Here is a 917,046-nt window from a genome sequence, read left to right as displayed (position 1 = left end):
GCGCGGGGATCAGCGTGCGCCGGGTCGGCGGAGATCGTGCGGGCGAGATCCGCTTCACCCGGTTTCTGCGTAATCCCCGAGTGACGCCACAGGAGATGGTGGCGCATGCCAGGGCGCGCACCGCCGGGCTGGTCGAGGGCCGCCACATTCTGGCGATCCAGGACACCACGACGCTGCGCGATGACGGCAAGCTGTGCAGCTTGAACCTGCACCCGACGATCGCCGTCGATGCCGCCGATGGCGCATTGCTCGGGCTTGTCGATGCGGTGTTTCTCAGCCGCGTCGGCGGCACCAAACGGCTGTGTGCCAAACGGCCGTTCGCCGACAAGGAAAGCCGACGCTGGCTCGATGCGACCAGGGCGGCGGCCGGTCTGGTCGCCGCGGGCGCAGCTTGCGTGACCGTCATCGCCGACCGCGAAGGCGACATCTACGATGAGTTCGCCTGCCGGCCGGCAGAAACCGAACTGTTGATCCGCGCCCATCATGATCGCGCTCTGGAAGGCGGCGGCAGGCTGTACGACTGCATGGCTCAGGTGGCCGAGCTTGGCCGCGAGACCATCGATCTGCCGGCTAATCCGGGCCGGTCGGCGCGTCGGGTGACGCTGGCGCTTCGTGCCCGCGAGATCACCTTGAAGCGACCCAAGCGCAACCATCCGGCCGAAGCGGCGCATCTGCCCAAGAGCGTGACGCTGACCTTGGTGGAAGCGCGCGAGATCGATCCGCCGCCCTCGGTGGCGCCGGTGCATTGGCGTCTGCTGACGACGCACGAGGTGACGACGCTGGCGCAAGCTCTGCTGATCACCAGGTTCTATCGCCAGCGCTGGACCATCGAGCAAGTCTTCCGCCTGATGAAGACCAAGGGCTTCGACATCGAAGCGGTGCGTATCGCCGAGGGCGGACCGTTCGAGAACCTGACCACCGCGACTCTGATCGCCGCGATCCAGGTGCTGCAGATGGTGCGTGAACGCGATGGTGCAGCCGGCCGGCCGATGCAGGACACGTTCGACCCCGACGATGAGCCGGCGCTCCAAACCATCTGCCGAACACTGGAGGGCAGCACCGCGAAACAGAAAAACCCGCATCCGCCAGGATCACTCGCCTACGCCAGTTGGATCTGCGCCCGCCTTGGCGGATGGACCGGCTACTACGGCAAGCCAGGCCCCATCGTGATCCTCCACGGCCTCCAATCCCTCAGAGCCATGCTCGCAGGCTGGAAGCTAAGGCCAGATGTGTGAATCTCGTAGGGTCGAGCCCGGCAATGACGGTGTTGGTGACAAGGAGCGCAGTCGCAGGGCAGGCAAAACGTGGCCATGCGGCGCTGGCTTGCAAGTGACCCGCGTACCCGCTTCGCTCAGTCCTTCGCCAGCGAAATGTCCGGCGCGTCGGGGCGCTTCATGCCGACGACGTGGTAGCCGGAGTCGACGTGGTGGATTTCGCCGGTGACGCCGCGCGACAGGCCGGACAGGAAGTACAGCGCGCTGTCGCCGACTTCCTCGATCGTCACCGTGCGCCGCATCGGCGAATTGTATTCGTTCCATTTCAGGATGTAGCGGAAGTCGCCGATCCCCGATGCCGCCAGGGTCTTGATCGGGCCGGCCGAGATCGCGTTGACGCGGATGTTCTTCTCGCCGAGATCGGCGGCGAGATAGCGCACGCTGGCCTCGAGCGCCGCCTTGGCGACGCCCATCACGTTGTAGTGTGGCATCCACTTCTCGGCGCCGTAATAGGTCAGCGTCAGGATCGAGCCGCCGTCCGGCATCAGCTTCTCGGCGCGCTGCGCGATCGCGGTCAGCGAATAGCACGAGATCAGCATCGTCTTGGAGAAGTTGTCGGCGGTGGTCTCGACATAGCGGCCGTCGAGCTGGTCCTTGTCGGAGAACGCAATGGCATGGACGACGAAGTCGATCTTGCCCCATTTCGCCTTCAGCTCGTCGAACACCGCATCGATGGTCGCCGGATCGGTGACGTCGCAATGCCCGACCAAAATACCGTCGAGTTCGGCCGCCAGCGGCATCACCCGCTTCTTCAGCGCGTCGCCCTGCCAGGTCAGGGCGATCTCGGCGCCGTGGGCGCGACAGGCCTTGGCGATCCCCCAGGCGATCGAACGGTTGTTCGCCACCCCCAGAATCACCCCACGCTTGCCTTGCATCAGGCCTGAATCGGTCACCATTTCGTATCCTATCGCCTTGATCGGGCTCTGGAGGTACACCAGCGGCCGGGCTTGGTACAGCCCCCCTGTTCGCCGCAAATTCGGCCGGTTCAGGCAGTCTCGGCGCGTGGAATAGGCGCCGTTCGCCGGTGTTCTGACTCCTGGCGCCGCGATTATTGCCGAGACGCGGTTGCGCAGGAAGCCGGCGCGGGGCAATCGGAGCGATGAACGAGTTTCGGGACGGCGTCGAGGCGATGATTCCGGCGTTGCGGCGATACGCCCGCGCGCTGGCGCGCGACACGGACATCGCCGACGACCTGGTGCAGGACACGCTGGTGCGAGCGCTGCGCTCGGAAAAACTGTTTCTCGGCGGCGATCTGCGGAGCTGGCTCTACACCATTCTGACCAACCTCAACCGCAACCGCCGCCGCGCGCTGGCGCGTCGACCGACCTTGATGCCGTTGACCGATACCGGCGCCGACGCCAGCGGCACCGAGGCCGAGGGCGGCGATATCGCCCGTGCGCTGGCGACGCTGGTCGAGGAACAGCGGGCGGCGCTGCTGCTGGTGGCGCTGGAGGGGCTGAGCTACCGCGAGGTCGCGGACATTCAGGGCGTGCCGATCGGCACCGTGATGTCCCGTCTCGCCCGCGCCCGCGCCCATGTCCGCGCCAGCCTGGATGGCGAGAAGCCGATGCTGAGGCGGGTGAAATGATGATCTGTCCGACACGCAAAGTGGCACCTCGACGCCGTGCCGCGACGCCGTCATTGCGAGGAGCGAAGCGACGAAGCAATCCAGAGGCTCCGTGCACTGAGCTGGATTGCTTCGCTTCGCTCGCAATGACGAGACTGGGCCTGATGGCTCGACGCAACGAATACGTAACACTGAAAAATCACAGCCATGACTGACCCCCGAATTCCCGTCACCGAAGACGAACTGCACGCCTATGTCGACGGCGAACTGCCGGCCGAGCGGCGTGCCGACGTCGAAGCCTGGCTGGCGTCGCATCCGGCCGATGCCGAACGCGTCGCGTCATGGCGCGCGATGGCCGAGGCGCTGCACACCCGCTACGACCGGGTGCTCGACGAGCCGGTGCCGCCGCGGCTGCAGCTCGATCGGCTGAGCGCGACCCCACCGCGACGCTGGATCGCCGGCGCCATCGCGGCGACGCTGGTGGCGTTCATCGCCGGCGGCGGCGCGGGCTGGTTCGCTCATGGCGCGGCGGCGACGCCGAACGCCTTCCGCAGCTTCACCGTCGATGCGCTGGATGCGCACCGGCTCTACGTCGTCGAGGTTCGCCACCCCGTCGAGGTGGAGGGCTCCGAACGCGCGCATCTGCAGCAATGGCTGTCGAAGCGGGTCGGCTATCCGGTCAAGGCGCCGGAGCTCGAAGGCAGCGGGTTGAAGCTGGTGGGCGGGCGGTTGCTGCCCGGGCCCGACGCGCCGGCGGCTTTCCTGATGTACGAGAGCGCCAGCGGCGAGCGCTTCACGCTCTACACCTCCCGCGCCGACACCGACACGACGCAGATGCGCTACGCCAGCGATCGTCGCGAAGGCGCGATGTTCTGGGCCGACCGCGGCGTGGGCTACGTGCTGTCGGGTCCGACCGACAAGGAGCGACTGAGCCTGGTGGCGAAGCAGGTCTATGCGCAGACCGAAAGCAGCGGCGGTTAGTTGGTGATGAGTACGAGCCGGCGGCCGCTATTGACTCGGAAATCGCCACAGTCCCAATTTCGACATCGATATTCGCCGTTTCCACCATCGCGCCGCCTCACTATCGTCCGACGAATCCATGACGGTGGGCTCGCGTCTGATCCGCCGATCGGCGCACTGCGGCCTTGGCCGGGGTCGCGCTGATCCCCCGCGCCGAGGCCGCACCCGTTCGGGGCGCCGCTTACGCCGGCCGCTCAGGGCCTTCCCCAAAACGAGACTTTCGGATTGTATTCCCCCGCAAATGCGAAGGGGATACCATGCAAATTCAGACGATCGACACCACCTCCGGGCGGATTGCCTGCCGCCACTCCGCGGGCAGCGGACCGACCATCGTGATCCTTCACGGCAATTCGGCCTCGTCGAGGGCTTTCACGCCGCAGATCGAGAGCGCCCTCGGCGACAAGTACCGGATCCTCGTCCCCGACCTCCCCGGCCACGGCGATTCGGACGATGCGGCTGATCCGGCCGGCACCTACAACCTGCCCGGCTACGCCGCCGTGCTGCACGAGATCGTCGCCAGGCTCGACGCCGCGGATGCCGTTTTCGTCGGCTGGAGCCTGGGCGGGCACATCCTTCTGGAGGCAGCGCCCGAGCTTGCGCAGGCGCGCGGCTTCGCGATCTTCGGCACCCCGCCGATCAGTTTTCCGCCGGCGATGGACCAGGCGTTCCTGCCGACGCCGGCGATGGCCTACACTTTTCAGCCCGACCTGAACGAGGAGCAGGCGCGCGCCTATGTGGCCGCCGCCTTCCGGCCGGGCGTCACCGATCTGCCGGCCGAAATGGTCGCCGATGTGCTGCGTACCGACGGCCGCGCCCGCGGGCAGCTCGCCACCAGCATCCGACCAGGCGGCTTTCGCGACGAAGTGGCGGTCGCCGCAAACCTGAAGCAGCCGCTCGCCGTGCTGCATGGTGCGGAGGAACAGCTCGTCAATGGCGCGTATTTCGACACGCTGACGATGCCGACCTTGTGGCGCGGCAGCGTGCAGGTGATCGACGACGCGGGCCATCTGCCGCAGTGGGAACAGGCCGAGCGTTTCAACGCGCTGCTGGATCAGTTCGTGGCGGAGGTGGCGGCCTGATCGAGCGGCACCGCGCCTTGAGGCGACGGCGCGGCGCAGCGGCGCTCTGTCCGCTACGCCACATCACCTGCCGACGTCAGCCGAGATCGCTGCGCGGATGATAGGGGTGGCCGTCGCGCCACTTCTGCATCAGCGCTTCCAGCTCGGCATCATGGCCGTCCGGCAGCACGATCCGCGTGGTGACGAACAGATCGCCCGCGGCGCCGCTCTTCGGCAGGCCCTTGCCCTTGAGCCGGAAGGTCCGCCCGCTCGACGTGTTCTTCGGGATCGACAGTTCGATCGCGCCGGTCAGCGTCGGAACCCGAACCTTGGCGCCGAGCACCGCCTCGTACAGCGTGATCGGCAATTCGAGCCGCAGATCGCTTCCGTCGACCTTGAAATACGGATGCGCGGCGTAGTTGACGGTGATCAGCAGATCGCCGGGACGGTGGCCGGGCGCGCTCTCACCCTGACCTTTCAGCCGGATCTGCTGGCCGGAGCCGACGCCGGCCGGAATCTTGACGTTGAGCTCCTTGCCGGTCGGCAGCCGGACGCGCTTCTCGGTGCCCTTGGCCGCCTCTTCGAGCGTCACCGTCATCGCGACACTCTGATCGAGGTCGGGGGCAAAACCGCCGCTATCGAAATCGAAGCCCTGAGCGCCGCCGCGCGGACCGCCGCGCATGCCGGCCGCGCCGCCGAACATCGAGTTCAGGATGTCCTCGAAACCGCCGCTGCTGCCGGCGCCGCCCGCGAAGCCGCCGCTGCCGCCGCGAAAATTGTACTGCTCGAAGCCGCCGCCGGGACCACCCGCACGTCCGCCTCGCGCGCCACCGCCACCGGGGAAGCCCTGAAAGCGCGGCTTGCCCTCGGCGTCGATCTCGCCGCGGTCGTATTGCTTGCGCTTGGCCTCGTCGCCGATGATCTCATTGGCCGAATTGACTTCGGCGAAGCGGGCGGCGGCCTTCGGGTCGTTGGCGTTGGCGTCGGGGTGATGCTTCTTGGCCAGCTTGCGATAGGCGCTCTTGATCGCCGCAGCGCTGGCGTCCCGCTGCACCCCCAGGACCTCATAGGGGTCGCGCATCCGTCTCGTCTCCTTCAAGGAATTCACATACTGGGCGGACCGCCCATTGGCGCTTCATCTGGGGTGTTTGTGTCGCTTTTGCAACCGCTTTCGGCCGTCTTGGCGACGCGTCAACTGCGTCGCCAGGGCTTCAGCGAGCGGATTTCCCAGTGCCCTTGTGCCGAACGACAGGCGGCACCCTGCATCCAGCTTTCCGATCTGTCTTTGACGTAGCTGGCGAGAAAATCGCGGCAGGAGCGGCCATCGGCCGTGTAGGCGGCGGCGAGCGGCGTGACCGAGCCTCGCGCCCCGGTCGCTGGATTCTCCCAAGGCTGGCTGGAATCCTTGTCGCCCTTGGTCAACACGTCGGACGCCGCAATCCGCGCCAGCGCGAGGTCGGCTTCGGTCGGGCCGTTGTCGGCAGATGGCGCCAGCGCCCGGATCGAGCCTGTGAAGTCACTGCTGTCCATTTGGGCAAAGGCCGCCTCCTTGCCGCCCATGCTGCAGCCGCCCAATCCAATCGCCGTTAGAATCGCTATCATCGCCGCGGCGGGAGCGATCGCCGATAGGCCAACGCAATTGCGTACCCTATATAGGTCTGGCCTATACAGAGCCGTCAGCGCGTTCCGGACCGCGGTGAAGCACAAGTCGGATTCCCTCGCATGAGCGATACCTCCACCAAACAACAGAGTCAGTTAACGTCAGGTGATTTCACCGCGGCGGAGAATCCATTTGAGTTGTTTGCTGAATGGTTTGCAGAGGCGAACGGGTCCGAGCCAAACGATCCGAACGCGATGGCGCTCGCCACGGTCGATTCCGACGGCCTGCCGGACGTCCGGATGGTGCTGATGAAGGGCTACGACACCGACGGATTCGTGTTCTACAGCCACATCGCCAGCCAGAAGGGCCGCGAACTCGCCGCTACCCCCAAGGCGGCGCTGCTGTTCCACTGGAAGTCGCTGCGACGGCAGGTCCGGATCCGCGGCGCGGTGACGCCTGTCACCGAAGCCGAGGCCGATGCCTATTTTGCCACGCGGCCGAAGCAGGCGCAGATCGGCGCATGGGCCAGCAAGCAGTCGCAACCACTGGAAAGCCGGTTCGCGTTCGAGCAGGCCATCGCCAAGGTCGCCGCGCGCTATCTGATCGGCGAGGTTCCGCGACCGCCCGGCTGGAGCGGATGGCGGATCACGCCGTCGCGGTTCGAATTCTGGCACGACCGCCCGTTCCGCCTGCACGACCGCATCGAATTCAGCCGGGACACCCCGGCCCACCCCTGGACCAAGACAAGGCTGTATCCATGAGCCCCGAACCCCCGAAGCGCGCGCCGGACAGCAATGCGCAGCGCCGGACCATGATTCTGACCGGCGCCAGCCGTGGCATCGGCCACGCCACCGTGATCCGTTTTTCCAGTGCCGGATGGCGGGTGCTCACCTGCTCGCGCCATCCGTTCCCGGAGGAGTGCCCATGGGGCGCCGGGCCGGAAGATCACATCCAGATCAATCTCGGTGACCGCGGCGACACGCTGCGCGGGATCGACGAGATCCGCGAACGTCTCGACGGCGGGCAGCTCCACGCGCTGGTCAACAACGCCGCGATTTCGCCGAAGGCCGCCGGCGGCGGTCGGCTCGGCTCGATCGACACCGAAATGGACACCTGGGAGCACGTCTTCCACGTCAATTTTTTCGCGCCGATCATGATGGCGCGCGGGCTGATCGAGGAGCTGAAGGCCGCAAAGGGCTCGGTGGTCAACGTGACCTCGATCGCAGGCTCGCGCGTGCATCCGTTCGCCGGAGCGGCCTACGCGACCTCGAAGGCGGCCCTCGCCGCGCTGACGCGCGAGATGGCGTCGGATTTCGGCCGCATCGGCGTTCGGGTGAATTCTATCGCGCCGGGTGAGATCGACACATCGATCCTGTCGCCCGGCACCGAGAAGATCGTCGAGGAAGACATCCCGATGCGCCGCCTCGGCACGCCGGACGAAGTCGCCAAGATCATCTACGTGCTGTGCACCGAGACGTCGTCCTACGTGAACGGCGCCGAGATCCACATCAACGGCGGCCAGCACGTATAGCAGACCGCCGGTCCCGATATCGGCGGTGGGGCGATCGCTCGCCCCACCGCCATTGTCTGTGATCAGTCGGCCCGAAAACGCCGCGGCGGCCGCAGCCGGCCGGGGCGCTGCAGGGCGGTGCCCGCGCTCGAGCAGTCATCCTCGGAATCGCCCTCGAACAGCGGTGCGCCGCAATGGCGGCAGAAGCGGCCGCTCATCGCCGTTGCCTGACTCGGTCGCTGCGCTCGCTGGTAGTCTGCGAGGTCGATGACGTTGCGACGTGGCGTTACAACTTTCTCAACCATTGCTGTCCTCGTATATGTGACAGGCTTATCGCAGCAAACCCTTCTTCCAACTCTTCAGACGAACGCTCAAATTTTAGAGGCAGCGGCCGATCAGCCGAGATGCTTTCCAAAGAATGCAGCCGCGCGCGACCACGCGAGTTCCGCGGCTTCCCGATCGTGCACCGCGGCACGCTGTTCGTTGACGAAGGCGTGGTCGGCGTCGTAGCGGAAGAACTCCGCACTCTTACCGGCGTCTTTCAGCCCTTTCTCGAATACATCGACCACTTCCGGCGTGCACCAATCGTCGCGATTGGCGAAATGTCCCTGCATCGGGACCCGGACTTCGGACGGCTTCGCCGCCTGTTCGGGCGGGATGCCGTAGAATACAACTGCTGCGCTGAGTTCGGGAATTTTACACGCGCCGATCACCGTGACGGCGCCGCCCAGACAGAAGCCGGTGAGACCGACCTTGGCGCCGTTGCGCGCGAGATAGGTCGCAGCTCCACGCACGGTCTGCGTCGTCGCATCCATGAAATCGAGCGAGCTCATCTCTTTGTTCGCAGCGTCCGTGTCGTGATAGGGCACCACCTTGCCGTTGTAGAGATCCGGCGCCAGCGCATCGAAGCCGGCGAGCGCGAAACGATCGGTCAGTCCCTTGATCTGTTCGGACAGGCCCCACCATTCCTGAATGACGACGACACCCGGCGCGTTGCCGCGCGCGGCATTGGCGAGATAGCCGCTGGCATCCTGACCGTCGGGACGCTTGAAGGTGATGATCGTGCCCATGTTTCCTCCACGTGAGTTGCACTTCGTTGCCGGCATTGTGTCCGCAGTGACAAAGAGATGCAATCGCCGGAGGTGCGGCGGCGGATCGCGGACTCCGCATAACAAAAAAGCCCCCGAAGGGGCTTTCTGTCACGCGTTCGTCGCTTGCGTCATCGTCGACCGTGCTCAGTGCAGGTTCGACCAGACCTTGCGTTTGGTGAAGTACAACAGACCGCTGAGGATGATCAGGAAGATCATGACCTGCAGACCGAGGCGCTTGCGGGCCTCGAGATGCGGCTCGGCAGCCCACATCAGGAAAGCCGTCACGTCCTTGGAATATTGCGGCAACGTCTCGGGGCTGCCGTCGTCATAAGTCACCTGACCGTCGACCATCGGCGGCGGCATCTTGATCGAGTGCCCAGGATACCACTTGTTGTAGTACGAACCATCCGGCAGGCTGAAGCCCTCCGGCGGCGTATCGAGATAGCCCTGCAGCAGCGCGTCGATGTAGTTCGGGCCCTGCTCCTGGAACTGGGTGAAGAAGTCGAACACGAACTGCGGGAAACCGCGCGGATAGGACCGTGCCTTCGCCAGCAGCGACATGTCCGGCGGAAGGGCGCCGCCGAAGGACGCACGCGCCGCCTGCTCGTTCGGGAAGGGAGACTTGAAGGTGTCGGCGAGCCGGCCGGGCCGTTCGAACATCTCGCCGGCATCGTTCGGACCGTCCTGGATCGAAGCTTCGGCCGCGATCGCCTTGGCCTGCTCCAACGTGAATCCTGGGCCGCCCGGCTCGGCGAGGTTGCGATACTGCAGCAACTTCATCGAGTGGCAGGTCGCGCAGACCTCCTTGTAGATCTTGAAGCCGCGCTGCAACTGGGCGCGATCGTAGGTGCCGAACGGGCCGGCAAAGCTCCATTCCAGCGACGGCGGGCTTTCGCCACCTTCCGCAGCCTTGGCGCTCTGCACACCGCCGAACATCATCGATCCCGCCAGCACCAGGGCGAACAGGCTCGCCGCGGTCGCGCCGGTCACCTTGCCCTTGTTCAACACGTCCTCGGCGATCGAGTTCGGCAGCGGCAAGGTCTTCTCGACCCTGGACAGCAGCGGCAGCACGATCAGGAAGTAGGCGAAGTAGGCAAAGGTGAAGACGCGGGCGAGGATCGTGTAGACGCCTTCCGCCGGCTTCGAGCCGAGCCAGCCGAGCATGATGCAGACCACCACGAAGCCCCAGAAGAAGCGCTTCGCCAGCGGCCGGTAACGCGACGACCGCACCTTGGCGCTGTCGAGCCAGGGCAGGAACAGCAGCACGATGATCGCGCCGAACATCGCCACGACGCCCATCAGCTTGTTGGGGATCGAACGCAGGATCGCATAGAACGGCAGGTAGTACCATTCCGGCACGATATGCGGCGGCGTCACGCCCGGATTGGCGGGAATGTAGTTGTCGGCCTCGCCGAGATAGTTCGGCATGTAGAAGATGAACCAGGAGAAGAACAGCAGGAAGCAGCACGCGCCGAACACGTCCTTGAGCGTCGCATAGGGCGTGAACGGCACGGTGTCCTTCTCGGTCTTCGGCTCGACGCCGGTCGGGTTGTTCTGACCGGTGACGTGGAGCGCCCAGACGTGCAGCACGACCACGCCGGCGATCACGAAGGGCAGCAGATAGTGCAGCGAGAAGAAGCGATTGAGGGTCGGATTGCCGACCGAATAGCCGCCCCACAGCAAGGTCACGATGCTGTCGCCGACGAACGGGATCGCCGAGAACAGATTGGTGATCACGGTGGCGCCCCAGAAGCTCATCTGGCCCCACGGCAGCACGTATCCCATGAAGCCGGTCGCCATCATCAGCAGATAGATGATCACGCCGAGGATCCAGAGCACTTCACGCGGCGCCTTGTACGACCCGTAATACAGACCGCGGAACATGTGGATGTAGACCGCGATGAAGAACATCGAGGCGCCGGCGGCGTGCGTGTTGCGCAGCAGCCAGCCGTAGTTCACGTCGCGCACGATTCGCTCGACCGAGTCGAAGGCGAAGTCGACATGCGGGGTGTAGTGCATCGCCAGGACGATGCCGGTGATGATCTGCACCGCCAGCATCATCGAGAGAATGGCGCCGAACGTCCACCAGTAGTTCAGATTTCGCGGGGTCGGATAGGCGACGAACGAGGAATGAACCAGGCCGGCGATCGGCAGGCGTTGCTCGAGCCACTTCATGAAGGGGCTCTGCGGCTGATAGGTCGATGGTCCGCTCATGATGCGATCCTAAGCATGGGATATAGCGACGCTGGTCGGAAGGGCGTCAGCCGATCTGGATTTTGGTGTCGGAGACGAATTGGTAGGGCGGAATCGGCAGGTTCAGCGGCGCGGGCCCCTGCCGGATGCGGCCGGAGCTGTCGTATTGCGAACCGTGGCAGGGGCAGAAGAAGCCGTCGAACAGACCTTCATGCGCGATCGGAATGCAGCCCAGATGGGTGCAGATGCCGACGACCACGAGCCACTTCTCGTGTCCTGCCTTGGTGCGCTCTTCATCGGTCTGCGGATCGGGCAGCGCCGACAATTTCACCGCACGCGCTTCGTCGACCTGCTTCTGCGTGCGGTTCATGACGAAGATCGGCTGGCCGCGCCAGAACACCTTGATGTCCTGCCCTTCGGCGATCGGAGTCAGATCGACTTCGATCGGCGCCCCGGCGGCGATGGTCGATGCGTCCGGGTTCATCTGGGCGATGAACGGCCACACGGCCGCTGCTGCGCCGACTGCGGCCACAGCGCCGGTTGCGATATAGAGAAAATCACGGCGCGTCGGTTCCGCCGAAGTCTCTGTCGTCACGATCCAAAGCCCTTTCATATCTGCGGCCGGCGAAGCGGTCTCGGCAAGATGCGAAACGATCGTCCGAAGGCGGGCCGCCGAAGTCCGCAGCCCACGCATCCCTTGGCCGCTATCACAGCCGGTCAGGTAGAAACAGACAGTTCAGAATCGATCTATTGGCACCCTTGCCGGTAGAGCGCAAGCCCGCGAAGGGCTAATCAGCGCAGCCATAACAATTCGGACGAGTTGTCGTGCACAGTGCGAGTTAGGATTCAGTTGCTTGGGAGCATTACGGAATGCGGATCGCCCTGTACCAGCCCGACATTCCTCAGAATACCGGGACTCTGCTTCGGTTTTGCGCCTGTTTGAACGTCGAAGCTCACATCATCGAGCCCGCCGGATTTCCCACCTCGGATCGGCATTTCCGCCGTGCGGGAATGGACTATCTCGATCAGATCACCATCGTCCGGCACGATTCATGGTCAAAATTCGAGCAATGGAGGAAAGACGCTGACTGCCGGGTGATTTTGCTTACAACGAAAGGCGTAACGCCTTATCTCCAACAGCGTTACCGATCCACTGACGTGCTGCTACTGGGGCGAGAAAGCGCTGGCGTGCCGCAACAAGTCGCCGATGCGACCGATGCGCAGGTGGTGATCCCGATGCAACCGGAGATGCGCTCGCTCAACGTCGCGATGGCCGCCGCGCTGGTGGTCGGCGAGGCGCTCCGGCAGACCCGATACGAGTAAAGGACAACGCGTTGAGCTATGCGGTCAAAGAGATCTTCCTGACCCTGCAGGGCGAGGGCGCGCATGCCGGACGCGCCTCGGTGTTCTGCAGATTCGCAGGATGCAATCTGTGGACGGGCCGCGAGCAGGATCGCGATCTGGCGGTCTGCAAATTCTGCGACACCGACTTCGTCGGCACCGACGGCACGCTGGGCGGCCGCTACGCCGACGCCGATCAGCTCGCCACCACCATTGCGGCGCAATGGGCGGGCGACGATCTGGACCGCTACGTAGTGATCACCGGCGGCGAGCCGCTGCTGCAGCTCGACCCGAAACTAATTGATGCACTGCACAAGCAGGGTTTCGCAATCGGCGTCGAAACTAACGGTACGATCGAACCACCTCTCGGAATTGATTGGCTTTGTGTCAGTCCGAAGGCCGGCGCGCCGCTGCGCGTGCAGTGCGGCAATGAGCTCAAACTGGTCTACCCGCAGCCGGGCGCCCTGCCCGACCAGTTCCAGGGTCTCGCCTTCGAGCGGTTCTCGCTACAGCCGATGGACGGCCCCGGGCGGGAGGACAACACCCGCGAGGCGATCGACTACTGCCTGCGCCATCCGCAATGGCGGCTCAGCGTCCAGACCCACAAGGTGATCGGGATCAGGTAGCCCCGGGCGCCGGGCCCGCATCACCGTGATCGGGCTGTCACGACGGCCCGCTAGGCTCCGCCGCATGATCAACACTTCCAGCGGGAGCCAAACATGGACTTTAAGGCGGGCGACGTCGTGATTCTGAAATCCGGCGGCCAGGCGATGACGGTGGCGGAAGCCCGCGCCGACGAGGTGGTGTGCGTGTGGATGGGTGAGGAAGGCGATCTGTTCCGCGAGAGCCTGCCGCTCGCCGTGCTCGAAGCGATCGACATCGGCGACGAGGACGAGAGCGAGGACGATGAGGATGAGGATGAGGATGAGGACGGCGCCAAGGACGACGCCGAGTCCGGCAAGGTCGCCTGACGCCGTCGGTCCATTGCGTTCTCCCCGAGATTTCGCGGCCGCCGGCTAGCGTCGAGGGCCGCGATTCTCGGGATCGGCTACAGCAAATGATCGCGCGCGAACCGCGCCGCGGTCTGGTCGGCGATCGTTTGCAGCCGCTCCGCCTCGACCGGAAAGTCCGCGGCAAGCCAGGCATCTTCCGCCAGCGTGAGGACATGGCCGAGCGCCGGCCCCGCGGCGAAGCCGCGAGCGATGAAATCGGCGGCTTTCAACGGGAATCCCGGCGCGCGCCAGCGCTGCGGGAGGGCGATCAGGTTCCGCCACGGCGCCGGATCGGCATGGCGCCCGGCCCGCGCCCAGGCCAGCATCATGCGATCGTGAAAGCGCGGCTCGCCGAGCCGGTACAGCCGGCGTCGCGCGGTCGCCTCGTCCATCCCGGCAAGCCGCCACCAGCGATGCCCCATCGAGTCGAGCCGCTTGCTCTCGGCGTTCGACAGCCGCAGCCGCTGCGTCAGCCGCTTGGCGTCCTCGGTGACCGCGACCGCGAGCGCGCCGAGCCGCCGCACCGGATCGGGATCGAGACCGAGCGCCTGCTCCGCACCGATCATCGCCGCGAATGTTCCGGGGTAGGTCACGCCGCCGAGCACCGCGAGCAGCAGGCCGCCGTCCGCCATGGCCTCGACCGAGGCGAGCGCGCCGTCAGCCACCATCAACTTCAGCATCTCCATCCGCATCCGCTCGGCCGATAGCGTCGCGAGCCCGGCGCGACCGCGGATGCAGGCGAGAGCGCCGTCGCGTTCCGGCGCGCCGACGCCGTAGGCGGCATGGATGCGGAAGAAGCGCAGGATGCGCAGGTAGTCTTCTGCGATGCGCTGGTCCGGATCGCCGATGAACCGCACCCGCCGCGCGGCGATGTCGTCCAGGCCGCCGACATAGTCGTGCACCACGCCGTCGGCCGACACCGACAGCCCGTTGATGGTGAAATCGCGGCGCTGCGCGTCGCGCATCCAGTCGCGGCCGAACGCGACCTTGGCCTTGCGGCCGAAGGTCTCGACATCCTCGCGCAGCGTAGTGACCTCGAAGCCGTGGCCATCCAGCACCAGCGTCACGGTGCCGTGTTCGATCCCGGTCGGCACCGCCTTGATGCCGGCGGCCCGGGCGCGGCGAACGACTTCGTCGGGCCGAGCGGTGGTGGCGATGTCGACATCGCCGATCGGCAGCTTTAACAGCGCATTGCGCACCGCGCCTCCGACCACACGGGCTTCTTCGCCATCGTCGTTGAGCAGGGCGAGAACCTGCGCGGCCGGGCCGGCATGCAGCCACGGCGCGTCGGCACGCACCACCCTCCCGGTCATTTTTCGACTCCGGGGACGAGGCGGCCGTCCTCGATATGCGCCGGCACATAAGTCGCTCCCGGCGGCGCGCCGGAATAGTGAACCAGCAGCAGCAGGCTGAGGATCACCAGAGCCAGCGCCGAAATCAGCAGCCAGGCGACGATACGGAACGGCCAGGACGAACGATGCGTCAGCGCCGAGCGCGTGATCACCAGGTAGGTCGCGTAGAGGATGAAAGGGATCAGGAAGATCGCGACTTCAGTCAGGACAGCACGGATCATGGCAGGCAAATCCGTTCATACAAAACCCGCAAGATACCCGCGGTCGCGCCCCAGATGTAACGCTCGGCGAACGGCATCGCGTAGTAGGAGCGCTGCGCGCCGCGGAATTCCTTGCTGTGCAATTGGTGATTGCCCGGATTCATGAGAAACGACAGCGGCACCTCGAAAGCGTCGTCGACTTCCGATTTGTTGATGGTCAGTTCGAAGCCGGGCCGCACCCGCGCCACGGTCGGCAAAATGCGAAAGCCGAAGCCGGTGCCGTAGACATCGAGATAGCCGATCGGCTCGACATAGGAGCGGTCGAGACCGATCTCCTCCTCCGCCTCGCGCAGCGCGGCGTCGAGCGGCGAATTGTCGGTGGCGTCGATCTTGCCGCCGGGAAACGCGATCTGCCCGGCATGATCGTTGAGATGCGCGGCGCGCATCGTCAGCAGAACGGTCGGCTCGGCGTGCTCGATCACCGGAATCAGTACCGCGGCCGGGCGGATCGGCCGCTCCTCCGCGATCAGACGCAGCATCCGGTCGGTGCCGTGATCGCCGCTGTCGGGGATGACGCTGGCGTCCGTCAGCGCCGGCGGCACGTCGAACCGCAACCGCCGCAGCGCGCGATCGAAGAAGTCGGCCGAACTGATGCTGCCCGGGGCAGACTCGATCCCCATCATCGGCCCGTTCAAAGTGCTTCCCTCATCTGCTCCGCATCGGCCATCGCGAAGAATGCGCCGCCGGAAGCAATTCCAAACTTCGGACGACCATCGACCACCCGCTCCTCGCCGATGTCAACCAGATCGTAATACAACGCCCGCGTCACCTTGGCCCAGAGATCGGCGCGAACGTGAAGATAAGGCACCATCCCGCCGTCTTCCGCGGCCTCGAACCTCAGCCGGTGATCGGCGTCGCAGTCGACCCAATCGTCCACATTGGTGCGGAAGCGGAGCAATCGGCCGCGCGTATCCTCGTCCTTCGCCATCTCGACCGCCAGAAACGGCGCATCGTCGACCTTGATCCCGACCTTCTCGACCGGCGTCACCAGGAAGTGCTTGCCGTTCTCTCGCTTCAGGACCGTCGAAAAAAGCCGCACCAGCGCCGGCCGTCCGATCGGCGTACCGAGATAGAACCAGGTTCCATCGCCGGCGATGCGCATGTCGAGATCACCGCAGAATGGCGGGTTCCACAAATGCACCGGCGGCAGGCCTTTGCCTGTCGCGGTCTTGCCGGCCGCAACCCGCGCGGCTTCGGTCAATCCATCGAGGCTGCGGTTCGCGCTCTGCCCTTGCTTCGCCATGGTTTACCCTGACCCTCAATCTCCTGAAGTGGCACGATAGCTGCACATCTTCGACACCGTGCGGCGCGATTCAACTCTCCACATCGTGATGGGCGTCGATCCGCGATGCCCATAATGTGGGGATAGATTTGACTAATAAAACCATAGCCTTCGCTTCGCCGCAGCAGGCAGCCTAGCATAGCCGGCAGCGACGGGACGATTGCCGCCGTCGAGCCGGGTTGGACTGGTCGAACGGCCAGCGTGAACAGGAGAGACCGGATGGCGGACAGTGTCGAGAAGCTCGAGGACGTGATCGTTCGCTCGGCCGAGCAGGTCGCGAGCGATGTCCGGGCCGCCAGGGATGCGATCGCCACCGTCATCTTCGGTCAGGACCGCGTCGTCGAGAACACGTTGGTGACGATTCTCGCCGGCGGCCATGCGCTGCTGATCGGCGTGCCCGGCCTCGCCAAGACCAAGCTCGTCGAAACCTTGGGCGTGACGCTCGGCCTCGACGCCAAGCGTATCCAGTTCACACCCGACCTCATGCCGTCGGATATTCTCGGCGCCGAAGTGCTCGACGAGACCGCCACCGGCAAGCGCTCGTTCCGCTTCATCGCGGGTCCCGTATTCGCGCAATTGCTGATGGCCGACGAGATCAACCGCGCCAGCCCGCGCACGCAATCGGCGCTGCTGCAGGCGATGCAGGAGCAGCACATCACGGTGGCCGGCGCGCGCCACGATCTGCCGAAGCCGTTCCACGTGCTGGCGACGCAGAACCCGCTGGAGCAGGAAGGCACCTATCCGCTGCCCGAAGCCCAGCTCGACCGCTTCCTAATGGAAATCGACGTCGACTATCCGGATCGCGACGCCGAGCGCCGCATCCTGTTCGACACCACCGGCGCCGAACACGCGATTCCGAAGACGACGATGAACGCCGAACTGCTGGTCTCGGCGCAGCGGCTGGTGCGGCGGCTGCCGGTCGGCGATTCGGTGGTCGAGGCCATTCTGTCGCTGGTGCGCTCGGCGCGGCCCGGCCCCGATGCCGGCGAACTCGGCAAGCTGATCGCCTGGGGACCCGGCCCGCGCGCCAGCCAGTCGCTGATGCTGGCGGTGCGGGCCCGCGCGCTGCTCGATGGCCGGCTCGCGCCGTCGATCGACGACGTGCTCGATCTCGCCGAACCCGTGCTGAAGCACCGCATGGCGTTGACCTTCTCGGCGCGCGCCGAAGGCCGCACCATTCCGGACGTGATCCGGCAGCTCAAGAGCCGGATCGGTTGATGGCGCAGGCGCCCGAGCAACCGAACAAGGAGACGCTGGCAGTTCGACGCGCGGATGGCGAAAGCCGCACGCTGGCGGCGTCGCTGCCGCGTCTGATGCTCGAAGCGCGCCGCATCGCCAACAACGTCACCCACGGCCTCCACGGCCGCCGCCGCGCCGGCGCCGGCGAGAATTTCTGGCAGTATCGCCGCTTCGTCTCCGGCGAGCCGGCGCAGAATGTCGACTGGCGCCGCTCGGCGCGCGACGATCATCTCTACGTCCGTGAGCTGGAATGGGAAGCCGCCCATACCGTGTGGCTGTGGCCGGACCGTTCCGCCTCGATGGCCTATGCGTCCAAGGGCGTTCGCGACAGCAAGCTCGAACGCGCGCTGATCGTCACCTTCGCGCTCGCCGAATTGCTCGTCGCGGGCGGCGAACGCGTCGGCGTTCCCGGGCTGATGAACCCGACCTCGAACAGCAACGTGATCGACCGGATGGCGCAGGCGATCCTGCACGACACCACCTCCCGCGACAGCCTGCCGCCGTCCTTCGTGCCGTCGTCGCTGGCCGAGATTGTGGTGCTGTCGGATTTCTGGTCGCCGATCAGCGAGATCCAGAAGATGCTCGCCGGGCTGTCGTCGTCGGGCGCGCACGGCTCGCTGGTGCAGGTGGTCGATCCTGCGGAAGAGGGCTTTCCGTTCTCCGGCCGCGTCGAATTCGTCGAGCCGGAAGGCGGCGGCGCGATCACCGCCGGCCGCGCTGAGACCTGGGCCAGCGACTACGTCGCGCTGGTCGCGGCGCATCGCGACCAGATCCGGATCGAGACCGGCAAGCTCGACTGGCTGTTCTCGACCCACACCACCAGCCGCTCGGCCGCCGAGTTGCTGCTGTTCCTGCACGCCGGCATGACCACCGCCAAGGGCGTCGAGCGCGGCGTCAAAGCGGGGCTCGGCGCATGATCGGCGGTCTGCCTTTGTCCTTCGCCCAACCGCTGCTGCTGCTCGGCCTGCTGGCGCTGCCGGCGCTGTGGTGGCTGCTACGCGTGACGCCGCCGCGGCCGCGCCGGATCGACTTCCCGCCGACCCGGCTGCTGTTCGAGATCGCGCCGAAAGAAGAAACCCCGTCGCGGACGCCGTGGTGGCTGACCGCGCTGCGGATGCTCGCCGCCGCGCTGGTGATCATCGCGCTGGCCGGCCCGATCTGGAATCCGCAGACCGCAGCGGGCAACAGCCGCGGGCCGCTCTTGATCCTGCTCGACGACGGCTGGAGTTCGGCGGCGAACTGGGAGATGCGGATCAAGGCCGCGGACGAGTTGATCGCCGAGGCGGACAGCACGAGCCGGGCGGTCGCACTGGCGCCGCTGTCGGAGGCGACCCGCGATCCGACGCTGATGCCGGCCGGCACCGCGCGGGTGTCGCTGCGCCAGCTTTCGCCGAAACCCTATGCGGTCGAGCGCATCGAGGCGCTGCCGCCGATCGCGCGCTTTCTGAAAGCCGTGGGCGACGCCGAGGTGGTCTGGCTGACCGACGGCGTCGACACCGGCCGCGGCGGCGAATTCGTCGAGGGCCTGAACAAGCTTGTGCAGGACCGCAGCGTCACCATCGTCGAGGGCGGCGCGCCGCCGGCGCATGCGCTCGCCGCCGCCGAGAACGCCGCCGCCAAGATGACCGTGAAGGTGCTGCGCGCGCAGGCCGGCGGCATCGACACCGGCACGGTGCGCGCGCTCGACGCCAAGGGCGCGCCGATCGGCGAAGCCCGTTTCAACTTTCCGCCGCTCGATCGTGAGACCGACGCGGCATTTGAACTGCCGGTCGAACTGCGCAACGACATCGCGCGACTCGAGATCGCCGGCGAACGCTCCGCGGGCGCGGTGCAGTTGCTCGACAAACGCTGGCGCCGCCGCGCCATCGGCATCGTCTCCGGCGCCAGCACCGACACCGCGCAGCCGCTGCTGGCGCCGACCTTCTATCTCGCCCGCGCGCTGTCGCCGTTCGCCGATGTGCGACTGGGCGACCGCGCCGCGCCGCAGCAGGTGATCACCCAGTTTCTCGATCAGAAGCTGCCGATGATGGTGATGGCCGATGTCGGCGCGCTGTCACCGGAACTGCGCCAGCGACTCGACGCCTGGATCGAACAGGGCGGCGTATTGGTGCGGTTCGCCGGCCCGCGCCTCGCGCGTCAGGCCGAGGACGATCTGGTGCCGGTGAAGCTTCGCCATGGCGGCCGCAGCCTCGGCGGCAGCCTGACCTGGGAGAAGCCGCAGCATCTCGCGTCTTTCGCCGCAGACGGGCCGTTCGCGGGCATCGCGGTGCCGACCGACGTGACCGTCAACCGTCAGGTGCTGGCCGAACCCGATGCCGCGTTGTCGGCGAAGAGTTGGGCCTCGCTCGCCGACGGCACACCGCTGGTCACCGGCGAGCATCGCGGCAAGGGGCTGGTGACACTGTTCCACGTCAGCGCCGACATGCGCTGGTCGGATCTGCCGATGTCCGGCACCTTCGTCGAAATGCTGCGGCGGCTGGTCGACATGTCCGGCTACACCTCGACGCCGGGCGCCGGCGTCGCCGCCGAGGCCAATGCCGCAGAAACGGTGGCGCCGCTGCGGACACTCGACGGCTTCGGCGCGTTCGGACCGCCGCCGGCCTCGGCCAAGCCGATCCCGACCGACTATCGCGACCGCGGCAGCGCCGATCATCCGCCCGGCTTCTACGGCCCGGCCGACGGTCCGCTGGCAGTGAATGCACTGGCGAGCGCCGACCGCATCGCCCCGCTCGACACCGCGGCGATCAATGCGCGGCGGGCGAACTACACCAACGCGGAGCCGCGCGACCTGCGCGGCATGCTGCTCGCTTCCGCGCTCGGCCTGTTCGGGCTCGACGCGCTGATCGTGGCGCTGCTCGGCGGCGGCCTCGCCGCGCTGATGATGCGCCGCCGCCGCACCGCCACCGCGGCGCTGGCACTGCTGCTCGCGATGCCGCTCGCCGCTGCGCCGTGGCCGTCTCGTGCCGACGGCCCCAAGGACGAGTTCGCCATCAAGGCGACGTCGCAGACGCATCTGGCCTACGTGATCACCGGCAATGCCGACGTCGATTCGATCGTCAAAGCCGGGATGAACGGGCTGACGCTGTTTCTGGCGCAGCGCACCGCGCTGGAAGCCGGCGAGCCGATCGGCATCGATCCGGCGCGCGACGAATTGTCGTTCTTCCCGCTGATCTACTGGCCGGTGATCGCGGGCGCGCCGAAGCCGCCGCAGGACGCGCTCGACAAGATCGGCGCCTACATGAAGCAGGGCGGCACGGTGATCTTCGACACCCGCGACGCGATCGAGGCGCCCGCCGGCACGAACGGCGCGTCGCAGACGCCCGGCATGCTGACGCTGCGCAACGTGCTGTCGTCGCTCGACGTTCCCGAACTCGAACCGGTGCCGCGCGAGCACGTGCTGACCAAGACCTTCTATCTGCTGCGCGACTTCCCCGGCCGCTTCACCTCCGGCGAGACCTGGGTGGAAACCCTGCCGCGCGAGAACGACGACGAGGACAATGCGCGCCCGGCGCGTGGCGGCGACGGCGTGTCGCCGATCATCATTACCTCGAACGATCTGGCCGGCGCCTGGGCGATGCGCCCCGACGGCCAGCCGATGCTGCCGCTGACGCCGGGCGAGCCGCGCCAGCGCGAATTCGCCTTCCGCGCCGGCGTCAACATCGTGATGTACACCCTGACCGGCAACTACAAGGCCGACCAGGTCCACGCCCCGGCGCTGATCGAACGGCTGGGGCAATGATGCGAGTTAATCCCGCCCTCACCACGTCATTCCGGGGCGCGAGCGCAGCTCGCGAAACCGGAATCCCGAGATGCCCTGAAGCTCTCGATTCCGGGTTCGCGCCTGTCGGCGCGCCCCGGAATGACTTCGCTGGGAATACAACGGCCGTCATCCTGAGGCGCGAGCGCAGCGAGCCTCGAAGGATGGAGACGCACACCGTGCGGCCATCCTTCGAGGCGCGCCGCTGGCGCGACGCGCACCTCAGGATGACGTTGTTCAAGTTGAGAGGTGCTTGAGTTGCAATACGGCATCGCCTTCGCGCCTCTGGTTCCCGCCGCCGTGCTGTGGGTCGCGCTCGCCGCCATTGCGGTCATCGCGATCGTGCTGCTGCTCGGCCGCTCGCGCGGCGCGCTGGTGCGGATCGCGGCGCTGGCGCTGATCCTGCTGGCGCTGTCGAACCCCTCCTTCACCCGCGAGGAACGCGAGCCGCTGTCCTCGGTCGCCGTGGTCGTGGTCGACAAGAGCCCGAGTCAGAATTTCGGCAGCCGTGCGGAGGAGGCCGAACAGGCCAAGCAGGCGCTGGTCGACCGGCTGAAGCAGCTCAAGGGCGTCGAGGTCCGCGTCGTCGAGGCCGGACAGGCCGACGGCGAGACCGACGGCACCAAGCTGTTCGGCGCGCTGACCTCGGCGTTGTCGGACGTGCCGACCGACCGCGTCGCCGGCGCCTTCCTGATCACCGACGGCCGCGTCCACGACATTCCGGCCAATGCCGCAGCGCTGGGCTTCCAGGCGCCGGTGCATGCGCTGGTCACCGGCCGCAGCAACGAGCGCGACCGCCGCATCGCCATCGTCGCGTCGCCGCGCTTCGGCATCGTCGGACAGAATCAGACCATCACCTACCGGCTCGACGACCAGGGCATCAGCGGCGAGCGCGCCCGCGTGGTGGTGCGACGCGACGGCGAGGTGCTGAGCGAGCGCAGCGTCGCCAGCGGCCAGACCGTCAGCGTCGACGTCGAGATCAAGCACGCCGGCCAGAACATCGTCGAGATCGACGCCTCGCCGGTGCCGAACGAACTGACCACGGTCAACAACCGCGCCGTGGTCTCGATCGACGGCGTCCGCGACAAGCTACGGGTGCTGCTGGTGTCGGGCGAGCCGCATTCCGGCGAGCGCACCTGGCGCAATCTGCTGAAATCCGACGCCAGCGTGGACCTCGTGCACTTCACCATTCTGCGGCCGCCGGAAAAACAGGACGGCACGCCGATCAACGAGCTGTCGCTGATCGCATTTCCGACCCGCGAGCTGTTCCAGCAGAAGATCAACGAGTTTCAGCTCATCATCTTCGACCGCTACGCCCGCCAGGGCGTGCTGCCGATCGCGTATTTCGACAATATCGCGCGCTATGTGCGCAATGGCGGCGCGGTGCTGGTGTCGGCCGGGCCCGACTACGCCTCGACCACCTCGATCTGGCGCACGCCGCTGGATTCGCTGCTGCCGGCCGAGCCGGTCGGCGTCACCGAGAAGCCGTTTTATGCGCATCTGAGCGACGCCGGCAAACGCCATCCGGTGACGCGCGGGCTCGAAGGCTCGAACTCAGAGCCGCCGAAATGGAGCCGCTTCTTCCGCACCGTCGACACCCGCAACGCCACCACGCCGCCGCTGATGACCGGCGCCGACAACGCCCCGCTGCTGCTGCTCTCGCACTACGGCGAGGGCCGCGTCGCGCTGCTGCTGAGCGACCACATCTGGCTGTGGGCGCGCGGCTATGAGGGCGGCGGCCCGCATCTCGACCTGCTGCGGCGAATGTCGCATTGGCTGATGAAGCAGCCGGATCTGGACGAGGAGGCGCTGCGGCTGAAGGTCGAGGGCAAGGATCTGCAGGTGATCCGCCAGACCATGGCCGACGCCGTGCCGCCCGTCACCGTCACCTCGCCGTCCGGTCAGACCCGGCAGCTCACCCTCGCCCCGAGCGATCCCGGCATCTGGCGCACGACGCTGCCGGCCGACGAGCTCGGCCTTTGGGCCGCGACCGACGGCACGTTGAAGGCGCTGATCAATGTCGGGCCGGTCAACCCGAAGGAATTCTCCGAAGTCACGTCGACTGCGGAGACGCTGAAACCGCTGGCGCAGGCGACCGGCGGGGATTCGCGGCGGATCGCCGACGGCGGCAGCGTCGAGCTGCCGCGGATCGTCCCGGTGCAATCCGCGACGCTGTTCCGCGGCGACGGCTGGCTCGGCGTGCGGATGCGCGACGCCAGCGTCGTCCGCGGCGTCGGCGTGCTGCCGGTGTTCACCGGCCTGATCGGCCTGATGCTGCTGCTTGGCGCCTTCGCGGCGACCTGGCTGCGCGAGGGGCGCTGACCGATCCCTGCGACACGCGCCGTCATCCCGGGGCGCGCCATCAGGCGCGAACCCGGGATCCCGAGATGATAGCTGGACGCCGGGTGCTGAACAGCTCCAGATTCCGGGTTCGCCGCTGCGCGGCGCCCCGGAATGACTCGTCCATTGGCTACCAGTCCTTGAAGCGCTTCGTGAACGCTTCGACGTCGATCAGGCCGCGAATGTGTTTGCCGTCGCCGATCTTGCGCGTACCGACCCAGCAGGCGACCTCGAAGCTGACGGTGCGCTGCTCGACCGCAGTGACTTTCGAAATCGTCCGCACCGCATGGCCGACCAGCGCCGGCGTTAGATGACGGATGTCGACGCCGGTGCCGACCGTCACCCAGCCCTGCGGCAACGCCGGATGCACGGCCTCGCCCGAGGCCATTTCCATCTCCAGGATCATCAGCGGGGTGGCGAACACCGCCGGCATATACGGCACGAAATGCTGCACCGTCTGCTCCGGCGCCACCGTGATCTGCCGCTCGGCCGTCATGCCAATGGAGAGAACATCGCGTGCGTCCATGAGGGCTCTTTCAAGAGTTCGGCGACGACATCACGTCCGTCATTGCGAGGAGGCGAAGCCGACGAAGCAATCCAGCTTCGTATTCGGAGCCTCTGGATTGCTTCGCTTCGCTCGCAATGACGGATAGGCTTACTTCGCCTGCGCGGCCTTGCGCTCGACGAAGGTCTTGCCGCCCTTCATCTTGTTGGTGAGCGGCGCCTCGTTGATCTGGATCACCACATCCTCGGCGGCGACGCCGAGATGCGTCACCAGCGCCTGCGAGATGTCGCGCATCATCGCCGCCTTCTGGTCGTCGGTGCGGCCTGCGGCCATGTTGACGGTGATCTCGGGCATTGCGGTTTCTCCCTGTGGTCGCGCGATGAGCGCTGTTGATTTGCCCTTCTCCCCTTGTGGGAGAAGGTGGCGCGGACGAAGTCCGCGACGGATGAGGGGGACCTGTGATCTCGGCAAAGGCCCTCGACCCCTCACCCCGCTTCGCTTCGCGAAGCGACCCTCTCCCACAAGGGGAGAGGGTTCGACTGCGCGCCGTCCGCCGTCAATTCCAGTCGATGTCGTGCCGCGCCAGAATCCGCCGCACTTCGTCGATCATCCCGAGCTGCGGCACTTTGCGCTGGGCGTCGGCCTGACGCTGCAGATAATCGTCGCGATCCTTGTCCAGCGCAGCGAGTTCGGCGCCGAGGATCAGGTCCTTGACGATCACCTGCGCGCCGTCCGGATCGTTCTTTTCATCGGAGCCCTGGATGATCACGCAAGGCGAGTTGCGCTTGTCGGCGTATTTGAGCTGGTTGCCCATGTTCTTCGGATTGCCGAGATAGAGCTCGGCGCGAATGTCCTCGGCGCGGAGCTGCGACACCATCTTCTGGTAGTCGGCCAGCCGCTCGCGGTCGAACACCGTCACCACCACCGGGCCGGTCGCGGGCCGGGTCCCGAGCTTGCCGATCATCGTCAGCGCCGCCTGCAGCCGCGACACACCGATCGAGAACCCGGTCGCCGGCACCGGCTCGCCGCGGAAGCGCGAGACGAGGCCGTCGTAACGGCCACCACCGCCGACCGAACCGAACCGAACCGGGCGCCCCTTCTCGTCCTTGGTCTCGAGCAGCAGTTCAACCTCGTAGACCGGGCCGGTGTAGTATTCGAGGCCGCGGACGACGGAGGGATCGATCTTGATCCTGTCGTCGCCGTAGCCGCTGCTCTTCACCAACTCTGAGATGGAAGTCAGTTCATCAACGCCGGCCAATCCCGAAGGGCCGAGATCGGCGTGATGACGCAGCCAAGTGAAGTAGGTTTCCGAACGCTCAAATTCGCTTGCAGGAGCAGTATGGCTAAATCGACTTCCATCCTTGTCAGGAACGGCGAGGGGCAGGATATCAAGAAATCGCAGCACGCGAAGTGCTTGGTCTTCGTTTAGACCTGCTCCGTTCGTGAAATCGCCGCTCTCGTCTTTCCTTCCGACGGTAAGCAAGGAATGGGTGCCATCTGGCCCAAGCCGATCCAGCTTGTCGATCGCCCGCAGCACCGTGAGCCGACGCCCAGCATTTTCATCGCCGCCAAGCCCGATCGACTCCAACACCCCATCCAGCACCTTGCGGTTATTCACCTTCACCACGTAGCTGCCGCGCGGGATGCCCAGCGCTTCCATCGTGTCGGCGGCCATCATGCACATCTCGGCGTCGGCGGCCGGCGAGCCGGAGCCCACCGTGTCGGCGTCGAACTGCATGAACTGGCGGAAGCGGCCGGGGCCGGGCTTTTCGTTGCGGAACACCCAGCCGAAGCGGTAGCTGCGATAGGGCTTGGGTAGTGCGTCGAAATTCTCGGCGACGTAGCGCGCCAGCGGCGCGGTGAGATCATAGCGCAGGCTGATCCACTGCTCGTCGTCGTCCTGCAGCGAGAACACGCCCTCGTTGGGGCGGTCCTGATCCGGCAGGAACTTGCCGAGCGCGTCGGTGTATTCGAACGCCGGGGTCTCGACCGGCTCGAAGCCGTAGCGCTCGTAGACCTCGCGGATGGTTTCCACCATCGCGCGGGTCGCCGCGATCTCGGCGGGGCCGCGATCGGCCAGGCCGCGCGGCAGACGGGCGCGCAACTTCTGCGGTTTCTTCGGTTTTTCAGCCATGGTCGCCTTTCCGCTCAGGGCCGGGTTGGTACCAGCCGCCCTGCCGTGCAGCAAGGCTGGGCTGCATGATCCAGCGCAAATCGAAGGCGGGGTGCCTCCGTTCTGGGCGTCGGCCGGCCGTTGCGAATGGATGCCCCACGCAAATGTGCGGGCTCCCGGCGTTTCCGTGGTTCCTCGAAGCTGCTAGCCTGCCGCGCCGTCCGCAAACCAGCCTGCGCATGCATGAGGAGCGCTATGTTAGAGAAGAGCAAGCCCAATTCCGCCGTCAACGTGCCGAACGACCTCGATGCGTTCTGGATGCCGTTCACGGCGAACCGGGCCTTCAAGCGCGCGCCGAAGATGATCGCAGGCGCCAAGGACATGCACTATTTCACCACGGACGGGCGCAAGATCATCGACGCGGCAGCCGGCATGTGGTGCAGCAACGCCGGGCACGGCCGCCCCCAGATTTCCGCGGCGATCGCCGCCCAGGCCGAGGCGCTGGACTTCTCGCCGCCGTTCCAGTTCGGCCAGCCGAAGGCGTTCGAACTCGCCAGCCGGATCGCCGATCTGGCCCCCGAAGGCCTCGACCACGTGTTCTTCTGCAATTCCGGCTCGGAAGCCGCCGACACCGCGCTGAAGATCGCGATGGCCTGGCAGCAGATCCGCGGCCAGGGCGGCCGCACCCGCTTCATCGGCCGCGAGCGCGGCTATCACGGCGTCGGTTTCGGCGGCACCGCGGTCGGCGGCATCGGCAACAACCGCAAGATGTTCGGCACGCTCTTGAACGGCGTCGACCATCTGCCTGCGACCTATGATCGCGACAAGCAAGCGTTCAGCAAGGGCGAGCCGGAGTACGGCGCCCACTTCGCCGACGCGCTGGAGGGCCTCGTCAATCTGCACGGCGCCAACACCATCGCGGCGGTGATTGTCGAGCCGATGGCCGGCTCCACCGGCGTGCTGCCGCCGCCGAAGGGCTACCTCCAGAAGCTGCGCGAGATCACCAAAAAGCACGGCATCCTGCTGATCTTCGACGAGGTCATCACCGGCTTCGGCCGGCTCGGCCACAGCTTCGCCGCCGAGCGCTACGGCGTCACCCCGGACATGATCACCTTCGCCAAGGGCGTCACCAACGGCGCCGTGCCGATGGGCGGCGTGATCGCCAGCTCCGAGATCCACGATGCCTTCATGAGCGGGCCCGATTACGCCATCGAGCTGTTTCATGGCTACACCTATTCGGCGCATCCCTTGGCCTGCGCGGCCGGCCTCGCCACGCTCGACCTCTATCGCGACGAGAAGCTGTTCGAGAACGCCAAGGCGCTCGAGCCGGTGTTCGCCGACGCGGTGATGTCGCTGAAGTCCGAGCCCAACGTCGTCGATATCCGCACCCTCGGCCTGACCGCCGGCATCGACCTCGCGCCGATGGCCGACGGCCCCGGCAAGCGCGGCTTCGAGGCGATGAACTCGGCCTTCCACGACCACGATCTGATGCTGCGGATCGCCGGCGACACCCTGGCCCTGACCCCGCCGCTGATCCTGAATGCGGAGCATATCGGCGAAATCGTCGAGAAAGTCGGCCGTGTGATCCGCGCCATCGCCTGACGCTCCCCGCCTCGACCCTGCCTGCGGCGGACGAATCCTTTGGACTCGTCCGCCGAATCACCAATGATGGCGGGATCGGCAGGGAAACCGGCGCTGGATGATCCGAATCTCGACCATTTTCATCGCCATCTGCATGGTGCTGATCTCCGTATCGCTGGGTACGGTGGTGTATTCGCTCGCCGGCTTCAGCGCGGTCGAGTCCGCGATCGTCGCGCTGGCGACGCTGACCCTGTTCATTCTCTACAGCGCCGTGTCGATCCGGCTGCGCGACCGTTCCGACGCCGGTCACCAGATCGCCGATCTGTCGCGCGGCACCGCAGACCTCGCCCGCCAGATCGCCGAATTCGGCCGCCGGCTCGCCGCGGTCGAAGGCAGGGTGCTGGCCGCCAATGCGGCCAGCCAGGACCGCACCCAGGTCGCCATGAGCGAGATCGGCGAACTCGGGCTGCTGGTGAAACAGCTCGCCGCCTCGGTCGCCACCCACGAGGAGATGCTGACTTCGGCCGCGACGGGCGCCGCCCCGCGTCGGCCGCCGACGCTCGATCCTGAAGCCAAGGTCGAGGATCAGCAGATGGCGCAGCCTGCCGCAGCGCCCCTGATCCTGACCGAGCTGGTCTCCGCCCCGGTCACGACGCCGCCGGCGGCGCCGAAGCCGGCGCGCGACCCGGCGCAGGTTCTGGTCGCGGTGAAGACCGCGATCGAGACCGGACGGCTCGACATCTACCTGCAGCCGCTGGTGAGCCTGCCGCAGCGCAAGGTGCGGTTCTACGAGATCGTGACCCGGCTGCGCGACGGCAACGACCAGATCCTGGCCGCCGACGAATTTCTGACGGTCGCCGAGACCGCCGGCCTGATGGGCCGAATCGACCATGCGGTGTTTCTGCGCGCGATCCAGGTGCTGCGCCGGCTGATGGTACGCAACAAGGACGTCGGCGTGTTCGTCAACATCGCGGCCGCCACCCTGTCGGACGCCGAGATGTTCGGGCAATGCCTCGATTTCCTCGAGGCCAACAAGGCGCTGGCGCCGTCCTTCGTGCTCGAGTTCAAGCAGAGCACGCTGCGCAATCTCGGGCCGCTCGAGACCGAGCACCTCGCGGCGCTGGCGCAGCGCGGCTTCCGGTTCTCGATCGACCACGTCACCGATCTGCGGTTCGAGCCGCGCGACCTCGCCGACCGCGGCGTCCGCTTCATCAAGGTTCCGGCGGCGCTGCTGCTCGACCAGCGCGAACATCCGGCCGCCGACATCCATCCCGCCGACCTCTCCGATCTGCTCGGCCGGTTCGGCATCGACCTGATCGCCGAACGGATCGAGGGCGAGCGCGCCGTGGTCGACCTGCTTGACTACGATGTGCGGTTTGGGCAGGGGTTCTTGTTCGCGGCGCCCCGTCCGCTGCGACCCGAGACCGCCCCATCGCCTGCGCCCACCACGCCCGGCGACAAGGCCAAGCAGGACATCGCCTCTCCACATGCTGCAGGCTCCTCCCCGAAGGGCGAACCCGCCCGGATCGATCCGCCGCGCGCCGCGACCGGCCTCGCCGCGCTGGCGCGCCGTGCCGTCGGCCCGGCCTGACCGTTTTCCCTCATGACCACGCTTCGTTTCGTCGAGCACCTGCGCGAGCTGGTGGGATCCGTCGATGTCGTGCTGAGCGACATCTGGGGCGTCGTGCACAACGGCCTGGAATCATTCCCCGAGGCCTGCGAGGCGCTGCGCAACGCCCGCGCCGACGGCCGCACCGTGGTGCTGATCACCAACGCGCCGCGACCGGCGGATTCGGTGCAGCGCCAGCTCCGCAAGCTGGACGTGCCCGACGATTGCTACGACGCCATCGTCTCGTCCGGCGACCTCACCCGAACTTACGTCGCCGAGCATCCCGGCCAGTCGGTGTTCTGGCTCGGCCCGGATCGCGACAATTCGATCTATCGCGGCCTCGACGCCAGGCTGACGCCGCTGGAGGCCGCCGACTACATCATCTGCACCGGCCCGTTCGACGACGAGACCGAATCGGCCGAGGACTATCGCGCCATGATGGGCGAGGCGCTGGCGCGCAAGCTGACGCTGGTCTGCGCCAATCCCGACATCGTGGTCGAGCGCGGCGACCGGCTGATCTACTGCGCCGGCGCGATCGCCGAACTGTATCGCGAACTCGGCGGCGACGTGATCTTCTACGGCAAGCCGCACCGGCCGATCTACGACCGCGCGATGGCGCTCGCACGCGGGCTCCGCAATGCGGAGACGCCGCTGCCGCGCGTGCTGGCGATCGGCGATTCGGTGCGAACCGACCTCGCCGGCGCGCAAAGCTACGGCATCGATCTGTTGTTCGTCACCCGCGGCATCCATTCCGACGCCTTCGAGGGCATCGACCGGCTCGATACTGCGGCGGTGACCGAGCTGTTCGGCCACCCGCCGGCCGCGCTGACGCGGGAATTGCGGTGGTGAGCACGCAGCGCTGAATTTGGCACGTCATTCCGGGGCGCTCGCACCAGCGAGCGAACCCGGAATCCCGAGGTTGTTGCACGTGCGCGCGGATGAACATCTCGAGATTCCGGGTTCGCGCTGCGCGCGCCCCGGAATGACGGCGTTGAGAGCGGCCGCGCCCCAAACAAAAACGCGCCCCTTTCGGAGCGCGCTTTCGAAATCCGCAGGATGAGACGAAGCGCTTTACGCCGCGACGTGATCCGGGAACACCGCGTCGATCTTGGTCTTCAGCGTCGCCGCGTTGAACGGCTTGACGATGTAGTTGTTCACGCCCGCCCGCTTGGCGGCGATCACGTTCTCGGTCTTGGATTCCGCCGTGATCATGATGAACGGCGTCTGCGACAGATTGGGGTCGGCGCGGACCTCCTTGAGCAGGTCGTAGCCGGTCATCGGCTCCATGTTCCAGTCCGAGATCACCAGACCGTACTTCTTGGTCCGCATCTTCTCGAGCGCCGCCGAGCCGTCGCTGGCGTCGTCGATATGCTCGAAGCCGAGCTGCTTCAGAAGATTACGAATGATCCGGATCATGGTGCTGTAGTCGTCCACCACCAGGACCGACATCGACAAATCAACCGCCATCTTCAACTCCCAGGGGCACCGCAACGGTGCGCCGAAACGCCCCAACGGTGGGCTAAATTGTGGTTCTCAGGAGGACCCGACGTTCGAACTGCCCGGCCTCATCCGGGAACAAGAACTAGCACCGCTGATTAAACAGCCCGTTAACCGGGGCCCGTCGCCGCATCCCGGTCGCTGCGGCGGAAACCATTGCAGGACGCTGGCTTTCTGCATATTTCGCGCGGCCTCCCCGGTCCCCCGTAGTCTTACGGGCGCAGGCGTGGCCGGCGCCGCGCCCCGAACACCCATGGCGGCCTGGGGAGCCGACTGCTAGGGAATGCCGATGAATTATCGCCACGCCTTCCACGCCGGCAATTTCGCCGACGTCATCAAGCACATCGTCCTGGCCCGGATCCTGACCTATCTGCAGGAGAAACCGGCGCCGTTTCGGGTGATCGACAGCCATGCCGGCGCCGGGCTCTACGACCTCACCGGGGACGAAGCCCGCCGCGGCGGCGAATGGGTCACCGGCATCGCCCGGGTGATGCAGGCGCGGTTCACCGACGAGGCCGGCGGCCTGATCAAGCCGTATCTCGACATCGTCCGCGCCTTCAACCCGCAGCGCGACCTGACCGCCTATCCCGGATCGCCCCTGATCGCCCGCGCCCTGCTGCGGCCGCAGGACAGCATGGTCGCCAGCGAGCTCGATCCGGTGGCGCGCAAACAACTGATCAATGCGCTGCGCCGCGACACCCAGGCGCGCGTGGTCGATCTCGACGGCTGGCAGGCGCTGACGGCGTTCGTGCCGCCGAAAGAGCGCCGTGGTCTGGTGCTGATCGATCCGTCTTTCGAAAAGAAGGACGAATTCGAGCGATTGGCGGAGGGTTTCAGCACCGCTTACGGGAAATGGCCGACCGGGATATATCAGTTGTGGTATCCGGTGAAGAACCGGCGCGCGACCGACGCTCTGGCCGACCGCGTCGCAACCCTCGCTGCCACCGGCGGCGACGGCAAATGTCTGCGGCTCGAATTCAGCGTCGCACCGCAACAACCGGACGGCGCGCTGACTTCGACCGGGTTGCTCGTGGTCAATCCGCCTTGGACGCTCGCGTCGGAATTGAGAGTCGTTCTTCCCGAGCTGGAGAGACCGCTCGGCCTGGGCGGGGTCAGCCGTTACCGGCTCGAGCTACCAAAACCGTGACGATTCCCGCGGCGACCTCATTGGCGCGAAAAGTCGCATTTGGGGCGTAGTCAATCCGCGCAAATCCGTACTATGCTGACTCCATTGGACTGGCTTTACGTTCTGCTTCCGCGAATGGGGGCGGCGGAGTGACAAGGCCGTACTACCTCGGACCTGCGACGATCAGCAGGCCCAGCCCTCGGCCGAGCTTTCCGGCAGCGCATTTGCCAGGTCGCACCGACGCGCCGGCGCGCGACGGAAAGCATGCGGGAGGGAGTTTCCGGAATGCCTATGACGGGAACGGTGAAGTTCTTCAATGGAGAGCGTGGCTACGGATTCATCAAGCCTGATGACGGCGGCCGCGATGTATTTGTTCATATTACTGCGGTCGAGCGTGCCGGCTTGAAGGATTTGGCCGAAGGTCAGCGTATTTCGTTCGAGGTCGAGCCGGACAAGAAGGGCAAGGGCCCCAAGGCGGTCAATTTGGTCATTTCGTAGCTGCCGTCGTCGGCTGGGCAAGACCGAGCGTAGCAGCCGCGACGATTGCGACGATGCGACGGGCTTTGAGGCTACCAGTAACGGCGTAGAGAATACGACGCCGGGGCGGTCGATCACCTGTGCGTCAGCCGGCCGCCGACCATCGCCGCACGCCCTGCCTTCCATCGTTTGGACGTTGGATCGAAAAAGGGCGGGCGTCATCCGAAGACGCGGCGCATATGCCCGATACGCCAGGCCCCAAAAATCCGGCCAAAAAAATCCCGGCCACGAGGGCCGGGAATGATGATCGCCGAGTTTCTTGCTCGCGAAGGTTTCCGTCGCGACGTTTAGAAGTGATAGTTGATGCCGGCGCGGACGAGGCCGAAATTGTAGCCGTTCGGGTTGCCGGTGATGAAGAAATTGTTGGTCGACAGGCTGCCGTAGAGATACTCGACCTTGGCGCTGAGCTTCGGCGCGAAAGCGAATTCGGCGCCGGCGCCGACGGTCCAGCCCGCCGAACTGTGGCTCTCCGAAGACAGCAGATTTTGGCCCTTCAACTGACCGAAGGCGAGACCGCCGGTCGCGTACAGCAGAATGTCGTTCATCGCATAGCCGACGCGGCCGCGCGCAGTCCCGAACCAGGGGTTCGAGAACTTGTAGGGCGCGAAGGTGTCCTCGGCGGTCGAGAACTGAATATCACCCTCGAGGCCGAACACGATGTTGCCGCTCTGCCAATTGTAGCCGCCCTGAACACCACCGCTGAAACCCGACGGGTTGGTGATGTTATTGGTGACGTTGCCGAACGCATAGCCGAGGTTGCCGCCCAGATACGGCCCCGCCCAACTGAAGGCATTCAGCGGCTGATTGACGGTGTAGGGCGTCTGCGAGCGGTAGTAGCCCATATCCGCCGCCTGCGCCGTCGATCCAGTTGCGGCGAGTACGGTCGCCGCGGCCATCGCAAGTTTGCGCATCTTACTCTCCTCGACGGCAGGGACGCTGCTTGCGCGCGCCGTCCGTCCAGCCCTCGGCCACACGCGGCCGACGAAAAAAGCGATCCGGATGGTTACGGATTTCCACTCTTTTCCGGTAAGATTTATCGAGAGTTTTAAGTTAAGCGGTTGTTAATCGGCTGGCGGTTCCAGATCGCATTCTTAACGAGAGCTTAATTCACGGGCTGTGGCGAAAAATCGTCGCCCCGGCGGGATGGCAACGCGATGTGGGTTCCGGCCGCGTGCCGCTGGCACCGACCACGCCGAACGCCTAATTTAGGACCATGAATCAAGACCCCGCCGAGACCCGCGACACGGCGGCCGCGCCGCTTGCCGATACCGAATCCCCATCGCCGGTCTCGCCCGAACTGACGCCGCACCCCGCGCCCGCCGCGCAGGACATCGACACCGCGACCGCCGAACTGACGGTGGACGAGGACGACGAGGCGCGCCTGCCGGAGATCGAGGACGACAGCGCCGAGCCGGCCGACGGCCCGCTGGCGGTCGGCCGCGCCGCGATCGAGCAGGCAGTGCGGCTGGCGCCGACCTCGCCCGGCGTCTACCGGATGCTGAACGCCGCGCACGACGTGCTCTATGTCGGCAAGGCCAAGAACGTGAAGAAGCGGCTGTCGTCCTATGCGCGGCCGACCGGGCACGTGATGCGGATCGCGCGGATGATCGCCGCCACCGTCACGGTCGAGATCGTTTCGACGGCGACCGAGACCGAGGCGCTGCTGCTCGAAGCCAATCTGATCAAGCAGCTCCGCCCGCGCTTCAACGTGCTGCTGCGCGACGACAAGTCGTTTCCCTACATTCTGATCACCGGCGACCATTGGGCGCCGCAGATCCTCAAGCACCGCGGCGCGCAGAACAGGCCCGGCCGCTATTTCGGCCCGTTCGCCTCGGTCGGCGCGGTCAACCGCACCATCACGGCGCTGCAACGCGCGTTCCTGGTGAGGTCGTGCACCGATTCGTTCTTCGAAAGCCGCACCCGGCCCTGCCTGCTGTATCAAATCCGCCGATGCGCCGGGCCGTGCACCGGCGAGGTCGATTTTCCCGGCTACACCGAACTGGTGCGCGAGGCGAAGGACTTCTTGTCCGGCCGCAGCCGGGCGGTGAAACAGGAACTCGCCGTCGAGATGGAGAAGGCCTCGAACGAGCTCGAATTCGAGACCGCCGCGCTGTATCGCGACCGCCTGGCGGCGCTGTCGGCGATCCAGTCCCAGCAGGGCATCAACCCGCGCACCGTCGAGGAAGCCGACGTGTTCGCGATCTATCAGGAGGGCGGCTATTCCTGCGTCGAGGTGTTCTTCTTCCGCACCGGGCAGAACTGGGGCAACCGCGCCTACTTCCCGCGCGCCGAGAAGTCTTTCACGCCGGAGGAAGTGCTGGCGTCGTTCCTGGCGCAATTCTACGACGACAAGCCGCCGCCGAAGCTGATCCTGCTGTCGCACGACATCGAGGACTGCGCGCTCTTGGCCGATGCGCTGTGCATCAAGGCCGGCCACAAGGTCGAGATCTCGACGCCGAAGCGCGGCGAGAAGAAGGAGCTGGTGGCGCACGCGCTGACCAATGCGCGCGAGGCGCTCGGCCGTAAGCTCGCCGACACCGCGACCCAGACGAGACTGCTGCAGGGCCTCGCCACCACGCTGGGACTCGCGAAGCCGCCGCAGCGGATCGAGGTCTACGACAACAGCCACATCCAGGGCACCAACGCGGTCGGCGCGATGATCGTCGCCGGTCCGGACGGCTTCATCAAGAACCAGTACCGCAAGTTCAACATCCGCTCCGAAGGCCTCACCCCGGGCGACGACTACGCGATGATGCGCGAGGTGCTGGAGCGGCGGTTCAAGCGGCTGGCGGCAGCGAAAGCCGAGGGCGATGCCGCGAAGCCGAACGACGACGAGACACCGCTATGGCCCGACCTGGTGATCATCGACGGCGGCCGCGGCCAGCTCAACGCCGCGCGCGGCGTGCTGGCCGAGCTCGGCCTGGAGACCGAGGTGACGCTGCTCGGCGTCGCCAAGGGGCCGGATCGCGACGCCGGCCGCGAAACGCTGTTCATGCCGGAGCGCGAGGCGATCAAGCTCGAGCCACGCGACCCGGTGCTGTATTTCATCCAGCGGCTACGCGACGAGGCGCACCGCTTCGTGATCGGCTCGCACCGCAAGCTACGCAAGAAGGACATCCGCGAGGCCGGCCTACAGGAAATCCCCGGCATCGGCCCGTCGCGCAAGCGCGCGCTGTTGCACCATTTCGGCACCCTGAAGGAGATCGAGCGCGCCTCGCTCGGCGACCTCGGCAAGGTTCCCGGCATCAGCGCCGAAAGCGCCCGCCGGATCTTCGATTTCTTTCACCCGGGCCCGGGCTGAAGCCCGACCAAAGTCGGCTGCGGACCGGGACGATCCAGACCATGCGGATTTCACCTTTTCCTGATACGGATCGGAGGGCGCCTTCGTGGGAGTTGACCTTCCGGCGCGGGCAGTATTGGTAAGTTTGATGAACGATGTTTCGACCAGGGTGCCGACGCGCGGAGCGAAGTCGCTGACGCTTCCGAATATCCTGACCTATGCCCGTATCGCGGCGATTCCGGTCGTGGTCGGCTGCATCTATGCGCAGTCGATCATGGGCGGCCCGCTCGCGCTGCGCTGGGTCGCTCTGGCGGTGTTCATTGCCGCGGCGATCACCGACTTCCTCGACGGCTATTACGCCCGGATCTGGGACCAGCACTCGGCGTTCGGCCGGATGCTCGACCCGATCGCCGACAAGCTGCTGGTAGCATCCTGCCTGCTGATGCTCGCCGCCGACGGCATCATCCACGGCTGGACGCTGTGGGCCGCGATCGTGATCCTGTGCCGCGAGATCCTGGTGTCCGGCCTGCGGGAATATCTCGCCGCATTGCGGGTCAGCGTTCCGGTCACCAAGCTGGCGAAATGGAAGACCACGGTGCAATTGGTGGCGATCGGCTTCCTGCTCGCCGGCGACGCCGGCGACGAGGTACTGCCCTACACCACCCAGATCGGCCTGGCCCTGCTGTGGATTTCCGCGCTGGTGACGATGTACACCGGCTACGACTATTTCCGCGCCGGCATCCATCACCTGATCGAAGAGGATTCGCGATGAAGGTGAAGTATTTCGCCTGGGTCCGCGAGCGGGTCGGCCTCGACGAGGAAACCATCGAGCCGCCGGCCGAGGTCGCGACCGTGTCCGATCTGATCAGCTGGCTGTCGGCGCGTGGCGAAGGCTACGCCTTCGCGTTCGAAAAGCCGGGCGTGATCCGCACCGCGCTCGACCGCACCCATGTGCGCCCCGAAACGCCGATCGCGGGCGCCCGCGAGGTCGCCTTTTTCCCGCCGATGACCGGCGGCTGAGCGCACCGCGCACGGGATGATCCGATGACCGTTCCGGTGACGATCCGCATTCAGGACGCCGATTTCGACATCGCCGCCGAGATCGCGGCGATCACCGCCGGCCGCACCGATATCGGCGCGGTGGTGAGCTTCAGCGGCATCTGCCGCGGCGCCGAAGGCGATGATGCCGTCGCGGCATTGACGCTCGAGCACTATCCCGGCATGGCCGAAGACGAGATCGGCCGCCACGCCGCCGAAGCCGTGAAGCGCTGGCCGGTGACCGCGCTGACCATCGTCCACCGCGTCGGCCGGATGCTGCCGGGCGACAACATCGTGCTGGTGCTGGCCGCGTCGTCGCACCGCCAGGCTGCATTCGCCGCAGCCGAATTCCTGATGGATTATCTGAAGGCCAACGCGCCGTTCTGGAAGCGCGAGGAGCGCGCCGACGGCACGCGCTGGGTCGAGGCGCACGACCGCGACGACGCGGCCGCGGCGCGATGGAGCAAGGACTGATGGCGAAAAAGGCGAAGGCGAAAGCCGCGAAGAAGAGGACGCCGGCAAAGCGGCCTGCCAGGCCGCGCTCCGCGGCCAAAGCCACTCCGGCCTCCGCTGACGACGACCGACCGGCGAAGCGCCGCGTCGCCGTAGCAATGCCGCTGGATCTCGAAACAGACCCCTACGCGATGTTTCCGGGCGAACTGGTCAGCCTGCTCGACTTCGTCCGCTTCGCCGTGAGCCGCTTCGCCGAAGCCGGCGTGGTGTTCGCACACGGCACCACCGATCCGATCGCCGAAGCCGTGTTCCTAATCGGCGAAGCGCTGCATCTGCATCCCGACCAGTTCGAGATGTTCGCCACCGCGCGCGTCACCGATCACGAGGCGGTTGGGATTCTCCATCTGATCGAGCGCCGCATCACCACGCGTCTCCCGTCGGCCTATCTCGTCAACAAGATCTACATGCGCGGCGTGCCGTTCTATGTCGACGAACGCGTGATCGTGCCGCGCTCCTACATCGGCGAACTGCTCGACTTGCATTTCGACGGCGGCGAGACCTCGCTGATCGGCGATCCGGAAGCGGTCGAGCGCGTGCTCGATCTATGCACCGGCTCGGGCTGTCTCGCGATTCTCGCGGCGCGCAGCTTTCCCAACGCGGTCGTCGATGCCGTCGATCTGTCGGAGGATGCGCTCGCGGTCGCAACCCGCAACGTCGCCGATCACGGCCTCGGCGAGCGGCTGACGCTGCATCACGGCGACCTGTTCGCGCCGCTGCTGCAGGACGCGCGCTACGATCTGATCATCACCAACCCGCCTTATGTCGATGCCGACGGCATGGCGAATCTGCCGGCCGAATGCCGCGCCGAACCGGCGATGGCGTTCGACGGCGGCGACGACGGCCTCGATATCATCCGCCGGATTCTCGCCGAGGCGAAGCAGCATCTGACGCAAGACGGCGGCCTGCTGTGCGAAGTCGGCCGCTGCCGCCCTGCGATCGAACAGGACTTCCCGCATCTGCCGCTGCTGTGGCTCGACAGCGAAGAGTCCGACGGCGAAGTGTTCTGGATCGCCGCCGCGGATCTGTAGACTTTCACCTCCGCGCACCTCCCATCGTTGTCATTCCGGGGCGCGAGCGCAGCTCGCGAACCCGGAATCCATAGCCCCTGGACTCGCAGCATAAGCACGGCGTGGATGCGCCATGCACTTTTTGACAGCGCAGGGGTTATGGATTCCGGGTTCGCGCTTCGCGCGCCCCGGAATGACGTTGATAGTAGGTGCCTAACACGATCGGGCTACTACTCGCTTGCTCCGAACCGCAACATCGTGAATTCCGTATCGTCGTAAGCGCGCCGCTCCAGCTCGACGAAACCGTCCGGCGCCGCAAAGCCCGCGTCCTTGGCTTCCTCGACGATCACCAGCGCGTCGGGCGTGAGCCAGCCGCCATCGCGAAGTGATACCAGCGCTTTCTCTGCGAATCCCATGCGATAGGGCGGATCGAGAAACGCCAGCGCGAACGGCTCGACCGGATGCGCCGGGCCGAGATTGGTGGCGTCGCGGCGATACACTTTGCTGACTCCGCCGAGGCCCAGCGCCTCGACATTGGCGCGCAGCAGCGCGCGCGCCTCGGCGCCGTTATCGACGAACAGCGTGAACTTGGCGCCGCGCGAGGCGGCCTCGATGCCGAGCGCGCCGGTGCCGGCGAACAGATCGAGCACGCGCGCGTCGCCGATCGGATCGGCGTAAGCGTGCATCAGGATGTTGAACAGCGACTCGCGCAGCCGGTCCGCGGTCGGGCGGATGCCCTGCGACGACGGCGCCACCAGATTGCGGCCCCGCAGCCGCCCGCCGATCACGCGCATCGCTCAGTCCTCGCGGGGCGTTTCGCGCTTGCCGTGGTAGCGGCGGGCGGGGCCACGGGAGGGGTCGCGCTCGCCGCTGCCGGTGCGCTCGACCTTGACCTTGCGGCCCTTGCGATCCTCGACCGCGCCGCGCTTGGTCGGGGCTTTCTTCTTCGGCGCCGGCGCCGCCTCGGCAGCGGTGACGGGCTTGCCGGGGCGCGGCTTCGGCCGCGTCTCGCTCGGCGACGGGCCGCCGAAATCGGCCTCGGCGAGCTTGATGATCTTGTCGCCGAGCTGCTCGCGCAGCACCCGCGTCTTGACCTCCTCGACCTGGCCTTCCTCGATCTCCTGCAACTGGAACGGGCCGTAGGAGACCCGGATCAGCCGGTTCACCTCGAGGCCGAGATGCGCCAGCACGTTGCGGACTTCGCGATTCTTGCCTTCGCGGATCGCGAACACCAGCCAGACATTGGCGCCCTGGTCGCGTTCGAGCCTGGCTTCGATCTCGCCGTATTTGACGCCGTCGACCTCGATGCCGTTGCGCAGTTCGTCGAGCTGCGCCTGGGTGACTTCGCCATGGGCGCGGACGCGGTAGCGGCGCAGCCAGCCGGTCTCCGGCAGTTCGAGCGCCCGCGCCAGCCCGCCGTCATTGGTCAGCAGCAGCAGGCCCTCGGTGTTGAAGTCGAGCCGGCCGATCGAGATCAGGCGCGGCAGGTCTTCGGGCAGATTGTCGAACACCGTCGGCCGCCCTTCGGGATCGGCGTGGGTGGTCATCAGCCCGCGCGGCTTGTGATACAGGAACAGCCGGGTCCGCTCGCGCTCCGGCAACGGCTTGCCGTCGACGGTGATGACGTCGGACGGCATCACGTCGAGCGCCGGGCTGTCGATCACCTGGCCGTTGACCGCGACGCGGCCCTCGGCGACCCAGGCCTCGGCGTCACGGCGCGAGCACAGGCCGGCGCGGGCCACCACCTTGGCGATGCGATCGCCGGTCTTGGTATCGTCCTTCGCCGGCGGCGCGCGACGTTCCTTCTTCGGCTCGGTCTTGGGCCGCTCGCGATAGGCGCCGCGGCCACCGAAGGCCGGGCGCTTGGCGAAGATCTTGGTGTCGTCCTCGTTGGCGCGGCGCGGCCGGTCGAAGCCGCGCTCGCCGGCGTCGCGGCTGCGCGGACGATCGGCCGAACGGGTCTCGCTGCGCGGATGTTCGTGCCAGTCGCCCGACCGTTCGCGGCGTTCGAACTTGGGACGATCGCCGCCGCGATCCTCGCGCGGCTTGTCGAAGCGGGGCTTGTCGAAGCTGCGCGGGCCGCGCTCGCCCCGCTCGGCGGAAGCGCCGTCGCGCTTCTGCCACGGCTTGGACTCGCCGCGATCGGCGCCGCGATCCGGACGGCTGCCGAACTCCTTGCGCGGGCCACGATCCGGGGCGCCGCGGCCGAATTTCCGATCGCCGCCCTCGCGCGGCTTGAACGGGCGCTTGTCGCCGCCTTCGCGCGGCGTGAAGGGCCGCTTCTCGCCGTCCCCGCGCGGCGCATAGGAACGCTTCTCGCCGCCGCGATCGCGGGCCGCGTAAGGCCGCTTGTCGCCGCCTGCGCGCGGCGTATAGGGCCGCTTCTCGCCGTCCCCACGCGGGGTGAAAGAGCGCTTCTCGCCACCGGCGCGCGCTGCGTAAGGACGCTTCTCGCCGCCGCCTTCGCGTGGCGTATAAGGCCGCTTTTCACCGCCACCCTCGCGCGGCGTGTAGGGGCGCTTTTCGCCGCCTTCACGCGATGCATAAGGCTTGCGGTCGCCGAATTTCTTGTCGCCGAACCGGCCTGCCGGACGGGCGCCGTCACCGCGGTCGGCGCGCGGCGTATACGGCCGCTTGTCGCCGCCCTCGCGGGGCGCGAACGAACGCTTGTCGCCGAACTCCTTGCGCGGACCGCGCTCGGGACGCTCACCGCCGCTGCGCGCGGGGCGCTCGTCACGGTTGAAACGCGGACGCGGCGCGTCGCCATCGTCGCGGCGCGGCCGATCGGCGAAATCGCGGCGCGGCGCGGCGCCGTCGCGCTTCACATAAGCCCGCTTGCCCTCGCCGCCGAACGATCGCTTGGCATCGCCGCCGGGCGCTTTTTTGGCAAAAGGCTTGTCGCCGCGCGGCTCATAGGTGCCCTCGCCGCGCTTGGCGAATTTCTTCTCCGGGCCGCGCGCCGCGCCGGACCGGCCCTTCCCGCCGGAGGCACCCTTGCCGCCGCCCGGCCCCTTGCCGCCCGCGCTTCTGCCGCCGAAGCCGCCTTTGCCGCCGGACGCGCCCTTGCCTGCGCCGGGCCGATCGCGGCGACCCCGCGCGGAAGCGTTGTTTTTGTCGGTGTCGCGGGGCATGACTGGTCTTTCTGCAGGATCCGGTCGGGATCGGGAATGGGGCTCAAGCGGTCGGGAACGGGCTCTCACGACGTAGACTGGCGCTCTCGAAGAAGGCGCATGGTCGACGCAAAACCGGCATCCACTTTTGCTGAATGGGGTCTCCTAGCAGAGTTTTCGGGACGATACGAGCCATATGACGACGCCCTCTTTCATGGATCTGGCGCTGGCCGCCGCGCAAACCGCCGGGCAGGCCGGCGAAGTGCCGATCGGCTGCGTCATCGTCCGCGCCGGCGCGGTGATCGCGAGTGCCGGCAACCGCACTTTGACCGACCGCGACCCCACCGCCCACGCCGAGCTGCTGGCGATCCGCGAAGCCGCGCGAAAACTCGGCAGCGAGCGGCTGGTCGATTGCGACCTCTACGTCACGCTGGAGCCTTGCACGATGTGCGCCGGCGCGATCTCGTTCGCGCGCATCCGCCGGCTGTATTTCGCCGCGTTCGACCCGAAAGGCGGCGCGGTCGAGTCGGGCGTGCGCTTCTTCGGCCAGCCGACCTGCCACCACGCGCCGGAGATCTATTCCGGCGTCGGCGAACGCGAGGCGGCTTTGATGCTGCGGGAATTTTTCAGGGCAAGGCGGTGAGGCGCCTCGCGCCCCCTTCATCCTTCTCCCCTTGTGGGAGAAGGTGGCGCGGCAACGCCGCGCCGGATGAGGGGTAAGCCGCAAGGAACGGCATGCGCATCACGCTCCCCCTCACCCGCCTTCGACGCTCCGCGTCTCAGGCACCCTCTCCCACAAGGGGAGAGGGAAAGTAGCGCCTGTTGAACGAAGTCGTTGCCGGGCTCGACCCGGCAATCCATCCTACTTCGTAAAAGCATAGGTCCATGGCGCTCGCGCGCGCGATGGATGCGCGGGTCAAGCCCGCGCATGACGGGCGTGAGGGTGGCGAAGGTCGGGCCCCATCGCGACGTCCGGTTCAATTCTCAAACAGCCACGGCGATTTACTCTCGCGGCTCCATCGAGCCCGAGTTGTGCACCCGTCGCTGTCGCAGCGAGGGGTGGGGGCGCGCCGGTCGGCGCGGGTTGGTGGTGGTTCTCGCGATCACTTCTTGCGAAGGATCGCGCATCGCCTTCCGGCGCGCCCACCGCGGCGCTTTCTGTCTTCGGGCCCGTGCTTCCGTTGACAGGCAAGGGTAATGAAACCCCACGGTCCGGCGGATTACGCCGCCTTCGCCTGCCCCCGTGCAGCGAACTAACAAGTCGCAGAGCCTCGTAGTAGGCCCGGACGGGTCCCCGAAGCCTCCCGGACGACACGCTTGCGAGGCGCATCGCGCAGGACGCCGCGTCTGTTCGATTTCCCCGGCACCGTGCCGGCTTGATCGAACTATCGTTCCGGACCGGTTGCCCGGCCCGCCGATCTGTCCCGCTTGTACGACGCCTCGCGAAGCGCCCCTCACGGACAGGACGATGCGGACTATAATCATAATAGGAATTCTGTCAATAGGCGCAACGAAGGATTTTGCAGTGCTCGCCGATCCACCCCATGCCATCTCGGTCGTCATTCCGGGGCGCGCCGACGCGCGGTCACGCGCGTCGGCGCGAACCCGGAATCCATAACCACCACGTTCGGCGGTGAGGCATGAGGGTTGCGGCGCTGCGCCTCACCGCGAGTCCAGGGGATATGGATTCCGGGCTCGCGAGCGATGCTCGCGCCCCGGAATGACAATTGAGAGGCATTGCCCGGACGATCGTCTCGAAGCATCCTTGCGCCGATGCAAGAGCGGACTACGCTGCGCGGTCCGCTCCGTGCGACTCGGTGAGCGACGTAGGGTGGGCAAAGGCGCGCTTGCGCCGTGCCCACGCGTGTTCGTCACCCTGCTTCAGCTTCGGCCGGACGTGGGCACGCTTCGCTTTGCCCACCCTACTAATTAATCGCCCTACAACCACTTCTTCCACTTGAAGAACATATACGGCCCGATCGCGGCGCAGAGCATCATGCCGAGCGCCATCGGGTAGCCGTGCTCCCATTGCAGCTCGGGCATCAGCCTGAAGTTCATGCCGTAGACCGAGGCGATCAGGGTCGGCGGCATCAGGACGACGGCCATCACCGAGAACAGCTTGATGATGTTGTTCTGCTCGAGATTGACGACGCCGAGCATGGCGTCGAGCACGAAGGTGATCTTGTTCGACAGGTAGCTGGCGTGGTCGGTCAGCGAGATCACGTCGCGCTGCATGGTCTTGAGCTGGGTGCGGCTGTCCTTCGGCCATTTCAGGCCCTCGCCCTCGACGGTGAGGAAGGCGACCAGCCGGCCGATCGAGACCAGGCTCTCGCGCACCTTGGAGACGAGGTCGCCCTTGCGGCCGATCGCGATCAGGATCTCGGAATAGCGCTTCTGGTGGCCGGTGCGGGCCGAGCCCTCCGGCTCGAAGATCTCGCGGCTGACGTCGTCGACGTCGGCGCCGGCGCGCTCCAGAATGTCGGCGCAGCGGTCGATCACGGCGTCGAGCAGTTCGAGCAGCACGGTCTCGCCGGTGGCGTTGAACGACGGGGTGCGGGCGAGCCGGTTCTCGATCACCGCGAACGGCCGCGGCTCGTCGTAGCGCACCGTCACCAGGCGCTTGCCGGCCAGGATGAAGGTGACAGGCGACAGCCGCGGCGAGGTGGTGTCGGCGCCGCACATCAGGCTGGCGGTCATGTAGCGGGCGCCGTTCTCGATATAGAGACGGCTGGAGATCTCGATCTCCTGCATGTCCTCGCGGGTCGGCACCGCGATCCCGGCCAGCTTTTCCACCGCCCGATCCTCGTCCGGCGTCGGCCGCTCGAGGTCGATCCACACCGTGTCCTCCGGCAGCGCGTCGTAATCCAGCGAGGAGGCGCGCTTCAGCGCGGAATCGACGGGGGCAAAGAGGGCAAGCATGGCAACTCCGGACAGGACGGACGACGATCCGCGGGGGTGGCTCGGCCCGTCACTGCGCAACGGGGCCGGATTTGGCAAGCACCAATCCGCAGCGGCGGCGAACCTTGCCGATGTCGGTGACGCGACTGTGACATGCCCGCAGGCGACGACAAATGCACAGGGATTGACCAGCGCACCGGGTTTCTGAGGCATAATTACCACAGGTAGACTTCCGTCGCGCGAAACCGCGATCTGCACGCTGGAAACCATCGGCCATTCAGCGATAATCAAGATTGTGGAATCATGATTTCGCGGAAGTCGTGAAGCAGCGGTATTGCGCCGGCAGATCGCGCGCCGGACGTCTTGCGCTGGAAGCGTTGCGCCGGAAGCCACTGTCCAGCGCAGAAGGTCGATTGGAACAACAGAATGGCGTCGATGGCATCGAGACTGGGACTGCTGGCGGTGGGGTTGCTGCTGTCGGGCTGCATGCAGACCACCTACCAGGCCGCCCCCGAAGCGACGCTGAAGCCGAACGACAAGGCGCAGCTTGCCAAGGCGCGTTACGCCAAGGTCACGGTGCCGGAGCAGTTCCGCCGCGCCATCGTCGACTATCACCGCAAGGAAACGCCCGGCACCATCGTGGTCGATTCCGACAACCATTATCTCTATCTGGTGCAGGACGGCGGCAAGGCGATCCGCTACGGCGTCACCGTCGGCGAGGAAGCGCTGGCGTTCTCCGGCATCGCCCGGGTCGGCAACATGGCGGAATGGCCGAAGTGGACGCCCACCGCGGACATCCACAAGCGGATCGAAGGCCTACCGGCCTCGGTGCCCGGCGGCGTCGATAACCCGCTCGGCGCCCGCGCGCTGTATCTGTATCAGGGCAACCGCGACACCCTGTTCCGGATCCACGGCACCAACCAGCCGGAATATATCGGCGCCTCGATCTCCTCGGGCTGCATCCGCATGACCAACGAGGACGTCATCGACCTCTACACCCGGGTCAAGAACGGCACCATCGTGGTGGTGCTTGAGCCGAAGCACGGCGACTCGCCGTACAATTCGAAGATGGCGCAGGGCAGCGGCACCGCGACGCAGTAAGCACGACGCGAGGCGCGCGGATCTGGTCCGCAGATTTCGAAAAAGCGCCGGTTTTCCGGCGCTTTTTTTATTGCGCGGTGTTCGCGCTGCTGATCAGCGTGTCGTCCCCGCGCGCGGCGGGCAATCGAATATGGAATGTCGATGGCTATCGCACCGGAGCTCTCTTCACCCTCCCCTGGAGGGGGAGGGTCGGCGCGCAGCCCGCATCGCGGGATGCGTGACGGGGTGGGGTGAGCCGCGCGCACGGAGGATGAACTCTTCGCCACCCCACCCCGCTCGCTGACGCGAGCGACCCTCCCCCTCCAGGGGAGGGTGATCCTATGCGATGGCCACTGCCGCGCGCGGGGAGAGGTTGGATTGCAGGTGTCCCGACTACGGGCGCCGGTCGTCGTGACGCTTGGGCGTGGGCGCAATGGCCGGGGCCGGCTTGGCGGGCTTGTTGTCGGCCGGCTTGCTTTTGGCCGATCGGGCCTTCTGGCCCTTGGCGGGCGGCGGCGGCGGTTCGGCTTGCTGGCGCGCGGCGTCTTCGGCCTGATCCGGGCCGGCGGCCTCGGGCTGCGGCGGAGCCGGGGCGGCACCAGGCGCGCCGTCCTCACCGGCCGCGACCTGCCGCGGCGGCGCTTCGGCCGGGCGCTCGGCCGGCAGCAGCGGCGCGATCGCCGGCAGCGCCTCCCACACCGCCCATTGGCACATCTTGTAGCCGCCGCGCCGCTCGGCCAGATCGAGGTGGATGTGTTCCTCGTGATAGCCGTCCGACGCCGGGCCGAGCACCGTGGCGAAGCGCTCGCACACCGATTGCCGCACGCGCTCGCGCACCGCGAGCGGCGCGGCGCGATCGGTCAGCGACAGCATCCGGCCGTCGGCCAGCTTGAAGCCGCGCAGGTCGATCGCATTGGCGCGGCCGTGCTCCGACAGCTTGGCCCCGCGCACCCGGTTGCGGCCGCGGCAATCGTAGGAATCGTAATTGTCGAGCGCGACGAGACGCGTGGCGAGCGACGCCGCCAGCGGCGCGAGATCGGCGCGGACCCAGGCGGCGAGCGCGCTCGCCATCGGGCAGCGCAGCGTCGCCGCCGGCGTCAGCGGCACGCGGCTGCCGTCGGGCAGGACGACCGCTTCGAGCCTGACCAGATCGGTCCCGCCACAACTGCCGGGGCCGGTGATGTCGGGCAGGCTCGGCGCGATCGCGATCGCCGGCGTCAGCGCCAGCCGGCACGCCGTCGGCGGCGGCGGCTGCGGCGGCGCTTCCGGCGTCGATTCCGGCTTGGCGGCCTCGGTCTGCGGCGCGTCGGCGTCCGGCTTGTCAGCCGCGCGAGCAGCTTCGGACGAAGGCGCCTCGGCGGGACGCGGCTTCGGCAGCGGGATTCCGTCCCGCGCCAGTGCGGCCGGCGCGGCGAACGCAACCAGCGCGATCAGCACCGCCAGGATCGACGCTTTGCCGCGGAACAAATTGCGACAAGACCGTTTTCGCCGGGCTGTCTCCGCGCTAAGGTCGCCGCCAATCCATGAGGGATAACAATCGGGAGGAACGATTTGATGCTTGGACTGATGCAAGACTGGCCTTTGCTGTGTCACCGGATCATCGAGCATGCGGCACAGGTCCATGGCAACCAGGAGGTGGTCACACGTTCGGTGGAGGGGCCGATCGTCCGCACCACCTATGCGCAGATCCATCAACGGGCCCTGAAGGTGAGCCAGATGCTGGACCGCGCCGGCATCACGCTCGGCGACCGGGTCGCGACGATCGCCTGGAACACCGCCCGGCATCTGGAATGCTGGTACGGCATCATGGGAATCGGCGCGATCTGCCATACGGTCAATCCGCGGCTTTTTCCGGACCAGATCGTCTGGATCGTCAATCATGCCCAGGACCGGGTGATGATCACCGATCTCACCTTCGTGCCGATCCTCGAGAAGATCGCCGACAAGATGCCGAGCGTGGAGCGCTACATCGTGCTCACCGACGCGGAGCACATGCCGCAGACCACGCTGAAGAATGCGGTCGCCTATGAGGAATGGCTGAAGGAGGCCGACGGCGACTTCCAGTGGAAGACCTTCGACGAGAACACCGCCGCGGCGATGTGCTACACCTCGGGCACCACCGGCGATCCCAAGGGCGTGCTGTATTCGCACCGCTCCAACGTGATCCACGCGCTGATGGCCAACAACCCGGACGCGCTCGGCACCCGCGCCGCCGACACCATGCTGCCGGTGGTGCCGCTGTTCCACGCCAATTCCTGGGGCATCGCGTTCTCGGCGCCGTCGATGGGCACCAAGCTGGTGATGCCCGGCGCCAAGCTCGACGGCGCCTCGGTGTATGAATTGCTGTCGACCGAGAAGGTGACGCACACCGCCGGCGTGCCCACCGTATGGCTGATGCTGCTGCAATACATGCAGAAGGAGAAGCTGACGCTGCCGCATCTGAAGATGGTGGTGTGCGGCGGCTCGGCGATGCCGCGCTCGATGATCAAGGCGTTCGTCGACATGGGCTGCGAGGCGCGCCACGCCTGGGGCATGACCGAGATGAGCCCGCTCGGCACGCTGGCGACGCTGAAGCCGCCGTTCGACCAGACCACCGGCGACGAGCGCCTCGACCGGCTCTCGACCCAGGGCTATCCGCCGTTCGGCGTACAGATGAAGATCACCGACGATGCCGGCAAGGAGGTGCCGTGGGACGGCAAGACCTTCGGCCGGCTGAAAGTGTCGGGACCGGCGGTGTCGAAGGCCTACTTCCGGGTCGATACCAACATTCTCGACGACGAAGGCTTCTTCGACACCGGCGACGTCGCCACCGTCGATAAGGACGCCTATATGCGGATCACCGACCGCTCCAAGGACGTGATCAAGTCCGGCGGCGAATGGATCTCGTCGATCGATCTGGAGAATCTGGCGGTCGGCCACCCCAAGGTGGCGGAAGCCGCGGTGATCGGCGTGTATCACCCGAAATGGGACGAGCGGCCGCTGCTGATCTGCCAGCTCAAGCCGGACGTCACCTGCACCCGCGACGAGATCCTGCAATACATGGACGGCAAGATCGCCAAATGGTGGATGCCCGACGACATCGTGTTCATCGATGCGATCCCGCACACCGCCACCGGCAAGATCCTGAAGACCGCATTGCGCGATCAGTTCAAGACCTACAGCCTGCCGAACGCGGCGGCCTGAGGACTGCTGTTTTCGCAAGGCGTCGCCACCGGCACGGTGCAACCTCTCCCGCTTGCGGGGGAGGTCGGATCGCGCAGCGATCCGGGTGGGGGCAGCGGCAGTTCGACGAATCGCAGCCTCCCTGCCCGCGTCGCCCTCACCCCAGCCCTCTCCCGCAAGCGGGAGAGGGAGCAGACGGTGATCGCAGCGACGAACACCTCCGCACGCTGAGGTGGAATGTCGAATGGCGCTGCGCAGCGATTGGGCCGACCCCAATCCGGCCTTGAAATTCGCCGCCCGCCATGGTCTCAACGGATCGGTTGCGGCGCGGCACGATTGCGGCCGGCGCGGCCCCGAACCTTTCGAAACGGACCCGATGGCGCGCAGATTCAACGCTCCCTATCAGATGGAGCCCGTCTCGCGCCTCGCCGTCTGGGCGCGCTATCTCGCGGTGTTCGCCGCGATCACCGCGGTGGCTTCGACGCTGCTGGTGCGGTTCGACTTCCTCGAAGTGCGCCCGGCGATGGCGACGTTCTTCGGGGCGCTGGCGCTCGCGGGGCTGTCGATCCTGCTGGCGCTGGCCGGCTTCGCGGCGATCTGGCAGAACGGCTCGCGCGGCATGGCGCGGATCCTGCTGGCGCTGCTGATCGATGTGCTGATCCTCGCCTACCCGTCCTATCTCGGCTGGCACTATCGGACGCTGCCCGCGATCCACGACATCACCACCGACCCGATCGACCCGCCGAAATTCGAGACGCTGGCGCGGCTGCGCACCAGCGACGGCGCCAATCCCGCAGTCTATGCCGGCCTCTACTCCGCCGAGCTGCAGCGCGGCGCCTATCCGGGGATCGAGACCGTGCAGATCGACCTGCCGGTGCAGCGCGCCTATGAGGTGACGCTCAACCTGATCAACAAGCGCAAATGGCGCGTGGTCGACGCGCGACCGCCGCAACTGCCGCGCCGCGAGGGCCATATCGAGGCGGTGGCCCGCACCGCGGTGATGGGCCTGCCCGAGGACGTCGCGATCCGAATCCTGCCCGACGGCGACGGCTCCCGGATCGATATCCGCTCCGCCTCGCGCTTTTTCGACAGCGACCTCGGCAGCAACGCCGCGCGCATCGCCAAACTCAGCGAAGCCATCACCAGCGCCGCCGAAAATGCGCCAGCGCCGAAGCCCGAGCCGGAGCCGAAGCCGGCGAAGGGCAAGGCGGGGGCGAAGAAGTGACGAGCGCCGCTACACGCTCAACCTCATCCTGAGGAGCCTGGCCACGCCCGCAGGGCGAGGCCGGGCGTCTCGAAGGATGGGCTTGCAAGCGAAGTGCCCTATAACTCATGGTTCGAGACGCCCGGCGTCGCTGCGCGATGCCGGGCTCCTCACCATGAGGGTGGTGCGTGAAGCAGTGCTGCTTGTTACTTCGCCAGCCTGTAGCGCCCGCCGATCAGCGGGTCGCCGTCGGTCACAACGATGCCGCGGGTCACCAGGTCTTCGAGATGCGCCAGCACCGAATAGCCGGCGGCGCCGATCAGGCGCGGGTCGATGCCGATATAGATGGCGCGGACCATGGTCGGGATATCGGTCTCGCCCTTGGCGAGGCGATGCAGGATCGAGGCTTCGCGGGCCTGGCGGTGGCGCTTGAGGAAGCGCGAATAGCGCGGGCCTTCGAGAATCTCGGCGCCATGGCCGGACAGATAGAGTTGCTCGGGGCGCGCCATCAGGCGGTCGAGCGACTCCATGTAGTCGACCATCGAGCCGTCCGGCGGCGCCACGATCGAGGTCGACCAGCCCATGATGTGATCGCCGACGAAGATCGCGTCGCGCTCCTTCCAGGCGAACGCCATGTGGTTGGCGGTGTGGCCCGGCGTCGCCACCGCCTCCACCGCCCAGCCGTCGCCCTCGATCACGTCGCCGTCGCGGATCGTGACGTCGGGCCTGAAGGCGCGGTCGGCGCCGGATTCCGTCGACACGGTCTCGCTCTCGAAATACGGCCGCGAGGCGCGGTGCGGGCCTTCGGCATAGACAGTCGCGCCGGTCGCAGCCTTGAGGCGCGGCGTGCCGGGCGAGTGGTCCTTATGCGTGTGGGTGACGAGAATGTGGGTGACGGTCTCGCCCTTCACCGCGTCGATCAGCGCCTGCGCATGGGCCTCGCTGTCCGGGCCGGGATCGACGATCGCGACCTTGCCGGTGCCGATGATGTAGCTGACCGTCCCGGTGAAGGTGAACGGCGACGGGTTATTGCAGAGCACGCGGCGCAGCCCGGGGCGGATTTCCTCGACCACGCCGGCTTTCAGCGGGAAGTCGCGATTGAACGGGACGTCGTCGGAGGTGTCGCTGGCGTCGCTCATGCGTTTCCCGGTGATGTTTGTTGTTGTTAGTTCGTAGGATGGGTTGAGCGTCAGCGAAACCCATCTTGGTCGTCGCGATGGGTTTCGCTGCGCTCAACCCATCCTACGCGTTCGTCATTCCGGGTCTGCGCCCAAGAGGGCGCATCCCGGAATGACGTTGAGAGGTTGTGCCTATCCGCCTTACGAAAACGCCTGAATCCCGGTGATGGCGCGGCCGATGATCAGGGCGTGGACGTCGTGGGTGCCCTCGTAGGTGTTGACCGTCTCGAGGTTCTGGGCGTGGCGCATCACGTGGTACTCGATCTGGATGCCGTTGCCGCCGTGCATGTCGCGGGCGACGCGGGCGATGTCGAGCGCCTTGCCGCAATTGTTGCGCTTGATGATCGAGATCATCTCCGGCGCGACCCGGCCCTCGTCCATCAGCCGGCCGACGCGCAGCGACGCCTGCAGGCCGAGCGCGATTTCGGTCTCCATGTCGGCGAGCTTCTTCTGAACAAGCTGCGTCGCGGCGAGCGGCCGGTTGAACTGCTTGCGGTCGAGCGTGTACTGCCGGGCGCGGTGCATGCAGTCTTCGGCGGCGCCCATCACGCCCCAGGAGATGCCGTAGCGGGCGCGGTTGAGACAGCCGAACGGACCCTTGAGGCCGGAGACGTTGGGCAGCAGCGCCTCTTCGGGCACCACGACGCCGTCCATCACGATCTCGCCGGTGATCGACGCGCGCAGGCTCAGCTTGCCGCCGATCTTCGGCGCCGACAGGCCCTTCATGCCCTTGTCGAGAATGAAGCCGCGGATCTGGTTGTCGTGCGCAGCCGACTTCGCCCAGACCACGAACACGTCGGCGATCGGCGCGTTGGAGATCCACATCTTGGTGCCGGTCAGGCGATAGCCGTCGGCGACCTTCTCGGCGCGGGTCTTCATGCCGCCGGGATCGGAACCGGCGTCGGGCTCGGTCAGGCCGAAGCAGCCGACCCATTCGCCGGAGGCGAGCTTGGGCAGATATTTCTTGCGCTGGGTCTCGTCGCCGTAAGCGTAGATCGGATACATCACCAGCGACGACTGCACCGAGTTCATCGAGCGATAGCCGCTATCGACGCGCTCGATCTCGCGCGCCACCAGGCCGTAGGCGACGTAGCTGGCATTGGCGCAGCCGTAGTCCTCGGGCAGCGTGATGCCGATCAGGCCGAGCGAACCCATCTCGTTGAAGATCTCGCGGTCGGTCTTCTCTTCGAGATAGGCCTGGCTGACGCGCGGCAGCAGCTTGTCCTGCGCGTAGGCGCGGGCGGTGTCGCGGATCATCCGCTCGTCTTCGGTGAGCTGATCTTCCAGGAGCAGCGGGTCGTCCCACTTGAAACTCGCGGGAGCCGGCTTGTCCTTGGTTTGGGCGCGAACGCTCATCGATCATCCTTTCAGGACGCCGCCGCATGGTGCGACGGCAGGAAGGTAAAACGTTGGTCAGGTGCCTTCAAGGTGCTCGTTGCCGACGATCTCGATGCCGAAACCCGACAGGCCCTTGTAGTCCATCTGCGACGAGGTGAGATGCCGGATCGACGAGACGCCGAGGTCGCGCAGGATCTGCGCGCCGACGCCGATCTCGCGCCATTGCCGGTGGCGATCGGCTTCCGCCGATTTCGGCGCGTCGATCGGCGCCACCGGAACGCCCGCGGCGCCATCGCGCAGATAAATCAGCACGCCGGAACCGTTCTTCTTGAAATGCTCGAGCACCGCTTCCATCCGGCGCGCGCCGGTGAAGATCTCCTTGACGATGTTCGGCTTGTGGAACCTCGTCAGCACGTTCTTGCCGTCGCCGATGCCGTTGTAGACGCAGGCGACGTGGGCGATCTCGTCGAACGGCGAGCGATAGGCGTAGCCCTGCATCGGGCCGATCGGGCTCTCCAGCGGGAACGTCGCGACGCGCTCGATCAGTTTCTCGCGCGCCTGACGATGCGCGATCAGATCGGCGATGGTGACCAGCTTGAGGTTGTGCCTGTTCGCGAATTCGACGACCTGGGCGCCCTTGGTGACGGTGCCGTCATCGTTCATCAGTTCGCTGATCACGCCGACCGGCGGCAGACCCGCCAAACGACAAAGATCGACCGCGGCCTCAGTGTGGCCGGAGCGCAGCAGCACGCCGCCGTCGCGCGCGATCAGCGGGAAGATGTGGCCCGGCCGCGCGAAGTCGTTGGCGCCGGCGTTCGGATTGGCGAGCGCGCGGCAGCACGAGGCGCGCTCGTCGGCGGAGATGCCGGTGCCGTTGTCGGGCTTGTAGTCGATCGAGACGGTGAAGGCGGTGGTGTGGTTGCTGTCGTTGTGCGCGACCATCGGGTCGAGCCGCAACCGTCGCGCGTCGTCCATGGTGATCGGCGCGCAGACGATGCCGGAGGTGTGGCGGATGATGAACGCCATCTTCTCGGCGGTGCACAGCGAGGCCGCGACGACGAGATCGCCCTCGCCCTCGCGATCGTCGTCGTCGGTGACGACGACGATTTCGCCGGCAGCGAAGGCTTGCAGAACGTCCTGGATCGGGTGCGCCATGGTCCACTCTCTAAAGTCGAGGCAGACCATATGACGCAGCGCGCGCGGCGACGCAACCCGCGCCGCTGCGGAGCCGGGTGCGGCTACCGCACAGCGGAATTGGCGGTTTCCGCCGCGGCCTTCTTCTGCACGAACTGATCGTAGGCCTCGACCGCCTGCGCCGCGTACATCACGCTGGGGCCGGCGCCCATGTAGATCGCCATGCCCATCGTTTCCATGATCTCCTCGCGGGTGGCGCCCTGCCGCACCGCGGCCTCGGCGTGAAAGCCGATGCAGCCGTCGCAGCGGGTCGCCACAGAGATCGCCAGCGCGATCAGTTCCTTGGTCTTGGTATCGAGCGCGTTGGCCTTCAGCGCCGCCTGCGCGATCGCCGAGAAGCCTTTCATCACGTCCGGCGCGCCGCCGCGCACTTCGCGCAACGCCGTCGACAACTCGCCGGTCAATTCGATCCAGTTCTTGTGCATGGTCTCACCTGAAAGAGAACAACTCCCGGGATCGGGCCGTAGCCGATTCCGGGAGCTTCAACAAACCGCGGTCGATCAGGACTGCTTGGCCGGGCAGGTGCGGATGCCGAACAGCGTGTAGGCCGGGCAGAAGCCGATCGCCGCGGTCAGAAGCGGCACCACGCCGATCCACGCCCACCACGCGTCGGGGTTGGTCAGCGCCCAGTAGATCAGGCCGGCGCCGACGATGGCGCGCAGCAGGCGGTCGATCATTCCCATGTTGACGGTCATCTTGAATTCCCCTCGGTTGGTTGAGTGACAATGGACGTGTAAGGGGCGCGGGACACACGGTCTGTGACGAAGTCACCGCCGGCGAATGCGCCTTCAGCGGCCGGCCTGCGCGGCGGCGCGCAGCGGGGCGGCGTTGCGCAATTCGACCCGACCGCGGCCGAGGCTGACCCAGCCGCGGCGTTCGAACGTCTTGAGGTGACGGCTGACGACTTCGCGCGCGGTGCCGATCTCGGCGGCGAGTTGCTGATGCGTGATCGACAGCCCGCGGCTGTCGTCGGCGAGCGCCAGCAGCCGCGCGGCGAGCCGGGAGTCGATCGAGGCGAAAGCGACGTTCTGGATCACCGCCATCAGGTCGGCCATCCGCGCCGCCTGGGCATGGAAGACGAAGCCGCGGAACTCCGCCGACCGCGCCATCAGATCGTTGAAGGTGGCCGCCGGCAGCCCGACCGCTTCGACCGGCGTCTCGGTGACGGCGAAGGCGCTGTAACTATCGGAGGCGAGCAGCGCCAGCGTGGTGAGAATGCAGATACTGCCTGGACCGAGCCGGTACAGCACGATCTCGTTGCCCTCGGCGTCGAGCTGAAACACCCGGACGGTGCCGCCGGTGACCAGAATGAACATATTGCACGGCTGATCCGGCGCGAACACCGTCGCGCCGGCGGGAAGGCTCATCGCCATCGCACCGCCGGTCAGCGGCGCGCGCTCGGCGTCGGGCATTCCGGCCAGAGCCGGGAAACGCTGCAACCAGCCGAGATCTGGCAAGCTCATCGCGACCGCCGTTCACCACACCCTGCTACTCGTATGCCGCATAGCATTCGGCGGGCGTTGATCCTTGTCAACGGGCGGCGGCGGCGAACCGCCGCGGCTCAGCGGCCGGCCGCGACACTTTGCCGACGACCATAGCGCGCGCGCAGCCGCGGCGCGATCAGCCAAGCCAGCGGCGCCGCGAGGACGAAACTGGCGACGACCACAGCGGGGATCAGGTCGAAGGCGTGGCGCGCGAGCGACGGGAACGTCATGACGGTCACGAGGCCGACGCCGAACACGACCGCATTGATCATCATGTAAACCAGCGCCGCGATTTGAAAGCGGATCGACATTGCAAATCTCCTGTTCACGGGTCAAATCCGGACGCGGCGGCTGGTTCCGGGGGAAGTGAGCGGCGTTGCCGCAGGCGAAGGTCGGAACCTTTCGCCGCACGCGAACTGGCGCGCGCCGGCCGGCAAAGTGCTAGATCAGCGGCCCGGCTGCAGAATCCCTCGCCGGCTGAGCCGCAGGACAAGTGAGCGATCGATGGGTTTGGGACTGGAACGGAAGCTGCAACGCTGGCTCGACGATCACAGCCTGCCGGCGATCGTCGCCGCGGTGCTGGGAGTGATCATCACGCTGGCGCTGATTCTGGTGGTCGGCGGCTACTGGCTGGTGACGCCTTGACGGCAGACGCGGCGACGGCGCTGCGCATTCACGGCGGCCGTATCGACGTCGCGGAGAAAGGCTATCCCGACGCACCGCGGCCCTGGATCGATCTGTCGACCGGCATCAATCCGATCGCTTATCCGATCCCGCCGCTGCCGCCGTCGTGGTTCGCGCGGCTGCCGCTGACGAGTGAAATCGACGATCTGTGCGCCGCCGCCGCGGGCGCTTATGGGCTGCCGGACGGCGCCGCGATGCTGCCCGTGCCCGGCAGCGAGATCGCGATCCGGCTGGCGCCGCGCGTGCTGGTGGCTCCAGGGGCGATCGCCTGTGTCGGCATCCTCGCGCCGACCTACGGCTCGCACGCCGCCGCCTGGCGGGCGGCGGGCGCCGAGGTGCAGGAGCTGAGCGCCCTGCCCGATCTGCAAGCACCACTCGATGCCGTGGTGCTGGTCAATCCGAACAACCCGGACGGCCGCCTGATCGCGCAGGATGCGCTGGCGGCGTTTGCGGAGCGCTGGAGCGCGGCCGGCAAGCGCCTCGTGGTCGACGAGGCGTTCGGCGATCTCGCGCCCGAAGCGTCACTGCTGCGCGGCGGACCGCTGCGGCGCGGCGTCGTGGTGCTGCGCTCGCTGGGAAAATTCTTCGGCCTCGCCGGGCTGCGGCTCGGCTTCGTCGCGATGAATGCCGACGAGGCGCAGCGATGGCGCGATCTGCTCGGCGACTGGGCGGCGTCCGGCCCGGCCTGCGCGATCGCGACCATGGCGCTGCGCGACCGCGACTGGATCGAGGCCGCGCGCAGCCGGTTGGCCGAGGATCGCCGCCGGCTCGACGCGACGCTGGCGGCCGCCGAACTCAGGCCGTGCGGCGGCACCGATCTGTTCGGGCTGTATGAGAGCGCGGACGAAAGCGATCTGGTCGACCGCTTCGCGCGCGCGGGCATCCTGATCCGCGGCTTCGCGCACAGCCCGCGACTGTATCGGTTCGGCCTGCCGGGCGATGACGCCGGATGGCAGCGCCTGGCGCAGACCTGCGCGCGACTAGAGAACTGATCGCACCCAGCCCGGACCGCGGCCGTGGCCGCGAGAACGGACTCAGGCGGCCCGGCGCATCGAGGGTTTGCGGACCGGCGGGGCCGGGGCGCGGGCGACGGCCTTGGCGGCGCGGCGGTCGAAGGCGTCGCCGCAGGTCAGCAGCACCAGGCCGGACAGGCCGGCCGCGGATCCGATCAGCCCGAGCGTGATCAGCAGCGGATAGCCGATGAAATAGATCCCGCCGATCAGCAGCACCACGATGTTGAAGGCGAAGAAATACTTGGCTTCGGGCGTGCCGTGGACGGCATCCTTCACCAGCCAGCCGATCACCGGCACATTATAGAACATCCGAACCACGGCACTCATCTCCATGCTCCTGCGGTTACGCGTCGATCCGGCCGGGTCAGCGGCGGCCGCGGCGGGACACCGCCCATCCGCTTTCGCCTTTCAATCCCAACTTTCGGCCCATCACTTGAGCGCAGTGCAGCAAATGTCAATCTGCCAAGCTGTCCCTTCGTAGTGAAACGAAGTCGCGTACCTTAGCCGGGTAAGGCACCGGGTGCCTAAATACCGCCTTCGGTCCGTATTCCTCGGCCGCAGCGGTAATCACCCCCGCTCGCCGGCCGCGCGGCGCTTTGCGGCGATCTGCTCGGCTTCCTCGGTCAGAACGCGCCGGTCCGGCTTGTTGGTCGCCGACAGCGGAATCGCGGCGCGGAATTCGACGAAGCGCGGGTGGGCGAAGGCCGGGCCGTTGTCGATGGTGAATTTCCGGACCGCGGCCTCGTCGATCGCGGCGCCGTCCTGCTTCACCACGAAGGCGAACGGCAGCGTGCCCTTGATCTCGTCCGGCACCGGCACCACCGCGGCCTGATGCACGCCCGGCATCCGCTCGACCAGCTTTTCGACCTCGCCGGGCCAGACGTTCTCGCCGCCGACCACGAACATGTCGTCGGCGCGGCCGAGGAAATGGAAAAAGCCGTTTTCGTCGCGTCGCATGATGTCGCCGGAACGATACCAGCCGTCGCGCATCACTTCGGCGGTCTTGTCGGGCCGGTTGTTGTAGCCCTCCATCAGCATCGGATTCTTCATGTAGAGCACGCCCTCGTCGGGCGAGGCGCCCTCGCGCAATTCGGCGAGCGCGCCCTCGGTCGGATAGCCGACCGCCGTATCCGGGCGCGGCAGGCCGTCGGGATGCGGGCCGAACACACCGGGGCCGGCCTCGGTGGTGCCGTAGGCGTTGCTGATCGCGGCGCCGGGGAAGATGCCGCGCACCTTCTCGACCAGCGGCTTGGTCAGCGGCGCCGAGCCCATCATCACATTGGTCACCGAGGAGAAGTCGAGCGTCTTGATCAGATCCTGCTCGCGCGCCATCATCGCCAGCATGGTCGGCACCGAGGTCAGCCAGGTGACGCGATATTGCGCGATCGCCTGGGCGTAGCGCCGGGCGTCGAACGACGGCAGCAGCACCATCGAGGCGCCGGCATGCAGCGCGGTCTTGGCGCTGATCGTCGCGTTCATGTGGAACATCGGGGCTGCGACGATGTAGCGATGCTGCGAGCGGTCGCCGGCGCGCGCCGCGGTGTCGAGCGCCCACATCTGCGATTCGTGCGACAGCAGCACGCCTTTCGGCATGCCGGTCGACCCCGAGGTGTAGAGGATGGTCGCGACCTCGCGGCCGACCGGTTCGACCGCGACGAACGGGCCGGGATCGAGCAGCGCGGCATAACCGTCCGGCGCGTCGAAATCGATGCCGAGCACGCCGGCCGGCACCATCGCGGCGCGGTCGTGGTCGTGAAACACCGCGCGCAGATCGGCGTCCCCGACGATGTAGTCGACCGTCTCGCGCGCCAGCTTGAACGAGATCGGCACCGCGACCAGGCCCGCCCGCATGATGCCGAGATAGGCCGCGATCATCGGCGCGGAATTCAGCGACAGGATGCCGACGCGGTCGCCGCGCTTCAGGCCGCGGCCGAGCAGCCCGCGCGCCACCGCATCGCAGGCGGCATCGAGCGCGGCGTAAGTGATCTCCTGCGGCCGCTCCTGATCGCGCAGATCGAAGATCGCGACCTTGTCGGGGTCGGCCGACGGATCGAAACAGCAGCCGAGATTGCGGGACGGCCAGGACATGAGGGACTCCAGAGAGACTTCATCGAAGTGCAATGAGGTCGTCATGCCCGGCCTTGTGCCGGGCATCCACGTCCTTTGGGCGCAATCCGCGCTAAAGACGTGGATGGCCGGGTCAAGCCCGGCCATGACGACGTTTGGGTGCGTAGCGACCGCTTACTTCTTGACCAGCGGGCAGGCGCTTTCCGACAGCGGGCGGAAGGCCTGGTCGCCGGGGATGGTTTCGAGGATGTTGTAGAAGTCCCACGGGCCCTTGGAGTCCGCCGGCTTCTTCACTTCGGCGAGATACATGTCGTGCACCATGCGGCCGTCGATCCGGATCTTGCCGCCCTTGGCGAAGAAATCGTCGATCGGCGTCTCGCGCATCTTGGCCATCACGGTCTGGGCGTCGAGCGTGCCGGCGGCGGCGACCGCCTTCAGATAGTGCATGGTCGAGGAATAGTCGCCGGCCTGGGTCGAGGTCGGCATCTTGCCGAACTTCTCCTGGAACCGCTTGGCGAAGGCGCGGGTCTCGTCGTTGAGGTCCCAGTACCAGGCCTCGGTCAGCAGCAGCCCTTGCGCGTTGGCGAGGCCGAGCGCGCGGGTGTCATTGAGGTTGATGGCCAGCCCGACCACCTGCTGCTTGCCGTCGCGGCCGATGCCGAATTCGGCCGCCGACTTGATGGCGTTGATGGTGTCGGCGCCGCCATTGGCGAGCGCGATCACGTCCGCGCCGGAGCTCTGCGCCTGCAGCAGGAACGACGAGAAGTCGCTGGTGTTGATCGGATGCTTGATGTCCGACACCACCTTGCCGCCGGCCGCCTCGACGAAGCGGCGGCTGTCATTGGCGAGCTGGTGGCCGTAGGCGAAGTCGGCCTGCAGGATCGCCCATTTCTTCTTGCCGCGCTTGACCACCGCATTGGCAGTGCCGCGCGCCAGCGCATAGGTGTCCCAGGTGTAGTGGATGCTGTTGGGCGTGCACTTCTCGTTGGTGATCACCGAAGTCGAGGCGCCGTTGACGATGGCGATACGATCCTTGGTCTTGGTCAGCTCCATGACGCCGAGCGCGACCGAGGAATTCATCAGATCGGCGAGCATCGCCACGTTCTTCTCGTCGATCCATTCGCGCGCCAGCGACACGGCGACGTCGGCCTTGTTCTGGTGATCGGCGGACAGCACCTCGATCGGACGGCCGAGCACCTTGCCGCCGAAATCGTCGACCGCCATCTTCACCGCCGTGACCGCGCCCGGACCGGAGATGTCCGCGAACAGGCCCGACATGTCGGTCAGCACGCCGATCCGCACCGGCGACGAATCGGCCTGCTGCGCCGTCGCGGCGCCGATGCCGAGCCCCGAGACGGCGATCCCCGCGCAGAGCGCGAGCGTCGCCAGTCGCCTGGTCGCAGTCGTTCGATAGATAGCCATCATGTTCTCTCCAATCCGCCGATCGTTGCCGTGGTTCAACTGTTCACCTCTTCTGTCGCGTTCGGACTCACACCTTCGCGTAGTTGAGCGGAAGCGCGGTGGAGTATTTGATCGTCTCCATCGCGAAGCTCGAACTGACGTCGAACAATTCGGCGGCGCTGATCAGCCGCTTGTAGACGTTGTCGTAGGCCGCCACGTCGGGCACCACGATGCGCAGCAGATAGTCGACCTCGCCGCTCATCCGGTAGAATTCGGTGACCTCCGGGATCTTGGCGATCTCGCGGGCGAACGAGGTCATCCATTTGCTGTGATGCCGGCTGGTCTTCAGCGTGACGAACACCGTCACCGGCACGTTGACCATGACGGCGTCGAGCAGCGCGACCCGGCGGCGGATGATCTTCTTCTCGATCAGCGCCTGGATCCGTCGCCAGCACGGCGAGGTCGACAGCCCCGCCTTCTCCGCCACCGCCGCGACCGGCATCATGGCGTCTTCCTGCAAGCACCCGAGTATCTTCAGATCGATCCGGTCCATTACCCACCTGCCTTCGACGCGGAGCCCGCGCCCTGTCTACAGGAGAGGCGCGGCGACGCGAAAGACGACGAGGCGCCGCTTTGTAATGTTTGGACCACACGTGCTGTCGCGCGCGCCGCGGATGGAAGATTGTTCCGGCCCGACCCCGGCATCGCAGAACACCCCTCGCGGCCGGTCGGGCATCTCATAGGCGCTGACCGCCGCTGGCTTCGATGGTCTCGCCGGTGATCCAGCCGCCGTCCTTCGAGGCGAGGAAGGCGACGATCGGCGCGATGTCGTCCGGGCCCGCGATGCGGCCGAGCGCGATGCTGTCGCGGAGCGCGGTGGCGCGCTGCGGATCGGACGCGGCAGGGTTGAGATCGGTCGCCGTCGCGCCCGGCAGCACCGCATTCACGGTGATGCCGCGCGGGCCGAGATGCGCCGCGAGGATGCGGCTCAGCGTCGACAGCGCCGCCTTGGTCGGCGCGTAGACCGGCATATTGGGAAACGACAGCCGCGCCGCCATCGACGAGATGTTGATGATGCGGCCGCCATCGGCCAGCACCGGCAGCAGCTTCTGGATCAGGAAGAACGGTGACTTGAAGTTGACCTGCAGCATCCGGTCGAAATCGGCTTCGGTGACCTGTTCGATGGTCTTGCGGTCATCGATGCCGGCATTGTTGACGAGGATGTCGAGGACCGGCGGATCGCGCCGGCTGCGCAGCTCGGCGATCAGCGCTTCGGCGAGCTGCGCCGCGCCGTCGGCAGCGGCGAGATCGGCGGCGATCAGGAAGCCGTCGCCGCCGGCGCCGCGAATCTCGTCGAGCGCCTCGGCGGCCTTGTCGCGCTCGGCGCGATAATGCAGGCCGACGACGGCGCCGTCCTGCGCCAGCCGGACAGCGATCGCGCGCCCGATGCCGCGGCTGGCGCCGGTGACGAGAGCGATCCTGTCGGCGAGCGGCTTCATCGCGATGGCGGCTCCGGTGCGACTCTCATCGATTCAAATCGCATAGGTGGCGCGCCCGATCGCGATCAGCGCGCCCTTCTCGTCGTGGACGTCGACGTCGGCGACGCCGACGGTGCGGCCGAGCCGGCGCACCCGGCCGGTCGAGATCAGCGCGGTGTCGATCGCGGGGCGGAAATAGTCGACGCGGAAATTGATCGTGGGCAGGCCGCGGCCGACGAACATCACCAGCGCGTAATCGCCGACGGTGTCGATGATCGAGGCGATCGGGCCGCCGTGCCATTGCTTGGTGCCGGGCTCGCGCTCGAATTCCGGCCGCATCGGCGACCGCATCACGATCTCCTGCTTCGCCGCATCGAGCGACGTCACCGTGAGACCGAGAAACGCAATGAACGGCGACGCCTGCAGCATCGCCTCGATCTGGGCCTGGTCGAGGGGCTCGCTCATGGCGTCACCACGACTTTGCCGAACACGGTGCGGTCTTCCAGCATCGCCAGCGCGTCCGCCGCCTGCTCCAGCGGGAAGGCCTTATCGACTTTCGCGGTCAATGTTCCCGACGACAGCAGCGCGAACAGCTTCTCGATGTCGTCGCGCTCCCAGCCGTTGGAGCCGCGGACCTGCAATTCGAACGTCCAGATCACCCGCAGATCCTCGGCCGGATCGTAGCCCGCGGTGGCGCCGCAGGTCAGGATGCGGCCGCCGAGCTTCAGCGTGCGCAGCGACTTCACCCAGGTGTCGCCGCCGGTGAAGTTGACGACGACGTCGACGCCGCCGTTCTCCGACCCGCCGCCGCCGACTCGCGCCGGCCGGCCGTGACGCTCGCGAACCACCTTCATGAAGTCTTCCTGCGTGTAGAGGATGACTTCGTCGGCGCCGAGCTCTTTCAGGCGCTCGCCTTTCTCGGCCGAGCCGGCGCAGGCGATCACATAGGCGCCGGCGATCTTGGCGAGCTGCACGCAGCACACGCCGACGCCGCCGGAGGCGCCGAGGATCAGCACCTTCTCGCCGGCCTTGACCTGGCCGTTGGTGGTCATCATGCGGTGCGCGGTGCCGTAGGCGACCGGCAATGCAGCCGCCTGTTCGAAGCTGACATTGTCGGGGATGCGGACGAGCTGATGCGCGCGCGCCTTGCACAGTTCGGCGAGGCCACCGTTCATGGTCTCGCCCATCAGCCCGCCTTCGACGCGGTTGAGCGGATCGACCAGCACGCGGTCGCCGGCCTTCCAGCCGTCGACGCCTTCGCCGACCTTCACGATCTCGCCGGCGACGTCGAGCCCCATGATCACCGGCAGCGGGATCTTGATGCCCGGCATGCCGCGACGGGTGAAAATATCGTGATAGTTGAGAGAGGTCGCGCGCACGCGCAGCAGGACGTCGCCGGGTCCGATGTCGGGGTCGGGAAAGTTAGGATCGTAAGTGAGCTTGTCGAGCCCCCCGTGTTCCCGCAGGACCATTGCGCGCATTCTCTGACGTCTCCCTCTGAGGCTTTTCGAGCGAACCGGAAGCCGGTTCGCGCGTCGAAATCAAGTATCCGGGCTCCGGTTCCGACTGGATCAGAACCGCGGCTCTAGGCTGCGTCGGCGCGGCCGAGCGGCCCGTCGCCGAGCGCGAAATCGACGGCCGCATCGGCGTGCAGCAGCGTCGAATCGTAAGCCGGTAGATCAATGTTCTCCGGCTGGATCAAGAGGCCGATCTCGGTGCAGCCGAGAATCACGCTGTCGGCGCCCGCGGCACGTCCGCGCGCGATGATCTCCATGTAGCGCTCCCGCGAGGCGTCGCGAATGATGCCGCAGCACAGTTCGCCGAAGATGATGTCGTGCACGGCGGTGCGGTCGTCGGCCTCGGGCACCAGCGTTTCGATGCCGTGGCGGCGGCGCATCCGCTCGCGATAGAACTCGTGTTCCATGGTGTAGCGGGTGGCGAGCAGCAGCGGCTTGCGGGCGCCGGCCTGCTTCAATTCCTGCGCGCAGATGTCGATGATGTTCAGGAGCGGGATCTCGATCGCGCTCTGCACCGCATCGGCGAGCTTGTGCATGGTGTTGGTGCAGATCAGCACGCAATCGGCGCCGGCGGCCTGCAATTCCCGCGCGATCTTCTGCAGCACGCGCGTCGCGCCGTCCCAGTCGCCCGCGGTCTGCATCGCGACGATGGTGTCGAAATCGACCGAGCGCATCAGGATCTCGGCGGAATGCAGCCCGCCGCGCGCCTTGCGCACCTGTTCGTTGAGCCGGCGATAATACACCGCCGTGCTCTCCCAGCTCATGCCGCCAATCAGGCCGATCGTCTTCATCATCCGTCCTCGCGCAAATGTCGCAATGATCGCCCGGCGGAATATCCACGTTGCGCGCCGCAGGGCTCGTCATCGAAGCTGCAACGAATCTAGCATCGGACGGCGATGAACGGTTTTCGTTGTGACGAAGCGAGCATCGGCAGATTAGAAATGGATGCCTTTGAATCAGACAAATTGGTATGAAATTCTAATTTTGCCAACCGATCACACTCCTATTCTTTTGAGATCCTCAATTTTGGAATTCTCCGTCATGGCCGGGCTTGTCCCGGCCATCCACGCTCTTGATCACATCGACGCTGTTGAGGCGTGGATTCCCGGGACGAGCCCGGGCATGACGCGCGGAGAGATGCTGCCCGTTTGCTATCGCGCTCCTGCAATGCGGGCCTTCGACACGGCCTTCGACAACGCCGCGCGTTCGTGCCTATAAAGGGTCCTCAACCATCCAGTCAGGATGGGGAAACGCGATGATCACATCGGGAGGACGATACGATGGAATTGGCCTATGTGCCCCGCCAGACCCCCTACACCCTTGCACCCGAAGACGAACTGAACGATCTGCGGATGTCGGAGAAGGTCCGGCCGCTGTACGACCACGTCAAGAAGTTCATTGCCGAAACCGTCGAGCCGATGTCGCACGAATTCGAGGCGGCCGGCGAAGGCAACCCGAACCGCTGGTCGTTCACCGACAAGCAGCTCGAAATTCTCGGCAAGGCCAAGAACAAGGCGAAGGAAGTCGGCCTCTGGAACTTCTTCCTGCCCGACGCCGACACCGGTGAAGGCCTGAAGAATCTCGACTACGCCTATATCGCGGCCGAACTCGGCAAGGCGCCGCTCGCTTCCGAAGTGATGAACTGCTCGGCGCCCGACACCGGCAACATGGAAGTGCTGGAACGCGTCGGCACGCCGGCCCAGAAGGAGAAGTGGCTGAAGCCCCTGCTGAACGGCGAGATCCGCTCGGCCTATGTGATGACCGAGCCGAACGTCGCCTCCTCCGACGCCAAGAACGTCTCGACCTCGGCCAAGCTCGACGGCGACGAGTGGGTGATCAACGGCGAGAAGTACTACATCTCCGGGCTCGGCGACCCGCGCTGCAAGATCATGATCGTGATGGTCAAGACCGACCCGACCGCAGCGCCCAGCAAGCAGCAGTCGCAGATCCTGGTGCCGGTCGACACCCCCGGCGTCGAAGTGATCGGCCCGATGCACGTGTTCGGCCACGACCACGCGCCGCGTGGCCACATGCACATGCGCTTCAACAATGTGCGGGTGCCGAAGGAGAACATCCTGCTCGGCGAGGGCCGCGGCTTCGAGATCTCGCAGCTCCGGCTCGGCCCCGGCCGCATCCATCACTGCATGCGCACCATCGGCAAGGCCGAGAAGGCGCTCGACATGATGGTCGCGCGCGGCCTCACCCGCGAAGCCTTCGGCCAGAAGATCGCGCATCTCGGCGGCAATCTGCAGATCATCGCGCAGGCCCGCTGCGAGATCGAGGCGATGCGGCTGATGGTGCTGAAGGCCGCCAAGGCGATGGACGTGCTCGGCAACAAGGAAGCCCGCGTCTGGGTCAGCATGGTCAAGGCCATGGTGCCCGAGCGCGCCTGCAAGATCATCGACCAGGCGATCCAGATGCACGGAGCCACCGGCATCTCGCAATGGACCCCACTGGCCGAGATGTACACCGACGTCCGCCACCTCCGCTTCGCCGACGGTCCGGATGAAGTGCACTGGATGGTGGTGGGGCGGCACGAGCTGAAGCTGTAAGGCAGGCCTTCTTACTGATAGACGCGGTCGCTCGACTGTTACCACGTCATCCTGAGGCGCCCGTCGTAGCGCGCAACGCGCGGTACGACGGGCCTCGAAGGATGGGCCGCAGGCACGGATGCGCTACCCGTCGCCGCATCCTTCGAGGCGCGCAAGGGCGCGCACCTCAGGATGACGACTCAGAGTTTTCTCAATCCTTGAACACCACCGTCTTCGTGCCGTTGACGATGACGCGGCCGTCGATGTGCCAGGTGATGGCGCGGGCGAGGACGCGGCGTTCGATTTCGCGGCCCTTGCGCACCAGATCCTCGACGCAATTGTGATGGCTGATGCGCTCGACGTCCTGCTCGATGATCGGGCCTTCGTCGAGATCGGGCGTGACGTAATGCGCGGTGGCGCCGATCAGCTTGACGCCGCGTTCGAACGCCTGGTGATACGGCCGCGCCCCCTTGAAGCCCGGCAAAAACGAATGATGGATGTTGATGCAGCGACCGGCGAGCTTGGCGCACAGCCCGTCCGACAGCACCTGCATGTAGCGCGCCAGCACGACGAGGTCGGTGTTGGCGGCGCGGATCAGTTCCCAGACCTGCGCCTCCTGCTCCATCTTGGTCGGCTTGGTGACCGGCAGATAGTGGAACGGAATGCCGTCGAGATCGAGATGCGCGTAGGTCTCGCGCGGATGGTTGGCGATGATGCCTGCGATGTCCATCGCGATCTCGCCGCTGCGCCAGCGATACAACAGATCGGCGAGGCAATGATCGAATTTCGACACCAGGATCATCACCCGCTGCTTCTCGCTGAGGCTGCGCATCGTCCAATTGATGCCGAACTCGTCGGCGACGGGCTCGAAGGCGGCCTCGAGCGCCGCAATGCTGGCGTCCGGCTTCAGCATCGCGAACCGCATCCGCATGAAGAACAGATGCGTCTCGGCATCGTTGAACTGATGCGCCTCGACGACATTGCAGCCGGCGTCGAACAGCGCCTTGGCGACGGCTGCGACGATTCCCGGCTGGTCGCGGCAGGACAGCGACAGCACGACATTGGTGTGAGGCATCGGAAGATACTCCATGCGGAAGCGCGCGGGGAATCCGCGTCGAATTCAGAACAGAACGAGAGGCTTCAACCTCGATCGGGCGCGACCGCGAGGCCGCCGGCGGCCGCGGAGGTGTCGAGCCAGTGCAGAAATCCGCCGACCAGGCTGCGCGCGACCGCGACCGCAAAGCCGCCGTCGCCTGTCGCCCAGATCGTCGCGCCGATGTGATGCACGCTGGTCACCGCGCAATCGTCGGCGGCGAAGGCCGCGCAATCGATCTGAAAGCCTTTTTCGAGCAGCGTCGGCAGCGCCGGGCCGGACAGGCGCAGCATCGCCAGCCCGTCGGACTGATCGACCACGGACGCCAGTCCGTCGAGCTGCGCCCCGAGCACCGCGACGAAACCGAGCTCCGGCCGCTGCGAGATCGCCAGCCATCTGCCCGGGCCGATGCCGAGAAACGTCACGCTGGCGGCGCTGACCCGCTTGGGCCGATCGCACAGCGCGATGCCGTATGAACGTTGCACGGCCGCGCCCAGCTCGGCGATCCTGCCCTTGCGCGCCATCACCGTGGCGATGCCGCGGCGTTCGATCGGCGTGGCGACCACGCCGTCGCCGCTGCCGCGGGGGGCGAGCGCTCGCCAGGGGCTCTGATACATCAGCTCAGCCACGCAGCCGCACTCCTTCCGGATCGACAAACACCGGCGACACGATCTCGGCTTCGAAATCATGCGACCGGATCGGATCGAACACACGAATGCGTTCGCCGATCCGCTCCGGCCCGCGCGACAGCAGCGCCAGCGCGATCCAGTGGCCGAGCGACGGACTGAACGCCGACGACGTCACGAAGCCCTGATCGGTCTCGGGCGCGGGCGTTACGCCCGGCGCGAACAGATGCGCGCCGTTGCGCAGGCGGTCGTTGCGGTCGACCGGCCGCAGCCCGACCAGTGTCGGCCGCGCCGGATCGATCAGCGCGGGCCGGCCCGCCATCACCCGGCCGATGAAGTCTTTCTTGGTCGACATCATCCGGCCTAGGCCGAGATCGCGCGCCACCGTCTGGCCGTTGAGTTCGTTGCCGGCAGCATGGCCCTTCTCGATCCGCATCACGCCGAGCGCCTCGGTGCCGTAGGGCACCACGCCGAGGCCTTCGCCCGCCGTCATCAGCGCGCGCATCAGCGCATCGCCATAGCCCGCCGGCACTGCGATCTCGTAGGCGCGCTCGCCGGAGAACGAGATCCGGAACAGCCGCGCCGGCACATCGCCGAGGCGGAATTCGCCGCACGCCATATAGGGAAACGCCGTGTCCGACAGATCGACGCCCGGCCCGAACAGATTCTGCAGAAGCGCGCGGGACTGAGGCCCGGCGACCGCGACCTGCGCCCACTGCTCGGTCACCGACACCATCTGCACGTCGAGTTCGGGCCACAGCACCTGATGGCAGAATTCGAGATGCTGCATCACCTTCACGGCGTTCGCCGTGGTGGTCGACATCACGTAGTGATCCTCGGCGAGCCGCGCGGTGGTGCCGTCGTCCATCACGAAGCCGTCCTCGCGCAGCATCACGCCGTAGCGCACCTTGCCGACTGCGAGCGTGGAGAAGGTGTTGATATAGACGCGATCGAGAAACACGCCGACATCGGCGCCGCACAGCGCGATCTTGCCAAGCGTGGAGACGTCGCAGATGCCGACGCGGCTTCGCACCTCGGTCACTTCGCGCGACACGCTTTGCAGCCATTCAGTTTCGCCGGGCTGCGCGAACCATTGCGCGCGCAGCCACTGCCCGGTCTCGACGAAGGACGCGCCCTGTTGGGCGGACCAGTCATGGGTCGACGTCAGCCGCGTCGGCTTGAAATGCTTGCCGGTGCTGAGGCCGCCGAACGCGCCGATCGCGACCGGGACCTGCGGCGGCCGGGCGCGCGTAGTGCCGGCGGCGGCGATGCCACGTTCGGTCAGCGCCGCCATGATGGCGAGGCCGTTGACGTTGGAGGTCTTGCCCTGATCGGTCGCCATGCCGAGCGTAGTGTAGCGCTTGAGATGTTCGACCGAGCGGAAGCCCTCGCGCGCCGAAATCTCGATATCATCCGCCGTGACGTCGTTCTGCAGATCGACGAACGCCTTGCCGCGGACACCCGCGACCTGCCACAGCGGCGTCACCGCGAAGGCTTCGTCGCTGGCACGATAGATCGGCTGCGCTGCGCCGGCATGGCCGCAGCGCGAGGCTGCGTCTAGGCCCCAGCGCGCGCCATCGTCCAGCGACTGCGCCAGCGTGAAGCGGCCGGCGGCGGCACCCGCGATGGTCATCGCCTTCGGCGCGCCGGCGGCGAGAAACGCCGAGGTCTCGGGATTCCATTCGCCCTTGCCGCCGAGATGGGTGGCGAGCGCGATGTTCGGATTCCAGCCGCCCGACACCGCGAGCAGATCGGCGCCGAGCTTGTGCCGTCGGTCATTTGCGTCGACGAATTCGACGGCGCGGAGCGACTTGCCGCCGATCGCGTCGGTGACCGACGCGCCGAGATGCACCGGCGCGTTGCCGGCGAGCGCGCGGACGGAAGCAGCGACGTCGCGGCGCGGATCGATCACGGCCGCGACCTCGACGCCAGCACGCAGCAGATCAGCCGCGCTGCGCCAGCCGTCGTCGCTGGTCGTGAACACCACCGCGCGCTGTCCCGGCGCTGCGGCGAAGCGGTTGACGTAGCTGCGCACAGCCGAGGCCAGCATCACGCCAGGGCGGTCGTTGCCGCCGAACACGATCGGCCGCTCGGTCGCGCCGGTCGCCAGCAGCGACTCCCGCGCGACGATCTTCCACAACCGCTGCCGCGGCGTGAACGCAGGCGGCACCGGCAGATGATCGGCGACGCGCTCGATCACGCCGAACTCATCGTCATAGATCCCGAACACGCTGGCGCGGCGCAGGATGCGGACGTTGCCGAGCGAGGCGAGTTCGGTTTCCGCCAGCCGCGCCCATTCCGTGCCGGGCATGCCGTCGATCTCGCAGAGCTCGGACAGCAACCGGCCGCCGAGCCCGAAATCTTCCTCGACGAGGATCACCCGCGCGCCGGCGCGGCCAGCGGCCAGCGCCGCGGCGAGCCCGCTCGGCCCCGCGCCGATGATCAGCAGGTCGCAGAACGCGGTGGCCTTCTCGTATGTATCCGGATCGGGCTCGCCGCTGAGGCGGCCGAGGCCGGCGGAGCGGCGGATCAGCGGCTCGTACAGCTTTTCCCAGAACGACGCCGGCCACATGAAGGTCTTGTAGTAGAACCCCGCGACGATCAGCGGCGACGCGAACTGATGCACCGCGCGCAGATCGAAGGCGAGCGACGGCCAGCGGTTCTGGCTGTGCGCTTCGAGGCCGTCGTAGAGTTCGACCGTGGTCGCCTTGGTGTTGGGCTCGCGCCGCGCGCCGCTGCGCAGCTCGACCAACGCGTTGGGCTCTTCGGAGCCAGCGGAGAAAATGCCGCGCGGCCGGTGATATTTGAACGAGCGGCCGACGAGACGGGTGCCGCTCGCGACCAGCGCCGAGGCCAGCGTGTCGCCGGCGAAGCCGGTCATCGCCGTGCCGTCGAAGGAAAATCGCAGCGGCTTGTCGCGATCGATCAGGCCGCCTGTGAGGCGTGCGGGCGCGCTCATGCCACAGGCTCCTTCGCCGCGAGCGCGACGTCGAGGATCTCGTGCGTCGAGGGATTGCGCCTCACCACCAGCCAGCTCCGGCAGCCGGCGCCGTGATACCAGAGCCCGCGGTGCGGCCCCGCGGGGTTGTCGCGCAGATAGACGTAGTCGAAGAACGCCGCTTCGACGCTGCTTGCGTCGCCCGACGGATCGGGCCGCTGCGGCGCCGCGTCGCCGAGATAGCTGAATTCGGAGACGTCACGCGAACCGCAATACGGGCAGGGAATTCTCATCGCGCCCTCAATGCAGGTTCGGTTGGGCGCCCTGGCCCTTTTCGTCGATCACCGCGCCGCGCGCGAAACGATCGAGCCGCAGCTCGGTCGCCGCCGGATGCGGCTCGTCGCGGGCGAGCAGATGCGCGAACACCAGCCCGGAGCCCGGCGTCGCTTTGAAGCCGCCGTAATTCCAGCCGGCGTTGAGATAGAGATTCCGCGTCGGCGTGCGATCGATGATCGGCGAGCCGTCCATCGACATGTCGCAGAGGCCGGCCCAGGTGCGCAGGATGCGGGCGCGGCCGATCGCCGGCATCAGCGCCATGCCGCCCTCGCAGATGTCTTCCACGGTCGGCAGATTGCCGCGCTGCGCGTAGGAGTTGTAGCCGTCGAGATCGCCGCCGAACACGAGGCCACCTTTGTCGGACTGGCTGATATAGAAGTGTCCGGCCCCGAAGGTGATGACGCCCGGAATGATCGGCTTCAGCCCTTCCGACACCATCGCCTGCAGCACGAAGGATTCGATCGGCAGCCGCATCCCGGCCATCGCCGCGACCCGCGAGCTCGAGCCGGCGACGGCGATCCCGACCTTGCCCGCAGCGATCGGCCCGCGCGTGGTCTCCACGCCGGTGACGCGGCCGTCGACAATGGTGATGCCGGTGACTTCGCAATTCTGCACGATATCGACACCGCGATCGCTGGCGCCGCGGGCGAAGCCCCAGGCGACCGCGTCGTGCCGCGCGGTGCCGCCGCGCGCCTGCAGCAGGCCGCCCTGGATCGGAAACCGGGCGTCGTCGAAATTCAGGAACGGATAGAGTTTGCGCACGCCGTCGCGGTCGAGCAATTCGGCGTCGACGCCGTGCAGCCGCATCGCATTGCCGCGCCGCGCATAGGCGTCGCGCTGGGCGTCGGAGTGGTACAGGTTCAGCACGCCGCGCTGGCTGACCATCGCGTTGTAATTGAAGTCCTGCTCCAGCCCTTCCCACAGCTTCATCGACAGCTCGTAGAGCGGGATGTTGCCGGGCAACAGATAGTTGGAGCGGATGATGGTGGTGTTGCGGCCCATATTGCCGCCGCCGATCCAGCCCTTTTCCAGCACCGCGACGTTGCGCACGCCGTAGCGGCTGGCGAGATAATACGCCGTCGCGAGTCCATGGCCGCCGCCGCCGACGATCACCACGTCGTAAGAAGGCTTCGGCGCGGCGTCGCGCCAGGTCGGCTGCCAGCCCTTGTGGCCGCCGAGTGTGTTGCCGAGAAGCGAGAACAGCGAATAGCGCATGCTTGATCCTTCGGCCTGCACTGTCGCGCATCGGCGAAACCCGCTATAGACTGAAAACGACATCCCCTTGCCCAGGAACGCCATTGCCAAAGACGTCGTCGCTGCCGGCCTCGCGCCCGTCCCGGGTCGGCTTCCTGCTGATCGACGGCTTCGCGCTGATGTCGTTCGCCTCCGCGGTCGAGCCGCTGCGCGCCGCCAACAACATCGCCGGGCGCACGCTGTATGAATGGTTTCACGTCTCGATCGACGGCCGGCCGACCGCCGCCTCCAGCGGATTGTCGATCAAGCCGGACTGTTCGATCGACAGCGCGCAGGATTTCGACATCGTGCTGGTCTGCGCCGGCGGCAATCCGACCAAATTCTCCGATCGCGGCACGATGACCTGGCTGCGCGCGCTGGCGCGGCGCGGGGTGGCGATCGGCGGCATCTCCGGCGGTCCTTATATTCTCGCCCGCGCCAAGGTGCTCGACGGCTATCGCTGCACCATCCATTGGGAGCATGCGCCGGCCTTCACCGAGGCGTTTCCGCATCTCGACCTGACGCGCAATTTGTTCGAGATCGACCGCGAGCGCCTGACCTGCGGCGGCGGCGTCGCCGGCCTCGACATGATGCAGGCGCTGATCCGCCGCGACCACGGCCCGGAGCTGGCCGCCAAGGTCAGCGACTGGTTTCTGCAGACCAATGTGCGGCTCGGCGATTCCAGCCAGCGGCCGCATGCGCGCGAGCGCGCCCGGCTCGGTCATCCCGGCGTGGCAGCCGCCATCGAGCTGATGGAGCGCCGGCTGCGCGAGCCGGCGAGCCGGACCGAGATCGCCCGCGCCGCCGGCGTCTCGCTGCGGCAGCTCGAACGGCTGTTCGCAACCCATCTGAAGACGACGATCGAGCGGCGCTATCTGCTGATCCGGCTGCAGCGCGCGCGGATTCTGCTGCGCCAGACCTCGTTGCCGGTGACGCAGATCGGCGCGGATTGCGGCTTCGTCAGCCTCACGCATTTCTCGCGCGTCTACAAACAGCGCTTCGCGCGCACGCCGTCGGCCGACCGCCGGCTCTGACGAGGGTGGTGCTGGGCTGCGGAATATGCGTTTTAACAACGAAAGGCAGAACACCATCAAAGGCCGGAAGCAGATGAAGACGCCGAAACCAGACAAGCCATCCGCAGAGCCGACCCGCGGCGCGCCCGAATATCGCACCGGCTCGAACGCGCCGCAGGACACCGAACGAAGCCTCGAACGCGCGCTCGGCGCCAAGATCCGCGCCATCCGACGCGAGCGGGATCTCTCGGTATCGGACCTCTCCAGCGCCTCCAAGATCTCCGCCGGAATGCTGTCGAAGATCGAGAACGGCCAGATTTCGCCGTCGCTGTCGACGCTGCAATCGATCGCGGGCGCGCTCAACGTGCCGCTCAGCCTGTTGTTCGCGGCCTCCGAGCAGCGGCGCGACTGCTCCTTCGTCCGCGCCAAGCAGGGCGTCGCGATCGAGCGCCGCGGCTCCAAGGCCGGCCATCTGTATCAGTTGCTCGGCCATGTGATCGGCGGCGAGGTCGTGGTCGAGCCCTATCTGATCACGCTGCAGGAAGGCGCCAGCACCCACACCGCGTTCCAGCACGCCGGCATGGAGTTCATCTACATGCTGACCGGCGAAGTGATCTACCGCCACGGCGACAATTCCTATCGGCTGCGGCCCGGCGACTCGATGCTGTTCGATTCCGGCGCGCTGCACGGCCCGGAAACGCTGGTGAAACTGCCGATGACCTATCTGTCGATCATCGTCTATCCGCGGAGCTGAGGGACGATGCCAAAGTGCCCCCTGCCGCAAATTCGGGCCGTCGGGCTAGTTTCTCAGCAGGAAACTTCTGTTCCCCCCAGTTGACCCGCCGGACGGTTCCCGCCTATGGTCGCTCCAGCAAGGAGCAATCGGATGTGCGGAATCGTCGGACTATTCCTGAAAAACAAGGCGCTGGAGCCCGCGCTCGGCGACATGCTGTCGAAGATGCTGGTGACGATGACGGCGCGCGGCCCGGACAGCGCCGGCGTCGCCGTCTACGGCGCCGGTAACAACGATCACGTCAAGCTGACGCTACGCGCCGAGGACGCCGGCGCGGCCGCCGCGCTGGCGAACGAGTTCTCGGCGGCGCTCGGCGTGCCGGTCGATCTCAGCATCCGCGCCAATCACATCGTGGCGTCGCTGCCGCGCGACGCGGAAGCCGCAGCGCTGCAATGGGTCAAGAGTCGCGCGGGGCAGATTCAGCTCGTCAGCGTCGGCACCCATATGGAGATCTACAAGGACGTCGGCCTGCCCGAACACGTCGTCAGCGAATTCGCGCTGGCCGGGATGGCCGGCAGCCACGGCATCGGCCACACAAGGATGGCGACCGAGTCGGCGGTGACGATCAACGGCGCGCATCCGTTCTCGACCGGCGAGGATCAGTGCCTGGTGCACAACGGCTCGCTGTCGAACCACAACAGCATCCGCCGCACGCTGGTACGCGAAGGCATGAGCTTCGCGACGCAGAACGACTCGGAAGTGGCCGCCGGCTATCTGACCTGGCGGATGAGCAAGGGCGACAGCCTCAAGCAGTCGCTGACCTCCAGCCTCTCGGATCTCGACGGCTTCTTCACTTTCGTGGTCGGCACCCGCAACGGCTTCGCCGTGCTGCGCGACCCGATCGCCTGCAAGCCGGCGATCATGGCCGAGTCCGACGACTACGTCGCCTTCGGCTCGGAATTTCGCGCCCTGTCGGTGCTGCCCGCGATCGAAAAAGCGCGGGTGTTCGAGCCCGAACCCGCCACCGTCTATGCCTGGGAACGTTCGTAATGCCTGTCTGTGACCTCGCCGTCAGCTCCGTGCGCGAGCTGAACCAAGCCCTCCACCGGCTCGCGCCCGATACCAACGAGACCGCGTGGGAGATCGACAACCCGCAAGGCAAGCACGCCATCGGCGTCGGCATCAACGTGCCGGTCGAAATCGATATCAAGGGCCATGTCGGCTATTACTGCGCCGGCATGAACAAATTCGCCAGCGTGCGAATTCACGGCAATGCCGGCACCGGCGTCGCCGAGAACATGATGTCCGGCACCGTGCATGTGATGGGCGACGCCAGCCAGTCGGCCGGCGCCACCGGCTGCGGCGGCCTGCTGATCATCGACGGCGACGCCTCGGCGCGCTGCGGCATCTCGATGAAGGGCATCGACATTCTGGTGAAGGGCTCGATCGGCTCGATGAGCGCCTTCATGGCGCAGGCCGGCAACCTCGTGGTGCTCGGCAATGCCGGCGAAGCGCTCGGCGATTCGATCTACGAGGCGACGATCTTCGTCCGCGGCGAGGTCAAAAGCCTCGGCGCCGACTGCATCGAGAAGCCGATGACGGAGGCCGACCGCGAACGGCTGGCCGGCCTGCTCGGCCGCGCCGGGCTCGACGGATCAGCAAAGGTCGACGACTTCCGGATGTATGGCTCGGCGCGCGAGCTCTACCACTTCCATGTCGACAACGCCGCCTCCTACTGACGGGTAAGACCATGTCTGCAAATTCTCCACGCACCACCCCGCGGGTCTCGGCGACGTTCGATCCCTACACCATCTCCGAAATCCAGCGCGCCGCGGCGACCGGCATCTACGACATCCGCGGCGGCGGCTCGAAGCGGCGGCTGCCGCATTTCGACGACCTGCTGTTTCTCGGCGCCTCGATGTCGCGCTATCCGCTCGAAGGCTATCGCGAGAAGTGCGGCACCAACGTCGTGCTGGGCAGCCGCTTCGCCAAGAAGCCGATCGAACTGAAGATTCCCGTCACCATCGCCGGCATGAGCTTCGGCTCGCTGTCCGGCGCCGCCAAGGAAGCGCTCGGCCGCGGCGCCACGCTGGCCGGCACCAGCACCACCACCGGCGACGGCGGCATGACCGAGGAGGAGCGCGGCCACTCGCAGACGCTGATCTATCAGTACCTGCCGTCGCGCTACGGCATGAATCCGGACGATCTGCGCCGCGCCGACGCGATCGAGATCGTGATCGGCCAGGGCGCCAAGCCCGGCGGCGGCGGCATGCTGCTCGGCCAGAAGATTTCCGAGCGCGTCGGCAAGATGCGCACGCTGCCGGCCGGCATCGACCAGCGCTCGGCGTCGCGGCATCCGGACTGGACCGGGCCGGACGATCTCGAAATCAAGATCGAGGAACTGCGCGAGATCACCGATTGGGAGAAGCCGATCTATGTGAAGATCGGCGCCTCCCGGCCGTATTACGACACGGCGCTGGCGGTGAAGGCCGGCGCCGACGTCATCGTCATCGACGGCATGCAGGGCGGCACCGCCGCGACCCAGGAAGTGTTCATCGAGCACGTCGGCATTCCGACGCTGGCGGCGATCCGGCCCGCGGTCGAGGCGCTGCAGGAGCTCGGCATGCATCGCAAGGTGCAACTGATCGTTTCCGGCGGCATCCGCAACGGCGCCGACATCGCCAAGGCGCTGGCGCTCGGCGCCGACGCGGTGGCGATCGGCACCGCGGCGCTGATCGCGCTCGGCGACAACAGCCCGAGCCTGGAGAAGGACTACGCGGCGCTCGGCACCCATGCGGGCGCCTATGACGACTGGCACGAGGGCCGCGACCCCGCCGGCATCACCACGCAGGATCCCGAACTGGCGCGCCGGCTCGACCCGATGCTCGCCGGCCGCCGGCTGGCCAACTATCTGTCGGTGCTGACGCTCGAGACCCAGACCATCGCGCGGGCCTGCGGCAAGAGCCACATCCACAATCTCGAGCCGGAAGATCTCGTCGCCCTGACGGTCGAAGCGGCCGCGATCGCCCGCGTGCCGCTGGTCGGCACCGACTGGATTCCCGGACAGCGTTACTGACGAAGCCTCAACCCAGTCATCAAGAGGACTCCATGACCGTCGACCTCGTAGCGGCCGCCAAAGAGAAGAACATCAAGTACTTCCTGATCTCCTTTACGGACCTGCTCGGCACCCAGCGCTCCAAGCTGGTGCCGGCGCAAGCGATCGCCACGATGGCCAAGAACGGCGCAGGCTTCGCCGGTTTCGCGACCTGGCTCGACATGACCCCGGCGGACCCCGATCTGTTCGCCATTCCCGATCCCGACAGCCTGATGCAGCTGCCGTGGAAACCGGAAGTCGGCTGGCTCGCCGCCGATCTGTGGATGAACGGCAAGCCGGTCGAGCAGGCGCCGCGCAACATGCTGAAGCGGCTCAAGGCCAGGGCCGCCGAGAAAGGCCTGCAGCTCAAGAGCGGCGTCGAATGCGAGTTCTTCCTGATCGCCCCGGACGGCTACGACATCAAGGACGGAGCCGACCGCCAGACCAAGCCGTGCTACGACCAGGCGGCGCTGATGCGGCGCTTCGACGTGGTCCGGGAAATCAGTGACGGCATGCTGCAACTGGGCTGGCGCCCCTATCAGACCGACCACGAGGACGCCAACGGCCAGTTCGAGATGAACTGGGACTACGACGACGCGCTGGTGACCGCCGACCGCCACGCCTTCTTCAAATACATGGTGAAGTCGATCGCCGAGAAGCACGAGATGCGGGCGACCTTCATGCCGAAGCCGTTCTCGAACCTCACCGGCAATGGCTGCCACGTCCACGTCTCGCTGTGGAAGGACGGCGCCAACGCTTTCGAGGACGAGGGCGGCGAACTCGGCGTCTCGCCCCTCGGCTACAATTTCATCGGCGGCATCATCCACTCCGCCGACGCGCTCGCCTCGATCCTCAACCCCACGATCAATTCCTACAAGCGTATCAACGCGCCGCGCACCACCTCGGGCGCAACCTGGTCGCCGTCCTCGGTGACCTATTCGGGCAACAACCGCACCCACATGATCCGCATTCCCGAGCCCGGCCGGTTCGAACTGCGGCTCGCCGACGGCGCCGCCAACCCTTACGCGATGCAGGCCGCGATCCTCGCCGCCGGCCTCGACGGCATCGAATGCCAGCGCGATCCGGGCAAGCGGCTCGACATCAACATGTATCAGGAAGGCCATCTGGTCGAAAATGCCAAGCGGCTGCCGCTGAATCTGCTCGACGCGCTGCGCGCGCTGGAGGCCTCCGAACTGCTCAAGGGCAGCCTCGGCGAATACGTCCCGGCCTATCTCAAGCTCAAGCACCACGAATGGAACGAGTTCTCGCGGCACCTGACCGACTGGGAACGCGATATGACGCTGGACTGCTGAGGAGGTTCAGCGCGTCCGCTATCACCTGACGTTCGTCATGGCCGGGCTCGTCCCGGCCATCCACGTAGTTCGGACGTCATCCTGAGAGCCTGCCCCGGACTTGATCCGGGGTGCGAGCGCAGCGAGCCTCGAAGGATGAGAGACGAGTGCCTGCGGCTCATCCTTCGAGGCCCGCCGCGCCGCGCCAAAGCGCGGCCCGGCGTGCGCCTCAGGATGACGCTGTGGCAAGTTGAGGCCTCTGCTCACAGCAATTCTGGTCGCTCGGCATTCGACGCTCCGCGTTCACGCCGCAGCGGCCGCGGCAGGGTCAATACCACGCCGACGCTTGCGAAACTCGACCGGCGTTTCGCCGACCTGGCTCTTGAATCCGCGTGAGAACGCGCTGGTCTCGCTGTAGCCGAGTTGCAGCGCGATCGACGTCACGGGCGCGCGGGTCTCGGCCAGCATGCATTTGGCGATATGCGAGCGGACGCGGTTGCGGATGTCGAGATAGTTGACGCCGTGGTCGGCGAGCTTGCGCTGGAACGACCGCGTGCTCATGCCGAAATCGCCGGCGGCGACCTCGATATCGGTCGCGACCGAGCGGCACAGCGACGCCGCGATCCAAGCCTCGATGCCGCGCACCAGATCGAGCCGCGTCGCCCGCCGCTGGATCGCCTCCGCGAGATCGGCACGGAGCCGCGCGTGCAGGTTGCGGTCCGCCTGCTTCAGCGGCACGTCGAGGCACCGCGCCTGGAACAGCAACGCGTTCTCGCGCCGTCCGAACCGCAGCGGGCAGTCGAAATGCTGCTGATAGAACGGCAGATCGTCCCCCGCCGCGTGCTCGAATTCGACGCCGCTCGCCCGCCACGCCGGGCCGAGAAAGCCGGCCAGCATCGAATATTCGATCGCCAGCGAGAAGCCGGCGTCCTGCTCGCGAAACCGGATCGCCGGATCCTCGATCGCGTAGGACAGCCGCGCAATGCCGTCGCTCACCGACAGCGTCGTGCGCGTGCTGGTCTGGACGCTGGCGAAGAAGCCGCTGAAGCTCTCCAGCGCGTCGCCCACGGTCTGGGCGGTCTGCATCAGATCGCTGATCGGCCCCAGCGCCGCGAGCTTGAAGTCGCGGCCGAGCTCGATCCCGAGCGTGCGATTGCCGCTTTCATGCGCAGCCGCCTCGAGCATCGACGTGAACGCCGCCAGCGGCAGCATCTCGGACGGATCGGCGAGGGCCGCCCGTGAAATCCCCGCGCGGGCGTTGATTCCTGCGGATTCCGGCCGCAACCGAGCGAGCGCCGCCAGAAGCTGCTGCACAGGGCCGCAGGCGATGGTTCCCGAAGCAGACATGTCCACCGATCCAGAGGAAACGCCGCGATCGCGAAGCAAAAACCGCACCACCTGCCGGAAGGCGCATCCGTCTGCAATCAGAAGCGCATCGATCGGGAAGACCAGACGAGCGGCGCTTCGTTTCAACAGTAACGCGAATCCGCCCTCATCGCGGGCTCGTGTTCGCGCGAGCACCCGCCGGCGGCCGCAATTGGCGTCTACTGTCAATCCTGCGGCGCTCGCCCTGAAGCAGCATGCCGCGCATCAGTGCGATCGACGAACCGCCGCAACCAATCAGGGAGACGACATCATGAGCCTCGCGGAAGACACCAGTTGCTGTCACGCGGCCGCAGCGGCTGAGGCCCCGGCCGTGCAGCATCCGCTGCAGCCTCTCACTCCGGCCGAAATCACCAGGGTCGCGGCGATCGTCAACGCCGACCCGCCCTATGGCACCGATACGCGGTTCGAGACGATCGAGCTGCTGGAGCCCGAAAAGGCCGTGGTCCGCGCCTTCAGGCCAGGCATGACGATCGCGCGCAACGCCCGCGTCAGCGTGTTCAGCACCACCCGCATCGGCGTGACGCGGCTGTTCGTCTCGCTCGATGCCGGCACGATCATGTCGCGCAAGGAATTTCCGACCGCGCGGCCGATGATCCAGCTCGAGCAGTTTCTCGCTATCGAAGACTTCGTCCGTGCCCATCCCGAATTCATCGCCGGCTGTGCGCGCCGCGGCATCACCGACATGACCACGGTCTGCGTCGATCCGTGGTCGGCGGGCAATTTCGGCATCCCCGGCGAGGACGGCCGGCATCTGTGCCACGTCTTCGCCTGGCAGCGGTTGCGCGAGAACGAGAATTTCTACGCCCATCCGATCGAAGGGCTGAACGCGGTGATCGACCTCAAGACCTGGGAGGTGATCCGCGTCGACGATTACGGCACGATCCCGATCCCGAAGATCGAAGCCAACTACGAGCGCGAATTCATCGAGACCAAACGCGCGCCGCTGAAGCCGATCAACGTCACGCAGCCGGAGGGCGTCAGCTTCAAGATCGAGGGCCGGGCTCTCACCTGGGACAAATGGTCGTTCGTGATCGGCTTCAACGCCCGCGAGGCGCTGACGCTGCACGACATCAAATATGACGGCCGCCCGGTCGCGCACCGCGCCTCGCTGGTCGAGATGGTGGTGCCCTATGGCAGCCCCGACAACGGCCATTTCCGCAAGAACGTGTTCGACATCGGCGAATACGGCATCGGCAAGCTGGCCAATTCGCTGAAGCTCGGCTGCGACTGCCTCGGCGCGATCGAGTATCTCGACGTCCATCTCAACACCATGAACGGCGACGTGATGACGATCGAGAAGGCGATCTGCATCCACGAGGAAGATTCCGGCCTGCTGTGGAAGCACTGGGACTTCCGCACCGACCGCGCCGAGGTGCGGCGCGCGCGCAAACTGGTGGTGTCGTCGATCTGCACCGTCGGCAACTACGAATACGCGCTGTACTGGTACTTCCACATCGACGGCGCAATCGAATTCGAGATGAAGGCGACCGGCATCATCAACACCGCCGCCTGCATTCCGGGCCAACCCGGCAAATACGCCCGCGAGGTGCTGCCCGGCGTCGTCGGCCACATCCATCAGCATATCTTCTGCGCAAGGCTCGACATGGCGGTCGACGGCGACCAGAACAGCATCGTCGAATGCAACACCTATGCGGAAGACGAAGGCCCGCACAATCCGCATGGCAATGCGTTCTACGAGGCCGAAACGCCGCTCGGCAGCGAGCTTTCGGCGGCGCGGCGCGCGAACCCGGCCTCGCATCGCTACTGGAAGGTGATCAATCCGAACAAGCTGAACTACGCCGGCACGCCGGTCGGCTACAAGCTCGAGGCGATGAACTGTGTGACGCCGTTCGTCAGCCCGAATTCTCCTTCCGGCAAGCGGGCGGGCTTCGTCCAGAACCACCTCTGGGTGACGGCGTTCGATCCCGACGAGCGTTTCCCCGGCGGCGAATACATGAATCACTCGGACGGCAGCGGCGGGTTGCCCGACTTCATCAAGCAGGATCGTCCGCTCGAGAATGCCGACCTCGTGCTGTGGCACGTGTTCGGCCTGCATCATCCGGTGCGGCTGGAGGATTTTCCGGTGCAGCCGTGTATCTCGACCGGCTTCAAGCTGGTGCCGCACGGCTTCTTCAACGGCAATCCGGGGATCGACCTGCCGCCCGAAGTCAATGCCGCAAGCTGCTGCGCCAACGCGACCACGGCCTGACGCGACGACGTCCCGGCGGCGCTTCCGGATGCTTCGGCGGGGATGCCTCCGCGCCGGCGCGGAGCGTCTTTCACCTGTCGCGACGACAGGTAATATATTGATGAGCGCCGCCGGCGCCGCGCTGTTGGCGCACGGCTCCGCGCTCGCCCGGCCCGCACCGCCCACCCGATCGCCACCAGGAGAGACCGCCATGACCAGCGCCTACGTCAAGACCAAGGACGGCGTCGATATCTACTACAAGGACTGGGGCCCGAAACAGGCCCAGCCGATCGTGTTCCATCACGGCTGGCCGCTGTCGTCCGACGATTGGGACGCGCAGATGCTGTTCTTCCTGGCGAACGGCTACCGCGTCGTCGCCCACGACCGGCGCGGCCACGGCCGTTCGTCGCAGGTCGATTCCGGCCACGACATGGATCACTACGCCGCCGACGCCTTCGCCGTCGCCGAGCATCTCGACCTCAAGAACGCCGTGCACATCGGTCATTCGACCGGCGGCGGCGAGGTCGCGCGCTACGTCGCCAAATTCGGCGAGCCGCACGGCCGCGTCGCCAAGGCGGTGCTGGTCAGCGCCGTGCCGCCGCTGATGCTGAAGACCGAGAGCAATCCGGGCGGGCTTCCGATCGAAGTGTTCGACGGCTTCCGCAAGGCGCTCGCCGACAATCGCGCGCAGTTCTTTCTCGACGTTCCGGCCGGCCCGTTCTACGGCTTCAACCGGCCGGGCGCGACGACGCTGCAGGGCGTCGTCAACAACTGGTGGCGGCAGGGCATGATCGGCAGCGCCAAGGCGCACTACGACGGCATCAAGGCGTTCTCCGAGACCGACCAGACCGACGATCTCAAGGCGATCACCGTGCCGACCCTGGTGCTGCATGGCGAGGACGACCAGATCGTGCCGATCGACGACTCGGCGAAGCTCTCGGTCAAGCTGCTGAAGAACGGCAAGCTGAAGACCTATCCGGGCTTCCCGCACGGCATGCTGACCACCCACGCCGAGGTCCTGAATGCGGATCTGCTCGCTTTCGTGAAGTCCTGAACGCAAAGTCGCCGACATACGCGGCCCGGCCCGACACCACGTCGCGCCGGGCCGTCTGCTGTCGACGCCGGAGCTACCAGCCATATTGGAGCTGCGCCGAGATCGTCGCTGCTGCGGGCCGCTGGCGCACCGGTTGGTGTCTCCGACCTCGAAATCCACCGCCTCGACCGCGCCGGTGAGATGGGTGATCTCCGGCACCGCAACCACGATCCCGAGACCGGGATGCAAGTCGATCGACTGTCAGTGGGAAATGGAGCGCCTGGTCAACTGCCGCGGGCGGCCGAGGCCTTCGTCCGCAGGATCAGCGCGTTCACGCGCAAGTCGCGGCCCTATCGCGTCGAGCCGGGCCATCTCGACAACTGGAGATTCACCTGCGGTCGACCTGCGCGCAGGACGCACCCGGATCGGGACCGGTGATCGTGATAGCCATTGAAATGGCTGGTCGGAGTGGCAGGATTCGAACCTGCGACCCCTGCGTCCCGAACGCAGTGCTCTACCGGGCTGAGCCACACTCCGACAAGAGGCCGGCTTATAGCGTCGACCTTCGTCCTTCGCAAGCGGGCGATTTGCGATATGAACCGGGGATGACCCTCGATTTGCACACCAGGACCCTGCCCGCCGGGGACGCGGCGGCTTCGGCGGCCGCGGACTGCCTGCGCGGCGGCGGATTGATCGGCTTTCCGACCGAAACCGTGTACGGGCTCGGCGCCGACGCCGCCGATCCGGCCGCCGTGGCCCGGCTCTACGCCGCCAAGGGCCGGCCGTCGTTCAATCCGCTGATCGCCCATGTCGCGAACCTCGACGCCGCGCGAAAAATCGCCCGATTCGACGCGACCGCGCTGAAACTCGCCGAGGCGTTCTGGCCGGGGCCGCTGACGCTGGTGCTGCCGAAGACGGAGGGCTGCACGGTGTGCGACCTCGCCACCGCCGGGCTCGACAGCGTCGCAATTCGGATTCCGGCGCATCCGGTGGCGCAGGCGATCCTGCGGGCGTTCGGCGGCGCCGTGGTGGCGCCCTCGGCCAACCGTTCCGGACACGTGTCGCCGACCAGCGCCGCGCATGTGCTGGCCGATCTCGACGGCCGGATCGACCTGATCGTCGACGGCGGGCCGGTCGCGGTCGGCGTCGAATCGACCATCGTCGGCTGCCTCGGCGCGCCCGTGCTGCTGCGCCCCGGCGGGGTGCCGCGCGAGGCGATCGAGCGGCTGCTCGGCGTCGCGCTGGCCGAGCCGCAGCCGGCGCCGGCCGGCGACCACGCCCCGCTGGCGCCGGGGATGCTGGCCTCGCATTACGCCCCGCGCGCCCAGGTCCGGCTGGACGCCAGCGAGGTCCGCCCCGGCGAGGCGCTGCTGGCCTTCGGGCCCGCCGCGCTGCCCGGCGCCGAGACGGCGTTCGCGATTCGCAACCTGTCGCCGGCCGCAGATCTGACCGAGGCGGCGGCGAATTTGTTCGGGTTCTTGCGCGAGCTCGACGCCGGCGGCGCGCGCGCGATCGCGGTAATGCCGATCCCGCATCACGGCCTCGGCGAGGCCATCAACGACCGGCTGCGCCGCGCCGCGGCGCCGCGGGATTGATCGCGCGGCCAATGTGGTGAAGTGTCGGCCTCGCACCTTCCGCCGCGACGGGAGGAGGGGAAACACCAGGCTCGACGGACCACGCCCATGAACATAGCCAATCCGCCGCCGGCCGCTTCGCTGTCGCCCGAGCTGATCGCGCGCTTCGCCGCCATCGTCGGCGACCGGCACGCGCTGACCGATCCGGCCGAGCTCGAAGCCTATGTCACAGAGGAACGCAATCTGTATCGCGGCCACTCGCCGCTGGTGCTGCGCCCGGGCTCGACCGCGGAGGTCGCGGCGATCTGCAAGCTCGCGCACGAGGCACGCGTCGCGCTGGTGCCGCAGGGCGGCAACACCGGGCTGGTCGGCGGCCAGACGCCGCACAATGGTGAGGTGGTGGTCTCGCTGAAGCGGATGGACCAGATCCGCGAGATCGACCTCGAATCGAACACTATGACGGTGGATGCCGGCGTCATCCTGCAGCACGCGCAGGAGCGCGCGGCCAGCGTCGACCGGCTGTTTCCGCTGTCGCTCGGCGCGCAGGGCAGTTGCACCATCGGCGGCAATCTCGCCACCAATGCCGGCGGCACCGCGGCGTTGGCCTATGGGCTCGCGCGCGACATGGCGCTCGGCATCGAGGTCGTGCTCGCCGACGGCCGCATCCTCGATCTGCTGTCGAAGCTGAAAAAGGACAACACCGGCTACGACCTGCGCGATCTGTTCATCGGCGCCGAAGGCACGCTCGGAATCATCACCGCGGCGACGCTGAAGCTGTTTCCGAAGCCGCGCGCGGTCGCGACCGCCTTCGTCGGGCTGCCGTCGCCGGCGGATGCGTTGAAGCTGCTCGGCATCGCGCAACAGGAAGCCGCGGGCGCCCTCACCAGCTTCGAACTGATCGCCGAGATCGCGCTGGATTTCTCGGTGCGCCACGCCGCCAATCGCGATCCCTTGGAGAGCCGGCATCCGTGGTACGTGCTGATCGAATTGTCGTCGATGCGCGACGACGCCAGCGGCGCGCTGGAGGCGATCCTCGAACAAGGCTTCGAGGCCGGCATCGTCACCGACGCCGCGATCGCCGCCTCGGGCGCGCAGCAGCAGGCGTTCTGGAAACTGCGCGAGGAGATCTCGCATGCGCAGAAGCCGGAGGGCGGCTCGATCAAGCACGACGTCTCGGTGCCGGTCGCCGCAGTGCCGCAGTTCATCGACGAAGCCAATGCGGCGGTGGTGGAAGTCATCCCCGGCGCGCGGCCGGTGCCGTTCGGCCATCTCGGCGACGGCAATATTCACTACAACGTCAGCCAGCCGATCGGCGCCGACAAGGCCGACTTCCTCGCCCGCTGGCACGAGGTCAACGCCGTGGTGTTCGCCATCGTGCTGCGGCTCGGCGGCTCGATCTCGGCCGAGCACGGCATCGGCGTGATGAAGCGCGACGACCTCCCGGCCGTAAAGGACAAGACCGCGATCGACCTGATGCGCGCCATCAAGGCGACGCTCGATCCCCTCGGCATCATGAACCCCGGCAAGGTGGTGTAGGGCGACTAGAGCCGTTCGTCTCGGACGGAATCAGCACTGATGTTCAGGGATACTCGCCGCAGGCACAACCTCATGGTGAGGAGGCGCGAAGCGCCGTCTCGAACCATGCGCCGCCGGCACTGCGTCGCCCATCCTTCGAGACGCCCGGCTTCGCCGGGCTCCTCAGGATGAGGGCTCAGTGCATCCGGCAAGGACCCGATCGCTTCAATCAAGCGATCAACCGCTCTAGAACAACGACCCTTGCCCGCCATCATCGGATGCCGATGCCTTGGGCTTTGAGACCAGCTTGGCCTTCACCCGCTTCGGCGCGGCCGGCTGCGCTGCGACCATGTCCTCTTCCGAAATCGGCAGGATCAGTTGCGGATTGTCGTTGGCGACGCGGTTGACGGCGGTCGAGACGGGATGCCAGACGAACGCGCCGTCCGGCGGCGGACGCAGCAGCGCGACGGCGATCTGCGCGTCGACCTCGGCGCAATCGAGCCAGGCCGCGTAGTCCGGCGGCGCGATCGTCACCGGGACGCGGTCGTGCAGTTCGGCCATCCCGCCGCGCGCGGCCGTGGTGACGATCGCGATGGTGTCGAGCTCTTCGCCGTTCGGTCCGACCCAGGTCTCCCACAGCCCGGCGAAGCCGATCGGCCCGCCGCCCTGCGGATGGATGAAATACGGCTGCTTGCGTGCGCCCGCGGCTTTCCACTCATAGTAGCCGTCGCTCGGCACCAGGCAGCGGCGGCGCCTGATCGCGTTGCGGAACGCCGGCTTGTCCAGCACCGTCTCGGATCGCGCATTGATCAGCAGCGTGAACTGCCGCGGATCCTTCACCCAGGACGGCAAAAAGCCCCAGCGCATCAGCCGCAACCGGCGCGCGCCGTTGTCGATCATCACTACCGGAACAGGTTGCGTGGGGGCGATGTTGTAGCGCCCCGGAAAATTCGGCTGGTCGACATAGCCGAACGCTTCGCGGATCGCCGCAGGTGCTGAAGTGATGACAAAGCGTCCGCACATTTGCGCAATGTTCCGAGGCCGCGTCTTCAGAGCCTATTAACTTGGTTAATCCAAGAATACCACCGATGTCGTCGATGCAACCAATTCCGTCAACGAACGCCAGCATTCCTGTCGGCGTGGACTCTGTCGCGCGTGCGGCCCAGCTCGGGGCTGCGAATATCAATCCGCGAACCGGCCTCGCCACCGACTATCTGAACCACTTCAACGAAGCGGTGATGCTGCTCGAAATGATTCCGGACATGCCTGAATGTTCGGAGGATTTTCTGAGCTGGCAGCCGTTGTCCTATGCCGAGCATTTCAAGGCGTCGAACTTCAAGGCCCGCGACCTCGCGATCGAGGCCTATGAAACCGCCGATCCCGGCATCCGCTCGGATTTCGACGACATCGTCACCAACATGACGCGGATTCTCACGGCCGTGGGCGATGCGATGCGGGCGGCCCAGCAGGATGCCACGCGCGCGCGCCTCGCCGAGGAGGCGGTCGGCTGGATCAAGCCGATGATCGGGCGTGCCGGCGGCGTCATCAACGGCCAGGGCAGCGAAGCCGACGTCGACTACATCATGGCGCATTGATCGCCGTGACGCCGCCCGCGCCCCCGCGCCATCCCCAGATCGCCGTTAGCGGCGCGATCTTTCGCGACCGACAGGTGCTGCTGGTGCGGCGCGCGCGTGCCCCGGCGCTGGGATTGTACTCGTTGCCCGGAGGCCGGGTCGAATACGGCGAGACGCTGCACGATGCGCTGGCGCGCGAGGTCGCCGAGGAAACCGCGCTGACGATCGCGATCGACGGCCTTGCCGGGTGGCGCGACGTGGTTCCCGGATCGGCCCATGCCGGGCACTACGTGATCCTGTCGTTCGCGGCGCGCTGGATCGCCGGAGCACCCGTGCTGAACGACGAACTCGACGACGCCGTCTGGGTCGCGCCGGAGACCGTCGGGACGTTCCGGACCACCGAGGGCCTGGCTGCGATCGTCGACAGCGCCCGTCGCCTGATCGGAACCTGACGGCTCGCCTGCAGCTTGCCGCAGTGGCCGAAACAGCCTATCAGGCCGCTTCGGGATCCCCTCATGCTGAAGCGCCTGCTCGCTGTTGTCCTCGTCGTTGCGACCTGCAGCCTTGCCCCCGCACGGGCGCAGGAAGGCGCCGCGCCGTTCGACGCCGATTTGCAGCGATTCGCCGAGATCCTCGGCACGCTGCATTATCTCCGGGGGATCTGCGGCAGCAACGAAGGCGCCAAATGGCGCAACGAGATGCAGGCGCTGATCGACGCCGAAACTCCCTCCGGCGAACGCCGCACCCGGCTGATCGCCGGGTTCAATCGCGGCTATAACGGGTTCCAGCAGACCTACCGGACCTGCACGCCGGCCGCGCAGGTGGCGATCCGGCGCTATCTCGACGAGGGCTCGCGAATTTCCCGCGATCTGACAGCCAGATACGCGAACTGAGCGGTCGCCCCCGTATTTATCCGGGGCCATTAACCTTTCCTAAAGAACTGCCTAGCCCATCGGCGTGCGCGTGATAACACTTGGACATCGCCGATCCGCCGTGGATCGCGCCCTACCTTGTTGAGTTTCATGAGCGTCACGACTTATCCGACCGATCGCGACATGCAGGCCGACCGCGACCAGAAGCAGACCGCCCTGAGCTATCTCAGCGAAGCGTGGGCCGAAGCTTTGCACGAGGGGGTGGACGGCGATTGCCTGGCGCAGGCCAGCCTGTTCACCGCTTTCGCGGAGCTGGTCGGCACCTACGGCGAGGATGCCGTGGCGAAGTTCGTCGAGGGGCTGCCCGGCCGGGTGCGCAACGGCGAGTTTTCGGTCGCACAGGCCAAGCAATAACCGCGACCCAGCAAGCGCGCCGCATGTCGTTGCCGGACTTGCCCCGGCAATCCATCTTCGCAAAGCGCGATGGCTGCCCGGATGAAGTCCGGGCATGACGGCGAGGTGGCGGCGCGGCCCTCAATTGCGGGCGAACGCCTGCAGACCCTTGAAGGTGAGCCGCTTCGGGTCCTTGACCCCGGCCAGGTAAAACCTGCGGATGAACTCGGTCACCGCCTGGCGATCACATCCGGTCAAGGCGACGATGGCTTCGACCGCGGTCTTTTGAGCTTCCATCTGGAATCCCCCTAAAAGCGTATCGGTCACTCGACGACCCGGCGATCGTTGCGACGTTGGAAGTCTGCGCCTCTTGTGTTGATTTCCTGTTAACCAACTGTTCGGAGCTCCGCTTCGGCGTGCGCGGCCGAATCGTCTGCTGCGATCATCACTGAGAATTCCCGCGGGAGGGATACGCAGAATCCCTGACTGCGGTTCCGTGCCGCATCCAGAAATCGTGCGTTCTCGCATCCGGGCGCGACGGACGCCGGCTCCGGCAGCGTCGATTCGTCGGATGTGTCAGTCCTGTCTGTGATGGAATCGGCACTGGCGTTCCGGGACACTCGCCACAGGCACAACCTCATGGTGAGGAGGCGCGAAGCGCCGTCTCGAACCATGCGCCGCCGGCCATTAATCTGTCGCCCCATCCTTCGAGACGCCCGGCTTCGCCGGGCTCCTCAGGATGAGGAGTCGGTGCATTCGGCAAGGGCCACATCGCTTCAATCAATGAAGCGCCCTATCGCCGCGTCAGGGCTTCAGCGTCTCCAGAAACCGCACCGGCTCGCCGGTCGCGGCCGTGGTCAATTCGCCCTGCCACATCACCCTGGCGCCGCGCACGAAGGTGCCGACCGGCCAGCCGGTGACGCGGACGCCGTGATACGGCGTCCAGCCGGCGCGCGAGGCGACCCAGTCGTCGGTGATGGTCTCGCTGCGCTTGAGATCGACCACCGTGAAGTCGGCGTCGTAACCCGCCGCGATGCGGCCCTTGCAGGCGATGTTGAACAGCCGCGCCGGGCCGGCGCTGGTGAGATCGACGAAGCGGGCGAGCGACAGCCGGCCGGCGTTGACGTGGTCGAGCATCGTCGGCACCAGCGTCTGCACGCCGGTCATGCCGGACGGCGAGGCCGGATAGGTCTTGGCCTTCTCGTCCAGCGTATGCGGCGCGTGGTCCGAGCCGAGCACATCGACGACGCCCTGCGAAAGCCCGTGCCACAGCCCGTCGCGATGCCAGGCGTCGCGCACCGGGGGATTCATCTGGGCTTTGGTGCCGAGCCGCTCATAGCACTCCGGCCCGACCAGCGTCAGATGATGCGGCGTCACCTCGACCGACGCGACGTCCTTGTGCTCGCGCAGAAACTCCATCTCCTGCCGGGTCGAAACGTGCAGCACATGGATGCGCTTGCCGGTCTCGCGCGCGATCGCCACCAGCCGCTGCGTCGCGGTGAGCGCCGCGATGTCGTCGCGCCACACCGGATGCGAGCGCGGATCGCCCTCGATGCGTTCGCCCTTGCGCTCCTCGAGCCGATACTCGTCCTCGGCGTGGAACGCGGCGCGGCGCCGGATCACCGACAGGATGCGGCGCAGGCTCGGATCGTCCTCGACCAGCAGGCTGCCGGTCGACGAGCCGATGAAGACTTTCACCCCGGCGCAGCCGCGGGCGCGCTCGAGCTGCGGCAATTCGTCGACATTGTCGCGGGTGCCGCCGATGAAGAACGCGAAGTCGCAATGCATGCGATGCTCGGCGCGCTGCACCTTGTCCAGGAATGTCTCTGCCGTCACCGTGAGCGGGTTGGTGTTCGGCATTTCGAACACCGCGGTGACGCCGCCCATCACGGCGCTGCGCGAGCCCGTTTCGAGGTCTTCCTTGTGGGTGAGACCCGGTTCGCGGAAATGCACCTGGGTGTCGATCACGCCGGGCAGCACATGCAGGCCGCCGCATTCGATCGTCTCGCCGGCGGACGCCTGGCCGAGCGAACCCAGCGCGGCGATCCGGCCATTGCTGATGCCGATGTCGCCGACGCCCTCGCCGTCCTGGTTGACGATCGTGGCGCCCTTCAGAATGGTGTCGAATGTGGCGGTCATGGATCCTCGATAGCATTGCGGCGGCGCGCATCTTGCAGGGGTTCGTGTTGCAAGGGTTGTTGCGCGCAGCCCGGCCGCTTACCTTGGGATGTCATAGCCGGCCGGGACGCGTCCGCAAAGAACGATCCTGACGGCGCCACGAGAGAATGCAATGAAGGCAGCCCTCCTCCCCGACCGCGGCGTGATCAAGATCAGCGGAGCCGATGCGCGGCATCTGTTGAACGGCCTGGTCACCACGGATCTGACTCTGCTCGAACCGGGGCTCGGCCGGTTCGGCGCGCTGCTGACGCCGCAGGGCAAGATCGTGGCGGATTTCTTCATCACCGAACTCGCCGCGGAGGACGACGGCGGTTTTCTGCTCGATTGCCCGAAAGCGCTGGCCGAACCGCTGGCCACCAAGCTGAAATTCTACAAGCTGCGCGCCAAGGTGCTGATCGAGAACCTGTCCGACCGGCTCGGCGTGCTCGCGGTGTGGAACGGCGCGCCGGCCGCGACGTCGGAACCGGCCTTCGCCGATCCGCGCAACGACCAGCTCGGCTGGCGAATCATCGTGCCCGAACTGCTGGCGCAGAAGACCGCCGAGGCGATCGGCGCCGAACTGGTGGATGCGGCGGCCTATGAGGCGCATCGCATCGCGCGCGGTGCGCCGGCCGGCGGCGTCGACTTCGCCTATGGCGACGCCTTCCCGCACGAAGCCAACATGGACCGCCTGCACGGCGTCGATTTCAGTAAGGGGTGCTACATCGGCCAGGAGGTGGTGTCGCGAATGCACCATCGCGGCACCGCGCGCACCCGGATCGTGCGCGTGCTGCTCGACGGCGCGGCGCCGCAGCCCGGCAGCGACATCACCGCAGGCGACAAGAGCGTCGGCACAATGGGCTCGTCGGCCGAGGGCTGCGGGCTGGCGCTGCTGCGGGTCGACCGCGTCGCCGACGCCCGCGAAGCGGCGCTGCCGCTCAGCGCCGGCGGCATCGCGTTGCAGCTCGCTGACCCGGACGAGTTGAAGCCCGCCGCGCGAAAGACCGTGGCATGACCCGCTCCGTTCGGCTCCATGACGACGGATTGAAGCGCTGCCCGTGGCCGGGCGACGATCCGCTCTACGTCGCCTATCACGACACCGAATGGGGCGTGCCCGAATACGACGACCGCGCGCTGTTTGAGAAGCTGATTCTCGACGGCTTTCAGGCCGGGCTGTCGTGGATCACGATCCTGCGCAAGCGTGACAATTTCCGCCGCGCCTTCGACGATTTCGATCCTGCCAAGATCGCGCGCTACGATGCCGAGAAGGTTCAGGCGCTGATGAACGACGTCGGCATCGTCCGCAACCGCGCCAAGATCGACGGCGCGATCGGCAGCGCCAGGGCCTGGCTGAAGATCCAGGAGGAAGGCCCCGGATTCTCGAAGTTCCTGTGGGACTTCGTCGGCGGCGCACCGCAGGTCAACACGTTCAAGACCACCGCGGGCGTGCCGGCCTCGACGCCGCTGTCGGTGAAGATCTCGAAGGAGCTGTCGGCGCGCGGCTTCAAATTCGTCGGCCCGACCATCGTCTACGCCTTCATGCAGGCCGTCGGCATGGTCAACGATCATCTGGTCGACTGTCATTGCCACGCGCGCTGCGGCGCAGCGAAACGGCCGACGCGACGTTCTGCGTCGCCGGCCCGGAAGACCGCGCTGCGTCAGCGTTGATCGGCGACCCGCTTGATCACCAATTCCGACAGGCTGACGACCAGTTCTTTCAACGATTCGTTCTCCTGCTGCAGTTCCTGCAGCAGAGTTTCGGAGGTGGCCCGACCGTATCCGTCTTCGGCCGGAGATGGTTCCGCTTCGCGGCGACCGCTCATTCCCATGGCATTCCCCCTCGCGCACCAAACGCCCACCAGACCAAGTGCTACCAGTATAGTTACGAGATCGTGCAGAACTGAGCCCAGACGGTGGCTTAGTTCGGGCAAGGCGGCCTATATGGCGCGAACTGCTTCGCCTGCGATCGCCCGCCTGAACTTTGCCTCGGCTTTGCCATGACCTCCGCCGCCAAAACCCCCGCGTCCAGCTCCGCCGCCAAGACACCGCAAGCCGCCCGCGTCTGGCAGCGGATGCTGTCCGGCCGCCGGCTTGATTTGCTCGATCCGTCGCCGCTCGACGTCGAAATCGCCGATATTGCCCACGGTCTGGCGCGGGTGGCCCGCTGGAACGGCCAGACCAGCGGTGCGCACATCTTTTCGGTGGCGCAGCATACGCTGCTGGTCGAGGCAGTGATGCGCGAGAAGAGCCCCCGGGTCGACGCCCGGTTGCGGCTCGCGGCGCTACTGCACGACGCCCCGGAATACGTGATCGGCGACATGATCTCGCCGTTCAAGGCGGTGATCGGCGAATCCTACAAGGCGGTCGAGCGCCGGCTGCTCGCCGCGATTCACATCCGATTCGGGCTGCCGGCGGTGCTCGACGATGCGATCGAACGCCAGATCAAGGCTGCCGACCGCGGCGCCGCCTATCTCGAGGCCACCCACCTCGCCGGCTTCACCAAGGCCGAAGCCAAGCGGCTGTTCGGCAGCGACCCCGGCCTGCCGCCGGCGATGGTCGACGACTATCTGACGCCCTGGTCGGCCGGAAAGGCGGAGAAGCGGCTGCTCGCCCGCTTCGCGGCGCTGTACGGCTAGCGCTGCCGTCCCAACGCCTTGTTCCCGAGAACCGGCGTCATCGCGCTTTCACCTGCTGCGGCGCAGGATTAAGATCGCGCAACTTCGGAAGGCCTCATGATTCACGTCTGCTCGCTCGCAGCATTGCATCCGACCGTGGCGGCGACCGGCGCCAGCCATGTTCTGTCCGTGATGGCCAATGTCGGCCAGGTGCAGCGGCCGCCGTCGGTGCTGGAAGCCAATCATCTGCGGATCTCGATGGACGACATCACCGAGGATATCGACGGCTTCGTCGCGCCCAACCAGGAGCACGTCACCCAAGTGCTGGATTTCGTCCGCGCCTGGGACCGCGCCGCGCCGCTGGTGGTGCATTGCTATGCCGGCATCAGCCGCTCCACCGCCAGCGCCTTCGCCGCCGCCTGCGCGCTCAACCCGCATCGCGACGAAATGGTGATCGCGCAGCAGATCCGCGACGCTTCGCCGAGCGCCTTCCCGAACCGGCTGATCGTGACGCTGGCCGATCGCGCGCTCGGGCGCGAGGGGCGGATGCTGCGCGCGCTGGACAGGATCGGCCCCGGCAATATGGGCATCGAGGGCCGGCCGTTCCGCATCGATCTCGAATGACGATCGAAGGCCGCATGAGCGACAAGACCGGCGACAAGCTCCCGATTCCGATCGAGATCGGACTGACCGCCGCCATCGTGGCGATCGAGAACAACGAGCCGCTGATCCTGACGGCGTCCGGCGGCAACGATCTGATCGGCCTGCCCTACGGGCCGTTCGACGCGATCTCCCATCGCACGCTCGACATCGGCCTGCGCGCCTGGGTGGAGGAGCAGACCGGGTTGCGGCTCGGCTATGTCGAGCAGCTCTACACCTTCGGCGACCGCGGCCGCCATGCGCGGCTCGGCGACACCGAGGTCCACGTCGCCTCGATCGGCTATCTGGCGCTGACCCGCGCGGTCGACAACGCCGCCCGCGCGGCGGGCGCGACCTTCGAGCCATGGTATCGCTTCTTCCCGTGGGAGGACTGGCGCGAGCAGCGGCCGGAGATCATCGAGCGCGACATCATCCCCGAACTCACCGCCTGGGCCGGCAAGGCCGAACAGCCTGACACCGCGCGCGCGCTCGCCCGCAAGGATCGGGTGCGGCTGTATTTCGGCGTCGACGGCGCGCATTGGGACGAAGAGCGCGTGCTCGATCGCTACGAACTGCTCTACGAAGCCGGGCTGATCGAAGAGGCGCGGCGCGACGGACGGCCCGCGGCCTTGGCACGCGCCAAGGTGCCACCGCTCGGCGTAGCGATGCGGTTCGATCATCGCCGCATCCTCGCCACCGCGATCGCGCGGCTGCGCGCCAAGCTGAAATACCGCCCGGTGGTGTTTGAACTTCTGCCGCCGGAGTTCACACTCACCGAGTTGCAGCATACCGTGGAAGCGATTTCGGGGCGGCATCTGCACAAGCAGAATTTCCGCAGGCTGGTCGAAGCCGGCGCGCTGGTCGAACCGACCGGCGAGATGTCGACACGAACCGGCGGACGGCCGGCGGCGTTGTTTCGCTTCCGCCGCGAGGTGCTGCAGGAGCGCCCGGCGCCCGGCCTGCGCGTGCGTGGGCGGCGCTGAACTTGGATCAGGAAGCGAAGCGCCCCGCATCCGGGCCGGTCGCCTGGAGATGTGATGTTCGAACTACTGACGCTCGTGATCGCCATCGTCGCGCTGGTGCTGGCGCGCAAGGCAAACAACCGCTCCCAGGAATTGCAGGCGCGGCTCGCAGCGCTGGAGGCGGGGCAGCCGCTGACGGCCCGCACGGAGGCCGCGGCCGCCGCGCCGAGTGGCAGCGCCGTGGCAGAGGCGCCGCTGGCGCCCGAGCTTCAGCCCGCCGCCGAGGCGGTTTCGGCCGAGGCGGCGACGGAGCCGGCATCCGCCGGGAGCGCCGCGTCGGCTGACGCAGCGATCGATGCGGCCGCGCCGGTTGACCCGGCCTCTGCACAGCCCGTCAAACCCGGCTTCGAAGAGCGCATCGGCACCCGCTGGGTGGTGTGGGTCGGCGGCCTGACGCTGGCGCTCGGCGGCTTCTTCATGGTGCGCTACTCCATCGAACAAGGCCTGCTCGGCCCCGGCGTGCGGGTGCTGCTCGGCGGCCTGTTCGCGCTGGCGCTGCTCGGCGCCGGCGAATGGACGCGGCGCAAGGAAGACATCTCCAACATCCGCGCGCTGCCGATCGCCAACATCCCCGCGATCCTCACCGCGGCCGGCACCGCGGTGGCCTTCGCCACCGTCTACGCATCTTACGCGCTGTACGACTTCCTCGCGCCCGCCAGCGCCTTCATCCTGCTCGGCCTGGTCGCGCTCGGCACGATGGCTGCCGCCTTGCTGCACGGCCCGGCGCTGGCCGGGCTCGGCGTCGTCGCCGGCTTCGTCACGCCGCTGCTGGTGTCGTCGGAGACGCCGGACTACTGGGCGCTGTACATCTATCTCGCGGTGGTGACCGCCGCGTCGTTCGGCCTCGCGCGGATCCGGCTGTGGCGCTGGCTCGCGATCACGACCATCGTGCTGGCATTCCTGTGGACGCTGCCGGGTCTCGGCGAAGGCTCATCGACGCTGGCGCCGCTGGCCTTCCACGCCATCGCCGGCTTCGCGCTCGCCGCACTGCTGGTGGTTTGCAACTTGCTGTTCGGACCTTCGTTTGAGGACGGCCGGATCGAAACGATTTCATCCGCCTCGCTCGCCGCACCGCTGCTCACAGCCGCGCTGATCGTCGTCAGCAACCGCCATGCCGACGGCGCGATGATCGTGTTCGCGCTGCTGGTCGCAGCGACGCTGCTGGTCGCGTGGCGCGCGGCGGCTGCGGCCGCGGCGGTCGGCGCAGCGGCGGCGCTGGTCGCGCTGGTGTTTCTCTCGTGGGTGATCCGCAGCGCGCCCGAGTTACTTGCGCTACCCGGCGGACCGCTGCCCGGCATCGGCACCGATCCGATTGCCGGCTCGGTGACGACGCACCTGATCACCGCAGCGATCTTTGCGATCGGCTTCGGCGTCGCCGGCGTGCTGGCGCAGGGCCGGTCGGTGAGCGCGAAAGTGCCGGTGATCTTTGCGGCTGCGGGCGTTTTCACGCCGCTGGCGCTGCTGATCGCGCTGTACGCGCGGATCGCGCAGCTCGATCGCTCGATCCCCTTCGCGGTTCTCGCGGTGCTGCTCGCCGCGGCCTATGGCGCCGCCACCGAATGGCTGAGCAAGCGCGAGACGCGACCCGGGCTTGCGATCTCGACTGCGCTGTTCGCCACCGGCACGCTCGGCGCATTGGCGCTGGCGCTGACCTTTGCGCTGGAGAAAGGCTGGCTGACGATCGCGCTGGCGCTGATGGCGGCCGGCACGGCCTGGATCTCGCTGCAACGGCCGATCCCGTTCCTGCGCTGGCTCGCCGCGATCCTCGCCGGCATCGTCGTGCTGCGGATCGGCTGGGAGCCGCGCATCGTCGGCGACGCGGTCGGCACCACGCCGATCTTCAACTGGCTGCTGTGGGGCTACGGCGTGCCGGCGGCTGCATTCTGGACCGCGAGTGTCTGGATGCGCCGGCGCGGCGACGACGTGCCGCTGCGGATGATGGAATCGGCGGCGATCCTGTTCACCGTGCTGCTGGCGTTCCTGCAGATCCGCCACGCCGTCAACGGCGGCGACGTCTATCGCGACAGCGCCGGACTGGTCGAGGTCGCTCTGCAGGTCTGCGTGTCCTTGGCGATGGCGATCGGCCTCGAGCGGCTGCGCCGACGCAGCGGCAGCATCGTCCACAATGTCGCGGCGGTTCTGCTCGCGGTGTACGCCGCGCTCGCCAGCGTCGGCGGGCTGCTGCTGTTCGAAAACCCGATGCTGTGGTGGTCCGGCGAGATCGGCGGCCTGTTGCTGAACCAGTTGCTGCTTGCCTATGCGGCTCCGGCGCTGCTGGCGCTGCTGCTGTCCTACGCGGTGGCGGGGCTGCGCCGGCCGGCCTATGCCAACAGCTTCGCGGCTCTCGCGCTGGTGATGGGCCTCGCTTACGTGACGCTGGAGATCCGCCGGCTGTATCACGGCCCCGCGTTGTGGCGCGGTGTCACCACCGACGCCGAACAGTACAGCTACTCGCTGGCGTGGCTCGGCTGCGGCGTGCTGTTGCTCGGCGCCGGCATCCTGTTCAACTCGCAGCGCGCGCGGCTCGCTTCCGCGGTGGTGATCGGCCTCACCATCGTCAAAGCCTTCCTGATCGACATGTCGACGCTGACCGGCGTGTATCGGGCGCTGTCGTTCATGGGGCTCGGGCTGGTCCTGGTCGCGATCGGCTGGCTGTATCAGCGCATCCTGTTTCGGCCGCGCGCGACCCAGCGCGTCGATACAACCGGCGAGCCGTAGGATTAGAGCGAGTCTACGGAGTTGCACGCCCGCATATAGAGGTTCTAACCCGCTTCTGTTGCCCTCGAACCTTGGGCCACCTAGTCAAAAGTCGAATGGGTGGATCGGGGAATTCCGTGGGCAGCTTCAGAACTAACAAGAACCGGCTGTACGCCGGCGTCGCAACGGCGGCAATTTCTCTGTGCCTCACCGGCATCGGGATTTGTCAAAGTCGAGCACAGAGCGCAGCGCCGCATGTGCTGCCTCCGGTCGCCGTCGACGAGCCGCGGCAGCGGGCGCGGGTGGCGCCCCCGGTCCGGTCCCGCAATGTGCAGCGACGCTCGTCCCGGGTCGCCCCGCGGCAATCGACTGAACCGCCTGCCGCACCGATTGCGGCGCCCAACCCGGCAGCGGCAATTCACACCATCGGAACGCTGCCGGTCCCCTATGCCGGTGGCCAGGTGGCGCAGGGCGCCCGCATCGGCATGCTGGGCAATCGCAGCTTCATGGATACGCCGTTCGCCGTGACGGCCTACACGTCGCAGCGAATCCGGGATCAGGGCGCGCAGACCGTCGCCGACGTTCTCGAAGCCGACCCTTCCGTGAGAAGCACGCATTCGGCGGGCGGGCTGCTGGATTCGTTCTACATCCGCGGATTTCCGATCGGCGAAGGCAATCTCGGCGAAATCGCCTTCGACGGAATTTTCGGAATAGCTCCGACCTATCGGGTGTTCACCGACTATGCCGAACGCGTCGAAGTCCTGAAGGGGCCGACCGCGTTCCTCTACGGCATATCGCCCAACAGCGCCGTCGGCGGCACGATCAACATCGTCCCGAAACGCGCCGGTGACACCGACCTGACGCGCCTGACGACCGACTACGCATCCAACGCCCAGGGCGGCGGCGCCGTGGACGTCTCGCGGCGCTTCGGTGACCAGAAGGAATTCGGCATCCGCTTCAACGGCAGCGCGCGCGGCGGTGAGCTCCCGATCGATAATCTGGAGCGCAGCGCCTTCGTCGGTTCGCTGGCCCTCGACTATCGCGGCGAGAGGTTGCGCGCCACGCTCGACATCATCGGTCAGCGGGAAAATCTGACGGCGCCGCAGCGGCCGTTCTATCCGTCGTCCGGCAATTTCGCGATTCCGAGCGCGCCGAACGGCTCGCGGAATGTCCAGGCGCCCTGGGAGTGGTCGAAGAGCGAGGACAAGTCGGTTCTCGGCAAGGTCGAATACGACCTGACCGACAACGTCACATGGTTCGGTGCGGTCGGCGGCGGCAACTCGCGGGTTCATCGGCTGTTCGGCCTTCCGACGATGCTCAACTCCGCCGGAGACGTCAGCATCCGCCCGGAGAACGCGATTTTCGACGTCGACCGGCTGAGTGCGGAAACCGGAATCCGCTCCCGCTTCGAGACCGGCGCGATCGCGCATACGATGACGCTGCAGTCCAGCTATCTCAACCAGACGCTCGATCGCGGGATCGTCTCGGGCACGACGCAGTTCAGCAACATGTACAACCCGGCCTATCGGCCGGAGCAGTTCGTCGCCGACCCGACCCGGATTGCGAAGGCGTCCGAGAGCACGCTGTCGGGCGTCGCGCTGTCGGATACGCTGTCGGTGCTGGACGAACGCCTGCAACTGACCGTCGGCGGCCGATTCCAGCAGATCAGTTCGAGCAACTACAATATCAACACCGGCGCCCTCACCTCGTCGTCCGACGAGACCGCCGTCACCCCTCTGGTCGGTCTTGTGGTTCGCCCCTGGAGCATGGTGTCGTTCTATGCGAACTACGCGGAAGGCCTGAGCATCGGTGAAACAGCACCGACCAACGCGATCAACGCCGGCGAGACCCTGGCGCCCTACAAGACGACGCAGTACGAGGCCGGCACGAAACTCGACCTCGGCCGCTTCGGTGTGACCTTCAGCGCGTTCCAGATCGAGAAGCCGTTCGGTCAGCTCGAAACCATCGGCGGCAATCTGGTGTTCGGCGAGGGCGGCGAGCAGCGCAACCGCGGCCTCGAGTTGAACGTGTTCGGAGAAGTCACGCCGGGCTTACGGCTGCTCGGCGGCGCGTCGCTGATCGACGGCGAATTGACCAGGACGACGAGCGCCGCGACGCTGGGCAACAGGCCGGTCGGCGTGCCGACGGTGCAGGCGAATCTCGGCGGCGAATGGGACACGCCGTTCGTGTCGGGCCTGACGCTGACCGCCAACGTCATCTACACCGGCGAGCAATATGTGAACACGGCGAACACGCAGATGATCCCGTCATGGACCCGGATGGATCTCGGCGCGCGCTACAAGACGGTGATCGACAGGCGGCCGGTCACATTCCGTGCGTCGGTGCAGAACGTGTTCGACAAGGACTACTGGTCCGGCGTCGCCAGCTACAGCACGATCGCACAGGGCCTGCCCCTGACGGTCAGATTGTCGATGACCACGGATTTCTGAATCCGTCTTCGATTGATTGAAGCGATACGGCCCTCGCCAAATGCACTGACCCTCATCCTGAGGAGCCCGGCGAAGCCGGGCGTCTCGAAGGATGGGGCGACGCATGATGGCCGGCGGCGCATGGTTCGAGACGGCGCTTTGCGCCTCCTCACCATGAGGTTGTGCCCGTCGTGAGCCACCCGGACGCCAGTGCTGATTCCATCGGAACAGAACTGCTCCGGCGTCGCCGTCCCGTCGCGGACAGCGGAAGCCGCTCAGTCGGTCGAGCGGCGCAGTTCGGACGCGGCTTCGACCCTGGAGGCATCGACCTTCGGCGGGTCGAGCCGCGCCGCCTCGACGCGCGGGGTCGGCACCCTGCCGGTGACCTCGGTGTGGCGCGACGCATCGGCCTGGCGGGTGCCGGGCGCATGCAGAGAACGCGGCTGCGAGCTCGAGATCGCCCGCGCCATCATCATCCGGCCGGCCCCCTGATGGCGGAAGTCGCAATAGGCGAAGCCCATGCCGGACACCGATCCGCGGAAGCTGCGCTCGCCGGTCTTGTCGAGATTGAAGCAGGGGTTGAACGGGATGCCCTTGATCGACGCGCAGATCGACTGGCCGCGCACCTGCAAGGTGTTTCCGGGAAGCCTCATGAAGCGGTTGGGACCGGATCCGGAAAACTGCACCGCGCCGGCGGCACCGCCGTCTTCGAACACCCGGCCTGCGCCGCGGGTGCCATCGAAGCAGGTGAAGGCGAACACCTTGTTGGCGACGAATTTGCGCGCCTCGTCTGCGGTCATCGACCCTGCCATCGCCGGCAGAACGGTGGCGCCGGCCATCAAGGCTCCGTATACGAAACGCGCAAACATGCCTGAACTCCTACTGGCGCGGGTCGAACTCGTTAACCCACTCCTTACCATACAAACTGCGGCAACATTGGCGCAGCTTGGTTGGTAAAGTCTGAACGCTACGCGATTTTCACCACGATTCGACCGCGGACTTGGCCCGCCAGAACCTTGGCGCCTGCGCCGATCACCTCGTCCAGTCCGATTTCCTGGGTGATTTCCGCCAGTTTAGCGCGGTCCAGATCGCCCGCGAGCCGCGACCATGCCTGTTGGCGGTCCGACAGCGGGCACATCACCGAGTCGATGCCGTAAAGACACACCCCGCGCAAAATGAAAGGCGCCACCGAGCCCGGCAGATCCATGCCGGCGGCGAGGCCGCAGGCGGCGATCGCGCCGCGATACTTGGTCATCGACAGCAGGTTCGCCAGCGTGGTCGATCCGACGCTGTCGATGCCGCCGGCCCAGCGCTCCTTCGCCAGCGGCTTGGCGGGCCCGGACAGCTCGTTGCGGTCGATGATCTCGGCGGCCCCGAGGTCGCGCAGATAGGCCTCTTCGGAGGTGCGGCCGGTCGAGGCGATGACGTGATAGCCGAGCTTCGACAACAGCGCGATCGCCACCGAGCCGACGCCGCCGGCGGCGCCGGTGACGACCACCGGTCCGTCCTTCGGCGTCAGGCCGTGCTTCTCCAGCGCCAGCACGCTGAGCATCGCGGTGTAGCCGGCGGTGCCGATCGCCATCGCGTCGCGCGCGGAGAGTCCGTCCGGCAGCCGCACCAGCCAGTCGCCCTTGACGCGCGCCTTCTCCGCATAGGCGCCGAGATGGGTCTCGCCCATGCCCCAGCCGTTGCAGACGACCTTGTCGCCGGCCTTCCAGTCCGGGTGCGTGGAGTCGAGAACGGTGCCGGCGAGATCGATGCCGGCGATCATCGGAAATCGCCGCACCACCGGCGCCTTGCCGGTCAGCGCCAGACCGTCTTTGTAGTTCAGCGTCGACCATTCGACCGCGACGGTGACGTCGCCTTCCATCAGTTCGTTATCGTCGAACTGCGCCAGCGCCGCGGTGGTGCCCTTCTCGGCCTTCTCGATTCTGATCGCCTTGAACGTCGCCATTCCGCTCCCCTTGTTTTGTGCTTCTGAATGCCGACGTGAGTTAGAGAAAATGCGGCCCGGCTGTAAAGATCGCGTTGCGCTGCAGCGATGCAAATCCGGCGAGTTGCCGTGACGATTTGATCCTTTGGGCCACTGGCGGAACCGTAGTCTGCATGTTATATTAGATTTGCTCTGTTTGAGGATAAGTCGCATCCTCATGGGTTTCCGAGACGGGGCGCGGGGGCGCGGGGACGCGGAAGACTCGGAAAGCGCTTCAACACTGCATGGAAGTTGCCGGCCCGTCGTGGCCGGATTTCTCAGACCCAGAATATGCTCAAAATGAGTATATTCTGGGTGCGTTACCAGGGAGGCCTCGATGCCGCTTGCTGATCTCTATGGCCCGGAAAATTTCGGCCTGCCGCCGCATGCGCGTCAGTCGTCGCTCGCCCGCGCGCCGCTGAGCGCGGTGGAAAAGGCGCGCGCCCTGCCGATGCCGCAGCTCGAATGGACGCCCGAGGTCGAGGCTGCGACCGCGCATCTTTATGCGCGCGTGCAGAACGTGATCCCGCCGGTCGAGTGGCCGTTCATGGCGCCCTACGTCAAGGCGATCAACGAGCTGAAGCGCGAGCGCGACGCCGTGATCCTGGCGCACAACTACCAGACGCCCGAGATCTTCCACTGCGTCGCCGACATCGTCGGCGACTCGCTGCAGCTTGCGGTCGAGGCGACGAAAGTCAAAGCCTCGACGATCGTGCAATGCGGCGTGCATTTCATGGCGGAGACCTCGAAGATCCTCAATCCGGAGAAGCGCGTGCTGATCCCGGATTCGCGCGCCGGCTGCTCGCTGGCGTCGAGCATCACCGGAGAAGACGTTCGCCTGTTGCGCGAGAAGTTTCCCGGCGTTCCGGTGGTCGCCTATGTCAACACTTCGGCCGACGTGAAGGCCGAGGTCGACATCTGCTGCACCTCGTCCAACGCCGTGAAGGTGGTGGAGAGCCTCGGCGTCGATCGCGTGATCATGGTGCCGGATCAGTATCTGGCGAAGTACGTCGCGTCGCAGACCAAGGTGAAGATCATCGCCTGGAAGGGCGCCTGCGAAGTGCACGAGCGCTTCACCGGCGACGAGCTGCGCAGCTATCGCGAGGCCGATCCGAGCGTGATGATCATCGCGCATCCGGAATGCCCGCCGGACGTACTGGCCGAGGCCGACTTCACCGGCTCGACCGCGCACATGATCGACTGGGTCAAGACCAGGCATCCCAAGCGGGTGGTGATGATCACCGAATGCTCGATGGCCGACAACGTCCAGGCCGAGCTGCGCGACGTCGAGATGGTGCGGCCGTGCAATCTGTGCCCGCACATGAAGCGGATCACGCTGGCGAAGATCCTCGACAGCCTGGTGTATCTGCGCGAGGAAGTGACGGTCGACCCCGCCATCGTGGCGCCCGCGCGGCGCTCGGTGGAGCGGATGATCAATCTGACGAACTGAGCCGCTAGCTGCGGCGTCCTGGACGGCGGCCTTTCATGGCGGTCGCCGTCTCCACCTCGCGGTCCACGCAACGACGTTCCGCGGACGCAGGCTGAGGATCGGACCACCCCGATGGGTTTCTCACCCGAAATTGAAGCGCTCGGCGCCCATGGTGACATCGTCATCGTCGGCGGCGGCCTCGCCGGCCTGTTCTGTGCACTGAAGCTGGCGCCGCGGCCGGTGACGGTGATCACCTCGGCGCCGCTCGGCGAAGGCGCCTCGACCGCCTGGGCGCAGGGCGGCATCGCCGCCGCGGTCGGCGAGGGCGACACCGCGGAATCGCATGCGGCCGACACCATCGCGGTCGGCGCCGGCCTGGTCGACGAGGCAGTCGCGCTCGGACTCGCGCAGGAAGCCTCGGCGCGCATCCACGATCTGCTCGCCTACGGCGTGCCGTTCGATCGCGACCTCGAAGGTCGGCTCGCGGTGGCGCGCGAGGCGGCGCATTCGGCGCGGCGGATCGTCCATGTCCGCGGCGACATGGCCGGCAAGGCGATCATCACCGCACTGATCGAAGCCGTGCGCGCGACGCCGTCGGTCCGCGTACTCGAAGGCTGGTGCGCCGAAGCGCTGCTGACCGACGGCGACGCCGTCACCGGGCTGCGACTGCGCCGCGCCGGCAGCGTCCTCACCCCGCCGGTGGCGATCGCGGCGCGGGCCGTGGTGCTGGCGACCGGCGGCATCGGGCATCTCTACGCGGTGACGACCAACCCGCCGGAAGCCTCCGGTCAGGGCCTGGCGATCGCCGCACGCGCCGGCGCGGTGATCGCCGATCCGGAATTCATGCAGTTTCATCCGACCGCCATCATGGTCGGCCGCGATCCCGCGCCGCTCGCCACCGAGGCGCTGCGTGGCGAGGGCGCGGCGCTGATCAACGGCCGCGGCGATCGCTTCATGCCGGCGCTGAATCCGCTCGCCGAGCTGGCGCCGCGCGACATCGTCGCGCGCGGCGTGTTCGCCGAAGTCGCGGCGGGCCGCGGCGCGTTTCTCGATGCAACGCAGGCGATTGGAGCGAAGTTCGCGCACGAATTTCCGACCGTGTACGAGAGCTGCATCTCCGCCGGCATCGACCCGGCGACGCAGCCGATTCCGATCGCGCCGGCGGCGCACTACCACATGGGCGGCGTCGCGGTGGACACGCGCGGCCGCACTTCGCTGAAGGGGCTGTGGGCCGCCGGCGAAGTGTCCTGCACCGGCGCGCACGGCGCCAACCGGCTGGCCTCTAACTCGCTGCTCGAGGCCGTGGTGTATGCGGCGCGGATCGCCGAAGACATCGCCGGCGCCGAATTGCGCGCGGCGACCGGCCGGTTCGATCCGAGCGCGCCCGCGCGCGACGAGGTGCACGACCCGGCGCAGGAGCAGAGCCTGCGCGCGACGATGTCGGCCAAGGTCGGCGTGATCCGCGACCGCGACGGCCTGACCGAGGCGGTGCGGGCCTTCGCGGCGCTGGAAGCCGAGGCAGGCTCGATCGCGCTGACCAACATGGCGACAACGGCGCTGCTGGTCGCGACCGCGGCGCTGGCGCGGACCGAGAGCCGCGGCGCGCATTTTCGCTCCGACTTTCCGATGGAGAATCCGGCGCTGGCGGAGCGCAGCATCACCACGCTCGCCCAGGCCCGCGAGCGCACCGCCGCGCTGACGAATGGCGCGACCATCCTGCCGTTTCCGACAAGGGCGCAAACCGCGCTCGCCTGACCCCTCCCGCCCGACTGCCCAGGAGCAGCTCTCATGATGCCGACCACTTTGCTGCATCCCGATGCCTTCCTCTCGCCGCTGGCGATCGAAGACGCCATTCGCCGCGCGCTCGACGAAGATCTCGGTCGCGCCGGCGACGTCACCTCGATCGCGACGATTCCAGAGAAGACCAAGGCCCATGCGATCATGGTGGCGCGGCAGGCCGGCGTGATCGCCGGGCTGCCGCTGGCGGTCGAGGCGTTTCAGCGGCTGTCTCCCGACATCGCCATCACTGCCCATGTGCGTGACGGCGAAGCGGTCGCGGCCGGCATCAACCTGCTGACGATGTCGGGGCCGGCCCGGGCGATCCTGTCCGGCGAGCGAACGGCGCTGAATTTCGTCGGCCGGCTGTCGGGCATCGCCACGCTGACCGCGGACTACGTCCGCCACACATCCGGCACCAAGATGCGGATCTGCTGCACCCGCAAGACCACGCCGGGGCTGCGCGCGCTGGAGAAATACGCTGTGCGCTGCGGCGGCGGTTTCAACCATCGCTTCGGCCTGGATGACGCGATCCTGATCAAGGACAATCACATCGCGGTCGCCGGCGGCATTCGCCCGGTGCTCGAAGGCGCGCGCTCCAAGATCGGCCATCTGGTCAAGATCGAGATCGAAGTCGATACGCTGGAGCAGTTGCGCGAGGTGCTCGACACCGGCATGGCCGACGTCGTGCTGCTCGACAACATGGACATCGACACGCTGAAGCGCGCCGTGGCGATGGCGCAAGGCCGCGTGGTGCTGGAAGCCTCAGGCGGCGTCACCCGCGACTCGATCCGGGCGATCGCCGGGACCGGCGTCGACTACGCATCCGCCGGCGCGCTGACTCACTCCGCGCCGAATTTCGACGTGGCACTGGATATCGATGCGTAGTTCATTGCGCAACCTCTCCCGTTTGCGGGAGAGGTCGGATCGCGCAGCGATCCGGGTGAGGGCACTCCTCTCCGCGAAGAACTGACTCTGTGCTCGGGTCGCCCTCACCCCAGCCCTCTCCCGCAAGCGGGAGAGGGAGCGCGCTGTGACTCGGCGCGAGGACGTCGAGCTGCGGAGGTTTTCAACCGATCGAGCGTCCGGGTTCGCGCTGCGCGCGCCCCGGAATGACTCGAGAGGAATACGCGCCTCAGTTCTTCGCGCTGATCTCGGCCGAGCTCTTGGCGGCTTCGGAGAGTTGGGCGGAAATGGCGGCGGTTTGGGCGGCGTCGCCCCAGCTCGGGGCGTCGCTGCCGTCGCCCCATTTGCGCGGGCGATAGAAGGTGTGCACGCCGGTCTTGTACATCTTCTTCATCTCGTGCACCCAGGACGGCCGCACCCAATAGGCGTGGTAGTGCGTCGACTTCGCCACTTCCGGCAGCCACAGCTTGCCGTCGAGCATCGCCGCGGCGATCCGCCTGGCGCGATCCCACATCTCCGGCTCACGCACGACGTCGGCGACGCGATCGCAGGCGAAGGTGAACTGACAGGCGAGCCGCCGGTGCTTGTTCTGATACACCACGCCACAGACGTTGGTCGGATAGAAGCCCGAGAAGGCGCGGTTCAGCACCACCTGCGCCACCGCGATCTGGCCGCGCACTTTTTCACCCCGCGCTTCGAAATACACCGCCTCGGCGAGGCACTTCTCGTGCTTGGCGCGCAGCTTGGAATCGAACAGGCCGAGCCGCTGGGCGGGCGTCCGGGCGTGATGATCGATATTGACCTCACCCTTGCCGGCGACGCTTTCGCCGGCCGCTTCCGGAGCGACGGCCGTCGCCGACCGCAGCGGCGATTTCATGTCCGGATCGGCGCCGTGCGGCGTGACGATGATCGGCTCTTCGCCGGGCTGCCACTGCTCGAGCGATTCATCCAGTCCGCCGAGCGAGCCCGTGCCGAAGAACAGGCTCGATGTCTTGAAGGTGAACGGATCGCGCGGCGGCGCGCCGGCGGCATCGGCCGGCCCGGCTGCGTGCGGCGAATCGGATCCCGGCGCATGCGCCGCGTCGTACTGGGTCAGCGGCTCGGACTGCAGCGCTTCGGCGAGCTCCGGGTCGAGCGGCGAATGGTCGACCGGCGTGTGCGAGGCGATCTTGGCGCCGGCGATGTTCGGCGCATTCGAATCGTCGGTCGCGGACGGCGCCTGCTCGTCGGGCGTCGCGGGCTCCGGCTTGAAGATCGCGAGGCGATCACCCTTCAGCGTGCGATCCACCGCCGGGAAATCGGACGCCTGATAGCGCTGCGGCGGCTGCGCCAGCGGATTGCGGGTCATCGCGCCGGGCAGGCCGAGCTTGCCGTCGAGGCTGGCGAGCCGATAGGTCGAGCCCTGCGGCGTCCAGGTGCCGATCGGACGACCGAACGAGAAGGTCGCGACCTGGATCGAACCGACCGCGGAAGCGAACATCCGCTTCTGCCAACGCTCGGTCACTCCCGGCTGGCGGACCAGCAGCGAGGCGATATCCTGATAGCCGATTTCGGTCGGGAACACTGCGAATACACAGAGTCCCAGGCCGAAGGACGCAATCCGTGCGCCCTTCGACCGGTTACGCATGACTGACATCGATACGCTCACGCAACGCTTACTGGGATCGACCAACCGTTACGGACAAGTCGATCGTTTCTGTTGTTATCCGATTAAAGTTGCTCGTGCGTTAATCGCCGATGCCCGCGAGCCACACGCAAGAGTTCCCTCACCTCGCCGCGTAGCGATCGAAACCCTTGGTAAACGCGGACTTCTTGAAAGTCGTAAACAGCACGTCAACAGACGTGCTGAACGTTCCGTTGCGAGGCGCAGATGCCCCCCCGGATTCGAGCCGGGGGACGAGCGCATCACCCCACCGCATCACGCGTCGGTAGTGGAGCCGCGATCGCGCTCGATCCGCGCAGGGCGAAACCCTTGACCAGCGCGTAGATCGCGGGGATCACGATCAGCGTGAGCAGCGTGGACGAGATCATGCCGCCGATCATCGGCAACGCGATCCGCTGCATGATCTCCGAGCCGGCTCCCGTGCTCCACATGATCGGCAGCAGCCCCGCCATGATCGCCACCACCGTCATCATCTTCGGCCGCACCCGCTCCACCGCGCCGCGCATGATCGCTTCGGCGATATCGCGACGGGTGAGCGCCACGCCCTCTGCGGCGCGGTTCGCTGCGATCTCGGCCAGCGCGTGATTGAGATAGATCAGCATCACCACCCCGGTCTCGGCGGCGACGCCGGCCAGTGCGATGAAGCCGACCACCACGGCGACCGACAGGTTGAAGCCGAGCGCCCACATCAGCCAGACGCCGCCGACCAGCGCGAACGGCAGCGACAGCATCACGATCAAGGTATCGGCCACCGAGCGGAAATTCAGATAGAGCAGCAGGAAGATGATCGCCAGCGTCGCCGGCACGACGATCTTCAGCCGCGCCGCGGCGCGCTCGAGATATTCGTACTGACCGCTCCAGACCACGTAGGAGCCGGCCGGAAACGCGATGCTCGCCTTCACCGCGTTCTGCGCGTCCGCAACGTAGCTGCCGAGGTCGCGATCCCGGATATCGACATAGACGTAGACCGCGAGCTGGCCGTTCTCGGTGCGGATCGAGGTCGGGCCGCGCGTCGGCGCGACGGTCGCGATCTCGCCGAGCGGCACCGCGCCGCCGTTCGGCATCGACACCAGCACCTCGCTGGCGATCGCCCGGGCCGAGCCGCGCAGATCGCGCGGATAGCGCATGTTGACGCCGAAGCGCTGCCGGCCCTCGACCGTGGTCGTCACGGTCTGGCCGCCGAGCGCGGTCGCGATCACGTCGTGGACGTCCTGGATGCTGATGCCGTAGCGCGCCAGGGCGGCGCGGTCCGGCGTGATATCGAGGTAGTAACCGCCGAGCGCGCGTTCGGCATAGGCCGACGACGTCCCGGGCACGGCCTTCAGCACCTGCTCGATCTGTTTCGCCAGCCCTTCGAGCGCTTCGAGATCGTTACCGATCACCTTGACGCCGACCGGGGTGCGGATGCCGGTGGACAGCATGTCGATCCGCGATTTGATCGGCATCGTCCAGGCGTTGGAGACGCCGGGGAACTGCAGCGCGCGATCCATCTCGGCAGTGAGGCTGTCGATCGTCACGCCCGCGCGCCACTGCTGCTTCGGCTTCAGGTTGATGATGGTTTCGAACATCTCCGACGGCGCCGGATCGGTCGCGGTCGCGGCGCGGCCGGCCTTGCCATACACCGAGGCGACCTCCGGGAACGAACGGATGATGCGGTCCTGAGTCTGCAGCAGTTCGGCCGCCTTGGTCACCGAAATGCCGGGCAGCGTCGTCGGCATATACAGCAGCGTGCCTTCGTCGAGGGTCGGCATGAACTCGGTGCCGAGTTGGCGCGCCGGCCAGACCGTGACGGCGAGGATCGCCACCGCGGCGAGGATCACGATCAGCTTGGCGTTCATCACCGCCTTGATCACCGGACGATAGATCCAGATCAGCGCCCGATTGATCGGGTTTCTGTGCTCCGGAACGATCCGGCCGCGGACGCAGATCACCATCAGCGCCGGCACCAGCGTCACCGACAACAGGGCGGCCGCCGCCATCGCGAAGGTCTTGGTGAACGCCAGCGGACTGAACAGCCGCCCCTCCTGCGATTCCAGCGTGAGGATCGGCAGGAACGACACGGTGATGATCAGCAGGCTGAAGAACAGCGCCGGGCCGACCTCGGCGGCGGCCTCGATCAGGACTTCGACACGGGGCCTCTCCGGCGGCGCCCGCTCCAGATGCTTGTGGGCGTTCTCGATCATCACGATCGCCGCGTCGATCATCGCGCCGATCGCGATCGCGATGCCGCCGAGACTCATGATGTTGGCGCCGATGCCCAGCAGCTTCATGACGCCGAATGCCATCAGGATGCCGACCGGCAGCATGATGATCGCCACCAGCGCGCTGCGGACATGCAGCAGGAACACGATGCAGACCAGCGCCACCACGATGCACTCCTCGATCAGAGTGCTCTTGAGCGTGGCGATCGCGGCGTCGATCAGATTGGAGCGGTCATAGACCGGAACGATTTCGACGGAGCTCGGCAGGCTCGAGGCGATCTCCTCGAAGCGCTTCTTGACGTTGTCGATCACGCTCAGCGCGTTGACCCCGAACCGCTGCAGCACGATGCCGCTGGCTACCTCGCCCTCGCCGTTCAGTTCGGCGATGCCGCGCCGCTCGTCGGGGCCGAGTTCGACGCGGGCGACGTCGCGCAGCAGAACCGGCGTGCCGCCCGCGCTCTTCAGCACGATATCGCCGAGGTCGTTGATGCCTTTCAGATAGCCCTTGCCGCGAATGATGTATTCGAATTCCGACAGTTCGACGGTCCGCCCGCCGACGTCGGCGTTGCTGGCGCGGATCGCGTCGCGTATCTTCGACATGGTGATGCCGAGATCGCGCATCCGTTGCGGATCAAGGACGACGTTGTACTGCCGGACGAAGCCGCCGACGCTGGCGACCTCGGCGACGCCTTCGGCCTTGGCCAGCGCGAATTTCAGGTTCCAGTCCTGGATCGCGCGCGTATCGGCGAGGTTCAGCTCTTTCGAGATCACCGCGTATTGATAGACCCAGCCGACCCCGGTGGCGTCGGGGCCGATGGTGGGCGTCACGCCGGCGGGCAGCCGGGACGACGCGCCGTTGAGGAATTCGAGCACGCGCGAGCGCGCCCAGTAGATGTCGGTGCCGTCCTCGAAGATGACGTAGACGAACGACGCGCCGAAGAACGAAAAACCGCGCACCACTTTCGAGCGCGGCACGGTGAGCATCGCGGTGGTCAGCGGATAGGTGACCTGATCCTCGATCACTTGCGGCGCCTGACCGGGATATTCGGTGTAGACGATCACTTGCGTGTCGGACAGATCGGGGATCGCGTCGAGCGGCAGATGGGTCACGGCGTAGAGGCCGGCGGCCGCGGCGAAACCGGCGCCGAACAGCACCAGCAGCAGATTGCGCGCGGACCACGCGATCAGGCGGGCGATCATGGCTTGGCTCCCGCGTCCGAGAAGCTCTTCAGCGCGGCGTTCAGATTACTCTCCGCGTCGATCAGGAAATTGGCCGAGACGACGACGCGATCGCCCTCGGCGAGACCTTCGCGGATCTCGACATATTCCCTTCCGCGACGGCCGGGCTTGATGCTGCGCGGCTCGTAACGCCCTTCGCCCTTGTCGATGAACACCACCTGCTTGCTGCCGGAATCCAGGATGGCGCTGTCCGGCACCGCCAGAACGGGTTGCGCGCCGCCGGTATCGATCTCGGCGTCGACATACATGTCGGGCAGCAGCGCGAGATCCGGATTGGCCAGTTCGATTCTGATCCGTGCGGTTCGGGTCTCCTTGCTGATCTGCGGATAGACCAGCTTCACCTCGCCCGTGAATTCGCGACCCGGATAGCTGCGGGCACGGACGATGACGGGTTGGCCGAGCGCCACGGCGCCGAGATCCCGCTCGGCGACATCGATGGTGGCCCACAGCCGCGAAATATCGGCAATACGGAACAGCACGTCGCCGGGCTGCGCCCGCATGCCCTCGGTGGCGTTTCGCTCCAGAACGACGCCGTCGCGCGGGGCAGACCATTCGATCTTGACCGGCGCGGTGCGGCTGGTCTCCATCGCGGCGATCGCCGCCTCGGGAACGTCGAGATTGACCAGCCGCTGCCGCGAACCACGCCCGAAGGCCGCAACGCCGCCGACGGTTTTCGAGTTGACCGTGGCCATGTATTCGGCCGCCGCGGCCGAAATCGCCGCACTGTAGACCTCCATCAGCGGCTGGCCCCTGGCGACGCGGCTGCCGGTGGTGACGTCGGCGATCTTCTGAATGAAGCTCTCGGACCTCATCGCAATCACCGAGACCCGGCGTTCGTCGAGCTGGATCACGCCGGGCGCGCGGATCGTGGTGCGGATGACGCGCTGGGCGGCGGCTTCGGATTTGACGCCGGTACGCTGGATTTTCCCCGGCGACAGTTTCACCGACCCGTCGTCGGTGTCGTCGCCCTCGTAGACCGGGATGTAGTCCATCCCCATCGAGTCCTTCTTCGGCACCGGCGAGATATCGGCCAGCCCCATCGGATTGCGATAGAATTTGATCTTGCGATCCGTCGCGACCACCTGCGGCGGCGCGACGGGGACGTCATCGTCGAAGTTCAGATCGGCGCTGGCCGGCACGGCGCGGTAGTCGCGCCCGTCGGACGTCTTGCGCGGCGCCAGCGAATAGGACGGCTTGCCGTCCGGGTCCTGATAGTAAGCCGGTTCGTCGCTGCTCTGCGCGGACGCGGGCGCGATCATCGCAGCGGTGAAGGTCAGGTGCTCGCGGACACCCGGCATGCTGCCGGCCGCCACCGCGATGATCGCGGTGGCGCCGGCCGCGAGGGCGATGCGCGTCACTTGTTCGCCGTGATGACGAGCTTGCCTTCAACCGTGCCGGTCTCGCCCTGCACCTTGGCGCCGAGCGACAGCAGCCAGCGGCCTTCCATGCCGAAGGCGGCCTTGAAGCGATAGGTTCCGGGATCGCCGCCGGGTTCGCGCACGATCTTGGTCGCCATTTCGGCCATCCCGTCCGGCGCCATATCGAGGCGCATCGCGAAGATCACCGCGTCGGGCACCGGCTTGCCGGTAGCCTTGTTGATCAGTTGCACGGAAACGAGCTTGTCGCGGCCGACACCGACGGTCGGCTCGATGAGACGGAACTCGTAGTCCTTGATGTCGGCATGGGAGACGGTGGTCGCGCCGAACACGGCCACGGCGACGAGCGCGGCCCGAAGGGGGCGCGAAAGCAGAGTCTTCATTTTTCAATACCTCGAAAGCGTTGGTCAGACCGCAAGGCGGCATGAATCGCGTCGCGCGAAACGTCACGCGACGGCAGACGGCGCGTCAGCGCCGCTCAGACCAGCGATCGAGGCGGATATTCGGGTGGCGGGTGGCCGAGGCCGTCGGGCCGGAAATCGTTCGTCGGCATTTGCGCGCCGATCGTGGCGACCCTCAACGGCAATGCGACCGTGCCCGGCATCCCGGTCAGGAAACTGGAGGAACAGCCCGCCATCGACAGGCACTTACCGCAATCGACAGGAGTCGACGGCGCCTCGGATGGACAGCACGGCATCTCGGCCATCTCGTCGACGACCGCAGCGGACATCGCGCCCACCGACGGCACGGCCGCCAAATGGCCTGCCATCACGTGATCCGTCATCCCATGCATGGCCGTCGCCGGCGGCGCGGCCGAAGGCGCGTCGGCCATCGCAGGCCGGGCCAGCGGCGCCAGCACGAGGCCCGCGACCATCACGGCCGCCAGCAGCCGGCGTATGGTGAGAAGCAGGTTCACGACCAGAGGATCGCATATTTCGCGGCGGTGCGGAAGATCCGGGGCGGACCGGAGGAATACGCCTCGCCAGACACTGCGACCGGGCAGGACCTCTCCCCGTCATCGCAATGACGGGAACTTTGGCGACGCGTCTCGCAATGAAGGATGATCTGCGCGTCGGGCGAAACGACAACGCGGGGGCGAGATCCCGGCCGTGATGTCGACAACCACCCACTTCATCGCCCGACTTGACCGGGCGACCCAGTATTCCAGGGCGCGAGCGACTTACAAAGAACGCTCTGCGATACAGGATCACCCGCTTTCGCGGGTGATGACGGCTGAGTGTGTGTGACTGCCGAGCGTTACGGCTCGAGCACTCCGCCTGAATGTTACCCCAGCCTGTTACGCCTGGCTGCTGATCGCCTTGCCGAGCGCGGCCTGGGCCGCCGCGAGGCGCGCGATCGGCACGCGATAGGGCGAGCACGACACGTAATTGAGGCCGATCTCGTGGCAGAACGCGACCGAGGCGGGATCGCCGCCGTGCTCGCCGCAGATCCCGACCTTGAGATCCGGGCGGGTCTTGCGGCCGCGTTCGACGCCGATCTTCACCAATTCGCCGACGCCGTCGCGGTCCACCGAGACGAACGGGTCGACCGCGAAGATGCCCTTCTCGATATAGGTGCCGAGGAAGCTCGCGGCGTCGTCGCGGCTGATGCCGTAAGTGGTCTGCGTCAGATCGTTGGTGCCGAACGAGAAGAACTCGGCGGTCTCGGCGACGTCGCCGGCCATCAGGCAGGCGCGCGGCAGCTCGATCATGGTGCCGACCTGATAGGTCAGCTTGGCGCCGGTCTCGCGCGACACCGCATGCGCGGTGGCGTCGATCCGGGCCTTGACCATGTCGAATTCGGCACGGGTCGCGATCAGCGGCACCATCACTTCGAGCCCGACGGCGTCGCCGGTGCGCTTCTCGGCTTCGACCGCGGCCTCGAAGATGGCGCGGGCCTGCATCTCGGCGATCTCCGGATAGGCGATCGCCAGACGGCAGCCGCGGAAGCCGAGCATCGGGTTGAACTCGGACAGGTCGCGGGCGCGATCGGCGAGCCGGCGCGGATCGGCATTCATCGCGCGGGCGACTTCCTCGATCTCGGCGTGGCTGTGCGGCAGGAATTCGTGCAGCGGCGGATCGAGCAGCCGGATCGTGACCGGCAGGCCCTTCATGATCTCGAACAGTTCGACGAAGTCGGCGCGCTGCATCGGCAGCAGCTTGGCCAGCGCGGCGCGGCGGGACTGCTCGTCCTCGGCGAGAATCATCTCGCGCACCGTGCGGATGCGGGTCTCTTCGAAGAACATGTGCTCGGTGCGGCACAGGCCGATGCCTTCGGCGCCGAACTTGATCGCGGTGCGCGCATCGACCGGGGTGTCGGCGTTGACGCGGACCTTGAGCTTGCGGACTTGATCGGCCCAGCCCATCAGGGTGGTGAAGTCGCCCGACAATTCGGGCTCGATCATCGGCATCCGCCCGGCCAGCACCTGGCCGACCGAACCGTCGATGGTGATGATGTCGCCGGTCTTGAAGGTGCGCGCGCCGATCGTCATCGTGCCGCGGCCGTAATCGACGCGGATCGAACCGCATCCCGACACGCAGGGCTTGCCCATGCCGCGCGCCACCACGGCGGCGTGCGAGGTCATGCCGCCGCGGGTGGTGAGAATGCCTTCCGAGGCGTGCATGCCGTGAATGTCTTCGGGGCTGGTCTCGATCCGGACCAGGATAACCTTGCGGCCGTCGGCCTGCAGCTTGGCGGCCTCGTCCGACGAGAACACGATCTCGCCCGAGGCGGCGCCCGGCGACGCCGGCAGGCCGGTGGCGATGACGTCGCGCTTGGCGTTCGGATCAATCGTCGGGTGCAGCAACTGGTCGAGCGAGCCGGGCTCGATCCGGCTGATCGCGTCCTTCCTGTTGATCAGGCCTTCGCTCGCGAGTTCGACCGCGATCCGCAGCGCCGCCTTGGCGGTGCGCTTGCCGCCGCGGGTCTGCAGCATCCACAGCTTGCCCTGCTCGACGGTGAATTCCATGTCCTGCATGTCGCGGTAGTGCTTTTCCAGCAGGGTGTAGATCCGCGTCAGTTCCTGGAAGGCGTCGGGCATCGCGACTTCCATCGACGGCTTGTCGGAGCCGGATTCGAGTCGCGCGTGTTCGGTGATGTCCTGCGGCGTGCGGATGCCGGCGACGACGTCCTCGCCCTGGGCGTTGATCAGGAATTCGCCGTACAGCCGGCTCTCGCCGGTCGAGGGATTGCGGGTGAAGGCGACGCCGGTGGCCGAGGTCTCGCCCATATTGCCGAACACCATCGCCTGCACGTTGACGGCGGTGCCCCAGGACTCCGGAATGTCGTGCAGGCGGCGATAGGTCACCGCGCGCGCGTTCATCCACGACGAGAACACCGCGCCGATCGCGCCCCACAGCTGGGCATGCGGATCCTGCGGGAAGTCCTGACCGATTTCGCGGGCGACCGCTTCCTTGTACTGGCCGACCAGCGCAACCCAGTCGTCGGCGTCGAGGTCGGTGTCGAGCGTGTAGCCCTTGCTGTCCTTGTAGCTGTCGAGGATTTCCTCGAAATGATGATGCTCGAGGCCGAGCACCACGTCGGAATACATCGTGATGAAGCGGCGATAGCTGTCATAGGCGAAGCGACGGTCGCCAGACTTCAGCGCCAGCGCTTCGACGGTCTGGTCGTTCAGGCCGAGATTGAGCACGGTGTCCATCATGCCCGGCATCGAGGCGCGAGCGCCGGAGCGCACCGATACCAGCAGCGGATTCTCGCCGTCGCCGAAGCTCTTGCCGGTCAGCTTGCCGACATGGTCGAGCGCGCGCTCGACCTGGGTCTTCAGCTCCTTCGGATAGGTTTTGCCGTTGGCGTAGAAATAGGTGCAGACCGAGGTCGGAATCGTGAAACCGGGCGGCACCGGCAGACCGAGATTGGCCATCTCGGCGAGGTTGGCGCCCTTGCCGCCGAGCAGGTCGCGCATGCTCGACTTGCCGTCGGCCTTGCCGTCGCCGAAGGTGTAGACCCACTTGCCGGCCTTCGGCGCATTGACCGGTTTCGCAGCGGCCTTGGCCGGCTTCGCAGCCGGCTTGACCACCGCATTCACGACCGCCTTTGCGACGGCCCGGGCGACCGCCGTCGCCTTGGAAACGGGCTTGGTCTTGGAAACGGGCTTGGTCTCGGAAGCGGGCTTGGCCTTGGAAACCGGCTTCGCCACTGGCTTGCTAACCGCCTTGGCGGCGGCTTTCGGCGCCGGCTTCGGCGAAGCCTTGGCCGATGCCTTCCGGGCCGGCGCGACTGCAGGCTTGCTGCGCGACTTGCCTGAAGACTTGGCTGAGGAAGACTTCGCTGCGGAAGACTTCGCTGCGGAAGGCTTCGATTTCGAAGCGGTCTTCTTGGTCTTGGAAGCGGCTTTGGCCATGGCTTTCAACGGTCCGCAAGAGAGAAATAGATTGGGCCGCTATACACCACGTTTTGGCGGATGCAAGCAAGCTGGGCGCCCTCCTGCCGACTAAAGGTGCAAGAAGCGAAGCGCCCCCAGGCCGATCAGTCCGACGCAGATCAGATAGATCGCCACCACGATGTTGAGCAGCCGCGGCATCACCAGAATCAGGATACCGGCGATCAGCGCAACAATGGCGGGAATGTGGGCAGCGGTGATTGTCATGGCAGTTGTCTCCGGATGGGGGATATCGAGATCGATTCGCAGGCGGATTTGTAGCGGGCGGGGGCCGTGAGCGATACAGGCGCCGACTGGTGACGCCGCGGCCGCGCCAAGGTTCCCATCGCGCAAAAAACCCATCTCGGCCGAGTTTCTCAGGAACACCGCGCCGCGGCGGGCATTGCTTCAATGACGACGGACATCTCCGGATGTCTGATCGCATCTCCGGATTTCGGTTCGTTCAGGTGGACGACACTTGAACGATATCCGGCGCATATCATGCGACCGGATCAGAGAGCCCCGCCCCGTCCCCCGCCCGGGCGGGGTTCTTCTGTTTTGGTCAGACGTCGAACGACAGGCCGACGCGAACAGTCCGGCACACCTTCTCCCACCTCACCGGCCCTGCTACAGTGTTTGATCGCCGAGCCGATCCCTGGTTCGGCAGCCGTTGAGCGCGCTGGCTTCGCCACCGCATCGGCCGGGCACCCCCATGATTGCGACGCCGTCTTTCCATAGCCTCGGCCTGCTGCTGCTGTTGAGCTTCTTTCTCGGCTTCGCGTTCGAGGATTTCTTCGCGAAGACGAGCTCCGCGCGCCCCGGTGGCATCCGCACCTTTCCGCTGCTCTCGCTCGGCGGCGGAATGCTGTATTTGTTCGATCCGACACACCTGATCCCGTTCACCGGCGGACTCCTCGTGCTCGGCGTCTGGCTCGCGATGTTCTACGGCGTGCATCTGCGCGAGCGCGACGAGAAAGGCGAGCGCAATGCCGGGCTGGTGGTGCTGCTGCTCAACGTGCACGCCTATCTGCTCGGCGCGGTGGCGCTGGCGCTGCCGCATTGGGTCGCGGTCGGCGTCACCGTGGTCGCGGTGCTGCTGCTGACCGGGCGCGACCGGCTGCACACGCTGGCGCGCCGCATCGACATGAAGGAAATCACCACGGCGGGTCAGTTCCTGATTCTGACCGGCGTGGTGCTGCCGCTGCTGCCGGCCGAGCCGGTAACGACGCTCACCAGCATCACGCCGCGGCAGGCCTGGCTGGCGCTGACGCTGGTCTGCACCCTGTCCTATGCGAGCTATCTGGCGCAGCGCTACTGGCCGAGGGCGGCGCGCGGCCTGTGGATGCCGGCGCTGGGCGGGCTGTATTCGTCGACCGCCACCACGGTGGTGCTGGCGCGGCAGGCGAATGCCGACCCGGCCTCGCGCCGGCAGGCGCTCGCTGGAATCACGCTCGCCACCGGCATCATGTATCTGCGCATTCTGGCGATCATCGCGGTGTTCAATCTGGCACTGGCGCGCCAGCTCGTGGTGCCGATGGCCGGCCTCGCCGCATTGGCGCTGTCGACCGCCGCGCTGCAATACTGGCTGATCAAGGCGCCGGCCGCCGAATCGCGCGGGGCGGCGGGGCGCGGCAATCCGCTCGAACTCGGCACCGCCGCGGCGTTCGCGGCGATGTTCGTGCTGATCTCGCTCGCCTCGACCTGGGTGAAGACGGAATTCGGCACCGAGGGCATCTATTGGCTGGCGGCGATCGTCGGCTTCGCCGACATCGATCCGTTCGTCCTCAACCTCGCCCAGGGCGGCACCGCCGGGATCGGCGACCACGCGGTGGCGATCGCGGTGCTGATCGCGGCCTCGTCCAACAACATCCTGAAAGCGAGCTACGCGCTGTCGTTCGGCGGCCGCCAGACGCTGCAGAGCGCGCTGCTGCTGGTGATGCTGGCCGGGATTGGCGTCGTACTCGCTTGGCTGCTCGCGCGTGGGACGCTGTGAGCGCCGCTCAGCCGCCCTTCAGCAGCGACAGCAGCGACGTCGTCGCCTTGTAGCTCTGCACCGCATTGTCGCGGAACGCCGGCGTCCAGTTCGTCGCGGTGCGTTCTTCGGCGCTCATCGCCGAATAGGCATTGAGCAGGCCGAGGCTGAAATCGGCGGGATTGCCCGAGGTCTGGCTCTGCTTCAGCGCCGTCAGAATGCTCGCCCGGTTGCGGCCATCGAGTTCACGCTTGGCGGCGAAGCTCTCTTCCTTGGAAAACAGTTGATCCTGATTGAGCGAAATCGCCGACAGCGCGCGATTGTCGAGCCCCGACAGATCCGCCATCTGGCCGACCTTGCGGCCAGGATCGTAGACCAGTTCCTTGCCGGCGGCGGCGGCCGACTTGGCCTGATCGTCGAGCGCGGCGCGCGTCGATTTGGCGACGCTGGAGAAGCTCTGGGTGGTGGTCGTGCTGCCCGACGGATATTGCGCCAGATAGGCCGCGACCGGGTCGCCGGAAATCCCCGAGGGCACCTTGGTCGGATCGCTCTGCGTCGCAGTGAGGCCCTTGGCGACGGCGGCGCGCTCGGCCGTCCAGGTCGCCGTCGCCTTCTCTTCGTTGCTGGCGCCGTCGAGATAATCCGCGGCGGCCTTGTAGACAACGGAGTAATCGCCGGTGAGTTTCGCGGTCTGCGTCGCGGGCGACAGTGCGGCGTTGAAGCCGGCAATCCGCGTCACCGCGGCGAGCGTCTGCTCGGCCTCGGTGAATTTGCCGCCGCTGTTGGCGGCGATCGCGTACACCGCGCGGCGATCCAGCGACGACAGATCGATCGTCGGCTTGCCGCTGGCGTCATAAGGACCGGACACGCCGGCCGCGGTGTAGAGCTTGTCGAGCGCGGCACGGCTGTCGCTGATGACGGCGGTGAAATCCTTCGAGGCCGCGGCGTTGGCGAGTTGCGCCCGCGCAGCCGCCGACAGCGTGAGGTTGGTCGCGGAGCTGTTCGACGAGATCACATCGTCGCTGGTCGAAGCCAGCACACCCGCCAACGAGTTCTGCGCCACCGCATTGCGGGCATAGGCCGCGCCATATTGCGCGTAGGAATTGAGGCCGGTGTTGACCGTGGTCATAGGGCGATGTCCCGCTGCGCGGAGAGGCGGTTAAGAAACCGTTAGCGCTCGCCAACTTTTCAGGACATGGTTAACGCGACGTTAAGATCTGCCGTGTGTTGCGGGATATTTCCGCAGCGCCCCCTTCCTGATCGTCGCCGGCCATGCGCGACCCAGTCCCCAGCCGGTTAACCCAGCCAGAACGCCGGCACCGCCGGCTCCAACCGTCCGCCGATCCGGACCGGCGCGATCCTGGTCGCGAGGCCGGTCGTATCGTCGGTCTCCACCGCCACGCCGCTCATCGTCGCGACGCCGTTCGCCGGCTCGAACCGGCCCTGGGGAATTCCGGTGGTGAAGCGCTGCAGCGGCTCGTCCTTGTGCATGCCGATCACCGAATCATAATCGCCGGTCATGCCGGCGTCGGTCATGTAGGCGGTGCCGCCGGGCAGGATCTGGTGATCGGCGGTCGGCACATGGGTGTGGGTGCCGACGACCAGGCTGGCGCGGCCGTCGCAGAAGTAACCCATGCCCTGCTTTTCGCTCGACGCCTCGCCGTGGAAATCCAGCACCACGGCGTCGGCGGCCTCGCGCAGCGGACAGGCGTCGAGTTCGCGCGCCACCGCGGCGAACGGATCGTTCAGCGGCTCCATGAAGACGCGGCCCATCGCGTTGATCACCAGCACGCGGGCGCCGTTGCGGGTCTCGACCAATGCGGCGCCGCGGCCGGGCGTGTGGCGCGGGAAGTTCGCGGGCCGGATCAGCCGCGGCGCGCGCTCGATGAACACCAGCGCCTCCTTCTGATTCCAGGCGTGGTTGCCGAGCGTCACCGCATCGGCGCCGGCGTCGATGAAATCATTGTAGATCGCCTCGGTGATGCCGAAGCCGCCGGCGGCGTTCTCGCCATTGATGATCGTGCAATCGAGCTGCCAGTCGCGGATCGCTCGGGGCAGATGTTCGGCGATTGCGGTCCGGCCGGATTTGCCGACGACGTCGCCGATGAACAGAATGCGCAAACCTATCGACTCCGGAAAATGAGCGTGCCCTGCTCCGTTATCACATAATCAAGCGCGACGTCGTGGGCGGCGGCGGGCACCGCCTCGATTTGCTGCACGGCAAAAGCGAGCCCCGCGGCGACAACGGGCTTTGCGCGGCGCAGCGCAGCGAGCGTGCGGTCGTAATGGCCGGCGCCGTAGCCGATGCGGTGTCCGAGCGCATCGAACGCGGCAAGCGGCGCCAGCACGATGTCAGGGGCCACCTCCGGCGCGCCGGGCGGCGGCTCCAGAATGCCGAGCTCGCTGCGCTGCAGCACGTCGCCTTCGGACCAGGCGCAGAATGTGAGCGGCCGGCCCTGCCCGGTCACCACCGGCAGCGCCAGCTTCGCGCCACGTCGCAGCAGCGCCCGCATCAGCGGGAATGGATCGATTTCCCCGCGAATCGGGACGTAACCGGCGACGATTGCGCCCGTCGGCACCGCAAACGGCAACTCCCGGGCGGCGATCGCCGCGGCGGCCGCGGTGCGCGCCTCGTTCGACAACGCCAGACGCCGGGCCAGCGCCGCGACGCGCAGTTCATCCTTGGACGGGCTGTCGGAGAGATCGGTCATCCCCGCTTATAGGCAGGGGCCACCGGCCGGAAAAGCCGGGAGAACGGAAGGGAGGAACAAAGTGCGAAGCCACATAACCGTTGAAGCGCTCGATCCCGGAGTTCCCTACGAAAGTAGGTGGGCACCATGTGACCGGATCCACGGACCCGGCCAGGGACAGTTCCCGGAAGGATCGATAAGGCCCCGGGGATATATGGCTCCTGACGCGAAACGCAGCCTCGCCGTCCCAATGTAGCGATCATACCGCCGCTTCGCCAGCCTCGCCTGCGCGTTTTGGTTGCGACGGCACGAACCCCTGACGCGCGCCGGCGTTTTCAGCTATTGAGGAATGCGTCCCACCCTCGTCATCAAGTCGCACGATTTCGGAGAGCGGCTCAACCGGATCACCATGGCCTCCAAGTCCAGCACCACGATTGCCCGCAAAGCCCGGACCCGGGCCGAAGCCGATTTCGCCACCTGGTTGATGATGGCGAAGCTCGGCAGCTTCGACACGCTGCCCCCGAATGCGCAGACGGTGCTGAACGGCTATCGCGAACGGCTCGATCGGATGAGCGAGATCGAATCCAAGGCGATCGCGGTGCGCGAGACCTACCAGGCCTATTACAGCGACATGGGCGGGACCGGCGACGCACCGGAGCCCGAGCCGCGCACCCCGCCGGCAGAGCCCGGTGTTGCCCCGGTCGACAATGTCGTGCGCTTCAAGAAGCCGCCGAAGCCGCAGGTCACCCGCGCCGCCGATCGCGGCGCCCGCCCGGCCCCGCAGACCGGCCGCAGGCCGGTCCCCGCGCTGCTGATCTTCGCCGCTTTGGTCGCGGTGGTAGTGGCGTGGAAGTTTCTGACGAAGTGAGCTAGAGCACTTCATCGATTGATTGAAGCGATATGGCCGTTGCCAGATGCACGGACTCCTCATCCTGAGGAGCCCGGCGAAGCCGGGCGTCTCGAAGGATGCGGCGACGCAGGACCCGTGGCGCATGGTTCGAGACGGCGCTTCGCGCCTCCTCACCATGAGGTTGTGCCTGTGGTGAGTGCCCCGGAACGCCAGTGCTGATTCCACCAGGGACAGAACGGCTCTAACGACTCGGCTCACGCCGTCGTGTCAGGTCGCGATGACGTTGCGTCGCGACGACACGTGGACGGCGGGGAATCATCCCGCCGATTCCGTAAATCAGCAGGACCAACCCTGTTACCAGGCCGATCGTCAGCGCCAAAAGGGACAGCACGGGCAGAGCCATCCAGAACAAAATGATGATGTCCGACATTTGCTGGTACCTCGTTTGTCGAGGTCAAAGGCCGGCTAATCATTTGGTTCCTTGTACACGTCGCATCAACGCCGGAACGGCAATTCGTCAATGCCGGCAATTCGCCAGCCTCGCGTCGCCCGCCCCGTCGTTCGTCATTCCGGGATGCGCCCCTCGGGGCGCAGACCCGGAATCCGGACGTTCGGGGTACCTCGAACGTCGCGCCCACCAACTAACCGCCAGTGCTCACATGCCGCGGTCGATCGGCTTTTCGATCGCGCCGCCGGCGTCGGTCCAGTCCTTGAACGCGCCGAGATTGTAGACTTCGGCGTAGCCCATGTCCTTCAGCACCTTGCCGGCCAGCGCCGAGCGGCCGCCGGAGGCGCAGTACACGATCACCGGTCTGTCCTTGGCGAGCCGCTTGTCGTGAAACGCGGTGTCCGGATCGGCGCGGAATTCGAGCATGCCGCGCGAGATGTGCAACGAGCCCTCGACCTTGCCGCTGTTCTCGACCTCGGGCGCGTCGCGCACGTCGATCACCACGGCGCCCTTGCCCATCATCTCGCGCGCCTGGTCCGCGGTGACCCGCGGCACCGCCGCATTGGCGGCTTCCATCATCTGCTTCACATTGGTGGTCATTCAAATCTCCCTTTGACGGCTTTCGATCATCGGATCAGCCAGCGCGGCGTCTTCGACGAATAGTCCATCCACTCGTCGCCGAATTTGACCGCCAGATGGCGTTCCTCGCGCCGGATCGCAAGGCGATCGACGGCCGCCGCCGACAGCAGCGCGAACAGGATGAACCAGGCATTGCCGAACGCCAACCCGATGCCGATCAGCAGCCAGGTGTTGGCGAGATAGATCGGATTGCGGCTGAAGCGGAACGGTCCCCAGGTGACCAGCCGACCGGCAGCGCGATGCGGCAGAATGTTGGTGCGGGCGCTGCGCATGGTCAGGATCGCCCATAGATCGAGGCCCATGCCGAGGCCCGCGACCGCATAGCCGATCAGCACCACCGATTGCGCGCGCGGCAAGGTCAGCGGCGCCACCATGCCGAGCCCGATGGACGCCAGCGCCGCCAGCGTCAGCAGCATCGGCGGCCACGGCAGCCGGTTGGGACGGGTGGTCTCGGAAACGGTCATCGTGACTTCCGTCCTCGATCCTCGACGCAGGGCAGACAGCTACGCGGCGAACGCATCGTCTGAAAGACAAGCGCGATCGCCGGCAACCGCAACACGTCTTCCTTCGCGCGCTCTAATCGAGAAATACGAATTCGTCTATATGTTATTGTGAAGCATGCCGGCGGCCGCCGCCGTCGGATCGCACGATGTCGCGGCTGAACTAAAGCGTCCCGGCCGCCGTCGCGGCAGAGAGTCGCCATGTCACGCCGCGCCCGGCCATCTCGGTGCGAAGCACATCGAGCAGGCCGCGGATGTCCGCGTCCGGCGCGGTCACCACGATCTCGACGGCCAGCGCATGGCCACGGACCCGCTCGATCGTGCTGTCATAGGTGACGCCGTCGCCATAACCCTCGATCTCGCGCGCGACGAACCCGGCTTGCGCGGTGGGCCCGTGCGCCAGCAGGGCCGCGACCAGATGCTCCTTCAGCGCCGCCGGCGCGATCAGCGTCAGCACCTGCGGGCTCATGCCGTCTTCTCCGAAACGATGCCGAAGCGGCGATACAGCACCGGCAGGATCACCAGCGTCAACAGCGTCGACGATACCAGCCCGCCGATCACCACGATCGCCAATGGCCGCTGCACGTCGGCGCCGGGGCCGGTGGCGTAGAGCAGCGGCACCAGGCCGAACGCGGTGATGCTGGCGGTGAGCAGGATCGGCCGCAGCCGCCGCTGCGCGCCGATCTCCACGATCTGATCCGGCGGCAGGCCCTGGCTGCGCAGCGTGTTGAAATACGTCACCAGCACCAGCCCGTTCAGCACCGCGATGCCGAGCAGCGCGATGAAGCCGACCGAGGCCGGCACCGAGAGATACTCGCCGGACATCAGCAGGCTGAACACTCCGCCGACCAGCGCGAACGGAATGTTGACGAACACCAGCAGCGCCTGCCGCAACGACATGAAGGTGACGAACAGCAGCAGGAACACCAGCGCCAGCGCGATCGGCACCACGATCGCGAGTCGCGCCGCGGCGCGCTGCTGATTTTCGAACTGCCCGCCCCAGACGATGCCGTACCCCTCCGGCAGTTCGACGCGCTCGGCGACCGCCCGCTTGGCCTCGTCGACGAAGCCGACCAGATCGCGGCCGGTGACGTTGCTCATCACCAGCGCGAGCCGGCGGCCGTTCTCGCGGTCGATCTTGACCGGGCCGTCGATCCGCTCCAGCCGCGCGACATTGGTGAGCGGCACCGACTTGCCGTCTGCGAGCACCAGGCTGAGGCCGGCGAGCCGCGCCGGCGATTCGCGCAAAGCGTCCGCGCCGCGGATCGACACCGGGGTGCGGCGGCCCTGCTCGACCACGATGCCGACGGGTTCGCCGTCGATCTGTGTGCGCAGCGCGGCGGTGAGCTGATCGACGTCGAGCCCGAGCCGGCCCGCCTGCAGCCGGTCGATCTTGACGCTGTAATATTCGAAGCCGGTGTTCAGCGTGGTGCGGACGTCTTCGGCGCCCTTCATCGCCTTCATCGTCGTGGTGATCTGTTCGGCGAGCCTGTTCAGCGTGGCGATGTCGGGGCCGAAGATCTTCGCCACCACGTCGCCGCGGGCGCCGATGATCATCTCCTGCACGCGCATCTCGATCGGCTGGGTGAAGCTGAAGCCGATGCCGGGAAATTCGGCGAGCGCCTTGCGGATCTCGCCCAACAGCCATTCCTTGTCGTCCGGCCGGCGCCACTCCGCCGGCGGCTTCAGGATCACATAGGTATCGGTCTGATTGAGCCCCATCGGGTCGAGGCCGATTTCGTCGGAGCCGACCCGCGCGACGATGCTCTGTACTTCGGGGACGGCCGCCATCACCGCCCTCTGGATCTTCAGATCGAGATCGACGCTCGCCTCCAGGCTGATCGAGGGCAGCTTCTCGACGCTGATGATCGGCGTGCCTTCCTCCATCGTCGGCATGAAGATCTTGCCGAGCTGGACATAGGCGAAGCCGGTCGCGACCAGCGCCAGCACCGCGACTGCCAGCACCGCCTTTTCGCGGCGCAGCGCGAACCGCAGCACCGGCGCATAGGCCGCGCCGATCTTGCGCACCAGCCAGGTGTCGTGATGGCCGGAGGTGCGCAGCAGCAGCGAGGCCAGCACCGGGACCACCGTCAGCGCCAGCAGCAGCGACGAGGCGAGCGCGAACACGATCGTCAGCGCCACCGGGATGAACAGCTTGCCTTCGAGCCCCTGCAGCGTCAGCAGCGGCAGGAACACGATGACGATGATGGCGATGCCCGACGTCACCGGCACCATGACCTCGCGCAGCGCCTGATTGATCCGGTGCAGCAGCGGCACCCGCGCGCCGTGGCGATCATGCGCCAGATGCGAGACGATGTTTTCGACCACCACCACCGCGGCGTCGATCAGCATCCCGATCGCGACCGCGAGACCGCCGAGACTCATCAGATTGGCGGACATCCCGGCCCAGCGCATCAGCACGAAGGTCGCGAGCGCCGACAATGGCAGCGTCAGCGCCACCACCAAAGCGGCGCGCCAGTCGCCGAGGAACAGGATCAGCAGCAGGATCACCAGCACGGTGGCTTCGAGCAGCGATTTCGACACCGTGCCGATGGCGCGGCCGACCAGATCGCCGCGATCGTAGAACACGTCGAGCGTCACGCCCTTCGGCAGCGTCGGCGCGAGCTCCTTGAATTTGGCGCGAACGCCTTCGACCACGTCGCGGGCATTGGCGCCGCGCAGGCCGAGCACCAGGCCCTGCACCGCCTCGCTCTCGCCGTCGCGCGTCACGGCGCCGGAGCGGGTGATGCTGCCGATCCGCACCTCGGCGACGTCGCGCACCCGCACCATGCCGCCGTCGCGCGAGGCGAGCACGATGTCGCGCAGATCATCGAGGGTGCGGATCTGGCCGTCGACGCGCACCAGCAGCACCTCTTCGCCGGCGGACAGCCGGCCGGCGCCGCCGTTGCGGTTGTTGGCTTTGATCGCCTTCTCCAGCACGTCGATCGAAATCCCGTGCGACGCCATCGCCAGATTGTCGGGGACGATCTCGAAGGAGCGGACATAGCCGCCGAGCGAATTGACGTCGGCGACGCCCGGCAGCGTGCGCAGCGCCGGGCGGATCGTCCAGTCGAGCAGCGTGCGGCGCTCGGCCAGAGTGAGGTCGCCGCCCGCGATGGTGAACATGAACATCTCGCCGAGCGGCGTGGTGATCGGCGCCATCCCGCCGGTCAGGCCGTCCGGCATGTCCTTCATCGCCGAGGCGAGCCGTTCGGCGACCTGGTTGCGCGCCCAGTAGATATCGACGCCGTCGGCGAAATCGATGGTGACGTCGGCGAGGCCGTATTTGGTGGTCGAGCGCAGGATGGTCTTGTTCGGGATGCCGAGCATGTCGAGTTCGAGCGGCATCGTCACCCGCGTCTCGACCTCCTCGGGCGTCATACCCGGCGCCTTCATGATGATCTTGACCTGCACCGGCGAGACGTCCGGGAAAGCGTCGATCGGCAGGCCGCGCACCGCGTAGATACCGGCGCCGATCAGCAGCAGGGTGGCCAGCACCACCAGCAGGCGATGCGCGAGCGAAAATTCGACCAGACGCGCGAGCATCTACTCGACCCCGCCGAGTCCCTGCCACGCGCCCTTGAGCGCTGCGACGCCGCGGACCGCGATCCGCTCGTCGCCGCGGAAGCTGCCGCTGACCACGGCGAATTGCGGCAGCTCCTCGCGGATCTTTACCGGGGTGGCGACGAAGCCGCCCGAGGTCTGCACGAACACGAAGGCGTCGCTGCCCCGCCGCACCATCGCGCCGGTGCGCACCCGCCACTCGCTGTTGCCGCTGACCGACGACGCGATCTGCGCCTCGACCATCTGGCCCGGGCGCAGATCCGGATCGGGCTCGTCGAATTCGGCGCGGACGATCACGGTCTGCGAGGTCGGCTCGACGCTCGAGCCGATCGACACCACGCGGCCGATGCAGTCGTGGCCGCGCACGGTGACGCGGGCGCCGACGGCGAATTCCTCGACGCGCAGCGCCGGCACCTGAATCTCGACCCACAGCGGCGAGAGCTGCGCCAGCCTGAACACCGGCGCCAGCGCCTCGACGGTCTGGCCCGGCATCGTGGCGCTCTCCAGCACCACGCCGTCGATCGGCGAAATCAGCGTCAGCTTCGGATCGAGCTTCTGGCTCGACGTCAGCTTCTCGATCTGCGGTTCGGTCATGCCGACATGCGACAGCGCCTGGCGGCGCTCGGCGGCGGTCGCGCGGGCCTGATCGTATTCGTTCTGGGTGATGATGACCTGCTTCTTCGGCACCGCGCCGTAGGGCGCGAGCTGCTCCTCGCGGTCGAGCGTGGTCTTCAGCAGCCGCTCTTTGTTGTAGGCGACGAGGTATTCGGCCTGGGCATGCGCCAGCGCCGGGCTCTGCAGCTCGGCCAGCACGTCGCCGGCCTTGACCGCGCTGTCGGTGCGCACCAGCAGGCGCTCGATCCGGCCGCCGAACGGCGCGTTCATCAGCCGGGTGCGATCGGGCGGCACGGTGATCTTGCCGGGAAAGCTGAGGCCCACGGCGACCGGCTGCTGCTCCAGCGGCAGGGTCTCGATGCCGACGCGCTCGGCCTGCACCGCCGAGATCGGCAACTCATCGCTGGCGCGCGCGACGCCGCAGGCGAACAGCGCAGCGAGACAAACGATGGCGATGGGCGAATGACGGCGCATGGATTATCTTGGAATCTCGCTGGCTTGGCCGGCCTGACGGCCGACGGCGCGCAGGCTCCCGCAGCCCTTGCGACCAGCCCGGTTCTAGGCCTGATCGCCTGACAGAATGCTGACGCCGCCCGTCACGCAACCGCCCGGCGGAGCCGTTGGCGCCAACTGCAAACCAGTCTTATTGCGCGCCGCCGGTGACGAAGCGGCCGATCCGGTATTTCGGCAGCATCGCATCGGCTTCACCCGAATGGGCGCGGCCCTTGCTCTTGGTGTTGTAGGCGTCGGTCGCCTCCTTGCCGCACCACGGCTCGATGATCGATGGCCGCGACGGATGGTCCGGCAGGTAGCCGGTGAGATCATAGACGCTGCCGCGGATCGCCATCCAGCAATCGGCGGGGGTGGCGTGGCGGGCGAGTTCGGCCGCCGCGATGTCGCGTTCGGCGGCGACCGCCGGCTGTCGGGCGCCCGGCGTCAGCGCGCTGCCGGCCCAGAAGCCGAAGACGGCGATCCAGAAGGTCGCGGTGGCGGCGAAATACAATCTGCGCATCATCTGAACTCGAAGTTTTCGAAGTGGATGTGCTGGGCGGCGACGCCGCGCGCGTCGAGCGCCTGCTGCAGCGCGACAACCAGCCCCGGCGGACCACACAGATAGCACTCCACACCTGACAGCTCGCTGGCAGCGGGCAGCAGGCGGTCGAGATCGGGCAGATCGTCGCCGGTCGCGACCGTCTGCAGCGTCAACTGCGGATCCGACGCCGCGATCGCGCGCAGCTCCGACAGATAGGTCGCATCGTCTTCGCGGCGATACAGATACAGCAGCCGCACCGGCTGGCGCAGCGGGCCGTCATTGAGCAGAGCGACGAACGGCGTGACGCCGATGCCGCCCGCGATCCACAATTGCGGCGCCGCCCCGGCTTCGCCGAGCAGGCCGCCGAAGCCGCCGATCACCCGCGCCGCGACGCCGGGCTCGATCGCCAGCATCCGCCGGGTGCAATCGCCGAGCGCCTTGACGGCGAGACGCAGCGCGCCGTCGCGGCCGATCGCACTGACGGTGAACGGATGGAATTCACCGCAGCCGCGATAGACCGGGCCATTGCCGAACGCGATCAGGACGAACTGACCGGCGGTCACGGTCACCGGATCGGCCAGCGGACGCAATTCGATCTCGACCGAATGCGGGGTCAGCTTGCGCGCCGCCGCGACCGCATAGGGCCGCGCTGCGAGGCCGAGATCGCCGCGCAGCAGCCGCCAACCGAGGATTCCTGCCGCCGCGGCGAGGATCGGTAGCACCGGCTCGTCGATGCCGAGCAGGATCAGATGCACCAGCCCGATCACCACACCGATGCCGAGCAGCGCGTGCAGCCAGCGCCACAGGCCGTAGCGGATGCTCGGGGTGAAAGTGGTGGCGAGGCCGAGCATCAGCAGCAGCAGGCCGAGCCAGCCCGACCACACCTGCCAGCTCTCCGCGACCGGCGACAACGTCTGCCAGGCGAGGCGCGGCGACGCGGAAAGATTGCCGGCGGCGAGCGCGAGCGGATGCAGCAGAAGCAACACATAGGCGGCGACGCCGGTGACGTGATGCCAGCGATACATCCGCTCCAGCCCGCCGAGCCAGCCTGCGAGCCGCGGCTCGCGCAGCATCAGCAGCAGGCTCACCAGCAGCAGCCCGCAGCCGAGCCAGCCGGTGACGATGCCGGCCGCGCGCAGCGGCGCCAGTCCCGCGGGAAATGCCCACACCACGAAGGCGAGCGGCACCACAGAGGCGAGCAGCGGGATCGACCAGCGTTGCAGCGCCGCTGCGGGGGATGCCATCGGCTCAATTCCGCTTCAGGCGGCTGCAGAAATCCCAATGGCCGCCCGGCAGATCGAGGCCGCGCTCGCGCGCGCGCTGCACCATCAGGGCGTGATGCTCGGCGCGATAGGCTTCGCAGGAATCGTAATCGGTGAAGCCGCGCACCCGCGCCTGATGTGCGATGCGCTCCTGCGGCGACATCAGCATCCAGCCGCGCGTATTGCCCTCGTCGGCTCGCCATGGCGCTGCGTGCGCTGCATCCGAAACGGCCTGAACAGCCGTCCCGCCGAGAAGCACGATGAGACCGATAGCGATGAGTCTGCACAGCATGAGCGTCGTCCTGCTGTCGATGAGGCGTCGCAGCCTAGGCGCAGCACCAACGGTTGAAGATGATACAGATCAAGCGGACGGCGAGAGGGGCCGCAATCCGACCTCCCTCCGTCATTGCGAGCGAAGCGAAGCAATCCAGAGCGCCGTGCACTGAGCCCATTGATTGCTTCGTCGCTTCGCTCCTCGCAATGACGGCCGAGCCTGCTGCCGATCTCCGGACGCTCGCAATGACAAGGAGAGACGGTGTCCGGAACTGTTACTTCTTGTCGGTCTTCTTCGCCGCCTCGCGGGCGTCCTTGATCGCTTGCTTGAACATCGCGACGTCGAGCACACCCGGCACCCGGAAGCGGCCGACGATGAAGGCGGGCGTGCCCTGGAAGCCGAACGCCTTCGCCTGCGCATCGTTCCGTGCCAGAATCGCCTCGATCGCGGCGCCGTTGGTTTCGAGATCCTTTGTCGCGCGCGCGACGTCGACGCCGCCGGCGCCGAGCAAGTCGGTGATGCCGGAGGCCGTGAGCTTGGCCGTGCTGCCGATCAGCGCGTCGTGCGCCTCGAAGAACTTGCCCTGATATTTCGACGCCAGCACCATCTTGGCCGCATCGACCGAGATGCCGCCGAAGATCGGCCAGTCCTTCAGCACCAGACGAACCTTGCCGTCGTCCTTCACGACCTGCCTGAGATCGGGGGCGACCTTCTTGCAATAAGGGCAGCGATAGTCCGACCACTCGACGATGGTGATATCACCGTCGGGATTGCCGGCGACCGGAATGTCCGGGTCGCGCAGCACCGCCTCGGTCGACAGCACGTTGTCGTCCGACGCCGGCGCGGCCGGCGCCGCCCACGCCTTCGACGCGGCCAGCGCCGGCGCGAGCGACAGGGCCGTCATCAGCGCCGATCGTCGGGTGATCATCGTCAGGGTTCCAATCCATCTTGGAGGATTGGACCTTTCTGCCCCGGATCGGCCGTCGATGCTATCCCTTTGCCACCGGAACGGCGGGCGGCGTCGGCGATTTGTCGCGCAGCACGATGTAGATCGCCGGGATCACCAGCACCGTCAGCAGCGTCGACGACGCCAGCCCGAACAGCAGCGAGATCGCCAGCCCCTGGAAGATCGGATCGAGCAGGATCGTCGCCGCCCCGATCATCGCCGCCAGAGCGGTGAGCAGGATCGGCTTGAACCGCACCGCGCCGGCCTGCAGCACCACCTCTCGCAAGGTTTTGCCCTCGCCGCCGGAATGGCGGATGAAATCGACCAGCAGGATCGAGTTGCGCACGATGATGCCGGCGAGCGCGATGAAGCCGATCATCGAGGTGGCGGTGAACGGCGCGCCGAGCAGCCAGTGGCCGATCAGGATGCCGATCAGCGTCAGCGGGATCGGCGTCAGGATCACCAGCGGCAGCTTGAAGCTCTTGAACTGCGCCACCACCAGCACGTAGATGCCGACGATCGCCGCGCCGAACGCCGCGCCCATGTCGCGGAACGTCACCCAGGTGATCTCCCATTCGCCGTCCCACAGCAGCGTCGGACGGGATTCGTCGGACGGCTGGCCGTGCAGGCTGATCGCCGGCTTCGGCAGCTTGCCCCAATCATGGGCCTCGATGCGCTTGTCGACTTCGAGAATGCCGTACAGCGGCGCCTCGAATTTTCCGGCGAGTTCGGCCATCACCATGTCGGCGAAGCGGCCGTCGCGGCGGAAGATCAGCGGCGAGCCGACTTCGCGGGTGGCCTTCACCAACTGGCCGAGTTCGACCACGGTCTTGGCGCCGGGCAGCGTGTTGGCCGGCACCGGCGTCGACGCCAGCGCCTCGTTCCAAACCAGATCGCGCTTCGGCAGGGCGACATGGATGGCGATCGGGTTGCGGTCCTCGCCGCGATGCGAGTAGCCGATCGAGGTGCCGCCGAACAGCGTGGCAATGGTGTCGTAGACGTCCTTCTGCTCGACGCCGAAGAACTCCAGCCGATCCTGATCGATCGACAGCCGCAGCCGCGGGCGCGGCTGGCCGATCGAATCATCGATATCGACGATGAACAGCACGTCCTTGAAGATCTTCTTCACTTCCGCGGTGACGGCGCGCCGCGTCGCGGCGTCGGGGCCGTAGATCTCGGCGAGCAGCGTCGCCATCACCGGCGGGCCGGGCGGCACTTCGACGACCTTGAGGCTGGTGCCGGCCGGAACCGACAATGCCTTCAGCCGCTCGCGCAGATCGAGCGCGATGGCGTGGCTGGCGCGCGAACGATCGCCGCGCTCGGCGAGGTTGACCTGCAATTCGCCGAGTTCGGGGCGTTCGCGCAAGTAATACTGGCGCACCAGGCCGTTGAAATTGAACGGCGCCGGCGTGCCGGCGTAGCTCTGCACCGAGGTGATTTCCGGCAGGCCGCGCGCGATGTCGGCAGCGGCGAACAGCGTCCGTTCGGTGTCTTCCACCGTCGCGCCTTCCGGCAGGTCGAGCACCACCGCGATCTCGCTCTTGTTGTCGAACGGCAGCAGCTTCACCGTCACCGACTTGGTGTAGAACAGCACCATCGAGGCCAGCGTGGCGACGCCGACGCCGAGCAGGAAGATCCACGACGCGCGCTTGCTGGCGACGATCGGTGAGGCCATGCGGCGATACAGCCGGCCGAGCCGGCCCTCGTCGTGCGCATCATGCGCGGCGACCGCGGCGCCCTCGCGCGGTGCGAGCTTCAGCATCAGCCACGGCGCCACCACCATCGCGACGAAGAACGAGAACAGCATCGCCGCCGAGGCGTTGGCCGGGATCGGCGCCATATAGGGGCCCATCAGCCCGGACACGAACAGCATCGGCAGCAGAGCCGCAACCACGGTGAGGGTCGCGATCACGGTGGGATTGCCGACCTCGGCCACCGCCTCGATAGTGGCCTGCAGCCGAGGCCGGCCGTCCTTCATCCCCCAGTGCCGGGCGATGTTCTCGACCACCACGATGGCGTCGTCGACCAGGATGCCGATGGAGAAGATCAGCGCGAACAGGCTGACGCGGTTGATGGTGTAGCCCATCAGATTAGCGGCGAAGAGGGTCAGCAGAATCGTGGTCGGGATCACCACCGCGGTCACCACCGCCTCGCGCCAGCCGATCGCGATCGCGATCAGCACCACGATCGAGATCGTGGCGATGCCGAGATGCAGCAGCAGCTCGTTGGCCTTTTCGTTGGCGGTCTCGCCGTAGTCGCGCGTCACGGTGACGGCGACGTCGTTCGGGATCAGCGTGCCCTCGAGCGCGGCGAGCCGCGCCTTGATGTCGTGCGACGCCACCACGGCGTTGGCGCCGGCGCGCTTGGCGAGCGCGACGCTGACCGCGGGCACGCGGTCCCATGTGCCGTCGTCGCGGCGCGCATCGTTCCACACCCGGTGCTCGGCGGCATTCGGTCCGACGATCACCGAGGCGACGTCCTTGACGTAGACCGGGCGGTTGTCGCGGGTGGCGATCAGCAGCAGGCCGATATCGGGAATTCCCATCAGCGTCTGCCCGGCCGAGACGCTGCGCATCTCGCCGCCGTCGCGCGCCGAGCCGGCGAGGAACGAGCGGTTGGCGTCCTTCACCTTGGCGACGAGCTGCTGCAGCGTCACGCCGTACAGCGACAGCTTCTCCGGATCGGGCTCGACCCGGATCTGCTGCGCGCCGCCGCCCGAGATGTAGGTCAGGCCGATATTCTCGACCTTCATCAGTTCGGCGCGCAGCTTGTCGGCGACTTCGTAGAGGTCCTTGTCGGTCCAGCGGCTGGCCGCCTCCGGCTTCGGCGACAGCGTCAGCACCGTGATGGCGACGTCGTTGATGCCGCGGCCGACGATCAGCGGCTCGGGAATGCCGACCGGAATCCGGTCGAGATTGGCGCGGATCTTCTCGTGGACGCGCAGGATCGCATCCTCGGCCTTGGTGCCGACCAGGAAGCGCGCGGTGACGATGACGCGATCGTCCTCGGTCTGGCTGTAGACGTGTTCGACGCCGTCGATGCCCTTGACGATGGCCTCCAGCGGCTTGGTCACCAGTTCGACCGCGTCGGGGCCGTGCAGGCCGTCGGCATTGATGCGGATGTCGACCATCGGCACGCTGATCTGCGGCTCCTCCTCGCGCGGGATCGCGACCAGCGCGAACAGCCCGACGACGAGCGAGGCCAGCAGGAACAGCGGCGTCAGCGGTGACTGGATGGTGGCCTTGGTCAGACGGCCTGAGATTCCGAGATTCACGGCTGCACCAACCTGTCACCATTGCGCAGGCCCGAGAGGATCTCGAGGCCATCCGGCATGTCCGGCGTGGGATGATCGCGGCCGCGCTGCACCGGCACCGCGACGGTCTTGCCCGGCTCGCCGAGCTGGACGTAGTCGATGCCGAAGTCGGTCTTGATGTAGCGCGACGGAATGACGACGGCCGGGCGATCGCCGCCGGAGATCCACACCCGCAGCCGGTCGCCGACGAAATACTGGCCGAGCCCCTCGACCGTCGCATCGGCGACGACGCGGCCGTCCTCGATCAGCGGATAGACCAGATCGATGGTGCCGAATTTCGCGGTGTGGTCGCCGAACTCGGCGCCGTCGACCCGCACCCTGTCGCCGGCCTTGAGGAATCGCGCGTGCCGCTCCGGCACCCGCAGCCGCAGCTTGTAGTGCTGCTGCGCCACCGTGACGATGGTGTCGCCCTGCAGCACCACCGAGCCGACCGTAATCATCTTCTTCAGCACGCGGCCGTCGTCGGGCGCCAAGACCTGGCCTTCCTTGAACTGCTGCTGCACCACCGCGCGCTCGGCAGTCTTGGCGCGCAGATTGTTCTCGGCGACGTTGAGCGCGGTGCGCGCCTCGTCGAGCTTGGTCCGCGGCAGCGTGCCGCGCTCGACCAGCCCGCTGGTGCGGTCGAAATCGAGCTGCGCCTGAGCCGCCTGCGCCTGCAGCGCCTGCATCTGCGCGTCGAGCGAATTCATCTGCAGCGTCAGCTTGTCGTCGCCGATCGTCGCAATTTCCTGGCCGCGGGTGACGCTGTCGCCCTCGCGCACTTTCAGGGCGATCACGGTACCGCCGATCCGGCTGCGCGCCGGCACCACGCTGGTGCTCTCGACGGTTGCGAACACCGCCTTCTCGTCCGACACCTTCTGCACCGCCACCGTCAGCGTCGCGGCGTGCGCGACGGCCGCGCCGAGCAGGATCGCGGCGAGGGCGCCGCTCGTGATCAATCCGGGAATGCGCATGTCATGCCTTTGCGGGTTTGCTTGCCGTCTTCCGGACGGGCGGCGCCGGGCAATACAGCCGGTACAGCGTGGTCAGGAGCTCGCGAGCCGGTTCGCTCGCGATCGAATAGAAGATCGTCTGGGCATCGCGCCGTGACGCCACCAGCCCGTCCTTGCGCAGCAGCGCCAGGTGCTGCGACACGGTCGAATCCCGCAGGCCGAGGACGCCCGCAAGGTCGCCGACCGAGCGCTCGCCGCCGATCAGCTGGCAGACGATCAGCAGCCGATGCCGGTTCGCCAGCGCCTTCAACAATTCGCTGGCCTGGTCGGCGGCGGCTTCCATGAGGTCGACCTGTATTTTCATGGTTGCGTATATACGATTATTCGAATATAACGTCAACCACGTTTTCAGGACGGACGATGTCGAGGCCGGCAAGCCCTCGAATCGACGCTCCAGCCAGAGGGAGATTGCAATGAATATCGATCAGACCGTACTCGCCTTCGCAGGCTTCGTGGTGCTCGCCAGCCTCACGCTCGGCTGGCTGGTCAGCCCGTATTGGTTTTTGCTGACGGCGTTCGCGGGCGTGAACATGATCCAGGCATCGTTCACCGGCTTCTGCCCGGCGGCGATCGTGTTCAAGAAGCTCGGCGTGAGAAGCGGCAACGCGTTTTCGTGAGTGCGCGACACATCAGCCCGTCATTGCCGGGCTGATGCTCCGACCTGGCTCGACCTCAGGAATTGGAAACGCACATCTCTCCGTCATGCCCGGCCTTGTGCCGGGCATCCACGATCTGCAGCGTTGAGGCGAAAAAGACGTGGATGGCCGGGACGAGCCCGGCCATGACGAACTGATAGCGTCATTGCGAGCGAAGCGAAGCAATCCAGCGCCACACGCGCAGCATGGATTGCTTCGTCGCTTCGCTCCTCGCAATGACGGAAGTGCGTGCGGAGCGTCGAAACTACTCGGCGTTGCCGCAATGGCAATCGCAGCCGCCCTCTTCTTCCTCATCGTCGTGATCGTGCGGCGCGGCCGGGGCCAGGGTGCCGGCGAGATAGGTCTGCACCGCGACGACCGGATCGGTTTCCGCCGTGGTGATGGCGATGACGTCGCGCGCGGCCATCCGGCTGATGAAGCCGGCGCCGGCGCTGCCGGCAATCACCACGTCGACGGCGTCGAGCGGGTGCGCGCCCTGCTCGCTGAATTCGTGGATCGACATCTCCTTCGGCAGGTCGATCCGCTCGAGTTCCTGCGGCGCGCGCCCCGGCGCGGCATCGAACACCATGAAGCGGCGGGACTTGCCGGCATGGCCGGTGACGGTGCGGAAATTCTGGCTGGCGACGGCGATCAGCATAGCGTTGTCTTTCTTGTTGATACGATGAATGTTCGCGACGGAATGCCCGGCCCCCGCGCGGGCGCGTTTCCTCATGATGAGAAGCATCGCGCAGCGATGCGTCTCGAACCATGAGGCGGCAGGGACTCGCAGCCATCCTTCGAGACGCCCGGCTTCGCCCTTCGGGCTACGCCGGGCTCCTCAGGATGAGGACCGCGGATGCGGCGAGGTTGTCCGGCTGCAACAGGTTGCCCGACGAACCGAGCAGATTCGCAGCAGCGGCGCGCTCAGGCTTCGCCGATCAGGACCTTGTCGTCGGCGGTGAATTTGTACGGCACCAGCGCCAGATTGAGCGGCGCCGGCCCGAGCCTGATGCGGCCCGAGGAGTCATATTGCGAGCCGTGGCACTGGCAGAACCAGCCGTCGTAATTGCCCTGATGCTCGGTCGGGATGCAGCCGAGATGGGTGCAGATCGCCGACACCACCAGCCACTGTTCGTGGCCGGCCTTGACCCGCTCCGAATCCGGCTGCGGATCGCGCATGCTCTTCCAGTCCGCGGTCTGCGCCGATTCGATTTCCTTCGGCGTGCGGTGGTTGATGAAGATCGGCTGGCCGCGCCAGAACACCTTGATCACCTGACCTTCGGCGAGCGGCGCCAGATCGACCTCCAGCGGGAAGCCGGCGGCGATCGTCGAAGCGTCGGGGTTGAGCTGCGACACGAACGGCCACACCGCCGCAGCAGTGCCGACCGTAGCCAGCGCGCCGGTGGCCAGAAACAGCACGTCGCGCCGATTGGGCTGTGCGGATGTGATTGCGGTCATCTTGGTCTCCTGAGTAGCGGCTGCGTTCCGGATCCCTGATCCGTTGCACGGCCGAATGTCCTGCGGGTCCGCCCGCTGTCGTCTCTAAACCCTGCGAAGTTCGCCCGCCGCGCGCGCGAGGATCGCGACGAGTTCCGCTTCGTTGTCGGCGTCCCGGGCGAGCTGCCGGATCGCCGTCTCGCGCAGATTGTCGAGTGCGGCGCGCAGCAGCGGCGGCAGATCGCCGCCGTCGGCGCCGGCGCCATTGCCGGTCTGCTGGCGCATCATCTCGCCGAACGTCGCCAGGCGTTCGAACACCGCGTCGGCGAGCGTGCGGTTCGTCGCGAGCTGATCGCGGCCGTCGTCGGTGATGACGTAGAGCTTCTTGGCGCCTTCCGGCTGCGCGATGACGTGGCCGATCTCCTCGAGATAGGTCAGCGTCGGATAGACCACGCCGGGGCTCGGCGCGTACCAGCCCGCGGTCTTTTCCTCGATCACCTTGATGATGTCGTAGCCGTGGCGCGGCTGCTCGGCGATCAGCGCCAGCGCGATCAGCTTGAGGTCGCCTTGCGCCAGCATCCGGCCGGCACGAGTCGTCTCGCCATTGCCGGCGCCGCGCCCGCCGAAGCCACGGCGGGCCCAGCGGCAGCCGGGCGTACCGGAGCCACACCGCCGTCCGCCATTACCGCTTTCGATGCCGTCCATGCCCGAACCTCTTGAAGATATATCTCAGGTAGTGCCGCCTTCCTCGGCTGTAAAGATATATCTTTGTCGCAGGAGCGCCAGCCTGAGTGAATCCTCCGCCGAATGGTGCGATGGTAACTAAGTGACCTTTATGCAGGTATATTTGCTGGCCTTCCGATTGATCCAGATCAAACGCCGCCAACCTTCAAGACATATCGTTTTGAAACATTCGAATGTGTGGAGCTGGCGACCGCCAGCCGTTCGGATAGCGCAGAACGTCTGCGGGCCGGGTTGAAGCGATCCGGCCAACCGCCGCGTTCCAGGGCCGGCACGTCTGGCCGAATAGCAGGAGAGAATAATGTTCAAGGTAGCAGTCGTGCTCTGGATCATCGGCGGGGCAACGCTCGCGGGCATGCTGATGGTCGCCGTACTGGCGGTGCCGAGCCTGTCGGAGCAGGCGATGACCTGGATTCCGATGGCCGTCGCAGCCGGCTTCGTGCTGGCGATGCCGGTGTCGTTCCTGGTCGCGCGCAAGATCGCCCGCCCCTCCGTCCGTTGACCGGAGATGGACGACGTGCCTCCCGGCCGTCGTCCTCGCCCGGATGTCTCCGCGCCTGATCTCCGTCCCGGGATCGCGCTTCAGCAAAAGCGTTCGTCATGACAGAAACAAATATCGAGGGGCCGCTCTACGCCCCTCGCAAGAAGGTCTATCCGCAGGCGGTGCACGGCCGCTTCCGCCGGATCAAATGGACGCTGCTGGCGATCACGCTGTCGATCTACTACTTCACGCCGTTCCTGCGCTGGAACCGCGGCCCCGGCCTGCCGGACCAGGCGGTGCTGATCGATCTCCCGGCCCGCCGGTTCTACTTCTTCTTCATCGAGCTGTGGCCGCAGGAGGTGTACTACTTCACCGGACTCCTGATCATGGCGGCGCTGGCGCTGTTCCTGATGAACGCGCTGGCCGGCCGGCTGTGGTGCGGCTACCTCTGCCCGCAGACGGTGTGGACCGACCTGTTCTACGCGGTCGAACGCTTCGTCGAAGGCGACCGCCGCGACCGCATCCAGAAGGACCAGCACGGCTTCACCGCGCGGCGCGCCGGCGAGCTCGCCCTCAAGCATTTCATCTGGCTGATGATCGCATGGTGGACCGGCGGCGCCTGGGTGCTGTATTTCGCCGACGCGCCGACGCTGGTGAAGGAGCTCGTCACCTTCCAGGCGCCGATGGTCGCCTATGTGTGGATCGGCATTCTCACCTTCACCACCTACACGCTCGCCGGCTTCATGCGCGAGCAGGTCTGCATCTACATGTGCCCGTGGCCGCGGATCCAGGCGGCGCTGACCGACGAATGGGCGCTCAACGTCACCTACCGGGTCGACCGCGGCGAGCCGCGGATGTCGGTGAAGAAGGCCGAGCTGGCGCGCCAGCACGGCGAGCGCGCCGGCGACTGCGTCGACTGCCATCAATGCGTCAATGTCTGCCCGACCGGTGTCGATATCCGCGAGGGGCTGCAGCTCGGCTGCGTGCAATGCGGCCTGTGCATCGACGCCTGCACCCATGTGATGCAGCAGGTCGGCCGCCCGACCGGACTGATCGCCTACGACACCGACATCAACGGCCAGCGCAGGCTGGAAGGCAAGCCGCCGCTGTACCGGCCGATCCGGGCGCGGACCATCATGTACTCGGCGATGATCGTGCTGACCGGCGCCGTGATGGTCTACGCGCTGGCGACGCGCGGCGCGCTCGACCTCAACGTGCTGCACGAGCGCAATCCGCTGTTCGTGGCGCTGTCCGACGGCGGCGTGCGCAACGACTACACCGTTCGCCTCCTGAACAAGCGGCCGACGGCGCGGGCGGTGACGATCTCGGTGCTCGGGGTGCCCGGCGCGACGATGCAGACGCCCGGCGTCGGCGACGGCGCCGCCGAGCAGATCAGCGTCGAGGTCGGCCAGGACCAGAGCCGCGAATTGCGGATCTCGGTGCAGGTGCCGGCGAATCTGGTGCCGGCGAAGTCGGTCGCCATCACCTTCGAGGTCAAGGACCCGGCCACCGGCGAAACCGCGGCCGTGACCGACCACTTCGTGCCGCCGACGAACTGACGCACGCTGCAGGACGCGTCAGTTCGCGCCCTTCAGCATGTTGGCGAGGCCCTGCAGCACCAGCGCCAGCGAGACCGCGAACAGCAACAGATACGCGATCCGGTAGAACAGCCCGGTCGGCATCCGGCGGATCAGCCAGATCCCGGCCAGATTGGCGGCGGCGGCGAGCGGCAGCAGCGCGATCGAGGTCGCCAGATTGGCGGTGTTGAACTGGCCGAGCAGGATATATGGGCCGATCTTCAGCACGTTCAGGATCGCGAAGAAGATCGTGGTGGTGCCGACCAGCACCAGCTTCGGCAATTGCTGCGGCAGCATGTAGACCTGATAGGGCGGCCCGCCGCCCTGGGTCATGAACGAGGTGAAGCCGGAAACGCCGCCCCAGAACAATCCCGCCGCGGTCGATCCCTTCGACGGCGACAGTTGTGGCCGCAGCCAGACATTGAGCACGAAGGCGACGCCGACGCCGCCGACGATCAGCCGCACCACGTCGTCGGAGACGATCGAGGCGGTCCACCACGCCAGCCCCATCCCGGCCAGCGCGCCCGGCAGCATGATCTTCAGGCTGCGCGCGTCCCAATGCCGGCGATAGACGTAGAGCGAGATCATGTCCTGGCTGATCAGCACCGGCAGCAGCAGCGCGGCCGCCTCCAGCGGCGGCAGGAACAGCGCCAGCAGCGGCGTCGCCGCGATGCCGATCCCCGAAAAGCCGCCCTTGGCCAGCCCGAGCAGCAGCACCGCGGGAATCGCGGCGGCGTAGAACCAGGGATCGAGGATGATCGACGACAAGCGGACTCGCGGGTGCGGGACATAGCGGCTGGCGGAGGGCCGACGATGCATGCGGCAGAAGGCGAACCTCTGCAAGCGATACCGGCAGGCTTTTCTGCAAGGCGATGGAGCAGAGCCGGAGGAAGTTCCGTCCGCGGGCCGACCCGGGTTTGAACGGTTCCGGCGGCGGCGGCGACCAAGAGGGGCCGCACACGAAGCGGCCCTGCCGCGTCGACCCGATCTCGGCTAGGGTCGGCGGATCGTCCGATTCATGGGAGTCGCCAGAGATGTGGATTCTACTCGGCATCATCGTCGCGATCGCGGTGTTCGCGCTGATGACCTACAACCGTCTGGTGGCGCTGCGACAGCGCGTCGATCAGGCCTTCGCCGATATCGACGTGCAGCTCAAGCAGCGGCACGATCTCGTTCCCAATCTGATCGAAACCGTGAAGGGCTATGCGGCGCACGAGCGCGGCACGCTCGACGACGTCATCAAGGCGCGCAACGCCGCGATGTCGGCGCATGGCCCCGGCCAGGTCGCCGCCGCCGAGAACATGCTCTCCGGCGCGCTCGGCAAGCTGATCGCGCTCAGCGAGGCCTATCCGGACCTCAAGGCCAACGCCAATTTCCAGCAATTGCAGTCCGAGCTCAGCGACATCGAGAACAAGATCGCGGCTAGCCGCCGGTTCTTCAACAACGCCGTGCAGGAGTACAACACCGGCATCCAGCAGATGCCCGCCGCGTTGTTCGCCGCGCCGCTCGGCTTCACCCACAAGGACTATTTCGACCTCGGCGAGACGCGAACGCAGGTCGAACAGGTGCCGCAGGTGAAGTTCTAATCTGCTCCCCTCCCCGCGGGGAGGGGTCGGGGGTGGGGGTCCACGGGCACCGAGTGTGCGGCCCACCCCCACCCGACCGGCCTTACGGCCGGCCACCCTCCCCGCAAGGGGGAGGGAAATTGAGGCCGGCGCTGCGACACCAACGGATCGCCCTCATGGCCGCCTACGGTCTGTATACGCATATCGCCGCCAACAAGACGCGTTCGATCGTACTGCTGATCGGGCTGTTCGTGCTGATCTATGTGCTGGTGTTCGCCGGCGCGCTGCTGGCCGAGGTGATGATCGATCGCGGGCGCACGGTCGGCGACTATCTCAACGCGGCGGCGATCGATCTGGTGCAGGCGCTGCCGTTCGCCACCATCGGCGCGGCGCTGTGGATCGTGATCGCGTATTTCTTCCATCAGAAGCTGATCGACGCCGTCACCGGCGGCCATGCGGTGACGCGGCAGGAGCAGCCACGGCTGTACAATCTGCTCGAGAACCTGTGCATCTCGCGCGGCATCCCGATGCCGAAGCTGAAGATCATGGACAGCCCGGCGCTCAATGCCTTCGCCAGCGGCCTCAACCGGCAGCAATACGCGATCACGGTGACGACCGGACTGCTCGCCAGTCTCGACGACCACGAGGTCGAGGCGGTGCTCGCCCACGAGCTGACCCACATCAGGAACGGCGACGTGCAGATGATGGTGATCGCCGTGATCATCGCCGGCGTGGTCGGGTTCTTCGGCGAGATGATGTTCCGGCTGTTCGTCCACGGCGGCTTCCGCTTCGGCGGCGGCGGATCGTCGACATCCTCGTCGTCGTCATCGGGCGATCGCAAGAGCGGCGGCGGCGCGATCATCGTCGTGATCCTGGCGATCGTGCTGGTCGTGCTGGCCTGGCTGCTGTCGCAGGTCATCAAACTGGCGCTGTCGCGCGCCCGCGAATATCTCGCCGACGCGGGCTCGGTGGAACTGACCAAGAACCCCGATGCGATGATCTCGGCGCTGCGCAAGATCGAGAACCGAGGCGAACTCGAAGGCGCCACCTCGGCGGTGATGGAAATGTGCGTCGACAATCCGCGCTCCGGCTTCGCCGACCTGTTCGCCACCCACCCTTCGGTCGAAAAGCGGGTGGCCGCGCTGGTGAAATTCGCCGGCGGCCACGATCCCGGCCCGCTGGCGCTACCGACGCCGGCCGATGCGACGCCCCCCTCGGCAGACGATTCAGCCGCGCCTGCGGCGCCCGACGACGCCGCCCCGCCCGGCCCGTGGAGCGAGCCGGGGCCACCGCGTCCACGGCGATTCCTGCGCGGGCCGTGGGGCAAGCGGGTGTGACGCCGGCCGGCCGGGCGCAATCGCCTCGCATCCGAACGATTTTGTTGAGATTGCCGTCATGTGCAGCGGCGCCAATTGAATTATCCCATGTTTCTGCCATGTTCGCGCCCAAAGAGGGGCCTTGCACCGCGTCGCGCGGTGGGGGATCAAACCGGGCCCGAAAAGGAATCTCATGGCGAAGCCAGCAGTGATCGTCGTAGGCGCAGACAAGGGCGGCGTGGGCAAGACCACGGTGTCGCGAACCTTGCTGGACTATTTCAGCGCCAACAACATCCCGACCCGCGCCTTCGACACCGAAGCGCCGCGCGGCACGTTGAAGCGCTTCCATCCCGGCATCACCGAGATCGTCGACATGACGACGACGGCCGACCAGATGAAGATCTTCGACACGCTCAACACCGCGACGCCGTCGGTGACCGTGATCGACGTCCGCGCCGGACTGATGTCCAACGCGCTGGCTAACCTGCGCGACATCGGCTTCCTCGACGCCGCGCGCTCCGGCCAAATCACCTTCGCGGTGTTCCACATTCTCGGCCCGTCGATCGCATCATTGGACGAGATCGCCGAGACCGCGAATTTCATGATCGGCGCGAAATATTATCTGGTGAAGAACTTCATCAACAACACCAGCTTCTTCGAGTGGGACCAGGCGACCTACAATTCGTATTTCCACCGCATCAAGGACGCCACCGAGCTGACGATCCCGAAGCTCAACGAAATGGCCTACGAGCAGGTCGAAGTGTCGTCGGTGCCGTTCCTGAAATTCGTCGCCAACAAGGGCGTCCAGGACGAGCCGGCGAACTACTCCTTCGTGCTGCGCGGCTATGTCCGGCACTGGCTCGCCAATGTCTGGAGCGAATTCGACCGCATCAAGCTGACCGACCTCGTCGGCAAGGACAAGGGCGGCCGCAGCACCAACGTCGCGGAAGCCGGCGAGAAATAATTCGCCTCACCGCGGATTTTGGCTATATCGGGAACGACATTCCGGCCGGGCGAATGACCGCCGGCCGGAAAGCCCGATCGACGCCATGTCCCGCACGCCGTCCCGCACCCCCGTCTACATCATCTGTTCGCCGCGGCCGTTCGTCGGCAAGACCCTGATCGCGCGGCTCTTGACCGAGTTCCTGGCGCTGCAGCGCGGCTCGGTCGTCGCCTTCGACGTCAACGTCAAGGAGCCGTCGCTGCTGGATTATCTGCCGCGCCTCACCGAGACGGCGGATGTCGGCGACACCTTCGGCAAGGTGCAATTGATGGACCGGCTGATCGTCGGCGACGGCGTCGCCAAGGTGATCGACCTCGGCTTCCACGCCTTCGACGAATTCTTTGGCACGTTCGGCGAAGTCGGCTTCATCAAGGAGGCCGCGCGGCGGCAGGTCGCCCCCGTGGTGCTGTTCGTGCCCGACAATGATCGCAATTCGGCGCGCGCGTTCGCGACGCTGCAGGACATCGTCCCGCCGCGGCAACTGATCGCGATCGACAACGAGCACGTGATGCACGGCGAGATGCCGCGCGCTTTCGCCGACGGGAGGGTGGTGCGGATCCGCGCGCTGCCGCCGTTCCTCAAGACCTATATCGACCGGCTGAATTTTTCCTTCACCGGCTATCTGCGCGCCGAGCCCGACGCCTCGACCGAACTGAACCAGTGGATCCGCAAAAACTACACCAGCTTCAGAGCCATCGAACTGGAGATGACGCAGGCGCGGGTGTAGCGCGCACGTCGCTGGAGAGGTCACCCTCCCCTGGAGGGGGAGGGTCGCTCGCGTAGCGAGCGGGGTGGGGTGGCGAAGAGTTCGACCGCCGTGCCCGCGGCTCACCCCTCCCCGGCACGCAGCCGCTACGCGGCTGCGTGCCGACCCTCCCCCTCAAGGGGAGGGTGAAGAGTTCAATGCCCGCCGAACTCGACCAGCGTTCGCACCGGGACGCCCATGCTGCGGACCTTGGCGGCGCCGCCCAAATCCGGCAGGTCGATGATGAAGCAGGCGGCGACGACTTCGGCGCCGATCTGGCGCAGCAGCTTGATCGCGCCCTCGGCGGTGCCGCCGGTGACGATCAGGTCGTCGACCAGGATCACCCGCTCGCCGGGGGTGATCGCATCGACATGGATCTCGATTCGGTCGGTGCCGTATTCCAGCGCGTATTCCATCGACACGCAGGTGTGCGGCAGCTTGCCCTTCTTGCGGATCGGCACGAAGCCGCTCGACACCTGATGCGCGATCGCACCGCCGATGATGAAGCCCCGCGCCTCGATGCCGGCGACCTTGTCGATCTTGGAGCCGGCCCAGGGCTGCACCAGTTCGTCGACGGCGCGGCGGAAGGCGCGCGGATCACCCATCAGCGTGGTGATGTCGCGGAACATGATGCCGGGTTTGGGATAGTCCGGAATGGTCCGGACACTGGCCTTCAAATCATGGGCAAGTTCGGGGGTCATCGGCGCTGGTCTCTGTTGCGGGTTGGCTCAATTCGTCATCGCGGGGCGTCGGAGGCAATCCGGTAATTCGGATGAGTATCCGCCGGGGTGTTAGCAGCCCATCCCCGGCGGCACACGTGTTTCGATCAATTCCGGGGTCAGACCATCGGCCGGCCGAGCCGGAAGGCGTTTTCGACGATCCGCAGCCCGACCTCGCCGCCGAGCGACATCAGCGACTCCGGATGGAACTGCACGCCGCCGACCGGCAGGGTCTTGTGCTCGATCGCCATCGCGATGCCGTCATCGGTGGACGCGGTGACGGTCAGTTCCTTCGGCATGTCCTGCATGTCGACATAGAGCGAGTGATAGCGGCCGATGGTGATCTCGTTCGGCAGGCCGTGCATCAGCGTGCCGCCGCGCACCTGGATCCGCGACGGACGGCCGTGCGCCGGCTGTTTGAGCTGGCCGAGGGTGCCGCCGAAATATTCGCCCATCGCCTGGACGCCGAGGCAAACCCCGAAGATCGGCAGTTGCTTCGCCAGCGCGGTGTCGATGGTCGACGAAATCATGAAGTCCGCCGGCCGGCCCGGGCCGGGCGACAGCACCAGCAGATCGTAGGCGTTCTCGGCCAGCATCTTCTGCGCATGGATGTGGCGCACCACGCTGACCTCGGCGCCGACCTGGCGGAAATAGTCCGCCAGCATGTGCACGAAGCTGTCGTCATGATCGATCAGCAGCACCCGCTTGCCGGAGCCGGTGGCGTCCGGCGCCACCGCCGACAGCGGCTTCGGCGGATCGCCGCGCAGCGCCTGGAACAGCGCCGCGGCCTTGACCTGGCACTCCTTGTCCTCGGCGACCGGATCGCTGTCGAACAGGCAGGTCGCGCCGACGCGGACCTCGGCGAGGCCGTCCTTCATCCGGATGGTGCGGATCGTCAGGCCCGTATTGATGCTGCCGTCGAAGCCGACCACGCCGAACGCGCCGGCATACCAGCGCCGCGGCGTGCGCTCGTGATCCTCGACGAACTGCATCGCCCACAATTTCGGCGCGCCGGTCACCGTCACCGCCCAGGCGTGGGTGAGGAAGGCGTCGAGCGCGTCGAAGCCGGGGCGCAGCATGCCCTCGACGTGGTCCACCGTGTGGAACAGCTTCGAATAGGTCTCGATCTGGCGGCGGGCGAGAACCTTGATGGTGCCCGGCACGCAGACCCGCGCCTTGTCGTTGCGGTCGACGTCGGTGCACATGTTGAGCTCGAACTCGTCCTTTTCGGAGTTCAGGAGCTTCTGGATCTGCTCGGCGTCCGCGATGGCGTCGACGCCGCGGGCGATGGTGCCGGAAATCGGGCAGGTCTCGATCCGGCGCCCGTCGGAGCGGACGAACATTTCGGGCGAGGCCGACACCAGGAATTCGCCGTCGCCGAGATTGAGCAGGCCGCCATAAGGCGACGGATTGATCCGGCACAGCCGCTTGAACACTTCGGCCGGCGAGCGCTCGCAGGGTTCGCCGAACAATTGGCCGGGCACCGCCTCGAACAGATCGCCGCGGGCGAAGTGCTCGCGCGCAACCTCGACCACCTTGGCGTATTCGCCCGGCGCATGGTCGGCAAAGCCCTGCCGGCCGGTCTGGGTGTAGACGCTCTCGGCGGTGTCGTTGGGCAGGCCCTGGGTGGATTTGCCCTTCCAGGCGAATTCATAGGCGATATTGACGCCGCGGCCGGTGGCGCGGTCATAGGCCAAGAGGCGATCGGGCACATACAGCACGATGTCGCGCTGGTCGGCCTCGCGCGCCCGCTTCTGCTCCAGATCCTCGAACTGGAAGACCAGATCGTAGGCGAAGGCGCCGTACAGCCCGAGCATTGGGTCGGCCGGCGAGGCGAACGCCGCGATCAGCGCGCGCACCAGCGAAATCGCGCTGGCGCGGCGGGTGCGCTGCTCCTCGTCCACCGGCGCCTCGCCGCGAACGATGTGGCCCCTGATCTTCGTCGCGCAGGCCTGGTCGACCACCACGCAGGGCTCGTCGAGCCTGTCGGACAGGAACGCGACCAGCACGTGGCCGCGCGGATTGAGCGCTTCGATCGTGAACTGCTCGGCGCGGATGGTCAGCGCCAGCGGCGGATCGGCGAAGCCGAAATCGAAGCTCTCGTAACGCCCCGGCACCGTGGTGCCGGACGACAGCATCACGCCGCGGCGGCGATCCAGAAGGTCGATCAGATCATCGAGCGACTGACCGCCGGTAAAGGCCGCCACCGTGCGCGACACGGCGAGGCCCGCGGCGGTCTTGTAGTCGCTCTGCGCGGGAAGCGAGAAAACGGTCCTGTTCATGGCATCCTCTTATCTCAACTTGCCGGAGGAACGCCACACAGGACAAACTAAAGGCCGCCGCACTGTGGGGCGGCCTTCGGACGATCTCAAAAAACGGAAAATCGCACGGCCACCTCTCAGGAGGTGCGCCACCAACGACGGGTCTGGGAGGTCGGGATCTGGCGGAGCGGCGTGCACATGTGCGGCAATGCAGCATCGGGACGGAAAGGAGTCAAGGGGGCGACGGGGCCTACGACCAAAGCAGCAAGGACACGTATTGTCTTTGAAATAGGCTGATCCGATCCGACCGAAGGCGGGGCGCGCGCTTCCATGAAGGTTCGGGACGCAACTCTTCTGATCGAAGCAGACGGATGGGTCCACATTGCGACCCGAGGAAGCCATCGACAATACAAGCATCCTTGGAAGACCGGCCGCGTGACGATCGCCGGCAAGCCTTCTGACGATCTTGCTCCCGGCACGTTTGCCAGTATCCTGAAGCAAGCTGGCCTGAAGGAGCGGCGCTGATGCGCTACGCCGTCGTTATCGAACAAGCCGAGGGCAACTATTCGGCCTATGTGCCGGACCTGCCCGGCTGCGTCGCGACCGGCGACAGCGTCGCGGCGGTCGAGGCCGAGATCCGCGAGGCGATCCGGTTTCACATCGACGGCTTGAAGGACGACGGCCTGCCGGTGCCCGCGCCGACCAGCCTGGCGGAATACATCGAGACCTGACGCCTCAGCGCCGGCCGTGCACTCAAGCCATCTCCGGCTTTCTTGCCACGATATACGGCCCGTGCGGGTTGTCGCCGAACACGCGTTCGTCGGCGATCTCGAAGCCGGCGTCGCGCAGGGTCTGGCGTAGTTCGGGCTTGGTCAGCGCCTGGGCGCGCGGAAACAGGCCGATGCTTCGCAGCACGAAGAACAGCGAGCGCAGCTTGAGCGACATCTCGGAGAAGCACCAGGTCTTGCTGATCAGGAGACCGCCGGGCTTCAGATGGGCGTGGATCTGCGCCAGCGTGCCGGGCAGATCGCCGACCAGATGCAGCACCTGGAAGGCGCAGATCGCATCGAACGGTCCGCCGTCGAAAGCGCTGCGGGCGTCGGCGAGGACGAAGCGCAGATTGGCCGGCGCCGGCTTGGCGCGGGCGATCCGCAGCATCTCGGCCGAGAAATCGGTCGCGATCCATTCCGCCGCGTGCGGCGCGAGGCGGATCGCGGCCGAGCCGGTGCCGCAGCCGATCTCCAGCACCCGGTCGGTCGGGCGCAGCCGGCCGGCGGCGTCGGCCAGCATAGCCTCGAAGGCGGCCGGGTCCTTGATCGGCCGCGCCGCATAGCGGTCGGCGACCTTGTCCCAGAACTTCGCCTGATGGGGCGCAGCCATCGCGGATCCTTCCAGCCGGGCGGTCACAGATGCGGCTCGACGATGGCGCGCAGGTCGACCCGCGCCCGCATCCGCGTCGCCAGCATGTAGATGCCGCCGAATTTGCGCTGCAGAAACAGCGTATCCATCGGCGGGATGCGGAAATACGTATGGTCCTGGGCCATCGCCATGCCGGCTTCGCGCATCTGCACCGCGAGGTCGCTAGCGCCGAAGTCGAACGGCCCGTCCTGCCGCAGCGGCTCGAGCGACATCTCGAAGATCTCGAGCATCGCCTGTTCCAGCCGGGCGGGCGTGTCGCCGGCGAGGAAGCCGATCTCGAGCGCGGCGGCGCGGACGCCCGGACGGTCGCCGGCCAGCCCGGCGCGCAACAGCCGCCGGTAGAGGTCGGCGAAATCCTCCGGGAAGGCGCGGGTGGCGCCGAAGTCGAGCAGCATCACCTGCCCGGTCGCCGGCGCATAGCGATAATTGGCGAAGTTCGGATCGGTCTGCATCAGCCGGAATTCGAACAGCTCGCGGAAAATCAGGCCGATCATCAGCGTCATCACCCGGTCGCGCTCGGCCTGCGGCGCGTCGGCGAGGCTGTCAATCGGCCCGCCCTCGACGTAATTCATCGCCAGCACGTTCGGCGTCGTCAGGTCGGCGTGCAGCTCGGGCACGCGGAATTCGGGTCGGTCGGCGAGCAGCGCGCCGAATTTCGACAGGCATCGGCCTTCGCGTTCGTAATCGGCTTCCTCGTGCAACTGCCGCTTGGCCTCGGCGATCATCGGCGCGATATCGACGCCTTTGGGCACCAGGCCGGCCATGCGCATCAGCGAGGAGACGTTGTTGACGTCGGAATCGATGCTGCGGCGGACGCCGGGATATTGCACCTTGATCGCCAGATCGCGGCCGTCTTTGGTGCGCACCCGGTGAACCTGGCCGATCGAGGCCGCGGCGACCGGGTGAGCGTCGAACACCTCGAACCGGCGCTGCCAGTGCGGCCCCCAGGCCTCGGTCAGCACCCGCCTGAGCTGCGCCACCGGCATGTGATGCGCCTCCGAGCGCAGACGGCCGAGAATGTCGGCGAGCTCCGGCGGCAGCATGTCGCCGGCGTCCATCGAGATCAGCTGGCCGACCTTCATCGCCGCGCCGCGCATCTGCGCCAGCCGGTCCGCCACCTTGATGGCGTTGGCGGGCGTCAGCAGCAGGTCTTCCATCCGCGGGCGCTGGCCGCGCGCGAGCTGCCCCGCCACCTCGGCGGCGACATTGCCGGCGATCGACGAGGCCAGTCCGCCCAATTGCGCCAGCCGCGACAGCCGCGAACTGGGCACGGCCAGGGCTTTTCGCTCGAACGCTCTTCGCTCGAAGGCGGTCCTCTCGATCTTCCGATGCGGCACGGGGTCTCCCTTCGGGGCAGGCAGGGTAAGATGGCGCGGAACGAAGCCAAAACCAGTCCCCATAGCCGCATACCCCGTTTCTGCCGACGCGGCCGCGCCGTCTGTGACGATGTCACCACCCCGGCATCATCCGCGGCGCGGGCGTGCGACAACGCGGTCGCCGCAGCCGCAGGGAAGCCGGAACGCCAGCGCCCCCTGCGCGTTCACCTGGCGCATGCCGGGTGACAACCGGCCGTAACAGGGATGGCGGACGCAGCTCATTTTGCCGGTTTCTGGCTGCGACACCAACGCATCGGTACGCGCTGACGCCTAACCTGTTCCCGGTATGCATCCCATTTCCGACAGCCCCGACCGGGGATAACGGCGACAACCGTCGTCGACCATCATCGCGCCCGAATCGGACAAAAATTCCGCCCGAATTCCGGAGCCGGTGGGTGATGGAACAAACAGGCGATCGGGTGGACTGTGGCGAACCGACTGGACTGGCAGATCGAGCAGATCGTCGCGGAGAGCGATGGCAGTTTGCACGACGCGCTCCGCGCGCTGATGCAGGTCAACGAGCGGCTGGAGGCGGAGCTGGAATGGCTGCGCTCGACCCTCGTGTCCGGGCATGTCTGCGTCGACGGGCAGTCACTGCACTGACATCCGCCGCGCACCGGGGCAGCCGTCTCGACGCGGGCCGCGTTCGGCCCGCGCGCCGACGCTCAGGATTTCTTCAGAAACTCCGTGCGCAGCACCAGGCCCTTGATCTTGTCGGTGCGGCCTTCGATCTCGTCTTCATTGTCGGTGAGGCGGATGCCGCGGATCACGGTGCCGCGCTTCAGCACGGTGGACGAGCCTTTCAGCTTCAGATCCTTGATCAGGGTGACGTTGTCGCCGTCGGCGAGCAGCGCGCCGTTGCTGTCTTTGACCTTGATGTCCATGCGGGGCCTTTCGATGGTCGGCTCGGGAATGCGCGGGGAGCGCGGTTGCGCCGATCACAAGCAGGGATGCGGCGCGCTGGCAATGGTCGAGTTCCACTGCCCGGACAAAAACAACAGCGGCGCGGATCGCTCCGCGCCGCTGCCAGCCTCTGATCGGGATCAGAACTTGTAGGTGATGCCGGTGGCGACCAGCCACGGGTCGAGATTGACCTTGCCGGTGACCGGCGTGCCGCCCGCCAGCGTGCCGTTCCATTCCGGACGCAGCCACAGCTTCTTGACGTCGACGTTCCAGCCCCAATGCTTGTCGAACATGTAGTCGAAGCCGACCTGCACGGCCGGCGCGAAGCTGTCCTTGAGGTGGCTTTCGATGACGGTGCCGCCCGCGGCCTTCTGGCTGAAGAAGAAGGTGTAGTTCACGCCGGCGCCGACATAGGGCTTGAACGCGCCGAACTCGGTGAAGTGATATTGCAGCGTCAGGGTCGGCGGCAGCAGCCACGCCTTGCCGACGTCGACATTGGCGAGCGTGCCGGTGCCGGAGACGCTGTGCTTGGTGACGCCGAGGATCAGTTCGGCGGCGATGTTCTTGGTGAAGAAATACGAGATGTCGAGTTCGGGTACCAGGGTGTCGGTGGTCTTCAGGCCCGATCCGGCGACCTGGTCGACATAGCCGGAGTCGCGGGTCACGACGCCGAGCGCGCGCAGGCGGATCATCCAGGGATTCCAGGCCTCGACGACCGGCGCCTTGTAGATCGGCTTGGCGGAAAGATCCGCGGCGAAGGCGCTGCTCGGCAGGCCGTTCAATGCCGCCGCCATCGCCAGCGCCGACACTGCAGTCAGAAATTTGGTCATAGGTGCCCCATGAATGTCATTGGCGTGAGCAACCGCACACGCTCGCGGTGCACCAATGCCGCTCGGGAACCCCAACGTTTGATCCAGATCAAATGGCGAAGACGGCTGCGGCAGGCTGTCGCGGCGCGTGTCCCCACGGACACAGATTCTTCGACCCACTCGCAACTGAGCCGCGCCTTACGAGCAAGCCGTCGCGGCCTCGCGCGCCACGGCAGTGCTCTGGGGTGACGCCCGACTTACGGCCGGCTCGGGTTCTGCATCATGTAGTCGCCGAGATCGCGCTGGGCGCGATTGGCGCGGGTGACGGCGTTGGAGCGCTGGACGTCGCGATCCTTGCGGCAGGCGACGTATTCCGGCGAGCCGACCGCGATGCCGTTCTGCTTGCAGAACGCATCGTCGTCGCCGAGATCGGCCGGTGCATCGTAGCGGCTGGCGCAGCCGGCGAGCGCGACGGCGGCGAAGGTCAGGGCGAGAAAGCGTCTCGAGCTCAGCATCCGGATCCCCAAGGTGGTCATTCCGGGGCGCGAGCGAAGCTCGCGAACCCGGAATCTCGGCAACAACATCGGGATTCCGGGTTCGCGCGTTGCACGCGCGCCCCGGAATGACGTTGTGGAGCCTTGTCTAACCGGAATTGCGGAGTTTGTAAGTCCGCAACGCGTGCCGGCCTCGCTCAGCCGCCCTGCCCCGTTCAGCCGCCCTGCCGCTCTCAGCTATGGCTCTTCAGCGCGGTGCTGATGTCGTCGAGCGCGGTCGGGTCCTCGATCGTGGCGGGCATCGCCCATTCGTCGCCGTCGGCGATCTTCTTGATGGTGCCGCGCAGGATCTTGCCGGAGCGGGTCTTGGGCAGCCGCGGCACGGTGATCGCCAGCTTGAAGGCGGCGACCGGGCCGAGCTTGTCGCGCACCAGCTTGACGATCTCCTTCTCGATCTCGGCGTGATCGCGGGTGACGCCGCTCTTCAGCACGATCAGCCCGCAGGGCACTTCGCCCTTGATGGTGTCGTTGATGCCGAGCACGGCGCATTCGGCGACGTCAGGATGCGAGGCGAGGATCTCCTCCATGCCGCCTGTCGAGAGCCGATGGCCGGCGACGTTGATGATGTCGTCGGTGCGGCCCATCACGAAGACGTAGCCGTCCTCGTCCATATAGCCGGCATCCGACGTCTTGTAGTAGCCGGGATAGTCCGCGAAGTAGCTCTCGCGGCAGCGCTCGTCCTGCTGCCACAGCGTCGGCAGATTACCGGGCGGCAGCGGCAGCTTGATCACGATCGAGCCCATGGTGCCGGCGGGCACCGGCTTGCTGCCCTCGTCCACGACCCGGACGTCGTAGCCCGGCATCGGCACCGTCGGCGAGCCGTGCTTGACCGGCAACAGGCCGAGGCCGACCGGATTGCCGGCGATGCACCAGCCGGTTTCGGTCTGCCACCAATGATCGATCACCGGCACCTTCAATTGCTGCTCGGCCCATTCGACCGTCGGCGGATCGGCGCGCTCGCCGGCGAGGAACAGCGTGCGCAGTTTCGACAGATCGTATTTGCGGATGAAGCTGCCTTCGGGATCGTCCTTGCGGATCGCCCGGAAGGCCGTCGGCGCCGTGAACAGCGCCACCGCGCCGTGCTCGGCGATCACCCGCCAGAACGCGCCGGCGTCCGGCGTGCCGACCGGCTTGCCTTCATACATGATCGAGGTCGCGCCGTGCAGCAGCGGGCCGTAGATGATGTAGCTGTGGCCGACCACCCAGCCGATGTCGGAGGCGCACCACCACACTTCGCCGGGCTTCACGCCGTAGAGATTCTCCATCGTCCATTTCAGCGCGACCAGATGCCCGCCATTGTCGCGGACGACGCCCTTCGGCTTGCCGGTGGTGCCCGAGGTATAGAGGATGTAGAGCGGGTCGGTGGCGTCGACCGCGACGCATTGGGCCTTCTTGTCGGCGGCCAGCGCCTCGGCGCGCAACGTCGCCCAGTCGTAATCGCGCCCCGCGATCAGGTCGCACTCCTGCTGCGGCCGCGCCAGGATGATGCAGGCGTCGGGCTTGGCGGAGGACAGGCTGATCGCCTCGTCGAGCAGCGGCTTGTACTTGACGATGCGGCCGGGCTCGATGCCGCAGCTCGCCGACAGGATCAGCTTCGGCTTGGCGTCGTCGATGCGGGTGGCGAGTTCCTTGGCCGCGAAGCCGCCGAACACCACCGAATGCACCGCGCCGATGCGGGCGCAGGCCAGCATCGCCACCATCGATTCCGGCACCATCGGCATGTACAGAATGACGCGGTCGCCCTTCTGCACGCCGAAATCCTGCATCACCGCGGCGAGCGCCTGCACTTCGCGCAGCATCTCCGCATAGGTGAAAGTGCTGACGCTGCCGGTCAGCGGCGAATCATGGATCAGCGCGACCTGGTCGGCGCGGCCGTTGGCGACATGACGGTCGAGCGCGTTGTAGCAGGTGTTGACCTTGGCGCCGGCGAACCAGCGGCCGTACAGCCCCTGCGACGGATCGAACACCTTGGTGGCGGGCGCGATCCAGTCGATCTCGCGGGCGGCCTCGGCCCAGAAGCCCTCGGGGTCTGCGAGCGATCGGGCATGAACCTCGCGATAACGGCTCTTGTCCTGGATATTCATGGCGTCTGCTCCCATCGATCTCGGGCGGTTTGCCCGCCATGTCCGGCTTTTAGCCGCTGCTGACAACCCCGCCTTTGTTCCTAATCAAGCAGCGTCGCCGCGCCGGCCGGTTGTCGGGCGGCATTGTGGCCGGGTGCGCCCGGGTTTCAAGGCCGAAACGGACATTTCCGGGCGGATGGCCAACGTCGCCAATCCCGGCGCCCGACCCCAACAGGCTCTATCTGCCGCCGGCGACGCCGGTCAGTTGCCGCAGCCGCGCCTTCATCGCGGCGCGCAGGTCGTAGCCCGGCCGGCCGAACGAGGCGTTGCGGCCGGTGATGAAATCGTCCTGCGCACGCTTCAGCGCGCGCAGCTCGGCCGGCTTCGCGCTGGCTTTGTCCTGCAGGATGCGGAGGTGCGTCGCGGCGATCGCGCGATCGAGATTAGCGAGGTCGCGATCCCCGCAGATCGCCTTCTCGACCGCGCGGCGGGCGCGGGCGCAGTCGAAGCTGGGTTTCCCGTCGATGGCCTTCTGCGCGCCGAGACGCTCCAGCTCGGTCGCCAGCGCCCTGTGATTGGCGCGCGCGGCAGGGTGATCCCGGTTCAGCCGCAAAGCCGCCGAGAAATCCGCCAGCGCCTTGGCGCGGTCGCCCTTGCCGAGCCACAGCTCGCCGCGGGCATTGAGGATGTCCGGCTGCTTCGGATCGAGCCGCAGCGCGTCGTCATAATCGACGAGCGCGCGATCGACCTGCCGGATGCGGGTCAGGGCGCCGGCGCGGGCGATCAGCGCCTTGAGGCGGTCGTCCCGCCCAGTGTTGCGCCGGGCGATCAGCCGGCTGCACAACTCGACCGCGCGATCGTCGTCCCGCTTCGCGGCCGCGGCGAGACACTGCGCCGGATCGATCGTCGGATCATCGAGATCGTCGGGCGTGGTAGCGGATGCGGGCGCTGTAGCAAGCAGCGCGAGGGCGAGAAGAACACCTCCTGCGGACAACCAACGCATGGATCGATTGGTTCTGCCGTCCAACATGCGATCCGTCATCCCGAGGTGCGCGCGCTGTTGCGCGCGCCTCGAAGAATGAGCCGCGTGGACTCGCTTCCATCCTTCGAGGCTCGCTGCGCTCGCGCCTCAGGATGACGGCCGCGACCCATCACTTCAGTTCACCTTCAACGTCAGGCCGCCGTCGACGACGAGTTCGAGGCCGGTGACGTATTTCGACTCGTCGCTGGCGAGAAACAATGCGGCATTTGCGACGTCCCAGGCTTCGCCCATATGCCCCATCGGCACCTGCGCGTCGCGCGCCCGCCACATCGCTTCCACATCGCCGCCGGCGTAGCTCGCCGCCAACCCCGCGGAATGCGCCACCATCGGCGTCTTCATCAGGCCGGGCAGGACGCAATTCACCCGGACGTGGTCCTTCGCGTATTCCACCGCCGCCGTCCGCGTCATCGCGTTCATCGCCGCCTTCGACGCCGTGTAGGTGACATAAGAGATTCCCAGATGCCGGATCGAGGCGATCGACGAGATGTTGATGATCGAGCCGCCGCCCTGCCGCTGCATGATCGGGACGACGTGCTTCATCGCCAGGAACGCGCTCTTCAGATTGACCGCGAACACCCGGTCCCAGTCCGCTTCCGACACATCGATCACGCCGCCGGTCTCGGCAATGCCGACATTGTTGTCGAGCACGTCGATGCCGTCCCAGGCGTTGACGCAGGCCGCCACCATCGCCTCGACATCGGCGGCGCGCGACACGTCCGCGGCGAACGCGATGGCGCGACCGCCTTCCGACTTGATGATGTCGACGGTCTCCTCGGCGGCGGCGCGATTGCGGTCGACGCAGAACACCTGCGCGCCCGCGCGCGCGAACGTCACCGCGGTCGCCTTGCCGTTGCCCCAGCCCGGCCCGATCGAACCGGCGCCGACCACCAGCGCGGTCTTGCCTTGCAGTCGTGGCATGCGTTTCTTCTTTCGTCGTTGCGTCTTGCGAACGTTGCCGCTTTTGTCTCGTTGCAAGCGTTGTAGCTTGGATGCCGCGAAGCGCAACCGGCACGGCCCGCCCTCGCCCCGCGCGCAGAGGAGCTGTCGGATGTCGCCGGCTATTGCGCCGGAGCACTCTTCACCCTCCCCTGGAGGGGGAGGGTCGGCGGGCCTTGCGAAGCAAGGCACGACGGGGTGGGGTGAGCCGCGGGCACTGCGGATGAACTCTTCGGCACCCCACCCCGCTCGCTATCGCGAGCGACCCTCCCCCTCCAGGGGAGGGTATTGACCGTCGATACGCTCCGCCGGGTCGATCTCTCCCTGCGCGCGGGGAGAGGTCGCCCGTTGCGATGTGTCGCCACGCGCAACTAATCGCGCGTCTCGCCGCACGCGCTCATCGTCGTCGGCTGCGCGCCGATGTCGTGGCCGATGATCTGCGACAAGGTCCGGCATTGTCCGCCGGCGCACAGTCGCCATTCGCCGGCGATGCCGGAATTTGCCAGCACGACGTCGCGCAGCGGGCGCGGCTTCGGCATCCATTGAAACCAGCCGTCCACGAGGCGCGCCTCGGGCGGCGGCTCCATGCCGGCGCCGGTGCCCTTGACCCGCGCCTGCACCAGTTCGAGCCCCTGCGCCGTGACGCGCCAGTCTTCCTGCCAGGCGGTGTGCTCGATCGAATGCGTCCAGGCCAGCGTGAAACCGGCGACCGCCAGCGTCTTCACCACGCCGGCGGAGGCGAGGCAGAGACTCACGCCGCGGCAACCGCGTTGCGCGACCGCTGCCGCCATTGCCACGCCACCACCAGCGCGGCGATGGTGAAGCCGACATAGTCGCTGTAGGGGAATTCGCCGAGCAGGCAGACGCTGGCGGCGAAGGCGACGAGCCGCTCGATCACGTTCATCCGCGTATAGAGGAAGCCGATCGCCACCATGCCGAACAGCGCGATCGCGATCAGCGCCTTCAACGTGGCGTAGAGCACAGCGCCGTAGAAGCCGAGTTGCGCCGCCATCGGGTCGCCGGGCTGCAGCATCAGCGCCGGCGAATACACCGCGATGAACGGGATGACGTAGCCGGCGAGCGCGATCCGCATCGCCTCCCAGCCGATCTTGTCGGGATTCTCCTTGGCGATCGGCGCGGCCGCGAGCGCCGCCAGCGCCACCGGCGGCGACAGATCGGCCATGATGCCGTAGTAGAACGCGAACATGTGGCTGACCAAGAGCGGCACGCCGAGCTTCGCCAGCGCCGGCGCCGCGAGCGCCGCGGTGATGATGTAGGTCGGGATCGTCGGGATGCCGGTGCCGAGCAGGATCGACAGCAGCATGGTCATCACCAGCGCCAGGAACAGGCTCTTCTCGCCGAGGCTGATCACCCAGGTGCCGAACACGGTGCCGACGCCCGTTTGTGTCATCATGCCGATGATGGTGCCGACGATGGCGCAGGCCATGCCGACGGTGAGCGCGGATTTGGCGCTGTCGGCCAGCGAATCGCGGCAGGCCGCGAGCGTGCCGCGGCCGCCGCGGGTGATCGCGGTGATGCCGATCAGCACCGCGACCACCACGATCACCTTCATGATGTCGAGCCCGTCGTGCAGCACCGCGCCGGCCACCATCGCCAGCCCGATCCAGAACACGTAGCGCAGCACCTGATTGGAGAAGCCGTGCACGATGCTGGCGCCGAGGATCAGCGCCACCGTCAGCGCCAGCCCCATCGAGCCGGCGTAGAGCGGGGTGAAGCCTTCGAACAGCATGTAGACCAGCGCCGCCAGCGGCAGGATCAGGTACCAGCGCTCGATCACGGCGCGCAACGCGCTCGGGATCTCGGATTTCTTCATCCCGACCAGACCGTGCTTGCCGGCCTCCAGATGCACCATCCAGAACGCCGAGGCGAAGTACAAAAACGCCGGGATCACCGCGGCCTTGACCACCACCGAATAGTCGACGCCGAGCGTCTCGGCCATGATGAAGGCGACCGCGCCCATCACCGGCGGCATGATCTGCCCGCCCATCGAGGCGGTGGCCTCGACGCCGGCGGCGAACGCGCGGCGATAGCCGAAGCGGATCATCAGCGGAATCGTGAACTGGCCGACGGTGACCACATTGGCGACGCCGGAGCCGGAGATCGTCCCCATCATGCCGGAGGCGAACACCGCGACCTTGGCGGGGCCGCCGCGGGTGCTGCCGAACAGGCCGAGCGAGACGTCGGTGAACAACTGGATCATGCCGGCGCGCTCGAGGAACGAGCCGAACAGGATGAACAGGAAGATGTAGGTCGCCGACACGTAGATCGGCACGCCGTAGAACCCCTCGGTGCCGAACGACAGATGGGTGACCACCTGGTCGAAATCATAGCCGCGATGATTGAACGGCGCCGGCAGATACTGGCCGAGAAACCAGTACAGCAGGCAGACGCCGCACATGATCGGCAGCGCCGGCCCCATCAGCCGCCGCGTGCCCTCGAAGATCAGCACCGCCAGCAGCGTGCCGACCGCGAGGTCGAGATGGGTCGGATCGCCGTCACGGGCGATCAGATCGGCATAGAAGATCCACTGATACAGCCCGCACAGGAAGCCGAGCGCGCCGGTGATCCAGGCGACGGCGCGGCCGAAACCGGTGCGCGCGGTGAAATTGCCGATCAGCCCGAAAGTCAGCAGCACCAGAAAGCCGACATGGACGCCGCGCACCACCTGGCTCGGCAGCACGTTCCAGGCCGCGATGACGAGCTGGAACACCGCGAAGGCGATCGCCACGCCATAGGCCAGATGGCGCCAGCCGCGCGGACCGAACCCGGCCGGAAAGCCGTGCTCGAAATTGTCGAACTCGACTTTGACCGGCGCGGGCGCGTGATCGACCGTAGCCTCAGGCTGCAACATCGACGATCGCCCCCCGCGCGTGGTCTGTTATGTGGTTCGTTATTTCAGCGTCGTGGCCGGGCTTGACCCGGCCATCCATCTTTTCGAAACATGATGGATGCGCGGGTCGAGCCCGCGCATGACGATATCGTGCGATGTTTGCCGACGAGCTTACTTCAGCACGCCTTTTTCCTTGAAGTACTTGATCGCGCCGGGATGCAGCGGAACCGGGCTGCCTGCCGCGGCGGTCTCCAGCTTGATGCCCTTGCCGGCGGCGTGGGCGCTGGCGAGTTCCGGCAGCGAGTCGTAGACCAGCTTGGTCATCTGATAGGCGAGATCGTCGGACACCGCGCTCGAGGTGACGAGATAGTTGATCACCGCCGCGGTCGGGACGTCCTTGTCCTGGCCCTTGTAGGTGCCGGCCGGGATCGTTTCGGCGACGAACGGCGAGCCGATCTTGTCGACCACCTCCTTCGGCACCGAGACGACGTTGATCTCGGAGGAGTTGCTGAGATCCTTCAGCGAGGCGACGCCGAGCCCGGCGGATTGCAGCGTGGCGGCGAGCTGGCGGTTCTTCATCAGGTCGACGGATTCGGCGAAGGGCAGATACTCGATCTTGCCCATGTCCTTGTAGTCCATGCCGGCGGCCTTGAGGATCGCGCGCGAATTCAGCTCGGTGCCGGATTTCGGCGCGCCGACCGACAGGCTCTTGCCCTTGAGATCGCCGAGCGTCTTGATGCCGGAATCCGCCGTGGCGACGATCTGGATGTAGTTCGGATAGATCGCGCCGATCACCCGCAGCTTGTCGAGCTTGGCCTTGAAGCCGGCTTCGGGGTCGCCGTCCCATGCGGCTTTCAGCGAGTCGCCCAGCGTGAAGGCGATCTCGCCGCGGCCCTGCTGCAACAGGTTCAGGTTCTCGACCGACGCCTTGGTGGCCTGCACCTGCGACTTCACGTTCGGAATCTTGTCGCCGTAGATCTTCGCGATCGCGACGCCGAGGGGATAGTACACGCCCGACGTTCCGCCGGTCAGCACGTTGACGAATTGCTGGGCGTGAGCCTGCGGCGCCGAGACGAACACGGCCGCAACCGCGGCAAAACCCAAAAATCTGGCCTTCATGAACGGTTTTCTCCCCTGGGTTGTTTGGCAGCGAAACTGAACGGACGGAACGCCGCGGTCAACCCGTCAAATCGACGGCGATGCAGATCGCCCCGGAACAAGCGCCCGGCCGGGCAGTTTGTGACGTGGCTTCTTCGCACCCCCCCCCGGAGGCTTGCTTGCCCTTGGAGCACAGGCTCGACCGGTCGCTCGACGCGCTCAACTTCTTCCTGGCCGACGTCCGCGACGGGCTCGGCCCGTATCTGGCGATCTATCTGCTGTCGGTGCAGCACTGGGACGAGGCCTCGATCGGGCTGGTGATGGCGGTCGCCGCGTTGGCCGGGATCGTCGCGCAGACACCGGCCGGGGCGCTGATCGACCGCTCGACGGCCAAGCGCGGCCTGCTGATCGCCGCGGCGACCGTGGTGACGCTGGCGTCGGTGACGCTGCCGTTGTTGCAGAGCTTCGAAGCCGTGGCGGCGACCCAGGCGCTGGCCGGCGCGGCCGGCGCCATCTTCGCGCCCGCGGTTGCGGCGGTGACGCTCGGGATCGTCGGCCCCCGCGCCTTCGCCCGCCGCACCGGGCGCAACGAGGCGTTCAATCACGCCGGCAATGCGGTGGCGGCGACGCTGGCGGGCGTCTCCGCGTATTATTTCGGTCCGGTGGTGGTGTTCTGGCTGATGTCGGCGATGGCGGTCGCCAGCATCGTGGCAACGCTGTCGATCCCGGCAACGGCGATCGACGATCACGTCGCGCGCGGCCTCGACCCTATCAGCGGGCCGAACGCAGGCGAACCCGCCCGGGGCCAGCACCACGACCAGCCGTCGGGCTTCAAGGTGCTGCTCACCTGCCGTCCGCTGCTGATCTTCGCCGCTTCGACCGTGCTGTTTCACTTCGCCAATGCGGCGATGCTGCCGCTGGTCGGGCAGAAGCTCGCTCTGGTCAACCGCGATCTCGGTACCTCGCTCATGTCGATCTGCATCGTCGCGGCGCAGATCGTGATGGTGCCGGTGGCGATGCTGGTCGGCCACAAGGCCGAAATCTGGGGCCGCAAGCCGATCTTCGCGGTGGCGCTGGGCGTGCTGGCGCTGCGCGGCGCGCTGTATCCATTGTCCGACAATCCGTTCTGGCTGGTCGGGGTGCAGATGCTCGACGGCGTCGGCGCCGGCATCTTCGGCGCGCTGTTTCCGCTGGTGGTGGCCGACCTCACCCGCGGCACCGGGCATTTCAACATCAGCCAGGGCGCGATCGCCACGGCGACCGGAATCGGCGGCGCGCTGTCGACCGCCGTCGCGGGGCTGATCGTGGTCACCGCCGGCTACAGCGCTGCATTTCTCACCCTCGCCGCGATCGCGGCGCTCGGGCTGGTGCTGTTCGTCGTCCTGATGCCCGAGACCCGCCAGACCGCATTGCCGCCCATTGGGCTGGCCCCGCCCACGCCGGCTGAGTAGGTTGTCGCCGCGCGTTCACGTGGCCGCGCTACCCTGCCGCTCCTCGAAATCGCCGGTGCCCGCCGCATCGGCGAGCAACTGTTGCCGATCGGTCCGTCGATGTCCCCTCAACCACCCTCCACCGGCCTCGCCTTCGACCGCCGCACGCTGCTGCGCGGCGCACTCGGGGCCGGCCTTGCCGGCGCGCTGCCGGCCGCCGCCGAGGCCGCCGAGGCCGCCGAGCGCGTCGTCTTCAAGTCCAATCCGTTCACGCTCGGGATCGCTTCGGGCGATCCGGCGCCCGACGGCTTCGTGCTGTGGACCCGGCTGGCGCCGGAACCGCTCGAGCCGCGCGGCGGCATGACGATCCAGGCGGTCGAGGTCACGGTCGAGATCGCCGACGATGCGGCGATGACCCGGGTCTTGCGCAGCGAGACCGCGATCGCGCGGCTCGAACTGGCGCATTCGGTGCACGTCGAGGTCGAAGGGCTGTCGCCCGCGCGCGATTACTTCTATCGCTTCCGCGCCGGCGACGCCGAAAGCCCGATCGGCCGCGCCCGCACCCTGCCCGCGCCTCGCGAGACGCCGGCGCAACTGCGCTTCGCCGCCGCCGGCTGCCAGCTCTGGGAAGGCGGGTTCTACACGGCGTGGCGGGCGATCGCCGACGACCAGCTCGACTTCGTCTTCCATTATGGCGACTACATCTACGAGCACGGCTTCACGACCCTGGACCGCAACGGCAAGCCGTATCCGCGCCTGATGCCGCAGGATTTCCAGGCCTGCTTCACGCTGACCGACTATCGCCGCCGCTACGCGCTGTACAAGGGCGACCCGGACCTGCAGGCGGCGCACGCATCCTGTCCGTTCCTGTCGAGCTTCGACGATCACGATGTCGCCAACAACTGGGCCGCCGACAGCGATCCGAAAAAGACCCCGGCCGAAGCATTTCTGTTCCGCCGGGCGATGGCGCTGCAGGCCTGGTACGAACATATGCCGGTGCGCCTTGCGCAGCTCCCGCGCGGCCCCGACGTGCTCGCCTATCGCGGCTTCCGCTTCGGCACCCTCGCCGACATCGCCGTGCTCGACACCCGGCAGTATCGCTCGCGCCAGCCCTGCGGCGACGGCTTTCGCGCGCATTGCGACGAGGCCGACGACGCCGGTCGCACCATGCTCGGCGCGGCGCAGGAGCAGTGGCTGGCGCAGCGGCTGAAGCAGAGCAGCGCGACCTGGCAGGTGCTGGCGCAGCAGGTGCAGTTCGCGCCGTTCGACTGGCGCGGCTTTCCGTTCGTCAAGGAGACCGACGCGCCGGTGCTCGATCTCGACACCTGGAGCGGCGCCAGCGCCGCGCGCGACCGGGTGACGGCGATGCTCATCGACGCCAATGTCGCCAATCCGGTGGTGCTGACCGGCGACCTGCACCGCGCGCTCGCGCTCGAACTGCGGCGCGACTGGCGCAACCCGGAATCGCCCTGCATCGGCGTCGAGTTCCTGTCGACCTCGATCTCGTCGCCCGGTGACGGCCCCGCGACGGCCGAGAAGCTGGCGGCGATGTACCGCAACAACCCGCATCTGAAATTCTTCAGCGACCGGCGCGGCTACACCCGCCACGTCGTGACCCCGACCCGCTGGCAGGCGGATTTCCGGTCGGTGGACGGCATCGCGACCCGCGGAGAGCCGGTCAGAACCGCCCGAACCCTGGTGGTCGAAGCCGGCCGGCCGGGGCTGATCGGCAACTGAGCCTTGCCGGCCATGCCGGCATTGCGGCGATCGCGATGCGACGCCCTGGTCAGGCCGCGGCCGACCGCGTAGTCTGGCGCCCGCACCAGCCCGCAAGAGGCCGGTCGGACCGGGAGAACGCTAGACATGACCGCTCGACAGCGCGTTGCGCTTTCGTACGCCGCGACCGATTGCAGCTATCTGCCGGCCTGCGCCTTCATCCCCGACCGTTCGATCCGCCGCGCCCCGGCGCGGACCAGCCGCAACTGATTGCACGTCCAGCGCCGGCGCGTTTCCGCACGCCGGCTTTTCGTCGTCGTCCGCTCCCAACAGAACCAAAAGAAGGAAGTCCGCATGCCGTCTTCGACCCGACCGCCGTTCCGACCGAGCCGCCGCACCGTGCTGCGCGGCGCCGCAGCGCTGGGCGCGCTGCCGCTGCTGCCGGGCATCGTCCGCGCCGACAACTGGCCGAGCCGCCCGGTGAAGTTCGTCGTGCCGTTCGCGGCCGGCGGCACCACCGATATCCTGGCGCGACTTGTGGCGCAGAAGATGTCGGAAGAGTACGGCCAGCAATTCGTGGTGGAGAACAAGGCCGGCGCCGGCGGCAACATCGCCGCCGACTTCGTCGCCAAGGCGGATCCCGACGGCTACACCTTCATCGTCGGCACGCCGGGCACGCACGCGATCAATCAGTTCGTGTTCAAGTCGCTGAGCTACGATCAGGCCAAGGACATCGCGCCGGTGATCGTCATCGCCAAGGTGCCGAACCTGTGCTCGGTGACCAATGCGCTGCCGGTGAAGAGCGTCGCCGAACTGATCGCCTACGCCAAATCGAAGCCGGGAGAAGTATTCTACGGCACGCCCGGCCTCGGCTCGACCGCGCACGTCTCGATCGAACTGTTCAAGTCGATGACCGGCGCGCCGATGACGCACGTGCCCTACAAGGGCTCGGCGCCGATGCTGACCGACCTGATCGCCGGCCGCGTGCACCTGACCATCGACAATCTGCCGGCGTCGCAGCCCCATGCCGACGGCGGTGCGATCCGCGCGCTCGCGGTCTCGACCGCGACGCGCTGGCCGCTGCTGCCGGATCTGCCGACCATCGCCGAAGCCGGCGTGCCCGGCTACGACGCCGCGGCATGGTTCACGATCGGTGCGCCGGCGAAGACCTCGCCGGAGATCGTCGCCAAACTCAATGCCAGCGTCGACAAATTCATCAAGACCGAGAGCGGCACCGAGCGGCTGCGCAAGCTCGGCGCCGATCCGGTCGGCGGTTCGCCCGCCGACATGCAGCGCTTCGTGCTCGCCGAAACCGAGAAATGGGGCAAGGTCGCGAAGTTCGCCAAGATCGAACCGCAGTAGCAGCCTCGCCGCGATCGCCCCACGATCATCGTCTCGCGCGTCGGCAAAACGCCGCCGCGTGAGGCTTCCGCCGATCACACGGGAGCATTGTAAAACCTCGCACTCAGCTCGCCTTTCGGAAGCTTTTTCGCACGCTCCGCGCGCATCGTCGCGCGTTCCCGATCATCGCAATTTAAATAGCTATCGCCGGTTTAACCCTACCCGGGACTTCATGTGGGTTGCGGAACAATTCCACAATTCGAACGCGTTCCAACTCGTAAAACTGCGATGGATAACGGGGGGAGCGACATGACGACCACCACGACCGAAATACAGGAACGCGCAGCGCCCGCTGCGTTCGGACGCCGCAAAGTATCGCCGCGCGCCTGCATCATCGACGGCAAGCCGCATCTGCGGGCGTTCCTCGCCGACACGCTCGAGGAACTGCGCTTCGTCACCAGCGAGTGCGGCGGCGTCGAGGAGTTGTCGCCGCGGCTCCTCTCCCAGCAGCCCGACATGCTGGTGATCGGCTCGTCGGTCGGCGGCGTCGAGGCGGCCCGGATTCTGGACGTCGCCGGCAGTGCCGGGTTCAGCGGCAGCGTGATGCTGATCTCCGCGCGCGAGAGCATCGCGCTGCGCGGCATTCTGCACCACGGGCTCGAACGCGGCCTGACCATGCTGCCGCCGCTGACCACGCCGTTCAGCGCGCAGATGCTGCGCGAGAGCGTGGCGCCGCTGCTGCCGCAGGAGCCCGCGCCGCAGCCCGAAGTCGATGTCGCCGAGGCGTTGAAGACCGGCTGGCTGGAACTCTGGTACCAGCGCAAGCTCGATGCCCGCTCGCTGATGCCCTGCGGCGCCGAGGCGCTGGTGCGGATGCGGCACCCGAGCTGGGGTGTGGTGGTGCCGTCGGCATTCCTGCCGGACCGCAACGACCCGCATTTCCGCGCGCTGTCCGAATTCGTCGTCGCGCGCGCCGTCGCGGACTGGCGCTATCTGCTCGATCATCACGGCCCGGTCGATCTGTCGATCAATCTTCCGGTCGACTTCCTGCTCGACGCGCAGGCGGTCGAGGATCTGTGCGCGTGGATCCCGACGCATCCGGCGTTCGGCGGACTGATCGTCGAGATCAACGCCGGCGAAGCCGCCAGCCATATCGACGCGATGGTCGACGTCGCGCAGCGATTACGGCTGCACAACGTCGCGATCGCGATCGACAAGGTCGGCGCCGACTGGCCGGAACTGATGCATCGCACCGCGTTTCCGTTCGTCGAACTGAAGGTCGACCGCGCCTATGTCACCGGCTGCGCCGACGACCGGCTGAAACGGACGGTGTGCCGCCGGATCGTCGACCTCGCCGGCGAGTATGGCGCGCGCTGCACCGCGACCGGCATCGAGAGCCGCTCCGACTACGTCGCGGCCCACGAGATCGGCTTCGATCTGGTGCAGGGCTATCTGTTCGGCAAGCCGATGGGGCTGAAGAAATTCGCCCGCGCCGCCGCGACGCGGCCGCTGGGCACGCTGGAGTGAGCGGTCGCGCTACTCCTCGAACGTCATGTCGATGCAGCGCGATACGTCGTCGCCGAGCCCCGAAACGATGATGATGCAGCCGCGCACCTTGCGGCTCGCGACGTCGCTCGCCCAGACCGCGTAACCGCCCGGGCCGAAGAACGAATTGGTGTTCGCCGATTCGGTCTCGGCGGCGTCGAATTGGTAGGTGCCGTCGGTGTCGAAGATCCGCGGACGCTTGAAGCAGCCGCCGTCGGTCTGGACGTTGATCACTTCCTTGTTGTCGCGGGTCATCGCCAGGCTGACCGAGCAACGGTAGTATTCCGAGGTCTTGACGTTGAACAGATAGGCGTAGGAGCGGCAGGTTGCGGTGGTGAGCTTGCCGGGACTGAGCCCGCGGCTGCAGGCGATGCGTTGGTTGTTGCTGAGCTTGAACTCGTCGGCGCGCGCCGCGCCGCCGAGCGCGCCCACCGACGCCAGCGCCACCGCAGCGCCCTTCATCCAAGCCTGCCAGGACCTTGCGCGCATCGTCCACCCCCTTGATCGTATTCGCCGCCGCTTCCGGAGCGTTTTCCTGCGAAGTGGACACCGGTTCGCGTGGACGGAACGCGTCGAAACAACAATCCGGCGGCCGGTTCTGATTCGATCAGAACCGGAACAGCTCTAGTCCGGAATCGGCGCGGGCGGAAGAGTCCGGACCGCCAGTGACGAGATCGCGCACCACCGCGACGCGAATTCCGGATGCCTCATCCGACGTATTTCCTTCACACCAATGCCATCCACTTCGTTCGGAAGAACATCCGGTGCTACCAGAATCGCGGTCTGCTTGACGCAGTCGCATTGTTCGTGATTTGTTCAAGCGCGACTCGACCGCCATATCCCCATGTGGCCGTCACATGCGGCGCCCCGCACCGGAAGTCGGAAGTCGAAGGAGACTGCAGCCATGATCGCCCCATCCCTCGAGACGCTGCTGGCGGCGGCGGTCGTCGGCGCGCTCGCACTACCGCTTTCCGCGCGCGCCGAGGAGCCGGCGCCGTGGGTGCTGTCGCCGGACATGGGCTACGGCTACACCCGCGACAGCAAGACCTTCGCCTACAAGATGGGGACCAGCAACGCCAAGGAGCTGTTCAAGGGCGCCAAGAAGGTGCCGAAAGACACGCTGTTCTTCCTCGGCGCCAACGGCCAGCTCTACATGCGCACCGGGCCGTTCCTCGAGGACGACGGCAGCTTCAAGTTCGGCCCGGACCGCTGATCGAAACAGGCGCGGTCAGAACGCGGCGGCGAGTTCGCGCGCGCCCGGATTCTTGCTGTTGGCATCCATCCGCGAATCGGTGATCGCCAGCAGCTTCGCCACCGTGTTGTGCCGGATCGCCACCGGATTGCGCTCGTAGCCCGAGCGCTGGAAGAAATTCGCGGTCGGCACGATCTCGCGCATCGCCTGCGGCATCGTCACCATGTCGAGCCCGGTGCCGTCGCCGGTGAGATTCATCATCTCCAGCTCGGCGGCGGTGAGCGGCTGGGTGTAGCCCTTCAGCCGCGCGAAATTCACCGAGGTCAGCAGCTTGTGGGTCTGCAGCAGCGGCCCGACATCGATGTCGAGCACCAGCGCATGCACGCCCCAGCCCTGCGGCGTGCGACCGAGCTTCTCGTGCTCGCTCCAATTGCCCGGGATCGACCGCGCGAACGCCACCATCCGCTTGACCACCGCGATCTTGCGCTCCAGCACCGCGCGTTGCGGACCGGACAATCGCGCCGCCTTGTCGTTCAGCGCCTTGAGGATGTGATGGCCCTGCTCGGCCAGCAGCACCAGCGTGTTGGTGGTGAGCAACTGATTGTAGCCGATCGCGGTGGAGATCGCGCGCGAGCCGGGCCGCGACTTGCTGAGCCCCGACTGCATGTCGTGATCGCCGTTGCCGCCGGTCTCGAACGCATAGACCCGCACCGCCTGCTCGGGGGTCAGCCCCATGGCGCGGGCGACGCGGGCGTAAGCGCGCTTGAATTCGACCTCGGCGCTCGGCCGCTGCGGCGTGAACTGATAGTATTGCGCCGACGCCTTCAGGAAATCGGCGACCACCGGAATCGACCTGCGCTCGCGCGGCGGCTCTCGCGACGGCTCAGGATCGACCGGCCGCTTCGGCCCGGTGTAGACCGGCGGCTGCGCCAGCACGTAGTCGTCGACCGTCACCCGATCGCCGGCGCGGCGCTTGGCGTTGCGGGTGCGGCGTTTGTCGGCGACCGCGCTCCAATACGCCTCGGCGTCGGCGTCGTATTCGGCGCGCGCGGCCTGATATTGCTGCAGCCGGTAGCGATACTCGGCGATCGCCTGCGGCGAGGCGGCCTGCGCCATCGCATTGGCGAGCCGTGGCGGCAGCGGCGCGGCGGTTTGGGCGGGCGCAAGCGACGCGGTCACGAGCAGCGTCAGCAGCGCAACGCTCGACTTGCGCAGCAGGGAAGAGCGGAGCGGGTTCCGAATCGAGGCGATCAGCATACGGCGAATCATATCGCATCGAGTGGTGAATGAATCACTTCGCTTCGCCGCCTGCGACAAATCGCAAACCCGATGCGTCCGCTGCCGGACGCTACTTCCAGGCGAACACCGGCTGTTCCAGATCGGCGACGCGCGTCGCCCGGCCGGCCAGCACTTCGCGGAACTGATAGATCAGCGCCGCGGTCGGCGCGTGGATGTAGTCGCCGGCGTGGCGGAACCTGACCACGCGACGCTCGCTCTCCGGAATCCGGGTGAAATCGAACGCCTCCTCGTGCGCGATGTCGGCGAGCGCGATGTGATGCACCGAGGCGACTTCGTCCGGATTGGGCGCAAGCTCCGCCGCGGATGCGGCCCACGCCACCACCGGGGTGATCAGATAGCCGGAGCGGGTCGGATAGTCGTCGAGCATGCCGAGCACGTCGCCGGCCTGCAAGGCGAGACCGAGTTCCTCGTGCAATTCGCGCAGCGCGGTTTCGGGGGCGGTCTCGCCTTCGTCGCAGCGGCCGCCCGGCAGCGCCCATTGGTTGCTGTGCGCGCGCAATCGCGCGGCGCGGAACGTCAGCAGGAACGAGGCCGCCCCGTCGGGGCCGGCCACCACCGTGATCGCCACCGCGGCGCGTTTGAGGCCGTGCGGCGTCAGGCCGTCGTCGTGGCGCGGGAAGGTGCGGCAGCGCGCGGCGATGTCGGCGCGCAAAGTGTCGTTGTGCAGATGGCTCATCCGGCTTGACTACACCGGCGGCGTGCCCGAGGAAACCATCGCCGCGGCGTTTCCGTGGCGGAGGACACACCGCGCATGACCGAGACTGCCCGCAGCCTGAAAGCCGACGGCTGGACCGTGGTCCACGACGACGGCTTCATCGATCTGGTCGGGCCGCTGTGGCATCGCGTCGTCGACGGCCATCATGAATACGCGATCGCGACGGCTGCAAAGCACCGCAACCGCCGCGGCCTGGTTCAGGGCGGGCTGATGATGACGCTGGCGGACCGCGCCTCCGGCATGGCCGCGCGCGAACAATCCGGCGCGCCGCATGTCGCCACCGTGCAACTCGACACGCATTTCGTCGATGCGGGCGAGATCGGCGATCTGTTGATCGCGCGGCCGCGGGTGGTGCGCGCGACCCGCAGCCTGATCTTCACCTCGACCGAAGTGAGCGTCGATGGCCGCTGCGTCATCCTCGCCAACGGCGTGTTCAAGATCGTGCGGCCGCGCTGACCCGCTGCGCTCAGCGGACGGTTCAGGCGAGTTCGAGCCAGCGCCCCAGCGCGTCGAGCGTCACCAGATCGTCGGCGGCGCCGGCGCCGGCGAGATGCCGATACGGCGCGTCCGGCTCGCCGAGATCGCTCAGCACCGCCAGCGCGCCGGCGAAATCGTCGCCCTCGGTGTAGATGCCCGGCGTCACGATGGTGGCGAGCCCCGCGCCGATGGCCGCCCGCACGCCGTTGGTGGAATCCTCGAAAGCGACGCAGCGCGCGGCCGGCAGCGCCAGCCGCTCCAGCACGTAGTGATAGATATCCGGTGCGGGCTTCTTCGCGGGCACGACATCGCCGGCGCCGACCACGTCGAACAGCGTCATCGCCTCGCGGCCCAGCGACGCGCCGAGCAGCGCCTCGACATTCGGCAGGCTGGTGGTGGTGGCGATCGCGAGCCGCACCCCGGCGGCCTTGGCCTCCCGGATCAGCCGCGCCACCCCCGGCCGCAGCGTCGCGCCCGCGGCGACCAGCGCGGTGTAGCGGCCGGTCTTGGCCGCGTGCAGGTCGGCGATCCGGTCCGCGGCGCGCGCGGCGCCTTCGGGCTCCGACTGCAGAAAATGCGCGATCCGCTCCTTGCCGCCGGCGACCTCCAACAGCTTCCGATAGGCGGGCGCGTCCCAATTCCAGGGCAACGCCTCCGCGGCGAAGGTGTCGTTGAAAGCCTGCCGGTGAAGCTCTTCCGTCTCCGCGAGCGTCCCGTCGACGTCGAAGATCAAAGCCGTTGGTATCATTTCACCCCTTCACTCAATTAGCCGCGATGGCCGCTCGAATAATGAATAAAAATTAGACCTGACAAAGGTTTGTGCAACGTGTAAAGTAAACTTTACAGTAACATTGCAATTCATCATGACACATTCAGAAGCACCTTCCCGCAAATGCGAGATTTGCGGCGGCGACATGAGATTGCTCGGTCGCCTGCCGAGGCGGACGCACCAGCCGTCGAAGGTGGTCTTCCGCTGCTCCAGTTGCGATCACGTCGTTCAGGAACTCGGCTGAGAGTCCGGCCGAAAATACCTATCAACGCCCTATCCCCGTCATTGCGAGCGAAGCGAAGCAATCCAGTGCGCCGAGCACGAGATCTGGATTGCTTGGTCGCGGAGCCTGGACGGCGCGGTGCGCCGATCCGTGTGCTCCGCGCAAAGACGAACTCGAGTGCCTGATCGTGTTGCTCTCGTTTTGAGCCAGACGCTGAGGGGCGATCCGGCCGGCGCCCGCGTCACCCGGCTCATTGGGCGCGCGTGAGAAAGTCACGCGATCCCGTCCACGATCTGCCCGATCGCGTCATACACCAGATCGAGATCGGCCTCGCTGCTGCAGTAGGGCGGCATCAGATAGATCGTGTTGCCGAGCGGCCGGACCAGCAGGCCGCGCTCGCGGAAACTCCGGTGCAGATGCGGACCGATGTTCGCCATGTAGCCGGCATCGCCAGCGATCACATCGAGCGCCGCGATGGTGCCGAGCTGCCGGACATTTGCAAACCGCCGATCGTCGCGGAAGCGGTCGAGCTTGCTCCCGTGCCATGCGGCCAGTTGCGCGATGCGCTCGCGCACCGGCTCTTCGTCCCAGATCTCGAGATTGGCCGCCGCCGCCGCGCAGGCGATCGGATTGGCGGTGTACGAACTGGAGTGAAAGAACGTCTTGGCCCGGTCGGTCGAATAATGCGCGTCGAAGATCTCGGCGCGGCACAGCGTCACCGCCAGCGGCAGCGAGCCGCCGGTGAGGCCCTTCGAGTAGCAGGCGATGTCGGGCACCACATCAGCCTGCTCGCACGCGAACAGCGTGCCGGTGCGTCCCCATCCGGTCATCACTTCGTCGGCGATCAGCAGGACGCCGTGGCCGGCGCAGATCCGCTTCATCTCCGCCAGCACCGCGGGCGGATAGATCAGCATGCCGCCGGCGCCGAGGATCAGCGGCTCGACGATCAGTGCTGCGACGCCGCCGGCGCGGCATGACGTCTCCAGCGCATCGAGCGTCGCCTGCTCGCGCCCTTCCGCCGGAAACGGCAGCCGGTCGACCTGAAACAGCAGCGGATCGTAAGGCGCGTTGAAGACGCCGCGCTCGCCGACCGACATGCCGCCGATGGTGTCGCCATGGTAAGCGCCCTGCAGCGCCAGGATGCGGCTGCGGGCCTCGCCGCGATGCCGCCAGAACCCGAGCGCCATCTTCAGCGCGACTTCGACCGAGGTCGAACCACTGTCTGAAAAGAACACGTAGTCGAGCCCGGGCGGCGTGATCGCGACCAGACGTCGCGCCAGTTTTTCCGCGGGCTCGTGGGTGAAGCCGGCGAAGATCACCTGATCGAGACGGTCGGCCTGATCCTTGATGGCCTGGACGATCCGCGGATGACGATGGCCGTGGGTCACCACCCACCACGACGAGATCGCATCATAGATCCGGCCGCCATCCGCGGTTTCCAGCCAGGCGCCCTCGCCCTTCGCGATCATCGTCGCCTCGGGCTGCACCGCGTGCTGGGTGAAGGGATGCCAGACCGGCGAGGTCGATGTCATGGGGCGGGGTCTTTCAGGAAGTCGTCGGTGGCGAAATTCTGCGCGAACGCCGCGCGCAGCGATTCAGGTGTGAGTTGCGCGAGATGCGGAAGGCGCCCGAGCCGCCGCGCGCGTCCGATTTCGGCGATGACGCGTTCGGATTCGGCATTCTCGTCGCCGATGAAGGCCACGCCGAGCAGCGGAATCGCGCGGGCGCGCAGCGCCTCGATCGACAGCAGCGTGTGATTGATGGTGCCGAGCGTGGTGCGCGCGCACAGCACCACCGGCGCATGCCAGCGCGCGAATACGTCGATGTAAGTCAGACTGCGCGTCAGCGGCACCAGCAATCCGCCGGCGCCTTCCACGACGAGCGGCCCGTCGATCTCCGGCAGCACCAGTGCCTCCGCGTCGATGGTGACGCCGTCGATCTCGGCGGCGAGATGCGGCGAGGCCGGCGTGTTCAGCCGATAGGCTTCCGGCAACAAGTGCGCCTCGGACAGGCCGGACAGCCGCAGCACCGCCTGCCGGTCGGTCTCGTCCTCGATGCCGGCCTGCACCGGCTTCCAGTAGGAAGCATCGAGCGCGCCGGCGAGCGCGGCCGCGAACACGGTCTTGCCGATCCCGGTGTCGGTGCCGGTGACGATGATGGCGTTTGTCATGCCGCCTTCCGCATCTCTTCGGCGATCGCCGCGAACAGATCCGCGATCGTCGCCTCGTCGATCGTCGCCGTCAGCGCGATGCGCAGCCGCGCGGTGCCCTCGGGCACGGTCGGCGGGCGGATCGCGCGGACATCGAAGCCGCGCTGCTGCAACGACGCGGCGACCGCGACAGCCGCGGTGTCGGCGCCGATGATCACCGGCAGGATCTGCGACCCGGACGGCGCGATTCCGCAACGGCGGCGCAGCTCGCCGCCGGCGAACTGCACGAGGCGCGCAAGGCGCTCCCGCCGCGCCGGATTGGTCCGCGACAATTCGATCGCCGCGCGCGTGATCGCGGCGACCAGCGGCGACGGCGCGGTCGCGAAGATGAAGGGCCGCGCCCGGTTGACGAGGAAATCGCGGATCGTGCGCGGCGCCAGAATGAATCCGCCGACGGTGCCGAGCGCCTTGCCGCAGGTGTGCAGCGTGACGACGTTGTCGCGGCCCTCGAAGGCGGCGGCGAGGCCGCGACCCTGCGGCCCGAGCACGCCGGTGGCATGCGCCTCGTCGATCACCATCATCGCGTCGTGGCGATCGGCGACCGCGAGCAGCGCGCCAAGATCGGGGCTGTCGCCGTCCATGCTGTAGAGGCTCTCGACCGCGAGCCACGGCCGGCCTTTGCCACCGGCCGCGCGCCAGCGCTTCACCGCGCCGTCGAACGCATCGGCATCATTATGCGCCGCCGCCACGCACTCGGCGCGCCCGCGGCGCATCCCCTCGTGGACGCTGGCATGGATCAGTTCGTCGTGCACGACCAGATCGCCGCGCTGCGGCAGCGTCGAAAAGATCGCCAGATTGGCCACATAGCCGCCGCCGAAATACAGCGCCGTCTCGGCGCCGAAATAAGCCGCGGCCTCCGCCTCGAGCGCCTCGTGCTCGGGATGATTGCCGCGCAGCAGCCGCGATCCGCCGGCCCCCACCGGCACCCCGCGCGCCACGGCGTCCGCCGCCGCGCGCCGCAATTCGTCGGATTCGGCGAGGCCGAGATAGTCGTTCGACGTGAAGTCGATCCCCGCCCGCGCGCGCAGCGACCGCAGCCGCCCCCGCGCCGCCAGCCCGCGCAGATCGGCGGCGAATTCATCATGCATGATCGTCATTCATCCTGTTGCGCCCGTCCGCGCGATATGTGCCTGCGTGCCGGCGAAAAGACTTGCCCCGAGGCGCTGCGCTGGCGCGCGGCGCGGGGAAGCAGTCGCCCTGCTTAGCGCCGCCGCTCCGCCGACAACAGCCGGGGTTCCGCATGCCCGCCCCGGGGGGCAGGAATGCGGCGGCGGGGCTGAAGTTCAGCGTGCGGATGAACGCGAGGCGATTCACCGCCGGACGGCCCGTCGCACGCCGATCAGCACGAGGCATCAATCGACACCCGGCATGTTTTCGGCTGCATGCCAAAGAACGATCCCGATCGGGACTATCTCAGATGGATTCGTCGACAGCCGGCAAAATCATCCCGATCGGGACACTTTCACCAGAACTGGCCCCAGCGACGAGCCGTGCCAACCCTAAAGGCCGGACAGGCGCAGGATCGGAATTTGTGATGAGAGGCAAATGCCGAAAAGGCTGATGGTGCCCAGGGGCGGGATCGAACCACCGACACTGCGATTTTCAGTCGCATGCTCTACCAACTGAGCTACCTGGGCGTTCCGCCCGGCGCGAAGGCCGGGGGAGCGCCGGGTTATAGTCAGCCGCGGCGGCGCTGTCCACCCGTCCAAGGGTGCCTTTGTCGGGGAAAATCGCCGGGATTTCCGCAAGGCGGGCGGGCTCGGCGACCCGACAGATGCGGCCGAAGCGCCCCGGTGGGCCGGCGCCCCAAGGGGACGGCGCCTTCCACGGCCCCGACTCGGCCAATGGCCGAGTCTGTCCGTCAGGGCCCCCGGCCGAACCGCCTCAGTTGTCCTCGTCGTCGTCCGCCGGGGCGGCCGGGATCTTGTAGGCGCCGGACAGCCAGCGGTTGAGGTCGACGTCGCGGCAGCGTTCGCTGCAAAACGGCCGGGATTCCGCAGTCGCGGGTTTGCCACAGACCGGACACCGCTTTGCCGCAGCGGTTTTGCCGGCGCCGGACCTGTCTGCGGGCGCGTCAGGAGGCATTGAGCCAGCCGAACCGGATCGGGTAGCCTTCGCCACCCAGCAGCGACACCGTCTCGTACAGCGGCAGGCCGACGATGTTGGTGTAGGAGCCGACGAGCTTGACCACGAAGCTGCCGGCGATGCCCTGCACGGCGTAGCCGCCGGCCTTGCCGCGCCATTCGCCGGAGGCGACATAGCCGTCGATGTCCTCCTCCGACAGCCGCTTGAACCGCACCTTGGTCTCGATCAGGCGCTGGCGGAAGCCGCCTTTCGGCGTCACCAGGCAGACCGCGGTGTAGACGCGGTGGTTGCGGCCCGATAGCAGCCGCAGGCATTGCGAGGCCTCGTCGACCAGTTCGGCCTTGGGCAGGATGCGGCGGCCGACCGCCACCACGGTGTCGGCAGCGAGCAGGAAGGCGCCGCGCAGATCGTCGTCGAGCTGCACCGATTTCAGCGCCGCCTCGGCCTTGGCGCGCGCCAGCCGATTGGCGCAAGCGCGCGGCAATTCGCCCCTGATCGGCGTCTCATCGACATCGGCCGGGCGCAGCGCGTCGGGCTCGATCCCGGCCTGATTGAGCAGCGCGAGCCGTCGCGGCGAGCCGGAGGCGAGAACGAGTTTGGGGCGGCCGAGCATGCGGAACTTTGATTCGAACGAATGGCGGGAAAAGGAGCCGGAACCTATCGGAAGGCGTGGGGTACGACAACAGCCGGCCCGCGGAAAGGATCGGCATCCCGAAGGATGTTATCGCGACGGCCACGCCCAGGCCGGCGGCGTCTCGTCCTGCACGATGGTCTCGCTCAGTTCCTTCTGCAGCACGATCTGCCGGCTGTCGGCTTCGCGGTCCAACGCCTGGACCAACCCGCGCGCGTGCGAGACCACGATGATCTGCGAACGCTCCGCAGCCGCCGCAATCAACCGCGCCAAGGGCGCCAGTAGATCGGGGTGCAGGCTCGCCTCCGGTTCGTTGAGGATCATCAGGTCCGGCGGCCGCGGCGACAGCAGCGCCGCGACCAGCAGCAGATAGCGCAGCGTGCCGTCCGACAGTTCGGCCGTCTTCAGCGGGCGGAGCAGACCGTGCTGCTGCATCTCCAGCTCGAAATAGCCGTCGAGGGCTGCGACGGCGAGGCGCGCACGGGGAAAGGCGTCGACGACGGTCTCGTCGAGCCGGTCAGGATCGCCGATCTCGATGATGGTCTGAATCGCGGCTGCGAGATCGGCGCCGTCGCTCGCCAGCACCGGCGTATAGGTGCCGATCTGCGGCCGCCGCGCCGGCGCGTCGCGATCGGTGCGGAGCTGATCGTAGAACCGCCAGCCGTTCATGCGCTCGCGCAGCAGCAGCAGTTCGAGCGCATCCTTGGGATCGGCGCAGTGAGTCATCATGCTGTCGTAGGTCGCGAGCGTCCGATAGGTCTCGCGCCACTGGCCCCCCTCGTCGCGCACCCGCACCGACGGGCCGCGGCGCTCGGCAAACGCATTGGCGCGGCCAAGCAATTCGCCGGTCCAGACGCTTTCGGCCTTGATCTCGGGGTCGCGCGCGAACAACGATCGTTCCGACGGCACCGGCAGACCGAGGTCGATCGCATAGCCGTAGTCCGTGCCGGCAAAGCCGAGCTTCAGGCCGACCCGCTTGCTGCGCGTCGTGCCCTGCACCGGATGCACGCCCTGCTTCATCGAGCGCGACAGCGTCTCCGGCCCGGCCCACAACGTCGACTGCAACCCGCCTTCGGCGGCGAGCGACTGGATCACCCGCCCCTGCGCGATATCCGCAAGCAGTTTCAACGCACGATACAGACTCGACTTGCCGGTGCCGTTGGCGCCGGTGACGACGTTGAGCGGACCGAGCGACAACCGGACGTCGCGCAAGGATCGATAGCCGGAAACAGCAAGTCGCGTGATCATCCCTCACCTGCGGAGGCGTTGCGAGAGTCACTGAATACCAGATCGGCGGCGCCGTTTCACATGCGCGTCGTCGGCATCTGCCTGCGTCTATCGGGCGCTGTGTTTGAACGATGAATTCCACCACGCCCAGGGCGCTCCCTCGCCCCGCTCTTGCGGGGAGAGGGGTGGGGTGAGGGGCGACGCGCGCCGCTGACTCTCGGCTTCATCGAGACGCCCCCTCACCCGCCCGGCGCGCGGCAGGGCAATCGCATATGGAATTCGAGGCTATTGCACGGACTCTCTTCACCCTCCCCTCGAGGGGGAGGGGCGTCACGCAGCCCGCGGTGCGGGATGCGTGACGGGGTGGGGTGAGAAGCGGGCACGGCGGATGAACTCTTCGCCACCCCACCCCGCTCGCTGCGCGAGCGACCCTCCCCCTCCAGGGGAGGGTGATGCGCGTCGCGAGCGCGAACTTTCATATGCGATCGCCCTGCCGCGCGCGGGGAGAGGTTACGCAATGCGCGCTGCAGCGCCGACGCAGAAAGCCGAACTACTCGTTCGCCCCGCTGTGCCGGCCGAAGCGCTTGTAGATGCGTTGCATCAGGGTTTCGGCGACGTCGCGATAGGCGGCGAGTTTCTGCTCGCGGCTGCCTTCGGCGCCGGTGGGGTCGAAGGTCGGCCAATATTCGACGTCGATCGCGTGGCTGCGGGTCAGCTCCAGCGCCTTGTGATGCGCCTCGGGCGACAGCGTCACGATCAGATCGAAATTCATCCCCTCGTAATCGTCGAGGTCTTCGAAGGTGATCGGCTTGTGCTTGGCGATGTCGATGCCGCGATCCGCCATCGCCGCCACCGCGAACGGATCGAGCGGCTGCGTCTTCACGCCGGCGGAGCGGACATACATCGTGCGCGGCGCGATGCTGCGCAGCAATCCTTCGGCCATCGGCGAGCGAACGCTGTTCATGCCGCAGGCGAACAGCACCGCTTGCGGCTGCCGCGCTGGCGCCATCAGGTCAGGCTCGCTTCGACAGGCGGACCACCCCGATCATGCGTCAGCCCTTCCAGTGCAGCACGGAAATCAGCGTGAACAGCCGGCGCGCGGTTTCGAAGTCGATCCGCACCTTGCCGGCGAGCCGTTCCTGCAGCGTGCGCGAGCCTTCATCGTGGATGCCGCGGCGGCCCATGTCGATGGCTTCGATCTTGTCCGGCGTCGCGGTGCGGATCGCCTGATAGTAGCTGTCGCAGATCATGAAGTAGTCCTTCACGATGCGGCGAAACGGCGACAGCGACAACAAATGCGCCACCACCGGCGTGCCGTCTTCGCGGCGGATGTCGAACATCAGCCGCGAGCCGGTGATGCCGATATGCAGCGTGAACGGGCCCTCGCCCGCGCCTTCCGGCGCGAACAGATTCTTCTCGACCAGGTCGTAGATCGCGATCGCGCGCTCGTGCTCGATGTCCGGTCCCGAGCGCCCGATCGATTCCTCGTCGAGCGTCACCGCGACGATGCGATTGTTGGAATCGTCTGGTTGCGGTGTGCTCATCGCCGATTCAGACGCAGTCCCACCGAGCGCGCGTGAGCCTGCAGTCCCTCGGCTTCTCCGAGCGTCATCGCCGCCGGGCCCAGCGCGGCGAGCTGCTCGGGGCCGCATTTCAGGATCGAGGTGCGCTTCATGAAGTCGAGCACGCCGAGACCCGACGAGAACCGCGCCGAACGCGCGGTCGGCAGCACGTGGTTGGAGCCTCCGACATAGTCGCCGATCGCCTCCGGCGTGTGCGCGCCGAGGAAGATCGCGCCGGCATTGCGGATCTTCGCCGCAAAAGCCTCCGGATCGGCGGTGATGATTTCGAGATGCTCGGCGGCGATCGCGTCCGCCAGCGCCACCGCGTCGTCGAGCTTCGCCACCTTGATGACGGCGCCATAAGCGTCCCACGAGGCGCGGGCGATGTCGGCACGCGGCAGCGTCGTGAGCTGCGCCGTCACGGCGCGTTCGACGGCGTCGGCGAGTTCAACATCGTCGGTGATCAGGATCGACTGCGCATTGGCGTCGTGCTCGGCCTGCGCCAGCAGATCGGCCGCGATCCAGTCCGGATTGCCGGTGCTGTCGGCGACCACCACCACCTCGGACGGGCCGGCGATCATGTCGATGCCGACGCGGCCGAACACCTGCCGCTTGGCGGCCGCCACATAGGCGTTGCCGGGGCCGACGATCTTCGACACCGGCGCGATCGTCGCGGTGCCGTAAGCCAGCGCCGCCACCGCCTGGGCGCCGCCGACGCGGTAGATCTCGGTGACGCCGCCGAGCGAAGCGGCGGCCAGCACCAGCGGGTTGAGCTTGCCGTCCGGCGACGGCACCACCATCACGACGCGGTCGACGCCGGCGACTTTGGCCGGGATCGCGTTCATCAGCACCGAGGACGGATACGCCGCGGTGCCGCCGGGCACGTACAGACCCACCGCCTCGATCGAGCTCCAGCGCCAGCCGAGCTCGACGCCGAGCGCGTCGGTGAAGCGATCATCCTTCGGCAATTGCCGGCGATGGAAGAATTCGATGCGGTCGCGGGCGAATTTCAACGCGTCGATGGTATCCGGGTCGCAGGCCCGGACAGCGGCGTCGATCTCGTCCGCCGTGATGCGCAGGCCGCCCGCGTCCAGCGTCAGCCGGTCGAACTTCGCCGTAGCCTCCAGCAGCGCCGCGTCGCCGCGCGCCGCGACGTCGTCGACGATGGCCCTTGTGGCGGCCTCGATATCCGCCGCGACCTCGCGCTTCATGGCCAGGAAGGCCTTGAATTGTGTGGAGAAATCGGTGCTGGCGGCGTCGAGACGAACTGGCATTGGAAGCTTCCGGAGTCACAAAGGCCCACAAGGCCGCGAATGCTCAATGGCGCGCCGCCCTACCGCCGTCAACCCTTATGCCTCAAGGGTTATGCCGGACCTGCCGGACGGCTCCGATCCACCGGGCAAGGCGGTCTCAGGCGAGACCGCCGAGGTCCTCGGGAGAGTCGCTCCCGGCAGCGTCGGCGCCGAGAGGGTCAGGCCCGAGATCGGTCAGCGCGCATTCGAGGCACTCGACGTCGAGCCGCAGCATGCCACCGCGGGAAAACATCAGCACCACGCTGCCGGCCGGCGCTTCCTGCGCCGGATAGAACTCGATCCCGATCATTTCGAGCGCGGTCTCCGGAGCATCGATCGCGATATTGCGCGACTTGCAGGCCAGCACCCGATCGAATCGCAATGCCGCGATCAGCCGGCCGGGCACCGGCGCACCCGACAGGGTCTGCTCCCAGTCGAGCCGGTGCAGCCCGACCACCAACCGCTTCTCGGCCTGGCGCCAGACGATGTCGCCGGTTTCGACGCTGGCATCCTGGACGTGCGCCGAGATCACGGCGAGATCGTCGGGATCCAGAGCGAGAAGCTTCAACTGGCCCAAGGCAGCCCCCGCGGCATGGTTCATCCGCTGATGCGCTCGATGCTGGCGCCGCAGGCGGAGAGCTTCTCCTCGAGCCGCTCGAAGCCGCGGTCGAGATGGTAGATCCGGTTCACCATGGTCTCGCCTTCGGCCGCGAGCGCCGCGATCACAAGCGACACCGAGGCGCGCAGATCAGTCGCCATCACCGGTGCGCCGCGCAGCCTGGCGACGCCGTCGATGGTCGCGGTCTCGCCGTCGAGCTGGATGCGGGCGCCGAACCGCGCCAGCTCCTGAACGTGCATGAAGCGGTTTTCGAAGATCGTTTCGGTGATGTGCGAGGCGCCCTTGGCGCGCGTCATCAGCGCCATCAATTGCGCCTGCAGATCGGTCGGGAAGCCGGGAAACGGCGCGGTGGAGACGGTGACCGGGCTGATGCCGGCACCGTTGCGCGCGACCCTGATGCCGTCATTGTTGACCGTGATGGTGGCGCCGGCCTCCGTCAGCACGTCGAGCGCCGACTGCAGCAGCTCGGGCCGGGCGCCGGAGAGCTGGACCTCGCCACCGGTCATCGCCACCGCCATCGCATAGGTGCCGGTCTCGATCCGGTCGGGAAGCACGGTGTGCCGCGCACCGTGCAGACTGGCGACGCCCTCGATCAGGATGCGCGGCGTGCCGGCGCCGGTGATTTTCGCGCCCATCTTGTTGAGGCAGTCGGCGACATCGGTGATCTCCGGCTCGCAAGCCGCATTGGCGATGATGGTCGTGCCCTTGGCGAGCGTTGCCGCCATCAGCGCGACGTGGGTGCCGCTGACAGTCACCTTGGGGAATTCGATGGTCGCGCCCTTCAGGCCGCCGGGCGCCTTGGCGACGACATAGCCGGCATCGATCGAGAGCTCGGCGCCGAGCTTTTCCAGCGCCATGATCAACAGATCGACCGGGCGGGTGCCGATGGCGCAGCCACCGGGCAGCGACACCTTGGCCTCGTGCATCCGCGCCAGCAGCGGCGCGATCACCCAGAAGCTCGCGCGCATCTTCGACACCAGCTCATAGGGCGCGGTGGTGTCGATGATGTTCTTCGCGGAGATATGCAGGGTCTGGCCCTGATATTCATGGTCGCCGGGCCGTTTGCCGGCAGCCATGATGTCGACGCCGTGGTTGCCGAGAATCCGCTGCAACTGGGCGACGTCGGCGAGGCGCGGCACATTGTCCAGGATCAGCGTTTCGTCGGTCAGCATCGCGGCGATCATCAACGGCAATGCCGCGTTCTTGGCGCCCGAGATCGGGATGGTGCCGTTCAGCTTGTTGCCGCCGATAATCCGAATGCGATCCATGCCGATTCCCGCTGTTTGCCGTGGAGTTATACGGCAGGAGCGCCGCTGATGGCAAAAGCGTGGCGTTTGAGGCGATTTCATGAGCGGCGGCTGCGATCAGCCGCAATCGCCCATGAATCAACGGACGGCCAGCCATCCGTTGATTCTCTGGTCGATGGTGCCCTGCTCTACCAGCGGTCGCCGTAGGTCCTGAAATCCCGCCGCCTCGGCTCGCGGAAGGAGACGCGCGGATTGACGTTACAATCCGCCAACCGGCCGGACGCCGCCGCCATGCACTGCCGGTAAGACGCATAGTTGCAATCGCCAGGATAGCCGTATCCCGGCGACGTCAGGCAATAGGCGTAATCGCGAGCTTCGGCCGGGGCAGCGGCAAACAGGCCGCCTGCGACGATCACCGACGCCAGCGCGAGCGCGGCCCCCCGCGACCGGGAGCCCAGGTGCTTCAAACTGTGTTTCATCTGTTTTTCTCCGTGATTGTCGACAAACCCGGCGGCCTCGCCCGCGTTCCTCGGCACACCCTCTACGCGGTCATATGTCACTGCAACTCGCCCGACGCCAGCCTCCCACCAATGACGTGCTGTTCCGTCGGAACGGAGCACCAAACATACCGTTGATCAAGTTCTGCACAGACAAGACGAAACCGATCAATGGAGGTTACATGAAGTCCCGAATGTCCAAGATTACCGGTATCGCCGCCGCCACCCTGCTGGCCACGACGCTGGCTGCTGCGGCTCAGAGCCAGACCGATTCGCGCGGCAATGCGATGGGGTCGAAGAATGTCGGCAACGGCCAGCCGAGCACCATGGCGCCGGCCAAGGGCACCATGGCTCCCGGGGCGACCACCGGGATGAGCGGCAAAGGCATGAACGGCGCCAATCACCCGACTCCGTCGTCCACCCAGGGTGACGTCGGCCCGAGCGGCAACAATAACGGCACGCAGACCGGAACCGGTCGCTGATCAGCGCTCCAATCCGGTCTGACAGTCCAGATCGACTACAACGGCCCCGGCATCTCGCCGGGGCTTTTGTTTGGGCGCACGATATCCTCGGCGCCGGCCGACCACGATTGCAGCGGCGAAGATCAGCAAAGCCGACGATCCGCACCAGCGTGACCGGGTTTCTGTTCCCGTTCTTTCAGTTGCTGCCGTCGCACATCGTCCGGATCATCTCGCTGCTGCTCCTCGCCGCCGGCATCGTGCCGTCGGCCCAGGCAGCCGAGCCAACTACTTCACCGGCTGCAGCGAATCCGCGAGAAAGCCGTGCAGCGCCGCGACCACCTGTGCGCCCTCGCCGATCGCGCCGCCGACCCGCTTGACAGACCCCGAGCGCACATCGCCGACGGCGAACACACCCGGCACCGATGTTTCGAGCGCCTGCACCGGCCGCGGGCGGTCGTCTGCGGCAGGCGCCCCGGTGACCACGAAACCGGCCCGGTCGAGCGCGACGCCACAGCCATTGAGCCAGCCGGTGGCCGGATCGGCACCGACGAACAAGAACAGATTCCGCACATCCATCGTCCCGTCTTCACCGGACAGACGGCTGCGTAGTGTGACGCGCTCCAGACCGCCATCGGGCGATCCGTCCACGGAGACGATCTCGGTATTGAACACCAGTTCGATATTCGCGGTCGATTCGATCCGCTCGATCAGGTAGCGCGACATGCTGGCAGCGAGGCCGCCGCCGCGGATCACCATATGGACGCGCGCCGCATGCGTCGACAGATACACCGCGGCCTGTCCGGCGCTGTTGCCGCCGCCGACCAGGATCACCTCCTGATCCTTGCACAGCCGCGCTTCGATCGGCGACGCCCAATAATAAACTCCCCGGCCATCGAACGCTGCGAGATTGGCGATTTCGGGCCGGCGATAGCGCGCGCCGCTGGCGACGACGATCGCACGAGCGCGCAGCGCTGCTCCGTCGTCGAGCGTCAGCGCGAAGGTGCCGTCGTCACTGCCGCATTCGAGCGTCTTGACCTCGACCGGGATCATGATGTCGGCGCCGAACTTCTGGGCCTGGTTGAAGGCGCGCGCGGTCAGCGCGTGGCCGGAAATCCCTGTCGGGAATCCGAGATAGTTCTCGATCCGGGCGCTGGCGCCGGCCTGCCCACCGAATGCGCGCTGATCACAGACCGCGACCGACAGTCCTTCGGACGCCGCATACACCGCCGTCGACAATCCCGCGGGGCCGGAGCCGACGATGGCGACGTCATAGACCTTGCCCGGGTCGAGTTTGCCGATCATTCCCATTGCACGGGCCAGATCGGCTTCCCGCGGATTGCGCAGCACCGTTCCATCGGAGGCGACGACCAGCGGCAGGTCGTGCGGCCTCGGCGAAAAGCGCGTCACCAGGTCTGCAGCGTCGCGGTCGGTCGCAGGGTCGAGCAGATGAAACGGCCAGCCATTGCGGGTGAGGAAGCCCATCAGCCGCACCGCGTCGGACGACGTCGCGGAGCCGATCAGCACCGGACCACCGACGCCGCCCCGGATCAGGTTGACGCGGCGCAGGATCAGCGCCCGCATGATGCGCTCGCCGAGATCCGCCTCCGCGACCAGCAGCGCCCGCAGCCGCTCCGGCGGAATCAGCAGGCACTCGACGTCGCCCTCGGCGCGGCCGTCGACCAGTGCGACCCGGCCGGATAACTGACTGATTTCGGCGAGGAATTGCCCAGGTCCCTGTTCGACGACGGGGGTCACATGGCCGAGGCCGTCGCGCTGGGTGACCGCCACATGGCCGGCCAGGACCACGAACATGCCTGGGCCGATCTTGCCGGTTTCGAACAGCAGCTCACCGTCGGCGAAGCGCCGCATCTCGCCGAAGCGGCGGATGCGCTCGATTTCGGCCGGGGTCAGCACCGGAAAGGTCTGGTCGTAACGCGGATAGGCCCGCGCGTGGCCGTCGAGGTCGGATCCGTCAATCTCGGCGCCGGTCATCGATGGCGTCCTTCGGCCTGCTGCGCTGTCGCATCAAGTCGCGTCATCTGCTTTCCCGATATCGATGTCTTGAACGATTCCGGCGTCATCGCCCGGATCCTTCGGCTGGTCCGCGCGGCCGCGCGCCTGCAGCTTGCGACGCTTCAGGTTCTCGCGCAACGCATCGCGCAGTCGCGCCTGACGGGCGGAGGCCCCCTGCGGCGGTCGGATAGGCGTATCGTTCATAGCGTGCTTTGCTCGTGACCTTCGGCGATCGCCGCTTTCATTATTTTGCGATCGCGGTGCTGCATTTGAATGATCGATTTTGGAGAGACGGAATGTCGAATCACACATATGCGCTGGCGGCAGCGTCGCAACGGACCATTGCGGGCTGGCACAAGGCTCTACCCACCGGCGACGCGGACATTTTGCGGAGGTTGCTGGACGAACAGGTGATGTTTCATTCGCCCGCAGTGCAGTCGCCGATCCGGGGCCGCGACGCATCCTTGCTGGTGTTGAGCGCAGTCGCCGAAGCGCTCGACAACGTTTGCTATCGACGAACATTCGTCGCCGGACCTTGCGAGGCTGGGCTCGAATTCAGCGCCGATATCGGACAATTGCATCTCACCGGCATCGACCTGATGCGTCTCGGCGCCGATGGCTTGATTCTGGAATTCGAGGTGATGATGCGGCCGCTGAAGGCGTTGTCGGCAGTCGCCGAGGCGGTCGGGAACCGGATCGGACCGCGACTGCTGGAAATGAAGCTCAAACCGCCCCCGGGCTAAAGTCGCATCCCCGGCGGAGCCGTTGCGGCTGGCGGCATCCCTTTGTTATCCATCGCGCTTTGCAGACCGGCGCGGTTTCGGTGACCGCCGCTTTTTCACCGCCAAGACCGCGCGGCACGCTTGCGCCGGCGGATGCCCTGTGGCAAGGATCGGCCCGTCGCACGGGGCCGTCGAGGCTGATTCCCGCAGCGGCTTATGCTGCCGTAGCTCAGTGGTAGAGCACTCCCTTGGTAAGGGAGAGGTCGTGAGTTCGATCCTCCCCGGCAGCACCAGTCAAATCCCTGACATTGCAGACATTTTGATGGTTTTGCGGGCCTCGGGCGGATTTTCGCCGGGATGCGGCAAACCGGTGGCAAACCCGTGGCACGGCTTGCCGCAAGCAGCGCAGCCCCATCCCCTCGCCGATCGCGCCATACCGGCACCCGATTACCCGATCGGCGGTCGCCTGGTGTGCCAGTCGGTGACCGACTGGTAGGCCTGACCGGCGCGGGCCAGCACGTGCTCCGACAGATGCGGGCCGACGAGCTGCAGGCTGAGCGGCATCGCGTCCGCCGCCATGCCCATCGGCAGGGTGATGGTCGGGCTGCCGCTGAAGTCGAACGGCGCGGTGAAGCGCAGGATGTTCAGGAGCACGTTCGGATCGGCGCCGTATTCGCTCATCCTGGTCAGCGTCGGGATCGGCACCGGCATGGTCGGCACCAAGAGAAGATCGATCTCCTCGAACAGAGCGGCGAGCGCGCCGGTGAACTTCAATCGCTCGTGATGGATCGCGGCGATCTCGACGCCGGTCGTGGCGTGGCCCTGCTCGATCAGTTGCGCCAGATCCGGACCGTACTCCGCCTTGCGCGACGGGTAGGTCGCAAGATGCGCCTCGGCGGTCTCGACCGAGCACATCGGAATCCATTGGCTGACCAGTGTGGCGTAGTCGGGAAACGTCACCTCGCGGATCGTCGCGCCGAGATCGGCGAGCACGCGCTCGGCCTCGCGCAGCGCGGCGACCACTTGCGGATCGATGCCGTCCTGCGTGTAGCGGCGATCGACCCCGATCCGCAGCCCGCGGATGCCGTCATTGATCTGCGCCAGATAGTTCGGCACCGGCGCGCGCAGCGCCGTCGGATCGTTCGGGTCGCTGCCCGCGATCACGCCGAGCATCGCGGCGGCGTCCGCCGCGCTGCGGCACATCGGGCCGACATGATCGAGCGAATCCGCCAGCGGAAACACGCCATAGCGGCTGACGCGGCCCCAGGTCGGCTTGATACCAGTGAGCCCGCAGGTCGCCGACGGAAACCGGATCGAGCCGCCGGTGTCGCTGCCGATCGACCCATAGCAAAGCCCCGCCGAGGTCGCGACGCCGGAGCCGGTCGACGACGAGCCGACCCAGTAATCGACGTTCCACGGATTGAGCGGCGCGGCGTCGTCCGGGTGATGGCTGGTATAGGCGCCCTCGGTCATCTTCAGCTTGCCGAGCGCGACGGCGCCGCCACGCTCCAGCCGGTCGACGATGGTGGCGTTGAACGACGGCACGAATTCCTTGTGGATCGTGGTGCCGCCGGCGCTCGGCGCGAAGCTGGTGTAGCACAGATCCTTCAGCCCGATCGGCACGCCGTGCAACGGGCCGCGGCTGATGCCCTTGGCAAGCTCATCGTCGCACTGCTTCGCCTGCCGCATCGCGCGCTCGGCGAGCACGGTCGCATAGGCGTTGAAGCGCTTGTCGAGCTGCGCGATGCGGTCGAGCGAGGCCTGCGTCACCTCGGAGGGCTTCAGCGCCTTGCGGCGATACAGCTCGCCGAGCTCGGTGATCGATGCGTAGTGCAGGTCCGCGGTCATTGTTGACGCCTTGTTGTTCGGTGCGTTTCCTGGTGCGGCGCGAGCCCAAGCTGGCGCGGCCTTCACGCTATTCGACTGGATATTCGACGACCGTCCGATCCGTCATTGCGAGGAGCGAAGCGACGAAGCAATCCAGAAGCCCAGTGCACCGTGCTGGATTGCTTCGCTTCGCTCGCAATGACGGGGAGAGTCCTTCCACTCCGTGGAGACAGACGGCCGGCCGCGCGCTAGAACTGCACGCCCTTGGTGAGCGCGCCGTCGACGACGAGGTTGGTGCCGGTGATGAAGCTCGCCGCGCGGCTGCCGAGGAACACCACTGCATTGGCCATTTCCTGCGGCGTGCCCATGCGGCCGGTGGGATTGAGCGCGAGCGCGGCCTTGTAGAGTTCGGGATTGCCGTCCTTGATCTGATTCCAGACGCCGCCTTCGAAATACGTATTGCCCGGCGACACCGAATTGGCGCGGATGTTCTTGGGCGCGAGCTGATAGGCCAGCCCCTGGGTGTAGTGGATGATTGCGGCCTTGAAGGTGCCGTAGGGGCCGGCGGCGAAATCGACCTCGCGGCCCGACACGCTGGAGATGGTGACGATCGCGCCGGCGGCGCTTTTCTCCAGATAGGGCATCGCGGCGTCGACGAGCCGCACCGTGCCCATCATGTCGGTGGCGAATTCCTTCTCCCAGCTTTCCTCGTCCTGCCCGATCGCCAGCGCGCTGACATTGGCGACGATAACGTCGATGCCGCCGAGCTTGGCCGCCATGTCGGCGACCCAGGCCTTCAGCGCCGGGCCGTTGGAGACGTCGACCGCGCCGCCAAAAGCGTTGACGCCCTTGCCCTTCAGCGCCGCCACCGCGGCGTCGACATCGGCCTGATTGCGCGCGCAGATGCCGACATCGGCGCCTTCCGCCGCGAAGGTCTCGGCGACCGCGCGGCCGATCCCCTTGGTGCTGCCGGTGACCAGCACCTTGGCGCCCTTCAATCCCAGATCCATTGTCGTCTCCCCTGTTGCCGCGCGTGCCGCCGCACGCCGTCATGATGCGAATGTGGCGAACCGCGCCCCGCTACAGCAGCAATTGCGCGCGGACCTTGTCTTCGTTGACCTCGTCGCCGACCAGCGAATGCGTGATCCGGCCCTTTTCCATGATGTAGCAGCGCTGCGCGATCGCGAGAATCGTGTCGAGGTTCTGCTCGACGAACACGATCGTGGTGCCGAGCTCGCTGCGGAACGATTTCAGCGCCTCGCAGATGTGCTGCACGATCGACGGCTGGATGCCCTCGGACGGCTCGTCGAGAATCATCAGCGCCGGATTGCCGATCAGCGCACGGCCGATCGCGAGTTGCTGCTGCTCGCCGCCCGACATCGTGCCGGCGATCTGCTTGCGCCGCTCGCGCAGCCGCGGGAAGTATTCGTAGACCATCTCCGGCAGCTTCTTGCCCTTGGGGCCGCCGATCAGTTCGCCGACCTGCAGATTCTCCTCGACGCTCATCTGCGGAAACACGTCGCGGCCCTGCGGGATGTAGCCGAAGCCGGCGCGCGCCCGGGCATCGGCCTGCAGCGCCGTGACGTCGCGATCCATGAACGCGATGGTGCCGCGCCAGCTCTCGAGCAGCCCGATGATGCAGCGCATCAGCGTCGACTTGCCGACGCCGTTGCGGCCGATCACGCCGACGATCTCGCCGCGCATGATCGTCATGTCGACGCCCTGCAGGATCGGCGTGGCGCCGTAGCCCGCCCACAATCCCCTGACGTCGAGGATGCGATCGACCGCGGGGGGCGCCGCCTTGGTGAACCCGGTGTTAGTGAGCATGGGTCTTCCCCAGATAGATCTCGGCGACCTGCTCGTCTTGCAGAATTTCATCGAGACTGCCGCGCGCGAAGATCTTGCCGAGATGCAGCACGGTGACGCGCTGCGCGATCTGGCGCACGAACGCCATGTCGTGCTCCACCACCAGCACCGTCATGCCCTCGGCGTTGAACGATTTGATCAGTTCGCCGGTCTTGAAGGTCTCTTCCGGCGACATCCCGGCGGTCGGCTCGTCGAGCAGCAGCAATTGCGGCTGCAGCGCCAGCGCCATGCCGATCTCCAGCCATTGCTGCTGGCCGTGCGACAGCGCGCCGGCCATCTTGGCGCGATCCTGCGCCAGGCCGAGCAATTCGAGCAGCCGCTCTTCCTCGCGCGCGCGCTCGGCGCCGGAGGTGCGCTCCTGCAGCGCGATCTGGATGTTCTGCAGCACCGGCAGTTCCTTGAACACGCTCGGCGCCTGCATCTTGATGCTCATGCCGCGCTGCACCCGCGCGAACGGCCGCTCGGCGGTGATGTCGACCGTATCGAACAGGATGCTGCCGCTGGTCGGCGGAAACAGCCCGACGATCAGCTTGAACAGCGTGCTCTTGCCGGCGCCGTTGGGGCCGATCAGGCAATGCACCTCGCCGGCCATCACGCTCAGATCGACGTCGGAGACCGCCTTCAATCCGCCGAACCGCTTGGAGACGCCCTTGACCTCGACCAGCGCCATGATCAGGCCTCGTCCGTCTTGAGGGCGCTCGCGGCCGGCAACGCCGCGTCGTCGCCGCGCTTGCCGCGCCGCCCGATCCGACCGGCGATGAACTTGCCGATGCCGAGCACGAATCCCTGCGGCGCCGCCATCACGGTGGCGAGCAGGAGCGCGCCCATCAGCACAAGCGCGGCCTGCTGGCTGTAGATGGTGATGGTCTGGAAGCCGAACAGCAGCAGGAACGAGCCGACCAACGTCGCCGTCAGATCGCTGCGGCCGGAGAACGCGACCCAGACGATCGGCATGGCGGCGGCCGGCAGGCCGATGCTCGACGGCGTGATGAACTGCCCCCACGACGTATAGAGTGCGCCGCTGAGCCCGGCGAGGCCGCTGCCGAGCACGAAGGTCAAGAGCTGATACTTGCGGACGTCGTAGCCGAGCATTTCGGCGCGCTGCGGATTTTCGCGGGTGGCGACGATGACGTTGCCGATGCCGGAATTCACCAGCATCCGCAGCGCCAGATAGACGATCACGATCAGCGCGACCATGACGTAATACAGCGCCGAGCCCTCGATATAGAGATCGCCGATCGCCAGCGGATCCATGCCCTTCATGCCGTTGAAGCCGTTCAGCCGGGCCTCGCCGATCCGCCATTCCGGCCCGGCGGTCTGGCCGAGGAAGAACGCCAGCACCAAGGTCGCCGACAGCGTGACGATGCCGAAGAAGATGCCGTTGATGCCGCCCCAGATCATGAAATAGCCGAGGATGCCGGCGGCGATCATCGCGATCACCACGGACAGCAGCAGCGCCGCGATCGTGGCGGTGCCGCCGCCCATGTTGATCGCCAGCACGCCATAGGCATAGCCGGCGATGCCGAAGAACAGCGTCTGGCCGAACGACAGCATGCCGCCATAGCCCCACATCAGGCACAGGCCGAGCGCCATGAAGATCCAGATCAGGAAGTAGGAGAAATTGCCGACGTCGTAGGAATCCGCGAACAGCGGATAGACCAGCGCCCCCGCCAGCACGGCGAGAAAGCAGGACCAGAAGACGGGGCCGCGCCCCAGCGTCTGCGGACCTTCGAGCAGTCTGATCATCGCTTCCTCCGCTCAGCGTCCACGTCGCACCAGCACGCTCGACAATCCTTCGGGCAGCACCCGGATGATCAGGATGACGGCCACCAGCATGCCGATCTGGCCGATGATCTGGCCGTAGCTCGCGTTCAGCGTCATCCGGATCGCCGCCAGCAGCAGCGCCGCCGGCGCGGTGCCGAGCAGCACATTGGCGCCGCCGATCACCACGGTGACGAAACTCTCGACCACGAAGGTCGCGCCCATGGTCGGGATCAGCGTCATGGTCGGCGCATACAGCGCGCCGCACAGGCCGGCGAGGCCGGCGCCGATGCCGAAGCTGATCGCGTAGATCCGCCCGGTGCGGGCGCCGAGCGCGCGCGCCATCGCGGCGTTCTGCATCGTCGCCCGCGCGATCACGCCGAACCGCGTCTTCATGAACACGATGAAGAGCCCGACCAGCACCGCGACCGCGGCGGCGAACAGCACCAGCCGATAGGACGAAAAGGTGTAGTCGCCGATCGCGAAGCTGCCCTCCGGCGTGCCGATGCCGCGCACCGAAGAGCCGACGATCAGCAGCATCGACTGCGTCACGATCAGACTGAGGCCCCAGGTCGCGAGCAGCGAATCCAGCGGGCGCTTGTAGAAACGGCGCACGATCAGATACTCGACCACGACGCCGATCAGCCCGGCGGTGATCGCGGCGAGAATCTGCGCGATCGGCAGCGGCACGCCGAGATTGACCAGGCCGACGGTGACGTAGGCGCCGCACATGATGAACTCGCCATGCGCCATGTTGATCACGCCCATCATGCCGAACACGATGGCGAGGCCCGCGGCCGAGAGGATCAGAAAGGCGAAGACGTCGGCGAACTGATAGAAGACCGAGAACACTTCAGCCGACATCTTGGGCTCCTGGTTGCGGAACCCGGCGCCGCAAACGCGCGGCGCCGAGGCGATGGTGATGGGTCACGCAGCTACTCTGCAAGATCAGTGCCGCGTCACGTCACGACTTCTTCGGCAGATGGCTCGGCGTGTACTGATCCTTGTCGTTCTTCTTGGTGAGATCGCAGCCGATCTCGCCGAGCCAATACGGCTGGATCGTGCCGTAATCCTTCTCGACCTTCACTTCATGCTTCGGCCCGACCGAGATCAGCCGCATCCGGTGCGACGTGTGCTGGCTCTTCGGATCGATGCAGACCTTGCCCTCGGGGGCGTCGATGCAGGCGTCGCCGGCGGCGATCACCTTGCGCATGTCCTCGAGCTTGGTCGACTTCGCCTTCTCCACCAGCGTCTTGTACATGTAGAGCGCGTTGTAGGCGTTGTAGCCCATGTCGTTGATGTACATCTCGTCGGGGAACTTGGCCTTCCAGCGCTTCTTGAAGGCTTCGGCTTCCGGCGTGTCGATCTCCTCGAACCAGTTGGCGGTGGCGTGCATGTTGTTCAGCGCCGGCGGCTTGAAGCGCTTGTGCTCGAAGCCGAGCATCACCTTGATCGACGAGCCCATCGGCAAATTGAGATTGGCGGCGGCGGCCTGTTCGAAGAACGAATCCTGCGCGGCGCCGACATTGATGGTCAGCAACCAGTCGGGCTTGGCCTTCTGGATGTTCTGGATGGTCTGGGCGAATTGCGAGACGCCGAGCGGGATGAACTCCTCGCCGACCACCTCGCCGCCGAGATCCTTCATGATCTTGCGGTTCCACTCCGCCGAGATCTGGCCGAAATTGTAGTCCGCGGCGATGACGTAGACCTTCTTGCCGAACTTCTCGACCATCCAGGGGATCAGCGTCGAGAACTGCTGCTCGGGCACCGCGCCCATGCTGATCATGCTGGCGTCGCAGACGCCGCCTTCGTACTGGTTGGTGTAGAAATACGGCGTCTTGGTGCGATCGACGATCGGGCGCACCGCCTCGCGCGACGCCGAGGTGATGCCGCCGATCAGCACGTCGACCTTGTCGCGGTTGAGCAGGCGGCGGGCGAATTCCTGATAACGCGCATTGTCGCCCTGCGGATCGAGATGGATCAGCTCGATCTGCCGGCCCAGAATGCCGCCGCTCTTGTTGATCTCCTCGACCGCGAGCTGCGAGCCGTGCAGCTTCGGCATGCCCATGAAGGCGAGATCGCCGGAGATGTCCTCGAGCAGGCCGACCTTGAGGGGCGGGTCGGCGGCGTGAGCAGCGAACGGCGCGAGCGCTCCGAGCGCGAGGCCGAGCACGGCCGTGCGAAGCAAATGTCTGGTGTGCATGTCTGATCGTCCCCTTGTTGCGAGCCGAGTTACGCCTTGAGGTAGTTCTTCAGGATCGACGCCCCCATGGTGTATTTGGGGTCGACCATGTTGCCGAGGCGGATGCGGCCGGCCTGGCTGAGCAGCATGTAGGCGTCGATCTCGTCGAAGCCGTAATCGGACGCCATCCAGCGCGTCAGCTCGCGATAGGCGATCCGCGCCGCGTCCTCGAGCGGGCGCGCGCTGCCGATCGTCATGATGAAGTCCTTCGTCTCCAGCCGCGGCCAGGCGAAGTGCCAGTCCTTGATCAGATCGACCTGCAGCGTCACGGTGGCGCGCTGTTCCAGTGCCACGCCGGACAGTTCGCCGTCGCCCTGGGTGGCGTGGCAGTCGCCGACATAGAGCAGCGCGCCCTCGGTGTGCACCGGCAGATAGATCACCGCGCCGGGCGCGACGTCGGGCAGATCCATGTTGCCGCCGTGATAATCCGGCTGCAGCGACGAGATCGCCTCGATCTCCGGCGAGACGCCGATGGTGCCGATGAACGGCTCGTAGGGCAGCGTGATCTTGTCGCTCCATTTGATGCCGTCGCGATCGACATGGAGCTTCCGGACCCGCTCCGGCAGCGGCGGATTGAGCAGCGCGGTCTGCCCGGTGCCGACCAGGCCGCCGAATTCCGGCATGATGCAGGTGGTGCCGGCGGGCTGCTCGCCGCGGGTCTCGACGTCGCGGATATAGACCGCGAGGCAGTCGCCCTTCCTGGCGCCCTCGACGGCGATCGGGCCGCATTGCGGGTTGAGATAGGGGAAGTTCAGCTTCGCGGTCGGGCTGTCGGTCTCGCTGGTGATCGCGCCGCCGAACGCATCCTCGGTCTCGACCACGACGACCGAGCCGGGCTCGATCGACAGCGTCGGCTTGGCATAGGGACCGTAGACGTAGTGAAACGCGCCCTGCTGTTCGATCGTCAGACTATGCGTCGCGCCGGCCGCGCCCTTGGCGACGCCGCGCTGCGCCATGATCGAACTCTTCAACCAATCTTCCGATGACATAGAGACTCCTTCGGACTCAGAGAGCGGGATGGCGACTGTGCCAGTCGGTGGCGCGCTGGAACGCGTCGCCGGCGGCGACCAGGCGCGCCTCGTCGAAATGGCGGCCGACGAACTGGAACGCGATCGGGCCGCCGTTCGCCGCGAAGCCGCCGGGCAGCGTGATGGTCGGGCTGCCGGTCATGTCGAACGGACAGGTGAAGCGCAGCAGTCCGCCGATCAGCGAGGCGTCCTCGCCGAGCGACGCCATCTTGGCCAGCGTCGGCACCGCATAGGCCTGCGCCGGCACGGCGATCAGATCCACCGTCTCGAACAGCGCCCGGACCGCACCGCGGAACGCTTCGCGCCGCAGCACGATCTTCTGATAGTCCATGCCGGATTGGGCGCGGCCGAGGTCGAGCAGCCCCGCAAGGCCCGGGCCGTATTCGTCCTTGCGCGCCGGATAGGTCGCCTCGTGCGCCACCGCCGCCTCGATGCCGCACAGCGGAAACCAGTCGTCGGTCACCGCCTGCGCATCCGGGAAGACGATCTCGGTGATCGTCGCGCCGAGGTCCTTGGCGACGCGCAGCGCGTCGTCGAGCACCTTCGCGGCGGCCTCGTCGGTGCCCTGCGTGGTCCAGCGGCGATCGATGCCGATCACCACGCCTTTCAGATCGCCCGGCAGATTCGCCGTGTAGTCCGGCACGGCCAGCGGCACCGCCGTGGTGTCGTTCGGATCGGCGCCGGCGATCACGCTCAGCATCGCGCCGCAATCGATCGCGCTGCGCGCCATCGGGCCGATGTGATCGAGCGTGGCGGCGAGTTCATAGGCGCCGTAACGGCTGACCCGGCCCCAGCTCGGCTTCAGCCCGGTGATGCCATTGGCGGCCGACGGAAACCGGATCGAGCCGCCGGTGTCGGTGCCGAGCGAGCCGAAGCACAGCCCGGCCGCGGTGGCCGAGCCCGAGCCGCTCGACGACGCGCCCGACCACAATTCGGCGTCCCACGGATTCTTCGGCGGATCGATCTTCGGGTGATGATCGGCGTAGGCGCCTTCGGTCTGCTGCAGCTTGCCGAGAATGATCGCACCGGCGTCCTTCAGCCGCGTCACCACGGTGGCGTCTTCCGTCGGGCGGAAGTCGCGATGGATGGTCATGCCGTGCGCCGCCGGCACGCCCTTGACCCAGCACAGATCCTTGACGGCGATCGGCACGCCGTGCAGCGGGCTCCTGATCCTGCCGGCGGCGATCTCCTTCTCGGCGGCCGCGGCTTCGTCCAGCGCCAGTTCGGGCGTGACGGTGGCGTAGCTCTTCAGTTGGCCGTCGAGCTTGTCGATGCGTTGCAGCATCGCCTGCGTGACCTCGACCGGCGAGAGCTTCTTCGCCTGAATGTCGCGGCCGATCTCGATCAGTCCGCGATAATGAAGATCCGTCGTCGCCATCCGCATTCACTCCCCAACCAGTTCTTCGTGCGCGACCGTCCGCGCATGCGGCCGCGTTTCGGCGATGCGTGGGCATCGCCAATCGGTCGTCAGCGGCAAAACGAAAAAAGCCACCCGTCCCCCGAAACGGGGCGACGAATGGCTCGGATGCCGCGGCTATGATCTTTCGCTCGGGCGCGCGATCGAACGTGTCAGTCGAACCCGGATTCGGACGTCGTCGGCCAAATACAAGTTCAGTTCGATCAGCAACCCAACGACGAAAGTCTAGGGTGGGGAGCTTCGCAATGTCAACGAGGCAGCTTGCACAAATCCTGCACGAGTGCTGCGCAGCAATTCGGCAGCGGCGCTCTTGATCAGTTCGCGGCGTTGGTGATCTCATGCGCGCCCTGCGCCAGCGAAAGCGATCCATGACGAAGCCGTCGATCCCGGTCGGACTTCTGAGTTCGAAATCCGGCCCCTATCAGGCGATGGGGCGCGAGATCCTGAAGTCGGCGCTGATGGCGATCGACGAGGTCAACGACAGCCCCGATTTCGATTTCAGCTTCACCGCCCATGTCCGCGATCCCGGCGGCGTCATCTCGGAATATCACACCGCCTGCGACGATCTGATCCGCAATGTCGGCGTCGACCACATCGTCGGCTGCTACACCTCGGCGTCGCGCAAGCAGGTGCTGCCGATCGTCGAGCGCACCGAGCGGCTATTGTGGTATCCGGCGCGCTACGAAGGCTTCGAGTGCTCCGACAACGTGATGTATGTCGGCGCGTCGCCCAATCACAACGTGGTGCCGCTGGTGCGCTACGTGCTCGACAATCTCTCGCGCCAGATCTTCTGCGTCGGCTCCAACTACGTCTGGACCTGGGAGACCAACCGCGTCACCCGCGAACTGGTCACCGCCGCGGACGGCCGCATCGTCGCCGAGCGGCTGCTCGAACTCGGCGAAGGCCGGGTCGCGCACATCGTCGACGAGATCGTGCGGCGCAAGCCGCCGATCGTGTTCAACACGCTGGTCGGCAGTTCGAGCTACGATTTCATCCGCGCTTTCCAGGCCGGCACCGCCGCCGCGGGCCTCGGCATCCCGATGCTGAGTTGCAGCCTGTGCGAGCCGGAGCTGAAGATCGTCGGCCCCGCTTCCGCCGGCTGCATCACCTCCTCGGCGTATTTCGAGAGCATCGACCTGCCGGAGAACCGCGCCTTCGTGGCGCGCTGGAAGGCGCGCTACGGCGACGACAGCAGCCCCTCGGTCGACGGCCAATCGGCCTATGTGGCGGTGTTCCTGCTGGCGCGTGCGGTGCAGCGCGCCGGCACGTCGCAGGTGAACGAAGTCCGCCGCGCCGCCGCCTTCTATCGTTACGACTCGCCGCAGGGTCCGGTGTGGATCGACGGCGACAACAATCACTGCGTCCTCACGCCGCGGCTCGCCGTTTCCAACGCGCAAGGGCAGTTCGATATCTTCTGGGAAGCGGATGCTCCCGTGAAGCCCGACCCTTATTTGTCGCAACTCGACGTCGCGGTCCGGCCGTCGCAAGACGGGCGGGTCCCGAACGCGCCTCACCTGAGGATCGTCAAATGAGCAAGCCGTCGTCTTTCTCGCTCCGCGGCCGCAAGGCCCTCGCCGCCATCAAGGACGAACGCGACGCGTCGATCGTCCGCCGGCAGTTCGATCGGCTCGGCATCGAATTGTCGGCGTGGACGCCGGGCGCGCCGGCCGGCGCCGCCGACGTCGTGCTGATCGACGACGATTTTCTGCCGCTGGCCACCGCGGATGCGCGAATTCCGGAGGGCGGCGCCGTCATCGTGCTGCTCGGCACCGAGACGCCGAGCCGGCTGAAGCTGGTACTCGATCTCGACCCGGCGTCGTTCCTGATCAAGCCGCTGCGCTCGGCGGGCATCTATGCCGCGCTGGTGATGGCGTTCGAACGGCTCGAGCGCAACAACGACATCAAACACCAGCTCGCCAAGATGGACGCGCGGTTGCGGGCGCGGCGTGTTGTGCTGACCGCCGTGCTGCAGGTGATGCAGACGCATGGGCTGGCCGAACCCGCCGCCTTCGCGCTGATCCGGCGCACCGCGATGGAGCAGCGCAAGACCATCGAGCAGGTCGCGGCCGAACTGGTCGCGCAGGGGCAGTTGCCGCGCGCGGCCGGGTAGAGAGCCGTTCTGTCCCTGATGGAATCAGCACTGGCGCTCCGGGACACTCACCACAGGCACAACCTCATGGTGAGGAGGCGCGTAGCGCCGTCTCGAACCATGCGCCACGGGCCCAGCGTCGCCGCATCCTTCGAGACGCCCGGCTTCGCCGGGCTCCTCAGGATGAGGAGTCCGTGCATCTGGCAACGGCCATATCGCTTCAATCAATCGATGAAGTGCTCCAGGCGCTACGCACGGGCCCCGCGCCGGCGCCGCGCGGCTGCTGACGGGGCCGGCTTCCGCCGCCTGGAGGGCGCAGGACGATCTCGGCTCGAAATCCCCGGCGATCGGGGCGATTGCCGGTCTGCAGATCGGCGCCGGTGCGATCCAGCGCCAGCGCCGCGATGGTCAGGCCGAGGCCGCTGCCGATCGCCGACTTGTTGCGACCGCGGAAGAAGCGCTGGCCGAGTTTCGGCAACTCGTCCTCCGGCACACCGGGGCCGGTGTCCTCGATCACGATCGAGCGCGGCGATGCGCCCGCGCGCCATCGCACCTCGCCGCCGCCCGGCATGTGCTGGATCGCGTTCTCCTGCAGATTGCGGATCGCCAGTTCGAGACATTCGCGATTGCCGCTCCACGTCACGCCGGCAAGATCGTCGTCGATCGCGACGGCGACGGCCTCGGGACGCGGCGTCATTCGCGCCACGTCGTCGATCAGCGACCGGATCGCGACGCTGCCGTGATCGTCGGTTTCCGCCTGTGCGTCGAGCCGCGCCAGCGTCAGCAACTGGCGCACCAGCCGCGTCGCGCGATCGACCGCCACCAGAATCTGCTGCAGCGCCGCCCGCGCCACCGCCGGATCGGTGGTCGCCAATGCGACCTGCGCCTGGGTCTTGAGCCCGGTCAGAGGACTGCGCAGCTCGTGCGCCGCGAACGCTGTGATCTCGCGCTCGTGCCGCCGCGCCAGCGCGACTTTGTCGAACAGCGTGTTGAGCGCGTCGGCGAGCGGCATCACCTCGGAGGGCGTGCGGCTGGCGTCGACCGGGCGCATGTCGTCGGCGTCGCGGCCGACCAGATCGGAGGCGATCACCTGCAGCGGCCGCAGCCCGCGACCGACGCTGATCCAGATCAGCAGGCCGAGCAGCGGCGCGATCAGCAATGCCGGCCACAGCAGTCCCTTGACCAGATCGGCGACCAGCCGGTCGCGCAGCCCGAGCCGGTCGCCGACCAGCACGCGATAGCCTCTGGCGGCATCCTCCGTCGCATAGACCCGCCAGGTTTCGCCGTCGATCTGCCGATCGGAAAATCCCGCGCCCTGATCGCTGAGACTCCGATCCGGCGCGCCGCTCGACCGCGCGATCAGCCGGCCCTGCACCGACCACACCTGGCAGGACAATTGCCGCTCGTAATTGCCGGGCGTCGCCGGCGCTGACGCAACATCCGGCAGCGCCTCGGGGACGCGGCCCTCCATATTGCCGACCAGCGAGACGACCATGCGGGCCGCCTCCTGCAGCCGCGCATCGAGCACGTGCTCGAGCTCGCGCTGGCTGCTCGTGTAGATCCACGTCACCGCGGCGATCCAGACGATGCCGGTGGCGCCGAACAGCACCAGGAACAGGCGAAGACGCAGCGATCCGATCATAGCGGTCTCATCCGATAGCCGACGCCGCGCACGGTCTCGATCGCGGCGCGCCCGAGCTTGGCGCGGAGATTGTGGATGTGGACTTCGACGGCGTTGCTTTCGACCTCGTCGCCCCAGCCGTACAGCCGCTCCTCGAGTTCGCCGCGCGAGCGCAGCACGCCGGGCCGCTCCATCAGCGCGTGCAGCACCGCGAATTCGCGGCGCGACAGCGGCACCGCTGCGCCGTCCAGCGTCGCATTGTTGTCGGCCGGAAACAGCCGGATCGCGCCGTGTTCGAGGCAGGTCGCGGCGCGGCCGTCGCGGCGGCGGATGATCGCGCGCAGCCGCGCGCCGAGTTCGTCGAGATCGAACGGTTTGCCGAGATAATCGTCGGCGCCGGAATCCAGCCCCGCGATCCGGTCGCCGACCTCGTCGAGCGCGGTCAGCAGCAGCACCGGCGTGGTGTCGCCGCCGGCGCGCAATCTGCGCAGCAGATCGATGCCGCTGCCGTCGGGCAACATGATGTCGAGCACGACGGCCGAGAACGTGTTGGCGGCCAGCGCGGCCGCCGCATCCTCGCAATTTTCGACGCAATCGATGCTCGCACCGGCCAGCGTCAGCCCGGCGCGGATGCCGTCCGCGATCATCGCATCGTCCTCGACCACCAGGATTCTCATCGCGAGCTGTTCTCCACGCCCCTGCTCTCGGCCGCGCGCCTTAAGGCTGGCTTAAGCTGGGCGACGACACTGCCGCTATTCCATCCAGGCCCCGGGGAACCATGGCAGTCCGACTCTTCCGCATGCTCATCCTGCTCGTCGCGATCGCAGCGGGAGGCGGCATGGCGCATGCCGCCGGTCCGGCCAAAACCGCACCGTTCCAGCTCGGCGTTCAGCCCGGCGCCGACGGCGTCGACCTGACCTGGCGGATCGCCCCGGGCGATTATCTCTACCGCGACAAGATCGTCGTCACCACCGCCGACGGCGCCCGCGTCGCGCTGCGGATGCCGGCCGGCGAGGTCAAGGACGATCCGAATTTCGGCATGACCGAGGTCTATCACCACGGCCTGACCGCGACGATTCCGGCCGATGCGGTGAACGGCGCGGGCCGGCTGACGGTGAGCTATCAGGGCTGCGCCGAGCGCGGTATCTGCTATCCGCCGGTGACGGCGAGCGTCGATCTCGGCACCTATCAGGTGTCGGTCGCCGGCGGCGCGACGCCGAGCGCGGGCCCGGCCTGGCCCTCGGACATGCCGACGCTGCCGGACCTCGCTGAGCCCGCGGAGACGCCCGCGCCCTTCGCGGATTCGATGCTGCCGTCGATGACGCAGGGCTGGCTGCCGCTGCTGCTGGCGTTCGCCGGATTCGGGCTGCTGCTCGCCTTCACGCCCTGCGTGCTGCCGATGGTGCCGATCGTCGCCGCCATGCTGACGCGCTCCGGCCCCGACCTCTCGCCGGCGCGCGGCTTCGCGCTGGCCTCGATCTACACCCTGGCAATGGCTATGGCTTACGCCGCCCTCGGCGTCGCGGCGGCGTGGTCCGGACAGAATTTGCAGAGCGCGTTGCAGGCGCCGCTGGCGCTGGCGGTGATGGCGTCGATCTATGTGGCGCTGGCGCTGTCGAGCTTCGGCCTGTTCGAGCTGCAACTGCCGGCGCGGTTCGGCGGCGATCTCGCCGGCCGCCTGCATGGCCGCGCCGGGCCGTGGCTCGGCGCCGCCGCGCTCGGCTTCACCTCGGCGCTGATCGTCGGGCCGTGCGTGACACCGCCGCTGGCGGCGGCGCTGCTCTATGTCGCGCAGACCGGCGACACGCTGCGCGGCGCCGCGGCGCTGTTCGCGCTCGGCCTCGGCATGGGCTTTCCGCTGATCCTGGTCGGGCTGTTCGGCGCCGGCGTGCTGCCGCGCTCCGGCCCGTGGCTGGTGACGATCCGCAAACTGTTCGGCTTCGCGTTTCTCGGCCTCGCGGTCGCCTTGATCTCGCGGGTGCTGCCGGGATCGGTGGCGTTGCTGCTGTGGGCCGGCCTCGCCATCGGCCTCGCGGCGTTTCTCGGCGCGTTCGATCGGCTCGAGCCGCTCGGCGGCGCGACGCGGCGATTCGGCAAGGCGGCGGGCGTCGCCGTCTTCGTCTATGGCGCGACGCTGATCGTCGGCGCCGCCGGCGGCAGCGACGATCCGCTGCGGCCGCTCGCGGTGTTCGGCGCCGACCAGCCCGCGGCGACGGCGATCTTCGCCCGGACGGTGACGTCGATACCCGCGCTCGATCAGGCGATCAGCGACGGCCGCGCGCGCGGCAAGCCGATCATGATCGACTTCTCCGCCGACTGGTGCACCTCGTGCAAGACAATGGAGCGCGACGTGTTCGGCGATCCCGCGGTCCGGCGGCGGCTGAACGACGTCACGCTGATCCGCGCCGACGTCACCCGGACCAACGCCGAGACCGCGGCGCTGATGAAGCGCTTCGAAATCGTCGGCCCGCCGACGGTGGTGTTTCTCGACCGGCAGGACGGCCGCGAAATCACCGCCGCCCGCACCGTCGGCGAGGTGTCGGCCGACAGTTTCTTCCAGACGCTGCAGCGTATCGGCGCGTCGTCCTGACCATCATCGTCCAACAGGAGCATTCCATGAACCGCAGACAATCCCTGATGATCCTCGGCGCGCTCGCCACCGTGCCGCTGGTGAAGTTCTTCAGCGGGCCGTCGGCCTGGGCGGAGGGCGTCGACGTCAAGGCGATCCTGAGCGACCCGGACGCGCCGGAGGCCGGCAATCCGAAGGGCAATCTCACGATCGTGACGTATTTCGACTACAACTGTCCGTACTGCAAGAAATCCGAGCCCGACCTCGAAAAAGTGGTGCGCGACGACGGCAAGATCCGGCTGGTCTACAAGGACTGGCCGATCCTGAGCGAGGCATCGGTGTACGGCGCGCAGATGGCGCTGGGCGCGAAGTATCAGGGCAAGTATCAGGCGGCGCACGACGCGCTGATGGCGATCCCCGGACGCGGGATCTCGAAGGACCAGATGCGCGACGCCGTCGCGGCGGCGGGCGTCGACATGACGAAGCTGCAGAGCGATCTCGGCGCCCATGGCGACGCCATCACGGCGCTGCTGCGCCGCACGCTGTCGCAGGCCGACGCGATGGGGCTGCAGGGAACGCCGGTGTACCTGATCGGGCCCTACAAGGTCGCCGCCGCGCTCGACGCCGCCGCGTTCAAAAAGGTGGTCGATCAGGCCCGCGCCCGCCCGCCCGCGAAGTGACCGGCGTGGAATTTCAGCCGCCGATGTCCGTCCGGTCCTGGTTCGCCCTCGTCGCCGTCGCCGTCACGCTCGGCGGCTGCGTCACCCAATCCGAGGCCGAACTGAATCCCGGCCCGCCGAAGAGCATGGTGGGTGCCGCGATCGCGGCGCGCTATGCGGCGATCGACACCGACAAACACCCGATCGCCGGCATCGAGCCGGACGAGCTGCAGCCGGCCTATGTGCGGCAACTGGTGGAGTACAAGACCGACGAGCCGCCGGGGACCGTCGTGGTCGATCCGCACCGGCGCTTTCTCTATCTGGTGATGGAAGGCGGCAAGGCGCTGCGCTACGGCGTCGGCGTCGGCAAGGCCGGGCTGGAGTTCAGCGGCACCGCCCATGTCGGACGCAAGGCCGAGTGGCCGCATTGGACCCCGACCAAGAACATGATCGCGCGCGAGCCGCAGCGCTACGGCAAATGGGCGAAGGGCATGGACGGCGGCGCCGCCAATCCGCTCGGCCCGCGGGCGCTGTATCTGTTCAAGGACGGCAAGGACACGCTGTACCGGATCCACGGCACCACCGAACCCGAAACGATCGGCAAGGCGGTGTCGTCGGGCTGCATCCGGATGCTGAACCAGGACGTGATCGATCTTTACAGCCGCGTGCCGAAGGGCGCCAAGGTGGTCGTCAAATAGCGCCGCGCCCGATCGGGTCGACGCGCAGCGCTCAGCCGAAAATGTCCGTCGTCATGCCGATGTACCAGCCGGCCGCCTCGCGCGCCTGCTTGGCGCGGAGCTCCGCGCTTTCGTCGAGCTGCGAGGTGTAGGGATCGGACGCCACGATCCTGCCGTTCTGCGGCGCGTAGCGGGCGCCGTTTTTGATCGCGTCGTCGGGGGCGATGTCGCTCCAGCAATGATTGGTGAAGCGGATCGGCATCCGCCGCTCGCCGAGCAGCTCGGCGCGCAGGATCATCGCCGCGCCCTTCGCCTCGTTGTTGGCGGCGAAGCCGGATTTCGGAAATTCACCGCCGGTCGCGGAATCGCCGATCACCTGGATCGACGGATCGAGCAGCGAGGTCATGGTCTCGGCATTGACCGGACAGAAGCCGCTGGCGTCGGCGAGGCCGGCATCGCGCGCGAGCTTCCCCGCGATCTGCGGCGGGATGACGTTGACCAGCGCCGCCTTGTGGGTCTCGAAATCGGTGGTCACGGTCATCGCCTTGGGATCGACCGCCTTGATGCCGCCGTGGATGGTGGGGTCCTGCCATTCGATCATGCCGGGGTAGTGGCGCTCCCAGCCGTCGATGAACAGCGTCTGCATCGCGAAATGATCCTTGGCGTCGAGAATGACGATGCGGGCGTCCTTCACGCCACGCGTCTTCAGCGCATAGGCCATCATCGAGGCGCGCTCGTAGGGCGCCGGCGGGCAGCGATACGGATTGGGCGGCGCGATGATCACGATCAGCGCGCCGTCGCCGAGCGCGTCGAGTTTGCTTTTCAGCAGCTTGAACTGCGCGCCGCCGCGATAGCCGTGCGGCATCGTCTCGGCGGCGGTTTCGGAATAGCCCGGCACGGCGTCCCAGCGGAAATCGATTCCGGGCGACAGCACCAGCCGGTCGTAGGACAGCCGCGCGCCGCTGGCGGTAAGCACCTGCCTGGCGTCGCGGTCGATCGCCGTGACGCTGTCGAACACCATGCCGACGCCGCGCGCGGCGATGCCCTCGTAGCCGTAGCTCAGCGTCTCGAACGGCTTCAGCCCGCCGAGATACAGGTTCGAGGTGAACGGCGTGACGTAGCTGCGGTTGGCTTCGACCAGCGTCACCTCGACGGCATCGTCGCCGTGGCGCAGATACTTCGCCGCGGTGGCGCCGCCCGCCCCGCCGCCGAGCACCACGACCTTCGGCCGCGCTTTGGCGATCGCCGGACAGGCGAGCAACGCGGCGGCGGCCGCGGCGCCGCGGATCGCGTCGCGGCGACTGATCAGGATCGGTTTCGGCACGTGATGTCTCCGGACGAAAAGGCGAGCCGGCGCAGTGCACCGACTCGCGCGGTCTCAGGTGAAGATGTCGGCGGTGATGCCGGCATACCAGCCCATGTTTTCTTCGGCGGTCTGGAAGCGGAGGCCGGAATCCTCGCCGGTCTTCGAGACGAAGCCCTCGACCTCAGCGATGGCGCCGTCCTTCGGCTCGTAGCGGCCGCCGACCTTGACCGTATCGTCCTTCGCCAGCACCGACCAGCAGGTGTTGGCATAGCGCGCCGGGAAGGTGCGCGCCCCGGTCAGTTCGCCGCGCACCGCATTCGCCACCACCTTGGCCTGGCTGTTGGCGGCGAACGCCGATTTCGGCATCGCACCGGCGATCGCCGCGTCGCCGAGGACGTAGATATTCGGATCAAGCGCCGACTTCATGTTGGCGGCCTCCACCGGACAGTAGCCGGTCTGGTTGGCGAGACCGGCGTCGCGCGCGATTCTGCCGGCCATCTGCGCCGGGATGACGTTGACCATCGCCGCCTGGATGGTTTCGAAATCGGTGGTCACCGTCATCGCCTTGGGATCGACCGATTTCACCCCGCCGTGCATCTTCGGGTCCATCCACTCGACCATGCCGGGATAGTGCTTCTGCCAGCCCTCCTGGAACAGCGCCATCTTGGAGAACTTGTCCTTCGGATCGATCACGATGATCTTGGATTTGGTGTGACCCTTGGCCTTCAGCACCTTGGCCATCACCGAGACCCGTTCATATGGTCCGGGCGGGCAGCGAAACGGATTCGGCGGCGCCAGCATCACGATGGTGGCGCCGTCCTCGACCGCGTCGAGCTGCTTCTTCACCAGCAGCGTCTGCGCGCCGGGCTTCCAGCCATGCGGCATGATTTCGGCGGCGGCCTCGGAATAGCCGGGCACGGAGTCGAACTTGATGTCGATGCCGGGCGCGACCACCAGCCGGTCGTAGTCGAGCGTACTGCCGTCGGCGAGCCGGACCTGCTTCTTGTCGCGGTCGATCGCGGCCGCCATCTGCCGGACGTGCTTCACGCCGTAGCCGCCGAGCTTGTAGGGGTGGGTGATCGACTCCATGCTGCGCATGTCGCCGAGGACCAGGTTGGAGTGGAAGCAGGTGATGAACTTCTCCAGCGGCTCGACCATGGTGACGTCGATCGCGCCTTGCGAGTCGCGTGCGACGTACTTCGCCACCGTCGCCCCGCCCGGTCCGCCGCCGATCACCACGACGCGCGGCTTGGTCTGCGCGCGCAACACGCCGGGCATCGCGATGAGACTTGCGGCCGCCAGCAGGCCGGTCGAGAATTGGCGTCTGTCGATGGTCATTTCTTCCCCTCCATGGTCGATGTGAATGCGCGGACGTCCCCGGTCCGGTCGGTATTGCGCTCGTCCTTTTCTTGTTCGAGGCTGCCGAAATAGCTCGCGAGCGCGGCGATCTCCTCGTCGTTGAATTTGGCGGCGATCGCCCGCATCACCTGGTTGTCGCGGATCTTGCCGCGATATTCGGTGAGCGCTTCGATCAGTTCAGGCTCGGCGCGGCCGACGATCGACGGAATGCCGTCGAACCGACCGCTGAGCTGATGGCAGGTGACGCATTCGCTGGAGAGATATTCGCCGAGCTCGCGGTCGCCGGCCGCGGCGGCGCCAGCCGCGACGCACAGCGCCACGCCGGCGACGGCCGCGCGCAGCGCCGCGGACACGCCGCGCGCCGGACGCATCGCCTGCGCGGCACGTATCGCCCGCGTTCCTCGCGCGGCACGCGGCGGCGCTCGGCCGGTCGTGGCCATTCTGCTTCCTCCCAGACGTTTCCTGTCTACTGTCGATGCCGGCTTAATTGCCGGTCTGGTTCGTCGTCAGCGCGGGCGCGAGCGCCGCCGCCTTCGCATCAATCAAAGTGTGCATCACCAGCGCGCCCAGCCACATCGCCGCCAGCGCGAGCCATGCGGTGACCGCGAAGATCGATCCGCCGGTGACGCCCGCGCCGACCGCGCAGCCGCCCGCCAGCATGCCGCCGAAGCCCATCAGGAAGGCGCCGGCGGCGTAGCGCCCCATGCTCAGCCCGTCGTGAAAGCCCTGCAGCTTCCACTCCCGGCCGATCAGCGCAGCGACCAGCGAGCCGGCGAACACGCCGGGCACCAGGCCGATATCGAAGCCGAGCGGCACCGAGGGCGAATTGATCAGCCCCATCAGCGTATCCGCCGACGGCCCGGTGAAGCTCACGCTCTTGACCGTGGTCGGCTCGAACGCATGCAGCGACAGCGTGTAGGTGACCAGCCAGCCGGCCGTCACCGCCAACCCGACGCCGATCGCGGCGATCCCGTTGACGATGCCGATCCGGTTGCGCCACGCCAGCCAGAACGCGACCGCGAGCCCGAACGCGCCGAGCGATGCGCCGACCACCGACCCGACATGCGCGACGCTGAGCAGATTGCGCGCGGCGCCGCCCGGCAACGTCCAGAGCTGCGACAGGAATTCCCGCGCCGGCGACAGCACGCCGCGCAGCGAGGCCTGCGCCACGATCGTCAAAATCAGTCCGGTGACCAGCGCGCGAAGATTGCCGGTTCCCGACAGCACCAGCAGCCGGCTGGCGCAACCGCGCGACAGCACCATGCCGGCGCCGAACATCAGCCCGCCGATCGCCGCGCCCGACAGGCTTCCGGTCGCGGCGAGCTGGCGCGCCTCGGAGACATCGAGAAGTCCGGTGGAGATCGCCGCCTGGGTCGCGGCCACCGCGGCCGAGAACGTCAGCAGCCACACCGCGAGCTTGGGCCCGAACGAGCCTTCGGAGAACTCGATCACCGCCGCGCGCAGACAGAATTTGCTGCGCTCGGCGCACGCCCCGAACGCGAGGCCCACCGCCAGACCGCCTGCGGTCAGCGCGGCGGTTTCGCCGAAGCGTTCGATGAGCAGATCGAGATTCAAGGATGTTTCCTCCGCGCCGCGTCCTCGGGGCGCGCAAGCCTGCGATAATTATCAGATAGTGTGTCGATCCTCCGACCGGGCATTGATCTGGCGCAACGCGGCTTCGTCGCGCCACCGAATTCCCGCAATTGTTACTTCGCGCACACGGCGCACGGCCGTGTATCGTACTCATCCTCAGTCCACCTTGGGCCCGGCCTTTTCGTCCGGCGTGACGTCGACCGCGATCGCGCGGCCGATCACCTTCGGCGCAGGGCCGCAGTTCTTCATGCACGGATTCTTGTTCCAGAACTGCTTCTCGGACGTTTCCCGATCGTCGAGATAGAAGCCGTCGGCGTTGGGCATCTTCACTTTCGCGAGATTGCTCTGGTCGAGTTCGAAATCCGGATCCTTGATCACGTCGCTCATGTTGAGCAGATAGGCCGTCAACGCATAGGCTTCGTCGGCGGTGAGCGAACGCGCATTGCCGAACGGCATCGCCCGGCTGATGTAGTCGTACACCGTGGTGGCGTCCGGCCAGTACGAGCCGACGGTCTTGTCGGGCCGATCGGCCGTCAGCGAGCCGAGGCCGCCGGACAGCACCGGATAGCGGCCGACGCCTTCGCCGAACTCGCCGTGGCAGGTCGAGCATTTTTCCTGAAACAGCGCGTCGCCCTGCTTCGCGCTGCCTTTGCCGGGCGGCAGGCCGAGACCATCGGGACGCACATCCGTATCCCAGGCGTGAACTTCCTCCGGCAGCGCCGGGCGGCCGAGGCCGAGTTTCACCGGCGCGGGCGGCGGCGCCGGCTGGGTCGCCACCGCCTTGGCGGGTTTCGGCGCGGCCTTCTCGGCGATCGCCCCGGTCAGCGGCACCGCGACCAGCGCGGCGACGGCCAGACCGGCGATGAGACTAAGCGATCTCGACATTTTCAGTCACTCCGTCCGGATGCACGAGCCAGGTCTGGATGCCGTTGTTGTGGTAGATCGAATTGACGCCGCGGACCTTGCGCAGCTCGGCCTTGCTCGGCTGCACATAGCCGGTCTCGTCGATGGCGCGCGACTGCAGCATCAGCTCTTCGCCGTTCCAGTCGAAATCGACGTAGAAGCGCACCATCGACTTGTCCATCACCGGGCCGTCGATCCGCGCCTCGCGCCAGTTGCGGCCGCCGTCCATGGTGACGTCGACGCGCTTGACGATGCCGCGCCCCGACCAGGCGACGCCGGTCAGCACGTTGCGGCCCTTGAATTTCAGCGGCGCCTGCGGCGATGGATTGGTGATCACGCTTTTCGCGTCCATCACGAAGGTGTATTTGCGGGCGCGCCCGTCCGGCATCAGGTCGGTGTATTTCGAGGTCTCCTCGCGGGCCTGCCACGGCATGTCGCCGGCCTCGATGCGGCGCAGCCACTTCACCCAGAGATTGCCCTGCCAGCCGGGAATCACCGCGCGCAGCGGATAGCCGTTTTCCGGACGCAGCGCCTCGCCGTTCATCGCAAACGCGATCAGCACGTCGTCGAGCGCCTTCGACACCGGCAGCGAGCGATTCATGCCAGCCGAGTCGGCGCCCTCCAGCATCAGCCATTTGGCGTTCGGCTTCAGCCCGGCCTGATCGAGCAGCGTCTTCAGCGTGACGCCGGTGTACATCACGTTGTGGATCATGCCGTGGGTGAACTGGCAGCCGTTGAGCTGCGCGCCGCGCCATTCCATGCCGGAATTCGCCGCGCATTCGAGGAAGTACACCTTATTGACGCGCGGCATCCGCCGGATGTCGTCCATGGTGAACACCATCGGGGTATCGACCAGGCCGTTGATCATCAGCCGGTGCTGCGCCGGATCGATGTCGGCGACGCCGCCGTGATGGCGCTCGAAGCACAGGCCGGAGGGCGTGATGATGCCGTCGAGCGCGTGCAGCGGCGTGAAGTTGACCGAGGATTCCGGCGACGCCGTGAGCCACGACACGTCGCGGCGGATCACGTCCTTCTCGAATTTCGACGGCACCCCATAGGGCTTCTTGTCGACGCCGTCGCCGAGAAAGCGATTCCAGTCCTGCAGTTCGGTGATCGCCGGGTCGGGCTTGGCGCCCTCGCCGGCCTTCGCGGCGAGCGGCAGCAGCGCGCCGGCGCCGGCGAGGCCCGCAGCGCCGAGAAACCGGCGGCGATCGAGGATATCGGAGGGGGGCTTCTCACTCATGCCGGATTGCCTTTTGCTATCACCATGCGCGACTGCGTCGGTCGCGGGTCGTCGGAGGCGGTCGTCATCTCAGGCGCCCGACACCTTGACGGCGCTGTTGGGATCGATCTTCACCGGCCCCGCCTGCGCGACGTGCTTCGCCAGCACGTCCCAGATCGGCGGCCCTTCGGTGTTCTGGTTGATGCTGGCCCAGCCGGAGACGGTGTAGGTCTTCGACGCCTCGATCGGCTTGCCGGTCTTGAGATGCGTCATGCCGGAGATGCGCGAGCCGATCTCCTTGCCGATATCGATCGCGTAGCCCATGCCGCCGGTGCGGACCATGTCGCCGCCGCCCTGGAAATACGGGTCCGGGTGGAAGATGTTGTCGGCGATGTCCTCGAGCACGTTCTTGAGCTGCTCGCCGGTCATCTCGTTGCGGTAGCAGTTCGGATAGGTGATGGCGGTGGCGTTGGTGATCGCCTCCCAGGTGATGTCTTCGTCCGGCAGCAGCGTGCCGCCCCAACGGAAGCCCGGCGACAGCGCGATCTCGGTGTCGCGCTGCTTCAGCATCGCGTCGCAAATCAGGTCGTCGAAGGTGCCGTTGAAATTGCCGCGGCGATACAGCAGCGAATCGGTCTTGCCGACGATTCGGGCGAGATCCTTGGCGTAGGGCGCGCGCAGCTTCTCGACCAGTTGCTTCATCGCCGGGTCCGGCGCGATGGCGTCGGCGAACACCGGCATCAATTTGAAGCGGATGTCGGACACTTTCTTGTCCTTCACCGCGATGTCGAGCCGCGACACGAATTTGCCGTGCGAGCCCGACGCCACCAGCACGGTGTCGCCGACCCTGATCAGGCCCGGCATCGCGTCGTGGGTGTGGGCGGTGAGGATCATGTCGAGGCCCTTGACCCGGCCGGCGAGCTTGCGGTCGACGTCGAAGCCGTTGTGCGACAGCAACACCACGACCTCGGCGCCCTCGGCGCGGGCGTCGTCGGCCTGCTTCTGGATGTCCTCCTCGCGGATGCCGAACTCCCAGTTCGGGAACATCCAGCGCGGATTGGCGACCGCGGTGCGCGGCAGCGCCTGCCCGATCACCGCGATCTTGACGCCGCCGCGCTCGAACATCTTGCGCGCCTCGAACACCGGCTCCTGCCATTCGCTGTCGCGGACGTTCTGCGCCAGGAAGGCGAACGGCGCCGACTCGGCGACCTGCTTGACGCGGTCGGCGCCGTAGGTGAATTCCCAATGGCCGGTCATCGCGTCGAGCTTCAGCGCGGTCATGACGTCGATCATGTCCTGGCCCTTGCTCTGCAGCGAGGTCCAGCTCCCCTGCCAGGTGTCGCCGCCGTCGAGCAGCAGCACCTTGTCGGCGCCGCGCTCGGCGCGCACCGCGTTCACCAGCGTGGCGACGCGGTCCATGCCGCCCATCCGGCCGTAGTTGCGGGCGAGCGCGACGAAATCATCGGCGGTGAGCGCGAAGGCGTCCGGCGATCCGGTGGCGATGTGGAAGTAGTTGCGGAATTCCGCGTCGGTCAGATGCGGCGGCTTGCCCTTGACTTCGCCGACGCCGAGATTGACCGACGGCTCGCGGAAATGCAGCGGCATCAACTGGGCGTGGATGTCGGTGACGTGCAGCAACGTCAGCGTGCCGAGCGGATCGAACTTCAGGATGTCGGCCTGCGTCAGCCGCTGCTGCGCCGCCACCCGCCCGATCGGACCGAGGCCGCTGCCGATCGTGAGCGCCGATGCGGCCGCCGTGGCCTGCAGGAATTCCCGCCGCGAGATCATCGTTTCCGTTCCCTTGTCCGCGCAGATGGCGCCCCGCATGTCGCGAGGACCCGATCCGCTCGACTTGATTTCCGGCGCGACTCCGCGGCCCGCGGGCTGCACGCCCACGGTCGATGCGAATCAGCGCCGACGCGCCGTCGTTAGGCGACGGTCAGCTTGTGCTTGGACGTGTAGTTGGAGCCGTCGTCGTCCTTCCAGGTGAAGACGAGTTCGCCGGACTCCGACGCCTTGTAGAAGAACGACTGATACGGATTGGCCGAGATCGCCGGATTCCATTCGGCCTCGAACACCATCTTGCCGTTGAACGTGGCCACGAAGGTGTTGATGATCTTGCGCGGCACGATCTTGCCGGAGGCGTCCTTGCGCTGACCGGATTCCATTTCGTGCGAAATCAGCGTCTTGATCTCGATCAGTTCGCCCGGCTTGGCCTGGGTCGGAACGCGAACGCGGGGGGTGGGAGTGGTCGCCATCTGAATGTCCTCGCCTGTCTGTTTCTTGCTATCGGCGTCGATGCCGGGCCTAGCCGCCGCAGCCGCCGATGGTGACCTTGACGTTGGCCTTAGTCGAATACAGGCTGCCGTTCGACATTTCGGCGATACAGACGATGTTCTGGGTCTGCGCCAGCCGCATCCGCGTCGAGGCGGCGGCCTTGCCGCAAGCCGGCGTGAACTTGTAGCTGACGATTCCGGGCAGCGGATTGCCGTCGGCGAAGACGTGCACCGCCTTGACGTAGTCGGCATCGGTCATCGGGCTCTCGACGTCGACATTGACCGGGACGACGAGACCGTTCTCGGCGATTTCCGGCACGTCGAGCCTGATCTTGCCGCTCTCGAACTTCTTGTCGCCGTAGAGCTTCTTGATCTCGGCGTCGACCGCGGCGACATCGGCGAACGACATCCGCGGCGCCAGCAGCGCGGCGAGGCCCGCGAGTCCTGCGAGCGCCAGCGCGTCGCGGCGGCTCGGCTCAACCTTCATCAAATTCATCTGGGCATCTCCTCAGGGAGTCTTTCGCATCCCTTGACTGCAGTACCGCTTGACGTTTCCAAGCTCGATCGGTCATGATCTGCAAACATCATGATATTGTTTTTCTTGAATGTAAAGATATCCGGCGCGCCGCCGGGTCTTTTTAAGCCGCACAAGACGGCCCAGGGGAGGGAGCGAGATGAGATCCATCGGATTATCAGTGCTATTTGCGTTTGTGCTCTGCACAATGGCGTTTCGCGTTCACGCCGAGGACGCCAGTGAAAGAGAGATCGAGCGCTATCGCGCGATGATTTCCGATCCGATGTCGAATCCCGGCTTCCTCGCAGTGGACCGCGGCGAACAGCTCTGGGCCGAGAAGCGCGGCACCAAAAACGTCTCGCTCGAAGGCTGCGATCTCGGCCGCGGCGCCGGCAAGCTGGAAGGCGCCTTCGCGCAACTACCTCGCTACTTCAAGGACGCCGACCGGGTGATGGATCTCGAGCAGCGCCTGCTGTGGTGCATGCAGAATATCCAGGGGCTCGATACCAAGGACGTCGTGGCCCGCCGCTTTTCCGGCCCCGGCCGGGTCTCCGATATGGAGGACCTGGTGGCGTTCATCGCCAACAAGTCGAGCGGCATGGCGATCGAGCCGCAGCTCGGACATCCCAAGGAGCAGGAAATGGCGGCGGTCGGCGAGGAGCTATTCCATCGCCGCGGCGGGGTGATGGATTTCTCCTGCTCGACCTGCCACGGCGCCGAAGGCAAGCGCATCCGGTTGCAGGGGCTGCCGTATCTCGCCGGCCCCGGCAAGGACGCGCAACTGACGATGGCGAGCTGGCCGACCTATCGCGTGTCGCAGAGCGCGCTGCGGACCTTCCAGCACCGGATCTGGGACTGCTACCGCCAGCAGCGCTGGCCGGCGCCGGACTACGGCTCGGATGGCATCACCGCGCTGACATCGTATCTCAACAAGATCGCGTCGGGCGGCGAACTCATCGTTCCGTCAATCAAGCGCTGAGGGAGGCCGCATCATGACGACAATGACGAAGTTCTCGATGCTGGCGCTCGCGCTCGGCGCTCTGACCTGCGGTCCGATCACGGCTCACGCCGCCGACCAGGCGATCCCGCCGAAGCCGGCCGCGGCGACCGGCAAGACCACCGAAACCAAGGCCACCGAAACCAAGGCCAGCGAAACGACGACCAAGCCGGGCGCCACCAAAGCCGACGCCGCGCCGACGTCCAGCGCGCCGATTCACAAGGTGTCGACCGAAACCGTCGACGCCTACGTCAAGGCCACCTTCGGCAAGGCGCCGGAAGAATGGCAGCAGAGGATCGTCCCCGACGACACGATGAAGGCGTGCAACAAATTCCGCAACGAAGTGCCGACCGATGTCGCCGAAGCGATCATGCAGCGCGAGATCAAGAAAGTGGCCTTTCCGGCCGACGGCAAGCTGCTCGGCGACTGGAAGGCCGGCGCCAAGATCGCCAATAACGGCCGCGGCGGGCAGTTCTCCGACAAGGCCGATACCGTCAACGGCGGCAATTGCTACGCCTGCCACCAGATGGCTCCGTCGGAAGTATCGTTCGGCACGCTCGGCCCGAGCCTCACGCATTACGGCCGCGACCGCAACTACACGGACGCCGAGATCAAGCAGGCCTACACCAAGATCTACAACTCGCAGGCGGTGGTGCCGTGCTCGAACATGCCGCGGTTCGGCACCAACGGCTTCCTGACCGAGCAGCAGATCAAGGACGTGATGGCGTTCCTGTTCGATCCGGAATCGCCGGTCAACAAGTAACGGCCCTGCGGCCGAAGGGGGATCCGATGATCCGACACTCGATTCCGGCGATCGCGATGATCGCCGGCGCGCTTCTCACGACGATGCCGGCCGGCGCGCAGGACGCGCTGGTCGTCACCAAATCGCTGAGCCCCGAGCTGGCGCTCGACAGCGCGAAAGCCGCGCTCGCCGAATGCCGCAAGCAGGGCTTTCAGGTCGCGGTCGCCGTGGTCGACCGCACCGGCCTGCCGCAGGTGATGCTGCGCGACCGCTTCGCCGGCGCGCATTCGCCCACCACCGCGACCGGCAAAGCCTGGACCGCGGTGTCGTTCAAGACCTCGACGACGGATCTGCAGGCGATCACCAAGCCCGGCATGCCGCAGTCGGGCTTGCGCGACCTGCCCAATGTGGTCGTGCTCGGCGGCGGCCTGATCATCGAGGCCGGCGGCTCATTGGTCGGCGGCATCGGCGTGTCGGGCGCGCCCGGCGGCGACGCCGACGATTCCTGCGCCAAAGCCGGCATCGAGGCGATCAAAGACCGGCTGGATTTCTAAGGCCACCACGAGTCATTCCGGGGCGCGAGCGAAAGCTCGCGAACCCGGAATCCAGAGGTTGTTGCAAAGAGAGATTCCGGGTTCGCGCGGAGCCTGTCATCGGGCCGGCCGGAGGCCGGACCCGGTGGCGCGCCCCGGAACGACGGCATAGCAAGCTAATCGCGTTCGTCGCCGCAAATGAACTCTCGTTCGTCATTCCGGGGCGCACGCGGCGAAGCCGCGGGCGAACCCGGAATCTCGACATTGGTGTCCGCGGCTGTCGCCAAGCCGTGCCCGCGTCGGATTCCGGGTTCGCGAGCTGCGCTCGCGCCCCGGAATGACTCGCGGAGACGGCGCGCGGCTATGCCGGCTTTTTCAGCCAGTCGGTGAACGGCATCGACTGATAGCCCTTCTCGCGGACGTATCGGAACATCGCCAGAAACTCCGGCGGCTCCAGCAGGCCGGGCAGCCGCGCCACTTCGCGGTCCTGCGGTTTGCGCGCGCCGAGGCCCTCGCTGCTCTCGGGAAAGAACTGCAGCGTCGGCGTGAAGCGGATGCCATAGGCCTGCGCGAACGCCTTCTCGCCGAGCCTGCCGCCGTCGAAATCGGTGACTTCGCGGGCGCCGATGTGGTTGAGGTGCACGATCTCGAAGTGCTCGCGAATGTAGCCTTCGATCGCGGGGTCGCTGAAGTGGACCTCGTGCAGCTTCTTGCAGGACGGGCAGCCCTTCAGCCCCCACAGGATGGCGAAGCGTTTGCCCTTCGCGGTGGCGCCGTCGAGATCGTCTTTGAGGTCGAGAAAACTCTGCAAGTACCAGTCGAGCTGATACAGCCCGTCGTCGCCGAGCACAGGCTTGGCGCGCGCCGGCTTCGCGCGCAGGCCCAGCGCGCCGGCGCCGATGCCGCCGAGCGCGGCCAGCGCATGGCGGCGAGACATTGCTCGGTCGATCATCACTCCCTCCCCGTTTGACGCGCTCTATCCGATCGTCCCGAACGCCGGAAACGTCTCCAGCAGCCAGCCGGAAATCTTCGGCATCGCGCCGGTCAGAAACAAAACCCCGGTCAGCACCAGCGCCGCGCCCATCACCTTCTCGATCGTCGCCATATGGGCGCGCATCCGCGCCATCAGCCGGATGAAGCCGCCGGAGAACAGCGCCGCCAGCAGGAACGGCAGCCCGATCCCGAGCGAGTACGCGCCGAGCAGCGCCGCGCCCCGCACCGCCGAGCCCTCGACGCCGGCGACCAGCAGGATCGTCGCCAGCACCGGGCCGACACATGGCGTCCAGCCGAACGCGAAGGCGAGCCCGACCACATAGGCGCCGAGAAAGCCGGCGCCGCGACGGACATTATGGAAGCGCGCCTCGCGAAACAGCAGGCCGATCCGGAATACGCCGAGGAAATGCAATCCGAGGATGATGATGACCACCCCGGCGATGATCGCCAGCGTATCGAAATACTCGGTGACGACCTTGCCGAGCGCCGAGGCCGAGGCGCCGAGCGCGACGAACACGGTCGAAAACCCCAGCACGAAGGCCACCGACGACCCCACCACCCGCCCGTTCACCGCCTTGACCGGCTGATCGGAACCACGGGAGAGCTGGTCGAGGCTGACGCCGGCCAGGAAACACAGATACGGCGGCACCAGCGGCAGCACGCAGGGCGACAGGAACGACAGCACCCCTGCCCCGAACGCGCCAATTAGAGAGATACTGGACGTCACGGCGGCCCCGGCACTGGAATAAACATGCGAATTCGTCTATATGTATCACATCATGGCCCGATTGCTTCTGAAATCGATGCTGCTCTGCGCAATCCTGACGGCGGTGCTTGCGCCAGCGGGCGCGCGGGCGGCCGAGTTGGTGATGTTCGAGCGCGACGGATGCGTCTGGTGCGCGCGCTGGGACCGCGACGTCGGGCCGATCTACGACAAGACCGAAGAGGCCAAATTGCTGCCGCTGCGGCGCGTCAATATCGACCGCGACAAGCCGGCGGGCATTGCGCTAACTTCGCCGGTGCGTTTCACGCCGACCTTCGTGGTGATGGACAACGGCCGCGAGGTCGGTCGCATCACCGGTTACATCAACGACGACGCGTTCTGGGGGCTGCTCGGGACCATGGTCACGAAGCTCACGCCGCCCAATCCCAACCACACCTGAAGCCGGATTCGCGCAACCCAAGGCCAATTGAACGACATGACATCGATCCTCGACCCGGACATCGAGACCGAATTCCGCGACGGCGCGGAATACTCGCCCGAGCTCGACATGCTGATGCGCCGCGCCCGCAAGGCGAGCAGCTTTCTCAAGGCCGTGTCGCACGAAAACCGGCTGCTGCTGCTGTGCCTGCTCGCCGAACGCGAGCGCTCGGTGACCGAACTCGAGAACATCCTGTCGCTGCGGCAGTCCGCGGTTTCGCAGCAGCTCGCGCGGCTGCGCTACGACGGCATGGTCGATACCAGGCGCGACGGCAAGACCATCTACTATAGTCTCGCCAACGAGGACGTGCGTCGTATCATCTCGGTGATCTATGATATCTTCTGCGCCTCGGCGAGAGGCGGCGACCAGAAGTAATCCACCCTCGCCGCAGCGCACAACGGCCCGCGACAGACGCGGCGTGTGCGCGCTTTCGAGGGACCCCCATGCAGGATACGTCCGCCTGGCTGCTCGCGCTGACCGGATTCGGGATCGGGACGTGTGCGGGTTTCTTCGTGCGGTTGGCACGGCTGTGCTCGTTCGGCGCGGTCGAGGACGCGCTGATGGGCGGCGACACGCGGCGGCTGCGGATCTTCGGCCTCGCGCTCGGCATCGCGCTGATCGGCACCCAGGCGCTGGTGATCGGCGGCGTGCTCGATCCCGGGCAAACCAACTACACCGCGGCCGCGATGCCGCTGGCCTCGATCGTGCTCGGCAGCCTGCTGTTCGGCATCGGCATGGCGATGGTCGGCACCTGCGGATTCGGATCGCTGGTCCGGCTGGGCACCGGCGATCTGCGCAGCTTCGTCGTGATCCTGGTGCTCGGCGGCGCCGCCTACGCCACGCTGCGCGGCGTGTTCTCCGGTTTCCGCATCACCGGCCTCGAACGGTTGTCGGTGGCGATGCCGGACGGCGTCAGCACCGACCTCGCCTCGCTCACCAGGCATCTGTTCGGCATGGATCTGCGCGCCGCGATCGCGGCGCTCGGCGGCGGCGCGCTGTGTCTGCTGGCGTTCGGCGACAAGCGGCTGCGGCGCACGCCGCGGCTACTGAGCGCCGGCGTCGCGCTCGGCCTGCTCACCGTCGCGGGCTGGCTGGCGACGACGATGCTCGCCGACGAGTTCGCCGGGCCGGTCCACCCGCAGAGCCTGACCTTCGTCTCGACCATCGGCAAGGCGATCTATGCGGGGCTGCTGAACGCCGCGAATTTCGCCGATTTCGGCGTGGGCACGGTGTTCGGCGTCGTCGTCGGATCGTTTCTCGCGGCCTGGCGCGCCGACGAATTGCGCTGGGAGGCGTTCGACGACGACCACGAGATGCGCCGTCACATCGGTGGCGCGGCGCTGATGGGAATCGGCGGCATCCTGATGGGCGGCTGCACCATCGGCCAGGGCATCACGGCCGGGTCGATGATGGCGCTGTCGTGGCCGATCGCGATCATCGGCATGATGCTCGGCGCCCGCATGGGCATCGCCGTGCTGGTCGACGGTTCGCCGGCGGAACTGCTCGGCCGCGGCCGGAGCCGGCTGCGCGACGCTCTCCGGCGCCGCACACCGATGTCGCTCAGGGCCGCAGATAGCTCCAGCCGTCTTCCTGCAGCTCCATCAGACGGACCGCGCCCGACGGCACCACGCTCGCCTGCGGAATGATGCCGATGGCGTGGCCCTCACGCTTTTCCATCCCCGACCTGGTGTTGCCGCAAGCCGTGAACTTGATCGTGGCGGGGAAGCTCGCATCGGCGATCTGCTTGATGCGATCCTTCACCGGCGAACTGTCATCGCGCAGCATATGCAGCCCGGGACCGTAAGTGACGACTTCGACCTCGACGTCCTCGCCCTTCGCCTTGTACGCGTCCATGATGTTGGCCGCGTTGTTGAGCGCCAGATTCATCACCGCCGGATCGTCCTGATCAACCTGGATCGCGACCCGATGTGATTTGGCGCCGGCAGCGACACCCGGCGCCACGCCGAACGAGAGCATCGCGACGGCGGCGACCGCGCCGATCAGCAGCTTCATGGGAGCCTCCCTGAAATGTTTGTTGAGGGCAGGTTAGCGGCGCGCGGCGCGACTGTCATCCGCAGCACGCGATCGTGATACCGGCGCCGGCTCCGACGCTGCGCTTCAGCGCGCGGCGAGCGCCGTGACCGGCGCCAGCCGACGAATGCCGAGCGCGGCGCCGGCGACGATGCCGGCGACGGCGATGAAGGACGGCAGCGCCAGCGTCGACAGGCCGGTCAGTCCCTGACCGATCGAGCAGCCATAGGCCATCGCGCCGCCCGAACCCATCAGCGCCGCGCCGGCGATCGAGCGCACCATATGCGGCGCCGAGCTGAAGCCTTCCAGCGCGAAGCGTCCGCTCAGCAATGCGGTGGCGACGCTGCCGGCGAGTACGCCGGCGACCAGCGCGACGCCGAAGGACAGCGACAGCCCGGTCGAGAACATCGCATATTGCAACGTGTCGGCCAGCGGCGCGACGAAGCTCAGCGACGTCACCGGCATCGGGTTGAAGTCATCGGCGCCGATCCAGCCGGTGGTGAGCCAGCCCGCGACCACCAGCAGGCCGATCACCAGGCCGGCGGCGATCTGGCCCGGGCTGCTGCGAAAGGCGCGATCGGACAACGCGAACGCAACGAGGCCGCCGCCGACGATCAGCACCGCCGCGATCCGCGCGACGCTCTCGCCGATCCCGAAGGTGCCGAGCAGCGCCGGCACCGAGACGTGGGCGGGCGCGACTTGCGTCCATTGCAGGACGGCGAGCCGCGCCGGCGCCAGCAGGCCCTTCAGCGTGATCTGCGCCGCGACCGCGATGATGCCGATCACCAGCAGCGAGCGCAGATTGCCCTTGCCGAGCAGGATCAGCGCGCGCGAGGCGCAACCATTGGCCAGCACCATGCCGACGCCGAACATCAGGCCGCCGAGAAAGATCAGCGGCGCCGAGAACGACGGCTGCAGATACAGCGACTTGTCGAGTTCGACGAGACCGAAACCGCCGAGCGCCTGCGTGCCTGCGATCGCAACCGCCAGCGCCAGCGCGTAGCTGCGCAGCTTGCGGCCGTCGTCCCTGGTCCAGTAATCGCGCAGCCCGCTCATCAGGCAGAAGCCGCTGAGCAACCCGGCCACGCCGAGCGCGGCGCCGATCGCAAATCCCAGCACAATCACCACATCGGGCATCTGCATGTCGGTCTCCTGCCTCGCCGCGCGATCGGCGAGTTCAGGAGCAGACATATTCACGAGGATCCGGCTCGGTAAATACGAGCCGGAAAGTAAGAAGAAACTTGCCCGAACGCCCGACGACGCGGAGTAATTTGCTCTCCGGACCATACCGAAGGCGAAACTGTTCTCCGCCCGAGCCGGCCTCGACGGCCGCCGTAAGCGCAGCGCCGCGACCACGACCTGCCGGAGCAACCGGCCGTGACGGCACACCCCGAACACATGCGTTTGATTCCCAGGCTCGAGCGGCCCTCGAAGCCGGCGTCATTGCCGGTGGCCGCGCCGCAATCGAGACCGCTGGCTGGGGCGGGAGGGATCGAACCTCCGCATGGGGGAATCAAAATCCCCTGCCTTACCGCTTGGCTACGCCCCATCGCCGGTGCCGGCCGCGCGATCCCGGCCGCTTCGGCGGAATCGCCGCCCGGCCCCGCCAGTCTATAGAGACGCCGGCCGGTTTTCAACCGCCGAGGGCCCGCATGGAACCGCGAAAATGCGCCCGAGCGGGCGGCATGACGAAAGGTTGAGGGCGGCGGCGTTTCATGGAAGAAGGCGGGCCAGCTTTCCTTTGCCGGGACCATGCCATGACCTATCGCGCTCCGATCGACGACATCCTGCTCTCCCTCAACCACGGCGCGGGCCTGCGGGCCGCGGTGGCGGCCGGGCATCTCGGCGACTACGACAGCGAGCTCACCGCGCAGGTGCTCGAAGAGGCCGGCAAGTTCGCCGGCGACATCCTGGCGCCGCTGAACCGGATCGGCGACAAGCACGGCATCAAGCTCGAGCACAACGCCGTCACCACCGCGCCGGGCTGGCCCGACGCCTATCAGCGCTGGATCGCGGCCGGCTGGAACGCGGTGTCGGGGCCGGAAGCATTCGGCGGCCAGGGCCTGCCGATGGCGGTCAACGCGGTGTGCACCGAACTCTGGGCGTCGTCCAACATGGCGTTCGGGCTGTGCCCGCTGCTGACGCTGTCGGCGATCGACGCGCTCAATGAGCACGGCAGCGACGAACTGAAGCAGATCTATCTCGCCAAGCTGGTGTCGGGCGAATGGACCGGCACGATGCAGCTCACCGAGCCGCAGGCCGGCTCCGACGTCGGCGCGCTGCGCACCCGCGCCGAGCGCGCGGCCGACGGCAGCTACAGGATCTTCGGCAGCAAGATCTTCATCACCTATGGCGACCACGACATGACCGACAACATCGTGCATTTCGTGCTCGCGCGATTGCCCGATGCGCCCGCCGGCACCAAGGGCATCTCGCTGTTCCTGATTCCGAAATTCCTGGTCAATGCCGACGGTTCGCTCGGCGCGCGCAACGACATCTTCCCGAGCGGCGTCGAGCACAAGCTCGGCATCCACGCCTCGCCGACCTGCACCATGCAGATGGGCGATCAGGGCGGCGCGATCGGCTATCTGATCGGCGAGGAAAATCGCGGCATGCAGTGCATGTTCACGATGATGAACCAGGCCCGCCTCGGCGTCGGCCTCGAAGGCGTCGGCATTGCGGACCGCGCCTATCAGCAGGCCTTGGCCTATGCGCAGGAGCGCAAGCAGGGCCGCGCCATCGGCAGCGACAGCAAAGGCTCCGACCCGATCATCCGGCATCCCGACGTCAAGCGCACGTTGCTGATGATGCGCGCGCTGACCGGGGCGGCGCGGACGATCTGCTATTCGACCGCAGTGGCGCTGGACATCGCGGCACGCAGCGGCGATCCGAAGGTCAAGGCCGCGGCGGCCGCGCGCGCGGCGCTGCTGACGCCGATCGCCAAGGCGTTCTCCACCGATATCGGCACCGAGGTCGCCTCGCTAGGCGTGCAGATCCACGGCGGCATGGGCTTCATCGAGGAAACCGGCGCCGCGCAGCACTATCGCGACGCGCGGATCGCGCCGATCTACGAGGGCACCAACGGCATCCAGTCGATCGATCTCGTCACCCGCAAACTGGGAGCGAACGGCGGCGCGTCGGTGTTCGCGCTGCTCGACGAACTATCGATCATCGTCGACAACGTCGAAGCCTCGAACGATCCGGCGTTCGGCGCCACCGGCGCGCGGCTGCGCGATGCGCTGGGCGCGCTGGAGCGCGCCAGCAAGTACTTGCTGGAGAAGCTCGGAGCCTCGCCGAACGACGCGCTCGCGGGCGCCACGCCGTATCTGCGGCTGTTCGGCTCGACGCTCGGCGGCTGCGCGCTGGCCGCGGAGGCGCTGGCGGCGCGCGATCTCGACGGCGCGAGCGATCCGGCGCGGGCGATCACGCTGGCGCGGTTCTTCGCCGAGACCGTCGCGGTGCAGGCGGGCGCGCTGGAGCGCAGCGTGATCGACGCCGCCGCCGTGCTGGCCACCGCCGATGCGGTCCTGACCGCGTAGACGGCGACGCATTCACGACAACCGCGCCACAATTGCGGACCTTTGGGGGAAATGCCATGTCGGACTATCTGATCGTCAGCGATGAAGACGCCGTGCGCGTGATCACCATGCGCCGGCCGGAAAAGAAGAACGCGCTGACGCAGGACATGTATCGGGCGATGACCGCGGCGATCGACACCGCGCAGAACGATCCGAACATCCGCTGCCTGATCATCACCGGCGGCTCCGGCGTGTTCACCGCCGGCAACGACCTCGAGGATTTCCTCAAGGCCGGCACCGATGCGAGCGGCGCGCCGCGCGTCACCGCGGCGACGGATTTTCTCTACGCGCTCGCGCGAAATACCAAGCCGCTGATCGCCGCGGTCGACGGGCTGGCGATCGGCATCGGCACCACGCTGCTGTTTCACTGCGACTACGTGCTGGCCTCGACCTCGGCGGTGTTCTCGACGCCGTTCATCCAGCTCGGCCTGGTGCCGGAGGGCGCCTCCAGCCTGCTGGCGCCGCGCGCCATGGGCCATCACCGCGCCTTCGCCATGCTGGTGATGGGCCGCAAACTCTCCGCCGACGAGGCCCGCGACGCCGGCTTCGTCAACGCCGTGGTGGCGCCCGGCCACACCGAAGAGGAAGCCATGAAAGCCGCCCGCGACATCTGCGCGCTGCCGGCCGAAGCCGTGGCGATCTCGCGCAAGCTAATCAAACCATCACCGGACGATTTGATCGCGCGGATCGATCAGGAGAGCAAACTGTTCGGCGAGCGGATGAAATCGCAGGAAGCGGTAAGCGCGTTCACGCGGTTTTTTCAGAGGAAGAAAGGGTAGGAGGCGCTGGGACGATTCGAGCGCTTCATCGATTGATTGAAACGGATACGGCCCTTGCCAATCGCGCTGACTCCTCATCCTGAGGAGCCCGGCGAAGCCGGGCGTCTCGAAGGATGGGCGACGCAGGGCCTGCGGCGCATGGTTCGAGACGGCGCTTCGCGCCTCCTCACCATGAGGTCGTGCCTGTGGTGAGCCAAGCGCATCGGCGTGGCAAGACGTGGATGGCCGGGACGAGCCCGGCCATGACGAACGAGGGGCGTCGATGTTCTGTGCCCCCCTTGCCCTAACTACTTCCTCTTCCCCGCCCCAAACACCTGATCGCTGAACGGGTTCGCCGCGGGGGCCTTCAGTTCGATGAAGCCGATCTTCAGCTCGCGGTGGCAGGAATTGCAGCCGGCTGTCAGGTCGCCATAGGCTTTCACGAAGGCCTTGCTGTCTTCGGCGGCGATCGCTGCGCTGAGCGCGGCGATCGGTTTGGCCATGGTGGTGACGTCGTCGACCGGCAGGCTCTGATACAGCGAGGCGGCGTCCTGCAGCCGGGTCTTGATCTGGCGGGTCTGGTAGCCGGCGAGTTTCCAGTTTCCCGTGATGCCGGCGAACCACAGCTTGATATGCCGCGTTTGCGCGGCTTCCATCAGATCGGCGAGGCGCGAATTGCCGGGCTTGATGGCGTCGGCCTGCTGCGGCGCCGGCGGCTGGGGCTGCTGCGCGGCGGCGGGGCCGAGGGCGGCGAGCAGGAGCGTGGCGAGGAGGAGCGTGACCGGTTTCGAGCGCATGCGACACCTGTAGAGACAATGCGCCGACCGGCGCGACGCGGACAGGTGATCACGACGCCCGCATCGGCGGTTTGCGATTCCTCAATCGTCGCCGCGTAAACACCCGGCAGCGGCGCTTGGCCGCGCCGATGGACGGCGCCGACGGGCAACAAACCGGTTGCCAGCGCGCTCCGCCTGAGCGATGCCCGCGCGAAGCGTAGCACACCGGACACATAATGACCTATTTGAAACGTCGCCTCGCCCTGCTCGCGCCCGTGTTGGCGCTGGCGCTCGCCTCGACCGCGCTCCGCGCCGACGATGCGGCGACGCCGGTCGAGCTGCGGATTCTCGCGATCAATGATTTCCACGGCTATCTGCAGCCGCCGCCGGGCGGCCTGGCGCTGCCCGACCCGTCCGATCCGGAGAAGAAGATCAGCGTGCCGGCCGGCGGCGCCGAACACATGGCCACGCTGGTGAGGCAGTTGCGCGCCGGACACCCCAACAGCATCTTCGTCGCCGCCGGCGATCTGATCGGCGCCAGCCCGTTTTTGTCGGCGATGTTTCACGACGAGCCGACGATCGAATCGATGTCGCTGATGGGGCTGGCGCTATCAGCGGTCGGCAATCACGAATTCGACGAGGGCCGGACCGAGCTCATGCGGATGCAGCACGGCGGCTGCCACCCGGTCGACGGCTGCCTCGGCCCGCATCCGTTTACCGGGGCGAAATTCCAGTATCTCGCCGCCTCCACCGTAGATACCGCGACCGGCAAGCCCCTGCTGCCGGCGACCGCAGTGCGTGACTTCGGCGGCATCCCGGTCGGCTTCATCGGCCTGACGCTGAAGACGACGCCGACCATGGTGTCGCCGCCGGGCGTCGCCGGGCTGCAGTTCAGGGACGAGGCCGAGACCGTCAACGAACAGGTCGCCGAACTGAAGGCGCGCGGCATCGAGGCGATCGTGGTGCTGATTCACGAGGGCGGCTTTCCGAGCGGCGGCATCAACGACTGTCCGGGAATCTCCGGGCCGATCGTCGAGATCGTCAGGAAATTCGACAAGGCGGTCGACCTGGTGATCAGCGGCCACACCCACCGCGCCTACACCTGCACGATCGACGGCCGGCTCGTCACCAGCGGCGACAAATACGGCACGCTGGTCACCGCGATCGACCTCGTGCTCGATCCGACCACGCGCGACGTCGTCAGCGCCAAAGCGGACAATGTCATCGTCAGTACCGAAAAGCTGGCGAAGGACCCGGCGCAGACCGCGCTGATCGACAGCTACGACCGGCTCGCCGGACCGATCGCGGCGCGGCCGGCCGGCCGCGTCACCGCATCGCTGTCGCGGATGCCGAATGCGGCCGGCGAAAGCGCGCTCGGCGATCTGGTCGCCGACGCCCATCTCGCCGCCACGCGCGATCGCGAGACCGGCGGCGCCGAGATCGCGATCACCAATCCGGGCGGCTTGCGCGCCGATATCAACGCCGCGGAAGATGGAAAGGTGACGTTCGGCGACGTGTTTGCGGCGCAGCCGTTCCGCAATCAGCTCGTGACGATGACGCTGACCGGCGCGCAGATCATGGCGGCGCTGGAGCTGCAATGGCAGGATCCGGCGCGGCCGCGCATCCTGCAGGTGTCGCGCGGCTTCAGCTATGCGTGGGACAATACCGCCGCACCCGGCGCGCGCATCGTGGCGGGTCGGACGCTGCTGCACGGCAAGCCGATCGCCGCCGAACGCAGCTACCGCGTCACGGTCAACGCCTATCTGGCCGCCGGCGGCGACGGCTTCACGCCGTTCACGCAGGGCGCCGACCGCCTGACCGGCGTCTACGACGTCGACGCCCTGTTCGGCTATTTCCGGGCGCACAGCCCGATCGCGCCGGCGCCGCTGGATCGGATCTCGCGCGTGAACTGAGCGGCCGCGCGCGTATCACGCAAACGTGGTGAACGGATCGCCACCGCACGCGTGCTGATCATGCGGCATTTTCTTTCGCCGGGGCGGTTTCCACTTTGCCGAAAGATGCTCTAAGCCTTAAGCTGCCCTTTCGCGACAGGCGGCGGATAACTAGGTTGATCTGAAGTTATTGTCATCATCACGCATCGGACGTTTCAGGCGCTCCCCGCATGACCACGCTCTTTCTGACCCATTCCGCGTGTCTCGAGCATCACACGCCGGAAGGGCATCCCGAACGCGCCGAGCGGCTGATCGCCGTCAACGAGGCGCTGACCGCGGAGCGGTTTTCGATGCTGTCGCGCGGCGAGGCGCCGATCGGCTCGCTCGAGCACATCGCGCTGTGCCACACCGATCACCACATCGTCGAGATGCGCCACATGGCGCCGTCGACCGGCATCGTCTATGTCGACGGCGACACCTCGATGTCGCCGGGCACGTTCGAAGCCGCGTTGCGCGGCGTCGGCGGCGCGGTCTCGGCGGTCGACGCGGTGATGAAGGGCTCGGCCGCGAACGCCTTCGTCGCGACCAGGCCGCCGGGCCACCACGCCGAAGTCACCAAGCCGATGGGCTTCTGCTTCTTCGGCAACGCCGCGATCGCGGCGCGCTATGCGCAACGCAAATACGGCATCGAGCGCGCCGCGGTGGTGGATTTCGACGTCCACCACGGCAACGGCACGCAGGACATCTTCTGGGGCGACCGCACCGTGATGTACTGCTCGACGCATCAGATGCCGCTGTTTCCCGGCACCGGCTCGGCCGGCGAGCGCGGCGAGCACGACAACATCGTCAACGCGCCGCTGGCCTCGGAAGACGGCGGCAAGGAATTCCGCTTCGCGTTCGAGACCGTGATCCTGCCGCAGCTCACGCGCTTCGCACCGGAACTGATCGTGATCTCGGCCGGCTTCGACGCGCACTACCGAGATCCGCTGGCGAGCCTCAATCTCAAGGCGGAGGACTTCGCCTGGGTGACGCAGAAGCTGATGGACGTCGCCGACAAGACCGCGGGCGGCCGGATTGTCTCGGTGCTCGAGGGCGGCTATGACTTGCAGGGCCTGAGTGAATCGGTCGCCGCCCATGTCGGCGCCCTGATGGGCGCCTGAGCGGCGCCTCCGCCTCAACGCCCCACAACAACAACAAGCCGCCGGCCGCGCCGCGGCGCATCCAGGAGCCGCCGATGGCCGACGCCGCCCCCGCCGATGTCAGAAAGCTGAGCTTCGAGCGCGCGATGGAGGAACTCGAAACCATCGTCAAGCGGCTCGAGGACGGCAAGGTTCCGCTCGAAGAGTCGGTCGCGATCTACGAGCGCGGCGAGGCGCTGAAGCGCCGCTGCGAAGAACTGCTGCGCCAGGCCGAAGCCCGCGTCGACAAGATCACCACCGACGCCCAGGGCCAGCCGGTCGGAACCGAGCCGCTCGACGTCCAGTAGACTTTTCGGGCGAATGCGGGCCCGGATCGGGCGGACGGCGGCGCATATCAGGTTCCCGCCCGCCGTTCAGGAAACCGACAGCTTCGCGGGCGTTACCTTACCTGAGACTGAGGTGCCCAATTTGCGATCTCGAGACCGTGACCGGCAAGCCACAGCCCGTTCCGGAAAGTCGTGGATCAACCTTATTGGCCGAAAGTTTACGCAGGCTGGCTAGGCGCTAGGCGGCCGATGGTTGGCTTTGAATTCAGCTTTGTGTAAAGGTATGAACTTATGTGCCGCGCCTGACACAAATGCCAGATGGCAGTGTCAGGTTCGGTGGACGTGTGCTGCCGCAATAAAGTGATCCAGATCACTTCGACTGAACGAGGCGCACCTTACGCTTCGATCGTTGATTTTCTCCTGACCAAGGAGGCGGAAGCCAGGTGGGCTCCCGTGAATTGGACAAGTTCGGACCATTCGTCGCGGGCCTCACCACCCCCATAGTCAAGACTGGAAGATCGCCGTGACCGATTTGAGTAAAACTCCGCTTCTCGACACCATCCGCACGCCGGAAGATCTGCGCAGGTTGCGGGTCGATCAGGTCCAGCAGGTTGCCGACGAATTGCGGCAGGAAACCATCGACGCGGTCTCGGTCACGGGCGGCCATTTCGGCGCCGGCCTCGGCGTCGTCGAACTGACCACCGCCATCCATTATGTCTTCGATACCCCGCGCGACCGCCTGATCTGGGACGTCGGCCACCAGGCCTATCCGCACAAGATCCTGACCGGCCGCCGCGACCGCATCCGCACGCTGCGCACCGCCGGCGGCCTGTCCGGCTTCACCAAGCGCACCGAGAGCGACTACGATCCGTTCGGCGCTGCGCATTCCTCGACCTCGATTTCCGCCGGCCTCGGCATGGCGGTGGCGCGCGACCTCGCCGGCGCCAACAACAACGTCATCGCGGTGATCGGCGACGGCTCGATCTCGGCCGGCATGGCCTACGAGGCCATGAACAACGCCGGCGCGATGAATTCCCGTCTTATCGTCATTCTCAATGACAACAACATGTCGATCGCCCCGCCGGTCGGCGCGATGTCGGCCTACCTGTCGCGGCTGTATTCGGGCAAGACCTACCGCTCGCTGCGCGAGGCCGGCAAGCAGATCGGCAAGCATCTGCCGAAGCTGATCGCCGATCGCGCCGCCCGCGCCGAGGAATATTCCCGCGGCTTCATGATGGGCGGCGGCACGCTGTTCGAGGAACTCGGCTTCTATTATGTCGGCCCGATCGACGGCCACAACCTCGACCACCTGCTGCCGATCCTGCAGAACGTCCGCGACGCCGAGACCGGCCCGTTCCTGATCCATGTCGTCACGCAAAAGGGCAAGGGCTACGCCCCGGCGGAAGCCGCGTCCGACAAATATCACGCGGTGGTCAAGTTCGACATCGCCACCGGCACCCAGGCCAAGGCCAAGTCGAACGCGCCGTCGTATCAGAACGTGTTCGGCCAGAGTCTGGTCAAGGAAGCCGCCAAGGACGACAAGATCGTCGGCATCACCGCGGCGATGCCGTCGGGCACCGGCATCGACATCTTCGAGAAGTCGTTCCCGGATCGCACCTTCGACGTCGGTATCGCCGAGCAGCACGCGGTGACCTTCGCGGCCGGCCTCGCCACCGAGGGCTTCAAGCCGTTCTGCGCGATCTACTCGACCTTCCTGCAGCGCGGCTACGACCAGATCGTCCACGATGTCGCGATCCAGAGCCTGCCGGTGCGCTTCGCGATCGACCGCGCCGGCCTGGTCGGCGCCGACGGCGCCACCCATGCGGGCTCGTTCGACAACGCTTATCTCGGCTGCCTGCCGAACTTCGTGATCATGGCGGCCTCCGACGAGGCCGAGCTGGTGCACATGGTGGCGACGCAAGTCGCGATCAACGACCGGCCGAGCGCGGTGCGCTATCCGCGCGGCGAAGGCCGCGGCGTCGAGATGCCGGATGTCGGCGTGCCGCTGGAAATCGGCAAGGGCCGCATCGTCCGCCAGGGCAACAAGGTGGCGTTGCTGTCGTTCGGCACCAGGCTCGCCGAATGCGAGAAGGCCGCCGAGGAGCTGGCGACGCTCGGCCTCTCCACCACCGTCGCGGACGCGCGCTTCATGAAGCCTCTCGACGTCGATCTGGTGCTCAAGCTCGCCAACGAGCACGAGATCCTGATCACCATCGAGGAAGGCTCGATCGGCGGCTTCGGCAGCCACGTGATGCAGACGCTGGCCGAGCACGGCAAGCTCGACGGCGAGGTCAAGATGCGGGCGATGGTGCTGCCCGACGTGTTCCTCGACCACGACACCCCGGCCGCGATGTACGCCGCCGCCGGCCTCGACGCCAAGGCGATCGTCAAGAAGGTGTTCGAGGCGCTCGGCAAGGACGTCGCGACCGAGACAGTGAAGCTGGCGTAAGCTCGCCGCGACGCTTCCGACCCTCTTCACCCTCCCCTGGAGGGGGAGGGTGATGTTCGCGGCGACCGCTAACTTTCAGGTGCGAATCGCCGCCACGCGCGGGGAGAGTTGTACTCAACGCTCTGACGGATCATGAAGATCCACCTCGTCGCTGCCGATGTCCTGCACCCGACGCTCTGGAGATCGGCGATGACGTTCCCATCGGGCTGAGCATGGCCAAGCCGACCGATTCATCGCCCCGCAAACGCGCCGACGTCGTGCTGGTCGAGCGCGGGCTGTTCGAGAGCCGGGCGCGCGCGCAGGCGGCGATCGAGGCCGGGCTGGTGTTCGCCGACGGCAAGCCGGTGACGAAAGTGTCCGAACAGATCCCGCGCGACGCCGCGCTCGACGCGCAGCCGGCGCATCCCTGGGTGTCGCGCGGCGGCGTCAAGCTCGCCGGCGCGCTGGAGCGCTATCCGATCGCCATCGAGGACCATGTCTGCCTCGACGTCGGGTCTTCCACCGGCGGCTTCACCGAGGTGCTGCTCGCCGAAGGCGCGGCGCTGGTGTTCGCGGTCGATGTCGGCCGCGATCAGCTACATCCGTCGCTGCGCGGCCATCCGAAGATCGTCTCGATGGAGGAAACCGACATCCGCAGCCTGGAGGGCAAGCGGCTGCCGCAGCGGCCCGACGTGGTGGTGATCGACGCCAGCTTCATCTCGCTGAAACTGGTGCTGCCGGCCGCGCTGTCGCTGGCGGCCGCGCCGATGACTCTCTTGGCGCTGATCAAGCCGCAATTCGAGGTGCCGTCGAAACACGGCATCGTCCGCGACGCCAAAGCGCATCGCGCCGTGATCGACGACGTCACCGCGTTCGCCGCCTCGCTCGGATGCACCGATATCGTCGTGTTCGCATCATCGATCGCCGGCGGCGACGGCAACGCCGAGTTCTTCCTCGGTGCACGCAGAGGTTGAATTTCGGATTTTCACATACTGCAATCCGACGGTCACACTGCAGCCGCAAGTTCGGCTATTGTGCGCGCCATGACCTCCTCGGATTTGCCTCTCGCCGCCGGCGCCCGCGCGCCGGCGCAATCGCCTGCGTGGCGGACTGAAATCGTCGAGACGCTGTGGCTGGCGGTGCCGATGGCGCTGACGCAGCTCGGCCAGATCGCGATGATGACGACCGACCTCGCGCTGATCGGCCGGCTCGGCGATTCCGCCGTGGCCGCGGCGGCGCTCGCCCATACGGTGCTGTTCATCGCCTTCATGCTCGGCATCGGCCTCGTCTCGGCGGTGGCTCCGCTGGCGGCGCAGGCCTATGGGGCGCGCGCGCCGCGGCAGGTCCGCGCGTCGCTGCGGGTCGGGCTGTGGGCGGCGGTGATCGCAGGCATCCCGCTGACGCTGAGCCAGTTCTGGGGCGAGGAATTGCTGCTCGCCGCCGGCCAGGAGCCGCAGGTGGCGCAACTCGCCGGGCGCTATCTGCACGGGCTGGCGTGGTCGCTGGTGCCGGGCTGGATCTTCATCGCGCTGCGCAGCTTCATGGGCGCGGTCAACCGGCCGGAGCCGGCGCTGTGGATCATGTTCGCCGCGGTGCCGCTGAACGGCGTGCTGGCCTATGCGCTGATCCACGGCGCATTCGGGCTGCCGCAGCTCGGCATTTTCGGCGCCGGCCTCGCCACCAGCATCATCTCGATCGCGATGAGCATCGCCGCGGCGGTGGCCTGCGTGACGCTGCAGCCTTTCCGCAAGTATCAGGTGTTCGGCGAACTGGCGCGGTTCGACGGCCCGCTGATGAGGCGGCTGCTCGCGCTCGGCCTGCCGATCTCCGGCGCCTCCGTGCTCGAATACGGCGTGTTCGGCGCCGCCGCACTGCTGATGGGCCAGATCGGCACCACCGCGCTCGCGGCACATCAGATCGCCCTGCAGATCGCGGCGATCATGTTCATGGTGCCGCTCGGCATCTCGCTCGCCGCCACCGTGCGCGTCGGCCATGCGATCGGCCGCCACGATCCGGCCGGCGCGCGCCGCGCCGGCTTCACGGCGATCGGACTCGGATTCGTCTTCATGGCCTTGATGACGCTGCTGGTGGCGCTGACACGGCACGAGATTCCGCAGATCTTTCTCGGCGACTCCGCCACCGCTGTGGAGACCGCGCAGCTCACCGCGTCGCTGCTGCTGGTCGGCGCCAGCTTCTTCATCGCCGACGGCCTGCAGGTGGTCGCCAACGGCGCGCTGCGCGGCAAGAGCGATACGCGGATCCCGCTGCTGTTCGCCGTGCTGGGGTTCTGGGTGATCGGCTTTCCGTTCAGCTATCTGCTCGGCTTCCCCGGCGGCTTCGGCCCGTTCGGCGTCTGGATCGGCCTCGCGATCGGGCTTGCGGTCTATGCGGCGCTGCTGGTGGCGCGATTCCATCTGCTGACGCGCGCGCCGCAGCCGGCCGTGGCGCCGGGCTGATCAGTTCCGGCTTTACGCCCCGGCGCGCGAGGCCTATCGAGTCGACATGACCGAAACCCTCGCAATCGATCACGTCGGCCACCGCGGCGACGGCGTCAGCCACGCTGGCGGCGGCGCGGTGTATGTGCCCTATGCGCTCGCCGGCGAGACGGTCGAGACCGAGCCGGTCGCCGGCCATCCCGACCGCCGCAAATTGCTCCGCGTCGAGACCGCGAGCCCGCAGCGGATCGAGCCGTTCTGCCCGCATTTCGGGGTTTGCGGCGGCTGCGCGATCCAGCACTGGCAGAGCGATGCGTATCAGGCCTGGAAGCGCGACCTCGTGGTCGAGACGCTGGCGCAGGCAGGGATCGACTGCGCCGTCGCGCCGCTGATCGACGCCCATGGCGCCGGCCGCCGCCGCATCACGCTGCACGCCCGCAAGGGCACCCACGACGTGCTGAAGGTCGGCTTCAGCGCCGCCGCGAGCCACGACGTGATCGCGATCGATCATTGCCCGATCCTCGACCCGGCGCTGGATGGCGCGATCGAGGCGGCGTGGGCGCTGGCGGAAGCGCTGACCCTGATCGGCAAGCCGCTCGACATCCAGGTCACCGCCGCCGAGAACGGGCTCGACGTCGACGTCCGCGGCTCCGGTCCGCTGCCGCCGAAGATGATCGGCGCATTGTCGCTGCTCGCTGAAAAACACAGGCTGGCGCGGCTGACGCGGCACGGCGAGCTGGTGCTGATGCGGACGCCGCCGACGATCGCGATCGGCAGCGCGCGGGTGACACTGCCGCCGGGCGCATTCCTGCAGGCCACCGCGCTCGGCGAACAGACGCTGGCGGAGCTGGCGCTCTCCGAGATCAAGCGCGCCAAGCTCATCGCCGATTTGTTCTGCGGCGTCGGTCCGTTCGCGCTGCGGCTCGCGACCAAGGCGCGGGTGATCGCCTATGACAGCGACGCGCCGGCGGTGGCCGCGCTGCAGAAGGCCGCGCAGGCGACGTCCGGGCTGAAGCCGATCAAGGCGGAGCCGCGCGACCTGTTCCGCCGGCCGCTGGCGCCGCCGGAGCTGCTCGATTTCGACGCCGTGCTGTTCGACCCGCCGCGCCAGGGCGCGCAGGCCCAGGCCGCCCAACTCGCCGCCAGCCGCGTGCCGCTGATCATCGCGGTGTCGTGCAACGCGCAGACCTTCGCGCGCGACGCGAAGCTCCTGATCGACGGCGGCTATCGGCTGGAGAAGCTGACCCCGGTCGATCAGTTCAAGTACACGCCGCATGTCGAGCTGGTGGCGGTGCTGCGGAAGTAATTTGGAGGCGCGCGCTTCGACCCTCGCCCCGCTTGCGGGGAGAGGTGAAGGCTGCGGCTCTCGAATGTTGTGTCGTTGATCATGTCATTCCGGGGCGCGAGCGGAGCTCGCGAACCCGGAATCTCGATGTGCTCTGAACCTCGGGATTCCGGGTTCACGCGCTGTGCGCGTGCCCCGGAATGACGTAGTTGAGTGTCGGGTCGAGAACGCGAACTACCCGATCGCGATGCCGCCGCCGATGGTGCGGTTCAGGACTTGCGTGGTGCGTTCGATGCGCTCGGCGGCCGAGTTGAGCGCAGCGGCGACGGCGCGGTTCGTCGTCACGGTGCGGTCGACCGACTGGCTGCGGTCCTCGCGTAGCGCCTCGACTTCCTGCTCGAGCGCGGCGAGGCGGCTGTGCGCGTCGAGCAACTCGTCGGCCATCATCAGCGCGGCCATCACCGTCAGCCGCGCGTCGCCGATCTCGCCGAAGCGGCCGCGCAGGCTCTGGATCCGGCTTTCGAGATTGTCGGCGAGGCCGAGCAGTTGCGGCTCCTGCCCCGGCTCGCAGGCCATGCGATATTGCCGGCCGTTGATGGTGACGCCGACATGATTGGCGGAGGCGGCCGCGTCCTTCGGATTCATGACGGCTCCTCCTCGTCGGCCGGCTCGGTGTCGAGCACGGCGCGGATGGTGCCGATCGCGGCGTCGAGCCGCTGCGCGATCTCGCGATTGGTGCGCTCCAGCTTGCGGGTGCGCACCAGCGACCCGTCGAGTTCGTCGGCGAGGCGCGAGCGGTCGGCGCCGAGCGCCTGAATCCGCGACGCCAGCTCGTCCTCGTCGCGATCGGCCTCGGCGCGACGTTCCACCGCGCTCTCCAGCGCCTCGAGCGCCGCCGCAAGACGACGCGCCGCCGCGACGATCTCGGTCGGAGCCTGATCGGCGCTGATGGAACCGGGGACGGGACGATCGGTCATGATGTGTCGCAAGACCCTCGCAGCTTCGGGCGTCCAAATAAAACCACGGTCAGACAAGCCTTTAGAGCGCGAAATTTACGTGGCAAGAGAGCCGAGCGCAACGCCGCTGCTCAGCTATGCACCACAAAGCGCGTCCCAATGCCGCCGGCTGAGGCCGCGACCTTGGACTCGATGGTATCGGGTGCTATGCCGAATTGGCTTCCGGGCTCCCGGCCCCCATCTGTTCATGACCATGCCACACCGGCACGGCACGCTCCGCTCCCAGCGAAGTGCAGGCAACAACACGATTTCAGGCGGTTACACATGGCACAGGTCGATCATTCCCGTATGGCGAACGCAATCCGGGCACTGGCGATGGACGCGGTGGAGAAGGCCAAGTCCGGTCACCCCGGCCTGCCGATGGGCGCCGCCGATGTCGCCACGGTGCTGTTCACCGACTTCCTGAAATTCGACGCCGCCGATGCGCACTGGCCGGATCGCGACCGCTTCATCCTCTCCGCCGGCCACGGCTCGATGCTGCTCTATGCGCTGCTGTACCTCACCGGCAATTCCGAGCTGACGCTCGACCAGATCAAGGCGTTCCGCCAGCTCGACTCCCGGACGCCCGGCCATCCGGAAAACTGCATCACCGATTCCGTCGAGACCACCACCGGCCCGCTCGGCCAGGGCGTCGCGTCCTCGGTCGGCACCGCGCTGGCGGAGCGGCTGCTGGCCGCGGAGTTCGGCGAGATCGTCGATCACTATACCTACGTGCTGTGCTCGGACGGCGATCTGATGGAAGGCGTCAGCCACGAGGCGATCGCGCTGGCCGGTCATCTGAAGCTGTCGAAGCTGATCTTCCTCTACGACGACAACGGCATCTCGATCGACGGCCCGCTGACGCTGACCGACAATGTCGACCAGGTCGCGCGCTTCCAGGCGCATGGCTGGAATTCGATGCGGATCGACGGCCACGATCACAAGGCGATCGCCGAGGCGATCAAGGCCGCGAAAGCCTCCGACCGGCCGACCATGATCGCCTGCAAGACCACGATCGGCTTCGGCGCGCCGACCCGGGCCGGCACCTCCAAGGCGCATGGCGAGCCGCTCGGCGCCGAAGAGCTGGCCGGCGCCAAGAAGGCGCTGGGCTGGGACTACGGCCCGTTCGAAATTCCGGACGACGTGCTGCAGGCCTGGCGCGCGGTCGGCAGCAAGGGCGCCAAGGCGCATGGCGCGTGGCAGGCGAAATTCGACAAGATGGACAAGGAGCTTCGCTCCGAATTCCAGCGCCGGGTAATCGACCGCAAGCGCCCGGCGGCGCTGGACGGCGCGATCCGCAAGCTCAAGGACAGGCTGGTCGCCGAGCCGCAGACCATCGCCACCCGCAAGGCCAGCGAGCTGGCGCTGGAGGCGATCGTCGAGGTAGTGCCGGAAATGCTGCTCGGCTCCGCGGATCTGACGCCATCCAACAACACCCGCACCAAGCACGCCAAGGACGTCACCCCGGACGACTTCTCCGGCCGCTACATCCATTACGGCATCCGCGAGATGGGCATGGCGGCGGCGATGAACGGTATCGCGATGCATGGCGGCTTCGCGCCGGCCGGCGGCACCTTCATGTGCTTCGCCGACTACGCCCGCCCGTCGATGCGGATCGCGGCGCTGTCGCATGTGCCGGTGGTGTACATCATGACGCATGACTCGATCGGGCTCGGCGAGGATGGCCCGACCCATCAGCCGGTCGAGCACCTCGCCAGCTTGCGGGCGATGCCGAACATGCGGGTGTTCCGCCCGGCCGACCCGGTCGAGACCGCCGAATGCTGGCAGCTCGCTCTGGAGAACACCAAGGGCCCGACCGTGCTGGCGCTGTCGCGGCAGAATCTCACCCCGGTGCGGACCAGCAAATCCGACGACAACCGTTGCGCCCGGGGCGCCTATGAGCTGATCGCCGCCGACGGCAAGGCCAGCGTCACCATCTTCGCCACCGGCTCCGAGGTCGAAATCGCGGTCGCGGCGCACAAGTTGCTCGCCGACAAGGGCATCAGCGCCCGCGTGGTGTCGGTGCCGTCGCTCGATCTCTTGCTGCAGCAGGACGACGCGACCCGCAAGGCGATCATCGGCGACGCGCCGGTCAAGGTCGCGGTCGAGGCCGCGGTACGGTTCGGCTGGGACGCGGTGATCGGCCCGGACGGCGGCTTCGTCGGGATGTCGAGCTTCGGCGCCAGCGCGCCGGCGAAAGATCTGTACAAGCACTTCGGCATCACCGCCGAGGCGGTCGCGGAGGCTGCGTCAAGCCGCCTCGGCGGCAAGTAAGGCTTTGATCTGAATCATGATCGAGCGGATTGCAACCGCTCGGTATTCAGGGCATGAAACCGCACAAGTACGGGGTCGCCCCCGTCACAACAATTGAAAATCACTAGCAGCGAGGAGAATTTGGATGGCAGTCCGGGTCGCGATCAATGGGTTTGGCCGTATCGGCCGCAATGTTCTGCGGGCGATCTACGAATCCGGCCGTAAGGACATCGAGGTCGTCGCGATCAACGATCTCGGTCCGGTCGAGACCAACGCCCATCTGCTCCGCTTCGACTCCGTGCACGGCCGCTTCCCGTTCGAGGTCAAGGTCGACGGCGACAGCATCGACATCGGCCGCGGCAAGATCAAGGTCACGGCGATCAAGGACCCGTCGGCGCTGCCCTACGCCGACGTCGGCGTCGACATCGCGATGGAATGCACCGGCATCTTCACCGCGCGCGACAAGGCCGCCGCGCTGCTGACCGCGGGCGCCAAGCGAGTGCTGGTCTCGGCCCCGTCGGATGGCGCCGATGCGACCATTGTCTATGGCGTCAACCACGAGACGCTGACCAAAGACCACATGGTCGTCTCGAACGGCTCGTGCACGACGAACTGCCTCGCCCCGGTCGCCAAGGTGCTGAACGACACCGTCGGCATCGAGACCGGCTTCATGACCACGATCCACGCCTACACCGGCGACCAGCCGACGCTGGATACGATGCACAAGGATCTGTATCGCGGCCGCGCCGCCGCGATGTCGATGATCCCGACCTCGACCGGCGCCGCCAAGGCGATCGGCCTGGTGCTGCCCGAACTGAAGGGCAAGCTCGACGGCGTCGCGATCCGCGTGCCGACCCCGAACGTCTCGGTGGTCGACCTCAAGATCATCGCCAAGCGCGCCACCACCAAGGAAGAGATCAACGAGGCGATGAAGCGCGCCGCCGATCAGGAGCTCAAGGGCATCCTCGGCTACACCTTCGCGCCCAACGTCTCGATCGACTTCAACCACGACCCGCATTCGTCGACCTTCCACATGGACCAGACCAAGGTGCAGAACGGCACGCTGGTGCGGGTGATGTCGTGGTACGACAACGAATGGGGCTTCTCGAACCGCATGGCCGACACGGCTGTCGCGATGAGCAAGCTGATCTGACGATCTGGTACTCGTGAACTCATGGTTCGAGACGCGGGCTGCCGCCCGCTCCTCACCATGAGGACGATAGGCGCGAGGAGCGTTTCTCCTCGCCGCGAGCGCAACCCCTCATCCTGAGGAGCCGAGCGAAGCGAGGCGTCTCGAAGGATGAGCTTCAAGGCATCGGGCTCATCATGACCAAATCATTCCGCACCCTCGACGACGTCGATGTCAAAGGCCAACGCGTGCTGCTGCGCGTCGATCTCAACGTGCCGATGGATTCCGGCAAGGTGACCGACACCACGCGGCTCGACCGCGTGGCACCGACCATCACGGAGATTTCCGCCAAGGGCGGCAAGGTGATCCTGCTGGCGCATTTCGGCCGGCCGAAGGGGCGCGACGACAAGAATTCGTTGAAGCCTGTCGCGGCTGCACTGGCGCAGGTGATCAAGAAGCCGGTTGCTTTCGCCGAGGACTGCGTCGGCGAACCCGCCGCGAAGGCGATCGCCGCGATGCAGGACGGCGATATCCTCTGCCTAGAGAACACCCGGTTCCATCCTGAAGAGGAAAAGAACGATCCGGCCTTCGTCGCCAAGCTCGCCGAGCTCGGCGACATCTGGGTCAACGACGCGTTCTCGGCCGCGCATCGCGCCCACGCCTCGACCGAGGGCCTCGGCCACAAGCTGCCGGCCTATGCGGGCCGCACCATGCAGGCCGAGCTGGTGGCGCTGAACAAGGCGCTGGAAGCGCCGACCAAGCCGGTGATCGCGATCGTCGGGGGCGCCAAGGTGTCGAGCAAGATCGACCTCCTGGAAAACCTCGTCACCAAGGTGCAGGCGCTGGTGATCGGCGGCGGCATGGCCAACACCTTCCTGCACGCCCAGGGCGTCAAGGTCGGTAAATCCCTTTGCGAAAAGGATCTGGCCGAGACCGCGCTGCGGATCATGAACAAGGCCGAGGCCGCCAATTGCGCGATCATCCTGCCGGTCGACGCCACCGTGGCGTATCATTTCGAGGCCAATGCGCCCTCCTTCGCCTATGGACTCGATGCCATCCCGGCCGAGGCGATGATCCTCGACGTCGGCCCGCGCTCGATCGAGCGCATCCATGCGGCGATCGACGACGCCGCAACATTGGTCTGGAACGGCCCGGTCGGCGCGTTCGAGCTGACGCCGTTCGACAAGGGCACGGTGGAAGCGGCCAAGCACGCCGCCCGGCGCACCAAGGCCGGCAAGCTGATCTCGGTCGCCGGCGGCGGCGACACCGTCGCGGCGCTGAACCACGCCGGCGTGGCCGACGATTTCACCTATATCTCGACTGCCGGCGGCGCCTTCCTCGAATGGATGGAAGGCAAGCCGCTGCCCGGCGTCGAGGTGCTGCGGGCGAAGTGACGAGGCTTTCGGCTGGCGTTCTCGCCTTGCGGATGTCTTCTGCGGGTCCTATGTTGCGTTACATGTAACGCTTCCGACGGAGGCCGCGATGGATAAGAAGGCCGACAAGCCCGCCAAGGGCAAGCGGGCGGCCACGATGGGCAGAGCCAAGCCGCGCAGCGCCAGCGCCGAACGCGTGCGGCGCCACCGCGAGAGGATGAAGGCGATGGGGTTGAAGCCGGTGACCATCTGGGTTCCGGATGTCGACACGCCCGAGTTCAAGGCGCAACTGGCGCGGGCCATCGACGTCATCAATGAGGACGAAGAAAGCCGCCGGGTTCTGGAAGGAATGCTGGAACTCGGCGACTTCAGCGACTGGCGATGATGTATGGCGAGCTGGTCACTGTTTCGCTGCGGGGCGAATACGGGAAACCCAGGCCAGCCTTGATCGTCCAGTCGAATAGATACTTGCATCTGAATTCCGTCGCCGTGCTGCCGCTGACGAGCTACCTGACCGACAGCGAGCCATGCCGCGTCTTGATCGAACCATCGTCGATGAATGGTCTGCGCGAACGCTCGCTCGTGATGGTCGACAAGCCCGCGACCGTTCTGCGCGAGAAGACCGGCCCCGTGATCGGCCGCCTCTCCCCCGAAGAAATCTCCGCGGTCAATCGCGCCCTCGCCATTTTCCTGGGCATTGTCTAAGACGCTCTGGACGTTCGAGACCCTTGCGGACCGCAAAACCAACCAAGAAACCACCCCAATGGAGAAGCCGATGAACCTCGCCGACCTGAACAAAATCGCCCGCGCCATGGTCGCGCCCGGCAAGGGCATCCTCGCTGCCGACGAATCCTCGGGAACCATCAAGAAGCGGTTCGACGTGATCGGCGTCGAGTCGACCGAGACCAGCCGCCGCGACTATCGCGAGATGATGTTCCGCTCGAAAGAGGCGATGAGCGACTACATCTCCGGCGTGATCCTGTACGACGAGACGATCTGGCAGAACGCCGCCGACGGCACGCCGCTGGTCAGGCTGATCGAACAGGCAGGCGCGATCCCCGGCATCAAGGTCGACGAAGGCACCCAGAAGCTGCCGGGCTGCCCGGGCGAGACCATCACCGCCGGCCTCGACAAGCTCGCCGAGCGGCTGGCGAAATACTACAAGCAGGGCGCCCGCTTCGCCAAATGGCGCGCGGTGATCGATATCGACGCCGCCGGGGGCGTCCCGACCCACACCGCGATCATGACCAACGCCCATGCGCTGGCGCGCTATGCGGCGCTGTGCCAGCAGGCGCAGATCGTGCCGATCGTCGAGCCCGAGGTGCTGATGGACGGAGCCCACGACATCGACACCTGCTACAACGTCACCGAATGGGTGCTGAAGGAAACCTTCCAGCAACTCTACTTCCAGCGCGTCGCCCTCGAAGGCATGATCCTGAAGCCGAACATGGCGGTCGCCGGCAAGAAGTCGGCGAAGCAAGCCGGCGTGCAGGAAGTCGCCGAGAAGACCGTGAAGCTGCTGAAGTCGTGCGTGCCGTCGGCGGTGCCGGGCATCGCGTTCCTGTCGGGCGGCCAGTCCGACGAGGACGCCACCGCGCATCTCGACGCCATGAACAAGATCGGCGGCCTTCCTTGGGGCCTGACCTTCTCCTACGGCCGCGCGCTGCAGGCCGCGCCGCAGAAGGCGTGGTCCGGCAAGGCCGACAACGTCGCGGCCGGCCAGGCTGCGTTCACCCACCGGGCGAAGATGAACTCGCTCGCCAGCAAGGGCGAGTGGTCATCCGACCTCGAAAGCAAGAAGGCCGCATAACGCCGATGGCCAAGCCTGCCCCGCCGCGCCCGGCGCCGCGCCTCTATCTCGCGACGCCGGTCGTGGACGATCCCGCATCCCTGCTCGCGGCGCTTCCGCAGTTGCTCGCCGCCGCCGACGTGGCGGCGGTGCTGCTGCGGCTCGCGCCATCCGACCCGCGCACACTCATCACGCGGATCAAGGCGGTGACCGCGGCGGTGCAGGCCGGCGGCGCGGCGCTGCTGCTCGACGGCCATGCCGATCTGGTGGCGCGCGGCGGCGCCGACGGCGCGCATCTGTCGGGGCTGGCCGCGATGCAGGAATGGCTGCCGCAACTGCAACCGTCGCGGATCGCCGGGGTCGGCGCGCTGGAGACGCGGCACGATTCCATGATCGCCGGCGAAGCCGGCGCCGACTATGTGCTGTTCGGCGAACCGGCCGAAGACGGCACGCGACCCTCGACCGAGGCGATCGCCGACCGACTGAACTGGTGGGCCGAACTGTTCGAGCCGCCCTGCGTCGGCTACGCGATCTCGCGCGACGAGGTCGGGGAATTCGCCGCCGCCGGCGCGGATTTCGTGCTGGTCGGCGACCACATCTGGGCCGAAGCGGACGGCGCGGCGGCGGCGCTCGCGGACGCCGAAGCGGCGCTGAAGCAGGGCTTCGCCGGCTCCGCGCCGGCGCCGGCGCAAGGATAATCCATGAAGGCGCTGCGCCCGATCTCGATCGCTGCGGCACTGCTGCTGCTCGCCACCGGCGCGTCGGCGCAATTGTCGCTGACGCCGTCGCCGCCGAATCCGTTTCCGAAGCCGCTCGAGCCGGAAAAGCCGAAGCCGCGGCCGAAGCCCGCCGCCCCCCCGGCCGACAAGGATCACGCGAAAAAGCCGGCCGCCGACAAGGCCGGCGCGGCGAAGCCGGGTGCGGCGCCGGAGAGCGCCGACGCGGTCGACCCCGACGACCCCAATGTCGATCTGGTCTATGGCGCGTATCAGCGCGGGTTCTACAAGACCGCCTTCGATCTCGCCCTGAAGCGCGCCCAGGAGCTGAACGATCCCAAGGCGATGACGATGCTGGGCGAACTCTACGCCAACGCGCTCGGGATCAGGCGCGACTACGACAAAGCGGTGCAATGGTACAGGCGCGCCGCCGATCTCGGCGACCGCGAGGCGATGTTCGCGCTGGCGATGGCGCGGATGGCGGGGCGTGGCGGCGGGCCGGCGAACCGCGAGGAAGCCGCCAAATGGCTGGCGTCCTCGGCCAAGCTCGGCGAGCCGAGGGCGGCGTATAATCTGGCGCTGCTGTATCTCGACGGCCAGACCTTCCCGCAGGACATCAAGCGCTCCGCCGAACTGCTGCGGGTGGCCGCCGACGCCGGCAATCCCGAGGCGCAATACGCGCTGGCGACCTTCTACAAGGAGGGCACCGGGGTGGAGAAGAACGTCGAGCAATCGGTGCGGCTGCTGCAGGCCGCGGCGGTCGCCGGCAATGTCCCCGCCGAGGTCGAATACGCGATCGCGCTCTACAATGGCACCGGCACGGTGAAGAACGAACCGGCCGCGGTGGCGCTGCTGCGCAAGGCGGCGCGGGCCAACAACCCGATCGCGCAGAACCGGCTGGCGCATGTGCTGTTCAGCGGCCAGGGCGCGCCGCGCGACCCGGTCGAGGCGATCAAATGGCACCTGGTCGCCAAGACCGCCGGCAAGGGCGACCTGATGCTCGACGAGGCGCAGGCCCAGCTCAGCCCCGAGGAGCGCGCCAAGGCCCAGGAGGCCGCGAAGAAATGGGTCGGCGGGAAATGATCCGGGGTTGACGCCATCCCCTGCGCAGGGCACCCCTTCGGAATAATCCCCCCAAGAACTTCATCCAGACCTGTCGCAGGTCGCCGCGAGTCCTCAGCCCATGATCCATTCCGCCCTCATCAACGTCATGGTCAAGGCCGCGCGCCGCGCCGGCCGCAGCCTCAAGCGCGATTTCGGTGAAGTCGAGAATCTCCAGGTCTCGCTGAAGGGCCCGGCGAATTTCGTCTCGCTCGCCGACAAGCGCGCCGAGGAGATGCTGTACGAGGATCTCACCAAGGCGCGGCCGGGCTACGGCTTCCTCGGCGAGGAAGGCGGCATCCGCGAGGGCGCCGACAAGAGCCACACCTGGATCGTCGATCCGCTCGACGGCACCACCAACTTCCTGCACGGCATCCCGCATTTCGCGATCTCGATCGGCCTGCAGCGCGAGGACACGCTGATTGCCGGGCTGATCTACAATCCGGCGACCGAGGACCTCTACATCGCCGAGCGCGGCAAGGGCGCCTTCGTCAACGACCGCCGGCTGCGCGTTGCCGGCCGCCGCGAACTGCACGACTGCGTCATCGCCTGCGGCCTGCCGCATCTCGGCCGCGGCGACTTCGCGCAGAACCAGCGCGAGATGGCGGCGCTACAGCCGAAGGTCGCCGGCCTGCGCCGGATGGGCACCGCCTCGCTCGACCTCGCCTTCGTGGCGGCCGGCCGTTTCGACGGCTATTGGGAACGCAACCTGTCGCCCTGGGACATCGCCGCGGGCATCGTCTTCGTCCGCGAAGCCGGCGGCACCGCCGGCGACATCAACGGCGGCGACCCGCTGAAGACCGGCGACATCGTCGCCGGCAACGAGATCATCCACGGCACGCTGGCGAAGATTTTGAAGCCGCTGAGCTGAGGCAGAGCGTGGCGCTCCTTCCTTCTCCCCTTGTGGGAGAAGGTGGCGCGGACGAAAGTCCGCGTCGGATGAGGGGTGAGGCAGGCGTCGTGCCCGCGGCCCCCTCACCCGGCTTCGCTACGCGAAGCCACCCTCTCCCACGAGGGGAGAGGGTTAGAGCCGTTCTGCTTTAGGTAGAATCAGGATTGATGATGCGCAGCCACCAGTACATCCTCATGGTGAGGAGGCGCGCAGCGCCGTCTCGAACCATGCGCCACCGGCACTGCGTTGCCCCATCCTGCGAGACGCCCGGCTTCGCCGGGCTCCTCAGGATGAGGACTCAGTGCCTCTGGAAAGGCCGGATTGCTTCAATCAATCGATGAAGCGTCTAGTCCGTGCCCGCGAACGGTTACTACGCCGCCGGCACGATCCGCCGCACGTCGCCCGAATCGGTGATGAACGCGGCGCCCGGCTTGGAGAACAGGAAGCCGTTGGACTGTTTCAGCGGGTAGATCGCCGACAGCTTCGCCGCACTTTCGCTCGCCGCCACCTTGCCGTCGATCGCGTCGCGGAACAATTGCGCCACCGCGACCATGTCGCATTGCTGCGGCGACAGCCGCATCGCGCCCGCGCCGGCGTCGCGTAGTTTGTCGATGTCGCCGAGCAGGCTGGCGCAGGTGTAGGACAGCGTCTGCACGCCGTTCATCGCCAGGAACGGCTCGTCGTCGAGCGTGGTCACCGCAAGCCCGTCGGGATCCTGGTCGCAGACGAATCGGCAATTGTCCTTCGACAGCTTGTTGAGCCGGGCGTGATAGCAGCGCGCCGAGATCGCCAGCGGCACGCGGCCGAACGAGAACACCTCGAACGTCACCTCGGGCAGCGACTGCGCGATCGCGCGGATCGCCGACAGCGGCAATTCCGGCGGCAGGCAAATTCTGGTCGCGCCGCGCGTCGCGAAATACTTCGCGGTGGCTTCGTTGTAGATGTTGACGAACGGGCCGATCGCATGCGGCTTGCCGCCGAGCATGCCCAGGCAGGTCAGGTCGTTGACCTCCATGGTGAGTTGATCGTCGCCGGCGAGTTCGAGCATCGCCTTGCGCTCGCGCGGCAGCGACATCAGCGTCAGCGAGCCCATCAGCACGGTCTTGCCGGCATTCGACAGCCGTTCGACCACCGCCGGGATGTGCGGTTCGAGGAACGGCGAGCGCTTCGAGCACACCACCTCGCCGACGATCACGACGTCGACCGGCGCTTCATCGGCGACGCGGAAATAGAAGTCGCGCCATGCCTCCGGCTTCCAGTTGTACAGCACCGGTCCGAGCGTGAGTTGCATGGGAATAGCCTCGCTGTGAGTTGGCGGCGTTGCGCTCGCTGCGCCGATCGTCGTTGTCGTCGGCGCTCTCAGCGCCAGATCTTTAGCGCCAAGTCTTTAGCGCCAAGTCTTCTTGTAGGCGCCGGTGGTGTTGGACTGACCTTCGCTGAGGCCGCGCAGCGCGTCGACCGGCAGCGGCCGGCCGTCGTCCAGCGCGCTCAGCACCTCCTTGAAGGTCTTCACCACGCGCTCGATATAGGCGCGGCCGCGCTGGCGGCCTTCGATCTTCAGCGCCGCGACGCCGGCGGCGCGCAGTTCCGGCAGCATGGTGGTGGCGTCGAGCGAGGCCGGGTCCTCGAACAGATAGCCGCAGCCCTCGTCGGTCTGGTAGCGGCCCTTGCACAGCGTGGGATACGCCGCCGCCTCGCCCTTGGCGAATTTGTTGATGGTGAAATCGCCGAGCCGCGACACCAGCGCGCCGTTCTCCTCGCGATACTGGATGGAGCCTGCCGGCGAGCAGACGCCGTCCATGTTCGGCGACTTGCCGGTGGCGTAGGACGACAGCGAACAGCGGCCCTCCTCCATCACGCACAGCCCGCCGAAGATAAACACTTCGGTCTCGCATTGGACCTCGCGGGTGATCGCCGCGATCTCCTGCACGCTGAGCACGCGCGGCAGCACCACGCGCTTGGCGTTGAAGCTGTCGACGTAGAACCGGATCGAATCCGCGTTGGCCGCCGCGGCCTGCACCGAAACGTGTAGGCGCTGCTGCGGATGGGTTTTGGCGCAGTAGTCCATCACGCCGACATCGGCGAGGATCAACGCATCGGCTTCGGCCTCGACCGCGTCGTCGACCGCGCGCTGCCACAGTTCGACATTGCCGGCGCGGGCGAAGGTGTTGATCGCGACCAGCACGTTGACGCCGTAGCGATGCGCGTGCGCGATCGACTCGCGCATCTCCTCGCGGCTGAAATTCAGCCCGGGAAAATTGCGCGCATTGGTTTCGTCATTGAAGCCGCAATAGATCGCATCGGCCCCCACCGCGACGGCATCGTGCAGCGCCGCGGGCGTGCCCGCCGGACAGATCAGTTCCATGCTCTAGCCTCCCCCGACGCCCATTTCTTCGCGATAGGCCGGCTGCGCGCCGACGATGCTCCGCAGAATCCGCTCGATCGGCGTCGCCAGCGGGCCGAACCACGCCACCGACTCCTTGAGGAAATCGACCCGCGAATCGTCGATCGCATTGCGCAGCGCGACCACCGCCTCCATGTCGCCATCGATCTCGATGTCGCGCGAGAAGAACAGCGCGTCGCCGTCATAGGAGCCGTCGGTCATGCCTATCAGCGCCGACAACGGCCCGGCGATGCGCGCGTCGATGTTCGACGGCAGCGTGCGCACCACCGTGACGCGCGGATTCATCCGCCGCGGCTCGAGCACGAAGGCGATCGGCAGATCGCTGGGATCGAGGCCGTAGCGCTTGCCGGTGTGCGACCCGAGACGATCGAAGATGCGGGGATGACGACTGCGGATCTCCCGCAGGCAAATGCCGAGCAACACCTGCAGGGGCAACAGCGGCAGAACCCGCGTCGCGAGGGCAAGCGGCGCGGGCATCCTGGAGACGGGCGAATTGGATACCGACATGAGCCACCTTATCGTGAACAAATCGGGTAACCCGGTCCCGGCGGTACTTCTTTGCGCCTGATCAAAGACAGACCCCGTCCCAAGTGCTGACCAGAACCGTCCGCACGGAGACACCATGCTGAGCCGCGTCAAACCGCCCTTCCCGGACCTCCGCGCTTTCGCCGCCTATCTGGAATCCCGCGGGCAGTTGCACCGGATCCGCAAGCCGGTCTCGGTGGTCCACGAGCTGACCGAAATCCATCGCCGCGTGCTGCACGCCGGCGGGCCGGCGCTGCTGATCGAACATCCGGTCAAGGCGGACGGCACGCCGTCGGAGATGCCGATCCTGGTCAATTTGTTCGGCACCGTCGAGCGGGTGGCGTGGGGGCTCGGCATCGAACCGCAGAATCTGTCGGCGCTCGGCGAGGCGCTCGCCGAAATGCGCGAGCCGGCGCCGCCGCAGAGCCTGACCGATGCGCTGAGCAAATTGCCGATGGCCCGCGCGGCGCTGTCGATGCGGCCGAAGACCGCCAAGTCCGCGCCGGCGCAGGACGTGGTGCTGACCGGCGACGCGGTCGATCTCGGAAGGCTGCCCGTTCAGATCCCGTGGCCGGGCGAGCCGGCGCCGCTGATCACTTGGCCGCTGGTGTTCACCAGACCGCCGCCGGGCGCGCCCGGCACCGACAATGTCGGCGTCTACCGCATCCAGGTGCTGGGCAGGGATCGCGTCATCATGCGCTGGCTGGCGCATCGCGGCGGCGCCAAGCATCATCACCAATGGAAGGCCGAGGGGCGCGAGATGCCGGTCGCGATCGTGATCGGCGCCGATCCGGCGATGATCCTGTCGGCGGTGCTGCCGCTGCCGGAGAACATTTCGGAGATCAAATTCTCCGGGCTGCTGCGCGGCGACCGCCCCAGCATGACGCCCTGCGTCGGGATTCCGCTGAACGTGCCGGCCGACGCCGAGATCGTGCTGGAAGGCTTCGTGTCGCCGACCGAGACCGCACCGGAAGGGCCCTATGGCGACCACACCGGCTATTACAACGCGGTCGAGGAATTCCCGGTGATGCGGATCACCGCGATCACGATGCGGCGCAATCCGATCTATCTGTCGACCTATACGGGGCGGCCGCCGGACGAGCCGTCGCGGCTCGGCGAGGCGTTCAACGACGTGTTCCTGCCGGTGGCGCGGCGGCAGTTTCCGGAGATCGTCGATCTGTGGCTGCCGCCGGAAGCGTGCTCGTACCGGATCGCGGTCGCCTCGATCAAGAAGCGCTATCCCGGCCAGGCGCGGCGGCTGATGATGGGGCTGTGGTCGATGCTGCCGCAGTTCAGCTACACCAAGCTCTTGATCATCGTCGACGATGACGTCGACGTGCGCGACTGGGCCGACGTGATGTGGGCGGTGTCGACCCGCGCCGACACTTCGCGCGACATGATGTCGATCAGCGACACGCCGATCGACTATCTGGATTTCGCCTCGCCGAAATCCGGGCTCGGCGGCAAGCTGGGAATCGACGCCACCAACAAGATCGGCACCGAGACCGAGCGCGAATGGGGCAAGGTGCTGGAGATGGACAAAGACGTGATCGCGCGGGTCGACGCGATGTGGTCGAGCCTCGGGCTCGCCCCGGCGCCGACGCCGGCCTTGGCGCAACGCAGGCTGCTGCGATGAACACGCCGCATCGCATCGTGGTCGGCATCAGCGGCGCCTCGGGAGCCGCGGTCGGCCTGCGCATCGTCGAACTGCTCGCCACCACCGACTGCGAACTGCACCTCGTCGTCTCCGCCGCGGCCGAGCGCACCATCGCCTACGAGGTCGGCGACAAGGCGCTGGCGCACATCCTCGAGATCGTCGACCGCCATCACGATTTCAACGATGTCGGCGCCAGCATCGCGTCCGGCTCGTTCCGCACCAGCGGCATGATCGTGGCGCCGTGCTCGATCCGCACGCTGTCGGCGATCGCCACCGGCAATCTCGACAATCTGCTGGTGCGCGCCGCCGACGTGCAGCTCAAGGAGCGCCGCCGGCTGGTGCTGATGCTGCGCGAGACGCCGCTGCATCTCGGCCATATCCGCGCCATGGCGCAGGTCACCGAGATCGGCGGCATCGTCGCGCCGATCTCGCCGGCGTTCTATCAGCGGCCACGCTCATTGGCGGAAATGATCGACCACATCGCGCTGCGCGCGATCGGCCTGCTCGGGCTCGACGACCTGCAATTGTCGGCGCCGGAATGGTCGGACGACACCCCGCCGACCTGCCCGAAGAGTTGAGCCGGAGTCGGCGAACTGCCCACTAGCTCCGAAGAAAGAGCTGCCCCAGGGCACTGCCTGCTCCTTCTCCCCGCGTGCGGGGAGAGGTTAGGCCGCAGCGCTTCAGCCGCACAGCGGAATGCGTTCGGGGGCGGCCTCCTTCGGCACATCCTTGCGCAGATCGACGTCGCGCGTCAGCGGGAAGAAATCGCCGGCGCGTTCGGTCTTCAGATAGGTGGTGATCAGCGCCTTGGCAGGCAGCGCGCCGATGCGGCACGCGTCAGCGCCAACGCCGAGCGTCAGCGAGCCGCGTTCACCCTTCGCCTTGTGCGCGGCCATCTCGTCCCGCAGCGCCAGCACGCGCGGCACGTCCGCCGGCGCGATCCGGAAGGCGTAGATCGTGGTGTCCCTCGTCACCTCGCCGGCGAGCGACAGCAATTCGGCGGGATCGTCGAGATCGGCCAGCACGAAGGTCTGCTCCCGCTTCTCGGCGCCCACCGCCAAGGTGATCCGCAGCGTCACGCGGCGCGGCCGCAGGCCCTGCGGCAGCCGCACGGCAATGCGCAGCGCAGCCGGATCGGTCGCGGCGAGATCGGTGCGCGCGAGCTTGACCATCGACGTCAACGGAACGGAGCTGCAGGCCGTCAGCGCGGCGACCGTCAGGATCGCGGCGACTGCGGCGAACGGTCTGAAGAAAGCTGGGAAGCACATCACGGGACCCTATCTTGACGATGATAATTTATTGTTTTACGATAATTTCATCTCGAAATAGATGATGGAGTTTCGTAATGCAAGCCTCTTCCTCGATGGCCTCAACGGAGCCGGACGGCTCAGCCGCGGCCCGGCTGGTGCGGCTGTCACGCGCAATGGAATGGGTGACGACGGGCGGCATCGTGCTGATCGTCGGCCTGCTCGGCGCCGCCTTCGTCTTCCAGAGCTGGACGCGAAATCTGCTGCTGACGAAACTCGGCGACATCGGCACGCGGTTGCCGCTCGACGCCGGCAATCAGGCGCTGGCGGCGATCATCATCGCGGTGCCGGTCGCCGTGCTGGTGTGGGGATTGTTGAACGTGCGCGCGTTGTTCGGCGATTTCGCGCGCGGGCGCGTCTTCACGGCGGCGACGGCCACGCATCTGCAGCGCTTCGGCATCGCGGTGGCGGCGCAGGGGGCGCTCGGTCCGCTGACCGCGACCGTCCTGGCGCTCGTGCTGTCGCTCGGCAACCCGCCGGGGCAGCGGCTGCTGGTGCTGACCTTCTCCAGCAACGACTACATCTCGGTGATCGTCGGCGGCGTGCTGATCGCGGTCGCGGCGGTGATGCGCGAGGCGACGCGGATCGCCGACGAAAACGCGAGCTTCGTCTAGCCGATGGCGATCGTGGTCAATCTCGACGTCATGCTGGCGCGGCGCAAGATGCGCTCGAAAGAACTCGCCGAGCGTATCGGCATCACCGAACAGAACGTCTCGCTGCTGAAATCAGGAAAGGTGAAGGGGTTTCGCTTCGACACGCTGGAGCGGATCTGTGCGGCGCTGGATTGCCAGCCCGGCGATATTCTCGAATTCGTGCCCGATCCTTCCGAAACCGACACCTCCGAAACGAAACCGGCACCCGCCTGACGAGGCGGATGCCGGTGTATCTTTCAAGTCATCGGTCTTGGATGCGCGTGCGCCGCGCTTCAGCGCGCCTGCGAGGCGACGGCGAGGTGCTCGTGGGGGCGCCAGTCTTCGGCGACCTCATCCCAGTAGTGCGCGTCGTCGAAACGCTTCCAGTGCGCCGTCTGGGACATCATCTCACGTCCACCGACGAACAGGGCGACGATACCGATCAGGCCGACCAGCACGTAGATCGCAGCGATCAATGCAACAATGGTCAAGGCTTCATCCTCACTGTGGTTTCTGATGTTTGCACCCGAACCGACGGCGGCGGGCGCTCCGCCTATCATTTCAGATCAGGAATTCGCCCAGGCGAACAGGCCGATCCGGCGCGCACGCACCGGCGGCGACGCGGGTGCGACCGGCTCCGCCTGCTGCGGCTGCGCACGCCGGAACAGCCTCTGCCGCACATCGTCGAGGACCAGATACGCGATCAACGCCGGCGCAACGGCACACGCCAGGAACAACACAAGCGAACCGACCGAATCGAGATACACGCTACTCTCCTGCCTTTTTCGGACAGAAAGGTAGACGCCAGTACCGCTGGCCGGCATTGCGCAGGATCAATTTTGCGATGCCGGAAGCTTCGGCCACGGCGTCATGATAGCGTGTAGTTAGTTGATCGTTAATCGATTTTTCCGGCGCACGAAGCCCCGATCCGGAAACTCACCAAGTCGTGAGCAGCGGACGGGACGCGTGCGCAGCATCACACCCGAGGTCGGACCGGCTTCAGCCGGTAGTGACTGACGCCCCATTCGTCGCCGTCGGCGTAGCCGAACAGGCCGGAGGTGGCGAGGAAGAACCAGCGCCATCGCCGCATCCACAACGCGGTGTCGTCGCCGTAAACCGGCCGCAGGATCGTTTCGATCTCCTCGCGATGCGCGTCGAAATTGGCGAGCCAGTGTTCGGCGGTCCGCTGATAGTGCCGGCCGCTCCAGCGCCACTGCTCCTCGACGCCGAACAGATCGGCATATTGCCTGATCAGCTTGTGGCTCGGCATCACGCCGCCGGTGAAGAAATGCTGCGCGATCCAGTCCTCGCGGTCGGCGCGATCGAACAGATAGGCGCCGCAGCGATGGGTGAAGATGTGCATGAAGAACAGGCCGTCGGGCTTCAGCCAGCCGTGGATCCAGGTCAGCAGCTTGCGCCAGTTCATCATGTGCTCGAACATCTCGACCGAGACGATACGGTCGAACTGCGCGTGCGGCTCGAACACGTTCATGTCGCTGGTGACGACCTGCAGGTTGGGCAGGTCGCGGGCGATCGCCTGGCCTTCGATGTAGTTGCGTTGCGACGCCGAATTCGACACCGCGACGATGCGCGCATACGGAAACCGTTGCGCCATCGCCAGCGACAGCGAGCCCCAGCCGCAGCCGAGTTCGAGAATGCTCTGGCCGTCGCGCAGATCGGCGTGGTCCATCGTCAGCCGCAGCGCCTCCTCTTCGGCCTGCGCCAGCGTGGTGTCGGCTTCCCGATAGAAGCACGACGAGTATTTGCGGTGCGGGCCCAGCACCTTGCCGAAGAACGCCGCCGGCACCTCGTAGTGCTGGGCGTTGGCGGCGTCGGTGTGTTCGGCGACCGCGCGCGCCGCCATCTCGCGGGCGAAGGCGGCGTCGGCGGCCTCGTTGCCGTGCGACATCTTGGCCGCGGTGCGGGCGCACAGCCGGTTGATCGCGGCGCGGATCACCGGATCGGGCAGCGGCACGCGCTCGGCGGCATCGATGATCGAGGAAATCAGACTCATCGTGTGGCAGTGCTCCTCGGCGGCGGATTGCCGGGCGGCAGCGGAAAGAACTTGCTGGTGCGCGCCTGATACGCCTCGTAGCGCTCGCCGCGGGATTTGAGCATCTGCTCCTCCAGCGGCGGGATGCCGGTGAGGTGTACCAGAATCCAGTACATGAACATCGGCGCCAGCAGCGCCGCGTAGCCCCATGGATAGGACAAGGGATCGGCGAACGGGATGGCGATCACCGGATAGGCCAGCCAGCCGAACCATTCGAAGAAGTAGTTCGGATGCCGCGACCAGCCCCACAGCCCGGCGTCGCAGACCTGGCCCTTGTTGGCGGGATTCTGGCGGAACGCCTTCAGTTGCGCGTCGGCCAGCCCCTCGCCGGCGATGCCGATCACGAGAATCAGGATGCCGAGCCAGTCTTGCAGCCGCAATCCCTCCGCCGGCGCGCGCGCGGCGACGAAGATCGCGAACACCAGCGGGATCGAGCCATAGGCCTGCTGCTGCAGGAAGACGAACATCTTCTTCGGCGCGTCGGCGCCCCAATCCTTGGCGAAGGCGGCGTAGCGCGGATCGTCACCGATATGGCGGCTGCGCGCCGCGATGTGCGAGCCGAGCCGCACCGACCAGGCCAGCACCAGCGCCGCGACCAGCCATTGCCGCGCATTCGGCTCCGCGCCGTCGACCGGCCACAGCGAAGCGGCCGCGCCGGTGAGGCCGAGCGAAAACGTCCAGATGGTGTCGACCCAGCCGGAATTGCCGGTCTTCTGCTGCACCACCCAGGCGCCCGCCATCAGCGCCGCCAGCGCCAGCCCGATCGCCACCAGAGCTTCGAGATATAAAACCGTCATCAAATCGTCCTTGCAAATCGTCCTAGATCGTCGCGCCACCTGCCCCGCAAATACGCGATCGTTCAAGTCCCGGTTTCAACCCGGGTTCCGCGATGCGAGACATGGCGCAGGTGAGGTGCGGGATAACCCCCGCCGAGCCTTTCTTCCACGACGCACTGTGCCATATTGATGGAAACAACCCCTCCCGGCAAACCGGAGATCGAACGCGCGATGGCAGCAGGCCCCTCTTCCCGCCCGGCGATGGAGATCGAACTCACCAAGCTGTCGTCGCCGCGGATCTTCCTGGTGCGGATGCTGGTGTTTCTGGTGCTGTGCGCACTCGTCGTGGTGGTGCTGTACAAGCAGGTCATCGCGGCGTTCCTCGCCAATCCCGGGCTGAATGCGCTGATCTGCGCGGTGCTGCTGATCGGCATCGTGCTGGCGTTCCGGCAGGTGGTCCGGCTGTATCCGGAGGTCGCCTGGGTCAACAATTTCCGCATCAACGATCCCGGGCTCGCGATCGACCGGCGGCCGACGCTGCTGGCGCCGATGGCGGCGATTCTGGGCGGCGAACGCAGCGGGCGAATCGCGGTGTCGCCGCAGATCATGCGGCATCTCTTGGATTCGATCGCGACGCGGCTCGACGAGGCGCGCGACATCTCGCGCTACATGACCGGCCTCCTGGTGTTTCTCGGCCTGCTCGGCACGTTCTGGGGTCTGATCGAGACCGTCGGCGCGATCGGGGGGGTGATCGGCGGACTGAAGGTGACCGGCGACGCCGGCTCGCTGTTCGACACGCTGAAGGAAGGCCTCGCTGCGCCGCTCGGCGGCATGGGCATCTCGTTCTCGTCGTCGCTGTTCGGCCTCGCCGGCTCGCTGGTGCTCGGCTTCCTCGATCTGCAATCGAGCCAGGCGCAGAACCGGTTCTACACCGATCTCGAGGACTGGCTGGCCTCGACCGTGCGCGGCGCGAGCGCGGAAGGCGGCATCGCCGGCAGCGGCGATCTGCAGAACGCGATCGAGCGGCTGCGGCTGACGCTGGAGGACGGCGGCGCCAACCGCGCCACCACGGCGGCGATGGCCAACCTTGCGGATGCGATCCAGAACCTGGTCGCGCATATGCGCAACGAGCAGCAGATGATCCGCGAATGGGCCGACGCCCAGGGCGAACAGAACCGCGAGATCAGGGATCTGCTGACCGCTTTGGTGCGCCAGCCGGAGAAGAGCTGATGACTGCGACGCATGAGCGGCACGCGCCTCACCTCTCCCCGCGCGCGGGGAGAGGTCGACCGGCGGAGCGCAGCGAAGCCGGTCGGGTGAGGGGGCGCCTCGCCATGGCCGAGACTCAGTGCCCGCGTCGCCCCTCACCCCACCCCTCTCCCCGCAAGAGCGGGGCGAGGGAGCTTGCTGCCGTCGTTGCGGCGCTGCGGCTCACAGGATTGCCGAAGCGGCCCGCCGACGCAGCGCTGCGGCCCGAAGGAGCGCATTAATGGCGCTGGCTCGCGGACGCCGGCAGGAGACCGGCTTCAACTACTGGCCGGGATTCGTCGACGCGCTGTCGACGCTGATCCTCGGCATCGTGTTTTTGCTGTCGGTGTTTCTGGTGGTGCAGTTCTTCCTGTCCCAGGAGGTCACCGGCAAGGACAAGGCGCTGCAGGAGCTCAACGCGCGGATCGCGCAGCTCAACGACCTGCTGTCGCTGGAGAAGCTCGGCAAGCTCAATATCGAGGAGCAACTGTCGCAGGTTCGCGCCGGGCTGTCCGCGGCGCAGAGCGAACGCGACCGCGTCAAGGGGCTGTATGACGGCCTCGCCGGCGCCGGCAGCGACGCCGCCGGCCGCGCCGGCGAACTCGGCAAGGCGCTGGACTCCGAAAAGCAGCTTTCGGCCCGCGCGCTGGCGCAGGTCGAGGTGCTGAACCAGCAGATCTCGGCGCTGCGCCGCCAGCTCGCGGCGCTCGAAGAGGCGCTGGAGGCCACCGAGAAGCGCGACAAGGAATCCCAGGGCCGGATCGCCGATCTCGGCCAGCGGCTGAATCTGGCGCTGGCGCAGCGGGTGCAGGAATTGTCGCGCTATCGCTCGGAATTCTTCGGCCGATTGCGCGCGATCCTCGGCGACCGCCCCGACATCCGCATCGTCGGCGACCGTTTCGTGTTCCAGTCCGAAGTGTTCTTCGACACCGGGCAGGCGCTGCTGCTGCCCGAGGGCCGCGCCGAGCTCGACAAGCTCGCAAGCGCGCTGACTGAACTCGACAAGAAGATCCCGTCGGAGATCCCATGGGTGCTGCGGGTCGACGGCCACACCGACCGCCGGCCGATCACCGGCGCGTTCAAGTCGAACTGGGAGCTGTCGAGCGCGCGCGCGATCTCGGTGGTGCAGTATCTGGTGTCGCTCGGCGTCCCGGCGCAGCGCCTGGTCGCCGCCGGCTTCGCCGAATTCCAGCCGCTCGACACCGCCAACACCGAAGACGCCTACCGCCGCAACCGCCGCATCGAACTGAAGTTGACGGAGCGGTAGCCTTGCGGACCTGCCAATCCTCTCGTTCGTCATTCCGGGGCGCCGCGCAGCGGCGAACCCGGAATCTCGCCCCCATGCCGGTTTCAGATTCCGGGTTCGTGCGCAGCTTCGCTGCACACGCCCCGGAATGACGGATCGCTGGTCATGACCACCGCATTCACCCTCCGCCCGTATCGCGACGCCGACGAAGACGCCGCCATCGGCCTGTGGCTGCGCACCTGGCGGCTGGCTTATCCGGCGATCGATTTCGACAAGCGCGTCGACTGGTGGCGCGCGCGCTGGCGCGGCGAGCTGGTGCCGCACGCCGCCATCGTCATCGCCGAGAACAGCGGCGGCATGATCGGCTTCGTGACGATCGATGGCGCGGGCTATCTCGATCAGCTCGTCGTCGAGCCCGAGCATTGGGGCTGGGGCGTCGCCGAAGCGCTGGTCGACGAAGCCAAGCGGCTGTCGCCGCGCGAAGTCACGCTGAAGGTCAACGCCGACAATTATCGCGCGATCAAGTTCTACCGCCGCCACGGCTTCGCGGTGACCGGCGAGGAGACCAACAGCTCCGGCCGGCCGGTGCTGAACATGCGGTGGGGGCCGTGAGCCTCCGTTGGCAGCCGAGAATTGCTAGGCTGGCCTCATGACCAAAGCTGCTCGATCAGGCCCTCGAAGTGGCCCGCGGCCTCCCCACCGAGGCGCAGGACGATATCGCTCGTGTCGTGTTGCAGCTTGCCGGACGCGAGGGCGCTGTGATCGCCTTGTCCGGCGAAGAACGGGCGGCCATCGCGCAGTCGAAGACTGCCGCTGCGCGCGGCGAGTACGCCACCGAGGAGCAGGTTCGCGCGGCTTGGGCCAGGCACGGGCTGTGAGGCTGCGCTACAGGTAATCAGCTGGTCTTCTTCCCTTCTCCCCTTGTGGGAGAAGGTGGCGCAGGCGGAGCCTGCGGCGGATGAGGGGGTGCCTCGAACGCCGTGCTTGCGGCCCCCTCACCCGGCTTCGCTTTGCGAAGCCACCCTCTCCCACAAGGGGAGAGGGTCACAATTACGCCGCCTCGAACTGCAGTTTCGCCAGCCTCGCGTAGAGGCCGCCGCGGGCGACGAGTTGGGCGTGGGTGCCCTGTTCGACGATGCGTCCGTTCTCCATCACCACGATGCGGTCGCAGGACAGCACGGTCGCCAGCCGATGCGCGATCACCAGGGTGGTTCTATCGCGCATCAGGCCTTGCAGCGCGGTCTGCACCAGCGTCTCGCTCTCGGCGTCGAGCGACGAGGTCGCCTCGTCGAGCAGCAAGAGCGGCGCGTCGCGCAGGATGGCGCGGGCGATGGCGATGCGCTGGCGCTGGCCGCCGGACAGCGTCACGCCGCGCTCGCCGAGCGGCGCCTCGAAGCCGCCGGGCAGGCGCTCGATGAATTCGGTGGCGTGGGCCTGCTGCGCGGCGCGCTCGACATCGGCGTCGCTGGCGTCGTCGCGGCCGAACCGGATGTTGTCGCGGGCGGTGGCGGCGAACACCACGGAATCCTGCGGCACCAGCGCGATCCGCTCGCGCACCGCCTGCGGGTCGGCGGCGGCGATCGGCACGCCGTCGATCGAAATCGTGCCGGCGGCGGGATCGTAGAACCGCAGCAGCAGATGGAACAGCGTGCTCTTGCCGGCGCCGGAGGGCCCGACGATCGCGACCTTCTCGCCGGCCCTGATCGACAGCGACAGGCCGTTCACCGCCAGATGATCGGGCCGCGTCGGATAGGCGAAGGAGACGTTGTCGAAGGTGACCTCGCCGCGCACCGGCACCGGCAGCGGACGCGGCTTCGCCGGCGCGGCGATCGCCGGCTTGACCCGGAGAATCTCGAACAGCCGCTCGGCGGCGCCGGAGGCGGCGGAGACCTCGCCCCAGACTTCGCTGAGCTGGCCGAGGCTGGAGGCCGCGAACGCCGCGTAGAGGATGAACTGGCCGAGCCGGCCCGGCGTGATCGTGCCGGTGGCGATGTCGTTCGAGCCGACCCACAGGATCGCCACCACGCTGGCGAACACGATGAAGATGATGATCGCGGTGAGGATCGCGCGCGCCTGGGTCGAGCTGCGCGCCGCCTCGTAGGACTGCTCGACCTCGGCGCCGAACCGCGCATTGGCGAGCCGCTCGTTGGTGTAGGCCTGCACCGTGCGCATCGAGCCGACCAGCTCGGAGGCGAACGCCGAGGCATCCGCCAGCGTATCCTGCGCGTTGCGCGACAGCCGCCGCACCCAGCGGCCGAACGCCACCAGGGGAATCACGATCAGCGGGATCGCCGCCAGCACGAACAATGACAGCCGCGGGCTCGAGATCACCATCATGGTGATCGCGCCGGCGAACAGCAGGATGTTGCGCAGCGCGATCGACACCGAGGCGCCGACCGCGGATTTGATCTGCGTGGTGTCGGCGGTGAGGCGCGAGATCAGCTCGCCGCTGCGCGCGGAATCGAAGAACGACGGCGACAGCGCGGTGAGATGCCTGAACACGTCGCGGCGGACGTCGGCGACGATCCGTTCGCCGATCGTCATCACCAGATAGTAACGCGCGGCGCTGGCGGCGGCGAGCACGCCGACCACCACCAGCATCACGCTGAAATAGCTGTTGATCAGTTCGATGCCGTCGCCGCTGAATCCGATATCGATCAGCCGGCGGACTGCGAGCGGCACCATCAGCGTGGTCAGCGCGGCGACGATCAGGGCGGCCAGCGCCATCAAGGCGCGGCCGCGATAGCGCCCGACATAGGGCGCCAGCGCCAGCAGCGGCCGCAGCCGACCGCGTTTGGCCGCTTCCTCGACCGCGCTGACATCGGCATCGGCGCGCAGCGTGCCGGTGCGCGGCCCGACATTCTCGGTGGCCGCGATCGCGTCCAGCGACAAGGCGATCGCCGACGCCTTCGGTTCCGAGACCTTGGGGTCCAAGCCCTTGAGGTCCAAGCCCTTGGGGTCGGAGTTTTGCCGTTTGCTTACTGTCGTCATCGGAACTGCCACTCAACCTGCGACGTCGGAATTAGAGGCCTTCCAGCCGCCCACGAACCCCACATAGGCCCCAACCGCCGCGGCTGGCAAATCCGGGACATTGCGGTAATCGGGTCATGACAACCCCAAAACCTTGTCTTCGGGGCGTCGCTACGATATAGAGCGCGCAAATTCGCCCGAAATCATCGCGACCGAGGCGCCTTCGCGCGCAAGGGATATCCCATGAAGACCGAAATTCACCCGGATTATCATAACATTACCGTCGTCATGACCGACGGCAGCGAGTATCAGACGCGATCGACCTGGGGCAAGGAAGGCGACAAGCTGAACCTCGACATCGACCCCCGCTCGCATCCGGCCTGGACCGGCGGCACCCAGCAGGTGCTCGACCGTGGCGGCCGCGTCTCGCGCTTCCAGAAGAAATTTTCGGGATTTCTCAAGAAAGATTGATTGTCGCGGGCTTCGGCCCTCGCAATCCTCGGAATCGAAAACGCCCCGCGGCTTGCGGGGCGTTTTGCGTTGGCGACAGTCTTTTCGTCCGCGCTCAGCGCTCGAACGCCGCCTTCAGCATGTTGAGCTGCGGCACCAGCGGGTTCCCGATCGCGGCCCGCTCCGACGGCGGCGGCAGGTGCATCGAGGCGTCGAGCCGGCGGATCCGCGCCTGCAGGCTCATCGACCGGGCGATCAGCGACTGCAACTGCTCGGGCAGCCGCTCCAGCATGTCGGGCGCGCCGGGATCGGCCGCCGACAGCTTGACCTTGGACTTCTCACGATTGGCCTGGATCAGCGTCATTTCGCCTTCCTTCACCGCCCGATGCAGCAACAGCCAGGAGGCGAGCTGCATCAGCCGCGTAGTCAGCCGCATGCTCTCGGTGGCGTAGGTCAGGCTGACCGAACGCTCGAGGACCTTCGCCTCGGCGCGGCCGTCGCCGTCCAGATAGGCGGCGGTCTCCTCGACCAGGTCCATCCCCTCGCGGAACAGAGCGGTGAACGCGGCCGAATTGGTGAGCCGTTCGCTCAGCACGACGAGCGGGGCTTCGCTCTGCGAAACTTCCGACATGGTAGACGCCTCACGCTATCGATTACGCCGCCGGCTCAGACGCCGACTTATGATGAACAAATCATTGCGCGGGCGACGCCGGGAGTCCAGCGCGCGCGCTTGCAACGGTTAACGCGGACGGCGCCCGGAGGGTCGACGCCGGGAGCGACGAACCCTTGACAGGGTTAAAAAAGCGCAAAAAAAGAGCCGCCGTTTCCGGCGGCTTTGAAGTTGATAACAGGGAGGCGTCAAAACAGAGTGGACAGGAGCCACTCGGTCCAAAGATGGACAATCGAAGTAATACACCGGAAAGCTTAATCGCTCGTAAATGAGCGATTTTGTTGACAAAGCATTTGCCTTGCGGCACGCGCGGAGATGCTGTGCCACAACGGGACAACGGGACAACGGGACAACGCACGCGCCGTCCGGCGCCGCGACCGCATGCCGGCGCAGCGACGGCTGTTAGTTCGCCGATGCGGGTGCGATCGTCTAACCTCGAGGATCGTCAGGCCTTGAAGAAGCGGTCGGCGGCGTCGCGGGTAGCGCGCTTCATCGTCATCGCCGCCTTCAGCCGGTCGATTTCCTCCTCGAGCAGCGCGACCCGCCCGGCGAGCTCCTCGACCGACAGCAGCGACAGATCCTGCCCGATCTCGTGGCCGATTTTCCTGCTCGGCTTGTCGTCGTCCTCGATCGCCATCGCGTCCCTCACGCCGTTCGTGATCCGGTCCGGTTGCCAGCCGCGCCGCGGCTGTCTAATCAGGCTCCCACATGGCACCCGCCACCCCGCCAAGCCAAGGACAAATCATGGAACCGGTCCCCTCGCAAATGACCGTGGTCGGGATCAGCAAGCCCGGCGGCCCCGAGGTTCTGCTGCCGGAAACCCGCGCCGTGCCGAAGCCCGGCCCCGGTGAAATCCTGGTCAAGGTCGCGGCCGCCGGCGTCAACCGTCCCGATGTGGCACAGCGCTCCGGCAGCTATCCGCCGCCGCCCGGCGCCAGCGACCTGCCCGGGCTGGAGATCGCCGGTGAAGTGGTGGCGCTCGGCGAGGGCGCGACCAGGCACAAGCTCGGCGACCGGGTGATGTCGCTGGTCGCCGGCGGCGGCTATGCGGAATACTGCATCGCGCAGGACGCTCAGGCGATGACGGTGCCGGCCGGATTCTCGATGATCGAGGCCGGCGCCACCCCGGAAACGCTGATGACGGTGTGGCACAATGTGTTCGAGCGCGGCGGATTGCAGGCCGGCGAAACCCTGCTGGTGCACGGCGGCTCGTCCGGCATCGGCACGATGGCGATCCAGCTCGCGGTCGCGCTGGGCGCCAAGGTAATCGCCACCGTCGGCTCGCAGGACAAGGCCGACGCCTGCCTGAAGCTCGGCGCGATGCGGGCGGTCAATTACAAGACCGAAGATTTCGTCGCCGCCGTCAAGGACGCCACCGGCGGCAAAGGCGTCGAGGTGATCCTCGACATGGTCGGCGGCGACTATATCGAGCGCAATTACGACGCCGCCGCGATGGACGGCCGGATCGTCCAGATCGCCTTCCTCGGCGGCGCCAAGACCACCGTCAATTTCACCAAGCTGATGATCAAGCGGCTGCACCACACCGGCTCGACGCTGCGGCCGCGCAGCAACGCCGACAAGGCCGCGATGGTCGCCGCGATCGAGGCCAAAGTGATGCCGCTGCTCGCCGAAGGCCGGATCAAGCCGCTGATCGACGGCACCTTTGCGCTGAAAGACGCCGCCGAGGCCCATCGGCGGATGGAGACCAGCCAGCATATTGGCAAAATTGTGTTGACGGTCTGAATCGGCGCCCTGTTGTTATGCCTATGTTTTCTCCGGGTTTCATGTCATTTATCCGTCGTCGGACACGCGCGGGGGCCGCGCTTCCAGACCGGTGTGAACGCGGAGAACTGACTTGCGTCTGATCCGACGCCTTGCGCTGCTGGCGCTCGGCTTGATGATGATTGCGGCCGCCCCGCAGGCACATGCGCTCGACGCCGTCAGCGTCCGCAGCGACGCGCCCGCGATCGACCTCACCGGCGTGCTCGACCACCAGCGCAGCGACACCGACCGCATCCAGATCTCTACCGCGCCGGGCAGTGACGGCATCGTCCGCCGCGTCGAGGTTCGCGCCCGCGAGGGCGGACAGAACTGGGTGGTGTTCGCGCTCGCCAACAACACCGACGACCAGCTCGACCGCCTGATCGTCGCGCCGCATTATCGGATGGTGTCGTCCGGGCTGTTCTGGCCCGACCTCGGCCTGTCGCGCATCGCCACCATCACGCCGTCGACCGGCGACCGGCCCGAGCGGCAGGACTCCGGCACCGCGGACATCTTCCGCGTCACGCTCGACCCCGGCTCGGTGATCACCTTCGTCGCCGAATTGCGCACCGACAAGCTGCCGCAGCTCTATCTGTGGGAGCCCGAGGCCTACAAGGACAAGGTCAACTCCTTCACCTTGTACCAGGGCATCGTGATCGGCATTTCGGGCCTGCTGGCGCTGGTGCTGACCATTCTGTTCGTGGTCAAGGGCAGCATCATGTTCCCGGCCGCGGCGGCGCTGGCGTGGGCGGTGCTGGTCTATATCGGCATCGACTTCGGATTCTGGAGCAAGGTGTTCGACATGTCGGCGGGCGCCGAGCGGGTGTGGCGCGCCTCCGGCGAAGCGATCCTCGCGGCGACGCTGCTGGTGTTCCTGTTCGCCTATCTCAATCTCAGCCGCTGGCACGTGCGCTACTCGCACATCACGCTGGGCTGGCTCGCCTTCCTCGGCTCGCTGGTGGCGCTGGCGCTGTTCGACCCCGCGGTCGCCTCCGGCATCGCACGAATGTCGCTGGTGCTGATCGCCTTCGCAGGCTTCGGGCTGGTGGTGTATCTGTCGACCCACGGCTTCGATCGTGCGGTGCTGCTGATCCCGACCTGGTTCCTGCTGGTGATCTGGGTGATCGCCTCCGGCATGGCGGTGGCGGGCTCGGTGACCAACGACATCGTCGGCCCGGCGCTGCTCGGCGGCCTGGTGCTGATCGTGATGCTGATCGGCTTCACGGTGATGCAGCACGCTTTCGCCGGCTCCGGCTCGACCGGCGGCGTGGTCTCCGACGTCGAGCGCCGGGCGCTGGCGCTAATCGGCTCAGGCGATCTGATCTGGGACTGGGACGTCTCCGCCGACAAGGTGTTCACCAGCCCGGAGACCGAGGCCCTGCTGGGCTTAAAGCGCGGCGCGCTGGAAGGCTCGGCCGCGACCTGGCTCGAAGTGCTGCACCCGCTCGATCAGGATCGTTTTCGCGCGGCGCTCGACAGCGTGCTTGATCAGCGCCGCGGGCGGCTGACCCAGCATTTCCGGCTGCGCACGCCGGACGGGCACTTCATGTGGTTCGCCCTGAAGGCGCGGCCGGTGGTCGGCGCCGACGGCGAAGTCACCCGCGTGGTCGGCACGCTGACCGACGTCACCGAGGCCAAGAACGCCGAAGAGCGGATGCTGCACGATTCGGTGCACGACAATCTGACCGGCCTGCCGAACCGCAAGCTGTTCATGGACCGGCTCGGCGCGGTGGCGAATTTCGCCAAGACGATGCCGAACCTGCGGCCGACGCTGATGGTGATCGACCTCGACCGCTTCAAGCAAGTCAACGATTCCGTCGGCATCGCGGTCGGCGATTCGATCCTGCTGACATTGGCGCGACGGCTCGCCCGCATCCTCAAGCCGCAGGACACGCTGGCGCGGATCGCCGGCGACCAGTTCGGCCTGATCCTGCTGTCGGAGCAGGACCCCGCCAAGATCACCGCCTTCGCCGAGACCATCCGCAAGACCATCAAGGCGCCGATCGCCTTCAACGATCGCGAGATCTTCCTCACCGCCTCGATCGGGCTGGCGCTGAGCGATCCGCAGACCCAGCTCTCCGACGAAATCATCAAGGACGCCGAACTGGCGATGTATCACTCCAAGCGCATCGGCGGCGACCGCATCGACGTCTACAAGCCGGCGATGCGGGCGCGGAAGTCGGACCGGCTGACGCTGGAATCCGAACTGCGCCGCGCCATCGAGCGGCAGGAAATCACCATCCTGTATCAGCCGATCGTCCGGCTGGAGGATCGCTCGGTCGCCGGCTTCGAGGCGCTGGCGCGCTGGGATCATCCCAAGCTCGGGCGGATGGCGCCCTCCGAATTCATCGCGATCGCCGAGGAGATCGGCCTGATCGTCGAGCTCGGCATGTTCGTGATGGACCAGACCGCCAAGCAGCTCGCGATCTGGCAGCGCGCGATGCGCTCGCGCGAGCCGATCTTCGCCAGCGTCAACGTGTCGTCGCGGCAATTGCTGCGCCACGACCTGCTCCACGACATCCGCACCGTGCTGTCGCGCTCCTCGATCGCCCGCGGCACGCTGAAGCTCGAACTCACCGAATCGCTGGTGATGGAAAATCCGGAGCATGCGGCGCAGATGCTGACGCGGATCCGCGAACTCGGCACCGGCCTGTCGCTGGATGATTTCGGCACCGGCCATTCGTCGCTGAGCTATCTGCAGCGGTTCCCGTTCGACACCATCAAGATCGACCAGTCGTTCGTCCGCACCACCAGCCGCGGCACCCGCCCGGTGATCCTGAAATCGATCATCGCTCTGGCGCACGACCTCGGCATGGACGTCGTCGCCGAAGGCGCCGAGACGGATTCGGATGCGGTGGAGCTGTATCAGCTCGGCTGCGAATACGCCCAGGGCTTCGCCTTCGGCGAACCGATGGACGCCGACGCCGCGATGCGGCTGCTGACCGAAGAGCGGCTGGAAGCGGCGAGCTGATTTCGGACTGTCATTGCCGGGCTTGACCCGGCAATCCATCGCACTTTGGAAACGAGCTTCGTGCTGGGTAGATGGATACGCGGGTCAAGCCCGCGTATGACGGCAAGTTGTTGTGACACAGCAGCATCTTCACAAGCACCGTCATCCTCCGCGAAAGCGGAGGATCCAGTACGGCGGAGAGGCTGCGTTCGACCGAAACGCTCTGGAATACTGGGTCGCCCGCTTTCGCGGGCGATGACGGGAGTGTGTGAGCGCGAGCGGCGACGCGAACTACGCGTGGCCGGCTTCCGCCGACAGCATGCCCGGCTCGATGCCGAGCTTGTGCAGAGCGCGGTCGTATTTCTCTTCGATGTCGTCGCCGAACACCAGATCGGCGTCGGCGTCGCAATGCAGCCAGCCATTGTCCTGGATCTCGGTCTCGAGCTGGCCCGGCGCCCAGCCGGCATAGCCGAGCGCGAGGATGGCGTGTTTCGGCCCGGCGCCGCTGGCGATCGCCTTGAGGATGTCGACGGTCGCGGTCAGAGAAATGCCTTCATCGATCGGCAAGGTCGCGTCCTTGATGAAGAAGTCGCTCGAATGCAGCACGAAGCCACGGCCGGTCTCGACCGGCCCGCCCCGCAATACCTTCATGGACTCGGCATGATCCGGAAGCTTGATCTGCTCGGGCTTCTCGACGATGTCGAGTTGCACCAGCAATTCGGGAAAATCGATGCTGCCGGCGGGGCGATTGACGATGATGCCCATCGCGCCTTCCGACGAATGCGCGCAGATGTAGATCACCGACCGCGCGAAGCGCTCGTCCTCCATCACCGGCATCGCGATCAGCAACTGACCATCGAGATAGTTGCCGTGCTCGATCGGTCCCGCGTCGCTGAACCCTGCGCCACCATGCTCCCTGCCTGATTTTTCGCCTGACTTGGGTCTTTTGGACTTAGTCGCCATCAGGGGATCCTCGCGTTGCGTCGTTATCCTGATATTGGGTGCCAATCCTGTCAATCAACCAGTCGCCACAGGACCTGTACGAAATCACAGCCTATTCAGTGGTTCTTCCTGGTCCGAGTGCGTAAATACGTCACATGATCGCAATCGTTCCGCTCCGCGCGGCCCTGCTCTCCGCTCTCCTCGTCGTCTCCACGATCGGCGGCGCTCGCGCCGACGATGCCTCGCCATGGGTCGGTGAAGCGCACTCGGCGGTGCGGCTGCTCGCCGGATCGCGCAGCGGCGCGGTGCTGCTGGGTGGCATTGCCTTCCAGTTGCAGCCGGGGTGGAAAACCTATTGGCGAACCCCGGGCGACTCCGGCGTTCCGCCGCGGTTCGACTTCTCCAAGTCCGACAATGTCGAGGCGGTGACGATCCTGTGGCCGGCGCCGACGGCGTTCCCCGACGGCGCGGGCGGCACCTCGCTCGGCTACAAGTCACAGGTCGTCCTGCCGCTACGCATTGTGGCGAAGAATGCCGACAAGCCGGTGACGCTGCGCGCCGCGATCAGCTACGCGGTGTGTGAGAAGCTGTGCGTTCCGGTCGAAGCCAATCCCGAACTCGCCTTCAACAACGTCGCCAGTACGCAGGACGGCGCGCTCGCCGCAGCGATCGATACCGTGCCGGTCCCGGCCAATGTCGGCGATCCCAATCCGGTGACGATCCGCGACGTCGTGATGCGAGGCGATACCGAAGTGTGGGTCGATGTCGTCGCGCCGCCGGCCAGCAATGTGAGCCTGTTCGTCGAAGGCCCGACGCCCGACTGGGCGCTGCCGATCCCGAAACGGACTCCGAATGCGCCCGAGGCCGTGCAACGCTTCACGTTTCCCCTCGAAGGTCTGCCGCCCGGCGCCCATGCGGAAGGCGCAGCGCTCAAATTCACGCTGGTGGCCCCCGACAAATCCTACGAGTTCAACGTCAATCTGAACTGAGGCGGGCGCGTCGCGATCCGTTCAGCGCGGCGGGCGGCGCTTCTGCGCCAGCCGGTCGGCGAGGAACGCCGCCAGCGCCTCGACCCGCGCCGGCCGCGGCCCGCCAGGCGGCATCACCAGATGCACCGAGCCTTCGCGCTGCCGCCAGCCCTGCAGGATCACCTCGACGTCGCCGGCAGCGATGGCGTCGCCGACGATGAATTCCGGCAGATCGGCGATGCCGAGACCGGCGATCACCGCGGGCAGCAGCGCCTCGCCATTGTTGACCCGGAGCGGACCGGACGGCCGCACCGACGCCTGCTCGCCCGCCGCATTGGTGTAGGTCCAGACATTCGGCGTCGACAAATAGGCGTAGCCGAAGCAGCGATGCTCGGCGAGGTGCATCGGATGGGTCGGGCGGCCGTGCTGCGCCAGATAGGCCTTCGATGCCACCGTGTAGCGCGGCATCGCGCACAGCCGCCGCGCCACCAGCGACGAATCCGGCAGTGAGGCGATCCGCACGCCGGCGTCGAAGCCCTCGCCGATCAGATCGACCATCGCATCCGACAGATGCAGATCGATCGAGACTCCCGGATAGGCGGCGAGAAAGTCCGGCAGCAGCGGCGCGATCACCTTGACGCCGAACGTCATCGGCACCGCCAGCCGCACCAGGCCGCGCGGCGCGGCCGACTGCGCCAGCGCCTCGCTCTCCGCCGCCTCGCCGTCGGCCAGCAATTGCGCGGCGCGCTCGGCCAGCCGTGTGCCGGCGTCGGTCAGCGCCAGCCGGCGCGAGGTGCGGTTGAACAGCCGGGCGCCGAGCCGGGCCTCGAGCCGCGTCACCGCCTTGGACACCGTCGCCTTGGACAGCGCCAGTTCGGCCGCGGTGGCCGCGAAGGAACGCAGTTCGACGACCTTGGCGAAAATCGCCAGCGCTTCGAAATCCGGCAGCTTGGTCATCGCAGCCTCGAACAAGGTCAATTTCAGAAACAATGAGTTTCAATCATTTCTATTTCTGAAACGCAAGCGGACCACTATTCCAATACCCAACCACTCACCCGGCGCCGACGCGGGCGCCAAACCAGGGAGAATTCCCATGATCGAACTTCGTCCCTTCGACAAACTGGGCGGCGCCGACCACGGCTGGCTCAAGGCGCGGCATCACTTCTCGTTCGCAAGCTATTACGACCCCGACAACATGGGGCACGGCGCCCTGCGGGTCTGGAACGACGACGAGATCGCCCCGAACACCGGCTTTCCGCCGCATCCGCATCGCGACATGGAGATCATCACCTATGTCCGCGACGGCGCCATCACCCACGAGGACTCGCTCGGCAACCGCGGTCGCACCGAAGCCGGTGACGTCCAGGTGATGAGCGCGGGCTCGGGCGTGCGGCATTCGGAATACAATCTGGAGCCCGGCACCACCCGGATCTTCCAGATCTGGATCGAGCCGACGCAAGGCGGCGGCCAGCCGACCTGGGGCTCGAAGCCGTTTCCGAAGGCCGACCGCTCCGGCAAGCTCGTGACCATCGCCTCGGGCATCAAGGGCGACAACGACGCGCTGCCGATCCGGGCCGATGCGCGGGTGCTCGCAACCACGCTGAAGGCCGGTGAGAGCGCCGAATATGCCGTCGACAAGGCGCGGCATCTGTATCTGGTGCCGGCGGCGGGCAGCGTCGAGGTCAACGGCGTGCGGGTCGGTGCCCGCGACGGCGCCGCGATCCGCGACGAATCCAGGCTGACGATCACCGCGCTCGAGGATTCCGAGCTGGTGCTGGTCGACGCGGCGTAACGCTGCAGCCGCAAACCCGAAGCGACGCCGTGCGTTGGCATGGCGTCGCTGCCTCCCACAGGCGTCATGCGCGGGCTTGACCCGCGCATCCATCTCTCTTCGGAAGAGTCCTTGCGAACGGGATGGATGGCCGGGTCAAGCCCGGCCATGACGGCTAACTAATCACTCGACCCCACCGATCACCTCATTACCACAATCACCCACCCCAACGGAGACTCCCATGGCGAAAATTCTTGTTCTGTACTATTCGGCTTACGGCCACATCGAGACGATGGCGAATGCGGTCGCCGAAGGCGCGCGCGAGGCCGGCGCGTCGGTCGATATCAAGCGCGTGCCCGAGCTGGTGCCGCCGGACGTCGCCAAGGCGTCGCATTACAAGCTCGATCAGGCCGCGCCGGTCGCCACCATCGACGACCTCGCCAATTACGACGCGATCGTCATCGGCGTCGGTACGCGGTTCGGTCGGATGGCGTCGCAGATGTCCAATTTCCTCGATCAGGCCGGCGGCCTGTGGGCGAAGGGCGCGCTGAACGGCAAAGTCGGCGGCGCCTTCACCTCGACCGCGACCCAGCATGGCGGCCAGGAGACGACGCTGTTCTCGATCATCTCCAACCTGCTGCATTTCGGCATGGTGGTGGTCGGCATGAATTACGGCTTCGCCGGCCAGATGACGCTCGACGAAATCACCGGCGGTGCGCCCTATGGGGCGACCACGATCGCCGGCGGCGACGGCTCGCGGCAGCCGAGCGCCAACGAACTCGCCGGCGCGCGCTATCAGGGCAAGACCATTGCGGAGACCGCGATCAAGCTGCACGGCTGATCGGCACCACTTGTCGTCCAGGATCGCGAGGCGCCGCCACGGCGCCTCGCCCTCAGTTCCACAAACAGGATGCGACGGAGGAGCCCCAGATGGCTGAAACACCGATCAAAGTCGACGCGTGGCCCGCTCTGCCCTATCCGGACTGGCGTGCGACCAGCGAGACTCTACACCTGTGGACGCAGATCGTCGGCAAGATCCGGCTCGCCAATACGCCATGGCAGAATCACTCCTGGCACATCGGGCTCTATCTCACCACGCGCGGGTTGACGACCTCGCCGATCCCGGACGGTGCGCGCACGTTCCAGATCGACTTCGACTTCATCGACCACGCGCTGATCATCAGCACCAGCGATGGTGATACACGCCGGCTGGATTTGGCGCCGCAACCGGTCGCGGAGTTCTACGCGGCGGTGACGGCCGCGCTCGCCGAGCTCGGCATCGAAGTCAGCATCGACGAGTGGCCGTGCGAATTGCCGTCCCCGCTGCGGTTCTCCGAAGACCGTGTCCATGCCGGCTACGATCGTGACGCGGTCCGGCGGTTCTTTCAGGCGCTGGTACAGATCGATCGCGTCTTCAAACAGTTCCGCACCGGCTTTCTCGGCAAAGCCAGCCCGGTGCATTTCTTCTGGGGCAGTTTCGATCTCGCCGTGACCCGATTTTCCGGACGAACGGCGCCGCTGCATCCGGGCGGGGTGCCTTATCTCGCCGACGAGATCGCGCAGGAGGCCTATTCGCACGAGGTCAGCAGCGCGGGCTTCTGGCCCGGCGGCGGCGGCATCGACTACCCGGCGTTCTATTCCTACGCCTATCCGGCGCCGGAGGGGTTTCGCGCGGCGAAAGTGCGGCCGGCGGAGGCGTTCTACGATGAGAAGCTCGGCGAATTCATCTTGCCCTATGACGCGGTGCGCACCGCGCAGGACCCGGACCAGGCGCTGCTCGACTTCCTTCAAAGCACCTACGACGCGGCGGCCGATTCAGGGAATTGGGATCGTGCCATGCTGGACGATTCGCTCGGACGCGCCGGCATCCCTCGCCGGTTGACGTGATCATCGAGGGCGCCGCCATCGGCGACGCCCGCCACGTCGCCGAGTGACGTTGCGCCTATTTCATGCAGATGCATCTACTTTTGCATGGCTGATGCGCCGGCTGCGGCACTTTTACTCACCGCCCGCCGTTGCCATCTGCGAACGACCTTCGGAGATGGACTGATGATCGAAATGTATTTCATGCTTCAGCTTGCGCGCAGCCCGCTGCAGGCGATGGCCAAGCGGCTGGTCTGCAAGAGCCTGAGCATCGCCACGCACGGCAAGCGGCAGTGCCGCGATTGCACCGGCGTCACGCCGCCCGACGCGGACTGAAGCTCCAGGTCAGCGCGAGCACGCCGAGCGTGAATGCGGCCGAGATCAGCGCGACCAGGGGAATCGTCAGGGCCAGCGCCGCGGTCGCGGCCCATCCGATCGAGACGAAGGCTTCGGCGAAGGTGGCGATCCGCGACGATGTCTGACGCCGGCGAAACTGGCTGCGCCGCGCCTGCACCCGGAACCACAATTGGATCGCCGTCGCCGACGTCGCCGCAATCGCACAGCCCGCCGCGGTGACCAGCGCCTGCAGCGGCGACAGCCAGGCCAGCGGCAGCAACAGCGGCGTCACCACCAGCGCGATGCCCATCAGCACCACTTCGATCCGTGCCCGCATCACCGCCGAGGGCGGCAGCGGCGCGGTGGCGACCAGATCGGGCGCGTCCTCGCCGGACATCGTCAACCACGCCAGCCCGCCGGCGAGCTGTCCCGCCGCCATCACGATCACCGGCGTGATCAGCACGACGGCGCCCGAACTGTCCGAGAAGCTGCGCCACAGCAGCAGCGCGGGCGGGATCAGATAGAGCAACTGCATCAGCGATTGCGACACCAGCCAGGGGTCGCGCCGCAGCAGCGTGAACTCCTTGATCCGCAGCGCCTGCTGACGCGAGCGGCGGCGGAACCGTCCGCCTTTGCCCTTACGCGTCGTCACGGCGACGCTGGCGACGTCGACCACCAGATCGCCGAGCATCGGCGCGACCAGAATCATCACCAGCCCGAGCAGCGCCAGGCTGGCGCCGAGCAACGCCGCGAGCGCAATGCCGTCGCCGAGGACCGCCCGCGCCGGCCACCACAGCACGCTGCTCATCGCCGGGGCCCAGGCCGCAACAGCGTCCGAGGTCAGCAACGTGAAACGCGACAGCGTCCCGGTCGACAGGATCGCCGCGACCTGCAGCCCGATCACGAAGCCGGCGCCGATCACCACCGACAGGATCTGCGCCGCCAGCCGCGTCCGCCGCGGCCCGATCAGCCGGAACAGCGCGACGGCGAGCAGGATCGCCATCGCCGATGCCGAGACGCCGATCGCCGCGACGACACCGAACGCGCTCAGCCAATGCGCGCCGCCGGCCAGCGCCAGAACGTCGACCACCGGGGCTGCGAACAGCAGCGCCATCGCAGTGACGGTCAGCGCGATCGCCGCCATCCGCACAGAGAACACGCGTTCGAGCGGCACCGGCGACGACATGATCAGATCGAGATCGGCGCGGGCGTAGAACACCCGCGTCACCGACTCGATCGCCTGCGACAGCATCAGCAGCCAGCTCAGCGCCACCGTCGCGGCGATCACGATCAGGCTGGCGCGGTCTGCGTCCTGCGTCAGGCCCGCGTAGCTGCCGACCATTGCCCAGGCCGGCAGATGCAGAATCGCCACGAACACGACGAGCGCCAGCAAGACGTAGCGGGCGCGGCCGCGCCGGCCGGCGCTCATCGTCGCGGCGAAATCGCGCCAGGCCAGCCTGATGTCGTGACCCGCGAAGCCTGCGAGCGTCGCCGCGCTCATGCCGCCGCCTCGCCACCGACCAGCGCGACGAACATGTCTTCGAGGCTGGAATCGCCCTCGCCGATCTGGCAGCGCAACTCCGTGAGCGTGCCTTCGGCGACCAGGCGGCCGGCGACGATGACGCCGATGCGGTCCGCCATCCGCTCGGCGACTTCGAGAATGTGCGTGGTCATGATCACGGTGGCGCCGGCCTGCACCCGATCCTGCAGGATCTCCTTGACGCGGCGCGCCGACACCGCATCGAGGCCGGTCAGGGGTTCGTCGAGGATGATCAGCCGCGGCTCGTGCACCAGCGCGCCGGCCAGCGCCACCTTCTGCCGCATGCCCTTGGAAAACCCTTCGCAGCGCTGGTGCATGTGCGCGCCGAGGCCGAGTTCGTCGAGCAACCGGTTCGCGGCAATCTCCGCCACGTCCGGATCGCAGCCCCACAGGCCGGCGACGAAGGCGAGATATTCCAGCGGCGTCAGCTTGTCGTAGATCATCGGCTCGTCGGAGACCCAGGCGACGATCTGCTTGGCGGCGACCGGATCGGCCAGCGCATCGATGCCGAGCACGTGGATCGACCCGGCGTCGGGCTTCAGCAGCCCCGCGACCATCCGCAGCGTGGTGGTCTTGCCGGCGCCATTGGGGCCGAGCAGCGCGTAGAACTCACCGGCGCGCACCGTGAGGTCGAGCCGGTCCACCGCCGGGCGGTCGTAAGCCTTGCAAAGCCCCCGCAATTCCAGCGCACTACCGGTCGATCCGGTCATGTGACCCCCGTCGCTATCGCGCCCACAGCATGGAGGCCAGAAGTTTCGCCGCGATGAATCCGCTTCCGGAAACCGCAACGGCCTCCGCGAGGGAGGCCGTTGGAACCGAGCCTCGAGGGTCGGCGGGTCGCTGGCAGGCCGGCGGCGCGGGCTGCCTCACATCAGCTTGTCGAGCGTGATCGGCAGGTCGCGAATCCGCTTGCCGGTGGCGTTGAAGATCGCGTTGGCGACCGCGGCGCCGACGCCGGTGATGCCGATCTCGCCGATGCCGCGGGCGCCCATCGGGGCGCGCGGATCCGGGATGTCGGTCCAGATCACGTCGATCGCCGGCACGTCGAGATGCACCGGGACGTGATACTCGGCGAGGCTCGGATTCATGATCCGGCCGTTGCGGTCGTCGAACTGCGTCTCCTCCATCAGCGCCAGCCCGAGGCCCATGATGATGCCGCCACGGAACTGGCTCGCCGCGGTCTTCGGGTTGAGGATGCGGCCGCAATCATACGAGCCGAGGAAGCGCCGGACCCTTGTTTCGCCGGTGACGCTGTTGACCCCGACCTCGCAGAACAGCGCGCCGAACGAGTGCATCGACCAGTGCATGGTCTCGAGCGGCGCCGAGGCGCTGCCTTCGGCCGTGACGTGATCGCGGCCCGAACGGGTGAGGATCGAGACGTAGCTCTCGTGCCGCGACGGATCGTCGAGCTTGGCGAGGCCGCCATTCACCGTGCCGACCTCGTCGGCGCTGAGGCCCGCCAGCGGCGAGTCGTTACCGGCGAGCTTGAGCAGTTCCGCGATCAGCACGTGATGCGCGGCGATCACCGAGGCGCCGATCGACGCGGTCTGCTGCGAGCCGCCGGCGAGCACGACGCCGGGCATCAGCGAGTCGCCGTAAGCGAAATTCACCTGATCGCGCGACAGGCCGAGGCGGTCGGCGACGACCTGGGTATGGGCGGTGGCGGTGCCCATGCCCATTTCATGCGCGGCGATTTCGACTTTGACGGAACCGTCGAGGGTCAGCGTGATCCGCGCGGCGCCGCCGGGCATGCGATGATACGGATAGGTCGCGGTGGCGCAGCCGATGCCGACAAGCCACTCGCCGTCGCGAACGCTGGCGGCGGTCGGGTTGCGCTTCGACCAGCCGAAGCGCTCGGCGCCGGCGCGCCAGGCCTCGGCGATGTGGCGGGCCGAGAACGGCGTGCCCTTCAGCGGATCCTCTTCCGGCTGGTTCAGGATGCGCAGTTCGACCGGATCCATGCCGAGCGCCACCGCCATCTCGTCGATCGCCGATTCCATCGCGAAGGTGCCGACCGCTTCGCCCGGCGCCCGCATGAAGGTGTTGGCGAGCATGTCGAGATTGACCGCCTCGACGTCGAGTTTGATGTTCGGCGAACCGTAACTACTCATCGTCGGCAGGATGAACGGCTCGGGAAACGCATTCTGCCGCGCGGTCGCCACCGTGCCGGTGTGGATCAGCGAGACGAAGCGGCCGTCGGGATCGGCGCCGATGGCGAAACGCTGCTCGGTGAGGGTGCGGCCGCCGATCAGCCGGTACACGCCCTCGCGCGACAGCGCGATGCGCACCGGCCGGCCGGCGAGCTTGGCCGCCGCGGCGCCGAGCACCTGATGCTGCCACAGGCACTTGCCGCCGAAGCCGCCGCCGACGAACGGCGAGGTGACGTGGACCTGCTCCTCGGCAATGCCGAAGATCTGGCCGAGCGACCATGCGGTGTGATGCACCGCCTGCGAGGCGTCGTGGACGATCAGCCTGTCGCCGACCCACGCCACCGTGGCGGCGTGCGGCTCGATCGCATTGTGATTGTGCCGCGGCGTCGAATAGCGGCAATCGACCCGGACCGGCGCCTTGGCGAGCGCGGCTTCGGCATCGCCCTTCTCGGTCTTGAGCGGCTGCCCCATGAACAGGCCGGGCTCGGTGCCTCTGGCCTTCGCGGTGCCGAAGCTGGTCACCGCAGCCTCGGCCTCGTAGGTGGCGCGGATCAGCGAGATCGCGTGATCGGCCTGCTCCTGCGTTTCCGCCAGCACCAATGCGATCGGCTGTCCGTTCCAGTGGATGCGGTCGTCCTGCATGATCGGCAGATTGTCGCCGCCGCCGGCCTTCTCGGCGGTCATGAACAGCGGCATCGGCGCCATCCGCGGCGCGTTGCGATGGGTCATCACCAGCACGACGCCGGGCGCTTGCTCCGCCTGCGTCGTGTCGAGCGTCGCGATCCGGCCCTTCGGCACGGTACCGAACATCAGCGCGGCATAGAGCATGCCGTCGAGCGCGAATTCCGCCGCGAACGGCGCGGCGCCGCGGACCTTCAGCGGGCCGTCGATCCGCGGCACCGACGCGCCGATCGAGCCGTGCTTGGCGCGGCTCAGCGGATCAGGCTCGCCGCCCGGCATCCAGCTATCCGGCGCAAGCGCGACGGCCTTCTCCATCACGTCCTGCACGGCGCCTCGAACCGCCTGCTTGGCTTCGTTGACGATGCTCATCGGGCATCTCCTGCAAGTTCGCCGAGAACGGCGGTGATGGTGCGTTTAGCCAACTCGATCTTGAAGGCGTTGTCGCGAAGCGGCACGGCGTCGGCGAGCTCCGCCTCGGCCGCGGCGCGGAACGTCTCCGCGTTGGGCTCGCGGCCGCGCAGCGCCTGCTCGGCCTTATGAGCACGCCAGGGTTTGTGGGCGACGCCGCCGAGCGCCAGCCGTACGTCCTTGATCGTATCGCCCTCGATGTCGAGCGCGGCCGCGACCGACACCAGCGCGAACGCGTAGCTCGAACGGTCGCGGACCTTGCGGTAGGTCGAGCGCGCGGCGATCTTCTGCGCCGGCAGTTCGATCGCGGTGATCAGTTCGCCCGGCTGCAGCATCGTCTCGAGGTCGGGCCGATCGCCCGGCAGACGATGCAGTTCGACCAGCGGCAGCGCGCGTTCGCCGCCATTGCCCTGGAGATGCACCACCGCATCGAGCGCCGCGAGCGCGACGCACATGTCGGACGGATGCGTCGCGACGCAGGAATCCGATGCGCCGAGGATGGCGTGGTTGCGGTTGAAGCCGTCGATCGCATCGCAGCCCTGGCCCGGATGGCGCTTGTTACAGCGCGAGCCGGCGTCGTCGTAGAAATAGGTGCACCGCGTCCGCTGCAGCAGATTGCCGCCGACCGTCGCCATGTTGCGGATCTGCGCCGAGGCGCCCGCCAGGATCGCGCGCGACAGCATCGGATAGCGCGTGCGCACCGCGCGGTGCTCGGCGAGCGTGGTGTTGCGCACCGCGGCGCCGATCAGCAGGCCGCCGTCGTCGCGTTCGGTGATCTCCGCCGGCAGACCGGTGATGTCGACCAGCGCCGTCGGGCGCTCGATCGTCTCGCGCATCAGATCGATGAGATTGGTGCCGCCGCCGAGAAATTTGGTCTGGACGCCGGCGCCGATGCGCAGCGCGGCGGCGACGTCGCCCGCCCGGGAGTAATCGAAAGGAGTCATTCCGCCGCCTCCGCATAGGTTTCGCTGATGGCATCGATGATGCCGTTATGCGCGCCGCAGCGGCACAGATTGCCGCTCATCCGCTCGCGGATTTCGTCGTGGGTGAAGGGGATGAACTCGTCCGCCAGATCGGCCGTGACGTGGCTCGGCACGCCGCGCTGGAGTTCGGCCGCCATGCCGACCGCGGAGCAGATCTGGCCCGGCGTGCAATAGCCGCATTGAAAGCCGTCGTGGTCGATGAAGGCCTGCTGCAGCGGGTGCAGCCCGTGCGCGTCGGCGAGGCCTTCGATTGTGGTGACGCTGCGTCCGGCGTGTTGGACGGCGAGCGACAGGCACGACACGATGCGCTCGCCGTCGACCAGCACGGTGCAGGCTCCGCAGGCGCCCTGGTTGCAGCCCTTCTTGGTGCCGTGCAGATGCAGGGTCTCGCGCAGCAGATCGAGCAGGGAGACGCGTGGATCGGACGGGACCGGGCAGTCGACTCCATTGATCCGGATCGATCCGGCTGATGCAGCACTTCGATCGGCGGTCATGTGGTCTCCTTCGAGGATGTTTTGATACAAAAGCGCAAACGGCGGCATCCGCCGCATCGCTGCACGGGACGGAAAAAGCGCTAACCGCGAAGCGGCTTGTTGGTTCGGGGCCTGAGTTGCCGGCACCGATGCCGCGTAGCCCGGCAGGCATCGATGTGAGATAACGGACCGGCAACTGCTTATACGGAACATTGTTCCGTTTATCAAGAGGTATTCTCGTGTCCGAAAAGCCGCCGCCGAAAGGCACGCCGCGGCGGGTCCGCGCGGATGCGCAGCGCAATCTGAAGACGCTGCTCGACGCGGCGCTGACGGTGTTTGCGACCTCCGGCGTGGAAGCTCCGGTGCGGGAGATCGCCGAGAAGGCCGGCGTCGGGATCGGCACGCTGTATCGCCACTTCCCGCAGCGGTCGGACCTGATCGTGGCGGTGTTTCGCAACGGGGTCGATGCCTGCGCGGAGGCGGCCGCGGAGCTGGCCGCCTCGCATCCGCCGTTCGAGGCGCTCAGCCTGTGGATGCAGCGCTATGTCGACTTCGTGGCCACCAAGCGCGGGCTCGCCGCGGCGCTGTATTCGGGCGACCCGGCCTATGACAGCCTGCCGGCCTATTTCGAGCAGCGGCTACGCCCGGCGCTGCAGTCGCTGCTGGATGCGGCCGGTGCGGCCGGCGAAATCCGGCGCGACATCGAACCGTTCGATCTGCTGAAGGCGGTGGCGCAGCTCTGCACCTCGGCGCCCGGCGGCGATCCGGACCATACGAGCCGCATGGTCGCGCTGCTGATCGACGGGCTGCGCTACGGCGCAGGCAAGGCGGCCAAAGCCGGCGATTGACGCGTCGCCGCGCAACGAAACCCGCGACCCGTGACGGGATTCGGTCTGGCCGGATGTGGGCTGATTTGGCGACGGGTGGTCCATCCGAGGATGGTGGGCGCGACAGGGATCGAACCTGTGACCCCCTCGATGTCAACGAGGTGCTCTCCCGCTGAGCTACGCGCCCTTGGTCGTCTGTACGGGTGGCGTCCCTATATCGGCTTCGCGCCGGACAGGCAAGGACACCAAAGCAGGATTTAGCGGGGATTCCGGACCGCGATCAGGCGGCCAGCATCTTGTTCACTTCGCTGACCAATTCCCGCAGATGGACGGGCTTGGACAGAACCTTGGCGTTTTTCGGCGCCTCCGAATCGGAATTCAGCGCAACCGCGGCGAAGCCGGTGATGAACATGATCTTGATGTCGGGGTCGAGTTCGGAGGCGCGGCGCGCCAGTTCGATGCCGTCCATCTCCGGCATCACGATGTCGGTGAGCAGCATTTCGAACGGCTCCTCGCGCAGCCGCTGATAGGCCGACATGCCATTGTCGAAGGAGGAGACCTGAAATCCGGCGTTTTCCAGCGCCTTGACCAGGAACCGGCGCATGTCGTTGTCGTCTTCGGCGAGGAGAATCTTGTGCATGGTTGCTGGCTTTGATCCGGACGGGAGAACTGCGATTCAGTTAGACGGGGCTTTGGTAAATTTCGGGTGAAATTTCCGCCGCGGGCGGTTCGCAGGTGCGATCAATCCTGCGCCCGATCACCACGGGAAGCAACAATTCGAGGCACTTTTCGCGGCGGCCGCCATTAGACCCAACTTGGAATGATTTTGCTTGGCACCGCCGAGGCGAACGCCGACAATCTCGCCGAGACATCATCGCACGGATGGGGCCAGCCGGAGGTCAGCGGATTTGACGGACGACCGACAACGATGACCGGGTTCGACGATGAATTCTCGCCCGCGTTCGAGATTGCCGAGCCGGCGGTCTGGCGCGCTCCGATCATTTTCAATTCGCCGCATTCCGGTTCAGTGTATCCGAACGCCTTCCTCAACGCATCCCGGATCGACCTCGAGGCGCTGCGGCGCTCCGAGGATTCGTTCATGGACGAGCTGATCGACCATCTGTACGACCGCGGTTTCCCGGTGTCCCGCGTGCATTTTCCGCGGTCCTATATCGACGTCAATCGTGAACCCTACGAGCTCGATCCGCGGATGTTCCACGGCCGGCTGCCGAGCTTCGCCAATACCCGCTCGATGCGGGTCGCCGGCGGGCTGGGCACAATTCCCCGCGTGGTCGGCGACGGCCAGGAGATCTATCGCGAGCGGATTCCGGTCGACGACGCGCTCGGCCGGATCGAGACGCTGTACAAGCCGTATCACCGCGCGCTGCGCCGGCTGATCAACAAGGCCCACCAGACCTGGGGCACGGTGATTCTGGTCGATTGCCATTCGATGCCGTCGGCCGGCGTCGCCCGCGACGAACCGCGGCGGCCCGACGTGGTGATCGGCGACCGCTACGGCACCAGTTGCGCGCCGCTGATCGCCAGCGTGGTCGAGGAGACGATGGCAGCGCGGGGCTATTCGGTCGGCCGCAACAAGCCCTATGCGGGCGGCTTCATCACCGAACATTACGGCAATCCGGCGAACGGCCTGCACGCCGTGCAGGTCGAACTCAACCGCGCGATCTATATGGACGAGCGGCTGCGCCAGCGCAGCGAGCGCTTCCAGCGCGTGGCCGAGGATTTCACCGTGCTGGCCGACGCACTCGCCACGATTCCGCAAGCCGATCTCGGGCCGTTCCAGGCTGCAGCCGAATAACAGCGATCATGCGCCAGCGCGGCAACGCTCGCATGACGCGCCGAACATTGCGCGGGCGCCTCGTGCGCGGCGCCGACAAGAAGCCCTGACAGCCAAGCAGCCCAAAAAGAAAAAAGGGCCGCTTGCGATGGCAAGCGGCCCAAGTCTAGGGAGGAAACGCCCAAGGAGGGCAGCGATAGCGCGAGGCGCTACCGCACCGCAACAATATGCGACCGCGGCGCACAAAGCGCAAGTGTTTTTGAGCCGTTTTCCATGCAAAAAACGCATGTCAGAGCACCAGATACGCACCGGGCGACATTCGATTTATTTGTGCCAAATCAATGAGATGAAATCGATACCCGCGCTGCGGATGCGACAAAAAAGCCGGGGTTCCCGCTGTGACAATCGAAGCCCCGCCGGCAAGAAACGAACCGATCGCAACGTCATCCGAAAAATGTGAATGACGCTTTCACGGATGGTTCAGCCTCTGGACCGCGGATCATGCGGCATAATAAGTGAGGCGGACGGGCGGGGTTTCAGGCAAGCCTAGGACCTCGTGCAGTGTAACCTCAGACTGACAAGGATCGCCCGTGACGGTCATCGATTTCGCCGCCTTTATCGGACGCCTCGCGACCTCGTCCGGCGACACCATCCTGCCGTTCTTCCGCACGTCGCTGACGATCGACAACAAGCAGCCCGGCCGCGATTTCGATCCGGTGACCGAGGCCGACCGCGCCGGCGAGGCGGTGATGCGCCGGCTGATCAAGGGCAGCTTCCCGCAACACGGCATCGTCGGCGAGGAATTCGGCAACGAGCGCGAGGACGCCGATTACGTCTGGGTACTGGATCCGATCGACGGCACCAAATCCTTCATCGCCGGCTTTCCGGTGTGGGGCACGCTGATCGCGCTGCTGCACAAGGGAACGCCGGTGTACGGCATGATGCATCAGCCCTTCATCGGCGAGCGATTCTGGGGCGACAACGGTTCGGCATCGTACAAGGGCCCGTCCGGCGAACGCAGGCTGACGGTGCGGCGTTGCGCGACGCTGAAGGACGCGACGCTATTCACCACCTCGCCGCTGCTGATGAACGACACCGACCGCGCGACTTTCGAACGGGTGCAGGCCGAGACCCGGCTGACCCGGTTCGGCGGCGACTGTTACTCCTATTGCATGCTGGCGGCGGGGCAGCTCGATCTGGTGATCGAGACCGAGCTGAAGCCCTACGACGTCGCGGCGCTGATCCCGATCATCACCGGCGCCGGCGGCATCATCACCACCTGGGAAGGCCAGCCGGCGCAGAACGGCGGCCGCATCGTCGCCGCCGGCGACAAGCGCGTCCACGAGGCCGCCATGAAGATCCTCAACGGCTGAGCGCCGGCGGTCAGGGCGGCGCCGACCGGCGCAGATGCGCGACCAGCTGCTGGGCCGGCCGTGGCAGCGCCTTCAGGCTGCGCGCGCAGATCACCAGCTTGCGGCTGGCCCATTCGTCCAGCAGCCGCACCGCCCGAATCCGCATGGTCCGGGCGTTGGCTCTGACCGCGGTTTCCGGCATCACCGCCACGCCGACCCCGGCCTCGACCAGCTGGCACAGGCCGGCGAAATCCCGCAGTCGGGCGCGAAACCGCAGCCGCGCGCCGAGCCGCGCCGCCTGCGCGGCGACGTGCGCGTGCAGCGCGTTCGGCCCGGCAAGCCCGACGAAATCCCGCTGCAGCACCTCGGCCAAACGGATGCCGCGGCGCTGCGCCAGCGAATCGCCCGGCGGCAGCAACAGCACCAGGCGATCATCGCAGAACGCAAAGCGCTCCAGCGTGTCCGGCACCGCGGTGTCGACCGCGATGCCGACCTCCGCGGCGCCGGCCGCGATCGCCTCGGCGATCTCGGCGCTCTCGCGCTCCTCGACCTCGACGTTGAAATCGGGATGCGCGGCCAGAAACTCGGCCAGCGTCTTCGGCAGATGCTCCGAAAGACTGGCGGTGTTGGCGAGCAGATGAACGCTGGCCTTCAGGCCCCGCGCATGGGCGGCCAGATCGCCGCGCATTACCTCGACGTCCTGCAGCACCACCCGGGCATGGCCGAACAGGCTCTCACCCGCCGCCGTCGGCGTGACGCCGCGGCGGCCGCGGCGCAGCAGCGTCACACCCAGCGCCTGCTCCAGCCCGCGGATCCGAGCGCTCGCCGAGGCCAGCGCCAGATGCGCCCGCGCCGCGCCACCTGTGATGCTGCGCGCCTCCACGACCGCGACGAACAGCTGAAGGTCGACCAGGTCGAACCGCATGGCGTCCCCCGCTGCCTTCGGCCGTGACGAAGGCTGATTCTGGAGTCTCCACATTGTGCCCGACTACGCGTTGCGTCAATGTACCGCGATGCCCGATCCGATCCTGATCCTCATCGCCGCCGTTTTCGCCTTCGCCGGCTTCGTCAAGGGCGTCATCGGCCTCGGCCTGCCGACGGTGTCGATCGGCCTGCTCGCGGTGATCATGCCGCCGGCGCAGGCGATGGCGATCGTGATCGTGCCGGCGATCGTCACCAATATCTGGCAGACCCTCGCGGGCCCGTATCTGCGCGACATCATCCGCCGGCTGTGGCCGCTGATGCTCGGCACCGTGATCGGCATCCGGCTCGGCTCCGGGCTGATGACCGGACCCTATGCGCGCTACGGCACGCTGGTGCTGGGCGTGCTGCTGGTGATCTACGGCATTCTCGGGCTGAGCAAGACGCGCTTCCATGTCGCGCGCGCGCACGAAAAATGGGTCGGCGGCCCGGTCGGCCTCGTCACCGGCGTGGTCTCGGCCGCCACCGGCGTGCAGGTGATCCCGTCGATGCCCTACATGCAGGCGATCGGGATGGAGAAGGACGAGCTGGTGCAGGCGCTCGGGGTGTTCTTCACCACGGCGACGCTGGCGCTGGCGTTCAACCTCACCGATGCCGGGCTGCTGTCGGTCGCCACCGCGCTGCCCGGCGGGATCGCGCTGGTCGCGGCCTTCGCCGGGATGTTCGCCGGCCAGGCGGTGCGCAACAAGATGCACCCCGATACGTTCAGGCGCTGGTTCCTGATCTCGATCATCGCGCTCGGCTGCTATCTGTCCGCCGAGACACTGATGCGGATGTTCGGCTGATCAGCGCGTCTGCATCAGCGCGACGCGCAGGCCGAGCGCGACGAACAGCGCGCCGAGGCCGCGATTGATCCATTGCAGCACCCTGCCCGAACGGCGCAGCCGATCCGAGGCGCGCGCCGCGAACGCCGCCAGCGCCAGACAATACAGCGTGCCATTGGCGACGAAGATCAGGCCCAGCACGAGGAACGCGACCGCCTTGTGCGGCGCCTCGGCATCGACGAATTGCGGCAGGAAGGCGAGGAAGAACAGCGCCACCTTGGGATTGAGCGCGTTGGTGAGCATCCCCTGGCGAAACACCTGCGAGGGCCGCAGCGCCGGCGCGCCGTCGGACGCCGCCGCAAAGCCGGTCGCGCGCGACAGCAGCATGCCGATGCCGAGCCAGATCAGATAGGCGGCGCCGATCAGTTTCACGGCGGTGAAGGCCAGCGTCGAGGCCATCAGCAGCGCCGACAGCCCGACCGCCGCCGCCGTGACATGCACCAGGCAGCCGGCGCTGACGCCGAGCGCCGCCGCGGCACCACCCTTCCAGCCGAACTGAAGTCCGCGACCGAGGATGAACGCGGTGTCCGGCCCCGGCGTGACATTGAGTAGCAGCCCGGAGGCGACGAACAGCCAGAAGTCGTGAATGCCGAGCATCGTGTTCTGCCTCTGCAAGGATGATTGCTGCCGATCTCCACCCGGGATCGGAGCGCCGGTCAAGCCGGTCCGCACGCGCAAAAACTCGGTACGCCACAGCGCCCGCCGACGACAAAAGAACGCCTTGTTAAGATGATCGAAACCGTAACGAGGCCTCCTGACAAGGGGCATTTTCGAGCCGACGGGATCCGACCACGCATGACGAAAACCGGCAACAGGCTGACACGCGTCGCGGCGATGACACTCTTGGGTGCCGCGCTGCAGACAACCGCCGCCCAGGCGCAGAGCCCGTTCGACGTTTTCAATCTCTTCACCGGCGCCTTGCCGGACAAGACGCCCGCCGCGCCCGCCGCGCCGCGCCCGGCCAACGTCACCGCGCAGACGCCGAGCGCGCCGCCGCCCGGCAACGGCAGCGCGCGGCCCGCCGTGCAGCCTTGGAGCGGCGAGGACGGCGGATCCGGACATCCGCTGATGACCGCGCAGGCGATCCGCGAGGCGGCCGCCAATTTCGACAATTGCGTCGCGTCGATGTGGCCGGACGCGCAGCGCCGCCGCATCTCGCGCGACAGTTTCGAGCGCTACACCGCGGGGCTTGCGCCCGATCTGCGGCTGATGGATCTGATGGATTCGCAGCCGGAATTCACCAAGTCGATCTGGGACTATCTCGACATCCTGGTGAACGACAACCGCCTCGCGAGGGGCCGCGAGATCCTCGCGCAATACAAGCCGCAATTCGACGCGGTGGAGCGCGCCACCGGCGTCGACCGCTACATCATTGCCTCGATCTGGGGCATCGAATCCAACTACTCGACCCAGATGGGCGACCGCTACGTCGTCAACTCCACCGCGACGCTGGCCTGCGTCGGGCGACGGCAGGCCTACTTCAAGGACGAATTCCTCACCGCGCTGGAGATCCTGCATCGCGGCGATCTGCGTCCCGAGCAGCTCCGCGGCTCCTGGGCCGGCGCGTTCGGGCCGACGCAGTTCATGCCGACCGCGTTCAAGCGCTTCGCCGTCGACGCCGACGGCGACGGCCGCCGCGACGTCGTCGACAATCCCGCCGACCTGATCGCCTCGACCGCCAACAACCTCAAGAAGGACGGCTGGCAGCCCGGCGCGACCTGGGGCTACGAAGTGGTGATGCCGAAGGGCTTCAACTACATGATGGCCGACCGCAAGCAGATGCAGACGCTGGCGCAATGGGAGCAGATGGGCGTCAAGCGGCCGAACGGTCAGCCGTTTCCACGCGCCACCGACAAGGCGTATCTCTTGGCGCCCGCCGGCGCCGAAGGCCCCGGCTTCCTGATGCTGACCAATTTCCGCGTCATCATGAAATACAACCCCGCCGAAGCCTATGCGCTGGCGATCGGCCATTTCGCCGACCGCCTGCGCGGCGGCCCGCCCTTCGTCCAGCCCTGGCCCCGCCACGAACGCGTGCTGTCCCGCAGCGAACGCCTCGAACTGCAGCAACTCCTCGCCCAACGCGGCTTCTACCGCGGCACCCCCGACGGCCAGTTCGGCAGCCTGACGAGAGAAGGACTGCGGAATTTCCAGGCGTCGATCGGAGCGCCGGCGGATGGATTCGCGACGGGGGAGATGCTGGAGAGGTTGAGAGGAAGGTAGTACGGAAATCGTAGATTTATGTAGGTGCAACCCACCGGCTTCTTTGGTAACGTTCTTGAGTTCTCATTTATGCATAACTCGGAATTATGAACGACTTAGACAAGATTTTAGTCCGCCAATCAGCTGAGCGTCTTTACCAGGAAGGTCAGCCAATCTGGAGCCCGGACGATCGCTGGAATGTCTATAAGCGATCCAGGATAAGTAAATTTGCGACCATGCTCGCAAAGCCAATTATCGATGCCGCTCCGCGGATCTTGGACGCTGGTTGCGGCTCAGAGCCATATAGTTGGCTTCCGGAGCGCACGGTTAGTTTCGATAAATTTCACGGACAAATAAAGGGCCGATCTAGTCCAGTCGCTGGAGACCTTGAAAGACTGCCCTTTGGCGATAGAACGTTTGATTTGGTTGTCTGCGTAGCCTCTGTACTTAACTACGTGTCCGCAGCCGAGGCAATTCAAGAGCTCTCAAGGGTCGTTCGCCCGGGAGGGCATCTTCTGATCCACTACGAGACATCCACAAGCTTTGAGCATCTGTTTAGCTCCAGGTGGGGGAAGCCAGTCGTCCGGATCGACACGATCAACAATGGCGAAGATGATACCCTTTGGGTTTACAATCCAAATTATATCAATGCCTTACTTGGAGCAAACGGCTTTCGAATCGTTAAAGACGATCACTTTCATATTCTATCAGCTCTTGCGTTGAGGTTTGGACTCAAGCAGGGACCCGCAGCTTTCTTCGCTAGTGCTGACCGCTTCGTCGGGGCTGCCTGGATGTTCTCTGACGATGTTATTACTTTAGTCGAAATGCCTCCATGAGCATTCTGCGCAATCTTGAGTTCATCGCAAATAGTGAAATCAGCAAAATTGAGATTCCCATTGCCATCCCAGCAACGAGAAGCTCTTGCGCCAGCGCAACGGTAGTAGCGACTGCTGCAGGCACAGCTATCATGCCGATATAGAAAAGTGTAGGGGTGTCCGCTCTCGGCACTGGATCAAGCGAAAACGGCAGCTCTAAATTTTTCATCCCATTCAACACGATCTTCTTCTCGCGCAATGCACGATCAGATATTTTTGTCAGAAGATCAGTTGCTGCGCGGCGATATACTTCACCCCTCTCAGGGGGCATGGTCCTGTCGTACCATAGCCCATAGTGCGTTTCGTAAATCAAGCGGACCAGGCGGACGAATTCTCTAGGCGAGAGTTGGTCGCGGTCAGGTTGAGACCAAAATAGCAACGCGGCCCTGCAACTGTCACGGTCGGTTAGGATTGTAGGGTCGGGGGCCCAATATGCTGCCTTTGCAACCTTGAATCCGACCATTCGCATTAGTCGAACCAAGATTGCAGGCTTTATGCTTGCAGCAACGCTTTCTTCGCGAAGCATAATTTCCGCGATTACGTGATCGACGCGGATGCGGCGTGCTTCTAGATATTTAGCGATCAGCTCGCAAAATCCAAAGAAGGCACCAAATCCGCGTAGGTTCGGGGCTATCACTAGATGATCCACTATGCCGATAGGTCCATCAACGTAGTGCATGAAGGTCGCGAAGCCGCACGGCGTTCCATTATAGGTTAGACCGAAATAAACGATAGATTGCCCTGAGACAGGTGAACTCAAGAATTCGACGAGTTCATTGGTGGCCGTTCGGTGCTCGGGGCCGAAATGGTGGACATACAAAGTGAGAAATTCGGCCAGCCGGTTCGACCGAGCTCTTCGCCGATCGAAGATCTCCAGTTCAAAAGTGGATGCGATTGAATTCATAATTCCGAGTTATGTGCTCTCGCGCAGGCCTCCTTAGGGTTGGAACGCGGAGAGATTGCAATCGATAACCGTAGTTGAAGATCCTAAGCATGGAGCGTGGCAATCCTTCCAGATCTCCCCCAAAACCTCTCCGCCCCGGTTGGGCGGAGTACGGAATGACCCTCACGAAATCGATCGCCGCATTTCTCGATCATTGCTCGGTCGAGCGGCAGTTGTCGGACCATACGTTGCAGGCTTATGGCTACGATCTCGCGGACTTTGCCGCCTGGATCAGGACACGACGGCGGAAGGACAAGGCGTTCGGCGCCGACGCTTCAATCCAAACCGACCATCTTCGCGCCTATCTCGAGCACATGACCGAGCGGAAGCTGTCGGCTGCGACGGTGCGGCGGCGGCTCGCCTGCTTGCGGTCGTTTTTCCGCTACCTGGAAGATCGCGGCACGATGCCCAATCCTTTCGATGGCTGGCGGCTGAAATTGCCGAAGCGCAAGCGGTTGCCGCGGACGCTGTCGCGCGACGAGACCACGCGGCTGCTGAAATCGGCGCGAGCGCCGGGTGCGGCCCGGCATGCAGCACCCGAGTCGCCATCGCTGTGCACCGAAATCCGACTGATGATCGCGACCGGCATCCGGATCGGCGAACTCTGCAAGATCGCCAGCACGGACGTCTCCAGCGACGGCGCGGCGATCCGGATTCACGGCAAGGGCTCGCGCGACCGGATGGTGTACGTCACCGACAACGGCCTGCGCACCGAGCTTCGCAAGCTCGCGGTGCTGCGCCAGCGTAGGCTCGGCGGCGATGGGCCGCTGTTCCTCAACCGCAACGGCGACAAGCTGCGGCCGCATTCGTTTCGAGCCAAGCTGCGCAATTTCGCCGGCCAAGCCGGCGTCCGCCGCCGCGTCACGCCGCACATGCTTCGCCACACCGCCGCGACGCTGCTGATCGAGAGCGGCGTGGATATCCGGATCGTGCAGCGGCTGCTCGGCCATTCGAGCATCGCCACCACCGAGATCTACACCCACGTCTCCGACGAGGCGCTGCGGTCGACGCTGGCGCGCGCGAACATTCTCGCCGGGCTGGCGCGCTAACCGCACCTGCCGCGACGCCATCGCCCATCGGGTGGTTGTTCGCTTCCACAGTTGACAAAACCACCATCGCGGGCCCTACTGACGGCATGATCAACCTTGCCGCCCATCGCAATGATAAATACCGTGCCTCCATCGGGGCCGGGGATGCTCGCGCGCGCTAGATCGACACGCAGTTCGCAATCACCCAAACCCCGCCGGTTTCGACGGGGTTTTTTGTTGCGCTCCGTCGGCCGGCTCCTTTCGAAGGAGACACCACGATGGAGACCCAATCCGAGCCGCCCAGCGGGCTGTGGCTGCCGCTGATCACGCCGTTTCGCGACGGCGCGCTCGACGCAGCCTCTTTGCGCCGGCTGATTGCCCACTACGCGCGCCAGCCGATCGACGGGCTGATCCTCGCCGCCACCACCGGCGAAGGGCTGACGCTCGACGAGGACGAAGTCGAGCAACTGGTGATGCTGACCGCCGAGGCGCTGGCCGAGGCCGGCCGCGCGCTGCCGGTGTGGCTCGGCCTGTGCGGCAGCGATACGCGCAGACTGGTGCGGACGCTGGCGCGGGTCGCGAACTGGCCGGTCGACGGCTATCTGATCGCCTGCCCGTCCTACTCGCGGCCGTCGCAGCACGGCCTGGTGCTGCATTTCGAGGCGCTGTCGGACGCCGCGACGCGACCGATCATGATCTACAACATTCCCTATCGGACCGGCGTCAATCTCGGCAACGCGGCGATGCTGCGTCTCGCCGCACGCGACAACATCGTCGGCGTCAAGGATTGCTGCGCCGATACGCGGCAGACGGTGGAACTGCTGCACGACAGGCCGCGCGGCTTCGCGGTGCTGAGCGGCGAGGACGCGCTGTATTTCGGCGCGCTGGTGCGCGGCTGCGACGGCGCGGTGCTGGCCTCGGCGCATATCGAGACCGAGGCCTTCGCCGCGGTGCGGCAGCGCATCCTGGCCGACGACCGGCTCGGCGCCTCGATCGCGTGGCAGCGGCTCGCCGAGGTGCCGCGGCTGTTGTTCGCCGAGCCCTCGCCGGCGGCGCTGAAATACGCGCTGTGGCGGCTGGGGCTGATCGACAGCCCCGAGCTGCGGCTGCCGCTGACCGGCGTCAGCGACGGCCTCGCCAAAGCCCTCGACGCCCGGCTTTCGGTCGCCAAATCCGATACTTACGCGTGATGCGACGGCTTAGCGCCGACGCGCCGACGCGGGCCTTCAGACCTCCGGCCGCGGCCCTTGACGGCGGCGGCCGAAGGCCGGCCTATACGAGCGAAACCTGCCCGGTTGCGGCCCGAATCCGCTAGTATAGGGGCAGCTTCACTCCCCGTTGCGAGCGAACGACGCGTATGTCCGACAAGCCGAAATCCCTGCTGGGTGCCCTGACGAGGCGCGGGTCGCTGCTGGCGGTCGCCGCTCTGCTGTTGATCGGCATCGTGGGGCCCGCTTCGGCGCAGTTCTTCGGCTTCGGCGGCCCGCCGCAGCAGCCGCCACGTCCGCAGCGCGGCATCGGGAACGGCGGCGGCGGTTACAACGGCGGCGGCGGCTTCTTCGGCAGCGACGTGTTCGCGCCGTTTCAGCATCAGGCGCCGAAGCGCGCGCCGGTGCGCAAGGATTATTCCCGCGCGCCCGCGCCGGACAAGCGCGACGCCGCGGCGACGCCCGAGCGCAACGTCGTGGTGCTGGGCGACGCGATGGCCGACTGGCTCGCTTACGGCCTGGAACAGGCCTATGCGGAGCAGCCCGACATGGGGGTGATCCGCAAGCACAAGACCGTCTCGGGCCTGCTGCGCTACCAGCCCAAGGGCGAACCGTCCGACTGGGTCGCGGCCGCCCAGGAGATCCTCGCCGCCGAGAATCCGGACGCGATCGTGGTGATGCTCGGCCTCAGCGACCGCGTGCCGATCGCCGAACCCGTGGCCGAGAAGGACAAGAAGAAGGACGGCAAGGGCAAGCCGGAAGATGCAGACGGCGCCGCCAAGCCGAATGCGAAGCCGGAGGACAAGGCGGCGGATGCCGACGATGCGGACGATGACGACGATCCGCTGCGGATCATGACGCCGGAAAAGGGCAAACGCGCCGGCGTCGCCCAGTTCCGCGACGATCGCTGGATCGAACTCTACACCAAGAAGCTCGAGGAGATGATCGCCGTCCTCAAGAGCAAGGGCGTGCCGGTGCTGTGGGTCGGCCTGCCCGCGGTGCGCGGCACCAAATCGACCTCGGACGCGCAATTCCTCAACGCGCTGTATCGCGACGCCGCCGGCAAAGCGGGAATCACCTATGTCGACGTCTGGGACGGCTTCGTCGACGAGGCCGGGCGCTATGTGCTGCAGGGCCCCGACTTCGAGGGCCAGACCCGCCGGCTGCGCTCCTATGACGGCGTGTATTTCACCAAGTCCGGCGCCCGCAAGCTGGCGCATTATGTCGAGCGCGAGATCGCCCGCCTGCTCGCCGCGCGCTCCGGGCCGATCGCCCTGCCGACCGATCCCGGCACGCCGGACGCGAGCGCCAAGCCGGACGGCCCGGCGCCGCGGCCGATCGCCGGCCCGATCATGCCGCTGGTGGCGTCGTCGATCTCGACCGAACGGCTGCTCGGCGGCCCGGGTGTCGCGCCGGCGCCGATCGATGCGCTGGTCGCGCGCACGCTGGTGAAGGGCGAGCCGCTCGCCGCACCCGCCGGCCGCGCCGACGACTACGCCTGGCCGCGCCGCGAGATCGTGGTCGAACGCGCGCAGGAGCCGCCGCCGCCGAAGGAGCCGCCGAAGAGCGCGGTGCCGGTGGCGAGTAGTGCGCCGGGCGGCGCTGCGCCGACCGCCGCCCAGCCGCAACCGCAGAAGCGCGTCGCCCGCGCCGCGCCGCCACCGCCGCCGCCCGCCGCCTCCGGCTTCTTCGGCTTCGCGCCGGCGCCGCCGCAACCGCAGATGCGCCGCGCCCCGCCGCCGACCGCCTCGGGCTTCTTCTCGATCTTCCGCTGATCGATCGGCGTCACAAGATGCACAACCTCATGGTGAGGAGGCGCGAAGCGCCGTCTCGAACCATGGGCCGCGCGGTGCATCCTTAGAGACGCGCGCAAGCGCGCTCCTCAGGATGAGGCTGAAGCCGTCGCCCACTACAAAATCAGCCCGCCGTCGACCACCAGCGTCTGGCCGAGCACGTAGGACGACAGCGGCGAGGCGAGAAACAATGCGGCGCCGGCCATCTCCTGCGGCGTGCCGAGCCGTTTCATCGGGATGCCTTCGATCGCGCCGGCGAGCCGCGTCGGGTTTGCGGTCGTCACCTTGGTCATCTTGGTATCGACCAGGCCGGGCGCGATGCCGTTGACGCGGATGCCGTCCTCGGCCCAGGCCTGCGCCAGCGTCCGCGTCAGCCCCATCGCGCCGGTCTTCGACGCATTGTAGGCCGGGTTGCCCTTGGTGGCGTGGAACGCCGCGGTCGACGACACGATGATCAGCTTGCCGGACGATGCTTTGAGCAGCGGGTGGAATTTGCCGGCGCAGGCCATCAGGCTGATCAGATTGACTTCCATCACGTGGCGGAAGCCGTCCATCTCGAACTCGCCGCGGCGATAGATCACCGCGCCCTGCGCCAACACCAGCACATCGAGTCGCTCCAGTGCCGGCGCGAACGCCTCGATCGCCTGCGGCTTGCTGACGTCGAGCTGCGCGTAAGTCAGCCCGTCGAAATCGCTGCCGTCCTCGGGCGCGTAGTCGGTCGTTTGCGCCTGGGTGCCGGTGACGCAGACTTTCGCGCCGCGGGCGCGAAACGCCTGCGCGATGCCGTTGCCGATGCCGCTCGAGCCGCCGACGATCAGCATCTGCTGGCCGCCAAAATCGAGATCGTTCATCGCGGTTTCTCCCTTGTTGTCGTGTCGCGGCTCTGACGGCGCGCGTTTGACCTGTGTCCCAATCGATGCGAGCCTTGTCAATCGGAGCCGGACCGCGACGTGGTCCGCGCAATTCCGCAACAAGAAACAACCGGAGGAAACCGATGAGCTACAAACCCCTGAGCCGTTCCGTCAAAGGCCTGCGCGTGCTGGTCACCGGGGCTGCGAGCGGCATGGGCCGCGCCACCGCGCACGTGTTCGCCGACGAAGGCGCGCGCGTCGCCGTCACCGACGTGACGCTCGAGGCCGCGCAGCCGGTGGCCGATGCGATCAAAGCGCGCGGCGGCGACGCGACCGCATACGCGCTCGATGTCGGTGATGCGGGCGCGATCAGGACAGGCGTCGAAGCGATCGCGCAGGCGCTCGGCGGGCTCGACATCGTCATCAACAATGCCGGAATCTCGGTGCGGCTGGCGATCGACGACGATGGCTACGACGCCGGCTGGGACCGCGCCCTGAACGTGATGCTGAGCGCGCATCCGCGCGTGATCCGCGCCGCGCTGCCCTACTTGCGCAAGTCGTCTTCGCCGCGGATCGTCAACATCGCCTCCACCGAAGCGCTCGGCGCCACGGCCGGCCACAGCGCGTACTCGGCCGCCAAAGCCGGCGTCACGGGTCTGACCCGTTCGCTCGCGGTCGAGCTCGGCCCCGAGGGCATCACCGTCAACTGCATCTGCCCGGGCCCGATCACCACCGCAATGACCGACCGCATCAGCGACGACCACAAGCAGAAATACGCGAGGCGCCGCACCGCGCTGCACCGCTACGGCGACCCGGAAGAAGTCGCCCACATGACCCTGAGCCTGTGCCTGCCCGCCGCGTCGTTTCTCACCGGCGTGGTGATTCCGGTGGATGGCGGGCTGATGGCGAGGAATGCGTGAGGGCTGTCGGTTAGCGCCGCTGCACTCACCTCTGCGCGAGTCATTCCGGGGCACGCATCGCGTCAGCGAGGCGTGAACCCGGAATCCGGAACAGCTCGAGATTCCGGGTTCACGCGCGATGCGCGTGCCCCGGAATGACAAGTTGATAGTTATAAGGACTGTCATTGCCGGGCTCGACCCGGCAATCCATCCTCTTCGTATCAAGCTGGATTAGTTAGCGCGCTGGCGCGCACGATGGATGCGCGGGTCAAGCCCGCGCATGACGGCAGAGGACGTGGCGAGCGTAGTACAGTCGCTCGCGGGCGAACGCGCCGCCCGCTTACTTCGGCAGCGTCGTGCTACCCATCAAGAACTGATCAATCGCCCGCGCGCAGAGGCGACCTTCCCTAATTGCCCACACCACCAGCGACTGGCCGCGGCGCATGTCGCCGGCGGCGAACACCTTGTCGACCGAGGTGGTGAAGTGGGAGAGGTCGGCGGCGACGTTGCCGCGCGGGTCGAGCGCGACGCCGAGCTTTTCGAGCAGGCCCTCCTTGACCGGCGACACGAAGCCCATCGCCAGCAGCACCAGGTCGGCCTGCAGGGTGAATTCGGTGCCGGGGATCGGCTGGAACTTGGCGTCGACGCGGACGCAGTCGAGCTGCTTCACCGCGCCGTTGTCGCCGGTGAAGCTCTGCGTCAGCACCGCGAATTCGCGGACCGCGCCTTCGGCCTGGCTCGACGAGGTGCGCATCTTCATCGGCCAGTTCGGCCAGGTCAGCCCCTTGTCTTCCTTCTCAGGTGGCGCCGCCATGATCTCGATCTGCGTCACCGAGGTGGCGCCCTGACGGATCGAGGTGCCGATGCAGTCCGAGCCGGTGTCGCCGCCGCCGATCACCACGACGTGCTTGCCGGTCGCCAGAATGTCTTCGCCGTTCACCGCTTCGCCGGAGACGCGGCGGTTCTGCTGCGTCAGGAAGTCCATCGCGAAATGGATGCCCGAAAGATCGCGGCCCGGGATCGGCAGGTCGCGCGGATATTCGGCGCCGCCGGTCAGCGCCACGGCGTCGTACTGCTTCAGCAGCTCGGCCGGATCGACCGCGCCGGCCGCACTGCCGCCGACCGGGGAATTGTAATGGAAGGTGACGCCTTCGGCCTCCATCTGCGCGACGCGGCGGTCGATCAGATGCTTCTCCATCTTGAAGTCGGGAATGCCGTAGCGCAGCAGGCCGCCGGCCTTGGCGAGCTTCTCGTAGACGTGGACGTCGTGGCCGGCGCGGGCGAGCTGCTGGGCGCAGGCGAGACCGGCCGGGCCGGCGCCGATCACCGCGACGCTCTGGCCGGTCTTGACCGAGGCGAGCTCGGGCACGAGCCAGCCGTTCTCCCAGGCGCGGTCGACGATGGCGCATTCGATGGTCTTGATGGTGACCGGGTTGTCGTCGATGTTCAGCGTGCACGAGGCTTCGCACGGCGCCGGGCAGATCCGGCCGGTGAATTCCGGGAAGTTGTTGGTCGAGTGCAGGTTGCGCGAGGCCTCCTGCCAGTTGCCCTGGTACACCAGATCGTTCCAGTCGGGGATCTGGTTGTTGACCGGGCAGCCCGGCGCGCCCGGCTGCGCCGAGCCGGTGCCGTGGCAATACGGAATGCCGCAATTCATGCAGCGCGCGGCCTGGTCGCCGAGGTCCTTGTCGCTGAGCGGGACGACGAACTCGTTGTAGCCCTTCACCCGCTCGGCGACCGGCGCATAGACCCGATCGTGCCGCTCGATTTCCAGAAATCCCGTGATCTTGCCCATCAGACTACCAACGCCCCCGAACCTTCGAATTCATCCTGAGCCGTCATCCTGAGGCGCTCGCCCGCTTGGGCGAGCCTCGAAGGATGACTGTTCTGCTGCTGTCCCCGCGGCTGTCGCCCTTCGAGGCCGGTGCTGCGCACCGGCGCCTCAGGGTGACGGGCCTGTCTCGTTGTTAAGCCCCGATCGCGATCTTGGGCTCCTCGGCCTGGCGCGCTTTCAGTTCGCGCAAGGCGCGGCGGTACTCGACCGGCATCACCTTGCGGAATCTCGGCAGCCAGTCTTTCCAGTTGGCCAGGATCTCGGCGGCGCGCTTGGAGCCGGTGTATCTGGCGTGGCGCGAGATCAGCACGTGCAGCCGCTCGATATCCGAACCCAAGAGATCGGCGAACACGTCGACCCGGCCGTGCGCTTCCAGATCGCCGGACTGATGATACGCGTTGGCGTTGATCATTTCTTCCGACAGCACCGGTTCGAGCTCGACCATCGCCATGTTGCACAGCTTGTCGAACGCGCCGTCCTCGTCCAGCACATAGGCGACGCCGCCCGACATGCCGGCCGCGAAGTTGCGCCCGGTCTTGCCGAGCACGACGACGATGCCGCCGGTCATGTATTCGCAGCAATGATCGCCGGCGCCCTCGACCACCGCGACGGCGCCGGAGTTGCGCACCGCGAAGCGCTCGCCGGCGATGCCGCGGAAGTAGCACTCGCCCTCGATCGCGCCGTACATCACGGTGTTGCCGACGATGATCGACTCTTCCGGCACGATGCCGGAATTCGCCGGCGGCCGGACGATGATCTTGCCGCCCGACAGGCCCTTGCCGACATAGTCGTTGCCTTCGCCTTCGAGATCGAAGGTGACGCCGCGCGCCAGCCAGGCGCCGAACGCCTGCCCGGCGGTGCCCTTGAGGTGCACCTGGATGGTGTCGTGCGGAAGACCCGCATGGCCGTAATGCTTGGCGACGACGCCGGACAGCATCGCGCCGGCCGAGCGGTTGGTGTTGTTGATCTCGACCTCGAACTTCACCGGCGCGCCGCGGTCGATCGCCGCCTGGGCGTTGGCGATCAAAGTGCGGTCGAGCACCTTGTCGAGGTGATGATCCTGGAGCTCGGAGTGATAGATGGTCTGGCCCTTCTCGGCCTTCTGCTTGTGGAACAGCTTGGAGAAATCGAGACCCTTGGCCTTCCAGTGCGCCACCAGCGCCTGCTGGTCGAGCATCTGCGACTGGCCGACCATCTCGTTGAAGCTGCGATAGCCGAGCGACGCCATCAGCTCGCGGACTTCCTCGGCGACGAAGAAGAAGTAGTTGATGACGTGCTCGGGCTGGCCGGTGAAGCGCTTGCGCAGCACCGGGTCTTGCGTCGCGACGCCGACCGGGCAGGTGTTGAGATGGCACTTGCGCATCATGATGCAGCCGGCCGCGATCAGCGGCGCGGTGGCGAAGCCGAACTCGTCGGCGCCCAGCAGCGCGCCGATCACGACGTCGCGGCCGGTGCGGAAGCCGCCGTCGACCTGGACGACGATGCGCGAGCGCAGCCGCTCGCGCACCAGCGTCTGGTGCGTCTCGGCGAGGCCGATTTCCCATGGCGAGCCGGCGTGCTTGATCGAGGTCAGTGGCGAGGCGCCGGTGCCGCCCTCGAAACCCGCGATGGTGACGTGGTCGGCGCGCGCTTTCGCAACGCCCGCCGCGACCGTGCCGACGCCGATTTCCGACACCAGCTTGACCGAGACCGCGCTCTGCGGATTGACGTTCTTCAGATCGTAGATGAGCTGCGCCAGATCCTCGATCGAATAGATGTCGTGGTGCGGCGGCGGCGAGATCAGGCCGACGCCGGGCGTCGAGTGGCGCACGGCCGCGATGGTCGCGTCGACCTTATGGCCGGGCAACTGGCCGCCCTCGCCGGGCTTGGCGCCCTGCGCCATCTTGATCTGCATCATGTCGGAATTGGCGAGATATTCCGTGGTGACGCCGAACCGGCCCGAGGCGATCTGCTTGATCGCCGAGCGCATCGAATCGCCGTTGGCCATCGGCTTGAAGCGGTCGGCTTCCTCGCCGCCCTCGCCGGTGTTCGACTTGCCGCCGATCCGGTTCATCGCGATCGCCAGCGTGCTGTGCGCCTCGCGCGAGATCGAGCCGAAGCTCATCGCGCCGGTGGCGAAGCGCTTGACGATCTCGGCGGCCGATTCGACCTCCTCGATCGGCACCGGCTTGCGGCCCTCGGCCTCGGCGCCCTTGATCCTGAACAGGCCGCGCAGCGTCAACAGACGCTCCTGCTGCTCGTTCAGGATACGGGCGAAGGCGCGGTAGCGCTCGACCGAATTACCGCGCACGGCGTGCTGCAGCGTCGCCACCGAATCCGCCGTCCAGGCGTGGGCCTCGCCGCGCGAGCGGTAGGCGTATTCGCCGCCGACATCGAGCGCGGTCTTGTAGACCAGCGCGTCGCCGAACGCGTCGTGATGGCGGCGCACGGTTTCTTCGGCGATCTGCGAAAGCCCGACGCCCTCGATCTGCGAATGCGTGCCGGCGAAGTACTTGGCGATGAAGTCGTTGCGCAGCCCGACCGCGTCGAAGATCTGCGCGCCGCAATACGACTGATAGGTCGAGATGCCCATCTTGGACATCACCTTCAGCAGGCCCTTGCCGATCGACTTGATGTAGCGCTTGACGATCTCGTAGTCGTCGAGCTTGGCCGGCAGCTTGTCCTTGAGCGCGATGATGGTCTCGAAGGCGAGATACGGATTGATCGCTTCGGCGCCGTAGCCGGCCAGACAGGCGAAGTGATGCACTCCGCGCGGCTCGCCCGATTCGACGACGAGGCCGACCGAGGTGCGCAGCCCGACGCGGATCAGATGATGATGCACGGCGGCGCAGGCCAGCAGCGACGGGATCGGAATCCGGTCGGCGCCGGCGGCGCGATCGCTCAGGATGATGATGTTGACGCCGTCACGCACCGCGGCTTCGGCCCGCGCCGACAGGTCCTCGAGCACCTGCTCGAGGCCGGCGGCGCCGAGCGCGGTGTGGAAGGTGGTGTCGAGGGTGCGCGACTTGAAATGCGGATCGCCGATCTCGGAGATCGAACGGATCTTCTCGAGGTCGCCGTCGGTCAAGATCGGCTGGCGGACTTCGAGCCGCTTGGTGCCGGCGATGCCGTGGGTGTCGAACAGGTTCGGCCGCGGCCCGATGATCGACACCAGGCTCATCACCAGCTCCTCGCGGATCGGATCGATCGGCGGGTTGGTGACCTGGGCGAAGTTCTGCTTGAAGTAGGTGAACAGCGGCTTCGGCTTGTCCGACAGCGCCGACAGCGGCGTGTCGTTGCCCATCGAGCCCGAGGCTTCCTCGCCGGTCGACGCCATCGGCGTCATCAGGATCGAGATGTCTTCCTGAGTGTAGCCGAACGCCTGCTGCCGATCGAGCAGCGGCAGATTGGAGCGCTGGCCCTTGACCGGCGCGTCCGGCAGCTCCTCGAGCACGATCTGGGTGCGGCCGAGCCATTCGCGATAGGGCTGGCTGGCGGCGAGCTGCGCCTTGATCTCGTCGTCGGGAATGAGGCGACCCTCGACCAGGTCGACCAGCAGCATCTTGCCGGGCTGCAGCCGCCACTTGGTGACGATCTGGTCCTCCGGAATCTTCAGCACGCCCATTTCGGACGCCATCACGATGCGGTCGTCGCGGGTGACGAGGTAGCGCGCCGGGCGCAGGCCGTTGCGGTCGAGCGTGGCGCCGATCTGGCGGCCGTCGGTGAAGGCCAGCGCCGCCGGGCCGTCCCACGGCTCCATCAGCGCGGCGTGATATTCGTAGAACGAGCGGCGCTGCTCGTCCATCAGCGGATTGCCGGCCCACGCCTCCGGGATCATCATCATCACCGCGTGCGGCAGCGAATAGCCGCCGCGCACCAGGAATTCGAGCGCGTTGTCGAAGCAGGCGGTGTCGGACTGGCCCTCGTAGGAGATCGGCCACAGCCGGCTGATGTCCTTGCCGTACAGCTTGGAGTGCACCGAGGCCTGCCGCGCCGCCATCCAGTTGACGTTGCCGCGCAGCGTGTTGATCTCGCCGTTATGCGCCACCATGCGATAGGGATGCGCCAGCGACCAGGTCGGGAAGGTGTTGGTCGAGAACCGCTGATGCACCAGCGCCAGCGCGCTTTCGAAATCCGGCTCGGCCAGATCGGGATAGTACTTGCCGAGCTGATCGGCCAGGAACATGCCCTTGTAGATCACCGTGCGGCACGACAACGACACCGGGTAGTAACCGGCGAAGCCGCGCTCGCGGCGCTGATAGACCGCGTTCGAGATCGACTTGCGCATGATGTAGAGCTGGCGCTCGAACTCGTCCTCGCTCTTGATCGCGCCGCCGCGGCCGATGAACACCTGCATGTTGGCGGGTTCGGTCGGCTTGACGGTCTCGCCCAGCGACGAATTGTCGGTCGGCACGTCGCGCCAGCCCAGCAGCGTCAGGCCCTCGGCCTTGATCTGGTCGGCGACGATGCTCTGGATCACCTTCCGCCACGAGGTGTCGCGCGGCATGAACAAGGCGCCGACGGCGTATTCGCCCGGCGCCGGCAGCGTGAAGCCGAGCTCGGAGGCCTTGCGGCTGAAGAAGGCGTGCGGGATCTGCACCAGAATGCCGGCGCCGTCGCCGGCGCGCGGATCGGCGCCGACCGCGCCGCGGTGCTCGAGGTTGCACAGAATCCGGATCGCGTCGGCGACGATCTGATGCGACTTGACGCCCTTGATGTTGGCGATGAAGCCGACGCCGCAGGCGTCCTTCTCGCGCGACAGGTCGTACAGGCCTTCGGCCGGCGGACGCCAATCGTGCTCGCGCGCAGGCGCAGTCGTTTTCACGGCCGGGTCCGCCGTCAGCGCATTGGCAACCATGTTCTCGCGCTCAACCTCAGACCCGCTCATTTTCGTCCTCATCTATCCGGCAAGGATATTTTCCAGCAGCGGCGCACTTCGGGCGTCCGCGGCACCCTCCGGGCCACCGCTCGCCGCCGCGAGCCACGATTTCCGTATTCAGACCCCTGTGTCCAGATCGTCCATAGGACAACCCAAGGGTCTCGCGCGGCGTCAGACGCCGCGATTCACGTTGTAATCCCGTGCTGGGCTACCACCGCAATTGAGACAGCGATGCTGTCCTAGCACAACCTTGGCAAATTTTTGTCTAGCACACAAGCGTGCCCGAGTCCTGTTTCCGAAGGTGCAATCGGCGACAACTGCCCCGGATTCAAGCCGAAACTGCCGCGATCCGGCCCAAGCCACGCCCAATTCCGGCGGGAGGCTCCGCGCCGCCCAGGACAGGGCCAAAAGCGGGACGTAGCAGGAGCAGGACATGAATTTCATCGGGTGCGTGATGTCGGCCGGACTGATGGCCACCGCGACCGCAGCGATGGCGCAGCCGGCGCCGCGCGATATCGGGCCGCCGGCCGTCACCGTGGTCTCGGACATCGAGGGGCCCTACGCGGCGCTGCCGCCGCCGCCCCCGCGGATTCGGCGCTACCTGCGCGAAGGCCGCTACGTGCCCGAAGCGAATCTTGCGCCTGACGTGCTGCCGCCGCGGGCGATCGCCGCGATCGCCCGCGACCAGGGTTTCGAGCCGCTCGGCATCCCGCGCCAGCGCGGCATGTTCTACACGCTGGCGGCGATCAACCCGGACGGCGACGACGGCCGCCTGGTGATCGACGGCCGCAGCGGCCGGCTGGTGCGGTTCATGCCGGCGTGGCGGATGGGTGCGGCGATGGAGGACGAGACCGTCGCCAGCTACGGCCCGGTCCAGGGGCTGCCGCCGCTGCCGGAGGGCCGCGCGCCGCGACCGCCGAAGCCGGTGCCGCATCTGGCCAGCCGCGCCCCGACCACGCCGCTGCCGCGGCCTTCGCCGCAGCAATCGACCAAGGGTCCGTCGCCGGCCACGGCCGCCAAGGCCGCGACCGCGGTCGCACCGGTGAAGGACGGCTCCAAGCCGACCACCGACGCCTCGCCGAAGCAGGAAACCGCCAAAGCCGAGGACAAGCCGGCCGCATCGCCCATCGCCGCCCCGGCACCGACCGAGGCCAAACCGTCGACCCCTGCGCCCGCCATCCAGCCCACCGAGCCGATGCCGCCGGTGCAGGGGCTGGAATAGCCTCGCGCGAAAGCCGCGGCTGGATGGTCGAGGTGAGGCGATCAAGCGTGTCGCCACACCTTGACGGCTGATATCAGCAGCACGGCGGCCAACAGAGGGAGCAGGATTGCGTTCGGAACCAGCCCGAGCAATAGACCGCCGATCAACGTTCCCACGATCGATCCGGCGGCCATCACCAGCAGGAAGACCTTGTTCCGGCCGATCACGGAGAAGCTGTCATCCATGCTGTAGCGGGTAAATCCCACCAGCATGGTCGGCAGGCTCACAGCCAGCGACAGGCTCCCCGCCAGCTTGATGTCGGCCCCGAACAGCAGCACCAGGGTCGGAATCAGAAATTCGCCGCCGGCGACACCGAGCAACGACGCGATGACTCCGATGACGAAGCCTGCAATCACGCCGGCGGCGAGCAGCGCCGCGCCGCTGAACAGCGGAGCCCCGGCGACCACATCGTGCGCGAACACCAGGACGCCCGCGATCACAACCAGCAGCATGGCGATGATTCGGTAGAGCGTTTCCGACTTCAGCCGCGTCGCCCAGGACGCGCCGATCCACGCGCCAGCGAGGCTGCCGGCGAGCAGGTTGACGATGATCGGCCAATTCGCCGCCACAGCGGCGAACGGAACGGCGCTGGCGCGAAACGGCAAGGCCGTGGCCACCACGACAAGGCTGACGGCCTTGTTGATGATCACCGCGTCCAGGCCGCGAAATCTGAACAGGCTGATCAGGACGGGCAACCTGAACTCGGCCCCGCCGAGGCCGATCAGCCCGCCCAGCGTTCCGATCAATGCACCCGTGCCGAACGCCAGTGGTTTGGAGCGCGGCTGCGATTCGACGACTTCCGACATGACGGCACCTTCGTGGGAGGTCTGATACCCGCGATCCGTCGTGACGGTTGGATGCACGATCTGCTGACGGCAGGCCGTGGGGTTGTGTGATCGTATCAACCGAGGGGAGCCCCGACCAATATGGACTTTGGCGGGGGCTCACGCCGAGCGCCAGCTCCGGCCCGGTGCGGGGACTGGAGTGAGCCCGGCGCCGGACGCCGGTTCGGCCTATCTCGCCGCCGTGGCTGCGGAAGGCTGACCGGCCGCCTCCAGGATCAGGTCGGCCACCTGCTTCGGATGCGACACCAGCGACAGATGCCCGGCATCGAGCTCGACGGTGGTCGCCTTCATCCGTTTGGCCAGGTAGCGCTCGAGATCGGGATCGATGGTCCGATCCTGCTTCGACACCGCGTACCAACTCGGCTTGCTGCGCCATGCCGCCTCGGTGGTGCGGCCGGCGAACAGCGAAGCGGCGGTCGCGCCCTGCTCCGCATACAGCACCTGCGCCTTGTCGCGATCGACGCCGTTGGCGAAGTCGTTCAAGAACGCATCCTTCGACAGAAGGGTGTAGCCGTCATGGGTCTGGATGCCGGCGCGCACCGGACCGGTGGGAAATCGGCCCGACAGCGCCACGAAATCCTCGCCGGCGTCGGGCGCCCGCGCCGCGACATAGACCAGCGCCGAGACCTTGGGGTCGGTGCCGAGTTGGCTGACCACCGTGCCGCCCCATGAATGTCCGACCAGCACGGTCGGCCCGTCCTGCAGCGCCAGCGCGCGACGGGTCTCGGCGAGCGAATCCTCGAGCGACGACAACGGATTCTGCACCGCGGTCACGTGCAGACCGGCAGCCTGCAGCCGTTCGATGACGCCGGCCCAACTGGAGCCGTCCGCCCAGGCGCCATGAACCAGCACCACGTTGTGCGCCTTGACCGGGGCCGGTGCCGCCATCGCGGCCGTCGGGCCGAAGACTATCATGAGCGCTGCCGCTAGCAGCCGGCCTATGATTCGCGCCCGAAAACGGCTTCTCGACATATCGTTGCTCTCCGTGATGAACGTGCGCCTGAATGGCGTGACGTCGATTGTTCGGAGGCGCGGGTCGCAATGTTACCGCCTTCACAGGAGAGTGACTCCGCAGCAAGCCTGGACGGCACAACAAAACGCCCCGGTTTCCCGGGGCGTTCGACGATGATGATAGATGAGAGTCGCAGCGCGCTTACGCGGCCGCCTTCGCGCCGGCCTGATCGACCACCTGCGGCGCGGAGACGGCGGTGGTGCTGATCGGAATGCTGCGCGGCTTCTTCGCCTCGGGAATCTCGCGCACGAGATCGACGTGAAGCAGGCCGTTCTCGAGGCTGGCGTTCTTCACCGTGACGTAGTCGGCGAGCTGGAACGCCCGCTCGAAGGCGCGCGCGGCGATGCCGCGATACAGCACCTCGGAATTGCCGCCGTTCTCGTTGGCGGTCTTCTCGCCCTTGATCGTGAGCTGATTTTCCTTGGTCACGATCGACAGTTCGGCCGGGGAGAAGCCGGAGACCGCGACGCTGATTCGATAGGCGTTCTCGCCGGTCCGCTCGATGTTGTAGGGCGGATAGCCGGGAGCCGCCGCCTCGCCGGAGGTCTGGTCCAGCAGATTGAACAGGCGGTCGAAGCCGATGGTGGAGCGATAGAACGGGGTGAGATCGAAAGTACGCATGGTGTAGTCCTCCTAGAAGCGACTGTTGGGCGCCCGCCCGCCATCGGGCCGGGCATCGTCTGTGCAGCCGGAGCCGGTTTCCTGACCCCTTGGTGTGGCCTGCACGAAAATGATATGGGAGGGTCGATCCGGTCTTCAAGAGGTCCGGAGAATCTTCGCCGACGTCGATATTTCTGTTCTCCCTTCAGCCATTTAGACCGACCGGACACGGTGCATGACGCTCGTCTCGATTCCCGCCAATCCGGTTCCCGAGGGTGCCGTCTCCGGCACCATCAAGACCCCCGACGGCGCCGAGTTGCGGTTCGCCCGGTGGCCGCCGCCGGCCGGCCGCAAGGGCACGGTCTGCGTCTTCACCGGACGCACCGAGCAGATCGAGAAGTACTTCGAGACCGTGCGCGACCTGCAGGACCGCGGCTTCGCAGTGGCGATGATCGACTGGCGCGGCCAGGGCCATTCGTCGCGGCGGCTCAAGGATGTCCGCAAGGGCTATGTGCGCAACTTCTCGGACTTCGAGATCGACGTCGAGACCTTCGTGCGCGAGGTGGTGCTGCCGGACTGCCCGCCCCCGCATTTCGCGCTGGCGCATTCGATGGGCGGCGCGGTGATGCTGCGGATCGCGTATTCCGGCAAGCGCTGGTTCGACCGCATGGTGTTGTCGGCGCCGATGATCGACCTGCCGGGACGGGCGACCTCGCTGCCGGTGCGGCTGCTGTTGCGGGCGATGCGCCTCGCCGGCCAGGGCGGCCGCTACGTGCCCGGCGGCAACGACGTGCTCGCCAACACCGAGCCGTTCGTCGGCAATCCCCTGACGTCGGACCCGGTGCGCTACGCCCGCAATGCGGCGATCATCGCCGAGGACCCGACGCTCGGCCTCGCCTCGCCGACCGTCGCCTGGGCGGATACCGCCTTCCGCACCATGCATGGTTTTCGCGCGGCGGACTATCCGGCGCGGATCCGGCAGCCGATCCTGATGCTCGCCGCCAGCCATGATACCATCGTCTCGACAGCCGCGATCGAGGAGTTCGCCTATCATCTGCGCGCGGGCTCGCATCTGGTGATCGCCGGCGCCAAACACGAGATCCTGCAGGAGCAGGATCGCTACCGTCAGCAGTTCTGGGCGGCGTTCGATGCATTCGTGCCGGGGACGCCGCTGTTCTGACGAAACACCATTGCTTCAGCAGCCCGATGCAGCGAATCATTCGGCCACCCCCGACTTTCGACTGCGATCGTGGAACTCCACACATCCGCCTTGGTTGCAAGCTGCAACACCCGCCGGCCGCCGCAGGCTCCCGCAAGTACCCTTTGAGAGATCGCGCTCCATGAAAATCCGCAAAGCCGTCTTCCCGGTCGCCGGCCTCGGCACCCGCGTGCTTCCCGCCACCAAGGCGATGCCGAAGGAGATGCTGACGATCGTCGACAAGCCGCTGATCCAGTACGTCGTCGACGAGGCCAAGGAAGCCGGCATCGAGCACTTCATCTTCGTCACCGGCCGCAACAAGGGCATGATCGAGGACCATTTCGACCGCCAGTTCGAGCTGGACATGACGCTGAAGGGCCGCAACAAGACCGTGGAAATGGAGCTCCTGGCGCGCGACCAGCCGGAAGCCGGCGCGATGAGCTTCACCCGCCAGCAGGCGCCGCACGGACTCGGCCACGCCGTGTGGTGCGCGCGAGACATCGTCGGCAACGAACCGTTCGCGGTGGTGCTGCCGGACGAACTGGTGCTGAATACGCCGGGCTGCCTCAAGCAGATGATCCAGGCCGCGGAAAAGCTCGGCGACAAGGCCAACGTCATCGCGGTCGAGGAAGTGCCGGCCGATCGGACGCACCAATACGGCATCTGCGGCGTCGGCAAGCGCGACGGCAAGGCGTTCGAGATCGACGGCATGATCGAAAAGCCGAAGCCCGGCACCGCGCCGTCGAATCTGTCGATCTCGGGCCGCTACATCCTGCAGCCGGAAATCTTCAAGATCCTGGAGACCCAGGAGCGCGGCGCCGGCGGCGAGATCCAGCTCACCGACGCGATGATCGGGCTATCGAAGACGCAGAAGTTCTACGGCGTCGAATTCGAGGGCGAGCGCCACGATTGCGGCTCGAAGGCGGGCTTCCTGCGCGCCAACATCGCCTTCGCGATGCGGCGCGACGATCTCCGCGAGGGCCTGATCGCCGACATGCAGCGTTACCTCGGGAAGTAATCGCCGAGGCTTGGCCGCCCAGGTTGGTCGCCCAAGCCCTCGTCGCTCAAGTCAGGCTCAGGCGACCAGCGTCAGGTCGCTGCGGCTCGCGGCGACCACGCAGCGGTTGCGGCCGAGATCCTTGGCGGCGTACAGCGCCTTGTCGGCGGCTTCGAACAGCACCGACCAGTGTTGCGCCGGGTTCGGCGTCATGCTGGCCACGCCGATACTGACGGTGACGCCGGCCTGACCTCCCGACCAGAGCTCGACCTTCTCGCGGATCGTCTCGGCCATCGCCTGCGCCGCCGTCGCATTCAGGCCCGGCAGCAGGACGGCGAACTCCTCGCCGCCGAACCGCGCCGCGCAATCGCCGGCGCGCTGCACGGTATCGCCGATGCACAACGCGATGCCGACCAGCACCTGGTCGCCCGCCTGATGGCCATAGCTGTCGTTGAAAGCCTTGAAGTGATCGGCGTCGATGATCATCAGCGCGATCGGCGCGTTCGACCGCGCCGCGCGCCGCCATTCGCGGTCGATCGCGATGTCGAACTTGCGGCGGTTGGTCAGGCCGGTCAGCGCATCGGTGGTGGCGAGTTCCTCCAGCCGGCGCTCGGCCTCGGCGCGGCGATCGATCTCACGAATGAAGAACACCGTGAAGCCGGCGACGATGACCGCAAGCCCGAGCAGGATCAGGCCGATCCGGATCGCTTCCGCGCGCCACATCGCGAAGACATCGTTCCACGATTTGCCGACCAGCACCACCAGCGGCCGGGTGCTGTCGGCCCAGACGTACATTCGGGCGATGGCGTCGAGCTTGCCGTGCCCGCTGAACCAGCCGCGCCGCTGACTCAGGACGGCGTTCATGCCGATCTTAGCCATCACGTTGGAACCAAGCAGATCGGCGCTGAACGGCGTGCGCATGATCAACGTGCCGTCGCGCGCGATCACCGCGATGACGTCCTGTGGCGCCAACCGCAGCCGGCTGAACACTTCCTGAAAATAGCTGAAGCGGATCGAACCCGCGACGATGCCGCGAAACTGCCCGTCCGGCCCCGAGACGCGGCGGCTCAGCACGATCGAATAGGCGCCACGGTGCTGCATCGGGCTGCTGATGTAGAGGCCGTGATCGGGCTGATCCCGTTGCACGGTGAAATAGGGTTCTGCGCCGCGATTGGTCTTGTCCGGCGTCCGCGACGCGGAATCGATCGTCAGGTCGCCCCGGGCGTCGAACACCTGGATCGCGCCGAAATGCGGGGCGGTGGCCGCGTGATCGAACAGGATCAGGCGACGGATGGCGTCGTCGACCTGCGAGAGCTGCGGCAGCGCCAGGCTGGAGACCGCGGAACGCAGCGACAGGTCGTAGAGCTCGATGGTGCGATTGATGTCGGCGCTGATCGTGGAAGCCAGATTTTCCTGAGTCTGGCGCGCCAGTTCCTGCGCGTTGCGCCGCATCTCCAGCATGATGCTGCCGCAGACCGCCGAGAACCCGAGCACGGTGACGACCGACGACAGGATCAGGAGGCGCGGCGACATCCGCCGCCGGCGCCCCATTTCATGCCTGATCCGATCGATAATCCCACCACTGTTCATGCCTGAAAATAGCCATTCAAAACTTGCGGAGCGCTTAAGTTGCGATCATGACCTAACCTGCGGTTAACGCTTGATTTCACCGGCGACTGTCGACACTGACCGTGAAGTGCCCACAGACCACGAGGGTCTGCGAACCGCATGCAGGCGTCGCCGATTTCTGCCGACAAGGATCCGAAGTGAGCAAATTCGAACAGCTCCGTGACTATCTGAAGAGCCAGACCGCGACGGAACTGGTCCTGAGCAACGAGCAGATCGAGGATCTCATCGGATTCGCTCTGCCGCGCGCGGCGCAGCGCGCCTCCTGGTGGGACTCGACGCGCGCGCCGGAGGAGAAAATGCCGCAGCGCGAGGCCTGCCTCGAAGCCGGCTATGTCGCGACCCGTCTGCCCGACGGCAAGGGCGTCCGCTTCCGCCGCATCAAGACCGAACGCCAGCGCAGGCCGTACTGAACTGCGGCAGGCGAACCTCGCTAGAGCAATTCATCGATTGATTGCAGCGATACGGCCCTGGCCAAATGCACTGCCTCCTCATCCTGAGGAGCCCGGCGAAGCCGGGCGTCTCGAAGGATGCGGCGACGCAGGGCCTGTGGCGCATGGTTCGAGACGGCGCTTCGCGCCTCCTCACCATGAGGTTGTGCCTGTGGTGAGTGCCCCGGAACGCCAGTGCTGATTCCATCAGGGACAGAACGGCTCTAGTTCTGCAGCCTGACGCCGAGCATCACCACGGTGGCGTTGTAACTGCCGCCGACGATGTTGGAATCGAGCTGATCGCGGCGCAGCGTGCCCTTGACCCAGAGCGAGCGATTGAGCTTGTAGACCAGATTACCTTCCAGCGAGGTGAAACGGTCGCTGCGGCCGGAGCCCTGATAGTCGTAGGTCGCATAGGTGAACTTGCCGATCGCGGTCAGCCAGCGGCGGAAATCGTGGTCGACTTCGGCGGTGTAGGTCCGCGTCAGCACGCCGGAGACGCCGAAGAGCGGGGATTCGTCGATCGTGGTGTCGGCGCCGAGCTTCACCGTGGTCAACGGCGTCATCGTCCAGATCAGCGAAGCGGTGGTGAGCAGGCCCTCGAGCTTGAGCAGCCGCGGATCGCTGTAGGTCCGCGACGCCCAGCCGATCGACGCCTCGCCGGTGAGCAGGCGCGTCAGCTCGAAGCTGGTGCCGCCCTTGACGTAGCCGCCATTGCTGTTGCGCCGAAACCCGTAACGATCGGTGGCGGTGTCGTGCTCCCGGGTGTCTGCCTGACCTTCGACGAACGGCTTCAGACCCGGCAGGATCTCGTAGCTGACGCGCCCGGTGCCGGCATATCTGTTGTAGTTGCGGTCGTTGTTGGTGTCGGTGCTGCCGTCGGTGAACACCGACTGCTGGTAGGCGCGGCGATCGACGCTGGCGATCCCGGTGAGCTGCAGCCGGTTGAAGGTCTGGTCGATGCCGCCGGACAATCCGGTCTGGGTGTAGATCGGATATTTCTGCAGGCCGACCTCGATGTTCGGGCTGCCGGGATTGTCGGTGCCGACGATCAGGCGGCCCTGCCCGAGCAGCCTGGTGTCGCGGGTGACGTCGAGCCGGCCGTCGATATGGCCGTCGAAGTCCGGCCGATCGAGATTGCGCGGCGCCGACGAAAATCCGCCGGCCGGATTGTTGAAGTCGTGGCCGTAGCCGGTGAAGGAGCCGCGCAGATCGGCGACCAGCGCGTGGCGCTCCCAGTCCGACGTCACCATCAGCTCCGGCGAGATCTTGTAGAAGCCGGAGGCCCGCGGATTGTTGGTGCGGCCGGGATTGGTGTCGTAGCCGCCGTTCAGTTCGAGCGCGCCCTTGAACAGGAAGCTGCCCGCATAGTCGCCGACCGGACCGAACGGATCGAGGTCGGGCTTGAGCCGGCGTCGGGTCGGCTGGCCGGGCAGCGTCCCGGCGAAAGCCGCCGCGACCGGAAGCTTCGCGGCATTCTGCGACGGTGGCAGCGGGCGGCCGGGCGGCGGCGCGGCGATCACCGCCCGCGAGCCCGGGCCGACCGCTTTCGGCTGGGGCGCGCCGGGAAAGGCCTTCGGCTTCTGGCGCTTGCGGCCGAGCGCATCGTAGCCGGTTCCAGCGGTTCCGAGGCTGGGCTGCATCCCGAAATTCGGCGCCCCGGTGAGGCGCGACGGGGTGGTTCTGTCTCTGCGGGGTTCGTCGTCGGTCGCATACGGATCGGCGGCGGTCGCGAGCCGCGGCGTCCGCTGCAGCGGCAGGTCCTGCGGCGAGACGAACGCGCCGCGCTCCGGCCGGAACAGGTCGCGGGTCAGGCTCTGCGCCTCGGCGTGCCCGGCCGCGCCGGTCAGCAGGCATGCGGCTGCCGCCCGCAGCAACGCTGCACGGCGGAGGCGGCCGGTTGCTGGCGCCGGGGTCACGATCACAAAACCTCAACGAAAACAATTTCTTGCACGCGAAAACCGAGCCACCCGGAGGACCGGTGGCGGCGATCATCGTTAATGGAGTAAAAACGTTTATGGTTAAGGAGGAGTTGAGACCGGCGGCGAACGATCGGTTGAGAACCTCTCCGGACCGCGGCCGGGCGCGTCGCATCCCGTGCGACGGCATGCTAGGAAGGGCCCCGGCCACACCTCGGCTTGACGCTTCGGGACCCTGCATGGCTCTTTCCAAACCCCGCACCACGAAATCCGCGATGACCGACCTCGCTGCCGCCGCGATCCCTTCGGCCCTGCGCACGCTGGAGGCGGAAGCCGATGGCGTCACCGCGCTCGCCGCGGCGCTGCAGTCCGACCTCGGCGGCGCCTTCGCCGCGGCGATCGAGACGATCCGCACCGCCAAAGGCCGGCTGATCATCACCGGGCTCGGCAAATCCGGCCATATCGGCCGCAAGATCGCGGCGACCTTCGCCTCGACCGGCACGCCGGCGTTCTTCGTCCACGCCTCGGAAGCCAGCCATGGCGACCTCGGCATGATCACCGCCGACGACATCATTCTCGCGATGTCGTGGTCCGGCGAGCAGCCGGAAATGAAGAACCTGATCAGCTACGCCAAGCGGTTCAAGATCGCGCTGATCGCGATGACCTCCGATTGCGGCTCGACGCTGGCCACGGCCGCAGATATCTCGCTGACGCTGCCGAAGGCGCGCGAGGCCTGCCCGCACAATCTGGCGCCGACCACCTCGTCGCTGATGATGCTGGCGCTCGGCGACGCCATCGCGATCGCGCTGCTGGAGGGCCGCGGCTTCACCTCGACCGATTTCAGCGTGCTGCACCCCGGCGGCAAGCTCGGCGCGATGCTGAAATACGCCCGCGACCTGATGCACACCGGCGACGCGGTGCCGCTGAAGCCGCTCGGCACCAAAATGTCGGACGCGCTGGTCGAGATGTCGGCCAAGGGCTTCGGCTGCGTCGGCATCGTCGACGCCAAGGGTCACGTCGCGGGCATCGTCACCGACGGCGATCTGCGCCGCCACATGCGGCCGGACCTGATGACCGCCACCGTCGACGAGGTGATGACCAAGCGGCCGAAGACGATCAGCCCCGGCCTGCTCGCCGGCGAGACGCTGGAACTGCTGAACTCCTCGAAGATCACCGCGCTGCTGGTGACCGAAGGCAACAAGCCGGTCGGCGTCGTCCACCTGCACGACCTGCTGCGCGCGGGCGTGGCGTAGACAACGCTTGGTGCCAGAGCCTAACCGCGTGCTCTGAGCCCGCCACACACTCGGCCCTCATCCTGAGGAGCCGCGGCGAAGCTCGAAGAGCGAAGCCGGGGCGTCTCGAAGGATGGCCGCAAGTCCGTGCCGCTCATGGTTCGAGACGGCGCTACGCGCCTCCTCACCATGAGGACGGAGGCAGCAGGGCTACACCGCCGCCACGATCAGATTCACCCCGTCCGCGTGGACGATCTTCACGCGGCTGCCGGCGGGGGCGTCGGGGCCGGTGACGCGCCAGAAGGTGTCGTCGATCCGCACCGTGCCGACGCCGCCCTCGATCGGTTTTTCCAGGGTGAAGACGCGACCGACCAGCGCATCGGAGCGGCGGTTGAGGAACGGGTTGGTGGCGCTGGATTCGGCCGTGCCGCCGCGCGCCATCCGCCGCCACAGCGGCACCGCGGCGACCGCCAGCGCGGCGAACAGCAGCGCCTGCGCCTGCCATGACAGCGCCAGCACCGAAGCCAGCGCGAAAGTCGCGACGCCGGTCAGCAGCGCGGCGAGGCCGAGCCAGAATAGAAAGACCCCCGGCGCCAGCAGCTCCAGCGCCATCAGGATGAAGCCGGCGATCAGCCAGTTCCAGGAGCCGAGCGCGACAAACAATTCAGCCATGGCTGCACCTCAGAGTCTCGCCGAAAGCATCGGCCTTTCTCGCCCGTTATCGTGCCGCGTCGTTCGCCCGTCCATCCCCGTCATGGCCGGGCTCGTCCCGGCCATCCACGGTCTTCCCGCAACATCCGCCGAAGGCGTGGAGCCCGGGACGAGCCCGGGCATGACGAGTGGAGAGACCGTACTCGCCTAACGGGCGTTGTTACGGGCGTTAGGACGTCTTCGTCGGCCCGGCCGGCGGCACCGAGCCGCGGCGGGCGGCGGCCTGCGAGGTCGCGGCCTCGCCGAACGTCGCCTTGGCGATCTCGCCGATGCCGGCGAGCGAGCCGAGCATGCTCATCGCCTCGACCGGCAGCATGATCACCTTCTGGTTCGGCGATTCGGCGAGCTGGCCGAACGCCTTGATGTATTTGTCGGCGATGAAGTAGTTCAGCGCCGCGACGTCGCCCTTGGAAATCGCGTCGCTGACCATCTGGGTCGCGCGCGCTTCGGCCTCGGCGGAGCGCTCGCGGGCCTCGGCGTCGCGGAACGCGGCCTCGCGGCGCCCCTCGGCCTGCAGGATCTGGCCCTGCTTGGCGCCCTCGGCCCGCAGGATTTCCGACTGCCGCGCGCCCTCGGCCTGCAAAATGTCGGCGCGCTTGACGCGCTCGGCCTTCATCTGCCGGCCCATCGCCTCGACCAGATCGGCCGGCGGCACGATGTCCTTGATCTCGATGCGGTTGACCTTGATGCCCCACGGCGACACCGCGGCGTCGACGACGCGCAGCAACCGCTCGTTGATCTCGTCGCGATGCGACAGCACCTGGTCGAGATCCATCGAGCCCATCACCGAGCGGATGTTGGTCATGGTCAGCACGATGATCCCCTGATCGAGATTGGAGACCTCGTAGCTCGCTTTAGCCGCGTCGAACACCTGGAAGAAGGCGACCCCGTCCACCGTGACGGTGGCGTTGTCCTTGGTGATGACTTCCTGCTGCGGAATCTCGATCACCTGCTCCATCACGTTCATCTTGCGGCCGACGCGATCAAAATAGGGAATGATCAGATTGAGCCCCGGCGCCAGCGTCCGGGTGAATTTGCCGAACCGCTCGATCGTCCAGTTGTAGCCCTGCGGCACGGTCTTGACGCCGGCGAACAGCGTCAGGATCACCAGCAGCACGAGAAGGATGGAAAAAATATCGAAGCCAGACAGGTCGTACATGCAACGTCTCCTCCGGCGGAGTGTGTCCGCATCGGGCCACCCGAGCGGCCATGGCAATACGCACGCCGGGCCGGCGCAACCGGTCATGGGTCGCCTGATTGTGATGTAAGGTTCGAGCGCGCGGAAAGCGAGCGTGATCGCAAGGCGAGGCGGCGGTATCGTGCGCGGCCGTGAAGCCGGCCCTCGGAGCCGGCCGCCTACAGCCAACCCTGCAGTTCGCGCATCACCAACTGCCGGATCACCTGAATGCCGTCATCGCTGTCGTTGAGGCAGGGGATCGCGGAGAATTCCTGGCCGCCATTGTGCATGAAGATCTCGGCGTTCTCCTGCGCGATTTCTTCCAGCGTCTCGAGGCAGTCCGCGGCGAAGCCCGGCATCACCACCGCGAGTTTGCGCACGCCGTCCTTGGCGAGTTTCTCGATGGTCTTGTCGGTGTAAGGCTGCAGCCACTCGTTGAAGCCGAAGCGTGACTGGAATGTCAGCAGCAGCTTCTTGTCGTCCAGCCCCATCCGCTCGCGCAGAGCGTCGACGGTGGCGACGCATTGCGTCTGATACGGATCCCCTTTGTCGATATAGGACTGCGGCATGCCGTGAAACGACGCCACGATCATCTCGGGCTCGAACGGCAGCGTCGAAAGATGCGTATTGATCGAATTCGCCAGCGCCTCGATATAGGCCTCGTCGCGGTAGTAAGGCGGCGTCACCCGCAGCGTCGGCTGGGCGCGCAATTCGCGCAGCACACGAAACGCCTGGTCGCACACCGTCGCCGAGGTCGCCGCCGAATACTGGGGATAAAGCGGCACCACGAGCAGTCGCGAGCAGCCTTGCGCCAGCAGCGCCTCGATCCGGTCCCGCATCGAGGGATTGCCGTAGCGCATCGCCCAATCCACCATCAGATGGCTGCGATCGCTCAGCGACGCCGCGAGCTTCTCGGCCTGCGCGCGGGTGATGGTCTTCAGCGGCGACTCGTTCTTCTCCTGGTTCCAGATCTTCTGGTAGTCCTTGGCCTTGCGGGCCGGACGGGTGTTCAGGATGATGCCGTTCAGCGCCAGTTTCCAGAAAATCCCCTGATTCTCGATCACCCGCGGGTCCGACAGGAACTCGCGCAGATAGACCCGCACGCCCTTGGTGTCGCAACTGTCCGGGGTGCCGAGATTGACCAGCAATACGCCGACGCGCTCCGGCGCAGGTGCCAGGGCGGGCGCAGGGCCGTGAATGGGAACAATCACCGTCATGATGCTGATTGGCATCGCGCTTTGGCCTATTGTTGTCAAGACGACGCGATGACCGCGGGGTGGCCAGCCGCCGCGCCGGATCGCATCATCCCGTAGCTATGAAACGATCTACGAACGACAACCGATCCGGTTTGCTGCAATCGCACGATTGCTCGAATTTAGAGCGCCCTGGTTAAAGACAGGTCACGCGCTCGGCGGCGACGTAACCTAGTAGAAGCCCGATGCCGAACAGCAGCACCAGCCCTGCCGCGCCGAATTCGACGCCGCGCATGAACAGGACTCCGCCGCCGGCATGACCCGCGGCAAGCCGCCGCGCCACGCCCTTGGCGGACACCGCGATGGTGGCGATGGTCGCCACCGTGATGGCGGTTCCGAGCCCCATCACGAAGGTCGCGGCGATCCCGGCCCAGAACATGCCCTGGGCCAGCGCGAATACCAGCACCAGGATCGCGCCGGAGCACGGCCGGATGCCGACCGTCAGCACCGCGCCCAGCCCGCGCCGCCAGCCGCCGGGACCGGCCAGTTCCGCCGGCGCCGGGCCATGCGAATGCCCGCAATGATCGCAGGATTCGTCATGCGCATGGGCGTGATCATGACCATGATGATCGTGCGCGTGAGCTTGATCGTGGTGAGCGTGATCGTGGCCATGACTGTGGCCGTGATCGTGATGGTCGTGGCCGGCATGGGCCTGCAGCGCATGCGAATCGCCGTGGCCGTGCGCATGACCGTGATCATGGGAGTGGGCATGGGACGCCGCGCCCGCATGGGCCATCGCCGGGACGCCGGCCAGCGCCAGGCCCGGCTTGCGCATGCTGCCCTGCAGCGCGCGAAAGAACCCGCCGCCCTTGCTCCACACCAGCCGCGCGCCGAACAGCGCGATCAGCGCATAGCTGCCGATCTCGATCGCCCGTTCGGCGCTGCACATCGTCTTCGCGGTGGCGTTGAGCAGCCATGCGCAGATGCCGACGATCAGCACCGCGACCAGCGCCTGCATCAGCGCCGAGACGAACGACAGCACGATGCCGCGCCGCGCCGTCTCTTCATTGGCGATCATGTAGGACGAGATCACCGCCTTGCCGTGGCCGGGGCCCGCGGCATGGAAGATGCCGTAGGCGAACGAAATCCCGAGCAGCGTCCAGACCGCGCTGCCGTCCGCCTTCGCGGCGCGAATCGTCGCCGACATCTGCTTGTAGAACGCCGATTGCTGCGCCAGCAGCCAGCCGATGATCCCGCCGGCCTGCGGCTCGGGCGCGGCCTTCGGCGCGCCGAACGGGTTCTGCGCCAGCGCGCTGTGCAGCGTAGCGTCGGCGAGGAGCCCGGCGGCGAGCAGCGCGAAGCAGAGCAGCGTCAGCGACCGCGGCGACCACCTCTCCCCGTCATTGCGAGCGAAGCGAAGCAATCCAGAGGCGGCACGCGCGGTGCTGGATTGCTTCGTCGCGGAGCCTGTGCCCGGACAGCGCGTAGCGCTGATCCGGGTGGTCCTCGCAATGACGGTGCGGGACGGTTGCAAACCCGCGGGCCTGCCGGCTTCGTTCGATCGCATCACGGGCACTTGACCTCGATCTTGTTCGCGAACATCGCGCCGTAGTTGGAGTTGTCGCCGCTTAGGAAATTGTCTTCCGACATCCGCTGTGCGGTGGCCGTGCCGTCATTTGGACGTTGGAATTTGATCGCGCAGCCGGCCGGCGCGCCGGCGAGCTTGACCGGGTCCTTTTCGACGAAGGTGAAGTCGATGAAATAACTCGGGTCGAACACTTCGACCGCCATCTCCTTGCTCTTCACCGGCGCCTTCAGCGGCAGGAAGAAGTGCAGCGTCAGCACGCTGTTGGTGACGTCGAGATAGTAATCGACCGGCTCGTTGAACTTCTGCTTCTTGCCTTCGGCCTTGGCGAAGGTGAAGAACGCGAACTCCTTCAGCGACTCGACGTTGGTCTGGGCCAGCGGCGCCAGTTCCTCGCGGGTGTAGACGCCCTTCTGCTTGGTCTCGATCCCTTGCAGCGCATAGGTCGAGAACATGTCGTCGAACGCCCAGGAATGGCGCACGCCGGTCAGCGCGCCGTCCGGTCCGTAGACCAGTTCGCTGGTCGCGGTGATCCAGACATGCGGATGAGCGTGGGCGGCGGCGACGCCGGCCGACAGCGTCAGCGCGGCCGCGAGCGCGGTTCGAATGACGGCTAGGCGAAGCAAGCCGAGCATGGCGCTACGCGGCCTCCGGGGTTTCGAGCAGGCCGCGCCGGCGCAGCAGCGCGTCGGGCTCCGGCGGCCGGCCGCGGAAGGCGATATAGGCCTCCTCTGGATCGCGCGAGCCGCCCGAGGCGTAGATGTCGTCGCGCAGCCGCTTCGCCACCTTGGGATCGAAGATGTCGCCGGCCTCCTCGAACGCGCCGAAGGCGTCGGCGTCCATCACCTCGCTCCACATGTAGCTGTAATAGCCCGAGGCGTAGTGATCGCCGGAGAAGATGTGGCCGAACTGGGTCGGCCGGTGGCGCATCGCGATCTCGTCCGGCATGCCGATCTTGTCGAGCTCGCGGCGCTCGAATTCGCGGACCTCACCGACGCTCGCGGCCGGCTGGGTGTGGAATTCGAGATCGAGCAGCGCCGACGACACGAACTCCACCGTGGCGAAGCCCTGGTTGAATTTTCGCGCGGCGATGAAGCGCTGCAGCAGATCGTCCGGCAGCGGCTCGCCGGTCTGGTAGTGCCGGGCGAAGCGCTGCAGCACCTCGGGCCGCTCCTGCCAGTGCTCGTAGAGCTGCGACGGCAGTTCGACGAAATCGGTGAACACGCTGGTGCCGGACAGCGACGGATAGGTCACGTCGGACATCATGCCGTGCAGGCCGTGGCCGAATTCGTGAAACAGCGTGCGGGCGTCGTCGGGCGACAGCAGAGAGGGTTCGCCGTCGGCGCCTTTCGAGAAGTTGCAGACGTTGATGATCAGCGGCGCGACCGCGCCGTCGAGCTTCTGCTGGTCGCGCAGCGAGGTCATCCAGGCGCCGGAGCGCTTCGACGGCCGGGCGTAATAGTCGCCGTAGAACAAGCCACGATGCGCACCGTCGGCGTCCTTGACTTCCCAGACGCGAACATCGGGATGCCACACCGGCACGTCCTTGCGCTCGGCGAAGGTGACGCCGAACAGCCGGGTCGCGGTGTCGAAGGCCGCGGCGATCATGTTGTCGAGCGACAGATACGGCTTGATCGCGGAATCGTCGAAATTGGCGCGGCGCTGGCGCAGCTTCTCGGCGTAGAAGCGCCAGTCCCACGGCGCCAGCTTGAAGTTGCCGCCTTCTTCCGTGACCAGTTCCTGCAACGCGTCGCGGTCGGCCATCGCGCGGGCGCGCGCCGGCTTCCACACCCGTTCCAGCAGGCCGCGCACCGCCTCCGGCGTCTTGGCCATGGAATCCTCCAGCCGGTAGGCCGCGAAGGTCGGATAGCCGAGCAGCTTGGCGCTCTCCTCGCGCAGGCCGAGGATCTCGCCGATCAGCGCGTTGTTGTCGTTGGCGTTGCCGTTGTCGCCGCGGGCGATGAAGGCGCGGTAGGCCTTCTCGCGCAGATCGCGGCGGCTGGACATTTTCAGGAACGGCTCGACCGAGGAACGCGACAGCGTCACCACCGCCCTGCCGGGCAGCCCGCGCTCCTCCGCGGCGGCCTTGGCTGCGGCGACGAAACTGTCGGGCAGCCCGTCATAATCGCCCTCGCCGATCTCCATGAACCAGTCCTGCTCGTCGCCGAGCAGATGATGGCTGAAATCGGTGCCGAGTTGCGCGAGCCGCTCGTTGATCTCGGCCATGCGCTTCTTCGCGGCCTCGTCGAGGCCGGCGCCGGAGCGGTGGAAGCGGGTGTAGGTGCGCTCCAGCAGACGGCGCTCCTCGGATGTCAGCGTCAACTCGGCACGCCTGTCGTGCAGCGCGGCGATGCGGCCGAACAGCACCGCGTTCATCATGATCGGATTCCAGTGTCGCGCCATCCGCAGCGACACGTCCTTGTCGATCTCCAGCAGCGCCGGATTGGAGTGCGCCGAGACCAGATCGTAGAACACCGCCGCGACCCGGTTCAGCAGCTTGCCGGAGCGCTCCAGCGCCGTGACGGTGTTGGCGAAGTCCGGCTCGGTCGGATCGTTGGTGATCGCGGCGATCTCGGCGGCGTGGTCGGCGAACGCCTGCTCGAACGCCGGCAGGAAGTGCTCGGGCGCGATCTCGGTGAATGGCGGGGTTTCGAACGGCGTGGTCCAGGCCTGCAACAGCGGATTGCCGGCGCTGGTCGGTGCGGCAATCGGTCCAGTGCTTTCAGACATCAAGGGATCCTGCTTTGGGCGTCGAGAATTGCGAACATATAGCACCGGGTGGGGCTTTTTTGCGCCCCGACCGCCGTCCGGTCACGGATTATTCACCCCGCGCAGCGCCGCACTGCTGACACTTTGCGGGATCATCGGCTTTGGCTTGCCGCGGCGGACTTTTTCAGAGAGATTGCGCCGCCCAACAGGACACCGACCGATGAGCAAGCTCCAGAACCCGAACGCGCCCCGTCAGATCGCCTGGCCGAGCGTCGTCACCGTGATCAGCGCCGCGATCCTGATCGGCGCCGAGGTGTTCGGCGCCGCCTTCGCGGGTGGCTGGGCGCTGGGGATCCTGTTCGGGCTCGAGGGCGGCGCCACCCAGATTCTGCAGGCGGTGCTGTTCGTGCTCGGCGTCGTCGTGATGGTGGCGTTCATCCGCAACGCGCAGCGGATCGAGCCGTTCTTCAAACGCGCCTGAGCGCGCGCGCTTCAAACGCGCCTGAGCGCTCTCGCTTCAAACGCGCCTGAGCGCTACCGCTTCAAACGCGCCTGAGCGCGCGCTTCAAACGAATCCAAGCTCTGTCACAATCGATCCCGTCGCGTACCTGGATGCGGCGCGACGATCGTATCAAATCAGCCGACGTGCATTTCGCGCCTGTGCCGCGCTGGTTTCCGGGCTTGCAGCGCGCTACGCCCGGCTGCCGGATCTTCAGCACTTGTTAGTGATCTTGAACAGCCGTTCATGCTGAGGCGAAGATCCGTGACTTATCAGCAACGCTGCGCGCACGCGTTGGAGAAATCTCGCGCAGGGTCAAAAAACCTCTTGCAGACCCGGACTGAAACACCTATCTCCGGTCTTGCCCAATTTCGCACGTGCCTGTGGTCGTGTGTCGATCGGTAGGTATCCGGACAAGAGGCCGGACAGCCGCCAAGGGATGAAGAAGCCGAGGGTCTCGTGGTCTCAGGATCATGTGGCCAGCATCTCTCTCAAGAGATGCCGTTGAAGGTGACTTTTTCTCTTGCAACCGTGATCGGCAGCCGGAGGCGAACCGGCGCACCCCGCTCTCAACGGGGGACGCGACTTAAAGCAACGACGGATCGGGCTTTTTTGGTCTCTGTTGGCTTTCCATCAGCCAGCGCGAATACCGAAGAGGCTTGTCCTTCATTGCCAGGTGTGCGGGCGGGATCACTCCCTTCCAATCCACGGCAGAACAGTTCGGTCTGAGCGATTTGCTGCGTTGCGCCTCCATCGCGTGACGTGGCCGAAGCGCTTCGACCGTGATCCGTTTTGAGTCCGTCCATCGCTGGGCGGCTGGGAGAGTGCTATGACCGAACGTATCCAGGAATTCCTCCGCGCCCGCCGCAACGAAGGTCAGGACGTCGAACCGTGCCTGGTCGTCGACCTCGAGGTCGTGCGCGACAACTTCCAGAGCTTCGCCAAGGCGTTGCCGGACAGCCGCGTGTTCTATGCCGTGAAGGCGAACCCGGCGCCGGAAGTGCTGTCGCTGCTGGCCTCGATGGGTTCGTGCTTCGACTGCGCCTCGGTGCAGGAGATCCAGATGGCGCTCGACGCAGGTGCGACTCCTGACCGGATCTCGTTCGGCAACACGATCAAGAAGGAACGCGACATCGCGCGCGCCTTCGCGCTCGGCATCAACCTTTATTCGGTCGATTGCAGCGCCGAAGTCGAGAAGATCGCCCGCGTCGCCCCCGGCGCCCGCGTGTTCTGCCGCATCCTGTACGATTGCGCCGGCGCCGAGTGGCCGCTGTCGCGCAAGTTCGGCTGCGATCCGGAGATGGCGGTCGACGTGCTCGATCTCGCCAAGCGTCTCGGCCTGGAGCCCTATGGCATCTCGTTCCATGTCGGCTCGCAGCAGCGCAAGGTGAAGGCGTGGGACCGCGCGCTGGCGATGGCGTCGTCGGTGTTCCGTGACTGCGCCGAGCGCGGCATCAACCTGTCGATGGTCAATATGGGCGGCGGCTTCCCGACCAAGTACCTGAAGGAAGTGCCGGCCGTGGTGCAGTACGGACGCTCGATCTTCCGGGCGCTGCGCAAGCACTTCGGCAACCAGATCCCGGAGACCATCATCGAGCCGGGTCGCGGCATGGTCGGCAACGCCGGCATCATCGAGACCGAAGTCGTTCTGATCTCGAAGAAGAGCGACGAGGACGATGTGCGCTGGGTCTATCTCGACATCGGCAAGTTCGGCGGTCTCGCCGAGACGATGGACGAGTCGATCCGCTACGCGATCAAGTCGCGCCATGACGGCGCCGAGATGACGCCCTGCGTGCTCGCCGGCCCGACCTGCGATTCGGCCGACGTGATGTACGAGAAGTTGCCGTACCCGCTGCCGGTGACGCTCGAGATCGGCGACAAGCTGCTGATCGAAGGCACCGGCGCGTATACGTCGACCTACTCGGCGGTGGCCTTCAACGGCTTCCCGCCGCTGCGGACCTACCACATCTGAGGGTAGGCCCTCTCCACCTCCGCCGCACGCGGAGGTGGCGTTGAGACAATCGAGGCCGGCTTGCCGGCCTCTCCCTGTCACATGCAAGTTTGCTGACAACACGCTGCCGGTGCGCGCACCGGACCGCGTGGGGATCGACGTGCCATGATGAACGCTCGGACCACCCTGACTGCCCTGAACGTCGCAGCTCTTCCGTTCGCGATCCGTGCGGAAAAGAGCTCCGATATTGCTGCGCGTGAGCGCCTGTTGGATGCGTGTTTCGGCCAAGGCCGGCATGCGCGCACCTGCCAGCGTTTGCGTGATGGACGCGCGCCCGCGGAAGGCCTCGCCTTCTCCGCGGTCCGTCAGGGTCGGCTGGTGGGCACCGTGCGTCTCTGGCATGTCGACGCAGGGGGCCGGGCCGCACTCGTGCTCGGCCCCCTCGCCGTCGATTCGTCGTGCCGCGAGTTCGGCGTCGGCGGCGCGCTGATGCGCGCGGCGCTGGCGGAAGCGGCTGCGCGCGGCCACGGCGCGGTGATCCTGCTCGGCGACGCGCCGTATTACGCGCGGTTCGGCTTCACGGCTGATAAGATGGGCTTGCTGGCGCTGCCGGGTCCGTTCGAGCGCGACCGCCTGCTCGGCCTCGAACTGCGGGAGGGCGCGCTCGACGGCGCGGCCGGCCTGATCATCGCCACCGGTGCCGCCGCCAAGCCGGCGCGCACCGAACGGGCGCGTCTTCGTCGCGCCGCGTAAGGAGAGTCCTATGCGTTTTCTGCGTTTTCCACGCCCGACCCATCGCGTCTTCGCACCGCGCGATCCGGCCAAGCGGCCGCGCGTCACGGTGCTGGTACTCACCGTGTTCGTGCTCAAGATCGCCGTCGACGCCTTGCGTCGGCGCTGGACCCGTGGGGCCGAGACAACCGCAGCCTAGCCCAATCGTGTGTCAGGGCTGAGACAGTTTCGGCTTTGATTTGCTCGGCTTTGATTTGCTCGGCCTTGATTTGCAGAACCAGACGCGGCATTGGCTGCCGATCTCCCTCAGTTCCAGGAATATTCGATGTCGCGTCGCCTGATTTCCACCGGATCGCCATTCGAGAAGACCGCCGGCTACAGCCGCGCTGTGGTCGACGGCGATTTCGTCTTCGTTTCCGGCACCACCGGCTACGACTACACCACGATGACGCTGCCCGAGGACGTCACGGCGCAGACCCGCAACTGCTTCAAGACGATCGGCGCGGCGCTCGCGGAAGCCGGCTTCGCGATGGAAGACATCGTGCGCGCGACCTACTACATCACCGACCCGAAGGACGCCGATGCGGTGTTCGCGGTGTGCGGCGAGAATCTCGCCGAGATCCGCCCCGCGGCGACGATCGTGGCGGTCGCCGGCCTGTACAAGCCGGAAATGAAGATCGAAATCGAAGTCACCGCCAAGCGCCGCAGCTAAGTCTTGCTACTTCCACAATAATCGGCTCCCCGTTGACTTTGCGGCGGGGAGCCCCCAGGTTTCCTGAACCATGACGAATTTGCCCCGCAACCGTTTGACGCTGCGCGCCGGTCGCCTTCACGCAGGAAGGTGACCCGGACGCGCGCGTGCGCGATCCGGGCCTTACGATTTCGTCGACCTCCCCGTTTCTTCCCGTTCTGACACCATCCCGAGATGCCGGCGCGCACAGTGCGTCCGGCGTGACAGGAGCCGTAAGCGATGAATCAGTCGATTGTTCTTCAGCGCCCGCCGATCGTTCTTCGCAGCCGCGACGCCGAACGGCTCGGCCAGCTCGCCGAGGTTGCTGCGCAGCGCCACCCGGCGACGGCCGATTTTCTCGCCGGCGAAGTGGCGCGCGCCGAGGTGGCGCCGGATGGCGCAGCGCTGCCGGGCATCGTCTGCATGGACTCCGAGCTGACCTTCCGGGACGAAAGCACCGGCAAGGAGAAGCACGTCGCGCTGGTGTATCCGCCCGACGCCGATGTCGAGGCCGGCCGCATTTCGGTATTGACCCCGATCGGAGCGGCGCTTATCGGCCTCTCCGTCGGGCAGTCGATCACCTTCGAAACGCCGTCGGGCGAGCGGCGCTCCCTGACGGTACTCAGCGTGTCCGAGCCGAACTGACTGCACCAAACTGACTGCGTCGACCTGATTGCCGCCGAGGTGACATCCGAATTTCACCCCGCCGTCGTATTCCCGATCCGTCCCGACCGCCGTAGCGGTATCGCCCCGTCCACCCCTGTCCGGAGTTCATCCCTGATGTCGTCCACTTCGAAGATTCACGCCAAGATCACCGGCCCCATCGTGATGATCGGCTTCGGCTCGATCGGCAAAGGCACCCTGCCGTTGATCGAGCGGCACTTCGAGTACGACAAGGACCGTTTCGTCATCATCGATCCGCACGAGGACGGCGAACTGGCGAAGAAGCACGGCGTGCGCTTCATCAGCGAGGGCGTCACCCGCGACAACTACCGCGAACTGCTGATCCCGCTCCTGACCAAAGGCGGCGGCCAGGGCTTCTGCGTCAACCTGTCGGTCGATACCTGCTCGGTCGACATCATGACGATGTGCCAGGAGATCGGCGCGCTCTATATCGACACCGTGATCGAGCCTTGGCTCGGCTTCTATTTCGACAAGAGCGCCGGCCCGGAGAAGCGCTCCAACTACGCGCTGCGCGAGACCCTGCTGGCCGCCAAGGCCAAGGCCGGCGAAGGCACCACCACCGCGGTGTCCACCTGCGGCGCCAATCCCGGCATGGTGTCGTGGTTCGTCAAGCAGGCGCTGATCGACATCGCCCGCGACACCGGTACAGAAATCAACGAGCCGAAGAGCCGCGAAGGCTGGGCGCAGCTCGCGCACAAGCTCGGCGTCAAGGGCATCCATATCGCCGAGCGCGACACCCAGCGCGCCAAAAATCCGAAGCCGATGAACGTGTTCGTCAACACCTGGTCGGTCGAAGGCTTCGTCTCCGAGGGCCTGCAGCCGGCCGAGCTCGGCTGGGGCACCCACGAGACCTGGATGCCGGACAACGGCCGCACCCACACCGAGGGCTGCGGCGCTGCGATCTATCTGCTGCAGCCCGGCGCCAACACCCGCGTTCGCTCGTGGTGCCCGACGCCGGGCGCGCAATACGGCTTCCTCGTCACCCACAACGATTCGATCTCGATCGCCGATTACTTCACGGTGCGCGACGGCCAGAACGTGGTGTATCGCCCGACCTGCCACTACGCCTATCATCCGGCCAACGACGCGGTGCTGTCGCTGCACGAGATGTTCGGCGCCGAGGGAAAGATGCAGCCGAAATGGCACATCCTCGACGAGAACGAGATCGTCGACGGCATCGACGAACTCGGCGTGCTGGTCTACGGCCACGCCAAGAACGCCTATTGGTACGGCTCGCAGCTCTCGATCGAGGAGACCCGCCGGGTCGCCCCGTATCAGAACGCCACCGGCCTGCAGGTGTCGTCGGCCGTGCTCGCCGGCATGGTGTGGGCGCTGGAGAATCCGGAAGCCGGCATCGTCGAAGCCGACGAGCTCGACTACAAGCGCTGCCTCGAAGTGCAGATGCCGTATCTCGGCCCGGTCAAGGGCTACTACACCGACTGGACCCCGCTCGCCGACCGCCCCGGCTTGTTCCCCGAGGACATCGACACCTCGGATCCGTGGCAGTTCCGCAACGTGCTGGTGCGCTGAGGCGACGAGGTCGCCTCAATCAGGCGATTTCAACGTCAGATAAGTACACGCGCCTCTCCCCAATCGCAGCGCGCCCCCTCTCCCGCTTGCGGGAGAGGGTTGGGGTGAGGGCGACGCGGGCACCGACTCAGCAAGCGCGGAGAGGCGTGCCCTCACCCGGATCGCTGCGCGATCCGACCTCTCCCGCAAGCGGGAGAGGTCGCGCCGTGCCAGCCATCGAGATTCCGGGTTCGCGAGCTGCGCTCGCGCCCCGGAATGACGGTTGAGAGATTGGTACTCAACTATCCGCGGGTCATTCCGGGGCGCGCATCGCGCGAACCCGGAATCTCGCCGGTCAGCGCCGCCACGGCGCAAACAAAATCCGGGCGCGCGCGAGGCGCGGCCCGGATCGAGGCAACACTTACTTTTCTTCAGCTCAACCCTTCGGCTGGATCGGCTCGCCCTTCTTTTCCGCGGGGGCGGGGGGCAGGGCGGGCCGGGTGCCGGCATCGATGGCGTCCTGATCTGGGCGCGCCGGCTGCGGCGCGATGTCGTGCGGCCTGGCGCCGGTCGTCGCCGGATCCGCAGGCGCGGTCGGCTTGGTCTCGGCGCCCGGCGTCGACTGCAGCGGCTGCGGAGTCGCCTGGGCAAACTGAAGCCGTCCGCTGGAATCGACCTGCGTCAGGGAAAGACCGGACATCGCCACGCCCGCGGCGATCAGCAAGCCCGCCAGCACCAGATCCCACTTCAATCCACGCTCTTTATCCGACGTCGCCATGATGATCCTCATCCCTTGCCTGCCGAAACAACGGACACAAGACGGCAACGTTCCGGTTCCGTACGCCGAACGGGTTCCGGATCCGTCGTATTTGAGCGACGCGGTGAATCAATCCTTAGTGCTGGTTTCCCAGGTCGCGTGATCGACGCCGGGCCGCCGGCCCATGTCGGCGACGACGACGTCGAGTTCCTTGGGCTCGACCGAGGTCGACACCAGGGTGGCGACGATCTCGACCTTGTCGGGCGCGAGGTCGGAAGTCTCGACCTCGATCTCGGCGACCGGATAGTCGGCTGCCTCGAGCCGCTGCTCGAGGTGATCGCGCAGGCTGTCGGCGGCCGCGCTCGCCGCGGTGAGGCGGACCGAATAGGTCGCTTCCGACGAGCGCTCGTCGAACGGGATGCGGTTGATGGCATTGACCAGCGGCCGCAGCAGCGTGTTGCCGGCGATCACGAACACGGTGAGCGCCACCGCCTGCGCCACCATGTCGGCCCCGGCGCAGCAGCCGACCGCGGCCGAACTCCACAGCGTCGCCGCGGTGTTGAGGCCGCGGACGTTCATGCCTTCTTTCATGATCACGCCGGCGCCGAGAAAGCCGATGCCGGAGACCACATAGGCCATGACATGCACCGCGCCGTCGACGCCCTTGAGATGCATGGCGAGATCGACGAAGGCGGCGGCGCCCACCGCCACCAGCACGTTGGTGCGCAGCCCGGCCGCACGGGTCCGATATTGCCGCTCGGCGCCGATCAGCATGCCGAGCACGAAGGCGGCGCAGAGGCTGATCAGCGTGTCGAGGAAGTCGAGAGTCTGGAAGGTGGCGAGGAAGCGCATGAGAACCGCCCGGTCGGGAACCGGCTTCCTCTTACAGCGTCAGCAACCCCGCTGCACCCTCCTCGTCGGCGAACGCCAGCAAAGTGCCGGCGGCATTCCACGCCAGCGCGGAAATCGGCGGCGTGCCGTTGCGCCGGACCAGGATTTCGGCGCCGTCGGTGAGCCGCACCATCAGCACGGTGCCGTCGCTGTAGCCGGCGGCGAGGATGTCCTGCTTGGGGTGGCACGCCACCATGCTGACGCGCGCCTGCAGCGGCGCCAGCATCGCCGGCTGCTTGCCCATCGGCCCGTCCTTGCTGGCGAACGGCCAGATGATGACGGCGTCGGCACCCGACGTGGCGAGGCCCTTGCCGCCGGCGTTCCACGCCATCGACCGCACCCGGCCGGGATAGCCGGTCATCCGCATATGCTTGGCGTCGGCGAGGCGCCAGCCGTGCAGCGCCGGCTCGTGCATCGAGGTCACCAGGAAGCGGTTGTCCGGGCTGAACATCACGCCGAGATGCGAGCCGGCCCATTCGAGCATTTCGGCGTTCGCCGCCATGTTGGGAAACCACAGCGTCACGCCGTTGTAGTGCGCGATCGCCAGCCGCATCCCCTTCGGCGCGAAGGCGAGGCCGCCGACCGTGGACGGCACCTCGAAGAACTTCTCCTCCGCCTTCGGCGCGCGGACGTAAGCGATCTTGCCCGACGACCACGCCACCGCGCCGTCCGGATGCAGCGCGACATTGTCGATCCAGCGCCGCTTGGCGTCGGTGGCGAACAGCTCGGCCTTGCCGCCGGCGTCGAGCAGCATCACCTTGCCGTCGTCGCCGCCGGTGACGATGCGCTTGCCGTCGGCGACCGAACTGAGAATCGCGCCGCCGTGCAGCGCGACCGTCGAGGTCTCGCCGCCGGGCGCGGCGAAGGTCGCGTTGTCTTCGGTGCCGATAAACACGGCGGTGTCGCCGAGGAAATGCACCGCATCGACCGGCGCGCCGATCGTGATCTCGCGAACGCGATCGGTGACCGAGACGATCGACGCCGCCTCGCCGGGCGTGTCGAACGCGCTCATTGGGCGACGCACTTCGCGAAGCCGTCGCGGATCGCCTGTTCGGGCAGTTCGCGACCGATGAACACGACGCGGCTTTCGCGCGGCTCGTCGTCCTTCCAGGGGCGCTGGTGATCGCCCTCGAGCATCATGTGCACGCCCTGAAACACGTAGCGGTCGTCGTCGCCCGCAAACGACAAGATCCCCTTGGAGCGCAGGATCTTGCCGCCTTCGGTCTGCACCAATTGCTGCAGCCAGGGCATGAATTTCGCCGGGTCGACCGGCTTGTCGCTCCTCAGCGACAAGGATTGCATGTCCTCGTCGTGATAGTGCTTCAGACCATGGCCGTGGTCGTGATGATGGTGACCGTGATCGTGATCGTGATCGTGATCATGGTGATGGTCGTGATCGTCGCCGGCTTCGAGGAATTCCGGCTCGATCTCCAGAATGCGGTCGAGATCGAACGCGCCGCGGTCGAGCACGTCGGCGATCGGGATCTGGCAGCGTTCGGTGTGATGCAGCCGGGCATAGGGATTGATCGCGCGGATCCGCGCCTCGACCTCGGCGAGTTCGGCCTTGCTGACGAGATCGGTCTTGTTGAGCACGATGACGTCCGCGAAGGCGATCTGGTTCTTGGCCTCGGGCGCATCCTTGAGGCGGTCGCTCAGCCATTTGGCGTCCGCCACCGTCACCACCGCGTCGAGCCGCGCGCTCGCCATCACGTCCTCGTCGACGAAGAAGGTCTGCGCCACCGGCGCCGGATCGGCGAGCCCGGTGGTCTCGACGATGATCGCGTCGAACTTGCCCTTGCGCTTCATCAGCCCGCCGAGGATCCGGACCAGGTCGCCGCGCACGGTGCAGCAGACGCAGCCATTGTTCATCTCGAACACTTCCTCGTCGGCGCCGATGATCAGGTCGTTGTCGATGCCGATCTCGCCGAACTCGTTGACGATCACCGCGTATTTCTTGCCGTGGTTCTCCGACAGGATGCGGTTCAGCAGCGTCGTCTTGCCGGCGCCGAGATAGCCGGTGAGCACGGTGACGGGAATTTTCGAGGCGGCGGAATTCGTCATCAGGCAGGTGCTCCAGAACGAGCCCTCATCCTGAGGAGCGCACGACTGCGCGCATCTCGAAGGATGAGAGTGAAGGCGTTGTTTTCATCCAGCGAGACGCCCGTGCCTTACGGAAGACGTGGCGGCGGGCCCCTCGGGATGAGGCGAGGCAAGCGCGGCTAATGGGCCAGGGCGCTCGTCAGCGTCCTTATATTGTGCCTGACCATGTCAATGTAAGTGGGGGCGTCGCCGTTTTCGGCCGTCAGGCTGTCGGAATACAGCGTCCCGCCGATCTTGGCGCCGGTCTCGGCGCTGATCCGCTGCATCAGCCGCGGGTCGCTGATGTTCTCCAGGAACACCGCCGGCACCTTGTCCTTGCGGATCTGCCTGATGATGGTGGCGACGTCGCGGGCGCTGGCTTCGGATTCGGTCGAGACGCCCTGCGGGGCGATGAAGGTGACCCCGTAGGCGTCGGCGAAATAGCCGAACGCCTCGTGGGTCGAGATCACCTTGCGGCGGGCGGCGGGAATCGCCGCGACGGCGGCGCGGACGTCGCGGTCGAGCGCGTCGAGCTTGCCGAGATAGGCATCGGCATTGGCCCGGTAAGCATCGGCGCCGCCCGGATCGGCGGCGATCAGCGCGTCGCGAATGTTCGCCACGTAGATCCCGGCATTGCGCACCGACTGCCAGGCGTGCGGATCGGTCTTGCCGTGATCATGGGCGTGCCCGCTTTTGTCGTGGCCGCCCTTGTCATGACCGGCATGGTCGTGATCGTCGTCGCCGTCCGCCTCGCGTGCCTTGACCCCCTTGGTCGCGGTGACGATGGTGGCCTTGCCGCCTGACGACTGCACCAGCCGCGGCAGCCAGCCTTCGAGGCCGAGGCCGTTGACCACCACCAGCTTGGCGTCGGCGATGGTCTTGGCGTCGGTCGGCGACGGCGTATAGACGTGAGCGTCGCCGTTCGGCCCGACCAGCGTCGTGACCTCGACGCGATCGCCGCCGACATTGCGGACGAAATCGCCGAGAATCGAAAAGCTCGCGACCACGCGGATCCGGTCGTCCGCCTGCGCCGGCGCCGCCATCAGCAGCGCCGCTATCACCATCACACCCCAACGGATCATCGCACTCAAGCCTCCAGATGGCGGCCGGGAAACAGCTTGCGAACCACGCCCCCGGACCGGCCGAAGAAAAGCGAAACCAGATAGATCACCGCGGCGACCAGAATGATCGCGGGCCCCGACGGCAGCCCGGCGTGATACGACAGCACCAGGCCGCAATAGCCCGACAGCATCGCGCTGCCGACCGCCACCAGCATCATTCCCGAGATGTCGCGCGCCCAGAATTTGGCGATGCCGGCCGGCAGGATCATCAGCCCGACCGCCAGCAGCGTGCCGAGGGCGTGAAAGCCGTTGACCAGATTGATCACCACCAGCGCCATGAAGATCAGATGCGCCGGCGCGCCGGCGCGGCTGACGGTGCGCAGAAACAGCGGGTCGACGCATTCGATCACCAGCGGCCGCCAGATCACCGCCAGCGCCAACAGCGTCAGCGTGGCGTTGAAGGTGATCACCAGCAGCGTGCGGTCGTCCATCGCCAGGATGTTGCCGAACAGCACGTGCAGCAGGTCGATATTGGTGCCGCGCATCGACACGATGGTGACGCCGACCGCGAGCGACATCAGATAGAACGCCGCCAGGGAGGCGTCCTCCTTCAGTTCGGTGACGCGCGACACCACGCCGGCCAGGATCGCCACCGCGAAGCCGGCGATCAGCCCGCCGAACGTCATCGCGAACAGATTGAGGCCGGACAGCAGGAAGCCGATCGCGGCGCCGGGCAGGATGGCGTGCGCCATCGCGTCGCCGACCAGGCTCATCCGCCGCAGCATCAGGAACACGCCGATCGGCGCGCCGCCGAGCGACAGCGCGACGATGCCGGCGAGCGCCCGGCGCATGAATTCGAACTCGGTGAAGGGCGCGATCAGCGTCTCGTGGAGAAACATGGCTAGGCCGCCCGCGACGGCGTCGCGTCGGCGACACAGGCCGCGGCGCTGTCGTCGAACGCCTCGCACATCCGCCGCGCCTCGGCCTGGTTGGCCGCGGTCAGCACCTCGGCGGTCGGCCCCCACGCCACCGCGGTGCGCGCCAGCAGCAACGTCTCCGGGAAACTGGTGCGGACCAGTTCGATGTCGTGCAGCGCGGCGATCACGGTGCGGCCCTCGGCGTGCCAGCGTCCGATCAGCGTCACCAGATCGGCGGTGGTGCGGGCGTCGACGGCGTTGAACGGCTCGTCGAGCACGATGACGCGCGCATCCTGCAGCAGCACGCGGGCGAACAGCATCCGCTGGGTCTGGCCGCCGGACAACGTGCCGATGGTGCGATTCTCGAAGCCCGAGAGGCCGACCGCGGCAAGCGCCCGCGCGATCTTCGGCCGCGCGGCCCGGCCGATTCCGCCGAACGGGCCGCTGGTGCGCCACAGCCCGGTGGCGACGAAATCGAACACCGAAATCGGGAAGCTGCGGTCGATATCGGCGGTCTGCGGCAAATAGGCGATGTCGCGGATGTCGATGCCGCCGCGGTCGATCGTACCGGCCAGCGGCTTGAGAATGCCGACGATGCCCCGGAATAAAGTGGACTTGCCGGCACCGTTCGGGCCGACCACGGCCATCAGTGCGCCACTCGCGATCTCGCCGCTGAGGTGATGCACCGCCGGGTGACGGTCGTAGCCGAGTGTCACATTATTAAAGTGCAGTTGGGCGGCCATGGTCACCTCATCGCCAGCAGAACGACCGCCCACAGCACAGCGCTGACCGCCATGGCGGCCGCCAGCCGGCCCGCCAGCGTCATGCGCAGGATCGACCAGGGCGGCGGCTGTACCGGGTGCGGCGAATCGGCGCCGTGAATATGCATGTGGACCGGCTTCGGTGAGGCAGAATGACGCGAATCGGTTTGAGGGGCGTCCATCTCAGACCGCTCGAATGGAGGCATCGGGGAGGAGTTGTTATACTATAACAGAAAAACGCCAGCGTCGATCAATCGAACGTTGCAGGGGATCCCTAGTCCGACACCGCTACGGGCGCGTCCCTGCCCTGGCGAGAGGCATTCCCGTCACATTTACCCGGAAATGCCCCAAAATTGAGCAAGCCAAGGGAACCGGATTAAGGCCAATTTAAGGTTTCTTTTAGGTTCCATTAAGCAAGAAAAATTGTTGAAACTCATACGTTTAGTTCCACAACCAGTGTTGCCGCTAGGTGACAGCTTTTTATGCAGGACCGCGCTAAATCTTGATCCAGATGGTGACGACAAACGTCCCTCTGTTGAAGACGACTCCTGGAGAACCACAATGAAGAAGATCCTTCTCGCAACCGTTGCTCTGGTTGCCCTCGGCGCGGCTCCGGCCCTCGCCGCCGACCTCGCGGCCCGCCCCTACAACAAGGCCCCGGTCTACGCCCCCCCGGCCCCGATCTATAACTGGACCGGCTTCTACATCGGTGGTCACATCGGCGGCGCCTTCGCCGGCGACAACTCGATCGGCACTGGCGTGACCGCCAGCAACGACGGCAAGTTCCTCGGCGGTGTGCAGGCCGGTTACGACTGGCAGTTCGCTCCGAGCTGGGTGCTGGGCCTCGAAGGTCAGTACTCCTGGCTGAGCGGCAGCAACGACGCGGTGAACTTCACCGTTCCCGGCGTTGCCGGCGTCTACAGCTTCGCCGACAACCAGCGCGGTCTGGCGTCGGTCACCGGCCGCCTCGGCTACACCTGGGGTCCGGCACTGCTCTACGTCAAGGGCGGTTGGGCGTACGCTGACTACAAGACCAGCCTGTCGAACACGGTCCTCGGCTCGATCTCGTCCACCAGCAGCATGGACGGTTACACCGTCGGCGGCGGTCTCGAGTATCTGTTCGCCCAGAACTGGTCGGGCAAGATCGAATATCAGTACTACGACTTCGGCAACGTCGATCTGGGCGCTGGCTTCACCGCCAAGGCCGATCAGCACGTCGTCAAGGCCGGCCTGAACTACCGCTTCAACTGGGGCGGTCCGGTCGTCGCCAAGTACTGATCAGTACTGACGAAATCCCTTCGGGGCTGAGAAAGGGCCGGCGTCACGCCGGCCCTTTTTTATTGATTTGCGCCCGGCGGAATATGCATGGGCAAATTGTTTACCCAACAATTCGGGAGTTGGGCCACAGCCGCGGCCGTCGGCCAATTTGTTCAAAACAGCACACCGATAATCGGACAAAAATTAACCCCCTAGCCCAATAGTGCACACTGTCCGGTCATCATCAGGACAGGGCAGAGGAAGCACTCTGGGGGCGGGAATGTTTGGACGACTGAAGGTCGCGCGGCCGCGCATACGCATGCCGCAATTCGGAATCCGCGGCAGCCTGTTTGCGGCGTTTGCCGTCATCGCCGGCATGGCCATTCTGATCAGTGCCGGAGCGGGCGTCAGCCTGCGCGAGCTCGGCACGACGATGACGGGACTGAGCGGTCGCGATATCCCCAAACTCGCCGCAAGCCTGCAACTGGCCACCGAAAGCGAACGCCTGGCCAGCCTGGCGCCGATGCTGCTGGTCTCGTCCACGCCCGACCAGCTCAAAGAGCGCTCCGCGCGGATGAAGGAAGCGCAGACGGTCGCGACCCAGAAACTGGCCGATATCACCAGCTACGGCGCCGACAAATCCGTGGTCGCGGCGATGTCCGAAACGCTGCGGAATATCGACGACACGATTCGCAGCCTCGGCGCCGCGGCGCAGGAGCGGCTCGATCTCGCCCGCCAGCACGACAAGGTCTACGACGATCTGCGCAGTTCGCACGAAGCCTTCATCGCCGTCGCCAACCCGGCGATGCTGAACGCGCAGACCCAGATGAATGCGGTGCTGGCCTCGGCGAACCTCTCGCAGGACGACGCGACCGAAGCCGGACGACGGATCGAACAACTGGGCAACGTGATCGCCCTCAGCAATCTGGCCGCCTCGAATCTGATGGCGGCGCTGTCGGCGCGCAATTCCGACGCGCTCGAGCCGGTCGAAACCTCCTTCAAGGAGGCGCGCCAGCAGGTCGCCTCCAATCTCGACGGCCTGCCCGCGGGCGAAACCACCGCGGCGATCAAGGCGGCGGCGCAGAAGCTCCTGGCACTCGGCGACGGCAAGACCAGCATCTTCAAGATGCGCCAGAAGGAACTCGATGCCGCCGATTACAGCGACCTGATCCTCGACGAGACCCGCAAGCTCAATGTCGGGCTCGGCATCAGCGTCAAGCAGCTCGTCGACAGCGTCCGCAGCGAGACGGCGGCAGCGGCGACGGAAGCCCAGCAGCAGATTTCGCTCGCGACCCAGGTGATGATTGGTCTCGGCGTGCTGACGCTGGTCGGCTCGGCGCTGTTCGTCTGGCTGTATGTCGGCCGCAGCATCGTGCGCCGGATCGGCGGGCTGCAGCGCTCGATGCAGTCGCTGTCCGCCGGCAACCTCGACACCGAGATCGATCGCGGCAGCCGCCGCGACGAGATCGCCGTGATGGCCGAATCGCTCGAAGTGTTCCGCGACAACATGATCCAGACCCGCGCGCTGACCGAGGAGCAGGACAAGGATCGCGCCGCCAAGGCCGAACGGACGAGGCGGATCGAGGCCCGGATCGCCGATTTCGAGGCGACGGTGCGCGCCGCGATGGAGAAGCTGCAGGCGTCGACGAATACAATGCAGGAGACGGCGCAGAGCATGGCGACGACGGCCGAGCGTTCGAGCTCGCTGGTCACCGCCGTCGCCTCCGCCGCCGAGGAAACCTCGGTCAACGTCCAGACCGTGGCGTCCGGAACCGATCAGCTCGCGTCCTCGATCAACGAAATCAGCCGGCAGGTGACGACATCGGCCGAGATCGCCAACCGGGCCGTGCAGGAAGCCGGCGCGACCGACTCGACGATGCAGGGGCTGGCCGACAATGCCGAACGGATCAGCGCGGTGATCGACCTGATCCAGAGCATCGCCTCGCAGACCAACCTGCTGGCGCTGAACGCGACCATCGAGGCGGCCCGCGCCGGTGACGCCGGCCGCGGCTTCGCCGTGGTGGCTTCCGAGGTGAAGAGCCTCGCCAGCCAGACCGCCAAGGCGACCGAGGAGATTCGCACCCAGATCGTCGCGATGCAGGGCGTCACCAGTTCGGCGGTGGGGGCGATCCGCAATATCGGCCAGACCATCACCGCGATCAACGAGGTGACCACCGCGATCACCGCCGCCGTCGAGGAACAGGGCGCCGCGACCCGGGAGATCGCCCGCAACATCCAGCAGGCCGCCGGCGGCACCACCGAAGTGTCGGGCAATATCGTCGGCGTCAGCGCCGCCTCGACCCAGGCCGGTTCGGCGGCATCCGAAGTGCTGGCGGCGTCCGGCGCGCTGCGCCAGGAGGCCGACCTGCTGCGCAGCGAGATCGACGAGTTCCTGTCGAATATCCGCGCCGCCTGAACTGGATCGGCGCACCAGCCGGCGGCGTCCGCGCCGCCGGCTTTTTCATGCCCTGCCCTGCGTTTTTCGCAGGCCGCGATGCCCCAACTGATCGCCGCCCAGGCGGCTCGCGTGGCTTTTTGGCTGGCGCAGCCGGCCCGGTCCCGCTAAGTCGATAGCGGGAGCCTGCGAAAAATGCATAAGAAAACCGACGCCCTCGACACCCCCCATGACGATCTGCGCTTTCCGCTGGAAAGCCATCCCGGAGCCGACGAGGTCGTCGAGATCGCGCCGGGCGTGCTGTGGCTGCGGCTGAAGCTGCCGTTCCGGCTCAACCATGTGAACATCTATCTGCTCGCCGACGGCGACGGCTGGGCGATGGTCGACACCGGCTTCGGCAACGACACCACGATCGCCGCATGGGAAACGCTGTTCGACGGCGCGCTCAAAGGCTTCGCCATCAGCCGCGTGATCGTGACCCACGCCCACCCCGACCATTTCGGCCAGGCCGGCTGGATCGTGCAGCGTTTCCGCTGCCCGTTCTACATGTCGCAGATCGAATATCTGCAGGGCGTCTATCACCAGAATCGCCGCAGCGAAGAGCGTCTCGTCAATTCGCGCGAGTTCTTCCACCGCCACGGCATGGACGAATCGATCACCGCGCAATTGCTCGGCCGCGGTCAGGACTATCTGAAGCGCGCGGTGCCGCTGCCGGCGGCGTATCGAAGGCTGACAAAGGGCGACGATATCCGGATCGGCGCGCGGACGTTTCGCATCATCACCGGCGCCGGCCACTCGCCCGATCAGGTTATGTTGTACTGCGCCGCCGACAAGCTGTTTCTGTCGGCCGATCAGGTGCTGAGCAAGATCTCGCCCAATGTCAGCGTCTGGGCGCACGAGCCGGACGAGGACGCGCTCGGCTCCTATCTGAAATCGCTCGCGGAGCTGACCACGCTGCTGCCCGAGGATGTGCTGGTGCTGCCCGGCCACGGCCTGCCGTTCTACGGCGTCCACACCCGCATCAAGCAGCTCGCCGATCACCACGAGGAGCGCTGCGGCGTGATCGCGGAGGCCTGCCGCGACCGGGCGATGAGTTCCGCCGAACTCGTGCCGGTGGTGTTCCACAAGCACGTGCTGGATGCGCATCAGACCGGTTTCGCCGCCGGTGAACTGATCGCGCATGTGAACTACATGCTGGCGCAGAACCGCCTGACGATCGTCGACGAGGCCGACGGCATCCTGCGCTTCAGGGCCGTCTGATCCCTGCCGTCTGCAAGACAGACGCCTCGGCCAATGCATTGATCTTTATCAAGCTTTGACCTGCGTCGGGGAGCAGCGAGCTACGCTTGCGACGCAGCCACTAGGACCAATTGCGCCTCGACATCCGGGATGGAAGGGTTCTAATACCGAGGTCGCCTGTTGCGGCCCTTCGATGTTTCCCGTTCCTTCCAGGTCATCGCAATGCAGTACAGCAAATTCTTCGAGGACGCTCTCACCCGCCTGCACGACGAGCGCCGCTATCGCGTATTCGCCGACCTCGAGCGGATCGCCGGCAGGTTTCCGCAGGCCGTGTGGCATTCGCAGACCGGCCCTCGCGACGTCGTGATCTGGTGCTCGAACGATTACCTCGGCATGGGCCAGCACCCGAAGGTGATCGGCGCGATGGTCGAGACCACGACGCGGATCGGCACCGGCGCCGGCGGCACCCGCAACATCGCCGGCACGCACCATCCGCTGGTGCAACTCGAGCGCGAAATCGCCGATCTGCACGGCAAGGAAGCAGCATTGCTGTTCACCTCGGGCTACGTGTCGAACCAGACCGGCCTGTCGACGCTCGGCAAGCTGATTCCGAACTGCCTGATCCTGTCGGACGCGCTCAACCATAATTCGATGATCGAAGGCATCCGGCAGTCCGGCTGCGAGCGCGTGGTCTGGCGCCACAACGACACCGCCCATCTCGAAGAGCTGCTGATCGCCGCCGGCCCCGACCGGCCGAAGCTGATCGCGTTCGAGAGCCTGTATTCGATGGACGGCGACACCGCGCCGCTGGCGAAGATCTGCGATCTCGCCGAGAAGTACAACGCGATGACCTATTGCGACGAGGTCCACGCGGTCGGCATGTACGGGCCGCGCGGCGCCGGCGTCGCCGAGCGCGACGGCGTGATGGCGCGCATCGACATCATCGAAGCGACGCTGGCCAAGGCGTTCGGCTGCCTCGGCGGCTACATCGCCGGCAAGGCCGATGTGATCGACGCGGTGCGTTCCTACGCGCCGGGCTTCATCTTCACCACGTCGCTGCCGCCGCCGATCTGCGCCGCCGCGACCGCCGCGATCCGGCACCTCAAGACATCGTCGTGGGAGCGTGAGCGCCACCAGGACCGCGCCGCGCGGGTCAAGGCGGTGCTGAACAATGCCGGCATTCCGGTGATGCCGACCGACACCCATATCGTTCCGGTGTTCGTCGGCGACGCCGAAAAATGCAAGAAGGCGTCCGATCTGCTGCTCGAACAGCACGGCATCTACATCCAGCCGATCAACTATCCGACCGTCGCCCGCGGCCTCGAACGGCTGCGGATCACGCCGTCGCCCTATCACGACGACAAGCTGATCGACGCGCTGGCCGAAGCCCTCGTCCAGGTCTGGGGCCAGCTCGGCCTGCCGCTCGGCGCCAAGGCGATCGCGGCGGAATAGCCCGCGCGCCGCGCCCGGCAGACGATTTTCGGCGGGAGGCGCCGCGCGGCAGGGAAAATCCCTGTCGCGTGTGGCGGTCTCACCCGCTAAAAATCCGGTCGGCGCATGACACGCGAGGAGCACCACCGCGATGCTGCACGATTGGGGCGTGATCGCAGCCGCGCTCGCCTATATCGGCCTGCTGTTCGGCGTCGCGAGCTACGGCGACCGGCTGTCGCAGCGTCAGCGCGAGCGGGCCGGCGGTCTGATCTACCCGCTGTCGCTGGCGATCTACTGCACCTCCTGGACGTTCTTCGGCTCGGTCGGCTTCGCCAGCCGGACCAGCACAGACTTCCTCGCGATCTATGTCGGCCCGATCCTGCTGATCGCGGTGTTCACGCCGCTGCTGCGTCGCGTCATCCGGCTGGCGAAATCGCAGAACATCACCTCGATCGCCGACTTCATCGCCGCCCGCTACGGCAAGAGCCAGAAGGTCGCCGCCACGGTGGCGATCATCGCCATCATCGGCTCGGTCCCCTATATCGCGCTGCAGCTCAAGGCGGTGGCGTCGTCGCTGCAGACCATCCTCGGCGACGACCACAACATCGGACAGATCCCGATCGTCGGCGACATGGCGCTGGTCGTGGCGATGCTGATGGCGCTGTTCGCGGTGCTGTTCGGCGCCCGTCAGGCCAGCGCCACCGAGCACCAGCATGGCCTGATGCTGGCGATCGCCACCGAATCCATCGTGAAGCTGGTGGCGTTCCTCGCCGCCGGCATCTTCGTCACCTTCTGGATGTTCAGCCCGGCCGACCTGATCGAGCGCGCGATGAAGATGCCGGAAGCGGTGCGGGCGCTGGAGGCGACGCCGTCGCCGACCACCTTCCTGACCATGACGGTGCTGTCGTTCTGCGCCTTCCTGATGCTGCCGCGGCAGTTCTATGTCGGCGTCGTCGAGAACACCAACGACGCCGAGGTCAGCCGCGCGCGCTGGATGTTCCCGCTGTACCTGATCGCGATCAATCTGTTCGTGATCCCGATCGCGCTGGCCGGACTGGTGAAATTCCCGTTCGGCGCGGTCGACAGCGACATGTTCGTGCTGGCGCTGCCGATCGAAGCCAATGCGCCGCTCCTCAGCTTCATGGTGTTCATCGGCGGCCTGTCGGCGGCGACCGCGATGGTGATCGTCGAATGCGTGGCGCTGGCCGTGATGGTGTCGAACGATCTGGTGATGCCGCTGGTGCTCAAGCGCCACGGCGCGCCGCGCAACGATCAGCGCAGCTTCGGCGGCTTTCTGCTGATGGTGCGGCGGGTCGCGATCTTCGCCATCCTGATCCTCGCTTACCTGTACTACCGCGCGCTCGGCAACACCCAGCTCGCCGCCATCGGCCTGCTGTCCTTCGCCGCGATCGCGCAATTCGCGCCGGCGTTCTTCGGCGGCCTGGTCTGGCGCCGCGCCACCGCGCAGGGCGCGATCGGCGGCATGATGATCGGCTTCGCGGCCTGGGCCTACACGCTGTTCATCCCGAGCTTCATGGAGAGCAGCACCGCGGGACTGCTGCTGTTGCAGCACGGCCCGTGGGGGATCGAGTCGTTGCGGCCGCAGGCGCTGTTCGGCGCCGAGCTGCCGCCGCTGGTGCACGGCGTGGTGTGGAGCCTGTCGCTCAATCTGTTCGCCTATGTGGTGCTGTCGCTGCTGAGCCGGCCGTCGTCGATCGACCGGCTGCAGGCCGAAGTGTTCGTGCCCGACACGCTGACGCCGATGACGCCGGCGTTCCGGCGCTGGCGCACCACCGTCACCGTGCAGGATATTCTCGGCGCGGTCGGCCAGTATCTCGGCCCGGACCGGGCGCGGGAATCGTTTCGGTCGTTCGCGGTCAGCCGCCGGTTGACCCTCGATCCGGCGGCGCCGGCCGATTTCGAATTGCTGAAACACGCCGAGCACCTGATCGCATCGTCGATCGGGGCGGCGTCGTCGCGGCTGGTGCTGTCGCTGCTGCTGCGCAGGCGGACCGTATCCGCCGAAGCCGCGCTGAAGCTGCTCGACGATTCGCACGCCGCGCTGCATTTCAACCGCGAGATCCTGCAGACCGCGCTCAACCACGTCCGCCAGGGCATCGCCGTGTTCAACCCGGATCTGCAACTGATCTGCTCCAACCGGCAGTTCGGCGAGATCCTCGGACTGCCGCCGCACATCATCCAGATCGGCATCCCGCTGATCGAGATCCTCGAATTCCTGTCGAGCGCCGGCGCCGGCCCGGCCGACGCGGAAGCGCAGACCCAGATGCGGCTCGCCTCCTACACCACGGAGGGCGAGCCGTTTCTGGAACGACTGCACGACCGCCATCTGGTGATCGAGGTGCGCGCCAACCGGATGCCGGACGGCGGGCTGGTGATCACCTTCTCGGACGTCACGCCGAGCTTCGAGGCGGCCGAGGCGCTGGAGCGCGCCAACGCCACGCTGGAGCGGCGCGTGCGCGAACGCACCGAGGAACTGACGCGGCTGAACTCGCAGCTCGCGCTGGCCAAGAGCACCGCCGAGGAAGCCAACATCTCCAAGACCCGCTTCCTCGCGGCGGCGAGCCACGACATCCTGCAGCCGCTCAATGCGGCGCGGCTCTACGCCACCAGCCTGGTCGAACGCCAGAACGGCGGCGAGGATTCGCGGCTGGTCGAGAACATCGACGAATCGCTGGAAGCGATCGAGGAGATCATCGGCGCGCTGCTCGACATCTCGCGGCTCGACGCCGGCGCGATGACGCCGTCGCTGACCAATTTCGTGATCGGCGATTTGATGCGCTCGCTGGAGATCGAATTCTCGCCGACCGCGCGCGCCAAGGGGCTGCAGCTCACCTTCGTGCCGTGTTCGCTGCCGGTGCAGTCGGACCGGCTGATGCTGCGCCGGCTGATGCAGAACCTGATCTCCAACGCGATCAAATACACCCCGCAGGGCCGCGTGCTGGTCGGCTGCCGCCGCCAGGGCGACGCGTTGAAGATCGGCATCTACGACACCGGCGTCGGCGTGCCGATCCTGAAGCGCGGCGAGATCTTCAAGGAATTCCACCGGCTCGAGCAGGGCGCGCGGATCGCGCGCGGCCTCGGCCTCGGGCTGTCGATCGTGGAGCGGCTGGCGCGGGTGCTGAACCACGGCATCGCGCTCGATTCCAACCGCAGCGGCGGCTCGTGCTTCTCCGTCACCGTCCCGGTCGCCGCCGTCGTCAACCACACCACCGCGGTGACCAGCGCGACGCCGCTGTCGCGTGCCTCGATGAGCGGCAGCCTGGTGGTGTGCATCGAGAACGACCCGGCGATTCTCGACGGCATGAAGACGCTGCTGACGACATGGGACGCCAGCGTGATCGCGGTCGCCGATCCGGACGCGGCGATCAAGGCCATCGAAGCCGCCGGCCGGCGCATCACCGGGCTGCTGGTCGACTACCACCTCGATCGCGGCAACGGCATCGCGGCGATCCGCGACATTCGGCAGCGCTTCGGCGTGACCATCCCGGCGATCCTGATCACCGCCGACCGGAGCCCCGGCGTCCGCGCCGCCGCCCGGCAGGAGGAGATCGCGGTGCTGAACAAGCCGGTGAAGGCCGCCTCGCTGCGCGCCCTGCTCAACCAATGGCACGCCCAGCAGACCATCGCGGCGGCGGAGTAACTCCGAGGCCGGATGGAAGCATTCCCGGCGAACGCACCAAAGGCTGCAGCGAGGCACTCAGTCCTCATCCTGAGGAGGCTGCGCAGCAGCCGTCTCGAAGGATGAGCGCCCTGGGGCGATGCCCTGCCGCCTCATGGTTCGAGACGGCGCTGCGCGCCTCCTCACCATGAGGAGCTGAGGCTGGATTCGAACTCGGCCGATGCGAGTGATCGTGCGCCTCTCCCCCGTCATGGCCGGCCTCGTGCCGGGCATCCACGAACGTCTGCCGAGAGGCTGCAAAAACGTGGATGGCCGGGACGAGCCCGGCCATGACGAATATTCGGTATTCGCGAAGTGAACGGAGCAGGCGGCTACGCCACCGGCTCCTCGTGGCGCCACTGGTTGCCGGAGATCTTGGCGGCGGCGATCACCGCCTGGGTGCGGCTTTCGACGCCGAGCTTCTGCAGGATCGCCGAGACATGCGCCTTGATGGTGGCTTCGGAGACGCCGAGCTCGTAGGCGATTTGCTTGTTGAGCAGCCCTTCGGACAGCATCATCAGCACCCGCACCTGCTGCGGCGTCAGCGTCACCAGCCGGTCGCGCAGCTTGCTGGTCTCCGGATCGGCGGCGGCCGACAGGTCGACATCCGGCGGCACCCAGACGTCGCCGTCCAGCACCCGCAGGATCGCCTCGCCGAGTTTCTCGACGCCGAACCGCTTCGGCACGAAGCCCGAGGCGCCGAAGTCGAGCGAGCGGCGGATGGTTTCGACATCGTCGCTGGCCGACACCACCACCACCGGGATCGCCGGGTACTGCGCGCGCAGATAGATCAGTCCGGAAAATCCGCTGATGCCCGGCATCTTCAGGTCGAGCAGCACGAGATCGACATCGCCGTCCCGCTCGAGCAGTGCGGTCAGATCCTCGAACGAGCCGACCTCGCCGATCTTGGCACCGGGAACGACGCTGGAGACCGCCAGCCGCAACGCGTCGCGGAACAGCGGATGGTCATCGGCAATGATCAAATGCGTACTGACGGGCGTGCTCATGGATGTCCCTTGTGCGCAAGCTGGAACCGAACGGTCGCATTCAGGCCCGCGGTTGGCAGGTCGGATTGAAGTGTCGCCCTAAGGTCGACGGCTGGCAAGGCGTGTTCGACTGCCTTGGCGTACCACTCTGCGCCTTCCGAACCTGAAAAACATTGAGCAAGCGCAAGAACACAGGAGGAACGCAGGCCGAAAGTCGTAATGCCGCACGGCCACGGCGATGTTACCTTTCTCCCAACTCATCGCGTCCGATTTCTGTATTCCGCGGCGCGGCAAAAAATTCCATCGATTTTTCAAGGGGAGGTAATCGCTTATGTCCAGCTATGCCGCAACGCAGCGGCGGTCCGGGGGGATGACCAAGGACGAACGTTTCGTCATTGTCGCATCGTCGCTCGGTACCGTTTTCGAGTGGTACGATTTCTATTTGTACGGGTCGCTCGCCGCCATTATCGGCGCGCAGTTCTTCAGCGCCTATCCGCCGGCGACTCGCGACATTTTCGCGCTTCTGGCCTTCGCCGCCGGCTTCCTGGTGCGCCCGTTCGGCGCCATCGTGTTCGGCCGCATCGGCGACATCGTCGGCCGCAAATACACGTTCCTCGTCACCATTCTGATCATGGGCCTGTCGACCTTCATCGTCGGCCTGCTGCCCAATGCGGCGACGATCGGCATCGCGGCGCCGATCATCCTGATCTGCCTTCGCCTGCTGCAGGGCCTGGCGCTCGGCGGCGAGTATGGCGGCGCGGCGACCTATGTGGCCGAACACGCGCCACCCGGCAAACGCGGCTACTACACGTCGTTCATTCAGACCACGGCCACGCTCGGCCTATTCCTGTCGCTGATCGTGATCCTGGTCACCCGCACCGTGCTGGGTGAACCGGCATTCGCGGATTGGGGCTGGCGGATTCCGTTCCTGGTGTCGGTCGCGCTGCTCGGCGTCTCGGTCTGGATCCGGCTGCGGCTGAACGAATCGCCCGTGTTCCAGAAGATGAAGGACGAGGGCAAGGGCTCGAAAGCGCCCCTGACCGAAGCCTTCGCCAATTGGGGCAACGCCAAGATCGTGCTGATCGCGCTGTTCGGCGGCGTGATGGGTCAGGGCGTGGTCTGGTACACCGGCCAGTTCTACGCGCTGTTCTTCCTGCAATCGATCCTCAAGGTCGACGGCTACACGTCGAACCTGCTGATCGCCTGGTCGCTGCTGCTCGGCACCTTCTTCTTCATCTTCTTCGGCTGGCTGTCGGACAAGATCGGCCGCAAGCCGATCATCCTCACCGGCTGCGCGATCGCGGCGCTGTCGTTCTTCCCGATCTTCAAGGCGATCACCTCCAACGCCAATCCGGCGCTGGAACGAGCCATCGAGACCATCAAGGTCGAGGTGGTGGCGGACCCCGCAGGCTGCGGCGACCTGTTCAACCCGGTCGGCACCCGCGTGTTCACCGCGCCCTGCGACACCGCGCGCGCCTACCTGTCGCAGTCGTCGGTGAAGTACTCCACCGCGAAGGGCCCGGCGGGATCGGGCGTCAAGGTGATGGTGAACGACACCGAGGTGCCCTACACCGACGGCAAGACCTCCAACCCGGCGGTGCTGGCGGCGATTCAGGCGGCGGGCTATCCGACGGCCGGCAACGCCGAGATCGTGAAGATGGCGCATCCGTTCGACGTCTTCAGGCCGGCGCCGGCGGCGGTGATCGGGCTGCTGTTCGTCCTGGTGCTGTTCGTCACCATGGTCTACGGCCCGATCGCCGCGATGCTGGTCGAACTGTTCCCGACCCGCATCCGCTACACCTCGATGTCGCTGCCCTATCACATCGGCAACGGCTGGTTCGGCGGCCTGCTGCCGGCGACCGCCTTCGCGATCGTGGCGTCGACCGGCGATATCTACGCAGGCCTCTGGTACCCGATCATCTTCGCGTCGATCACCGTGGTGATCGGCCTGATCTTCCTGCCCGAGACCAAGAACGTCGATATCAGCAGGAACTGATCGTCATCGGTCCGGCGCCTCGCGCCGGACCATCCGACGGAGAATTTCGGCCGCGGAGCAATCCGCGGCCGTTTTTGTTTCGGGCGTCATCTATCGAGGCACGAAGCGCCCGCACCTCGGAGCCTGACCGAAAATGCAGGCAGCAAATCCAGCCGAGCTTGAAAGTCGTTCACTTCGCAGTTCACTCCGTCGTGGCCGGGCTCGTCCCGGCCATCCACGCCTTCCTTGCGGCTTCGGCTGCAAGACGTGGATGCCCGGCACAAGGCCGGGCATGACGAGTTGAAACGAGAGTGCCTGATTTCACTGGCCGCATTTTCGGTCAGGCCTCAGGAGGACGCCTGCGCGAAAGGTCGGGTTCTGCGGCCGTTATAACTTCACCGAGCCGAGAAACTGCAGCACCACGTCGCGGCGGTGCGGGCGGCGGCGGTGTTCGATCAGGTAGATGCCCTGCCAGGTGCCGAGTGCCAGCCGGCCCTGCAGCACCGGGATCTGCAGCGAGGTCGCGGTCAGCATCGACTTCACATGCGCCGGCATGTCGTCGGGCCCTTCGGTATCGTGCGCCCAGCCGGCATTCTCCGGCGCGAGCCGGTTCAGCACCGTGGTGAGATCGATCAGCACGGTCGGATCGGCGTTCTCCTGGATCGTCAGCGACGCCGAGGTGTGGCGCACGAACAGCGTCAGCGCGCCGTCCTGCGCCCTCGCCTCCGCCACGAACTTCGCCGCCTCGCCGGTGATGTCGACGAAGCCCGCGCCGCCGGTCTGCACGGTCAGCAGCGACGATGCGACATGGCTGATCGCGGCGACCGCGATCGGGGCGCGGCTCAGCGTGCGGGATGAATTCATGCGGACCTCGCTGCGGTCGACCCGGCTCAGGTCTTGCCGTCGCCGATGGTTTCCCGCTGGATCCGGTTGGCCATCTCGATCAGCCGCCGCCAGGCGCGCTCGATGAAACCCATCACCCGGTCGACGTCCTGATCGCTCGGCAGCGGAATCTCCAGCCGGCGTTGGCCGTCCTTGGTGGTGACCTCCGGCGTCGCCATCTTGTCGCTCTTCGGCATCGAGTCGTCGATCTTGCCGGACACGGTGGGGCCGCGCTGCGCAAGTTGCGCCTTGAGGTTGTCGTTCTCGACCCTGAGCGCCTCGGCCTCCCGCTTCAGGCGGTCGTTGTCGCCCTGCAGCCGGCCGATCTCGGTATCGAACGCCGCGCGCTCGTCGGCGATCGCGTAGCAGGCCCAGCCGTTGCCCTTGTCGCTGCAGGTCGAGACCTTGCCGGTGCGGGTATCGAGCCGCATCACGCCGTCGGCGCTGGGCGTGAAGGTGTAGCGGCCGTTCTCATTGTCCGGCAGCGTCTCGGCGAATGCGACGCCGCCGCCGAGCGCCAGCACGGCCGACAGCGCGGCGATCCGCGCCAGCCGCGGCGCGGCGCGGGTGGCGATCGCTTCAGGGGTGGCAAGGGTCATCGGAAGGCTCCGCCTGACAGAGAAAGACCCGGCCTATATGGGGTGTCAGGCCGGCGGACGGTACGGGCCGCGGCCGGATTTCAACGCATCGGCCAGCAATTCGATCCGGTCCTGGCCCCAGAACACTTCGCCGTCGAGCACATAGGCCGGCGAGCCGAACACGTCCGCGGCCATCGCGTCGTGGCGGTTCTGCTCATAGGCGGCGCGGATCTGATCCGACGCCGCGTGCGCCACCAGCTTTTCGCCCGGCAGGCCAGCCTCGTTGGCGAGGCGCGTCAGGACCGCGGGATCAGTCAGATCGAGTTCCTGCTCCCACACCGCCGGATAGGCCCGTTGCAGATAGGGTTCGGGATCGAGCCCGGCCGCCAGCGCGGCCAGCACGACGCCGTCGGCGAGCCGGGCGTCGAACGGCCAGTGCTTCGGCCACAATTTGAAGTCGAGCCCGCGCTTGTCGCGCCAGCGCTGCAACTCGACCAGCCGGTAGCGCTGCCGCGCCGGGTGGCGCTTGGCGAGCGGCAGGCCGCCGGTCTCGGAGAACAGCCCGGCGAGCAGCACCGGCTTGTAGACGACCGCGAGGTCGTGCGCTTCGACGAGCTGTCGAAACGCCTTGTGGCCGATATAGGCCCAGGGCGACTGGAACGAGAAATAGTAGTCGAGCTGACGCGACATGCGTACTCCGGCTGATGGAATATCCGAACGATCGATGCGAACGAGTCGCCGAAATCGGGCGCATCCGATCAGAGCCTGTCGGCCGGTGCAAGCCGAACCTCGGCGAGATGCTGCTATCGCGCTGCGGACAAGTTACCGCAGCGAGTCGCAAATCCCCAATAAAATCAGCCAAAACAACGCCCTGGAGGGCTGCGAGCGAATCTTGACTTGCCTCTATGCCGTCAGTATGGTCCGCGCGGCTTTTGAGGGTCACGGGGCGTTATTTTCATCATCTGCGGCACCGTTTCGGGTCTCCACGATATGGCGGACGACACGCACGAGGGCAGCAATCAGGCTGATGGAAATCGCGGCAATACGCCCGATGAAGCTGCGCTTTCCGCAAGGCTCGGAAGTCTGGATCGCCGGTTGTCCAAAATTGGGGGCGGCCGAAACATCGGGACTGACGGGTCCGGAGACCAGCAGGACGCGGCCCAGGCCAAGGCATCCGCCATGGCTGTGGGGCTTCGTATGTCCACAGAGCTGGTCGCCGGTGTCCTTGGCGGAGCGGCGCTCGGCTGGGGTCTCGATCGTTTGCTGTCGATTTCTCCCTGGGGCCTGATCGTGTTTGCGCTGCTGGGCTTTACCGCCGGCGTGATCAATGTGATGAGGGCCGCAGGTGTGATGGCGAAACAATCCGAGCGGCTCTGACGGGTTCCGAAGTGCAATCGACCATCGACACAAGCGCAAGCTCGCGAAACCGGTAGACTGAGAAACAATGGCCGCCGATCCAATCCATCAGTTCCAGATCACCAAGCTGTTTTCCCTTGGTCACATTGGCGGACAGGAAATCGCCTTCACCAATTCGTCGGCCTATATGTTCGCCGCGGTGGCGATCATTGCGGTCCTGATGCTGGCGCCGGGCCGCCAGTTGGTGCCGGGCCGGTTCCAGTCGATCGCGGAGCTGTCCTACGAATTCGTCGCCAACATGATCCGATCGACCGCCGGCAAGGAAGGCCTGAAGTTCTTCCCGCTGGTGTTCTCGCTGTTCATGTTCATCGCCGTCTCCAATCTGGTCGGCATCATTCCGTACACCTTCACGGTGTCGAGCCATCTGATCGTCACGGTCACGCTGGCGATGCTGGTGTTCCTCACCGTGCTGATCTACGGCCTCTACAAGAACGGTCTGAAGTTCTTCAAGCTGTTCGTGCCGTCCGGCGTGCCGATCTACATCCTGCCGCTGGTGGTGTTCATCGAGGTGATCTCGTTCTTCCTCAAGCCGGTGTCGCATTCGGTGCGTCTGTTCGCCAACATGCTGGCGGGCCACATCGCGCTGAAAGTGTTCGCGAGCTTCATCGCCATGCTCGGCGCGCTCGGCGTCGTCGGCTGGTTCGGCGCGGTGCTGCCGCTCGGCCTGACCGTCGCCCTGACCGCACTCGAACTGCTGGTCGCGTTCCTGCAGGCCTATGTGTTCGCCATCCTGACTTGCATCTATCTCAACGATGCGATTCACCCGGGCCACTGAGGCCCGGTCACCGACCACTCTTCAACCAAACCCCAACAGGAGTTCGTTACATGGATCCGATTGCCGCGAAGTACATTGGCGCTGGTATTGCCTGCATTGGCATGGGCGGCGCGGGCGCCGGCGTGGGCATCATCTTCGGCAACTATCTCGCCGCTGCGGTGCGCAATCCTTCGGCTGCTCAGGGCCAGTTCGGCAACCTGATTTTCGGCTTCGCGGTGACGGAAGCGCTCGGCATCTTCTCGCTGCTGATCGCGCTGCTGCTGCTGTTCGCCCTCTAAGGTCCAATCCGGTCGCGACGCTGTGGTCGTGACCGGCCGAACAGGAGAAGCCCGTGGCTGTAGGTCAAGGCGATGCGAAGGGCGCAACCGCCCATACGGCGGCCGACGGGGGCCACAAGGCCCCCTTTCCGCCGTTCCAGAAGGAAACCTTTGCCTCGCAATTGGTGTCGCTGACGATCGCCTTCGTCGCGCTCTATCTGATCGTGTCCAAACTCGCACTGCCGCGCGTCGGCGGTGTGATCGAGGAGCGCCAGAAGACGATCGACGGCGATCTCGCGGCGGCCCAGAAGCTCAAGGGCGAATCGGACGACGCGCTGAAGGCCTATGAGGCCGAACTCGCTGCGGCCCGCACCCGGGCCCAGGCGATCGGCGCCGAGACCCGCGAGAAGCTGAATGCGGCGGCGGAAGCCGAGCGCAAGACGCTGGAAGAGCGGCTGTCGGCGAAGCTCGCCGACGCCGAAAAGACCATCGCAGCGACCCGCACCGCCGCGATGGGCAACGTTCGCGGCATCGCCTCCGAGGCGGCCGCTGCGATCGTTCAGCAGCTCGCCGGCGTGCAGCCGGACAGCAAGGCGCTGGATAGCGCGGTCAACGCTTCGATAAAGGGCTGAGGCCGATGGAAATCTTCGCTGAAGCAGAAACCTGGGTCGCGATTTCGTTCGTCATCCTGATGGGCATCTTCGCCTATCTCGGTGTTCACCGCACCGTGCTGAAGGCGCTCGACAATCGTCGCGACCGGATCAAGGCCGAGCTCGACGAGGCCCGCAAGCTCAAGGACGAGGCCGCCAAGCTGCTCGCCGACTATCGCGCGCGCCGCGCCCAGGCGGAACGCGAGGCCGAGGCGATCATCGCCAGCGCCAAGGCCGACGCCGAACGGATCGCGGCGGAATCCAAGGCCAAGCTGGAAGACTTCGTCGTCCGCCGCACCAAGACCGCGGAAAGCAAGATCGCGCTGGCGGAGGCCCAGGCCGTCGCAGACGTGCGGACCGCTGCGGCCGAAGCCGCCGTGTCCGCCGCCGCGACCATCCTGTCGCAGTCGGTCAAGGGCCAGGTCGCCGACGACCTGCTCGGCAAGGGCATCCAGGAAGTCCGCAGCAAGCTCAACTGAGCGCGCTTCTCACTCCAAATTCAAAAGCCGGCGCGAGCAATCGCGCCGGCTTTTTTTGTCCTTACCCTCCCCTTGAGGGGGAGGGTCGACGAACATCGCGCAGCGATGTTTGGCGGGGTGGGGTGAGCGGCGGGCACGGCGGATGAACTCTTCGCCACCCCACCCCGCTCGCTGCCGCGAGCGACCCTCCCCCTCCAGGGGAGGGTGAAGCGGAGCTTCGATTGGCTTCTACCGCCTGCGCGACCGCGGCTCCGGCTTCAGCGCCTGCGGGTCGAAGCCGATGTAGAACACGTAGGCATCGTTCACATCGGCCGACGGCGCCGGATAGACGACGTCTTCCATCACCAGGCTGAACGGCACGTTGCCGTTGCTGCCCATCGCGACATTGGTGCGATAGGCCTTGGTGAACACCGTTTTCGGCGACACCCCGTCCTGCACCACGGCGACGCGCACCGGCACGTCGACATTCTCCGGCGCCCCCGCCGGCCCGGCGATGACGCGGCCCTGGATGCCGATATGCGCCGTGATCATACCGCTGTTGAGGTTGCACTCACGCGCGGTCCGGCCGATCACCACCTGATAGCGCAGATCGTTGCCGCTGGCCTCCTTGCCCGGCAGCCCGACCGCGTAGGTGGCGGCGCCGGAGCGGATGCTGACCGACGGACAGGTGAGGTCGGTCTCGGCGGCGGGAGCGCCATTGGAGGTCGTCGGCGCCGGATCGGACGAACCGCCGCCGAACAGGTTCTTGAAGCGGTCGGTGAACGACTGCGACCAGGCCGGCGTCGCCAGCACGCTGCCGCCGATCGCCGCAGCAAGGACGATTCGCGCCGCGCGGCGCCCCAGCCGGCGTGCCGACACTCGTTCCAGATCCCGTCTCATCCATTACCCCGAGAATTCGTCTCTACCGGCGGGGTTATAGCAAAGCAAAGCCGGCGAACCAAAGGCGGGAATGGCGCCGGGACACGTTGCTCGCGTCGCAGCGCGCCCTCTCTCCCGCCCTTGCGGGGAGGGCCGGGGTGGGGGCGAGCCGAGCACTGAGCCCGCGTGACGTGGAGAGTCTGTTTCCCCCACCCGGATCGCTTTCGCGTTCCGACCTCCCCCGCAAGCGGGAGAGGTTGCACCATGCCGATTGCCGGGTCCCCGCCCACCGACGATTCAGCCGCGAAAATCCTCGTGCAGCAGGCCGAACAGCAGATGGTCCTGCCAGATGCCGTTGATGCAGAGATAGCGCCGCGCCAACCCTTCGCGGCTGAAGCCGCATTTCTCCAGCACGCGGATCGACGGCGTGTTGGTCGGGATGCAGGCCGCCTCGACCCGGTGCAAATTGAGCTCGCCGAACAGCGTCGGCAGCAGCACCCGCAGCGCCGCCGTCATATAGCCCCGGCCCGCATAGGGTTCGCCGACCCAGTAACCGATGGTGCCGGCCTGGACGATGCCGCGGCGGACATTGGCGAGCGTGACGCCGCCGATCATCTCGCCGTCGGCCTCGCGGAACACCAGAAACGGATAGGAACGGTCGGCGGCGATGTCCTCGGCGTAGCGCCGCAGCCGGCGGCGAAAGCCGGAGCGGGTCAGGTCGTCCGACGGCCAGATCGGCTCCCACGGCGTGAGGTAGGCGCGGCTGCGGTCGCGCAGCTCGGCCCATTGCACGTAGTCCGCCATCTGGGGGGAGCGCAGCAGCAGCCCGTGGCCGCGCGGCGCCAGGGCGGCGGGGCCGGCCGACGGCATTCGAAACAGCGCCATGACGACACTCCGATCCGCGCTCCGCGGGACGCTCAGCCCCCGCGCACCATGCGCGGCGTCAATGATACGAGGTCTTGGCCTTGGGCTGCGTCAATCCTTCCGCAAAACCCACCGCCGTGTCCAGACCCCGGCCACCGCCGAGCGCCACCACCGCCGGCCGGCTGCGCGTCAGCAACTGGCGCGCGGCCTGGCGAGTCGTCTCGATGCTGACCGCATCGATCTTGCCGACCAGTTCGTCGACCGACAGCGGCCGGCCATAGGCCAGGACGTGCCGGGCGAGCTGCTCGGCCCGCGACGAGCAGCTTTCCAGCGCCATCAGCAGGCCGGCCTTCATCTGCGCCTTGGCGCGGGCGATCTCGGCATCGGTCAGGGTTTCGACCGCGTCGTTGATGACATCGACGATCACTTCCATCATCTCCGGCGCGTCGTCCGGATCGGTGCCGGTGTAGAGACCGAAGAAGCCGGTGTCGGCATAGGGCGCGTGGAAGGTGTAGATCGAGTAGCACAGCCCGCGCTTCTCACGCACTTCCTGGAACAGCCGCGACGACATCCCGCCGCCCAGGATGTTGGTGAACACCTGCAGGCTGAACAGCGACTTGTCGCTCTGCGGCAGGCCTTCCAGCGCCAGCGTCAGATGCGCCTGTTCGAGATCGCGGTGCACTACGCGGGAGCCGCCGGCGCCGAACATCGCCGGTTGCGGCTTCGGCGCAGGCGCGGCGTCGAAGCTCGCGAAGCGGTGCGAGACCTCCTCGACGACGCGCTTGTGGTCGACCGCGCCGGCCGCCGCGACCACCATGTCGGGGCCGCGGTAGTGCGTCGACAGATAGGATTGCAGCTTGTCGCGGTTGAAGCCCTTCAGCGTCTTGGCGGTGCCGAGCAGCGAGCGGCCGATCGGCTGCTCCGGATAGCAGAGCTCGTTGAGATATTCGAACACGACGTCGTCGGGCGTGTCCTGCGCGGCGCCGATCTCCTGCACGATCACGCTCTTCTCGCGTTCGAGCTCGTCGGCCTCGAACGCCGGATTGGCGAGGATGTCGCTCAGCACGTCGAGCGCCAGCGGCACGTCGTCCTTCATCACCCGGGCGTAATAGGCGGTGGTCTCGGTCGAGGTGCCGGCGTTGAGGTCGCCGCCGACCGCCTCGATCTCCTCGGCGATCTCGCGCGACGTCCGCTTGGTGGTGCCCTTGAACGCCATGTGTTCGAGCAGATGCGAGATGCCGTGCTCGTCGGCCTTCTCGTCGCGCCCGCCGACGCCGGTCCAGACGCCGAGCGCCGCGGTCTCGAGATGCGGCATGGTGTCGGTGACGACGGTCAGGCCCGAGGGAAGCTTGCTGACTTCGACGCTCATCCGGCAACTCCTTGTTTGGCCGCGCGGCTGACCGACAGGATGTGGCGTTCGATCGCCGCCTGGTCGCGGGGCATCACTTGCATCGTTTCGGTCCCGCTCATCAGTCCCTCCAGCCAGGCCGGCAGCTCCGGCCGCATTCCGCAGGCGGCCTCGACCGCGTCGGGAAATTTGGCGGCGTGGGCGGTGGACAGAACGATATTGGGCACGGTTGGGTCCGTGGTGTCGCGATCGGCCACCGCCAGCGCCACCGCGGTGTGCGGATCGACCAGATCGCCGGCCTCGCGCCAGGCGGTGCGGATCGCGGCCTCGGTCTCGGTCTCGTCGGCACGGCCGGCGTCGAACTCCTCGCGAATCGCCGCCAGCACCGCATCCGGCAGCACGAACCGGCCGGACTGCGCCAACGAACCCATCAGCGCGCGGACCAGCGCGGCGTCGCGGCCGCTGGCCTCGAACAGCAGCCGCTCGAAATTCGACGACACTTGAATATCCATCGACGGCGAGGTGGTGGAATGGACCTCGCGCACCTCGTAAATCCCGGTCTTCAGCGTCCGCGCCAGAATGTCGTTGGTGTTGGCGGCGATCTTCAGCCGCCGCACCGGCAGGCCCATCTTCTTGGCGACGTAGCCGGCGAAGATGTCGCCGAAATTGCCGGTCGGCACCGTGAAGTCGACCACACGATGCGGCGCGCCGAGCGCCACCGCGCTGGTGAAGTAGTACACCACCTGCGCCACGATCCGCGCCCAGTTGATCGAATTGACGCCCGACAGCGCGACCTTGTCGCGGAAGCCGTGGTGGTTGAACAGCCCCTTCACGATCGCCTGGCAATCGTCGAAATGGCCCTCGATCGCCAGCGCGTGGACGTTCGACGCGCCCGACGTCGTCATCATCATCCGCTGCACGTCCGAGATCCGGCCATGCGGAAACAGCACCACGAGATCGACGGCGTTGCGGTTGGCGAAGGCGTCGACCGCGGCGCCGCCGGTGTCGCCCGAGGTCGCGACCACGATGGTGGTGCGCTGCTTTCGCTTCTCCAGCACGTGATCCATCAGCCGCGACAACAACTGCATCGCGACGTCCTTGAACGCCAGCGTCGGGCCATGAAACAGCTCGAGCACGAACTGGCTCGGTCCGGACTGGCGCAGCGGCACCACGGCAGGATGCCGGAAGGTGGCGTAGGCCTCGTTGGCCATCCGGCCGAGCTCGGCGTCGGAGATTTCGCCGGCGACGAACGGCCGGATCACCTCGACGGCGACCTCCCAATACGGCCGGCCGAACAGGCCGGCGATGGCGTCGGGCGAAAGCTGCGGCCAGACTTCGGGGATGTAGAGCCCGCCGTCGCGGGCGAGCCCGGTCAGCATGACATCGCAGAAACCAAGGCGCGGGGCTTCGCCCCGGGTGGAAACATAGGTCGTCAAGGCATCCTCCAAAGGCCCAGGCCGCAGCCAAGCCTTTGATCTCGAATACTATTCGTCGCACGGACGGGTGAAATCCCGGGCACCATAGAGGGTTTTCCCGCGCAGGGGAAACCGCCCCTGACGAGAAGACGATATTCGCCGGAATCACGCAATGCGGCGCGACGGCCGGGCTGAAACAGCAGCAGCGGCGCGCCGCTGCCCCCACAGCCAGACCCCGAATGCCACCGCCACGGCCAGCGCCAGGCCGAACCAGGTGATCGCGTATTGCATGTGCTGGTCGCGCAGATGGACGCCGAGCGGGCCGGGCTTGGGCAGGCCGTTCGGCGGCACCGGCTTCTCCAGGTCGAGATAGAACGGCGCCAATGAGCCATCCTTCGCCCAGCCGAGCCGCTCCGCCATCGTGGCGACATCGCGGGTGAACCACAGCCGCTTCGCCGCGTCCGGATCTGGCGTCAGCACCCCGGCGCCCTCCGGAAAGCGCAGATAGCCGGTCAGCGTCACCGGCTGCCCGGTGACGAGCGGCGTCACCACGCGATCCTCGAAGCCGCGATCCTGCATCGTGTTCGGGACGAAGCCGGCATTCACCACAACGGTCTCGCCGCCGGGCAGGCGCGCCGGCAAAAACGCCCAGGTCCCCGGCCCGGAAATATCGGCGCGCACCGCCGACCCCGACGAATACACCATCGCATCCGGCTGCCTGGCATAGGTCGCGGTGAAGCTGACGCGGCGGAATTCATCGGCGGCGGGGGTGAGCGTCGGCCATTGCGCCACCGGCGGCAGTGCCACCGGCGGTTCGGCGAGCCGCTCGGTCAGCGCCGCGATCAGCGCATGCTTCGCGCTGCGACGCTGCAACTGCCAGAAGCCGAGCGACAGCAGCACCGCGACGATCAGGAGCGCGATCAGGCTCATTCCGGCGATGCCGCGCCGGCGCGTCGCCGGCGTCGTCATTTCGGCTCGCGCCCGACGAGGCGGCCTTCCTGCGCCTTGTGGTGGAATTGCAGCGCGATCAGCAGCGACTTCATCGAGCGCAGCGGCAGCAGCGTGGTGACGAGCACCAGCGGCAGCCACAGCGCCGCATGCAGCCAGAACGGCGGCTGATATTTCACCTCGACGACCAGCGCGCTGACGACCACGATCGCGCCGCCGATCAGGATCATGAACACCGACGCGCCGTCGCCGACGTCGATGAAGGTGTAGTCGAGATCGCAGGCCTCGCAGCGCGGCCGCAGCGTCAGGAAACCCGCATACAATTTGCCCTCACCGCAGCGCGGGCAGCGGCAGGCCACGCCGCGCAGCGCGCTCTGCAGGAGGGTGGGTTGCGGCTGAACTTGCATCGAGATTCCTCGCCTCTGCGCGAAAGAGACTGTCGGCTTGTGTCCCGGACGCGCTGCAGCGCGAAGCGATGCTGCGCAGATCCGGGACCCCGCTTCGAGCTTTCAACCGGGGCCCCGGATCTGCAGCGCATCACGCCGCGAAGAAGCGGCGCGCTGCGCAGCGTCCGGGGCACTAAACACGAAGGGCGGCCGCGCGGGCCGCCCCTTGTAGCACATCCGGCTGATGTCAGTGTGCGCCGGCCATGGTCGAGGCGCCGTGGCCCCAGACGTAGATGCTGACGAACAGGAACAGCCAGACCACATCGACGAAGTGCCAGTACCAGGCGGCGAATTCGAAGCCGAGATGCTGGGTCGGGGTGAAGTGGCCGTAGTAGACGCGGATCAGGCAGACCAGCAGGAAGATGGTGCCGACCAGCACGTGGAAGCCGTGGAAGCCCGTCGCCATGAAGAAGGTCGCGCCGTAGACGTTGCCGGCGAACGAGAACGCGGCGTGGCTGTATTCGTAGACCTGCACGCAACTGAAGGCAGCGCCCAGCAGCACGGTCAGGATCAGCGCCTGCTTCACGCCCTTGCGGTCGTTGTGCAGCAGCGCGTGGTGCGCCCAGGTCACGGTGGTGCCCGAGGTCAGCAGGATCAGCGTGTTGAGCAGCGGCAGATGCCAGGGATCGAAGGTCTCGATGCCCTTCGGCGGCCAGACGCCGCCGAACAGTGCCTCGCGGGTGGCGTGCACCGGATCGCCGGGAAACAGCGCCGCATTGAAGTAGGCCCAGAACCAGGCGACGAAGAACATCACTTCCGAAGCGATGAACAGGATCATGCCGTAGCGGTGGCTGATCTGCACCACGCGGGTGTGGTCGCCCTTGAACTCGGCCTCGCGGATCACGTCGCTCCACCAGCTCGCCATGGTGTAGAGCACGCCGATGGTGCCGACGCCGAACAGGATCGGCGCGCCCTGGAACATGTTGTGCATCCAGGCGACCGCGCCCAGCGCCATGACGAAGGCCGACACCGAGCCCACGAACGGCCACGGGCTCGGATCGACGAGATGGTAGTCGTGGTGTTTCGCGTGTGCCGTGGCCATTGTGGTGCTCTCCGTTGGCAGTGCCGGTCGGGTCTCAGCCAAGTCCAGTCCGGCAGTCGTCTTGCAGCGTTTCCGGTCGTTTATAGATTGCCCTTGCGCTTGTCCGGCGCGGTCGAAGCCACAGGCTTCGGCGTCGGTTCGCGCACGGGATAGAACGTGTAGGACAGCGTGATGGTCTTGACGGCGTCGTTCTCGCTGTCGGCGGCGAACGACGGATCGACGTAGAACACCACCGGCATCTCGCGGGTCTCGCCGGCGGCGAGCGTCTGTTCGGTGAAGCAGAAGCAGTTGATCTTGGTGAAATACGACCCGACCGTCAGCGGCGTGACGTTGTAGGCCGCCTGCCCGGTGGTTGCGTGTTTCGACGTATTGGTGACGCTGTAATACGCGGTGAAGACCTGGCCGATCGCCACCTCGATCTCGCGCTGCTCCGGCTCGAAGGTCCACGGCAGCCCGTTGATGTTGGAATCGAACCGCACCGCGACCTTGCGGGCCAGCGGCGCCGACGACGGCGCCACGCCGGCGACCTGCGTGGTGCCGTTGAACCCGGTGGTGCGGCAGAACCAGTTGTAGAACGGCACCGCCGCGAACGACGCGCCGACCATCAGCGCCACCACCAGACCGCAGATCGACGCCACCGTCGCATCGCGCCCGAGGCCGCGGCGACGGGGGTTCGGCGAAACGTTGGGTTGCGCATCCGGCATCGCTGTCTCGCTCCTCACATCGGCCGTTGCAGCACGATCGGCCCCTTGACCATGGTCACCGCGAAGAACAGCGCGACCAGCACGGCGAGCGCCAATGCGATCGCGATCGAGCGTTCGCGCTGGCGCTTCTTCTGCGCCTCGGTGAGCACGATGCCGGGTCTCTGCTGGTCCATCGGGACCTCCTCAGGCGAACAAACGCCACACGGCCTTCGCGACGACTTCGATCAGCAGGATCGAGAACAGCGCGAACAGATACAGGATCGAGAACTTGAACAGATTGCGCGTCGCCCGCAGCGCGGCGCTGCCGGTGCGCTGGCGATAGACCCGCACCGCGAGCACCAGCATCCAGCCGCCGAGCGCCAGCGACGCGATGCCGTAGATCGCGTCGAAATAGCCGAGCGGCCACGGCGCCGCGGCGACCGCGACCAGCACGATGGTGTAGAGCAGGATCTGAAGCCGGGTGTGATCCTGCCCCGCCACCACCGGCAGCATCGGCACGCCGGCGCGGGCGTAGTCGTCATTGCGGAACAGCGCCAGCGCCCAGAAATGCGGCGGCGTCCAGAAGAAGATGATCGCGAACAACAGCAGCGGCTCCACCGCGAGCGAGCCGGTGACCGACGCCCACGCCACCACCGGCGGCAGCGCCCCGGCGGCGCCGCCGATCACGATGTTCTGCGCCGTCGAGCGCTTCAGCCACATCGTGTAGATCACGACATAAAAGAAGATGGTGAAGGCGAGCAGCGCTCCGGCGACCCAGTTGACCAGGATGCCGAGCGTGATCACCGAGAAGAACGACAGCGTGATGCCGAAGGTCAGCGCTTCCGGCCGGGTGACGCGGCCGCGCGGGATCGGCCGGTTGGCGGTCCGCGTCATCTTGCCGTCGATGTCGTCCTCGTACCACATGTTCAGCGCGCCGGCGGCGCCGCCGCCGACCGCGATGCACAGCATCGCGGTGATCGCCAGCACCGGATGGAAATCGCCCGGCGCGAGCAGCAACCCGACCAGCGCGGTGAAGACCACCAGCGACATCACCCGCGGCTTCAGCAGCGCGATGTAGTCGGCGACGCCGGCCTCGGAAATGCGGGGCGCGACGAGATCGATCGGATTGGTGTCGATGACCGACAATTCGGAACCTCTGTCTTTCTACACGCATCCGCCGGAACCGCCGACGGATGCTCGTTGTCGCGAAGGCCTCAGCGAACCTGCGGCAGCACTTCGAACTGATGGAACGGCGGCGGCGACGACAGCGTCCATTCCAGCGTGGTGGCGCCGGCGCCCCACGGATTGTCCGCGGCCTTTTCCTTCCTGATGAAGGCCAGCGCCATACCGAACAGGAAGATCAACACGGCGAAGCCGGAGATGTAGGAGCCGATCGACGACACCAGGTTCCAGCCGGCGAACGCGTCCGGATAGTCGACATAACGCCGCGGCATTCCCGACAGGCCGAGGAAGTGCTGCGGGAAGAACACCATGTTAACGCCGATGAACGTCACCCAGAAGTGCAGCTTGCCGATGGTCTCGCTGTACATGTAGCCGAACATTTTCGGGAACCAGTAGTACCAGCCGGCGAAGATCCCGAACACGGCGCCGAGCGACAGCACGTAGTGGAAGTGCGCGACGACGTAATAGGTGTCCTGCAGCACCCGGTCGACGCCGGCATTGGCCAGCACCACGCCGGTGACGCCGCCGACGGTGAACAGGAAGATGAAGCCGACGGCCCACAGCATCGGCGTCTTGAACTCGATCGAGCCGCCCCACATCGTGGCGATCCAGGAGAAGATCTTCACGCCGGTCGGCACCGCGATCACCATGGTGGCGGCGACGAAATAGGCCTGCGTCGTGCTCGACATGCCGACCGTGTACATGTGGTGCGCCCACACCACGAAGCCGATCACGCCGATCGCCACCATCGCATAGGCCATGCCGAGATAGCCGAACACCGGCTTCTTCGAGAAGGTCGAGACGATCTGGCTGATCATGCCGAACGCCGGCAGGATCAGGATGTAGACTTCGGGATGACCGAAGAACCAGAACAGATGCTGGAACAGCAGCGGATCGCCGCCGCCTTCGGCCGAGAAGAAGGTGGTGCCGAAATTGCGGTCGGTCAGCAGCATGGTGATGGCGCCGGCGAGCACCGGCAGCGACAGCAGCAGCAGGAACACGGTGACAAGGATCGACCACACGAACAGCGGCATCTTGTGCAGGGTCATGCCCGGCGCGCGCATGTTGAAGATCGTGGTGATGAAGTTGATGGCGCCGAGAATCGACGAGGCGCCGGCGAGATGCAGCGCCAGGATGGCGAAATCGACCGCGGGGCCGGGGTGACCCGACGTCGACAGCGGCGCGTACATCGTCCATCCGGCGCCGACGCCGTTCGACGACGGCTCGCCCTCGACGAAGGTCGAGATGATCAGCAGCGCGAACGCCGCCGGCAGCAGCCAGAACGAGATGTTGTTCATCCGCGGGAAGGCCATGTCGGGCGCGCCGATCATCAGCGGCACGAACCAGTTGCCGAACCCGCCGATCATCGCCGGCATCACCATGAAGAAGATCATGATCAGGCCGTGCGAGGTGACGAACACGTTGTAGGTGTGACTTTCGTGGAAGATCTGCACGCCCGGATACATCAGCTCGATCCGGATCGCGATCGACATCGCGCCGCCGATGATCCCCGCGATGATCGCGAAGATCAGGTACATGGTGCCGATGTCCTTGTGATTGGTCGAGTAGACGTAGCGCCGCCACCCGGTCGGATGCGCATGGGCGTGATCGTCGTGCGCGTGATCGGAATGAGCAACCCTTGCAGCTTCCATCGTCATTTTCAGATCCTGACTTGAAACCTTCGAACCTTGCGGTCCCCGTTCAGACGTATCGCGCGCCGTGACCGATCACTGCGCGGCGGCGCCGACCGAGGCGTAGGACTTGCCGCCACGGGAGGCGACCTGCTGCTCCTTCTTCCAGGCGTCGTATTCCTGGTCGCTGACGACGCGGACGACGATGGGCATGAAAGCGTGGTCCTTGCCGCAAAGTTCCGAGCACTGGCCGTAGTAGCGGCCTTCCTTGGTGGCTCTGAACCAGGTCTCGTTGAGACGGCCGGGAATGGCGTCGATCTTGACGCCGAAGGACGGGATCGCCCAGGAGTGGATCACGTCGGCGGCGGTGGTCTGGATCCGCACCACCTTGTTGACCGGCACCACGGTCTCGTTGTCGACCGCGAGCAGCCGCGGCGGCACCGGGTTCATTTTGGAGCGCTCTTCATCCGTCAGCATGATCGAGGTGAACTCGATCTTGTCGTCCGGATAGTTGTAGGTCCAGTTCCACTGGTTGCCGGTCGCCTTGATGGTGACGTCGGCCTTCGGAATATCGAGCTGGAAGAACAGCAGACGGAACGAAGGCACCGCGACCGCGACCAGGATCAGCACCGGCACGATGGTCCAGGCGACTTCGATCAGCGTGTGGTGCGTGGTCTTCGACGGCACCGGATTGGCCTTGGCGTTGAACTTCACCACCACGATCACCAGCAGCGCCAGCACGAACAGCGTGATTGCGGTGATCAGCCAGAGCAGGAAATTGTGGAACCAGACGATGTTCTCCATCACCGGTGTTGCGGCCTGCTGAAGCTGCATTTCCCACGGCGCGGGCTGCCCCGCGAACGCGGCGCCGCCGACGCCGAGCGCGCCTCCCAGAATGACACCGCAAAGCAAATGCCGGCCAATTCGGCCCATCGACATCGTCATGCCGCCTTCGCTCCCCTATGTATTTCCGGGCCTGCCACTTGTTGCGGAGTGCCCTTTCATTCTCGCGGGCATGCGACGCTATGCCCCCTTAAGAATGCTTCTCATTCCTTTCCTCAAACCACAATTCGCATGCAGCCGCAATGCAGTATTGTACTTTCGCAGCAGGCTCGCGGAGGTTTGTCCGCAGCCCGGAAAGCGTTACCGGTTGGGCACAACCGACAGTGCCCAACTGTCCTCAATTGGTGCTCGAGTATTGTGAACCGAGCTTGACAGTTGCCCCCGCCGATGTAGGCACAGCGCTCGAACTTCACGGGAGCCTGATTCGCTGGCGTGCGAGGCCGCCTTTATGGTGCCGTCATTGCCGGATCAGTCGGGGGCCCGCGACCTCGTCCAACCCATTCCTGCCTTGAAAGCGATCCCGATGGCCCCAGCCGAACGTTCGCCGATGCTCGTCTCATGCCGCCGGCTCGCGCGCGGCAGCAGCGCGCGGAGCGTGATGGCCGGCGCCGTGGCGATCGCTCTGGCGCTCGGATACAGCGGCCGCGCCGACGCGCAGGGCGCGGTGCGCTCGGTGCACGGCGACTGGCAGATCCGCTGCGACACGCCGCCCGGCGCCAAGGCCGAGCAATGCGCGCTGATCCAGAGCGTGGTGGCCGAAGACCGATCCAACGCCGGCCTCACCGTGATCATCCTCAAGACCGCGGATCAGAAGAGCAAGCTGATGCGCGTGGTGGCGCCGCTCGGCGTTCTGCTGCCGTCGGGCCTCGGCTTGAAGCTCGACAACGCCGACGTCGGCCGCGCCGGCTTCGTCCGCTGCCTGCCGAACGGCTGCGTCGCCGAAGTGGTGATGGACGACAAGCTGCTCGGCCAACTCCGCACCGCCAAGACCGCGACCTTCATCATCTTCGAGACCCCGGAAGAAGGCATCGGCTTCCCGCTCAGCCTCAACGGCCTCGGCGAAGGCTACGACAAGTTGCCGTAGCGCGGCGCGGGACTCGTAAATCCGCGGCCGCCGAACGCCGTCCTGCGGTCGGTATTCGCCTCGTGTCACACGGCGCCGGCTATGACGCACCGTGTCTCCGCACAATAGCCGTCGTCTCCGCACATTCACCGTCATGGCCGGGCTCGCCCCGGCCATCCACGGCCACAGGCACGGACGTGCGAGAAGTCGTGGATGCCCGGGTCAAGCCGGGCATGACGGCGTTTGTGTAGACCGGAGTCCGTCTGCTGCCGGAATGCGGCGCCGCCGCTATGGGCGGCTCGATGCACGACGATCAGCTTTCGTTTAGAGGGCGCTGCCGCCTCCCGCCCGCTCAAACCTGCGAATGGCCGACCAGTTGGTGGCGGCAACTATCTCGCCCGTAAAGGGGACCTGATGGGAAAGCGATCAGCTTTCCCCGTTAGATCAGGAGAGCAAAATGGCAAAACTTCCCATCGACTGGAACCGTGTGCTGGACTTGGCGCTCGGACTCCTCGAACTTCTGAAATGGTGGCTCGGCGCGTGACGCTCAGTGAGCCAGCCGCCGTTCACGATCGGCAGCATAAGCGAGCACGGCGCGGATATCCTGCTCGGTCAGTTCCGGGAAGTCCGACACGATCTCCGCAGGCGACTGCCCGGCCGCGAGCCAGCCAAGCACATCCGCGACCGAGATCCGCATGTTGCGGATGCAGGGCCGGCCGCCGCGTTTACCCGGCTCGATTGTGATGATCGCGCGATAATCCAGCGGCGCAGCCTAGCACATGTTGCGGATGGGCGCAGGATCTGCTTCCCGCCAGCCTCTCGCAGAACCGTCTCAGAGCGCCTATCTCTGTCCCGAACAACATTCGGGAACAGACCTCATGACCAGCCTCGCCCAGACCTCCCTGCTCGACCGCGCCAATCTCGATCGTGACGACGTCCGCCGCGAGATCGCGCGGGGGCTGCAGGGGGCCGATGATGGCGAGCTGTATCTCGAATACAGCCAGACCGAGGCCCTCGCCTTCGACAATGGCCGGCTGAAGCAGGCGACCTACGACACCGCGCAGGGTTTTGGCTTACGCGCGGTGAAAGACGATGCCGTGGGCTATGCGCATTCCTCCGACGTGTCGCTGCCGGCGCTGATCCGCGCCGCCGACGCGGTCGCCGCGGTGCGCGGCGATTACAGCGGCGTGCTTTCGGCGGCGCCGACCCACACCAATGTGCGGCTGTATGGCGACGACAACCCGCTCGACGCGCCGGGCTTCGAGGCCAAGGTCAAGCTGCTCGCCGAGATCGACGCCTATGTGCGCGACAAGGATCCGCGGGTACGGCAGGTGTCGGTGTCGGTCGGCGCCACCTGGCAGGTGGTCGAAATTTTGCGCCCCGACGGCGAGAGCTATCGCGACATCCGACCGCTGGTGCGGGTCAACGTCTCGGTGGTCGCGGGGCAAGGCGACCGTCAGGAAAGCGGCTCGAAGGGTTACGGCGGCCGCGAGCCCTATGCGCGCTTCATCGAGACCAAGGCCTGGCGCGAGGCCGCCGACGGCGCGCTGCGCGAGGCGATGGTCAATCTGGAATCGGTGCCGGCGCCGGCCGGCGAGATGGACGTGGTGCTCGGCCCCGGCTGGCCCGGCGTGATGCTGCACGAAGCCGTCGGCCACGGCCTCGAGGGCGATTTCAACCGCAAGAAGACCTCTGCCTTTGCGGGGCTGCTCGGCCAGCAGGTCGCCGCCAAGGGCGTCACCGTGGTCGACGACGGCACGATCTCGGCGCGGCGCGGCTCGCTGTCGATCGACGACGAGGGCACGCCGACCAGCCGCACCGTGCTGATCGAGGACGGCATTCTCACTGGCTACATGCAGGACCGCCAGAACGCCCGGCTGATGGGCATGAAGCCGACCGGCAACGGCCGCCGGCAGAGCTACGCCCATGTGCCGATGCCGCGGATGACCAACACCTACATGCTGGCCGGCAGCCACGACCCGGCCGAGATTCTCGCCTCGGTGAAGAACGGCATCTACGCGGCGAATTTCGGCGGCGGCCAGGTCGACATCACCTCCGGCAAATACGTGTTCCAGTGCACCGAGGCCTACAAGATCGAGAACGGCAAGATCGGCGCGCCGCTGAAGGGCGCGATGCTGATCGGCAACGGGCCGACCGATTTGCACCGCATTTCGATGATCGGAAACGACCTGCGGCTCGACGACGGCATCGGCACCTGCGGCAAGAACGGCCAGGGCGTGCCGGTCGGCGTCGGCCAGCCGACACTGCGGATGGACCGGATCACGGTCGGAGGAACCGGCGGATGAATTCCATGGCGGATGCGTTGATGGGAACGGCGCGTCGCTGGGCCTCCCAGCTCGGGCAATTGGCGGCCGTGGTGGCGATCGTGCTGGTCGGCAAGGGCGCGCTGGCCGAACCGTTCTACGTCCCGTCCGGCTCGATGGAGCCGACACTCTTGATCGGCGACGCCCTGCTCGCCTCGAAATATCCCTATGGCTATTCGACTGCGTCGCTGCCGATCCACGTCGCCTTTCCGGAAACCGGCCGGGTGTTCGGCGAGACCCCGAAGCGCGGCGACGTCGTGGTGTTTCGCTGGCCCGGCGACCGCTCGCAGGTCTGGGTCAAGCGCGTGATCGGCCTGCCCGGCGACCGGATCGAACTGACCGGCGGCGTGGTCAGCATCAACGGCGTCGCCGCGACGGTGAAAGCCGACGGCGTCGGCCGCGCCGAGGATGAAGACGGCGCCTACGAGACCGCCGCGAAATACATCGAGACCCTGCCCGGCGGCGTCTCGCATCCGATCTTCAAGCTGTACGACCACGGCCGGCTCGACAACACGCCGGAAATCACCGTGCCGCCGGGACATCTGTTCGTGATGGGCGACAACCGCGATAATTCCTCGGACAGCCGCGTCCCGGTGCGCCGGGGCGGCGTCGGGCTTTTGCCGATGGACAATCTGGTCGGCCGTGTCGACGCCATCGTCGGCTCGTGGAATCCCGGCGTGCGCAAGGAGCCGGTCACCAACTGGCTGTCCGGCTTCCGCATCGCCCGGTTCTTCACCTCGGTGCATTGAGCCGTCGGCTCGAAGCGCATCGGCAAAGTCCGTCATGCTGAGCGCGCCGCGCTCCACCTCTCGTTCGTCATTCCGGGGCGCGAGCGTAGCTCGCGAACCCGGAATCCATAGCCCCTGGACTCGCTGCGAGCCGGAGCGCCGCAACCCATGCCTCAACGCAGAGGGCGGTGGTTATGGATTCCGGGTTCGCCGCTGCGCGCCGCCCCGGAATGACGAAGGCGAGAGGCTTTCCGGGTGACCTTCAGTTTCGTGTCCCGTTCAGTTTCGTGTCCCGCACGCTGCGCAGCGGCACGCCGTGCCGCAGCGCGTCCGGAACACGAGACAAATCATCCCTTGACAATAATCCTATTATGATTATAATCCGCCACGTCCTGTCCGTGAGGGGCGCTTCGCGAGGCGTCGTACAAGCGGGACAGATCGACGGGCCGGGCAACCGGTCCGGAACGATGGCCCGGCGAAGCTGACACTGGTCAGCGAAGTCGGGTGGACGCGGCGTCCTGCGCGTTGCGGCTCGCACCCGCACGTCCGGGAGGCAGAGGTCACCGTCCGCCGCTACTACGAGCGGCTGCCGCTTTCGTGGCTGGACGGGCGCAGCAAGGCAGGGGAGATCCCGCTCCGCTGTGTTCCCGGAAGAACGGTCCCGATGCCCAAAACCGCCGCGGTGGGCGCGCCGACGAGGCGTTGCGCGATGGTCCGCAAAGCCATCGCGACACTCACCACCTTCGCGCCTCACGGCGCGCCCCCACCCCTCGCTGTGAAGCGACGGGTGCGCAACTCGGGCTCAGCGGAGCCGCGAGAGCGAATGGATGTGGCTGTTTGATAAGTGAAACGGACGTCATGTGAGGCAACGCGCTCGCCGCCCTCACTCCCGTCATGCGCGGGCTTGACCCGCCTGCGGGGCCGAAGCCCCTTCGGCGCGGCGGAGGCCCGCGCATCCATCGCGCGCGTCAGCGCGCCATGGAGAAGTTTATGCAAAGAGGATGTATTGCCGGGTCGAGCCCGGCAATGACGGCGCTTGGCATGGCCGCGCCTGATCCTCCAACGTCATCGCCCGGCTCGACCCGCTCGTCGATCCCGGCGAACATTCTAGAACGCCGTCGTCAGATTGGTCAGCCATTGCGGCGAGGCGGCAACCAGGGCGGCTTCGATCGTCTTGTCGAGGCCGGAGAGGATCGCGACGCCGATCGTGACGAAGGCGATCCCGAGCAGCAGCTTGCCGAGCTTGCCGGCCGACAGCAGCCGGCTGCGGATCGCCATCAGCGTCGTGCCCGACAGCCAGCCGAGCGCGACCAGCGGCAGCGCCGCGCCGATCCCGAACACCGCCATGGTCAGCGCCACGGTCGGCAGATCGCGGCCCTGCGACGCCAGCAGCGACGCCGCGCCCAGCGTCGGGCCGACGCAGGGCGACCACACCGCGCCGAGCAGCAGCCCGATCGCGAACTGTCCGGCGAGCCCCGAGCCTCGAGTCCCGCCTTCAGTCCCGCCGAAATACTGATCGGCCATTCCGGACAGCGGGCTGCCCGCCGCGGCGAGCCGCGCCTGCGCCGCCGGCACCAGCAGGACGGCGCCGAGCGCGATCATGATCACCGCAGCGGCGGTGCGGAAGACGCCGCCGTCCAGACCGACGCTGAAACCGACGGTCGCCACCAGCAGCCCGATCAGCGTGAACGACAGCGCGAGGCCGGCGGCCAACGCCAAGGGACCGTGGCGGTGTTGTGCCACCGCAGCGCCGAGCACGATCGGCACCAGCGGCAGCACACAGGGCGACAGGATCGACAGCAGACCGGCCAAAAAGGCCAGTGCCAACGCGGTCACGGCGTTACAGCGCCTTGCCGAGCAGGGTCGCGATCGAAGCCTCCTTGGTGTCGCCGACCGAACGGCCCTGCTCGGTCGCGCCCTTGAACACGATCAGGGTCGACTGCATGTTGGCGCCGAATTCCTTCACGACCGGCTTTTGGCCGTCGAAATCGACCCGGAAGATCTTGAGCTTGGCGAATTTCGGATCGCCCGCGAGGCGGTCGATGATCGGCGTCTGCGCCTTGCAGGTCGAGCACCAGTCGGCATGGATCGCGATCAGGACGGGTTCGCCGGCCGCCTGGGCCGCCTTGAAGGCCGCCGGCGTGTAGGGCGTCACAGGATTGGCAAGCGCCGCTGCGAATGGCAGCGCCACCGTCAGCGCGGCAGCGAGAACGGCGCGGGTGAACGTCTTTCGGGTCAGTCGAGCTTGAAACATCGTCGAAAATCCCTCTGCTGGCGAAGCGCCTGCACCGGCTCGGCCGGTGGCGCGTGCCAGAGTTACGAGAGGGTTCCCGCCAACGTTACCTGACCACGCCGGAAAAAAACCCGGGCTTGCGCCGCGGCGGTTTGACCTGGCTTTTCAGGAAGCAACGGGCGTTGCGGCCGACATAGCCTGGCCTCGCATAGGTCCAGGCGCGGCATTTGTTGTCCTGCTCGCACGCTGCCTTGCAGGCCTCGTCGCCTTCGTTGTGCTTCAGCTCGAAATTGCGGTAGTCGCCGCCGAACCGGTCGATCGACGACTCGATCGAGCCGCTGCGAGGCTCGAGAACCCCGGCCCCGCGCACGCCGGACACGCAGCAATTGTTCGGGCTGCGCTGCGGCACGCTGCTCTTCAGCCAGCAGAACGCGCCGTCCTCGGGCGCCTGCGGATAGGCGAAGGTCCAGGACCGGCAGCGGCGGTCGCGCTCGCACATCAGCGCACAGTCGGCGGGGTCGTTGCTCGAAACCGGCGCGCGCAGATAGTCCGCGCCCGGCCGGTCGAAATTGGCCTGCGCCTGCGCCACGCGCGGCGCCAGCACCGCCGCAGCAACGGCAAGCGCGAGTATCCATGCCCTGAGCGGGCCGCCTCGCCGCATCCACACCCGCTTTCGAATTGAGCCCGTGTCCCCGCCGATCGGTGCACCAAAACAGGACCGGACCGCCGCACCAAAAAGGCATCTGACGGTCGCCTACCTGTACGTGCGATGAACGGGCTTCCCTCGCCGGCCGGGGCTCAGAACGCGTATTCGTCGTAAGCCGGTTCGACCGAGCCTTGCCAGGCGCCGTTGAACTTCTCCAGCATCTCCTCGGCCGGGGTGCGGCCGGACGCGATGATCTCGTCGAGCGGTGCGAGGTGGCGCGATTCGTCGTTGCCGAACGAATCGATCCGGCCGCGCCGGCGAAGCCCGGCATGCGCCAGCACCAGACAATCCCTGGCGATCTCGAACAGGAAGCGGTTGCGGATCTTGGCCTTGAAGCCGAGCCGCGGGACGTCGTCGCGCAGCGCCTGACGTTCCCAGGCGTCCCAGCCTTTGACGATCTCCCAGGCGGCGTCGAGGCTTTCGTCGTCGTACAGCAGGCCGACCCAGAACGCCGGCAGCGCCGGCAGCCGGCCCCACGGCACGCCGTCGGCGCCGCGCATCTCGAGATAGCGCTTCAGCCGCACCTCGGGAAAGATCGTCGACAGATGATTGGCCCAGTCCGACAGCGTCGGCCGTTCGCCCGGCAGCTTCGCGTTCCTGCCGTCGAAGAAATCGCGGAACGACGAGCCGGAGACGTCGATGTAGTCGTCGCCGCGCTTGACGAAATACATCGGCACGTCGAGCGCGTAGTCGACCCAGCGCTCGAAACCCATGCCGTCCTCGAACGCCCACGGGATCATGCCGGAGCGGGCATTGTCGGTGTCGCGCCAGATCTCGGAGCGAAACGACAGAAAGCCGTTCGGCTTGCCTTCGGTGAACGGCGAATTGGCGAACAACGCGGTCGCGATCGGCTGCAGCGCCACCGAGACGCGCAGTTTCTTGACCATGTCGGCTTCCGACGAGAAGTCGAGATTGGTCTGCACCGTGCAGGTGCGGTACATCATGTCGAGGCCGTAGCGGCCGACCTTCGGCATGTAGTTGGTCATGATCTTGTAGCGGCCCTTCGGCATCACCGGGATGTCGTCGCGGGACCAGGACGGCGTCATGCCGAGGCCGAGGAAGCCGATGCCGAGGGGCGCTGCGATCTCGCGCACCTGCGCCAGATGCGCCATCAGCTCGGCGTGGGTCTGGTGCACATTGTCGACCGGCGCGCCGGACAGTTCGAACTGGCCGCCGGGCTCGAGCGAGATCGCGCCGCCGCCGGTCACGTCGTGCAGCCCGATGATGTGAGGACCTTCCATGATCGGCTCCCAGCCGAGCAGGATCTTCATGCCCTCGAGCAGCGAGCCGATGCCGCGCGCGCCTTCGTAAGGCACCGGGCGATGGCCTTCGAGCGTGAACGGCGTCTTTTCGTGCTCGGTGCCGATCCGGAATTCCGACGGCGGTTTGACGCCCGCCTCGATCCACGCCACGAGTTCGTCGCGCGAGTTCAGCGGCGTCATATCGATCTGGTCACGCGCCATGAGAATTCCGGAAGCAAAGCGCGGGGATCGTCTGCGCAAGGTGGCGGGGGTCGCGGCAGACAACAACCGCGAGCGAAACGGGGGAACTCTGTATCATCGCGTCGCCGCGGTGTCTCGCGCGGCCGCCGCTCCGTCGCAGGAGCAGCCCAGCCGGTCGAGCAGCCCGCACAGCCGCGCCGCGTCGGCATCGGACAATTTCGAGCCGACGTGTTTTTCGATCGCGGCCGAATAGGCGGACCACATCTTCTTCTGCAGCTCGCGCCCCGCCTCGGTGATCTCGACGAACTGGCCACGCTTGTCCATCTTGCATTCGCGCCGCGCCGCCAGCCCTTCGTCGACCAGCCGGTCGATCAGGCGCGAGGTCGAATATTGCGGGATCAGCATCTGCTTCTCGAGCTCGACCGGACGCATCTCGCCGCCCGGCGCGCGCGACAATTCGAGCAGCGCATCGTACCAGGCGAGCGGCGGGAAGCCGGCCTTTTTCAGTTCGAGTTCGACCGCGTCCAGCACCCGGCTGCGGACCCGCATCAGGCGGACCCAGGCCGCGGTCGCTTCAGTCGACGGCTTGCGCTTCATCGCTCCATCCATCGTGGCCGCCGAGTGTAGCGCACCATATGCAATTGCATCAATCTTGACTCTTCCATGCACGCGCATTTAATCGCGCCCGCGCGCCTTTCCAATGATCCTTCAGGAGGAATCGTCGATGAAGCTGTATTATTCACCCGGAGCGTGTTCGCTGTCGCCGCATATCGCGCTCAGCGAGTCCGGCCTGCCGTTCGAGCTGGTCAAGGTCGACCTCCGGGCGAAGAAGCTGGAGAATGGCGACGACTATACGCAGATCAACCCGAAAGGCTCCGTCCCGGCGCTCGGCCTCGACGACGGCAGCGTGCTGACCGAAGGCCCGGCGATCGTGCAGATGATCGCCGACAAGGTCGGCGGCGGCAAGCTCGCACCCGAGAACGGCACACCCGAGCGCTACCGGCTGCAGGAATGGCTGAATTTCATTTCGACCGACCTGCACAAGAGCTTCGGCCCGCTGTTCTCCCCGGTGCTCGGCGACGATGCCAAGCAGTTCTTCAAGGACCGCATCGCCAAATATTTCGCCTATGCGGACAAGCAGCTCGCCGGCAAAGACTACCTGATGGGCTCGCAATTCACCGTGGCGGACGGCTATCTGTTCGTGATCCTGAGCTGGGCCGAGCGGATGAAGATCGACACCTCCGCCTTCGCCAATCTCAACGCCTTCAAGGCCCGCGTCGGCGAGCGGCCGCAGGTGCAGGCCGCGTTGCAGAGCGAGGGGCTGCTGCAGAAGGCGTGAGCGCGCTTCAGCGTCATTGCGAGCAGAGCGAAGCAATCCAGCGCTTCACGCACCAGCCTGGATTGCTTCGTCGCTTCGCTCCTCGCAATGACGAACTGCTCAAATGCGAAGGGCCGGATCGCAATGATCCGGGCCCTTTGACTTTCGTCCTGTTCAACCGAAGCAAAGCCTCACACCAACCGCAGCGCTCTCCCTCGCCCCGCTCTTGCGGGGAGAGGGGTGGGGTGAGGGGCGACGCGAGCACTGACTCTCGGCTGCGTGGAAACGCCCCCTCACCCGACCGGCTTCGCTGCGCTCTGCCGGTCGACCTCTCCCCGCGCGCAGGGAGAGGTTAGCACCGGGCTTGGTGAAGCGGTTGCAGCGCTTACGCCGCCGCCTGCTTCTTCGGGGCGAAGCGCTGGTAGAAGGTCTCGCCGGTCTTGGCCATGTCTTCCAAGAGCTTCGGCGGCGTGAAGCGCGAGCCGTATTTGCCTTCCAGCTTGTGGCAGAGCGCCACGAATTCCTTGGTGCCCATGAAGTCGATGTAGCTCAGCGTGCCGCCGGTGAAGGGGGCGAAGCCGAAGCCGAGGATCGAGCCGACATCGGCCTCGCGCGGATCGGTGATGACGTGATCCTCGACGGTGCGCGCGGCTTCGACCGCCTGCACCACCAGGAAGCGCTGCTTCAGTTCCTCGACATCGACCGTATCCGGATCGACGTGCTTGGGCTGCAGCGCGCCGATGCCGGCCCACAGCGCCTTCTGTCCCTTGCCCTTTTCCGGATAGTCGTAGAAGCCCTTGGCGTTCTTGCGGCCGAACCGGCCCTGCTTTTCGACCATCTCGACCATCAGCTTCTTCTGCTGCTGATCGACCGCCTGTTCGCCGAGATCGGCTTCGGTGGCCTTCATGATCTTGAGCACCAGATCGAGCGCGACCTCGTCGGCGAGCGACAGCGGCCCGACCGGCATGCCGGCCATCTTCGCCGCGGTCTCGATCATCGGCGCCGGGATGCCTTCCATCAGCATCTCGAGGCCTTCTGCGGTGAAGCGCAGCACGCAGCGGTTGGCGAAGAAGCCGCGCGAATCGTTGACCACGATCGGGGTCTTGTTGATCTGACGGGTGTAGTCGAGCGCGGTCGCGAGCGCGACGTCGCCGGTGTTCTTGCCGACGATGACCTCGACCAGCATCATCTTCTCGACCGGCGAGAAGAAATGGATGCCGATGAATTTCGACTGATCCTTGAACTCTTCGGCCAGCGAGTTGATCGGCAGCGTCGAGGTGTTGGAGGCGAAGATCGCGCCTTCTTTCAACAGCGGCTGCGCCTTGGCGTAGGTCTCGGCCTTGATCTTGCGATCCTCGAACACCGCCTCGATCACCAGATCGCAATCCGAGATCGCGTTGTAGTCCGGCGTCGCCGTGATACGCGACATCAGCGCCTCGGCGTCGGCCGGCTTGGCGCGACCCTTGGCGATCAGGCCGTCGATCACGCTCTTGCAGTGCGCCTTGCCCTTGTCGGCGCTCTCCTGATCGCGATCGATCAGCACCACGTCGATGCCGGCCTTGGCCGAGACGTAACCGACGCTGGCGCCCATGAAACCGGCGCCGATGATGGCGAGCTTCTTGACCTTGGTCGGCGGCACGCCCTGCGGACGGCGCGCGCCCTTGTTCAGCTCCTGCATCGACAGGAACAGGCTGCGGATCATCGCCGCGGCTTCCTTGGTCTGCAGCACCTTGGCGAAGTAGCGCGACTCGATCCGCAGCGCCGTATCCATCGGCACCAGCAGGCCCTCATAGACGCAGCTCATGATGGCGCGCGCGGCCGGATAGTTGTCGTAGGTCTCGCGGCGATAGATCGCGTTGCCGGCCGGGAACATCATCATGCCCTGCTTGGAGAACACCGGGCCGCCGGGCAGCTTGAAGCCCTTCTCGTCCCACGGCGCCACCGCCTTGCCGCCGGCCTTGATCCAGTCCTTGGCGGCCGAGATCATCTGGTCGGCCGGCACGATGGCGTCGACCAGCTTCAGCGCCTTGGCCTTGTCGAGCTTGAGCTGATCGCCCTTGAGCAGAATCGTCATGGTGTTCTGCGGATCGACGATGCGGGCGATGCGCTGGGTGCCACCGCCGCCCGGGAACAGGCCGACTTTGATCTCCGGCAGGCCGAGCCGCGACTTCGGATTGTCCGCGGCGATACGATGATGACAGGCCAGCGTCACTTCGAAGCCGCCGCCCAGCGCCAGGCCGTTGATCGCCGCGACCCAGGGCTTGCCCGAGGTCTCGATGCTGCGCAGGATCTGCGATAGCTTGCGGCTCTCGTCGAACAGCATCTGTTGCGCGGCTTCTTCGCCCTTGTCCTTCCGGATCTGTGCGAACTGCTTGTTCATGGTTTCCAGCATCGACAGATCGGCGCCGGCGCAGAACGACTCCTTGGCGGAGGTGATCACCACGCCCTTCACAGCGGCGTCCTTGGTGGTCTGCTCGACGATCGCGCCGAGTTCCTCGATGGTCGCGGCGTCCAGCACGTTCATCGACTTGCCGGGCAGATCCCAGGTCACCAGCGTAATGCCGTCGGCGTCGGTCTCGAGCTTGAAGTTCTTGAAGGTCATTGATTAGCTCCTTCGATGCCAGCAGCCGTTGCGGCGCGGCGGTTGTCTATTCTTCCCTCTCCCCTTGTGGGAGAGGGTGGCGCCGACGAAGTCGGCGCCGGGTGAGGGGGGCGGCGGAGCGAGGAGCTGCCCCCTCACCCGCCTTCGATGCTTCGCATCTCAGGCACCCTCTCCCACAAGGGGAGAGGGCAAGAACTCACACCCGCTCGATGATCGTCGCGGTGCCCATGCCGCCGCCGATGCACAGCGTCACCAGGGCGGTCGATTTGTCGGTGCGCTCGAGCTCGTCGAGCACGGTGCCGAGGATCATCGCGCCGGTGGCGCCGAGCGGATGGCCGAGCGCGATCGCGCCGCCATTGACGTTGATCTTGTCGTTCTCGATCTCGAACGCCTGCATGAAGCGCAGCACCACCGAGGCGAACGCCTCGTTGAGTTCGAACAGGTCGATGTCGCTCTTCTTCATGCCGGAGCGCTCGAACAGCTTGTTGGTGACGTCGACCGGGCCGGTCAGCATCATCGCGGGCTCGGAGCCGATATTGGCGAAGGCGCGGATTTTCGCGCGCGGCTTCAGGCCGTGCTTCGCGCCGGCTTCCTTGCTGCCGAGCAGCACCGCGCCGGCGCCGTCGACGATACCGGACGAGTTGCCGGCGTGGTGGACGTAGTTGACCTTCTCGATTTCCGGATGCGACTGGATCGCCACCGCGTCGAAGCCGCCCATCATCGCCATCGCGGCGAACGACGGCTGCAATTGCCCGAGCGACTGCATCGTGGTCGACGGCCGCATGTGCTCGTCCTTGGCCAGGATGGTCAGGCCGTTGATGTCCTTGACCGGCACCACCGACTTGTCGAACCGGCCCTCGTCCCAGGATTTCGCGGCGCGCTGCTGGCTCTGCACCGCGTAGGCGTCGACGTCGTCACGCGAGAAACCGTATTTGGTCGCGATCAGATCGGCCGACACGCCCTGCGGCATGAAGTAGGACGGCACCGCCATCGACGGGTCCATCGGCCAGGCGCCGCCCGACGCGCCGAGGCCGATGCGGCTCATCGATTCCGCGCCGCCGCCGATCACCAATTCGTGCTGGCCGCTCATGATCTGCGCCGCGGCGAAGTTCACCGCGTCGAGACCGGAGGCGCAGAACCGGCTGATCTGAATGCCCGGCACGGCTTCGCCGAGGCCGGCGTTCATCGCCGCAAAGCGCGCGATGTCGGAGCCGGCTTCACCGACCGGATCGACCACGCCCATCACGACGTCGTCGACCACGTCCTGCTTCAGGTTGTTGCGTTCCTTCAGCGCCTTCAGCGGCACGGTGGCGAGCGCCAGCGCGGTCACTTCGTGGAGCGAGCCGTCGGCCTTGCCGCGGCCGCGCGGGGTGCGAACGTGATCGTAGATATAGGCTTCGGGCATCGGGTCTCTCCCAAATGAACTTCGTAGCGCGGTGGTGTTCTCGACGTCATCGCCCGGCTCGACCGGGCGACCCAGTATTCGAGGCGCTCGTGTCGAATCGCTGGCGCTGTGTTTACTGGATCCCCGCTTTCGCGGGGATGACGGCCGGTTGTATCAGAACGCTTCCGCCGGCAATTCCATCGTGGTCGCGCTGCCGGTTTGGATCCGCGCCAGATGCAGCGCGGTCTCGGGCAGCGAGCGTTCCATGAAGAACCGGCCGGTGACGAGCTTGGTGGTCAGATAGGGCGAGGCCCCCTCGGCGGCAATCTTGTCCTGCGCGACCTTGGCCATCTTCGCCCACATGTAGCCGCAGGCGACGAGGCCGAATAGCTGCATGTAATCGGTCGCGCCTGCGCCGGCGTTGTCGGGCGCCGCCATCGCGTTCAGCATCAGCCAGGTGGTGGCCTGCTGCAGATGGCCGAGCGAGGTCGACAGCGGCGTGACGAACGGCTTCATCGCCTCGTCGCCGCCGTGCTCCTTGGCGAAGGCGCCGACCTCGGCGAAGAACGACATCACCGCGCGGCCGCCGTCGCGCGGCAGCTTGCGGCCGACCAGATCGAGCGCCTGGATGCCGTTGGCGCCCTCGTAGATCATCGCGATCCGGGCGTCGCGGACGAACTGCTCCATGCCGTTGGCGGCGATGTAGCCGTGGCCGCCATAGACCTGCTGCGCCAGCACCGCGTTGGAGAAGCCGACGTCGGTCAGCACGCCCTTCAGCACCGGCGTCATCAGGCCGAGATGATCGTCGGCGGTCTGCCGCTCCTTGGCATCGTCGGAGCGATGCGCGACGTCGCTCTTCAGCGCCGTCCACATCACCAGCGCCCGCGCCGCTTCGTTGAAGGCGCGGATGGTGAGCAGCACGCGGCGCACGTCGGGATGCACGATGATCGGATCGGCCGGCTTGTCGGTCGCCTTCGGGCCGGACAATGCGCGGCCCTGCAGACGCTCGCGCGCATAGGCCACCGCGTTTTGATACGCGACCTCGGACTGTGCGAGGCCCTGCACGGCGACGCCGAGACGGGCCTCGTTCATCATCACGAACATGCCCTGCATGCCCTTGTTCTCTTCACCGATCAGCCAGCCGGTGGCCTCGTCGTAGTTCATGGTGCAGGTGGCGTTGCCGTGGATGCCCATCTTGTGCTCGATCGAGCCGCACACCACGCCGTTGCGGGCGCCGAGCGAGCCGTCGGCATTGACCAGGATCTTCGGCACCACGAACAACGAGACGCCCTTGATGCCGGCCGGCGCGCCCTCGATCCGCGCCAGCACCAGATGGATGATGTTCTCGGACAAATCGTGCTCGCCGGCGGAGATGAAGATCTTGGTGCCGGTGATCTTGTAGCTGCCGTCCGCCTGCTTCACCGCCTTGGTGCGCAGCAGCCCGAGGTCGGTGCCGCATTGCGGCTCGGTCAGATTCATGGTGCCGGTCCATTCGCCGGCCGTCATCTTCGGCAGATACAGCGCCTTCTGCTCGGCGTTGCCGTGCACCAGCAGCGCCGCGGCGGCGCCCATGGTCAGGCCGTGATACATCGAGAACGCCATGTTGGCGGAGATCTGGAATTCGGCGACGGTCTGCGTCAGCGTCACCGGCAGGCCCTGGCCGCCGAATTCCGGCGGCGACGACAGGCCGAGCCAGCCGCCTTCGGCGATCTGCTTGTAGGCTTCCTTGAAGCCCTTCGGCGTGGTGACGCTGCCGTCGTCGTGGCGGACGCAGCCCTCGCGATCGCCGACCGCGTTGAGCGGCGCCAGCACCTGCTCGCTGAGCCGCGCCGCCTCGTTGATGATCGCGTCGCGCACGTCGGGCGCAGCATCCGCGAAGCCGGGCAGGTTATTGTACTTGTCGAAATGAAACACGTCGTTCAGCAGGAAGCTGACATCTTCAACCGGAGCCTTGTAGATCGTCATGCGGTTCTCTCGATCGGGATCTGTTGTGAGGTGTCCGCCATCCGAGTGATCTCGAACGGCGGCGAGGGAAATTCGGCCGGTCGGCGCCTTATTGTCGCGCCAGTTGCTCTCCCATCAGCCGATGCAGCAGGTTGATCGCTTTCAGCGGTCTTACCATGACCTTGAAACGGGTAATACGGCCATCCTCGGCGAAAGTGATGATGTCGACGCCGTTGAGCTTGACGCCCTCGATCACGTTCTCGAATTCCAGCACCGCGCCGTCATCGCTGCGCCATTCGCCCACATAGGTGAACCCCGGGCCGCCGAGCACCTTCTCGGCGCTCGAGAGGTACTTGAACACGATCTCGCGCCCGGCCTGCGGCGTATGAACCACCGGGCTCTCGAACACCGCGTCGGGATGCAGCAGATCCCACAACGCGGCCTCGTCCTTGGACTTCATGAAGGCGTACCACTTGTCGAGCCCGGTCAAGGCCATCGGCGACGCTCCAGATCAGCGGGTCGGATTGTGAAGGGGACGTGAGGTGAAGGAGGATGTTGCCGGATACGAGCCGCCGCAACATCAATCGACATGCGCAGCCGGACCGACTGACGCAGGCCGCAACCCGGCTGCCGCGAGCATCCAGCGCCGGACCAAGACGTCGTGCATGAGCGCTCCTCCCACAGGATGATCCGGGCGACCGTGACGGGCCGCGCTCTGGCGATCAATTCCATACACCTATGAATGGCATGTAACGGCGCAGGCTGGACCTGTCAATACACTGGTGTATGGTCCCGACATGGACTCGGATACCAAAGATCGGCTGACACGTTCGGACTGGCTCGCTCACGGGCTGCGCACCCTGGCGCGACGCGGCCCGCAAGCGCTCAAGGTCGGCGATCTGGCGGCCGGATTGCAGGTGTCGCGGGGGAGCTTCTACTGGCACTTCAGGGACGCGACGGATTTCCGGCTCCAGCTCCTGCAACTCTGGCAGGAACGGGCGACCGATCAGGTGTTTCGCGAGATCGACACTTCGATCATCGGCCCGGCGCGGCTGACGCACCTGATGAAGCTCGCCTTCAACGAGGACCGAAGTCTCGACAGGGCGATCCGGGAGCTGGCGGCGACGGATGCAGCCGCGGCCCAGATGGTCGCCTCGGTGGATGCCCGGCGGATCGACTATCTGTCGAAGCTGATGATCGAGTCGGGCGTTGAAGGCCGGCGCGCGCTGCCGCGGGCCGAATTTCTGTACTGGGCCTATATCGGTCAGACCGCGATGCTGAACCCGGCCCACACCGTCGTGACTGAAGCGGATATCGACGATCTGAGCGCGCTGTTCACCCGATAGCGAGCGAACCCAACGGGCGACAGCGCGAAGGTGTAGCGGGCGGGCCGCGACCACAACTTTAGGTCTCAGCCGGCGCAATCCTTAACTCGGTATTTACCCTAACAGGAAAAAGTCGATGCCAGAGGCGGCCCTCCCGCATTGAATTCGGGTGTCTTTCGGCACGGGACACGACGGGGGAGGATTCGCGGCGCCACAGGCGCCAGTTCGGAAGCGGACAAGGGCATGAATCGCGTATCGTGGAGCGTCGAGGGCATCGAACCGTCAGTGCGCGAAAGGGCGGAGGCCGCCGCCAAGCGCGCCGGCATGTCGCTGGCCGACTGGATCGATGGTCAGCTCGGCGAGACCGCGCCCCAAACCCCGCCGCAGCCGCGCCCGACGGTCGACGCTACCCGGGAGTCGATCCGCGCCCCGCTGGCGGAAAAGAACGCGACCGAGGTCGCCGAAATTCACCAACGGCTGGATTCCATTGCCCGCCAGATCGACCAGATTTCGCGCCCGCCGGTGCGCAACGAGCCCGGCGTGGCGCGGCAGCTCAACGACGCGATTTCCAGGCTCGACGCCCGGCTGGCGCGGATCACCGAGCCCAAGGCGGCGGCCGCTGCGCCGGCGCAGGCTGCGCCGCGTCAAGCCCCCTCCGCCGCCCCGCAGACGCCGACCGAACGCGTCGAGCGCGCCGCAGCGCAGGTCTATCACGCCTCGCCGCCGCTCGATCCGAACGCGCTCGATCGCGCGATCGCCGAGATCGCCGCGCGCCAGTCCGAGCTCGACGCCCCGGTGGAGCGGATGCCGCTGCGCCAGTCGCCGCCGATCGCGCCGGCGATGGAGCCGCCGCAGGCACGGCCGGGGCCCGACTTTTCCAGCCTGGAGCAGCAACTCCTCAAGATCACCAGCCAGATCGACGCGCTGCAACGCCCCGACGTGATCGAACAGTCGATCGCGGCGTTCCGCGCCGATCTCGCCGACATCCGCCAGACCATCACCGAAGCGATGCCGCGCAAGGCGATCGAGTCGCTCGAAAGCGAGATCAGATCGCTGTCGCAGCGGCTCGATGAGACTCGCGCCAATGGCAGCGACGCCGGCGTGATCGCCGGGATCGAGCGCGCGCTCGGCGAAATCCGCGATGCCCTGCGCTCGCTGACGCCGGCCGAGCAACTCGCCGGCTTCGACGAAGCGATCCGCAATCTCGGCGGCAAGATCGACATGATCGTGCGCAACAGCGACGATCCCGGCACGATGCAGCAGCTCGAGAATGCGATCGGCGCGCTGCGCGGCATCGTCTCCAATGTCGCCTCGAACGAGGCGTTGGCGCAGCTTTCCGACAACGTCCACACGCTGGCCGACAAGGTCGATCAGCTCGCGCGCGCCGACAGCCACAGCGATTCCTTCGCGGCGCTGGAAAGCCGCATCTCGGCGCTGACGGCGGCGCTGGAGAACCGCGAGCGGCCGGTCGCCACCGAATCCACCGAGCAGCTCGAAGGCGCGGTCCGTGCGCTGTCGGAGCGGCTCGATCACATGCCGGTCGGCAACGACAGCCCGTCGGCGTTCGCCCATCTCGAACAGCGCGTTTCCTATCTGCTCGAGCGGATGGAGACAGCCGCCGCCCAACGCGGCAGCGGTGATTTCGGCCGCGTCGAGGAAGGGCTGCAGGACATCCTCAGGATGCTGGAGCGGCAGCAGGAGAACTTCCACCGCATCGCCGACCTCGGTCGCGCGGCGGCACCGCAGTTCGATTCCGGCGCCGTCGAATCGATCAAACGCGAGATTTCCGACATTCGCCTGAGCCAGTCGGAGACCGGTCGCCAGACCCAGGATGCGCTGGAGGCGGTTCACAATACGCTCGGCCATGTCGTCGATCGGCTGGCGACGATCGAAGGCGACCTGCGCAATGCGCGGGCTGCGCCTCAAACCGCCGCGACGCCCGAGCCCGCGAAGCCGCAGCCGGCCGTCACTGCCTCGGCCGCACCGGCGCACGTGTCGCCGCAAGTGTCGTTGCCGCCACGCCCCGAATTGCCGAATCCCGCCGCCGCGACCGCCTTCGCCGCCGCGCCGCGGGAGTTCGCGCCGACGCGCCCCGCGCCCGAACCGGCCGCGCCAGCGCCCGCGCCGCGGGCGATCCTGGATATTCTGACGCCGCCGGCCAGCCGCCCTGCCGCCCCCGAGCCGCAGATCGCGCCGCAAAGGCTCCCGGCCGATGCCTCTCTGCCGCCGGATCATCCGCTCGAGCCCGGCACCCGGCCCCCCGGCCGGGTCGCATCGCCGTCGGAGCGGATCGCAGCCTCCGAGAGCGCGATCAGCGAATTCGCCGGCGCCAAGCCGGAGCCGGCCAGCAGCTCGAATTTCATCGCGGCCGCCCGCCGCGCCGCACAGGCCGCGGCCACCGCCACCGCGCAATCCGGAGACAAGGCCAAGGGCGACGGCAGCAAGTCGGGGCCGACCCAGGGCAAGCCAGGCTCCACCATCGGGTCCAAGATCCGCTCGCTGCTGGTCGGCGCCAGCGTCGTGGTGATCGTGCTCGGCACCTTCAAGATGGCGATGAACCTGCTCGACGACGGCTCGACGGTCCCGGCCGCCAGCCTCAGCGAGCCGGCGCCCCAGATGATGCCCGAGACGGACGAGGACGAGGAGGCATCGCCGCCCGCCGCAACGAACCCGGCCGCGCCGACGCCGTCGATGACGTCCCCGACCCCGATCAACCGGCAATCGCTGTTCGCGCCTCCCCAGGCGCCCGTTGTCGCCCCCGCCCCCGCCGCACCCGCCGCTCCTGCATCCGTCGCTCCTGTATCCGCCGATGTCACCGGCACGATCCCGACGCCGCAGGCCAGCGCCGCTCCGAGCGCCGCGGCCACGATCGCGATCCCGGCCGGCGAAACCCTGCCCGACGGGATCGGCGGACCGGCGCTGCGCAAGGCCGCCCTGAAAGGCGACGCCGCGGCAGCCTATGAGGTCGGCAACCGCTACGCCGAGGGCAAGGGCGTGCCCGCGAAGTACGAGGAGGCGGCGAAGTGGTACGGCCGCGCGGCGCAAGCCGGCATCGTGCCGGCGATGTTCCGGATGGGGACCCTCAACGAAAAGGGTCTCGGGGTGAAGAAGGACCTCGACACGGCCCGCCGCTACTACATTCAGGCCGCCGACCGCGGCAACGCCAAGGCGATGCACAATCTCGCGGTGCTCGACGCCGACGGCGGCACCAAGGGCGCCAATTACAAGAGCGCGGCGGAGTGGTTCCGCAAGGCGGCCGAGCGCGGCGTCGCCGACAGCCAGTTCAACCTCGGCATCCTGTATGCGCGCGGCATCGGGGTCGAACAGAACCTCGCCGAATCGTTCAAATGGTTCAGCCTTGCCGCCACCCAGGGCGACGCGGATTCCGCCCGCAAGCGCGACGACGTCGCCAAGCGGCTCGATCCGCAATCGCTGTCGGCGGCCAGGCTCGCGATCCAGACCTTCACGGTCGAGCCGCAGCCCGATGACGCAGTCAAGGTCGCAGCGCCGGCCGGCGGCTGGGATGCGCAGCCGACCGCAGCCGCCAAGCCTGCGGCCAGCAAGCGCGCGGCCCGTTAAGCCTGTTCGTTCACCGTCTTGGAAACGATCCGCCGGCCGCGCTGAAAAAAGCCCTGTCGTCGCGAATTCGTTAATCCCTGCTCAGGTCGATTTCGGCTATTCAGGGGTTGCCGGGTCGTTTGCGGTCCGCGCTTTCAGCCACAGCGACGAACTCCGAAGCGACCGCGCGTGCAGCTTTATCTTCCGATCGCAGACCTTCCGGTCAATGTCCTGCTCATCCTCGCGATGGGCGCCGCGGTCGGGTTCGTGTCCGGAATGTTCGGCGTCGGCGGCGGCTTTCTGCTGACGCCGCTGCTGATCTTCGTCGGCATCGCGCCCGCGGTCGCGGTGGCTTCGGTCACCAGCCACATGGCGGCCTCGTCGTTCTCCGGCGCATTGTCGTACTGGCGACGCCGCGCGATCGATCCGATGCTGGCCTTCGTGCTGTTGTGCGGCGGCATCGCCGGCACCGCCCTGGGCGTGTGGTTCTTCGTGCTGATGCGCTCGATCGGCCAGCTCGATCTGACGATCGCGCTGGCCTATGTGGTGCTGCTGACGGCCGTCGGCGGCCTGATGGTCTACGAGGGCCTGCGGGCGATCCTGCGCACCCGCCGCGGCGAGGTCGCGCTGAGCGGCCGCACCGGCAACCGCAATTGGATCCACGCGCTGCCGCTGAAGATCCGGTTCAAACGCTCCAAGATGTATCTGTCGGTGATTCCGGTGGTGGCGATCGGCCTCCTGATCGGCTTCATCGGCGCGGTGATGGGTGTCGGCGGCGGCTTCATTCTGGTGCCCATGCTGATCTATCTCTTGCGGGTGCCGACCAGCATGGTGGTCGGCACCTCGATGGTGCTGACGCTGGTGACGATGCTGATCGCCACCATCCTGCACGCCGCGACCAACCATCTGGTCGACGCGGTGCTGGCCCTGATCCTGATGATCGGTGGCGTCACCGGCGCGCAGTTCGGCGCCCGCGCCGGCCAGCGCATCCGCAGCGAGCAGCTCCGGCTGCTGCTGGGCCTTCTGGTGCTCGCTGTCGGCGTCCGCTTCGGGATCGAACTCGGGATCCGCCCGAACGAATTGTTCACCGTCCGCGATACGGGGCCGAGCTGATGACGCGGCGCGCCGGATCAACCCTGACGTTCGCCATCGCTGCGCTGATCGGGCTCGCGCTCGCCTGCCCGGCGCAAGCAGAAAAGCTGATCGTTTCGGTTTCCAACGCCCGCGTCACGGTGACGCCGAACTATTCGGGCGGCGAGCTGGTGCTGTTCGGCTCGGTCGAACGCGACAGTCCGGCGCCGGTCGAACTGACGCCCTATGATCTGGTGGTCACCGTCATCGGCCCGCGCACCGACATGGTGACGCGCCGCAAGGAGCGGAAGTTCGGCATCTGGATCAACAGCGATTCGCGACAATTCCTCATGGTGCCGAGCTATCTGGCGGTGTTTTCCAACCGGCCGATCGAGGCGATCGCCGCGCCCGACGTGCGGCGGCGGCAGCAACTCGGCATCAGGCACACGCTGCTGACGCAGCGGATCGGCACCGACTACGCCGACGTGGTCGCCGACGACCAGTTCCGCACCGCCTTCGTGCGGCTGCGCGAGGAGCGCGAGCTGTATGCCGAGGACCCGGCGGCAGTGAAATTCCTGACGCCGACGCTGTTCCGCACCGGCATTCCGCTGCCCGCGGAAGTGCCGATCGGCAGCTACGAGGTGCACATCAAGCTGCTCGGCAATGGCGAACTGCTGACCCAGACCGAGACCTCGTTCGAAATCGCCAAGGTCGGCTTCGAACAATTCGTTGCCAACGCCGCGAAGCAGCACGGCATCATCTACGGTCTGGTGACCGCCCTGATGGCGCTCGCGACCGGATGGATGGCCTCGATCGTGTTCCGACGAGACTAGCGCTGTTCAGATTCCGACCGACACCGCGCCGATGCTACCCCGCCGTCATTGATGGGCGGGCCGGCCGCGTCACCAGGTAGATGCCGATTGCGACGGGGATCACGCCGAGCAGATCGCGGCCGTCGATGGCTTCGCCGAGCACGACCCACGCGAACAGCATCGCCAGCGGCGGCATCACGAAATGCCAGGCGCTCGCCGCGGTCGCGCCGTACAGCGTCAGCAACCGGAACCACAGCCAGTAGGCGACGATCGAGCCGCCGAGCACCAGGTACGCGAAGGCGCCGGCAAGTCGCCAGCTCGGCACGATGTCGCCGACGCTCGACAGCGTGAAAGCGAGAGGTGTCAGCGCCAGACCCGCGGCGACGTTCTGGATGCCGTTGCCGATCCACAGGCTGCCTTGCGGCGCGAGTCGCTTGAACAGAATAGTGCCGGCGACGATCGACGCGAGCGAGCCCAGCGTGAAGGCGATGCCGTGCCACGCCTCGGCCCCGATCGCGATGCGGTGCCAGACGATGAAGGCGACGCCGGCGACGCCGAGCACCAACCCGGCGAGTTTCCGCCAGGTCAGCTTCTCGTGCAGCAGCAACGCCGCCAGCACCGCGGTGAACACAGGATTGGCGCTGACGATCAGCCCGCCGATGCCGGCGGAGACGGTTTGCAGGCCGACATAGCCGAGTCCGAGATAGAGCGCGTTGTTGGCGAGGCCGAGCAGCGCGCAGATCGCGACGTCGCGCGGGCGCAGCGTCCATGGTTCGCGGCGAACCGCCGCGATGCCGAGGATCAGCACGCCGGCAAGGGTGAACCGCCCCGCCAGCAGGATCAGCGGTGGGCAGTCGGCGACGCCGACCTTGCCGGCGACGAAGGCGAAGCTCCACAGCCCACAGAACAACACGATCTGCAGCGGCCGGGTGTTGAAGCCGGGCGTGGTCAAGGACGTGGCGGGCACCAGCGACATGACGGTCTCCTGTCCGGCCGGTTTAGGCACCCGCGTTGTCATTGAGAAATTAAATGATAGAATGGCTACCAGTGGATTTTTGAATGGTGCGTCGATGCTGGACCTCGAATTGCTGCGCAGCTTCGTTTCGGTGGTCGATGCCGGCGGGTTCACGCGCGCCGGCGAGCGGGTGCACCGGACGCAGTCGACGGTGAGTCAGCAGATCCGGCGGCTGGAGGACGATCTCGGCCAGCAATTGCTCGATCGCACCGGAAAGGATGTGACGCCGACCGAGGCCGGCGAGCGGCTGCTGTCATACGCGCGGCGGCTATTGGCGCTGGCGGAAGAAGCGCGCGACATGGTGGCGCGAGCGGGACAGGGCGGCGCAATCCGGCTCGGCATTCCGGAAGACTTCGCGGCCTACCGCCTGCCGCGGCTGCTCGGCAGCTTCGCGCGCGCGAGGCCCGGGCTGCGGCTCGACGTCCGCGCCGACCAGAGCCTCAACCTGAAGCGCGATCTCGAACGCGGCGATCTCGACCTCGCGCTGCTGAAGCGCGAAGCCGGTGGCGCAGGCGCGATCGCGGTGTGGCCGGAGCGGGTGTACTGGGTGAACAGCAAGGATCACCCATGCGACGCCAAGACGGATCCGGTGCCGCTGATCTTCTTCCCGGGCGGCTGCCTGTATCGCCGCAGCGCCATCCACGCGATCGAATCGGCCGGGCGGCGCTGGCACATGGCGTACACCAGCGCCAATCTCGCCGGCATTCAGGCCGCGGTCGCCGCCGGGCTGGGGCTGTCGATCCTGTCGGAAATCTCGATCCAGGCCGAGCACCGCAAGCTGACCGCACGCGACGGCTTTCCGCCGATCGACCGCACCGAACTGGCGCTGGTCGCCGCGCCGCAGGCCAGCCCCGCCACGTTGCGGCTCGCCGACAAGCTCGCCGAATTGTGCGAAGAGGTTTACGCCAAGGCGGCGTGAATCGGCCGAACGGCGCGACGCGACGCTGTGTATTTCTGCCCCAACCTCTCCGCGAGTCATTCCGGGGCGCGCGCCGCGCGAACCCGGAATCTCAGCCGCGCGTCGCAGCCGTCGAGATTCCGGGTTCGCTCGCTTTGCGAGCGCCCCGGAATGACTCGGGGAGGGGCGGTGCAGATTAGCAGCAGCGCGAAGATGCGATGGCGTGGAGGCGGTTGTCGCCGAGCACATGAGCCATGAAGGCGGCGCCGCCGAACAGCTTTGCGAAGGCTGCGTCGCGGATATTGAGGCCTCCGGTGTAGGCCCCGAATGCCGGCATCACCACGCGCGTGCCGTCGCCGGCGAAGCAGCGCCGCTCGACGCTGCGACCGCGGCGACTGACGCGGGCCTTCGGGTGCAGATGGCCGGCGATCTCGCCATGCGCGCCGGTCGGCTCGTGCCGGAAGATCACGCCGCCGAGCGCGACCTCGCCGGCGACGCAGCCGCCGAGATTCGCGGGCAGCGCCGGATCATGATTGCCGGCGATCCAGATCCAGTCGCGCCCCACCTGCAATGCCGCGACAATATCGCGGTTGGCGTCAGACAGCCGGTCGTGCGCGTCGCGATCGTGAAAACTGTCGCCGAGCGCAATCACCGTCTTCGGATTGTAGCGCGTGACCACGGCGCCGAGCCGGCCGAGCGTGGCAACGGTGTCGTAAGGCGGCAGCAGCACGCCGCGCACCGCGTAGCTCGAGCCCTTCTCCAGATGCAGGTCGGAGACGACCAGCAGCCGCTCGTCCTCCCAATACAGCGCGCCGGACAGATCGGCGGCGAACGTAGCGCCCGCAATCGATAGTCCCACGGAGGAGTTGATCGGGAGTAGATCAGCAAACATCGTCATGGCCGGGCTTGTCCCGGCCATCCACGATGGGCCCGGGGAAACGCAGGTTTCGTGGATGCCCGGGACGAGCCCGGGCATGACGGAAAACGGAAACGCGGCATCCTGCCGTCTATCGAGTGTCCATCGCCTCGCGCACCAGTTCGTCGGCGGCTTCGGCGAGCAGTTCGTCGGAGGCCTCGCCGTACACGGCTTCGCGGCCGATTTCCAGCATCACCGGCACCGCGAGCGGCGAGACGCGGTCGAGTTCCTTGTGGACGATGTGACCCTTGATTCGCGTCAGCATATCACTGAGACGGCGCAAATCGAGCAGCCCCGTGGCGGCGTCGGCGCGGGCGGCGCGCAGCAGCACGTGATCGGGCTGGTGCTTGTTGAGCACGTCGTAGACCAGGTCGGTCGAGAACAGTACCTGCCGCCGCGACTTTTCTTCGCCGACGAAACGCCGCGCGATCAGCCCCGAGATGATCGCCGCGTAACGGAAGGTGCGTTTCATCAGCGCCGATTCGGCGAGCCAGGCTTCGAGATCGTCGCCCAGCATATCGGGATCGAACAGCGCATCGAGATCGAGCCGGCCCTGCCGGATCATATGCGACATGTCGCCGAGACCCCACACCGCGAGCGCGTATTCGTTGGCGACGAAGCCGAGCGGTCGGGCGCGGGCGCGCTCCAGCCGCCGCGTCAGCAGCATGCCGAGCGTCTGATGCGCCAGCCTTCCTTCGAACGGATAGCAGACGAGATAGTATTTGGCGGCGCGCGGAAACGTCTCGACCACCAGCTCGCTGCGGCCGGGCACTTTCGACGCCTTGGTCTGCAGCGCCAGCCAGTCGCGCACCTGCTCGGGCAGGCCCTTCCACGTCTTCTTGTCGGCGAGCAGGCCACGGACGCGTTCGGCCAAGTAAGTCGACAGCGGAAACTTGCCGCCCATATAGGACGGCACCCGGGCGTCCTTGTCGTGCGCGCGGGAGACGTAGACCTGGTCCTCCGTCATCGCCTCGTAGCGCACCACCTCGCCGCCGAATACGAAGGTGTCGCCGGGCGTTAGCCCCTCGATGAAATACTCCTCGATCTGTCCGAGCATCCGGCCGCCGCGCGCGATCGCGCCGGTGTCGCCGCTGCCTTTCGACCGCGCGGAGCGCACCAGCTTCACCTTCAGCATCGCCTCCTCGACGATGGTGCCGACATTCAGCCGATAGGCCTGCCGCACCTTCGGATTGGCGACGCGCCAGCGGCCCTGCTTGTCCTGCCTGATGCGGGCGAAGCGCTCGTAGCTCTTCAGCGCGTAGCCGCCGGTGGCGACGAAATCGAGCGTATCGTCGAAATCGGCGCGGGCGAGGTCGGCATAAGGCGCGGCGCTCCGCACTTCGGCGTAGAGATCGTCGGCGAAGAACGGCTCGCCGCAGGCGCAGCCGAGAATGTGCTGCGCCAGCACGTCGAGCGCGCCCTTGCGCTGCGGCGGGGTGTCCTGCGCGTTCTCGGCCACGGCGGCGATCGCCGCGGCGCATTCCAGCACTTCGAATCGGTTGGCCGGCACCAGCACCGCACGCGACGCCTCGTCGATGCGGTGATTGGCGCGGCCGATCCGCTGCATCAGCCGCGACGCTCCCTTCGGCGCGCCGACATTGATCACGAGATCGATGTCGCCCCAGTCGATGCCGAGATCGAGCGACGAGGTACACACCACGCCGCGCAGTCGACCCGCCGCCATTGCGTCTTCGACCTTACGGCGCTGCGCGACGTCGAGCGAACCGTGATGCAGCGCGATCGCGAGGTTGTCGTCGTTCATGCGCCAGAGTTCCTGGAACAGCATCTCGGCCTGGCTGCGGGTGTTGACGAACACCAGCGTGGTCTTGTTGCCCTTGATCAGGTCGTAGATCTCGGCCAGCGCGTGACGCGCCGAATGGCCCGCCCAGGGCAGCCGTTCTTTGGTGTCGAGCATTTCGACGATCGGCTGCGCCGCACCGCCGGCGACGACGATGTCGGCCCTGTCTTCTCCCTCTCCCCTTGCGGGAGAGGGCCGGGGTGAGGGGTGGGCCGCGAGGTCGGCGCCCGTGTCGTTCCCCTCACCCGGCAGCCTGCGGCTGCCACCCTCTCCCACAAGGGGAGAGGGTTGGGGCACCAGGAAGCGCGCGAGTTCGCCCGGATCGGCGACCGTCGCCGACAGCCCGGTGGCGCGGAGTTGCGGCGCGATCCGCCACAGTCGCGCCAGCCCGAGCGACAGCAGATCGCCGCGCTTCGAGGTCACCAGCGCGTGCAGCTCGTCGAGCACGATCCGCCGCAAGCTGCCGAACAGATACGGCGCGTCGTCGGAGGCGAGCAGCAGCGCGAGCTGCTCCGGCGTGGTCAGCAGGATGTCGGGCGGGTACTTGCGCTGCCGCGTCCGCCGCGACACCGGGGTATCGCCGGTGCGGGTCTCGACCCGGATCGGCAGATCCATCTGCGCGATCGGCGCTTCGAGATTGCGGGCGATGTCGACCGCCAGCGCCTTCAGCGGCGAGATGTAGAGGGTGTGGAGGCCGCCGGCGCGCAGCATCAATCCTTCTCCCCGCGTGCGGGGAGAAGGTGGCGCGGCAAGCGCAGCTTGCCGCGACGGATGAGGGGGCGCCTCCGTATCGCGCACTGCTTCGAAATATGGAGGCTCATCAGCCCCCTCACCCGACTGACCGGCTGCGCCGGCCAGTCGACCTCTCCCCGCAAGCGGGGAGAGGTTAGGCCGCGGCGCCTCGCTCAGCTCCACCAGCGTCGGCAGGAACCCGGCCAGGGTCTTGCCGGCGCCGGTCGGGGCGATCAGCAGGGCCGAGCGTCGCGCGCGAGCCCGTTCCAGCAACGCTAGCTGATGCGCGCGCGGCTCCCAGCCGCGTGCGGCAAACCAATGCCGAAAGCGGTCGGGCAGCAGATCGAGGGGGGCGTCGGAATCGGCGAAGGTCACATCGCCAAGCTAGGCACTCGTCGCGTCGGAATCGAGATCATCGCGTGGCTCCGCCGGCCATGCGATCCGGAAACGCAAAACGCCCGCCGAAGGCGGGCGTTCCGTGAGCGCTGGGCTCGGTGAGATCCGTTATTCAGCGACCGGCTTGTCGGACACGATCCAGTCCTTGCCGCTGAATTCCATCGTGTAGAGGGTCTTGATCGAGGTGTAGTCGTCCGGCTTGTAGGAATAGCTCACGCCCGGCAGCATGTGCGGTGCGCGGAAGCCGCCCAGCATCGAGGCCTGCTTGATGACGTTTTCACGCGTCAGCTCGTCGCCGCAGCGGCGAAGAATCTCCGCCATTGCGGCGGCCTGCGCATAGCCGGAGAACGCGATCGAATTGTCCGGCGTGACGTTCGGCAGGTACTTCTTGCGCAATTCCTCGAACGCCATCACGTCGGGGTCGCTGGCGTATTTCGGCGATCCGATGTCCTTGGTGTAGGCGATCGCGACGATCCCCTTGGCGTTGTCGAGGCCCGCGGCTTCGAGAATCGAACGCCCGGTCGAGCCGGCCGACAGCAGTTGCAGCGGCTTCCAGCCGAGTTCGACGACCTTGCGGATCGACTGCGACGACGCCTTGCCGGTGGTGATGTTGTAGAACACATCGGCGCCGGATTTCGACAGATTGATCATCTGCGAATCGATGGTCGGCTCGGTCAGGTCGTAGCTGGCCTCGGCGATCACCTTGGCCTTGCCGCCGGCGTCTTCCAGAACCTTCTTGAACGGGCCGAGGAAGTCACGGCCGAAATCGTCGTTCTGGTAGAGAATCGCGATCTTGGCCTCGGGCTTCACGCTGAGGACGTATTTGGCGAGAATCCGCGCCTCGGTGGGATAAAGCGGCAGACCCGCCATCGTATATTTGAATTCCTTGGGGTTGTTCCACTTCGACGCCCCGGTGTTCAGCAGCAGCTGCGGCACCTTCTTGTTGTTGAGATATTTGTGGACCGCCGTCTGCGGGGCGGTGCCGAGCGAGCCGTACAGCGCCAGCACCTCTTCCTGCTCGACCAGACGCCGGGTGGCTTCGACCGCCTTCGGCGCGCTGTAGGAATCGTCCAGGGTCAGGAATTTGACCTTGCGGCCGTTGATGCCGCCCTTGTCGTTCAGCATCTGAAAATAGGCTTCGCCGACGCGGCCGAGCACGCCGTAGAGCGAGCCGGGGCCCGAATGCGGGACGGTCTGGCCGATCTTGATCTCGGTGTCGCTCGCGCCCGGATCGTATTTTTTCTCGGCGGCTGTCGCCGCGGTGGCCGCGAGTAGCATTGCGGCCAATGCGGCCGCCGGCGTGAAGACGGATTTGGAGCGCAATTTCATCGAGTTTCCTCCCCTGATTTGCCGGTTCGCTGGCGCGTCCGGTTCTCGTTCGCCGCGGCGTGGATCGCTCTTTGCGGCGCGTTATCCTGTGCGGAACGCCTCTGGGCCGCAACCCTCGACGCGCCGCATTCGGGCCGGATTTCCCGCGCAGCGGCAGATTCAGGCGAATTTTACGGATTTTGCCAGCGGCCTGTGGCCGCAGCTTCGCACGAGTTCCGGCACACCGGGATTCCGTACGTTAATCAATCGTTTACGGCTTTACGCACGGTCGAATTTCAGCGGGTGTGGCCGCACGGGTACATCCTATCGCGGGCAACCGGGGTAAAAGTCGGAGAATTATCAGGAAGGTCCATGCATGAAAAAGATTCTCGCCGGTGTGGCGCTCATTGGCTCGGCCGTCAGCGCCCAGGCAGCCGATCTTGCCGTCAAGGCCCCGTATCTCAAGGCGCCGGTCGCAGCGGTCTATGACTGGACCGGCTTCTACATCGGCGCCAACGTCGGTGCCGGCCTTGGTCGCGGCCTTCAGACCCATACCTTCCCGACCGGCGGTGTCGTCAACACCACCTATTTGTCGCCGCAGGGCGTGATCGGCGGTGGTCAGATCGGCTACAACTGGCAGAGCAACACGACCTTCCTGGGTCCGCTGCTGATTGGCGTCGAAGCCGACATCCAGGGCAGCGGCATGAGCGACGGCCACACCACCCTGAACACCCTGAACGGTGTGCTCGGCACGGTGAACTACAATCAGAAGCTCGACTGGTTCACCACCGTGCGCGGCCGCATCGGTCTGGTGCGCGGCCCGGTGGTCGGCTACTTCACCGGCGGTTTCGCCGCCGCCAACGTCAAGACCACGGTCACGGAAGTCGGCCTGGTGCCGTTCGCCCTCAGCGAAACCCGCACCGGCTGGACCATCGGCTCCGGCGTCGAAGCCGCGATCGGTGGCAACTGGACCGGCAAGATCGAATATCTGTATCTCGATCTCGGCAACCGCAACGACGTGTTCGGCACCCAGACGCTGCGCACCGAGTATCGCGAGAGCATCTTCCGTGTCGGCCTGAACTATCGCATCGGCGGCACCGGCATGTACATCACGCCGCCCCCGGCGAACTGGGCCGGCCTGTATCTCGGCGGCAATTTCGGCGGCGCGATCGGGCGCAACCGGTCGACCGCGTCCATCGGCGGCTTCACCGAGCAGTTCAATCTGTCGCCCGACGGCTACGTCGGCGGCGGCCAGATCGGCTACAACTGGCAGGCTGCCAACTGGGTGTTCGGTGCCGAAGCCGACTTCCAGGGTTCGACCCAGAAGGACGACCGCACTGCGGTGTTCGGTTCGGCCGCGCTCTACAACCAGAAGCTCCCCTGGTTCGGCACGGCGCGCGCCCGGCTCGGTTATTCGGTCGGCTCGACGCTGTTCTATGCCACCGGCGGTTACGCTTACGGCAACGTCAAGACCAACATCGTGACCACGGTCAGCAACGAGACCTTCAACCGTACCCGAAGCGGCTACGCGGTCGGCGCCGGCATCGAGACGCCGTTCCAGCTGTTCGGCCTGCTCGGCCCGAACTGGACCACGAAGTCCGAATATCTCTACGTCGACCTCGGCTCGACCACCGACGGCTTCGCCGGGACCGGTGTGACCACCTCCAAGGTGACCGAGCACATGCTCCGCACCGGTATCAACTATCACTTCAATCAGCCGGTGGTCGCGAAGTACTAAGTCCTTCACGTCAGCGACGACAGATATCGAACCCCGGCCTCGCGGCCGGGGTTTTTGTTTGCGCCGTGGCCGCGCGCCACGCCGATCCCGGGGAGCACGGTGGCTGGCCGGCGGCGCTGGCTGGGCGGAACCGGCAGCGACGAGACTCGTTTGCCGACGAGGCCCGCCTATATGTCGACCATGCGCCCGCACGAACTCCTGATCCCGACCGCCCAAGGCCTGTGCTGCAAGCCGGGCGGGTTCCACATCGATCCGGTGCGGCCGGTCGATCGCGCCGTGATCACCCACGGCCATTCCGACCACGCCCGCCCAGGCCACGGCGCGGTGCTGGCGACCCAGGAAACCCTCGACATGATGCGGCTGCGCTACGGCGAGAATTTCGCCGGGTCGACGCAGGCGATCGCCTATGGCGAAACGGTCCGGCTCGGCGAGACGACGGTGACGTTTCATCCCGCCGGGCACGTGCTGGGCTCCGCGCAGGCTGCGGTCGCATGCGGCGGCATCCGGATCGTGGCCTCCGGCGACTACAAGGACGCGCCGGACCCGACCTGCACGCCGTTCGAGGTCGTGCCCTGCGACGTGTTCATCACCGAGGCGACCTTCGGGCTCCCGGTGTTTCGCCATCCCGACGCGGCCGACGAGGTGCGCAAACTGCTCGCCTCGGTCGCGCTGTTTCCGGAGCGCGCGCATCTGATCGGTGCGTATTCGCTCGGCAAGGCGCAGCGGGTGATCGCGCTGATTCGCCAGGCCGGATACGACGCGCCGATCCATCTGCACGGCGCGATGGAGAAGATCACATCTTACTACGCCGGGCGCGGCGTGCCGCTGGGCGAACTGCGCCCGGTCAAGGGCATGAAGAAGGCCGAGCTCGCTGGCACCATCACGCTGGCGCCGCCCTCGGCGACCTCCGATCTGTGGACGCGGCGCTTCCCCGATCCGCTCACCGCCTTCGCCTCCGGCTGGATGCGGGTGCGCGCCCGCGCCCGGCAGCGCGGCGTCGAACTGCCGCTGGTGATCTCCGACCACGCCGACTGGGACGGCCTGACCGCGACCATCGCGGCCACCGGCGCCGGCGAAGTCTGGGTCACCCACGGGCAAGAAGACGCACTGGTGCATTGGTGCCGGACCAGGGGCCTCGCGGCACGGCCGCTCGATCTCGTCGGCTATGGCGACGAAGACGAAGATGTCGGCATGCCGGCGAGCGAGACCGAGGCCGCCGAAGCATGAACCGCTTCGCCGAACTGCTCGACCGTCTCGCCTACGAGCCCGGCCGCAACGCCAAGCTGCGGCTGATCACCAGTTACTTCCGCGTCACCGAAGACCCGGATCGTGGCTATGCGCTGGCCGCGCTGACCGGCGCATTGTCGTTCCGCCACGCCAAGCCCGGCCTGATCCGCGCTCTGATCAGCGAACGTACCGACCCGGTGCTGTTCGGCCTGTCGTATGATTACGTCGGCGACCTATCGGAGACGGTCGCGCTGATGTGGCCCGCTCCGAAGCAGGCGGCAGCTCACTCCCCTCCCTCGGGCTCGGCCTCCTCCCCTCCCCCTTGCGGGGAGGGGTCGGGGGTGGGGGTCGACAACGGGACGCCATCCTCGTGGCACCCCCCACCCCAACCCTCCCCCGCAAGGGGGGAGGGAGTTCGCCGTGCTCGGGGTGAGGGCCACAACAACCCGCCGCCCCCGTCTCTCACGGAAATCGTCACTACGCTGCACAGTCTCGGCAAGGCCGAGCTGCCGGCGCAGCTCGCGCGCTGGCTCGACGAACTCGACGAGACCGGGCGCTGGGCGCTGCTGAAGCTGGTCACCGGTGGTTTGCGGATCGGCGTCTCGGCGCGGCTGGCCAAGACCGCTGCGGCGGCGCTCGGCAACCAGGACCCGCACGACGTCGAACTGATCTGGCCCGGCCTCGCACCGCCCTATCTCGATCTGTTCGCCTGGCTCGAGGGCCGCGGCCCTCAGCCGGTCAACCGCGACCCGGCGCCGTTTCGTCCGGTGATGCTGGCGCATGCAGTCGAAGACGCCGACTTCGCCGCGATGAATCCGGCCGACTACATCGCCGAATGGAAATGGGACGGCATCCGCGTCCAGGCGGTCAGCGGCCTCGGCGATAGCGGCGACCCCGTCGTGCGGCTGTATTCGCGCAGCGGCGAGGACATCACGCCAAGCTTTCCGGATCTGCTGCCATCGCTGCGGCTTCAAGATTCTTCTGATTCGAAGCATGACGTCGCCCGAAAACCGCTTCACACTTTTCGGCGTCATGCTTCGTTCGCGCTCGACGGCGAGCTGCTGGTGCTGCGCGAAGGCCGGGTGCAGTCGTTCAACGTGCTGCAGCAACGGCTCAACCGCAAGTCGGTGACACCGAAGCTGACGAAGGAGTATCCGATCCATCTGCGCGCTTACGACCTGCTCGGCGACGGCGACGACGATCTGCGCACGCGGCCCTTCGCCGAACGCCGCGCTCGACTGGAGGCGTTCGTCGCCCGGCTCGACGACCCGAAGGTCGATCTGTCGCCGAGGGTCGCGTTCGGGGATTGGGACGGTCTGCGCGCAGCGCGGCGCGATCCGGCCAGCGCCGGCGCCGGTCTCGACGCCGACGCGGTCGAGGGCGTGATGCTGAAGCGGCGCGACGCGCTGTATCTGCCCGGCAGGCCGAAGGGCCAATGGTGGAAGTGGAAGCACGACCCGCACATCATCGACGCGGTGCTGATGTACGCCCAGCGCGGCCACGGCAAGCGCTCGTCCTATTACTCCGACTACACTTTCGGGGTCTGGACCGAAGGCGATAGCGGCGACCGGCTCGTCCCGGTCGGCAAGGCCTATTTCGGCTTCACCGATGAAGAGCTGCTGCAGATCGACCGTTTCGTCCGCCGCAACACCACCGAGAAGTTCGGCCCGGTCCGCCATGTCGTCCACGAACCGGATCAGGGCCTGGTGCTGGAGGTCGCGTTCGAGGGACTGCAGCGCTCGCCGCGGCACAAGTCCGGGGTGGCGATGCGGTTTCCGCGAATCAGCCGGTTACGCTGGGACAAGCCGCCACGTGACGCCGATCGGCTGGAGACGTTGGAGCGGATGCTGAAGGCCGACAACGCGATTCCGCCGGCCAAGGCCGTCTTCGGCCATTGACGCCTGCAAGCCAGTTCCCCATTTGCGTGGCAGCGGCTATCATGCGGCCTGACCGCGCAAGGACATCAGCGATGCGAAACGACCCCCGGGACCTGCCCGCGACCGATGACGGCCTGACCCGCTTCTTCGGCGGCTCGCCGCTCTCGGTGCTGCTGCGGCTGGTGCTGATGTCGATCCTGGTCGGCGTGGTACTGGCGGCGATCGGCCTCGATCCGTGGAACATTCTGGTCAGCATCCGGCTGCTGTTCCAGCGGATCTGGGATCTGGGCTTCGATGCCATCAGCGGCATGTGGCGCTACTTCCTGCTCGGCGCGGTCATCGTGATTCCGATCTGGCTGCTGTCGCGCCTGTTCGGCGCGCCCCGCGGGAGATAATCCGCCCGGACCGGAGTTTTGCCTTCCGCCACTTCCGTCACCTCGCGACAGGTGTTCGCCATCGCCGGCCCGGCGATGGTCGCCAACCTGACCACGCCGCTGCTCGGCGTGGTCGCCACCACCGCGATCGGACGGCTCGGCGACGCCACGCTGCTCGGCGGCGTCGCGATGACGTCGGTGATCTTCGACTGCCTGTTCTGGCTGTTCGGCTTCCTGCGGATGAGCACGCTCGCATTCACCGCGCAGGCGCTCGGCGCAGGCCAGACCCGCGAGGTGCCTGCGCATCTCTACCGCGGACTGATCGTCGCGGTCGCAGTCGGCATGCTGCTGATCGCGCTGAAAGAGCCCCTGGCCGCTGCACTGATCGGCGCGATGGGCGGCAGCGACGGCGTCAGCGCTGCGGCCCGGACCTACTTCACCATCCGGATCTGGTCGGCGCCGCTGGTGCTGGCGAATTTCGCCGTGCTCGGCTGGCTGGTCGGACAGGCGCGCGCAACGCTCGCATTGTGGGTGCAGGTCGCGATCAACCTCGTCAATATCGCGGCGACGATCGCGCTGGTGCTGTGGTTCGACTTCGGCATCGCGGGCGCGGCGACGGCGGCAGTGATCGCGGAAGGCTGCGGCCTGCTGATCGGGCTCGGCATCGCGGCGTGGCTCGGCCGCGGCGTTCCGCGTACGTCGCGGGCGATGCTGTTCGATCTCGATCACCTGAAACGGATGTTCGCGGTCAATCGCGACATCATGATCCGCACCGCGGCGCTGATCGCCGTGTTCCTGTTCTTCACCGCGCAGGGCGCCCGAGACGGCGATCTGGTGCTTGCGACAAACTCGGTGCTCAACAACTTCCTGATGGTCAGCGCGTTCTTCCTCGACGGACTCGCCAACGCCGCCGAACAGCTCTGCGGCCGGACACTCGGCGCCCGCGACCGCGCCGGCTTCGTCGCGGCGACGCGGCTGGTGATCCTATGGGGCTTCGGCTTCGCGCTGATGGTGAGCGCGAGCTACGCGCTCGCCGGCCCGCTGCTGATCGACGTGATGACATCGAACGCCGAACTGCGCCGCGCCGCGCGCGACTATCTCTGGCTGGTGACGCTGGCGCCGATGCTCGGCGTGTTCGCTTTCGCCTATGACGGCGTGTTCATCGGCGCCACCTGGGCGCGCGAGATGCGTAACCTGATGCTGCTGTCGCTGGTGCTGTTTTTCGCGGCGTGGCTGGCGCTACGTCCGTTCGGCAACACCGGCCTGTGGATCGCCCTTCTGTCGCACTATGTCTGGCGCGGCGGACTGCAGGCGCTGCGCTATCCGGCAATGCTGCGTGCCTCGTTCTCGCCGGCAGCGGTCGGCTGAATTTTCCTCAAGCTAGCTGCTTCGCCTTAGGCCGATCTTCACGACTGCGCGAATTTTGCCAAAACGCCGTTCGCGAGATCGAAGTTCTCGAAATACCATCTCCTTGGAAACATCCTTGGAGGAGAGATCGAATGTGCGACGTTTGCGTTGAGACCGGACTGTCCAGGCGAAGACTGTTTCAAGGCGGATTGGGGCTGCTCGCCGCTACCGCACTGCCGGCAGCCGCCTACGCGCAGGCGACGAGCATTGCGAACGACACCCCGGAGGCGGCGCTCGACAAGCTGATGCAGGGCAACGCGCGCTATGTCGGCAATCAGCTCCGCGAACGTGACTTTTCCTCCAGCCGTGTCGCCCGGACGCAAGGCCAGGCGCCGTTCGCCGCGATCCTGGGCTGCGCCGATTCCCGGATTGCACCGGAGCTGGCGTTCGATCAGGGGCCGGGCAGCCTGTTCGTCGTTCGCGTGGCGGGCAATTTCGTCACGCAAGACGGGCTCGCCAGTCTCGAATACGGCGCCGCGGTGCTCGGCACCAAGGTCATCATGGTGCTCGGGCACAGCAATTGCGGCGCGGTGAACGCCACCATCGGCGCGCTGCAGAAGGGCAACGACCTGCCCGGTCACATCGGCGATCTGGTGCGCGCGATGAAGCCCGGGATCGAACCCACCCTCAAGCAGGCCGGCGACGACCTGCCGCAGCGGGCCGTGATCGCCAATGTCCGCAGCAATGTGCAGCAGTTGCAGCAGTCGAAGCCGATCCTTGCGGACATGGTCTCGGCCGGCAAACTGAAGGTGGTCGGCGGCGTCTACGATCTCGCCAGCGGCAAGGTCACATTGGTGTAACGATCGCGACCCGCCGGTCGGCGGCCTCCACGTCCGACCGGCCCGAACTCTGCCGCGTCCGACCGTTCCGGCCTGCGGCAGCCGATGGAGCCTCTGCCGTACGTCCAGCAGCCAGCGTCGCTCCACGCGACATCGGGGCGCGTGCAATCCGGCGATGGTTGGGCTTCCGCTCACCCGCGCCCCGGCGTAGAGGTGCCTTGGCCCGGCAACTGCCGCGGCCGAGGGATCAGCTATGCAACTGCGATTTGTCGGCTGTGGCGATGCGCTCGGTTCCGGCGGCCGGCTCAACACCTGCTTCCACGTCTCGGGCGAGAGCGTCAATTTCCTGATCGACTGCGGCGCGACGTCGCTGCCCGCGCTGAAGCGCTACGGCATTTCACGCGATGCGCTCGACCTGATCCTGATCACCCATTTTCACGGCGACCATTTCGGCGGCCTGCCGTTTCTGTTGCTCGATGCGAAGTTCGCCAAGCGCAAGCGGCCGCTGGTGATCGCCGGCCCGCCCGGCATCGACATCCGCCTGACGCGGTTGATGGAAGCGCTGTTCGAACATTCGTCCGCGACCAAGCCGACCTTCGACCTGCAGGTCATCACGCTCGAGCCGGCCGTGCCCCGGTCGTTCGGCGCGGTGACGGTGACGCCGTTTCCGGTCGTGCACGGCGATTCCGGCGGGCCGTTCTATGCGTATCGCATCGAAGCCGGGGGCCGCACCCTGGCCTATAGCGGCGACACGCAATGGACCGATACGCTGGTCGCCGCGGCGCACGATGCCGATTTGTTCGTCTGCGAAGCCTACACCTACGACCGCAACGTGAAGAACCATCTCAGCCTGAAGACACTCGAGACCCACCTGCCCGAGATCAACCCGAAGCGGCTGATCCTGACCCACATGGGCGATGACGTCCTGCACAGGCTGGACGGCGTGTCGCACCAGGGCGCGAGCGACGGGCTGATCGTCGAGTTGTAGTCATTCCGGGGCGCGCCGCAGGCGCGAACCCGGAATCTCGAGATGCTCTGCTCGTATCAGATTCCAGGTTCGCCGCTCCGCGGCGCCCCGGAATGACAACGATCGGACAGCCCTCACACCGGCCACTCTTCCGCGGTGATGGTCGGCGCATCGGCGCCGACGATTTCCGAGAGCGAATCCCGCCCGGTGCGCAGCAGCGTCGAGGCGAGATCGGCCTTGATGCTGTCGACCAGGCCGAGGCCCTTGTAGATCAGCGCCGAATAGAGCTGCACCAGGCTGGCGCCGGCGCGGATCTTGGTCAGCGCCGCGCCGCCAGAATCGATGCCGCCGACGCCGATCAGCGGGAATGCGCCCTCGGCCCGGACATAGGTCTCCGCCACCATCCGCGTCGACAGCCGGAACAGCGGTCGACCGCTGAGGCCCCCCTGCTCGTTCATTCGCGTCCGCTCGCGCAGCATCGGCGACCGCGACAGCGTGGTGTTGGCGACGATCATCCCGTCGACCCGGCGCGAGCGCGCGATGTGCACCACATCGTCGAGTTCGCTGAGCGTGAGGTCGGGCGCGATCTTCAGCAGCACCGGGGTGTCGCCGGCGCTGGCGCGGACCCGCTCGCGGGCCTCGATCACCCGCGCCAGCAGATCGTCGAGCGCCGCTGCCTGCTGCAGATTGCGCAGGCCCGGCGTATTCGGCGACGACACGTTGACGGTGAAATAGCTCGCCACCGGCGCGAAGGTCTCGATCAGCGCCACGTAGTCGGCGACGCGGTCCGGACTATCCTTGTTGGCGCCGACATTGACGCCCAGGATGCCGCCCTGCTGCGCCCGCGCCGCCAGCCGCCGCAGCACCATTTCGCTGCCGTCATTGTTGAAGCCCATCCGGTTGATGACGGCCTCGTCGCGCTCCAGCCGGAACAGCCGCGGGCGCGGATTGCCAGCCTGCGGCTTCGGCGTCACGGTGCCGATCTCGACGAAGCCGAAGCCCAGCCGCAGCAGCGCATCCGGCGCTTCGGCGTTCTTGTCGAAGCCGGCGGCGATGCCGACCGGGTTGGGAAAATTCAGCCCGAAGGCGCGCACCGCGAGCTTGGAGTCGTCCGGGCGCGGTTTCACGTGCGGCAGCAGCCGCAACCCCTGGATGGCGAGGCGGTGAGCGTCTTCGGCGTCGAGCAGACGCAGCAGCGGGAGCGAAAAGGCGTCGAAGGCACGGATCACGGCGCGACCTCCGCCAGATCGTGGCTGCCATCGGCGCGGGTCGCGATCTCGCGGATGGCGGTGACGGCGCCGAGATCGAGCTCGCCATAGAGATGCGGAAACAGCTCGCCGCCGCGCGACGGCTCCCAGCGCAGCGCCGGCCCCAGCCTGTCCGCATCGACCGCGATCAGCTCGAGACCAGTCTTGCCGGCATAGTGCCTGGCGAGTGTCTCCGCCAATTGCTCCGCAGTGGAGAAATGGATGAAGCCATCGCGGCTGTCGTCGGCGCTGCCACGGTAGACGCCGGCCTGCTCGGCCTCGCGCCACGCCGAGGCGTCACAGATCTTGTAAATCGTGCGCAAAGGCCCGGATTCCCGTTGCGGCTGGTGTTGTAGCGGATCGATCATGCAACCCGCGACCGCCCGGCAACCGAAACAACATCCGCGGAATCAATACTTTGCGCACGTCCTGATCGCTGAAACCGGATCCCCCAGAGCGGACCGGCGCGCGTTCGGTTGCCTGGAAATCGTCCGGGCTTGCATCGACCGTATCGGTGGCCTCGATGCACTGCAAGCGCCGCGTTTTTGTCGCAAGACGGGATTGCGGAACGCCGCGCATTGAGGTAATAATTCCTAGTTGTCAAGCTTTTTCTGCCGCCCGGCCGCGCCGGGCTTCGCCAGGGGGTGGCCGCGATGCAAATGCTGACGCACGACCAGATCTGGACCGCACTCGACCGACTGGCCGAGCGCTCGGGCCTCTCGCCGTCCGGACTCGCCAAGAAGTCCGGGCTCGATCCGACCACATTCAACAAGTCCAAACGAATCACCAATGACGGCCGCGAACGCTGGCCTTCGACCGAATCGGTGGCGAAGGCGCTCGCTGCCACCAACACCGCGATCGACACCTTCGTGCAGCTCATCACCGACCGGCCGCGGGTGGTGCAGTCGGTGCCGCTGCTCGGTCTCGCCCAGGCCGGCGCCGGTGGCTTCTTCGACGACGGCGGATTTCCGGCCGGCAAGGGCTGGGACGAAATCGGCCTCCCGTCGATCAACGACGAGCACGCTTACGCGCTGGAAATCTCCGGCGAATCGATGAAGCCGGCCTATCGCGACGGCGACATCATCGTCGTGTCGCCCGGCACCGCGATCCGGCGCGGCGACCGCGTGGTGGTCAAGACCACCGGCGGCGAAGTGATGGTGAAGGAGCTGAAGCGACGCACCACCAAGATCCTCGAGCTGGCCTCGCTCAATCCCAGCCATCCGGACCGGACGCTGGCGCCGGCGGACGTCGAGTGGATCGCACGCATCGTCTGGGCCAGCCAGTAACCAACTGTAAGTCCTAGCTGATCGTTGGACTTCACAAAGTTCCCGGGGTGACGGATGATGGAACCCATCCTCATCCCGGAGCATTCCCCCATGAACCGTCGCGCTATCCTCAAGGCCTTCGCAGGCCTCGCAGTTTGTCCGCTTTGCGCCAGCGCCGGCGTTGCCGGGGAAGGCGGGCATCATTGGGGCTATGAGGGCGACGGCGGACCGGCGAAGTGGGGCGAGCTCGATCCGGCCAACCAGTTTTGCAGTGTCGGCGTGCAGCAGTCGCCGATCAATATCGGCTCCACGATCAGCGCCAATCTGTACCCGATCGATATCCGCTGGGCCGGCAAGGCCGACACCATCGTCAACAATGGGCACACCATCCAACTCGGCGCGGCCGAAGACAGCACGCTGAAGCTCGGCGGCGTCACCTTCAAGCTGGTGCAGTTTCACTTCCATCACCCCAGCGAACACCTCATCGACGGCAAGAACTTCCCGATGGAAGTGCATTTCGTCCATCGCGCGGCTTCCGGAACGCTCGGCGTGGTCGGCGTGCTGATGCAGCCCGGCAAGGCTAACGCGACCTTCAGCAAGATCGTCGCGACGATGCCGAAGAGCGAGGGACCGGCAGTCAAGGCCGACCCGGCGATCGACCCGAATGCATTGCTGCCGGAGCAGCGCAACTACTATCGGTACGAAGGCTCGCTGACGACACCGCCCTGTTCCGAGATCGTCGACTGGATGGTGCTGGCCAGCCCGATCACCGTGGCGGCCGACGACATCGCCACCTTCGCCAAGCTGTATCCGATGAACGCGCGGCCGGTGCAGAAGGACAACCGCCGCTTCGTGCTGCAGTCGATCTGAGCGACCGCGACACTTACCGCAGATAAAAAGGCCCGAGCCGCTGTCCGACTCGGGTCTTTTCTCTGAACGCTGAACCTGATTGCTGCTCTGGTCAGCCGCCGGTCGCCGGCGTGGCGTCGGCGGTGACCGGCGACAGGGTCACGTCGTCGACCAGCGACGACGACAGCGACGGCACCTGCGCGCCGTTGGTGGCGCGCGTCACCGCGAGCCGGGCCTTGGTGAAAGCGGCTTCGGCGCTGACGAAGCGCGACGAGATCGAGCCGAGCAGTGCGCCGACGAGGATGCTGTTCTGGCCGTCGCCGTCCTCGGCGACCTTGCCGGGCGTCGACGACGACAGCACCAGCGCGTTGGCCGGCGTATTGATCGGCGCCAGACCATGCGAATAGGCGCGGAAGCGGCGCTCATAGGGATTGCGGCGCGAAGCGTCGACGATCGCGAGCTTGGCGTGAACGCCGCGCTCCTGCATCGCGCCGAGCACGGATTCAATGCTGATCCCGGAGCGGCGGACGTCGGCCTCGTTCCAGATCCGGGCATCGACCGGGATCATGTAGCTCTCGCGGCCGGACTGGATGCCGTAGCCGCCGAAGAACAGCACCACGGTAGAATCCTTGGTGACCCGGGCCTTCATCCGCTCGACCGCCTGAAGCATGTCGTGGCGATTGGCATCCTCGATCATGTCGACATCGAAGCCCTCGCGACGCAGCGCGCCGCTGAGCGCGCGAGCGTCGTTGATCGGCTGCACCATCGGCTGCGACGCATCCGGATAGCGGCCGTTGCCGATCACCAGCGCAAACCGCGACGCGACCGGGCCGGAGCCGTCGATCCGGGTGACGTCCTTGCCGCTGTGCGGATCGCCAGCGCGCTTGTTCAGCGCGGCATGCGCTCCGATCGCCACCGACACCACCCCCACCAAAGCGGCGATGGTGGTCATCGAGCGGCGCGACAGGCCGGGTACGCGAAACCTCATCGTCAGTCTTCCTTATCCGCGCGGCATCGTTCGCGCCGGAGACGTTTGTCTGTGAAGGATGAACCAATCCCGTGCGGGAAAATTGCGCTCTATTTGCGGCACCGCACCATAACAAAGGATTAGCTGTTGCAAGGCTTTCGGACAACCCCCGCAATCGGGGGACCGTATAACCCGCAGGCACGGTGCCTCCTAGACCAGGGGTCTGCTTGGAACCCATCACGTTTCATCAGCCAATATTACGCGGCGCGACCTCGTACCCTGGATTAATCTTGCGAATTGGAGCCTTGGACGCGCAACGAGCCATCAGCCTCCCAGCCAAGCTGAGTCTCGGTCCTAAAGACGCAGCGTTTGGTCGTCGGAACCGGTTCTCCCGTTCAGCGGATCCGGCCCGGAGAGGGCAACCGGCCCGGGTCGCTCGGCCGACGACCGGGAACGATTTGTCAATCGATCCGATCCGTGCGATTTCTCAAGGGCTTGACGGTTTTTGAACTGCGGGACGAGAGCATGGATATGTTGAACATGGCCGGCGCGGCGTACCGCGCGCTGACCGCCCGCAAACAGGCGCCGTCGCTCTATGACCTGTGCGACCCGGTGTTTCTCGGTCGCAAGCACGGCGATCCGCACATCGCCAAATTCTACCGGACAGCGCTCGGCAATCCGGCGCTGCGGCCACTGCTGCGCAAGGCGGGCCTGCCGGAACTGAACGACCCTGTGCGGTTCCGCGCCATCCGCGACGCGTTGATCGCGGCCCGCGACGATGCCGATCCGGATTGGGCCGCGATCGGCGGCCCAATCGCCGAACTGCTCGACAGCATCCGGTTGCAGCATCCCAGCCCGCGCACCCATATCGCGCCGACGCAGATGCCCAGGCTCGCCGACATCGACAGCGCGATCCGGGCCACCAGCGACCATCTGCTGCGGTCGTGGGAACGCAACGGCTTCATTCCGACCTACGCCGCCTTCAACCTGATCGGCGACCCTGATTTCGGCCGCCGGGAATTTCTTGCGGCGCTCACCGGGCTGAATGCGCGCAGCTACAAGAATTCGACGCTGCTGTTCAACCTGGCGCGGCCGTTCATCGCCCGCTCGCCAGCCGCCGGATTGATCAACCCGCCATGGCGCGGCATCGCCGAGCCGATGTGGGCCCCGGTGCAGATCCGGCATCGCTCGGCTTACTACGACGCCTTCTACGTCGAAGCGCTGCTGAGCTTCTTCGAAACCGGACTGGGCACGCCGGAAGACGTCCGGACCGCTCGGCGAATCGTCGCCGACATGGTCGAGTTCTGCATCAAGACGAGCCGGGAGCGCGTCCGGTCGGCAGAGGGCGAAATCTTCGACGTGATCACGGCGCTGGCGCCGGCACCGCATCCGCGGTTCAGCCGTTTCTTCACGCAGATCAAGCAGAACCTCGGCTTCGGCGTCTACGTGCCCGACTGCGACACCACGGCGTGCGCGATCTCGGCCGCGACTCAGGCCAATTCCAGCGATCCGATCCTCGACCAGCCGCTGATCGACTTCTACGCAAGCTATCAGGTTCGCGCCGGCGCCAACGAGCCGCTGGTGACCGTGCCGCTCAACGACACCGTCGACTATGAGGGCGGCATCGTTACCTGGATCGACAGCCTCTCCGGCGAGCGGCCGTTCGGCAACGACCTCGATCCGACGCTCAATCTCGACGTGCTCGAAGTCAGCTTCCGCAATTGTGCTCGCTGGGCCATCGTCGAGACGCCGTCGCGCCTGGAAACAGTGCGTCGGATCGTCGATTTCCAGCGCCGGCTGGTGGCCAGCGGCGCCTTCACAGACCCGAAATCGCACGTCTACTATCTGCCCGAACTGTATTGCGCCTATTTCGGCCGCTGCTACGTCGCCTTCCGCTCGCTCGACGAGGGGACGAAACGCGCCATCGATCCGGATGGCGTGTTCGAGTTCATCCGCGAGCGCGTGCTGGCCTATGTCCAGGACGAGTTGGTGGCGAAAGAGATGAACGTGTTCGACGCCGCACTGGCGCTGATCGCGCTCGGCCATCTCGGCGGCGAGCTGGTGCATTTCACGCCGGCGCTGCATTGCGTGCTCGACCATCTGGGCGAAGGCGGCCGGCGCGGCCCGTTCAAAGCCTATGAATGGAATAAGATGAAGACGCCGACCCGCATTTTGGTGGGCGGCCCCGAAGTCACCTCGGCCTTCGTGCTGATGGGACTGGCGCTGGCTCGCAAGGCGATCCTGCAGCGCCCGCATGGCGGATGAACGAGGGGCGAAGCTCTCGCGCCGAGTTGAAGCCGTTGTCGGTGCGTCGCGCTGGCCGGGCCGTCAAATAACCATCACAATCGGCAGACCATTGCCGCAATGGGGCCGGTGCGCTTGCGTACCCTGTCCCGGGCTCCGACCGAGATGGCCATCGCATGCTGAAAATTCTCCTGCTTCCGCTTTCGCTGATTCTACTGCTGCCGGTCACGGCGCAGGCCGCCGACATCACCGGCGTGCCGAAGATCCGCGACGGCGACCACGTCATGATCGGCAGCGCCCGCATCCGGCTGGCGGGCATCGACGCGCCCTCAATTGACCAGCTCTGCCTCAATCCCGGCGGCGACCGCTGGACCTGCGGTATCGCCGCGCGCGATGCGCTCGCGGCCCATGTCGCCGGCAAGAGCTGGACCTGCCGCGTCACGCGGACGGAGAAGAACGGCCTCTCGGTCGCCCGATGCGAGGTCGCCGGCGAGGATATTCAGCAATGGATGGTGAAGAACGGTTGGGCACTGTCTTACGTTCGAGTCGCGCACACCTACGACGCCGACGAGAAGCTGGCGCGCGCCGCGCGCGCCGGTCTGTGGCAGGGCGCATTCATCGCGCCGTGGGACTGGCGCGTCCGCAACAAGAAGACGACGGTCCTGGGCGCCACGCGACCGCCCAAGAACGCCCGCAACATCCTGCTGGCCTCGGCCTCCGGCCCGGTCGCGCCATCGCCCGACTGCACCATCAAGGGCAACGTCAACACCGCGGGCGAGTGCATTTATCACAAGCCGACCAGCCGCTGGTACGCGAAGATCAAGATGAAGATCAGCAAGGGCACGCGCTGGTTCTGCTCGGTCGAAGACGCCGTCGCCGCCGGCTGCCGGGAGACACGGCGCTGACCTCGGCCGCTCGCGCCCTGGTCGCTTGACTTCGATCGCGCGCGGCTGCAAGGTTCCGCCGCGTTTCAATCTCCCAGAGGACAGCATCATGGCCGTCAGCGCCGGACGGGAATTCCTCGCGATTCCTGGCCCCACCAATATGCCCGACGAGGTGCTGCAGGCGATGCATCGCCCCGCCCTCGACATCTATTCGAAGGCGATGGTCGATCTGAGCGAGAGCCTGCTGCACGACCTCAGCCGGCTGTTCGCCACCCGGGGCAAGTCCTACATCTACATCGCCAACGGCCACGGCGCCTGGGAAGCGGTGATCAGCAACGTGCTGTCGCGCGGCGACAAGGTGCTGGTGCTGGAGAGCGGCCGCTTCGCACGCGGCTGGGGCAATGCCGCGCAGGCGATGGGCTGCGAGGTCGAGGTGCTACCGGGCGATTGGCGCCGCGCGGTCAAACCCGCCGAGGTCGAGGAGCGACTGCGCCGCGACAGGAATCACGACATCAAGGCGATCCTCGTGGTGCAGGTCGACACTGCATCGAGCGCTTACAACGATATCGAAGCGATCGGGCGCGCCATCAAGGCCGCGAATCATCCGGCGCTGTTCATGGTCGACGCCGTCGCCTCGCTCGGCTGCATGCCGTTCGAGATGGACGAATGGGGCATCGACGTCGCGATGTCCGGTTCGCAGAAGGGCCTGATGTCACCGCCCGGCCTCGGCTTCGTCGCGGTCGGCGACCGCGCTCGCGAGGCGCATCAGACCGCCGGCCTGCGCACGCCGTATTGGGATTGGACCAACCGCGACGGACCTGAGCACTATCAGAAATACGCCGGCACCGCGCCAGTGCATCTATTGTTCGCGCTGCGCAAGGCGCTCGACATGCTGTTCGAGGAATCGCTCGAGAACACCTTCATCCGCCACCGGCTGCTCGCCGAGGCCGTCCGCCGCGCCGTCGGCGTGTGGTCGGAAGGTCAGGTGTTCAGCTTCAACATCGAGGACGCGACCGAGCGCGCCGACACCGTCACCACCGTTCGCGCCGCCGAAGGCCACGACCTGTTCGCGCTGCATCGCTACTGCAAGGAGAAATGCGGCCTGGTGCTCGGCGTCGGCATCGGCGAACTGCAGGACCGCGCCTTCCGCATCGCCCATATGGGCCACATCAACGCGCCGATGATACTCGGCACGCTCGGCGTCATCGAAATGGCGCTGACCGCGCTGAGCATTCCCCACGGCAAAGGCGGCGTCACCGCGGCAGTCGGCTATCTGGCCGAGAGCGTGCCGGCTTAGTTTTCCAACGTCATTCCGGGGCGCGAGCAAAGCTCGCGAACCCGGAATCCCGAGATGCTCTGCACGCGTCAGATTCCGGGTTCGCTCGCTTGCGCGAGCGCCCCGGAATGACGAAGAGTAGTTACTGCTTCAGCCGGAACGCGCCGTCGCGGATTTCGATCAGGAAAGCCGAACGTTCGTCGTAGCCGTTGTGATTGTCGGGCGTCATGTTCGACAGGCCGTTGTTCAACGCCAGGTCCTTCGACTTCTCGATCTGGTCCCGGACCGCCGCGCGGAATTCCGGCGTGCCGGGCTTGGCGACCTTGAGCGCAGCGGGAATCGCGTTCTCGACCAGCGTCATCGAATCCCACAGATGCACGCCGAAGATGGTCGGCGCCGCGCCGCCATTGGCGGCCTTGTAGGCGTCGACGAAGCGCGCCTTGACCTTGCGGAACGGGCTGTCGGCCGGCATGTCCTCGGCGCCCGAGAACGCCTCGCCGGCGAAGATCGCGCCTTCGACGTCCTTGCCGCCGAGCTTGATGAATTCCTCGGTGGCGACGCCGTGGGTCTGATAGATCGGCCCCTTGAAGCCGCGCTCGCGCAGCGCCTTCTGCGGCAGCACTGCCGGCGTGCCGGCCGCGGCGATGAACACCGCGTCGGGCTTGGTGGCGATGATCTTCAGCACCTGGCCGGTGACGCTGGCATCGCTGCGCGCATAGACCTCGTGGGTGGTGAGTTCGAAGCCGAGCTTGGGCGCCGCGGCGGCGAGCACCTTGTAGTAACCCTCGCCGTAAGCATCCGAGAAGCCGATATAGCCAACCTTCTTGGCGCCGGACTTGGCGATGTATTTGCCGATCGCTTCGGCCATGATGTCGTCGTTCGGCACGACCTTGTAGACCCATTTGCGGCGGTCATCCATCGGCGCGACCAGGATCGCGGCCGCGGCCATGGTCATCAGCGGCGTCTTGGCCTCGGCGGCGATTTCGATCAGCGGCAGGCTGACCGGGGTGAGCGACGAGCCGATCAGCACGTCGACCTTCTCCTCCGACAGCAGCTTGCGGGCGTTCTGCGCCGCCTTGGTCGGATCGGATTCGTCGTCCAGCGCGAAGTAAGTCACCTTCTCGCCGCCGATCTCCTTGGGCAGCGCCGCCACCGTCTTGGATTGCGGCTGGCCGAGCGCCGCGCCCGGGCCGGAAGCGCTCATGGTGATGCCGATCTTGATCTCGGCCTGCGCCGCCGTCACGCCGGCCAGCATCGTCGCCAGCGCGACGATCAGAGTCTTGGTCTGTTGCATTGACGTCCTCCTCCGTTGGTTCTTCTTTCAGAACTCGTTTCGTAGTCCGTACTAGTACTCTTGGCCGCCGAGGCCGAGATAGCTCTCGACCAGTCGCGGATCGGCGGCGATATCCGCCGGAGAGCCCTGCTTGGTGATCGCGCCGAGCTCCATGACGTAGGCATAGTCCGCGACTTCCAGCGCGGCGCGCGCGTTCTGCTCGACCAGCAGGATCGACACGCCGGTCGTGCGCAGATCGGTGAGAATGTGGAACACGTCGCGCACGATCCGCGGCGCGAGCCCGAGGCTCGGCTCGTCGAGCATCAGCAGCGTCGGCCGCGCCATCAGCGCCCGCCCCATCGCCAGCATCTGCCGCTCGCCGCCGGAGAGGGTGCCCGCGAGTTGCGCACGCCGCTCCTGCAGCCGCGGCAGCCGCGCGTAGATCTCCTCGATGGACTGGTTGCGCTCGGCGCGGCTGCGGCGGAAGCCGCCGAGCAGCAGATTGTCCTCCACCGGCATGTCGGCGAACAGCTCGCGCCGCTCCGGCACGAGACAAAGTCCCGCCTTGACCCGCGATTCCAGCATCACGCTGCTGACGTCCTCACCGCGGAAGCCGATCCGGCCGCGCGCCTTCAGCAGGCCCATGATGGCGTTGAGCAGCGTCGTCTTGCCGGCGCCGTTGGCGCCGATCACGGTGACCAGTGCGCCCTGCTCGACCCTGATCGAGACGTCGTGCACCACCTCGGCGCGGCCATAGGCGACGCTGACATTCCGGACATCGAGCAGCGGCGCGGTCACGACACGCCTCCGAGATAGGCCTCGAGCACCGCCGGATCCTGACGGATCGCGGCCGGCGCGCCTTCGGCGATCTTGGTGCCGAAATCGAGCACCACCAGGCGGTCGGCCAGACTCATGACGAAATCCATGTCGTGCTCGACCAGCAGCACGCTCATGCCTTCGGCCCTGACTTCGCGCAGCAGCCTGGCCAGCGCCTTCTTCTCGCCGACGCGCAGCCCCGCGGCCGGTTCGTCGAGCAGTAGCAGCACCGGCTCGAGGCAAAGCGCGCGCGCGACTTCGACCAGGCGCAGCTGCCCGAGCGCCAGTGTACCCGCAGGCTCATACGCGACGTCGGCGAGGCCGACCCGCGCCAGCGCGCGCATTGCACTGTCGAGCAGCAGCGCCTCCTCGGCGCGATCGAGCCGAAGCATCGCGCGCAGCACGCCGGCCCTTCCGCGCAGATGGGCGCCGAGCGCGACGTTCTCGATCACGCTCATATCGGCGACGATCTCGACATGCTGGAAGGTGCGGCCGAGGCCGAGCGACGCCGCGCGCTGCGGCGTCTGCGCTTGCAGCGGGTGACCTTCGAATTCGATCCGCCCTGAGGTCAGCGGCAGCACGCCGGTGATCAGGTTGAAGGTGGTGCTCTTGCCGGCGCCGTTCGGGCCGATCAGGCCGATGATCCGGCCGCTGTCGACCTCGAAGCCGACATCGTTAACGGCGACCAGGCCGCCGAAGGTTTTGCGTGCCTGATCGGCCTGCAGCAGCTTCGTGCCGGGCGCCGGCAAAGCGCGTGCCGGCAGGCGATCGCCGTCCGGCGGCGGCGGCAGTTTCGGCGCCGGTGGCGGGCCGAACAGGATCGGCCACAGCCCATTCGGCGCGGTCTGCAGCAGCAGCACCAGCACGGCGCCGAAGGCGATGATCTCGAAATTGCCGGTATGGCCGAGCAGCCGGGGCAGCCAATCCTGCAACTGATCGCGCAGGAAGGTGATGCCGGCGGCGCCGAGGATCGCGCCATAGACACGCCCGGCGCCGCCGAGCACCGCCATCAGCAGATATTCGGTGCCGGCGGTGATGCCGAACGGGCCCGGCGACACCGAGCGCTGGAAATGCGCGTAGAGCCAGCCGGCAAGCCCGGCCAGCATCGCCGCATAGACGAACACCATCAGCTTGGCGCCGGCGGTGTTGACGCCGAACGCTTCCGCGGCGCGCGTCGAGCGACGCAGCGCCCGCACCGCGCGGCCGACCCGGCCGCCGAGCAGGTTCTGCGTCGCGATCACCGCCAGCACCACGGCGATCCAGACCACGACGAAATAATCGCGCGGCGCGGTCAGTGCGTAGTCGCCGATCTTCAGCGATGGAATTCCCGGCAGGCCGTCATGGGCCCCGAGCCAGCTCAGATTGCCGAACAAGTAGAAGAAGGCGATGCCCCAGGCGATGGTGCCGAGCGGCAGATAGTGACCGGACAGGCGGACCGTGATCGCGCCGACCGCCAGCGCAACGATCATGGTGACGAGGATCGCCGCAGGCAGGGTCAACCACGGCGAGATGCCGTAATACACCGTCAGCACGCCGGTGGTGTAGGCGCCGAAGCCGACGAACGCCGCCTGGCCGAACGAGGTCATGCCGCCGACGCCGGTGAGCAGCACCAGGCCGATCGCCACCAGGCTGGAGATGCCGATATAATTGAACAGCGTGATCCAATAGTCCGGCATCAGCCCGCTGAACGGCAGGATCAGGATCGCGGCAGCGACAGTCGCGCGGATCAGCCGGGGCGCGGGGAGCTTCATTCCGATTCCTCGGCATGGGGTGCGACGATCGACCGCCAGGCAAGCACCGGAATGATCAGCGTGAACACCAGCACTTCCTTGAAATTGCTGGCCCAGAACGAAAACAGCGCTTCTGCAAATCCCACTGTGAGCGCCGCCAGCACCGTCAACGGATAGCTCACCAGCCCGCCGAGGATGGCGGCGACGAACGCCTTCAGCCCGATCAGGAAGCCCGAATCATAAGCCACCGTCATCAGCGGTCCCACAAGCGCGCCGGACACCGCGCCGATCAGCGCAGCCAGCGCGAAGGCGATCTGCCCCGCCGCCGAGATCGGGATGCCGACCAGCCGCGCCCCGGTGCGGTTCGACGAGCACGCCTTGAGCGCCTTGCCGAGCAAGGTGCGGCCGAAGAACAATGCGAACAGCGCCAGCAGCACGGCGGTCACCACCAGCACCGCGACGCTCTGGCCGGTGATCAGCAACTCGCCGAGCGAGAAGGATTGCGACGACAGCGGCGTGGTGCCGGTGCCTTCCGGGCCGAAGAACAGCAGGCCGAGCCCCATCAGCGAGAAGTGCACGCCGAACGATGCCATCAGCAGCACCAGCACGCTGGAATGCGCGATCGGCTCGAAGGCGATGCGGTACAGCATCGGCCCCATCGGCATGATCAGCGCGATCGCGAGCAGGATGCTGCCGACCTGCCCGATCTTCATCGGCGCCAGAGCCTGCGTCAGCAGCAGCAGCGCGACCGGCAGCGCCAGATCGAACAGCGCGATCCAGGCGACGCGGCGCAGCGTCAGATCGCGAAAATGGCGGATCAGCTCGGACAGCGCGGCCAGACATCCGAGCGCCAGCAACAGCCAAGGCGTCGCCGGCGCGACGCCATTCTCGAGCGCGGCGATGGTCAGCGCCGTGAACGCGACGAACTCACCCTGCGGCACCAGAATGACGCGCGTGACCGCGAACACCAGCACCAACGCAATGGCGACGAGCGCATAGACGGCGCCATTGATGATGCCGTCCTGCAAAAGAAACAGGAATATCGTGGTGTCCACGCGTCCTCCCCCGGCGCGACCCGGGCGCTTGAACGGCCCGGTTTTCGCTAAGGCTGGTAAAATTCACCAACCGCTCGTTTAATTCAAGGGGGTCGTGACGCGGAAAGCCGTCAAAGATCGACGCTGCGCAGCAACATGCCGCGCGGTCCCCCGACGCGCGGCATCGAAGCCTTAGCGCATCGGGCAAAAGCCAAACATCCCTACGATGGGACCAAAGCCGCCCGCCGCATCCAGTGCAGCAGGACGACGCTGCCGGCGACCGAGCCGGCGATCAGCGTCAGCGCCATGAGAAACGCGAACGGACCCGTGAAGGCCTCGGCCAGCGCGAAGTAGATCGAGCCGATCGCCGCGATGCCGGCGGCCGACGAGATCTGCGTGGTGGTGCCGTAGAGACCGGAGCCGGAGCCGGCGCTGGCCGCCTGCACCGTCGACAGCACAGCGCCCGACAGCGGCGCCATCACCAGGCCCTGGCCATAGCCGGTCACGATCAGCACCAGCGCCAACAGGAACGGCGTCGGCGCCGCGATCGTGGCGGCCGTCAGCGCGACCAGCGCGAGGCCGGCGATCTGCAGCAGGCAGCCCTCGATCAGCACCAGCGTCCCGCGCCGCTTCGCGCGCGCGCCCGAATGCCGCGACGCGATGACGAAGGCCAATGCGAGCGGCAGAAACACCAGGCCGGCTTGCAGTGGAGGGATCTTCAGCACCATCTGCATGTACAGCGTCACCACCAGATAGAACGACTGATTGGCGAAGAAGAAGCAAAACACCGCGCCGAGCCCGCGCATGAAGGCCGGATCGGCGAGCAGCGTGAGATCAATTAGCGGCATCCCGCCGCGCGCCGCGAGCGCGCGCTCGTAGCGCACGAACAACAGCACGATGCCGACGCCTCCGGCCATCACCGCCCAGACCCACCACGCCCAGCCGACCTCGCGGCCGAAAAGCAGCGGGCCGATCACGCACAACAGGCCGGTGAACAAAATCGCCGCGCCCGGCAGGTCGAGCCTGGTGCCCGGCCGCCGCGGCGCCTGCGGCACCACCCACGCTGCGGCAGCCAGAATGATGAGCCCGACCGGAACGTTGACGAAGAAGATCGCACGCCAGCCGTAGCCGCCGAGATCGAGCGTCACCAAGAGGCCGCCGAGCGCGAAGCCGGCCGCGCCGGCGAGGCCGAGCACGATGCCGTAGATCGCGAACGCCTTGGCCCGAGCGGCGTCCGGAAACAGCACATGCAGAGTCGCAAGCACCTGCGGCACCATCAGCGCCGCGGTGGTGCCCTGCGCCAGCCGCGCCAGGATCAGTTCGGTGCCGGATTGCGCCAGCCCGCACCATAGCGATGTCAGGGTAAAGCCGACAACGCCGGCGAGAAACACCGTCCTGGTGCCGTAGATGTCGCCGAGCCGACCGCCGGTGACGATCAGCGTCGCATAGCCGATCAGATAGATCGCAATCACCGCCTCGAGCTGCGACGACGAGGCGTTCAGCTCGGCCGAGATCGTCGGGATCGCGACGTTGACGATGAAGGAGTCGACGCCGAACATGAACTGTGCGGAGACCACGATCGCCAGCACGCGCCAGCGGCGCGATGAATCCGTGGTGACGGCGAGGGTTTGATGCATGGCGACGATCCTGGGCAATCGGCTGCGGAAGCAGGAGCGTCGCAGCCCGTCGTCATCGGGTCGATTACCTCGCAGGTAACCGGAATGAATTGGGACATCGTCGCCATCGGGCGGCGACCGAAAATGCAAACAGGCTCGAAAACAGGTGTCACGAAACGGCCCGTGGGTCGCTCCGCACAATTATCGGCACCAATCTGAAGAAGCAGGCGGTCACCTGTCAACGACCTTTCCCCGTCATTGCGAGCGAAGCGAAGCAATCCAGCGCTTCGGTGTTCGGCGCTGCTGGATTGCTTCGTCGCTCAGCTCCTCGATGAGGGGGTGGAACAATGGTCAGCAAAAAGGCCCCGGTGTGATCCGGGGCCTTCGCTCTCTCAATGCTGCGCTGCGGTCAGTGGCGACGCATCAACCCCACGGGCCGCGGGCACGGGGCTGGCCGCTGCCGCGCGGCGCACCGGTCCACGGGCCGCGCGGCGACGGGCTACTCGGCCGGCCGAAGCTCGCACCGCCGCCGCCGATCTCGCCGGCGAGACGCTGCAGCGCCGCAACGCGATTCTCGGTCGAGGGATGGGTCGCGAAAAGATTGTCCATCCCCTGGCCCGACAGCGGGTTGATGATGAACATATGCGCGGTCGCCGGCGCCCGCTCGGCCTCGTAATTCGGCACCTGATGCGCGGCGTTCTCGATCCGGCCGAGCGCCGAGGCGAGCCACATCGGCTGGCCGCAGATCCGCGCGCCCATTTCGTCGGCGGCGTATTCGCGGGTCCGGCTGATCGCCATCTGCACCAGCATGGCGCCGAGCGGCGCGAGAATCATCAGCGCGATCGAGCCGATCAGGCCCGGGCCGCTGTTGTTCTCGCGGTTGCCGCCGAAGAACATGCCGAACTGCGCCACCATCGAGATCGCACCGGCGATCGTCGCCGTGATGGTCATCAGCAGCGTGTCGTGGTTCTTGATGTGCGCGAGCTCATGCGCCACCACGCCGGCGAGTTCCTCGCGGCTGAGCGACTGCATCAGGCCGGTGGTGACGGCGACCGCGGCGTTCTCCGGATTGCGGCCGGTGGCGAACGCGTTCGGCTGCGGGTTGTCCATGATGAACACCCGCGGCATCGGCAGGCCGGCGAGGCCGGCCAGCTCCGCCACCATCCGGTGCAGGTCCGGCGCGGTGCGCGCGTCGACCTCCTGGGCGCCGTACATCGACAGCACCATCCGGTCGGAATTCCAGTAGGTGAAGATGTTCATCGCCGCGGCGACGACCAACGCGATCATCGCGCCGCTGGCGCCGCCGATCAGATAGCCGACGCCCATGAACAGCGCGGTCATACCGGCGAGCAACATCGCGGTTTTAAAGTAACTCATGGTCCTCCTCCTGCGTCCCGTCCGATGGACGGCTCACGCATCCGTGAGATGGTAACTCTTTGCTTTCGAACAAGATCGGCCTCTGCGGCAGCGCGTCGCGGCTTGCCGCGGCAAAGCGATCGCCGGCGGCGTTGGGAGACCGATCGCTTTGGTGCCGAGCGACATTCTCACCCGCAAGCAGCGGCATCATGACGGCGAACGTCACCGAGTTAGCGCTTGCCAAGCCGATCACGCGCCTCCTATTTTCAACTGCAACTGGCCACAAGACGGAGGCTCAGCTCCGCGAAGGCTGTCAGGAAACGTCGAGGGAACTCCATGTCGATCCAGGCCGCGGACTCGTCGCTCATTGCAACACTGCCGCCGCCACGCAGTGCGCTCGCCCATATTCCCGGGGACGAAGGCTGGCCGATCATCGGTCGCACCCTGCACGTGCTCGCGGACCCGAAGGGCCAGGTCGAGATGATGGGCCGGCTGTACGGCCCGGTGTATCGCAGCCGGGTGCTCGGCGAGACCAGCATCACGCTGCTGGGGCCGGAGGCCAACGAGCTGGTGCTGTTCGACAATACCAAGCTGTTCTCCTCGACCCACGGCTGGGGATCGATTCTCGGGCTGCTGTTTCCGCGTGGGTTGATGATGCTCGATTTCGACGAGCACCGGCTGCACCGCAAGGCGCTGTCGGTGGCGTTCAAGGCCGGGCCGATGCAGTCCTATCTCGCCGAGCTCAACTCGGGCATCGCGCGACGCGTGGCGCAGTGGCGGGCGCAACCCGGAGAGATGCTGTGCTATCCGGCGATGAAGCAGCTCACGCTCGACCTCGCCGCGACTTCGTTCCTCGGCACCGCGATCGGTGCGGAAACCGCAGAGGTCAACGCCGCCTTCGTCGACATGGTGGCGGCCTCAGTCGCGCCGATCCGCAAGCCGTGGCCCGGCACGGCGATGGCGCGCGGTGTCCGCGGCCGCAAGCGCATCGTGGCTTACTTCTCCGAACAGATCCCGATCCGCCGCGCCAAGGGCGGCGACGACCTGTTCTCGCATTTGTGCCGCGCCACCCATGAGGACGGCGCACTATTGTCGACGCAGGACATCGTCGACCATATGAGCTTCCTGATGATGGCGGCGCACGACACGCTGACCTCGTCGCTGACCTCGTTCGTCGCCGCACTAGCCGCCGATCCGCACTGGCAGCAGCGGTTGCGGGAGGAAATCGCCGGCCTCGGGCTGAAGCCGGGTGAAGCGATGACGTTCGAACAGCTCGATGCGTTACCGTTGACCGAGATGGCGTTCAAGGAAGCGATGCGGCTGCGGCCGCCGGTGCCGTCGCTGCCGCGTCGCGCCACCCGGGAATTCACCTTCAAGGGCTACACAATTCCGGCCGGCACCATGGTGGCGATCAATCCGCTCTACACCCACCACATGCCGGAGATCTGGCCCGACCCGGACAGATTCGATCCGCTCCGCTTCACCGACGAGGCGCAGCGTGGCCGCCACCGCTTCGCCTGGGTCGCCTATGGGGGCGGCGCGCATATGTGCCTCGGGCTGAACTTCGCCTACATGCAGGCGAAGTGCTTCGCGGTGCACCTGCTGCAGAACCTCAGCCTGGGCCTGCCGCCGAACTATCAATCGTCGTGGCAGATGTGGCCGATCCCGAAGCCGAAAGACGGCCTGCGGGTCAACATGGCGCCAGTGAAGTAGTTAGCAGAACAACGTCTCTCGTCATTGCGAGCGGAGCGAAGCAATCCAGAGCTCAGCGCCCCGAGCCCTGGATTGCTTCGTCGCTTCGCCCCTCGCAATGACAGCAAGCGTGTTGCTCAGCCCTCGCCGTGATCGAACGCCTTGCGCAGCGCGACGTAGCCCTGCTGCTGCTGCGTCCAGTTGCGGCCGCCGGTAATGCCGCCGTCGATCACCAGATCGTGGCCGTTGATGAAGCCCGACTCGTCGCTGGCGAGAAACACCGCGGCGTGCGCGATGTCTTCGGGTAGTCCCGCGCGCTGGATCGGCTGCGCAGTCTTGTAGATTTCGCGCATCGTCGCCGAGGTTTTCTCCGCGGCCTCGGTGGTCAGGCCGAGCGCCTTGCCGAAGATGCCGGTCGCGATCGCGCCGGGCGAGATCGAATTGACCCGGACGCCGGACTCGCCGAGCTCCATCGCGACGCATTTGGTGAGATGGATCACCGCCGCCTTGGCGGCGCCGTACACCAGCGACGACGAGAAGCCGGCGAGCCGGCCGGCGATGCTTCCGTTGTTGATGATCGAGCCCGAGCCCTGTTTCTTCATGTGCGGCGCGGCATGCTTCATGCCGAGCATCACGCTGCGCACCAGCGTCGCCATCGCAGCATCGAACCGGTCGACTTCGAGACCCTCGATGCCGCCCGTCTGCGCCGGACCGCCGGCATTGTTGAACAGGCAGTCGATCCGTCCGAAAGAATCGATCGCCTGCGCGATCAGAGCTTTCATCTGATCCTCTTCGGTGACGTCGGTCTGCCTGAAGACGCAGGACGGCCCGAGCTTTGCCGCCAGCGCTTCACCCTCGGGCGCACGGCGGCCGGCAATCACGATTTGGGCGCCCTCGGCGATGAATACTTCGGCCGTGCGCAGACCAATCCCGCTGGTCGCGCCGGTGATCACCGCAACCTTGCCGTTCAGCCGTCCCATCGTCTCGTCTCCCCTGTTGCGGCGCAGTCTTCCCTGCGCTCGGCTTGTCGATTTGACGTTTTGTTAACGACAAATTGCCGCGTCGCAGTTCCGAATCGATTAGTGCGCGGATTGCGACGACCTTTCCGCGCGGAACTTAACATTTATTACAACCAAACTTGCCATGCTTCGCTGCGATGTCCAGTGCAGCCTCCTCGGAAATTTACGGCGATCCGATCCAATCGGAGACCAGCGCCGCGGCAACGCGCACGCCCGGTGGCGGCCTGCCGGCGACCGCCGACGGCATCGATTTTCAGACCCTGAAAGAAATCGTCCGCAGGCTCCCCTCGGCGGTGACTGTACAGGACGACCAGGGCGAGTTTCTCGTCGTCAACGATGCCGCCGCGGCGCACTTCGACCTGCCGGCCGGTCCGACGACGACCGCCACGCCTTCCCTCGCAATCGAACAGCGCCGCGCCGTCGGCATGGCGCTGCGCGCCGGCCAAAGCGCGATCCGCGAGGAACGCGCCGGGGAAGGCGCGGCGGCGCGCACCTTCCTGACCGCGCATCGGCCGATCGAGATCAGGGGGCGGCGGCTGCTGCTGTCGAGTTCTCTCGACATGACCGAACAGAAGGCGATCGAGGACGACCTGTTCCGCCGCGCCTATTTCGACGAACTGACGGGGCTTCCGAACCGCAGCATCATCGAAAGCCAAGCCAACGCCTTGTTGAGCGTCGACGGCCCACCGAACCGGTTCGCGCTCGCGTTTCTCGACATCGACAATTTCAAGCACATCAATGACTACTACGGCCACGCGGTCGGCGACGCGCTCCTTGTCGGGGTGGCCAAACGGCTCGGCCTCGATCTGCGCGAGACCGACATGCTGTCGCGCATCAGCGGCGACGAATTTCTGCTGCTGCTCAACCCGATCGAGAGCCTGACCGAGGTCGCCGACTACATCGATTTCCTGCTGCAGCGGCTGAAGGCGCCGTTCTATATCGACGGGTCGGAGCTGTTCGCTTCGGCGTCGACGGGCGTCAGCCTGTATCCCGAGCACGGCAACAGTTTCGAGGCGCTGCGCCAGAACGCCGACATCGCGATGTACCGCGTCAAGAGCGCGACCAAGGGTGCCGCGGCGATCTTCGACGTCGCGATGGAGCGCGAGGCGCTGGAACGGATGGCTGTCGAGCAGTCGCTGCGCCAGGCGATTCTCGACAGGCGATTCTGCTGCGCATTCCAGCCCAAGGTCGATATCCGCACCCGCGAGATCAAAGGCATCGAGGCGCTGGTGCGGCTGCGCGACGACGACGGCGTGATTCAGGCGCCCGGAACCTTCGTCGATCTGGCCGTCGAACTCGGGCTGATCGACGAACTCACCCATCTGGTCCTCGCCGAGATCGTGAAGTCGATCGACCTGATCAACGACGCCTTCGGCTCTGAAACGAGTATCAGCATCAATGTCGCGGCCAAGCAGGCCGGCAACTTCCATTTCATGCAATCGTTCTCCGCGGCTCTGGCCGCGACCGAATGTCCGTCGCGCTTCATCATCGAAGTGACGGAAGACGCCTTCGTCACGAAAAGCCACTTCCAGAGTGAAATTCTCCCGATGCTGCGCCAGATCGGCGTCGGTATCTCGATCGACGATTTCGGCGTCGGCTACTCGTCGTTGTCGGCGCTGGCGGACATCACCGCGGACGAGATCAAGATCGATCGGTCGTTCATCACGGACATTCACAGGCGGCCGCGCAGCCAGGGCATTCTCAGGGCGATCGAATCGCTGAGTGAGGCGCTGGGCATGACGGTGATCGCCGAAGGCATCGAGACGTTCGAAGAACTCGCCTATCTGCAGACCATGACCAGGATCCGCTATGCGCAGGGCTACTACTTCTCGAAGCCGGTCTTCCTCGAAGAGCTGAAGCCCTCGGTGCAGGGCTTCAGCAGCGGCCGCCCGAGCGCGTCGGGCCGTCAGGTCGAGCAGGCGCGGACGGTGGTTTCGCGCGTCAATGTCGGGCGCGGCTAGCGGCGCAGAGCTATCTGCGCTGAACGCAGAGCTGACGCCGCACCTACCTCGTGTTTCCCCCAAGCTCTTGATTACCAAAGATCTTCACGCGTGCCTGCGACGTTATTTGGAGTTGCTCGGCTTGATCTGGCGCAATGTGACCCACCTGATCATCGGCGATGGTCGCGTCATCCCCGACAAATCTGGAGGGCGCCATGCCTGCTCATTCTCGCCCCTATCCCTTCGTCGATCGGCTGATCGAGACCTTCGCCGAGTGGCTCAAGCACCGGCGCGACGTGTCCGAGATGTGCCAGTTCGACGCCGCTGAATTCAGCCGCATCGCTCACGACCTCGGCGTCACCTCGACTGACCTCGACGAACTGGTTCGCCAGGGCCCGCACAAGGTCGAGGAGCTTCCGCAGCTTCTGAAAGCGCTCGGCATCAGCGAGGAGGCCATTGCGCGAACCCAGCCGCTGGTGATGCGCGACCTCGAACGCGTTTGCGCGCTGTGCCGCCACAAGAGCGAATGCGACCACGACATCGCCGACGGTTCGCTTGCCGAGCATTACCAGGCCTATTGCGCCAACAAGGTGACGCTCGACGCGCTGGCGGAAGAGCTCCAGAGCACTCCGCCTCTGTCCGCCCGTCACTGACTGCGGTGATGTCGCACGGCTGGATCCGTCTGCTGGCGACTGTCTTTCTGATCGTAGCGGTGCTGCTGGCGGTCCGGCTGCACCGCGCCGAGGGCGCGACGCTGCCGGAAGCCGTCACCGCCGGGCACCGGCTGGCGGTGAACTGGTGCAAGGAATGCCACGCCGTCGAGCGCAACGAGGTGCTCAGCGGCAAGGGGCCGGCGTTCGTGCGCATCGCCAACATGCCGTCGACCACCGAATTGTCGCTCAAGGTGTTCCTGCGGTCCAACCACACCGACATGCCGAATCTCATCATCGCACCCGCCGATGCCGACGAGATCGTGCGCTACATTCTCAGCCTCAAGCGCGACTGATGCGCCACGCGAGGCGCTGCAGATTTCGTCCGCCATCCGCCCGCCGCGTCGCGGCCTACCCCTGTTGAGGGCCGCACCATGGATTTCGACGACAGCGACAAGGTCGTGCGGCTACGGGCGCAGCTCTCCGACTTCATGCGCTTTCACGTGGAGCCGGCGAATGTCGCCTGGCATCGCGACGCCGACGCCGGGCGCTATCCGCTGGCGCTGATCGAGCGGCTGAAGTCGCGCGCCTTCTCCGAGGATTTGTGGAATCTGTTTCTGCCGAGCCTCGGCGACGACGATCCCGGACAGCGCCTGACCAATCTCGAATACGCGCCGCTCGCCGAGATCATGGGCCGGATTCACTGGGCGTCGGAAGTGTTCAACTGCAATGCGCCCGACACCGGCAATATGGAGCTGTTGCAGCTCGCCGCGACGCCGGACCAGCGCAGTAAATGGCTGGAGCCGCTGCTGATCGGCGAGATCCGCTCGTGCTTCGCGATGAGCGAACCCGACGCCGCCTCGTCCGACGCCCGCAATATCCGCACCACCATCACCCGCGACGGCGACGACTACGTCGTCAACGGCCGCAAATGGTTCATCACCGGCGCGGCGCACCCGAACTGCAAGCTGGCGATCGTGATGGGCGTCACAGGCGCGGATCTCGATCCGAATTCCACCGAGCGGCATTCGATGCTGCTGGTGCCGATGGACACGCCCGGGCTGAGCATCGTCCGCAACATTCCGGTGATGCACTATCACTCGCCCGAGGGCCATTGCGAACTGCTGTTCCGTAACGTCCGCGTACCCGCGTCCAACTTGCTCGGCGAAGAGGGCAAGGGCTTCCGCCTGGCGCAGGACCGCCTCGGCCCCGGCCGGGTGCATCACTGCATGCGCACCATCGGCCAGTGCGAAGTCGCGCTGGAATTGATGTGCGAGCGCGCGCTGGAACGTCGGGCGTTCGGCAGGCATCTGGCCGACTACGCCAACATCCAGGACTGGATCGCAGAGTCGCGTCTGGAAATCGACCAGGCGCGCCTGCTGGTGATGAAAGCGGCGCATCGCATGGATCGCGAAGGCAATGCGGCGGCCCGCGTCGACGTCTCGGCGATCAAGCTGGTCGCCGCACGGCTGCAGACGCGGATCGTCGACCGGGCGATGCAGGTGTTCGGCGCGATGGGCCTGACGCCGGATACGCCGTTGTCGTATCTGTGGACGTGGGGCCGGGCGATGCGGTTTCTCGACGGCCCGGACGAGGTGCATTTGCGGGTCGTCGCGCGGGCCGAACTGGCGTCGGCCAAAGCTCAGGCCGGCCGCAATGCCCACTACTTCATTCCGCCCGAAGCCCTGATCGGCGGCTGATCAGGCGCGAGGCTGCTTCTCGATCACGGTCACGATCCAGCGCGGCGTCTCGCCGCTGGTATCCTCCTTGACCGCGCGAACGACGCCGGTGATCGAGGAGCCACCGACCTTGAGTGTCGCCGCGCGCCCGCTGAACTGGGCGATACGCGAGCGTCGGGCTTCCTTCACATCGGTTGTTTCGAGCGTTTGCATCATCATGGTGCTGATCTCCATGACGGGGACTATTCGGGGATCGTCGTTACGCAGAGATTAAATTGAGGGCTCGTACGAATACCGACCGCCGGATCGCCCTGCCGCGCGGGCTGATCATCAGCCGGATCCCTCCCCAATCGAGGACGGGCTGATGCCCGCTCCTGAGACCACCCGATTCGATCGCGATGATCCCTGGGCGCTCCCGTCCGCGGGGGAACCGAACCGACGTCGGCGAATGACTTTCGTCCAACGGACGCTGTCAGCAATTCGCCTGACTGGCGACCGTTCCTCATTTGTTTTAATCGAACAGAGCCGGCATCGGGACGCGCGTTCGCTTCGCGTACGAGATCGTGGACGCAGTCCCGGATGACGACCTCTGGTATCGCGTTCGCGTGCTTGGCGTCCTTTCCCTCCACTCGCGGTCATGCGTGCGTGGACGAACCCGAAAAGGCACCCGAGAACCGGGTGAACATAGGTACATCACATGCAATTCTGGCTCGCTGCATTTGCGGTCGCTCTTGTGGTCGTGATCGGCTACGCGGGTGGTCCGCCCGGGGCGATCGTCGCCCTGCTCGCTTTCGTGATCGCGCTGTTCCTGCTGTGGGCGCGCGAGCTCGGCTTCAGGGGCGCGTGGGAGAAATTCGGATTGCAGTCGCTGTCGCCACCCTTGTGGAAGCAGGACAACATCGACCGGTTCAAGGCGCTTTTCGCCGACGAGCAGAAGCTGGTCAAAGCCTGCACCATTTCGGTGGCGCTGATCGCGGCGTCGATGCTGCTGCCGCGCAACCTGATCGTGTTCATTTTCCTCGCCGCGATCGCGCTTGGAGTATTCGAAGTATACCGTAATACCAGTTCGACGGCGACCCGGCCCGATACCCGGATCAACTGATCGGCGGCGCGACAATTCGCGCATCTCATTCGCCCGTTCGCACGATCGAAAGGGCCGGCGGCGTCAGCCGTCGGCCCTTTTCGTTTTCGGAACGCCAGACCGGCGACTACCCCGGCGGCCGCCGGCTCGATCGCCGCCCGATCCGGAACAATCGTTTAAGGTTTGATTACCGTGATTGCTAACTTAGTTTCCATCACTGGCAGTTATTCCTGTGGCAATGAGGACCAGTTCGCACAGCGATACCGGAGACACCGATCCGTCGGCCCTATCCGAGCGCATCACCATCAGCAACATGCTGAACCACCGCCCCGTGGCGCTGCTGATGGGATGCGGGCTGCTGTTGATCACCGCGATCGCGGTCGTGACGACGATGATCGTCGGCGATTTTCGTACCAAGGCCCTGCAGAACAGCGAGCGCGAACTGGCCAACACGGCTATGCTGCTGGCGCATCACTACAATCGCGAGTTGGAGGATTTTCTCACCATCCAGGCCGAGGTGGTCGCGCTGGTGAGGCAAGCCCAGATCGACTCCGCGGATGCCTTCAGCGGCCAGATGGCCACGATCAAGGCGCACGAAATGCTGCGCGCCAAGGCCGGGGCCACCGCGGAGATCTCGGGGCTCGCGATCTTCAATGATCGCGGCACCCTGATCAACAACTCGTCGCATTGGCCGGTGCCCGAATTGTCGATCGCCGAGCACTCCTACTTCAAGGCCCACAAGGCCGGCATTGCGCCGCGAACCACCGTCGAATTGGTCCAGAACACCCTCGCCGGCGGCTGGACCATCGTGCTTGCGCAGCGGCTCAACAACGCCCGCGGCGAATTTGTCGGCGTCGTCAGCCGATCGCTGACGCCGGCGCATTTCGAGTATTTCCTGGCGTCGGTGTCGCTCGGCGGCGATTCCGCGATCTCGATTCATCACAGCAACGGCATGCTGATGGCGCGCTATCCGCATGCCGACGACAGCATCGGGCGCAATCTGCGGTCGGGAAAGATGGCCCGGCTGGGACTGTTCGAATCCAACATCACCACACAAGTGACGAGCCCGGTCGACGGTCGCGAGCGGCTGGTGTCGTCGTATGCACTGGCGACCCTCCCGATCGTGGTCGTCACCGCCACCACCACGGACGAGGCGCTGGCGGCGTGGCGCAAGCAGACCAGGCTTCTGATATCCGCCGCCACGGTCTCGGCGCTGGTGGTGACCATCATTCTGCTGCTGATCACCCGGCAGCTCGGCAAACAGCATCACGCGACGCAGGCGCGACTGGCGCTGGACAAGCAGCGGCTCAACACTGCGATCAACAACATGTCCCAAGGGCTGCTGCTGTTCGATGCCTCGCAGCGCCTGGTCGTCTGCAATCAGCGCTACATCAAGATGTACGGGCTGTCACCGGAGATCGTGAAGCCGGGCTGCAGCTTCCGCGACATCGTCGCTCACCGGAAGGCGCTGGGATCGTTCAACGGCGATGTCGATGAATATTGCAACAGCATCGTTCAGGCCGTGATGGTCGAAAAGACCTCGGCGGTGCACGGCTCCCACGACCGTTCGATCCAGATATCGAGCGTTCCGGTTCCGGGCGGAGGCTGGGTCGCGACGCACGAAGACATCACGGAGCGAATCCGCGACAGTGAGAAGATCGCCTATCTCGCGCACTACGACAGCCTGACCGATCTGCCGAACCGCAGCCTGTTCCGGCAGCGGCTGGAGCGCGAACTGCAACGCAGCCAGGGCGGCGCGGCGTGCGCGCTGCTTTATATCGACATCGACGAATTCAAGAGCATCAACGATACGCTCGGCCATCCCACCGGGGACGAATTGCTGAAGCAGGTTGCGGTTCGGCTGCGGGAATGCGTCGGCGCCAGCGACTTCGTCGCCCGGCTCGGAGGCGACGAATTCGCGGTCATCGCGGCCAGCGCCGCCGACAGCGACCAAGCCACCCTGCTGGCCGAGCGGATCCTCCAGACGATCCGCGCGCCGTACCAATGCCTCGGCCATCATCTGTCGACCGACGCCTCGATCGGGATCGCGATCGCGCCAGGGGACGGCGCCGATATCGACCAGCTCATCAAGAACGCCGACCTGGCGATGTACAGCGCCAAGGCGGGGGGCCGGCGGACCTTCCGGTTCTTCGAGCCGGCGATGGACGCGATTGCGCGCGCCCGCCGCGAACTCGAATTCGACCTGCGCAGCGCGATCGCCGACGGCGGCTTCGAAATACACTACCAGCCGCTGGTCGATCTACGCAGTGACGCGATCACCGGCTGCGAGGCATTGCTGCGCTGGCGGCATCCGACCCGCGGCATGATCTCACCGGGGGAATTCATCCCGATCGCCGAAGACACCGGCCTGATCAACGAGATCGGCGGCTGGACGCTGGCGACCGCCTGCGCCGAAGCGGTGCAGTGGGACGAGGACATCACGCTGGCCGTCAACATTTCGCCGGTCCAGTTCCGACAGCCGACGCTGGCGCTGCTGGTGGCGTCGGTGCTCGGGTCGACCGGATTGCCCGCGCGACGCTTGGAACTCGAAGTGACGGAAGCGGTGCTGATCCACGACGACGACGCCGCCTTGACGACGCTGAACCTGCTCCGCGCGCTCGGGGTGCGGATCTCGCTCGACGATTTCGGCACCGGCTATTCGTCGCTGAGCTATCTGCAGCGGTTCCCGTTCGACAAGATCAAGATCGACCGCGCCTTCGTCGAGAACATCGACACCACCGAAGGATCGACGGCGATCGTCGAGGCCGTGGTCAATATCGCGGCCTCGCGCCGCATGACGACCACGGCGGAAGGCGTCGAGACCGCACGGCAGCGCGACATTCTGCGCGCGCTCGGCTGCAGCCAGATGCAGGGCTGGCTGTTCAGCCCAGCCGTGCCCGCGGCCAAATTCCGCATGCTGCTCGCAGAACACCGCGGCACCCGCGCGGCCTGACCGCGGCGAAATCGGCACGTCGTTTTCGCGCGGGCCTTTATGCCGCCCTTATGCCGCCGCCGGCGATTCCGCATCGCTTCCTTATACCGCTCAGCCTAGCTGAATCGAAGCCCGACCTTCAGGAGGCTTCGATGTTCGATTTTCTCATGCTCCTCACCGGCTTCGGCCTGTTCGCCGTCACCATCGGCTACGCCTTCGCGTGCGAACGGATTTGAGGAGCACCACCATGACGTTCGACTATCTGTTCGCCGCGTCGGTCAGCGCGCTGCTGCTGATCTATCTCGTCTATGCGCTGTTGCGCCCTGAACGGTTCTAGGAGCGCGCGATGACACTGATCGGATGGACCCAGATCGCGCTGTTCTGCGCAATCATCGTGGCGCTGACGCCTTTGCTCGGCGCCTACCTCACCCGCGTCTTCAACGGCCGGACCACGCCGCTGTCGTTCGTGCTGCGGCCGGTCGAAGCCGGGCTGTATCGCCTCGCCGGCGTCGATCCGCACCGCGAGCAGCACTGGCTGACCTACACGCTGGCGATGCTGCTGTTTCACGCCGCCGGCTTCGTGCTGCTGTACCTCTTACTGCGGCTGCAGCCGTTGCTGCCGCTGAATCCGGCAGGACAAGGCACGGTGGCGCCGGATCTCGCGCTCAATACCGCGATATCGTTCCTCACCAATACCAACTGGCAGAACTACGGCGGCGAGAGCACGCTGTCGTATCTGACCCAGATGTTCGGCCTGACGGTGCAGAACTTCCTCTCCGCCGCTACCGGCATCGTACTGGCGATGGCGCTGATCCGCGGTTTCGCCCGCGCCTCGGCGAAGACGATCGGCAATTTCTGGGTCGATATCACCCGCTGCACGCTCTACGTGCTGCTGCCGATCTGCATCGTCTTCACGCTGGTGCTGGTGTGGCAGGGGATGCCGCAGACGCTCGGACCGTCTGTCGATGCGACCACGCTCGAAGGCGGCAAGCAGACGATCGCGCTCGGCCCGGTCGCCTCGCAGGTCGCGATCAAGATGCTCGGCACCAATGGCGGCGGCTTCTTCAATACCAACGCCTCGCACCCGTTCGAGAACCCGACCGCGCTGTCGAATTTCCTGCAGATGCTGTCGATCTTCGCGCTCGGCGCGGCGCTCACCAACGTGTTCGGCCGGATGGTCGGCGATCAGCGCCAGGGCTGGGCGATCCTCGCCGCGATGGGCACGCTGTTCATCGCCGGCGTGGTGGTCTGCTACTGGGCCGAGGCCAACGGCACGCAGATCCTGCAATCGCTTGGGCTCAGCGGCGGCAACATGGAGGGCAAGGAGGTCCGCTTCGGCATCGCCGCCTCGGCGCTGTTCGCAGTGATTACCACCGCGGCCTCGTGCGGCGCGGTCAATGCGATGCACGACTCGTTCACCGCGCTCGGCGGCATGATCCCGATCATCAACATGGAGCTCGGTGAGATCGTGATCGGCGGCGTCGGCGCCGGCCTCTACGGCATGCTGCTGTTCGTCATCATCACCATCTTCCTCGCCGGACTGATGGTCGGCCGCACGCCGGAATATGTCGGCAAGAAGATCGAGGCGCGCGAGGTCAAGATGGCGATGCTCGCGATCCTGATCCTGCCGCTGCTGATGCTGGGCTTCACCGCGATCGCCGTTGTTTATCCGCCGGCGGTGGCGTCGATGGCCAATGCCGGCCCGCACGGCTTCAGCGAAGTCCTCTACGCCTTCACCTCGCAGGCGGCCAACAACGGTTCGGCATTCGGCGGCCTCTCCGGTAACACGCCTTTCTACAATCTCGCCGGCGCGGTCGCGATGTTCCTGGGAAGGTTCTGGGTGATCATCCCGGCGATGGCGATCGCCGGCTCGCTCGCCGGCAAGAAGAAGATCGCCGCGACCGCCGGCACCTTCCCGACCAACGGCCCGCTGTTCGTCGGCCTCCTTGTCGGCGTCATCTTGATCGTCGGCGGCCTCACCTTCTTTCCGGCGCTCGCCGTCGGCCCGATCGTCGAGCATCTCGCGATGCTGAACGACGCCGCCTACTAATCCGGAGAACAACCATGCACACCTCCAAACTCCGCAAGCGGGCGCCGGCGCCGACCATTCTCGATCCGGCAATCCTGCTCCCCGCGATCGGCCACGCCTTCGTCAAGCTCGATCCGCGCACGCTGATCAAGAATCCGGTGATGTTCGTTCTCGAAATCGTCACTGCGCTGACCACGATCCTGACGATCCGCAACCTGGTCGCGGGCGACGGCACGCTCGGCTTCGACCTGCAGATCACGATCTGGCTGTGGTTCACCATCCTGTTCGCCAATTTCGCCGAAGCGGTCGCCGAAGGCCGCGGCAAGGCGCAGGCCGACGCGCTACGCTCGACCCGCGCCCAGACCGTCGCCAAGCGATTGCTGATGCCGGGCAACACCGAACTATACGAAGGCGTCGCCGCCGAACGTCTCGGTGTCGGCGATCTGGTGGTCTGCGAGGCCGGCGACACCATTCCCGGCGACGGCGAAGTGATCGAGGGCATCGCCTCGATCAACGAGGCCGCGGTGACCGGCGAATCCGCGCCGGTGATCCGCGAATCCGGCGGCGACCGCTCAGCGGTGACCGGCGGCACCAATGTGATCTCGGACCGCATCGTCGTGAAGATCACCGCGGCGGTCGGCTCGTCGTTTCTCGACCGCATGATCGGGTTGGTCGAAGGCGCCGAGCGGCAGAAGACGCCGAACGAGATCGCGCTCAACATCTTGCTGGTCGGCCTCACCATCATCTTCGTGTTCGTGGTCAATGCGATCCCGAGCTTCGCGAACTATGCCGGCGGATCGATCTCGGTGATCGTGCTGGTAGCGCTGTTCGTGACGCTGATCCCGACCACGATCGGCGCGCTGCTGTCGGCGATCGGCATCGCCGGCATGGACCGGCTGGTGCGTTTCAACGTGCTGGCGATGTCCGGCCGCGCGGTGGAAGCCGCCGGCGACATCGATACGCTGCTGCTCGACAAGACCGGCACCATCACCTTCGGCAATCGCCTGGCCTCGGAGATCGTCGCGGTGCCCGGCGTCAGCGACGCCGAAGCGGCCGAAGCCGCGCTGCTCGCGAGCCAGGCGGACGAGACCGCCGAGGGCCGCTCGATCGTGGCGCTGGCGCAGGAGAAGCACGGCCTCGCCAACGTCGCGACGTCCGGCGACGCGAACTTCATCGCGTTCTCGGCGACGACGCGGCTCTCGGGCGTCGATCTCGGCGCGCGCAAGCTGCGTAAGGGTGCGGTCGATTCGATCCTGAAATTCGTCCGCGATCAGGCCGGCGCCGACGTCGCCGAACCGCCGGCGTTCCGCGCTGCGGTCGACCGCATCGCCCGCGCTGGCGGCACGCCGCTGGGACTCGCGGAAGGCGGCCGGCTGCTCGGCGTCATTCATCTGAAAGACGTGGTGAAGCCCGACGTCAAGGAACGCTTCGCGGCGTTGCGGCGGATGGGGATCAAGACGGTGATGATCACCGGCGACAACCCGGTGACCGCGGCCTCGATCGCCTCGGAAGCCGGCGTCGACGACTTCATCGCGCAGGCCACCCCCGAGGACAAGCTGCGATACATCCGCGGCGAGCAAGCCAATGGACGGCTGATCGCGATGTGCGGCGACGGCACCAACGACGCGCCGGCGCTCGCGCAGGCCGATGTCGGCGTCGCGATGCAGAGCGGCACCCAGGCGGCGCGCGAGGCCGGCAACATGGTCGACCTCGATTCCGACCCGACCAAGCTGATCGAGGTGGTGGAGATCGGCAAGCAATTGCTGATGACGCGCGGCGCGCTGACCACGTTCTCGATCGCCAACGACGTCGCCAAGTATTTCGCCATCATTCCGGCGATGTTCGTGGCGTTCTATCCGCAGCTCGGCGCGCTCAACATCATGGGCCTGTCGACGCCGCAGAGCGCCATCCTATCGGCGATCGTGTTCAACGCGCTGATCATCATCGCGCTGATCCCGCTGGCGCTGAAGGGCGTGACCTATCGCCCGGTCGGTGCGGCGGCGCTGCTGCGGCGCAATCTCTTGATCTACGGCCTCGGCGGCCTGGTGCTGCCGTTCATCGGAATCAAGGTCATCGATCTCGCGGTGACCGCTCTGCATCTCGCCTGAACCTGAAAGGTGACGCCATGTTGAAAGAAATCCGTCCCGCGATCGTCTCGTTCGCAGCGCTCGCCTGTCTCACCGGCCTGATCTATCCGCTGGCGATGACCGGCATCGCCCAGATCGCCCTCCCCACCGAGGCTAATGGCAGCCTGATCATCCGGAATGACCAGGTGATCGGCTCCGCGCTGATCGGCCAGTCGTTCACCGAGCCGAAGTACTTCCACGGCCGCCCGTCGGCGACCACCGCGCCGGATCCGCAGGATCCGGCCAAGTCGGTTCCGGCGCCCTACAACGCCGCCAACTCGATGGGCTCCAATCTCGGCCCGACCAGCAAGGCGCTGGCGGACCGGCTCGCCGCCGACGTCGCCGCGCTGAAGCAGGACAACCCCGGCGCGGCGGTCCCGGTCGATCTGGTCACGACGTCCGGCAGCGGCCTCGATCCCGATATCACGCCCGAGGCGGCGCTGTTCCAGGCGCCGCGCGTCGCCAAAGCCCGCAATCTGCCCGAGGCCAGGGTGCGAGCCCTGGTCGAGAGCCAGGCCACCGGCCGCGAGCTCGGCGTGCTCGGCGAGCCGCGCGTCAACGTACTGAAATTAAACCTGGCCCTCGATAAGATGCAGGAACAGAACCAGCCGGGCTCCTGATGTCGACCTCGACCGTCACCGCACGCGCCTCGCCCGATGCCCTGCTGGCCCTCGCCGGCAAGGAAGGGCGCGGCCGACTGAAGATATTCGTCGGCGCCGCCCCCGGCGTCGGCAAGACCTATGCGATGCTGTCCGCCGCACGCAGCGAGCAGAGCAGCGGACGCGACGTGGTGGCGGGATTGATCGAGACCCACGGCCGGCTCGAGACCGAGCAATTGCTGCAGGGGCTCGACGTGCTGCCGCGCCGCCCGATCGTGTATCGCAACCGGGTGATGCGCGAATTCGACCTCGACGGTGCGCTGGCCCGCAAGCCGAGCCTGTTGCTGGTCGACGAATACGCCCACACCAACGTGCCGGGCAGCCGCCACCCGAAGCGCTGGCAGGACATCGACGAACTGCTCGCCGCCGGCATCGACGTCTGGACCACGCTGAACATCCAGCACCTCGAGAGCCTCAACGACGTGGTGCTGAAGATCAGCAAGATCCGCGTGCGCGAGACCGTGCCCGACAAGGCGTTCGACCGCGCCGACGAGATCGTGCTGGTCGACCTGCCGCCGGACGAATTGCTGAAGCGTCTCGCCCAGGGCAAGGTCTATGTCCAGGACACCGCGGCGCGCGCGGTCGAGAGCTTCTTCAAGCCGCAGAATCTGACCGCGTTGCGCGAGCTGGCGATGCGCCGCGCCGCCGAGCGGGTCGATGCCGCTCTGGTCGAGCGAATGCAGGCGCACGCGATCGAAGGACCATGGGCCGCCGGCGAGCGCATCCTCGCCTGCGTCGGCCCCGACACCGGCTCGCCCGGCGTGGTCCGCACTGCCAAGCGGCTCGCAGACCTGATGGACGCGCCGTGGATCGCCGTGACGGTCGAGCGCTCCGGCGTCAATCCCGACTCTGCGGCGCGCCGGCAGATCGACGAGGCGCTGAAACTCGCCGAGAGCCTCGGCGCCGAAATCCACACGCTGACCGGCAACGACATTCCCGACGAGTTGCTGCGTTTCGCGCGGTTCGAGAACGTCACCCAGATGGTGATCGGCCGCGCCCGGGGCGGCGCGCTGCGGCAATGGCTGGCGCGCTCGCTGCCGCAGCAATTGATGCAGCGCTCGACCGACATCGGCATCCATCTGGTGCCCGTGCCGGACGAGGCGATCACGCGCGACACCCGCTCGCTGGCGTCGCGACTGAACGCGTCGCAGCCGGCGCACTTTCTCTACGCCACGGTCGCGGTGGCCGGCGCGGTGGCGGTCGGCAAGGCGTTCGCGCAGGCGATCCCGACAGCGAGCCTGTCGGTTGTGTTCCTGATGGCGGTGCTGTTCAGCGCGGTGAAATCCGGCGTCGGCCCGGCGATCTTCGCCTCGGTGCTGTCGTTCCTCACTTACAATTTCTTCTTCATCGCCCCGCTCTACACCTTCACCATCGCCGAGCCTTACGAACTGCTGGCGCTGCTGATGTATCTGGTGGTGGCGATCGTCGCCGCGACGCTCGCCGGCCGGCTGCGCGAGCAGGCGCGGATTTCCGCGGGCCGGGTGCGGGCGATGCGGCGGCTGTACGAGTTCACGCGAAGGCTGTCCGGGCTGGCGACGCGCGACGATATCGCCGAAGGCGCTGCCAGCGAGATCCACGCCAGCCTCGGCCGCCCGGTGATGGTACTATTGCCGGGCGAGGACGATCTGGCGCTGGCCGCGGCCTGGCCGCCGGAGGATGCGCTCGACGAGGCGGCGATGATGGCGGCGCGCTGGGCCTTCAGCCACAACGAGCCGGCCGGCTTCGAGACCGGCACGCTGCCGATCGTGCCGTGGCGCTTCCTGCCGGTGCGCACCGGCAATACGACTTACGGCGTGATCGGGGTGATGCAGCAGCAAGGCAGCGCCGCGCTCGACTCCGAAGCGCTGGCGCTGCTCGATACGCTCACCGAGCAAACCGCGGCGGCGCTGGAGCGCGCGGCCTTGACACGCGACATGGTCAGCGCCCGCACCGCGACGGAGACCGAGCGGGTCCGGAACACGCTGCTGGCGTCGATCTCGCACGACTTCCGCACGCCGCTGTCGTCGATCCTCGGCTCGGCGACAAGTCTATCCACCTATGGCGACAAGCTCGACGCCGACGCGACCCGCGACCTGCTCGCCAATATCCGCGAGGAGGCCGAGGGCCTCGACGAGATGGTGCGCAACCTGCTGTCGATCACCCGGATCGAATCCGGCGCGCTCGAACTGCGCCGCGACTGGGTCGACCTGCGCGAGATCGCCGCCCGCGTGATCGAGGCCGCCCGCCGACGCGGCGCGGCGCAGCGCTTCGAAATGATCTGGCCCGCTGCAATTCCGCTGGTGAGAGCCGACGCGGCGCTGCTCGAACAGGCGCTCGGCAACATCGTCAATAACGCCGTCGCGCACACGCCGCCGACCTCTCACATCCTGATCGATGCCGAGAGCGACGCGTCATCGGTGAAGCTGCGCGTCACCGATGACGGGCCCGGCATCGCCGCTACCGACCTGCCGCACATCTTCGAGCGCTTCGTGCGCAGCGCGAGCGACGCCGCGCCGTCCTCGGATCGCGGCCAGGGCGTCGGCCTCGGGCTCGCGATCACCAAGGGCATCATGGAGGCGCATGGCGGCGCGGTGTCCGCGCTCAGCCCCGCTGCGAACGGCCACGGCACGCGCTTCGTGCTGACCTTCATGCGGGACAGGACACAGGAGGCGCCTGCACCATGAGCGTCAAATCGCGCGTGCTGGTGGTCGACGACGAACCGGCGATCCTGCGCTTTCTCAAGCCGGCGCTGGAAGCCAACAGCTACGAGGTCGCGCATGCCGCGACCGTCACCGAGGCGATCAAGCGGGTCGCGGCGGATGCCCCCGACATCGTGCTGCTCGATCTCGGCCTCGCCGACGGCGACGGCAAGGACGTGATCCGGCAGGTCCGCGCCTGGTCGGATCTGCCGATCATCGTGCTGTCGGCGCGCGAGCGCGAGGCCGAGAAGATCGAATCGCTCGATCTCGGCGCCGACGACTACGTCAACAAGCCGTTCAACACCGGCGAGCTGATGGCGCGGATGCGCGCGGCGTTGCGCCACCGGATACAGCGCAACGCCGAGCCCGCCGCGCTGTCGGTCGGCGGCATCGAGATCGATGCGGTGCGCCGGCGCGTCACCCGCGACGGCGCCGAGATCAAGCTGACGCCGAAGGAGTTCGAACTGCTGGCCTTCATGGTGCGGCACGCCGGGCGCGTCGTCACCCATCGGCAGATTCTGGCCGCGGTGTGGGGACCTGCGCATACCTCGGACACGCAATATCTGCGGGTCTACATCGGTCAGCTCCGGCAGAAGATCGAGCAACGCGCCGACGCTCCGCAAATCATCCTGACCGAGCCCGGCATCGGCTATCGGATCGGCGAGCAGAGCTGAGCGAATGCGCAAGGCAGGGTTCCCCGCGCGAGCATTGTCGCGCGGCGGCATGATGTGTTTGATGCCTGTCCCGCCCCGCGCCCGCGCGCCTGCCAACGCCCCAACGAAAGCAATGTCTCCGCCATGGCCGACCAGTTCAGCAACCTGCAGCAGTTCCGCAAGCCCGCGATCGTATCCAAGGGCGGCATCGTCGCCGCGCAGTCGCGCCAGGCGGCGGAGGTCGGCGCGGAGGTTCTGGCGGCCGGGGGCGACTGCGTCGACGCGGTGATCGCGACCACGTTTGCGCTGGGTGTGCTGGAGCCGTGGATGAGCGGCATCGGCGGCGGCGGCGCGATGGTGCTGTATCGCGCCGCCGAGGACACCTACGAAGTCATCGACTACGGCATGTGCGCGCCGGGCAGCCTGCGCACCGAGGACTATCCGCTGACCGGCGCGGGCGCCGCGTCCGACCTGTTTCCGTGGCCACGGGTGAAGGACGATCGCAACCTGCATGGACCGGGCTCGGTCGCGGTGCCCGGCGTCGTCGCCGGCATGGAGGAGGCACATCGCCGTCACGCCAAACTGCCGTGGAAGGAGTTGATCGCGCCGAGCATCGCGCTCGCCGGCGAAGGCCTCGCGATCGACTGGTGGACGACGCTGATGATCGGCAGCGTCGCCGCGGATCTGCGCCGCTACGAAGCGAGCGCGGCCTCCTATCTGAACGACGGCCTGCCGCCGCATGCGCCGTGGGGCATCAAGGCGCATGTGCGCATGCCACAGCACCGCCTGCAGGCGACGATGGCGCAGCTCGCCGAACAGGGCCCGCGCGATTTCTACGAAGGCGATCTGGCCCGCAGCATCGCCGCCGACATGAAGGCCAATGGCGGCTCGCTGACCGTCGAGGACCTCGCCGCGTTCCGCGCGCATCTGCGCCGGCCGCTGCAGATCCCGTATCGCGGCGGCACGGTGTACGCCACACCCGAACTCACCGCCGGCCCGACGCTGGCGCACACGCTGCGCCTGCTGCAGCAAAATCTGAATGCCAACGGCGTCGCCCCGGATGCGGAGGCCTACGCCGCCTATGCGCTGGCGCTGCAATCGGCCTATGCCGAGCGGCTGCGCGACATGGGCGACGCCGACGGCCGCCGCGCACTCGGGGCAGAGCATCTGGCACCGGCCTGCACCACGCATTTCTCGGTGGTCGATCGCCACGGCAACATGGCGGCGGTGACGCAGACGCTGCTGTCGACCTTCGGTTCGAAATTCGAACTTCCGAGCAGCGGAATCATGATGAACAACGGCGTGATGTGGTTCGATCCCGAACCGGGCCGGCCGAATTCGCTCGCGCCCGGCAAGCGCTGCCTCACCAACTACACGCCGGTGCTGGCGCAGGCCGCCGACGGCCGACGGCTGGCGCTCGGCGCATCGGGCGGCCGCCGCATTCTGCCGGCGGTGACGCAGATGCTGTCGTTCGTGATCGACTACGGCATGGATCTCGATGCGGCGATCCATCAGCCGCGGATCGACGCCAGCGAAGGCGCGGTCGTGATCGGCGACGTGAGGCTGCCGCAGGCGACACGCGACGCGCTGGCGCAGCGCTTCGACTACGAGGAAGCGCGGGGGCAGACCTTCCCGATGAAATTCGCCTGTCCGAGCGTGGTGCTACGCGAGGGCGCCGGGAACAGCGGAGCCGTCGAGATCGCACAACCCTGGGGCGATGCGGTCGCCGAAGCCGAGCGCCGACCCTGTTGAAACTACCAGGGCAGCCGGACCGACATGAAATGGACGGATTCGATGCGGTATACTTGCGACCAAGAAATCGCAGATATTTCACAGCCTGCTGCTACTCGACTACTCGATCGGCCATGCGTTCGGCTGCAGCTTGCTGATAACCGAGATGTCCGACATGACCCGCGACGGCGTACCCGCGTGCCCGAACTGCTCGGAAGCGATGTCCCAGATCGGATGTCTGCCGAATCTGCAACAACGACGGCGCGTTCTGGTGTTCCGCTGCAAGAACTGCGACCATGTCCTCAGCTACGAGGACAGCAGCTCGCCCGTTTGCCAGAACGCCGTATCTTGATTTTGCGACAGCCAAGGGCCGTGTGCTTCGACGGGCCACGGCCCGTGAACTTCCTCGCCTTGGAGCGCTGGGCTGTCGTCCATCTCGAATTCAGCCGGATCTGCTCCCGCGGTCAGAACTTCGTCCGCGGGCAGGATCGCGGACAGCGCCGATAGTCTCTCCGGCTTGAATGCGGTCAGCTCTTCGAGTTGTGCGATGTCGTGCTCGCGGCCTTCCGGATCCGCAATCCTGACGCGCCAGCCTTCGCTCTCCCAGACCCGTGCCTTGGCCAGCGCGATCAGCGAACTGTTGCGCACGCTCTGCATTTTTTCATCTCGTCGGGTCGCCGTCACGGTATAGGGCAAGCGCTGGTTCCTTCGTCGTTGTTGCGCGCACACTGGCCGACGGCTTTGACCGCAATTCGCCGCGACCGTGGCGAATTTGCGTTGCCCCGGGGCTGCGAATGCCGATGCGTGAGATCGCGGCGTCGCCGAGCCGTGGCCGACGCGGAAAAGCTTGCGAAGGTTCCCGTTCGTCGCGACAACATCGAGCGCTCATCGACGATTCAGCCCGCCCCGCGCTGTGTCGTTCCCGACAAGAAGGATGCTTCGCATGTCGCCGGTCTCTCTGCTTCTCAACATTCTCTGGATCGCGCTCGGCGGCTTCTGGATGGCGGCCGGCTGGGCGATCGCTGCGATCATCATGGCGATCACGATCATCGGGCTGCCATGGGCGCGGGCCTCCTTCAGCATCGCCGCCTATACGCTGTTTCCGTTCGGGCAGATGGCCGTGCCGCGCGAAACCGTCACCGGCCGCGAGGACGTCGGCACCGGTCCGCTGGGGCTGCTCGGCAATATCATCTGGCTGGTTTTTGCCGGCTGGTGGCTCGCGCTCGGGCACCTGATCACGGCGGTCCTGCTCGCGGTGACGATCGTCGGCATCCCGTTCGCATGGGCGCACGTCAAGCTCGCCGGGATCGCGCTCTGGCCGATCGGCAAGGAAATCGTTCCGGCGTAGTCGATCCAGGCCCGGATAGGCCGCGAGATCGAATGGCGCACCCGGCGCAAGTTCGGGTGGCCGAACCGGAGCGGCCGAGGCTGGTCGCCAAGTCCGGGCGACCAGATCGCGGCGTCCGGCCTTCAACGGAGGCCTGACCTCCGGCGCCGACGCGATTCGGATGCCTGACGCCACTGCCCGGACTATTGGTCATTGAGACATCGGCGCTTTTCTCGGCCGTTGCCGTCCCGCCCCCGATCGGCTACAGGATCAGGCGAAGCACCCGTAGCTCAGCTGGATAGAGCGTTGCCCTCCGAAGGCAAAGGTCACACGTTCGAATCGTGTCGGGTGCGCCAGTTTCCCCGTGCGCCACTTTCCCCAAGAGTGTGAATGGCGGGATCCGCCGCTTCTGGCGCAGAAGCGGGGAGCGCACTTTGCTTCCTTCATGCCGACGCGACGCGTCACCGCGCGCCCGCACGGCCGGGCCGGCTGGGCCCTCCGGCCGGCGGCCCGGCTTGCTTTCGGCGCAGCCGGGGAGGTCGCGAGCTCAGGTCTCGATCTTTACATATTCGAAATCGCCCGGCTTGTTGTCGATGCCTACCTTGGGCGCGGAGATCCACGGCGCATATGCGCCGGGGTCGCTCACCGGCTGCATCAGGCTGGCGATGAAATCGCCGTCGTCGGTCGACGGCAGCCAGTCGTCCTTGCGCTTGGCCCAGGTCGCGCCGTCGATCAGGACACCTTCGGGCGTCGCGTGAACGTCCTTGAACTCGCCAATGGCGCGGTGGAAGGCGACGTGCGGCAGCGCGAGCTGATAGTCATAGCCCGCCGTCGTGATCACCTTGTTCCAGCGCAGCAAGCCCTTGACGCAATCCTGCGAGTAATCGTCGCGCAGCCGCATGTTGAGCGCGGTCAGCGCCGGCTCGTCGACGCGCTTGATCTCGCCGTCGACGAATTTCAGCACCGGATAGGTCGCGCTCTTGAGCTGATGATCGTCGTCGATCTGGGTCTCGTGATAGCGCCCCTTGATGCCGAAATTGAAGGCGTTCGCCGCATTGGTCGACACTTCCGAACCAAACAGGTCGAGCGACAGCGTGTAGTGCAGGTTGAGCTTCTTCTGGATCGTCGGCAGATCGATGACGCCGAGCGCACGCACCTTGGCGATGTCGGTCGGGTCCGAGATGCCGGCCTCGCGCATCGCGTCGCAAGTCCGCTGGATGATGCGGGTGATGCCGGTCTCGCCGACGAACATGTGGTGCGCTTCCTCGGTCAGCATGAAGCGGCAGGTGCGCGACAACGGATCGAAGCCCGATTGCGCCAGCGAGTGCAACTGCATCTTGCCGTCGCGATCGGTGAAATAGGTGAACATGAAGAACGACAGCCAGTCCGGCGTCGCCTCGTTGAAGGCGCCGAGCATGCGCGGCGAATCGGCGTCGCCGGAGCGGCGGCGCAAGAGATCGTCGGCCTCCTCGCGGCCGTCGCGGCCGAAATATTTCTGCAGCAGATACACCATCGCCCACAGATGGCGGCCTTCCTCGACATTGACCTGAAAGAGGTTGCGCATGTCGTAGAGCGACGGCGCGGTCTTGCCGAGATGGCGCTGCTGCTCGACCGAGGCCGGTTCGGTGTCGCCCTGGATAACGATCAGCCGGCGCAGCATTGCGCGATATTCGCCGGGAACTTCCTGCCAGGCCGGTTCGCCGTAGTGCTCGCCGAACGGGATCTTGCGGTTCTCCTCCTGCGGCGCCAGCAGCACGCCCCAGCGATAGTCCGGCATCTTGACGTAGTCGAACTTCGCCCAGCCGCGCGGATCGACCGAATACGCCGTGCGCAAGTAAACCAGCGACTGCTGGAAGCCCTCGGGGCCCATGTCGTTCCACCAGTCGATGTAGCCCGGGTGCCAGCCCTCCAGCGCCTTCAGCACCTGGCGGTCGGAGGCGAGATCGACATTGTTCGGAATCTTGGTCGAGTAGTCGACGTTCATGATGTTCATGGCGTGCTCCCGGTTGGCATTTTTGATTTCGTCATTGCGAGCGGAGCGAGGCAATCCAGGCCGCAGTGCATTGAGTTTCTGGATTGCTTCGTCGCTTCGCTCCTCGCAATGACAAGCGCACGGTGATCGCGCGTGCTCACACCCGCGTCATGTCGAATTGCGCCTTCTGGCCGGTGCCGTAGCGGCGCAGCGCGCCGTCTTCGCCGACCGCATTGGGGCGCTGGAAGATCCAGTTCTGCCACGCGGTGAGGCGCGAGAAGATTTTCGACTCCATCGTCTCGGGCCCGACGAAGCGCAGATTGGCCTCCATGCCGGTGAGGCTGTCGGGCGAGAACGAGGCGCGCTCCTCGAGGAACACGCGGACCTCGTCGTCCCAGTCGATATCGTCGAGCGCGAAGGTGACGAGGCCAAGTTCGTCGGCGGCTTCGGCGTCGAGCGGCTCGCCGGTCTTCGCCTGCGCCTGCGCCAACTCATCGCCACCCGACTGGAAACGCGATTGCAATCGCGTCAGCCCGTGGCTCATCGGATACGGGCCGAAATTCATCGCGCTGAGCGTGATCTGGGGAGCCGGGCGGTTGTCACCCTCGCGGGTGCCGATCAGCATGTAGGAGCGGTCGGCGGCGAACACGAGTTCGGCCAGCGTGCCGGCGAAGCAGGAGCCGGGCTCGACCAGCGTCACCAGCGTGCGCGAGGTGACGTCGATCCGTTTCAGCACGCGCTTCCAGTAGTGCCGGATCTCGTTGACCAGCCAGTGCGCCTTGTTGGCCTCGAGGAAGGCGTCGTGCGCCAGCACCGAGGCACTGTCGCCGTGCGACTTGAACACCAGCATCGCGATGCCGAGTTCGTTGATGCGCAGATGCAGGATCGCGTCGTCGAGTTCGCGCGCGACGGCGAGCGACCAGGTCGAGGCCCCCTGCGCGATCAGGCCGTCGATATCGGCCGGCGCACCGGCTTCCGGTCCGGCGATCGAGATCGTCGCGATCCGCGCGTCGCGGTCGAGATCGACGCTGACGTGCTTGTAGCGCACGCCGGTGTCATCGAAACTGCGCGACAACGGCGTCAGCATGATGCCCTTGCCGTTGCCGCTGCGCGACGACGACGACGCGAATTGCTTGGCGCGGTCGGCGGCGACGGCTTCGAGCTTGCTGTTCGGCGCGATCTCGTCGACGAGGCGCCATTGCACCGCGCGCTTGCCCTTGATGCCCTCCTCGATCGTGCAGAAGAAATCGGCGCGGTCGCGCCGCACCTTGCGCTTGTCGACGACGCGCGTCAGCCCGCCGGTGCCGGGCAGCACCGCGAGCAGCGGCACTTCCGGCAGCGCCACCGCGGCGGCGCCGTCATCCGCCATGATGATGTGATCGGCCGCGAGCGCCAATTCGTAGCCGCCGCCGGCCGCGGTGCCGTTGATCACCGCGATGCTGCGCTGGCCCGAGAACTCGGAGGAGTCCTCGAAGCCGTTGCGGGTCTCGTTGGTGAATTTGCAGAAATTGACCTTGTGGGCGTGGGTGGCGCCGGCCAGCATCCGGATGTTGGCGCCGGCGCAGAACACCCGGTTCTTGCCGGAGCGCAGCAGGATGACCTTGACCTGCGGATGCTCGAAGCGCAGCCGCTGCATCGCGTCGGCGAGCTCGATGTCGACGCCGAGGTCGTAGGAATTCAGCTTGAGCTGATAGCCCTCGAACAGGCCGCCGTTCTCGTCGACGTCCATGGTCAGCGTCGCGATGTCGCCCTCGATCGCGAGCTTCCAGTGCCGATAGCGAGTCGGATCGGTTTGAAAGTCGATCCAGCTCGCTCCGTTCGCGAGAGCGCGATCCTCCCCGGCCATGGCCTTCCCTTTCGTCTTCCTCGATTGAGGTGAATTATAATGCACGATTTTGTCGGAGTCCACCACGATCGGCTGAAATAGTGCACTTTGTTGCAGCTTTTAAAGCGAGTCAGGCGGCGTACCCGTATGTCGCCTCGCCATGCCCCTCGAGGATCCGGTCGGCGAAATCGGCGACGGCGCGTAGCGTCGCCTCGGCGGCCTCGCGATGCGGCGAGTGGCCGGCGCCGGCAATGATCAGGGTTTCGACCGGGCAGCAGCACTCGGCTTCGGCGATCTCGATCTGCTTCAAGGTGCCGTACTGATCGTCGGCGCCCTGCACGATCTGCACCGGAACGCGGATGTAGGCGAGGTGATCGGAGATGTCCCATTTGCGGAACGCGGGATCGAGCCAGGCGCCGTTCCAGCCGTAGAACGCGTTGTCGACGTCGCTGTGCCACTTGGCGAGTTTCGCGCGCAGCTCGGTGGTCTCGTAGGCCCGCTTGATCGCCGCGATCGATTGCACCGAAATATCCTCGACGACGAAATGCGGCGCGATCAGCGAGACGCCCCGAATGCGATGATCCGGCACACCGCCGGCATAGATCGCCGCGATCGAGGCGCCGTCGGAATGGCCGATCAGCAACCCGCGGCGGAAGCCGATGGCGTCGAGCACACGTGGCAGCACGTCGAGCGCCTCGCGATGCATGTAGTCGACCGGCCGCGGCAGTTGCGCCGGACTGGAGGCGCCATAGCCCGCGCGCGAATAGGCGAACACGCCGGCGCCGGTCGCGGCCGCGAGCCTGTCCGGAAAGTCGCCCCACAGCCCGACGCAGCCGAGCCCTTCATGCAGCAGCACCAGCGTCGGCGCCTCGGCGGGCGACGGGCCGATCATGCGATATTCGAGCTGGTGATCGGCGATGGTGAGATGGCCAGTGGCAGAAAGCTCCGTCATCGGCGCAGCCTCTTTCCCCACCCCCTTGCGGGGAGGGTGGCCACGAGCGCCGCTCTCAGCATGGGCAGTTCTCCGCTTGTACTCACGACCCGCCCTCGCGCAGCTTGAAGCGCTGGATCTTGCCGGTGGCGGTTTTCGGCAGGCTCGACACCACCTCGATCCAGCGCGGATATTTCCACGGGCCGACCTTCTGCTTGACGTGATCCTTGAGCGCCTCGAACAGCCCGTCGGCGGCAGCGCCGTCGCGTAGCACCACATAGGCGCGCGGCTTCAACAGGCCGTCGAAATCGGCGTCAGGCACGACGGCGGCTTCGAGCACGGCCGGATGCGTGATCAGCGCGCTCTCGACCTCGAACGGCGACACCCAGATGCCCGACACCTTGAACATGTCGTCGGCGCGACCGCAAAACGTGTAGCGGCCGTCGGCGTCGCGGATGTATTTGTCGCCGGTGCGGGTCCAGTGGCCCTCGAAGGTCGCACGGCTCTTGCTACGCTGGTTCCAGTAGCCCTCGCCAGCGGATGGCGCGTCGACCAGCAGTTCGCCGACCTCGCCATCGGCGACCTCGGCGCCGGCCTCGTTGACCAGTCGCACCTTGTAGCCCGGCACGGGCTTGCCCGAGGTGCCGTATTTGATGTCGCCCGGCGCGTTGGACAGGAAGATGTGCAGCAATTCGGTCGAGCCGACGCCGTCGAGTATGTCGGCGCCGAACCGCGCCTTCCAGGCGAGCCCGACGGATTCAGGCAACGCCTCGCCGGCCGACGTACAGATCCGCAGCCGCGTGCCGGCGCTTTCGCTCTTCAGCGCCGGATCGTTGAGCATCGCGGCGAACAGCGTCGGCACGCCGCAGAAGATCGTCGGGTTATAGCGCTGCATCAGCCTAAAGATCACCGCCGGCGTCGGCCGCTCGGAATTCAGCACCGTGGTGGCGCCGACCGACAGCGGGAAGGTCAGCGAATTGCCGAGCCCGTAGGCGAAGAACAATTTCGCCGCCGACAGCACGACGTCCTCCTCGCGGATGCCGAGCACCTGCCTGGCGTAGGTCTCGGCGGTGGCGGCGAGATTGGCATGCAGATGCCGCACGCCTTTCGGCATGCCGGTCGAGCCCGACGAATACAGCCAGAACGCCGGCTCTTCAGCGTGCGTTCGCGCGGTCTCGAAGCTGTCGCTCTCGCGCGCGAGTTCGTCGGCGAGCTTGAGATGGCCGTGCGCGTCGCCACCCGAGACCACGACATGCGCGAGATCAGGCAGGCCGGCGAGGATGTCCTTCACCACCGGGTAGAGCGCTTCGGAAACGAACAAAACGCGGGCGCGGCAGTCGGCCAGCACATAGGCATATTGCTCGGCGGTGAGCAGCGTGTTGAGCGGCACCGGCACCACGCCGCCGCGGATCGCGCCGAGGAACACGACCGGGAAGTCGATCGTGTCGAGCATGATCATCGCCACGCGCTCCTCGCGCCGCACGCCGAGGCGACGCAGCAGGTTGGCGGCGCGGCAGGTCTGCGCCTGCAGCGCGCGATACGTCAGCTCGGACACGGTGTCCGTAAAGGCCAGCTTGTCGCCGCGCCCCTCGGTCACATTGCGGTCGAGCAGCCAGCTCACCGCATTGTACGGCCCGGCACCGGTCATGCCGTGCATTGTTCGGCAGCGCCAATGGCCATGGCGTCCTCCCCGCTGGTAGAATTATAGTTCATTAGAATTATAATGCATAGGAAGCCACCGGACCGGGTTGCTGTCAATCCTCCACAGCACTATGATTCCGCTCAACTTGCCATGAGCGCGCCTTCAGAAATGACCGACCCCACCGAATCCGACGCCAGCTTCCTGCTGGAGCTCGGCCAGCGCGTCCGCACGCTGCGCGGCCTGCGCGGGATGTCGCGCAAGGTGCTGGCGAAAGTGTCGGGGATTTCCGAGCGCTACATCGCCCAGCTCGAAAGCGGCAAGGGCAACGTCTCGATCATGCTGCTGCGCCGCGTCTCCGGCGCGCTGGCCACGCCGCTGGAAGATCTGCTGCCGAGCGGCGATCCGTCGATCGACTGGCCGGTGATCCGCGATCTGGTCCGCCGCGCCACGCCGGTGCAGATCGCGCACGCCAAGGACGTGCTGTCCGGGATGGGCCGGCTCGGCGCCGGCGCGCGGCGCGAACATGCGTTTCACGGCATCGCCTTGATCGGCCTGCGCGGCGCCGGCAAGTCGACGCTGGGCCGGATGCTCGCCGACAAGATCGGCTGGGCCTTCGTCGAGCTGAACAAGGAGATCGAGCAGCAGAACGGCCTGTCGGTCGCCGAAATCATCGCGCTCTACGGCCAGGAAGGTTTCCGCCGGATGGAGCAGGCGGCGCTGGCGCAATTGCTGGCGCGCAAGGAACTGATGGTGCTGGCGACCGGCGGCGGCATCGTTTCCGAGGCGATCACCTTCGACCAGATCCTGTCGTCGTTCTACACCATCTGGCTGAAGGCCGAACCCGAAGAACATATGGCGCGGGTGCGCGGCCAGGGCGACCTGCGGCCGATGGCCGACGACCGCGCCGCGATGCAGGAGCTGCGCACCATCCTGCAGAGCCGCGAACCGCTCTACGCCCGCGCCTCCGGCGTGCTCGATACCGCCGGACTGAGCGTCGAGGCGGCCGCCGCGAAGCTGACCGCGATGGTGTCGCCGGTGCTGTGCCGGGATGCGTGTGCATTCGGGCTGAAGAACGAGGCGATGTAGTTCGCGCGACGAAAGAACCCCGTCATTCCGGGGCGCCGCGAAGCGGCGAACCCGGAATCTGAGGTTGTTACCACGCAGCACCGCAGGACAGCTCGGGATTCCGGGCTCGCTCGCTCCGCGAGCGCCCCGGAATGACGAACTTAGCTGCTACACGCCCAGATGCCGCTCCAGCAATTCAGGCTGCGCGGCGAGCGCCGACGGCACGCCGTCGAACACGATCACGCCTTTCGCCAGCAGCACCATGCGGTCGGCGATCACGGAGAGGCTGCGGAAATCCTTGTCGACCACGATGGTGGCAACGCCCTCGCCGCGGATCACGCCGAGCGTGCGCCAGATCTCCTGCGCGACCAGCGGCGCCAGGCCTTCGGTGGCCTCGTCGATCAGCAGCAGGTCCGGATTGGTCATCAGCGCGCGGCCGATCGTCAGCATCTGCTGTTCGCCGCCGGACAGTTGATGCCCGCCATGGCCGCGGCGCTCGGCGAGCCGCGGAAACAGCTCGAAGATCCGCGGCAACGTCCAGGTGGCGCGGCCATCACGGCCGGGCCGCGCGGCCATCGTGAGATTCTCGACGACAGACAGCGCACCGAACACGCCGCGGCCTTCCGGCACCAGCGCAACGCCGCGCCGCGCGATCGCATCCGGCGGGACGCCGGCGATATCATCGCCGTGCAGCCGGCGCTGGCCGCGGCAGGCCGGCACGAGCCCCATCAAGCTGCGCAGCAGCGTGGTCTTGCCCATGCCGTTACGGCCGATCAGCGCGATCTGCTCGCCGCGCCCGACCTCGAGGTCGATGCCGTGCAGGATCTGGCTGACGCCGTAGAACGCCTCGAGCCGCTCGGCCTGCAGCAGCGCGGTCATGCAGCATCTCCGTGGGTACCCAAATACGCCGCACGCACAGCCGGATGCCGCCGCACGTCTTGTGGCAAACCCGAGGCAATCACGTGGCCGTCCTGCATCACCGTCAGCCGGTCGGCGAGCTCGAACACCGCGTCCATGTCGTGCTCGACAATCAGGACTGCGTGGCATTCGCGCAGCGAGGCGATCAGCGCGATGATGCTGCGCGCCTCGGCCTGGCCCATGCCGGCGAGCGGCTCGTCGAGCAGGACGATCGACGGACCCGTCGCCAGCACCATGGCGATCTCGAGTTGGCGTTGTTCGCCGTGACTGAGCACATTGGCGATGATACTTTCGCGCCCGGCGAGGCCGGCCTTGGTAATTGCCTCGATGGTGCGGCGCTGCACCTCGGGATCGGCCGAGGCGCCGCCGAACATCCTGAGCGGCGCGCGCGAGCGCGCCTGGGCTGCGAGCCTGACGTTCTCGTGCACGGTGAAGCGCGGGAAGATCGTGGTCTTCTGGAACGCGCGGCCGATGCCGGCGCGGGCGCGTTTATCCGGCGCCAGCGCGGTGATATCAGTGTCGCCGAGCCTGACCGTGCCGGTGCTGGCGGAGAGTTCGCCCGACAACAGATTGATCAGCGTCGATTTGCCGGCGCCGTTCGGCCCGATCACCGCGTGGATCTCGCCGCGCTTGACGACGAGCGAAACATCGGCGACCGCGCGCAGCCCGCCGAAGCGTTTGCCGAGCCGCTCGGCGTGGAGTGCGATCTCAGGCATGACCGGTCTCCGGCGCGGGCGCCGAGGTCGGCTTGATCGCGTGGTCACGTGCGGGTTCGCGCGCCGCCTCGCCGAAGACCATCGGCCAGAGCTGCCGCACGCCGTTCGGCAGCAGCAGCACGATCGCGATCACGATCACGCCCTCGATCAGCTTCCAATGTTCGAAAAACGCTTTCAGCACCTCTTCCAGACCGAGCAGCACCAGCGCGCCGATCAGCGGCCCGGTCACGGTGCCGAGCCCGCCGATCAGCACCATCACCAGCACCGTCGCCGATTGATGCCAGCCGAGCATCTGCGGCGCCATGAAGCCGAACTGCACCGCGGCCAGATAGCCGGCGAGCCCGGCGAGCGCGCCGGACAGCACAAAGGCGATCAGCCGGATGCGGAAGATCGGAAAGCCGAGCGCGCGGGCGCGACGCTCGTTGTCGCGCGCCGCCGCCAGCGCATGGCCGAACGGCGAGCGCACCACCGTCATCAGCAGCGCGACCACCGCGACGGTGACGCCGAGCACCAGGAAGTAGAACGTCGAAGGCTTGTCGAGATCGAGCAGGCGAACGCCTGCGATCACCAGTTCCGGCTTGGCGTTGATGAAGGCGCCATCGGAGCCGCCGGCGAAATCGGCGTCGTGAAACAGGTAGAACAGCATCTCGCCGAAGGCGAGCGTGACCATGATGAAGTACACGCCGCGGGTGCGCAGGGCGAGTGCGCCGATCACCAGCGCTGCGAAGCTCGCCGCCAGCACCGCAACCGGCAGCGTCAGCAGCAGCGACGCCGCGTCGTATTTCGGCGACATCAGCGCCAGCACGTAGCCGGCCAGCCCGAAGAACGCCGCATGGCACAGCGACACCAGCCCGCCCTGCCCGACCACCAGATTGAGCGCCATCGCCAGCACGCCGAGGATCAACGCCTTGCTGGCGAACTGCACGTAGTATTGCGGCACGACGAATGGCAGCGCAATCGCGGCCAAGAGGCAGAGCGCCGGCAGTCCGCTTGCTCTAACAAGGTTCGCCCTCTCCTTCGTCATGGCCGGGCTTGTCCCGGCCATCCACGTCTTGCGCGGGGCTGAGGCAGAAGTTCGTGGATGCCCGGGACGAGCCCGGGCATGACGGCGGGGGCGGTGTGAGACCGTGCATTCATCTGACAGGCCATCTCACGCCTCCCGCCGCCCCAGAATGCCGTTCGGCCGCCACAGCAGCACGATCGCCATCAACAGATAGATCAGCATGCCGGAGACGCTGGGGAAGAACACCTTGCCGAAGGTGTCGGTGAGGCCGATCAGCAGCGCGCCGATCGCCGCTCCCGCGACCGAGCCGATGCCGCCGAGCACCACGACGACGAAGGACAGGATCAGCATGCCGTCGCCCATGCCGGGATACACGGTCGAGATCGGCGCGGTGACGATGCCGCCGAGGGCGGCGAGCGCGATGCCGGTGGCGAAGACGAGGCGGTTGACCTTGTCGTAGTCGATGCCGAGCACGCGGGTCATCTCGCGGTTCTCGGCGCCGGCGCGGACGATCATGCCGATCTTGGTGCGGGTGATGACGAGGAAGATCAGCGCCGCCACGCCGATGCAGAATACGCAGATCGCCAGCCGATACACCGGATAGGACAGATTGTCGGTGAGCTGCAGCGAGCCGGACAGCCAGTCCGGCGGCGCCACCGAATGCACGTCCTTGCCGAACAGCAGTTGCCGGACCTCGTCGATCACCAGAATCAGCCCGAACGACAGCAGCACCTGCGCCAGATGATCGCGGCCGTACAGCCAGCGGATGAACACGCTCTCCAGCGCCAGCCCGAGCAGGAAGGCGATCGCGACGCCACCGACCAGCGCGGCCAGGAAGTTGCCGGTCATCAGCGCGATCCAGTACGCCAGATAAGCGCCCAGCATGTAGAACGCGCCGTGCGCGAGGTTGATCACGCCGAGAATGCCGAACACCAGCGTCAGCCCGCTCGCGACCAGAAACAGCACCATGCCGTATTGCACGGCATTCAGGAGCTGCACGCCGAAGGTGATCAGGTCCATGGCTTACGGCCTAACTGCACGGTCGCTCCCCTCGCATTTGTCATTCCGGGGCGCTCGCGCAGCGAGCGAACCCGGAATCCCGAGCTGTTCTGCGATTCCGGACGTCGCCCCAACCTCTGGATTCCGGGTTCGCGCTTCGCGCGCCCCGGAATGACGGTGCTTGTTAGTTGTCTGGTGGCTCACGCGCGACCCTTTCCACACGCTGTCATTGCCGGGCTCGACCCGGCAATCCATCCCTTGAGGAAATCACGTCAAGATGGATGGCCGGGTCAAGCCCGGCCATGATGCACGTTTGCAGGCCGCCGCGCCGCCCACGCGCCGGCGCTCACGTCATCTTGCAGCCGCGCGCCGGGTCGTCGACATTGGCCTGCGCGATCGAGACCATCTCGTTGCGGCCGTTCTTCACCTCGCGCAGATAGATGTTCTGGATAGGGTTGTGCGCCTTGTTGAACGACAGCGGCCCGCGCGGGCTGTCGATCTTCGCCGCTGCCATCGCCTTGATCATCGGATCGCGCATCGCCGGATCGCCCATCACCGCGGTCAGGCCGATGTCGAGCAGCGCGGCGGCGTCGAAGCCCTGCACAGCGTAGATGTCGCCGTCCTTCTGGGTCTTGGCCTTGAAGGCTTTCAGGAAAGCGACGTTGGCGGGATTGTCCAGGTTGTCGGCGTAGTGCAGCGTGGTCTTGATGCCGTTGGCCGCCTCGCCCTGCGCCTCGATCGTGCCGTCGGTGAGGAAGCCCGCGCCGTACAGCGGGATCGTCTTGTTGAGGCCCGCCGCCGCGTAGTCCTTGACGAACTTCACCGCGCCGCCGCCGGCGAAGAAGCTGAACACCGCGTCCGGCTTGAGCTGCGCAATGCGGGTGATCAGCGCCTGGAATTCGACCTGCGGGAACGGCAGCGTCAGGTCCTCGACGATCTTGCCGCCGTTCTTGGTGAAGTTTTCGGCGAAGGCGCCGACCATTTCGGCGCCGGCGGTGTATTTCCAGGTGATGGTGACGACGTTCTTGATGCCGGCATCGGCCATCACCTTGCCCATCGGGAAGGTGGTCTGCCAGTTCGAGAACGAGGTGCGGAAGATGTTCGGCGCGCAGGCCGGCCCCGTCGCGTCGTTGGCGCCGGCATTGGGGATGATCAGCAAGGTGCCGCTGTCGCGCGCCACCTTGACCATCGCCATCGCGACGCCGGAATGCACCGTGCCGATCACCACGTCGACCTTCTCGCGGCCGACCAGCCGGTTCATGTTGTCGGTCGCGGCCTCCGGTTTGGATTCGTCATCGACCTGCACGAAGGTCACCTCGCGCCCGCCGAGCTTGCCGCCTATCTGCTCGACGCGCAGCCGGAAGCCGTCGTCGATGAACTGGCCGAGCTTGGCGAACGTCCCGGTGTAGGGCAGCATCAGGCCGACCTTGAGCGGCGCGGTCTGCGCGATCGCCGGCGTGGCGAAACGCGGCGCCACCGCGAGCGTGGCGGCGCCGGCGGCGCCGGTCAGCAGCGCGCGGCGGGATAGCGGCGGCAGACGTCGGATCGTTGACATGGCGTTCTCCCCTTGATGGTGCCGTTCGGTGATTGTTGTGCTGAGGCGCTTCTCGTCCGGACACGGCAATCACCGCGGCCGACCGGGCGCCCTTGGTCCCGAACCTGACGGCAGCATAATTCAGGACGCCACGAAGGCAAGAATTATAGTGCAGGTTGCGATGTCGATGAGCGGCTTCGGCCAAGCCTACCCGCTGTCGCCCCGCGCAGGCGGGGACCCATACGCCGCAGCATCCCGGTTTGAAGCCCTGTGGCAACGGCCTTGCTTCGCTCGGGAAGCCAGGCGTTATGGGTCCCCGCCTGCGCGGGGGACGACTCGCGTGGCCCTCACCCCCACCCCTCTCTCGCAAGCGGGAGAGCGGGCGCGCTGCGGAATGGGGGAGCCGACTTTGCCAATCACTTCGCCCCCTCACGTCTCGAACGTCACCCCGATCCTGTTCTGCTTGATCCAGATCAGCCGGCAGTTGCGCACCTCTCCGACGGGCATCACCAGCCGGAACCGCTCCGGAATATAGGCTGCATTGTCGACGTCGATGGCCGCCCCTTCGGCGGAGATGTTGCGCACCAGGCAGGTGAGGCTGGTGCCGCTGAAGGACACATGAGCCGGTTCCTCGACCTCGCTGCGAGGATGTCTGCGCTTGTCGTCCACCGTATCTTCCATCTGTTCGACGCCAGTTTCGCGGCCGCCCTCATGCGGCTTCGCCGGGAAGCAACACCACGCGACGCGAAAAATTCCACGGCAATACGATCGGCGCGTGCGACGACACGGCCCCGCTCACGGCTGGGTCCGCTCGAACTGGCGCAGCAGCTTGTTGCCGCGCGCGACTGCGGAGTCCATCGCCGCCTGAGCCGGCTTTCGGCCGCTGAACGCCTTCTCGAGTTCATCGTCGATGACGTCACGGATCAGAACGAACGACCCGAGCCGAAGCCCGCGCGAATTGTCCGTCGGCGGCTTCAGCGTCATCTGCTCGATCGAAATCGCCGTGCCGGGATTGCGATCGTAGAACCCCTGCGCGCGCGTCAATTCGTAAGCGGCCCGCGTCACCGGCAGATAGCCCGTGTTCTGATGCCATGCGGCCTGCACCTCGGCCCGCGACAGATAGGCGAAGAACTTGGCGACGCCTTTGTACTCCTCGGCCGGACGGCCGCGCAGCACCCACAGCGTCGCGCCGCCGATGATGGTGTTCTGCGGCGCGCCGGCGACATCCGGCCAATACGGCAGACGGCCATAGCCGACATCGAATCTGGAATTGGCGATGATATCGGCGCGGGTCGCCGACGAGCCGATGAAGATGCCGCAATCGCCCTGCTGGAATCGCGGCTCCGCCGCGGTGGCGCGGCCGCCATAGTCGAACACCTTGGTCTTCTGCCACTCCGCCAGTTCGGCGACGTGGCGGACCAGGACCGGATTGTTGAACACCAGCACCGCGTCCATGCCGCCGAGGCCGTTGGACCGGGTCGCGAGCGGGAGGTTGTGATAGGCGGAGAAATTCTCGACATTGACCCAGGACGGCCAAGACGTCGTGAATCCGCACGGAGCGCCGGCGGCGACCAGCCGCGTCGCCGCGGCGGCGACCTCCGGCCAGGTGCCCGGCGTCGTCTCTGGATCGAGGCCGGCCTGTCTGAACATCGACTTGTTGTAATACAGGATCGGCGTCGACGCGTTGAACGGGAACGACAGCATGTTGCCGGCCAGATCGGTATAGTAGCCGGTCACCGCGGGAAGGTAGTCCGACGCGGAGAATGCTTCGTCTTCGTCTCGCATCAGCTCGTAGACCGGATAGACCGCGCCCTTCGCCGCCATCATGGTCGCGGTCGCGATCTCGTTGACCTGGACGATCGCCGGCTGGCTCGACGAGCGGAAGGCGAAGATCGAGGCGGTCACCGTCTCGGTGTAGTTGCCCTTGTAGGTGGGAATCACGCGGTAATCGGATTGCGATGCGTTGAAGTCGGCGGCCAGCCTGTCGAGCTGCCGGCCGAGCTGGCCGGACATCGCGTGCCACCACGCGATGTCGGTCGCCGCCAGCGCGGCGCCGTTGCCCACGACGATTGCAAGCACGACAATGGCCGATGTCAGCAGGATGCCGGGCCGCCCCCACCGCCGATCACTCCCGATAGCCATTTCCTATGCCAGTCTGCTAGATTGGCGGGACTCTCCGGCCCCGGTCGCGGGGCGCAACCTTATGGGATCGAACTTGCCGCTGTCCAGTCGAGCCGCGATGCCCAGCGCAGCCGCCGCCGTGATCGGATCGGCATTCGTCGCACTGTCATCGTGTGCCGTCGGCTCACAGTGCAGCGGCCACCACCCGCAAGGCCGAATGAGTTGGCCCCGTTGAACCAGCGCCAGGACAACAGCGGCGACGCACAGGCGAGCCTTGCGAGTCGCACCGGAATCGTCGGCCTGGTCCGCGCGGTGCCGATCCGCTGGCGCATCCTGTCGATCGCGGCGCTGAACTCGCTGGTGGTGCTGATCCTCGCCAGCATGATCTGGAGCGGCGCGCGGGTGCTGAGTTCGGCCTGGGACGACGTCCGCCAGGTGCGCGAATCCGACAATATCCTGGCGCTGCTCGAGAGCGAGACCAGCCGGCTGCAGAACCTGATCCATCGCTACATCAACCAGCCGAGCCCCGACCTGTTCGCCGAGATCCTGCTGCTGCGCGAGGCGGTGCTGGGCACGCTCACCAACCGCGCCTCGACCGATCCGATGCTGTCGGGCTCGGTCGCCGAACTCGAGCGGGTGACCGAGCGCTTCCTCAACGGCTTCGGCGATCTGCGTGCGCTGCAAGGCAAGATCAAGGACACTTACGAAAACCAGGTGCAGGGACCGGCGCGCGACATCGCCGGGCTGTACTCGATCATCGAGGGCGCCACCGGCCGGCGCGACGCCCCGATCTGGCCGCCGCTCGGCCGTTCGCGCGAGGCGTTCACGGCGATGCTGGTGGCGGCCAATTCCTACTATCTGTCGCTGTCCAAGGAAGCCGCCGAGGCCGCCCGGCGCAACACCGAGACGATCGAGCGTACCGTGCCGGTGATGATCGAATTCGCCGACAACGACCTGCAGAAGATGGCGCTGCAGCGGCTGAAGACCCGCGTCGCCGCGCTGCGCGACGGGCTGCAAACGCTGTCGGATCAGCTCGCGAGCCGCAGCGACCTGTTGCGCAACGCGATCGACGCCAGCCAGGCCTCGACCATCGGGGCGATCGACGCGCTCTCGGTGAAGATGCGCCAGCGCGAACAGAAGGCGCAGGCGACGTTCGACCGGACGCTCGCCAGCATCTCGCGCAAGGTGCTGTGGATCGCGGTGATCTTCATCGGCGTGATCATGGTCGCCGGCACCGTGATCGCGCTCAGCATCCGGCTGCCGTTGCAGCAGATCCTGGCGGCGATGCACGCCATCACCTCCGGCGACTACGGCCGCCGCGTCGCCGGCACCGGCGCCCGCGACGAGGTCGGCGCGATGGCGCGCGCGGTCGAGGTGTTCCGCGAGAACGCGATCGACAAGCGCCGGGCCGAGGACGATCTGCGCGCGTCCAAGGAGAAGGCCGAAAGCGCGCTGCTCGAACTCAATGCCGCGCAGCAGAATTTGATCGACGCCGAACGGCTGGCCGCGCTCGGCGGCCTGGTCGCGGGCGTCGCCCACGAGGTCAACAATCCGATCGGAATCAGCCTGACGGTGGCGTCGAGCTTCAGCCGCAAGGCGACGATGTTCGAGGCCGAGCTGAAAGGCGACGCGCCGCTGCGGCGGTCGCAGCTCGACGACTTCGTCCGCTCCTCGCGCGACGCCGCGCAGCAGCTCGTCGCCAATCTGCAGCGCGCCGCCGAACTGATCCAGTCGTTCAAACAGGTCGCGGTCGACCGCTCCCATGCCGAGCGCCGGCAATTCAATCTGCACGAAGCCACCGACCAGATCGTCGCCAGCCTCAAGCCGGTGCTGAAGCGGGCGCCGATCGAACTCGCCCTCGACGTGCCCGACGGGCTGGTGATCGACGGCTATCCGGGCGCCTACGGCCAGATCCTGACCAACCTGTTCCTGAACGCCGCCAACCACGCCTTCGCCGACGGCCGCGCCGGCCGGATCACGATCACCGCGCGGCCGCGCGGCGACGACATCGAGATCGTGTTCGCCGACAACGGCGCCGGCATGACCCCCGACGTGCAGCGCCAGGCGTTCGACCCGTTCTTCACCACCCGCCGCAACGAAGGCGGCACCGGGCTCGGCCTGCACATCGTTTACAATCTGGTCACCCAGCAGCTCGGCGGCCGGATGATGCTGGAATCAAGAGTAGGACAAGGCACGACTTTTCGCATTATCATGCCCCGCACCGCCACCGGCGGCTCGACCGACGCCGACACGCCCATCGACGGAAATGTGCAATGGCCGACCAGGACGATATCCTCCAGCTGATCGAAGATACCGAGCCGGGTCCCGAGCCGTCGAACGCCAAGCGGTGGAAGATCGCGGTGATCGACGACGATCCCGCCGTCCACGAGGGCACAAGGTTCGCGCTCAGCGACTACAACCTCAACGGCCAGACCCTGGAAATCCTCTCGGCCTATTCGGGCGCCGAGGGCCGCGAGCTGATGCGGAACAATCCCGACATCGCCGCGGTGCTGCTCGACGTCATCATGGAGACCGACGCCGCCGGGCTCGATCTGGTCGAATTCATCCGCGACGAACTGAAGAACGAGACCGTCCGCATCATCCTGCGCACCGGCCAGCCCGGCCAGGCGCCGGAGCGCCGGGTGATCGTCGATTACGACATCAACGACTACAAGGCCAAGACCGAACTCACCGCCGACAAGCTGTTCACCTCGCTGACCGCCGCGCTGCGCAGCTACCAGCAGCTCGAACGGATGGTGCAGACCCGGCGCGGCCTCGAGATCATCATCGACGCCGCCTCGACGCTGTACGATTTCAAGTCGATGCAGCGTCTGGCCGAGGGCGTGTTGACCCAGATCGCGTCGCTGCTCAATGTCGACTGCGCCGGAATCCTGGTGCTGCGCGACGCCGGCGACGACTTTTCGGTGCTGGCCGGCTCCGGTTGCTACAGCCGTTTCATCGGCTCGGCCGGGACCCGGCCGCTCGATCACGACCTGCGGCAGATGGTCGAGGAGGCGTTCCGGCGCCGCAAGCACGAATTCGCCGACCATCGCACCGTGCTCTATGTCCGGACCGGCAGCGGCCGCGAGGTGGTGCTGCTGCTGCAGGCCGAATGCGAACTCTCGGAAACCGACCGCTCGCTGGTCGAGATCTTCGGCAGCCGGCTGTCGATCGCATTCGACAATGTGATCCTGTACAAGCAGCTCCACGAGGCCAACACCCAGCTCGAGGACCGGGTCGCGCAGCGCACCCGTGCGCTGACCCAGGCCAATCGCCGGCTGTCGACGCAGTGGATGCGGCTGCAACGCGCCAACGCCTTCAAGAACGAGATCCTCGGCACCGTCGCGCACGACCTGAAGAATCCGCTCGGCGTCATCCTCGGCCGCACCGAAATGCTCACTGAACTGATCGGCGCCGACTCGCCGAAGGAAAACGTCATCGCCCAGGTCGATCACATCCGCGAGGCGACGCGGCGGCTGACCTCGATGGTCGACCATCTGATCTCCGATGCTATGGCCGATGCCTTCGATATTTCGATCCGGCGTGAGGCGGTCGATCTCGCGGCGCTGGTCGCAGAGGTCGCCGAGGCCAACCGGCCGATGGCGCAGAACAAGCAGCAGGCGATCTCGGTCTCGATCCCCACCGCCCGGATGACGATGTGCGACGCCGACCGGGTGCGCGAGGCGATCGACAATCTGGTGAGCAACGCCATCAAATACAGTCCGATCGGCGGCAAGATCGCGCTGCAGGTCGACGGCGACGACGACAGCACCATCGTCCGGGTCACCGACGAGGGCGCGGGCCTGTCGCCGGAGGACCTCAGCCGCCTGTTCGGCCGGTTCCAGCGGCTCTCCGCCAAGCCGACCGCCGGCGAAAGCTCGACCGGGCTCGGCCTGTCGATCGTCAAGAAGATCATCGACATGCACGGCGGCAATGTCGACGCCCACAGCCCGGGCCCGGGCCAGGGCGCGACCTTCACCATCACCCTGCCCGCGTCGACCGCATCATGAGCCAGAGCCCGCACATCATCGTCGTCGACGACGAAGCCCCGGCCCGCGAAATGGTCGGCGACTATCTGCGCATGCACGGCTTCGTCGTGACGCTGTGCGACGGCGGCAAGAGCCTGCGCGCCGAGATCGAAACCAAGGTCCCCGACCTCGTCGTGCTCGACCTCAACATGCCCGAAGAGGACGGCCTGTCGATCATCCGCGACCTCAAGGCCAAGACCAACGTGCCGGTGATCATGCTGACCGCGACCGCCAGTCCGATCGACCGCGTGGTCGGCCTCGAGCTCGGCGCCGACGACTACGTCGCCAAGCCTTGCGAGCTGCGCGAGTTGATGGCGCGGATCCGCTCGGTGCTGCGCCGGGCCGCGCCGCGACCGGCCGCGGCACCTGCACCGACCGCGGCGCCGGCCGGCCCCGCCCACCAGCATTTGGTGCGGTTCGGCACCAAATGGCTCGACCTCGAAGCCCAGGCGCTGCGCGACGACGAGGGCAACGAGCACCCGCTGACGGCGTCCGAATTCGGCCTGCTGAAGGTGTTCGCCGCCAATCCCAAACGGGTGCTGTCGCGCGAGCGGCTGCTCGAGCTCGCCAACGCCCGCGACGCAGAGGCGTTCGACCGCGCCGTGGATCTGCGGATCATGCGGATCCGGCGCAAGATCGAGCCGGATCCGACGAAACCGGCCGTGATCCGGACCATTCGCGGGGGCGGCTATCTGTTCTCGCCGGCCGCCGAGCGCCCCTGAGCCCGGCCGAGTCCGTGTCGGCCTGCGCCCGGATTCGCCACCCTGCGACGCGCCGCCAGGGCCAGTCGCGACCGATGCGGCGGCAGGCGATAGCGCCAATCCTTCGGTGGCCGCGGCGCGCCGGCGGCGCTCGACGACGTTTTGCCGTGTGGCGGCAAACCGCGGCATCGGATCCTGAAATCAGGGGCGTTTTTGTCTGAATGTTTCTTCGTCACAGCCGCGACGAAACATTTCTCCCCCTCATGAAACCATTTTCGGCGGTTCGCGCAGACGTCCTGAAATGGTGCTTAACTAGTAAAGCTCCCAACGACGCCGCAGGGGAGTGCGGCGGACAACGGGAGTTTTTCATGCAAAACGTCATTGCCATCAACGATGCGGGCCGGCTGGGCATTGTTGCCGCACAGGCCACGACCGACGAAATGCTGCTGGCCGGCATCGCCGATGGCGACCGGACGGCGATGCATACGCTTTATTCCCGTCACAACGTGCGGGTCTATCGTTTCATCCTGCGCATGGTGCGTGACGGCGCGACGGCGGAAGATCTGGTCAGCCAGGTGTTTCTCGACGTCTGGCGCACCGCCCGGCAGTTCGAAGGCCGCGCCCAGGTCTCGACCTGGCTGCTGTCGATCGCCCGCTTCAAGGCGCTCACCGCGCTTCGCCAGCGCCAGCATGAAGACATCGATCAGGACGACGTGCTGGAGATTCCCGACGGCGCCGATACGCCCGAAGCCGCGCTCGACCGCAGCCGCACCAGCGACATTCTCCGCACCTGCATCGCCAAGCTGTCGCCGGCGCATCGCGAGATCATCCACCTCGTTTACTACCACGAAAAAACGGTCGAAGAGGTCGGACGCCTCGTCGGCATCCCGCAGAGCACGGTGAAGACGCGGATGTTCTACGCCCGCAAACAGCTCGCCCAGTTGCTGAAGAGCCACGGCGTCGAAACCATGGCCGCCTGATCCGGCAGCGGCGCAGGCCGCGGCTGCCGCCGCGATCGAACGGTTCTTTAGAGAAGATCTTCTTCGGCGCAATTCACCCGGGCGGCTGGCAATGTTATGCCTGTCGCAGGCGACGATCGAACGACTGAACCGCCAATGACACAATTGAAACAATAGATGACATCAGCCGGAAAGATTTCGGCGCTAGATTGATCCCGTCAGCACCGGACAATGACCGGCGCCAGAATTTCGAAAGCAGCTTCTCCAGGTTGCGTCACCATTGCAGACCTCCAGCGACCCGGACGGGATGCCCCCCGCCCGGGTTTTGCTTTTCTGAACCGGCGACGCGCGACGTCGCGACCACGCAGGCACCACCCAGGCACCGCTAGGACAATATGGCCTAGCGCATCGCGACCTTGTCATCGGCTAACCCTTGGGAATCGTCATGTCACGGCGATAGGATCATTTCGGACGACCTCGCGTTGTCCGCTCGTCACGGTCGCGGATCGGTCCCCATGTTCGAAACTCTTGATCCCGTAGTTCTGGCGCGCCTGCAGTTCGCCTTCACGGTTTCTTTCCACATCATCTTCCCGGCCTTCTCGATCGGCCTGGCGAGCTACCTCGCGGTACTCGAAGCGCTGTGGCTTTGGACCGGGCGCGAAGTTTTCATCAACTTGTTCAATTACTGGATGAAAATCTTCGCCATCGCGTTCGGCATGGGCGTCGTCTCCGGCATCGTGATGTCGTACCAGTTCGGCACCAACTGGTCGGTGTTCTCCGACAAGACCGGGCCGGTGCTCGGCCCGTTGATGGCCTATGAGGTGCTGACCGCGTTCTTCCTGGAAGCGGGATTCCTCGGCGTGATGCTGTTCGGCCTGAAGCGGGTCGGCCCGAAGCTGCATTTCGTCGCCACGCTGATGGTGGCGATCGGCACGCTGATGTCGGCGTTCTGGATCCTGTCGGCGAATTCCTGGATGCACACGCCGGCCGGCTACGCGGTCAACGCCGACGGCCAGTTCATCGCGACCGACTGGTGGAAGCTGATCTTCAATCCGTCGTTTCCCTATCGCCTCGCCCACATGGTGCTGGCGGCCTATCTGACCACCTCGCTCGTGGTCGGGGCGGTCGGCGCCTATCATCTGCTGAAGAATCCGCGGCAGCCGGGCGCGCGGATGATGTTCTCGATGGCTATGTGGCTGCTGATGATCGTCGCCCCGATCCAGATCTTCGCCGGCGATCTCCATGGTCTCAATACGCTGGAGCATCAGCCGGCGAAGGTGATGGCGATGGAGGGGCACTATCAGAGCCACCCCGACGGCGCGCCTTTCATCCTGTTCGGCCTGCCGGACCAGGACGCCGCGGTGGTGCGCTACGCGCTCGAGATTCCCAAGCTGTCGTCGCTGATCCTGAAGCACTCGCTCGATGCGCCGCTCGCCGGCCTCGACACCGTGCCGCGCGAAGACTGGCCGCCGGTGCCGATCACCTTCTGGTCGTTCCGGATCATGGTCGGTCTCGGGCTGCTGATGGCGGCGCTCGGATTCCTCGGCCTGTGGGTGCGCTGGCGCGGACGGCTCTACGACTCGCGGCCGACGCATCGGTTCGCGCTGGCGATGGGGCCGGCCGGCTTCGTCGCGGTGCTGGCCGGCTGGGTCACGACCGAAACCGGACGGCAGCCTTTCACCGTGTTCGGACTGCTGCGCACCGTGGATTCGGTCTCGCCGCTCGCCGCGCCCGCCGTGGCGTGGTCGCTGATCGCCTTCGTGATCGTGTATTTCGCCGTGTTCATCGCCGGCACCGTCTACATCCTGCGGCTGATGGCGCACCCGCCGCATCACGGCGAGGAAGGCCCGCGCGGCGAAACCCCGTCGCGCGCCGCCGGCATCACGCCGGCGCCCGCGATCTCCACCCGCAGGTTCGGCTGACATGGATTACGATCTCGCGACCATCTGGGCCTTCATCATCGCGTTCGCGGTGTTCGTCTACGTGGTGATGGACGGCTTCGACCTCGGCCTCGGCATCCTGTTTCCGCTGTTTCGGCAGAAGCGCGACCGCGACGTCATCATGAACAGCGTCGCCCCGGTATGGGACGGCAACGAGACCTGGCTGGTGCTCGGCGGCGGCGGCCTGTTCGCGGCGTTTCCGCTGGCCTATGCGGTGCTGATGCCGGCGCTGTACACGCCGATCATCGCGATGCTGCTCGGCCTGGTGTTTCGCGGCGTCGCGTTCGAATTCCGCTGGCGCAGCCAGCGCGAGCGCAATCGCTGGGACATGGCGTTTTTCGGCGGCTCGCTGATCGCCACCATGGCGCAGGGCGTCGCGCTCGGCGCGCTGCTGCAGGGCATCGCGGTGGAGGGCCGCGGCTATGCGGGCGGCTGGTGGGATTGGCTGACGCCGTTCAGCGTGCTGACCGGGCTGGCGCTGGTGACCGGCTATGCGATGCTCGGCGCCACCTGGCTGGTGATGAAGACGACCGGCGAGCTGCGCGACGAGGCCTATCGGCTGAGCCGCTGGCTGCTGCTCGCGATGCTGGTCGCGATCATCGCCGTCAGCGCCGCGACGCCGTTCCTGAGCTACGACTATTCGGAGCGATGGTTCGCCTGGCCGAACGTGCTCGCCACCGCGCAGGTGCCGCTCGCCGTCGCGATCGTCACCGCGCTGCTGCTGCGGGCGCTGGCGCAGCGCCGGGACTACCAGCCGTTCCTGCTGACGCTGTGCCTGTTCGCGCTGTCCTATGCCGGGCTCGGCATCAGCATCTGGCCCTATGTGGTGCCGCGCAGCATCACCATCTGGCAGGCGGCGGCGCCCGAGAACAGCCAGCTCTTCATGCTGGTCGGGGTCGCCATCCTGGTGCCGATCATCCTCGCCTACACCGCGTGGGCCTATTGGGTGTTTCGCGGCAAGGTCGACCCCGACAGCGGCTATCATTAGAGCATGAGCCCGAACAGGAAGCGGCGATCGCCGATGTCCAATTTTGAACCTTCCGGCCCGCTGTCGCGACGGTTGCTATGGTTCGCAGCGCTCTGGCTCGGCGGCGTCGGCGCGGTCGTGCTGGTGTCGATGATCCTGCGGTTGTGGATCGCGCCGGGCTGACGTGATACAGAGCCCGGCGCGACAGCGTCGGGAGGGGTATCGATGATCGGAATGTCACGTCTGTTCGGCCGGCTCGCATTCGCCGCGTCGCTGCTGCTGTTCGCCGCGCCCGGCCATGCGCAGCAACCGGACGTCGGCGACGAGCCCGGACTGATCGCCAATGACGACTACGAATTGCCGCCGGAACTGCGCAAGCAGATGGTGTTCTTCCGCACCAGCGAACCGCCGGGCACGATCGTGGTGCAGACCTCCGAGCGCTACCTCTATCTCGTGCAGGGCAACAATCGAGCGCTACGGTACGGAATCGGAGTGGGCCGCGAAGGCTTCCAGTGGCAGGGCCTGCTGAAGATCTCGCGCAAGGCGGAATGGCCGGATTGGGTGCCGCCGCCGGAAATGATCCAGCGCCAGCCCTATCTGCCGCGCTTCATGGCGGGCGGGCCGGGCAATCCGCTCGGCGCCCGCGCGATGTATCTCGGCTCGACCATCTATCGCATCCACGGCACCAACCGCCCCGACACGATCGGCACCGCGATTTCGTCCGGCTGCTTCCGGCTGGTCAACGCCGACGTCGCCGATCTCTACGAGCGCGTCCCGGTCGGCACCAAGGTCGTGGTGCGGCAGAAGCCCTCGCTATAGTCCACGCCGCCCAACCTGCGTTCAAACATTCATCTCAATCAGAGAGACGTTCTCGATGTCATTTCGCAAGGGCCTGCTGATCGGCCTCGGCGTCGCCGCCGTGGTCGCCGCCGCCGCCGTCACCTATGAGCGCTACGACACCAAGACGCTGAAGCGCACGATCCGGCGCGACGCCGTGCTGTGCGGCGTCAACAAGGGCCTGCCGGGCTTCTCGACGCCGGACGAAAAAGGCAACTGGACCGGCTTCGACGTCGATTTCTGCCGCGCGGTGGCGGCGGCGATCTTCGACGATCCGAACAAGGTGAAGTTCGTCCCGCTCGACGCCAACGAACGCTTCAAGGAACTGCAGAGCCGCAAGGTCGACATCCTGTCGCGCAACTCGACCTGGAGCATGTCGCGCGAGGCCGGCTACGAACTGTACTTCCCGGCGGTCGCCTATTACGACGGCGAAGGCTTCATGGTGCCCGCCTCGCGCAAGGTGGACAGCGCGCTGGAGCTCGACGGCAGCAAGGTCTGCGTCCAGGACGGCACCACGACGCGGCTCAACCTCGCCGACTATTTCCGCGCCAACAACATGAAGTATCAGGAGGTCAAGTTCGGCAAGCTCGACGAGGTGGTCGCCGCCTACAACAGCGGACAATGCGACACCTTCACGGCCGACGCCTCGCAGCTCTACGCGCTACGCCAGACGCTGCCGAAGCCGGGCGACCACGTCATCCTGCCGGATCTGATCTCCAAGGAGCCGCTCGCGCCGGTGGTCCGCCAGCGTGACGACGAATGGATGATGATCGTGAAATGGTCGCTGTACGCGATGATCAACGCCGAGGAGCTCGGCGTCACCTCGGCGAACATCGACGAGGCGCTGAAGTCGAAGAAGCCGGACGTGATGCGGCTGGTCGGCACCGAGGGCGCCTATGGCGAAGAGCTCGGCCTCGGCAAGGATTGGGCAGCGCGGATCATCCGCCACGTCGGCAATTACGGCGAGGTCTACGACCGCAACGTCGGCAAGCTCGGCATCCCGCGCGGCCTGAACCAGCTCTGGAGCGCCGGCGGCATCCAGTACGCGCCGCCGATCAGGTAGCGACACAACAGGCCGTCATCGCCCGCGAAAACGGGCGACCCAGTATTGCAGAGCGTCGGCGATCAGCAACGAACGCTCCGGGATACTGGATCCCCGCATGCGCGGGGATGACCATTGTGGGCGGGGATGACCGTCTTCGTTGTAGGTGCTCCAGCGCCTTCTGAATGACCTCTCGGTCGTCATTCCGGGGCGCGCGCAGCGCGAACCCGGAATCTCAGCAGCGCAAACAAACTCGGGATTCCGGGTTCGCCGCTGCGCGGCGCCCCGGAATGACGGACCGGGGGCGACACGCCGACGTCCGTATCCTCAATACTTCTTCCACTCCGCCAGCGCTTCGGCGTGGTAGTTGGCGTCGCCGAAAAGCTCCTGCAGGACGCGCGCGCGCTTCATGAACAGGCCGACGTCGAACTGATCGGTCATGCCCATGCCGCCATGCATCTGCACGCCCTCCTGCACCGCGAGCGTCGTCACCGTGCCGGCCTTGGCCTTGGCGACCGAGACCGCGAAGCCCGCGTGTTCGGCGTCCGTATCGACCGCCTGCAGTGCCTTCAGCACCGCGGCGCGGACGATCTCGATCTCGGTGTAGAGATGCGCGGCGCGGTGCTGCAGCGCCTGGAATTCGCCGATCCGTTTGCCGAACTGCTTGCGCTCCTTCAGATAGGCCACGGTGCGGCCGAACGCCTCGTCGGCGACGCCGAGCATTTCGGCCGCGACTGCGGCGCGACCGATGTTCAGCACCGTGTCGAGCAGCGCCGCCCCGCGATCGACCTCGCCGAGCACCTGATCGGCATTCACTTCAACCTCGTCGAAGCTGATCCGCGCCGCGTTGTGGGCGTCGACCATGATGGTGTGCTCGATCGAAACGCCTTTCGCCTTGGGATCGACCAGAAACAGCGTCAGCCCGTCGGCGTCGCCCGGCTGGCCGGCACTGCGCGCGGCGACGATCAACAGGTCGGCGACGTGGCCGTCGACCACCAGCGCCTTGGCGCCTTTCAGTTTGAAGCCGTTGCCGGCGCGGGTCGCGGTCAGCGCGATCTTCGACGGGCGGTGCTTGGCGCCTTCATCGACCGCCAGCGCCGCGATCAGCGAGCCGTCGGCGATTTTCGGCAAGTAAGCCTTCTTCTGCGCGTCCGATCCGCCGCGGGCGATCGCCGAAGCCGCGAGCACGGCGGTCGCGAGAAACGGCGACGGCGTCAGATTGCGGCCGATCTCCTCCATCACCACGCCGGCCTCGACGCAGCCGAGCCCGGAGCCGCCGAATTCTTCCGGCACCAAGAGGCCGGCGAAGCCCATTTCGGCAAAACTCTTCCAGAGATCCCGGGAGAAGCCGGCGGCGTCGCGCTCGTCGCGCAGCTTGCGGAAGTGCGCGACCGGCGCAGTGTCGCCGATCAGCCCGCGCGCCGAATCGCGCAGCATAGTTTGTTCTTCGGTGAGGACGAGAGCCATGGTGATAAGTCCCGATCAGATATCAGATGAGATGCAAAATTTTAGAGTTCGTCATTCCGGGATGCGCCCCTCGGGGCGCAGACCCGGAATCCATACTCCCTGCGGTGGTTATGGATTCCGGGTTCGCGCTGCGCGCGCCCCGGAATGACGGGGAGAGGGCGTACTTAAGCCCCCGGCAGATCGAGGATGCGCTTGGCGACGATGCCGAGCATGACTTCGCTGGTGCCGCCTTCGATCGAGTTGGCCTTGGTGCGCAGCCAGGCGCGGGCGCGGGCGCCGTCGTTCGAGCGCTCGCTCTCCCATTCCAGCGCGTCGATGCCGCCCGCCGACATCAGGATCTCGTGGCGGCGCTTGTTCAGCTCGGTGCCGTAGTACTTCATCGCCGAGGAAAACGCCGGATGCAGCTGGCCGGCCTTGGCCAGATCGACCGCGCGCTCCGCCGCGCAGGCGAGCGCCGCCTCGTCGATATCGAACGAAGCGATCTGGCCGCGCAGGATCGGATCGTCGAGCTTGCCCCGGTCGTCGGTGCCGAGCGAATCGGCTGCGACCTGGCCGAGCGGCCGGCCGCCGTCGCGCCCGCCCATGCCGGAGATCATCGCGCGCTCGTGCTGCAGCAGATATTTCGCCACGTCCCAGCCGCGGTTGACGGTGCCGACCACGTGCGATTGCGGCACCCGGACGTTGTCGAAGAAGGTCTCGCAGAACGGCGACTTGCCGGAGATCAAGAGGATCGGCTTGGTGGTCACGCCGGGCGACGTCATGTCGAACAGGATGAAGCTGATGCCGTCGTGCTTCTTGGCGCTGGCATCGGTCCGCACCAGGCAGAAAATCCAGTCGGCGTAGTTGGCGTAGCTGGTCCAGATCTTCGAGCCGTTGATGATGAAGTCGTCGCCGTCGGGCACGGCGCGGGTCTGCAGCGAGGCGAGGTCGGAGCCGGCATTCGGCTCGGAATAGCCCTGACACCACCGGATTTCGCCGCGCGCAATTTGCGGCAGGTGCTCGGCCTTCTGCGCCTCGTTGCCGTATTTCAGCAAGGCCGGCCCGAGCATCCAGATGCCGAACGACGACAGCGGCGAGCGCGCGCCGATCGCGGCCATTTCTTCGCGCAGCACCTTGGCTTGCGCGGGATCGAGACCGCCGCCGCCATATTGCGTCGGCCAGTCCGGCACGGTCCACCCCTTGTCGCGCATCCGCTCGAACCAGACCTTTTGCGCGTCGGAGGCGAATTTGGCGTTGCGGCCGCCCCAGAAATTGTCCTCGTCGCCCTGCATCGGCGTGCGCATCTCGGCCGGGCAATTGGCTTCGAGCCAGGCGCGGGTGTCGCTGCGGAATTGGTCGAGATCGGGGGAGGCGGCGTCTGACATCGGCGTGTTTCCATCCGGCGATCGCGAGCGCGATCGGTTGCTCTTGTTGGCCGCGACCTTAGCCGGCGCGGAGCGAAATTCAACATCTGGATCGGCGGCGCCGTGACGCGATCCTGCGTCGATGTGCTAGGGGTCGACAACGCAACGAGAGGCAACGAGCATGCGGCTGCAACTTCTTTCGCCTGGCGAAATGACCGACGACCAGCGGGCGATCTACGACGAGTCGATCGCCAGCAAGCGCGGCAGCCCGCCGCCGCCGATGATGGCGTGGCTGGCGAGCCCCGACATGGCGCGGCACGCCACGCGGCTCGGCGCCGTCCTGCGCTACGACACGTCGTTTCCGCCGGCGCTGTCGGAACTGGCGATCCTCGTCACCGCGCGGCACTGGACGGCGCATTTCGAATGGTACGCGCACAAGAAGATGGCGCTCGACGGCGGGCTCGATCCGGCGATCATCGAGGCGATCCGCGATCGCCGCACGCCGCGTTTCGACGATCCGAAAGCGCGCGTGATCTACGACGTCGCGCGGTCGCTGCACGAGGCCAGGGGACTGCCGCAGCCGCTCTACGACGAGGCGACGCAACTGCTGGGCGAGCGCGGCCTGGTCGAGATCATCGGCCTGTGCGGCTACTACACGATGGTGTCGATGACGCTGAACGCCTACGAATTTCCGCTGCCCGATGGCGAGGTGTCGGAACTGGCGTGAGCAACAAGTACGAACGTCATGCGCGGGCTTGACCCGCGCATCCATCCTTCTCATATCGGATGGATCGCCGGGTCGAGCCCGGCGATGACGTCCGTGAAGGAGCCGCGCCATGCCATCTGCTGAAACAGCGACACCCATCCCGACCGGCACAAGGATCGGCCATGTCCATCTGAAAGTCGCCGATCTCGATCGCGCGCTCGGCTTCTATTGCGACGTGCTCGGCTTTGCGGTGATGCAGCGGATGGGCGACCAGGCGGCGTTCATTTCGGCCGGCGGTTATCACCACCACATCGGCCTGAACACCTGGGAAAGCAAAGGCGGCTCGCCGCCGCCGCCCGGCACGACCGGGCTGTTTCACACCGCGATCCTGTATCCGACGCGGGCGGCGCTGGCGGATGCGCTGCATCGCGTGCTGCAGGCCGGCATCACGCTCGACGGCGCCAGCGACCATGGCGTCAGCGAGGCGCTGTATCTGCGCGATCCCGACCACAACGGCGTCGAATTGTATCGCGATCGCCCCGAAGCGGACTGGCCGCGCAGCCCCGACGGCGCGCTGGCGATGTTCACGCGAAGGCTCGATCTCGACGATCTGCTGCGGGCCCGGGTGGCGTAGCACATCCCTCCCCGTCATTCCGGGGCGCGAGCGTAGCTCGCGAACCCGGAATCCCGAGCTGTTCTGCCGCTTCGCCTCCCAACCTCGGGATTCCGGGTTCGCTCACTTCGTGAGCGCCCCGGAATGACGGTAGGTTGGTTACTTTCGCCCCCGAACCATCACCAGCGCCGCGGCGATCAGTTGCAGCACGATGCAGCCCGCGAACGGAACCGTGTAGCTACCGGAGACGTCGCGGACGAGGCCTATCACGCCGGGGCCGAACGCATAGGTCACCTGATTGATCGCGGTGACGAGGCTGATCAGCACGCCGAACGAGCCGGGCGCGAATTCGCGCTGCACGATCAGCGCCGGCAGCGTGATCAGATTGCCGACCGAGAAGCCGAACAGCGCGCAGGCGACCAGCAGCAGCGTGCCGTCGCGCGACAGGATCACGATCGCCAGCGCCACCGCCTGGCTCAGAAACGAGATCGCCGACACCAGCCGCTGGTCGAGCCGGTCGATCACGGTCGACAGCGACACGCGGCCCACCACCGCCATCGTAGTCAGCAGCGCCACCGCGGCTGCGGCGCGCTCGCGGCCGATCAGCGGGTCGAGATAGGCGATCAGGTGCACGATGAAGCCGACCTGCGCGAACAGCACCAGGGCGAACGCGATGGTGACGGTGAGGAACGCAATGTCGCGGAACGCCTCGCGGCGGATCGCGCCCGATGACAACGCCTTCACCGCACCCGGCCCGGCAGGATGGTCCGCGATGCGCAGCGGCGGGCGGCCGACGACGATCGCGACGACCGGCATCAGCAACATCCCGGCGATCGCCGCCGCCAGCGTCGCGTCGGCGAATCCGAAATGCCCGATCGCTGCGACCAGCAGCGGCACGCCGGCGATGCCGCCGAAGCTGGCGCCGTTCAGCGCCAGGCTGATCGCCATGCCGCGGCGCTCGTCGAACCACAGCCCGAGCGTGCTGGTGATGGCGCCGAGGCTGGTGCCGGCCCAGCCCACCGCGAGCAGCGCGTAGACGGCGTAAAGCTGCCAGACCGCGTCGATCCGGCCGAGCAGCGCGGTGCCGAGCGCCATCGCGGCAATGCCGCCGAGCAGACAGGCGCGCGGCCCGATCACGCGAATGACGTCGCCGACGAAGGCGACCAGTAGCGCGCCGCCGAGATAGAAGAACGTCGTCGCGGTCGCGATCAGCGACGACGGCCAGCCATGGAGCCGCGTGAGTTCGGCGAGATAGACGCTCTGGCCGTAGAAGCCGAGCGCCCAGCCGAAGGTCGCGACGGCAAAGCACATCGCGACGATCCGCCAGCCCTCATAATGGATCGAGCTCTCGTCGCGGAGCGGAAGGTTCACCATCCGCGGCGACCGGCCTTCGTCGCACGCGACGGCATCGGCGTCCCCCTGCGTCCGGCTCGGACGGCCGGATCGTTGTCTTGTTCGCGATCAGATGCCGCGATCTGGCACGGCGGCAGCGGCCGCCGCCACCCGTTTTCGCGACCAGCCGGTGATCGCGAGCACGATGAGGCCGAGCAGCACCGGCGGGAACACCGTCATGTTGACGGTCGCCCAGCCGTAATTCGCCAGCAACTGCCCGGACCCGAACGAGCCCAGCGCCATCATGCCGAACACCACGAAATCGTTGAACGCCTGCACCTTGTTCTTCTCGCTCGGCTGGTGGGTCTCCAGCACCAGCGCCGAGGCGCCGACGAAGGCGAAATTCCAGCCGACCCCGATCACGAACAGCGTCGCCCAGAAATGCGGGGCGGTGATCCCCATCAGGCCGATCGACGCGCCCGCGGCCTCGAGCGCCAGCCCGAGCGCGACCACCCGCGGCGCGCCGAACTTCGCGATCAGCGAGCCGGTGAAGAAGCTCGGCGCGTACATCGCGACAATGTGCCATTGCAGGCCGAAATTGGAATCGCTGATCGGCAGCCCGCACATCTGCATCGCCAGCGGCGCCGAGGTCATCACCAGATTCATCATCGGATAGGCGATCGCGCCGCACATCGCCGCGGCGATGAAGCGCGGCTGCCGCACGATTTCGAGCAGCGGCCGGCCCCCGGCGAAGTCGGCCGGCTGCGGCTTCGGCGCATCGACGCTCCACAGCACCGCCATCGCAATCAGCGCGACAGCGGCCTGCACCAGATAGCTGAAGGCGAACAGATAAGGCTGCCAGACGTCCATGGTCCACTGCACCAGCTGCGGACCGAGCACGCCGGCGAACACGCCGCCGGCCATCACCCAGGACACCGCCTTGGGGCGATACGCGGCGCTGGCGCCGTCGGCGGCGGCGAAGCGATAGGATTGCGACACCGCGCCGTACAGCCCGCCGAGGAAAGTGGCGACGCAGAACAGCTCGAACGAGCCGTACAGGATCGCCAGCGCGCCGAGCAGGCCGGTGAACGCGCCGCAGCCGGCGCCGATCATGAAGGAGGCGCGGCGGCCGTAGCGGCGCGCGATTGCGCCGGTCGGCAGCGTGCCGGCAGCGAGGCCGACCACATACATCGAGATCGGCACGGTCGCGAGCGACAGATCCGGCGCGAGCTGTGCGCCGATGATCGAGCCGGTGGCGAAGATCACCGCCGCATTGGCGCCGGTCAGCGCCTGCGCGGCCGCCAGCCGCGCCACGTTGGAGCGCGCGCGCGCATCGTCGACGAGTCCATCGATCGCCGTCGCGTCAACCATTGGCCGTTTCGCCCTTCGTGTGCGGCCCGGCCGCGAGATCGGGCCGCATCATAGGCCGCATCGGCCTGCGATCAACCGCCGCGGCCGGACCTAACCTATGCGAAGCGCTCGGGTTTCGCCGCTTCGGGAGAAACACAGGACGAGATTGTTGGCCGGCATCTCGACGGTTTCGGCCAACGTCAGCCCGTGCCCCGCCGCGAGCTGCTGCAATTCGCCGACGTCCCGCACGCCCCATTCGGGATTGGCGGAACGCAGGCTGGTGTCGAACACCGCATTGCTGACCGCGGTGTGATGGCCGTCGCGCTTGAACGGGCCATACAGAATTAATTGACCGTCCGGCCGCAGCGCGCGCGCGGCGCCGGCGAACAGCCCCTCCGCGACCGGCCACGGCGCGATATGCACGACATTGGCGCAGAACACCGCCGCCAGCGGACCCGGCCCGCGCCCGTCGGTCATCTCCGCGCACCAGGCCGGATCGGACAGATCGATCCGCAACGGCGACCGCACATTGCCGAGCCCGGCATAAGCGCGCCAGGCGGCGATGCTGATCAGATGCTGGGGATGAAGATCGCTCGGCCACCAGATGATCTCGGGGTGCTGACGGGCGAACGCGACGACGTGCTGGCCGGTGCCGCTGCCGGCTTCGAGCACTTCGCCCGTTGTTCCGTTCAGCAGCCGGCCCAGCACCTCGCAGATCGCCTGCTGGTTGCGATGAAACGCTGCGGCGTCGAGCCGACCGTCGGGCTCGACCGGCCGGCCGTCCTTGCCGAACTCGACCACATAGTCCGCCATCGGCGCCGCTCCTTGTTGATCTGCCGCAAGCTGCGTTGTCACTTCCAAGCCACATAGCGAAACAATCCGGCGACGACAAACCATGCGCGCCGTTTCGCCGCCAAGGGCGAATTGACTTTGCGCATTCTGACACTTTTAGTTGCAACCGACGGTTCCTCTTCGGGGGATCAAAAGGGAATGCGGTGCGGGCGTCTTGAGACGCCCAAATCCGCAGCTGTTCCCGCAACTGTAAGCGGTTCCACTTTCGTCGGAATGCCACTGGGAAACTCGGTCCTGGGAAGGCGACGGAAGGTAACCCCGCGAGCCAGGAGACCTGCCGTCATCCGTGGTCACACGCGAGAGTGCCGGTCGGGAATTGCAGGCATTGGTTTCGTCGGATGCGCAGGCAGTCGATGAAACCTCGTTCGCTGTGACGTGCCACAACGTCGACCGAGGTTTTCATCCATGCCGTCCCGTTTCGATGCCGTTCCCCGGCATCATTCCGCGCGCTCGCGCGCGCTGCTGACTTCCACCATTCTGGCGTCCAGCCTGTTCGCGAGCCTCGTGCCCGCTTCGGCGCAGGACAATACGCTGCCCGCCATCAACGTCACCGCGACCCGCAGCTACGAGGGCATCGTCGGCACCTCGACCACGGTGATCACCGCCGACGACATCGCGCATTCGCCGGCGCAGACCGTGCAGGAGATCATCGCGCAGACGCCCGGCGTGCAGACCAGGACGCTGTATGGCGGCGTCAACGGCACCGGCTCGTCGATCGATCTGCGCGGCTTCGGCGCCACCGCGACCTCCAACACGCTGTTCCTGGTCAACGGCCGCCGCCTCAACGACCTCGATCTGCAGGGCGTCGACCTGTCGAGCATCCCGCTGCAGTCGATCGAGCGGATCGAGATCACCCGCGGCGGCAGCGGCGCGGTGCTGTACGGCGACAATGCGGTCGGCGGCGTCATCAACATCGTCACCAAGACCGGCGCCGGCGGTCCGCCCGCGACGTTCCGCGCCGAAGGCGGCTTCGGCTCGTTCAACCAGCGGCTGGCGTCGATTTCCGCCGCCTTCAATTCCGGGCCGTGGTCGACCTCGGTGTTCGCCAACGGCGTGCGCTCCAACGGCTATCGCGCCAACAACGCGCTGGAACAGAACAACGCGATCGGCGAACTGCGCTATGCGACGCCGGATCTCAGCGCGTTCCTCAACATCTCGGGCGACAACCAGCATCTCGGCCTGCCCGGCTCCCGGACCGTCGATCCCTCGATCGGCGTCAACCAGCTCCAGACCGACCGCCGCGGCACCAACACGCCGTTCGACTATGCCGACAAGCAGGGCGCCAACATCACCGCCGGCTTCACCAAATCGCTGTGGGACGGCGCCGAACTGATCGTCGACGGCGGCGTCCGCGACAAGCGCCAGCAGGCCGGCTATTTCGGCAACGTGCCGCTGTCGCCGTTCAGCGCCAGCGCGTTCGACGCCCATCTGCAGACCTGGTCGATCACGCCGCGGCTCAGCATCAAGAACGCGATGTTCGGACTGCCGTCGAAAATCCTGACCGGCCTCGATTATTACGACGCGACCTACGATTCCGACCGCGGCCAGTATCGCAGCACGCCGCCGGTCCACGTCTACAACCTGTCGCAGAAGACGCTGGCGGGCTACTGGCAGCAGACCGTCGGCATCCTGTCGACCACCGACCTGTCCTATGGCGGCCGGGTGCAGAGCGTCAAAGTCGAGGCCAATGATCGGCTGAACCCGCTGGCGCCCGGCTATTTCGGCGGAGCCCAGGCGCTGCCGCTCAGCAGCACCGAAACCCAGCACGCGCTGCATATCGGCCTCGACCATCGCTTCAACGAGGTGTTCAGCGTGTTCGCCCGCGCCGCGCGGGCGTTCCGCACCCCGACTGTCGACGAGCGCGTCGCCTCGGGTCCGTCCTACGACGCGTTCTTCAATCCGATCCCGGGCAGCTTCGCGCTGAAGACCCAGACCTCGGTCGATTTCGAAGCCGGCTTCCGCGTCAGATCGGGACCGTTCGAGATGCAGACCAGCGCCTACAACATGGATCTCACCAACGAGATTCATTACGACCCGGTCAACTTCCACAACACCAATCTCGACCCGACCCGGCGCTACGGCGGCGAGACCAGCGCCTCGTTCCGCGTCAGCGATACGCTGCTGCTGCGCGGCGGCGCCGCCTACACCCGCGCGACGTTTCGCGAAGGCCCGTTCTCCGGCAACGACGTGCCGCTGGTGTCGCGCTATACGGCGAATGCCGGCGTGACCTGGAACGTCTGGCAGAAATACGTCGTGTTCGACGCGACCGCCCGCTACTGGAGCAGCCGCTACATGGACAGCGACGAAACCAACCTGCAGACCAAGATCCCGGCGAACGGCACGGTCGATGTCAAGCTGAGCGGCGCCTACGAGCACTTCTTCTGGTCGGCCAGCGTGATCAACCTGTTCGACGCGCAATATTACGATTACGCGGTCGCGAGCAGTTTCACGCCCGGCCGTTACGGCGCCTATCCGCTGCCGGGCCGAACCTTTCTCGTCAAGGCCGGCGTGACGTTCTGACACGACCGTACGGTTCATCACATCGTGCATGACAGGCCCCGGCAGCAAAGGCTGTTCCGGGGCCTTTTTCGTGCTACACCCCGCCCTTCCCAATCCACGCCCTTTCCATTTCAAGACAGACAACGACTGGAAGAATGACGAACGACGACAATTCCCGCACCGCCGCACGCGCCGGCGCACAGGAGACCGCCAACGCCCTGGCCGAGCGCGAAGCCGCGGCCAAGGCGGCGCGCGACAACATGGCGCGACTGCGCGCGCTGCGACTGGCCCGCGAGGCCGCCGAACCGCAGCGCACAGCGCCGACCAAGACCAAGCGCAGCACTGCAGGCGCAAAGACCGCAGGCGCGCGAACCTCGTCCCGAAAGGTGGACGACAAGCCGAGGCCGCTGTCCGAATGGCTCGCCGAGCAGCAGAGCGGCGGCCGTCGGACCTGAAACTGCGGCCGCCGGGCGCGTTGCGCCGGGCTGCCCTGTCCAAAACGCAGCGAGGCATCGCCTCATCATCCGCTAGACTGATGCTTGCAGCGGGCACCCGGTCGACGCACCGGAACCGGAACGCGCCGAGGCGCGCTCCCCGCCCTGCACGATGGATCGGACATGATGGGCGGCTGGCGGAAAAAGAAAGACAGCGACGCGAGCAAGGACAAGGGCGGCGAGCAGCCGAAGCCGGCGCCGGTCCGGGTTCCGGTCGACGACGTCTACGAGACCGGCGACATCGCCGCACCGGAACGCGATCGCGACGACGAGCAGCGCGACCTCTGATCACCGTCGCGGGACGCCGGGGCGCCGGCGAACGCAGCGCGATGCGCTGCGCGAACGAGGCGGCTCACCACGTCGGCAACGAGATTGCCGCCATGCGTTGAGCGAATGCTCGAAATCCCCGAAGCCCGCGCATTGCGCCGATCGGGACGATTGCGCGCGCCGCGAATTTCGTTGCGTGAAATGCACGCATTTGCCGCACTGCGGTTGCTCGCAAGCCGCGGCGCAATCCGTTTGAACCATCCCCTTTCTCGTGAGAGCGTCGGTCCGATCGCCGAGTTGTGCCTTCGCAGCTCGGACGATCCGACGTGCCAGCCCGCACCGCAGAGTGCGGCTTTCAACGACAACGAGGAAACGCCATGTCCATCAGCTTCGCGTCCATCAGCTTAGCGTCCGCCAGGATCCATCCCACCCGCACGGTGCTGCTCGCAGCCGGACTACTTGCGCTCGCCGCGGCCCAGCCTGCGCTCGCCCAGAAGCAATACGGCCCCGGCGTCACCGACACCGAGATCAAGATCGGGCAGACCATGCCCTACAGCGGGCCGGCGTCGGCCTACGGCATTCAGGGCCATGTCCAGACCGCCTACTACGCGATGATCAACGCCAAGGGCGGCGTCAACGGCCGCAAGATCAACCTGATCAGCCTCGACGACGCCTATTCGCCGCCGAAGACGGTGGAGCAGACGCGCAAGCTGGTCGAGCAGGACGAGGTGCTGGCGATCGTCGGCACCGTCGGCACGCCGACCAATTCCGCGACTCAGAAATATCTCAACGGCAAGAAGGTGCCGCAGATCTTCATCTCCACGGGTGCGGCGAAGTGGGACGATCCGAAGACCTTCCCGTGGACCACGCAGCTCTATCCTCCCTATCAGATGGAGGGGATGATCTTTGCGAAATATCTGCTCAAGAACAAGCCCGACGCCAAGCTCGGCGTGTTCTCGCAGAACGACGACGCCGGCAAGGACTACGTCAAGGGACTGAAGGAAGGCCTCGGCGACAAGGCCAAGACGATGATCGTCAAGGAGGTCACCTACGAGGTCACCGATCCCACCGTCGACTCGCAAATCGTCGCGCTGAAGGCCTCGGGCGCCGACACGCTGTTCACGATGGCGACGCCGAAATTCGGCGCCCAGGCGATCCGAAAGGTCCACGAGCTGAACTGGAAACCGCTCAACTTCGTCGTGAGCGTCGCCAGCTCGATCAAGGGCGTGCTCGAACCCGCAGGCAGCGAAGCCTCGACCGGGTTGCTCACCGCGCTCGCCATGAAGACGCCGACCGATCCGCGGTTCGAGAACGATGCCGATGTCAAGGAATTCAAGGAATTCCTCGCCAAGTGGTTTCCGAAAGGCGACATCGCCGACGGCAGCGTGGTGATCGGCTACATCTCGGCCTACATGACGACAAAGACGCTGGAAGCCTGCGGCGACAATCTCACCCGCGACAACCTGCTGAAGCAGGCGACCAACATCAAGCCGACCACTGCGCCGCTGCTGCTGCCCGGCATCACGATCTCGACCCGGCCGGACCGCTACGCGCCTTATACCCAGATGCAGATCGCCCGTTTCGACGGCAAGAGCTGGGTGCCGGAGGGCGAGGTGTTCAACACCGACACCGCGAGTCGTTGAGTGATACACGAGCGAATCGGGAGTTAGTCTGACACCTCAACTCCTCAACTCGTCATGGCCGGCCTCGTGCCGGCCATCCACGTCTTGCGGCGCTGATCGGTCGGAAGACGTGGATGCCCGGGACAAGCCCGGGCATGACGGCCGAGGAATCACGCCGGCTTACGTAGTCCAATCCTCGCGGGCTGTTCGTTCAGCAGCCTCGCGCGCTCGGTGTCCGGCCACAGCAGCAGCAGACCGAGCAGGCCGGAGACGACCATCACCGCGCCGTTGATCATGTAGCCGGTGAGATAGCCCTCGTTCAACGACGCGGCATTCTGGACGACGCTGCCCATCACCAGCGGCGCAATGATGCCGGCGAGCGTGTACAGCGCGCCGTAGATCGCCAGCGCGGCGCCGCGCTGCGACACCGGCGCGAATTCGGCGATCATCGGTGGACAGACGACATAGATCGCTCCGCACAGACCCGCGCCGATCACCAGCGCGGTGATCTGCCCGGTGGGGTTGTCGATGAACGGCATCGTCAGCAGGATCAGGCCGCCGAGCACCAGCGGCGCCGCGCCGAGCACGCCGCGGGCGAGCCGTGTGGAGGCGCCGCGCGCCATCAGCGACTGCGACAACCAACCCGTCAGCAGCAGGACGAGTGCGCCGAACACCCAGGGTGTGATCGAGATCAACCCGGCATCGTGCTGGCTGAAGCCGAGCCCGTTGACGATGTAGGTGGTGAACCAGGTCAGCCCGAGCGACAGCGCCCAAAACGCGCCGAAGGTCGCCGCGACGCAGCCGACAAAGGTGCGCGATGTCAGCAGCCGCGCATAGGGAATCCGCGTCTCGGCCGCGGTCATCGCCGCGGTCGGAACCAGCGGCCCTTCGCGGCCGAGCGCGATCCACGCCGCCGCCCACATCAGCCCGACGATGCCGAGCGCGCCGAACGCGTAGTGCCAGGAATGATTGACGATGATCCAGTTCAGCGCCGGCACCGCCAGGATCACGCCGAACGCCGAGCCCTGCGACAGGATCGCGGTCGGCAGCGTCCGTTTGTGATCGGGAAACCATTTGTAGATCGCATGCGCCGCAACCGCGAAGGCCGGACCTTCGCCGGCGCCGAGAACGATGCGGCAGATCAGCAGCGTGGTGAAGCTGACAGTGCCGACCATCGGAAATTGCGCCACCGACCACACCAGCGCCAGCACCAGCAGCACCCAGCGAGTGTCGATCCGGTTGACGATGAAGCCGACGATGACTGCGGTGGTCGAGAACAGAAAGAAGAACGACGAGCCGAGCAGTCCGAACTGTTCGGGCGTGAGGCCGAGCTCTTTGGTGATCGGCACGCCGGCGAGGCCGACCACGATCTTGTCGGCGAAATTGACCACCATGAACAGAAACAGGAGGAAGGTGATCCTCCAGGCGCCCTTCGGCGTGGATTGTCCGTCCAAGCGGGGTCTCCCGTCCATCGTCTTATTGTCGGCCCTTGTTGCGAGCCAGTCGCGATGCTGCCGCCGATGAGGCGGGAAAGCAATCACGTATTTGTCAGAATGCCGCAGGCACGACGCACCCGACTGCGTTGCGGTGCAAACAAGCGGGCATCCGGTCATTGAGTCGCGCGCGCGCGGTCACCATATCGGCCGGACATCGTTCACAGGGACATCAGGATGACCGGCCCGACGCGGAGCCTGCGCGATACTCTCGCAGGACACATGACGATCGTATCGCGCGGCTCGTGCAGGACGGCACGATGACGCGCCGCACCGAGCGGACCATCGCCTGATGCTGACCGTTGCCGGCCTGACCAAATCCTATCGCTCGGGGCAGGACAACGTCGCCGTTCTGCGCGGCGTGGATTTCGCGCTCGCCGCCGGCGAGAGCGTGGCGCTGACCGGCGAATCCGGCAGCGGCAAGAGCACGCTGCTGCATCTGATCGCCGGGCTCGACCAGCCCGATAGCGGCGAGATCGCCTATGGCGATCTAACGATCTCGCGGCTCGCCGACGCCGGGCGCGCGGCGTTCCGGCGCGAGCGGCTCGGGCTGGTGTTTCAGCAGTTCAATCTGATCCCGAGCCTCACCGTCGCCGACAATCTGTCGTTTCAGTCGCGGCTGGCCGGCCGCCACGACGCGCAATGGCACGCCGAACTGATCGAGCGGCTGGGGCTCGGCGCGTTGCAGAAGCGCTATCCCGAGCAACTCTCCGGCGGCCAGCAGCAGCGCGTCGCGATCGGCCGCGCGCTCGCGGTCAAGCCCGTCCTGCTGCTCGCCGACGAGCCGACCGGCAATCTCGACGAAGCCACCGCCGACGACGTGCTGGCGCTCGCCGCCGATCTGGTCCGCCGCACCGGCTGCGGCTTCCTGATGGTGACCCACAGCGAACGGCTCGCCGGAATGCTCGACCGGCGGGTGCATCTGCATGCCGGGTTGATCCGTTGAAGCGCGCGCTGTGGATCCTCGCGGTGCTGCTCAGCCATTGGCGACGCCATCCGCTGCAACTCGCCACCTTGCTGATCGGCCTGATCTCGGCGACCGCGCTGTGGAGCGGCGTGCAGGCGCTGAACGCGCAGGCGCGCACCAGCTACGACCGCGCCGCGGCGACGCTCGGCGGCGCCCGCACCGCGACGCTGGTCGCACCGGGCGGCGAGCATTTTCCGCAAGCGCTGTTCGTCGAGTTGCGCCGCGCCGGCTGGCCGGTGTCGCCGGTGGTGGAAGGCCAGATCCGGGTCGGCGGGCGCACGCTGCGGCTGCTCGGGATCGAGCCGCTGTCGATGCCGGTCGAAGCCAGCGCCGCGCCGGCGATCGGCACCGCCAATCTGCAGGGCTTCATCCTGCCGCCCGGGCAGACGCTGCTGTCGCCGGACACGCTCGCGGCGCTGAAGCTGGCCGAGGGCGCGACGCCGCCGATCAGCAATGGCGGCCGATTGCCGCCGTTGAAGCCGCAAGCCGAAGTCGCGCCGGGCGTGCTGGTGGTCGACATCGGCTTCGCGCAGAAGCTGCTCGGCCTGCAGGATCAGGTGTCGCGGCTACTGATCGGCAATAAGCCGGCGGCATCGCGGACGCCGCTGCGCGAGATCGTCGGCGACCGGCTCGAACGGATCGAGCCCGACACCGAGACCGACCTCGAACGCCTCACCGACAGTTTCCACCTCAACCTCACGGCGTTCGGCCTGCTGTCGTTCCTGGTCGGGCTGTTCATCGTCAATTCGGCGATCGGCCTCGCCTTCGAGCAGCGCCGGCCGATGCTGCGGACGCTGCGCGCCTGCGGCGCCTCGGCGCGGATGCTGAACAGCGTGATGGTGATCGAGCTGACGCTGATCGCGCTGGTCGCCGGCCTGATCGGGCTGGTCTGCGGCTACATCATCGCCGCGACGCTGCTGCCCGACGTCGCCGCCAGCCTGCGCGGGCTTTACGGCGCGCAGATTCCCGGCGAGTTGTCGCTGAAGCCGCAATGGTGGCTGGCCGGCATTGCGATCAGCATCCTCGGCGCGTTGGGGGCGTCGTCGGCGAGCCTGATCAAGGCGGCGCGTATGCCGGTGCTCGCCGCCGCGCAGGCGTTCGCCTGGCAGCAGGCGCAGCAGCGCTGGCTGCTGATCCAGGGCAGCGTGGCGCTTCTCGTCTTCGCCGCGGCGGCCTGCTTCCTGATCTTCGGAGACTCATTGGTATCAGGCTTCGCGGTGCTGGCCGCGATCCTGCTCGGCGCCGCATTGGGATTGCCCGCGGTGCTCGGCCTGGTGCTGGCGCTCGGCGAACGCGGTGCGCAGCGTCCGCTGATCAAATGGTTCTGGGCCGACAACCGGCTGCAGCTCTCCGGGCTGTCGCTCGCCTTGATGGCGCTGCTGCTGGCGCTCGGCGTCAATATCGGCGTGGGCACCATGGTGGAGAGCTTCAGCCGCACCTTCGTGCGCTGGCTCGACGGCCGGCTCACGGCCGAAGTCTATCTCAACGCCGCCAATGATGCACAGGCGAACGAGATCAAGGCGTGGGTGAAGCAGCGGCCGGAGGTGACCGCGCTGCTGCCCGGCGCCCGCGCCGAGGTGAAGCTCGACGGCTGGCCGGCCGAGGTCATCGGCTTCGCCGACGATCCGACCTATCGCGATCACTGGCCGCTGCTCGAACAGAGCCGCGACGTCTGGGACGTCGTCGCACGCGGCGACGCCGCGCTGATCAGCGAGCAATTGTCGCGGCGGATGAAGCTGAAGCTCGGCGATCGCATCGCGGTGCCGACCGGCAACGGCCCGTGGCCGCTCACCGTCGCGGCGATCTACGCCGATTACGGCAATCCGCGCGGCCAGATCGGCGTCGCCTATGAGGCGCTGATCGCGCGCTTTCCCGAGGTGGCGCAGACCCGGTTCGGGCTGCGGGTCGATCCGGCGCGCGTGCCGGCGCTGGTCGACGACCTGCGCACGACGTTCAAACTCGACAATCGCAGCCTAGCCGATCAGGCGACGCTGAAAACCGAATCGAAGCGGATTTTCAACCGCACCTTCGCGGTCACCGCGGCGCTCAACGCTTTCACGCTCGGCATCGCCGGCGTGGCGCTGCTGACGAGTCTCTTGACGCTCGGCAATTCGCGGCTGCCGCAGGTCGCGCCGCTATGGGCAATCGGGATCACCCGGCGCAAGCTCGCCTTCATCGAATTGATGAAGACGCTGTCGATGGCCGCGCTGACTGCGCTGCTGGCGCTGCCGCTCGGCCTCCTGGTGGCGTGGTGTCTGATCGCGGTGGTCAACGTCAAGGCGTTCGGCTGGCGGCTGCCGTTCGAGGTGTTTCCATGGGAGCTCTTGAAACTGCTCGGCGTGGCGCTGCTGGCGTCGCTGGTCGCGGCGGCGCTGCCTATCCTGAAGCTGCTGCGGATGCAGCCGGCGCAACTGGTGAAGGTGTTCGCCGATGAGCGCTAGCCATCCGATCTCACGCCGCGCGGTCGCCGGCGGCCTGCTCGCGCTCGGCCTCGGTGGTCCGCGCGCGCTGGCGCAAGGCTTCGCCGGGCTCGGCAGCGAGGCCGGCGAATTCGCGCCGGTGGTGCCGGGACGGGTGCTGAGTTTTCCGGCCGACCACGGCGCGCATCCGGATTTCCGCATCGAGTGGTGGTACCTCACGGCGAATCTGCAGGACGCCGGCGGCAAGGCTTACGGCGTGCAATGGACGCTGTTCCGGCAGGCGATGACGCCCGGCCCGCAGCGCGACGGCTGGGCCAATCAGCAGGTCTGGATGGCGCATGCGGGGCTCACCAGCGCCGAGACGCATCGCTACGCCGAGAAGTTTTCACGCGGCGGCATCGGACAGGCCGGGATCACTGCCGCGCCGTTTCGCGCCGCGATCGACGACTGGCAGATGACCGGCGGCGAGGCGATGGCTGCGGCGACGCTGTCGCCGCTCGACGTCACCGCCGCGGGATCGGACTTCGGCTACCGGCTGCGGCTGACTGCCGAGCGGCCGCTGGTGCTGCAGGGCGACAAAGGCTTTTCGCGCAAATCCGACCGCGGCCAAGCGTCGTATTACTACAGCCAGCCGTATTTCGCCGCGCGCGGGACGCTGACGATCGACGGCCGGCCGATCGAGGTCAACGGCACCGCCTGGATGGACCGCGAATGGTCGAGCCAGCCGCTCGCCTCCGACCAGACCGGCTGGGACTGGTTCTCGCTGCATCTCGCCTCCGGCGAGAAGGTGATGCTGTTCCGGCTGCGACAGAGCGACGGCAGCGCCTATTTCGCCGGCAACTGGATCGGGCTCGACGGCCGCTCAGAACAGCTCGCCCCGGACGCCATCACGCTGGAGCCGACCGGCTTCACCGACACCGCCGGCCGCAAGCTGCCGACGCGCTGGCGCGTCGGGGTGCCTGGCCATGGCCTGTCGATCACGACCACGCCGCTCAACCCGCAAAGCTGGATGGGCACCAGCTTTCCCTATTGGGAGGGGCCGATCTCGTTCAGCGGCAGCCAGAGCGGCAACGGATATCTTGAGATGACCGGCTATTGAGTTCAATCTGGCGGCAACCGGCGGCTTCAGCCGGACAGAACAAATCATATCGTTGGGAGCCCTGGGATGTTTCACTACACCACGATCGCGACCCTGCTGGCGTTGATGTTCTATTTCTACACCTCGGTGAACGTCGCGCGCGCGCGGATGCTGTACGGCGTCAAGGCGCCGGCGATTTCGGGCCATCCCGATTTCGAACGTGTCTTCCGGGTGCAGGCCAACACGCTGGAATGGTTGCCGATCTTCCTGCCGTCGCTGTGGCTGTTTGCCTATTATCTCAGCGACGCCTTCGCCGCCGCGCTCGGCGGCGTCTGGATCATCGGCCGGGTGATGTACATGATCGGCTATGCCGATGCGGCGCCGAAGCGCGGCGCCGGCTTCGCGGTGCAGATGGTCGCCGCCGCCGCCCTGTGGGGCGGCTCGGTCTACGGCGTCGTGCATCAGATGCTGGGGAAGTGAGCCGTCAGCGAAGCACGAGCGCCGTCACCCCGAGGTGACCGCGAAGCGGCCCTCGAAGGGCGACGGCTGCGCCTGGTACTAGAGCGTTTCATCGACTGATTGAAGCGATATGGACCTTGCCAAGTGCACTGCCCCCTCATCCTGAGGAGCCCGGCGAAGCCGGGCGTCTCGAAGGATGGGGCGACGCAGTGCCGGTGGCGCATGGTTCGAGACGGCGCTGCGCGCCTCCTCACCATGAGGTCGTAATTGTGGTGAGCGTCCCGGAACGCCAGTGCTGAATCCATTTGAGACAGAACGGCTCCAGCGTCGACCAGACACACGGCCGGCGTCCTTGCGGAGCGCCGGCCTCGTTCTTTCCGCCGATCGACCGTCGCCTACCTGGTCAGCGGGCAGCCGCTCTCGGCCGCGCTCGGGAACGCCATGTAGCCCTCCACCGTCGAGATCAGCTTGTAGTAATCCCACGGCTTCTTCGACTCTTCCGGCTTCTTCACCTCGAACAGATACAGATCGTGGACGAAGCGGCCGTTGGCCAGCACCTTGCCTTTGGCGAAAGCGTCGTCGACCGGGAGCTTCTTGAGCTTCGCCGCCACCGCTTCGGTGTCCTTGGTGCCGGCGGCCTTCACCGCCTTGAGATAGGACAGCGTCGCCGAATAGGTGCCGGCCTGGATCATGTTCGGCATCCGGTTGGTGCGCTTGAAGAAGCGTTCGGCGAATTCGCGGGATTTGTCGTCGCGGTCCCAGTAATACGCCTCGGTCAGCACCAGGCCCTGCGCCGCCTTGAGCCCCAGGCCGTGCACCTCGGCGACCGTCAGCAACAGGCCGGCGAGCTTCTGGCCGCCGGCGACGATGCCGAATTCCGAGGCCTGTTTGATCGAATTGGCGGTGTCGAGGCCGGCATTGGCGAGGCCGACGATCTTCGCCTTCGAGCTTTGCGCCTGCAGCAGGAAGGACGAGAAGTCCGACGAATTCAGCGGATGGCGGACCGAGCCGACCACCTTGCCGCCGTTCGCCTTGACGACTTCGCTGGTGTCCTTTTCCAAGGCGTAGCCGAAGGCGTAGTCCGCGGTGAGGAAGAACCAGGAATCGCCGCCCGCCTTCACCAGCGCGCCGCCGGTGCCGACCGCGAGCGCATGCGTGTCGTAGGCCCAATGGAAGCCGTAAGGCTGGCAGGCATCGCCGGTGATGCGCGAGGTCGCCGCGCCGACCACGATGTCGATCTTCTTCTTTTCCTTCGACAGGTCCTGGATCGCCAGCGCCACCGACGAGGTGGTCAGTTCGGTGATCATGTCGACGCCATCGACGTCGTACCATTTGCGCGCGATCGCGACCGCGTTGTCGGGCTTGTTCTGATGGTCGGCGGAGACGATCTCGATCTTCTGGCCGAGCACCTCGCCGCCGAAATCCTCGACCGCCATCTTGGCGGCTTCGAGCGACCACTTGCCGCCGTAGTCGGCATAGACGCCGGACTGATCGTTGAGGATGCCGATCTTGACGCCCTGCGCCGACGCCGGAGCAATCGCAAACAGGGCGCTGGTCGCCAATGCGGCGGAGAAAATCCTGACGTTCATCGAGCGTGCCTCCCGGGGCCTTTTTTGATTGAGGGCACACTAATCAAGAAGCCGGCGGCTGCCCAGCGGATTCTTGGTTGCGGCGTCGCGGCGGGACTACGAGCCGTCACGCCGCCGTCACTACCTGAGCCCGTCGAATTTGTAGGACGCCTGCAGGAAAGTTCCGTAGCGTTCGGTGCGCGTCGGCAACGTCTGGCACGGACATTCCGAGCCGAAGGCGTTGGTGTAGGCGTTGGTGGTCGCCCACATCGCCCAATAGCGCGCGCCGGCGCCGACGCTGAAGGCGTTCGTGACCTGATACGACAGGATCGCCTCGAGCTGCACGCCCTGCCCGGTTCCCCGCTCCGGCGACACGGTATCGGTGACGTCGGTGCGCATCACGTGATTATCGGTTCCGAACATCTTCACATAGGGCAGATAGGCGGCGTCGGCGGACAGCTTCAGCCCGCGGCCGAGCCCGAGTTCGCCGTTGAATCCGACCCGGAGCGAATGCCAGGTGTCGTCTTCGGTCATGGCCAGAACAGTGTTGGCGATCGGCGAGCCGCAGATCTGCGACGCGCTTGCGCCTGCGGTCTGCACGCAGCCATAGGCCGATTTGTTCTCGCGGTAGTAGTTATAGCCGACGAAGCCGCCGAACTTGTAGCCCGGCCCGCGCAGCAGATTGTAGCCGACGTCGAGCGTCGCATAGGCGATGCTGCCCTTCACCGGATCGTGGAATGTGTTGGAATACGGGATGCCGTCAGTGGCGATCCAGTCCTCGTCGTTCATGTGGCCGCTCAACAGCGTGCCGCCGCCGGCGAAGCCCTTGAGGAAGGTATCGTAGGGACCATCGACGCGGCCGAACATTTCGCCCGACGCCGCCGTGCTCTGATAGGCCAGCCGCGAGATCAGGATGTTCTGCTGGCCCTGATTGGTGGTCGCGCCGAGGTCTTTCTGGAAGCGTCCCGAGCTGTACCAGACCCGGCCGCCGACCTCGATCGCGCCGCGCTCGACGACGTCGTCCGCCACCTGCGGGCCGCGCAGGTGGTAGTCGTCGAAGCGCGCATCGACGTCGCCGCCGAATTTGAGATTGAGGCCGACCTTCACCGCGTGCAGATCCTGGGCGACCTTGCTGACGCCTTGCGGCGTGGCGAAATAGCCGACGCCCGGGACCAGCCGATAGCTCGCAGGCGTCGTCATCTCGGCGTTGCCGAAATTCGCATAGTCGTATTCGAACTTGACCGACCAGGCCGGCGCCAGCGCACGTTCGATGCCGGCGCCGGCGGTCCAGCCCCAGCGGCCGTCATTGTTCTCGGTCGACAATCCGATCGGATAGCCGGTGGTGATGTCGAGACGCTCGCTGAGGAAAGCGGCGCCGGCTTTGGCATAGAGCAGCGTGCGGCCGCCGGGGCCGGTGACGAGGCCGGCCCGACCCGTGAGGGTCGCCATCGCATCCTGCCGGACGCGGCAATTCGCCGAGATGAACAGGCCGGACGAGACCATGCAGCTTTGGGTGCCGTTGCCGTTCATCGCGCTGAGATCGGCCTCGAGGCCGACCAGCCAATTGGCGTTCGGCTGATAGTTGTAGCCGACCTGAATGCCGGCGAGCGCTGCCGGGCTGCGGACGCTGCCGCCGTAGAGGCCGGGGCCGGCGGGATCGCTGAAGCTGGTCTGCCCGAAGCTGCCGCCGAGATGCGCGCCCCAATACAGGCCGGTCCAGCTCCACTGCACCGGCGCGGCGGGGAGCAGAGGCAGCCGCGGCAGATCGGCGGCGGCTGCGGTTCCTGCGGCCAGCATCAGGACGGCCGTGGTCGAAGCGAAAAGACGCATGGGGTTCACACAACTGGTCAGCGCTACAATGCCGACCAGTGTGCAACCCAGGGATTAAAAATCCGGTAACCCTGTTTGTTATTCAGCCGCTAACCATGCGCAACAACGCCGCGCAGCACCAGCCGGTTGAGCCGGCCGGCGAAGGCGGCGGGGTCTTCGGGCAATTCGCCGTCGAGGATCTGCGCCTGCTCCAGCAGCAGGAACGACAGGTCGGTGGCGTCGGCCTTGTCGGCCCTGGTGTCGGCCAGGGCGGCGACCAGCGGATGGCCGAGATTGATCTCGAGCACCGGCTTGGTGGCGGCGCCCTTGTTGGCGCGGGCCAGCATCTTCTCCAGCTCGCGATCCGGCCCGAAGCCGCCGGCGACGAGGCACGACGCGCTCGAGGTCAGCCGCTGCGACGCCTTGACGTCGCTGACGCGATCGCCGAGCGCGTCCTTGATCACCGCGATCACGGTGGCCTCGTCGGCCTTGGCCTCGTCCGGCTTGTCCTCGGCCTTGTCGGTATCGAGCTTCGGGATCAGGTCGAAATTGATGTCGCCCTGGCTCAGCGACTTCAGCGGCTTGCCGCCGAAGTCGAGCTGGCCGGAGGTCCAGAACGCATCGACCGCGTCGGTCAGCAGCAGCACCTCGATGCCGCGGGCGGTCGCGGATTCCAGCTTCGGATTGGACTTCAGCCGCTCGATCGAATCGCCGACCAGATAATAGATCTCGGTCTGGTTCTCCTTCATCGCCTCGACATATTGCGCGAGCGTGCGATTGTCGCCGGCCGTCGTGGTGAAACGCGCCAGCGACAGCAGCTTCTCGCGGCGCTCGTAGTCCTCGTAGAGGCCTTCCTTGATCACCGGGCCGAACGCGTCCCAGATCTTGGCGAACTGCTTGGGCTGCTTCTCGGCGAGGCTGTCGAGTTCGCCGATCACCTTGCCGGTCACCGCTTTGCGGATCTGCGCGAGCTGCGGATTGTTCTGCAGCATCTCGCGCGACAGGTTCAGCGGCAGGTCCTCACTGTCGATCACGCCCCGCAAAAAGCGCAGATAGGGCGGCAGCAGATCGGCGTCCGCGGTGATGAAGACGCGGCGGACATAGAGCTTGATACGGCCCTTGCGCTCCGGCTCGAACAGGTCGAACGGCTTGGACGACGGCGCGAACAGCATCACCGCATAGGATTGCCGGCCCTCGGCGCGGTAGTGCAGCGTCATCGCCGGCTCGTCGAACGCCCCGGCGATCTGCCGGTAGGCCTGCTTGTAGTCCTCTTCGGTCAGTTCGGATTTCGAGCGCTGCCACAGCGCGCTGGCCGAATTGATCTGGCGCGGCTCGCCCTCTTCGGGCACCAGTTCGATCGGAAACTGGATGTTGTCGGAGTACTCGCTGACGATGCGCTCGATCTGATAGGCCTCGAGATATTTCGATGCCTCGGGCTTCAGATGCAGCACGATCTCGGTGCCGCGGCTGACCCGCGCGGCCGCCTCTTCGGAGGCCGGCGCGATCTCGAAGCCGGCGCCGCCCGACGACGACCAGGTCCAGGCCTCGGCCGAGCCGGCGCGACGGCTGGTGACGACGATGCTGTCGGCGACCATGAAGGCCGCGTAGAAGCCGACGCCGAACTGGCCGATCAGCCCGGCGCCGTCCTTGGCCTCGGTCAGCTTGGTGAGGAACGATTTGGTGCCGGATTTAGCGATGGTGCCGAGATTGTCGATCAGCTCCTGGCGGTCCATGCCGATGCCGTTGTCGATCACGGTCAGCGTGTCCGGCTCCTTCTTCGGCACGATCCGGATCTTCGGCTCGCCGCCGTCTTGCATCAGCGCAGGGTTTGCGATCGACTCGTAACGCAGCTTGTCGAGCGCGTCGGAGGCGTTGGAGATCAGTTCGCGCAGGAAGATGTCGGTCTCGGAATAGACCGAGTGCACCATCAGGTTCAAAAGCTCGGCCACTTCGGCCTGGAACGGCTTCGTCTCGCTGGCGGTATCAATCGTGGTCATGAGGGACGCTCGATCCTGAACAAAGGTGAATGGGAAGACCCGGATATAGCGCGCGGGAGGATGATGGCAAGGCGTGCGCAAGCGACGATCACGCCGGGCGATCAGGCGTCCGTTTTGTGATCCGCCCCGCTTTGACTTGCCGCGCCGGAGGCGGCATTGTCGCGCCATGAGCACCCCGTCCGACACCAAAGCCAAAGCCGGCGCCGCGATCATTCCGGTCACGCCATTCCAGCAGAACTGCACGCTGTTGTGGTGTGAGGCCACCCGCAAGGCGGTCGTGGTCGATCCCGGCGGCGACGTCCCGGAGATCCTGGCCGCGATCGAAAACGCCAAGGTGACGGTCGAGGCGATCTGGCTGACCCACGGCCACATCGATCACGTCGGCGGCGCCGCCGATCTGCGCGACGCATTGAAGGTCGCGGTCGTCGGCCCGCATCGCGACGACCAGTTCCTGCTCGACAACGTCGTCAACAGCGGCCGCAGCTTCGGCATCGACGGCGTCCGCGACGTCACGCCGGACCGCTGGCTGGACGAGGGCGACCATGTCGGCGTCGGCGAACTCAGCTTCGCGATTCTGCATTGCCCCGGACATTCGCCCGGCAGCGTGGTGTTCTTCAACGACGCGATGCGGTTCGCCCTGGTGGGCGACGTGCTGTTCGCGGGCTCGGTCGGGCGCACCGACCTGCCCGGCGGCAGCCACGCCACGCTGATCCGGTCGATCACCGACAAGCTGCTGCCGCTCGGCGACGACGTCGGCTTCATCTGCGGCCACGGCCCCGGATCGAGCATCGGCCAGGAGCGCATGACCAATCCGTTCCTGACAGGCGCGATGTAGCAGCCGGTTCGCCGAACCCGCTCGCGCACGCACCGGCATTCATCGGGACAGACCCGCCGTACCGGAGATTCGCTGCGCGCGCGCGGATGACGGCAGCGACGTGCCGTCGCCTCGTAGTCCTACGCAGTATCGAGTTGTGGCTGGTCTGCGGCATCGTCGGATCCCGGATGGAACGCCGCAATCGACAAGCGATGACGGCCGACATATCTTGATTCCGAGATGTTCGATCGACGGTTCTGCCGCCGAACCATCTGCCATCGATACCGGCGCCGGCATCCAAGCAATGCACGGCGCGAAGATACGCGACAGCGAGACCGCGGGAGCGCTCCCAGCATGACAGCCGAACTCCTCAGCGAGCCGCTCAGCCGTTTTCGGGCGATGGACACTTCCAGTCCCGACGAACTCGCGCAGGCGCTCGCCAGGGTCTATGGCGTCCGCCATTTCCAGTGCGGTGCGGCTGGGACTTTCCGCGTGCGCGGCAATTTCCTGCAGCTTCAGGACATCGCGCTCGGCTTCACGTCCGGCCACGCACCGCTGATCGTGGACTTCCCCGAAGCCGACTTCGCACGGCTGCAGATCGCGCTGACGGGACATTCGTCCACCCGCAGCGCCGGCGTCACCACTGCGATCGATCCGCGGCAGGCCTGCATCACCTCGCCGGCACGCGCGGCCCATACCGAATTCGGCGAGACCTACGAGCACCTGCTGCTTCGGGTGAACAGCCACGCGCTCGACCGAAAACTCGCGGCGCTGCTCGGCACCAGACCGAAGCGCGCGATCGAATTCGAACCCGCGGCGAGCAACGACCTGCCGCAGGCCGCCAATCTTCGCCGTCTGATCTCGTTCGTGAACAGCCAGATCAATTCGACGACCGCGCCGCTGCCACCGCTGGTGCTGGCCGAACTGCAGGAAGCGATCACCCTGCTGTTCCTGACCGCCTATCCCCACAATTTCACCCGGTTTCTCGAGGCCGATCCGCGCGGCGCGGCGCCCAAGCACGTGCGCAAGATCGAAGAGTACATCGAGGCCAACTGGGCCAAGCCGATCACCATCGAAACGCTGACCGACCTGACCGGGATCAGCGCACGCGGCATCTTCAAGGCCTTCCAGCGCAGCCGCGGCTATTCGCCGATGGCGTTCGCCAAACAGGTCCGGCTCCGCCACGCGCGCGCGCTTCTGAAACAGGGCCGCTCGCGGACGTCCGTCACCGCGGCGGCCTTTGCCTGCGGATTCGCCAATCTCGGCCATTTCGCCAAGGACTATCGGGAAGCGTTCGGAGAACGGCCGTCGGAGACGCTGCTCCGATCGAGCCGATAGGTTGTGCCGAAAAAACGACGGGCCGCCCCGAAAGGCGGCCCGTTATTTCGGGGATCAGGCTGTGTCAGTCGATGACTTCGACGATGCGGCGGGTGCCCGGCTCGACCAGAACGGTGCGGCCGTTCACCACCGTGTAGCGATATTCGCGCGCCGAATTGAACCGGTCCGGAACTTCGTAATAGGTCACGCCATCGGCCGGCAGCACGGCGCCGACGCGAACTTCGTCACGATAGGAATAAGAGGGGCGGCCCTGCTCGACCACATAGGAGCGAAAGCGCGGACGGTCGTCCACACCGAGGATGCCGGCGACGCCGCCGACGACACCGCCGATGGTGCCGCCCACCACTGCACCGACCGGACCCGCGGCGCGCTCGCCCTCGCGCGCTCCGCGCTCGATGCCGCCCGGCACCCCCTGAGCATTCGCGACAGCCGGCGCGGCGAGCGCCAGAATGACAACAGCGGTTCCGACAAAGCGATTGATCATGGTAAGCTCCGATTCTGGGAAGGTGCTTGACAAGTCGCCTCGCCCGAAACAGTTCCGCAAATCGTCGCGACTACGCCGGCCCGTTCTCGTCGGGCGCCGTCGATGAACGAATCTTCAGCCTGGAACTAATTGGTAACGATCTCACGCACGCGCGCCAGCAGATCGCCGTGATCGAACGGCTTGGTGATCAGCTCGATGCCGGCCTCGAGGATGCCGTCGGTCATCGCGGCGCTTTCGGCGTAGCCGGTCATCAGCAGCACGCCGATGTCCGGGCGGTCGAGGCGCGCATAGTCGGCGAGCTGGCGTCCGTTCAGGCCGGGAAGCCCGATATCCGACAACAGCAGGTCGATCGTCTCGTCGCCCTGCAGGATCGCCAGTCCGGACGGACCGTCGGCCGCCTCCAGCACGCGATAGCCCTGGTCCCGCAGCATCTCGACGATCACCGCGCGGACCACCACCTCGTCCTCGACCACCAGCACGGTCTCGCCGCGGGCGGCACGCGCGCGCGGCCGCTTCGGCGTATCCTGCCGCTCGCCCGCATCGCCGTGCTCGCGCGGCAGATACAACGTGACCGAGGTGCCTTCGGACCGCGTACTGGCGATGCTCGCATGCCCGTGCGATTGCTGTGCGAAGCCGTAGATCATCGACAGCCCGAGCCCGGTGCCGCGACCGAGAGGCTTGGTCGTGAAGAACGGCTCGAACGCCCGCGCGGCGACCTCGTCGGTCATGCCGCCTCCGGTGTCGGACACCGTGAGGCAGACGTAGTCGCCGGGCAGCAGCGCCGGCATCTCGGCGACATCGAACGTCGCGTTGCGCGTGGTGATCGTCAGCCGGCCGCCGTCCGGCATCGCGTCGCGGGCGTTGATCGCCAGATTGAGCAGCGCGCTTTCGAGCTGGTTGGGATCGCACAGCGTCGGCCACAGATCCGGCGCCGCCGCGATCTCGAGCTCGATCGCCTCGCCGATCGTCCGGCGCAGCAGATCCTCGAGCGAGGCGACGAGCTGATTGGCGTCGACCGGCTTCGGCACCAATGGCTGACGCCTCGCGAACGCGAGCAGCCGGTGGGTGAGTGCGGCTGCACGATTGGCCGAAATCATCGCGGCGTCGATATAGCGGGCGACGTTCTCGGTGCGGCCCTGGTCGAGCCGGGTCCGCATCAGATCGAGCGAGCCGACGATGCCGGTCAAGAGATTGTTGAAGTCGTGGGCGATGCCGCCTGTGAGTTGGCCGACCGCTTCCATCTTCTGCGATTGGCGCAGCGCCTCCTCGGTGACCTTGAGGCGCTCCACCGCCGCCTTGTCGGCGGTGATGTCGCGCGCGACCGCGTAGCATGCGTCGGCGTCCGAGACGCCGGTCCAGGACAGCCAGCGATACGAGCCGTCCCTGGCGCGGATCCGGCTTTCGAAGCGCACCGTTCCGGCACCCGCGCACAGTTCGGCGAGCTGCGCCCGTGTAATGCCGCCGTCGGCCGGATGCTCGATCCATTCCGACGTGTTGTTCAACAGCTCGGCCTCGGTCCAGCCGAGCGTGTTGGTCCAGGCCGGATTGACGGTACGCCAGACGCCGCTGCGGTCGGCGACCAGCAGCAGATCCTGCGACACGTTCCAGATCCGGTCGCGCTCGCGGGTTTTTTCCTCGACGCGTTGCGCCAGCGTGGTGTTGAGCTGCGCGAGCTGGGCGGCGAGCCTGCGCGCCGCCTCCTCGCTGGCCTGCGCCTTCTGCTCGGCCTCGACCTGTTCGGTGACGTCGATATGCGCGCCGACCAGCCGGATCGGCACGCCGTTGTCGTCGCGCTCGATCACCGCACGCACCGAGATCCAGCGCGTCTCGCCGTCGCTCGGACGAATGATCCGATAGCGGGCGACGTAGTTGCGCGCATCGCCGTTCACCGCCTCGACGAATTGCCGTTCGGTCGCCTCGCGATCCTCCGGATGAATCCGCCGGACCCAGTCTTCGTGGGTTTCGGTCGCGGCATCGGGCGGCAAGCCGTGGACCAGGAGATATTCGGGCGAACGCCGGTTGCGGAAGCCGGACCGCAGATCGACCTCGAGCCCGCCGATCCGGCCGATCTGCTGCACGCGCGCCAGCTCGGCCTCGCGTTCGCGCAGCGCCATCGATGCCGACACGTCTCGGGTCACGTCACGGCACACCACCAGCACGCCGCCGACCGAATCGTCCTGATCGATCGGGCTGAAGCCGTAGGTCCAGTAGACCTCCTCGCGGCGACCGTAGCGTGTCACTGGCACCAGATGATTCTCGTGCCACGTCGATCCGCCGCCGCTCATCACCTGCTCGATCTGCGGACCGATGATGTCCCAGATCTCCGCCCAGCACTCGCGGCCGCGCTGCCCGAGCGCGGCGGGATGTCGCTCGGGCCCCATCGTCTGGCGGTAGGCGTCGTTGTAGAACTGGATCAGATCGGGACCCCACCAGATGAACATCGGGTGGTTGCTGTTGAGCAGGATCCGCAGTGCGGTGCGGAGGCTTTGCGGCCATGTCGTCGGCGGCCCGAGCGCCGAATGCGTCCAGTCATGGGCGCGCATCAGAGCGCCCATCTCGCCGCCGCGGGCGAGGAAATCCGGCGTCATCAATCTCTTCAGGTCCAGCATTCAACCCGCGCGGTAGGCGACAGACGATCTGCGGCGAACATCCAATCTAACATCCGCCGTTGCGGGCGCAAACCGGCACGCCCGCGGTCGCCGCGAAAGGCCGCAGCGCCGACCGCTTTCGCCACGAGCGATTACTTCATCAGTCCGGCTGCGGTCAGCGCGCGGGTGATCACCGCATTGACGTCGAAGCCGCGGCGACCGCGCGGCGGCTCCTGACCCGATCGCGCGCCGGCGGCCGCGCGCGGCTTGAAGGTCTCTGCCCGGACGTCCTTGGCGGACATGACGCTGTCCGGTTCGGCTTTCGGCGGCATCACCGACTTCTGGCGGTGAATGCTGCCGGTGAGCCCGAAGAATTCGGCGATGTGGAACGATGACGAAATTCCCGCTTCGAGCAGGTAGGCGCCGGCGACGCCGTAGTGCTCGTCATTGGCGCGTCCGAGCGGGGTGCCGTGCGCCATATCGGTGATGGTGTAGGATTCGACCGTGGTCTCGCCGCTCGAGTTCCACCACACCCGATGCGGAAAGCCGACGACGTCGCGCTTCGCCATCGGCGTTTCCGGCAGACCGTGCAGATCGAGCCATTGCTTCACCAACGCGTCCGCATTGGCGGAACTCACGGTGCGATCGGCGCTGCCGTGCCAAACCGACAGCTTCGGCCATGGCCCCTTGTGCGGCGACGCCTTGCGCACCAGATCGCCGAGCTCGTGCGCGGAACGCGGCGATGGATGCCGCATCTCCTTCAGCGCCTGCCGCACGGTGCCGGCGACTCCATAGGGCAGCCCGGCGATCACCGCACCGCCGGCGAACACATCCGGATAGGTCGCCAGCATCACCGTGGTCATCGCGCCGCCGGCGGACAGCCCGGTAACGAAAATCCGCGCCCGATCGATGTGGTAGGCAGCCGACATTCGCTCGACCATCTGCCAGATCGACGCGACTTCGCCGTGGCCGCGCTTGATGTCGTCCGGCACGAACCAGTTGAAGCAAAGATTGGGGTTATTGTCCCGCTTCTGCTCGGGCATCAGCAGGGCGAAGCCGTAGCGCTGCGCCAGCGTCGACCATCCTGCGCCGACGTCGTAACCGGCCGCATTCTGAGTGCAGCCATGCAGCACGACCACCAGCGGGATGCGCTTCGTCAGCCCTTCGGGGATGAACGACAGCATTCGGAGGTTGCCGGGGTTGTCGCCGAAATGCTCAGTCTCGATCAGCGGGCTGGCAGCCTCGGCCGCCCCGGAGACAGCGTGCAAGCCGCTGAGACTGTTGAATTTTCGCAAATGGGCGAGGAAGTCGATGGGATTTCTGTGAGACACGGTAACTCCTGATCCTCAGCCCGCTGACCAGAATATAATGCTGCGCTGCAGCAAGATAATAGGCAACCCTGAATTCCGTTCCTGCGATCGGATTGCAAAAACCCGCAGCCTGCGTTCCCACCGATCTCCGCAAGGTGACGGCCGTTTGTTTTTGCAGGTATATTCGACCTCGGCGCGGGCAGAACCCGCCGCGGCCCGAGCGGTGTCGGCACTGCTGATTCGCTGCGGCGGCCGTCAGTCGCAGCCGGACCGCCGCTCCAGCGTCTTGATCTCGGCAATCCGCTCGCGGACGTTGGCCGATAGCGGCACATCGCGCTCGTCGTCGTAGGAGCACCCGCGATTGCCGAAATAACCGATCCCACGCCGCGTCTTGAAGCAATAGCCGGCGTCCTTGTAATAGCTGTTGCGCTCCACCCACAGCGCCTGGCAGCTCTGGGCGCTGGCGGACGAGGCGGCGATCCCGGCGCCGGCGATCAGCAGGCAGGCGCCCGCGACCAGACGGGGCCAGCCGGCGAGGCCGGCCCGGCAAGGTGCGGTTCCAACAGATCCCATGGTCGTACCCTCCTCCACCGGCGACCCGCGCGCGGCCGCAGGCAGGCTCCGACGGCCGCGACGGGCGATCCTTGATCAGGAACAAGAATCGGCCAGAGGGCGTAGTGTCGCGCAACGAATGTCGATTTGACAATCGCCCGGAAAACCCCGAGCAGAACCTCGCCCGCCGCGAATGGTGGCGCCCGGTCGCGCCGTCCGCTGACCGGCAGGCCTGGAGCGGAGTGGAAGTTGTCAGACCAGATGTACGACGTCTTCAAGTTCCTCCACGTCGTCGGCGTGGTCGTACTGGTCGGCAACGTCACCATCACCGCGTTCTGGAAGGCGTTCTCCGATCTCACGCGCGATCCGAAGATCGTCGCCCACGCCCAGCGCGGCGTCACCGTGTCGGATTTCATCTTCACCGTGATCGGCATCGTGCTGGTGATGGTCGGCGGCTACGGCGCCGCGATCGTCAAGGATATTCCGCTGTTCTCCTCGTTCTGGCTGGTCTCGGGCCAAATCCTGTTCGCGATCTCCGGAATGATGTGGCTCGGCATCCTGATTCCGATCCAGATCCGGCAGGCGCGGCTCGCCCGCAGCTTTGCGCAGAGCAATGAAATTCCGGAGCAATATTGGCGCGATGCCCGAACCTGGCTGGTGTGGGGCATCATCGCCACCGTGCCGCTGGTGGCGGCGATCTTCGTCATGGTGGTGAAGTTCTGACCCGCGGCCGGGCATTCGGCCGTCCGTCGTAGCGATCGGGAAAGCCGCTGATGTCCGTTGCAGAGATCGCACCGACCGTCGATCGCGAATCGCTCTTGCCCGGCGCCCAGTTCATCGACGCCTATTGCGTTCCGATCGGCAGCAGGGCGCTCGACGCCCGCCAGGCCGCAACCCGCATGATCGAGCATGGACCGGGCTGGATCGACGCGCTGATGCGGCTGCGCAATCTCGTCGTGACGCCGTTCGGGCTGAAGACACCAGCGCCCGGCGGATCGGCCGCGGGCGACCGCATCGGCGTGTTTCCGGTGCTCGATGAGGCGCCTCACCGGGTCGTCGCCGGCTTCGACGATCACCATCTCGATTTCCGCGTCGTGATCGATGTGGAGGACGGCCCGGCCGAACGCCGCGTCATCGCCACGACCCTGGTTCTGACCCACAATTGGCTCGGCCGAATCTATCTGGCGACCATCATGCCGTTCCACCGCCTGGTGGTGCGCGCGATGCTGCACCAGCTCGAGCGCTGAGGGCCGGAACGGAACTTCGGGTGAAGGCAACCGTTGGCGATGGTGGACGGCGAAATCAATCAGACCGGCGGACCCTCCGCCCCCGACGAGAAGACGGCCGCGCTGGCGCGCGCCTTCGACAGCGCGTGGGAGCGGTTCATCGGGATCGAGGGCTCCCGGGCCGATACCGAAGCCAACCGCAAGCAACTGGCGGCCAGGATCGTGGCCTTGTCACGCGCCGGCGAGACCAACGAGGCCACGCTGGCGCAATCCGCGCTGATTCATCTCTGCGTGCTGGCCGAGGCGTCGCGGCTCGGCAACCAGTCGCCCACGGCTTCCGGCAGTGGCGGTCCCGGCGCCAGCGGCGATCCGCAGCAGACCCATGCGCAGGCGTTCAGCCCGCAGACGGTCGCCGCGATGTCGGCCGCGCTCGAGCAATGCGTCGAGACGCTGCCGCTGCAGACGCCGTCGAGCGCGCTGCAGTTTCTGTCCGCCAACATTCTCGAACAGGCCTCGCGCGGCGAACAGGACCCCGAGCGCCTCAGCCGCAACGCGCTGGAAGCCTTGCGCAATCGCTGATCGGGTTCAGGAGACCGGCGGCGTGTCGGCGACGACCGCGCCGGGGCGGGCCCATTCCGTCACCCGCATCTCCAGATCACGGAAATTCTGGCTGAGCTGCTCCATCGCAAAACCGAGCGCGAAGAACCGCTCCGCCTGCTCGCCGGAGAGATCGCGCGTCAGCCCGTCGTGGCGCACGGTCCCGACTTCGGCCGCATAGGCGTCGAGCGCCGCAATCACCGCGCGCAGCGGCGGCGGCGGGCCGCGGTCGCGCAACGCCGAGGCGCTCGCGGCCAGATGCAGCGTCGCGGCGGCACGGAATGCATCCAGCGACGGGCCGAGCCGGTCCTGCAAGGCCCGCGGCAGTGGGGCTGCGACGGCGCGGCCGACCATCACCAGATCGTGGCGCAGCCGCAGCAGCGTGCGGATCAGCGGCGCGATATCCGGCCCGCTCGACAGTCCGGTGGCCCGCTCGTGCTCGGCCTCGTCGCCGATTTCGTTGAGCGTCACCAGCGAGGCGCCGATGCCGTCCTGAAGCCGGTGCAGCGCATCGTTGTCGAGGCCGCGGGTGAGGCCGGCGAGCAATTCGCCGAGCGCCACCGCCATCAGGTCGAGCGCCCGCGCCGCCGCGGCAAGCGCCTGCGACTGCGCCCGCGACGGCAGCACCAGAAACGAGACCAGCAGCCCGGACAGCGAGCCGACCGCGACTTCCAGCACCCGGTCGATCGCCGAATCCAGCGGCGCCACCGGCGTCATGGTCGGCACCAGCAGCACGATGATCGCCGTGACGGTGGCGACGTTGAGGTTCGGCTTGACCGCCGCCAGCAGCGCCAGAGGAGCCACCGCCAGCGCCAGCACGCCGAGCAGCGCCAGCTCGCTGTGATGCGGCACCAGAATGGTGATCGCCCCGCCATAGATCGCGCCGCCGATGGTGCCCACCAGATAGTCGAACGCGATCCTGACCGAGCGGCCGACGCTGAGCTGGGTGACGATGATCGCGGTCAGCACCGCCCATAGCGGCAACCGCAGATGCAGCGCCTGCGCGGCCGCGAGCGCCAGCAGCGCGCCGAGCGTGACGCGGAGCGCCAGCCCCCATTGCGGCCGGCGCGGCCGCCAATGCGCGGGATATCGTGACCAGAACGGCTTCATGGCGTGCGTCGTGCGAAATTTCCAAGGATCGGTCCAATGAGCATAGCAGTGCGTGCAGTGCAAATCAGGCCGTCCGCAGCCCCGCTTTGCAGTCGGGCGGCTTGAACGATGCCGGCGCCCCGCCTAATTTGCGGCGCAAAATGAAGGGAGCCATCATGGCCAACGAAACCGCCACGCTCGCAGGCTATGTCGCCGCGCTGCAATTCGACGACATTCCGCAGGACGTGCTGGCGCGGGCCAAGGTGCTGACCCTCGATTTCCTCGGCAGCGCGATCCGCGCCCGCCGCGAGGCCGAATCGACGCCGGCGCTGCTGGCGATGCTGCGGGCATTGTCGCTGGACGGCGACGGAGCGGCGACCGTGTTCGGCGACGGCAAGCGCTGGACCCCGGCGGTGGCGGCGCTGCTCAACGGCGCGCTCGGCCATTCGCTGGATTTCGACGATACCCACGCCGATTCCTCGCTGCATCCGTCGGCGCCGGTGGTGCCCGCCGCCTTCGCGGTCGGCGAACTGGTCGGCGCCTCGGGCCGCGACGTGCTGACCGCGATCGTCGCCGGCTATGAAGTGTGCTGCCGGCTCGGCAATGCGCTCGACCCGACCTCGCATTACGCCCGCGGCTTTCACCCCACCGCCACCGCCGGCACCTACGGGGCCGCCGCCGCTGCGGCGAAACTGTTCGGCCTTTCCGAACAGCAGATCGTCTCGGCGTTCGGCGTCTCCGGCAGTCAGGCGGCGGGCTCGCTGCAATTCCTCGTCAACGGCGCCTGGAACAAGCGCTATCAGGTCGGGGCTGCGGCGATGAACGGCGTCATCGCCGCGACGCTGGCGAAGAACGATTTCATCGGCGCGACCGAATCGGTCGAAGGCATCCACGGTCTGCTGGTCGGCTACACCGACACGCCGCATCATGACAAAGCCGTCGCCGATCTCGGCCGCGTCTACGAGACCATGAAGATCGGCGTGAAGCCGTATCCGAGCTGCCGCTACACCCACGCCGCGATCGATGCGCTGATCGCGATGCGGCGCGAGCACAATCTGACGCCGGACCAGGTCAAGCGCGTCGAAATCGGCCTGCATCGCAACGGCATCACGCTGACCGGCGATGCCGCCACCAAGCGGCATCCGTCGTCGATCGTCGGCGGCCAGTTCTCGATGTTCTTCACCGGCGCGCTGGCGCTCGAGCAGGGCAGCTTCGGCTGGGACGACTACAAGCGGCTCGGCGATCCGGCGATCGACGCGCTCGCGGACAAATTCGACGTGGTTCAGGACTCCCGGCTCGAAGGCAAGACCCATCCGTTCGGCGCGCGCGTGGCGATCACCACCGACGACGGCGTCCACGAGCGGATCTATGCCGATCCCTCCGGCGAGCCGAATTCGTTTCCGACCGACCAGGCGATGGCGCAGAAATTCCTGCAGCTCGCCCGCCCGGTGCTCGACGGCGGCGCGCAGCCATTCGCCGACGCGATCATGACGCTGGAGCGGTTCGCCCACGTCGCGGAAGCCACCGGATTGGCACGTCGACCCGCCGCATGAGGCGCTGACGTCGTCGCATCGGGGACGTGCGCCAGCGAGCGCGGGGCGCCGATCACGAAGCCGTGGCGAAACCATCGGCGGCGTGAAGCGTCTAGAAGCCGTCGCCTGGAATCTCTATGATTTCGGCTGAGAACGCGTCTTGTTCGCGACATGTCCAATCGGAATCAGGGGGAGAACTGCATGCCGCAAGCGACCGTCGATCGCGCGTCGGAATTTCTCGGCGGTCTGTTCACCAGCCTCACCGAGCGCGGTCGCAGCCTGTTCAAGTCGAGCAGCGACCAGCCCAAGAGCAAGGACGAACTGATCTCGCTGGGCGAGACGCTGCTGTCGCGCCGCGGCGAGGCCACCGGCGTCGCGATGGCGAGCGCATTACTGTCCGGCTACGACGGGGCCACGGAAGAGGATCAAATCGGTTTTCTCGATGCGCTCGCAGAACAATTCGGGCCCGACCTCGCGCAGCTCACGGCAGCGGTCGAAACCTTCCATGTCAGCGGCGCTTCGCCGGATGCCGCCTCGCAACTCCTCAAGGCCGCCGAGCCGCGCCGGCAGGAGCTGATCCGCCGGCTCAACCTCGCGCCGGGCGGCACCGCGTCGCTGGTGCGGATGCGCGAGGCGGTGCTGGCGCATCTGCGCGAGCATCCGCAACTCAAGAATGTCGACGACGATTTCGTGCACCTGTTCACCTCGTGGTTCAACAGGGGCTTTCTGGTGCTGCAACGGATCGACTGGAATACGCCGGCCAACATTCTCGAGAAGATCATCCGCTACGAGCAGGTCCACGCCATCCACAATTGGGACGATCTGCGCGCACGGCTCGCTCCGGCGGACCGGCGCTGCTACGGCTTCTTTCATCCGCAACTCGTCGACGAGCCGCTGATCTTCGTCGAGGTGGCGCTGACGCTGGACCGGCCGGCGGCGATCGCGCCGCTGCTGGATCTCGACCGCGAACCGATCGCCGCGAAGGCCGCCACCACCGCGGTGTTCTATTCGATCTCCAACACCCAGAAGGGCCTCGCCGGGATTTCATTCGGCAATTTCCTGATCAAGCAGGTGGTCGAGGAGATCAAGCGCGAGCTGCCCAACGTGCAGAGCTTCGTCACGCTGTCTCCGGTGCCGGGTTTCGCCAAATGGCTGAAGCAGGAGCGCGCCAACGAGGAGTCGGCACTGCTCGATGCCTCCGCCCGCGCCGAACTCGCGGTGCTGGAGACCCCGGACTGGCAAGAGGATCGCGAGGTCGCCGAACACATCAGGCCGCTGCTGCTGCCGCTCGCCGCCGCGTACTTCCTGCAGGCGAAGAATCCGCGCGGCCAGCCGCTCGATCCGGTGGCGCGGTTCCACCTCGGCAACGGCGCGCGGCTGGAGAGCCTCAATTTCCTCGGCGACCGCTCGCCGAACGGGATGCGGCAATCCCATGGGCTGATGGTGAACTATCTCTATGCGCTCGACGAGATCGAGAACAATCACGAAGCCTTCGTCGAGCGCGGCCAGGTCGCCGCGGCATCGGCGGTGCGCAAGCAGTTGCCGTCGAAGCCGGTGACGAGCGAGCCGCGCAAGGCCAACGGCAAGAGCAACGGCGCGCTGGCGATCGCACCGCCGGCGTGAGGGCCGCGGACTCAGTGATGCGGGCAAACGTCGTAACAAACACCGTCATGCCCGGGCTTGTCCCGGGCATCCACGCCTTGCTTCAGGCGATACGCTGAAGGCGTGGATGGCCGGGACAAGCCCGGCCATGACGGGTACCAAGTTGACCGAGCCGCGCGCCGCGCCGGCTGGAGCGAGAAAGAGGTCCGACATGAGCTGGATGCCCACGATCGATCCGGAGCTCGGCGACCCGAAGACCTGCGACGCGCTCGAACTGATCATCGTGCCGCGCACCCGCGATCTCGGCGACGGCTTCGCGGTGCGCCGCGCGCTGCCGCACGGCAAGCGGCAGATGGTCGGGCCGTTCATTTTCTTCGATCATTTCGGCCCGGTGCAGTTCATCGCCGGCAAGGGCATGGACGTGCGGCCGCATCCGCATATCGGGCTGGCCACCGTCACCTATCTGTTCGACGGCAAGATCATGCATCGCGACAGCGAGGGCAATATTCAGGAAATCGCGCCCGGCGCGATGAACCTGATGACCGCCGGCCGCGGCATCGCGCATTCCGAGCGCACGCCCGACGTGGAGCGCCGCGACGGCCAGTCGATGCTCGGCCTGCAGAGCTGGATCGCGCTGCCTGCGGGATCGGAAGAGATCGCGCCGTCGTTCCAGCACTTCGCCGCGGCGACGCTGCCGACCGCCGAGGACACCGGCTTCACCGCGCGGGTGATCGCCGGATCCGCTTTCGGCAAGACGTCGCCGGTGACGATGGTGTCACCGTGGTTCTACGCCGAGGTCAACGCCCGCGCCGGCACCGCCGTGCCGCTCGATCCCGACCACGAGGAGCGCGCGATCTACCTCGTCGACGGCGAGATCGAGATCGCCGGCGACCGCCACGTTGGTCCGCGGCTGCTGATCTTCCGTCCCGGCGACCGCATCACCGTCCGGATCGTCACCGACACAAGGATGATGTTTCTCGGCGGCGACGCGCTGGAGGGACCGCGCCATATCTGGTGGAATTTCGTCTCGTCGAGCAAAGAGCGCATCGAACAGGCCAAACAGGACTGGAAAACCGGCCGTTTCGCCGCCGTTCCGAACGAGAGCGAGTTCATTCCGCTGCCGGAATGATACACTCCCCGCTTCTGTGTTCCGCGCCGCCGGCCCGCCGGCGGACGCCTGCTGCCTGAAAGACCGCCCATGACCACGATGCTCTCGAGCGACCTGCCGCTGGAAAAGATCGGCCGCGGCAAGGTGCGCGACATCTACGCCGTCGACGCCGACCGGCTGCTGCTGGTCGCCACCGACCGGATCAGCGCCTTCGACGTGGTGATGGCCGAGACCATCCCGATGAAGGGCGCGGTGCTGACCCAGATCAGCGCCTGGTGGTTCGACCAGCTCGGCGGCGTGGTGCCGCACCACATGATCAGCGCCGACACCGCCGAGATCGTCGACGCCGTGCCGGCGCTGCAGGATCATCGCGCGACCCTCGCCGGCCGGACGATGCTGTGTCGCCGCACCACGGTGTTTCCGGTCGAATGCGTCATCCGCGGCTACATCACCGGCTCGGCCTGGAAGGAATACGTTGCCTCCGGCACGCTGGCCGGCGAGGCGCTGCCCGAAGGCCTGCAGGAAAGCGAGCAGCTTCCCTCGCCGATCTTCTCGCCGGCCACCAAGGCCGAGACCGGCCATGACGAGAACATCACCATCGCGCGGATGCGCGAGATCGTCGGCGACGAAGACGCCTACACGCTCGAGAGCATGACGCGGGCGGTCTACACCCAGGGCGAGGCCATCGCCCGCGAGCAGGGCATCATCATCGCCGACACCAAATTCGAATTCGGCCGCGACGCCAATGGCCGCATCATCCTGATCGACGAGGTGATGACGCCGGATTCGTCGCGGTTCTGGGCCGCCGACGCCTATCAGCCCGGCCGGCCGCAGCCCTCTTTCGACAAGCAGCCGCTGCGCGACTATCTCGACGCCGAGCGCCGCGCCGGCCGCTGGAACGGCGAAGCGCCGCCGCCGAAACTGCCCGACGAGGTGGTCGACGCCACTTCGAAGCGCTATCTCGACGCCTACCGCCGGTTGACGGGGACTGATCTGGTGGTGAAGTAACAGCTTCGGTCATCCCGGGGCGCGCGAAGCGCGAGCCCGGGATCCATACCCCCTGGCGTCGCGGCCAGGCACGACGGCTCGACACAAGTGCATCACCATCAGCACTGGGAATATGGATTCCGGGCCTGCGCCCTGCGGGCCCATCCCGGAATGACAACCGAGGGGGCTGCCTTTTACAATGATCAACGCTGGCTGCCGAGCCGCAGCTGATATCCGCCCCTGACCTCGCAAGACGATGGAGTTTCCGATGCCCCAGAACACGGTACTGATCGAGCGCGACGGCCCGGTGACCATCGTGACGATCAACCGTCCCGAGCGCCGCAACGCCGTCGACGGCGCCACCGCGCGAAAACTCTACGACGCTTTTCTCGCTTTCGACGCCGACGACGCCTCGTCGGTCGCGGTGTTCACCGGGAGCGGCGGCACTTTCTGCGCCGGCGCCGACCTCAAGGCCGTGGCGGCGGGCGACATCGAGAAGAAGCGCGAGATCGCCGGGCACAACAGCATCGCCCCGATGGGGCCGAGCCGGCTCCGGCTGGGAAAGCCGGTCATCGCCGCGATCGAAGGCTATGCGGTCGCCGGCGGACTCGAACTGGCGCTGTGGGCCGACATGCGGGTCGCCGCCGAGGATGCGACTTTCGGGGTGTTCTGCCGCCGTTTCGGCGTGCCGCTGATCGATCTCGGCACCATCCGGCTGCCGCGGCTGATCGGCCATTCGCAGGCGATGGACATGATCCTCACCGGCCGCCCGGTCTCCGGCATCGAGGCGCAGCGGATGGGCCTCGCCAACCGCTTGGTCCACCGCGGCGAGGCGGCGCTGCAGGCGATCATGCTCGCCAAGGAGATCGCGCAATTCCCGCAGACCTGTATGCGCGCCGACCGGCTGTCGGCGCTGCAGCAATGGGACCTCGCCGAAGAAGACGCCATCATGAACGAAATGCGCGGCGGCCTGAAGGTGATCGCCTCCGGCGAAACCCTGTCCGGCGCCGAACGTTTCACCCAGGGCGAAGGCCGGCACGGCAAGTTCTGAGCGGGCGAAGTCATCGAAGCCGCCTCGCCACGCTCACCCCGTCATCCTGAGGTGCGCGCCCTTGCGCGCCTCGAAGGATGAGCCGCGGGCACCGCGCTTGACGCCGCATCCTTCGAGGCATGCCCAAACGGGCATGCACCTCAGGATGACGATTCAATCCGTGTAGCAGCGCAGTCTACGGAGCAGCTGCGACCGGAATGAAATCGGCGACTTCAAAACAGCTTCAGCCCCTTCAGACTCGCATGGCCGTTCTTGCCGACGATGATGTGGTCGTGCACGGCGACGCCGAGCGGTTCGGCGATCGCCATGATGGTCCTGGTCATCTGGATGTCGGCCTGCGACGGCGTCGGGTCGCCGGAGGGGTGGTTGTGCACCATGATCACCGCGGTGGCCGACAGTTCGAGGGCGCGCTTGACGATCTCGCGCGGATAGACCGGGGTGTGATCGACGGTGCCGACCTGCTGCAATTCGTCGGCGATCAGCTGGTTGCGCTTGTCGAGAAACAGGATGCGGAACTGCTCCTTGTCGGCGAACGCCATCGTGGTGCGGCAGTAATCGATCACCGCCGACCATGACGACAGCACGGTGCGGCTCTTCACCTGCCCCTTGGTGACCCGCGCCGCCGCCGCCGCGACCAGCTTGATTTCGGTGATCGCGGCTTCGCCGAGGCCGGAGACTTCGCGCAGCCGCGCCTCGGGCGCGTGCATCGTCTCGGCGAACGAGCCGAACCGGGCGATCAGCGCCTTCGCCAGCGGCTTGACGTCGCGGCGCGGCAGCGCGCGGAACAGCACCAGCTCCAGCAGCTCGTAGTCGCTGAGCGCATCGGCGCCGGCGTCGCGAAACCGCTCGCGCAGCCGCTCGCGATGGCCGTGATAATGCGGCGCCTCGGCGAAGCCCGGCTGCTCCAGTCGCTCGCTGCTGTCTGCTGGCATCGGTCGCGCCGCGTTGCTGATCGCCTCAACCATGCCGTGCGCAGCGCCTTTTGCAACCCGCAATTGACCGATGTCCCAAACGGGCGCAGCTCTTCCGCTCAGTCAGCCGTCGGCAGCCGCCGCATCGTGAATTCGATGGTGTCGCCCGGCAGTTCGCGCCAGCTCTCGACGCCGCTCATATAGGCCGCCTTCGGCCACGCCTCGAGAAACTCCCGCGCCCTGGCGCGTGCGGCAGGTCGCGGCAGGACAAAAGTCTCGCGCAGGAAGCCGTCGGCCGGCTTGCTGCGCCGCGCCATCCGCTCCGCCAGATCGCGGGGCCGGTCGTGCTGGCGATTGACCATCCTTCAAACTCCGCTACGCTACTACCGGCAATATAGGAGTAGCAGGGAACGAATCCGAGTCCCTGCGCTTGAGTCCGGCTTGTTCGGTTCCGCGTAGTGTCCTGCGTCAGTGGAGTATGCGTCAATGGCCCCCCGCGCCAATTGGAAAGGCTTTTTGCGGCTATCGCTGGTGACCTGTCCGGTGGCGCTGTTTCCGGCCACGTCGGACGCCGAGAAGATCAGCTTCAACCAGATCAACCGCAACACCGGCCATCGCATCAAATACATGAAGGTCGACGCCGACACCGGCGAGGAGGTCGCCTCCGACGACATCATGAAGGGCTACAAGGTCGATACCGACAGCTACATCGAGATCACCAAAGACGAGCTCGACGCTATCGCGCTGGAGTCGACCAGGACGATCGAGATCGATCAGTTCGTCCCGAAAGCCGAGATCGACGATCTGTATCTGGTGCGGCCGTACTACATCGTCCCCGACGGCAAGGTCGGCCACGACGCCTATGCGGTGATCCGCGAGACCATCCGGTCGATGGACCGCGTCGCATTGGCCCGCGTGGTGCTGACCAACCGCGAGCACGTCATTGCGCTGGAAGCCCGCGACAACGGCCTGATGGGCATGCTGCTGCGCTATCCGTATGAAGTCCGCGACGCCGCGGACTATTTCGACGACATCCAGGACGTCAAGATCACCAAGGACATGCTCGATCTCGCCCGGCACATCGTCGAGCAGAAGTCCGGCCATTTCGAGCCGGACAAGTTCGAGGACCACTACGAAGCGGCGCTGACCGAGCTGATCAACAAGAAGGTCAGCGGCCAGCCGCTCGCCGCCAAGGCGCGCCCGCGCGGCGACAACGTCGTCGACCTGATGGACGCCCTGCGCAAGAGCCTCGGCAATGCCAAAGCCGAGCCTGCGGCGAAGGCCGCGCCGGCCGAGAAGCTCGCGGCCAAACCGGCCAAGGCGAAGAAGCGCAAGACCGCGCCGGGCCAGAAGGAAATGCTGCTGCCGATCAGCGGTGCCAGGACGGCCGCCGCGAAGGACGAGGCCGGCAAGGCCAAGAAGCCCGCCCGCAGCACAGCCGGTGGCAAGGCCCGCAAGGCGGGGTGACGCGTTCGGGCGCGCGAGACCCATTCGGGCCTGATGGGATCGGACCGGCGCCCTCGACTCCTGATGTGGCGCGTTCTGTTTCCGTGAAGCGGGCGTTCAGGCCGGCCACAGCCGATTCTCAAATCAGCGCCAAGAGCCTGGACCTGAAGGTGGCGCTGACGACATCCCGAGAGAGCGAGCCGCCGCCCTGAAGGCAGGGCGGCATATAGAGTTCGTTAACGAGGCAGCCCTAGTCCTAGGTACTTGAGTAAAGCGTACAATGCTGCCGGATCGTCGATGAAAGAAGACCCTGCTGCTTCGGTTTTGCCGGACGAAGTCCGCGTACGGCTCTATGATCAGGCCCTGAACGACGCTCGCATCGGCGCCTGGGAATGCGACCTCGAGACCGAACGCCTGAGCTGGACCTCGGGCGTCTACGACATCTTCGGCTATCCGGTGGGCAACCCGCTGCGGCGCACGAGCATCGTCGATCTCTATGTCGACGAATCGCGGCGCAACATGGAGCTCGCGCGCGCCGAGGTGATCCGGAGCGGTCGCCCGGTCACGCTCGATACCGAGATCAGAACGTGCCGCGGCGAAAGGCGCTGGATGCGCCTTTCGATCAATGCGGCGCGCGAGGGCGGACGGCCGGCGCGGATCTTCGGCTCCAAGCAGGACGTCACCTCCGATCGACAAGCCATCGAGAGCCTCCGGCAGCAGGCCGAAACCGATCCGCTCACCGGGCTCGCCAATCGTGCCCTTTTCCAGGTCCGTTATCGCGAGATCGTCAACGACGCCCTGAATCACGGCTTCGCCTCGGCGCTCGTTCTGATCGACCTCGATGGCTTCAAGGAACTCAACGATACGCTCGGTCATCTGGCCGGCGACGCGTGCCTGTGCGAGGTCGCGCAGCGTCTGCGCCGGGCCTTCCACGATGCCGGTCTGGTCGGCCGGCTCGGCGGCGACGAATTCGTGATTATTCTGCGGGCTCCGACCCATCCCGCGCGGATCGCCCATGTGCTGCAGCAGACCGTCGCGATGTTGAGCCGACCGCTGTTCTGGAACGGTTGCCACCTCGAGATCAGCGCCTCGATCGGCGCCGCTCTGGTCGGCCGTCCGCATCGCCGGCGGATCGCCGAGCTGTTCGCGGAAGCCGACCTCGCGCTCTATGAGGCGAAGGCCGCCGGTCGCAACCGCGCGCATCTGTTCGGCGACGAAGGGCAAAGCCGGGCGGCTTAGAGCGGGGCGCGGGCAGACCGACGCAGCCGCCGAGTCGCCGACGTTGCGCATGCGCAAGCAAACGCACGACCATGTCGATCAGGACGCGCACCGGACCGGTCATGTCCTCGTTCCGCAGGATCAGGACAGCGCGCCCGGCCGGACGAACCGCGCGCTTTTCGCGGCGTTGCGGCATGATGCGAGAATGGCGCGCCCGAAAGGATTCGAACCTCTGACCCCCAGATTCGTAGTCTGGTGCTCTATCCAGCTGAGCTACGGGCGCGTCTGCCGCGGTTTCTCCGAATCGATCCGGAGCCGCCGGCGATCCGCAGCGGCAGGCGCTGCGAAGGCCGCCATAGCTAGCGGCTCAGATCGGGCTTGGCAAGCGTCGCCGACGAGCTTTCTCGCGGGAGACGGGATCGGGCTGGTTCAGGCCCGGGCGCGCTCGTTGCGCATGCTGTGCAGATCGACCGGCCGGTCCGGGATCGAGATCCGGAAGGTCGCGCCCAGCGTTCCCTCGACCAGCTTGATGTCGCCGCCATGCGCGCGCACCAGCTCGGCGGCGATCGCGAGGCCGAGGCCGGAGCCGCCGGCCCGGACCGAGCCGTGGAACGCCTCGAACAGATGGTCGCGGGCCTTCTGAGGCACGCCGGGGCCGGTATCCGACACTTCCAGAATGGTCACCGAGCCCTCGCGGCGGCCGGTGATGCGGATCTGCTGCAGGGCGGCGTCGCTGCGCGGCTGGCTCTCCAGCGCCTGCGCGGCGTTGCGCACGAGATTGAGCAGCACCCGGAACAACTGGTCCGGGTCGGCATCCATCGTCAGCCCGCGTTCGATCGCCGAGACCCAGGTCACCGAGCTGACGGCCGCGTCGGAGGCGAGCCCGGCGGTCTCGCGGACCTCGTTGACCACCGGCTCGATCAGGATCATCCGGCGATCCGGCGCGGCTTCCTGGGCCCGGCCATAGGACAGCGTCGACTGGCAGAACGCGATGGCGCGCTCCAGCGAACGCACCAGCTTGGGCGCGAAGCGCTGCACCCGCGGATCGGGCACGCTGGAGAGCTGGTCGGAAAGAAGCTGCGACGACGCCAGCAGGTTGCGCAGATCGTGATTGATCTTCGACACCGCGAGGCCGAGCGCGGCGAGCCGGCTCTTCTGATGCAGCATCGACACCAGGTCGCGCTGCATGTCGGACAATTCGCGCTCGGCGAGGCCGATCTCGTCGCCGCGCGGCCCGGGCACCACGATCGAGGCGGGGCTCTCCGGATCGCGGCGGAAATTGACCATATTGGCGGTCAGCCGCCGCATCGGCCGCACGAACAGGAAATGCAGCGCCAGATAGATCAGCGCCGTGGTCAGGCTGGTGATGGTCAGCGACACCAGCAGCAGATTGCTCGAGAAGCGGTACATCGCGACCCGGAGCGGGGCCTCGTCGATCACCACTTCGATGAACTGGGCGCCGCCTTCGGCCGGACCGATCACCCGAACCGTCTGGTTGCCGCTCTCCAGCATGACCACGAAGGCGTCGATGATCGCGCCCCAGGGGGTGACATGGCGCATGTCGACCACATGGTCGATCGTTGTCGGCAGGTTCGAGGTTGCCAGCAGGCGGCGTTGCTGGCCCATCTTGATCGCCACCGCGCGGGCATCGATGCTGTCCAGCACCTGCTGCGCCAGCGTGTCCGGCACCGTGCCGGACGGCGAGGCATCCAGCACCAGCGCGGCCGTATTGGCCGCCGCGAGCCGGTCGTTGAGCCGGTTCAGGCGGAAATTGGCGATCGACGGCACATAAATCAGGATTTCGGCGATCAGGACCAGCGGAATCGTCAACAGCAACAGCTTCCCGGACAAGCCGATCTTCGGCTCCAGGCCTCGCCGCCATGCCCGTGTCTCAGGCTGTTGATCCGTTGCCTGCACCCGAATTGCCCTGACTTCCATTCCGCCTGGATTCGGCGCAATGAATATAAGTATCAAGATGCGCCCTGGACAACGCCAGGTCAAATTACCGTTCGATCATCTACGGTTTGCGCGGCCCGGCGACCGATCGCCGGCTATGCCTAACGCCGGATTGGCGAAATCGACGACACGGTGCGGCAAAAGCAGCATCCCGCGCAATTGACGAGGCCATATCGCTCCCGTATAAGCCGCGCCTACTGTCCGCGATGGCCCGGTTCGACCGGGGCGGTTCATTTTTTGGGCTGCTTTCGGCTCATCTATGAGCCTCATCATCGGGCTTACCTCAACCTTCTGAATGACTTACCCGGTCAGCGGAGAACGACCCGTGAAGCGGACTTATCAACCGAGCAAACTGGTGCGCAAGCGCCGTCACGGCTTTCGCGCCCGTCTCGCCACCGTCGGTGGCCGCAAGGTGCTCGCGGCGCGCCGCGCCCGCGGACGCAAGCGTCTGAGCGCCTGAGCGGGTCCTCCCGGGATCAGAGCATGGACCGATTACGGCAGCGGGCGGACTTCATCGCCGTTGCCAGCGGGCCGCGGATCAGTGGGCCTGCCTTCGTGCTGCAAGGCCGACGCCGTGACGACCAAGGTCCGGTCCGGGTCGGCTTTACCGTGACCAAGAAAATCGGCACCGCGACCGAACGCAACCGAATTCGCCGCAGACTGCGCGAATTGGTCAAGCGTGCGGACCGCGGTTCAATGCTGCCAAACAGTGACTATGTGCTGGTCGGCCGCCGTGCGGCGCTGAGCCGCGACTTTGCTGTCATGCTCGGCGATCTGCGCTCCGCGCTCGACCGCATTGCGCGGCGATCGTCGAAACCGGATTGAAGCGAGACCTGACCCGATGAGCGACAATCGCAACACCATCCTCGCCGTGATTCTGTCGGGCCTCGTGCTGCTCGGCTGGCAGTACTTCTTCAACATCCCGCAGATGGAGAAGCAGCGCGCCGCCCAGCAGGCGCAGCAGCAGCAGGATGCGGCGAAGCAGCCGACCCAGCAGGCCCCGGCCGCGACGACGCCGGGTGCGCCGAGCGCGCCGGCGGCGCCAGGTGCCCCGGGTGCTCCCGGCGCGCCGGCAGCCCGGCAGCCCGGCAATGCTCCGGTGGTCAGCCGCGAAGCGGCGATCGCGGCATCGCCGCGGATCAAGGTCGAGACCCCCCGCCTCGACGGCACGATTTCGCTGAAGGGCGCCCGGATCGACGACCTGTCTCTGACCCAGTTGCGCGAGACGGTCGATCCGAAGTCGCCGCCGATCCATCTGTTCTCGCCGTCCGGCAGCGCCAATCCCTATTACGCCGAATTCGGCTGGGTCGGCGCGGCAGGCTCCAATGTGAAACTGCCCGACCAGAACACGCTGTGGCAGCAGGAAGGCTCCGCAACGCTGACGCCGGGCAATCCGGTCACGCTGAAATGGGACAACGGCGAAGGCCTCACCTTCCGCCGACAGATCGCGGTCGACGACCGCTATCTGTTCACCGTGAAGGACGACGTCACCAATGTCGGCAGCGCCCCGGTGACGCTGTATCCGTTCGCGCTGATCTCGCGCCACGGCACCCCGCATGTCGAAGGCTACTACATTCTGCACGAAGGCCTGATCGGCTATCTCGGCGAGCACGGCCTGCAGGAATACGGCTACGCCAAGATCGACGAGGCCAAGACGGTCGGCTTCAAGGCCACCAACGCCTGGATGGGCATCACCGACAAGTACTGGGCGTCGGCGCTGCTGCCGGACACCGATGCGCAGCTTCAGGCGCGATTCTCGTCGAACCAGGTCGGCACCACCCGCACCTACCAGACCGATTACCTCGAAGACGCCAAGACCGTGCCGATCGGCGGCACCGTGACGGCCAACGCCCGGCTGTTCGCCGGCGCCAAGGAAGCGCGCGTCGTCGGCATCAACTTCCCGTTCGCCGGCCTCGGCGGCTACAATCAGCAGCTCGGGCTGAACCATTTCGACCTGCTGATCGACTGGGGCTGGTTCTACTTCATCACCAAACCGATGTTCCTGGCGCTCGACTTCTTCTTCCATCTGGTCGGGAATTTCGGCGTCGCCATCCTGCTGGTGACGGTGCTGATCAAGGTGCTGTTCCTGCCGCTGGCGAACAAATCCTACGCCTCGATGGCCAAGATGAAGGCGATCCAGCCGCAACTGCTCGCGCTGAAGGAGCGTCATCCGGACGACAAGGCGAAGCAGCAGCAGGAAATGATGGAGATCTACCGCAAGGAGAAGATCAATCCGGTCGCCGGCTGTCTGCCGGTGCTGCTGCAGATCCCGGTGTTCTTCTCGCTGTACAAGGTGCTGTTCGTCACCATCGAGATGCGGCACGCGCCGTTCTTCGGGTGGATTCACGATCTGTCGGCGGCCGATCCGACCAATTTGTTCAATCTGTTCGGCCTGATCCCGTTCGATCCGACCTCGATCCCGGTGCTCGGCCATTATCTGGTGCTGGGCGTCTGGCCGCTTCTGATGGGCTTCACGATGTGGTTCCAGATGAAGCTCAATCCGCAGCCGCCGGATCCGACGCAGCAGATGATCTTCGCCTGGATGCCGGTGATCTTCACCTTCATGCTGGCGCACTTCCCGGCCGGTCTGGTGATCTACTGGGCCTGGAACAACCTGCTCTCGGTGATCCAGCAGGCCTACATCATGCGCCGCAACGGCGTGAAGGTGGAGCTGTTCGACAATCTGAGAGCGGCCTTCACGAAGAAGAAGAAAGCGGCGTGACCCGCCGTCATTCCGGGATGCGCGCCGCTGGCGCGCAGACCCGGAATCCAGAGGTTGTTGCGAACAGAGATTCCGGGTTCGCGCGCTGTGGCGCGCGCCCCGGAATGACGACCGCGCCGGGGGCACGTCCGCGCCATTCTTGGACTCTCGCCACATGACCGAGACCATCGACCCGGACCTGATCGAACGCGGCCGCAAGACCTTCGCCGGCGACTGGCAATTCATCTGGGCGTCGCCGTCGATCGAAACCCTGCCGCCGATGCAGGGGCTCGAAGTCGCGTTCGCCGGCCGCTCCAATGTCGGCAAATCCAGCCTGATCAACGCGCTGACCGGGCGCAACGCGCTGGCGCGAACCTCGCACACGCCGGGCCGCACCCAGGAGCTGATCTTTTTCGACGGCCCGCCGGATGCCGGCCTGCGCCTCGTCGACATGCCGGGCTACGGCTACGCCGCCGCCTCCAAGGCCAAGGTGGCGTCCTGGACCTCGCTGATTCATAAATTCCTGCAGGGCCGGGCGACGCTGGCCCGCGTCTATGTGCTGATCGACGGCCGCCACGGCCTCAAGGACGTCGACCTCGACATCCTGAAGACGCTCGACAAGGCCGCGGTCAGCTACCAGATCGTGCTGACCAAGGCCGACCAGGTCAAAGCCGCCGAACTCGCCGAGCGCGTCGACGCGACCAGAACCGCGCTGGCGAAACATCCCGCCGCTTTCCCCGAATTGCTGACCACCTCGTCGCGCACCGGCGCCGGCATGCCGGAGCTGCGCGCCGCGATCATCCGCCTGCTCGACGAGCGCCGCTGATGCCAGTTCTCCTCCGCCTGCTGATCGTGTTCGCCGGCCTTTACGGCGCCGCCGGCGTCGCGCTGGCCGCCGCGGCCGCCCATGTCCCCGATGCCGCGCGGCTCGGTCCGGCGTCGTCGATGCTGCTGTTCCACGCCAGCGCCATCGCGGCCGCGGTGCTGCTGGCCGAGCGCGGCCTCGTCCACCGCGTCCCCGGCCTCGCCGCCAGCTTCGGCTTCGTGCTCGGCACCGCGCTGTTCGCCGGCGACCTGTCGCTGCGCCAGTTCGCCGGACAATCACTGTTTTCGATGGCGGCGCCGACCGGCGGCATGTTGTTGATCGGAAGCTGGCTGCTGCTGGCGGTCGCGGCGCTGCTGGCGCGGCGCTAGCCGCAACCACGGGCTGCGGATTCCGCCTCTTTGATCGGCGGCGCCGAAATGCTAGCGGTTCTCCCCGCCCGACCTGCCCGAGAATCGCAAGACCATCCCAAGAACCATCCCAAGACCCCATCGCGAAACCCAGCGAAAGACCCGCTTCATGACCGACGCGCCAATCATCAGCCCGCTCGATCAGGCCCGGATCCTGTCCGAGGCGCTGCCGCATATGCAGCGCTACGACGAGGAAACCATCGTCATCAAATATGGCGGCCATGCCATGGGCGCCGAGGACGATGCCAAGGCGTTCGCCCGCGACATCGTTCTGCTGGAGCAGACCGCGGTGAACCCGGTGGTGGTGCATGGCGGCGGCCCGCAGATCGCCACCATGCTGAAGCGCCTCGGCATCAAGTCGGAATTCGCCGCCGGGCTGCGCATCACCGACGGCGCCACCATCGAGATCGTCGAGATGGTGCTGGCCGGCTCGATCAACAAGCAACTCGTCGGCTACATCAACGAGGCCGGTGGCAAGGCCGTCGGCCTGTGCGGCAAGGACGGCAACATGGTCACCGCCAGCAAGGCGACGCGCACCATGGTCGATCCGGATTCGCGGATCGAGGAAGTGGTCGATCTCGGCTTCGTCGGCGAACCCGAGAAGGTCGATCTCACGTTGCTGAACCAGTTGATCGGCCACGAACTGATCCCGGTGCTGGCGCCGCTGGCGACCTCGTCGAGCGGTCAGACCTTCAACGTCAACGCCGACACCTTTGCGGGCGCCGTCGCCGGCGCGCTGAAAGCGAAGCGGCTGCTGCTGCTGACCGACGTGCCGGGCGTGCTCGACCAGAACAAGAAGCTGATCCCCGAACTGTCGATCAGGGACGCCCGCAAGCTGATCGCCGACGGCACCATTTCGGGCGGCATGATCCCCAAGGTCGAGACCTGCATCTACGCCCTCGAACAGGGCGTCGAAGGCGTCGTCATCCTCGACGGCAAGGTGCCGCACGCGGTGCTGCTCGAACTGTTCACCAACCAGGGCACCGGCACGCTGATCCACAAGTGATGAGCCGCGGTGCCGCCGAAAGCAGCTCTATCCGTCATGGCCGGGCTCGTCCCGGCCATCCACGTTCTTTCTTTTGGCGCCCGCTGAAGACGTGGATGCCCGGGACGAGCCCGGGCATGACGAAGGTGATTGGCGCGGCGCGCCTGCTACGCGAACGGCAATCTTTCAGCCCGCACAGTCCTCATCCCGAGGAGCCCGGCAACGCCCGCAGGGCGGTGCTGGGCGTCTCGAAGGATGGCGCAACGCACGACCAACGGCGCATGGTTCGAGACGGCGCTTCGCGCCTCCTCACCATGAGGCTGTGCTTGTGGCGAGCCACACTTACGACACTCGCGCTACTCACCATCTCCACCACCGCGCACGCCGACCTCAAGCTCTGCAATCGCATGAGCTACGTGATCGAGGGCGCGATCGGGATCGACGACAGGGCGACGACCGCGACGCGCGGCTGGTTCCGGATCGATCCGGCGCAATGCCGCGTCGTGCTGCAGGGCGCGCTCACCGCCGACCGGGTGATGCTGCATGCCCGCTCGCTCCCGGTCTACGGCGCCTCGCCGATACCGCAGAACGGCACCGACCGGCTGTGTATCGCGCCGGAGAACTTCGTCATCGCCGCCGCGCGACAGTGCCGCAGCGGCCAGACGCTGGCGGCGTTCACCGAGATCAGGCCGACCCAGACCGAGGACGGCACCATGGTCGCCTATCTGGCCGAGGACAGCGGCTATGACGACGAGCAGGCCAAGCTCGCCGCGATCCAGCGGCTGCTGGTGATCGCCGGCTACGACGCCGCACCGATCGACGGCGTCGACGGCCCGAAGACGCAAGGAGCGCTCGCCGCCTTCCTGAAGAGCCGCGGCCTCAAGCCGGATGCCGTCGACGCGCCGGACTTCTTCGACACCATGATCAAGGCGGTCGAGGCGCCGTCGGCGACCGGGCTGACCTGGTGCAACGACACCAAAGGGAAGATCATGGCCGCGGTCGGCGAAGACGACGGCAAGACCATCACCAGCCGCGGCTGGTACCGGATCGAGCCCGGCAAGTGCCTGCGCCCCGACCTCGGCGCGCAGCCGAAGCGGGTGTTCAGCTTCGCCGAAGCGGTCGACGGCAATGCGCGGCCGATCAGGACCAAGGACAAGCCGCTGAACTGGGGCGGCGCGACGCTGCTGTGCACGCGCGACAGCAAATTCGAGATCAGCGAACAGGGCGACTGCTCGGCACGCGGGCTGAACGCCACCGGCTTCGCGCCTGTCGACCTCTCCGGCGGCAGCAGAACATTGAGGTTTGCAGCACCATGAAACAGACCTCCCTCCGCGGCTTCGGCCATGTCGAGACCTGGGTGTTCGACCTCGACAACACGCTGTATCCGCATCACGTCAATCTGTGGCAGCAGGTCGACGTGCGGATTCGCGATTTCGTCGCCGACTGGCTGAAGGTGACGCCGGACGAGGCGTTCCGGATCCAGAAGGACTACTACAAGCGCTACGGCACCACGATGCGCGGCATGATGACCGAGCATGGCGTCAGCGCCGACGATTACCTGTCCTATGTGCACGCGATCGATCACTCGCCGCTCGAGCCGAACCCGGCGATGGGCGCCGCGATCGCGCAACTGCCCGGCCGCAAGCTGATCCTGACCAACGGCTCGACCGCCCATGCCGGCAAGGTACTGGCGCGGCTCGGCATCGGCCATCACTTCGAAGCGGTGTTCGACATCGTCGCCGCCGAACTGGAGCCGAAGCCGGCGCCGCAGACCTATCACCGCTTCCTGACGCTGCACGGCGTCGACCCGGCCAAAGCCGCGATGTTCGAAGACCTCGCCCGCAACCTCGCAGTGCCGCATCAGCTCGGCATGACCACGGTGCTGGTGGTGCCGGACGGCAGCAAGGACGTGGTCCGCGAAGACTGGGAACTGGAGGGCCGCGACGCCGTGCACGTCGACTACGTGACGGAAGACCTGACGGGGTTTCTGGCGGGGTTACTCGCGCCGAGGTAAGGCACGATCCGTCGACAATCACAACCGTCATCGCCCGCGCAGGCGGGCGACCCAGCCCGTAGGATGGGTTAGCGCGTAGCGCGTAACCCATCGGCCGCAACCGAGGCAAGATGGGTTACGGCGCAAGGGCGCCTAACCCATCCTACGGCCGGCGGACGGGAGCGCCTTGACTCTCCCCGGCCGAATCCGGACAACACCCGTCAAATTTCTCCCTGAACTCCCCGCTCCAAGGACCTCCCGATGTCGCTCTCCGCCCTGGAAACCACCATCAATACCGCTTTCGATGCGCGCGACGCGATCAGCGCTGCGACCAAGGGTGAGGTTCGCGATGCCGTCGATCACGCGCTCGATCTGCTCGACAAGGGCGAGGCGCGCGTCGCCGAGCGCGAGGCGTCGGGCACGTGGAAGGTCAATCAGTGGCTGAAGAAGGCGGTGCTGCTGTCGTTCCGCCTCAACGACATGAGCACGATTCCCGGCGGTCCCGGCGGCGCGCAATGGTGGGACAAGGTGCCGTCCAAATTCGAGGGCTGGGGCGAGAACCGCTTTCGTGAGGCCGGCTTCCGCGCGGTGCCGGGCGCGATCGTGCGCCGCTCCGCCTTCATCGCCAAGAACGCGGTGCTGATGCCGTCCTTCGTCAATCTCGGCGCCTATGTGGATGAGGCCACCATGGTCGACACCTGGTCGACGGTCGGCTCATGCGCCCAGATCGGCAAGCGCGTCCATATCTCCGGCGGCGTCGGCATCGGCGGCGTGCTGGAGCCGCTGCAGGCGGGTCCGGTGATCATCGAGGACGACTGCTTCATCGGCGCGCGCTCGGAAGTCGCCGAGGGCGTGATCGTCCGCCGTGGCGCGGTGCTGGCGATGGGCGTGTTCCTCGGCGCCTCGACCAAGATCGTCGACCGTGAGACCGGCGAGACCTTCATCGGCGAAGTGCCTGAATATGCCGTGCTCGTTCCCGGCATGCTGCCGGGCCGGCCGCTGAAGAACGGCAATCCGGGCCCGGCGACAGCCTGCGCGGTGATCGTCAAGCGCGTCGACGAACGCACCCGCTCCAAGACCAGCATCAACGAATTGCTGCGGGACTGATCGCGCCGTGACCGCGACCGCGCTCGAGATCGCGCAGGCGCTGCTGCGCTGCCCGTCGGTGACGCCGGCGGACGCCGGCGCGATCGGCGTGTTGGAGGCGCTGTTGAAAGACGCGGGCTTTGCGACGCATCGCGTCACCTTCAGCGAGGCCGGCACCGCCGACATCGACAATCTCTACGCCCGGATCGGGGACGCCGCGCCGCATCTCTGCTTCGCCGGCCACACCGACGTGGTGCCGCCCGGCGACGACAGCGCGTGGAGTCACGGCGCGTTTGCCGGCGACGTCGCCGAAGGCCTGCTGTACGGCCGCGGCGCGGTCGACATGAAGGGCGGCATCGCCTGCGCGGTGGCGGCGACGCTGGACTATCTCGCCGCCCATGACGGCCAGCCGCAAGAATCCGGCAAAGGCTCGATCTCGTTCCTGATCACCGGCGACGAGGAAGACGTCGCCGTCAACGGCACCGTCAAGCTGCTGCAATGGGCGGCCGAGCGCGGCGAGCAATTCGATCACTGCATCGTCGGCGAGCCGAGCAATGTCGAGGCGATCGGCGACACCATCAAGATCGGCCGCCGCGGCTCGCAATCCGGCGTGCTGATCGTCGACGGCCAGCAGGGCCACGTCGCCTATCCGCACCGCGCCTCGAATCCGATTCCCGACATCGCGGCGCTGATCACCGCGCTCAACGACGAACCGCTGGATCAGGGCTCGGCGCAGTTCCAGCCGTCGAATCTCGCTTTCACCTCGGTCGATGTCGGCAATCCGGCCACCAATGTGATCCCGGCGCAGGCGCGGGCCAAGTTCAACATCCGCTTCAACGATCACCACACCCAGGAGACGTTGAAGGCGCTGATCGAGCAGCGATTGGCGGCCGCCTGCGGCAACCGCATCCGCGCCCGGATCGAGTGGCTGCCGTCGAACGCCGACGTGTTCGTCACCAAGCCCGGCGAATTCACCGATCTGGTCGCCGCGTCGATCGCCGAAATCACCGGCCGTACCGCCGAACTCAACACCGGCGGCGGCACCTCGGACGCGCGCTTCATCGCCAAATACTGCCCGGTGGTCGAATTCGGTCTGGTCGGCCAGACCATGCACCAGATCGACGAACGCACGCCGGTGAGCGACCTCGACAAGCTCACCGCGATCTATCGCGGCGTGCTGGAGAGATACTTCAAGTAATCACAACGCCCCGTCATTCCGGGGCGGTCGCAAAGCGACCGAACCCGGAATCTGAACCGAGCAGGACATCTCGAGATTCCGGGTTCGCGCTACGCGCGCCCCGGAATGACGTGGTGTGGAGCCACGACGCCGCCACGCGTACGGCGCGCTCCCTCGCCCCGCTCTTGCGGGGAGAGGGGTGGGGTGAGGGGAGACGCGGGCACTGACTCTCGGCCCCGCTGAGGCGCCCCTCACCCGGATCATCGCGGCGCGCTGATCCAACCTCTCCCCGCGCGCGGGGAGAGGTGAAGAAGCCCGAGCAGATCAATAATCCACCTGCACCAGATACAACCCGTCCGGCGGCGCCACGGGGCCGCATGCCGAGCGCTTTCGTGCCGCCAGTGCCGCCGCGAGATCATCCGCGCTCCAGCGCCCCTCGCCGACCCACACCAGCGAGCCGACCATCGAGCGCACCTGGCTGTGCAGATAGGAGCGCGCCGACGTGATCACGTCGACGGCGTCGCCGTTCCGCACCACGTCGAGCACATCGAGCGTCTTGTCCGGCGAGGCGGCCTGGCACTCGGTGTCGCGGAAGGTGGTGAAGTCGTGCTTGCCGATCAGCACTTGCGCTGCGCGGTGCATCGCGCCGCTGTCGAGCGGCTTCGGCACCCGCCACACCTTGCCGATGTCGAGCGCGAGGTTGGAGCGGCGGTTGACGATGCGATAGCGGTAGTGCCGCCGGATCGCCGAGAACCGCGCCTCGAAACTATCGGGGACGATCTCCGCCGACAGCACCGCGATCGGATGTGGCCGCACATGCGCATTCAGCGCGTCGCGCAGCCGGTCGGCGCGAAAAGGCTTGGTGATGTCGAGATGCGCGACCTGTCCGAGCGCATGCACGCCGGCGTCGGTGCGGCCGGCGCCGTGAACACGAACCGCCTCGCCGCAGGTCGCCAGCGCGGCGGCCTCCAGCGCGCCCTGCACCGACGGCAGCGTCGGCTGCAACTGCCAGCCGCAGAACGGCGCGCCGTCATATTCGATGGTGAGTTTGTAGCGGGGCATGACCCTGTTCGGTGTCATTGCCGGGCTTGACCCGGCAATCCATCATTCAAGAGAGATTTGTTTCGAGGAAGGATGCGCGGGTCAAGCCCGCGCATGAGGCGTGCAACGCTCGACTACCCCACCCGCGCGCCCGCCGCGATCGGCGTGCCGCGCAGAAACTCGTCGGCCTGCATTGGCTGCTTGCCGGCGCGCTGCAATTGCTGCACGCGGATCGCGCCGTCCGCGCAGGCGATGGTGAGACGGTCGTCGAGCACCTCGCCGGGCGTGCCGCGGCCGTCCGCGAGCGCGCAGCGCAACACCTTCACCCGCACCACCTCGCCGTCGATCGGCAATTCGCACCACGCGCCCGGAAACGGCGACAGGCCGTGAATGTGGCGCAGCACCGCCTGCGCCGGCCGGGCGAAATCGATTTTCGCCTCGGCCTTATCGATCTTGGCGGCGTAGGTGACGCCGTCCTCGCTCTGCCGGGTGAGTTGCAGCCCGCCGCGCTCCAGCGCCGCCATCGCCCGCACCATCAGATCGGCGCCGAGCCGCGCCAGCGAATCGTGCAGATCGGTGACGGTCATCGCATCGGTGATGGCGATCCGCTCCGCCATCGCGACGTCGCCGGTGTCGAGCCCGGCGTCCATCTTCATCACCATCACGCCGCTCTCGGCGTCGCCCGCCATGATCGCGCGGTTGAGCGGCGCAGCCCCCCGCCAGCGTGGCAGCAGCGAGCCGTGCAGATTGTAGCAGCCGAGCTTTGGTGCATCCAGGATCGCCTGCGGCAGAATCATGCCGTAGGCGACGACCACCGCGGCGTCGGCCTCGTGGCTGCGGAACTCCGCCAGCGCGTCGTCGGTCTTCAGCGTCTTCGGCGTCAGCACCGGAATCCCGAGCCGCTTGGCCTCCTGCGCCACCGGACTGTCCTGCAGCTTCATCCCGCGCCCGGCGGGCTTCGGCTCGCGGGTGTAGACCGCGGCGATGTCGTGCCCGTGCCCCGACAAAGCGAGCAGCGTCGGCACCGCGAAATCGGGCGTGCCCATGAAGACGAGGCGAAGCGGCATGGCGTGAGGGTCCCAGGTCTGGGCCGACGAAGGGCCGGGCGCCGCAATGCGTCGGCCGGTCATCTGCGCAAGCGCTCAGACGTATTTGATACCGCGCTTGGCGGCCTTCTCGAACTTGCGGACCACCATCGCGCGCTTCAGCTTCGACAGATGGTCGACGAACAGCACGCCGTTGAGGTGGTCGATCTCGTGCTGGATGCAGGTCGCGAACAGCCCGTCGGCGTCCTCTTCCTTCACCTGCCCGTCGAGATCGGTGTAGCGGATCCGCACCGTCTTCGGGCGTTCGACCTCGGCGTAGTATTCGGGGATCGACAGGCAGCCTTCCTCGTAGACGTTCAGCTCGGCCGACGCGCCCACGATCTCCGGATTGATGAAGGCGCGCGGATCGCTCTGGCCGTTGCCCTCCTTGCGCACGATGTCCATCGTGATCAGCCGCACCGGCTCGGCGATCTGAATCGCCGCCAGCCCGATGCCGGGCGCCTCGTACATGCTCTCGAACATATCGTCCGCGAGCTTGCGGATCTCCGGCGTCACCTCGGCGACGGGCTTGGAGATTTCACGCAGCCGCTTATCGGGCAGGATGATGATTTCGCGCAGGGCCATGGCGGCGATTTAAGGCGCGCGCGCTTTGCGGTCAATCCGGGACCGACCGGAGGCTCTGCCACTTTCGGCGCGGGCCGGCTTAAAGATCTGTTCAGCGTGATGTTCTCTCTTCGTTCGCAAATGCCGTGCGATCTGCTACGGTCCGGCCGATGCACGAGATTCTGTTCACTCTGGGCGACGCCCCGGTCAGCGTCGGCGCCGCGCTGGTCGGCACCGGTACGATGGCGTTGCTGTTGCTGCTGGCCATCGTGCTGGTGATCGCGCGCGGGCTGCAGGGCGGCGGCGCCGCGGCGCTGGAGCAGGCTCGCCGTGCGTCGGACCTGGAGCAGCGACTGTCGGACCTGATCCGGTTCCAGAGCGAAGCCAACGGCCGCGTCGATGCGATGGGCCGAGCGTTGGCCGGCAGGCAGGCCGAGATGGCGCGTGCCGTCAGCGAGCGGCTCGACAATGTCAGCCACCGCTTCGGCCAGTCGATGACGCAATCGACGCGCCACACCATGGAAAGCCTGCAGGCGCTGCACGAGCGGCTCGGCATCATCGACCGCGCGCACGAGAACCTCACCGAGCTGACCGACCAGGTGACGACGCTGCGCGACGTGCTCGCCAACAAGCAGGCGCGCGGCGCATTCGGCCAGGCGCGGATGGAATCGATCGTGCAGGACGGCATGCCGAAGGGCGCCTACGCGTTCCAGTACACGCTCTCGACCGGCAAGCGCCCGGATTGCGTGGTGTTCCTGCCCGACCAGCGGCCGCTGTGCATCGACGCCAAGTTTCCGCTGGAAGCCGTCACTGCGCTGCGCGAGGCGCGGACCGACGACGAGAAGAAGGCGGCGTCGCAACGGCTGCGGATCGACGTGATGCGCCATGTCGGCGACATCGCCGACAAATACCTGATCCCCGGCGAGACCCAGGACACCGCGCTGATGTTCGTGCCGTCGGAATCGGTCTATGCCGAAATCCACGACGGCTTCGACGACGTCATCCAGAAGGCCTATCGGGCCCGCATCGTGCTGGTGTCGCCGTCGCTCTTGATGCTGGCGATCCAGGTGATGCAGCAGATCCTCAAGGACGCGCGGATGCGCGACGCCGCCGACCAGATCCGCACCGAGGTGCTGAGCCTCGGCGACGATCTCGCGCGCCTGCGCGAGCGCGTCACCAAGCTGCAGACGCATTTCGGCCAGGTCAATGACGACGTCCGCCAGATTCTCGTCTCCGCCGACAAGATCGAACGCCGCGCCGCGCGGATCGAGGAGCTGGATTTTGCGGCGCCCGACGCCCCAGCGCCGACATCGACGTCGACATCGAGCAACGAGGCGCCGCTGGCGCCGGACCGCGCCGAGCTGTTCGCCTCGCGCGCCTTCAAGATCGACGAGGTCGTTTCAACCTAAGTCCGCGACGGCGCCCCAAAGGAGCCGTCATCACCCGCGAAAGCGGGTGATCCAGTATTCCGGAGCATCTGTTGCCGAACGACGTCCTCGCCGGATATCCCGCATGCTTCACAACGATCGGCGGTGAGTACTGGGTCGCCCGGTCAAGCCCTACGAGATTCACACATCTGGCCTTAGCTTCCAGCCTGCGAGCATGGCTCTGAGGGATTGGAGGCCGTGGAGGATCACGATGGGGCCTGGCTTGCCGTAGTAGCCGGTCCATCCGCCAAGGCGGGCGCAGATCCAACTGGCGTAGGCGAGTGATCCTGGCGGATGCGGGTTTTTCTGTTTCGCGGTGCTGCCCTCCAGTGTTCGGCAGATGGTTTGGAGCGCCGGCTCATCGTCGGGGTCGAACGTGTCCTGCATCGGCCGGCCGGCTGCACCATCGCGTTCACGCACCATCTGCAGCACCTGGATCGCGGCGATCAGAGTCGCGGTGGTCAGGTTCTCGAACGGTCCGCCCTCGGCGATACGCACCGCTTCGATGTCGAAGCCCTTGGTCTTCATCAGGCGGAAGACTTGCTCGATGGTCCAGCGCTGGCGATAGAACCTGGTGATCAGCAGAGCTTGCGCCAGCGTCGTCACCTCGTGCGTCGTCAGCAGACGCCAATGCACCGGCGCCACCGAGGGCGGCGGATCGATCTCGCGCGCTTCCACCAAGGTCAGCGTCACGCTCTTGGGCAGATGCGCCGCTTCGGCCGGATGGTTGCGCTTGGGTCGCTTCAAGGTGATCTCGCGGGCACGAAGCGCCAGCGTCACCCGACGCGCCGACCGGCCCGGATTAGCCGGCAGATCGATGGTCTCGCGGCCAAGCTCGGCCACCTGAGCCATGCAGTCGTACAGCCTGCCGCCGCCTTCCAGAGCGCGATCATGATGGGCGCGGATCAACAGTTCGGTTTCTGCCGGCCGGCAGGCGAACTCATCGTAGATGTCGCCTTCGCGGTCGGCGATGACGGTCACGCAAGCTGCGCCCGCGGCGACCAGACCGGCCGCCGCCCTGGTCGCATCGAGCCAGCGTCGGCTTTCCTTGTCGGCGAACGGCCGTTTGGCACACAGCCGTTTGGTGCCGCCGACGCGGCTGAGAAACACCGCATCGACAAGCCCGAGCAATGCGCCATCGGCGGCATCGACGGCGATCGTCGGGTGCAGGTTCAAGCTGCACAGCTTGCCGTCATCGCGCAGCGTCGTGGTGTCCTGGATCGCCAGAATGTGGCGGCCCTCGACCAGCCCGGCGGTGCGCGCCCTGGCATGCGCCACCATCTCCTGTGGCGTCACTCGGGGATTACGCAGAAACCGGGTGAAGCGGATCTCGCCCGCACGATCTCCGCCGACCCGGCGCACGCTGATCCCCGCGCGACCGACGTCGACCAGCCGAGCCAGCAAGCAGGCCCCCCTTTTTCCAGGCGCCGGTCACCGAACCGTCCCAAACCAACGTCCATCTGCTCCTCCTCAGATCTCGACCACTATCGAGTCAGAGAAAGCTGCCGCCCGCAACAGCCAAAGCAGATGTGTGAATGTCGTAGGGTCAAGCCGGGCGATGACCGTCGAAATTGCAGCGAATGCCATCCGACGCTCGAATCTGCTACCACCCCAAACATGAACGCTGACGCCGCATCGAATCCAGAGCCGCTGCCTCCCGTCGCCCCGGCCAAGCCGGGCTGGCGCGAGGCGGTGACGGTGTATCTGCAGCCGCGCGTGCTGATCGTGCTGTTTCTCGGCTTCTCGTCCGGGTTACCGCTGGCGCTGTCGGGCTCGACGCTGCTGGTGTGGATGCGCGAATCCGGCGTCGATCTCGGCACCATCGGCCTGTTCGCGCTGGTCGGCACGCCCTACACGCTGAAATTCATCTGGGCGCCGGTGGTCGACGCGCTGCACGTGCCGCTGCTGTCGCGCTGGTTCGGCCGCCGCCGCGGCTGGCTGGTCGCGACCCAACTGCTGCTGATCGGAGCGATCCTGCTGCTGGCGCTGACCGATCCGGCGCATGCGCCGCTGTTCGTCGCGATCGGCGCACTGCTGGTCGCGGCCGCGTCGGCGACGCAGGACATCGTGGTCGATGCGTTCCGCGTCGAGAGCCTGCCGGAGAATGAGCAGGCGGCCGGCATGGCGTCCTATGTGGCGGCGTACCGGATCGGGATGCTGATCTCGACCGCGGGCGTGCTGTTTCTGGTCAGCGCCTATGAGGGCACCGGCCTCGCGCGCGCCGACGCCTGGATGTGGGGCTATGTGACGATGGCCGGCATGGTGCTGATCGGCACGGTCACGGCACTGCTCGCGACCGAACCGGAGCAATCGCGCCGCGCCGAGGCCGCCACCAGCGGCGAAACCGCATTCACCCGGGTGACGCGCGCGGCGATCGGCGCGTTCTCGGAATTTCTCATCCGCAAAGATGCTCTGGCGGTGCTGGCTTTCGTGGTGCTGTTCAAATTCACCGACGCGTTCTCCGGCACCATGACGGCGCCGTTCGTGATCGACCTCGGCTTTTCGCGGAACGACTACGCGGCGATCGTCAAGGGCGTCGGCCTCGCCGCCACGCTGATCGGCGGCTTCGCCGGCGGCTTCCTGGCGCGACGTTACTCGCTGGTCGCCAGCCTGTGGATCGGCGCTGTGCTGCAGGCGCTGTCGAATCTGGCGTTCGCATGGCTCGCGACCGTCGGCGTCAACCAATGGGCGCTGGCGCTGGCGATTTCGGTCGAGAATTTCACCGGCGCGATCGGCACCGTGATCTTCGTCGCGTATCTGTCGGCGCTATGCCAGAACCCGCTGCACACCGCCACGCAATACGCGCTGCTGACGGCGCTGTCGGCGGTGGGGCGGACCTATCTGTCGGCGGGCGCCGGCTATGTGGCGCAGGCGACCGGCTGGCCGGCGTTCTTCATCATCAGCGTCGCGGTCGCCGCGCCGAGCCTGGTGCTACTGCTCTGGCTGCAGCGCCGCGATCATTTCACGGCGCTCGGACCGGTGAGGGTTTAGACCCGCACCGCTTTGTTCTTGCTCAAACGTCGTCATGGCCGGGCTTGTCCCGGCCATCCACGTTCTTACATCGACGCAGGCGCCTGTTCGTGGATGCCCGGGACAAGCCCGGGCATGACGGAGAGAATTACGGCGTGATCAAGCGGCCGCTTAGTTCACCAGGCTCCACTTCGTCACCACAGCCTCGCTGTACTGCCCGGCCTCCTCGGCGCAGGCCACCGACTCGACTTTCAGCACCACGTTCTTGCCGAGGCGCGATTTGAGCTGCGCCGCCTGGGCGTCGCTGGCGGGCACGATCTGGAACGTTTCCGGCCCGTTCTCGAGATTGCACAGGCCGGACGGCGGCGGCAGCCGGCGCGGCTCGCTGACGAGCTGATACACCGGACCCTTCTTGCCCTTGGCCCTGGCGCGCGAGCGCATCGCGGTGAGTTCGCCGCTGAGCACGTCGCCCACCTTCATCGCCTTCGGCTTCGGCAGCGCTGCCTGACTGTCGGCGGCCTGCGCGCGCGCAGGCAAGACCGGGAGCACCATCAGCGCGGCGACAATCAGCGAGGATTTCAGCAGTCGTTCGATCATCAGGTCCATTTCCGGTGGTTCAGAACAGGGTCCGCTGCCGCATCGCGGCCGACAGCGTGCCTTCGTCGAGATAGTCGAGTTCGCCGCCGACCGGGACGCCGTGGGCGAGCCGCGTCACCTTGACGCCCGCGTCCTGCAGCAGGTCGGTGACGTAATGCGCCGTGGTCTGGCCGTCGACCGTGGCGTTGAGCGCCAGGATGATCTCGCCGACCGCGGGATCATGGGCGCGCGCCACCAGCGCGTCGATGGTCAAATCGTCGGGGCCGACGCCGTCGAGCGGCGACAGCGTCGCGCCGAGCACGTGATAGCGGCCATTGGTGGCGGAAGCGCGTTCGAGCGCCCACAGATCGGCGACGTCGGCCACCACCACGATGATCGACGGATCGCGACGCGGATCGGTGCACACCGTGCAGGGATTCTGCGTATCGATGTTGCCGCAGGTCTTGCAGACCTCGATCTTGTCGATCGCGACCTGCAGCGCCGAGGCGAGCGGCGACATCAGCGCGTCGCGCTTCTTGATCAGATGCAGCGCGGCGCGCCGCGCCGAGCGCGGGCCGAGACCCGGCAGCCGCGCCAGCAACTGGATCAGACGTTCGATCTCGGGGCCTGCGACCGCGATGGCCATCGGGACAGCTATCCGTTTCGGTGAGTCGGATCGGCGGCAGGCGCAAACGAGACGCCCGCCGGCACGTCGGCGAGAACTTGCGAATCGGTATTCCTGGAAGACTAGCCCAGCCCGAGGCCGGGCGGCAGGCCGAGCCCGCCGGTCAGCGCCTGCATCTTCTCCTGCATCGCGGCTTCCGCCTTGCGATGCGCGTCGGCCAGCGCCGCGACCAGCAGATCTTCCAGCACCTCGCCTTCGTCGGCCTTCAGCAGCGAGGGGTCGATCGAAACGCCGCGCACTTCCATCTTGGCGGTCATCCGGACCTTGACGAGGCCGCCGCCGGACAGGCCCTCGACCTCGATCTGGTCGAGCTCCGCCTGCATCGCCTTCATCTTCGACTGAAGCTGCGCCGCCTGTTTCATCATGCCGAGGAAATCAGCCATGATCGGTTCCTTTCGAAAGAGCCAGAATTCTCATGAATCGTCGTCGTCGACCGGGTCGGCGGGGTCTTCGATATCCGAATCGGTCGGGGCCGGCTCGGTGGCGAGCCGCCGCACCTCGATCACCTTGGCGCCGGGAAAACGCGCCAGCACCTCCTGCACCCGCGGATCGCTCTCCGCGGCGCGCTCGCGTTCGTTCTTCTGCGCCTCGTTCTGGGATCGCAGCGTCGGCTGTCCCGGCTCGTTCGACACGATCACGGTCCAGCGCCGCCCGGTCCATTGTTCGAGCTTGCGGCCGAGGTCGCCGATCAGGGCGCGCGAGGCGGTGCGTTCCAGCGCCAGTTCGAGCCGGCCGTCCTCGATCCGCACCAGCCGCACATCGGCTTCCAGCGCCATCCGTGTCATCACATCGCGCTTCTCGGACGCCAGCGCGACGAGCTGCGGGAAGCTGGTGATCGTCAACGCCGCGGGGGTCGGTTGCTGGGCCGCGGCAGGCGCGGCGGGCTGCGGCCGGGCCATGGTCTCGGCGCCGCCACGCAGCATCGGCGGCGCGCTGCGCGGCGCCATCGCCGCATGGGTCGGCGCGACGGAGACCGACGCGGAGGGGGCGCCACGCGGAGCAGCTCCGCCGCTTCCACCGGAGGGCAGCGGCGTCCCGCCACCGCCTTGTTCGATCATCCGGATCGCCTCGTCCGGCGTCGGCAGATCGGCCGCGTAGGCGATCCGCACCAGCACCATCTCGGCGGCCGCGGCCGGGCGCGTCGCGCTTTGCACCTCGGCGATGCCCTTGAGCAGCATCTGCCACATCCGCGACAGCACCCGCATCGACAGCCGGGTCGCGAATTCGCGCCCGCGCAGCCGCTCGGTCTCGCCGAACGCGACGTTGTCGGCGGTCGCCGGCACGATCTTGACCCGCGTGACGAAGTTCACGAATTCGGCGAGGTCGCTCAGCACCACCACCGGATCGGCGCCGGTGTCGTATTGGTCGCGGAATTCGGCGAACGCCGCCGCGATATCGCCGCGCGCCAGCGCGTCGAACAGCTCGATCACGCGGGTGCGGTCGGCGAGGCCGAGCATCTGCCGGACCTGATCGGCGCGCACCAGACCGGCCGCATGGGCGATCGCCTGATCGAACAGCGACAGCGAATCGCGCACCGAGCCTTCGGCCGCGCGGGCGATGATGCCGAGCGCTTCCGCCTCGACCTCGACGCCTTCCTTGGCGGCGATGCCGCCGAGATGCTTCATCAGCACGTCGGCTTCGACACGGCGCAGATCGAAGCGCTGGCAGCGCGACAGCACCGTCACCGGCACCTTGCGGATCTCGGTGGTGGCGAACACGAATTTGGCGTGCTCCGGCGGCTCCTCCAGCGTCTTCAGGAAGGCGTTGAACGCCGCCGTCGACAGCATGTGGACTTCGTCGATGATGTAGACCTTGTAACGCGCAGACGCCGGCGCGTAGCGCACGCTGTCGTTGATCTGGCGGACGTCGTCGACGCCGGTATGCGAGGCGGCGTCCATTTCCAGCACGTCCATGTGCCGGCTTTCCATGATCGCCTTGCAGTGCACGCCGTGCACCGGCATGTGGATGGTCGGCCCCTTCACCGAGCCGTCCGGCATTTCGTAATTGAGCGCCCGCGCCAGAATGCGCGCAGTGGTGGTCTTGCCGACGCCGCGCACGCCGGTGAGGATCCAGGCCTGCGGAATCCGCCCGGTGTCGAACGCATTGGAGACGGTGCGCACCACCGCTTCCTGGCCGATCAGATCCTCGAAACTGTTGGGACGATATTTGCGCGCCAGCACCCGGTAGGCGCCGGCCGGCGCGCCGCCCAGCGCTCCTGCGCCCGGGGCGCCTGCATCCAGGCCGAGGCCGGTCTGATCCGAATCGTCCGAAGGGGTCGCGGGAGGGCCTGCGTCGGTCATCGGTCGTTCCGCAATGTGTTCTCTCTCGGGGCCGCATTGCGGAACGGGGCGGAGCTGTCCGGCGGAGCCCTCGATCCGCTCCGCGCCCGACAGACGCCCGGCAGGCCGGGCCGATACGCCACCTTTGGATCGACCGGCGCGCAACGGCCGGAAAAACAGGTAGGAGACTGACGAGCGACCCGATCCGGACCTCGTTAGGGCTGCTTCCTTCCGGACCTGACCCGGTTGGCGAGTGGCTCGTCCACCGCCAATCTCCCGGTCCCTATTTGGAGCCAAAACCGCCCGAATGCAAGCGGGCGCGCAGCGTCTTGGACCTTCGGACAGTGCGAGCCCACAACGTGGCGGCAGCGGCGGTGAATTCCGCATCGCGCCGCGGCTTTCGTGGCCTCGGCCGAGTTGCTATGAGAGGCCGAGGCCCGCCCCCGCAACCACGCAAGAGCCCGCTTTTGCCAACGGGCCGATGGAACCGCCATGCCCTCCGATTGGTCGCTCAGCCCGCAGCTCGAAAAAGACACCATCAATATCGGCGACCTGCCGCTCAGCCGCGTGCTGGTGATCAAGGACGCGAATTATCCGTGGCTGCTGCTGGTGCCGCGCCGCGCCGGCGCGGTCGAGATCATCGATCTCGACGAGGTCGCGCAGGCGCAATTGATGACGGAAATCTCCCGGGTCGGCCGCGCGCTGAAGGAGATCACCAAATGCGACAAGCTGAACATCGCGGCGCTCGGCAATGTGGTGCCGCAGCTTCATGTTCATGTGATCGCGCGGCGCTCCAACGACGCCGCCTGGCCGCGGCCGGTGTGGGGCGTGGTGCCGGCGCTGCCGCACGACGCCGAAGAAGTGCAGCAATTCATCAACGCGCTGCGGCGCAAGATCTGGCTGGGCTGAGCCGATGAGCAGCGCGTTCCCGCTCGGCCAGCCGGCCTTCGTCAGCAACGTCCTCGACCGCGCCGCGCATCTGCGCGGCGATGATTCCAAACTGATGGCGATGGAGGACAAGAGCGACACCCGCGCCTATGTGGTGCATCGCGATTCGCTGGTGGTGAAGCACGAGGAGAGCGGCCCGCGCGCGCTGCTGTCGATCAGAGAGGCGCTGGCGCTCGGCGCCAATCCCGGCACGATCTTTCTCGGCCTGCGCGACGGCGCGGCGGTGTTCGGCATGGGCATCGGCGCCGCGGCGGTCGAAACGCTGATGACCCGCAGCGACGCCGGCATCGCCGAGCTGCGCGGCATGGCGATGCAGGGCATCCTGCCCGCCGAGCAGCTCTCGGCGATCGCGATGGCGAAGTCGATGGTCGGTTGGCACCAGCGCCACGGCTATTGCGCCAATTGCGGCGCCCGCACCGCGATGTCGCAGGGCGGCTGGAAGCGCGACTGCCCGACCTGCAAGGCCGAGCATTTTCCGCGCACCGACCCGGTGGTGATCATGCTGGTGACGTCGGGCGACAAGTGCCTGCTCGGCCGGCAGAAGCCGTTTCCGGCCGGGATGTATTCGTGCCTCGCCGGCTTCGTCGAGGCGGCGGAGACGATCGAGGACGCTGTGCGCCGCGAGATCTATGAGGAGTCCGGCATCCGCTGTTCCGAGGTGCGCTACTACATGACGCAGCCGTGGCCGTATCCATCTTCGCTGATGATCGGTTGTACGGCGGTGGCAACCACCGAAGACATCACCATCGACTTCACCGAACTCGAAGATGCGCGCTGGTTCTCGCGCGACGAGGCCGCCGCGATGCTCAACCGCCAACATCCGGACGGCCTGGTCGGGCCGCACCCGTTCGCGATCGCGCATCATCTGGTCGGCCGCTGGCTGGAGCAGACATCATGACGAACACCGCAAAGCCCAATCCGCGCATTCTCTGCGTCGGCATCCCGGTCCGCGACCTCACCTTCCGGATCGAGGCGGTGCCGGGCCGCGGCAACAAGATCCCCGCCAGCGCCTATGAGGAGATCTGCGGCGGCAACGCGCTCAATGCCGGGATCGGCATCGCCCGGCTCGGCGGCACCGCGACGATGTGCGGCCCGATGGGTGACGCCAGCGAAGTCGCGGGGGGCTTCATCTTCGACAAGCTCGGCGAGGAAGGCATCGGCACCTCCGGCCTGATCCACATGCCGGGGCTGGTGACGCCGATCTCGGCGGTGCTGGTCGATCCGACCGGCGAACGCACCATCGTCACCTTCCGCGATCCTAAGCTGTGGAACGTCGCGTTGCCGGACGCCGATGAACTGCTGAAGGACTGCGACGCGATCATGATCGAGAGCCGCTGCGCCGGCTTCGCGACGCCGCTCTGCGCGGAGGCGACCAGGCGCGGCATTCCGGTCGTGGTCGACATCGACAGCGCGATGTCGCTGAACGAAGGTCTGCTGACCGCGTCGTCGCACCTGATCTTCTCGGCCGAAGCGCTGCACGCCACCGCCGGCACCGACGACGACGAGACGGCGCTGAAGAAGGTGGCGAAGCTCACTCATGCCTTCGTCGCCGTCACCCGCGGCCCCAAGGGCACGCTGTGGCTCGACGCCCAGCAGCAATTCCAGCAGACCCCGGCGTTTCCGGTGCACGTCGTCGACACGCTCGGCGCCGGCGACATCTTCCACGGCGGCTTCGCGGTGGCATTCAGCGAAGGCCAGGACATCGCCAGCGCGCTGCGCTTCGCCTCCGCCGCCGCGGCGCTGAAATGCACCAGGCCGGGCGGGGCGTTCGCGTGCCCGGACCGCGAAGAGGTCGAGGCGTTTCTCGCCGACAAGGCGAAGTAATCGACTGCGCCGAGGCACGGCCTGCCCCCGACACCACCGCCGTCATTGCCGGGCTCGCCCCGGCAATCCATCTTCTTCGCAAACAGTCATGTGGCGCGCTCGCGCGCGCGATGGATGCGCGGGTCGGGCCCGCGCATGACGGGAGTGATCGTGGCAAAGCGAGCGCCACCAAAAAAGCCGTCGTCCCCGCGCATCGGGACCCAGTATCCCAGCTCGTAGCTCGTAGGATGGGTTAGGCGCACTTGCGCCGTAACCCATCCCTTCGCGCACACCGTCGCACGATGGGTTACGCGCTTCGCGCTAACCCATCCTACGGGCTGGGCCTGCGCCCGACAGCGCCGTGGTCATTGCCGGGCTCGACCCGGCAATCCATCTTCTTCGCAAAGAGTCATCCGGCGCGCTTGCGCGCGCGATGGATGCGCGGGTCAAGCCCGCGCATGACGGAAGTGATCGTGGCAAAGCCGGTGCCACAAGTCCCCGCGCAGGCGGGGACCCGGTATCCCGGAGCGTTCCCGTTCAGGTCCCGGGCGCCCAGCCCGGCGGCGCAAGTTCGAACGTCGCGAAATCGAAGCCCGGCGCCACGGTGCAGCCGACCAGCGTCCAGTCGCCGGTCGCGGCGGCCGCCTGCCAGGCGTGCGGCGGCACGATTGCCTGCGGCGTTTCGCCGGCTGCGACATCCGGGCCGAGCGTGATCGTGCGAAGGCCGTCGTCGTCGGCGATCTGCAGCGTCAGCGCCGCGCCCGCGTAGTAGTGCCAGATTTCGACCGCGTCGATGCGGTGCCAGTGCGAGCGTTCGCCGCGCGCCAGCAGGAAATAGATCGCGGTCGAGACGCTGCGGCCGGAGGCGTCGCAGCGGGGATCGCGAAACGTCTCGCGATAATGGCCGCCTTCGGGATGCGGCTGCAGCTTCAGCCGCGCGATGATGTCCGCGGCCGACAGCATCGGCGCGCTCACGAGTTGTTCTTGCGCTCGCGGATCTCGCCGAACACGTCGGCCGCACTCTCGCCGGCGAAGCCGATGGCCGCCGCGACCGACGGCTCGTCGGCGCGCAGGAACACATTGGCTTTCTTCTCCTCGCCGAGCGTCACCGGGATCGTCGGCTGGCCGGCGGCGCGCTGCTGCTCGACCTGTTTGGCGCGCGCCTGCAGCGCTGCGTTGTCGGGCTCGATCGTCAGCGCGAATTTGACGTTGGAAGCGGTGTATTCATGGCCGCAATACAGTTTGAAGTCGTCGGGCAGCGCCCGCAGCTTCAAGAGCGATTCCCACATCATCGGATAGGTGCCCTCGAACACCCGGCCGCAGCCGATCGAGAACAGCGTATCGGCGGCGAACAGCGCGCGGTCGTCGTCGAACACGTAGGAGATGTGATCGAGCGTGTGGCCCGGCGTCTCCAGCACCCGCGCGCTCAGTCCGCCGACCTTGACGACGTCGCCCTCCTCGACGCGCAGATCGACGTCGGCGATCTTGGCGTTGGCGTCGTGCGGCGCGACGACGCGGCACTGATACTTCTTCTTCAGTTCGGCGATGCCGCCGACGTGATCGCCGTGATGATGCGTCACCAGAATATCGGTCAACTTCCAGCCTTCCTTCTCCAGCGCCGCGATCAGCGGCGCGGCCTCCGGCGCGTCGATCGAGGCGGTGGCGCCGCTCGACGGGTCGTGGACCAGGTAGCCGAAATTGTCGGTGAGGCACGGAACGATGCGGATGTCGGCAGGCATGAGATCTCCCGGGAATTGTACGGTGCGGATGCGCCCGACGCTGGTGGCGACCGCCGGAGCGACGCGATGCGAACTCTACCACGGACGGCGAGTTCGGTGAAATGCGGGAGAATGCGCGTGTCAACTCCGCAGCACGCCGCTTTGCCGGACTGTCCGCTGCCGTGGTAAAAGCTCCGCATGACGATCGACGTGGTCAATCTGCGCGAGTTCTACTCCAACCGGCTCGGCGTGGTCGCCCGGCGCCTGATCAATCGCGGTATCCAGACGCACTGGCCGGACGCGCGCGGACAGCGCGTGCTCGGGCTCGGCTATCCGACGCCGTATCTCGGCCTGTTTCGTCACAATTGCGAACGCTGCATCGCCTTCATGCCGGCGGCCCAGGGTGTGCTGAAATGGCCGACCGCGCGCGCCACGCTGTCGACGCTGGTCGAGGAGCGCGCGCTGCCGCTGCCCGACGCCGCGGTCGACCGCATCCTGCTGGTGCATTCGCTGGAAATGTCCGACGACCCCGACGCGCTGTTGCGCGAGGTGTGGCGAGTGCTGGCGCCGTCGGGACGGCTGCTGGCGGTGGTGCCGAATCGCCGCGGCGTCTGGGCGCGCATCGACAACACCCCGTTCGGTCACGGACGGCCGTATTCGCGCTCGCAGATTTCCGATCTGCTGCGGCGGACCTGGTTCACCCCGGTCGGCTGGAGCGAGGCGCTGTTCGTGCCCCCGCTCGAGCAGGCCTGGCTGCTGCGCTCGGCGCCGGCGTGGGAGCGGATCGGCGCCGCCACCTCACTGCCGCTGGCGGGCGTCCATGTGGTCGAAGCGACCAAGCAGGTGGTCCGGCCGATCCAGGCCAGGCGCGAACGCACCCGGCTGATCCCCTCGCTGGAGCCATCCTTGGTGCCGTCGCCGATGCAGGCCGACGACACCGACCTGCCGCTGCGGCCGCGCTGAGCGCGCCAGCGCAACAGAAAAGGGCCGCGCCAGCGCGCGACCCTTGTGGTCTCGAAACCGATTCCGGCTCGGCTTATTCGTTGCCGGGGGTGGCGTCTTCGGCCGGCACCGGGGCGGCTGCGGCGCCTTCGGCGGTGCGCGGCGCGTGCGGACGACGCCGGCGACGCGGCGGAAAGCGTTCGCCGCCAGCACCCGTCGCGCCCTCGAACGCCGCGGGGCTGATCTGCGGCTGCGGCCCGGTGATGAATGAGGGCAACCGATCGACGCCGGCGTCGACGCTCGGCTGCGGCTGCTCGACCCGCGGCGTGAATTGCGGCTGCGGCCGATGCTCGCGGGGCTGCGGCTGCTCGCGGGGCTCGCGCGGCTGAAACTGCGGCTGTTCGCGGGGTTCGCGCGGTTGATAGGATTGCGGCTGCTGCTGCACCGGGACGAGGCCGGGCTCGGCGCCGAAATTCGAGTAATCGCTCTCGCCGTCGTCGTCGCTGTCCGACATCTCGTTGTCGATACGCGGCGCCTGCTGCGGCTGGTTCTGCCGGAACTGCTCCTGCGCCGCGGCGATCAGCCGGAAATAATGCTCGGCGTGCTGATAGTAATTCTCCGCCGCGACCGGGTCACCGGAGGAGCGCGCGTCGCGCGCGAGCTGAACGTATTTCTCGGCGACGTGAGAGGCGGTCCCGCGGATCTTGATATCGGGTCCATTCGACTCGAACACCCGGGTCATCGGGTTCTGGCCGCGCCGGTTGTTGTTGTTGTTGTTATTATTGTTGCTACCGCTGTTCCGGTTACGCAGCCGCTTGTTGTTCTGCCCGTTTCTCATGTCTTACCTTCTTACGAACCCGTTATATCCCGACCGTCGCGATATCCCGACGGCCGCTTGTTCCGATTGGAGTGTGTTGCGAAGGCCGGCATGCTGCGGCCAGTCATAATTCTGTCGGGGCATGCATCGCCGGACGCGCGGCCGACGCCGAACGCAATGCGACCATCCGAAGTATTGATCCGCCCGGTCTCGTTAGTGCCGTATGTCGCGTTCAACAAAGACGCGTTCCCCAACTCCGGAGCGCGCCGCGCCGCGCCGGCCGGACCATTCAACGAGCCCGCCACAGCAGGCTCAGCTTCGCTTGCGTGAGTTCTTCAAGCGTAATTCAGGCTTTCGTTCGCTCTGCGGTCGCGAGCAGCGCGGCTGTCTCAGCCTTCGCGCTCCATCAAAACCGCCGTTTGGGAACCCATTTCGATCCGGGCTCTCGACAAGAACTCTGTTCTTTTTCGGTCTTTGACCGCAGACCCGCGGGACCAACCACCCTGGACCGATATCCTGGCCGGAACGTAGTCGCTCTCAGCCGATATTCCAAGCGTTTTTTGCAATCTATTCCGACATTAACCTGTCAAATGCCGCCCCGTCACCACCCGCAAAACGCCGCCCAGATCGGGGCGCGGCGGGTCGGCGACGGCCAGCCCGGCGGCCCGCATCAGCGCCGCGACGTCGTCGCTCTGGCCCTGCCCGATCTCCACCACCAGCGCCCCGCCCGGCCGCAGCAGCCGCTTCGATTCGGGGGCGATCCGGCGATAGGCGTCGAGACCGTCATCGCCGCCGTCGAGCGCGCGGCGCGGATCGTGCGCACGAACCTCGACATCGAGCGTCGCGATCTCCCGCGCCGGGATGTAAGGCGGGTTGGAGACGATCAGGTCGAAACGGCCGGCCAGCGCCGCGGCGTAGTCGCAGGCGACGAAGCCGGCGCGATTCGCCAGCCCGAGAGCGACCGCATTCGCCCGCGCGGCTCGTAGAGCTCCGAGACTGATATCGGTCGCCACGCCGCACGCGTCGGGGCATTCCGACAGCAGCGCCAGCAGGATCGCGCCGGAGCCGGTGCCGAGATCGAGAATCAGCGGACGCGACAGCGCCTCGGCGCGCAGATAATCCAGCGCGACCTCGACCACGGTCTCGGTGTCGGGCCGCGGCACCAGGGTGTCGGCGGACAGCGTCAACGGCAGGCCCCAGAATTCGCGCCGGCCGAGAATCCGCGCCACCGGCTCGCCGGCCAGCCGGCGCGTCGCGAATCCGTCGAGCCGCTCGGCCTCGTCCGGCGCGAGCTGTCGCTCGGCCTGCACGATCAGTCCGGTGAGATCGAGCCCGGTCGCCTCGCCGATCAGCAGCCGGGCGTCGAGCTCGGCCGATTCGATCGCGGCGTCCTTCAGCCGCTTGCCGAGCGCGCGGCGCGCGGCGGCAAGGCTGGCGCCTGAAAAAGAGTTGCTCACGCGCGCGCCGCTGCGCGCGGGCGGCGGCGTGGCCGCGGCTCAGGCCGCATGGCCCTGCGCGGCGAGTTGCGCGGCCTGGTGCTCGGTGGTGAGCGCGTCGATCAGTTCGCCGAGCGCTTCGCCGGCGATCACCTGCGGCAGCTTGTACAGCGTCAGATTGATGCGGTGATCGGTGACCCGGCCTTGCGGGAAGTTGTAGGTCCGGATCCGTTCGGAGCGGTCGCCGGAGCCGACCTTCTCCTTGCGCTCGGCCGAGCGCGCCGCGTCGAGCCGCTGCTGCTCGGCGTCGTAGATCCGCGAGCGCAGGATGTTCATCGCCGAGGCGCGGTTCTTGTGCTGCGAGCGGCTGTCCTGCATCATCACCACGATGCCGGTCGGCAGATGGGTGATGCGGATCGCCGATTCGGTCTTGTTGACGTGCTGGCCGCCGGCACCCTGCGCCCGCATGGTGTCGATCTTGAGATCGTCCTGCCTGATCTCGACGTCGACCTCCTCGACCTCGGGCATCACCGCCACCGTCGCCGCCGAGGTGTGGATGCGCCCCTGTGTCTCGGTGTCGGGCACGCGCTGGACGCGATGCACGCCGGATTCGAACTTCAGCTTGGCGAAGGCGCCGCGGCCCTTCACTTCGGCGATGATTTCCTTGAAGCCGCCGACGGTGCCTTCGGAAGCGGAAATCACTTCGACGCTCCAGCCCTGCAGCGCGGCGAATTTCTCGTACATCCGGAACAGGTCGCCGGCGAACAGCGAGGCCTCGTCGCCGCCGGTGCCGGCGCGGATTTCCAGCATCACGTTGCGATCGTCCATCGCGTCCTTCGGCAACAGCGCGACCCGGATCTGCTGGATCAGTTCCTCGCGATGGGCGTCGAGCGCGTCGCGCTCGGCTTCCGCCATCGCCCGCATCTCGGGGTCGGTGGCCGGATCCTCGAGCAGTTCGTCGATGTCGCCGAGTTCGTCGCGCACCTCGCGATAGGCCTTCACCGCCTCGACCAGCGGATTGAGCTCGGACAATTCGCGGGTGATGCGGACGTAGTCGGAGGCGCCGACCTCGCCGAGCAATTGCGCTTCGAGCGAGGCGTGATGCGCGAGCAGAACGTCGAGCTTGGCTTCGGGCAGTGTGGACATCGATCGGTCTCGGACAGCGAAGGCGAAAACGGAAAAGGCAACGGCGAGGCGACGGCGCGGAGATCGTCGCTACAACGACAGCCCGTGGGCCTCGGCGAATTCCGCGAGCTTGTGCCGGATCGAAACGCTGCCGGAAGGCAGATCGAGCAGCGGCGAGATCGCCGCCTCGGCCTTGGCGGCGTCGAGACCGAGAATCATCGCCTTGACCGGACCGTGCGACACCGCCGACACCGACAGCGCCCGATAGCCGATCGCGATCAGCGCCAGCGCGCCGAGCGGCTGCGACGCCATCTCGCCGCACAGCGACACCGAGCGCCTGGCGGCTTTCGCCTTGCGCACGATGTCGCGCAGCGCGCGCAGGATCGGCGCCGACAGCGTGTCGAAGCGGTCCGACACCTTGGCGTTGCCGCGGTCGACCGCATACAAAAACTGGAACAGATCGTTGGAGCCGACCGAGATGAAGTCGACCTTCTTCAGCAATTCGTCGAGCTGATACAGCAGCGCCGGCACCTCGACCATGGTGCCGACATCGACCCGCTCCGGCAGCGTGTGGCCGTGCTGGCGCAGATAGGTCAGCTCGCGCTCGACGATCGCCTTGGCGGCGTCGAACTCGGCGACTTCCGAGATCATCGGAAACATGATGCGCAGATTGCGCCCGCCGCCGGCGCGCAGCAGCGCCCGGATCTGGCTGCGCAGCAGGCCGGGCCGATCGAGCCCGAGCCGGATCGCGCGCCAGCCGAGCGCCGGATTCTCCTCGACCACCGTCTCCATGTAGGGCAGCGCCTTGTCGCCGCCGATATCGAGCGTGCGGAACGTCACCGGCTTGGCGCCGGCGGCATCCAGCACGGCGCGGTACAGCGCGAGTTGATCGCTGGAGCGCGGCAGGCTCTGGCCGATCATGAACTGCAGCTCGGTGCGGAACAGGCCGACGCCGGACGAGCCGGTGTCGTCGATATGCGGCAGGTCGATCGCCAGCCCGGCATTGATCATCAGGTCGATCGGCTGGCCGTCGGTGGTGACGCAGGCGAGATCGCGCAGCGCCGAATATTGCGCCTGGCGGCGGGCGCGGAAGCGCACCCGCTCGGCATAGGCGGCCTCGACCTCGGCCGACGGCCGCACATAGATCGAACCGGAGGTGGCGTCGACGATGATCGCGTCGCCCGGATCGGCGATGCCCGGCGCGTTCGGCACTTCGCCGATCGCCGCGATGCCGAGCGCGCGCGCCACGATCGAGACGTGGGAATTCGCGGTGCCTTCCTCCAGCACCAGGCCGCGCAGCCGGTTGCGGTCGTAATCGAGCAGCGCCGCCGGGCCCATCGAGCGCGCGATCAGGATGGCGTTGTCGGGCAATTGTTCGCGCGACGGCGCGTGGTTCTGGCCGACGAGCTGGCGCATCAGCCGGTGGCCGAGGTCCTCGAGATCGTGCAGCCGGTCGCGCAGATAAGGATCGGTCGAGCGCAGCATCCGGGCGCGGGTGTCGGACTGCACGCGTTCGACGGCGGCTTCCGCGGTGAGGCCGGTGGCCACCGCCTCGTGCAGCTTGTGCGACCAGCCGTGGTCGTTGGCGAACATCCGGTAGGCTTCGAGCACGTCGCGATGGTCGCCGCCGTCGGCGACGTCGCCGCGCTCCAGCAGGCGGTCGAGATCGGCGCGCAGATTGGCGAGCGCGGTGTCGAGCCGCTTGATCTCCTTGGGCAGATCCTCGGCGATGTAGTTGGTGATGACGACGCGCGGCTCGTGCAGCACGACGTGGCCGAGCGCGATGCCGTCGGACAGGATCGCGCCGGTCTTGTGGATCGAGTGCCGCGCCGCGGGCTCGGCGCCGGGCTGCGCCAGCGCCGACAATTCGCCCGAGGCGATCATCTCGGCGAGCACCATGGCGGTGGTCTGCAGCGCCTCGACTTCTTCCTCGACATAGGTGCGCTTGGCGCGGTTCTGCACCACCAGCACGCCGAGCGTATTGCCGGCGCGCAGGATCGGCACGCCCAGGAACGAGTGATAGATCTCTTCGCCCGTCTCCGGGCGGAACGAGAACGCCGGATGGCTCTGGGCGTCGGACAGATTCAGCGGCGTCGCCTCGGAGGCGACCAGACCGACCAGACCTTCATGCGCGGTCAGCACGGTTTGGTGAACAGCCTCGCGGTTGAGGCCTTCGGTGGCGTAGAGTTCGAGGGTGTTGTCGACCCGCAGGACGTAGGTCGAGCACACCTCCGCCACCATATTGGCGGCGATCAGCACCACGATCTTGTCCAGCCGTTCCTGCGCGGAGACCTGCTCCGCCATGGTTTCACGGAGCCGTCTCAGCAAGACGCGGGGGCCGCCCGACGTGCTCCGCATATGCCGAAATCTCCCCTGAAATCGTCACCACCGCCGGCCTGCGGTGCCGGCGACGAACCTCTCGACGCAACCTCGCCGGGCCGCGATCCGCCCCCGGCCTTCGAAGCAAGCCGGGACCAGGCCGATTCACGGCCCGATTCCAGCCTTCGCGACGCACCGGAACCGGCCGTTCAACCGTCTCGCCGGCGCCGCGCGCCCTTCAGGCCGTATAGCGAATTGACGCTTGATTTGCCAAGCAAAACGCCTGCCGCGGGCAACGGCGGCGAATGCCGCACCCGGCCCGAAATGACTGAAAAATTGTTCTAAACTTGATCCAACCCGTACAAAGTATGCAACGTTCGTACCGCGAGCTCGGTATAGGCGGCGTCGATCAGCACCGAGAACTTGATCTCCGAGGTGGTGATGGCGCGAATATTGATGTTGCGGGCGGCCAAAGCGGCGAATGCCTGGGCCGCGACGCCGGCATGGCTGCGCATCCCCGAGCCGATCACCGAGACCTTGGCGACGTCGGTCTCGCTGTCGAACCGGGCATAGCCGATCTTGTCCTGCGCCGAGGTGATGGTCTGCTTGGCGCGGGCGAAATCCGACGCCGGCACGGTGAAGGTGAGATCCGTGGTCTTGCCGTCCTCGGAGACGTTCTGCACGATCATGTCGACGTTGATATTGGCGTCGGCCAGCGGCCCAAAGATCGACGCCGCCACACCCGGCTTGTCCTCGATCCGGCGCACCGAGATCTGGGCTTCGTCCTTGGAAAAGGCGATGCCGGTGACGACGTGGTTCTCCATGATTTTCTCCTCGCTGCAGATCAGCGTGCCCGGCGGCGTGCCGTGCGGATCGATATCTTCGGGTTTGTCGAACGAAGAGCGCACGAAGATCGGCACGTTGTAGACCATGCCGAGCTCGACCGAGCGGACCTGCAGCACCTTGGCGCCCTGCGACGCCAGTTCCAGCATTTCCTCGAACGCCACCTTGTCGAGCCGCCTGGCCTTCGGCACTACGCGGGGGTCGGTGGTGTAGACGCCGTCGACGTCGGTGTAGATGTCGCAGCGGTCCGCCTTCAGCGCCGCCGCGATCGCCACCGCCGAGGTGTCGGAGCCGCCACGGCCGAGCGTGGTGATGCGGCCGGTTTCCGGATTGATGCCCTGGAAGCCGGCGATCACCGCGACTTCCTTGCGGTCGCCGAAGCGCTTGACGATCTCGCTGCCGTCGATGTCGACGATCCGGGCCGAGGCGTGGGCGTCGCTGGTGCGGATCGGCAGTTGCCAGCCCTGCCACGACCGCGCCTGGATGCCGAGCGCCTGCAAGGCGATCGCCAGCAGTCCAGACGTCACCTGCTCGCCGGACGCCACCACCGCGTCGTATTCGCGGGCGTCGTGCATCGGCGACGCCTCGGTGCACCAGGCCACCAGCTCGTTGGTCTTGCCGGACATCGCCGACACCACCACGGCGACCTCATGGCCGGCGTCGACCTCGCGCTTGACATGGCGCGCGACGTTCTGGATGCGCTCGATATTGGCGACGGACGTGCCGCCGAATTTCATCACCAGCCGGCCCATGACGAATAGTGCAATCCCTGCAGACAACGAGTATTGATGGCGCGGACTCCGCAAGTTGGGCGCCGCGAGGCGCGTATACACAGCGGCGCTGGTCCGGGCAAGCAATCGAGGCCGCGGACGAGGCGAATCGCTTCGGAAAGGCGGTCGGGAAAGGCGTCGGAGACAGCATGGGGGGGTACATCGACAAGATTCTCCAGCCCGGGGAGAAGGTGCTCTATTCGGCCAAACCGCACTGGATCTTCTACCTGCCTGCGCTTGGGCTGTGGATTATCGTTGCCGCGGTCGCTGGCCTGACCCGCGTACCCGACGTTGTCGCCGTCGATCCGCGGATCGAGCCCGGTCTGCTGGGGCTGGCGGCGGTGATCGGGGTATTCGCGCTGTATTTGACGTTCAAGGCCTGGTTCCATCGCTGGACCACCGAGACCGACGTCACGTCACTGCGACTGGTGCATAAAACCGGATTCATCCAGCGCCGTACCTTCGAGATGAGCCTGGACAAGATCGAGAGCGTTGACCTCGATCAGAGCATCCTCGGCCGCGTTCTCGACTATGGTGACGTCACCGTTCTGGGCGTCGGCGAGGGGCGGGAGACCATCCGGACCATTTCGGCGCCTTTGGCGTTCCGAAGTTCAATTACCGCGCGATAGGAGCACGGCGCATCCATGGCACTGCAATCCGAATCCACCGGTCCCGCGTCGCCCTCGGTCGATCCGGCCGAAATCGCGAAATTCTCCAAACTGTCGGCGCAATGGTGGGACCCGACCGGCAAGATGGCGCCGCTGCACCGGATCAACCCGCTGCGGATCAGCTTCATCCGCGACGCCGCCTGCCGCAAATTCGAGCGCAACGCCAAGAGCCTGAGCTGCCTGTCAGGCTTGCGGATGCTGGATATCGGCTGCGGCGCCGGGCTGCTGTGCGAGCCGTTCACAAGGCTCGGCGCCCAGGTGATCGGGATCGATCCGTCGGCGACCAACATCGCGGCGGCGAAGATCCACGCCGACAAGTCGCATCTGCCGATCGACTATCGTTGCACCACGGTGGAGGAGATCGACCCGCGCGAGCGCTTCGACATCGTGCTGGCGATGGAAGTGATCGAACACGTCACCGATGTCGGCGCCTTCCTCGGCCGCTGCGCGGCGCTGATGAAGCCCAACGGCATCATGGTGGTGGCGACACTCAACCGCAACTGGAAGAGCTTCGCGCTGGCGATCGTCGGCGCCGAATACGTCATGCGCTGGCTGCCGCGCGGCACCCATCAATGGGACAAGTTCGTCACCCCCGCCGAGCTCGAGCAGCATCTGCACGGCTTCGGGCTGGTCGTCACCGAACAGTCCGGCATGGTGTTCAACCCGCTCGCCGACCGCTGGAAGCTGTCGGCCGACATGGACGTGAACTACATGGTGGTGGCCGAGACCGCGCCGTAGTTCTGTCCGAAATCGTCGTCGGATTTTTCGAAGCCGATGGATGCGCGGGTCAAGCCCGCGCATGACGTGGGTGGTGTGAGGTGAGACCTTGAATCACCTCGGAGCGCCGATGAAGAGCAACGCGTCACCCAAATCCCGACGTCATTGCCGGGCTTGACCCGGCAATCCATCACTCTTCACAAAAATGCCTCTGAGCCGATCGGAGATCGGCTTTCCTATACGCCTTTCAGAATGATCACCGTCGGCGTCGCCGGCAGCGTATCGCGCGAGATCCGCAGGGCGCTGTCGCCGCGCTGATCGATCGCGAACGATTGGCCGATGCGCCGCATGAACTCGTCGAGCGGCGTCATGAAGCGGTGCATCGGCAGCACCACCGAGGCGCGCAGCCGCTTGGTGATCTGCGAGATGCCGTCGAGCGACATCGTGTAGCTGCCGTCGATCGGCACCATCAGGATGTCGATCCGGCCGATCGCGGCGAAATGGCTGTCGTCGAGCGCGGTGTGCAAATGGCCGAGATGGCCGATGCACAGGCCCGCGACCTCGAAGATGAAGATCGAATTGCCGTCCTTGATCATGCCGGCATTGCCGTCGTCGAACATGGTGCGGCGGATGTCGGTGGTGACGTTGCGGATCATCACGTCGCCGACCCGCAGCCGGACATGCGCGGGCTGGCCGTCGTCGCCCCAGCCGTGCAGCACGTGGGCGATCTTCGGATCGGGCGCCAGCGTGTAGTGCGTCGAATGCGCGCGGTTCATGGTGACGACGTCCGGAACCCGGCCGGTGCCGTAGGCGCCGTTGTAGTCGGTCGCGACCATCACGCCGCCGGGGGTTTCGATCGTATAGGTCGAGTGCCCGCGATAGGTGATCAGCACCTGCTCGGCCGCAGCCGTCCGCCGCAGACTGACCGGCACCGCGCGCGGCGGCGCTTGCGCCATCGCCAGACACTCGCTGCCGCGGAAGCCGTCCTCGGCCTGCGCCGGCGACAGCAGCGCGGCGAACAGCGCGACGAAGGCGGCAAGGCAGCGCAGCATGGCGTCACTCCCGGTCGGGCTCCGGCAGGAGTGTAGCGTCAAATCGCCCGGGCGCCAGCGCGGCGCCACCGCGCAACGCTGGCATGATCCGGTTCCGGTTGACCGCGGCGACCCGGGCGGCCACGGTGCCGCGCCCTTCCAGCCCCGATCATTTCATGCTCAGCACCGCCTCGCTCTGGATTCCGTTCGCGCTCGTCGCCGCCCTCGGTCAGGTCGCGCGCAATGCAATGCAGCGTTCGCTGACCGGGCCGCTCGGCACCTGGGGCGCGACCAACATCCGCTTCCTGTTCGGGTTTCCGTTCTCGATCCTGTTCCTCGGCGTGGTGGTCGCGGCGACCGGCGACGCGCTGCCGTGGCCGGGCCTCGACTTCTGGCCGTGGCTGTTGCTCGGCGCGCTGTCGCAGATCGCCGCCACCGGCCTGATGCTGGCGGCGATGAACGAACGCTCCTTCGTGGTCACCACCGCCTATCTGAAGACCGAGGCGATCCAGACCGCGATCTTCGGCTTCGTGTTCCTCGGCGATCATCTGACCGTGCTGAAAGTCGGCGCGATCCTGATCGCCACCTTCGGCGTGGTGATCACCGCGCTACGGCCCGGCAGCGCGCGCAACCTCGCCAGCCTGCGGCCGACGGCGCTCGGGCTCGCCGCCGCCGCCGGATTCGCACTGTCGGCGGTCGGGTTTCGCGGCGCGATCATCGTGGTGCCGAGCGTCAGCTTCGTCACCGCGGCGACGTTCACCCTCGTCTTCGCTCTCGGTGTGCAGACGCTGGTGCTGACGATCTATCTGCTGGCCCGCGCGCCGCAGGTGCTGCGCGACATCCTGCATCTGTGGAAGCCGTCGATGCTGGCGGGCTTCGTCGGCGCCGCGGCGTCGCAATTCTGGTTCCTCGCCTTCGCGCTCACCGCTGCCGCCAATGTCCGCACCCTGGCGCTGGTCGAGGTGCTGTTCGCGCAGGCCGTCGCCTACTACTCGTTCAAGCAGCCGATGTCGGTGCGCGAACTCGGCGGCATCGTGCTGATCGTGCTCGGCGTCGCGCTGCTGGTCGCGGCGTGACCCGGGCGCACCGCGCCGGCGACTTGAGCCGTTCGGGGATCAGCACCGGCGTTCAGGAATACTCGCCGCAGGCACAACCTCATGGTGAGGAGGCGCGAAGCGCCGTCTCGAACCATGCGCCACGGGCTCTGCGTCCGTCGCATCCTTCGAGACGCCCCGGCTTTGCCGGGGCTCCTCAGGATGAGGAGTCAGTGCATCCGGCGAGGGCCATATCGCTTCGATCAATCGATGAACTGCGCTAGCTCAGATAGCTCGCCAGATTGAGGCTCTGTACCTTGGCGCGGAGTAAGAAGCCGACAGTTGCGCCTGGTAGGTCGACCGCTTGGCGGTGACCGCGGCGACGTCGACGCCGGGGCCATGATCCTGCGGCGCCCGTTTCGGCTCTTTCCTCTGCTCGGCACCGCCTCCTGAATCTCTGCTCGGCTTCGCCTCCTGCCGCTTTGCGGGATTGATTGCAATGTTATAACATTGCACAAGATGCCCGATTGGGCTCCCGCGACCTCCCGGTCCCGGCCCCCGCAAAAGGACACCGCGATGCCCGAGCCTCGAACTCCGACCCCCGTGACGGTGCTGACCGGCTATCTCGGCGCCGGCAAGACCACGCTGCTCAACCGCATCCTCACCGAGCATCACGGCAGGAAATACGCCGTCATCGTCAACGAGTTCGGCGAAGTCGGCATCGACAACGACCTGGTCGTCGATACCGACGAGGAAGTGTTCGAAATGAACAACGGCTGCATCTGCTGCACCGTGCGCGGCGATCTGATCAGGATCATCCAGGGGCTGATGAAGCGGCGGACCAAGTTCGACGCCATCCTGGTCGAGACCACCGGCCTCGCCGACCCCGCCCCGGTGGCGCAGACTTTCTTCGTCGACGACGACGTCCGCGCCAAGACCAAGCTGGATTCGATCGTCACCGTGGTCGACGCCAAGCATCTGCTCGGCGAGATCGACACCGCGCACGAAGCGCAGGAACAGCTCGCCTTCGCCGACACCGTGCTGCTGAACAAGACCGATCTGGTCTCGGCCGAGGAGCTGAAACAGGTCCAGGCGCGCATCCGCCGCATCAACCCGACGGCGACGATCCATCTCACCCAGCGCTGCGACGTCGATCTCGACCACGTGCTCGGCCGCGGCGCGTTCGATCTCGACCGGATTCTGGAAGTCGAGCCCGACTTCCTCGACGAATTCCACGAGCACGAGCACGACGATCACATCAGCAGCTTCTCGCTGGTGACGAAGGAGCCGCTCGATCCGGCGAAGTTCATGCCGTGGATCGGCACCATCACCCAGCAGTTCGGCGTCGATCTGTTGCGGATGAAGGGCATCATCGCCTTCAAGGACGACGACGAGCGCTTCGTCGTGCAGGCCGTGCACATGCTGCTGGAGGGCGATCACCAGCGGCCGTGGAAAGACGGCGAGGAGCGCGTCAGCCGCCTCGTCCTGATCGGCCGCAACCTGCCGAAGGACGTGATCGAACACGGCTTCATGGCCTGCCGGGCGTAGCCGTCTCACGCCGGCGGGAGCGGCGCGTCGACGCCGCTAACCGGTCGTCGGATTGCTGCGCAGAAACGCCGCGACGACCGGCGCGACCTGCTCGGGATACTCCTCATAGACGGAGAGCTTGCCGACCGGCAGTTCGGTCGCCTGGACGTGGTCGAGCGCCGCCAGCGCGACCATGTCGACTTTGGATTTGCGCGGGGCCTGGGCACCAAACACCACCTGCAGCGGCGTCCTGATCCGCGCCGCGGCGGATAGAAATTCTGCACCTTCGCGAAACGCGTCGAGTTCGCCGACGACGAACCGGACCGACGCATAGCGCGCGCCGGCGGCTTCGGTGACGGCGAGCTTGTCGCGCAGCCGCTCCGGCGTCAGCCAGGCGGGATCTGCATAGACATGGCCGCGCGCCATCATGCCGATCACCGGCCGGTTGACGTTGAGCCGATGCAGCAGCGCGCCCAGCACCGGCCAATCGACCGCCCGGGCAACAGATCGAAACGCCGCGATGCGCTTGCCGGTCATGGTCGGCAGCGGCCCGCGCCAGGTCGGCGAGATCAGGCTGAGCGCACCCAGTGCCGCTTCGGTTTCCGCCGCCTCGGCGAGCGCGTAGCCGGCGGCATGGCCGACCGCGATGGTGGCTGCCGGCCGCAGGCGCTCGGCGGCCTGCTTCAGGAAGGCGCGATAGGCCTCGGGCCGCCAATCGATCTTCGGCCGCGGCAGATCGCCGAAGCCCGGCCAGTCGATCGCGACCGTCCGGAACGACCCGCCGAGCTGCTGCTGCAACGGCCGCATTTCCCGCCGCGTCGAGATCGAGCTCAGCGCCGGCAGCATCAGCACCGTCGGCCCGTCGCCATGGCTGGTCTGCGCGACCGTCACCGGCTTGCCGTCCCAGGCCCACGCGATCTGTTCGCTCCGCCACGTCATCGCCTTCACGACCTCGCTCGAGACGACACACTTCTTACCAAACGCAGCCGGCCAGCGGCAGGTTCATGTGGCGCGGGGGACCGTTCGCGGCGCCTACCCGGCGCGCTCGGGTTCGCTCGCCACGTCCCAGCGCGATCCGGCCGGGCGCGATCCCGCGCGCGCGGCGCCGCGGCGCGAGGCGATGCGGGCGCGGCGCTTGCGCCACCAGATCACCACGCCGGTGACCGACAGCGCCGCCACCACCAGACCCATCGCCGAGATCAGGATGCGGCCCGGCAGGCCCAGGATTCGTCCCGAATGCAGCGGGAACTGCATCTGCACGAAGATGTCGGCCGCGGTGCCGACCCAGGGCAGCCGGTCGCCGATCGGGCGGCCGTCCTCGCTGTCGTAGTACAACTGCGCCGGGCCGACGCCGGCGGCGCCGTGATCGTCGCCGGGCTTGAAGAACGCCGCCGCATAGACGCCGTGCGCCGGGCCGTAGAACAGCGAGCCGAGCGGCGCGGTGAAGCCGCGCGCACGGCCGTCGGCTTCGGCGCGCGCGGCGATCTGCGCGAAATTCATCTTCGGCTCGATCGGATCGTCGAGGCTGCGATAGGGCCGCTGCTCGAACGGCGTCGGCGTGTAGTTCGACACCGTCTTCATGATCGGCGAGAACACCTCGAAATACAGATTGAGCGAGAACGCCGTGAACGCGACCACGAACAGCACCGCCCAGGTCCACAGGCTGAAGGCGCGGTGGATGTCGAAATTGATCCGGTAGGCGCTGCCCGAGGTCTTGATCTTCCAGGCCGGCGCCCAGCGCGCCCAGAACCCCTTGCCGAGCTCGCGCTTCACCGCCGGCGCCTGCCCGGCGCGCAGCAGCCGCCGCGCCGGCAGCGTCAGATAGAAGCCGACGAAACAGTCGATCGTCCAGATGATGGCGATGATGCCGAGCAGCCGCGCGCCCCAGCGGTCGCTGCCCCAGAATTCGGGGACGTGCATGGTGTAGTGCAGCTTGTACAGAAACGAGACGAAGTTCTCGCTGGTCACCGGCCACACCGCACCCCAATAGCGCCGGCCGAGCTCGGCGCCGGTGTTGGGATCGAGGAAGATCTGATTGTAGTCGAGCGCGTAGCGCTTGCCGGTCGACGGATCGATCCGCGGCTGCACGAAGAACGCCAGCGAGTGGCCGGGCTCCGGCGTCATCGGAAAGAAGATCACCCGGGCGCGCGGATCGCGGCTCTCGATCTGCTTGACGAGATCGACCGACGAAATCGCCGGGCCCGGAGTCGAGACGTCGTAGAACTTGGCGTTGAGCGTCTCGTCGATCTCGTGGTCCCATGAGATGATCGCGCCGGTGACGCCGGAGAAGAACAGGAACGCCGCGGTGAGAAGCCCGGCCCAGCGGTGCAGTCGCCCGAATATCGCTCTCATGCCGACCCGGTCCCATTCGTTGTCGTTGCGCGCCGGCGTGGGGGCCGTTCGCGCGACCGCGAGGTCCCGGACGTGCCGCCGTTCGCTCGCGCGCGCAGGCAGCAGCAACGAGACGCCGTCGCCCGGCGGTTCCGCGCAGACCGTCCGGCACAAGGCAGGACGGGCTCCGGATGGAGTTACCGCGTTGGGCGACCGAGTGCATTTCTCGCGTTTTGGAATCGTTCAAACGGAACCGGCGCGGACGATCCGTGCCCGACGATCAGGACTGATAACCGCCCGGTCAGGCCGACCAGCGGTCCTCTTCTTCCTGCATCGCCTGTTCGTTGAGACGCTGCGCGATGTCCTCGGCGAGCTTCTCGGTCTTCGCTTCGGCGATGGTCTCGCCGTCCTGCTTCGTCACCGCGGTGTTTTCGACGTGGACCGGAAAATCGTCCGGTTCGAGCGCGTCGTCGTCCTTCGGATCGGCCATCGGTTTCTCCCTCGGCTCCGCGTGGGCGCGGCGTGGAGTCACAACGCTCGTCGCTCCCGATCGTGCCGCCGAGCCGCGACATTTCGGCCGATCTTCGTCCACATAATGGACGGTCGGATCGCTGTTTCGATAATAATTGGACAGATCCGCGAAACGCTCCATAATGCGCCACATGATGGAAAGTCTCCTGCCGCGCCGAACTTCCGCACCCCCGCCGTCCGCCGAGGCGATGCTGGCGGACAGCGCCGGCGACGCCGCCTTCGCCACCACACTCGCCAAGGGCCTGATCGTGCTCGAAGCGTTCGACGCCGGCGCTCCGCTGCTCGGCAACATGGAGATTTCGGTGCGCACCGGCATCCCGCGGCCGACCGTGGCGCGGCTGACGCATACGCTCGCCGAACTCGGCTATCTGCGCTACGAGCCGACGCTGTCGAAATACGGCGTCGGCACCCGGGCGCTGCGGATGGTGCATCCGCTGCTCGCCGACATGCCGTTCCGCCAGCGCGCACGGCCGCTGATGCAGGATCTGGCGGTCAGCGTCCGCGGCACCGTCTCGATCGGCCTGCTCGACGGCCCCTCGGTGATCTATGTCGAGACCGCCCGCTCCGGCGATGTCGGTCCGCACAGCCCGGACATCGGCATGCCGATCCCGGTGGTTCGCACCGCGATGGGCCGCGCCGCAGCGTCGCTGCTGCCGGCCGATGAAGCCGCCCAGCTCGGCCGGCAGATCGAGGCGGCCGATGCGGCGGCCTGGGCGAGCGACGGCGAGCTGTATCGCGCCGGTCTCGCGCAGTGCGCGCAGCGCGGCTTCTGCACCTGCTTCGGCGAATACATGCCGTCGATCCACGCGGTCGCGGCGCCGCTGTTTCGCGCCAGCCGGCTGAAGCGGACGTTCGCGATCAATTGCGGCATTCCGGAATTCCGGCTGCAGCCGGGCCAGCTCGAGGCCGAGATCGGCCCGCGCATCCGGGCGCTCGCCGCCGCCATCCGAGCCATGGTGCAGGAGGCCGACGCCACCGCCGCGCCGCGGGTGCGGCAGGGCAGGAGCGCGACGTGAGGTGATCTGAACGACGATCGACAGGTCCGCCGGCTCAACGAGCGGACCGCAACAACGACGGAGGAGACATCATGCCCCTGACCCGCCGCACCCTGCTCGCCTCGGCCGCCGCGCTCGCGGCGACGCCGATATTGTCCGCGCGCGCCGCCGACGAATGGCCGACGCGGCTCGTCCGCATGATCTCGCCCTACGGCGCCGGCGGCGCCAACGACATCTCGCTGCGGATCTTCAACGAATACTTCGAGCGCGAGCTCAAGCAGCAGTTCATCGTCGAGAACAAGCCCGGCGCCGGCACCCGCATCGCCAACGAGATGGTCGCCCACGCCGCCCCCGACGGCTACACCATCCTGTATGCGGCCGCGCCCTACGCCACCGCGGAAGCGCTGTTCGGCAAGCTGAACTACCAGCGCAGCGAGCTCCGGCCGGCGGCGATGGCGGTGATCGCGCCGATCTTCCTGATCATCAACGCCAAGGCCGACTACAAGACGCTGCCCGAGCTGATCGCCTACGGCAAGGCGAAGAAGGACGGCCTGACCTTCGGCTCGCCCGGCCCCGGCTCGCAGCCGCATCTCGCCGGCGAATTGCTATTCCGGACCGCAGGCGTCAAGGGCCTCAACATCCCGTTCCGCGGCGATTCCGCGGCCTATACCGAGCTGCTCGCCGGCCGCGTCGACGCCACCTTCACGGCGATCAGCACCGCGCTGCCGCACATCAAGGCCGGCAATTTCCGCGTGCTCGGCGTCGCCTCGGCGGAGCGCAGCACGATCTATCCGGACGCGCCGACGCTGGTCGAACTGGGCTTCCCGCAGATCGTCGCCGCCGGCTGGTACGGCTTCATGGCGCCGGCCGCCACGCCCGCGCCGATCGTCGAAAAGTTGGAGAGCACGGTGCTGCGCGCGCTGCAGGACCCGACCGTGAAGCAGAAGCTGCTCGCCCAGGGGCTCGAAGCCCACGGCCGCAGCGGCGCCGACTTCGCGGCGTTCATCGACAGCGAAACCAGCAAATGGAGCAAGGTGATCGAGGAGGCCGGCCTGAAGGGACAGCAATAACGCCGGCGAGCGCAGTCGATAATCGATTCGACTGCACCCGGCGCGTGTCGCTCACGCCCGTCCCACGCGCAGCCAGCCCCCTCTCCCGCTTGCGGGAGAGGGCTGGGGTGAGGGCGCGCCGGGCACTGACTCGGCGACTCACGAGAGCAATCGCACAGGAATATCGAGGGCTGTGAGCCCGGAACTCGCTTCACCCTCCCCTGGAGGGGGAGGGTCGGCGGGCCTCGCATCGCGAGGCACGACGGGGTGGGGTGAGAAGCGGGCACGGCGGATGAACTCTTCGCCACCCCACCCCGCTCGCTACGCGAGCGACCCTCCCCCTCCAGGGGAGGGTGGTCCTCGCCGCGACCGCCAACTTCAGATGCGCTCGCCGCCGACCTCGACCTCCCCCCTCATACCGGAGTCAGCCAGTCGCACACCGCTTCCGGCATCGTATGCACGTGCCCCGGAAACGGCGCCGCGGCGAAGCCGACATGGCCGCCGTCGTCGGGCTGCCACAGCGTGACGTGGTCGCCGACCTGATGCGGCGCCGGCAGCGAGGCGCCGGGCACGAACGGATCGTTGCGGGCGTTCAGCACCAGGGCCGGCACGCGGATCCTGTGCAGATGCGGCCGCGCCGAGGCCCGCGTCCAGTAATCGTCGACGTCGGCAAAGCCGTGCAGCGGCGCCGTGAAGGCGTCGTCGAAGGCGCGCAAGGTGGTCGCCGACGCGAGCCTGTCGCGGTCGAACAGGCCGGGATGCTGCGCCCATTTCGCCAGCGCCCGCGGCTTCATGGTGCGCAGGAAGTTGCGCGTGTAGATCTGCCGGTTGAGCCCCTGATCGATCGCGGCGCCCGCCGCGATCAGATCGAGCGGCGCCGACACCGCCGCCACCGCGCGCACGGTCTGCGCCGCGCCCTCGCCGGCTTCCTCGGTCCAGCGCAGCAGCGCATTGCCGCCGAGCGACACGCCCGCGGCGAACACCGGCGCGCCGGCGCGCTCGCGGATCCGCGTCAGCAGCCAGCCGATCTCCTCGAAGTCGCCGGAGTGATAGGAGCGCGGCGCGAGGTTGATCTCGCCCGAGCAGCCGCGGAAATGCGGAATGCTGAAGCGCCAGCCGCGCGTCTGCGCCGCCTGCGCAAACGCGATCGCATAGCGGCTCGACGAGCTGCCTTCGAGGCCGTGAAACAGCACCAGCCACGGCGCGCCCGCGCCGCCCGGCAGATGATCGACGTCGATGAAATCGCCATCCGGCGCGCGCCAGCGTTCGCGCGCGAGCCGCAACGCTTCCGCCGGCCGCGGTCGCGCGGCCAGCGCCGGCCAGATCGTCTGCAGATGGCCGCCGGGCAACCACCACGGCGCGCGATAATGGCGCATGAGAGTCAGCGTTCGAGACAGGACCGTGCGGGCGCACCGGCAGCAACCTGCCGCCGCCGTCGGGGAAGCGTCAATACCTTCGCGTCAAATCCGGATCGGACGGGCTGCGATCGCGGTTGCGCGGCGGCGGCTTCGCAGTAAGCTCGTGTCACGACAACAACAGCCACGGAGCGGGCAGCCCCGGGCGCACCTCGAGGAAGCCTCATGAAGCCACACGACACGGGACATTATCGCGACCTGTCGCCCGACGAACTCGAGATTCTCGCCGCCGCCGAATGGGCGCAGGCGGCGGCGCTGTCCGGCGGTCCGAAGGGCCTGGTGATGAAATCCGCCAGCGAGATGCACGCCCGCGCCAAGATCAAGCGGATGCTGCTGAGCCAGGTGCCGACCCGGCACTGAAGCGCCGTTCCGGTTTGATCGATCGCGTATCGGCCGCCCGCGATCGTGTGCCACACTCCGGCGATGCCGCAGCCGCCGCTCGCCAAGTGCCCGAACAGCCAGGGGGCCCAGGGGCCCCAAGGGGCCAAAGGCGCCTATGTGGTGGCGATTGCGATCGCGTCGCCGCTCGGCATCCGCCTCGGCAAGGCCGCGCCGGTGCTGCTGCCCCCCGGGCGCTATCTGTATTTCGGCTCCGCCTATGGCCCCGGCGGCTTGCGCGCGCGGCTCGGCCGGCATTTCCGCAAGCAGAAATCGATCCGCTGGCATGTCGATCAGTTGACCACCGCGGGCGAGGTGCTGGGCGCATGGGCGGTGCCGCAGGGCGATGAATGCGCGCTGGTACGCCGGCTCGGTGATCTGCCGGTCCCGATCGACGGCTTCGGCGCCAGCGATTGCGCGACCTGCCGCAGCCATCTGCTGCGCTGGCCGCGCCGCGTCCCCCGCCGGGCGATCGTCGCCGCGCTGTCGGCCGATTCCGATGCGCGCCCGGTCTGGCTGCGCGCGAGCGCCTGACGCGCGGCGCGAACCCGCGCCGGGACCCGCTCGGGCGCCGATTTTACCGGACCCGAACTGATCTGGCGCAATGCGGCACGGCGCGATCCCCGGTTGGTTTGCTGCGCACCATCCTCCGCGGTCCCGATCAGGATAACGTCATGCCGATCTACGGTTATGTCTGCAACAAATGCGGCCACCGCTTCGAGACGCTGCTCTACGCCAACGAGACGGCCAGTTGCCCGAGCTGCGAAGGCACCGATCTCGATCAGCAATTGTCGCTGATCGCCCGGCCCGCCAAGGCCGGCCCGGACGTGCCGATGTGCGACGGCGCCGGCGGCTGCGGCCGCTGCTCCCCGGACCTCTGCGCCTGACGGGGGCGAAGCCAGACAACGGTATCGGCGTCGCCAGACCGACAATGCGATCGCCAGGCTCAGAAATGACTGACCCCGGGAGCATGTCTTGCGACAGAGGCCGACCCGGGGTGTACGCCGTGAATATAGCAACGATCATTTCGACGACAAGTGAATTATCTTGCGAACAGTTGCAATCAACGCGGCTCTGGAAAGAACGCTGACGCGGGAGCGGCTGAGGAAGTATTTAGAAGCGGCCAACCAAGATTTGGACGCCGCGATTGCGTTATACGAGAAGAATACTCGGCTATCCGAGGCGTTCTATACACCGCTCCAGTCCCTCGAAATTTGCCTGCGCAATTGCCTCACCCGTGAACTGTCACTGCGCTATGGGGACACCTGGTTTGGCGACCCATCGGTTCCGCTGAATGACCATTCGCGGCGGATGATCTCCGAGGCTATCCAGGAACTCCGGCGCAGTCGGCGAGAAATGCTCCAGGGCAGAGTGATCGCCGAATTGAAATTCTCGTTTTGGGTAGGGCTTCTTGGTCCACATTACGACGCTACGCTTTGGCGAACCTGTCTCTACAAGGCCTTCCTTGTCGGCGGTGGAAAGCCACGAAAGACAGTTCATTCTCGACTGAACGCGCTGCGGCGATTCCGCAATCGGATCGCTCATCATGAACCGATCCTCCATCACGACGTCGTGGCAACACACACCGAAATCATCGAGACCATCGGCTGGATGTGCCGGCACACCGCAGCATGGGCCGGGTCGAACAGCCGAGTTCCGGACGTGCTGTAACCGTCTTGCTTGCGCCGCGGCGCTGCTACGCACCCCCGCCGCGGAACGAACCTGCCTTGCGCGTTGTTCTTCCCGCCGAACGATCACCGATCCGAGGTAGTGAAGATGGTGCAGATCACCCGCGTATTCGACAATCCCGGCCGCGCCAATGCGGCGCTCGACGAGCTCAGATCGCAAGGCTTCGACACCGCCGAGTTGGCTTCCGGACCGGATGGACGCGGCAAGACGACGCTGCGGATCGAGCCGCCGTTCGGTACCGCGGTGCGGGCCGAACAGATCCTCGATCGTCATGCCAATGGTGCAGGTGCGCCGTCGACGGCGGCGCGTGCGACTGCGGCGCGGGCGACTGCGCCGGTGACTGCGCCGCAGCCCGCTGGGATCGTAGTGGCGCCGAAACCACCGCAGCCGCCTTCGTCTCAATCCGGGTCATCGGCTCAGCCCGCCGGCCGGGCGACAGCGAGGCGCGAGACCGACACCGCTGCGCCGGACCGGTCGGAGACGCCCAAGCCCGCCACGTCGACGCGCAACGGCACCTCCACCGGAACGAAGAGCGGCCCGCGCACGCTGTCGCAGCTTCTCGGCATCCCGGAGCTGATCGATTCCGATACGTTCTTTTCCGGCTTCCCGCTGCTGATCCGGCCGACGCCGAAGCGCGCAGACCAGCCGGCCGCGAAGCCGGACTGATCAGCGCCCGACGATGTCCGCGTCGCGCCGCCGTGACAGCGGCGCGACGATCGGATCAGTTGGATGTTTCCGATGTCCGGGTGCCGGTGCGGCGCGAGGCAGCGGCGCTTGCGCCCGCTTCCGTGCACGGGATCTTGGTCCAACTGCCGTCGGACGCTTTCATGTAGGAGCTGCAGCCATTCGATGGGGCCTCGCCGAGGCCGCCCTGATGTGCCTGATTGTTGGCCAGCGCGGGCGCGGCGAACAGCGTCGCCGCGGCGATCGTCGCCATGCCGATCAACTTGATCCGTGATGTCGTCATGATCCGGTCCTCCTGTCGGAACGGGACGGACTATCGAGACAGATTGTGACAAAATCTTGCAATTGCGGCGCGCCCTGCGCCGCTTTGCTTAATACACGGCAAACATCGAACTACGCATCGCGCAGTCTGGTACGCCTGCGGACACAACGACGTTCAGCGCGACAGCACGTCGCGCCCGGCGCGGGTGCGGTCCTGCCAGGCGACCCGTACCAGCTCCGGATCGACGTGTTCCTCGACCGGCCAGCCGACGCAGAGATAGGCGATGAACTTCCACTCCGCCGGCACGTCGAGATCGCGGGTGATCTGTTCCGGATCGAGGATCGACACCCAGCCGACGCCGAGGCCGTGGCTGCGCGCCGCCAGCCAGAACGTCTCGATCATCGCCACGACGGAGTAGTCCAGCGCCTCCGGCATGGTCTGGCGGCCGACGCCCTGGCCCTGCGCGGTGGCGCGGTCGCAGAACAGCGCGAATTGCCGCGGCGCGACGTCGATGCCTTCGAGTTTCAGCCGCGCATAAAGCGCGGCGCGCTCGCCGTCATAGACGTTGCCGGCGACCTCGTTGCAGCGCAGGAAGTTGCTACGCACTTTTTCCCGCATCGCCGCGCTGTCGACGCTGACGAACCGCCACGGCTGGCTGTTGCCGACCGACGGCGCGAGCTGGGCGAGATCGAGCAGCTGATGAATCAGCTCCGGCGCCACCGGATCGCGGCGGAACCGCCGGACGTCACGCCGCCACGCGACCAGCTCGGCGAACTTGTCGCGAAACGCGGCGTCGAATTCGGGCGGCCGCGCGTTGGCGGCGGCGACGTCCTGCAGATCGATCATCTCGTTCACCTCGTGGTCGCGCGCGCTCACAACTTGCCCGCCAGCACGTCGCTGAGATCGGCGACGTCGGTCATCAGCCGCGCCGCGGCACGGAGCAGCGGCACCGCGAGAATAGCCCCGGTGCCCTCGCCAAGCCGCAGTTCGAGGTCGAGCAGCGGGCTCGCCTGCAGCGCGTCGAGCGCGATGTCGTGGCCGCGCTCGGCGGAGCGGTGCGCGAACACGCAATAGCCGCGCGCTTCCGGCGCGAGCCGGACCGCGAGCAGCGCCGCGACGGTGGCGATGAAACCGTCGACGATCACCGGGCGGCGCTGCGACGCCGCGCCGAGCACCGCGCCCGCCATCATCGCGATCTCCAGCCCACCGAATTCGCACAGCACCTCGAACGGCTCGGTGGCGGGGCTGCGCTCGGCGGCCATCTCGATCGCGGCGCGCTTCTTCGCCATGCCGGGCGCGTCCTGCCCGGCGCCGATGCCGATGCAATGGTCGAGCGGCGCCGGCGCCAGCCGATGCAGCAGCAGCGACGACGACGCGGTGTTGCCGATGCCCATTTCGCCGAGCGCGATGATGTCGGCGCCGGCCTTGATCTCGGCGATCGCCAGTTCGCTGCCGCGGGCCAGCGCGAGCGCCGCCTGTGCGATCGTCATCGCCGGCTCGCGCGCGGCATTGCCGGTGCCCATCCGCACCTTGGCGTCGATCAGATCGGGATGATCCGGCAGTTCGGCGGCGACGCCGGCGTCGATCACCCGGACGTCGACATGGGTCGCGGCGGCGAACGCATTGGCGCAGGCCTTGCCGGCCAGATAGGTCATCACCATCGCCACCGTCACCGCCGACGGATATTGCGACACGCCCTCTGCGGTCAGCCCGTGATCGCCGGCGAACACCATCAGCACCGCATTGTCGCCGCGCGGCTCCGCCGGATGCCGCATCGCGGCGAGTTCGACCGCCAGATGCTCGATCCGGCCGAGCGAACCCGGCGGCTTGGCCTTGCCGTCGACCCGCGCGCGCAACGCGGCATACAGCGCAGGATCCACCGGCGCGATCGGCGGCTTCTGCCAGGCAATGAGAGTGTCGGTCCGCATCATGGTCCCCTGCTGATGAAGGCGGGCAACTGACTCGTCCCGGGCGCGCCCGTCAACTCCACCTTCGCGTGGTTGACCGAGCCGGATACCGCAGCTAGCGTGGCCGGCGATGGTCCTTCCGCAAGGAGGGTGAAAAGGGAATCCGGTGCGAGTGAACTCGGTTCGAGCGATCTCCATCCCGGTGCTGCCCCCGCAACTGTAAGCGACGAGCCCGCGCCTCGGCCACTGGGATGTCCTGCTGGACTCCTGGGAAGGCGGCGACAAGGGCACCGACTCGCGAGCCAGGAGACCTGCCATCGCGAATTGTGCTTTGGCGGCGTCGGGGCGGGGTGCACCGGACGGAAAGCAGGGCGGTGGCGAATTCGTCACCGCGCGCGATCCGGCAAAGCTCGAAGCCGCAAGGCGCCGATCCAGACGGCGCCGCCGAGAGCGAGGGCATGAATCTCAGCCCGGACGACCATCCGACCACCGCGCAAGGCGTTGAACCGACCGAAATATCGGCGCGTCCGAGCGATCCGGTGATGATCAGCGTCTGCACCAGTTGCAAGGCTTCCGACGGCGGCAACGCCGGCGCGCCGCTGCTCGACGCGATCAGGGCCGCGCTCGGCGGCGCCGACGATCTGCAGGTGCGCCCGGTGCAATGCCTCGGCGTCTGCAAACGCCCGGCCACCGTCGCGGTGTCGAGCGCCGACGGCTACAGCTTCCTGTTCGGCGATCTTTTGCCCGACACCGGCGCCGCAGCGATCGCCGCCTTCGCCGCCGCCTATCGGGACAACGCTTACGGCCTGGTGCCGTGGCGGCAGCGCGCCGAGGTGCTGCGCAAGGGCATGGTGGCGCGGCTGCCGCCGTTGCGCTGGTCGCCGGACGACGGGCGCAGCCCGTCATGACCGCGCTCGTCTCCACGTTGGTGCTCGGCGGCGCGCGCTCCGGCAAATCGGTGTTCGGCGAGAAGCTCGTCGCCGGCAGCGGCCTGACCAAAATCTATCTCGCCACCGCGACCCGCAGCGACGACGAGATGACCGACCGGATCGCGCATCATCGCTCCCGCCGCGGTGACGGCTGGACCACGATCGAGGAGCCGCTGGCGCTGGTCGATGCGCTGACCCGCGAGGCCGGCCGCGGCCGCGCCGTGCTGGTCGATTGCCTGACGCTGTGGCTGTTCAACCTGATGGAAGCCGGCCGCGATCCCGCGGTCGAGGCCAAGCGGCTGACGCGTTTTCTCGGCGTCGCCGCAGCGCCGATCGTGCTGGTGTCCAACGAGGTCGGCCTTGGTCTCGTGCCCGAAACGCCGCTCGGCCGCGCCTTCCGCGATGCCCAGGGCCGGCTCAACCAGACCATCGCCGCCGCCGTCCCCCATGTCGTGTTCGTCGCAGCCGGCCTGCCGCTGTGGCTGAAGCAGGAGAACTGATCATGTCCGCCCGTGTCCCCGTCACCGTGCTCACCGGATTTCTCGGCGCCGGCAAGACCACGCTGCTGCGCGCGCTGCTCAACCAGTCGAGCGGTCGCCGCATCGCGGTGATCGTCAACGAATTCGGCGACGCCGGCTTCGACGGCGCGCTGGTCGAGGATTGCGGCGACGCGGTCTGCGCCCCCGGCGACATCGTCGAACTGACCAATGGCTGCATCTGCTGCACCGTCGCCGACGATTTCATCCCGACGATGGAGAAGCTCCTGAACCGCGAGCGCCCGCTCGACGCCATCGTGATCGAGACCTCCGGACTGGCGCTGCCGCAGCCGCTGCTGAAGGCCTTCGCCTGGCCGGCGGTGAAGACCCGCGCCACCGCCGACGGCGTCGTCACCGTGGTCGACGCGCTGGCGCTGGTCGAGGGCCGCATCCCGCTCGATGACGATGCGGTCAAGGCGCTGCGCGACGTCACGCATGACGATCCGATCGAAGAGGTTTTCGAGGATCAGCTCGCCTGCGCCGATCTCGTCGTGCTGTCGAAGGCCGATCTGGTGACGCCGGAACAACTCGCCGCGCTCGAGACAAGGCTCGCCGCGCGGCTGCGGCCGAACGTGCGGATCGTGCCGTCGCACGGCGCGCTGGCGCCGTCGGTGCTGATCGGGCTCGGCTCCGCCGCCGAGGACGACCTCGCCGCCCGCGCCGGGCACCACGCCGACGGCGAGGAGCACGACCACGACGATTTCGATTCGATCGTGGTGACGCCGCAGCCCGCAGATACTATCGACACCATGCGCAGCCGCGTCGGCGACGCGCTCGGCCTCGACGGCGTGCTGCGGGTCAAGGGCCATGCACGGATCGCCGGCAAGCCGGCGCCGGTGGTGGTGCAGGCGGTCGGCGCCCGCATCGACCTCGCCTTCGCCCGCCCCGACGCGCAGCGCGCCGACCATCTGGTGGTGATCGGCCTGAAGGGCTTCGACGCCGACGCCGCACGCCGTGCGCTGGCGGGTGGGTAGTTGGACGTGACCGACCCATTCACCCGTCATGGCCGGGCTTGTCCCGGCCATCCACGGTCTTTTCGCGGCGACCGCCCGAGGACGTGGATGCCCGGGACAAGCCCGGGCATGACGAGAGTGAGTGCAGCCGGTGCGCACATCAGGATGGCGGTGCGATGGGTTGATGCGATGAGGTGCACCCCATGCACCTGAAGCTCGACGCCAGCGCCGGCATCGACGACGGCGACGTCGCGCGCGATCTGGGGCAGGCGCCGGCCGAGATCGTGGTGCTGTCGGCGGCGGACACCGACCTGTCCGCGTTCGCCGCGGCGCGGGCGACGCTGCCGGGCGACTTCCCGAGCCTGCGGCTGACCAATCTGCTGGCGCTCGGCCATCCCGCCTCGGTCGATCTCTATGTCGAGCGCACGCTGCCGCAAGCGAAGATCGTGATCCTGCGCATGCTCGGCGGCGAAGCCTATTGGCCGCACGGCGTCGACAGCCTGCGCCGTGACGCCTTTGCGCGCGGCGCGCTGTTCGCCTGCCTCCCCGGCGAGATGCAGTGGAACGCCGAGCTCGCGGCGCGCGGCAATGTCGACGCCGACGACGCGCATGCGCTGTGGCGCTATTGCACCGAGGGCGGCGTCGACAATCTGCAGCTCGCGCTGCGCTACGCCGCCTGGATGATCCTGCGCGACGACCCGCCGCCGCCGCCGCGGCCGATGCCCGCCGCCGGCTTCTGGCCGACCGAACCGCAGCGCTCGCAGCGCAGCCGCGCGCTGGTGATCTTCTATCGCGCGCTCGCCGCCGCCGGCGACACCGCCGCGATCGAGGCGCTGCGCGCGGCGCTGGATGCGCGCGGCCTCGACGTCGCCTGTCTGTATGTCACCAGCCTGAAGGATGCGCGCTCGATCGCGTTCCTGCAGAGCGCGCTCGCCGCCGCCCCGCCCGACATCATCATCAACGCCACCGCCTTCGCGACCGCGACCGCCACCGACGATGCCGGCATCCTGGCGGCGGCGGATTGCCCGATCCTGCAGATCGCGCAGGCCGGAATCAGCCGCGAGAGCTGGCAGCAGTCGAGCCGCGGCCTCAATCCGCGCGATCTGGCGATGCATGTGGTGTTGCCCGAGGTCGACGGCCGGATCTTCGCCGGCGCGGTCGCGTTCAAGCAGCGCGGCGATGACGGCGGCGACGCACCGGCGGTGTATCAGCCGCTCGACGACCGCATCGACGCCGCCGCCGATCTCGCCAAGGCCTGGGTGCGGCTGCGCCGGCTGCCGATCCGCAAGCGCCGGATCGGCATCGTGCTCGCCAACTATCCGAATCGCGACGGCCGGCTCGGCAACGGCGTCGGGCTCGATACGCCGCAATCGCTGTGCGACCTGTTGTTCGCGCTGCGCGCCGAGGGCTACGACACCGGCGCGCTGCCGGCCGACACCGCAGAACTGATGCAGATCCTGCAGCGCGGCCCGACCAACGAATTGGCGGCGCGCGATCGACGCATCGGCGGCGTGGCCTGGCCGATCGCCGACTACAAGGCCGCCTTCGCGACGCTGCCGGATGCCGTCCGCAACGCCGTGACCATGCGCTGGGGCCGGCCCGAAGCCGATCCGCACCTCGCCGACGGCCGCTTCCGGCTCGGCCTGCATCGCTTCGGCAATATCCTGGTCGGGGTGCAGCCGGCGCGCGGCTACGGCATCGATCCGAAATCCAGCTTCCACGATCCGGATCTGCCGCCGCCGCATCATTATCTGGCGTTCTATCTGTGGCTGCGGCGCGAATTCGACGCCCATGCGGCGATCCATCTCGGCAAGCACGGCAATCTCGAATGGCTGCCCGGCAAGGGCGCCGGGCTGTCGCGCGACTGCTTCCCCGCCGCGCTGCTCGGCCCGCTGCCGCATCTGTATCCGTTCATCGTCAACGATCCGGGCGAGGGCATCCAGGCCAAGCGCCGCAGCGCCGCGGTGATCATCGACCATCTGACGCCACCGATGACCCGCGCCGAGCTGCACGACGAGATGGCGCGGCTCGAAGCGCTGGTCGACGAATACGCGCTCGCCGCCGATCTCGATCCGAAGCGCGCCGACGTGATTGCCGAGGACATCCTGTCGCTGGCGCGCGCGACGCGGCTCGACGCCGACGTCGCGATCGATCGGCAGACCCCGACGCTGGACGCGCTGCGCGCGATCGACGCGCATCTGTGCGACCTCAAGGAGATGCAGATCCGCGACGGCCTGCACATCTTCGGCCGCACCCCGCAGCCCGCGCAGCGCGACGAACTGCTCGTGTCAATCGCCCGGCTTCCACGCTCCGACCTCAAACCGCAGGACGCCTCGCTGCACCGCGCGCTGGCGCGCGATCTCGGCCTGACCGATGCGAGCGGCGGCGTGTTCGATCCGCTGACGCGCGATCTGGCCTCGGACTACACCGGCCCGCGCCCGGCGGTCCTCGCCGATCTCGGCGACAACCTTTGGCGCACCACCGGCGACACCGTCGAGCGCATCGAGGCGCTGGCGCTGCGATTTGTGTCGACTCTGCACCAGGCGGCCCCACTTCCCCTCTCCCCTTGTGGGAGAGGGTGCCCGAGCGAAGCGAGGGCGGGTGAGGGGGCGGCGGCCGCGTTCGGTACAAACTCTCCGTCAGTCTCCGCGGCGCCCCCTCACCCGGCACGGACGTTGTCCGCGCCACCCTCTCCCACGGGGGGAGAGGGTGAAGAGCACGCATGGCTTCATGCACAGCCGGTGCTCGACTGGATCGCATCCTCGCTGCGTCCCGCGATCGAGGCCTGCGGCGACGCCGAGCGCGATGCGCTGCTGCGCGGGCTCGGCGGCCGCTTCGTCCGCCCCGGCCCGTCCGGCGCGCCGACGCGCGGGCGGCCCGATGTACTGCCGACCGGGCGCAACTTCTTCGCCGTCGATGTCCGCGCGGTGCCGACGCCGTCGGCGTGGCGGATCGGCGCGCTCGCCGCCGAGCGGCTGGTCGAGTCCTATTGGCAGAGCGAAGGCGAATGGCCGCGCGCGATCGCGCTGTCGGCGTGGGGCACCGCCAACATGCGCACCGGCGGCGACGACGTCGCGCAGGCGCTGGCGCTGATCGGCGCCCGCCCGACCTGGGAAGACGCCACCGGCCGCGTCACCGGCTTTGCGGTCGTGCCTCTGTCGGAACTCAAGCGCCCGCGCGTCGACGTCACCTTCCGCGTCTCCGGCCTGTTCCGCGACGCCTTCCCGACCCAGATGGACCTGATCGCCAGCGCCATCGCGGCGATCGCGGCGCTCGACGAGCCGGACGACGCCAATCCGATCGCAGCCCATGTCCGCGCCCGCGCCGATGAGCTGATGCGCAGCGGGGTTGCGCCCGATCGCGCCCGGCAGCAGGCGGCCTATCGGGTGTTCGGCTCCAGGCCCGGCGCCTATGGGGCGGGGCTGCAGGCTCTGATCGACGACGGCGGCTGGGACAGCCGCGGCGATCTCGCCGGCGCCTATCTGGCCTGGGGCGGCTATGCCTATGGCAGCGGACAGGACGGCAGCGAGGCCCGCGACGCCTTCGCGGCGCGGCTGACGGCGACGCAGCTCGTGGCCCAGACCCAGGACAATCGCGAGCACGACATTCTCGACTCCGACGATTACTACCAGTTCATCGGCGGCCTCGCCGCCACCGTCGAGACGCTGAGCGGCGCGGCGCCGAAGATCGCCCATGTCGACAGCTCGCGCCCCGAGGCGCCGCTGCCGCGGACGCTCAGCCACGAGATCAGCCGCGTGGTGCGCGGCCGCGCCGCCAATCCGAAATGGATCAAAGGCGTGATGCGCCACGGCTACAAGGGCGCCTCCGAAATCGCCGCCACCGTCGACTATCTGTTCGGCTTCGCCGCCTCGACCGACGCGGTCGGCAGCCATCATTTCGATCTGTTGTTCGCCGCCTATCTCGACGACGAGCAGGTGCGCGACTTCATGCGCGACGCCAATCCGGCAGCGCTGCGCGACACCGCCGGGCGCTTCGCCGAAGCGATCCGGCGCGGGCTGTGGACGCCGCGGTCCAACCACGCCGCCGACCTGCTCGCCGAGTTGTTACATCAGAAGGAATCCGTATGACCGATGTGTCCGATCGCGACGACAACGCCCGCCACGCCGAGAAGGCGAAGAAGCGCAAGGCCGCCCACGACAAAAAGCTCGAGGGCATGGTCGCCGACAAGGGGCTGTTGATCGTCCACACCGGCACCGGCAAGGGCAAGACCTCGGCCGCGCTCGGCATGGTGTTCCGCCATATCGGCCACGACATGCCGGTCGGCGTGGTGCATTTCACCAAATCGGAGAAATGGAACACCGGCGAGGCCAAGCTGCTGGCGAAATTTCCCGAGCTGGTGACGCTGCACATCATGGGCGAAGGCTTCACCTGGGAGACCCAGGACCGCGAACGCGACGTCGCCGCCGCCCGCGCCGGCTGGGAGCGCGCCAAGGAACTGATCCGCGACGACCGCCACCGCCTGGTGCTGCTCGACGAACTCAACATCGTGCTGCGCTACGACTATCTGCCGATCTCCGAAGTGATCGCCTTCCTGCTCGACGAGAAGCCCGCCGACAAGCACGTCGTCATCACCGGCCGCAACGCCAACCCGGCGCTGATCGAGATCGCCGATCTGGTGACCGAGATGACGCTGGTGAAACACCCGTTCCGAAGCGGCGTGAAAGCGCAGAAGGGCGTGGAGTTTTGAGCACTCGATTAGCACCGCGCTTCTCTTCCCCTCCCCCTTGCGGGGAGGGTGGACGGCCGCAGGCCGGCCGGGTGGGGGTGCCACGGGCACCGTGCTCGCGGCACCCCCACCCCGGCCTCCGCTTCGCTCGGCCGACCCTCCCCGCAAGGGGGAGGGGTTAAATGGGCGCCGTGCTCACATGACCCCCACCCCCGCGCTGATGATCCAGGGCACCTGCTCCAATGCCGGCAAGTCGACGCTGGTGGCGGGATTGTGCCGGGCGCTGCTGCGCCGCGGCCTGCGCGTGGCGCCGTTCAAGCCGCAGAACATGTCGAACAACGCCGCCGTCACCGCCGATGGCGGCGAGATCGGCCGCGCCCAGGCGGTGCAGGCGCGCGCAGCAAGGCTGCCGCCGAGCGTGCACATGAACCCGGTGCTGCTGAAGCCCGAGACCGACACCGGCGCGCAGGTGATCGTGCAGGGCCAGCGCTTCGGCCGGCTCGGCGCAAGAAATTTTCTGGACAAGAAGGCGGCGCTGCTGCCGCATGTGCTGGACAGCTTCGCGCGGCTCGCCGGCGACGCCGACATCGTGCTGATCGAGGGCGCCGGCTCGCCGGCCGAGATCAATCTGCGCAAGGGCGACATCGCCAATATGGGCTTCGCGCTCGCCGCGAATGTGCCGGTGGTGATCGCCGGCGACATCGAGCGCGGCGGCGTGATCGCTAGCCTCGCCGGCACCCATCTGGTGCTCGACGCCGACGAACGCGGCTTGGTGCGCGGCTATCTGATCAACAAATTCCGCGGCGACGTGCGTCTGTTCGATCACGGCCTGACCGCGATCACCGAACTTACCGGCTGGCCGTCGCTCGGCGTGGTGCCGTGGCTGCCGCAGGCGGCGCTGCTCCCGGCCGAAGACGCGGTCGATCTCGACCGCGCCCGCGCCTCCAAGGCGACGCGCATCATCGCGGTGCCGATGCTGGCGCGGATCGCCAATTTCGACGATCTCGATCCGCTCGGCATGGAGCCCGGCGTCAAGCTGGTGTTCGTGCCGCCGGGCCAGCCGATCCCCGCGGAAGCCAGTGTGGTGATCATCCCCGGCAGCAAGTCGACGCTGGGCGACCTCGCCTTCCTGCGTACGCAGGGCTGGGACATCGACATCGCCGCCCATGTCCGCCGCGGCGGCCATCTGCTCGGCCTGTGCGGCGGCTATCAGATGCTCGGCCGCTCGATCGCCGATCCCGACGGCATCGACGGCGCGCCCGGAACGATCGATGGGCTCGGACTGCTCGACATCGAGACGCTGATGCAGGGCGACAAATCGACCACGCTGGTCGCGGGTTCGCATTGCGCCACCGGGGCGCCGGTCGAAGGCTACGAAATCCACCTCGGACGTAGTTCAGGCCCGGACTGCGCCCGCCCGGTGGTGACGATCGAAGGCCGCCCCGACGGCGCGATCTCGCGCGACGGCCGGGTGCAAGGCACCTATCTGCACGGGCTGTTCAGCAACGACGCCTTCCGCAAGGCCTGGCTCGCCGGCCTCGGCATCGCCTCCGAGCTCGCTTACGACGCGCAGGTCGAAGCCGCGCTCGACGCGCTCGCCGATCATCTCGAAGCCCATCTCGACGTCGACGCGCTGCTGGCGATCGCGCGGTCGCGTCAGAGCACCAACCAGAGCGCCGCGTAGATCAGGAACTGTACGACGCAAGCCGCGATCAGTACGCGGGTGGCGCGGCCGATATCCTGCGGCGTCGCCGCGGCGCGCGCGCCATCGTTGAGAAACGGATCGTCGGTGAGCTGGCCGCCATAGCTGCGCGGGCCGGCGAGCGCGACGCCGAGCGCGCCGGCCATCGCGGCTTCCGGCCAGCCGGCATTCGGCGAACGATGCTTTCGCGCATCGCGGCGCATCACCGCGAACGACTGCCTGATCGATCCGCGCACCACCGGCGCAACCGCCGCGATCAGCAGGCCCGACAATCGCGCCGGAACGAGATTGACGAGGTCATCGAGCCGCGCCGCCGCCCAGCCGAACGAGCGATAGGTCGGATTGAGATGACCGATCATCGAATCCGCGGTGTTGATCGCCTTGTAGATCAACAGCCCCGGCAGTCCGAGCAGCGCCAGCCAGAACACCGGCGCGACCACGCCGTCGGAAAAATTCTCGGCGCAGGATTCGATCGCGGCGCGGCACACTCCTGCCTCGTCGAGCGTCTGCGGATCGCGCCCGACGATCAGCGCCACCTTCTCGCGCGCGCCGTCGAGCCCATTTCCGCCGAACGCAGCGCGGACTGCCGCGACGTGTTGGTACAAACTCCGCTGTGCGATCAGCGTCGCGGCGAGCGCCGCTGTTGCGACAAACCCGCCCCAGGTTTGCCGCAACATTGCCTCGAGAAAATAACCAATGATTCCAGTGACGGCGATGATCGCGCCGACAGCCAGAATTCCTGCGAGTTTGCGCCGGCGCTCCGTCCAGTCGTCGCGATTCAGCGCCCGATCGAGCCGGCCGATCAGCGCGCCGATCAGCACCACCGGATGCGCCAGCCGCTTCCACAGCCAGTCCGGATCGCCGATCAGCGCATCGATCACCAGCGCCAGGACGACGATCAGCAACGCGTGTTGGTCGAACAGCATGTCAGCGCTCCAGCCGCGACAGTTCCTCGGTCAGGCGATCGAGCGCGTCCGCGAGCATCGGCCCACCGCACACCGTCAGCTTCTCGGGAATCGTGAGCCGTTTCGACGGCGGATACAAGCGTTCGAGCGCCGGGTGCAGCACGAAGGCGCGGCCTTCGTCCTCGGCGAAGTCGCTGCTGTCCGACACCAGCAGATAGTCCGGCCGCAATCTCAACACCGCTTCGAGCGAGGCGAAGCCGCCGTAGCTGATGCCGAGCGCGTCGGCGGCGTTGACCAGGCCGGCGGTCGACAGCAGCGAGGTGATCAGGCTGTCGCGGCCCGACACCCAGCCGCGCCGCTCCAGCGGCAGCACGCGGAAAGGCCTGTCGGACGCGGCTTTCTTCGCCCGCGCGATCGCCGCATCGATCCGTGCGTTCGCCGCCAGCGCGCGTTCGGGATGGCCGACCAGATCGCCCATCATGCCGATCTGCGCCTTGGCGTCGTCCAGCGTGCGCGCCGTATCGAACTCGACGACGCGCTGGCCCTGCTGCTTCAGTAGCTCGCGCGTCGCGCGCCGCGTGTAGCGGCCGCCGACAACGATGTCGGGTTTCAGCATCAGCACGTCTTCGGCCTCGCCCGACAGCACCGGAAACCGACCGGCCTGCTCCGACAGATAGGACCGCGCGGCGTCGCGCGCATAGGGGCTGAGGCCGAGGATCTGCTCCGGATCGGCCAGCGTGATCAGCAACTGATCGGTGCAGACATTGATCGACGCCAGAAGCGGCAGCGGCGCGGCGACCGCGGCGGACGACAGCCCCGCGATCAGCGCCGGCGCGAGAGCGAGCCAGGCGCGGGCGCGCATCGCTCAGACCCCGGCCCAGGGCAGGATCACGCCGCTGTCCTGATAGTCCGCCCGATAGGCGCTGACGCGAAACACGCGCCGCAGGATCTCGTCCGACAGCGCCCGATGCGGCGCGCCGTGCGCCGCGAGCCGCCCGGCCGCCATCACCAGCACAATGTCGGCGAAGCGCGCGGCGAGGCCGAGATCGTGCGTCACCACGATCACCAGCGTGCCGGCGTCGGCCGCCTGCCGCAGCGTCTGCATCACGTCGAGCTGGTAGCGCGGATCGAGCGAGGCGGTCGGCTCGTCGGCCAGCACCACCGGCGCCTCGACGGCGAGGACGCGGGCCAGCGCGACGCGGCTGCGCTCGCCGCCGGACAGTTCGGTGACGTTGCGCTCGGCGAACGGCTCGGTTTCGGTGATCCGCATCGCGGCCGCGACCGCCTCGGCATCGCGCGGCGACAACCGCGCCGGATCGGTGGCGCCGTGCGGAAAGCGGCCGAGCGCGACCACGTCGCGCGCCGGCAGCGGCCAGTGCACCAGATGGCCCTGCGGCAGATAGCCGAACCGCCTGGCGCGCTCGCGCAGCGGCAGCGCCGACAGCGCGTCGCCGCCGATCGTCACCTCGCCGCTCGCCTCGATCAGTCCGGCGAGCGCGCGCAGCAGCGTGGTCTTGCCGGCGCCGTTCGGTCCGACCAAAGCGACCAGTTGGCCGCGCGCGAGGTCGAGCGACACGTCGTGCAGCACCTGCCGGCCGGACAGCGCGACGCCGAGGTTTCGTGCGGCGAGGAAGCCGTGTTCGCTCATACGACGCCTCCACTCAAAGCGCGGCGCTGGCGCACGATCAGATACAGGAAGAACGGCACGCCGATGATCGAGGTCAGCACGCCGACCTTGATGTCGGTGGTCGACGGAATGATCCGCACCGCGATGTCGGCGGCGAGCAGCAGCGCGGCGCCGGCGAACGCGCTCGGGATCAACAGTCGCGCCGGATCGTGGCCGATCAGCGGCCGCACCAGATGCGGCGCGACCAGGCCGATGAAGCCGATCGTGCCCGACACCGACACCGCGCCGCCGACACCGAGCGCCGTGCCGACGATCACGATCAGCCGCAATCGGGCGACGTCGACGCCGAGACTCTGCGCGGTTTCCTCGCCGAGGCTGAGCGCCCGGAACGCGGCGCGCTGACTGAGCAGCAGCGCAGCGCCCACGACGATGAAGGGCAGCGCCAATGCGACGTGACGGAAGCTGCGGTCCTCCAGCGAGCCGAGCAGCCAGAACGCGATTTCCAGACTGGCGAAGGGGTTGTTCGACAGATTCATCACCAGCGCGGTCGCCGCCCCCGCGAGACTCGAGATCGCCAGCCCGGCGAGGATCAGCAGCAACAGGCTGGCGCTGCGGCCGGCGACCGTGAGCAGCACGAACACCGAGACGAACGCCATGGTGATGCCGGCCACCGGCAGCGCGTAGGAGCGGACATCGGCCCAGCCCAGCGCAATGATCAGCACCGCGCCGAACGCCGCCGATTGCGGCGCGCCGAACAGCGACGGCGACGCCAGCGGATTGCGCAGCAGGCCCTGCAGCGCCGCACCGGACAGGCCGAGAATGCCGCCGATCGCCAGCGCCAGGATGGCGCGCGGCAGACGGATCTGCTGCACGATGATCTGCTGCACCTCGCCGCCACGGCCGATCAGCGCATCGACCACGGCGAGCGGCGACAGTTTCACCGGGCCGACGCCGAGCGAACCGAGCGCGAGCAGGCCGACCACGATCAGGAGCACGGCCGTGACCGCCGCCGCGCGTGACGCGGGATTTTGGCGCATCGTCATGTGGCGGTCATTTCTGCACGACAGGCGCGCGCTCGTCGAGCCGGTGATAGCCGTTGGCGCGGTAGATGATGGTCGAGACGATCCAGCTCGCGACGAACAGGCCGACGATGCCGTAGCCGAGCGCGCCGAGATTCTCGTTGAGCTCGGAGATCCACTCCCAGAACGCGCCTTCGAGATGCAGCCGTCCGCCCAGCAGCCCGAGCGTCTCGATGCCGCCGATCACGATCGCGACCAGCACCGAGACCGAGGTGATGGTCATGTTGTAGTACAGCTTGCGCACCGGATTGCGATAGGCCCAGCCATAAGCGCCGAGCATCAGCACGCCGTCCAGCGTATCGACCAGCGTCATGCCGGCGGCGAACAGCGCCGGGAAGATCAGGATCGACCAGTGCGAGATCGAGCCCGAGGCGTTGGCGGCGAGGCCGAACAGGCTGATCTCGCTCGCGGTCTCGAAGCCGAGCGCGAACAACAGCCCGATCGGATACAGGTGCCAGCTCTTGGAGACGAAGCGGAACAGCGGCCGGAACAGCCGCGCCAGCCAGCCGCGCTGCTGCAGCAGCGCGTCGATGTCGTCGTCGTGCACCGCCTCGCCGGCGCGAACCTTCTTGAAGGCGCGATAGACCCCGCTCAACACCACCAGATTCGCGATCGCGATGGCGAACAGGAACAGCGCGGAGGCCGAGGTGCCGATCACGCCGCCGATCTCGCGATAGCCGGAGAATCGCTCGGTCAGCGAATTGGCCGCCAGCGCGATCGCCAGCGACGCCACCAGCACCACGGTGGAATGGCCGAGCGCGAAGAAGAAGCCGACCGCGACCGGCCGCTTGCCCTCCTGCATCAGCTTGCGGGTGACGTTGTCGATCGCCGCGATGTGATCGGCGTCGAGCGCATGACGCAGGCCGAGGCTGTAGGCGAGGACCGCGGTGCCGATCAGCACCGGCTGCCCGGCGAAAGCCGTCAGCGCCCAGGCCCAGGCGGCGATGTTGGCGATCACCAGCCCGCCGAGCACGGCGACCAGCCGGACGCGGAATCCATCGGGCGGCGGGGACGCCGCGCTCCTGGACACAGCGGTGTTGGAAGCAGCGGTGGTGGAAGGAGAACTTTCGCGGGCAATGGTCTCGGACATCAGGGTCCCCGAACGGTGAGCAGTTTCCTGTCACCCATGCGGCGGACCGCCCCAGCCGCGCGCACCGCACGCTGGAAGATGACGCGGCTCAGGCCGGTCTCCTGGCTCGCGGGTCGTCGCAATCCCTCGCCTTCCCGCGCCCGATGGGCGCAGTGGCACGATGAAGGATCGCTCGCCGCCTACAGTTGCGGGCGCAGCGCCGGCTTGAGGCGCCAAAGGCGCCCGGACCGGCTTCCCTGTGCCGGGAGACTCCCGACACACCTGAACGGTTCGATAGGAGGGGCGCGCAACCGCTTTGTCAATCGCCGCCTTGGTCGGGAGCGGTACGGTTTACGCAGGCGTGCTGAGCTTGAGCCCGATCATGCCGGCGACGATCATCGACAGGCACAGCACGCGCACCGCATTGGCCGGCTCGCCATAGGCCGCCATGCCGACCACGATGCTGCCGGCGGCGCCGATTCCGGTCCACACCGCATAGGCGGTGCCGAACGGCAGCGACTTCAGGGCGATGCTCATCAGGCCGAAACTCGCGAGAATCGCCACCAGCGTGCCGAGCGCCGGCCAGAAGCGGGTGAAGCCGTCGGAGTGCTTCAGGCCCACCGCCCAGACGATCTCCATCAGGCCCGCTGCGAGCAGCGCGAGCCATCCGCTCACGGCGCGCGGCGCCGCGACGGCAGGGTCAGCACCGCGGCCTGCGCGTAGCCGCGATACGGCCTGTCGAATTTCAGCCCGGCGCCGGTGCGCACCGCGATCTGCATCAGCGTCGTTTCGAGTTCATCGCGGGGCGTGACGTCGAACAGCGCCAGCCAGCGGCGCAGTGCAGTGCGGATCGCCTGCGGCAAGCCACTCTGGTCGCCGAAATCGACGATGTGCAACTGGCCGCCCGGCTTCAGGCTGGCGACCGCCCGCTCGATCACCGCGGTCCAGTCCGGGATCATCGACAGGCTGTAGGAGATCATCACCCGGTCGAACGCGATCGGCTGGCCGAACACCGCCTGCGCGGTGAAGCTGGTGGCGTCGCCATGGGCGACCTTCGCCGAGCCGCTCAGCCCGGCGCGGGCGATGGCGCTGATCGCCGAAGTCAGCATCTCGGTCGACACGTCGAATCCATAGAAGCGCGCGTCCGGATAGCGGCTCGCCGCCGCGATCAGATTGCGGCCGGTGCCGCAGCCGATTTCCAGCACATTGTCCCCGGCGGCGGGCGCCAGGCCGGCGATCAGTTCGTCGCGACCGAGAAGATAGTACCGGCGAGTGGTATCATAAATGTGCCGCTGATAGCGATACATCCGGTTCATGCGCGACGTCGCGTCGACCGGCCAGGACGGATCAGCAGAAATTTCGGAGCGGATCATGGTCACGGAGTGCGCCCTCGATCTGGAATCATCCGCCATTCATCCCGTTTTGCGACGACATGTTGATGACAGACGCTGCGGCGCGATGCGCGGACTGTCGTAAAACTGCAGTGCGACGCGGCTATTCTCGAACGATTGCCGATTCGAGGGTGGTATGAATACGCAGCAGCTCATCGCGGACGCGGTCCGCAACAGCAAGGATCGCAGCGAGTCGACGATCTGGGATCGTCTGTTTTCGATCTGGTTCCGCCGTCTGGTCTATACCCAGATCTGGGAAGACCCCGAGGCGGATCTCGCGGCGCTGCAATTGCCGATCGGCTCCACCATCGTGACGATTTCCTCGGGCGGCTGCAACGCGCTGTCCTACCTCACGGCGAAGCCCGCGCAGGTGTTCGCCGTCGATCTCAACGAGGCGCATCTCGCGCTGCTGAAGCTGAAGCTCGCCGGATTGCGGGCGCTGCCGGACTACGAGCAGTTCTGGCGCTTCTTCGGCGAAGGCACCGCCGACGACAATGCCGATCTGTATCGGCAGCGGCTGCGGCCGCAGCTCGCCGGCGACGCGCGCAGCTATTGGGACGAGCGCGATTTCCGCGGCCGCGCGCGCTATCGCTACTTCACCGATGGCTTCTATCGTCACGGCGCGCTCGGCAGCTTCATCGGCTTCGCGCATCTGCTGGCGAAATTCGCCAAGATCGACCTGTCGGTCCTGCTGAAGGCGGCGCCGGACTCGCCCGAGCGCAAGGCAGCGCTGCAGCAGCTCGATCGTCTGTTCCACTCGCGCTTCGCCAGACTGCTGACGCGCACGCCGGCGCTGCTGTTCAGCCTCGGCATCCCGCCGCAGCAGCGCGAACTGCTCGGCGGCGACCAGCCGCTCAACGAGGTGCTGCATCAGCGCCTGCTGCGGCTGATCAACGTCTATCCGAACGAGACCAATTACTTCGCCTGGCAGGCGCTGAGCCGGAGCTATCCAGGGCCAGGCGATACCTGCCTGCCGCTGTATCTGCAGCGCAGCCGCTACGCGCAGATGCGCTCGGGCGCCGGCCTGATCATTCCGGTCCACGAAAACCTGCGGGTGTTCCTGGAAAATCTGCCGGCCCGGCAGATCGACGCCGTCGTGCTGCTCGACTCGCAGGACTGGATGGCGCCGGACGAGATCCGCGCGCTGTGGGACGCGATCGACCGCTCCGGCAAGGATTCGGTGCGAGTGATCTTCCGCACCGCGGGCGCCGAATCGCCGCTGGAGACCGACGCGCTCGCGCCGCTGCGACAGGTCTGGCAGCGCGACGCCGAGCGCAGCGCGATCGGCTTCGACCGCGACCGCTCGGGGATCTATGGCGGCTTCCACTGCTACGCGCGAGCAAACGCGGGCTGATCCGGCGGCGCGCAAGCGAGAGCAAGACAGTGCCACAGCCACCTCTCCCGGTTGCGGGGGAGGTCGGATCGCGTAGCGATCCGGGTAGGGGAAGCTGACTCTCGACGGAACACTCGATCAGTGCCTGCGGTGCCCTCACCCCAACCCTCTCCCGCAAGCGGGAGAGGGAGCAGGCTGTGCCCGACGGGAAAGAGGGAGAGCGTGGCCATGTTCGTGGTCCCGTTCGGCCGCCTTGCCGAACCTGCTGCGATCGGGCAAGACTCGCGTCATACTTTCGCGAATTGATCGAGGCCGGTTTGATCGACAAGCTCGAGTTGCTGCTTGCGCTCGCCAAGGAACGCCATTTCGGACGGGCGGCGGAAGCCTGCGGCGTGACGCAGCCGACGATGTCGACCAGCATCAAGCAGCTCGAGGAGATCCTCGGCGTGATGCTGGTGCAGCGCGGTTCCCGTTTTCTCGGCTTCACGCCGGAAGGCGAGCGGACGCTGGACTGGGCGCGGAGGATCGTCGCTGATACCCGGGCGATGAAGCAGGAAATCAACACGCTGAAGGGCAGCCTCAGCGGAGAACTCCGGATCGCCGCGATCCCGACCGTGCTCGGCATGGTGGCGTCGCTGACCACGCCGTTCCGCGCGCGCTATCCGGATGTGCGCTTCAGCATTCAGTCCTGCACCTCCTCGGAAGTGCTCGGCCTGCTGGAAAATCTCGAGGCGGATGCGGGCCTCACCTACATCGAGAACGAACCCGTCGGCAAAGTTCGCACGATTCCGCTGTATCAGGAGAGCTACCGGCTGATCACCTCGCCCGACGGCATGTTCGGCGATCGTGATCAGGTGACGTGGAAGGAAGTCGGGCAGGTCCCGCTGTGTCTGCTGACGCCGAACATGCAGAACCGCCGCATCATCGACCGCGCGCTGCGCGAAGCCGGCACCGAGGCGCTTCCGACCCTGACGTCGAATTCGATCATCGTGCTCTACACCCACGTCAAGACCGGGCGCTGGGCCAGCGTGATGCCGGCGAAGCTCGCCGAAACGCTCGGCCTCGGCGACGGCGTGCGCACCATTCCGATCGTCGATCCGCTGGTGTCCTACAGCATCGGCCTGGTGGTGCCGCCACGCGAGCCCTACACGCCGCTGGTCGCCGCCCTGATGCAAACCGCGCGCGAGGTCGCGCCGTCGCTGCAGAACTGATCAGCGAGGAGACCTCGGCAATCTGGTTCAGGAGTGGGAGCTTGCTCGTCATTGCGAGGAGCACTCGGATCGGCGCTTCGCGCCGTCCGAGCACAGGCTCCGCGACGAAGCAATCCAGAGCTCCGTGCACCGGCCCTGGATTGCTTCGCTTCGCTCGCAATGACGGGGAGAGGCTTTTGTCCTGGTAACTGACGTTCTTGGCCGCGCTCCGAGCTGCCGCGCCATCGGGCGCCTCGAAGGATGCGGATCAGGGCCCCGTCATTATCGTTTCCCTATCGCAGCATTGGACAGCTTTATTGATTCTTTGAACGATTCTCATTTTCATCGGTCGCGAGACAACGCCGAAAAGAGCGCCGATGCATAATGAGACATGGGATCCGACCCGCGCCGCTGAGATCATCGCCGGGTTGACGCACAAGGAGGGGCCGACGCTGGTGATCCTGCACGCGCTGCAGGAAGCGTTCGGCTATGTGCCGGCAGCCGCCGAGCCGATGGTGGCGCAGGCGCTGAACCTGTCGCGCGCCGAGATCCACGGCGTGCTGACCTTCTATCCGGATTTCCGGCGCGAACCGCCCGGCCGCCACGTGCTGAAGCTGTGCCGCGCCGAGGCCTGCCAGGCCGCCGGCGGCGATGCGCTGGCGGCGCGGATCGAAAACCGGCTCGGGGTCGGGTTCGGCGCCACCACGGCGGACGGCGCGGTGACGCTGGAGCCGATCTATTGCCTCGGCCTGTGCGCCACGGCGCCGGCGGCTATGCTCGACGACCGCGTGATCGGCCGGCTCGATGCGTCGCGCCTCGACGCCCTGATGGCGGAGGCGCAGCGATGAGCATCCGCATCTTCATCCCGCGCGATTCCGGCGCGCTCGCGGTCGGCGCCGACGAGGTCGCGGCCGAACTGAGCCGCGTCGCGCATGAGCGCGACGTCTCGCTCGATCTGGTCCGCCCCGGCTCGCGCGGGCTGTATTGGCTGGAGCCGATGCTCGAAGTGGAGACACAGGCCGGTCGCGTCGCCTTCGGGCCGACCACGATCGCGGATGTGCCGTCTATCCTCGAAGCGATTTTGTCTGACGGCGATCATCCGCTGAAACTCGGCCTCACCGAGCAGATTCCCTGGCTGAAGCGGCAGACGCGCCTCACCTTCGTCCGCTGCGGCATCGTCGATCCGCGCTCGATCGACGATTATCGCGCCCATGGCGGCTACAAGGGGCTGGAACGCGCGCTGAAGCTGAGCTCGAACGCGATCATCGACGACGTCGTCAAATCCGGGCTGCGCGGCCGCGGCGGCGCCGGATTTCCGACCGGCACCAAATGGCGCACCGTGGCGCAGGCCGGCCGCGGCCAGAAATACATCTGCTGCAACGCCGACGAAGGCGACAGCGGCACCTTCGCCGACCGGATGCTGATGGAGGGCGATCCCTTCATGGTGATCGAGGGCATGACGATCGCCGGGATCGCGGTCGGCGCCACCAAGGGCTACATCTATATCCGCTCGGAATATCCGCACGCGGTGGAGGCGATGAACGCCGCCATCGAGGCGGCGCGTCGCACCGGCTATCTCGGCGATCACATCTGCCACTCGACCGATTCTTTCGATATCGAAGTGAGAGTCGGCGCCGGTGCCTATATCTGCGGCGAGGAGACCTCGATGCTGGAGAGCCTCGAGGGCAAGCGCGGCACGGTGCGCGCCAAGCCGCCGCTGCCGGCCCACAAGGGGCTGTTCGGCCGGCCGACCGTGATCAACAACGTGCTGACCTTCTCGGCGGTGCCGTACATTCTCGACGGGGGCGCGCAGGCCTATGCGGATTGCGGCATGGGCCGCTCGCGCGGCACCAAGCCGATCCAGCTCGGCGGCAACGTCAAGCACGGCGGGCTGTTCGAGGTCGCGTTCGGCATCACGCTGGGCGAACTGATCGACGACATCGGCGGCGGCACGCTGAGCGGCCGCCCGGTCCGTGCGGTGCAGGTCGGCGGCCCGCTCGGCGCGTATTTCCCACGGGCGCTGTTCGACACGCCGTTCGACTACGAGGCTTTTGCTGCAAGGAGCGGCATGGTCGGGCACGGCGGCGTGGTGGTGTTCGACGACACCGTCGACATGGCCAAGCAGGCGCGGTTCGCGATGGAGTTCTGCGCGATCGAATCCTGCGGCAAATGCACCCCGTGTCGCATCGGCTCCACCCGCGGCGCCGAGACCGTCGACAGGATCATCGCCGGCGACAAGCCCGCCGCCAATATCGCCGTGCTCGAAGACCTCTGCAACACCATGAAGTTCGGCTCGCTGTGCGCGCTGGGCGGGCTGGCGCCGATCCCGGTGCTGTCGGCGCTCACGCACTTCCCGGAAGATTTCGGCCTCGCGCCGCGCCGCCTGCAGGCTGCGGAATAAAGGACGCTCCATGGCTCTGGTTCAGGAAATCGACTACGGCACGCCGCGCTCACCATCGACCACGATGGTGACGCTGACGATCGACGGCCGCAGCGTCTCGGTGCCGGAGGGCACCTCGATCATGCGCGCCGCGATGGAGATCGGAACTGCAATTCCGAAACTCTGCGCCACCGACATGGTCGATGCGTTCGGCTCGTGCCGGCTGTGCCTGGTCGAGATCGACGGCCGCAGCGGCACGCCGGCGTCGTGCACCACGCCGGCCGCCGACGGCCTCGTCGTTCACACCCAGACCGAGCGGCTGAAGCAGATCCGCAAGGGCGTGATGGAGCTGTACATCTCCGACCATCCGCTCGACTGCCTGACCTGCTCGGCCAATGGCGATTGCGAACTGCAGGACATGGCCGGCGCGGTCGGCCTGCGCGACGTGCGCTATGGTTATAGCGGCGAGAAGCACCCCAATCCGGGGCTCGATGAGTCCAATCCTTACTTCACCTATGATCCGTCGAAGTGCATCGTCTGCTCGCGCTGCGTCCGCGCCTGTGAAGAAGTGCAAGGCACTTTCGCGCTGACGATCGCCGGCCGCGGCTTCGGCTCGGTGGTGTCGCCCGGCATGCAGGAGAGTTTCCTCGGCTCGGAATGCGTCTCCTGCGGCGCCTGCGTGCAGGCCTGCCCGACCGCGACGCTGAACGAGAAATCGGTGATCGAGATCGGCACGCCGGAGCGTTCGGTGGTGACGACGTGTGCTTACTGTGGCGTCGGCTGCACCTTCAAAGCCGAGATGCGCGGCGAGGAAGTCGTCCGCATGGTGCCCTACAAGGACGGCAAGGCCAATCGCGGCCATTCCTGCGTCAAGGGCCGCTTCGCCTGGGGCTACACCAACCACAAGGAACGCATCCTGAACCCGATGATCCGGGCGAAGATCAGCGATCCGTGGCGCGAGGTCAGCTGGGACGAGGCGTTTACTTACGCGGCGTCGGAGCTGAAGCGCATCCAGGCAAAATACGGCCGCGACTCGATCGGCGGCATCACCTCGTCGCGCTGCACCAATGAAGAAACCTTCCTGGTGCAGAAGCTGATCCGCGCCGGCTTCGGCAACAACAATGTCGACACCTGCGCCCGCGTCTGCCACTCGCCGACCGGCTACGGCCTCTCCACCGCGTTCGGCACCTCGGCCGGCACGCAGGATTTCGACTCGGTCGAGCACACCGACGTGGTGATGCTGATCGGCGCCAATCCGACCGACGGCCACCCCGTATTCGCCTCGCGGCTGAAGAAGCGGCTGCGTGCCGGCGCCAAGCTGATCGTGGTCGATCCGCGACGGATCGATCTGGTGCGTTCGGCGCATATCGAGGCCGCGCAGCATCTGCCGCTCAAGCCTGGCACCAACGTCGCCGTGCTCACCGCGATCGCGCACGTGATCGTCACAGAGGGACTCACCCACGAGGCCTTCGTGCGCGAGCGCTGCGACTGGAGCGAATACGAGCACTGGGCGGCGTTCGTGTCCGATGAGCGCAACAGCCCGGAAGCCACCGCGGCCTTCACCGGCGTCGCTCCGCAGGCGCTGCGCGAAGCCGCAAGGTTGTTCGCCACCGGCGGCAACGGCGCGATCTATTACGGCCTCGGCGTCACCGAGCACAGCCAGGGTTCGACCACGGTGATGGCGATCGCCAACCTCGCAATGGCCACCGGCAATCTCGGCCGCCCCGGCGTCGGCGTGAATCCGCTGCGCGGCCAGAACAACGTGCAGGGCGCCTGCGACATGGGCTCGTTCCCGCACGAACTGCCGGGCTATCGCCACATCTCGACCGACGCGGTGCGCGAAAGCTTCGAGGCGCTGTGGGGCGTGACGCTCAACAACGAACCGGGGCTGCGCATCCCCAACATGCTCGACGCCGCGGTCGACGGCTCGTTCAAGGCGCTCTACGTACAGGGCGAGGACATCCTGCAGTCCGACCCGAACACCAAACACGTCGCCGCCGGCCTCGCCGCGATGGAATGCGTCATCGTGCACGATCTGTTTCTCAACGAGACCGCCAACTACGCACATATCTTCCTGCCGGGCTCGACCTTCCTGGAGAAGAACGGCACCTTCACCAATGCCGAGCGCCGTATCCAGCGGGTGCGCAAGGTGATGACGCCGCGCAATGGGCTGGAGGATTGGGAAGTCACGCAGCGGCTCGCCAATGCGATGGGCTTCGCCATGAGCTACGATCACCCGTCGCAGATCATGGACGAGATCGCCGCCCTGACGCCGACCTTCGCTGGCGTCTCCTATGATCGGCTGGAACAGCTCGGCTCGATCCAATGGCCGTGCAACGAACGCGCGCCGGAAGGCACGCCGGTGATGCATATCGACGCCTTCGTCCGCGGCAAGGGCAAGTTCGTCATCACCGAATATGTCGCCACCGACGAGCGCACCGGACCGCGCTTCCCCTTGCTGCTGACCACCGGCCGCATCCTGTCGCAGTACAATGTCGGCGCGCAGACGCGGCGCACCGCCAACACGGTGTGGCATGAGGAAGACCGACTCGAAATCCATCCGCACGACGCCGAGCAGCGCGGCGTGCGCGACGGCGACTGGGTGCGGCTCGCCAGCCGCGCCGGCGAGACCACGCTGCGCGCGCTGATCACCGATCGGGTCGCGCCGGGTGTCGTCTACACCACGTTCCACCACCCCGACACCCAGGCCAACGTGGTCACGACAGAGTATTCCGACTGGGCCACCAACTGCCCGGAATACAAAGTGACGGCGGTGCAGGTGGCGCCGTCGAACGGTCCGTCGGAATGGCAGCGCGCCTATGAGGAGCAGGCGGCCGCGGCGCGGCGGATCGCGACGCCTGCGGAGGCCGCGGAGTGACGATGCGCCCGACCGTCCACACCGGCGCTACCCGGACCTGGCGGGGCGGCCGGATGCAGGACGGCGCCCGCACGATTCCCGAGGAGACGCCGGTCGCGATCAGCTACAATGGCGGCACCCACGCGGTGATGATGGCGACGCCGGCCGATCTCGAAGATTTCGCGATCGGCTTCAGCCTCAGCGAAGGCGTGATCGCGGCGCCGTCGCAGATCGACAGCTTCGAGATCGTCGAACTGGACGACGGCGTCGAATTGCGGATGTGGATCGGCGGCGCCGAGGGCGAGCGGCTGCAGCAGCGCCGCCGCCATATCGCAGGCCCCACCGGCTGCGGCCTGTGCGGCGTCGATTCGATCACCGAGGCGCTGCGCCCGGCGGCGATCGTGCGCGCCGGCGGCCGGTTCACGCCGCAGCAGATCATCGCCGCGATCGAGGCGATGCCGCCGCTGCAGACACTCAACATCGAGACCCGCGCCGTGCACGCCGCGGCGTTCTGGACGCCGGCGCGCGGCATCGTCGCCTTGCGCGAGGACGTCGGCCGCCACAACGCGCTCGACAAGCTCGCCGGCGCGCTGGCGCGGCAGCGGATCGCCACCGGCAACGGCATCGTGCTGCTGACCAGCCGCGTCTCGGTGGAGATGGTGCAGAAGACCGCCGCGCTCGGCGCGCCGCTGCTGGTCGCCGTCTCCGCACCGACCGCGCTGGCGGTGCGGATGGCGGAGGCCGCCGGCATCACGCTGGCCGCGATCGCGCGCGCCGACGGCTTCGAAGTGTTCACCCATCCCGGCCGCATCGGCGGCCGGACCAGCGAGGGAGCCGCCGATGTCGCCTGACCAGCTGGTCCATATGGCCAATCAGATCGGCACCTTCTTTCGCAGTCAGGGCCCGGACAGAGCGGTGCCCGGCATCGCCGAACACCTGAAGAAGTTCTGGGATCCGCGGATGCGCAAGGCGATCGTCGCGCATCTCGATGCGGGCGGCGAAGGGCTCGCGCCGGACGTGCGCGCGGCCGTGGAGGCACTGAAAACGACACAATAAGAAGACGGCAGGCGACGAGAAATCAGTCCGAAAACGGGCGATTCAACAGGGGAAGGAAACGACATGACAACCTTGGAAGGAGCCGGACGGCTGTCCGGCGCGCGGCCGGGTCTGCTCGATCGCGAACGCATCATCGCGGCCGCCGGCTACAATCGCTGGCTGGTTCCTCCGGCGGCGCTCTGCATCCATCTGTGCATCGGCATGGCCTACGGCTTCAGCGTGTTCTGGCTGCCGCTGTCGCGCGCCGTCGGCCTGTCCGCGCCGAAGGTCTGTTCGGACATGTCGATCTTCCAGGAGCTGGTGACGACGAGCTGCGACTGGCGCGTCGCCTCGATGGGCTGGATGTACACGCTGTTCTTCGTGCTGCTCGGCGCCTCGGCGGCGATCTGGGGCGGCTGGCTGGAGCGGGTCGGCCCGCGCAAGGCGGGCTTCGTCTCGGCGATCTGCTGGTCCGGCGGACTCGTGCTCGGCGCGATCGGCATCTACACGCACCAACTCTGGCTGCTGTGGCTCGGCTCCGGCGTGATCGGCGGCATCGGGCTGGGGCTCGGCTACATCTCGCCGGTGTCGACACTGGTGAAATGGTTTCCGGATCGCCGCGGTATGGCGACCGGCATGGCGATCATGGGCTTCGGCGGCGGCGCCATGATCGGCGCGCCGCTGGCCAACATGCTGATGAACTACTTCAAGACCCCGACCGACGTCGGCGTCTGGCAGACCTTCCTGGTGATGGGCCTGATCTATTTCGTGTTCATGACCATCGGCGCGTTCTCGTATCGGATCGCGCCGCCGAACTGGCGGCCCGAGGGCTGGACGCCGCCGGCCAAGGCCAACACCATGATCACCGAGCATCACGTGCATCTGCGCGATGCGCACAAGACCCGGCAGTTCTGGCTGATCTGGGCGGTGCTGTGCCTCAACGTCTCGGCCGGCATCGGCGTCATCGGCATGGCCTCGCCGATGCTGCAGGAGATCTTCGCCGGCAAGCTGATCGGCCTGCCCGATCTCAGCTTCAACCAGCTCTCGGCCGAACAGAAGACCATGATCGCCGGCATCGCCGCCGGCTTCGCGGGGCTGCTGTCGCTGTTCAACATCGCCGGGCGGTTCTTCTGGGCGTCGCTGTCCGACAAGATCGGCCGCAAGAACACCTACTACGTGTTCTTCATTCTCGGCATCGTGCTCTACGCGCTGGCGCCGACCTTCGCGGCGATGGGCAGCAAGGTGATGTTCGTGCTCGCCTTCGGCATCATCCTGTCGATGTATGGCGGCGGCTTCGCCACGGTGCCGGCCTATCTGGCCGACATCTTCGGCACCCAGTTCGTCGGCGCTATCCACGGCCGGCTGCTGACCGCTTGGGCGACCGCCGGCATCATCGGCCCGGTGGTGGTGAACTACATCCGCGAGGCGCAGATCGCCGCCGGCGTGGAGCGGGCGCAGGTCTACGACTTCACCATGTACATCCTCGCCGGGATGCTGGTGGTGGGCCTGATCTGCAACGCGATGGTGAAGCCGCTCGCCGACAAATGGTTCATGAAGCCGGAGGAAGTCGCCGCGCTGCAGGCCAAGGGCGCGGCGGCCAGCACCGGCGGCGGCTCCTACGGCATCGGCAAAGGCGGCCTCGACGCTCGCGCCGCGGCATTCTGGGCCTTCGTCGGCGTCCCGCTCGCCTGGGGCGTGTGGGTCACGCTGCAGAATTCGCTCAGGATCTTCTGAGTCGATACGATGATGCGGGACGGCGGCCCTTTGCCGTCCCGCACCGCGTCGGTCGATGGCCGACACCGGAGCGCTCCTCCGACTGATCATTCCGGGAATGCACTGCATCAAGTGCATCGCAGCGAGATTTCGCTTCAGCGAACTAATCGGCCGCGGCGGTGATCAGACGCAATTTGCTCGCAATCTTCCTTCTCAGTCGCCGCCGCTATGATAGCGTCTGTCGGCCGGCGCTCCGACGCCGGTGGCGATGCCCGGGCGGTGTCGACAACAATAATGCGGCTGCATCAGTGGGCCGTGCGAGGGAGTGACGCGATGAAATCGGTCTTCAAACGATCCGTGATTGCGTGCGCTGTGGTCCTGGCGACTGCGACGGTCCATCAGGCCGGCGCGCAGGGCCTCAAGAAATACGACTCCGACAAGAAGGACTTCTGGACCAATCCGCCGCCCGACTGGTTCCTGGGCGACGAGACGGAAGCGCAGAAGGGTCTCGCGCCGCCGGCCGGGCCGCCGACCGGCTCGTCCGACGCCGAACTCGCGGCGATGATGAAGAAGATCAAGCTGCCGCCGGGATTCAAGATCGAGGTCTACGCCTCCGGCGTACTCGCCGCGCGGCAGATGGCCTTCGGCGACAACGGCACGTTGTTCGTCGGCTCGTTCGGGCTCGGCAACGTCTATGCGATCACCGACAAGGACGGCAAGAAGCAGGTCAAGACCATCCTCAAGGGCCTGAAGATGCCGACCGGCCTCGCGTTCCAGAACGGCGCGCTGTACGTGATCGATATCGACAAGCTGATCCGCTACGACAACGCCGAGGCCAATCTCGACAAGCTCGGCGACGGCAAGGTGGTGTATGACGACATGCCGTCCTACGTGGCGCACGGCTGGAAGTATCTCGCCGCCGACAAGGACGGCTGGTTCTACGTGCCGTTCGGCCCGCCCTTCAACATCGGCCTGCCGCCGACCTCGCTGTCGCAAATCCGCCGCGTCGATCCCAAGACCGGCAACGCCGAACTGGTCGCGCTCGGCGTGCGCAATTCGGTCGGCGGCGACGTCGATCCGCGCACCGGAAAATACTGGTTCACCGAGAATGCCCGCGACTGGGTGAGCGACGACATGCCGAGCGACAAGCTCAACATGATCAGCAAGCTCGGCGAGCATTTCGGCTATCCGTATTGCCATCAGGGCGACATGCCGGACCCGAAATTCGCGATGGGGCACCAGTGCTCGGAGTTCACGCCGCCGGTGCTGAATCTCGGCGCCCATGTCGCTCCGCTGGGGATGAAGTTCTACACCGGCGATCAATTCCCCGCCGAGTACAAGAACAACATCTTCATCGCCGAGCACGGCTCCTGGAACCGGCACAAATATCAGGGCGCGCGGATCAAGCGGGTGATCGCCGATCCGGACGGCAAGAACGCCAGGCAGGAGATCTTCGCCGAAGGCTGGCTCGAAGGCGACCAGGGCTATCTCGGCCGCCCCGCCGATATCGTGCTGGCCAAGGACGGCGCGATGCTGGTGGCGGACGACTGGGCCGGCGCGATCTATCGGATCAGCTACAGTAAGTGAGTAGCTGGTCCGCCGCTTTGCTCACTTTCGTCATTCCGGGGCGCGAGCAACGCTCGCGAGCCCGGAATCCACACTCGCTGTGTTCGTGATCTGCACGGCCACGATCGGCGTGCTCTGCCGCGCGCCCAGGGGATATGGATTCCGGGCCTTCGTCCCGGCCGGCTCCGCCGTCCGCGACGAATCCCGGAATGACAAAATCTGACGCTGTCCAACGACAACCTCTGAGCCAACAGAGAGAACCATGACTCGACTCGCCGCACCGCTGATCACGCTCGGACTGGCAATGCTCGGCGCCGCCTCGCCGCTCGCCGCCGCCGATCTCGAAGCCGGCAAGTCCAAGGCGGCACTCTGCGCCGGATGCCATGGCGAGAACGGCATCTCGCCGATGGAATACACGCCGTCGCTGGCCGGGCAGCCCGACCTGTTCATTCAATGGCAACTGGTCTTCTTCCGCAGCGGCACGCGACAGAACGCCAGCATGCGCCCGTTCGTCGACGACCTCAGCAACGAGGATATCCGCAACCTCGGCGCCTACTACGCCTCGCTGCCGCCGATGCGGAACAGCAAGCCCGACGACGACCCGGAACTGTCGCGCAAGGGGGCTCAGGCCGCGGCGGGGCGGCGCTGCGCCTCGTGCCACACCGACAACTACGCCGGCACCAAGGCGACCGCGCGGCTGGCCGGCCAGCGCGAGGAATATCTGATCAAGGCGCTGAACGAATTCAAATCCGGCCAGCGCTCCGGCGGCGCGATGGCGGCGATGGCCGACGTCGCCTATCCGCTGAGCGAGGAAGAAATCTACGCGCTGGCGCATTATCTCGCGCATCTGTGAGTGCTCGGGATCCGGCCGGGCCGGAGCATTCGCCTGCAGCCACCCCGACGCGGTCGCCACAACGGCGCTGACGCCTCGCCTGCGGCGCTCGAAGTAACGGCGACCTACATGCTGCCGGCTCTGATCGGCAACATCATCGGGGGCACCGCGCTGTTCGACGTTCTCGCCTATGCGCAGGTGATGCGGGAGATCCGCTGAAGACGCCCCATTCCGTTCGGCGGAATGGAAGAATCCGCTCGCGACCACGGCCCGGTTATCCTAGACAGCAAGGACGTGCCGCCGTTTCGAACCGGATCTATCGATGTCGCAAACCACCAGTGAGGCCGTCGCCGACCTTATCCAGCGCTGGCGCGCGATCGATCCCGCCGATCGCCTCGGCGACCCGTTCGGGGCGATGCGCCGCGCGGGCCTGTTCCGGATCGGACTGCCGGGCGACGATGCATCGTTGGATAGTTTCAGCGCCATCGCGCTCGCCGAACAGGCGATCGCTGCGACGACGGGCGAGCTCGGCCTCGCCACCGCCTTCGCAGGACGTCAACTGATCGCCCGCTTCTTCATCGCCGGCTTCGCCGACGACGCGCAGCGCAGTGATCTGCTGACGCGCATCGCTGCAGGCGATTGCTGGGCCGCGGTGGCGATTTCCGAGCCCGGCGCCGGCGCGCATCCGAAACATCTGCAGACCGCCGCGGCGCCGCAGGGCGAGAGTTTCGTCATCAGCGGCCGCAAGGCCTGGATCACCAACGGGCCGGTCGCCGATATCTTCCTCGTTCTGGCGATCGTCGCGATTGAAGACGGCCGCAAGCGCTACGGGTTGTTCGCGGTGCCGCGCGAAACGCCGGGACTGACGATGACGCCGATGCCGTCGCTCGACGTGCTGGCACCGGCGTCGCATTGCGAACTCGCGCTCGACCAGTGCGTGGTGCTGGCCTCGGCGCGGATCGGCGGCGAGCGCGACGCCTATCCGGCGATGGCGCTGCCGTTTCGCGATGTCGAGGACACCGTCGGCACCGCCACCACCGCGGGCTTTCTGACGTGGCTGCTGCGGGCGATCGCCGCGCAGGTCGAGCCGAGCGAGGACCACGCGGTGCGGCTCGGGCGTCTCGCCGGACAGGTCGCGCTGATCGAGACGACGAGCCGGGCCGCCGTCCTGTCGCTCGACGACGGCACGCCACCGGTGCCGGCGCGCTTGATCGGAATCCGCGCGCTCGCCGCCGGAATTGTCGACGAAATCCGCGCGCATTTCGCCGTGGCGCGAACCGACGATCGCGTCGGCCGCGCGCTGGCGGCCTACGACGTCCTCGCCAATGTCGCGCGCGAGCCGCGCAAGCAGCGGCAGATCACTCTCGGCCAATCCCTCTGGAGCGAACGACACGAATGACCACACATATGCCGATCGAATCCATCGACGCCGTCACGGCGGGCCTCGCATCGGTCGGCTACATCGCCAGCCGGCAGATCGCGACCGCGGTGTATCTGGCGGAGAAGATCGAGAAGCCGATCCTGGTCGAAGGCCCGGCCGGCGTCGGCAAGACCGAGCTCGCCAAGGCGCTGGCGGCCTGGCGCGGGCTGCGGATGATCCGGATGCAGTGCTACGAAGGCCTCGACGAGGCCAAGGCGCTGTACGAGTGGAAATACGCCAAGCAGTTGCTCTACACCCAGATTCTCAAGGACAAGCTCGGCGAAGTGCTGGGCGGCGCCGAGACGCTGGCGGGCGCGCTCGACCGGCTGCACGATTTCGGCGACGTGTTCTTCTCCAAGGAATTCGTCGAGCCGCGGCCGCTGCTGCAGGCGCTGGAGCAGCCCAATGGCTGCGTGCTGCTGGTCGACGAGATCGACAAATCGGACGCCGAATTCGAATCGCTGCTGCTGGAAATCCTGTCCGACTATCAGGTCTCGATCCCCGAACTCGGCACCATCAGCGCGGTGGTGAAGCCGCTGGTGCTGCTGACCTCGAACGGCGAGCGCGACCTGTCCGACGCGCTGAAGCGGCGTTGCCTGCATCTGCATATCGGCTTCCCCGAGCAGAAGCTCGAAGAGCGCATCGTCGAGAGCCGCGTGCCCGGCGCCTCGCAGATTCTGCGCAGGCAGCTCGTCGGCTTCATCAACCAGGTCCGCGCGCTCGACCTGAAGAAGCTGCCGTCGGTCAGCGAGACGATCGACTGGGCGCGGGTGCTGGTGCTGCTGCAATCGACCGAGCTCGACCACGAGACGGTGAAGGACACGCTCAACGTGCTGCTGAAATACGAGGCCGACATCGAAACCACGACGCCGCAGGTCGCAGGCTTCGTCGCCAAGGCCGGCCGCTCCGGCACGTTCGGCTGATGCGCGAGGAGCTGCATCGCTTCTTCCGGGCGGCGCGCGGCGCCGGCGTGCGCGTCTCGCCGGCCGAAAGCATCGACGCGATGCGCGCCGTCGCCGATGTCGGCTTTTCCGATCGCACCACGCTGCGCGACACGCTGCTGCTGACGCTGGCGAAGAGCCAGGAGGAGAAGCAGGCGCTCGGCGATTGCTTCGATCTGTTCTTCAGCCACCCCGAACCGCCGCCACCGGAGGACGAGTTCGAGACTGATAACAACAGCTCCGAGGCCGACAATGCGGGGTCGCCGTCGGGCGCCGGCGGCGCGCCGCAGGACGGCGGCAATACGCCCACCGAACTCGGCGAGCTCGCGCAGATGCTGCTGTCGCAGGATCGCAGCGCGGTCGCGGCGGCGCTGGCAGGCGCGGCCAATGCGGCCGAGCTTTCCAACATTCGTTACTTCACCCAGCGCGGGCTGTTCCAGACCCGGATGCTGGAAGCGCTCGGCGTCGGGCGGCTACGCGACGATCTCGACCGGCTCAAGACCAGCAATCCCGGCGATGCCGAGCGGCTCGCCGGCTTGCTCGACGGCCTGCGCGACGCCGTGCGCGAGCGCGTGTCGCAGGCGCTCTTGCTGTACGGCCGCGAGGAAACCGAAAACCTGCGCCACGAGATCCTGCGCAACGCGCCGCTGGCGCGGCTGGAACGGCGCCAGGTCGAGCAGATGAAGGCGCTGATCCGCGCCATCGCGCGGCGGCTGCGCGAGCGCTATTCGAAGCCGCGCAAGCGGCAGCGCCGCGGCCATCTCGACGTCCGCCGCACCATGCGCCGCAACGCCGCCTGGGGCGGCATCCCGTTTCTCACCGCGTGGAAGCGCCGCCACCGCGACCGGCCGAAGATCGTGGCGCTGTGCGACGTCTCCGGCTCGGTGGCGCAGGTCTCAGACTTCTTCCTGCTGCTGATCCACAGCCTGCACGAAGTGGTCGACGATGTCCGGTCGTTCGCGTTCTCCGGCCACCTGATCGAAGTCAGCGACATCCTCGACAAGCAGGAGCCGGAAGCGGCGATGCGCGAGATCATGGCGAAGGTCGGGTTCGGCTCGTCCGACTACGGCAATTCGCTGGCGGATTTCGAAAAGCGCTGGCTGCGCGCGGTGACACCGAAGACCACGGTGATCGTGCTCGGCGACGCCCGCACCAACAAGCTCGACCCGCGCACCGATATCCTGCGCACCATTTCCGAGCGCGCCAAGCGCGTGGTCTGGCTCAACCCCGAAGGCCGGCTGGGCTGGGGCTTTGGCGATTCCGAGATGTTCCGCTACGCGCCGTTCTGCAACACCGTCCGGCAATGCGCCACGGCCAAGCAGCTCGAACGCGCGGTGTCGGACATCGTCGCGGCGTATCAGTAGTGGACGCGACGCTCTCGGTCCGGTTCGTCAGGATTCGACGAATCCCTGCGGGTCGCTGAGCCGGTTGAGCCGCTGTGCGGCGGCCAGCGCGAAGCGCAGCATCATCAGCTTGCGGGTCGGCGCCGCCAGTTTGTGTTCCGGCGCCTCGCACTGCATATGCGCGCCGTAGCCGTCGGCGACGATCAGCCCGGTGTCGCCGGGAAAGATCTCGCACGGCAGATCCTGGGTGAAGGCGAAGAACAGCCGGTCGCAATGCGCCCGATAGTCCGGCCATTTCTGGTCGGCGCGCAGGTCGGCCAGCGAGGATTTGATCTCGACGATCCAGATCTCGCCGCGCTCGTTCAGCGCCACCAGATCGGCGCGCCGCCCCGACGGCAGCGGCAATTCGCTGACGCAGGCGAAGCCCAGCGACCGCAGCAGCCGGCTGGTGCCGCGCGCGATCTTGAGCGCGGTTTCCGACTGCCGCAGATCCGGCGGCAAAATCATCTGAACGGCATTCGATTCCATCGCGACCAAGTCTAGCCGATTTCGGCGCGAGTCCCCAAGCCGGGCCTGCGTTGCCGATTTCGGCCGCAGAAACATCGCCGAAGCGCCGCGATCGCGGAGCGTGCGGCGATGCGGTGAAACGCGGGCGCTGCGGGGGCAGTTGGAGACGATCGGATGACACGCACTATGATCCTGAAAGCGCTGGCCTTCGCCGCGCTGCTCGCGCCGCTGGCGCTGCCGTCCGCAGCAAGCGCGCGGCCGACCGTCGAGGTCGCCTTCGTGCTCGACACCACCGGGTCGATGAGCGGCCTGATCGAGGGCGCCAAGCGCAAGATCTGGTCGATCGCCACCGCGATTCTCGACAGCAATCCCGACGCCGACATCCGGATGGGGCTGGTGATGTATCGCGACATCGGCGACGACTACGTCACCCGCCGCGTCGAGCTGACCTCGGATATCCAGGATCTGTATGCGCGGCTGCTGGAACTGCAGGCGCGCGGCGGCGGCGACTGGCCGGAGAGCGTCAACGAAGCGCTCGACGTCGCGGTCAACAAGCTGCATTGGACAAAGGACGGCGACACGAGCCGCATCGTGTTCCTGGTCGGCGACGCGCCGCCGCATATGGACTACGCCCAGGACACCAAATACCCGACCACGCTGGCGGTGGCGCGGCAGAAGGACATCATCGTCAACGCCGTACAGGTCGGCATCGCGCGCGACACCCGGCGGGTGTGGCACGAGATCGCCGAAAGCGGCGGCGGCCGCTACATCGCGGTGCCGCAGGATGGCGGCCAGGTCGTCATCATCGAGACGCCCTACGATCAGGACATCATCATTCTGCAGAACCGGATCAACGGCACCGTGATTCCCTACGGCCCGGCGCCGCAGCAGAAGCGGACCGAGGAACAGACGCGTCAACTGTCGAAGGTCGCCGCCGCCGCGCCGGCCTCGGCGTCCGACATGGCGAGCTACATCAACAAGCGGGCGCGCACCTCGTCCGAGGCCGTCACCGGCGGCGGCGATCTGGTCAGCGACGTGATCGCCGGGCGGCAGAAGCTCGACGCCGTCAAGGACGAGGACCTGCCCGACAGCCTGCGCGCATTGCCGGCCGAGCAGCGCGCCGCCAAAGTCGAAGCCGAAATGACCGCGCGCAAAGCGCTGAACGAAAAACTCGCCGCGCTGGTGAAACAGCGCGACGCCTATCTGGCGACGCATCGCGACAAGCAGCCGAAGCAGGCCTCGTCGTTCGACCGCGAGGTCGAGGCGACGCTGAAGACGCAATTGAAGCGGTGACGGACGCTCGCTTTCCGGCACTGCAATGATCGCCCGCGCCAGCGGGCGGTCACGCGGAGAAAGCGAGGCGAGCGCTGCGTCGATCTCAGCGCCGACATCCTGAGAGCCTGCTCGCGCTGGCATCTTCACTTATCAAACAGCCACACCGAATCCTTCTCGCGGCTCGCTGAGCCCGAGTTCTACACCCGTCGCTTCGCAGCGAGGGGTGGGGGCGCGCCGCGGGGCGCGAAGGTGGTGAGTTCGCGATGGCTTCTTTCGAAGTCATCGCGCGACGCCTCGTCGGCGCGCCCACCTGCGGCGCTTTCTGTCTTCGGGCCCGTGCTTCCGTTGACAGGCAAGGGTAATGAAACCCCACGGTCCGGCGGATTACGCCGCCTTCGCCTGCCCCCGTGCAGCGAACTAACAAGTCGCAGAGCCTCGTAGTAGGCCCGGACGGGTACCCGAAGCCTCCCGGACGTGTGCTTGCGAGGCACGACGCGCAGGACGCCGCGTCCATCCGATTCCACCGGCACAGCGCCGGCTTCATCGAACCATCGTGCCGACCGGTTGCCCGGCCCGCCGATCTGTCCCGCTTGTACGACGCCTCGCGAAGCGCCCCTCACGGACAGGACGACGCGGACTATAATCACAATAGGAATGTTGTCAAGAGGTGCCGCCGGCAGGAACGTCATCACCCGCGCAGGCGGGTGATCCAGTATCGCAGGGCGCGCGCGGCGAATGCACAGCGGCCCCACAGAGGCTCTGGCATACTGGGTCGCCCGCCTGCGCGGGCGATGACGGGGAGTGGACGCTGCTCCGTCCCCTTGCCTCCAGACCGCTCGCCGGATCCGCCTCATGGTTCGAGACCCCCGGCTTCGCAGCGCTGCGCGGTGCTCCTCACGACATAAGGACCGAGTCCGCGCCAGCCGACTCTAGGCGGCGGCGACCGCCGCACAGCAGCTCGTTTTCAGGCCGCCGAGGTCGGAGCGCGACAGATGCAGGGTCCAGCCATAGGCTTCGAGCACGTCCTGCACGATGGCGAGGCCGAGGCCGGCGCCTTCGCCGCGCTGGTCGAGGCGGATGCCGCGCCCGAGCGCCGCGGCCTGGGCGGCCTCGTCGATGCCGTCGCCGTCGTCCTCGATCTCGATGCGGAAGCCGCCGGCGTCGCAAGCGGTGCCGATACGGACGCGGCTGCGGGCATGGCGGACGGCATTGTCGAGCAGATTGCCGAGCACCTCGGCGAGATCGGCGCGGTCGAGTGGCACCGAGACGTAGTCGGCGATCTGCGCGTCGAACGCGATCCGCCGGCCGGCCGGGGTGCGCGACTGGATCGTCACCAATGAGCGCACCAGCGGCGCGAGGTCGACGGTGATGCTCTCGCCGCGGCGGGCGTCGCCGCGCAGCCGGGCGCGCGCCAGTTCGCGATCGACATGGCGACTCATCGCGCTGCCGACCGCCTCGATATCGCGGGCGAGCTTGTCCTCGCCGCGGTCGCGCAGCCGCGCGGCGTCGGCGGCGAGCGCCGCGAGCGGCGTCTTCAGCCCATGGGCGAGATCGGCGGCGCGGTCGCGCGAGCGCTCGATCTCGCGCGCCTGCGCGTCGAGCAGCGCGTTGACCTCCTCGACCAGCGGCCGCACCTCGTCGGGCACCGCATCGGGCAGCCGATGCCGCCGACCGGAACGGATCTCGGCGATGCCGTCGCGCAGCGCGCCGAGCGGCCGCAGCCCGAGCACCACCTGTACCGACGTGGCGAGTGCCAGCACCGCGCCGAGAATTCCGAGCGCGATCATCAGATCGCGCGCGAAGGCCCGGCCGGCGGCGCTGACCCGCGCCAGATCGACCGCGACCGCGGCGCGGATCGGCACCGGCTTGCCGGCGATGGTGAGAATCACCTGGCGCTCGACGATCGACAGCCGGGCGCCGGCCGGGCCGGCGATGTCGTGATGATGGATCTCGCCCGGGCCGGGCTGATCGATCGGCACCGTCAACCGGTCGTCCCACAGCGAGCGCGAGCGCAGCAGCCGGTCGTGGTCGTCGCCGACCTGCCAGTACAGGCCCGACAAGGGCTCGGAGAAGCGCGGATCGGTCGGCGGCCGCGCCAGCACCAGCCGGCCATCCGGCCCGGCCTCGACGGCGGCGATCAGTTGTTTCAGCGAGACGTCGAGATCGTCGGCGATGGTGCGGGTGACGTGGCGCTCGAACAGGATGGTCAGCGCGATTCCGGCGACGCTGAGCGCGATCAGGATCGCCGCGGCGCCGCCGGCGATCAGCCGCAGCCGCAGCGAATGCCGCGTCACGTGCCGTCCCCGGGCACGATGTAGCCGAAGCCGCGCCTGGTCTCGATCAGCTCGGGGCCGAGCTTCTTGCGGACACGGCCGACCAGCACCTCGATGGCGTTGGAATCATGCGCGTCGTCCTGGCCGTAGATGTTTTCGTTGAGCTCGAATTGCGACACCACCCGGCCGCGATGCAGCACCAGATACGACGCCAGCCGATATTCCAGCGGCGACAGCGCCACCGGCTGGCCGCGCAGGCTGACCTGCATCTGGCGCTCGTCGAGGGTGAGGTCGCCGATGCAGACTACCGAGGACGCGTGACCGGCGGAGCGGCGCACGATCGAACGCAGCCGCGCCAGCAGCTCCTCCATCTGGAACGGCTTCGGCAGATAATCGTCGGCGCCGGCGTCGATGCCGTCGACGCGCTCGGCCCAGCTTCCGCGCGCGGTCAGGATCAGCACCGGGGTGAGGCGGCCGCCGTCGCGCCAGCGCTTGAGGATGGTCAGCCCGTCGAGCCGCGGCAGGCCGAGGTCGAGGATGATCGCGGCGTAATCCTCGGTGTCGCCGCGGAACCACGCCTCCTCGCCGTCGGCGACGCATTCGGCGATGTAGCCGGCCTCGGTGAGCCCGCGCGCGAGATCCGCCGCGATCCGGCGATCGTCCTCCGCCACCAGCACCCGCATTATTTTTCCCTGGTCTTCCGAATCTCGGCGCTCTGCGGGTCGACATAGACCTCGAACAGCCGCCCATTCTTGTCGACCACGATGAATTCGTACAGCCATTGGCCGTGCCGGCGCTCGATTTCGACGCCGGTGATTTCGCCGGGGAGTTTGTCGCGAACCATGGTCAGCAATTCGGCGAGCGGGCGGATTTCGCCGCGCTGCACCGCGAGCCGAGCCTCGTCGTGGTCGTGGCGGCCGCGATCGTGGCCGTGGTCGTGCGCCAGCGCGCCGCCGGCCATCGCCGCCAGCATCAGCCCGGCCACCAGCGGACGAACCCGCACCATCGCCACGTCGCTATCCTTCGGAAAATGTCGATCGGGCGGCAGCATCGGCCCGGTCGGCTGACGGCTCGCTGACATCGATCAAAGCCGGGCGCGCCATCAAGGCGAGGTGGCTAACGGCCCTTGCCGGCGAACAGCGGCCGCAGCACGCCGGCGACCAGGCCGGCGGCGATCAACAGGCCGACGATCGGGATCCACAGCAGGAACGCGCCGAGCAGCAGCACCAGCACCACGGCGATCACCGCGCCGATCCCGAGCGCCAGCATGAACAGGCCGAACGGGCCGATCTTGCCGACATAGATCTGCTCGGTGGTGGTCTGGTCGATGAACACCCGCGTGCCGCGCGGGTCGTGCGACTCGCCGGGCGGGATGATCTCGGGCTCGAAGCGCGGCTGCTCCGGCTGTTTGGGTTGGTCGGTCATGTGCAACGTCCTTCGCCGGATCAGACCCGGCGCAACGCCCCGAGCATAGCGGCAACGGCGACGGGCGCGAGCGGTTTCCCGCGTGACCTTCAGCCGCGCGGGCGGTGGGCGGTATTTTTCATGCCCTCCGCCGATCGCCGTGTGGTGACGGTATCGACCACACTCGTCATGCCCGGCCTTGTGCCGGGCATCCACGTCTTCGGGCCTCGAGTGTGGCAGGGCGTGGATGGCCGGGACGAGCCCGGCCATGACGGGAGCGTTGGTGTTCCGGAAGTCGTCACGACGCTGCGAGTTGGTCTGCCCGTTCCTGCTCGCGCGCCACCCGCTCCGGGAACGCCACCGCCAGCGACGCCCGGTCGGGCTTCAGCACGCCGCGCTCGGTGATCAGGCCGGTGACGAGGCGCGACGGCGTGACGTCGAAGCCGTAATTGGCGACCTTCGAACTCTGCGGCACGATCCGCACCGTCTCGATCCGGCCGTCATGGGTGCGGCCGGTCATGTCGGTGACCTCGGCGGCGTCGCGCTGCTCGATCGGGATCTCGCGCACGCCGTCATGGATGGAGAAGTCGATCGTCGGCGACGGTAATGCCACGTAGAACGGCACGTCGTTGTCGCGCGCGGCGAGCGCCTTGAGGTAAGTGCCGATCTTGTTGCAGACGTCGCCGTCGGCGGTGACGCGATCGGTGCCGACGATGCAGAGATCGACCATGCCGTGCTGCATCAGATGGCCGCCGGTATTGTCCGGGATCACGGTGTGATCGACGCCGTGATGGCCGAGCTCCCAGGCTGTCAGCGAGGCGCCCTGATTGCGCGGCCGGGTCTCGTCGGCGTAGACGTGGATCGCGATGCCCTTGTCGAACGCCTGATAGATCGGCGCCGTCGCGGTGCCCCAGTCGACGGTGGCGAGCCAGCCGGCGTTGCAATGCGTCAGCACGTTGACGCGCTCGCCGGGCTGCTTGGTCACCGCGATGGCTTCGATCAGTTTCAACCCGTTGGCGCCGATCGCCTGATTGATGGCGACGTCCTCGTCGGCGATCTCGGCGGCGCGCTGGTAAGCGGCGGCGACGCGGTCGGCCGGCTTCACAGGCGCGAGCGCGCGGCGCATCTCGTCGAGCGCCCATTTCAGATTGATCGCGGTCGGCCGCGTCGCGATCAGCTTGTTGTAGGCGAGATCGAGCGCCGCGTCGGAGGCGTCCTCGCGCATCGCCAGTGCCACGCCATAGGCCGCCGTCGCCCCGATCAGCGGCGCGCCGCGCACCAGCATCGAGCGGATCGCATCCGCCGCGCGGTCGCAATTGGTCAGCCGAGCCACGACATATTCATGCGGCAACCGCCGCTGATCGATCGCCGCGACGGTCCAGCCGTCGGGCTCGAGCCAGATGGAGCGGGTATGAATGCCGTCGACTTTCATGGTGCAACCTCAGAACAACGCGCCCAACGATGAGTCCGCAGCTCCTCAACTCGTCATGCCCGGGCTTGACCCGGGCATCCATCTCTTAAGAAGATGGATTGCCGGGTCGAGCCCGGCAATGACGGCGGTGGTAGTAAGCTAACCCTTCAAAATCCGCCCCGCCACTGCATCGAGTTTCTTCAGCAGTTCCGGATCGCGCGCATCCGGCTGGGTGATCAGCGCGGTGTCCAGCGCGCGGTCGGAGCCGATCGGGCACAATTCGTGCTCGCGCGGGAAATCCTGGGCGAGCCGCGCCACCAGGCTCTTGGCCTTTTCGGCATTGGTGGTCAGCACCCGGATGATGTCCTGCACCGTGACGGCGTCGTGGTCGGGGTGCCAGCAGTCGAAATCGGTCACCATCGCCACGGTGGCGTAGCAGATCTCGGCCTCGCGGGCGAGCTTGGCCTCCGGCATGTTGGTCATGCCGATCACCGAATAGCCGAGCTGCTTGTAGGTGACGCTCTCGGCGTAGCTGGAGAATTGCGGGCCTTCCATGCAGAGGTAAGTGCCGCCGCGCGCCATCGCGATGCCTTCGGCCTCGGCCGCGGCGGCGAGATGGATGCGCAGCCGCGGGCTCACCGGATGCGCCATCGAGACGTGGGCGACGCAGCCGCGTCCGAAGAACGAGCTCTCGCGCTTGTAGGTGCGGTCGACGAACTGATCGACCAGCACGAAAGTGCCGGGCGGCAGCTCTTCCTTGAACGAGCCGCAGGCCGACAGCGAGATCAGATCGGTGACCCCGGCGCGCTTCAGCACGTCGATATTGGCGCGGTAGTTGATGTCGGAGGGCGACAGCCGGTGGCCCTTGTCGTGGCGCGGCATGAACACGATCGGCAGGCCGGCGATGTTGCCGCGCCGCACCGCCGAGGACGGCTCGCCCCACGGGCTCGCGATCGCCTCCTCGCGGACGTCCTCCAGCCCCGGCAAATCATAGATGCCGGATCCGCCGATGATGCCGAGTACCGCCCTGGTCATGCCCTGTCTCCCACCACGTTCCGGGCGCATTCAACATGGGCGCGGGTGATCGACAACCCCCATATCCGGCGTATCCGCCAAACGTCTCATGTTACCGACGACTTGCGTCAGCAAGCTACCGGACGCGCGACGATTTTTCTTGTTCCGGATCGCTGCTTGGCTGCTAGGATCGGCGCCAAGGCCTCGCAAAAGCGGCCAGGACGGGAGTGAAAAACGTGCAAACGGGACGCGTCGTGTTCGGCGCCATGGAGGAAGTCGTCTACGGGCAGCCGGCGGCGGCGGCGATCGCCGCCCAGATCGACCGGATCGGCGCGCAGCGCGCGCTGCTGATGGTCTCCGGCACCCTCAACAGAACCACCGACGAGATCGGCAAGATCCGCGACGCGCTCGGCGGGCGCTGCGCCGGGGTGTTCGACGCGATGCCGGCGCATTCGCCGCGTTCGGCGGTGATCGCCGCGACCGATCAGGCGCGCGCCATCGACGCCGACCTGATCGTCACGGTCGGCGGCGGCTCGATCACCGACGGCGCCAAGGCGGTGCAGATCTGCCTCGCCAACGACATCACAACGGTCGCCGACATGGACCACGTCGCCAACCGGCCCGCGCCGATCGCGCCGACCGTTCGGCAGATCAGCGTGCCGACCACGATCTCCGGCGGCGAGTTCAGCGCCATGGCGGGCGTCACCAACGAGGCGACGCGGGTCAAGGAGAAGTTCGCGCATCCGCTGGTGATGCCGCGCGCCGCGATCCTCGATCCGGCGATCACGCTGCACACGCCCGAATGGCTGTTCCTGTCGACCGGGATCCGCGCGGTGGATCACTGCGTCGAGGCGATCTGTTCGCGCGAGGCGCATCCTTACGGCGACGCGCAGGCGCTGAAGGGGCTATCGATGCTGGCGCAATCGCTGCCGCGGGTGAAGGCCGATCCGACCGATCTCGACGCCCGGCTCGACTGCCAGATCGGCACCTGGCTGTCGATGGGCGCGCTGTCGTCAGGAGTTCCAATGGGCGCCAGTCACGGCATCGGCTACGTGCTGGGCGCGGTGTTCGACGTGCCGCACGGCCACACCTCCTGCATCATGCTGCCGGCGGTGATGCGCTGGAACAAGACCGCCAACCGCGACCGGCAGGCGCTGGTCGCCGCCGCGATGGGCCATCCCGGCCAGGACGCCGGCGACGTGCTCGACGCGCTGATCCGCGTGCTCGGGATGCCGCGCAGCCTGCGCGAGGTGAATGTCGGCCCCGAACATTTCGAGCGCATCGCCAATCAGGCGATGGGCACGCCCTGGGTGCCGCGCAATCCCCGCAAGATCGACGGTCCCGCGCAGGTGCGCGAGATTCTGGAGCTCGCCGCTTAAGCGACGCGCGCATGCTCCCCTCGGGACGAACAACGATGACTCCGTCATTGCGAGCGCAGCGAAGCAATCCAGACAGGTGCACGGCGCTCCTGGATTGCTTCGCCTTCGGCTCGCAATGACGGTGGAGGACGGATCGACTTCGACAATCAGCAACTCAGGCACGCATCAGCACGAGGGACACGATGTACACCGGACAGTTCGCCAAGACCCATCCCGACCGCCCCGCTTTCATCATGGCCTCGACCGGCGCGGCCGTGAGCTATGCCGAGCTCGAGGCCCGCAGTAATCGTCTCGCGCATCTGCTGCGCAAGCACGGGCTGAAGCGGCTCGATCATTTCTCGATCTTCATGGAGAACAACGACCGCTATCTGGAGGCCTGCGGCGCCGGCGAGCGCACCGGCTCGTACTACACCTGCGTCAACTCGTATCTCACCGCGGCCGAGCTGGTCTACATCCTGACCAACAGCGACTCCAGGGCGCTGATCACCTCGAAGGCCAAACTCGACATCGCCCGCGAGGCGCTGAAGGACTGCCCCAACGTGACGCTGTGCGTGGTGGCCGATGGCGACGGCGAAAGCGAGCGCATCGTCGGCCTCGCCGCGGCGACCGAAGGCCTGCCCGACACCCCGGTCGACGACGAGAGCCTCGGCACCGCGATGCTGTATTCGTCCGGCACCACCGGGCGGCCGAAGGGCATCCTGCGGCCGCTGCCGGAGCAGCCGCCGTCGCAGCCGCTGCCGCTGTTCCACTTCCTCAACATGCTGTGGAAATATCGCAACGACATGATCTATCTGTCGCCGGCGCCGCTGTATCACTCCGCGCCGCAGGCCGCGGTGGGGCTCACCATCCGCGACGGCGGCACTGTGATCCTGATGGAGCATTTCGATCCGGAGAACTATCTGGCGCTGATCGAGAAGTACAAGGTCACGCACAGCCAGTTGGTGCCCACGATGTTCTCGCGGATGCTGAAGCTGCCCGAGGACGTGCGCAACAAATACGACCTGTCGACGCTGGAAGTCGCGATCCACGCCGCCGCGCCCTGTCCGCCGCAGGTCAAGGAACAGATGATCAAATGGTGGGGGCCGATCATCCACGAATATTACGGCGCCACCGAAGGGCTCGGCTTCACCGCCTGCAACAGCGAGGAATGGCTGGCGCATCGCGGCACCGTCGGCAAGGTGATGTTCGGCGATCTGCACATTCTCGACGACCGGATGCAGCCCTGCCCCAAGGGCACGCCGGGGCAGATCTGGTTCAAGACCGCGACGCCGTTCGAATATTTCAACGATCCGGCCAAGACCAATGAGGCGCGCTCGGCCGACGGCAGCATGAGCACGGTCGGCGACGTCGGCTATGTCGACGACGACGGCTTTCTCCACCTCACCGACCGCGCCACCTTCATGATCATCTCCGGCGGCGTGAACATCTATCCGCAGGAATGCGAGAATCTGCTGATCACCCACCCCAAGGTCGCCGATGCCGCGGTGTTCGGGGTGCCGAACGAAGACCTCGGCGAGGAGGTCAAGGCGGTGATCCAGCCGATGCCGGGCGTCGACCCGGACATCGATCTGGCGCAGGAACTGATCGCGTTCTGCGGGCAATCGCTGTCGCGGCAGAAGGTGCCGCGCTCGATCGATTTTCTGGAGGAACTGCCGCGGCTGCCGACCGGCAAGCTCTACAAGCGGCTGCTGCGGGATCGGTATTGGGGCAACAAGGAGACGCGGATCGTGTGAGCTCGATGTTCGCGTGAGGCTGACCACCCGGCATGGCGCGCCCCCTCTCCCGCTCTTCGCGGGAGAGGGCTGGGGTGGGGGCGACGCGAGGCACTGACTCTGCGTTGTTCGGAACGGCTTTCCCCCACCCGGATCGCTGCGCGATCCGACCTCCCCCGCACGCGGGAGAGGTTACTCAGTGCTCGGGTCGCCCTCACCCCAACCCTCTCCCGCAAGCGGGAGAGGGTTGGCGCGCCGTGCATCGATCCGCTCTCCCCCTCCCTTTCTGTCCGCCTCCCTTTCGGTCGTCATTCCGGGGCGCTCGCGCAGCGAGCGAACCCGGAATCTCGCGCTGTTCATCCTCTGGACGTGCCCTGCAACTCGGGATTCCGGGTTCGCGCCTTCGGCGCGCCCCGGAATGACGTGTGTGGGGCGGACCAACATCGCAGCGCAGAATCGCCGCGGTTGGGCTATAGGAGCCGCATGGCTCCTCTCCCCCGCCCGCTCGCATGACCCGTTCCGCGCCCCGCGAAACTGACGACGATCTCGACGCACGGATGCTGTCGACGCTGAATCACGTGTTCGGCCTGCCCGGCTTTCGCGGGCATCAGGAGGCGATCATCCGCCATGTCGCCGATGGCGGCGATTGTCTGGTGCTGATGCCGACCGGGGGCGGCAAGTCGCTGTGCTACCAGTTGCCCGCCCTGTTGAGAGACGGCTGCGGCATCGTGGTGTCGCCGCTGATCGCGCTGATGCGCGACCAGGTCGCCGGGCTGCTGGAGGCCGGCGTGCGCGCCGCGGCGCTGAATTCGTCGCTGTCCTACGCCGAGGCCGACGCGATCGAGCGGCAATTGCTGGCCGGCGAGCTCGACCTCTTATACGTCGCACCCGAACGCCTGCTGACGCCGCGCTGTCTTTCGATGCTGGCGCGCGCAAGGATCGCGCTGTTCGCGATCGACGAGGCGCATTGCGTGTCGCAATGGGGCCACGACTTCCGGCCGGAATATGTCGGCCTGTCGGCGATCGCCGAGAAATTCCCCAACGTGCCGCGGATTGCCCTGACCGCCACCGCCGATGCCTTGACCCGCCGCGAGATCAGCGAGCGGCTCGGCCTCACCGACGCGCCCTGCTTCGTGTCGAGCTTCGACCGGCCCAATATCCGCTACGCCATCGTCGACAAGCAGAACGCGCCGGCGCAGCTCAAGGCGTTCATCGCCGACAAGCATACGGGCCATTCCGGCGTGGTGTATTGCCTGTCGCGCGCCAAGGTCGAGGACGTGGCCGACACGCTGTGCAAGGCCGGCATCGATGCGCTGCCCTATCACGCCGGATTGCCTGCCGAGATCCGGGCGCGCAACCAGGACCGTTTCATCAACGAGGACGCCGTGGTGATCGTCGCCACCATCGCGTTCGGCATGGGCATCGACAAGCCGGACGTCCGCTTCGTCGCGCATCTCGATCTGCCGAAAAGCATCGAGGCCTATTATCAGGAGACCGGCCGCGCCGGCCGCGACGGCAAGCCGTCGGACGCGTGGATGGCCTATGGCCTCAGCGACATCGTGCAGCAGCGCCGGATGATCGACGAGTCGACCGGCTCGGATGCGTTCAAGCGGGTGTCGATGGGCAAGCTCGACGCGCTGGTGGGGCTATGCGAATCGACAAGCTGCCGCCGCACCCGGCTGCTCGGCTATTTCGGCGAAACGCCGGACCAGCCCCATTGCGGCAATTGCGATAATTGCCTGTCGCCGCCGAAAGTGATCGACGGCACGGTGGCGGCGCAGAAGCTGCTGTCCTGCGCCTATCGCACCGGGCAGCGGTTCGGCGCGCAGCATCTGATCGACGTGCTGCTCGGCCGGCTGACCGAGCGCGTCTCCCAGTTCGGCCACGACAAGCTGTCGGTGTTCGGCATCGGCGGCGAGTTCAACGAGAAGCAATGGCGGGCGATGATCCGGCAATTGGTGTCGCTCGGGCACCTCGCGCCGGACAGCGAAGCGTTCGGCGCGCTGAAGTTCACCGAGAGTTCGCGCGCGGTGCTGAAGGGCGAGGCGCAGGTGATGCTGCGCGAGCAGACCGGCGGCCGGCCGCCGCGGGCGAAATCCCGCCGCGGTGATCTGGTCGGCGGCGCGCCGCGCGAAACCAGCGGCGATCCGGAGCTGTTCGCGGCGCTGAAGGCGTGGCGCTCCGAGGTCGCGAAGAGCCGCGGCGTGCCGGCCTATGTGGTGCTGCACGACGCCACCATGGACGGCATCGCCGCCGCCCGGCCGCGCTCGCTCGACGAACTGCGCGGCATCCCGGGCATCGGCGACAAGAAGCTGGAGCATTATGGCCAGGAATTGCTCGCCCTGATAAATGCTTCAGGCGGCTGAACCGGCTGCCGCGTGGGCGCTCGCCACGATCACGGATTTTAGAGAAAGGGTATCGGTGTCCAGCCCATCCCATCTTGCCGCGCTCGACAAGCTCAAGACCCGGATCCAGGCGTTGCGCGGCAAGACCATCGCCAATGGCTGTACCGAGGAGGAGGCCCTGTCGGCGGCCGCCAAGGTCGCCGAGCTGCTCGATCGGCACGATCTGTCGCTGAGCGACGTCGAGATCCGCGAGACCCCGTGCGAGCAGATCAGCTTCGAGACGTTTCGTAAGAAGCGGATTCCGCTCGACGATTGCGTCGGCGCGATCGCGCATTTTTGCGATTGCCGGGTCTGGCGCGAGAAGAATCCCGCCGGCGAGAACCGCTACGTGTATTTCGGGCTGCGATCCGACATCGAGGTCGCGCATTATCTGACCGAGCTGATCGACGCCGCGGTGCGCGCCGAACTCGGCCGCTACAAGACCAGTGCGGATTATCGCCGGTTCCGCCACCAGGACCGTCATCTCGCCAACGCCTCCTTCAGCTTCGGCATGGTGGTGTCGATCGGCGACAAGCTGATGGCGATGAAGGCTGCGCGCGACAAGGTCAATGACGGCGCCGGCCGCGGCCTCGTGGTGCTGAAATCCGCGGTGGTCGACGAGGAGTTCTGCAAGCTCGACCTCAAGCTGCGCGCGTCGCGCGGCACCGGCCGGACGGTGTCGATGACTGCCTATGAGGCCGGCGGCAGCGCCGGGGCGAAGCTCACGATCAATCCCGGAATCGGCGCCGATCCGCCCGCCGCGCTGAAGCGCTAGCCGGCCATCGACCACTCAGCATCCGCGTCCCGGGCGCGGCGCGGCACGCCGTGCTGCTCCGCAGAACCGGGCCCCCGCTTTGCGCCGATCATCGGGGCCCCGGCTCTGCAGCGCACCACGCCGCAGCGCGGCGCGTTGCACTGCGTCCGGGGCACGGGAGGTCGAGCCACCGCGATGACGAAAAGGGCGCCGCGAGGGAGTATGGCGGCGCCCGGCGGCGCCATGACGCTGCGATCCGCACCGGAATCTGCATTCGGCGACTGGTTCAATTCCTGCATTGCCGCCGACAATCAGTTCAGCCGAACGGCCGACGCGGCGGAAACGCTTAGTTTATGGCCAGATCGCCTATCAGGAGATGCGTCAATGCCGCTTTACGGATTTCATTGTGGGGATTGCGACAAGGACAGCGAATTGCTGGTCGGATTTTCCGACAAGCCGCGCTGTCCAAACTGCGACAGCCGGAAGATGCAGCGGCTGGTGTCGCGCGTGGCCGCGCCGGGCAACAGCAAGTCACTCGTCAAGGCCGCCCGCGCGCGGGCCGCGCGCGAGGGCCATCTGTCGAATTTCAGCCGCAAGGAACGCGGCGGCTGACGCGTGACGGCAGCGCCGCTTCGTTCAATCAATAGGCCGAATGACCATAAGACGGCGCATAGCCGTACGCGTTGCCGTATCCGCCGGCGCCGTAGCGCGGGTTCGCCACGCAATTGCCGCCGGTACCCTGCGCCGAGTAGCGGCAGGATTCGAAGCTGACGAAATTGCAGTTGCCGGGATAGCCCTGCTGCGCGCCCTGCTTGCAGTAGGGATATTCGACGCTCGCCGCCGCGGGCTTTGCGGTCATCAGTTGCGTCGCGCCGAGCGCACCGAGCGCCATCGTCGCCAGAACCAGTGTTCTCATCGTGCTGTCTCCTTTCGTGGTTGACCATGTCATCGTGCCGACATGCAAAGCCAACAATGCGTTGCAGCGAACGTTCCGCGGTTGGAGTCACGATGGATTGTCGCAGGGGCGCAGCCGGATCGCGTTGAACTGCACTGCGGGAATGGGCCAATCATCGTCGTGGCGGAGAACTAACAGATTGGTGCCCCGGGCGCTGCGCAACGCGCCGCCCTTGCGGCGTGGTGCGCAGCAGATTCGGGGCCCGGTTTGTCGGCGCCAGAAACAACCGGGCACCCGGATCTGCGAAGCGGCAGCCGCATCGCGTCCGGGACACGGAGCGGACTGAATTGCGCCGCGCCGCGGCGGGTGGCACAAGGGCGGGGCAAGCAACAACAGACGCGCAATCGCGCCGCGGCGATTTGCCGCCGCGCGGAAAGCGCTGCAAAAAAGGGGGAGAGACCATGCCGCCACTCAGCGACGCGCCGGGGATCGTCAGTCCGTTCGCCGGAATGGACGTGCCATGGCTGCTGCGGCTGCACGCGCAGGCGCGCCCCGATCATCCCTTCGTGATCTGGGCGCCGTTCGACGCGCCGGCGCGGGTCTGGCGCTACGGCGAATTCCACGACCGGGTCGGCGCGCTCGCCGCCGGCCTCGTCGCACGCGGCGTCAAGCCCGGCGACGCGGTGCTGATCCATCTCGACAATTGCGCCGAATTCCTGCTCGCCTGGTTCGCCTGCGTCGAGCTCGGCGCGCTGGCGGTGACCACCAACACCCGCTCGGCCGCGGCCGAGATCGATTACTTCGCCGATCATTGCAACGCGGTCGCCGCGATCACCCAGCCCGCCTATGCCGAACTGGTCGCGGCGAACTGCAAGAAGCTGCGCTGGATCGCGGTGATCTCACACGATCCCGGCTCGCCGCTGCCGGCGCAGAAGGTCTCCAACGCCGACACGTTCGAAAGTCTGTTCGGCGACAGCGCTGACCGTCCGCGGCGGCCGACCGATCCGTTCGCACCGTGCAGCGTGCAGTACACTTCGGGCACCACGTCGCGGCCGAAGGCGGTGCTGTGGACCCACGCCAACGCGCTGTGGGGCGCCAAGATCAACGCCGCCCACCAGACGCTGCGCGCCGACGACGTCCACCTCGCTTATTTGCCGCTGTTCCACACCAACGCGCTGGCCTATTCGATGCTGGCGAGCCTGTGGGTCGGCGGCACCTGCGTGGTGCAGCCGCGGTTCTCGTCGAGCCGGTTCTGGAGCGTCGCGCTGGAGCACGGCTGCACCTGGAACTCCAACATCGCGTTCTGCCTGAAGGCGCTGATGGATCAGGAGACGCCGAAGGATCACTCGTTCCGTCTCTGGGGCACCGCGGTCGCCGAGCCGCCGGTCTTCGCCGGATTCGGCATCAAGATCATCGGCTGGTGGGGCATGACCGAGACCATCACCCACGGCATCATCGCCGAGGCCGACCAGCCCAACACGCCGATGTCGATCGGCCGCGCCGCGCCGGAATACAGCCTTCGCATCGTCGGCGACGACGGCACGCCGACCCAAGTCGGCGACACCGGCAACCTGCTGATCAAGGGCGTGCCCGGACTGTCACTGTTCGCCGAATATCTCCACAACGCGCAGGCCACCAGCGACAGCTTCGACGAGCACGGTTACTTCATCACCGGCGACCGCGTCACGCTGCTGGAGCACGGCGCGATCCGGTTCGGCGACCGCGCCAAGGACATGCTCAAGGTCGGCGGCGAGAACGTCGCGGCGTCCGAGATCGAGCAGGTGGTGATCACCGTGCCGGGCGTGCGCGAGGCCGCGGTGGTGGCGAAGAAGCACCCGATGCTCGACGAGGTGCCGGTGGTGTTCGTGATCCCGGCGGCCGGCGTCGACAAGGCTGCACCCGACCTCGCCGATCAGATCCTGGCGGCGTGCAGCCGCTCGCTCGCCGACTTCAAGCGTCCGCGCGAAGTCCGCCTCGTCGACGACATGCCGCGCTCGACGCTGGAGAAGGTGGCGAAGGCGGAATTGCGCAAGCTGCTAGTGGAGTGATCGCGTCCTTCTCGTCATTCCGGGGCACGCGCAACGCGCGCCCCGGAATGACGGGGCTACTAACCGCCGAGCGCGACCGGGCGGAACGCCTGCAGCAGGCGCTGGTCGATCTTGCCGTCCATCTGTTCCATCCGGCAGAACGCCTGCAGCGGCATCAACGGGATATGGTTCTTGCGCTGCGCCACCAGCGACGTGAAAATATCGACGATCGTGGTGATGCGGACGATGTCGCTGATCTGGTCGCCGTGCAGCGCGTCGGGATAGCCGGAGCCGTCGAGCAGTTCGTGGTGATGCAGCACGACGTCGAGGGTCTCGCGCGGGAAGCTGCCTTCGGCGGCCAGCGCATCGTAACCGAGCCGCGGATGCTCGCGGAATTTGCGCATGCGCTCGCCCTGCAGGGCGTCGACATTGTCGAGCAGGCCGACCTCGACGAACGCCTTGCCGACGTCGAACAGCAGCGCCGCGCGGGTCAGGCGGCGCTGGTCCTCCTCGCGCATGCCGAGGTGCTGGGCGAAGGCGACCGCATAGCCGGTCGCGAACAGCGCCAGCCGATAGCTCTCATTGTGGTGGCGGCCGACCGCGGCGAGCCATTCGCGCAGCGAGGTGCGCCGGATCGCCTTGAGGATCGACCCCTCGGCCTGAAGCACGTCCTGATAGGAGAGCGGTTTGCCGGCCGGCAGCCGCTCGAAAATCCTGACCAGCACGCCGTGCGCCGCGGCGATGCCCTGGCTCATCGCCTCGGCGCGGGCGTCGGCGGTGATCTCCGACGCATCCGGAAACGCCGCGCGGATCCGCGCCAGCAGATCGCGCGAATCGAACGGGCGGGCGATGGTGTCGGTGGCGCCCAGCGCCCAGGCCTGCATCGAGCCGTGATGCAGCTCATCGGCCAGCACGAACAGCCGGGGAAAGGGCTGGTAGTCGCGGCCGAGCAGCCTTTGCTTGATGCGCTGCACGCTCTCGGCGGAGCGCAGATTGATATCGACGACGATCCCGGACAGGTCGCGCGACGGGGCTTGCGGCAGCTCGGCGGTCGAGACGACCTCGACCTCGGCGACGCCGGCGAGGATGCGTGCGAGATCCGCGCTTTGATCGCGGCGATCGGACGCCAGCAGCAGCCGCCGTCGCGGCTCGATCTGGGGCGCCGATTGTCGGGCTACTGAATTCATGGATCACCGGATTGGATATGACCTACGCCTGCGCCCATCCCTACCCGAGAAATTGGTTCCCACTGCTTAATGGGCGTTCTTAACGATCGATGTTTTTTCCGCGCGGATTTGATTGGTATTGTAAGGGTTCGAGCTGCTGCGTACTCGGCTTCCGAACAAGCCGATGCTATGATCCGAGGATCCGAAAGGACGACGATGCCACAGACCTCGCCGACCCTGATCGACCGCGACGACAGGCCGCAACCGCTGCGCCGCGCGCGAACCGCGCGGCCTGCGATGGCGATGGTCGCTTCGCTGATCGCGGCCTCGTCACTCGCGCTGCCGGCCTCGGCGCAGCAACCGGCGCCGGTCATCGTCGCGCCGCCGTTCATCGCGACGCTGTCCAACACCACGCCGCTGGCGTTCGGGATGGACGCGCTGCAGGCGGAACGCGCGCTCGGCATGCCGCTGAACTACGTCAGCGGCCGGCCCGGCGACGAAATCTTTCTGGCGATCCGCACCGGCGGCGGCAGCGGCTTCTTCAACCGCCGCGACCGGCTGTATCTGCAGTTCCGCCACGGCCGGCTCGCCGGCTGGAAGGGCGACTGGGGCCGCAACTGGATGTGGGATTAGCCGCCGACCGACCGCGTCGCTTCGCCTCAGAACCAGCGTTCACTGACCATCACGGTGTCGCCCGGCGTCAGCGGGGTACCGAGCGGGACCACCGCACGGACCATCGCGCCGCCATCGGGGTGCGTCAGCGTCACGCTGTCACGGCGGGCGCGCGGCGAGAAGCCGCCGGCAATCGCGACCGCGCTCTCCACCGTCATGCCCGGCACATAGGGATATTGGCCGGGCGCCAGCACCTCGCCGAGAATGTAGAACGGCCGATACTGATCGATTTCGACCGCCACCGACGGCTCGCGGATGAAGCCGTTGCGCAGCCGCGCGGAGATCGCGGCGGCCAGACCGGCGGGGGTGCGGCCGCGCGCGGGGACGCTGCCGATCAGCGGCATGGTGATCGCGCCGGAGGCGTCGATCGCGTAGGTGTTGGTGAGACCTTCCTGGCCGTAGACCACGATGCGCAGCCGGTCGCCGGCATCGAGGCGATATTCCGAATGCGGGCCGGGCATCGGCGCTGGCGCATAGGCGGCCCGGCCACCATAGGCCATGCTGTCGAGGGCGTTGGACGGCTGGATCGCGACCGGGCCCGACCGCCGCATGCAGCCGCCGAGCGCAAGCGCTGCCATCACGGCAATCATCGACAATCGAAACGCGTGGTCCAAACGCACTGGAGCCATTCCCTCTCCACGAGATGGCTCCGTTTATGCCCCGTTAGGGTTAACAAATTGTTGGCGGTGCGTAGTTCCGCGAGGCGCGCTTCGCCCGGCTTCGCCACGCGAGGTGTCGATGATAGCGATCTGGGCCTTGCCTATCCGCATGTCGTCCCCGCGCAGGCGGGGACCCATACGCCGCAGCGTCTCGATTGAAGCCGCTGCAGAGGCTTTCTTTTGCTTGATAAGCCAGGGGTTATGGGTCCCCGCCTGCGCGGGGACGACTCGCGGCGGGGTCGTGGCTGACATCCGATCCATCTGCGATAGCCCTGCCCGCAAGCGGGAGAGGTTTCGCCGTGCCGGATCGCAGGCGGATCAGGCGTTGACGCCGACGCCGATCGGGCAGGACACGCCGGTGCCGCCGAGACCGCAATAGCCGCCGGGATTCTTGGCGAGATATTGCTGGTGGTAGTCTTCGGCGAAATAGAACTCGCCGGCCGGCGCGATCTCGGTGGTGATCGACCCGAAGCGCTTGGCGCCGAGCGCCTGCTGATAGGCCTCGCGCGACGCGTCGACCGCGCGCGCCTGCGCCTCGCCGAAGGTGTAGATCGCGGAGCGATATTGCGAGCCGACATCGTTGCCCTGGCGCATGCCCTGGGTCGGGTCGTGGCTTTCCCAGAACGTCTTCAGCAGCGCTTCGTAGGAGATCTTCGTCGGATCGAACACCACCAGCACCGCTTCGGTGTGGCCGGTGCGGCCGGAGCAGACTTCCTCATAGGTCGGGTTCGGCGTGTAGCCGCCGGCATAGCCAACCGCGGTGGAATAGACGCCGTCGCCGAGCTCCCAGAACTTGCGCTCCGCGCCCCAGAAACAGCCGAGCCCGAACACCGCCCGCTGCAGCCCCTCGGGATAAGGCGGCTGGATGCGATGGCCGTTGACGAAATGGCTGCGCGCAGTCGGAATCGGCGTGGCGCGGCCCGGCAGCGCTTCGCTGGCGCTCGGCATCGCGGTGGTTTTACGCGTGAAGAACATGGACACCTCCCGGCGCGCCGCGGCGGTCAAGCTCGCCCGGGCGCCCTGTGCTGGATGATGCTGGCGGGCAACCGAACGCTGTCGCCACCGGCTCTCGACTGAAGTCTGGATATAGGTACTTACGCGTCGACCGACAGGGTCGTTACGCCGAGACGCACCGATCGTCAGCGGGCGTAGCCGATCAGCGGCTTGCGCGGCCGGAACAGCAGCAGCAGCAACAGGCCGGCGACGCCGAGCACCGCGAAAGTCGGCTGCGCCAGCAGCAGCTTGACGACATGGGTCCAGAGCCAGGGCGTGGCCTGCTCGACCCAGACCCGGAACGCCTGCTGGCTGGACTGGTGGACGTCGTTCCAGAATTCCCCGAGCGGGGTCCATTGCAGGGAGCTGTCGGCGACCGAACGCGCGCCGTCATAGACCAGGAAGATGAATCCTCCGGTCAGCAGCAGCAAGCCGATCAGTCGAAAGAACCCGCGGATCATCGTCCACCCCGATGGAATTGACCGCCCCCTCGGCCGCATCTACCGGGCCGGCGCACAAAACACAACCTCGCCAGCGACTTATCCCTGCCCGCCGAGCGCCCGGCTGGGCGTTGAGGCCGGCAACTCACCCCCGCGGCCCGAACCACATTGGGCCGCCGCAACCGTTGACGCTGGAAAGCTGTGGCTTTATAAGGCGCGGATTGGCGGTGGGGTCTCCCTGCCGCCGCTGTTCTTTGATGCGGCGTCGCGTTTTCGGCCCGTCGGCTCCAGGAACAAGCTTCAGAACATCCGGAACACACGGCGAGGCTCCGATCATCGGCGGCTCCGTCATCAGCCCGGCCCTCCGCAGCGGAGGCCGCTGCAGGATTTGAGAGAACATGGCCAATACGTCTTCCGCGAAGAAAGCGACTCGCAAGATTGCCCGGCGCACCGCGGTCAACAAGTCGCGCCGCACCCAGATGCGCGGTTCGGTCCGGACCGTCGAAGAAGCGATCGCCAGCGGCGACCGCGACGCAGCGCTGAAGGCGATGGCGAACGCCGAGCCGGCGCTGATGCGCGCCGCCCAGCGCAACATCGTTCACAAGAACGCAGCGAGCCGAAAAGTGTCGCGCCTCGCGCACCGGATCGCCCAGCTCGGGAAGTAATTCTCAAGTTCAGAAGAGAATCAGATGCCCGGCTGAGCCGGGCATTTTTTTTTGCGCGCGGCCGATCGAATCCTCTCGCGTAAGATGCGCGGTCCGCGATGCGCGCAATGCATTGCCATCGACACGACCGACACCGTCGCCAATTCCTCCGGCAGATCTGCTTCGGCCGACGCGCCTTGCGTCGAACGACGCGACGAGCGGCGATCGCGATCCCGCATCATGATCAACGCAGCGCAGGCGTCGCCGACGTTCGATCGCGGCGATGCTGTTCAGCTCATCGTGCACAGTGTCAGGCTGTCTGGACGACGTTCAAAAAGTGCTGGGGCACAACCGGAACTCGTTGTGTGACGACGATCGCGTCGTCGCGCCCCGGGACTCTACGCAGTAACAACAATGCGTGGGTTACCCTGTCGGAACGCTCACGAAAAAACCCGGCCAGCGAGACACTTATCGACAAAGCGAAAGCGAGCGCTTTGAATCCGCTGTCGCGCGACCGTCAAAGGTAAAGGATTCATGAAAAACTTTTAGGCGTGCGATGGATTTGTCACGCGCTGTTCACTCGACGAATCTGTGCACAGATTCAAAATCTTGCCTTCGCCGCGATGCACCCCTGCCTAATCGTGCGCACCCCGCGCCGCGTTTCGCGCCGCTCCGAACGAATCATATTCGTTGCGGGAAAAGGGAGGTCGTGTATTTCTTAGATCGCCCGCGACGCCCACGGTTCTTCAGATCAGCGCGGTTTGAGAACCAGGGGCGGGCATGCAGATCGGCGGCGGTGTGCGTGTTGGTGGCGTTTTTCAAATGACAGAGAGATTGTCACTCATAGCGATATGAGAGCGGCGAAGCCGTGTCTGAATTCGTGAGGAACGTTTGCATGCAAACGTTCCGGCGGGCGACGGCGGGGCCAGCGACAATCGGTCGTCATGAAAACGGCGCAGCGGTGTCGGACTTGAACTGGACTTGGATCGGACTTGGACGTGACACGGGATTTGACGACATCTTGCCGCGTGCAAGCGCGTCAGGAGGGGGAGGTTTCATGAGCGACGAATTCAGCGTTTCATTCCGCACTGCCGAGGTTTCGGCTCGAGATTATTTCAAGACATCCACCACCATCACCAGTCGCTGCTGCGCTCGAACTCCGGTGCATCCGTCGAGTCCGCGCTGACCTGAAGCAACTCATTCATCGGACCCTGGGCTGACGTCGGCGCGTTGCCGAACGGCGGAGCCGTGTCCGGAGTTTGCTTCGCGACGCCGCGGCGCGGCGCGAGCCGTCATGGTTTCGCCCGCTGCGTTGAACATCACTCCATCTGAAAAGCTGCTGAAATGTCGAACATGGAACATGATCGCTGGTCTCGCGTAAAAGGCCGTCTGCGCTCGAGCGTCGGCGAGGACGTGTATTCGAGCTGGTTCGCGCGCATGGACCTCGAAGCCGTTCAGCCGGAGAGCGTGCATCTGTCGGTGCCGACGCGGTTTCTGAAGAGCTGGATCCAGACCCACTATTCCGACAAGGTGCTGACCTGCTGGCAGGCGGAACTGCCGGAGGTCTGCCGCATCGATCTCACAGTGCGCTCGCCGATGCGCGCCGCGGTGGCGAAGGAAGCGCCGGCGCCGGTCGAGCAGCGCCGCGACGAGCATCGTCCGGCAACCGAGATGCGCAGCCATGCGACCGTGCCCGCCTCTTCCAATCACGACGCGCTCGGCGGCTCGCCGCTCGATCCGCGGCTGACCTTCGCGAGCTTCGTGGTCGGCCGCTCCAACACGCTGGCGCATGCCGCCGCGAGGCAGGTAGCGGAAGGCCGCCGCGGCGATCCGGTGATGTTCAACCCGCTCTACATTCATTCCGGCGTCGGCCTCGGCAAGACGCATCTGCTGCAGGCGGTGACCTGGTCGGGCAATTCGGGCAACGAGCGCAAGGTGCTGTATCTCACCGCCGAGAAATTCATGTACGGCTTCGTCGCCGCGCTGAAGACGCAGACCTCGCTCGCCTTCAAGGAAGCGCTGCGCGGCATCGACGTGCTGGTGATCGACGATCTGCAATTCCTGCAGGGCAAGACCACCCAGGCCGAATTCTGCCACACGCTGAACGCGCTGATCGACGCCGGCCGCCAGGTCGTGGTGGCGGCCGATCGTCCGCCGTCCGATCTGGAAAGCCTCGACGAGCGGGTGCGCTCGCGGCTCGCCGGCGGTCTCGTCGTCGAGATGGCGCCGCTCGGCGAAGACCTGCGGCTCGGCATCCTGAAGTCGCGCGTGGTCGCGGCCCGCGCGCATCACGCGAGCTTCGACGTGCCGGCGCCGGTGCTGGAATATCTCGCCCGCGCCATCACCCATAACGGCCGCGACCTCGAGGGCGCGATCAACCGCCTGCTGGCGCATTCCAAGCTCAACGCCCAGCCGGTGACGCTGGAGATGGCCGAGCACGAGGTCCGCGATCTGATCCGGCCGCAGGAGCCGAAGCGGATCAAGATCGAGGACATCCAGCGCATCGTCGCGCGGCAGTACAATGTCAGCCGCTCCGACCTGCTGTCGTCGCGCCGCACCGCCAATGTGGTGCGCCCGCGCCAGGTGGCGATGTATCTGGCCAAGACGCTGACGCTGCGCTCGCTGCCCGAGATCGGCCGCCGTTTCGGCGGGCGCGACCACACCACAGTGCTGCACGCCGTGCGCAAGATCGAAGGGCTGGTGTCCAAGGACACCACGCTGTCCGACGAGGTGGAATCGCTCAAGCGCCAGCTCCAGGAATAGCCGGGGCAATAGCCGGCGCGATCGCCGGCACGACGGCAGGCGCGTCGCCCGGTCGCGGGCGCCGTCCGGCCGAAACACGGGGAAATTCGGAGCCGTACCGGCCACGCACCCTTGCGTCCGCCGCCTAACCACGCCACCCTGCCGACCCCCCGCGGGTTCGGGCGACATCCGCAGGGTCCCCATTGCCGTGGCGCCGTCTCAGGCCGCACGGCTTCTCCAGTACCTCCGGCGACTCCATCACACGATGCGGGTGCGGATCAGGCGGGTTTTGCAATGAAGGTCACGGTCGAACGCGCGCAATTGTTGAAGTCGCTGGGCCACGTCCACCGCGTGGTCGAGCGCCGCAACACCATTCCGATTCTCGGCAACGTGCTGGTGCGCGCCGAAAACGCCCAGCTCGCATTGAAGGCGACCGACCTCGACCTCGAAGTCACCGAGACGCTGCCGGCGGACACCGCGACGGCGGGCTCGACCACGGTGCCGGCGCACATGTTCTACGACATCGTGCGCAAACTGCCGGACGGCTCGCAGATCGTGCTGGAAAGCGACGGTGACCGCTCGGTGCTGGCGATCCGCGCCGGGCGCTCGCGCTTCACGCTGCAGACCCTGCCGGAAAGCGACTTCCCGGATCTGGCCGCCGGCGAGATGTCGCACGCGTTCTCGCTCACCGCTTCCGACGTCAAGCGGCTGATCGACCGGACCCAATTCGCGATCTCCACCGAGGAGACCCGCTACTATCTCAACGGCATCTATCTGCACACCGCGGGCTCGGCCAAGGAGGCCAGGCTGCGCGCGGTCGCGACCGACGGCCATCGCCTGGCGCAGGTCGATCTGGAGCAGCCCGCCGGCGCGGCCGGGATGCCGGGCGTGATCGTGCCGCGCAAGACCGTCGGCGAAGTGCAGCGGCTGATCGAGGACAACGACGCCGAGATCGGCCTCGAACTGTCGGTCGGCAAGATCCGCTTCACCATCGGCAATGTGGTGCTGACCTCGAAACTGATCGACGGCACCTTCCCGGACTACGGCCGCGTGATTCCGCAGAACAACGACAAGGAGCTGGTGGTCGACAAGAAGGACTTCGAGGCCGCGGTGGATCGCGTCTCGACGATTTCCTCCGAGCGCGGTCGCGCCGTGAAGCTGGCCCTGAGCGCCGGACGGCTGGTGCTCTCGGTGACCAATCCGGATTCCGGCAGCGCCACCGAAGAGCTCGAAGTCGAATACGCCTCCGACCCGCTCGATATCGGCTTCAATTCACGCTATCTGCTCGACATCGCCGCCCAGATCGAAGGCGAAGTCGCAGTGCTGCGCCTCGCCGACCCCGGCTCGCCGACCCTGATCCAGGACCGCGACAAGAAGAACGCGCTGTACGTGCTGATGCCGATGCGGGTGTAGGGCCACGGGATCGCGCCGCGCGTCGAACCTCGTCGATTGAGCACAACTTGTCATTGCCGGGCTTGACCCAAACCCGAGCAAGCGGGTTTGATACCCTCTCCCCTTGTGGGAGAGGGTGGCTTCGCGAAGCGAAGCCGGGTGAGGGGTCATGCCGCAGCGCCCGCGTCACGTTCCAACCCCAGCGAGACTCCGTGCCTTCGCCAAGACGATGCGGCACGCGCCCACTGATGCGGAATCCGCGATGTGGAAGTTGCTGCGCGATCGCCGTTTCGCCCAGCTGAAATTTCGTCGGCAGGTTCCGTTCCAGAACTACATTCTCGACTTCGTCTGCTTCGAGCAGCGCCTGGTGATCGAGATCGACGGCAGTCAGCATGCAGAGCAATCGCGCGACCAGATTCGCGATGCCACGCTCCGCGCTGCGGGCTTTCGCGTGCTGCGCTACTGGAACAACGACGTGCTGCAGCGTCGCACAGCGGTGCTTGAAGATATCCTTGCGAAGCTTTCCGAAACGGACGAATAACCCCTCACCCGGCGCCTCACTTCGTTCGGCGCCACCCTCTCCCACAAGGGGAGAGGGTCACTCGGCGCTGTTCTCGCTGTAATCACATGACCGCCTCCCGCATCACCCGGCTGACGTTGACGCACTTCCGCAATTATCGGGCGGCGGGGCTGACGACGCGTGGGGAGCGGGTGGTGCTGGTCGGCGCCAACGGGGCCGGCAAGACCAATTGCCTCGAGGCGATCTCGTTTCTGTCGCCGGGGCGCGGGTTGCGGCGGGCGACGCTCGACGACGTCGCCGACAACGAGGGCGACGGCTCCTGGGCGGTGGCGGCCGAGGTCGAGGGCGCGCTCGGGCTCGCCACGCTCGGCACCGGCATCGATCCGCCGCGCGCCGACGCGCCCACGGCACGGCGCTGCCGGATCGACCGCGAGCCGGTCGGCTCCGCCACCGCGTTCGGCGATCACTTACGCATGGTGTGGCTGACGCCGGCGATGGACGGGCTGTTCATGGGCGCGGCCTCGGAACGGCGGCGGTTCTTCGATCGCCTGGTGCTGGCGATCGACAGCCAGCATTCGGGCCGGGTCTCGGCGCTCGACCGCAGCCTGCGGTCGCGCAACCGGCTGCTCGAGGATTATCGCAACGCGGATTCGCACTGGCTCGATGCGATCGAGCGCGAAACCGCCGAACTCGCCGTGGCGGTCGCGGCGATGCGCGGCCAGACCGCGATGCGCCTCGCCGCGATGCTCGACGCCCGCGGCGCGGCCTCGGCGTTCCCGTCGGCGAAGATCATGCTCGACGGCTGGATGGAGGGCGCGCTGCTGACCGAGCCCGCCACGGCGGTGGAAGATCGCTACCGCACCATCCTGCGCGAGGGCCGCCCGCGCGACGCCGCCGCCGGCCGCACCCTCGACGGCCCGCATCTCACCGATCTCGACGTGCTGTACGCGCCGAAGGCGATGCCGGCGCGCGACGCCTCCACCGGCGAACAGAAGGCGCTGCTGATCGGCCTGGTGCTCGCCCATGCCCAGCTCGTCTCGGAGATGACCGGCATCACGCCGCTGCTGCTGCTCGACGAGGTGGTGGCGCATCTCGACCCGTCGCGGCGCGCCGCACTGTTCGAGGAACTGGCCCGGCTCGGCGCGCAGGTCTGGATGACCGGCGCCGACCCCGCGGCGTTCGCCGAGATCGGCCCCGGCGCCGAGATTTTCACCGTCGAGTCCGGCCGGATTTCACCCCGGCACTGAGCAGAAGCGATCGCGTCGAACGCGCCGGAACCGGCCCGGGCGCGCGGTCTGTCAGGGGTCTCCGAATCGGCCATTTCGGGGCTTGCCAAACCCACTAAAAATCCTATTTCTTCAATAACTTGCTGCATGCCACTTTGGGCTAGGCGCAACCCGTCTTTCATGGCACAAATGACGCCTCATCGCGCGGTCGCCCGCCGATTCGATTTTCATCCTTCAAAGGTTGTTGCATGACTGAACCCGCCCGGCAGCCGATCGCCGAAACCCCGTCTTCCGTTCCGGTCGAATACGGCGCGGAATCGATCCGGGTGCTGAAGGGGCTCGACGCCGTGCGCAAGCGGCCGGGCATGTATATCGGCGACACCGACGACGGGTCCGGCCTGCACCACATGGTGTACGAAGTCGTCGACAACGCCATCGACGAGGCGCTGGCAGGCCACGCCACCGCGGTCGAAGTCGTGCTCAACGCCGACGGCTCGGTGACGGTGCGCGACGACGGCCGCGGCATTCCGGTCGACATCCACAAGGGCGAAGGCATTTCGGCTGCCGAGGTCATCATGACCCAGCTCCACGCCGGCGGAAAATTCGATCAGAACTCCTACAAGGTCTCCGGCGGTCTGCACGGCGTCGGCGTCTCGGTGGTCAATGCGCTGTCGAGCAAGCTGATCCTGCGCGTCTGGCGGGGCGGCAAGGAGCACATCATCGAATTCGCCCATGGCGACGCGGTGGCGCCGCTCAGCGTGGTCGGCGACGCCAATGGCCGGCGCGGCACCGAGGTGACGTTTTTTGCATCGCCGGAAACCTTCACCCACATCGAATACGATTTCGCCACGCTGGAGCATCGCTTACGCGAACTCGCCTTCCTGAATTCCGGCGTCAACATCGTGCTGTCGGACATGCGCCACCCGGTCGAGAAGCGCGAGGAGATGCGCTACGAGGGCGGCGTCACCGAATTCGTCAAATATCTCGACCGCAACAAGAAGCCGATGGTGCCGGCGCCGATCGTGCTCGCCGCCGACCTCAACGGCATCGGCGTCGAGGCCGCATTGTGGTGGAACGAGACCTACCACGAGAACGTGCTGTGCTTCACCAACAACATCCCGCAGCGCGACGGTGGTACGCATCTGGCCGGCTTCCGCGCCGCGCTGACGCGCCAGGTCAACGGCTATGCGGATAGTAACGCCAAGAAGGAAAAGATCGCGCTGACCGGCGACGATTGCCGCGAGGGACTCACCGCGGTGCTGTCGGTGAAGGTGCCGGACCCGAAATTCTCGTCGCAGACCAAGGACAAGCTGGTGTCCTCGGAAGTCCGGCCGGTGGTCGAGAACGTCCTGAACGAAGCGCTCGCAGCCTGGTTCGAGGAACATCCCGCCGAAGCCAAGGTGATCGTCGGCAAGGTGATCGAAGCCGCCGCCGCCCGCGAAGCCGCGCGAAAAGCGCGCGAGCTGACGCGGCGCAAGGGCGCGCTGGATATCGCCTCGCTGCCCGGCAAGCTCGCCGACTGCCAGGAGCGCGATCCTTCCAAGTCCGAACTGTTCATCGTCGAGGGTGACTCCGCCGGCGGATCCGCCAAGCAGGGCCGCAACCGCGAATTCCAGGCCGTCTTGCCCCTCCGGGGCAAGATCTTGAACGTCGAGCGCGCGCGCTTCGACAAGATGCTCGGCTCCGAGCAGATCGGCACGCTGATCACCGCGCTCGGCACCGGCATCGGCCGCGACGATTTCGACATCGCCAAGCTGCGCTACCACAAGATCATCCTGATGACCGACGCCGACGTCGACGGCGCGCACATCCGTACGCTGCTCTTGACGTTCTTCTTCCGGCAGATGCCGGCGCTGATCGAGGGCGGCTTCCTCTACATCGCGCAGCCGCCGCTCTACAAGGTGACGCGCGGCAAGTCGGAGCAGTATCTCAAGGACGAGCGCGCGCTCGAGGAATATCTGATCGCGACCGGGCTCGACGATTGCGCCTTCAAGATCGCCTCCGGCGAAGTCCGCGGCGGCCGGGATCTGCTGGCGCTGGTCGAGGACGCCCGCGTCATCCGCCAGACGCTGCACAATCTGCACGGCCGCTACAATCGCTCGGTGGTCGAGCAGGCGGCGATCGCCGGCGTGCTCAACACCGAGATCAGCAAGGACACCGAAAAGGCGAACGCGGCCGCCGACTACATCGCCCGCCGGCTCGACGCGCTGGCCGACGAGGTCGAGCGCGGCTGGATCGGGCGCTTCGCCGAGGGCGAAGGCTTCCATTTCGAGCGCACCGTGCGCGGCGTCAAGGACGTCGCCATGATCGACGACGCGCTGCTCGGCTCCGCCGACGCCCGCAAGCTCGACGAATACGCCGCGGTGCTGCAGGAAGTCTATCCGCGCCCCGGCGTGCTGCGCCGCAAGGATGCGGAAACCGCGATCCACGGCCCGGTCAGCCTGTTCGAGGCGGTGACCGACGCCGGCCGCAAGGGCGTGGCGCTGCAGCGCTACAAAGGCCTCGGCGAGATGAACCCGAGCCAGCTCTGGGAAACCACGCTGGACACCAACGCCCGCTCGCTGCTGCAGGTGAGGGTGCGCGAGGTCGACGAAGCCGACGACATCTTCACCAAGCTGATGGGCGACGTCGTCGAACCCCGCCGCGAATTCATCCAGGAGAACTCGCTGCAGGCGACGGTGGACGTGTAGCGCGACGGCGCACCGGATCTCGGGCGTTAGAGCCGTTCCGTCCGATGGAATCAGCGCTGGCGTTCTGGGACTCTGACCACAGGCACAACCTCATGGTGAGGAGGCGCGAAGCGCCGTCTCGAACCATGCGCCGCCGGCCATCATGCGTCGCCCCATCCTTCGAGACGCCCGGCTTCGCCGGGCTCCTCAGGATGAGGAGTCAGTGCATCTGGCAAGGTCCATATCGCTTCATCAATCGATGAAACGCTCTAGACCAGCGAGGCGGACACCGGTTCGCGTCGAGGTTGCACGTCGAGACGACGATCTCGAGCCCGTTTCCGATTCGATCGGTGTCAGCTTCGATCGGGGTCAGCTCTCGGGGCCGCCGGCGGCGCTGTGAAAGTGGCCGTAGCTCGGAATCGACATTCTGCAGACGATGCCTTCGGGTCGAAAGTCCAGCGTGGCGGCGCCGTTGCCGAGGCTGCGCGAGATCAGCGTCTGACCGAAGCCGGACGATCCCGGCTTGGTCACCAGTGGCCCGTCGAACTCCTCCCATTCGATCATCAGCGCGCCGTCCTGCGCGAGACCCGTCCGGCGCACCGCGATCTTGCCGCCCGGCACCGACAGCGCGCCGTATTTCACCGCATTGGTGGTGAGTTCGTGAAACACCAGGCCGAGCGACACCGCGGTCTTGGCGTCCACCACGATATCGAGCCCGTCGGTCGCGATCCGGCCGCTCGACAGCGACGCGAACGGCGCCAGTTCTGCGCCGAGCACGTCCTTGACCTGCAGGTTCTGCCACGACGCATTCGACAGCAGCGTGTGGGTCGCGGCCAGCGCCTGGATCCGGCCGGAAAACGCTCTCTGAAAATCCTCGATGGTGCGCTCATAGGCGGCGGTGCGCGTGCAGATCGCCATCACCATCGCCAGCGTGTTCTTGACGCGGTGATCGAGCTCGCCCATCAGCAGCGCCTGGTGGCGCTCGGCGGCCTTGCGCTGCGACAGGTTGATCAGCGTGACCACGCAGCCCTGCGTCCGCTCGCCGGACACCATCAGCGGCGCGGCGCTGATCAGCACGTCGGTGATCGCGGCCGACGGCGATCGCACCGCGGCCTCCAGTCCCTGCACCGGCATGCCGGCGGTCGCCATCGAGACGATGTCGGCCCCGCTCATCAGTTCGGACGCTTCGGTGAAGGTCAGATCGATCGCCTCGGAGAAAGTTTTGCCGACCGGCGTCTCGGCGCAGATCCGGATCGCCGCGCCGTTGAGATGGGTGACGCGGCCGGCGCGGTCGCAGACGATCACCGCCTCGTTGGCGGAGGCGAGGATCGCGCGCGCCAGCCGCTCGGATTCCTTGGCGACGGCGGCCTGTTCGCGTTCGCTGATATCCGTGAAGGTGATCGCGGTGCCGTGCACGACGCCGAAATCCAGCGGCGAGCCGGCGAGCAGGATGCTGCGTTCGACATCGCCGGCGCGCAGATGGATCTCGGCCGACTGCCGCTCCTGCATCGCCTGCGCCAGCAGCCGGCGAAACTTGGCCTGGTTGACGGCGTCGAGCAGCCCGAGCAGCACGGGACCGGTCAACGAGCCCGGCGCCCGCCCGAGCAGGGCGCACAGCGCCTGATTGGCGTACAGCAACTGCCCGTCCGAATCGTACGCCGCGGCGCCGACATCCATCGCTTCCATGAAGGTGCGGTAGGACTGGCCGCCGCCTTCGAGCGTGAACACCTTCTCGCCGCCGCCGCCCTTGACGACCAGAGCGTCGATCTCGCCTTCGCGGATCGCCCGCAACGTGTCTTCGGCCTCTTCGAGCCTGGCTTCCAGCTCGTGCCTGCTCAGCGCTGCGACCGCCGAGCCCACCTTCAGGCCCCTTCGACCGACAGATGCACCAGGACCTTCGGAGTGTCGGACAGATCGCCGATGATCTTGCGGATCGGCACCGGCAGCTCCTTCACCAGCGTCGGGATCGCGACGATGCCGTGCTCGCGCGCGAGCTGCGGCGACTTCTTCAGATCCACCACCTCGACCTTGTACTTGCCGGCGAGATGATCGGCGCAGATCTTCTCCAGGTTGCGAATCGCGGCGAGTGACTTCGGCGTTTCGCCGGCGACGTAGAGAACCAGCTTGATCGGCTCGGCCATGTCAGTTTCCTACTTGGTGATGCCGGGAGCGTGGTCGATGCCCCTGCTCTGCGCCATCGTTTCCGCGTCGATCGCGGCCTGCCGGAGGTAGTCGATCTCGACGTCGGCCAGCCGCTGCAGTTCGGAGGCGTCGGCGTCGATCTCGGCGCGGAGCGCCTCGATCTGCGCCAGCGCCCGCGCCCGGCGTTGTGCGATCTCGCCTTGCAGACGCGCCACCTCGACCCTGCGCTCGCTCTCGGCGCGGCGCAGCCGCGCCTCTTCGCTTCGCCGCGCCGATCCGGTCAAGGCTCCGTTGGCGCCGAGATAGGGCGCGAGCAGATGAATGCCGTCGTTCGACATCACGAATTCCCGGACCTGATTGGAATGGGAGATGCCCCGCGCCTTCAGCAGATAGAGCTCACGATTGAACTCGCCATGGGCCTCCCGGTTCAACAGCAGGATCCAGGCGTCCATCAGCGACGACAGCCCGGCGTCGGTCTGGGATTCCTGGCCGTGGGCGAGATGGGTGAAGACGCCGGTGACGCCGGTCGATTTCAGATAGTCGACGATCCGCAACAGCATCGACTGCACTTCGCCGAGCTGGCCGTTGCCGAGAAAGGCCGAAATCGGATCGAGCACCACGACGTCGGGCTTGAACCGGCCGACCTCGCGCAGGATCACGGCCAGATGCATTTCCAGGCTGTAGAAGGTCGGCCTTGCGGCGATATAGCGCAACTGGCCGCTCGTCAGCCATCGGCCGAGATCGGTGCCGATCGACTTCATGTTGCGGACGGCCTGGGCCTCGGATTCCTCGAACGACAGATACAGCGCCTTCTCGCCGCGGCGGCAGGCGGCGTCGGCCATCATGCAGGCGAGCGAACTCTTGCCGGAGCCGGCGACGCCCGAGACCAGAATGCTGTTGCCGCGATAGAAACCGCCGCCGCTCAGCATCGCGTCGAGGTCCGCCACGCCGGTCGAGATGCGATCCTCGAACACCTTGTGGCCGAGGCCGAGCGACGACACCGGCAGCACGCTGAAGCCGTCCTCGTCGATCAGGAACGGATATTCGTTGGTGCCGTGCGCGGTACCGCGATACTTGACGATCCGCAGCCGCCGGGTGGAAATCTGCTGGTCGACGCGATGGTCGAGCAGGATCACGCAATCGGAGACGTATTCCTCGAGCCCCTGGCGGGTCAGCGTGCCGTCGCCGCGCTCGCCGGTGATGACGGCGGTCAGGCCCTTCTGCTTCAGCCAGTCGAACAGCCGGCGGATTTCCGCGCGCAGCACCGCCGGATTCTGGAACGCCGAGAACAGGCTCTCGATGGTGTCGAGCACGATCCGCTTGGCGCCGATCTGGTCGACCGCATATTCCAGCCGGAGAAACAACGCCTCGAGATCGTAATCGCCGACCTCGGCGACTTCGCTGGGATCGATCGCGATGTGCTCGATCAGGACGCGCGAATCGTCGATCAATTGCTGCAGGCCGAAGCCCAGCGACTCGACGTTGTCGACGATATCGACCGCTCGCTCCTCGAAGGTGACGAACACGCCGGCCTCGCCGTAATGGCGCGCCCCGTTGATCAGGAAGGTGGAGGCGAACAGCGTCTTGCCGCAGCCGGCCGAGCCGCAGATCAGACTTGGACGCCCGGTGGGCAATCCGCCGAGCGTGAGTTCGTCGAAACCGTCAATGCCGGTGCGCGACTTGGCAATACCGTCGGTCATATCAATCCGATTGCGTTACTCGAACTTTGTATTTGAACAGGAACCGGCTGGCTAGGGGACCTCGCAGGAAAATGATTTAGCGCCGCGGAGGAACTCGCAAAGACGATCCGCGTTATGCGCGTCGCGATTCCAGGGGCCGCGTCAGGCCGACGTGCACGGAACTGCGATGTTATTGATATCAAATGATATGAGCGCCGGCGCGGCGCGATCGCAGGCGCTACTCGGCGCGGCTCACGATGACGCCGTACCAGCCGAGCCCCTGATAGGTCTCGTATCCCGGCGTCAGATGAAAGCCGACCAGCGCGCCCGATGCGTCCTGGTAGGTGCCGCTGCGCCGGCCGGCGACCTTCAGGGGGAAGCGCTCTTCGAGCAGGCCGCGACCGTCGGAGGCGGCGATCACCCGGAAGCGGGAGTCGAGCAGCAGCACGCGGGCCTTGTCCTGCGGATCGAGCCGCACCCCCTGCACGATCGCCCGGGCCTGCGCCTCCCAATCGAAGTGAATCGCCAGGATGCCGAGCGGCGCGCCGTTGCTGCGGCCATTGCTACGCACGCTGGCGCAATAGGTCGCGACCTGGGCATTGCCGAGCTGCGGCATCCGCTCGACATTGCCGGCGACGTAGTCGTCGCCCGATCGCAGCCGCAGCGCGTCCTTGAACCAGTCGCAGCCGGCGACGCTGCTGCCGACCACGCCGAAGCGGTCCGGCCGACCGTTGGCCAGAACGGTGCCGTCGAGGCTGCACAGCCATAGATCGAGATACACGGTGTAGGCGCCGAGGATCACCGCGAGCCGCTCGCCGGCGTAGGACGTCGAAGCCGCATCGGGATTCGCGGCGCAATCGACCACCGCGGAATCGGTCGCCCACCAGCGCACGTCGCAGGTGCGCTCGTAGAGATTGCGGTCGATCAGTTCGACCGCATTGAGCGACAGGTCGACCAGCCGGTCGCCGCGCGAACGCTCGGTCATGCTGCCGATCGAACTGATCAGTTCGCCGGTGCGCCGGGTGAGCTGGCTTTCGAGGTCGCGCGCGATCTCCTCGATCTGGGCGCCGACATTGCGCACCTCCTGGGCCACGATCGCGAAGCCGGCGCCCTGCTTGCCGGCGCGGGCGCTTTCGATCAGCGCGTTGAGCGCCAGGATCTTCATCTGGCTGGTGATCTTCTGGATCGACCGGGTCTTGCCGCAGGCGATCTCGTTGACCTCGGAGGTCAGCCGCGCCACCAGCGCCGAGATGTCGTCGTGGTCCGCGGGAGCGGCATGGTCGGCCGACCCGTCTTTTCGAATGACCGCTGTCTGCATTTGTTTCCACCCCGGCGTCGCGCGCGCCGGGGTGGAATCTGCGCGATTTTTCCTAATTAGGACTAAACCAAAGTAGGTGACTACGGAATTCAGGCCGGCGCGATGCGCTGTTAGTTTGTGCAAATGATCAATTGCCGATCAAAACGGGAGAAGCGGCTGCCCACCCAAACGCTCCGCCGCCCGCAGCCGGAGGTTGCCCGGCTCCGGCCTTCGCGGACGACCCGACCGATCCTCTCAGGCCGCGCTCATCGGCGGCACCGGGAGAGCGGTGACCGACTTGATCTTCTCCATCGCGAATCGCGAGGTGACGTTCTTCAGCGGCACCGTCCCGATCAGCCGCTTGTAGAAGATGTCGTAGGCGCGCATGTCGGCGACGACGACGCGCAGCATGTAGTCGACGTCGCCCGCCATCCGGTAGAACTCGATCACTTCCGGCATCGCGCTGACGGCGTCGGCGAAAGTCTTCAGCCAGGCTTCGGAATGGTCGCCGCTCTCGATCGAGACGAACACCGACAGGCCGAGCCCGATCTTGTCCTGATCGACCAGCGCCACCCGGCGGGTGATGACGCCGTCGGCCTCGAGCCGCTGGATCCGCTTCCAGCACGGCGTCGACGACAGCCCGACGCGGTCGCCGATCTCGGCCACCGACAGCGAGGCATCCTGTTGCAGCACGGTGAGAATCTTGCGGTCGATCGCGTCCAGCCGTCGGCCGGTTTCGGCGACGGGAATCTCGGCATCGGTCATCTTAGAACATTCTTCCAAACAGAGCAGATCTAGCCATTCTAGTTGGAAGATTTTTTCATGCAAGTCCCACTTCCGCTCGGGCGGAGGGAGGGCGGGCGCGGACGCCGTGGCAGTCAGGCCGCTCCCAGCTTGACGGCTCGGCCGACGCGCAGGCTTTCGAACAGCCGCAGCGCCGCCTTGTGGGCGTCTCCCGGCGAGCGGAAGCCGCGGCCCTCCAACCCCGTGAAGTCGTCGGTGGCGGCATGAAAGCGGAAGCCGCGGCCATCGCGGACGACAATGCCGGCGGCGCGCGAATTCACTTCGATGATGAACGCTTTGGACGCAGTGGCTTGGGACGCGTTGGCTTGGGGCATGACGGCTCTTTGATTCGAGGCGGGCGATTCGCGTCAACGGTACGCCGGCCTGATAGCCGCGGTCTGTATCAGCCCGATGAAATCGGCTTAACGCTTTGGTGCTGGAGGAACTTCTCCGGCTTGCGGGAGAGGTCGGATCGGGAGGGCTGCGGCGGTTCGACAGGGCACAGGCTCACTGCTTGGGGCTCCCTCACCCCAACCCTCTCCCGCAGGCGGGAGAGGGAGCTCGCTGCGATGCGTGGCAGCGGCGTGCATCAACACGCCGGTTGGCGCTACGCTCCCGCCGATTGAGATCGTCGTCGCTCAGCAGCAGGACAGCGGCGGGAACATCGGCTGCAGCTTGCGCAGCGCCCGGTAGAACCGCACGAACAGCCGGTGCGGCAGCGACAGCGACTGCAGCCAGCGGGCGTCGGCATCCTCGTCCGTCGCAGTCTCGGGGCGTGGCTCGACCGGCGCGGGCTTCGGCGCGATCAGCGCATCCGGGTCGTAGTAAGTAAGCATCGCCATTGTCGCCTGCCTCTCTCCAGCCTCGCACTCTCAGGCCGGTTCCTTCGCCGGCGGCCGCGGCGTCTGGTCGTCGTCGGAAATCGCCCGCCAGGCGGCGCCGTCGAGGTCCTCGTACTGACCGCTTTTCAGCGACCACAGGAACGCCGCCAGACCGAGCAGTCCCAGCATCAGCGCCAGCGGCACCAGAATCACCATTACTTCCATGACGCGCCCCCCAGGCGGACCCGACGGGCGCGCATCGCATTCAGCATCACCAGGATCGACGAGCCGGACATCGCCAGCGCCGCGATCAATGGCGTGGCGAGCCCCGCGATCGCGATCGGCACCGCGAGCACATTGTAGCCGATCGCCAGCGCCAGATTCTGCCGCATCACCGCCATCGCCTTGCGCGAATAATCGACCGCGGCCAGGACCGGAGCAAGTTCCTTGCCAAGGAACACCAGATCGGCGGTCGCCTGGCTGAGATGGGTGGCGCTGATCGGCGACATCGACACATGCGCGGCGGCGAGCGACGGCGCGTCGTTCATGCCGTCGCCGACCATCATCACCACGCGGCCCTGCGACTTCAGCGCCTCGATATGCGCGATCTTCTCGGCCGGAGTGACGCCGGCGCGCCAGGCGCTGACGCCGAGCGCATCGGCGGCATGCCGCACCGCCGGCTCGCGGTCGCCCGACAGCAATTCGACGCTGATGCCGCGATTGACCAGCGCGTCGATCGTCCGGGCAGCGTCCGGCCGCAGCAACTGCCGGACCGCGAACACCGTGTGCTGGCCGCCGCGGCTGAAGGCGACCACCGAGACTTCCGGATCGGCGCTGAGGATCGCATTGGCCTCGACATCGGCGCCGCAGAAGGCCGGGCTGCCGAGCCGCAGCTCCTCGCCCTCGAACAACGCGCGGACGCCGCGGCCGGGCTCCTCGGTGACGCCGGGAAGCGGCGCCTTGGCCTGCGCGGCGCGCGCCACCGCGGCCGCGACCGGATGATGGCTGGCGAGCGCGAGGCGGCCGGCGAGCTGGAAGACATCGTCGGGCACGCCGGCGCCGTTGACGACGTCGAGCTCAGGCAGCGTCAGCGTGCCGGTCTTGTCGAACACGATGGTGTCGACGGCGGCGGCGCGCTCGATCGCGTCGCCGGCATTGAGCAGCACGCCGGCGCGGAACATCGCGCCCGACGCCACGGTCTGCACCGCGGGGATCGCGAGCCCCAGCGCGCAGGGACAGGTGATGATCAGCACCGCGATGCCGATCACGATGGCGTCGTGCCAGCTTGCGCCGGCCAGCACCCAGCCGATCGTGGTGAGCAGCGCGGTGGCGTGCACCACCGGCGCATAGTATTGCGAGGCGCGATCGGCGAGCTGGACGTAGCGCGAGCGCGCCTGCAGCGCGTGGTCGAGCAGCCTCGTGATCTCGGCGAGCAGCGTGCCTTCGGCCGCCGCGGCGACGCGGACCCGCAGCGTGCCGGAGATGTTCAGCGTGCCGGCATAGACTTGGGTGCCGCGCTCGGCCTTCACATACAAAGTCTCGCCGGTGATCAGGCTCTGGTCGATCTCGGAACGGCCCTCGACGACGCTGCCGTCGACCGCGCAGCGCTCGCCCGGGCGCAGCAGCACGATGTCGCCGGCCCGCACCGCGGCGATCGGCACTTCGCTGATCTCGTCGGAGCCGACGAATTTGGTCGCGGTCTCGGCCTTCAGCGCGGCGAGATTGCCCGCCACCGCGCGGGTTCGCTGCCGCATCTTCTGGTCGAGAAAGCGCCCCGCCAGCAGGAAGGTGATCAGCATGATCGCGGCGTCGAAGTACGTGTGCTCGGCGTGGTGGATGGTCTCCACCAACGACATGCCGAGCGCCAGCACCACGCCGATCGTGATCGGCACGTCCATATTGACGCTCTTGGCCTTCAGCGCGCGCCAGGCCGACTGGAAGAACGGCTGGCCCGCATAGGCGGCGCAGGGCAGCACCACCAGCGCCGACAGCCAGTGGAAGAAATCACGCGCTTCGGGACTGAGATCGCCGCCGACCCACACCGGCACCGACAGCATCATCACGTTCATGGTCGCGAAGGCGGCGACGCCGAGACAGCGCAGCAGGAATTTGCTGCGCTCGGCCTCTTCGACCTCGGCGCGGACCGGCTCGTAGGGATAGGCCTTGTAGCCGAGCTCGGCCAGCCGGTCGATGAACAGCGCCGGCTCCAGCGCGCCCTTCTTCCACTCCACCGCGAGGCGGCGGTCGGTGAGGTTGACGCGCGCCAGCGTCACATCGGGAATCGCCGACAGGCCGCGCTCGATCTTGGCCATGCAGCCGGCGCAGCTCACGCCTTCGACCGCGAGGTCGAGATGCGCGATCTGCGGATCGACGTCCTTGACGTAGTGCGAGAAGTCCCGGGTCATCAACATCGGGCGACCTCTTGATCCTCGTCCGGACCCATCATCAGTTCAGCATCAGGCGGTTCTTGGACAGAAACATGCGATTGCCGTCCTGATCGCCCTCCAGCACCAGATCCCAGCGCCCCGGCGCGACGCCGTCGGCATCGCCCTGAAACACCCCGCTGTCGATCTCGGCGAGCACCAGTTCGTGGTCCCCGGCCTTGTCGGCCGGGCGCTCGAGCCGGCCGAAGAACTTCAGCCCAGACAGCGGCAGGCCGGTGCGGTCGCGCGCCTCGACCCGCAGCGTCGCACGGCCGTCGGGCCGGCGCTCGACCCTGGCGTCGACCTTCCAGCCGCGCTTTTCCTGATCGCGCGCCGCGGCGATCTCGTTTTCGTAAGCGAGGCTCGCGGCGTAGGCGCTGTCGACTTCGGTGCCCGGCAGCGTCTTGATCGCCAGCGTCATCATCAGTCCGTTGACGCCGAACACCACGCCGAAGAAGGCGATCAGCGAGACGAACACGACCCTGCCGGTGAGTTGCCGAGGCTTGGAGATTGGACGATTCATGGAACGGCTCCGGTGACGGTTCAGGGCTTGACGAAGACGTCCTTGGCGGATGCGACTTCGCCGAGGCCGATATCGGTGACGTGAAACTTCACGGGCGTCGACGGTGCGAGTTCGTCCTCTGAATACGGCCGGGAATCCACCAGCACGCGCAGTTCGGTGGTGGCGTCGCGGGCGAGAATGATCATCGGCCGGTCGGGCGTGATCGAATCCGCGCCGACGACGTGGATCACCGCGTTCGGCGGCCCGTCGACGTCGACCGCGACGACCCGGTCGAAGCCGCGCTTGTTGAGGAAGCGGATGGTGTAGCCGTTGCGGATCGAGCCGTCGCTGAGCCGCACCGCGACCGGATTGCGGTCGTGCAGCACGTTGAGGTCGAGCAGGCTGCGGTTCAGCAGCGCGTACAGCATGATCGCGCCGATGCCGGCGATCAGCGCCGAATACACCACGGTGCGGGCGCGCAGCGGCTTGAACACCTCCGGCTTGCCCTCCATCCGGCGATGGATGTTGATGTCGTTGTCGTAGCCGATTAGCCGGGTCGGGCGGCCGATCTTGGTCATGACGTTGTCGCAGGCGTCGATGCACAGGCCGCACTGGATGCAGTCGAGCTGCGGCCCGTTGCGGATGTCGATCCCGGTCGGGCACACCGCGACGCACTGGTTGCAGTCGACGCAGTCGCCGACCTGTTCGCCAAGCGCGCGCGCCTGCGCGGCCTTCTTCAGCGACGTGCGGGTCTCGCCGCGATCGTATTTGTAGGTGACGTTGAGGGCCCATTCGTCGGTCAGCGCCGCCTGGATCCGCGGCCACGGGCACATGTAGACGCAGACCTGCTCGCGCATGAAGCCGGCGAGGGTGTAGGTGGTGAAGGTGAGAATGCCGATCCAGATATAGGCGACCATCGGCGCCTGGAATGTGACCAGCTCCTTGATCAGCGTCGGCGCGTCGGCGAAATACAGCACCCAGGCGCCGCCGGTCCACCACGCGATCATCAGCCAGATCGAGTGCTTCAGCACCAGCTCGGCGCCGCGCTGCAGCGACCAGCCCTCCGCCGCCTTGCGCATCCGCTCGCGACGGTCGCCCTCGATCAGCCGCTCGACCGCGAAGAACAGATCGGTCCACACCGTCTGCGGACAGAGATAGCCGCACCACACCCGGCCGCCGAGCGCGTTCATCAGAAACAGCGTGATCGCCGCGACGATCAGCAGGCCGGTGAAGTAATAGATCTCCTGCGGCCACAATTCGATGAAGAAGAAGTAGAACCGGTTGTTCGCCAGATCGATCAGCACCGCCTGGTCGGGCGCGCCGAGACCGCGGTTCCAGCGCACGAACGGCAGGAAGTAGTAGATCCCGAGGCACACCGCCATCAGGATCCACTTGATGCGGCGGAACGAGCCCGACACGCGCTGCGGATAGATCTTCCTCCCGGCGGCGTAGAGCGGGCCTCCGTCGTCGTCCGGAACCAGATCGGTGTCGCGCAGGGGCTTGTTCATATCGGGGTTCTTCTTGGTTTCGTCGCCGCGCCGCGACTCCGCGGCCGGCGCGTCTGTCGATACTCGCGTGCCCCCCAACACGTCGAGGATCCCGTCCGGCGGACGGCGGCTATTTGCCGCCGCCGAGCGAGTGCACGTAGACCGCCATCGCCTTGATGGTGGCCGGATCGAGACGCTCGTTCCAGGCCGGCATCACGCCGCCGCGGCCGTTGGTCAGGGTGTCGATCAGAGTCGCCTCATCCGAGCCGTAGAGCCAGATCCGGTCGGTCAGATTGGGCGCGCCGAGTTCGGTATTACCCTTGGCTTCGTCGCCGTGACAGGACGAGCAGTTCTCCGCGAAGATCTGCTTGCCGGCTGCGAGATCGGTGCCAGGCCGGGTCGACAGACCGGACAACGACCGCACATAGTTCGCCACGGTGATGATCTGATCCTTTGTCAGAAGGCCGTCCTTGCCGAAAGAGGGCATATTGCCCAAGTGGGCATCGTCGTGGCCGGAGCGGGCGCCGTACAGGATGGTCTTCTCGATCTGCTCGAGGGTGCCGCCCCAGAGCCAGTCGTCGTCGTTGAGGTTGGGATAGCCCTTGGCGCCGGCGCCGCCGGAGCCGTGGCAGGCCGCGCAATTGTCGCCGAACACCACCTTGCCCTTGGCGCGCGCCAGGGCCAGCAGCGCCGGATTCTTCTCGATGTCGCCGAGCGGCGCCGCGGCGAGCGCCGCCATCTTGTCGCCGCGCACCACGTCGAGCTTGGCGAGGTCGACCGCCAGTTCGGCGCGCGAGGAGTAGTTGAAGAAGCCGGTGGTGTAACCGTTCACCAACGGCCAGGCCGGGTAGACCAGGAAGTAGCCGAGCGACCAGACGATGCAGGCATAGAAGGTCCAGATCCACCACCGCGGCAGCGGCGTGTTCAGTTCCTTGATGCCGTCCCATTCATGGCCGGTGGTGCTGGTGCCGGTGACCTTGTCGATCTCGGCGTGATGTGCGTGGTCAGCCATGGTCGTATCAATCCTCTCGCAGCGGCATGCGGGCGGCGTCGTCGAACGCCGCTTTGTTTTTCGGCCATAACGCGTAGGCCACGATGGCGAGGAAGATCACCACGAACAGCGGCGTCCACCACATGGTGACGAAGCTGGAGACGAAGTTCTCGACGGAGAGGATCGCTTTCATGGCCCGGCCTCAGCGCAAATTGGCTTTTTCATTGTAGAGCTTGAAGTCGACGAGCGTGCCGAGCATCTGCAGATAGGCGACCAGCGCGTCGAGTTCGGTCGGAGCGCCGTCCTGGCCGTCGAAATTGCGGACCACGGCCTTGGGATAGCGCTTCAGCAGGTCGGCTGCGCCGGCACTGTCGGGATCGACCTGGGTCTTGAGGTCTTCGGCCGCCTTGGCGACGTCTTCTTCGCTGTAGGGCACGCCGAGGGTGCGGTTGGTGCGCAGATGATCGGACAGGCTCGCACCGTCGACGGTGGTTTTGCCGAGGAACGCATAGGCCGGCATCACCGACTGCGGCACGATCGACCGCGGGTCCCTCAGATGCGCGACGTGCCAGTCGTCGGAATACTTGCCGCCGACCCGCGCCAGATCCGGACCGGTGCGCTTGGAGCCCCACTGGAACGGATGGTCGTACATGCTTTCGGCGGCGAGCGAGTAGTGGCCGTAGCGCTCGATCTCGTCGCGCAGCGGACGGATCATCTGCGAGTGGCAGAGATAGCAGCCCTCGCGGATGTAGATGTTGCGGCCGGCCAGTTCGAGCGGCGTATAGGGACGCATCCCGTCGACCTTCTCGATCGTGCTCTTGAGGTAGAACAGCGGCAGGATCTCGACCAGGCCGCCGATCGAGATCACGAGCAGAATGCCGACGATCAGGATGATCGAGTTCGTCTCGAAGATCTTGTGACGATTCCAGAAAGACATCGGTCGGTTCCTTACTCGGCGGCCTGCAGGGCGACGCGGGGCTGGGCCTCCGACGATTCGCCGACGCGAACCGTCATCCAGAGGTTGTAGGCCATGATCAGCGCGCCGATCAGGAACAGTCCGCCGCCCGCGGCGCGGATGGCATAGAAGGGATGCATCGCCTCGACGGATTCGATGAACGAATATTCGAGGAAGCCGAGCGAGGTGTAGGCACGCCACATCAGGCCCTGCAGGATCCCCGACACCCACATCGCCGAGATGTAGAGCACGATGCCGAGCGTCGCGATCCAGAAGTGCCAGTTCACCAGCCGGAGGCTGTAGAGCTCCTTGCGGCCCCAGATCCACGGCACCAGGCAGTACAGCGCGCCGAACGAGACGAAGCCGACCCAGCCGAGCGCGCCGGAGTGGACGTGACCGACGGTCCAGTCGGTGTAGTGGCTGAGCGAGTTGACGGCCTTGATCGCCATCATCGGGCCTTCGAAGGTCGACATGCCGTAGAACGCGACCGACACCACCATCATGCGGAGCACCGGGTCGGTGCGCAGCTTGTCCCAGGCGCCGGACAGCGTCATCAGGCCGTTGATCATGCCGCCCCAGGACGGCATCCACAGCATGATCGAGAACGTCATGCCGAGCGTCTGCGTCCAGTCCGGCAGCGCGGTGTAGTGCAGATGGTGCGGGCCGGCCCAGATGTACAGGAAGATCAGCGCCCAGAAGTGGATGATCGACAGCCGATAGGAATAGACCGGCCGCTCGGCGCGCTTCGGAATGAAGTAGTACATGATCGCGAGGAAGCCGGCGGTGAGGAAGAAGCCGACCGCGTTATGGCCGTACCACCACTGGAACATCGCGTCCTGCACGCCGGCCCAGGCGATGTAGGATTTCGAGCCGAGCAGCGAGACCGGCAGCGTCGGGTTGTTGCCGAGATGCAGCACCGCGATGGTCAGGATGAAGGCGAGGTAGAACCAGTTCGCGACGTAGATGTGCGGCTCTTTGCGCTTCATCAATGTCGCGACGAACACCAGCAGATAGGTCACCCAGACGATGGTCAGCCACAGGTCGGCGTACCATTCCGGTTCGGCGTATTCCTTGGATTGCGTCACGCCGAGCAGATAGCCGGTGCCGGCGATGACGATGAAGAAGTTGTAGCCGATCGCCACGAACCACGGAGCCAGATCGCCCGCGAGCCGCGCCCGCGTCGTCCGCTGCACCACGTAGAACGAGGTCGCCAGCAGCACGTTGCCGCCGAACGCGAACACAACCGCGGAGGTGTGCAGCGGCCGCAGCCGGCCGAAATTGACCCATTGGGCGACGTTGAGCCCCGGATAGGCCAGCTCCAGCGCGATGTAGAGGCCGACCGAGAAGCCGGCGATGCCCCAGAACATCGCCATAAAGGACAGAAACTTGATCGGGCCGAGATTGTAGTTCGGCACGCCGTTGATTTCCTGCGGCGGCACGCCGGTGCGGCGGCTGTAGCGGGTGATGATCGCGAAGACGGCCCAGGCGCTGACGGCAGCGCCGAGAGCGGCGTGGAAGGCGAACGGCGCATCCTTGGCGAAGATCGACGCGTAGATGCAAAGCACCGTGGTCAGCGTGAACACGAGCGTCAGACCACCCTCGCCGAAGGTGATCCGTTTGGTTGTGAGAGCTTGATTCATCTGATCAATCTTTTCTCGGCGGGGCAGTTGGTCGCACCAAACCTGGAAACCGGACAGGCCGTTTGATCGAAATCAAATTGCATAAATTTGCGGCACCGCTGGTCAGTCGCGGCCGTTGTCATTGAAACGCGTCAAATGTGCAAGATTCAAACAGCTTCGGAGCGTCGAACTCGGACGACTACGAGGCAATTTCATCGCGATTCTGGATGGCGCTAGACGAAAGGATGACGAGCTGGAATGCGAATGCGATCCATTCGCTTTTGTGAATAATGTTCGAGCCCGCTCGGGCCGACCGCCTCAGCCGCGCTGACCCTCGTAGGCTTTGAGGTGGGTGTAGATCACCCGCAGCCGGGCGACCGGCCGCTTGGCGGCGTCGCCGCGCGCGATCAGGTCGCCGATGACGTGGTCGGCCTCGATCCTGGCGCCGGCCTGGATGTCGCGAAACATCGAGGCGGTGAGGCTGGAGCCTTCCGCCAGCAGCGCGCCGCGGGCGCGTGCGAGGAACGCTTCGCGCGGGGGATGGCCCGCGACGGCGGCGATCGCCGAGATCTCGTCGACCACGCCGAGCATGAAATCCGCGCCGCCCGGCGCCGCCAGAATGGCGCCGACCGCCGCGCGCATCAGGCTGGTGGAGCCGGCGAGCGAAGCGAGAAACACCCACTTCTCCCACATCTCCTGCATGATCTCGGCGCTCGGGTTGACCTCGAAGGAGGAGCCGCCGAGCGTGCGCGCGATCGCGCCGACACGCTCCGAGACGCCGCCGTCGCGCTCGCCGAAGGTGATCGCGTTCATCGGTACGAGCTGCACGACATGGCGCTGCGCATCCAGCGTCGCCGCGATCACGCATTGGCCGCCGAGCACCCGCGCGCGGCCGAATGCTGTGTCGAGCACGTCGAGATGCTTCATTCCGTTGAGCAGCGGCAGCACCGCGGTCTGCGGCCCGACCCCGGCGGCGAACGAGGCGATGGCGTCGTCGAGATCGAACGCCTTGCAGCTCAGCAGCACCAGATCGTAGCCGGGCGCGAGGTCGGCCGCCTGCACCACCGGCGGGTTCGGGATGGTGAGGTCGCCATGCGGGCTCTTGATCACCAGCCCGTCGCGCGCCAGCTCCGCGGCGCGGCCCGGCCGCACCAGGAAGGTGACGTCGCGCCCGATCTGCAGCAGCCGTCCGCCGAAATAGCCGCCGATCGCACCGGCGCCGACGATCAGAATCCGCATTTTTCACTCCAGTTTCTGCTCAGGCCAGCGACAGCCGGAGGCTCGGCCGATCCGACATGTGCCGGCATTATCGTCGTCATGGCCGGGCTTGTCCCGGCCATCCACGTCTTCTTTCGGTCTTCGACCCGATTCGTGGATGCCCGGGACAAGCCCGGGCACGACGAACTCTCGCTACCACTTCTCCCCGAACGGGCGAATCTCCATCTCGAAGGTCCAGGCGCTTCTCGGCTGCTGATAGAGCTGCCAATAGGCGCCGGCGACCGAAGACGGCGGCATCAGGAGGTCGGGATTGTCGAGCGCCTCCTTGCCCCAGAGCTGCTCGCGGCGCTGCCGCACCCAGGCGGTGTCGACGCCGGAATCGATGATCAGATGCGCGACGTGGATGTTCTGCGGCATCAGTTCGCGCGCCATCGATTGCGCCACCGCGCGCAGCCCGAATTTGGCGCTGGCGAACGCCGCGAAACCCGAGCCGCCGCGGAGCGACGCGGTCGCGCCGGTGAAGAAGATGTTGCCCTGCCGGCGAGGCAGCATCAGCCGCGCCGATTCGCGGCCGGCGAGGAAGCCGGCCCAGCACGCCATTTCCCAGACCTTGCGAAACACCCGGTCGGTGGTCTCGAGAATCGGGAAATTGACGTTGGCGCCGACGTTGAAGATCGTCACTTCGAGCGGCGCATGGGCGTCGGCGGCGTCGAGAAACGCCGCGACCTCGTCCTCCTTGCGGGCATCGAGCGTGCGCGCCACGATGCGGCCGCCGGCCGCCTCGATCTCCCGCACCAGCGGCTCCAGCTTGGCGCCGTCGCGCCGGCCGGCGAACACAATGAAGCCTTCGGCGGCGAATTTCTTGGCAATCTCGGCGCCGATGTAATCGCCGGCGCCGATCACCGCGACGGTTGCGTTGCGTGGCGTCATGCTGGCGTCTCCGAATTGAACCGCGTTATGAGTTCGTCATGCCCGGGCTCGTCCCGGGCATCCACGATGACGCAACCGCTGCGCCCGTGTCCGTGGATGGCCGGGACGAGCCCGGCCATGACGGAAGTGTCGGGCGCTTTGAAATCGCGGACTCAGCCGTACATCTCCTCGACGTCGCGGAGTTGCTCCTTGCCGAAGAACATCTCGGCGCCGACGAAGAAGGTCGGCGAGCCGAACGCGCCGCGCGACACCGCGTCCTCGGTGTTGGCGATCAGCTTCGCCTTGACCTCCGGCTCCTGCGCGCGGGCGAACAGTTTTGCCGCATCGAGCCCCGACGACGCCAGCGCCTGGGCTGCGACCTGCGGATCGTCCATCTTCTTCGGCTCGACCCACATGTGGTGGAAGGCGGCCTCGACATAGGGCGCGAACACGCCCTCGAGCTGCGCCGCCACCGCCGCGCGCATCAGGTTCAGCGTGTTGACCGGAAAATTCGGATTCCACGCATAGGGCGCGACGTCGAAGCGCTTCAGGAAGCGCTCGGTCTCCAGCGCCATGAATTCGCGCTTGTTCTTGACGCCGGCCAGCGTCTCGGCCGGCGATCTGTTGTTGGTGGCCTTGAAGATGCCGCCGAGCAGCACCGGGACGTAGTCGAACTTGACGCCGATGCGCCGCTCGATCGCCGGGATCGCCCGGTGGCTGAGAAACGCGTTGGGACTACCGAAATCGAACAGGAATTGCGGGGCGGGCTGGGTCATGGTCTCTCCCGGTCGCGGCGCGTGCGGCGCGCCTTATATGATTATCGTCATGCCATCGCAGCCTAGCCGGTCGGCGGCGGGCAATCAACCGGCGCGCGGAGACGACCGGGCGGAATTCGTGCGGGCCGAGTTCTTCCGGGCGAGGCGCCGAAGCCCGCGGCCGGCCGGATCGGCTTCGGAACTGTTGATACCCGGGCTGGCACGAAGTCTGCTATGGGCGGGTGGCCACCCTGCGGCGGCGCGCCGTCGCGCAAAAACGGACATATCGAGACATGATCACCGTCCACCATCTCAACAATTCGCGTTCGCAACGGGTGCTGTGGCTGCTCGAGGAGCTCGGCCTGCCCTACGAGATCAAGCGCTATCAGCGCCAGCCCGACATGATGGCGCCGCAGGAACTGCGCGCCGTGCATCCGCTCGGCAAATCGCCGGTGATCACCGACAATGGCGCCACCATCGCCGAATCCGGCGCGATCGTCGAGTACCTCATCGACACCTATGGCGACGGCCGGCTGATCCCGCCGCCGAAGACGCCGGAGCGGCTGCGCTACACCTACTGGCTGCATTACGCCGAAGGCTCGGCGATGCCGCCGCTACTGCTGAAGCTGCTGTTCACCATGATGCCGCAGCGCGCGCCGGCGCTGCTGCGGCCGCTGGTAAAGCTGGTCGCCGGCGGCGCGCTGACCGGCTTCGTCGATCCGCAACTGAAGCAGCACATGGCGTTCTGGGACAGCGAGCTGGCGAACAGCGATTACTTCGCCGGCGCCGACTTCACCGCCGCCGACATCCAGATGAGCTTCCCGCTGGAAGCCGCCGCGTCCCGCGCCGGGCTCGACCAGACCTACCCGAACGCGCAAGCCTGGCTCGCCCGCATCCACGCGCGGCCTGCCTACAAACGCGCATTGGAGAAGGGCGGGCCGTACGAGATCGGCAAGGCGTAGGTAACAGGCTCCATAGCGTCGGACAGCCTCGCCTCAAGCAACGATCGCATACGCCGAGCACGGCAGCCCCCTCTCCCGCTTGCGGGAGAGGGCGGGGGTGAGGGCGCCCCAAGCACTGCGCTTGCGATCTAACCGATCTCTTTGAATCGAGACTCCATCGCTCGCGTCACCCTCACCCCAACCCTCTCCCGCACGCGGGAGAGGGAGTTCGCAGTGCTCGGGGCGCGCACGGCCTCATAGAATGCCCTACCCCTTCGCGCCCGGCAGCGAGGCGACGGAGACACCCGGCGGCGGAACGTCGTCGTCCGGGACGAAGAAATCCGACATCAACTGCACCGACGGATCGACCCGGTAGCGCTCGAAATCGGTCACGCCGGCTTCATACAGCACCTTGTCGTCGATGCAGAATTGGCCGGTGAAGTCGCGCGACGGCCGGGTCAGGATCGCATGCGCCGCGTCGCCCATGATTTCGGGCGTGCGGCTGGCGCGCATCATGGCGTCGCCGCCGAGCAGATTGCCGACCGCCGCGGTGGCGATGGTGGTGCGTGGCCACAGCGCATTCACCGCAACCCCCGCGCCCTTCAACTCACCCGACAGGCCCAGCACCACCATGCTCATGCCGAACTTGGCCATGGTGTAGGCGGTGGACGATGCGAACCACTTCGCCTTCATATCGAGCGGCGGCGACAGCATCAGGATGTGGGGGTTCTGCGCCTTCTTCAGATGCGGAATGCAATATTTCGACACCATGAAGGTGCCGCGGCTGTTGATCCCCATCATCAGGTCGTAGCGCTTCATGTCGGTCGCCTGCGAATTGGTCAGGCTGATCGCGGACGCGTTGTTGACGCAGATGTCGATGCCGCCGAACTCGGCCACCGTCCTGCCGATCGCGTCGATCACCTGCGCCTCGTCGCGGATGTCGCAGATCAGCGGCAGCGCCTGCCCGCCGGCGGCGCGGATCTCGTCGGCCGCGGTGTAGATCGTGCCCTGCAGCTTCGGATGCGGCTCGGCGGTCTTGGCGGCGATCGCAATATTCGCCCCGTCGCGCGCCGCCCGCAGCGCGATCGCCAGCCCGATGCCGCGGCTGGCCCCGGTGATGAACAGCGTCTTGCCCGCGAGTGACGACATGATTTTCCTCCCTTTGCGCCGACCAGCTTTCGTCCCTTGTAGCGCGGGACGCGATCGGATCGAAGCGGCTTCGGAGGAGGCGCTAATTCCGGTCTTCCGGCAGTACCGGCAGCGGGGCGACGTCGATGCCCTCCTCGATCAGCGCCTTGGCCTCGGCGGGCGAGGCCTCGCCGAAGATCGGGCGGTGCTCGATATCGCCGTAATGCATCTTGCGGGCTTCGTTGGGGAAGCGCTCGCCGACATTGTCGGCGGTCTTGACGATGTGGTCGCGCAATTCCTTGAGCTTGGCGCGCAGTTCGCGCTCCTGCGCCATCAGCAAAGGCGTCGCCGAATTCTCAGTCGCAGAATTGTCCGGCGGCGCCGCCTGCGCGTCGCTCGCGGCGGCCTCGTTGCTCACCGGCTCCGGCGCGCGGGCGCGGCCCTTCCGGCCGACGATCTGCGGCGCCATGATCGCCTTCTCGACCTTCACCGAGCCGCAGGAAGGGCACTCCACCAGCTTGCGCCGCACCTGCGAATCGTAAGCCGACGAGCTCTGGAACCAGCTCTCGAAGGCATGGCCACGATCGCACCGCAGCGTGTAGCGGATCATGTCTGCTCCCGCACGAGATGCAGATAGTCCGGGGCATTCCTGGCGTCGACCACCGTAAAACGGCGACCATGCTGCAGCGACGGGATCTTGCCGCGCGCCTTGCCGACCTCGGCCGGATCGATCCGCGCCATCACGAAGCCCGGATCGACGCCGCCTTCCGCCAGCACCACGCCCCACGGATCGATGATCAGCGAATGGCCGTAGGTCTCGCGCTTGTTCTCGTGCAGCCCGCCTTGCGCGGCGGCGAACACGAAGCAGCCGTTCTCGATGGCGCGGGCGCGCAGCAGCACGTGCCAATGCGCCTCGCCGGTCGGCCTGGTGAAAGCCGCCGGCACGGTGATGAACGACGCGCCGGCCTCGGCCAGCGCGCGGTACAGCGCCGGGAAGCGCACGTCGTAGCAGATCGTCAGCCCGATCCGGCCCCACGGCAGGTCGGAGATCACCGCGGTCTCGCCGGGCTGGTAGTTCGCCGATTCGCGATAGCTCTCGCCGTTGCCGAGATCGATGTCGAACATGTGGATCTTGTCGTAGCTCGCCAGAATCTGACCCGACGGGTCGATCAGGAACGAGCGGTTGACGGCGCGATCCGGGCTCGCGCGCAGCGCCAGCGAGCCGATATGCAGATGGATGTTCAGCTCGCGCGCGAGAGCCCGATAGGCCTTCAGCGAGGCGTCGCTGTTCTCGTCGGCGAGCTGTTCGAACAGCGCCTCGCGATTGAGCTGCATCATGTTGCTCACCTCGGGGGTGAGCACGTAGTCGGCGCCAGCCGCGGCCGCCTCGCGGATCAGCTTCGTCCCCTGTTCGAGGCTCGGCCCGGGCAACAGCCCGGTGCGCATCTGGATCAGTGCGGCGTTGAACGGCGCGGCTGCGGTCATGACGAGGCCTTCTCGCCGGACAGCAGCGCGTCGAGCTTGCCTTCGCGGTCGAGCGCATAGAGGTCATCGCAGCCGCCGACGTGATAGGCGCCGATGAAGATCTGCGGATAGGTCGCGCCGCGGCCGGCGCGCGCGTCCATCTTGGCCTGGAAACCCCGATCGACCGACACGTCGTATTCGGTGAAGGCGGCCTTCTTGCGGTTCAGCAGCGACTTGGCGGCGCTGCAATAGCCGCAGCCGGGGCGCGTGAAGATCTCGATCGCAGCGGACATCGCAGCTCCAAAGCTCGGCGGTGGCTCGGCGTGGTGAGCAAGATACGGATTATATGGGAGATTTCAGGGTGTCCACAACCCGGGCGAAGACCAGCACATCGACCGATTGCGCCCTCGCCCGCAGCAGCGCCCGGGCGCAGGCGTCGACCGTGGCGCCGGAGGTCAGCACGTCGTCGACCAATACGATTCGCCGGCCCTGCACCTCCGCCTTGCGGTCCGGCGGAACCTTGAACGCGCCCTGCACATTGGCGGCGCGCTCCGCCCGCGACAGCCCGATCTGATGCGCGGTCGGCCGGACCCGCTTCAACGCCTCGACCGCCACCGGCAATTGCGTCTGCTTGCTGATCGCCCGGGCCAGCGCGCCGGACTGGTTGTAGCGCCGGGAAAAGCCGCGCCGCCAGTGCAGCGGCACCGGGATCAACAGATCGGCATCGCGCAGCAGCGGCTCGCCGGCATGCGCCATCCACCGCCCCATGGTCGGCGCCAGATCGACGCCGTCATGGAACTTCAGCGCATGCACCAGCGTCTTGGCGACCTCGTCGTAGCGCACCGCGGCGCGGGCGCGCGCATAAGCCGGCGGGTCGGCGATCGCCTGCATCGACAGGATGCCGGGGCCGGGATCATAGACGAAGGGAATGCCGAGCTTCTCGCAATAAGGCGGCGCGATGAACGACAATTGCGACCAGCATTGCGGGCACAGCCCCTCGCCCGCGACCGGCTCGCGGCAGGCGACGCATAGCGTCGGCAGCGCGACGTCGAGCGCCAGATGCGCGGCGCGCGACCACAGCCGGCGAAGGCCGGCTGGTGATGAAAGCCGGCGCAGCGCGCCCATCACCCTGGAAACGCCGCTGCCGTCCGCTGTCGCATCTGAAGCCGTCATCGCCTCCGCCTGCATCGCGGAAGGCTAGCGCCGCCGCGTTCCGCGTCAAGGAAAACAACCGGGTAGTGTCCGGCGCGGGAATGGCGCACAAGGGCGGCACGCGCCGCAACCCCGGGAGATCGCCGTGTCCGAGCCAGCCGACAAATCCGCCGAGGCCATCATCTACGTCGACATCCCGACCGCGCCGCACGTCTATTTCGACATCGCGCCGGCGCATGGCGTGATCGCCAACAATGTCGAAGTCGAACTCGCGACGCGGACGCTGAACCCGCTCGCCGACGGCTCGGTCGAGGTGAAGTTCGTCACCACCGCGCGGCTGCGTTGCAGCCAGGCCGGCGCGCTGCATCTGCGCAACGCGCTCGATGCGGTGCTGAAGATGTTCGAGGCTTCGCAGCAGAGCCCGGCCGCGGCCTCGAAGCTGAACTGAGCATGACCACGATGCCGGCGCGGCTCTTGCCGGGCGGCGTCCGTGACGCTAGCTGCCGGCCATGACCGACTCCACGCCCATTCTGTTCGATCGCCGCCTGCTCGCAGCGAGGCTGGCGCGCGCCGGCGCGCTCGGCCCCGCGCCGTTCCTGCTCGACCGCGTCACCGAGGAGATGGCCGAGCGGCTGCATGCGGTGCTACGCGAATTCAATGCGATCGCCGATATCTGGACGCCCGGCGCGGCGCTGCCGGCGGAGCGCTTTCCGGGCGTCGCGCATGTCGAGATCGATCCCACCGGCGACGAGGCGCTGCAGCTCGCGCCGGGCTCGCTCGATCTCGCGGTGTCGGCGCTGGCGCTGCAGTTTGCCAATGATCTGCCCGGCGTACTGGCGCAGATCCGCCGCGCGCTGAAGCCGGATGGGCTGCTGCTGGCGGCACTCACCGGCGGCGACACGCTGACCGAATTGCGCCAGGCGTTCGCGGCCGCCGAGGCCGAGATCGAAGGCGGCGTCTCGCCGCATGTCGCGCCCACCGCCGATCTGCGCGACCTCGGCGCGCTGCTGCAACGCGCCGGCTTCGCGCTGCCGGTCACCGATGTCGACCGCGTCGTGGTGCGCTACGACCACGCCTTCGCGCTGATGCAGGATCTGCGGCGGATGGGCGCCGGCAATGTGCTGATCGAGCGACGCCGCACGCCGCTACGCCGCGCCACGCTACTGCGGATGGCCAACATCTACGCCGAGCGCTTCGCCGACCCCGACGGCCGCATCCGCGCCACCTTCGAGATCATCTGGCTGTCCGGCTGGTCCCCGCACGAAAGCCAGCAGCAGCCGCTGAAGCCCGGCTCGGCGAAAGCCAGTTTGGCGGAGGCGGTGAAGGGCAAGCGCTGACGGATGCGATGTGGAGCACCGAAGTGGCTCCGTCGTTTCCGTCATTGCCGGGCTCGACCCGGCAATCCATCATCTTCGTGAAATTGCTTCTTTCGCGCGCTCCCGCGCGCGATGGATACGCGGGTCAAGCCCGCGTATGACGATTGCGGAGGCGGCGGCGTCAGCCGCAAAGGTCACGATCGATCAAACCGCCGGCTTCGGCAGACCGTGGATCGCGCTCGCGGCGCGGACGGTGTTGACCAAGAGGCACGCCACCGTCATCAGGCCGACGCCGCCCGGCACCGGCGTGATGGCGCCGGCGACTTCCTTGGCTTCCGCGAACGCAACGTCGCCGACCAGCTTGTCCTTGCCGCCGTCCGGCGACGGCGTGCGGTTGATGCCGACGTCGATCACGGTGGCGCCCGGCTTGATCCAGTCGCCCTTGACCATCTCGGGCCTGCCGACCGCGGCGAACACCAGATCGGCCTGGCGGCACAGCGCCGGCAGATCGCGCGAACGCGAATGCGCGATCGTCACCGTGGCGTTCTCGTTGAGCAGCAATTGCACCAGCGGCTTGCCGACCAGATTGGAGCGGCCGATCACGATGGCATTCATACCTTCCAGCGAGGCGTGGACCTGCTTGGCCATGATGATGCAGCCGAGCGGCGTGCACGGCGTCAGCGCGAACAGTCCCGAAGCCAGCCGGCCGGCATTGACCGGGTTGAGGCCGTCGACATCCTTGGCGGGGTCGATCGCATCGATCACCGCATTGCTGTCCAGCCCCTTCGGCAGCGGCAATTGCACCAGAATGCCGTGCACCGCCGGATCGGCGTTGAGCTGGCCGATCAGGGCCAGCAGCTCGGCCTGCGGCACGTCGGCCGGCAGCCGGTGCTCGAACGAGGCCATGCCGGCTTCCTGGGTCTGCTTGTGCTTGCTGCGGACATAGACCTCGGAGGCCGGGTCGCTGCCGACCAGCACCACCGCGAGCCCCGGCGTGATGCCGTGGTCGGCCTTGATCCGCGCCACTTCGGCGGCCACGCGGGCGCGCAGCTCGGCCGAGATGATTTTTCCGTCGATGATTTGCGCGGTCATGTCGTCCCCTTTGTTATTCCATCGATGCGCTTCGCCATCGGAAGCGCGCTCCCTCTCCCATGGGGAAAGGGTTGGGTTGAGGGCATACGGTCTATCTTTAGGCCGCAACCCCTCACCCGACCGGCTTCGCCGGTCGACCTCTCCCTATGGGAGAGGTGATGCATCGTGTGCGGAGGTGCTATTGCCCAACTTGGATGCCGAATCAATCCGGCTTTGGCGCGGTCAGTTTTCGCAATATCTCGCCGAGCTTGGTCGGATCGCCGTCGACCGCGATCTGCTTCTGCCGCGACGTCGCCCCCGACAGCAGCCGGACGTTGCGCTTCGGCACGCCGAGCGACTTCGCCAACAGCTCGATCACTGCCCGGTTGGCCTCGCCGCCGTCGGCGATGGCGCGAACCCGGACCTTCACCACCGGGCGGCCGTCCGACAATGTCTCCAGCCCGTCGATGTCGTCGCGCCCGCCGCGCGGCGTGACCCGCACCGCCACCGCAACGCCCTGAGTTGAATACCGCCAAGCCTCGGCCATGGAAACTCGGGCTCCGGCGGTCGGCGGCTCAGAACACCGAGGGGTAGATGTAATAGGTGATCACCCGCTGCAGGAACATGATCAGCAGGATCAGGATGATCGGAGAAATATCCAGCCCGCCGAGCGACGGCAGCAGCCTGCGGATCGGCCCCAGCAGCGGCTCGGTGATCCGGTACAGGAATTCCGACACCGCAGAAACGAACTGGTTGCGCGTGTTCACGACGTTGAAGGCGATCAGCCAGGACAGGATCGCCGAGGCGATCAACAGCCAGATGTACAGATCGAGAATGATGAGAACGATGTCGAGAATGGCGCGCATGGCGGTGGAAATCTCGCGGGTTCGAACGCGGAAGGGCTAGCCGTAAATATCGGTTCGTGCCCGTGCAAACAAGGGAACTCGCTGCAAATAAAGCCCGGTGCCGGCAATGCGGCACGTCCTTGACTTGGCCCGATCAGGCACTGTAAATGGCGGCGTTCGCTGACCGGCGCATGACAATGCCTGCCGGCCGCGGAGGGGCCATAGCTCAGCTGGGAGAGCGCGTCGTTCGCAATGACGAGGTCGGCGGTTCGATCCCGCCTGGCTCCACCACGCTTCGCCTGCGGCTTCGCGTGGCGCAGCCACGTGAAGGCGAAGACGAAGCGTGGTGCCCGGCGAAGCCCGTAGGGCGAAGACGGGCGCGTCGCTGGACGGCCCTGCGACCCGACATAATCCCAGCACCGACATTCTCCATCGCTTGTCGACCTCACATCGGGCACGATCCCATCCCTCATGGTGAGGAGGCGCGCAGCGCCGTCTCGAACCATGAGGCGGCACGGACTCGCCGCGGGCGGGCACTCGCGGCCCATCCTTCGAGACGCCCGGCGTCGCCCTTCGGGCTTTGCCGGGCTCCTCAGGATGACGTCTTTGTGTGTGTTCGAGCTGTCAGGAGACAGTGACGACGACCAACGCCCTCACACGCTCCGGAACTGCGGCGGGCGTTTTTCGACGAAGCTGGCGACGCCTTCCTTGAAGTCGTCGCTGCCGAGCGAGACCATCATGTCGCGGTTGGCCTCGATCGTCGCCTCGGCGAGCGTCTGGAACGGCACCTCGTAGAGCTGCCGCTTGATCACCCGCATCGACGCCGGCGAAACGTTGTCGGCGAGATCGCGGGCGTACGCATAGGTCTGCTCGCGGAGTTGCTCGGCCGGATACAGCCGGTTGACCAGCCCGATCCGCAGCGCCTCCTCGGCCGAAACCCGCCGCGCCGACAGCAGCAGATCGAGCGCATTGGCGTGGCCGACGATTCGCGGCAGCATCCAGGAGATGCCGTGCTCGGCGATCAGTCCGCGTCGCGCGAAGGCGGTGGTGAACACCGCGCTGTCGGCGGCGAAGCGGACGTCGCAATACAGCGCGTGCACCAGGCCGATGCCGGCGGTGGCGCCGTTCAGCATGCCGATGATCGGCTTGCCGATCGCCGGATAGAACGCGTAGCGGGTCTGCCAATCGGCCCGGCGGTTCATGTCGAACGGCGGCAGGCTCGAGGCGCGGCGCACGTCGGACGGCTCGATGGTCTGCAGCACCTGCATGTCGGCGCCGGCGCAGAAGCCGCGGCCCGCGCCGGTCAGCACGATGACGCGGACCTCGCTGTCGGCTGCCGCCGCTTCCATCGCCTCGCGCACCTCGCGCTCCATCACCGGCGTCCACGCATTCATCCGGTCCGGCCGGTTCAGCGTGATCGTCGCGATCCTGTCGGTGACATCATAGAGGATGTCCTGGGTGCTCATCGGCGTGTCTCCCTTTTTTGCTTTTTGTTGCGCCCTTCCCGGGCATTCTCGATGCGGCAGTGCGCTGGCGCGCTCTGCCCGGCAGGAGAGTAGCAAGCCGATCCCGAGGATGGAAACAATCGGGGTGATCGCGGAGCGTTATTCGGCGGCTTCGCGCAGCGGCATCGCCGGCAGAGCGACCGGGGTCCGCGCCAGCCAGTGATCGAGGAATTCCGCGAGCCAGGCGCGCTCGAAGGCGTCGTGCAGCGCGCGGTCGGCGAAATGATCGCGGCGCGGCCGGGCGCCCGGCAATTCCAGCCGCTCGTGGCCCCTGGTGGTCCAGCGATGCAGCATCGCCAGGGTGACGTCCGGATGGAACTGCAGGCCGTAGGCGCTGCCAGTGCGGATCGCCTGGACCGGAAAGTCGCCGCCCTCCGCCAGCAGTTCGGCGCCGGCCGGCAGATCGAAGCCCTCGCAGTGCCAGTGATACACCTGCCGCGGCCATTGCGCGCACATTGCACGGCCGGCCGCGGTCGGGCGGATGTCGTAATAGCCGATCTCGGCGCGGCCCCCGGGATGCGGCGAGACTCTGGCGCCGAGCTGCGCCGCCAGCATCTGGGCGCCGAGACAGATTCCGAGAAACGGCCGGTCTTCCTTCAGCGGCACGGAAATCCACGCGATCTCGCGGCGGATATAGTCGTCGGGATCGTTGGCGCTCATCGGGCCGCCGAACATCACCACGCCGGCGTGGCCGTCGAGCGTATCCGGAAGCGGATCGCCGAAGCGCGGCCGGCGGATGTCGAGCGGATGCCCCAAGGCACGCAGTGCGTTGCCGACCCGGCCGGGCGTCGAGGTCTCCTGATGCAGCACCATCAGCACGGGCCGGGTGTCCGCCGCCTGGCCGGCGGGCTGCAGCTTGGGCGAAGCAATCCGGGAGAAGTCGTCAATCGGTCGCAGGAGCATGGCGTCTCGAAGCTGGCGGATCGATCAGGATCGTCGCACCGCCGTGCAATTGCCTCGACGGATTGAAGTTTCTCAGTCGCCAGTTACTAAAGCAAGCTCCGGGCCAGAATTATGGCCGGGCCCGCCCGTCCTCAGCGCTGCCGCTGCTGATAGCCGCCAACCGCGGCGAGAATGAAGCCGCGCGGAAAGAACCGCAGCAGGAACGGCACGATCTTGATGCCGATGCCCGGCAGCACCAGCCGCCGGTTGTTCATCAGCCCCTGATAGCCTTGGCGGGCGACCTCGGCCGGCGAGACGTTGAGCACCGCCGAATCGAAGCCCGGTTCGAAGCCGGCCCGCGACTGGAACTCGGTCGGCACCGGCCCCGGGCAGATCGCCGTGACCCGGACGCCCTTCTTGCCGAGTTCCTGATGCAGCGCCTCGCTCAGCGACAGCACATAGGCCTTGGAGGCGTAGTACACCGCCATGCCCGGCCCCGGCAGGAAGCTGGCGATCGAGGCGACGTTGAGGATGCCGCCGCGCAGTTTCGCGACGCTGTCGGCGAAGCGCAGCGACAGGTCGGTCAGCGCGCGGATATTGACGTCGATAATGCCGAGCTGGTCCTCGCGGTCGATCTCCGCGGCACGGCCGAACAGCCCGTAGCCGGCATTGTTGACCAGATACTCCACCTCGACGCCGGCCGCGGCCAGCCGGGCCACGATCTCGTCGACGGCTTCGGGCTTCGCCAGATCGCAGGCGATGATGATCGGCTCCGGGCCGCCCTTGGCGGTGATCTCGGCGGCCAACGCCTCGAGCCGATCGGCGCGCCGCGCCACCAAGGCTACTCTGTGAGCATTTGCCGCGAAAATGCGCGCCAGCTCCGCACCGATCCCCGCCGATGCCCCGGTAATCAACGTCACGCGTTCAGTCACGATGAAGGACTCTTGAGTTGAGAGGCCGGATGACCCCCGGATCATCACTAGGCCTAATGCAAGATGCAAGCAGCGTGCAAGGCAATTGGCGGCCAGGGTTCCGATCATCGGGCGCCTGACGCCCCGTCTCGCGGCCAGAACCAGATCGAAGCCGCCGATCATGACAGTTCAGAAACAAGTAGTGCCCGCAAGACTGCCCGGGCTTAGTTCGCCGGATCGGTTTCCGATTGCTGCGCGGCGACCTGGCGCTTGAGATTGACGCGGTCGCGCGACGACACTGCGAGCAGATCGGCAGCGCGCCACACCACGTTCTCCTCGAATTCGGTGACCTGGCCGTCCGCGAATACCAGCTCCCACATCATCTCGACGATCCGCAGCCGGCCCTGCTCATTCACCGAGCGCATGATGACGCTGGTGAAATTATACAGATCGACCGCCTCGCCCTCGGCCAGCGTCGCCGAGGCGATCAGTCTGGCGGCGGTGGTCGAATCCAGGTCGAAACGAGTCTCGAGCAGCTTGTGCAGCTTGCTGCGTTCGACCTCGGAGGGTTCGCCGTCGAGCGAGATGACGTGAATCAGCAGCGCCGTGGCGGCCAGCCGGTAGCCGCCGTCGTCGAAGATCAGTTCGTCCGGCGCGGTCGGCGAGACGACGTCGGAGATGAATTGGCGCAGTTTATCCAGCATCGGCTTCGAACTCTCGGCGACGAGGGGGCTAACTCAGGTTCGTTTGATGGCGCGGAATCGTAACGTTGGCAATCGGACCGGGTTCCGGCAGGGTTCATGACGGTTCGGCAATGTCACCGATCCGTTAAGAGATCTCATAGACCGGCACCTTGTCGGCGATACCGCGTAGCGCCGCATGCTTTTCGATCGGCGTGATCGCCTCGCGGTCGAGGATCGCGGTGACCGCCGGCGTGTCGATCACCGCACCGGTGAGGTGGATCGCCTGCGTGCTCGCGAGGCCGAGAACGCGCGCGGCGATGTTGACGGTCTGGCCGAAATAATCCTGCCGCTCGTTCAGCATCACCGCGAGGCAGGGGCCTTCGTGAATGCCGATCTTCACCACCAGATCGCGCGTACCCCGCTCTTCGTTGAGCGCATCCATCGCCTTGCGCATCCGCAATGCCGCGGCGAGCGCGTGGTCGGGGCGGTTGAAGGTCGCCATCACCGCGTCGCCGATGGTCTTCACCACCGCGCCCTTCTCGGCGGCGATGATCTCGAGCAGCGCGCGGAAATGCGCCCGCACCAGATCGAACGCCGCGAGGTCGCCGACGCGCTGATACAACGCGGTCGAGCCCTTGAGATCGGTGAACAGGAAGGTCAGCGAGGTGATCTTCAGCCGCTGGTCGGGGCTGAGATTGTCGGCCTTGAACACGTCGCGGAAGGTCTGGTTGGTCAGCATTCGCTTGGCGGTGAGGATCGGCTTGCGCTTGCCGAGCAGCGTATGCAGCGCGTCGGCGGCGACCCACACCGCCGGCAACACCCGCTTGTCCGCATTGTTGGTCAGCGACAGTCGCAGCGGACCCGGCCGCATCGACAATGTCGGCGTCAGCGGGTGCTGGCGCTCGAAATTCAGCGCCACCGACTGCACCTCGGCGCTGGGCTCTCCGGCGACATCGATGAACTGCGCCGAATGCGTCACCGGCTCGAATACGATGATGAACTCGCCCGGCAGATCGAGCGTCAGTTCGGTGGTCTCGCCCGGCTGCAACGCCGCGGCGCCCAGCGTGTCCTGGTCGGACAGCCGCGCCAGCACGTCCTCGTCGAGCTCGATGCCGGAGCTCCAGAACATCTGCCTTGTGTAGTCCCACAGCGGCAGGCTGTCGGGATCGTGCGCGCCGATCCGCCGGATGCTCGGACTGACGGTGAAGGCGGCCTCGACCTGATCGTCGACCGACGCCTCGTAGGCTTTGGCGCACAGCGCGCAGGTGTATTCGTCGTGCCGCAGCGCCTTCAGCGACGGATGGCTGTCGAGCACGCCGCTGCAGCCCGGGCACAGCACGTTCCAGCTCATGTCGAACAGACCGAGCTGGGCCGCATGCAGAAACCCGGCGATCACCTTCTCCTCGTCGAGGCCGGTCCGCGTGGCGAATTCCAGCACGTTGATGCGGTTGAGCTCGCTGTCGACGCCATCGGCGATCAGATGCGCGATGGCGTCGACGACGGGAGCCTCGGTCGTCTGCCGCAGCACTGCGTAGAGAGGTCGGATATCGGTCATGGCCTTCATTTAGGTCACGTCTCGATGTCGGCCAAATGAAGCCTTTTTGATCACCGCCGCGTGAGCCGGAACAGCGGCGACCGATCGGGCTGGGTGGTGACGATGCCGATCGGCATCACCGGGGCGGTGTCGATCAGTTCGATCCGGAACGCACCGACGATCCGCGCCAGCGCCAGCGTCGCCTCGACCAGCGCGAAATGCGCCCCGATGCAGATCCGCGGCCCGACGCCGAACGGCAGATAGGCGAAGCGATCCGGCGGCGGCGCGCCCGGCAGGAAGCGCGACGGCATGAAGGCGCCGGGATTGTCCCACAGCTTCTCGTGCCGGTGCAGCAGCCACGGCGCGATCAGAACGACGTCGCGCCGGCGGATGGCGTGGCCGGCGACGCTGTCGGGCCCGGCCGCCTCGCGCGCGATCAGGAACGCCGGCGGATACAGCCGCAGCGTCTCGTCGAGCACCGCGCGAGTGAACGGCAATTGCTCGAGCGCGGGGGTCCCGGCGGTGCCGGCACCGCGCGCTTCGTCGGCGAGGTTGTCCTGCGTCTGCGGATCGAGCGCCAGCAGATACAGCGCCCAGAACAGCGCGGTCGCGGTGGTCTCGTGGCCGGCGAGGATCATGGTGGCGACCTGATCGCCGAGCTGATCGTCGGAGAACGCCTCAAAGGTCTCGGGATCGCGCGCCGCGACCATCAGATCGAACAGATCGCGCGGCGGCGCGCCCTCCGCCTTGCCGGCGGCGCGGCGGGCGGCGATCAGTTCGCCGACGAATTTGGTCCAGCGCCGGCGGAACAACGCCCGCGAAATATCCTGCGGCGTCGGCCAGCCGAGCGGCAGCAGCAGGTCGAGAAATCGCGGGCTCGCGAGTCTGGTGCCGTACTCGATGACGTAATCGCGCAGCGCCTTGCCGTGGCTGCCCATCCCGAACGAGAACATCGTCCGCCCGGCGATCTCCAGCGCCAGATGCTGCATCTTCTCGCGCAGGTCGACCGGCGCGCCGGCGCTGTCGCGCAGCTCGGCGACGGTCTCCTCGGTCGCCGATATCATATGCGGCACCAGCGTGCCGACCGCGCGCGGCGTGAACGCCGGCGCCAGCGTGCGGCGCTGATGTTTCCAGGCGCGGCCCTGCGCCAGCAGCAGGCCTTCGCCGAGCATCGGCTGCAGCACGCGGATGCCGGTCGCGGTCCGCGTGTAGTTCTCGTCATTGTCGACCAGCACATGCCGGATCGCATCCGGCGTATTGAGAATGTAGCTGGCGTGGTTGAAGAACCGGCCCTTGACGATATCGTCCTGATAGGCGCGAGCGCCCCAGCTCGCGATCGCGTTGCGGCGGATCGCCGCGAGCCGGCCGAGCGCGGAGATGTCGTCCGGCGCGCGCGGCGGCGCAGGCGGCACCAGCGGCGCGCGGCGGTCGTCGACGTCGTAGACTTCGGCGATGCTCACAGGGGGCTCTCCTCGTTCCGGTTTCTCGGTCTCGGTTCCTCGTCTCTCAAGCTAGGGAGCGAACCGGGCCGAGGGAAGGCCGGCCGGCCTAATCGGTCAGTTCGGCCACCGTGACGCGGTTCTCCGTCAGCGGCCACGCCGGCCACGATTCACTTCTCGTTGAACCGGCCGGGCGCAGCGTCGGCCTACGTTGGCACTGGACAGGCCCGGAGCTTCGCAGGCATCACTGCAACAAGCTCCGGCAATCGGCGCGGTGCGGCGAGGATAACGTGCGAAGGGAACGGCTTTGATGACGGGCGGCTCGAAGCGAGGCGCGTTCTCCGCCGGCGGCGTCGCGGCGCCGCTGCGCTATGCGCTGTTCCGCCGGATCTGGCTGGCGAGCCTGTTGTCCAATCTCGGCCTGATGATCAACGGCGTCGGCGCCGCCTGGGCGATGACCCAGATGACCTCCTCGGCCGACAAGGTGGCGCTGGTGCAGACCGCCCTGATGCTGCCGATCATGCTGGTGGCGATGCCGGCCGGGGCGATCGCCGACATGTACGACCGCCGTCTGGTCGGGATGGCTTCGCTGACGCTCGGCCTCGGCGGCGCGACGATGCTGTCGGTGCTGGCGCATCTCGGCCTGGTGACGCCGGAGATCCTGCTCGCCTTCTGCTTCGTGATCGGCACCGGCATGGCGCTGTTCGGCCCGGCCTGGCAGGCCTCGGTCAGCGAGCAGGTGCCGGGCGAGGCGCTGCCCGCGGCGGTGACGCTGAACGGCATCAGCTACAACATCGCCCGCAGCTTCGGCCCGGCGGTCGGCGGCGTCGTGGTGGCGACCGCCGGCGCGGTCGCGGCGTTCGCGGCCAATGCGGTGCTGTATCTGCCGCTGCTGGTGGTGCTGTTCCTGTGGCGGCGGGTGAGCGAGCCGCCGCGGCTGCCGCCGGAGCGGATGAACCGCGCGATCGTCACCGGCGTGCGCTACATCGCCAACTCGCCGTCGATCCGCATCGTGCTGGCGCGGACGCTGATCACCGGCATCGCCGGCTCGTCGGTGCTGGCGCTGATGCCGCTGGTGGCGCGCGATCTGCTCGGCAGCGGCGCCGAGACCTACGGCATTCTGCTCGGCGCGTTCGGCGTCGGCGCGGTGATCGGCGCGCTCTATGTCGGGATGGTGCGCCAGCGCCTGAGCAGCGAGGCCGCGATCCGCGGCTGTGCGCTGATCATGGGGGTGGCGATGGCGGCGATCGCGCTGAGCCGCTGGTCGCTGCTCACCGCCGCGGCGCTGGTGGTGGCCGGCGCGGTGTGGATGCTGGCGATCGCGCTGTTCAACATCGGCGTGCAATTGTCGGCGCCGCGCTGGGTGGCGGGCCGCTCGCTGGCCGCGTTCCAGGCCTCGATCGCCGGCGGCGTCGCGATCGGAAGCTGGGTCTGGGGCCATGTCGCCGACCTGTCCGGCGTCGCGCCGTCCTTGCTGATTTCGGCCGGCGCGATGTTCGTCTCGCCGCTGCTCGGATTGCTGCTGCGGATGCCGTCGGTCGGCAAACAGATTGAGGACGCCGATCTTCTGGCCGACCCGGAAGTACGGCTGGCGCTGACGCCGCGCAGCGGACCGCTGGTGGTCGAGATCGAGTACCGGGTCGATCAGGACGATGCCCGGACGTTTCACGGCGTGATGCAGCAGGTGCAGCTCAGCCGGCAGCGCAACGGCGCCTATGGCTGGTCGATCGCGCGCGACATCGCCGATCCGGAACTGTGGACCGAACGCTATCACTGCCCGACCTGGCTGGACTATCTGCGCCAGCGCAACCGTTCGACCCAGCAGGACCGCGAGCTGCATCAGCGCGCCATGGCGTTCCATCGCGGCCCGGACCCGATCCGGGTCCGCCGCATGCTGGAGCGACCGTTCGGATCGGTGCGCTGGAAGGACGATTCGCCCGATCGCGCCACCGGCACCGAGGTGCTGCCGGTCGCCGGCGTCAGCGGCGGCTCGACCTGAACGGCCTTGCTACTGGCCGTGGTCCGCCAGCACCTTGGCGCAGGTCTTGCTCAGTCGCGCGCGGTTCTTTTGCAGGCAGGCGAGGATCGCGCCGTCGCCCTGGTCCATCACCGCGCGGCAGAACCGCGAGACGTCACGGCCGCAGCCCGGATCGGGGCGGCCGGACTGCGCCTGCGCTGCCGACACGAGCAGCAGCAGGGCAGCGAAGGTCACGACTGATTTCAGCATGGCGCCTGTCCAAATGCGTGAACGAGTTGCACGGAGCATCCAGCAAGCCGGGCGGGCCGGTTTGGTTCCGGCCGCGCTCCCGGGCGCGTCAATCGGCGGCGCGGCGCCCGAACGGACTAACCGTCGCGCGGTACGATCACCGTCGGCTTGGTCATCTCGACCACGTCCTTGGCCTGATCGGTCAGCACCCGGAACTGGGTCTGCAGAAATTCGGTCTGGATCCGGACGACGTCCTGGAAATCCTTGGCGTGCAGCAACTGTTCGGAGAAATCGAAGGTCGCCTGGACGTTGCGTTCGACATAGCCCTTCAGCGTGTTGGCCTGGCTGCTCGTTCCCATCGGAGACACCGACAGGCTCTTTTCGATGAACTGCAGATAGTTGTTCATCGCGCCGCGCGCCTGTTCGAGGTTCTTCGACATCATGTTCAGGATGACGTCGGATGAGTCCTTGTCTGCCATCGCAATCTCCTCGGGCCGCAACGCCGTTGCTGTTGTACTGTCGTATTGATCTACAAATCGCACGCCCCGTCCAGTGGCGGCGCGAGGCGTTTGAGAAAATGGCTAATCGAAAACCTGCTGCGAGCGGAGCAAGCCGAACATCATCCTGAGGCGAGCGCCTCGGGATGACGTTCGCGACGCCCGGGCGGGCGATCGCAACCGGGTGCCCGCGCGCGACTTAGTTGAACCGCGCCCGATCGAGCTGATCGACGTTTTTCTGCGCCCGGTAGATCTCGGTGACGTACCAGGCCAGCACGACCAGCGTCGCGATCCGCACCACCGACACCGGCAGCATCAGGCTGAATGCGACGATCAGCAGCGCCACCGCGGCGGCCTTCACCACCTTCACCCGATCGCCGAAGATCGGATAGAACCAGACCTTGTTCTCCTCGGCCCAGAACGGCGGCTTGACGCGGTTGAGGCCGTAGCGCGCCCAGGTGTCCTTGAAGCCGAGCTCGTAGGCCCAGACCAGATACAGCGTGACCCAGAACGACAGGAAAGCGACGACGACGGACATCGGTCCGGCGGCGAAGCCGATGACGATCAGCACCGCGACGGCGAGTGCGACGAACCAGTTTTGCATCGGTTTGACCCTTGATACTGCAGAGGGCTCCGCGTCGGACGCCCGACCGCGCAGCCCCCTTTGAGAAGTGCCGGCGGCGCTTATTTGCGGGCGCAGGACACCACGATGGCCGTCGAGGACGGGCCGCAGCTCGCGGTGATCTGTCCGTTCTCGATCAGAAGATTGTCGCTGAATTTCGCGCCGGTGGAGCCGATGCAGATCGCCGAGATCAGCGCCTCGTCGGCTTCGCAGGTGGTCGGGCAGCCGTTCGCCGGACATGACGACGACGTCACGGTGCGAAATGCCGGGGGCGGCGGCGGAGCGACCGGAGTCGCCGCGATGGCCGGTTCGATCAGCATGCCGCGCGGACCGCCGATGCGATCACTGACCGCGAATGCAGCGACAAGGGCGACGGAGCCCAGCAGGATCATCGTTGAGGAGCGCATACTACCTCCATACCAGTTGGTTTTGCACGATTCCGATCTTAACTGCAGCATCGTAGCAACACTCGGGAATTTCAACAGGGACAAGTTTAATCAGACTAAATGCCGGGCGAATGAAGCCGCGCGGACGCACGCGAAAGACGCGACGGAGCATGGCGGCGTGCGCACGCGAATTGCCTCGCAGGCCCTGCACCCGGCACGATACCAACGTCTATCGGTCTGGCAAAACGGGCGTATTTCGGACACGGCGGGCGGTGACGCGAACCCGCCGGCCGGCGTGGTCGCGACCGCAGCGCGGAACTTGCCTGCGACATCGAACTAATGGGACCTCGTCGCAGACAGCGCTCACCGAGGCGCCGTTGTCAGTTAGTTCGACATGCCTCGTCCGGGACATTCCGGACAAATCATTGCGATGCACGCAGATGATTCGCCGCAACGCACATCGGCGCGACCAAGTGATTCGCGCGTGGCCCGAACGCCGCGTCCGATTCGTCGACGGCGCGCGCGATCGCACGGCCTCGGGAGCCATGATGATTTCACACGCCTGGCAAGCGGTCCGGCGTTTTGTCAGCGGCCCGATAGGTTGGCGGCGCTAAACCCATTCGGCAGAGCATTGGGACGCGGCAGCAGCGGATCGGAACCGCGACGCGCCGGCCCCCTCGCTCGCGCCATCGCTGAAGATTGGATATCCGATGAACAACGCCCTGCTCCTCAAGCTGCACCGCTGGACCACTTTGGTGTTCGCGCTGCCGCTGATCGCGATCATCTTCACCGGGCTGATCCTGTCGGTCGAACCGATCATCCAGAGCCGTGGCCTGCCCGCCGGCATGGTCGACGCCGAGCGTATCACCGGCCTGCTGCAGCGCCACGACCCCGCCGGCAAGGCGCGTGGTCTGGCGATCAACGCCAGCGGACAGCAGATGCGCCTGATGGGCGTCAACGCGCCGGCGATCGACCTCGCCACCGGCGAAGCCGCGACGGCGTCCGATCCGCTCGGCGATGTGCTGCTGTGGGCGCGGCGCACCCATGAGCGGCTGCTCGGATACGAGTGGCTGGTGATTTCCTCGACCATCGCGCTGGTCGTGGTGATGGCCATCGGCATCCTGATGGGCCTGCCGCGGCTGCGCAACAGCCTCGCCGGCTGGCACAAGGGAGCGGCCTGGTTCACGCTGCCGCTGTTGCTGCTGAGCCCGATCACCGGCCTGTTTCTCGCGTTCGGACTGACGCTGCAGAGCGCCCCGCCGCCGGCGGCGGCCCGGGCTCCGCTGCCGCTCGCCGACGCCGTCCGCGCGGTCGCGCAGTCGCACGACGTCGCGCATCTGGCGATGATCGCCAATCGCGGCGGTCGGCTGATGGCGCGGATCTACGAAGGCGGCGAACTGCGCGCCTACGGCTTCAGCGCGGACGGCGTCGCGCCGCTGCCGCGCAACTGGCCACGGCTGCTGCACGAGGGCAATTGGTCGGCGCTGATCTCGGGGGCGCTCAACGTGATCGTCTCGGTGGCGCTGTTCGGCCTGCTGGTCTCCGGCGTGGTGCTGTGGGCGCGCCGCAAACTTCGCCGCCGTCCGCAGCCGGCGCAGACGGCGCCCGGCACGACCGCGGCCGGAGCCGCCTGATCGGCCGGCCAGCGATGGCTGACGGCGGCTTAACGGGATCGCTCGCATTGTCGGCGCGCGGTGAACGGATCGTTGCGCGGGGCGCGTTAGGTTTCCCGGCCCCAACGCTGCGAGTGCGCCATGTCCAGCATTTCCGCGATCGCCGTGTCCGGCCTGAAGGCCACGACCAGGCGGCTCGAAGTCTCCGCCAGCAACGTCGCCAATCAGCAGTCCACGGGGACGCTGCCGGCGGCGAACGGCACGGTGCCGGCCGGCGCGCCGCAGGCCTACAAGCCGCTGCAGGTGGTCCAGACCGCCGTCCCGGGGAGCGGCACGCAGACCAGCGTCACCACGACGACGCCCGGCACGATCGCGGTCTCCGATCCGCAGGCGCCGTTCGCCGATGAAAACGGCATGGTGGCCGCGCCGAATGTCGATCTGGCGCAGGAACTGATCGGCCAGATGGTCGCCAAATACAGCTACACCGCGAATCTCGCGACGCTGAAAGCCGACCGCGACATGACCAAGGCGCTGCTCGACGCCACGGCGTAGTCGTCAATCCGGGTCCGTCATTGCGAGGAGCGCAGCGACGAAGCAATCCAGCCGCGTCGCGTGCGGCCACTGGATTGCTTCGCTTCGCTCGCAATGACGATGTGGATCCGTTGTAGCTAACCGATCGGCCCGCTGGCGACGCGCGGCGTGAAGTCCGGCACGCCGAGTTCATCCTTGCGATGGCACGCGACGTAGTGCTCGGGACCGGTGGCGTCGAGGAACGGCAATTCCTCGCGGCAGCGCTCGATCGCGAACGGGCAGCGCTGCGCGAACCGGCAGCCGGGCGGCGGATCGACCGGCGACGGCGGCTCGCCCTTGACCAGATATCTCGCCTTGAGTTCGTCGCGCAGCGGCCCGGGCGGCACCGCGGCCGACACCAGCGACCAGGTGTAGGGATGCCGCGGCCCGGTGAACAGCGCCGAGGCCGGCGCCTGCTCGGCGATCTTGCCGAGATACATCACGGCGATCTCGTCGCAGAATTGCTGGATCACGCCGAGGTCGTGCGAGATGAAGATGTAGGTCAGCCCGCGCTCGCGCTGCAGCTTCTTCAGCAGGTTCAGAATCTGCGCCTGGATCGCGACGTCGAGCGCCGAGACCGCCTCGTCGCAGACGATCAGTTCGGGTTCGGGCGCCAGCGCGCGGGCGATGCACAGCCGCTGGCGCTGGCCGCCGGAGAACTGATGCGGAAACAGGTCGGCGGCCTCGGGCGGCAACCCGACCTCGGCCAGCAATTGCCGCACCCGCTCGTCGCGTTCGCGGCTGGTGCCGATCTGCAGCAGATCGAGCGGCTCGCGGATCTGGTCGCCGGCGCGGCGGCGCGGATCGAGCGCCGAGAACGGATCCTGAAACACGATCTGCACATGCCGGCGCACCTGCCGCAGCGGCTCGCCGCTGAGCGGCATGATGTCCTCACCGCGGAACACGATCTGGCCCGAGGTCGACGGCACCAGCCGCATGATCGCCTGCGCGGTGGTCGACTTGCCCGAGCCGCTCTCGCCCACGATGCCGAACGTGGTGCCGCGCCGGACCCGGAAGCTGACGCCGTCGACGGCGTGGACGAAGGACGGCTTGCCCCACGGCCGCTTCCGCCCGGTGCGGAAATGCACCACGAGGTCGTTGACGTCGAGCAGATAGGGGCTGGCGTCGTCGGGCCGCAGGTCTTCGTGAATCATCATGCCGCGATCTCCTCGGCGCGCCAGCACGACACCGCGTGCCCGGTCGAGACCGCGTCGAGCGGCGGCTGCGGCCGCGACCGGCAGACGTCGCGGGCATTGGCGCACCGTGGCAGGAAGGCGCAGTCCGGCCCGCGCTGCCCGAGCGACGGCACCATGCCGGGGATCTCGCCGAGATCGATCCATTGCGGCGGCTTGGCCACGCCGACCGCGAGATGCGGCACGCAGGCGAGCAGTCCGCGGGTGTAGGGATGGCGCGGCGCGGCGGCGATCTCGTGCGACGGCCCGGTCTCGATGCAGCGGCCGGCATACAGCACGGCGATGTCGTCGGCGAGTTCGGCGACCGCGCCGAGATCGTGGGTGATCAGCACGATCGCGGTCTCGGTCTCGTCCTGCAGCTTGGCCAGCAGATCGAAGATCTGCGCCTGCACGGTGACGTCGAGCGCGGTGGTGGGCTCGTCGGCGATCAGGAGCTTCGGCTTGCAGGCCAGCGCCATCGCGATCATCACCCGCTGCCGCATCCCGCCGGAGAGTTGATGCGGATAGGCCTTGGCGCGCTGCTCGGCGGCCGGGATCTGCACCGCCTTGAGGAACTGCACGGCCTGCTCGCCGGCGTCCTTGCGGCTCATCCGGCGGTGATAATACAGCACCTCGGCGATCTGGTCGCCGACGGTGTAGAGCGGATTGAGCGCGGTCATCGGCTCCTGGAACACCATCGACATCGCGTCGCCGCGCAGCGCGCGCATCCGCTTGTTGCGCACCGCCAGCACGTCCTCGCCCTCGAGCAGAACGCGCCCGCCGGTGATGACGAAGCCTTCCGGCAACAGCCGCATGATCGCCAGCGCGGTCATGCTCTTGCCGCAGCCGCTCTCGCCGACCAGCGCGATGGTGCGGCCCTTGTCGATCGTGAACGACAGATTCTCCAGCACCGGGACCAGGTCGCCGTCGCGATTGGTCATGCTGACGCTGAGCTTGTCGACTTCGAGTACCGGCGCCATCGTCACCTCCGTCGCAGCCGCGGATTGACCGCATCGTTGATGCCGTCGCCGACCAGGCTGATCGCCAGCACCGACAGGAAGATCGCGGCGCCCGGGAAGGTCACCGCCCACCAGGCGTCGAGCACGTAGTTGCGGTTCTGGCCGATCATCAGGCCCCAGCTCATGGTGTTGGGGTCGCCGAGGCCGAGGAAGCTCAGCCCGCCCTCGAACAGGATCGCGACGCCGATCGCCAGCGTCGCCGACACGATGATCGGCGGCAGCGCGTTGGGCAGCACCACCCGCAGGATCAGATGCAGATTGCCGGCGCCGGCGGCGCGCGACGCCTTGATGAAATCGAGATCGCGCAGCCGCATGAATTCCGCGCGCGTCAGCCGCGCCGCCGAGGTCCAGCTCACCGCGCCGATCGCCAGCGTGATGGTCAGCAGCTTCGGCCCGAACAGCGTCACCAGCACCATCGCGAACAATAGCGGCGGCAGCACCTGGAAGAACTCGGCGATCTTCACCAGCAGGCTGTCGATCCAGCCGCCGAAGAAGCCCGCCAGCGAGCCGACCGTCACGCCGATGGCGATGGTGATCAGCGCCGCCACGGCGCCGACCGTGAGCGTTGCGCGGCCGCCATAGACCAGCCCCGCCAGCACGTCGCGGCCGAGATAGTCGGTGCCGAGCCACGCATCGGCGGACGGCGGCGTGAACGGCAGGCCGACGATCTCCAGCGGGTCGAGCGGATAGATCCACGGCCCGAACAGTGTCCCCGACACCAGCACGATCAGCAGCACCGCACCGGCGACGCCGGACGGGCTCTTCAGGAATTGACGAAACGCGGCAGCGGCCGGCGACACCGCTTTGGCGGCGGGCAATGCGCCCGTCGCGGCGGGCGGCGTCGTGGTCTGCGCCACGATCAGCGTCTGGTCGAGCGTGCTCATCGGGCCCCCGCGCGGATACGTGGATCGACCAGGCGATACACCAGGTCGGTGATGATGTTGGCGGCGATCACCATCACCGCGGAGAAGAACAGCACCGCCATCAGCGTCGGATAGTCGCGGCGCAGGATCGAGTCGAATACCAGCCGCCCCATGCCCGGCCAACTGAACACGGTCTCGACCAGCACCGCGCCGGCGAACAGATTGCCGAACTGCAGGCCGACCACGGTGACGATCGGGATCAGCGCGTTGCGCAGCGCGTGCTTGAAGATCACCACGCGTTCCGGCAGGCCCTTGGCGCGGGCGGTGCGGACGTAGTCCGCCGACAGCACGTCGATCATATTGACGCGCGCCAGCCGGGAATATTGCGCGATGAACACCAGCGCCAGCGTCAGCGACGGCAGCACCAGATGGGTCGCGACGTCGCGCACATAGGCGAAGCCGGTCTTGGGATTGACGACGTCGGCCATGCCGCTGACCGGCAGCACCGGCCACACCGAGCCGAACAGCAGCAGCAGCATCAGGCCGGTCCAGAAGATCGGCGCCGCATAGCCGGTCAGCGACAGCACCGTGACGACGTGGCTGAGCAGCCCGTTCGGGCGGCGGGCGCTGACCACGCCGAGCAGCGTGCCGATCACCACCGCGGTGAGCAGCGACGACAGCGCCAGATACAACGACGCCGGCAGCCGCTGTCCGATCAGGCCCAGCACGGGCTGGTTGAAGTAATAGGAATAGCCGAAGTCGCCGTGGGCGACCTTGCCGAGATATGTGAAGAGCTGCTGCAACAGGCTGTCGTCGAGACCGTATTTGGCGCGCAGGTCGGCGATCACTTCCGCCGACGCCCCACCCATCTCTCCGGCGATCACCTGCACCGGATCGCCCGGTGCAAGATGGATCAGGCAGAAATTCAGCACCAGCACCGCGAGCAGCAGCGCCGCGGCGTTGGCGAGTTTTCCGAAAAGATGGGTGAGGAGTGTCATGGTGTTGTCTGTCTACCCGGTTGGGTTCAGGTCTTCGGCGGAGTGACCCAGTGCAGTTCGTCGAGTGGCGAGACGACGCCCCAGATCGTGGTCGGCAGCCCGCCGAGGCCGTTGGCGAAGGCGTTGTGGAACGGCACGGCATTGATGAAGAATACCGGCACCTCGTCGACGACGATCTTCTGGAACTCGGAATACAGCGCCTTGCGTTTCTCCGGCGAGGTCTCCACAGCCGCCTTGCCGAGGATCTCGTCGACCTTCGGGTTGGAATATTGCTGGGTGTTCGACCAGATGATGCCCTTGCGGATGTTCGAGGTCAGATAGGTCCGGTCGACGCCGATCACCGGATCGGCCCAGTTGTAGACCGAGTCCATCGTCAGATCGAAATCGAAATTCGAGACCCGCTGCGCCCAGGTCGGGAAGTCGGGTGCGGCGCGGACTTCGAGGTTGAGGCCGACGCGCTTCAGCGCCGAGCGCATATATTCGGCGACGTTGCGCTGCTGCTCGTCGCTGCCTGGGAGGTAGTCGATCGTCAGCGTGGCGCGGACGCCGTTGCCGTCCGGCTTCAGCCCGGCCTCGTCGAGCAGCTTGTTGGCCTTGGCGATGTCCAGCTTGTAGAGCTGGACGTTCTTCTCCTCGAGCGGCGAGCCCGGCGCGATCGGCCCGGTCGACGGCATCGCCTTGCCGCCCATCAGCTTGTTGACGATGAAGTCGCGATTAGCCGCGTAGGCGATCGCCTGGCGGACCCGGACGTCGTCGAGCGGCTTCTTCTTGGTGTTGAAGGCGAGCCAGTTCAGCGCACCGAGACCGGCGAAGCCCTTGTCGGTGACCACGATGTTCTTCGATTTCTGCAAACGGTCGATATCGCGCACGCCGGTGACGAACGGCACAGCGTGCACCTCGCCGCGTTCAGCCGAGACCATCAGCGCGTTCGGATCCGAGATCAGCCGCACCACGATCTTGTCGAGCTTCGGGCGGCCCGGGATGAAGAACTTGTCGAATTTCTCCAGCGTGTAGTATTCGCCCTGCTTGTATTCGGCGAGCTTGTAGGGGCCGGAGCCGACCGGCTTGAGGTTGGCCGGATGCGACTTGACGTCCTGGCCGTCGCCGTAGACGTGCTTCGGCAGGATCGGCATCAGCGCCGGCGACATTGCCAGCAGCAGCGCCGGATGCGGATGCGACAGCTTGATCACCGCGGTCTTCGGGTCGGGCGTCTCCACCATGTCGACCGCGGCCAGCATGGTCTTGAACGGGTGGTTCGCCTTGATCGTCATGATCGAGAACGCGACGTCCTCGGAGGTCACCGGCTTGCCGTCGTGAAACACGGCGTCGTCCACCAGCTTCAGCGTGATCGACAGGCCGTCCGGCGCGACCTCCCAGGATTTGGCGAGATAAGGCTGCGGCTTCCAGTTTTCGTCGAAGCGCAGCGGGCTGGCGAAGATCTGGGTGCTCGGCAGCGCGGTGGCGATGCCCGACTGCACCGCGCCGTTGAAGTGCCGCGGCACCTGCGTGGAGCCGATCACCAGCGTGCCGCCGCCGGCCTGCTGCGCGCGCAGATCGGCCGGCAGGCCGAGCATCGCCAAGCCTCCGAGGGAGCCGATAACAAAGGTTCGCTTCGTCAACATCATGGATTTCAACTCCGCTGTGAAGGTTCGAGGGCGAGGACGGTCGATGCGCACGGCGTACGCATCGGCAAAGCAACGGGTCGTGCGGCGCTCATGACGAAGCTCCGGCCGCGAGCGCGCGATCGAGAATCGCGTCGAGCACCGCCGGCTCCGGCAGATCGCTGGTGCCGACGCCGACCAGCACGATGCCCGGCGATTCCGGCTGGTCCGGCGCGGGCGGCGTCAGCGACCATGCCCGGTCGACCATCTGAAACACCTTCGCGCCGGCCTCGCCGTCGAGCCGGCACGAGCCCTTCAGCCGCAGCAGTTCGGGCGGCAGCGCCGCCAACGCGCCGGCGATCCGGTCGCGATCGAACGCGCCGTCGCGGCGATAGGCCCAGCTCCGGAACGCGGCGCCGTGGTCGCTGGGCGCAGCGTCGGGCGAGTCGGCGCGAAACGCCGACATGGCAGCGCCCGCGTCGAGCGACGCCAGCGTCGGCAATGATCCACGCGACGTGTCGATGATGCGCAGGCCGGGCTTCAGCGCCAGCAGCGCGGCGCGCGCCGCGGCGAGCGCGTCGGCGTCGACCAGATCGCTCTTGTTCAGCAGCACGACGTCGCACTGCGCGAACTGGCCGCGCACGGTGTCGCCGACACGAACATCGTCGATCAGTTGCGCGATCCGGCTGGCATCGGCCAAGACGACGACGCGGTCGAGCCGCAAGCTCGGCTCGATCAGCGCGATCTCGGCGATCTTCCACGGATCGCCGACGCCCGAGGCCTCGATCACGATGCGCTCGAACGGCACCTCGGCGTCGAGCACCTTGCACATCGTGTCGATGAAGCCGGTGCCGATGCTGCAGCAGATGCAGCCGTTGGTCAGCGTCATCGTGCTGCCGTCGTGGCTCGCAATCAGCGTCGCGTCGACGTTGATCTCGCCGAAATCATTGACCAGCACCGCGGTGCGCGGGCTGCCGGTGGCGAGCAGATGATTGACGAATGTGGTTTTGCCAGCGCCGAGAAAGCCGCCGATCACTGTGACTGGAGTGGTCGCGGACGGTCTCGTCATGCCCGGGGCGCCTCCCGGACGACGCCGCCCACCACGGTGCCCCAGATCGCGATATCCTTCAACCGCTCCGGCGCCACTTCCAAAGGGTGGTCTTCGAGCACGACGAAATCGGCGAACTTGCCGGTCTCGATGCTGCCGACCAGATGATCCATCTTCAGCGTATAGGCCGCCCCGATGGTGATCGCCGCGAGCGCCTGCTCCACGGTCAGCGCCTCGGTGTCGCGGCCGAGCACGCGACCACCGGAAGTGACGCGATTGACCGCGCACCACGCCGTGAACAGCGGCGCCAGCGGCGTCACCGGCGCGTCCGAATGGATCGCGAACGGCACGCCGATGCGCTGCGCCGTGCCGGTGGCATCCAGCCGCGCGGCGCGCTCCGGGCCCATCGTCAGTTCGTAATGCGAGTCGCCCCAGTAGTAGACGTGGTTGGCGAACAAATTGGCGCAGACGCCGAGCGCCTTCATCCGCCGGAATTGCGCGGCGTCGGCCATCTGGCAGTGCTGCAGCGTGTGGCGATGGTCCGGCCGCGGCGTTTCGATCTGCGCCGCCTCGATGGCGTCGAGCGCGAGCTCGGTGGCTTCGTCGCCATTGGTGTGGATGTGGAGCTGGATGCCGGCGCGGTGATACGCGCCGACGATCCGCGGCAGTTCCTCGGGCGCGATGTACCACAGCCCGTTGGCGGCGCCGTTGTGATAGCCGGGCCAGCGCAGCCGCGCGGTGAAGCCCTGGATCGAGCCGTCGACCACCAGCTTGACGATGCCGTAATGCAGTTTGTCGTTGCCGCCTTCGCGCAGCGCCGCGATCTTGGCGACGCCCTGCTCCGGCGTGTGCGACACCGCCGCCAGCGCCGGAACTAATCGCATCCCGAAATCCGCGGCTTCGGTCGCGGTGCGATACACATCGACGGTCTGGTCGGACATGTCGTTGTGCAGATCGGTGACCGTGGTGACGCCCTGCACGCAGCACGAGGCCGCGTAGCGCGCGACGTCTGCGGCGGTGATGTTGCCGGTCTGCGGATTGTTGCCGAGCGAACGAAACAGCCGCATCCGCGCCGGGATGCCCTGCAGTTCGCCGCTGGCGAGACCGTCGGCGCCGGCGACGACGCCGGAAATGTTGGTGGCGTGCAGCAGTTCGGCGCGTTCCAGCGTCGTGGTGTTGACGTTGTTGATGTGGAACGAGGCGTGGACAACGATCACCGGCCGCGTCGTCGAGACCCGGTCGAGATCGTGCCGCGTCAGCATCTTGCCGCCGATATGCAGCGGATCGAAGCCCCACGCGAACAGCGGCGCGTTCGGCTCCTGCAATTGAGCTTCGGCCTGCTGCAGCCGCGCCACGATGGCGTCGATATCGGCGACGCCGGCCACGATGCGGCCTTCCGGCGAGCGGCGGTCGAACGCGCCGATATAGGGAAGCTGCCACATCAGGCCTTCCATGATGTGGCTGTGGCCCTCGACGAAGCCCGGCATCAGCACCTTGTCGGCGAAGCGATCGTCGAGCCGCGCACCGCCGGCACACAGTTCGTCCGCCGTGCCGGTCGCGACGATCCGGCCGTCTCGCACCGCAACATGCGTAGCAGTCGGACGCGACGGGTTCATCGTGATGATGCTACGGGCCGAATAGACGACGGTATCGTGGTTCACGCTGCTGAGCCTTTCGAACTTGCATTTGCGAGCGTGAAGCGAACCACCCGGCCGCACTAGCGCCAGATGCCCCGCACGAATGGAGCCAGCGCCATCCGCCCAGCGCTGGGCTCGATGGCAGACTTCTTGCTTCTAAATCTCAAACCGACATACTCGGATTTCCGGCTTCCAACGGATCCGCGGCGCTGACAGGTTATATCGACAGGTTATATCGTCTTGGGAAAGCTCGCACAGCTCACTTATCAGGACGCCGCCCGCAACGGCGCGCTTGATCGTTCGGCAAATGCCTCGTCGAATGCCGCATCATTAGGCAATAGCGACACGCTGTTCTGGGGCGCCTTATTCCGCGGAATGGATCGCGGCGGCTCGTTTCTGCAACTGCAGATCCGCCAGATCATCGTCACCGCGATCGAGGATGGCCGGCTGCCGCTCGGGATGCGGATGCCGTCGAGCCGCGATCTCGCCGCGGTGCTCAAGGTGTCGCGCAACACCGTGGTGATCGCCTACGAGCAACTTGTCGACCAGAACTTCCTGGTGTCGCGGCAGCGCAGCGGCTACTTCGTCGCCGGCCTGTCGAAGAAGATCGCATCCGGCGCCGGCAAGCCCGCCGAAGCGGCGAGCCGCGACGATGCGCATTGGGCCGCGCGCTACGCGGTGCAGCCGTCTGCGCACCGCAACATCGTCAAGCCCGCCGACTGGCAGGCGCAGCCCTACCCTTTCATCTTCGGCCAGTTCGATCCCAGCCTGTTTCCGACCAACGACTGGCGTGAATCCGCGCGCGCCGCGTTGAGCGTTCCCGAAATCAACAACTGGGCGCGCGACCTGATCGACGGCGACGATCCGGCGCTGATCGAACAGTTGCAGCTCCAGGTGCTGCCGCGACGCGGCATCCACGCGCGCTCCGACGAGATCATGATGACGATCGGCGCGCAGCACGCGCTGTATCTGATCGCGACGCTGTTCATCAACGAGCGCACCCGCGTCGGCATCGAGGAGCCGGGCTATCCCGACGCGCGCAATATCTTCCGGATGCTGACGCCCGACGTCGTGCCGCTCGCCTCCGACGCCCAGGGGCTGCTGCCGGACGAGCGTTTTCAAAGCTGCGCGCTGGCCTATGTCACCGCCAGCCATCAATGCCCGACCGCGACGGTGATGCCGCTGCAGCGGCGGCTTGAGCTACTCAAGGCCGCCGAGACCGGCGACGTCGTGCTGGTCGAGGACGATTACGAGGGCGAACTGATGCCGGAGGCGGCGACGCTGCCGCCGCTGAAGAGCCTCGATCACGCCAGCAACGTGCTTTATGTCGGCAGCCTGTCGAAGGCGCTGGCGCCCGGCCTGCGGCTCGGCTACGTCGTGGCGCCGGCGCCGGTGATCCGCGAATTGCGGGCGCTGCGGCGGCTGATGCTGCGCCACCCGCCGCTGAACAACCAGCGCGTCGCCGCGCTGTTCATCGGCCTCGGGCACTATCGCTCGCACCTCGCCCAGGTCGGCCGCGTGCTGCTGGAGCGCGCCAGGATGCTCGACCGGCTGCTGCCGAAATATCTGCCGGACTGCAGCTTCTCGCGCGGACCGGGCAGCACCAATTACTGGATCACCTGTCCGCCGGGCACCGACACCACCGCGCTGGCGCGGGAAGCGCTGGCGCAGGGCGTGGTGATCGAGCCGGGCGCGGTGTTCTCGATGGACGAGACCGCCAGCCGGCATTGCTTCCGGCTCGGCTTCTCCTCGATCCGCACCGACCGCATCGAGGTCGGCATCGAGCGGCTCGGCCAGGTGATCGCGCGGCATCTGAACAATTAAGTCGTCATGGCCGGGCTCGTCCCGGCCATCCACGTCTTCTACTGCGACTGCGATCGCAAGGCGTGGATGCCCGGGACAAGCCCGGGCACGACGGCGTCGGTGGAGCGTGCGAAGGAACTACATCAGCTCGCTGATGCCCTTGGCGGCGCTGAGCAGGGCGACGCCGCCGAGGCTCGCAATCGACACCGTGCGATGCAGCGCCTCGGTGCCGCGGCGGAAGCCGTATTCGCCGATCCTGGTGCCGAGCAGCATCGCCGGGAACGACAGCGCCGCCAGCCAGAGAATGCCGCCATTGACCAGCCCGACCGCGGCGGTGCTGGCGAAGGCCGTGATCGAGGTCGCCAGAAAGAACACCAGCAGCGACGCGCGCGCAGCAGCCGCGCGGAACGGACCCGACATGTAGTACACCACCGCCGGCGGCCCCGGCATCGCGGCGAGGCCGTTGAACAGGCCGGCGGCCAGTCCGACCGCGGCTGTGGCCGGCCGCGACGGAATCTCCGCCAGCGCAAAGCCGCGGCTCAGGATCACCACGGCGACGGCGGTGATGGCGGCGATCGCAATTCGCGCGATGGGCGCCGGCGCGATGCTGAGCACCAGCGCGCCGATCGGCGAGCCGATCACCGCGCCGACGATCAGCCAGCGCAGCGACGGCCAGTGGCAGTCGCGGCCGGCGCGGCGGAAATCCGTCAGCCCGCCGAGCAATTGCAGCACCACCGCGATCGGCACCGCTTTCGCCGGCGCCATGAACAGGCCGAGCAGCGGCACCGCGGCGAGCGCGAAGCCGAAGCCGGTGAAGCCGCGCAGCAATGCAGCGGCGATCACCGCCGCGAGCGTCGCCGCGATCACGCCCGGCGTCGGCAGCGCGCCGAGAAAACTCGCCTGCGCCGCGGCGATCAGGTCCTGCATGGCAGCATTCACCGCATGTCGATGACGACGGTCTTCTTTTTGGTGAAGTGTTCGAGCATCGCTTCCAGCGACGCCTCCTTGCCGAGGCCGGATTTCTTGAACCCGCCGTAGCTGAGATTGGGCTGGATCGTCAAATTCTGGTTGACCTGGACGTAGCCGGCGTCGAGCCGCTGCACGGCGCGCAGCGCGGTGCGCAGGTCGTGGGTCCACACCGTGGCGGCGAGGCCGAAATCGCTGTCATTGGCGCGGGCGATGACGTCGTCCTCGTCGTCCCACGGCTGCACGCAGACCACCGGGCCGAAGATTTCCTCGCGCATCAGCGGGCTGTCCTCCGGCAGGCCGGTGACGATGGTCGGCTGCAGGAACAGGCCATCCTTGAGATGGCCGGCGCGCGGCAGCTCGCCGCAACGCGCGACCCGCGCGCCGGCGGTGCGTTCGCCGAGCGCCAGATAGGATTCGATCTTGGCCTTCTGCCGCTGCGAGATCACGGTGCCGATATCGGTCGCCTCGTCGAGCGGATCGCCGATCGTGAGCTTCGCCACCGCCTCCTGCAATGCGACGACGAACGCGTCGATCAGCGTCTTGTGCACATAGATACGGCTCGCCGCGGTGCAGCTCTGGCCCTGCCGGGTGAAGCGCATCCCGGCGATCGCGCCGGCGACGACCCGCGCCATGTCGGCGTCCGGATAGACGATCATCGGGCTCTTGCCGCCGAGCTCGAGGCTGACCGGAATGATTTTTCGCGCGGCGGTCTGGTAGATCAGCTCGCCCACGGCCTGCGAGCCGGTGAACGTCACCTTGGCGACCGCCGGATGCTCGACCAGCGCCGAGCCGCAATCGCGGCCGGTGCCGCAGATCACGTTGAGCACGCCGGCCGGCAGCAATTCGGCCATCAGCCGCGCCATCTCGATGGTGGCGAACGGCGCCTCTTCGGATGCCTTGACCACGACCGTGTTGCCGGCGACCAGCGCCGGGGCGATCTTCAGCATCATCAGCACCAGCGGCACGTTCCACGGCAGGATCGCGGCGACGACGCCGAGCGGCTCGCGGCTGGTATAGGTGAGGATCTGCGGATCGAACGGCAGCGTCTCGCCCTTCAGCTCGGAGGCGAGGCCGGCATACATCGTGACGATATCGATCGCGGTGGCGATCTCGCCGCGGCATTCGGTGCGGATTGCCTTGCCGGTTTCCAGCGCCAGCACCGCGGCCAGCACGCCCGACTTCGCCGCGATGTTTCGCGCGGCCTCGGCGATCAGTTTCCCGCGCTGCCGCGCCGGCGTCGCCGCCCAGCCCGGAAACGCCGCCGATGCGGCGTCGACGGCACGCGCGACGTCGTCCGTCGTCGCGGCAGGCGCTTCGCCCAGCACCGCGCCGGTGGCCGGATCGAGCACCTCGAGCGTGGCGCCATTGACGGCCGGAACCAGCGCGTTGCCGATCAGATGACGGCCGTGCAATTGGGTGGTCACATCCGAGACCTCGGACGCGATGGCGGGATCGATGCGGGTGGCGATGTTGATCATGCCGCCACCTTGGCGATTGTGTTTCGCGCGCGAAGGTCCAGCCGTAGCCAAGCCATTGGGCCAGTTTGCGGGGCCAGCTCGCCGCGCCGGTTGGGCCGGTTCGGCGTCGCGGCGATTCTGGCCGCAGACGTCACGGCCATCTGGTTCTAAACCGCCCTCAGCCGTCATGGCACCGTCAGATCGAAGCTGCCGGCCGATCCGCGCCATCATCACGGAGACGCTCGCGCGCCCACCATGATGGAAGCTCCATGTCTGATCCTGCTGTGTCCGATCTCGATGCCCTGCGACTGCGCAAGCTGGAACTAGTGTTCGAGGCCTTCAATCGCCACGACGGTGCCGGGGTGATGTCGGCGATGACCGACGACATCGTGTTCGATGCCGCGGCCGGTCCCGACGCCTGCGGCCGCCGCATCGTCGGCACCGAAGCGGTCCGCGCCGCGTTCGAAGGCACCTTCGCGACCTTCCCCGACGTGAGCTGGGAATGCACCCGCCACGCCGTGTTCGGCGATCGCGGCATCTCCGAATGGATTTTTCGCGCGACCGCAAAGGATGGGTCGCGGATCGAGGCCGAGGGCGTCGACCTGTTCGGTTTTCGCGGCGAGCTGATCTGCAGCAAGAGCGCGTTCCGCAAGGACCGGCCGGCGCTGCCCGCCAAGGGAGCCGCGTGATGAACCGGCCGCTGAAGACGCCGCCGCTCGCGGCCTACGATCCGCATTACGATCCGCTGGTCAGCGACGGCCCCGGCCGCAACCGCGACTACGCGCCGACCTATTGGCAGGCCACGGCCGGCACGCTGCCGGACGACGACGGCCCGATCAGTCGCGACCTCGACGCCGACGTCGCGATCGTCGGCTCCGGCTACACCGGGCTGGCCTGCGCGATCTTTCTCGCGCGCGAACATGGTATCAAGCCCGTCGTGCTGGAAGCCAATCGCGTCGCCTGGGGGTGCAGCACCCGCAACGGCGGCCAGGGCCAGAACGCCGCCGGCCGGCTGACCCGGTCGCAATGGATCGCGCGCTGGGGCGTCGACGTCGCCAAGCAGCTCCACGCCGAAATCCGCGACGGCTTCGAGACGTTCGAGGAGCTGATCCGGCAGAGCCCGATCGATTGCGAGCCGCAACGCGGCGGCCATTTGTATATCGCGCACCGCCAGCGCCAGTTCGACAAGATCGCCGCCGAAGCCGAGGTGCTGCGCGACGTATTCGGCGAGAACACCAGCGTGGTCAGCGCCGATCGCTTGCGCAGCGACTACGTCAATGAAGCCGAGGCCGTCGGCGCCGTGCTGGAGCCGCTCGGCACCGGGGTGCATCCGGCCAGGCTCGCCTTCGGCTATCAGCAGATGGCGCGCGATCTCGGCGTCAAAATCCATCCGGCGAGCCCGGTCGCCGAGATCCAGTCCCGCGACGGCGCGATGTATCTGCGCACGCCGGGCGGCACGGTGCGGGCCCGCGCGGTCGGCATCGCCACCGGCGCCTACACGGCGCCCGGTCTGACCCCGGCGCTGCGCGGCCGCTGCATGCCGATCCTGTCGAACTCGATCGTGACGCGGCCGCTGACCGCGGCCGAACTCGACGCCACCGGCTTCAGAACCAAGCTGGTGCTGACCGACACGCGGACGCTGCGCTACTACTACCGCCTGCTGCCGGACAACCGCATCCAGATCGGCAGCCGTTCCTCGATCACCGGCGCCGACGCCGATCATCCGAAGCATCTCCAGCTCCTGATCGACGGCCTGCATCGCAAATTCCCGGCGCTGCAGGGCATCGAGATCGACTATTCGTGGTGGGGCTGGGTCGACGTCAGCCACGACATGATGCCGCGGATCTTCCAGCCCGACCCGCAGAACAAATTGTTCTACGCGCTCGGCTATGGCGGCAACGGCGTGTCCTATTCGGCGCAGGCCGGCCGCCGCATGGCGCAGATGATCGCCGGCCAGCACTTCAAGGGCCAGGACCTGCCGATCTTCACCTCGCCGCTGCCGACCCACACTTTCGAGCCGTTCCGCCGGCTCGGCCAGCGCATGCTGTATCGCTGGTATCACATGCGCGACGAGGCGGCGTAGCCGCTCGCTTCGTCGCTGAAAGTCGAGTTTCGCGCCGTCCTGACAACCCGTCATGGCCGGCCTTGTGCCGGCCATCCACGAACTGGGGCTCACGCCGCAAGGAAGACGTGGATGGCCGGGACGAGCCCGGCCATGACGTATGGGGGAGCATTACTCCCGCGCGCGCTTCATCCGCGCGATCAGCAGCTCGGCGACCATCCGGCACGACGGCGAGATGTTGCGGGTGGCGAGTTGCACCAGCGTCACCTGCGTCGCCTCCAGCCGCTTGTCGCGCAGCGGCACCGCCACCAGCCGCCCGGCCGTAATCGCCGGCATCGCGGTGTCGCGCGGCAGGAAGGTGGCGAGATCGGTGCGCGACGCCAGCATCTGCGCGAACGCCAGCGAATTGGTCTCGCTGCAGATCTCCAGCCGCACCTTGGCGTTGGCGCAGGCGCGGTCGATCTCCTGACGGATGCCGAACGACGGATCGGGAACGATCACGCGCAGACCCTCGAGATCCTTGACCGAGCAGGAGCAGCGATCCGCCATCGGATGATCGGGCGCGACGATCAGGCACAGCGACTGCCGCATCCGCGCCAGCTCGATCAGGTCGCGCCGCGGCGCCCGCCCGAACACCAGCCCGAGATCGACCTCGTTGCGCCCGACCATTTCGGCGACCGCGCGCGAGCCGACCACCGTGGTCGAGACGAAAATGCCCGGATAGTCGGCCGACAGCTCGACCAAAAAGTTCGACAGGAAATTCGCCAGCATGCCTTCGACGGTCGCGAACCGGATCTGGCCGCGGCGCATGGTCTCGAATTCCTGCACCTTGGCGCGAATGCCGTCGAGCAGGCTGCGATTGTCGACGGCGTAGCGATACACCAGCCGGCCGGCGTCGGTCAGCGTCATGCCGCGGGCGTTGCGCTCGAACAGCTTGACCGACAGTTCTTCCTCGATCGCCTGGATCTGCCGGCTGATCGCCGACGGCGCGATCCGCAGCGTCGCGGCGGCCTGCTTGATCGAGCCGGATTCCGTGACTTCGCGAAAATAGCGAATCGCCGCCGACTCGATCATCGCTGCAGGTTCCTTCGGTGGCCGGGTGGCTTCGGGGCTGCCGAAGATTCCGGCAGCGGCTGGCTAGCGGTCTAATTATTCGATCTGAGAACTCTAATTTCAATGCTTTTATTCGAATGGATGGTTTGGCAGAGTCGGCCCACCCAAGGCCGCCAAGGAGGACAACAGATGCTTCACTCGTGGGTTGCTCGCTGCGTACGCCTCTCGATCCCGCTCGGCATCGCCGCGCTGGCATCCGGAACCCAGATTTCCGCAGCGTCGGCCGACGACGTCATCAAGATCGGCGCGCCGCTGCCGATCACCGGCCCGCTGGCGCCGGAAGCCATCAAGCAGCAGCAAGGCTACAATCTGTGGGCCGAGCAGGCCAACAAGGCCGGCGGCATTTCGGTCGGCGGCAAGAAGTACAAGGTCGAGATCGTCTACACCGACTACCAGTCGAACACGCCGCGCGCCGTGCAGGCGACCGAGCAGCTCATCACCCAGAACAACGTCAACTTCGTGTTCTCGCCGTTCGGCTCCGGAGCCGCCAAGGCGGCCAGCACGGTGTCGGAAAAGCACAAGGTGCCGACGCTGGCGGCGACCGCCTCGTCGTCCCAGGTCTACGACCAGGGCTACAAATATCTGTTCGGCACATTCACCCCGAACGACACCCTGACGACGCCGCTGACCGAAATGATCAAGGCCAAGGTGCCGGAGGTCAAGAAGGTCGCGATCCTCGCCCGCAACGATCTGTTCCCGCTGGCGATCGCGCAGGAGATGGAGAAGTCGGCCAAGGCCAACGGCTTCGAGGTGGTGTATTTCGAGAAATACGCGATCGGGACGCTCGACCATTCCGCCACGCTGTCGTCGATCAAGGCGCAGTCGCCGCAATGGATCTTCGTCACCGGCTACACCAACGACCTGCTGCTGGTGCGCAAGCAGATGATCGACCAGCAGATGAAGGCCCCGGTGGTCTCGATGATCGCCGGTCCGGCCTATCAGGAGTTCATCGACGCGCTCGCCAAGGGCGCCGAGAACGTCTCGAGCGCCGCCTGGTGGCATCCGGCCGCGCGCTATGACGGCAAGGACATCTTCGGCTCCACCGCCAATTTCGTGAAGCTGTTCAAGGACAAGTACAACGCCGAACCGGACTACGCGCACGCCTCGGCGGCGCTGTGCGGCGCGCTGTTCCAGATCGCGATCGAGAAGGCCGGTTCGGTCGACCGCGACAAGGTGCGCGACGAACTCGCCAAGATGGACGTCGTCACCTTCTTCGGCCCGGTCAAGTTCGGCGCCAACGGCCAGATCAACTCGCTCGACCCGCCGGTCTTCCAGATCCAGGGCGGCAAGCCGGTGGTGCTGTTCCCGCAGGCGATCAAGCAGGGCGACCTGAAGATCGGTCTCGAGTAAGCCTCGCTGATTTCTCCCGACCTCTCCCCGTCATTGCGAGGAGCGAAGCGACGAAGCAATCCATGCCACGCATGGCGCCTCTGGATTGCTTCGCTACGCTCGCAATGACGGGGCAAAGGCCTCGTTCCGCCAACTGACGTTTCGCCCGACGCTGCGCCCTCGACATTCCTCGCCTCTCACCCAAGTGAAACCTCTCTCATGCAAGCCGTCCAGATCCTGATCAACGCGCTGGTGCTGGGCAGTCTTTACGCCTGCATCGCGATCGGGTTTTCGCTGGTGTGGGGCGTGCTCAACGTCATCAACCTGATCCACGGTTCGTTCATCGTGCTCGGCGCCTATCTGGCCTTCGGCCTGTACCAGTCGCTGCATCTGTCGCCGTGGTACGCGATCGTGGTCGCCGCGCCCGTGTTCTTCGTGTTCGGCTACATCGTGCAGCGGCTGATCCTCAACCGGGTCATCACCGCGCCGGTGCTGGTGACGCTGACGCTGACCTTCGGGCTCGATCTGATCCTGAACAACGCGATGATCTATTTCTTCACCGCCGACTATCGCCGCCTGACGCTGATCCCGCCGCTCGGCTCGGTATCGTTCGAGGGCGTGGTGGTGCCGGTCGACCGGCTGATCGCGACCGCGACCGCGCTGGCGCTGACCGGCCTGCTGTATCTGCTGCTGCGCCGCTCCAGGGTCGGCCGCGCCATCGTCGCGGTGCGGCTCGATCGCGACGCCGCGGTGCTGATGGGCGTCCATGTGCCCTCGATCTACGCGGTCGCGTTCGGTCTCGGCGCGGCGCTGGCCGGCTGCGCCGGCGTGCTGATGGCGCTGATCTTCCCGATCTCGCCGCTGACCTCGACGGCCTATCTCGGCAAGGCCTTCGTGGTCTGCGTGCTCGGCGGGCTCGGCAGCGTGTCCGGCGCGCTGGCCGGCGGCATGCTGCTGGCGCTGGTCGAAAGCGTCGGCTCCGCCTTCTTCGGCCCGGCGCACGCCACCACGCTGTCGTTCCTGCTGTTGATCATCTTCCTGATCCTGCGCCCGCAGGGCCTGGTCGGCCGAAAGGGCTTCGAATGAGCCGCAGCAATATCGCCCTTCTGGTTCTCATCGCCTGCGTCGCGGCTCTGCCGCTGTTCGGCGGCGCCTATGCGCTGCGGCTCGGCACCATCGCCTGCATGTATGCGGTGCTGGCGCTGTCGTGGAACGTGGTCGGCGGCTTCGCCGGCTATCCGTCGTTCGCCACCGCGGCGTTCTTCGGCTTCGGCGCCTATTGCGGCGGCGTGCTGATGGGCAAGGGCTTCCCGCTGTGGGCGGCGGCGGCGGTCGCAGGTCTGCTGGCGCTGGTCTCCGCGGTGGCGCTCGGCGCGGTGCTGCTGCGGCTGCGCGGGCATTATTTCGCGATCGCCAGCCTGTCGCTCGCCGAGGTGCTGCGCGAGGTCGTCAACAACGCCACCGACCTCACCGGCGGCGGCATGGGGCTCAACATCCCGCTCGCCTCCGGCGCCGGCGTGATGGCGGAGGCGACGTTCTTCTTCTACGCGATGTGGGGCGTGATGCTGATCACCGCGCTGATGGTGATCGTGGTGGCGAACTCCAAGCTCGGCTTCGCGCTGAACTGCATCCGCCAGAACGAGACCGCCTCCAGCATGGTCGGCCTCAACACCACGCTGGCCAAGAGCATCGCGTTCGGCCTGTCGGCCTGCTTCGTCAGCGTCGCCGGCGGCATCTACGCCGCCTGGGTGCACTACATCGATCCGTCCGACGTGTTCGACATCCTGTATTCGGTCAAGCCGATCGTGATGGCGCTGATGGGCGGGCTCGGCTCGCCGCTCGGCGTCGCCTGCGGCGCCTTCATGTATCTCGGCCTCGAGGAAGTGGTGTGGCGCAACTACACCCACATCCACACCGGCGTGCTCGGCGTGCTGATCGTGATGCTGCTGCTGTTCCTGCCGCACGGCCTGAGCTCGCTGCGGTTCGACCGGCTGTGGCGGAGGACGAAGCATGTCTGAGCTGCTGCAACTCACCGGCGTCTCCCGGCACTTCTCCGGCCTGCAGGCGCTGCGCGACGTCTCGCTGTCGGTGTCGGGCGGCGAGGTGCTCGGCCTGATCGGGCCGAACGGCGCCGGCAAGACCACGCTGGTCAACACCATCTGCGGCGTCACGCCGGCGAATTCCGGCACCGTCAGCTTCGACGGCAGGGACATCACGAAGATCAAGACCTACCAGGCGGCCCGGCTCGGGCTCGCCCGCACCTTCCAGATCGTGCAGCCCTTCGCCGAATTCTCCGCGCTCGACAACGTCGCCGCCGCGGCGCTGTTCTCGCAGCCGGGCGCCAGCTTGAAATCGGCCCGCGAGGCGGCGCGCGAGCATCTGGCTTTCGTCGGGCTGGAGCCGCAGGCCGATCAGTCCGCCGCCACCCTGACGCTGGCGATGCGCAAGCGTCTGGAACTGGCCAAAGCGCTGGCGATGAAGCCGAAGCTGCTGTTTCTCGACGAGGTCAATGCCGGCCTCAACAGCGCCGAGGTCGAACGCGCCACCAAACTGATCCATCAGCTCGCCGCGAACGGCATCACCATCGTGATGATCGAACATCTGATGAAGGTGGTGCTGAACGTCTGCACCCGCATCGTCGTGCTGCACAACGGCCAGCTCATCGCCGACGGCGCGCCGCGCGAGGTGATCAGCAATCCCGCCGTGGTCGAGGCCTATCTCGGGCAGCAATACGCCAAACGGACCGCCCGCCATGGCTAGCGAACTGATCCTCGAAGCCAAAGGCCTCGACGCCGGCTACGGCGAAATCCAGGTGCTGTGGGGCATCGACCTCGCGGTGCGCCGCGGCGAGATCACCGCGCTGATCGGCTCCAACGGCGCCGGCAAGACCACGCTGATGCGCGCGCTATCCGGGCTGATCCCGGTCCGCGCCGGCCGATATCTCTCCGAGGGAGAGGACATCACCGGGAGCACGGCCGCGCAGATCCTGACCCACGGCATCGTCCACGTCCCGGAAGGCCGCCGGCTGTTCGGCGCGATGAGCGTCGAAGAGAATCTGCTGATGGGCGCTTACTTGCGCAGCGCCGGCCGCGCCGAGATCAAGCGCGACCTCGATCAGGTCTATGGCACGTTTCCGAAACTGCGCGAGCGCCGCAATCAGCAGGCCGCGACGCTGTCCGGCGGCGAACAGCAGATGTGCGCGATCGGCCGCGGCCTGATGAGCGCGCCGAAGCTGCTGATGATCGACGAATTGTCGCTCGGCCTGTCGCCGCTCCTGGTCGAGCAACTGGTCGATGCGCTGCGGGTGCTGAACGCCGGCGGCACCTCGATCCTTCTGGTCGAGCAGGACGTCACCATCGCGCTCGACCTCTGCCACCGCGCCTTCGTCATGGATATGGGCCGGATCGTGCGCGAGGGCTCGGGCGAGGATCTGCTCGCCGACCCGATCGTGCGCGACGCCTATCTGGGCGTGCTGCAGGACTGACACACCGAGTTTCACTGCCTGATCGAAAGAGGAATCATGATCGAGACCGTCGAAGCCCCGAACAGCGGCTATCGCTACATGCCGGGCGTCTTCCAATATTCCTGCGGCATCGCCGCGCTGCCCGGCTTCGCCATCGAGCGCGTGCGCTTCGCCGAGCCGGTGCCGCTGAAGCAGGGCTTCGCGAAGATCGCCGAAATCCTCGAGGCCGCCGGCCGGCCGCTGACCGCGTTCGGCGCCTGCGAACTGCGCTCGCCCGCGCCGTTCACCGAGGACGGCTTCAAGGCCTTCAACGAGATCTACATCCAGACGCTGGTCGACTGGGGCATCATGAAGGACGGCATCAACCCGATCGCGCGCAGCAACGTCTGTCCGCAGATCGATCCGCCGGCCGAGCCGAGCTTCTACGCCTTCTCCTACACGGTGCCGGCCGCCGACGCGCCGCCGTCCTTCGTGATTGCCGGCAGCGGCGAGGCGCCCGAGGGCAAGGGCAATTATCGCGAGCACACTGTGGCGCTCGGCGACACCAGCCCCGAGGGCCTGCGGAAGAAGGCGCAGTTCGTGCTCGGCGAGATGGAGCGGCGGATGAGCGCGTTCGGCGGCAGTTGGCGCGACATCACCGGAGCGCAGCTCTACACCGTGTACGACGTCCATCCGTTCCTGGAGAGCGAGCTCGGCAAGCGCGGCGTGTTCCGCCATGGCCTGACCTGGCACTTCAACCGCCCGCCGGTGGAAGGCCTCGACTACGAGATGGATTGCCGCTGCGTGCATCGCGAGCGCGTGGTCTGATGCGCAGCAGCCGGGCCCCGCAGCGCGTCGCCATTGCCGGGCTCGGCGCCATCGGCAAGGCGATCGCGCGTGAACTCGATCGCGGGCTCGACGGGCTGACGCTCGGCGCCGTCGCCAGCGGCGACCCGGAGAAGCATCGCGATTTCCTGGGGGGCCTGCGGGCGCCGCCGCAGGTCGTGCCGCTCGATCAGCTGCACGCTCATGCCGATCTGGTGATCGAGGCGGCCCCCGCCAAATTGCTGCGCGCGATCGTCGAGCCGTTCGTCAGCCGCGGCAAGACCGCGATCGTGCTCAGCGCCGCGGCGCTGCTGCAGAACGAGGACCTGATTGATCTGGCGAAGGCGAACGGCGGCCAGATCATCGTGCCGACCGGCGCGCTGATCGGGCTCGATGCCGTCACCGCCGCCGCGGTCGGGACGATTCATTCGGTGCGGATGATCACCCGCAAGCCGGTCGACGGACTGCGCGGCGCGCCGTTCATCGTCGACAACGGCATCGACATCGACGGGTTGGGCGAGCCGCTGAAGCTGTTCGAAGGCACCGCGCGCGAAGCCGGCAAGGGCTTTCCGGCCAATCTCAACGTCGCGGTCGCGCTGTCGCTGGCCGGTATCGGGCCGGACCGCACCATGGTGGAGATCTGGGCCGATCCCGGCGTCACCCGCAACACCCACCGCATCGAGGTCGATTCGGATTCGGCGCGGTTCTCGATGACGATCGAGAACGTGCCCTCCGACAATCCCCGCACCGGCCTGATCACGCCGCTGTCGGTGATCGCGCTGCTGCGCAAGCAGTCCGCCGCGCTGCGCGTCGGCACCTGAGACGGCAACGACCTCCCGGCGACCGGGCGACGGGCGCGCCGAAATGCCGCCTTCCCCTGCGAATTGCGGGAAGCGAAAATACCGCAACCTTACAGAAATGGTTGCCCGATTGAATTCATCCTGCTGCTTCGCGGTCCGTCTTCCGCTTGCCCCGCCATTTGCCGCTCTTGCATCCGCCGGCCAATCCTGCAAACCCTGTCAAGCATCTCCGCGGGCTGAGATTTCCGTGGTCGTAAATGCGCAGACCGGCGTCGGGGACAACGGCGTGCACGGATGGGGTCGATGCCGCTCGCACTGATTGCTCTGATACCACTGTTCGGCGCTGTCCTGCCCCTGGTTGCAATCCGGTCCGGGCGCAACGCCTGCACCTTCGTGACCGCTTCCGTCAGCCTGGTCTCGCTCGTGATCCTGCTCGCGAACGCGCCTGCGGTATTCGAGGGCGCGACGATCCGCTCAGGCACCGAATGGGTGCCGGCGCTCGGGCTGTCGTTCCGGTTCTTCCTCGACGGCCTCGGCCTGTTCTTCGCCACCCTGATCCTGGCGATCGGGCTGCTGGTGATCGTCTATTCCCGGTTCTATCTCGGCCGCGACGATCCGATGGGACGGTTCTTCGCGTTTCTGCTGCTGTTTCAGGGCGCGATGCTGGGCATCGTCATCAGCGACAATATCCTGCTGCTGGTGGTGTTCTGGGAATTGACCAGCCTCAGCTCGTTCCTGCTGATCGGCTACTGGAATCATCTGCCGGAAGGCCGCCAGGGCGCCCGGATGGCGCTGGTCGTCACCGGCGGCGGCGGGCTTTTGCTGATGGGCGGGATGCTGCTGCTCGGCCAGGCCGCCGGCTCCTATGAGCTGACCGAGATCCTGCAGCGAGGCGACGCGATCAAGGCGTCGCCGCTATACGTCCCGATCCTGCTGCTGGTGCTCGGCGCGGCATTCACCAAATCGGCGCAGTTTCCGTTTCACTTCTGGCTGCCGCACGCGATGGCGGCGCCGACACCGGTCTCGGCCTATCTGCACTCCGCCACCATGGTGAAGGCCGGCATCTTCCTGCTGGCGCGGCTGTGGCCGGTCTTGTCCGGCACCGAATGGTGGTTCGCGATCGTCGCCACCACCGGCCTGGTGACGATGCTGATCGGCGCCTGGATCGCGCTGTTCAAGGACGACCTCAAGGGCATCCTGGCGCACTCGACGGTGAGCCATCTCGGCCTGATGACGATGCTGCTCGGCTTCGGCACCCGCTTCGCCGTGATCGCCTGCATGTTTCACGTCCTCAACCACGCGACCTTCAAGGCCGCTCTGTTCATGAGCGCCGGCATCGTCGACCACGAGACCGGCACCCGCAGCCTGCGCAAGCTCGGCGGCCTGCTGCGGCCGATGCCGATCAGCGCCGTGCTGGCGCTGATCGCCGCGGCGTCGATGGCCGGCGTGCCGCTGTTCAACGGCTTCCTGTCCAAGGAAATGATGCTGGAGGCCGCGGCCGACACCGATGTGCTCGGCAGCGTCTGGCTGGTGCCGGCGGCGGCGACGCTCGGCGCGCTGCTGTCGGTGGCCTATTCGGTGCGGTTCGCGGTTTCGACCTATCTCGGAAAGCCCCGCGCCATGCTCGACGCCACGCCGCACGATCCGCCGTTCGGCATGTGGGCGCCGGTCGCGGCCCTGGTGATCCCGGTGGTGGCGATCGGGCTGGCGCCGCAGCTCCTCGCCGGCGCGGTGGTCGAGCGCACCGCGCAGGCCGTCGTCGGTGCCGCACCACTCGACTTTCAGCCGCTGGCGATCTGGCACGGCCTGACTTTGCCACTGGCGATGAGCGGCATCGCGTTGCTGGGCGGCCTGCTGCTGCTGATCGTCCACGCCCCGCTGGAGACCGTGCGCGGCTGGCTGCCGCGGCCCGACGCCAAGGCGATGTTCGACACGGTCATGGCGGCGGCGGTGCGCAGCGCGCGCTGGACCATCCGCCGGCTGCACAACGAATCGCTGCCGCGCTATCTGATGGTGATCACGCTGACGATCCTGGCGGTCGGCGCGGTCGGCTTCCTCGGCGGCCGGCACGAGGCCGGGCTGCGCGCGCTGCTGCCCGTCACCCTGCCGGCGGCGGTGGCGTGGATTCTGCTGGTCACCGCCAGCGTCGGGGTGATGATGTTCCACATCCACCGGCTGCTGACGCTGATCCTGAGCAGCGTCGTCGGGCTGATCGTGTCGCTCACCTTCATGCAGTTCTCGGCCCCGGATCTGGCGCTGACGCAGATCTCCGTCGAAGTCGTGACGGTGATCCTGCTGCTGCTGGCGCTCAACCTGCTGCCGAAGCTGACGCCGCCCGAGCCGAAATTCGGCCGCAAGCTGCGCAACAGCCTGATCGCCGGCTGCGGCGGGCTTTCGGCCGCGGCGCTGGCCTATGCGGTGATGACCCGCGACTTCAGTTCGATCTCGGCCTATCACCTCGCCGAATCCAAGCCCGGCGGCGGCGGCACCAATGTGGTCAACGTCATCCTGGTCGACTTCCGCGGCTTCGACACCTTCGGCGAGATCATCGTGCTGTGCATCGCCGCGCTGGTGATCTACGCGCTGCTGAGCAATGCGCTCGAAGGCGCGGCGGCGCGGCGGCTCGATTCGATGCGGCAGCACGTCGACTCCGCCGACGCGCATCCCTTGCTGCTGGTGGTCGCGGCGCGCGCGCTGCTGCCGCTGGCGATCACGGTCGGCGTCTACATCTTCCTGCGCGGCCACAACCAGCCCGGCGGCGGCTTCATCGCCGGCCTGGTGGTCGCCACCGCGATCATCATGCAGTTCATGGCGAGCGGCTACACCTGGTCGGCCGAGCAGCGTCGGATCGACGGCCACCGCCTGCTCGGCGCCGGGGTGCTGGCCGCCGCCGCCACCGGCATCGGCGCGTTCCTGTTCGGGCGGCCGTTCCTCACCAGCGCCTTCGTCTACGTGCCGGTGCCGCTGATCGGGAACGTCGAACTTGCGAGCGCGATCCTGTTCGACATCGGCGTCTTCCTCACCGTGGTCGGCACGGTGGTGCTGTCGCTGTCGCAGATCTCGCGGGTCGAGCGCCGCGCCAAGCGGTCGCCGGTGCCGCCCGGCCCGTCCGACATCCCGATCCTGCCCCGCTCCCCGATGCGGCCGCGGCCCGCAGCTCCCGCGGCTCAGGAGGGCTGAATGGAAATCCTGGTTGCGAGCGGCATCGGCGTATTGACCATGGTCGGCCTGTATCTGGTGCTGAGCCGGCACGCCTTTCCGGTGATCATCGGCACCACCTTCCTGTCCTATGCGGTGAACCTGTTCCTGTTCGCGATGGGGCGTCTTGCGATCGACAAGGCGCCGATCATCACCAAGGGCGTCACCGACTACGCCGATCCGCTGCCGCAGGCGCTGGTGCTGACCGCCATCGTGATCTCGTTCGGCATGACGGCGCTGGTGGTGGTGCTGGCGCTGCGCGGCTTCCTCGAGACCGGCACCGAGCGCGTCGAGAACGGCGAGCCGCGGCGCGACGCGCCCAAGCGCGAGGCGACGCGCCGATGAGCCACCTGATCATCGCCCCGATCGTCCTGCCCGCGGTCGCCGCCGCCTTCCTGGTGCTGGTGCTGCGGCACGATCTGGCCAGCCAGCGCATCGTCTCGGCGGGCGCGACGCTGGCGCTGCTCGCGGTCGCCGGCTGGCTCTATATGTCGGCGGCCGACGGCGCGCCGGCCTCCTATCAGCTCGGCGACTGGCGCGCCCCGTTCGGCATCGTGCTGGTGCTCGATCGCCTCGCGGCCACGATGGTGCTGCTGACGGCGCTGCTGGCGGTCGCGGTGCTGATCTACGCGTTGGCCGGCTGGGACGATCGCGGCCGGCATTTCCATCCGCTGTTCCAGTTTCAACTGATGGGCCTCAACGGCGCCTTCCTCACCGGCGACGTGTTCAACCTGTTCGTGTTCTTCGAGATCATGCTGATCGCCTCCTACGGCCTGATCCTGCATGGCGGCGGCGCGCGACGGCTGCGCTCGGGCTTCCATTATGTCGCGATCAATCTGGTCGGCTCGACGCTGTTCCTGTTCGCCGTCGGGCTGATCTATGCGGTGACCGGCACGCTCAACATGGCGGACCTCGCCGCCAGGGTGACGCAGATCGCGCCCGGCGACGAAGCCATCCTGCGCGTCGGCGCGCTGCTGCTGCTGCTGGTGTTCGCGCTCAAGGCCGCCTTGGTGCCGCTGCAATGGTGGCTGCCCTCGGCCTATGCGGCGGCGCCGGGGCCGGTGGCGGCGCTGTTCATGATGATGACCAAGGTCGGCGCCTATTCGATCGTCCGGGTCTACACCGTGGTGTTCGGCGCCGATGCCGGGCCGGTGGCGGACATCGCCGCGCCCTGGGTGGTGCCCGCCGCGCTGGCGACGCTGGCGCTCGGCGCGGTCGGCGTGCTGGCGAGCCCGACCTTGCTGGGGCTGGTCTGCTTCTCGATCGTCTGGTCGATGGGCTCGCTGCTGCTGGCGCTCGGCCTGTTCGACGCGAGCGGCCTGTCCGCCGGGCTGTACTATCTGCTGCACAGCACGCTGAGCGGCGCGGCGCTGTTCCTGCTCGCCGATCTGGTCGCTGCGCAGCGCGGCCGCCTTGCCGACCGGCTGGTGCCGGCGCCGCCCCTTCGCCATCCCAACCTGCTCGCTGGCCTGTTCTTCGTCGCGGCGATCGCCATGACCGGAATGCCGCCGCTGTCCGGCTTTCTCGGCAAGCTGCTGATCCTCGACGCGAGCTGGCGCGGCCCGCTGGCGGTGACGAGCTGGACGATCCTGCTCGGCACCAGCCTTCTGGTGATCGTCGGCTTCGCCCGCGCCGGCAGCACGCTGTTCTGGAAGGTCGCCGACCGTCCGCCGCAGCCGGTTGACCCCGCGCCGTCGATCGCGCTGCCGGTCGCGGTGATCGCCGGACTGCTCGGCGCAACTGCGCTGCTGTCGGTGTTCGCCGGCCCGATCACCCGCGAACTGGCGGCGACGGCGCAGCAGACGCTCGATATCAATGCCTATGTCCGCGCCGTGAACCCGGCCGCCCTGGCGCTGTCGCGGAGCGCTCCGCAATGACCAAAGTGCTGCCGCATCCGATCCTCAGCCTGGTGATCGCCGGCGTCTTCGTCGCGCTGATCAATACGTTCTCGCTCGGCAGCGTGGTGCTGGGGCTGGTGCTCGGGCTCGCGATCCCGTTGTTCACCAGCCCGTATTGGCCGACCCGACCCACCATCCGCAATCCGCTGAAGCTGATCGTGTATTTTGCGATCGTCGGCTGGGACATCGTCGTCTCCAACGTTCAGGTCGCCTATTGGGTGCTGTTCCGGCGGAGCGCGAGCCTGCAATCGCAATTCGTGGTCGTGCCGCTCGACCTCACCTCGCCCGAGGCCATCGCGCTGCTGGCGGCGACCATCACCATGACGCCGGGCACGGTCAGCGCCGATCTGGCCGCCGACGGCAGCGCCATTCTGGTGCATTGTCTGCACACCACCGATCCGGCCGGCACGGTCGAGCAGATCAAGACCCGCTACGAACGACGGCTGAAGGAGATCTTCGGATGATCGCAACAGCATGCCTCGTCGCCGTCGGCGTGATCAGCGTGTCGGTGCTGATGAACCTCTACCGGCTCGGCACCGGGCCGGACGTGCTCGACCGGATCCTCGCGCTCGATACGCTCGCGGTCAACGCCATCGGACTGATCGTGGTGATCGGCATCTGGTTCGACACCAGCCTGTATTTCGAGATCGCGCTGCTGTTCGCGGCCGTCGGATTCCTGTCGACGGTCGCGTTCTGCAAATATCTGCTGCGCGGCAATGTGATCGAATAGCATGACGATGGCCGGACTGAGCGAATTACTGGTGTCGTCGCTGATCCTGATCGGCGCGTTCTTCCTGTTCGTCGGATCGTTCGGTCTGGTGAAGCTGTCGGACGTCATGCGTCGTCTGCATGCGCCGACCAAATCCACCACGCTCGGCATCGGCTCGCTGCTGATCGCCTCGATGCTGTATTTCGCGCTGCTGCGGGACGCCCCGTCGCTGCACGAACTGATCATCTCGGTCTTCCTGTTTCTCACCGCGCCGATCGCCGCCCACATGATTTCCAAGGCCCACATCCTGCGCAACCGCGCGCTGCAGCAGCAACTGCCGGCACCGCCCGGCGAAGAAGGCTGGGCGACGCTCGACCCGCACGGCGTCGACGAAGCCAGGCCCACGGAGCCGGCGCAGCCGCCGCGGTAGTCGATCGGCAAAATCTTGCATCGCAACAAGTCCGACCTCATCCTGAGGAGCCCGGCGAAGCCGGGCGTCTCGAAGGATGCGGCGACGCACGCCCCCTGGCGCATGGTTCGAGACGGCGCTTCGCGCCTCCTCACCATGAGGTCTTGCCTGTGGCGAGCGTTTCAAAGAGCCAGTGGCGAGGGACTTTCCCTCCTCACAGACACGGCGACGCCGCAGGAATCACCAGCCCGGTCCACACCGTCGCGACCAGCGCGGCGGCGTTCGATCCGATCGCGACCCGGCGCGTGAAGGCGGCGGTGCCGTCGTCCGTCGTCCGAGGCAGCCGCCAGCAATGGATCAGGATGCCGGTCTGCACGACGAGGTGAACGCCCCAGATCGCAAGCAGGGCCGCGCGCTGCAGGTCGGTGTCGGCGATCACGATCCGCTGCCAGCCATAGGCGCAGCCGACCGACAGCGCGGCATAGAGCAGCGTGAAGGCCGAGGCCCAGACCACGAAGCCCGATGCGATCAGCAGCAGCGAGGCGGAACGGGCGGACGAACGCGTCATGCCGTCACCCCATCACCAGCGGCAGGCCGTAGACGATCAGCAGCGTCGCGATCCCGATCGCCGCCGTGAAATCGCTCCACAGCGCGCCGATCCGCAGATCGACCGTCCGCGTCTGCGACACATAGCCGGCGCGGCTGCGCCAGATGCCGAAGCCGGCGAACACCGCGGCCAGCGCGGCGTGCAGGCCGGCATAGATCAGGATGATCGTGGTCGCGGCGGCGTAGGCATGCTGGGTCGGCGGCGGCACCGCCAGGATGACGTCGGCGATGCCGAACAGTGCCACGATCTGCCCGAGCAGCGCGATCACCAGCGCCGCCTCGCGAAGACGTCCGCTGCGGACCACGCCGCGCAAGGTCGCGATCCGGCCGGCGATGAAGCCGGTCACGAGGCCGCCCGCGCTCAGCGCGACGCCCCACGGCGCCCAGCCGATCATCGACGGCGGCGGCCAGTTCGGCGCCACCACCCACAGAAACAGGATGCCGAAGGCGAGCGACGCGAAGGCGGTGGCGTCCGCCGCCAGCGTCAGCCCCATCGCCCATAGCGACGGCGGCGACCGCGCCTCGCTGTGCAGCACCGCCTCGGCGCCGTTGCCGATCGGCAGCGCGCCGCGATCGCGCCGTTCGCCCGACACCGGCGTCCAGGCCAGCAGCATCGCGACGATCGCCGGCAGCGCCAGCAGCGCGACCACGTAGAGCTTGAACAGCACCGCGACGAAGAACACGCCCGTCACCAGCGCGGTGAACAGCGGCAGCATGGTTTGGTTCGGCAGCCGCACGATCTGCTCGACCCGTCCCGACATCACATCGACGCCGAGCGTCTCCAGCCAGCCGTTGCGGACGAAGCCGAGATAGCCGCCGCCGCGCGCCAGATGGTTGCCGAGGTCCGGCCGCTCCTGCAGCGGCGCGCGCGTCGCGACGTCGGGCAACGACGCGAAGGCGTAGTTGGTCGGCGGCACGGCGATGGCCCATTCCAGCGTGCCGGCGCGCCACGGATTGCGCGCGCTGCGCTTGCCGTGCAGCCAATGCAACAGCACGTCGACGGTGAACAGCGCGAAGCCGATCGCCATCACGAAGCTGCCGACCGACGACACCAGATTCGGCCACTCCCATCCGGTCTCCGCGCCGTAGCCGTGGATCCGCCGCGGCATGCCGAGCAGGCCGGTCAGGTGCATCACCAGAAACGTCACGTTGAAACCGATGATGATCAGCCAGAACGCCGGCACGCCGAGGCTGTGGCGCGGCACCCGCCCGGTGAAATGCGGCAGCCAGTAATACGCCGCCGCCAGCATCGGAAACACGAAGCCGCCGACCAGCACGTAATGCAGATGCGCGACGACGAAATGGGTGTCGTGCACCTGCCAGTTGAACGGCACGATCGCCAGCATCACGCCGGTCAGGCCGCCGATCACGAACACCGAGAAGAACCCGAGCAGATACAGCATCGGCAGCTTGAGCTGCGGCCGCCCGGCCGCCAGCGTGCCGATCCAGGCGAAGATCTGCACCGCGGTCGGCACCGCCACCGCGGTGCTGGCCGACGAGAAGAACGCCAGCGCCAGATGCGGAATCCCGACCGTGAACATGTGGTGCACCCACAGCCCGAAGCTGAGGAACGCCAGCGCCACGACGCTGATCACGATCGCGCTGTAGCCGACGATCTCGCGCCGCGCCAGCACCGGCAGGATGGTCGAGACCATGCCGGCGGCCGGCAGGAAGATGATGTAGACCTCGGGATGGCCGAACAGCCAGAACAGATGCTGCCACAGCAGCGCGTCGCCGCCGCGGGTCGGGTCGAACAGCGGCAGGTCGAACGCACGCTCGACCTCGAGCAGGATCGAGCCGAGGATCAGCGGCGGAAAGCCGAACAGCATCATGAAGGCGGTGACCAGCAGATACCACGCCAAGAGCGGCATCTTGTCGAGCGACATCCCGGGCGCGCGCGTCTTCAGGATCGTGGCGATGATCTCGACCGCCGCCGACAGCGCCGAGATCTCGACGAAAGTGATGCCGATCAGCCAGATGTCGGAATTGATGCCGGGCGTGTAGGCCTTCGAGCTCAGCGGCGTGTACATGAACCAGCCGCCGTTCGGCGCCAGCCCGACCGCCATCGCGATCAGCAGCATCGAGCCGCCGAACAGATAGCACCAATAGCCATAGGCGCTGAGCCGCGGAAACGCCATGTCGCGCGCGCCGAGCAGCTTCGGCAGCAGGTACATCGCGAAGCCCTCGAACATCGGGATCGCGAACAGGAACATCATCACCGTGCCGTGCATGGTGAAGATCTGGTTGTAGATCTCCGGCCCGAGGAAGGCGCTGCGCGGCGTCGCGAGCTGCGCCCGGATCAGCATCGCCAGGATGCCGCCGATCCCGAAGAACACGAAGGCGGTGGCGATGAAGCGGCGGCCGACGATGGTGTGATTCACCGCCGCGAGCCGCCCCCATCCGCCCGGCGTGCCCCACACCGCGTCGAGCTGCTTGTGCAGGCGGATAGGGCTCGGCGCCGCAACGGTGTCGTTGGTGCGCTCGTCCATCATCGCTGCTCCTGCGGCAGCGCGCGCAGCCGGTCGTCGTAGTCACCGGCGTCGTGCGCGGTGACGCTGAAATCCATGATGGTGTGGCCGGTGCCGCAGAATTCGGCGCAGACGCCGCGATAGATGCCGGGCCGCGCCGCCGACAGCCGGATCAGATTGACGTGTCCCGGGATCGCGTCGATCTTGCCGCCGAGCCGCGGGATCCAGAAGCTGTGGATCACGTCGGCGCTGCTGACGCGCAGATCGACCGGCCGCCCGGCCGGGATGTGCAGTTCGTTCACCGAGATCCGCCCGCCGCCCTGCCCGGGATAGCGGAACGTCCATTGCCACTGCTTCGCCTCGACATCGACCCGCAGCGCGTCGGTCGCGGGATACGCGAGCAGCCGCTCGCCGGTCAGCAGCCCGTAGCCGAGCAGCGGCGTCAGTACCAACGCCGGCAGCACCAGCCCGCCACCGACCAGCCACAATTTCGGCGACGCCGTGCCGTCGCCGCGCCGGACGAAAGTCCACAGCAGCAGCCCCATCACCAGCACGAACAGCCCGACGGCGCCGATCAGCATCACCCACCACAATTCGGCGATCGCCGCCGCCGCCGGCCCGGCCGGATCGAGCGCCGACAAGGGTCCGCCGCAGCCGGCGAGCGGCAGACTACTCGCCGAGACGACGCCCGCGGTGAACCAAGCACGGCATCGGCGCATTAGGTCGACGCGAGGTGCATGATGCCGAAGACAATCATCGAAGAAATCCGCCAATACGACACCAATTCGATCGTGGCCCTCGCCGGCCATCCGATCCATGCGATGATGGTCTCGTTTCCGATCGCGCTGGTGATCTCGACGCTCGGCTGCGACATTTTCTACTGGTGGAGCGCCGATCCGTTCTGGGCGCGCGCCGGGCTGTGGGCGAGCGGCTTCGCATTCTGGTTCGGCGTCGCCGCTAGCCTCGCCGGCACCGCGGAGCTGCTGCTGGTCGAGGGTATCCGCAAGCGCGCGGCGAGTTGGATGCACGCCACCGCCGGCGTCATGCTGGTGTCGGTCGCCGGCGCCAATTGGGGATTGCGGCTGGTCGATCATCTGAACGTGCTGCCGGTCGGCCTGATGGTCTCGGCGCTCGGCACGGTGTTCGTCGGCATCGCGGGCTGGCACGGCGGCAAGCTGGTGTTCGATCACGGCGTCGGCCTGATGGTGTCGACGAAGGAGTGAAGCCCGCCGGGCTCGCGCATCCATGGCGGCACGAAGGCCAGATCGATCGGCGGTTTGGTCAGGATCAGCACCAGGATGACGCCGATCACCGCCAGCGTCGCGGTGGTCATCACCCAGCGCCGCCACGGCGCGTAGTTGCCTTCCGGTTCGAACAGATTGAGGATCAGGTACCCGGCCCGCATGTGGAAGATCACCAGCAGCCCGACGGCAAACAGCTTCAGCATCATCCAGGTGGTGAACGCCTCCCGCAGGAACAGCAGGATGGTGCCCGCCACCACCGCCACGAAGGCGGCCGGCGAGGTGACGGCGATATACAGCGTCCGGGTGAGTCGGTTGAGTTCGACCGCCGGGCCCGCGTCGAGCCGGCTGCGCTGGGCGAACAGGCCGGGCAGCACCAGCAGCCCGGCGCACCACACGATCAGCGCCAGAATATGGATCGCCTTCAGCCACGCGATCATCGCACCGCTTCATCGGCCGTGACCGGTCGATCGAGCCGGCTCGCCAGCAGCGCCAGCGCCGCCGCCAGATAGGGAATCGACGCCGGCACCCACATGATCAGCCCGGCGAGCTGCTGGTCCTGCAATGCGGTCAGCCCCCACGGCGCGGTGACGCCGAGATGCGCCTCGTACAGCGGCGTGCGGGCGAAGGTGATGACGGCGCCGAGCAGCCCCATCTGCACCACCTGGCCGAGCAGCAGCGCCAGCGTCGCGCCGAGCCGCGCGGCCGGCGCCAGCACCGCGCGCCACAGCCAGATCGCGCTGCCGAGCAGGCTCAGCTCCATCACCCAGAACATCGCCGGATCGGCCAGCGCGGCGGCGTAGGGCGCCGGCGCGTGCCACAGCCACAGCAGCACCATGTGCACGACGAACGCCGCCGCACCCGATGCGCCACTGGGGCTCGCCGGCGCCAGCCGACGCGGCAGCGACCACGCCAGCAGCGGCGCGGCCATCGCGACCAGCACGGCGTGATGAGCGACCCGCGCGGAGAACAGCGCCGAGGTCAGCGCGCACAGCGGCGACACGAAGATCATGAACAGCAGGGTCCATCCGGCGGCCGCCGCCAGGATGCGGCCTTGGGCGGCGGGTTCCCGCCGGAGCGCGCCGAGGTGCAGCGCAACGCCCCCCGCCAGCATCGCCAGCAGCACCGGATCGAAATTCCAGCGGCTCAGCAGTTCTGCGGGGAGCGGCGCAGCGCCGCAATAAGGATCGATCATTGTGCGTCTCCGAGCGATGTCTGCTGCCGGACAACGACGCTGCGGATGACCGTGAACGCCAGAACGCCGAGCCGCGCTGGACCAGCCCGGTCGCCAGCCCGGTCGCGATCATCGCGCCGGCCCCGCGAAAAGTCAGACGTGCCCGACCGGCAACGCGCAAAGGCCGTTCAGGATGCGACGCAGCATGGTGGCAAATGGTCACACGCAGGCCGGGCGGGCGCCTCAATCACGCCGGCGATTTGCGCAGATAGGCGACCGCATAGGCCGCCGCGATCACGAAGCCGCCGAGGATATTGCCGAACGTCACAGGAACGAGATTGCCCAAAACGCCCGCGATCGAGATCGCGCCGAATGTCTCCGGCGCAATCGCCGCCATCTCCCAGAACGGCGCGGTGGCGAAGGTCTTCACCATCCAGCCGTAAGGAAGGATGTACATGTTCGCCACCGAATGCTCGAGCCCCGCGGCGACGAAGGCGGCGATCGGGAACAGCACGGCGAACACCTTGTCGGTGGTGCTCCTTGCGCTGTAGCCGAGCCACACCGCGAGACACACCAGCATGTTGGCGAGGACGCCGCTGGCGAACGCGGTGCCGAAACTGCGAGCGCTCTTGACCTCCGCCAGTTCGAGCGCAGCCCGGCCGACGGCGCCGTCTCCCGCCAGATGCACCCCCGCGACCAAAGCAACGATCGCAATCAGCAGCGATCCGGCGAAATTGGTCAGATAGACCACACTCCAGGCGGTCAGCATCGGCTTCAGGGTGAGTCGCCGCGCCACCAGCAATCCGGCCATCAACGTATTGCCGGTGAACAGCTCGGCGCCGGCGACGATCACCAGCACCAGCCCCAGGGTGAACACCGATCCCGCCAGCACCTGGCTCGCGCCGTAGGGCCAACCATCCGCGCCGGCCAAGGCGACGGTCGCGAACAGGGCGCCGAACGCGATGTACCCGCCGGCCAGCAGGCCGAGCACGGACATCGTCCCGAGCGGCAGCGACGCCTTTTCCAGCAGGGCTTCGCTCACTTCTTCCGCCAGAGCCGGCGGCTTCGGGGCCACGAGAGCTTCGGCTTCGGTGCGGACTTTCGGCATTTCGGGCCTCGAATCGATGCGGGTTTGCCGCGCTCGCCGGACGCAACCAGCGCCCGGCGGAGGGCCAACGCCGGTGGCGCAACCGCGTTCCTGATCGGCAAACCGCGAGCGCGACCGCGCCCGCTGCAACGGCGGCGTTCCGCCGCCGCCCGCGACGTCGGCTGGAGCTGGACTGTCTCCGATGGAATCAGCACCGGCGTTGCGGGACGCGCACCACCGGCAAAATTTCATCGCGTGAGAGGCAAAACCTCATGGTGAGGAGGCGCGCAGCGCCGTCTCGAACCATGCGCCGCCGGCACTGCGTCGCCCCCATCCTTCGAGACGCCCGGCTTCGCCGGGCTCCTCAGGATGAGGGATCAGTGCATTCTGCAATCGCAATATCGCTTCACGCGATGGATGAAGCGCTGTTGCGGTCTTCGCCTGCTCGGATCGGTCCGCTTCCGACGCGGGGTTGCGGCTGCTGGAACCGGGACGCGGCCTTGCGGAGAGCGCGAGGCCACCGCGAGACCTAGCCGACGCGTCCCTTGCCGAAGCTCTCGGCGAGCGCCCTGAACCGCACCAATTGGTCGGCGCGTAGTTCGCGATTGGAATCGCGGCCGACGAACACCTTGAACATGATGCCGCCGCCCTGGTTGAGAAACGCCACGAAGGCGCTGGACTTGCCCATGAACGGCCGCTCGACGAAAGCGACGCCGCCGCAATTGTCGTGTTTCAGATGTCCGTGCAGGCCTTTCGGCTGCATCAGGTTGAAGTAACCGCGGCCGATCTCGCCGGCCGGCACCTCGCCGGTGAATTCGAAGATCGCATCCTCGGTGTGAACGATCAGCGTCACCTCGCCCCAGGTCGCGATGTCGGTCATCGCCGGGACGAAGCCGTCGCCGGGCCCGAGCCGCGCCATGCCGGGCGGCAGCGCCTCGATCACGTCGCGCGGCGACACCTTCCATTGCCGTGCCACATCCTCGATCACCGCGGCCGGATTCCCGGCCATATAGGCCCGAAGATCGGCGGGCTCCGACGTCACGACCGACGCGTCCATGTCTTGTCTCCGTTTCCGTTCAGGCGGCGTTTCCGTTCAGGCGGCCGCCGCCGATTTGCGCTCGGTGCGGATCACCTCGAAGCCCTCGAACCGCGGATGGCCGAGATAGATGCTTTCGCCGGTGTCGTTGCCGGCCCGCGCATGCGAGCGGCGGAATTGCTCCGACGTCGTCCAGGCCTCGAAAGCGGCCTTGTCGACCCAGGTGGTGTGGGTCGAATACAGCGTATGGTCGTCGCTCACGGGGCCCTTGAGGAGATGAAACTCGGTGAATCCCGGCATCTCGCCGAGATAGGATTCGCGCGCGCTCCAGATCGCCTCGAATTTGTGCTCCGCGCCGCGCTTCACCTGGAACCGGTTCATAGCAATGAACATGTCATCTCCCTGAGTTGAAATTAGCCGCCTGCCCGCTGCGTCCGGCCCGACGCGCGGGCTGCAGCGAATTCCTATGCACCTCCGAAGTGCACCTTGATCCCGCCCTTGTAGACGATGCCGGCCCCCGGACTGCTGAACAGAACGTCGTTCTGCGACGTTCCGTCGGTCGACGATCCGGGGATCGCATACGGACGATAGTAGTTGTTCAGGACATTATCGACCGAGAAGTGCAAGGTCACGTCCGGCGTCGGCCGGTAGGCGACGTTGAGATTGACCAGATCGTAGGAGGTCCCCGGCAGATAGCCGGCCGGAAGGTTGGTGTTGGCCGCGTAGGACGCCCATTGCGCCGCGATCGTGAGCTGCCGGTCGAGCAGCCGGACGCCGCCAGACGTGACGACCTTGCGCGACGGAACCGAGGCGAGGCCGAGGCCGGTGTCGGGATTGGTGCCGCGCAGCGTCGAGGCCGAGACGCCGACGAACCACAGCCCGGCGTCGTAGGAGGTCTCGAGTTCGACGCCCTCGATCCTGGCGTGCGGGATGTTCTGATACTGATAGAACTTGCTGTACTGACCGAAGGCCGGCCCCAGATTCGACGTCTGGGGCGTCGACCCCACCAGCTCGATGTAGTTGTCGACGTCGTTGCGGAAGGCGTTGATCTTGCCGCGGAAGCTGTCGCCCGACACGAACAGATCGTTGTATTTCAGGTTGATGCCGATTTCCTTGTTCTTGCCGACTTCGGGCCGCAGCCCGGCATTCGGGATCAGGCAGAACAGGCCGCTGGTGCCGTCGGCGCAGGTGAACAGCGCCGGGCCGCCGCCGGTGGCGTGCGCGCCCGAGATCAGCGTCTCGGTGATCGACGGCGCGCGATAGCCTTCGGCATAGCCGACATAGGGCGTGAAGCCCGCGACCGGCGTGACGCCGACCGTGATCTTCGGCGACAGCCGGCTGCCGCTCGCGGAACTGGTCTGCGAATTCAGCTCGTAATGGTCGTACCGCGCGGCGCCGATCACCTCGAGCCAGCTCGCATAATTGTTCTTGAGCTGGATGAAGCCGCCCGACACGGTGCGCTCGCCGCTCGGCGTCGTGATGTTGGAATTGCCGCGCGAATCCGTCGTGGTGACCTTGTCGTTGAAGGCGTCGACGCCGTAGGTGACGGCGGTGCGCCAGTCGCCGTAGTCGAATCGCGTGGTGTTGTTGGCGTCGATGCCGATCGTGTCCAGCCGGTAGCCGCGCGTGTCGCCGACGCAGCCGGAGATGTTGTTGCCGACATTGCCGGCGCCGCAATAGGCCGCGCCGCTGGTGGAATTGTGATAGGTCTTGGTCTGGTCGTTGTCGGTCCGGTTGCCGTACAGATTGATGTTCCAGTCGAACAGCATGTCGTCCGGCCGCGAATATCGCCAGCTCATCGTTCCGGTGTAGTTCTTCACGTTGGAATCGTACACCGAGGAGCCCTGATACAGCGCGCGCTGCGCCGCGGTCAGCACCGGCCCGCGATTGAACTGGCCTATATTGTAGTTGTAGTCCTGGAACAGACCGCCGAACTTGATCTCGTGACCTTCGGCCGGCCGCACCGTCAGCTTCAGCAGGCCGCCGGCGATGTCGTTGCCGGTGTTGCCGATCTCGGTGCCGGCGCCGTCCTTGTAGTTGCCCTGGGTGCGATACAGCGCGCCGCCGAACACGTCGACGGTCGGGTCGACCCGGACGCCGCCGAAGATCGAGCCGAGCCCGCGCGCATTGTTGCTGCCGTAGGAGCCGGTCATGTCGACGCCCCAGCGTTCGCCGGCGCGCAGCACGTCGTCGATGTCCTTGGTCCGGAACGACACCACGCCGCCGATCGCGCCCGAGCCGTAGACGTTGGCGCTCGGGCCGCGCACCACGTCGACGCCGCCGATCAGCTCGGGATCGAGAAAGAACGAGCCCTGCGCATTGTGGCCGGAGCGCTGATAGTTCTGCCGCGCGCCGTCGACCACCACGGCGACCCGGCCGAAATCCTGCAGGCCGCGGATGTTGATCGCGGTGGACGGGTCGTCGCCGCGATCCTGGAACGCCACGCCCGGCGTGGCGACGAAAATGTCCTGCAGCCGGTTGGGCTGAAGCCGCTCGATCTGCCCCTGCGTGATCGCGCTGGCCGGCGCCAGCGCGTCGATCGCGCGCTCCTCGGTCTTGGTCGCCGACACGGTGATCGTGTCGAGCGGCTGCATCGCCTGCCCGGCCTGCGCATAGGCCTCGCGCGGGTCGCGCGCCGGAGCTTGCACCTGATTTTGCGCCGACGGCTTCGCCGCGCGCTCGCGCTTGGTCTGCTTCTGCTTGTCCTGTTGCGGCGCGGTCGTCGCGGTTTGCGCCGCGGCCGGCGCAACCGCCAGCGCGACGACGGATCCAGATAGCAAAAGCGCACGGATGCGCGAGTTCAGCCCCACCATGACAGCCCCGTCGAGTTGATTGATTGCGGCTGGCGGGCGCGCCCGAAGGCGGCTGGCTGGCAGAGAAACCGTCGGCAGATGCCGACGGATTTGAATTTGGTACCGGAGCCAAACCGGGTGGTCAACGGCGCGTGATAAGTGATTAAAACGATTGTAAGGAATCGTCGACGCGGATCACGCTCACAACTACACGCGCGGCGGAACGACGAACTCGCGCAGATCGGCCGGCTCGGCCGGCAGCGTCGTCCGGTCGACCGTGGACAGCGTCAGGCGATGCGTCGCGGCGGCCGCGACGGTTTGCAGCACGAGGGCTGCGAGATCGGCGCGGGCGATCATGCCGTGCACGCGGGGATCGTCGTACAGCGCGCCGCTGCCGGTCGGCTCGCCCTCGGTCAATCCACCCGGACGAATGATCGTCCAGTCGAGATCTAGCCGGCGCAGATGATCCTCGGCGCGGGTCTTGGCCTCGAGCACCGGACCGATCGCGGCGATGATCCGTTCGGATGCGAACGCACGGCTGTCGCCGCAGGCCAGCGAGGAAATCTGCACCAGCCGCCGCACGCCGCCGCTCACGGCCGCATCGGCGATCGCGTTGTTGCCGAACTCGTCGACCAGCCGCCCGTCCTGCAGTGCGCCGCCGACGGTGGCGATGATCGCGTCCGGCGCGGCGCGCTGCACCACATCGGCGACACGATCGGGATCGGCGAGATCGACCACGGAGATTTCCGCCGCGCCCGGAAGGTCCTGCAACAGATCGGCGTTGCGGCCCGCCGCGTGCACGCTCCAGCCGATCGCGGCTGCCTGCGACACCAGATGACGGCCGGTCCGACCGGTCGCGCCGAATATCAGGATTTTCATACGAGTCCGATCACATCAGAGAAGCGGCCGATCCGCTTGCGCGATCGCAGCATAGCCGACCTCACGCCGGTTCGCAGCAGCCGCCCGCAGCCGCCTGCGTCGCCGACTGCAGCCCGGCGGACAGGCCGCTGGTGAGATTGCTGATCCAGAACGCGCCGGCGTGATTGGGCCTGAAGCCGTCGCCGCAGAGTTCGCCGAGACCGGCCGCCGCCCAGTTGGCGAGCAGCGGCGCCACCGCGGCGCGGAAGCCGGGCCGCAGCGTTTCGATCGCGGCGAGGTCGAGCCGCCCGGCCTCGAGGCCGGCCGCGATCATCGCATGCGCCGCATGATCGGCCGGCACCAGCGCCAGTCCCTCGACCGGCTCGCGATGCTGCGCGATCATGTCGCGGCGCTGCGCGATGTCGATGACGTTGCGCCAGCGATAGCCGTTCGCCTGGCCGCCGGCGCCCGCGCCGAACGGAAGGCAGGCGACGCCGCGCTTGATCGCCGCATTGTAGCGATTGAGTTCGCGCACCGAGCGCACCAGATGCGACTGCGACACCTGCAGCCATCCGAGCCCCGCGAGCCGCCCGACCGCCTCCGCATAAGCGCGCGCCTGCATGCCGGGCGGAGCCCCCGGCGCCAGCTTGCCCTTCTCGATCGCGCGCGCCATCGGCCCGCCCGGAAACATGTTGAGCGCATAGAGCGTGACGCCGTCGAGCCCGAGTTGGTCGACGGTCACGATATCGCTCGCCCAGGTCTCGTCGGTCTGTCCCGGCAATCCGTAGATCAGATCGCACACCACCGCGGTGCGGCCGAGCGCGACCAGGTCCGACAGAAACGCCTGCACGTCCGGGCCGGCGAGCTTGCGGCCGAGCCGGCGCCGCACCTGCGTCGAGAACGTCTGCACCCCGATCGACAGCCGGGTCACGCCGGCGTCCGCCACTTTCACGGCCTTCGCCAGATCGAAGCCGAAGGCGCGGCCTTCGAGCGTGATCTCGCAATCCCCGGTCAGCGGCAGATAGCGGCGCAGGCCCTCGACGAGGCGCGCGAGATCGTCGGCTGCGAGCGCCGACGGCGTGCCGCCGCCGATATACACCGCGTCGATCGGCGCCGACGCGATCAGCGCCGTGGTGGATCGCGCCGCGAGTTCGGCGAGCACGTCGTCCACATAGGCAGGGCCGGCCTCGGCGCGCCAGACATTCTGGTAGAAGCCGCAGAACAGGCAGTGCGTCTGGCAGAACGGCACGTGCACATAAGCGACCGCGGTCTCCGTCCGCGGCGTCGCGAAGATGCGTTCGAACACCGCGCCGACATCGTCGCTGTCGACCGGACGGCTGCCGCGCCAAGGCGGCGAGAACGAGCGCTTCGCGAACGCCTCGGTCAAGGGATCGCAGCCGATCCGCACGAAGTAATCGCTGACCTGCTGCGCCGCCGCGGGCGCCGGATGATGCCCGTGCCCGTGCCCGCCATGGGACGCTGCGCCGCCCGTCTTCACATTCGCCATCGTCATCGGCGTCGCCCCGCTGCGGAGGCGACGGCATCGATCGGCATCGGCCACGACGCGCGTCCGCGCACAAGCGCGCGCAGATGCGCGCGCAGGTAACTGGCCAGCACGACCATCCTGAATTCCAATCAGATCATCGGTGATGGGCTGGCGGGCACTGCTGATGCAGAGGGCTGGCTGGCCGAGATAGCACGCGACGCTCGCGTGACACGGAGCGCCGTCAAGTAAACCTGACGCCGGCGCCGTCGCGCGTCAAGCCGGGGCGCCCCGGTTTAAAGTGATTATAAGACACATTCCGGCGGCAGCGCCTATATTGGATCGACCCAGGCTCGACTACCAAGACGGCTGCGATGACCGAACACACTGATAACAAGAGCACCACCGACGCCGGCCCGGCGGCCGAGCGCGCCGTCAATATCGTCGGCAATCAGCTCGAGAGCCGCGATCTGTTTTCGCTGGGCCGCGAGATCGTCATCGCGCACGGCGGCGACCGATACCGGCTGCGCCTGACATCCCAGAACAAGCTGATCCTGACCAAATGATCGGCTCGCTCGTCTCGCCCCCCGCGCGCTACGCATTTCTCTCGGTGCTGGCCGCGACCGTTCTCGCCGCGAGCCCCGGCGTCGCCGGCGACATCGCGGTGCGCGACGCGCACGGCCGCGAGGTGACGATCGCCGACACCTCGCGCACGCTGTCGATCGGCGGCGCGATCACCGAAGTGCTCGTCGCGCTCGGGCTCGAACAGCGCATCGCCGGGATCGATTCGACCAGCACCTATCCGCCGGCGGCCGTGAAGGACAAGCCGAATGTCGGCTATCTGCGGCAGCTCTCCGCCGAAGGCGTGATCGGGCTGAACCCGACGCTGATTCTGGCGATGGACAGCGCCGGTCCGAAGCAGACCATGCAGGCGATCGAATCGGCCAAGATCCCGCTGGTGCTGATTCCGGAGAAGCTCACCGAGCAGGGACTGCTCGACAAGATCAGACTGATCGGCCGCGCCATGAATGCGGACGCCGCCGCGAGCTGCCTCGCGAACGCCGTGGCGGAGGATTTCGATCAGCTCCGGCAACTTCGTGCGAAGATCGCCAAGCCGCTGCGGGTGATGTTCGTGATGTCGCTGGTCAACGGCCAGGCGATGGCGGCGGGCCGCAACACCGCCGCCGACGAGATCATCGAACTGTCCGGCGGCGTCAACGCGATCGACGGCTATGACGGCTACAAGTCGATCAACGACGAGGCGATCGTCGCGGCGAAACCGGACGCGGTGCTGACGATCCGGCGCAGCCGCGACACCTTCGAGGCCGATGCGTTCTACGCCCATCCGGGCTTCGCGCTGACGCCGGCGGCGAAGAACCGCGTCTTCGTGGCGATGGACGGGCTGTATCTGCTCGGCTTTGGCCCGCGCACCCCGGCCGCCGCGCGCGACGTCGCCGCGACGCTGTATCCGCAGCTCGCGAGCCAGGCCGGCGATTTCAAGCCGAAGGCGGCGTCGACCGTTTGCCGCCCATGACGGTGATGGAGATCGGACGCCGGCGCGTCGCGAGGTCGTTCCGGCCGCGCTCCGGCGTCACCCTGGCGGTGCTGCTCGTGTTGCTGCTGATCTGCCTGGCGCTGGCGCTGACTGTCGGCGCCGCCGGCATTCCGCTGTCGCGCCTGCCCGCCGCGCTCGGGCTGTTGCCCGCCGCCGATGCCGGGCCGATGGCGGCGCGCGATCAAATGGTGTTGTGGTCGATCCGGCTGCCGCGCATCCTCACCGCCGCGATCGTCGGTAGCCTGCTGGCGGCGTCGGGCGCGCTGATGCAGGGACTGTTCCGCAATCCGCTCGCCGATCCGGCGCTGGTCGGCGTCTCCAGCGGCGGAGCGTTCGCGGCGGCCTCGTCGATCGTGCTGCTCGATCATGCGCTCGGTGACAATCTTCGCTTCCTGCAGGATCATCTGCTGCCGGTCGCCGCCTTCGCCGGCTCGCTGGTCACCACCATCGCGCTGTACCGGATCGCCAGCCGCGCCGGGCGCACCTCGATCGCGCTGTTCCTGCTCGCCGGCCTCGCCATCGCGGCCATCGCCAATGCGGGGATCGGCGTGCTGGTGTACCTCGCCGACGACCGGCAATTGCGCGACATCACCTTCTGGATGATGGGATCGCTCAGCGGCGCCAACTGGGCCAAGGCGTCGTCGACCGCACTGGTGCTGCTGATCGCGCTCCTGGTATTCGTCAAGGTCGCGCGCCATCTCGATCTGCTGGTACTCGGCGAGTCGGAGGCGTTTCACACCGGCGTCGACGTCGAACGGCTGAAGCGTCTGTCGATCGTGCTGGTGTCGCTGATGACCGGCGTCGCGGTTTCGGTCTGCGGCGTGATCGGCTTCGTCGGCATCGTCGTGCCGCATCTGCTGCGGCTGTTGATCGGCCCGTCGCACCGGCTGCTGCTGCCAGCCTCCGCCTGCCTCGGCGCGGTGATGCTGGTGGCCGCCGACACCGTCGCGCGCACCATCGTGGCGCCGGCCGAAATGCCGATCGGCATTCTCACCGCGGCGATCGGCGCGCCGTTCTTCCTCGTCATCCTGTTGCGCCAGCGCAAGCTGGTCGGCCTATGAGCACCGCGCTCGAGGCCCGCAGGGCCGGCTTCGCGACCGGCGGCGCGACGCTGGTCGACAACGTCGATCTCGCCGTCGCGCAAGGCGAGCTGATCGCCATCGTCGGGCCGAACGGCGCCGGCAAATCCACCCTGCTGCGAATGCTGTCGGGCGATCTACGGCCGACCTCAGGCTCGGTCCGGCTCGGTGACCGCGATTTGTCGTCCTATTCGCCGCGCGAGCTCGCCGACCGGCGCGCGGTGCTGGCCCAGCATATCAACGTCAGCTTCCCGTTCACGGTCGAGGAGATCGTCCGGATGGGCACCGGCGATGTCGGCCATCGCAAGGCCGGCGCGCTGATCGAGGCCGCGCTGCACGAGGTCGGCCTCGGCGAGTTTCGCGCGCGCGACATCACGACGCTGTCCGGCGGCGAACAGCAGCGCGCGCATTTCGCCCGCGTGCTGGTCCAGCTCTGGAGCAGCGAGGCGGTGCGCGGCCCGGGCATCCTGCTGCTCGACGAGCCGACCTCCAGCCTCGATATCCGCTATCAGCTCGACCTCGCCCACACGGCGCGGCGCTGCGCCCGCAACGGCGCCACCGTGATCGCGATCCTGCACGACCTCAACCTCGCCACCCGCTTCGCCGAACGCATCGTGGTGATGCACGACGGCGCCGTCGCCGCCGACGGCCCGCCGCGCGCGGTGATGCGCCCCGAACTGATCGGCGCGGTGTTCGACGTCGACCTCGCCATCCAGACCGACGCTTCAGGCAGCCCGTTCGTGCTGCCGGAGCTGGCGCGGGTGTAGGGGGCGGTCGCCCCTCCCCGGCCCGGTCGAATGCCCTCGCAGAACTCTGGGGAAAGTCTCGAACCCGGCAGCGGACCACGATGACGACCGCCGTTCTGCGCTATACTCGCAGCGTCGTCTCTGCGCGCGGTTTCGCGCCGCGATCGGTGGATCAGAACCATGGCCATAGCCAGATCCTGGGACCAAGCGCGCCGCCAAGGCGGGCGATGAGCGAATATCAGTACTACGAATTCCAGACGATCGACCGCCCGCTGAGCGCGGCCGACGTCAAGGCGCTGCGCGCGCTGTCGACGCGGGCGCGGATCACCAGCACGAGCTTCACCAATACCTATCAGTGGGGCGACTTCAAGGGCGATCCCGCCAGGCTGATGGAGCAATGGTTCGACCTCCACCTCTATCTGGCGAACTGGGGCACGCGCTGCCTGATGATCCGCCTGCCCCGCCGACTGATCGAGCAGGACCAGTTCGGCGCCTTTCTCGGCGCGCACGATTTTGGCCGATACTGGACGAAGGGAGACAACCTCATCCTCAGCATCGCGACCGACGCCGACGACGTGGACGAGGAATGGGACGATGGCAGCGGCTGGCTGGCCGCGCTCGCGCCACTGCGCGCCGCCCTGCTCGAGGGCGATCTGCGGGTGCTCTATCTGGTCTGGCTGATGGCCGTCGAGGCAGAGCTGGTGACGCCGGACGAGACAGAGCCGCTGCCCGGGCTCGGGCCGATGACGGCGGCGCTCGAAGCCTTCGTCGACTTCTTCGCGATCGACCGCGATCTCGTCGAAGCAGCGGCCGCGCGCGACGCGCAGCCGGGCCCGACGGACGCGGCGGCCGGCCCGATCATCGCCGCCATGACCGATCCGGAGAAGACCGGCTTTCTGACCAGACTATTCGAGGGCGACGCGCTCGCCGTCAACGCCCTCCGCAGGCTGGTCCGGACGCGCCTGCCCGCGACGGCACCCGTGGCGGCGCGGAGAGCCGGCGACCTGCGCGCTCGCGCCGAGGCGATCCGGCAGGCGCGCGAACGGGCGGAGGCGAAGAAGATATTGGCGGAGCAGAAGCAGCAGGAGCGGGCGGCCGCACAAGCGCGCCGCGCCAGGCTGGACGAAATCGAGCGGCGCGGCGATCGGGTATGGTCGGAGATCGAAACCGAGATCCAGAAGCGCAACGTCAACGGTTACGACAGGGCAATTGTTCTGCTCAGCGATCTGAAGGCGATAGCAAAAGCAAAGGGCACGACCGACGCCTTCGACCGGCACATCGCCGATCTTCGCCAACGCTACGCCCGAAGATACACCTTCATCGAACGGCTCGATACACTGTGAGAGCGACGCATCGAGGATGATCCCGGTGAAGGCGTGCACGCCGGCCAGCACGGCGCCACTGGCGTTCTGCAGCGCTCACAACGGGCACGACCTCATGGTGAGGAGGCGCGAAGCGCCGTCTCGAACCATGCGCCGCCAGCACTGCGTCGCCCCGTTCTTCGAGACGCCAGGCTTCGCCGGACTCCCCAGAGTGAGACTCAAGATGCGACCAATGAAATCAGGCACTTTCGGTTCAACTCGTCATGCCCGGCCTTGTGCCGGGCATCCACGTCTTGCAGCGGAATCCACACGAAAGACGTGGATGGCCGGGACAAGCCCGGCCAAGACGGATTGAATTGCGAAGTGAGCGGCTTGCAGAAGCGACTGATTTTGTAGCCTGTATTTTCGGTCGGCCCCTCGGGATGATGAGGCCGTGCATCGGGAACGGCCATCCAGTTCAATACCCGCCTCACGCCGCGAGGAAGCGCCGGAACTGGCGCAGTGCCAGAAAGAACAGCACGGCGCCGATCGCGAACAGCGCGGCGAGTTGCGGCCAGACCACGTCGAGGCCGGCGTCGCGAAACAGGATCGCCTGCGCCATCGCGACGAAATGCGTGTTCGGCGCGATCAGCATGATGTCCTGAATGATCTGCGGCATGCTTTCGCGCGGCGTCATCCCGCCCGACAGCGCCTGCAGCGGCAGCAGGATCAGCATCAGCAGCAGCCCGAATTGCGGCATGGTGCCGGCGGCGGTCGCCAGGAAAATGCCCATGCAGGTGGTGGCGAACAGATGCAGCGCCGTGCCGAACATGAACAGCGCCACCGAGCCGTGCACCGGCACCGCGAGTACGCCCTGCACGATGGCGACCAGCGCGAAGCTCGACGCCAGCAGCACCACGCCGCCCATCGACCAGATCTTGCTCACCATGATCTCGAACGGCGTCACCGGCATCACCAGCAGATGCTCGATGGTGCCGTGCTCGCGCTCGCGGATCAGCGCCGCGCCGGTGAGGATGATCGACAGCATGGTGACCGCGGTGATCAACTGGTTGATGGCGCCGAACCAGCCCTTGTTGAGCTCGGCGTTGAACCGGACCCGCAGCGCCTGTTCGACCGGGACGGTGGCGGCGGCGCGATGCTTGGCGAGAAATTCGTCGACTTCGCCGGTGACGATCGACTGCACATAGCCGCCGCCCGAGAACGCCTGGGTCATCCGCGTGGCGTCGATGTTGAGCTGAATGGTCGGCGACTTGCCCGCCAGCAGGTCGCGCTGGAACTCCGGCGGAATGTCGAGCGCGAAGGTGTCGAGCCCGGCGTCCATCCGCTTGTCCATCTCCGCTTGCGTGATCAGCTTCGGGATCGAGAAATAAGGCGGGTTGAACGCCGTGACGATCCGCTGCGAGACCGGCGACTGGTCCTCGTCGACGATCGAGATCGCCGCGTGATTGAGCGTTTCCGGCAGCGCCTTGGAGCCGGTGTAGATCGAGACGGTGAACGAATACACGATCAGCGCCAGCATCATCGGATCGCGCAGCAGGCCGCGCAGTTCCTTGACGCCGAGTTCGACGATGTTGGCGATCCGCATTACTTCGCCTGCTTCTGGAGGAGCGCGGCGCCGAGGCCGAACAGCAGCGGCACCGCGATCAGCAGCGGAACGAACGACCCCCACATCTGCTCGAAGCCGAGCCCCTTGGAGAACGCGCCGCGCGTGATGTCGACGAAATAGGTGGTCGGATAGATCCTGCCGATGATCGCGCCGGCGCCCTGCAGCGACGAGACCGGATCGATCAGTCCGGAGAACTGGATCGCCGGGATCAGCGTCAGCAGCGTCGTGCCGAAGATCGCCGCGATCTGGCTGTTCATGAAGGTCGACAGCACCAGGCCGAGCGCGGTGGCGAACATGACGTAGAGCAGCGCGCCGGTGCCGAAGGCGAGGAAGCTGCCGGTGAACGGCACCTGGAAGGCGAAGATCGCGAACGCGGTCAGCATCACGAAGTTCAGCATCGCCAGCGCCACGTAAGGCAGTTGCTTGCCGATCAGGAATTCCAGCCGCGTGGTCGGCGTCGCGTAGAAATTGATAATCGAGCCGAGCTCCTTCTCGCGCACCACGCTGAGCGCCGCCAGCATCGCCGGGATCATCAGCAGCAGCAGCGGAATCACCGCGGGCGCCATCGCCACCACGCTCCGGATGTCCGGATTGTAGCGATAGCGCATCGCAATCTGGAATTTGCCGGCGGTCGCGGCGTCGCCGTAGAGCTCGCTTGCCTTCCGCTTGAGCCAGCCGAGATGCATCGCCTGCGCGTAGCCGCGCGCGGTCTCCGCCCGCGACGGCATCGCGCCGTCGATCCAGGCGCCGACCTCGACGGGACGGCCGCGCGAGACGTCGCGGCCGAAGCCCGGCGGGATCTCGATCGCCATCGTCAGTTCGCCGCTGCGCATCCTGCGGTCGAGATCGGCGTAGTCGGTGATCGGGCGCTGCTCGGCGAAGTAGCGCGAGCCCGCGATGTCGAGGATGTAGTCGCGACTGATCGTGGTGTCGTCGCGATCGAGCACCGCGAAGCTCAGTTTCTCGACGTCGAGATTGATGCCGTAGCCGAGCACGAACATCAGCACCACGCTGCCGATCAGCGCCAGCGTGGCGCGGATCGGATCGCGCTGCAGCTCCAGCGCTTCGCGCCGCGTATAAGCGAGCATCCGCCGCAGATCGAACCAGGACGACGACGCCCGGCGCGGATGCGGGGCGTCCGCGCGCGGCGCGGTCGTAACTTGCGCGGCCGCGGCTTGCGGCGCCGACGGCGTCGCGGCGGCGCCGATCGCCTCCTCCAGATAGGCGATGAAGGCGTCTTCCAGGCTCGCCGCCGAACGGCTCGCGACGATCGCCGCCGGCGTATCGCTGATCAGCACGCGGCCGGCGTGCATCAGGGAAATGCGGTCGCAGCGCTCCGCCTCGTTCATGAAATGGGTCGAGACGAAGATGGTGACGTTGTCGTTGCGCGACAGGTCGGACAGCATCTGCCAGAAGCCGTCTCGCGCGATCGGATCGACGCCCGAGGTCGGCTCGTCGAGAATCAGGATATCGGGCGAGTGGATCATCGCCACCGCGAGCGACAGCCGCTGCCGGATGCCGAGCGGCAGGTCGTCCGGCAGCTTGTCGATCACCTCGGCGAGATCGAACCGCCGCTCCATCTCGGCGATCCGCGGCGCGATCGTCGCGGGCGCCATCTGGAACAGCCGCGCGTGGAGTTCGAGATTCTGCCGGACGGTGAGTTCGCTGTAGAGCGAGAACGCCTGCGACATGTAGCCGACACGGCGGCGCACCGCCATGTCGTTCGGGTCGACCTCGTTGCCGAACAGCCGCGCCTTGCCCTCGGTCGCTGCTAACAACCCGGTCAGCATCTTCATCGTCGTGGTCTTGCCGCAGCCGTTGGAGCCGAGGAAGCCGAAGATCTCGCCCTGCCCGATCCGGAACGAGACGTCGTCGACCGCGGTGAAGTCGCCGAACCGCATGGTGAGATGGTCGGCCTCGATCGCGACGCCGGTCCGGCCGGTCGCGCGCGGCGGAATCACCACCTCGGCATGACCGCGGCGCTCGGCTTCGGGCAGCAAAGCGATGAAGGCGGCGTCCAAGGATTTGCCACCAGTTTGCCGCAACAATTCCGCAGGCGTTCCGGTGGCCAGCACGCGCCCGGCATTCATTGCCACCAGCAGGTCGAAGCGCTCGGCCTCCTCCATATAGGCGGTCGCCACGACCACGCTCATACCGGGGCGCTGCGCCCTGATGTCGTTGATCAATTCCCAGAACTGCCGGCGCGACAGCGGATCGACGCCGGTGGTCGGCTCGTCCAGGATCAGCAGGTCCGGGTCGTGGATCAGCGCGCAGCACAGCCCGAGCTTCTGCTTCATGCCGCCGGACAATTTCCCCGCCGGGCGCTCGGCAAATGGCGAAAGCCCAGTGCTTTCAAGCAGATCGGCGATCCGCGCGGCGCGCTCGCGGCGACTGTGGCCGAACAGCCGGCCGAAGAAGTCGACATTCTCGAACACCGACAGCGTCGGATACAGATTCTTGCCGAGCCCCTGCGGCATATAGGCGATCCGCGGGCAGACGGCGCGCCGGTGCGCGGCGTCGGCGATGTCGCCGCCGAACACCTCGACGCGCCCCTGCTGCACCGCGCGCGCGCCCGAAACCAGCGACAGCAGGCTCGATTTGCCGACGCCATCGGGACCTATCAGTCCGATCATGCAGCCCGACGGCAGATCGAGCGTGACGTCGTCGAGCGCCAGCGTCTTGCCGTAGCGCAACGACACCGCGCCGAGCCGCACCACCGGCGCGCGCGGGTCGGAAGCGCCCGCCGCTGCATCGCTCATTGCGCCAGCGCTCCGCTGAGATTAGCCGGCCATTTCGCACTCGGATCGAGCTGAATATAGGCCACGCCCGGCAGTCCGGTCTTCACGCGCTGGATGTACTTGCGCAGTAGCTCCTGCGGGATATGCGCCTTGATCCGGAACATCAGCTTCTGCCGCTCTTCTTCGGTCTCCACCGTCTTCGGCGTGAACTGCGCGGTGTCGGCGACGAAGGTCGCTTTTGCGGGAATCACCACCTGCGGCAGCGCGTCGAGCACCAGACGCACATCGGCGCCGATCGCAATCTGGCCGGCCTGCGCAGTCGGCAGGAAGAAGGTCATGTAGACGTCGCTGAGATCGACCAGATTGAGCACGCGCCCGCCGGCGGCGATCACTTCGCCGGGCTGGGCGACGCGATACTGCACCCGGCCGTCGCGCGGCGATTTCAGCGTGCTGTCGTTGATCTCGACGGTGATGCTGTCGATCGCGGCCTTCGCGGCGTCGACCGCGGCGCCGGCGTCGATCACTTGCGCTTTCGCCGAGCTGATCGCCGCCTCGCTGGCCGCGAGTTGCGCCTTGGCGGCGGCGACCGCCGCCTTCGCGCCCTGCTCATTGGCGCGGTCGTCGTCCAGCACCTGCTGCGACACCGCGCTGGTCTTGATCAGCGTTTCGGCGCGCGCCAGCTTGCGCTCCAGCGCATCGAGCTGTGCGTCGCGCTGCGCGATCACGGCGACGGCCGCCTCACGCTCGGCTTCGCGCTGCATGACCAGGCTGGTGGCGGTTTCGACCCCGATACTGGCGCGCCGCAACTGCGCTTCCGCCTGCCGACGCTGCGCTTCGAGTTGATCCGTATCCATCCGCGCCAGCACTTGGCCCGCGGTGACGAAATCGCCCTCGCGCACGAGGATGTCGCGGATGCGGCCGGCCGATTTTGTGGATACGTCGATCTCGGTCGCTTCGATCCGGCCGTTGCCGCTGGCGATGCCGGGCGGCAGCCCCTTGGCGCCGAACGTCCGCCACGCGAAGTAACCGCCACCCACCGCCGCCACGACGGCGAGTATCACCACCCAACGCTTCCAGCCGCCCGTCATCGACAACCTCTCCGGTTTGCGCCGCTGCACGAAGCACCACTTCAATAGTGTCGTCACGACTCGACTAACAAACCCTTGGCAGGGACCGGCATTCAGTACCTTGACAGCGATCAACAACGGTTGACTAAACGTTGAGACATCTGTGTCCCTCGTGCATCAATCGTCCGCTCGAAGGTGGTAGCCATCCACGACGAATGCCCCCGCCAGCGCGATCGGGCTGCGACCCGTTGCGCGAGGTTGCCGTCCTGCGGTTCACACGACGATGCAATGAAGAAGCTGGCGCGCGACATCAGCACCGCCATCGATGGTTGATCACGGCGGCTATCCCGCTTCACGACGCAGGGCAACGCCGATGGTCGATTCGTCGTCACTGCCGAAGCGGGGCGCTCAGAACTCCACGCGCTCCAGCGCGGCCTTGTCGTGCAAGGAGAACAGCGGTCCGTCGTACAGGAACGAGCGCTGGTGGATCACGATGCGGTCGCCCTCGACGCTGACATGCGCGTAGTCGGGCGCCTCATGCGAGCCGGGGATGTGGCCTTCGGTCACCAGATCGAAAGCGACCTGATGCGCCAGCGCGCGCTGGATGTGGAACGGAATGCCGCACCAGACGCCGGCGATCGGCCGGTGCAGATGGCCCATGAACAGGTAGTCGGGCCGCCGCGTCCGGGCGATCACCTCCCACTCCGCCTCGGGATTGGCGAGCCGGATCGTATCCATGTAGCGCAGCCCGGTGTCGAACGGCGGGTGATGCTGGAACAGCAGCAGCGGCCGGTCGAGCGGCGCCGAGGTCAATGCATGTTCGAGAAACGCCAGCCGGGCGTCGCACAACAGTCCCTCGTGATTGGGCGCGGCTTCGTTCAGCGTGTCGAGCGTCACGATGGTGGCGGCGTCGAAGATCTGCATGGTCTGGACGAAGCCGTCGGGGTCGCGCGCAGCGCCGGGGAAATAGCGGGCAAAGCCGTCGCGCTTGTCGTGATTGCCCATCAGCAGGATCGTCGGCGCACGCAGTTCGCCGAGGACTTCGGCCAACGCCTCATAGGCGGCGTCCTCGCCCCAATGCGCGAGATCGCCGGTGACGATGACGAAGGCGATCTCCGAGTGGTCGCGATTGATGCAGCCGATTGCGGCCCGCAGCCGCTCGGCGGGATCGAGCCCGTAGATGCGCCGGCCGCGAGCGACGAAATGGGTGTCGGTGAGGACGACGAACTTCATCGCACCATGGTCTCCCGATCCCAGGCCGTGTAGTCGGGCGAACCTTCGACCCGGATCGGGCCGGTGTAGCCGAACTCGACCATGTGCACGGTGACGTAGTCGTCGCCGATGAAGGCGACGCCGTAGGATTCCGGCAGGTCCGATGCGCTCAGCATCGCCGTCTCGGAGAACAGCGGAAAGGACGCGTGATTGGTGCCGCGCAGCGACGACGTCGGCACGCCCGCGACCGAGCCTGACAGCGGCAGGTGGCAATGGCCGAAAAAGACGTGACGGATGCGGTCGCGGTGCCGGCCGACGACCTGCCGGAACGCGCCGTCATCGCGCAGGCCGATCTGGTCCATCGGGCCGAGATGGGTCGGCATCGGGTGATGATGCATGAACAGCAGGAACGGGCCGGGGTGCCCGGTCAATTGCCGTTGCAGCCAGACTTGCCGCGCCTCGCAATAGCGGCCCGCATGGGTGCCCGGTTCGACCGTGTCGAGAAACAGGCAGCGTCCCGCCGAGACGTCGTGGAAGCCCTGCACGAAGCCGCCGTCGTCATATTCGGGAAACACGCTCAGGAACACGTCGCGACGATCGTGATTGCCGATGCACAGCCGCGTCGGAATCGGAAACGCGTCGAGCGTGGTCTTGAGCCAGAGATAATCGTCGCGATCGCCCCAATCCGACAGATCGCCGGTGATCACCATCAGCTCGGCGTCGTGGTGATCGCGCAGCACGTGCGCCAGTGCGCGCTCGAAATTCCGCCGCGGATCGCGGCCGCCGATCGTCGCCCCCGGATTCGTCAGATGGATATCGCTGAGCTGGATCAGTTTCATGGCGTCCTCCCAAAAAAGAAGGCGGAGCGGGCAAGCCCGCTCCGCGCAGGTCGTTGCGTATCAGCGCGCCGCGCCGACCGATTTCGGCAGCAGCTTCTGCACGTCCTTGGTCATGTCGACGAGCACCGCGTCCGGCTCCTTGGCCCGGGTTCCGGTCACGATCGAGTTGAGATGGTCCTTGATCACGTCGGTGATCTTGAGGCCGTTGTCGCCGGGGAACGCGTACCACTTGGTCAGCAGCGCGAGCTGGCTCACCGCGGTGTAGTTGTTCGGGTTCTTCTCGTAGAAGTCCTTGAGATAGACGTCGTTGGCGACCTTGTTGGGCGGCATGTAGCCGGTGGTCTCGGCCATGATCGCCGCGCCCTTCGGGCCGGTCCAGAATTTCACCACTTCCCAGGCTGCGTCACGCTTGGCCTTGTCCTTGGCGGTGATGAGCACCACGTTGCCGCCGGCCGGCAGCCGGCCGTTCGGCTTGACGACGTCCGGGAAGATGTGGGTCTTCAGCGTGAACTTGCCGCCGATCATCTGGGTGGTCTTGTTGAGATCGGAGGTCGAGGTGATGTGGATGCCGGTCTTGCCCGCCGCGAAGGCGGCGCGCATCGACGGCTGGTCGAGATTCGGCATGCCGCCCTCGGTGACGAGGCGGGCGATCTGCTTCATGGCGAACTGGCCTTCGGGGCCATCGAACGCCACCTTGGTTTCGTCCGCGTTCAGCATGGTGCCGCCGCGGGCGAACACCGGCGCCTGCCACAGCCAGTTGCCGGTGATGTCCCAGGCGTAGGTGATGCCGTTATAGTCCGGGCCGAGCGCCTTGACCTTCTTGGCGAGGTCGATCAGGCCGTCCCAGCTGGTCGGCAGATTGTTCGGGTCGCCGCCGACCCGCTTCACCAGATCGACATTGACGTAGACGATCGGCAGCGAGATCGCGAACGGCAGCGCGTAGACCTTCCCGCTGGCGGTGCCGATGTCGTACATCGCCTGGTGGAAGCCTTGCTTGTCGAAGTCCTTTTCGGCGGCGATGTAGCCGTCGAGTTCGGCCGGAATGTTCTTGTCGACCAGCACGCGGACGCGGTTCAGGCCCTGGAAGGTGACGTCGGGGACCTGATTGGTGACGGCCTCACGCAGCACCTTCTGGGTGCCTTCCTCGTAGGATTCGTAAGGCGCCCGGAAGCTCACCTTGATCTCCGGATGCACCTTGGCGAATTCGGCCGCGATCTGTTTGTGGGTCTCGGTGAACAGCTCGGGATAGGGATATTGCAGCACGACTTCGGTCTGCGTCTGCGCGTGGGCGCAGCCGGCGGCGAGCGTGAGAGCCGCCGCAGCCATCCAGGTTCGCAACATAAGAGATCTCCTTGTGTGAGAGGGACGTCGTTACTTCAGACCGGTCATCGTGATGCCTTCGATGAACCGGCGTTGGGCGAGCAGGAACGCGATCACCAGCGGCGTGATGATCACCAGCGCCGCGGCCATCAGCGGGCCGTAATTGGTGCCGGCCTCGGCGTTGCGGAAATGCGCGACCGCGAGCGGCGGCGTCCGCAACTGCTCGCTGTTGAGCACGATCAGCGGCCAGAAATAATCGTTCCAATGGGCGACGACCGAGAAGATGCCGAAGGCGGTGACCGCCGGGATCGCGGTCGGCAGCATCACCCGCCAGACGATGCCGAATTCGGAGATGCCGTCCATCCGCGCGGCGTCGATCAGATCGTCCGGCACGGTCTTGAAGAACTGCCGCATCAGGAAGATGCCGAACACCGAGATGGTGAAGGGCAGCACCAGGGCCGCGTAGCTGTCGAGCGCGCCGATCTGGTGCAGCAGCAGGAACACCGGGATCGCGGTCGCCTGCGGCGGAATCAGAATGCCGAACAGCACCAGTGCGAACAACGTCTTGCGGCCGACGAAGCGCAGCTTCGCCAGCGCATAGGCGGCCGGCAGCGCGACCAGCACCTGCAGCACGAAGATCGACACCGTGACGATCAGGCCGTTGAGCAGGAACCGCCCGAGGTTGGACTTGGCGAAGGCTTCCTGCAGGTTCTCCCACAGCGCGAAGTGATGCGGGATCAGATGCACGTCGCTGGTGTAGATCTCGGCCGGCGGCTTCGACGCCGTCGAGATCATCCAGATGAACGGCGTCAGCACCACCAGCGCGCCGCACAACAGCACGACGTGGCGTAGTACCGCCCAGGGGCGCAGCTTCAGCGCGTCGATCATGCGTGCACCTGTCGGGCGGCGAGGCGGGCCTTGACCAGGGTCAGCGCCAGCACGAACACCAGGAACACCACGGTCAGCGCCGCGGCATATCCGGAGCGGAAGAACTCGAATCCTTCCATGTACATGGTGTGGATCAGCACTTCGGTGGATTTCGACGGCCCGCCTTTGGTGAGGACGTGCACGGTGTCGAACACCTGGAAGGAACGGATGCCGGTGATCACCACGACGAACACCGTGACCGGCCCGAGCAGCGGCCAGGTCACCAGCCGGAACCGCGACCACGCGCTGCCGGCGCCGTCGATCTCGGCGGCGTCGTAGAGCGATTTCGGGATCGAGACCAGGCCGGCGAGGAACAGCACCATGTTGAAGCCGAGCGCCTGCCAGATACCGATCACGCAGAGCGACAGCAGCGCCGTGTTGCTGTCCTGCAACCAGCCATGCGCGGGCAGCCCGACGCTGCGCAGCAGCCCGTTCACCAGCCCGAATTGCGGATGCAGCATGAACTCCCAGACGATCGCCATCGCGATCAACGTCGCCATCACCGGCAGGAAATACACCATGCGATAGAAGCCGCGCAGCCCGGCGCCGCTCTGGATCAGCAAGGCGACGCCGAGGCCGAGCGCGACCGCGCCCGGCACCACGATCACCACATAGGTCAGTGTATTGGTCAGCGAGATCCAGAACACCCGATCGGCGAACATCTCCTGATAATTGGCGAGCCCGATCCAGCCGAGCGACGGCGCGCCGAGCTGGTAGTCGGTGAACGACAGCGCGATCACGCCGAGGAGCGGCCCGAGCAGCATCAGGAGCATCAGCACAAAGGCGGGCCCGACCAGCCCGTAGGCGGCGACATGGCCCAGCCGCGGTGAGCGTCGGGAGGTGACGACGGGAGCCGGCCGCGCCAGCGGAACCGTGCCGAGGGTGGAGGCGGCGTCAGACACTGGCCGCCTCCCGCGCGCGATGCGTCGCTGCCGGCAGATGCGTTTCGATCCGTTTGCCGGCGGCATCGAACAGCCGGATGGCGTCGGGCGCGACGCCGAACCGCGTACTGCTGCCGAGCGGCGGCAATGCGCGGACGTCGCCGATCCGCGCCAGCACCGGCGTCGGCATGCCGTCGACGCCGAGATGCACGAACGCCTCGGCGCCCATGTTCTCGAGATGCACCACGGCGCCGGCGAACGCGCCGGTGGCGCCGAGCTCGATCCGTTCGGGGCGGATGCCGATGCGGCAGGGCCTCGCCGATCCGGAGGCTGCGACGCCGAGCAGATGTCCGAGCATCTCGACGGCGCCGTCGGTGCGGATGTGACCGGGAAACACGTTGATCTTCGGACTGCCGACGAACTCGGCGACGCGGATGTCGCGCGGGTTGTCGTAGACCTCGGCGGGGCGGCCGACCTGCACCAGTTCGCCGCCGATCATCACGGCGATGCGGCCGGACATCGTCATCGCCTCGGCCTGATCGTGGGTGACGTACACGAAGGTGGTGCCGAGCCGACGATGGAGCTGGGCGATCTCGGCGCGCATGTGCACGCGCAGCTTGGCGTCGAGATTGGACAGCGGCTCGTCGAACAGGAACGCCACCGGCTGCCGCACGATGGCGCGGCCGACCGCGACGCGCTGGCGCTGGCCGCCGGAGAGCTGGCCGGGCTTGCGCTTGAGATAGGCCGAGAGTTCGAGCTGGGCGGCGACGCGCTCGACCTCGCCGCGGATCTCGCGCTCGACGCGGTGGCGGTTCGGCAGCAGCCGGCCGAGCGCCGGCAGCCGCTCCAGCGTCGACAGCCGCTTCATCCGCAGCGGCACGGCGATATTGTCGTAGACGCTGAGATGCGGATACAGCGCGTAGGACTGGAACACCATCGCCAGATTGCGCTGGCTCGGCCGCACGCCGTCGACCGGCTGACCGCCGATCTTCACGGCACCGGAGGACTGTTCTTCGAGCCCGGCGATGATCCGCAACAGGGTCGACTTGCCGCAGCCGGACGGACCGACCAGCGAGACGAATTCGCCGTCCTCGATCGCCAGATCGACGCCCTTCAGCACGTCGGTGGCGTCGAAGGATTTGCGGATCGCACTGAGTTCGATTCTCGCCATACCGCCTGCTCCTCGATTGCGATCGATAAGCACGTGGGTAAGGGCGGCCCCTGACAGTCACATAACAGTCAACAGCTTTGCTTATGGTCCTCGCGAGATTTCCTTACGAAGCGTGCGGCATTGTCGCGAAGGATGGCCGGCGCGGCCGGGAGCACATTGCCGGCATGGCCCTGACATCGGCGCGGATGCGCGCAGTCAACGCAGTGTTCGAAACCGGCAGCTTTGCTGCGGCCGCGCGGCACATCGGCGTGTCGCAATCGGCGGTGGCCCAATCGGTGCGCGAGCTGGAGGCCGAATTCGATGTGGCGCTGTTCGAGCGCCATGGATCGAGCCTGATCCCCACTTCGCTGTGCCGCCAGCTTTACGGCGCGACCAGCAAGATGCAGGCGGTGGAAGCCGACGCGCTCTCGATCCTGCAGCAGCGCGGCGAGCTGGCCGGCGGCGAGCTCCGCGTCGGCCTCGGCAATTCGATGCCCGGCATGGCGCTGATCGCCGCATTCAAGCGGCTTTATCCGAAAGTGCAGGTGGCGATCGAGATCGGGAGCTGGTCGGCGATCGTCGCGGCCGTGGTCGAGCAGCGCGTCGATATCGGCGTGCTGCCCGAGGTGCCGGCGGACAAACGCTTTCGCCGCGAAATATGTCTCTCGCAGCGCGTCGTAGCGTTGTGTCACCCCGACCATCCGCTGCAGGGCCGCGAACAGGTCGGGATCGCCGAACTGACGCATTATCCGCTGGTGTTCCGGCCGCGCGATTCGTCGACGCAGCGCACGGTCGACCGCGCCTTCCGCGAGATCAGCCTGCGCCCGACGCCGTCACTGATCGTCAACACCCGCGAGGGAATGCTCGAAGCCGTCGCCAATCAGCTCGGCATCGGCTTCATATGGGAGCATGGCTCGAGCCGCAGCGACGGCATCGCGCGGATTCCGGTGCCCGAACTCGACGCCGAGGTGCCGGAATGCATCTTCGCCCTCGCCGGCAAGAAGGGCCGGCTGGTCGAATTGTTTTTCCTCGCCCGCGGCACGCAGGGCGTCGCTTAGATCAGTCGCGAAACTTCTTCTTCGGCTTTTTCTTGAAACCGGGGCTCGGCGCCGACGGATCGGCGCGGCGTGCCTTGCTGACATAAGCCGGCTTGTCGTCGCGCGGCTTCTTTGTCTTCAGGCCATCCTGTTTGAAGCCGTCCTTCTTGAAGCCGTCTTTCTTGAAGCCGGCGTCCTTGTATCCCGCGTCCTTGCCGGCGCGCGGCGGGCGCGGGTCGGCCAGCGGCTCGATCTGCGGCGACCACGAATCCGGCCGCTTGCTGCGGCGCGTCTCGCGCTCCGACATCTGGCCGCCATGCGGCTTCGCCGAGGGTCTTTCGGCCCCCGCCTCGATCGGCTTGGCGCCGATCAAAGGCTCGATCCGGATGTTGTCGTCCTTGTCCGGGCGCTTGATCTGCGCGGCGAAATCCGCCGCGGCCGAGGCCGCGATTTCGAATTCGGTGGTGGTGTCGAGAATCCGGATGGCGCCGATGACCTGACGATCGATGCCGCCGCGGCGGCAGATCATCGGCAGCAGCCAGCGCGCCTCGGCGTTCTTGCGCTTGCCGATCGCGGCGCGAAACCACACCCCGTCGGTCATCGCGTGTTTCTGTCCAGCCTTCCCCGGCCGCGCCCGCGACCCGGAATCGCGCGGACCATAGTCGCGCTCCTCACGTGGCGCCCGCGCCCCCTTGGGCGTAGCACGATCTTCGCGGCCGCGGACCGGGCGTTCGCCGGGATCGAGAATATCTTCCGGCGACGGCAGCCGGGCGCGATACAGCCGCGCCAGCGCGATCGCGATCTCTTCGCCGGAGCGCTCGGCCATCAGCGCCTGTGCCAGCGCCTGATCGTCCGGCGTCGCCTCCTCGGTGAACAGCGAATCCTGCATCATGCGCTGCTGATCCAGCGCGCGGATCTCGTCGGCCTGCGGCGCGGTGCCCCAGATCGCTTCGATGCCGGCGAGGCTGAGCAGTGATTCGGCGCGTCGTCGCCGCGCCGGCGGCACTAACAGAACGCTGACGCCCTTCTTGCCGGCACGCCCGGTGCGGCCCGAGCGATGCTGCATCACTTCCGGATCGTTCGGCAGATCGGCGTGGATGACCAGGCCGAGATTCGGCAGATCGATGCCGCGCGCGGCGACGTCGGTGGCGACGCAGACCCGGGCCCGGCCGTCGCGCAAGGCATTGAGCGCCTGCGTGCGTTCGTTCTGGGTCAATTCGCCGGACAACGCGACGACCGAGAAGCCGCGCTCCAGCAGCGAGGTCTGCAGATGGTTCACCGCGTTGCGGGTGTTGCAGAATACGATCGCGGAGGGCGACTCCACGAAACGCAGGGTGTTGACTACGGCGTGTTCGACGTCGTTCGGCGCGATCCGGATGGCGCGATATTCGATATCGGCGTGGCCGCCCTCGCGGCCGGCGACTTCGATCCGGAACGCGTCGTGCTGATAGGTCTTGGCCAGCGCGATGATGCCGCGCGGCAGCGTCGCCGAGAACAGCAGCGTGCGGCGGCTGTCCGGCGTGGTCTTGAGGATGAATTCCATGTCCTCGCGGAAGCCGAGATCGAGCATCTCGTCGGCCTCGTCGAGCACCACGGCTTTCAATTGCGAGACGTCGAGCCGGTTGCGGCGCAGATGGTCGCACAGCCGCCCCGGCGTGCCGACCACGATGTGGGCGCCCTCGGCCAGTTCGCGCTGCTCGCGGCGCGGGTCCATGCCGCCGACGCAGGACACGACGCGCGCGCCTGCGCCGCCGTACAGCCAGCCGAGTTCGCGATGCACCTGAAGCGCGAGTTCGCGGGTCGGCGCCACGATCAGCGCCAGCGGTGCGGAGGCCGATTCAAAGCGCTCGGCTTCGCCGAGCAGTTCGCGCGCGATCGCCAGCCCATAGGCGACGGTCTTACCGGAGCCAGTCTGCGCCGAGACCAGCAGATCGCGGCCGGCCGCGTTTGGCGCCAGCACCGCGGTCTGCACCGGCGTCGCCTCGAGATAATTGCGTTCCGCCAGCGCTCGGGCGAGCGGCGGGAGAGTGGTCGAAAATGGCACGGATAGAGCACCTTAATGGGCGATGACGCCGAATGGGAAGTCCCGGGACCGAACCGGTCGACGCGGCGCGCTTTGACGATGCGCAGTCGCAGGAGGCCGACGATGATGGGAGGTCACCCTGCTTTAAGCCAAGACCGCACAAAGCGCCAATCATTCGTCCGCCGCCCGGCCTCGGCCTTCGCAGCGGATGGGTTCCGCCACCGGCGGAGGGTGAAGAACTTTGCAATCCAGGGTAGCATTAAAATCAGATCGTAAAGCATGCAGATCCTCTTGCTGGTCGTCTGCGGGGGCCGGACGTCACGCCGACGGAGCTGGGTCGTGTGACGTCGGCACGGGCTCGGGATGCCGACCCGGCGCATGCGATCCCGGCGCCAGCGGCGCGTCGTGATCGACGGTCGCTGCGCCGTGCTGCGTCAGCGGGCGGTTGCCGGCCAGCGCGCGCAGAGCCACGTAGAACATCGGCGTGAAGAAGATCCCGAAGGCGGTGACGCCGATCATGCCGGCGAACACCGCGACGCCCATCGCGTGCCGCATTTCGGATCCGGCGCCGCTCGACGTCACCAACGGCACCACGCCCATGATGAACGCCATCGAGGTCATCAGGATCGGACGCAGCCGCAGCCGGCTCGCCTCGATCGCCGCCTGCACCGGGGTTCGCCCCGCGAACTCCAATTCGCGCGCGAATTCCACGATCAGGATCGCGTTCTTCGCCGACAGCCCGACAAGCACGATCAGCCCGATCTGCGTGAAGACGTTGTTGTCGCCCTTGCTGATCCAGACGCCGAACATCGCCGCCAGCAGACCCATCGGCACGATCATGATGATCGACAGCGGCAGCGTCAGGCTTTCGTATTGCGCGGCCAGCACCAGGAACACCAGCAGCAGCGCCACCGGAAACACGATCAGCGACGAATTGCCCGCGATGATCTCCTGATAGGTCAGTTCGGTCCACTCATAAGACACGCCCTTCGGCAACGTCTCCTTGGCGACGCGCTCGATCGCATCCTGGGCTTGTCCGGTCGAAAAACCGGGCGCTGCGCCGCCGCTGACATCGGCGGTGAGGAAGCCGTTGTAGCGCATCGCCCGCTCCGGCCCGGCGCTCTCCTTGACGCGCAGCAGCGTCGACAGCGGGATCATCGCATTGCTGTCGGATCGCACCTCGAGCCGGCCGATATCGTCGGCCCGCGCGCGGAACTTGGCGTCGGCCTGCACCCGCACCGAATAGGTCCGGCCGAATTTGTTGAAGTCGTTGACGTAGAGCGAGCCGAGATAGATCTGCATGGTCTCGAACACGGACGTCACCGGCACGTTGAGCTGCCGCGCCTTGGTGCGGTCGACGTCGGCATAGAGCTGCGGCACGTTGATCTGATAGCTGGTGAACAGTCCGGCGAGCTCCTTCTGTGCGCTCGCCTTGGCGACGAACGCCTTGGTGGCGTCGTTGAGCGCCTCGTAGCCGAGACCGGCCCGATCCTCGATCTGCAGCTTGAAGCCGCCGATGGTGCCGAGCCCGGCGACCGGCGGCGGCGGGAACATCGCGATGAAGGCGTCCTGGATGCCGGCGAACTTCATGTTCAGCGCCAATGCGATGGCGTTGCCGCTCAGCGACTTGTCCTTGCGCTCCGCGAAATCCTTGAGGCCGATGAAGACGATGCCGGAGTTCGACGAGTTGGTGAAGCCGTTGATCGACAGGCCGGGAAACTGGATCGAATTCTCGACCCCCGGCTCCTGCTGGGCGATCTCGCCCATCCGACGGATCACCTCTTCGGTGCGGTCGAGCGTGGCGCCGTCCGGCAATTGCGCGAAGCCGACCAGATACTGCTTGTCCTGTCCGGGCACGAAGCCGCCCGGCACCGCGTGGAACAGATACCCGGTGACGCCGACCAGCAGCAGATACACCGCCATGCCGATCGCGCGGCGCGAGATCACCCGCCTGACGCCGCCGCCATAGGCCTCCGAGCTCCGCGCGAAGAAGCGGTTGAAGCGGACGAAGAACCAGCCGAGCGTCCTGTCCATGAACCGCGTCAGCACGTCCTTCGGCGCCTCGTGGCCCTTCAGCAGCAGTGCGGCCAGCGCCGGCGACAGCGTCAGCGAGTTGAAGGCGGAGATCACCGTCGAGATCGCCACCGTCAGGGCGAACTGCTTGTAGAACTGCCCGGTCAGGCCGGTGATGAAGGCCAGCGGCACGAACACCGCGACCAGCACCAGCGCGATCGCGATGATCGGGCCCGTCACTTCGCGCATCGCCTGATAGGCGGCGTCCGTCGGGTTCAGCCCGCGCTCGATGTTGCGCTCGACATTCTCGACCACCACGATGGCGTCGTCGACCACGATGCCGATCGCCAGCACCAGCCCGAACAGGGTCAGCGCGTTGATCGAGAATCCGAACACGTGCATCACCGCGAAGGTGCCGACCACCGACACCGGGACCGCGATCAGCGGAATGATCGAGGCGCGCCAGGTCTGCAGGAACAGGATCACCACCAGCACCACCAGCGCGATGGCTTCGAGCAGCGTGTGGATCACCGCCTCGATCGAGGCGCGGACGAATTGCGTCGGATCGTAGACGATGTCGTAGGCGACGCCGTCCGGCATGTTCTGCTGCAGTTCCTTCATCGTCGCGCGGACGTTGTCGGAAATCTGGATCGCGTTCGAGCCCGGCGACTGGAAGATCGGAATCGCCACCGCGGATTTGTTGTTGAGCAGCGAGCGTAGCGCGTAGTCGGCGGCGCCCAGCTCGATCCGCGCGACGTCGCGCAGCCGCACGACTTCGCCGTTGTCGCCGTTCTTGACGATGATGTCGCCGAATTCCTCCTCGGTCTGCAGCCGCCCCTGGGCGTTGACCGAGAGCTGCAGATCGAGACCGGGCTGGCTCGGCGAACTGCCGACCTGCCCTGCCGCCGCCTGCACGTTCTGGGCGCGGATCTCGGCCACGACGTCGCTCGGCGACAGCCCACGCTCCGCGACTTTCTGCGGATCGAGCCAGACCCGCATCGAATAGTCGCCGGAGCCGAACAGCTGCACCTGGCCGACGCCCTCGATCCGCGCCAGCCGGTCCTTGACGTTGAGCACCGCGTAGTTGCGCAGATACGTCATGTCGTAGCGGTCGTTCGGCGACATCAGATGCACCACCATGGTCAGATCGGGCGCGCTCTTGATGGTGGTGACGCCGAGCGCGCGGACTTCCGCCGGCAGCCGCGGCTCGGCCTGCGAGACGCGGTTCTGCACCAGCTGCTGCGCCTTGTCCGGATCGGTGCCGAGGCGGAACGTGACGTTGAGCGTCATCCGGCCGTCGGTGGTGGCCTGGCTGCTCATATAGAGCATGTTCTCGACGCCGTTGATCTGCTCCTCGATCGGCGTCGACACCGTTTCGGCGATCACCTTGGGATTGGCACCCGGATAGTTGGCGGTCACCACGATCGTCGGCGGCGCGACTTCGGGATATTCGGAGATCGGCAGCACCGGCAGCGACAGCAGGCCGGCGAGGAAGATCAGGGCCGACAAGACGCCGGCGAAGATCGGGCGATCGATGAAGAATTTGGAGAAATTCATGGCTGTGGTCCGTGCCGATCGGCCCGCGCGGGGCGCAGAGATCCCTGCGCGGCCGAGGATGCGGCTGCGCTGCTGTCGGTCTGTGAATGAAAGACGCCCCGCCGCGCTCGGACGCGACGGGTGACGATTAGTTCTGCGCGACCGTCTTGCTGGAAGCGCCGGCGTCCATCGCCACCGCTTCCGGCTTGATGGTCACGCCCGGACGGACGCGCTGCAGGCCGTTGACCACGATGCGCTCGCCGGCCTTCAGGCCGGAGGCGACGATGCGGAGGCCGTCCACCGAAGCGCCGAGCGTCACCTCGCGATATTCGGCCTGGTTCCGGGCGTCGACCACCATGACGAATTTCTTGTTCTGGTCGGTGCCGACCGCACGTTCACTGACGAGCAGCGCGGGCTCCGGCTTCGGCTGGCCCATCGACAGTCGCGCGAACTGGCCGGGCATCAGCCGGCCGTCGACATTGTCGAACACCGCGCGCACCCGCACCGTGCCGGAGCGCGGATCGACCTGGTTGTCGATGAACTGCATCCGGCCCTTCACCGGCGCCCCGCCCGCGCCGGTCGTCATCTGCACCGGAATGCGGTCGATCGCGGTCGGTGCGTGCTCGTCGGCCAGCGTCTTCAGCGCACGCGTCACCACCTGCTCGTCGGCGTTGAAGCTGGCATAGATCGGATCGACCGACACCAATGTGGTCAGCAGCGGCGAACTCGGTCCGGCGGCAATCAGATTGCCCACCGTGATCTCCACCTTGCCGACCCGGCCCGACACCGGCGCGCGGATCTGGGTGTAGCCGAGATTGAGTTCGGCGGTCTTCAGCGCGGCCTCGGCGGTTCTGAGGCTGGCTTCCGCCTCACGATAGCCATTGGTCCGGGTATCGAGCTCGCGCTGGGTGATGCTCGAGCTCGACAGCTGCTGCCCCCGCTCGAAATCGGCCCTGGCGAGCGTCAGGCGGGCCCGCGCCGCCGTGACCTGGCTTTGGGCGCGATCGACCTCGGCGGCGTAGAGCGCCGGATCGATCACGACCAGGAGGTCATCTTTCTTGACCAGCGCGCCCTCACGGAAGCGGATCTCCTGGACGGCGCCGGCGACACGCGAACGGACCTCGACGCGCTCGACCGCTTCGAGGCGGCCGGAAAAGTCATCGGCGGGTGCGGTCGGCTTGGTCTCCACGGTCGCCACGGCGGCGGCCACCGCAGCCGGCGGCGCGGGCGTCTCCTGGGCCGCTGCGCCGGAGCGGTCGATCAGCGCCGCACTGCCCGCCAGGGCGGCCAAAACTGCGACGGTCCCTGCACCCAGGGATAGATTTCGAGCGAATTTGCCGGCCATTCGTGGACCCCATTGATGCCTGCGGACTTGCCATAAGCCACGCAATTTCAGTAGCTTGGGACGATCGGCCCGATCGTCGAGAGGACCATCGTACCATGCTGCAGCGCACATATCGTACCGCTCGGTATAAATGGATCATCGACATCCCCTGTCAAGGGACTTATCTACCGATCAGTAGAAATCTCCGGAGGCGCCAATATGGTTATCGGACGACCCCGCGAATTCGACGTCGATGCGGCGCTGGACCTCGCTTTGCACGTGTTCTGGCGCAAGGGTTACGAGGGCACGTCGATGTCCGACCTGACCGAGGCGATGGGCATCACCAGGCCGAGCCTGTATGCGGCGTTCGGCAACAAGGAGGATCTGTTCCGCAAGGCGCTGGATCGCTACGTCGACGGCCCCGGCGGCTACTATCAGGCCGGCCTGCAGAAGCCGACCGCACGCGACGTGGTCGACCACATCCTCTATGGCGCGGTCGATGCGATGACCGATCCGAGCAATCCCGGCTGCCTTGCCGTGCAAGGCGCGCTGTGCTGCGGCGAGGCCACCGAGACCATCAAACAGGAACTGACCGCGCGCCGCGCCAAGGGCGAACAGGATCTGCGCGACCGCCTTGCCCGCGCGATCACCGATGGCGACCTGCCCGCCGAGGCCGATGCCGGCGATCTGGCGCGCTATGTCTCCGCCATCCTGCAAGGCATGGCGGTGCAGGCCGCCGGCGGCGCGACGCGCGAGCAGCTCCGCAAGCTCGCCGACATGGCGATGCGGGGCTGGCCGCCGATGGCGTGATCGAGCGCCACGCCCGTCCGGCCGGCGATGCCCCCGCAGGGTTCGGCAGTGCCCCGCTTGCCCCGGCGCCCTGGATCAATCGGCCAACGAGATTGACTTCCGGCGCCATGTCGCTCCCCCATCCGCCCTATCTACGGTCGGCTCCGTCAGAACCGGCTGGAGATCGCACGTGGATTTTGAACTTTCCAAGGAGCAGCAGGAGATCAAGGCGCGCGCCGCCGCCTTCGTCGAGGAGGTCTGCAGGCCGCTCGAAGATCAATGGGGGACGGACGACTACGCCGTCCCGCACGATGTCTTCATGGGCGTGGTGCGCCAGTTTCGCGAATATGGCTTTCGCGGCCTCGCGGTGCCGAAGGACGCCGGCGGCCAAGGGCTCGGCACCATCGCGAAATGCCTGGTGTACGAGGAGATCGTCAGATCCCCGGTGATGCACGGGCTGCTCGCGACCTGGTCGGGATTTCTCGATCCGCATCCGGCGCTCTACGTCGCGCCGGAATGGCAGAAGGAGGCGTATCTCTACCCGATCCTGAAGGACGACAAATTCTACCACATCAACATTTCGGAACCGGACGCCGGCTCCGACGCCGCCGGCATCGAGACCACCGCGGTGCGGGACGGCGACAACTACGTGATCAACGGCATCAAGCGCTGGGCGCCGCCGCCGAACCATCCGGGCATCACGCCGAAATATCTGCTCTGCTACGCCGTCACCGATCCCGGCAAAGGCTATGAGGGCATCAGCCTGTTCCTGGTGGACTATCCCAATCCCGGCGTCTCGGTGCTGCGCGAATACACCACGATGGCGCCCGGCACCTATCTCGGCCGGAGCTGCGACTATCAGTACAAGGATTGCGTCGTACCGGCGAAGAACATTCTCGGCGCCGAGGGGATGGGCTTCCGCTACATGATGGATCAGCTCAACCGCAACCGCACCGTGATCGGGGCCCGCCTCACCGGCACGGCGCGGTGGGCGCAGACTCAGGCCGCCAGGCGCGCGCGCGCGCGTGAGACCTTCGGCAAGCCGCTGTCCGAACGGCAGGCGATCCAGTGGATGCTGGCCGAGTCGGAGATGGATCTCGAGCAGTCGCGGCTGATGGTCTACAAGACCGCCTGGATGCTCGATCGCGGGCTCGACGCGCGCAAGGAAGCCGCGATGGTGAAGTGCTTCGCTCCGCTCGCCGCCTGCCGGGTGATCGACCGGGCGATCCAGATCCACGGCGGGCTCGGCGTGCTGCAGGAGAGCCGGTTCGGCCAGCTCTATTTCCAGAGCCGGATCGCGCAGGTCGCCGAAGGCACCACCGAAGTGATGAAGATGACGATCGCCCGCGAAGTGCTGCGCGCCAGCATGACCGAATAGCAGACGCATCTTCCGCCCAATGAAAGACGCCCGGCTTTCGCCGGGCGTTTCCGTTTTGCCGAAGCTTGGCTGGACTACTTCTCGGCGTCGATCACCACGCCGATCGGCTTCCACCTGGTTCCGTCGAACTGCATCAACTGCTCCTGGCTCATCGGTGTGAAGTGGGTCGGGCTGGTGTTCAGCTTGATGCCGGGCAGCAGGATCGGCAGTTCCAGATCCTTGATGTTCGCCGCCTGCTTCATCAGATTCTCGCGGCTGAGGTCGTCGCCGCAGGCCTTCAGCACGTGCTCGAAGGTCTGCGCCGTGGCGTAGCCGAACACGTAGTAGGTTTCGGACGGGTCGGAGTTCGGCATGTACTGCTTCATGAACGCGAGATACTGCTTCATGCCGGGATCGTCGGCCCAGGCCGGATCGTTCGGGTCCTTGCGGAACGCGACCGTGATCACGCCCTTGGAATTCTCCAGCCCCGCCGGCACCAGCGTGCTCGAGATCGAGCCGGCGGCGTCGCTCAGCATGTGCAGCGCCTCCCACTTGGTCTCGGTCATCTTCTTGATCGCCTGCGCGGAGAATTTCGGCGTCGAGATGTTCAGGAACACGTCGGCGCCGGTCGACTTCAGCAGCAGGATCTGGGAATCGACCGTCGGCTCGGTGATCTCGTAGCTGAGCTCCTTGACGATCATGGCGTCGGCCTTGTCGCCGAGGCCGTCGCGGAAGCCTTTCGCATAGTCGCGACCGAAATCGTCGTTCTGATACAGCACCGCGACCTTCGCGTTCGGGCGTTCCGCGAGCAGATATTTGGCGTAGATCACGCCCTTGGCGTGATTGTTCGGCTGCCAGCCCATCGACCATGGATAGGTCTTCGGCTCGGACACGCGATTCGCACCGGTGCCGAGAAACAGGCCCGGGACCTTCTTGACGTTGAGATATTTCTGGATCGCGAAATTGGTCGGCGAGCCGAAGGTGCCGACGATCGCCAGCACCTCGTCGCTCTCGACCAGCCGGCGGGTCTGCTCCACCGCCTTCGACGGGCTGTAGCCGTCGTCGAGCGAGATCAGGTTGATCTTGCGGCCGTTGACGCCCCCCTCGGCGTTGAGCTTCTCGAAATACGCCGTCATCGCCCGGCCGATCGCCGCGAAGCTCGACGCCGGGCCGCTGTACGGCATGGTCTGGCCGATCTTCACCTCGGTGTCGGTGACGCCTGGGCCGTACGTTTTCGTCTCCGCTCGCGCGAATGGAGACGCAACGATGCATGCGGCGGCACAAGCCGCTGCGATCAGCTTCTTCATGATGTTGTCCTGTCGGTGGTGGGTGGAGAGGCGGATCAGGCCGGCTGGAGATAGCGCCGTTTGAGCAAATGCTTGAACAACTTGCCGTTCTCCTGGCGCGGCAACTCGGCTTCGAAGTCGATCGAGCGCGGGCATTTCACGTGCGACAGATGCTCACGGCAGAACGCCAACAGCTCCTGCGCCAGTTCGGGCGCGGCGCGCGACGGGTCCTTGAGCTGCACCACCGCCTTGACCTCCTCGCCATATTCCGGATTGGGAATGCCGAACACGGCGACGTCGGCCACCAGCGGGTTCAGCGCCAGGCAGTTCTCGATCTCCGCCGGATAGATGTTGACGCCGCCCGAGATGATCATGTGCGAGCGGCGGTCGGTGAGATAAAGGAAGCCGTCGGCATCGAGATAGCCGACGTCGCCGATCGTCGACCAGCCGCGCGCGTCGCGGGACCGCGCGGTCTTCTCGGGATCATTGTGATAGACGAATTGCGGCCCGTCGAAATACACGTCGCCGATCTCGCCGGCGCCGAGTTCGTTCTGGTTCTCGTCGAGGATGTGGATGGTCCCGACGCAGGCCCGCCCCACCGAGCCGCGATGCGTCAGCCAGTCGGCGGTCGAGATACAGGTGGCGCCGTTGCGCTCGGAACCCGCGTAGTACTCCCACACGATTGGGCCCCACCACGCGATCATCTGCTCCTTCAATTCGGGCGGACAGGGTGCGGCGGCGTGAATGGCGCAGCGATGTGAGGACAGGTCGGCGCGGTCGCGCACGTCCTTGGGCAACCCGAGCAGGCGGAAGAACATCGTCGGCACCCACTGGCTGTGGGTGACGCGATAGCGCTCGATCGCGGCCAGCGCCGGCTCGGCCGCGAATTTCGTCATCACCACCGCGGTGCCGCCGCTCTCCAGCGTGCGCATCGTGAACCGCAGCGGCGCGCCGTGATACAGAGGCGCCGGCGACAGATACACCGTGTCATCGTCGAATCCGAAATTCTCGCGCACCCAGTCGCCCGACGCCTGGGCCTGGCGAAGGTTGGAGAACAGCGGCTGCTTGATGCCCTTGGGCCGGCCCGTGGTACCCGACGAATAGAAGAAGTCCTTGCCGACCGGGCCGTCCGGAAGTTCGATCATGCGGTCGAACTTCGCCAGTTCCTTGATGTAGTCGAGGCCGCCGCGGACATCGTCGCCGACCGTGAAGATCGTGCAGCCGTGCGGTTCGCCGGCCAGCGCGGTCACGACCTCGGTGAACCGCGCCCCCACGAACAGCACCTTGGCGCCGCTGTCGCGGACGATGAAGGCCGCCTCCTCGGGCTTCAGATGCGTGCTGACCGGCGTGTAGTAGACGCCATGCCGTCGCGCGCCCCACAACAGCTCGAAATAGCGCAGATCATTGTCGAGCAGGATCGCGATGCCGTCGCCGGCGGACAGCCCCATCCACATCAGCAACTGCGTGACCGCATTGGCGCGACGATCGAGCTCGCGATAGGTGATCGCCTCGTCCGAGAACGCAATCCGTGCGGCAACCTTGTCGGGACTGAGCTCGGCCCATTGATTCAAGATCGGCATTTCTTCCCCGCGGGCCGTTATCAGGTCGGCCATTTCGCGGCGAGTATCGGTTCTGGCGCGGCCGGGCTGAATGACCGTGCGCGCCATTTCGGTTGGCGAAATCCTACCGGGTGACGAATGCCCGGGCGTGGCGCTCGCGGAATTCGCCGGGCGCGAGGCCGGTCCAGCGCCGGAACGCGCGGTGAAAAGTGCTGAGTTCGGAGAAGCCGAGCGACAGCGCCACCTCCTCCAGCGGCAATCGCGACTTCTTCAGCATGTGGGTGGCGATGTCGCGCCGCACCTGGTCCTTGATCTCCTGAAAGCCCCGTTGCTCCTCGTCGAGCAGACGCCGGCGCAAGGTCTGTGGCGACATCGCCAGCATGCCGGCGACGTCCTCGAGCGACAGCGGCCGCTTCGGATTGCGACGCAGGATGCCGCGGACGCGCTCGGCGACGCTGGCGTCGTCGCGATAGCGCACCAGCAGCGCGCTCGGCATCGACGCCAGGAACCGCCGCAGCCGCTGCTCGTCGGGCATGATCGGAAGATCAAGCAGTTCGGCGTCGAACCGGATTTCGGTGCGCGGCTGGTCGAACAGCATCGGCGCGCGATACACCGGCTCGAGTTCCGAGCTGAACGGCTCTTCGGGAAATACGTAATGCACGGTGATCAGCGGCAGCCGGCGCCCGACCAGCCAGCACATCAGCCCGTAGGTGAACAGCAGGATCGCGCCGTTGACCATCCGCCGGCGCTTCGGCTGATCGAACGTATCGGTGACGTAGACCGACGCGTCGTGCTCGCCCTCGGCGAGACGAACGACGAAATCGTCCGCCACCAGATGATAGAACTGGCAGCCGATGCGGATCGCCTCGCGCAGATTGGCGCAATGGATCAGCAGCCGGCACATCATGCGGAACGTGCCGGGCTTGATCGGGCGGCTGCCGAGCAGCCACAATTCGTCGCCCGTCGCCCGCGTCAGCAGCGAGATCATCCGCGCGAACTGATCCTGCGGCAGCCGTGCGCCGGGCTGCTCCAGTTCTCCCGGGCGAATGCCGGCCCGCGCCAGCAGGCTGTCGATGTCGAGCCCGGCTTCGCGCGCGCCGCTGAGGATCAGGCCGACATAGCCGGTGTCGATCGCGGAGCGCGACGATGCGGCGCCGCGCGGTCGGCTTCGGCGTTGGGAGATGTCCGGCATGGCGGGCAGGATAGCGGCCCGGGCGCCCCGCCGCCAGCGCCGTGCTGACGTGGAGTGCCAACCCGAACGGTCGATCCGGTCATTGCGGCTCCCGTTCCGGGCCGCCATGCCGGCAGGAGAGCGAACGAGGAGACCCGAAGCCATGCGCGCGTTGATGAGTTGCGAGCCGGGAGGACCGGACACGCTGCGGCTGCTGGATGTTCCGGAACCGGTCGCGGGGCCGGGACAATTGCTGATCGCGGTGAAGGCCTGCGGCGTGAACTATCCGGATCTCTTGATGATCCAGGATCTCTATCAGGTGAAGACGCCGCGGCCGTTCGCGCCGGGCGCGGAGATCGCCGGCGTGGTGACGGCGCTGGGCGAGGGCGTCACCGACTTCCGCATCGGCGATCGCGTCGCCGCGCGAATCGGCACCGGCGGCATGGCCGAGGCGGTGGCGGTGGACGTCGCCCGCTGCGCGCCGATCCCCGACGGCATGTCGTTCGTCGATGCCGCGGTGATGCAGTTCACCTTCGAAACGGCGCTCTACGCGCTGCGCAACCGCGCCGGGTTGCAGCCCGGCGAGACCGTGCTGGTTCTCGGCGCCGGCGGCGGCGTCGGCATCGCCGCCGTCCAGGTCGCCCGCGTCATGGGCGCACGCGTCATTGCGGCGGCCTCGTCGGAGGAGAAGCTGGCCTTCGCGCGCGATCACGGCGCCGCGGATGGCGTGCTGTATCCCGCGAGCGCGCCGCCGAATCGAAAAGAGGTCGGCGAGCGCCTGAAGGCGGCCCTTGGCAAAGGCGCCGACGTGGTGATCGATCCGGTCGGCGGCTGGCTCGCCGAGACGGCGATCCGCTGCGCCGCCGACGGCGGCCGCTACGTCGTGCTCGGATTCACCGCAGGCATCCCGGCGCTGCCGCTCAACCTGCCGCTGCTGAAGAATTGCGACGTGCTCGGCGTCAACTGGCGCACCTTCTCGCTGACGCAGCCGGAGGCGCTGCGCGCCAACAAGGCCGAGCTGGAACGCTGGTACGGACAGGGCCTGCTCTCGTCGGGCGTGACCGCGCACTTCCCGCTGGAACAAGGCGGCATCGCGATCGAAGGGCTCGCCGCGCGCCACGCGGTGGGAAAACGCGTCGTCGTGCTTTGATGCCGTCCCGGGCGCGGCCGCGCCGAAGCATCTGCCGACACAGTCCGTTCGGCGCGAGATTGGATCCCATGTCTCAGTACGAACCGTCACCTATGTCTCACGGACAGACCGTGCGGTGGCGGAGCGTGCAGGACCGGATGAGAACGACAGCTACGCTATAGCTTGCCAGCTTCGCCTGTGAGCGGCATGTGGTCTCGCGGCAGGCCGTTCCCTATGCCGATCTGCCGTCTAGTTGCCCATCGCAGACCTGGTTGCAAAAGCCACAATGATCAGCGCCACGAATATGAGGCCCACCACGACCGGCATAGGAAGCGCTGATTTGGCCGGGCTTGCCGTGTTCGCCGCGCCGCGGAGCGCGAAGGACGACACGGCCAAGGCCACACCCAGCGCTGTACCGATCCATTCCAGCGTCGCCAGGAGCGTCGACATCGGATTGGGCGGCACGGGGAAGATGCGGCCGAGGTCGAGCAGATAGACGGCGACGAAGGCGAGACCGGCCAGACCGGCCCAGCCACGTCCTTCGCCGGTCTTCGTGACGAAATAGGCGAGCACGAGGCTCCCCAAACCGAGCACGGTCAGAAAAACGTTGAACCCGCCCAGCACCATGGCCGGATAGGCGCTGAAGTCACGCGTTTCGACGAAACCTCCGGGCACCATCAGCGCCAAATTCAGAGCGGAAGCGACCAGGAGCCCGGTGATGACATGGCGTAAGCTCGGCATTCGACCAATCCTTGAGACGACGCGGCAGACTGCGCCAATGTGCCGACGCCCCCACTCGGCGCGAGCATCGCTGTATATCGAGCCGAGCGCTGCGCGTCCGGCGGCTTGCGCGATCGTTCGCGGGCCTGAAGTGGATGGTCCATCGGACGATCCATGACATCTCCTATCTATGCGCCGATCGATCGGCATACACCTTCTCGAACCGGAACGATTCCCCGCCCGGGATTCCCTCGCGGGTCTCTGGATGCGGATCCGGATGATGAACGTTGTAGAACTCGACGATTTTGAAGCCGCATTTGTTGACGTAGAAGTGGATGTTGCGCTTCTCGAAATACGGCGTGTGCGTCTCCCATGCCAGTGTGTCGGGATACATCGCTTCGATCGCGCGCCACGCTCTGGAGCCGATGCCACGCCCGTGATGTTCGGTGGAGACAAAGAACAGATCCAGCGAATTGCGATGCGTGGCGGGGTCGATCGTCAGCACGACCCCGCCGACCTGCACGCCATCGAGCACGATGTGATACGTGACCGCGCCCGGCGCATGAAAGAAATCTCCGAGTTCTGCATCCGACGGGATCGGACCTTCGGGCACCGTTCCGAATGCCGCCGTGAAGCCCGCCGCGAACGCGTCCTGCAGGCCGCGCTGGAAATCCGTCAGGTCGGCTTCCTGCGCCGGAACCAGGATGACACGATTTGTCCCGTCTAATCTCATGGCTTCGTCTCCTGTATTGTTGATCCTGCATTGTTGAATCGGCTTTCGCCGATCGTCTCGCTCATAGAGCCGTACGCCGAAGATCGATCGCACCGGCTGGATGCGGTCCGCTATTCACGTCGATCACCTCCGGCGTCAGCGCATCGATCTCGCCGTCCCATCCGCCCCCGGCGGCGCGTTCCTGATCGGACGGCAAGATCGAGGCCGTCCATAGTATCGACGGCAGGTTGCTGCGGCCTTTAGCGCGTGATCACTACGCCGGCTTCCGGCAGCGCCAGCAGCACAATCCAGCGATCCGACGGCAGGCTTTGGCCCAGCGCGCGCCGTTCGGTGGTCACGACGATACGTTCGGCCCACGGCCGCAACGCGGTGATGCGGTCGACGCAGGCCGGTGCCGAGGCCGGACATATCCCGACGAAGCCGCTGCGACCGAGTGTGTCGACCGAAATCCACGGCGTTAGTTCGGGCGCGCCGGCCGAGAACATGCGCGGATGGTCGGCGCTGTAGAACGACACGGTCGCGACCTCCTCGATGTCCCCGACCACGACCGCCAGCGGCTGGCCGACGCGCTCACGCCACAGCTCGGTCGCGATCGCCGCCAGACGATCCAGCCGCGGCGACAACGCGCGGCTGGGTTCGAACAGCACCTTGACGGTCGCAAGCCCCGGCGCCGCCATCAACGCTCCCACCCCGAGCACCAGCAGGATCACCGCCGCCCTGGCCACGGCGCGCAGCGGCACGGCGAGCCGCGGCAACGTCAGAACGGCGAGCGGGACCAGCGAGAACAGGGGGATGGTCCAATCGCTCTTCATCCGGACCGGCAACGCAATGGCGGCGATGAGCGGCCCGATCGCCAACACGGCGACGATGATCCAGATCTGGCGGGCGCGATCCAGCGCTTCGGCCGACGGCGCCGTCACGCGCCTGAGCCGCGGCAGCAGCACGGCGACGGCGCCGGCCACTAGCGGCGGCAGTAGCAGAGCGAAGGCGTGCAGCGTGGAATCCATCGCATGCCGTGCCGCTGTTCCGCGATCGGGCCCAAGATATTGCGAGGCGTAGCGGAACGGCGTGAAGCCGGCCGCGTAGAGCCAGTCGAGGTGCGAGACGATCGCCAGCAAGAACACTGCAACCGCGACATAGGGCACCGGCGAGCGGAACAGCAGGTTGCGGTCCGGCCGCGCCACTGACGCGACAGCAATCGCCACCAGTGCCCACACGCCCCAGTATTTCGTCATTACCGCGCCGGCGCCGGCAAGCCCGATTACCACGCCCCACAGAGCGGTACGCCGTTCGGCGGCGACCATATAGGCCCAGACGATCAGCACCACGAACGGCAGCTGCAGCAAGTCGGGATTGAACTTGTAGCCCTTGAAATTCAGGATCGGGTAGATCATCGCCAGCAGCGTGGCGAGGACGGCGCGCCGGCGATCGAGCACCTCCCCGGCCAGCAACCTGATCAGCAAGACGGTGGCGCCGGTGACGGCCATCGCCAGCGCGTAGAACGCCCAATCGCTGGTCGGAAACACGCTGAACCACGCTCGCGCCACCCACCCTACCATCGGCGGGTGCTTGCCCGAGCCCCAGGCCAGGGTCTGGCCCCACGCGAACGCTTCCGTGCTGTCGGAATGCAGCACCTGAGCGAATTTCAGGATGGTCAGCGCAGCCACCCACAGCAGCGCATTGCCGAGCACGACCCCCAGCAACAGCGGAGCCCCGAGTCCCGGATGCAGTAGCGCCGCAACGCCGCGGCGAAAGCCGCGTCGCAAGCTGCTATAGCGGATCACGGCCGGCCGGGACGTGGCCGCGTCCAGATCGCGACGAAGCGCGTCGGCGTTCGCGAGATTCATGGGCTTACGACGGCGAACGCGATGCGCTGCGAAGTCGATCGTCGTCCCGCAGGCCGAGCCGAAAATCCGTCAGGTCCGCTTCCTGCGCCGGGACCAGGATGACGCGTTTTGTCTCATCCAATCTCATTGCTTCGGCTCTTGCATTGTCGACCTGTGTTTCCCAATCTTCTCGTTCATAGTTCCGCACTCCGAAGAGTGATCGGACCAGCTGGATGCGGTCCGGTGTCGACGTCGATCACCTCCGGCGTCAGCGTATCGACCTCGCCGTCCCAACCGCCGCCGAGCGCCTTGTTGAGCGCGATATAGTCGGAGACGATCCGGACCCGGCTTTGCAGCAGCGCGTCTTCGGCGCCGTAGAGCGACCGCTCGGCGGTCAGGACGTCGAGAAAGCTCGACGATCCGGATCGATACAGCGTCTGCGACAAGCTCGCCGCCTGCCGATAGGCCGTGGTCGATGTCGCCAGAATGCGGCTTCGCGATTGCTCGTTACTCAGCGACACCAGCGCGTCTTCGACGTCCTTCAACGCGGTGAGTACGGACGTCTGGTAGGCCAGAAACTGCTGGTCACGCTGCGCCTGCGCGATCTCCACCGCCGCCCGCAATTTTCCGCCGTTGAAGATCGGCACCGTCAGGGTCGGGCCGAGCGACCAACTGATCGACGAATTCCTACCGAGATCGCCGAGCTTCGTGCCCGAAGTTGCAATATTCCCCGCCAAGCTGACGCTGGGATACAGCGCCGCTTCGGCCTGCCCGATTCGGGCCGTGGACTGCGCGTAGCGGCGCTCCGCCAGCCGCACATCGGGCCGCGTCAGCAGAACATCGGCCGGAATCCCGGCCGGCACCGGCAACTTCGGCGCCGGGATCGGCTTCGGCTGCGCCAGGAGAGCCGACAGCGCGGCGGGCGGCCGACCTGTCAGCACCGACAGCCGATGCACGGCGACGGCATAAGCCGTCTCGAGCGTGGGAATGACGGAGCGGGTCGTCGCGGCCTGTCCGGTCGCATTGGCGAGATCGGCGGCAGACGCGGTGCCCGCCGCCAGGCGGTCGCGGGTGATCTTGGTGGTTTCGTCCTGCGACGTCGCGGTGCGACGGGCGAGCACGATGCGCGCCTGATAGCCGCGCGCCTCGACGTAGCTCGACGCGACGTCGCCGACCAGCGTCAGCAACACGGCGCGCAGATTTTCGTCCGAGGCATCGATGCCGTAGGCCGCGGCCTCGACGGCCCTGCGGTTGGCGCCGAACAGATCGAGCTCCCAGCTCGCGTCGAACCCCGCCTGATACAGACCGGAGGTGCCGTCCGATCCCACCGACGATGACGGACCGCCGAGGTTCGGTCGGCCGGGTGCCGCCGACGAAACACCCGCCCCCTTTGCCAGCCGCGCCGAGTCGCTGTTGGCGATCGTCGGCAACAGCGCGCCCACGGCCTGCCGATAGCTCGCCCGCGCCTCGCGCACGCGCGCACTTGCCGTCGCGACGTCGAGATTGCCGTCCACCGCCTCGGCCACCAGCCGATCCAGCGTCGGATCGCGCAACCGGCTCCACCAGCGTGGCAGCGCGGGCCGCGCAGTCGCGACGCCGGTCCCGCTCCAATGCGACGGCGTCGCGAGAAGCGGCGTCCGATAGTCGGGACCGACCGCGCATCCGCCCAGCATCATGGCGACGAGGATGATCAGCATCGCAAAGGACGGCGCGGCCTTCGGTTTCGCAGGTGCCGCCGGGGATTGAGCGGGCGGCAGCGTCTTTGCCGGGTTCAGCGGAATCTCGATGGCGCACCCGCTCAGCGCAGTGGCCGTCGACGCCAACGTCGCGGAGGCCACGACCAGCGTTCCGACACGCCGGCAGCGCGCAAGCCATCGGCGAGCCCGCATCATCCCCGTTCGCGCTTCCATCATCTGCTCACGAGTCTCGCCGGCCCGAAAGGCCGATCGCGTTGGGCGGGGTTGCGCTGGCGGGGATCTCGGTGCCGGCCGCGCCCTTGAACACGCGCCGGACCACGACGAACAGCAGCGGCACGAAGAAGATGCCCAGCAGGGTCGACGCCAGCATGCCGCCCATCACGCCGATGCCGATCGAATTCTGCGCCGCCGAGCCGGCGCCGCTGGCGACGACCAGCGGCGCGACGCCGAGGATGAACGCAAACGACGTCATCAGGATCGGCCGCAGCCGCTGCCGGGCGGCGAGCAGCGTGGCGCGATGCAATCCCATCCCTGCCTGCTGTCGCGCGATGGCGAATTCGATGATCAGGATGGCGTTCTTGGCGGCGAGGCCGATCGTGGTCAGCAGACCGACCTTGAAGTACACGTCGTTGCTCTGACCGAACAGCAGCGCGGCGGCCAGCGCGCCGAACACGCCGACCGGCACCGACAGCATCACGGCAAACGGAATCGACCAGCTCTCGTACAGCGCCGCAAGACACAGGAACACCACCAGGATGGAGATCGCGTACAGCGACGCCGCCTGATTGCCGGAGAGCTGCTCCTGCCGCGACAGCGCGGTCCACTCGTGGCCGAAGCCGGCCGGCAGCCCGGCGACGAGGCGATCGATCTCCGCCATCGCGGCGCCGGAGCTGACCGAGGCCGCAGCGTCGCCCTGGATCTGAACCGCGGCCGCGCCGTTGTAGCGCTCGAGCCGCGGCGAGCCGAAGGTCCAGCGGCCGGAGGCGAAAGCCGAGAACGGGACCATCGTGCCGGAGCTGTTGCGGACGTACCAGAGATTCAGATCCTCCGGCTGCATCCGGAAATCCGGCGCCGACTGCAGATAGACCCGCTTGACGCGGCCACGATCGATGAAATCGTTGACGTAGCTGCTACCCCACGCGATCGACAGCGTCGAATTGACGTCGGCGAGATTGAGGCCGAGCGCACTCGCCTTCTCCTGATCGATATCGATCGAAAACTGCGGCGTATCATCCTGCCCATTGGGCCGGGTCCCGCTGAGGAGGCGGCTCTGACCGGCGGCGCCGAGCAGTTGATCCCGCGCGGCCATCAGCTTGTCGTGCCCCGCGCCGTTGATATCCTTCAGATAGAAATCGAAGCCGTTGCTGGTTCCGAGCCCTTCGATCGCCGGCGGCGCCAGCGCGAACACTTTCGCGTCGCGAATGCCGGCGAACACCGCCATGGCACGGCCGGCGACCGCACTGGCTGAGAGGTCGGCATCTTTGCGTTCGGCGAAGTCCCTCAGACGCACGAAGGCCATGCCGACATTCTGGCCGGCCCCGGAAAACGAGAAGCCCGTCACCGTCATGAGGCCATCCACCGCCTTGGTCTCGTGATCGAGGAAATGGCGGGTGACCTGGTCGAGCACGCGCTCCGTGCGGTCCGTGGTGGCGCCGACCGGCAATTGCACCGACACCATCAGCAGGCCCTGGTCCTCTTCGGGCAGGAACGAGCTCGGCAGGCGGATGAACAATAGGCCGGCGGCGACGATGACGAGCACGAAGGCGGCGAGCCCCTGCCGCGGACGCCGCAGCATGCCGCGCGCCCCGGCATGATACGCATTCGTGCCCCGACCAAGGACGCGGTTGAACCATCCGAAGACGCCGCGCTTCTCGTCGTGCGGCTTCGGCGGACGAAGAAACGTCGCGCACAGGGCCGGCGTCAGCACCAGCGCCACGATCACCGACAGCACCATCGCCGAGACGATCGTCACCGCGAACTGCCGGTAGATCACCCCGACCGAACCGCCGAAGAACGCCATCGGCACGAACACCGCCGACAGAACCGTGGTGATGCCGATCAGCGCGCCGGTGATCTCCGTCATCGATTTGGCCGTCGCCTCGCGCGGTGACAGCCCCTCGTCATGCATGACGCGTTCGACGTTCTCGACCACCACGATCGCGTCGTCGACCAGAAGACCGATCGCCAGCACCATGGCGAACATGGTCAGCGTATTGATCGAATAACCGGCCAACGCCAGCACGCCGAAGGTGCCGAGCAGCACGACCGGCACCGCCAGCGTCGGAATCAGCGTCGCGCGAAAGTTCTGCAGGAACACCAGCATCACGACGAAGACGAGGACGACCGCCTCGACCAGCGTGCGGGTCACGTCGCGGATCGAGATCTCGACGAACGGCGTGGTGTCGTAGGGGTAGACGACCTTCACGCCTTGCGGAAACGTCGGGGCCAGCCCGTCGATCACCGCCTTGACCGCAGCGGCCGTCCTGATCGCATTGGCGCCGGTCGCCAGATTCACGGCGAGCCCCGTCGCCGGCAGGCCGTTATAGGTCGACGCGCTCGTGTAGTCCTCCGCGCCGAGTTCGACGGTGGCGACATCGTTGATGCGGACCATCGATCCGTTGGGGTCGCTCTTGACGACGATGTCGCGGAACTGCGCCGGCGTCTGCAGCCGGCTCTGCGCCGTGACGGTCGCGTTGAGCTGCTGCCCCTTGCGCGCCGGCAGACCGCCGAGCTGACCGGCCGAGACCTGGGTGTTCTGGGCCTGAATCGCCGCCGTGATATCGGCCGGCGTCAGCGCGTATTTCAGCAGCTTCTCCGGATCGAGCCAGATCCGCATCGCATAGCCGCCGCCGAACAGTTGGGTGTTGCCGACGCCTTCGACCCGCTTGAGCCTGTCGTTGAGCGAGCTCTTCACATAATCGGCGATATCGGTCTCGCTCATCTTGCCGTTGGTCGAGACGAAGCCGACGACCATCAGAAAGCCGTTGGTCGATTTGGTGACCGAGAGACCCGTGGTCTGGACGATCGACGGCAACAGCGCGGTGACGAGCTGCAGCTTGTTCTGCACCTGCATCTGCGCGACGTCCGGATTGGCCTTGTTCGTGAAGGTGATCGTGATCTCGGCCTGGCCGCTCGAGGTCGACGACGCCGTCATGTAGTCGAGGTTGTCGAGGCCGGTCATGCCCTGCTCGATGACCTTGGTCACCGAGTTCTCGACCGTCCGCGCGTCCGCGCCGGGATAGCTCGCGCTGATCTGGATCGTCGGCGGCGCGATCTCGGGATATTGCGACACCGGCAACGTGGTCAGCGCCAACAGCCCGCCGAGCATGATCACGATCGCGATCACCCAGGCGAAGATCGGCCTTCTGATGAAGAATGCGGAGATCATGGCTCCGCCCCCGGACGGGCGGCGCGTCGTTGCGGCGGCAGGCGCCCGCGCACTTCGCCGGTCGTGTCGTCGACCACGACTTCGGCGCCGACGGCCGTCTGCCCGGCACGCACATACTGCGTGCCTTCGACGATCACCCGATCGCCTTCGCGAACGCCGGCGCCGATCAGCCAGTTGTTGCCGACGCTGCGGATCACCGACAGAACGCGCTCCTCTGCCTTGCCGTCCTTGTCGAGGAACATCGCGATCGCCTCACCCTTGGTGTTTCGGGTGACGGCGCGCTGCGGCACCAGGAAGCTGTCGGGCGCCACGCCTTCTTCGACCACGGCGCGGGCATACATGCCGGGCAGCAGCAGGCGCCGCGGATTGGGAAACACCGCGCGTAGCGTCACCGTGCCGGTCGAGGTGCTGACATTGGCCTCGGAGAATTCCATCTTGCCGGCCAGCGGATAGATCGTGCCGTTTTCCAGCTTCAGTTTCACCGCGACCTGCGGACCGCTCACTTTCAGGCGTCCGGAGTCGATCGCTTGCCGCAGGTTCAGCAGGTTGGTGCTCGACTGAATGACGTCGACGAAAATCGGGTCGAGCGTGCGGATCGTGGTCAGCAGCCCGGTCTGGCCGGCCGTGACCAGTGCACCGGGCGTCAAGGACGAGCGGTCGGTGCGACCGCCGATCGGCGCCTTGATGGTCGTGTAGTCGAGATTGATCCGGGCGGTCTCGACGGCGGCTTTCGCGGTGGCCACCTCCGCCTTCGCCTGCGCGAGCGCGGCGACCGCATCGTCGAAATCCTGCTTGCTGACGGCGCTCTGTTTGACGAGGCCCTGATAGCGCTCCGACTTGGCCTGCGCGCTGGGCACCGCAGCTTCCGCCTTCTGCAAGGCCGCGACGGCGCTGTCATGGGCCGCCTTGTAGGGCGCAGGATCGATCTGGTAGAGCGCCGCGCCCTCGGCGACCTCGCCGCCCTCGGTGAACAGGCGCTGCTGAACGATGCCCGACACCTGGGGACGCACCTCGGCCGTCTGCGAAGCGACGACGCGCCCCGGAAGCTCCGCGGTCATCACCACCGCCTGCGGGCGCAGCGTCACGATGCCGACCTCGGGGCGGCCGACGCCGCCGGCGGGATCGGCGCCGTGATCGTCCGACCGGGGCTTGCAGCCGGCAAGCGCCACGGCAAACGCCACGGCCGCGATCACGGCAATCGTTGAATGGGAAGACACGGGCTCACTCTCGAGGGAGTACGACGGGGCGACTCCCAGCCGGAGCGTGGGAGCGCAATGCGATGACGCGCGAGACTTATCCGCGGCGCATTGGTCGCGTGTGGAGACTTCGTGGAGGATTGATGGAGACGGCGATCCGGCGGCGCCCGACGCGACCCGTACATGGTGAAATCAAATGCGTATTCAATATATTACGAGACATTCGACGTCGCCGGGGGCGCGCTGGCCGTCGGGGGGATTTCGGCCGCGATCTTCGCTAACAAGAGACCGGTCGCCGATCGCGACGTTGTCAGGGAGCTCTGTGATCCGATGAGAAAGTTGCTGTTGAAAGCCGCGGTACTGATGGGCGCGCTGTCGCTGTGGGGCGGCGGCAGTGCGGTGGCGATGCCGTTCGGCCGCGCGCTGCCCGCGCCGGCGGAAGTGATCCAAGCCGACTGGCAGTGCGGCCGGGGCTGGCATGTCACGTCCTGGGGCACCTGCCGCCCCGATCGCCGCATCGGCTACAGGTTTTCTTCATGGCCGTACCGCTATGATGGTTACCACGCCGAGGATTGGGGTGACGATCACGGCTGGAGTCACGACCACGACCCGTCCGATGACGATGCTCCGCCCGCATACGACTGGTCATGGGACCGCTGAACCGGGCGCGCCTCGAGCCGAACCGATCCCGCAAACCGACCCGATCGGCGCGGCCCTGCTGGACGACGATCTATGAACGAACTCATCCTCATCGCTGAAGACGAGCCGGAGATAACCAAGATCCTCGACGCGTATTTGGTGCGGGAGGGATTCCGCACCGTGAACGCGGCCGATGGGCAGACGGCGCTCGATCAGCACGCGATCCTGAAGCCGGATCTCGTTCTTCTCGATGTGAAGATGCCGAAAATCGACGGCTGGGACGTCCTCGCCGAGTTGCGGCGTCGGGGCGAGACGCCGATCATCATGATCACGGCGCTCGATCAGGATCTCGATCGTCTGCAGGGATTGCGTCTCGGCGCGGACGACTACGTGGTCAAGCCGTTCAACCCGCTCGAGGTCGTCGCCCGCACCAAGGCGGTTCTGCGACGGTCCGGTCACGCGGCCAGTCGAACGATTCTCCGCATCGGCAAGCTCGAAGTCGATCTCGAGAGTCACCTCGCGAAGGTCCACGGCGACGACGTCTCGATGCCGTTGCAATTGACCCTGACGGAGTTCCGACTGCTGGCTCACATGGCGAAGGCGCCGACGCGAGCCTTCGCCCGCAACGAACTGATCGACGCCTGCCTTCCGGGCGGCGATGCGCTGGAGCGGACGGTCGACAGTCACGTCAGCAATCTGCGCCGCAAGCTCGAAGAGGCGGGCGCGACCGGGATGATGTCGGTGGTGCGCGGGATCGGCTACCGGTTGACTGCCGCATGAGACGTTACCGCCTCAGTCGCCAGATCACGCTGTCGATGAGCGTCGTCGCCGCCATCGCGGTGCTGATGGTATTCGTCGGCACGTTCATCTTCTACACCATCTATCTGACCTGGTTTCCGCCGCCCCCCGGCCCGCCGCCGCTGATGCCGGAAGCACCCGACTTCGCCCTGATCGCGATCTTCCTTCTGCTCGGCCTCGCCATCGCGATCCACGCCGCGCTTCGACTGACGCGGCGCATCCTCGCGCCGCTCAATTCGCTGGCCGAAGGCGCGCGCAAGATCGCAGCCGGCGACCTCACCGCGCGCGCGGTGGCGGGCGATCGCTCGCTCGGCGAGACCGCCCAACTGGTCGACGATTTCAACGCGATGGCTCAGCGTCTGCAGGACGTGGCGGAGTCGATGGCGTCGTGGAACGCCGCGATCGCGCATGAACTGCGGACGCCGCTGACAATTCTGCGCGGCCGCCTGCATGGCCTCACCGACGGCGTCTTCGAACCGAGCGACGAACTGCTCAGGGGCTTGCTGGCCCAGGTCGAGAACCTGTCGCGCCTCGTCGACGATCTGCGGGTCGTGACCCTGTCGGACAGCCAGCGCCTCGACATGCGGGTCGAGCCGACGGATCTCGTCAGGGAGGTGGAGCAGGCCGTCGATGCGATGCGCCCTGCCCTCGACGGAGCCGGCTTCTCTGTTCGGATGACGACGCAGCCGGTGACGCTGCCATGCGACGGCGCGCGGATCCGACAGGCGCTGCTTGCGCTTCTGGAAAACGCGCGCCGCTACGCGACGCCCGGGATGATCGAGATCCGGATGCATCCGGAAAAGGCGGACGTCGTCATCGCCGTCGAAGACGAGGGACCCGGCTTGAGCGCGGAGTTCGCCGCACAAGCCTTCGATGCGTTCGCACGCGCCGAACCCTCCCGGTCCCGGCAATTCGGCGGCTCCGGCCTCGGATTGTCGGTGGTCCGCGCGATCGCCGAGGCGCATGGCGGACACGCCCGATACAGGACATCGAATACGGGTGGCTCGGTCTTCGAGATCGCTCTTCCCGTCGGCGGCCCAGACGTGGACGGCAAAGGCGCGTCTCACGCTTCGTCGAAGACCTGACGATTGCATGATGACGCGGCTACTATCCTGAAGCCGCAGACCCGGATCTACTCTCGGATCGTCGAGCTGATCTGGTTCGAAAACGGTCGCCGTCCGAAGCCGACCTCTTCTGTCGCGATCACGGACGATGCGAGCGGACCAGTGAGATATTCTTTAATCAACCCTATAAGTCGAGACGATCACCTACCCGACCCGGTCTATGAGGGGAAATCGATGCAGGGCCTGATCGACCTGGCTCGCCGCGGCTTCTTTCCGGAGGACTCCCGGGTGCTGTACGCGCATCTCGGCGGCGCCCCGGCGCTCAAGGGCTACAGCGCCTATTACAAAACGGCTGAGCCGCGACCTCCGCCATCTTCCAAGGCGCCCGCGAAGTCGTTCACCGCGGCCTCGGCCATCCGCGCCGCCCCGCCAGCTACGATTCAAGACGTTGATGCCCGGCACGAGGCCGGGCATCACGCGTTGCCGAGCGGTCGGGCTCCTCGATATCGGCCCGCCGCTAAACGCCGAGCGGCGCTACGGCGTCGAACGAATTGTCGTGCGCGGCGCAGATCATGTCGGCGGCGCGCTCGCCGATGACCACGCAAGGCGCCATGGTGTTGCCCGACGTGATCCGCGGCATGATCGACGCATCCGCAACCCTGAGATTCTGGATCCCGTAGACCCGGAGACGGCGGTCGACCACGGCCATGTCGTCGCGGCCCATCTTGGCCGTGCCGCATTGATGCCAGTAAGTCACCGCCGAGTTCCGGATGAACTGGTCCATGGCCCGGCGGTCGCGCGGCTGCGGCACGACTTCACGCTGCACCAGCCGGCCGAAGGCCGGATGATTGCCGATCTCGCGGCAAAGCTCGATGGTGGTTCGCGCGGCGGCCATGTCCTCGGGCTCGCTGAGCGAGTTGGGCTGGATCAGCATGGCGTCGCCGACGCCGGCCCCGGACAGCCGAACCCGCCCGCGGCTTTTCGGTTGCGCCAACCCGGCGAACATCGTCCAGCCATGCTCGGGCGGCGCGATCCCCACTTCGGCCGGCGACGGCACCGCAAATCCGAGCTGACATTGCAGGATGTCGGGTGCGTCCAAACGGGCATCGCTCTTCCAGTACAATTTCGCCTCGCACCCTCCGCTGCCGACCTCCTGCGGCCGCAGATACTCCCAGGTGCAGCCGAAGGCGACGTGATCCTGGTGGTTCTGACCGACGCCTGGCAGATGCTGCACCACCTCGATTCCATGGGCGCGTAGCTCGTCCTCGGGGCCGATGCCGGACTGCATCAGCAGCTTCGGCGTGTTGATCGCGCCGAGCGACAGCACCACCTCGCAGCGCGCGTCGAACGTCATCAGCCGATCGCCGATCAGGGCCTGCACCCCGACCGCCTTGTTGCCGTCCAGGACGAGCCGGCAGACGATCGCGTTGGTCAGCACCGTGAGGTTCGGCTGGTGCATCCGCGGATAGGTGTAGGATTGATGGACGGACTGCCGCTTCCCGTCCTTGATCCGCAGATCCGCGATCGCCACGCCGCCGGCGGTTTCCATCATCTGGCCGTTCGGACTTTCGAAACGCGGGAGTCCGATCATGGTCGCGGCCTCGACCATCGCGCTGGCGACCGGCCGCGGCTGCGCCGGCTGTGCGACGTACACCGGACCGCCCGCGCCGCGGCGGCGGGGGTCGGGATGGCCCTGCCAGTTTTCGATGCGGCGATAATAGTCGAGCACGGACTCGTAGCCCCAGCACGCATCGCCCGCCTCCGCGGCGAAATAGTCCCAGTCGGCACGGTGGCCGCGGGCCCAGACCATGACGTTGATACTCGATCCGCCGCCGAGCCCTTTGCCCATGTTGAGGGACAGACGCCGGCCGTTGAGGCTCGGGGCGGCCTCCGCCTCGAACGCCCAGTCGCGCTCGGTGCCGAGATTCATCGGCCACAATGCGGGCTCGATCAGCCTCGGCGACATCTCGCCATCGCCCGCTTCCAGCAGCAGCACTCTGGCGTCCGGCTTCTCGGCCAGACGCGCCGCGACGACGCAGCCCGCGGAGCCCGCGCCGCACACGATGAAATCGAAACTATCCGCCAATTGCCGAGCGAGCCGGCCCTGGTTCTCCGCCACGGCCCGGGCGTGATCCTTGTCGTCAATGTCCTGTGTCATCGCACGATCCTTGTTTGACGCCGGCTTGCCGGCGTCGATTGAGATGAATCGAAAGGCGTAGCCGCCGACGGTCCGGCGCGATCGATGCGCAACGTCGTCTGCCGCGTCTGCGGGAGAGACTGTGTCGCGCGCAAATGTCGGGGGTGTTGCTGCGACGACGCCGATCGTTACAAATGAAAGATGCCGCAAGCTCCCGGGTCGGTTGCCTGGCGCTACGCAGTCGGGCGACGGCGGCGTGCAAAGCTGCTCTAAGGCAACCGGCGCGACAGCGCCCGATCCGGGCAGGCCGAGTCCGCTTCGGCCAGCGCCGTCGAGATCGCCCGGGCGAGGCGGGTCGTGGTCACCGGCTCACCAAGCACCTGGAGCCTGTTCGCTGATCCGCTCTCCGCCACGATTGAAATCGCCGAATGGCTGATCAGCAGGACCGGAATGGGTCTGAATCGCTGCTTGATGCGCGACGGATCCGGCTGGTCGGGCCACAGACTCGAATCGAGCATCACCAGATCGGCGGCGTGACCGCGCTTCGAGATCCAGCCATCGACATCGGTCAGATTCGAAAAGCCGATCGGCTCGTAGCCGAGGGCTGCGGCCTTTTCTTCGTACATCAACCGCGCCGCATCATCCGCCTCCGCGATGACGATCGTCTGCCCGGCTCCCATCGGAACGGACTGATCCGGCGTGAAGTCGCGGATCGACACCGACGGGCGATGGGTGATCGGAAAGTAGAGATCGAAGCGCGTTCCGGCGCCGACGCGGCTCTGAACGTCGACATGTCCCGCCATGCCGACGATCGCGCCGTGCACGGCGGCGAGCCCCAGTCCGGTCCCTCCTCCTTCGGACCGCGTGGTGAAGAACGGCTCGAAGATGTGTGGCATCGCACCCGGCGCGATCCCGTCGCCGGTGTCGGCGACCGCCAGCACCGCATAGCTGCCCGGGGGCGCGCGGCCGTGCGACAGACGGGTGCTGCTCCGCAGTTCGACCGCCGACAGGGTGATGGTGATCAACGCCGACTCCCGGCAGGCCTGCGCTGCATTCCGGCAGACGTTCATGACGATCTGTTGAATCTCGATCGGATTGCCGGTCACCGTCAGGCGTCGACGAGGCAGGTCGACATCCAGCGCGACGTGGTCCGGAAGCGAGACCGTGAGCAGCGGCAGCACGTCATGCACCGCCTCGCAGATGTCGAATGGTTTGCTGACGCGTGTGCCTTTGCGACTGAACGCCAGAACCTGATCGATCACGAGCTTGGCCCGATGGCCGCTGTGGATGGTCTCCTGGATGTAGCGCGACGCCGTGGCGTCGCCCGCACACGCATCGAGCGCCATCTCGCTGTAGCCCATCATCGCCAGCAGGATATTGTTGAATTCGTGCGCAATGCCGCCGGCGAGCGCGCCGACGGCCTCCAGCCGTTGCGCGTGCTCCAGGCGCGCGTGCAACGCCTCCTTTTCCTCGCGGTCCTGCACCAGCCGGACGCAGGCGGCCAGACACTCCGCGGCCTGATCCAGCAGACCGGACAGTTCGTCCTCGCCGTTCGCGCGCTGATCACCGACGTTGAGCTGCAGCAAGGCCGCGCTTCGAGCCTCGAGCGGAATGATCACCGCGGCATCGACGCAGCGCCCGCGCCGGACGGTCAGTACATTGCGGCTGTTCAGAGCGGACGAAGCGTCGGTCGCCGACACGTCATTTCTCATCCGAACCCTGATTTGCGTGACCCCGGCATCCCAGGTCCCGCAACTCGTCAGTCCGAGATCGTACTCGATATCGCCGGTCTGCGCGTCGAAGATCGTGAACCGCCCCTTCCGTCCTTCGAAGAAGGCCGCCAACAGGTCCAACCCGGCTTCGACCGCGGCTTCCAAGGTCGTGTAGTTGTCTCCGAACTGCCGCCGAAGCTCGTCGAGCGTCCGCTCGAATCGACGCTGCTGCGCCTCCGTCCGACGACTCTCTTGCAGGCGCCAAACCAACATGGCGACGAAGCCGAACATGGCGAGCGAGACCGAGCCGAGGATCACCCGGTGCCGTGTCGAGCGCTGGATCATCGTCTCGTAGGCGTCGAGGTAGCGTCTTCGGAGATCTTCGGCCGTGTTCAGCGTGCCGGCCCCCTGCAGGGCGAGGGTCGTTTGATCCAGCAGCGGCAGCGTCTTCAGGATCATCCCCGCGTGGGATGCAAGTCCCCGAACATAACTCGAAGGCGCGCCAAGCTGGCGTTTCAGGCCGTCCAGTTCGGCTCTGATCTGCACTTCGAAGTCGGCCGAGGGATTGGATGCGAACCGCATCATCAGATTGCCGAGATGGCCGGATCGTTCGCTCGGCGGCTGTCCCTCGGAATACGGGTCGAGATATCGCTGGCTGAGAAGCTGATTGAATATCTCGAGGGAGTTCTGAAGAAGCGAATTGCTGGTCTTGAACCGGTCGACCAGGCTCTCGTCGAAAGCGACCGCGGCGGAGATCGCGTCCAGCCCGTCGTCCAACCCCGATATGCCGTCACGGCGGCTTGCGGCCAGCAGATTCCGGAGATTGTCCGTCGTCGCATGGAGGCGGGCGATCGCAACGGCGAGCGGATCGTAGTTCTTCAGCAGTCCGGCGCGCGCCTGCAGGACGTCGCGTTGCAGCGACGCATGCTGCAGATCGATCATTCGCAAACTGGCGAGAACTCCGTCGTGGACGTCTCGCGACGGCACGAGAACGAGCGCGACGGCTCCGAACAGGACGGCGACGAGCGCCAGCAAGCCGATGCGCCACTGTTCACCGATCGTGTGCTGGGACCGAGTTCTCGAGTTCGCGACCATCGTACTCGCCGGTGAGCGTTTTCAGAAAAGACACAATGGCGTCGGTGTCGGACGCGGAGAGTGTCTGGCCGAGCTGACGCTGCCCCATGATCGACACCGCCTCCGACAGGCTCTCGATACGTCCATCATGGAAGTACGGCGCGGTCACTGCGACGTTACGCAGGCTCGGCACGCGAAACAGGTCGTCGTCGGAGTCTTCCGGAAGCCGCGCCTTCGCCGCCGCGCCTTCGGCTGTGCCCGTCGCGTCCGGTTGCGAAAAGATGCCGAAGCGTTGGCGCATATTGCCGCCGAGATTGGCTCCCTGATGGCACGAGGCGCATCCGTAGGTCATGAACAGCTTCAGTCCCCTGAGTTCGCCCGCCGTGAGCGCGGAGCCGTCGCCGCGAAGATGGCGATCGAATCGGGAATTCGGCGTGACGAGCGAGCGCTGGAACGTGACCAGGGCATCGAGCACGCTCTCCCGGTCGGCGTGTCGCCCGTAGATGCGACGGAACCGCGCCGCATAGTCGCGGTCCTGCCGGAGGCGCGCCGCCAGGAGGTCCCAGTCGGAGGCCATCAGCCGGCTGTCGAGCAGCACCCGCTCGCTGACCGTCTCGAGCGACTTGTGCTTGCCGCGCCAACCGAGCAGATAGTTCGCCGCGACGTTGAAGATCGTCGGAGCGTTGAAGCTGTGCTCCTTGCCGTCTTCGGCGATCGCGCGGGACAACGGCACCGTTCCGCCGCGCGCGAGGTCGTGGCAGGACGCACACGATATCGCTCGCGACTTCGAAAGCTCGGGATCATGGAACAACATCCGGCCGAGTGCGACCTTGTCGGGATCGAGCGACGACGACGCCTCGAGCGGCGCGAAGGTCCGCCGCTCCCTCGCCTCGGCCGCCTCCCCGTCGATCGGGAAAGACAGCAGCGCCACGCACAGCCAGCCCAGCGTCCGACGCGAACAGCGGGGCGGCTTGATGGATCGCATGGCCATCACGTCGTCGCGGCCCGCGGCCGATGCTCGACCGTCACCTCGGCATCGAAGACATAGCCGGCCCCGCGCTCGGTCACGATCAGTTTCGGATTCGACGGGTCCGGCTCCAGCTTGCGGCGCAGACGCAAGATGAGGACGTCGATGCTCCTGTCGAAAACCTCCTCGTTGTGCACGCGGCTGGCTGCGAGCAGTTGCTCCCGCGACATCACCTGCTTGGGCGCGGTGAGGAAGGCCATCAGCAGGTTGTACTCCGCTGCGGTCAGCTTGACCTCTCCGGCCGAGACCGATGTGAGTTGCCGCTGCCTGGCGTTCAGCGTCCAGTCGTCGAAAAGATAGAGGCTGCGATCCGGCTTGACGATGGAGGCCGGCTTCACGCGCAACGCCGCGCGGATCCGCGCCACGAATTCGCGCAGGCCGAACGGCTTGGTGATGTAGTCCGAGGCGCCGAGTTCGAGGCCGACGACCTTGTCCGCCTCGTCCAGCCGATCGCCGCTGATGATGATGATCGGCGCGTCCGACTTGGTGGAGTGCGACCGCACGATCTCGAGGCCGTCCTCCCTGCCGAGGTTGAGATCGACGACGATCAGGTCGGCGGGGTCCTTGGCCAGGATCTGCCCGAGCTGATGGCTGTCCTTTGCCGCCGATGCGCGAAAGGCATGCTGCGTCAGATAATCGACCAGCATGCTTCGCAGCCTGCTGTCGTCGTCCACCACAAGGATGTGTTTCACGTCGGACTCCAGGACGACACGGCGCAGCCCGCGTCATCGCAATGGGAAGCGAACTTCGTTCCCGGTCAATTGCTGCGGAAAACAGACGAACTCGGCCGGAACGTGCTCTCGACTTGCGGACGATTCTGATACGCGTCATGCGGCGCCTACGTTACTGAACATTTCATTCGTATGGCGCTCCGATTATGGAAGAAGATTCCACGGCCCAGATCGATCGGATCGACACCAAGATCCTGCAGCGCGCTGCAGGACGACCGGCGGCTGACCAACGCCGAAACTCGCCGCACGCGTGAAAACTCAGCGCGGCGACGTGTCACCGGCGCACCCAGCGTCTGTTCGAGCACGGCTTCAGCCATGGCCAAAAGCTGATCGCTCTGCCCGGCGTCAGGCAGACGCGGACGTTCTTCGTGATGAAGAGCGTCAAGGAGAACGCACGCCTGCCATTCTGAGCGTACTCCGGCGAATGCGGGCGCCGCCCAGCGCAACAGCTCGGCCAGGCCGGATGAGACGAGGCGCGCGAGCCTGTCGAAGTGATCGACGCTAGACATCACGGTTGCCGCGCCGAATGCGCGACCATGCCAGGATCCATGCCACGATCGCCACGCCGATCATGCCGGTTTGATCCGTCGCGATTTGAAGCGCGGCGCGCCATTGTTCGCCGACCATGCCGCCGACCGGATATCCGGCAGGCAGCGGCAACGCCGAGAGGACGCCATAGGCGCGAGCTCGCATCGACGCATCGCGGACGGCGCCGACCAAGGGGGCGACGCGCAACCGAACCCCGCCTCCCGGGCCGCCGGAGATCAGGATCGCGACGCGACCAGCGCGCTTGCGCTCGGCGATGGCGGCGAACGTCGAGGTGTTTGCGATGCGAGACATGTGACGCGATCCAGCTTCCAGTCGGTGCTGGGGTTTTCCGCCCCGGATCTTGCGCCTCGATGTCGCGGAGCTCCGATTGCATTACAACTGCAATCATCGTCAGGCCTGCGACGATCTCGAACGCCTTGCGGCGGTGCGGACGGTTCGGCGCCACGACCCGCGCTAGGCCGTCGGCACGGTTCCGCCGTCGATGACGTATTCGGCGCCGGTGATGGCGCTGGCGCGCGCCGAAACGAGAAACGTGATGAGGTCTGCGACTTCATCCGGACGGCTCGGGCGTCCCAGCGGCACGCCCCCGAGACCGGCCATAATGATCCGCCGGCCACCTTCGTAGTCGGTGCCGGCCTCGACGGCGACGCGCTCGACGAGCCGCACAGCCGCCTCGGTTTCGACCCAGCCCGGCGCGACCCGCACCACGCGAACGCCCCTTGGGGTGACTTCCTTCGACAGGCTCTTGCTGTAGGTCGACAGCGCCGCCTTCGCCGCCGCGTAGGCTGTGGTGGATTCCGGCAGCGGGAGCCGATGCTGAATGGAGCTGACGTGCACGACGACGCCTGATCCTTGCGCCACCATCGCCGGCACCAGCGCGCGGTCCAGCCGCACGGCCGCCAGCAGATTGGCGTTGATCTCGTCGGCCCAGACGGCGTCGCTGAGCGCCTGGTAGCCGCCCGCCGGCGCACTCGAGCCGCCGACGACGTGCACGATGATATCGACGCCGCCAAGCCGCTGCCTGACCGCCTCGGCCACTCTGGCGCAGCCGTCCGCCGTCGTCAGGTCCGCAGGCGCATAGTGAACGTGGTCCACGGCCGTGACCGGCGCCGATCTTGCGGTCGTCACCACTTCGACGCCGGCCCCGACCAACGAATGGACGACAGCCGCGCCGATCCCCTTGGTTCCACCGGTGACGAGAGCGCGGCGGCCCTTCAGCTCGAGATCGAAGCTCATGGCGTGATCTCCAGCGAAGCGATCTTGTCCCCATCGACCCGGAACCGATAGCGGAGGTCGACCGGGCTGCCGGGAAAATTGCCTGTGACACGGCACGTCACGATGGTCGCACCGTCGGCGGTTTCCCCCGCGATCGGCTGAACGGTGAAGTCGTACTTCGCCGAACTCTCCGTTAGCCACCGCGAGATGGCGGCGACGCCCAAATAACTGTGGCCTTCGTCTTTCACGACGGCATCCTGAACGAACAGATCAGCGATGCCGTCGCTGCGGCGCCCGTGGGCGGCGAGATAAGCGGCGATCGGGGGCGGCAGGTCGAGTTGCATGATGTTGTTCCTTTCGCTGTCCGCGTCGAGCGAGGCGTCGCGGGATCAGCGGCCGCCTCTGCGCACGACCCCGATCTAGCAATGGACAATCATTTCGGTAAGCACGTAGAATGAGGATGACGTGTTGCGAAGATCGGGATAATGCCGCGGACCTCCCTGCAAGATCTGGAAGCGGTGGTCGCGATCGCGCGGCGCGGGTCGTTTCGCGCGGCCGCGCTCGATCTCGGCATGTCGACAACGGCGCTCAGCAACGCGATCGGCAAGCTCGAAGCGAGCCTCGGCGTCCGTCTGTTCAATCGGACGACACGTAGCGTATCACTGACGGACACCGGGCAACTCTTCGTCGGCCAGACCGGCCCTGCGCTTCAGGACATCAAAGCCGCGATCGAAACGGCGAGGTCCCGGCAGGCGACGCCGTCGGGCACCCTGCGGATCAACGCCTTTGCGATGGCCGCGCGGGAGATCCTCTCGCCCTTGATCCTGGAATTTCTCCGCCGATACCCCGACGTTCACATCGACCTGGTCACCGAAGGGCGGTTGGTCGACATCGTCGCCGACGGCTTCGATCTCGGCGTCCGCGTGGCCGATCTCGTGCCCAGCGATATGATAGCGGTGTCGCTCGGCCGGCCGCAGCGTTACGCCGTCGTCGGCGCGCCATCCTATTTCGCGGATCATGCCAGGCCGCTCGTGCCGCCTGACCTGATCGGTCACCGCTGCATCCGCGCACGCTTGCCCAATGGCGCGCTTTTCCGCTGGCCGTTCGAAAAGAACGGACATCCGGTGCAGATCGAGGTCGATGGACCGATCACGCTCGACGAGGCGACGCTCGCGCGCGCGGCGGCGCTGGAAGGGATCGGGATCGGGATCTTCATGGAGCAGGACGTCCTCGCCGACATCGATGCCGGACGTCTCGTTCGGGTGCTGGAGGATTGGACGCCGCCCTTCGCCGGCCTGTGCCTCTATTACCCGGGACGTCGGAATCCTTCGGCCGCGATGAAGGCCTTCATCGGCCTGGCCCGCAGCTGGGCGGCCGAAGCGAAGTCCGGTCCCTCGCGCAGCCGGCGCCGCGTGCTGCACAAGTGAGTTTCGAGCGGCTGGTTTGACGACCTCGGCAATCGATGCCGTCGCGGACCGTCCCCTCGATATCGGAGCGGCGGCATATGCCGCGCGCAAGCAGCGGAGGAATGACGGAGCGGCATTGCGGCGCGACCTCGGCGAGTCGGGCCGACGTTACAATTGCAATCGAAGTTTAGGGCGCACGAAACAAAGCAGAAATACTCCCGGAGCTGAGTGCGCTCCACAGCTCGACGCGACCGATAAAGCCGCCTCGTCGACGCGTCATCGCGCGCCGGCCAGCGAGCTGGGCACGACTTGCCGCGCCCCGGCGGCGAGTGATGGGCCGAATTCTCTCCGACCGACGAGACCGCCATGAATCGCCTTCAGCCCGCTCGCATCGTGGATCTTTCCAAGGAGATTGTGGAGAATCCCGCCGACCCATTCTTCATGCGCGTCAAGGTGAAGCATCATCGACATCGGCGGGCTCGCTGGCTGGTCCGACTGCTGGGCCTGCCTTTCCGACTTTTCCCGAAGGACTTTGAAGGCTGGGCCGACGATACGATCACGCGGCTCGGCGTTCATGCAACTACTCATATCGATGCGCCCTGGCACTATGGCCCGACCGACAGCGAAGGCCGGCCGCTGCCGACGATCGAACAGATGCCGCTCGACCTGATGTTCGGTCCCGGCATTGTTTTCGACATGACGCACAAGCAGGACGGAGAAGAGATCGAGATCGCCGACCTCGCCGAGGGCCTCACCCGGATCGGAGTGGCGCTTTCGCCGGGCACGATCGCCATGATCCGGACAGGACGCGATCGATTCCAGGGCCAGCCGGATTACTGGAAGCTCGGGACCGGCGTCAGCGCCGCCGCAACCGAATGGCTGATCGATCACGGCGTTCGCGTCATGGGCATCGATCAGTGGGGCTGGGACCTGCCCTTTCACCATCAGATCCGCCGCAGCAAGAGCGAGGGCCGCAGTGATCTGTTCTGGGCCGGCCACCTGGTCGGCCGACGCAAGCCCTATTGGCACATCGAGCAGCTTCGTGGTCTCGACGCCCTGCCGAGCCACGGCTTCGATGTCGGGATTTTTCCATTGCGCCTGAAGGGCGCATCGGCAGCCCCTGCGCGGGTCGTCGCATTTCTGTACGAGTAGGTCCTGCAGAGCGCGACCATCGGAATGGCGCGAGCGAACGGGCCCGGCTCGGCAGGATCGGGCAGAGGGAGGCGAGGCGTCAGAAGACGTGGCGGGCCGAAGCCGATGAAACGGAGAACGACGTTTCCGCTATGGCCCTCCAAAATCGAGGCGCGAGCGAACGGTCGAAATGGGGTCGTGAGCGGTCATTCACCCTGCCCGATGAAGACGAGCACGATGCTTACGGCATAGCGCTCCAACGCCGCCGTTGGCGGGACGAGGCGGGCTTCCTGAAAGTGAAGCGCGCGGTGTTTGACCGCGCCGCGGCCTTGGCTGCAGGCTTGGCTGTTCAGATCGTCTGGCCGCCGGAAACCTCGATTCTCTGCGCCGTAACCCAGCGGTTGTCATCGCCGAGGAGGCTCGCCACCATCGGCCCGATGTCATCGGGGACGCCCACGCGGCCAAGCGCTGTCATTCCGGCGAACTGAGTGTTCACCTCGGCATTGTCGCGCACGAGGCCGCCGCCGAAGTCCGTCTCGATCGCCCCCGGCGCGACGGTGTTCACCGTGATGCCACGCGCTCCGAGTTCCTTTGCCATGTAGACCGTCAGCACCTCGACGGCACCTTTGGCTGCCGCATAGGCCGAGAAACCCGCATAGGAGACGCGCGTCAGGCCAGAGGAGAAGTTCACAATCCGCCCGCCGTCGGCGATCAGTGGCAAGAGCGCCTGAACGAGGAAGAAAACGCCCTTCACATGCACGTCGAAGAGTCCATCGAACTGCGCCTCGGTCGTCTCGCCGATCATGGCGAATTCTCCGTGCCCAGCGTTGTTGATCAGGTGATCGAATGTCTCGCGCCCCCAAGTCTCGCGAAGCGACGCGCGCAGTAGTCCGACAACGGCCGAGAAGCCGGCGATTTTCGAAACATCGAGTTGCAGCGCGATGGCTTTGCAGCCGAGCGCACGGATCTCGGAAACCACCTCTTGGGCCTGCGCCTCGTTGCCTCGATGAGCGACGATCACATCGCCGCCATGATGGGCGATGCTGAGCGCGGTGTTGCGGCCAAGACCGCGGTTTGCGCCTGTGACGAGGGTGATCTTGGCCATGTCTGTTCCTTTCGTATGAGTGATGAAGGAACATCGCGCAGGAGCCGTGATGCGTGTTGCCTATTCCTCGCAACGCTTTGCCTGTTTCTCCGAGAGATTCCGAGACATCGCAGCAAGTCGCTGGCATAATTGACATATTCAGCAGAACTTTTGCCTGATTTGATATCCTCTCTTGTCTCAAAGGCCGAAAGGCATCGCCACCGCATGCCCCACGCTCTCCTCGATCTTGTCCGGCGCTATGCCGATGTCCATGCCGACCGTCTGGGCGTGGCCTCGACGCCCATACCGGGCCTTACAGCCATCCGCGCGAGCGCACCGAGCCCCTTGCAGGTCGCGGTCAACCGGCCTCTGGTAGCGATCCTGTTGCAGGGCAAGAAGCGCGTCACGATGGGGGAAAAGACCCTGGATTTCGGTCCGGGTGAATCGCTTCTGATTTCGGCGGATGTGCCGACGGTTAGCCAGATTACCCAGGCGAGCCTTGCTAAACCTTATTATTCGCTGGTCCTCGAGCTCGACCTCGCTGTTCTGCGCGACCTGTCTATCGAGATTGTCGGAGCCTCCGCCGAAGATGTCGGCCCGATGCGGATCGCCCAGACGGACGAGGATGTGGCCGATGCCGCGCTGCGCTTGATGCGGCTGCTGGAACGTCCGGTGGCGCTACCGGTCCTGCGCGACCAGTTGCTGCGCGAGATGCACTACTGGCTGCTGAGCGGTCGTCATGGCGTGGCGATCCAAGGCCTCGGGATCACCGACAGCCATGCCCAGCGCATCGCACGCGCGGTCGCGGAAATTCGGCGGAAATTCGCCAAGCCCCTTCGCATCGAGGAACTGGCCGAGGTCGCAGGCATGAGCCCATCATCTTTCCACCAGCATTTCCGCGCGATTACCACGCTGTCGCCGCTGCAATTCCAGAAGCAGCTACGCCTGATCGAGGCGCGGCGGATGATGCTGGCCGAAGGTGCAGGTATCAACTCCGCGGCCTGGGCAGTCGGGTATGAAAGTGTGTCGCAGTTCACCCGCGAATACGGCCGACTTTTTGGAACACCGCCGGCGAGGGATATACGAATGGCGCAGCTTTGTGCGTAAGCCCCGCAGCCCTGCAGGGGCCGAAGGCAAGAGAGGCTCCGTGCGGCCTCTCGAATGAACCCGAGACCGGCGCTTGCTGCCAACGCATGCTGTCGTGACGATTTCATACGGCAATCGGCGGTGTTCAGGCGCAAAGCCGCTCGCAAGTATCGCCAATTGAGCAAATGGCGGAGAGGGAGGGATTCGAACCCCCGATAGGCTTGCACCTATGCCGCATTTCGAGTGCGGTGCATTCGACCACTCTGCCACCTCTCCGCGGCGCGAAGCGGGCGTTGCGGCCCGCGACTGGTCGGCGGTGTTTCTAGGCGAGCCGCGGCCGGCAGACAAGGCGCGCGAGCGACAATATCGATCGTCGGGCCGCCCGCCGGACTTCGTCGCCGCGGGACGCGGCCGGGAACCGGCATATCCGGGAAAACCGGCACAAACTCCGTGAACAATCCATGAACCTGCTCTAGACTCGCGGCGACACGACTGCAGACGGGATTCGCGCGCCATGACCGAACTGACCATCACTTGCCCGAATTGCGCTACCTCCGTCCCGCTGACGGAATCGCTGGCGGCGCCTTTGCTCAAGGACACCCGGAGCAAATACGAGCGGCTGATCGCGCAGAAGGACAAGGACATCGCCGGCCGCGAGGCCGCGATCGAGGCGCAGCGCGCCGATCTCGACAAGGCGAAGGCCGCGGTCGGCCAGCAGGTCGCCGAGCGGGTCGCGGCCGAGCGCACCCTGATCGCCGCCGAGGAAGCCGCCAAGGCCAAGCGGCTCGCGGCCGACGACCTCGACGCCAAAGTGCGGCAACTCGCCGAGCTGACCGAGGCGATGCAGCAGAAGGACGCCAAGCTCGCCGAAGCACAGCGGGCGCAGGCGGCGTTCCTGCAGAAGCAACGCCTGCTCGAGGACGAGAAGCGCGAGCTCGACCTCACCATCGAAAAGCGCGTGCAGGCGTCGCTGGAGAGCGTGCGCAGCAAGGCCAAACAGGACGCCGAAGAGGGGCTGCGGCTCAAGGTCGCCGAGAAGGAAGAAACCATCGCGACGATGCAGCGGCAGATCGACAAGCTGAAATCCGAGCAGGGCTCGCAGCAATTGCAGGGCGAGGTGATGGAGCTCGAGCTCGAAGCCTCGCTGCGCGCGCGCTTCCCGCAGGATTCGATCGAGCCGGTGCCGAAGGGCGAGTTCGGCGGCGACGTGCTGCACCGCGTGGTCAACGCCGCCAATCAGCCCTGCGGAACTATTCTCTGGGAATCCAAGCGCACCAAGAACTGGACCGACGGCTGGCTGACCAAGCTGCGCGACGACCAGCGCAAGGCCAAGGCCGAGCTGGCGCTGATCGTCTCCAACGCGCTGCCGAAGGGCGTCCACAGCTTCGATCACATCGACGGCGTCTGGGTCGCCGAGGCGCGCTGCGCGATTCCGGTCGCGATCGCGCTGCGACAGTCGCTGATCGAGCTCGCCGCCGCGCGCCAGGCCGGCGAAGGCCAGCAGACCAAGACCGAGCTGGTGTATCACTATCTCACCGGGCCGCGGTTCCGGCAGCGGGTCGAGGCGATCGTCGAGAAATTCACCGAGATGCAGTCAGATCTCGACAAGGAACGCCGCTCGATGATGCGGATGTGGGCCAAGCGCGAGGCGCAGATCCGCGGCGTGCTGGAAGCGACCGCCGGGATGTATGGCGACCTGCAGGGCATCGCCGGCAAGGCGCTGGGCGAGATCGACGGCATGGCGCTGCCGATGCTCGAGGATTTCAGCGACGACGAGGCCGATCAGGCGGCGTGAGCGCCGCCTTCGGCGATCGGCGCGATCAGTACGACTTCGCCAGGCCGAGCACCTTCTCGGCGATGAAGCTCAGCGCGAGCTGCGGGCTGACCGGCGCGATCCGCGGGATCAGCACTTCGCGCAAGTAACGCTCGACGTGATATTCCTTGGCGTAGCCGAAGCCGCCATGGGTCATCACCGCCTGTTCGCAGGCCGAAAACCCCGCCTCGCCGGCGAGATATTTCGCCGCATTGGCGGCGGCGCCGCACGGCATCCCGTTGTCGTATTGCCACGCCGCCGACATCACCATCAGCCATGCGGCTTCCAGCTCGACCCAGTTCTTCGCCAGCGGATGCTGGATTCCCTGATTCTGGCCGATCGGGCGATTGAACACGATCCGCGACCTGGCGTAGTCCGTCGCGCGCGACAGCGCCAGCCTGCCGAGTCCGACCGCCTCGGCCGCGATCAGGATGCGCTCCGGGTTCATGCCTTCGAGAATGTACTGGAAGCCGCTTCCTTCCTCGCCGATCCGGTCCTCGACCGGGATCTCGTAGTCGGCGAAGAACAATTCGTTGGAGTCGACGATCTTGCGGCCCATCTTCTCGATCTCGTGGATCTCGACCTTGCTGCGATCGAGATCGGTGTAGAACAGGCTGAGCCCATGGGTCGGCGAGGTCACTTCTTCCAGCGGCGTGGTGCGCGCGAGTAGCAGGATTTTGTGCGCGACCTGCGCGGTGGAGATCCAGACCTTCTGGCCGTTGACGACGTAGCGATCGCCCTGGCGCACCGCGCGGGTCTTGAGCTGGGTGGTGTTGAGCCCGGTGTTCGGCTCGGTGACCGCGAAGCACGCCTTCTCGCGGCCCTCGACCATCGGCGGCAGCATCCGCCGGCGCTGCTCTTCGGTGCCGAACACCACCACGGGATTGAGTCCGAACACGTTGATATGCACCGCCGAGGCGCCCGACATGCCGGCGCCGGATTCGGAGATCGCCCGCATCATGATCGCGGCTTCGGTGATGCCGAGGCCGGAGCCGCCATATTGCTCGGGCACGCAGATGCCGAGCCAGCCGGCGTCGGCCAGCGCCTTGTGGAAATCGTGCGGGAAGCCGCCCTCGCGGTCCTTCCTCAGCCAATAGGCGTCGTCGAAGTCGGCGCAGATTTTCGCCACCGCATCGCGGATGGCTTGCTGCTGATCGGTGAGGGCGAAGTCCATGAGCTGGCTCTTTGTTGATTGGTGTCGGGCGTTTCCCGCGCGCGAGCGTCGCGCGCCGCCGCACAATGCCATCTGCGGCCGCGCAGGCAAGCGCAACCCTGACCGGCGCGCGGCGAATTCCGAGCCGCGGCAAATCGCGCGGCGGGATCAGCGATCGAACACGGTGTTGCGCTGGGCGTTGACCAAAATGAAGGTGGTCCGCTTCGGCACCTCCTTCAGATTCTCCGCGCCCATATAGGTCATCGCCGAGCGCAGCCCGCCGGCGATGGTCTCGACCGTCGCCCGCACCTCGCCGCGATACGGCACCGCGACGGTCTTGCCTTCCGCCGCGCGATAATCGGCGACGCCGCCGTGATACTTGTTCATCGCGGTCTCGGACGACATGCCGTAAAACAGCATGCTCTTCGGCACCTGCCGGCCACCCTCCTCGACATATTGCAGCTCGCCGCCGCATTCGGCGTGGCCGGCGAGCATGCCGCCGAGCATGACGAAATCGGCGCCGCCGCCATAGGCCTTGGCGATGTCGCCCGGCACGGTGCAGCCGCCGTCGGAGCAGACGTGGCCCTTGAGGCCGTGCGCGGCGTCGGCGCATTCGATCACGGCCGAGAGCTGCGGATAGCCGACGCCGGTGAGATCGCGCGTGGTACACACCGAGCCCGAGCCGATGCCGACGCGGACGATGTCGGCGCCGGCGATCACCAGCGCCTCGGTCATCTCCGCCGTCACCACCGTGCCGGCCATGATGATCGCGTCGGGATTCTCCTCGCGCAGCTTCGACACCGCACGGACGAAATTCTCGGTGTAGCCGTTGGCGACGTCGATATTCAGCATCGGCACCCGGGTCTGCTTCTTCACCGCGGCGAGCCGCTCCCAGTCGGCGGCGCCGGTGCCGACGGTGAGGAACACGTTGGGATTCTCGTGGCGCTCGAGATAGCGCGCCAGCCGCTCCGGCTCGTAGAATTTATGCAGCGCGACCAGCGCGCCGAACGGCCGGAACGCCTCGGCCATCTCGATGGTGCCGACCGTGTCCATGTTGGAGGCGATCAGCGGAAACCCGGTCCACGCCTGGCTGGAATGACGAAACCGGAAGCTGCGGCTGATATTGGCTTCGAACCGCGACGACAGCACCGAGCGTTTCGGCCGGATCAGAACGTCGCGAAAGTCGAGCTTCGGATTGAGGTCGATATGCACGCGCGGATCCTCGGTTGCGTCGGTGGGCGGCCACTATAAGAAGCATTGGTTGCGCATTGGTTCGCGCTCGCAATGCGCAAATCGTCGCCTGCGCCATCCCCGCGAGCCGGTTGCGGCGGCGGCCGAAGCGCTGCAGAACTGGCGCAGGACGCTTGCAAGGGAGGACAGGATGAAGGTTGCGGTGATGGGCGCCGGCGCGGTCGGCTGCTATTTCGGCGCGCTGCTGGCGCAGGCGGGCCACGACGTCACGCTGATCGGCCGCCCCGACCACGTCGCCGCCATCGACGCCCACGGGCTGCGGCTCGAGACACGCGACGGCGAGAGCTTCATTGCGCTGAAGGCCGCGACCGACCCGGCCGCGATCGATCCGCCCGACCTGGTGCTGTTCTGCGTCAAGTCGGCCGACACCGAGACCGCGGGGCTGGCGCTGGCGCCGAAGCTGCAGCCCGACACCTCGATCCTCAGCCTGCAGAACGGCGTCGACAATGCGCAGCGATTGTCCGCTGCGATCGGTCATCCGGTGATCGCAACGGTGGTCTATGTCGGCACCGAGATGGCCGGCCCCGGCCATGTCCGGCATCACGGCCGCGGCGAATTGCTGATCGGCGCCTCGGCGCAGAGCGGCGTTCTCGCCGCGACGCTGACGGAGGCGAAGATCCCGACCACGGTAGCGGCCGATATCGATCAGGCGCTGTGGTCGAAGCTGATGATGAACAGCGCCTTCAACGCGCTGTCGGCGGTCGCCGACATGGCCTATGGCCGGATGTTCGAGGTCGCGGGCGCCCGCGATGTGGTGACCAGCGTGATCGCCGAATGCGCCGCGGTGGCGCGCGCCGGCGGCGTGTCGATTCCCGACGACATGCTGGAGAAGGCGCTGGCGCTGCCGGCGTCGATGCCGAACCAGAAATCATCGACCGCGCAGGATCTCGCCCGCGGCAAGCCGAGCGAGATCGACTTCCTCAACGGCTATGTGGTGCGCCGCGGCGCCGCGCTCGGCATCCCGACCCCGACCAATCAGGCCCTGACGGTGATGGTCAAGCTGATCGAGCACAGCCGCGGCATCGGCGCGCCGAATTCCTGATTCTGTTTCGCCGGACTGATACCAAAAGACTCTGCATCTCGACCGAAGGCTGTTGGTACTGGAGCATCGCATCGATTGATTGAAGCCACATGGCCGTTGCCAGATGCACTGACTCCTCATCCTGAGGAGCCCGGCGAAGCCGGGCGTCTCGAAGGATGCGGCGACTCAGTACCGGCGGCGCATGGTTCGAGACGGCGCTTCGCGCCTCCTCACCATGAGGTTGTACTTGTGATGAGCGTCCCGGAACGACAGTCCTGATTCCATCGGAGACAGACCGGCGCTAGACGGTCGCCGGCGCCGCTTCGGCCAGAATGCAGCGCGCCGTCCGGCCCGGTCCCACCTGCACATCCGGCGGCAGACCTTCGGTGCAGCGCGGCTGGGTGTGGGCGCAGCGCGGCGCGAACGAGCAGGCCGTCGGCGCCCGGTCGAGCGACGGCGGCGCGCCGGGGATCGTCTCCAGCCGCGCGCCGCGCTTGGCGCCGTGCACGGTGGAGGCGAGCAGGCCCTGCGCATAGGGATGCTGCGGCGTGCGCACGATTTCGCCGAGCGTGCCCTGCTCGATGATCTGCCCCGCATACATCACCGCGACGCGGTCGCAGATCTCGATCGCCACGCCGATATCATGCGTCACGAAGATCACCGACATACCGAACTCGCGCTGCAATTCGCGTAGCAGCAGCAGGATCTGGATCTGCACGGTGGCGTCGAGCGCGGTGGTCGGCTCATCTGCCAGGAGGATCTTCGGCCGGCAGGCGAGCGCCAGCGCGATCATCGCGCGCTGCCGCATGCCGCCGCTCATCTCGTGCGGATAGGCGTCGAGCCGCCGCTTCGCCGACGGAATGCGCACGACTTCGAGCATCTCCAGCGCCCGCGCGGTCGCGTCCTTCCGGCTCTTGCCTTCGTGGCGCATCACCGTCTCGGCGATCTGGTGGCCGATGGTGTAGACCGGATCGAGCGCCAGCGCCGGCTCCTGGAAGATCATCGACACCGTCTGGCCGCGAAAATTCGACAGCGCGTCGTCGTCGAGCGCCAGCACGTCGCGGCCCAGCACTTCGACCTTGCCGGAGATCTGCGTGCGCTTCTTCGGCAGCAGACGCATCAGCGCGCGCAGCGTCACGCTCTTGCCCGAGCCGGATTCGCCGAGCAGCCCCAGCACTTCGCCCTCGCCGAGGGTGAGGCTGAGATTGTTGACCGCGTGCACCGTGCGCTCGCCGGTGAAACGGATGTTGAGATCGCGGACCTCGACCAGATTGCTCATGACAACGCCGGCGCCTTGTTGTGGAATTCGGTGGCGCGCTGGAACGCCGCGCCGATCCGCAGGATCATCGCCTCGTCGAACGGCCGCCCGATCAGTTGCAGCCCGATCGGCAGACCGCTCGCGCTGAAGCCGCAGGGAATCGCCAGCGCCGGCAGGCCCAGATAGTTGATCGGCCGGGTAAAGCGCGTCAGCCGCTGGATCACCGCTTCGGCGTTCAGGCTGTTACCGACGTCGCTCTCCGCGATCGTCGGCGCCGGCACCGGCGCCACGGGCGCCAGCACGGCATCGACATCGGCGACCGCAGCGAGATGCGCCGACAATGCCGGCCCGCGCCAGCGCATCGCCTCGAGGTAGGAGATCGCCGGCACGCCGAGGCCGTTCTGCAATCGCATCAGCACCTGCGGCCCGTAGTCCTGCGGCCGCTCGATCATCCAGGCCTTGTGAAACGCGGCGGCTTCCGCCGCGAGCACGAGCTGGCACGCCGCCGTCAGTTGCGGCTGGTCGGGCAGATCGACCGCCACCACGCTGGCGCCTTCGGCCCTGAGCGTGGCGATGGTCTCGTCGAGCACGCGCGCCACTTCCGGATCGAGGTCGTCGACATAGAACGCCTTCGGAATCCCGATCCGGGCGCCGCGCATCGGCGCGCGCGTCGCCGCGAGATAGTCCGGCAGTTCGCCGGCGATGCAGGTGAGGTCTTGCGGATCGGCGCCGGCCGTCAGCCCGAGCAGCAGCGCGCAATCCTGCGCGGTGCGCGCCAGCGGCCCGACGGTGTCGAGCGATTGCGACAGCGGCATCGCGCCGGCGCGGCTGACGCGGCCGACCGTGGTCTTCAGCCCGGTGACGCCGCAGAAATGCGCCGGCATCCGGATCGAGCCGCCGGTGTCGGAGCCGAGCGCCGCAAAGGTCAACCGTGCCGCCACCGCGGCGCCCGAGCCCGACGACGAGCCGCCGGTGATGTGACCCTGCCCCCATGGATTATGCACCGGGCCGAAATGCGCGTTGTGGCCGGTCGGCCCATAGGCGAATTCCGACATCTGCAACGAGCCCAGCCGAACCGTGCCGGCATCCTTCAGCCGCTGCAGCGCGGTCGAGGTCGTGGTCGCGACGTCGTCCTGCCGAATTTTCGAGCCGCAGGTCACGACGTGTCCCGTCTCGTAGTACATGTCCTTGTGCGCCAGCGGCACGCCGTGCAGCACGCCGCTTCTGTCGCCGCGCGCCAGTTCCGCGTCTGCGGCATCCGCGGCGGCGAGCGCGCTGTCGGCTTCGACCGACATGAAGGCGTTGAGCCGCGGCTGCTGGGCCGCGATGCGATCGAGGCAGGCCTGCGTCACCTCGCGCGAGGAGACTGTCTTCGCAGCGATCGCCTGCGCGATTTCGGTCAGCGACAGCAACGCCGGATCGGTCGCGCTCATGATGCGGCCTTCTCGTTTTGCGCGACCAGGAAGGTCGCGGGTTCGAGATCGAACGGCAACGAGCCTGCGATCGGCGCAAAGCCATCGAAGGCCGGCCCGATCGAATTGGCGATCCGCGCCGCGACCTCGTCGCTCACCGGCACGCCCGCGACCTCCGCCATCGCCTTGATCTGGTCCGGAACGGGTCTGGTCATGTCGTCTCCATCACTTTCGGCGCGCGGCTGTGGCCCGAGCCGGGGATCGCCATGTAGCATGCCGCCTGGTGGCCGCTCGGGTCCAGCGCGGTCAGCTTCGGCGCGTCGCCGCCGCACAACGGCTCGGCGAACGGGCAGCGGGTGTGAAACCGGCAGCCGGCCGGCGGATCGATCGGGTTGGGCGGATCGCCCGAGATCGGCGGCACTTCGGTGCGGCGGTCGGGATCCGACGACGGCATCGCCGCCAGCAGCGCCCGCGTATAGGGATGCGCCGGCTGATCCCAGACCTTGTCGACCGGCCCGAGCTCGACCACTTCGCCCAGATACATCACCAGCACGCGATCGGAGATGTAGCGCACCACGTTGAGATCGTGGCTGATGAACAGATAGGTCAGTCCGAATTCGCGCTTGAGGTCTACCAGCAGGTTCAGCACCTGCGCCTCGACCGATTTGTCGAGCGCCGACACCGCTTCGTCGAGGATCACCAGCCGCGGCGACAGCGCCAGCGCGCGGGCGATGTTGACGCGCTGGCGCTGGCCGCCGGAGATTTCGTGCGGATAGCGATTGGCGAAATTCTCCGGTCGCAGCCCGACCTTGCCGAGCAGCTCGCGCGCCAGCGCACGGGCGGTGCCATCGGCCATGCCGTGCACCTTCGGGCCGAACGCGATCGACTCTTCGATGGTGAGGCGCGGGTTCAGCGACGCGTAGCTGTCCTGAAACACCATCTGCATGCCGCGGCGCAATTCGCGCAGGCTGAGCTCACGCCCGACGGCGCGGCCGTCATAGATGATGTCGCCGGCATTGCGCGGCATCAGATGCATCAAGAGCCGCGCCGTGGTCGACTTGCCGCAACCGGATTCGCCGACGATGCCGACGGTCTCGCCCTTGGCGATGGCGAACGAAACATCGTCGACCGCCCGCACCGTCTTGGCGGCGCTGAACAGCCCGCCGCGCACCGGGAAGTGCTTGGTGAGCCCTTTCACGTCCAGCAGCGGCTGCGCGGCGCCGCCGATATCCTCGATCGGCTCCAGCCCGTGGGTGAGTTCTGCGGCTTGCGTCATCTCAGTTCCTGATATCCATGGCGCTGCGCAGGCCGTCGCTCAACAGGTTGAAGCAGATCGACACCGCGAAGATCATCACGCCCGGCAATGCCGCCACCCACGGGTTGACGTAGATCGCGGTGCGCAGCGTGTTCAGCATCAGCCCCCATTCGGGCTCGGGCGGCTTGGTGCCGAGGCCCAGAAAAGACAGACCCGCGGCGAGGATCATCGACACCGAGATCAGCCCCGTCGCGTAGACGAAGATCGGCCCCAGCACGTTGCCGAGCATGTGCACGCGCATGATGGTGAACGGCCCGGCGCCGGAGGCGCGCGCGGCCTCGACGAAATCCATGTTGCGCACGCCGGTGGTGACGCTTTCGGCGACGCGGGTGATCTGCGGCAGGAACACCACGGTCAGCGACACGATCGAATTGGTGATGCCGGCGCCGAGCGCGCCCGAGATCGCGATCGCCAGCAGCACCGAGGGAAACGCGTAGAACACGTCGATGGTGCGCATGATCGCGGTGTTGACCTTGCCGCCGACATAGCCGGCGACCAGGCCGAGCGAAGTGCCGAGCACGAAGGCCAGCACCACCGGCAGGATGCCGATCAACAGCGACAGCCGCCCGCCATAGATCAGCCGCGCCAGCATGTCGCGGCCGAGCTCGTCGCTGCCGAGCGGGTAGTTCGGCGTGCCGATCGGCTTCAGCCTCCGGATCATCGAGCCCTGATACGGATCGGCGAGATGCAGATAGGGCGCGAAGATCGCCGACAGCAGAATCAGCAGCAGGACGATCGCGCAGGCGATGCTGACCTTGTCGCGCAGCAGCCTGCGGCCGACGGTTGACCAATAGCCGCGCGCGTTGCCGGCGGGCGCGGTCTGCACGGCGGTTTCGGTGATCGCGGTCATGAGCTTCGATCCTTCATGCTCAGGCGCGCTTGATGCGCGGGTCGATCGCGGCCTGCGCGATGTCCACCACCAGATTGAGGAACACGAAGAACAGCGCCAGCACCAGGATGGTGCCCTGCAGCAGCGGCAGGTCGCGCTGGAAGATCGCGGAGTTGAGCAGCAGCCCCGAGCCCGGCCAGGAGAACACCGTCTCGATCAGGATCGAGCCGCCCAGCATGTAGCCGAGCTGCAAGCCCATCACCGCCAGCGCCGTTGGAGCTGCGTTCTTCAGCACGTGGCGGAACACTTGCGTCTCGCGCAGGCCCTTGGCGCGCAGCGCCTCGACGAAATCCTGCGACAGGATATCGCCGGTGAGCGAGCGCACGGTGCGGGTGACGATGCCCATGGGAATGACGGAGGTGGTGATCGCCGGCAGCACCAGATATTTCAGATGCGCCCAGTCCCAGCCCCATTGTCCCGAGCCGCCGGGCCCGGCGCCGACCGCGGGCAGCCAGTTGAGCTGCACCGAGAAGATGATCACCAGCACCATGCCGAGCCAGTAATGCGGCACCGACACGCCGGCGATCGCGATCGAAGTCGAGACCTTGTCGATCCAGGTGTCGCGGAAGTAACCGGCCAGCAGGCCGAACATCAGCCCGAGCGAGAAGCCGATGATCGCCGCGGCGATCGCCAGCGTCACGGTGTTGCCGACCGCGCGCAGCACTTCGGTCAGCACCGGCCGGCCGGTCGCGATCGAGGTGCCGAGGTCGCCGTGCAGCGCCTTCCACAGCCACAGCCCGAACTGCACCGGCAGCGGCCGGTCGAAGCCGTAGGCGGCGCGGAGCTGCGCGGCGAGTTCCTGCGACGCATCCGCCGGCAGCACCGCGACCAGCGGATCGCCGGGCGTGATGTGCACCAGCAGAAAACACACCAGCGCGACGCTGAGCACGATCGGAATCACATAGACGATGCGGCGGGCGATATAGACGAGCAAGGGTCACCTTCGATTCAACAGAGCCGGCGACGGCTCTCTCTTCCTTCTCCCCTCGTGGGAGAAGGTGGCGCGGACGAAGTCCGCGTCGGATGAGGGGGGCGAGACAGGACGAGAGCCCCCTCACCCGTCTGCGCGCCGAGCGGCGCGCATCCACCCTCTCCCACGAGGGGAGAGGGAAGACGCAAGGCGTCGCTTACGGCGCCATCGACACCGGCGAGAAGTCGACGAACCAGCTCTTCGGCTGCACGAAGCCCTTGACCTTCGGGCTCATCGCGCGCGGGCCGACGTCGTGGGCGACGTAGAGGAAGGCCGCGTCGTCGATCGAGGCGGCGTTCAGATCCGCCAGCGCCTTGTCGCGCTCGGCGGCGTCGAAGCTGGTCCGCGCCTTCTTCACCAGTTCGTCGAACTTCGGATTGTTGATGTAGCCCCAATTGTTCGACACCGGCGGCGCCATCGACGACTGCAGGAAGCGCACCAGCGCGAAGAACGGGTCCATCGCCGCATAGGTGACGTTGGTGGCATTGGCGCCGTTGGCCGACGGATCCTTGACGCCGCGCCGCCAGTTGGTGAACAGCGTGTTCCATTCGATGACGTCGAGCTTGACGTCGAAGTAGCACTCCGCCAGCGCCTGCTGCAGATACTCGTTCATCGGCAGCGGCAGCATCTGGCCGGAGCCCGACGCCGAGGTCTGCACCTTGACGCTGAGCTTCTTGTCGGGGCCGAAGCCGGCCTCCTTCATCAGCTTCTGCGCCGCCGGCAGATCGTATTTGATCTGGAACGACGGATTGCCGCGCCACGGATGGCCGGGCTCGAAGGTGCCGGTCGCCGGCACCATCAGGCCGGCGAGCAGGCCGTCGCGCAGGCCTTCGCGATCGATGCACAGATTGGCGGCGCGGCGGACGCGGATGTCGTTCCAGGGCGAGCCCTCGATCCGCGAGAACTGCCACGGCCAGACGTGCGGCTGCTCGTTCTTCTCGATCTTGAAGCCGCGGCCCTCGATCTCCTTCACGGCGTCCGGCGCCGGCGCCTCGATCCAGTCGACCTGACCGGACAGCAGCGCCGCGGTGCGCGCATTGGCTTCCGGCATCGGCAGCAGCACCATGCGGTCGGTCTTCGGCACCCGCGCCTTGTCCCAATAATTGTCGTTCTTCACCAGTTCGAGCCGCTCGCGCGGCGTGAACTTCGCCATCTTCCACGGGCCAGTGCCGGCGGCGTCCTTGGCGAAGGCGGCCCAGGCGGCCTGCGACTTCGCCTTGGCGTCGGCGCCTTCGGCCCGCTCGTACAGCACCTGCCATTTCGACGGGCTGACGATGAACAGGTTGGTGAGGTTGATCGGCAGGAAGCTGTCCGGCTCCTTGGCGGTGAGCTCCACCGTCATGTCGTCGATCTTCTTGGCCGACACCAGCGTCGGCATCCGCGACGCGGTGACGCCGACCTGGCTGGCGTCGAACTGCGGCGCCTCCTTGTTGAGCACCTTGTCGACATTCCACACCACGGCGTCGGCGTTGAACGGCGTGCCGTCGTGGAAGGTGACGCCGGGCCGCAGCTTGAAGATCCATTTGGTCTTGTCGGAATCGTCGACCTTCCATTCGGTCGCGAGCCCGGGGATCACCACGCTCGCCTTGGTGGCGGACGACAGGTCCCACATCGTCAGCCCGTCATACATCGTCAGGCCGGTGAAGCGGTTGCCTTCGAATCCCTGGTCCGGCTGGCCGAGCGTGCGCGGGATATCCGCCGCCGTCATGCCGATCCGCAGCACGGTTTCGGCGTTGGCGTGAGAAGGCACCAGCGCCGTCGATGCCATGGCGAGCATCGTCAGGGCGGTTGCCAGTCGGCCGGAGTTGGGAAGCGGAATTCGCATCGTGATGGGTTTCCTGTTGAACGCGACTGGTCAAAACTTATGCAACGGTCGTGCCAGACGACGCGACTTGCCGATCGCCGCCTACTGATTCAGCAATCCAGCCATGAAAGCGGTGAAATGCATGCGAGAGCGACAAACTGGCATCAGGCTTGCTCCGGGTCGGGCTTACCCCGCACCTTGGAGCTGAGTTCATGGGTTTTCGGAAGTCGATCGTCCTCGCGGCAATCGCCGTCGCCATTGGTTCTGCGCCCGCGCGCGCCGAATCGGTGGTGCGTTATGGAATCTCGATGGCGGATATTCCGCTCACCACCGGCCAGCCCGATCGCGGCGCAGGTGCCTATCAATTCACCGGCTATACGATCTACGACCCGCTGGTGGCCTGGGAGATGAATGTCGCCGATCGGCCCGGCAAACTGGTGCCCGGGCTCGCCACCGAATGGAAAGTCGACGAGTCCGACAAGACGAAGTGGCGATTTACGCTGCGCAAGGGCGTCAAGTTTCACGACGGCAGCGACTTCAATGCCGACGCGGTGATCTGGAATCTCGACAAGGTGCTCAACGAAAAGGCACCGCAGTTCGACAAGCGGCAGAGCGCGCAGGTCAAGACCCGGCTTCCGTCGGTAAAGAGTTACGCCAAGATCGATGATTCAACCATCGAGATCACCACCAAGGCGGTCGACTCGTTCTTCCCCTATCAGATGCTGTGGTTCCTGGTGTCGAGCCCGGCGCAATACGACAAGGTCGGCAAGGACTGGGACAAGTTCGCGGCGCAGCCCTCGGGCACGGGTCCGTTCAAGCTCACCAAGCTGGTGCCGCGCGAACTCGCCGAGCTGACCAAGAATAACGACTATTGGGACAAGTCGCGGCTGCCGAAGACCGACAGACTGGTGCTGGTGCCGATGCCCGAAGCGCTCACCCGCACCAACGCGCTGCTCGCAGGCCAGGTCGACCTGATCGAGACGCCCGCACCCGACGCGGTGCCGCAGATCAAGGCGGCCGGCATGAAGATCGTCGACAACGTCACGCCGCATGTCTGGAACTATCACCTCAGCGTGCTGCCCGGCTCGCCGTGGACCGACGTGCGGCTGCGCAAGGCGCTGAATCTGGCGATCGATCGCGACGCCGTGGTCGGGCTGATGAACGGCCTCGCCAAGCCGGCGGTCGGCCAGGTCGATCCGTCGAGCCCGTGGTTCGGCAAGCCGACCTTCAAGATCAAATACGATCTCGCCGAGGCCAAGCGGCTGGTGAAGGAAGCGGGCTACTCGCCGGAGAAACCGCTGAAGGCGAAGTTCATCATCGCCACCGGCGGCACCGGCCAGATGCTGTCGCTGCCGATGAACGAGTTCCTGCAGCAGAGCTTCAAGGAGATCGGCATCGACGTCGAGTTCAAGGTGGTCGAACTCGAAGTGCTGTACACCGCGTGGCGCAAGGGCGCGGCCGACGAGAGCATGGCCGGCATCACCGCCAACAACATCGCCTATGTGACGTCCGATCCGCTCTACGCGATCGTGCGGTTCTTCCACTCCGGACAGGTGGCGCCGGTCGGCGTCAACTGGGGCGGCTACAAGAACCCCAAGGTCGACGCGCTGATCGACGAGGCGAAGACCAACTTCGATCCGGTCAAGCAGGACGAGCTGCTGGCGCAGGCGCACGCCCAGATCGTCGACGACGCGGCGCTGGTCTGGGTGGTGCACGACACCAACCCGCACGCGCTGTCGCCGAAGGTGAAGAGCTTCGTGCAGGCCCAGCACTGGTTCCAGGACCTGACCACGATCGGGCTGCAATAGGCGGCGCTCGAGCACACGCCTTCGAATCAAGGCTGCGCGGCTCGCGCAGCCTCGATCAATTTACGGCCTGGTCAACGTCTTCGAGTGCTTCGTCGATTGATTGAAGCGATCCGGCCTTGCCAAATGCACGGCTTCCTCATCCTGAGGAGTCCGACCGAACAAGCCGTCCATGAAATCGGCCACTTTCGTCTCAACTCGTCGTGCCCGGCCTTGTGCCGGGCATCCACGTCTTGCAGCGGACGCCACGACAAAAGCGTGGATGGCCGGGACGAGCCCGGCCATGACGGGAATGAGTTACGAGTAGAGCGATTCAAACGACATTTGATCTTGCTGCTCGCGCGTCCGGTCAGACATCTCGGGATGAGCAGACGGTGCATTTGGGAACGGCGCATCGGCTCCATCAATCGATCGAACCGCGCGACGGACGCTGGTCAACCGCGCCCGAGCGCGGCGTATTCCTGCTGATATGGCGCGTAGGATTCCTTCAGGCTCGCCGAGTTGAGCAGCATGGTGGCGACCAGCCGGCCGCCGCTGTCATAGGCCTCGGTTCGCGCCCACAGGCTCTCGGTCCGCTTGCTGCCGGACAGCGCCACGACCTTGCGCTGGACGCGGTAGCTCTCGCCGACGAACAGCGGCCCGGCGACCAGGCGAATCTCCTGATCGGCGAACAGGCCGACCGCGGGGCCGCGCACCGGCAGGCCGTCCTTCTTGCTGAGATACTGGAACAGCACGCTCAGCATCTCGACCGGGATGATCGGCCGGCCCCACGGCGATGTGTCCTGATAGTACGGCGACGGCTCGGTGATCACTTTCAGCTTGTCGGCCAGCGAGAACGGATACAGCTCGCCCATGTTCTGGTCGAAATCCATCTTCACGGTCTGCGGCGCCGTGGTCATGCCGACACTGATGTCGCGCAGGATCACGGCGTCGGTCAGCGGCTTCAGCTCGGTCAGCCGCAGATCGAGCGCCGAGGGCGGCGCGTCGGCGCCGACCGAGACGCTGCCGCGCAGCACTTCGGTGCCGTCGCGCTTCACCATCCGGATCGTGCTGTGGCGCGCGCCGCTGGCCGGCTTGTCGACGATCGCCTGCACGTCCTCGCCTTCGTACGCCGCGCTGCGATAATGCGCCGAGATGCAGCCGCTCTCGAACCAGTCGCGTCCCCACAGCCGTTCGCACAACGGCACGAACTGGCTGAAATGCGTCGGCCCCTCGATGGTGCCGCCCTTGAAGCCGAGCTTCTGCGCGGTGGCGTCGTCGTGGATCGAGGCGTGGGAATCGTAGACCTGCGCGTGCAGCATCTGGTGCGGCTGCCGCCACGGCCCGGCCAGCGCGTCGCCGGTGTCGTCGATCGGCGTCTCGAAAGCGGCTCGCGTCATCGTTTGCTCCGTCTCAACAACAGGTCTTCGAACTACCAGGCGTCGATGCAGGGCCGCTTGCGGCCCTCACGCTGCGGCGGCGTCGGCACCGAGCGCAGCCCGGCCATGATCCAGCGCCGCGTCTCGGCCGGATCGATCACATTGTCGATCTCGCACACCGAGGCGATCGAGACCGCCTTGCCGTTGGCGTACATCTCGGCGACCTTGTTCTTGTAATAGGCCTCGCGCTCGACCGGATCGGCGATCGCCTCCATCTCCTTGCGGAAGCCGAGCCGGACATAGCCTTCGAGGCCCATGCCGCCGAACTCGCCGGTCGGCCACGCCGCGGTGAAGAACGAGGCGTGGAAGCCGCCGCCGATCATCGACTGCGCGCCGAGGCCGTAGCCCTTGCGCAGCACGATGCCGAACAGCGGCACCGTGAGACTGGCGCCGGTGACGAACATCCGCGCGACGTGGCGCACGATCGCGGTCTTCTCGGCTTCGGGCCCGACCATGAAGCCCGGCGTATCGCACAGCGACACGATCGGAATATCGAAGGCGTCGCACAGTTGCAGGAAGCGCGCCGCCTTGTCGCCGGCCGCCGCATCGATCGCGCCGCCGAGATGCTTCGGATTGTTGGCGATCAGGCCGAACGGCTTGCCCTCGATGCGGATGAAGGCGGTGACCATGCCGACGCCGAAGTCGCGGCGGATTTCCAGCACCGAGTCCTCGTCGGCGATCAGGTCGATGACATGGCGGATGTCGTAGACCCGCAGACGATTTTCGGGGATCGCACGCCGCAGCAGCCGTTGATCCGGCGCCCGCCAGTCCTTCACCGCGCCCTGGAAATAGGACAGATATTTCTGCGCGACCCGCGTCGCCTCCTCCTCGTCCTCGACCAGAATATCGACCACGCCGTTCGGCGACTGGAACGACACCGGGCCGACTTCGGCGGGGTGATACACGCCGAGGCCGCCGCCCTCGATCATCGCCGGGCCACCCATGCCGATCGAGGCGTTTTGCGTCGCGATGATCACGTCGCAGCAGCCGAGCATCGCCGCATTGCCGGCGAAGCAATAGCCGGAGACCACGCCGATCACCGGCACCAGGCCGGACAATCGCGCGAACTGCACGAAGGACGGACCGTCGAGGCCGGTGAGGCCGAGCCTATCGGTGTCGCCGGGACGGCCGCCGCCGCCTTCGGCGTAGAACACCAGCGGCATCTTCCATTGCTCGACCAGCGTCAGCATCCGGTCGATCTTCTTGTGATTCATGTGGCCCTGGGTGCCGGCCAGCACCGTGTAGTCGTAGGCGATCACCATGCAGCGCGCATCGTGCTCGCCGAACTGCGCGGCGTTGACGGTGGCGACGCCGGTGACGAGGCCGTCGGCCGGGGTGTTCTTGATCAGATCGTCGAGCGCGCGGCGGCGGCGCTGGCCGGCGATCGCGAGGCTGCCGTACTCCATGAACGAGCCGTCGTCGACCAGCTGGGCGACGTTCTCCCGCGCGGTGCGCTGATTGGTCTTGCGCCGCCGCGCCACCGAGTCGGGCCGGTTCTCGTCGAGCGTATTGCCCTGCCGCACCAGCATCTCGGCGAGGTCGGGACGGATATGGTCGAGATCGACTTCGGCCTCCTCGACGGCCAGATCGCCTTCGACGTCCTGCGGCTCGAGATACAGGATCGCCTCGCCCTGCATCAGCGTCACGCCGTCGGCGGTGACGATGCGGCGAATCCGGCCGCCCTGCTCGGCGGCGACGAGGTGCTCCATCTTCATCGATTCGATCACCGCGAGCTGCTGCCCCGGTCGCACCACGTCGCCTTCCGCAACCGTGATCGCCACCACGGTGCCCTGCAGCGGCGCGGCGATCACGACCGCGCCTTCGGGCGCGGCTTCGACCGCGGCCTTCGCGCCACCGTGCTGCGCATCACCACCCGGCAGCGCGATCAGTGGCGCAGCGAGCTTGTCGGCGGCGCCGACCAGCTCGGCGATGGTTCGGTCGATGAAGCTGGTGCTGACCTTGTTGGCCTTGAAGTCCGGATGCGCCAGGATCGCCTGGATGAACGGGATGTTCGTAGCAACGCCGTCGATGCGAAATTCACGCAGGCTGCGCGCCGCCTTGGCGACGACGTCCGGCCATTGCGACGGCGTGTGCACGATGACTTTGGCCAGCAGCGAGTCGAACGCCGCGCTGGTCCTGTAGCCGGCATAGCCGAACGTATCGACGCGCACGCCGGGGCCCGACGGCGGCTCGAAGATCGAAAGCGTGCCGCCGGTCGGATGCGTCGCGCCGCTCGCATCCATGGTTTCCATGTTGATACGAAGCTGCATCGCGAAGCCGCGCGGCCGCGGCACCGCGGCCTGATCGAGGCCGAGCGATTCCAGCGTGGCGCCGCCGGCGACCGCGATCTGCGAGCGCACCAGATCGATCGCAAGTACTTCCTCGGTCACGGTGTGCTCGACCTGCAGCCGCGGATTGGCCTCGATGAACGCGAACGCGCCGTCGCCCTCGCCGGCCTCATTGTCGACCAGGAATTCGAACGTGCCGAGACTGTCGTAGTTCGCCGCCGCCGCCAGCGTCTTGGCGGCTTCGAGGATGCGCCCGCGCAAGCCATCACTCAACGACGGACTCGGCGCGATCTCGACCAGCTTCTGGTTGCGGCGCTGGATCGTGCATTCGCGCTCCCACAGCTGACTGATGCCGCCGTGCTGATCGCCGATGATCTGCACCTCGATGTGCCGCGCATTGCGGATCAGCCGCTCGGCATAGACGCCGTCGCTGCCGAACGCCGCCTTCGCCTCGGACTGACAGCGCGCATAGGCCTCGTCGAGATCCTCGGCGCGCTCGACCACGCGCATGCCGCGACCGCCGCCGCCCGCCATCGCCTTGATCATCACCGCGGCATGATCGCCGAGCGAGCCGAAGAACGCCTTCACCTCGTCCAGAGTCGAAGGCCCCTGGGTGCCGGCGATGATCGGCACGCCGGATTTCTTGGCCAATTCCTTCGCCGCAACTTTGTCACCGAATAGCCGCAAGGCTTCGGGCGACGGACCAATGAACCGGATACCTTCCTCGGCGCAGCGCCGCGCCAGATCGGGGTTCTCGCTGAGGAAGCCGTAGCCGGGATGCAGAGCGTCGCAATGCGCCGCCTTGGCGGCCGCGATCACGCCCTCGATATCGAGATAGGCCCGCGCGCCGCGCCCGGGAATCTCCCGCGCCTCGTCGGCGATCCGCACATGCAGCGACGCCGCATCGTCGGCGGGGTGGATCGCGACGGTGGCGAGCCCGGCATCGGCCGCGGCCCGCGCGATGCGGATCGCGATCTCGCCCCGATTGGCAATCAGCAGCTTGCGAAAAGGCATCTCGAATATCCTCGTCAGATCATGATCTTGATGGCAGCGCGGGCCGCCGCGGTGGCAGTCTCAGAGCGGCGCGTTGGCGTTCAGTTCCTGCTTCTTCACCTTGCCGGTCGCGGTCATCGGCAGGGCGTCGATGATGCGGATTTCCGGCACCTTGTAGACCGCCATCCGCTCGGCGCACCATGCCTGCAACTCGGCCGCAGTGATCGTGCCCTCGGCCTCCGGCTTGAGCTGGATGAAAGCGACCGGCACCTGCCCCTTGCCCGGATCGTCGCGGCCGACCACGCCCGAGCCGAGCACCTGGGGATGCTGCCCGAGCAGCGCCTCGATCTCCGGCGGAAACACGCTCATCCCCTTGACCTTCAACATCTCTTTGCGACGGCCGAGGAAATGCAGGAAGCCCTGCGAATCGATGGTGCCGATATCGCCGGTGCGCAGCCAGCCGTCGACCAGCGACTCCGCGGTGGCCTGCGGCTTGTTCCAGTAGCTCTTGAGCAGCGACGGCGTCCGCACCCGGATCTCACCCTCGCCGCCGAGCGGCACCAGCTCGCCGGTCTCGAAATCGGTGATCTTGAATTCGGCGCCCGGCACCGGCAGACCGACGAAGATCGGCTGCGACACCAGATCGAAATCATCGTCCTGGAAGCCGGCCGTGAAGGTGTTGGAAGTATGGGTCTCGGTCATGCCCCAAGATGCTTCTGTGAGGATCGTGCCGGTGAGATCCTTCCAGCGCTTGCGATAGACGGGGTTGAGCTTCTTGACGAAGGAGACGACCCGCACCTGCTTCAGCGAGGACAGATCGAACTCCTTGAAGCGCGGATGATCCATCAGCTCGACCGCGCCGTCGACCGGCATCGCGGTGACGTCGACCTTGTAGCGGTCGATCGCCGACAGCACCCCGACCGCGTCCCACCGCGCCAGCAGCACCAGCGTCGCGCCGGCGAACAGCGGAAAGATCAGGCCGAAATTCTCGCCCGCGATCCAGAACTCCGGAAAGAAGGACAGGAACACGCTGTTTTCGTCGCCCGCGACCGAGATGCCGTGATTGGCGGCGGCGGTGTAGACCATGTCGCGCTGGGTGTGGACGCAGCCCTTCGGCATGCCGGTGGTGCCGCCGGTGTAGTTCAGCGCCGCGATATCGTCGAGCGCCGCGGGCGGCAGCGGCGCTGGTTCCGGCATCGCAGCGAGCGCGGACAACAGATCGGTCGCACCGGCCACCGTTACGCGTGGGCCGTTCACTGAATCGGGGACAGGGATCGTCGGCTGCGAAGGAATGACGTCGGCGAAGCTGGTGACGATCACCTCGCGCAGACTGGTCTCGCCGCGAACCTGCTCGACCACCGGGACGAGCTGATCCAGCGCGACGATGACTTCGGCATCGGTGTCGTTGAGCTCGTAGGACAGTTCGAACGCGCGCGACAGCGGGCTGACCGGCACATGGATCGCGCCGAGCTTGAGGATGCCGAAGAACACGATGTGAAACTGCGGACAGTTCGGCAGGAACACCGCAACGCGGTCGCCCTTGCGGACGCCCTTCTGCATCAGCAATGCGGCGAAGCGATCACTGAGCCGATCGAGCTCCGCATAGGTCGTGACGTGGCCGTAGAAGATCACCGCCGGCCGCTCCGGCGCGCGCTTCGCCCAGCCGCGCAGATACTCGCTCAGCGCGATTTCGCCCTGCGGATATTGCGGCGCGTTGGGAATCCCCTCGGGCCAGGCCTCGGCCCACAGCCCGTGCAGCGTCGCGAGATAGTCGGCTTCGGTGGGGGCAGCACTCATAGTCTTGTCCTTGTTGTTCTTGTTCTTGATCTTGGTCTTGTCAGTTGCGCTTCATGGTCGGATCGAGCGCGACCCGGAGCGATTCGCCGAGCGTGTTGTAGGCGAGCGCGGTGAACAGGATCGCGAGGCCGGGCGGATACATCTGCTCCGGCGCGATCTCCATGTTCTGATAGGCCCGCGCCAGCATCGCGCCCCAGCTCGGATCCGGCGGCTGAATGCCGAGGCCGAGGAAGCTGAGGCTGGCTTCTGCGAGCAGCGCCGCCGCCAGCAGCAGCGTGACCTGCACGATCACCGGCTGGATCGCGTTGGGCAGCACGTGGCGCCACAGGATGCGGCCGGTCGAGCCGCCGAAGCAACGCGCGGCGTCGACGTAGAGTTCGTGGCGCACCACCAGCGTGCGTGCGCGGACCAGCCGCGCGAGCTGCGGCGCGAACACGATGCCGACCGAGATCATACCGTTGGTGAGTCCGATGCCGAGCGCACCGGTGACCGCGATCGCCAGCACGATGGCGGGAAACGACAGGAAGCTGTCGATGACGCGGCTGATCATGGTGTCGACCCAGCCGCCGAGATAGCCGGCGAGCACGCCGACCGGCACGCCGATCAGCACCGCTATCGCCACCGCGAGGAAGCTCGCATACAGCGACGCCATCCCGCCGTAGATCAGCCGGCTCAGCGTGTCGCGGCCGAGATCGTCGGCGCCGAGCCAATGCGCCGCCGACATCGGCGCCAGCGCCGCATCGACGTCCTGCGCGAGCGGATCGTAGGGCGAGATCCACGGCGCGAGCAGTGAGATCACCAGCAGCACCAGCAGGAACGTCAGGCTGACCGCGCCGCGGATATCCGACACGAACCAGCGCACGAAGCGCCGCATCCGTCGCGGCCGATGCGCCGTTGCCGTCATCGCCACATCGGTCATGCCGCGATCCTCGGATCGAGAACGCTGTAGAGAATGTCGGTCAGCAGATTGAGCGACACCACGATCAGCACCATGGTGAACACCACGCCCTGCACCACAGGGAAGTCGCGATGCATCGCGGCGTTGACGATCAGGCCGCCCATGCCGGGGATCGCGAACACCGCCTCGACCACCACCGTCGCCGCCAGCATCCGGTTCGCCAGCAGGCTGATGACGGTGAGCAGGTTGACGCTGACGTTCTTCAGGCCGTGACGCCACAGGATCGACGAAGGCGGCAGGCCCTTGGCGTGCAGCGTCCGGACCTGTTGCGACGACAGAATCTCGACCAGCGACGAGCGAAGCTGCCGCGCCACCTCGGCGATGCCGCCCGAGGCCAAAGCGATCGCGGGCAAAATGGCATGGCTGAGAGAAGCCCACGGGTCTTTCGTGAACGCCACCGCCCCGGTCGCAGGCAGCCAGTTGAGCTGCAGCGAGAAGAACGCGACCAGCAACATGCCCAGCCAGAAATTCGGCACCGCGACGCCGAGCGAGGCGATCGCCATCACAACGCCGTCGATCCACGACCCCGGCTTGGTCGCAGCGGCGATGCCCAGCGGCACGCCGATCAGCAGCGCCGTGAGCAGCGCCAGCGTCACGATCAGCAGCGTGTGCGGCAGGCAGCGCTCGATCGAAGTCAGCACCGCTTCATTCGACACCAGCGAGTTCGACAGATCGCCCTGCACGGCCTTCGCCAGCCACGAGCCGTATTGCAGCAGGAACGGCTGATTGAGCCCGTAGACTTCACGAATCTCGGCGATCCGCTGTTCCGACGCGTTGTCGCCGGCGAGCGTCACCGCGACGTCGCCGGGCACCAGCTTGAGCAGGCCGAACACGATGAAGGTGGACAACACCACCACCGGGATCGCCTGCAGCACCCGGCGTCCGACGATGTGAAGACGTGCAGCGTTCAACATGAGGACCCGATCCGGAACGGGCGCCGCAGATCGTGCGGCGCCGTTCGCTCACGCGAGGGAGATGTTTTCGAACTTCGGCTTGCCGAGCAGATTGGGCTTGAAGCCCTTCACCTTGGACGACAGCGCATCGAGTTCGAACTGAAACGCCAGCGGTGCCGACAGCGCCTGCTCCACCGTGATCCGCTGGATCTTGGCGAACACCTCGGCGCGCTTGGCGAGATCCTCGCTGACGCGGCTTTCGAGGATCAGCTTGGACAGCTCCGGGTCCGCGGTGCGGCCGGCGTTGTAGTACGCGCCTTTGTCGAAGCCGAGCCCATAGGTCATGCTCGGATCGGGCCGTCCGGTCCAGGCCGACACCAAGAGGTCGAACTTCTTCTCCTGCGCGAAGAACTGCGCGCTGATCTCCGCGATCGTGCCGCGGGTGAACTTCAGGCGGATGCCGACCTTGCCGAGCTGATCCTGGATCACCTCGCCGCGGCGCACCGAGTCCTGATCGGTGTAGCCGCCGATCGTCAGGTCGAGGCCGTCCTTGTAGCCGGCCTCCGCGAGTAGCTTCTTCGCCTTTTCTGGATCGTGCGGATAGGTGCCGGCGACATCCTTGTTGAATGCCCAGTGCGAACTCGGCAGCGTCATACGGGCGGGTTCGCCGAGCCCGCTCAGCGCCGCCTTGACGAAGGTGTCGCGATCGAACGCGAAGTTGATCGCCTGCCGGACCTTGAGATTGTCGAGCGGCGCGCGGGCGTAGTTGAAATACACCTGGATGCAGTAAAGCGTCGGCGAGCTGACCATGGTCAGATCCTTGGCGCGTTCGATCACCGGCTTCAGCCGCGCCGGCAACTGGAACGCCATGTCGTTCTGGCCGGCAACCACCGACCGCAACGCCGTGGCGTTTTCGGTGATGATGTTGAACTCGATGCCGTCGAGATACGGCCGGCCCTTGCGCCAGTAATTCTCGTGGCGAGCCACGACGATGATCTCGTTGTCGTTCCAGCGCACGAATTTCCACGGCCCGGCGCCCACCGGCTTGCGGTCTGTCTCGTTGCCAAGCGCCTTGATGTTGGTCGGCGACACCATCATGCCGGCGCGGTCGGACAGGATCGCCGGCAGGGACGTATCCGGGCTCTTCAGTTTCAGCGTCACCTGCAGCGGACTACTCACCTCGATCGACTCGATGCTGGCGAGATCCGACTTAATATTGGACCGCTGATCGGAGCGGTTGCGATCGAGGTTGAACTTGACGGCCTCGGCATCGAGCGGCGTGCCGTCGTGAAACTGGATGCCGGGGGTGATGTCGATCACCATCGTGGTTGGATCCGGATACGACCATTTCGCCATCCCGGGCTTCGGCTTCAGCGTCTCGTAGTCCCACTCGACCAGCGTGTCGTAGATCGTCCAGAGAATGCTGTGATCGGAGCCGGCGCCACCGGTCGCCGGATCGAGCGACGACGGGTTCGCCGGCGCTGCGACCTTCAGCACGCCGCCCTTCTTGGGCTCCTGCGCCAGCGCCGGCAGACCGACCGCAGCGGCCGCGGCGCCACCGCCGATCAGCGCCAGAATATCGCGGCGTCGCAAGGTTCGTGATCCGAGATCGAATACGCGCATGGTGTCCTCCCAATGATCCTGATTTTGATTACGACGCGGATCGCGCCTCTTGATTGTCGGCCGGCGGCCCTTCGGCCGTCGCGAAATGGCAGGCGACGCGATGGCCCGGCCTGACGTCGCGCCAGGCCGGCACCTCGTCCGCGCAGCGCGGCTGCACCGACGGGCATCGGGTGCGGAAGCGGCAGCCCGAGGGTGGCGCGACCGGGCTCGGAATCTCGCCTTCGAGAATGATGCGGCGATCGACCCGCAGATGCGACGGCAACGGACTCGGCTCCGCCGACAGCAGCGCGCGCGTATAGGGATGCAGCGGCCGCTCGACCACGTCTTCGGCGGGGCCGAGCTCCATCAGCTTGCCGAGATACGTCACCGCGATGCGATCGGAGATGTGCGACACCACCGAAATGTCGTGGGTGATGAACACATAGGTGAGGCCGAATTCGCGCTGCAGATCGGCGAACAGGTTCAGCACGTCGCCGCGGATCGAGACGTCGAGCGCCGCGACGACCTCGTCGCAGACGATCAGTTTGGGCCGCAGCGTCAGCACCCGCGCGATGTTGACGCGCTGCTTCTGCCCGCCCGAAAGCTGATGCGGATAGCGATCGGCGGCCTCGGCGGCGAGTCCGACGCGCTCCAGCACCTCGATGCCGCGGCGGCGACGCGAGGCGGCGTCGCCCTCTCCGAGGACTTCGAGCGGCTCGACCACGCTGTCGATGATCGTCATCCGCGGATTGAGCGCGGCATTCGGATCCTGGAAGATGATCTGATAGTCGCGGCGATGCTTGCGAAACGCCCGGTTGCCCAGCGTCGCCGGATCGGTGCCGTCGTGCAGGATGTGGCCGTGGGTCGGCCGCAGCAGCGATACCAGAGCCCTTCCGAGCGTGGTCTTGCCTGAGCCGGATTCCCCGATGATGCCGAAGGTCTCGCCGGCGCGCACCTCGAAATCCATGCCGTCGATCGCCTTGACGGTGTCCCGGCCATCGCGCGACGGAAACAGGATGCGCAGATCGCGCACCGCGAGAATGCCGGCGTCGGCATCGGTCTGTTGCGGAGCAGCCATCAGTTCACCGCTCCCGGGAGGGCGAGGTCCGGCGCGCGCCAGCATCGCGCGGCGTGGCCAGGATCGATCGCGATCATGCGCTGATCCTGCTCGCAGCCCGGCGCCGCATGGGAGCAGCGCGAGCGGAAACGGCAGCCGGCGGGCATCGCCTGCGGCGACGGAACGCGGCCGGGAATCGAGGCGAGCACGCCGCGACGTTTGCTCAGCCCAGGCAATGAGCGCAGCAGGCCGGAGGTGTAGGGATGGCGCGGCCGGGTCAGCACGTCGTCGACCGGCGCGTCCTCGACGACTTCGCCCGCATACATCGTGATCATCCGGGTGCAGGTCTCGGCGACGACGCCGAGATCGTGGGTGATGAAGATCAGCGCCGTGCCGGTGCGTTCGCTGAGCGAGCGCAACAGATCGGTGATCTGCGCCTGGACGGTGACGTCGAGCGCCGTGGTCGGCTCGTCGGCGATCAGCAGCTTCGGCTTGCAGATCAGCGCCATCGCGATCATCACGCGCTGGCGCATGCCGCCGGAAAGCTGATGCGGATATTCGTCGCAGCGCCGCTCCGGCGCGGGAATCCCCACTTCGCGCAGCGCCGCGATGGCGCGCTCGCGCCCTTCCGCCTTGCTGGCGGGAAAATGGATGCGATAGGCCTCGCTGATCTGATCGCCGACGGTGAATACCGGATCGAGCGCGCTCATCGGCTCCTGAAAGATCATCGCGATGTCGCGGCCACGCACCGCGCGCATCCGCCGCGGCGACAGCTTCAAGAGATCGGCGCCGTCGAACAGCACGTCGCCTTCGATCCGCGCGGAGTGCGTCGGCAGCAATCGCAGCAGCGACAGCCCGGTAACGGTCTTGCCGCAGCCGCTCTCACCGACCAGGCCGACGCGCTCGCCGGGCGCGACCGTGAAGCTCACGTTCCGGGTGACCGGCAACGCGCCGGCGGCGGTCGCGAACGACAGCGACAGGTTGCGCACCTCGAGCAAGGGCTGCGGCCCGACACCGGGCTGCACGGCGCGAGGCGTGCCGGCGCCGGTCGATGCGGAAGTATCGATCATGCTCATCGCGACGATTCAGCGGGAAGCCGGCTGCACGCCGCGCGCGCGCCGAACAGTCATCGCGACATGCGCCTTCGCGAGACGTTCGACACGGAGCGACGCGTCATCCCGGGGGTCTTGGTGGCGAACGTGTTTCGGCGCGGACATCGTCACAACTGATCCTCCCATCCGTCCGATCTGCGTCGGTACGGTGCATCGCGGGCCGGCGGTCGGCCGATTGCGGTGCGCGATACACGCCGATCAAAGGCCATCGATTGTCAATTGTCAACAATTGACAATTGGACTACTTTGTCCGCGTGGCGGAAGAGACGAGAGTGGCGGGGGACATCGTGGCAGCGACGTATCGCAGGCCGGCGACCGGGAGTGACGGCACCCACGAGCGGCGGTTCGCGCCGCGCACGCTGCCGGACCAGGTCGCCGAAGAACTCGGCGCCGAGATCGTCTCGGGCCGACGCAAGGCGGGCGAGCGCCTCGTCGAACTCGATCTGGCGCGCGACTTCGGCGTCAGTCGCGGGCCGATCCGCGAAGCGATTCGGATTCTCGAACGTCGCCGGCTGGTCGAATTGCTGCCGCGGCGCGGCGCCTACATCAAGCCGGTGTCGCTGAAATCAGTCGCCGATCTGTTCAACGTCCGCACCGCGCTGTCGATGCTGGCGGTGCGGACCATGGCGACCACGCCGGTCGAGAGCTACATCGACACGCTCGCGCGACGCTGCGCGGAATTGAAGGCGCAGGTCGAGCCCGACGATCCGATCGCCTTCGCGCGGACCACGACGCGGGCGGTCAAGACCATTGCGCGCGGCTCCGGCAATCAGTTGCTGGTCGAACTGCTCACCGACCTCGCCGATCAGACCGTGTGGACGACGATCTGGAAGTCGCCGCTGGACTATCAGACGCCGGAGATTCGGCGGCTCAGCGCCGACCTGATGGCGGCGACGCTGAAGGCGATCCGGCAGCGCCGGCCGAATGCGGCCGTGACCCATCTCGGCGAATTGCTGGAAGGCGACCGCGACCGCGCGCTGGCAACGCTCTCGCAGATCCGCGGCGAGGCCTTCGACCTCAGCGCGCTGGCGCATGTCGATGAGACCGGCGCGGCGCCCCCGACCATTGCGGGCAGCGACCGGACAGCCTGAGGGCTCAGGCCGGGATGCTACGCCTACCTGACCTGCCGCTTTTCGAGCTTGCGCGCCAGGGTCCGGCGATGCATGCCGAGCCGCCGCGCGGCTTCGGAGATGTTGAACTCGCTTTCGATCAGGGTCTGGTGGATGCGTTCCCATTCCAGCGTCTTGATCGAGGTCGGCTGGCTCGCCAGCGCGATGTCGGCGTTGCCCTCGGCCTTGCGGAACGCGGCCTCGATGTCGTCGGTGTTCGACGGCTTGGCGAGGTAGTGGCAGGCGCCGAGCTTGATCGCCTCGACCGCGGTGGCGATGCTGGCGAAGCCGGTCAGGACGACGATCAGCATCTCCGGGTCCTGAGCGTGCAGCAGTTCGACGCAGGCGAGCCCAGAGGCGCCGCCGAGTTTGAGGTCGACCACGGCGTAGCCGAACGAACGCTCGTCCAACGCGTCGCGCACCTCGTCGATGGTCGAGGCGTGCACGACTTCGTAGCCGCGACGCTCGAACGAGCGTTTCAGCGTGCGGGCGAATCCGGCGTCGTCCTCGACGACGATCAACGAGCGTTCTTCAATCAAATTGGTCTCCGATCGCCAGCGTCGAGAGCGGCAGCACCAGCTTGACCTTGGCGCCGCGGTTGCGGAGGTTTTCGGCCGTCATCGAGCCGCCGAGCTTGCGCACCACATTCATCACCAGGAACAGGCCGAGACCGCCTCCGGCCCGGCCCTTGCTCGACTGATACGGCTTGCCGATCTGCGTCAGCATGTCCTTCGGAAAGCCGGGACCGCGATCGCTGATCGACAGCACCAGATTGTCGCCGTCGCGTTCGGCGAACAGCTCGATCCAGTCGCGCGAAACCTCGAAGGCATTGTCCAGCACGTTGAAAATCGCCTGCTTCAGCGTCACGTCGGAAACGATCGGCAGGTCTTCCCCGAACGCGTTGACGAGGTGCAGCGTCGTCTTGCAGCGCGCATTCTGCCATTCCTCGACGAGCGCCGACAGAAACGCCGACACCGTGGTCGGCGACGACCCCTCGCCGCGCGCCTCGCCGGCCGAAACCAGAATCCCGGTCACGATCGATTGGCAGCGCTTCAGCGCCGTCTCCATTTCGGTGAGGTCTTCGGCGAGTTCGCGATCGGCCGTGATCTGCGGCATCCGGCGCCAGTCGCTGAGAATGACCGAGACCGACGCCAGCGGCGTGCCGAGCTCATGCGCGGCGCCGGAGGCGAGCAGACCCATCCGCACGATGTGGTCCTGCTCGGCGGCGTGCTGACGCAACGCCGCCAGATGCGCGTCGCGTTCGCGCAGATTGCGATGAATTCGCGTGACGAACACCACCAGCAGCACCGCGTTCAGCGCGAAGCCGATCAGCATGCCGGCGACGGCCAGATTGACCGGGTCGCCCGCGGCCGGCGGCAGCACCAGCGGGCGCGACGCTTCGGTCAGCCAGAGGAACGCGGTGAACACGACCGCCACCAGTGACCAGCTCGAACGGCTGTCGAGCAGCACGGCGCCGAGCGTCACCTGCAGCAGATACAGCGATGTGAACGGATTGGTGATGCCGCCGCTGAGATAGAGCAGAGCCGTCAGCGCGACGACATCGAGGATCAGCGCGACCAGCAGATCGCGATTGCTGATCGCGATGCGATAGCGCATCCACGCCAGGCTGGCGATGTTGAGCGCGACCAGCCCGAGCACGACGGCGCCCATCGGTACGATCGGCAGCGGGGCACCGAGCCACGAATGCACCGCCCCGATGGTGACGATCTGCCCGATCACCGCGGTCCAGCGGAGCTGGATCAGCAGCGCCATGTTCTTGCGGTCGGTCGCATCGTCGGCGGGCGAAGCGTCGATCGGCAGAGGTGTGCCGCCATCGCTCGGGCGAGGCGCACCGGGCTGGCCGCCGGGAGCGGGCCAGGACGCATTGTCCCGCAACGTCCAGCCGTCCTTGTCGTCAGCGATGCCCGGAGATCGGTCCAGCATGTGATCCTGTTACGAGGGCGGAATGCGCCGCTTCGCCCGGTCCGCGGCCGCCGCCCTTGCGGCGGGGAAATCTGCCGCCGAAGACGACGACACCAAGCCAGCCCGCCAGCATAAATGCCAGGCAAAACCACGTGAGCGCATAGATCAAGTGGTTGTTGGGAAACCGGATCACGGTCAGTCCGCCAATCGGCTGCCCGTCGGCGTCGAGCGAAGCGTCGGCGTCGATGAAGAAAGGCGCGATATTCTCGACGCTTCGCGTCTGCGCGATCGCCGCGACATCGCGCGAATACCAGCGGTCGGCGGCGGGGTCGTTGTGGCGCAGGAAGCCACCGCCGGGTTCCGTCACGCGTAACAGACCGTTAACCGTGACCTCGCCGGACGGCTCGCCGTCCCGTCGGGTCGCACGGTCCCGCTGGTCTGGCCGAACGTATCCGCGATTGATCAGAACGTTGCGGCCGTCGTCGGCGTGCAGCGGCGTGATCACCCAGAATCCGCCGCCGAAATCGGTGACGGCCTGCACCAGCGTCTCGCGGTCGTGCAGGAAGCGGCCGGTCACGGTCACCCGTCGATATTCGTCGCGGGCGGCGGTCACCGCGGGCCAGGACGCCACGGGGGGCAACGATGCGGGTGCGGCATGAGCGCGCTGCTCGACCCGGTCGATCAGCGCCAGTTTCCAGGCGCGCCGCTCGATCTGCCAGACGCCGAGCGCGATCAATCCGATCACGCCGGCGATCGCCGGGATCGTCAGCCACAGCGAGGGCCACCGCGCGAATTCGCGGCCGCCGGTTGCCGGATCGCTGTCGGGCGTCACGATGGCGCCGTCCTCAGCGCCGGATCATGTCGTGGGCCGGCATCATGTTGGTGGTGAGATGGTGCATCACCCACAGCGAACCGGCCAGCGCGATCACCACCATCACGATGGTGAAGATCAGCGCCATCATCGTCCAGCCCTGCTCGGCGGAGGTGGTCATGTGCAGGAAGTAGATCATGTGCACCACGATTTGCACCGCCGCGAACGCCATGATCACGAGGCCGGTCGCCTGCTTGTTGCCGAGCACATCGCCCATCACCAGCCAGAACGGAATCGCGGTGAGAACCACCGACAGTCCGAAGCCGATCAGATAGCTCTTCAACGTACCATGGGCATGCGCGGCCTCGTGGGCCTCCTGGCCGTGGTCGTGGCCGTGCGCGTCGACGGGGGCGGAATTGATGCTCATCGCAAGGTTCCCAACAGATAGACGAAGGTGAACACGCCGATCCACACCACGTCGAGGAAGTGCCAGAACATGCTGAGGCACATCAGCCGGCGGCGGTTGGCTTCGATCAGGCCGCTGCGCGCGACCTGCGTCATCAGCGTCACCAGCCAGATGATGCCGAACGTCACGTGCAGGCCGTGGGTGCCGACCAGCGTGAAGAACGACGACAGGAAGGCGCTCCGCTGCGGCGTCGCACCTTCATGGATCATGTGGTGGAACTCGTAGAGTTCGATGCCGAGGAAGGCGAGTCCGAACAGGCCGGTGATCGCCAGCCACATCTGCGTCGCGCCGACCTGGCGCTTCTCCATCGTCAGCATCGCGAAGCCGTAGGTGATCGACGACATCAGCAGCATCGCGGTGTTGAGAGCGACCAGCTTCAGATCGAACAGGTCCTTCGGCGCCGGGCCGGCCGCGTAGTTGCCGCCGAGCACGCCATAGGTCGCGAACAGGATCGCGAAGATGAGACAATCGCTCATCAGATAGATCCAGAAGCCGAGCATCGTGCTCGCGCCTTCCGGATGCGCGTGCTCGTCGACGACGTGGAACACCGGCTCGGCGGCCTGAGGGGTGGCGACGGCGACGCTCATGGCTTGGCTCCCGCGGCGAGCAGACGGGTCCGCTCGTCCTCGACGCGAACGACCTCATCGGCGGGGATGTGGAAGTCGCGGTGATAGTTGAAGGTGTGGCCGATCGCGACGGCGAGCAGCGCGATGAAGGAGATCGCCGCCAGCCACCAGATGTACCAGATCAGGCCGAACGCCATCATCGTGCTGAGCCCGGCGAGGATGATGCCGGTGCCGGTGTTGCTCGGCATGTGGATCGGCTTGAAGCCTTCGAGCGGACGCTGGTAGCCGGCCCGCTTCATGTCCCACCACGCATCGGAGTCGCGCACCATCGGCGTGAAGGCGAAATTGTAGTCCGGCGGCGGCGACGACGTCGCCCATTCCAGCGTGCGACCGTTCCACGGATCGCCGGTGACGTCGCGGAGCTGTTCGCGACGCATCACGCTGACGGCGATCTGGATCAGGAACGCGGCGATGCCGACCGCGACCAGAAACGCACCGAAGCCTGCGATAATGAACCAGATCTGTAGGCTCGGATCGTCGAACACCCGCAGACGCCGCGTGACGCCCATCAGGCCGAGCACATACAGCGGCATGAAGGCGAGGTAGAAGCCGACCACCCAGCACCAGAACGAGACCTTGCCCCAGAACACGTCGAGCTTGAAGCCGAACGCCTTCGGGAACCAGTAGGCGATGCCGGCGAACGCACCGAACACCACGCCGCCGATGATGACGTTGTGAAAGTGCGCGACCAGGAACAGGCTGTTGTGCAGCACGAAATCGGCCGGCGGCACCGCGAGCAGCACGCCGGTCATGCCGCCGATCACGAAAGTCAGCATGAAGGCGATCGTCCACATCATCGGCAGGTCGTAGCGGATACGGCCCCGATACATCGTGAACAGCCAGTTGAACATCTTCGCCCCGGTGGGGATCGAGATGATCATCGTGGTGATGCCGAAGAAGGAGTTGACGCTGGCGCCCGAGCCCATCGTGAAGAAATGGTGCAGCCACACCAGATACGACAGGATGGTGATGACCACCGTGGCGTAGACCATCGAGGTGTAGCCGAACAGCCGCTTGCCGGAGAACGTCGAGGTGACTTCGGAGAAGATCCCGAAGGCCGGCAGGATGAGGATGTAGACCTCCGGATGGCCCCAGATCCAGATCAGGTTCACGTACATCATCGGGTTGCCGCCGAAGTCGTTCGTGAAGAAATTGGTGCCGACGTAGCGATCGAGCGACAGCAGCGCCAGCACCACCGTCAGCACCGGAAACGACGCGACGATCAGGATGTTGGTGCAAAGCGAGGTCCAAGTGAAGATCGGCATCCGCATCATCGTCATGCCGGGCGCCCGCAGCTTGACGATGGTGCAGATCAGGTTGACGCCCGACAATGTCGTGCCCACACCCGCGACCTGCAGCGCCCATATATAGTAGTCGACCCCGACGTCCGGACTGTAGCCGATGTTCGAGAGCGGCGGGTAGGCCAGCCAGCCCGTGCGCGCGAATTCGCCGATGAACAGCGAGATCATCACCAGCACGGCGCCGGCCGTGGTCATCCAGAAGCTGAAATTGTTGAGGAACGGGAACGACACGTCGCGGGCGCCGATCTGCAGCGGCACGACGTAGTTCATCAGTCCGGTGACCAGTGGCATCGCCACGAAGAAGATCATGATCACGCCGTGGGCCGTGAACACCTGATCGTAGTGATGCGCGTTGAGGTAACCCTCGGAGCCGCCGAAGGCCATCGCCTGCTGCAGCCGCATCATCACCGCGTCGGCGAAGCCGCGCAGCAGCATGACGATGCCGAGGATCATGTACATGATCCCGATGCGCTTGTGGTCGACGGTGGTGAACCACTCGCGCCACAGATAGCCCCAGAGCTTGAAGTAGGTCAGGCCGGCGACCAGCGCGGCGCCGCCGATCGCAACCGCGACGAAGGTGAGGACGACGATCGGCTCGTGCAGCGGCAGCGACTCCAGCGTCAGCCGGCCGAAGATCGCTTTGACGATATCAGGATTGGTGAGCATGCGATCCCTCAGGACTCGGATTTCGACGTCGAGCCGAACGGCAAGGAGGTGGACGACCCGAGCGGCGTGAGCAGCGCCGGACGCTTCAGCCCGGCGCCGAGCAGCGGCGTGCCGTCCCGGACCGCGGCCGTGACGCGGCCCTGCGGCTCGTCGACGGTGCAGGTGCCGGCGACGAAGCTCGGCTCCGGCCCGAGCGCGGTGCCGCGGCGGGCGTATTTGTCGTAGGCGAGCGGCAGCGTGTTGCGCAGGCCGGCCATGCCGTTGCCGCCGCGCGCGTCGATCGCCATCATCTCGCTCATGCACATCTTGCCCGGCTCGACACACATATTGAGGATGGCGCGATACAGATCGCTGTCGACCTTGCCGAAGCCGCGGGCGGGCTCGTTGCTGCTGGGCTTCTCCAGCACCAGATATTCAGTGCGGCCCAGCGCGTCGGGGCTCGCCTTGATGCGCGCGATCCATTGCTCGAATCCGGCATCGTCGAGCCCGTGAAACGCGAAGTGCATGCCGGAGAAGCCGGCGCCGCTGTAGTTCGCCGAGAAACCCTTGTACTTGCCGGCATGATTGACCACCGCGTGCAGCTTGGTCTCCATGCCCGGCATCGCGTAGATCTGCCCCGCGAGCGCCGGGATGTAGAACGAATTCATCACCGACGACGCCGTGATCCGGAAATTGATCGGGCGGTCGACCGGCGCGGCGAGTTCGTTGAGCGAAGCGACGCCGTATTCCGGATAGATGAACAACCACTTCCAATCGAGCGCGACGACATTGACCTCGAGCGGGGTCTGGGCGCGGTCGATCGGCCGATCATGGGCAATGCGGTCGAGCGAGCGATAAGGATCGAGCAGATGCGTGCCCATCCAGGTGATCGCCCCGAGACAAATGATGATCGCCAGCGGCGCCGACCAGATCACCAGTTCGAGGCCGGTCGAATGGTCCCAGTCGGGATCGTATTGCGCCGCGTCGTTGGAGTGCCGGTAGCGCCAGGCGAACCACACCGTCAGCGCCATCACCGGCAGAACGATCAGCAGCATCAGCACCGTCGAGATCACGATCAGATCGCGCTGTTGCACGGCAATGTCGCCGGCCGGCGCCATCACCACGAAGTTGCAGCCGCTCAACAGTGCCGCCAAAGGTAGCAGAGCCAGGATTTTGAGACGTGCCAACGTTCCGCCCTTTGAGAATGAGAATGTCTCGCAACGCAGGGCCTAGCTGCGGCGCAGCAATCGGGACATTGGACAATTTGTCCAATGTTGCGGTGCGGGATCACCGCTCAAACAGAGGCAGGATCGCGGTGCCATTGAGAGGCGATCGCATTAAATTCCTCAGTTTTCACAACGGCAGAGCGCGATGACAGACACGACGACCGCGGGACTTGGCTCTGATCCGGCGCACAAGCAGGCCAAACCCGGCGAGATTGCGATCGGCGTCATCATCGGCCGCACCGCCGAATTCTTCGACTTCTTCGTCTATGCGATCGCGTCGGTGATCGTGTTTCCGCGGCTGGTGTTCCCGTTCGTCAGCGAGCTGACCGGCACGCTGTATTCGTTCGCGATCTTCGCGGTGGCCTTCATCGCGCGGCCGCTCGGCACCGTGATCTTCATGGCGATCGACCGCCGCTACGGCAAAAGCGCCAAGCTGATCAGCGCGATGCTGCTGCTCGGCACCGCCACGGTCGCGATCGCCTTCCTGCCCGGCTATTCCCAGATCGGCGCCGCCTCGATCTGGCTGCTGGCGCTGGCGCGCGCGGCGCAGGGCCTGGCCTGGGGCGGCGCCTGGGACGGGATGGCGTCGCTGCTGGCGCTGAACGCTCCGAAGGAGCAGCGCGGCTGGTACGCGATGGTGCCGCAGCTTGGCGCACCGCTCGGACTGATCGTCGCCAGTGCCCTGTTCGCCTATTTCACCGGGCATCTGTCGTCCGAGGATTTCTTCAGTTGGGGCTGGCGCTACCCGTTCTTCGTCGCTTTCGCCATCAACGTCGTGGCGCTGTTCGCGCGGCTACGCATGGTGGTGACGCCGGAATATTCGTCGCTGTTCGAAAGCCGCGAATTGCAGCCCGGCCGCGTCCTCGACACGGTCCGCCACGACGGCCGCAACATCATCATCGGTGCGTTCGCGCCGCTGGCGAGCTTCGCCCTGTTTCATATGGTCACGGTGTTCCCGCTGTCCTGGGTGTTCCTGTTCACCCGCGAAAGCCCGGTCCGGTTCCTGATCATCGAGACCATCGGCGCGATGTTCGGCGTGGTGGCGATCATCGTGTCCGGCATGCTGGCCGACCGCATCGGCCGCAAGCCGCTGCTGCTGGGCTCGGCGATCGCGATCGCCGTGTTCAGCGGCTTCGCTCCGCAATTGCTCGATGCCGGCCCGGCCGGCGAGACGGTCTATATGATTCTCGGCTTCATCCTGCTCGGGCTGTCGTTCGGCCAGTCCTCCGGCGTGATCGCCTCGAGCTTCCGCACCGCCTATCGCTACACCGCGTCGGCGCTGACCGCAGACCTCGCCTGGCTGTTCGGCGCCGGCTTCGCTCCGCTGGTGGCGCTACTGCTCGCCACCGATTTCGGCCTGCTGTCGTCCGGCGCCTATCTGCTGTCCGGCGCCGTCGTCACCATCCTGGCGCTGTGGATCAGCGGCCTGCGGGAATCGGAAGAGTATCGGTAACCGGCCGTCGCAAACCGGCGGCGCGACATCCGCGGTCCGCGCATCGGCGCGGCCGCTTATGTCATATTCTGCTTCTGCCGAGCAGGCGCGTCCGGTGAGAGGCGATTCCTTCATCGTGGCGAAGCGGCATCGGTGATTCCGATTCGGTCCTGGATGCTGCCGATCCCTGAAGACAGGCGTGGATGGACCCGATTCAAACAGCCCGACTCGTTCTGACGGTCCGGAAGAGGAACGCCGAGAAGTACTCGCGGCACGAAACAGCGTTCGTGACGGGCGCGGAAGCGGCATCGGCATTGCCCCAGGCCGATCCTTCGCCATGCAGGCAAGCGTGACGCTCGCTGACATCGAATCGAACACGCTGCGCAACAGCGCTCCTTGATCTTGCAATGGCTTAGTTCTTGAATTTGGCCTGGCCGGATTTGCCGTCGGCGGCCTTGAGCGTCACCGAGACGGCTGCGCCCTTCGGGATGTCCTTCTTTGCTTCGGCCTTCAGCGCGTTATCTGTGGCAACCAGCGTCAGCGTCTCCCGGTCACCGTCGGACGTCAGCAATGCGGATCCGGAAAACCCCTTGGTCGAGATCGGCTTGTTGGATTCGTCGTAGACGTTGAACGAGATCGTGCGGCCGGTGGCGACCATCTCCACATGCACGCCGGCGACATCCTCCATCGCGCCCCCGTTGGGGCCTTTCTGATGGACATGCTGGGCGAATGCCGATCCGGCCAACAGAACCGCGGAGGCGACGAGCAGTATCTTCTTCATTCAGAGGACTCCTTTGGTGGCTTGAACGGACGCCGCCCCGATGGAGGGCGGCGATTCCCGGCGGAACAGAACGTACAGCGCCGGAAGGACGAGAAGCGTGAGGATAGTCGACGAGATGATCCCGCCGATCACCACGGTCGCGAGCGGCCGCTGCACCTCGGCGCCGGCGCCGGTGGCGATGGCCATCGGGACGAACCCGAGTGATGCGACGAGCGCGGTCATCAGGACGGGCCGCAGGCGCGTCAGCGCGCCTTCCCGCACGGCTTCGACGATGTTCATTCCCTCGACGCGTAGCCGCTCGATGAAGGAGACAATCACTAGGCCGTTCAGTACCGCGACGCCCGAAAGCGCGATGAAACCGATGCCCGCGCTGATCGACATCGGAATGTCGCGTAGTACCAGCGCCGCCACGCCTCCCGTCAGCGCCAGCGGCACCCCGCTGAACACCAACGCCGCGTCGGCCGCCGATCCGAGACTGATGAACAGCAACAGGAGGATCAGCGCCAGAGCTACCGGGACAACGATGGTCAGGCGCTTGGTCGCCGAGACCAACTGCTCGAATTGGCCTCCCCAACCGATCCAGTAGCCCGCCGGCAGCTTCACTTTTTCCGCGACCTGTTTCTGGGCGTCGCCGACGAACGAGCCGAGGTCGCGGCCGCGGACGTTCGCGGTCACCACGATACGGCGCTTGCCATTCTCGCGGCTGATCTGGTTCGGTCCCGGCGCGACTTCGATGCTGGCGACCGCCGATAGCGGCGTGTAGCGCATCTGAGTCAACGGCGAGTTGCTATACGACGCCCTCGTCGCGGCGAAGGGCGTATCGACCGCTGGCAAAGGGACAGGCAGATTCTTGATTGCCTCCAAGTCCGAGCGCATCTGTTCCGGCAGGCGGACGACGAGATCGAAGCGCCGGTCACCCTCGAAGACGAGCCCGGCGTTCTTCCCGCCGATGGCGGTCTCGACGACGCTCTGGACCTCCTGGACGCTCAACCCGAGACGGGACAGAGCCGAACGGTCAAGCTTCACCGTGAGAACCGGCAGACCCGAGACCTGCTCGGTTTTCACGTCGGCGGCGCCCGAAATCCCGCGCAGCACGGTCTCGACCCGCCCCGCCATCTCCAGCAGTCTGTCGAGATCGTCGCCGAAGATCTTCACGCCGACGTCACTGCGGACGCCCGAGATCAGTTCGTTGAACCGCATCTGAATCGGCTGCGTCAGTTCGTACACGTTGCCGGGCAGCGTCTCGGCCTGCTTCTCGATTGCCGCGACCAGATCCGCCTTGCTCCGCGTCGGGTCGGGCCATTCGGCGCGCGGCTTCAACATGATGATGGTGTCCGCCACGTTCGGTGGCATCGGATCCGTCGCAACCTCGGAAGTACCGAGCTTGGAGAACACCTCCTTGACTTCGGGTAGCTGCAGGAGCGCCTTCTCCAGCCGGAGCTGCATATCGACGCCTTGTGTCAGGCTGGTGCCGGGAATGCGCATCGCGTGCATGGCGACGTCGCCTTCGTCGAGGCTCGGGATGAACTCGCCGCCCATCCGGGAGGCGACGTAGCCGGTGATCAGCAGGAGCGCGACCGCGACGGCCGCGACGGCCCCGCGGAAGCGGATCGACAGCCCGAGCAGCGGCAGATAGATCCTCCGCGCACCGCGCATGAAGAAGTTCTCCTTCTCCGTCACCCTGCCCGTCACCAGCAGCGCGACCGCCGCCGGCACGAAAGTCATGGAGAGGATCGACGCGCCGGCGAGAGCCATCAGCACGGTGAGCGCCATCGGGGTGAACATCTTCCCTTCCACCCCGGTCAGCGTCAGCACCGGCAGGTACACGACCGCGATGATCAACGTGCCGAGCAGGCTCGGTTTGATGACCTCCCGGGAGCCTGCAAGAATGGTCGCGAAGCGTTCGTCGCGGGTCAGCAGGCGCCCCTGCCTCTGCTGCTCACGGGCCAAAAGCCGCAGACAGTTCTCGACGATGATGACAGCGCCGTCGATGATGATGCCGAAGTCGATCGCGCCGAGGCTCATCAGGTTGGCGCTGACCTTGGTTTCGACCATCCCCGTGATGGTGATGAGCATCGACAGCGGGATGACGAGCGCCGTGGCAATCGCCGCCTTGAAGTTCCCGAGGATGAGAAACAGGATCACGACGACCAGCAGCGCGCCTTCGACGAGGTTCTTCTCGACGGTCGCGATGGTCGCATCGACGAGCCTGGTCCGGTCGTAGACGACCTTCGCGAAGATGCCTTCCGGAAGCGATTTCCCGATCTCGTCGAGCTTGGCGGAGACGCGCTGCGACACCGTCCGGCTGTTCTCGCCGACGAGAAGCATGGCAGTGCCGAGAACCGTCTCCCTGCCGTCGAGCGTCGCCGCGCCGGTGCGCAGGTCGGTTCCGATCTTCACGTCGGCGACGTCGCCGATTCGAACCGGCACCCCGCCGCGCGAACCGATCACCACGCGGCCGATGTCTTCGACGTCCGCGACCTGCCCCGGAGTGCGGACCAGATACTGTTCGCCGTTTCGCTCGATGTAGCCGGCACCGACATTCGCATTGTTGGCCGCGAGCGCCGTCATGACGTCGCGAAAGCCGAGGCGGTACGCCATCAGCTTGCTGGGGTCCGGCAGGACGTGGAACTGCTTTTCGTAGCCGCCGATCGTGTTGACCTCGACCACACCCGGGACCGTGCGGAGCTGCGGCTTGACGATCCAGTCCTGGACGGTGCGCAGATCGATCGGCGTCACCGCAGAGCCGTCGGCATTCCTGGCGTTCGGCTTGGCATCGAGCGCGAAAGTGTAGATCTCGCCGAGCCCGGTCGAGATCGGCCCCATTGATATCTCGATGCCCGTCGGCAACTGATCCTTCACCTGTTGCAGGCGCTCGCTCACCTGCTGGCGGGCGAAATAGATGTTCGTCCCCTCGTTGAACACGATCGTGACCTGGCTCAGGCCGTAGCGGGATATCGAACGCGTGTATTGAAGGCTCGGGATGCCGCTCATTCCCGTTTCGACCGGAAAGGTGATGCGCTGCTCGACCTCGAGCGGCGAATAGCCCGCCGCCTCGACGTTGACCTGGACCTGGACGTTGGTGATGTCCGGGACCGCGTCGATCGGCAGGCGCGTGAAATTCCAGGCGCCGAAGGCCGCCACGGCCAGCACCCCTATCATCACGAACCAGCGCTGCCGGATGGAGAAATCGAGGATGGCGTTGATCATCGCGTCACGTTGCTCCCAAGACGACAGCGGTCGTGCGGGGACAGGTCAGTGGTCATGGGACGCTTCGCCTTTGCCGAGCTCCGCCTTCACGACGAAGCTGTTCCTGGCGGCATATTTGTCGCCGTCCATCACACCGAAGACGATCTCGATGTTCTCGGAATCGCGAGATCCGATCTCCACGTCGCGCGCCTCGAATTTCTCCCCGCTACGGACGAAGACCACGTTGCGGTTCTCCACCGTCTGCAGCGCCGAGCCCTTCACGGCGACCGGCACCTGCTTTGCCGACAGGATCAGCCTGGCCGAGACGAACAACCCGGTGCGAAGGCGCATGCCGTCGTTCGCCACGACGGCCCTGACAAGCGCGCTCTGGGTATCGGCGCTGCCGACCGGGGACACGTAGGACAGTTCCGCCTTGATGGGGTCGCCGCCGTCGCCGACATCGATCAGGATCGCATCGCCCAAACGAACGCGGGGCAGATCGCGCCTGTAGACCGAAAGATCGACCCAGACCGTCGAAATGTCCGCGACCACGAAGGCGGGCTTCTGCTCGGACGCATATTCGCCGAGCGAGATCTGTCGATCGATCACGGTTCCGGAGAATGGCGCACGCATCTCGTAGACGCTCAGGCTCTGGTTGCTCTCGATCTTGGCCAGAAGCTCGCCCTTCTCGACGGAGTCGCCGATGCGTTTTTTGATCTCGCGGACCACACCCGGAAACCGGGGTGTCACCTGGACGAGCGCCTCCTGGTTGGGCTGCAGAATGCCGTTGAGGATGATGGAATCGTGCAGCGTCGCGGGCGCAGCCGTCACGATCTCAATTCCCGCGGCGGCGACCTTGGCGTCGGTCATCTCGACGACACCCTCGGCGCCATGACCTTCGTCATGGCCTTTCTCGCCGTGCTTGGCATCCTTGCCCGGCGGAGCCGCGTTGCCGCTCGGCGCGTTGGGGTAGAGAAAAGCTGCTGCCGCCAGAACCGCGATGGCGCCGACGATCATGAGTAGGGGCTTCTTCATCGTGCGCTCCCCCGCGCCAGAGCAAACGGATTGCCGACAAGCGCCTCGATGGTGGCGACGGCGACGTGGAAATTCTGCTGGGCTTCCTGTTCGCGAAGCCGCGCCTGGGCGACGCTCGCCTGCGCGTCGAGCACTTCGAGAAGCGAGTAGCGCCCCTGACCGTAGCCCTCGAAGATCGCATCCGAAGCGTCCTTCGACTTCGGGATCGCGGTCTCGCGCAGAATGACGAGTTCGCGCAGCGATCCCTGGAGCGTGTCGTAGGCACGTCCGGCCACGACAATCAGCATATTGCGGTTCGCTTTCCGCTCGGCCGCGGTCTTCGCGAGGCTCTCTTGGGCAGAGAGGATGTTGCCCCGATTCTGGTCGAATACGGGGATCGGGATCGACACGGACAGCCGCGCAGCGTCGTCGCCCGTCGAGTTGTAGTGGCGCCAGCCTGCGGAGACCGTCACGTCCGGATAGGGCTTGAGGCGCGCCAGAATCAGCTGGGCGTTCCGCTGCGCATAGACGGCCGTCCACCGCACCAGTTGCGGATTGGCATCGATGGCGGCGACGACCGTCTGGAACGCCGGCGGCCGCCCCGTCACGTCCAGCCGTCCGGACAAGGTGCCGAACTTCGGCGCGGAGTCGCCCATCAGGATCGCAAGTTCGCGACGCGCGGTCGCGAGCGACGACTTCGTTCGCTCCCGGTCGGCCTTGACGAGGGCGGAGGCGACTTCCGCGCGTCCCGTTTCCGCGACGGACGACGCGCCGGCCTCGACGCGACGCTGCAACAGCGGGGTGATCCGGTCGATCGAACTGACCAGCTCTTCGAGAATCTGGATCCTTCGCTGCAGGCCGAGCACATTCAGGAACGCGATCGCGGTCTCGCCCAGCACTTCGAGCCTCACCGCCTGCCGCTCGATCCCGGCCTGATCGAGACCGGCCTGCCCCGCGGCGATGCGCGCATCGCGCTTGCCCCAAAGCTCCAACATCTGACTGATCTGCAGCGTGGTCTCGGCCGAGCGTGTACCGCGATACGCGCCCGATCCGAAGGCGTCGTCCTGTTCGAAGGAGACCTCCGGATTGATCAGCGCTTCGGACTGGATCCGCTGTCCGCGGGCGATGCCGATGTCGCGCTCGGCAGCCGTCAGACGTGGATTGGTCGCGAGCGCGCGCTGAAGCGCCGCCCCCATGGTGAGGGTCTGCGAATGCGCGGCGTCTGCCTGCAGTAAACCTGCCAGCAAAGACGTCACGCACGCTAGACGCGTTGCGTGTTTCGAAAGCATGGGAAGACCTAACGAACGACGGAGTCAGGGCGCGATGCGCCCAGCGATTACGTTCAGGTCAGAGATTTAGGTGGGGGAGAGTCGAACCACGCGTGATCGGCGGCGAAAAACGATGCGACCGACATCGTGATCGAGCTCGGCAGACCGCCTAGAGCGTCTGCTACTACCGGCGCGGGCACCAGCGCGGGAATGCAGGTCGGGCAATGGTCGCAGAGCGTCAATTCGGCAGGCGATGAATCGTGGCCCGACGAGTTCGACACCTTTTCGATTCCAACAGGGGATGCGACGGCTTGATCGAAGCAGGACATCTCATGAGCGACGCCCACGAACAGGTAGACAAACGCAATGAACATCAGCAGGCAACGGCGCAAATCGCCCGCCTGCTTTTTCGATGCACCGGTGGGTGTCGACTGTTCCATGCGGCCCGAATATCAAATCGCTCGCGTGAACACTATCACAATTCCGCTCGGGGTGAGGCTTTCGCGCCGTCATCCGCGACGGATTGCCTCATGATCGCGTGAACCACGAACACATCAGCTCACGCCGAACTGACCGATTGCGATCCCGGTGACATAAGCGCCGGTGCGAAGATCACCGAGCTGGAGCAGGAAGCGATCTGGGGCCTGCACGGCCAGATCTTCTACATCGCGATCCGCAGATACGTGTACGGCACGCCGGTGCCGGCCGAACTCGATCCGGTGATCGTCGACCACGTCAGGCGGTTCATGCGCGGCGCCGTCGCCGGCCCGCGGCCGAAGTGAACGCGGATTGTCCCCAGCGCGAATTGCGCCAATGACGGCCAGCCATCTGCAACCTCAACCCTTGAAGGGTTTCGGCCCCCTGCCCATCCAACGATCGACCCACTGCCGGCGGCTGCCTTCCAACCAACTACATCGGCGGTCGGTGCAGCGAGCTGCGGACATCCTTGCGAGAAGCTCGCGACTTCGAGCCACTTTGAAAGTGTCTGCAATCCTGTCCAACGAAGCTGTTGTTCAGCGGCAGAATCCGTAGGGGATTTGGGCTACCCCCCCGGGGCTCCCACCACCACCCACAAGCGTGTGAGAAAACCTTTATTTTCAGGGGTTTTTCGAGACGTCAGAAGACGTGGCGGAGAGGGAGGGATTCGAACCCCCGATAGGCTTGCACCTATGCCGCATTTCGAGTGCGGTGCATTCGACCACTCTGCCACCTCTCCGCGGCGAAAGCGGGAATGATCCCGCAACTGGTCGGGCGGAGTTCTAGGTGAGGCCGCGCGGATAAACAAGCCGGCGCAGGTCTCGAGCCGGCCGCACCGACCTAACCGGGGCAAAGCGCCCTCGGACGGATCGGCAGAGCCGGTTGGGGGTGGGGATCCCGGTGGGGCCTGGCCGGGCCCATGCCGACCCCCTCAAGCGCAAGCCTTTGGGGTGCAGGCGGCCGGACTTGATTCCCGGTGTCGGCGACTCAGGCCTTCTCCTTGTCCTTGCGGTCCTTGTCCTTGTCTTTGTCCTTGCCCTTGTCGTCTTTGGCCTTGTCTTTCTTGCCCTTGTCTTTGGCCTTGCGGTTGGTGAAGCGGGCGTTGCCGAGGCCGGTGCCGATGGTCAGCACGCCCCAGCGCTCGAACTCCTGCATGAACGGCACTTCGCTCAACCCCTGGGCGACGCCGTCATTGTGCATCAGGATCGCGGTGTCGTGGTCGCCGATGGTGGGGATGCCCTCGATCAAGCTGCGCGGCAGGTGAAATCGGCTGCTTTCCCAATTGCCCGGCAGGTTCTGGGCGCCCTTCTCGATGGTGCCGTCGGCGTTGATCACGCCGGGGCAGGAAATCCCGATGAACGGCGCGAGCTTGAAGCCCTCTTTCTCGGCGGCCGCGATCAGATCCTTCAGCATCTTGGTCAGTCGCTTCACCGCGCCTTCGCGGGTCGGCTCGTCTTCGGCATGGCGCCACAGATCGACCTTCCAGACCGACGCCTTCGAGAGGTCCTTTGCCTTTTTCCAGCCGGTTTCGACCACGCCGCAGCGGATGTTGGAGCCGCCGATATCGACCGCCAGAATGCTGTCGTGTCCCTCGAAGATCCACGATGGCGCCAGATGCAGACAGCCGATCAGCCCGGCTTCGTCCGGATCGAACCGGATCGGCACCAGATCGATCTTCAACCCTTCGGATTTGAGGATGATGTCGGTGCGGGCGATCGCCAGTTCCCCGACCCGGCCCTGGCGGAAGCCGCCGCCGACCACGATGCACTCGGTATCGGCCCAGGCCTTGGTCTTGAGAAACCGGCGGGTGACATAGGCCAGTTCCTGGGCGAATTCCTCGATTGCGCCGTGCACCAGCGCCGCGGCGTGGAGGTCATCGCCGTTCACAGCATCTTCGAGCGTCCCCTTGGAAATCTCCTCTGTCGGCTTCTTGCCCAGCGGATCGTCGCCATTCTTGCGCAGCGGCTTGCGCGAGGCGTCGAGCATGCGCTGGAATGCGCCCTTGCTGGCCCGGTCGCCGAGAAATCCATCGTCATCCTTGAGCTCGATATTATAGGTATCGACGTCGACCGACGGCAGCCGCGCGGCGCCGTGAGCGGCGATGCCGGCGTTGGTGGTGGTCAGCGTGTCCTCGGCCATTGCTCGTTTCCCCGGTGTGAAAACCGGGTGACAACGATCCGGGAACCCGTTGGTTGCACCGCCCTGCGACATGGCGATCACCCACTTCCCCTTGCACGGACTCGGCTTTTCGCCGCTTCCGCCTTGACTTGAGGCGACCCGAGGCTATAAGTCCCGCACCCGGCGTGGGCAGGTCCCGCGCCGATTTGCTTTGTGTGACCAGCGCCGAAGCCCCGTCAGAGGGCCACGCCATTCACACGGATTCAAGCGACCATTCAGGTCGCAACCCGCAACGACTGAACAAAAAGCCGGCCCGGTTCACCCGAGGCTGGGATCGAACACGAAGGATGAAAACGATGTTCGCAGTCATCAAAACCGGCGGCCGGCAATACCGTGTCGTTCCGGATGATGTTCTCGAAGTAGGCAAGATCGAAGGCGAAGTCGGCACGATCGTGCAGCTCGGCGAAGTTCTGATGCTCGGCGGCGACACGCCCCAGCTCGGTCTTCCCATGGTTGCGGGCGCCAGCGTCGCCGCCGAAGTGCTGGACCACAAGCGCGGCCCGAAGGTGATTTCGTTCAAGAAGCGCCGCCGCAAGAATTCGAAGCGCAAGCGCGGCTATCGCGACGAGATCACGGTGCTGCGGATCACCGAGATCCTCGCCGACGGCAAGTCGCCCTCGATCGGCCCGCGGCCGAAGCGCGTCAAGGCCGAGCCGGCTCCTGCAGCGGACGCTGCCGAATAAGGCAGCGACCGCGATACAAACAAAAAGTGAGATGATTCCCTGACGGAATCGGTCTAGAGATCACTCGGAATTTTGGAGACGGGCTATGGCTCATAAAAAAGCGGGCGGTTCATCGCGCAACGGGCGTGATTCTGCGGGCAAGCGCCTCGGGATCAAGGCCTATGGCGGCGAGCATGTGATCCCCGGCAACATCATTGCGCGTCAGCGCGGCACCACTTGGCACCCCGGCCTCAATGTCGGCATGGGCACCGATCACACCTTGTTCGCCAAGGTGGAAGGCCATGTCGAGTTTCGCGCCAAAGGCAACGGCCGCACCTTCGTATCGGTACTCCCGATCGCGGCGGAGGCGGCTGAATAGACGGTGGACTGATCGTGTGTCCGCCGGTCCTGTCAAACCGGCGGAGCACAAAAAGGGCTCCAGGGGAGGCGGGATAACCGGCCTCCCCTTTTCGTTTTGCGTGCATGTTCAGAAGCGCATTCAGGAGCCCGCCATGTTGCAGGAAATCCCGACCCACACGCCCTCGTTGCGAGAGCCGAGACCTTGCGTCCTCGAGACCGGGCGGCTGACGCTGCGCAAACCGGCTCTCGCGGACGTCAACGCCATCGCGCGCCTAGCCAACGACCGCCGGGTCGCCGAGATGACCCGCCGGCTGCCGCATCCCTATACGCGCGACGACGCCGCGCGCTTCGTCACCTCGCTCGGGCAGGACCACGAGACCGTGTTTCTGATCGAAGCGGATTTCGAGCCGGTCGGCATGGTCGGCGTCGACTGGCGCGACCGCGACGCGCCGGAGCTCGGCTACTGGCTCGGCGTCGCGCATTGGGGCAACGGCTATGCCACCGAGGCGGCGCGTGCGGTGATCGACTTCACCTTCGAGGAACACGCGATCGGGCAGATGGTCTCGGCGGCGCGCGTCGTCAATCCGGCATCGCGCAACGTCCTCGAGAAGTGCGGCTTCCAGTGGACCGGCGTCGAATTGCATCGCATGGAGGCGATCGGCTCGTCGACCCCGGTCGACTGCTTCCGCCTGACCCGCGGCGTGTGGTCGTCGCTGAAGAGCTGGGGCAAGACCCGGCGCAGCCGCTGACGCGCGAGACGCGAGCGGCCGGGCATATCCCGGCCGCCGCGGTTCGTGATCCGGCAAGGATCGTTGCAAGTCGCCGCTTTGCCGCCAGAGATACTTAACCAGCGCCGCATCCGCTGGGGCGATCACGAGTACGCAGCGCCGCCGCAGTCGCTTAGCAAGAGCTCCGCAAACAAGGAGTTCGACATGCTGACCCAACGCTACATCCAGGCCATCCTCACTCACGACATCGCCGACGGCATCAAGCACAACGCCGACGCGATCGAAAAGTGCGAACGCGCGCTTCGCGTCGCCGAGCAGCAGGAGCACACCGAGCAATTGAGCTTCCGGTTCGTCGATCTCGACCGCCGCTTCGGAATCTGATGTCCGGGCGCTCTCGCCCGTTCGCAGATGTTTAACGACGAGACCCGGTTTCCTCCGGCGGACACCGCCGGAGCATCAGGCCTTAATCAGCTCGCCGGTAGGATGTGGCGAGTCCAGAAGAGTTTCCGGATACGAACAGGGAGCTTGCCATGTCCGACCACGCCGAACTGATTGCCGTCGCCAATGTCGAGGATCAGATCCTTCGGGATCTCGAGGCATTCGAAGCGCGCGAACGCCGCCTGTTGGCAGAGGACCGGCGCGAACGCGCCCGCCAACTCAACGCGCGCTTCACCGGCCTCAAACTGATGAACGCCGAGTAACGGGCGTCAGTTCGTCTGCGGCGGCGGCTCGTCCGGCGCCTTGCGATCGCGCAGCGCGAGATACAGTCCCGCGCCGACAATGACGACGACGCCGACCAGTGTCGACAGCGTCGGCACGTCGCCGAAGAACAGCCAGCCGAGCGCGGCCGCGAAGATGATCATCGTGTACTGGTAAGGCACCACGACGCTCGCCGGCGCCAACCGCAGCGAGCGGTTGACGCACAACAGCCCCGCTGCCGAACCTATCCCCGCAAGCACGAACCAGATCCAGTCGGACGGCGGCGGCGCGATCCAGCCGGACGGCGCCAGCAGCGCCGAGCCCAGCAGCGCGGTGCCGACGAATTGCTGCGACGCCAGCGCGATCTCGGGCGTCCGCCGCAGGAACCGGGTGATCAGCATCAGCGCCGCGAACAGCACGCTGGCGAGGATCGCGATCAGCGCCGGCCAGCTCATGGTCTGGGGCGACGGCTGCAACGCGATCAGCACGCCCACAAAGCCGACCAGGATCGCGATCGACCGCGCCCGATCGATGGTCTCGCCGAGAAACAAGGCGGCGCCGACCGACACGAACAGCGCCGAGGCCAGATAGAACGTGATGACGTCGGCGAGCGGCAGATAAACCGTGGCGAGGAAGAACGCCGCGACCTCGAAAGCCGACACCAGCATCCGCACCAGTTGCAGCCCCGGCCGCTCCAGCCGGGTGAAGGCTGCCCGCTGCCGCCAGATCAGCGGCGCGAGCAGCACCAGACCGGCCAGCGCCCGCAGCAGCAGGAATTCGCCGACCGGATAGGTCGCCACCACTTTCTTGCCGACCGCGTCCGCAAAGGAGAACGCCAGCATCGCCAGCAGCATCAGGGCAATGCCGGCCGCTTGCGCACCATGTTCGCCGGGGCCAATGGAGATTCTGCGGAACAACCCCATATCTGGCTCTGGTACCTTGCGAACCGGAACAGCTCGACCGCGGCGCTTATGGCGCGGCGGCTCGCGGCGGCGCAAGGCCGACGGTCGACAGAGCCCCACGCAAAACGCCGCACGGCAACAGCGACGCGCTTCCGGCCATCGAGTTGTTGCCGCGCCCCCTCCCTGTACGATACGGATAGCGCCATGAAATTCCTCGATGAAGCCAAGGTTTACATCCGCTCCGGCGACGGCGGGAACGGCTGTGTGGCGTTCCGCCGCGAGAAGTTCATCGAGTTCGGTGGGCCGAACGGCGGCAATGGCGGCCGCGGCGGCGACGTCGTGGTCGAGGCCGCCGACGGCCTCAATACGCTGATCGACTATCGCTACCAGCAGCACTTCAAGGCCCAAAAGGGCGTCAACGGCATGGGCAGCGACCGCCACGGCGCCAACGGCAAGGCCATCGTGCTGAAAGTGCCCGTCGGAACCCAGATTTTCGACGAGGACAAGGAAACGCTGATCCACGACTTCACCAAGGTCGGGGAACGTTTCGTGCTGGCCGAGGGCGGCAATGGCGGCTTCGGCAACGCGCATTTCAAGTCGTCGACCAACCGCGCCCCGCGCCACGCCAATCCCGGCCTGCCCGGCGAGGAGCGCTGGATCTGGCTGCGGCTGAAGCTGATCGCCGACGCAGGCCTGGTCGGCCTGCCCAACGCCGGCAAATCGACGTTTCTGTCCAAGGTCAGCGCCGCCAAGCCGAAGATCGCCGACTATCCGTTCACCACGCTGCATCCGCAGCTCGGCGTGGTGAACGCCGACGGCCGCGAATTCGTGCTCGCCGACATTCCCGGACTGATCGAGGGGGCGCATGAAGGCGCCGGCCTCGGCGACCGTTTCCTCGGCCATGTCGAGCGCTGCCGCGTGCTGCTGCATTTGATCGACGCCACCTGCGAGCACGCCGGCAAGGCCTACAAGACGGTGCGCGGCGAACTCGATGCCTATGCCGAGACGCTCGCCGACAAGATCGAGATCGTGGCGCTGAACAAGATCGACGCGGTCGAGCCGGACGAGCTGAAGAAGCAGAAGGACCGGCTAAAGCGCGCCGCGAAGAAGACGCCGCTGCTGATCTCCGGCATCACCGGCGCGGGCGTTCCGGAAGCGCTGCGCGCGCTCGCCGCCGTGATCGGCGAAGCGCCGGTTTCCGACAAGGCGAAGAACGCGGCCGAGAACGCCGCCGACGCCAAACCCTGGGCGCCGCAGGACGCATGATCTTTCGTCTCGTGTCGGATCGGAGAGGCGGCTTGCGCGGGGCGGCGCGGTGCTGCACAACGAAATCCCTTTTCGACCGTCGCCGCGTCGTTGGCCGCGACCCATCACTCGACCGATACGCCGATGGCCCGCCCGAAACTCCATGATTTCCGCCGCATCGTCGTCAAGGTCGGCTCCTCGCTGCTGATCGATTCCGGCGCCGGCGAGGTCCGGGCGAACTGGCTCGCCGCGCTCGCCGCCGACATCGCCGAGCTGCATCGCGGCGGCCGCGACGTGATGATCGTCTCCTCCGGCTCGATCGCACTCGGCCGCAGCCGACTGAAGCTGCCGCGCGGCGCGCTGAAGCTCGAGGAAAGCCAGGCCGCCGCCGCCGTCGGCCAGATCGCGCTGGCGCGGACCTGGTCGGAGGTGCTGGGCCACCACGGCATCGGCGCAGGGCAGATCCTGGTGACGCTGCAGGACACCGAGGAGCGGCGGCGCTATCTCAACGCCCGCTCGACCATCGCCAAGCTGCTGGAATGGCGCGCGGTGCCGGTGATCAACGAGAACGACACCGTCGCCACCAACGAAATCCGCTATGGCGACAACGACCGGCTCGCCGCGCGGGTCGCCACCATGGCGAGCGCCGACCTGCTGATCCTGCTGTCGGACATCGACGGCCTGTACACCGCCCCGCCCGGCAGCAATCCGGATGCGAAGCTGATCCCGGTGGTCGACTCCGTCACCGCCGAGATCGAGGGGATGGCGGGCGCCGCCGGTTCCGAACTGTCGCGCGGCGGCATGCGGACCAAGATCGAGGCCGCCAAGATAGCAACCAGCGCCGGCACCCACATGCTGATCGCGTCCGGCAAGATCGACCATCCGCTCGAGGCCATCGCCGATGGCGGCCCCTGCACCTGGTTCCTGACGCCCGCGAATCCCGTGACGGCGCGAAAGCGCTGGATCGCCGGCTCGCTGGAGCCGAAAGGCACGCTGACGATCGACGCCGGCGCGGTGACGGCGCTGCGCGCCGGCAAAAGCCTGCTGCCGGCCGGCGTGATCCGGGTCGACGGTCAGTTCGCGCGCGGCGATGCGGTGATCGTGCGCGGCCCGGACACCCACGAGATCGGCCGCGGCCTGGTCGCCTACGACGCCGACGACGCCGACAGGATCAAGGGGCGCTCCTCTCCCGACGTGATGAGCATCCTCGGCATCAGCGGCCGCGCCGAAATGATCCACCGCGACGATCTGGTGGTGGGGACCGCGCCGGGGTGAGGCTTACTTGAAGTCTTCAGGCGAGATGTCCTGGCGTCCGTGCAGAGCGCGAACGACGGCCACACCGTCCTTCAAAGGAAGATAGTACAGGACGTAGCTTCCTGACGGAAAGCTGCGCAGTTTTGGGGACAAATCCGGGCGCACTCGTCCGAGCAGAGGCGACTGCGCCAGAACGTCAAACACCTTCTCGAAGGTTTCGAGCAGCCGATCCGCGGCTTTGATGTTGTCGCTGGCGACGAAGCGCCAGATCGCGGCAATATCGCGCTCGGCTTGCGGACTCTTCCGTGCCCTATTCGCCACGTTCCGCTGCCAGCCGCTTGCGTCCTTCGGCCTTGATGCGTTCGAACATGCTGCCGACCTCTTCCATCGGCCCGCTGGCGAGGCCTTCCTGGATCGCCGCCCGCAATTCTTCTAGCTTCGCTTCGCGCGCCTGCATCAGGCGGAGGCTGTCGCGCAGAACATCGCCGACCGACTCGTAGCGGCCGCTTTCGACGAGGCTTTCGACAAAAGCCTCGGACTGCTCGTCGAGGGTATAGCTGCCGGCCATGGGCGCCTCCTGAGGACACGCAAAATGATAGTGATCGCCCGGTTTCCCCGCAACCGGCTTGGCGTGTCGGCAATTTCCGCCTATTTACATGACGCAACACGTATTTTTCAGGCTGGACCGCTCATGACCGCCTCGCTCAAAGCCATCGACGGCAGCGCCGAGCTCGCCACGCTGATGAACGACCTCGGCCGCGACGCCCGCGCCGCCGCGCGGGTGCTGGCACAGGCCTCGCCGGAGCAGAAGAACCGCGCGCTCGAGGCAATGGAAAAGGCCATTCGCGCCGGCGCCGACAAGATTTTGGCCGCCAATGCCGAGGATGTCGCCGACGCCAAGACCTCGGGCGCCAATTCCGCCTTCCTCGACCGGCTGACGCTGACGCCGGCACGGATCGAAGCCATGGCCGAGGGCATCGCCGTGGTCCGCGGCATTCCCGACCCGGTCGGCGCCGTCACCGAAAGCTGGCAGCGCCCGAACGGCATGACGATCGAGCGCGTCCGCGTCCCGCTCGGCGTGGTCGCAGTGATCTACGAGAGCCGCCCCAACGTCACGGCGGATGCCGGCGTGCTGTGCCTGAAATCCGGCAATGCGGTGATCCTGCGCGGCGGCTCGGAGAGCTTTCGCTCCGGCCGTGCGATCCATCAATGCCTGGTGCAGGGGCTACGCGAGGCGGGGTTGCCGGAAGCCGCGATCACGCTGGTGCCGACCCGCGACCGCGCCGCGGTGGGCTTGTTACTTGGCGGACTGAACGGCTCTGTCGACGTGATCGTGCCGCGCGGCGGCAAGAGCCTGGTGGCGCGAGTCGAGAGTGAAGCGCGCGTGCCGGTATTCGCGCATCTCGAAGGCGTCAACCACGTCTATATCGATCGCAGCGCCGATCTCGACATGGCGAAGTCGATCGTGCTCAACGCCAAGATGCGGCGCACCGGCGTCTGCGGCGCCGCCGAGACGCTGCTGGTCGATCGCGCCGCCACCGCAACGCATCTCGCGCCGCTGGTCGGCATGCTGATCGACGCCGGCTGTGAAGTCCGCGGCGACGCCGTCGTGCAGCAGGCCGATACGCGAGTGAAGCCCGCGACCGATCAGGACTGGGACACCGAATATCTCGACGCGGTGATCGCCGCGAAGGTGGTCGACGACGTCGACGACGCGATCGTGCATATCCACGATCACGGCTCGCACCATACCGACGCGATCGTCGCCGAGGATGCGCAGGCCGCCGCGAAATTTCTCGGCGAGGTCGATTCCGCGATCGTGCTGCACAACGCTTCGACGCAGTTCGCCGACGGCGGCGAGTTCGGCTTCGGCGCCGAGATCGGCATCGCCACCGGCAAGTTCCACGCCCGCGGCCCGGTCGGCGCGGAGCAGCTCACGACCTTCAAATATCGGATTCACGGCACCGGGCAGACCCGACCGTGAGCGCCCCGACCTGCCTGCGCGGAGCATGAGTTGACGCCGGATCCCGTGGCGGCCCGCCGCGCCGTTCCGGCCTACAGTCGCGGCATGCGGATCGGCCTGCTCGGCGGCTCGTTCAATCCGCCCCACGAAGCGCATCGCGCGATCAGCCGCTTCGCGCTGACTCGGCTGAAGCTCGACCGCGTCTGGTGGCTGGTGTCGCCCGGCAATCCGCTGAAGGACGTCACGGCGTTGCGCGAGCTCGACGCCCGGGTCGCCGCGGCGCAGGCGATGGCCGACGATCCACGCATCCAGGTGAGTTGCCTCGAAGCCGCGATCGGCACCCGCTACACCGCCGACACCATCGATTATCTGCTGCGGCACTGCCCCGGCGCGCACTTCGTCTGGATCATGGGCGCCGACAATCTGGCGCAGTTCCATCGCTGGCAGCGCTGGCAGCGAATTGCGACGTCGCTGCCGATCGCGGTGATCGACCGCCCGCCGGCGACGTTCCGCGCCCTCGCCGCGCCCGCCGCTCAGACGCTCAAGCGCTACCGCCTGGGGAGCAATGCGGCCGCAACGCTGGCCGACCGGACGCCGCCGTCGTGGATCTTCCTGACAGGGCTGAAATCGCCGCTGTCCTCGTCCTCGCTCCGGAACCCCGACGGAAGTTGGAAGAAATGAAGCTTCCTCGCCGTCTGGATTGTTGAAACCGTCAACCCCACATGCCTAGTATGGTTCTCAGGCGCCGGGATTCGGCGCGCGCGCGATACAGTGAAAGGAAAGGTCCCTGACCACATCTGTATTGTCCAAGTCGGCTCTGCCGAAGCCGGTCACCGCCAAAGCGGTCAAGTCCAAGACGGCGACTTCGAAAGCGGTTACTTCGAAGGCCGCAACTTCGAAGACCGCAACTTCGAAGACCGCAACTTCGAAGACCGCAACTTCGAAGACCGCAGCCTCGAAAACGGCTGCATCGAAGAAGACCAGTGCGATGGCCGCTGCTCCGCAATCCGTAGCCGTGACAGAAGCTGTTGCGCCCGACGCGATCTCCGGGCTCCGGTTGACGGCCGAGGAAACTCTGCAACTGATCCTCTCCCGCCTCGACGACATGAAGGCGGAAGAGACGATCGCGATCGACATCCGCGGCAAGTCAGCGATGTTCGATTACGTCGTCGTCACGAGCGGCCGTGTGAACCGTCATGTCGGCGCGATCGCCGAGAACGTCTCCAAGGGGCTGAAGGAAGCCGGCATCGTCAACATCCATACCGAGGGCATGACCAATTGCGATTGGGTGCTGATGGATTGCGGCGACGTGGTGCTGCACGTGTTCCGTCCGGAGGTTCGCGAGTTCTACAACCTCGAGCGGTTGTGGACGCAGGGACCGCAGCCGGCGAAGACGCTGTAGCAACCGCGATTCTGCACGCGCTGTCGGCGAGTGCGCGCGTGCATACGCGTGCCGGTCCGTCGACGCAGGGGGCAGGACAGCGCGGCGCAGGGAGCGCAAGCCGATGCGGCTGACAGTGATTGCCGTCGGCAAACTCAAGCAGGGCCCCGAACGCGAACTCGCCGAGCGCTATCGCGCTCGGTTCGACGATATCGGCCGCAAGCTCGGCTTTCGCGGCCTCGACATCCATGAGCTCGGCGAGAGTCGCGCCCGCGAGGCCGCCGCGCGCATGGCCGAGGAAGCCGCCGCGATCGCGGCGCTGGTTCCTGACGGCGGCACGCTGGTCACCCTCGACGAGCGCGGCAAGAGCGTCGACAGTGCGGCCTTCGCGGCGCAGCTCGGCCGCTGGCGTGACGAATCGGTGCCCGGTACCGTTTTCGTGATCGGCGGAGCGGACGGACTTTTGCCTGAATTGCGGCGCAAGGCAAAGCTGTGCCTATCGTTTGGCGCCGCGACTTGGCCGCACCAGATGGTCCGGGTGATGCTGCTGGAGCAGATCTACCGGGCCGCGACGATTTTGGCGGGCCATCCTTATCACCGTGCCTAACGAGCGCCGCAGCGATCCGATGCAACACCAACTTGCCATGGCTGTGAAGGACCAGGCCTCGGGCGCGGGCTGGCCGTCGGTCGCGCTGCTTTCGGCGAGCCTCGTCTCCGGCGGATTGGTGTTGAACTCCGGCGCGATGGTTGTTGCCGCGCAGGCACAGACTGCCCCGGCAGCGGCGCCCGCGCCGTCGCCGACGACCGATCTGATCCGGCAGCGCGAACAGGAGCTCGATGCCGCGCGCGAGCAGCAGAAGCGCGCCGCCGAGCTGCAGGACAAGCTCAGGGCCGATCTCGCCGCGATTGGTGAGGACCGCACCAAACTCAACCAGCAACTGATCGACATCGCCGCCAAGGTTCGCGCGGTCGAAACCAGGATCAGCGACGCCGAAGCGCGTCTCGTTCCGCTCGACGCCCGCGAGACGCAGATCCGCAGCTCGCTCGACCAGCGCCGCGGCGAAATCGGCGAAGTGCTGGCGGCGCTTCAACGCGCCGGCCGCCGTGCCCCGCCGGCGCTGCTGGTGAGGCCCGAAGACGCGCTGCAATCGCTGCGCACCGCGATCCTGCTCGGCGCCGTCGTCCCCGATCTGCGCGAGCGCGCCGACCGTCTCGCCACCGATCTCGGCGAACTGATCGCGGTCCGCAAGACGATCGCGGCCGAGCGCGACCAGCTCGCCGCCGACCGCGGCAGCATGACGGCGGACCAGACCCGGCTCGCCGCGCTGATCGACGAGCGCCAGCGCAAGCAGAGCGCGGTCGAAAAGGATATCGAGACCGAGCGCGCGCGGGCACTGACGCTGTCGCGACAGGTCGACAGCCTGCAGGGCCTGATCGCCAAGATGGAGCAGGATCTCAAGAGCGCCGCCAAGGCCGCCGCAGCGGCGACCCAGAAGGGTAGCCCGGTGGCCCTGAACGGCCAGCCCAATCTGGCGGCGCTGAAGGATCCCGGCAGGCTCAGCCCGGCGATCGCGTTCGCCTCGGCCAAAGGTATGCTGGCTTTCCCGGTCAATGGCAGCAAGATCCGCGAATTCGGCCGGACGGACGGCGTCGGCGGGGTGGAACGCGGGATTTCGCTGTCAGCGCGGCCCGGCGCGCAGGTCACAACCCCGTGTGACGGCTGGGTTGTGTATGCCGGACCGTTTCGCTCCTACGGACAACTCTTGATCCTCAATGCCGGTGGCGGATATCATATCCTGATCGCCGGGATGGAGCGCATTTCGGTTAACATCGGCCAGTTCGTGCTCACCGGGGAGCCGGTGGCGACCATGGGATCGAGGTCGCAGGTCGCTTCGATCCTGGCGGCGAGTGCCAGTCAGCCAGTGCTCTATATCGAGTTCCGTAAGGACGGCACTCCCATCGATCCAGGCCCATGGTGGGCCGCAAATGAAGGCGAAAAGGTTCGCGGATGATGCGCAAGACTTCGGTAATCCTTCTCAGCGCCGTCACGGGTGCTGCGCTGACACTTTTCGTCACCCAGCCGCGTTCGGTGCTGATGGGTTCGACCGCGCGCGCCGCGACGTCCGATACCTACCGTCAGCTCAACCTGTTCGGCGACGTGTTCGAGCGGGTCCGCAGCGACTATGTCGAGAAGCCCGACGACAGCAAGCTGATCGAATCCTCGATCAGCGGGATGCTCACCGGGCTCGATCCGCATTCGAGCTACATGGACGCCAAGAGCTTCCGCGACATGCAGGTGCAGACCCGCGGCGAGTTCGGCGGGCTCGGCATCGAAGTCACCATGGAAGACGGCCTGATCAAGGTGGTGTCGCCGATCGACGACACCCCGGCGTCGAAGGCCGGTGTCATGGCCAACGATATCATCACCACGCTCGACGACGAGGCGGTGCAGTGCCTGACCCTGAACCAGGCGGTCGAGAAGATGCGCGGCCCGGTCAACACCAAGATCCGGCTCAAGATCATGCGCAAGGGCCAGGACAATCCGATCGAGGTCACGCTGGTGCGCGACAACATCCGGGTCCGCTCGGTGCGCGCGCGCGTCGAATCCGACGACATCGGCTACATCCGCATCACCACCTTCAACGAGCAGACCACCGAGGGCCTGAAGCGGGAGATCGCCAATCTGACCAAACAGATCGGCCCCGACAAGCTGAAGGGCTTCATTCTCGATCTGCGTAACAATCCAGGCGGCCTGCTCGAGGAAGCGGTGACCGTTTCCGACACCTTCCTCGATCGCGGCGAGATCGTCTCGACCCGCGGCCGCAACGCCGAAGAGACCCAGCGCCGCTCCGCCCATGCCGGCGACCTCACCAAGGGCAAGCCGGTGATGGTGCTGATCAACGGCGGCTCGGCCTCGGCGTCGGAGATCGTCGCCGGTGCGCTGCAGGACCACAAGCGCGCGACGCTGATCGGCACCCGCTCGTTCGGCAAGGGCTCGGTGCAGACCATCATCCCGCTCGGCTCCGGCAATGGCGCGCTGCGGCTCACCACCGCGCGCTACTACACGCCGTCGGGCAAATCGATCCAGGCCAAGGGCATCACCCCCGACATCGAGGTGCTGCAGGACGTGCCGGACGATCTCAAGGCCCGTACCGACACCAAGGGTGAAGCCTCGCTGCGCGGCCATCTGAAGGGCCAGGACGGCGACGAGAAGACCGGCTCGCAATCCTACGTGCCGCCGGAGGCCAAGGACGACAAGGCGCTGAAGACCGCGGCCGATCTGCTGCACGGCATCAAGGCCACCGCCACCACGCCGGCCGCGCCGGTGACCGGCGAGAAGGCGGCGATCGACAAGCCGGCCGGCAACAAGGCCGCGAACTGATCGATCACGACGACACGGTTTCTCTGCGAAGGGCGGCTCTCGGGCCGCCCTTTTTGATGAGCAGGTCCGAAGGGTTGCGGGCCGGCGGCCCCGCCCCTGCGCCGCGACGTGGTATCGTCGCGCAGGTGATTCGGGAGACGGTCGGCAGTGTCCGCGGACGAACTGAGCACACCGCTGGGTCAGAAGCGCGGCCGGCTGCGCCGCTTTCGCTTGCCGTTCACCGCGACGCAGGCGATCGCGACACTGCTCGGCCTGTTCCTGCTGGCCTTTGTGGGCTTCGCGCTGTTCAACGACGACCCGCTCGGCGGCGAGCCGATCGCTCACATCACCCTGAAGCCGCCCGGCCCCGACGAGGCCAAGGAAGCCGCCGTCGCGGCCGAAAAATCGAACGCCGCCAAGGCGGAGAAGTCCGAGCGCGCCGAAACCAAGGACGCGGCGCAGCCCGGGCAAAAGACCATCACCATCATCGACGGCTCCAAGGGCACCCGGCAGGACGTCGTGGTCTCGGCCGGCAATGATGACAGAGCCGACCCTCCGCCTGCGGCGCCGGCGATGGCGGGCGGCATCAATCCGCGGCTGCTCGAGCAATCGCGCTACGGCATGATCCCGGTGATGGCCGGCGCGCTGAAGCCGTTTTCGGCCTATGCGATGTCCACCGATGCGGAGCGCGCCAAGGCCGACAGGATGCCGACGATCGCGATCGTCGTCACCGGCCTCGGCGTCGGCGCCGCGCGCACCAACGATGCCGTCATGAAGCTGCCGAGCGCGGTGACGCTGGCGTTCACGCCCTACGGGTCCGATCCCGGCAGGCTGGTCGAGCAGGCGCGGGCCAAGCGGCACGAAGTGCTGTTGCAGATCCCGATGGAGCCGTTCGACTATCCGGACAACGATCCGGGGCCGCAGACGCTGCTGACCTCCGGCGCGCCGGAACAGAACCTCGATCGCCTGAACTGGCACCTCAGCCGGATCCAGGGCTATGTCGGGCTGTCGAACTTCATGGGCGCGCGTTTCGTCGCGACCGATGCGGCGATGCAGCCGATTATTCGCGAAGCGGCCAAGCGCGGATTGGGCTACCTCGACGACGGCTCGGCGCCGCGCAGCGTCGCTCCGGCCCTGGCAAAATCGATGGCGATGCCGTTCGCCCGCGCCGACCTCGCCATCGACACCGTGCCGACCGGGGGTGAAATCGACAAGGCGCTGGCACGGCTGGAGGCGCTCGCCAAGGAGCGCGGCAACGCCATCGGCACGGCCTCGGCGCTGCCGCTGTCGATTGAACGAATTGTTAGCTGGAGCAAGAGCTTGGAGAGTCGCGGCATCGTGCTGGTGCCATTGACAACGGCGATGCTGAAATCAAAATCAACCTAGCGGTTCCGATCGAATCGGGATCGAGGCGCTGGACTTCAGTTTCGATGCGTTTTCTTCACGCGACGGTCCCCCGCTTCGCTCGAAAACGTTCTAGAGTCCGCGAAACGGACGAGGCACTGACCGAATGGCGCGCTACGAAGATCTGCCCTATCGAACATGCGTCGGCATGATGCTGATCAACCGGGCGGGTCTCGTCTTCATCGGGCGTCGCACCGGCGGCATCGAGCACGTCGACGACACCCATGTCTGGCAGATGCCGCAAGGCGGCGTCGATCCCGGCGAGGACACCTGGGAAGCGGCCAAGCGCGAGCTCTACGAGGAGACCAACGTCCGCTCGGTGGAGAAGATCGGCGAGGTTCCCGAGTGGCTGATCTACGACATCCCCCGGACCGTCGCCGGCCGCGCCTGGAAGGGCCGCTATCGAGGCCAGCGCCAGAAGTGGTTCGCGGTGAGATTCACCGGGCCGGACTCCGAAATCGACGTCGCCGCCCCCGGCGGACACAAGCCGGAATTCACCAGCTGGCGCTGGGAGCCGATGCAGAATCTGCCCGATCTGATCGTGCCGTTCAAACGCCCGGTCTATGAGCGCGTAGTGAAGGAATTCTCGCAGCTCGCCGTCGCGGTCTGAGCCTGAAAGCGACCTGCAATGCACATCGTTCGTCATGGCCGGGCTTCGTCCCGGCCATCCACGTCTTGGGCGCCGCGAAGCCGCAAAGACCTGGATGCCCGCGACAAGCGCGGGCATGACGAGATGTGAGGATGGCCGCCGGTCAGAGCGGCAGTCGCCTCACGCGAGGTCCGGCGCCAACGCCGTCTGCAGGATGTGGTCGCAATGCGCCTTGACGGTGTGGTGCGCCAAGACGTGGTCGCGCGCCGCCTGCGCCATGGTGCGCAGCTTGTCCTTGTCGGCTAGCGCCGCGGTGACCGCACGTTCCAGGCCGCCGGGCTCGATGTCGTAATACACGCCGTGCACGCCCGACAGCAGCGGCGCGTAGCGCATGATGGTCGGGTTGTTCATCACCGGCACCGCCTGCACGATCGGCGCCTCGTAGTGGCGGTAGCAGTCCCAGCCCATGCCTTCCGGTGACCACGCCAGCCAGGAATGCGACATCCGCTCCATGAAGGCGTCGTAGGGCAGCCGTTCGGTCGGCTGGTCGATCCTGACGCCCATGGCGCGCAGGCGTTCCAGCTCCGGCAGGCCGGCGGCGCGCACCGTCGAATTGCCCTCGATCCCGCCCGAGAAGAAGATGTCGTGGGTCTTCTCCGGGAACGGCGCATCGCGCCAGCGCGGCTCGAACCGGTATTGCGGCAGCGAGATCGGCTGCAGCTTGTCGATGCGCCGCCGCCACTTGTCGCTGCGGCGGTAGCGCAGCGTGGGCAGATGCGGATGTACGGTGCCGGACAGCACCTGCCAATTATCCGCCGGCAGCTCGCGCTTGAAATAGGCCTTGGCCTTGTCGAGCAGGAACACGCTGCTCTTGGCGATCCCGAAATGATCGTCCATTTCGACCGCGACCAGCGGCACCGGAACGTCCAGCCAGCGCAGCATGGCGGGGCCGAATTGCCGCGTCAGCGAGGCCCACGGATTGGTCGGCGTGTAGAACATCCCCCGCGCCCAGTAGCGCGGATGCCATGGCGAATAGCGCAGCGTGTTGACCACGACGACGTCGTATTCGCCGGCGCGCGCGGCGCGCAGCTCGCGCCAGATCCGGTCCGGCGTCGAGAAGCCGTCGAGCGCGCCGAAATCATTGGTGAGCTTGGTCCAGGTCCACAGGCAGGTGGTCCGCTCGGGATATTGCAGCTTGAAATAGCCGCCGCCGATTTCGAGGATCCGGGCGGTTGCGATATCGACGGGCGCGGACATTGCGGAAGATCGCCTGCGGGCGCCGAGGCCCTCGGTTCGAGCGGGATCGACGTGATCCGGGGCCGCGGCCGGCACTGTGCCGACGGGTAAGGGCCGGTTTCGGCGCTTGCCTAGCATGGGGTTTCTTGCCATTCAATGCGGCGGACAACGGCCGTCGCGACATCGGGGCGGGATCACCCCGGGATGCACATGCGACTTTCTCGACGAATTCTCGTGAGCGGCGGCGCCGGCTTCATCGGCTCGCATCTGTGCGACAAGTTGCTCGCCGAGGGCCACGAAGTCCTCTGCGTCGACAACTACTTCACCGGCTGGCGGCGCAATATCGAGCATCTGGTCGGCGCGCCGCGCTTCGAGGTGATGCGCCACGACGTCACCTTTCCGCTCTATGTCGAGGTCGACGACATCTACAACCTCGCCTGCCCGGCCTCGCCGGTGCACTACCAGCACGATCCGGTGCAGACGCTGAAGACCAGCGTGCACGGCGCCATCAACATGCTGGGCCTCGCCAAGCGCACCCGCGCGAAGATCTTCCAGGCCTCGACCAGCGAGGTCTATGGCGACCCGACCGTGCATCCGCAGCCGGAAAGCTATTGGGGCCACGTCAATCCGCTCGGCATCCGGGCCTGCTACGATGAAGGCAAGCGCGCCGCCGAGACGCTGTTCTTCGACTACCACCGCCAGCACAAGGTGCGGATCAAGGTGGCGCGGATCTTCAATACCTACGGACCGCGGATGCATCCGAACGACGGCCGCGTGGTGTCGAACTTCATCGTCCAGGCGCTGTCGGGCAACGACATCACGATCTATGGCGACGGCCGCCAGACGCGCTCGTTCTGCTACGTTACCGATCTGCTCGACGGCTTCGGGCGGCTGATGGCTTCAGGCGACGATTTCATCGGGCCGGTCAATCTCGGCAATCCGGTCGAGTTCAGCATGCGCGAGCTCGCCGAGATGGTGATCGCAATGACCGATTCGAAATCGAAGCTGATCTACCTGCCGCTGCCGGCGGACGATCCGAAGCAGCGTCAGCCCGATATCACGCTGGCGCGCAGCGCGCTGGGCTGGGAGCCGAAGGTCGCGCTCGCCGACGGGCTCAAGGAGACGATCGGCTACTTCCGCAAGCTGCTGGCCTCGTGAGCACGAGCCCACTTCTCGACCCGCTGCCGTACCGGCGCAATGTCGGAATCGCGCTGTTCAATGCCGAAGGTCGCGTGCTGATCGGCCGCCGCTTCCGCGACGACGGCCCGGAGATCATCCTGCCCGGCCTCGAATGGCAGATGCCGCAAGGCGGCATCGACGAAGGCGAAGAGCCGCAGGCGGCGGTGATGCGCGAATTGTGGGAAGAGACCGGCGTACGACATGCCGAGATGCTCGGCGCGACCGACTGGATGACTTACGACTTCCCGCCCTATGACGGCCCGCCGCATCGGCTCGGGCATTTTCGCGGCCAGCGCCAGAAATGGTTCGCGCTGCGCTTCACCGGCGACGAGCGCGACATCGACCCGCTCGCGGTTCGAAACGACATGCCGCCGGAATTCGACGCCTGGCGCTGGGAGCGGCTCGACCGCGTCGCCGATCTGGTGGTGCCGTTCCGGCGCGAGGTCTACCGCGAAGTGGCAAACAGCTTCGCGCAGTTCGTCTAGACGACAGTAGCCTCACCACGGTCATTCCGGGGCGCCGCGCAGCGGCGAACCCGGAATCTCGATGTGCCATGAACCTCTGGATTCCGGGTTCGCTTGCTGCGCAAGCGCCCCGGAATGACGGCACCTGGGCCAAAAAAGCAAATGGCCGGGACGATGCCCGGCCATTCGAATTCCTGCTGCGGCCGCGGCGCGGCTCAGTGCATCGCGGTGGTGGAGAGCTGGTGCTGGATGCTCTTGTAGTGATCCAGCCGCTCGATCGAGCGGTCGAGTTCGTCGCCGACCTTGCCGGGGAGCTGCTGCTCCATGGTGGTGATCGTCTCGGCGAAGTCCCGCATGTCGATATCGGCGGTCGCGGTGGCGACGTCGGCCAGCACGGTCAGGCCCTTGTCGGACACTTCGGCGATGCCGCCCAGCACCACGATCTTCTGCTGCGCGCCGCCGGCGGTCACCGTGAGAATGCCGGGGCGGATCACCGCCACCACCGGCGCGTGGCCGGCGAGCACGCCGAAATCGCCCTCGGCGCCCGGGATGTCGACCTGATCGACCTCGCCGGAGAAGGCAACCTGTTCGGGCGAAACCAGATCGAAGTGGAAGGTGGCCATGCCTGCGCTCATCCGCTGCCCTCATCCTGAGGAGCGCGCCGTTGCGCGCGTCTCGAAGGATGAGTGAGTTGTTCGTCACCCTTCGAGACGCCGGCCTACGGCCGGCTCCTCAGGGTGAGGCTTAGTTGATCAGGCCGCTTCCGCGGCCAGCTTCTTGCCCTTCTCGACGGCTTCTTCGATGGCACCGACCATGTAGAACGCCGCTTCCGGCAGATGGTCGTACTTGCCTTCGCAGATCGCGCGGAAGCCCTTGATGGTGTCGGCGAGGTCGACGAACTTACCCGGCGAGCCGGTGAAGATCTCGGCGACGAAGAACGGCTGCGACAGGAAGCGCTCGATCTTGCGGGCGCGGGCGACCGCGAGCTTGTCCTCTTCGGACAGTTCGTCCATGCCGAGAATGGCGATGATGTCCTGCAGCGACTTGTACTTCTGCAGCACCTGCTGGACCATACGGGCGGTCTGGTAGTGCTCCTCGCCGACGATCAGCGGCGACAGCATGCGCGAGGTCGAGTCGAGCGGATCGACCGCCGGGTAGATGCCCTTTTCCGAGATCGCGCGGTTGAGCACGGTGGTGGCGTCAAGATGCGCGAACGAGGTGGCGGGCGCCGGGTCGGTCAAGTCGTCGGCCGGCACGTAGATCGCCTGCACCGAGGTGATCGAGCCCTTATGGGTGGTGGTGATGCGCTCCTGCAGCGCGCCCATGTCGGTCGCGAGCGTCGGCTGATAGCCCACCGCCGACGGAATACGACCGAGCAGCGCCGACACTTCCGAGCCGGCCTGGGTGAAGCGGAAGATGTTGTCGACGAAGAACAGCACGTCCTGGCCCTGGTCGCGGAAATGCTCGGCGACGGTCAGACCCGACAGCGCGACGCGGGCGCGGGCGCCCGGCGGCTCGTTCATCTGGCCGTAGACGAGAGCGCACTTCGAGCCTTCGCCGCCGCCCTTCTTGTTCACGCCCGATTCGATGAACTCGTGATAGAGGTCGTTGCCTTCGCGGGTGCGCTCGCCGACGCCGGCGAACACCGAGTAGCCGCCGTGAGCCTTGGCGACGTTGTTGATCAGTTCCTGGATCAGCACGGTCTTGCCGACGCCGGCGCCGCCGAACAGGCCGATCTTGCCGCCTTTGGCGTAGGGCGCCAGCAGGTCGACGACCTTGATGCCGGTGACCAGAATTTCGGCTTCGGTCGACTGGTCGGTGTAGGTCGGGGCTTCCGCGTGGATCGGGCGAAGGCCTTCATTGGCCACCGGACCCTGTTCGTCGACCGGCTCGCCGATGACGTTCATGATGCGGCCGAGCGTGCCGACGCCGACCGGCACCATGATCGGGTTGCCGGTGTCGGTGACTTCCTGGCCGCGCACCAGACCCTCGGTGGTGTCCATCGCGATGGTGCGGACGGTCGATTCGCCGAGATGCTGGGCGACTTCGAGCACCAGACGGTTGTCGCCGTTCTTGGTCTCGATCGCGTTCAGAATGGCCGGCAGGTGGCCTTCGAACTGCACGTCGACGACGGCGCCGATGACCTGGGTGATGCGTCCGGTCTGATTGGCGGGTGTAGCCATTAAACTCTCTCCCTGAAGTCCGAAATCCAAATCGCGGTCGTCGACCGGATGTAAGCCTGAAGTGGTGTCGTCAGATCGCCTCGGCGCCCGAGATGATCTCGATCAGTTCCTTGGTGATCATCGCCTGCCGGGTCCGGTTGTAGATCAGCGTCTGCTTCCTGATCATGTCGCCGGCGTTGCGGGTGGCGTTGTCCATCGCGCTCATCTGGGCGCCGTAGAACGACGCGTTGTTTTCCAGGAGCGCGCGGAAGATCTGAACCGCGAGGTTGCGCGGCAGCAGCGTCGAGAGGATCTCGTCCTCTTCCGGCTCGTATTCGTAGGAGGTGGCGACGGAGCCCGCGGCCGGCGCCTCGACCACCAGCGGGATCAGTTGCTGCGCGGTCGGGATCTGCGAGATCACCGATTTGAAGCGCGAATAGAACAGCGTGCAGACGTCGAACTCGCCGTTGTTGAAGCGGGCGATCACCTTCTTGGCGATGTCCTCGGCGTTGACGAAACCGAGCTGGCGCACCGAGCGCAGCTCGAGGTTCTCGATGATCTGCTTGTCGAAGTTACGGCGGAGCTGCTCATAGCCCTTGCGGCCGACGCAGAAGATTTTGACTTCCTTGCCCTGGTTCATCAGCGCAAAAGCGCGCTCGCGGGCGAGGCGGACGATCGAGGAGTTGAACGCGCCGGACAGGCCGCGCTCGCCGGTGCAGACCAGCAGCAGATGGACATGATCCTTGCCGGTGCCGGCGAGCAGCACCGGCGCGCCGGGCGAGCCCGCCGCGGCGCCGGCGATGTTCGAGATCACCGAGTCCATCTTCTCGGCGTAAGGCCTGGCGGCTTCCGCAGCCATCTGGGCGCGGCGCAGCTTGGAGGCCGCGACCATCTGCATCGCCTTGGTGATCTTCTGCGTCGCCTTGGTCGAGGCGATGCGGACGCGCATGTCTTTAAGTGAAGCCATTCTCAGTCCACCCCGGCAATCAGATCGATGACCCGACCGCAACCCTCACATTCGTCATGCCCGGGCTCGTCCCGGGCATCCACGACTTGAAATGCTTCACGCCAGAAGCGTGAATGGCCGGCTGACGCCGGCCATGAGCCTTACGCGAACGTCTTGGCGTAGCTCTCGACGACCGACTTGAGCTTGGCGGCGGTGTCGTCGGAGAGGTCGCGGCTGGTGCGGATCGCGTCCAGAATGCCGACTTCCTTGCCGCGCAGCAGCGACAGCAGGCCGTCCTCGAAGGCACGCACCTTGGCGACCGGGAGCGCGTCGAGATAGCCGTTGACGCCGGCGTAGATCACCACGACCTGCTCTTCCATCTTCAGCGGCGAGAACTGCGGCTGCTTCAGGAGTTCGGTCAGTCGGGCGCCACGGTTCAGCAGGCGCTGGGTCGAGGCGTCGAGGTCGGAGCCGAACTGCGCGAACGCCGCCATTTCGCGGTACTGCGCGAGCTCGCCCTTGATCTTGCCGGCGACCTTCTTCATCGCCTTGGTCTGCGCCGACGATCCGACGCGCGACACCGACAGACCGACGTTCACCGCCGGGCGGATGCCCTGGAAGAACAGATCGGTTTCCAGGAAGATCTGACCATCGGTGATCGAAATCACGTTGGTCGGGATGTAGGCCGACACGTCGTTGGCCTGGGTTTCGATGACCGGCAGCGCGGTCAGCGAGCCCGAGCCGTGATCGTCATTCAGCTTCGCGGCGCGCTCCAGCAGGCGGGAGTGCAGATAGAACACGTCGCCCGGATAGGCTTCGCGGCCCGGCGGGCGGCGCAGCAGCAGCGACATCTGGCGATAGGCGACGGCCTGCTTGGACAGATCGTCATAGATGATCACGGCGTGCATGCCGTTGTCGCGGAAGTACTCGCCCATCGTGCAGCCGGTGAACGGCGCGATGTACTGCATCGGCGCCGGGTCGGAGGCGGTGGCGGCGACGACGATCGAATATTCCAGCGCGCCCTGCTCTTCGAGCACCTTGACGAACTGCGCGACGGTCGAACGCTTCTGGCCGACCGCGACGTAGACGCAGTACAGCTTCTGGGCTTCCGGCGCGCCTTCGACGTTGAGCGGCTTCTGGTTCAGGATGGTGTCGAGCGCGATCGCGGTCTTGCCGGTCTGACGGTCGCCGATGATCAGTTCGCGCTGGCCGCGGCCGACCGGGATCAGGGCGTCGATCGCCTTGAGGCCCGTCGCCATCGGCTCGTTCACCGACTTGCGCGGGATGATGCCGGGGGCCTTGACGTCGACGCGCTTGCGCTCGGTCGCCTGGATCGGACCCTTGCCGTCGATCGGATTGCCGAGCGCGTCGACGACGCGGCCGAGCAGGCCCTTGCCGACCGGCGTGTCGACGATCGAGCGGGTGCGCTTGACGGTCTGGCCTTCCTTGATCTCGCGGTCGGCGCCGAAGATCACGACGCCGACATTGTCGGTTTCGAGGTTCAGCGCCATGCCGCGCGTGCCGTTCTCGAACTCGACCATCTCACCGGCCTGGACGTTGTCCAGACCGTAGACGCGGGCAATGCCGTCACCGACGGACAGCACCTGTCCGACTTCGGTGACTTCGGCTTCTTGTCCGAAATTCTTGATCTGGTCCTTGAGGATCGCGGAAATTTCCGCGGCGCGGATGTCCATCAGCCTGCCTCTTTCATCGCGTGCTTGATCGAATTGAGTTTGGTGCGGATCGAACTGTCGACCATGCGGCTGCCGAGCTTGACGACAAGCCCGCCGATGATCGCCGGATCGACGTTGATATTGAGGGTGACGTCCTTGCCGGTCACCGCCTTCAGCGCGGCCTTCAGCGCCTCGAGATTCTTGTCGTTGAGCTTCTCGGCGACGGTGACGTCGGCGGTCGCCTCGCCCCTGAACCTGGCGACCAGCGCCCTATAGGCGCGAATCACGTCGGCGACGACGAACAGACGGCGATTGGCGGCGAGCAGCTTCAGGAAGTTGGCGCTGATGCCGGCGATCCCGGCCTTGTCGAGCACCGCACCGAGCGCCTTGGTCTGCGCCTCGGCGCCGAACACCGGGCTGCGAACCAGCCGCAGCAGATCGGGACTGTCCGCCAGCATGGCGGTGAACTTGTCCAGATCGGCGGTGACGGCATCGACGACTTTCTCGTCGCGAGCCAATTCAAACAGGGCGGTCGCGTAACGACCGGAGACTCCGGATACCGATGGATCTTCAGATGCCACAGACGCGCTCTTTTGTGCTGTCAAATTGCCAAGAAGAAAACCGTCGCCAAGTCGCGGCGCCCCCGATTTAAGCCCTTGGAATTCAAGCTGGACTTCGATTTTCGACCGGTACGATCGTAGCCGGCGGCCTTTAAAATCGCGGCTTTGCTAACATAGCGCGCGCGCAGGCGCAACATGACGCGCCGTCGGGAAGACGCTCTGTCGCATTCTTCGTTGCGCCTTCTTCGCGGGGCGGAATTCCCCCACTACGGCACCGCATCGATGAAGCCTGCGGGGAAAGATCAGCGGCTCGGGAAAATTCGCGACCGCCGCTCGAGCAAGCCTCCACACACTCGCGCGATGACCTGCGATTTCTTGGGTTTGATTTGCAGCTCCAGGTCTTTTTCTAATAAAGACTTAAAACTTTAGTATTCGCGTGTATACGAAAGTATTAATTCAATTTTCCATCCAACGCAATTCGGGGCTTTTTGATCCGGCGCATCGCTTCAAAAGATGTTTCAGCGGAGAAACGATTCGACTGTTCGTCAATTTGTCGCCTCATTACGCAGCGAACGGTCCGGCACCGCAAACGGGACGGGGGTTCCACTTGCCGCGCATGTGGCAATACTGAGGGCTTACATTAATGACTAACGCCAAGAAGTCTCCGCCGGGAATCGTAGCCCGGCCACGCACCGCGGCTGCTCTGATCGCCGCAACGGTTCTGCTGAGCGGAGCGGCCGTCACTGAAGCTTCGGCGCGATCGAAGCACCGGACTCATCATCACGGCCATCATCAGCGCCATCACGTCCAGAACGACTGGCGCAACGCCAATGCCACGCTCGAATCAAGCGGCGGCGGTCGTACCTTCTCGGGCGTCGCGTCTTACTACGGCAGTGAATCCGGCAACCGCACCGCATCGGGCCAGCGCTTCAACGCCAGCGCCATGACGGCAGCCCATCGCAGCCTGCCGTTCGGCACCAAGCTGCGCGTCACCCATGGCGGCCGCAGCGTCGTCGTCACCATCAACGATCGCGGCCCGTTCATTCGCGGCCGTGTGCTCGATCTGTCGACCGGCGCCGCGCGCGCGATCGGTCTGACCAGCCGCGGGGTCGGCCGGGTCGTCGCGGAAGTGATGTAACCGCAGCACGCGGTTCGCTTCCCAGTAATCAAGAAGAGCTACTCGTTGAGATGGCCGCGATCATCGCGCGCCCGATCTGCGGCCTGCCGTCAGCCATGACGGCAGGCTTTCCTTTTTGTGACACGCGAGGTCTCGGCGAGGCGAAGGAAGATTACAGGAAGCTTTGCGGATCGACGTCGACCTCGAGCTTCAGGTTTCCTTTCGTCTTCGGCCCCAGTGCCAGCCATTGCCGCAAGTAGTTCGACAAATCGAACGACCGCACCGACTTCACCAGCAGCCGAAATCGATAGCGGCCCTTGATCACCGCGAGCGGTGCTTCCGCCGGTCCCAGCACCTGCACGCGCTCGTCGACCGGCGCGCAGGACGCCAGCTTGCGCGCAAAGCCTTCGGCGGTCGGACGATCGCCGGCTGAAATGATCAGGCTCGCGAGCCGGCCGAACGGCGGATACAACGTGCGCTCGCGCGCGTCGATTTCGCTGGCGTAGAACGCCTCGCGATCGCACGCGACCAGCGCCTTCATCACCGGATGCTCCGGCTGATGCGTCTGCAGAAACCCCACGCCGCGGCCTTGATCGCGGCCGGCGCGGCCGATCACCTGATTGAGCAATTGAAAGGTCCGCTCGGCGGCACGCGGGTCTCCGTTGGAAAGGCCGAGGTCGGCATCGACCACGCCGACCAGATTCAGCCGCGGGAAGTTGTGACCCTTCGCCACAAGCTGGGTGCCGATGATGATGTCGACCCGGCCTTCGGCGATGTCGTTGAGTTCGCTGCGCATCGCCTCGATCGAAGTGATCAGATCGCTCGACAGCACCATGGTGCGCGCGTTCGGAAACAGGCTCGCCGCCTCCTCTTGCAACCGTTCGACGCCGGGTCCGACTGCGACTAAAGATTCCTCGGCGCCGCAATGCGGGCATTGGTGCGGGCGCGGCATCGAGAAGCCGCAATGGTGGCACACCAACCGCTGGCGGAAGCGGTGATCGACCAGCCACGCGTCACAGATCGTGCAGGCGAAGCGGTGACCGCAGGCGCGGCACAGCGTCAGCGGCGCATAGCCGCGGCGGTTGAGAAACAGCAGCGCCTGTTCGCGGCGCTCGATCGCGTGACCGATCTGCTCGGCGAGCGGCGGCGAGATGAACCGCCCGCGCATCGGCGGCGCCCGGCGCAGATCGATCGCCTCGATCTGCGGCATATGCTGGCCACCGAACCGCGACGGCAGCGGAATCCGCTTGTAGCGGCCCTTGCGGGCATTGACCTCGGTCTCGACCGACGGCGTGGCGGACGCCAGCACGATCGGAATTTTCGCGATCGACGCCCGCACCACCGCCATGTCGCGGGCGTGATAATGCGCGCCGTCTTCCTGCTTGTAGGCCTGGTCGTGCTCCTCATCGACGATGATCAGCCCGAGATCGGCGTAGGGCAGAAACAGCGCCGAGCGCGCCCCGACCACGACCTGCGCCTCGCCGGCCGCGATCGCCGCCCAGTTGCGGGCGCGAGTGCGCGGCGTCAGCTCGGAATGCCATTCCAGCGGCCGCACGCCGAAGCGTAGCGCGAAGCGGTCGAGGAATTGCCCGGTCAGGGCGATCTCCGGCATCAGGATCAGCGTCTGCCGCCCCTGACGGATGACCTCGGCGACCGCCTCGAAATACACTTCGGTCTTGCCGGAGCCGGTGACGCCGTCGAGCAGCGCAGCCTGAAAGCCACCATCCGTCACCAGCGCCCGCATCGTCTCGGCCGCCGCCGCCTGCTCCGGCGAGAAATCCGCCGGTGCGAAATCCGGATCGGGCGCCGGCGCCGTGGGCTCGCGCGGCATCGCCTCGACGCCGAGCGTGCCCTCGTCGACCAGCCCGTCGATCACGCCGGGGCTGCAGCCCGCCTCCTTCGCCGCGTCCGATTTGCCGTGCAGCAGGCCGTCGGACAGGATCTCGATCAGGCGCCGCCGCGCCGGCGTCATCCGCTGCGGCGGGGGGCCGATCAGGCGGACTCCCGTCCGCACCCGCTCCGGCCCGAGTTCGCCCATCCGCAGCGTCATCCGCAGCACCTGGCCGCGCGGCGACAGCGTGTAGTTGGCGACCCAGTCGACCAGCCGGCGCAGCTCCTCGCGCAGCGGCGGCACGTCGAGCTTTTCGGAGACGTCCTTGAGCCGGTTATGCAGCCGCGGATCGGGATTTTCGTTCTCGGCCCAGACCACCCCCATCACCTCGCGCGGCCCGAGCGGCACAGCGACGACATCGCCGGGCTTCAGATCGAGCCCGCGCGGCACCCGGTACGAATAGGCCTGGTCGATCGCGACCGGTACCTGCACGTCGACGACGCGCGTCGCCGAGGGCCGGGCCGGGCTGGTGGGAGAGTCGTCCATGGCTCCGGTGTGCCGCCAAAGCCGGCTTTCATCAATGGGAAAGGAAATCGGCTATGATCGGGCCACAACCTCCGCGTCATTGCGAGGAGCGAAGCGACGAAGCAATCCAGCAGCCCTATGCCTGGCGCTTCTGGATTGCTTCGCTTTGCTCGCAATGACGGAGAGGATCTCGTTTCAGTCGGCATCCGGCATAAGCACCCCATGGCCAAATCACAGCCCATGCCTCCCCCGATCGACCTGCCTTGCGCGACCGCCGATCTCAACACCGAGATCACCCGCTGGCTGTCGCATCTGCGCGCCGAGCGGCGGCTGTCCGGCAAGACGCTGGAAGCCTATACGCGCGACCTGCGGCAGTTCCTGTTTTTCCTCGCCGGCCATTGGGGCGGCGAGGTGACGCTCGGCCGATTCGCCCGGCTGGAAGCCACCGACGTGCGCGCCTTCATGGCGGCGCGGCGCGGCGATGCGATCGCCGGCCGCTCGCTGATGCGGGCTCTGGCCGGGCTGCGCTCGTTCGGCCGCTTCCTCGAACGCGAGGGCAAGGGCAGCGTCGGCGCGCTATCGGCGGTGCGCGCGCCCAAGATCAAGAAGAGCCTGCCGAAACCGATCCAGATCGCCGCCGCCAAACGGCTGGCGGACGCCGACGAGCGCGCCGGCGAGGACCGCGAGACCTGGGTGCTGGTTCGTGACGCCGCCGTGATGGCGCTGTTGTACGGCTCCGGCCTGCGCATCTCCGAAGCGCTCGGGCTGAAGCGTCGCGACGTGCCGGCGCCCGGCCAGGGCGACACCCTGATCGTGCTCGGCAAGGGCAACAAGACCCGGATGGTGCCGGTGCTGGACACCGTGCTGGGGCAGATCGCCGACTACGCTAAAGCCTGCCCGCATCCGCTGCCGCCGGACGGGCCGATGTTCGTCGGCGCCCGCGGCGGGCCGCTCAGCCCGCGAATCATCCAACTGGCGATGGAGCGGCTGCGCGGCGCGCTGGGACTGCCGGATTCGGCCACCCCGCATGCGCTCCGCCACTCCTTCGCCACGCATCTTCTGAGCCGCGGCGGCGATTTGCGCGCGATCCAGGAATTGCTCGGCCACGCGTCCTTGTCGACCACGCAGATCTATACCGGCATCGATACCGAGCGGCTGCTGGAAGTCTACGCCAGCGCCCATCCCCGCGCGTGATACGCCGAAGTTGTTAGCACGCCATCACCGGGCTTGACCCGGTCTGCCTTCCAACTGACAAGGTCCTGATCTGATGATCCGTTGCCCGGCCGGCGCCGGGCATGACGAATTCATGACGGGAGTTAAGGACATGGGCGCGCACGAGAGCATGGAGCATGCCGAACATGCGGAGCATGCCTCAGGCTCGAACAAAAAAATCGCCCTGCTGATTGCGGTGATTGCGCTGTTCCTCGCCTTCTCCGAGACGCTCGGCAAGGCCGCGCAGACCGAATCGCTGGCCAAGAACGTCGAGGCGTCGAATCTGTGGGCGTTCTTCCAGGCCAAGAGCATCCGCCGCACGGTGGTGCAGACGATCTCGGAAGAGGCGCGCCTCAGCATGAGCACGGTCGGCGACGACGCCGCCAAGGCCGCGCTGCAGAAGCAGATCGAGGAATGGCAGAAGACCGCGCAGCGCTATCGCTCCGAGCCGGAGACCGGCGAGGGCTCCGAGCAGCTCGCCGCGCGCGCCAAGCACGCCGAACACGACCGCGACCTCGCGCAAGCGCGCTACCATCACTACGAGCTGGCCTCGGCGGCGTTTCAGATCGGCATCGTGCTGGCATCGGCGACGATCATCACCGGCATGATCGCACTGGCTTGGATTTCAGGCGCCTTGGCGTTGACCGGCCTCGCCTTCACGGCGATCGGCCTGTTCGCGCCGCATGCGGTGCATCTGTTCTGACGTCGTCGCGCTGACGCAACCGCGCCGCGCGCGGCTCAGCGCGAGGCGCGGATCCGGTTGCGGACCTGCATCGCCTTGCGCAGCAGCCGCTGCACCGCGCCGTTGCCGTCGCCCATCAGGGCGCGAAGCTGCGCCCGGATCGCCGCCATCACCGGCGCCACGATCGCGTGCGCCTTGGCCTTGATCGTCAGCACGAACTGATAGGCGCGCACGAACCAGGCCATCTGCATCAGCTTCGGCTTGGTGACGTCGAAGATGAAGGCGATCAGGCCGAGGCCGACGAATTGCGCGAGCACGAAGGCGAGCAGGCCGGCGACAAAATGCTGCGTCGCCATCAACCACAGCGCGAACAGCTTGAACGGATACAGCGGGATCAGCGGCACCGCGAACACCACCAGCGCCAGCGGCGGCGACAGGTTTGCGATCCGCTCCGCCGTCCACGCCTTGAGCTCGCGCAGCGGGAGCGCCGCGACGATCCGCTCCACCCACGGCTCGAGGTGATCCCACAGCCATGCCTCGACCAGGAAGAGGACGGCGAGGATGAACCACAGCGGTTGCAGCAGGCGGCGCTTCATGGAGTCGTCCGGTTCCCGGACGATGCCGGCGCTCTCTCACATATGGATGGCGCGTTTCCCGACCGCAAGCGCGGCTTCCTTGACGGCCTCCGAGCGGGTCGGGTGGGCGTGGCAGGTGCGGGCGAGGTCTTCGGCAGAGCCGCCGAACTCCATCAGCACCGCGGCCTCGTGGATCATCTCGCCGGCTTCGCGGCCGACGATATGCACGCCGAGCACACGGTCGGTCTTGGCGTCGGCGAGGATCTTCACCAGGCCGTCGGTGGTCTGGTTGACCTTGGAGCGGCCGTTGGCGGTGAACGGGAATTTGCCGACCGTGTAGGCGACGCCGGCCTGCTTGAGGTCTTCCTCGGTCTTGCCGACGGATGACACTTCCGGCGTGGTGTAGACCACACCCGGAATGACGTCGTAGTTCACGTGCCCGGCCTTGCCGGCGATGATTTCCGCGACCGCGACGCCCTCGTCCTCGGCCTTGTGCGCCAGCATCGGGCCCTTCACCACGTCGCCGATCGCATAGACGCCCTGGACGCTTGTGGCGAAGTGATCGTCGATCGCCACGCGCCCGCGCTCGTCGAGCGCGACGCCGGCTTCCTTCAGCCCCAGCCCCTCGGTGAACGGCACCCGGCCGATCGCGACCAGCACGACGTCGGCTTCAAGCGTCTCCGGACTGCCGCCGGCCGCGGCCTCGACGCTGACCTTGAGCTGCTTGCCCGAACTATCCACCCCGGTGACCTTGGCGCCGAGCTTGAAGGCAAAACCCTGCTTCTCGAGGATGCGCTGGAACTGCTTGACGATCTCGGCGTCCATGCCGGGCAGAATGCGATCGAGGAATTCGACCACGGTGACTTCGGCGCCGAGGCGGCGCCACACCGAACCGAGTTCGAGCCCGATCACGCCGGCGCCGACCACGATCAGCTTGCCCGGCACCTTGTCGAGCGACAGCGCGCCGGTCGACGACACGATGCGCTTCTCGTCGATCTCGATGCCCTTGAGCTTGGCCACGTCCGAGCCGGTGGCGATCACGATCGACTTGGTCTCGACGGTTTGCGCCTTGCCGTCATTGCCGGTGACCTCGACCTTGCCGGTGCCGAGCACCTTGCCGCGACCGACGATGACGTCGATCTTGTTCTTCTTCATCAGGTACTCGACGCCCTTGACGTTGCCGTCGATGCCCTGCTGCTTGAAGTTCATCATCGTCGGCAGATCGAGCTTCGGCGCCGGCACGCCGATCCCCATCTTGGCGAACGAGTGCCCGGCCTCCTCGAACAGTTCCGAGGCATGTAGCAGCGCCTTCGACGGCATGCAGCCGACATTGAGGCAGGTGCCGCCGAGGGTGGCGTTCTTTTCGACCACCGCGACCTTGAGGCCGAGCTGCGCCGCGCGAATCGCGCAGACATAGCCGCCGGGGCCGGTGCCGATGATGACGAGATCGTAGGAGGGCATGGAGTGCTTTCTATTCAGCTAGCGAGATGAAGAAGGCCGGCTTGACGCTCGGCGCGTTGACGAAGCGAGGAGGATCCGAAATCGATCTCGTCGCCCTGATCGTCGAGCCAAAAGATCTTGTGACCATGCGGCTCGCGTTGAACTGTCGCGAAGCGGGGGGGCGCTGCGCGTAGGAACGCGAACATCTCGCCTTTGTCGATCAGAGGGCGCAGATCCACGACTCCCTCGAAGCCATCGCTCCAGACGATTTTCAGCACGCCGAAGATGACCGGCTCGGCGCTGCGTATCGCGATGATCTCAGTCATCGATCTTCTCCGGCTTGCGCAACTCTTCGACTGCGGTCCAGGCGTTCATAAGTCCCATATAGTGGCCCGCCGTCCAAGCTAGAACGCGCCCGAGTTTCGCGGGCGGCAGCGAACCGCGCAAGACCTTGCCGGTCCGGATCTCGATCTGGGCAACGTATTCTGCGTAGCGGGCGTGAAAATGCGGCGGCGGATGCTCGTCGGGATAGAATTCGATCTTGACCCCGTCGACCTTCGCAATGACCGGCATGTTTGGCTCCGATCAACGACCCGATCCTACCGTCCGCCCGAGACATCGATGATGGCGCTGGTGACGTAGGAGGCTTCGTCCGACATCAGCCAGACGACGGCGTTGGCGATTTCCTCGGCGCGGCCGACGCGCTGCATCGGCACGTGGCCGCTGAGCCGGTGCGCGCGGCCCGGATCACCGCCGGAGGCGTGGATCTCGGTGTCGATCAGGCCGGGCCGGATCGCGGCGACGCGAATGCCTTCGCCTGCGACCTCATGGCCGAGACCGATGGTGAAGCTATCGATCGCGCCTTTCGAGGCCGCGTAGTCAACGTAAGTATTCGGCGAGCCGAGTTTGGCCGCGACCGACGACAGATTGATGATCACGCCGCCGGGGCCGCCGTGCCGGGTCGACAGCCGCTTGACCGCCTCGCGCGCGCACAGGATGCTGCCGGTGACGTTGACCGCCATCATCCGCTGGATGCGCTCCGCCGACATCTCGTCGACCCGCGTGGTCGGGCCGACGATGCCGGCATTGTTGACCAGCGCGCCGAGCGTGCCGAAATTGTCGGCGGCTTCGAACAGAGCGAGGATATCGGCCTCGTCGCCGACATCGCATTTCACCGCGATCGCCTGGCCGTTGCTGGCCTCGATCGCCGACACGGTCTCGCGCGCCGCATCCGCATTGCTGGCGTAGCCGACCACGACCTTGTAGCCGCGGGCCGCAGCGGCCAGCGCGGTGGCGCGGCCGATGCCGCGGCTACCGCCGGTGATGATGACGACGCGGTCGTTCATGCGCACCTCATGACAGCAGCCGGATCAGCATCGCGACGAGCGCCAGCAGCGCCACGAACCAGGCGATGCTGCGGGCAAACGGAATCTCGATGATGTAAAGCGGTGCATACAGCACCCGCGCGACCAGCCAGACGATCGCGGCGGTCGCCGCATAGCCGCCGGTCTTGCCGGTGACGGCCAGCGCCAGCGCGAGCGCGACGAAGGCCGGATAGGTCTCGAGCAGATTGCGGAAGGCGCGCGCCGCACGGCCGGCGAACCGGCCCTGCGCCACCTTGCCCTCGTCGCGGGGACCGGCCTGATATTTCGGTCCGAGTTCCAGACCAACGGGCACGGCAGCCAGGAACATCTGCACGATCAGTAGCGCCACGCTCCAACCCAGCACCACGATCTCGGTCGGCATCGGCTGCATCATGTCCCCCCCAATCCGCTTCGACGACCCGCCGGCTCTCCTGCCCGTATCGACGTCGCTCTTACAGATCCAGCACCAGCCGCGCCGGGTCTTCCAGGCTTTCCTTGACGCGGACCAGGAAGGTGACCGCTTCCTTGCCGTCGATCACGCGGTGGTCGTAGCTCAGCGCCAGATACATCATCGGGCGCACTTCGATCTTGCCGGCGACGACCACCGGCCGCTCCTGGATCTTGTGCATGCCGAGAATGGCGGATTGCGGCGCGTTGAGGATCGGCGTGGACATCAGCGAGCCGTAGATGCCGCCATTGGTAATCGTGAAGGTGCCGCCCTGCATCTCCTCGATCTTGAGCTGGCCGTCGCGGGCGCGCTTGCCGAAATCGGCGATGCCCTTTTCGATCGCGGCGATCGACTTCTCGTCGCAATCGCGCACCACCGGCACGACCAGGCCCTTATCGGTGCCGACGGCGACGCCGACATGGTAGTAGTTCTTGTAGATCAGATCGGTGCCGTCGATCTCGGCGTTGACCGCCGGGATGTCCTTCAGCGCCTGGACGCAGGCCTTGGTGAAGAAGCCCATGAAGCCGAGCTTGGCGCCGTGCTTCTTCTCGAACACGTCCTTGTACTGGCTGCGCAGCGCCATGACGTTGGTCATGTCGACCTCGTTGAAGGTCGTCAGCATCGCCGCGGTGTTCTGAACTTCCTTGAGCCGGCGCGCGATGGTCTGGCGCAGCCGGGTCATCTTGACGCGTTCCTCGCGCGCGGCGTCGTCGGCCGGCGACGGGGCGCGGACCTGGACGGCGGCGGCGGGCTGATTGACCGGGGTCGGCGCCGACGCCGCCTTCTCGATCGCCGCCAGCATGTCGCCCTTGGTGACGCGGCCGTCCTTGCCGGAGCCGGGCACGGTCGAGGCATCGACGCCGCTCTCTGTCGACAGCCGCCGCACCGACGGCGCCTGCGGCGCATCGGACGGCGGAGCCTTGAGGTCGGCCTTGGCGTCGGATTTCGGCCGCACTTCCTCGGGGCCGGCGTTGATCGGCTTGGTGGTTTCGCTCTTCAGATCCGGACGGCCGGTGGTGGTCTCGGGCGCAACCGCCGCGGCTGACTTGGCAGACTCCTTAGCGGCCGGCTTGGCGGCGCCGCCGCCTTCCGAAATCTGGCCCAGCAGCGCGCCGACGGCGACGGTCTCGCCGTCCTTGGCGATGATCTCGCCGAGCGTGCCGGCCGACGGCGCCGGCACTTCGATGGTGACCTTGTCGGTCTCGAGTTCGACCAGCGGCTCGTCGACCGCAACGGCGTCGCCCTGCTTCTTGAACCAGCGGCCGATGGTCGCCTCGGTCACCGATTCGCCGAGCGTCGGAACGCGAATTTCAGTCATTGTTTCTGTCCTCTTGCGGCGTCACCGCTGCTGCGGCGGTTCGCCCCTGATCCAAATGTCTCGACAACACCGGCCGCCGGCGCGCGGCAGCCCATGGCGTCAGCGCAGCGCCTCGTCGAGGAAGGCCTTGAGCTGGGCCAGATGCTTCGACATCAGGCCGGAGGCGGTGGCGGCCGACGCGGGACGGCCGACATAACGCGGACGGCGATGGGTCGCGCCCGCCTGATTCTGCACCCACTCCAGATACGGCTCGATGAAGTGCCACGCGCCCATGTTGCGCGGCTCTTCCTGGCACCACACCAGCTCGGCCTCCTTGAAGCGCGACATCTCCTGCACCAGCGTCTTCAGCGGCACCGGATAGAGCTGCTCGACGCGCAGCAGATAGACGTCGTCGACGCCGCGCTTCTCCCGCTCTTCGTAGAGATCGTAATAGACCTTGCCGGAGCAGATCACGACGCGGCGGATCTTGTTGTCCGGCACCAGCTTGATCTTCTCGTCCGGCAACGACTGGGCGTCGTCGGCCAAGACGCGGTGGAAGCTGGTGTCGGGCCCGAGCTCGTCGAGCCGCGACACCGCGCGCTTGTGGCGCAGCAGCGATTTCGGCGTCATCAGGATCAGCGGCTTGCGGATCTCGCGGCGGAGCTGACGGCGCAGCACGTGGAAGAAGTTCGCCGGCGTGGTGGCGTGCACCACCTGCATGTTGTCCTCGGCGCACATCTGCAGGAAACGCTCGAGCCGGGCCGAGGAGTGCTCCGGTCCCTGGCCCTCGTAGCCGTGCGGCAGCATGCAGACCAGGCCGGACATCCGCAGCCATTTGCGTTCGCCCGACGAAATGAACTGGTCGAACAGCACCTGGGCGCCGTTGGCGAAGTCGCCGAACTGCGCTTCCCAGATCGTCAGCGCATTCGGCTCGGCCAGCGTGTAGCCGTATTCGAAGCCGAGCACGGCTTCTTCCGACAGCATCGAGTTCACCACCTCGTAATGGCCCTGATCGGGGGAGAGGTGATTGAACGGGGTGTAGCGGGTCTCGTCTTCCTGATCGAACAGCACCGAATGGCGCTGCGAGAAGGTGCCGCGTTCGGAGTCCTGGCCGGACAGGCGGACGCGATGGCCTTCCTGCAGCAGCGTGCAGAACGCCAACGCCTCGCCGGTCGCCCAGTCGATGCCGACGCCACTGTCGATCGCCTTGGCGCGGTTCTCGAGGAAGCGCGCCACCGTGCGGTGAACCCGGAAGCCCTCCGGCACCTTGGTGATCTTGCGGCCGACGTCCTTGAGCTGCGCCAGGTCGACGCCGGTGATGCCGCGGCGCGGATCCTCTTCCTGATCGGCCGACTTGAAGCCGGCCCATTTGCCGTCGAGCCAGTCGGCCTTGTTGGGGCGATAGCTGGAGCCGGCCTCGAGCTCGGCGTCGAGCCGGGCGCGCCAGTCGGCCTTGGCCTTCTCGACTTCACCTTCGGTGATGACGCCGTCGGCGATCAGTCGCTTCGAATACAATTCCAGCGCCGACGGATGGCCCGCGATCTTGCGGTACATCATCGGCTGGGTGAAGGCCGGCTCGTCACCTTCGTTGTGGCCGTGGCGCCGGTAGCAGAACATGTCGATCACGACCGGCTTGTGGAACTTCTGCCGGTACTCGACCGCAATCTTGGCCGCGAACACCACCGCTTCGGGATCGTCGCCGTTCACATGGAAGATCGGCGCGTCGATCATCTTGGCGACGTCCGACGGATACGGCGAGGACCGCGAATAGCGCGGATAGGTGGTGAAGCCGATCTGGTTGTTGACGATGAAGTGGATCGAGCCGCCGGTGCGATAGCCCTTCAGGTCGGACAGGCCGAAGCATTCGGCGACCACGCCCTGGCCGGCGAACGCCGCGTCGCCGTGCATCAGCAGCGGCAGCACCGAGACGCGCTCTTCCGGCAGGTCGCCATGCTGGTCCTGCTTGGCGCGGACCTTGCCGAGCACCACCGGATCGACGATCTCGAGATGCGACGGGTTGGCGGTCAGCGACAGATGCACCTTGTTGTGGTCGAACTCGCGGTCGGACGAGGCGCCGAGGTGATATTTGACGTCGCCGGAGCCTTCGACCTCGTCGGGGTTGGCCGAGCCGCCCTTGAATTCGTGGAACAGCGCGCGGTGCGGCTTGCCCATCACCTGGGTCAGCACGTTGAGCCTGCCGCGATGCGGCATGCCGAGCACGATCTCGCGGACGCCGAGATTGCCGCCGCGCTTGATGATCTGCTCCAGCGCCGGGATCAGCGACTCGCCGCCGTCGAGACCGAACCGCTTGGTGCCGGTGAATTTCAGGTCGCAGAACCGCTCGAAGCCTTCGGCCTCGACCAGCTTCATCAGGATGGCGCGCCGGCCTTCACGGGTGAAGCTGATCTCCTTGTCGGGACCTTCGATCCGCTCCTGCAGCCAGGCCTTCTGCGCCCCGTTGGAGATATGCAGAAATTCGATGCCCATCGTCTGGCAATAGGTGCGCTCGCAGATCGCGACGATCTCGCGCAGCGAGCCGTATTCGAGGCCCAGCACGTGATCGAGGAAGATCTTGCGGTCGAGATCGGCCTCGGTGAAGCCGTAAGACCGGATATCGAGTTCCTCGTGATCCTTGGTCGGCTCCAGCCCGAGCGGATCGAGCTTGGCGTGGAAATGGCCCCGCATGCGGTAGGCGCGGATCAGCATCAGCGCGCGGACGGAATCGCGGGTCGCCTGATTGACGTCGGTGGTCGACAGCTCGACGCCTTTGGTCTGCGCCTTGGACTGGATCTTCTGGCCGACGCTCTTTTCGACCTGGGCCCAGTTGCCGTCCAGCGCCGAGGTGAGATCGTCACGCGGCGTCAGCGGCCAGTTGGCCTGCTCCCAGGACGGGCCCTCGGCGTTCTTCTGGATGTCGCCGGGGTTGTCCTTCAGACTTTTGAAGAATGCCTGCCAGTCGGCATCGACGGAGGACGGGTCGTTTTCGTAGCGGGAATAGAGGTCGTCGATATAGGTGGCGTTGGCGCCCTGGAGAAACGAAGAAAGGGCGAAAGCGGCATTCGCGTCCTGGCGAGACATGATTGCTTCCTGATGATGACGATCGCGACAGACACGCGATAAGCTGATCCGGTTACCGGATCAGCAACATAGTGCACCTTTTATCGGATTCTAGGGAAATGTAAGCTCGTAATGAAACAAGGTTTGAATTAGGACTTCAATTTTTCGGCAAGCGTCTTGCCGAGCCGCGCCGGGGACGGCGAAACGGTGATGCCGGCGGCCTCCATTGCGGCGGTTTTCGACGCCGCGTCGCCCTTGCCACCCGAAATGATCGCACCGGCATGCCCCATACGCCGACCTGGCGGGGCGGTGACGCCGGCGATGAATCCGACCGTCGGCTTTTTGCGGCCGCGCTTGGCCTCGTCGATCAGGAACTGGGCGGCCTCTTCCTCGGCGGAGCCGCCGATCTCGCCGATCATGATGATGGACTCGGTCTTGTCGTCGGCCAGGAACATTTCCAGCACGTCGATGAATTCGGTGCCCTTGACCGGATCGCCGCCGATGCCGACCGCTGTGGTCTGGCCCAGCCCCTCGCTGGTGGTCTGGAACACCGCCTCATAGGTCAGCGTGCCGGAACGCGACACGATGCCGACCGAGCCCGGCTTGAAGATGTTGGCCGGCATGATGCCGATCTTGCACTCGCCGGCGGTCATCACGCCCGGGCAGTTCGGCCCGATCAGCCGCGACTTGGAGCCGACCAGCGAGCGCTTCACCCGCACCATGTCGAGCACCGGGATGCCCTCGGTGATGCAGACGATCAGCGGGATCTCGGCGTCGATCGCCTCGCAGATCGCATCGGCCGCGCCCGGCGGCGGCACGTAGATGACCGAGGCATCGGCGCCGGTCTTGTCGACCGCCTCGCGCACGGTGTCGAACACCGGCAGGCCCAGATGGGTGGTGCCGCCTTTGCCCGGCGAGGTGCCGCCGACCATCTTGGTGCCGTAGGCCACCGCGGCCTCGGAATGGAAGGTGCCGTTCTTGCCGGTGAAGCCCTGGCAGATGACTTTGGTGTTGGCGTCGATCAGGATGGACATAGTCGGGATGCTTTCGCGGTCGAACCGGTGGGTCGGGAGCGTGGGTGAGTGGCCGGGCCCGCGGGCCGCGGCCGTGAAGCCTCAGGCTCCCTTGACGGCGTTGACGATCTTCTGCGCGGCGTCGTCGAGATTGTCGGCGGGCAGCACGTTGAGGCCGGAGTGCTTGATGATCTTCTTGCCGGCTTCGACATTGGTGCCTTCGAGGCGAACCACCAGCGGCACCGAGAGGCCGACTTCCTTGACGGCCGCAACCACGCCCTCGGCGATCACGTCGCACTTCATGATGCCGCCGAAGATATTGATCAGGATGCCCTTCACGTTGGGATCGGCGGTGATGATCTTGAACGCCGCCGTCACCTTCTCCTTGCTGGCGCCGCCGCCGACGTCGAGGAAGTTGGCGGGGGTCATGCCGTAGAGCTTGATGATGTCCATCGTCGCCATGGCGAGGCCGGCGCCGTTGACCATGCAGCCGATGGTACCGTCGAGCGTGACGTAGTTGAGGTCGTATTTCGACGCCTCGATTTCCTTGGCGTCTTCCTCGCTCTCGTCGCGCAGCGCCTGGACGTCGGCGTGGCGATACAGCGAGTTGCCGTCGAACGACATCTTGGCGTCGAGGCACTTGAGATCGCCCTGCTTGGTCAGCACCAGCGGGTTGATCTCGAGCATCTCCATGTCCTTGGCGAGGAACGCGGTGTAGAGCTTGGTCACCAGGCTTTCCGCCTGCTTGGCCTGCTCGCCCTTCAGCCCCAGCGCCTTGGCGACGGCGCGGCCGTGGTGGCCCATGATGCCGGTGGCCGGATCGACCGTGAACGAGACGATCTTCTCGGGGGTATCGTGGGCGACGTCCTCGATCGACATGCCGCCTTCGGTCGAGACCACGAAGGAGATCCGCGAGGTGGCGCGGTCGACCAGCAGCGACAGGTAGAACTCCTTGTCGATCTCGGAGCCTTCCTCGACGTACAGCCGGTTGACCTGCTTGCCGGCCGGGCCGGTCTGCACCGTCACCAGCGTCGCGTGCAGCATCTGCTCGGCGTATTGCTTGACCTCGTCGACCGACTTGGCGAGCCGCACGCCGCCCTTGTCGCCGGCGGAGGCTTCCTTGAACTTGCCCTTGCCGCGGCCGCCGGCGTGGATCTGGCTCTTCACCACCCAGACCGGACCGCCGAGCTGCTTGGCGGCGCCTTCCGCTTCGGACGCCTTGAAGATCGGATAGCCGTGCGACACCGGAACGCCGAATTCGCGCAGCACCGCTTTGGCCTGGTATTCGTGGATATTCATCTAATGCCCCTCGGCAGATCGTTTCCAGCCCGTTGAACCGGGGTGCGCGCCGCGCCTTGGCGGGCGGCGGCGCACCCCGGCCGTTTCAAACTCAGCGCCCGAGCAGATCGGGCGCGATCTTCTTGCAGGCGTCGACCAGGCCCTGCACGGCGCCGACCGATTTGTCGAACGCTTCGCGGTCCTTGCCGGCCATTTCGATCTCGACGATGCGCTCGACGCCCTTGGAGCCGATCACCACCGGAACGCCGACATACATGTCCTTGACGCCGTATTCGCCGTTCAGATAGGCGGCGACCGGCAGCACACGCTTCTTGTCGCGCAGATAGCTCTCGGCCATCGCGATCGCCGAGGCGGCCGGGGCGTAGAACGCCGAGCCGGTCTTCAGCAGGTTGACGATCTCGGCGCCGCCGTTGCGGGTGCGGTCGACGATTTCGTCGAGACGGGCCTGCGAGGTCCAGCCCATCTTCACCAGGTCCGGCAGCGGAATGCCCGCCACCGTCGAGTACTTCACCAGCGGCACCATGGTGTCGCCGTGGCCGCCGAGCACGAAGGCGGTGACGTCCTCGACCGAGACGTTGAATTCGTCGGCCAGGAAGTAACGGAAGCGCGCCGAGTCCAGCACGCCCGCCATGCCGACCACCTTCTTGGCCGGCATGCCGGAGGCCTTCTGCAGTGCCCAGACCATCGCGTCGAGCGGGTTGGTGATGCAGATGACGAACGCGTCGGGGGCGTATTTCTTGATGCCGGCGCCGACCTGCTCCATCACCTTGAGATTGATGCTGAGGAGGTCGTCGCGGCTCATGCCGGGCTTGCGCGGCACGCCGGCGGTGACGATCACGACGCTGGCGCCCTCGATCGCCTCGTAGGAATTGGCGCCGGTGAAATTCGCGTCGAAGCCGTCGACCGGCGAGGATTCCGCGATGTCGAGCGCCTTACCCTGCGGCACGCCCTCGGCGATATCGAACAGCACCACATCGCCGAGCTCTTTCAGCCCGATCATGTGAGCCAGCGTTCCGCCGATCTGGCCGGAGCCAATCAAAGCAATCTTGTCGCGCGCCATGGGAAAGGAGTCCTTTGAGCCCGAAGGTGGGGAGGGTGGGAAAATCCGTTTGGGTGGTTATCCCTTTCGCCGGAAGCGTTCAAGTCGGGCAGCGCCCAATTGTTGGCCAGCCGGAGTCGAAGGATTGTAATCGCGTTGTGGTGCGATGTGGGTATCGGATTGTGTGTAACGAAACCGCATCAAAACAAGGACCTAGGTTTCGACCAGGCCGGTCGTGGCGCCGGAGGCGAGCGAGTCGCTGCGGCCGTGCGGCAGCGCCAGGTACGATTCCGAGCCCATCTCGATCAGGCGCGACACCGTACGGTTGAATTCCATCGCCTCGTAGCCCTCGGAAGCGCGGTACAGGTCGGCCGGCTCGGCTGCGGCCGAGGCCATCAGCTTCACGGCATTGTCGTACAGCGTGTCGATCAGCGCGATGAAGCGCTTGGCGGCGTTGCGGTCGGCGTAATCCATCGCCGGCACGTGGTCGATCAGCAGCGTGTGGTATTCATGCGCAAGCCGCAGATAGTCGGACGCACCGAGCGGCTTCTGGCACAGGTCGGCGAAATCGAACCGCGCGACGTGATGGTCGGATTTCGGCACGTGCAGATGCCGGCCCTTGATCGAGATGTCGCGCGGCTTGCCCGCAGCGCCGCCGGTGATCCGGCTCCAGGCGCGATCCAGCGCGGCGGTCGCCTCCGCATCGTCCGGCGCCAGCCAGACCTTCATCCCGGCGAATTTCTCCAGCCGATAATCGGTGCGAGCGTCGAGCCGCAGCACCTCCATGTGCTGTTTGACCTGGCCGATGAACGGCACGAACAGCGCGCGGTTGAGGCCGCCTTTGTAGAGATTGTCGGGCGCGACGTTCGACGTCGCGACGACGACCGTGCCGAGTTCGAACAGCTTGCCGAACAGCCGCGACAGGATCATCGCGTCGGCGATGTCGGTCACGTGGAATTCATCGAAGCACAGCAGCCACGCTTCGTCGAAAATCGACGCCGCGGTCAGCCCGATCACGTCGCCGTCGGGGATTTCGCCGCGTTTGATGTTCTGCCGGAAGGCGTTGATGCGCTCGTGCGCCTCGGCCATGAATTCGTGGAAATGCGCGCGGCGCTTGTGCGCCACCGGGCTCGCATCGAAGAACAGATCCATCAGCATGGTCTTGCCGCGGCCGACCTCGCCATGGACGTAGAGCCCGCGCGGCGGCTTGTCGGGCTCGCCGCCGCCGAACAGTCGGCCGAGAAAGCCCTGCTTTTTCGGCGGCTTGTAGCCTGCCAGGGTGTCGTCGAGCGCGCCGAAGGCTTCGACCGCGCGCGCCTGGGCGGGGTCGGCTTCGATCGCACCGGAGGCGACCAGGGACTGATAATGCTGACGGAACGAGAGCGGCGGGGACATGGACGCCCTTACCGCCTCAGCCTGCGGCAAAATGCAAGCCGGGATTCCTGCTGGGGGCTATGCAGTTCGGACGGCTCGGGCCTCGGCGGCGGATCTGAGCTCGTACGGCGCCTCGACGACATACGGCCCGCCGCCGGTCGAGGCCCGCGACGAATACAGCACGAAGCGCTCGGCCTTGAACACCTTGGCCGGGAAATAGCCGCGCAGCGACAGATAATCCGCGACGTCCTGACAGGAGGCGTCGCGCAGCCAGGCCAGCGTGACATGCGGGGTGAATTTGCGACCTTCGGGATCGAGCCCGACCCGCTGCAGCAGCCGCTCCAGTTCGGCCTGCAATTCGATCAGCGGCTTCGACGGCACCACCGACGCCACCACCGCGCGTGGCTTGCGCCCGCCGAAGCTCGCCAGCCCCTGCAATTGCACTTCGAACGGTTTGCGGTTGACCCGAAACAGCGTCGAGGCGATCTCGTTGGCGGTGACGCCGTCGATGTCGCCGATGAAGCGCAGCGTGAGGTGATAGTTTTCCGGATCGACCCAGCGGGCGCCGGGAAGGCCGCCGCGGAGATGGGACAAGGTCTGGGTGACCTCGGCGGGAATCTCAAGTCCAGTGAATAAACGCGGCATCGGAACTCCCCATACTGAGGCCCGATTGCGGTCGCCGTCCCTGTCGTTCGGGACTTTGCACTCCGCAAAACGTCCGGCGAATCAACTCACCAATTCTGTATCGCGTTTATGTAACAGCGCTACCGCTACAACGCCCGGGTGACGAAAAAGTTGAGGGCAATCCGCCCCTTAGAAGAACGTTGCCGGAATTTTCAGCCGTTCTGCCCAGCGGCCGATCGGAGGAATGCCTCGATCGTGGGCAGGATGTTCGCGACCACGAGGTCGATGCCCGCGGCGGTCGGGTGGATGCCGTCCGGCTGATTGAGGCTCGCCACCGCCGCGACGCCGTCGAGGAAGAACGGGTACAGCGGCACGTCGTATTTTTTCGCCAGATCGGGATAGATCGCGTTGAACTGCCTGGCGTAGTCCGGTCCGTAATTCGGCGGCGCCAGCATCCCGCACAACAGCACCGCGATCTTCCGCGCTTTCAAACGCTTGACGATCTCCTCCAGCGCCTGTTGCGGGACCTTGGGATCGGTGCCGCGCAGCGCGTCATTGGCGCCGAGCTCGACGATCACCGCGTCCGTATCCGCCGGCACCGACCAATCCAGCCGCGCGAGCCCGCCGCTGGCGGTGTCGCCCGACACCCCGGCGTTGATCATCTCGGTCGCGATCCCCTTGGCCTGCAGTGCTTTCTGCAGCTTGGCCGGAAACGCCGCGTCGGCCGGTAATCCGTAACCGGCGGACAGCGAATCACCCAGCACCACCACTTTCAGGGGCTTCACGGCCGGCTGCGCGAAGGCGTGTGGCATCGGTATCACCGTCATCGCCAACACCGCGATAACCATCGCCCACGCAATCGTGCGCCCCGCCCTCTCGACCGCACCGAAACAATCGCCATATGCACCAGCCATGGACAGCTTCATCGAACCCTCGTCGCGGCCCGGCACCACGCCGGACACCATCTCCATTTCGAACGTCAATCTGTCGCTGGGCAGTGGCGCCGCGCGGGTGCACATCCTCAAGGATATCAGCCTCCGCGTCGCACCCGGCGAGGCGATCGGCCTGATCGGCCCGTCGGGATCCGGCAAATCCACCCTGCTGATGGTGATGGCCGGGCTGGAGCGGCCCGACAGCGGTGAGGTGGTGGTCAGCGGCACCGCTTTCAATGGCCTCAGCGAGGACGCATTGGCGCGCTTCCGCGGCCGCCAGGTCGGCATCGTCTTCCAGTCCTTTCATCTGATCCCGACCATGACCGCGCTGGAGAACGTCGCAGTGCCGCTCGAACTCGCCGGCGCCCCGGACGCGGCTGAGCGGGCGGCGCGCGAGCTGGATTCGGTGGGACTTGGCGAACGGCTGCATCATTATCCGACGCAGCTCTCCGGCGGCGAGCAGCAGCGCGTCGCCCTGGCGCGGGCGCTGGCGCCCGATCCGACCATCCTGGTGGCCGACGAGCCGACCGGCAATCTCGACGAGGCGACCGGCCGGCAGATCGTCGACCTCTTGTTCACCAAACACGCCGAACGCGGCATGACGCTGGTGCTGGTGACCCACGACACCTCGCTGGCGCAGCGCTGCGACCGCGTGGTCAGGCTGCGCTCCGGGGCGATCGACACAACAATGCCGGGCAATGCCCGGGCGCGATCGGCCTGACGCATGACGCTGGTCGCCGATCCGCTCGCCAAATCCGCGCCGCAGTCGCGCGGCTGGTCGCTGCCGTTGCGCTATGCGCTGCGCGAGATGCGCGGCGGTCTCAACGGGTTCTACGTCTTCATCGCCTGCATCGCGCTCGGCGTGATGGCGATCGCCGGCGTCGGCTCGGTCGCCGCCAGCCTCGGCGAAGGGCTGGCCCGCGAAGGCCGCACCCTGCTCGGCGGCGATGTCGCGTTCTCGCTGATCCAGCGCGAGGCGACGCCGCAAGAGCTCGGCTATCTGCGCGACCGCGCGCCGGTCTCGGTCGCGGCGTCGATGCGCGGCATGGCGCGCACCGCCGAAGGCGCCTCGGCGCTGGTCGAGATCAAGGCGGTCGACAGCCTCTATCCGATGCTCGGCGAGCTGAAACTCGATCCGCCGCTGCCGCTCGCCGACGTGCTGGCGGAGCGCGATGGCGCGTTCGGCGCCGCGGCCGACGCCGCGTTTCTCGCCCGGCTCGACCTCAAGATCGGGGACCGCGTCAGCGTCGGCAGCGCCGCGTTCCAGATCCGCAGCGTGGTCGCCTCCGAGCCGGACAAGCTCGCCGGCAATCCCGGCTTCGGGCCGCGCTTCCTGATCAGCGAGGATGCGCTGCGCGCCACGCAATTGCTCCAGCCCGGCAGCCTGGTGCGCTGGATCTATCGCGTCCGGCTGCCCGACAACCGCGCCGACGATAAAGCCGCGCAGGATTTCGCCGACGCCACCCGCGCGGCGCTGCCGCAGGCCGGCTGGGAAATCCGCAGCCGCGGCAACGCCTCGCCGCAGCTCGAGCGCACCATCACCCGCTTCACCCAGTTTCTGACGCTGGTCGGCCTCGCCGCGCTGCTGGTCGGCGGCGTCGGCGTCGCCAACGCGGTGAAGAGCCACATCGATCGCCGCCGCGACGTGATCGCGGCATTCAAGGCGCTCGGCGCTACCGGCCGCGACGTGTTCTCGATCTATCTGACCCAGGTGCTGGTACTGGCGACGATCGGCTCGCTGATCGGACTCGCGCTCGGCGCCGCGCTGCCGTTCGTCATTGTCGGCGCCTTCGGCAAGCTGCTGCCGCTGCCGGTGGTGGCGGCGCTGCATCCCGAAGAACTGGCGCTGGCGCTGGTCTACGGCCTGCTCACCGCGCTCGCCTTCGGGCTGTGGCCGCTGGCGCAGGTGCGCGACGTGCCTGTGGCGACGCTGTTCCGCGAAGCCGCCACCGCCGAGGCGCATCGACCAAAACTGCGGCACATCGTCTGGATCGGCGTGGTGATCGCGCTGCTGCTCGCGGTGGTGATCGGACTCGCTTACGACAAGCGCGTCGCGATCGCCTTCGTGGTCGCCGCAATCCTGATGTTCGCGCTGCTGCGCGGCGTCGCCGCGGGGTTGATGGCGATCGCGCGGCGGCTGCCGCGCTCGCGCATCACCATGCTGCGGCTGGCGATCGCCAACATCCATCGCCCCAGCGCGCTGACCCCCTCGGTTGTGCTGTCGCTCGGCCTCGGCCTCGCGGTGCTGGTCACGATCTCGCAGATCGACGGCAATCTGCGGCGGCAATTCCTCGCCGCGCTGCCCGAGAAGGCGCCGACCTTCTTCTTCATCGACATCCCGTCCAGCGAGACCGAGCAATTCGGCGCCTTCCTGAAGCAGGCTGCGCCGAACGCCACGCTCGAGGACGTGCCGATGCTGCGCGGCCGGATCGTCGCCGCGCGCGGCGTTCGCGCCGAGGATCTCAAGCCGGGGCAGGACGCCGAATGGGTGCTGCAGAGCGACCGCGGCCTCACTTATGCGGCCGAGATGCCGGCAGGCTCCAAGGTCATCGAAGGCCATTGGTGGCCCAAGGACTATGACGGCAAGCCGCTGGTCTCGTTCGAGAAAAAGCTCGCCGACGGGCTCGGCCTGAAGATCGGCGATAGCGTCACGGTGAACGTGCTCGGTCGCGAGATCTCCGCGACCATCAGCAATCTGCGCAGCGTCGACTGGCAGAGCCTCGGCATCAATTTCGTGCTGGTGTTCTCGCCCAACACGTTTCGCGGCGCGCCGCACACGCACATTGCGACACTGACCGAGACCGGCAGCACGGTGGCGAGCGACGCCGCCCTGATCAAGCAGGTGGCGGACAAATTCCCGATGGTGACCAGCGTCCGCGTCCGCGAGGCGCTGGAGACGGTCGGCGGCGTGGTGGCCAATCTGGCCTTGGCGGTGCGCGGCGCCAGTTCGGTGACGCTGATCTCGGCGATCCTGGTGCTCGGCGGCGCGCTCGCCGCCGGCCATCGCCACCGCGTCTATGACGCCGTGATCCTGAAGACGCTCGGGGCCACCCGCGGCCGGCTGATCGGGGCCTTTGCGCTCGAATACATGATGATCGGGCTCGCCACCGCGGTGTTCGGGGTGATCGCCGGCTCTGCCGCCGCGTGGCTGATCGTCACACGACTGATGTCGCTGAGCTTCACCTGGCAGGCCGGCTCCGCCGCCGGCGTGGTGGTGGCCGCCCTGGTTGTGACCGTCGGCCTCGGCCTGGTCGGGACCCTGCTGGCGTTGAACCAGAAACCGGCGTCCGTGCTGCGGAATCTGTAGCCCGCCGGTGGGCGGAACGCCCGCTTCCGGCGCGCGCTGAGGTCGCGCGGCACCACCGCTGCGGGAAACGGACGGCGATTCGACCATTGTCGAAACCGTCCGTTTAACCTGATGCTGCGGAGCGACATTCAGCCGCGCATAAACCCTTGCCCCGATTGTGTTAGTTTCCCACATACCAGATTGGGTCGGGCGGCGCGCGGATGACCGAAATTTAACGTCTACCGCGCATCACCGTCCGGGATAATTTCGCGCCGGCCTTCGCCACCCTTTGCGTCGGCCGGACCAACTCAGGATTTCGACCATGTCGGACTTGGACCGTAACTACGCCTCTCCCTTCGGCCGGGCCGCCGGACGCGTCGACAGCGCGGCCGTCGATGCTGGCCTGCGCTCCTATATGCTGCGCATCTACAACTACATGACGATCGGCCTGGCCATCACCGGCCTGGCGGCGCTCGGCGTCTATATGGGCGCCGTGACCCCGGATGCGGCCGGTGCGGCCGGCAAGATCGGCAACACCTACCTGACGACCTTCGGCGTGGCGATGTTCGCCAGCCCGCTGAAGTGGGTGTTCATCCTGGCGCCGCTCGCCATGGTGTTCGCGATCTCGTTCGGCATCAACCGGCTGAAGCCGGCGACCGCGCAATTGCTGTTCTGGGCCTTCGCGGCCTTGATGGGCATCTCGCTGTCGTCGATCTTCCTGGTGTATACGCACACCTCGATCGTGCGGGTGTTCTTCATCACCGCGGCGTCGTTCGGTGCGCTGAGCCTCTACGGCTACACCACCAAGCGTGACATGACCGGGATGGGCTCGTTCCTGATCATGGGCCTGTTCGGCGTCATCATCGCCAGCGTGGTCAACTTGTTCGTCGCCTCGTCGATGCTGCAGTTCATCGTCTCGGTGGTCGGCGTGCTGGTGTTCGCGGGCCTCACCGCCTACGACACCCAGCGGCTGAAGAACGACTACATGTACGGCTACGCCTCGGAAGGCGGCGACGTGGCGGAGCGCGCCGCGATCACCGGCGCCCTGTCGCTGTACCTGAACTTCATCAACCTGTTCACGCTGCTGCTGCAGTTGCTGGGACAGAAAGAGTAAGCCACCTCACCAGTGGTGAAGTCGAAAGCCCCGGCCTCGCGCCGGGGCTTTTTCGTTGCGCGGGTGAACGACGGGCTGACCAGGATGCGAAGGCAGATGCTCCAACACGGTCGTCATCGCCGGGCTTGACCCGGCGATCCATCCTACCGAGAGAACCAGTCATGCCGCCTTGCGAAGGGGATGGATACGCGGGTCAAGCCCGCGTATGACGCTGGGATTGGCGATCAGCCACGAGTTGAATTTCGCATGCCCGACCTCCTGATCCGCCCGGCCACCGCCGCCGACCTCCCCGCGATCACCGCGATCTACGCCGACGCCGTCCGCACCGGCACGGCGACCTTCGAACTGACACCGCCGGATCTCGCCGAAATGACGCGACGGTTCGAGACACTGACCGGCGGCGGGTTCCCGTATCTGGCAGGGCTGCTCGACGGCCGTCTCAGTGGCTATGCCTATGCGGGGCCGTACCGGCCGCGTCCGGCCTATCGCTTCACCGTGGAGAACTCGGTCTATCTCGATCCGCTCGCGCATCGCCGCGGCCTCGGGACCGCGCTGCTGCGCGAGCTGATCGCGCAATGCGAGGCGCGCGGCTTCCGGCAGATGATCGCGGTGATCGGCGATTCCGCCAATGCCGGGTCGATCGGCGTGCATCGCAAGACCGGCTTCGACCTGATCGGCACCCACCGCGCCGTCGGCTTCAAATTCGGCCGCTGGCTCGACACCGTGATGATGCAGCGTGCATTGGGCGAGGGTGGCGGGACGGTGCCGGAGCTCGAAGCGGGGCCGAGCAATGCGTGATGCCGTCACCCTCCGCGAAAGCGGAGGGCCCAGTATCCCAGGGCGCCGGTGATTGATCGCAGACGCTCTGGAATACTTGGTCGCCCGGTCGAGCCGGGCGATGACCTCCGTTTGCAGCGCGACGCTTCGCGCTTCACGCCGGCGGGTTTCTCACACCAGCGCCAGCTTCCTGTCGATCACCAGCAGCACGCGATCGAGGTCGTGGCCGCGGCGCAGGATCTGGCCGGAGGCCGCGATCACGCTGTAGGCGCCCTGCTTGCGCGCCAGCCGCGGGTCCTTGACGATGCGGTAGATCGGGACTTCCGAGGCGCGGCGGAACACCGAGAACACCGCCTGATCCTTGAGAAAATCGATCGCGTAATCGCGCCACTCGCCGTCGGCGACCATCCGGCCGTAGAGGTTGAGGATGCGGTTCAGCTCCAGGCGATTGAACGTCACCCGCCCCTGCAGCGGCGCGGCGCCCTGGCGCTCCGCTGCCCGGCTTTCGCTCGGGTCGGCCTCCCCTGAAATCAAGCTCATCGGCGCCTCCTGTCACTGACGTGACATGATTGCTCCCGGCGCGGCGCGCCGCAAGGGGACCTAAAGCAGCAAACCGCCGGCGGTCCGCTCAGTGATCGCGGAGAAACATTGCCTCACGCCTTCGTTAAACGAATCTTATTACTGCCCGATTTTCGCCCATCGAACGCCAGGCCGGCCTGCGAGAACATCGTCACTGCGTTGGCCCGGTCCTGTCGGTCTCGGATTCCTCAGCCCCCAGCCCCCCGAGGCGGTCGGGATCGGGTCCACGCAGCAGCCAAATCCCCAGCCTGGGCCAACGCGAGTTGGCCTTTTTGTTTTTTGGGGTGGCTTCTTCCGCCGGCCGCATGCTCCGAGCATAGCCGCCGCCGCGGCGCTCCCCGGCCCCAGAAGATCGATCGGAATTGCGCTCGCTCAGTGCAGCGACGTCATCGCCGCGCCGAGCATCGCGCCAGGTCTGTCGCGGTTGCCGTCCTGGACGTAGACCGCAGCGGCATCGATGCCGTCATGCGCGATGTTCTCCAGCGGAACCGACCAGTTGCCGGCCGCGCCGGTCCAGTCGCCGACCTTGAGCAGGTTGCGGACGACGTTGTGATAGACGATCTCGCGACCGCGATTCTCGCCGCGCGCAATCGCGATCGGCACCGCCTTCGACACCGAACAGATCCAGACCTCACCGCGCTGGGCGCCGCCGCCGGAAGGCGCCGCCGCGACCGAGACCTTGATCTCCTTGCCGTTGAGGGCCATCCGCACCGGCACCGTCATCGTGCCGGGCATCTGCTCCGTGCTCTTGATCGCATTCTCGATGCCGGCGCGGTTGCTGCCGACCAGATGCGTCTGGCCGTTGATGATGACCTGCGGCGTGTACACGTCGCGGTCACCGCGCATCTGCGAATAGGCTTTCTGGCGGGCACTGAAGCGTGAATCCGCCAGCGTGTCCTTCCAGCCGAGATAGTCCCAATAGTCGATCGGCATGCTCAGCGCGATCACCGACGGATCGCGGGCGAGGTCGCCGATGATCCGGTCGGCCGGCGGGCACGACGAGCAGCCCTGCGACGTGAACAGTTCGACCACCGCGCGCGGATCGGCGGCGCTGGGACGAACCATCGCGATCAGCGCGCACAGACCGAGGGCGCCGGACCATCGCGAAAAGCCATCTACACCGATCATCATCGCCTTTGCATGGGAGCGGGTGAGCGCCTTGAAAACGAAAAGGCGGCCCTTTGCATAGGCCGCCTTCCGTTCACCTGCCACTCACTTCGCAGTGAGGCTTTTGCGCCACGCTTGTGGCCCGCATGCGTCGCTTAGGCTGCGAGTTTCCTGAGAACGTAGTGAAGGATACCGCCGTTGCGGTAATATTCGAGCTCGTCCAGCGTATCGATGCGGCAGAGCAGCGGCACGCGGCGCATTTTTCCGCCCGCCGAAGTGATCTCGGCCTCGAGCATCTGCCGCGGCTTGAGATCGCCCTGCAGGCCCTTGATGGTGACGGTCTCGTCGCCCTTGATGCCGAGCGAGGCCCACGAGGTGCCGTCCTCGAAGGTCAGCGGCAGCACGCCCATGCCGACCAGGTTGGAGCGATGGATGCGCTCGAAGCTCTGGCAGATCACGGCGCGCACGCCGAGCAGCCGCGTGCCCTTCGCCGCCCAGTCGCGCGACGAGCCGTTGCCGTATTCGGCGCCGGCGAACACGACGAGCGGCACCTGCTCGGCCTGATACTTCATCGCGGCGTCGTAGATCGACATCTGTTCGCCGTCGGGCCAATGCTTGGTCAGGCCGCCTTCCGGGATGTTGCCGTCGGCGCCCTTCAGCATGAAGTTCTTGATGCGGATGTTGGCGAAGGTGCCGCGCATCATCACTTCGTGATTGCCGCGGCGGGTGCCGTACTGGTTGAAGTCGGCCGGACGGACCTGGTGCTCCGACAGATACTTGCCGGCCGGCGAGGTCAGCTTGATCGAACCCGCGGGCGAGATGTGGTCGGTGGTGATCTTGTCGCCGAACAGCGCGAGGATGCGGGCGTCGACCACGTCGACGATCGGCTCCGGCTGCATCTTCATGCCTTCGAAGTAAGGCGGATTCTGCACATAGGTGGAGCTCATGTTCCACTTGTAGGTCTCGGAGTCGACGGTCTTGATCTTGCGCCAGTTGGTGTCGCCCTTGAACACGTCGGCGTACTTCTTCTTGAAGATCGTCGAGGTGACGTACTTCTTGACGAAGGCGTTGATCTCCTTGGTGGTCGGCCAGATGTCCTTCAAATAGACGGGCTTGCCGTCACGGCCGGTGCCGATCGGGTCGACCGAGAGATTCTTGGTCACGGTGCCGGCCAGCGCGTAGGCGACCACCAGCGGCGGCGAGGCCAGATAGTTCGCCTGCACGTCCGGCGAGACGCGGCCTTCGAAATTGCGGTTGCCCGACAGCACCGCCGCGGCGACGATGCCGTTGTCGTTGATCGACTTCGAGATCTCCTCCGGCAGCGGACCCGAATTGCCGATGCAGGTGGTGCAGCCGAAGCCGACCAGGTTGAAGCCGACCTTGTCGAGGTCCTTCTGCAGACCGGAATTGGCCAGATACTCGGCGACGACCTGCGAACCGGGCGCCAGCGAGGTCTTGACCCACGGCGCCGCCTTGAGGCCCTTGGCGGCGGCGTTGCGCGCCAACAGGCCGGCGCCGATCAGCACGCTCGGGTTCGAGGTGTTGGTGCAGGAGGTGATGGCGGCGATCACCACGTCGCCATGGCCGAGGTCGAAATTGCGGCCGTCGACCGAATAGCGCACGCCGTCCAGCGCCTTCTTGTACTCGGTCTCCATCGCGGCGGTGAAGCCTTCCGCCACCGCGGGCAGCGCGACGCGGCCCTCGGGACGCTTCGGCCCGGCCAGCGACGGCACCACGTCGGCGAGGTCGAGTTTCAGCGTCACGGTGAACACCGGGTCCGGCGACTTGGCGGTGCGGAACAGCCCCTGCGCCTTGGCGTACTTCTCGACCAGGGCGACACGCGCCGAGGCGCGGCCGGAGGTCTTGAGATAGCCGAGGGTTTCGGCGTCGACCGGGAAGAAGCCGCAGGTCGCGCCGTATTCCGGCGCCATGTTGGCGATGGTCGATTTGTCGGCGACCGACAGATGGTCGAGGCCGGGGCCGAAGAACTCGACGAACTTGCCGACCACGCCCTGCTTGCGCAGCATCTGCGTCACGGTCAGCACCAGATCGGTGGCGGTGACGCCCTCTTTCAGCGCGCCGCTCAGCTTGAAGCCGACCACTTCGGGCAACAGCATCGACAGCGGCTGGCCGAGCATCGCGGCTTCCGCCTCGATGCCGCCGACGCCCCAGCCGAGCACGGCGAGGCCGTTGACCATAGTGGTGTGCGAATCGGTGCCGACCAGCGAATCCGGATAGGCGACTTCGAACGTGCCGGTCTTGCGGCCGATCGTCATCTTCTGCTTCTTGGTCCAGACCGTCTGCGCCAGATATTCGAGATTGACCTGGTGGCAGATGCCGGTGCCGGGCGGCACTACCGAGAAGTTCGAGAACGCCTTCTGGCCCCACTTCAGGAACTCGTAGCGCTCCTGATTCTGCTTGTACTCCTCGGTGACGTTCTTGCCGAACGCCTTGTTGTCACCGAAGAAGTTGACGATCACCGAGTGGTCGATGACGAGATCGACAGGCACCAGCGGGTTGATCTTCTCGGGCGAGCCGCCGAGCGCCTGCATGGCGTTGCGCATCGCCGCCAGATCGACCACCGCGGGCACGCCGGTGAAATCCTGCATCAGCACGCGCGCCGGGCGGAACGCGATCTCGTGTTCCAGCGCCTTCTTGCGCATCCACTTCGCGACCGCCTGGATGTCCGCTTTCTTGACCGTGCGGTCGTCCTCGTTGCGCAGCAGATTTTCCAGCAGCACCTTCATCGAATAAGGCAGCCGGGAGATGCCTTTCAGGCCGTTCTTCTCGGCGGTGGGCAGGCTGTAATAGACGTAAGACTTGCTGCCGACCTTGAGGATCTTCCGGCATTTGAAGCTGTCGAGCGAGGTCATGAAAGGCGGGTCCCAGATTTTCGTTTTTCGATGGGCGGGCGAGCGTTCATGCGGGCACCCGGAGAAGCGAGCCGAACGGCTTGCAGGCGCCGATGGTGTACTGCATCAAGTTCCGGCTTATAGAACCTTTCCAGATGCGCCGCCAGTTCGACAACGACTAGCGCCCGCATCGATTGTGAGCAAGACGGTCCCGATTCCGGGGACGGAACAGGCGACGTGGAATGCGGCTTTCGGGACGCGGGCTGAGATGCATACGAGGCGGCCGCGAGGTGTTCGACGGACTCGATTTCGAGGCCGCGGGCGGCGAGGCGCTGGCGCTGGTCGGCCATAACGGCGCCGGCAAGACCTCGCTGCTGCGGCTGATCGCCGGCCTGCTGATGCCGGCGGCTGGTATCATCACGTTCGATGGCGGCGAGCCGGACACCCCGGTGGCGGAACAAGCGCACTATCTCGGCCATCGCGACGCGCTGAAGCCCTCGCTCAGCGTCGTCGAAAATCTCGCCTTCTGGCGCGATTTTCTCGGCGGCGAACCGGCCGATCTGATGGCCGGGATCACCGCCGTGGGCTTGTCGCACGCCGCGGAACTACCGGCCGCGTATCTTTCCGCGGGCCAGCGGCGGCGGCTGTCGATCGCGCGGCTCTTGGTGGTGCGCCGGCCGATCTGGCTGCTCGACGAGCCGACCTCCGCGCTCGACGTCAAAGGTCAGGCGATGTTCGTGAACCTGATGAGCGACCACCTCGCCCGCGGCGGCCTGATCGTCGCCGCCACCCACAGCCCGCTCGGCATCACCACGCGCGAGATGCGGATCGGAGCGGCAGCGTGAGCGGGGTGCGGGTCATGAACGGATTGCGTTTCGCGGCGGCGCGATCGCCGGCGTCGTGCTCGGGGACCCCCACCCCCGACTCCGGACCGAGCCATGGGCAGGCTCCCTCCCAGAGGGCAGGGCAATCACATATAGAATTTCGACGGCACGGGGGCTCTCTTCACCCTCCCCTGGAGGGGGAGGGTCGGCACCCAGGCCGCGAAGCGGCGTGGGTGACGGGGTGGGGTGAGCAGCGGGCACGGCGGATGAACTCTTCGCCACCCCACCCCGCTCGCTGCGCGAGCGACCCTCCCCCTCCAGGGGAGGGTATTCCTCGTGGCAGCCGCAAACCCTCAGATGCGATCGCCGCGCGCAGCGCAGGAGGCCCGCGATGACCGCGCTCGGCGCGATCATTCGCCGCGATGTGAAAATCGCGATGCGGGTCGGCGGCGGGGCGCTGATCGGGGTGCTGTTCTTCCTCACCGTGGTGGTGCTGATGCCGTTCGCGGTCGGCCCCGACCTCAAGCTGCTGCAGCGATTGGGCCCCGCGATCCTGTGGCTCGGCGCGCTGCTGGCGAGCCTGTTGACGCTCGACCGGCTGTTCACCGCCGACGCTGAGGACGGCTCGCTCGATCTGATCGTGATGAGCCGCACGCCGCTGGAACTGACCTGCGCCGCCAAGGCCCTGGCGCATTGGCTCGCCGCCGGCCTGCCGCTGATCGTCGCGACCCCGGTGCTCGGCCTGCTGCTCAACCTCGACGGCACCGCCTCGCTGGCGGTGATGGCGACGCTGCTGGCCGGCACGCCGGCGCTGACCTTCACGGGCATGATCGGCGCCGCGCTGGCGGTGGCGCTACGCCGCGGCGGCCTGCTGATGGCGGTGCTGGTGCTGCCGCTGTCGATCCCGGTGCTGATTTTCGGCGTCGCCGCCTCGCAGGCCGCGATCACAGGGCCGGTGCCGTTCGGCACCCCGTTCTCGATCCTGTGCGCGCTGTCGCTGGCGAGCCTGGTGGTCGGCCCATTCGCCGCCGCGGCGAGCCTGCGCCACGGGCTGGATTGAACGCTGACCGGCCGTGCGGGGCTGCCGTCATGGCGACGCCCGCAGCAGCCTCACCCCAGCTTGCGGGCTTCTTCCGGCAGCATGATCGGAATGCCGTCGCGGATCGGATAGGCGAGCTTGGCGCCGCGCGAGATCAGCTCCTGACGGGCGGCGTCGAATTCCAGCGGGCCCTTGGTGATCGGGCACACCAGGATTTCCAGCAGCTTGCGATCGACGGTGGTCTCGGGGCGCTCGGGGGATGTCGTCATGGTCCACGATCTGGAATGAGGATTGCGGGATTGAAGCGGCAAGTCGGCCCCGGCGTCAACGCGGCGGCGCAAATCGCGCCGGCGCTCACTGCAGCGGAGGATCGCCGCTGGTGCGCTTCTTGGCGAGGTCCATCTCGGTGACCGCGATCAGGATCTCGGCGCGGGTCTTGAGGTCGGGCGCTTCCAGCATCGCCTGCTTCTCCGGCGCGCCATAGGGCGACATCATCGCCAGTGCGTTGACCAGCGCCTCGTTCGGCGCGCTTTCGACGCCGTCCCAGTCGACCTTGAGATTGTTGGCCTTGAGGAAGTCGGTCAGCACCGTGAGCAGCGACTCGCGATCGACCTCGTCCTCGCCCTTGCGGGCGGTGAAATCGTCGACGTAAGGGAAGTAATCCACCTTGCACTGCCGGTAAGGCGTCTTCACCGACAGCTCCTCGACCACCTTGAAGCGCGACACGCCGGTGAGTTCGAGGATGTAGCGGCCGTCGCCGGATTCGGCGAGCTGAGTGATGCGGCCGACGCAGCCGACCTGGAACAGTTTCGGCGCCTCGTCCTTTTCCGAATGCGTCGCGTCGGGCTGGATCATCCCGATCAGCCGGTGGCCGTCGCGCAGTGAATCGTCGACCATCGCCAGATAGCGCGGCTCGAAGATGTTGAGCGGCATCTGGCCGCGCGGCAGCAGCAGCGCGCCCGGCAGCGGAAACACCGGAATCACCTCGGGAAGGTCGGCGGGACCGCGATAGTCGGCATTGATCGGCATCGGCGAATCCCGCAGTTCGAGAGCAACTTCAGGAGAACAGGATGGTCGAGAGCCGCTTGCGCCCCTCGACCGTGGCGTCGTCGACCGGACCCCAGGCCTCGAACAACTGCACCAACTGCTTGCGGGCGCCGTCCTCGTTCCATTTGCGGTCGCGCCTGACGATCTCCAGCAGATGCGTGGTGGCCCCGTCGCGCCGGCCGGCCGCGTTGAGCGCTGTGGCGAGATCGAACCGGGCCTGATGGTCGAGCGGGTCGGCCGCGACCTTCTGCTCGAGTTCCGCGATCGGCCCGACCTGCTCGGCCTGTTCGGCGAGATCGATCATCGCCTGCACCGCCTTGACGGCGGCGTCCTCGCGCTTGGCTTCGGGCACCTGCGCCAGCGTCTGCTTGGCCTCGTCGACCGCACCGGACACCATATAGCAGCGCGATAGCCCGGCGAGCGCCGCGACATTGGTGGCGTCGGCGGTCAGCACTTCGGCGTAGATCGCGGCGGCCGTCTGCACATCGCCCTCGGCCAGTACGGCTTCGGCTTCCTGCAGCAATTCGGCGGCGGTCGGTGCGCCGCCCGGGACGCCGGAGGCGAGCTTGTCGATAAATGCCGTCACCTGGCTTTCCGGAACCGCCCCCATGAAGCCGTCGGCCGGCTTGCCGTCGACGAAGGCGATCACCGCGGGAATCGACTGGATCCCCATCTGGCCCGGGATCTGCGGATGCTCGTCGATGTTCATCTTGACCAGCTTGACCTTGCCGCCGGCGGCGCGGACCGCCTTTTCCAGCATCGGGGTGAGCTGGCGGCACGGGCCGCACCACGGCGCCCAGAAGTCGATCAGCACCGGCTGGCGCTTGGACTCCTCGATCACGTCCTGAACGAAGGTCTGCGTCGTGGTGTCCTTGATCAGATCGGGCGCAGCCTGGGGGGCCGCACCGCTGCCCTGCTCGATGATTGTCACGTGATCCTCGCCTGATGTCCGGAAGAGCGCCGTTCTAGCGCAGGATGACGTATCTTCGGATCGTCATCCTGCTCTGGATTCTGATTGAGCATGATCCCGAAAACCGGCACCCGCTTTTCGGGATCATGCTCTAGCATGCCCTGTAAATGGCGCGCGACGTTTCGTTTTCAACCGGAACCCGGCGCGAGCGGGTGTCCCGTCTCGGGACTTTGTGATCTCGGCGGACGGATTCGAAGCTCCGGGACCGCCGCAGCCGGGCATCGCCACGCCGAGGGGAAGGCGTCTGGCCGTCCCCCTGCAAAAGGGGCGCATCGAAGACGCCATGGGCTGTTGCATTCGCGTGCGGCATTTGGCATAGGACTGCGCACGGCTGCGGCGCAAGCTTCGGCGTTTCTCGGATGCGGGTGTAGCTCAGGGGTAGAGCACAACCTTGCCAAGGTTGGGGTCGAGGGTTCGAATCCCTTCGCCCGCTCCAGAAACTCAACGGACCGATGTGTCCGGCCTCCCGATAACGGCGACGACCCGACACGCGTGACGAGCAGACGGGTGACCGTCAGACACGGGTGACAATCTCGTGCCGAGCGGGATCGTCGATTGTTTGCAGGGTTCTCTGCCCAGGCCGATCCGCCCGAATCATGCTGCGTGAGGCTGACGAGCCATTGCGGCCGCCACTTCCTCAAGTCCGAGTTCCTGACCGGCGTGCACGGTCGGGGCGTCGACCTTCTATCTTGGGCAGAAACGCGACGCACGAACCAGCCGCTGCGCAAACAAAAAGCCCGCGGCGAGCGCGGGCTTTTGAACTTGATCGAGGCTTGTCACCACCCGCGCCCCCTCCGGCCGAAGGGGGCGCGTGACGGTTGATCGTCAGGCGCGTTTCGGAACGCCGAGGCCGTTATGCACCCATTCGCTCCAGGATCGCGACAGCGTCTCGCTGATGGTCTTGCCGTCGGTGAGCAGCATCTCGCGGGCATTGCGGGCCGCGGATCTCAGGTCGCCCCACATCTCCTTGAGATTCTCCAGCATCGAATTGGCGCCGCCGACCACCCGCTGGGTCTTGAGCTTGGCGAGTTCGATCAGCGATTCCTGGATCTTGGCGATCGAGCGCGCGATCCGGCCGATCTCGTCGGAGCGGCTGAGGGCGTGGATGCGGATGTTGGTCTCGCCGCTGGCGAGCTTCTCGACGTCCTTCTCGAGTTCACCGAGCGGAGCGAGCAGGCCGCGCGAGATCCGGGTGCCGATCAGGCCGACCACGGCGAAGACAACGATCCCGGCGAGCAGCAGCATCGTGTTCGCGGCGCTCATGGCGTAATTCGCGGCCGGCGCGGTGACGGTCTCGGCCGCCTGGACCAGGAGGCCCTGGCCCTCATAGGAGGCCGGCATCACCACGGCTCCGGCATCCTGCTGCATCACCAGCATGCCGACGATACTGCCATCCGCCGCCCGGACCGGCGACAGCGTCGCCCCTCCATGTCCGATCAGACGGTCCAGCGAGGCCACGCTGGCGTGCTGCTTGGCCTGGTCGGTGGTGACCTTGTGCAGCACCAGCTGGCTGACGCCGCCGATGGCGAGCGCCACCACGAAGGTAATTCCCAGCACCAGAATCGAGATCTTTTGCGCGAGGCTCCGATTTGAAAGGTCGAATTGCATCGTATTTCTCCAGCTTTCTTCAATTAGGGGCGGCTTGCCCCCTAAGGTGAACAGCGTGATCAACGCTTTACTTATCAAGGTTAACGAAACCTCTAGATTTCGGCGAAATCGGTCAGTCCGGTCACGCCAAAACGCCTCACGCTGGAACGGTGAACGAGCGCTGGTAACCAGGCACTCGTTCTTCAGAATCGCGAATCACCTGTGAGTCAAAAACAAGTCTAACTCTTTGTTTAAACTTGATAGTTGCTCAGCCTAGATGGACTCGTCGATTCAGTTTTGCGCTGATTCGCACAACTGTAAATATACGTAGCCGATAACCATATCGATTGATTCAGAACAAAGACGTAAGCGCGCTTCAGTCTTTGCCAACTAACTGCCGGGCGATACCTTCGCCCGCACCTTCGCCGGAATGGACACCTGTGGTTTCGTTTCGCGGGCACCTGCCTGGAACTACGCGAAACACTCACGAGAATCCTGTCCGATCCTCCCGGAGTGATACCACGAATCGGGATTCGCCAGAACATCGTAAGAGCGCGATGCTCGTCGAGCCAGCCCGGGGGCCGGCTACCTTGCAACGATCTCACGACCTGAGCGGTATCTGAGTCCGATTTCGGCGATCCGCTCGCGACAGCATCGCGACGCTTTGCCGCTGCCGCGCCTCGCGAGCCGCGGCGCAGGCGCGCGTCCGCCGCCCGGCCGTTTTGATCCAGAGCAAAGACGAGCTGTCGATTCCGGGGCTCCCTCTGCGATGCGGCAACGGCGCTGCCGGTTGTTCCGGGCCGTGGCCGCATGAGGAAACCCCGACCTGCTTCCCCTCGGCAGCCTCGCTGGGTCTCGACATTCACCAATTCCCGATGGTCCGAGGGCAACCAGATCGAGTGCGTGCCGTGCATCAAGAAAGCATAGTCTCGACGGTCATCCCGCACCTTCTCGTCAAGCACGCCGCCGCACCGGCGCGGATCCGCGCGGCGAAAGACCCGGCGGACGCCCGCGCCGACGAACTGGCCCGGCTGCTGATCGCCCCCAATCTCGCCGACGCATTCGACCTGATCGACCGTTCGCTGACGCGCGCGGCTTCGCCGACCGCCTTGTTCACCGGCCTGTTCGAGCCGACCGCGCGCAAGCTCGGCGATCTGTGGAGCGAGGATGCCTGCAGCGAATTCGAGGTCGCGATCGGCCTGTGCCACCTGCAGACCGCGATGCGCCGTATCAGCTTCGATCTGCTGTCGGCGCCGCTGACCCGCTCGCAGCCGCGCACGGTGCTGGTGGTTTCGCAGCCCGGCGAGCCGCATTCGTTCTGCGCCGCCCTGCATTCCGAGCTGCTGCGCCAAGCCGGCTGGAACACGGTCGGTGAGTTTCCCGACAACGAAAAGGCGCTCACCGATCTGGTCGCCAATGGCTGGTTCGATGCGGTCAACCTGTCGCTCAGCCCGGCGCTGCGCCGCGAGCACTGGCTGCCCCGTGTCGCCGAGAGCATCCGCAAGATCCGCAAAGCCTCGCGCAATCCGGCGCTCGCCGTCGTCGCCAGCGGCCGGGTCTTCGCCGAACGCGCCGATGCCTGCGCGCTGGTCGGCGCCGACGCCGCGACCGTCTCCTCGGTCCAGATCGAGCGCTGCCTGATGCGCTCGCTGCTCAACCGCACGGCCCGCCCGGCGGCGAACTTCGCCTGGATCTGATTCCGGAACCCGCTCGCTCCGGTCCGCCGTGAGCACGACGCCGCGCGGCGAGGCGGTCGCATCGCGCGGTGCGGCCTTGGCGCGCAGGTGGGCGCAAGGGCGCGATTTCCCCGGGACATCGCCGTATTGCTATCTCGCGCGATGCGGCGCCGCCCACCATAGTCCGCATTTGGTGTCTATGGGATTCGCGAGCCACTGAGGGGCAGGTCATGCAGTCCGAAGCAAAGTCCTATCCGTTCGATCATCTGCCGGCGATCGACTACGATGCCCATCCGGCCTATGGCCGCGTGATGTCGATGCCGATGCTCGGCGCGAGGCTGAAGGCGATCAGCTATTTCGGCTATGGCTTCCTGCTGACCTCGGCGCAGCGCCTGATCGACATCGAGCACCTGCCGCGCCCCGCCGAAGCCGGCAAGCCGTTCGTCGCGGTGCTGCGCAGCCTGCCGACCCTGCTGCGGCTGATCCTGCTGCAGCGGCTGTCGCGCTTCACCGCCGGCCAGGCCTTTGCGCCGAAGACCGAGCGCGGAGCCGCCGTCTATGTGCCGCTGCAGGGCGACGGCTTCGCCGTCACCCGCCTCGGCGCCGATGCGATCGCACAGATCCGCAATCTGCTGGCGCCGCAATTGACGACGCTGGAGCAGCGCGCAACGCCGGCCGGCGATCCCGCCAACAGCCGGATCCGGATCGATCCGGCGGCGGCGGCCGAGCTGTATCGCTGGTTCAACCAGACCGCTGCCGATCTCGGCCTGACCGAAGCAGCGAGCGCCTATCTCAAGCGCCCGGTCGGCGTCGGCGACATCGCCGCCGAGGTGGTCGACGCGCCGAGCGCGCCGCCCGCAAGCCCGTTCGCCGACGTCAGCGTCGAGGCCTCGCCCTGCGACGGCTTCAAGGTCGACCCCGGCACCAACGTGCTGAAGCTGGTGATCTATCTCGGCGATATCGGCGCCGCCAACGGCCCGCTCACCTATGTGGCCGGCAGCAACCGGGCCGCGACGGGGTTCGGGGACGGCCTGATCCGCCGCGCCAACGACCTCGCCGGCCTGTCCTCGACCCTGCAGAACTGGCGCGAGACGTTTTATGCGCTGCCCGCCGGCCTGCAGCGCAAGGCGTCGTTCGGCGCCGACCTGGTCGCCGACAGCAATTTCGCCACGGCGATCGAGGCCCATCAGGTGGCGGTGACGAGCAGCGACGGCAACGCCGTGCTGTACGATCCGGCCGGCATCCACCGCGACGCCGCCCCGACGCAGGGCCGTCGCACCGCCGTGATCGTCACCTTCACCGAACTGCCGCGCTGAGCGCGAGCGGCCGCCATCAGCGGCCGCCGAACGCCCGCAACGCCGCCGCGAGTTCGGGATGATTGGCGGCGTGCTCGCCGACCGGGATGCCGGCCGCGATCGCGTCCCACGCCTGACGCAGACTGGCGGCGCCGGCTGCGGGTCCCATCGGGTGGCCGAACACGCCGCGGCCCGGCACGAAGCCGAAATCGACGCTACCGACCTTGCGGTACACGCCCTCCAGCGTCGCGGCGGAATCGCTGCCGCCCGGCACCGGCAGGCACGGTTTGATCGGCCCCATCGGCTCGAGGCAGACGCGCACGCACTCCATCACCTCGTGCTCCGGCGTCATCATCCGCGGCCCGAAGCCCGGCATGATCACCACGTCGAAACCGGCGAGGCGCTGCAGCCGCGTCATCACCCGCGAATGGATTCCGTAATTGGCGAGCCGGCTGAACGCGGCGATGAACGGGAAATGCGCGATCAGCGGCACCGTGGCATGCCGGCGCAGCATCCGCACCGCCGACAGGCCGACCGGCATCGCGTTGATCAGCAGCGCGCCGGCGCCGTTCGCCACCGCGACATCATGCAGCTCGATCAGCCGATCCACTTCGTCGGTGATATTGGCGAGGTAGATCTTCGGCACGCCGGTCTCGGCCGCGGCCTTCCGGCAGGCGTCGCCGAGCAGCGCCGCGCGCTCGGCGAGCGGACACCAGTCGACATCCGCCAGCATCTCGTCGTCCTTGGCGATATCGAGGCCGCCGCGCCAGGCCTGGTAACCGAGTTCGGCGAACGGCTCCGCCGGCAGGCCGATATTCGGCTTGATCACGCCGAAGAAGATCGGCCGATCGAACGCCTGAAGCCGTTCGCGCAGGCCGGCGATGCCGAAGCGCGGACCTTCGAACGCCGCCAGGTAGCTGTCCGGAAACCGGATGTCCTGCAGCCGGATCAACGGAATGCCGGGCGAGAAGAACACGCCCTCACCGCACACCGCCGACAGCAAATTGGGAATCTTCGCGCCGAAATTGCCGTGCGGATGCGCGATCGTGACGCGGCAGGCGTGAACCGGCCCGCGCGCCGCACATTCGACCGGCGTGCTGAAGCCAGACGGCCGCGGCTCGGCGGACAGCTCCAGCACTTTCGCCGCGAAACGCGGCCGGAAATCCTCGTCGATTCCGACCCGGCGCCACTGCGCGGTGGATTGCTCGCTGCACAGATGCGCCGCCGCCTCGCGCGGATCACCGGCGCATTCGAAGTCGAAATCGAGTTCGATGTAATCGTCGGGGTCGAGCTCCGCGCGCGTCGCGTAGAAGCCTGCAATGTCGTCCGGCGTCATGGGATTGTCCGCTCCAGATACCAAGCCGTCATACGCGGGCTCGACCCGCGTATCCATCGCAAAGAGCCCATCCTTTGGATGGATGGGCCTGCAGCGGTCTAACCCTGCCCGATGATCTGCAGCTCGACGCCGCGGCGCTCGCGCGGGCCGTCGAGTTCGATGAAGAAGATCGACTGCCATTCGCCCAGCACCATCGCGCCGCTCGCGAGCGGGATCGTCTCCGACGAATTCATGAACAGTCCGATCAGATGCGAATGGGCGTTGTCGCGGCCGTCGATCGGCGCGAGATTGTGCAGATAGTCGCCGTCGCGCGGCGCGAAGCGTTTCAGAAACGTCAAAATGTCGCGCTCGAGCTTCTCCTCGCGCTCATTGACGTTGATCCGCGCCGTGGTGTGCAGGCAGCTCACGGTGACGAGGCCGTCTTTCAGGCCGCTGCCGGCGACGAAGCCGCGGACCTGCTCGGTGATGTCGATGATCTGGATCGGCGCCGTGGTGGCGAGTTCGATCCGGTGCCTGACGATGTTCATGGTCGCGTCCGCTGTTGGAATCGGGCGAAGCATCGCCCGGTTGTGGAACCCGCAATGTAGGCGCAGCGCGTGAAGGGTGGCAAACGCCGGCCCGCGCCGTTGCGCAGTCAATGTTGCGAGGGGATCGCGACGGCGTCCGCTCCGGCGGCTTGACAGATCCGCCGCGCTTCGCGAATGGACGCGTCCGATCTCGACTGTTTCCGCGCGTTTCCGCGGGAACCGCTCGGCCGGGATCGCCGACATTTTCCAGCGAACCAAGTCTCCAGCGAAAAGGGCCGGGCGACCGCGCGATGAGGCCGAGCTACCGCAGCGATATCGACGGATTGCGCGCCATCGCCGTGTTGCTGGTGATCGCGTTTCATGCCTTCCCGAATTCCGTTCGCGGCGGCTTCGTCGGCGTCGACGTGTTCTTCGTGATCTCCGGCTTCCTGATCACCTCGATCATCTGCCAGGCCCAGCGCAGCGGCGATTTCAGCTTCCGCACGTTCTACGCGCGACGCATCAACCGCATCTTTCCGGCGCTGGCGCTGGTGCTGATCACCTGCGCGGTGGCCGGGTGGTTCCTGCTGTTTCCGGTCGATTACCGCGATGCCGGCAAGGCGATCGGGTTCGGCGCCGCGTTTCTGTCCAATCTCGCGCTGCTGCACGACGCCGGCTATTTCGACACCTCGTCCGAACTCAATCCGCTGCTGCATCTGTGGTCGCTCGGCGTCGAGGAGCAGTTCTATCTGCTGTGGCCGCCGGTAATCGTGCTGGCGTGGCGATGGCAACGCGGGGCGCTGATCGCGGCCCTCGCGATCCTGGTGGCATCGTTCGCCGCCAACATCGTCCTCACGCCGATCAATCCGCTCGCGGCGTTCTATTTGCCGGTGACGCGGTTCTGGGAGCTGATGACGGGTTGCCTGCTCGCGATCGCCGCGGGCGCAGGCCCGGGCCGTGACATCAGCTCGATCGCGGCGCTCGGCGCCGTCCGTGCGCTGTTCGAACGCCATGCGGCGGCGATCCGCGCCGTCTGCGCCTGGCTTGGTCTTCTCCTGCTCGCGGCCGGCGCGGCGCTGATCAGCAACGATCGCGGCTTTCCCGGCTGGTGGGCGGCGCTGCCGGTGTTCGGCGCGGCGTTGCTGATTTTCGCCGGCCCCTCGCCCTGGGTGAGCCGGCATCTGCTCGGCAACCGCCCGATGGTCTATGTCGGGCTGATCAGCTATCCGCTGTATCTGTGGCACTGGCCGCTGCTCGCCGCGATCCGGATCGTTCGGTTCGGCGAAGAGCCACCGCCGCTGATGAAGGCGATCGCGATCGTCGTCGCGTTTGCGCTGGCGCATCTCACCTGGCGGTTCGTCGAGCGGCCGTTCCGCGCGCGCCCGAGCCGCGGCAAGACCACGGCCGCGTTCGCGGCCGTGGCGGTCGCCGGCCTCGCCGGAGCCGGCATCTATGCGGCCAGCGGATTCCCGTCGCGCTTCGGGCCCGAGATCCAGCGCGTCACCGGCGATCTCGTCGAGGAGGCGAAGACCGCCTTTCGCAGCGGCCATTGCTTCTTCGAAGGCCCGGCCGCGTTCGAGCCGCAATGCGACGACGACGCCCCGGCAGACGCGCCGCGTGTCGTGCTGTGGGGCGACTCCCATGGGGCGCATCTCTATCCCGGGCTGCGCGCGGTGCAGCAGGCCGATGGCGGCTTTCGTCTGTCGCAATACAACACCACGGCGTGTCCGCCGATCCTCGGCTTCGCGAGCGTCAAGTCGCCGTTCTGTCGTGCCAATAACGACATCGTGCATGCGCGGCTGAAACGGCTGAAGCCGGACACGGTGATCCTGGTGGCGCGGGAGTGGCGCAACTACGATTGGAGCGATCAGAAGGACGATGCGTCCGAGGCCCTGATCCGCGCGACGCTTGCCGAACTCCGCGCAATCGGTGTCCGGCGCATCGTGGTGGTCGGGATGTTTCCGTCGTGGCGCACGCCGCCCCGGCGCATCCTCGCGCAGTATTATCGCGCCCGCGCGGCCGGTCTCGCCGCGCCCGACGCGATCCCGCTACGCGATGCGCCGCCGCGACTGTCGACTTCCGAGGCCGAGGGCAACGAGGCGTTGCGGCGGTTCTTCGAGGCGGAGGGCGTGGCGTTCGTATCGCCGACGCCGAGCTTCTGCAATGCGCAGGGCTGCCTGCTGAGCGTGCCCGGCGACAGCGGCACGCCCATCATGTTCGACGGTAGCCACCTAACGCCGGCCGCGTCGGAATTCTTCGTCCGCCAACGGGCGCGCGAACTGCTCGGGCGCTGACGTTCGGGCCTCAGGCCGGCAGGATCGCCGCGCAGGCGCGTCCGGCGACATCGGCGGCGCCGGCGTCGCGCGTCACCAGCGCCATCACGATGGCGCCGTCGATTACCAGCCCGAGCGTGTGCGCGACTTGCGCCGGTTCGGCGATTTCGGCCTCGGCGCACAACGCGGTCAGGCGATCGTGCACGATGGTCTTGTGCGCGATCGCCAGGCTGCGCATCCGGTCGTCGGCCTTGTCGGATTCGCCGACCGCATTGATGAACGGACAGCCGTAGAAATCGGGACGGCTGAACCAGGTCTTCAGCGCCGGGCCGATCCGCGCCAGCCGCTCGCGCGCGCTACCGCCCGGCCCGTCGATCTCGTCGATGAACCAGGTCCGCCAGCTCTGTCCCTCATGCTGCAGCACGGCTTCGACCAGGCCGTCCTTGGAGCCGAACAGCTTGTAGAGCGTGGTCTTGGCGGTGCCCGCGTCGGCAATGATGGCGTCGACGCCCACCGAGTTGATGCCGTAGCGGCAGAACAGCAGCCGCGCGCTGTCGATCAGCCGGTCGCGCGGTGACGTCCGCACGGCGGGTGGCGCGTCGATCGCGGGGTGGGGTGCTGCCTGAGCCATTCCGACGCACATACCCCCGCCTTCGCCAAACTTCAATCAGGAAACCGAAGGGTCTGTTTGCAGGCCTTGGTTGACGTCGAGTCGGGCAATTGCGCAGGCGAAGTGACTGCAAAAGCGGCTGGCCTATTTCGTGGGCGGCAGTTCCAGGGCGCGGCTCCGTTGATTCTCAACGCCTTTTTGGGCGGATCGAGCTGGCACGCTTCCTGCTAATACAGAACGGTCTGTAGCCTAAACACTGCCGGACGCACCGGTAGCCAGAGGAGATCCCATGACCAAAGCCGCCACCGCGATGACCGCCTGCCTCACCCCGGACGCCCCGACCGCCATGACAGGCTGCCTCGCGCCGATCGACAAGGCCGGCCTCGACGACCTGATCGCCAAGGGCAAGGCCGATCCGACGGTGATCAAGACGCTGAAGTGCAAGACCGTCGCCGAGGGCCGCTTCCGTCATCTCAACTTCATCCGCGCGCTGCCGCCCTACATCGTCGACGAGCCGCCGGGCCTTCTTGGTGACGATACCGCGCCGAATCCGTCGGAAGCCTCGCTCGCCGCGCTCGGCTCCTGCCTCGCGGTCGGCATCCATGCCAACGCCGTGGCCCGCGGCATCACCGTCTACAAGCTCGAGATCGAACTCGAGGGCGACCTCAACATCACCGGCGTCTGGGGCACCGGCGATCTCTCCGAAAAGCCGGTCGGCTTCACCGACGTCCGCTGCAAGGTGACGTTCGAGGCCGACCGTCCGCGCGAAGAACTCGACGCGCTGGTCGCGCATGCGCGGCTGTGGTCGCCGGTGGCGAACACCTTCTCGCGCCCGGTCAATCTCGACATCGCGATGACCTGACCCCAGCCCTCCAACAGCGGACCGAGCCCATGCTGGATGTCCAGTCAGTGACCACAGGTGATGCCGCCGTGCTTCCCGGCGCCGAAGTCGTCGAGGCGGTGCGGGCGCTGTCCGCGCGCGAACTGCCGTCGCTGGTCAACCGGATCGACGTCGACGGTCACTACCCGGAAGATCTGATGCGCGCCTTCGGGCGCCTCGGCGCCTATGCGCATCATCTGCCGGGCAAGAGCCCGAACCTCGACCTGATGACCTCGATCAACGCGATGGCGGCGGCCGGCGAGCACTGCCTGTCGACCTCGTTCTGCATGTGGTGTCAGGACGCGCTGGCCTGGTACATCTACGCCTCGGACAACGAGCACCTGCGGACCGGGATCGGCCCGCAGATCGCGACCGGCGCGGCGCTCGGCGGCACCGCGCTGTCGAATCCGATGAAGTCGCTGTTCGGCATCGAGCCGATGCGGCTGAAGGGACGACGCGTCGCCGGCGGCTACGTCGTCAAGGGGCTGCTGCCCTACGTCTCCAACCTCGGCGCCGATCATTATTTCGGCGGCATCTTCGAGGTCGAGGATGGCGGCGCGACGCGCAACGTGATGGCGGTGATTCCCTGCGCCGCCGAAGGCGTCAACCTCGCCGACAATGCGAAGTTCACCGCGCTCGACGGCACCCGCACCTTCGCGGTGCAGATGCGCGACGTGATGGTGCCGGACGCCTGGGTGCTGGCCGATCCGGTCGACGACTTCATCAAGCGGATCCGCGCCGGCTTCATCCTGCTGCAGGCCGGCATGGCGTTCGGCCTGATCCGCGACTGCCTGCGGCTGATCGAGCAGTGCAAAGGCCCGCTCGGCCACGTCAACAAATATCTCGACGTCCAGCCCGAGCCGATCGCCGAAGGGCTCGCGGCGATGGAGGCCGAGGTCGCGCGCCTCGCCGCGACGCCGTTCGAGAGCGACCGCGACTACTGGCGCGCGGTGATCGAGGCGCGGCTCGCCGCCGGCGACGCCTCGGTCGCCGCCGCTCACGCCGCGATGCTTCATTGCGGCGCACGCGGCTATGTCGCCGGCGCCGCCGCGCAGCGCCGGCTGCGCGAGGCTTACTTCGTGGCGATCGTGACGCCGGCGACCAAGCAACTCCGCAAGATGCTGGCGGACATGGCGCATTAGTCCGCGCAGTGCGCGGACGCCCCATTCGTCCGCGCAGCGTCTTCCATCCGGGCCCTCCCCGCGCTCGGCAACAGTCACCACAGGACACTGCCCTGTGCCGCAGAGGTCTCCCGCGAGCCAACGTTCAACGACGAACACAGGAGCGACTGATGACTGAGAAGGTTCTTGTCACGCCGGCCGAACTATCCGAAATGCTGTCGTCGCCGACCACGGTGGTGATCGACACCCGCAATCCCGACGCCTATGCGGCGGGTCATATTCCGGGCGCCGTCAACATCCACGAGATCTTCACCTATCTCGCCACCTCGACGCCCGAGGGCGTCAAGGAGATGAGCGAGAAATTCGCCGCCGCCTTCGGCGCCGCCGGCCTGTCCGGCGAAGAGACCGCGGTGATCTACGAACAGTCGATGAACACCGGCTTCGGCCAGTCCTGCCGCGGCTACGTGCTGCTGAAGTCACTCGGCTATCCCAAGGTCAAGATCCTGCACGGCGGCTACGCCGCCTGGACCACGGCCGGCCTGCCGAGCACCACCGACGTGCCGACGCCCACGCCCAAGAGCTTCACGGTCGACCCGGCCGCCGCTTCGATCCTGGTCGATCTGGAATCGATGAAGGCCGCGGTGGCTGATAGCACCAAGGTCAAGCTCGACACCCGCGACGTCGACGAATGGATCGGCGAAAGCTCGTCGCCCTACGGCAAGGATTTCTGCCCGCGCAAGGGCCGCATCCCCGGCGCGGTTTGGATCGAATGGTACCGGATGATGAAGCCGTCGCCGGACGGCCCGATGTTCAAATCGTCGAGCGAGATCCTGGCCGAATGCGCCAGCGTCGGTATCACCCCCGAGACCCCGGTGGTGCTGTACTGCTTCAAGGGCGCCCGCGCCTCGAACACGCTGGTGGCGCTGAAGGAAGCCGGCATCAAGGACGTCAGCCTGTATTTCGGCTCCTGGAACGAATGGTCGCGCGACCCGTCGCTGCCGATCGAGGAAGGCGCCCCCTATTCGGCACCGTCGCTGATGGCGGCGGAGTAATCGCGCGGCGGGGCCGGCCGCGCTGGCCGGCTCCGCCGATCCGCAAGGAACCCTGTTCGAGGAGCGGCTGCAGGCGATGCCGGCATTTCAACCCAAGAAGGCCTGGCCCGGGGCGCATATCGCCATCCAGGGCGTAAGTCACCGCTACCGTCGCTCGAGCGGCAACGCGCTGAGCGGAATCGATCTCGAGATCAAGCCCTGCGAGGCCGTGGCGCTGGTCGGGCGCTCAGGCTGCGGCAAGTCGACCTTGCTGCACATCATCGCCGGCCTGATCGCGCCGAGCACGGGCGAGATCCGCATCGACGGCGCCAGGGTCGAAGGCGCGTCGCCGCGCTGGATCGTGATGTTCCAGCAGCCGCATCTGTATCCGTGGATGAGCGTGGCGCAGAACGTCGGGCTCGGACTGAAATTCGCCGGCCGGCCGCGCGCGGAGATCGCCGCGCGGGTCCGCGAATTGCTGCACCTCGTCGAACTCGACGGCTACGCCGAGCGCAACGCGCAGGACCTCTCCGGTGGCCAGCAGCAGCGCGTCGCGCTGGCGCGGTCGCTCGCGACCTGCCCGGAAGTGCTGCTGCTGGACGAGCCGTTTTCCGCGCTCGACGCCGTCACCCGCCGCGCCTTGCAGCGCGACGTCCGCCGCATCGCCGAGGAGATGAAGATCACGCTGGTGATCGTCACCCACGACATTCCGGAAGCGGTGACGATGGCGGATCGCGCGGTGATCATGCGATCCGACCCCGGTCGCATCGCCGAGATCGTGCCGGTCGCGGTCGATCGCGCCGAGGCCGATCCGGACCGCCGCGCGGCGAACATCCAGGCCGCGCAGGCGCGGCTGCAGGCGGCGTTCGAACGCGCCACCGGCCGTGCCGGACCGGAACCATCGCTCACGCGCCACTCCGACAATCAAGAAACGCCACGGACGGAACCGCTCAAGATCGTCGCCGCCGGCCACCGCTGAAAGGATCTCGTAATGTGCATCAATTGCGGAAATGACATCGTCCACGCCGATGACGATCGCTTCCGGTTCGCGATCAACCGCCGGCAGACGCTCGACATGCTGGCGGCCGGCGGCCTCGCCGCGCTCGGCACCATGCTGGGCGGCTTCGGCCAGTCCGCGCGTGCGGCCGACGACGACGTGGTGCGGATCGGCTATCTGCCGATCACCGATGCCACCGCGCTCCTGGTCGCGCACGGCATGGGCTACTTCAAGGACGAGGGCCTCGAGGCCGAGCGCCCGACCCTGATCCGCGGCTGGTCGCCGCTGGTGGAGAGCTTCGCCGCCGGCAAGTTCAACCTGGTGCATCTGCTCAAGCCGATCCCGGTGTGGATGCGCTACAACAACAATTTCCCGGTCAAGATCATGGCCTGGGCCCACACCAACGGCTCCGGCGTGGTGGTGGGCGGCGAGAGCGGCATCGCGTCGTTCAAGGATTTCGGCGGCAAGCAGGTCGCGGTGCCGTTCTGGTACTCGATGCACAACATCGTGCTGCAATACGCGCTGCGCAAATCCGGCATCAAGCCGGTGATCAAGGGCCAGGGCGAGACGCTCGCGGCCGACGAATGCAATCTGCAGGTGATGGCGCCGCCGGACATGCCGCCGGCGCTCGCGGCCAGGAAGATCGACGCCTACATCGTCGCCGAGCCGTTCAACGCGCTGGGCGAGATCAAGGCCGGCGGCCGGATGCTGCGCTTCACCGGCGACATCTGGAAGAATCACCCCTGCTGCGTGCTGTGCATGAACGAGGAGGTGACCAGGAAGAAGCCGGAATGGACCCAGAAGGTGATGAACGCGCTGGTCCGCGCCGAAATCTACGCCGCCGCCAACAAGAAGGAAGTCGCCAAGCTGCTGTCGAAGGACGGCGAAGGCTATCTGCCGCTGCCGGCGCCGGTGATCGAGCGCGCGATGACCTATTACGACGACAAGACCTATGGCGAGAGCGGCGCCATCACCCATCCGGACTGGAAGCTCGGCCGGATCGACTTCCAGCCCTGGCCGTATCCGTCGGCGACCAAGCTGATCGTCGGCGCGATGAACGAGACGGTGGTCTCGGGCGATACCACCTTCCTGAAGAAGCTCGATCCGGAATTCGTCGCCAAGGATCTGGTCGACTATCACTTCGTCAAGCAGGCGATGACGAAGTACCCGGACTGGAAGACATCGCCGAGCGTCAATCCCGAAGATCCCTTCGCCCGGACCGAGGTGCTGTCGCTGTGAGCCTCGATCTGACGATCGACGACGCGCCGGCACAGGCGGCGGCGTCACGAAGCGGCGCCTTCGCCGGCCGGCTGCGCAGCTCGGGCCATATCGCGCTCGGCATTGCGGTGCTGCTCGGCGTGTGGTGGATCGGCGGCTTCATCGTCGCCTCCGATCCGCGCACCGCGAATTTCGCCGACTTCGCGCCGCTGCCGACCTTCGAGCGGCTGTGGCAGATGCTGATCAGCGGCGAGGCGGCCAAGATGGCGTGGCCGAGTCTCGGCCGGATCGCCGGCGGGCTCGCCTGGGCGATCGCGCTCGGCGTGCCGCTCGGCATTCTGGTCGGCCGCTTCCGCGGCATGCGCGAGGCGAGCTCGGTGCCGTTCCAGTTCCTGCGGATGATCTCGCCGCTGGCCTGGATGCCGATCGCCGTGATGGCGTTTGCGAGCTGGAATGCCGCGATCGTGTTCCTGATCGGCGTGGCGGCGATCTGGCCGATCCTGTTCTCGACCGCGCACGGCTTCCGAAGGATCGACCCGGCCTGGTTCAAGGTCGCGCGCAATCTCGGCGCACGGCCGTGGCACATGCTGTTCACCATCATCGTGCCGGCGATCATGCAGGATTCGCTGGCCGGCATCCGGCTCGCGGTCGGCGTCGCCTGGATCGTGCTGGTGCCGGCCGAATTCCTCGGCGTCACCTCCGGCCTCGGCTACGCCATCAACGACGCCCGCGACACGCTGGAATACGACCGCCTCGCCGCCACCGTGGTGATCATCGGCCTGATCGGCTTCGCCCTCGACTTCCTCTGCGAACGCGCCGTCAAACGCGCGAGCTGGGCAAGGGAGGAGTGATGTGAGGAGTGATATCGACGGCGAAACATTCACGCCCGCGCGCGTCGCGGGCCGTGACGCCTCGAAACACGCGCGCGATCGAAGCGACCGCTGCTGAGAATCGTGGGAGAAAAATGGTGCCGCAAGAGGGATTCGAACCCCCGACCCCGTCATTACGAATGACGTGCTCTACCAGCTGAGCTATTGCGGCGACCTTCGGGCGGGTGATGCACCGCCCGAAAACGCTGGCCTCTGATATCGACCGGCGGGCGAATTGGCAAGAACCACGGCCGATCGGACGTCGGATCGGCCTCTCAGATCCGACCAAATCGTCAAAATCGTTGTCGGGCGCCGCGATTGCCCCGGTGGCGGCTGCAGCCCGCCTCAGCGCGGCGGGCGGTAGCCGCGCCAGCTGCCGGTCTGGCCGGCGGGGGCGGTGGAGCGCTCGCCGAAATCCTCCGGTGCGGCTTCCTCGTCGACGCCGGGATCGTCCGGGGCACGGACGATCGGGATCACCGGCGGGGTCTGCGACGGGCGGCGATGGAACAGCGGCGTCGACGGCATCGGTATCACGGTTTCGGCCGCGGCGACCGGCGCCTCGGCCTTGCTGCCGTCCTTGCCGCCGTCCTTGCCCTGCTCCTTGGGCGCATCCTTCAAGACGTCCTTGGGCTTGTCGGCCACCGTGTCGGGCTCGACCGTGATCAGCGTCGCCTCCGCCTCCTTCGGCGACACCACCGCGGCTTCGGTCACCGTCTCGACCGTCACGACCACCGGCTCGTCCGGCTTCGCGGCCGGGAGCGCCTCGGGCGCCGAGGAGGCGATCAGCGCGTCATGGAAAGGGTTGTCCTCGATCACCACCGTCTTCTTGGCCGGCAGTGCGGCCAGCGGCACCTGCCACTGGAACGCGTCGAGCCGGCCGGTCACCGGCGACACCGGACGCCAATGGTCGGAGACGTAGCCGTCGGCGGTCCAGACCGGGTCCGGCAGCGCGCGGACCGCGCGCAGCGTCCAGGCCCGCGCCTTGGCGGTATCTCCGCGTTCGCCGTGCTCGATCTCGGCCATCAGCATCGCGACGCGCTGGGTCGGGTTGTCCAGGAACGGCTCAAGCGCCCGGCGCGCCTTGGCGAATTCGCCGGCGTCGATCCCGGCGCGGGCGAGCGCCAGCGCGCTCTCGAAATCCGCCCGGTTCTTGGCGATCAGGTTTTCGACCCGCGCCAGCCTGATGTTCGGCGGATCGCCGGGCTTGAGGTGGGCATAGGCCTCGGCGATGTCGGGGTGCGGCTCGGCCTGCCAGGCCGCCTCCAGCAGTTTCATCGCGCGGCGCACCTGATGCGTCTCGGCCAGACATCTGGCGGCGAGCACCGCGGCCGGCACCAGCGTCGGCGCCAACTTGTTGGCCTCCAGCGCGCTGTCGCGCGACAGGCTCTCGTCGCTGTCCTCGACGTCGAGCGCCCGCGCCGTCAGCAGCACCGCGCGCTGGCGGCGGAACGCTTTCTTGTCGACCAGGCCGGACGACAGATTGGTTTCGAGAATCTCCAGCGCCCCGGTCCAGTCGGCGCGGGCGCAGCGGAAGCCGAGCACCGCCTGCGACGCCCAGGCCGCATTCGGCTGCAGCCGCAGCGCCTCCTCGGCGATCGCCAGCGCCGCCTGCGGATCGTTGGCGCGCTGCGCCTCGATATACAGCCCGCGCATGCCGAGCGATTTGGTGTCGTCGCGCCCGGCCATCGCCAGGAAGGCGCGGCGGGCGCCGTCGCGGTCGCCCTCGAGCTGCGCCGATTGCGCCTGCAGCAGCAGCGCCAGCGGATCGTGCGGGGCGTGCCGCCGCGCGGCGGTGGCGTGGCTCCGGGCCGCTACCGCATCGCCATGGCCGACCGCCAGCAGACCCTGGGTGATGGCGCGCTGGGCCCGGCCGCTGCGTCGCGCGGCGCGGCCGAGCTTCATCCGCTTGGGCGCCCGCCACAGCGCGGTGATGATCGCCCACACCAGCCCGATCGCAACGATCGCGCCGCCGAGCGTGAGGATGAAAACCGGCAACCGCATCTCGGCGCGCCAGGCATTCCACGACAGCACGACCTCGCCGGGCTGTTCGGCCACCCAGGCCGCGCCCGCGGCCGCGAGCGCGATGATCACGAGAAACAGGATGATGCGCAGCATGGGAATCCTATGGCGACGGTTTTGGCAACGCGGCCAGCGCCGCGGTGGCGAAGGATTGCGAAGCGGCGAGAGCCTGATCGCGCGCCTCGGATCGCTCGATCCAGGATTGAACAGGAGCACGGTCGGCCGGCGCAAGCGCTTTCAGTTCGCGCCGGGCTTCGGCAAGGTCGCCGCGCTGTGCGGCGGCGGTGAGGCGGCCGACGATCGCGGTGCGGTCGACGCCGGGCGTGGCGTCGGAACGCTGGATCCGGATCAGCCGCTCGGCATTGGCCTGGAACCGGTCGATGAAATTGGTGGTGTTGGCCGGGTCGTCGCCCGGCAGCAGCTTCGGCAGCAGCGCGATCAGCTCGCGGCCGAGCGCGGCGGCGCTGGGCACGCCGGTCGCGGCGAACGGCTCCAGCGGCTGCAACGCGGCCGGCTCGGTCGCGAGCGGCTGCGCCGCCTTCAGGATCGGCGCATAGGGCGCGCCCTGCCGGACGGTGAGATCCAGCATGGTCGCGGTAACGAGCCGGCGCAGCGGCGCATCCTCCGACGCGGCTGAAGACTGCGGCGGCTGCGGCGTGGCTGCGGTCGCGGCCTTGGAGGCCTGTTCGAGTTCGGTCAGCCGCGCATTGATCGCCGCCAGCGCCGCCGCGGAATCGGCCGCGGGCGTATCGGAGGCCGGCGTCTCGGTCGACGACGTCGCCTTGGCGTCCTTGACCGCGCGTGCGAGCTGCTCGGACCGACTGCGCAGATCAGTCAGATCGTCGCGCAGCGACGCGACCGTCTTCTCCAGCGCCTCGACCTTGCCGGTCAGCGCCGGATCGGCCGCGGCGGCCGGCGGCGCGGCGGTCTCCGCGCCGGTCGACACTGGTCGCGCCTCGAGGCTGGCGAGCCGGGCGGCGAGCGCGTCGAAGGTGGTGGCGTCGGCGACCGGCGCCGCGCCGGCGCCGGGGCGGGCTTCAAGCTCGGCGACCCGCGCCTTCAGCGCATCGAGCGCGGCGGCATCGCCCTGCGGCGCGCTCGCGCCGGTCGTGAAGTAGTCCGGCAGCAGCCCCGCTTTCCCCGCCCCGATCACCGCGGCGGCGGCAATCGCGACCGCCAGTACCGGCGGCAGCATCGTTGCGGCGATGCCGGGCCGGCGCGGTTCGGCAGCCGACCGGGCGGCGGGTTCCTCGGCGTCGCGCGCGGCGGCGGCGAACCGGGTCTCGGAATCGGCGGTCGCGATCTCCGGCTCCGGCGCATCGTCGGTCTCGGCCCGACGCGACGGCGCGTCTGCCTCCGCCGTCTCCGACACTTCTGTCACCTCTGCGGCCGGAGCGTCGCGAAACTCCTCCGCGGCTGGTTCGACGGGATGCTGCGGTGGCGATTCGATCGCCGCGTCGACATCCACCTCGGTGGCGTTTTCCGGATGCGCATCGGCGTCCTGTCCGGGAAGCACATCGCCGGCGCCATCGGGCGCGAGCGGCTCCCGCCGGTCCTCTCCGTGCTGCGTATCCTCGTGTCCGGGCCTGTTCTCGACCATCCGCAATCGTTCCTCGTCGCTCCTGCCGGATCCGTTGCCGGCCCGGCGCGTTGTTCGTTCAGCGCGCGGGCGCGCCGACCGCGCGGTCCAGCGCCTCGAACAGCGCCTTCTCGTCGGGCGTGCGCGCCACCATCACCTGCGTTGCACCGGCCTCGCGCATCACGTCGGACACCGATTCCGACAGGCAGCATTGCGGGATCGCCAGCGCCGAGATCTCGATCCCGGACGCCCGCGTCGCGTCGATGAAGGCGCGCGCGCTGCGCCGCGAATAATGCAGCACCGCCTCGATCCGGTTGGCCGCGAATTCGGCGCAGATATCCCCAGGGAGCGTCGGCACCGGCAGCATCTTATAGGTCGTCTGCATCACCACGTTGAAGCCGTCTTCGCGCAATTCGCCGGCGAGATCGCGCGACAGATCGGCGCCGGCCAGATACAGCAACGCGCCGGCCGCCTTCTTTTTGCCGCGCACGCTGTCGGCGACCTTCAGCCGCAGTTTCGCGGCGTCGCCCTCGGCGACGATGACGTCCTTGAAGCCGGCGTCGCGGGCCGCGCGCGCGGTGTGCTTGCCGACCGCGAACAGCGGCAGCTTCAACAGCCGCGCGAAGCCGGGCTGGTCGGCGATCGCCCGCAGCGCGTTGGCGCTGGTGACGATCACGCCCGTATAGTCGGCGTCCTGATCGTCCGGAAACGGCACCGGCTCGAACCGCAACATCGGCGCCAGCAACACGTCGTAGCCCTTCGCGCGCAGCGCTGCGGCGGTGGCGTCGTTGTCGGGTTGCGGGCGGGTGACAAGCATAGCCACGCCTGACGTCCTCGCATGTGAGAGGGAAACAGGGGTCGTCGCGGCCGCCCGCACAGGCAGGCCGCCAGACTTAGCCGGAGCTGCGGGGAGCCGACCGGATGATTGCATTCCGAGACCCCGCAATGCTACGCGAAGCAAGGAGAACGCCGGTTCGGCGGCAAACGCAAGGGCTCAATTTGACTAGTGAACAGACCTTGCTGGTGCTTGGAATCGAGACCACCTGCGATGAAACCGCAGCCGCGGTGGTCGAGCGCCGCGCCGACGGCAGCGGCCGGATTCTCTCCAACATCGTGCGTTCGCAGACCGAGGAGCACGCGCCGTTCGGCGGCGTTGTCCCCGAAATCGCCGCGCGCGCCCATGTCGATCTGCTCGACGGCATCGTTGCCCGTGCGATGCAGGAAGCCGGAACCGGATTCGCGGAGCTGTCCGGCGTCGCGGCGGCGGCCGGACCCGGGCTGATCGGCGGCGTCATCGTCGGCCTGACCACCGCGAAGGCGATCGCGCTGGTGCACAATACGCCGCTGATCGCGGTCAACCATCTCGAGGCGCACGCGCTGACGCCGCGGCTGACGGATTCGACCGAGTTTCCCTATTGCCTGTTTCTCGCCTCCGGCGGCCACACCCAGATCGTCGCCGTGCTCGGCGTCGGCGACTATGTCCGGCTCGGCACCACGGTCGACGACGCCATCGGCGAGGCGTTCGACAAGATCGCCAAGATGCTGGGGCTGCCTTACCCGGGCGGGCCGCAGGTCGAGCGCGCGGCGGCCTCCGGGGATGCGACCCGGTTCGCCTTCCCGCGGCCGATGCTGGGCCGGCCGGACGCCAACTTCTCGCTGTCCGGGTTGAAGACCGCGGTGCGCAATGAGGCCAGTCGGCTGACGCCGCTGGAGCCGCAGGACATCAATGATCTGTGCGCCGGCTTCCAGGCCGCGGTGCTGGACTCGATGGCCGACCGGCTGAGCGCCGGACTGCGGCTGTTCCGCGAACGCTTCGGCGCGCCGAAGGCGCTGGTCGCGGCCGGCGGCGTCGCCGCCAATCAGGCGATCCGCCGCGCCCTGCGCGAGGTCGCCGCCAAGGCACAGACCACGCTGATCGTGCCGCCGCCGGCGCTGTGCACCGACAACGGCGCGATGATCGCCTGGGCCGGCGCCGAGCGCCTCGCACTCGGCCTCACCGACACCATGGACGCCGCCCCCCGCGCCCGCTGGCTGCTCGACGCCAACGCGGTGGCGCCGGGCAAATTCACCAATACGCGCGCGGGATTTTGAGAGGGCATCGAGTTGTCTGCTTCATTGTCCGCAGTGGTTCCTAGCTTCTCCCCGCATGCGGCGGGGCGATCGTATATAGACTCTCGCGGGCCATGGTACCGGAGCTCTCTTCACCCTCCCCTGGAGGGGGAGGGTCGGCACCCAGGCCGCGAAGCGGCGTGGGTGACGGGGTGGGGTGAGCAGCGGGCACGGCGGATGAACTCTTCGCCACCCCACCCCGCTCGCTGCGCGAGCGACCCTCCCCCTCCAGGGGAGGGTGAGTCTCCTATCGGCCGAAGACTTTCATATGCGACCGCGCCGCGTCTCGGGCCGGCGCTTCCTGCCATTTTGACGAGATGGTCCGATGAGTAACTTTCAGTCGATCGCCGTGCTCGGCGGCGGGGCGTGGGGGACGGCGCTGGCGCTGACCGCTGCGCGGGCGGGGCGTAGCGTGACGCTGTGGGAGCACGATCCCGGCAACGCGCAGCATCTGATCGAGGCGCGCGAGAGCCGGTTTCTGCCCGGCGTCAGGCTCGACGATTCGATCAAGGTGACGCGCGATCTGGCCGAGGCCGCGCGCGCGCAGGCGCTGCTGCTGGTGGTGCCGGCGCAGGTGTTGCGCCAGGTCGTGACCTCGCTGCAGCCGCTGATCGCCGCGCGCACGCCGCTGATCGCCTGCGCCAAAGGCATCGAGCACGGCACCCATCGCTTCATGACCGAGATCATCGCCGAATGCGCGCCGGCCGCGATCCCGGCGATCCTGTCGGGGCCGAGCTTCGCCGCCGACGTCGCGCGCGGGCTGCCGACCGCGGTGACGATCGCCGCCACCGACGCCGATGTCGCCCAGGCGCTGGCGCAGGCGATGAATTCGGGCTCGTTCCGGCCCTATCACTCCACCGACGTCCGCGGCGTCGAACTCGGCGGCGCCACCAAAAACGTGATGGCGATTGGCGCCGGCATCGTCGAGGGCCGCAAACTCGGCGCCTCGGCGCTGGCGGCGATGACGACGCGCGGCTTCGTCGAACTGGTGCGGTTCGGCAAGGCCTATGGGGCGCGGATCGAGACCATGCATGGCCTGTCCGGATTGGGCGATCTGACGATGTGCTGCTCGACGCCGCAATCGCGCAATTTCTCGTTCGGCATGGCGCTCGGCCGCGGCGAGAGCATCGAGACGGCGGCGCACGGCAAGCTCGCCGAGGGCTATTACACCGCGCCGGTGCTGCTCGAGATGGCGCAGGCGAAAGGCGTCGAGATGCCGATCTCGACCGCGGTCGCGGCGATCCTTGCCGGCAAGCTCGGCGTCGATGCGGCGATCGAAGGCCTGCTGACGCGACCGCTCAAGGCAGAGGCATAGTGACGATGGCGTACTGGCTGGTGAAATCCGAGCCCTCGGTGTGGTCGTGGGACCAGCAGGTGGCCAAGGGCGCCAAGGGCGAGGCCTGGACCGGGGTGCGCAATCACTCCGCCAAGCTGCACATGATGGCGATGAAAAAGGGCGACCGCGCGTTCTTCTATCACTCCAACGAGGGCAAGGAGATCGTCGGCATCGCCGAGATCATCCGCGAGGCCTATCCGGACCCGACCGACGAAAGCGGCAAATTCGTCTGCGTCGACCTCAAGGCCGACAAGAAGCTGAAGACCCCGGTGACGCTGGCGGCTGTGAAAGAAGAGAAGAAGCTCGCCGAGATGGCGCTGCTGAAATACTCGCGCCTGTCGGTTCAGCCGGTCACCGCCGACGAGTGGAAGCTGGTCTGCAAGATGGGCGGGCTGTAATCCAACTCGTCATTGCCGGGCTTGACCCGGCAATCCATCCTCTTCGCGAATTTTCGGTCCGCTTCGCGGATGATGGATGCGCGGGTCAAGCCCGCGCATGACAGGTCGCTTTGTTGTGACCCCCTGCCCTGGACGTGCGGCGCAGCGGCGACCCCATGGACATCTCCACACCGCCGCTCCATCACCCTTCGATGAGCACCGCCATCGCCGATCCCCTCGCCTTCATTCGCGACAACACAAGGCTGCGGCCCGTGCCGCTGGTGCCGGAGATCTCGCTGCACGTCGCCGACGAGGCGCTGCCGCTGTGGCGGCTGACCGAGGAGGAGCTCGGCGAGGCCGGGCTACCGCCGCCGTTCTGGGCGTTCGCCTGGGCCGGCGGGCAGGCGCTGGCGCGCTATGTGCTCGATCATCCGGACTGCGTCGCCGGCCGCGAGGTGATCGATTTCGCCGCCGGCTCCGGGCTGGTGGCGATCGCGGCGATGAAGGCCGGGGCGAAGCGCGTCACCGCGTTCGACATCGACGGCTTCGCGCGCGAGGCGATTGCCGTCAATGCCGCGGCGAACGGCGTCGCGCTCGACATCAGCGGCGACGATCTGCTCGCCGCAGAGCACGCCGCGCCGGCCCAGACCGTGCTCGCCGGCGACATCTTCTATCAGCAGGACATCGCCGAACTGGCCTTCGCCTTGCTGCAGCGCCGCGCGGCGAACGGCGCGCTGGTGCTGATCGGCGATCCGGGCCGTTCCTATCTGCCGAAGGACAGACTTACCCGACTCGCCGACTACAGCGTGCCGGTGACGCGGGAGCTGGAGGACGCCGAGATCAAGGCCACCGGCGTGTGGACGCTGAAATGATCAGGCGGTCGCCTGCCCGCCCGCCAGATCGAAATTGCTTCGACTGATCAGGACCTTGCGGAATATCGCGCGGGCACCGCGGAGAGCTCGATGCGGCCGCCGCCCCGGCTGCTTCGCCACACCTCCCTGCCGCCCGGCCCATCAGGCGGCCGCAAATCAGCGCCAAAAGTCGGATGAACGCCCCGCTTGTCGGCGCGGGGGGCGGCGACGCATAATCGCACCAATAACAACGGCCGGATGGTCAGACGATCGCACGTCTTTTCGCCGGCGAACCTCATCCATCAGCAATCCTCGCGATTTCGCCCGATCCGGGTTCTAGGGTCCGGCGAGCAGGATGTGCTGACGGATGAGCCCGCCGGGTTTGAAGCGATTTGCGGTCCGTGCACCGACGGCGGGTGCGGCAAGGCCGCGTATTCGGGTGGAGGAAAGAATGTCCGAGAAGATCTATGACGTGCCCTCGGAATGGGCGAGCCGCGCCTTCGTCGACGACGCGAAGTACCGCGAGATGTACGCCCGCTCGGTCAATGACCCGAACGGCTTCTGGGCCGACGAGGCCAAACGCATCGACTGGATCAAGCCGCCGCACAAGATCGAGAACTGCTCGTTCGCGCCCGGCAAGGTCTCGATCAAATGGTTCGAGGACGGCATCCTCAACGTCGCGCACAACTGCATCGATCGGCATCTCGCCACCCGCGGCGACCAGGTCGCGATCATCTGGGAGGGCGACGATCCCTCGCAGTCGCGCCACATCACCTATCGCGAGCTGCACGACGAGGTCTGCAAATTCGCCAACATCCTGCGCAGCCGCAATGTCGAGAAGGGCGACCGCGTCACCATCTATCTGCCGATGATCCCCGAAGCGGCCTTCGCGATGCTGGCCTGCGCGCGGATCGGCGCGATCCATTCGGTGGTGTTCGCCGGCTTCTCGCCGGACTCGCTGGCCGGCCGCATCAACGACTGCCAGTCGAAGATCGTGATCACCGCCGACGAGGGCCTGCGCGGCGGCAAGAAGGTGCCGCTGAAGGCCAATGTCGATGCGGCGCTGAAGAAGTGCGACGCCGTCGATTGGGTGATGGTGGTGAAGCGCACCGGCGCGCCGGTGGAGATCGATGACGTCCGCGACTTCTGGTACCACGAGGCCGCCGAGATGGTGACCACCGAGTGCCCGATCGAGCACATGCACGCGGAAGATCCGCTGTTCATCCTCTACACGTCGGGATCGACCGGCCAGCCCAAGGGCGTGCTGCACACGTCCGGCGGCTATCTGGTGTTCGCCTCGATGACGCACCAATACGTGTTCGACTATCACGACGGCGACATCTACTGGTGCACCGCCGACGTCGGCTGGGTCACCGGCCACAGCTACATTCTATACGGGCCGCTCGCCAATGGCGCCACCACGCTGATGTTCGAGGGCGTGCCGAACTATCCGACCAATTCGCGGTTCTGGGACGTCATCGACAAGCACAAGGTCAACATCTTCTACACCGCGCCGACCGCGATCCGGGCGCTGATGCAGGCCGGCGACGAGCCGGTGACGAAGACCTCGCGCAAATCGCTGCGGCTGCTCGGCTCGGTCGGCGAGCCGATCAATCCGGAAGCCTGGGAGTGGTACCACCGCGTCGTCGGCGACGACCGCTGCCCGATCGTCGACACCTGGTGGCAGACCGAGACCGGCGGCATCCTGATCACGCCGCTGCCCGGCGCGACCAAATTGAAGCCCGGCTCGGCGACCCGGCCGTTCTTCGGCGTGGTGCCGGAGATCCTCGATCCGGAAGGCGTGGTGCTGGAGGGCGAGTGCACCGGCAATCTGTGTCTGGCGCGGTCCTGGCCCGGCCAGATGCGCACCGTCTATGGCGATCACGAACGGTTCGAGCAGACCTACTTCTCGGCCTACAAGGGCAAATACTTCACCGGCGACGGCTGCCGCCGCGACGCCGACGGCTATTACTGGATCACCGGGCGGGTCGACGACGTCATCAACGTCTCCGGCCACCGCATGGGCACGGCCGAGGTCGAATCCTCCCTGGTGGCGCACCCCAAGGTGTCGGAAGCCGCCGTGGTCGGCTATCCGCACGACATCAAGGGCCAGGGCATCTACGCCTATGTGACGCTGATGGCCGGGATCGAGCCGTCGGAAGAGCTGCGCAAGGAGCTGGTCGCCTGGGTCCGCAAGGACATCGGCCCGATCGCCTCGCCGGACCTGATCCAGTTCGCCCCCGGCCTGCCGAAGACCCGCTCCGGCAAGATCATGCGCCGCATCCTGCGCAAGATCGCCGAGGACGAACCCTCGACGCTCGGCGACACCTCGACGCTGGCCGATCCCGCCGTGGTCGACGACCTGGTCGAGCATCGCCAGAACAAGCACCACAAGGCGGTCTGACCGCCGCGGCGGCGACGCCCCGCCCCCTTGACGGGGGCGGGGCCCGGACTGCGGCGCCGGCCAGGCGCACCCCTCACATTCGAAACGACGGACCGCGCCGCCCCCGCTCGCGGACGTTGCGAGTGTGGCTGTTCAACAACATGTGTAGCTGCGGTCGGCCTCGGTGGTTACTTTGCGGCCGAGTGTTGTTTTCCTGATATTTACTTTCATCCGCGGATTTTCTTTCAATGCCGCGTTCGCTCTCCTCCCGGCGCCAGCTCACAACCAGTCGGTTAACGCGTCGCGCTACCATGTCGCGGCGGCGCGCCGAACGGTCGGACGGGACGGAGACCGGCAGAGGGATTGGGAGAGACGGATGTCTTTTGGATTTCGTTCGGCAAGACGAGCAGTTGCATTCGCGGCGCTGGCCGCGACGTCGATGCTGGCGGCGCCCGGCGCCGAGGCAGGGCCCAGTCTGGTCGCCTTCCGGGGTGACTATTCGCCGGGGACGATCGTGGTGAAGACTCACGAGCGCAAGCTGTACCTGGTGGTCGAGCCGGGCCAGGCGGTGCGCTATCGGGTCGGCGTCGGCAAGCCCGGCAAGAGCTGGGAAGGCGTCACCAAGATCGACGGCAAATATCGCAACCCGGCCTGGGCGCCGCCCGCGGACGTCAAGCGCGACAATCCGGCCATCCCGGATGTGATCGCCGGCGGCACGCCCGAGAACCCGATGGGCGTCGCGGCGATGACGCTGGCCGGCGGCGAATACGCCATCCACGGCACCAACCGGCCGAGCTCGATCGGCGGCTTCGTTTCCTACGGCTGCATCCGGATGCTCAACGACGACATCACCGACCTGTATCAGCGCGTCCCGGTCGGCACCCAGGTGGTGGTGACGCGCTGAGGCGCGGCCAACCTCGGACGCTGCCGAAGTCTCTCAATCGGGCGGCCCTTTCTTCAGCGTCATCCTGAGGCGCACGTCGCGCCGCGCTCGCGCGGCACGGCGTGCCTCGAAGGATGGCCGCGGGCACTCGTCTCTCATCCTTCGAGGCTCGCTGCGCTCGCACCCCGGATCAAGTCCGGGGCAGGCTCTCAGGATGACGGCGTGGGGGTGGAGAGCCTGAAGGGTGGGCGGATCAGCTCGTATCGGATCAATCAGCTCGTCAAAAAAGCCGCGCACGGAGCGCGGCTTTTCAGTTCGTGTGGGCGCGCCGCTCAGCGCGGCGGGGCGACGCCCGGGGGCGGCGGCGGCAGCGCGGCCTGACCACCGTTCAGCAGCGGCGTGATGCGGCGGACGGTGACGCGGCGGTTCTGCCGCTCCGGTCCGTCGGTCTGCACCTTCAGATACTGCTCGCCATAGCCCTGCGAGGTCAGGTTCTCCGCCGGAACGCCGAACTGCTGGGTGAGCAGCGTCGCGGCGGCCTCGGCGCGGCGGTCGGACAGCGACAGATTGTCGGTGTCGTTGCCGGTCGCGTCGGTGTGGCCCTCGATCAGGAACACCTCGCGCGGATTGCGCCGGATCGCCCGGTTGAGGCCGTCGGCGATCACCTGCAGCTTGGACGCCTGATCCGGCGAGATGTCCCACGAGCCGAGCTCGAAGGTGATGGTGTTGAGGTCGATCGAGGGCATCCGCTGCCGCACCGACGGGCTGTAGCGGATCTCGTCCATCGAGTAGCGGCGTTCGATCCGCTCCACGGGTGGGGCTTCGAGCGTGTCGTAGATCAGCTCCGGCGAGGCGTCCTCGTAGTCGACGATGTAGCGGTCGCGCGGAATCCGCAGCACCGGCGGCGGCAGATCGACGTAGAAGTTCGCCCGGTCGCTCGGACCGAAGCTGTTGTCGATGATGATGATCTCGCGGCCGTCGCGATCGCGGCGGATTCGCCGCACCAACTGGCCGTCGCGGCCCGTGACGTTGATGATCTCGGTGCCGTCGGGCCGGACCACGATGGTGCGGGTGTCACCGCCGCGACCGGGCTCGGTGCGGATGTCGCGCGCGCCGTAGCGGAAGCGATCCATCTCGTTGTGGCGGATGAACTCCCGGCCTCCCGGATCGCGCACGATGACGCGGCCGGGCTCGGTGATCACGGTGCGACCGCCCTCGCGGACCTCGCGGCGTTCACCGCGGAAGTCGGAGATGTTGCGCGGGCCTTGCGGCGCAGCACCCGGGGCGATCGGCGTCATCGCCTGCGGCGGCGGCGGCGCGGCCGGAATCGGGGTGGTCACCGTCGGCGGCGGCGTGCGCGCCACCGGGGCACCCGGCGGCAAGGCCGCTCCGCCGGGCTGCGCGCCCTGCGGGCCGATCGTGCCGGCGGCGGGCAGAGGCGGCGGAGCCGCGGCGCCCTTGTCGGCCGGTGCGGCGGCAGGCGGAGGCGGAGCCGCCTTCTGCGCGGCGGGCGGCGGTGGGGTCTGGGCCGGCGGCGGCGAGCCGATCTGACCGGCAGCCGGCGGCGGCGCGCCCTTGTCGGCCGGCGCAGCCGGCGGTTGCTGGGGCGGCGCGCTCCGCTGGGCGGCAGGCGGCTGCGCAGCGGCCGGGGGCGGTCCGCCCTTCTGCACGGCCGGAGGCGGAGTCTGGCCCGCCGGCGGGGCGCCGATCTGGCCCGCAGCCGGCGGTGCCGGACGCGGCGGCGGCGCGGCGCCCTTGTCCGCGGGAGGCGGCGCGGATTGACGCTGCTGCGGAGCCGCAGCCGGCGGGGGCGGCGGTGCGACGCGCGGGGCAGCGGGTGGCTCGGCGCGCGGGGCGCTCTTCTCGGCCGGAGGCGCCGGCGGGCGCGGGGGCGTCGCGGCCGCGGGCGGAGGAGGAGGCGGCGCCGCGCGCGGGGCGGCCGGCGGCTCCGCCTTCGGTGCCGGCGGGGGAGCCGGACGCGGCGGCGGTTCGGCGCGCGGCGCAGCCGGCGGTTCGCCGATGCGACCGGCGGGCGGCGCGGCGGCGGGCGGAGCGGCGGGACGCGGCGGCGGCGGGGCAGCGCCCGGTGGCGGCCCCTTCCGCTCCCCGGCCGGCGGGCCCTTCTTCTCGTCGCCCTTGTCGGCAGGTGCGGCTTGCGCCATCAGCATCGGCGTTGCAATCACCGACGTCGCATCGGCGTGCGCCGGGAGAGTTGCGGACTGCCACACGACGATCGCTGTCGAGGCGAGCAAGGCGAGCTGAATTCTTTTCATTGGTATTCCCCGCGTATCAAAATGCTGCGAGCCAAACGATCCATCGCGGACGTAGCCGGCCCGTCGATTCGATCAACGATGACCCGTGGGGCCGGATTGTGGCCGTCCGCCCGGCGGCGCAACTAATTATTTCGAGATGTGTCGCCGACCAACGAGCCGCTATTCATCGCGCATTCAGACGTCGGATACGGCGGCGGCCCGGCCGCGGTCGGTGATCACGCCGCGTGATCGCGACGAACGAGACGGCATCGCAGCACGCCGCTCGTCGTTGCGCGACGATGCGGCGTTCACATGATGGCCGGGTTGGGCGCGCCCGGCCCGGGTGAAGGTGGCATTGGTACTTCGTCCGGCGTCTGTCCCGGCAGTTCTTCCGGCACCGGCGGCGCGCCGGGCTCGTCGATCGGCGGCGGAATGTCCGGATTGGGATTTCCCGGCGGCGATTCGCGCGGCGGCTCGGTGGGCGTGCCGGGCGTGCTCGACGGCACCTCCGGCGGCGGCTCGACCGGGCCCGGTGTATCAGGGACTTCCTGCGGTTCGGGCATCATCAGATCGCGACCTTGCGATTGTCGCCGAGATCGGGGCGCGACCCGGTCGCCGCCGCCACCGCCATCTTCACATAGCTGACGAGGGTGCCCGGTGAATCCCAGTACTCGGCCTCTTCGGGCGTGACCTCGAGAATGCGAATGTTCGGATCATCGGGGCTGTCCCACCACGCTTTCGCAGCGGTGCCGAACAGCTCCTTGATCTTGGCGCGGTCGTTGCTGATCGCCCCATAGCCCGACACCGAGACGTATTTCTGCGCGCTCGCATCGGCGAAACCGAGATTGACGTGGTGATCCTGCGCGATCTCATCGTCCTTGTGGCGGCGGACATCGGTGAGGAAATAGATCAGACCTTCCTCAGGACGAATATAGGCTGCCATCGGCCTCGAGCGGATCTTCTCGCCGTCGCGCGTCGCCAGCATCGCGAAGGTGATCTTCTTCATCAGATCCCAGGCGTGCTGCGCTTCGCCCGGATTGGTATTCACCGCCATCGACAATCTCCATGCCTGTTCTGCGGCATAACGATTGCTGTGCGGCGATGTTCCGCGGCTCCGGGTTGTCCTCTCCGTCATTGCGAGCGTAGCGAAGCAATCCAGCGGCAGCACGCGATGCGCTGGATTGCTTCGTCGCTGCGCTCCTCGCAAGGACGGGGGATGGTGCCGGACGGCTACCGAAAGCAGAACGGCCGGGCACAGAGCCCGGCCGTTGCAGTGCGACAAAGCTGCGCAGCGCTCAGATCTGGCGTTCGACCAGCTTGAGCTTGAGATTGGCGATCGCTTCCGAGGGGTTGAGGCCCTTCGGGCAAGCCTTGGCGCAGTTCATGATGGTGTGGCAGCGATAGATCCGGAACGGATCCTCGAGATTGTCGAGCCGCTCGCCGGTGGCTTCGTCGCGGCTGTCCTCGACCCAGCGCGTCGCCTGCAGCAGCGCGGCCGGTCCGAGAAAGCGGTCTGAATTCCACCAATAGCTCGGGCACGAGGTCGAGCAGCAGGCGCACAGGATGCATTCGTACAGGCCGTCGAGCTTCTCGCGGTCCTCGTGGCTCTGCCGCCATTCCTTCTGCGGCGTCGGCGTCACCGTTTGCAGCCACGGTTCGATCGAGGCGTATTGCGCGTAGAAATTGGTGAGGTCGGGGACCAGATCCTTGACCACCGGCTGATGCGGCAGCGGGTTGACCTTCACCGCCTCGCCGCGGACGTCGTCCATCGCCTTGGTGCAGGCCAGCGTGTTCTCGCCGTCGATGTTCATCGCGCACGAGCCGCACACGCCCTCGCGGCAGGAGCGGCGGAAGGTCAGCGTCGGATCGATGTTGTTCTTGATCCAGATCAGGCCGTCGAGAACCATCGGGCCGCAATCGTGCTTGTCGACATAGTAGGTGTCGACGCTCGGGTTCTTGCCGTCGTCGGGATTCCAGCGATAGACGCGGAATTCGCGAACCTCGGTCGCGCCTTCCGGCTTCGGCCACGCCTTGCCGCCGACAATCTTCGAATTCTTCGGAAGTGCGAATTCAACCATCTCGTCTGCCTTTCGTCATTCCGGGATGCGCGCTTGCGCGCAGACCCGGAATCTCTGGTCCTTGCTCGGTCTCAGATTCCGGGTTCGCGCTTGCGCGCGCCCCGGAATGACGGGCCGGGTTTCCTTAGCTCAATACACCCGCGGCTTCGGCGGGATGTACTGGACGTCGTTGGTCATCGTGTAGTCGTGGACCGGGCGGTAATCGATCGTGGTGCCGCCGCCTTCGTCGATCCACGCCAGCGTGTGCTTCATCCATTGCTTGTCGTCGCGATCCGGGAAGTCCTCGCGCGCATGGGCGCCGCGGCTCTCGGTGCGGTTGGCGGCGGAGTTCATCGTCACCACCGCCTGGATGATCAGATTGTCGAATTCCAGCGTCTCGACGAGATCGGAATTCCACACCAGCGAACGATCCGACACGCCGATATCGGCGACCCCGCCGTGCACCTTGCGGATCAGATCCTTGCCCTCGGACAGAACCTCGCCGGTGCGGAACACCGCGCAGTTGTTCTGCATCACCTGCTGCATCCCCTCGCGCAGCTTCGCGGTCGGCGTGCCGCCCGATGCGTAGCGATTCTTGTCGAGCCGTCCGAGCGACATGTCGGCGGAATCCGCCGGCAGCTCCGGCTGCTTGCCGTTCGGCGTCAGCTTCTCGGCGCAGCGCAAGGCTGCGGCGCGGCCGAACACCACGAGGTCGATCAGCGAATTGGAGCCGAGGCGGTTGGCGCCGTGCACCGACACGCAGGCGGCCTCGCCGATCGCCATCAGGCCCGGCACCACCGCGTTGTCGTCGCCGTCCTTCTTGGTGACGACCTCGCCGTGGAAATTGGTCGGGATGCCGCCCATGTTGTAGTGCACGGTCGGCAGGATCGGGATCGGCTCGCGGGTGACGTCGACGCCGGCGAAGATCCGCGCCGATTCCGAGATGCCCGGCAGCCGCTCGTGCAGCACTTCCGGCGCCAGATGGTCGAGATGCAGGAAGATGTGGTCCTTCTTCTTGCCGACGCCGCGGCCCTCGCGCATTTCGATCGTCATCGCGCGCGAAACGACGTCACGCGACGCCAGATCCTTGGCGGAGGGCGCGTAGCGCTCCATGAAGCGCTCGCCTTCGGAATTGACCAGATAGCCGCCCTCGCCGCGGGCGCCTTCGGTGACGAGGCAGCCCGAGCCGTAGATGCCGGTCGGGTGGAACTGGACGAACTCCATGTCCTGCAGCGGCAGTCCCGCACGCAGCGCCATCGCGCCGCCGTCGCCGGTGCAGGTATGCGCCGAGGTGCAGGAGGCGTAGGCGCGTCCGTAGCCGCCGGTGGCCAGAATCGTGGTCTGCGCCTTGAAGCGGTGGATGGTGCCGTCGTCGAGCTTGAGCGCCACCACGCCGCGGCAGCAGCCCTGATCGTCCATGATCAGATCGATGGCGAAGAACTCGATGTAGAATTCGGCCGAATGCCGCAGCGCCTGGCCGTACATCGTGTGCAGCATGGCGTGGCCGGTGCGGTCGGCGGCCGCGCAGGTGCGCTGCGCCTGGCCCTTGCCGAAATCCAGCGTCATGCCGCCGAACGGCCGCTGATAGATCCTGCCGTCCTCGGTGCGCGAGAACGGCACGCCCCAATGTTCGAGCTCGTACACCGCCTCTGGCGCGTTGCGCACCATGTACTCGATCGAGTCCTGATCGCCGAGCCAGTCCGACCCCTTGACGGTGTCGTACATGTGCCAGCGCCAGTCGTCCTTGTGCATGTTGCCGAGCGAGGCCGAGATGCCGCCCTGCGCCGCCACGGTGTGGGAGCGGGTCGGAAACACCTTGGTGATGCAGGCGGTGCGCAGCCCCGCTTCGCTGCAGCCCACCACCGCGCGCAGGCCCGCGCCGCCGGCGCCGACAACGACGACATCATAGACGTGGTCTTCGATCGGATAGGCGTGGCCGCCCGCGGCCGCTGCGCCGTTGCCGTTCGCCGCCATGCGTTACACTCCGGATGCGAGTTTGAAGATCGCGAAGATCGCGGCGAGTGCCACGGCGATCGAGAAGAAATTGTTGGCCATCACGGTCACGAGCTTGAGCTTCTCGTTCTGGATGTAGTCCTCGATCACCACCTGCATGCCGATCTTCATGTGGATCGCGCTGGCGATGATGAACAGGATCATGGTCAGCGAGATCAGCGGCGAGCCGAGGATCTGCGCCGCGCCGGCCTGGTTGCGGCCGAGCAGCATCATGATGACGACGATCACCGGCAGGATCAGCAGCGTCATCGCCACGCCGGTGATGCGCTGCTGCCAGAAATCCGAGGTGCCGGAGCCGGCCGGGCCGAATTTGCGCACCTTGCCCATCGGCGTGCGCATCGTGGCCTCGCGCCGCCGCGCGGTGCCGTGGGATTCTTCGACGCTCATCGGGCGACCCCCATCGTGAAAGCGATCACCCAGAGCAGCACCGTCGACACGATGCCGCCGATCAGCGCCGCCCAGGTCAGCCATTCGCGGTCGGCGGTCTTGAAGCCGTAGCCGAGGTCCCAGACGAAATGACGGACGCCGCTGAGCAGATGGTGCATCAGCGCCCAGGTGTAGCCGAACAGGATCAGACGTCCGATCCAGCTGCCGGTGAAGGCCTGAACGTTGGCGTAGGCGGCGGGGCCTGCGGCGCAGGCGATCAGCCACCAGGCCAGCAGAAGGGTTCCAAAGTACAGCGCAATACCGGTGGCGCGGTGGACGATGGACAGTGCCATCGTCAGGCTCCAGCGGTAGGCCTGCATGTGGGGCGAAAGCGGTCGGTCGATCCTGGCGGTCATCGGCTGCTATAGGTTGGCTGCAAGCGGACAGGGCCCGGTCAGGGCTCGCGAAGGTGACCTTATTTACGAAGGTCGTTCAGCGAGTGCAACGACGAATTCACGTTTATTGAACTCCAAATCACTGTTTGAAGTGTACGCTGTGCCAAGGCGATGGTGCTTTCCGTCGCAGCAGGCTTCGGATACAAATGAAAATCGGTTCACTGATCCGAAGGCTTCCTGTCCGGCACGTCTTCCGACGGCCGCCCGCACCGCAAAGGTAAGAAACTGCAGCACTTTTGAAGCGCTCTAAGCGGTTCTAAACGGCGTCGCTTCCCGCCGAGGCATGGCCGTGCGATGCTCGGTCACGGCCCCGATCACGCCCCCGCCTCCCCCTCGCGCCCGACCTCCAGATGACCCACGCCGAAGATCATTGCCACGATGACCATGCCGGCCGGCACGATCACGGCCGCGCCGATCATCATCACGCGCATGGCCATGGTCCCGGCGCGCATAGTCATGCCCCGAAGGATTTCGGCCGCGCCTTTGCGATCGGCATCGGGCTCAACATCGGCTTCGTGATCGTCGAAGCGGTGTTCGGCTGGCTCGGCAATTCGATGGCGCTGCTCGCCGACGCCGGCCACAATCTGTCCGACGTGCTCGGCCTCGCCGTCGCCTGGGTCGCCGCCGAACTGTCGAAGCGGCCACCCTCGGCGCGTTTCACCTACGGGCTGCGCGGCTCGTCGATCCTCGCGGCGCTGTTCAATGCGGTGTTCCTGCTACTCGCGGTCGGCGCGATCGGCTGGGAGGCGATCCTGCGGCTGTTCAATCCCGAGCCGGTCGCCGGCGTCACCATGATGATCGTGGCCGGCGTCGGCATCGTCATCAACGCCGCCACGGCGTGGCTGTTCTTTGCCGGCCGCCACAGCGATCTCAACATCCGCGGCGCCTATCTGCACATGGTCGCCGACGCCGGCGTCTCGGCCGCCGTGGTGATCGCCGGCGTGGTGATCCTGTTCAGCGGCTGGACCTGGATCGACCCGGCGGTGAGTCTCGTCGTCGTCGGCGTGATCGTCTGGGGCACTTGGGGGTTGCTGCGCGACTCCACCGCGATGTCGCTCGGTGCGGTGCCGCGCGGCATCGATCCGGCCGCGGTGCGCGCGTTCCTGGCGAGCCGGCCCGGCGTGACGCAACTGCACGATCTGCACATCTGGCCGATGTCGACCACCGAAGTGGCGCTGACCTGCCATCTGGTGATTCCGTCGGGGCCGCCCGGCGATGCCTTCCTGATCGAGATCGCCCACGAACTGCAGCACGATTTCGGCATCGCCCATGCGACGGTGCAGATCGAGACCGACCCGGCCTCCTGCGCGCTTGCGCCGGATCACGTGGTGTAGGCGCGATCTTGTATTCGCGCTTGCTTACCACGCCACTCTTTCTGCAACGAGTGCGGCTACTAACTCATGTCTCACTCAGGGCACGGCCACTAACAGCGCCCTGTGAATAACGGTGGCAGTTCGGTGGAAGATTACTACCAGCATTCGAAACGTCAGCATTGGAGCATCTGGCCCGCGCCCCGCCGTCCGGATGAATCTTCCAGATAGGTCAGCGGGTTAATGTCAGAAGTTAAACTTGGCATACCCCAGTTTTCCACCCGAAATTACCACATTTAGTATTTGATTCAGGAACCCGCACTATTGCTTGACGCGTCGGACGAGGTTCCCATACCTTCGTCGACAACCGGAACTAAGAAGCCGCCGAGCCCTTGCACGGCTCGACGGCTCCGAAGTTTCGGCCCGCTACTCACCCACGAGACGGGCAAGGCGGGACACTGCGCAATAGTCAGCACGCCGATAGAATCGGAGTTATTGCCAGTGGTCAAGCCCGTCCTCACGTTGTTAACGGAGATGGACAATGAACACTTCTACCGCGATTAAAACCTGTCAGATTAAGTGCATCCGCAAGTCTGATCGGTTCAATCCCCACGAACGCATCACCCATGTAGGCGGTTACGAGGACGCACCATGGCGGATCACTCAAGAGGAAGCCATCCGCCTTCTGGAGGCGCGAGAATGGCGCTTCTGGGTCAAGCCTCTTCACGGGGATGCTGTTTGGGTTACCGTCGCCGTAAGCCGCTTTGGCAACAAGTATCTAAAAACCGAAGCCGACGGAGAGCAACCCAACAACCTGCTCTCCCTCCCCGAATGCCCGTGACAGGACATAGCTGAAACCAACGGGCCGCCTCTATCGTTTGGAGGCGGCCCTCCTCGGCCGCGTCGAAATTTCCCAAACTACGCATCTTGCGACTTCCGGGCACTCGATATGCCCCTGAACCGCGTTCCTATCCCCTTGCGAGGAGGGTCGGCCGAGCGAAGCGGAGGCCGGGATGGGGGTACCGCGGGCACTGCGACTCGTGGACCCCCACCCCCGACCCCTCCCCGCAAGGGGGAGGGGAGCCCTCCGCACATCAGTCATTCCGGGGCGCTCGCACCAGCGAGCGAACCCGGAATCTCGCGGTGATGGAAACGACCTAGCGTGCAACAACTTCGAGATTCCGGGTTCGCGCGTTTCACGCGCGCCCCGGAATGACGCGACTTGTTACTTGTAGATGTCCTTGTAGGTCTCGCGCAGCACGTTCTTCTGGACCTTGCCCATGGTGTTGCGCGGCAGGTCGTCGACGAACAACACTTTCTTCGGCATCTTGAATTTGGCGAGCTGGCCGTCGAGGCCCTTCAGGACTTGCGCCTCGTCGATCGAGGCGGCCTTGTCGCGCACCACCACGGCGGTGACGCCCTCGCCGAAATCGGCGTGCGGCACGCCGATCACCGCGGATTCGATCACGCCCGGCATGGCGTCGATCTCGCTCTCGATTTCCTTCGGATAGACGTTGAAGCCGCCGGTGATCACCAGATCCTTGCCGCGGCCGAGAATGTGGACGTAGCCGCGCTCGTCGATCTTGCCGAGATCGCCGGTGATGAAGAAGCCGTCGTCGCGGAATTCCGACTTGGTCTTTTCCGGCATCCGCCAATAGCCCTTGAACACGTTCGGGCCCTTCACCTCGATCATGCCGATCTCGCCCGGCGGCAATTCGCGGCCGGTTTCGGGATCGGTGACGCGCGCCGAGACGCCGGGCAGCGCCGGGCCGACCGCGCCGGGCACGCGCTCGCCGTCATACGGGTTCGAGGTGTTCATGTTGGTCTCGGTCATGCCGTAGCGCTCGAGCACGGCGTGGCCGGTGCGCGCCGACCATTCGCGATGGGTCTCGGCCAACAGCGGCGCCGAGCCGGAGATGAACAGCCGCATGTGGCTGGTCGCGTCCCTGGTCAGTCGCGGGCTCTGCAGCAGTCGCGTGTAGAACGTCGGCACCCCCATCAGCACGGTGGCGCGCGGCATCAGGTCGATGATCCGCTCCGGATCGAGCTTCGGCAGGAAGATCATCGCGGCGCGCGCGAACAGCGTGACGTTGCTGGCCACGAACAAACCATGGGTGTGATAGATCGGCAGCGCGTGGATCAGCACGTCCTCGGGCGAAAAGCGCCAGACATCGACCAGCGTCAGCGAGTTCGACGCGAGGTTGTCGTGGCTCAGCATCGCGCCCTTGGAGCGGCCGGTGGTGCCCGAGGTGTAGAGGATCGCGGCGAGATCGTCGCCGCTGCGCGGCACGGTCGCGAAGTCGGGCGACGCCTGCGCCGCCGCATCGCTCAGCGAGCCTCGGCCGTCGGCGCCCAGCGTCTCGACCGCGGCGTTCACCTTGGCGGCGATCGCCGCGATGCCGTCGCGCTTTGCCGGATCGCACACCACCAGTGACGGCTCGGCGTCGGTGATGAAATAATCGAGTTCGTGCAACGTATAGGCGGTGTTGAGCGGCAGATAGACGGCGCCCGCCCGCACCGTGGCCAGATACAGCACCAGCGCCTCGACCGATTTCTCGGTTTGCGCCGCGACACGATCGCCGGTCTTCACGCCGCGCGCCACCAGCACATTGGCGACGCGGCCCGCGCGCGCGACCAGATCGCCGTAGCTGATCCTGCCTCCGTCGGCGGTTTCGATCGCGAGCCTGTCCGGATCGTCGAGCGCAGCGAACAGGCGGGCAAACAGATTGGCGTTCATGTTGGTGTTCCGTGCGCGTTCATGCATCATTCGGGAAGGGCGATTGCATAGCAAGAACGTCCATCGCAAAGCAACGGAGACAGTTTGCATGACGAAGAACGGGAAACGCGTGGCCTGGGTCACCGGCGGCGGCAGCGGTATCGGCGAGGCCGGCGCGGAGGCGCTCGCCGCCGATGGATTCACCGTGGTGGTGTCGGGGCGGCGAGCCGACGCACTCGACGCGGTGGTGGCGAAGATCACGGCCAAAGGCGGCGCCGCCGAAGCGATCGCGCTCGACGTCGGCGACTCCGACGCCGTGATCGCCGCCGCCGACCGGATCGTCGCGACCCACGGCCGCATCGACTGTCTCGTCAACTCCGCCGGCATCAACGTGCCGAAGCGGAGCTGGGCCGATATGGAGCTGGACGGCTGGAACAAGCTCGTCGAGATCAATCTCGACGGCGTGCTGTACTGCATGCGCGCGGTTCTGCCGACGATGCGCGCGCAGCAGGACGGCTGCATCATCAACGTGTCGTCCTGGGCGGGGCGTCACGTCTCCAAGATGCCGGGTCCGGCCTACACCACCACCAAGCACGCGGTGCTGGCGCTGACGCATTCCTTCAACATGGACGAATGCGTCAACGGCCTGCGCGCCTGCTGCCTGATGCCGGCGGAGGTCGCCACGCCGATTCTGAAACTGCGTCCGGTGGTGCCGAGCGCCGAGGATCAGGCGCGGATGCTGCAGCCCGACGATCTCGGCCGCACCATCGCCTTCGTCGCAACGATGCCGCCGCATGTCTGCGTCAACGAGATCCTGATCAGCCCGACCTGGAATCGGTCGTTCGTGGGTGGGTTGTGAGTTTGAGTGACCTCTCCCGCTTGCGGGTGAGGTCGGAAAGCGTCGCGATCCGGGTGGGGGAATTTGACTCTCGGTAATCGCTTGCTGAGTGCTCGGCTCGCCCTCACCCCAACCCTCTCCCGCAAGCGGGAGAGGGAGTTCGGCAGCGGTCGGAAGAGGCGCTGATCGTGTCTTTCATTCAGCTATCGATACGAATTGATGAAATAGTTCGGCGCCTTCTGACCGAACTGATCATCCGCATCGTCCGCAACACGATCAGCGCGCCCCCTCTCCCGCTTGCGGGGGAGAGCCTGCCCCCGACTTGATCGGGGGGCGGGGTGGGGGAAGCGGCGCCTGCGACCGTTCGCCACTCTATGAGCAAGCCCGACGACATCGCTCGCGCGACGCGCCTGAACGTCGATCCTCGCGATTAGTTTCACCGTGCGACAAAAAATCTATTCTGAAACTGCCGCCGGAAACCTCCCGTAACTGGCTGCAACGACGGCGCCCCCGCGAGCCCTTCAGGCGCGCCGCCGTTCGCAACCCTCGCCCGTGCGTGGCGTGGGCTTTCAACCCATCGGGAGACGAAACATGTCGAAGCGAATTGCTTATTTGTCCGCCGCGGCGCTGAGCGCGCTGGCTCTCACCGCCACCGTGACCGTGCCGGCCCAGGCCGAATCCAAGAAGATGATGAAGAGCGAGGCCAGCGGCGACACCGTGATGGTCGGCGGCGCGCCGATGTATCCGTCGAAGAACATCGTCGAGAACGCGGCGAACTCCAAGGATCACACCACGCTGGTCGCCGCCGTGAAGGCCGCCGGCCTGGTCAAGACGCTGGAAGGCAAGGGCCCGTTCACGGTGTTCGCGCCGACCAACGCCGCCTTCGGCAAGCTGCCCGCCGGCACTGTCGACACGCTGGTGAAGCCCGAGAACAAGAAGCAGCTCACCAAGATCCTGACCTATCACGTGGTGCCCGGCAAGCTCGCCGCCGCCGACCTCACCGACGGCAAGAAGCTCACCACCGTCGAGGGCGAAACCCTCACCGTCAAGCGCATGGGCGATCAGGTGATGCTGGTCGACAGCAAGGGCGGCAGCTCGACCGTGACGATCCCGAACGTCAACCAGTCGAACGGCGTGATCCACGTCGTCGACACCGTGCTGATGCCGTCCTGATCATCGCTTCCGCCGCTTCCAACGTCCCCCGAGGCGGCGGATGAAGCGGCGCCCCCCACGCTGCTTCGCGAAGGGCGCGGGCCGGGACACCGGCTCGCGCTTTCGTGATCGGAATGGTGATGTCGGCATCGCCGTGGAAGGGAAGCGGCGTAACGAGGCGGGGTTATAGTCCGTATCGTCAAGGCCATCGCTTTGATGACGAACCGCTTCAGGATGTCCGCCGATGTCGAGCACGACGCTCAGTGAAGACGATGCCGCCGGCGCCGGCGCTGCGCGAAAAGTGATCCAGCCCGCCTGGGTGCGGATCATGCACTGGATCAATGCCATCGCGATGATCGTGATGATCATGTCCGGCTGGCAGATCTACAACGCCTCGCCGCTGTTCGATTTCCAGTTCTCGCGCAGCATCACGCTGGGCGGCTGGCTCGGCGGCGGCCTGCTGTGGCACTTCGCGGCGATGTGGGTGCTGGTGATCAACGGCGTGCTGTATGTCGCGCTCGGCTTCGCCACCGGCCGCTTCCGCCGCAAGCTGTGGCCGATCACGCCGCGGGGCGTCGCCTCCGACCTCGCCAGGGCCGCGACCTTCCGGCTGTCGCACAGCGACCTCACCACTTACAACTACGTCCAGAAGCTGCTCTATGCCGGTATCTTGCTGGTCGGCGTCCTGGTCGTGCTGTCCGGGCTGTCGATCTGGAAGCCGGTGCAGTTCCAGACGCTCACCGCCCTGTTCGGCGGCTACGACACCGCGCGCTACGTGCACTTCTTTGCGATGGCGGCGATCGTCGCGTTTCTCGTCGTGCACGTCGTGCTGGCGCTGCTGGTGCCGAAGAGCCTGCGCGCGATGATCATCGGGAGATAGACGATGTTGCGCATCAAATCGCTGCTGATCCCCGGCGTCGACAAGCAATTGCTGGTCAAGGACGCCACCCGGCTAATGCCGGATCTCTCTCGCCGCCGCTTCCTCACCGGCGGCGCCAGTCTCGGCGCGCTGACGCTGCTGACCGGCTGCGACGTGATCGACGGCGCCTCGGCGGAAGACCTGCTGGCGCAAGTGTCGAAATTTAACGATTCGGTGCAAGCCGCGATCTTCGACCCGAACACGCTGGCGCCGACCTACAGTGAGAAGGACATCACCCGGCCGTTTCCGTTCAACGCCTTCTATTCGCTCGACGAAGCTCCCGACGTCGACGGCAAGCAATGGGCGCTCGAAGTCACCGGCCTCGTCGACAACACGAAGAGCTGGACGCTCGCGGAGTTGTCGGCCTTGCCCGAGGTCGGCCAGATCACCCGCCACATCTGCGTCGAAGGCTGGAGCGCGATCGGCTCCTGGAGCGGTGTGCGGCTGAGCGACTTCCTCAAACTGGTCGGCGCCGATACGCGCGCCAAATACGTCTGGTTCCGCTGTGCCGACGACTACACCTCGCCGATCGACATGCCGACCGCGCTGCATCCGCAGACCCAGATGACTCTGAAATATGACGGCCAGATCCTGCCCCGCGCCTACGGCTATCCGATGAAGATCCGGATCCCGACCAAGCTCGGCTTCAAGAACCCCAAATACGTCGTCTCGATGGAAGTCACCAACGACTACAAAGGCGGCTATTGGGAAGACCAGGGCTACAATTCGTTCAGCGGACTCTGACCGCCCGCCCCCCACCGTCATTCCGGGGCACGCGCACCGCGCGTGAACCCGGAATCTGGAGCTGTTCTGCGAACGATCCGCCGGGTGCCCCGAACGGCGAGATTCCGGGTTCGCTCGCTTCCGCGAGCGCCCCGGAATGACTCCCTCGGATCAACTCCCGCGCCGCAGCGGCCGCTGGAATGCCGACAGCAGCGCGCCGAGCGCCAGCGTCGCGGCCGACACCGCCAGCGCCGAGGACAGGCTGCCGACCGCGTCGGTGATGGCGCCGACCACCAGCGGGCCGAGCGTCTGGCCGATGCCGAACGAAATCGTCATCGCCGCGATCGCGCCGGGCCACGACGCCTGCGCGTAGTTGAAGCGGACGAAGGCCGTGGTCGACGCCGCCACCGCGAAGAACGACACCCCGAACACCAGCGCCGAGATCGCCAGCATCGGCGTCGACAGTCCGAACAGCGGCAGCGCCGCGCCGACCGCGTTGACGCCGAGAATGATCGTGGTCGTCAGCCCACCGCGATCGAGCGACATCACCCGCCGCCACACCCAGGGCGTGACGAAGGCGCTGCAGCCGATCAGGCACCAGAACGCGCTTTGCGCCGCAGCCCCGCCGCCGGCGTCGCGCACATAGGCGATCATGAAGGTCATGTAGGCGATGTAGCCGGCGCCGAACATGAAGTAGCCGACCAGATAGATCAGCACCGGCCGGATCGTGAAGCTCGCCGCCGACCCGCTGCCGATGCTGGCGTGGCCGTCGAGCCGGGCGAGCAGCAGCGGCAGCGTCATCGCCGCCGACAGCGCCGCCAGCACCAGCCAGCCTATCCACCACGAGCCGGGACCGGCCGCCTGCAGCAGAAACGGCGTGATCAGCCCGGACGACACGATGCCGATGCCGGGGCCGGCATAGAACAGGCTGAGCAGGAACGCCGAGCGCGCCGGCTGCGATTGCGCGATCGTGGTCGCGAGCGCGCCGCCGGCGACGAAGGCCAGCGCCGCGCCGATCCCGGCGATCAGCCGCGCAGCCGACAGCAGCACGAAATTGCCCGACAGCGCACACAGCGCCAGCGACACCACGCAGGCCAGCGTGCTGGCGCGGACGATCGCCGACAGCCCGTAGCGGCGGACCAGCCGCGAGGTGGCCAGCGCGCCGAGCAGATAGCCGGCGGCGTTGATCGTGTTCATGAAGCCGGCGGCCGAATACGACCATTGCAGGCTGTCGCGCATGTCGGGCAGCAGCAGCGAATAGGCGAAACGGCCGATCCCAAGCCCGACGGTAGGCGCGAGCGACAGGATCAGGATCAGCCGCGCGGGTTGGGCCGGCGGCGCCTCGGAGCGGTCGAGCAGGGTCAAGCGTTTCTCCCGCCGCCATTGTGGCAGGGAGTTCGCCGTTCGGGCAACCGGGCCCCGAGCAACACTGTCTTGCCAAGCCCGCAACGGCGCTTTAGCACTCGGCCGCTTTCCGTTTTCGGCCGTCATGCTCGGGCCTGACCCGGGCATCCATCATCTTCGCAAGACGCTGGATTGCCGGGTCAAGCCCGGCAATGACGAGCCCCAATGAGATCGAGGCTCCAATCATGGCGACGCATAAACTGCTGCTTCTTCCCGGCGACGGTATCGGCACCGAAGTGATGGCCGAGGTGTCGAGGCTGATCGACTGGCTCGACAAGGCCGGCATCGCCAGCTTCGCCACCGAGCACGGCCTGGTCGGCGGCGCCGCCTATGATGCCGACAAGGTCGCGATCACCGACGCCACGATGGCGCTGGCGCAGGCCTCCGACGCGGTGATCTTCGGCGCGGTCGGCGGCCCGAAATGGGATGCGGTGCCGTATGACGCGCGCCCCGAGGCCGGCCTGCTGCGGCTGCGCAAGGATCTGGCGCTGTTCGCCAATCTGCGTCCTGCGGTGTGCTACCCGGCGCTGGCCGAAGCCTCCAGCCTGAAGCCCGAAGTGGTCGAGGGGCTCGACATCATGATCGTCCGCGAGCTCACCGGCGGGGTGTATTTCGGCGAGCCGAAGACCATCACCGATCTCGGCAACGGCCAGAAGCGCGCGATCGACACCCAGGTCTACGACACCTACGAGATCGAGCGGATCGGCCGCGTCGCCTTCGACCTCGCCCGCAAGCGTCGCAACAAGGTCACCTCGATGGAGAAGCGCAACGTCATGAAGACGGGCGTGCTCTGGAACGAGGTCATCACCCAGGTGCACCAGCGCGAATACAAGGACGTGACGCTCGAGCACCAGCTCGCCGATTCCGGCGGCATGAATCTCGTCAAATGGCCGAAGCAGTTCGACGTCATCGTCACCGACAATCTGTTCGGCGACATGCTCTCCGACATCGCCGCGATGCTGACCGGCTCGCTCGGCATGCTGCCGTCGGCCTCGCTCGGCGCGGTCGACGACACCACCGGCAAGCGCAAGGCGATGTACGAGCCGGTGCACGGCTCGGCCCCGGACATCGCCGGCAAGGGCATGGCCAATCCGGTGGCGATGCTGGCCTCGTTCGGCATGGCGCTGCGCTATTCGCTCGACATGGGCGAACTCGCCGACAAGCTCGACGAAGCCATCGCCGTGGTGCTGGCCCGCGGCCTGCGCACCGCCGACATCAAGAGCGAAGGCTCGACCGTGGTGTCGACCAGCCAGATGGGCGAAGCCATCGTCCAGGAGATGCAGGCGCTGCACGGCTGAGCCGTGCGGCGATCCCCTTTGTAGGGTGGGCAAAGCGAAGCGTGCCCACGCGAAGGCCGACTACGTGGGCACGCCGCTTCGCGGCTTTGCCCACCCTACGGCGCAGACCCATAAAAAATGCCCGGCTGAGCCGGGCATTTTCGTATCGGTGGACGTTCGCGCCGCTCAATACAGCGGGAAGCGCTCCGGGTAGCCGCCGAGGTCGGAGGCCGGGTTGAGCGGCTGGCGGTCGAGCGGGCGCTGGCCGTTCTGCCGGGCGAACGAGGTGCCGGGCGGGAAGGCGTAATCGGAGAATTTGCGATCGCCCGGCAGCACTTCGGTGCCGGCGTCGAGCCAGGAGCGCTTGGTGATGTAGACGCGGGTGCGCGGGCCGGACTGATACGACACGTTCGGACCGCGATCGCCGTAGCGGACCTGGTCGTTGCTGCGGTAGCGCTTCGACTGCTGCGCGTCCGCCGATTCGACGCCGATCGCCACCACGGCCACCGTCGCGAGCAGCACCGCAAACGCCTTCGCGCAGGTCTTGGCGCAGGTTTTGACGGCTGGGAATTTCAGGGTCATCGGGTCCTCATCGGCAGGCGCATTGCGAATTACGCCTCTTTCTAGCCGCCAGCGGGGCCGCGCCACAAGGTCAATCCGGCCACACCGAGCGCAAATATGCAATTCCGGGCTTGCCGGAATGTTGCATGGAATCCAACGGTTAAACGACGCGTGCGATTCGCTGTCAGAATGCGCCGCGGAGACGCGGATTCTGCGCGCCGAACACCCAGTCGGCACGGGCCGCCTGCCCGGGCGCCGGAGTGCAGCCCTGCCGGCGCAATTCGGCGTGGGCGAAGGTGTCGGCCAAAGCCGCATCGCCGCCGGCGGTCAGCAGCACCAGCCGGTCCAGCATGCAGGCGGCCGCGGCGCGCCGCTGCGGCAGGCTGTCGCCCTGGCAGGTCCAGCCGGAGATGCGCAGCGCCGCGTCGTCGATCCGCCTGAAGAAGCCGAGGCAGCGGGTCGATGGCCCGGCGAGATCGAACAGCGTCACCGGCCCGAACTTGCTGTCGATCAGGCCGGCCGGCTGCGCGCTCTCGGCGCGCTCCGCACCGATCCGGGCGGCAAGGTCGGCGGCCGCGTCCGGCACGCCGTGCGCCTCGTCGCCGAGCCGGTACAGCTCGATCTCGACGGCCGGCGCCTGCCCGGGGGCGGCCCAGCGCAGGACGTCCTTGCGGCCGCCATCCGGATGCCGGAGGATTTCGGTGCTCGCGACGGCGCCGGGCAGGTCGATCTGGCTGACGGCGAAAGCGGGATGCGAGTGCGTCGCCACGCTCCAGGCCGGCCGGTCGCCGGGCGTGGTGGCGGCACTGATCGCGGCGTCGGTCAGCGGATTGGCGGCGGTGAAGATGATCAGCCCGATCAGCGCCAGCGCGCCCACATAGGCCAGGATGCGCATCACGGTTTCGCGGCATTCGTCGGCGAAGCTGCGCAGGGCCGGATGGATCCGGTCCTGGGGAGACGCGGCCCGGAGGGCCGGATTCGATCGCATCGGCAAGGCTCCGGGCACCACTCGCGGAAGGATGGAAATTACGGAGAAAAGCGCGGGCAGGTATCAAGTTGTGTCAGCGGCGTTTCTCGCATAGAAGCGCTGACTTCTCCTTGCTGCGGCGTGCCGCGGCGGAGCAAATTCCTTCGGAGAGTGAACGATGGGTTACAAAGTCGCGGTAGTGGGTGCGACCGGCAATGTCGGGCGCGAAATGCTCGCCATTCTGGACGAACGCAAGTTCCCGGCGGACGAGGTGGTGGCGCTGGCGTCGCGCCGCTCGATCGGCGTCGAGGTCAGCTACGGCGACAGGACCCTGAAATGCAAGGCGCTGGAGCACTACGATTTCAGCGACATCGACATCTGCCTGATGTCGGCCGGCGGCGCCGTGTCGAAGGAATGGTCGCCCAAGATCGGCGCCCAGGGCGCGGTGGTGATCGACAATTCGAGCGCGTGGCGGATGGATCCGGACGTGCCGCTGATCGTGCCCGAAGTGAACGCCGCGGCCGCCGCGGGATTCACCAAGAAGAACATCATCGCCAATCCGAACTGCTCGACCGCGCAGCTCGTGGTGGCGCTGAAGCCGCTGCACGATCACGCCAAGATCACCCGCGTGGTGGTGTCGACCTATCAGTCGGTGTCGGGCGCCGGCAAAGAGGGCATGGACGAACTGTTCTCGCAGACCAAGGCCGTCTACACCAACCAGGAACTGATCAATAAGAAATTCCCGAAGCGGATCGCCTTCAACGTGATCCCCGAGATCGACGTGTTCATGGAGGACGGCTACACCAAGGAAGAGTGGAAGATGATGGTCGAGACCAAGAAGATTCTCGATCCCGCCATCAAGCTGTCCGCCACCTGCGTGCGGGTGCCGGTGTTCGTCGGCCATTCCGAGGCGGTCAATATCGAGTTCGAGAACCCGATCTCCGCCGACGAGGCCCGCGACATCCTGCGCAGCGCGCCGGGCTGCCTGGTGATCGACAAGCAGGAGCCGGGTGGCTACGTCACGCCGTATGAAGCCGCCGGCGAGGACGCGACCTATATCAGCCGCATCCGCACCGACCCGACCGTCGACAACGGCCTGGTGCTGTGGTGCGTCTCCGACAACCTGCGCAAGGGCGCGGCGCTGAACGCGATCCAGATCGCCGAAGTGCTGATCAACCGCAAGCTGATCACCGCGAAGCAGAAAGCGGCGTAGTTCGACTTGGTCGGGTGGGCAAAGCGCGTAGCGCGTGCCCACGCACGATCGGGCAATGTGACGCATGGGCACGGCGCTTCGCGCCTTTGCCCACCGTACAGATCTTGCATCCTACAGATCTTGCAATGGCCGGGGCTCGTCCCCGGCCATTTGCATTCACGGTGCGCAACGGTACTGACGCGAGCGCGCCGCCGCGCTAGGCTGGTGCAGCTTCATTGCCCCCGGCCGCATCATGACCGACAAACCCGATCCGCCGATCTCCACTACCAAACGCATCGAGCGCGGTTTCGAGACCGTGCTGTTCAACAGCCGCTGGCTGATGGCGCCGTTCTATTTCGGCCTCGTGCTCAGCCTGCTGGTGCTGCTGTATAAATTCGTGGTGCTGCTCGGCGAACTGATCCTGCACGCCACCCTCGCCAAGGAATCCGACATCATCCTCGGCGTGCTCAGCCTGATCGACGTGTCGCTGACCGGCAACCTGGTGCTGATCGTGGTGTTCTCCGGCTACGAGAACTTCGTCTCCAAGATCGATCCGCGCGATCATCCGGACTGGCCGGAGTGGATGACCAAGGTCGACTTCGCCGGGCTGAAACAGAAACTACTCGCCTCGATCGTGGCGATCTCGGCGATCCAGGTGCTGAAGGCGTTCATGAATCTCGACGCCGGCTATGACAGCACCAAGCTCGGCTGGCTGATCGGCATCCATCTGGTGTTCGTGGTCTCGACCCTGGTGATGGCGCTGTCCGACCGCTGGGGCGGCCACGGCGGCGACGACAAGGCCGGGCATTAGCGGGCAGTGTCAGTAGGGTGGGCAAGAGGCGCGAAGCGCCGTGCGCACGCGAGCGTCTGTGTTCGTCGCATCGTCCCGCGTGGGCTTCGCTCCGCTCAGCGCCACCCTACGGCCGGGGCGGCGTGCGTGCCTCACCCGCGCGGGACGGCGGGGCGGAATTCCTTGCTGTCGGGATCGAGCACGAACAGATCGCCGGCGGCGACGCCGAAATAGGCGCCGTGCAACTGGATCTTGCCGCGCTCGACCTGGATCTTGATGCACGGGAAGGTCATCAGGTTTTCGAGGCTGCGATGCACCGCGGCCTTTTCGATCCGGGTACGGAAATCCTGCTGACTCTCGTGGTCGCGCTGCTCCACCACTTCGCCGGGCTTGACGAACATCGACATCCAGCGGCCGATGAAGTCGCTCTCGGTCAGCGGCGGGGTCTTGTCGGTGAAGGCCTTGATGCCGCCGCACTGGGCGTGGCCGAGCACCACGATGTGCTTGACCTTGAGCACCTGCACGGCGAATTCCAGCGCAGCGGAAACGCCGTGGGCGCCGCCGTCGGGCTCGTACACCGGCACCAGATTGGCGACGTTGCGGACCACGAACATCTCGCCCGGGCCGGCGTCGAAGATCACCTCGGGCGAGACCCGCGAATCGCAGCAGCCGATCACCATCACTTCCGGCGATTGACCGCGCTCCGAGAGCTCGCGGTAGCGGCTCTGCTCGGTCGGCAGCCGCTGCGTCCGGAACGCTTCGTAGCCCGCGATCAGGGATTTCGGAAACGATGTCATCGGCGCGGTACCTCCTGGGGGACGAGTGTGTCGCGTATTCGAGCGGAACCGGATCTGCGACCAGGATACGCGCGCGCCTGATCCTGCCCGCATAATCACAGGATGCGGTCGCGAACAAGTCTTCCGGCGCGCGGGCCGAAATGATATCGCCATCGTTTTCCGGGCACTGATGGGGACAGACCGATGATCCGACCGCGCCGCAGCCTGTTGTTCATGCCCGGGTCGAATGCGCGGGCGCTGGAGAAGGCGCGCCTTTTGCCCGCCGACGGCCTGATCCTCGACCTCGAGGACGCGGTGGCGCCGGACGCCAAGGCCACCGCGCGCGACCAGATCGCCGCCGCGGTCGCCGCCAAGGGTTACGGCCACCGCGAGGTGCTGGTGCGGATCAACGCGCTGGATTCGCCCTGGTGGCTCGACGACATCGCGATGGCCGCCAAGGTCAAGCCGGACGGCATCCTGGTGCCGAAGGTGTCGAGCGTGCAGGATCTGACGGCGATCGCCGACCGGCTCAGCGACCTCAACGCCGACATGGCGATCCGGGTCTGGATCATGATCGAGACCGCGCGCGGCGTGCTGCACGCCGAGGAGCTGGCGGCGCAGAGCCACGATTCCGAGATGCGGCTGGCCGGCTTCGTGTTCGGGCCCAACGACATTTCGCGCGAGACCGGCATCCGGATGCTGCCGGGCCGCCCCACGATGATCCCGATGATCACCCACTGCGTTCTCGCCGCGCGGGTCCACGGCCTGGTCGTGCTCGACGGCCCCTACAGCGACATCGCCAATGTCGACGGCTTCGCCCAGGAATGCGCCCAGGCGCGCGACCTCGGCTTCGACGGCAAGACGCTGATCCATCCCGGCCAGATCGACGCCTGCAACGCCACCTTCACGCCGCCGGCAGAGGACGTGGCGCAGGCCCGCGCCATCCTGGCCGCCTTCGAGCGCCCGGAGAACAAGGGCCGCGGCGCCATCCAGCTCGACGGCCGCATGGTCGAGCGCCTGCATGCCGAGATCGCCAGGAAGACCATCGCGATCGCCGACGCGATCGAACTGGCGGGGCGGTAACAGCAATCGTCATTCCGGGGCGCGAGCGAAGCTCGCGAACCCGGAATCCCGAAGTGTCCTGCGAGGTGCCCCGAACGTCTGGATTCCGGGTTCGCCGCTGTGCGGCGCCCCGGAATGACGGCGTTGGGGCGTGGAAGGCTCGGGCGTCGCAACAGCCGCAGGCTGCCCCCTCGCCCCGCTCTTGCGGGGGGAGGGTTGGGGTGAGGGGCGACGCGGGCATTGAGTCTCTCGGCCGCGTAGAGGCGCCCCCTCACCCGACCGGCTTCGCTGCGCTCCGCCGGTCGACCTCTCCCCGCGCGCGGGGAGAGGTTAAGAACTAAGCCCAGGCGCGTTCGGTCTTCAGCTTGTCTTCGTAGCTGTCGATCGAGGCCTTCTTTTCGAGCGTCAGCCCGATGTCGTCGAGGCCATTGATCAGGCAGTGCTTGCGGAACGGGTCGATCTCGAATTTCACCGTGCCGCCGTCCGGGCCGCGGATCTCCTGCGCCGGCAGGTCGATGGTGACGGTGGCGTTCGAGCCGCGCTCGGCGTCGTCGAACAGCTTGTCGAGATCGTCCTGCGAGACGCGGATCGGCAGCACGCCGTTCTTGAAGCAGTTGTTGTAGAAGATGTCGCCGAACGAGGTCGAGATCACGCAGCGGATGCCGAAATCCAACAGCGCCCAGGGGGCGTGCTCGCGGCTCGAGCCGCAGCCGAAATTGTCGCCGGCGACCAGGATCTTGGCGCTGCGATAGGCCGGCTTGTTGAGGATGAAGTCCGGGTTCTCGCTGCCGTCGTCGTTGTAGCGCTGTTCCGAGAACAGGCCCTTGCCGAGGCCGGTGCGCTTGATGGTCTTCAGGTACTGCTTGGGGATGATCATGTCGGTGTCGACATTGATGATCTTCAGCGGCGCCGCGACGCCTTCCAGCGTGGTGAACTTGTCCATGGCGATTTTCCCAGATTGAGGCGGGGTTTTAGCCGGCCCGGCCCGGCGTTCCAAGGCGATTCTTTCGGGAGCCTCCAAGCCGTTTCCGCCGGCACGGCCCTCATCCTGAGGAGCGGCCGCTTGGCCGCGTCTCGAAGGATGCGCAGGGCACCTCATGGTTCGAGACGCGCTTCGCGCTCCTCACCATGAGGGCTTGGCCCGGCGACCGGAAGGTGCGTGAAGCCGGGCTCAGTCCGCCACCTGCGCCTCGATCGCTTCCATGTCGTCGTCGGACAGGCCGAAATGGTGGCCGATTTCGTGGATCAGGACGTGGCTGACGATGTGGCCCAGCGTCTCGTCGTTCTCGGACCAGTAATCCAGGATCGGCCGGCGGTACAGCCAGATCATGTTGGGCATCGGGGCGATGTCCTGGCTGGAGCGCTGCGGCAGGCCGATACCCTGGAACAGGCCGAGCAGGTCGAACTCGGTCTGGGCGCCGAGCTCCTCCATCACCTCGTCGGTCGGGAAATCGTCGACGCGGATGATCACGCCTTCGCACAGGGCGCGGAACTCCTCGGGGAGTTTGCCGAACGTCTCTTGCGCCATCTCCTCGAACTCGGCGAGCGAGGGCGCCTTGGCGGTGATCCACATGGATCGCGTTGTAGGGGATGGCGCGGCGTTCGGCAAAGGCGGCAGATTGCTGCGGTTGACGGCGGGGCGCCGATCGGGGACTTTGCCGGCGAGGATTTGGGACGGGGCGGTTGCGATGATCCGAGCGATGACCAAAGCACTGGGGCTGGCTGCGGCGGGGCTGGCCGCGGCGCTGCTGCTGCAGACGGCGGAACCGGCGCAGGCGCAGACCTCGATGCAGGCGAGGCCGTCCGCCGCCGCGCCCCTGACCGATGTGTCGGCGCAGGAGCGGCGTCCGCCGCGACGGCTGCGGATCTATCCGCGCGTGGCCCCGAGCGACGACGTCTACCCGCGCTATTTTCCCGGCCGCAACGCCGTGCGCGAATGCACCGCGACCTATGTGCAGGAGTATCGCCCGAGCGGAACCGTGATCACGCCGCGGATGAACTGCTTCTGGCGCCGCGGCTGAGCCGCGCGCTAGGCTCCACGAATCATCGAGCTCGCCGAGAGTCGCGCCGGACCGACTTCGAATTTGTCGCGCGCCACGCGCAGCAAAAATGCACCGTCGCAGGAACCACTGCGACATGATGCGCATTCATTCGCGCGGGCTGCATTCACTCCGCATTCACGTCGCGCGCCTCAGCATGATCACAAGCGACGCCAGTCGCTTTGCGGTGATCGACGACCAACCGCATCACGCTGGACGAAGCGCATCTCGAACCAAGGAAGACTCATCGATGAACATTCTGAAACTCTCCGGTCTCGCCGCCATCGCGGGATTGCTGCTGATCGCCGCACCGGCCGATCGCGCGCAGGCCGCGCCGATGTCGAGCGCCGGACTCGCCACCACGGTTCAGCGCGACGTGATTCCGGAAGCCACCGAGGTACAGTATCGCCATCACCGCGGCTATCGGCATCATCCCCGCTATCGGCACCATCGCGCCTACCGCCGCCACATGCACCGCCCGCACCGGCACTACGCGCCGCGCCACCATTATCGCCGCAACTGGCGTTGATCGCCGCGCAAATCTGAACGCATTGTTCAGCAAACAGGCCCGTTTTCGGGCCTGTTTTGGTTTCGGCCTGTCGCGATCGCGCGCGTCGCGCTAACATCACGACCGTGCGGCCGGTCCGCGCCGGAGGATGATGCGATGCGAAGCTGGATGGGAGCAACGATCGTTGCGGTCGTGCTCGGCGTGATGCCGGCGGCGGCGCAGGCATCGGCGGTGGGCGGATCGCGCGCGGCACAGGCCGGCGAGGCGATGCCTGCGAACGCCGTGCCGGCGACCGAGTTCAGCTCGCGGCATCGCGGCCGCGCGCACGCGCATCGCCAGGCGCGGCGATATGCGCATCGCCGGCATCGCTGGGGGCCGCGGCCGCATGACTACGCGCCACGCTACTACGCACGGCCGTATCACTATCGGCCGTACGGGATCGCACCATTTTTTCCGTTCGGATTCGGCGGCTACGGCTTTCAGCCGTCGTGGTAAGCGCGACGGCCTGATCGGCGCATCGATGCTGCGCGCAGGCGCTGCGGCGACGCTATTCATGGGACGCTATTCATGGCGCGTTCAGTTTGCGCCTCCTAGCCTGCGCATGGGAGCAACACAGCCAATTCGTCAACGCGCCGCGTGACGGCGCCGGGGGAGCGCCGATGACTGCGCATGCGAGGGTCCTCACACCACACCGTTCCGATCGGACGACACTGCTGAGCCGGATCGGCTCGATCGCGGTCGCAACCGTCGCGGCTCTGGCCTTCTCGATCGCCGCCGCGCCGCGCGCGCAGGCGCTGTCGCCGGCGAGCCCGGCCACCGCCAACACCAGCAAGGTCGCGACCGAGACCCCGATTCCGGTGGTCGGTCAGATCGGCGGCGGCCACCGTGGCGGCGGAGGCTTCCATGGCGGCGGCGGGTTTCGTGGCGGCGGAGGCTTCCGCGGCGGCGGAATTCATCATGGCGGCGGGTTTCGCGGCGGCGGTTTCCGCCCGGCATTCCACGGCGGCGGTTATCGCGGCGGCGGTCACATCGGGCGCGGACCGGTGTTTCATCAGCGCCAGTTCCACGGCGGCCCGCGCTTCGTCGGCCACCGCCATTTCGGTCCGCGTCACTTCGGTCCGCGTCACTATGGCTATCGGCCACATTACGGCTTCCGCCGGCACTACGTCCGCCCGCGCGTCTACGGCTATTACGGACCGCGCTACTACGCGCCCGTATACTACGGCCCGCGCTATTATGGCCCGCGCCGGTTCTGCCGCATCGTCTACACCTCTTACGGCCCGCGTCGCGTCTGCAAATTGCGGCCATGGCGGCCCCACTATCGCCACCACCGCGTGTGGCGGACGTATTGGTAGGTCGCTGCGAGAGGCTGAAACCGAAACAGGCGCCCGAGGGGCGCCTGTCGTGATTCATCCCATCATCGCTCCGACCGTCACCGCCGGACTTGATCCGGCGGTCCATCGCTCTTCTGAAGATGGATTGCCGGGCCTTCGCCGCGCCGAAGCGGCTTCGGCCGCGCAGGCGGGTCGAGCCCGGCAATGACGTTGGTACTTAGGCCGGCAAGGCGGCGCTCAGCGCCAGTCGCGGATGTCGACGAAGTGACCGGCGATCGCCGCCGCCGCCGCCATCGCGGGCGACACCAGATGGGTGCGGCCCTTGAAGCCCTGGCGGCCTTCGAAATTGCGATTCGAGGTCGAGGCGCAGCGCTCTTCGGGCGCGAGCTTGTCGGGGTTCATCGCCAGGCACATCGAGCAGCCCGGCTCGCGCCATTCGAAGCCGGCCTTGACGAAGATCTTGTCGAGCCCTTCGGCCTCGGCCTGTTCCTTCACCAGGCCGGAGCCCGGCACGATGATGGCGTTGACGTTGGCGTTGACGGTCTTGCCCTCGGCGACCTTGGCGGCGGCGCGCAGATCCTCGATCCGGCCGTTGGTGCAGGAGCCGATGAACATCCGGTCGATCTTGATGTCGGTGATCTTCGTCCCCGGCGTCAGGCCCATATAGGCGAGCGCCCGCTCCTTCGACAGCCGCTTGGCTTCATCGGCGATGTCGGCCGGGTTCGGCACCTTTCCGGTGACCGAGATCACGTCTTCGGGCGACGTCCCCCAGGTCACGATCGGCGGCAAGGCAGCGGCGTCGAGCTTGAGTTCATGGTCGAAATGCGCGCCCTCGTCGGAGCGCAGCGTGTCCCAATAGCGCATCGCGGCGTCCCAATTGGCGCCGGTCGGCGCCATCGGGCGACCCTTCAAGTAAGCATAGGCCTTCTCGTCCGGCGCGATCAGGCCGGCTCGCGCGCCGCCTTCGATCGACATGTTGCAGACCGTCATGCGGCCTTCCATCGACAACGCGCGGATCGCGTCACCGGCATATTCCAGCACGTAGCCGGTGCCGCCCGCGGTGCCGATCTCGCCGATGATCGCCAGGATGATGTCCTTGGCGGTGACGCCGTCCGGCAGATCGCCGTCGACGGTCACACGCATGTTCTTGGCCTTCTTCTGGATCAGCGTCTGGGTCGCCAGCACGTGCTCGACCTCGGAGGTGCCGATGCCATGCGCCAGCGCGCCGAACGCGCCATGGGTCGAGGTGTGGCTGTCGCCGCAGACGATGGTGGTGCCGGGCAGCGTGAAACCCTGCTCCGGGCCGATGACGTGGACCACGCCCTGCCGCTTGTCGAACTCGTTGTAGTAGGTGACGCCGAAGTCGCGGGCGTTCTCGGCCAAAGCGGCGATCTGCTCGGCGCTCTCCGGGTCCGGATTGGGCTTGGAGCGATCGGTGGTCGGCACGTTGTGATCGACCACCGCCAGCGTCTTCTCCGGCGAATGCACCTTGCGGCCGGCGGTGCGCAGCCCCTCGAACGCCTGCGGGCTGGTCACTTCGTGCACCAGATGGCGGTCGATGTAGAGCAGGCAGGTGCCGTCGTCGGCCTCGTGCACCAGATGGTCGTTCCAGATCTTGTCGTACAGCGTGGTGGGTTTTGCAGCGGACATGGTGTCAGTCCTCGGACCGGATGAGTTGATGCTTGAAAGCGGAATGCGTCTCGCGGAACAACCGCGCGAAACCGGAACGCTCAGGCCGTGAGCGCAGCCGTGGTCAGCCGCCCGAAGAACCGCCATGGCAGGCGGCTGCGGTCATCGAGCACGATGCGTGCGGGGCGATCTGGAAACATTCCATCCATATAGCACGAAGCGGCGAGCCGACAACGCTGCGACTATGTCATTGCGTTCGCAATCGCGTGCCCCGGACGCAGCGCAGCGCGCCGCTCTTTCCTGCGGCGTGGTGCGCTGCAGATCCGGGGCCCCGGTTTTGGACGTGGCGAAAGCAACCGGGTCCCGGGTCTGCGAAGCAGCGTGAAACGCTGCATCGTGCCCGGGACACAAGCAGGGACTGACACCAACGAAAAAGCGCGGGCAGAACCCGCGCTTTCGCAACCAAATCGATATGCCGGAAGACTACTCGGCGGCGCCGGCGGCGACCTTGGCCGGGCGGTCCTGCTTCTTCTCGACGATGCGGGCCGACTTGCCGCGCAGGTTGCGCAGGTAATACAGCTTGGCGCGACGCACCTTGCCGCGGCGCACCACCTTGATCGAGTCGATCATCGGGGACAGCAGCGGGAACACGCGCTCGACGCCCTCGCCGTAGGAGATCTTGCGGACGGTGAAGCTCTCGTTGATGCCGCCGCCGGAGCGGCCGATGCAGACGCCCTCATAGGCCTGCACGCGCGAGCGCTCGCCTTCGACAACCTTGACGTTGACGATGACGGTGTCGCCGGGGCCGAATTCCGGAATCGTCTTGCCGGCGGACAGCTTGTCGAACTGCTCTTTTTCGAGCGTCTGGATGAGGTTCATCGGTCATTCTCCATCGGCGGCGCGCCCGACCATCCCGGCGCGGGCTGCGCGAAGATCACTGTCCTGCCATTGCACGGATTTGCCGGTGCTATACGGCAATCCTGGGGGTTTGTCACCCGTCCGTCTTGTCTTTTGGCGTTTTTTGCGATTCGCCTTTTGCCGGGGCGTTTGCGGCGGGTCGCGACACCGATCTTGCGCCCCAAAGATCCGGCCGGCGCGCCCGCGTCAGCGCCTCGGCCTCGGCCTGCCGCCAGGCGCCAACCTTGGCATGGTCGCCCGAAATCAGCGTCTCGGGGATCGGCCGGCCCTCGAAGATCTGCGGTCGGGTGTATTGCGGATATTCCAGCAATCCGGCGGAAAAACTCTCCTCGGTCGAGGAATCGAGCTTGCCCATCACTCCCGGCAGCAGCCGGACGCAGGCATCGATCAGCGCGAATGCTGCGATCTCGCCGCCGGACAGCACATAGTCGCCGATCGAAACCTCCTCGAGGCCGCGGGCGTCGATCACGCGCTGGTCGATGCCCTCGAACCGGCCGCAGACGATCAGCGGGCCGGGCCCGGCGGCAAGCTCGGCGACCCGCGCCTGGGTCAATGGCCGACCGCGCGGGCTCATCACCAGCCGGGGCCGGCCCGGCACAGGATCGGCTGCATCGATCGCCGCCGCCAGCACGTCGGCGCGCAGCACCATGCCGGGCCCGCCGCCGGCCGGGGTGTCGTCGACGCTGCGGTGCCGGTCAGTGGCCGAGTCCCGGATGTCGCGCGCCTCCAGCGCCCAAACCCCGGACGCCAGCGCCCGCCCCGCCAGGCTGACGCCGAGCGGGCCGGGAAACATCGCCGGAAACAGCGTGAGGACAGTGGCGCGCCAGGTCATGCGTAGGCCGTGCAGCGAATTCGGACGTCATGCCCGGACTTGATCCGGGCATCCATCGCCTTCGCGAGAAGATGGATCGCCGGGTCAAGCCCGGCGATGACGATCATAAGTGTTGCGACGCGTGCGCGAAACAATGCCGCCCCGCGCCTCACGCCTCCGGATGGTTCGGCGTGTCGCCTTCGATCTCGGCGGGCAGTTCGATGATCACCTGCCCGGCGGCGAGGTCGACGGTCGGCACCACCGCGTTGGTGAACGGCAGCAGCAGCGTCGGCCCGGACGGCGGCGCAATCTCGATGATGTCGCCGGCACCGAAATTGTGGATCGCCAGCACGCGGCCGAGCGGCTCGCCGGACGTCGTGATCGCCGGCAGGCCGATCAGGTCGGCGTGGTAGTACTCGTCGTCTTCGGTCGGCGGCAGGGCGTCGCGCGGCACATACAGTTCGAGGCCGTTGAGGCGCACCGCCTCGTCGCGCGTGGTGACGCCCTTCAGCGTCACCACCAGATGATCCTTGGCGGCGCGCGCGGTGGCGATCTCGAACGACCGCGCGCCGTCCTTGGTAGACAGCGGGCCGTAATCGCCGACCGCCAGCGGATCGGCGGTGAAGCTCCACAGCCGCATCGCGCCGCGCACGCCGTGCGGCGCGCCGATTCGCGCGACGCAGACTTGCCGGGCGACGGAAATCGGCCCGGACGGCATCCGCGCTTACTTCTTGGCGGCGGCTTCGGCGGCGGCCTTGCGCTCCTTGCGCGGCACCGCCTTTTCCGGGTTGTTGCGGGCTTCGCGCTTCTTGACGCCGGTGACGTCGAGGAAGCGGGCGACGCGATCCGACGGCTGCGCGCCCTTGGCGAGCCAGTCCTTGACCTTGTCGAGGTCGAGCTTGAGGCGCGCCTCGTTGTCCTTGGCCATCAGCGGATTGAAGTAACCGAGCCGCTCGATGAAGCGGCCGTCGCGCGGGAAGCGCGAATCGGCGACGACGACGTGATAGAACGGGCGCTTCTTGGTACCAGCGCGCGCGAGGCGGATGACGACGGACATTGCGGATCTCCTAGGTGGGGGTTCGGTGTGTGTTGCTAATCAGCCCGTCATTCCGGGGCGCGCGAAGCGCGAACCCGGAATCCCGAGGTGTTCTGTGAGAGAGATTCCGGGTTCGCCGCTGCGCGGCGCCCCGGAATGACCGAGAGGGCGAGCAAGGCGCTCATTTCTTCTTCCCGAAGCCCGGGAAGGAGCCGAGGCCGGGCAGCGTCGGCTTGCCGCTGAGGCCCGTCAGGCCCGGCAGTTTCGGCAGGCCGGTGCGCAGGCTCGCGGGCAGGTCCTTCGGCAGTTCGGGCAGACCGCCGGGCAGCTCGCCGCCGCCCTGCTGCATCTTGTCCTGCATCGCCTTGAGCTGCTCGGCGGTGGGCAGCCCGCCGCCGAAACCCATCGCCTGCGCCAGGCCGGCCATCGGGCCGCCCTTGCCGCGGCCCACGGCCTTCATCATGTCGGCCATGTTCCGATGCATTTTCAGCAGCTTGTTGACGTCCTCGACCTTGATGCCGGCGCCGGCTGCGATGCGCTTTTTGCGGCTGGCCTTGAGGATGTCGGGGTTCTTGCGCTCCTCGCGGGTCATCGAATCGATGATCGCGACCTGGCGCTTGAGGATCTTGTCGTCGACGCCCGAGGCGGCGATCTGGTTCTTCATCTTGGAGATGCCGGGCATCATCCCCATCAGCCCGCCGAGGCCGCCCATCTTGGTCATCTGCTCGAGCTGTTCGCGCATGTCGGCGAGATCGAACTTGCCCTTGCGCATCTTCTCGACGGCAGCGGCGGCCTTCTCGGCGTCGAGCGTCGAGGCGGCCTTCTCGACCAGCGAGACGACGTCGCCCATGCCGAGGATGCGGCCGGCGATCCGGCTCGGATGGAAGTCTTCGAGCGCATCGGTCTTTTCGCCGGTGCCCATCAGCTTGATCGGCTTGCCGGTGACGGCGCGCATCGACAGCGCCGCGCCGCCACGGCCGTCACCATCGATACGCGTCAGCACGATGCCGGTGAGGCCGACGCGCTCGTCGAAGGCGCGCGCCAGATTGACCGCATCCTGGCCGGTCAAGCTGTCGGCGACCAGCAGCACTTCGTGCGGATTGGCGGCGGCTTTGATCTCGGCCGCTTCGGACATCATGTCTTCGTCGAGCGTGGTGCGGCCGGCGGTGTCGAGCAGCACCACGTCGTAGCCGCCGAGCCGGCCGGCCTCCATCGCGCGCCGCGCGATATCCGGCGGCTTCTGGCCGGTGACGATCGGCAGCGTGTCGATTTGCAGATCGCGGCCGAGCACCGCGAGCTGCTCCATCGCGGCCGGGCGATAGACGTCGAGCGACGCCATCAGCACCTTGCGCTTGTCGCGGCTCGTCATCCGGCGCGCCAGCTTGGCGGTAGTGGTGGTCTTGCCCGAGCCCTGCAGGCCGACCATCATGATCGGCACCGGGGCGACGGCATTGAGGTCGATCGCCTGGCTGTCGGAGCCCAGCATGGCGATCAGCTCGTCATTGACGATCTTGACCACCATCTGGCCGGGCTTGACCGACTTGACGACGGTGGCGCCGACCGCCTGCTCGCGGACCTTCTCGGTGAACGAGCGCACCACTTCGAGCGCGACGTCGGCCTCGAGCAGCGCGCGGCGGATCTCGCGCATCGCCGCGTCGACATCGGCCTCGCTCAGCGACCCGCGCCCGGTCAGCCGATCGAGAATCCCACCCAGCTTTTCCGACAGATTGTCGAACATCGGCCCAGTTCCAGCGACGGCCTTCCGGTGAAAGGCCTACAGAAGCAAACACTTATGGCGCCCGAGGGCGCATCGCGCTGTCGGGCGTTGACCTCCGGTCTCGAGGAC

Annotated in this window: 845 protein-coding genes, 12 tRNA genes, 2 other RNA genes, 2 pseudogenes and 3 riboswitches (1 of these 864 only partly in view); of the genes and pseudogenes, 388 read left to right on the top strand and 473 right to left on the bottom strand. The window is 66.8% G+C overall.

Going from position 1 to position 917,046, the window contains the following annotated elements:
• A protein-coding gene (locus SR870_RS22905; protein ID WP_322514554.1) for an IS4 family transposase crosses the window boundary here: on the top strand, positions 1-1,235 show its 3' portion. Its footprint begins 28 nt before the window's first position; 1,235 of the gene's 1,263 nt are visible here — the last part of the coding sequence; its start codon lies beyond the left edge, outside the window; its stop codon occupies positions 1,233-1,235.
• 116 nt (positions 1,236-1,351) lie between these two features.
• Here the strand turns inward: SR870_RS22905 and fabI are convergent, their stop codons facing one another.
• Complete coding sequence (fabI, locus tag SR870_RS22900; RefSeq protein WP_322515788.1) at positions 1,352-2,170, bottom strand: enoyl-ACP reductase FabI; 819 nt, start codon at positions 2,168-2,170, stop codon at positions 1,352-1,354.
• 203 nt (positions 2,171-2,373) lie between these two features.
• On the opposite strand from fabI, the gene SR870_RS22895 reads away from it, so the two are divergent.
• The 3 genes from SR870_RS22895 (at position 2,374) to SR870_RS22885 (ending at position 4,940) form a co-directional block, all read left to right on the top strand.
• Positions 2,374-2,862 (top strand): sigma-70 family RNA polymerase sigma factor, encoded by a 489-nt coding sequence (locus SR870_RS22895; RefSeq protein ID WP_322515787.1) that lies wholly within the window; start codon positions 2,374-2,376, stop codon positions 2,860-2,862.
• A 186-nt stretch (positions 2,863-3,048) separates the two neighbouring features.
• A complete protein-coding gene (locus SR870_RS22890; protein WP_322515786.1) occupies positions 3,049-3,822 on the top strand; it encodes an anti-sigma factor in 774 nt (257 codons plus the stop codon).
• Positions 3,823-3,986: 164 nt separating this feature from the next.
• Entirely contained in the window at positions 3,987-4,940 is a 954-nt protein-coding gene (locus SR870_RS22885) for an alpha/beta hydrolase (protein WP_322515785.1), read from the top strand.
• 76 nt (positions 4,941-5,016) lie between these two features.
• Here SR870_RS22885 and SR870_RS22880 read toward each other — a convergent pair whose 3' ends face one another.
• Positions 5,017-6,000: a J domain-containing protein gene (locus SR870_RS22880; protein ID WP_322515784.1), complete on the bottom strand. Its 984-nt coding sequence runs from the start codon at positions 5,998-6,000 to the stop codon at positions 5,017-5,019.
• A gap of 110 nt (positions 6,001-6,110) precedes the next feature.
• Positions 6,111-6,626: an RT0821/Lpp0805 family surface protein gene (locus SR870_RS22875; protein ID WP_322515783.1), complete on the bottom strand. Its 516-nt coding sequence runs from the start codon at positions 6,624-6,626 to the stop codon at positions 6,111-6,113.
• A gap of 15 nt (positions 6,627-6,641) precedes the next feature.
• Between SR870_RS22875 and pdxH the strand changes: the two genes are divergently transcribed.
• The gene (gene pdxH, locus SR870_RS22870; protein WP_322515782.1) at positions 6,642-7,280 is read left to right on the top strand and encodes a pyridoxamine 5'-phosphate oxidase; all 639 of its coding nucleotides are present in this window, start codon (positions 6,642-6,644) and stop codon (positions 7,278-7,280) included.
• Positions 7,277-8,050 (top strand): SDR family oxidoreductase, encoded by a 774-nt coding sequence (locus tag SR870_RS22865; protein WP_322515781.1) that lies wholly within the window; start codon positions 7,277-7,279, stop codon positions 8,048-8,050. Before pdxH ends, SR870_RS22865 begins: the two co-directional genes overlap by 4 nt.
• 62 nt (positions 8,051-8,112) lie before the next feature.
• On the opposite strand, the gene SR870_RS22860 is transcribed toward SR870_RS22865, so the two are convergent.
• From SR870_RS22860 to petA (SR870_RS22845), 4 genes are all read right to left on the bottom strand, one after another.
• Positions 8,113-8,334 (bottom strand): hypothetical protein, encoded by a 222-nt coding sequence (locus SR870_RS22860; RefSeq protein WP_322515780.1) that lies wholly within the window; start codon positions 8,332-8,334, stop codon positions 8,113-8,115.
• Between the two features lie 90 nt (positions 8,335-8,424).
• On the bottom strand, positions 8,425-9,099 hold the full coding sequence (locus tag SR870_RS22855; RefSeq protein WP_322515779.1) for a dienelactone hydrolase family protein: 675 nt from the start codon (positions 9,097-9,099) through the stop codon (positions 8,425-8,427).
• Between the two features lie 165 nt (positions 9,100-9,264).
• Entirely contained in the window at positions 9,265-11,334 is a 2,070-nt protein-coding gene (locus tag SR870_RS22850) for a cytochrome c1 (RefSeq protein WP_322515778.1), read from the bottom strand.
• Between the two features lie 46 nt (positions 11,335-11,380).
• On the bottom strand, positions 11,381-11,908 hold the full coding sequence (gene petA / locus SR870_RS22845; protein WP_322515777.1) for a ubiquinol-cytochrome c reductase iron-sulfur subunit: 528 nt from the start codon (positions 11,906-11,908) through the stop codon (positions 11,381-11,383).
• Positions 11,909-12,183: 275 nt separating this feature from the next.
• Here petA (SR870_RS22845) and SR870_RS22840 point away from each other — a divergent pair, with 275 nt between their 5' ends.
• The 3 genes from SR870_RS22840 to SR870_RS22830 all read left to right on the top strand — a co-directional run bounded on the left by SR870_RS22840 (position 12,184) and on the right by SR870_RS22830 (position 13,625).
• On the top strand, positions 12,184-12,636 hold the full coding sequence (locus SR870_RS22840; protein WP_322515776.1) for a tRNA (cytidine(34)-2'-O)-methyltransferase: 453 nt from the start codon (positions 12,184-12,186) through the stop codon (positions 12,634-12,636).
• An 11-nt stretch (positions 12,637-12,647) separates the two neighbouring features.
• Entirely contained in the window at positions 12,648-13,280 is a 633-nt protein-coding gene (queE, locus tag SR870_RS22835) for a 7-carboxy-7-deazaguanine synthase (protein WP_322515775.1), read from the top strand.
• A gap of 93 nt (positions 13,281-13,373) precedes the next feature.
• On the top strand, positions 13,374-13,625 hold the full coding sequence (locus SR870_RS22830) for a YodC family protein (RefSeq protein ID WP_322515774.1): 252 nt from the start codon (positions 13,374-13,376) through the stop codon (positions 13,623-13,625).
• A gap of 77 nt (positions 13,626-13,702) precedes the next feature.
• On the opposite strand, the gene SR870_RS22825 is transcribed toward SR870_RS22830, so the two are convergent.
• From SR870_RS22825 to SR870_RS22810, 4 genes are read right to left on the bottom strand one after another with little or no spacing between them, the layout of a single operon-like run.
• Entirely contained in the window at positions 13,703-14,959 is a 1,257-nt protein-coding gene (locus SR870_RS22825) for a CCA tRNA nucleotidyltransferase (RefSeq protein ID WP_322515773.1), read from the bottom strand.
• Complete coding sequence (locus SR870_RS22820; protein WP_322515772.1) at positions 14,956-15,219, bottom strand: DUF6111 family protein; 264 nt, start codon at positions 15,217-15,219, stop codon at positions 14,956-14,958. Before SR870_RS22820 ends, SR870_RS22825 begins: the two co-directional genes overlap by 4 nt.
• The gene (locus tag SR870_RS22815) at positions 15,216-15,881 is read right to left on the bottom strand and encodes a CoA pyrophosphatase (RefSeq protein ID WP_322515771.1); all 666 of its coding nucleotides are present in this window, start codon (positions 15,879-15,881) and stop codon (positions 15,216-15,218) included. The genes SR870_RS22820 and SR870_RS22815 overlap by 4 nt, the downstream gene beginning before the upstream one ends.
• Before the next feature lie 8 nt (positions 15,882-15,889).
• Entirely contained in the window at positions 15,890-16,501 is a 612-nt protein-coding gene (locus tag SR870_RS22810) for a DUF1285 domain-containing protein (protein ID WP_322515770.1), read from the bottom strand.
• 258 nt (positions 16,502-16,759) lie between these two features.
• Here SR870_RS22810 and SR870_RS22805 point away from each other — a divergent pair, with 258 nt between their 5' ends.
• From SR870_RS22805 to SR870_RS22790, 4 genes are all read left to right on the top strand, one after another.
• Positions 16,760-17,758 carry a MoxR family ATPase gene (locus tag SR870_RS22805; protein WP_322515769.1) on the top strand — a complete coding sequence of 333 codons (999 nt, stop codon included), beginning with the start codon at positions 16,760-16,762 and terminating at the stop codon, positions 17,756-17,758.
• Positions 17,758-18,696: a DUF58 domain-containing protein gene (locus SR870_RS22800; RefSeq protein WP_322515768.1), complete on the top strand. Its 939-nt coding sequence runs from the start codon at positions 17,758-17,760 to the stop codon at positions 18,694-18,696. The genes SR870_RS22805 and SR870_RS22800 overlap by 1 nt, the downstream gene beginning before the upstream one ends.
• Positions 18,693-21,518, top strand: a complete 2,826-nt coding sequence (locus tag SR870_RS22795) for a DUF4159 domain-containing protein (RefSeq protein ID WP_322515767.1) — start codon at positions 18,693-18,695, stop codon at positions 21,516-21,518. The genes SR870_RS22800 and SR870_RS22795 overlap by 4 nt, the downstream gene beginning before the upstream one ends.
• A gap of 276 nt (positions 21,519-21,794) precedes the next feature.
• Positions 21,795-23,858, top strand: coding sequence for a hypothetical protein (locus SR870_RS22790; RefSeq protein WP_322518352.1), 2,064 nt, complete (start codon positions 21,795-21,797; stop codon positions 23,856-23,858).
• A 148-nt stretch (positions 23,859-24,006) separates the two neighbouring features.
• Here SR870_RS22790 and SR870_RS22785 read toward each other — a convergent pair whose 3' ends face one another.
• The 3 genes from SR870_RS22785 to hisS all read right to left on the bottom strand — a co-directional run bounded on the left by SR870_RS22785 (position 24,007) and on the right by hisS (position 26,515).
• On the bottom strand, positions 24,007-24,402 hold the full coding sequence (locus SR870_RS22785) for a thioesterase family protein (RefSeq protein WP_322515766.1): 396 nt from the start codon (positions 24,400-24,402) through the stop codon (positions 24,007-24,009).
• Positions 24,403-24,531: 129 nt separating this feature from the next.
• Positions 24,532-24,735 carry a tautomerase family protein gene (locus SR870_RS22780; RefSeq protein ID WP_322515765.1) on the bottom strand — a complete coding sequence of 68 codons (204 nt, stop codon included), beginning with the start codon at positions 24,733-24,735 and terminating at the stop codon, positions 24,532-24,534.
• A gap of 202 nt (positions 24,736-24,937) precedes the next feature.
• A complete protein-coding gene (hisS, locus tag SR870_RS22775) occupies positions 24,938-26,515 on the bottom strand; it encodes a histidine--tRNA ligase (protein WP_322515764.1) in 1,578 nt (525 codons plus the stop codon).
• A 234-nt stretch (positions 26,516-26,749) separates the two neighbouring features.
• Here hisS and SR870_RS22770 point away from each other — a divergent pair, with 234 nt between their 5' ends.
• From SR870_RS22770 to SR870_RS22760, 3 genes are all read left to right on the top strand, one after another.
• The gene (locus tag SR870_RS22770) at positions 26,750-28,096 is read left to right on the top strand and encodes an aspartate aminotransferase family protein (protein ID WP_322515763.1); all 1,347 of its coding nucleotides are present in this window, start codon (positions 26,750-26,752) and stop codon (positions 28,094-28,096) included.
• A 97-nt stretch (positions 28,097-28,193) separates the two neighbouring features.
• The gene (locus tag SR870_RS22765) at positions 28,194-29,666 is read left to right on the top strand and encodes an EAL domain-containing protein (protein ID WP_322515762.1); all 1,473 of its coding nucleotides are present in this window, start codon (positions 28,194-28,196) and stop codon (positions 29,664-29,666) included.
• A gap of 12 nt (positions 29,667-29,678) precedes the next feature.
• Positions 29,679-30,533 carry a TIGR01459 family HAD-type hydrolase gene (locus SR870_RS22760; RefSeq protein WP_322515761.1) on the top strand — a complete coding sequence of 285 codons (855 nt, stop codon included), beginning with the start codon at positions 29,679-29,681 and terminating at the stop codon, positions 30,531-30,533.
• A gap of 222 nt (positions 30,534-30,755) precedes the next feature.
• Here SR870_RS22760 and SR870_RS22755 read toward each other — a convergent pair whose 3' ends face one another.
• Entirely contained in the window at positions 30,756-31,151 is a 396-nt protein-coding gene (locus tag SR870_RS22755; protein ID WP_322515760.1) for a response regulator, read from the bottom strand.
• Positions 31,152-31,470: 319 nt separating this feature from the next.
• On the opposite strand from SR870_RS22755, the gene SR870_RS22750 reads away from it, so the two are divergent.
• Positions 31,471-32,328, top strand: a complete 858-nt coding sequence (locus tag SR870_RS22750; protein WP_322515759.1) for a 23S rRNA (adenine(2030)-N(6))-methyltransferase RlmJ — start codon at positions 31,471-31,473, stop codon at positions 32,326-32,328.
• A 264-nt stretch (positions 32,329-32,592) separates the two neighbouring features.
• Complete coding sequence (locus SR870_RS22745; protein ID WP_322515758.1) at positions 32,593-32,805, top strand: cold-shock protein; 213 nt, start codon at positions 32,593-32,595, stop codon at positions 32,803-32,805.
• A gap of 326 nt (positions 32,806-33,131) precedes the next feature.
• On the opposite strand, the gene SR870_RS22740 is transcribed toward SR870_RS22745, so the two are convergent.
• Positions 33,132-33,755, bottom strand: a complete 624-nt coding sequence (locus SR870_RS22740) for an outer membrane protein (protein ID WP_322515757.1) — start codon at positions 33,753-33,755, stop codon at positions 33,132-33,134.
• A 302-nt stretch (positions 33,756-34,057) separates the two neighbouring features.
• Between SR870_RS22740 and uvrC the strand changes: the two genes are divergently transcribed.
• The 5 genes from uvrC (at position 34,058) to prmB (ending at position 38,703) form a co-directional block, all read left to right on the top strand.
• Positions 34,058-36,145 (top strand): excinuclease ABC subunit UvrC, encoded by a 2,088-nt coding sequence (uvrC, locus tag SR870_RS22735; RefSeq protein ID WP_322515756.1) that lies wholly within the window; start codon positions 34,058-34,060, stop codon positions 36,143-36,145.
• Between the two features lie 127 nt (positions 36,146-36,272).
• Positions 36,273-36,896, top strand: coding sequence for a CDP-diacylglycerol--glycerol-3-phosphate 3-phosphatidyltransferase (pgsA, locus tag SR870_RS22730; RefSeq protein WP_322515755.1), 624 nt, complete (start codon positions 36,273-36,275; stop codon positions 36,894-36,896).
• Entirely contained in the window at positions 36,893-37,144 is a 252-nt protein-coding gene (gene moaD / locus SR870_RS22725) for a molybdopterin converting factor subunit 1 (RefSeq protein ID WP_322515754.1), read from the top strand. Before pgsA ends, moaD begins: the two co-directional genes overlap by 4 nt.
• 24 nt (positions 37,145-37,168) lie before the next feature.
• Entirely contained in the window at positions 37,169-37,636 is a 468-nt protein-coding gene (locus tag SR870_RS22720) for a molybdenum cofactor biosynthesis protein MoaE (RefSeq protein WP_322515753.1), read from the top strand.
• On the top strand, positions 37,636-38,703 hold the full coding sequence (gene prmB / locus SR870_RS22715; RefSeq protein ID WP_322515752.1) for a 50S ribosomal protein L3 N(5)-glutamine methyltransferase: 1,068 nt from the start codon (positions 37,636-37,638) through the stop codon (positions 38,701-38,703). Before SR870_RS22720 ends, prmB begins: the two co-directional genes overlap by 1 nt.
• Before the next feature lie 209 nt (positions 38,704-38,912).
• On the opposite strand, the gene rsmD is transcribed toward prmB, so the two are convergent.
• Positions 38,913-39,476: a 16S rRNA (guanine(966)-N(2))-methyltransferase RsmD gene (rsmD, locus tag SR870_RS22710; RefSeq protein WP_322515751.1), complete on the bottom strand. Its 564-nt coding sequence runs from the start codon at positions 39,474-39,476 to the stop codon at positions 38,913-38,915.
• A gap of 3 nt (positions 39,477-39,479) precedes the next feature.
• Positions 39,480-41,813 (bottom strand): pseudouridine synthase, encoded by a 2,334-nt coding sequence (locus SR870_RS22705; protein WP_322515750.1) that lies wholly within the window; start codon positions 41,811-41,813, stop codon positions 39,480-39,482.
• Positions 41,814-41,988: 175 nt separating this feature from the next.
• Between SR870_RS22705 and SR870_RS22700 the strand changes: the two genes are divergently transcribed.
• Positions 41,989-42,435, top strand: a complete 447-nt coding sequence (locus tag SR870_RS22700; RefSeq protein ID WP_322515749.1) for a nucleoside deaminase — start codon at positions 41,989-41,991, stop codon at positions 42,433-42,435.
• Between the two features lie 1,295 nt (positions 42,436-43,730).
• Here SR870_RS22700 and SR870_RS22695 read toward each other — a convergent pair.
• The gene (locus SR870_RS22695) at positions 43,731-44,711 is read right to left on the bottom strand and encodes a magnesium transporter CorA family protein (RefSeq protein ID WP_322515748.1); all 981 of its coding nucleotides are present in this window, start codon (positions 44,709-44,711) and stop codon (positions 43,731-43,733) included.
• 405 nt (positions 44,712-45,116) lie between these two features.
• On the opposite strand from SR870_RS22695, the gene SR870_RS22690 reads away from it, so the two are divergent.
• On the top strand, positions 45,117-45,791 hold the full coding sequence (locus SR870_RS22690; RefSeq protein WP_322515747.1) for a L,D-transpeptidase: 675 nt from the start codon (positions 45,117-45,119) through the stop codon (positions 45,789-45,791).
• Positions 45,792-46,163: 372 nt separating this feature from the next.
• On the opposite strand, the gene SR870_RS22685 is transcribed toward SR870_RS22690, so the two are convergent.
• Positions 46,164-47,237: an extensin family protein gene (locus SR870_RS22685; RefSeq protein WP_322515746.1), complete on the bottom strand. Its 1,074-nt coding sequence runs from the start codon at positions 47,235-47,237 to the stop codon at positions 46,164-46,166.
• Between the two features lie 87 nt (positions 47,238-47,324).
• Between SR870_RS22685 and SR870_RS22680 the strand changes: the two genes are divergently transcribed.
• Positions 47,325-48,953, top strand: coding sequence for a fatty-acid--CoA ligase (locus SR870_RS22680; RefSeq protein WP_322515745.1), 1,629 nt, complete (start codon positions 47,325-47,327; stop codon positions 48,951-48,953).
• Between the two features lie 355 nt (positions 48,954-49,308).
• Positions 49,309-50,157: a DUF1499 domain-containing protein gene (locus SR870_RS22675; protein WP_322518351.1), complete on the top strand. Its 849-nt coding sequence runs from the start codon at positions 49,309-49,311 to the stop codon at positions 50,155-50,157.
• 185 nt (positions 50,158-50,342) lie between these two features.
• Here the strand turns inward: SR870_RS22675 and SR870_RS22670 are convergent, their stop codons facing one another.
• From SR870_RS22670 to SR870_RS22640, 7 genes are all read right to left on the bottom strand, one after another.
• The gene (locus tag SR870_RS22670) at positions 50,343-51,275 is read right to left on the bottom strand and encodes an MBL fold metallo-hydrolase (RefSeq protein WP_322515744.1); all 933 of its coding nucleotides are present in this window, start codon (positions 51,273-51,275) and stop codon (positions 50,343-50,345) included.
• 180 nt (positions 51,276-51,455) lie between these two features.
• A complete protein-coding gene (locus SR870_RS22665) occupies positions 51,456-52,670 on the bottom strand; it encodes an acyl-CoA dehydrogenase (protein WP_322515743.1) in 1,215 nt (404 codons plus the stop codon).
• A gap of 57 nt (positions 52,671-52,727) precedes the next feature.
• Positions 52,728-53,807: a 3,4-dihydroxy-2-butanone-4-phosphate synthase gene (gene ribB / locus SR870_RS22660; protein WP_322515742.1), complete on the bottom strand. Its 1,080-nt coding sequence runs from the start codon at positions 53,805-53,807 to the stop codon at positions 52,728-52,730.
• Between the two features lie 83 nt (positions 53,808-53,890).
• Positions 53,891-54,271 (bottom strand): carboxymuconolactone decarboxylase family protein, encoded by a 381-nt coding sequence (locus tag SR870_RS22655; protein ID WP_322515741.1) that lies wholly within the window; start codon positions 54,269-54,271, stop codon positions 53,891-53,893.
• A 75-nt stretch (positions 54,272-54,346) separates the two neighbouring features.
• On the bottom strand, positions 54,347-54,541 hold the full coding sequence (locus tag SR870_RS22650) for a DUF2892 domain-containing protein (protein ID WP_322515740.1): 195 nt from the start codon (positions 54,539-54,541) through the stop codon (positions 54,347-54,349).
• A gap of 93 nt (positions 54,542-54,634) precedes the next feature.
• The gene (locus SR870_RS22645; protein ID WP_322515739.1) at positions 54,635-55,309 is read right to left on the bottom strand and encodes a Crp/Fnr family transcriptional regulator; all 675 of its coding nucleotides are present in this window, start codon (positions 55,307-55,309) and stop codon (positions 54,635-54,637) included.
• 98 nt (positions 55,310-55,407) lie between these two features.
• Complete coding sequence (locus tag SR870_RS22640) at positions 55,408-55,641, bottom strand: hypothetical protein (RefSeq protein WP_322515738.1); 234 nt, start codon at positions 55,639-55,641, stop codon at positions 55,408-55,410.
• Positions 55,642-55,834: 193 nt separating this feature from the next.
• On the opposite strand from SR870_RS22640, the gene SR870_RS22635 reads away from it, so the two are divergent.
• Positions 55,835-55,975 carry a hypothetical protein gene (locus SR870_RS22635; RefSeq protein ID WP_322515737.1) on the top strand — a complete coding sequence of 47 codons (141 nt, stop codon included), beginning with the start codon at positions 55,835-55,837 and terminating at the stop codon, positions 55,973-55,975.
• Positions 55,972-57,006: a threonine-phosphate decarboxylase CobD gene (gene cobD, locus SR870_RS22630; protein WP_322515736.1), complete on the top strand. Its 1,035-nt coding sequence runs from the start codon at positions 55,972-55,974 to the stop codon at positions 57,004-57,006. Before SR870_RS22635 ends, cobD begins: the two co-directional genes overlap by 4 nt.
• A 42-nt stretch (positions 57,007-57,048) precedes the next feature.
• Here the strand turns inward: cobD and SR870_RS22625 are convergent, their stop codons facing one another.
• The 8 genes from SR870_RS22625 to SR870_RS22590 all read right to left on the bottom strand — a co-directional run bounded on the left by SR870_RS22625 (position 57,049) and on the right by SR870_RS22590 (position 64,281).
• A complete protein-coding gene (locus tag SR870_RS22625) occupies positions 57,049-57,354 on the bottom strand; it encodes a hypothetical protein (RefSeq protein WP_322515735.1) in 306 nt (101 codons plus the stop codon).
• 240 nt (positions 57,355-57,594) lie between these two features.
• On the bottom strand, positions 57,595-59,115 hold the full coding sequence (locus tag SR870_RS22620) for a class I adenylate-forming enzyme family protein (protein ID WP_322515734.1): 1,521 nt from the start codon (positions 59,113-59,115) through the stop codon (positions 57,595-57,597).
• Positions 59,116-59,268: 153 nt separating this feature from the next.
• Positions 59,269-60,519 carry an ABC transporter substrate-binding protein gene (locus SR870_RS22615; protein WP_416221110.1) on the bottom strand — a complete coding sequence of 417 codons (1,251 nt, stop codon included), beginning with the start codon at positions 60,517-60,519 and terminating at the stop codon, positions 59,269-59,271.
• Between the two features lie 64 nt (positions 60,520-60,583).
• Positions 60,584-61,048, bottom strand: coding sequence for an Lrp/AsnC family transcriptional regulator (locus SR870_RS22610; protein WP_322515732.1), 465 nt, complete (start codon positions 61,046-61,048; stop codon positions 60,584-60,586).
• 184 nt (positions 61,049-61,232) lie between these two features.
• Entirely contained in the window at positions 61,233-61,994 is a 762-nt protein-coding gene (locus SR870_RS22605; protein WP_322515731.1) for an SDR family NAD(P)-dependent oxidoreductase, read from the bottom strand.
• Positions 61,995-62,027: 33 nt separating this feature from the next.
• On the bottom strand, positions 62,028-62,438 hold the full coding sequence (locus SR870_RS22600) for a PaaI family thioesterase (RefSeq protein WP_322515730.1): 411 nt from the start codon (positions 62,436-62,438) through the stop codon (positions 62,028-62,030).
• Positions 62,435-63,454: a zinc-binding dehydrogenase gene (locus SR870_RS22595; protein ID WP_322515729.1), complete on the bottom strand. Its 1,020-nt coding sequence runs from the start codon at positions 63,452-63,454 to the stop codon at positions 62,435-62,437. The genes SR870_RS22600 and SR870_RS22595 overlap by 4 nt, the downstream gene beginning before the upstream one ends.
• A gap of 104 nt (positions 63,455-63,558) precedes the next feature.
• Positions 63,559-64,281, bottom strand: a complete 723-nt coding sequence (locus SR870_RS22590; protein ID WP_322518350.1) for an aspartate/glutamate racemase family protein — start codon at positions 64,279-64,281, stop codon at positions 63,559-63,561.
• A 489-nt stretch (positions 64,282-64,770) separates the two neighbouring features.
• On the opposite strand from SR870_RS22590, the gene SR870_RS22585 reads away from it, so the two are divergent.
• Positions 64,771-66,042, top strand: a complete 1,272-nt coding sequence (locus tag SR870_RS22585; RefSeq protein ID WP_322515728.1) for an acyl-CoA dehydrogenase family protein — start codon at positions 64,771-64,773, stop codon at positions 66,040-66,042.
• Between the two features lie 190 nt (positions 66,043-66,232).
• On the opposite strand, the gene purU is transcribed toward SR870_RS22585, so the two are convergent.
• The 5 genes from purU to SR870_RS22560 all read right to left on the bottom strand — a co-directional run bounded on the left by purU (position 66,233) and on the right by SR870_RS22560 (position 72,229).
• On the bottom strand, positions 66,233-67,096 hold the full coding sequence (gene purU, locus SR870_RS22580; protein ID WP_322515727.1) for a formyltetrahydrofolate deformylase: 864 nt from the start codon (positions 67,094-67,096) through the stop codon (positions 66,233-66,235).
• A gap of 65 nt (positions 67,097-67,161) precedes the next feature.
• Complete coding sequence (locus SR870_RS22575; protein ID WP_322515726.1) at positions 67,162-67,743, bottom strand: hypothetical protein; 582 nt, start codon at positions 67,741-67,743, stop codon at positions 67,162-67,164.
• A complete protein-coding gene (locus SR870_RS22570) occupies positions 67,736-70,699 on the bottom strand; it encodes a sarcosine oxidase subunit alpha family protein (RefSeq protein ID WP_322515725.1) in 2,964 nt (987 codons plus the stop codon). Before SR870_RS22570 ends, SR870_RS22575 begins: the two co-directional genes overlap by 8 nt.
• The gene (locus SR870_RS22565) at positions 70,696-70,971 is read right to left on the bottom strand and encodes a sarcosine oxidase subunit delta (protein ID WP_322515724.1); all 276 of its coding nucleotides are present in this window, start codon (positions 70,969-70,971) and stop codon (positions 70,696-70,698) included. Before SR870_RS22565 ends, SR870_RS22570 begins: the two co-directional genes overlap by 4 nt.
• A 7-nt stretch (positions 70,972-70,978) precedes the next feature.
• Positions 70,979-72,229: a sarcosine oxidase subunit beta family protein gene (locus SR870_RS22560; protein ID WP_322515723.1), complete on the bottom strand. Its 1,251-nt coding sequence runs from the start codon at positions 72,227-72,229 to the stop codon at positions 70,979-70,981.
• An 83-nt stretch (positions 72,230-72,312) separates the two neighbouring features.
• Between SR870_RS22560 and SR870_RS22555 the strand changes: the two genes are divergently transcribed.
• The 6 genes from SR870_RS22555 (at position 72,313) to glnT (ending at position 78,400) form a co-directional block, all read left to right on the top strand.
• Positions 72,313-73,281, top strand: coding sequence for a GlxA family transcriptional regulator (locus tag SR870_RS22555; protein WP_322515722.1), 969 nt, complete (start codon positions 72,313-72,315; stop codon positions 73,279-73,281).
• 73 nt (positions 73,282-73,354) lie between these two features.
• Positions 73,355-74,014 carry a helix-turn-helix domain-containing protein gene (locus SR870_RS22550; protein WP_416221179.1) on the top strand — a complete coding sequence of 220 codons (660 nt, stop codon included), beginning with the start codon at positions 73,355-73,357 and terminating at the stop codon, positions 74,012-74,014.
• A 132-nt stretch (positions 74,015-74,146) separates the two neighbouring features.
• Positions 74,147-75,043: a glutamine amidotransferase family protein gene (locus SR870_RS22545; RefSeq protein WP_322515720.1), complete on the top strand. Its 897-nt coding sequence runs from the start codon at positions 74,147-74,149 to the stop codon at positions 75,041-75,043.
• Positions 75,043-75,732 carry a protein glxC gene (locus SR870_RS22540; RefSeq protein ID WP_322515719.1) on the top strand — a complete coding sequence of 230 codons (690 nt, stop codon included), beginning with the start codon at positions 75,043-75,045 and terminating at the stop codon, positions 75,730-75,732. Before SR870_RS22545 ends, SR870_RS22540 begins: the two co-directional genes overlap by 1 nt.
• 11 nt (positions 75,733-75,743) lie before the next feature.
• Positions 75,744-77,069 (top strand): FMN-binding glutamate synthase family protein, encoded by a 1,326-nt coding sequence (locus SR870_RS22535; protein WP_322515718.1) that lies wholly within the window; start codon positions 75,744-75,746, stop codon positions 77,067-77,069.
• Positions 77,070-77,101: 32 nt separating this feature from the next.
• The gene (glnT, locus tag SR870_RS22530) at positions 77,102-78,400 is read left to right on the top strand and encodes a type III glutamate--ammonia ligase (RefSeq protein WP_322515717.1); all 1,299 of its coding nucleotides are present in this window, start codon (positions 77,102-77,104) and stop codon (positions 78,398-78,400) included.
• Positions 78,401-78,682: 282 nt separating this feature from the next.
• On the opposite strand, the gene SR870_RS22525 is transcribed toward glnT, so the two are convergent.
• Positions 78,683-79,726 carry an AraC family transcriptional regulator gene (locus SR870_RS22525; protein ID WP_322515716.1) on the bottom strand — a complete coding sequence of 348 codons (1,044 nt, stop codon included), beginning with the start codon at positions 79,724-79,726 and terminating at the stop codon, positions 78,683-78,685.
• Positions 79,727-80,015: 289 nt separating this feature from the next.
• Here SR870_RS22525 and SR870_RS22520 point away from each other — a divergent pair, with 289 nt between their 5' ends.
• Both SR870_RS22520 and SR870_RS22515 read left to right on the top strand, forming a co-directional pair.
• Complete coding sequence (locus SR870_RS22520) at positions 80,016-81,974, top strand: primary-amine oxidase (RefSeq protein ID WP_322515715.1); 1,959 nt, start codon at positions 80,016-80,018, stop codon at positions 81,972-81,974.
• A 190-nt stretch (positions 81,975-82,164) separates the two neighbouring features.
• The gene (locus tag SR870_RS22515; RefSeq protein WP_322515714.1) at positions 82,165-83,007 is read left to right on the top strand and encodes an alpha/beta hydrolase; all 843 of its coding nucleotides are present in this window, start codon (positions 82,165-82,167) and stop codon (positions 83,005-83,007) included.
• Between the two features lie 439 nt (positions 83,008-83,446).
• Here SR870_RS22515 and SR870_RS22510 read toward each other — a convergent pair.
• Positions 83,447-83,523, bottom strand: a tRNA-Pro gene (locus tag SR870_RS22510).
• A 68-nt stretch (positions 83,524-83,591) separates the two neighbouring features.
• On the opposite strand from SR870_RS22510, the gene SR870_RS22505 reads away from it, so the two are divergent.
• Positions 83,592-84,581 (top strand): L-threonylcarbamoyladenylate synthase, encoded by a 990-nt coding sequence (locus tag SR870_RS22505; protein WP_322515713.1) that lies wholly within the window; start codon positions 83,592-83,594, stop codon positions 84,579-84,581.
• Between the two features lie 87 nt (positions 84,582-84,668).
• A complete protein-coding gene (locus SR870_RS22500) occupies positions 84,669-86,096 on the top strand; it encodes an FAD-binding oxidoreductase (protein ID WP_322515712.1) in 1,428 nt (475 codons plus the stop codon).
• A gap of 225 nt (positions 86,097-86,321) precedes the next feature.
• Here SR870_RS22500 and SR870_RS22495 read toward each other — a convergent pair whose 3' ends face one another.
• Positions 86,322-87,098, bottom strand: a complete 777-nt coding sequence (locus SR870_RS22495) for an SOS response-associated peptidase (protein WP_322515711.1) — start codon at positions 87,096-87,098, stop codon at positions 86,322-86,324.
• A 65-nt stretch (positions 87,099-87,163) separates the two neighbouring features.
• Between SR870_RS22495 and SR870_RS22490 the strand changes: the two genes are divergently transcribed.
• The 4 genes from SR870_RS22490 (at position 87,164) to SR870_RS22475 (ending at position 88,935) form a co-directional block, all read left to right on the top strand.
• Complete coding sequence (locus tag SR870_RS22490; protein ID WP_416221109.1) at positions 87,164-87,670, top strand: hypothetical protein; 507 nt, start codon at positions 87,164-87,166, stop codon at positions 87,668-87,670.
• Between the two features lie 5 nt (positions 87,671-87,675).
• The gene (locus tag SR870_RS22485; RefSeq protein WP_322515709.1) at positions 87,676-88,101 is read left to right on the top strand and encodes an NUDIX hydrolase; all 426 of its coding nucleotides are present in this window, start codon (positions 87,676-87,678) and stop codon (positions 88,099-88,101) included.
• Positions 88,102-88,164: 63 nt separating this feature from the next.
• Complete coding sequence (locus SR870_RS22480) at positions 88,165-88,542, top strand: TIGR02301 family protein (protein ID WP_322515708.1); 378 nt, start codon at positions 88,165-88,167, stop codon at positions 88,540-88,542.
• A 129-nt stretch (positions 88,543-88,671) separates the two neighbouring features.
• The gene (locus SR870_RS22475) at positions 88,672-88,935 is read left to right on the top strand and encodes a hypothetical protein (protein ID WP_322515707.1); all 264 of its coding nucleotides are present in this window, start codon (positions 88,672-88,674) and stop codon (positions 88,933-88,935) included.
• A gap of 120 nt (positions 88,936-89,055) precedes the next feature.
• Here the strand turns inward: SR870_RS22475 and SR870_RS22470 are convergent, their stop codons facing one another.
• On the bottom strand, positions 89,056-89,241 hold the full coding sequence (locus SR870_RS22470; protein WP_322518397.1) for a hypothetical protein: 186 nt from the start codon (positions 89,239-89,241) through the stop codon (positions 89,056-89,058).
• A gap of 477 nt (positions 89,242-89,718) precedes the next feature.
• Complete coding sequence (locus SR870_RS22465; protein ID WP_322515706.1) at positions 89,719-91,053, bottom strand: dihydroorotase; 1,335 nt, start codon at positions 91,051-91,053, stop codon at positions 89,719-89,721.
• A gap of 151 nt (positions 91,054-91,204) precedes the next feature.
• Between SR870_RS22465 and SR870_RS22460 the strand changes: the two genes are divergently transcribed.
• Complete coding sequence (locus SR870_RS22460) at positions 91,205-92,086, top strand: folate-binding protein (RefSeq protein ID WP_322515705.1); 882 nt, start codon at positions 91,205-91,207, stop codon at positions 92,084-92,086.
• Positions 92,083-92,739 carry a DNA-3-methyladenine glycosylase I gene (locus SR870_RS22455; protein ID WP_322515704.1) on the top strand — a complete coding sequence of 219 codons (657 nt, stop codon included), beginning with the start codon at positions 92,083-92,085 and terminating at the stop codon, positions 92,737-92,739. Before SR870_RS22460 ends, SR870_RS22455 begins: the two co-directional genes overlap by 4 nt.
• Here the strand turns inward: SR870_RS22455 and SR870_RS22450 are convergent.
• The gene (locus SR870_RS22450; protein ID WP_322515703.1) at positions 92,730-92,894 is read right to left on the bottom strand and encodes a hypothetical protein; all 165 of its coding nucleotides are present in this window, start codon (positions 92,892-92,894) and stop codon (positions 92,730-92,732) included. The genes SR870_RS22455 and SR870_RS22450 overlap by 10 nt on opposite strands.
• A gap of 174 nt (positions 92,895-93,068) precedes the next feature.
• Between SR870_RS22450 and SR870_RS22445 the strand changes: the two genes are divergently transcribed.
• The 5 genes from SR870_RS22445 to SR870_RS22425 all read left to right on the top strand — a co-directional run bounded on the left by SR870_RS22445 (position 93,069) and on the right by SR870_RS22425 (position 100,494).
• Positions 93,069-93,707: an HD family hydrolase gene (locus SR870_RS22445; protein ID WP_322515702.1), complete on the top strand. Its 639-nt coding sequence runs from the start codon at positions 93,069-93,071 to the stop codon at positions 93,705-93,707.
• Between the two features lie 96 nt (positions 93,708-93,803).
• Positions 93,804-94,310 (top strand): tyrosine phosphatase family protein, encoded by a 507-nt coding sequence (locus tag SR870_RS22440; protein WP_322515701.1) that lies wholly within the window; start codon positions 93,804-93,806, stop codon positions 94,308-94,310.
• A gap of 14 nt (positions 94,311-94,324) precedes the next feature.
• The gene (locus tag SR870_RS22435; RefSeq protein WP_416221108.1) at positions 94,325-95,308 is read left to right on the top strand and encodes an NUDIX hydrolase; all 984 of its coding nucleotides are present in this window, start codon (positions 94,325-94,327) and stop codon (positions 95,306-95,308) included.
• Between the two features lie 54 nt (positions 95,309-95,362).
• Entirely contained in the window at positions 95,363-98,065 is a 2,703-nt protein-coding gene (locus SR870_RS22430; protein WP_322515699.1) for a DUF2339 domain-containing protein, read from the top strand.
• Positions 98,066-98,160: 95 nt separating this feature from the next.
• Positions 98,161-100,494 carry a TonB-dependent siderophore receptor gene (locus SR870_RS22425; protein ID WP_322515698.1) on the top strand — a complete coding sequence of 778 codons (2,334 nt, stop codon included), beginning with the start codon at positions 98,161-98,163 and terminating at the stop codon, positions 100,492-100,494.
• A gap of 254 nt (positions 100,495-100,748) precedes the next feature.
• Here SR870_RS22425 and SR870_RS22420 read toward each other — a convergent pair whose 3' ends face one another.
• Entirely contained in the window at positions 100,749-101,342 is a 594-nt protein-coding gene (locus SR870_RS22420) for a hypothetical protein (RefSeq protein WP_322515697.1), read from the bottom strand.
• 98 nt (positions 101,343-101,440) lie between these two features.
• Positions 101,441-102,427 (bottom strand): MDR family oxidoreductase, encoded by a 987-nt coding sequence (locus SR870_RS22415; RefSeq protein WP_322515696.1) that lies wholly within the window; start codon positions 102,425-102,427, stop codon positions 101,441-101,443.
• A 355-nt stretch (positions 102,428-102,782) separates the two neighbouring features.
• Here SR870_RS22415 and nadA point away from each other — a divergent pair, with 355 nt between their 5' ends.
• The 3 genes from nadA (at position 102,783) to nadC (ending at position 106,538) form a co-directional block, all read left to right on the top strand.
• Positions 102,783-103,895: a quinolinate synthase NadA gene (gene nadA, locus SR870_RS22410; protein WP_322515695.1), complete on the top strand. Its 1,113-nt coding sequence runs from the start codon at positions 102,783-102,785 to the stop codon at positions 103,893-103,895.
• Positions 103,896-104,006: 111 nt separating this feature from the next.
• Positions 104,007-105,629, top strand: coding sequence for an L-aspartate oxidase (locus SR870_RS22405; protein WP_322515694.1), 1,623 nt, complete (start codon positions 104,007-104,009; stop codon positions 105,627-105,629).
• A 33-nt stretch (positions 105,630-105,662) separates the two neighbouring features.
• Positions 105,663-106,538 carry a carboxylating nicotinate-nucleotide diphosphorylase gene (gene nadC / locus SR870_RS22400; RefSeq protein WP_322515693.1) on the top strand — a complete coding sequence of 292 codons (876 nt, stop codon included), beginning with the start codon at positions 105,663-105,665 and terminating at the stop codon, positions 106,536-106,538.
• A 247-nt stretch (positions 106,539-106,785) separates the two neighbouring features.
• On the opposite strand, the gene SR870_RS22395 is transcribed toward nadC, so the two are convergent.
• The 6 genes from SR870_RS22395 to ppdK all read right to left on the bottom strand — a co-directional run bounded on the left by SR870_RS22395 (position 106,786) and on the right by ppdK (position 117,071).
• Positions 106,786-108,192: a cell wall hydrolase gene (locus SR870_RS22395; RefSeq protein ID WP_322515692.1), complete on the bottom strand. Its 1,407-nt coding sequence runs from the start codon at positions 108,190-108,192 to the stop codon at positions 106,786-106,788.
• Positions 108,193-108,461: 269 nt separating this feature from the next.
• Positions 108,462-111,620 (bottom strand): CusA/CzcA family heavy metal efflux RND transporter, encoded by a 3,159-nt coding sequence (locus tag SR870_RS22390; protein ID WP_322515691.1) that lies wholly within the window; start codon positions 111,618-111,620, stop codon positions 108,462-108,464.
• Positions 111,617-113,017 (bottom strand): efflux RND transporter periplasmic adaptor subunit, encoded by a 1,401-nt coding sequence (locus tag SR870_RS22385; protein WP_322515690.1) that lies wholly within the window; start codon positions 113,015-113,017, stop codon positions 111,617-111,619. Before SR870_RS22385 ends, SR870_RS22390 begins: the two co-directional genes overlap by 4 nt.
• The gene (locus SR870_RS22380) at positions 113,014-113,418 is read right to left on the bottom strand and encodes a FixH family protein (protein WP_322515689.1); all 405 of its coding nucleotides are present in this window, start codon (positions 113,416-113,418) and stop codon (positions 113,014-113,016) included. The genes SR870_RS22385 and SR870_RS22380 overlap by 4 nt, the downstream gene beginning before the upstream one ends.
• Positions 113,419-113,513: 95 nt before the next feature.
• Entirely contained in the window at positions 113,514-113,951 is a 438-nt protein-coding gene (locus tag SR870_RS22375) for a hypothetical protein (RefSeq protein ID WP_322515688.1), read from the bottom strand.
• Positions 113,952-114,332: 381 nt separating this feature from the next.
• Positions 114,333-117,071 (bottom strand): pyruvate, phosphate dikinase, encoded by a 2,739-nt coding sequence (gene ppdK / locus SR870_RS22370; RefSeq protein ID WP_322518349.1) that lies wholly within the window; start codon positions 117,069-117,071, stop codon positions 114,333-114,335.
• A 94-nt stretch (positions 117,072-117,165) separates the two neighbouring features.
• Here ppdK and SR870_RS22365 point away from each other — a divergent pair, with 94 nt between their 5' ends.
• Positions 117,166-117,489 carry a hypothetical protein gene (locus SR870_RS22365; protein WP_322515687.1) on the top strand — a complete coding sequence of 108 codons (324 nt, stop codon included), beginning with the start codon at positions 117,166-117,168 and terminating at the stop codon, positions 117,487-117,489.
• Here SR870_RS22365 and SR870_RS22360 read toward each other — a convergent pair.
• Positions 117,486-117,641 (bottom strand): DUF3096 domain-containing protein, encoded by a 156-nt coding sequence (locus SR870_RS22360; protein WP_011439997.1) that lies wholly within the window; start codon positions 117,639-117,641, stop codon positions 117,486-117,488. The genes SR870_RS22365 and SR870_RS22360 overlap by 4 nt on opposite strands.
• A 484-nt stretch (positions 117,642-118,125) precedes the next feature.
• On the opposite strand from SR870_RS22360, the gene SR870_RS22355 reads away from it, so the two are divergent.
• Positions 118,126-119,406, top strand: a complete 1,281-nt coding sequence (locus SR870_RS22355; RefSeq protein WP_322515686.1) for a DUF4010 domain-containing protein — start codon at positions 118,126-118,128, stop codon at positions 119,404-119,406.
• A gap of 7 nt (positions 119,407-119,413) precedes the next feature.
• Here SR870_RS22355 and SR870_RS22350 read toward each other — a convergent pair whose 3' ends face one another.
• The 4 genes from SR870_RS22350 to ssrS form a co-directional block, all read right to left on the bottom strand.
• On the bottom strand, positions 119,414-120,514 hold the full coding sequence (locus SR870_RS22350) for a hypothetical protein (RefSeq protein WP_322515685.1): 1,101 nt from the start codon (positions 120,512-120,514) through the stop codon (positions 119,414-119,416).
• A gap of 167 nt (positions 120,515-120,681) precedes the next feature.
• On the bottom strand, positions 120,682-121,506 hold the full coding sequence (locus SR870_RS22345; protein WP_322515684.1) for a TIGR00282 family metallophosphoesterase: 825 nt from the start codon (positions 121,504-121,506) through the stop codon (positions 120,682-120,684).
• A gap of 2 nt (positions 121,507-121,508) precedes the next feature.
• Positions 121,509-122,096, bottom strand: a complete 588-nt coding sequence (locus tag SR870_RS22340; RefSeq protein WP_322515683.1) for a 5-formyltetrahydrofolate cyclo-ligase — start codon at positions 122,094-122,096, stop codon at positions 121,509-121,511.
• 62 nt (positions 122,097-122,158) lie between these two features.
• A non-coding RNA gene (gene ssrS, locus SR870_RS22335) (6S RNA) lies at positions 122,159-122,318 on the bottom strand.
• 166 nt (positions 122,319-122,484) lie between these two features.
• Between ssrS and SR870_RS22330 the strand changes: the two genes are divergently transcribed.
• Positions 122,485-122,943, top strand: a complete 459-nt coding sequence (locus tag SR870_RS22330) for a hypothetical protein (RefSeq protein ID WP_416221178.1) — start codon at positions 122,485-122,487, stop codon at positions 122,941-122,943.
• A gap of 223 nt (positions 122,944-123,166) precedes the next feature.
• On the opposite strand, the gene SR870_RS22325 is transcribed toward SR870_RS22330, so the two are convergent.
• The 13 genes from SR870_RS22325 to SR870_RS22265 form a co-directional block, all read right to left on the bottom strand.
• Positions 123,167-123,355: a hypothetical protein gene (locus tag SR870_RS22325; protein ID WP_322515681.1), complete on the bottom strand. Its 189-nt coding sequence runs from the start codon at positions 123,353-123,355 to the stop codon at positions 123,167-123,169.
• 225 nt (positions 123,356-123,580) lie between these two features.
• A complete protein-coding gene (locus tag SR870_RS22320) occupies positions 123,581-123,973 on the bottom strand; it encodes a rhodanese-like domain-containing protein (RefSeq protein ID WP_322515680.1) in 393 nt (130 codons plus the stop codon).
• 26 nt (positions 123,974-123,999) lie between these two features.
• Complete coding sequence (locus SR870_RS22315) at positions 124,000-124,476, bottom strand: isoprenylcysteine carboxylmethyltransferase family protein (RefSeq protein WP_322515679.1); 477 nt, start codon at positions 124,474-124,476, stop codon at positions 124,000-124,002.
• Between the two features lie 199 nt (positions 124,477-124,675).
• On the bottom strand, positions 124,676-124,981 hold the full coding sequence (locus SR870_RS22310) for a DUF3240 family protein (RefSeq protein WP_322515678.1): 306 nt from the start codon (positions 124,979-124,981) through the stop codon (positions 124,676-124,678).
• Entirely contained in the window at positions 124,978-128,058 is a 3,081-nt protein-coding gene (locus SR870_RS22305; protein WP_322515677.1) for a CusA/CzcA family heavy metal efflux RND transporter, read from the bottom strand. Before SR870_RS22305 ends, SR870_RS22310 begins: the two co-directional genes overlap by 4 nt.
• A complete protein-coding gene (locus SR870_RS22300) occupies positions 128,059-129,165 on the bottom strand; it encodes an efflux RND transporter periplasmic adaptor subunit (protein ID WP_322515676.1) in 1,107 nt (368 codons plus the stop codon).
• Positions 129,166-129,334: 169 nt separating this feature from the next.
• Positions 129,335-129,706 (bottom strand): cytochrome b5-like heme/steroid binding domain-containing protein, encoded by a 372-nt coding sequence (locus SR870_RS22295; RefSeq protein WP_322515675.1) that lies wholly within the window; start codon positions 129,704-129,706, stop codon positions 129,335-129,337.
• Positions 129,703-130,968, bottom strand: coding sequence for a ferric reductase-like transmembrane domain-containing protein (locus tag SR870_RS22290; protein ID WP_322515674.1), 1,266 nt, complete (start codon positions 130,966-130,968; stop codon positions 129,703-129,705). The genes SR870_RS22295 and SR870_RS22290 overlap by 4 nt, the downstream gene beginning before the upstream one ends.
• Before the next feature lie 4 nt (positions 130,969-130,972).
• Positions 130,973-131,278, bottom strand: a complete 306-nt coding sequence (locus SR870_RS22285; protein WP_322515673.1) for a hypothetical protein — start codon at positions 131,276-131,278, stop codon at positions 130,973-130,975.
• A 256-nt stretch (positions 131,279-131,534) separates the two neighbouring features.
• Positions 131,535-132,188: a DsbA family protein gene (locus tag SR870_RS22280; RefSeq protein WP_322515672.1), complete on the bottom strand. Its 654-nt coding sequence runs from the start codon at positions 132,186-132,188 to the stop codon at positions 131,535-131,537.
• A 61-nt stretch (positions 132,189-132,249) separates the two neighbouring features.
• Complete coding sequence (locus SR870_RS22275) at positions 132,250-135,480, bottom strand: efflux RND transporter permease subunit (protein ID WP_322515671.1); 3,231 nt, start codon at positions 135,478-135,480, stop codon at positions 132,250-132,252.
• Positions 135,477-136,472 carry an efflux RND transporter periplasmic adaptor subunit gene (locus SR870_RS22270; RefSeq protein WP_322515670.1) on the bottom strand — a complete coding sequence of 332 codons (996 nt, stop codon included), beginning with the start codon at positions 136,470-136,472 and terminating at the stop codon, positions 135,477-135,479. Before SR870_RS22270 ends, SR870_RS22275 begins: the two co-directional genes overlap by 4 nt.
• Before the next feature lies 1 nt (position 136,473).
• On the bottom strand, positions 136,474-136,794 hold the full coding sequence (locus tag SR870_RS22265; RefSeq protein ID WP_322515669.1) for a metalloregulator ArsR/SmtB family transcription factor: 321 nt from the start codon (positions 136,792-136,794) through the stop codon (positions 136,474-136,476).
• 130 nt (positions 136,795-136,924) lie between these two features.
• Between SR870_RS22265 and SR870_RS22260 the strand changes: the two genes are divergently transcribed.
• A complete protein-coding gene (locus SR870_RS22260; RefSeq protein ID WP_322515668.1) occupies positions 136,925-137,128 on the top strand; it encodes a DUF2892 domain-containing protein in 204 nt (67 codons plus the stop codon).
• Positions 137,129-137,411: 283 nt separating this feature from the next.
• Here SR870_RS22260 and SR870_RS22255 read toward each other — a convergent pair whose 3' ends face one another.
• From SR870_RS22255 to SR870_RS22245, 3 genes are all read right to left on the bottom strand, one after another.
• Positions 137,412-137,804 carry a nitrogen fixation protein gene (locus SR870_RS22255; RefSeq protein ID WP_322515667.1) on the bottom strand — a complete coding sequence of 131 codons (393 nt, stop codon included), beginning with the start codon at positions 137,802-137,804 and terminating at the stop codon, positions 137,412-137,414.
• 266 nt (positions 137,805-138,070) lie between these two features.
• Positions 138,071-138,604, bottom strand: coding sequence for a ubiquinol-cytochrome c reductase iron-sulfur subunit (gene petA / locus SR870_RS22250; protein ID WP_322515666.1), 534 nt, complete (start codon positions 138,602-138,604; stop codon positions 138,071-138,073).
• 84 nt (positions 138,605-138,688) lie between these two features.
• A complete protein-coding gene (locus tag SR870_RS22245) occupies positions 138,689-139,288 on the bottom strand; it encodes a PadR family transcriptional regulator (protein ID WP_322515665.1) in 600 nt (199 codons plus the stop codon).
• A gap of 337 nt (positions 139,289-139,625) precedes the next feature.
• On the opposite strand from SR870_RS22245, the gene SR870_RS22240 reads away from it, so the two are divergent.
• Positions 139,626-139,826 carry a hypothetical protein gene (locus SR870_RS22240; protein ID WP_322515664.1) on the top strand — a complete coding sequence of 67 codons (201 nt, stop codon included), beginning with the start codon at positions 139,626-139,628 and terminating at the stop codon, positions 139,824-139,826.
• Positions 139,827-139,924: 98 nt separating this feature from the next.
• On the top strand, positions 139,925-141,364 hold the full coding sequence (gene ccoG, locus SR870_RS22235; protein WP_322515663.1) for a cytochrome c oxidase accessory protein CcoG: 1,440 nt from the start codon (positions 139,925-139,927) through the stop codon (positions 141,362-141,364).
• 18 nt (positions 141,365-141,382) lie between these two features.
• Here ccoG (SR870_RS22235) and SR870_RS22230 read toward each other — a convergent pair whose 3' ends face one another.
• Positions 141,383-142,201: a sulfite exporter TauE/SafE family protein gene (locus SR870_RS22230; RefSeq protein WP_322515662.1), complete on the bottom strand. Its 819-nt coding sequence runs from the start codon at positions 142,199-142,201 to the stop codon at positions 141,383-141,385.
• A gap of 215 nt (positions 142,202-142,416) precedes the next feature.
• Between SR870_RS22230 and SR870_RS22225 the strand changes: the two genes are divergently transcribed.
• The 4 genes from SR870_RS22225 (at position 142,417) to SR870_RS22210 (ending at position 145,993) form a co-directional block, all read left to right on the top strand.
• Positions 142,417-142,968: a LemA family protein gene (locus tag SR870_RS22225; protein ID WP_322515661.1), complete on the top strand. Its 552-nt coding sequence runs from the start codon at positions 142,417-142,419 to the stop codon at positions 142,966-142,968.
• A gap of 155 nt (positions 142,969-143,123) precedes the next feature.
• The gene (locus SR870_RS22220) at positions 143,124-144,284 is read left to right on the top strand and encodes a M48 family metallopeptidase (RefSeq protein WP_322515660.1); all 1,161 of its coding nucleotides are present in this window, start codon (positions 143,124-143,126) and stop codon (positions 144,282-144,284) included.
• Positions 144,285-144,456: 172 nt separating this feature from the next.
• Positions 144,457-145,227, top strand: coding sequence for a hypothetical protein (locus SR870_RS22215; protein ID WP_322515659.1), 771 nt, complete (start codon positions 144,457-144,459; stop codon positions 145,225-145,227).
• Positions 145,228-145,312: 85 nt separating this feature from the next.
• Complete coding sequence (locus SR870_RS22210) at positions 145,313-145,993, top strand: hypothetical protein (RefSeq protein WP_322515658.1); 681 nt, start codon at positions 145,313-145,315, stop codon at positions 145,991-145,993.
• Positions 145,994-146,166: 173 nt separating this feature from the next.
• On the opposite strand, the gene SR870_RS22205 is transcribed toward SR870_RS22210, so the two are convergent.
• Both SR870_RS22205 and SR870_RS22200 read right to left on the bottom strand, forming a co-directional pair.
• A complete protein-coding gene (locus SR870_RS22205; RefSeq protein ID WP_322515657.1) occupies positions 146,167-146,712 on the bottom strand; it encodes an adenine phosphoribosyltransferase in 546 nt (181 codons plus the stop codon).
• 137 nt (positions 146,713-146,849) lie between these two features.
• On the bottom strand, positions 146,850-149,012 hold the full coding sequence (locus tag SR870_RS22200) for an anthranilate synthase component I (RefSeq protein WP_322515656.1): 2,163 nt from the start codon (positions 149,010-149,012) through the stop codon (positions 146,850-146,852).
• A gap of 309 nt (positions 149,013-149,321) precedes the next feature.
• Here SR870_RS22200 and SR870_RS22195 point away from each other — a divergent pair, with 309 nt between their 5' ends.
• Together SR870_RS22195 and SR870_RS22190 are read left to right on the top strand one after the other, a co-directional pair.
• On the top strand, positions 149,322-149,516 hold the full coding sequence (locus SR870_RS22195) for a type II toxin-antitoxin system HicA family toxin (protein ID WP_322515655.1): 195 nt from the start codon (positions 149,322-149,324) through the stop codon (positions 149,514-149,516).
• On the top strand, positions 149,516-149,722 hold the full coding sequence (locus SR870_RS22190; protein WP_322515654.1) for a type II toxin-antitoxin system HicB family antitoxin: 207 nt from the start codon (positions 149,516-149,518) through the stop codon (positions 149,720-149,722). Before SR870_RS22195 ends, SR870_RS22190 begins: the two co-directional genes overlap by 1 nt.
• A 22-nt stretch (positions 149,723-149,744) precedes the next feature.
• Here SR870_RS22190 and SR870_RS22185 read toward each other — a convergent pair whose 3' ends face one another.
• Together SR870_RS22185 and SR870_RS22180 are read right to left on the bottom strand one after the other, a co-directional pair.
• Positions 149,745-150,371 (bottom strand): class I SAM-dependent methyltransferase, encoded by a 627-nt coding sequence (locus SR870_RS22185; protein ID WP_322515653.1) that lies wholly within the window; start codon positions 150,369-150,371, stop codon positions 149,745-149,747.
• Positions 150,372-150,394: 23 nt separating this feature from the next.
• Positions 150,395-151,747, bottom strand: a complete 1,353-nt coding sequence (locus tag SR870_RS22180; protein ID WP_322515652.1) for an AarF/ABC1/UbiB kinase family protein — start codon at positions 151,745-151,747, stop codon at positions 150,395-150,397.
• A gap of 465 nt (positions 151,748-152,212) precedes the next feature.
• On the opposite strand from SR870_RS22180, the gene SR870_RS22175 reads away from it, so the two are divergent.
• The gene (locus SR870_RS22175) at positions 152,213-152,389 is read left to right on the top strand and encodes a hypothetical protein (protein ID WP_322515651.1); all 177 of its coding nucleotides are present in this window, start codon (positions 152,213-152,215) and stop codon (positions 152,387-152,389) included.
• A gap of 62 nt (positions 152,390-152,451) precedes the next feature.
• Here SR870_RS22175 and SR870_RS22170 read toward each other — a convergent pair whose 3' ends face one another.
• The 9 genes from SR870_RS22170 to SR870_RS22130 all read right to left on the bottom strand — a co-directional run bounded on the left by SR870_RS22170 (position 152,452) and on the right by SR870_RS22130 (position 162,063).
• Positions 152,452-152,664, bottom strand: coding sequence for an alkylphosphonate utilization protein (locus tag SR870_RS22170; protein ID WP_238736977.1), 213 nt, complete (start codon positions 152,662-152,664; stop codon positions 152,452-152,454).
• A gap of 165 nt (positions 152,665-152,829) precedes the next feature.
• Positions 152,830-153,519, bottom strand: coding sequence for an OmpW family protein (locus SR870_RS22165; RefSeq protein WP_322515650.1), 690 nt, complete (start codon positions 153,517-153,519; stop codon positions 152,830-152,832).
• Between the two features lie 236 nt (positions 153,520-153,755).
• Positions 153,756-154,013 carry a hypothetical protein gene (locus SR870_RS22160; RefSeq protein WP_322515649.1) on the bottom strand — a complete coding sequence of 86 codons (258 nt, stop codon included), beginning with the start codon at positions 154,011-154,013 and terminating at the stop codon, positions 153,756-153,758.
• A 212-nt stretch (positions 154,014-154,225) separates the two neighbouring features.
• The gene (locus tag SR870_RS22155; RefSeq protein ID WP_322515648.1) at positions 154,226-156,136 is read right to left on the bottom strand and encodes a propionyl-CoA synthetase; all 1,911 of its coding nucleotides are present in this window, start codon (positions 156,134-156,136) and stop codon (positions 154,226-154,228) included.
• A 217-nt stretch (positions 156,137-156,353) separates the two neighbouring features.
• Positions 156,354-157,118, bottom strand: a complete 765-nt coding sequence (locus SR870_RS22150) for a hypothetical protein (protein WP_322515647.1) — start codon at positions 157,116-157,118, stop codon at positions 156,354-156,356.
• A 153-nt stretch (positions 157,119-157,271) separates the two neighbouring features.
• A complete protein-coding gene (locus SR870_RS22145; RefSeq protein WP_322515646.1) occupies positions 157,272-158,075 on the bottom strand; it encodes an SDR family NAD(P)-dependent oxidoreductase in 804 nt (267 codons plus the stop codon).
• Positions 158,076-158,464: 389 nt separating this feature from the next.
• The gene (locus SR870_RS22140) at positions 158,465-158,848 is read right to left on the bottom strand and encodes a DUF1850 domain-containing protein (RefSeq protein ID WP_322515645.1); all 384 of its coding nucleotides are present in this window, start codon (positions 158,846-158,848) and stop codon (positions 158,465-158,467) included.
• Complete coding sequence (locus SR870_RS22135) at positions 158,845-160,965, bottom strand: TRAP transporter permease (protein ID WP_322515644.1); 2,121 nt, start codon at positions 160,963-160,965, stop codon at positions 158,845-158,847. Before SR870_RS22135 ends, SR870_RS22140 begins: the two co-directional genes overlap by 4 nt.
• A gap of 150 nt (positions 160,966-161,115) precedes the next feature.
• Positions 161,116-162,063, bottom strand: coding sequence for a TAXI family TRAP transporter solute-binding subunit (locus tag SR870_RS22130; RefSeq protein ID WP_322515643.1), 948 nt, complete (start codon positions 162,061-162,063; stop codon positions 161,116-161,118).
• Positions 162,064-162,143: 80 nt separating this feature from the next.
• Between SR870_RS22130 and SR870_RS22125 the strand changes: the two genes are divergently transcribed.
• The 5 genes from SR870_RS22125 to SR870_RS22105 all read left to right on the top strand — a co-directional run bounded on the left by SR870_RS22125 (position 162,144) and on the right by SR870_RS22105 (position 168,056).
• Complete coding sequence (locus tag SR870_RS22125; protein ID WP_416221107.1) at positions 162,144-163,493, top strand: MFS transporter; 1,350 nt, start codon at positions 162,144-162,146, stop codon at positions 163,491-163,493.
• A gap of 99 nt (positions 163,494-163,592) precedes the next feature.
• Positions 163,593-165,209 (top strand): alkaline phosphatase D family protein, encoded by a 1,617-nt coding sequence (locus tag SR870_RS22120; RefSeq protein WP_322515641.1) that lies wholly within the window; start codon positions 163,593-163,595, stop codon positions 165,207-165,209.
• A 126-nt stretch (positions 165,210-165,335) separates the two neighbouring features.
• Positions 165,336-165,458 carry a hypothetical protein gene (locus tag SR870_RS22115; RefSeq protein WP_322515640.1) on the top strand — a complete coding sequence of 41 codons (123 nt, stop codon included), beginning with the start codon at positions 165,336-165,338 and terminating at the stop codon, positions 165,456-165,458.
• Between the two features lie 84 nt (positions 165,459-165,542).
• Complete coding sequence (locus SR870_RS22110; protein ID WP_322515639.1) at positions 165,543-166,550, top strand: tripartite tricarboxylate transporter substrate binding protein; 1,008 nt, start codon at positions 165,543-165,545, stop codon at positions 166,548-166,550.
• Positions 166,551-166,838: 288 nt separating this feature from the next.
• Complete coding sequence (locus SR870_RS22105; protein WP_322515638.1) at positions 166,839-168,056, top strand: EAL domain-containing protein; 1,218 nt, start codon at positions 166,839-166,841, stop codon at positions 168,054-168,056.
• A gap of 9 nt (positions 168,057-168,065) precedes the next feature.
• On the opposite strand, the gene SR870_RS22100 is transcribed toward SR870_RS22105, so the two are convergent.
• Positions 168,066-168,536, bottom strand: coding sequence for a hypothetical protein (locus SR870_RS22100; RefSeq protein WP_322518348.1), 471 nt, complete (start codon positions 168,534-168,536; stop codon positions 168,066-168,068).
• Between the two features lie 442 nt (positions 168,537-168,978).
• Between SR870_RS22100 and SR870_RS22095 the strand changes: the two genes are divergently transcribed.
• On the top strand, positions 168,979-169,287 hold the full coding sequence (locus SR870_RS22095; RefSeq protein ID WP_322515637.1) for a hypothetical protein: 309 nt from the start codon (positions 168,979-168,981) through the stop codon (positions 169,285-169,287).
• Positions 169,288-169,302: 15 nt separating this feature from the next.
• Here SR870_RS22095 and SR870_RS22090 read toward each other — a convergent pair whose 3' ends face one another.
• Entirely contained in the window at positions 169,303-170,535 is a 1,233-nt protein-coding gene (locus tag SR870_RS22090; RefSeq protein ID WP_322515636.1) for a hypothetical protein, read from the bottom strand.
• Between the two features lie 79 nt (positions 170,536-170,614).
• Positions 170,615-171,241: a CoA pyrophosphatase gene (locus SR870_RS22085; RefSeq protein ID WP_322515635.1), complete on the bottom strand. Its 627-nt coding sequence runs from the start codon at positions 171,239-171,241 to the stop codon at positions 170,615-170,617.
• Positions 171,242-171,316: 75 nt separating this feature from the next.
• On the opposite strand from SR870_RS22085, the gene SR870_RS22080 reads away from it, so the two are divergent.
• Positions 171,317-171,736: a PaaI family thioesterase gene (locus SR870_RS22080; protein ID WP_322515634.1), complete on the top strand. Its 420-nt coding sequence runs from the start codon at positions 171,317-171,319 to the stop codon at positions 171,734-171,736.
• A gap of 22 nt (positions 171,737-171,758) precedes the next feature.
• Here SR870_RS22080 and SR870_RS22075 read toward each other — a convergent pair whose 3' ends face one another.
• The 14 genes from SR870_RS22075 to SR870_RS22010 form a co-directional block, all read right to left on the bottom strand.
• On the bottom strand, positions 171,759-172,505 hold the full coding sequence (locus SR870_RS22075; protein WP_322515633.1) for an HAD-IA family hydrolase: 747 nt from the start codon (positions 172,503-172,505) through the stop codon (positions 171,759-171,761).
• A gap of 516 nt (positions 172,506-173,021) precedes the next feature.
• Positions 173,022-174,281 (bottom strand): adenosylmethionine--8-amino-7-oxononanoate transaminase, encoded by a 1,260-nt coding sequence (locus tag SR870_RS22070; RefSeq protein ID WP_322515632.1) that lies wholly within the window; start codon positions 174,279-174,281, stop codon positions 173,022-173,024.
• Entirely contained in the window at positions 174,278-174,919 is a 642-nt protein-coding gene (gene bioD / locus SR870_RS22065; RefSeq protein WP_322515631.1) for a dethiobiotin synthase, read from the bottom strand. Before bioD ends, SR870_RS22070 begins: the two co-directional genes overlap by 4 nt.
• A complete protein-coding gene (locus SR870_RS22060) occupies positions 174,916-176,046 on the bottom strand; it encodes an 8-amino-7-oxononanoate synthase (RefSeq protein ID WP_322515630.1) in 1,131 nt (376 codons plus the stop codon). Before SR870_RS22060 ends, bioD begins: the two co-directional genes overlap by 4 nt.
• A gap of 473 nt (positions 176,047-176,519) precedes the next feature.
• Positions 176,520-176,595 (bottom strand) — tRNA-Phe (locus SR870_RS22055).
• A 247-nt stretch (positions 176,596-176,842) separates the two neighbouring features.
• The gene (gene yacG / locus SR870_RS22050; protein WP_322515629.1) at positions 176,843-177,043 is read right to left on the bottom strand and encodes a DNA gyrase inhibitor YacG; all 201 of its coding nucleotides are present in this window, start codon (positions 177,041-177,043) and stop codon (positions 176,843-176,845) included.
• Positions 177,033-177,656: a Maf-like protein gene (locus SR870_RS22045; protein WP_322515628.1), complete on the bottom strand. Its 624-nt coding sequence runs from the start codon at positions 177,654-177,656 to the stop codon at positions 177,033-177,035. Before SR870_RS22045 ends, yacG begins: the two co-directional genes overlap by 11 nt.
• Positions 177,657-177,764: 108 nt before the next feature.
• Complete coding sequence (locus SR870_RS22040; RefSeq protein WP_322515627.1) at positions 177,765-178,922, bottom strand: AAA family ATPase; 1,158 nt, start codon at positions 178,920-178,922, stop codon at positions 177,765-177,767.
• Positions 178,923-179,451: 529 nt separating this feature from the next.
• Positions 179,452-179,910: a low molecular weight phosphatase family protein gene (locus tag SR870_RS22035; RefSeq protein WP_322515626.1), complete on the bottom strand. Its 459-nt coding sequence runs from the start codon at positions 179,908-179,910 to the stop codon at positions 179,452-179,454.
• Positions 179,911-179,953: 43 nt separating this feature from the next.
• Positions 179,954-180,445: a UPF0262 family protein gene (locus SR870_RS22030; RefSeq protein WP_322515625.1), complete on the bottom strand. Its 492-nt coding sequence runs from the start codon at positions 180,443-180,445 to the stop codon at positions 179,954-179,956.
• On the bottom strand, positions 180,442-181,737 hold the full coding sequence (hisD, locus tag SR870_RS22025; RefSeq protein ID WP_322515624.1) for a histidinol dehydrogenase: 1,296 nt from the start codon (positions 181,735-181,737) through the stop codon (positions 180,442-180,444). Before hisD ends, SR870_RS22030 begins: the two co-directional genes overlap by 4 nt.
• Before the next feature lie 136 nt (positions 181,738-181,873).
• The gene (locus tag SR870_RS22020; RefSeq protein WP_322515623.1) at positions 181,874-182,332 is read right to left on the bottom strand and encodes a DUF2948 family protein; all 459 of its coding nucleotides are present in this window, start codon (positions 182,330-182,332) and stop codon (positions 181,874-181,876) included.
• Positions 182,333-182,352: 20 nt separating this feature from the next.
• Entirely contained in the window at positions 182,353-183,642 is a 1,290-nt protein-coding gene (murA, locus tag SR870_RS22015; RefSeq protein ID WP_322515622.1) for a UDP-N-acetylglucosamine 1-carboxyvinyltransferase, read from the bottom strand.
• 167 nt (positions 183,643-183,809) lie between these two features.
• Positions 183,810-184,100: a DUF3551 domain-containing protein gene (locus SR870_RS22010; protein WP_322515621.1), complete on the bottom strand. Its 291-nt coding sequence runs from the start codon at positions 184,098-184,100 to the stop codon at positions 183,810-183,812.
• A 200-nt stretch (positions 184,101-184,300) separates the two neighbouring features.
• Between SR870_RS22010 and SR870_RS22005 the strand changes: the two genes are divergently transcribed.
• On the top strand, positions 184,301-184,600 hold the full coding sequence (locus SR870_RS22005) for a hypothetical protein (protein ID WP_322515620.1): 300 nt from the start codon (positions 184,301-184,303) through the stop codon (positions 184,598-184,600).
• A 264-nt stretch (positions 184,601-184,864) separates the two neighbouring features.
• Here the strand turns inward: SR870_RS22005 and SR870_RS22000 are convergent, their stop codons facing one another.
• Positions 184,865-186,571, bottom strand: a complete 1,707-nt coding sequence (locus SR870_RS22000) for an FAD-dependent oxidoreductase (RefSeq protein WP_322515619.1) — start codon at positions 186,569-186,571, stop codon at positions 184,865-184,867.
• 33 nt (positions 186,572-186,604) lie between these two features.
• Positions 186,605-186,796 carry a hypothetical protein gene (locus SR870_RS21995; protein WP_322515618.1) on the bottom strand — a complete coding sequence of 64 codons (192 nt, stop codon included), beginning with the start codon at positions 186,794-186,796 and terminating at the stop codon, positions 186,605-186,607.
• A 14-nt stretch (positions 186,797-186,810) separates the two neighbouring features.
• On the opposite strand from SR870_RS21995, the gene SR870_RS21990 reads away from it, so the two are divergent.
• Together SR870_RS21990 and SR870_RS21985 are read left to right on the top strand one after the other, a co-directional pair.
• A complete protein-coding gene (locus tag SR870_RS21990; RefSeq protein ID WP_322515617.1) occupies positions 186,811-187,335 on the top strand; it encodes a nuclear transport factor 2 family protein in 525 nt (174 codons plus the stop codon).
• Between the two features lie 197 nt (positions 187,336-187,532).
• Positions 187,533-187,607: transfer RNA gene (locus SR870_RS21985), tRNA-Thr, on the top strand.
• Between the two features lie 154 nt (positions 187,608-187,761).
• Here SR870_RS21985 and SR870_RS21980 read toward each other — a convergent pair.
• From SR870_RS21980 to SR870_RS21940, 9 genes are all read right to left on the bottom strand, one after another.
• The gene (locus SR870_RS21980) at positions 187,762-189,162 is read right to left on the bottom strand and encodes an amidase (RefSeq protein ID WP_322515616.1); all 1,401 of its coding nucleotides are present in this window, start codon (positions 189,160-189,162) and stop codon (positions 187,762-187,764) included.
• Between the two features lie 227 nt (positions 189,163-189,389).
• A complete protein-coding gene (locus SR870_RS21975; RefSeq protein WP_322515615.1) occupies positions 189,390-190,151 on the bottom strand; it encodes an SDR family NAD(P)-dependent oxidoreductase in 762 nt (253 codons plus the stop codon).
• Between the two features lie 70 nt (positions 190,152-190,221).
• On the bottom strand, positions 190,222-190,968 hold the full coding sequence (locus tag SR870_RS21970; RefSeq protein WP_322515614.1) for an ABC transporter ATP-binding protein: 747 nt from the start codon (positions 190,966-190,968) through the stop codon (positions 190,222-190,224).
• The gene (locus tag SR870_RS21965; protein ID WP_322515613.1) at positions 190,958-191,677 is read right to left on the bottom strand and encodes an ABC transporter ATP-binding protein; all 720 of its coding nucleotides are present in this window, start codon (positions 191,675-191,677) and stop codon (positions 190,958-190,960) included. Before SR870_RS21965 ends, SR870_RS21970 begins: the two co-directional genes overlap by 11 nt.
• Positions 191,678-191,679: 2 nt before the next feature.
• Positions 191,680-192,753, bottom strand: coding sequence for a branched-chain amino acid ABC transporter permease (locus tag SR870_RS21960; RefSeq protein ID WP_322515612.1), 1,074 nt, complete (start codon positions 192,751-192,753; stop codon positions 191,680-191,682).
• 12 nt (positions 192,754-192,765) lie between these two features.
• Positions 192,766-193,632, bottom strand: coding sequence for an ABC transporter permease subunit (locus SR870_RS21955; RefSeq protein WP_322515611.1), 867 nt, complete (start codon positions 193,630-193,632; stop codon positions 192,766-192,768).
• A 100-nt stretch (positions 193,633-193,732) separates the two neighbouring features.
• Positions 193,733-194,971 carry an urea ABC transporter substrate-binding protein gene (locus SR870_RS21950; protein WP_322515610.1) on the bottom strand — a complete coding sequence of 413 codons (1,239 nt, stop codon included), beginning with the start codon at positions 194,969-194,971 and terminating at the stop codon, positions 193,733-193,735.
• A gap of 29 nt (positions 194,972-195,000) precedes the next feature.
• Positions 195,001-195,999 (bottom strand): acetamidase/formamidase family protein, encoded by a 999-nt coding sequence (locus tag SR870_RS21945; protein WP_322515609.1) that lies wholly within the window; start codon positions 195,997-195,999, stop codon positions 195,001-195,003.
• A gap of 16 nt (positions 196,000-196,015) precedes the next feature.
• A complete protein-coding gene (locus SR870_RS21940) occupies positions 196,016-197,416 on the bottom strand; it encodes an amidase (RefSeq protein WP_322515608.1) in 1,401 nt (466 codons plus the stop codon).
• 407 nt (positions 197,417-197,823) lie between these two features.
• On the opposite strand from SR870_RS21940, the gene SR870_RS21935 reads away from it, so the two are divergent.
• Positions 197,824-198,987, top strand: a complete 1,164-nt coding sequence (locus tag SR870_RS21935; RefSeq protein ID WP_322515607.1) for a transporter substrate-binding domain-containing protein — start codon at positions 197,824-197,826, stop codon at positions 198,985-198,987.
• Complete coding sequence (locus SR870_RS21930; RefSeq protein ID WP_322515606.1) at positions 198,984-199,565, top strand: ANTAR domain-containing response regulator; 582 nt, start codon at positions 198,984-198,986, stop codon at positions 199,563-199,565. Before SR870_RS21935 ends, SR870_RS21930 begins: the two co-directional genes overlap by 4 nt.
• A 199-nt stretch (positions 199,566-199,764) precedes the next feature.
• Here SR870_RS21930 and SR870_RS21925 read toward each other — a convergent pair whose 3' ends face one another.
• Positions 199,765-201,186, bottom strand: coding sequence for a sensor histidine kinase (locus SR870_RS21925; RefSeq protein WP_322515605.1), 1,422 nt, complete (start codon positions 201,184-201,186; stop codon positions 199,765-199,767).
• On the bottom strand, positions 201,183-201,842 hold the full coding sequence (locus tag SR870_RS21920; RefSeq protein ID WP_322515604.1) for a response regulator transcription factor: 660 nt from the start codon (positions 201,840-201,842) through the stop codon (positions 201,183-201,185). Before SR870_RS21920 ends, SR870_RS21925 begins: the two co-directional genes overlap by 4 nt.
• Before the next feature lie 101 nt (positions 201,843-201,943).
• Here SR870_RS21920 and dsbD point away from each other — a divergent pair, with 101 nt between their 5' ends.
• The 3 genes from dsbD to SR870_RS21905 are packed head-to-tail and all read left to right on the top strand — an operon-like array spanning position 201,944 to position 205,091.
• Positions 201,944-203,755, top strand: a complete 1,812-nt coding sequence (dsbD, locus tag SR870_RS21915) for a protein-disulfide reductase DsbD (protein ID WP_416221106.1) — start codon at positions 201,944-201,946, stop codon at positions 203,753-203,755.
• A 26-nt stretch (positions 203,756-203,781) separates the two neighbouring features.
• Positions 203,782-204,414, top strand: a complete 633-nt coding sequence (locus SR870_RS21910) for a DsbA family protein (RefSeq protein ID WP_322515602.1) — start codon at positions 203,782-203,784, stop codon at positions 204,412-204,414.
• A 23-nt stretch (positions 204,415-204,437) separates the two neighbouring features.
• Positions 204,438-205,091: a L,D-transpeptidase gene (locus SR870_RS21905; protein WP_322515601.1), complete on the top strand. Its 654-nt coding sequence runs from the start codon at positions 204,438-204,440 to the stop codon at positions 205,089-205,091.
• 31 nt (positions 205,092-205,122) lie between these two features.
• Here SR870_RS21905 and SR870_RS21900 read toward each other — a convergent pair whose 3' ends face one another.
• From SR870_RS21900 to soxY, 9 genes are all read right to left on the bottom strand, one after another.
• Positions 205,123-206,394: an FAD/NAD(P)-binding oxidoreductase gene (locus tag SR870_RS21900; RefSeq protein ID WP_322515600.1), complete on the bottom strand. Its 1,272-nt coding sequence runs from the start codon at positions 206,392-206,394 to the stop codon at positions 205,123-205,125.
• Positions 206,395-206,448: 54 nt separating this feature from the next.
• Complete coding sequence (locus SR870_RS21895; protein ID WP_322515599.1) at positions 206,449-207,714, bottom strand: FCSD flavin-binding domain-containing protein; 1,266 nt, start codon at positions 207,712-207,714, stop codon at positions 206,449-206,451.
• A complete protein-coding gene (locus SR870_RS21890; protein WP_322515598.1) occupies positions 207,711-208,175 on the bottom strand; it encodes a sulfide dehydrogenase in 465 nt (154 codons plus the stop codon). Before SR870_RS21890 ends, SR870_RS21895 begins: the two co-directional genes overlap by 4 nt.
• Positions 208,176-208,218: 43 nt before the next feature.
• On the bottom strand, positions 208,219-209,310 hold the full coding sequence (locus tag SR870_RS21885; protein ID WP_322515597.1) for a YeeE/YedE family protein: 1,092 nt from the start codon (positions 209,308-209,310) through the stop codon (positions 208,219-208,221).
• Positions 209,311-209,484: 174 nt separating this feature from the next.
• Positions 209,485-210,213: a cytochrome c gene (locus SR870_RS21880; protein ID WP_322515596.1), complete on the bottom strand. Its 729-nt coding sequence runs from the start codon at positions 210,211-210,213 to the stop codon at positions 209,485-209,487.
• Positions 210,197-211,474, bottom strand: coding sequence for a sulfite dehydrogenase (gene soxC / locus SR870_RS21875; RefSeq protein WP_322515595.1), 1,278 nt, complete (start codon positions 211,472-211,474; stop codon positions 210,197-210,199). The genes SR870_RS21880 and soxC overlap by 17 nt, the downstream gene beginning before the upstream one ends.
• A 69-nt stretch (positions 211,475-211,543) precedes the next feature.
• The gene (gene soxB / locus SR870_RS21870; protein WP_322515594.1) at positions 211,544-213,241 is read right to left on the bottom strand and encodes a thiosulfohydrolase SoxB; all 1,698 of its coding nucleotides are present in this window, start codon (positions 213,239-213,241) and stop codon (positions 211,544-211,546) included.
• Between the two features lie 140 nt (positions 213,242-213,381).
• A complete protein-coding gene (gene soxZ, locus SR870_RS21865) occupies positions 213,382-213,711 on the bottom strand; it encodes a thiosulfate oxidation carrier complex protein SoxZ (RefSeq protein WP_322515593.1) in 330 nt (109 codons plus the stop codon).
• 49 nt (positions 213,712-213,760) lie between these two features.
• Complete coding sequence (soxY, locus tag SR870_RS21860) at positions 213,761-214,225, bottom strand: thiosulfate oxidation carrier protein SoxY (protein WP_322515592.1); 465 nt, start codon at positions 214,223-214,225, stop codon at positions 213,761-213,763.
• A gap of 178 nt (positions 214,226-214,403) precedes the next feature.
• Here soxY and soxA point away from each other — a divergent pair, with 178 nt between their 5' ends.
• The 3 genes from soxA to SR870_RS21845 are packed head-to-tail and all read left to right on the top strand — an operon-like array spanning position 214,404 to position 216,536.
• Entirely contained in the window at positions 214,404-215,222 is an 819-nt protein-coding gene (soxA, locus tag SR870_RS21855; protein ID WP_322515591.1) for a sulfur oxidation c-type cytochrome SoxA, read from the top strand.
• A gap of 22 nt (positions 215,223-215,244) precedes the next feature.
• Positions 215,245-216,003 carry a sulfur oxidation c-type cytochrome SoxX gene (gene soxX / locus SR870_RS21850; RefSeq protein WP_322518347.1) on the top strand — a complete coding sequence of 253 codons (759 nt, stop codon included), beginning with the start codon at positions 215,245-215,247 and terminating at the stop codon, positions 216,001-216,003.
• 26 nt (positions 216,004-216,029) lie between these two features.
• A complete protein-coding gene (locus SR870_RS21845) occupies positions 216,030-216,536 on the top strand; it encodes a heme-binding protein (RefSeq protein WP_322515590.1) in 507 nt (168 codons plus the stop codon).
• A 340-nt stretch (positions 216,537-216,876) separates the two neighbouring features.
• On the opposite strand, the gene SR870_RS21840 is transcribed toward SR870_RS21845, so the two are convergent.
• Both SR870_RS21840 and SR870_RS21835 read right to left on the bottom strand, forming a co-directional pair.
• A complete protein-coding gene (locus SR870_RS21840; protein ID WP_322515589.1) occupies positions 216,877-217,467 on the bottom strand; it encodes a thioredoxin family protein in 591 nt (196 codons plus the stop codon).
• A 24-nt stretch (positions 217,468-217,491) separates the two neighbouring features.
• Positions 217,492-218,235 carry a cytochrome c biogenesis CcdA family protein gene (locus tag SR870_RS21835; protein ID WP_322515588.1) on the bottom strand — a complete coding sequence of 248 codons (744 nt, stop codon included), beginning with the start codon at positions 218,233-218,235 and terminating at the stop codon, positions 217,492-217,494.
• Positions 218,236-218,275: 40 nt separating this feature from the next.
• Between SR870_RS21835 and SR870_RS21830 the strand changes: the two genes are divergently transcribed.
• From SR870_RS21830 to SR870_RS21820, 3 genes are all read left to right on the top strand, one after another.
• Entirely contained in the window at positions 218,276-218,671 is a 396-nt protein-coding gene (locus SR870_RS21830; RefSeq protein ID WP_322515587.1) for a thioredoxin fold domain-containing protein, read from the top strand.
• A 36-nt stretch (positions 218,672-218,707) separates the two neighbouring features.
• The gene (locus SR870_RS21825) at positions 218,708-219,085 is read left to right on the top strand and encodes a metalloregulator ArsR/SmtB family transcription factor (RefSeq protein WP_322515586.1); all 378 of its coding nucleotides are present in this window, start codon (positions 218,708-218,710) and stop codon (positions 219,083-219,085) included.
• A 68-nt stretch (positions 219,086-219,153) separates the two neighbouring features.
• Positions 219,154-220,356, top strand: coding sequence for a YeeE/YedE family protein (locus SR870_RS21820; RefSeq protein WP_322515585.1), 1,203 nt, complete (start codon positions 219,154-219,156; stop codon positions 220,354-220,356).
• On the opposite strand, the gene SR870_RS21815 is transcribed toward SR870_RS21820, so the two are convergent.
• The 3 genes from SR870_RS21815 to SR870_RS21805 form a co-directional block, all read right to left on the bottom strand.
• A complete protein-coding gene (locus tag SR870_RS21815) occupies positions 220,271-220,723 on the bottom strand; it encodes a DsrE family protein (RefSeq protein ID WP_322515584.1) in 453 nt (150 codons plus the stop codon). The two genes, SR870_RS21820 and SR870_RS21815, sit on opposite strands and share 86 nt — an antisense overlap.
• Positions 220,724-220,828: 105 nt before the next feature.
• Positions 220,829-221,884, bottom strand: coding sequence for a YeeE/YedE family protein (locus SR870_RS21810; protein WP_416221105.1), 1,056 nt, complete (start codon positions 221,882-221,884; stop codon positions 220,829-220,831).
• Between the two features lie 331 nt (positions 221,885-222,215).
• Positions 222,216-222,290 (bottom strand) — tRNA-Gln (locus tag SR870_RS21805).
• 208 nt (positions 222,291-222,498) lie between these two features.
• Here SR870_RS21805 and SR870_RS21800 point away from each other — a divergent pair.
• Together SR870_RS21800 and SR870_RS21795 are read left to right on the top strand one after the other, a co-directional pair.
• Positions 222,499-224,280: an acyl-CoA dehydrogenase gene (locus SR870_RS21800; RefSeq protein WP_322515583.1), complete on the top strand. Its 1,782-nt coding sequence runs from the start codon at positions 222,499-222,501 to the stop codon at positions 224,278-224,280.
• Positions 224,281-224,336: 56 nt separating this feature from the next.
• Positions 224,337-225,098: a crotonase/enoyl-CoA hydratase family protein gene (locus tag SR870_RS21795; protein WP_322515582.1), complete on the top strand. Its 762-nt coding sequence runs from the start codon at positions 224,337-224,339 to the stop codon at positions 225,096-225,098.
• A gap of 287 nt (positions 225,099-225,385) precedes the next feature.
• Here SR870_RS21795 and SR870_RS21790 read toward each other — a convergent pair whose 3' ends face one another.
• Positions 225,386-225,874 carry a hypothetical protein gene (locus SR870_RS21790; protein ID WP_322515581.1) on the bottom strand — a complete coding sequence of 163 codons (489 nt, stop codon included), beginning with the start codon at positions 225,872-225,874 and terminating at the stop codon, positions 225,386-225,388.
• 215 nt (positions 225,875-226,089) lie between these two features.
• Here SR870_RS21790 and SR870_RS21785 point away from each other — a divergent pair, with 215 nt between their 5' ends.
• From SR870_RS21785 to SR870_RS21755, 7 genes are all read left to right on the top strand, one after another.
• Entirely contained in the window at positions 226,090-227,766 is a 1,677-nt protein-coding gene (locus SR870_RS21785; RefSeq protein WP_322515580.1) for a bifunctional metallophosphatase/5'-nucleotidase, read from the top strand.
• A gap of 209 nt (positions 227,767-227,975) precedes the next feature.
• Positions 227,976-228,905 carry a histone deacetylase family protein gene (locus tag SR870_RS21780; RefSeq protein WP_322515579.1) on the top strand — a complete coding sequence of 310 codons (930 nt, stop codon included), beginning with the start codon at positions 227,976-227,978 and terminating at the stop codon, positions 228,903-228,905.
• A 74-nt stretch (positions 228,906-228,979) separates the two neighbouring features.
• Positions 228,980-229,231 (top strand): exodeoxyribonuclease VII small subunit, encoded by a 252-nt coding sequence (locus tag SR870_RS21775; RefSeq protein ID WP_322515578.1) that lies wholly within the window; start codon positions 228,980-228,982, stop codon positions 229,229-229,231.
• Positions 229,232-229,742: 511 nt separating this feature from the next.
• On the top strand, positions 229,743-231,659 hold the full coding sequence (dxs, locus tag SR870_RS21770) for a 1-deoxy-D-xylulose-5-phosphate synthase (protein ID WP_322518345.1): 1,917 nt from the start codon (positions 229,743-229,745) through the stop codon (positions 231,657-231,659).
• Between the two features lie 212 nt (positions 231,660-231,871).
• Complete coding sequence (locus tag SR870_RS21765; RefSeq protein ID WP_322515577.1) at positions 231,872-232,612, top strand: TlyA family RNA methyltransferase; 741 nt, start codon at positions 231,872-231,874, stop codon at positions 232,610-232,612.
• Between the two features lie 69 nt (positions 232,613-232,681).
• Positions 232,682-234,094, top strand: coding sequence for an MATE family efflux transporter (locus SR870_RS21760; RefSeq protein WP_322515576.1), 1,413 nt, complete (start codon positions 232,682-232,684; stop codon positions 234,092-234,094).
• Between the two features lie 46 nt (positions 234,095-234,140).
• Entirely contained in the window at positions 234,141-235,379 is a 1,239-nt protein-coding gene (locus SR870_RS21755; protein ID WP_322515575.1) for an RNA methyltransferase, read from the top strand.
• A 213-nt stretch (positions 235,380-235,592) separates the two neighbouring features.
• On the opposite strand, the gene SR870_RS21750 is transcribed toward SR870_RS21755, so the two are convergent.
• Positions 235,593-236,003, bottom strand: coding sequence for a cell division protein ZapA (locus tag SR870_RS21750; RefSeq protein ID WP_322515574.1), 411 nt, complete (start codon positions 236,001-236,003; stop codon positions 235,593-235,595).
• On the bottom strand, positions 236,000-236,335 hold the full coding sequence (locus SR870_RS21745; protein WP_322515573.1) for a DUF4164 domain-containing protein: 336 nt from the start codon (positions 236,333-236,335) through the stop codon (positions 236,000-236,002). Before SR870_RS21745 ends, SR870_RS21750 begins: the two co-directional genes overlap by 4 nt.
• A 186-nt stretch (positions 236,336-236,521) precedes the next feature.
• Between SR870_RS21745 and tkt the strand changes: the two genes are divergently transcribed.
• The 9 genes from tkt (at position 236,522) to SR870_RS21700 (ending at position 245,585) form a co-directional block, all read left to right on the top strand.
• Positions 236,522-238,627: a transketolase gene (gene tkt / locus SR870_RS21740; RefSeq protein WP_416221104.1), complete on the top strand. Its 2,106-nt coding sequence runs from the start codon at positions 236,522-236,524 to the stop codon at positions 238,625-238,627.
• A gap of 124 nt (positions 238,628-238,751) precedes the next feature.
• Complete coding sequence (gap, locus tag SR870_RS21735) at positions 238,752-239,759, top strand: type I glyceraldehyde-3-phosphate dehydrogenase (RefSeq protein ID WP_322515571.1); 1,008 nt, start codon at positions 238,752-238,754, stop codon at positions 239,757-239,759.
• 173 nt (positions 239,760-239,932) lie between these two features.
• Positions 239,933-241,129, top strand: coding sequence for a phosphoglycerate kinase (locus SR870_RS21730; RefSeq protein ID WP_322515570.1), 1,197 nt, complete (start codon positions 239,933-239,935; stop codon positions 241,127-241,129).
• Positions 241,130-241,217: 88 nt separating this feature from the next.
• Positions 241,218-241,493: an antitoxin MazE family protein gene (locus SR870_RS21725; protein ID WP_322515569.1), complete on the top strand. Its 276-nt coding sequence runs from the start codon at positions 241,218-241,220 to the stop codon at positions 241,491-241,493.
• On the top strand, positions 241,490-241,813 hold the full coding sequence (locus tag SR870_RS21720; protein ID WP_011443336.1) for a type II toxin-antitoxin system PemK/MazF family toxin: 324 nt from the start codon (positions 241,490-241,492) through the stop codon (positions 241,811-241,813). The genes SR870_RS21725 and SR870_RS21720 overlap by 4 nt, the downstream gene beginning before the upstream one ends.
• A 70-nt stretch (positions 241,814-241,883) precedes the next feature.
• Positions 241,884-242,918 carry a class I fructose-bisphosphate aldolase gene (locus tag SR870_RS21715; protein ID WP_322515568.1) on the top strand — a complete coding sequence of 345 codons (1,035 nt, stop codon included), beginning with the start codon at positions 241,884-241,886 and terminating at the stop codon, positions 242,916-242,918.
• Positions 242,919-242,923: 5 nt separating this feature from the next.
• A complete protein-coding gene (locus SR870_RS21710; RefSeq protein WP_322515567.1) occupies positions 242,924-243,595 on the top strand; it encodes a thiamine phosphate synthase in 672 nt (223 codons plus the stop codon).
• A 3-nt stretch (positions 243,596-243,598) separates the two neighbouring features.
• Positions 243,599-244,696: a tetratricopeptide repeat protein gene (locus SR870_RS21705; RefSeq protein WP_322515566.1), complete on the top strand. Its 1,098-nt coding sequence runs from the start codon at positions 243,599-243,601 to the stop codon at positions 244,694-244,696.
• 100 nt (positions 244,697-244,796) lie between these two features.
• The gene (locus tag SR870_RS21700; protein ID WP_322515565.1) at positions 244,797-245,585 is read left to right on the top strand and encodes an inositol monophosphatase family protein; all 789 of its coding nucleotides are present in this window, start codon (positions 244,797-244,799) and stop codon (positions 245,583-245,585) included.
• 391 nt (positions 245,586-245,976) lie between these two features.
• On the opposite strand, the gene SR870_RS21695 is transcribed toward SR870_RS21700, so the two are convergent.
• The 3 genes from SR870_RS21695 to ubiT all read right to left on the bottom strand — a co-directional run bounded on the left by SR870_RS21695 (position 245,977) and on the right by ubiT (position 248,517).
• Positions 245,977-246,897 (bottom strand): U32 family peptidase, encoded by a 921-nt coding sequence (locus SR870_RS21695; protein WP_322515564.1) that lies wholly within the window; start codon positions 246,895-246,897, stop codon positions 245,977-245,979.
• A 96-nt stretch (positions 246,898-246,993) separates the two neighbouring features.
• Positions 246,994-247,971 carry a ubiquinone anaerobic biosynthesis protein UbiU gene (ubiU, locus tag SR870_RS21690; protein ID WP_322515563.1) on the bottom strand — a complete coding sequence of 326 codons (978 nt, stop codon included), beginning with the start codon at positions 247,969-247,971 and terminating at the stop codon, positions 246,994-246,996.
• Positions 247,972-247,974: 3 nt separating this feature from the next.
• The gene (gene ubiT / locus SR870_RS21685; RefSeq protein ID WP_322515562.1) at positions 247,975-248,517 is read right to left on the bottom strand and encodes a ubiquinone anaerobic biosynthesis accessory factor UbiT; all 543 of its coding nucleotides are present in this window, start codon (positions 248,515-248,517) and stop codon (positions 247,975-247,977) included.
• Positions 248,518-248,632: 115 nt separating this feature from the next.
• Here ubiT and SR870_RS21680 point away from each other — a divergent pair, with 115 nt between their 5' ends.
• Together SR870_RS21680 and SR870_RS21675 are read left to right on the top strand one after the other, a co-directional pair.
• Positions 248,633-250,171 (top strand): UbiD family decarboxylase, encoded by a 1,539-nt coding sequence (locus tag SR870_RS21680; RefSeq protein ID WP_322515561.1) that lies wholly within the window; start codon positions 248,633-248,635, stop codon positions 250,169-250,171.
• Positions 250,168-250,770 (top strand): UbiX family flavin prenyltransferase, encoded by a 603-nt coding sequence (locus tag SR870_RS21675; RefSeq protein WP_322515560.1) that lies wholly within the window; start codon positions 250,168-250,170, stop codon positions 250,768-250,770. The genes SR870_RS21680 and SR870_RS21675 overlap by 4 nt, the downstream gene beginning before the upstream one ends.
• Before the next feature lie 102 nt (positions 250,771-250,872).
• On the opposite strand, the gene SR870_RS21670 is transcribed toward SR870_RS21675, so the two are convergent.
• The gene (locus SR870_RS21670; RefSeq protein WP_322515559.1) at positions 250,873-251,460 is read right to left on the bottom strand and encodes a hypothetical protein; all 588 of its coding nucleotides are present in this window, start codon (positions 251,458-251,460) and stop codon (positions 250,873-250,875) included.
• A 77-nt stretch (positions 251,461-251,537) separates the two neighbouring features.
• Between SR870_RS21670 and SR870_RS21665 the strand changes: the two genes are divergently transcribed.
• Positions 251,538-252,113, top strand: a complete 576-nt coding sequence (locus SR870_RS21665) for a DUF2975 domain-containing protein (protein WP_322515558.1) — start codon at positions 251,538-251,540, stop codon at positions 252,111-252,113.
• Between the two features lie 3 nt (positions 252,114-252,116).
• Positions 252,117-252,365, top strand: coding sequence for a helix-turn-helix transcriptional regulator (locus SR870_RS21660; RefSeq protein WP_322515557.1), 249 nt, complete (start codon positions 252,117-252,119; stop codon positions 252,363-252,365).
• A gap of 59 nt (positions 252,366-252,424) precedes the next feature.
• Here SR870_RS21660 and SR870_RS21655 read toward each other — a convergent pair whose 3' ends face one another.
• The 4 genes from SR870_RS21655 to SR870_RS21640 form a co-directional block, all read right to left on the bottom strand.
• Positions 252,425-252,622: a hypothetical protein gene (locus tag SR870_RS21655; protein WP_322515556.1), complete on the bottom strand. Its 198-nt coding sequence runs from the start codon at positions 252,620-252,622 to the stop codon at positions 252,425-252,427.
• A 75-nt stretch (positions 252,623-252,697) separates the two neighbouring features.
• Positions 252,698-252,898 (bottom strand): hypothetical protein, encoded by a 201-nt coding sequence (locus tag SR870_RS21650; RefSeq protein ID WP_322515555.1) that lies wholly within the window; start codon positions 252,896-252,898, stop codon positions 252,698-252,700.
• Between the two features lie 209 nt (positions 252,899-253,107).
• Positions 253,108-254,145 (bottom strand): cyclopropane-fatty-acyl-phospholipid synthase family protein, encoded by a 1,038-nt coding sequence (locus SR870_RS21645; protein WP_322515554.1) that lies wholly within the window; start codon positions 254,143-254,145, stop codon positions 253,108-253,110.
• A complete protein-coding gene (locus SR870_RS21640) occupies positions 254,142-254,981 on the bottom strand; it encodes a DUF1295 domain-containing protein (protein ID WP_322515553.1) in 840 nt (279 codons plus the stop codon). Before SR870_RS21640 ends, SR870_RS21645 begins: the two co-directional genes overlap by 4 nt.
• Positions 254,982-255,191: 210 nt before the next feature.
• On the opposite strand from SR870_RS21640, the gene SR870_RS21635 reads away from it, so the two are divergent.
• The 4 genes from SR870_RS21635 (at position 255,192) to SR870_RS21620 (ending at position 258,332) form a co-directional block, all read left to right on the top strand.
• A complete protein-coding gene (locus SR870_RS21635; RefSeq protein ID WP_322515552.1) occupies positions 255,192-256,190 on the top strand; it encodes a flagellar motor protein MotA in 999 nt (332 codons plus the stop codon).
• 259 nt (positions 256,191-256,449) lie between these two features.
• Positions 256,450-257,475 carry a peptidoglycan -binding protein gene (locus SR870_RS21630; RefSeq protein ID WP_322515551.1) on the top strand — a complete coding sequence of 342 codons (1,026 nt, stop codon included), beginning with the start codon at positions 256,450-256,452 and terminating at the stop codon, positions 257,473-257,475.
• A 144-nt stretch (positions 257,476-257,619) separates the two neighbouring features.
• Positions 257,620-258,066 (top strand): GNAT family N-acetyltransferase, encoded by a 447-nt coding sequence (locus tag SR870_RS21625; RefSeq protein ID WP_322515550.1) that lies wholly within the window; start codon positions 257,620-257,622, stop codon positions 258,064-258,066.
• Positions 258,067-258,134: 68 nt separating this feature from the next.
• Entirely contained in the window at positions 258,135-258,332 is a 198-nt protein-coding gene (locus SR870_RS21620; protein WP_322515549.1) for a hypothetical protein, read from the top strand.
• 172 nt (positions 258,333-258,504) lie between these two features.
• On the opposite strand, the gene SR870_RS21615 is transcribed toward SR870_RS21620, so the two are convergent.
• On the bottom strand, positions 258,505-260,445 hold the full coding sequence (locus SR870_RS21615) for an ABC transporter transmembrane domain-containing protein (protein ID WP_322515548.1): 1,941 nt from the start codon (positions 260,443-260,445) through the stop codon (positions 258,505-258,507).
• 222 nt (positions 260,446-260,667) lie between these two features.
• Here SR870_RS21615 and rpmE point away from each other — a divergent pair, with 222 nt between their 5' ends.
• Positions 260,668-260,895, top strand: coding sequence for a 50S ribosomal protein L31 (gene rpmE / locus SR870_RS21610; protein ID WP_322515547.1), 228 nt, complete (start codon positions 260,668-260,670; stop codon positions 260,893-260,895).
• 94 nt (positions 260,896-260,989) lie between these two features.
• Here the strand turns inward: rpmE and SR870_RS21605 are convergent, their stop codons facing one another.
• Together SR870_RS21605 and SR870_RS21600 are read right to left on the bottom strand one after the other, a co-directional pair.
• Complete coding sequence (locus tag SR870_RS21605) at positions 260,990-261,505, bottom strand: DUF1465 family protein (protein WP_322515546.1); 516 nt, start codon at positions 261,503-261,505, stop codon at positions 260,990-260,992.
• Between the two features lie 484 nt (positions 261,506-261,989).
• Positions 261,990-262,181, bottom strand: a complete 192-nt coding sequence (locus SR870_RS21600) for a DUF1192 domain-containing protein (protein WP_322515545.1) — start codon at positions 262,179-262,181, stop codon at positions 261,990-261,992.
• Positions 262,182-262,288: 107 nt separating this feature from the next.
• On the opposite strand from SR870_RS21600, the gene SR870_RS21595 reads away from it, so the two are divergent.
• Positions 262,289-263,287, top strand: coding sequence for an NAD(P)H-quinone oxidoreductase (locus SR870_RS21595; protein WP_322515544.1), 999 nt, complete (start codon positions 262,289-262,291; stop codon positions 263,285-263,287).
• 112 nt (positions 263,288-263,399) lie between these two features.
• A complete protein-coding gene (locus SR870_RS21590; protein WP_322515543.1) occupies positions 263,400-266,276 on the top strand; it encodes an EAL domain-containing protein in 2,877 nt (958 codons plus the stop codon).
• Between the two features lie 270 nt (positions 266,277-266,546).
• Here SR870_RS21590 and SR870_RS21585 read toward each other — a convergent pair whose 3' ends face one another.
• Positions 266,547-267,218, bottom strand: coding sequence for a YqgE/AlgH family protein (locus SR870_RS21585; protein WP_322518344.1), 672 nt, complete (start codon positions 267,216-267,218; stop codon positions 266,547-266,549).
• 134 nt (positions 267,219-267,352) lie between these two features.
• On the opposite strand from SR870_RS21585, the gene SR870_RS21580 reads away from it, so the two are divergent.
• A complete protein-coding gene (locus tag SR870_RS21580) occupies positions 267,353-268,186 on the top strand; it encodes a protein-disulfide reductase DsbD domain-containing protein (protein ID WP_322515542.1) in 834 nt (277 codons plus the stop codon).
• A gap of 21 nt (positions 268,187-268,207) precedes the next feature.
• Here the strand turns inward: SR870_RS21580 and SR870_RS21575 are convergent, their stop codons facing one another.
• Positions 268,208-269,122, bottom strand: a complete 915-nt coding sequence (locus SR870_RS21575) for a LysR family transcriptional regulator (RefSeq protein WP_322515541.1) — start codon at positions 269,120-269,122, stop codon at positions 268,208-268,210.
• 136 nt (positions 269,123-269,258) lie between these two features.
• Here SR870_RS21575 and SR870_RS21570 point away from each other — a divergent pair, with 136 nt between their 5' ends.
• The 4 genes from SR870_RS21570 (at position 269,259) to SR870_RS21555 (ending at position 272,135) form a co-directional block, all read left to right on the top strand.
• The gene (locus tag SR870_RS21570) at positions 269,259-269,957 is read left to right on the top strand and encodes a pirin family protein (RefSeq protein WP_322515540.1); all 699 of its coding nucleotides are present in this window, start codon (positions 269,259-269,261) and stop codon (positions 269,955-269,957) included.
• A gap of 220 nt (positions 269,958-270,177) precedes the next feature.
• The gene (wrbA, locus tag SR870_RS21565) at positions 270,178-270,777 is read left to right on the top strand and encodes an NAD(P)H:quinone oxidoreductase (protein ID WP_322515539.1); all 600 of its coding nucleotides are present in this window, start codon (positions 270,178-270,180) and stop codon (positions 270,775-270,777) included.
• An 89-nt stretch (positions 270,778-270,866) separates the two neighbouring features.
• The gene (locus SR870_RS21560; protein ID WP_322515538.1) at positions 270,867-271,823 is read left to right on the top strand and encodes a DUF5996 family protein; all 957 of its coding nucleotides are present in this window, start codon (positions 270,867-270,869) and stop codon (positions 271,821-271,823) included.
• Between the two features lie 162 nt (positions 271,824-271,985).
• Complete coding sequence (locus SR870_RS21555) at positions 271,986-272,135, top strand: hypothetical protein (protein WP_322515537.1); 150 nt, start codon at positions 271,986-271,988, stop codon at positions 272,133-272,135.
• Here SR870_RS21555 and SR870_RS21550 read toward each other — a convergent pair.
• The 5 genes from SR870_RS21550 to SR870_RS21530 form a co-directional block, all read right to left on the bottom strand.
• Entirely contained in the window at positions 272,113-273,636 is a 1,524-nt protein-coding gene (locus tag SR870_RS21550) for a permease (RefSeq protein ID WP_322515535.1), read from the bottom strand. The two genes, SR870_RS21555 and SR870_RS21550, sit on opposite strands and share 23 nt — an antisense overlap.
• Positions 273,633-274,385: an ABC transporter ATP-binding protein gene (locus SR870_RS21545; protein ID WP_322515534.1), complete on the bottom strand. Its 753-nt coding sequence runs from the start codon at positions 274,383-274,385 to the stop codon at positions 273,633-273,635. Before SR870_RS21545 ends, SR870_RS21550 begins: the two co-directional genes overlap by 4 nt.
• A gap of 156 nt (positions 274,386-274,541) precedes the next feature.
• On the bottom strand, positions 274,542-276,821 hold the full coding sequence (locus SR870_RS21540; protein ID WP_322518343.1) for a xanthine dehydrogenase family protein molybdopterin-binding subunit: 2,280 nt from the start codon (positions 276,819-276,821) through the stop codon (positions 274,542-274,544).
• A gap of 50 nt (positions 276,822-276,871) precedes the next feature.
• Positions 276,872-277,858, bottom strand: coding sequence for a xanthine dehydrogenase family protein subunit M (locus SR870_RS21535; protein WP_322515533.1), 987 nt, complete (start codon positions 277,856-277,858; stop codon positions 276,872-276,874).
• A complete protein-coding gene (locus SR870_RS21530; RefSeq protein WP_322515532.1) occupies positions 277,855-278,391 on the bottom strand; it encodes a 2Fe-2S iron-sulfur cluster-binding protein in 537 nt (178 codons plus the stop codon). The genes SR870_RS21535 and SR870_RS21530 overlap by 4 nt, the downstream gene beginning before the upstream one ends.
• Positions 278,392-278,609: 218 nt before the next feature.
• On the opposite strand from SR870_RS21530, the gene SR870_RS21525 reads away from it, so the two are divergent.
• Positions 278,610-279,218 carry a TetR/AcrR family transcriptional regulator gene (locus SR870_RS21525; protein WP_322515531.1) on the top strand — a complete coding sequence of 203 codons (609 nt, stop codon included), beginning with the start codon at positions 278,610-278,612 and terminating at the stop codon, positions 279,216-279,218.
• Between the two features lie 91 nt (positions 279,219-279,309).
• Here SR870_RS21525 and SR870_RS21520 read toward each other — a convergent pair.
• Together SR870_RS21520 and cpdR are read right to left on the bottom strand one after the other, a co-directional pair.
• A tRNA-Val gene (locus tag SR870_RS21520) sits at positions 279,310-279,384 on the bottom strand.
• Between the two features lie 93 nt (positions 279,385-279,477).
• Positions 279,478-279,837, bottom strand: coding sequence for a cell cycle two-component system response regulator CpdR (gene cpdR / locus SR870_RS21515; protein ID WP_011443381.1), 360 nt, complete (start codon positions 279,835-279,837; stop codon positions 279,478-279,480).
• 288 nt (positions 279,838-280,125) lie between these two features.
• Between cpdR and SR870_RS21510 the strand changes: the two genes are divergently transcribed.
• Both SR870_RS21510 and hisN read left to right on the top strand, forming a co-directional pair.
• Positions 280,126-281,013, top strand: a complete 888-nt coding sequence (locus tag SR870_RS21510) for an N-formylglutamate amidohydrolase (protein WP_322515530.1) — start codon at positions 280,126-280,128, stop codon at positions 281,011-281,013.
• Between the two features lie 569 nt (positions 281,014-281,582).
• Positions 281,583-282,365, top strand: coding sequence for a histidinol-phosphatase (hisN, locus tag SR870_RS21505; protein WP_322515529.1), 783 nt, complete (start codon positions 281,583-281,585; stop codon positions 282,363-282,365).
• Positions 282,366-282,375: 10 nt separating this feature from the next.
• Here the strand turns inward: hisN and SR870_RS21500 are convergent, their stop codons facing one another.
• Positions 282,376-283,269 carry a LysR family transcriptional regulator gene (locus tag SR870_RS21500; protein WP_322515528.1) on the bottom strand — a complete coding sequence of 298 codons (894 nt, stop codon included), beginning with the start codon at positions 283,267-283,269 and terminating at the stop codon, positions 282,376-282,378.
• 88 nt (positions 283,270-283,357) lie between these two features.
• Here SR870_RS21500 and SR870_RS21495 point away from each other — a divergent pair, with 88 nt between their 5' ends.
• Entirely contained in the window at positions 283,358-284,110 is a 753-nt protein-coding gene (locus SR870_RS21495; protein ID WP_322515527.1) for a sulfite exporter TauE/SafE family protein, read from the top strand.
• Here SR870_RS21495 and SR870_RS21490 read toward each other — a convergent pair whose 3' ends face one another.
• Positions 284,111-284,746 (bottom strand): LysE family translocator, encoded by a 636-nt coding sequence (locus SR870_RS21490; protein WP_322515526.1) that lies wholly within the window; start codon positions 284,744-284,746, stop codon positions 284,111-284,113.
• Between the two features lie 198 nt (positions 284,747-284,944).
• On the opposite strand from SR870_RS21490, the gene SR870_RS21485 reads away from it, so the two are divergent.
• On the top strand, positions 284,945-286,369 hold the full coding sequence (locus SR870_RS21485) for a lytic murein transglycosylase (protein ID WP_322515525.1): 1,425 nt from the start codon (positions 284,945-284,947) through the stop codon (positions 286,367-286,369).
• A gap of 86 nt (positions 286,370-286,455) precedes the next feature.
• Positions 286,456-287,184, top strand: coding sequence for a class I SAM-dependent methyltransferase (locus SR870_RS21480; RefSeq protein WP_322515524.1), 729 nt, complete (start codon positions 286,456-286,458; stop codon positions 287,182-287,184).
• Here SR870_RS21480 and SR870_RS21475 read toward each other — a convergent pair.
• Complete coding sequence (locus tag SR870_RS21475; protein ID WP_322515523.1) at positions 287,159-288,127, bottom strand: hypothetical protein; 969 nt, start codon at positions 288,125-288,127, stop codon at positions 287,159-287,161. The two genes, SR870_RS21480 and SR870_RS21475, sit on opposite strands and share 26 nt — an antisense overlap.
• A gap of 155 nt (positions 288,128-288,282) precedes the next feature.
• Here SR870_RS21475 and SR870_RS21470 point away from each other — a divergent pair, with 155 nt between their 5' ends.
• The 3 genes from SR870_RS21470 (at position 288,283) to SR870_RS21460 (ending at position 292,177) form a co-directional block, all read left to right on the top strand.
• The gene (locus tag SR870_RS21470) at positions 288,283-289,215 is read left to right on the top strand and encodes a tyrosine-type recombinase/integrase (RefSeq protein WP_322515522.1); all 933 of its coding nucleotides are present in this window, start codon (positions 288,283-288,285) and stop codon (positions 289,213-289,215) included.
• 257 nt (positions 289,216-289,472) lie between these two features.
• On the top strand, positions 289,473-290,384 hold the full coding sequence (dapA, locus tag SR870_RS21465; RefSeq protein WP_322515521.1) for a 4-hydroxy-tetrahydrodipicolinate synthase: 912 nt from the start codon (positions 289,473-289,475) through the stop codon (positions 290,382-290,384).
• Between the two features lie 167 nt (positions 290,385-290,551).
• Positions 290,552-292,177 carry a DUF459 domain-containing protein gene (locus SR870_RS21460; protein ID WP_322515520.1) on the top strand — a complete coding sequence of 542 codons (1,626 nt, stop codon included), beginning with the start codon at positions 290,552-290,554 and terminating at the stop codon, positions 292,175-292,177.
• Positions 292,178-292,311: 134 nt separating this feature from the next.
• Here the strand turns inward: SR870_RS21460 and SR870_RS21455 are convergent, their stop codons facing one another.
• Positions 292,312-293,046 (bottom strand): SDR family oxidoreductase, encoded by a 735-nt coding sequence (locus SR870_RS21455; protein ID WP_322515519.1) that lies wholly within the window; start codon positions 293,044-293,046, stop codon positions 292,312-292,314.
• Between the two features lie 143 nt (positions 293,047-293,189).
• Between SR870_RS21455 and SR870_RS21450 the strand changes: the two genes are divergently transcribed.
• Entirely contained in the window at positions 293,190-293,966 is a 777-nt protein-coding gene (locus SR870_RS21450; RefSeq protein ID WP_322515518.1) for an SDR family NAD(P)-dependent oxidoreductase, read from the top strand.
• A gap of 319 nt (positions 293,967-294,285) precedes the next feature.
• Here SR870_RS21450 and SR870_RS21445 read toward each other — a convergent pair whose 3' ends face one another.
• Together SR870_RS21445 and gltB are read right to left on the bottom strand one after the other, a co-directional pair.
• Positions 294,286-295,740 (bottom strand): glutamate synthase subunit beta, encoded by a 1,455-nt coding sequence (locus SR870_RS21445; protein WP_322515517.1) that lies wholly within the window; start codon positions 295,738-295,740, stop codon positions 294,286-294,288.
• Positions 295,741-295,912: 172 nt separating this feature from the next.
• Positions 295,913-300,646 (bottom strand): glutamate synthase large subunit, encoded by a 4,734-nt coding sequence (gltB, locus tag SR870_RS21440; protein ID WP_322515516.1) that lies wholly within the window; start codon positions 300,644-300,646, stop codon positions 295,913-295,915.
• A 424-nt stretch (positions 300,647-301,070) separates the two neighbouring features.
• Between gltB and SR870_RS21435 the strand changes: the two genes are divergently transcribed.
• Positions 301,071-301,859, top strand: a complete 789-nt coding sequence (locus tag SR870_RS21435) for a hypothetical protein (RefSeq protein WP_322515515.1) — start codon at positions 301,071-301,073, stop codon at positions 301,857-301,859.
• A gap of 41 nt (positions 301,860-301,900) precedes the next feature.
• Here SR870_RS21435 and SR870_RS21430 read toward each other — a convergent pair whose 3' ends face one another.
• From SR870_RS21430 to SR870_RS21420, 3 genes are all read right to left on the bottom strand, one after another.
• Positions 301,901-302,704: a sulfite exporter TauE/SafE family protein gene (locus tag SR870_RS21430; RefSeq protein ID WP_322515514.1), complete on the bottom strand. Its 804-nt coding sequence runs from the start codon at positions 302,702-302,704 to the stop codon at positions 301,901-301,903.
• A 207-nt stretch (positions 302,705-302,911) separates the two neighbouring features.
• Positions 302,912-303,631, bottom strand: coding sequence for an alpha/beta hydrolase (locus tag SR870_RS21425; RefSeq protein WP_322515513.1), 720 nt, complete (start codon positions 303,629-303,631; stop codon positions 302,912-302,914).
• Positions 303,632-303,896: 265 nt separating this feature from the next.
• Positions 303,897-304,376 (bottom strand): Hsp20 family protein, encoded by a 480-nt coding sequence (locus SR870_RS21420; protein WP_322515512.1) that lies wholly within the window; start codon positions 304,374-304,376, stop codon positions 303,897-303,899.
• A gap of 214 nt (positions 304,377-304,590) precedes the next feature.
• Between SR870_RS21420 and SR870_RS21415 the strand changes: the two genes are divergently transcribed.
• The gene (locus SR870_RS21415; RefSeq protein ID WP_322515511.1) at positions 304,591-305,535 is read left to right on the top strand and encodes an alpha/beta hydrolase; all 945 of its coding nucleotides are present in this window, start codon (positions 304,591-304,593) and stop codon (positions 305,533-305,535) included.
• Positions 305,536-305,695: 160 nt separating this feature from the next.
• On the top strand, positions 305,696-306,571 hold the full coding sequence (gene galU / locus SR870_RS21410; protein ID WP_322515510.1) for a UTP--glucose-1-phosphate uridylyltransferase GalU: 876 nt from the start codon (positions 305,696-305,698) through the stop codon (positions 306,569-306,571).
• Positions 306,572-306,628: 57 nt separating this feature from the next.
• Here the strand turns inward: galU and SR870_RS21405 are convergent, their stop codons facing one another.
• Positions 306,629-308,140 carry a diguanylate cyclase gene (locus SR870_RS21405; protein ID WP_322515509.1) on the bottom strand — a complete coding sequence of 504 codons (1,512 nt, stop codon included), beginning with the start codon at positions 308,138-308,140 and terminating at the stop codon, positions 306,629-306,631.
• A 176-nt stretch (positions 308,141-308,316) separates the two neighbouring features.
• Here SR870_RS21405 and SR870_RS21400 point away from each other — a divergent pair, with 176 nt between their 5' ends.
• Positions 308,317-308,589: a hypothetical protein gene (locus tag SR870_RS21400; protein WP_322515508.1), complete on the top strand. Its 273-nt coding sequence runs from the start codon at positions 308,317-308,319 to the stop codon at positions 308,587-308,589.
• 242 nt (positions 308,590-308,831) lie between these two features.
• Here the strand turns inward: SR870_RS21400 and SR870_RS21395 are convergent, their stop codons facing one another.
• A complete protein-coding gene (locus tag SR870_RS21395; RefSeq protein ID WP_322515507.1) occupies positions 308,832-310,526 on the bottom strand; it encodes an outer membrane beta-barrel protein in 1,695 nt (564 codons plus the stop codon).
• A gap of 239 nt (positions 310,527-310,765) precedes the next feature.
• On the opposite strand from SR870_RS21395, the gene SR870_RS21390 reads away from it, so the two are divergent.
• A complete protein-coding gene (locus SR870_RS21390; protein WP_322515506.1) occupies positions 310,766-311,779 on the top strand; it encodes a KpsF/GutQ family sugar-phosphate isomerase in 1,014 nt (337 codons plus the stop codon).
• Between the two features lie 189 nt (positions 311,780-311,968).
• Here the strand turns inward: SR870_RS21390 and SR870_RS21385 are convergent, their stop codons facing one another.
• From SR870_RS21385 to SR870_RS21360, 6 genes are all read right to left on the bottom strand, one after another.
• Positions 311,969-312,430 (bottom strand): NfeD family protein, encoded by a 462-nt coding sequence (locus tag SR870_RS21385; RefSeq protein WP_322515505.1) that lies wholly within the window; start codon positions 312,428-312,430, stop codon positions 311,969-311,971.
• A 208-nt stretch (positions 312,431-312,638) separates the two neighbouring features.
• Entirely contained in the window at positions 312,639-313,619 is a 981-nt protein-coding gene (locus tag SR870_RS21380) for an SPFH domain-containing protein (RefSeq protein WP_322518342.1), read from the bottom strand.
• A 206-nt stretch (positions 313,620-313,825) separates the two neighbouring features.
• Positions 313,826-314,863, bottom strand: a complete 1,038-nt coding sequence (gene hemH / locus SR870_RS21375; protein WP_322518341.1) for a ferrochelatase — start codon at positions 314,861-314,863, stop codon at positions 313,826-313,828.
• Positions 314,864-315,035: 172 nt separating this feature from the next.
• Entirely contained in the window at positions 315,036-316,214 is a 1,179-nt protein-coding gene (locus SR870_RS21370; RefSeq protein WP_322518340.1) for a nickel/cobalt transporter, read from the bottom strand.
• Positions 316,215-316,405: 191 nt separating this feature from the next.
• Positions 316,406-317,059, bottom strand: a complete 654-nt coding sequence (locus tag SR870_RS21365) for a DUF1007 family protein (RefSeq protein WP_322515504.1) — start codon at positions 317,057-317,059, stop codon at positions 316,406-316,408.
• 4 nt (positions 317,060-317,063) lie between these two features.
• Positions 317,064-319,154 carry a M3 family metallopeptidase gene (locus tag SR870_RS21360; protein WP_322515503.1) on the bottom strand — a complete coding sequence of 697 codons (2,091 nt, stop codon included), beginning with the start codon at positions 319,152-319,154 and terminating at the stop codon, positions 317,064-317,066.
• A gap of 199 nt (positions 319,155-319,353) precedes the next feature.
• On the opposite strand from SR870_RS21360, the gene SR870_RS21355 reads away from it, so the two are divergent.
• The 7 genes from SR870_RS21355 to SR870_RS21325 all read left to right on the top strand — a co-directional run bounded on the left by SR870_RS21355 (position 319,354) and on the right by SR870_RS21325 (position 325,259).
• A complete protein-coding gene (locus SR870_RS21355) occupies positions 319,354-319,614 on the top strand; it encodes a hypothetical protein (RefSeq protein WP_322515502.1) in 261 nt (86 codons plus the stop codon).
• Between the two features lie 847 nt (positions 319,615-320,461).
• Complete coding sequence (locus SR870_RS21350; protein WP_322515501.1) at positions 320,462-321,604, top strand: type III PLP-dependent enzyme; 1,143 nt, start codon at positions 320,462-320,464, stop codon at positions 321,602-321,604.
• 144 nt (positions 321,605-321,748) lie between these two features.
• Entirely contained in the window at positions 321,749-322,336 is a 588-nt protein-coding gene (locus tag SR870_RS21345) for an N-acetyltransferase (RefSeq protein ID WP_322515500.1), read from the top strand.
• Positions 322,337-322,346: 10 nt separating this feature from the next.
• Positions 322,347-322,514, top strand: a complete 168-nt coding sequence (locus SR870_RS21340; RefSeq protein ID WP_322515499.1) for a hypothetical protein — start codon at positions 322,347-322,349, stop codon at positions 322,512-322,514.
• 126 nt (positions 322,515-322,640) lie between these two features.
• Complete coding sequence (locus SR870_RS21335; protein WP_322515498.1) at positions 322,641-323,027, top strand: RidA family protein; 387 nt, start codon at positions 322,641-322,643, stop codon at positions 323,025-323,027.
• A gap of 258 nt (positions 323,028-323,285) precedes the next feature.
• Complete coding sequence (rnk, locus tag SR870_RS21330) at positions 323,286-323,690, top strand: nucleoside diphosphate kinase regulator (RefSeq protein WP_322515497.1); 405 nt, start codon at positions 323,286-323,288, stop codon at positions 323,688-323,690.
• 135 nt (positions 323,691-323,825) lie between these two features.
• Complete coding sequence (locus SR870_RS21325; RefSeq protein ID WP_322515496.1) at positions 323,826-325,259, top strand: homospermidine synthase; 1,434 nt, start codon at positions 323,826-323,828, stop codon at positions 325,257-325,259.
• 415 nt (positions 325,260-325,674) lie between these two features.
• Here the strand turns inward: SR870_RS21325 and SR870_RS21320 are convergent, their stop codons facing one another.
• From SR870_RS21320 to SR870_RS21285, 8 genes are all read right to left on the bottom strand, one after another.
• Positions 325,675-326,016 carry a hypothetical protein gene (locus tag SR870_RS21320; RefSeq protein WP_322515495.1) on the bottom strand — a complete coding sequence of 114 codons (342 nt, stop codon included), beginning with the start codon at positions 326,014-326,016 and terminating at the stop codon, positions 325,675-325,677.
• A gap of 108 nt (positions 326,017-326,124) precedes the next feature.
• Positions 326,125-326,847, bottom strand: a complete 723-nt coding sequence (locus SR870_RS21315) for an MgtC/SapB family protein (protein WP_322515494.1) — start codon at positions 326,845-326,847, stop codon at positions 326,125-326,127.
• Between the two features lie 31 nt (positions 326,848-326,878).
• Positions 326,879-327,898 (bottom strand): WD40 repeat domain-containing protein, encoded by a 1,020-nt coding sequence (locus SR870_RS21310; protein ID WP_322515493.1) that lies wholly within the window; start codon positions 327,896-327,898, stop codon positions 326,879-326,881.
• Positions 327,895-328,947 (bottom strand): GTP-binding protein, encoded by a 1,053-nt coding sequence (locus tag SR870_RS21305; RefSeq protein ID WP_322515492.1) that lies wholly within the window; start codon positions 328,945-328,947, stop codon positions 327,895-327,897. Before SR870_RS21305 ends, SR870_RS21310 begins: the two co-directional genes overlap by 4 nt.
• 158 nt (positions 328,948-329,105) lie before the next feature.
• Entirely contained in the window at positions 329,106-330,047 is a 942-nt protein-coding gene (locus SR870_RS21300) for a metal ABC transporter substrate-binding protein (protein ID WP_322515491.1), read from the bottom strand.
• Between the two features lie 5 nt (positions 330,048-330,052).
• On the bottom strand, positions 330,053-330,925 hold the full coding sequence (locus SR870_RS21295; RefSeq protein ID WP_322515490.1) for a metal ABC transporter permease: 873 nt from the start codon (positions 330,923-330,925) through the stop codon (positions 330,053-330,055).
• Positions 330,926-330,927: 2 nt separating this feature from the next.
• Positions 330,928-331,686, bottom strand: a complete 759-nt coding sequence (locus SR870_RS21290) for an ABC transporter ATP-binding protein (RefSeq protein ID WP_322515489.1) — start codon at positions 331,684-331,686, stop codon at positions 330,928-330,930.
• A gap of 2 nt (positions 331,687-331,688) precedes the next feature.
• Positions 331,689-331,832 (bottom strand): hypothetical protein, encoded by a 144-nt coding sequence (locus SR870_RS21285; protein WP_416221103.1) that lies wholly within the window; start codon positions 331,830-331,832, stop codon positions 331,689-331,691.
• 433 nt (positions 331,833-332,265) lie between these two features.
• Between SR870_RS21285 and SR870_RS21280 the strand changes: the two genes are divergently transcribed.
• From SR870_RS21280 to SR870_RS21255, 6 genes are all read left to right on the top strand, one after another.
• Positions 332,266-332,982 (top strand): outer membrane protein, encoded by a 717-nt coding sequence (locus SR870_RS21280; protein ID WP_322515487.1) that lies wholly within the window; start codon positions 332,266-332,268, stop codon positions 332,980-332,982.
• A 259-nt stretch (positions 332,983-333,241) separates the two neighbouring features.
• Complete coding sequence (locus tag SR870_RS21275; protein ID WP_322515486.1) at positions 333,242-335,377, top strand: methyl-accepting chemotaxis protein; 2,136 nt, start codon at positions 333,242-333,244, stop codon at positions 335,375-335,377.
• 174 nt (positions 335,378-335,551) lie between these two features.
• Positions 335,552-336,616, top strand: coding sequence for an MBL fold metallo-hydrolase (locus tag SR870_RS21270; protein ID WP_322515485.1), 1,065 nt, complete (start codon positions 335,552-335,554; stop codon positions 336,614-336,616).
• A gap of 201 nt (positions 336,617-336,817) precedes the next feature.
• Positions 336,818-338,047, top strand: a complete 1,230-nt coding sequence (hemA, locus tag SR870_RS21265) for a 5-aminolevulinate synthase (RefSeq protein WP_322515484.1) — start codon at positions 336,818-336,820, stop codon at positions 338,045-338,047.
• Between the two features lie 130 nt (positions 338,048-338,177).
• Complete coding sequence (locus tag SR870_RS21260) at positions 338,178-341,687, top strand: NahK/ErcS family hybrid sensor histidine kinase/response regulator (RefSeq protein WP_322515483.1); 3,510 nt, start codon at positions 338,178-338,180, stop codon at positions 341,685-341,687.
• Between the two features lie 199 nt (positions 341,688-341,886).
• Positions 341,887-342,024 carry a hypothetical protein gene (locus SR870_RS21255; RefSeq protein ID WP_322515482.1) on the top strand — a complete coding sequence of 46 codons (138 nt, stop codon included), beginning with the start codon at positions 341,887-341,889 and terminating at the stop codon, positions 342,022-342,024.
• Positions 342,025-342,037: 13 nt separating this feature from the next.
• On the opposite strand, the gene SR870_RS21250 is transcribed toward SR870_RS21255, so the two are convergent.
• A complete protein-coding gene (locus SR870_RS21250) occupies positions 342,038-342,712 on the bottom strand; it encodes a response regulator transcription factor (protein ID WP_322515481.1) in 675 nt (224 codons plus the stop codon).
• 310 nt (positions 342,713-343,022) lie between these two features.
• Here SR870_RS21250 and SR870_RS21245 point away from each other — a divergent pair, with 310 nt between their 5' ends.
• Complete coding sequence (locus SR870_RS21245; protein ID WP_322515480.1) at positions 343,023-344,687, top strand: MFS transporter; 1,665 nt, start codon at positions 343,023-343,025, stop codon at positions 344,685-344,687.
• Positions 344,688-345,053: 366 nt separating this feature from the next.
• On the opposite strand, the gene SR870_RS21240 is transcribed toward SR870_RS21245, so the two are convergent.
• From SR870_RS21240 to SR870_RS21230, 3 genes are read right to left on the bottom strand one after another with little or no spacing between them, the layout of a single operon-like run.
• On the bottom strand, positions 345,054-345,530 hold the full coding sequence (locus SR870_RS21240) for a secondary thiamine-phosphate synthase enzyme YjbQ (protein WP_322515479.1): 477 nt from the start codon (positions 345,528-345,530) through the stop codon (positions 345,054-345,056).
• A 26-nt stretch (positions 345,531-345,556) separates the two neighbouring features.
• The gene (locus SR870_RS21235; protein ID WP_322515478.1) at positions 345,557-346,147 is read right to left on the bottom strand and encodes a hypothetical protein; all 591 of its coding nucleotides are present in this window, start codon (positions 346,145-346,147) and stop codon (positions 345,557-345,559) included.
• Between the two features lie 45 nt (positions 346,148-346,192).
• The gene (locus SR870_RS21230) at positions 346,193-346,816 is read right to left on the bottom strand and encodes a 2-hydroxychromene-2-carboxylate isomerase (protein ID WP_322515477.1); all 624 of its coding nucleotides are present in this window, start codon (positions 346,814-346,816) and stop codon (positions 346,193-346,195) included.
• A gap of 300 nt (positions 346,817-347,116) precedes the next feature.
• On the opposite strand from SR870_RS21230, the gene SR870_RS21225 reads away from it, so the two are divergent.
• The 5 genes from SR870_RS21225 (at position 347,117) to SR870_RS21205 (ending at position 349,703) form a co-directional block, all read left to right on the top strand.
• Positions 347,117-347,503 carry an AtpZ/AtpI family protein gene (locus SR870_RS21225; RefSeq protein ID WP_322515476.1) on the top strand — a complete coding sequence of 129 codons (387 nt, stop codon included), beginning with the start codon at positions 347,117-347,119 and terminating at the stop codon, positions 347,501-347,503.
• Positions 347,504-347,570: 67 nt separating this feature from the next.
• Complete coding sequence (locus tag SR870_RS21220) at positions 347,571-348,317, top strand: F0F1 ATP synthase subunit A (protein WP_322515475.1); 747 nt, start codon at positions 347,571-347,573, stop codon at positions 348,315-348,317.
• Between the two features lie 50 nt (positions 348,318-348,367).
• On the top strand, positions 348,368-348,595 hold the full coding sequence (locus SR870_RS21215) for a F0F1 ATP synthase subunit C (RefSeq protein WP_009796340.1): 228 nt from the start codon (positions 348,368-348,370) through the stop codon (positions 348,593-348,595).
• Positions 348,596-348,648: 53 nt separating this feature from the next.
• Positions 348,649-349,206 (top strand): F0F1 ATP synthase subunit B', encoded by a 558-nt coding sequence (locus SR870_RS21210; protein ID WP_322515474.1) that lies wholly within the window; start codon positions 348,649-348,651, stop codon positions 349,204-349,206.
• 5 nt (positions 349,207-349,211) lie between these two features.
• Positions 349,212-349,703: an ATP F0F1 synthase subunit B gene (locus SR870_RS21205; RefSeq protein WP_322515473.1), complete on the top strand. Its 492-nt coding sequence runs from the start codon at positions 349,212-349,214 to the stop codon at positions 349,701-349,703.
• Between the two features lie 228 nt (positions 349,704-349,931).
• On the opposite strand, the gene SR870_RS21200 is transcribed toward SR870_RS21205, so the two are convergent.
• The 12 genes from SR870_RS21200 to coxB (SR870_RS21145) all read right to left on the bottom strand — a co-directional run bounded on the left by SR870_RS21200 (position 349,932) and on the right by coxB (SR870_RS21145) (position 361,065).
• The gene (locus SR870_RS21200) at positions 349,932-350,582 is read right to left on the bottom strand and encodes a hypothetical protein (RefSeq protein ID WP_322515472.1); all 651 of its coding nucleotides are present in this window, start codon (positions 350,580-350,582) and stop codon (positions 349,932-349,934) included.
• Positions 350,583-350,858: 276 nt separating this feature from the next.
• Positions 350,859-351,446 (bottom strand): GNAT family protein, encoded by a 588-nt coding sequence (locus SR870_RS21195; protein WP_322515471.1) that lies wholly within the window; start codon positions 351,444-351,446, stop codon positions 350,859-350,861.
• 58 nt (positions 351,447-351,504) lie between these two features.
• Entirely contained in the window at positions 351,505-352,794 is a 1,290-nt protein-coding gene (locus SR870_RS21190; protein ID WP_322515470.1) for a pitrilysin family protein, read from the bottom strand.
• Complete coding sequence (thrC, locus tag SR870_RS21185) at positions 352,791-354,209, bottom strand: threonine synthase (protein WP_322515469.1); 1,419 nt, start codon at positions 354,207-354,209, stop codon at positions 352,791-352,793. Before thrC ends, SR870_RS21190 begins: the two co-directional genes overlap by 4 nt.
• 144 nt (positions 354,210-354,353) lie before the next feature.
• Positions 354,354-355,157, bottom strand: coding sequence for an SURF1 family protein (locus tag SR870_RS21180; protein ID WP_322515468.1), 804 nt, complete (start codon positions 355,155-355,157; stop codon positions 354,354-354,356).
• Positions 355,154-355,543 carry a DUF983 domain-containing protein gene (locus SR870_RS21175; protein ID WP_322515467.1) on the bottom strand — a complete coding sequence of 130 codons (390 nt, stop codon included), beginning with the start codon at positions 355,541-355,543 and terminating at the stop codon, positions 355,154-355,156. Before SR870_RS21175 ends, SR870_RS21180 begins: the two co-directional genes overlap by 4 nt.
• Positions 355,544-355,769: 226 nt before the next feature.
• Positions 355,770-356,624, bottom strand: coding sequence for a cytochrome c oxidase subunit 3 (locus SR870_RS21170; RefSeq protein WP_322515466.1), 855 nt, complete (start codon positions 356,622-356,624; stop codon positions 355,770-355,772).
• Positions 356,625-356,704: 80 nt separating this feature from the next.
• Positions 356,705-357,328, bottom strand: a complete 624-nt coding sequence (locus tag SR870_RS21165) for a cytochrome c oxidase assembly protein (RefSeq protein ID WP_322515465.1) — start codon at positions 357,326-357,328, stop codon at positions 356,705-356,707.
• Between the two features lie 14 nt (positions 357,329-357,342).
• Positions 357,343-357,501: a hypothetical protein gene (locus SR870_RS21160; protein WP_011443450.1), complete on the bottom strand. Its 159-nt coding sequence runs from the start codon at positions 357,499-357,501 to the stop codon at positions 357,343-357,345.
• 10 nt (positions 357,502-357,511) lie between these two features.
• Positions 357,512-358,453, bottom strand: a complete 942-nt coding sequence (locus tag SR870_RS21155) for a heme o synthase (protein WP_322515464.1) — start codon at positions 358,451-358,453, stop codon at positions 357,512-357,514.
• Positions 358,454-358,521: 68 nt separating this feature from the next.
• Positions 358,522-360,147: a cytochrome c oxidase subunit I gene (ctaD, locus tag SR870_RS21150; RefSeq protein WP_322515463.1), complete on the bottom strand. Its 1,626-nt coding sequence runs from the start codon at positions 360,145-360,147 to the stop codon at positions 358,522-358,524.
• A 69-nt stretch (positions 360,148-360,216) separates the two neighbouring features.
• Positions 360,217-361,065, bottom strand: coding sequence for a cytochrome c oxidase subunit II (gene coxB / locus SR870_RS21145; protein WP_322515462.1), 849 nt, complete (start codon positions 361,063-361,065; stop codon positions 360,217-360,219).
• A gap of 496 nt (positions 361,066-361,561) precedes the next feature.
• Here coxB (SR870_RS21145) and SR870_RS21140 point away from each other — a divergent pair, with 496 nt between their 5' ends.
• On the top strand, positions 361,562-362,047 hold the full coding sequence (locus SR870_RS21140) for an invasion associated locus B family protein (RefSeq protein WP_322518339.1): 486 nt from the start codon (positions 361,562-361,564) through the stop codon (positions 362,045-362,047).
• 526 nt (positions 362,048-362,573) lie between these two features.
• Here the strand turns inward: SR870_RS21140 and SR870_RS21135 are convergent.
• Entirely contained in the window at positions 362,574-362,789 is a 216-nt protein-coding gene (locus SR870_RS21135) for a DUF433 domain-containing protein (RefSeq protein ID WP_322518338.1), read from the bottom strand.
• 115 nt (positions 362,790-362,904) lie between these two features.
• On the opposite strand from SR870_RS21135, the gene tldD reads away from it, so the two are divergent.
• Positions 362,905-364,332 carry a metalloprotease TldD gene (gene tldD, locus SR870_RS21130; RefSeq protein WP_322515461.1) on the top strand — a complete coding sequence of 476 codons (1,428 nt, stop codon included), beginning with the start codon at positions 362,905-362,907 and terminating at the stop codon, positions 364,330-364,332.
• Complete coding sequence (gene lepB, locus SR870_RS21125; RefSeq protein WP_322515460.1) at positions 364,329-365,099, top strand: signal peptidase I; 771 nt, start codon at positions 364,329-364,331, stop codon at positions 365,097-365,099. Before tldD ends, lepB begins: the two co-directional genes overlap by 4 nt.
• A 1,086-nt stretch (positions 365,100-366,185) precedes the next feature.
• Here lepB and SR870_RS21120 read toward each other — a convergent pair.
• The 5 genes from SR870_RS21120 to SR870_RS21100 form a co-directional block, all read right to left on the bottom strand.
• A complete protein-coding gene (locus SR870_RS21120; RefSeq protein WP_322515459.1) occupies positions 366,186-366,914 on the bottom strand; it encodes a cytochrome c biogenesis CcdA family protein in 729 nt (242 codons plus the stop codon).
• A 4-nt stretch (positions 366,915-366,918) separates the two neighbouring features.
• Positions 366,919-367,332, bottom strand: coding sequence for a thioredoxin family protein (locus SR870_RS21115; protein ID WP_322515458.1), 414 nt, complete (start codon positions 367,330-367,332; stop codon positions 366,919-366,921).
• 85 nt (positions 367,333-367,417) lie between these two features.
• Positions 367,418-367,972, bottom strand: a complete 555-nt coding sequence (locus tag SR870_RS21110; RefSeq protein ID WP_322518337.1) for a PAN domain-containing protein — start codon at positions 367,970-367,972, stop codon at positions 367,418-367,420.
• A 137-nt stretch (positions 367,973-368,109) separates the two neighbouring features.
• On the bottom strand, positions 368,110-369,480 hold the full coding sequence (locus SR870_RS21105) for a glutamate--cysteine ligase (protein ID WP_322515457.1): 1,371 nt from the start codon (positions 369,478-369,480) through the stop codon (positions 368,110-368,112).
• A 93-nt stretch (positions 369,481-369,573) separates the two neighbouring features.
• Entirely contained in the window at positions 369,574-370,056 is a 483-nt protein-coding gene (locus SR870_RS21100) for a helix-turn-helix domain-containing protein (protein WP_322515456.1), read from the bottom strand.
• 127 nt (positions 370,057-370,183) lie between these two features.
• Between SR870_RS21100 and gstA the strand changes: the two genes are divergently transcribed.
• Entirely contained in the window at positions 370,184-370,798 is a 615-nt protein-coding gene (gene gstA, locus SR870_RS21095) for a glutathione transferase GstA (RefSeq protein WP_322515455.1), read from the top strand.
• 364 nt (positions 370,799-371,162) lie between these two features.
• Here the strand turns inward: gstA and SR870_RS21090 are convergent, their stop codons facing one another.
• The 4 genes from SR870_RS21090 to SR870_RS21075 all read right to left on the bottom strand — a co-directional run bounded on the left by SR870_RS21090 (position 371,163) and on the right by SR870_RS21075 (position 377,203).
• Complete coding sequence (locus tag SR870_RS21090) at positions 371,163-373,379, bottom strand: 3-hydroxyacyl-CoA dehydrogenase NAD-binding domain-containing protein (protein WP_322515454.1); 2,217 nt, start codon at positions 373,377-373,379, stop codon at positions 371,163-371,165.
• 196 nt (positions 373,380-373,575) lie between these two features.
• Positions 373,576-374,784 (bottom strand): acetyl-CoA C-acetyltransferase, encoded by a 1,209-nt coding sequence (locus tag SR870_RS21085; RefSeq protein ID WP_322515453.1) that lies wholly within the window; start codon positions 374,782-374,784, stop codon positions 373,576-373,578.
• A gap of 153 nt (positions 374,785-374,937) precedes the next feature.
• Positions 374,938-376,728 carry an acyl-CoA dehydrogenase C-terminal domain-containing protein gene (locus SR870_RS21080; RefSeq protein WP_322515452.1) on the bottom strand — a complete coding sequence of 597 codons (1,791 nt, stop codon included), beginning with the start codon at positions 376,726-376,728 and terminating at the stop codon, positions 374,938-374,940.
• A gap of 88 nt (positions 376,729-376,816) precedes the next feature.
• Complete coding sequence (locus tag SR870_RS21075; protein ID WP_322515451.1) at positions 376,817-377,203, bottom strand: nuclear transport factor 2 family protein; 387 nt, start codon at positions 377,201-377,203, stop codon at positions 376,817-376,819.
• A 301-nt stretch (positions 377,204-377,504) separates the two neighbouring features.
• Here SR870_RS21075 and SR870_RS21070 point away from each other — a divergent pair, with 301 nt between their 5' ends.
• From SR870_RS21070 to SR870_RS21055, 4 genes are all read left to right on the top strand, one after another.
• The gene (locus SR870_RS21070; RefSeq protein WP_322515450.1) at positions 377,505-378,053 is read left to right on the top strand and encodes a TetR/AcrR family transcriptional regulator; all 549 of its coding nucleotides are present in this window, start codon (positions 377,505-377,507) and stop codon (positions 378,051-378,053) included.
• Positions 378,054-378,275: 222 nt separating this feature from the next.
• Complete coding sequence (locus SR870_RS21065) at positions 378,276-381,611, top strand: hypothetical protein (RefSeq protein WP_322515449.1); 3,336 nt, start codon at positions 378,276-378,278, stop codon at positions 381,609-381,611.
• A 168-nt stretch (positions 381,612-381,779) separates the two neighbouring features.
• Complete coding sequence (locus SR870_RS21060) at positions 381,780-382,703, top strand: sulfite exporter TauE/SafE family protein (protein ID WP_322515448.1); 924 nt, start codon at positions 381,780-381,782, stop codon at positions 382,701-382,703.
• Positions 382,703-383,494 (top strand): TIGR02186 family protein, encoded by a 792-nt coding sequence (locus tag SR870_RS21055; RefSeq protein WP_322515447.1) that lies wholly within the window; start codon positions 382,703-382,705, stop codon positions 383,492-383,494. Before SR870_RS21060 ends, SR870_RS21055 begins: the two co-directional genes overlap by 1 nt.
• A 34-nt stretch (positions 383,495-383,528) precedes the next feature.
• Here the strand turns inward: SR870_RS21055 and SR870_RS21050 are convergent, their stop codons facing one another.
• Positions 383,529-384,449 (bottom strand): DMT family transporter, encoded by a 921-nt coding sequence (locus SR870_RS21050; protein WP_322515446.1) that lies wholly within the window; start codon positions 384,447-384,449, stop codon positions 383,529-383,531.
• A 94-nt stretch (positions 384,450-384,543) separates the two neighbouring features.
• Here SR870_RS21050 and SR870_RS21045 point away from each other — a divergent pair, with 94 nt between their 5' ends.
• Complete coding sequence (locus SR870_RS21045; protein WP_322518336.1) at positions 384,544-385,407, top strand: LysR family transcriptional regulator; 864 nt, start codon at positions 384,544-384,546, stop codon at positions 385,405-385,407.
• 175 nt (positions 385,408-385,582) lie between these two features.
• On the opposite strand, the gene pdeM is transcribed toward SR870_RS21045, so the two are convergent.
• From pdeM to SR870_RS21030, 3 genes are all read right to left on the bottom strand, one after another.
• The gene (gene pdeM / locus SR870_RS21040; RefSeq protein WP_416221177.1) at positions 385,583-386,278 is read right to left on the bottom strand and encodes a ligase-associated DNA damage response endonuclease PdeM; all 696 of its coding nucleotides are present in this window, start codon (positions 386,276-386,278) and stop codon (positions 385,583-385,585) included.
• 115 nt (positions 386,279-386,393) lie between these two features.
• Complete coding sequence (locus SR870_RS21035) at positions 386,394-389,207, bottom strand: DEAD/DEAH box helicase (protein WP_322515444.1); 2,814 nt, start codon at positions 389,205-389,207, stop codon at positions 386,394-386,396.
• 129 nt (positions 389,208-389,336) lie between these two features.
• A complete protein-coding gene (locus SR870_RS21030; protein WP_416221102.1) occupies positions 389,337-390,557 on the bottom strand; it encodes an ABC transporter substrate-binding protein in 1,221 nt (406 codons plus the stop codon).
• 355 nt (positions 390,558-390,912) lie between these two features.
• Between SR870_RS21030 and SR870_RS21025 the strand changes: the two genes are divergently transcribed.
• From SR870_RS21025 to SR870_RS20995, 7 genes are all read left to right on the top strand, one after another.
• Positions 390,913-392,274, top strand: a complete 1,362-nt coding sequence (locus tag SR870_RS21025) for an outer membrane protein (RefSeq protein ID WP_322515443.1) — start codon at positions 390,913-390,915, stop codon at positions 392,272-392,274.
• A 180-nt stretch (positions 392,275-392,454) separates the two neighbouring features.
• Positions 392,455-393,501, top strand: coding sequence for a ligase-associated DNA damage response exonuclease (locus tag SR870_RS21020; RefSeq protein ID WP_322518334.1), 1,047 nt, complete (start codon positions 392,455-392,457; stop codon positions 393,499-393,501).
• Positions 393,498-395,399: an ATP-dependent DNA ligase gene (locus SR870_RS21015; protein WP_322515442.1), complete on the top strand. Its 1,902-nt coding sequence runs from the start codon at positions 393,498-393,500 to the stop codon at positions 395,397-395,399. Before SR870_RS21020 ends, SR870_RS21015 begins: the two co-directional genes overlap by 4 nt.
• Positions 395,400-395,470: 71 nt before the next feature.
• Positions 395,471-395,773: a DUF6460 domain-containing protein gene (locus tag SR870_RS21010; protein WP_322515441.1), complete on the top strand. Its 303-nt coding sequence runs from the start codon at positions 395,471-395,473 to the stop codon at positions 395,771-395,773.
• A gap of 75 nt (positions 395,774-395,848) precedes the next feature.
• The gene (locus tag SR870_RS21005; RefSeq protein WP_416221176.1) at positions 395,849-397,120 is read left to right on the top strand and encodes an MATE family efflux transporter; all 1,272 of its coding nucleotides are present in this window, start codon (positions 395,849-395,851) and stop codon (positions 397,118-397,120) included.
• Positions 397,121-397,251: 131 nt separating this feature from the next.
• Positions 397,252-397,959 carry a carbonic anhydrase gene (locus SR870_RS21000; protein ID WP_322515439.1) on the top strand — a complete coding sequence of 236 codons (708 nt, stop codon included), beginning with the start codon at positions 397,252-397,254 and terminating at the stop codon, positions 397,957-397,959.
• Positions 397,960-398,191: 232 nt separating this feature from the next.
• A complete protein-coding gene (locus SR870_RS20995) occupies positions 398,192-398,926 on the top strand; it encodes an MBL fold metallo-hydrolase (RefSeq protein WP_322515438.1) in 735 nt (244 codons plus the stop codon).
• Positions 398,927-399,039: 113 nt separating this feature from the next.
• Here the strand turns inward: SR870_RS20995 and SR870_RS20990 are convergent, their stop codons facing one another.
• Genes SR870_RS20990 through SR870_RS20980 form a run of 3 tightly spaced genes read right to left on the bottom strand, consistent with a single transcriptional unit; the run spans position 399,040 to position 400,731 of the window.
• The gene (locus SR870_RS20990; protein ID WP_322515437.1) at positions 399,040-400,134 is read right to left on the bottom strand and encodes a quinone-dependent dihydroorotate dehydrogenase; all 1,095 of its coding nucleotides are present in this window, start codon (positions 400,132-400,134) and stop codon (positions 399,040-399,042) included.
• Positions 400,131-400,475 carry a DUF952 domain-containing protein gene (locus tag SR870_RS20985; RefSeq protein WP_322515436.1) on the bottom strand — a complete coding sequence of 115 codons (345 nt, stop codon included), beginning with the start codon at positions 400,473-400,475 and terminating at the stop codon, positions 400,131-400,133. Before SR870_RS20985 ends, SR870_RS20990 begins: the two co-directional genes overlap by 4 nt.
• The gene (locus SR870_RS20980) at positions 400,450-400,731 is read right to left on the bottom strand and encodes a hypothetical protein (RefSeq protein WP_322515435.1); all 282 of its coding nucleotides are present in this window, start codon (positions 400,729-400,731) and stop codon (positions 400,450-400,452) included. Before SR870_RS20980 ends, SR870_RS20985 begins: the two co-directional genes overlap by 26 nt.
• Before the next feature lie 80 nt (positions 400,732-400,811).
• Between SR870_RS20980 and SR870_RS20975 the strand changes: the two genes are divergently transcribed.
• Positions 400,812-401,438: a S24 family peptidase gene (locus tag SR870_RS20975; protein ID WP_416221175.1), complete on the top strand. Its 627-nt coding sequence runs from the start codon at positions 400,812-400,814 to the stop codon at positions 401,436-401,438.
• A 90-nt stretch (positions 401,439-401,528) separates the two neighbouring features.
• The gene (locus SR870_RS20970) at positions 401,529-402,287 is read left to right on the top strand and encodes a carbonic anhydrase (RefSeq protein WP_322515433.1); all 759 of its coding nucleotides are present in this window, start codon (positions 401,529-401,531) and stop codon (positions 402,285-402,287) included.
• A 91-nt stretch (positions 402,288-402,378) separates the two neighbouring features.
• Here the strand turns inward: SR870_RS20970 and SR870_RS20965 are convergent, their stop codons facing one another.
• Entirely contained in the window at positions 402,379-403,254 is an 876-nt protein-coding gene (locus SR870_RS20965) for a caspase family protein (RefSeq protein WP_322515432.1), read from the bottom strand.
• A gap of 504 nt (positions 403,255-403,758) precedes the next feature.
• On the opposite strand from SR870_RS20965, the gene SR870_RS20960 reads away from it, so the two are divergent.
• The 3 genes from SR870_RS20960 to SR870_RS20950 all read left to right on the top strand — a co-directional run bounded on the left by SR870_RS20960 (position 403,759) and on the right by SR870_RS20950 (position 407,658).
• The gene (locus SR870_RS20960; protein WP_322515431.1) at positions 403,759-405,498 is read left to right on the top strand and encodes a hypothetical protein; all 1,740 of its coding nucleotides are present in this window, start codon (positions 403,759-403,761) and stop codon (positions 405,496-405,498) included.
• Between the two features lie 155 nt (positions 405,499-405,653).
• The gene (locus SR870_RS20955; RefSeq protein WP_322515430.1) at positions 405,654-406,382 is read left to right on the top strand and encodes a thermonuclease family protein; all 729 of its coding nucleotides are present in this window, start codon (positions 405,654-405,656) and stop codon (positions 406,380-406,382) included.
• Positions 406,383-406,470: 88 nt separating this feature from the next.
• Positions 406,471-407,658 carry a pyridoxal-phosphate-dependent aminotransferase family protein gene (locus SR870_RS20950; RefSeq protein ID WP_322515429.1) on the top strand — a complete coding sequence of 396 codons (1,188 nt, stop codon included), beginning with the start codon at positions 406,471-406,473 and terminating at the stop codon, positions 407,656-407,658.
• Between the two features lie 121 nt (positions 407,659-407,779).
• Here the strand turns inward: SR870_RS20950 and SR870_RS20945 are convergent, their stop codons facing one another.
• From SR870_RS20945 to htpX, 6 genes are all read right to left on the bottom strand, one after another.
• Positions 407,780-408,931, bottom strand: coding sequence for an ABC transporter substrate-binding protein (locus tag SR870_RS20945; RefSeq protein ID WP_322515428.1), 1,152 nt, complete (start codon positions 408,929-408,931; stop codon positions 407,780-407,782).
• 51 nt (positions 408,932-408,982) lie between these two features.
• Positions 408,983-409,708 (bottom strand): ABC transporter ATP-binding protein, encoded by a 726-nt coding sequence (locus tag SR870_RS20940; protein ID WP_322515427.1) that lies wholly within the window; start codon positions 409,706-409,708, stop codon positions 408,983-408,985.
• Entirely contained in the window at positions 409,705-411,477 is a 1,773-nt protein-coding gene (locus tag SR870_RS20935) for a branched-chain amino acid ABC transporter ATP-binding protein/permease (RefSeq protein ID WP_322515426.1), read from the bottom strand. The genes SR870_RS20940 and SR870_RS20935 overlap by 4 nt, the downstream gene beginning before the upstream one ends.
• Positions 411,474-412,511, bottom strand: coding sequence for a branched-chain amino acid ABC transporter permease (locus tag SR870_RS20930; protein WP_322515425.1), 1,038 nt, complete (start codon positions 412,509-412,511; stop codon positions 411,474-411,476). The genes SR870_RS20935 and SR870_RS20930 overlap by 4 nt, the downstream gene beginning before the upstream one ends.
• A gap of 200 nt (positions 412,512-412,711) precedes the next feature.
• The gene (locus tag SR870_RS20925) at positions 412,712-414,127 is read right to left on the bottom strand and encodes an MFS transporter (protein ID WP_322515424.1); all 1,416 of its coding nucleotides are present in this window, start codon (positions 414,125-414,127) and stop codon (positions 412,712-412,714) included.
• Positions 414,128-414,529: 402 nt separating this feature from the next.
• Complete coding sequence (htpX, locus tag SR870_RS20920; RefSeq protein ID WP_322515423.1) at positions 414,530-415,483, bottom strand: zinc metalloprotease HtpX; 954 nt, start codon at positions 415,481-415,483, stop codon at positions 414,530-414,532.
• A gap of 315 nt (positions 415,484-415,798) precedes the next feature.
• On the opposite strand from htpX, the gene SR870_RS20915 reads away from it, so the two are divergent.
• Positions 415,799-417,175 carry a cytochrome P450 gene (locus SR870_RS20915; RefSeq protein ID WP_322515422.1) on the top strand — a complete coding sequence of 459 codons (1,377 nt, stop codon included), beginning with the start codon at positions 415,799-415,801 and terminating at the stop codon, positions 417,173-417,175.
• A 116-nt stretch (positions 417,176-417,291) separates the two neighbouring features.
• Here the strand turns inward: SR870_RS20915 and SR870_RS20910 are convergent, their stop codons facing one another.
• Positions 417,292-418,134 carry a glucose 1-dehydrogenase gene (locus tag SR870_RS20910; RefSeq protein WP_322515421.1) on the bottom strand — a complete coding sequence of 281 codons (843 nt, stop codon included), beginning with the start codon at positions 418,132-418,134 and terminating at the stop codon, positions 417,292-417,294.
• Between the two features lie 176 nt (positions 418,135-418,310).
• Here SR870_RS20910 and SR870_RS20905 point away from each other — a divergent pair, with 176 nt between their 5' ends.
• From SR870_RS20905 to SR870_RS20890, 4 genes are all read left to right on the top strand, one after another.
• Entirely contained in the window at positions 418,311-420,134 is a 1,824-nt protein-coding gene (locus tag SR870_RS20905; RefSeq protein WP_322515420.1) for a putative bifunctional diguanylate cyclase/phosphodiesterase, read from the top strand.
• Between the two features lie 194 nt (positions 420,135-420,328).
• On the top strand, positions 420,329-420,766 hold the full coding sequence (locus tag SR870_RS20900) for a hypothetical protein (RefSeq protein ID WP_322515419.1): 438 nt from the start codon (positions 420,329-420,331) through the stop codon (positions 420,764-420,766).
• Positions 420,767-420,774: 8 nt separating this feature from the next.
• Entirely contained in the window at positions 420,775-421,119 is a 345-nt protein-coding gene (locus SR870_RS20895) for a cytochrome c (RefSeq protein ID WP_322515418.1), read from the top strand.
• Positions 421,120-421,197: 78 nt separating this feature from the next.
• Positions 421,198-422,463, top strand: a complete 1,266-nt coding sequence (locus SR870_RS20890) for an acyl-CoA dehydrogenase family protein (protein ID WP_322515417.1) — start codon at positions 421,198-421,200, stop codon at positions 422,461-422,463.
• Here SR870_RS20890 and SR870_RS20885 read toward each other — a convergent pair whose 3' ends face one another.
• Complete coding sequence (locus tag SR870_RS20885; RefSeq protein WP_322515416.1) at positions 422,464-422,676, bottom strand: hypothetical protein; 213 nt, start codon at positions 422,674-422,676, stop codon at positions 422,464-422,466.
• 463 nt (positions 422,677-423,139) lie between these two features.
• On the opposite strand from SR870_RS20885, the gene SR870_RS20880 reads away from it, so the two are divergent.
• From SR870_RS20880 to SR870_RS20835, 10 genes are all read left to right on the top strand, one after another.
• Entirely contained in the window at positions 423,140-423,544 is a 405-nt protein-coding gene (locus SR870_RS20880; protein ID WP_322515415.1) for a hypothetical protein, read from the top strand.
• A gap of 217 nt (positions 423,545-423,761) precedes the next feature.
• A complete protein-coding gene (locus SR870_RS20875; protein ID WP_322515414.1) occupies positions 423,762-426,476 on the top strand; it encodes an EAL domain-containing protein in 2,715 nt (904 codons plus the stop codon).
• A gap of 50 nt (positions 426,477-426,526) precedes the next feature.
• Positions 426,527-426,691 carry a hypothetical protein gene (locus SR870_RS20870; RefSeq protein ID WP_322515413.1) on the top strand — a complete coding sequence of 55 codons (165 nt, stop codon included), beginning with the start codon at positions 426,527-426,529 and terminating at the stop codon, positions 426,689-426,691.
• 11 nt (positions 426,692-426,702) lie between these two features.
• A complete protein-coding gene (gene kdpF / locus SR870_RS20865; RefSeq protein ID WP_156332441.1) occupies positions 426,703-426,792 on the top strand; it encodes a K(+)-transporting ATPase subunit F in 90 nt (29 codons plus the stop codon).
• Between the two features lie 9 nt (positions 426,793-426,801).
• Positions 426,802-428,505: a potassium-transporting ATPase subunit KdpA gene (kdpA, locus tag SR870_RS20860; protein ID WP_322515412.1), complete on the top strand. Its 1,704-nt coding sequence runs from the start codon at positions 426,802-426,804 to the stop codon at positions 428,503-428,505.
• 14 nt (positions 428,506-428,519) lie between these two features.
• On the top strand, positions 428,520-430,592 hold the full coding sequence (kdpB, locus tag SR870_RS20855; protein WP_322515411.1) for a potassium-transporting ATPase subunit KdpB: 2,073 nt from the start codon (positions 428,520-428,522) through the stop codon (positions 430,590-430,592).
• A 17-nt stretch (positions 430,593-430,609) separates the two neighbouring features.
• On the top strand, positions 430,610-431,230 hold the full coding sequence (locus SR870_RS20850) for a K(+)-transporting ATPase subunit C (protein ID WP_322515410.1): 621 nt from the start codon (positions 430,610-430,612) through the stop codon (positions 431,228-431,230).
• Positions 431,230-433,932, top strand: a complete 2,703-nt coding sequence (locus SR870_RS20845; protein ID WP_322515409.1) for a sensor histidine kinase KdpD — start codon at positions 431,230-431,232, stop codon at positions 433,930-433,932. Before SR870_RS20850 ends, SR870_RS20845 begins: the two co-directional genes overlap by 1 nt.
• Positions 433,929-434,621 (top strand): response regulator, encoded by a 693-nt coding sequence (locus tag SR870_RS20840; RefSeq protein ID WP_322515408.1) that lies wholly within the window; start codon positions 433,929-433,931, stop codon positions 434,619-434,621. Before SR870_RS20845 ends, SR870_RS20840 begins: the two co-directional genes overlap by 4 nt.
• A gap of 123 nt (positions 434,622-434,744) precedes the next feature.
• A complete protein-coding gene (locus tag SR870_RS20835) occupies positions 434,745-436,352 on the top strand; it encodes a gamma-glutamyltransferase family protein (RefSeq protein ID WP_322515407.1) in 1,608 nt (535 codons plus the stop codon).
• A gap of 285 nt (positions 436,353-436,637) precedes the next feature.
• On the opposite strand, the gene SR870_RS20830 is transcribed toward SR870_RS20835, so the two are convergent.
• Positions 436,638-437,027: a hypothetical protein gene (locus SR870_RS20830; protein ID WP_322515406.1), complete on the bottom strand. Its 390-nt coding sequence runs from the start codon at positions 437,025-437,027 to the stop codon at positions 436,638-436,640.
• A gap of 247 nt (positions 437,028-437,274) precedes the next feature.
• On the opposite strand from SR870_RS20830, the gene SR870_RS20825 reads away from it, so the two are divergent.
• Positions 437,275-437,679: a YccF domain-containing protein gene (locus tag SR870_RS20825; RefSeq protein ID WP_322515405.1), complete on the top strand. Its 405-nt coding sequence runs from the start codon at positions 437,275-437,277 to the stop codon at positions 437,677-437,679.
• Positions 437,680-437,937: 258 nt separating this feature from the next.
• Positions 437,938-438,014, top strand: a tRNA-Arg gene (locus SR870_RS20820).
• 191 nt (positions 438,015-438,205) lie between these two features.
• Here the strand turns inward: SR870_RS20820 and boxB are convergent.
• The 4 genes from boxB to SR870_RS20800 form a co-directional block, all read right to left on the bottom strand.
• On the bottom strand, positions 438,206-439,642 hold the full coding sequence (gene boxB, locus SR870_RS20815) for a benzoyl-CoA 2,3-epoxidase subunit BoxB (RefSeq protein ID WP_322518333.1): 1,437 nt from the start codon (positions 439,640-439,642) through the stop codon (positions 438,206-438,208).
• 145 nt (positions 439,643-439,787) lie between these two features.
• Positions 439,788-441,476 carry a 2,3-epoxybenzoyl-CoA dihydrolase gene (gene boxC / locus SR870_RS20810; protein ID WP_322515404.1) on the bottom strand — a complete coding sequence of 563 codons (1,689 nt, stop codon included), beginning with the start codon at positions 441,474-441,476 and terminating at the stop codon, positions 439,788-439,790.
• A gap of 109 nt (positions 441,477-441,585) precedes the next feature.
• Complete coding sequence (locus SR870_RS20805; RefSeq protein ID WP_322515403.1) at positions 441,586-442,407, bottom strand: alpha/beta hydrolase; 822 nt, start codon at positions 442,405-442,407, stop codon at positions 441,586-441,588.
• An 82-nt stretch (positions 442,408-442,489) separates the two neighbouring features.
• Positions 442,490-444,043 carry a benzoate-CoA ligase family protein gene (locus tag SR870_RS20800; protein WP_322515402.1) on the bottom strand — a complete coding sequence of 518 codons (1,554 nt, stop codon included), beginning with the start codon at positions 444,041-444,043 and terminating at the stop codon, positions 442,490-442,492.
• Between the two features lie 135 nt (positions 444,044-444,178).
• Between SR870_RS20800 and SR870_RS20795 the strand changes: the two genes are divergently transcribed.
• Positions 444,179-445,114, top strand: a complete 936-nt coding sequence (locus tag SR870_RS20795) for a helix-turn-helix transcriptional regulator (protein WP_322515401.1) — start codon at positions 444,179-444,181, stop codon at positions 445,112-445,114.
• Positions 445,115-445,261: 147 nt separating this feature from the next.
• Here SR870_RS20795 and SR870_RS20790 read toward each other — a convergent pair whose 3' ends face one another.
• The 7 genes from SR870_RS20790 to ugpB all read right to left on the bottom strand — a co-directional run bounded on the left by SR870_RS20790 (position 445,262) and on the right by ugpB (position 452,405).
• Positions 445,262-445,972: an ABC transporter ATP-binding protein gene (locus SR870_RS20790; protein WP_322515400.1), complete on the bottom strand. Its 711-nt coding sequence runs from the start codon at positions 445,970-445,972 to the stop codon at positions 445,262-445,264.
• The gene (locus SR870_RS20785; protein WP_322515399.1) at positions 445,969-446,727 is read right to left on the bottom strand and encodes an ABC transporter ATP-binding protein; all 759 of its coding nucleotides are present in this window, start codon (positions 446,725-446,727) and stop codon (positions 445,969-445,971) included. The genes SR870_RS20790 and SR870_RS20785 overlap by 4 nt, the downstream gene beginning before the upstream one ends.
• Positions 446,720-447,751, bottom strand: a complete 1,032-nt coding sequence (locus SR870_RS20780) for a branched-chain amino acid ABC transporter permease (protein ID WP_322515398.1) — start codon at positions 447,749-447,751, stop codon at positions 446,720-446,722. The genes SR870_RS20785 and SR870_RS20780 overlap by 8 nt, the downstream gene beginning before the upstream one ends.
• A gap of 126 nt (positions 447,752-447,877) precedes the next feature.
• Positions 447,878-448,750: a branched-chain amino acid ABC transporter permease gene (locus SR870_RS20775; RefSeq protein ID WP_322515397.1), complete on the bottom strand. Its 873-nt coding sequence runs from the start codon at positions 448,748-448,750 to the stop codon at positions 447,878-447,880.
• A gap of 325 nt (positions 448,751-449,075) precedes the next feature.
• Positions 449,076-450,284 carry an ABC transporter substrate-binding protein gene (locus tag SR870_RS20770; protein WP_322515396.1) on the bottom strand — a complete coding sequence of 403 codons (1,209 nt, stop codon included), beginning with the start codon at positions 450,282-450,284 and terminating at the stop codon, positions 449,076-449,078.
• Between the two features lie 408 nt (positions 450,285-450,692).
• Complete coding sequence (locus SR870_RS20765) at positions 450,693-450,944, bottom strand: PilZ domain-containing protein (RefSeq protein WP_322515395.1); 252 nt, start codon at positions 450,942-450,944, stop codon at positions 450,693-450,695.
• Between the two features lie 114 nt (positions 450,945-451,058).
• Positions 451,059-452,405, bottom strand: a complete 1,347-nt coding sequence (gene ugpB, locus SR870_RS20760; protein WP_322515394.1) for a sn-glycerol-3-phosphate ABC transporter substrate-binding protein UgpB — start codon at positions 452,403-452,405, stop codon at positions 451,059-451,061.
• A 270-nt stretch (positions 452,406-452,675) separates the two neighbouring features.
• Here ugpB and SR870_RS20755 point away from each other — a divergent pair, with 270 nt between their 5' ends.
• The 9 genes from SR870_RS20755 to SR870_RS20715 all read left to right on the top strand — a co-directional run bounded on the left by SR870_RS20755 (position 452,676) and on the right by SR870_RS20715 (position 462,879).
• Complete coding sequence (locus SR870_RS20755; RefSeq protein WP_416221174.1) at positions 452,676-454,688, top strand: ATP-binding protein; 2,013 nt, start codon at positions 452,676-452,678, stop codon at positions 454,686-454,688.
• Entirely contained in the window at positions 454,658-456,394 is a 1,737-nt protein-coding gene (locus SR870_RS20750; RefSeq protein ID WP_322515392.1) for a DUF3369 domain-containing protein, read from the top strand. Before SR870_RS20755 ends, SR870_RS20750 begins: the two co-directional genes overlap by 31 nt.
• Entirely contained in the window at positions 456,391-457,134 is a 744-nt protein-coding gene (locus SR870_RS20745; protein ID WP_322515391.1) for a response regulator, read from the top strand. Before SR870_RS20750 ends, SR870_RS20745 begins: the two co-directional genes overlap by 4 nt.
• 347 nt (positions 457,135-457,481) lie before the next feature.
• Positions 457,482-458,093: a sigma-70 family RNA polymerase sigma factor gene (locus SR870_RS20740; RefSeq protein ID WP_322518332.1), complete on the top strand. Its 612-nt coding sequence runs from the start codon at positions 457,482-457,484 to the stop codon at positions 458,091-458,093.
• Between the two features lie 494 nt (positions 458,094-458,587).
• Positions 458,588-459,994, top strand: a complete 1,407-nt coding sequence (locus tag SR870_RS20735; RefSeq protein ID WP_322515390.1) for a cytochrome ubiquinol oxidase subunit I — start codon at positions 458,588-458,590, stop codon at positions 459,992-459,994.
• A 1-nt stretch (position 459,995) separates the two neighbouring features.
• Positions 459,996-461,000 carry a cytochrome d ubiquinol oxidase subunit II gene (gene cydB, locus SR870_RS20730; RefSeq protein WP_322515389.1) on the top strand — a complete coding sequence of 335 codons (1,005 nt, stop codon included), beginning with the start codon at positions 459,996-459,998 and terminating at the stop codon, positions 460,998-461,000.
• A 33-nt stretch (positions 461,001-461,033) separates the two neighbouring features.
• On the top strand, positions 461,034-461,162 hold the full coding sequence (locus tag SR870_RS20725) for a DUF2474 domain-containing protein (RefSeq protein ID WP_322515388.1): 129 nt from the start codon (positions 461,034-461,036) through the stop codon (positions 461,160-461,162).
• Between the two features lie 42 nt (positions 461,163-461,204).
• Positions 461,205-461,798: a L,D-transpeptidase gene (locus tag SR870_RS20720; protein ID WP_322515387.1), complete on the top strand. Its 594-nt coding sequence runs from the start codon at positions 461,205-461,207 to the stop codon at positions 461,796-461,798.
• A 55-nt stretch (positions 461,799-461,853) separates the two neighbouring features.
• Positions 461,854-462,879 (top strand): amino acid ABC transporter substrate-binding protein, encoded by a 1,026-nt coding sequence (locus SR870_RS20715; RefSeq protein WP_322515386.1) that lies wholly within the window; start codon positions 461,854-461,856, stop codon positions 462,877-462,879.
• Between the two features lie 306 nt (positions 462,880-463,185).
• Here the strand turns inward: SR870_RS20715 and SR870_RS20710 are convergent, their stop codons facing one another.
• Together SR870_RS20710 and SR870_RS20705 are read right to left on the bottom strand one after the other, a co-directional pair.
• The gene (locus SR870_RS20710) at positions 463,186-464,325 is read right to left on the bottom strand and encodes an acyl-CoA dehydrogenase (protein WP_322515385.1); all 1,140 of its coding nucleotides are present in this window, start codon (positions 464,323-464,325) and stop codon (positions 463,186-463,188) included.
• 164 nt (positions 464,326-464,489) lie between these two features.
• The gene (locus tag SR870_RS20705; RefSeq protein ID WP_322515384.1) at positions 464,490-465,689 is read right to left on the bottom strand and encodes an acyl-CoA dehydrogenase family protein; all 1,200 of its coding nucleotides are present in this window, start codon (positions 465,687-465,689) and stop codon (positions 464,490-464,492) included.
• Between the two features lie 160 nt (positions 465,690-465,849).
• Between SR870_RS20705 and SR870_RS20700 the strand changes: the two genes are divergently transcribed.
• Together SR870_RS20700 and SR870_RS20695 are read left to right on the top strand one after the other, a co-directional pair.
• The gene (locus SR870_RS20700; protein WP_322515383.1) at positions 465,850-466,395 is read left to right on the top strand and encodes a carboxymuconolactone decarboxylase family protein; all 546 of its coding nucleotides are present in this window, start codon (positions 465,850-465,852) and stop codon (positions 466,393-466,395) included.
• 109 nt (positions 466,396-466,504) lie between these two features.
• Positions 466,505-467,008 carry a VOC family protein gene (locus SR870_RS20695; protein WP_322515382.1) on the top strand — a complete coding sequence of 168 codons (504 nt, stop codon included), beginning with the start codon at positions 466,505-466,507 and terminating at the stop codon, positions 467,006-467,008.
• Between the two features lie 138 nt (positions 467,009-467,146).
• On the opposite strand, the gene SR870_RS20690 is transcribed toward SR870_RS20695, so the two are convergent.
• The 3 genes from SR870_RS20690 to SR870_RS20680 form a co-directional block, all read right to left on the bottom strand.
• Positions 467,147-468,361 carry an MFS transporter gene (locus SR870_RS20690; protein ID WP_322515381.1) on the bottom strand — a complete coding sequence of 405 codons (1,215 nt, stop codon included), beginning with the start codon at positions 468,359-468,361 and terminating at the stop codon, positions 467,147-467,149.
• 87 nt (positions 468,362-468,448) lie between these two features.
• Entirely contained in the window at positions 468,449-469,690 is a 1,242-nt protein-coding gene (locus tag SR870_RS20685) for an MFS transporter (protein WP_322515380.1), read from the bottom strand.
• 90 nt (positions 469,691-469,780) lie between these two features.
• Complete coding sequence (locus tag SR870_RS20680; protein WP_322515379.1) at positions 469,781-470,482, bottom strand: DUF938 domain-containing protein; 702 nt, start codon at positions 470,480-470,482, stop codon at positions 469,781-469,783.
• Positions 470,483-470,614: 132 nt separating this feature from the next.
• Positions 470,615-470,818: riboswitch (cobalamin riboswitch) on the top strand.
• A gap of 108 nt (positions 470,819-470,926) precedes the next feature.
• Between SR870_RS20680 and SR870_RS20675 the strand changes: the two genes are divergently transcribed.
• The 4 genes from SR870_RS20675 (at position 470,927) to SR870_RS20660 (ending at position 475,424) form a co-directional block, all read left to right on the top strand.
• Entirely contained in the window at positions 470,927-473,041 is a 2,115-nt protein-coding gene (locus SR870_RS20675) for a TonB-dependent receptor (protein ID WP_322515378.1), read from the top strand.
• 134 nt (positions 473,042-473,175) lie between these two features.
• The gene (locus SR870_RS20670) at positions 473,176-473,475 is read left to right on the top strand and encodes a hypothetical protein (RefSeq protein WP_322515377.1); all 300 of its coding nucleotides are present in this window, start codon (positions 473,176-473,178) and stop codon (positions 473,473-473,475) included.
• 162 nt (positions 473,476-473,637) lie between these two features.
• Complete coding sequence (locus SR870_RS20665) at positions 473,638-473,802, top strand: hypothetical protein (RefSeq protein ID WP_322515376.1); 165 nt, start codon at positions 473,638-473,640, stop codon at positions 473,800-473,802.
• A gap of 356 nt (positions 473,803-474,158) precedes the next feature.
• A complete protein-coding gene (locus tag SR870_RS20660; RefSeq protein WP_322515375.1) occupies positions 474,159-475,424 on the top strand; it encodes an ABC transporter substrate-binding protein in 1,266 nt (421 codons plus the stop codon).
• A 149-nt stretch (positions 475,425-475,573) separates the two neighbouring features.
• On the opposite strand, the gene SR870_RS20655 is transcribed toward SR870_RS20660, so the two are convergent.
• Positions 475,574-476,875, bottom strand: a complete 1,302-nt coding sequence (locus SR870_RS20655) for an MFS transporter (protein ID WP_322515374.1) — start codon at positions 476,873-476,875, stop codon at positions 475,574-475,576.
• Positions 476,876-477,188: 313 nt separating this feature from the next.
• Between SR870_RS20655 and SR870_RS20650 the strand changes: the two genes are divergently transcribed.
• The 4 genes from SR870_RS20650 to SR870_RS20635 all read left to right on the top strand — a co-directional run bounded on the left by SR870_RS20650 (position 477,189) and on the right by SR870_RS20635 (position 481,841).
• On the top strand, positions 477,189-477,842 hold the full coding sequence (locus SR870_RS20650; protein WP_322515373.1) for an ABC transporter ATP-binding protein: 654 nt from the start codon (positions 477,189-477,191) through the stop codon (positions 477,840-477,842).
• Positions 477,839-480,304 (top strand): ABC transporter permease, encoded by a 2,466-nt coding sequence (locus SR870_RS20645; protein ID WP_322515372.1) that lies wholly within the window; start codon positions 477,839-477,841, stop codon positions 480,302-480,304. Before SR870_RS20650 ends, SR870_RS20645 begins: the two co-directional genes overlap by 4 nt.
• Complete coding sequence (locus tag SR870_RS20640; protein ID WP_322515371.1) at positions 480,294-481,382, top strand: lipocalin-like domain-containing protein; 1,089 nt, start codon at positions 480,294-480,296, stop codon at positions 481,380-481,382. Before SR870_RS20645 ends, SR870_RS20640 begins: the two co-directional genes overlap by 11 nt.
• A gap of 66 nt (positions 481,383-481,448) precedes the next feature.
• A complete protein-coding gene (locus tag SR870_RS20635) occupies positions 481,449-481,841 on the top strand; it encodes an MAPEG family protein (RefSeq protein ID WP_322515370.1) in 393 nt (130 codons plus the stop codon).
• 374 nt (positions 481,842-482,215) lie between these two features.
• Here the strand turns inward: SR870_RS20635 and SR870_RS20630 are convergent, their stop codons facing one another.
• The 3 genes from SR870_RS20630 to htpG form a co-directional block, all read right to left on the bottom strand.
• Entirely contained in the window at positions 482,216-483,409 is a 1,194-nt protein-coding gene (locus SR870_RS20630) for an ABC transporter substrate-binding protein (RefSeq protein ID WP_322515369.1), read from the bottom strand.
• A gap of 120 nt (positions 483,410-483,529) precedes the next feature.
• Complete coding sequence (locus tag SR870_RS20625; protein ID WP_322515368.1) at positions 483,530-485,218, bottom strand: porin family protein; 1,689 nt, start codon at positions 485,216-485,218, stop codon at positions 483,530-483,532.
• 89 nt (positions 485,219-485,307) lie between these two features.
• On the bottom strand, positions 485,308-487,194 hold the full coding sequence (gene htpG / locus SR870_RS20620; RefSeq protein ID WP_322515367.1) for a molecular chaperone HtpG: 1,887 nt from the start codon (positions 487,192-487,194) through the stop codon (positions 485,308-485,310).
• Between the two features lie 166 nt (positions 487,195-487,360).
• Here htpG and SR870_RS20615 point away from each other — a divergent pair, with 166 nt between their 5' ends.
• Positions 487,361-488,029 carry an MBL fold metallo-hydrolase gene (locus SR870_RS20615; protein ID WP_322515366.1) on the top strand — a complete coding sequence of 223 codons (669 nt, stop codon included), beginning with the start codon at positions 487,361-487,363 and terminating at the stop codon, positions 488,027-488,029.
• 333 nt (positions 488,030-488,362) lie between these two features.
• Complete coding sequence (locus SR870_RS20610) at positions 488,363-489,346, top strand: AraC family transcriptional regulator (protein WP_322515365.1); 984 nt, start codon at positions 488,363-488,365, stop codon at positions 489,344-489,346.
• Positions 489,347-489,410: 64 nt separating this feature from the next.
• On the opposite strand, the gene SR870_RS20605 is transcribed toward SR870_RS20610, so the two are convergent.
• The 4 genes from SR870_RS20605 to SR870_RS20590 all read right to left on the bottom strand — a co-directional run bounded on the left by SR870_RS20605 (position 489,411) and on the right by SR870_RS20590 (position 494,301).
• Positions 489,411-489,830: a DUF1236 domain-containing protein gene (locus SR870_RS20605; RefSeq protein WP_322515364.1), complete on the bottom strand. Its 420-nt coding sequence runs from the start codon at positions 489,828-489,830 to the stop codon at positions 489,411-489,413.
• Positions 489,831-489,955: 125 nt separating this feature from the next.
• Complete coding sequence (locus SR870_RS20600) at positions 489,956-492,439, bottom strand: PAS domain-containing protein (RefSeq protein ID WP_322515363.1); 2,484 nt, start codon at positions 492,437-492,439, stop codon at positions 489,956-489,958.
• Between the two features lie 131 nt (positions 492,440-492,570).
• A complete protein-coding gene (locus SR870_RS20595; RefSeq protein WP_322515362.1) occupies positions 492,571-493,749 on the bottom strand; it encodes a PHB depolymerase family esterase in 1,179 nt (392 codons plus the stop codon).
• Positions 493,750-493,983: 234 nt separating this feature from the next.
• Positions 493,984-494,301: a YARHG domain-containing protein gene (locus SR870_RS20590; RefSeq protein WP_322515361.1), complete on the bottom strand. Its 318-nt coding sequence runs from the start codon at positions 494,299-494,301 to the stop codon at positions 493,984-493,986.
• A gap of 240 nt (positions 494,302-494,541) precedes the next feature.
• Here SR870_RS20590 and SR870_RS20585 point away from each other — a divergent pair, with 240 nt between their 5' ends.
• Genes SR870_RS20585 through SR870_RS20575 form a run of 3 tightly spaced genes read left to right on the top strand, consistent with a single transcriptional unit; the run spans position 494,542 to position 496,085 of the window.
• Positions 494,542-495,003: a DUF2269 family protein gene (locus tag SR870_RS20585; protein WP_322518331.1), complete on the top strand. Its 462-nt coding sequence runs from the start codon at positions 494,542-494,544 to the stop codon at positions 495,001-495,003.
• 50 nt (positions 495,004-495,053) lie between these two features.
• Positions 495,054-495,527 carry a DUF2867 domain-containing protein gene (locus SR870_RS20580; RefSeq protein WP_322515360.1) on the top strand — a complete coding sequence of 158 codons (474 nt, stop codon included), beginning with the start codon at positions 495,054-495,056 and terminating at the stop codon, positions 495,525-495,527.
• Between the two features lie 39 nt (positions 495,528-495,566).
• Positions 495,567-496,085 carry a hypothetical protein gene (locus SR870_RS20575; protein ID WP_322515359.1) on the top strand — a complete coding sequence of 173 codons (519 nt, stop codon included), beginning with the start codon at positions 495,567-495,569 and terminating at the stop codon, positions 496,083-496,085.
• Between the two features lie 6 nt (positions 496,086-496,091).
• Here SR870_RS20575 and SR870_RS20570 read toward each other — a convergent pair whose 3' ends face one another.
• A complete protein-coding gene (locus SR870_RS20570) occupies positions 496,092-497,213 on the bottom strand; it encodes an FUSC family protein (RefSeq protein ID WP_322515358.1) in 1,122 nt (373 codons plus the stop codon).
• Positions 497,214-497,368: 155 nt separating this feature from the next.
• Between SR870_RS20570 and SR870_RS20565 the strand changes: the two genes are divergently transcribed.
• The 5 genes from SR870_RS20565 to SR870_RS20545 all read left to right on the top strand — a co-directional run bounded on the left by SR870_RS20565 (position 497,369) and on the right by SR870_RS20545 (position 503,472).
• Positions 497,369-498,745, top strand: coding sequence for an MmgE/PrpD family protein (locus tag SR870_RS20565; protein ID WP_322515357.1), 1,377 nt, complete (start codon positions 497,369-497,371; stop codon positions 498,743-498,745).
• Positions 498,746-498,925: 180 nt separating this feature from the next.
• Positions 498,926-500,347, top strand: a complete 1,422-nt coding sequence (locus SR870_RS20560) for a malonyl-CoA decarboxylase (RefSeq protein ID WP_322515356.1) — start codon at positions 498,926-498,928, stop codon at positions 500,345-500,347.
• Positions 500,348-500,537: 190 nt separating this feature from the next.
• Positions 500,538-501,455: a pirin family protein gene (locus tag SR870_RS20555; RefSeq protein WP_322515355.1), complete on the top strand. Its 918-nt coding sequence runs from the start codon at positions 500,538-500,540 to the stop codon at positions 501,453-501,455.
• 69 nt (positions 501,456-501,524) lie between these two features.
• A complete protein-coding gene (locus SR870_RS20550) occupies positions 501,525-502,442 on the top strand; it encodes a phosphoribosylaminoimidazolesuccinocarboxamide synthase (RefSeq protein ID WP_322515354.1) in 918 nt (305 codons plus the stop codon).
• Positions 502,443-502,689: 247 nt separating this feature from the next.
• Positions 502,690-503,472, top strand: coding sequence for a crotonase/enoyl-CoA hydratase family protein (locus tag SR870_RS20545; protein ID WP_322515353.1), 783 nt, complete (start codon positions 502,690-502,692; stop codon positions 503,470-503,472).
• 212 nt (positions 503,473-503,684) lie between these two features.
• On the opposite strand, the gene radC is transcribed toward SR870_RS20545, so the two are convergent.
• Together radC and SR870_RS20535 are read right to left on the bottom strand one after the other, a co-directional pair.
• Positions 503,685-504,404, bottom strand: a complete 720-nt coding sequence (gene radC, locus SR870_RS20540; protein WP_322515352.1) for a RadC family protein — start codon at positions 504,402-504,404, stop codon at positions 503,685-503,687.
• A gap of 98 nt (positions 504,405-504,502) precedes the next feature.
• Positions 504,503-504,745: a hypothetical protein gene (locus SR870_RS20535; protein ID WP_322515351.1), complete on the bottom strand. Its 243-nt coding sequence runs from the start codon at positions 504,743-504,745 to the stop codon at positions 504,503-504,505.
• A 124-nt stretch (positions 504,746-504,869) separates the two neighbouring features.
• Here SR870_RS20535 and SR870_RS20530 point away from each other — a divergent pair, with 124 nt between their 5' ends.
• Both SR870_RS20530 and SR870_RS20525 read left to right on the top strand, forming a co-directional pair.
• On the top strand, positions 504,870-505,850 hold the full coding sequence (locus tag SR870_RS20530) for a Ku protein (RefSeq protein WP_322515350.1): 981 nt from the start codon (positions 504,870-504,872) through the stop codon (positions 505,848-505,850).
• A gap of 276 nt (positions 505,851-506,126) precedes the next feature.
• On the top strand, positions 506,127-507,068 hold the full coding sequence (locus tag SR870_RS20525) for a sensor domain-containing diguanylate cyclase (protein ID WP_322515349.1): 942 nt from the start codon (positions 506,127-506,129) through the stop codon (positions 507,066-507,068).
• Positions 507,069-507,253: 185 nt separating this feature from the next.
• On the opposite strand, the gene SR870_RS20520 is transcribed toward SR870_RS20525, so the two are convergent.
• Positions 507,254-507,330, bottom strand: a tRNA-Arg gene (locus SR870_RS20520).
• A gap of 146 nt (positions 507,331-507,476) precedes the next feature.
• Positions 507,477-508,985, bottom strand: a complete 1,509-nt coding sequence (locus tag SR870_RS20515; RefSeq protein WP_416221101.1) for an ATP-binding protein — start codon at positions 508,983-508,985, stop codon at positions 507,477-507,479.
• Positions 508,986-509,328: 343 nt separating this feature from the next.
• Between SR870_RS20515 and rpmH the strand changes: the two genes are divergently transcribed.
• The 10 genes from rpmH (at position 509,329) to dapE (ending at position 518,199) form a co-directional block, all read left to right on the top strand.
• The gene (gene rpmH, locus SR870_RS20510) at positions 509,329-509,463 is read left to right on the top strand and encodes a 50S ribosomal protein L34 (protein ID WP_011471298.1); all 135 of its coding nucleotides are present in this window, start codon (positions 509,329-509,331) and stop codon (positions 509,461-509,463) included.
• Between the two features lie 23 nt (positions 509,464-509,486).
• Positions 509,487-509,828, top strand: a complete 342-nt coding sequence (gene rnpA / locus SR870_RS20505; RefSeq protein WP_322515347.1) for a ribonuclease P protein component — start codon at positions 509,487-509,489, stop codon at positions 509,826-509,828.
• 16 nt (positions 509,829-509,844) lie between these two features.
• Positions 509,845-511,725 (top strand): membrane protein insertase YidC, encoded by a 1,881-nt coding sequence (yidC, locus tag SR870_RS20500; RefSeq protein WP_322515346.1) that lies wholly within the window; start codon positions 509,845-509,847, stop codon positions 511,723-511,725.
• A 154-nt stretch (positions 511,726-511,879) separates the two neighbouring features.
• The gene (gene yihA, locus SR870_RS20495; protein WP_322515345.1) at positions 511,880-512,530 is read left to right on the top strand and encodes a ribosome biogenesis GTP-binding protein YihA/YsxC; all 651 of its coding nucleotides are present in this window, start codon (positions 511,880-511,882) and stop codon (positions 512,528-512,530) included.
• Entirely contained in the window at positions 512,530-512,898 is a 369-nt protein-coding gene (locus SR870_RS20490; protein ID WP_322515344.1) for a DUF423 domain-containing protein, read from the top strand. Before yihA ends, SR870_RS20490 begins: the two co-directional genes overlap by 1 nt.
• A gap of 148 nt (positions 512,899-513,046) precedes the next feature.
• Positions 513,047-513,943 (top strand): acetylglutamate kinase, encoded by an 897-nt coding sequence (gene argB / locus SR870_RS20485; RefSeq protein ID WP_322515343.1) that lies wholly within the window; start codon positions 513,047-513,049, stop codon positions 513,941-513,943.
• A 293-nt stretch (positions 513,944-514,236) separates the two neighbouring features.
• Positions 514,237-515,238 carry a DUF1036 domain-containing protein gene (locus SR870_RS20480; RefSeq protein WP_322518330.1) on the top strand — a complete coding sequence of 334 codons (1,002 nt, stop codon included), beginning with the start codon at positions 514,237-514,239 and terminating at the stop codon, positions 515,236-515,238.
• Entirely contained in the window at positions 515,235-515,936 is a 702-nt protein-coding gene (locus SR870_RS20475) for a pyrimidine 5'-nucleotidase (protein WP_322515342.1), read from the top strand. The genes SR870_RS20480 and SR870_RS20475 overlap by 4 nt, the downstream gene beginning before the upstream one ends.
• Before the next feature lie 240 nt (positions 515,937-516,176).
• Positions 516,177-517,022 carry a 2,3,4,5-tetrahydropyridine-2,6-dicarboxylate N-succinyltransferase gene (gene dapD / locus SR870_RS20470; protein ID WP_322515341.1) on the top strand — a complete coding sequence of 282 codons (846 nt, stop codon included), beginning with the start codon at positions 516,177-516,179 and terminating at the stop codon, positions 517,020-517,022.
• Positions 517,023-517,029: 7 nt separating this feature from the next.
• Positions 517,030-518,199, top strand: a complete 1,170-nt coding sequence (gene dapE, locus SR870_RS20465; RefSeq protein WP_322515340.1) for a succinyl-diaminopimelate desuccinylase — start codon at positions 517,030-517,032, stop codon at positions 518,197-518,199.
• A gap of 303 nt (positions 518,200-518,502) precedes the next feature.
• On the opposite strand, the gene truA is transcribed toward dapE, so the two are convergent.
• The 3 genes from truA to def all read right to left on the bottom strand — a co-directional run bounded on the left by truA (position 518,503) and on the right by def (position 520,889).
• Positions 518,503-519,240: a tRNA pseudouridine(38-40) synthase TruA gene (gene truA, locus SR870_RS20460; RefSeq protein WP_322515339.1), complete on the bottom strand. Its 738-nt coding sequence runs from the start codon at positions 519,238-519,240 to the stop codon at positions 518,503-518,505.
• A 113-nt stretch (positions 519,241-519,353) separates the two neighbouring features.
• Positions 519,354-520,286 carry a methionyl-tRNA formyltransferase gene (gene fmt / locus SR870_RS20455; protein WP_322515338.1) on the bottom strand — a complete coding sequence of 311 codons (933 nt, stop codon included), beginning with the start codon at positions 520,284-520,286 and terminating at the stop codon, positions 519,354-519,356.
• 75 nt (positions 520,287-520,361) lie between these two features.
• Entirely contained in the window at positions 520,362-520,889 is a 528-nt protein-coding gene (gene def / locus SR870_RS20450) for a peptide deformylase (protein WP_322515337.1), read from the bottom strand.
• Positions 520,890-521,038: 149 nt separating this feature from the next.
• On the opposite strand from def, the gene SR870_RS20445 reads away from it, so the two are divergent.
• A complete protein-coding gene (locus SR870_RS20445; protein WP_322515336.1) occupies positions 521,039-522,277 on the top strand; it encodes a DNA recombination protein RmuC in 1,239 nt (412 codons plus the stop codon).
• 159 nt (positions 522,278-522,436) lie between these two features.
• On the opposite strand, the gene SR870_RS20440 is transcribed toward SR870_RS20445, so the two are convergent.
• The gene (locus tag SR870_RS20440) at positions 522,437-523,699 is read right to left on the bottom strand and encodes an IS4 family transposase (RefSeq protein WP_322514554.1); all 1,263 of its coding nucleotides are present in this window, start codon (positions 523,697-523,699) and stop codon (positions 522,437-522,439) included.
• Between the two features lie 213 nt (positions 523,700-523,912).
• Here SR870_RS20440 and SR870_RS20435 point away from each other — a divergent pair, with 213 nt between their 5' ends.
• Positions 523,913-525,286: an AmpG family muropeptide MFS transporter gene (locus SR870_RS20435; RefSeq protein WP_322515335.1), complete on the top strand. Its 1,374-nt coding sequence runs from the start codon at positions 523,913-523,915 to the stop codon at positions 525,284-525,286.
• Positions 525,287-525,436: 150 nt separating this feature from the next.
• Here the strand turns inward: SR870_RS20435 and SR870_RS20430 are convergent, their stop codons facing one another.
• From SR870_RS20430 to ffs, 5 genes are all read right to left on the bottom strand, one after another.
• Positions 525,437-525,862: a hypothetical protein gene (locus SR870_RS20430; protein ID WP_416221100.1), complete on the bottom strand. Its 426-nt coding sequence runs from the start codon at positions 525,860-525,862 to the stop codon at positions 525,437-525,439.
• A 19-nt stretch (positions 525,863-525,881) separates the two neighbouring features.
• Positions 525,882-526,487: a recombination mediator RecR gene (recR, locus tag SR870_RS20425; protein WP_322515334.1), complete on the bottom strand. Its 606-nt coding sequence runs from the start codon at positions 526,485-526,487 to the stop codon at positions 525,882-525,884.
• Between the two features lie 101 nt (positions 526,488-526,588).
• The gene (locus tag SR870_RS20420; protein ID WP_322515333.1) at positions 526,589-526,909 is read right to left on the bottom strand and encodes a YbaB/EbfC family nucleoid-associated protein; all 321 of its coding nucleotides are present in this window, start codon (positions 526,907-526,909) and stop codon (positions 526,589-526,591) included.
• A gap of 30 nt (positions 526,910-526,939) precedes the next feature.
• Entirely contained in the window at positions 526,940-528,826 is a 1,887-nt protein-coding gene (locus SR870_RS20415) for a DNA polymerase III subunit gamma/tau (protein ID WP_322515332.1), read from the bottom strand.
• A 159-nt stretch (positions 528,827-528,985) separates the two neighbouring features.
• Positions 528,986-529,082, bottom strand: an RNA gene (gene ffs / locus SR870_RS20410) — signal recognition particle sRNA small type.
• A 215-nt stretch (positions 529,083-529,297) separates the two neighbouring features.
• Between ffs and SR870_RS20405 the strand changes: the two genes are divergently transcribed.
• Genes SR870_RS20405 through SR870_RS20395 form a run of 3 tightly spaced genes read left to right on the top strand, consistent with a single transcriptional unit; the run spans position 529,298 to position 531,577 of the window.
• Positions 529,298-529,714: an HIT family protein gene (locus SR870_RS20405; protein WP_322515331.1), complete on the top strand. Its 417-nt coding sequence runs from the start codon at positions 529,298-529,300 to the stop codon at positions 529,712-529,714.
• A gap of 4 nt (positions 529,715-529,718) precedes the next feature.
• The gene (gene nudC / locus SR870_RS20400) at positions 529,719-530,651 is read left to right on the top strand and encodes an NAD(+) diphosphatase (RefSeq protein ID WP_322515330.1); all 933 of its coding nucleotides are present in this window, start codon (positions 529,719-529,721) and stop codon (positions 530,649-530,651) included.
• Positions 530,648-531,577 (top strand): sugar kinase, encoded by a 930-nt coding sequence (locus tag SR870_RS20395; RefSeq protein ID WP_322515329.1) that lies wholly within the window; start codon positions 530,648-530,650, stop codon positions 531,575-531,577. Before nudC ends, SR870_RS20395 begins: the two co-directional genes overlap by 4 nt.
• Positions 531,578-532,093: 516 nt before the next feature.
• Here the strand turns inward: SR870_RS20395 and SR870_RS20390 are convergent.
• Entirely contained in the window at positions 532,094-532,519 is a 426-nt protein-coding gene (locus tag SR870_RS20390) for a cupin domain-containing protein (RefSeq protein WP_322518328.1), read from the bottom strand.
• An 8-nt stretch (positions 532,520-532,527) separates the two neighbouring features.
• Entirely contained in the window at positions 532,528-533,295 is a 768-nt protein-coding gene (gene gloB, locus SR870_RS20385) for a hydroxyacylglutathione hydrolase (RefSeq protein ID WP_322515328.1), read from the bottom strand.
• A gap of 177 nt (positions 533,296-533,472) precedes the next feature.
• Between gloB and SR870_RS20380 the strand changes: the two genes are divergently transcribed.
• On the top strand, positions 533,473-534,237 hold the full coding sequence (locus tag SR870_RS20380) for a class I SAM-dependent methyltransferase (protein ID WP_322515327.1): 765 nt from the start codon (positions 533,473-533,475) through the stop codon (positions 534,235-534,237).
• A gap of 73 nt (positions 534,238-534,310) precedes the next feature.
• Here the strand turns inward: SR870_RS20380 and SR870_RS20375 are convergent, their stop codons facing one another.
• The 5 genes from SR870_RS20375 to SR870_RS20355 all read right to left on the bottom strand — a co-directional run bounded on the left by SR870_RS20375 (position 534,311) and on the right by SR870_RS20355 (position 541,508).
• Positions 534,311-535,054 (bottom strand): DUF4167 domain-containing protein, encoded by a 744-nt coding sequence (locus SR870_RS20375; RefSeq protein ID WP_322515326.1) that lies wholly within the window; start codon positions 535,052-535,054, stop codon positions 534,311-534,313.
• Positions 535,055-535,611: 557 nt separating this feature from the next.
• Positions 535,612-536,490, bottom strand: coding sequence for a peptide chain release factor N(5)-glutamine methyltransferase (gene prmC / locus SR870_RS20370; protein ID WP_322515325.1), 879 nt, complete (start codon positions 536,488-536,490; stop codon positions 535,612-535,614).
• 39 nt (positions 536,491-536,529) lie between these two features.
• On the bottom strand, positions 536,530-537,615 hold the full coding sequence (gene prfA, locus SR870_RS20365; RefSeq protein ID WP_322515324.1) for a peptide chain release factor 1: 1,086 nt from the start codon (positions 537,613-537,615) through the stop codon (positions 536,530-536,532).
• Between the two features lie 69 nt (positions 537,616-537,684).
• A complete protein-coding gene (ptsP, locus tag SR870_RS20360; protein ID WP_322515323.1) occupies positions 537,685-539,952 on the bottom strand; it encodes a phosphoenolpyruvate--protein phosphotransferase in 2,268 nt (755 codons plus the stop codon).
• A gap of 302 nt (positions 539,953-540,254) precedes the next feature.
• Complete coding sequence (locus tag SR870_RS20355; protein WP_322515322.1) at positions 540,255-541,508, bottom strand: aspartate kinase; 1,254 nt, start codon at positions 541,506-541,508, stop codon at positions 540,255-540,257.
• 167 nt (positions 541,509-541,675) lie between these two features.
• Here SR870_RS20355 and SR870_RS20350 point away from each other — a divergent pair, with 167 nt between their 5' ends.
• Both SR870_RS20350 and ubiG read left to right on the top strand, forming a co-directional pair.
• Complete coding sequence (locus SR870_RS20350) at positions 541,676-542,155, top strand: PH domain-containing protein (protein ID WP_322515321.1); 480 nt, start codon at positions 541,676-541,678, stop codon at positions 542,153-542,155.
• A gap of 15 nt (positions 542,156-542,170) precedes the next feature.
• The gene (ubiG, locus tag SR870_RS20345) at positions 542,171-542,932 is read left to right on the top strand and encodes a bifunctional 2-polyprenyl-6-hydroxyphenol methylase/3-demethylubiquinol 3-O-methyltransferase UbiG (protein WP_322515320.1); all 762 of its coding nucleotides are present in this window, start codon (positions 542,171-542,173) and stop codon (positions 542,930-542,932) included.
• 215 nt (positions 542,933-543,147) lie between these two features.
• Here ubiG and SR870_RS20340 read toward each other — a convergent pair whose 3' ends face one another.
• Positions 543,148-543,963: an MBL fold metallo-hydrolase gene (locus SR870_RS20340; protein ID WP_322515319.1), complete on the bottom strand. Its 816-nt coding sequence runs from the start codon at positions 543,961-543,963 to the stop codon at positions 543,148-543,150.
• A 155-nt stretch (positions 543,964-544,118) separates the two neighbouring features.
• On the opposite strand from SR870_RS20340, the gene SR870_RS20335 reads away from it, so the two are divergent.
• Positions 544,119-545,018 (top strand): EamA family transporter, encoded by a 900-nt coding sequence (locus tag SR870_RS20335; protein ID WP_322515318.1) that lies wholly within the window; start codon positions 544,119-544,121, stop codon positions 545,016-545,018.
• 534 nt (positions 545,019-545,552) lie between these two features.
• A complete protein-coding gene (locus SR870_RS20330) occupies positions 545,553-546,524 on the top strand; it encodes a GTP-binding protein (protein ID WP_322515317.1) in 972 nt (323 codons plus the stop codon).
• A gap of 36 nt (positions 546,525-546,560) precedes the next feature.
• Here the strand turns inward: SR870_RS20330 and SR870_RS20325 are convergent, their stop codons facing one another.
• The 3 genes from SR870_RS20325 to SR870_RS20315 form a co-directional block, all read right to left on the bottom strand.
• On the bottom strand, positions 546,561-547,442 hold the full coding sequence (locus SR870_RS20325) for an alpha/beta hydrolase (RefSeq protein ID WP_322518327.1): 882 nt from the start codon (positions 547,440-547,442) through the stop codon (positions 546,561-546,563).
• Between the two features lie 93 nt (positions 547,443-547,535).
• Positions 547,536-548,855 (bottom strand): siderophore utilization protein FsrB, encoded by a 1,320-nt coding sequence (gene fsrB / locus SR870_RS20320; protein WP_322515316.1) that lies wholly within the window; start codon positions 548,853-548,855, stop codon positions 547,536-547,538.
• Between the two features lie 280 nt (positions 548,856-549,135).
• Entirely contained in the window at positions 549,136-549,324 is a 189-nt protein-coding gene (locus SR870_RS20315; protein ID WP_322515315.1) for a hypothetical protein, read from the bottom strand.
• Between the two features lie 172 nt (positions 549,325-549,496).
• On the opposite strand from SR870_RS20315, the gene SR870_RS20310 reads away from it, so the two are divergent.
• Together SR870_RS20310 and SR870_RS20305 are read left to right on the top strand one after the other, a co-directional pair.
• On the top strand, positions 549,497-550,381 hold the full coding sequence (locus SR870_RS20310; RefSeq protein ID WP_322515314.1) for an IclR family transcriptional regulator: 885 nt from the start codon (positions 549,497-549,499) through the stop codon (positions 550,379-550,381).
• A 71-nt stretch (positions 550,382-550,452) separates the two neighbouring features.
• The gene (locus tag SR870_RS20305) at positions 550,453-551,430 is read left to right on the top strand and encodes a tripartite tricarboxylate transporter substrate binding protein (protein WP_322515313.1); all 978 of its coding nucleotides are present in this window, start codon (positions 550,453-550,455) and stop codon (positions 551,428-551,430) included.
• Positions 551,431-551,822: 392 nt separating this feature from the next.
• On the opposite strand, the gene SR870_RS20300 is transcribed toward SR870_RS20305, so the two are convergent.
• Positions 551,823-552,785, bottom strand: a complete 963-nt coding sequence (locus SR870_RS20300; RefSeq protein WP_322515312.1) for a YheT family hydrolase — start codon at positions 552,783-552,785, stop codon at positions 551,823-551,825.
• 204 nt (positions 552,786-552,989) lie between these two features.
• On the opposite strand from SR870_RS20300, the gene SR870_RS20295 reads away from it, so the two are divergent.
• From SR870_RS20295 to SR870_RS20275, 5 genes are all read left to right on the top strand, one after another.
• Positions 552,990-553,184 carry a hypothetical protein gene (locus SR870_RS20295; RefSeq protein ID WP_322515311.1) on the top strand — a complete coding sequence of 65 codons (195 nt, stop codon included), beginning with the start codon at positions 552,990-552,992 and terminating at the stop codon, positions 553,182-553,184.
• A gap of 63 nt (positions 553,185-553,247) precedes the next feature.
• Complete coding sequence (locus tag SR870_RS20290; RefSeq protein WP_322515310.1) at positions 553,248-553,736, top strand: GIY-YIG nuclease family protein; 489 nt, start codon at positions 553,248-553,250, stop codon at positions 553,734-553,736.
• Positions 553,737-553,876: 140 nt separating this feature from the next.
• Positions 553,877-554,089 carry a zinc ribbon domain-containing protein gene (locus SR870_RS20285; protein ID WP_322515309.1) on the top strand — a complete coding sequence of 71 codons (213 nt, stop codon included), beginning with the start codon at positions 553,877-553,879 and terminating at the stop codon, positions 554,087-554,089.
• Positions 554,090-554,249: 160 nt separating this feature from the next.
• Positions 554,250-554,873, top strand: coding sequence for an Abi family protein (locus SR870_RS20280; RefSeq protein WP_322515308.1), 624 nt, complete (start codon positions 554,250-554,252; stop codon positions 554,871-554,873).
• Positions 554,874-554,978: 105 nt separating this feature from the next.
• Positions 554,979-555,557, top strand: a complete 579-nt coding sequence (locus SR870_RS20275; protein WP_322515307.1) for a hypothetical protein — start codon at positions 554,979-554,981, stop codon at positions 555,555-555,557.
• 55 nt (positions 555,558-555,612) lie between these two features.
• Here the strand turns inward: SR870_RS20275 and SR870_RS20270 are convergent, their stop codons facing one another.
• The 3 genes from SR870_RS20270 to cobT all read right to left on the bottom strand — a co-directional run bounded on the left by SR870_RS20270 (position 555,613) and on the right by cobT (position 557,765).
• A complete protein-coding gene (locus tag SR870_RS20270) occupies positions 555,613-555,858 on the bottom strand; it encodes a hypothetical protein (protein WP_322515306.1) in 246 nt (81 codons plus the stop codon).
• A 153-nt stretch (positions 555,859-556,011) separates the two neighbouring features.
• Positions 556,012-556,683 carry a 5,6-dimethylbenzimidazole synthase gene (gene bluB / locus SR870_RS20265; protein WP_322515305.1) on the bottom strand — a complete coding sequence of 224 codons (672 nt, stop codon included), beginning with the start codon at positions 556,681-556,683 and terminating at the stop codon, positions 556,012-556,014.
• A gap of 26 nt (positions 556,684-556,709) precedes the next feature.
• Positions 556,710-557,765, bottom strand: a complete 1,056-nt coding sequence (cobT, locus tag SR870_RS20260) for a nicotinate-nucleotide--dimethylbenzimidazole phosphoribosyltransferase (protein WP_322515304.1) — start codon at positions 557,763-557,765, stop codon at positions 556,710-556,712.
• 93 nt (positions 557,766-557,858) lie between these two features.
• Positions 557,859-558,078, top strand: a riboswitch (cobalamin riboswitch).
• A 40-nt stretch (positions 558,079-558,118) separates the two neighbouring features.
• On the opposite strand from cobT, the gene SR870_RS20255 reads away from it, so the two are divergent.
• From SR870_RS20255 to SR870_RS20230, 6 genes are all read left to right on the top strand, one after another.
• Complete coding sequence (locus SR870_RS20255) at positions 558,119-558,652, top strand: DUF1636 domain-containing protein (RefSeq protein WP_322515303.1); 534 nt, start codon at positions 558,119-558,121, stop codon at positions 558,650-558,652.
• On the top strand, positions 558,649-559,173 hold the full coding sequence (gene cobU, locus SR870_RS20250; RefSeq protein ID WP_322515302.1) for a bifunctional adenosylcobinamide kinase/adenosylcobinamide-phosphate guanylyltransferase: 525 nt from the start codon (positions 558,649-558,651) through the stop codon (positions 559,171-559,173). Before SR870_RS20255 ends, cobU begins: the two co-directional genes overlap by 4 nt.
• Before the next feature lie 2 nt (positions 559,174-559,175).
• Positions 559,176-560,183 carry a cobalamin biosynthesis protein CobW gene (gene cobW / locus SR870_RS20245; protein ID WP_322515301.1) on the top strand — a complete coding sequence of 336 codons (1,008 nt, stop codon included), beginning with the start codon at positions 559,176-559,178 and terminating at the stop codon, positions 560,181-560,183.
• 182 nt (positions 560,184-560,365) lie between these two features.
• Complete coding sequence (gene cobN / locus SR870_RS20240; RefSeq protein WP_322515300.1) at positions 560,366-564,250, top strand: cobaltochelatase subunit CobN; 3,885 nt, start codon at positions 560,366-560,368, stop codon at positions 564,248-564,250.
• Positions 564,247-564,870: a cob(I)yrinic acid a,c-diamide adenosyltransferase gene (gene cobO / locus SR870_RS20235; RefSeq protein ID WP_322515299.1), complete on the top strand. Its 624-nt coding sequence runs from the start codon at positions 564,247-564,249 to the stop codon at positions 564,868-564,870. Before cobN ends, cobO begins: the two co-directional genes overlap by 4 nt.
• Positions 564,871-565,048: 178 nt before the next feature.
• Positions 565,049-566,533 (top strand): cobyric acid synthase, encoded by a 1,485-nt coding sequence (locus tag SR870_RS20230; protein WP_322515298.1) that lies wholly within the window; start codon positions 565,049-565,051, stop codon positions 566,531-566,533.
• Here SR870_RS20230 and cbiB read toward each other — a convergent pair.
• The 7 genes from cbiB to SR870_RS20195 all read right to left on the bottom strand — a co-directional run bounded on the left by cbiB (position 566,506) and on the right by SR870_RS20195 (position 572,604).
• Positions 566,506-567,477 (bottom strand): adenosylcobinamide-phosphate synthase CbiB, encoded by a 972-nt coding sequence (gene cbiB, locus SR870_RS20225; protein ID WP_322515297.1) that lies wholly within the window; start codon positions 567,475-567,477, stop codon positions 566,506-566,508. The two genes, SR870_RS20230 and cbiB, sit on opposite strands and share 28 nt — an antisense overlap.
• A gap of 1 nt (position 567,478) precedes the next feature.
• Complete coding sequence (locus SR870_RS20220) at positions 567,479-568,318, bottom strand: ABC transporter substrate-binding protein (RefSeq protein WP_322515296.1); 840 nt, start codon at positions 568,316-568,318, stop codon at positions 567,479-567,481.
• Between the two features lie 3 nt (positions 568,319-568,321).
• Positions 568,322-569,104 carry an ABC transporter ATP-binding protein gene (locus tag SR870_RS20215; protein ID WP_322515295.1) on the bottom strand — a complete coding sequence of 261 codons (783 nt, stop codon included), beginning with the start codon at positions 569,102-569,104 and terminating at the stop codon, positions 568,322-568,324.
• Entirely contained in the window at positions 569,101-570,126 is a 1,026-nt protein-coding gene (locus tag SR870_RS20210; RefSeq protein ID WP_322515294.1) for an iron ABC transporter permease, read from the bottom strand. Before SR870_RS20210 ends, SR870_RS20215 begins: the two co-directional genes overlap by 4 nt.
• Positions 570,127-570,133: 7 nt before the next feature.
• The gene (locus tag SR870_RS20205; protein WP_322515293.1) at positions 570,134-571,252 is read right to left on the bottom strand and encodes a HoxN/HupN/NixA family nickel/cobalt transporter; all 1,119 of its coding nucleotides are present in this window, start codon (positions 571,250-571,252) and stop codon (positions 570,134-570,136) included.
• Between the two features lie 73 nt (positions 571,253-571,325).
• Positions 571,326-571,532, bottom strand: a riboswitch (cobalamin riboswitch).
• A gap of 50 nt (positions 571,533-571,582) precedes the next feature.
• Positions 571,583-571,906 (bottom strand): multidrug efflux SMR transporter, encoded by a 324-nt coding sequence (locus tag SR870_RS20200; RefSeq protein WP_322515292.1) that lies wholly within the window; start codon positions 571,904-571,906, stop codon positions 571,583-571,585.
• Positions 571,903-572,604, bottom strand: coding sequence for a class I SAM-dependent methyltransferase (locus tag SR870_RS20195; protein ID WP_322518326.1), 702 nt, complete (start codon positions 572,602-572,604; stop codon positions 571,903-571,905). Before SR870_RS20195 ends, SR870_RS20200 begins: the two co-directional genes overlap by 4 nt.
• A gap of 154 nt (positions 572,605-572,758) precedes the next feature.
• Here SR870_RS20195 and SR870_RS20190 point away from each other — a divergent pair, with 154 nt between their 5' ends.
• From SR870_RS20190 to SR870_RS20130, 13 genes are all read left to right on the top strand, one after another.
• Entirely contained in the window at positions 572,759-573,976 is a 1,218-nt protein-coding gene (locus tag SR870_RS20190; protein WP_322515291.1) for a BtaA family protein, read from the top strand.
• A gap of 296 nt (positions 573,977-574,272) precedes the next feature.
• A complete protein-coding gene (locus SR870_RS20185; RefSeq protein ID WP_322515290.1) occupies positions 574,273-575,166 on the top strand; it encodes a LysR family transcriptional regulator in 894 nt (297 codons plus the stop codon).
• A gap of 356 nt (positions 575,167-575,522) precedes the next feature.
• Positions 575,523-575,993 carry a formate dehydrogenase subunit gamma gene (locus SR870_RS20180; RefSeq protein WP_322515289.1) on the top strand — a complete coding sequence of 157 codons (471 nt, stop codon included), beginning with the start codon at positions 575,523-575,525 and terminating at the stop codon, positions 575,991-575,993.
• On the top strand, positions 575,990-577,546 hold the full coding sequence (locus SR870_RS20175) for an NADH-quinone oxidoreductase subunit NuoF (protein ID WP_322515288.1): 1,557 nt from the start codon (positions 575,990-575,992) through the stop codon (positions 577,544-577,546). Before SR870_RS20180 ends, SR870_RS20175 begins: the two co-directional genes overlap by 4 nt.
• A 10-nt stretch (positions 577,547-577,556) precedes the next feature.
• Positions 577,557-580,403, top strand: a complete 2,847-nt coding sequence (gene fdhF / locus SR870_RS20170) for a formate dehydrogenase subunit alpha (RefSeq protein WP_322515287.1) — start codon at positions 577,557-577,559, stop codon at positions 580,401-580,403.
• A 2-nt stretch (positions 580,404-580,405) separates the two neighbouring features.
• Positions 580,406-581,233, top strand: a complete 828-nt coding sequence (fdhD, locus tag SR870_RS20165) for a formate dehydrogenase accessory sulfurtransferase FdhD (protein WP_322515286.1) — start codon at positions 580,406-580,408, stop codon at positions 581,231-581,233.
• On the top strand, positions 581,223-581,438 hold the full coding sequence (locus tag SR870_RS20160; protein ID WP_322515285.1) for a formate dehydrogenase subunit delta: 216 nt from the start codon (positions 581,223-581,225) through the stop codon (positions 581,436-581,438). Before fdhD ends, SR870_RS20160 begins: the two co-directional genes overlap by 11 nt.
• Positions 581,439-581,501: 63 nt before the next feature.
• Entirely contained in the window at positions 581,502-583,151 is a 1,650-nt protein-coding gene (locus SR870_RS20155; RefSeq protein WP_322515284.1) for an OFA family MFS transporter, read from the top strand.
• A gap of 312 nt (positions 583,152-583,463) precedes the next feature.
• Positions 583,464-584,717, top strand: coding sequence for a PQQ-dependent sugar dehydrogenase (locus tag SR870_RS20150; protein WP_322515283.1), 1,254 nt, complete (start codon positions 583,464-583,466; stop codon positions 584,715-584,717).
• Positions 584,718-584,958: 241 nt separating this feature from the next.
• On the top strand, positions 584,959-585,549 hold the full coding sequence (locus SR870_RS20145; RefSeq protein WP_322515282.1) for a c-type cytochrome: 591 nt from the start codon (positions 584,959-584,961) through the stop codon (positions 585,547-585,549).
• 301 nt (positions 585,550-585,850) lie between these two features.
• Entirely contained in the window at positions 585,851-586,927 is a 1,077-nt protein-coding gene (locus SR870_RS20140) for an acyl-CoA dehydrogenase family protein (RefSeq protein WP_322515281.1), read from the top strand.
• Positions 586,924-587,871 (top strand): MoxR family ATPase, encoded by a 948-nt coding sequence (locus SR870_RS20135; RefSeq protein ID WP_322515280.1) that lies wholly within the window; start codon positions 586,924-586,926, stop codon positions 587,869-587,871. Before SR870_RS20140 ends, SR870_RS20135 begins: the two co-directional genes overlap by 4 nt.
• Positions 587,871-589,253, top strand: coding sequence for a VWA domain-containing protein (locus SR870_RS20130; RefSeq protein ID WP_322515279.1), 1,383 nt, complete (start codon positions 587,871-587,873; stop codon positions 589,251-589,253). The genes SR870_RS20135 and SR870_RS20130 overlap by 1 nt, the downstream gene beginning before the upstream one ends.
• A gap of 27 nt (positions 589,254-589,280) precedes the next feature.
• Here SR870_RS20130 and SR870_RS20125 read toward each other — a convergent pair whose 3' ends face one another.
• The gene (locus tag SR870_RS20125; protein ID WP_322515278.1) at positions 589,281-589,760 is read right to left on the bottom strand and encodes an MmcB family DNA repair protein; all 480 of its coding nucleotides are present in this window, start codon (positions 589,758-589,760) and stop codon (positions 589,281-589,283) included.
• Positions 589,761-589,913: 153 nt separating this feature from the next.
• On the opposite strand from SR870_RS20125, the gene SR870_RS20120 reads away from it, so the two are divergent.
• Complete coding sequence (locus tag SR870_RS20120; protein ID WP_322515277.1) at positions 589,914-591,032, top strand: vWA domain-containing protein; 1,119 nt, start codon at positions 589,914-589,916, stop codon at positions 591,030-591,032.
• Positions 591,033-591,943: 911 nt separating this feature from the next.
• Here SR870_RS20120 and SR870_RS20115 read toward each other — a convergent pair.
• From SR870_RS20115 to SR870_RS20090, 6 genes are all read right to left on the bottom strand, one after another.
• Positions 591,944-593,308: a HAMP domain-containing sensor histidine kinase gene (locus SR870_RS20115; protein ID WP_322515276.1), complete on the bottom strand. Its 1,365-nt coding sequence runs from the start codon at positions 593,306-593,308 to the stop codon at positions 591,944-591,946.
• Entirely contained in the window at positions 593,305-593,970 is a 666-nt protein-coding gene (locus SR870_RS20110; protein ID WP_322515275.1) for a response regulator transcription factor, read from the bottom strand. The genes SR870_RS20115 and SR870_RS20110 overlap by 4 nt, the downstream gene beginning before the upstream one ends.
• Entirely contained in the window at positions 593,970-594,293 is a 324-nt protein-coding gene (locus SR870_RS20105) for a PepSY domain-containing protein (RefSeq protein WP_322518325.1), read from the bottom strand. Before SR870_RS20105 ends, SR870_RS20110 begins: the two co-directional genes overlap by 1 nt.
• A gap of 110 nt (positions 594,294-594,403) precedes the next feature.
• The gene (locus SR870_RS20100; RefSeq protein ID WP_011443561.1) at positions 594,404-594,712 is read right to left on the bottom strand and encodes a hypothetical protein; all 309 of its coding nucleotides are present in this window, start codon (positions 594,710-594,712) and stop codon (positions 594,404-594,406) included.
• 277 nt (positions 594,713-594,989) lie between these two features.
• Entirely contained in the window at positions 594,990-596,123 is a 1,134-nt protein-coding gene (gene mtnA / locus SR870_RS20095; RefSeq protein ID WP_322515274.1) for an S-methyl-5-thioribose-1-phosphate isomerase, read from the bottom strand.
• A gap of 138 nt (positions 596,124-596,261) precedes the next feature.
• Positions 596,262-597,137: an S-methyl-5'-thioadenosine phosphorylase gene (locus SR870_RS20090; protein ID WP_322515273.1), complete on the bottom strand. Its 876-nt coding sequence runs from the start codon at positions 597,135-597,137 to the stop codon at positions 596,262-596,264.
• A gap of 215 nt (positions 597,138-597,352) precedes the next feature.
• Here SR870_RS20090 and SR870_RS20085 point away from each other — a divergent pair, with 215 nt between their 5' ends.
• The 5 genes from SR870_RS20085 (at position 597,353) to SR870_RS20065 (ending at position 603,957) form a co-directional block, all read left to right on the top strand.
• Positions 597,353-598,495, top strand: coding sequence for an iron-containing alcohol dehydrogenase (locus SR870_RS20085; protein WP_322515272.1), 1,143 nt, complete (start codon positions 597,353-597,355; stop codon positions 598,493-598,495).
• 182 nt (positions 598,496-598,677) lie between these two features.
• Positions 598,678-600,228, top strand: coding sequence for an AMP-binding protein (locus SR870_RS20080; protein WP_322515271.1), 1,551 nt, complete (start codon positions 598,678-598,680; stop codon positions 600,226-600,228).
• A 488-nt stretch (positions 600,229-600,716) separates the two neighbouring features.
• On the top strand, positions 600,717-602,573 hold the full coding sequence (recQ, locus tag SR870_RS20075; RefSeq protein WP_322515270.1) for a DNA helicase RecQ: 1,857 nt from the start codon (positions 600,717-600,719) through the stop codon (positions 602,571-602,573).
• Between the two features lie 55 nt (positions 602,574-602,628).
• Positions 602,629-603,366 (top strand): DUF2786 domain-containing protein, encoded by a 738-nt coding sequence (locus SR870_RS20070; protein WP_322515269.1) that lies wholly within the window; start codon positions 602,629-602,631, stop codon positions 603,364-603,366.
• A gap of 363 nt (positions 603,367-603,729) precedes the next feature.
• Positions 603,730-603,957, top strand: a complete 228-nt coding sequence (locus SR870_RS20065) for a zinc ribbon domain-containing protein (protein WP_322515268.1) — start codon at positions 603,730-603,732, stop codon at positions 603,955-603,957.
• A gap of 28 nt (positions 603,958-603,985) precedes the next feature.
• Here SR870_RS20065 and SR870_RS20060 read toward each other — a convergent pair whose 3' ends face one another.
• Positions 603,986-604,261: a DUF3551 domain-containing protein gene (locus SR870_RS20060; protein WP_322515267.1), complete on the bottom strand. Its 276-nt coding sequence runs from the start codon at positions 604,259-604,261 to the stop codon at positions 603,986-603,988.
• Between the two features lie 440 nt (positions 604,262-604,701).
• Between SR870_RS20060 and SR870_RS20055 the strand changes: the two genes are divergently transcribed.
• Positions 604,702-606,288: an AMP-binding protein gene (locus tag SR870_RS20055; RefSeq protein ID WP_322515266.1), complete on the top strand. Its 1,587-nt coding sequence runs from the start codon at positions 604,702-604,704 to the stop codon at positions 606,286-606,288.
• A gap of 59 nt (positions 606,289-606,347) precedes the next feature.
• On the opposite strand, the gene SR870_RS20050 is transcribed toward SR870_RS20055, so the two are convergent.
• Positions 606,348-607,454, bottom strand: a complete 1,107-nt coding sequence (locus tag SR870_RS20050) for an HD-GYP domain-containing protein (protein WP_322515265.1) — start codon at positions 607,452-607,454, stop codon at positions 606,348-606,350.
• A gap of 195 nt (positions 607,455-607,649) precedes the next feature.
• Between SR870_RS20050 and SR870_RS20045 the strand changes: the two genes are divergently transcribed.
• Positions 607,650-608,066, top strand: a complete 417-nt coding sequence (locus tag SR870_RS20045; protein WP_322515264.1) for a hypothetical protein — start codon at positions 607,650-607,652, stop codon at positions 608,064-608,066.
• A 26-nt stretch (positions 608,067-608,092) separates the two neighbouring features.
• Here the strand turns inward: SR870_RS20045 and SR870_RS20040 are convergent, their stop codons facing one another.
• From SR870_RS20040 to SR870_RS20030, 3 genes are all read right to left on the bottom strand, one after another.
• Complete coding sequence (locus SR870_RS20040; protein WP_322515263.1) at positions 608,093-608,734, bottom strand: polysaccharide biosynthesis/export family protein; 642 nt, start codon at positions 608,732-608,734, stop codon at positions 608,093-608,095.
• A 348-nt stretch (positions 608,735-609,082) separates the two neighbouring features.
• Entirely contained in the window at positions 609,083-609,739 is a 657-nt protein-coding gene (msrA, locus tag SR870_RS20035; protein ID WP_322515262.1) for a peptide-methionine (S)-S-oxide reductase MsrA, read from the bottom strand.
• Positions 609,740-609,903: 164 nt separating this feature from the next.
• The gene (locus tag SR870_RS20030) at positions 609,904-610,218 is read right to left on the bottom strand and encodes a hypothetical protein (protein WP_322515261.1); all 315 of its coding nucleotides are present in this window, start codon (positions 610,216-610,218) and stop codon (positions 609,904-609,906) included.
• A gap of 377 nt (positions 610,219-610,595) precedes the next feature.
• Here SR870_RS20030 and rpsT point away from each other — a divergent pair, with 377 nt between their 5' ends.
• The 6 genes from rpsT to gyrB all read left to right on the top strand — a co-directional run bounded on the left by rpsT (position 610,596) and on the right by gyrB (position 619,411).
• Entirely contained in the window at positions 610,596-610,862 is a 267-nt protein-coding gene (gene rpsT / locus SR870_RS20025) for a 30S ribosomal protein S20 (protein ID WP_322515260.1), read from the top strand.
• A 1,323-nt stretch (positions 610,863-612,185) separates the two neighbouring features.
• Positions 612,186-613,604 (top strand): chromosomal replication initiator protein DnaA, encoded by a 1,419-nt coding sequence (gene dnaA / locus SR870_RS20020; RefSeq protein WP_322515259.1) that lies wholly within the window; start codon positions 612,186-612,188, stop codon positions 613,602-613,604.
• Between the two features lie 273 nt (positions 613,605-613,877).
• Positions 613,878-614,996 (top strand): DNA polymerase III subunit beta, encoded by a 1,119-nt coding sequence (gene dnaN / locus SR870_RS20015; protein WP_322515258.1) that lies wholly within the window; start codon positions 613,878-613,880, stop codon positions 614,994-614,996.
• 148 nt (positions 614,997-615,144) lie between these two features.
• The gene (locus SR870_RS20010) at positions 615,145-615,516 is read left to right on the top strand and encodes an endonuclease domain-containing protein (protein WP_322515257.1); all 372 of its coding nucleotides are present in this window, start codon (positions 615,145-615,147) and stop codon (positions 615,514-615,516) included.
• Between the two features lie 86 nt (positions 615,517-615,602).
• Positions 615,603-616,742: a DNA replication/repair protein RecF gene (recF, locus tag SR870_RS20005; protein WP_322515256.1), complete on the top strand. Its 1,140-nt coding sequence runs from the start codon at positions 615,603-615,605 to the stop codon at positions 616,740-616,742.
• Between the two features lie 227 nt (positions 616,743-616,969).
• Complete coding sequence (gene gyrB / locus SR870_RS20000; RefSeq protein WP_322515255.1) at positions 616,970-619,411, top strand: DNA topoisomerase (ATP-hydrolyzing) subunit B; 2,442 nt, start codon at positions 616,970-616,972, stop codon at positions 619,409-619,411.
• Positions 619,412-619,759: 348 nt separating this feature from the next.
• Here gyrB and SR870_RS19995 read toward each other — a convergent pair whose 3' ends face one another.
• From SR870_RS19995 to SR870_RS19910, 18 genes are all read right to left on the bottom strand, one after another.
• Positions 619,760-621,250: an HWE histidine kinase domain-containing protein gene (locus tag SR870_RS19995; protein ID WP_322515254.1), complete on the bottom strand. Its 1,491-nt coding sequence runs from the start codon at positions 621,248-621,250 to the stop codon at positions 619,760-619,762.
• A gap of 2 nt (positions 621,251-621,252) precedes the next feature.
• On the bottom strand, positions 621,253-621,531 hold the full coding sequence (locus tag SR870_RS19990; RefSeq protein WP_322515253.1) for a circadian clock KaiB family protein: 279 nt from the start codon (positions 621,529-621,531) through the stop codon (positions 621,253-621,255).
• A gap of 9 nt (positions 621,532-621,540) precedes the next feature.
• Complete coding sequence (kaiC, locus tag SR870_RS19985; protein ID WP_322515252.1) at positions 621,541-623,232, bottom strand: circadian clock protein KaiC; 1,692 nt, start codon at positions 623,230-623,232, stop codon at positions 621,541-621,543.
• Between the two features lie 217 nt (positions 623,233-623,449).
• Positions 623,450-624,529 carry a methyl-accepting chemotaxis protein gene (locus SR870_RS19980; protein ID WP_322515251.1) on the bottom strand — a complete coding sequence of 360 codons (1,080 nt, stop codon included), beginning with the start codon at positions 624,527-624,529 and terminating at the stop codon, positions 623,450-623,452.
• Positions 624,530-624,763: 234 nt separating this feature from the next.
• Positions 624,764-625,273, bottom strand: a complete 510-nt coding sequence (locus SR870_RS19975; RefSeq protein WP_322515250.1) for an Lrp/AsnC family transcriptional regulator — start codon at positions 625,271-625,273, stop codon at positions 624,764-624,766.
• Between the two features lie 113 nt (positions 625,274-625,386).
• Entirely contained in the window at positions 625,387-625,626 is a 240-nt protein-coding gene (locus tag SR870_RS19970; protein ID WP_322515249.1) for a hypothetical protein, read from the bottom strand.
• Positions 625,627-625,929: 303 nt separating this feature from the next.
• Positions 625,930-626,133 carry a hypothetical protein gene (locus SR870_RS19965; RefSeq protein ID WP_322515248.1) on the bottom strand — a complete coding sequence of 68 codons (204 nt, stop codon included), beginning with the start codon at positions 626,131-626,133 and terminating at the stop codon, positions 625,930-625,932.
• Between the two features lie 30 nt (positions 626,134-626,163).
• Entirely contained in the window at positions 626,164-626,337 is a 174-nt protein-coding gene (gene ccoS / locus SR870_RS19960) for a cbb3-type cytochrome oxidase assembly protein CcoS (protein WP_322515247.1), read from the bottom strand.
• Positions 626,328-628,523 (bottom strand): heavy metal translocating P-type ATPase, encoded by a 2,196-nt coding sequence (locus SR870_RS19955; RefSeq protein ID WP_322515246.1) that lies wholly within the window; start codon positions 628,521-628,523, stop codon positions 626,328-626,330. Before SR870_RS19955 ends, ccoS begins: the two co-directional genes overlap by 10 nt.
• Positions 628,524-628,557: 34 nt before the next feature.
• Positions 628,558-629,058 carry a FixH family protein gene (locus tag SR870_RS19950; protein WP_322515245.1) on the bottom strand — a complete coding sequence of 167 codons (501 nt, stop codon included), beginning with the start codon at positions 629,056-629,058 and terminating at the stop codon, positions 628,558-628,560.
• Positions 629,059-629,078: 20 nt separating this feature from the next.
• Positions 629,079-630,545 (bottom strand): cytochrome c oxidase accessory protein CcoG, encoded by a 1,467-nt coding sequence (gene ccoG, locus SR870_RS19945; protein WP_322515244.1) that lies wholly within the window; start codon positions 630,543-630,545, stop codon positions 629,079-629,081.
• Positions 630,546-630,654: 109 nt separating this feature from the next.
• Complete coding sequence (gene ccoP / locus SR870_RS19940) at positions 630,655-631,536, bottom strand: cytochrome-c oxidase, cbb3-type subunit III (RefSeq protein ID WP_322515243.1); 882 nt, start codon at positions 631,534-631,536, stop codon at positions 630,655-630,657.
• 7 nt (positions 631,537-631,543) lie between these two features.
• On the bottom strand, positions 631,544-631,708 hold the full coding sequence (locus tag SR870_RS19935) for a cbb3-type cytochrome c oxidase subunit 3 (RefSeq protein ID WP_322515242.1): 165 nt from the start codon (positions 631,706-631,708) through the stop codon (positions 631,544-631,546).
• 9 nt (positions 631,709-631,717) lie between these two features.
• Entirely contained in the window at positions 631,718-632,452 is a 735-nt protein-coding gene (gene ccoO, locus SR870_RS19930) for a cytochrome-c oxidase, cbb3-type subunit II (RefSeq protein WP_011438918.1), read from the bottom strand.
• An 11-nt stretch (positions 632,453-632,463) separates the two neighbouring features.
• Positions 632,464-634,110, bottom strand: a complete 1,647-nt coding sequence (ccoN, locus tag SR870_RS19925; RefSeq protein ID WP_322515241.1) for a cytochrome-c oxidase, cbb3-type subunit I — start codon at positions 634,108-634,110, stop codon at positions 632,464-632,466.
• Between the two features lie 297 nt (positions 634,111-634,407).
• A complete protein-coding gene (panE, locus tag SR870_RS19920) occupies positions 634,408-635,328 on the bottom strand; it encodes a 2-dehydropantoate 2-reductase (protein WP_322515240.1) in 921 nt (306 codons plus the stop codon).
• A gap of 171 nt (positions 635,329-635,499) precedes the next feature.
• On the bottom strand, positions 635,500-636,237 hold the full coding sequence (locus SR870_RS19915; RefSeq protein WP_322515239.1) for an SDR family oxidoreductase: 738 nt from the start codon (positions 636,235-636,237) through the stop codon (positions 635,500-635,502).
• Between the two features lie 152 nt (positions 636,238-636,389).
• On the bottom strand, positions 636,390-636,992 hold the full coding sequence (locus SR870_RS19910) for a 2-hydroxychromene-2-carboxylate isomerase (protein WP_322515238.1): 603 nt from the start codon (positions 636,990-636,992) through the stop codon (positions 636,390-636,392).
• A 272-nt stretch (positions 636,993-637,264) separates the two neighbouring features.
• Between SR870_RS19910 and SR870_RS19905 the strand changes: the two genes are divergently transcribed.
• Positions 637,265-637,933: a glutathione S-transferase gene (locus SR870_RS19905; protein ID WP_322515237.1), complete on the top strand. Its 669-nt coding sequence runs from the start codon at positions 637,265-637,267 to the stop codon at positions 637,931-637,933.
• Positions 637,934-638,179: 246 nt separating this feature from the next.
• Here the strand turns inward: SR870_RS19905 and SR870_RS19900 are convergent, their stop codons facing one another.
• The 5 genes from SR870_RS19900 to SR870_RS19880 all read right to left on the bottom strand — a co-directional run bounded on the left by SR870_RS19900 (position 638,180) and on the right by SR870_RS19880 (position 641,629).
• Positions 638,180-639,061, bottom strand: coding sequence for an NAD(P)-dependent oxidoreductase (locus tag SR870_RS19900; RefSeq protein ID WP_322515236.1), 882 nt, complete (start codon positions 639,059-639,061; stop codon positions 638,180-638,182).
• 82 nt (positions 639,062-639,143) lie between these two features.
• Positions 639,144-639,650: a DUF1178 family protein gene (locus tag SR870_RS19895; RefSeq protein WP_322515235.1), complete on the bottom strand. Its 507-nt coding sequence runs from the start codon at positions 639,648-639,650 to the stop codon at positions 639,144-639,146.
• Positions 639,647-640,525, bottom strand: a complete 879-nt coding sequence (locus SR870_RS19890) for a carbon-nitrogen hydrolase family protein (protein WP_322515234.1) — start codon at positions 640,523-640,525, stop codon at positions 639,647-639,649. The genes SR870_RS19895 and SR870_RS19890 overlap by 4 nt, the downstream gene beginning before the upstream one ends.
• Positions 640,522-640,797 (bottom strand): glutaredoxin 3, encoded by a 276-nt coding sequence (gene grxC / locus SR870_RS19885; protein ID WP_322515233.1) that lies wholly within the window; start codon positions 640,795-640,797, stop codon positions 640,522-640,524. The genes SR870_RS19890 and grxC overlap by 4 nt, the downstream gene beginning before the upstream one ends.
• Before the next feature lie 49 nt (positions 640,798-640,846).
• On the bottom strand, positions 640,847-641,629 hold the full coding sequence (locus SR870_RS19880; RefSeq protein ID WP_322518324.1) for a ComF family protein: 783 nt from the start codon (positions 641,627-641,629) through the stop codon (positions 640,847-640,849).
• A gap of 172 nt (positions 641,630-641,801) precedes the next feature.
• On the opposite strand from SR870_RS19880, the gene SR870_RS19875 reads away from it, so the two are divergent.
• Both SR870_RS19875 and SR870_RS19870 read left to right on the top strand, forming a co-directional pair.
• Positions 641,802-642,104 (top strand): hypothetical protein, encoded by a 303-nt coding sequence (locus SR870_RS19875; protein WP_322515232.1) that lies wholly within the window; start codon positions 641,802-641,804, stop codon positions 642,102-642,104.
• 61 nt (positions 642,105-642,165) lie between these two features.
• Positions 642,166-642,993 carry a methyltransferase domain-containing protein gene (locus SR870_RS19870; RefSeq protein ID WP_322515231.1) on the top strand — a complete coding sequence of 276 codons (828 nt, stop codon included), beginning with the start codon at positions 642,166-642,168 and terminating at the stop codon, positions 642,991-642,993.
• 183 nt (positions 642,994-643,176) lie between these two features.
• On the opposite strand, the gene folD is transcribed toward SR870_RS19870, so the two are convergent.
• From folD to SR870_RS19855, 3 genes are all read right to left on the bottom strand, one after another.
• Positions 643,177-644,064, bottom strand: a complete 888-nt coding sequence (gene folD / locus SR870_RS19865) for a bifunctional methylenetetrahydrofolate dehydrogenase/methenyltetrahydrofolate cyclohydrolase FolD (protein WP_322515230.1) — start codon at positions 644,062-644,064, stop codon at positions 643,177-643,179.
• A 202-nt stretch (positions 644,065-644,266) separates the two neighbouring features.
• Positions 644,267-644,590 (bottom strand): DUF167 domain-containing protein, encoded by a 324-nt coding sequence (locus SR870_RS19860; RefSeq protein ID WP_322515229.1) that lies wholly within the window; start codon positions 644,588-644,590, stop codon positions 644,267-644,269.
• Between the two features lie 28 nt (positions 644,591-644,618).
• Positions 644,619-644,909, bottom strand: a complete 291-nt coding sequence (locus SR870_RS19855) for a YggT family protein (RefSeq protein WP_322515228.1) — start codon at positions 644,907-644,909, stop codon at positions 644,619-644,621.
• 194 nt (positions 644,910-645,103) lie between these two features.
• Here SR870_RS19855 and SR870_RS19850 point away from each other — a divergent pair.
• Positions 645,104-645,179 (top strand) — tRNA-Ala (locus tag SR870_RS19850).
• Between the two features lie 362 nt (positions 645,180-645,541).
• Here the strand turns inward: SR870_RS19850 and SR870_RS19845 are convergent.
• From SR870_RS19845 to SR870_RS19820, 6 genes are all read right to left on the bottom strand, one after another.
• Entirely contained in the window at positions 645,542-646,354 is an 813-nt protein-coding gene (locus tag SR870_RS19845; RefSeq protein WP_322515227.1) for an enoyl-CoA hydratase, read from the bottom strand.
• Positions 646,355-646,492: 138 nt separating this feature from the next.
• The gene (locus SR870_RS19840; protein ID WP_322515226.1) at positions 646,493-647,296 is read right to left on the bottom strand and encodes a glutamine amidotransferase; all 804 of its coding nucleotides are present in this window, start codon (positions 647,294-647,296) and stop codon (positions 646,493-646,495) included.
• Between the two features lie 131 nt (positions 647,297-647,427).
• Complete coding sequence (locus tag SR870_RS19835) at positions 647,428-648,207, bottom strand: SDR family oxidoreductase (RefSeq protein ID WP_322515225.1); 780 nt, start codon at positions 648,205-648,207, stop codon at positions 647,428-647,430.
• A 203-nt stretch (positions 648,208-648,410) separates the two neighbouring features.
• On the bottom strand, positions 648,411-648,890 hold the full coding sequence (locus SR870_RS19830; protein ID WP_322515224.1) for a TerB family tellurite resistance protein: 480 nt from the start codon (positions 648,888-648,890) through the stop codon (positions 648,411-648,413).
• 124 nt (positions 648,891-649,014) lie between these two features.
• On the bottom strand, positions 649,015-650,424 hold the full coding sequence (locus tag SR870_RS19825; RefSeq protein WP_322518323.1) for an adenylate/guanylate cyclase domain-containing protein: 1,410 nt from the start codon (positions 650,422-650,424) through the stop codon (positions 649,015-649,017).
• 50 nt (positions 650,425-650,474) lie between these two features.
• A complete protein-coding gene (locus tag SR870_RS19820) occupies positions 650,475-651,863 on the bottom strand; it encodes a cytochrome P450 (RefSeq protein ID WP_322515223.1) in 1,389 nt (462 codons plus the stop codon).
• Between the two features lie 289 nt (positions 651,864-652,152).
• On the opposite strand from SR870_RS19820, the gene SR870_RS19815 reads away from it, so the two are divergent.
• On the top strand, positions 652,153-653,841 hold the full coding sequence (locus tag SR870_RS19815; protein WP_322515222.1) for an MFS transporter: 1,689 nt from the start codon (positions 652,153-652,155) through the stop codon (positions 653,839-653,841).
• Between the two features lie 9 nt (positions 653,842-653,850).
• Here SR870_RS19815 and SR870_RS19810 read toward each other — a convergent pair whose 3' ends face one another.
• From SR870_RS19810 to SR870_RS19795, 4 genes are all read right to left on the bottom strand, one after another.
• Positions 653,851-654,069, bottom strand: coding sequence for a hypothetical protein (locus SR870_RS19810; RefSeq protein ID WP_322515221.1), 219 nt, complete (start codon positions 654,067-654,069; stop codon positions 653,851-653,853).
• 116 nt (positions 654,070-654,185) lie between these two features.
• The gene (locus SR870_RS19805) at positions 654,186-654,527 is read right to left on the bottom strand and encodes a phasin family protein (RefSeq protein WP_322515220.1); all 342 of its coding nucleotides are present in this window, start codon (positions 654,525-654,527) and stop codon (positions 654,186-654,188) included.
• 217 nt (positions 654,528-654,744) lie between these two features.
• The gene (locus tag SR870_RS19800; protein ID WP_322515219.1) at positions 654,745-655,149 is read right to left on the bottom strand and encodes a hypothetical protein; all 405 of its coding nucleotides are present in this window, start codon (positions 655,147-655,149) and stop codon (positions 654,745-654,747) included.
• Positions 655,150-655,229: 80 nt separating this feature from the next.
• Positions 655,230-655,574, bottom strand: a complete 345-nt coding sequence (locus tag SR870_RS19795; RefSeq protein ID WP_322518322.1) for a hypothetical protein — start codon at positions 655,572-655,574, stop codon at positions 655,230-655,232.
• A gap of 689 nt (positions 655,575-656,263) precedes the next feature.
• On the opposite strand from SR870_RS19795, the gene SR870_RS19790 reads away from it, so the two are divergent.
• Together SR870_RS19790 and SR870_RS19785 are read left to right on the top strand one after the other, a co-directional pair.
• The gene (locus tag SR870_RS19790; protein WP_322515218.1) at positions 656,264-657,187 is read left to right on the top strand and encodes a PepSY-associated TM helix domain-containing protein; all 924 of its coding nucleotides are present in this window, start codon (positions 656,264-656,266) and stop codon (positions 657,185-657,187) included.
• Between the two features lie 120 nt (positions 657,188-657,307).
• Positions 657,308-657,718, top strand: coding sequence for a flagellar basal body rod protein FlgC (locus SR870_RS19785; RefSeq protein ID WP_322515217.1), 411 nt, complete (start codon positions 657,308-657,310; stop codon positions 657,716-657,718).
• Positions 657,719-657,834: 116 nt separating this feature from the next.
• Here SR870_RS19785 and SR870_RS19780 read toward each other — a convergent pair whose 3' ends face one another.
• The 7 genes from SR870_RS19780 to SR870_RS19750 all read right to left on the bottom strand — a co-directional run bounded on the left by SR870_RS19780 (position 657,835) and on the right by SR870_RS19750 (position 666,098).
• Positions 657,835-658,893, bottom strand: coding sequence for an ABC transporter ATP-binding protein (locus SR870_RS19780; protein WP_322515216.1), 1,059 nt, complete (start codon positions 658,891-658,893; stop codon positions 657,835-657,837).
• Positions 658,890-659,888 carry an ABC transporter ATP-binding protein gene (locus tag SR870_RS19775; protein ID WP_322515215.1) on the bottom strand — a complete coding sequence of 333 codons (999 nt, stop codon included), beginning with the start codon at positions 659,886-659,888 and terminating at the stop codon, positions 658,890-658,892. The genes SR870_RS19780 and SR870_RS19775 overlap by 4 nt, the downstream gene beginning before the upstream one ends.
• 2 nt (positions 659,889-659,890) lie before the next feature.
• Positions 659,891-660,811, bottom strand: a complete 921-nt coding sequence (locus tag SR870_RS19770) for an ABC transporter permease (RefSeq protein WP_322515214.1) — start codon at positions 660,809-660,811, stop codon at positions 659,891-659,893.
• Positions 660,808-661,788 (bottom strand): ABC transporter permease, encoded by a 981-nt coding sequence (locus tag SR870_RS19765; RefSeq protein ID WP_322515213.1) that lies wholly within the window; start codon positions 661,786-661,788, stop codon positions 660,808-660,810. Before SR870_RS19765 ends, SR870_RS19770 begins: the two co-directional genes overlap by 4 nt.
• A 26-nt stretch (positions 661,789-661,814) precedes the next feature.
• On the bottom strand, positions 661,815-663,362 hold the full coding sequence (locus SR870_RS19760; protein WP_322515212.1) for an ABC transporter substrate-binding protein: 1,548 nt from the start codon (positions 663,360-663,362) through the stop codon (positions 661,815-661,817).
• Between the two features lie 139 nt (positions 663,363-663,501).
• On the bottom strand, positions 663,502-664,458 hold the full coding sequence (locus SR870_RS19755) for a GTP-binding protein (RefSeq protein WP_322515211.1): 957 nt from the start codon (positions 664,456-664,458) through the stop codon (positions 663,502-663,504).
• Positions 664,455-666,098, bottom strand: coding sequence for an amidohydrolase (locus SR870_RS19750; protein WP_322515210.1), 1,644 nt, complete (start codon positions 666,096-666,098; stop codon positions 664,455-664,457). Before SR870_RS19750 ends, SR870_RS19755 begins: the two co-directional genes overlap by 4 nt.
• Before the next feature lie 216 nt (positions 666,099-666,314).
• Here SR870_RS19750 and SR870_RS19745 point away from each other — a divergent pair, with 216 nt between their 5' ends.
• Positions 666,315-667,898, top strand: coding sequence for a PLP-dependent aminotransferase family protein (locus SR870_RS19745; RefSeq protein ID WP_322515209.1), 1,584 nt, complete (start codon positions 666,315-666,317; stop codon positions 667,896-667,898).
• Between the two features lie 117 nt (positions 667,899-668,015).
• On the opposite strand, the gene SR870_RS19740 is transcribed toward SR870_RS19745, so the two are convergent.
• Entirely contained in the window at positions 668,016-668,804 is a 789-nt protein-coding gene (locus tag SR870_RS19740; protein ID WP_322515208.1) for a sulfite exporter TauE/SafE family protein, read from the bottom strand.
• A gap of 8 nt (positions 668,805-668,812) precedes the next feature.
• Positions 668,813-670,324 (bottom strand): aldehyde dehydrogenase family protein, encoded by a 1,512-nt coding sequence (locus tag SR870_RS19735; protein WP_322515207.1) that lies wholly within the window; start codon positions 670,322-670,324, stop codon positions 668,813-668,815.
• A 248-nt stretch (positions 670,325-670,572) separates the two neighbouring features.
• Here SR870_RS19735 and SR870_RS19730 point away from each other — a divergent pair, with 248 nt between their 5' ends.
• Positions 670,573-670,992 (top strand): nuclear transport factor 2 family protein, encoded by a 420-nt coding sequence (locus tag SR870_RS19730; RefSeq protein WP_322515206.1) that lies wholly within the window; start codon positions 670,573-670,575, stop codon positions 670,990-670,992.
• Positions 670,992-672,386, top strand: a complete 1,395-nt coding sequence (locus tag SR870_RS19725; protein ID WP_322515205.1) for an FAD-binding oxidoreductase — start codon at positions 670,992-670,994, stop codon at positions 672,384-672,386. Before SR870_RS19730 ends, SR870_RS19725 begins: the two co-directional genes overlap by 1 nt.
• A gap of 150 nt (positions 672,387-672,536) precedes the next feature.
• Here SR870_RS19725 and SR870_RS19720 read toward each other — a convergent pair whose 3' ends face one another.
• Positions 672,537-673,439 (bottom strand): LysR family transcriptional regulator, encoded by a 903-nt coding sequence (locus tag SR870_RS19720; RefSeq protein ID WP_322515204.1) that lies wholly within the window; start codon positions 673,437-673,439, stop codon positions 672,537-672,539.
• A 168-nt stretch (positions 673,440-673,607) separates the two neighbouring features.
• Here SR870_RS19720 and SR870_RS19715 point away from each other — a divergent pair, with 168 nt between their 5' ends.
• The 13 genes from SR870_RS19715 (at position 673,608) to SR870_RS19655 (ending at position 686,109) form a co-directional block, all read left to right on the top strand.
• Positions 673,608-674,828, top strand: coding sequence for an amino acid ABC transporter substrate-binding protein (locus tag SR870_RS19715; protein ID WP_322515203.1), 1,221 nt, complete (start codon positions 673,608-673,610; stop codon positions 674,826-674,828).
• Between the two features lie 198 nt (positions 674,829-675,026).
• Positions 675,027-675,893 (top strand): branched-chain amino acid ABC transporter permease, encoded by an 867-nt coding sequence (locus SR870_RS19710; RefSeq protein WP_322515202.1) that lies wholly within the window; start codon positions 675,027-675,029, stop codon positions 675,891-675,893.
• Entirely contained in the window at positions 675,890-676,825 is a 936-nt protein-coding gene (locus SR870_RS19705; protein WP_322515201.1) for a branched-chain amino acid ABC transporter permease, read from the top strand. The genes SR870_RS19710 and SR870_RS19705 overlap by 4 nt, the downstream gene beginning before the upstream one ends.
• On the top strand, positions 676,818-677,567 hold the full coding sequence (locus SR870_RS19700) for an ABC transporter ATP-binding protein (protein WP_322515200.1): 750 nt from the start codon (positions 676,818-676,820) through the stop codon (positions 677,565-677,567). The genes SR870_RS19705 and SR870_RS19700 overlap by 8 nt, the downstream gene beginning before the upstream one ends.
• The gene (locus SR870_RS19695) at positions 677,560-678,291 is read left to right on the top strand and encodes an ABC transporter ATP-binding protein (protein ID WP_322515199.1); all 732 of its coding nucleotides are present in this window, start codon (positions 677,560-677,562) and stop codon (positions 678,289-678,291) included. Before SR870_RS19700 ends, SR870_RS19695 begins: the two co-directional genes overlap by 8 nt.
• Positions 678,292-678,327: 36 nt before the next feature.
• Entirely contained in the window at positions 678,328-679,077 is a 750-nt protein-coding gene (locus SR870_RS19690; RefSeq protein ID WP_322515198.1) for a hypothetical protein, read from the top strand.
• The gene (locus SR870_RS19685; RefSeq protein WP_322515197.1) at positions 679,077-679,895 is read left to right on the top strand and encodes an aspartate dehydrogenase; all 819 of its coding nucleotides are present in this window, start codon (positions 679,077-679,079) and stop codon (positions 679,893-679,895) included. Before SR870_RS19690 ends, SR870_RS19685 begins: the two co-directional genes overlap by 1 nt.
• Before the next feature lie 282 nt (positions 679,896-680,177).
• A complete protein-coding gene (locus SR870_RS19680) occupies positions 680,178-683,054 on the top strand; it encodes a monovalent cation/H+ antiporter subunit A (protein ID WP_322515196.1) in 2,877 nt (958 codons plus the stop codon).
• Positions 683,055-683,417 carry a Na(+)/H(+) antiporter subunit C gene (locus SR870_RS19675; RefSeq protein WP_322515195.1) on the top strand — a complete coding sequence of 121 codons (363 nt, stop codon included), beginning with the start codon at positions 683,055-683,057 and terminating at the stop codon, positions 683,415-683,417.
• Positions 683,414-684,949 (top strand): monovalent cation/H+ antiporter subunit D, encoded by a 1,536-nt coding sequence (locus tag SR870_RS19670; protein ID WP_322515194.1) that lies wholly within the window; start codon positions 683,414-683,416, stop codon positions 684,947-684,949. Before SR870_RS19675 ends, SR870_RS19670 begins: the two co-directional genes overlap by 4 nt.
• Positions 684,946-685,434, top strand: coding sequence for a Na+/H+ antiporter subunit E (locus SR870_RS19665; protein WP_322515193.1), 489 nt, complete (start codon positions 684,946-684,948; stop codon positions 685,432-685,434). Before SR870_RS19670 ends, SR870_RS19665 begins: the two co-directional genes overlap by 4 nt.
• Entirely contained in the window at positions 685,431-685,700 is a 270-nt protein-coding gene (locus SR870_RS19660) for a K+/H+ antiporter subunit F (protein ID WP_322515192.1), read from the top strand. The genes SR870_RS19665 and SR870_RS19660 overlap by 4 nt, the downstream gene beginning before the upstream one ends.
• Before the next feature lie 7 nt (positions 685,701-685,707).
• Positions 685,708-686,109, top strand: a complete 402-nt coding sequence (locus SR870_RS19655) for a Na+/H+ antiporter subunit G (protein WP_322518321.1) — start codon at positions 685,708-685,710, stop codon at positions 686,107-686,109.
• A gap of 193 nt (positions 686,110-686,302) precedes the next feature.
• On the opposite strand, the gene SR870_RS19650 is transcribed toward SR870_RS19655, so the two are convergent.
• From SR870_RS19650 to coxB (SR870_RS19640), 3 genes are read right to left on the bottom strand one after another with little or no spacing between them, the layout of a single operon-like run.
• Positions 686,303-686,656, bottom strand: a complete 354-nt coding sequence (locus SR870_RS19650; protein ID WP_322515191.1) for a hypothetical protein — start codon at positions 686,654-686,656, stop codon at positions 686,303-686,305.
• Between the two features lie 4 nt (positions 686,657-686,660).
• Positions 686,661-689,186: a cytochrome c oxidase subunit I gene (gene ctaD / locus SR870_RS19645; protein WP_322515190.1), complete on the bottom strand. Its 2,526-nt coding sequence runs from the start codon at positions 689,184-689,186 to the stop codon at positions 686,661-686,663.
• Positions 689,183-689,881, bottom strand: a complete 699-nt coding sequence (gene coxB, locus SR870_RS19640; RefSeq protein ID WP_322515189.1) for a cytochrome c oxidase subunit II — start codon at positions 689,879-689,881, stop codon at positions 689,183-689,185. The genes ctaD (SR870_RS19645) and coxB (SR870_RS19640) overlap by 4 nt, the downstream gene beginning before the upstream one ends.
• A 21-nt stretch (positions 689,882-689,902) precedes the next feature.
• Between coxB (SR870_RS19640) and SR870_RS19635 the strand changes: the two genes are divergently transcribed.
• Positions 689,903-690,385 (top strand): DUF2231 domain-containing protein, encoded by a 483-nt coding sequence (locus SR870_RS19635; protein WP_322515188.1) that lies wholly within the window; start codon positions 689,903-689,905, stop codon positions 690,383-690,385.
• Here SR870_RS19635 and SR870_RS19630 read toward each other — a convergent pair.
• The 8 genes from SR870_RS19630 to hutW form a co-directional block, all read right to left on the bottom strand.
• Complete coding sequence (locus tag SR870_RS19630; RefSeq protein ID WP_322515187.1) at positions 690,349-690,843, bottom strand: CopD family protein; 495 nt, start codon at positions 690,841-690,843, stop codon at positions 690,349-690,351. The genes SR870_RS19635 and SR870_RS19630 overlap by 37 nt on opposite strands.
• Entirely contained in the window at positions 690,840-691,598 is a 759-nt protein-coding gene (locus SR870_RS19625; RefSeq protein ID WP_322515186.1) for a cytochrome c oxidase assembly protein, read from the bottom strand. The genes SR870_RS19630 and SR870_RS19625 overlap by 4 nt, the downstream gene beginning before the upstream one ends.
• 226 nt (positions 691,599-691,824) lie before the next feature.
• Positions 691,825-692,685, bottom strand: a complete 861-nt coding sequence (locus tag SR870_RS19620) for a formate/nitrite transporter family protein (protein WP_322515185.1) — start codon at positions 692,683-692,685, stop codon at positions 691,825-691,827.
• Between the two features lie 508 nt (positions 692,686-693,193).
• Entirely contained in the window at positions 693,194-693,721 is a 528-nt protein-coding gene (gene hutX, locus SR870_RS19615) for a heme utilization cystosolic carrier protein HutX (protein ID WP_322515184.1), read from the bottom strand.
• Positions 693,722-693,757: 36 nt separating this feature from the next.
• Complete coding sequence (locus SR870_RS19610) at positions 693,758-694,093, bottom strand: antibiotic biosynthesis monooxygenase (protein WP_322515183.1); 336 nt, start codon at positions 694,091-694,093, stop codon at positions 693,758-693,760.
• Positions 694,094-694,164: 71 nt separating this feature from the next.
• The gene (locus tag SR870_RS19605; protein ID WP_322515182.1) at positions 694,165-696,513 is read right to left on the bottom strand and encodes a TonB-dependent hemoglobin/transferrin/lactoferrin family receptor; all 2,349 of its coding nucleotides are present in this window, start codon (positions 696,511-696,513) and stop codon (positions 694,165-694,167) included.
• Between the two features lie 186 nt (positions 696,514-696,699).
• Entirely contained in the window at positions 696,700-697,371 is a 672-nt protein-coding gene (locus tag SR870_RS19600; protein WP_322515181.1) for an SDR family oxidoreductase, read from the bottom strand.
• A gap of 61 nt (positions 697,372-697,432) precedes the next feature.
• Positions 697,433-698,863 carry a heme anaerobic degradation radical SAM methyltransferase ChuW/HutW gene (gene hutW / locus SR870_RS19595; protein WP_322515180.1) on the bottom strand — a complete coding sequence of 477 codons (1,431 nt, stop codon included), beginning with the start codon at positions 698,861-698,863 and terminating at the stop codon, positions 697,433-697,435.
• Between the two features lie 344 nt (positions 698,864-699,207).
• On the opposite strand from hutW, the gene hemP reads away from it, so the two are divergent.
• From hemP to SR870_RS19570, 5 genes are all read left to right on the top strand, one after another.
• Entirely contained in the window at positions 699,208-699,399 is a 192-nt protein-coding gene (gene hemP / locus SR870_RS19590) for a hemin uptake protein HemP (protein WP_322515179.1), read from the top strand.
• Positions 699,396-700,367, top strand: coding sequence for a hemin ABC transporter substrate-binding protein (locus SR870_RS19585; RefSeq protein WP_322515178.1), 972 nt, complete (start codon positions 699,396-699,398; stop codon positions 700,365-700,367). The genes hemP and SR870_RS19585 overlap by 4 nt, the downstream gene beginning before the upstream one ends.
• Complete coding sequence (locus SR870_RS19580; protein WP_322518320.1) at positions 700,364-701,449, top strand: iron ABC transporter permease; 1,086 nt, start codon at positions 700,364-700,366, stop codon at positions 701,447-701,449. The genes SR870_RS19585 and SR870_RS19580 overlap by 4 nt, the downstream gene beginning before the upstream one ends.
• Complete coding sequence (locus SR870_RS19575; RefSeq protein WP_322515177.1) at positions 701,446-702,234, top strand: heme ABC transporter ATP-binding protein; 789 nt, start codon at positions 701,446-701,448, stop codon at positions 702,232-702,234. The genes SR870_RS19580 and SR870_RS19575 overlap by 4 nt, the downstream gene beginning before the upstream one ends.
• Before the next feature lie 206 nt (positions 702,235-702,440).
• Positions 702,441-703,556, top strand: a complete 1,116-nt coding sequence (locus SR870_RS19570; protein ID WP_322518319.1) for a hypothetical protein — start codon at positions 702,441-702,443, stop codon at positions 703,554-703,556.
• Positions 703,557-704,004: 448 nt separating this feature from the next.
• On the opposite strand, the gene SR870_RS19565 is transcribed toward SR870_RS19570, so the two are convergent.
• The 9 genes from SR870_RS19565 to SR870_RS19525 all read right to left on the bottom strand — a co-directional run bounded on the left by SR870_RS19565 (position 704,005) and on the right by SR870_RS19525 (position 715,296).
• Entirely contained in the window at positions 704,005-705,120 is a 1,116-nt protein-coding gene (locus SR870_RS19565) for an ABC transporter permease (RefSeq protein ID WP_322515176.1), read from the bottom strand.
• On the bottom strand, positions 705,120-707,900 hold the full coding sequence (gene rbbA / locus SR870_RS19560) for a ribosome-associated ATPase/putative transporter RbbA (RefSeq protein ID WP_322515175.1): 2,781 nt from the start codon (positions 707,898-707,900) through the stop codon (positions 705,120-705,122). Before rbbA ends, SR870_RS19565 begins: the two co-directional genes overlap by 1 nt.
• Positions 707,897-708,967: an HlyD family secretion protein gene (locus tag SR870_RS19555; RefSeq protein ID WP_322515174.1), complete on the bottom strand. Its 1,071-nt coding sequence runs from the start codon at positions 708,965-708,967 to the stop codon at positions 707,897-707,899. The genes rbbA and SR870_RS19555 overlap by 4 nt, the downstream gene beginning before the upstream one ends.
• Positions 708,968-709,354: 387 nt before the next feature.
• Positions 709,355-710,179 (bottom strand): phosphodiesterase, encoded by an 825-nt coding sequence (locus tag SR870_RS19550; protein WP_322515173.1) that lies wholly within the window; start codon positions 710,177-710,179, stop codon positions 709,355-709,357.
• The gene (locus SR870_RS19545; RefSeq protein ID WP_322515172.1) at positions 710,176-710,997 is read right to left on the bottom strand and encodes a phosphodiesterase; all 822 of its coding nucleotides are present in this window, start codon (positions 710,995-710,997) and stop codon (positions 710,176-710,178) included. The genes SR870_RS19550 and SR870_RS19545 overlap by 4 nt, the downstream gene beginning before the upstream one ends.
• A 60-nt stretch (positions 710,998-711,057) precedes the next feature.
• On the bottom strand, positions 711,058-712,338 hold the full coding sequence (locus tag SR870_RS19540; protein ID WP_322515171.1) for an ABC transporter substrate-binding protein: 1,281 nt from the start codon (positions 712,336-712,338) through the stop codon (positions 711,058-711,060).
• Between the two features lie 30 nt (positions 712,339-712,368).
• The gene (locus tag SR870_RS19535) at positions 712,369-713,205 is read right to left on the bottom strand and encodes a carbohydrate ABC transporter permease (protein ID WP_322515170.1); all 837 of its coding nucleotides are present in this window, start codon (positions 713,203-713,205) and stop codon (positions 712,369-712,371) included.
• The gene (locus tag SR870_RS19530; protein WP_322515169.1) at positions 713,202-714,146 is read right to left on the bottom strand and encodes a sugar ABC transporter permease; all 945 of its coding nucleotides are present in this window, start codon (positions 714,144-714,146) and stop codon (positions 713,202-713,204) included. The genes SR870_RS19535 and SR870_RS19530 overlap by 4 nt, the downstream gene beginning before the upstream one ends.
• Positions 714,139-715,296, bottom strand: coding sequence for an ABC transporter ATP-binding protein (locus SR870_RS19525; protein ID WP_322515168.1), 1,158 nt, complete (start codon positions 715,294-715,296; stop codon positions 714,139-714,141). The genes SR870_RS19530 and SR870_RS19525 overlap by 8 nt, the downstream gene beginning before the upstream one ends.
• A 164-nt stretch (positions 715,297-715,460) precedes the next feature.
• On the opposite strand from SR870_RS19525, the gene SR870_RS19520 reads away from it, so the two are divergent.
• On the top strand, positions 715,461-716,333 hold the full coding sequence (locus SR870_RS19520; RefSeq protein WP_322515167.1) for a LysR family transcriptional regulator: 873 nt from the start codon (positions 715,461-715,463) through the stop codon (positions 716,331-716,333).
• Between the two features lies 1 nt (position 716,334).
• Here SR870_RS19520 and SR870_RS19515 read toward each other — a convergent pair whose 3' ends face one another.
• The 3 genes from SR870_RS19515 to SR870_RS19505 form a co-directional block, all read right to left on the bottom strand.
• On the bottom strand, positions 716,335-718,356 hold the full coding sequence (locus SR870_RS19515) for a DEAD/DEAH box helicase (protein WP_322515166.1): 2,022 nt from the start codon (positions 718,354-718,356) through the stop codon (positions 716,335-716,337).
• A 297-nt stretch (positions 718,357-718,653) separates the two neighbouring features.
• The gene (locus tag SR870_RS19510; RefSeq protein ID WP_322515165.1) at positions 718,654-721,905 is read right to left on the bottom strand and encodes an efflux RND transporter permease subunit; all 3,252 of its coding nucleotides are present in this window, start codon (positions 721,903-721,905) and stop codon (positions 718,654-718,656) included.
• Positions 721,906-722,032: 127 nt separating this feature from the next.
• A complete protein-coding gene (locus tag SR870_RS19505) occupies positions 722,033-723,229 on the bottom strand; it encodes an efflux RND transporter periplasmic adaptor subunit (RefSeq protein ID WP_322518318.1) in 1,197 nt (398 codons plus the stop codon).
• Positions 723,230-723,427: 198 nt separating this feature from the next.
• Here SR870_RS19505 and SR870_RS19500 point away from each other — a divergent pair, with 198 nt between their 5' ends.
• A complete protein-coding gene (locus SR870_RS19500) occupies positions 723,428-724,018 on the top strand; it encodes a TetR/AcrR family transcriptional regulator (RefSeq protein WP_322515164.1) in 591 nt (196 codons plus the stop codon).
• Between the two features lie 169 nt (positions 724,019-724,187).
• Positions 724,188-725,375: an acyl-CoA dehydrogenase family protein gene (locus SR870_RS19495; protein WP_322515163.1), complete on the top strand. Its 1,188-nt coding sequence runs from the start codon at positions 724,188-724,190 to the stop codon at positions 725,373-725,375.
• A gap of 74 nt (positions 725,376-725,449) precedes the next feature.
• Here the strand turns inward: SR870_RS19495 and SR870_RS19490 are convergent, their stop codons facing one another.
• The 3 genes from SR870_RS19490 to SR870_RS19480 form a co-directional block, all read right to left on the bottom strand.
• Positions 725,450-726,661 (bottom strand): ABC transporter substrate-binding protein, encoded by a 1,212-nt coding sequence (locus SR870_RS19490; RefSeq protein WP_322515162.1) that lies wholly within the window; start codon positions 726,659-726,661, stop codon positions 725,450-725,452.
• Between the two features lie 35 nt (positions 726,662-726,696).
• On the bottom strand, positions 726,697-728,220 hold the full coding sequence (locus SR870_RS19485) for an acyl-CoA synthetase (protein WP_322515161.1): 1,524 nt from the start codon (positions 728,218-728,220) through the stop codon (positions 726,697-726,699).
• A gap of 103 nt (positions 728,221-728,323) precedes the next feature.
• A complete protein-coding gene (locus SR870_RS19480) occupies positions 728,324-729,391 on the bottom strand; it encodes an AraC family transcriptional regulator (RefSeq protein WP_322515160.1) in 1,068 nt (355 codons plus the stop codon).
• Positions 729,392-729,533: 142 nt separating this feature from the next.
• Between SR870_RS19480 and SR870_RS19475 the strand changes: the two genes are divergently transcribed.
• Positions 729,534-730,520, top strand: coding sequence for an NADPH:quinone oxidoreductase family protein (locus SR870_RS19475; RefSeq protein ID WP_322515159.1), 987 nt, complete (start codon positions 729,534-729,536; stop codon positions 730,518-730,520).
• 228 nt (positions 730,521-730,748) lie between these two features.
• Here SR870_RS19475 and SR870_RS19470 read toward each other — a convergent pair whose 3' ends face one another.
• From SR870_RS19470 to SR870_RS19445, 6 genes are all read right to left on the bottom strand, one after another.
• Complete coding sequence (locus SR870_RS19470) at positions 730,749-731,240, bottom strand: hypothetical protein (RefSeq protein ID WP_322515158.1); 492 nt, start codon at positions 731,238-731,240, stop codon at positions 730,749-730,751.
• Positions 731,241-731,403: 163 nt separating this feature from the next.
• A complete protein-coding gene (locus SR870_RS19465) occupies positions 731,404-731,952 on the bottom strand; it encodes a GNAT family N-acetyltransferase (protein ID WP_322518317.1) in 549 nt (182 codons plus the stop codon).
• Positions 731,953-732,191: 239 nt separating this feature from the next.
• Positions 732,192-733,655 carry a glycosyltransferase family 39 protein gene (locus tag SR870_RS19460; RefSeq protein ID WP_322515157.1) on the bottom strand — a complete coding sequence of 488 codons (1,464 nt, stop codon included), beginning with the start codon at positions 733,653-733,655 and terminating at the stop codon, positions 732,192-732,194.
• 317 nt (positions 733,656-733,972) lie between these two features.
• Positions 733,973-735,475: an efflux transporter outer membrane subunit gene (locus tag SR870_RS19455; RefSeq protein WP_322515156.1), complete on the bottom strand. Its 1,503-nt coding sequence runs from the start codon at positions 735,473-735,475 to the stop codon at positions 733,973-733,975.
• A gap of 220 nt (positions 735,476-735,695) precedes the next feature.
• A complete protein-coding gene (locus SR870_RS19450; RefSeq protein ID WP_322515155.1) occupies positions 735,696-738,863 on the bottom strand; it encodes an efflux RND transporter permease subunit in 3,168 nt (1,055 codons plus the stop codon).
• Complete coding sequence (locus tag SR870_RS19445; protein WP_322515154.1) at positions 738,860-740,080, bottom strand: efflux RND transporter periplasmic adaptor subunit; 1,221 nt, start codon at positions 740,078-740,080, stop codon at positions 738,860-738,862. Before SR870_RS19445 ends, SR870_RS19450 begins: the two co-directional genes overlap by 4 nt.
• A 162-nt stretch (positions 740,081-740,242) precedes the next feature.
• Here SR870_RS19445 and SR870_RS19440 point away from each other — a divergent pair, with 162 nt between their 5' ends.
• The 4 genes and pseudogenes from SR870_RS19440 to SR870_RS19425 form a co-directional block, all read left to right on the top strand.
• On the top strand, positions 740,243-740,719 hold the full coding sequence (locus tag SR870_RS19440) for a GCG_CRPN prefix-to-repeats domain-containing protein (protein ID WP_322515153.1): 477 nt from the start codon (positions 740,243-740,245) through the stop codon (positions 740,717-740,719).
• A 72-nt stretch (positions 740,720-740,791) separates the two neighbouring features.
• Complete coding sequence (locus SR870_RS19435) at positions 740,792-741,478, top strand: response regulator (protein WP_322515152.1); 687 nt, start codon at positions 740,792-740,794, stop codon at positions 741,476-741,478.
• Positions 741,475-742,581 (top strand): ATP-binding protein, encoded by a 1,107-nt coding sequence (locus SR870_RS19430; protein ID WP_322515151.1) that lies wholly within the window; start codon positions 741,475-741,477, stop codon positions 742,579-742,581. The genes SR870_RS19435 and SR870_RS19430 overlap by 4 nt, the downstream gene beginning before the upstream one ends.
• A 183-nt stretch (positions 742,582-742,764) precedes the next feature.
• Positions 742,765-742,908: pseudogene (locus tag SR870_RS19425) on the top strand (aminocyclopropane-1-carboxylate deaminase/D-cysteine desulfhydrase family protein); the annotation flags it as partial.
• Between the two features lie 169 nt (positions 742,909-743,077).
• On the opposite strand, the gene SR870_RS19420 reads toward SR870_RS19425, so the two are convergent.
• The 4 genes from SR870_RS19420 to SR870_RS19405 all read right to left on the bottom strand — a co-directional run bounded on the left by SR870_RS19420 (position 743,078) and on the right by SR870_RS19405 (position 749,202).
• On the bottom strand, positions 743,078-744,718 hold the full coding sequence (locus SR870_RS19420) for a GMC family oxidoreductase (protein WP_322515150.1): 1,641 nt from the start codon (positions 744,716-744,718) through the stop codon (positions 743,078-743,080).
• A gap of 248 nt (positions 744,719-744,966) precedes the next feature.
• A complete protein-coding gene (locus SR870_RS19415) occupies positions 744,967-747,504 on the bottom strand; it encodes a two-component system VirA-like sensor kinase (RefSeq protein WP_322515149.1) in 2,538 nt (845 codons plus the stop codon).
• Entirely contained in the window at positions 747,461-748,468 is a 1,008-nt protein-coding gene (locus SR870_RS19410) for a cytochrome-c peroxidase (RefSeq protein ID WP_322515148.1), read from the bottom strand. Before SR870_RS19410 ends, SR870_RS19415 begins: the two co-directional genes overlap by 44 nt.
• A 5-nt stretch (positions 748,469-748,473) precedes the next feature.
• Entirely contained in the window at positions 748,474-749,202 is a 729-nt protein-coding gene (locus SR870_RS19405; protein WP_322515147.1) for a winged helix-turn-helix domain-containing protein, read from the bottom strand.
• 185 nt (positions 749,203-749,387) lie between these two features.
• Here SR870_RS19405 and SR870_RS19400 point away from each other — a divergent pair.
• Positions 749,388-749,651, top strand: a pseudogene (locus tag SR870_RS19400) (winged helix-turn-helix transcriptional regulator).
• 91 nt (positions 749,652-749,742) lie between these two features.
• On the opposite strand, the gene SR870_RS19395 reads toward SR870_RS19400, so the two are convergent.
• The 3 genes from SR870_RS19395 to SR870_RS19385 form a co-directional block, all read right to left on the bottom strand.
• Positions 749,743-750,081, bottom strand: a complete 339-nt coding sequence (locus SR870_RS19395) for a hypothetical protein (RefSeq protein ID WP_322515146.1) — start codon at positions 750,079-750,081, stop codon at positions 749,743-749,745.
• Between the two features lie 162 nt (positions 750,082-750,243).
• On the bottom strand, positions 750,244-751,026 hold the full coding sequence (locus tag SR870_RS19390) for an SDR family oxidoreductase (RefSeq protein ID WP_322515145.1): 783 nt from the start codon (positions 751,024-751,026) through the stop codon (positions 750,244-750,246).
• On the bottom strand, positions 751,023-751,349 hold the full coding sequence (locus SR870_RS19385) for a nuclear transport factor 2 family protein (protein WP_322515144.1): 327 nt from the start codon (positions 751,347-751,349) through the stop codon (positions 751,023-751,025). The genes SR870_RS19390 and SR870_RS19385 overlap by 4 nt, the downstream gene beginning before the upstream one ends.
• A gap of 141 nt (positions 751,350-751,490) precedes the next feature.
• On the opposite strand from SR870_RS19385, the gene SR870_RS19380 reads away from it, so the two are divergent.
• Complete coding sequence (locus SR870_RS19380) at positions 751,491-752,432, top strand: LysR family transcriptional regulator (RefSeq protein ID WP_322515143.1); 942 nt, start codon at positions 751,491-751,493, stop codon at positions 752,430-752,432.
• Between the two features lie 345 nt (positions 752,433-752,777).
• Complete coding sequence (locus SR870_RS19375) at positions 752,778-753,563, top strand: cyclase family protein (RefSeq protein ID WP_322515142.1); 786 nt, start codon at positions 752,778-752,780, stop codon at positions 753,561-753,563.
• Positions 753,564-753,891: 328 nt separating this feature from the next.
• Here the strand turns inward: SR870_RS19375 and SR870_RS19370 are convergent, their stop codons facing one another.
• Complete coding sequence (locus SR870_RS19370; protein ID WP_322515141.1) at positions 753,892-754,647, bottom strand: SDR family NAD(P)-dependent oxidoreductase; 756 nt, start codon at positions 754,645-754,647, stop codon at positions 753,892-753,894.
• 204 nt (positions 754,648-754,851) lie between these two features.
• Here SR870_RS19370 and SR870_RS19365 point away from each other — a divergent pair, with 204 nt between their 5' ends.
• Positions 754,852-755,733: an AraC family transcriptional regulator gene (locus tag SR870_RS19365; RefSeq protein WP_322515140.1), complete on the top strand. Its 882-nt coding sequence runs from the start codon at positions 754,852-754,854 to the stop codon at positions 755,731-755,733.
• A gap of 165 nt (positions 755,734-755,898) precedes the next feature.
• On the opposite strand, the gene SR870_RS19360 is transcribed toward SR870_RS19365, so the two are convergent.
• A tRNA-Ser gene (locus SR870_RS19360) sits at positions 755,899-755,988 on the bottom strand.
• A gap of 238 nt (positions 755,989-756,226) precedes the next feature.
• On the opposite strand from SR870_RS19360, the gene SR870_RS19355 reads away from it, so the two are divergent.
• Complete coding sequence (locus SR870_RS19355; protein ID WP_322515139.1) at positions 756,227-757,507, top strand: DUF2130 domain-containing protein; 1,281 nt, start codon at positions 756,227-756,229, stop codon at positions 757,505-757,507.
• 25 nt (positions 757,508-757,532) lie between these two features.
• Here the strand turns inward: SR870_RS19355 and SR870_RS19350 are convergent, their stop codons facing one another.
• Positions 757,533-758,699: an acyl-CoA dehydrogenase family protein gene (locus SR870_RS19350; RefSeq protein ID WP_322515138.1), complete on the bottom strand. Its 1,167-nt coding sequence runs from the start codon at positions 758,697-758,699 to the stop codon at positions 757,533-757,535.
• 147 nt (positions 758,700-758,846) lie between these two features.
• Positions 758,847-759,890, bottom strand: coding sequence for a GMP reductase (locus SR870_RS19345; RefSeq protein ID WP_322515137.1), 1,044 nt, complete (start codon positions 759,888-759,890; stop codon positions 758,847-758,849).
• Between the two features lie 169 nt (positions 759,891-760,059).
• Here SR870_RS19345 and SR870_RS19340 point away from each other — a divergent pair, with 169 nt between their 5' ends.
• Complete coding sequence (locus SR870_RS19340) at positions 760,060-760,971, top strand: 2-dehydropantoate 2-reductase (RefSeq protein WP_322515136.1); 912 nt, start codon at positions 760,060-760,062, stop codon at positions 760,969-760,971.
• A 280-nt stretch (positions 760,972-761,251) separates the two neighbouring features.
• Here the strand turns inward: SR870_RS19340 and SR870_RS19335 are convergent, their stop codons facing one another.
• The 7 genes from SR870_RS19335 to SR870_RS19305 form a co-directional block, all read right to left on the bottom strand.
• Positions 761,252-762,229, bottom strand: coding sequence for an ABC transporter ATP-binding protein (locus tag SR870_RS19335; protein WP_322515135.1), 978 nt, complete (start codon positions 762,227-762,229; stop codon positions 761,252-761,254).
• Positions 762,226-763,641: an amidase gene (locus SR870_RS19330; protein WP_322515134.1), complete on the bottom strand. Its 1,416-nt coding sequence runs from the start codon at positions 763,639-763,641 to the stop codon at positions 762,226-762,228. The genes SR870_RS19335 and SR870_RS19330 overlap by 4 nt, the downstream gene beginning before the upstream one ends.
• Positions 763,638-763,835 (bottom strand): hypothetical protein, encoded by a 198-nt coding sequence (locus SR870_RS19325; RefSeq protein WP_322515133.1) that lies wholly within the window; start codon positions 763,833-763,835, stop codon positions 763,638-763,640. The genes SR870_RS19330 and SR870_RS19325 overlap by 4 nt, the downstream gene beginning before the upstream one ends.
• The gene (locus SR870_RS19320; protein WP_322515132.1) at positions 763,832-764,896 is read right to left on the bottom strand and encodes an oligopeptide/dipeptide ABC transporter ATP-binding protein; all 1,065 of its coding nucleotides are present in this window, start codon (positions 764,894-764,896) and stop codon (positions 763,832-763,834) included. Before SR870_RS19320 ends, SR870_RS19325 begins: the two co-directional genes overlap by 4 nt.
• A gap of 1 nt (position 764,897) precedes the next feature.
• On the bottom strand, positions 764,898-765,785 hold the full coding sequence (locus SR870_RS19315) for an ABC transporter permease (RefSeq protein WP_322515131.1): 888 nt from the start codon (positions 765,783-765,785) through the stop codon (positions 764,898-764,900).
• 19 nt (positions 765,786-765,804) lie between these two features.
• Entirely contained in the window at positions 765,805-766,758 is a 954-nt protein-coding gene (locus SR870_RS19310) for an ABC transporter permease (RefSeq protein WP_322515130.1), read from the bottom strand.
• 193 nt (positions 766,759-766,951) lie between these two features.
• Positions 766,952-768,571, bottom strand: coding sequence for an ABC transporter substrate-binding protein (locus SR870_RS19305; RefSeq protein WP_322518316.1), 1,620 nt, complete (start codon positions 768,569-768,571; stop codon positions 766,952-766,954).
• A gap of 239 nt (positions 768,572-768,810) precedes the next feature.
• Between SR870_RS19305 and SR870_RS19300 the strand changes: the two genes are divergently transcribed.
• Positions 768,811-770,406, top strand: a complete 1,596-nt coding sequence (locus SR870_RS19300; RefSeq protein ID WP_322515129.1) for an ABC transporter substrate-binding protein — start codon at positions 768,811-768,813, stop codon at positions 770,404-770,406.
• Positions 770,407-770,837: 431 nt separating this feature from the next.
• On the opposite strand, the gene SR870_RS19295 is transcribed toward SR870_RS19300, so the two are convergent.
• Genes SR870_RS19295 through SR870_RS19260 form a run of 8 tightly spaced genes read right to left on the bottom strand, consistent with a single transcriptional unit; the run spans position 770,838 to position 782,485 of the window.
• Positions 770,838-771,782, bottom strand: coding sequence for a hypothetical protein (locus SR870_RS19295; protein WP_322515128.1), 945 nt, complete (start codon positions 771,780-771,782; stop codon positions 770,838-770,840).
• 32 nt (positions 771,783-771,814) lie between these two features.
• Positions 771,815-775,123, bottom strand: a complete 3,309-nt coding sequence (locus SR870_RS19290) for a carboxyl transferase domain-containing protein (RefSeq protein ID WP_322515127.1) — start codon at positions 775,121-775,123, stop codon at positions 771,815-771,817.
• A 60-nt stretch (positions 775,124-775,183) separates the two neighbouring features.
• The gene (locus SR870_RS19285; RefSeq protein ID WP_322515126.1) at positions 775,184-776,899 is read right to left on the bottom strand and encodes an AMP-binding protein; all 1,716 of its coding nucleotides are present in this window, start codon (positions 776,897-776,899) and stop codon (positions 775,184-775,186) included.
• A 40-nt stretch (positions 776,900-776,939) separates the two neighbouring features.
• Positions 776,940-777,818 carry an ABC transporter permease gene (locus SR870_RS19280; RefSeq protein ID WP_322515125.1) on the bottom strand — a complete coding sequence of 293 codons (879 nt, stop codon included), beginning with the start codon at positions 777,816-777,818 and terminating at the stop codon, positions 776,940-776,942.
• Complete coding sequence (locus SR870_RS19275) at positions 777,815-778,771, bottom strand: ABC transporter permease (RefSeq protein ID WP_322515124.1); 957 nt, start codon at positions 778,769-778,771, stop codon at positions 777,815-777,817. Before SR870_RS19275 ends, SR870_RS19280 begins: the two co-directional genes overlap by 4 nt.
• 48 nt (positions 778,772-778,819) lie before the next feature.
• Positions 778,820-780,373, bottom strand: a complete 1,554-nt coding sequence (locus SR870_RS19270; RefSeq protein WP_322515123.1) for an ABC transporter substrate-binding protein — start codon at positions 780,371-780,373, stop codon at positions 778,820-778,822.
• 28 nt (positions 780,374-780,401) lie between these two features.
• Entirely contained in the window at positions 780,402-781,430 is a 1,029-nt protein-coding gene (locus tag SR870_RS19265) for an oligopeptide/dipeptide ABC transporter ATP-binding protein (protein ID WP_322515122.1), read from the bottom strand.
• A complete protein-coding gene (locus tag SR870_RS19260; protein ID WP_322515121.1) occupies positions 781,430-782,485 on the bottom strand; it encodes an ABC transporter ATP-binding protein in 1,056 nt (351 codons plus the stop codon). The genes SR870_RS19265 and SR870_RS19260 overlap by 1 nt, the downstream gene beginning before the upstream one ends.
• 320 nt (positions 782,486-782,805) lie before the next feature.
• On the opposite strand from SR870_RS19260, the gene SR870_RS19255 reads away from it, so the two are divergent.
• Positions 782,806-783,612, top strand: coding sequence for a GntR family transcriptional regulator (locus SR870_RS19255; RefSeq protein ID WP_416221173.1), 807 nt, complete (start codon positions 782,806-782,808; stop codon positions 783,610-783,612).
• Positions 783,613-783,635: 23 nt separating this feature from the next.
• Here SR870_RS19255 and SR870_RS19250 read toward each other — a convergent pair whose 3' ends face one another.
• The 7 genes from SR870_RS19250 to cyoA are packed head-to-tail and all read right to left on the bottom strand — an operon-like array spanning position 783,636 to position 790,589.
• Entirely contained in the window at positions 783,636-784,169 is a 534-nt protein-coding gene (locus SR870_RS19250) for a response regulator transcription factor (protein WP_011439137.1), read from the bottom strand.
• Positions 784,162-785,574 (bottom strand): ATP-binding protein, encoded by a 1,413-nt coding sequence (locus tag SR870_RS19245; RefSeq protein WP_322515120.1) that lies wholly within the window; start codon positions 785,572-785,574, stop codon positions 784,162-784,164. The genes SR870_RS19250 and SR870_RS19245 overlap by 8 nt, the downstream gene beginning before the upstream one ends.
• On the bottom strand, positions 785,546-786,385 hold the full coding sequence (locus SR870_RS19240; protein WP_322515119.1) for an SURF1 family protein: 840 nt from the start codon (positions 786,383-786,385) through the stop codon (positions 785,546-785,548). The genes SR870_RS19245 and SR870_RS19240 overlap by 29 nt, the downstream gene beginning before the upstream one ends.
• A gap of 13 nt (positions 786,386-786,398) precedes the next feature.
• Positions 786,399-786,791, bottom strand: a complete 393-nt coding sequence (gene cyoD, locus SR870_RS19235; RefSeq protein ID WP_322515118.1) for a cytochrome o ubiquinol oxidase subunit IV — start codon at positions 786,789-786,791, stop codon at positions 786,399-786,401.
• The gene (cyoC, locus tag SR870_RS19230) at positions 786,788-787,417 is read right to left on the bottom strand and encodes a cytochrome o ubiquinol oxidase subunit III (RefSeq protein ID WP_322515117.1); all 630 of its coding nucleotides are present in this window, start codon (positions 787,415-787,417) and stop codon (positions 786,788-786,790) included. The genes cyoD and cyoC overlap by 4 nt, the downstream gene beginning before the upstream one ends.
• A complete protein-coding gene (gene cyoB / locus SR870_RS19225; RefSeq protein ID WP_322515116.1) occupies positions 787,414-789,423 on the bottom strand; it encodes a cytochrome o ubiquinol oxidase subunit I in 2,010 nt (669 codons plus the stop codon). The genes cyoC and cyoB overlap by 4 nt, the downstream gene beginning before the upstream one ends.
• A gap of 8 nt (positions 789,424-789,431) precedes the next feature.
• Positions 789,432-790,589, bottom strand: a complete 1,158-nt coding sequence (gene cyoA / locus SR870_RS19220) for a ubiquinol oxidase subunit II (RefSeq protein ID WP_322515115.1) — start codon at positions 790,587-790,589, stop codon at positions 789,432-789,434.
• A gap of 184 nt (positions 790,590-790,773) precedes the next feature.
• On the opposite strand from cyoA, the gene SR870_RS19215 reads away from it, so the two are divergent.
• Positions 790,774-792,081 (top strand): MFS transporter, encoded by a 1,308-nt coding sequence (locus SR870_RS19215; protein ID WP_322515114.1) that lies wholly within the window; start codon positions 790,774-790,776, stop codon positions 792,079-792,081.
• A 391-nt stretch (positions 792,082-792,472) separates the two neighbouring features.
• On the opposite strand, the gene SR870_RS19210 is transcribed toward SR870_RS19215, so the two are convergent.
• The 8 genes from SR870_RS19210 to SR870_RS19175 form a co-directional block, all read right to left on the bottom strand.
• A complete protein-coding gene (locus SR870_RS19210; protein WP_322515113.1) occupies positions 792,473-792,841 on the bottom strand; it encodes a hypothetical protein in 369 nt (122 codons plus the stop codon).
• Entirely contained in the window at positions 792,842-796,051 is a 3,210-nt protein-coding gene (locus SR870_RS19205) for a CusA/CzcA family heavy metal efflux RND transporter (protein ID WP_322515112.1), read from the bottom strand.
• 45 nt (positions 796,052-796,096) lie between these two features.
• Positions 796,097-797,065: a divalent metal ion exporter adaptor subunit IhpB gene (gene ihpB / locus SR870_RS19200; protein ID WP_322515111.1), complete on the bottom strand. Its 969-nt coding sequence runs from the start codon at positions 797,063-797,065 to the stop codon at positions 796,097-796,099.
• Positions 797,062-798,333 carry a divalent metal ion exporter subunit IhpA gene (ihpA, locus tag SR870_RS19195; protein WP_322515110.1) on the bottom strand — a complete coding sequence of 424 codons (1,272 nt, stop codon included), beginning with the start codon at positions 798,331-798,333 and terminating at the stop codon, positions 797,062-797,064. Before ihpA ends, ihpB begins: the two co-directional genes overlap by 4 nt.
• Before the next feature lie 53 nt (positions 798,334-798,386).
• Positions 798,387-798,752: a hypothetical protein gene (locus SR870_RS19190; protein WP_322515109.1), complete on the bottom strand. Its 366-nt coding sequence runs from the start codon at positions 798,750-798,752 to the stop codon at positions 798,387-798,389.
• 114 nt (positions 798,753-798,866) lie between these two features.
• Positions 798,867-799,046, bottom strand: a complete 180-nt coding sequence (locus SR870_RS19185) for a hypothetical protein (protein WP_322515108.1) — start codon at positions 799,044-799,046, stop codon at positions 798,867-798,869.
• Between the two features lie 392 nt (positions 799,047-799,438).
• Positions 799,439-799,528: transfer RNA gene (locus SR870_RS19180), tRNA-Ser, on the bottom strand.
• A gap of 248 nt (positions 799,529-799,776) precedes the next feature.
• On the bottom strand, positions 799,777-800,928 hold the full coding sequence (locus SR870_RS19175; RefSeq protein WP_322515107.1) for an ROK family protein: 1,152 nt from the start codon (positions 800,926-800,928) through the stop codon (positions 799,777-799,779).
• A gap of 335 nt (positions 800,929-801,263) precedes the next feature.
• Between SR870_RS19175 and rplU the strand changes: the two genes are divergently transcribed.
• The 5 genes from rplU (at position 801,264) to SR870_RS19150 (ending at position 803,418) form a co-directional block, all read left to right on the top strand.
• A complete protein-coding gene (gene rplU / locus SR870_RS19170) occupies positions 801,264-801,650 on the top strand; it encodes a 50S ribosomal protein L21 (protein WP_322515106.1) in 387 nt (128 codons plus the stop codon).
• Between the two features lie 85 nt (positions 801,651-801,735).
• Positions 801,736-802,008 carry a 50S ribosomal protein L27 gene (gene rpmA, locus SR870_RS19165; RefSeq protein WP_322515105.1) on the top strand — a complete coding sequence of 91 codons (273 nt, stop codon included), beginning with the start codon at positions 801,736-801,738 and terminating at the stop codon, positions 802,006-802,008.
• Between the two features lie 133 nt (positions 802,009-802,141).
• Positions 802,142-802,738 carry a GNAT family N-acetyltransferase gene (locus tag SR870_RS19160; protein WP_322515104.1) on the top strand — a complete coding sequence of 199 codons (597 nt, stop codon included), beginning with the start codon at positions 802,142-802,144 and terminating at the stop codon, positions 802,736-802,738.
• A 183-nt stretch (positions 802,739-802,921) separates the two neighbouring features.
• Entirely contained in the window at positions 802,922-803,098 is a 177-nt protein-coding gene (locus SR870_RS19155; RefSeq protein ID WP_322515103.1) for a hypothetical protein, read from the top strand.
• Between the two features lie 149 nt (positions 803,099-803,247).
• Positions 803,248-803,418, top strand: coding sequence for a hypothetical protein (locus tag SR870_RS19150; RefSeq protein ID WP_322515102.1), 171 nt, complete (start codon positions 803,248-803,250; stop codon positions 803,416-803,418).
• 6 nt (positions 803,419-803,424) lie between these two features.
• Here SR870_RS19150 and SR870_RS19145 read toward each other — a convergent pair whose 3' ends face one another.
• Complete coding sequence (locus SR870_RS19145; protein ID WP_322515101.1) at positions 803,425-804,339, bottom strand: DMT family transporter; 915 nt, start codon at positions 804,337-804,339, stop codon at positions 803,425-803,427.
• 183 nt (positions 804,340-804,522) lie between these two features.
• Between SR870_RS19145 and obgE the strand changes: the two genes are divergently transcribed.
• Positions 804,523-805,584, top strand: coding sequence for a GTPase ObgE (gene obgE, locus SR870_RS19140; RefSeq protein WP_322515100.1), 1,062 nt, complete (start codon positions 804,523-804,525; stop codon positions 805,582-805,584).
• Positions 805,585-805,707: 123 nt separating this feature from the next.
• Positions 805,708-806,838 carry a glutamate 5-kinase gene (proB, locus tag SR870_RS19135; protein ID WP_322515099.1) on the top strand — a complete coding sequence of 377 codons (1,131 nt, stop codon included), beginning with the start codon at positions 805,708-805,710 and terminating at the stop codon, positions 806,836-806,838.
• A 3-nt stretch (positions 806,839-806,841) separates the two neighbouring features.
• Here proB and SR870_RS19130 read toward each other — a convergent pair whose 3' ends face one another.
• Positions 806,842-807,138, bottom strand: a complete 297-nt coding sequence (locus tag SR870_RS19130) for a type II toxin-antitoxin system RelE/ParE family toxin (RefSeq protein ID WP_322515098.1) — start codon at positions 807,136-807,138, stop codon at positions 806,842-806,844.
• The gene (locus SR870_RS19125; protein ID WP_322515097.1) at positions 807,128-807,385 is read right to left on the bottom strand and encodes a type II toxin-antitoxin system ParD family antitoxin; all 258 of its coding nucleotides are present in this window, start codon (positions 807,383-807,385) and stop codon (positions 807,128-807,130) included. The genes SR870_RS19130 and SR870_RS19125 overlap by 11 nt, the downstream gene beginning before the upstream one ends.
• A gap of 123 nt (positions 807,386-807,508) precedes the next feature.
• Between SR870_RS19125 and SR870_RS19120 the strand changes: the two genes are divergently transcribed.
• From SR870_RS19120 to SR870_RS19085, 8 genes are all read left to right on the top strand, one after another.
• Positions 807,509-808,801, top strand: a complete 1,293-nt coding sequence (locus SR870_RS19120; RefSeq protein WP_322518314.1) for a glutamate-5-semialdehyde dehydrogenase — start codon at positions 807,509-807,511, stop codon at positions 808,799-808,801.
• A gap of 30 nt (positions 808,802-808,831) precedes the next feature.
• Complete coding sequence (locus SR870_RS19115; RefSeq protein ID WP_322515096.1) at positions 808,832-809,461, top strand: nicotinate-nucleotide adenylyltransferase; 630 nt, start codon at positions 808,832-808,834, stop codon at positions 809,459-809,461.
• 307 nt (positions 809,462-809,768) lie between these two features.
• The gene (gene rsfS / locus SR870_RS19110) at positions 809,769-810,182 is read left to right on the top strand and encodes a ribosome silencing factor (protein ID WP_322515095.1); all 414 of its coding nucleotides are present in this window, start codon (positions 809,769-809,771) and stop codon (positions 810,180-810,182) included.
• 103 nt (positions 810,183-810,285) lie between these two features.
• On the top strand, positions 810,286-810,768 hold the full coding sequence (rlmH, locus tag SR870_RS19105) for a 23S rRNA (pseudouridine(1915)-N(3))-methyltransferase RlmH (RefSeq protein ID WP_322515094.1): 483 nt from the start codon (positions 810,286-810,288) through the stop codon (positions 810,766-810,768).
• Positions 810,769-810,787: 19 nt separating this feature from the next.
• Entirely contained in the window at positions 810,788-812,173 is a 1,386-nt protein-coding gene (locus SR870_RS19100) for a murein hydrolase activator EnvC family protein (protein WP_322515093.1), read from the top strand.
• The gene (locus tag SR870_RS19095) at positions 812,170-813,543 is read left to right on the top strand and encodes a S41 family peptidase (protein WP_322515092.1); all 1,374 of its coding nucleotides are present in this window, start codon (positions 812,170-812,172) and stop codon (positions 813,541-813,543) included. Before SR870_RS19100 ends, SR870_RS19095 begins: the two co-directional genes overlap by 4 nt.
• 147 nt (positions 813,544-813,690) lie before the next feature.
• Positions 813,691-814,908 carry a divergent polysaccharide deacetylase family protein gene (locus SR870_RS19090; RefSeq protein WP_322515091.1) on the top strand — a complete coding sequence of 406 codons (1,218 nt, stop codon included), beginning with the start codon at positions 813,691-813,693 and terminating at the stop codon, positions 814,906-814,908.
• A 124-nt stretch (positions 814,909-815,032) separates the two neighbouring features.
• Positions 815,033-815,536, top strand: coding sequence for an RNA pyrophosphohydrolase (locus SR870_RS19085; RefSeq protein ID WP_322515090.1), 504 nt, complete (start codon positions 815,033-815,035; stop codon positions 815,534-815,536).
• A gap of 159 nt (positions 815,537-815,695) precedes the next feature.
• Here SR870_RS19085 and SR870_RS19080 read toward each other — a convergent pair whose 3' ends face one another.
• Entirely contained in the window at positions 815,696-816,772 is a 1,077-nt protein-coding gene (locus SR870_RS19080) for a glycosyltransferase (RefSeq protein ID WP_322515089.1), read from the bottom strand.
• A 189-nt stretch (positions 816,773-816,961) separates the two neighbouring features.
• Between SR870_RS19080 and SR870_RS19075 the strand changes: the two genes are divergently transcribed.
• Both SR870_RS19075 and SR870_RS19070 read left to right on the top strand, forming a co-directional pair.
• The gene (locus tag SR870_RS19075) at positions 816,962-817,909 is read left to right on the top strand and encodes a UDP-glucuronic acid decarboxylase family protein (protein ID WP_322515088.1); all 948 of its coding nucleotides are present in this window, start codon (positions 816,962-816,964) and stop codon (positions 817,907-817,909) included.
• A complete protein-coding gene (locus tag SR870_RS19070; protein WP_322515087.1) occupies positions 817,906-818,415 on the top strand; it encodes an RNA pyrophosphohydrolase in 510 nt (169 codons plus the stop codon). Before SR870_RS19075 ends, SR870_RS19070 begins: the two co-directional genes overlap by 4 nt.
• Positions 818,416-818,609: 194 nt before the next feature.
• Here SR870_RS19070 and SR870_RS19065 read toward each other — a convergent pair whose 3' ends face one another.
• The 5 genes from SR870_RS19065 to SR870_RS19045 all read right to left on the bottom strand — a co-directional run bounded on the left by SR870_RS19065 (position 818,610) and on the right by SR870_RS19045 (position 823,756).
• A complete protein-coding gene (locus SR870_RS19065) occupies positions 818,610-819,017 on the bottom strand; it encodes a F0F1 ATP synthase subunit epsilon (RefSeq protein WP_322515086.1) in 408 nt (135 codons plus the stop codon).
• A gap of 129 nt (positions 819,018-819,146) precedes the next feature.
• On the bottom strand, positions 819,147-820,577 hold the full coding sequence (atpD, locus tag SR870_RS19060) for a F0F1 ATP synthase subunit beta (RefSeq protein ID WP_011439166.1): 1,431 nt from the start codon (positions 820,575-820,577) through the stop codon (positions 819,147-819,149).
• 70 nt (positions 820,578-820,647) lie between these two features.
• Positions 820,648-821,523 (bottom strand): F0F1 ATP synthase subunit gamma, encoded by an 876-nt coding sequence (locus SR870_RS19055; protein WP_322515085.1) that lies wholly within the window; start codon positions 821,521-821,523, stop codon positions 820,648-820,650.
• 140 nt (positions 821,524-821,663) lie between these two features.
• Positions 821,664-823,196: a F0F1 ATP synthase subunit alpha gene (gene atpA, locus SR870_RS19050; RefSeq protein ID WP_322515084.1), complete on the bottom strand. Its 1,533-nt coding sequence runs from the start codon at positions 823,194-823,196 to the stop codon at positions 821,664-821,666.
• A complete protein-coding gene (locus SR870_RS19045; protein WP_322515083.1) occupies positions 823,196-823,756 on the bottom strand; it encodes a F0F1 ATP synthase subunit delta in 561 nt (186 codons plus the stop codon). The genes atpA and SR870_RS19045 overlap by 1 nt, the downstream gene beginning before the upstream one ends.
• A gap of 622 nt (positions 823,757-824,378) precedes the next feature.
• On the opposite strand from SR870_RS19045, the gene SR870_RS19040 reads away from it, so the two are divergent.
• Positions 824,379-824,873 (top strand): septal ring lytic transglycosylase RlpA family protein, encoded by a 495-nt coding sequence (locus SR870_RS19040; RefSeq protein WP_322515082.1) that lies wholly within the window; start codon positions 824,379-824,381, stop codon positions 824,871-824,873.
• Between the two features lie 151 nt (positions 824,874-825,024).
• Here the strand turns inward: SR870_RS19040 and SR870_RS19035 are convergent, their stop codons facing one another.
• Positions 825,025-827,229: a primosomal protein N' gene (locus tag SR870_RS19035; RefSeq protein WP_322515081.1), complete on the bottom strand. Its 2,205-nt coding sequence runs from the start codon at positions 827,227-827,229 to the stop codon at positions 825,025-825,027.
• Between the two features lie 219 nt (positions 827,230-827,448).
• Between SR870_RS19035 and SR870_RS19030 the strand changes: the two genes are divergently transcribed.
• Both SR870_RS19030 and SR870_RS19025 read left to right on the top strand, forming a co-directional pair.
• Complete coding sequence (locus tag SR870_RS19030) at positions 827,449-828,402, top strand: tyrosine recombinase XerC (RefSeq protein WP_322515080.1); 954 nt, start codon at positions 827,449-827,451, stop codon at positions 828,400-828,402.
• Between the two features lie 130 nt (positions 828,403-828,532).
• Entirely contained in the window at positions 828,533-829,123 is a 591-nt protein-coding gene (locus SR870_RS19025) for a DUF4337 domain-containing protein (protein WP_322518313.1), read from the top strand.
• Between the two features lie 35 nt (positions 829,124-829,158).
• On the opposite strand, the gene SR870_RS19020 is transcribed toward SR870_RS19025, so the two are convergent.
• The 14 genes from SR870_RS19020 to SR870_RS18955 all read right to left on the bottom strand — a co-directional run bounded on the left by SR870_RS19020 (position 829,159) and on the right by SR870_RS18955 (position 843,444).
• Complete coding sequence (locus SR870_RS19020) at positions 829,159-829,698, bottom strand: hypothetical protein (protein ID WP_322515079.1); 540 nt, start codon at positions 829,696-829,698, stop codon at positions 829,159-829,161.
• A gap of 36 nt (positions 829,699-829,734) precedes the next feature.
• Positions 829,735-831,138, bottom strand: a complete 1,404-nt coding sequence (lpdA, locus tag SR870_RS19015) for a dihydrolipoyl dehydrogenase (RefSeq protein WP_322515078.1) — start codon at positions 831,136-831,138, stop codon at positions 829,735-829,737.
• 14 nt (positions 831,139-831,152) lie between these two features.
• On the bottom strand, positions 831,153-831,443 hold the full coding sequence (locus SR870_RS19010; protein ID WP_322515077.1) for a hypothetical protein: 291 nt from the start codon (positions 831,441-831,443) through the stop codon (positions 831,153-831,155).
• Positions 831,436-831,690, bottom strand: coding sequence for a DUF4160 domain-containing protein (locus SR870_RS19005; protein ID WP_322515076.1), 255 nt, complete (start codon positions 831,688-831,690; stop codon positions 831,436-831,438). Before SR870_RS19005 ends, SR870_RS19010 begins: the two co-directional genes overlap by 8 nt.
• A 26-nt stretch (positions 831,691-831,716) precedes the next feature.
• Positions 831,717-832,463: an SDR family oxidoreductase gene (locus tag SR870_RS19000; protein WP_322515075.1), complete on the bottom strand. Its 747-nt coding sequence runs from the start codon at positions 832,461-832,463 to the stop codon at positions 831,717-831,719.
• A gap of 7 nt (positions 832,464-832,470) precedes the next feature.
• Positions 832,471-832,872, bottom strand: coding sequence for an MAPEG family protein (locus SR870_RS18995; protein ID WP_322518312.1), 402 nt, complete (start codon positions 832,870-832,872; stop codon positions 832,471-832,473).
• A 61-nt stretch (positions 832,873-832,933) separates the two neighbouring features.
• A complete protein-coding gene (gene odhB / locus SR870_RS18990) occupies positions 832,934-834,247 on the bottom strand; it encodes a 2-oxoglutarate dehydrogenase complex dihydrolipoyllysine-residue succinyltransferase (RefSeq protein ID WP_322515074.1) in 1,314 nt (437 codons plus the stop codon).
• Positions 834,248-834,346: 99 nt separating this feature from the next.
• On the bottom strand, positions 834,347-837,304 hold the full coding sequence (locus SR870_RS18985; RefSeq protein ID WP_322515073.1) for a 2-oxoglutarate dehydrogenase E1 component: 2,958 nt from the start codon (positions 837,302-837,304) through the stop codon (positions 834,347-834,349).
• A 128-nt stretch (positions 837,305-837,432) separates the two neighbouring features.
• Entirely contained in the window at positions 837,433-838,317 is an 885-nt protein-coding gene (gene sucD / locus SR870_RS18980; protein WP_322515072.1) for a succinate--CoA ligase subunit alpha, read from the bottom strand.
• Positions 838,318-838,398: 81 nt separating this feature from the next.
• On the bottom strand, positions 838,399-839,595 hold the full coding sequence (gene sucC, locus SR870_RS18975) for an ADP-forming succinate--CoA ligase subunit beta (protein ID WP_322515071.1): 1,197 nt from the start codon (positions 839,593-839,595) through the stop codon (positions 838,399-838,401).
• Positions 839,596-839,686: 91 nt separating this feature from the next.
• Positions 839,687-840,655 (bottom strand): malate dehydrogenase, encoded by a 969-nt coding sequence (gene mdh, locus SR870_RS18970; RefSeq protein ID WP_322515070.1) that lies wholly within the window; start codon positions 840,653-840,655, stop codon positions 839,687-839,689.
• A 192-nt stretch (positions 840,656-840,847) separates the two neighbouring features.
• Positions 840,848-842,029 carry a cell division protein ZapE gene (gene zapE / locus SR870_RS18965; protein WP_322515069.1) on the bottom strand — a complete coding sequence of 394 codons (1,182 nt, stop codon included), beginning with the start codon at positions 842,027-842,029 and terminating at the stop codon, positions 840,848-840,850.
• Positions 842,030-842,086: 57 nt separating this feature from the next.
• Positions 842,087-842,653, bottom strand: coding sequence for an RNA 2',3'-cyclic phosphodiesterase (gene thpR / locus SR870_RS18960; RefSeq protein ID WP_322515068.1), 567 nt, complete (start codon positions 842,651-842,653; stop codon positions 842,087-842,089).
• Positions 842,654-842,844: 191 nt separating this feature from the next.
• On the bottom strand, positions 842,845-843,444 hold the full coding sequence (locus tag SR870_RS18955; protein WP_416221099.1) for an arylesterase: 600 nt from the start codon (positions 843,442-843,444) through the stop codon (positions 842,845-842,847).
• Between the two features lie 100 nt (positions 843,445-843,544).
• On the opposite strand from SR870_RS18955, the gene SR870_RS18950 reads away from it, so the two are divergent.
• From SR870_RS18950 to SR870_RS18935, 4 genes are all read left to right on the top strand, one after another.
• On the top strand, positions 843,545-844,285 hold the full coding sequence (locus SR870_RS18950; protein ID WP_322515066.1) for an ABC transporter ATP-binding protein: 741 nt from the start codon (positions 843,545-843,547) through the stop codon (positions 844,283-844,285).
• A 3-nt stretch (positions 844,286-844,288) separates the two neighbouring features.
• Positions 844,289-846,871, top strand: coding sequence for an ABC transporter permease (locus SR870_RS18945; RefSeq protein ID WP_322515065.1), 2,583 nt, complete (start codon positions 844,289-844,291; stop codon positions 846,869-846,871).
• A 301-nt stretch (positions 846,872-847,172) separates the two neighbouring features.
• Positions 847,173-847,964, top strand: coding sequence for a Bax inhibitor-1/YccA family protein (locus SR870_RS18940; RefSeq protein WP_011439188.1), 792 nt, complete (start codon positions 847,173-847,175; stop codon positions 847,962-847,964).
• 246 nt (positions 847,965-848,210) lie between these two features.
• Positions 848,211-848,762 carry an N-acetyltransferase family protein gene (locus tag SR870_RS18935; RefSeq protein WP_322515064.1) on the top strand — a complete coding sequence of 184 codons (552 nt, stop codon included), beginning with the start codon at positions 848,211-848,213 and terminating at the stop codon, positions 848,760-848,762.
• A gap of 150 nt (positions 848,763-848,912) precedes the next feature.
• Here the strand turns inward: SR870_RS18935 and SR870_RS18930 are convergent, their stop codons facing one another.
• The 3 genes from SR870_RS18930 to acnA form a co-directional block, all read right to left on the bottom strand.
• Positions 848,913-849,281: a DUF2794 domain-containing protein gene (locus tag SR870_RS18930; protein WP_322515063.1), complete on the bottom strand. Its 369-nt coding sequence runs from the start codon at positions 849,279-849,281 to the stop codon at positions 848,913-848,915.
• A 411-nt stretch (positions 849,282-849,692) separates the two neighbouring features.
• Positions 849,693-850,448 carry a DUF1223 domain-containing protein gene (locus tag SR870_RS18925; RefSeq protein ID WP_322518311.1) on the bottom strand — a complete coding sequence of 252 codons (756 nt, stop codon included), beginning with the start codon at positions 850,446-850,448 and terminating at the stop codon, positions 849,693-849,695.
• Positions 850,449-850,582: 134 nt separating this feature from the next.
• On the bottom strand, positions 850,583-853,300 hold the full coding sequence (acnA, locus tag SR870_RS18920; protein ID WP_322515062.1) for an aconitate hydratase AcnA: 2,718 nt from the start codon (positions 853,298-853,300) through the stop codon (positions 850,583-850,585).
• Positions 853,301-853,521: 221 nt separating this feature from the next.
• Here acnA and ccmA point away from each other — a divergent pair, with 221 nt between their 5' ends.
• Together ccmA and ccmB are read left to right on the top strand one after the other, a co-directional pair.
• Positions 853,522-854,124, top strand: coding sequence for a heme ABC exporter ATP-binding protein CcmA (ccmA, locus tag SR870_RS18915; protein WP_322515061.1), 603 nt, complete (start codon positions 853,522-853,524; stop codon positions 854,122-854,124).
• A gap of 370 nt (positions 854,125-854,494) precedes the next feature.
• Positions 854,495-855,163 (top strand): heme exporter protein CcmB, encoded by a 669-nt coding sequence (gene ccmB, locus SR870_RS18910; protein WP_322515060.1) that lies wholly within the window; start codon positions 854,495-854,497, stop codon positions 855,161-855,163.
• Positions 855,164-855,213: 50 nt separating this feature from the next.
• Here ccmB and SR870_RS18905 read toward each other — a convergent pair whose 3' ends face one another.
• The 3 genes from SR870_RS18905 to trxA form a co-directional block, all read right to left on the bottom strand.
• Positions 855,214-855,411 carry a Trm112 family protein gene (locus SR870_RS18905; protein ID WP_322515059.1) on the bottom strand — a complete coding sequence of 66 codons (198 nt, stop codon included), beginning with the start codon at positions 855,409-855,411 and terminating at the stop codon, positions 855,214-855,216.
• An 85-nt stretch (positions 855,412-855,496) separates the two neighbouring features.
• Positions 855,497-856,171 carry an LON peptidase substrate-binding domain-containing protein gene (locus SR870_RS18900; RefSeq protein ID WP_322515058.1) on the bottom strand — a complete coding sequence of 225 codons (675 nt, stop codon included), beginning with the start codon at positions 856,169-856,171 and terminating at the stop codon, positions 855,497-855,499.
• 28 nt (positions 856,172-856,199) lie between these two features.
• Positions 856,200-857,120: a thioredoxin gene (gene trxA, locus SR870_RS18895; protein ID WP_322515057.1), complete on the bottom strand. Its 921-nt coding sequence runs from the start codon at positions 857,118-857,120 to the stop codon at positions 856,200-856,202.
• 400 nt (positions 857,121-857,520) lie between these two features.
• Between trxA and SR870_RS18890 the strand changes: the two genes are divergently transcribed.
• Positions 857,521-857,595: transfer RNA gene (locus SR870_RS18890), tRNA-Gly, on the top strand.
• Between the two features lie 389 nt (positions 857,596-857,984).
• Here SR870_RS18890 and SR870_RS18885 read toward each other — a convergent pair.
• Complete coding sequence (locus SR870_RS18885) at positions 857,985-858,767, bottom strand: HAMP domain-containing protein (protein WP_322515056.1); 783 nt, start codon at positions 858,765-858,767, stop codon at positions 857,985-857,987.
• Positions 858,768-859,654: 887 nt separating this feature from the next.
• Between SR870_RS18885 and SR870_RS18880 the strand changes: the two genes are divergently transcribed.
• Positions 859,655-860,443 (top strand): photosynthesis regulator, encoded by a 789-nt coding sequence (locus SR870_RS18880; protein WP_322515055.1) that lies wholly within the window; start codon positions 859,655-859,657, stop codon positions 860,441-860,443.
• A 209-nt stretch (positions 860,444-860,652) separates the two neighbouring features.
• Positions 860,653-861,738: a hypothetical protein gene (locus tag SR870_RS18875; protein WP_322515054.1), complete on the top strand. Its 1,086-nt coding sequence runs from the start codon at positions 860,653-860,655 to the stop codon at positions 861,736-861,738.
• A 16-nt stretch (positions 861,739-861,754) separates the two neighbouring features.
• On the opposite strand, the gene SR870_RS18870 is transcribed toward SR870_RS18875, so the two are convergent.
• Positions 861,755-863,053: a RuBisCO large subunit C-terminal-like domain-containing protein gene (locus tag SR870_RS18870; protein ID WP_322515053.1), complete on the bottom strand. Its 1,299-nt coding sequence runs from the start codon at positions 863,051-863,053 to the stop codon at positions 861,755-861,757.
• 98 nt (positions 863,054-863,151) lie between these two features.
• Positions 863,152-863,580 carry a secondary thiamine-phosphate synthase enzyme YjbQ gene (locus SR870_RS18865; protein ID WP_322515052.1) on the bottom strand — a complete coding sequence of 143 codons (429 nt, stop codon included), beginning with the start codon at positions 863,578-863,580 and terminating at the stop codon, positions 863,152-863,154.
• Between the two features lie 290 nt (positions 863,581-863,870).
• Here SR870_RS18865 and SR870_RS18860 point away from each other — a divergent pair, with 290 nt between their 5' ends.
• The gene (locus tag SR870_RS18860) at positions 863,871-865,853 is read left to right on the top strand and encodes an acyltransferase family protein (protein ID WP_322515051.1); all 1,983 of its coding nucleotides are present in this window, start codon (positions 863,871-863,873) and stop codon (positions 865,851-865,853) included.
• 10 nt (positions 865,854-865,863) lie between these two features.
• Here SR870_RS18860 and SR870_RS18855 read toward each other — a convergent pair whose 3' ends face one another.
• A complete protein-coding gene (locus SR870_RS18855) occupies positions 865,864-866,463 on the bottom strand; it encodes a TetR/AcrR family transcriptional regulator (RefSeq protein WP_322515050.1) in 600 nt (199 codons plus the stop codon).
• Positions 866,464-866,731: 268 nt separating this feature from the next.
• Here SR870_RS18855 and SR870_RS18850 point away from each other — a divergent pair, with 268 nt between their 5' ends.
• The 6 genes from SR870_RS18850 to SR870_RS18825 all read left to right on the top strand — a co-directional run bounded on the left by SR870_RS18850 (position 866,732) and on the right by SR870_RS18825 (position 872,540).
• Positions 866,732-867,304 carry an OsmC family protein gene (locus tag SR870_RS18850; RefSeq protein WP_416221098.1) on the top strand — a complete coding sequence of 191 codons (573 nt, stop codon included), beginning with the start codon at positions 866,732-866,734 and terminating at the stop codon, positions 867,302-867,304.
• A gap of 29 nt (positions 867,305-867,333) precedes the next feature.
• Positions 867,334-868,464, top strand: coding sequence for an acyl-CoA dehydrogenase family protein (locus SR870_RS18845; RefSeq protein WP_416221097.1), 1,131 nt, complete (start codon positions 867,334-867,336; stop codon positions 868,462-868,464).
• Between the two features lie 149 nt (positions 868,465-868,613).
• Positions 868,614-869,495 (top strand): sulfurtransferase, encoded by an 882-nt coding sequence (locus SR870_RS18840; protein ID WP_322515048.1) that lies wholly within the window; start codon positions 868,614-868,616, stop codon positions 869,493-869,495.
• A 76-nt stretch (positions 869,496-869,571) separates the two neighbouring features.
• Complete coding sequence (locus SR870_RS18835; protein WP_322515047.1) at positions 869,572-870,453, top strand: ABC transporter ATP-binding protein; 882 nt, start codon at positions 869,572-869,574, stop codon at positions 870,451-870,453.
• Positions 870,454-870,465: 12 nt separating this feature from the next.
• Positions 870,466-871,710 (top strand): ABC transporter substrate-binding protein, encoded by a 1,245-nt coding sequence (locus SR870_RS18830; RefSeq protein WP_322515046.1) that lies wholly within the window; start codon positions 870,466-870,468, stop codon positions 871,708-871,710.
• Entirely contained in the window at positions 871,707-872,540 is an 834-nt protein-coding gene (locus tag SR870_RS18825; protein ID WP_322515045.1) for an ABC transporter permease, read from the top strand. Before SR870_RS18830 ends, SR870_RS18825 begins: the two co-directional genes overlap by 4 nt.
• 114 nt (positions 872,541-872,654) lie before the next feature.
• Here SR870_RS18825 and SR870_RS18820 read toward each other — a convergent pair.
• The 4 genes from SR870_RS18820 to SR870_RS18805 form a co-directional block, all read right to left on the bottom strand.
• Positions 872,655-872,730, bottom strand: a tRNA-Thr gene (locus tag SR870_RS18820).
• A 173-nt stretch (positions 872,731-872,903) separates the two neighbouring features.
• Positions 872,904-874,673: a heme biosynthesis protein HemY gene (locus SR870_RS18815; RefSeq protein ID WP_322515044.1), complete on the bottom strand. Its 1,770-nt coding sequence runs from the start codon at positions 874,671-874,673 to the stop codon at positions 872,904-872,906.
• A 7-nt stretch (positions 874,674-874,680) separates the two neighbouring features.
• On the bottom strand, positions 874,681-876,177 hold the full coding sequence (locus tag SR870_RS18810; protein ID WP_322515043.1) for a hypothetical protein: 1,497 nt from the start codon (positions 876,175-876,177) through the stop codon (positions 874,681-874,683).
• Between the two features lie 58 nt (positions 876,178-876,235).
• A complete protein-coding gene (locus SR870_RS18805; RefSeq protein WP_322515042.1) occupies positions 876,236-876,979 on the bottom strand; it encodes a uroporphyrinogen-III synthase in 744 nt (247 codons plus the stop codon).
• Positions 876,980-877,173: 194 nt separating this feature from the next.
• Here SR870_RS18805 and tsaD point away from each other — a divergent pair, with 194 nt between their 5' ends.
• From tsaD to SR870_RS18775, 6 genes are all read left to right on the top strand, one after another.
• A complete protein-coding gene (gene tsaD, locus SR870_RS18800) occupies positions 877,174-878,247 on the top strand; it encodes a tRNA (adenosine(37)-N6)-threonylcarbamoyltransferase complex transferase subunit TsaD (RefSeq protein WP_322515041.1) in 1,074 nt (357 codons plus the stop codon).
• 343 nt (positions 878,248-878,590) lie between these two features.
• Positions 878,591-879,580 (top strand): NAD(P)H-dependent glycerol-3-phosphate dehydrogenase, encoded by a 990-nt coding sequence (locus SR870_RS18795; RefSeq protein WP_322515040.1) that lies wholly within the window; start codon positions 878,591-878,593, stop codon positions 879,578-879,580.
• Between the two features lie 5 nt (positions 879,581-879,585).
• Complete coding sequence (locus tag SR870_RS18790; RefSeq protein WP_322515039.1) at positions 879,586-879,999, top strand: EVE domain-containing protein; 414 nt, start codon at positions 879,586-879,588, stop codon at positions 879,997-879,999.
• A 155-nt stretch (positions 880,000-880,154) separates the two neighbouring features.
• Positions 880,155-880,850 carry a class I SAM-dependent methyltransferase gene (locus SR870_RS18785; protein WP_416221096.1) on the top strand — a complete coding sequence of 232 codons (696 nt, stop codon included), beginning with the start codon at positions 880,155-880,157 and terminating at the stop codon, positions 880,848-880,850.
• 430 nt (positions 880,851-881,280) lie between these two features.
• Complete coding sequence (gene acs / locus SR870_RS18780) at positions 881,281-883,233, top strand: acetate--CoA ligase (protein WP_322515038.1); 1,953 nt, start codon at positions 881,281-881,283, stop codon at positions 883,231-883,233.
• A 355-nt stretch (positions 883,234-883,588) separates the two neighbouring features.
• Positions 883,589-884,116, top strand: a complete 528-nt coding sequence (locus SR870_RS18775) for a L,D-transpeptidase (protein WP_322515037.1) — start codon at positions 883,589-883,591, stop codon at positions 884,114-884,116.
• Positions 884,117-884,427: 311 nt separating this feature from the next.
• On the opposite strand, the gene SR870_RS18770 is transcribed toward SR870_RS18775, so the two are convergent.
• The 7 genes from SR870_RS18770 to sdhC all read right to left on the bottom strand — a co-directional run bounded on the left by SR870_RS18770 (position 884,428) and on the right by sdhC (position 891,199).
• Positions 884,428-886,368 (bottom strand): OmpA family protein, encoded by a 1,941-nt coding sequence (locus SR870_RS18770; protein WP_322515036.1) that lies wholly within the window; start codon positions 886,366-886,368, stop codon positions 884,428-884,430.
• A 287-nt stretch (positions 886,369-886,655) separates the two neighbouring features.
• Complete coding sequence (locus SR870_RS18765) at positions 886,656-886,913, bottom strand: hypothetical protein (protein WP_322515035.1); 258 nt, start codon at positions 886,911-886,913, stop codon at positions 886,656-886,658.
• A complete protein-coding gene (locus SR870_RS18760) occupies positions 886,913-887,401 on the bottom strand; it encodes a pyridoxamine 5'-phosphate oxidase family protein (protein ID WP_322515034.1) in 489 nt (162 codons plus the stop codon). Before SR870_RS18760 ends, SR870_RS18765 begins: the two co-directional genes overlap by 1 nt.
• Before the next feature lie 241 nt (positions 887,402-887,642).
• Entirely contained in the window at positions 887,643-888,425 is a 783-nt protein-coding gene (locus tag SR870_RS18755) for a succinate dehydrogenase iron-sulfur subunit (protein ID WP_322515033.1), read from the bottom strand.
• 129 nt (positions 888,426-888,554) lie between these two features.
• Complete coding sequence (gene sdhA, locus SR870_RS18750; protein WP_322515032.1) at positions 888,555-890,378, bottom strand: succinate dehydrogenase flavoprotein subunit; 1,824 nt, start codon at positions 890,376-890,378, stop codon at positions 888,555-888,557.
• A 3-nt stretch (positions 890,379-890,381) separates the two neighbouring features.
• Positions 890,382-890,804 (bottom strand): succinate dehydrogenase, hydrophobic membrane anchor protein, encoded by a 423-nt coding sequence (gene sdhD, locus SR870_RS18745; RefSeq protein WP_322515031.1) that lies wholly within the window; start codon positions 890,802-890,804, stop codon positions 890,382-890,384.
• The gene (gene sdhC / locus SR870_RS18740; RefSeq protein WP_322515030.1) at positions 890,801-891,199 is read right to left on the bottom strand and encodes a succinate dehydrogenase, cytochrome b556 subunit; all 399 of its coding nucleotides are present in this window, start codon (positions 891,197-891,199) and stop codon (positions 890,801-890,803) included. The genes sdhD and sdhC overlap by 4 nt, the downstream gene beginning before the upstream one ends.
• Positions 891,200-891,588: 389 nt before the next feature.
• Here sdhC and SR870_RS18735 point away from each other — a divergent pair, with 389 nt between their 5' ends.
• Positions 891,589-892,572 (top strand): cation diffusion facilitator family transporter, encoded by a 984-nt coding sequence (locus SR870_RS18735; protein ID WP_322515029.1) that lies wholly within the window; start codon positions 891,589-891,591, stop codon positions 892,570-892,572.
• A gap of 517 nt (positions 892,573-893,089) precedes the next feature.
• Complete coding sequence (locus SR870_RS18730) at positions 893,090-893,389, top strand: DUF3892 domain-containing protein (protein WP_322515028.1); 300 nt, start codon at positions 893,090-893,092, stop codon at positions 893,387-893,389.
• A 384-nt stretch (positions 893,390-893,773) separates the two neighbouring features.
• Here the strand turns inward: SR870_RS18730 and SR870_RS18725 are convergent, their stop codons facing one another.
• Complete coding sequence (locus tag SR870_RS18725) at positions 893,774-895,285, bottom strand: malonyl-CoA synthase (protein WP_322515027.1); 1,512 nt, start codon at positions 895,283-895,285, stop codon at positions 893,774-893,776.
• A gap of 88 nt (positions 895,286-895,373) precedes the next feature.
• Between SR870_RS18725 and SR870_RS18720 the strand changes: the two genes are divergently transcribed.
• From SR870_RS18720 to SR870_RS18705, 4 genes are all read left to right on the top strand, one after another.
• Complete coding sequence (locus SR870_RS18720) at positions 895,374-896,123, top strand: SDR family oxidoreductase (RefSeq protein ID WP_322515026.1); 750 nt, start codon at positions 895,374-895,376, stop codon at positions 896,121-896,123.
• A 570-nt stretch (positions 896,124-896,693) separates the two neighbouring features.
• Entirely contained in the window at positions 896,694-897,275 is a 582-nt protein-coding gene (locus SR870_RS18715) for a fasciclin domain-containing protein (protein ID WP_322515025.1), read from the top strand.
• Between the two features lie 223 nt (positions 897,276-897,498).
• Complete coding sequence (locus tag SR870_RS18710; RefSeq protein WP_322515024.1) at positions 897,499-898,134, top strand: cytochrome b/b6 domain-containing protein; 636 nt, start codon at positions 897,499-897,501, stop codon at positions 898,132-898,134.
• Positions 898,135-898,137: 3 nt separating this feature from the next.
• The gene (locus tag SR870_RS18705) at positions 898,138-898,917 is read left to right on the top strand and encodes a molybdopterin-dependent oxidoreductase (RefSeq protein WP_322515023.1); all 780 of its coding nucleotides are present in this window, start codon (positions 898,138-898,140) and stop codon (positions 898,915-898,917) included.
• A gap of 150 nt (positions 898,918-899,067) precedes the next feature.
• On the opposite strand, the gene SR870_RS18700 is transcribed toward SR870_RS18705, so the two are convergent.
• Complete coding sequence (locus SR870_RS18700; RefSeq protein ID WP_322515022.1) at positions 899,068-900,261, bottom strand: YbfB/YjiJ family MFS transporter; 1,194 nt, start codon at positions 900,259-900,261, stop codon at positions 899,068-899,070.
• 224 nt (positions 900,262-900,485) lie between these two features.
• Between SR870_RS18700 and leuB the strand changes: the two genes are divergently transcribed.
• Positions 900,486-901,598 carry a 3-isopropylmalate dehydrogenase gene (gene leuB / locus SR870_RS18695; RefSeq protein ID WP_322515021.1) on the top strand — a complete coding sequence of 371 codons (1,113 nt, stop codon included), beginning with the start codon at positions 900,486-900,488 and terminating at the stop codon, positions 901,596-901,598.
• A 165-nt stretch (positions 901,599-901,763) separates the two neighbouring features.
• Here leuB and SR870_RS18690 read toward each other — a convergent pair whose 3' ends face one another.
• Both SR870_RS18690 and SR870_RS18685 read right to left on the bottom strand, forming a co-directional pair.
• Positions 901,764-902,159 carry a hypothetical protein gene (locus tag SR870_RS18690; protein WP_322515020.1) on the bottom strand — a complete coding sequence of 132 codons (396 nt, stop codon included), beginning with the start codon at positions 902,157-902,159 and terminating at the stop codon, positions 901,764-901,766.
• Positions 902,160-902,322: 163 nt separating this feature from the next.
• Positions 902,323-903,126 (bottom strand): hypothetical protein, encoded by an 804-nt coding sequence (locus SR870_RS18685; protein ID WP_322515019.1) that lies wholly within the window; start codon positions 903,124-903,126, stop codon positions 902,323-902,325.
• A 157-nt stretch (positions 903,127-903,283) separates the two neighbouring features.
• On the opposite strand from SR870_RS18685, the gene SR870_RS18680 reads away from it, so the two are divergent.
• Positions 903,284-904,318, top strand: a complete 1,035-nt coding sequence (locus tag SR870_RS18680) for an aspartate-semialdehyde dehydrogenase (RefSeq protein ID WP_322515018.1) — start codon at positions 903,284-903,286, stop codon at positions 904,316-904,318.
• A gap of 232 nt (positions 904,319-904,550) precedes the next feature.
• Positions 904,551-905,108 carry a TIGR00645 family protein gene (locus SR870_RS18675; protein WP_322515017.1) on the top strand — a complete coding sequence of 186 codons (558 nt, stop codon included), beginning with the start codon at positions 904,551-904,553 and terminating at the stop codon, positions 905,106-905,108.
• A gap of 131 nt (positions 905,109-905,239) precedes the next feature.
• Here SR870_RS18675 and SR870_RS18670 read toward each other — a convergent pair whose 3' ends face one another.
• A complete protein-coding gene (locus SR870_RS18670; protein WP_322515016.1) occupies positions 905,240-905,884 on the bottom strand; it encodes a carbonic anhydrase in 645 nt (214 codons plus the stop codon).
• 183 nt (positions 905,885-906,067) lie between these two features.
• On the opposite strand from SR870_RS18670, the gene SR870_RS18665 reads away from it, so the two are divergent.
• Positions 906,068-906,946, top strand: coding sequence for a CoA ester lyase (locus SR870_RS18665; RefSeq protein WP_322515015.1), 879 nt, complete (start codon positions 906,068-906,070; stop codon positions 906,944-906,946).
• Positions 906,947-907,262: 316 nt separating this feature from the next.
• Here SR870_RS18665 and leuD read toward each other — a convergent pair whose 3' ends face one another.
• Both leuD and SR870_RS18655 read right to left on the bottom strand, forming a co-directional pair.
• On the bottom strand, positions 907,263-907,868 hold the full coding sequence (gene leuD, locus SR870_RS18660; protein ID WP_322515014.1) for a 3-isopropylmalate dehydratase small subunit: 606 nt from the start codon (positions 907,866-907,868) through the stop codon (positions 907,263-907,265).
• A 228-nt stretch (positions 907,869-908,096) separates the two neighbouring features.
• Positions 908,097-908,498, bottom strand: coding sequence for a metallopeptidase family protein (locus SR870_RS18655; protein ID WP_322515013.1), 402 nt, complete (start codon positions 908,496-908,498; stop codon positions 908,097-908,099).
• A gap of 115 nt (positions 908,499-908,613) precedes the next feature.
• Here SR870_RS18655 and SR870_RS18650 point away from each other — a divergent pair, with 115 nt between their 5' ends.
• The 4 genes from SR870_RS18650 (at position 908,614) to SR870_RS18635 (ending at position 910,827) form a co-directional block, all read left to right on the top strand.
• Positions 908,614-908,946: a hypothetical protein gene (locus tag SR870_RS18650; RefSeq protein ID WP_322515012.1), complete on the top strand. Its 333-nt coding sequence runs from the start codon at positions 908,614-908,616 to the stop codon at positions 908,944-908,946.
• A 268-nt stretch (positions 908,947-909,214) separates the two neighbouring features.
• Positions 909,215-909,493: a hypothetical protein gene (locus SR870_RS18645; RefSeq protein ID WP_322515011.1), complete on the top strand. Its 279-nt coding sequence runs from the start codon at positions 909,215-909,217 to the stop codon at positions 909,491-909,493.
• A gap of 135 nt (positions 909,494-909,628) precedes the next feature.
• Positions 909,629-909,967, top strand: coding sequence for a hypothetical protein (locus tag SR870_RS18640; protein ID WP_322515010.1), 339 nt, complete (start codon positions 909,629-909,631; stop codon positions 909,965-909,967).
• 164 nt (positions 909,968-910,131) lie between these two features.
• Complete coding sequence (locus SR870_RS18635; RefSeq protein WP_322515009.1) at positions 910,132-910,827, top strand: hypothetical protein; 696 nt, start codon at positions 910,132-910,134, stop codon at positions 910,825-910,827.
• 216 nt (positions 910,828-911,043) lie between these two features.
• Here SR870_RS18635 and leuC read toward each other — a convergent pair whose 3' ends face one another.
• The 6 genes from leuC to ffh form a co-directional block, all read right to left on the bottom strand.
• Positions 911,044-912,456 (bottom strand): 3-isopropylmalate dehydratase large subunit, encoded by a 1,413-nt coding sequence (leuC, locus tag SR870_RS18630; protein WP_322515008.1) that lies wholly within the window; start codon positions 912,454-912,456, stop codon positions 911,044-911,046.
• A gap of 462 nt (positions 912,457-912,918) precedes the next feature.
• A complete protein-coding gene (gene rplS, locus SR870_RS18625) occupies positions 912,919-913,314 on the bottom strand; it encodes a 50S ribosomal protein L19 (protein WP_011439250.1) in 396 nt (131 codons plus the stop codon).
• A gap of 112 nt (positions 913,315-913,426) precedes the next feature.
• The gene (gene trmD, locus SR870_RS18620; RefSeq protein WP_322515007.1) at positions 913,427-914,185 is read right to left on the bottom strand and encodes a tRNA (guanosine(37)-N1)-methyltransferase TrmD; all 759 of its coding nucleotides are present in this window, start codon (positions 914,183-914,185) and stop codon (positions 913,427-913,429) included.
• A gap of 148 nt (positions 914,186-914,333) precedes the next feature.
• Complete coding sequence (rimM, locus tag SR870_RS18615; RefSeq protein ID WP_322515006.1) at positions 914,334-914,882, bottom strand: ribosome maturation factor RimM; 549 nt, start codon at positions 914,880-914,882, stop codon at positions 914,334-914,336.
• Between the two features lie 6 nt (positions 914,883-914,888).
• The gene (gene rpsP, locus SR870_RS18610; RefSeq protein WP_238735966.1) at positions 914,889-915,221 is read right to left on the bottom strand and encodes a 30S ribosomal protein S16; all 333 of its coding nucleotides are present in this window, start codon (positions 915,219-915,221) and stop codon (positions 914,889-914,891) included.
• Between the two features lie 160 nt (positions 915,222-915,381).
• Positions 915,382-916,938 (bottom strand): signal recognition particle protein, encoded by a 1,557-nt coding sequence (gene ffh, locus SR870_RS18605; RefSeq protein WP_322515005.1) that lies wholly within the window; start codon positions 916,936-916,938, stop codon positions 915,382-915,384.
• Positions 916,939-917,046: the final 108 nt, after the last annotated feature.

Origin of the sequence: Rhodopseudomonas palustris (genome assembly GCF_034479375.1) — a bacterium.
GTDB classification, from domain to species: Bacteria; Pseudomonadota; Alphaproteobacteria; order Rhizobiales; family Xanthobacteraceae; genus Rhodopseudomonas; species Rhodopseudomonas palustris_M.
This window is presented reverse-complemented; position numbering and strand designations above follow the sequence as displayed.

Coding starts and splice junctions, on each gene's coding strand:
- SR870_RS20125 (WP_322515278.1), bottom strand. CDS start 589,760: ATGGAATCGAATGCCGTTCAGATGATTTTGCCGCCGGATCTGCGGCAG.
- SR870_RS18665 (WP_322515015.1), top strand. CDS start 906,068: ATGATCCGACCGCGCCGCAGCCTGTTGTTCATGCCCGGGTCGAATGCG.
- SR870_RS20625 (WP_322515368.1), bottom strand. CDS start 485,218: ATGCGTCTTTTCGCTTCGACCACGGCCGTCCTGATGCTGGCCGCAGGA.
- SR870_RS21535 (WP_322515533.1), bottom strand. CDS start 277,858: ATGACTCCTTTCGATTACTCCCGGGCGGGCGACGTCGCCGCCGCGCTG.
- SR870_RS21080 (WP_322515452.1), bottom strand. CDS start 376,728: ATGACGATCTACAAGGCTCCGGTTGAAGATGTCAGCTTCCTGCTGAAC.
- SR870_RS21600 (WP_322515545.1), bottom strand. CDS start 262,181: ATGGCGATCGAGGACGACGACAAGCCGAGCAGGAAAATCGGCCACGAG.
- SR870_RS22880 (WP_322515784.1), bottom strand. CDS start 6,000: ATGCGCGACCCCTATGAGGTCCTGGGGGTGCAGCGGGACGCCAGCGCT.
- SR870_RS20120 (WP_322515277.1), top strand. CDS start 589,914: ATGACACGCACTATGATCCTGAAAGCGCTGGCCTTCGCCGCGCTGCTC.
- SR870_RS19510 (WP_322515165.1), bottom strand. CDS start 721,905: ATGAATTTCTCCAAATTCTTCATCGATCGCCCGATCTTCGCCGGCGTC.
- SR870_RS22030 (WP_322515625.1), bottom strand. CDS start 180,445: ATGAGCACACCGCAACCAGACGATTCCAACAATCGCATCGTCGCGGTG.
- SR870_RS22460 (WP_322515705.1), top strand. CDS start 91,205: ATGAAGGCAGCCCTCCTCCCCGACCGCGGCGTGATCAAGATCAGCGGA.
- SR870_RS22280 (WP_322515672.1), bottom strand. CDS start 132,188: ATGATCACCCGACGATCGGCGCTGATGACGGCCCTGTCGCTCGCGCCG.
- SR870_RS20175 (WP_322515288.1), top strand. CDS start 575,990: ATGAGCATCCGCATCTTCATCCCGCGCGATTCCGGCGCGCTCGCGGTC.
- SR870_RS18875 (WP_322515054.1), top strand. CDS start 860,653: ATGCAGTCCGAAGCAAAGTCCTATCCGTTCGATCATCTGCCGGCGATC.
- SR870_RS22260 (WP_322515668.1), top strand. CDS start 136,925: ATGAATATCGATCAGACCGTACTCGCCTTCGCAGGCTTCGTGGTGCTC.
- leuC (WP_322515008.1), bottom strand. CDS start 912,456: ATGTCCGCTGCAAAACCCACCACGCTGTACGACAAGATCTGGAACGAC.
- SR870_RS22540 (WP_322515719.1), top strand. CDS start 75,043: ATGCCTGTCTGTGACCTCGCCGTCAGCTCCGTGCGCGAGCTGAACCAA.
- SR870_RS19680 (WP_322515196.1), top strand. CDS start 680,178: ATGCCGCTCGCACTGATTGCTCTGATACCACTGTTCGGCGCTGTCCTG.
- SR870_RS22815 (WP_322515771.1), bottom strand. CDS start 15,881: ATGATGGGGATCGAGTCTGCCCCGGGCAGCATCAGTTCGGCCGACTTC.
- murA (WP_322515622.1), bottom strand. CDS start 183,642: ATGGATCGCATTCGGATTATCGGCGGCAACAAGCTGAACGGCACCATC.
- SR870_RS19055 (WP_322515085.1), bottom strand. CDS start 821,523: ATGGCTTCACTTAAAGACATGCGCGTCCGCATCGCCTCGACCAAGGCG.
- SR870_RS22405 (WP_322515694.1), top strand. CDS start 104,007: ATGGGTTTCTCACCCGAAATTGAAGCGCTCGGCGCCCATGGTGACATC.
- SR870_RS22185 (WP_322515653.1), bottom strand. CDS start 150,371: ATGGCTGCGCCCCATCAGGCGAAGTTCTGGGACAAGGTCGCCGACCGC.
- SR870_RS22115 (WP_322515640.1), top strand. CDS start 165,336: ATGACCGCTCGACAGCGCGTTGCGCTTTCGTACGCCGCGACCGATTGC.
- SR870_RS21205 (WP_322515473.1), top strand. CDS start 349,212: ATGGAAATCTTCGCTGAAGCAGAAACCTGGGTCGCGATTTCGTTCGTC.
- SR870_RS19420 (WP_322515150.1), bottom strand. CDS start 744,718: ATGACACAGGACATTGACGACAAGGATCACGCCCGGGCCGTGGCGGAG.
- SR870_RS22865 (WP_322515781.1), top strand. CDS start 7,277: ATGAGCCCCGAACCCCCGAAGCGCGCGCCGGACAGCAATGCGCAGCGC.
- proB (WP_322515099.1), top strand. CDS start 805,708: ATGGCCCGCCCGAAACTCCATGATTTCCGCCGCATCGTCGTCAAGGTC.
- cobN (WP_322515300.1), top strand. CDS start 560,366: ATGCACCTGAAGCTCGACGCCAGCGCCGGCATCGACGACGGCGACGTC.
- SR870_RS20735 (WP_322515390.1), top strand. CDS start 458,588: ATGTTCGAAACTCTTGATCCCGTAGTTCTGGCGCGCCTGCAGTTCGCC.
- SR870_RS19300 (WP_322515129.1), top strand. CDS start 768,811: ATGGGTTTTCGGAAGTCGATCGTCCTCGCGGCAATCGCCGTCGCCATT.
- SR870_RS22080 (WP_322515634.1), top strand. CDS start 171,317: ATGACCGAGACTGCCCGCAGCCTGAAAGCCGACGGCTGGACCGTGGTC.
- cobT (WP_322515304.1), bottom strand. CDS start 557,765: ATGCGGACCGACACTCTCATTGCCTGGCAGAAGCCGCCGATCGCGCCG.
- SR870_RS22240 (WP_322515664.1), top strand. CDS start 139,626: ATGTTCAAGGTAGCAGTCGTGCTCTGGATCATCGGCGGGGCAACGCTC.
- SR870_RS18635 (WP_322515009.1), top strand. CDS start 910,132: ATGACTGCGCATGCGAGGGTCCTCACACCACACCGTTCCGATCGGACG.
- SR870_RS20885 (WP_322515416.1), bottom strand. CDS start 422,676: ATGGAGATCAGCACCATGATGATGCAAACGCTCGAAACAACCGATGTG.
- SR870_RS20825 (WP_322515405.1), top strand. CDS start 437,275: ATGTCGCCGGTCTCTCTGCTTCTCAACATTCTCTGGATCGCGCTCGGC.
- SR870_RS18775 (WP_322515037.1), top strand. CDS start 883,589: ATGTCTTTTGGATTTCGTTCGGCAAGACGAGCAGTTGCATTCGCGGCG.
- SR870_RS19035 (WP_322515081.1), bottom strand. CDS start 827,229: ATGGACGACTCTCCCACCAGCCCGGCCCGGCCCTCGGCGACGCGCGTC.
- mdh (WP_322515070.1), bottom strand. CDS start 840,655: ATGGCGCGCGACAAGATTGCTTTGATTGGCTCCGGCCAGATCGGCGGA.
- SR870_RS20285 (WP_322515309.1), top strand. CDS start 553,877: ATGCCGATCTACGGTTATGTCTGCAACAAATGCGGCCACCGCTTCGAG.
- SR870_RS22415 (WP_322515696.1), bottom strand. CDS start 102,427: ATGGCGACGTTCAAGGCGATCAGAATCGAGAAGGCCGAGAAGGGCACC.
- cyoC (WP_322515117.1), bottom strand. CDS start 787,417: ATGAGCGTCGCCGTCGCCACCCCTCAGGCCGCCGAGCCGGTGTTCCAC.
- SR870_RS19150 (WP_322515102.1), top strand. CDS start 803,248: ATGTCCGACCACGCCGAACTGATTGCCGTCGCCAATGTCGAGGATCAG.
- SR870_RS21840 (WP_322515589.1), bottom strand. CDS start 217,467: ATGATCGACCGAGCAATGTCTCGCCGCCATGCGCTGGCCGCGCTCGGC.
- SR870_RS22645 (WP_322515739.1), bottom strand. CDS start 55,309: ATGAGCTTGCCAGATCTCGGCTGGTTGCAGCGTTTCCCGGCTCTGGCC.
- SR870_RS22675 (WP_322518351.1), top strand. CDS start 49,309: ATGGCGCGCAGATTCAACGCTCCCTATCAGATGGAGCCCGTCTCGCGC.
- SR870_RS21925 (WP_322515605.1), bottom strand. CDS start 201,186: ATGATCGGATCGCTGCGTCTTCGCCTGTTCCTGGTGCTGTTCGGCGCC.
- hemA (WP_322515484.1), top strand. CDS start 336,818: ATGCAGTACAGCAAATTCTTCGAGGACGCTCTCACCCGCCTGCACGAC.
- atpD (WP_011439166.1), bottom strand. CDS start 820,577: ATGGCTACACCCGCCAATCAGACCGGACGCATCACCCAGGTCATCGGC.
- SR870_RS20550 (WP_322515354.1), top strand. CDS start 501,525: ATGACCACGATGCTCTCGAGCGACCTGCCGCTGGAAAAGATCGGCCGC.
- SR870_RS20110 (WP_322515275.1), bottom strand. CDS start 593,970: ATGCGGGTGCTGGTGGCGGAGGACGATCGCCGGATCGCGGCGGATCTC.
- SR870_RS18930 (WP_322515063.1), bottom strand. CDS start 849,281: ATGAGCTTGATTTCAGGGGAGGCCGACCCGAGCGAAAGCCGGGCAGCG.
- SR870_RS18865 (WP_322515052.1), bottom strand. CDS start 863,580: ATGAACATCGTCAGGCACCGGATCGAACTCGCCACCACGGCGCCGATC.
- SR870_RS20355 (WP_322515322.1), bottom strand. CDS start 541,508: ATGGGCCGGCTGGTGATGAAATTCGGCGGCACGTCCGTCGCCAATATC.
- rnpA (WP_322515347.1), top strand. CDS start 509,487: ATGGACCGATTACGGCAGCGGGCGGACTTCATCGCCGTTGCCAGCGGG.
- rplU (WP_322515106.1), top strand. CDS start 801,264: ATGTTCGCAGTCATCAAAACCGGCGGCCGGCAATACCGTGTCGTTCCG.
- coxB (WP_322515462.1), bottom strand. CDS start 361,065: ATGACGATGTCGATGGGCCGAATTGGCCGGCATTTGCTTTGCGGTGTC.
- SR870_RS19685 (WP_322515197.1), top strand. CDS start 679,077: ATGCGCAGCAGCCGGGCCCCGCAGCGCGTCGCCATTGCCGGGCTCGGC.
- SR870_RS20950 (WP_322515429.1), top strand. CDS start 406,471: ATGGCCGTCAGCGCCGGACGGGAATTCCTCGCGATTCCTGGCCCCACC.
- fdhD (WP_322515286.1), top strand. CDS start 580,406: ATGCGCCCGACCGTCCACACCGGCGCTACCCGGACCTGGCGGGGCGGC.
- SR870_RS19830 (WP_322515224.1), bottom strand. CDS start 648,890: ATGCTGGATAAACTGCGCCAATTCATCTCCGACGTCGTCTCGCCGACC.
- SR870_RS18645 (WP_322515011.1), top strand. CDS start 909,215: ATGAACATTCTGAAACTCTCCGGTCTCGCCGCCATCGCGGGATTGCTG.
- SR870_RS22210 (WP_322515658.1), top strand. CDS start 145,313: ATGTCCCGCACGCCGTCCCGCACCCCCGTCTACATCATCTGTTCGCCG.
- SR870_RS22100 (WP_322518348.1), bottom strand. CDS start 168,536: ATGAAGGGCGCTGCGGTGGCGCTGGCGTCGGTGGGCGCGCTCGGCGGC.
- SR870_RS22820 (WP_322515772.1), bottom strand. CDS start 15,219: ATGATCCGTGCTGTCCTGACTGAAGTCGCGATCTTCCTGATCCCTTTC.
- cyoB (WP_322515116.1), bottom strand. CDS start 789,423: ATGCTCACCAATCCTGATATCGTCAAAGCGATCTTCGGCCGGCTGACG.
- SR870_RS20155 (WP_322515284.1), top strand. CDS start 581,502: ATGACAACCTTGGAAGGAGCCGGACGGCTGTCCGGCGCGCGGCCGGGT.
- SR870_RS22355 (WP_322515686.1), top strand. CDS start 118,126: ATGATTGCGACGCCGTCTTTCCATAGCCTCGGCCTGCTGCTGCTGTTG.
- SR870_RS21660 (WP_322515557.1), top strand. CDS start 252,117: ATGGCGATCGTGGTCAATCTCGACGTCATGCTGGCGCGGCGCAAGATG.
- SR870_RS22095 (WP_322515637.1), top strand. CDS start 168,979: ATGATCGCCCCATCCCTCGAGACGCTGCTGGCGGCGGCGGTCGTCGGC.
- rpmA (WP_322515105.1), top strand. CDS start 801,736: ATGGCTCATAAAAAAGCGGGCGGTTCATCGCGCAACGGGCGTGATTCT.
- SR870_RS19665 (WP_322515193.1), top strand. CDS start 684,946: ATGACCAAAGTGCTGCCGCATCCGATCCTCAGCCTGGTGATCGCCGGC.
- bluB (WP_322515305.1), bottom strand. CDS start 556,683: ATGATCGATCTGCAGGACGTCGCCGCCGCCAACGCGCGGCCGCCCGAA.
- SR870_RS22850 (WP_322515778.1), bottom strand. CDS start 11,334: ATGAGCGGACCATCGACCTATCAGCCGCAGAGCCCCTTCATGAAGTGG.
- SR870_RS19025 (WP_322518313.1), top strand. CDS start 828,533: ATGGGCGCGCACGAGAGCATGGAGCATGCCGAACATGCGGAGCATGCC.
- SR870_RS21755 (WP_322515575.1), top strand. CDS start 234,141: ATGACCGAAACCCTCGCAATCGATCACGTCGGCCACCGCGGCGACGGC.
- SR870_RS21360 (WP_322515503.1), bottom strand. CDS start 319,154: ATGTCTGAAAGCACTGGACCGATTGCCGCACCGACCAGCGCCGGCAAT.
- SR870_RS20100 (WP_011443561.1), bottom strand. CDS start 594,712: ATGACCGACCAACCCAAACAGCCGGAGCAGCCGCGCTTCGAGCCCGAG.
- SR870_RS18755 (WP_322515033.1), bottom strand. CDS start 888,425: ATGGTTGAATTCGCACTTCCGAAGAATTCGAAGATTGTCGGCGGCAAG.
- ctaD (WP_322515463.1), bottom strand. CDS start 360,147: ATGACGATGGAAGCTGCAAGGGTTGCTCATTCCGATCACGCGCACGAC.
- acnA (WP_322515062.1), bottom strand. CDS start 853,300: ATGACCTCGCTCGACAGCTTCAAATGCCGGAAGATCCTCAAGGTCGGC.
- ffh (WP_322515005.1), bottom strand. CDS start 916,938: ATGTTCGACAATCTGTCGGAAAAGCTGGGTGGGATTCTCGATCGGCTG.
- SR870_RS21315 (WP_322515494.1), bottom strand. CDS start 326,847: ATGCGCTTCCTCGCCACCTTCCAGACTCTCGACTTCCTCGACACGCTG.
- SR870_RS21050 (WP_322515446.1), bottom strand. CDS start 384,449: ATGTCGCTGGTGCCCGCCACGTCCTTGACCACGCCCGGCTTCAACACC.
- cobU (WP_322515302.1), top strand. CDS start 558,649: ATGACCGCGCTCGTCTCCACGTTGGTGCTCGGCGGCGCGCGCTCCGGC.
- SR870_RS22455 (WP_322515704.1), top strand. CDS start 92,083: ATGACCCGCTCCGTTCGGCTCCATGACGACGGATTGAAGCGCTGCCCG.
- gltB (WP_322515516.1), bottom strand. CDS start 300,646: ATGAGCGGGTCTGAGGTTGAGCGCGAGAACATGGTTGCCAATGCGCTG.
- SR870_RS21165 (WP_322515465.1), bottom strand. CDS start 357,328: ATGCCGGATGCGCAACCCAACGTTTCGCCGAACCCCCGTCGCCGCGGC.
- SR870_RS20040 (WP_322515263.1), bottom strand. CDS start 608,734: ATGGCTCCAGTGCGTTTGGACCACGCGTTTCGATTGTCGATGATTGCC.
- gloB (WP_322515328.1), bottom strand. CDS start 533,295: ATGCCTGCCGACATCCGCATCGTTCCGTGCCTCACCGACAATTTCGGC.
- SR870_RS20945 (WP_322515428.1), bottom strand. CDS start 408,931: ATGCAACAGACCAAGACTCTGATCGTCGCGCTGGCGACGATGCTGGCC.
- SR870_RS20960 (WP_322515431.1), top strand. CDS start 403,759: ATGGATATGTTGAACATGGCCGGCGCGGCGTACCGCGCGCTGACCGCC.
- SR870_RS22070 (WP_322515632.1), bottom strand. CDS start 174,281: ATGACATCGACCTCGCCGGTCTGGCATCCCTTCACCCAGCACGCGGTG.
- SR870_RS22190 (WP_322515654.1), top strand. CDS start 149,516: ATGCGCTACGCCGTCGTTATCGAACAAGCCGAGGGCAACTATTCGGCC.
- SR870_RS20805 (WP_322515403.1), bottom strand. CDS start 442,407: ATGACGGAGCTTTCTGCCACTGGCCATCTCACCATCGCCGATCACCAG.
- SR870_RS20380 (WP_322515327.1), top strand. CDS start 533,473: ATGACGATCGACGTGGTCAATCTGCGCGAGTTCTACTCCAACCGGCTC.
- SR870_RS22445 (WP_322515702.1), top strand. CDS start 93,069: ATGACCTCCGCCGCCAAAACCCCCGCGTCCAGCTCCGCCGCCAAGACA.
- nudC (WP_322515330.1), top strand. CDS start 529,719: ATGAGCAGCGCGTTCCCGCTCGGCCAGCCGGCCTTCGTCAGCAACGTC.
- SR870_RS21030 (WP_416221102.1), bottom strand. CDS start 390,557: ATGAAATTGCGCTCCAAATCCGTCTTCACGCCGGCGGCCGCATTGGCC.
- SR870_RS19565 (WP_322515176.1), bottom strand. CDS start 705,120: ATGCGGATCGCCAACATCGTCGAACTCGGCGTCAAGGAACTGCGCGGC.
- prmB (WP_322515752.1), top strand. CDS start 37,636: ATGGCGAAAAAGGCGAAGGCGAAAGCCGCGAAGAAGAGGACGCCGGCA.
- SR870_RS22625 (WP_322515735.1), bottom strand. CDS start 57,354: ATGAGTGCCGTGGTTCGGATGTTCTATAATGTGCCGGTGATCGGCTGG.
- ccmB (WP_322515060.1), top strand. CDS start 854,495: ATGACCGCGCTCGGCGCGATCATTCGCCGCGATGTGAAAATCGCGATG.
- rsfS (WP_322515095.1), top strand. CDS start 809,769: ATGGCCGCTGCTCCGCAATCCGTAGCCGTGACAGAAGCTGTTGCGCCC.
- SR870_RS19410 (WP_322515148.1), bottom strand. CDS start 748,468: ATGCGATCCATCAAGCCGCCCCGCTGTTCGCGTCGGACGCTGGGCTGG.
- SR870_RS20905 (WP_322515420.1), top strand. CDS start 418,311: ATGTCCAGTGCAGCCTCCTCGGAAATTTACGGCGATCCGATCCAATCG.
- SR870_RS22285 (WP_322515673.1), bottom strand. CDS start 131,278: ATGCTGTGCAGACTCATCGCTATCGGTCTCATCGTGCTTCTCGGCGGG.
- SR870_RS22690 (WP_322515747.1), top strand. CDS start 45,117: ATGGCGTCGATGGCATCGAGACTGGGACTGCTGGCGGTGGGGTTGCTG.
- SR870_RS20675 (WP_322515378.1), top strand. CDS start 470,927: ATGCCGTCCCGTTTCGATGCCGTTCCCCGGCATCATTCCGCGCGCTCG.
- SR870_RS19580 (WP_322518320.1), top strand. CDS start 700,364: ATGACGGTGATGGAGATCGGACGCCGGCGCGTCGCGAGGTCGTTCCGG.
- SR870_RS21795 (WP_322515582.1), top strand. CDS start 224,337: ATGTCGGACTATCTGATCGTCAGCGATGAAGACGCCGTGCGCGTGATC.
- kaiC (WP_322515252.1), bottom strand. CDS start 623,232: ATGACCGACGGTATTGCCAAGTCGCGCACCGGCATTGACGGTTTCGAC.
- sdhC (WP_322515030.1), bottom strand. CDS start 891,199: ATGACCGCCAGGATCGACCGACCGCTTTCGCCCCACATGCAGGCCTAC.
- SR870_RS20770 (WP_322515396.1), bottom strand. CDS start 450,284: ATGTCAACGATCCGACGTCTGCCGCCGCTATCCCGCCGCGCGCTGCTG.
- SR870_RS19390 (WP_322515145.1), bottom strand. CDS start 751,026: ATGAGCTTCGATCTCGAGCTGAAGGGCCGCCGCGCTCTCGTCACCGGT.
- SR870_RS19955 (WP_322515246.1), bottom strand. CDS start 628,523: ATGTTGATGACCCGGGACTTCTCGCACTACGTCAAGGACGTCGATCCG.
- SR870_RS22195 (WP_322515655.1), top strand. CDS start 149,322: ATGAAGGTTCGGGACGCAACTCTTCTGATCGAAGCAGACGGATGGGTC.
- SR870_RS21720 (WP_011443336.1), top strand. CDS start 241,490: ATGATGTATGGCGAGCTGGTCACTGTTTCGCTGCGGGGCGAATACGGG.
- SR870_RS21790 (WP_322515581.1), bottom strand. CDS start 225,874: ATGCGCTCGAAACCGGTCACGCTCCTCCTCGCCACGCTCCTGCTCGCC.
- SR870_RS19910 (WP_322515238.1), bottom strand. CDS start 636,992: ATGACCCAGCCCGCCCCGCAATTCCTGTTCGATTTCGGTAGTCCCAAC.
- rlmH (WP_322515094.1), top strand. CDS start 810,286: ATGCGGCTGACAGTGATTGCCGTCGGCAAACTCAAGCAGGGCCCCGAA.
- SR870_RS20525 (WP_322515349.1), top strand. CDS start 506,127: ATGAAAGAAGACCCTGCTGCTTCGGTTTTGCCGGACGAAGTCCGCGTA.
- SR870_RS18675 (WP_322515017.1), top strand. CDS start 904,551: ATGACCGACAAACCCGATCCGCCGATCTCCACTACCAAACGCATCGAG.
- hisS (WP_322515764.1), bottom strand. CDS start 26,515: ATGGCTGAAAAACCGAAGAAACCGCAGAAGTTGCGCGCCCGTCTGCCG.
- SR870_RS20780 (WP_322515398.1), bottom strand. CDS start 447,751: ATGACGAAGGAGAGGGCGAACCTTGTTAGAGCAAGCGGACTGCCGGCG.
- SR870_RS20630 (WP_322515369.1), bottom strand. CDS start 483,409: ATGAACGTCAGGATTTTCTCCGCCGCATTGGCGACCAGCGCCCTGTTT.
- SR870_RS22535 (WP_322515718.1), top strand. CDS start 75,744: ATGTCTGCAAATTCTCCACGCACCACCCCGCGGGTCTCGGCGACGTTC.
- SR870_RS19210 (WP_322515113.1), bottom strand. CDS start 792,841: ATGAAGAAGATACTGCTCGTCGCCTCCGCGGTTCTGTTGGCCGGATCG.
- SR870_RS21475 (WP_322515523.1), bottom strand. CDS start 288,127: ATGAATTCAATCGCATCCACTTTTGAACTGGAGATCTTCGATCGGCGA.
- pdeM (WP_416221177.1), bottom strand. CDS start 386,278: ATGTTTGCTGATCTACTCCCGATCAACTCCTCCGTGGGACTATCGATT.
- SR870_RS21460 (WP_322515520.1), top strand. CDS start 290,552: ATGTCCGACAAGCCGAAATCCCTGCTGGGTGCCCTGACGAGGCGCGGG.
- SR870_RS22135 (WP_322515644.1), bottom strand. CDS start 160,965: ATGTTGCAGCCTGAGGCTACGGTCGATCACGCGCCCGCGCCGGTCAAA.
- SR870_RS22005 (WP_322515620.1), top strand. CDS start 184,301: ATGAAGTCCCGAATGTCCAAGATTACCGGTATCGCCGCCGCCACCCTG.
- SR870_RS19290 (WP_322515127.1), bottom strand. CDS start 775,123: ATGCCTTTTCGCAAGCTGCTGATTGCCAATCGGGGCGAGATCGCGATC.
- SR870_RS21580 (WP_322515542.1), top strand. CDS start 267,353: ATGATCGCAATCGTTCCGCTCCGCGCGGCCCTGCTCTCCGCTCTCCTC.
- lpdA (WP_322515078.1), bottom strand. CDS start 831,138: ATGCCCTCCTACGATCTCGTCATCATCGGCACCGGCCCCGGCGGCTAT.
- SR870_RS21065 (WP_322515449.1), top strand. CDS start 378,276: ATGAATCGCGTATCGTGGAGCGTCGAGGGCATCGAACCGTCAGTGCGC.
- lepB (WP_322515460.1), top strand. CDS start 364,329: ATGAATTCCATGGCGGATGCGTTGATGGGAACGGCGCGTCGCTGGGCC.
- SR870_RS20995 (WP_322515438.1), top strand. CDS start 398,192: ATGCAACTGCGATTTGTCGGCTGTGGCGATGCGCTCGGTTCCGGCGGC.
- SR870_RS19705 (WP_322515201.1), top strand. CDS start 675,890: ATGAGCCGCAGCAATATCGCCCTTCTGGTTCTCATCGCCTGCGTCGCG.
- ubiU (WP_322515563.1), bottom strand. CDS start 247,971: ATGGAACTGATCTGTCCGGCGGGCACGCCCGCGGCGCTGCACGATGCC.
- SR870_RS22255 (WP_322515667.1), bottom strand. CDS start 137,804: ATGCTGATCGCCGTCGCCAGCCAGAATTTCCGCACCGTCACCGGCCAT.
- SR870_RS19735 (WP_322515207.1), bottom strand. CDS start 670,324: ATGATCAACATCGCCACCCGCATCGATCCCGCCATCGCGTCCGAGGTC.
- SR870_RS20575 (WP_322515359.1), top strand. CDS start 495,567: ATGGTGGACGGCGAAATCAATCAGACCGGCGGACCCTCCGCCCCCGAC.
- SR870_RS18845 (WP_416221097.1), top strand. CDS start 867,334: ATGCTGGATGTCCAGTCAGTGACCACAGGTGATGCCGCCGTGCTTCCC.
- SR870_RS21945 (WP_322515609.1), bottom strand. CDS start 195,999: ATGTCATCGGAAGATTGGTTGAAGAGTTCGATCATGGCGCAGCGCGGC.
- SR870_RS19440 (WP_322515153.1), top strand. CDS start 740,243: ATGGTGAAATCAAATGCGTATTCAATATATTACGAGACATTCGACGTC.
- SR870_RS22670 (WP_322515744.1), bottom strand. CDS start 51,275: ATGAGCGACGCCAGCGACACCTCCGACGACGTCCCGTTCAATCGCGAC.
- SR870_RS22360 (WP_011439997.1), bottom strand. CDS start 117,641: ATGACAATCACCGCTGCCCACATTCCCGCCATTGTTGCGCTGATCGCC.
- SR870_RS20690 (WP_322515381.1), bottom strand. CDS start 468,361: ATGGTGAACCTTCCGCTCCGCGACGAGAGCTCGATCCATTATGAGGGC.
- SR870_RS22160 (WP_322515649.1), bottom strand. CDS start 154,013: ATGCTGAGCTCGAGACGCTTTCTCGCCCTGACCTTCGCCGCCGTCGCG.
- SR870_RS21345 (WP_322515500.1), top strand. CDS start 321,749: ATGATGAACGCTCGGACCACCCTGACTGCCCTGAACGTCGCAGCTCTT.
- SR870_RS21025 (WP_322515443.1), top strand. CDS start 390,913: ATGAAAAAGATTCTCGCCGGTGTGGCGCTCATTGGCTCGGCCGTCAGC.
- dapA (WP_322515521.1), top strand. CDS start 289,473: ATGGAGACCCAATCCGAGCCGCCCAGCGGGCTGTGGCTGCCGCTGATC.
- SR870_RS19005 (WP_322515076.1), bottom strand. CDS start 831,690: ATGCCGGTCATTGCGAAGGTCGACGGGGTCAAGATCGAATTCTATCCC.
- SR870_RS21200 (WP_322515472.1), bottom strand. CDS start 350,582: ATGAGACGGGATCTGGAACGAGTGTCGGCACGCCGGCTGGGGCGCCGC.
- ctaD (WP_322515190.1), bottom strand. CDS start 689,186: ATGATGGACGAGCGCACCAACGACACCGTTGCGGCGCCGAGCCCTATC.
- SR870_RS18770 (WP_322515036.1), bottom strand. CDS start 886,368: ATGAAAAGAATTCAGCTCGCCTTGCTCGCCTCGACAGCGATCGTCGTG.
- SR870_RS20535 (WP_322515351.1), bottom strand. CDS start 504,745: ATGGTCAATCGCCAGCACGACCGGCCCCGCGATCTGGCGGAGCGGATG.
- hemH (WP_322518341.1), bottom strand. CDS start 314,863: ATGACGGTGATTGTTCCCATTCACGGCCCTGCGCCCGCCCTGGCACCT.
- SR870_RS22590 (WP_322518350.1), bottom strand. CDS start 64,281: ATGAAGACGATCGGCCTGATTGGCGGCATGAGCTGGGAGAGCACGGCG.
- SR870_RS19500 (WP_322515164.1), top strand. CDS start 723,428: ATGGTTATCGGACGACCCCGCGAATTCGACGTCGATGCGGCGCTGGAC.
- SR870_RS20670 (WP_322515377.1), top strand. CDS start 473,176: ATGACGAACGACGACAATTCCCGCACCGCCGCACGCGCCGGCGCACAG.
- SR870_RS19715 (WP_322515203.1), top strand. CDS start 673,608: ATGCTTCACTCGTGGGTTGCTCGCTGCGTACGCCTCTCGATCCCGCTC.
- SR870_RS18765 (WP_322515035.1), bottom strand. CDS start 886,913: ATGATGCCCGAACCGCAGGAAGTCCCTGATACACCGGGCCCGGTCGAG.
- SR870_RS21550 (WP_322515535.1), bottom strand. CDS start 273,636: ATGAGCGCGGCGACGCTCGCAGGCTTCGCGGGTCACGACATCAGGCTG.
- SR870_RS19285 (WP_322515126.1), bottom strand. CDS start 776,899: ATGAGTGCTGCCCCCACCGAAGCCGACTATCTCGCGACGCTGCACGGG.
- SR870_RS20795 (WP_322515401.1), top strand. CDS start 444,179: ATGAGCGCGCCTTCAGAAATGACCGACCCCACCGAATCCGACGCCAGC.
- soxB (WP_322515594.1), bottom strand. CDS start 213,241: ATGATCTCGCGGCGGGAATTCCTGCAGGCCACGGCGGCCGCATCGGCG.
- SR870_RS20160 (WP_322515285.1), top strand. CDS start 581,223: ATGTCGCCTGACCAGCTGGTCCATATGGCCAATCAGATCGGCACCTTC.
- SR870_RS20935 (WP_322515426.1), bottom strand. CDS start 411,477: ATGAAGCTCCCCGCGCCCCGGCTGATCCGCGCGACTGTCGCTGCCGCG.
- recQ (WP_322515270.1), top strand. CDS start 600,717: ATGACCCGTTCCGCGCCCCGCGAAACTGACGACGATCTCGACGCACGG.
- SR870_RS18685 (WP_322515019.1), bottom strand. CDS start 903,126: ATGCGATCGAATCCGGCCCTCCGGGCCGCGTCTCCCCAGGACCGGATC.
- SR870_RS20590 (WP_322515361.1), bottom strand. CDS start 494,301: ATGGGATCTGTTGGAACCGCACCTTGCCGGGCCGGCCTCGCCGGCTGG.
- tkt (WP_416221104.1), top strand. CDS start 236,522: ATGCCGAATTGGCTTCCGGGCTCCCGGCCCCCATCTGTTCATGACCAT.
- atpA (WP_322515084.1), bottom strand. CDS start 823,196: ATGGACATCCGCGCCGCGGAAATTTCCGCGATCCTCAAGGACCAGATC.
- SR870_RS21100 (WP_322515456.1), bottom strand. CDS start 370,056: ATGAAGCGCAAGCCGTCGACTGAAGCGACCGCGGCCTGGGTCCGCCTG.
- coxB (WP_322515189.1), bottom strand. CDS start 689,881: ATGCGCCGATGCCGTGCTTGGTTCACCGCGGGCGTCGTCTCGGCGAGT.
- SR870_RS20445 (WP_322515336.1), top strand. CDS start 521,039: ATGCACGAGATTCTGTTCACTCTGGGCGACGCCCCGGTCAGCGTCGGC.
- SR870_RS21240 (WP_322515479.1), bottom strand. CDS start 345,530: ATGAATTCATCCCGCACGCTGAGCCGCGCCCCGATCGCGGTCGCCGCG.
- cydB (WP_322515389.1), top strand. CDS start 459,996: ATGGATTACGATCTCGCGACCATCTGGGCCTTCATCATCGCGTTCGCG.
- SR870_RS20870 (WP_322515413.1), top strand. CDS start 426,527: ATGCCGCCGCCGGCGATTCCGCATCGCTTCCTTATACCGCTCAGCCTA.
- SR870_RS21555 (WP_322515537.1), top strand. CDS start 271,986: ATGATCGAAATGTATTTCATGCTTCAGCTTGCGCGCAGCCCGCTGCAG.
- SR870_RS19215 (WP_322515114.1), top strand. CDS start 790,774: ATGACAGACACGACGACCGCGGGACTTGGCTCTGATCCGGCGCACAAG.
- SR870_RS22440 (WP_322515701.1), top strand. CDS start 93,804: ATGATTCACGTCTGCTCGCTCGCAGCATTGCATCCGACCGTGGCGGCG.
- SR870_RS19540 (WP_322515171.1), bottom strand. CDS start 712,338: ATGTTGCGAACCTGGATGGCTGCGGCGGCTCTCACGCTCGCCGCCGGC.
- SR870_RS18735 (WP_322515029.1), top strand. CDS start 891,589: ATGACCCACGCCGAAGATCATTGCCACGATGACCATGCCGGCCGGCAC.
- SR870_RS19660 (WP_322515192.1), top strand. CDS start 685,431: ATGATCGCAACAGCATGCCTCGTCGCCGTCGGCGTGATCAGCGTGTCG.
- SR870_RS19620 (WP_322515185.1), bottom strand. CDS start 692,685: ATGCCGAAAGTCCGCACCGAAGCCGAAGCTCTCGTGGCCCCGAAGCCG.
- SR870_RS20910 (WP_322515421.1), bottom strand. CDS start 418,134: ATGGGACGGCTGAACGGCAAGGTTGCGGTGATCACCGGCGCGACCAGC.
- SR870_RS22475 (WP_322515707.1), top strand. CDS start 88,672: ATGAGCGTCACGACTTATCCGACCGATCGCGACATGCAGGCCGACCGC.
- SR870_RS22130 (WP_322515643.1), bottom strand. CDS start 162,063: ATGAAGGCCAGATTTTTGGGTTTTGCCGCGGTTGCGGCCGTGTTCGTC.
- SR870_RS21110 (WP_322518337.1), bottom strand. CDS start 367,972: ATGCGGCGAGGCGGCCCGCTCAGGGCATGGATACTCGCGCTTGCCGTT.
- SR870_RS20700 (WP_322515383.1), top strand. CDS start 465,850: ATGCGGCTGCAACTTCTTTCGCCTGGCGAAATGACCGACGACCAGCGG.
- SR870_RS20580 (WP_322515360.1), top strand. CDS start 495,054: ATGTCCGTTGCAGAGATCGCACCGACCGTCGATCGCGAATCGCTCTTG.
- SR870_RS22760 (WP_322515761.1), top strand. CDS start 29,679: ATGACCACGCTTCGTTTCGTCGAGCACCTGCGCGAGCTGGTGGGATCC.
- SR870_RS18955 (WP_416221099.1), bottom strand. CDS start 843,444: ATGCCACACGCCTTCGCGCAGCCGGCCGTGAAGCCCCTGAAAGTGGTG.
- recF (WP_322515256.1), top strand. CDS start 615,603: ATGACCGCCTCCCGCATCACCCGGCTGACGTTGACGCACTTCCGCAAT.
- SR870_RS19535 (WP_322515170.1), bottom strand. CDS start 713,205: ATGATCGACGCGCTGAAGCTGCGCCCCTGGGCGGTACTACGCCACGTC.
- SR870_RS21975 (WP_322515615.1), bottom strand. CDS start 190,151: ATGGATCTGGGATTGAAGGGCGCCAAGGTGCTGGTCACCGGCAGCACC.
- SR870_RS18725 (WP_322515027.1), bottom strand. CDS start 895,285: ATGAACGCCAATCTGTTTGCCCGCCTGTTCGCTGCGCTCGACGATCCG.
- SR870_RS20660 (WP_322515375.1), top strand. CDS start 474,159: ATGTCCATCAGCTTCGCGTCCATCAGCTTAGCGTCCGCCAGGATCCAT.
- SR870_RS19020 (WP_322515079.1), bottom strand. CDS start 829,698: ATGAAGCGCCGCCTGCTGCAACCGCTGTGGTTCATCCTCGCCGTCCTC.
- SR870_RS22740 (WP_322515757.1), bottom strand. CDS start 33,755: ATGCGCAAACTTGCGATGGCCGCGGCGACCGTACTCGCCGCAACTGGA.
- SR870_RS18870 (WP_322515053.1), bottom strand. CDS start 863,053: ATGACGCCGGACGACATTGCAGGCTTCTACGCGACGCGCGCGGAGCTC.
- SR870_RS22745 (WP_322515758.1), top strand. CDS start 32,593: ATGCCTATGACGGGAACGGTGAAGTTCTTCAATGGAGAGCGTGGCTAC.
- SR870_RS22425 (WP_322515698.1), top strand. CDS start 98,161: ATGGGTGGATCGGGGAATTCCGTGGGCAGCTTCAGAACTAACAAGAAC.
- purU (WP_322515727.1), bottom strand. CDS start 67,096: ATGCCTCACACCAATGTCGTGCTGTCGCTGTCCTGCCGCGACCAGCCG.
- SR870_RS22755 (WP_322515760.1), bottom strand. CDS start 31,151: ATGGCGGTTGATTTGTCGATGTCGGTCCTGGTGGTGGACGACTACAGC.
- SR870_RS22895 (WP_322515787.1), top strand. CDS start 2,374: ATGAACGAGTTTCGGGACGGCGTCGAGGCGATGATTCCGGCGTTGCGG.
- SR870_RS19790 (WP_322515218.1), top strand. CDS start 656,264: ATGAACAACGCCCTGCTCCTCAAGCTGCACCGCTGGACCACTTTGGTG.
- SR870_RS21830 (WP_322515587.1), top strand. CDS start 218,276: ATGTATCACATCATGGCCCGATTGCTTCTGAAATCGATGCTGCTCTGC.
- SR870_RS20740 (WP_322518332.1), top strand. CDS start 457,482: ATGCAAAACGTCATTGCCATCAACGATGCGGGCCGGCTGGGCATTGTT.
- SR870_RS18710 (WP_322515024.1), top strand. CDS start 897,499: ATGTCGAGCACGACGCTCAGTGAAGACGATGCCGCCGGCGCCGGCGCT.
- SR870_RS20640 (WP_322515371.1), top strand. CDS start 480,294: ATGAGCGCTAGCCATCCGATCTCACGCCGCGCGGTCGCCGGCGGCCTG.
- SR870_RS21725 (WP_322515569.1), top strand. CDS start 241,218: ATGGATAAGAAGGCCGACAAGCCCGCCAAGGGCAAGCGGGCGGCCACG.
- SR870_RS22565 (WP_322515724.1), bottom strand. CDS start 70,971: ATGAGAATTCCCTGCCCGTATTGCGGTTCGCGTGACGTCTCCGAATTC.
- SR870_RS21305 (WP_322515492.1), bottom strand. CDS start 328,947: ATGACGAATTCCGCCGCCTCGAAAATTCCCGTCACCGTGCTCACCGGC.
- SR870_RS20490 (WP_322515344.1), top strand. CDS start 512,530: ATGCCAGTTCTCCTCCGCCTGCTGATCGTGTTCGCCGGCCTTTACGGC.
- SR870_RS20330 (WP_322515317.1), top strand. CDS start 545,553: ATGCCCGAGCCTCGAACTCCGACCCCCGTGACGGTGCTGACCGGCTAT.
- SR870_RS18670 (WP_322515016.1), bottom strand. CDS start 905,884: ATGACATCGTTTCCGAAATCCCTGATCGCGGGCTACGAAGCGTTCCGG.
- SR870_RS19630 (WP_322515187.1), bottom strand. CDS start 690,843: ATGATCGCGTGGCTGAAGGCGATCCATATTCTGGCGCTGATCGTGTGG.
- SR870_RS20145 (WP_322515282.1), top strand. CDS start 584,959: ATGACTCGACTCGCCGCACCGCTGATCACGCTCGGACTGGCAATGCTC.
- SR870_RS19675 (WP_322515195.1), top strand. CDS start 683,055: ATGGAAATCCTGGTTGCGAGCGGCATCGGCGTATTGACCATGGTCGGC.
- SR870_RS19915 (WP_322515239.1), bottom strand. CDS start 636,237: ATGACGCCACGCAACGCAACCGTCGCGGTGATCGGCGCCGGCGATTAC.
- prfA (WP_322515324.1), bottom strand. CDS start 537,615: ATGTCCACACTGCCCGAAGCCAAGCTCGACGTTCTGCTCGCGCATCAC.
- ubiG (WP_322515320.1), top strand. CDS start 542,171: ATGGCACTGCAATCCGAATCCACCGGTCCCGCGTCGCCCTCGGTCGAT.
- SR870_RS22125 (WP_416221107.1), top strand. CDS start 162,144: ATGCAGATCGCCCCGGAACAAGCGCCCGGCCGGGCAGTTTGTGACGTG.
- ugpB (WP_322515394.1), bottom strand. CDS start 452,405: ATGGCTATCGGGAGTGATCGGCGGTGGGGGCGGCCCGGCATCCTGCTG.
- SR870_RS22320 (WP_322515680.1), bottom strand. CDS start 123,973: ATGACCACCAATGTGAAGCAGATGATGGAAGCCGCCAATGCGGCGGTG.
- SR870_RS20615 (WP_322515366.1), top strand. CDS start 487,361: ATGAGCACCCCGTCCGACACCAAAGCCAAAGCCGGCGCCGCGATCATT.
- SR870_RS20420 (WP_322515333.1), bottom strand. CDS start 526,909: ATGGCTGATTTCCTCGGCATGATGAAACAGGCGGCGCAGCTTCAGTCG.
- SR870_RS21020 (WP_322518334.1), top strand. CDS start 392,455: ATGCGCCCGCACGAACTCCTGATCCCGACCGCCCAAGGCCTGTGCTGC.
- SR870_RS19965 (WP_322515248.1), bottom strand. CDS start 626,133: ATGGCGATGCTTACTTACTACGACCCGGATGCGCTGATCGCGCCGAAG.
- yacG (WP_322515629.1), bottom strand. CDS start 177,043: ATGCCTCCTGACGCGCCCGCAGACAGGTCCGGCGCCGGCAAAACCGCT.
- SR870_RS18835 (WP_322515047.1), top strand. CDS start 869,572: ATGCCGGCATTTCAACCCAAGAAGGCCTGGCCCGGGGCGCATATCGCC.
- SR870_RS20430 (WP_416221100.1), bottom strand. CDS start 525,862: ATGATCGAACGACTGCTGAAATCCTCGCTGATTGTCGCCGCGCTGATG.
- SR870_RS22750 (WP_322515759.1), top strand. CDS start 31,471: ATGAATTATCGCCACGCCTTCCACGCCGGCAATTTCGCCGACGTCATC.
- SR870_RS20050 (WP_322515265.1), bottom strand. CDS start 607,454: ATGAATTCAGTAGCCCGACAATCGGCGCCCCAGATCGAGCCGCGACGG.
- SR870_RS21530 (WP_322515532.1), bottom strand. CDS start 278,391: ATGACCGCCGATCGAAGTGCTGCATCAGCCGGATCGATCCGGATCAAT.
- SR870_RS19125 (WP_322515097.1), bottom strand. CDS start 807,385: ATGGCCGGCAGCTATACCCTCGACGAGCAGTCCGAGGCTTTTGTCGAA.
- SR870_RS21385 (WP_322515505.1), bottom strand. CDS start 312,430: ATGGCTGAATTGTTTGTCGCGCTCGGCTCCTGGAACTGGCTGATCGCC.
- SR870_RS21350 (WP_322515501.1), top strand. CDS start 320,462: ATGACCGAACGTATCCAGGAATTCCTCCGCGCCCGCCGCAACGAAGGT.
- SR870_RS19160 (WP_322515104.1), top strand. CDS start 802,142: ATGTTGCAGGAAATCCCGACCCACACGCCCTCGTTGCGAGAGCCGAGA.
- SR870_RS22300 (WP_322515676.1), bottom strand. CDS start 129,165: ATGCGCCGTCATTCGCCCATCGCCATCGTTTGTCTCGCTGCGCTGTTC.
- SR870_RS20325 (WP_322518327.1), bottom strand. CDS start 547,442: ATGACGTGGCGGAGCGAACAGATCGCGTGGGCCTGGGACGGCAAGCCG.
- SR870_RS22505 (WP_322515713.1), top strand. CDS start 83,592: ATGACCCTCGATTTGCACACCAGGACCCTGCCCGCCGGGGACGCGGCG.
- SR870_RS20745 (WP_322515391.1), top strand. CDS start 456,391: ATGAGCCAGAGCCCGCACATCATCGTCGTCGACGACGAAGCCCCGGCC.
- SR870_RS19330 (WP_322515134.1), bottom strand. CDS start 763,641: ATGAGCGCGACCGATCCGGCGTTGCTGTCGCTGACCGAAATCGCGCAG.
- SR870_RS21405 (WP_322515509.1), bottom strand. CDS start 308,140: ATGAACAGTGGTGGGATTATCGATCGGATCAGGCATGAAATGGGGCGC.
- hutW (WP_322515180.1), bottom strand. CDS start 698,863: ATGACGATGGCGAATGTGAAGACGGGCGGCGCAGCGTCCCATGGCGGG.
- SR870_RS20090 (WP_322515273.1), bottom strand. CDS start 597,137: ATGACCAGGGCGGTACTCGGCATCATCGGCGGATCCGGCATCTATGAT.
- hemP (WP_322515179.1), top strand. CDS start 699,208: ATGACCGAACACACTGATAACAAGAGCACCACCGACGCCGGCCCGGCG.
- sucC (WP_322515071.1), bottom strand. CDS start 839,595: ATGAATATCCACGAATACCAGGCCAAAGCGGTGCTGCGCGAATTCGGC.
- SR870_RS19315 (WP_322515131.1), bottom strand. CDS start 765,785: ATGACCGCGATCACCGAAACCGCCGTGCAGACCGCGCCCGCCGGCAAC.
- SR870_RS19625 (WP_322515186.1), bottom strand. CDS start 691,598: ATGATCGATCCTTATTGCGGCGCTGCGCCGCTCCCCGCAGAACTGCTG.
- SR870_RS21765 (WP_322515577.1), top strand. CDS start 231,872: ATGGCCAAGCCGACCGATTCATCGCCCCGCAAACGCGCCGACGTCGTG.
- SR870_RS21845 (WP_322515590.1), top strand. CDS start 216,030: ATGATCCGACACTCGATTCCGGCGATCGCGATGATCGCCGGCGCGCTT.
- wrbA (WP_322515539.1), top strand. CDS start 270,178: ATGGCGAAAATTCTTGTTCTGTACTATTCGGCTTACGGCCACATCGAG.
- SR870_RS19085 (WP_322515090.1), top strand. CDS start 815,033: ATGGCGCGCTACGAAGATCTGCCCTATCGAACATGCGTCGGCATGATG.
- SR870_RS21085 (WP_322515453.1), bottom strand. CDS start 374,784: ATGCCCGAAGCCTATATCTACGATCACGTTCGCACCCCGCGCGGCCGC.
- SR870_RS21335 (WP_322515498.1), top strand. CDS start 322,641: ATGTCGCGTCGCCTGATTTCCACCGGATCGCCATTCGAGAAGACCGCC.
- SR870_RS19465 (WP_322518317.1), bottom strand. CDS start 731,952: ATGAGATTAGACGGGACAAATCGTGTCATCCTGGTTCCGGCGCAGGAA.
- SR870_RS21170 (WP_322515466.1), bottom strand. CDS start 356,624: ATGGCCACGGCACACGCGAAACACCACGACTACCATCTCGTCGATCCG.
- SR870_RS19655 (WP_322518321.1), top strand. CDS start 685,708: ATGGCCGGACTGAGCGAATTACTGGTGTCGTCGCTGATCCTGATCGGC.
- SR870_RS21820 (WP_322515585.1), top strand. CDS start 219,154: ATGCAGGATACGTCCGCCTGGCTGCTCGCGCTGACCGGATTCGGGATC.
- SR870_RS19890 (WP_322515234.1), bottom strand. CDS start 640,525: ATGACCGCAGCCGCGCCGTTCAACGCCGCACTGATCCAGATGCGCACC.
- SR870_RS19695 (WP_322515199.1), top strand. CDS start 677,560: ATGGCTAGCGAACTGATCCTCGAAGCCAAAGGCCTCGACGCCGGCTAC.
- SR870_RS22225 (WP_322515661.1), top strand. CDS start 142,417: ATGTGGATTCTACTCGGCATCATCGTCGCGATCGCGGTGTTCGCGCTG.
- SR870_RS19380 (WP_322515143.1), top strand. CDS start 751,491: ATGCCGCGGACCTCCCTGCAAGATCTGGAAGCGGTGGTCGCGATCGCG.
- SR870_RS19855 (WP_322515228.1), bottom strand. CDS start 644,909: ATGCGCGCCATTCTCGACATCGTTCTCATCATTCTCGATCTGTACATC.
- SR870_RS21455 (WP_322515519.1), bottom strand. CDS start 293,046: ATGAACGATCTCGATTTTGGCGGCCAGCAGATGCTGATCGTCGGCGGC.
- SR870_RS21675 (WP_322515560.1), top strand. CDS start 250,168: ATGAACACGCCGCATCGCATCGTGGTCGGCATCAGCGGCGCCTCGGGA.
- kdpA (WP_322515412.1), top strand. CDS start 426,802: ATGACACTGATCGGATGGACCCAGATCGCGCTGTTCTGCGCAATCATC.
- SR870_RS19720 (WP_322515204.1), bottom strand. CDS start 673,439: ATGATCGAGTCGGCGGCGATTCGCTATTTTCGCGAAGTCACGGAATCC.
- SR870_RS22490 (WP_416221109.1), top strand. CDS start 87,164: ATGTCGTCGATGCAACCAATTCCGTCAACGAACGCCAGCATTCCTGTC.
- gstA (WP_322515455.1), top strand. CDS start 370,184: ATGAAGCTGTATTATTCACCCGGAGCGTGTTCGCTGTCGCCGCATATC.
- yidC (WP_322515346.1), top strand. CDS start 509,845: ATGAGCGACAATCGCAACACCATCCTCGCCGTGATTCTGTCGGGCCTC.
- SR870_RS21365 (WP_322515504.1), bottom strand. CDS start 317,059: ATGCTCGGCTTGCTTCGCCTAGCCGTCATTCGAACCGCGCTCGCGGCC.
- SR870_RS21245 (WP_322515480.1), top strand. CDS start 343,023: ATGTCCAGCTATGCCGCAACGCAGCGGCGGTCCGGGGGGATGACCAAG.
- SR870_RS20765 (WP_322515395.1), bottom strand. CDS start 450,944: ATGGAAGATACGGTGGACGACAAGCGCAGACATCCTCGCAGCGAGGTC.
- SR870_RS18995 (WP_322518312.1), bottom strand. CDS start 832,872: ATGCAGCCGATGCCGACCGAGATCGTGGTGCTGGGTTGGAGCGTGGCG.
- SR870_RS22570 (WP_322515725.1), bottom strand. CDS start 70,699: ATGAGCGCGCCCGCACGCCTCACAGGCGGCCTGATCGATCGCGACAAG.
- SR870_RS19335 (WP_322515135.1), bottom strand. CDS start 762,229: ATGAGCAATCTGGTCGAGGTCCGCGATCTCAACATCCGTTTCACCGGC.
- SR870_RS19970 (WP_322515249.1), bottom strand. CDS start 625,626: ATGCCCCAAGCCAACGCGTCCCAAGCCACTGCGTCCAAAGCGTTCATC.
- obgE (WP_322515100.1), top strand. CDS start 804,523: ATGAAATTCCTCGATGAAGCCAAGGTTTACATCCGCTCCGGCGACGGC.
- SR870_RS21105 (WP_322515457.1), bottom strand. CDS start 369,480: ATGGCGCGTGACCAGATCGATATGACGCCGCTGAACTCGCGCGACGAA.
- SR870_RS20045 (WP_322515264.1), top strand. CDS start 607,650: ATGCCACAGACCTCGCCGACCCTGATCGACCGCGACGACAGGCCGCAA.
- SR870_RS19575 (WP_322515177.1), top strand. CDS start 701,446: ATGAGCACCGCGCTCGAGGCCCGCAGGGCCGGCTTCGCGACCGGCGGC.
- SR870_RS19670 (WP_322515194.1), top strand. CDS start 683,414: ATGAGCCACCTGATCATCGCCCCGATCGTCCTGCCCGCGGTCGCCGCC.
- SR870_RS19895 (WP_322515235.1), bottom strand. CDS start 639,650: ATGATCCGCTACACGCTGCGGTGCGATCGTGGCCATGCCTTCGAGAGC.
- SR870_RS21250 (WP_322515481.1), bottom strand. CDS start 342,712: ATGAGCACGCCCGTCAGTACGCATTTGATCATTGCCGATGACCATCCG.
- SR870_RS21310 (WP_322515493.1), bottom strand. CDS start 327,898: ATGAGCGCGTTCGACACGCCCGGCGAGGCGGCGTCGATCGTCTCGGTC.
- SR870_RS21775 (WP_322515578.1), top strand. CDS start 228,980: ATGGCCGACGCCGCCCCCGCCGATGTCAGAAAGCTGAGCTTCGAGCGC.
- SR870_RS22655 (WP_322515741.1), bottom strand. CDS start 54,271: ATGCACAAGAACTGGATCGAATTGACCGGCGAGTTGTCGACGGCGTTG.
- SR870_RS21140 (WP_322518339.1), top strand. CDS start 361,562: ATGGCCGGCGCCGTGGCGATCGCTCTGGCGCTCGGATACAGCGGCCGC.
- SR870_RS21500 (WP_322515528.1), bottom strand. CDS start 283,269: ATGCGGTTCGACCTGGTCGACCTTCAGCTGTTCGTCGCGGTCGTGGAG.
- SR870_RS19415 (WP_322515149.1), bottom strand. CDS start 747,504: ATGGTCGCGAACTCGAGAACTCGGTCCCAGCACACGATCGGTGAACAG.
- dnaA (WP_322515259.1), top strand. CDS start 612,186: ATGTCGAACATGGAACATGATCGCTGGTCTCGCGTAAAAGGCCGTCTG.
- ccoS (WP_322515247.1), bottom strand. CDS start 626,337: ATGGAAGTAATGGTGATTCTGGTGCCGCTGGCGCTGATGCTGGGACTG.
- SR870_RS19260 (WP_322515121.1), bottom strand. CDS start 782,485: ATGAGCATGATCGATACTTCCGCATCGACCGGCGCCGGCACGCCTCGC.
- grxC (WP_322515233.1), bottom strand. CDS start 640,797: ATGTCCGCTGCGATCGAGATCTTCACGCGCCCCGGCTGCGGCTATTGC.
- SR870_RS20405 (WP_322515331.1), top strand. CDS start 529,298: ATGCCCTCCGATTGGTCGCTCAGCCCGCAGCTCGAAAAAGACACCATC.
- SR870_RS20205 (WP_322515293.1), bottom strand. CDS start 571,252: ATGTCCGAGACCATTGCCCGCGAAAGTTCTCCTTCCACCACCGCTGCT.
- SR870_RS22605 (WP_322515731.1), bottom strand. CDS start 61,994: ATGAAGCCGCTCGCCGACAGGATCGCTCTCGTCACCGGCGCCAGCCGC.
- SR870_RS19490 (WP_322515162.1), bottom strand. CDS start 726,661: ATGAAGAAGCTGATCGCAGCGGCTTGTGCCGCCGCATGCATCGTTGCG.
- recR (WP_322515334.1), bottom strand. CDS start 526,487: ATGGCCATCGCGGTCGCAGGCCCCGAGATCGAACGTCTGATCCAGTTG.
- SR870_RS22265 (WP_322515669.1), bottom strand. CDS start 136,794: ATGGAAGCCGCCGCCGACCAGGCCAGCGAATTGTTGAAGGCGCTGGCG.
- SR870_RS22145 (WP_322515646.1), bottom strand. CDS start 158,075: ATGCCACGACTGCAAGGCAAGACCGCGCTGGTGGTCGGCGCCGGTTCG.
- hutX (WP_322515184.1), bottom strand. CDS start 693,721: ATGGACGCGTCGGTCGTGACGTCGGAGCCCGCCGATCTTCGGGCCTAT.
- SR870_RS21730 (WP_322515570.1), top strand. CDS start 239,933: ATGACCAAATCATTCCGCACCCTCGACGACGTCGATGTCAAAGGCCAA.
- SR870_RS18830 (WP_322515046.1), top strand. CDS start 870,466: ATGTGCATCAATTGCGGAAATGACATCGTCCACGCCGATGACGATCGC.
- SR870_RS19095 (WP_322515092.1), top strand. CDS start 812,170: ATGATGCGCAAGACTTCGGTAATCCTTCTCAGCGCCGTCACGGGTGCT.
- SR870_RS21635 (WP_322515552.1), top strand. CDS start 255,192: ATGGCAGCAGGCCCCTCTTCCCGCCCGGCGATGGAGATCGAACTCACC.
- nadC (WP_322515693.1), top strand. CDS start 105,663: ATGATGCCGACCACTTTGCTGCATCCCGATGCCTTCCTCTCGCCGCTG.
- SR870_RS21445 (WP_322515517.1), bottom strand. CDS start 295,740: ATGGGCAAGATCACGGGATTTCTGGAAATCGAGCGGCACGATCGGGTC.
- SR870_RS22085 (WP_322515635.1), bottom strand. CDS start 171,241: ATGAGCCATCTGCACAACGACACTTTGCGCGCCGACATCGCCGCGCGC.
- SR870_RS20875 (WP_322515414.1), top strand. CDS start 423,762: ATGAGGACCAGTTCGCACAGCGATACCGGAGACACCGATCCGTCGGCC.
- SR870_RS21670 (WP_322515559.1), bottom strand. CDS start 251,460: ATGTGCTTCCCAGCTTTCTTCAGACCGTTCGCCGCAGTCGCCGCGATC.
- SR870_RS19605 (WP_322515182.1), bottom strand. CDS start 696,513: ATGGTGGGGCTGAACTCGCGCATCCGTGCGCTTTTGCTATCTGGATCC.
- SR870_RS20685 (WP_322515380.1), bottom strand. CDS start 469,690: ATGGTTGACGCGACGGCGATCGATGGACTCGTCGACGATGCGCGCGCG.
- SR870_RS20335 (WP_322515318.1), top strand. CDS start 544,119: ATGCTCAGCACCGCCTCGCTCTGGATTCCGTTCGCGCTCGTCGCCGCC.
- SR870_RS19270 (WP_322515123.1), bottom strand. CDS start 780,373: ATGCGCGTATTCGATCTCGGATCACGAACCTTGCGACGCCGCGATATT.
- sucD (WP_322515072.1), bottom strand. CDS start 838,317: ATGTCCATCCTGATCGACGCCAACACCAAAGTCATCTGCCAGGGCTTC.
- SR870_RS21070 (WP_322515450.1), top strand. CDS start 377,505: ATGGACTCGGATACCAAAGATCGGCTGACACGTTCGGACTGGCTCGCT.
- SR870_RS22120 (WP_322515641.1), top strand. CDS start 163,593: ATGTCCCCTCAACCACCCTCCACCGGCCTCGCCTTCGACCGCCGCACG.
- SR870_RS22825 (WP_322515773.1), bottom strand. CDS start 14,959: ATGACCGGGAGGGTGGTGCGTGCCGACGCGCCGTGGCTGCATGCCGGC.
- SR870_RS20395 (WP_322515329.1), top strand. CDS start 530,648: ATGACGAACACCGCAAAGCCCAATCCGCGCATTCTCTGCGTCGGCATC.
- SR870_RS19810 (WP_322515221.1), bottom strand. CDS start 654,069: ATGCTGAAATCAGTCGTGACCTTCGCTGCCCTGCTGCTGCTCGTGTCG.
- SR870_RS19765 (WP_322515213.1), bottom strand. CDS start 661,788: ATGACACTCCTCACCCATCTTTTCGGAAAACTCGCCAACGCCGCGGCG.
- ccoP (WP_322515243.1), bottom strand. CDS start 631,536: ATGGCTGACCACGCACATCACGCCGAGATCGACAAGGTCACCGGCACC.
- SR870_RS21005 (WP_416221176.1), top strand. CDS start 395,849: ATGGTCGCCAACCTGACCACGCCGCTGCTCGGCGTGGTCGCCACCACC.
- soxX (WP_322518347.1), top strand. CDS start 215,245: ATGACGAAGTTCTCGATGCTGGCGCTCGCGCTCGGCGCTCTGACCTGC.
- SR870_RS18885 (WP_322515056.1), bottom strand. CDS start 858,767: ATGCAATTCGACCTTTCAAATCGGAGCCTCGCGCAAAAGATCTCGATT.
- SR870_RS22585 (WP_322515728.1), top strand. CDS start 64,771: ATGGAATTGGCCTATGTGCCCCGCCAGACCCCCTACACCCTTGCACCC.
- SR870_RS21880 (WP_322515596.1), bottom strand. CDS start 210,213: ATGTCGAGATCGCTTAGTCTCATCGCCGGTCTGGCCGTCGCCGCGCTG.
- SR870_RS19700 (WP_322515200.1), top strand. CDS start 676,818: ATGTCTGAGCTGCTGCAACTCACCGGCGTCTCCCGGCACTTCTCCGGC.
- SR870_RS18650 (WP_322515012.1), top strand. CDS start 908,614: ATGATCCGAGCGATGACCAAAGCACTGGGGCTGGCTGCGGCGGGGCTG.
- SR870_RS19100 (WP_322515093.1), top strand. CDS start 810,788: ATGCAACACCAACTTGCCATGGCTGTGAAGGACCAGGCCTCGGGCGCG.
- SR870_RS22245 (WP_322515665.1), bottom strand. CDS start 139,288: ATGGACGGCATCGAAAGCGGTAATGGCGGACGGCGGTGTGGCTCCGGT.
- SR870_RS19190 (WP_322515109.1), bottom strand. CDS start 798,752: ATGGAACAGTCGACACCCACCGGTGCATCGAAAAAGCAGGCGGGCGAT.
- SR870_RS18905 (WP_322515059.1), bottom strand. CDS start 855,411: ATGACGACATCCCCCGAGCGCCCCGAGACCACCGTCGATCGCAAGCTG.
- rpsT (WP_322515260.1), top strand. CDS start 610,596: ATGGCCAATACGTCTTCCGCGAAGAAAGCGACTCGCAAGATTGCCCGG.
- soxY (WP_322515592.1), bottom strand. CDS start 214,225: ATGAATTTGATGAAGGTTGAGCCGAGCCGCCGCGACGCGCTGGCGCTC.
- SR870_RS22700 (WP_322515749.1), top strand. CDS start 41,989: ATGACGACGCCCTCTTTCATGGATCTGGCGCTGGCCGCCGCGCAAACC.
- SR870_RS21825 (WP_322515586.1), top strand. CDS start 218,708: ATGACATCGATCCTCGACCCGGACATCGAGACCGAATTCCGCGACGGC.
- sdhD (WP_322515031.1), bottom strand. CDS start 890,804: ATGAGCGTCGAAGAATCCCACGGCACCGCGCGGCGGCGCGAGGCCACG.
- SR870_RS19570 (WP_322518319.1), top strand. CDS start 702,441: ATGAGCGAATATCAGTACTACGAATTCCAGACGATCGACCGCCCGCTG.
- SR870_RS21995 (WP_322515618.1), bottom strand. CDS start 186,796: ATGAACGATACGCCTATCCGACCGCCGCAGGGGGCCTCCGCCCGTCAG.
- moaD (WP_322515754.1), top strand. CDS start 36,893: ATGAAGGTGAAGTATTTCGCCTGGGTCCGCGAGCGGGTCGGCCTCGAC.
- SR870_RS18940 (WP_011439188.1), top strand. CDS start 847,173: ATGTCGGACTTGGACCGTAACTACGCCTCTCCCTTCGGCCGGGCCGCC.
- argB (WP_322515343.1), top strand. CDS start 513,047: ATGACCGACGCGCCAATCATCAGCCCGCTCGATCAGGCCCGGATCCTG.
- SR870_RS22465 (WP_322515706.1), bottom strand. CDS start 91,053: ATGACCGCCACATTCGACACCATTCTGAAGGGCGCCACGATCGTCAAC.
- rnk (WP_322515497.1), top strand. CDS start 323,286: ATGAATCAGTCGATTGTTCTTCAGCGCCCGCCGATCGTTCTTCGCAGC.
- cbiB (WP_322515297.1), bottom strand. CDS start 567,477: ATGCTGTTCGACCAACACGCGTTGCTGATCGTCGTCCTGGCGCTGGTG.
- SR870_RS20790 (WP_322515400.1), bottom strand. CDS start 445,972: ATGACCGCGCTGCTGCAGGCCGAGCGGCTCGAGGCGTTCTACGGCGTC.
- SR870_RS18715 (WP_322515025.1), top strand. CDS start 896,694: ATGTCGAAGCGAATTGCTTATTTGTCCGCCGCGGCGCTGAGCGCGCTG.
- SR870_RS18690 (WP_322515020.1), bottom strand. CDS start 902,159: ATGACCCTGAAATTCCCAGCCGTCAAAACCTGCGCCAAGACCTGCGCG.
- SR870_RS20800 (WP_322515402.1), bottom strand. CDS start 444,043: ATGCACGGCATGACCGGTGCCGGGCCGTACAATGCGGTGAGCTGGCTG.
- SR870_RS20585 (WP_322518331.1), top strand. CDS start 494,542: ATGTACGACGTCTTCAAGTTCCTCCACGTCGTCGGCGTGGTCGTACTG.
- SR870_RS22310 (WP_322515678.1), bottom strand. CDS start 124,981: ATGAGCCCGCAGGTGCTGACGCTGATCGCGCCGGCGGCGCTGAAGGAG.
- SR870_RS21000 (WP_322515439.1), top strand. CDS start 397,252: ATGTGCGACGTTTGCGTTGAGACCGGACTGTCCAGGCGAAGACTGTTT.
- SR870_RS22600 (WP_322515730.1), bottom strand. CDS start 62,438: ATGAGCGAGCCCCTCGACCAGGCCCAGATCGAGGCGATGCTGCAGGCG.
- SR870_RS20270 (WP_322515306.1), bottom strand. CDS start 555,858: ATGACGACATCACGGATCAAGTTGATCGGCATGGCGACGATCGCCGCG.
- SR870_RS20310 (WP_322515314.1), top strand. CDS start 549,497: ATGATGGAAAGTCTCCTGCCGCGCCGAACTTCCGCACCCCCGCCGTCC.
- SR870_RS21425 (WP_322515513.1), bottom strand. CDS start 303,631: ATGGCGGCACCGGCCCCGGTCAAGGCGCACAACGTGGTGCTGGTTCAT.
- SR870_RS20130 (WP_322515279.1), top strand. CDS start 587,871: ATGCGCGAGGAGCTGCATCGCTTCTTCCGGGCGGCGCGCGGCGCCGGC.
- SR870_RS19555 (WP_322515174.1), bottom strand. CDS start 708,967: ATGACGGGCGGCTGGAAGCGTTGGGTGGTGATACTCGCCGTCGTGGCG.
- SR870_RS22380 (WP_322515689.1), bottom strand. CDS start 113,418: ATGAAGACTCTGCTTTCGCGCCCCCTTCGGGCCGCGCTCGTCGCCGTG.
- SR870_RS19860 (WP_322515229.1), bottom strand. CDS start 644,590: ATGGCCGAGGCTTGGCGGTATTCAACTCAGGGCGTTGCGGTGGCGGTG.
- SR870_RS22010 (WP_322515621.1), bottom strand. CDS start 184,100: ATGAAACACAGTTTGAAGCACCTGGGCTCCCGGTCGCGGGGGGCCGCG.
- SR870_RS21715 (WP_322515568.1), top strand. CDS start 241,884: ATGAACCTCGCCGACCTGAACAAAATCGCCCGCGCCATGGTCGCGCCC.
- SR870_RS21890 (WP_322515598.1), bottom strand. CDS start 208,175: ATGGCCACGACCGGCCGAGCGCCGCCGCGTGCCGCGCGAGGAACGCGG.
- SR870_RS20665 (WP_322515376.1), top strand. CDS start 473,638: ATGATGGGCGGCTGGCGGAAAAAGAAAGACAGCGACGCGAGCAAGGAC.
- SR870_RS18640 (WP_322515010.1), top strand. CDS start 909,629: ATGCGAAGCTGGATGGGAGCAACGATCGTTGCGGTCGTGCTCGGCGTG.
- SR870_RS19815 (WP_322515222.1), top strand. CDS start 652,153: ATGACGGGCGGCTCGAAGCGAGGCGCGTTCTCCGCCGGCGGCGTCGCG.
- ptsP (WP_322515323.1), bottom strand. CDS start 539,952: ATGCGGAGCACGTCGGGCGGCCCCCGCGTCTTGCTGAGACGGCTCCGT.
- SR870_RS18720 (WP_322515026.1), top strand. CDS start 895,374: ATGACGAAGAACGGGAAACGCGTGGCCTGGGTCACCGGCGGCGGCAGC.
- SR870_RS19245 (WP_322515120.1), bottom strand. CDS start 785,574: ATGCTGGACCGATCTCCGGGCATCGCTGACGACAAGGACGGCTGGACG.
- SR870_RS21390 (WP_322515506.1), top strand. CDS start 310,766: ATGGCTCTTTCCAAACCCCGCACCACGAAATCCGCGATGACCGACCTC.
- SR870_RS22155 (WP_322515648.1), bottom strand. CDS start 156,136: ATGAATATCCAGGACAAGAGCCGTTATCGCGAGGTTCATGCCCGATCG.
- SR870_RS22705 (WP_322515750.1), bottom strand. CDS start 41,813: ATGCCCCGCGACACCGACAAAAACAACGCTTCCGCGCGGGGTCGCCGC.
- SR870_RS19730 (WP_322515206.1), top strand. CDS start 670,573: ATGTCTGATCCTGCTGTGTCCGATCTCGATGCCCTGCGACTGCGCAAG.
- soxA (WP_322515591.1), top strand. CDS start 214,404: ATGAGATCCATCGGATTATCAGTGCTATTTGCGTTTGTGCTCTGCACA.
- SR870_RS21430 (WP_322515514.1), bottom strand. CDS start 302,704: ATGTCGGAAGTCGTCGAATCGCAGCCGCGCTCCAAACCACTGGCGTTC.
- mtnA (WP_322515274.1), bottom strand. CDS start 596,123: ATGAAAGTCGACGGCATTCATACCCGCTCCATCTGGCTCGAGCCCGAC.
- SR870_RS21940 (WP_322515608.1), bottom strand. CDS start 197,416: ATGGCGACGACGGATCTTCATTATCGCGGACTGATCGAGATCGGCCGC.
- SR870_RS19265 (WP_322515122.1), bottom strand. CDS start 781,430: ATGGCTGCTCCGCAACAGACCGATGCCGACGCCGGCATTCTCGCGGTG.
- SR870_RS19805 (WP_322515220.1), bottom strand. CDS start 654,527: ATGGCAGACAAGGACTCATCCGACGTCATCCTGAACATGATGTCGAAG.
- SR870_RS20970 (WP_322515433.1), top strand. CDS start 401,529: ATGAACCGTCGCGCTATCCTCAAGGCCTTCGCAGGCCTCGCAGTTTGT.
- SR870_RS21195 (WP_322515471.1), bottom strand. CDS start 351,446: ATGGCGCTGTTTCGAATGCCGTCGGCCGGCCCCGCCGCCCTGGCGCCG.
- SR870_RS19740 (WP_322515208.1), bottom strand. CDS start 668,804: ATGCAGGACCTGATCGCCGCGGCGCAGGCGAGTTTTCTCGGCGCGCTG.
- SR870_RS21920 (WP_322515604.1), bottom strand. CDS start 201,842: ATGAGAATCCTGGTGGTCGAGGACGATGCGATGATCGCGGACGGCATC.
- SR870_RS19305 (WP_322518316.1), bottom strand. CDS start 768,571: ATGCTCGCCATGGCATCGACGGCGCTGGTGCCTTCTCACGCCAACGCC.
- SR870_RS22325 (WP_322515681.1), bottom strand. CDS start 123,355: ATGTCGGACATCATCATTTTGTTCTGGATGGCTCTGCCCGTGCTGTCC.
- cobO (WP_322515299.1), top strand. CDS start 564,247: ATGACCGATGTGTCCGATCGCGACGACAACGCCCGCCACGCCGAGAAG.
- SR870_RS22500 (WP_322515712.1), top strand. CDS start 84,669: ATGAACATAGCCAATCCGCCGCCGGCCGCTTCGCTGTCGCCCGAGCTG.
- SR870_RS20180 (WP_322515289.1), top strand. CDS start 575,523: ATGCATAATGAGACATGGGATCCGACCCGCGCCGCTGAGATCATCGCC.
- SR870_RS21905 (WP_322515601.1), top strand. CDS start 204,438: ATGTCCGTCCGGTCCTGGTTCGCCCTCGTCGCCGTCGCCGTCACGCTC.
- SR870_RS21595 (WP_322515544.1), top strand. CDS start 262,289: ATGGAACCGGTCCCCTCGCAAATGACCGTGGTCGGGATCAGCAAGCCC.
- SR870_RS22060 (WP_322515630.1), bottom strand. CDS start 176,046: ATGCATGATGAATTCGCCGCCGATCTGCGCGGGCTGGCGGCGCGGGGG.
- kdpB (WP_322515411.1), top strand. CDS start 428,520: ATGCACACCTCCAAACTCCGCAAGCGGGCGCCGGCGCCGACCATTCTC.
- SR870_RS20390 (WP_322518328.1), bottom strand. CDS start 532,519: ATGCTGTCGGCCGCGGACATCATCGCGCGGCTGAAGCTGCAGCCGCAT.
- SR870_RS18850 (WP_416221098.1), top strand. CDS start 866,732: ATGACCAAAGCCGCCACCGCGATGACCGCCTGCCTCACCCCGGACGCC.
- SR870_RS18985 (WP_322515073.1), bottom strand. CDS start 837,304: ATGTCTCGCCAGGACGCGAATGCCGCTTTCGCCCTTTCTTCGTTTCTC.
- SR870_RS21485 (WP_322515525.1), top strand. CDS start 284,945: ATGACGAAAACCGGCAACAGGCTGACACGCGTCGCGGCGATGACACTC.
- SR870_RS19480 (WP_322515160.1), bottom strand. CDS start 729,391: ATGCCGGACATCTCCCAACGCCGAAGCCGACCGCGCGGCGCCGCATCG.
- SR870_RS20570 (WP_322515358.1), bottom strand. CDS start 497,213: ATGAAGCCGTTCTGGTCACGATATCCCGCGCATTGGCGGCCGCGCCGG.
- SR870_RS22595 (WP_322515729.1), bottom strand. CDS start 63,454: ATGCGCGCAATGGTCCTGCGGGAACACGGGGGGCTCGACAAGCTCACT.
- SR870_RS22220 (WP_322515660.1), top strand. CDS start 143,124: ATGGCCGCCTACGGTCTGTATACGCATATCGCCGCCAACAAGACGCGT.
- SR870_RS20600 (WP_322515363.1), bottom strand. CDS start 492,439: ATGCTGGACCTGAAGAGATTGATGACGCCGGATTTCCTCGCCCGCGGC.
- SR870_RS22200 (WP_322515656.1), bottom strand. CDS start 149,012: ATGAACAGGACCGTTTTCTCGCTTCCCGCGCAGAGCGACTACAAGACC.
- SR870_RS19650 (WP_322515191.1), bottom strand. CDS start 686,656: ATGACGCGTTCGTCCGCCCGTTCCGCCTCGCTGCTGCTGATCGCATCG.
- kdpF (WP_156332441.1), top strand. CDS start 426,703: ATGACGTTCGACTATCTGTTCGCCGCGTCGGTCAGCGCGCTGCTGCTG.
- SR870_RS21015 (WP_322515442.1), top strand. CDS start 393,498: ATGAACCGCTTCGCCGAACTGCTCGACCGTCTCGCCTACGAGCCCGGC.
- SR870_RS21540 (WP_322518343.1), bottom strand. CDS start 276,821: ATGGAGAAGGCCGTCGCGCTTGCGCCGGATAGCTGGATGCCGGGCGGC.
- SR870_RS21055 (WP_322515447.1), top strand. CDS start 382,703: ATGACGCGGCGCGCCGGATCAACCCTGACGTTCGCCATCGCTGCGCTG.
- SR870_RS19520 (WP_322515167.1), top strand. CDS start 715,461: ATGGCCCTGACATCGGCGCGGATGCGCGCAGTCAACGCAGTGTTCGAA.
- SR870_RS21680 (WP_322515561.1), top strand. CDS start 248,633: ATGCTGAGCCGCGTCAAACCGCCCTTCCCGGACCTCCGCGCTTTCGCC.
- SR870_RS18790 (WP_322515039.1), top strand. CDS start 879,586: ATGGCGTACTGGCTGGTGAAATCCGAGCCCTCGGTGTGGTCGTGGGAC.
- SR870_RS21075 (WP_322515451.1), bottom strand. CDS start 377,203: ATGGCCTTGACCGGGCTCGACAAGTGGTACGCCTTCATGAAGTCCAAG.
- def (WP_322515337.1), bottom strand. CDS start 520,889: ATGGCCCTGCGCGAAATCATCATCCTGCCCGATAAGCGGCTGCGTGAA.
- SR870_RS19635 (WP_322515188.1), top strand. CDS start 689,903: ATGCCGAAGACAATCATCGAAGAAATCCGCCAATACGACACCAATTCG.
- SR870_RS20980 (WP_322515435.1), bottom strand. CDS start 400,731: ATGCGCGGCGTTCCGCAATCCCGTCTTGCGACAAAAACGCGGCGCTTG.
- SR870_RS20775 (WP_322515397.1), bottom strand. CDS start 448,750: ATGGACCTGATCACCTTCGGCGTGCAGCTCCTGAATGCCGTGCAATAC.
- SR870_RS18810 (WP_322515043.1), bottom strand. CDS start 876,177: ATGGTCGAGAACAGGCCCGGACACGAGGATACGCAGCACGGAGAGGAC.
- SR870_RS21450 (WP_322515518.1), top strand. CDS start 293,190: ATGAGCTACAAACCCCTGAGCCGTTCCGTCAAAGGCCTGCGCGTGCTG.
- SR870_RS20315 (WP_322515315.1), bottom strand. CDS start 549,324: ATGGCCGATCCGAAGGACGACGACGCGCTCGAACCGGACGATTTTCCG.
- SR870_RS21625 (WP_322515550.1), top strand. CDS start 257,620: ATGACCACCGCATTCACCCTCCGCCCGTATCGCGACGCCGACGAAGAC.
- SR870_RS21910 (WP_322515602.1), top strand. CDS start 203,782: ATGAACCGCAGACAATCCCTGATGATCCTCGGCGCGCTCGCCACCGTG.
- SR870_RS22765 (WP_322515762.1), top strand. CDS start 28,194: ATGATCCGAATCTCGACCATTTTCATCGCCATCTGCATGGTGCTGATC.
- SR870_RS22805 (WP_322515769.1), top strand. CDS start 16,760: ATGGCGGACAGTGTCGAGAAGCTCGAGGACGTGATCGTTCGCTCGGCC.
- SR870_RS21750 (WP_322515574.1), bottom strand. CDS start 236,003: ATGAATCCGAAGGACGCGGCCGCCTCCGCCAATCATGTCGGCGTCACC.
- panE (WP_322515240.1), bottom strand. CDS start 635,328: ATGCGGATTCTGATCGTCGGCGCCGGTGCGATCGGCGGCTATTTCGGC.
- htpX (WP_322515423.1), bottom strand. CDS start 415,483: ATGAGTTACTTTAAAACCGCGATGTTGCTCGCCGGTATGACCGCGCTG.
- SR870_RS21615 (WP_322515548.1), bottom strand. CDS start 260,445: ATGACGACAGTAAGCAAACGGCAAAACTCCGACCCCAAGGGCTTGGAC.
- SR870_RS22420 (WP_322515697.1), bottom strand. CDS start 101,342: ATGTTTGCGCGTTTCGTATACGGAGCCTTGATGGCCGGCGCCACCGTT.
- SR870_RS19845 (WP_322515227.1), bottom strand. CDS start 646,354: ATGAGCACCCAGGACATCCTCTATGATGTCACCGACAGGATCGCGACG.
- SR870_RS20275 (WP_322515307.1), top strand. CDS start 554,979: ATGGTGCAGATCACCCGCGTATTCGACAATCCCGGCCGCGCCAATGCG.
- SR870_RS20845 (WP_322515409.1), top strand. CDS start 431,230: ATGTCGACCTCGACCGTCACCGCACGCGCCTCGCCCGATGCCCTGCTG.
- SR870_RS21290 (WP_322515489.1), bottom strand. CDS start 331,686: ATGGCCGCCCAACTGCACTTTAATAATGTGACACTCGGCTACGACCGT.
- SR870_RS18945 (WP_322515065.1), top strand. CDS start 844,289: ATGACGCTGGTCGCCGATCCGCTCGCCAAATCCGCGCCGCAGTCGCGC.
- radC (WP_322515352.1), bottom strand. CDS start 504,404: ATGCCAGCAGACAGCAGCGAGCGACTGGAGCAGCCGGGCTTCGCCGAG.
- SR870_RS22680 (WP_322515745.1), top strand. CDS start 47,325: ATGCTTGGACTGATGCAAGACTGGCCTTTGCTGTGTCACCGGATCATC.
- SR870_RS18900 (WP_322515058.1), bottom strand. CDS start 856,171: ATGCCGATCAATGCCGACTATCGCGGTCCCGCCGACCTTCCCGAGGTG.
- SR870_RS20215 (WP_322515295.1), bottom strand. CDS start 569,104: ATGAGCGAACACGGCTTCCTCGCCGCACGAAACCTCGGCGTCGCGCTG.
- SR870_RS20080 (WP_322515271.1), top strand. CDS start 598,678: ATGTACACCGGACAGTTCGCCAAGACCCATCCCGACCGCCCCGCTTTC.
- SR870_RS22215 (WP_322515659.1), top strand. CDS start 144,457: ATGGCGAAGCCAGCAGTGATCGTCGTAGGCGCAGACAAGGGCGGCGTG.
- SR870_RS19120 (WP_322518314.1), top strand. CDS start 807,509: ATGACCGCCTCGCTCAAAGCCATCGACGGCAGCGCCGAGCTCGCCACG.
- SR870_RS20840 (WP_322515408.1), top strand. CDS start 433,929: ATGAGCGTCAAATCGCGCGTGCTGGTGGTCGACGACGAACCGGCGATC.
- SR870_RS20635 (WP_322515370.1), top strand. CDS start 481,449: ATGTTTCACTACACCACGATCGCGACCCTGCTGGCGTTGATGTTCTAT.
- msrA (WP_322515262.1), bottom strand. CDS start 609,739: ATGTTCTTCACGCGTAAAACCACCGCGATGCCGAGCGCCAGCGAAGCG.
- SR870_RS21810 (WP_416221105.1), bottom strand. CDS start 221,884: ATGCAGATGCCCGATGTGGTGATTGTGCTGGGATTTGCGATCGGCGCC.
- SR870_RS20300 (WP_322515312.1), bottom strand. CDS start 552,785: ATGCGCCATTATCGCGCGCCGTGGTGGTTGCCCGGCGGCCATCTGCAG.
- ihpB (WP_322515111.1), bottom strand. CDS start 797,065: ATGAAGAAGCCCCTACTCATGATCGTCGGCGCCATCGCGGTTCTGGCG.
- SR870_RS22450 (WP_322515703.1), bottom strand. CDS start 92,894: ATGAGCGGTCGCCGCGAAGCGGAACCATCTCCGGCCGAAGACGGATAC.
- SR870_RS18860 (WP_322515051.1), top strand. CDS start 863,871: ATGAGGCCGAGCTACCGCAGCGATATCGACGGATTGCGCGCCATCGCC.
- nadA (WP_322515695.1), top strand. CDS start 102,783: ATGCCGCTTGCTGATCTCTATGGCCCGGAAAATTTCGGCCTGCCGCCG.
- SR870_RS19780 (WP_322515216.1), bottom strand. CDS start 658,893: ATGATGATTCACGAAGACCTGCGGCCCGACGACGCCAGCCCCTATCTG.
- yihA (WP_322515345.1), top strand. CDS start 511,880: ATGACCGAGACCATCGACCCGGACCTGATCGAACGCGGCCGCAAGACC.
- htpG (WP_322515367.1), bottom strand. CDS start 487,194: ATGACCACGATTGATACCGCCAGCGAGACGAAGCCGTTCCAGGCCGAA.
- ubiT (WP_322515562.1), bottom strand. CDS start 248,517: ATGTCGGTATCCAATTCGCCCGTCTCCAGGATGCCCGCGCCGCTTGCC.
- SR870_RS19065 (WP_322515086.1), bottom strand. CDS start 819,017: ATGGCCACCTTCCACTTCGATCTGGTTTCGCCCGAACAGGTTGCCTTC.
- uvrC (WP_322515756.1), top strand. CDS start 34,058: ATGAATCAAGACCCCGCCGAGACCCGCGACACGGCGGCCGCGCCGCTT.
- SR870_RS21325 (WP_322515496.1), top strand. CDS start 323,826: ATGTCGTCCACTTCGAAGATTCACGCCAAGATCACCGGCCCCATCGTG.
- SR870_RS19610 (WP_322515183.1), bottom strand. CDS start 694,093: ATGTTCATTGCTATGAACCGGTTCCAGGTGAAGCGCGGCGCGGAGCAC.
- SR870_RS22305 (WP_322515677.1), bottom strand. CDS start 128,058: ATGCTCGCGCGTCTGGTCGAATTTTCGCTCGCGCATCGCCTGCTGGTG.
- SR870_RS20515 (WP_416221101.1), bottom strand. CDS start 508,985: ATGGAAGTCAGGGCAATTCGGGTGCAGGCAACGGATCAACAGCCTGAG.
- SR870_RS20900 (WP_322515419.1), top strand. CDS start 420,329: ATGCCTGCTCATTCTCGCCCCTATCCCTTCGTCGATCGGCTGATCGAG.
- ihpA (WP_322515110.1), bottom strand. CDS start 798,333: ATGCTTTCGAAACACGCAACGCGTCTAGCGTGCGTGACGTCTTTGCTG.
- SR870_RS20965 (WP_322515432.1), bottom strand. CDS start 403,254: ATGAGGTTTCGCGTACCCGGCCTGTCGCGCCGCTCGATGACCACCATC.
- SR870_RS20835 (WP_322515407.1), top strand. CDS start 434,745: ATGGCCGACCAGTTCAGCAACCTGCAGCAGTTCCGCAAGCCCGCGATC.
- SR870_RS22830 (WP_322515774.1), top strand. CDS start 13,374: ATGGACTTTAAGGCGGGCGACGTCGTGATTCTGAAATCCGGCGGCCAG.
- SR870_RS22810 (WP_322515770.1), bottom strand. CDS start 16,501: ATGGCGAAGCAAGGGCAGAGCGCGAACCGCAGCCTCGATGGATTGACC.
- SR870_RS21190 (WP_322515470.1), bottom strand. CDS start 352,794: ATGAGCGTCGAAGTCAGCAAGCTTCCCTCGGGCCTGACCGTCGTCACC.
- SR870_RS19585 (WP_322515178.1), top strand. CDS start 699,396: ATGATCGGCTCGCTCGTCTCGCCCCCCGCGCGCTACGCATTTCTCTCG.
- SR870_RS22610 (WP_322515732.1), bottom strand. CDS start 61,048: ATGGACCGGATCGATCTGAAGATACTCGGGTGCTTGCAGGAAGACGCC.
- SR870_RS20705 (WP_322515384.1), bottom strand. CDS start 465,689: ATGTCAGACGCCGCCTCCCCCGATCTCGACCAATTCCGCAGCGACACC.
- SR870_RS22045 (WP_322515628.1), bottom strand. CDS start 177,656: ATGCTCGGCCGCCCCAAACTCGTTCTCGCCTCCGGCTCGCCGCGACGG.
- SR870_RS21010 (WP_322515441.1), top strand. CDS start 395,471: ATGCGAAACGACCCCCGGGACCTGCCCGCGACCGATGACGGCCTGACC.
- SR870_RS18760 (WP_322515034.1), bottom strand. CDS start 887,401: ATGGCGGTGAATACCAATCCGGGCGAAGCGCAGCACGCCTGGGATCTG.
- SR870_RS20725 (WP_322515388.1), top strand. CDS start 461,034: ATGTCCAATTTTGAACCTTCCGGCCCGCTGTCGCGACGGTTGCTATGG.
- SR870_RS19690 (WP_322515198.1), top strand. CDS start 678,328: ATGATCGAGACCGTCGAAGCCCCGAACAGCGGCTATCGCTACATGCCG.
- SR870_RS19430 (WP_322515151.1), top strand. CDS start 741,475: ATGAGACGTTACCGCCTCAGTCGCCAGATCACGCTGTCGATGAGCGTC.
- SR870_RS22040 (WP_322515627.1), bottom strand. CDS start 178,922: ATGATCACGCGACTTGCTGTTTCCGGCTATCGATCCTTGCGCGACGTC.
- SR870_RS20720 (WP_322515387.1), top strand. CDS start 461,205: ATGATCGGAATGTCACGTCTGTTCGGCCGGCTCGCATTCGCCGCGTCG.
- SR870_RS19710 (WP_322515202.1), top strand. CDS start 675,027: ATGCAAGCCGTCCAGATCCTGATCAACGCGCTGGTGCTGGGCAGTCTT.
- SR870_RS22330 (WP_416221178.1), top strand. CDS start 122,485: ATGGCCTCCAAGTCCAGCACCACGATTGCCCGCAAAGCCCGGACCCGG.
- SR870_RS19175 (WP_322515107.1), bottom strand. CDS start 800,928: ATGGCCGAGGACACGCTGACCACCACCAACGCCGGCATCGCCGCTCAC.
- SR870_RS18795 (WP_322515040.1), top strand. CDS start 878,591: ATGAGTAACTTTCAGTCGATCGCCGTGCTCGGCGGCGGGGCGTGGGGG.
- SR870_RS22770 (WP_322515763.1), top strand. CDS start 26,750: ATGTTAGAGAAGAGCAAGCCCAATTCCGCCGTCAACGTGCCGAACGAC.
- SR870_RS21235 (WP_322515478.1), bottom strand. CDS start 346,147: ATGACCCTTGCCACCCCTGAAGCGATCGCCACCCGCGCCGCGCCGCGG.
- SR870_RS20055 (WP_322515266.1), top strand. CDS start 604,702: ATGCCGCCACTCAGCGACGCGCCGGGGATCGTCAGTCCGTTCGCCGGA.
- SR870_RS22545 (WP_322515720.1), top strand. CDS start 74,147: ATGTGCGGAATCGTCGGACTATTCCTGAAAAACAAGGCGCTGGAGCCC.
- SR870_RS21045 (WP_322518336.1), top strand. CDS start 384,544: ATGCTGGACCTCGAATTGCTGCGCAGCTTCGTTTCGGTGGTCGATGCC.
- SR870_RS19770 (WP_322515214.1), bottom strand. CDS start 660,811: ATGAGCACGCTCGACCAGACGCTGATCGTGGCGCAGACCACGACGCCG.
- SR870_RS19435 (WP_322515152.1), top strand. CDS start 740,792: ATGAACGAACTCATCCTCATCGCTGAAGACGAGCCGGAGATAACCAAG.
- SR870_RS20880 (WP_322515415.1), top strand. CDS start 423,140: ATGCAATTCTGGCTCGCTGCATTTGCGGTCGCTCTTGTGGTCGTGATC.
- SR870_RS20305 (WP_322515313.1), top strand. CDS start 550,453: ATGCCCCTGACCCGCCGCACCCTGCTCGCCTCGGCCGCCGCGCTCGCG.
- SR870_RS21605 (WP_322515546.1), bottom strand. CDS start 261,505: ATGTCGGAAGTTTCGCAGAGCGAAGCCCCGCTCGTCGTGCTGAGCGAA.
- SR870_RS21320 (WP_322515495.1), bottom strand. CDS start 326,016: ATGGCGACGTCGGATAAAGAGCGTGGATTGAAGTGGGATCTGGTGCTG.
- cobW (WP_322515301.1), top strand. CDS start 559,176: ATGTCCGCCCGTGTCCCCGTCACCGTGCTCACCGGATTTCTCGGCGCC.
- SR870_RS20650 (WP_322515373.1), top strand. CDS start 477,189: ATGCTGACCGTTGCCGGCCTGACCAAATCCTATCGCTCGGGGCAGGAC.
- SR870_RS20925 (WP_322515424.1), bottom strand. CDS start 414,127: ATGCATCAAACCCTCGCCGTCACCACGGATTCATCGCGCCGCTGGCGC.
- SR870_RS20530 (WP_322515350.1), top strand. CDS start 504,870: ATGGCCCCCCGCGCCAATTGGAAAGGCTTTTTGCGGCTATCGCTGGTG.
- ccoG (WP_322515663.1), top strand. CDS start 139,925: ATGACAGAAACAAATATCGAGGGGCCGCTCTACGCCCCTCGCAAGAAG.
- SR870_RS20785 (WP_322515399.1), bottom strand. CDS start 446,727: ATGCCTGAGATCGCACTCCACGCCGAGCGGCTCGGCAAACGCTTCGGC.
- SR870_RS19525 (WP_322515168.1), bottom strand. CDS start 715,296: ATGGCGAGAATCGAACTCAGTGCGATCCGCAAATCCTTCGACGCCACC.
- SR870_RS19475 (WP_322515159.1), top strand. CDS start 729,534: ATGCGCGCGTTGATGAGTTGCGAGCCGGGAGGACCGGACACGCTGCGG.
- SR870_RS18935 (WP_322515064.1), top strand. CDS start 848,211: ATGCCCGACCTCCTGATCCGCCCGGCCACCGCCGCCGACCTCCCCGCG.
- SR870_RS19900 (WP_322515236.1), bottom strand. CDS start 639,061: ATGTCGTCACTCGCGGGCAAGACGCTGTTCATCACCGGGGCCAGCCGC.
- SR870_RS22650 (WP_322515740.1), bottom strand. CDS start 54,541: ATGACCGTCAACATGGGAATGATCGACCGCCTGCTGCGCGCCATCGTC.
- SR870_RS22615 (WP_416221110.1), bottom strand. CDS start 60,519: ATGATGGCTATCTATCGAACGACTGCGACCAGGCGACTGGCGACGCTC.
- SR870_RS20065 (WP_322515268.1), top strand. CDS start 603,730: ATGCCGCTTTACGGATTTCATTGTGGGGATTGCGACAAGGACAGCGAA.
- fabI (WP_322515788.1), bottom strand. CDS start 2,170: ATGGTGACCGATTCAGGCCTGATGCAAGGCAAGCGTGGGGTGATTCTG.
- SR870_RS21090 (WP_322515454.1), bottom strand. CDS start 373,379: ATGACCTTCAAGAACTTCAAGCTCGAGACCGACGCCGACGGCATTACG.
- SR870_RS22860 (WP_322515780.1), bottom strand. CDS start 8,334: ATGGTTGAGAAAGTTGTAACGCCACGTCGCAACGTCATCGACCTCGCA.
- SR870_RS19375 (WP_322515142.1), top strand. CDS start 752,778: ATGAATCGCCTTCAGCCCGCTCGCATCGTGGATCTTTCCAAGGAGATT.
- SR870_RS21585 (WP_322518344.1), bottom strand. CDS start 267,218: ATGGCGACTAAGTCCAAAAGACCCAAGTCAGGCGAAAAATCAGGCAGG.
- SR870_RS19280 (WP_322515125.1), bottom strand. CDS start 777,818: ATGACCGATGTGGCGATGACGGCAACGGCGCATCGGCCGCGACGGATG.
- SR870_RS19010 (WP_322515077.1), bottom strand. CDS start 831,443: ATGACTGAGATCATCGCGATACGCAGCGCCGAGCCGGTCATCTTCGGC.
- hisD (WP_322515624.1), bottom strand. CDS start 181,737: ATGCCAGTTCGTCTCGACGCCGCCAGCACCGATTTCTCCACACAATTC.
- SR870_RS18855 (WP_322515050.1), bottom strand. CDS start 866,463: ATGGCTCAGGCAGCACCCCACCCCGCGATCGACGCGCCACCCGCCGTG.
- dapD (WP_322515341.1), top strand. CDS start 516,177: ATGTCGCTCTCCGCCCTGGAAACCACCATCAATACCGCTTTCGATGCG.
- SR870_RS22075 (WP_322515633.1), bottom strand. CDS start 172,505: ATGATACCAACGGCTTTGATCTTCGACGTCGACGGGACGCTCGCGGAG.
- SR870_RS19825 (WP_322518323.1), bottom strand. CDS start 650,424: ATGACCGATATCCGACCTCTCTACGCAGTGCTGCGGCAGACGACCGAG.
- SR870_RS22640 (WP_322515738.1), bottom strand. CDS start 55,641: ATGTCGATCCGCTTTCAAATCGCGGCGCTGGTTTACATGATGATCAAT.
- dsbD (WP_416221106.1), top strand. CDS start 201,944: ATGGCAGTCCGACTCTTCCGCATGCTCATCCTGCTCGTCGCGATCGCA.
- SR870_RS20135 (WP_322515280.1), top strand. CDS start 586,924: ATGACCACACATATGCCGATCGAATCCATCGACGCCGTCACGGCGGGC.
- SR870_RS20955 (WP_322515430.1), top strand. CDS start 405,654: ATGCTGAAAATTCTCCTGCTTCCGCTTTCGCTGATTCTACTGCTGCCG.
- rimM (WP_322515006.1), bottom strand. CDS start 914,882: ATGCCGTCCGGGCCGATTTCCGTCGCCCGGCAAGTCTGCGTCGCGCGA.
- SR870_RS20350 (WP_322515321.1), top strand. CDS start 541,676: ATGGGGGGGTACATCGACAAGATTCTCCAGCCCGGGGAGAAGGTGCTC.
- SR870_RS22295 (WP_322515675.1), bottom strand. CDS start 129,706: ATGATGCGCAGATTGTATTTCGCCGCCACCGCGACCTTCTGGATCGCC.
- SR870_RS20195 (WP_322518326.1), bottom strand. CDS start 572,604: ATGATCCGCTCCGAAATTTCTGCTGATCCGTCCTGGCCGGTCGACGCG.
- SR870_RS19935 (WP_322515242.1), bottom strand. CDS start 631,708: ATGAAAGCGATCCTCTCCGTCGAGAACTTCGTCTCCAGCTTCGTCACC.
- SR870_RS20475 (WP_322515342.1), top strand. CDS start 515,235: ATGAAACAGACCTCCCTCCGCGGCTTCGGCCATGTCGAGACCTGGGTG.
- SR870_RS22000 (WP_322515619.1), bottom strand. CDS start 186,571: ATGACCGGCGCCGAGATTGACGGATCCGACCTCGACGGCCACGCGCGG.
- SR870_RS21705 (WP_322515566.1), top strand. CDS start 243,599: ATGAAGGCGCTGCGCCCGATCTCGATCGCTGCGGCACTGCTGCTGCTC.
- SR870_RS20435 (WP_322515335.1), top strand. CDS start 523,913: ATGAACGCTGACGCCGCATCGAATCCAGAGCCGCTGCCTCCCGTCGCC.
- SR870_RS19395 (WP_322515146.1), bottom strand. CDS start 750,081: ATGTCTCGCATCGCAAACACCTCGACGTTCGCCGCCATCGCCGAGCGC.
- SR870_RS19325 (WP_322515133.1), bottom strand. CDS start 763,835: ATGACCAGACCCGTTCCGGACCAGATCAAGGCGATGGCGGAGGTCGCG.
- SR870_RS21225 (WP_322515476.1), top strand. CDS start 347,117: ATGGCGGACGACACGCACGAGGGCAGCAATCAGGCTGATGGAAATCGC.
- SR870_RS22795 (WP_322515767.1), top strand. CDS start 18,693: ATGATCGGCGGTCTGCCTTTGTCCTTCGCCCAACCGCTGCTGCTGCTC.
- SR870_RS21180 (WP_322515468.1), bottom strand. CDS start 355,157: ATGACGACGCCGGCGACGCGCCGGCGCGGCATCGCCGGAATGAGCCTG.
- SR870_RS19205 (WP_322515112.1), bottom strand. CDS start 796,051: ATGATCAACGCCATCCTCGATTTCTCCATCCGGCAGCGCTGGTTCGTG.
- SR870_RS19355 (WP_322515139.1), top strand. CDS start 756,227: ATGACCGAACTGACCATCACTTGCCCGAATTGCGCTACCTCCGTCCCG.
- truA (WP_322515339.1), bottom strand. CDS start 519,240: ATGCCCCGCTACAAACTCACCATCGAATATGACGGCGCGCCGTTCTGC.
- SR870_RS22150 (WP_322515647.1), bottom strand. CDS start 157,118: ATGCGTTGGTTGTCCGCAGGAGGTGTTCTTCTCGCCCTCGCGCTGCTT.
- SR870_RS21280 (WP_322515487.1), top strand. CDS start 332,266: ATGAAGAAGATCCTTCTCGCAACCGTTGCTCTGGTTGCCCTCGGCGCG.
- SR870_RS21955 (WP_322515611.1), bottom strand. CDS start 193,632: ATGTCGGCTGAAGTGTTCTCGGTCTTCTATCAGTTCGCCGACGTCTTC.
- SR870_RS19975 (WP_322515250.1), bottom strand. CDS start 625,273: ATGACCGATGCCGAGATTCCCGTCGCCGAAACCGGCCGACGGCTGGAC.
- soxC (WP_322515595.1), bottom strand. CDS start 211,474: ATGAGTGAGAAGCCCCCCTCCGATATCCTCGATCGCCGCCGGTTTCTC.
- gap (WP_322515571.1), top strand. CDS start 238,752: ATGGCAGTCCGGGTCGCGATCAATGGGTTTGGCCGTATCGGCCGCAAT.
- SR870_RS20715 (WP_322515386.1), top strand. CDS start 461,854: ATGTCATTTCGCAAGGGCCTGCTGATCGGCCTCGGCGTCGCCGCCGTG.
- SR870_RS21665 (WP_322515558.1), top strand. CDS start 251,538: ATGCAAGCCTCTTCCTCGATGGCCTCAACGGAGCCGGACGGCTCAGCC.
- SR870_RS20895 (WP_322515418.1), top strand. CDS start 420,775: ATGTCGCACGGCTGGATCCGTCTGCTGGCGACTGTCTTTCTGATCGTA.
- leuD (WP_322515014.1), bottom strand. CDS start 907,868: ATGGACAAGTTCACCACGCTGGAAGGCGTCGCGGCGCCGCTGAAGATC.
- SR870_RS22230 (WP_322515662.1), bottom strand. CDS start 142,201: ATGCATCGTCGGCCCTCCGCCAGCCGCTATGTCCCGCACCCGCGAGTC.
- SR870_RS19145 (WP_322515101.1), bottom strand. CDS start 804,339: ATGGGGTTGTTCCGCAGAATCTCCATTGGCCCCGGCGAACATGGTGCG.
- SR870_RS22270 (WP_322515670.1), bottom strand. CDS start 136,472: ATGCGCATTCCCGGATTGATCACGAGCGGCGCCCTCGCCGCGATCCTG.
- SR870_RS21780 (WP_322515579.1), top strand. CDS start 227,976: ATGACCACGCTCTTTCTGACCCATTCCGCGTGTCTCGAGCATCACACG.
- SR870_RS22340 (WP_322515683.1), bottom strand. CDS start 122,096: ATGACCGATCTCTCCGACAGCCCGTCCAAGGATGAACTGCGCGTCGCG.
- SR870_RS21495 (WP_322515527.1), top strand. CDS start 283,358: ATGCCCGATCCGATCCTGATCCTCATCGCCGCCGTTTTCGCCTTCGCC.
- SR870_RS19320 (WP_322515132.1), bottom strand. CDS start 764,896: ATGACGCAAGCCGCAGAACTCACCCACGGGCTGGAGCCGATCGAGGAT.
- SR870_RS19370 (WP_322515141.1), bottom strand. CDS start 754,647: ATGGCCAAGATCACCCTCGTCACAGGCGCAAACCGCGGTCTTGGCCGC.
- SR870_RS21815 (WP_322515584.1), bottom strand. CDS start 220,723: ATGAAGCTGCTGATCGGCGCGGTCGCCGCCGTCGCGATGCTCTCGTTC.
- SR870_RS22390 (WP_322515691.1), bottom strand. CDS start 111,620: ATGATCGCCCGCCTGATCGCGTGGTCCGCGCGCAATCTGCTGCTGGTG.
- SR870_RS19755 (WP_322515211.1), bottom strand. CDS start 664,458: ATGACGAGACCGTCCGCGACCACTCCAGTCACAGTGATCGGCGGCTTT.
- SR870_RS19550 (WP_322515173.1), bottom strand. CDS start 710,179: ATGAAGTTCGTCGTCCTCACCGACACCCATTTCGTCGCTCGCGGCCGG.
- SR870_RS21160 (WP_011443450.1), bottom strand. CDS start 357,501: ATGGACCAGCAGAGACCCGGCATCGTGCTCACCGAGGCGCAGAAGAAG.
- SR870_RS21300 (WP_322515491.1), bottom strand. CDS start 330,047: ATGATCCGTTGGGGTGTGATGGTGATAGCGGCGCTGCTGATGGCGGCG.
- SR870_RS20105 (WP_322518325.1), bottom strand. CDS start 594,293: ATGGTGCGGGTTCGTCCGCTGGTGGCCGGGCTGATGCTGGCGGCGATG.
- SR870_RS22620 (WP_322515734.1), bottom strand. CDS start 59,115: ATGTCCTGGCCGTCCCGCAATCTCGGCTGCTGTTTCGATCCGTCGGCC.
- SR870_RS21545 (WP_322515534.1), bottom strand. CDS start 274,385: ATGACCGGATCGACCGGTAGTGCGCTGGAATTGCGGGGGCTTTGCAAG.
- SR870_RS19030 (WP_322515080.1), top strand. CDS start 827,449: ATGCCTCCCCCGATCGACCTGCCTTGCGCGACCGCCGATCTCAACACC.
- SR870_RS21560 (WP_322515538.1), top strand. CDS start 270,867: ATGGCTGAAACACCGATCAAAGTCGACGCGTGGCCCGCTCTGCCCTAT.
- SR870_RS21510 (WP_322515530.1), top strand. CDS start 280,126: ATGACCGGGTTCGACGATGAATTCTCGCCCGCGTTCGAGATTGCCGAG.
- SR870_RS22785 (WP_322515766.1), bottom strand. CDS start 24,402: ATGGACGCACGCGATGTTCTCTCCATTGGCATGACGGCCGAGCGGCAG.
- SR870_RS21700 (WP_322515565.1), top strand. CDS start 244,797: ATGATCCATTCCGCCCTCATCAACGTCATGGTCAAGGCCGCGCGCCGC.
- SR870_RS21760 (WP_322515576.1), top strand. CDS start 232,682: ATGACCTCCTCGGATTTGCCTCTCGCCGCCGGCGCCCGCGCGCCGGCG.
- SR870_RS19905 (WP_322515237.1), top strand. CDS start 637,265: ATGATCACCGTCCACCATCTCAACAATTCGCGTTCGCAACGGGTGCTG.
- SR870_RS20710 (WP_322515385.1), bottom strand. CDS start 464,325: ATGGCTCTCGTCCTCACCGAAGAACAAACTATGCTGCGCGATTCGGCG.
- SR870_RS21230 (WP_322515477.1), bottom strand. CDS start 346,816: ATGTCGCGTCAGCTCGACTACTATTTCTCGTTCCAGTCGCCCTGGGCC.
- SR870_RS18730 (WP_322515028.1), top strand. CDS start 893,090: ATGAACACTTCTACCGCGATTAAAACCTGTCAGATTAAGTGCATCCGC.
- petA (WP_322515666.1), bottom strand. CDS start 138,604: ATGACCGCAATCACATCCGCACAGCCCAATCGGCGCGACGTGCTGTTT.
- SR870_RS19775 (WP_322515215.1), bottom strand. CDS start 659,888: ATGGCGCCGGTACTCGAAGTCGACAAGCTCAGCGTCAGCATGACCAAT.
- folD (WP_322515230.1), bottom strand. CDS start 644,064: ATGACCGCGCAAATCATCGACGGAAAAATCATCTCGGCCGAGCTGCGC.
- SR870_RS21745 (WP_322515573.1), bottom strand. CDS start 236,335: ATGACCGATCGTCCCGTCCCCGGTTCCATCAGCGCCGATCAGGCTCCG.
- SR870_RS21645 (WP_322515554.1), bottom strand. CDS start 254,145: ATGAGTCTGATTTCCTCGATCATCGATGCCGCCGAGCGCGTGCCGCTG.
- SR870_RS21980 (WP_322515616.1), bottom strand. CDS start 189,162: ATGACCGCGGACCTGCACTACGCATCGATCACCGAGCTCGGCGAGCTG.
- SR870_RS21800 (WP_322515583.1), top strand. CDS start 222,499: ATGACCTATCGCGCTCCGATCGACGACATCCTGCTCTCCCTCAACCAC.
- SR870_RS20290 (WP_322515310.1), top strand. CDS start 553,248: ATGCCGCAGCCGCCGCTCGCCAAGTGCCCGAACAGCCAGGGGGCCCAG.
- SR870_RS18950 (WP_322515066.1), top strand. CDS start 843,545: ATGGACAGCTTCATCGAACCCTCGTCGCGGCCCGGCACCACGCCGGAC.
- SR870_RS22515 (WP_322515714.1), top strand. CDS start 82,165: ATGACCAGCGCCTACGTCAAGACCAAGGACGGCGTCGATATCTACTAC.
- SR870_RS21710 (WP_322515567.1), top strand. CDS start 242,924: ATGGCCAAGCCTGCCCCGCCGCGCCCGGCGCCGCGCCTCTATCTCGCG.
- SR870_RS22395 (WP_322515692.1), bottom strand. CDS start 108,192: ATGTCAGTCATGCGTAACCGGTCGAAGGGCGCACGGATTGCGTCCTTC.
- fdhF (WP_322515287.1), top strand. CDS start 577,557: ATGGCTCTGGTTCAGGAAATCGACTACGGCACGCCGCGCTCACCATCG.
- pgsA (WP_322515755.1), top strand. CDS start 36,273: ATGAACGATGTTTCGACCAGGGTGCCGACGCGCGGAGCGAAGTCGCTG.
- SR870_RS19505 (WP_322518318.1), bottom strand. CDS start 723,229: ATGGCCGGCAAATTCGCTCGAAATCTATCCCTGGGTGCAGGGACCGTC.
- SR870_RS20545 (WP_322515353.1), top strand. CDS start 502,690: ATGCCCCAGAACACGGTACTGATCGAGCGCGACGGCCCGGTGACCATC.
- rpmE (WP_322515547.1), top strand. CDS start 260,668: ATGAAGACCGAAATTCACCCGGATTATCATAACATTACCGTCGTCATG.
- gyrB (WP_322515255.1), top strand. CDS start 616,970: ATGACTGAACCCGCCCGGCAGCCGATCGCCGAAACCCCGTCTTCCGTT.
- ccoG (WP_322515244.1), bottom strand. CDS start 630,545: ATGAACAAGCCCCTGCGCGACACCGATCTGGTTCCGGACGACGACGGA.
- SR870_RS22780 (WP_322515765.1), bottom strand. CDS start 24,735: ATGCCCGAGATCACCGTCAACATGGCCGCAGGCCGCACCGACGACCAG.
- SR870_RS20555 (WP_322515355.1), top strand. CDS start 500,538: ATGAGCTGGATGCCCACGATCGATCCGGAGCTCGGCGACCCGAAGACC.
- SR870_RS20680 (WP_322515379.1), bottom strand. CDS start 470,482: ATGGCGGACTATGTGGTCGAGTTCGGCAAGGACGGCCGGCCGGTCGAG.
- rsmD (WP_322515751.1), bottom strand. CDS start 39,476: ATGCGCGTGATCGGCGGGCGGCTGCGGGGCCGCAATCTGGTGGCGCCG.
- SR870_RS21490 (WP_322515526.1), bottom strand. CDS start 284,746: ATGCTCGGCATTCACGACTTCTGGCTGTTCGTCGCCTCCGGGCTGCTA.
- SR870_RS20750 (WP_322515392.1), top strand. CDS start 454,658: ATGGCCGACCAGGACGATATCCTCCAGCTGATCGAAGATACCGAGCCG.
- SR870_RS21255 (WP_322515482.1), top strand. CDS start 341,887: ATGCGAGTGATCGTGCGCCTCTCCCCCGTCATGGCCGGCCTCGTGCCG.
- SR870_RS22110 (WP_322515639.1), top strand. CDS start 165,543: ATGCCGTCTTCGACCCGACCGCCGTTCCGACCGAGCCGCCGCACCGTG.
- SR870_RS20295 (WP_322515311.1), top strand. CDS start 552,990: ATGAAGCCACACGACACGGGACATTATCGCGACCTGTCGCCCGACGAA.
- fsrB (WP_322515316.1), bottom strand. CDS start 548,855: ATGAGAGCGATATTCGGGCGACTGCACCGCTGGGCCGGGCTTCTCACC.
- SR870_RS21785 (WP_322515580.1), top strand. CDS start 226,090: ATGACCTATTTGAAACGTCGCCTCGCCCTGCTCGCGCCCGTGTTGGCG.
- boxB (WP_322518333.1), bottom strand. CDS start 439,642: ATGAACGTCGACTACTCGACCAAGATTCCGAACAATGTCGATCTCGCC.
- SR870_RS19880 (WP_322518324.1), bottom strand. CDS start 641,629: ATGGGCGCGCTGCGCCGGCTTTCATCACCAGCCGGCCTTCGCCGGCTG.
- SR870_RS21415 (WP_322515511.1), top strand. CDS start 304,591: ATGACGCTCGTCTCGATTCCCGCCAATCCGGTTCCCGAGGGTGCCGTC.
- SR870_RS20220 (WP_322515296.1), bottom strand. CDS start 568,318: ATGCGCGCCCGCGCCTGGCTCGCTCTCGCGCCGGCGCTGATCGCGGGG.
- SR870_RS20150 (WP_322515283.1), top strand. CDS start 583,464: ATGAAATCGGTCTTCAAACGATCCGTGATTGCGTGCGCTGTGGTCCTG.
- soxZ (WP_322515593.1), bottom strand. CDS start 213,711: ATGGCGACCACTCCCACCCCCCGCGTTCGCGTTCCGACCCAGGCCAAG.
- SR870_RS20890 (WP_322515417.1), top strand. CDS start 421,198: ATGGATTTCGACGACAGCGACAAGGTCGTGCGGCTACGGGCGCAGCTC.
- SR870_RS20850 (WP_322515410.1), top strand. CDS start 430,610: ATGTTGAAAGAAATCCGTCCCGCGATCGTCTCGTTCGCAGCGCTCGCC.
- SR870_RS20565 (WP_322515357.1), top strand. CDS start 497,369: ATGGCCAACGAAACCGCCACGCTCGCAGGCTATGTCGCCGCGCTGCAA.
- SR870_RS18815 (WP_322515044.1), bottom strand. CDS start 874,673: ATGCTGCGCATCATCCTGTTTCTCGTGATCATCGCGCTCGCGGCCGCG.
- SR870_RS21215 (WP_009796340.1), top strand. CDS start 348,368: ATGGATCCGATTGCCGCGAAGTACATTGGCGCTGGTATTGCCTGCATT.
- SR870_RS19000 (WP_322515075.1), bottom strand. CDS start 832,463: ATGAACGACCGCGTCGTCATCATCACCGGCGGTAGCCGCGGCATCGGC.
- SR870_RS22800 (WP_322515768.1), top strand. CDS start 17,758: ATGGCGCAGGCGCCCGAGCAACCGAACAAGGAGACGCTGGCAGTTCGA.
- SR870_RS19155 (WP_322515103.1), top strand. CDS start 802,922: ATGCTGACCCAACGCTACATCCAGGCCATCCTCACTCACGACATCGCC.
- SR870_RS21930 (WP_322515606.1), top strand. CDS start 198,984: ATGAGCAAGCCGTCGTCTTTCTCGCTCCGCGGCCGCAAGGCCCTCGCC.
- SR870_RS19455 (WP_322515156.1), bottom strand. CDS start 735,475: ATGCTGATCATCCTCGTCGCCATGATGCTGGGCGGATGCGCGGTCGGT.
- sdhA (WP_322515032.1), bottom strand. CDS start 890,378: ATGGCGGCGAACGGCAACGGCGCAGCGGCCGCGGGCGGCCACGCCTAT.
- SR870_RS22550 (WP_416221179.1), top strand. CDS start 73,355: ATGAAGACGCCGAAACCAGACAAGCCATCCGCAGAGCCGACCCGCGGC.
- SR870_RS19350 (WP_322515138.1), bottom strand. CDS start 758,699: ATGGACTTCGCCCTCACCGATCAGCAGCAAGCCATCCGCGATGCGGTG.
- SR870_RS20605 (WP_322515364.1), bottom strand. CDS start 489,830: ATGATCAATCGCTTTGTCGGAACCGCTGTTGTCATTCTGGCGCTCGCC.
- SR870_RS20340 (WP_322515319.1), bottom strand. CDS start 543,963: ATGCTGCGCTGCCTTGCCGCCTTCGTCGCGCTGTTCGCCGCGCTGCTG.
- SR870_RS22840 (WP_322515776.1), top strand. CDS start 12,184: ATGCGGATCGCCCTGTACCAGCCCGACATTCCTCAGAATACCGGGACT.
- SR870_RS19870 (WP_322515231.1), top strand. CDS start 642,166: ATGACCGACTCCACGCCCATTCTGTTCGATCGCCGCCTGCTCGCAGCG.
- SR870_RS19760 (WP_322515212.1), bottom strand. CDS start 663,362: ATGCTCGGCCTGCCGGCCGATCTGCGCGCGCAGCAGGCCGGCGGCGGC.
- cyoD (WP_322515118.1), bottom strand. CDS start 786,791: ATGAGCATCAATTCCGCCCCCGTCGACGCGCACGGCCACGACCACGGC.
- SR870_RS18840 (WP_322515048.1), top strand. CDS start 868,614: ATGACTGAGAAGGTTCTTGTCACGCCGGCCGAACTATCCGAAATGCTG.
- SR870_RS21965 (WP_322515613.1), bottom strand. CDS start 191,677: ATGGCGCTGGTCGAGGTCAAGGGCGTCTCCAAGCGGTTCGGCGGATTG.
- dnaN (WP_322515258.1), top strand. CDS start 613,878: ATGAAGGTCACGGTCGAACGCGCGCAATTGTTGAAGTCGCTGGGCCAC.
- SR870_RS21960 (WP_322515612.1), bottom strand. CDS start 192,753: ATGATCAGACTGCTCGAAGGTCCGCAGACGCTGGGGCGCGGCCCCGTC.
- SR870_RS20655 (WP_322515374.1), bottom strand. CDS start 476,875: ATGGACGGGAGACCCCGCTTGGACGGACAATCCACGCCGAAGGGCGCC.
- SR870_RS19275 (WP_322515124.1), bottom strand. CDS start 778,771: ATGTTGAACGCTGCACGTCTTCACATCGTCGGACGCCGGGTGCTGCAG.
- SR870_RS22480 (WP_322515708.1), top strand. CDS start 88,165: ATGCTGAAGCGCCTGCTCGCTGTTGTCCTCGTCGTTGCGACCTGCAGC.
- SR870_RS19725 (WP_322515205.1), top strand. CDS start 670,992: ATGAACCGGCCGCTGAAGACGCCGCCGCTCGCGGCCTACGATCCGCAT.
- ccoN (WP_322515241.1), bottom strand. CDS start 634,110: ATGAATCAAGCTCTCACAACCAAACGGATCACCTTCGGCGAGGGTGGT.
- SR870_RS20190 (WP_322515291.1), top strand. CDS start 572,759: ATGAATACGCAGCAGCTCATCGCGGACGCGGTCCGCAACAGCAAGGAT.
- SR870_RS21260 (WP_322515483.1), top strand. CDS start 338,178: ATGCTGCACGATTGGGGCGTGATCGCAGCCGCGCTCGCCTATATCGGC.
- SR870_RS21175 (WP_322515467.1), bottom strand. CDS start 355,543: ATGCAAGTTCAGCCGCAACCCACCCTCCTGCAGAGCGCGCTGCGCGGC.
- acs (WP_322515038.1), top strand. CDS start 881,281: ATGTCCGAGAAGATCTATGACGTGCCCTCGGAATGGGCGAGCCGCGCC.
- SR870_RS20210 (WP_322515294.1), bottom strand. CDS start 570,126: ATGACGATGCGCCAAAATCCCGCGTCACGCGCGGCGGCGGTCACGGCC.
- SR870_RS21895 (WP_322515599.1), bottom strand. CDS start 207,714: ATGACCATCGACAGACGCCAATTCTCGACCGGCCTGCTGGCGGCCGCA.
- SR870_RS22090 (WP_322515636.1), bottom strand. CDS start 170,535: ATGATTCGCCGTATGCTGATCGCCTCGATTCGGAACCCGCTCCGCTCT.
- SR870_RS19295 (WP_322515128.1), bottom strand. CDS start 771,782: ATGACGCGAGCCGCTTTCGAGACGCCGATCGACGACACCGGCGACGCG.
- SR870_RS18705 (WP_322515023.1), top strand. CDS start 898,138: ATGTTGCGCATCAAATCGCTGCTGATCCCCGGCGTCGACAAGCAATTG.
- SR870_RS21340 (WP_322515499.1), top strand. CDS start 322,347: ATGCGTTTTCTGCGTTTTCCACGCCCGACCCATCGCGTCTTCGCACCG.
- glnT (WP_322515717.1), top strand. CDS start 77,102: ATGACCGTCGACCTCGTAGCGGCCGCCAAAGAGAAGAACATCAAGTAC.
- SR870_RS22205 (WP_322515657.1), bottom strand. CDS start 146,712: ATGACCCCCGAACTTGCCCATGATTTGAAGGCCAGTGTCCGGACCATT.
- zapE (WP_322515069.1), bottom strand. CDS start 842,029: ATGTCCCCGCCGCTCTCGTTCCGTCAGCATTATCAGTCCCTGGTCGCC.
- SR870_RS22350 (WP_322515685.1), bottom strand. CDS start 120,514: ATGACCACGGTCAACACCGGCCTCAATTCCTACGCGCAATATGGCGCG.
- SR870_RS21355 (WP_322515502.1), top strand. CDS start 319,354: ATGAGCAAGCTCCAGAACCCGAACGCGCCCCGTCAGATCGCCTGGCCG.
- galU (WP_322515510.1), top strand. CDS start 305,696: ATGAAAATCCGCAAAGCCGTCTTCCCGGTCGCCGGCCTCGGCACCCGC.
- SR870_RS19785 (WP_322515217.1), top strand. CDS start 657,308: ATGTCCAGCATTTCCGCGATCGCCGTGTCCGGCCTGAAGGCCACGACC.
- SR870_RS21695 (WP_322515564.1), bottom strand. CDS start 246,897: ATGCAACTCACGCTCGGACCGGTGCTGTACAACTGGAAGCCGGAGGCA.
- SR870_RS20695 (WP_322515382.1), top strand. CDS start 466,505: ATGCCATCTGCTGAAACAGCGACACCCATCCCGACCGGCACAAGGATC.
- trmD (WP_322515007.1), bottom strand. CDS start 914,185: ATGACCTGGCGCGCCACTGTCCTCACGCTGTTTCCGGCGATGTTTCCC.
- SR870_RS22665 (WP_322515743.1), bottom strand. CDS start 52,670: ATGAGCGTTCGCGCCCAAACCAAGGACAAGCCGGCTCCCGCGAGTTTC.
- SR870_RS19990 (WP_322515253.1), bottom strand. CDS start 621,531: ATGGCCGAGCCGATCAAGCTGGTTCTCTACGTCGCCGGCGAAACGCCG.
- SR870_RS22035 (WP_322515626.1), bottom strand. CDS start 179,910: ATGGCGCCAGCGCGGCAGCCGCAAGCGGTGCTGTTCGCCTGCGGCATG.
- boxC (WP_322515404.1), bottom strand. CDS start 441,476: ATGGCCGGGGAGGATCGCGCTCTCGCGAACGGAGCGAGCTGGATCGAC.
- odhB (WP_322515074.1), bottom strand. CDS start 834,247: ATGACTGAAATTCGCGTTCCGACGCTCGGCGAATCGGTGACCGAGGCG.
- SR870_RS22290 (WP_322515674.1), bottom strand. CDS start 130,968: ATGGCATCCCCCGCAGCGGCGCTGCAACGCTGGTCGATCCCGCTGCTC.
- rpsP (WP_238735966.1), bottom strand. CDS start 915,221: ATGTCCGTCGTCATCCGCCTCGCGCGCGCTGGTACCAAGAAGCGCCCG.
- pdxH (WP_322515782.1), top strand. CDS start 6,642: ATGAGCGATACCTCCACCAAACAACAGAGTCAGTTAACGTCAGGTGAT.
- SR870_RS20375 (WP_322515326.1), bottom strand. CDS start 535,054: ATGAGAAACGGGCAGAACAACAAGCGGCTGCGTAACCGGAACAGCGGT.
- ribB (WP_322515742.1), bottom strand. CDS start 53,807: ATGGCGCACCCGATCCAGGACGTTCTGCAAGCCTTCGCTGCCGGCGAA.
- ccmA (WP_322515061.1), top strand. CDS start 853,522: ATGCGGCTTTCGGGACGCGGGCTGAGATGCATACGAGGCGGCCGCGAG.
- SR870_RS19385 (WP_322515144.1), bottom strand. CDS start 751,349: ATGCAACTCGACCTGCCGCCCCCGATCGCCGCTTATCTCGCCGCCCAC.
- SR870_RS22165 (WP_322515650.1), bottom strand. CDS start 153,519: ATGACCAAATTTCTGACTGCAGTGTCGGCGCTGGCGATGGCGGCGGCA.
- SR870_RS21285 (WP_416221103.1), bottom strand. CDS start 331,832: ATGCATATTCACGGCGCCGATTCGCCGCACCCGGTACAGCCGCCGCCC.
- SR870_RS19600 (WP_322515181.1), bottom strand. CDS start 697,371: ATGAAAATCCTGATATTCGGCGCGACCGGTCGGACCGGCCGTCATCTG.
- SR870_RS22855 (WP_322515779.1), bottom strand. CDS start 9,099: ATGGGCACGATCATCACCTTCAAGCGTCCCGACGGTCAGGATGCCAGC.
- SR870_RS21435 (WP_322515515.1), top strand. CDS start 301,071: ATGAATTTCATCGGGTGCGTGATGTCGGCCGGACTGATGGCCACCGCG.
- SR870_RS19980 (WP_322515251.1), bottom strand. CDS start 624,529: ATGCAGACAGCGGTCATTCGAAAAGACGGGTCGGCCGACCATGCCGCT.
- SR870_RS19450 (WP_322515155.1), bottom strand. CDS start 738,863: ATGATCTCCGCATTCTTCATCAGAAGGCCGATCTTCGCCTGGGTGATC.
- SR870_RS18655 (WP_322515013.1), bottom strand. CDS start 908,498: ATGTGGATCACCGCCAAGGCGCCCTCGCTCGCCGAGTTCGAGGAGATG.
- SR870_RS19485 (WP_322515161.1), bottom strand. CDS start 728,220: ATGCCGATCTTGAATCAATGGGCCGAGCTCAGTCCCGACAAGGTTGCC.
- SR870_RS20975 (WP_416221175.1), top strand. CDS start 400,812: ATGCTGACGCACGACCAGATCTGGACCGCACTCGACCGACTGGCCGAG.
- SR870_RS21630 (WP_322515551.1), top strand. CDS start 256,450: ATGGCGCTGGCTCGCGGACGCCGGCAGGAGACCGGCTTCAACTACTGG.
- SR870_RS21480 (WP_322515524.1), top strand. CDS start 286,456: ATGAACGACTTAGACAAGATTTTAGTCCGCCAATCAGCTGAGCGTCTT.
- SR870_RS22105 (WP_322515638.1), top strand. CDS start 166,839: ATGACGACCACCACGACCGAAATACAGGAACGCGCAGCGCCCGCTGCG.
- fmt (WP_322515338.1), bottom strand. CDS start 520,286: ATGCCGCTTCGCCTCGTCTTCATGGGCACGCCCGATTTCGCGGTGCCG.
- SR870_RS22520 (WP_322515715.1), top strand. CDS start 80,016: ATGAGCCTCGCGGAAGACACCAGTTGCTGTCACGCGGCCGCAGCGGCT.
- SR870_RS20230 (WP_322515298.1), top strand. CDS start 565,049: ATGACCCCCACCCCCGCGCTGATGATCCAGGGCACCTGCTCCAATGCC.
- SR870_RS20610 (WP_322515365.1), top strand. CDS start 488,363: ATGACAGCCGAACTCCTCAGCGAGCCGCTCAGCCGTTTTCGGGCGATG.
- SR870_RS20060 (WP_322515267.1), bottom strand. CDS start 604,261: ATGAGAACACTGGTTCTGGCGACGATGGCGCTCGGTGCGCTCGGCGCG.
- SR870_RS19340 (WP_322515136.1), top strand. CDS start 760,060: ATGAAGGTTGCGGTGATGGGCGCCGGCGCGGTCGGCTGCTATTTCGGC.
- SR870_RS19080 (WP_322515089.1), bottom strand. CDS start 816,772: ATGTCCGCGCCCGTCGATATCGCAACCGCCCGGATCCTCGAAATCGGC.
- SR870_RS19365 (WP_322515140.1), top strand. CDS start 754,852: ATGCCCCACGCTCTCCTCGATCTTGTCCGGCGCTATGCCGATGTCCAT.
- SR870_RS19040 (WP_322515082.1), top strand. CDS start 824,379: ATGACTAACGCCAAGAAGTCTCCGCCGGGAATCGTAGCCCGGCCACGC.
- SR870_RS20415 (WP_322515332.1), bottom strand. CDS start 528,826: ATGACCGACGCAGGCCCTCCCGCGACCCCTTCGGACGATTCGGATCAG.
- SR870_RS22525 (WP_322515716.1), bottom strand. CDS start 79,726: ATGTCTGCTTCGGGAACCATCGCCTGCGGCCCTGTGCAGCAGCTTCTG.
- SR870_RS19950 (WP_322515245.1), bottom strand. CDS start 629,058: ATGAATCGTCCAATCTCCAAGCCTCGGCAACTCACCGGCAGGGTCGTG.
- SR870_RS22695 (WP_322515748.1), bottom strand. CDS start 44,711: ATGCTTGCCCTCTTTGCCCCCGTCGATTCCGCGCTGAAGCGCGCCTCC.
- SR870_RS20560 (WP_322515356.1), top strand. CDS start 498,926: ATGCCGCAAGCGACCGTCGATCGCGCGTCGGAATTTCTCGGCGGTCTG.
- SR870_RS21270 (WP_322515485.1), top strand. CDS start 335,552: ATGCATAAGAAAACCGACGCCCTCGACACCCCCCATGACGATCTGCGC.
- SR870_RS21420 (WP_322515512.1), bottom strand. CDS start 304,376: ATGCGTACTTTCGATCTCACCCCGTTCTATCGCTCCACCATCGGCTTC.
- SR870_RS21970 (WP_322515614.1), bottom strand. CDS start 190,968: ATGCTCACTAACACCGGGTTCACCAAGGCGGCGCCCCCCGCGGTCGAT.
- SR870_RS20915 (WP_322515422.1), top strand. CDS start 415,799: ATGTCGATCCAGGCCGCGGACTCGTCGCTCATTGCAACACTGCCGCCG.
- SR870_RS19800 (WP_322515219.1), bottom strand. CDS start 655,149: ATGCAAAACTGGTTCGTCGCACTCGCCGTCGCGGTGCTGATCGTCATC.
- tldD (WP_322515461.1), top strand. CDS start 362,905: ATGACCAGCCTCGCCCAGACCTCCCTGCTCGACCGCGCCAATCTCGAT.
- SR870_RS21570 (WP_322515540.1), top strand. CDS start 269,259: ATGATCGAACTTCGTCCCTTCGACAAACTGGGCGGCGCCGACCACGGC.
- SR870_RS22635 (WP_322515737.1), top strand. CDS start 55,835: ATGGGTTTGGGACTGGAACGGAAGCTGCAACGCTGGCTCGACGATCAC.
- cpdR (WP_011443381.1), bottom strand. CDS start 279,837: ATGCACAAGATTCTCCTCGCCGAAGACGACAACGACATGCGCCGGTTC.
- SR870_RS22890 (WP_322515786.1), top strand. CDS start 3,049: ATGACTGACCCCCGAATTCCCGTCACCGAAGACGAACTGCACGCCTAT.
- rbbA (WP_322515175.1), bottom strand. CDS start 707,900: ATGAGCGATGCAGCGGCGGGCGCTTCCGACCCGCGCGCGCCGGTGGTG.
- SR870_RS21935 (WP_322515607.1), top strand. CDS start 197,824: ATGACGAAGCCGTCGATCCCGGTCGGACTTCTGAGTTCGAAATCCGGC.
- SR870_RS21115 (WP_322515458.1), bottom strand. CDS start 367,332: ATGTTTCAAGCTCGACTGACCCGAAAGACGTTCACCCGCGCCGTTCTC.
- SR870_RS22495 (WP_322515711.1), bottom strand. CDS start 87,098: ATGTGCGGACGCTTTGTCATCACTTCAGCACCTGCGGCGATCCGCGAA.
- SR870_RS18925 (WP_322518311.1), bottom strand. CDS start 850,448: ATGATCGGTGTAGATGGCTTTTCGCGATGGTCCGGCGCCCTCGGTCTG.
- SR870_RS18785 (WP_416221096.1), top strand. CDS start 880,155: ATGGACATCTCCACACCGCCGCTCCATCACCCTTCGATGAGCACCGCC.
- SR870_RS20010 (WP_322515257.1), top strand. CDS start 615,145: ATGCCGCAGCGCCCGCGTCACGTTCCAACCCCAGCGAGACTCCGTGCC.
- thpR (WP_322515068.1), bottom strand. CDS start 842,653: ATGCCGCGTTTATTCACTGGACTTGAGATTCCCGCCGAGGTCACCCAG.
- SR870_RS22560 (WP_322515723.1), bottom strand. CDS start 72,229: ATGCGCTATTCGCTGTTCTCGCTTCTCGGCAACACACTCGGCGGCCAC.
- SR870_RS20140 (WP_322515281.1), top strand. CDS start 585,851: ATGTCGCAAACCACCAGTGAGGCCGTCGCCGACCTTATCCAGCGCTGG.
- SR870_RS20030 (WP_322515261.1), bottom strand. CDS start 610,218: ATGATCCGCGGGTTCTTTCGACTGATCGGCTTGCTGCTGCTGACCGGA.
- SR870_RS21295 (WP_322515490.1), bottom strand. CDS start 330,925: ATGTTTCTCCACGAGACGCTGATCGCGCCCTTCACCGAGTTCGAATTC.
- ccoO (WP_011438918.1), bottom strand. CDS start 632,452: ATGTCTTTCTGGAATCGTCACAAGATCTTCGAGACGAACTCGATCATC.
- SR870_RS21220 (WP_322515475.1), top strand. CDS start 347,571: ATGGCCGCCGATCCAATCCATCAGTTCCAGATCACCAAGCTGTTTTCC.
- SR870_RS22315 (WP_322515679.1), bottom strand. CDS start 124,476: ATGACCGTTTCCGAGACCACCCGTCCCAACCGGCTGCCGTGGCCGCCG.
- rplS (WP_011439250.1), bottom strand. CDS start 913,314: ATGAACCTCATCCAGACGCTCGAAAAAGAGCAGTTCGACAAGCTGTCC.
- SR870_RS21575 (WP_322515541.1), bottom strand. CDS start 269,122: ATGACCAAGCTGCCGGATTTCGAAGCGCTGGCGATTTTCGCCAAGGTC.
- leuB (WP_322515021.1), top strand. CDS start 900,486: ATGGCGACGCATAAACTGCTGCTTCTTCCCGGCGACGGTATCGGCACC.
- SR870_RS21470 (WP_322515522.1), top strand. CDS start 288,283: ATGACCCTCACGAAATCGATCGCCGCATTTCTCGATCATTGCTCGGTC.
- SR870_RS21275 (WP_322515486.1), top strand. CDS start 333,242: ATGTTTGGACGACTGAAGGTCGCGCGGCCGCGCATACGCATGCCGCAA.
- SR870_RS22435 (WP_416221108.1), top strand. CDS start 94,325: ATGAGCGACAAGACCGGCGACAAGCTCCCGATTCCGATCGAGATCGGA.
- SR870_RS18680 (WP_322515018.1), top strand. CDS start 903,284: ATGGGTTACAAAGTCGCGGTAGTGGGTGCGACCGGCAATGTCGGGCGC.
- SR870_RS19795 (WP_322518322.1), bottom strand. CDS start 655,574: ATGCGCTCCTCAACGATGATCCTGCTGGGCTCCGTCGCCCTTGTCGCT.
- SR870_RS22430 (WP_322515699.1), top strand. CDS start 95,363: ATGTTCGAACTACTGACGCTCGTGATCGCCATCGTCGCGCTGGTGCTG.
- SR870_RS20480 (WP_322518330.1), top strand. CDS start 514,237: ATGAGGCTGTGCTTGTGGCGAGCCACACTTACGACACTCGCGCTACTC.
- bioD (WP_322515631.1), bottom strand. CDS start 174,919: ATGACAAACGCCATCATCGTCACCGGCACCGACACCGGGATCGGCAAG.
- SR870_RS19840 (WP_322515226.1), bottom strand. CDS start 647,296: ATGCTCCTGCGACCGATTGACGACTTCTCCCGGATTGCTTCGCCCAAG.
- SR870_RS21950 (WP_322515610.1), bottom strand. CDS start 194,971: ATGCACACCAGACATTTGCTTCGCACGGCCGTGCTCGGCCTCGCGCTC.
- SR870_RS21640 (WP_322515553.1), bottom strand. CDS start 254,981: ATGACGGTTTTATATCTCGAAGCTCTGGTGGCGATCGGGCTGGCGCTG.
- SR870_RS19470 (WP_322515158.1), bottom strand. CDS start 731,240: ATGCCGAGCTTACGCCATGTCATCACCGGGCTCCTGGTCGCTTCCGCT.
- SR870_RS19545 (WP_322515172.1), bottom strand. CDS start 710,997: ATGAAACTGATCCAGCTCAGCGATATCCATCTGACGAATCCGGGGGCG.
- SR870_RS22720 (WP_322515753.1), top strand. CDS start 37,169: ATGACCGTTCCGGTGACGATCCGCATTCAGGACGCCGATTTCGACATC.
- SR870_RS19075 (WP_322515088.1), top strand. CDS start 816,962: ATGCGACTTTCTCGACGAATTCTCGTGAGCGGCGGCGCCGGCTTCATC.